The sequence below is a fragment of the Paenibacillus sp. FSL R7-0128 genome (assembly GCF_038002245.1).
In the GTDB taxonomy this organism is placed as follows: Bacteria; Bacillota; Bacilli; order Paenibacillales; family Paenibacillaceae; genus Paenibacillus_AQ; species Paenibacillus_AQ silagei.
On the sequence record NZ_JBBOCD010000001.1, the window covers coordinates 4,724,247 to 5,646,992 of the forward strand.

767 protein-coding genes, 4 tRNA genes, 1 pseudogene, 4 riboswitches and 1 other annotated feature (2 of these 777 running past the window's edge) are annotated in these 922,746 nt (G+C 52.9%); of the genes and pseudogenes, 191 read left to right on the forward strand and 581 right to left on the reverse strand.

Annotation, left to right across the window (positions count from 1 at the left end; genetic code table 11):
- From NST26_RS19925 to NST26_RS19955, 7 genes are all read right to left on the reverse strand, one after another.
- A protein-coding gene (locus tag NST26_RS19925; RefSeq protein ID WP_340951832.1) for a glycoside hydrolase family 2 protein crosses the window boundary here: on the reverse strand, window positions 1–1,549 show its 5' portion. 221 nt of this gene lie to the left of the window's left edge; the window shows 1,549 of its 1,770 coding nt (coding positions 1–1,549); the start codon lies at window positions 1,547–1,549; its stop codon lies off the left edge, out of view.
- Between the two features lie 167 nt (window positions 1,550–1,716).
- Window positions 1,717–2,655, reverse strand: coding sequence for an ArsR/SmtB family transcription factor (locus NST26_RS19930; RefSeq protein ID WP_209869708.1), 939 nt, complete (start codon window positions 2,653–2,655; stop codon window positions 1,717–1,719).
- Window positions 2,656–2,675: 20 nt separating this feature from the next.
- A complete protein-coding gene (locus NST26_RS19935) occupies window positions 2,676–3,401 on the reverse strand; it encodes an MOSC domain-containing protein (RefSeq protein WP_076081711.1) in 726 nt (241 codons plus the stop codon).
- 168 nt (window positions 3,402–3,569) lie between these two features.
- Complete coding sequence (locus NST26_RS19940) at window positions 3,570–5,513, reverse strand: ABC transporter permease (RefSeq protein ID WP_340951827.1); 1,944 nt, start codon at window positions 5,511–5,513, stop codon at window positions 3,570–3,572.
- On the reverse strand, window positions 5,510–6,265 hold the full coding sequence (locus tag NST26_RS19945; protein ID WP_036733135.1) for an ABC transporter ATP-binding protein: 756 nt from the start codon (window positions 6,263–6,265) through the stop codon (window positions 5,510–5,512). The genes NST26_RS19940 and NST26_RS19945 overlap by 4 nt, the downstream gene beginning before the upstream one ends.
- A 98-nt stretch (window positions 6,266–6,363) precedes the next feature.
- Window positions 6,364–7,368, reverse strand: a complete 1,005-nt coding sequence (locus NST26_RS19950; protein ID WP_340951826.1) for a sensor histidine kinase — start codon at window positions 7,366–7,368, stop codon at window positions 6,364–6,366.
- A complete protein-coding gene (locus NST26_RS19955) occupies window positions 7,365–8,054 on the reverse strand; it encodes a response regulator transcription factor (RefSeq protein WP_036733129.1) in 690 nt (229 codons plus the stop codon). Before NST26_RS19955 ends, NST26_RS19950 begins: the two co-directional genes overlap by 4 nt.
- 378 nt (window positions 8,055–8,432) lie before the next feature.
- Between NST26_RS19955 and NST26_RS19960 the strand changes: the two genes are divergently transcribed.
- The 4 genes from NST26_RS19960 (at window position 8,433) to NST26_RS19975 (ending at window position 13,869) form a co-directional block, all read left to right on the forward strand.
- Window positions 8,433–8,669, forward strand: coding sequence for a DUF6199 family natural product biosynthesis protein (locus tag NST26_RS19960; protein ID WP_036733127.1), 237 nt, complete (start codon window positions 8,433–8,435; stop codon window positions 8,667–8,669).
- A 361-nt stretch (window positions 8,670–9,030) separates the two neighbouring features.
- On the forward strand, window positions 9,031–10,155 hold the full coding sequence (locus NST26_RS19965; protein ID WP_340951820.1) for an ArsR family transcriptional regulator: 1,125 nt from the start codon (window positions 9,031–9,033) through the stop codon (window positions 10,153–10,155).
- Between the two features lie 17 nt (window positions 10,156–10,172).
- On the forward strand, window positions 10,173–12,023 hold the full coding sequence (locus NST26_RS19970; protein ID WP_340951818.1) for an ABC transporter ATP-binding protein: 1,851 nt from the start codon (window positions 10,173–10,175) through the stop codon (window positions 12,021–12,023).
- On the forward strand, window positions 12,013–13,869 hold the full coding sequence (locus NST26_RS19975) for an ABC transporter ATP-binding protein (RefSeq protein WP_051478735.1): 1,857 nt from the start codon (window positions 12,013–12,015) through the stop codon (window positions 13,867–13,869). Before NST26_RS19970 ends, NST26_RS19975 begins: the two co-directional genes overlap by 11 nt.
- Window positions 13,870–14,020: 151 nt before the next feature.
- Here NST26_RS19975 and NST26_RS19980 read toward each other — a convergent pair whose 3' ends face one another.
- From NST26_RS19980 to NST26_RS19990, 3 genes are all read right to left on the reverse strand, one after another.
- Entirely contained in the window at window positions 14,021–14,701 is a 681-nt protein-coding gene (locus NST26_RS19980) for a hypothetical protein (protein WP_340951813.1), read from the reverse strand.
- A gap of 183 nt (window positions 14,702–14,884) precedes the next feature.
- Complete coding sequence (locus tag NST26_RS19985; RefSeq protein ID WP_340939866.1) at window positions 14,885–15,439, reverse strand: hypothetical protein; 555 nt, start codon at window positions 15,437–15,439, stop codon at window positions 14,885–14,887.
- Window positions 15,440–15,546: 107 nt separating this feature from the next.
- The gene (locus tag NST26_RS19990; RefSeq protein WP_340951811.1) at window positions 15,547–16,089 is read right to left on the reverse strand and encodes a GNAT family N-acetyltransferase; all 543 of its coding nucleotides are present in this window, start codon (window positions 16,087–16,089) and stop codon (window positions 15,547–15,549) included.
- 193 nt (window positions 16,090–16,282) lie between these two features.
- Here NST26_RS19990 and NST26_RS19995 point away from each other — a divergent pair, with 193 nt between their 5' ends.
- On the forward strand, window positions 16,283–17,230 hold the full coding sequence (locus NST26_RS19995; protein ID WP_340951808.1) for a serine hydrolase domain-containing protein: 948 nt from the start codon (window positions 16,283–16,285) through the stop codon (window positions 17,228–17,230).
- A 912-nt stretch (window positions 17,231–18,142) separates the two neighbouring features.
- Here the strand turns inward: NST26_RS19995 and NST26_RS20000 are convergent.
- Entirely contained in the window at window positions 18,143–18,901 is a 759-nt protein-coding gene (locus NST26_RS20000) for a CPBP family intramembrane glutamic endopeptidase (protein ID WP_340951804.1), read from the reverse strand.
- A 167-nt stretch (window positions 18,902–19,068) separates the two neighbouring features.
- Between NST26_RS20000 and NST26_RS20005 the strand changes: the two genes are divergently transcribed.
- Complete coding sequence (locus NST26_RS20005) at window positions 19,069–19,446, forward strand: hypothetical protein (RefSeq protein ID WP_036733098.1); 378 nt, start codon at window positions 19,069–19,071, stop codon at window positions 19,444–19,446.
- A 78-nt stretch (window positions 19,447–19,524) separates the two neighbouring features.
- Here NST26_RS20005 and NST26_RS20010 read toward each other — a convergent pair whose 3' ends face one another.
- From NST26_RS20010 to NST26_RS20025, 4 genes are all read right to left on the reverse strand, one after another.
- Entirely contained in the window at window positions 19,525–19,698 is a 174-nt protein-coding gene (locus NST26_RS20010) for a hypothetical protein (protein ID WP_155991697.1), read from the reverse strand.
- 83 nt (window positions 19,699–19,781) lie between these two features.
- Entirely contained in the window at window positions 19,782–21,776 is a 1,995-nt protein-coding gene (locus NST26_RS20015; protein ID WP_245367972.1) for a chemotaxis protein CheA, read from the reverse strand.
- A 15-nt stretch (window positions 21,777–21,791) separates the two neighbouring features.
- Entirely contained in the window at window positions 21,792–22,217 is a 426-nt protein-coding gene (locus NST26_RS20020; RefSeq protein WP_036700854.1) for a chemotaxis protein CheW, read from the reverse strand.
- Between the two features lie 23 nt (window positions 22,218–22,240).
- On the reverse strand, window positions 22,241–23,830 hold the full coding sequence (locus NST26_RS20025; protein ID WP_340979673.1) for a methyl-accepting chemotaxis protein: 1,590 nt from the start codon (window positions 23,828–23,830) through the stop codon (window positions 22,241–22,243).
- A gap of 307 nt (window positions 23,831–24,137) precedes the next feature.
- Between NST26_RS20025 and NST26_RS20030 the strand changes: the two genes are divergently transcribed.
- Window positions 24,138–25,475, forward strand: a complete 1,338-nt coding sequence (locus NST26_RS20030) for an MFS transporter (RefSeq protein ID WP_340979674.1) — start codon at window positions 24,138–24,140, stop codon at window positions 25,473–25,475.
- A gap of 375 nt (window positions 25,476–25,850) precedes the next feature.
- Window positions 25,851–26,606: a PIG-L deacetylase family protein gene (locus NST26_RS20035; protein WP_340979676.1), complete on the forward strand. Its 756-nt coding sequence runs from the start codon at window positions 25,851–25,853 to the stop codon at window positions 26,604–26,606.
- A gap of 422 nt (window positions 26,607–27,028) precedes the next feature.
- Here the strand turns inward: NST26_RS20035 and NST26_RS20040 are convergent, their stop codons facing one another.
- Window positions 27,029–27,859, reverse strand: a complete 831-nt coding sequence (locus NST26_RS20040; RefSeq protein ID WP_340979677.1) for a GNAT family N-acetyltransferase — start codon at window positions 27,857–27,859, stop codon at window positions 27,029–27,031.
- A 2-nt stretch (window positions 27,860–27,861) separates the two neighbouring features.
- Window positions 27,862–28,800, reverse strand: coding sequence for an MBL fold metallo-hydrolase (locus NST26_RS20045; RefSeq protein WP_340979678.1), 939 nt, complete (start codon window positions 28,798–28,800; stop codon window positions 27,862–27,864).
- Between the two features lie 130 nt (window positions 28,801–28,930).
- Between NST26_RS20045 and NST26_RS20050 the strand changes: the two genes are divergently transcribed.
- The gene (locus NST26_RS20050) at window positions 28,931–29,968 is read left to right on the forward strand and encodes an asparaginase (protein ID WP_340951784.1); all 1,038 of its coding nucleotides are present in this window, start codon (window positions 28,931–28,933) and stop codon (window positions 29,966–29,968) included.
- Here NST26_RS20050 and NST26_RS20055 read toward each other — a convergent pair.
- Window positions 29,965–31,377, reverse strand: coding sequence for a sensor histidine kinase (locus tag NST26_RS20055; protein WP_340979679.1), 1,413 nt, complete (start codon window positions 31,375–31,377; stop codon window positions 29,965–29,967). The genes NST26_RS20050 and NST26_RS20055 overlap by 4 nt on opposite strands.
- Complete coding sequence (locus NST26_RS20060; protein WP_036733085.1) at window positions 31,374–32,081, reverse strand: response regulator transcription factor; 708 nt, start codon at window positions 32,079–32,081, stop codon at window positions 31,374–31,376. The genes NST26_RS20055 and NST26_RS20060 overlap by 4 nt, the downstream gene beginning before the upstream one ends.
- Before the next feature lie 157 nt (window positions 32,082–32,238).
- On the opposite strand from NST26_RS20060, the gene NST26_RS20065 reads away from it, so the two are divergent.
- Window positions 32,239–32,910, forward strand: a complete 672-nt coding sequence (locus NST26_RS20065) for a hypothetical protein (protein WP_339249218.1) — start codon at window positions 32,239–32,241, stop codon at window positions 32,908–32,910.
- A gap of 91 nt (window positions 32,911–33,001) precedes the next feature.
- Here the strand turns inward: NST26_RS20065 and NST26_RS20070 are convergent, their stop codons facing one another.
- The 4 genes from NST26_RS20070 to NST26_RS20085 all read right to left on the reverse strand — a co-directional run bounded on the left by NST26_RS20070 (window position 33,002) and on the right by NST26_RS20085 (window position 41,274).
- The gene (locus tag NST26_RS20070; protein WP_209869768.1) at window positions 33,002–33,643 is read right to left on the reverse strand and encodes a cupin domain-containing protein; all 642 of its coding nucleotides are present in this window, start codon (window positions 33,641–33,643) and stop codon (window positions 33,002–33,004) included.
- Between the two features lie 105 nt (window positions 33,644–33,748).
- A complete protein-coding gene (locus NST26_RS20075) occupies window positions 33,749–34,615 on the reverse strand; it encodes a methyl-accepting chemotaxis protein (RefSeq protein ID WP_339310289.1) in 867 nt (288 codons plus the stop codon).
- Window positions 34,616–34,671: 56 nt separating this feature from the next.
- Window positions 34,672–40,095 carry a diguanylate cyclase gene (locus NST26_RS20080; protein ID WP_340979680.1) on the reverse strand — a complete coding sequence of 1,808 codons (5,424 nt, stop codon included), beginning with the start codon at window positions 40,093–40,095 and terminating at the stop codon, window positions 34,672–34,674.
- Between the two features lie 12 nt (window positions 40,096–40,107).
- On the reverse strand, window positions 40,108–41,274 hold the full coding sequence (locus NST26_RS20085) for a small-conductance mechanosensitive channel (protein ID WP_340951772.1): 1,167 nt from the start codon (window positions 41,272–41,274) through the stop codon (window positions 40,108–40,110).
- A gap of 516 nt (window positions 41,275–41,790) precedes the next feature.
- Here NST26_RS20085 and NST26_RS20090 point away from each other — a divergent pair.
- The 4 genes from NST26_RS20090 to NST26_RS20105 all read left to right on the forward strand — a co-directional run bounded on the left by NST26_RS20090 (window position 41,791) and on the right by NST26_RS20105 (window position 46,641).
- Entirely contained in the window at window positions 41,791–43,242 is a 1,452-nt protein-coding gene (locus tag NST26_RS20090; protein WP_340951769.1) for a collagen-like protein, read from the forward strand.
- 89 nt (window positions 43,243–43,331) lie between these two features.
- Entirely contained in the window at window positions 43,332–45,035 is a 1,704-nt protein-coding gene (locus tag NST26_RS20095; protein WP_340979681.1) for a hypothetical protein, read from the forward strand.
- 572 nt (window positions 45,036–45,607) lie between these two features.
- Window positions 45,608–46,033 (forward strand): VOC family protein, encoded by a 426-nt coding sequence (locus NST26_RS20100; protein ID WP_340951764.1) that lies wholly within the window; start codon window positions 45,608–45,610, stop codon window positions 46,031–46,033.
- A gap of 203 nt (window positions 46,034–46,236) precedes the next feature.
- Complete coding sequence (locus NST26_RS20105) at window positions 46,237–46,641, forward strand: CBS domain-containing protein (RefSeq protein WP_036733033.1); 405 nt, start codon at window positions 46,237–46,239, stop codon at window positions 46,639–46,641.
- 90 nt (window positions 46,642–46,731) lie between these two features.
- Here the strand turns inward: NST26_RS20105 and map are convergent, their stop codons facing one another.
- From map to NST26_RS20145, 8 genes are all read right to left on the reverse strand, one after another.
- Complete coding sequence (gene map, locus NST26_RS20110; RefSeq protein ID WP_036733023.1) at window positions 46,732–47,478, reverse strand: type I methionyl aminopeptidase; 747 nt, start codon at window positions 47,476–47,478, stop codon at window positions 46,732–46,734.
- A 241-nt stretch (window positions 47,479–47,719) separates the two neighbouring features.
- Window positions 47,720–49,435 (reverse strand): assimilatory sulfite reductase (NADPH) hemoprotein subunit, encoded by a 1,716-nt coding sequence (cysI, locus tag NST26_RS20115; RefSeq protein WP_340951761.1) that lies wholly within the window; start codon window positions 49,433–49,435, stop codon window positions 47,720–47,722.
- 33 nt (window positions 49,436–49,468) lie between these two features.
- A complete protein-coding gene (locus NST26_RS20120; RefSeq protein ID WP_340958030.1) occupies window positions 49,469–51,322 on the reverse strand; it encodes an assimilatory sulfite reductase (NADPH) flavoprotein subunit in 1,854 nt (617 codons plus the stop codon).
- Window positions 51,323–51,572: 250 nt separating this feature from the next.
- On the reverse strand, window positions 51,573–52,037 hold the full coding sequence (gene lspA / locus NST26_RS20125; protein WP_036733017.1) for a signal peptidase II: 465 nt from the start codon (window positions 52,035–52,037) through the stop codon (window positions 51,573–51,575).
- 227 nt (window positions 52,038–52,264) lie between these two features.
- Window positions 52,265–53,239, reverse strand: a complete 975-nt coding sequence (locus NST26_RS20130; protein ID WP_340979682.1) for an aldo/keto reductase — start codon at window positions 53,237–53,239, stop codon at window positions 52,265–52,267.
- Window positions 53,240–53,848: 609 nt separating this feature from the next.
- The gene (locus NST26_RS20135; RefSeq protein WP_340979683.1) at window positions 53,849–57,136 is read right to left on the reverse strand and encodes an ATP-binding protein; all 3,288 of its coding nucleotides are present in this window, start codon (window positions 57,134–57,136) and stop codon (window positions 53,849–53,851) included.
- A complete protein-coding gene (locus NST26_RS20140; RefSeq protein WP_076079258.1) occupies window positions 57,123–57,494 on the reverse strand; it encodes a response regulator transcription factor in 372 nt (123 codons plus the stop codon). Before NST26_RS20140 ends, NST26_RS20135 begins: the two co-directional genes overlap by 14 nt.
- A 49-nt stretch (window positions 57,495–57,543) precedes the next feature.
- On the reverse strand, window positions 57,544–59,178 hold the full coding sequence (locus NST26_RS20145) for a GGDEF domain-containing response regulator (protein ID WP_340979684.1): 1,635 nt from the start codon (window positions 59,176–59,178) through the stop codon (window positions 57,544–57,546).
- A 233-nt stretch (window positions 59,179–59,411) separates the two neighbouring features.
- Here NST26_RS20145 and NST26_RS20150 point away from each other — a divergent pair, with 233 nt between their 5' ends.
- Both NST26_RS20150 and NST26_RS20155 read left to right on the forward strand, forming a co-directional pair.
- Window positions 59,412–59,681, forward strand: a complete 270-nt coding sequence (locus tag NST26_RS20150) for an ACT domain-containing protein (RefSeq protein WP_036700808.1) — start codon at window positions 59,412–59,414, stop codon at window positions 59,679–59,681.
- Between the two features lie 23 nt (window positions 59,682–59,704).
- Window positions 59,705–61,063 carry a PFL family protein gene (locus NST26_RS20155; RefSeq protein ID WP_036733006.1) on the forward strand — a complete coding sequence of 453 codons (1,359 nt, stop codon included), beginning with the start codon at window positions 59,705–59,707 and terminating at the stop codon, window positions 61,061–61,063.
- Between the two features lie 349 nt (window positions 61,064–61,412).
- Here the strand turns inward: NST26_RS20155 and NST26_RS20160 are convergent, their stop codons facing one another.
- The 3 genes from NST26_RS20160 to NST26_RS20170 all read right to left on the reverse strand — a co-directional run bounded on the left by NST26_RS20160 (window position 61,413) and on the right by NST26_RS20170 (window position 64,437).
- Window positions 61,413–62,309: a sigma-70 family RNA polymerase sigma factor gene (locus NST26_RS20160; protein ID WP_340958029.1), complete on the reverse strand. Its 897-nt coding sequence runs from the start codon at window positions 62,307–62,309 to the stop codon at window positions 61,413–61,415.
- A gap of 106 nt (window positions 62,310–62,415) precedes the next feature.
- Entirely contained in the window at window positions 62,416–62,862 is a 447-nt protein-coding gene (locus NST26_RS20165; protein WP_036733003.1) for a carboxymuconolactone decarboxylase family protein, read from the reverse strand.
- Window positions 62,863–62,982: 120 nt separating this feature from the next.
- A complete protein-coding gene (locus NST26_RS20170) occupies window positions 62,983–64,437 on the reverse strand; it encodes an MFS transporter (RefSeq protein WP_340979687.1) in 1,455 nt (484 codons plus the stop codon).
- A 214-nt stretch (window positions 64,438–64,651) separates the two neighbouring features.
- Here NST26_RS20170 and NST26_RS20175 point away from each other — a divergent pair, with 214 nt between their 5' ends.
- The gene (locus NST26_RS20175; RefSeq protein ID WP_076079243.1) at window positions 64,652–65,095 is read left to right on the forward strand and encodes a MarR family winged helix-turn-helix transcriptional regulator; all 444 of its coding nucleotides are present in this window, start codon (window positions 64,652–64,654) and stop codon (window positions 65,093–65,095) included.
- Window positions 65,096–65,126: 31 nt separating this feature from the next.
- Here NST26_RS20175 and NST26_RS20180 read toward each other — a convergent pair whose 3' ends face one another.
- Both NST26_RS20180 and NST26_RS20185 read right to left on the reverse strand, forming a co-directional pair.
- Window positions 65,127–66,566 (reverse strand): response regulator transcription factor, encoded by a 1,440-nt coding sequence (locus tag NST26_RS20180; RefSeq protein WP_339249231.1) that lies wholly within the window; start codon window positions 66,564–66,566, stop codon window positions 65,127–65,129.
- 1,002 nt (window positions 66,567–67,568) lie between these two features.
- Window positions 67,569–68,447: an SMP-30/gluconolactonase/LRE family protein gene (locus NST26_RS20185; RefSeq protein ID WP_339249232.1), complete on the reverse strand. Its 879-nt coding sequence runs from the start codon at window positions 68,445–68,447 to the stop codon at window positions 67,569–67,571.
- 124 nt (window positions 68,448–68,571) lie between these two features.
- Between NST26_RS20185 and NST26_RS20190 the strand changes: the two genes are divergently transcribed.
- Window positions 68,572–69,198, forward strand: coding sequence for a GyrI-like domain-containing protein (locus NST26_RS20190; protein WP_339257533.1), 627 nt, complete (start codon window positions 68,572–68,574; stop codon window positions 69,196–69,198).
- Window positions 69,199–69,200: 2 nt separating this feature from the next.
- Here NST26_RS20190 and NST26_RS20195 read toward each other — a convergent pair whose 3' ends face one another.
- From NST26_RS20195 to NST26_RS20245, 11 genes are all read right to left on the reverse strand, one after another.
- On the reverse strand, window positions 69,201–69,866 hold the full coding sequence (locus tag NST26_RS20195; protein WP_036732991.1) for a hypothetical protein: 666 nt from the start codon (window positions 69,864–69,866) through the stop codon (window positions 69,201–69,203).
- Window positions 69,859–70,545: a hypothetical protein gene (locus NST26_RS20200; protein ID WP_036732988.1), complete on the reverse strand. Its 687-nt coding sequence runs from the start codon at window positions 70,543–70,545 to the stop codon at window positions 69,859–69,861. Before NST26_RS20200 ends, NST26_RS20195 begins: the two co-directional genes overlap by 8 nt.
- 33 nt (window positions 70,546–70,578) lie before the next feature.
- Complete coding sequence (locus NST26_RS20205) at window positions 70,579–71,220, reverse strand: DUF4004 family protein (protein ID WP_339249233.1); 642 nt, start codon at window positions 71,218–71,220, stop codon at window positions 70,579–70,581.
- A gap of 170 nt (window positions 71,221–71,390) precedes the next feature.
- Window positions 71,391–72,722, reverse strand: coding sequence for a vWA domain-containing protein (locus NST26_RS20210; RefSeq protein ID WP_036732982.1), 1,332 nt, complete (start codon window positions 72,720–72,722; stop codon window positions 71,391–71,393).
- Window positions 72,723–72,922: 200 nt separating this feature from the next.
- Window positions 72,923–73,534, reverse strand: a complete 612-nt coding sequence (locus NST26_RS20215) for a 50S ribosomal protein L25 (protein WP_036732979.1) — start codon at window positions 73,532–73,534, stop codon at window positions 72,923–72,925.
- A 243-nt stretch (window positions 73,535–73,777) separates the two neighbouring features.
- Window positions 73,778–74,743, reverse strand: coding sequence for an ABC transporter ATP-binding protein (locus NST26_RS20220; RefSeq protein WP_339310313.1), 966 nt, complete (start codon window positions 74,741–74,743; stop codon window positions 73,778–73,780).
- Window positions 74,736–75,719: an ABC transporter ATP-binding protein gene (locus NST26_RS20225; protein ID WP_340979689.1), complete on the reverse strand. Its 984-nt coding sequence runs from the start codon at window positions 75,717–75,719 to the stop codon at window positions 74,736–74,738. Before NST26_RS20225 ends, NST26_RS20220 begins: the two co-directional genes overlap by 8 nt.
- Window positions 75,720–75,731: 12 nt before the next feature.
- Window positions 75,732–76,655: an oligopeptide ABC transporter permease gene (gene opp4C / locus NST26_RS20230; protein WP_339310317.1), complete on the reverse strand. Its 924-nt coding sequence runs from the start codon at window positions 76,653–76,655 to the stop codon at window positions 75,732–75,734.
- A 13-nt stretch (window positions 76,656–76,668) separates the two neighbouring features.
- The gene (locus tag NST26_RS20235) at window positions 76,669–77,622 is read right to left on the reverse strand and encodes an ABC transporter permease (protein WP_340979690.1); all 954 of its coding nucleotides are present in this window, start codon (window positions 77,620–77,622) and stop codon (window positions 76,669–76,671) included.
- Between the two features lie 70 nt (window positions 77,623–77,692).
- Window positions 77,693–79,447 carry an ABC transporter substrate-binding protein gene (locus NST26_RS20240; RefSeq protein WP_340979691.1) on the reverse strand — a complete coding sequence of 585 codons (1,755 nt, stop codon included), beginning with the start codon at window positions 79,445–79,447 and terminating at the stop codon, window positions 77,693–77,695.
- A 250-nt stretch (window positions 79,448–79,697) separates the two neighbouring features.
- Entirely contained in the window at window positions 79,698–80,600 is a 903-nt protein-coding gene (locus NST26_RS20245; RefSeq protein WP_340979693.1) for an ArsR/SmtB family transcription factor, read from the reverse strand.
- Between the two features lie 148 nt (window positions 80,601–80,748).
- Here NST26_RS20245 and NST26_RS20250 point away from each other — a divergent pair, with 148 nt between their 5' ends.
- The gene (locus tag NST26_RS20250) at window positions 80,749–81,024 is read left to right on the forward strand and encodes a GNAT family N-acetyltransferase (RefSeq protein ID WP_340979694.1); all 276 of its coding nucleotides are present in this window, start codon (window positions 80,749–80,751) and stop codon (window positions 81,022–81,024) included.
- A gap of 12 nt (window positions 81,025–81,036) precedes the next feature.
- Complete coding sequence (locus tag NST26_RS20255; RefSeq protein WP_340979696.1) at window positions 81,037–81,894, forward strand: GNAT family N-acetyltransferase; 858 nt, start codon at window positions 81,037–81,039, stop codon at window positions 81,892–81,894.
- A gap of 173 nt (window positions 81,895–82,067) precedes the next feature.
- On the opposite strand, the gene NST26_RS20260 is transcribed toward NST26_RS20255, so the two are convergent.
- The 4 genes from NST26_RS20260 to NST26_RS20275 all read right to left on the reverse strand — a co-directional run bounded on the left by NST26_RS20260 (window position 82,068) and on the right by NST26_RS20275 (window position 84,853).
- On the reverse strand, window positions 82,068–82,901 hold the full coding sequence (locus tag NST26_RS20260) for a hypothetical protein (protein ID WP_340979697.1): 834 nt from the start codon (window positions 82,899–82,901) through the stop codon (window positions 82,068–82,070).
- Window positions 82,850–83,302, reverse strand: coding sequence for a flavodoxin (locus NST26_RS20265; RefSeq protein WP_036732971.1), 453 nt, complete (start codon window positions 83,300–83,302; stop codon window positions 82,850–82,852). The genes NST26_RS20260 and NST26_RS20265 overlap by 52 nt, the downstream gene beginning before the upstream one ends.
- Window positions 83,303–83,563: 261 nt before the next feature.
- Window positions 83,564–83,929 carry a VOC family protein gene (locus NST26_RS20270; protein ID WP_036732967.1) on the reverse strand — a complete coding sequence of 122 codons (366 nt, stop codon included), beginning with the start codon at window positions 83,927–83,929 and terminating at the stop codon, window positions 83,564–83,566.
- Between the two features lie 105 nt (window positions 83,930–84,034).
- Window positions 84,035–84,853: a helix-turn-helix domain-containing protein gene (locus NST26_RS20275; RefSeq protein WP_340979698.1), complete on the reverse strand. Its 819-nt coding sequence runs from the start codon at window positions 84,851–84,853 to the stop codon at window positions 84,035–84,037.
- 280 nt (window positions 84,854–85,133) lie between these two features.
- Here NST26_RS20275 and NST26_RS20280 point away from each other — a divergent pair, with 280 nt between their 5' ends.
- Both NST26_RS20280 and NST26_RS20285 read left to right on the forward strand, forming a co-directional pair.
- Entirely contained in the window at window positions 85,134–85,997 is an 864-nt protein-coding gene (locus NST26_RS20280; protein WP_340979699.1) for a class I SAM-dependent methyltransferase, read from the forward strand.
- Between the two features lie 3 nt (window positions 85,998–86,000).
- Window positions 86,001–86,747 (forward strand): RluA family pseudouridine synthase, encoded by a 747-nt coding sequence (locus NST26_RS20285; RefSeq protein WP_036732959.1) that lies wholly within the window; start codon window positions 86,001–86,003, stop codon window positions 86,745–86,747.
- A 47-nt stretch (window positions 86,748–86,794) separates the two neighbouring features.
- Here the strand turns inward: NST26_RS20285 and NST26_RS20290 are convergent, their stop codons facing one another.
- From NST26_RS20290 to NST26_RS20425, 28 genes are all read right to left on the reverse strand, one after another.
- Complete coding sequence (locus NST26_RS20290; RefSeq protein WP_036732955.1) at window positions 86,795–87,238, reverse strand: MarR family winged helix-turn-helix transcriptional regulator; 444 nt, start codon at window positions 87,236–87,238, stop codon at window positions 86,795–86,797.
- Between the two features lie 178 nt (window positions 87,239–87,416).
- Window positions 87,417–89,858, reverse strand: a complete 2,442-nt coding sequence (gene gyrA / locus NST26_RS20295; RefSeq protein WP_036732953.1) for a DNA gyrase subunit A — start codon at window positions 89,856–89,858, stop codon at window positions 87,417–87,419.
- Window positions 89,859–90,245: 387 nt separating this feature from the next.
- Window positions 90,246–92,228 (reverse strand): DNA topoisomerase IV subunit B, encoded by a 1,983-nt coding sequence (gene parE / locus NST26_RS20300; RefSeq protein WP_036732950.1) that lies wholly within the window; start codon window positions 92,226–92,228, stop codon window positions 90,246–90,248.
- Window positions 92,229–92,301: 73 nt separating this feature from the next.
- The gene (locus NST26_RS20305; protein WP_036732948.1) at window positions 92,302–93,291 is read right to left on the reverse strand and encodes an ABC transporter permease; all 990 of its coding nucleotides are present in this window, start codon (window positions 93,289–93,291) and stop codon (window positions 92,302–92,304) included.
- Entirely contained in the window at window positions 93,284–94,267 is a 984-nt protein-coding gene (locus tag NST26_RS20310; RefSeq protein WP_209869863.1) for an ABC transporter ATP-binding protein, read from the reverse strand. Before NST26_RS20310 ends, NST26_RS20305 begins: the two co-directional genes overlap by 8 nt.
- Before the next feature lie 51 nt (window positions 94,268–94,318).
- Window positions 94,319–95,239, reverse strand: a complete 921-nt coding sequence (locus NST26_RS20315; RefSeq protein WP_340979701.1) for a GDSL-type esterase/lipase family protein — start codon at window positions 95,237–95,239, stop codon at window positions 94,319–94,321.
- Between the two features lie 430 nt (window positions 95,240–95,669).
- Window positions 95,670–96,449, reverse strand: coding sequence for a CAP domain-containing protein (locus NST26_RS20320; protein ID WP_051478722.1), 780 nt, complete (start codon window positions 96,447–96,449; stop codon window positions 95,670–95,672).
- A gap of 248 nt (window positions 96,450–96,697) precedes the next feature.
- Entirely contained in the window at window positions 96,698–98,659 is a 1,962-nt protein-coding gene (locus tag NST26_RS20325) for a WG repeat-containing protein (RefSeq protein ID WP_340979702.1), read from the reverse strand.
- Window positions 98,660–99,922: 1,263 nt separating this feature from the next.
- Window positions 99,923–100,930 carry a galactose/methyl galactoside ABC transporter permease MglC gene (gene mglC, locus NST26_RS20330; protein ID WP_209869871.1) on the reverse strand — a complete coding sequence of 336 codons (1,008 nt, stop codon included), beginning with the start codon at window positions 100,928–100,930 and terminating at the stop codon, window positions 99,923–99,925.
- Window positions 100,931–101,039: 109 nt separating this feature from the next.
- Window positions 101,040–102,551 carry a sugar ABC transporter ATP-binding protein gene (locus NST26_RS20335; protein WP_209869874.1) on the reverse strand — a complete coding sequence of 504 codons (1,512 nt, stop codon included), beginning with the start codon at window positions 102,549–102,551 and terminating at the stop codon, window positions 101,040–101,042.
- Window positions 102,552–102,712: 161 nt separating this feature from the next.
- On the reverse strand, window positions 102,713–103,783 hold the full coding sequence (locus tag NST26_RS20340; protein WP_340979703.1) for a galactose ABC transporter substrate-binding protein: 1,071 nt from the start codon (window positions 103,781–103,783) through the stop codon (window positions 102,713–102,715).
- Between the two features lie 151 nt (window positions 103,784–103,934).
- Window positions 103,935–104,957, reverse strand: coding sequence for a substrate-binding domain-containing protein (locus NST26_RS20345; protein WP_340979704.1), 1,023 nt, complete (start codon window positions 104,955–104,957; stop codon window positions 103,935–103,937).
- Window positions 104,954–106,780 (reverse strand): sensor histidine kinase, encoded by a 1,827-nt coding sequence (locus NST26_RS20350; RefSeq protein ID WP_340979705.1) that lies wholly within the window; start codon window positions 106,778–106,780, stop codon window positions 104,954–104,956. The genes NST26_RS20345 and NST26_RS20350 overlap by 4 nt, the downstream gene beginning before the upstream one ends.
- Before the next feature lie 2 nt (window positions 106,781–106,782).
- On the reverse strand, window positions 106,783–108,432 hold the full coding sequence (locus tag NST26_RS20355; protein WP_340979706.1) for a response regulator: 1,650 nt from the start codon (window positions 108,430–108,432) through the stop codon (window positions 106,783–106,785).
- Between the two features lie 811 nt (window positions 108,433–109,243).
- Window positions 109,244–109,708, reverse strand: a complete 465-nt coding sequence (locus tag NST26_RS20360; RefSeq protein ID WP_340979707.1) for a GNAT family N-acetyltransferase — start codon at window positions 109,706–109,708, stop codon at window positions 109,244–109,246.
- A complete protein-coding gene (gene purT / locus NST26_RS20365) occupies window positions 109,698–110,888 on the reverse strand; it encodes a formate-dependent phosphoribosylglycinamide formyltransferase (RefSeq protein ID WP_340979708.1) in 1,191 nt (396 codons plus the stop codon). The genes NST26_RS20360 and purT overlap by 11 nt, the downstream gene beginning before the upstream one ends.
- Window positions 110,889–111,307: 419 nt before the next feature.
- Window positions 111,308–112,240 carry an IS3 family transposase gene (locus tag NST26_RS20370; RefSeq protein ID WP_340953811.1) on the reverse strand — a complete coding sequence of 311 codons (933 nt, stop codon included), beginning with the start codon at window positions 112,238–112,240 and terminating at the stop codon, window positions 111,308–111,310.
- 5 nt (window positions 112,241–112,245) lie between these two features.
- Window positions 112,246–112,560, reverse strand: coding sequence for a helix-turn-helix domain-containing protein (locus NST26_RS20375; protein ID WP_339313488.1), 315 nt, complete (start codon window positions 112,558–112,560; stop codon window positions 112,246–112,248).
- Between the two features lie 356 nt (window positions 112,561–112,916).
- Complete coding sequence (locus tag NST26_RS20380) at window positions 112,917–116,579, reverse strand: dynamin family protein (protein ID WP_340979709.1); 3,663 nt, start codon at window positions 116,577–116,579, stop codon at window positions 112,917–112,919.
- A gap of 471 nt (window positions 116,580–117,050) precedes the next feature.
- Window positions 117,051–117,317 (reverse strand): hypothetical protein, encoded by a 267-nt coding sequence (locus NST26_RS20385; protein WP_036697991.1) that lies wholly within the window; start codon window positions 117,315–117,317, stop codon window positions 117,051–117,053.
- 2 nt (window positions 117,318–117,319) lie between these two features.
- Window positions 117,320–118,027: an endonuclease III gene (gene nth / locus NST26_RS20390; protein WP_036697993.1), complete on the reverse strand. Its 708-nt coding sequence runs from the start codon at window positions 118,025–118,027 to the stop codon at window positions 117,320–117,322.
- Window positions 118,028–118,239: 212 nt separating this feature from the next.
- Entirely contained in the window at window positions 118,240–120,996 is a 2,757-nt protein-coding gene (locus tag NST26_RS20395) for an S-layer homology domain-containing protein (RefSeq protein WP_340979710.1), read from the reverse strand.
- Between the two features lie 83 nt (window positions 120,997–121,079).
- Window positions 121,080–121,739 carry a GerMN domain-containing protein gene (locus NST26_RS20400; RefSeq protein WP_209869895.1) on the reverse strand — a complete coding sequence of 220 codons (660 nt, stop codon included), beginning with the start codon at window positions 121,737–121,739 and terminating at the stop codon, window positions 121,080–121,082.
- A gap of 105 nt (window positions 121,740–121,844) precedes the next feature.
- Entirely contained in the window at window positions 121,845–123,284 is a 1,440-nt protein-coding gene (locus NST26_RS20405) for an N-acetylmuramoyl-L-alanine amidase family protein (protein WP_036727191.1), read from the reverse strand.
- 199 nt (window positions 123,285–123,483) lie between these two features.
- Entirely contained in the window at window positions 123,484–125,061 is a 1,578-nt protein-coding gene (locus NST26_RS20410; protein ID WP_340979712.1) for an N-acetylmuramoyl-L-alanine amidase, read from the reverse strand.
- Between the two features lie 191 nt (window positions 125,062–125,252).
- Window positions 125,253–125,855 carry a 3-isopropylmalate dehydratase small subunit gene (gene leuD, locus NST26_RS20415; RefSeq protein ID WP_209869901.1) on the reverse strand — a complete coding sequence of 201 codons (603 nt, stop codon included), beginning with the start codon at window positions 125,853–125,855 and terminating at the stop codon, window positions 125,253–125,255.
- A 29-nt stretch (window positions 125,856–125,884) separates the two neighbouring features.
- Window positions 125,885–127,309: a 3-isopropylmalate dehydratase large subunit gene (leuC, locus tag NST26_RS20420; RefSeq protein ID WP_036727197.1), complete on the reverse strand. Its 1,425-nt coding sequence runs from the start codon at window positions 127,307–127,309 to the stop codon at window positions 125,885–125,887.
- Between the two features lie 170 nt (window positions 127,310–127,479).
- Window positions 127,480–128,229, reverse strand: coding sequence for a LytR/AlgR family response regulator transcription factor (locus NST26_RS20425; RefSeq protein ID WP_209869904.1), 750 nt, complete (start codon window positions 128,227–128,229; stop codon window positions 127,480–127,482).
- A gap of 175 nt (window positions 128,230–128,404) precedes the next feature.
- Here NST26_RS20425 and NST26_RS20430 point away from each other — a divergent pair, with 175 nt between their 5' ends.
- Genes NST26_RS20430 through NST26_RS20445 form a run of 4 tightly spaced genes read left to right on the forward strand, consistent with a single transcriptional unit; the run spans window position 128,405 to window position 133,428 of the window.
- A complete protein-coding gene (locus NST26_RS20430) occupies window positions 128,405–129,079 on the forward strand; it encodes a response regulator transcription factor (protein WP_339310346.1) in 675 nt (224 codons plus the stop codon).
- Window positions 129,067–130,215, forward strand: a complete 1,149-nt coding sequence (locus NST26_RS20435; RefSeq protein WP_051478161.1) for a HAMP domain-containing sensor histidine kinase — start codon at window positions 129,067–129,069, stop codon at window positions 130,213–130,215. The genes NST26_RS20430 and NST26_RS20435 overlap by 13 nt, the downstream gene beginning before the upstream one ends.
- A 58-nt stretch (window positions 130,216–130,273) precedes the next feature.
- On the forward strand, window positions 130,274–130,948 hold the full coding sequence (locus NST26_RS20440) for an ABC transporter ATP-binding protein (protein WP_036727203.1): 675 nt from the start codon (window positions 130,274–130,276) through the stop codon (window positions 130,946–130,948).
- A complete protein-coding gene (locus tag NST26_RS20445; protein ID WP_036727205.1) occupies window positions 130,945–133,428 on the forward strand; it encodes an ABC transporter permease in 2,484 nt (827 codons plus the stop codon). Before NST26_RS20440 ends, NST26_RS20445 begins: the two co-directional genes overlap by 4 nt.
- Before the next feature lie 52 nt (window positions 133,429–133,480).
- Here NST26_RS20445 and NST26_RS20450 read toward each other — a convergent pair whose 3' ends face one another.
- The 5 genes from NST26_RS20450 to NST26_RS20470 form a co-directional block, all read right to left on the reverse strand.
- Window positions 133,481–134,470 (reverse strand): S8 family peptidase, encoded by a 990-nt coding sequence (locus NST26_RS20450; RefSeq protein WP_209869910.1) that lies wholly within the window; start codon window positions 134,468–134,470, stop codon window positions 133,481–133,483.
- Between the two features lie 124 nt (window positions 134,471–134,594).
- Window positions 134,595–134,753, reverse strand: coding sequence for a hypothetical protein (locus NST26_RS20455; protein ID WP_179090430.1), 159 nt, complete (start codon window positions 134,751–134,753; stop codon window positions 134,595–134,597).
- Window positions 134,754–134,793: 40 nt separating this feature from the next.
- Window positions 134,794–135,828 (reverse strand): radical SAM/SPASM domain-containing protein, encoded by a 1,035-nt coding sequence (locus NST26_RS20460; RefSeq protein ID WP_209869913.1) that lies wholly within the window; start codon window positions 135,826–135,828, stop codon window positions 134,794–134,796.
- A gap of 3 nt (window positions 135,829–135,831) precedes the next feature.
- A complete protein-coding gene (locus NST26_RS20465) occupies window positions 135,832–137,085 on the reverse strand; it encodes a radical SAM/SPASM domain-containing protein (protein WP_339249256.1) in 1,254 nt (417 codons plus the stop codon).
- Complete coding sequence (locus NST26_RS20470) at window positions 137,051–138,739, reverse strand: ABC transporter ATP-binding protein (protein WP_339249258.1); 1,689 nt, start codon at window positions 138,737–138,739, stop codon at window positions 137,051–137,053. The genes NST26_RS20465 and NST26_RS20470 overlap by 35 nt, the downstream gene beginning before the upstream one ends.
- Window positions 138,740–139,040: 301 nt before the next feature.
- Here NST26_RS20470 and NST26_RS20475 point away from each other — a divergent pair, with 301 nt between their 5' ends.
- Window positions 139,041–139,952 carry a LysR family transcriptional regulator gene (locus NST26_RS20475; protein WP_036727207.1) on the forward strand — a complete coding sequence of 304 codons (912 nt, stop codon included), beginning with the start codon at window positions 139,041–139,043 and terminating at the stop codon, window positions 139,950–139,952.
- 79 nt (window positions 139,953–140,031) lie between these two features.
- Here the strand turns inward: NST26_RS20475 and NST26_RS20480 are convergent, their stop codons facing one another.
- Entirely contained in the window at window positions 140,032–140,229 is a 198-nt protein-coding gene (locus NST26_RS20480) for a hypothetical protein (protein ID WP_340979714.1), read from the reverse strand.
- Between the two features lie 442 nt (window positions 140,230–140,671).
- On the opposite strand from NST26_RS20480, the gene proB reads away from it, so the two are divergent.
- The 3 genes from proB to proC are packed head-to-tail and all read left to right on the forward strand — an operon-like array spanning window position 140,672 to window position 143,979.
- Entirely contained in the window at window positions 140,672–141,775 is a 1,104-nt protein-coding gene (gene proB, locus NST26_RS20485; RefSeq protein WP_340979715.1) for a glutamate 5-kinase, read from the forward strand.
- Between the two features lie 59 nt (window positions 141,776–141,834).
- Window positions 141,835–143,082: a glutamate-5-semialdehyde dehydrogenase gene (locus tag NST26_RS20490; protein ID WP_036727212.1), complete on the forward strand. Its 1,248-nt coding sequence runs from the start codon at window positions 141,835–141,837 to the stop codon at window positions 143,080–143,082.
- Window positions 143,083–143,112: 30 nt separating this feature from the next.
- A complete protein-coding gene (proC, locus tag NST26_RS20495; RefSeq protein WP_036727214.1) occupies window positions 143,113–143,979 on the forward strand; it encodes a pyrroline-5-carboxylate reductase in 867 nt (288 codons plus the stop codon).
- A gap of 326 nt (window positions 143,980–144,305) precedes the next feature.
- Here the strand turns inward: proC and NST26_RS20500 are convergent, their stop codons facing one another.
- From NST26_RS20500 to NST26_RS20605, 22 genes are all read right to left on the reverse strand, one after another.
- Window positions 144,306–145,073 carry a DnaD domain-containing protein gene (locus tag NST26_RS20500; protein WP_340979716.1) on the reverse strand — a complete coding sequence of 256 codons (768 nt, stop codon included), beginning with the start codon at window positions 145,071–145,073 and terminating at the stop codon, window positions 144,306–144,308.
- Between the two features lie 23 nt (window positions 145,074–145,096).
- A complete protein-coding gene (gene asnS, locus NST26_RS20505; protein WP_340979717.1) occupies window positions 145,097–146,392 on the reverse strand; it encodes an asparagine--tRNA ligase in 1,296 nt (431 codons plus the stop codon).
- Between the two features lie 21 nt (window positions 146,393–146,413).
- Window positions 146,414–147,622: an acetate/propionate family kinase gene (locus NST26_RS20510; RefSeq protein ID WP_036727221.1), complete on the reverse strand. Its 1,209-nt coding sequence runs from the start codon at window positions 147,620–147,622 to the stop codon at window positions 146,414–146,416.
- On the reverse strand, window positions 147,619–148,491 hold the full coding sequence (locus tag NST26_RS20515; protein ID WP_173128977.1) for a 3-hydroxyacyl-CoA dehydrogenase family protein: 873 nt from the start codon (window positions 148,489–148,491) through the stop codon (window positions 147,619–147,621). The genes NST26_RS20510 and NST26_RS20515 overlap by 4 nt, the downstream gene beginning before the upstream one ends.
- A gap of 132 nt (window positions 148,492–148,623) precedes the next feature.
- Window positions 148,624–150,126, reverse strand: a complete 1,503-nt coding sequence (locus NST26_RS20520) for an AAA family ATPase (RefSeq protein WP_036727224.1) — start codon at window positions 150,124–150,126, stop codon at window positions 148,624–148,626.
- On the reverse strand, window positions 150,119–150,661 hold the full coding sequence (locus NST26_RS20525; protein WP_340979718.1) for a hypothetical protein: 543 nt from the start codon (window positions 150,659–150,661) through the stop codon (window positions 150,119–150,121). Before NST26_RS20525 ends, NST26_RS20520 begins: the two co-directional genes overlap by 8 nt.
- A 718-nt stretch (window positions 150,662–151,379) precedes the next feature.
- Window positions 151,380–151,901: a cell wall elongation regulator TseB-like domain-containing protein gene (locus NST26_RS20530; protein ID WP_076079203.1), complete on the reverse strand. Its 522-nt coding sequence runs from the start codon at window positions 151,899–151,901 to the stop codon at window positions 151,380–151,382.
- A gap of 29 nt (window positions 151,902–151,930) precedes the next feature.
- Window positions 151,931–153,232 carry an amidohydrolase gene (locus NST26_RS20535; RefSeq protein ID WP_340951689.1) on the reverse strand — a complete coding sequence of 434 codons (1,302 nt, stop codon included), beginning with the start codon at window positions 153,230–153,232 and terminating at the stop codon, window positions 151,931–151,933.
- Window positions 153,222–153,872, reverse strand: coding sequence for a redox-sensing transcriptional repressor Rex (locus NST26_RS20540; protein WP_036698060.1), 651 nt, complete (start codon window positions 153,870–153,872; stop codon window positions 153,222–153,224). The genes NST26_RS20535 and NST26_RS20540 overlap by 11 nt, the downstream gene beginning before the upstream one ends.
- Before the next feature lie 149 nt (window positions 153,873–154,021).
- Window positions 154,022–156,883 carry an ATP-dependent DNA helicase DinG gene (gene dinG / locus NST26_RS20545; protein WP_340951687.1) on the reverse strand — a complete coding sequence of 954 codons (2,862 nt, stop codon included), beginning with the start codon at window positions 156,881–156,883 and terminating at the stop codon, window positions 154,022–154,024.
- A 115-nt stretch (window positions 156,884–156,998) separates the two neighbouring features.
- A complete protein-coding gene (locus tag NST26_RS20550) occupies window positions 156,999–157,637 on the reverse strand; it encodes a tetratricopeptide repeat protein (protein ID WP_036727236.1) in 639 nt (212 codons plus the stop codon).
- A gap of 114 nt (window positions 157,638–157,751) precedes the next feature.
- Window positions 157,752–158,135 (reverse strand): aspartate 1-decarboxylase, encoded by a 384-nt coding sequence (panD, locus tag NST26_RS20555; RefSeq protein WP_036727238.1) that lies wholly within the window; start codon window positions 158,133–158,135, stop codon window positions 157,752–157,754.
- Entirely contained in the window at window positions 158,128–159,018 is an 891-nt protein-coding gene (gene panC, locus NST26_RS20560; protein ID WP_340951684.1) for a pantoate--beta-alanine ligase, read from the reverse strand. The genes panD and panC overlap by 8 nt, the downstream gene beginning before the upstream one ends.
- A gap of 1 nt (window position 159,019) precedes the next feature.
- On the reverse strand, window positions 159,020–159,886 hold the full coding sequence (gene panB, locus NST26_RS20565) for a 3-methyl-2-oxobutanoate hydroxymethyltransferase (protein ID WP_340951681.1): 867 nt from the start codon (window positions 159,884–159,886) through the stop codon (window positions 159,020–159,022).
- Between the two features lie 978 nt (window positions 159,887–160,864).
- Window positions 160,865–161,665, reverse strand: a complete 801-nt coding sequence (locus tag NST26_RS20570) for a biotin--[acetyl-CoA-carboxylase] ligase (RefSeq protein ID WP_340979719.1) — start codon at window positions 161,663–161,665, stop codon at window positions 160,865–160,867.
- Complete coding sequence (locus NST26_RS20575; protein WP_340979720.1) at window positions 161,658–163,223, reverse strand: CCA tRNA nucleotidyltransferase; 1,566 nt, start codon at window positions 163,221–163,223, stop codon at window positions 161,658–161,660. The genes NST26_RS20570 and NST26_RS20575 overlap by 8 nt, the downstream gene beginning before the upstream one ends.
- Before the next feature lie 10 nt (window positions 163,224–163,233).
- Window positions 163,234–164,391, reverse strand: a complete 1,158-nt coding sequence (gene bshA / locus NST26_RS20580) for an N-acetyl-alpha-D-glucosaminyl L-malate synthase BshA (protein WP_036727254.1) — start codon at window positions 164,389–164,391, stop codon at window positions 163,234–163,236.
- 95 nt (window positions 164,392–164,486) lie between these two features.
- Window positions 164,487–165,191: a bacillithiol biosynthesis deacetylase BshB1 gene (bshB1, locus tag NST26_RS20585; protein WP_036727256.1), complete on the reverse strand. Its 705-nt coding sequence runs from the start codon at window positions 165,189–165,191 to the stop codon at window positions 164,487–164,489.
- Complete coding sequence (mgsA, locus tag NST26_RS20590) at window positions 165,188–165,613, reverse strand: methylglyoxal synthase (protein WP_036727258.1); 426 nt, start codon at window positions 165,611–165,613, stop codon at window positions 165,188–165,190. Before mgsA ends, bshB1 begins: the two co-directional genes overlap by 4 nt.
- A 17-nt stretch (window positions 165,614–165,630) precedes the next feature.
- Window positions 165,631–166,434: a 4-hydroxy-tetrahydrodipicolinate reductase gene (gene dapB / locus NST26_RS20595; protein ID WP_036727259.1), complete on the reverse strand. Its 804-nt coding sequence runs from the start codon at window positions 166,432–166,434 to the stop codon at window positions 165,631–165,633.
- Window positions 166,435–166,466: 32 nt separating this feature from the next.
- Window positions 166,467–166,988 (reverse strand): tetratricopeptide repeat protein, encoded by a 522-nt coding sequence (locus tag NST26_RS20600; protein WP_036727261.1) that lies wholly within the window; start codon window positions 166,986–166,988, stop codon window positions 166,467–166,469.
- 59 nt (window positions 166,989–167,047) lie between these two features.
- On the reverse strand, window positions 167,048–167,377 hold the full coding sequence (locus tag NST26_RS20605; RefSeq protein ID WP_036698080.1) for a nucleotide pyrophosphohydrolase: 330 nt from the start codon (window positions 167,375–167,377) through the stop codon (window positions 167,048–167,050).
- A 167-nt stretch (window positions 167,378–167,544) separates the two neighbouring features.
- Between NST26_RS20605 and NST26_RS20610 the strand changes: the two genes are divergently transcribed.
- On the forward strand, window positions 167,545–168,417 hold the full coding sequence (locus tag NST26_RS20610) for a YitT family protein (protein ID WP_200869567.1): 873 nt from the start codon (window positions 167,545–167,547) through the stop codon (window positions 168,415–168,417).
- A 91-nt stretch (window positions 168,418–168,508) separates the two neighbouring features.
- Here NST26_RS20610 and NST26_RS20615 read toward each other — a convergent pair whose 3' ends face one another.
- From NST26_RS20615 to NST26_RS20875, 53 genes are all read right to left on the reverse strand, one after another.
- A complete protein-coding gene (locus NST26_RS20615) occupies window positions 168,509–169,408 on the reverse strand; it encodes a sporulation protein YpjB (RefSeq protein ID WP_051478163.1) in 900 nt (299 codons plus the stop codon).
- Between the two features lie 55 nt (window positions 169,409–169,463).
- A complete protein-coding gene (locus NST26_RS20620; RefSeq protein ID WP_340979722.1) occupies window positions 169,464–170,111 on the reverse strand; it encodes a DUF1405 domain-containing protein in 648 nt (215 codons plus the stop codon).
- An 87-nt stretch (window positions 170,112–170,198) separates the two neighbouring features.
- Window positions 170,199–171,074, reverse strand: a complete 876-nt coding sequence (locus tag NST26_RS20625; RefSeq protein WP_036727265.1) for a menaquinol-cytochrome c reductase cytochrome b/c subunit — start codon at window positions 171,072–171,074, stop codon at window positions 170,199–170,201.
- A 23-nt stretch (window positions 171,075–171,097) separates the two neighbouring features.
- Entirely contained in the window at window positions 171,098–171,769 is a 672-nt protein-coding gene (gene qcrB / locus NST26_RS20630; protein ID WP_340979723.1) for a menaquinol-cytochrome c reductase cytochrome b subunit, read from the reverse strand.
- 5 nt (window positions 171,770–171,774) lie between these two features.
- The gene (locus NST26_RS20635) at window positions 171,775–172,329 is read right to left on the reverse strand and encodes a ubiquinol-cytochrome c reductase iron-sulfur subunit (protein WP_340979724.1); all 555 of its coding nucleotides are present in this window, start codon (window positions 172,327–172,329) and stop codon (window positions 171,775–171,777) included.
- Window positions 172,330–172,549: 220 nt separating this feature from the next.
- Window positions 172,550–172,975 (reverse strand): DUF2487 family protein, encoded by a 426-nt coding sequence (locus NST26_RS20640; RefSeq protein ID WP_340979725.1) that lies wholly within the window; start codon window positions 172,973–172,975, stop codon window positions 172,550–172,552.
- Window positions 172,976–173,098: 123 nt separating this feature from the next.
- Window positions 173,099–173,278: an IDEAL domain-containing protein gene (locus NST26_RS20645; protein WP_036698090.1), complete on the reverse strand. Its 180-nt coding sequence runs from the start codon at window positions 173,276–173,278 to the stop codon at window positions 173,099–173,101.
- Window positions 173,279–173,296: 18 nt separating this feature from the next.
- Complete coding sequence (locus NST26_RS20650) at window positions 173,297–173,803, reverse strand: gamma carbonic anhydrase family protein (RefSeq protein ID WP_036727272.1); 507 nt, start codon at window positions 173,801–173,803, stop codon at window positions 173,297–173,299.
- Window positions 173,804–173,814: 11 nt separating this feature from the next.
- Window positions 173,815–174,903, reverse strand: a complete 1,089-nt coding sequence (locus tag NST26_RS20655) for a hypothetical protein (RefSeq protein WP_340979726.1) — start codon at window positions 174,901–174,903, stop codon at window positions 173,815–173,817.
- Between the two features lie 90 nt (window positions 174,904–174,993).
- Complete coding sequence (locus NST26_RS20660) at window positions 174,994–175,581, reverse strand: histidine phosphatase family protein (protein WP_036727275.1); 588 nt, start codon at window positions 175,579–175,581, stop codon at window positions 174,994–174,996.
- A gap of 149 nt (window positions 175,582–175,730) precedes the next feature.
- The gene (locus NST26_RS20665; protein WP_051478164.1) at window positions 175,731–176,174 is read right to left on the reverse strand and encodes a hypothetical protein; all 444 of its coding nucleotides are present in this window, start codon (window positions 176,172–176,174) and stop codon (window positions 175,731–175,733) included.
- 152 nt (window positions 176,175–176,326) lie between these two features.
- On the reverse strand, window positions 176,327–176,914 hold the full coding sequence (locus NST26_RS20670) for an RNA polymerase sigma factor (protein WP_036727278.1): 588 nt from the start codon (window positions 176,912–176,914) through the stop codon (window positions 176,327–176,329).
- Window positions 176,915–177,552: 638 nt separating this feature from the next.
- Window positions 177,553–178,647 carry a prephenate dehydrogenase gene (locus tag NST26_RS20675; protein WP_340979727.1) on the reverse strand — a complete coding sequence of 365 codons (1,095 nt, stop codon included), beginning with the start codon at window positions 178,645–178,647 and terminating at the stop codon, window positions 177,553–177,555.
- A gap of 58 nt (window positions 178,648–178,705) precedes the next feature.
- Window positions 178,706–179,803, reverse strand: coding sequence for a histidinol-phosphate transaminase (gene hisC, locus NST26_RS20680; RefSeq protein WP_209869975.1), 1,098 nt, complete (start codon window positions 179,801–179,803; stop codon window positions 178,706–178,708).
- 23 nt (window positions 179,804–179,826) lie between these two features.
- Window positions 179,827–180,651, reverse strand: coding sequence for a tryptophan synthase subunit alpha (trpA, locus tag NST26_RS20685; RefSeq protein WP_340979728.1), 825 nt, complete (start codon window positions 180,649–180,651; stop codon window positions 179,827–179,829).
- The gene (gene trpB / locus NST26_RS20690) at window positions 180,648–181,847 is read right to left on the reverse strand and encodes a tryptophan synthase subunit beta (protein WP_076079183.1); all 1,200 of its coding nucleotides are present in this window, start codon (window positions 181,845–181,847) and stop codon (window positions 180,648–180,650) included. The genes trpA and trpB overlap by 4 nt, the downstream gene beginning before the upstream one ends.
- Window positions 181,844–182,524: a phosphoribosylanthranilate isomerase gene (locus NST26_RS20695; RefSeq protein WP_340979729.1), complete on the reverse strand. Its 681-nt coding sequence runs from the start codon at window positions 182,522–182,524 to the stop codon at window positions 181,844–181,846. Before NST26_RS20695 ends, trpB begins: the two co-directional genes overlap by 4 nt.
- The gene (gene trpC / locus NST26_RS20700) at window positions 182,517–183,347 is read right to left on the reverse strand and encodes an indole-3-glycerol phosphate synthase TrpC (RefSeq protein ID WP_339249328.1); all 831 of its coding nucleotides are present in this window, start codon (window positions 183,345–183,347) and stop codon (window positions 182,517–182,519) included. The genes NST26_RS20695 and trpC overlap by 8 nt, the downstream gene beginning before the upstream one ends.
- Complete coding sequence (trpD, locus tag NST26_RS20705) at window positions 183,337–184,377, reverse strand: anthranilate phosphoribosyltransferase (RefSeq protein ID WP_340979730.1); 1,041 nt, start codon at window positions 184,375–184,377, stop codon at window positions 183,337–183,339. The genes trpC and trpD overlap by 11 nt, the downstream gene beginning before the upstream one ends.
- Before the next feature lie 78 nt (window positions 184,378–184,455).
- Entirely contained in the window at window positions 184,456–186,009 is a 1,554-nt protein-coding gene (trpE, locus tag NST26_RS20710) for an anthranilate synthase component I (RefSeq protein ID WP_340979731.1), read from the reverse strand.
- A 354-nt stretch (window positions 186,010–186,363) separates the two neighbouring features.
- Window positions 186,364–186,735 (reverse strand): chorismate mutase, encoded by a 372-nt coding sequence (gene aroH / locus NST26_RS20715; protein ID WP_076079179.1) that lies wholly within the window; start codon window positions 186,733–186,735, stop codon window positions 186,364–186,366.
- Entirely contained in the window at window positions 186,729–187,832 is a 1,104-nt protein-coding gene (aroB, locus tag NST26_RS20720) for a 3-dehydroquinate synthase (RefSeq protein ID WP_340979732.1), read from the reverse strand. Before aroB ends, aroH begins: the two co-directional genes overlap by 7 nt.
- Window position 187,833: 1 nt before the next feature.
- Entirely contained in the window at window positions 187,834–189,003 is a 1,170-nt protein-coding gene (aroC, locus tag NST26_RS20725) for a chorismate synthase (RefSeq protein ID WP_036727299.1), read from the reverse strand.
- A 183-nt stretch (window positions 189,004–189,186) separates the two neighbouring features.
- Window positions 189,187–189,363: a hypothetical protein gene (locus NST26_RS20730; RefSeq protein WP_179090429.1), complete on the reverse strand. Its 177-nt coding sequence runs from the start codon at window positions 189,361–189,363 to the stop codon at window positions 189,187–189,189.
- Between the two features lie 108 nt (window positions 189,364–189,471).
- The gene (locus NST26_RS20735; protein WP_036727302.1) at window positions 189,472–190,275 is read right to left on the reverse strand and encodes a CheR family methyltransferase; all 804 of its coding nucleotides are present in this window, start codon (window positions 190,273–190,275) and stop codon (window positions 189,472–189,474) included.
- A gap of 28 nt (window positions 190,276–190,303) precedes the next feature.
- Window positions 190,304–190,747, reverse strand: a complete 444-nt coding sequence (ndk, locus tag NST26_RS20740; RefSeq protein ID WP_036727303.1) for a nucleoside-diphosphate kinase — start codon at window positions 190,745–190,747, stop codon at window positions 190,304–190,306.
- A 111-nt stretch (window positions 190,748–190,858) separates the two neighbouring features.
- Window positions 190,859–191,827: a polyprenyl synthetase family protein gene (locus NST26_RS20745; RefSeq protein WP_076079176.1), complete on the reverse strand. Its 969-nt coding sequence runs from the start codon at window positions 191,825–191,827 to the stop codon at window positions 190,859–190,861.
- Window positions 191,824–192,684, reverse strand: a complete 861-nt coding sequence (locus tag NST26_RS20750) for a menaquinone biosynthetic enzyme MqnA/MqnD family protein (RefSeq protein ID WP_209870000.1) — start codon at window positions 192,682–192,684, stop codon at window positions 191,824–191,826. Before NST26_RS20750 ends, NST26_RS20745 begins: the two co-directional genes overlap by 4 nt.
- On the reverse strand, window positions 192,681–193,232 hold the full coding sequence (locus NST26_RS20755; protein ID WP_425355098.1) for a UbiX family flavin prenyltransferase: 552 nt from the start codon (window positions 193,230–193,232) through the stop codon (window positions 192,681–192,683). Before NST26_RS20755 ends, NST26_RS20750 begins: the two co-directional genes overlap by 4 nt.
- Window positions 193,233–193,285: 53 nt before the next feature.
- Window positions 193,286–194,161, reverse strand: a complete 876-nt coding sequence (locus NST26_RS20760) for a UbiA-like polyprenyltransferase (protein WP_036727311.1) — start codon at window positions 194,159–194,161, stop codon at window positions 193,286–193,288.
- On the reverse strand, window positions 194,154–194,906 hold the full coding sequence (locus tag NST26_RS20765; protein WP_340979734.1) for a demethylmenaquinone methyltransferase: 753 nt from the start codon (window positions 194,904–194,906) through the stop codon (window positions 194,154–194,156). The genes NST26_RS20760 and NST26_RS20765 overlap by 8 nt, the downstream gene beginning before the upstream one ends.
- 3 nt (window positions 194,907–194,909) lie before the next feature.
- Window positions 194,910–195,779, reverse strand: coding sequence for a heptaprenyl diphosphate synthase component 1 (locus NST26_RS20770; RefSeq protein ID WP_339249342.1), 870 nt, complete (start codon window positions 195,777–195,779; stop codon window positions 194,910–194,912).
- A 114-nt stretch (window positions 195,780–195,893) separates the two neighbouring features.
- Complete coding sequence (locus NST26_RS20775) at window positions 195,894–196,433, reverse strand: hypothetical protein (protein ID WP_209870010.1); 540 nt, start codon at window positions 196,431–196,433, stop codon at window positions 195,894–195,896.
- A 107-nt stretch (window positions 196,434–196,540) separates the two neighbouring features.
- A complete protein-coding gene (gene mtrB, locus NST26_RS20780) occupies window positions 196,541–196,789 on the reverse strand; it encodes a trp RNA-binding attenuation protein MtrB (protein ID WP_051478165.1) in 249 nt (82 codons plus the stop codon).
- Window positions 196,790–196,893: 104 nt separating this feature from the next.
- On the reverse strand, window positions 196,894–197,166 hold the full coding sequence (locus NST26_RS20785) for an HU family DNA-binding protein (RefSeq protein ID WP_019909963.1): 273 nt from the start codon (window positions 197,164–197,166) through the stop codon (window positions 196,894–196,896).
- Between the two features lie 354 nt (window positions 197,167–197,520).
- Window positions 197,521–198,999, reverse strand: coding sequence for a stage IV sporulation protein A (spoIVA, locus tag NST26_RS20790; protein WP_036727319.1), 1,479 nt, complete (start codon window positions 198,997–198,999; stop codon window positions 197,521–197,523).
- Window positions 199,000–199,441: 442 nt separating this feature from the next.
- Window positions 199,442–200,191, reverse strand: coding sequence for a DUF3939 domain-containing protein (locus NST26_RS20795; RefSeq protein ID WP_339257539.1), 750 nt, complete (start codon window positions 200,189–200,191; stop codon window positions 199,442–199,444).
- Window positions 200,192–200,253: 62 nt separating this feature from the next.
- Window positions 200,254–200,622 carry a 2Fe-2S iron-sulfur cluster-binding protein gene (locus NST26_RS20800; protein ID WP_036727321.1) on the reverse strand — a complete coding sequence of 123 codons (369 nt, stop codon included), beginning with the start codon at window positions 200,620–200,622 and terminating at the stop codon, window positions 200,254–200,256.
- Between the two features lie 27 nt (window positions 200,623–200,649).
- A complete protein-coding gene (locus NST26_RS20805; RefSeq protein WP_339249345.1) occupies window positions 200,650–201,270 on the reverse strand; it encodes a hypothetical protein in 621 nt (206 codons plus the stop codon).
- Window positions 201,271–201,350: 80 nt separating this feature from the next.
- On the reverse strand, window positions 201,351–201,530 hold the full coding sequence (locus NST26_RS20810) for a DUF2768 family protein (protein WP_036698144.1): 180 nt from the start codon (window positions 201,528–201,530) through the stop codon (window positions 201,351–201,353).
- Window positions 201,531–201,729: 199 nt separating this feature from the next.
- Window positions 201,730–202,005, reverse strand: coding sequence for a stage VI sporulation protein F (locus NST26_RS20815; protein WP_036698146.1), 276 nt, complete (start codon window positions 202,003–202,005; stop codon window positions 201,730–201,732).
- Window positions 202,006–202,072: 67 nt separating this feature from the next.
- A complete protein-coding gene (locus NST26_RS20820) occupies window positions 202,073–203,113 on the reverse strand; it encodes an NAD(P)H-dependent glycerol-3-phosphate dehydrogenase (RefSeq protein WP_036727323.1) in 1,041 nt (346 codons plus the stop codon).
- A complete protein-coding gene (plsY, locus tag NST26_RS20825; RefSeq protein ID WP_036727324.1) occupies window positions 203,106–203,723 on the reverse strand; it encodes a glycerol-3-phosphate 1-O-acyltransferase PlsY in 618 nt (205 codons plus the stop codon). Before plsY ends, NST26_RS20820 begins: the two co-directional genes overlap by 8 nt.
- 12 nt (window positions 203,724–203,735) lie before the next feature.
- Entirely contained in the window at window positions 203,736–205,061 is a 1,326-nt protein-coding gene (der, locus tag NST26_RS20830; protein ID WP_036698150.1) for a ribosome biogenesis GTPase Der, read from the reverse strand.
- A gap of 175 nt (window positions 205,062–205,236) precedes the next feature.
- Entirely contained in the window at window positions 205,237–206,565 is a 1,329-nt protein-coding gene (gene rpsA / locus NST26_RS20835) for a 30S ribosomal protein S1 (protein ID WP_076079166.1), read from the reverse strand.
- Between the two features lie 174 nt (window positions 206,566–206,739).
- Window positions 206,740–207,327 carry a lysophospholipid acyltransferase family protein gene (locus tag NST26_RS20840; RefSeq protein ID WP_036727329.1) on the reverse strand — a complete coding sequence of 196 codons (588 nt, stop codon included), beginning with the start codon at window positions 207,325–207,327 and terminating at the stop codon, window positions 206,740–206,742.
- Entirely contained in the window at window positions 207,324–208,034 is a 711-nt protein-coding gene (gene cmk / locus NST26_RS20845; protein WP_036727330.1) for a (d)CMP kinase, read from the reverse strand. The genes NST26_RS20840 and cmk overlap by 4 nt, the downstream gene beginning before the upstream one ends.
- Window positions 208,035–208,245: 211 nt before the next feature.
- Entirely contained in the window at window positions 208,246–208,899 is a 654-nt protein-coding gene (locus NST26_RS20850) for a flagellar brake protein (protein WP_209870023.1), read from the reverse strand.
- A gap of 211 nt (window positions 208,900–209,110) precedes the next feature.
- Window positions 209,111–210,469: a germination protein YpeB gene (gene ypeB / locus NST26_RS20855; RefSeq protein ID WP_340979735.1), complete on the reverse strand. Its 1,359-nt coding sequence runs from the start codon at window positions 210,467–210,469 to the stop codon at window positions 209,111–209,113.
- Window positions 210,470–210,556: 87 nt separating this feature from the next.
- Entirely contained in the window at window positions 210,557–210,703 is a 147-nt protein-coding gene (locus NST26_RS20860) for a hypothetical protein (protein WP_179090427.1), read from the reverse strand.
- 78 nt (window positions 210,704–210,781) lie between these two features.
- Window positions 210,782–211,477 carry a glutamic-type intramembrane protease PrsW gene (prsW, locus tag NST26_RS20865; protein WP_036727336.1) on the reverse strand — a complete coding sequence of 232 codons (696 nt, stop codon included), beginning with the start codon at window positions 211,475–211,477 and terminating at the stop codon, window positions 210,782–210,784.
- A gap of 76 nt (window positions 211,478–211,553) precedes the next feature.
- Window positions 211,554–212,168 (reverse strand): genetic competence negative regulator, encoded by a 615-nt coding sequence (locus NST26_RS20870; RefSeq protein ID WP_036698160.1) that lies wholly within the window; start codon window positions 212,166–212,168, stop codon window positions 211,554–211,556.
- A gap of 231 nt (window positions 212,169–212,399) precedes the next feature.
- The gene (locus tag NST26_RS20875) at window positions 212,400–212,786 is read right to left on the reverse strand and encodes a hypothetical protein (RefSeq protein WP_339249358.1); all 387 of its coding nucleotides are present in this window, start codon (window positions 212,784–212,786) and stop codon (window positions 212,400–212,402) included.
- 94 nt (window positions 212,787–212,880) lie between these two features.
- Here NST26_RS20875 and NST26_RS20880 point away from each other — a divergent pair, with 94 nt between their 5' ends.
- Window positions 212,881–213,753 carry a polysaccharide deacetylase family protein gene (locus tag NST26_RS20880; RefSeq protein ID WP_036727396.1) on the forward strand — a complete coding sequence of 291 codons (873 nt, stop codon included), beginning with the start codon at window positions 212,881–212,883 and terminating at the stop codon, window positions 213,751–213,753.
- 62 nt (window positions 213,754–213,815) lie between these two features.
- Here the strand turns inward: NST26_RS20880 and NST26_RS20885 are convergent, their stop codons facing one another.
- The 3 genes from NST26_RS20885 to NST26_RS20895 are packed head-to-tail and all read right to left on the reverse strand — an operon-like array spanning window position 213,816 to window position 215,646.
- On the reverse strand, window positions 213,816–214,628 hold the full coding sequence (locus NST26_RS20885; protein ID WP_340979736.1) for a metallophosphoesterase: 813 nt from the start codon (window positions 214,626–214,628) through the stop codon (window positions 213,816–213,818).
- A 50-nt stretch (window positions 214,629–214,678) separates the two neighbouring features.
- Complete coding sequence (locus NST26_RS20890; protein WP_209870031.1) at window positions 214,679–215,056, reverse strand: hypothetical protein; 378 nt, start codon at window positions 215,054–215,056, stop codon at window positions 214,679–214,681.
- Window positions 215,053–215,646: a CPBP family intramembrane glutamic endopeptidase gene (locus NST26_RS20895; RefSeq protein ID WP_036698166.1), complete on the reverse strand. Its 594-nt coding sequence runs from the start codon at window positions 215,644–215,646 to the stop codon at window positions 215,053–215,055. Before NST26_RS20895 ends, NST26_RS20890 begins: the two co-directional genes overlap by 4 nt.
- 67 nt (window positions 215,647–215,713) lie before the next feature.
- Here NST26_RS20895 and NST26_RS20900 point away from each other — a divergent pair, with 67 nt between their 5' ends.
- Together NST26_RS20900 and serA are read left to right on the forward strand one after the other, a co-directional pair.
- Window positions 215,714–216,619 carry a hypothetical protein gene (locus tag NST26_RS20900; RefSeq protein ID WP_036727342.1) on the forward strand — a complete coding sequence of 302 codons (906 nt, stop codon included), beginning with the start codon at window positions 215,714–215,716 and terminating at the stop codon, window positions 216,617–216,619.
- Between the two features lie 113 nt (window positions 216,620–216,732).
- Window positions 216,733–216,960, forward strand: a binding site (T-box leader).
- 210 nt (window positions 216,961–217,170) lie between these two features.
- Window positions 217,171–218,763, forward strand: coding sequence for a phosphoglycerate dehydrogenase (serA, locus tag NST26_RS20905; protein WP_036727344.1), 1,593 nt, complete (start codon window positions 217,171–217,173; stop codon window positions 218,761–218,763).
- A gap of 91 nt (window positions 218,764–218,854) precedes the next feature.
- Here the strand turns inward: serA and NST26_RS20910 are convergent, their stop codons facing one another.
- Entirely contained in the window at window positions 218,855–219,700 is an 846-nt protein-coding gene (locus tag NST26_RS20910; RefSeq protein WP_340979737.1) for an SDR family NAD(P)-dependent oxidoreductase, read from the reverse strand.
- 134 nt (window positions 219,701–219,834) lie between these two features.
- Between NST26_RS20910 and NST26_RS20915 the strand changes: the two genes are divergently transcribed.
- The 6 genes from NST26_RS20915 (at window position 219,835) to NST26_RS20940 (ending at window position 226,535) form a co-directional block, all read left to right on the forward strand.
- The gene (locus tag NST26_RS20915; RefSeq protein ID WP_340979738.1) at window positions 219,835–220,788 is read left to right on the forward strand and encodes a helix-turn-helix transcriptional regulator; all 954 of its coding nucleotides are present in this window, start codon (window positions 219,835–219,837) and stop codon (window positions 220,786–220,788) included.
- Between the two features lie 73 nt (window positions 220,789–220,861).
- Window positions 220,862–222,112 carry a methyl-accepting chemotaxis protein gene (locus tag NST26_RS20920; RefSeq protein WP_036727350.1) on the forward strand — a complete coding sequence of 417 codons (1,251 nt, stop codon included), beginning with the start codon at window positions 220,862–220,864 and terminating at the stop codon, window positions 222,110–222,112.
- Between the two features lie 501 nt (window positions 222,113–222,613).
- Window positions 222,614–222,710: riboswitch (cyclic di-GMP riboswitch) on the forward strand.
- Between the two features lie 146 nt (window positions 222,711–222,856).
- Window positions 222,857–224,470, forward strand: a complete 1,614-nt coding sequence (locus NST26_RS20925; RefSeq protein ID WP_445323332.1) for a thiamine pyrophosphate-binding protein — start codon at window positions 222,857–222,859, stop codon at window positions 224,468–224,470.
- Window positions 224,471–224,520: 50 nt separating this feature from the next.
- Entirely contained in the window at window positions 224,521–224,901 is a 381-nt protein-coding gene (locus tag NST26_RS20930) for a carboxymuconolactone decarboxylase family protein (RefSeq protein WP_051478169.1), read from the forward strand.
- Between the two features lie 151 nt (window positions 224,902–225,052).
- A complete protein-coding gene (locus NST26_RS20935; protein ID WP_036727352.1) occupies window positions 225,053–225,403 on the forward strand; it encodes a hypothetical protein in 351 nt (116 codons plus the stop codon).
- A 139-nt stretch (window positions 225,404–225,542) separates the two neighbouring features.
- Window positions 225,543–226,535: a 3-oxoacyl-[acyl-carrier-protein] synthase III C-terminal domain-containing protein gene (locus NST26_RS20940; protein WP_036727354.1), complete on the forward strand. Its 993-nt coding sequence runs from the start codon at window positions 225,543–225,545 to the stop codon at window positions 226,533–226,535.
- 92 nt (window positions 226,536–226,627) lie between these two features.
- Here NST26_RS20940 and glpK read toward each other — a convergent pair whose 3' ends face one another.
- The 21 genes from glpK to NST26_RS21045 form a co-directional block, all read right to left on the reverse strand.
- A complete protein-coding gene (glpK, locus tag NST26_RS20945; protein WP_340979740.1) occupies window positions 226,628–228,133 on the reverse strand; it encodes a glycerol kinase GlpK in 1,506 nt (501 codons plus the stop codon).
- Between the two features lie 120 nt (window positions 228,134–228,253).
- Complete coding sequence (locus tag NST26_RS20950; protein WP_340979741.1) at window positions 228,254–229,693, reverse strand: HAMP domain-containing sensor histidine kinase; 1,440 nt, start codon at window positions 229,691–229,693, stop codon at window positions 228,254–228,256.
- Window positions 229,694–230,410, reverse strand: coding sequence for a response regulator transcription factor (locus NST26_RS20955; RefSeq protein ID WP_036727360.1), 717 nt, complete (start codon window positions 230,408–230,410; stop codon window positions 229,694–229,696).
- A 78-nt stretch (window positions 230,411–230,488) separates the two neighbouring features.
- Entirely contained in the window at window positions 230,489–231,751 is a 1,263-nt protein-coding gene (gene ccsA / locus NST26_RS20960; RefSeq protein ID WP_036727362.1) for a cytochrome c biogenesis protein CcsA, read from the reverse strand.
- Window positions 231,748–233,436 carry a cytochrome c biogenesis protein ResB gene (resB, locus tag NST26_RS20965; protein WP_036727364.1) on the reverse strand — a complete coding sequence of 563 codons (1,689 nt, stop codon included), beginning with the start codon at window positions 233,434–233,436 and terminating at the stop codon, window positions 231,748–231,750. Before resB ends, ccsA begins: the two co-directional genes overlap by 4 nt.
- Window positions 233,433–233,957 (reverse strand): thiol-disulfide oxidoreductase ResA, encoded by a 525-nt coding sequence (gene resA, locus NST26_RS20970; protein ID WP_076079154.1) that lies wholly within the window; start codon window positions 233,955–233,957, stop codon window positions 233,433–233,435. Before resA ends, resB begins: the two co-directional genes overlap by 4 nt.
- Window positions 233,958–234,069: 112 nt before the next feature.
- Complete coding sequence (locus NST26_RS20975; protein WP_036727368.1) at window positions 234,070–234,828, reverse strand: pseudouridine synthase; 759 nt, start codon at window positions 234,826–234,828, stop codon at window positions 234,070–234,072.
- A gap of 20 nt (window positions 234,829–234,848) precedes the next feature.
- Window positions 234,849–235,193 carry an N-acetylmuramoyl-L-alanine amidase gene (locus NST26_RS20980; protein WP_340979743.1) on the reverse strand — a complete coding sequence of 115 codons (345 nt, stop codon included), beginning with the start codon at window positions 235,191–235,193 and terminating at the stop codon, window positions 234,849–234,851.
- Window positions 235,194–235,934: 741 nt separating this feature from the next.
- Window positions 235,935–236,468 (reverse strand): spore maturation protein, encoded by a 534-nt coding sequence (locus tag NST26_RS20985; protein ID WP_036727371.1) that lies wholly within the window; start codon window positions 236,466–236,468, stop codon window positions 235,935–235,937.
- Window positions 236,469–236,474: 6 nt separating this feature from the next.
- Window positions 236,475–237,146, reverse strand: coding sequence for a nucleoside recognition domain-containing protein (locus NST26_RS20990; protein WP_036727373.1), 672 nt, complete (start codon window positions 237,144–237,146; stop codon window positions 236,475–236,477).
- A gap of 49 nt (window positions 237,147–237,195) precedes the next feature.
- Window positions 237,196–238,479 (reverse strand): D-alanyl-D-alanine carboxypeptidase family protein, encoded by a 1,284-nt coding sequence (locus NST26_RS20995; protein ID WP_339310410.1) that lies wholly within the window; start codon window positions 238,477–238,479, stop codon window positions 237,196–237,198.
- 166 nt (window positions 238,480–238,645) lie between these two features.
- A complete protein-coding gene (gene ytfJ / locus NST26_RS21000) occupies window positions 238,646–239,140 on the reverse strand; it encodes a GerW family sporulation protein (protein WP_036727374.1) in 495 nt (164 codons plus the stop codon).
- 80 nt (window positions 239,141–239,220) lie between these two features.
- Window positions 239,221–239,919 (reverse strand): DUF2953 domain-containing protein, encoded by a 699-nt coding sequence (locus NST26_RS21005; protein WP_340951617.1) that lies wholly within the window; start codon window positions 239,917–239,919, stop codon window positions 239,221–239,223.
- A gap of 273 nt (window positions 239,920–240,192) precedes the next feature.
- Entirely contained in the window at window positions 240,193–240,789 is a 597-nt protein-coding gene (scpB, locus tag NST26_RS21010) for an SMC-Scp complex subunit ScpB (RefSeq protein WP_036727407.1), read from the reverse strand.
- Window positions 240,758–241,549, reverse strand: coding sequence for a segregation and condensation protein A (locus tag NST26_RS21015; RefSeq protein WP_340951615.1), 792 nt, complete (start codon window positions 241,547–241,549; stop codon window positions 240,758–240,760). The genes scpB and NST26_RS21015 overlap by 32 nt, the downstream gene beginning before the upstream one ends.
- Before the next feature lie 133 nt (window positions 241,550–241,682).
- Complete coding sequence (gene ribH / locus NST26_RS21020) at window positions 241,683–242,150, reverse strand: 6,7-dimethyl-8-ribityllumazine synthase (RefSeq protein ID WP_209870069.1); 468 nt, start codon at window positions 242,148–242,150, stop codon at window positions 241,683–241,685.
- A 42-nt stretch (window positions 242,151–242,192) separates the two neighbouring features.
- On the reverse strand, window positions 242,193–243,446 hold the full coding sequence (locus NST26_RS21025; RefSeq protein ID WP_209870071.1) for a bifunctional 3,4-dihydroxy-2-butanone-4-phosphate synthase/GTP cyclohydrolase II: 1,254 nt from the start codon (window positions 243,444–243,446) through the stop codon (window positions 242,193–242,195).
- Window positions 243,447–243,508: 62 nt separating this feature from the next.
- Window positions 243,509–244,177 carry a riboflavin synthase gene (ribE, locus tag NST26_RS21030; RefSeq protein WP_340951613.1) on the reverse strand — a complete coding sequence of 223 codons (669 nt, stop codon included), beginning with the start codon at window positions 244,175–244,177 and terminating at the stop codon, window positions 243,509–243,511.
- 26 nt (window positions 244,178–244,203) lie between these two features.
- On the reverse strand, window positions 244,204–245,310 hold the full coding sequence (ribD, locus tag NST26_RS21035) for a bifunctional diaminohydroxyphosphoribosylaminopyrimidine deaminase/5-amino-6-(5-phosphoribosylamino)uracil reductase RibD (RefSeq protein WP_340951610.1): 1,107 nt from the start codon (window positions 245,308–245,310) through the stop codon (window positions 244,204–244,206).
- 223 nt (window positions 245,311–245,533) lie between these two features.
- A riboswitch (FMN riboswitch) is annotated at window positions 245,534–245,707 on the reverse strand.
- A 106-nt stretch (window positions 245,708–245,813) separates the two neighbouring features.
- Entirely contained in the window at window positions 245,814–246,215 is a 402-nt protein-coding gene (mscL, locus tag NST26_RS21040; RefSeq protein WP_340951608.1) for a large conductance mechanosensitive channel protein MscL, read from the reverse strand.
- Window positions 246,216–246,397: 182 nt separating this feature from the next.
- Complete coding sequence (locus tag NST26_RS21045) at window positions 246,398–249,889, reverse strand: collagen binding domain-containing protein (RefSeq protein WP_340979746.1); 3,492 nt, start codon at window positions 249,887–249,889, stop codon at window positions 246,398–246,400.
- A gap of 282 nt (window positions 249,890–250,171) precedes the next feature.
- Here NST26_RS21045 and NST26_RS21050 point away from each other — a divergent pair, with 282 nt between their 5' ends.
- Window positions 250,172–250,933 (forward strand): YwaF family protein, encoded by a 762-nt coding sequence (locus tag NST26_RS21050; protein WP_340951606.1) that lies wholly within the window; start codon window positions 250,172–250,174, stop codon window positions 250,931–250,933.
- A gap of 380 nt (window positions 250,934–251,313) precedes the next feature.
- Here the strand turns inward: NST26_RS21050 and NST26_RS21055 are convergent, their stop codons facing one another.
- The 5 genes from NST26_RS21055 to NST26_RS21075 all read right to left on the reverse strand — a co-directional run bounded on the left by NST26_RS21055 (window position 251,314) and on the right by NST26_RS21075 (window position 257,131).
- Window positions 251,314–251,745, reverse strand: a complete 432-nt coding sequence (locus tag NST26_RS21055) for a peptidylprolyl isomerase (RefSeq protein ID WP_036727386.1) — start codon at window positions 251,743–251,745, stop codon at window positions 251,314–251,316.
- Between the two features lie 127 nt (window positions 251,746–251,872).
- A complete protein-coding gene (gene lysA, locus NST26_RS21060; protein WP_209870088.1) occupies window positions 251,873–253,207 on the reverse strand; it encodes a diaminopimelate decarboxylase in 1,335 nt (444 codons plus the stop codon).
- A 192-nt stretch (window positions 253,208–253,399) separates the two neighbouring features.
- Window positions 253,400–255,160, reverse strand: a complete 1,761-nt coding sequence (locus tag NST26_RS21065) for a spore germination protein (RefSeq protein ID WP_445323374.1) — start codon at window positions 255,158–255,160, stop codon at window positions 253,400–253,402.
- Between the two features lie 883 nt (window positions 255,161–256,043).
- Entirely contained in the window at window positions 256,044–256,469 is a 426-nt protein-coding gene (locus tag NST26_RS21070) for a stage V sporulation protein AB (protein ID WP_340951603.1), read from the reverse strand.
- A complete protein-coding gene (locus tag NST26_RS21075) occupies window positions 256,466–257,131 on the reverse strand; it encodes a stage V sporulation protein AA (RefSeq protein ID WP_340951600.1) in 666 nt (221 codons plus the stop codon). Before NST26_RS21075 ends, NST26_RS21070 begins: the two co-directional genes overlap by 4 nt.
- A 188-nt stretch (window positions 257,132–257,319) precedes the next feature.
- Here NST26_RS21075 and NST26_RS21080 point away from each other — a divergent pair, with 188 nt between their 5' ends.
- The gene (locus NST26_RS21080; protein WP_340951597.1) at window positions 257,320–258,477 is read left to right on the forward strand and encodes a hypothetical protein; all 1,158 of its coding nucleotides are present in this window, start codon (window positions 257,320–257,322) and stop codon (window positions 258,475–258,477) included.
- A gap of 152 nt (window positions 258,478–258,629) precedes the next feature.
- On the opposite strand, the gene NST26_RS21085 is transcribed toward NST26_RS21080, so the two are convergent.
- Window positions 258,630–259,586, reverse strand: a complete 957-nt coding sequence (locus NST26_RS21085) for a DMT family transporter (RefSeq protein ID WP_340951594.1) — start codon at window positions 259,584–259,586, stop codon at window positions 258,630–258,632.
- Window positions 259,587–259,713: 127 nt separating this feature from the next.
- A riboswitch (FMN riboswitch) is annotated at window positions 259,714–259,861 on the reverse strand.
- Window positions 259,862–260,094: 233 nt separating this feature from the next.
- Between NST26_RS21085 and NST26_RS21090 the strand changes: the two genes are divergently transcribed.
- A complete protein-coding gene (locus NST26_RS21090; protein ID WP_340951592.1) occupies window positions 260,095–261,273 on the forward strand; it encodes a PstS family phosphate ABC transporter substrate-binding protein in 1,179 nt (392 codons plus the stop codon).
- Window positions 261,274–261,513: 240 nt separating this feature from the next.
- Here NST26_RS21090 and NST26_RS21095 read toward each other — a convergent pair whose 3' ends face one another.
- From NST26_RS21095 to NST26_RS21115, 5 genes are all read right to left on the reverse strand, one after another.
- Window positions 261,514–262,995 (reverse strand): carboxylesterase/lipase family protein, encoded by a 1,482-nt coding sequence (locus NST26_RS21095; RefSeq protein ID WP_340951590.1) that lies wholly within the window; start codon window positions 262,993–262,995, stop codon window positions 261,514–261,516.
- 20 nt (window positions 262,996–263,015) lie between these two features.
- The gene (locus NST26_RS21100; RefSeq protein ID WP_340951588.1) at window positions 263,016–264,173 is read right to left on the reverse strand and encodes an AI-2E family transporter; all 1,158 of its coding nucleotides are present in this window, start codon (window positions 264,171–264,173) and stop codon (window positions 263,016–263,018) included.
- A 101-nt stretch (window positions 264,174–264,274) separates the two neighbouring features.
- The gene (locus tag NST26_RS21105; protein WP_340951586.1) at window positions 264,275–265,006 is read right to left on the reverse strand and encodes an SDR family NAD(P)-dependent oxidoreductase; all 732 of its coding nucleotides are present in this window, start codon (window positions 265,004–265,006) and stop codon (window positions 264,275–264,277) included.
- A gap of 42 nt (window positions 265,007–265,048) precedes the next feature.
- Window positions 265,049–265,858, reverse strand: coding sequence for a GNAT family N-acetyltransferase (locus NST26_RS21110; protein ID WP_340951584.1), 810 nt, complete (start codon window positions 265,856–265,858; stop codon window positions 265,049–265,051).
- Between the two features lie 110 nt (window positions 265,859–265,968).
- A complete protein-coding gene (locus NST26_RS21115; RefSeq protein ID WP_036727434.1) occupies window positions 265,969–266,328 on the reverse strand; it encodes a (2Fe-2S) ferredoxin domain-containing protein in 360 nt (119 codons plus the stop codon).
- A gap of 148 nt (window positions 266,329–266,476) precedes the next feature.
- Between NST26_RS21115 and NST26_RS21120 the strand changes: the two genes are divergently transcribed.
- The 3 genes from NST26_RS21120 to NST26_RS21130 all read left to right on the forward strand — a co-directional run bounded on the left by NST26_RS21120 (window position 266,477) and on the right by NST26_RS21130 (window position 269,569).
- Complete coding sequence (locus NST26_RS21120) at window positions 266,477–268,063, forward strand: AraC family transcriptional regulator (protein ID WP_340951581.1); 1,587 nt, start codon at window positions 266,477–266,479, stop codon at window positions 268,061–268,063.
- A 102-nt stretch (window positions 268,064–268,165) separates the two neighbouring features.
- The gene (locus tag NST26_RS21125; RefSeq protein WP_445323333.1) at window positions 268,166–269,191 is read left to right on the forward strand and encodes an ABC transporter substrate-binding protein; all 1,026 of its coding nucleotides are present in this window, start codon (window positions 268,166–268,168) and stop codon (window positions 269,189–269,191) included.
- Between the two features lie 144 nt (window positions 269,192–269,335).
- Window positions 269,336–269,569: a hypothetical protein gene (locus NST26_RS21130; protein ID WP_209870112.1), complete on the forward strand. Its 234-nt coding sequence runs from the start codon at window positions 269,336–269,338 to the stop codon at window positions 269,567–269,569.
- 5 nt (window positions 269,570–269,574) lie between these two features.
- Here NST26_RS21130 and NST26_RS21135 read toward each other — a convergent pair whose 3' ends face one another.
- From NST26_RS21135 to NST26_RS21190, 12 genes are all read right to left on the reverse strand, one after another.
- Window positions 269,575–270,672 (reverse strand): GerAB/ArcD/ProY family transporter, encoded by a 1,098-nt coding sequence (locus NST26_RS21135; RefSeq protein WP_340951578.1) that lies wholly within the window; start codon window positions 270,670–270,672, stop codon window positions 269,575–269,577.
- A gap of 35 nt (window positions 270,673–270,707) precedes the next feature.
- The gene (locus tag NST26_RS21140; protein WP_339249428.1) at window positions 270,708–271,913 is read right to left on the reverse strand and encodes a Ger(x)C family spore germination protein; all 1,206 of its coding nucleotides are present in this window, start codon (window positions 271,911–271,913) and stop codon (window positions 270,708–270,710) included.
- Window positions 271,903–273,435 (reverse strand): spore germination protein, encoded by a 1,533-nt coding sequence (locus NST26_RS21145; RefSeq protein ID WP_340951576.1) that lies wholly within the window; start codon window positions 273,433–273,435, stop codon window positions 271,903–271,905. Before NST26_RS21145 ends, NST26_RS21140 begins: the two co-directional genes overlap by 11 nt.
- 179 nt (window positions 273,436–273,614) lie before the next feature.
- On the reverse strand, window positions 273,615–274,655 hold the full coding sequence (locus tag NST26_RS21150; RefSeq protein WP_036727441.1) for an NAD(P)/FAD-dependent oxidoreductase: 1,041 nt from the start codon (window positions 274,653–274,655) through the stop codon (window positions 273,615–273,617).
- Between the two features lie 27 nt (window positions 274,656–274,682).
- A complete protein-coding gene (locus tag NST26_RS21155) occupies window positions 274,683–275,717 on the reverse strand; it encodes a FecCD family ABC transporter permease (RefSeq protein ID WP_340951574.1) in 1,035 nt (344 codons plus the stop codon).
- A 2-nt stretch (window positions 275,718–275,719) separates the two neighbouring features.
- Window positions 275,720–276,778 carry a FecCD family ABC transporter permease gene (locus tag NST26_RS21160; protein WP_340951571.1) on the reverse strand — a complete coding sequence of 353 codons (1,059 nt, stop codon included), beginning with the start codon at window positions 276,776–276,778 and terminating at the stop codon, window positions 275,720–275,722.
- Between the two features lie 153 nt (window positions 276,779–276,931).
- Window positions 276,932–277,846 (reverse strand): phosphotransferase, encoded by a 915-nt coding sequence (locus NST26_RS21165; protein ID WP_340951569.1) that lies wholly within the window; start codon window positions 277,844–277,846, stop codon window positions 276,932–276,934.
- A gap of 200 nt (window positions 277,847–278,046) precedes the next feature.
- Window positions 278,047–278,358 (reverse strand): hypothetical protein, encoded by a 312-nt coding sequence (locus tag NST26_RS21170; protein ID WP_340951567.1) that lies wholly within the window; start codon window positions 278,356–278,358, stop codon window positions 278,047–278,049.
- Between the two features lie 123 nt (window positions 278,359–278,481).
- A complete protein-coding gene (locus NST26_RS21175) occupies window positions 278,482–280,176 on the reverse strand; it encodes an oleate hydratase (RefSeq protein ID WP_340951564.1) in 1,695 nt (564 codons plus the stop codon).
- Window positions 280,177–280,306: 130 nt separating this feature from the next.
- Window positions 280,307–280,915, reverse strand: coding sequence for a TetR/AcrR family transcriptional regulator C-terminal domain-containing protein (locus NST26_RS21180; RefSeq protein WP_209870132.1), 609 nt, complete (start codon window positions 280,913–280,915; stop codon window positions 280,307–280,309).
- A gap of 84 nt (window positions 280,916–280,999) precedes the next feature.
- A complete protein-coding gene (locus NST26_RS21185) occupies window positions 281,000–281,761 on the reverse strand; it encodes a metallophosphoesterase family protein (RefSeq protein ID WP_340951562.1) in 762 nt (253 codons plus the stop codon).
- A 103-nt stretch (window positions 281,762–281,864) separates the two neighbouring features.
- Window positions 281,865–283,460: a sigma-70 family RNA polymerase sigma factor gene (locus tag NST26_RS21190; RefSeq protein ID WP_340951560.1), complete on the reverse strand. Its 1,596-nt coding sequence runs from the start codon at window positions 283,458–283,460 to the stop codon at window positions 281,865–281,867.
- 286 nt (window positions 283,461–283,746) lie between these two features.
- Between NST26_RS21190 and NST26_RS21195 the strand changes: the two genes are divergently transcribed.
- A complete protein-coding gene (locus tag NST26_RS21195; protein ID WP_340951558.1) occupies window positions 283,747–285,936 on the forward strand; it encodes a YDG domain-containing protein in 2,190 nt (729 codons plus the stop codon).
- 101 nt (window positions 285,937–286,037) lie between these two features.
- On the opposite strand, the gene NST26_RS21200 is transcribed toward NST26_RS21195, so the two are convergent.
- The 18 genes from NST26_RS21200 to NST26_RS21285 form a co-directional block, all read right to left on the reverse strand.
- Entirely contained in the window at window positions 286,038–286,577 is a 540-nt protein-coding gene (locus NST26_RS21200) for an RNA 2'-phosphotransferase (protein WP_340951555.1), read from the reverse strand.
- Between the two features lie 548 nt (window positions 286,578–287,125).
- Complete coding sequence (gene sigF / locus NST26_RS21205) at window positions 287,126–287,881, reverse strand: RNA polymerase sporulation sigma factor SigF (protein WP_036727459.1); 756 nt, start codon at window positions 287,879–287,881, stop codon at window positions 287,126–287,128.
- A gap of 11 nt (window positions 287,882–287,892) precedes the next feature.
- Window positions 287,893–288,348: an anti-sigma F factor gene (gene spoIIAB, locus NST26_RS21210; RefSeq protein ID WP_036727460.1), complete on the reverse strand. Its 456-nt coding sequence runs from the start codon at window positions 288,346–288,348 to the stop codon at window positions 287,893–287,895.
- Window positions 288,345–288,698, reverse strand: coding sequence for an anti-sigma F factor antagonist (gene spoIIAA, locus NST26_RS21215; RefSeq protein WP_036727462.1), 354 nt, complete (start codon window positions 288,696–288,698; stop codon window positions 288,345–288,347). Before spoIIAA ends, spoIIAB begins: the two co-directional genes overlap by 4 nt.
- Before the next feature lie 172 nt (window positions 288,699–288,870).
- Window positions 288,871–290,070, reverse strand: a complete 1,200-nt coding sequence (locus NST26_RS21220; protein ID WP_445323375.1) for a D-alanyl-D-alanine carboxypeptidase family protein — start codon at window positions 290,068–290,070, stop codon at window positions 288,871–288,873.
- 171 nt (window positions 290,071–290,241) lie between these two features.
- The gene (locus tag NST26_RS21225) at window positions 290,242–290,667 is read right to left on the reverse strand and encodes a hypothetical protein (RefSeq protein ID WP_051478179.1); all 426 of its coding nucleotides are present in this window, start codon (window positions 290,665–290,667) and stop codon (window positions 290,242–290,244) included.
- Between the two features lie 88 nt (window positions 290,668–290,755).
- Window positions 290,756–291,766: an acyltransferase family protein gene (locus NST26_RS21230; protein ID WP_340951551.1), complete on the reverse strand. Its 1,011-nt coding sequence runs from the start codon at window positions 291,764–291,766 to the stop codon at window positions 290,756–290,758.
- A 463-nt stretch (window positions 291,767–292,229) separates the two neighbouring features.
- Window positions 292,230–293,192 (reverse strand): ABC transporter ATP-binding protein, encoded by a 963-nt coding sequence (locus tag NST26_RS21235; RefSeq protein ID WP_339310450.1) that lies wholly within the window; start codon window positions 293,190–293,192, stop codon window positions 292,230–292,232.
- Entirely contained in the window at window positions 293,189–294,166 is a 978-nt protein-coding gene (locus NST26_RS21240; protein WP_036727467.1) for an ABC transporter ATP-binding protein, read from the reverse strand. Before NST26_RS21240 ends, NST26_RS21235 begins: the two co-directional genes overlap by 4 nt.
- A gap of 108 nt (window positions 294,167–294,274) precedes the next feature.
- Window positions 294,275–295,555, reverse strand: a complete 1,281-nt coding sequence (locus NST26_RS21245) for a M20 family metallopeptidase (RefSeq protein WP_340951547.1) — start codon at window positions 295,553–295,555, stop codon at window positions 294,275–294,277.
- A gap of 125 nt (window positions 295,556–295,680) precedes the next feature.
- Window positions 295,681–297,282 (reverse strand): ABC transporter substrate-binding protein, encoded by a 1,602-nt coding sequence (locus tag NST26_RS21250; RefSeq protein ID WP_340951544.1) that lies wholly within the window; start codon window positions 297,280–297,282, stop codon window positions 295,681–295,683.
- 141 nt (window positions 297,283–297,423) lie between these two features.
- Complete coding sequence (locus NST26_RS21255) at window positions 297,424–298,320, reverse strand: ABC transporter permease (RefSeq protein ID WP_445323334.1); 897 nt, start codon at window positions 298,318–298,320, stop codon at window positions 297,424–297,426.
- Between the two features lie 30 nt (window positions 298,321–298,350).
- A complete protein-coding gene (locus tag NST26_RS21260; RefSeq protein WP_200869572.1) occupies window positions 298,351–299,361 on the reverse strand; it encodes an ABC transporter permease in 1,011 nt (336 codons plus the stop codon).
- Window positions 299,362–299,602: 241 nt separating this feature from the next.
- A complete protein-coding gene (locus NST26_RS21265; protein WP_340951540.1) occupies window positions 299,603–301,129 on the reverse strand; it encodes a PucR family transcriptional regulator in 1,527 nt (508 codons plus the stop codon).
- Window positions 301,130–301,831: 702 nt separating this feature from the next.
- Window positions 301,832–302,503 (reverse strand): aspartate/glutamate racemase family protein, encoded by a 672-nt coding sequence (locus tag NST26_RS21270; protein ID WP_340951538.1) that lies wholly within the window; start codon window positions 302,501–302,503, stop codon window positions 301,832–301,834.
- Between the two features lie 180 nt (window positions 302,504–302,683).
- Window positions 302,684–303,628 carry an aminopeptidase gene (locus tag NST26_RS21275; RefSeq protein ID WP_339249464.1) on the reverse strand — a complete coding sequence of 315 codons (945 nt, stop codon included), beginning with the start codon at window positions 303,626–303,628 and terminating at the stop codon, window positions 302,684–302,686.
- A gap of 17 nt (window positions 303,629–303,645) precedes the next feature.
- Window positions 303,646–304,314 carry an AroM family protein gene (locus NST26_RS21280; protein ID WP_036732039.1) on the reverse strand — a complete coding sequence of 223 codons (669 nt, stop codon included), beginning with the start codon at window positions 304,312–304,314 and terminating at the stop codon, window positions 303,646–303,648.
- Between the two features lie 102 nt (window positions 304,315–304,416).
- Window positions 304,417–305,367, reverse strand: a complete 951-nt coding sequence (locus NST26_RS21285) for a DUF1177 domain-containing protein (RefSeq protein ID WP_340951534.1) — start codon at window positions 305,365–305,367, stop codon at window positions 304,417–304,419.
- A 245-nt stretch (window positions 305,368–305,612) separates the two neighbouring features.
- Here NST26_RS21285 and NST26_RS21290 point away from each other — a divergent pair, with 245 nt between their 5' ends.
- The gene (locus NST26_RS21290) at window positions 305,613–306,662 is read left to right on the forward strand and encodes a serine hydrolase domain-containing protein (protein WP_340951533.1); all 1,050 of its coding nucleotides are present in this window, start codon (window positions 305,613–305,615) and stop codon (window positions 306,660–306,662) included.
- 118 nt (window positions 306,663–306,780) lie between these two features.
- Here the strand turns inward: NST26_RS21290 and NST26_RS21295 are convergent, their stop codons facing one another.
- The 10 genes from NST26_RS21295 to NST26_RS21340 all read right to left on the reverse strand — a co-directional run bounded on the left by NST26_RS21295 (window position 306,781) and on the right by NST26_RS21340 (window position 316,281).
- Entirely contained in the window at window positions 306,781–308,112 is a 1,332-nt protein-coding gene (locus tag NST26_RS21295; RefSeq protein ID WP_340951531.1) for a pyrimidine-nucleoside phosphorylase, read from the reverse strand.
- The gene (locus NST26_RS21300; RefSeq protein WP_340951528.1) at window positions 308,112–308,975 is read right to left on the reverse strand and encodes a purine-nucleoside phosphorylase; all 864 of its coding nucleotides are present in this window, start codon (window positions 308,973–308,975) and stop codon (window positions 308,112–308,114) included. Before NST26_RS21300 ends, NST26_RS21295 begins: the two co-directional genes overlap by 1 nt.
- A 57-nt stretch (window positions 308,976–309,032) precedes the next feature.
- Complete coding sequence (locus NST26_RS21305; RefSeq protein WP_340979749.1) at window positions 309,033–309,857, reverse strand: purine-nucleoside phosphorylase; 825 nt, start codon at window positions 309,855–309,857, stop codon at window positions 309,033–309,035.
- A gap of 49 nt (window positions 309,858–309,906) precedes the next feature.
- Window positions 309,907–311,085, reverse strand: a complete 1,179-nt coding sequence (gene deoB, locus NST26_RS21310) for a phosphopentomutase (RefSeq protein WP_340951525.1) — start codon at window positions 311,083–311,085, stop codon at window positions 309,907–309,909.
- A 198-nt stretch (window positions 311,086–311,283) separates the two neighbouring features.
- The gene (xerD, locus tag NST26_RS21315; protein WP_340951522.1) at window positions 311,284–312,177 is read right to left on the reverse strand and encodes a site-specific tyrosine recombinase XerD; all 894 of its coding nucleotides are present in this window, start codon (window positions 312,175–312,177) and stop codon (window positions 311,284–311,286) included.
- Window positions 312,178–312,317: 140 nt separating this feature from the next.
- Window positions 312,318–312,551: a DUF4227 family protein gene (locus NST26_RS21320; protein ID WP_076086452.1), complete on the reverse strand. Its 234-nt coding sequence runs from the start codon at window positions 312,549–312,551 to the stop codon at window positions 312,318–312,320.
- A gap of 652 nt (window positions 312,552–313,203) precedes the next feature.
- The gene (fur, locus tag NST26_RS21325) at window positions 313,204–313,671 is read right to left on the reverse strand and encodes a ferric iron uptake transcriptional regulator (protein ID WP_340951518.1); all 468 of its coding nucleotides are present in this window, start codon (window positions 313,669–313,671) and stop codon (window positions 313,204–313,206) included.
- Window positions 313,672–313,821: 150 nt separating this feature from the next.
- A complete protein-coding gene (gene spoIIM / locus NST26_RS21330; protein ID WP_340951517.1) occupies window positions 313,822–314,457 on the reverse strand; it encodes a stage II sporulation protein M in 636 nt (211 codons plus the stop codon).
- A 67-nt stretch (window positions 314,458–314,524) separates the two neighbouring features.
- Window positions 314,525–315,718, reverse strand: a complete 1,194-nt coding sequence (locus tag NST26_RS21335; RefSeq protein WP_340951514.1) for an endonuclease Q family protein — start codon at window positions 315,716–315,718, stop codon at window positions 314,525–314,527.
- Window positions 315,709–316,281, reverse strand: coding sequence for an NUDIX domain-containing protein (locus NST26_RS21340; RefSeq protein WP_209871107.1), 573 nt, complete (start codon window positions 316,279–316,281; stop codon window positions 315,709–315,711). The genes NST26_RS21335 and NST26_RS21340 overlap by 10 nt, the downstream gene beginning before the upstream one ends.
- Window positions 316,282–316,358: 77 nt before the next feature.
- Here NST26_RS21340 and NST26_RS21345 point away from each other — a divergent pair, with 77 nt between their 5' ends.
- On the forward strand, window positions 316,359–316,532 hold the full coding sequence (locus NST26_RS21345) for a hypothetical protein (protein ID WP_209871109.1): 174 nt from the start codon (window positions 316,359–316,361) through the stop codon (window positions 316,530–316,532).
- Window positions 316,533–316,699: 167 nt separating this feature from the next.
- Here NST26_RS21345 and NST26_RS21350 read toward each other — a convergent pair whose 3' ends face one another.
- The gene (locus NST26_RS21350; RefSeq protein WP_340951510.1) at window positions 316,700–317,827 is read right to left on the reverse strand and encodes a M20/M25/M40 family metallo-hydrolase; all 1,128 of its coding nucleotides are present in this window, start codon (window positions 317,825–317,827) and stop codon (window positions 316,700–316,702) included.
- Between the two features lie 99 nt (window positions 317,828–317,926).
- On the opposite strand from NST26_RS21350, the gene prli42 reads away from it, so the two are divergent.
- Window positions 317,927–318,028, forward strand: coding sequence for a stressosome-associated protein Prli42 (gene prli42, locus NST26_RS21355; protein ID WP_155991680.1), 102 nt, complete (start codon window positions 317,927–317,929; stop codon window positions 318,026–318,028).
- A 12-nt stretch (window positions 318,029–318,040) separates the two neighbouring features.
- On the opposite strand, the gene lipB is transcribed toward prli42, so the two are convergent.
- The 5 genes from lipB to lpdA form a co-directional block, all read right to left on the reverse strand.
- On the reverse strand, window positions 318,041–318,760 hold the full coding sequence (gene lipB / locus NST26_RS21360; protein ID WP_445323335.1) for a lipoyl(octanoyl) transferase LipB: 720 nt from the start codon (window positions 318,758–318,760) through the stop codon (window positions 318,041–318,043).
- A 55-nt stretch (window positions 318,761–318,815) separates the two neighbouring features.
- Window positions 318,816–320,255, reverse strand: coding sequence for a dihydrolipoamide acetyltransferase family protein (locus NST26_RS21365; RefSeq protein ID WP_340951508.1), 1,440 nt, complete (start codon window positions 320,253–320,255; stop codon window positions 318,816–318,818).
- 368 nt (window positions 320,256–320,623) lie between these two features.
- Entirely contained in the window at window positions 320,624–321,610 is a 987-nt protein-coding gene (locus NST26_RS21370) for an alpha-ketoacid dehydrogenase subunit beta (protein WP_340951506.1), read from the reverse strand.
- 3 nt (window positions 321,611–321,613) lie between these two features.
- Entirely contained in the window at window positions 321,614–322,645 is a 1,032-nt protein-coding gene (locus tag NST26_RS21375; protein WP_036731999.1) for a thiamine pyrophosphate-dependent dehydrogenase E1 component subunit alpha, read from the reverse strand.
- Window positions 322,646–322,942: 297 nt separating this feature from the next.
- Window positions 322,943–324,364 carry a dihydrolipoyl dehydrogenase gene (gene lpdA / locus NST26_RS21380; RefSeq protein WP_340951503.1) on the reverse strand — a complete coding sequence of 474 codons (1,422 nt, stop codon included), beginning with the start codon at window positions 324,362–324,364 and terminating at the stop codon, window positions 322,943–322,945.
- A 167-nt stretch (window positions 324,365–324,531) separates the two neighbouring features.
- On the opposite strand from lpdA, the gene NST26_RS21385 reads away from it, so the two are divergent.
- Entirely contained in the window at window positions 324,532–324,837 is a 306-nt protein-coding gene (locus tag NST26_RS21385; protein ID WP_036731993.1) for a DUF2627 domain-containing protein, read from the forward strand.
- Between the two features lie 274 nt (window positions 324,838–325,111).
- Here NST26_RS21385 and ltrA read toward each other — a convergent pair whose 3' ends face one another.
- The 4 genes from ltrA to NST26_RS21405 all read right to left on the reverse strand — a co-directional run bounded on the left by ltrA (window position 325,112) and on the right by NST26_RS21405 (window position 331,029).
- The gene (gene ltrA / locus NST26_RS21390) at window positions 325,112–326,410 is read right to left on the reverse strand and encodes a group II intron reverse transcriptase/maturase (RefSeq protein WP_340950427.1); all 1,299 of its coding nucleotides are present in this window, start codon (window positions 326,408–326,410) and stop codon (window positions 325,112–325,114) included.
- A gap of 820 nt (window positions 326,411–327,230) precedes the next feature.
- Window positions 327,231–329,078 carry an ABC transporter ATP-binding protein gene (locus NST26_RS21395; protein ID WP_340951500.1) on the reverse strand — a complete coding sequence of 616 codons (1,848 nt, stop codon included), beginning with the start codon at window positions 329,076–329,078 and terminating at the stop codon, window positions 327,231–327,233.
- Window positions 329,059–330,801: an ABC transporter ATP-binding protein gene (locus NST26_RS21400; protein ID WP_340951497.1), complete on the reverse strand. Its 1,743-nt coding sequence runs from the start codon at window positions 330,799–330,801 to the stop codon at window positions 329,059–329,061. Before NST26_RS21400 ends, NST26_RS21395 begins: the two co-directional genes overlap by 20 nt.
- 18 nt (window positions 330,802–330,819) lie before the next feature.
- Window positions 330,820–331,029, reverse strand: coding sequence for a hypothetical protein (locus NST26_RS21405; RefSeq protein ID WP_209871124.1), 210 nt, complete (start codon window positions 331,027–331,029; stop codon window positions 330,820–330,822).
- Window positions 331,030–331,211: 182 nt separating this feature from the next.
- Between NST26_RS21405 and NST26_RS21410 the strand changes: the two genes are divergently transcribed.
- Window positions 331,212–331,781 (forward strand): thymidine kinase, encoded by a 570-nt coding sequence (locus tag NST26_RS21410; protein ID WP_340951493.1) that lies wholly within the window; start codon window positions 331,212–331,214, stop codon window positions 331,779–331,781.
- Between the two features lie 73 nt (window positions 331,782–331,854).
- Here NST26_RS21410 and NST26_RS21415 read toward each other — a convergent pair whose 3' ends face one another.
- Together NST26_RS21415 and NST26_RS21420 are read right to left on the reverse strand one after the other, a co-directional pair.
- Window positions 331,855–332,109: a hypothetical protein gene (locus NST26_RS21415; RefSeq protein ID WP_340951491.1), complete on the reverse strand. Its 255-nt coding sequence runs from the start codon at window positions 332,107–332,109 to the stop codon at window positions 331,855–331,857.
- A 15-nt stretch (window positions 332,110–332,124) separates the two neighbouring features.
- Window positions 332,125–332,643: a DinB family protein gene (locus NST26_RS21420; protein ID WP_340951488.1), complete on the reverse strand. Its 519-nt coding sequence runs from the start codon at window positions 332,641–332,643 to the stop codon at window positions 332,125–332,127.
- A 137-nt stretch (window positions 332,644–332,780) separates the two neighbouring features.
- Here NST26_RS21420 and NST26_RS21425 point away from each other — a divergent pair, with 137 nt between their 5' ends.
- The 4 genes from NST26_RS21425 (at window position 332,781) to NST26_RS21440 (ending at window position 334,846) form a co-directional block, all read left to right on the forward strand.
- Window positions 332,781–333,437 carry a hypothetical protein gene (locus NST26_RS21425; protein WP_339249505.1) on the forward strand — a complete coding sequence of 219 codons (657 nt, stop codon included), beginning with the start codon at window positions 332,781–332,783 and terminating at the stop codon, window positions 333,435–333,437.
- Window positions 333,434–333,961, forward strand: coding sequence for an accessory gene regulator ArgB-like protein (locus NST26_RS21430; protein ID WP_340951486.1), 528 nt, complete (start codon window positions 333,434–333,436; stop codon window positions 333,959–333,961). Before NST26_RS21425 ends, NST26_RS21430 begins: the two co-directional genes overlap by 4 nt.
- A gap of 137 nt (window positions 333,962–334,098) precedes the next feature.
- Window positions 334,099–334,428 carry a LytTR family DNA-binding domain-containing protein gene (locus NST26_RS21435; RefSeq protein ID WP_339249509.1) on the forward strand — a complete coding sequence of 110 codons (330 nt, stop codon included), beginning with the start codon at window positions 334,099–334,101 and terminating at the stop codon, window positions 334,426–334,428.
- Window positions 334,429–334,672: 244 nt separating this feature from the next.
- Window positions 334,673–334,846: a sporulation histidine kinase inhibitor Sda gene (locus NST26_RS21440; protein ID WP_081751395.1), complete on the forward strand. Its 174-nt coding sequence runs from the start codon at window positions 334,673–334,675 to the stop codon at window positions 334,844–334,846.
- A gap of 100 nt (window positions 334,847–334,946) precedes the next feature.
- Here NST26_RS21440 and NST26_RS21445 read toward each other — a convergent pair whose 3' ends face one another.
- Both NST26_RS21445 and NST26_RS21450 read right to left on the reverse strand, forming a co-directional pair.
- Window positions 334,947–335,255 carry a hypothetical protein gene (locus tag NST26_RS21445; protein WP_036698353.1) on the reverse strand — a complete coding sequence of 103 codons (309 nt, stop codon included), beginning with the start codon at window positions 335,253–335,255 and terminating at the stop codon, window positions 334,947–334,949.
- Between the two features lie 119 nt (window positions 335,256–335,374).
- The gene (locus NST26_RS21450; RefSeq protein ID WP_036731967.1) at window positions 335,375–336,034 is read right to left on the reverse strand and encodes a helix-turn-helix domain-containing protein; all 660 of its coding nucleotides are present in this window, start codon (window positions 336,032–336,034) and stop codon (window positions 335,375–335,377) included.
- A gap of 237 nt (window positions 336,035–336,271) precedes the next feature.
- On the opposite strand from NST26_RS21450, the gene NST26_RS21455 reads away from it, so the two are divergent.
- Window positions 336,272–336,643 carry a hypothetical protein gene (locus tag NST26_RS21455; protein ID WP_036731966.1) on the forward strand — a complete coding sequence of 124 codons (372 nt, stop codon included), beginning with the start codon at window positions 336,272–336,274 and terminating at the stop codon, window positions 336,641–336,643.
- Window positions 336,644–337,828: 1,185 nt separating this feature from the next.
- Here the strand turns inward: NST26_RS21455 and spo0A are convergent.
- The 26 genes from spo0A to NST26_RS21585 all read right to left on the reverse strand — a co-directional run bounded on the left by spo0A (window position 337,829) and on the right by NST26_RS21585 (window position 360,029).
- The gene (gene spo0A / locus NST26_RS21460; RefSeq protein WP_036731960.1) at window positions 337,829–338,647 is read right to left on the reverse strand and encodes a sporulation transcription factor Spo0A; all 819 of its coding nucleotides are present in this window, start codon (window positions 338,645–338,647) and stop codon (window positions 337,829–337,831) included.
- Window positions 338,648–338,844: 197 nt separating this feature from the next.
- Window positions 338,845–339,954: a SpoIVB peptidase gene (spoIVB, locus tag NST26_RS21465; protein WP_445323376.1), complete on the reverse strand. Its 1,110-nt coding sequence runs from the start codon at window positions 339,952–339,954 to the stop codon at window positions 338,845–338,847.
- A gap of 138 nt (window positions 339,955–340,092) precedes the next feature.
- Complete coding sequence (recN, locus tag NST26_RS21470) at window positions 340,093–341,820, reverse strand: DNA repair protein RecN (protein ID WP_340951479.1); 1,728 nt, start codon at window positions 341,818–341,820, stop codon at window positions 340,093–340,095.
- 49 nt (window positions 341,821–341,869) lie between these two features.
- Entirely contained in the window at window positions 341,870–342,319 is a 450-nt protein-coding gene (gene ahrC / locus NST26_RS21475; protein ID WP_036698370.1) for a transcriptional regulator AhrC/ArgR, read from the reverse strand.
- 26 nt (window positions 342,320–342,345) lie between these two features.
- Window positions 342,346–342,816: a hypothetical protein gene (locus NST26_RS21480; RefSeq protein ID WP_235192067.1), complete on the reverse strand. Its 471-nt coding sequence runs from the start codon at window positions 342,814–342,816 to the stop codon at window positions 342,346–342,348.
- Between the two features lie 123 nt (window positions 342,817–342,939).
- The gene (locus NST26_RS21485) at window positions 342,940–343,830 is read right to left on the reverse strand and encodes a TlyA family RNA methyltransferase (protein ID WP_340979752.1); all 891 of its coding nucleotides are present in this window, start codon (window positions 343,828–343,830) and stop codon (window positions 342,940–342,942) included.
- Window positions 343,831–343,872: 42 nt separating this feature from the next.
- Window positions 343,873–345,777 carry a 1-deoxy-D-xylulose-5-phosphate synthase gene (gene dxs / locus NST26_RS21490; protein WP_340979753.1) on the reverse strand — a complete coding sequence of 635 codons (1,905 nt, stop codon included), beginning with the start codon at window positions 345,775–345,777 and terminating at the stop codon, window positions 343,873–343,875.
- Window positions 345,778–345,872: 95 nt separating this feature from the next.
- A complete protein-coding gene (locus tag NST26_RS21495; protein WP_209871149.1) occupies window positions 345,873–346,820 on the reverse strand; it encodes a polyprenyl synthetase family protein in 948 nt (315 codons plus the stop codon).
- The gene (gene xseB / locus NST26_RS21500) at window positions 346,807–347,064 is read right to left on the reverse strand and encodes an exodeoxyribonuclease VII small subunit (protein ID WP_036731943.1); all 258 of its coding nucleotides are present in this window, start codon (window positions 347,062–347,064) and stop codon (window positions 346,807–346,809) included. Before xseB ends, NST26_RS21495 begins: the two co-directional genes overlap by 14 nt.
- Window positions 347,048–348,421: an exodeoxyribonuclease VII large subunit gene (xseA, locus tag NST26_RS21505; RefSeq protein ID WP_340979755.1), complete on the reverse strand. Its 1,374-nt coding sequence runs from the start codon at window positions 348,419–348,421 to the stop codon at window positions 347,048–347,050. Before xseA ends, xseB begins: the two co-directional genes overlap by 17 nt.
- Before the next feature lie 9 nt (window positions 348,422–348,430).
- On the reverse strand, window positions 348,431–349,288 hold the full coding sequence (folD, locus tag NST26_RS21510; RefSeq protein WP_036698383.1) for a bifunctional methylenetetrahydrofolate dehydrogenase/methenyltetrahydrofolate cyclohydrolase FolD: 858 nt from the start codon (window positions 349,286–349,288) through the stop codon (window positions 348,431–348,433).
- 92 nt (window positions 349,289–349,380) lie between these two features.
- A complete protein-coding gene (gene nusB / locus NST26_RS21515) occupies window positions 349,381–349,830 on the reverse strand; it encodes a transcription antitermination factor NusB (protein ID WP_036698385.1) in 450 nt (149 codons plus the stop codon).
- Window positions 349,831–350,090: 260 nt separating this feature from the next.
- Window positions 350,091–350,324 carry a DUF2273 domain-containing protein gene (locus tag NST26_RS21520; RefSeq protein ID WP_036698387.1) on the reverse strand — a complete coding sequence of 78 codons (234 nt, stop codon included), beginning with the start codon at window positions 350,322–350,324 and terminating at the stop codon, window positions 350,091–350,093.
- A gap of 15 nt (window positions 350,325–350,339) precedes the next feature.
- Window positions 350,340–350,879 carry an alkaline shock response membrane anchor protein AmaP gene (gene amaP / locus NST26_RS21525; RefSeq protein ID WP_036698389.1) on the reverse strand — a complete coding sequence of 180 codons (540 nt, stop codon included), beginning with the start codon at window positions 350,877–350,879 and terminating at the stop codon, window positions 350,340–350,342.
- Between the two features lie 72 nt (window positions 350,880–350,951).
- A complete protein-coding gene (locus NST26_RS21530; protein ID WP_036698392.1) occupies window positions 350,952–351,368 on the reverse strand; it encodes an Asp23/Gls24 family envelope stress response protein in 417 nt (138 codons plus the stop codon).
- Between the two features lie 118 nt (window positions 351,369–351,486).
- Entirely contained in the window at window positions 351,487–352,830 is a 1,344-nt protein-coding gene (gene accC / locus NST26_RS21535) for an acetyl-CoA carboxylase biotin carboxylase subunit (RefSeq protein WP_340979756.1), read from the reverse strand.
- A gap of 56 nt (window positions 352,831–352,886) precedes the next feature.
- The gene (accB, locus tag NST26_RS21540) at window positions 352,887–353,396 is read right to left on the reverse strand and encodes an acetyl-CoA carboxylase biotin carboxyl carrier protein (RefSeq protein ID WP_036698397.1); all 510 of its coding nucleotides are present in this window, start codon (window positions 353,394–353,396) and stop codon (window positions 352,887–352,889) included.
- Window positions 353,397–353,673: 277 nt separating this feature from the next.
- Window positions 353,674–354,594, reverse strand: coding sequence for a SpoIIIAH-like family protein (locus NST26_RS21545; protein WP_340979757.1), 921 nt, complete (start codon window positions 354,592–354,594; stop codon window positions 353,674–353,676).
- Window positions 354,595–354,703: 109 nt separating this feature from the next.
- Entirely contained in the window at window positions 354,704–355,342 is a 639-nt protein-coding gene (gene spoIIIAG, locus NST26_RS21550) for a stage III sporulation protein AG (protein ID WP_340979758.1), read from the reverse strand.
- Between the two features lie 17 nt (window positions 355,343–355,359).
- Complete coding sequence (gene spoIIIAF / locus NST26_RS21555) at window positions 355,360–356,163, reverse strand: stage III sporulation protein AF (protein WP_340979759.1); 804 nt, start codon at window positions 356,161–356,163, stop codon at window positions 355,360–355,362.
- Between the two features lie 24 nt (window positions 356,164–356,187).
- The gene (gene spoIIIAE / locus NST26_RS21560; protein WP_076079903.1) at window positions 356,188–357,501 is read right to left on the reverse strand and encodes a stage III sporulation protein AE; all 1,314 of its coding nucleotides are present in this window, start codon (window positions 357,499–357,501) and stop codon (window positions 356,188–356,190) included.
- Between the two features lie 47 nt (window positions 357,502–357,548).
- Window positions 357,549–357,938, reverse strand: coding sequence for a stage III sporulation protein AD (spoIIIAD, locus tag NST26_RS21565; RefSeq protein WP_036698407.1), 390 nt, complete (start codon window positions 357,936–357,938; stop codon window positions 357,549–357,551).
- A gap of 9 nt (window positions 357,939–357,947) precedes the next feature.
- Window positions 357,948–358,151, reverse strand: a complete 204-nt coding sequence (spoIIIAC, locus tag NST26_RS21570; protein WP_020426549.1) for a stage III sporulation protein AC — start codon at window positions 358,149–358,151, stop codon at window positions 357,948–357,950.
- Between the two features lie 13 nt (window positions 358,152–358,164).
- A complete protein-coding gene (gene spoIIIAB / locus NST26_RS21575) occupies window positions 358,165–358,683 on the reverse strand; it encodes a stage III sporulation protein SpoIIIAB (protein ID WP_076079904.1) in 519 nt (172 codons plus the stop codon).
- Window positions 358,676–359,683 (reverse strand): stage III sporulation protein AA, encoded by a 1,008-nt coding sequence (spoIIIAA, locus tag NST26_RS21580; protein WP_340979760.1) that lies wholly within the window; start codon window positions 359,681–359,683, stop codon window positions 358,676–358,678. Before spoIIIAA ends, spoIIIAB begins: the two co-directional genes overlap by 8 nt.
- An 82-nt stretch (window positions 359,684–359,765) precedes the next feature.
- Complete coding sequence (locus NST26_RS21585) at window positions 359,766–360,029, reverse strand: YqhV family protein (RefSeq protein WP_425355101.1); 264 nt, start codon at window positions 360,027–360,029, stop codon at window positions 359,766–359,768.
- A 245-nt stretch (window positions 360,030–360,274) separates the two neighbouring features.
- Here NST26_RS21585 and NST26_RS21590 point away from each other — a divergent pair, with 245 nt between their 5' ends.
- Window positions 360,275–361,141: a YitT family protein gene (locus tag NST26_RS21590; RefSeq protein WP_340979761.1), complete on the forward strand. Its 867-nt coding sequence runs from the start codon at window positions 360,275–360,277 to the stop codon at window positions 361,139–361,141.
- A gap of 130 nt (window positions 361,142–361,271) precedes the next feature.
- On the opposite strand, the gene NST26_RS21595 is transcribed toward NST26_RS21590, so the two are convergent.
- From NST26_RS21595 to NST26_RS21610, 4 genes are all read right to left on the reverse strand, one after another.
- A complete protein-coding gene (locus NST26_RS21595) occupies window positions 361,272–362,525 on the reverse strand; it encodes an aspartate kinase (RefSeq protein WP_036731918.1) in 1,254 nt (417 codons plus the stop codon).
- 566 nt (window positions 362,526–363,091) lie between these two features.
- Complete coding sequence (gene efp / locus NST26_RS21600) at window positions 363,092–363,649, reverse strand: elongation factor P (protein ID WP_036731916.1); 558 nt, start codon at window positions 363,647–363,649, stop codon at window positions 363,092–363,094.
- A 45-nt stretch (window positions 363,650–363,694) separates the two neighbouring features.
- Window positions 363,695–364,765, reverse strand: coding sequence for a M24 family metallopeptidase (locus NST26_RS21605; RefSeq protein WP_036731914.1), 1,071 nt, complete (start codon window positions 364,763–364,765; stop codon window positions 363,695–363,697).
- 76 nt (window positions 364,766–364,841) lie between these two features.
- Complete coding sequence (locus NST26_RS21610) at window positions 364,842–365,333, reverse strand: YqhR family membrane protein (protein ID WP_036731912.1); 492 nt, start codon at window positions 365,331–365,333, stop codon at window positions 364,842–364,844.
- 206 nt (window positions 365,334–365,539) lie between these two features.
- Here NST26_RS21610 and NST26_RS21615 point away from each other — a divergent pair, with 206 nt between their 5' ends.
- Window positions 365,540–366,487 (forward strand): DUF1385 domain-containing protein, encoded by a 948-nt coding sequence (locus NST26_RS21615; RefSeq protein ID WP_143803754.1) that lies wholly within the window; start codon window positions 365,540–365,542, stop codon window positions 366,485–366,487.
- Between the two features lie 7 nt (window positions 366,488–366,494).
- On the forward strand, window positions 366,495–366,833 hold the full coding sequence (locus NST26_RS21620) for a hypothetical protein (RefSeq protein WP_340951458.1): 339 nt from the start codon (window positions 366,495–366,497) through the stop codon (window positions 366,831–366,833).
- Between the two features lie 106 nt (window positions 366,834–366,939).
- On the opposite strand, the gene NST26_RS21625 is transcribed toward NST26_RS21620, so the two are convergent.
- The 3 genes from NST26_RS21625 to mntR all read right to left on the reverse strand — a co-directional run bounded on the left by NST26_RS21625 (window position 366,940) and on the right by mntR (window position 370,261).
- Entirely contained in the window at window positions 366,940–367,920 is a 981-nt protein-coding gene (locus NST26_RS21625) for a patatin-like phospholipase family protein (RefSeq protein WP_051478598.1), read from the reverse strand.
- Between the two features lie 64 nt (window positions 367,921–367,984).
- Window positions 367,985–369,661, reverse strand: coding sequence for a family 10 glycosylhydrolase (locus tag NST26_RS21630; RefSeq protein ID WP_340979762.1), 1,677 nt, complete (start codon window positions 369,659–369,661; stop codon window positions 367,985–367,987).
- A gap of 174 nt (window positions 369,662–369,835) precedes the next feature.
- Complete coding sequence (gene mntR, locus NST26_RS21635) at window positions 369,836–370,261, reverse strand: transcriptional regulator MntR (RefSeq protein WP_036698430.1); 426 nt, start codon at window positions 370,259–370,261, stop codon at window positions 369,836–369,838.
- A 199-nt stretch (window positions 370,262–370,460) separates the two neighbouring features.
- Between mntR and splB the strand changes: the two genes are divergently transcribed.
- Complete coding sequence (gene splB, locus NST26_RS21640) at window positions 370,461–371,531, forward strand: spore photoproduct lyase (protein ID WP_340958026.1); 1,071 nt, start codon at window positions 370,461–370,463, stop codon at window positions 371,529–371,531.
- A 2-nt stretch (window positions 371,532–371,533) separates the two neighbouring features.
- Here splB and NST26_RS21645 read toward each other — a convergent pair whose 3' ends face one another.
- From NST26_RS21645 to NST26_RS21680, 8 genes are all read right to left on the reverse strand, one after another.
- Window positions 371,534–372,247, reverse strand: a complete 714-nt coding sequence (locus tag NST26_RS21645) for a cytochrome c biogenesis CcdA family protein (protein ID WP_036731901.1) — start codon at window positions 372,245–372,247, stop codon at window positions 371,534–371,536.
- Between the two features lie 108 nt (window positions 372,248–372,355).
- Window positions 372,356–373,159 (reverse strand): metal ABC transporter permease, encoded by an 804-nt coding sequence (locus NST26_RS21650; protein WP_036731899.1) that lies wholly within the window; start codon window positions 373,157–373,159, stop codon window positions 372,356–372,358.
- 815 nt (window positions 373,160–373,974) lie between these two features.
- On the reverse strand, window positions 373,975–374,724 hold the full coding sequence (locus tag NST26_RS21655; RefSeq protein ID WP_036731897.1) for a metal ABC transporter ATP-binding protein: 750 nt from the start codon (window positions 374,722–374,724) through the stop codon (window positions 373,975–373,977).
- A 33-nt stretch (window positions 374,725–374,757) separates the two neighbouring features.
- Window positions 374,758–375,735, reverse strand: a complete 978-nt coding sequence (locus tag NST26_RS21660) for a metal ABC transporter solute-binding protein, Zn/Mn family (protein WP_036731895.1) — start codon at window positions 375,733–375,735, stop codon at window positions 374,758–374,760.
- 200 nt (window positions 375,736–375,935) lie between these two features.
- A complete protein-coding gene (gene metG / locus NST26_RS21665) occupies window positions 375,936–377,963 on the reverse strand; it encodes a methionine--tRNA ligase (RefSeq protein WP_340951446.1) in 2,028 nt (675 codons plus the stop codon).
- Between the two features lie 358 nt (window positions 377,964–378,321).
- Window positions 378,322–378,585: a membrane protein insertion efficiency factor YidD gene (gene yidD, locus NST26_RS21670; RefSeq protein ID WP_036698448.1), complete on the reverse strand. Its 264-nt coding sequence runs from the start codon at window positions 378,583–378,585 to the stop codon at window positions 378,322–378,324.
- 2 nt (window positions 378,586–378,587) lie between these two features.
- Window positions 378,588–379,049 (reverse strand): Fur family transcriptional regulator, encoded by a 462-nt coding sequence (locus NST26_RS21675; RefSeq protein WP_036731890.1) that lies wholly within the window; start codon window positions 379,047–379,049, stop codon window positions 378,588–378,590.
- A 173-nt stretch (window positions 379,050–379,222) separates the two neighbouring features.
- Window positions 379,223–381,514, reverse strand: coding sequence for a copper amine oxidase N-terminal domain-containing protein (locus NST26_RS21680; protein ID WP_340951443.1), 2,292 nt, complete (start codon window positions 381,512–381,514; stop codon window positions 379,223–379,225).
- A gap of 293 nt (window positions 381,515–381,807) precedes the next feature.
- Between NST26_RS21680 and NST26_RS21685 the strand changes: the two genes are divergently transcribed.
- From NST26_RS21685 to NST26_RS21695, 3 genes are all read left to right on the forward strand, one after another.
- Window positions 381,808–383,391 carry a helix-turn-helix domain-containing protein gene (locus NST26_RS21685; RefSeq protein ID WP_036731888.1) on the forward strand — a complete coding sequence of 528 codons (1,584 nt, stop codon included), beginning with the start codon at window positions 381,808–381,810 and terminating at the stop codon, window positions 383,389–383,391.
- 160 nt (window positions 383,392–383,551) lie between these two features.
- Window positions 383,552–384,499, forward strand: coding sequence for an iron-siderophore ABC transporter substrate-binding protein (locus tag NST26_RS21690; protein ID WP_340979765.1), 948 nt, complete (start codon window positions 383,552–383,554; stop codon window positions 384,497–384,499).
- Window positions 384,500–384,509: 10 nt separating this feature from the next.
- Window positions 384,510–385,103 (forward strand): nitroreductase family protein, encoded by a 594-nt coding sequence (locus NST26_RS21695; protein WP_340979766.1) that lies wholly within the window; start codon window positions 384,510–384,512, stop codon window positions 385,101–385,103.
- A 101-nt stretch (window positions 385,104–385,204) separates the two neighbouring features.
- On the opposite strand, the gene NST26_RS21700 is transcribed toward NST26_RS21695, so the two are convergent.
- The 18 genes from NST26_RS21700 to NST26_RS21785 all read right to left on the reverse strand — a co-directional run bounded on the left by NST26_RS21700 (window position 385,205) and on the right by NST26_RS21785 (window position 411,599).
- Window positions 385,205–385,996: a response regulator transcription factor gene (locus tag NST26_RS21700; protein WP_209871205.1), complete on the reverse strand. Its 792-nt coding sequence runs from the start codon at window positions 385,994–385,996 to the stop codon at window positions 385,205–385,207.
- On the reverse strand, window positions 385,974–387,827 hold the full coding sequence (locus tag NST26_RS21705; protein WP_340951431.1) for a cache domain-containing sensor histidine kinase: 1,854 nt from the start codon (window positions 387,825–387,827) through the stop codon (window positions 385,974–385,976). Before NST26_RS21705 ends, NST26_RS21700 begins: the two co-directional genes overlap by 23 nt.
- A 27-nt stretch (window positions 387,828–387,854) precedes the next feature.
- On the reverse strand, window positions 387,855–388,685 hold the full coding sequence (locus tag NST26_RS21710; protein ID WP_036731881.1) for a carbohydrate ABC transporter permease: 831 nt from the start codon (window positions 388,683–388,685) through the stop codon (window positions 387,855–387,857).
- Entirely contained in the window at window positions 388,685–389,569 is an 885-nt protein-coding gene (locus NST26_RS21715; protein ID WP_036731879.1) for a carbohydrate ABC transporter permease, read from the reverse strand. Before NST26_RS21715 ends, NST26_RS21710 begins: the two co-directional genes overlap by 1 nt.
- Window positions 389,570–389,644: 75 nt before the next feature.
- Window positions 389,645–391,051: an ABC transporter substrate-binding protein gene (locus NST26_RS21720; RefSeq protein ID WP_036731878.1), complete on the reverse strand. Its 1,407-nt coding sequence runs from the start codon at window positions 391,049–391,051 to the stop codon at window positions 389,645–389,647.
- A 198-nt stretch (window positions 391,052–391,249) separates the two neighbouring features.
- Window positions 391,250–391,987 carry a pyruvate formate-lyase-activating protein gene (pflA, locus tag NST26_RS21725; protein WP_036731876.1) on the reverse strand — a complete coding sequence of 246 codons (738 nt, stop codon included), beginning with the start codon at window positions 391,985–391,987 and terminating at the stop codon, window positions 391,250–391,252.
- A gap of 122 nt (window positions 391,988–392,109) precedes the next feature.
- Window positions 392,110–394,371, reverse strand: coding sequence for a formate C-acetyltransferase (pflB, locus tag NST26_RS21730; RefSeq protein WP_340979767.1), 2,262 nt, complete (start codon window positions 394,369–394,371; stop codon window positions 392,110–392,112).
- Between the two features lie 261 nt (window positions 394,372–394,632).
- Window positions 394,633–397,254, reverse strand: coding sequence for a bifunctional acetaldehyde-CoA/alcohol dehydrogenase (gene adhE / locus NST26_RS21735; RefSeq protein ID WP_036731873.1), 2,622 nt, complete (start codon window positions 397,252–397,254; stop codon window positions 394,633–394,635).
- A gap of 537 nt (window positions 397,255–397,791) precedes the next feature.
- Window positions 397,792–399,261, reverse strand: a complete 1,470-nt coding sequence (locus tag NST26_RS21740) for an ABC transporter substrate-binding protein (protein WP_340979769.1) — start codon at window positions 399,259–399,261, stop codon at window positions 397,792–397,794.
- Between the two features lie 132 nt (window positions 399,262–399,393).
- Window positions 399,394–400,266, reverse strand: a complete 873-nt coding sequence (locus NST26_RS21745; protein ID WP_209871219.1) for a carbohydrate ABC transporter permease — start codon at window positions 400,264–400,266, stop codon at window positions 399,394–399,396.
- Window position 400,267: 1 nt separating this feature from the next.
- Complete coding sequence (locus tag NST26_RS21750; protein ID WP_155991687.1) at window positions 400,268–401,095, reverse strand: carbohydrate ABC transporter permease; 828 nt, start codon at window positions 401,093–401,095, stop codon at window positions 400,268–400,270.
- A 214-nt stretch (window positions 401,096–401,309) separates the two neighbouring features.
- Window positions 401,310–402,638, reverse strand: coding sequence for a response regulator (locus NST26_RS21755; protein ID WP_340979770.1), 1,329 nt, complete (start codon window positions 402,636–402,638; stop codon window positions 401,310–401,312).
- 13 nt (window positions 402,639–402,651) lie between these two features.
- Window positions 402,652–404,445, reverse strand: a complete 1,794-nt coding sequence (locus tag NST26_RS21760) for a cache domain-containing sensor histidine kinase (RefSeq protein ID WP_340979771.1) — start codon at window positions 404,443–404,445, stop codon at window positions 402,652–402,654.
- Window positions 404,446–404,870: 425 nt separating this feature from the next.
- On the reverse strand, window positions 404,871–405,380 hold the full coding sequence (locus tag NST26_RS21765) for a GNAT family N-acetyltransferase (protein WP_340979772.1): 510 nt from the start codon (window positions 405,378–405,380) through the stop codon (window positions 404,871–404,873).
- Between the two features lie 69 nt (window positions 405,381–405,449).
- Window positions 405,450–406,250 (reverse strand): alpha/beta hydrolase, encoded by an 801-nt coding sequence (locus tag NST26_RS21770; RefSeq protein ID WP_340980858.1) that lies wholly within the window; start codon window positions 406,248–406,250, stop codon window positions 405,450–405,452.
- A gap of 80 nt (window positions 406,251–406,330) precedes the next feature.
- Complete coding sequence (gene pgmB / locus NST26_RS21775; protein WP_340980859.1) at window positions 406,331–406,960, reverse strand: beta-phosphoglucomutase; 630 nt, start codon at window positions 406,958–406,960, stop codon at window positions 406,331–406,333.
- A gap of 5 nt (window positions 406,961–406,965) precedes the next feature.
- Window positions 406,966–409,296 carry a glycosyl hydrolase family 65 protein gene (locus tag NST26_RS21780; RefSeq protein WP_340979773.1) on the reverse strand — a complete coding sequence of 777 codons (2,331 nt, stop codon included), beginning with the start codon at window positions 409,294–409,296 and terminating at the stop codon, window positions 406,966–406,968.
- A complete protein-coding gene (locus NST26_RS21785) occupies window positions 409,296–411,599 on the reverse strand; it encodes a glycoside hydrolase family 65 protein (protein WP_340979774.1) in 2,304 nt (767 codons plus the stop codon). The genes NST26_RS21780 and NST26_RS21785 overlap by 1 nt, the downstream gene beginning before the upstream one ends.
- Window positions 411,600–412,017: 418 nt before the next feature.
- On the opposite strand from NST26_RS21785, the gene NST26_RS21790 reads away from it, so the two are divergent.
- Window positions 412,018–412,737: a Crp/Fnr family transcriptional regulator gene (locus NST26_RS21790; RefSeq protein ID WP_245368069.1), complete on the forward strand. Its 720-nt coding sequence runs from the start codon at window positions 412,018–412,020 to the stop codon at window positions 412,735–412,737.
- Between the two features lie 136 nt (window positions 412,738–412,873).
- Here NST26_RS21790 and NST26_RS21795 read toward each other — a convergent pair whose 3' ends face one another.
- The 7 genes from NST26_RS21795 to ric all read right to left on the reverse strand — a co-directional run bounded on the left by NST26_RS21795 (window position 412,874) and on the right by ric (window position 419,540).
- A complete protein-coding gene (locus NST26_RS21795; RefSeq protein WP_339249592.1) occupies window positions 412,874–413,356 on the reverse strand; it encodes an NUDIX hydrolase in 483 nt (160 codons plus the stop codon).
- Window positions 413,357–413,398: 42 nt separating this feature from the next.
- Window positions 413,399–414,019, reverse strand: a complete 621-nt coding sequence (locus tag NST26_RS21800; protein ID WP_340979775.1) for an NAD(P)-dependent oxidoreductase — start codon at window positions 414,017–414,019, stop codon at window positions 413,399–413,401.
- 101 nt (window positions 414,020–414,120) lie between these two features.
- On the reverse strand, window positions 414,121–414,939 hold the full coding sequence (locus NST26_RS21805) for a formate/nitrite transporter family protein (RefSeq protein ID WP_036731856.1): 819 nt from the start codon (window positions 414,937–414,939) through the stop codon (window positions 414,121–414,123).
- Between the two features lie 19 nt (window positions 414,940–414,958).
- On the reverse strand, window positions 414,959–415,303 hold the full coding sequence (gene nirD / locus NST26_RS21810; protein WP_340979776.1) for a nitrite reductase small subunit NirD: 345 nt from the start codon (window positions 415,301–415,303) through the stop codon (window positions 414,959–414,961).
- Window positions 415,304–415,328: 25 nt separating this feature from the next.
- On the reverse strand, window positions 415,329–417,755 hold the full coding sequence (nirB, locus tag NST26_RS21815) for a nitrite reductase large subunit NirB (RefSeq protein WP_340979777.1): 2,427 nt from the start codon (window positions 417,753–417,755) through the stop codon (window positions 415,329–415,331).
- Between the two features lie 270 nt (window positions 417,756–418,025).
- The gene (locus NST26_RS21820) at window positions 418,026–418,712 is read right to left on the reverse strand and encodes a hypothetical protein (protein WP_340979778.1); all 687 of its coding nucleotides are present in this window, start codon (window positions 418,710–418,712) and stop codon (window positions 418,026–418,028) included.
- A 132-nt stretch (window positions 418,713–418,844) separates the two neighbouring features.
- Window positions 418,845–419,540, reverse strand: coding sequence for an iron-sulfur cluster repair di-iron protein (ric, locus tag NST26_RS21825; RefSeq protein ID WP_155991686.1), 696 nt, complete (start codon window positions 419,538–419,540; stop codon window positions 418,845–418,847).
- 225 nt (window positions 419,541–419,765) lie between these two features.
- Here ric and NST26_RS21830 point away from each other — a divergent pair, with 225 nt between their 5' ends.
- Together NST26_RS21830 and NST26_RS21835 are read left to right on the forward strand one after the other, a co-directional pair.
- Complete coding sequence (locus NST26_RS21830) at window positions 419,766–419,990, forward strand: helix-turn-helix transcriptional regulator (RefSeq protein ID WP_036698494.1); 225 nt, start codon at window positions 419,766–419,768, stop codon at window positions 419,988–419,990.
- A complete protein-coding gene (locus NST26_RS21835) occupies window positions 419,968–420,411 on the forward strand; it encodes a DUF6773 family protein (protein ID WP_340979779.1) in 444 nt (147 codons plus the stop codon). The genes NST26_RS21830 and NST26_RS21835 overlap by 23 nt, the downstream gene beginning before the upstream one ends.
- Window positions 420,412–420,606: 195 nt before the next feature.
- Here the strand turns inward: NST26_RS21835 and NST26_RS21840 are convergent, their stop codons facing one another.
- From NST26_RS21840 to NST26_RS21855, 4 genes are all read right to left on the reverse strand, one after another.
- Entirely contained in the window at window positions 420,607–421,329 is a 723-nt protein-coding gene (locus tag NST26_RS21840) for a hypothetical protein (RefSeq protein ID WP_339249604.1), read from the reverse strand.
- 387 nt (window positions 421,330–421,716) lie between these two features.
- The gene (locus NST26_RS21845; RefSeq protein WP_036698497.1) at window positions 421,717–422,034 is read right to left on the reverse strand and encodes a winged helix-turn-helix transcriptional regulator; all 318 of its coding nucleotides are present in this window, start codon (window positions 422,032–422,034) and stop codon (window positions 421,717–421,719) included.
- A 125-nt stretch (window positions 422,035–422,159) separates the two neighbouring features.
- Entirely contained in the window at window positions 422,160–422,486 is a 327-nt protein-coding gene (locus NST26_RS21850; protein ID WP_036698498.1) for a hypothetical protein, read from the reverse strand.
- Between the two features lie 32 nt (window positions 422,487–422,518).
- Window positions 422,519–423,454 (reverse strand): Gfo/Idh/MocA family protein, encoded by a 936-nt coding sequence (locus tag NST26_RS21855; protein ID WP_340979781.1) that lies wholly within the window; start codon window positions 423,452–423,454, stop codon window positions 422,519–422,521.
- Window positions 423,455–423,614: 160 nt separating this feature from the next.
- Between NST26_RS21855 and NST26_RS21860 the strand changes: the two genes are divergently transcribed.
- Together NST26_RS21860 and msrA are read left to right on the forward strand one after the other, a co-directional pair.
- Window positions 423,615–424,226, forward strand: a complete 612-nt coding sequence (locus tag NST26_RS21860) for a TVP38/TMEM64 family protein (protein ID WP_036731832.1) — start codon at window positions 423,615–423,617, stop codon at window positions 424,224–424,226.
- Between the two features lie 98 nt (window positions 424,227–424,324).
- Window positions 424,325–425,311 (forward strand): peptide-methionine (S)-S-oxide reductase MsrA, encoded by a 987-nt coding sequence (gene msrA, locus NST26_RS21865; RefSeq protein WP_340979782.1) that lies wholly within the window; start codon window positions 424,325–424,327, stop codon window positions 425,309–425,311.
- A 378-nt stretch (window positions 425,312–425,689) separates the two neighbouring features.
- Here msrA and NST26_RS21870 read toward each other — a convergent pair whose 3' ends face one another.
- Window positions 425,690–426,829, reverse strand: a complete 1,140-nt coding sequence (locus tag NST26_RS21870; protein WP_340979783.1) for a DUF4349 domain-containing protein — start codon at window positions 426,827–426,829, stop codon at window positions 425,690–425,692.
- Between the two features lie 372 nt (window positions 426,830–427,201).
- On the opposite strand from NST26_RS21870, the gene NST26_RS21875 reads away from it, so the two are divergent.
- On the forward strand, window positions 427,202–427,354 hold the full coding sequence (locus NST26_RS21875; protein WP_076079942.1) for a DUF1540 domain-containing protein: 153 nt from the start codon (window positions 427,202–427,204) through the stop codon (window positions 427,352–427,354).
- Between the two features lie 191 nt (window positions 427,355–427,545).
- On the opposite strand, the gene metE is transcribed toward NST26_RS21875, so the two are convergent.
- The gene (gene metE / locus NST26_RS21880) at window positions 427,546–429,846 is read right to left on the reverse strand and encodes a 5-methyltetrahydropteroyltriglutamate--homocysteine S-methyltransferase (RefSeq protein WP_340951398.1); all 2,301 of its coding nucleotides are present in this window, start codon (window positions 429,844–429,846) and stop codon (window positions 427,546–427,548) included.
- A 194-nt stretch (window positions 429,847–430,040) separates the two neighbouring features.
- Window positions 430,041–430,901 (reverse strand): undecaprenyl-diphosphate phosphatase, encoded by an 861-nt coding sequence (locus NST26_RS21885; protein ID WP_340951396.1) that lies wholly within the window; start codon window positions 430,899–430,901, stop codon window positions 430,041–430,043.
- 197 nt (window positions 430,902–431,098) lie between these two features.
- On the opposite strand from NST26_RS21885, the gene NST26_RS21890 reads away from it, so the two are divergent.
- The 4 genes from NST26_RS21890 to NST26_RS21905 all read left to right on the forward strand — a co-directional run bounded on the left by NST26_RS21890 (window position 431,099) and on the right by NST26_RS21905 (window position 433,877).
- Window positions 431,099–432,130: an NADH:flavin oxidoreductase/NADH oxidase gene (locus NST26_RS21890; protein ID WP_340951393.1), complete on the forward strand. Its 1,032-nt coding sequence runs from the start codon at window positions 431,099–431,101 to the stop codon at window positions 432,128–432,130.
- An 88-nt stretch (window positions 432,131–432,218) separates the two neighbouring features.
- On the forward strand, window positions 432,219–432,653 hold the full coding sequence (locus NST26_RS21895) for a MarR family winged helix-turn-helix transcriptional regulator (RefSeq protein ID WP_340951392.1): 435 nt from the start codon (window positions 432,219–432,221) through the stop codon (window positions 432,651–432,653).
- Between the two features lie 129 nt (window positions 432,654–432,782).
- Window positions 432,783–433,061, forward strand: a complete 279-nt coding sequence (locus tag NST26_RS21900; RefSeq protein WP_340979786.1) for a PQ-loop domain-containing transporter — start codon at window positions 432,783–432,785, stop codon at window positions 433,059–433,061.
- Window positions 433,062–433,133: 72 nt separating this feature from the next.
- A complete protein-coding gene (locus tag NST26_RS21905) occupies window positions 433,134–433,877 on the forward strand; it encodes a class I SAM-dependent methyltransferase (protein ID WP_340951387.1) in 744 nt (247 codons plus the stop codon).
- A 73-nt stretch (window positions 433,878–433,950) separates the two neighbouring features.
- Here the strand turns inward: NST26_RS21905 and NST26_RS21910 are convergent, their stop codons facing one another.
- The 5 genes from NST26_RS21910 to NST26_RS21930 form a co-directional block, all read right to left on the reverse strand.
- A complete protein-coding gene (locus NST26_RS21910; protein ID WP_036698508.1) occupies window positions 433,951–434,637 on the reverse strand; it encodes a YitT family protein in 687 nt (228 codons plus the stop codon).
- 322 nt (window positions 434,638–434,959) lie between these two features.
- The gene (locus NST26_RS21915) at window positions 434,960–435,460 is read right to left on the reverse strand and encodes a Crp/Fnr family transcriptional regulator (protein ID WP_036731809.1); all 501 of its coding nucleotides are present in this window, start codon (window positions 435,458–435,460) and stop codon (window positions 434,960–434,962) included.
- 175 nt (window positions 435,461–435,635) lie between these two features.
- Complete coding sequence (locus NST26_RS21920) at window positions 435,636–437,585, reverse strand: PTS fructose transporter subunit IIABC (RefSeq protein ID WP_340951385.1); 1,950 nt, start codon at window positions 437,583–437,585, stop codon at window positions 435,636–435,638.
- Window positions 437,586–437,631: 46 nt separating this feature from the next.
- On the reverse strand, window positions 437,632–438,543 hold the full coding sequence (gene pfkB / locus NST26_RS21925) for a 1-phosphofructokinase (RefSeq protein WP_340958021.1): 912 nt from the start codon (window positions 438,541–438,543) through the stop codon (window positions 437,632–437,634).
- A gap of 38 nt (window positions 438,544–438,581) precedes the next feature.
- Window positions 438,582–439,343, reverse strand: coding sequence for a DeoR/GlpR family DNA-binding transcription regulator (locus tag NST26_RS21930; protein WP_036731798.1), 762 nt, complete (start codon window positions 439,341–439,343; stop codon window positions 438,582–438,584).
- A gap of 395 nt (window positions 439,344–439,738) precedes the next feature.
- On the opposite strand from NST26_RS21930, the gene NST26_RS21935 reads away from it, so the two are divergent.
- The gene (locus NST26_RS21935; RefSeq protein WP_036731795.1) at window positions 439,739–440,056 is read left to right on the forward strand and encodes a hypothetical protein; all 318 of its coding nucleotides are present in this window, start codon (window positions 439,739–439,741) and stop codon (window positions 440,054–440,056) included.
- Between the two features lie 26 nt (window positions 440,057–440,082).
- Here NST26_RS21935 and NST26_RS21940 read toward each other — a convergent pair whose 3' ends face one another.
- Window positions 440,083–440,550 carry a general stress protein gene (locus NST26_RS21940; RefSeq protein WP_036731792.1) on the reverse strand — a complete coding sequence of 156 codons (468 nt, stop codon included), beginning with the start codon at window positions 440,548–440,550 and terminating at the stop codon, window positions 440,083–440,085.
- Between the two features lie 184 nt (window positions 440,551–440,734).
- Here NST26_RS21940 and NST26_RS21945 point away from each other — a divergent pair, with 184 nt between their 5' ends.
- Complete coding sequence (locus NST26_RS21945; protein ID WP_051478588.1) at window positions 440,735–441,871, forward strand: AI-2E family transporter; 1,137 nt, start codon at window positions 440,735–440,737, stop codon at window positions 441,869–441,871.
- A gap of 164 nt (window positions 441,872–442,035) precedes the next feature.
- Here the strand turns inward: NST26_RS21945 and NST26_RS21950 are convergent, their stop codons facing one another.
- The 4 genes from NST26_RS21950 to NST26_RS21965 all read right to left on the reverse strand — a co-directional run bounded on the left by NST26_RS21950 (window position 442,036) and on the right by NST26_RS21965 (window position 444,611).
- A complete protein-coding gene (locus NST26_RS21950) occupies window positions 442,036–442,440 on the reverse strand; it encodes a hypothetical protein (protein WP_036731789.1) in 405 nt (134 codons plus the stop codon).
- A 31-nt stretch (window positions 442,441–442,471) separates the two neighbouring features.
- Window positions 442,472–443,140: a uracil-DNA glycosylase gene (ung, locus tag NST26_RS21955; protein ID WP_036731786.1), complete on the reverse strand. Its 669-nt coding sequence runs from the start codon at window positions 443,138–443,140 to the stop codon at window positions 442,472–442,474.
- A gap of 71 nt (window positions 443,141–443,211) precedes the next feature.
- Window positions 443,212–443,877, reverse strand: coding sequence for a ribonuclease H (gene rnhA / locus NST26_RS21960; RefSeq protein ID WP_339249633.1), 666 nt, complete (start codon window positions 443,875–443,877; stop codon window positions 443,212–443,214).
- Window positions 443,878–444,035: 158 nt separating this feature from the next.
- Complete coding sequence (locus NST26_RS21965) at window positions 444,036–444,611, reverse strand: TetR/AcrR family transcriptional regulator (protein ID WP_340951381.1); 576 nt, start codon at window positions 444,609–444,611, stop codon at window positions 444,036–444,038.
- 159 nt (window positions 444,612–444,770) lie between these two features.
- Here NST26_RS21965 and NST26_RS21970 point away from each other — a divergent pair, with 159 nt between their 5' ends.
- The 3 genes from NST26_RS21970 (at window position 444,771) to NST26_RS21980 (ending at window position 447,757) form a co-directional block, all read left to right on the forward strand.
- Window positions 444,771–445,325, forward strand: a complete 555-nt coding sequence (locus NST26_RS21970; RefSeq protein ID WP_339249637.1) for a hypothetical protein — start codon at window positions 444,771–444,773, stop codon at window positions 445,323–445,325.
- Between the two features lie 93 nt (window positions 445,326–445,418).
- Window positions 445,419–446,780: a metallophosphoesterase gene (locus NST26_RS21975; RefSeq protein WP_340951380.1), complete on the forward strand. Its 1,362-nt coding sequence runs from the start codon at window positions 445,419–445,421 to the stop codon at window positions 446,778–446,780.
- A gap of 74 nt (window positions 446,781–446,854) precedes the next feature.
- Window positions 446,855–447,757, forward strand: coding sequence for a manganese catalase family protein (locus NST26_RS21980; RefSeq protein WP_036731772.1), 903 nt, complete (start codon window positions 446,855–446,857; stop codon window positions 447,755–447,757).
- Between the two features lie 120 nt (window positions 447,758–447,877).
- On the opposite strand, the gene NST26_RS21985 is transcribed toward NST26_RS21980, so the two are convergent.
- A complete protein-coding gene (locus NST26_RS21985; protein ID WP_036731769.1) occupies window positions 447,878–448,987 on the reverse strand; it encodes a hypothetical protein in 1,110 nt (369 codons plus the stop codon).
- A 182-nt stretch (window positions 448,988–449,169) separates the two neighbouring features.
- On the opposite strand from NST26_RS21985, the gene NST26_RS21990 reads away from it, so the two are divergent.
- From NST26_RS21990 to NST26_RS22020, 7 genes are all read left to right on the forward strand, one after another.
- Window positions 449,170–449,406: a hypothetical protein gene (locus NST26_RS21990; protein ID WP_036731766.1), complete on the forward strand. Its 237-nt coding sequence runs from the start codon at window positions 449,170–449,172 to the stop codon at window positions 449,404–449,406.
- A 214-nt stretch (window positions 449,407–449,620) separates the two neighbouring features.
- The gene (locus NST26_RS21995; RefSeq protein ID WP_036731763.1) at window positions 449,621–450,616 is read left to right on the forward strand and encodes a LacI family DNA-binding transcriptional regulator; all 996 of its coding nucleotides are present in this window, start codon (window positions 449,621–449,623) and stop codon (window positions 450,614–450,616) included.
- A gap of 136 nt (window positions 450,617–450,752) precedes the next feature.
- Window positions 450,753–452,174, forward strand: coding sequence for a tagaturonate reductase (locus NST26_RS22000; protein ID WP_340951375.1), 1,422 nt, complete (start codon window positions 450,753–450,755; stop codon window positions 452,172–452,174).
- A 63-nt stretch (window positions 452,175–452,237) separates the two neighbouring features.
- Complete coding sequence (locus tag NST26_RS22005) at window positions 452,238–453,725, forward strand: UxaA family hydrolase (protein ID WP_036731758.1); 1,488 nt, start codon at window positions 452,238–452,240, stop codon at window positions 453,723–453,725.
- 36 nt (window positions 453,726–453,761) lie between these two features.
- Complete coding sequence (gene uxaC, locus NST26_RS22010; RefSeq protein WP_036731756.1) at window positions 453,762–455,183, forward strand: glucuronate isomerase; 1,422 nt, start codon at window positions 453,762–453,764, stop codon at window positions 455,181–455,183.
- A gap of 17 nt (window positions 455,184–455,200) precedes the next feature.
- Window positions 455,201–455,914 carry a rhamnogalacturonan acetylesterase gene (locus NST26_RS22015; protein WP_340951371.1) on the forward strand — a complete coding sequence of 238 codons (714 nt, stop codon included), beginning with the start codon at window positions 455,201–455,203 and terminating at the stop codon, window positions 455,912–455,914.
- 273 nt (window positions 455,915–456,187) lie between these two features.
- Window positions 456,188–457,030 (forward strand): sugar phosphate isomerase/epimerase family protein, encoded by an 843-nt coding sequence (locus NST26_RS22020; protein ID WP_340951369.1) that lies wholly within the window; start codon window positions 456,188–456,190, stop codon window positions 457,028–457,030.
- Between the two features lie 338 nt (window positions 457,031–457,368).
- Here NST26_RS22020 and fucU read toward each other — a convergent pair whose 3' ends face one another.
- The 4 genes from fucU to NST26_RS22040 are packed head-to-tail and all read right to left on the reverse strand — an operon-like array spanning window position 457,369 to window position 461,938.
- Complete coding sequence (gene fucU / locus NST26_RS22025) at window positions 457,369–457,809, reverse strand: L-fucose mutarotase (protein ID WP_340951368.1); 441 nt, start codon at window positions 457,807–457,809, stop codon at window positions 457,369–457,371.
- A gap of 23 nt (window positions 457,810–457,832) precedes the next feature.
- Window positions 457,833–458,483, reverse strand: a complete 651-nt coding sequence (locus NST26_RS22030) for a class II aldolase/adducin family protein (protein ID WP_036731751.1) — start codon at window positions 458,481–458,483, stop codon at window positions 457,833–457,835.
- Window positions 458,484–458,536: 53 nt separating this feature from the next.
- On the reverse strand, window positions 458,537–460,147 hold the full coding sequence (locus tag NST26_RS22035; RefSeq protein ID WP_340951365.1) for a rhamnulokinase: 1,611 nt from the start codon (window positions 460,145–460,147) through the stop codon (window positions 458,537–458,539).
- 24 nt (window positions 460,148–460,171) lie between these two features.
- Entirely contained in the window at window positions 460,172–461,938 is a 1,767-nt protein-coding gene (locus tag NST26_RS22040; RefSeq protein ID WP_340979789.1) for an L-fucose isomerase, read from the reverse strand.
- A gap of 320 nt (window positions 461,939–462,258) precedes the next feature.
- On the opposite strand from NST26_RS22040, the gene NST26_RS22045 reads away from it, so the two are divergent.
- The gene (locus tag NST26_RS22045; protein WP_036731747.1) at window positions 462,259–463,032 is read left to right on the forward strand and encodes a DeoR/GlpR family DNA-binding transcription regulator; all 774 of its coding nucleotides are present in this window, start codon (window positions 462,259–462,261) and stop codon (window positions 463,030–463,032) included.
- Between the two features lie 3 nt (window positions 463,033–463,035).
- On the opposite strand, the gene NST26_RS22050 is transcribed toward NST26_RS22045, so the two are convergent.
- Window positions 463,036–463,875, reverse strand: coding sequence for an MBL fold metallo-hydrolase (locus NST26_RS22050; protein WP_155991678.1), 840 nt, complete (start codon window positions 463,873–463,875; stop codon window positions 463,036–463,038).
- A gap of 192 nt (window positions 463,876–464,067) precedes the next feature.
- Between NST26_RS22050 and NST26_RS22055 the strand changes: the two genes are divergently transcribed.
- On the forward strand, window positions 464,068–466,005 hold the full coding sequence (locus NST26_RS22055; RefSeq protein WP_036731742.1) for an NAD(+) synthase: 1,938 nt from the start codon (window positions 464,068–464,070) through the stop codon (window positions 466,003–466,005).
- A gap of 90 nt (window positions 466,006–466,095) precedes the next feature.
- On the opposite strand, the gene NST26_RS22060 is transcribed toward NST26_RS22055, so the two are convergent.
- From NST26_RS22060 to NST26_RS22075, 4 genes are all read right to left on the reverse strand, one after another.
- Entirely contained in the window at window positions 466,096–466,524 is a 429-nt protein-coding gene (locus NST26_RS22060) for a GreA/GreB family elongation factor (RefSeq protein WP_036731739.1), read from the reverse strand.
- Between the two features lie 173 nt (window positions 466,525–466,697).
- On the reverse strand, window positions 466,698–467,630 hold the full coding sequence (locus tag NST26_RS22065) for a class I SAM-dependent methyltransferase (protein WP_051478586.1): 933 nt from the start codon (window positions 467,628–467,630) through the stop codon (window positions 466,698–466,700).
- Between the two features lie 183 nt (window positions 467,631–467,813).
- Complete coding sequence (locus tag NST26_RS22070) at window positions 467,814–468,215, reverse strand: Rrf2 family transcriptional regulator (RefSeq protein ID WP_036731737.1); 402 nt, start codon at window positions 468,213–468,215, stop codon at window positions 467,814–467,816.
- Window positions 468,216–468,507: 292 nt separating this feature from the next.
- A complete protein-coding gene (locus NST26_RS22075; RefSeq protein ID WP_340979790.1) occupies window positions 468,508–471,180 on the reverse strand; it encodes a glycoside hydrolase family 78 protein in 2,673 nt (890 codons plus the stop codon).
- Window positions 471,181–471,337: 157 nt separating this feature from the next.
- On the opposite strand from NST26_RS22075, the gene NST26_RS22080 reads away from it, so the two are divergent.
- On the forward strand, window positions 471,338–472,246 hold the full coding sequence (locus NST26_RS22080) for a helix-turn-helix transcriptional regulator (protein ID WP_036731732.1): 909 nt from the start codon (window positions 471,338–471,340) through the stop codon (window positions 472,244–472,246).
- Window positions 472,247–472,328: 82 nt separating this feature from the next.
- On the forward strand, window positions 472,329–474,074 hold the full coding sequence (locus tag NST26_RS22085) for an ABC-F family ATP-binding cassette domain-containing protein (RefSeq protein WP_340951348.1): 1,746 nt from the start codon (window positions 472,329–472,331) through the stop codon (window positions 474,072–474,074).
- 132 nt (window positions 474,075–474,206) lie between these two features.
- On the opposite strand, the gene NST26_RS22090 is transcribed toward NST26_RS22085, so the two are convergent.
- The 9 genes from NST26_RS22090 to NST26_RS22130 form a co-directional block, all read right to left on the reverse strand.
- Window positions 474,207–477,410 (reverse strand): alpha-mannosidase, encoded by a 3,204-nt coding sequence (locus tag NST26_RS22090; RefSeq protein ID WP_340958019.1) that lies wholly within the window; start codon window positions 477,408–477,410, stop codon window positions 474,207–474,209.
- Between the two features lie 201 nt (window positions 477,411–477,611).
- Complete coding sequence (locus NST26_RS22095) at window positions 477,612–478,652, reverse strand: LacI family DNA-binding transcriptional regulator (protein ID WP_036731728.1); 1,041 nt, start codon at window positions 478,650–478,652, stop codon at window positions 477,612–477,614.
- Between the two features lie 398 nt (window positions 478,653–479,050).
- On the reverse strand, window positions 479,051–480,790 hold the full coding sequence (locus tag NST26_RS22100; RefSeq protein WP_340951346.1) for a glycoside hydrolase family 5 protein: 1,740 nt from the start codon (window positions 480,788–480,790) through the stop codon (window positions 479,051–479,053).
- A gap of 15 nt (window positions 480,791–480,805) precedes the next feature.
- Complete coding sequence (locus NST26_RS22105) at window positions 480,806–481,678, reverse strand: carbohydrate ABC transporter permease (RefSeq protein WP_340951344.1); 873 nt, start codon at window positions 481,676–481,678, stop codon at window positions 480,806–480,808.
- Window positions 481,675–482,562, reverse strand: coding sequence for a carbohydrate ABC transporter permease (locus NST26_RS22110; RefSeq protein WP_076081176.1), 888 nt, complete (start codon window positions 482,560–482,562; stop codon window positions 481,675–481,677). Before NST26_RS22110 ends, NST26_RS22105 begins: the two co-directional genes overlap by 4 nt.
- A 33-nt stretch (window positions 482,563–482,595) precedes the next feature.
- Window positions 482,596–483,915: an ABC transporter substrate-binding protein gene (locus tag NST26_RS22115; RefSeq protein WP_340951343.1), complete on the reverse strand. Its 1,320-nt coding sequence runs from the start codon at window positions 483,913–483,915 to the stop codon at window positions 482,596–482,598.
- A gap of 132 nt (window positions 483,916–484,047) precedes the next feature.
- A complete protein-coding gene (locus NST26_RS22120) occupies window positions 484,048–485,109 on the reverse strand; it encodes a response regulator transcription factor (protein WP_340951341.1) in 1,062 nt (353 codons plus the stop codon).
- Window positions 485,087–486,886, reverse strand: coding sequence for a sensor histidine kinase (locus NST26_RS22125; protein WP_051478581.1), 1,800 nt, complete (start codon window positions 486,884–486,886; stop codon window positions 485,087–485,089). Before NST26_RS22125 ends, NST26_RS22120 begins: the two co-directional genes overlap by 23 nt.
- Before the next feature lie 257 nt (window positions 486,887–487,143).
- Entirely contained in the window at window positions 487,144–487,659 is a 516-nt protein-coding gene (locus NST26_RS22130; protein ID WP_051478579.1) for a hypothetical protein, read from the reverse strand.
- A gap of 572 nt (window positions 487,660–488,231) precedes the next feature.
- Here NST26_RS22130 and NST26_RS22135 point away from each other — a divergent pair.
- Both NST26_RS22135 and NST26_RS22140 read left to right on the forward strand, forming a co-directional pair.
- The gene (locus NST26_RS22135; protein WP_340951332.1) at window positions 488,232–489,341 is read left to right on the forward strand and encodes an alpha/beta hydrolase family protein; all 1,110 of its coding nucleotides are present in this window, start codon (window positions 488,232–488,234) and stop codon (window positions 489,339–489,341) included.
- 379 nt (window positions 489,342–489,720) lie between these two features.
- The gene (locus NST26_RS22140) at window positions 489,721–490,722 is read left to right on the forward strand and encodes an ABC transporter substrate-binding protein (RefSeq protein WP_340951330.1); all 1,002 of its coding nucleotides are present in this window, start codon (window positions 489,721–489,723) and stop codon (window positions 490,720–490,722) included.
- Window positions 490,723–490,890: 168 nt separating this feature from the next.
- Here NST26_RS22140 and NST26_RS22145 read toward each other — a convergent pair whose 3' ends face one another.
- From NST26_RS22145 to NST26_RS22170, 6 genes are all read right to left on the reverse strand, one after another.
- On the reverse strand, window positions 490,891–492,237 hold the full coding sequence (locus NST26_RS22145; protein ID WP_340951328.1) for a glycoside hydrolase family 30 protein: 1,347 nt from the start codon (window positions 492,235–492,237) through the stop codon (window positions 490,891–490,893).
- A 61-nt stretch (window positions 492,238–492,298) separates the two neighbouring features.
- Window positions 492,299–493,939, reverse strand: a complete 1,641-nt coding sequence (locus tag NST26_RS22150) for a sugar ABC transporter substrate-binding protein (protein ID WP_340951326.1) — start codon at window positions 493,937–493,939, stop codon at window positions 492,299–492,301.
- A 33-nt stretch (window positions 493,940–493,972) separates the two neighbouring features.
- The gene (locus NST26_RS22155; RefSeq protein WP_036731709.1) at window positions 493,973–494,860 is read right to left on the reverse strand and encodes a carbohydrate ABC transporter permease; all 888 of its coding nucleotides are present in this window, start codon (window positions 494,858–494,860) and stop codon (window positions 493,973–493,975) included.
- A gap of 13 nt (window positions 494,861–494,873) precedes the next feature.
- Window positions 494,874–495,869 (reverse strand): ABC transporter permease, encoded by a 996-nt coding sequence (locus NST26_RS22160; protein ID WP_051478573.1) that lies wholly within the window; start codon window positions 495,867–495,869, stop codon window positions 494,874–494,876.
- A gap of 125 nt (window positions 495,870–495,994) precedes the next feature.
- Window positions 495,995–497,014, reverse strand: coding sequence for a LacI family DNA-binding transcriptional regulator (locus tag NST26_RS22165; protein WP_036731707.1), 1,020 nt, complete (start codon window positions 497,012–497,014; stop codon window positions 495,995–495,997).
- 294 nt (window positions 497,015–497,308) lie between these two features.
- Entirely contained in the window at window positions 497,309–498,064 is a 756-nt protein-coding gene (locus NST26_RS22170; protein ID WP_340951323.1) for a YheC/YheD family protein, read from the reverse strand.
- Window positions 498,065–498,281: 217 nt separating this feature from the next.
- On the opposite strand from NST26_RS22170, the gene NST26_RS22175 reads away from it, so the two are divergent.
- Complete coding sequence (locus tag NST26_RS22175; protein WP_076081203.1) at window positions 498,282–499,097, forward strand: DUF6492 family protein; 816 nt, start codon at window positions 498,282–498,284, stop codon at window positions 499,095–499,097.
- Between the two features lie 16 nt (window positions 499,098–499,113).
- Complete coding sequence (locus NST26_RS22180; RefSeq protein WP_340958018.1) at window positions 499,114–500,439, forward strand: sugar phosphate nucleotidyltransferase; 1,326 nt, start codon at window positions 499,114–499,116, stop codon at window positions 500,437–500,439.
- Window positions 500,440–500,606: 167 nt separating this feature from the next.
- Here the strand turns inward: NST26_RS22180 and NST26_RS22185 are convergent, their stop codons facing one another.
- The 7 genes from NST26_RS22185 to NST26_RS22215 form a co-directional block, all read right to left on the reverse strand.
- Window positions 500,607–504,098 (reverse strand): sugar-binding domain-containing protein, encoded by a 3,492-nt coding sequence (locus tag NST26_RS22185; protein ID WP_340951320.1) that lies wholly within the window; start codon window positions 504,096–504,098, stop codon window positions 500,607–500,609.
- 24 nt (window positions 504,099–504,122) lie between these two features.
- Window positions 504,123–505,001 carry a carbohydrate ABC transporter permease gene (locus NST26_RS22190; RefSeq protein ID WP_339249689.1) on the reverse strand — a complete coding sequence of 293 codons (879 nt, stop codon included), beginning with the start codon at window positions 504,999–505,001 and terminating at the stop codon, window positions 504,123–504,125.
- 12 nt (window positions 505,002–505,013) lie between these two features.
- Window positions 505,014–505,922 carry an ABC transporter permease gene (locus NST26_RS22195; RefSeq protein WP_036731695.1) on the reverse strand — a complete coding sequence of 303 codons (909 nt, stop codon included), beginning with the start codon at window positions 505,920–505,922 and terminating at the stop codon, window positions 505,014–505,016.
- 84 nt (window positions 505,923–506,006) lie between these two features.
- Complete coding sequence (locus NST26_RS22200) at window positions 506,007–507,617, reverse strand: extracellular solute-binding protein (protein WP_340951317.1); 1,611 nt, start codon at window positions 507,615–507,617, stop codon at window positions 506,007–506,009.
- 173 nt (window positions 507,618–507,790) lie between these two features.
- Window positions 507,791–510,079: an AraC family transcriptional regulator gene (locus tag NST26_RS22205; RefSeq protein WP_340951315.1), complete on the reverse strand. Its 2,289-nt coding sequence runs from the start codon at window positions 510,077–510,079 to the stop codon at window positions 507,791–507,793.
- 298 nt (window positions 510,080–510,377) lie between these two features.
- A complete protein-coding gene (locus tag NST26_RS22210; RefSeq protein ID WP_036731687.1) occupies window positions 510,378–511,172 on the reverse strand; it encodes a Nif3-like dinuclear metal center hexameric protein in 795 nt (264 codons plus the stop codon).
- Window positions 511,173–511,204: 32 nt separating this feature from the next.
- Window positions 511,205–513,289 (reverse strand): alpha-glucuronidase family glycosyl hydrolase, encoded by a 2,085-nt coding sequence (locus NST26_RS22215; RefSeq protein ID WP_340951311.1) that lies wholly within the window; start codon window positions 513,287–513,289, stop codon window positions 511,205–511,207.
- A gap of 185 nt (window positions 513,290–513,474) precedes the next feature.
- Between NST26_RS22215 and NST26_RS22220 the strand changes: the two genes are divergently transcribed.
- Window positions 513,475–514,380 carry an AraC family transcriptional regulator gene (locus NST26_RS22220; RefSeq protein WP_339249701.1) on the forward strand — a complete coding sequence of 302 codons (906 nt, stop codon included), beginning with the start codon at window positions 513,475–513,477 and terminating at the stop codon, window positions 514,378–514,380.
- Between the two features lie 207 nt (window positions 514,381–514,587).
- On the opposite strand, the gene NST26_RS22225 is transcribed toward NST26_RS22220, so the two are convergent.
- Window positions 514,588–515,241, reverse strand: coding sequence for a GntR family transcriptional regulator (locus NST26_RS22225; protein ID WP_036731680.1), 654 nt, complete (start codon window positions 515,239–515,241; stop codon window positions 514,588–514,590).
- Between the two features lie 227 nt (window positions 515,242–515,468).
- Here NST26_RS22225 and uxuA point away from each other — a divergent pair, with 227 nt between their 5' ends.
- On the forward strand, window positions 515,469–516,545 hold the full coding sequence (uxuA, locus tag NST26_RS22230) for a mannonate dehydratase (protein WP_339310590.1): 1,077 nt from the start codon (window positions 515,469–515,471) through the stop codon (window positions 516,543–516,545).
- A complete protein-coding gene (locus tag NST26_RS22235; RefSeq protein ID WP_339249707.1) occupies window positions 516,545–518,161 on the forward strand; it encodes a mannitol dehydrogenase family protein in 1,617 nt (538 codons plus the stop codon). The genes uxuA and NST26_RS22235 overlap by 1 nt, the downstream gene beginning before the upstream one ends.
- Before the next feature lie 540 nt (window positions 518,162–518,701).
- Here NST26_RS22235 and NST26_RS22240 read toward each other — a convergent pair.
- From NST26_RS22240 to NST26_RS22250, 3 genes are read right to left on the reverse strand one after another with little or no spacing between them, the layout of a single operon-like run.
- Entirely contained in the window at window positions 518,702–520,288 is a 1,587-nt protein-coding gene (locus NST26_RS22240) for a glycoside hydrolase family 43 protein (protein WP_340951299.1), read from the reverse strand.
- Window positions 520,285–522,264: a YjhG/YagF family D-xylonate dehydratase gene (locus NST26_RS22245; RefSeq protein ID WP_445323336.1), complete on the reverse strand. Its 1,980-nt coding sequence runs from the start codon at window positions 522,262–522,264 to the stop codon at window positions 520,285–520,287. Before NST26_RS22245 ends, NST26_RS22240 begins: the two co-directional genes overlap by 4 nt.
- Window positions 522,265–522,305: 41 nt before the next feature.
- Window positions 522,306–523,064 (reverse strand): IclR family transcriptional regulator, encoded by a 759-nt coding sequence (locus NST26_RS22250; RefSeq protein WP_340951297.1) that lies wholly within the window; start codon window positions 523,062–523,064, stop codon window positions 522,306–522,308.
- A 96-nt stretch (window positions 523,065–523,160) separates the two neighbouring features.
- Between NST26_RS22250 and NST26_RS22255 the strand changes: the two genes are divergently transcribed.
- Window positions 523,161–524,075, forward strand: coding sequence for a dihydrodipicolinate synthase family protein (locus tag NST26_RS22255; protein WP_340951296.1), 915 nt, complete (start codon window positions 523,161–523,163; stop codon window positions 524,073–524,075).
- Between the two features lie 301 nt (window positions 524,076–524,376).
- Window positions 524,377–525,405: a CdaR family transcriptional regulator gene (locus NST26_RS22260; protein WP_339310595.1), complete on the forward strand. Its 1,029-nt coding sequence runs from the start codon at window positions 524,377–524,379 to the stop codon at window positions 525,403–525,405.
- Window positions 525,406–525,920: 515 nt separating this feature from the next.
- On the opposite strand, the gene NST26_RS22265 is transcribed toward NST26_RS22260, so the two are convergent.
- The 4 genes from NST26_RS22265 to NST26_RS22280 form a co-directional block, all read right to left on the reverse strand.
- Window positions 525,921–527,066, reverse strand: a complete 1,146-nt coding sequence (locus NST26_RS22265) for a glycerate kinase (RefSeq protein ID WP_339310598.1) — start codon at window positions 527,064–527,066, stop codon at window positions 525,921–525,923.
- A 27-nt stretch (window positions 527,067–527,093) separates the two neighbouring features.
- Window positions 527,094–528,395, reverse strand: a complete 1,302-nt coding sequence (locus NST26_RS22270; protein ID WP_036731666.1) for a GntP family permease — start codon at window positions 528,393–528,395, stop codon at window positions 527,094–527,096.
- Between the two features lie 533 nt (window positions 528,396–528,928).
- On the reverse strand, window positions 528,929–529,261 hold the full coding sequence (locus NST26_RS22275; RefSeq protein ID WP_340951293.1) for a hypothetical protein: 333 nt from the start codon (window positions 529,259–529,261) through the stop codon (window positions 528,929–528,931).
- Window positions 529,261–531,318 (reverse strand): hypothetical protein, encoded by a 2,058-nt coding sequence (locus NST26_RS22280; protein ID WP_340951291.1) that lies wholly within the window; start codon window positions 531,316–531,318, stop codon window positions 529,261–529,263. The genes NST26_RS22275 and NST26_RS22280 overlap by 1 nt, the downstream gene beginning before the upstream one ends.
- 747 nt (window positions 531,319–532,065) lie before the next feature.
- Here NST26_RS22280 and NST26_RS22285 point away from each other — a divergent pair.
- From NST26_RS22285 to NST26_RS22305, 5 genes are all read left to right on the forward strand, one after another.
- Entirely contained in the window at window positions 532,066–533,856 is a 1,791-nt protein-coding gene (locus tag NST26_RS22285) for a sensor histidine kinase (protein ID WP_081751385.1), read from the forward strand.
- The gene (locus tag NST26_RS22290) at window positions 533,849–535,441 is read left to right on the forward strand and encodes a response regulator transcription factor (protein WP_339249729.1); all 1,593 of its coding nucleotides are present in this window, start codon (window positions 533,849–533,851) and stop codon (window positions 535,439–535,441) included. The genes NST26_RS22285 and NST26_RS22290 overlap by 8 nt, the downstream gene beginning before the upstream one ends.
- An 87-nt stretch (window positions 535,442–535,528) precedes the next feature.
- Entirely contained in the window at window positions 535,529–536,485 is a 957-nt protein-coding gene (locus NST26_RS22295) for an ABC transporter permease (protein ID WP_036731659.1), read from the forward strand.
- A 12-nt stretch (window positions 536,486–536,497) separates the two neighbouring features.
- Entirely contained in the window at window positions 536,498–537,397 is a 900-nt protein-coding gene (locus NST26_RS22300) for a carbohydrate ABC transporter permease (RefSeq protein WP_340979791.1), read from the forward strand.
- A 77-nt stretch (window positions 537,398–537,474) separates the two neighbouring features.
- Window positions 537,475–539,229, forward strand: a complete 1,755-nt coding sequence (locus NST26_RS22305) for an ABC transporter substrate-binding protein (protein WP_340979792.1) — start codon at window positions 537,475–537,477, stop codon at window positions 539,227–539,229.
- Between the two features lie 483 nt (window positions 539,230–539,712).
- Here the strand turns inward: NST26_RS22305 and NST26_RS22310 are convergent, their stop codons facing one another.
- Window positions 539,713–540,918 (reverse strand): helix-turn-helix domain-containing protein, encoded by a 1,206-nt coding sequence (locus NST26_RS22310; RefSeq protein WP_340951285.1) that lies wholly within the window; start codon window positions 540,916–540,918, stop codon window positions 539,713–539,715.
- Window positions 540,919–541,092: 174 nt separating this feature from the next.
- Between NST26_RS22310 and NST26_RS22315 the strand changes: the two genes are divergently transcribed.
- Together NST26_RS22315 and NST26_RS22320 are read left to right on the forward strand one after the other, a co-directional pair.
- Window positions 541,093–542,439, forward strand: coding sequence for an MFS transporter (locus tag NST26_RS22315; RefSeq protein ID WP_340951282.1), 1,347 nt, complete (start codon window positions 541,093–541,095; stop codon window positions 542,437–542,439).
- Window positions 542,440–542,526: 87 nt separating this feature from the next.
- The gene (locus NST26_RS22320) at window positions 542,527–543,315 is read left to right on the forward strand and encodes a nucleotidyltransferase domain-containing protein (protein ID WP_340951280.1); all 789 of its coding nucleotides are present in this window, start codon (window positions 542,527–542,529) and stop codon (window positions 543,313–543,315) included.
- 146 nt (window positions 543,316–543,461) lie between these two features.
- On the opposite strand, the gene NST26_RS22325 is transcribed toward NST26_RS22320, so the two are convergent.
- The 5 genes from NST26_RS22325 to NST26_RS22345 are packed head-to-tail and all read right to left on the reverse strand — an operon-like array spanning window position 543,462 to window position 548,394.
- The gene (locus tag NST26_RS22325) at window positions 543,462–544,487 is read right to left on the reverse strand and encodes a Gfo/Idh/MocA family protein (RefSeq protein ID WP_340951277.1); all 1,026 of its coding nucleotides are present in this window, start codon (window positions 544,485–544,487) and stop codon (window positions 543,462–543,464) included.
- On the reverse strand, window positions 544,484–545,677 hold the full coding sequence (locus NST26_RS22330; protein WP_340951275.1) for a radical SAM/SPASM domain-containing protein: 1,194 nt from the start codon (window positions 545,675–545,677) through the stop codon (window positions 544,484–544,486). The genes NST26_RS22325 and NST26_RS22330 overlap by 4 nt, the downstream gene beginning before the upstream one ends.
- A complete protein-coding gene (locus NST26_RS22335) occupies window positions 545,677–546,798 on the reverse strand; it encodes a UDP-glucuronosyltransferase (RefSeq protein ID WP_340951272.1) in 1,122 nt (373 codons plus the stop codon). Before NST26_RS22335 ends, NST26_RS22330 begins: the two co-directional genes overlap by 1 nt.
- A 16-nt stretch (window positions 546,799–546,814) precedes the next feature.
- Window positions 546,815–548,158: a hypothetical protein gene (locus NST26_RS22340; RefSeq protein ID WP_340951270.1), complete on the reverse strand. Its 1,344-nt coding sequence runs from the start codon at window positions 548,156–548,158 to the stop codon at window positions 546,815–546,817.
- Window positions 548,155–548,394: an acyl carrier protein gene (locus tag NST26_RS22345; RefSeq protein ID WP_036731643.1), complete on the reverse strand. Its 240-nt coding sequence runs from the start codon at window positions 548,392–548,394 to the stop codon at window positions 548,155–548,157. The genes NST26_RS22340 and NST26_RS22345 overlap by 4 nt, the downstream gene beginning before the upstream one ends.
- Before the next feature lie 156 nt (window positions 548,395–548,550).
- On the opposite strand from NST26_RS22345, the gene NST26_RS22350 reads away from it, so the two are divergent.
- Both NST26_RS22350 and NST26_RS22355 read left to right on the forward strand, forming a co-directional pair.
- Window positions 548,551–549,471, forward strand: coding sequence for an AraC family transcriptional regulator (locus NST26_RS22350; RefSeq protein ID WP_340951268.1), 921 nt, complete (start codon window positions 548,551–548,553; stop codon window positions 549,469–549,471).
- Window positions 549,449–550,435 (forward strand): hypothetical protein, encoded by a 987-nt coding sequence (locus NST26_RS22355; RefSeq protein WP_340951266.1) that lies wholly within the window; start codon window positions 549,449–549,451, stop codon window positions 550,433–550,435. The genes NST26_RS22350 and NST26_RS22355 overlap by 23 nt, the downstream gene beginning before the upstream one ends.
- Before the next feature lie 81 nt (window positions 550,436–550,516).
- Here the strand turns inward: NST26_RS22355 and NST26_RS22360 are convergent, their stop codons facing one another.
- From NST26_RS22360 to NST26_RS22385, 6 genes are all read right to left on the reverse strand, one after another.
- Window positions 550,517–551,164 carry a FusB/FusC family EF-G-binding protein gene (locus NST26_RS22360; protein WP_036731637.1) on the reverse strand — a complete coding sequence of 216 codons (648 nt, stop codon included), beginning with the start codon at window positions 551,162–551,164 and terminating at the stop codon, window positions 550,517–550,519.
- A 309-nt stretch (window positions 551,165–551,473) separates the two neighbouring features.
- The gene (locus NST26_RS22365) at window positions 551,474–552,745 is read right to left on the reverse strand and encodes a glycoside hydrolase family 30 protein (RefSeq protein WP_340958016.1); all 1,272 of its coding nucleotides are present in this window, start codon (window positions 552,743–552,745) and stop codon (window positions 551,474–551,476) included.
- 104 nt (window positions 552,746–552,849) lie between these two features.
- Window positions 552,850–554,853, reverse strand: coding sequence for a beta-galactosidase (locus NST26_RS22370; RefSeq protein WP_340951265.1), 2,004 nt, complete (start codon window positions 554,851–554,853; stop codon window positions 552,850–552,852).
- A 118-nt stretch (window positions 554,854–554,971) separates the two neighbouring features.
- On the reverse strand, window positions 554,972–555,796 hold the full coding sequence (locus NST26_RS22375; protein WP_036731633.1) for a carbohydrate ABC transporter permease: 825 nt from the start codon (window positions 555,794–555,796) through the stop codon (window positions 554,972–554,974).
- Between the two features lie 12 nt (window positions 555,797–555,808).
- Window positions 555,809–556,699, reverse strand: a complete 891-nt coding sequence (locus tag NST26_RS22380; RefSeq protein WP_036731631.1) for a carbohydrate ABC transporter permease — start codon at window positions 556,697–556,699, stop codon at window positions 555,809–555,811.
- Window positions 556,700–556,784: 85 nt separating this feature from the next.
- Window positions 556,785–558,137, reverse strand: coding sequence for an ABC transporter substrate-binding protein (locus NST26_RS22385; RefSeq protein WP_209871469.1), 1,353 nt, complete (start codon window positions 558,135–558,137; stop codon window positions 556,785–556,787).
- 191 nt (window positions 558,138–558,328) lie between these two features.
- Here NST26_RS22385 and NST26_RS22390 point away from each other — a divergent pair, with 191 nt between their 5' ends.
- Together NST26_RS22390 and NST26_RS22395 are read left to right on the forward strand one after the other, a co-directional pair.
- Entirely contained in the window at window positions 558,329–560,137 is a 1,809-nt protein-coding gene (locus tag NST26_RS22390; protein ID WP_340951261.1) for a sensor histidine kinase, read from the forward strand.
- A 60-nt stretch (window positions 560,138–560,197) separates the two neighbouring features.
- Window positions 560,198–561,787 carry a response regulator gene (locus tag NST26_RS22395; RefSeq protein ID WP_339314932.1) on the forward strand — a complete coding sequence of 530 codons (1,590 nt, stop codon included), beginning with the start codon at window positions 560,198–560,200 and terminating at the stop codon, window positions 561,785–561,787.
- Between the two features lie 485 nt (window positions 561,788–562,272).
- Here the strand turns inward: NST26_RS22395 and NST26_RS22400 are convergent, their stop codons facing one another.
- The 4 genes from NST26_RS22400 to NST26_RS22415 are packed head-to-tail and all read right to left on the reverse strand — an operon-like array spanning window position 562,273 to window position 568,388.
- Entirely contained in the window at window positions 562,273–564,183 is a 1,911-nt protein-coding gene (locus NST26_RS22400; RefSeq protein WP_340958014.1) for a DUF2264 domain-containing protein, read from the reverse strand.
- 28 nt (window positions 564,184–564,211) lie between these two features.
- Window positions 564,212–565,348: a glycoside hydrolase family 88 protein gene (locus tag NST26_RS22405; protein WP_339310612.1), complete on the reverse strand. Its 1,137-nt coding sequence runs from the start codon at window positions 565,346–565,348 to the stop codon at window positions 564,212–564,214.
- Window positions 565,349–565,392: 44 nt separating this feature from the next.
- Window positions 565,393–567,207 (reverse strand): hypothetical protein, encoded by a 1,815-nt coding sequence (locus NST26_RS22410; protein WP_340951258.1) that lies wholly within the window; start codon window positions 567,205–567,207, stop codon window positions 565,393–565,395.
- A gap of 38 nt (window positions 567,208–567,245) precedes the next feature.
- Window positions 567,246–568,388 carry a DUF2264 domain-containing protein gene (locus NST26_RS22415; RefSeq protein WP_340951257.1) on the reverse strand — a complete coding sequence of 381 codons (1,143 nt, stop codon included), beginning with the start codon at window positions 568,386–568,388 and terminating at the stop codon, window positions 567,246–567,248.
- A 120-nt stretch (window positions 568,389–568,508) separates the two neighbouring features.
- Here NST26_RS22415 and NST26_RS22420 point away from each other — a divergent pair, with 120 nt between their 5' ends.
- The gene (locus tag NST26_RS22420) at window positions 568,509–569,339 is read left to right on the forward strand and encodes a helix-turn-helix domain-containing protein (RefSeq protein WP_340951256.1); all 831 of its coding nucleotides are present in this window, start codon (window positions 568,509–568,511) and stop codon (window positions 569,337–569,339) included.
- A gap of 210 nt (window positions 569,340–569,549) precedes the next feature.
- On the opposite strand, the gene NST26_RS22425 is transcribed toward NST26_RS22420, so the two are convergent.
- Together NST26_RS22425 and NST26_RS22430 are read right to left on the reverse strand one after the other, a co-directional pair.
- The gene (locus tag NST26_RS22425) at window positions 569,550–570,317 is read right to left on the reverse strand and encodes a response regulator transcription factor (protein WP_340951255.1); all 768 of its coding nucleotides are present in this window, start codon (window positions 570,315–570,317) and stop codon (window positions 569,550–569,552) included.
- Between the two features lie 18 nt (window positions 570,318–570,335).
- Complete coding sequence (locus NST26_RS22430; protein ID WP_339310620.1) at window positions 570,336–572,132, reverse strand: sensor histidine kinase; 1,797 nt, start codon at window positions 572,130–572,132, stop codon at window positions 570,336–570,338.
- A 194-nt stretch (window positions 572,133–572,326) separates the two neighbouring features.
- Between NST26_RS22430 and NST26_RS22435 the strand changes: the two genes are divergently transcribed.
- From NST26_RS22435 to NST26_RS22475, 9 genes are all read left to right on the forward strand, one after another.
- The gene (locus NST26_RS22435; RefSeq protein WP_339310621.1) at window positions 572,327–573,670 is read left to right on the forward strand and encodes an ABC transporter substrate-binding protein; all 1,344 of its coding nucleotides are present in this window, start codon (window positions 572,327–572,329) and stop codon (window positions 573,668–573,670) included.
- A 93-nt stretch (window positions 573,671–573,763) separates the two neighbouring features.
- Window positions 573,764–574,636, forward strand: a complete 873-nt coding sequence (locus tag NST26_RS22440; protein ID WP_339310623.1) for a carbohydrate ABC transporter permease — start codon at window positions 573,764–573,766, stop codon at window positions 574,634–574,636.
- A complete protein-coding gene (locus tag NST26_RS22445; RefSeq protein WP_339310624.1) occupies window positions 574,636–575,466 on the forward strand; it encodes a carbohydrate ABC transporter permease in 831 nt (276 codons plus the stop codon). Before NST26_RS22440 ends, NST26_RS22445 begins: the two co-directional genes overlap by 1 nt.
- Before the next feature lie 183 nt (window positions 575,467–575,649).
- Window positions 575,650–576,819, forward strand: a complete 1,170-nt coding sequence (locus NST26_RS22450) for a YncE family protein (protein ID WP_339310626.1) — start codon at window positions 575,650–575,652, stop codon at window positions 576,817–576,819.
- A gap of 238 nt (window positions 576,820–577,057) precedes the next feature.
- On the forward strand, window positions 577,058–578,200 hold the full coding sequence (locus NST26_RS22455) for a YncE family protein (RefSeq protein WP_339310627.1): 1,143 nt from the start codon (window positions 577,058–577,060) through the stop codon (window positions 578,198–578,200).
- 301 nt (window positions 578,201–578,501) lie between these two features.
- Window positions 578,502–579,644, forward strand: a complete 1,143-nt coding sequence (locus NST26_RS22460; RefSeq protein ID WP_339249783.1) for a YncE family protein — start codon at window positions 578,502–578,504, stop codon at window positions 579,642–579,644.
- Window positions 579,645–579,663: 19 nt separating this feature from the next.
- Entirely contained in the window at window positions 579,664–580,809 is a 1,146-nt protein-coding gene (locus NST26_RS22465; RefSeq protein WP_339310631.1) for a YncE family protein, read from the forward strand.
- A 64-nt stretch (window positions 580,810–580,873) separates the two neighbouring features.
- On the forward strand, window positions 580,874–582,031 hold the full coding sequence (locus tag NST26_RS22470) for a YncE family protein (protein ID WP_340979794.1): 1,158 nt from the start codon (window positions 580,874–580,876) through the stop codon (window positions 582,029–582,031).
- Between the two features lie 34 nt (window positions 582,032–582,065).
- The gene (locus tag NST26_RS22475; protein WP_339310633.1) at window positions 582,066–583,220 is read left to right on the forward strand and encodes a YncE family protein; all 1,155 of its coding nucleotides are present in this window, start codon (window positions 582,066–582,068) and stop codon (window positions 583,218–583,220) included.
- A gap of 100 nt (window positions 583,221–583,320) precedes the next feature.
- On the opposite strand, the gene NST26_RS22480 is transcribed toward NST26_RS22475, so the two are convergent.
- From NST26_RS22480 to NST26_RS22495, 4 genes are all read right to left on the reverse strand, one after another.
- Complete coding sequence (locus tag NST26_RS22480; protein WP_340979795.1) at window positions 583,321–589,161, reverse strand: S-layer homology domain-containing protein; 5,841 nt, start codon at window positions 589,159–589,161, stop codon at window positions 583,321–583,323.
- Between the two features lie 446 nt (window positions 589,162–589,607).
- The gene (locus NST26_RS22485) at window positions 589,608–590,447 is read right to left on the reverse strand and encodes a carbohydrate ABC transporter permease (RefSeq protein WP_051493958.1); all 840 of its coding nucleotides are present in this window, start codon (window positions 590,445–590,447) and stop codon (window positions 589,608–589,610) included.
- A gap of 15 nt (window positions 590,448–590,462) precedes the next feature.
- The gene (locus NST26_RS22490; RefSeq protein WP_340939259.1) at window positions 590,463–591,401 is read right to left on the reverse strand and encodes a carbohydrate ABC transporter permease; all 939 of its coding nucleotides are present in this window, start codon (window positions 591,399–591,401) and stop codon (window positions 590,463–590,465) included.
- A 146-nt stretch (window positions 591,402–591,547) separates the two neighbouring features.
- The gene (locus NST26_RS22495) at window positions 591,548–592,891 is read right to left on the reverse strand and encodes an ABC transporter substrate-binding protein (protein ID WP_076085891.1); all 1,344 of its coding nucleotides are present in this window, start codon (window positions 592,889–592,891) and stop codon (window positions 591,548–591,550) included.
- Between the two features lie 281 nt (window positions 592,892–593,172).
- On the opposite strand from NST26_RS22495, the gene NST26_RS22500 reads away from it, so the two are divergent.
- From NST26_RS22500 to NST26_RS22515, 4 genes are all read left to right on the forward strand, one after another.
- Window positions 593,173–594,951, forward strand: a complete 1,779-nt coding sequence (locus NST26_RS22500; RefSeq protein WP_340979797.1) for a sensor histidine kinase — start codon at window positions 593,173–593,175, stop codon at window positions 594,949–594,951.
- Between the two features lie 100 nt (window positions 594,952–595,051).
- On the forward strand, window positions 595,052–596,680 hold the full coding sequence (locus NST26_RS22505; RefSeq protein WP_340951243.1) for a response regulator transcription factor: 1,629 nt from the start codon (window positions 595,052–595,054) through the stop codon (window positions 596,678–596,680).
- Between the two features lie 574 nt (window positions 596,681–597,254).
- Window positions 597,255–598,250 (forward strand): LacI family DNA-binding transcriptional regulator, encoded by a 996-nt coding sequence (locus NST26_RS22510; RefSeq protein WP_340979798.1) that lies wholly within the window; start codon window positions 597,255–597,257, stop codon window positions 598,248–598,250.
- A gap of 116 nt (window positions 598,251–598,366) precedes the next feature.
- Window positions 598,367–600,661, forward strand: a complete 2,295-nt coding sequence (locus NST26_RS22515) for an alpha-galactosidase (protein WP_340979799.1) — start codon at window positions 598,367–598,369, stop codon at window positions 600,659–600,661.
- Window positions 600,662–600,795: 134 nt separating this feature from the next.
- Here the strand turns inward: NST26_RS22515 and NST26_RS22520 are convergent, their stop codons facing one another.
- Both NST26_RS22520 and NST26_RS22525 read right to left on the reverse strand, forming a co-directional pair.
- On the reverse strand, window positions 600,796–602,226 hold the full coding sequence (locus NST26_RS22520) for a flotillin family protein (RefSeq protein WP_340979800.1): 1,431 nt from the start codon (window positions 602,224–602,226) through the stop codon (window positions 600,796–600,798).
- Window positions 602,227–602,244: 18 nt separating this feature from the next.
- On the reverse strand, window positions 602,245–602,742 hold the full coding sequence (locus NST26_RS22525; RefSeq protein ID WP_340979801.1) for a hypothetical protein: 498 nt from the start codon (window positions 602,740–602,742) through the stop codon (window positions 602,245–602,247).
- Window positions 602,743–603,134: 392 nt separating this feature from the next.
- Window positions 603,135–603,317, reverse strand: a riboswitch (cyclic di-AMP (ydaO/yuaA leader).
- A gap of 527 nt (window positions 603,318–603,844) precedes the next feature.
- Between NST26_RS22525 and NST26_RS22530 the strand changes: the two genes are divergently transcribed.
- The 3 genes from NST26_RS22530 to NST26_RS22540 all read left to right on the forward strand — a co-directional run bounded on the left by NST26_RS22530 (window position 603,845) and on the right by NST26_RS22540 (window position 607,592).
- Window positions 603,845–604,465 (forward strand): TetR/AcrR family transcriptional regulator, encoded by a 621-nt coding sequence (locus NST26_RS22530; RefSeq protein ID WP_036731586.1) that lies wholly within the window; start codon window positions 603,845–603,847, stop codon window positions 604,463–604,465.
- 29 nt (window positions 604,466–604,494) lie between these two features.
- Window positions 604,495–606,969 (forward strand): MMPL family transporter, encoded by a 2,475-nt coding sequence (locus NST26_RS22535; protein ID WP_340951235.1) that lies wholly within the window; start codon window positions 604,495–604,497, stop codon window positions 606,967–606,969.
- Between the two features lie 200 nt (window positions 606,970–607,169).
- Window positions 607,170–607,592 (forward strand): GNAT family N-acetyltransferase, encoded by a 423-nt coding sequence (locus NST26_RS22540; RefSeq protein ID WP_340951234.1) that lies wholly within the window; start codon window positions 607,170–607,172, stop codon window positions 607,590–607,592.
- A gap of 77 nt (window positions 607,593–607,669) precedes the next feature.
- On the opposite strand, the gene NST26_RS22545 is transcribed toward NST26_RS22540, so the two are convergent.
- The 3 genes from NST26_RS22545 to NST26_RS22555 are packed head-to-tail and all read right to left on the reverse strand — an operon-like array spanning window position 607,670 to window position 610,018.
- Window positions 607,670–608,119 carry a DUF1877 family protein gene (locus NST26_RS22545; RefSeq protein WP_340951232.1) on the reverse strand — a complete coding sequence of 150 codons (450 nt, stop codon included), beginning with the start codon at window positions 608,117–608,119 and terminating at the stop codon, window positions 607,670–607,672.
- Window positions 608,120–608,167: 48 nt separating this feature from the next.
- Complete coding sequence (gene cls, locus NST26_RS22550; RefSeq protein WP_340951230.1) at window positions 608,168–609,610, reverse strand: cardiolipin synthase; 1,443 nt, start codon at window positions 609,608–609,610, stop codon at window positions 608,168–608,170.
- 36 nt (window positions 609,611–609,646) lie between these two features.
- A complete protein-coding gene (locus tag NST26_RS22555; RefSeq protein ID WP_036731582.1) occupies window positions 609,647–610,018 on the reverse strand; it encodes a winged helix-turn-helix transcriptional regulator in 372 nt (123 codons plus the stop codon).
- 169 nt (window positions 610,019–610,187) lie between these two features.
- Between NST26_RS22555 and NST26_RS22560 the strand changes: the two genes are divergently transcribed.
- On the forward strand, window positions 610,188–610,775 hold the full coding sequence (locus NST26_RS22560) for an NAD(P)H oxidoreductase (protein ID WP_340951227.1): 588 nt from the start codon (window positions 610,188–610,190) through the stop codon (window positions 610,773–610,775).
- Between the two features lie 21 nt (window positions 610,776–610,796).
- On the opposite strand, the gene NST26_RS22565 is transcribed toward NST26_RS22560, so the two are convergent.
- The 21 genes from NST26_RS22565 to NST26_RS22665 form a co-directional block, all read right to left on the reverse strand.
- Entirely contained in the window at window positions 610,797–611,684 is an 888-nt protein-coding gene (locus NST26_RS22565) for a PhzF family phenazine biosynthesis protein (RefSeq protein ID WP_340951225.1), read from the reverse strand.
- A gap of 307 nt (window positions 611,685–611,991) precedes the next feature.
- Window positions 611,992–613,500: a beta-N-acetylhexosaminidase gene (locus tag NST26_RS22570; protein WP_340951223.1), complete on the reverse strand. Its 1,509-nt coding sequence runs from the start codon at window positions 613,498–613,500 to the stop codon at window positions 611,992–611,994.
- A gap of 25 nt (window positions 613,501–613,525) precedes the next feature.
- Window positions 613,526–616,264, reverse strand: a complete 2,739-nt coding sequence (locus NST26_RS22575; protein WP_340951221.1) for an alpha-mannosidase — start codon at window positions 616,262–616,264, stop codon at window positions 613,526–613,528.
- A 6-nt stretch (window positions 616,265–616,270) separates the two neighbouring features.
- The gene (locus NST26_RS22580) at window positions 616,271–617,269 is read right to left on the reverse strand and encodes a glycoside hydrolase family 130 protein (protein ID WP_209984869.1); all 999 of its coding nucleotides are present in this window, start codon (window positions 617,267–617,269) and stop codon (window positions 616,271–616,273) included.
- A gap of 71 nt (window positions 617,270–617,340) precedes the next feature.
- Window positions 617,341–618,660 carry a glycoside hydrolase family 125 protein gene (locus NST26_RS22585; protein WP_340951217.1) on the reverse strand — a complete coding sequence of 440 codons (1,320 nt, stop codon included), beginning with the start codon at window positions 618,658–618,660 and terminating at the stop codon, window positions 617,341–617,343.
- Window positions 618,661–618,954: 294 nt separating this feature from the next.
- Entirely contained in the window at window positions 618,955–622,098 is a 3,144-nt protein-coding gene (locus NST26_RS22590) for an alpha-mannosidase (protein ID WP_340958013.1), read from the reverse strand.
- A gap of 17 nt (window positions 622,099–622,115) precedes the next feature.
- Window positions 622,116–624,410, reverse strand: coding sequence for a glycoside hydrolase family 3 N-terminal domain-containing protein (locus NST26_RS22595; RefSeq protein WP_340951215.1), 2,295 nt, complete (start codon window positions 624,408–624,410; stop codon window positions 622,116–622,118).
- A 95-nt stretch (window positions 624,411–624,505) separates the two neighbouring features.
- Window positions 624,506–625,423: a carbohydrate ABC transporter permease gene (locus NST26_RS22600; RefSeq protein WP_036731568.1), complete on the reverse strand. Its 918-nt coding sequence runs from the start codon at window positions 625,421–625,423 to the stop codon at window positions 624,506–624,508.
- A gap of 29 nt (window positions 625,424–625,452) precedes the next feature.
- The gene (locus NST26_RS22605) at window positions 625,453–626,379 is read right to left on the reverse strand and encodes an ABC transporter permease (RefSeq protein ID WP_036731566.1); all 927 of its coding nucleotides are present in this window, start codon (window positions 626,377–626,379) and stop codon (window positions 625,453–625,455) included.
- A gap of 91 nt (window positions 626,380–626,470) precedes the next feature.
- Complete coding sequence (locus tag NST26_RS22610) at window positions 626,471–627,976, reverse strand: ABC transporter substrate-binding protein (protein WP_340951212.1); 1,506 nt, start codon at window positions 627,974–627,976, stop codon at window positions 626,471–626,473.
- A 275-nt stretch (window positions 627,977–628,251) separates the two neighbouring features.
- Window positions 628,252–629,769 (reverse strand): response regulator transcription factor, encoded by a 1,518-nt coding sequence (locus tag NST26_RS22615; RefSeq protein ID WP_340979802.1) that lies wholly within the window; start codon window positions 629,767–629,769, stop codon window positions 628,252–628,254.
- Window positions 629,762–631,588 carry a sensor histidine kinase gene (locus tag NST26_RS22620; protein ID WP_340979803.1) on the reverse strand — a complete coding sequence of 609 codons (1,827 nt, stop codon included), beginning with the start codon at window positions 631,586–631,588 and terminating at the stop codon, window positions 629,762–629,764. Before NST26_RS22620 ends, NST26_RS22615 begins: the two co-directional genes overlap by 8 nt.
- A 140-nt stretch (window positions 631,589–631,728) precedes the next feature.
- Complete coding sequence (locus NST26_RS22625) at window positions 631,729–634,536, reverse strand: endo-beta-N-acetylglucosaminidase (RefSeq protein ID WP_340979804.1); 2,808 nt, start codon at window positions 634,534–634,536, stop codon at window positions 631,729–631,731.
- Between the two features lie 436 nt (window positions 634,537–634,972).
- Complete coding sequence (locus NST26_RS22630; RefSeq protein ID WP_339249842.1) at window positions 634,973–635,968, reverse strand: glycoside hydrolase family 43 protein; 996 nt, start codon at window positions 635,966–635,968, stop codon at window positions 634,973–634,975.
- Window positions 635,965–637,476: a glycoside hydrolase family 43 protein gene (locus tag NST26_RS22635; protein ID WP_340979805.1), complete on the reverse strand. Its 1,512-nt coding sequence runs from the start codon at window positions 637,474–637,476 to the stop codon at window positions 635,965–635,967. The genes NST26_RS22630 and NST26_RS22635 overlap by 4 nt, the downstream gene beginning before the upstream one ends.
- Before the next feature lie 320 nt (window positions 637,477–637,796).
- Window positions 637,797–643,757 (reverse strand): S-layer homology domain-containing protein, encoded by a 5,961-nt coding sequence (locus NST26_RS22640; protein ID WP_340979806.1) that lies wholly within the window; start codon window positions 643,755–643,757, stop codon window positions 637,797–637,799.
- Window positions 643,758–643,976: 219 nt separating this feature from the next.
- Window positions 643,977–644,696: a trehalose operon repressor gene (gene treR / locus NST26_RS22645; RefSeq protein WP_340979807.1), complete on the reverse strand. Its 720-nt coding sequence runs from the start codon at window positions 644,694–644,696 to the stop codon at window positions 643,977–643,979.
- A gap of 127 nt (window positions 644,697–644,823) precedes the next feature.
- Window positions 644,824–646,803 carry a PTS system trehalose-specific EIIBC component gene (gene treP, locus NST26_RS22650; protein WP_340979808.1) on the reverse strand — a complete coding sequence of 660 codons (1,980 nt, stop codon included), beginning with the start codon at window positions 646,801–646,803 and terminating at the stop codon, window positions 644,824–644,826.
- A gap of 101 nt (window positions 646,804–646,904) precedes the next feature.
- Window positions 646,905–648,629: an alpha,alpha-phosphotrehalase gene (gene treC / locus NST26_RS22655; protein WP_340979809.1), complete on the reverse strand. Its 1,725-nt coding sequence runs from the start codon at window positions 648,627–648,629 to the stop codon at window positions 646,905–646,907.
- Between the two features lie 732 nt (window positions 648,630–649,361).
- Entirely contained in the window at window positions 649,362–650,465 is a 1,104-nt protein-coding gene (locus NST26_RS22660) for a Gfo/Idh/MocA family protein (protein WP_340979810.1), read from the reverse strand.
- A gap of 24 nt (window positions 650,466–650,489) precedes the next feature.
- On the reverse strand, window positions 650,490–651,149 hold the full coding sequence (locus tag NST26_RS22665) for a ThuA domain-containing protein (protein WP_339310665.1): 660 nt from the start codon (window positions 651,147–651,149) through the stop codon (window positions 650,490–650,492).
- A 225-nt stretch (window positions 651,150–651,374) separates the two neighbouring features.
- Between NST26_RS22665 and NST26_RS22670 the strand changes: the two genes are divergently transcribed.
- The 3 genes from NST26_RS22670 to NST26_RS22680 all read left to right on the forward strand — a co-directional run bounded on the left by NST26_RS22670 (window position 651,375) and on the right by NST26_RS22680 (window position 655,373).
- Window positions 651,375–652,208, forward strand: a complete 834-nt coding sequence (locus NST26_RS22670) for an AraC family transcriptional regulator (RefSeq protein WP_340979812.1) — start codon at window positions 651,375–651,377, stop codon at window positions 652,206–652,208.
- A 183-nt stretch (window positions 652,209–652,391) separates the two neighbouring features.
- Window positions 652,392–653,921, forward strand: a complete 1,530-nt coding sequence (locus NST26_RS22675) for a collagen-like protein (protein WP_340979814.1) — start codon at window positions 652,392–652,394, stop codon at window positions 653,919–653,921.
- Between the two features lie 252 nt (window positions 653,922–654,173).
- The gene (locus tag NST26_RS22680) at window positions 654,174–655,373 is read left to right on the forward strand and encodes an MFS transporter (RefSeq protein WP_340980860.1); all 1,200 of its coding nucleotides are present in this window, start codon (window positions 654,174–654,176) and stop codon (window positions 655,371–655,373) included.
- A 69-nt stretch (window positions 655,374–655,442) separates the two neighbouring features.
- Here NST26_RS22680 and NST26_RS22685 read toward each other — a convergent pair whose 3' ends face one another.
- Window positions 655,443–656,123 (reverse strand): GDSL-type esterase/lipase family protein, encoded by a 681-nt coding sequence (locus NST26_RS22685; RefSeq protein WP_036731538.1) that lies wholly within the window; start codon window positions 656,121–656,123, stop codon window positions 655,443–655,445.
- Between the two features lie 241 nt (window positions 656,124–656,364).
- Between NST26_RS22685 and NST26_RS22690 the strand changes: the two genes are divergently transcribed.
- The 4 genes from NST26_RS22690 to NST26_RS22705 all read left to right on the forward strand — a co-directional run bounded on the left by NST26_RS22690 (window position 656,365) and on the right by NST26_RS22705 (window position 659,570).
- Window positions 656,365–657,048, forward strand: coding sequence for a pectate lyase (locus tag NST26_RS22690; RefSeq protein WP_340979815.1), 684 nt, complete (start codon window positions 656,365–656,367; stop codon window positions 657,046–657,048).
- Window positions 657,049–657,391: 343 nt separating this feature from the next.
- Window positions 657,392–658,123 (forward strand): amino acid ABC transporter substrate-binding protein, encoded by a 732-nt coding sequence (locus NST26_RS22695; RefSeq protein WP_445323377.1) that lies wholly within the window; start codon window positions 657,392–657,394, stop codon window positions 658,121–658,123.
- A gap of 28 nt (window positions 658,124–658,151) precedes the next feature.
- Entirely contained in the window at window positions 658,152–658,811 is a 660-nt protein-coding gene (locus NST26_RS22700) for an amino acid ABC transporter permease (RefSeq protein WP_036731532.1), read from the forward strand.
- 15 nt (window positions 658,812–658,826) lie between these two features.
- A complete protein-coding gene (locus NST26_RS22705) occupies window positions 658,827–659,570 on the forward strand; it encodes an amino acid ABC transporter ATP-binding protein (RefSeq protein WP_340979818.1) in 744 nt (247 codons plus the stop codon).
- 518 nt (window positions 659,571–660,088) lie between these two features.
- Here NST26_RS22705 and NST26_RS22710 read toward each other — a convergent pair.
- The 9 genes from NST26_RS22710 to NST26_RS22750 form a co-directional block, all read right to left on the reverse strand.
- Window positions 660,089–661,240 (reverse strand): AI-2E family transporter, encoded by a 1,152-nt coding sequence (locus tag NST26_RS22710; protein WP_340979819.1) that lies wholly within the window; start codon window positions 661,238–661,240, stop codon window positions 660,089–660,091.
- A 205-nt stretch (window positions 661,241–661,445) separates the two neighbouring features.
- On the reverse strand, window positions 661,446–662,510 hold the full coding sequence (locus NST26_RS22715) for a suppressor of fused domain protein (protein WP_340979820.1): 1,065 nt from the start codon (window positions 662,508–662,510) through the stop codon (window positions 661,446–661,448).
- A gap of 176 nt (window positions 662,511–662,686) precedes the next feature.
- Complete coding sequence (locus NST26_RS22720; RefSeq protein WP_340979821.1) at window positions 662,687–663,871, reverse strand: NAD(P)-dependent malic enzyme; 1,185 nt, start codon at window positions 663,869–663,871, stop codon at window positions 662,687–662,689.
- 271 nt (window positions 663,872–664,142) lie between these two features.
- Window positions 664,143–665,501, reverse strand: a complete 1,359-nt coding sequence (locus tag NST26_RS22725) for a 2-hydroxycarboxylate transporter family protein (RefSeq protein ID WP_036731526.1) — start codon at window positions 665,499–665,501, stop codon at window positions 664,143–664,145.
- Window positions 665,502–665,775: 274 nt separating this feature from the next.
- The gene (locus tag NST26_RS22730) at window positions 665,776–666,483 is read right to left on the reverse strand and encodes a response regulator (RefSeq protein ID WP_340951154.1); all 708 of its coding nucleotides are present in this window, start codon (window positions 666,481–666,483) and stop codon (window positions 665,776–665,778) included.
- A gap of 45 nt (window positions 666,484–666,528) precedes the next feature.
- Window positions 666,529–668,154 (reverse strand): DcuS/MalK family sensor histidine kinase, encoded by a 1,626-nt coding sequence (gene dcuS, locus NST26_RS22735; protein WP_340951152.1) that lies wholly within the window; start codon window positions 668,152–668,154, stop codon window positions 666,529–666,531.
- Window positions 668,155–668,237: 83 nt separating this feature from the next.
- Window positions 668,238–669,830 carry a sensor domain-containing diguanylate cyclase gene (locus NST26_RS22740; protein WP_340951148.1) on the reverse strand — a complete coding sequence of 531 codons (1,593 nt, stop codon included), beginning with the start codon at window positions 669,828–669,830 and terminating at the stop codon, window positions 668,238–668,240.
- Window positions 669,831–670,018: 188 nt separating this feature from the next.
- The gene (locus NST26_RS22745; RefSeq protein WP_036731518.1) at window positions 670,019–670,576 is read right to left on the reverse strand and encodes a 5' nucleotidase, NT5C type; all 558 of its coding nucleotides are present in this window, start codon (window positions 670,574–670,576) and stop codon (window positions 670,019–670,021) included.
- Window positions 670,577–670,731: 155 nt separating this feature from the next.
- A complete protein-coding gene (locus NST26_RS22750) occupies window positions 670,732–670,878 on the reverse strand; it encodes a lmo0937 family membrane protein (RefSeq protein ID WP_155991672.1) in 147 nt (48 codons plus the stop codon).
- A 164-nt stretch (window positions 670,879–671,042) separates the two neighbouring features.
- Here NST26_RS22750 and NST26_RS22755 point away from each other — a divergent pair, with 164 nt between their 5' ends.
- Complete coding sequence (locus NST26_RS22755) at window positions 671,043–672,071, forward strand: alpha/beta fold hydrolase (RefSeq protein ID WP_340951140.1); 1,029 nt, start codon at window positions 671,043–671,045, stop codon at window positions 672,069–672,071.
- Between the two features lie 49 nt (window positions 672,072–672,120).
- Here the strand turns inward: NST26_RS22755 and NST26_RS22760 are convergent, their stop codons facing one another.
- The 3 genes from NST26_RS22760 to NST26_RS22770 form a co-directional block, all read right to left on the reverse strand.
- On the reverse strand, window positions 672,121–672,777 hold the full coding sequence (locus NST26_RS22760) for a class I SAM-dependent methyltransferase (protein ID WP_340951137.1): 657 nt from the start codon (window positions 672,775–672,777) through the stop codon (window positions 672,121–672,123).
- A gap of 245 nt (window positions 672,778–673,022) precedes the next feature.
- On the reverse strand, window positions 673,023–674,327 hold the full coding sequence (locus tag NST26_RS22765) for an MFS transporter (protein WP_340951133.1): 1,305 nt from the start codon (window positions 674,325–674,327) through the stop codon (window positions 673,023–673,025).
- An 80-nt stretch (window positions 674,328–674,407) separates the two neighbouring features.
- Complete coding sequence (locus NST26_RS22770) at window positions 674,408–674,719, reverse strand: hypothetical protein (protein ID WP_340951130.1); 312 nt, start codon at window positions 674,717–674,719, stop codon at window positions 674,408–674,410.
- Between the two features lie 160 nt (window positions 674,720–674,879).
- Here NST26_RS22770 and NST26_RS22775 point away from each other — a divergent pair, with 160 nt between their 5' ends.
- Together NST26_RS22775 and NST26_RS22780 are read left to right on the forward strand one after the other, a co-directional pair.
- The gene (locus tag NST26_RS22775; protein WP_340951127.1) at window positions 674,880–675,401 is read left to right on the forward strand and encodes a DUF3231 family protein; all 522 of its coding nucleotides are present in this window, start codon (window positions 674,880–674,882) and stop codon (window positions 675,399–675,401) included.
- Window positions 675,402–675,549: 148 nt separating this feature from the next.
- Window positions 675,550–676,161: a LysE family transporter gene (locus NST26_RS22780; protein ID WP_340951125.1), complete on the forward strand. Its 612-nt coding sequence runs from the start codon at window positions 675,550–675,552 to the stop codon at window positions 676,159–676,161.
- On the opposite strand, the gene NST26_RS22785 is transcribed toward NST26_RS22780, so the two are convergent.
- The 3 genes from NST26_RS22785 to NST26_RS22795 all read right to left on the reverse strand — a co-directional run bounded on the left by NST26_RS22785 (window position 676,158) and on the right by NST26_RS22795 (window position 680,066).
- On the reverse strand, window positions 676,158–677,600 hold the full coding sequence (locus NST26_RS22785; protein WP_340951123.1) for an amino acid permease: 1,443 nt from the start codon (window positions 677,598–677,600) through the stop codon (window positions 676,158–676,160). The genes NST26_RS22780 and NST26_RS22785 overlap by 4 nt on opposite strands.
- A gap of 79 nt (window positions 677,601–677,679) precedes the next feature.
- Window positions 677,680–678,624: an NAD-dependent epimerase/dehydratase family protein gene (locus NST26_RS22790; protein WP_340951121.1), complete on the reverse strand. Its 945-nt coding sequence runs from the start codon at window positions 678,622–678,624 to the stop codon at window positions 677,680–677,682.
- Window positions 678,621–680,066: a glycosyltransferase gene (locus tag NST26_RS22795; protein WP_339310686.1), complete on the reverse strand. Its 1,446-nt coding sequence runs from the start codon at window positions 680,064–680,066 to the stop codon at window positions 678,621–678,623. Before NST26_RS22795 ends, NST26_RS22790 begins: the two co-directional genes overlap by 4 nt.
- Before the next feature lie 217 nt (window positions 680,067–680,283).
- Here NST26_RS22795 and NST26_RS22800 point away from each other — a divergent pair, with 217 nt between their 5' ends.
- The 3 genes from NST26_RS22800 to dmpG are packed head-to-tail and all read left to right on the forward strand — an operon-like array spanning window position 680,284 to window position 683,959.
- Complete coding sequence (locus NST26_RS22800) at window positions 680,284–682,053, forward strand: thiamine pyrophosphate-binding protein (protein ID WP_340951118.1); 1,770 nt, start codon at window positions 680,284–680,286, stop codon at window positions 682,051–682,053.
- 5 nt (window positions 682,054–682,058) lie between these two features.
- Window positions 682,059–682,949 carry an acetaldehyde dehydrogenase (acetylating) gene (locus tag NST26_RS22805; RefSeq protein WP_339249897.1) on the forward strand — a complete coding sequence of 297 codons (891 nt, stop codon included), beginning with the start codon at window positions 682,059–682,061 and terminating at the stop codon, window positions 682,947–682,949.
- A gap of 2 nt (window positions 682,950–682,951) precedes the next feature.
- Entirely contained in the window at window positions 682,952–683,959 is a 1,008-nt protein-coding gene (dmpG, locus tag NST26_RS22810) for a 4-hydroxy-2-oxovalerate aldolase (protein WP_340951113.1), read from the forward strand.
- Between the two features lie 56 nt (window positions 683,960–684,015).
- On the opposite strand, the gene NST26_RS22815 is transcribed toward dmpG, so the two are convergent.
- The 20 genes and pseudogenes from NST26_RS22815 to NST26_RS22915 all read right to left on the reverse strand — a co-directional run bounded on the left by NST26_RS22815 (window position 684,016) and on the right by NST26_RS22915 (window position 716,277).
- The gene (locus NST26_RS22815; RefSeq protein WP_340951110.1) at window positions 684,016–685,149 is read right to left on the reverse strand and encodes a glycosyltransferase family 2 protein; all 1,134 of its coding nucleotides are present in this window, start codon (window positions 685,147–685,149) and stop codon (window positions 684,016–684,018) included.
- A 109-nt stretch (window positions 685,150–685,258) separates the two neighbouring features.
- Window positions 685,259–686,662: a collagen-like protein gene (locus NST26_RS22820; protein WP_340979823.1), complete on the reverse strand. Its 1,404-nt coding sequence runs from the start codon at window positions 686,660–686,662 to the stop codon at window positions 685,259–685,261.
- Window positions 686,663–686,936: 274 nt separating this feature from the next.
- Window positions 686,937–687,821 carry a glucose-1-phosphate thymidylyltransferase RfbA gene (gene rfbA / locus NST26_RS22825; protein WP_339249902.1) on the reverse strand — a complete coding sequence of 295 codons (885 nt, stop codon included), beginning with the start codon at window positions 687,819–687,821 and terminating at the stop codon, window positions 686,937–686,939.
- Between the two features lie 128 nt (window positions 687,822–687,949).
- Window positions 687,950–690,310: a hypothetical protein gene (locus NST26_RS22830; protein WP_340979824.1), complete on the reverse strand. Its 2,361-nt coding sequence runs from the start codon at window positions 690,308–690,310 to the stop codon at window positions 687,950–687,952.
- Window positions 690,311–690,341: 31 nt separating this feature from the next.
- Window positions 690,342–691,550, reverse strand: coding sequence for a hypothetical protein (locus NST26_RS22835; protein ID WP_340951102.1), 1,209 nt, complete (start codon window positions 691,548–691,550; stop codon window positions 690,342–690,344).
- Between the two features lie 61 nt (window positions 691,551–691,611).
- Window positions 691,612–692,844, reverse strand: a complete 1,233-nt coding sequence (locus NST26_RS22840) for a hypothetical protein (protein WP_340951098.1) — start codon at window positions 692,842–692,844, stop codon at window positions 691,612–691,614.
- Between the two features lie 130 nt (window positions 692,845–692,974).
- Window positions 692,975–695,302, reverse strand: coding sequence for a hypothetical protein (locus NST26_RS22845; protein WP_340951096.1), 2,328 nt, complete (start codon window positions 695,300–695,302; stop codon window positions 692,975–692,977).
- Window positions 695,303–695,333: 31 nt separating this feature from the next.
- Window positions 695,334–696,539 carry a collagen-like triple helix repeat-containing protein gene (locus NST26_RS22850; protein WP_340951094.1) on the reverse strand — a complete coding sequence of 402 codons (1,206 nt, stop codon included), beginning with the start codon at window positions 696,537–696,539 and terminating at the stop codon, window positions 695,334–695,336.
- Window positions 696,540–696,562: 23 nt separating this feature from the next.
- A complete protein-coding gene (locus NST26_RS22855) occupies window positions 696,563–697,795 on the reverse strand; it encodes a hypothetical protein (protein WP_340951092.1) in 1,233 nt (410 codons plus the stop codon).
- A 301-nt stretch (window positions 697,796–698,096) separates the two neighbouring features.
- The gene (locus tag NST26_RS22860) at window positions 698,097–699,275 is read right to left on the reverse strand and encodes a collagen-like protein (protein WP_051478527.1); all 1,179 of its coding nucleotides are present in this window, start codon (window positions 699,273–699,275) and stop codon (window positions 698,097–698,099) included.
- 27 nt (window positions 699,276–699,302) lie between these two features.
- Window positions 699,303–700,490, reverse strand: coding sequence for a collagen-like triple helix repeat-containing protein (locus tag NST26_RS22865; RefSeq protein WP_339249915.1), 1,188 nt, complete (start codon window positions 700,488–700,490; stop codon window positions 699,303–699,305).
- Between the two features lie 189 nt (window positions 700,491–700,679).
- The gene (locus NST26_RS34070) at window positions 700,680–702,428 is read right to left on the reverse strand and encodes a beta strand repeat-containing protein (RefSeq protein ID WP_445323378.1); all 1,749 of its coding nucleotides are present in this window, start codon (window positions 702,426–702,428) and stop codon (window positions 700,680–700,682) included.
- A 3,785-nt stretch (window positions 702,429–706,213) separates the two neighbouring features.
- On the reverse strand, window positions 706,214–706,495 hold the full coding sequence (locus NST26_RS34075; protein WP_445323338.1) for a hypothetical protein: 282 nt from the start codon (window positions 706,493–706,495) through the stop codon (window positions 706,214–706,216).
- 254 nt (window positions 706,496–706,749) lie between these two features.
- Window positions 706,750–708,915, reverse strand: a pseudogene (locus tag NST26_RS34080) (beta strand repeat-containing protein); the annotation flags it as partial.
- A gap of 161 nt (window positions 708,916–709,076) precedes the next feature.
- Complete coding sequence (locus NST26_RS34085; protein WP_445323339.1) at window positions 709,077–709,718, reverse strand: hypothetical protein; 642 nt, start codon at window positions 709,716–709,718, stop codon at window positions 709,077–709,079.
- Between the two features lie 361 nt (window positions 709,719–710,079).
- Window positions 710,080–711,807 (reverse strand): glycosyltransferase, encoded by a 1,728-nt coding sequence (locus tag NST26_RS22895; protein ID WP_051477911.1) that lies wholly within the window; start codon window positions 711,805–711,807, stop codon window positions 710,080–710,082.
- A gap of 218 nt (window positions 711,808–712,025) precedes the next feature.
- Window positions 712,026–713,075, reverse strand: coding sequence for a sugar phosphate nucleotidyltransferase (locus NST26_RS22900; RefSeq protein ID WP_051477912.1), 1,050 nt, complete (start codon window positions 713,073–713,075; stop codon window positions 712,026–712,028).
- A gap of 18 nt (window positions 713,076–713,093) precedes the next feature.
- The gene (locus NST26_RS22905) at window positions 713,094–713,867 is read right to left on the reverse strand and encodes a glycosyltransferase family 2 protein (protein WP_051477913.1); all 774 of its coding nucleotides are present in this window, start codon (window positions 713,865–713,867) and stop codon (window positions 713,094–713,096) included.
- Between the two features lie 41 nt (window positions 713,868–713,908).
- A complete protein-coding gene (locus NST26_RS22910) occupies window positions 713,909–715,156 on the reverse strand; it encodes a glycosyltransferase family 2 protein (protein WP_051477914.1) in 1,248 nt (415 codons plus the stop codon).
- Entirely contained in the window at window positions 715,153–716,277 is a 1,125-nt protein-coding gene (locus NST26_RS22915) for a glycosyltransferase family 2 protein (protein ID WP_200869524.1), read from the reverse strand. The genes NST26_RS22910 and NST26_RS22915 overlap by 4 nt, the downstream gene beginning before the upstream one ends.
- A gap of 178 nt (window positions 716,278–716,455) precedes the next feature.
- Between NST26_RS22915 and NST26_RS22920 the strand changes: the two genes are divergently transcribed.
- The 3 genes from NST26_RS22920 (at window position 716,456) to NST26_RS22930 (ending at window position 720,587) form a co-directional block, all read left to right on the forward strand.
- Window positions 716,456–717,652 (forward strand): glycosyltransferase, encoded by a 1,197-nt coding sequence (locus tag NST26_RS22920; RefSeq protein ID WP_339310696.1) that lies wholly within the window; start codon window positions 716,456–716,458, stop codon window positions 717,650–717,652.
- 158 nt (window positions 717,653–717,810) lie between these two features.
- Window positions 717,811–719,958, forward strand: a complete 2,148-nt coding sequence (locus tag NST26_RS22925) for a glycosyltransferase (RefSeq protein ID WP_340951086.1) — start codon at window positions 717,811–717,813, stop codon at window positions 719,956–719,958.
- A gap of 68 nt (window positions 719,959–720,026) precedes the next feature.
- A complete protein-coding gene (locus tag NST26_RS22930; RefSeq protein WP_340951083.1) occupies window positions 720,027–720,587 on the forward strand; it encodes an acyltransferase in 561 nt (186 codons plus the stop codon).
- 25 nt (window positions 720,588–720,612) lie between these two features.
- Here NST26_RS22930 and NST26_RS22935 read toward each other — a convergent pair whose 3' ends face one another.
- Complete coding sequence (locus NST26_RS22935; protein WP_036723999.1) at window positions 720,613–721,311, reverse strand: hypothetical protein; 699 nt, start codon at window positions 721,309–721,311, stop codon at window positions 720,613–720,615.
- On the reverse strand, window positions 721,301–721,579 hold the full coding sequence (locus tag NST26_RS22940) for a hypothetical protein (RefSeq protein WP_036724000.1): 279 nt from the start codon (window positions 721,577–721,579) through the stop codon (window positions 721,301–721,303). The genes NST26_RS22935 and NST26_RS22940 overlap by 11 nt, the downstream gene beginning before the upstream one ends.
- Before the next feature lie 209 nt (window positions 721,580–721,788).
- Here NST26_RS22940 and NST26_RS22945 point away from each other — a divergent pair, with 209 nt between their 5' ends.
- Window positions 721,789–722,145 (forward strand): hypothetical protein, encoded by a 357-nt coding sequence (locus tag NST26_RS22945; RefSeq protein WP_036724002.1) that lies wholly within the window; start codon window positions 721,789–721,791, stop codon window positions 722,143–722,145.
- A 91-nt stretch (window positions 722,146–722,236) separates the two neighbouring features.
- On the opposite strand, the gene NST26_RS22950 is transcribed toward NST26_RS22945, so the two are convergent.
- From NST26_RS22950 to rfbH, 5 genes are all read right to left on the reverse strand, one after another.
- The gene (locus NST26_RS22950; protein ID WP_036724004.1) at window positions 722,237–722,635 is read right to left on the reverse strand and encodes a MerR family transcriptional regulator; all 399 of its coding nucleotides are present in this window, start codon (window positions 722,633–722,635) and stop codon (window positions 722,237–722,239) included.
- Window positions 722,636–722,812: 177 nt separating this feature from the next.
- Window positions 722,813–723,910, reverse strand: coding sequence for a glycosyltransferase family 2 protein (locus tag NST26_RS22955; protein ID WP_036724005.1), 1,098 nt, complete (start codon window positions 723,908–723,910; stop codon window positions 722,813–722,815).
- Between the two features lie 10 nt (window positions 723,911–723,920).
- The gene (gene rfbG, locus NST26_RS22960; protein WP_340951076.1) at window positions 723,921–725,021 is read right to left on the reverse strand and encodes a CDP-glucose 4,6-dehydratase; all 1,101 of its coding nucleotides are present in this window, start codon (window positions 725,019–725,021) and stop codon (window positions 723,921–723,923) included.
- The gene (gene rfbF, locus NST26_RS22965) at window positions 725,003–725,779 is read right to left on the reverse strand and encodes a glucose-1-phosphate cytidylyltransferase (protein ID WP_036724006.1); all 777 of its coding nucleotides are present in this window, start codon (window positions 725,777–725,779) and stop codon (window positions 725,003–725,005) included. The genes rfbG and rfbF overlap by 19 nt, the downstream gene beginning before the upstream one ends.
- Entirely contained in the window at window positions 725,776–727,104 is a 1,329-nt protein-coding gene (rfbH, locus tag NST26_RS22970; protein ID WP_036724007.1) for a lipopolysaccharide biosynthesis protein RfbH, read from the reverse strand. The genes rfbF and rfbH overlap by 4 nt, the downstream gene beginning before the upstream one ends.
- A gap of 434 nt (window positions 727,105–727,538) precedes the next feature.
- Here rfbH and NST26_RS22975 point away from each other — a divergent pair, with 434 nt between their 5' ends.
- Together NST26_RS22975 and NST26_RS22980 are read left to right on the forward strand one after the other, a co-directional pair.
- A complete protein-coding gene (locus NST26_RS22975) occupies window positions 727,539–730,661 on the forward strand; it encodes a hybrid sensor histidine kinase/response regulator (protein ID WP_340951071.1) in 3,123 nt (1,040 codons plus the stop codon).
- Window positions 730,662–730,703: 42 nt separating this feature from the next.
- A complete protein-coding gene (locus NST26_RS22980; RefSeq protein ID WP_339249951.1) occupies window positions 730,704–731,837 on the forward strand; it encodes a response regulator in 1,134 nt (377 codons plus the stop codon).
- Window positions 731,838–732,121: 284 nt separating this feature from the next.
- Here NST26_RS22980 and NST26_RS22985 read toward each other — a convergent pair whose 3' ends face one another.
- Window positions 732,122–733,303, reverse strand: a complete 1,182-nt coding sequence (locus NST26_RS22985; protein ID WP_339249953.1) for a hypothetical protein — start codon at window positions 733,301–733,303, stop codon at window positions 732,122–732,124.
- A gap of 558 nt (window positions 733,304–733,861) precedes the next feature.
- Here NST26_RS22985 and NST26_RS22990 point away from each other — a divergent pair.
- The 6 genes from NST26_RS22990 to NST26_RS23015 all read left to right on the forward strand — a co-directional run bounded on the left by NST26_RS22990 (window position 733,862) and on the right by NST26_RS23015 (window position 740,994).
- Entirely contained in the window at window positions 733,862–734,389 is a 528-nt protein-coding gene (locus tag NST26_RS22990; protein WP_339310706.1) for a cupin domain-containing protein, read from the forward strand.
- A 276-nt stretch (window positions 734,390–734,665) separates the two neighbouring features.
- Window positions 734,666–735,421, forward strand: a complete 756-nt coding sequence (locus tag NST26_RS22995; RefSeq protein WP_339310708.1) for a LytR/AlgR family response regulator transcription factor — start codon at window positions 734,666–734,668, stop codon at window positions 735,419–735,421.
- A complete protein-coding gene (locus NST26_RS23000) occupies window positions 735,408–736,709 on the forward strand; it encodes an ATP-binding protein (protein WP_339310710.1) in 1,302 nt (433 codons plus the stop codon). Before NST26_RS22995 ends, NST26_RS23000 begins: the two co-directional genes overlap by 14 nt.
- Before the next feature lie 319 nt (window positions 736,710–737,028).
- Window positions 737,029–739,068 (forward strand): serine hydrolase domain-containing protein, encoded by a 2,040-nt coding sequence (locus NST26_RS23005; protein ID WP_340979826.1) that lies wholly within the window; start codon window positions 737,029–737,031, stop codon window positions 739,066–739,068.
- A 275-nt stretch (window positions 739,069–739,343) separates the two neighbouring features.
- Window positions 739,344–739,937 carry a DedA family protein gene (locus tag NST26_RS23010; RefSeq protein ID WP_339249963.1) on the forward strand — a complete coding sequence of 198 codons (594 nt, stop codon included), beginning with the start codon at window positions 739,344–739,346 and terminating at the stop codon, window positions 739,935–739,937.
- A 244-nt stretch (window positions 739,938–740,181) separates the two neighbouring features.
- The gene (locus NST26_RS23015) at window positions 740,182–740,994 is read left to right on the forward strand and encodes an undecaprenyl-diphosphate phosphatase (RefSeq protein WP_340979827.1); all 813 of its coding nucleotides are present in this window, start codon (window positions 740,182–740,184) and stop codon (window positions 740,992–740,994) included.
- 88 nt (window positions 740,995–741,082) lie between these two features.
- Here NST26_RS23015 and NST26_RS23020 read toward each other — a convergent pair whose 3' ends face one another.
- The 8 genes from NST26_RS23020 to NST26_RS23055 form a co-directional block, all read right to left on the reverse strand.
- Window positions 741,083–742,726, reverse strand: a complete 1,644-nt coding sequence (locus tag NST26_RS23020) for a glycosyltransferase family 2 protein (protein WP_339249967.1) — start codon at window positions 742,724–742,726, stop codon at window positions 741,083–741,085.
- Window positions 742,727–742,922: 196 nt separating this feature from the next.
- Window positions 742,923–743,792 (reverse strand): protease modulator HflC, encoded by an 870-nt coding sequence (hflC, locus tag NST26_RS23025; RefSeq protein WP_036699631.1) that lies wholly within the window; start codon window positions 743,790–743,792, stop codon window positions 742,923–742,925.
- Window positions 743,789–744,832, reverse strand: coding sequence for an FtsH protease activity modulator HflK (gene hflK, locus NST26_RS23030; protein WP_339257574.1), 1,044 nt, complete (start codon window positions 744,830–744,832; stop codon window positions 743,789–743,791). The genes hflC and hflK overlap by 4 nt, the downstream gene beginning before the upstream one ends.
- Window positions 744,833–745,138: 306 nt before the next feature.
- Window positions 745,139–745,888, reverse strand: coding sequence for an amino acid ABC transporter ATP-binding protein (locus tag NST26_RS23035; RefSeq protein WP_339249971.1), 750 nt, complete (start codon window positions 745,886–745,888; stop codon window positions 745,139–745,141).
- Window positions 745,888–746,643, reverse strand: coding sequence for an amino acid ABC transporter permease (locus NST26_RS23040; RefSeq protein WP_036724022.1), 756 nt, complete (start codon window positions 746,641–746,643; stop codon window positions 745,888–745,890). Before NST26_RS23040 ends, NST26_RS23035 begins: the two co-directional genes overlap by 1 nt.
- Before the next feature lie 42 nt (window positions 746,644–746,685).
- Window positions 746,686–748,017 carry a CapA family protein gene (locus tag NST26_RS23045; protein WP_340979828.1) on the reverse strand — a complete coding sequence of 444 codons (1,332 nt, stop codon included), beginning with the start codon at window positions 748,015–748,017 and terminating at the stop codon, window positions 746,686–746,688.
- An 18-nt stretch (window positions 748,018–748,035) separates the two neighbouring features.
- On the reverse strand, window positions 748,036–748,884 hold the full coding sequence (locus NST26_RS23050) for a transporter substrate-binding domain-containing protein (RefSeq protein WP_340951049.1): 849 nt from the start codon (window positions 748,882–748,884) through the stop codon (window positions 748,036–748,038).
- Window positions 748,885–749,115: 231 nt separating this feature from the next.
- Entirely contained in the window at window positions 749,116–749,571 is a 456-nt protein-coding gene (locus NST26_RS23055; protein ID WP_051477919.1) for a MerR family transcriptional regulator, read from the reverse strand.
- Window positions 749,572–749,768: 197 nt separating this feature from the next.
- Between NST26_RS23055 and NST26_RS23060 the strand changes: the two genes are divergently transcribed.
- The 4 genes from NST26_RS23060 (at window position 749,769) to NST26_RS23075 (ending at window position 755,123) form a co-directional block, all read left to right on the forward strand.
- Complete coding sequence (locus tag NST26_RS23060) at window positions 749,769–751,178, forward strand: glycosyltransferase (RefSeq protein ID WP_339249975.1); 1,410 nt, start codon at window positions 749,769–749,771, stop codon at window positions 751,176–751,178.
- Window positions 751,179–751,201: 23 nt separating this feature from the next.
- On the forward strand, window positions 751,202–752,665 hold the full coding sequence (locus tag NST26_RS23065; RefSeq protein ID WP_340979829.1) for a glycosyltransferase: 1,464 nt from the start codon (window positions 751,202–751,204) through the stop codon (window positions 752,663–752,665).
- A 13-nt stretch (window positions 752,666–752,678) separates the two neighbouring features.
- The gene (locus NST26_RS23070) at window positions 752,679–754,091 is read left to right on the forward strand and encodes a class I SAM-dependent methyltransferase (protein WP_340979830.1); all 1,413 of its coding nucleotides are present in this window, start codon (window positions 752,679–752,681) and stop codon (window positions 754,089–754,091) included.
- Window positions 754,092–754,271: 180 nt separating this feature from the next.
- Window positions 754,272–755,123, forward strand: coding sequence for an aldo/keto reductase (locus NST26_RS23075; protein WP_340979831.1), 852 nt, complete (start codon window positions 754,272–754,274; stop codon window positions 755,121–755,123).
- 174 nt (window positions 755,124–755,297) lie between these two features.
- Here the strand turns inward: NST26_RS23075 and NST26_RS23080 are convergent, their stop codons facing one another.
- The 10 genes from NST26_RS23080 to NST26_RS23125 all read right to left on the reverse strand — a co-directional run bounded on the left by NST26_RS23080 (window position 755,298) and on the right by NST26_RS23125 (window position 772,369).
- Window positions 755,298–758,066, reverse strand: a complete 2,769-nt coding sequence (locus NST26_RS23080) for a polysaccharide lyase family 8 super-sandwich domain-containing protein (RefSeq protein ID WP_340979832.1) — start codon at window positions 758,064–758,066, stop codon at window positions 755,298–755,300.
- Window positions 758,067–758,629: 563 nt separating this feature from the next.
- The gene (locus tag NST26_RS23085) at window positions 758,630–759,796 is read right to left on the reverse strand and encodes a leucine-rich repeat domain-containing protein (protein ID WP_339310722.1); all 1,167 of its coding nucleotides are present in this window, start codon (window positions 759,794–759,796) and stop codon (window positions 758,630–758,632) included.
- 84 nt (window positions 759,797–759,880) lie between these two features.
- Window positions 759,881–762,205, reverse strand: a complete 2,325-nt coding sequence (locus NST26_RS23090) for a polysaccharide lyase family 8 super-sandwich domain-containing protein (protein ID WP_339310724.1) — start codon at window positions 762,203–762,205, stop codon at window positions 759,881–759,883.
- A gap of 27 nt (window positions 762,206–762,232) precedes the next feature.
- Window positions 762,233–764,401 carry a GH92 family glycosyl hydrolase gene (locus tag NST26_RS23095; protein WP_340979833.1) on the reverse strand — a complete coding sequence of 723 codons (2,169 nt, stop codon included), beginning with the start codon at window positions 764,399–764,401 and terminating at the stop codon, window positions 762,233–762,235.
- A gap of 36 nt (window positions 764,402–764,437) precedes the next feature.
- Complete coding sequence (locus NST26_RS23100; RefSeq protein WP_339310727.1) at window positions 764,438–765,541, reverse strand: glycoside hydrolase family 88 protein; 1,104 nt, start codon at window positions 765,539–765,541, stop codon at window positions 764,438–764,440.
- Between the two features lie 86 nt (window positions 765,542–765,627).
- Window positions 765,628–767,208: an ABC transporter substrate-binding protein gene (locus NST26_RS23105; protein ID WP_339310729.1), complete on the reverse strand. Its 1,581-nt coding sequence runs from the start codon at window positions 767,206–767,208 to the stop codon at window positions 765,628–765,630.
- Window positions 767,209–767,284: 76 nt separating this feature from the next.
- Window positions 767,285–768,196 (reverse strand): carbohydrate ABC transporter permease, encoded by a 912-nt coding sequence (locus NST26_RS23110; RefSeq protein ID WP_209877464.1) that lies wholly within the window; start codon window positions 768,194–768,196, stop codon window positions 767,285–767,287.
- A 16-nt stretch (window positions 768,197–768,212) separates the two neighbouring features.
- A complete protein-coding gene (locus NST26_RS23115) occupies window positions 768,213–769,148 on the reverse strand; it encodes an ABC transporter permease (RefSeq protein ID WP_340979834.1) in 936 nt (311 codons plus the stop codon).
- 88 nt (window positions 769,149–769,236) lie between these two features.
- Complete coding sequence (locus NST26_RS23120; protein WP_036724038.1) at window positions 769,237–770,907, reverse strand: sensor histidine kinase; 1,671 nt, start codon at window positions 770,905–770,907, stop codon at window positions 769,237–769,239.
- A 97-nt stretch (window positions 770,908–771,004) separates the two neighbouring features.
- Window positions 771,005–772,369 (reverse strand): response regulator transcription factor, encoded by a 1,365-nt coding sequence (locus NST26_RS23125; RefSeq protein WP_339310736.1) that lies wholly within the window; start codon window positions 772,367–772,369, stop codon window positions 771,005–771,007.
- A gap of 320 nt (window positions 772,370–772,689) precedes the next feature.
- On the opposite strand from NST26_RS23125, the gene NST26_RS23130 reads away from it, so the two are divergent.
- Together NST26_RS23130 and NST26_RS23135 are read left to right on the forward strand one after the other, a co-directional pair.
- Entirely contained in the window at window positions 772,690–776,415 is a 3,726-nt protein-coding gene (locus NST26_RS23130) for a glycoside hydrolase family 9 protein (RefSeq protein ID WP_339249995.1), read from the forward strand.
- Window positions 776,416–776,701: 286 nt separating this feature from the next.
- The gene (locus NST26_RS23135; protein ID WP_340979835.1) at window positions 776,702–777,610 is read left to right on the forward strand and encodes an ankyrin repeat domain-containing protein; all 909 of its coding nucleotides are present in this window, start codon (window positions 776,702–776,704) and stop codon (window positions 777,608–777,610) included.
- Window positions 777,611–777,953: 343 nt separating this feature from the next.
- Here NST26_RS23135 and NST26_RS23140 read toward each other — a convergent pair whose 3' ends face one another.
- The 5 genes from NST26_RS23140 to NST26_RS23160 form a co-directional block, all read right to left on the reverse strand.
- Complete coding sequence (locus NST26_RS23140) at window positions 777,954–780,071, reverse strand: serine hydrolase (RefSeq protein ID WP_340979836.1); 2,118 nt, start codon at window positions 780,069–780,071, stop codon at window positions 777,954–777,956.
- A gap of 65 nt (window positions 780,072–780,136) precedes the next feature.
- On the reverse strand, window positions 780,137–781,522 hold the full coding sequence (locus NST26_RS23145) for a sigma-54 interaction domain-containing protein (RefSeq protein WP_340979837.1): 1,386 nt from the start codon (window positions 781,520–781,522) through the stop codon (window positions 780,137–780,139).
- A gap of 111 nt (window positions 781,523–781,633) precedes the next feature.
- The gene (locus tag NST26_RS23150) at window positions 781,634–782,587 is read right to left on the reverse strand and encodes a DUF561 domain-containing protein (RefSeq protein WP_036724044.1); all 954 of its coding nucleotides are present in this window, start codon (window positions 782,585–782,587) and stop codon (window positions 781,634–781,636) included.
- A 54-nt stretch (window positions 782,588–782,641) separates the two neighbouring features.
- On the reverse strand, window positions 782,642–783,877 hold the full coding sequence (locus NST26_RS23155) for an L-lactate MFS transporter (RefSeq protein ID WP_340979838.1): 1,236 nt from the start codon (window positions 783,875–783,877) through the stop codon (window positions 782,642–782,644).
- 55 nt (window positions 783,878–783,932) lie between these two features.
- Window positions 783,933–785,516 (reverse strand): acyl CoA:acetate/3-ketoacid CoA transferase, encoded by a 1,584-nt coding sequence (locus tag NST26_RS23160; protein WP_339250007.1) that lies wholly within the window; start codon window positions 785,514–785,516, stop codon window positions 783,933–783,935.
- A gap of 632 nt (window positions 785,517–786,148) precedes the next feature.
- Here NST26_RS23160 and NST26_RS23165 point away from each other — a divergent pair.
- Together NST26_RS23165 and NST26_RS23170 are read left to right on the forward strand one after the other, a co-directional pair.
- Window positions 786,149–787,777 (forward strand): xylulokinase, encoded by a 1,629-nt coding sequence (locus NST26_RS23165; RefSeq protein ID WP_340951026.1) that lies wholly within the window; start codon window positions 786,149–786,151, stop codon window positions 787,775–787,777.
- On the forward strand, window positions 787,774–788,343 hold the full coding sequence (locus tag NST26_RS23170; protein WP_339250013.1) for a hypothetical protein: 570 nt from the start codon (window positions 787,774–787,776) through the stop codon (window positions 788,341–788,343). The genes NST26_RS23165 and NST26_RS23170 overlap by 4 nt, the downstream gene beginning before the upstream one ends.
- A gap of 384 nt (window positions 788,344–788,727) precedes the next feature.
- Here NST26_RS23170 and NST26_RS23175 read toward each other — a convergent pair whose 3' ends face one another.
- The 4 genes from NST26_RS23175 to NST26_RS23190 form a co-directional block, all read right to left on the reverse strand.
- Window positions 788,728–789,534: a Nif3-like dinuclear metal center hexameric protein gene (locus NST26_RS23175; RefSeq protein WP_340979839.1), complete on the reverse strand. Its 807-nt coding sequence runs from the start codon at window positions 789,532–789,534 to the stop codon at window positions 788,728–788,730.
- 20 nt (window positions 789,535–789,554) lie between these two features.
- Window positions 789,555–790,448, reverse strand: coding sequence for a carbohydrate ABC transporter permease (locus NST26_RS23180; protein WP_339250017.1), 894 nt, complete (start codon window positions 790,446–790,448; stop codon window positions 789,555–789,557).
- Window positions 790,449–790,460: 12 nt separating this feature from the next.
- A complete protein-coding gene (locus NST26_RS23185) occupies window positions 790,461–791,384 on the reverse strand; it encodes an ABC transporter permease (protein WP_036724053.1) in 924 nt (307 codons plus the stop codon).
- A 71-nt stretch (window positions 791,385–791,455) separates the two neighbouring features.
- Window positions 791,456–793,000 carry an ABC transporter substrate-binding protein gene (locus NST26_RS23190; RefSeq protein ID WP_340979840.1) on the reverse strand — a complete coding sequence of 515 codons (1,545 nt, stop codon included), beginning with the start codon at window positions 792,998–793,000 and terminating at the stop codon, window positions 791,456–791,458.
- A 237-nt stretch (window positions 793,001–793,237) separates the two neighbouring features.
- Here NST26_RS23190 and NST26_RS23195 point away from each other — a divergent pair, with 237 nt between their 5' ends.
- A complete protein-coding gene (locus tag NST26_RS23195) occupies window positions 793,238–794,113 on the forward strand; it encodes an AraC family transcriptional regulator (RefSeq protein WP_340951019.1) in 876 nt (291 codons plus the stop codon).
- Window positions 794,114–794,145: 32 nt separating this feature from the next.
- Window positions 794,146–795,042, forward strand: coding sequence for an alpha/beta hydrolase family protein (locus tag NST26_RS23200; protein ID WP_340951015.1), 897 nt, complete (start codon window positions 794,146–794,148; stop codon window positions 795,040–795,042).
- A gap of 62 nt (window positions 795,043–795,104) precedes the next feature.
- On the opposite strand, the gene NST26_RS23205 is transcribed toward NST26_RS23200, so the two are convergent.
- From NST26_RS23205 to NST26_RS23355, 31 genes are all read right to left on the reverse strand, one after another.
- Window positions 795,105–796,694: a helix-turn-helix domain-containing protein gene (locus NST26_RS23205; RefSeq protein WP_340951012.1), complete on the reverse strand. Its 1,590-nt coding sequence runs from the start codon at window positions 796,692–796,694 to the stop codon at window positions 795,105–795,107.
- A 1-nt stretch (window position 796,695) separates the two neighbouring features.
- Entirely contained in the window at window positions 796,696–798,414 is a 1,719-nt protein-coding gene (locus NST26_RS23210; RefSeq protein WP_340951009.1) for a sensor histidine kinase, read from the reverse strand.
- Between the two features lie 317 nt (window positions 798,415–798,731).
- Window positions 798,732–799,523 carry an alpha/beta hydrolase gene (locus NST26_RS23215; protein ID WP_339310753.1) on the reverse strand — a complete coding sequence of 264 codons (792 nt, stop codon included), beginning with the start codon at window positions 799,521–799,523 and terminating at the stop codon, window positions 798,732–798,734.
- 26 nt (window positions 799,524–799,549) lie between these two features.
- Window positions 799,550–801,016, reverse strand: coding sequence for a sucrose phosphorylase (gene gtfA, locus NST26_RS23220; RefSeq protein ID WP_340951007.1), 1,467 nt, complete (start codon window positions 801,014–801,016; stop codon window positions 799,550–799,552).
- Between the two features lie 13 nt (window positions 801,017–801,029).
- Entirely contained in the window at window positions 801,030–801,986 is a 957-nt protein-coding gene (locus NST26_RS23225) for a carbohydrate kinase family protein (protein WP_340951004.1), read from the reverse strand.
- Window positions 801,987–802,083: 97 nt separating this feature from the next.
- Window positions 802,084–803,016, reverse strand: a complete 933-nt coding sequence (locus NST26_RS23230; RefSeq protein WP_340951002.1) for an alpha/beta hydrolase — start codon at window positions 803,014–803,016, stop codon at window positions 802,084–802,086.
- Window positions 803,017–803,062: 46 nt separating this feature from the next.
- Window positions 803,063–804,037 (reverse strand): LacI family DNA-binding transcriptional regulator, encoded by a 975-nt coding sequence (locus NST26_RS23235; protein WP_340950999.1) that lies wholly within the window; start codon window positions 804,035–804,037, stop codon window positions 803,063–803,065.
- 426 nt (window positions 804,038–804,463) lie between these two features.
- Window positions 804,464–805,453, reverse strand: coding sequence for a LacI family DNA-binding transcriptional regulator (locus NST26_RS23240; protein WP_036724067.1), 990 nt, complete (start codon window positions 805,451–805,453; stop codon window positions 804,464–804,466).
- A gap of 108 nt (window positions 805,454–805,561) precedes the next feature.
- Window positions 805,562–806,389, reverse strand: a complete 828-nt coding sequence (locus NST26_RS23245; protein ID WP_209877511.1) for a carbohydrate ABC transporter permease — start codon at window positions 806,387–806,389, stop codon at window positions 805,562–805,564.
- Window positions 806,389–807,270: a carbohydrate ABC transporter permease gene (locus tag NST26_RS23250; RefSeq protein WP_036699404.1), complete on the reverse strand. Its 882-nt coding sequence runs from the start codon at window positions 807,268–807,270 to the stop codon at window positions 806,389–806,391. The genes NST26_RS23245 and NST26_RS23250 overlap by 1 nt, the downstream gene beginning before the upstream one ends.
- An 84-nt stretch (window positions 807,271–807,354) precedes the next feature.
- Complete coding sequence (locus tag NST26_RS23255) at window positions 807,355–808,719, reverse strand: ABC transporter substrate-binding protein (protein ID WP_340950997.1); 1,365 nt, start codon at window positions 808,717–808,719, stop codon at window positions 807,355–807,357.
- 217 nt (window positions 808,720–808,936) lie between these two features.
- Window positions 808,937–809,134, reverse strand: coding sequence for a hypothetical protein (locus NST26_RS23260; protein WP_340979841.1), 198 nt, complete (start codon window positions 809,132–809,134; stop codon window positions 808,937–808,939).
- Between the two features lie 198 nt (window positions 809,135–809,332).
- A complete protein-coding gene (locus NST26_RS23265) occupies window positions 809,333–810,961 on the reverse strand; it encodes a response regulator (RefSeq protein ID WP_340979842.1) in 1,629 nt (542 codons plus the stop codon).
- Window positions 810,915–812,627: a sensor histidine kinase gene (locus NST26_RS23270; protein WP_036724072.1), complete on the reverse strand. Its 1,713-nt coding sequence runs from the start codon at window positions 812,625–812,627 to the stop codon at window positions 810,915–810,917. Before NST26_RS23270 ends, NST26_RS23265 begins: the two co-directional genes overlap by 47 nt.
- 56 nt (window positions 812,628–812,683) lie before the next feature.
- Window positions 812,684–814,390: an extracellular solute-binding protein gene (locus NST26_RS23275; protein WP_036724073.1), complete on the reverse strand. Its 1,707-nt coding sequence runs from the start codon at window positions 814,388–814,390 to the stop codon at window positions 812,684–812,686.
- Between the two features lie 103 nt (window positions 814,391–814,493).
- Complete coding sequence (locus tag NST26_RS23280; protein ID WP_036724075.1) at window positions 814,494–815,372, reverse strand: carbohydrate ABC transporter permease; 879 nt, start codon at window positions 815,370–815,372, stop codon at window positions 814,494–814,496.
- An 18-nt stretch (window positions 815,373–815,390) separates the two neighbouring features.
- Window positions 815,391–816,350 (reverse strand): ABC transporter permease, encoded by a 960-nt coding sequence (locus tag NST26_RS23285; RefSeq protein WP_445323379.1) that lies wholly within the window; start codon window positions 816,348–816,350, stop codon window positions 815,391–815,393.
- A gap of 838 nt (window positions 816,351–817,188) precedes the next feature.
- Window positions 817,189–821,517 carry an endo-1,4-beta-xylanase gene (locus NST26_RS23290; protein WP_339310764.1) on the reverse strand — a complete coding sequence of 1,443 codons (4,329 nt, stop codon included), beginning with the start codon at window positions 821,515–821,517 and terminating at the stop codon, window positions 817,189–817,191.
- Window positions 821,518–822,317: 800 nt separating this feature from the next.
- A complete protein-coding gene (locus tag NST26_RS23295) occupies window positions 822,318–824,690 on the reverse strand; it encodes a glycoside hydrolase family 95 protein (protein ID WP_340979843.1) in 2,373 nt (790 codons plus the stop codon).
- Window positions 824,691–824,784: 94 nt separating this feature from the next.
- Entirely contained in the window at window positions 824,785–826,518 is a 1,734-nt protein-coding gene (locus NST26_RS23300; RefSeq protein WP_340979844.1) for a hypothetical protein, read from the reverse strand.
- A 91-nt stretch (window positions 826,519–826,609) separates the two neighbouring features.
- The gene (locus NST26_RS23305) at window positions 826,610–827,482 is read right to left on the reverse strand and encodes a carbohydrate ABC transporter permease (protein WP_340979845.1); all 873 of its coding nucleotides are present in this window, start codon (window positions 827,480–827,482) and stop codon (window positions 826,610–826,612) included.
- 27 nt (window positions 827,483–827,509) lie between these two features.
- Window positions 827,510–828,376, reverse strand: coding sequence for an ABC transporter permease (locus NST26_RS23310; RefSeq protein ID WP_051477937.1), 867 nt, complete (start codon window positions 828,374–828,376; stop codon window positions 827,510–827,512).
- A 132-nt stretch (window positions 828,377–828,508) separates the two neighbouring features.
- Complete coding sequence (locus tag NST26_RS23315; protein WP_340950985.1) at window positions 828,509–830,101, reverse strand: extracellular solute-binding protein; 1,593 nt, start codon at window positions 830,099–830,101, stop codon at window positions 828,509–828,511.
- 348 nt (window positions 830,102–830,449) lie between these two features.
- Entirely contained in the window at window positions 830,450–832,702 is a 2,253-nt protein-coding gene (locus NST26_RS23320) for an AraC family transcriptional regulator (protein ID WP_340950984.1), read from the reverse strand.
- An 18-nt stretch (window positions 832,703–832,720) separates the two neighbouring features.
- Window positions 832,721–833,899, reverse strand: coding sequence for an MFS transporter (locus NST26_RS23325; protein WP_340950981.1), 1,179 nt, complete (start codon window positions 833,897–833,899; stop codon window positions 832,721–832,723).
- 31 nt (window positions 833,900–833,930) lie between these two features.
- The gene (locus tag NST26_RS23330) at window positions 833,931–834,914 is read right to left on the reverse strand and encodes an ROK family protein (RefSeq protein ID WP_340950979.1); all 984 of its coding nucleotides are present in this window, start codon (window positions 834,912–834,914) and stop codon (window positions 833,931–833,933) included.
- Window positions 834,915–834,957: 43 nt separating this feature from the next.
- Complete coding sequence (locus NST26_RS23335) at window positions 834,958–836,136, reverse strand: ROK family transcriptional regulator (protein ID WP_340950977.1); 1,179 nt, start codon at window positions 836,134–836,136, stop codon at window positions 834,958–834,960.
- Window positions 836,137–836,300: 164 nt separating this feature from the next.
- Complete coding sequence (locus tag NST26_RS23340) at window positions 836,301–836,912, reverse strand: GNAT family N-acetyltransferase (protein ID WP_209877540.1); 612 nt, start codon at window positions 836,910–836,912, stop codon at window positions 836,301–836,303.
- A 65-nt stretch (window positions 836,913–836,977) separates the two neighbouring features.
- Window positions 836,978–837,553: a TetR/AcrR family transcriptional regulator gene (locus NST26_RS23345; protein WP_340950973.1), complete on the reverse strand. Its 576-nt coding sequence runs from the start codon at window positions 837,551–837,553 to the stop codon at window positions 836,978–836,980.
- A 414-nt stretch (window positions 837,554–837,967) separates the two neighbouring features.
- A complete protein-coding gene (locus NST26_RS23350; RefSeq protein ID WP_340950971.1) occupies window positions 837,968–839,914 on the reverse strand; it encodes an alpha-L-arabinofuranosidase C-terminal domain-containing protein in 1,947 nt (648 codons plus the stop codon).
- A 58-nt stretch (window positions 839,915–839,972) separates the two neighbouring features.
- Entirely contained in the window at window positions 839,973–840,986 is a 1,014-nt protein-coding gene (locus NST26_RS23355; protein WP_340979846.1) for a glycoside hydrolase family 5 protein, read from the reverse strand.
- Between the two features lie 187 nt (window positions 840,987–841,173).
- On the opposite strand from NST26_RS23355, the gene NST26_RS23360 reads away from it, so the two are divergent.
- Window positions 841,174–841,968 carry a helix-turn-helix transcriptional regulator gene (locus tag NST26_RS23360; RefSeq protein ID WP_340979847.1) on the forward strand — a complete coding sequence of 265 codons (795 nt, stop codon included), beginning with the start codon at window positions 841,174–841,176 and terminating at the stop codon, window positions 841,966–841,968.
- Window positions 841,969–841,988: 20 nt separating this feature from the next.
- Here NST26_RS23360 and NST26_RS23365 read toward each other — a convergent pair whose 3' ends face one another.
- The 5 genes from NST26_RS23365 to NST26_RS23385 all read right to left on the reverse strand — a co-directional run bounded on the left by NST26_RS23365 (window position 841,989) and on the right by NST26_RS23385 (window position 847,729).
- The gene (locus tag NST26_RS23365; RefSeq protein ID WP_340979848.1) at window positions 841,989–842,363 is read right to left on the reverse strand and encodes a VOC family protein; all 375 of its coding nucleotides are present in this window, start codon (window positions 842,361–842,363) and stop codon (window positions 841,989–841,991) included.
- 163 nt (window positions 842,364–842,526) lie between these two features.
- On the reverse strand, window positions 842,527–842,976 hold the full coding sequence (locus NST26_RS23370) for a macro domain-containing protein (protein WP_340950963.1): 450 nt from the start codon (window positions 842,974–842,976) through the stop codon (window positions 842,527–842,529).
- Between the two features lie 302 nt (window positions 842,977–843,278).
- Window positions 843,279–844,970 (reverse strand): ABC transporter ATP-binding protein, encoded by a 1,692-nt coding sequence (locus NST26_RS23375; protein WP_340979849.1) that lies wholly within the window; start codon window positions 844,968–844,970, stop codon window positions 843,279–843,281.
- 70 nt (window positions 844,971–845,040) lie between these two features.
- Window positions 845,041–846,852: an ABC transporter ATP-binding protein gene (locus NST26_RS23380; RefSeq protein WP_340979850.1), complete on the reverse strand. Its 1,812-nt coding sequence runs from the start codon at window positions 846,850–846,852 to the stop codon at window positions 845,041–845,043.
- Window positions 846,853–847,045: 193 nt separating this feature from the next.
- Complete coding sequence (locus NST26_RS23385) at window positions 847,046–847,729, reverse strand: CPBP family intramembrane glutamic endopeptidase (RefSeq protein ID WP_340950960.1); 684 nt, start codon at window positions 847,727–847,729, stop codon at window positions 847,046–847,048.
- 204 nt (window positions 847,730–847,933) lie between these two features.
- Here NST26_RS23385 and NST26_RS23390 point away from each other — a divergent pair, with 204 nt between their 5' ends.
- Both NST26_RS23390 and NST26_RS23395 read left to right on the forward strand, forming a co-directional pair.
- Window positions 847,934–848,668, forward strand: coding sequence for a response regulator transcription factor (locus NST26_RS23390; protein WP_339250082.1), 735 nt, complete (start codon window positions 847,934–847,936; stop codon window positions 848,666–848,668).
- Window positions 848,665–850,404: a HAMP domain-containing sensor histidine kinase gene (locus tag NST26_RS23395; RefSeq protein ID WP_339250084.1), complete on the forward strand. Its 1,740-nt coding sequence runs from the start codon at window positions 848,665–848,667 to the stop codon at window positions 850,402–850,404. The genes NST26_RS23390 and NST26_RS23395 overlap by 4 nt, the downstream gene beginning before the upstream one ends.
- A 42-nt stretch (window positions 850,405–850,446) precedes the next feature.
- Here the strand turns inward: NST26_RS23395 and NST26_RS23400 are convergent, their stop codons facing one another.
- On the reverse strand, window positions 850,447–850,827 hold the full coding sequence (locus tag NST26_RS23400; RefSeq protein WP_339250086.1) for a hypothetical protein: 381 nt from the start codon (window positions 850,825–850,827) through the stop codon (window positions 850,447–850,449).
- 141 nt (window positions 850,828–850,968) lie between these two features.
- Between NST26_RS23400 and NST26_RS23405 the strand changes: the two genes are divergently transcribed.
- The gene (locus NST26_RS23405) at window positions 850,969–851,277 is read left to right on the forward strand and encodes a DUF6809 family protein (RefSeq protein ID WP_339250088.1); all 309 of its coding nucleotides are present in this window, start codon (window positions 850,969–850,971) and stop codon (window positions 851,275–851,277) included.
- Between the two features lie 122 nt (window positions 851,278–851,399).
- On the opposite strand, the gene NST26_RS23410 is transcribed toward NST26_RS23405, so the two are convergent.
- Window positions 851,400–851,849 (reverse strand): hypothetical protein, encoded by a 450-nt coding sequence (locus tag NST26_RS23410; protein ID WP_340950952.1) that lies wholly within the window; start codon window positions 851,847–851,849, stop codon window positions 851,400–851,402.
- A gap of 620 nt (window positions 851,850–852,469) precedes the next feature.
- Between NST26_RS23410 and NST26_RS23415 the strand changes: the two genes are divergently transcribed.
- From NST26_RS23415 to NST26_RS23425, 3 genes are all read left to right on the forward strand, one after another.
- A complete protein-coding gene (locus NST26_RS23415; protein ID WP_340979852.1) occupies window positions 852,470–853,567 on the forward strand; it encodes a cohesin domain-containing protein in 1,098 nt (365 codons plus the stop codon).
- A gap of 36 nt (window positions 853,568–853,603) precedes the next feature.
- Entirely contained in the window at window positions 853,604–854,407 is an 804-nt protein-coding gene (locus NST26_RS23420; RefSeq protein WP_340979853.1) for a hypothetical protein, read from the forward strand.
- Window positions 854,408–854,535: 128 nt separating this feature from the next.
- The gene (locus NST26_RS23425) at window positions 854,536–855,207 is read left to right on the forward strand and encodes an SOS response-associated peptidase (protein WP_340979855.1); all 672 of its coding nucleotides are present in this window, start codon (window positions 854,536–854,538) and stop codon (window positions 855,205–855,207) included.
- A 134-nt stretch (window positions 855,208–855,341) separates the two neighbouring features.
- Here the strand turns inward: NST26_RS23425 and NST26_RS23430 are convergent, their stop codons facing one another.
- Window positions 855,342–857,015 (reverse strand): GBS Bsp-like repeat-containing protein, encoded by a 1,674-nt coding sequence (locus tag NST26_RS23430; RefSeq protein ID WP_340979856.1) that lies wholly within the window; start codon window positions 857,013–857,015, stop codon window positions 855,342–855,344.
- A 157-nt stretch (window positions 857,016–857,172) separates the two neighbouring features.
- Window positions 857,173–858,258: a discoidin domain-containing protein gene (locus NST26_RS23435; RefSeq protein WP_340979857.1), complete on the reverse strand. Its 1,086-nt coding sequence runs from the start codon at window positions 858,256–858,258 to the stop codon at window positions 857,173–857,175.
- A gap of 172 nt (window positions 858,259–858,430) precedes the next feature.
- On the opposite strand from NST26_RS23435, the gene NST26_RS23440 reads away from it, so the two are divergent.
- Both NST26_RS23440 and NST26_RS23445 read left to right on the forward strand, forming a co-directional pair.
- Entirely contained in the window at window positions 858,431–858,808 is a 378-nt protein-coding gene (locus NST26_RS23440) for an Imm8 family immunity protein (RefSeq protein ID WP_340950939.1), read from the forward strand.
- A 115-nt stretch (window positions 858,809–858,923) separates the two neighbouring features.
- A complete protein-coding gene (locus NST26_RS23445) occupies window positions 858,924–859,466 on the forward strand; it encodes a hypothetical protein (RefSeq protein WP_340979858.1) in 543 nt (180 codons plus the stop codon).
- Between the two features lie 73 nt (window positions 859,467–859,539).
- On the opposite strand, the gene NST26_RS23450 is transcribed toward NST26_RS23445, so the two are convergent.
- The 5 genes from NST26_RS23450 to NST26_RS23470 are packed head-to-tail and all read right to left on the reverse strand — an operon-like array spanning window position 859,540 to window position 864,411.
- On the reverse strand, window positions 859,540–861,951 hold the full coding sequence (locus NST26_RS23450) for an FtsX-like permease family protein (protein ID WP_340979859.1): 2,412 nt from the start codon (window positions 861,949–861,951) through the stop codon (window positions 859,540–859,542).
- A gap of 3 nt (window positions 861,952–861,954) precedes the next feature.
- Complete coding sequence (locus NST26_RS23455) at window positions 861,955–862,731, reverse strand: ABC transporter ATP-binding protein (protein WP_339250104.1); 777 nt, start codon at window positions 862,729–862,731, stop codon at window positions 861,955–861,957.
- A 58-nt stretch (window positions 862,732–862,789) separates the two neighbouring features.
- Window positions 862,790–863,548 (reverse strand): DUF4097 family beta strand repeat-containing protein, encoded by a 759-nt coding sequence (locus tag NST26_RS23460; protein ID WP_340950935.1) that lies wholly within the window; start codon window positions 863,546–863,548, stop codon window positions 862,790–862,792.
- On the reverse strand, window positions 863,538–864,098 hold the full coding sequence (locus tag NST26_RS23465) for an HAAS signaling domain-containing protein (protein WP_339250108.1): 561 nt from the start codon (window positions 864,096–864,098) through the stop codon (window positions 863,538–863,540). Before NST26_RS23465 ends, NST26_RS23460 begins: the two co-directional genes overlap by 11 nt.
- Window positions 864,091–864,411, reverse strand: coding sequence for a PadR family transcriptional regulator (locus NST26_RS23470; protein ID WP_339250110.1), 321 nt, complete (start codon window positions 864,409–864,411; stop codon window positions 864,091–864,093). Before NST26_RS23470 ends, NST26_RS23465 begins: the two co-directional genes overlap by 8 nt.
- 247 nt (window positions 864,412–864,658) lie before the next feature.
- On the opposite strand from NST26_RS23470, the gene NST26_RS23475 reads away from it, so the two are divergent.
- From NST26_RS23475 to NST26_RS23490, 4 genes are all read left to right on the forward strand, one after another.
- The gene (locus NST26_RS23475) at window positions 864,659–864,952 is read left to right on the forward strand and encodes a phosphatidylinositol kinase (RefSeq protein ID WP_339250112.1); all 294 of its coding nucleotides are present in this window, start codon (window positions 864,659–864,661) and stop codon (window positions 864,950–864,952) included.
- Window positions 864,953–865,048: 96 nt separating this feature from the next.
- Window positions 865,049–865,294 carry a YuzF family protein gene (locus NST26_RS23480; protein WP_405115755.1) on the forward strand — a complete coding sequence of 82 codons (246 nt, stop codon included), beginning with the start codon at window positions 865,049–865,051 and terminating at the stop codon, window positions 865,292–865,294.
- Window positions 865,295–865,368: 74 nt separating this feature from the next.
- Window positions 865,369–865,473 (forward strand): aldo/keto reductase, encoded by a 105-nt coding sequence (locus NST26_RS23485; protein ID WP_339250114.1) that lies wholly within the window; start codon window positions 865,369–865,371, stop codon window positions 865,471–865,473.
- A complete protein-coding gene (locus NST26_RS23490; protein ID WP_340950932.1) occupies window positions 865,470–865,733 on the forward strand; it encodes an aldo/keto reductase in 264 nt (87 codons plus the stop codon). Before NST26_RS23485 ends, NST26_RS23490 begins: the two co-directional genes overlap by 4 nt.
- A 98-nt stretch (window positions 865,734–865,831) precedes the next feature.
- On the opposite strand, the gene NST26_RS23495 is transcribed toward NST26_RS23490, so the two are convergent.
- From NST26_RS23495 to NST26_RS23515, 5 genes are read right to left on the reverse strand one after another with little or no spacing between them, the layout of a single operon-like run.
- Window positions 865,832–867,556 (reverse strand): ABC transporter ATP-binding protein, encoded by a 1,725-nt coding sequence (locus NST26_RS23495; RefSeq protein ID WP_340979861.1) that lies wholly within the window; start codon window positions 867,554–867,556, stop codon window positions 865,832–865,834.
- Window positions 867,553–868,410, reverse strand: a complete 858-nt coding sequence (locus NST26_RS23500; protein ID WP_340752397.1) for an ABC transporter ATP-binding protein — start codon at window positions 868,408–868,410, stop codon at window positions 867,553–867,555. The genes NST26_RS23495 and NST26_RS23500 overlap by 4 nt, the downstream gene beginning before the upstream one ends.
- 9 nt (window positions 868,411–868,419) lie before the next feature.
- Window positions 868,420–869,433 (reverse strand): FecCD family ABC transporter permease, encoded by a 1,014-nt coding sequence (locus tag NST26_RS23505; protein ID WP_340979862.1) that lies wholly within the window; start codon window positions 869,431–869,433, stop codon window positions 868,420–868,422.
- Complete coding sequence (locus NST26_RS23510; protein WP_340979864.1) at window positions 869,430–870,455, reverse strand: FecCD family ABC transporter permease; 1,026 nt, start codon at window positions 870,453–870,455, stop codon at window positions 869,430–869,432. Before NST26_RS23510 ends, NST26_RS23505 begins: the two co-directional genes overlap by 4 nt.
- Window positions 870,456–870,472: 17 nt before the next feature.
- Window positions 870,473–872,440 (reverse strand): AraC family transcriptional regulator, encoded by a 1,968-nt coding sequence (locus NST26_RS23515; protein WP_340979865.1) that lies wholly within the window; start codon window positions 872,438–872,440, stop codon window positions 870,473–870,475.
- 324 nt (window positions 872,441–872,764) lie between these two features.
- On the opposite strand from NST26_RS23515, the gene NST26_RS23520 reads away from it, so the two are divergent.
- Complete coding sequence (locus NST26_RS23520; RefSeq protein WP_445323380.1) at window positions 872,765–874,234, forward strand: RICIN domain-containing protein; 1,470 nt, start codon at window positions 872,765–872,767, stop codon at window positions 874,232–874,234.
- Window positions 874,235–874,424: 190 nt separating this feature from the next.
- Here the strand turns inward: NST26_RS23520 and NST26_RS23525 are convergent, their stop codons facing one another.
- The 9 genes from NST26_RS23525 to NST26_RS23565 all read right to left on the reverse strand — a co-directional run bounded on the left by NST26_RS23525 (window position 874,425) and on the right by NST26_RS23565 (window position 887,449).
- Window positions 874,425–875,657 carry a YbfB/YjiJ family MFS transporter gene (locus NST26_RS23525; protein ID WP_340979867.1) on the reverse strand — a complete coding sequence of 411 codons (1,233 nt, stop codon included), beginning with the start codon at window positions 875,655–875,657 and terminating at the stop codon, window positions 874,425–874,427.
- 269 nt (window positions 875,658–875,926) lie between these two features.
- On the reverse strand, window positions 875,927–876,895 hold the full coding sequence (locus tag NST26_RS23530) for a helix-turn-helix transcriptional regulator (protein ID WP_340979868.1): 969 nt from the start codon (window positions 876,893–876,895) through the stop codon (window positions 875,927–875,929).
- Window positions 876,896–877,029: 134 nt separating this feature from the next.
- Window positions 877,030–879,312 carry a glycoside hydrolase family 3 C-terminal domain-containing protein gene (locus NST26_RS23535; protein ID WP_340979869.1) on the reverse strand — a complete coding sequence of 761 codons (2,283 nt, stop codon included), beginning with the start codon at window positions 879,310–879,312 and terminating at the stop codon, window positions 877,030–877,032.
- A 26-nt stretch (window positions 879,313–879,338) separates the two neighbouring features.
- A complete protein-coding gene (locus tag NST26_RS23540) occupies window positions 879,339–881,267 on the reverse strand; it encodes a BglG family transcription antiterminator (protein ID WP_340979870.1) in 1,929 nt (642 codons plus the stop codon).
- A 139-nt stretch (window positions 881,268–881,406) separates the two neighbouring features.
- Window positions 881,407–882,828 carry a 6-phospho-beta-glucosidase gene (locus tag NST26_RS23545; RefSeq protein ID WP_340979871.1) on the reverse strand — a complete coding sequence of 474 codons (1,422 nt, stop codon included), beginning with the start codon at window positions 882,826–882,828 and terminating at the stop codon, window positions 881,407–881,409.
- A 22-nt stretch (window positions 882,829–882,850) separates the two neighbouring features.
- Window positions 882,851–883,168 carry a PTS sugar transporter subunit IIB gene (locus tag NST26_RS23550; protein WP_076076075.1) on the reverse strand — a complete coding sequence of 106 codons (318 nt, stop codon included), beginning with the start codon at window positions 883,166–883,168 and terminating at the stop codon, window positions 882,851–882,853.
- 11 nt (window positions 883,169–883,179) lie between these two features.
- On the reverse strand, window positions 883,180–885,726 hold the full coding sequence (locus tag NST26_RS23555) for a hypothetical protein (protein ID WP_340979872.1): 2,547 nt from the start codon (window positions 885,724–885,726) through the stop codon (window positions 883,180–883,182).
- A gap of 41 nt (window positions 885,727–885,767) precedes the next feature.
- Complete coding sequence (locus NST26_RS23560) at window positions 885,768–887,066, reverse strand: PTS sugar transporter subunit IIC (protein WP_036724179.1); 1,299 nt, start codon at window positions 887,064–887,066, stop codon at window positions 885,768–885,770.
- A gap of 74 nt (window positions 887,067–887,140) precedes the next feature.
- Window positions 887,141–887,449 (reverse strand): PTS lactose/cellobiose transporter subunit IIA, encoded by a 309-nt coding sequence (locus NST26_RS23565; RefSeq protein ID WP_036724220.1) that lies wholly within the window; start codon window positions 887,447–887,449, stop codon window positions 887,141–887,143.
- Window positions 887,450–887,795: 346 nt separating this feature from the next.
- Here NST26_RS23565 and NST26_RS23570 point away from each other — a divergent pair, with 346 nt between their 5' ends.
- Window positions 887,796–887,969 carry a hypothetical protein gene (locus NST26_RS23570; RefSeq protein ID WP_340979874.1) on the forward strand — a complete coding sequence of 58 codons (174 nt, stop codon included), beginning with the start codon at window positions 887,796–887,798 and terminating at the stop codon, window positions 887,967–887,969.
- Between the two features lie 99 nt (window positions 887,970–888,068).
- Here the strand turns inward: NST26_RS23570 and NST26_RS23575 are convergent.
- The 3 genes from NST26_RS23575 to NST26_RS23585 form a co-directional block, all read right to left on the reverse strand.
- Window positions 888,069–888,154 (reverse strand) — tRNA-Leu (locus NST26_RS23575).
- A 186-nt stretch (window positions 888,155–888,340) separates the two neighbouring features.
- Window positions 888,341–888,817: a WGxxGxxG family protein gene (locus tag NST26_RS23580; RefSeq protein ID WP_051477936.1), complete on the reverse strand. Its 477-nt coding sequence runs from the start codon at window positions 888,815–888,817 to the stop codon at window positions 888,341–888,343.
- 75 nt (window positions 888,818–888,892) lie between these two features.
- The gene (locus tag NST26_RS23585) at window positions 888,893–889,579 is read right to left on the reverse strand and encodes a M15 family metallopeptidase (protein ID WP_340979875.1); all 687 of its coding nucleotides are present in this window, start codon (window positions 889,577–889,579) and stop codon (window positions 888,893–888,895) included.
- Window positions 889,580–889,757: 178 nt separating this feature from the next.
- Between NST26_RS23585 and NST26_RS23590 the strand changes: the two genes are divergently transcribed.
- Window positions 889,758–889,919 carry a hypothetical protein gene (locus NST26_RS23590; protein WP_200869526.1) on the forward strand — a complete coding sequence of 54 codons (162 nt, stop codon included), beginning with the start codon at window positions 889,758–889,760 and terminating at the stop codon, window positions 889,917–889,919.
- 42 nt (window positions 889,920–889,961) lie between these two features.
- On the opposite strand, the gene NST26_RS23595 is transcribed toward NST26_RS23590, so the two are convergent.
- Window positions 889,962–890,297: a YolD-like family protein gene (locus NST26_RS23595; protein WP_036724184.1), complete on the reverse strand. Its 336-nt coding sequence runs from the start codon at window positions 890,295–890,297 to the stop codon at window positions 889,962–889,964.
- A 275-nt stretch (window positions 890,298–890,572) separates the two neighbouring features.
- Here NST26_RS23595 and NST26_RS23600 point away from each other — a divergent pair, with 275 nt between their 5' ends.
- On the forward strand, window positions 890,573–890,998 hold the full coding sequence (locus NST26_RS23600) for a GNAT family N-acetyltransferase (protein ID WP_340979877.1): 426 nt from the start codon (window positions 890,573–890,575) through the stop codon (window positions 890,996–890,998).
- Between the two features lie 87 nt (window positions 890,999–891,085).
- On the opposite strand, the gene NST26_RS23605 is transcribed toward NST26_RS23600, so the two are convergent.
- On the reverse strand, window positions 891,086–891,688 hold the full coding sequence (locus NST26_RS23605) for a hypothetical protein (RefSeq protein WP_036724189.1): 603 nt from the start codon (window positions 891,686–891,688) through the stop codon (window positions 891,086–891,088).
- Between the two features lie 200 nt (window positions 891,689–891,888).
- Here NST26_RS23605 and NST26_RS23610 point away from each other — a divergent pair, with 200 nt between their 5' ends.
- Window positions 891,889–892,380, forward strand: coding sequence for a PH domain-containing protein (locus NST26_RS23610; RefSeq protein ID WP_340979878.1), 492 nt, complete (start codon window positions 891,889–891,891; stop codon window positions 892,378–892,380).
- Between the two features lie 17 nt (window positions 892,381–892,397).
- On the opposite strand, the gene NST26_RS23615 is transcribed toward NST26_RS23610, so the two are convergent.
- Entirely contained in the window at window positions 892,398–893,873 is a 1,476-nt protein-coding gene (locus tag NST26_RS23615; protein ID WP_340979879.1) for a glycosyl hydrolase, read from the reverse strand.
- Window positions 893,874–894,035: 162 nt separating this feature from the next.
- Between NST26_RS23615 and NST26_RS23620 the strand changes: the two genes are divergently transcribed.
- Together NST26_RS23620 and NST26_RS23625 are read left to right on the forward strand one after the other, a co-directional pair.
- Window positions 894,036–894,476, forward strand: a complete 441-nt coding sequence (locus NST26_RS23620) for a NucA/NucB deoxyribonuclease domain-containing protein (RefSeq protein ID WP_209871837.1) — start codon at window positions 894,036–894,038, stop codon at window positions 894,474–894,476.
- 86 nt (window positions 894,477–894,562) lie between these two features.
- On the forward strand, window positions 894,563–894,751 hold the full coding sequence (locus tag NST26_RS23625) for a hypothetical protein (protein ID WP_036724199.1): 189 nt from the start codon (window positions 894,563–894,565) through the stop codon (window positions 894,749–894,751).
- A gap of 47 nt (window positions 894,752–894,798) precedes the next feature.
- On the opposite strand, the gene NST26_RS23630 is transcribed toward NST26_RS23625, so the two are convergent.
- Window positions 894,799–894,954 carry a hypothetical protein gene (locus NST26_RS23630; protein ID WP_155991357.1) on the reverse strand — a complete coding sequence of 52 codons (156 nt, stop codon included), beginning with the start codon at window positions 894,952–894,954 and terminating at the stop codon, window positions 894,799–894,801.
- A gap of 169 nt (window positions 894,955–895,123) precedes the next feature.
- Between NST26_RS23630 and NST26_RS23635 the strand changes: the two genes are divergently transcribed.
- The 3 genes from NST26_RS23635 to NST26_RS23645 all read left to right on the forward strand — a co-directional run bounded on the left by NST26_RS23635 (window position 895,124) and on the right by NST26_RS23645 (window position 896,243).
- Window positions 895,124–895,300, forward strand: a complete 177-nt coding sequence (locus NST26_RS23635) for a YjfB family protein (protein ID WP_076076056.1) — start codon at window positions 895,124–895,126, stop codon at window positions 895,298–895,300.
- A gap of 143 nt (window positions 895,301–895,443) precedes the next feature.
- Window positions 895,444–895,986 carry an ImmA/IrrE family metallo-endopeptidase gene (locus tag NST26_RS23640; protein ID WP_036724201.1) on the forward strand — a complete coding sequence of 181 codons (543 nt, stop codon included), beginning with the start codon at window positions 895,444–895,446 and terminating at the stop codon, window positions 895,984–895,986.
- Between the two features lie 92 nt (window positions 895,987–896,078).
- Window positions 896,079–896,243, forward strand: coding sequence for a hypothetical protein (locus tag NST26_RS23645; RefSeq protein ID WP_155991360.1), 165 nt, complete (start codon window positions 896,079–896,081; stop codon window positions 896,241–896,243).
- 10 nt (window positions 896,244–896,253) lie between these two features.
- On the opposite strand, the gene NST26_RS23650 is transcribed toward NST26_RS23645, so the two are convergent.
- Window positions 896,254–897,057 carry an undecaprenyl-diphosphate phosphatase gene (locus NST26_RS23650; protein WP_036724204.1) on the reverse strand — a complete coding sequence of 268 codons (804 nt, stop codon included), beginning with the start codon at window positions 897,055–897,057 and terminating at the stop codon, window positions 896,254–896,256.
- Between the two features lie 192 nt (window positions 897,058–897,249).
- A complete protein-coding gene (locus tag NST26_RS23655) occupies window positions 897,250–897,981 on the reverse strand; it encodes a collagen-like protein (RefSeq protein WP_340950903.1) in 732 nt (243 codons plus the stop codon).
- Window positions 897,982–898,630: 649 nt separating this feature from the next.
- Here NST26_RS23655 and NST26_RS23660 point away from each other — a divergent pair.
- Window positions 898,631–898,831 carry a DUF6199 family natural product biosynthesis protein gene (locus NST26_RS23660; protein ID WP_036724228.1) on the forward strand — a complete coding sequence of 67 codons (201 nt, stop codon included), beginning with the start codon at window positions 898,631–898,633 and terminating at the stop codon, window positions 898,829–898,831.
- Window positions 898,832–899,032: 201 nt separating this feature from the next.
- Here the strand turns inward: NST26_RS23660 and NST26_RS23665 are convergent.
- Window positions 899,033–899,098: transfer RNA gene (locus NST26_RS23665), tRNA-Met, on the reverse strand.
- A gap of 672 nt (window positions 899,099–899,770) precedes the next feature.
- Here NST26_RS23665 and NST26_RS23670 point away from each other — a divergent pair.
- Window positions 899,771–900,505 carry a hypothetical protein gene (locus NST26_RS23670; RefSeq protein ID WP_340950901.1) on the forward strand — a complete coding sequence of 245 codons (735 nt, stop codon included), beginning with the start codon at window positions 899,771–899,773 and terminating at the stop codon, window positions 900,503–900,505.
- A gap of 146 nt (window positions 900,506–900,651) precedes the next feature.
- Here NST26_RS23670 and NST26_RS23675 read toward each other — a convergent pair whose 3' ends face one another.
- The 5 genes from NST26_RS23675 to NST26_RS23695 form a co-directional block, all read right to left on the reverse strand.
- The gene (locus NST26_RS23675) at window positions 900,652–900,873 is read right to left on the reverse strand and encodes a hypothetical protein (protein WP_340950900.1); all 222 of its coding nucleotides are present in this window, start codon (window positions 900,871–900,873) and stop codon (window positions 900,652–900,654) included.
- Window positions 900,874–901,133: 260 nt separating this feature from the next.
- Window positions 901,134–901,412, reverse strand: a complete 279-nt coding sequence (locus NST26_RS23680) for a hypothetical protein (RefSeq protein WP_036724232.1) — start codon at window positions 901,410–901,412, stop codon at window positions 901,134–901,136.
- A 114-nt stretch (window positions 901,413–901,526) separates the two neighbouring features.
- Entirely contained in the window at window positions 901,527–901,970 is a 444-nt protein-coding gene (locus NST26_RS23685) for a phage tail tube protein (protein ID WP_340950897.1), read from the reverse strand.
- A 3-nt stretch (window positions 901,971–901,973) separates the two neighbouring features.
- Entirely contained in the window at window positions 901,974–902,777 is an 804-nt protein-coding gene (locus NST26_RS23690; protein ID WP_340958008.1) for a phage tail sheath subtilisin-like domain-containing protein, read from the reverse strand.
- Window positions 902,778–902,934: 157 nt separating this feature from the next.
- Entirely contained in the window at window positions 902,935–904,083 is a 1,149-nt protein-coding gene (locus NST26_RS23695) for a YARHG domain-containing protein (protein ID WP_340950896.1), read from the reverse strand.
- A gap of 386 nt (window positions 904,084–904,469) precedes the next feature.
- On the opposite strand from NST26_RS23695, the gene NST26_RS23700 reads away from it, so the two are divergent.
- Window positions 904,470–905,084 (forward strand): site-specific integrase, encoded by a 615-nt coding sequence (locus tag NST26_RS23700; RefSeq protein ID WP_235191838.1) that lies wholly within the window; start codon window positions 904,470–904,472, stop codon window positions 905,082–905,084.
- 121 nt (window positions 905,085–905,205) lie between these two features.
- Here the strand turns inward: NST26_RS23700 and NST26_RS23705 are convergent.
- The 10 genes from NST26_RS23705 to pyrR all read right to left on the reverse strand — a co-directional run bounded on the left by NST26_RS23705 (window position 905,206) and on the right by pyrR (window position 915,080).
- Window positions 905,206–905,279: transfer RNA gene (locus NST26_RS23705), tRNA-Ile, on the reverse strand.
- Between the two features lie 49 nt (window positions 905,280–905,328).
- Window positions 905,329–905,402, reverse strand: a tRNA-Met gene (locus NST26_RS23710).
- A gap of 85 nt (window positions 905,403–905,487) precedes the next feature.
- Window positions 905,488–905,652 carry a hypothetical protein gene (locus NST26_RS23715; RefSeq protein ID WP_019909365.1) on the reverse strand — a complete coding sequence of 55 codons (165 nt, stop codon included), beginning with the start codon at window positions 905,650–905,652 and terminating at the stop codon, window positions 905,488–905,490.
- Window positions 905,653–906,165: 513 nt separating this feature from the next.
- Window positions 906,166–906,807, reverse strand: a complete 642-nt coding sequence (gene pyrE, locus NST26_RS23720; RefSeq protein WP_340979884.1) for an orotate phosphoribosyltransferase — start codon at window positions 906,805–906,807, stop codon at window positions 906,166–906,168.
- Window positions 906,804–907,520: an orotidine-5'-phosphate decarboxylase gene (pyrF, locus tag NST26_RS23725; RefSeq protein ID WP_036724375.1), complete on the reverse strand. Its 717-nt coding sequence runs from the start codon at window positions 907,518–907,520 to the stop codon at window positions 906,804–906,806. Before pyrF ends, pyrE begins: the two co-directional genes overlap by 4 nt.
- A gap of 188 nt (window positions 907,521–907,708) precedes the next feature.
- Window positions 907,709–910,930, reverse strand: a complete 3,222-nt coding sequence (gene carB / locus NST26_RS23730; protein WP_036724235.1) for a carbamoyl-phosphate synthase large subunit — start codon at window positions 910,928–910,930, stop codon at window positions 907,709–907,711.
- 1 nt (window position 910,931) lies between these two features.
- Window positions 910,932–912,113: a glutamine-hydrolyzing carbamoyl-phosphate synthase small subunit gene (gene carA / locus NST26_RS23735; protein ID WP_051477942.1), complete on the reverse strand. Its 1,182-nt coding sequence runs from the start codon at window positions 912,111–912,113 to the stop codon at window positions 910,932–910,934.
- Window positions 912,114–912,197: 84 nt separating this feature from the next.
- Window positions 912,198–913,472 (reverse strand): dihydroorotase, encoded by a 1,275-nt coding sequence (locus tag NST26_RS23740; protein ID WP_445323340.1) that lies wholly within the window; start codon window positions 913,470–913,472, stop codon window positions 912,198–912,200.
- A gap of 115 nt (window positions 913,473–913,587) precedes the next feature.
- The gene (locus NST26_RS23745) at window positions 913,588–914,496 is read right to left on the reverse strand and encodes an aspartate carbamoyltransferase catalytic subunit (RefSeq protein ID WP_340979885.1); all 909 of its coding nucleotides are present in this window, start codon (window positions 914,494–914,496) and stop codon (window positions 913,588–913,590) included.
- A gap of 2 nt (window positions 914,497–914,498) precedes the next feature.
- Entirely contained in the window at window positions 914,499–915,080 is a 582-nt protein-coding gene (gene pyrR, locus NST26_RS23750; RefSeq protein ID WP_036724239.1) for a bifunctional pyr operon transcriptional regulator/uracil phosphoribosyltransferase PyrR, read from the reverse strand.
- A gap of 905 nt (window positions 915,081–915,985) precedes the next feature.
- Between pyrR and NST26_RS23755 the strand changes: the two genes are divergently transcribed.
- Complete coding sequence (locus tag NST26_RS23755) at window positions 915,986–916,546, forward strand: GNAT family N-acetyltransferase (RefSeq protein WP_340979886.1); 561 nt, start codon at window positions 915,986–915,988, stop codon at window positions 916,544–916,546.
- Window positions 916,547–916,849: 303 nt separating this feature from the next.
- Here the strand turns inward: NST26_RS23755 and NST26_RS23760 are convergent, their stop codons facing one another.
- The 3 genes from NST26_RS23760 to lspA (NST26_RS23770) all read right to left on the reverse strand — a co-directional run bounded on the left by NST26_RS23760 (window position 916,850) and on the right by lspA (NST26_RS23770) (window position 919,675).
- On the reverse strand, window positions 916,850–918,103 hold the full coding sequence (locus NST26_RS23760; RefSeq protein WP_340979887.1) for an LL-diaminopimelate aminotransferase: 1,254 nt from the start codon (window positions 918,101–918,103) through the stop codon (window positions 916,850–916,852).
- Between the two features lie 101 nt (window positions 918,104–918,204).
- Entirely contained in the window at window positions 918,205–919,179 is a 975-nt protein-coding gene (locus NST26_RS23765; RefSeq protein WP_340979888.1) for an RluA family pseudouridine synthase, read from the reverse strand.
- A complete protein-coding gene (lspA, locus tag NST26_RS23770) occupies window positions 919,172–919,675 on the reverse strand; it encodes a signal peptidase II (protein ID WP_209988520.1) in 504 nt (167 codons plus the stop codon). Before lspA (NST26_RS23770) ends, NST26_RS23765 begins: the two co-directional genes overlap by 8 nt.
- Window positions 919,676–919,931: 256 nt before the next feature.
- Here lspA (NST26_RS23770) and NST26_RS23775 point away from each other — a divergent pair, with 256 nt between their 5' ends.
- Window positions 919,932–920,660, forward strand: a complete 729-nt coding sequence (locus NST26_RS23775) for a TraR/DksA C4-type zinc finger protein (RefSeq protein WP_340979890.1) — start codon at window positions 919,932–919,934, stop codon at window positions 920,658–920,660.
- A 308-nt stretch (window positions 920,661–920,968) separates the two neighbouring features.
- On the opposite strand, the gene NST26_RS23780 is transcribed toward NST26_RS23775, so the two are convergent.
- Both NST26_RS23780 and ileS read right to left on the reverse strand, forming a co-directional pair.
- A complete protein-coding gene (locus NST26_RS23780) occupies window positions 920,969–921,304 on the reverse strand; it encodes a DUF5665 domain-containing protein (RefSeq protein WP_339314958.1) in 336 nt (111 codons plus the stop codon).
- A gap of 404 nt (window positions 921,305–921,708) precedes the next feature.
- A protein-coding gene (gene ileS, locus NST26_RS23785) for an isoleucine--tRNA ligase (protein ID WP_340979892.1) crosses the window boundary here: on the reverse strand, window positions 921,709–922,746 show its 3' portion. The gene runs 2,055 nt beyond the window's last position; the window shows 1,038 of its 3,093 coding nt (coding positions 2,056–3,093); the start codon falls outside the window, past its right edge; its stop codon occupies window positions 921,709–921,711.

Sequence of the window (922,746 nt, forward strand, 5' to 3'; positions counted from 1 at the left end):
CGCCGGTGTTGAAGGCAATGCCCCCGAATTCACTGACTATGACAGGCTGACCCCGGTATTCGTAGCCCTTGGCCATCGCGTATTTCCAGTTATTGAACGAGGAGCTCCCGCCAAGTACACTGCCGGAGTCTGCATAACGCGCAAGCAGCGCAGCACCGCTCTCCTCATAGTCATGCAGGGTAATAATATCGCTGATCGTATGCTCCCAGCCGTCATTGACAATCACCGGACGGTCCGGGTCCATCGCCTTAGTAAGATGATAGATGCCCTCAGTGAACTGCTGCTGCCGCTTGTTCGTGTAGACCTGCGGAATACCCCAGGATTCGTTAAAAGGCACCCAGGTAATCACCGAGGGATGATTATACTGCTGCCGGACAATCTCTGTCCACTCCTTCGTGAACTGCTCCACGGCCTCATCATTGAACTCATAGGTGGCCGCCATCTCCGACCAGACCAGCAGTCCCTTCACATCACACCAGTACAGAAAGCGCGCATCTTCAATCTTCATATGCTTGCGTACCCCGTTGTAGCCCATCGCGAGAATCGCATCAATGTCAGCAATCAGCGCCTCCTCCGAAGGCGGGGTCAAATGGCTGTCCGGCCAATAGCCCTGGTCCAGAATCAGCTTCTGGTACACTGGCGTATTGTTGAGCAGCACCTTGCCTTGTTCGATGGAGATTTTGCGGAGTCCGAAGTAGGAGTAGACCTGGTCGATCACCTTGTCCCCTTCGTACAGAACGAACTCCACCTCATACAGCACCGGCGAAGCGGGCGACCAGGACTGGAGCTTCCACGGGCCATTCACTTCATGGGTCAGCTCTACATCCAGCTGCTGCCAAGACCGGTCTATATGCAGCGAGACCTGCTTGAAGGTCTTCTCCTGCGTGCTGATCCGGGTCTCCAGCCGGAGATTCGGGGCTGCCACCTGAGCCTCGTACTCGAAGCGGACTGAGCGGTTATCGAGATCCGGAGTGATTTTGACAGACTTAAGATACGAAGGGGATACATACTCCAGCCACACACTCTGCCAGATTCCCGTGGTCTGCACATAGAAGCACTCGAAATTCTCATCCACCCAACGCTGCTTGCCCCGTGGTTGTGTACAGCTCTGGCTATCCTCTGCCTTGACGGTCAAACGGTTCAGCGCTCCGGCACCTGTGTTCAGATAATCTGTGATATCCAGTGTAAAAGCCGCGTACCCGCCTTGGTGCCCCCCGGCATAGCTGCCGTTCACCCACACCTTCGCGATATGATCCACCGCCTGGAAATTCAGCAGCACCCGCTTGGTGCCCAAGCTGTGAGGTAGTTGTACCTCCCGCTCATACCATACATACGGATGGAACGTGGTCTCGCCGATTCCACTCGCCACCGTCTCATACGTGAACGGAACCTGAATCTTCAGATCGCCGTGCAGCTCCTCATGCCATCTCTCCCGCTCCCCCGTGTTGTCATCGTCATACCGGAAATCCCATTCCCCGTTCAGGCTCTGCCAGGCGTCACGGACGAACTGCGGCCGCGGATAATCCTTGATATAGTGCCGGGTTGTCATTATAATGCGCACACTCCTTAATAACAATATTTTTGTTTTAATACAATAAATATGTATTAATTATTGCAGAATCCGCTTAAATGTCAATGGTGACGTCAAAAAGAACCTTCGCCTAAGCAACAGGTTCTTTTCCGCAAATAAAATCTTACATTCACCTTACTTCTAGACTAAGGCTCCACACTATAAAAAATCTTCATCACCAGATCCTGCTCATAATCGCCGAACTTCTTGCCGAACAGGTTCATGCCGCCCTTGAAGACCGCATTCTCCTTCACACCCAGCCGCAGATCCACGTGGTTCTGGCCGGTGAGGTTCAGCTGCTCCAGATTAACAGCAGATAGCTCCTGATGGTCGATAGTGCTGCGGGTATTATCTACGCTCCAGGTCTTGAGTGCGCCGAACTGGGTTCCCGTATCAATCCACCACGAGGGATTCAGCTTCCCGCGTCTGCCGCCGAAGTCGCCGGGCGAGGTCCAGGTTCCCACCTCCACCTGGTTAATCCACAGTGTGATATCCGAAGGCCAGTCATTCTCGTAATTCGGTGCCTCTGAGCAGATCTCCATGGAGAACTGAATCCGGTGAAGCACCGCTCCTTGCGGAATTTCCAGCGGATAGCGGTATTCGAGATACCCTTTGCGCAGCCAGAGCAGCTGGGCTTGTACCCTGTCCGGATGGAAAAATCCCGCCGGTGAATCCTCCGTTATAATCGGACCGTTCTCACTGACCATCCCGCAGGTAGGCGCCACTTCACAGGCTGTGAAATTGCCGATCGGCATGGAGATCTCATAGCAATATTCGCCTTGACCGGCTTGCAGGCGGCGCTGCGGGGCATTGATCGTGATCTTGATATCATCATAGATCCTGCTGCATACCTTCATCGCCCCGCGTGAAGCAGGCAGCAGCTCGGTCTCAATCAGCCCTGCCTGCTCCAGTACCTTCACGTTGGAGGCTGCCGTAGATACCGGAATTTCCAGCGCTTCAGCCAGCTCCGCTACATTCATTCTCCGGGTGTTAAGCAGCGCCAGCATTCTGAGCCTTAGCTCTGTAGAGAGCGCATGTGTCACCTTCACCAGCTCATCCGCATGCTCCATGGACAACTCAAGCATATCGTTCACCCCTGTCCAGCTTAGTTATCCAGCATATGAACCTGATCGCCCAGCCGAACTTCTCCCGTGCGGATTACAGAAGCATAGACGCCGAACTGCTGCTTAAGCTCTTTATATACTTGCTTCAGCAGCGAACTGTCCCGTTCCAGGGTATCCGGGTCTGTCGTAATCATTACGCAGCGCTCGCAATAGCTATCCACTTGCAGCACTGTACTGCCTATCGACAGACGGCGGCCGAGCCACTCTTCCTCCCCGAGCGAGTCCTCACTCACTTCCACGAGAAAGTTGCCGCGGAAGCGGCGCTGGTCAATTGGCTTGCCCCACATCGCCTCCAGCTTCTTCAAGCTCTTATCGGTCACCAGCAGAATACTTGCCCCATCTACCGATAATAGCTCCGGGTACTGCTCCTCCGGGTGTGGTGCCTTGAACGCAGACATCGTAATTTCGGTAGAGGTCAAACTCTGTATTTCGTCCAGCAGCTCCTGGTCCCAGCCGAACACCCGGCCATCCGCAGCCGTTACACGGATATCTTCCCCCGTATACTCCGCCTTATAGGACATCATCTTCGGAATCTTCCGGGCAGTGATATACTGGGACCAGTCTTTTTTGGTCATATCATAAAAGGAACAATACCGGTCCCCCTCCACTCCGTAAGATACAACCTTACAGGCCTCCAGTGCCTCCCCCGCAAAGGATTTCACCGGATAACGGTTAATCGATTTAATCTCCCCAACTGTAACTGACACGCCCCCACCTCTTCTGTCTATAGTCTGAAATTTCCTCCTTATTATACCATTATCGCTGCCTGTTTTGCGTAAGACAAGAGCTGAGCACTTTTGGATGAATTCAGCAGTAGTATAATCCTCTAAAAAGAAAAAGGACAGCCCCAAGGCTATCCTCATCATTACATATCTTTACAGTGACTCCCGGATTACCCGCTTGTAATACAGGACGGACAGGATGCCGAAGATCGAATACAGCACGGTATAGACCCCCATAACGACGAACATCGGAGTCAGCATTTCGGTCCCGAAGAAGAACCAGCCGGATTTCACCGCAAAGTAACTGTGGCACAGCCCGACAATCAGCGGAATACCGAAATTGAACAGCTGCTTGAACTGGATGCCGCGCAGGAGATCCCCTTGGGTGAAGCCCAGCTTGCGCAGGATCGTATATCCCTCCCGCTCCTCCTCGCTCTCATCCATCTGCTTGAAATAGAGAATACAGCCGGAGGTGATCAGGAACGTCAGGCCCAGGAAGCCGACAATGAACATAATGAGGCCCATATTGGTCCGCTGGTTGAACTCAAATTCATATTGCGAGAAGCTTTGCAGCTCCGGCTTCTGCTGCTTATAAATCTCATAAGCCTGCTTGGCCTGCGAGGACCCGGTAAGATTAATACCGTAATAGATTCCTTCGCCGCTCACTCTTTTTTGCTCATCTGGATCTTTATGCTGAAGCAATTCCTGGAAGACTGAATCATCCACCACGAACACCCCCAGAACACCTCCGCCAAAATAATACGGCAGAACAGTCTCCTCTGACAATCCTGCGAGCTGCTGCTTCATAACACCATCCTTGGTGGAGAAGGCGAGTTCCCCCTTGTTCTTGAGCTGATGCATGGTTTGCTTCGTAGTTGTGTATCCCATAATCCGTACCTCGCCCGGCTGCAAATCCATGTTTTTCAGACTGCTCTCACTAATCACGGTAGCCAATAGACTGGTGTCATTGTTAGAGAAATTTTTAGTATCCAGGACCTCCTTAAGATCCACCTCTATCTGCACCGTTGGAATCTCCAGAGTGGTATAACCTATGCCGGCCTTGTCGAGCGCCTCCCGGAATCCGGCCTCATCCGCCTTCTGAAGGAAGCCGTAATCATGCGGCGAGCTCTCGCGCGCGGAGGACTCCACCGAATAATATGAGATATAGCTCAGAGAGAGCAGGCCGATCGCCAGCGCGGATACCGTGGTGATGACCGTCAGCAGCAGGGCATTCGATTTCATCCGGAACATAATGGAAGAGAGTGATAATACCTCCCGAATGGACAGGTAGCCCTTCTTCCTGCGGCGGATGAGATTGAAGAGGAAGCTGACCGAGCCTTTGTAGAACAGATAAGTCCCGATAATCACAAGTGCGAGGATAGCAATCATCGCATACATCAATCCGCCCATGCCCGTGAATTTGCCGCTGAACAGCTCCCCGGAGATATAGTATCCTCCACAGATACTGATCATCCCGAGCACGCCGATCACAACCTCCCACAGCGACATTCTCTGAATACGCGTCTGGGAAGTGGCCGTAGCCTTGAATAGCGACAGAATGCTCTGGGCCCGGATGAAGGTGTAATTCATAATCATAATCAGCACGTACACGGCGGCAAAAACCAGCACCGTCCGCTGCAAAGCCTCGGGGGAAAAGCGCAAGGCCGCCAGCTGTTCGACCTCCAGGATTTTGAACAGAATCATCAGGATCAGCCGCGACATCACGAACCCTGCACCGATCCCCGCGAACATCGATCCGAAATATAGAATCAGATTCTCGGCGCTCAGCAGCACGAAGATTCTGCTCTTGGTCAGCCCAATCAGCTGAAACAGCCCGATCTCCTTACTGCGGCGCTTGATGAAGATGGTGTTCGCATACAGCAGGAAGATGGCCACAATCGCAACCAGCAGCACTGAGGACGCGCCAATGGCTGCCCCGCCTTTGATTGAACCGCTGACCTCGTGCATGGCCGGGTCGAACTGCAGTGTCACGAAGGAAAAATACAGGGCAACACTGAAAATAAGAGCAAAAACGTAGAGATAATAGTTCTTAATGTTCTTTTTGAGGTTCCGCAGGATAATATAATTCAGACTCATTGCGTGACACCACCAAGTACGCCCTGGGTGCTGATAATATCACCCAAGAAGGATTGCCGCGATTCCTCCCCCTTGTTCAGCTGGGTGTAGATTTGCCCGTCCCGGATGAACACCACGCGGCTGCAGTAGCTGGCGGCCACGGCATCATGCGTAACCATGACAATGGTAGCTTCACGCTTGCTGTTCATGGCAGCCAGCTTGTTCAGCAGATCGGACGCAGATTTGGAATCCAAGGCTCCCGTCGGCTCATCGGCAAAAATAATACTCGGATCATGCACGAACGCCCTTGCCGCAGACGTACGCTGCTTCTGCCCGCCTGAGATTTCCGCCGGATATTTATCCTTCAGCTCATAGATTCCCAGCTCGCCCGCTACCTGGTCGAATTTCTGGTGCGCCTCCTTCTTGGACATGCCTGTAATCGATAGCGGCAGCATGATGTTCTCCTTGACCGTCAAGGTGTCGAGCAGGTTATAATCCTGGAAAATGAACCCGAGATGATGCTTGCGGAACTCGGCGAGCTGCTTCTCCTTCATCCCGGTGAATTCCTTGCCCTCAATTTCGATCGTGCCCTTGCTTACCCGGTCAATGGAGGACAATACGTTCAGAAGCGTCGTTTTGCCGGACCCGGACGGACCCATGATTCCGACGAACTCGCCCTTGTCCACCTGAAGATCAATACCGCTCAGGACTTCCTGTTTATTGAATTTGTTGCCATAGGTTTTATAGATTTTGTTAGCCTGCATGATAAGCATCTGTTCCCCACTCCTTTTCTATAGCTCTATCATAAGCGGGTGGATGATCATTTTCCTGCGCTTCGCCGAACAAATGGAACAGGCATGTGACACTATTGTCACATGCCTGTTAGCCGCTGAAAGTCATTCTCCCTTGGAAAAGTTAGCGTAAACACACTCCCCTGCCCAAGCACGGAAGCAGCGTAAAGTCTGATCTGCAGCGGCTCCGCAACCTGCCGGGTCAGATATAGCCCCATGCCGGTGGCTGCCCCCTCCTGGCGGAAGCGCGATGAGGTGAAGCCCCTATCATAGATGCGCGGCAGATCCCTGGGATCTATCCCCTGTCCTCTGTCTTCAATGAGAAGCACGACATGGCCGCCCTCTTCTCGGCTCCGGATGAGGATATCGGAGGCTTCGCTGTATTTCACAGCATTGGTCAGGAGCTGCCGCAGCATGAAGGCCAGCCATTTGCCGTCTGTCAGCACGGTCTCGGCCTCAAGCTCTACGTCGAACCCGATGCGTTTGGAGATGCACCAGGATTTCAGTGCCCGGATCTCCTTATTAAGGATAGGGGCAAGACTGACCTTTTCAATGAACAGATCATTACGGATGAAGGGAATCCGCTTCTGATGCAGCTGCTGGTCGAGCAGATGGTGAATGCGCAGCCATTCGTACATCATCTGTCTTTGCAGGGTCTCGTCCGGCAGGCGCTCTATCATGAGCTGCATGGCAGTCAGCGGGGTCTTGACCTCATGGATCCAGGCCAGCAGCTCGTCCTTCTCCGATTCCAGCAGCTGGACATTCATGAAGGATTCGCGCTTGTAGCGGTCTGTCTGGGCGCTTACCGCCTCATGGACCAGCCGCTCCATCGGACTACCGGGATCGAGGACCGCCTGCAGCTCATAGATCTGATCCCAGGAGGCAAGGCTCTTATAGAACCGGGTCTCCCGGGAATAGCGCAGGAAGACGAAGGCCAGACAGAGCAGCGTATTCAGCAGTACAATGTATAGGACTGGCAGCAGCGGTATGGCAGAGTCAATAAAGGCCACGAAGATAATAATCACCTGGAGGGCGGCCAGCAGGAGCAGCCAGCTCCGCTTCTCGGTGATGTATTTCCTTATCATTCTGCCGCCTCTTCAGTCGCCATATACCCTTGCCCCACCTTAGTCTCTATGTAGGCATCCAGACCGAGCGGCTCCAGCTTCTTGCGCAGCCGGTTCACGTTCACAGTCAGCGTATTATCGCTGACAAAATGCTCGTTGTCCCACAGGCTGGTGATGATCTCCTCACGTTCCACAATACTGTTCTTGCGCTCCAGCAGGATTTTGAGAATCATCATCTCATTCTTGGTCAGCAGGGCCGCTCCCCCGCTGCCCGTGACCGTATTCTTCACGAACTCAATCGCCGCTCCGCGCCAGGTCTTCAGCTCCGTGCCTTCCTTGGCGTAATTATAGACCCGGCGTAGGGTAGCCTGAATCTTGGCAATCAGCACCTCGAAATGGAACGGCTTCTGAATGAAATCATCGGCCCCAAGCTGCATCGACATCACCATATCGCTAGGATGGTCCCTGGAGGAGAGGAAAATAATCGGCACCTTGGAGTGGCTGCGCAGAATCCGGCACCAGTGGAAGCCGTCGAACTGCGGCAGCTGGATATCAATCACTACCAGGTCGGGCTTTACCTCCGAGAACTCCTGCAGTACCTTACCGAAATTTGTAATCCCGTACACCTCATAGGACCATTGGGCAAGTCTCTCCCTGATCTCCCCGAACAGGGTGATATCATCTTCGATTAGCATTATTTTGAACACAAAGGACTCTCCTTTAGAAGAAATACTATCGCACTATTATACTTCACATCGCTGAATTGACAAAGGTTGGGACATGTCCCGGCTCTCTCAGCCACTTCACCACTGTTCGACCGTCAACCGTTCAATCAGGTTCAGCGGAATCTCTTTATGGGTCAGACCTTCGCCACCTGATCACTGGTGACAAGCATCGCCGCCGGAGGGTCCTGCATCTCCAGAATCCGCTACATCCGTAGAATCTGATTTGATAAGTGTGTGTATCTGAAATAATGCACTTCATTCGCTACTTCAGCGCAGTCATTTTTCTTATTATAAAACTTTCCTAAGCCAAGTGACGTATTAGTTATTAACGGCTGAAACTTTGAACATACAGGGGAGCTGATGATCATCGGAACTTTTGATGGAATTATTATCTTGCTATTCGGAATCGGAATCAATGTGTTTGGACTATATGTCCGCCGGAATCCCACCTTCACCTGGCAGGCGAGTGAGAGCTGGAAAACGAAGGGCGACGGGGAGCCCAGTGACGCCTATATCAGCTCCATGCGCTTCAGAGGGGCAGTTGCCCTATGGATCGGATCCTTCGTTATGGTAATGGGGATATTGAACCTGTTATAGCACTCCCTTATAACGGAGCAGCTTCGTCAGACATTTCCTGCCTGATTGAGTAAAGGGACTGTCTCAAAAGTAGTTTTTCTACGAGTAGAGACAGCCGCTACGTCAAGCGTAGCATAGCGCCTCCTTCTTGGGGTTCCAGTTCAACCTGGACAATCGTTTCCGCCCCCTTCGCCCCTCCCGGTTCATTTCATTCTTCCATAATATCAAAGGATAACCATTAAAAAGATCAACATCCACACATAACTTATTCTTTACAAATTTTCGAATATGGATTACTTTAACATTAAGTAAATACTGAATGTTGCTGAATATCAAATAACATTTAGTATTATAACTAAAGCATTGTAAAATGGAGGAACTGATGAATCACTCTTTACAGGAGACATTACAGAAAAATATCCGTTTTGCTTACAACGAGGCTATTGAGTTCATGGTTTCCATGGGAATGCTGGCCTGCGAAGACCAGCTGGCAGCTCTGGCAGAGGATTATAAGATCGAAATCGATGAGCTGCTGGAAGCCTATTTCGATGAGGCGCGCAAACGATTGTCACCTCACTACACCCGCGAGCTGATGTTTTTTTTCGGCCATAACTTCTTTCATCTTGCACTGGATTTCCCTTTGTATGAATCGATCTGCTCTTTCCCGGAAGCGCAGACTGTAGAGGAATGGCTCAAGCGGCTGGAGAACAGCCCTGCAGAGCATATCGTTTCAGAGATGGTCTATGGCGTCTACAACGATAATATGGAAGCTTTATTGAATGGTAACGAATGGGAGCTGGTCAAAAAGGATCTCAAGAAGCTCATGGAGCTTGTGGCCGATACAAAACCTCAGCCTGAGGTTGCAGAGGCTCATGCACCACTGCTTGAATGCCTGGCTTATCCGCAAGAGACCAAGCTGCGCTATATACAGCTTCTGCGACAATTCCATCAGGATGTTTTCATTCACTGGAAAGACCGGATTCACGCGATCTCTGAACAGGCAGCCCTCCGGTATGAAGCCCAATTCCGCAGCAATCCGGAGGCGTTCATTCGTGAAGTCCACAAGAATGAGCCTGCGCTATTTGACTTTCCGGCCACCTTCCATGTCAGCTTCGTCTCACAGGTGGGCAATGCCTTCTATAATTTCCATACAGAAGCCGGGCGGGTAGGATGGGTCATCTTCGGCATACACAACGAGCGCGTATATGGACCTGTCGCCGACCGGCAGAAGACCGAGTTGTTCCTCAAGGCTTTCTCGGATAAACGGCGGCTGGATTTGCTGCTTCTGCTTAAGCAGCGTCCACACTATGGCAAGGAAATCGCCACTGCGCTCGGTATCACACAGGCTGCTGTCAATTATCATTCCAACTTTCTCTTCTTCCTGGATTTGCTCGATATCGAGCGGGTAGATCATCGCCTGTATTATGTGCTTAGAACAGAGACTTTGCGCAATCTGCTAGCTCTGACGGCAAAAGTTATGCTTGATGAAGACCAATTCATGAGTTGATGACTGGAGGGTTCTCCTTGAACAGAATCACAAATAGCGTAGCATTGCCAGGGGAAGAACAGCCCATCAGTCCCAAGAGTACATTTATCCGATTGCTAAAACTCGGTAAGCCTTATACAGGCTGGTACATCATTCTGTGTGGGCTCGCAGCGGTCATTTCGCTCACCACCGTAGGTTTGGCTGAAACGCTGCGGCGGATTATCAATGCGGCTACAAGCCATGATACCTCTGGGCTGGCAGCCGGGATGATCTTTGCTGCGGTCATTGTTGTTACCGATGCCGGAGTGCACTTTCTGAATACCTATCTCTCAGGGCTGCTTGAGATCAAATCCACCTCAAAGCTTCAGATCTCTATGCTGAGTAGAATGCTCAAATTACAAATGAAAGATTTGGACCGCTATCATTCAGCTGATCTGATCAGCCGGATGAACGACTCGGCTCCAGCCGCCCAGCAGGGAATTAACCGGAAGACCATTGATCTGATCAGCAATCTGCTGCAAATTGCATTTCTCCTCACTTATCTTCTGTCTTTGCAGTTTGCCCTGACCTTGGGGACGATTCTTATCTGTTCACTGGTCCCGCTGGTCATGCTTCCCTTCACCTCCCGGCTCCGCACGATGAATGAGCAGCGCCAGAGTATTGAGAGCGCCCAGCAGGCATTTGTTCAGGATTCGGTACAGGGTGCCGAAGTCGTGCGCGCCTTCTCCCTTGCTCCCCGTCTACTCGGGCAGTTCAACCGCAGAGTCCGGCAATTTAACAACGTTCACCTGCCCGTCTCACGGATAGAGGCTGTAGGTTACAATATGCCGTTGGCTGTTATTCTGGGCGGATTACTGTACGTTCTCTCCTATGGCGGTTACTTGGTCATCGGCGGCCGGCTGGATGTAGGTGCCGTTGCCGCGTTTCTGATCTGCTTCGAGCAAATCTCGAATCCGGTGTCGAAGCTTGCTAACCTGTGGACTGAACTACAGTCATCATTGGCACAAGGAAAACGTTTATTTGAGATAATGGATTTATCTGAAGAAGAAGGCAATTCCGCTTGTCTTAAGACGGCAGGAGTGCAGGATGAAGCATGGACTGAGGGTATCCATCAGACCGTTGCCGGACAGCAGCCGCTTACTTTCAGCAATGTCAGCTTTCGTTATGGACAAACGAAGGTACTAACGGATGTTCATCTACGGATTGAGCCAGGTAAGGTTACCGCCTTCGCCGGAGCCAGCGGGAGCGGCAAGAGCACAATTCTTCAGCTTATGCTTGCCACTTATGTGCCTGATGGAGGAAGCATACATCATGGCAGTGTGCTCTTACAGACCATTCCGCCGCGTAGCTGGCGCAACCGTATCGCCTATGTATCCCAGGAGCCTTATCTGTTCTCTGCAACACTATACGAGAATATTGCCTGGGGTCGGCCGGAAGCCTCCCGTGAAGAGGTGATAGCCGCCGCACAGAATGCGGGCATCCATGAATACATTATGCGGACTCCCATGCAGTATGAGACGGTCATCGGAGAAAGAGGGCTCACGCTATCGGGAGGTGAACGCCAGCGGCTCTCTATTGCCCGGGCTTTCGTCCGCGATCCGGGACTGCTGCTGCTGGATGAGCCTACCGCTGCACTTGATAGCCATAATGAGGAGATTGTCCAACAGGCATTGCGCGTGCTGATGACGAACCGGACAACGGTTGTGGTCGCCCACCGGTTATCAACTATCAGGCATGCGGATCATATTTGCTTCATGGAAGCCGGAGCCATTGCTGAACAAGGGACACATGGGGAGTTGATGGCTCTGCAAGGCAAATATCACGCTATGGCCCAGGCAGGCGTCCAGACAGAGGCTGCCGCCGGAGGAGGAATATCTAATGAATATTAACTCTTCTTCATCCGGCCGAATTCAGCTCCGAGTAGCCCTCAAGCGGCTGCTTCCTTATGTGAAGCCATACAGGCTCGGCTTCCTGGCAGCTATAATGCTGCTAATGGCTAGGCTTGCCCTGGATGTCGGGTTTGCTACGATTCAGCAGGTTTTCATTGATACAATTAACAGTACCAATATGCAGTCACTGACACGGATAACCCTAATTTGTTCAGTGGCCTGCTGTGTGATCATTCTCTGTCTTATGCTGCAGCATTATCTCCGCTTCACCGTGCACAGCCGGATCGCCTGGGATTTCCGGACGAAGCTGTTTGATACCAGCCACCGGCTGACTTTCCGCCAGCTGGAAGCCATGCATTCCGGAGATTTGACCTCACGCAACACGAAGGATGCTGGAGCTGCCATGGGAATGATTAGCAGTCTGGTCTACGATTTGGGTTATAATCTGCTGCTCTGCCTGGTTGCATTTCTGTATCTGGCCAACATGGATGTCTGGCTTGCACTCCTTGCGCTGGGCACGGGACCTGTAGTATTTCTGTCCGGGCGTTTCTTTGACCGCAGACTCCGCAAGCTGTTCACCCAAATCTATGCCCAGGAGGCTCTGTTACGGGGAATTCTGCAGGAGACCCTCCAAGGAATGAAGGTCATCCGTTCGTTTTCACTGGAGGATACGCTGCTGAGCAGGTACGCGGCTGAACGAGGGAAGCTGAACCGGCTGCAGCAGCAAAGAACCCTGCTTAACGCTCTGCTCTGGCATTCTTCTGCATTCATCAACAATGTTGTTATGATTGCCTGCGCTGTTCTAATTGCAAGATCAGCAATACGGGGGGAGACCTCGGCGGGAGAAGTGCTTGCCTTCATTATCCTGATGGGACGTGTTCAGTGGCCGTTTGTCCAAATGTCGCAGACCTGGGGCGCGGTACAGGAATCGCTCGGTGCGGCTGATCGTGTATTTGAAATTCTTGATGCTCCCCTGGAAGGAACAACCTCTGGTTACAGGGACCGCTCCTCTTCCCCGGGAGCAGCAGCCTCTGCCTCTGCCGAAGCTGCCGCATTGAGCATACAAGGGCTGCACTACAGCTTCGCAGGACCTCGGTCCAAGGAGGAGGCCGGCTTGTCAGGGATTAATCTCCAGCTCCAATATGGCGAGACCGTTGCTGTTGTCGGACCCAGCGGCTCGGGCAAGACGACACTTGTGCGTTTATGCTGCGGACTCTACGAACCGGAGGCCGGCAGCATTACCGTATGCGGCAATTCCGTACACGATCAGCTAGAAGCTGCCCGGCGGATGATCTCTTACGTGCCACAGAATCCCTACTTATTCTCCGGCAGCATCCGGGAGAATATTGCGTTCAGTGCTGATCATGCCAGCGATGAAGCAATCAGGGAAGCTGCCCGGCTGGCAGGTGCAGATGAATTCATTATGTATCTGCCCGAAGGATACGACACATTGATCGGTGAACACGGATCTACTCTATCAGGCGGTCAACGGCAGCGCCTTGCCATCGCCAGAGCCTTTCTGCGTAATGCGCCGCTCTTGCTGCTGGATGAAGCGACCTCGGCACTTGATAACGAGTCCGAACGGCTGGTTCAGCAATCGCTAGATCTGCTGATGAAAGACAGGACCACCCTCGTGATAGCCCACCGCCTGTCAACAGTGCGGGAAGCCTCACGTATCATTGTCCTGGATCATGGCACCATTGTAGAACAGGGTACACATGATGAACTCCTGAAGCAAGACGGACTTTATGCTGATTTGCACCATATACAGTTCAGCACAGCACCGGTTGATGACCTGCAAGCTGTACCTTATGCGAAATCATTTGCTTCTGCATTAAAAGTATAAATCCAGGAACGAATCCTATTACAAATGAAGACTCCGGCAGTCCGTGCAGGCACGACAGCCGGAGTCTTCGTCCGCTTTTCATACAACTTATGATGTGTTGTATGCGGTTGACTACAAGGTGACCGGTTATCTGTCTACCTCCACTCTTATTTCATTTACCGGGCGGTATCGACCCGCTGTCTCTGGCGTCTGTTATGATTTTGGAGGCGACTACTTCCCCTGCCTTATCCAATCCTTCAATCTCGAACGGAACGCCCGCCGTCGCCGCTTGAAAAGCAAACCAAATTGTCCGTCCCTGCGCCGTCTGAATCAGCTTTGCCTCGGACTTATCAGTCCCGGTCTGCTTTTGCTGAACGATAATCTGCTGAATGGACGGGTCCAGCACCTCACCGAACACCATAGGAAACGGAGTGGAGATTTGCTCCAGCTCAGGCAGCCTCATATAATTCATTGCCGACACGGTAGGGTCTCCGTCCATCCCGTAGCCCGCCCCCCAGACCCACTTCCAGCCGATCCAGGTTTTGCGGACATATTCGACTTGAAGATTGCTGCGGTCCTGATCGCCCGAACGGGTCAGAAAAACAAGCTTCCCCCTGCCAACAGTCTCCTCATGTACCACCGTCATGGAATCAGACTCACGGAATAACCGCACGGCCTCCTCCGGACTTGAGCCCAGGGGAATCTGGAGCGACTGATTCATTCCCAATGAGTGGGACATCCGCTGGTCCGACCACCCGCCGGGTCTTTCATACATATATAACAATAAATAGAGTACCGCTACAGAAGCCAGAATCACTCCCGCAGCCATCCCCCATCTCCGTGTAGTTTTCATGAGTGCATCTCCCGTCCCGATTGTTTGCGCTTACAACAGCTTCCATTTAACTATAGATGATTTCGGTCCAGATTACAAAATCCCCCCATAACATATAAAAAGCCTGTAGCGCAAGCCCCTCCGGGACCCTGTCTACAGGCTGTATTTCATTATAGTAATTGAATGGATTCCAATATACTTATTTTATTTTACTTCAGTAGCTCCGGTAACTTTACCTTCAAGCACAGCCGTTGCCTTCACATCTTCGCTGGAGAAGTACAGGTTGCCGTCGATTGTAGCATCCTTGTAGAGGTTGAAGCCGTTAGCTTCTACATATACATCACCCTTGATCGTACCGCCTTGAACGCGGAAGTTCTCGCTCTGTACAGTTACTTTTGGTGCTGTAAGGGTGTAAGTAGCTGTAACTTTGTGGTCTGCATCCTGTGCGTACAGGGCCAGCTTACGATAGATTGGCTTAGCTGTATCGTTCTTATCGTGGAATTCGCCTGCTACCACTACATCCTTGTCCACAGTCAGATCATTCAGAATAGCAACGATCCAGGTTCCTTTGTCGCTCACTGCACTAATGAAAGCATCTGCCTGGTTCACGATTGAAGCCGAGGTAACTGCATCTGCCTGTTCTGTTGCTGGTGCAGTTGTAGCTGCTGCCCCTTTGTCTGCATTGTTTTTATCCGATCCACAACCCGACAACAAAGCTACCGATACCCCTGCTACTACTAATACTTTAAATAATTTCATTTTAATTCCCCCTGTTTCTTTAAGTTAACTTTATTATATATTAAAATTTTATGAATACAACGTGATAATTTTCACGAATTTGTGTCTTTTTTCACAAACATTCATATTTACTCTCTCAACGTATCCTCCCACTCCTCTCTAAGCAGCCCCATTCGGATAGAATCATAGTATATTCCGTTATAATATCGGCATTTTCTAAGCCTGGCCTCCATCATCATGCCCAGCTTCATTCCTGCTTTCATCATTCGCTCATTCCCGGACCAGGTGGTGTAGCCGACACGGACTAGCGGAAGGGTAGTGAATAAATGACCGATCCACAGCTTGAGAGCTCTAGTGCCATAACCGCTGCTCCAATAGGCAGGATCATAGATGACAATCCCCATTTCCAGCCAGTATGACGGCTCATGCTCCCAGTAGTAGCTGACATCACCTATAACAACGCCCTCTACTTCTATTACCCAATTGTTCACACAGCCAATAATTTCGGCTCGCTTCCTGTTATACGTCTCCCATGTAATTCGTTTGTGTTCATAATAAGGCGCATCCCATTTCTTCCATTCCGGCGCTTCCTCTTTATATGCGAGTTCCCACAGCCTGGGCAGATCCCCTTCAGCTATTGGGCGAATCTGCAGTTCATGATCCTGAATCATAGAATCCCTCCGAAACAGTTAATATATTGCCAACTAATCTTATAATAACTGACTAGAGGAAGCCCCGGCTGGTAATAAATGTGTATAAACAAATTGGACTTCCCGGCGTCAGATTGAGATAATACAGGGGAATTCATCAAGCGAGTATACAGACATTCAAGTGATAGTTGTATATATAGAAAGGATAATCCCAATGAACCTGTCCACCCTATCAGCCGCGCTTGCGCCGCTGAATCTGCGGAGCTGTCTGATTCAGCAGCAAGGCAGGCTGATCTTCGAGCATTATAGAGATCAGCGCACGGCCTCCGAGCTGGCGAAGATCAACTCCTGCACCAAGAGCATCCTCTCTGCGCTGATCTGCATCGCCATGGACCAGGGGCTGCTGCCCGGCCCTTCGGCTCCGCTCAGCAGCTTCTTCCCGCAAGTCCTGCGCGATAAGGACGCACGAAAGCCGAACATTACGCTCGAACAGCTGCTGACTATGTCCGCAGGCTTCCGCTGGACGGAATTCGGCGGGGCCAATTCCTTCCCGAAGATGACCCGTTCCCCCCATTGGGTGAATTATGTGCTGGAGCAGCCGCTCGCAGATGAGCCGGGCACCCGGATGGAATACAATTCTGGAATCTCGCAGTTACTGTCTTCGATTCTGGTACAAGCCACAGGACAGAGCACAGCCAGCTATGCCGAACAGGTTCTCTTCGGACCGCTCGGCATCCGGGACTATGACTGGGAATCGGACCCCCAGGGCATCCATACCGGCGGCTTCGGTCTGAAGCTGCAGCCTGTAGACCTGCTGAACTTCGGACAGCTCTATTTGCAGCAGGGGATATGGAAGGATTCGCAGATTATCTCCGGCAGTTGGGCTGTACATTCGGTACAACCAGTCATGCACACGGAGCCTCCCCGCCACGGCGGATACGGCTGGCATTGGTGGACAGATGCCCTGTCCTGCAGCTCAGCAACCGGAGAATCCAGTCTGGTGGATTACTATTACGCCCGCGGGTATGCCGGACAATTCATATATGTAGTGCCGGAGCTTCAGCTTGTCACTGTGCTGACCCAGGATAACAAGCGCGGGAAGAATAATCCGCCGCCGGATGTGTTCCGTGACTATATCGTGCCTTTACTGGGATCTATTTAAGCTGGCTCCTTAGCTTACCGGCAGCATACCATAGCAGCGGACACAACAGATTGAAAAAGAGTGGAAACGGCTTTGCTTTGCCGTTCATTATGTACAGACGCACAAATCCCCGCTGCCTGATTGCTTAAGGCCCGGGGATTCATGTGTTGATTACGCTATTCAATTCAATCATTTCCTCCAAGTAACAAAAGCCATATCCCTGACATGGTGATTGTTCTCAATTTCATGTTCACTTCATGCTTCCGTGTTGCCCGTTCGCTCCTGTCCGGAGTGTTGCTCCATGTCCTGCATATGGGGTGGATTCCCGCGTACACGATTTCACGAAAAACGTTTTCACGGACGTTTTCCCTACTGTGAGGAATCGCAGTTGTACGCTTCGCTAACCTTTTTCATTGGAATCACGCTCTTTCTTCCGCAAGAGACTTCTCCTGCTTGAATGATAAGCTTCGTTCTTCTTCCAATTAAAGATTTGCTTCTTGGGTTCCCGCATACCCACGATCTGCCAGAAGGTGTTATCATCCACCTTCTTCATCAGCAGCCGATTCCGGCATGCTTCGCTAACGCTAGTACATCGGGGCTCTCTCCTTTCCTTCATTCATTGCTAAATTTAGGAATGAGACCATCACCTGCGGTACCACCTGTAATGCTTGGTGCTCTTGATGCTGTGGTTCCTGTGGTGATGTCTACATTATACCTGAGAAACGCTTAAATTTAAACTTTCAAAAACCTGCATATCCCCGCAGAATCTGCGATATTCCAGTAGGATTGCAAATAAAATGCCCATCTCTAAACATTGCTCCGTTTACGGATTATTTGCTCCCGTTAGCTGATCATTTTCATGTATGCGCTATCATTTCACATGAAAATGAATGGCCAGCCTGAGGAATTCCTTCCCCGGACTGGCCGGTGTGTCTACAGGGTGAAACTATGATTTCTGTGCTTGCGGCTGAATACCACGAGCAGATAAATTCCATAGAGCAGATACAGAATATTAAGAATGGAGACGATGAGTACCTCATGCTCCAGATTCTCATTGCTGACCATGGCCAGTGCATCGTAGATAAAATGGAACGCGATCAGCGGAACAATATTCCGGCCTGTCTCCATCAGCAAGGCGAGCACACAGCCCAGCAGCAGCGCATTGATAACCTGGAGAATCGTATGTATGATATCATTTCCGCCAAAGGCGTTGGCCATATGCAGAACCCCGAAGAAGATGGAGGAGAACACAATATAAAAGACCGGACCTTTGGATTTCAGAAGATTCCAGATCACCCCTCTAAAAATGGCTTCCTCAGTATAGCCCACCAGCAGGGTCATAATGACGATGCTGATTATTTCAGGCGCTCCCAGTTCAACGTTGATTCCATTCATCAGCGGCTGGGCCACCGCAATAATGAGCAGCGGGATGTAGAACAGCACCGCCCGGGACGGACCAGCCTCCAGCTTGCGGAAGCCGAAGCTGACGAGCGAAGAATCCTTTCTTTTCATATAAATGGTTACAATAATGCCCATAACCAGGAAGGCGCAGGCCTGGGCATTGCGTATCCCCATATCGCCGAACTCCTGAATGGTAGCGACAGCAGCGGCTATGGATACCATTAGAGTCAGGACTACTCCCCATACCAGCGAGTAAACGAGCGGATGTCTTTGTACAGCAGTGTTTTTCATTTCAGATCTCCTTTATAGTAGGCTAACGTATTGCCGCTTCAGGACAATAATGGTTTAATTTTATGCTATGATGCCAAATTATACGATATCTATATAATCTTCCAGTGGGCATTGCGGTCTGTACATGCTATAATCTCTGAATCCTACAATGAGAATGGAACAACAACATGAACAGTCCTATCAAGATCTTCAAAGTGACCGTGCAGCTGGAAAAGGATGAATATGGTCTTGAGGTTAGCCATTGGCGTCTGCTGGTGGAAACGAACCGCTATTATGAGATCAAGCCGGAGAGCGGACCGGTTAAACGGATCTACAAAGAAAAATTAAATACGGTAGTGGATGACACCAAATCCTATACAGATGGCTATCTGGCCTGTTCAGCGTTCTGTAACGAGGACCGTATAGATGATATGCATACTGAAATGCTGCATGCGCTCCAGCTTAAGATCAAGGCCTATATGGACGAGCTGCATCTGAACCAGCAGGCTCTTGAGCTGCAGTTCAACCGCCCGAAGCCTCTGAGAACCGAAGAACAGACCTCCTGACCGTGGCACTACAATAACAAATAACCGGAAGAGTCGCAGGCTTCTGCGGCTTTTCCGGTTATTAGGCGTTGCTATTCCTTAGAGCAGTTCCGCATTCTTCACGGCGTGTTCCCAGCTTGGAAAATAATACAGCGCACTTCTCATCAGCTCGGGCTCCTGCTGCTTGATCTGCTTCTTGTTCATCTTGCCCCCACCAGACTGAAGCTGCTTGATCCTACTGATAACTTCATCTGAAGCCATTGTAATATCCAACTCTTCACCCCTTTCCGGTGTTTCTTTCCATATTTTTCACCATTGCTGCCGGTTCTATACCAGACTGTGATAATGGAAAGTAATCAGTGGCTAACGAGATAAGAGGCATCCAGAATCAGAGCGACCCGGCCGTTACCCAGGATCGTTGCCCCGGACAGATGATTCATCGTCCCTAGATACGCGCCCAGGGACTTGATGACCACCTCCTGGTTGCCGATGATCTCATCGACTGCGAACGCAGCGATCCGGTCAACAGATCTTACAATCACGAGCGGAATCGTCTTGGAACGGCGCTCTGTGCGCGGATAATGCAGCTTGTCTCTGAGCCAGGAGAGCGGAACAATCCGCCCGTGGTTGATAATCGCCTGCTCCCCTTGAACGACCTGTATCTCTTCGGGGGAGATCCGCACAATCTCAGCCACATTATACATCGGTAGAATCAGAACACGCCCGGACACCTTGACCAGCAGCCCCTTGATAATAGCCAGCGTAAGCGGCAGACGGATTGTAAACAGAGTCCCTGCCCCCGGCTCGGTCTGAATATCTATGATTCCGTTGAGACGTCCAATCTGACTGCGGACAATATCCATCCCCACGCCCCGTCCAGACACTTCACTGACCTCAGAAGCTGTGGAGAAGCCTGGCTCGAAGATGAGACTAACGGCTTCCTGTGCAGTTAAATACCCTGCCTGTTCTTCTGTTATGATCCCTTTGCTGAGCGCAGAGGCTGTAATCCGGGCGGCATCGATGCCCTGTCCGTCATCCTCCAGACGAATCACGACCTGATTCTCCTCATGAAAAGAAGTAAGCGTAATTCTGCCCTTCGGAGCCTTGCCCTGCTGCACGCGCACCTCTGGACTCTCGATTCCGTGATCGGCGCTGTTACGGATCAAGTGGATTAGCGGATCACTCAGCTCTTCAATGATCATCCGGTCCAGCTCGGTCTCGCCTCCCTGAATCTGCAGCTCAATATCCTTACCCAGCTTCTGGGCCAAATCCCTGACCAGCCGCGGGAAACGGTTAAACAGCTGATCCATCGGCAGCATCCGGGTCTTCATGACTCCTTCCTGAAGCTCTTTGATAATTCCGCCCATATGATCCGATATCGAGCCGATATCAGGCAGAACCTTGGCGGGATCCGTACGTTGTCCATTAGCGCTCAGATCGGCCAGAGAGGTCTGCTCAATCAGCAGCTCCCCCACCAGATTCATCAGATGGTCCAGCCGCTCCACACTTACCCGGACGGTTGACTGTACCTCATGGGATTTCCCCTTGCCAGGAGTAGAGGACGAAGGTTCTGCAGGCACCGGTCCGGCCGTGGTCTGGACGTCAGTCCCGGCTGCAGGTGCGGGCACGAATGGTGTAATGACAATGCTCTCGACATCGGTCTCCCCTGCCAGCTGCTCGGACACCTGCCGGAGCTCGCGCGGGGAAGCAGCAATTACAGCAAATTGGCTGTAGCGGGCGTCTTCATCGGCTCCCGGCGCCGCCGGGGGCGCCAGGGCAGCAGCAATCACCGGCCCGCAGACCTCTTCGATACGCTGCAAGAGGATATAATGCCGGGCCGCCTTCATCTGGCAGTCCTCTCTCAAGGTGACTACCAGAGCCAGCAGCGAGTAGCCCGCTGCCACGGCCTCTTCCGCCTGAAGCAGCTCCGCTGCATTTAAGACCGGAAGCAGTACCGGCTGAAGTTCAGCCGGCTTATTAATCAGCGCCTTGATCTCCGCAACCACAGCTGAGCAGTCTGTAAATCCCTCCCCGCTGACATACTGAGTGCGCAGCAGCTTCATCGCATCCAGCGCCCGGAAGAGCGTATCAATCAGATTACCGGTAATCTCCGGCTTCTTCTCCCGCACCCACTCCAGCGCATACTCCACCTCATGCGTGAGATCGCTCATCTCGCGGAAGCCCATCGTGGAGGCAGAGCCCTTGATCGTATGGGCTGCGCGGAAGATCGTCTGAATCAGCTCAGCGGTTGGAGCATGCTCCAGCGCAAGCAGGGACTGGTCGATCCGCTCTAATTGCTCGTTCAGCTCTTCTATGAATATATCGCGGTAAGCCGACAGTTCCATCATCATTGCTTGTTCCCCTTTTTACCCGCCCAATATTTCTTCGAGCTTCAGAATACCGATCAGCTGGTCATCCCGCTGCCCCACTCCGTGGAACACCGCATCGCGGCTGCGGTTATGTCCGCCTGCCGGCGGATGAATCTCGGCGTACGTAGTCACCTTGTTCACCTTATCTACAATCAGTCCGACGAATTCCTCGCGGTAGTTAACCACAATAATTCTTGTGCTCCGGGTATAAGGCTCATCCGCCATTCCCAGCAGATTGCGCAGGCTCATGACACAGACCACCTTGCCGCGCAGATTGACTACACCTTTGACTTCATTCCGGCTGAAGGGGATATCTGTAATGCTGAGCATTTTGATAATCTCATGAATCTCTTCAATCCGGATGGCACAGGTCTCGGCTCCTACCGCAAGCTCGATATATTGTTCCTTCTGTAAGGACGACATGGCTTCACCTTCCGTCTGTTGAATTAATGGGTCTTGAATGCGGCTGCCGATTGGGCCAGCTCTTCAGACAGCAGGGCCAAAGCCTGGCAGGTTGTCGCTGTCTCTTCAGAAGCCGCTGCCGATTCCTCGCTGGAGGCCGCAATGGACTGAACCGAGTCCATCACTTCAGCAGCCTGGGCGGACTCCTCTTCGCAGGCGGCAGCAATCTCGTTGACCTTGAGTGAAGAGGTGTTGACCATCTTAATGATTTGCTCGAACGCCTGACTGGTCATCGAAGACTGCTCTACGCTCTCAGCAACTGCCCTCACACTCTGCTTCGTATTCTCCTGCATGACCTTGATAATCTTCGTAATCTCCTTCGTAGCATCGCTGCTGCGTTCGGCAAGCTTGCGGACCTCGTCCGCCACCACGGCGAAGCCGCGCCCCTGTTCTCCGGCACGCGCCGCTTCAATCGCTGCGTTCAGGGCCAGGAGATTGGTCTGCTCGGCGATATCGTCGATCACTTCGATGATATCCCCGATTTTGCTGGAATCGTCTTCAAGCTGCTTCATCTGGTGGTTCACCGTCTGCATTCCTTGCAGGGAAGTCTCCACCACATATCCGCCTTCCCGGGCGGTCCGCACGGTATCATTGGAGAGCTCTGCCGCTTCCTCGGCACTGGAGGCCACAGAATCAATCGCCAGCGACAGCTCCTTGAACAGCTCAGTGATATTGGTCGCTGCCGCCGACTGGTTGGTGCTGGTGCTGGCAATCTCCTGAGTGCTCGCTGAGATCTGTTCGGAAGAGGCGGCAACGCTCTGTGAATTCAACACAATCCCGTTGATTAATTCCTTCAGGTTATGAACCATCCGGTTAAGAGCCGTGGCAAGCTGTCCGACTTCATCCTTAGTAGATATATCCGCTTGCTGCGTCAGATTGCCATTAGCCACTTCAGTAGCCACATGCAGCATCTGCATCAGGGGTCTGGAGATCGATCTTGCGATCAGGTAGCCGATCATAATACTGAGGATGACCGCCGCAATGACTACCGAGATTGTAAGGATGAACGCCGAGGAATAAGCGGATTGTGAATGGTTGTTCGCCTCATCTGCCAGCTCCACATTCACTTTGATCAGACCATCCAGATTGTTCAGTACATTCTGCCCCTGGACGGTCAACTGTGTAGTTAGAAATGTATTGAAAGCAGCCGCATCATCTTGCTCCGCCAGAACCAGCGCCTGATCGAACAGCTTCTCATAGCTTGCATACTCCTGGTCAAACGAGGCCAGCAGCTCCTTTTCACGGGCAGTGGTCGCCAGCGGACGGTAGTTATCCACCTTTTGGACAATTTCCTGACGGCCTGTGGCAATCTTTTGCTTATAATCGGTAATTTTATCTGTATCTGTTGTATTGCTCATATCCCGTGTATAGACCCGGTTAAGCTGATAGCTGATCTCGGCGGCAGACAAATCTCTGACTGAGATCAGGTTATTGCTGTACATTTCCTTCATATTCTGATTGCTGGTGCGCAGGGATAAGACCGAATAGACTCCAAGTCCTGCCAGGATTAAAGAGACGATCAAAAAAGCGGAGATGATCTTTGTAGCTGTTTTCAAATTCCCGAACCATTTCATAGTGCTTCCCCCTGTGGTTAAAACATCGTGTCCATCTTGTCGGCGGTATCCTAACACTCCCCCATCAGCCGGCGGGACATCATTAGCTATATTTCGACATTTTATATCAAAAAAATTATATTCTAATTTGTGTTTTTCATATTTTTTTCATTAAACTCAGTGCAATCCTCCCCTTCATCAATTGAAATGTTCACTATTCCGTAGTTTGATGCAGAATCCGCTTGACAGAACATAGAAATAAGTTATAAATAGACATAATTAGCAAACGATTCAATCCCATTTTATCCCCCGCGAAAAGAGGCTTGTCATGTCAGCAAAAGTACCTATGGCCGAAAAACTGGTGTTCTCAGGCGGTCTGCTGGGCCAGAATATGCTCTACAGCTTCATGTCGATGTACATCCTGTTCTTCTATACGGATCTGCTGGGAATTCCGGCAACCACTGCCAGTGTCATTCTGGTCGCAGCAAGTATTATCGATGCTTGTCTTGATCCGCTGATGGGCATGATTACCGACAAAACACGCTCCAGATGGGGAAAATTCAGGCCTTACCTGCTGTTCGCCCCTTGTCTGATCGCGCTGGCGACCGTCCTCTGCTTCTGGGACTTCGGCGGTTCCCGGACTGTGACTCTTGTAATCGCTACCGTCTCTTACCTGCTATGGGGAATGCTGTACACGGTCTGTGACACGCCGCTCTGGGCCTTGTCGTCCGTAGTCTCCACTGATCCGGGGGAACGCACCTTATTCGTCACACTGGGCAAAATCGGCGGGACGCTCGGCGCGGTCGTTATCACCATCGGCGGTATCCAGCTTCTGCTCGCCTTCGGCGGTGAACGGAATACACAGGCTTACCTCTACGCGGCAATCATTATCGGGGTCATCGCGGCGCTGTCGATTTTCCTGACAGGGATGCTCACCAAGGAACGGGTCGTCCCTTCCGTTGAGAAGATATCCTTCCGCCAGAACCTGCAAACGGTGTACAAAAACAAGCCGCTGCTCACCCTGCTCGCCTCTCTCTTGATTATCAACCTGGTCAACGGTATCCGGCAGAGCATTCAGCTCTATTATGTGGTCTATGTCTGGGGGGACGCGGGGTATGCCACGCAGGTCGGGATCAGTCTGGTGGCCGGTATGCTGCTGGGGATGATCGCTACGCCGCCGCTGCTGCGCCGCTTTGCCAAGAAGAAGGTATTCATTATCTCCTGCATTCTTGGGAGCGTAGCCTGCATCCTGCCTTATCTGCTGGGTGACCATAACGTATTGAACACCCTGGTGTTCTTTGGGGTCAGCTTCTTTTTCTCGGGCATGACGACAATTGTCAGTACCTCGATGCTGCTCGATACGATAGATTATTCGGAATGGAAGCTGGGCTTCCGGGGCGAGGGCATTGTGTTCTCAACGAACACTTTCATTACCAAGTTCAGCGGAGCGGTATCGCGGATGATTATCGGAGCCAGTCTCGGCCTACTAAGCTATGTGGAGAATCAGCCGGCGACTCCGCAGCTCCAGCACGGCCTTAGCTTCGTGATGTTTCTGCTGCCTGCACTGTGCTTCCTGGCCGCTATTCTGCCGATTCTCTTCTATAATATAACGGAGAAGCAGCGGGTGCAGATCCTGAGCGATCTGAATCACAGTCGGTCATTGTAGTGGGGTCCCATGCTCATGTTCTCTAACTTGCCCTTCCGGCTCCCGCTCCCTTTTGTTTTTCCCTGATTGAATCGTTCATGGTCAGGGGGGCGGCTAAGCGTAACGGACTCAGTTGCACTTACTTCTGGCAAAAGCCACGATTGGAGCAAGTTACGGACCCTATGGCCTTTATTGCCGGATTTTCTGCGCCGTAGCATTGATTATGGAGCGAATAAGACCGCCTCAGTCCGCAAGGCAACCCAATAGGTTATTTTCTTGTAAATAACGGCTCTCCGGTCCGTAAGGAGCAGGCCCGGTTGAGTGATTTCTCCTCACCCAACCTACAGAGGGGCTAACTGTACCCTCATCACAGATTAATAGGGAGGTATTTGGATTATGGATATATCCACACTAGCAGCGTTGATGTCCCCTCCGGATCTTAGCGGATGCCGGAGGATCTTGTGCATACAGCCGCACCCGGACGACAATGAAGTAGGCATCGGCGGAACCATTGCCTCATTCGCGGAACGGGGCTGCGAGATTCATTATCTAACCGTCACGAACGGAGATCTGGGCGCGGTGGACGAGCAGTTGTCTTCCGCCGGGATCGCCGCCATCCGCGCAAGCGAACTCGAAGCGGCCGGAAGATCGCTGGGGGCCACCGTGTTCCACCAACTGGACCATGGCGACGGTACACTGGAGCATATCCCAGCCCTCGCGGGAGAGATCGCCGAGATCATCCGGACGGTTCAGCCGGACTTGATACTGTGTCCTGATCCTTGGCTGAGCTATGAGGCGCATTATGACCATATCGTTACCGGCAGGGCCGCAGCCCAGGCTGTGCTGTCCTCCGGGCTGCCCCTGTATCCGAGAGGCACCCTTACACGGCCATGGCAACCGAAGGCTATCGGCTTCTACTTCACCGCTGAGCCTAATACGGTCATCGACATCACGGATCACTTCGAGCGCAAGTTCGCGGCCATGGCCCTGCACCGCAGCCAGTTCAATGAAGAGCAGCTGGCCATGTACCGGTTCTATTTCGGCGAGCAAGGCCGCCAGCTGGCCGAAGGCAGGGGCTTCGAGCTGGGGGAAGGGCTGAAGGTGTTGTCACCGCTGCACCTGCACTGCTTTGTGGATGCCCGCCGGATATGACGGCTGAGTGCTGGGGCATGTGCTGGCGGGGGCGCTAGGTTGCAGGGCTGTGAGTTGGCGGGGCATGGAGTGCTGGGGCGTTGAGTGGCTGAGAAGCTAGGCTAACGGAAGTTGAGCCGATAGTGCGCACGCCATACAATTCGCAGGTGCCCCCGCCTTCCCTTCAACAAACTAGTGGAAAAACGTATCTTAATTCAGCAATTCCCGGCATTTGCAGGTACACAAGTGGAAAAACAGCATCTAATTTTGTCTATTTCCCCCATCTAAGCGTAAGTGCGATTTATTAAGTGCCGTTTTTCCAACTATTGTCCTAGCAGTCGCCAATCATTCATCAGCAAGTGTAGAAAATCCACCTATTGTACCGCCCATGTAACGCAAATGAGCAGCAATCCCCCATCTATGTGGAGATTTGCTGCTCTTTGTTAAGCGGGAAGCTCGGACAAACGGTAGTAGGGGATGTTCAATGCAGGCTTGAAGCCCAGCTTCTGCGCCAGTCTGTACGAGCCCACATTCTCTTGGCGGCAGCCCCAGACAGGCTCCAAACCCTGCTCCAGACAGTAATCGATTAGCTTGCAGCACACTGAGAAGGCAAAATACTTTCCCCGGTGACCCGGTGCCGATTCGATTCCAATCTCCAGCTGATCCGTTGTCCGGTAAGCCGAGAAGGCGCTGGAGGCCTGCTTGCCCTCCCACAATAAAGTGTATCCTCGGCCTGAAGTCAGGAAGTGCTCCGCGTCACGCCAGAAATACCGGGGAATCACCGCACCCGTCTGCTCGCCGAATCCTTCGCCGTCCATCTGCACAATCTCAGCATCCCGCCGGAAACATTGCGCCTTCGCACGATAGTAGACCTCCGGATCGAACGTAAAATTCACCCGGGTCTGTATGTACATTCTGCGTGAATCCTCCGCATCAAGCCGTGCATTATGCTTAGGAAGCATAGCTTCAATCAGCCGGTCCCAGCCCCCTGCCGGATCAGCCTGCAGCCATTCCGCTGAATGCCGGTGCCCCGCCTTGTTCGTAATATAATCAGACAGACTCCGGTTAAACTCCTCATTGCCCGAATCCCCATAGACCAGCGACATCCCGTATTCATGAGCCACATAGAAGCTACGGGGGTTATGTACAGAATCCACATACACACTGCCTGTCGTCTGCCCGCTCAGAACTCCTTCAGCGAACAGGGTATTGATCTTCACTTCCTTTAACAGCGGCCAGGCAAGGGCGTACTCCCGGCTGTCTAGCTTCAGCATGCTTATCTCCCTCTTTTCTTAGGATCAGTATAGGTATTGAACAACCAGCGGAAATTCCACTCGAAGATATGAGACCCCTCCCATGTATCAAAAGGCTCAGGGATTCCCTTGGCTATCCAGTGCTCTGCACTTTCTCTGCTTCGGGCTGCCGTTGCAGCGTACTCCTGAATCTCTTTGAGGTAGCGCAGCATGTCAGGGATACTCTCCCGTCCGGCAACATCTCCATGTCCTGGAATCAGCCGTGTGAAATCAATTTCCCCGCCAATCTGCTCTATAATAGTTGTCCATGCTTCTGGGAACCCATGGAGCATCGCCGGGTGGAACCTGTTCAGGACCAGATCCCCTGCGATCAGCACCTGAACATCTGCAACGTACACCATAGCATCGCTGAGGGTATGACCGCCGCCATACGTGAACAGATGCAGTGAACGAGCTGATCCGTGAATATCCACACTATCCTTGAAGGTCACCGCTGCTGTCACTCTCCGGATTGTTGGCGTAGCCTCCAGCAACGCCTGTTTGTCCGATATTTCATTAATGAGCGCCTGCCGTAGACGGGAATCCGTAGCAGTATTTCTTTTCTCCTGTAATCCTGTGATCTGCTTCCGCAGACCATCCTGCCATTCCTCCAAAGCGGGTGGCGCATGCGTTCTCAGCACCTCACGGGTAAGCTCTGTCGATAGAATGATACTGTCCGAAAACTCCTGATTGCCGTAATGGTGATCCCCGTGATAGTGAGTATTAATTATGTATTTGACCGGCTTCCCTGTCAGCTTCTCTGCCTTTTCCCGCAGCAGTCTGGCTGCTGCCGGCAGGTTGAAGGTATCCACTACGACTGTAGAATCCCCAAGATCGATGATTGACGCATTGCCTACCGCGCCCAGGCCCGGAATAACAATCGCGGCCCACACTCCCTGCGCTACTTCCTCTACCCTGAACATACAGATCCTCCCATTTATATTTTCACACTTATTATACCTTAGTATGTCACCCATAGAGGAATGAATGTTATAATACTCTCAATGTCATGCGAATGACTGAATTCTGGCTCAACCTGAAAGGAAACAACCTATGATGAATACTATTCCCGAAGTGAATTTCACCGCTTCCCCTTACTATAATCCCGGCCTCAAAAATGTAGTCATCCTCGCCACCGGCGGTACCATTGCCGGCAGCGGCGAAGCTCATAAAACCTTGAATTATGAGCCCGGCGCCCTGCCCGTGCAGGATCTGCTGGATAGTGTACCACACCTGGAACGGCTGGCGAATTGCGCCGGGGTACAGGTCAGTAATCTGTGCAGCGCCGATATTACCAGCGAACACTGGCTTACCCTGGCAACGTACATTAACACGCTTGCCCTACGGGAGGATGTGCACGGATTCGTCATCACCCACGGCACCGACACCCTCGATGAGACGTCTTACTTCCTGAACCTGGTGATTAAGACCGACAAGCCGGTAATCATTACCGGATCTATGCGCCCGGCTACCGCAATCAGTGCCGATGGACCCCTGAATCTGTATCAGTCCGTAGCACTGGCGGCGAATCCCGAGGCTTCCGGCCAAGGCGTGATGGTTGTGTTTGCTGAGGGCATCTATAGCGGGCGGGATGTACAAAAGGTGAACACCTTCAAGGCCAACGCCTTCGATGAGCGCGATTTCGGCTGCCTGGGATATATGCGTGACAGCCATGCCTTCTTCTATACGCGCACCTTGAAGCGGCATACCACCGCAACCCAGTTCGATGTATCTGTTATGCAGGAGCTGCCGGAAGTATCCGTAGCTTATTTCCATGTGGATGCCAATCCCGGGATTCTGGATTATCTGGCCACGATCTCCAAGGGGATTGTGATTGCCGGTGCAGGCGGAGGCATCTACAGCAAACCGTGGATTGATAAAGTCGGCGAGCTGAAGAATAATAATATCCCTGTTGTCCGCTGCTCGCGGATTTCCAGCGGAATTACACTCAAGGATTCCTACATTGATTTGTCCGCCAATTCCATTCCGTGCAACAGCCTGGTCCCGCAAAAAGCCAGAATCCTGCTCTCCCTAGCTCTGACGCAAACCACCGGCTACGATGAAATAGCCGCAATGTTCAACGAGTATTAAACGCTGCACGCAGATGGCGTGAACTCAAAGGTGAAGACTGCGCCGCCCTCCGGACGGTTCCGGGCACTAAGCTCTCCGCCGCAGCGTTCCACAATAGCACGTGCGATGGCGAGTCCCAGCCCGGATTCGCCATTTTTCCCTTTGACGAACCTGTGAAACAGACTGGACAGCAGCTCCTGCGCAATACCCGGACCATCGTCAGCAACCGTTAATGTAATCCTTCCCCTGCTTGTATGCACCTCTACATCAATACGCTTCTCGGCATAACGGGCCGCATTGGATAATACGTTCAGCAGAGCTTGCAGCAGCTTATCCCGGTCCGCTCTTACCATCCCCCCATGGTCCCCGGAGACTATCGGATGTAGCGACAGCTTCCTTGCCGCCAGTAGCGGATTGACCCGCTCCACCGCCTCGCTCAGCAGCTCCTCCAGATCCGTATCCTCAGCCTGGTAAATATCCTCTTCACTGTCCAGCTTCGCCAGAAGGGTCATTTCGCTGACCAGATCACGTAAACGCCCGCTTTCACTCAGAATAATATCCAGTCCTTTACGGACGCCCTCTCCTTCAAATATCCCGTCCCTAATGCCCTCCGCATAACCGGCTATCGACATCAGCGGAGACTTCAGCTCATGCGAGGCATTCTGGAAAAACTGCTTCTGCACCCGGTTGAACCGGTGCAGCTCACCGGCCATCTCGTATACTGCCCTGGCGACAGAACCGATTTCACCTCCCGCCCGGATCAGATTCACCTCGGCAAACCGGCGGCTTTTCACTTTGTGGAGCTCCTGACGCAGGCTGATCAGCGGATCAATCAGCTTCCGCGTAATGAACAGGCTGAACAGGAGCATCGCTGCCGCTCCCGCAGCAAAGACAAGGATCAGCCGCTTCAGCAGCGACTGCTCGATGACCTTGATTCTGCTGACAGGCGTTAGCAAGGTGAGTTTGCCTTGGGGGAGCGTGTTGACTTGCACCAGATAACGCGGATCATTGCCGTCCCATAAGCTCTGCAGGCTCCCCTGCTCCATAGCTGTGACATCCACCGTTACTCCGGCCTGCACGGGCAGGGCCGGGAGATATCCCGAGACCACATTCCCCTGCTGGTCGCTCACGATGGCCTGTACTCCGCTGGAGAGCGTAGGATATGGAGCTGTAAGCGGATCGCTTTTTCCCAATGTGAATGCCCCTCCTTCTGTGAATGGAGCCCGCTGCAGACTCGCGGTCAGGGAAGCGCCAAGCGTCCTTAATCCCTCTTGCTCCTTACCAATGAAATGGTCCATCAGCACATAATGGATCATCACTCCCGTGATAGACAGGACCAGCAGCAGAGACAGCCCAAAAGCAACATTGATCTGATGCACCAGCTTCAGCTTTTTCATCCGCAGGCTTAGCCTTTCCACCATCCTCTTCATTCCTGCACCTCTCTCATACGGTAGCCGTGACCCCAAACCGATTCCAGCGGCAGGCCGTCCATTTTTTTGCGGATGCGCTTGATCAGGTGGTCGACAGCGCGGTCGCTGCCGAAATAATCCTCCCCCCAGACATGGCCCAGCAGCTCTTCGCGCGTAAAGGCCCGGTTCGGACTTCCCGCAAAGACCATCAGCATCAGGAATTCCTTGCTGGTCAGCTCCACTTCATCTCCCCGCCAGAAGGATCTTCTCTCCTCAGGATGCAGCAGCAGACTGCCCAGCTCTATCCCTGTATGCACAGCAGGCAGAACAGCCGCAGACTTGGATTCGTGAAGACGTTCCCACCGTTTCAGCTGGCGGTTAATCCGGGCTACCAGCTCACGGGGACTGAAGGGCTTGACCAGATAATCGTCGCTGCCCAGCTCCAGACCCAGGATTTTATCCACTTCATTATCCTTGGCTGAGATCATAATAATCGGCACCTCCGCCTCATCACGGATACGCCTGCATAGCTCATAGCCGTCCATTCCCGGAAGCATAATATCGAGCACCCACATGCCGGGAGGATCATTCCTCCATAAATCCCACGCCTCCTCGGCACTTCCAAGGCCAATCGTCCGGTAATTCTCTTTATGTAAATAAGCTTCCACCAGATTGCGTATATTCTCGTCATCGTCCACAACGGCAATGACCGTTTGATTGTTCATCCAGGTAACCTCCGTGATTTGTCTCTTCACCATTATAGCAAGCGGGTGAGCGGGATTGGGCGCTGCCATTGTTTTTCCACATTGCTGACCCTCTCCTGCCACAGAACCCCGCTATAGTGAGAGCTGTAAGACAAATCACCTGAAGGAGTGTTCGTACATGAATCGTCTAATCGTGAAAAGAATGGCTCTATCCACCCTGCTGCTGTCCAGTATCGCCACCCCGGTCTTCGCGGATACGGGAATCGCGCCGCCCCCAGCACAGGGACCCACTGCCACCATAAGCACAGCCGCTGCATCCACAAATGGCAGTAGGCTGCTCCCCTTGCTTGAACCGCAGGTTCTGGCGCTGGTGAACAGCTATGCCCCGGAAACTTCCCAGGATTGGCGGGATACGCTCAGCCGCTACCATGCATTAACAAGCACGAAGGCGCTTAATGTGGTTCTCGCCAAGCCAATGTCTGCCGCTCCATGGACAGAAAAAACCGGTATTATGGATGTGCAATTAGCCACGCCTGGAACATTGACGGACGCAGAAACGCTTCCGCTTGCCACTGTGCCGGAATACGGGACAACTGGGGGCAGTGTTAAGGCAGTTCCGTCCGCCTCAGCAGCTGCAAACCTCACACTAACGGTGCCTGACTCTCTGGAATCCGGCAAGCTTGCCAATGTGGTAACCTTACATGCGGCGTACATCGATGGCTTATTCAAAGCACAAGCTGCACTGGCAGAAGCTGCACAAGCCACAGATGCAGCAGCAATTAAGCAGGCACTGTCCGCACTGCTGAGTCAATATAAGGACCTTAACCACAAGCTGGAAGAAGCGAAATAAACCACGCACACCCTGCATTCCATAGAAAAGCAGACCAAGGAATTCCTCCCTGGCCTGCTTTTTCTGTTCATTAGTATAGCGTAGCCGCCGCTTAACGGCGCGGATACATCTGATAAGGATAGAATGCCGCCGCCGGCTGCTGGGCAGCGTAGGCGGGCATGCTTTTGGCGGACGGGTCCATGTTGGTTCCCCCGGCAGACCCTGCTACGGCGCAGCCCGGAGGCGGTCCAAGAATAATCGATTCCTTCAGCGGGGCCACGGCCTTGGCGTATTCCTCTTCATTAATGCAATAGGCGCGCTGGATGACCTCTGCGGGAACGGCCCGCAGGAAGTCTGACCCATACACAATATCCGGTGTCGGCGCATCAAAGATCGCCAGGAAATGGGCTTGTTCGCTCTCGGCCAGAATCCAGTGAAACCATCCCTTCGGGAAGACAGCAATTTGTCCGGCCTTCAGATGATAGGTCATCAGCTTTTGGGTGAACGGATCGAATACCGAAGCAATCAGCTCTCCGCTAATCACGAAGATCATCTCCGTCACGTTCGTGTGCCAGTGCGGCTGGACGATGAAGCCCTTGCTCATATGGGCATTGAAGAACCCGTTACGTATCGCCGGCAGCTGTTCGCCAAAAAGCTGCGTAATATAATTGTTCGCATCCCGCTTATAATTAAGCACCTGATTAGAATCGGCGGCAAGCTTCAGGTCCGGTGCCTGCAATACTGGATCTAGCATGGTTAGTTCCTCCTCAGACTGGATTGTAGCCTTAAGTAACACTGGGCATTCGTCCAGATACTATATGCAGGGGAGGAGCTCTTTGACACTAGAGACCGGTGCGGATTAGATCAGGCGAGCGATACTCTCAATCTCCACGGCGGAAGCAGCGAGCTGCTGCATGGAGGCGGTAATCTCCTCTGTGGCTGCGGCCTGACGTTCGCTTTGTGCCAGACAATCCGTAAGCACGGCATCCATCTGGTTAATCTTCTGCTTGATCATCTGCAGAATGCCGGCAATATCCTTCGCCGATGAAGCGCTGGATACCGACATTTTGCGGATCTCCTGAGCCACGATGCCGAAGCCCCGTCCATGCTCAGCGGCATGCGCTGCTTCAATCGCTGCATTGAGCCCCAGCAGGTTGGAATTCTCCGCCACCTTGCGGATGAAATCCAGAATCTCGTCGGTCTGCTGCAGATCCTCTACCACCTTCTGGCCCAGCTCCTTCAGATCCCCTACAGTATTCGCCAGATCCGAGGCCGTGCCTGCAATCTCTACCGATGTCGAGCTGATCTCGTCAGAGGTCACCGCCAGCGCATTCGCTGCATCGCTGAGTGTTACCTGATTGCTGAGGCTGATTCCGATCGTGAACACGCCTGTCACCACCCCGTTCCGGTCCCGGATAGGCATGGATGACGATTTAAAAGGAATGCCGTAGATCTCTCTTGGAATCGTAGCACTGACTTCCTCCCCGCTCTCCAGAGCAGACCGGATTCCCCCGCTGGGCGGTACTGGAGAACCCAATTCAATCTTGGCTTTCAATTCCTTCCCTTGCAGATAATAAATGAACTTGTCCCGGTCTGCCAAAGCAAACATTACATCCAGCGGGAACAGCCGCTGCACCAGGGGCAAGGATATTTCAAGCGCCTTCCGCAGCTGATCCATTTCTGATTCTTGTCCTGATTCCTGTTCGGATTCGTGTTCGGTATTCATTGCTTCAACAGCTCCCTAATGATATTTATTTATGTACATCTCTTATCGCTTGAATCTTATCGCTCGAACAGTGTAACACAGTTGCGCCCTTCCGCCTTTGACTGATACAGTGCATCGTCACCCAGCTTGTAGATATCCTCCTCGCGCAGACCGTCAACAAGTACGGCGGCTACGCCGATAGAGACGGTAATTCTTCCGTATTCCGGACTTTGGTCATGCTGAATCCCCAGCTCCGCAATGCTTCGTCTGATTAATTCAGCGAACACACGGGACTCTGGAGGGGTAAGTCCGGCGGCCACAATCCCGAATTCTTCACCACCCAGCCGGAACGCGGTTCCATCCGCCTGTTCAGCCAGCTCCTTCAGTACCCCGCCGATTCTGCGCAGTACCGTATCGCCTTCATAATGTCCGTAGGTATCATTGAATTTTTTGAAATAATCAATATCCAGCATCAGGTAGGTTAAATACCTTTTGCCTGCAGCAGCCTTGTCCACCTCATCCAGGAACAGCTTATTGAAGTATCTGCGGTTGTACAGCCCGGTTAATTCATCGGTGATGGATATCCGTTCAATTAGACCGATATACTTGCTCAGCTCCCCGTTGTTGAATTCCAGCTCCTTCGTCCGCTCGGCCACCAGTTCCTCCAGATGCTCCTTGTGGCGCCGCAGCTCCTCCTCCGCCTTCTTGCGCTCGGTGATATCCTTGATCGTTCCCTGAATCGCCGGCTTATCCTGATACATGATTCTGACGACCTTGTGAATGGCGATGATCTCAAGGGACTTATCCTTATGCAAAATCCTTGTCTCGTACTCTTCCGGTGCCTGCTTGCCCTCGACTCGTCTGGCATAATAATGCATCACCTTCTCCCGTTCCGGCGGCGTAATGAAATTCCCGAAGGGCTGCTCCAGCATCTCGCCCGGCTGATAGCCCAGCATCTGCTCCAGCGCCTCATTAACATAGACACACCGCATATCCTGGACCACGAACACCCCGTCCTGCAGGTTGTTGACCAGTTGGCGGTACTTCTCCTCAGAGCGCTCAAGCTCAGTATACAGACTGGCATTCTCAAGCGAGAAGACCATCTCTCTGGACAGCAGATTGATAATCTTCATCCGTTCCTCGGTGAATACACCGGTGACCAGATTATTCTCCAGATAGATGATGGCAATCGTCTTATTCTGGTTAATCAGCGGCATGCAGACCATCGATTTCGGCTGCTGCCTCACAATATAAGGATCATTCACGAATGGAGTCTCGGAATAGGCATCATTGTAGATCAGGCTCTCCCGGCTCTCCTCCACCTGTCTGATGATCGCAGCAGGCAGATTGTCCAGCTGATGAGACTCATGAATGGCCACAGAGATCCGGTCCGTGTCCGCTTTATATTCCCCTTCGACCAGAAGATTGGCCTTGGAGGTCATCAGGATACAGCCCCGCTGCGCTCCGGCGTTCTTGATCACGATCTCCATCAGCGCTTCCAGCAGGTGGTTCAGCTCAATTTCTTTGGAGATGGCCTGTGAAGCCAGAATGATGGAATTCAGATCAATGCTCTCAGTATAATCGGTCACCGTCCTGCCGTGCATGAACTCCTTGTTGCTGATTTTCTGGTCAAGAGCAGGGTATCGATCCTTGATGAACGCGATCTTCTCCTTGGCGCCCCAGACCGAATAATAGTATTCGGATTGTCTCAGCAGATAGGCGGCGAACTCGTTGAAGCCCTTGTCCATATAGTACCGGGCCGCCAGCTCGTTGCAGATTGCCTTATAGCGGACGAAGCTTCCCTGCTCGCTGGCCTCAATGGCCAGATCATAATAATAGCCTGCGCGCGTGCTGTTCCCGGAGATCCGGGCCCATTCGGCCCTCATCAGATATTCATGCTGGCGGAAGGTTCCCGGTGCATTGCTGGCCCATTTGCGTACCCGGCCAAGCTCCTTGCGCATTTTGGACCTGGCCTTCCGCTTGCCGTTCACACCCAAATCCTTGTAAGCATAAGCCAGATTCAAGAAGGTGTAGAGCGCGAATTCCTCCATAAAAGCCGAACCGGCCAGCGTCCCGATAATCGGATAGGCCCGCTCGATATACTCCAGCGCTTCATCATGCTTCTCGTAGAGAAACAGCAGCTTCATTTTGTAGATATAATAAATCGCAATCCCTGAGTAATACCTCGCTTCCTGCAATTCGTGCAGATAGACCTCTTCGCTGAAGATTTCATTGTTGAATGAGGTGCGGTCCGGCAGCTCTCCGGCAAGACTGAGGTAATACTGGCGGGCCAGCTGCGCTGTGGCAAGCGACTCCCTGTACTTCGTGTTCTCAATCATAGAGATCGTACGCGCACTTTCCTGAAGCAAAGCCGGGATGTCCATCGACGGATTCCAGAGATTCACATAGAAGGCGGAATGGGCCAGATAGAGCAGATCGCCTGTCCGCAGACTGGCTTCAATTGAGGTGCCGAACCAGTCCTGCAACGTATCCCAAGGCTCGGTCCAGGCGTGGCTGAACAGCGTATACAGGACATGCGCCGCGCCTTTCCACTGCAGATCATTGAATTTGTCATTAATTCTGATCCCGAGACGTCCATAAGCGAAGGCCCCCCGGGTATCGCCGAAGCCGGACAACAGCATGGCATAGCCGATAAAAGCAAGCGCCGACTCCGGCGAGTTACCGTATTTCAGCGTTAGCCCCACCTTCTTCAGCACCACCAGCCCGAACAGCGAGGTCTCCCCCGAGATAAACGCCGGCGGTATAAAGTTAACCAGCAGCCGCATCACCAGTTTCATCTCCGGGTCCTGCATCTCCGGCAGTGCAAAAATCGTCTCCGGCGTTCTCGCCCGCAGCGCGGCCTTAACGACCAGCAGCTCCTTAAGGACGGCGGGCATTCCAACCTTGGCCGGAATCTTAATTCCGAGCGCCTTCAGTCCCCGTCTCCCCGAAGCAATCGACTCGGGCATCATGCCAAGGTACATATAATGATTGGTCTGCATCTCATAGATTTCCGCAATAGCCATCCGCTCCGTAGTTTGCTCCAGCAGCAGACGGCAAGCCTGATCCCCCTGATCGATGTGATGGGTGAGATAGCTGCATTCCGCATACAGCCTGTAGATCTCCGCCGCCTGCCCCGGGTCTGTACTCCAGATCTGCTCCGGGAGCAACTCCATTGCCGCTTCAAGCAGTAGGAAGGCCGAATCATACCCGTATCCTGCTTTGGCCTTGTAGGCTGCCCGCAGATTCAGAGCGACGATCTCACGCGCCTCCGAGCTGTCAGTGATTAATTCCAGCCCTTTATTAATATGGGTTGCAATATCGACCAGCTTGTCCGCGATTTCCTCCTCTCCAAGATTCCGCAGCAACAGCCGGCCGATACTAAGATGAAGCCTCTTCCCCCGTTCAGGATCAAGCAGCTGGTAGAAGGCCTGCTGAATCCGGTCATGGGCAAATTTCAGCCGGATGCCAATCTGCGCAGCCTCGCAGCCAGATTCGGCCAGCGTAGCGGAGAATATGGCGTACTTATGGTCGGCAGGGACAATATACTCTTCCTGAACCGCCCGGGTAATCGCGGCGGCAATCACCTCCGGCGCTTCCTCGCCGATTAGTGTCAGCATCCCGTAGTCGAATACGCTGCCGGCCGCCGAGCTAAGCATCAGGATATGACGGACCTCCCCCGGCAGATGCTGCAGCTGTCCTACCAGGAAATCCACCACACTGTCATGGACCGGCAGTGCCTCCAGCTGCTCCAGGCTCCAGCTCCATTCCCCGTTCTGCTTGTCGAAAAAGATAATCCCGCGCCGGTGAAGATCCTTCAGCATTTCCGTCAGGAAAAAGGAATTCCCCTTCGACCGCTTGTATAAATGTCCGGTTATCCCTTCGACCCGTTCCATGCTGCTGTACAGCGTGTCAGCCACAAGGCTTTGCACATCCGTCTCTTGCAGCGGCTGAAGGTGAATACGTCCAACTTCACGATTTTTGCCGATCTTAACCATCGCGGAGAACAGCGGATGACCTTCGTGGATCTCATTCTGCCGGAAGGAGCAAATCACAAACATCCGCTGCAGATGGTTATCCAGCACCAGCTTCTCCACCAGCTGCAGGCTGGAGTAATCCGCCCACTGGACATCATCCAGGAAGAGGACGAGCGGCCGGTCCGGATGCGTCATGGCCTGCACGAACTTGGCAAAGGTCAGGAAGAACCGGTTCATCTCCTCGGCCGGACTCAGCGGTTCCGGCTCAGGCTGGGTCCCGGTCCAGACAGCAAGCTCAGGGATTAATCCCGTAATCACACCGCCGTTGCCGTCAAGCAGCCGGGTCAGCGAGCGGCTGACCTCACTCTTGTAATCCTCATCCGGACTCTCCAGCAGCTGGCTGACCAGCCTGCGAAAGGCCTGGATGAGCGCACTGTAAGGAATATTCTTATTGTACTGGTCGAACTTCCCTTCCGCGAACAGCCCCTTCTCCCGGCTGATTGTCCGGTGCAGCTCATGAACCAGTGCCGTTTTGCCTGCACCTGCATCACCGGAGACCAGCATGACCTGTGAATTCCCGTTGACACTGCTGCGGAAGGCCGTCTCCAGGGTGGACAGCTCCTGCTGTCTGCCGACTACTTTTTGCGGAATGCGGAAGGTGTTCAGGAGATCCTCCGTTCCAATCACGAAATCCTCCTGCCCGGCCAGGCATTTCTTCAGATCGGCCTTGATGCCGTGCGCGCTGCGGTACCGGTCCTCCGACGACTTCTCCATCAGCTTCATAATGACCGCCGACAAGCCGCTGCTAACCCTGCCTCCGGTTGCATGGTAAGGGGAGACGGCTTCCTTTGCAATAATGGAATAGATCTGCTCCATCATCTCGGACGATGGATACGGCATGATGCCGGTCATCATCTCGTACAGGACCACACCTAGTGAATAGTAGTCACTCCGGTAATCTATATTCCGGTTCATCCGGCCGGTCTGTTCCGGTGAGATGTAAAGCAGACTGCCCTCCAGCACGCCGCTGTTCTGGAAATCACGCCTCTCCTTGGACAGCTTCACTGCAAGATCGAAATCAATCACCTGGACAATTTCCCGCTCCCGGTTCCAGATGATATTCGACGGCTTGATATCCTTATGGATCACGTTCTGCTCATGTATGGAGCCCAGAATATCCACAACCTTGACCGCCAGCTTCAGCAAAGCCTCCTCCCCCGGCTGCTCTTCCGCCAGAATCCGCTTGAGCGAACGTCCGGCGATATCCTCAAGAACCATGACGTACAGACCGTTCTGCTCTTCGAGCCTCAGGGGACGGATAACCCCTTCTGTGCTGGTGCTGAGCTCTGTAAGCAGCTTATATTCCTGTTTGAAGCGCATTACGGCTTCGGTGCCGGCAAACTCCGATTTTAACACCTTGAGAATGACCGTTTCTGCGGAGGAAGCCTCCGTGCACCGGTACACGGCTTTTATAGGATTATCTGAAATGGTCTCCAGGACCTGATAATGGTCATTAGCAATCATTGTACTCCACCTTTAGCCTTGTTCTCCCGTAACTTCAATATCGGCATCGAATTTAAATACATAGGCAGCGATCAGCCAGATAATCCAGCAATTCAGCCCAAAGAACAGATAACCGAAATAGCCCAGAACCGGCATCTCGGAGAAAATATGAAATTTGTCCAGATAAGGCACCGAGTATTTCCAGTAATTCGGATTGGTAGGAACGTCGTCATGGAACCACTCACTGCCAAAGTTCCAGAACTCCCAGAAGAAGCCGTTGAACACCGTAGCCAGCCCCACCAGAATGACCTTGGACCAGTCTCCGTTCTTCACCGGGGTGAAGGGGGTCCAGTAACCGGCAAGCGCCATCGCTGCGGACAGCATCGGAACCAGCGCAACCCACAGCACCCAGAACAGCAGATACGGATAATAGCCCATGCCGAAGGCCAGGATCAGCCCGAGAATATAATAGACGATCAGCCACATGCGTGACACCTTCAGCCTAGGCCCATGGCTATAACGGTTGCGGAACAGACGGAAGGTCTTGAGGAGTAAGTACCATTCGAAGATGGCCGGAAGAACCGTTGTATAGGATAAGGAGAACCAGAACACATTGCCGAAGTTAGAGAACACTTCATTATTGGGGTAATACCAATTCTCCAGGACGAAGAAATTCAGGTATTCAAAAGCAAACCAGCTGAAGCAGGACACCACCGCCAGCAGCTGCATCACATGGGGCTTGCGCGAGATGATCGAAGCTCCGTGATTTCTCCGGTAGACCAAACCGTCCAGGATCAGAATAAAGGACCACCAGAGGGGAACAAACGTGTAATGCTCCAGCGAGACAAACAGCTTCACCCGGGCCCACATCAGGAACCAGCTAAGCGCAAGCACCGGCAGGCTCCACCAGAACCAGATAGGGAAAGGGGTGGCCGCCCCCGATTTCCGGGGTGCCTCCTCCGTCTTCTTGAAGCCGAACCATCCGGGGAATACCAGGACCAGTGTGATGATCAGGGCCACAACGCAGGCGAGCGAGAAATACAGCAGGCTGAACCCGGGGTCAGCTTCGACCTTCTGGGCCGGGAAATCCCCGTAACCCGGGGGCATCCCCTTCCATTTCGCCAGACTTCCTAGTAACGGGAGCAGAAAGATCAGTCCGAAGGTAACGATCAAGAATACTGTCTTTTTCCATGTTTTCATTGCGCAAACCCCCGCGTATGTATGTAGTTGAAAGTCGAATTTTGTTGATAATCGCTAATATTCGATAACACTCCAGTTTATTCCTGCTGACTGCACACAAAAAAATGCCCCACCGTCCATTTCCATGACGTATGGAGCAACTGTGCGAGGCATAATGCAGGTGAAAACGGGCTTCAGGCGAATTCTATTACACCAATTATTAAATCCATAAAGTCTACTTAAATGAATGATATGCCTAACACTGTAACTAATACACCTGAATAGAGTGATGTATCTTATATAAAAGGAGGGGTTATATTGTCACAGCCTAATCTGCCCAATATCACGCCAACGATCACTTTATCTCGAGATGATGTGCTTAACCTATTATTTTCTTCCATCGCAATGGAAGAGTTGGGCTTAGCGCATGTTATAAATGCCCAAGGGGAAAACATCCAATTTGCCTTGGGCACACTTCCGGGGAGCACACCTGCTACGTTGGGTGAGGTTCTTCAGATAAACAGCAGTGCTCAATCGATGCTCGATTCCGTATTCCGCACCGAAATGATGTTGGATTCAAAACTCACCTCCGCTTCCGATATTCCATCATTAGTCGGACCCACAGGAGCCACGGGGGTAACCGGCGCTGCCGGTGCAGTAAACAGCGTCAATGGATTGACGGGCGATGTTGTGTTGAGTACAGAGGCTGGTGTCTTTCCGATCAGTAATGATGAACCACCCACCCGAAATTTGGACATATTAATCAATGCTGGGGTGTATAGCTCGGGAAATCCAAATGGAGGAGACCCGGAAAATGGTCCACTAGGAGTTGACCATCCTCCGTCATGGACGATTTACGTCTCCCAGGTAGGGCCTTATATCCAGCAGTTGTATATTTCCAACCTAGCATTATATTACCGCAGTAGTCCAGACAGTGGCCAGAGCTGGTCAGATTGGCAAGAAATCGGTGCTCGCGGGCCAACCGGAACCACCGGTGAGACTGGGGCCACCGGCGTCACCGGAGCCACCAGTGAGACCGGAGCTACCGGGGGGACGGGGGCTACTGGTGTGACGGGGGCTACTGGCGTCACCGGGGCTACTGGATTGACAGGAGCTACCGGCGTTACCGGGGCTACCGGCGTTACCGGGGCTACCGGCGTTACCGGAGCCACGGGCGTCACCGGCGCTACCGGACTCACTGGAGCGACCGGTGACACCGGGGCTACCGGCGTCACTGGGGCTACCGGCGTCACTGGGGAGAGCGGGGTGACGGGGGCTACCGGACTCACCGGAGCCACTGGCGTCACCGGGGCTACTGGCGTCACTGGGGAGACCGGGCTCACTGGCGCTACTGGTTTGACAGGGGCTACCGGACTCACTGGGGAGACCGGGGGGACGGGGGCTACCGGACTCACCGGAGCCACTGGCGTCACCGGGGCTGCTGGCATCACTGGGGAGACCGGGCTCACTGGCGCTACTGGTTTGACAGGGGCCACTGGACTCACCGGAGCTACCGGCGTTACGGGAGCTACCGGCGTCACCGGGCCTATTATTGTAACTAACAATGCGATGTTTGAGCCCGCAACGGCTGCAGTCGCTTCGACCTTAACACCTATTGTATTTCAAGAAATTTTTATTAATGGCAGCGGAATTGAACTTGGAACGCCCCCAAGCAATATCACGGTGCTCCCAAACAGCTTATATTATGTTTCGTTTACCATAACTATTGAGCTCTCTGCTGAAACAAACAATGTAACCAGTTCTGAAATTATAGTTAGATTGAACGGTAATGTCCAGCCTATAACGGTTACCGGACAAAAAAATGGCGGGACCGGAGCTACCGTGTATTTCTCTCTAGAAGGAAATGGTTTTCTTCAGACCGGCGCCACTGACAATACCATGACTCTCGATGCTACTTATAACCTAAGCGCCGGTACGGGAACTTATGTTACGGATCGGTCTAACCTGAGTATTATCCGGTTCCGTTAAACGAACAGATTCCGCTTTTTGAGGAGGATTAAGGGATGAGCAAGGGGGCAAGAGCCCCCTGCCCATTTTGTAGATAAGGAGGGAATCACTTGTCAAAACCGAACCTGCCCAATATCACCCCAACGATATCCATATCGCGGGACGATGTAATTAATCTATTATTTTCCTCTATTGCCATGGAGGAATTAGGACTGGCGCATATCCTCAATGCTGAAGGAGAGAAGATTCAGTATGCGGTCGGCACCCTTCCAGGAACCACTCCCGTTACACTTGCCGAATTAGGTCAGGTCAGCAGCAGTACTCAAGCTATGTTGAAAAAAATTATCCGCCATGAAATGATGCTGCAATCCAAACTCCAGACAGCTGCAGATATTCGACCGGTTGTTGGTCCTGCTGGACCTATCGGAGCTCCGGGAGCAGAGGGTGGAGCACTTAGTGTCAATGGGTTAACCGGAGATGTGGCGCTCGGTGTAACAGCCGGTATCTTTCCAATCAGCAATGATGAACCATCGACCAGCGATTTAGATGACATTCACTTTAGAACTGCCGGTGTATACAGCAGCTCGGGAGTACCCGCCGATCCGGCTGGCCCAGTGAATGGTCCTCCGGGAGTCGCACACCCGTCGGTATGGACGATTTATGTATCACGTGTCGGAGATTATGTACAACAGCTATATTTCTCCGATTCGGCTTTATACTATCGCAGCAGTCAGAATGGCGGGGTGACTTATCCCCAAGGGTGGCTCCAGGTTGGAGTGCAAGGTGCAACCGGGGTGACTGGGCCTGGTGTAACCGGAGCAACCGGCGTTACTGGCATGACCGGAGCGACGGGTGCCACGGGCATAACGGGCGCAACCTTGGACACAGGTGCCACGGGGAACACCGGCGCCACAGGCGTGACCGGTGCTACCGGAGTGACGGGTGCCACAGGAATCACTGGCGCTACCGGCGTCACTGGCGCTACCGGCGTAACCGGCGCTACCGGACTTACCGGTGACGTTACTGGCATGACGGGCTTGACGGGCTTGACGGGTGCCACAGGTCTAACGGGTGCTACCGGGGGTACCGGTGAGGTCACGGGCATGACAGGCGCGACCGGGCTTACCGGTGAGGCGACAGGCATGACGGGCTTAACAGGTGTGACGGGTGCCACGGGTGTAACGGGCGCGACCGGGCTTACCGGTGAGGTCACGGGCATGACGGGCTTAACCGGGGTAACTGGTGCGACAGGGGTTACCGGCGCGACAGGTTTAACCGGTGAGGTCACGGGTATGACGGGCTTAACCGGGCTTACCGGCGCTACGGGTGTAACCGGCGAGACAGGCGTAACCGGCGAGACGGGCCCAACCGGGCCAGTGGCCAACAATGCCAGTTTTCACCCTTCGGGTCCAGTAACAGCAACGCCTACGAATATTACATTTGTACAAAATTTTATTTTTGGCTCAGGTATCTCCCTTGTGAACGGCGGTCAAGGTATTCAATTACAACCCAATAGCTTCTACTTCGTTTCTTTTAATTTGAGAATTCGAATAACAAATGGGAGTATCCCCGTCGTTGCTTCGCAAATATTGGTTTTCCTCGACGGCGTTCAACAAAATATAAGCACTGGCACGCAGAGAAATGCAGCTGGTGCTGGTTTAGCCGCCTTCACCCAGGAATCCAGCGGTTTAATCCAGACTGGCGCCGGCCCTAATCCAACGTTAACCTTGACGGCTTCTATCACTCTTGCTTCGGGCACTGCCGAGTTTAATCCCCCTACTTGGTCAAATTTGAGCATTTATCAGGTCCTGTAATTCAAAGGTAATAAGGCAAGAGCTATAAAAGCTGATGTCCTTAGGTAACTCTCCTTTTCAAAAGCGGCTTAGGATATGTCGTTTCTTCCCCTGGAAGGACGGCGTATCCTTTTTTGCATGGCCCGGCCAATCCTGCCAGACTAAGAGATGCCCTGTTTCTCTCACCGGATGATTATGAGCGTTCTGAAGCGTTCCGGCAGATTCAGGAAGAGCTGGATTATATGGTGAAGTTACGCCCGGACTACGTATTATTTCATTATCCCAAGCCGGTTATCCTAGATCCTCAGGTAGACTGGAGCTCCTGGTGATTTGCTGACAGCAAGGAATATGTTTATGAGAATGACCTCTCTCTGAATGAACTGATACAGCACAGTAAAGTTCTCTTCGACTGGCTTAGCCGAAAGGGCCGGGAGTACCAGTTTCAGCCCATTCTGGAGTTCAATGGACTGAACAGTTATGTCTAACCGCTCAGACCTCATCACAGCCTGCCCCGAATATTTGTGAATGCACAGGCACATGCTACAATGGGACCGCCGTCCTTGCCTTAATTTAACACAAGAGGAGTGACAGCTGTGGCAATCAATGTGTACCTAAATTTCAATGGCAATACCCGAGAGGCTGTAGAATATTACGCTGAGGTGTTCGGGACCGAACCTCCGCATATTATGACCTTCGGCGAGGCTCCGCCAGATCCGTCCCATCCTGTACCGGAAGAAGCCAAACACCTCGTCATGCACGCCAATCTGATGATTGCCGGCAGCCCGGTCATGTTCTCTGACGTATTCCCCGGTATGCCGTACACGGAAGGGAATAATATCAGCCTAACGGTGACGGATACCGATGCAGAGAAGATTCGTCACTGGTTCAACAAGCTGAAGGAAGGCGGAACTGTGCACATGGAACTGCAGGAGACCTTCTGGAGCAAGGCCTACGGGAACCTGAAGGACAAATTCGGCATCCACTGGCAGCTTAGTCACGACAACGGCCAGAACGGCTAACTCCCTTAGGTAGTTTCCTATTCACAAAAGCGCTTAGGATATGACAGTTCTTCCCCTGGAAGGACGGCATATCCTTTTTTATAAGTCTTCGTAACCGCAACATCTCAAAGTTGTAACCTGATTTTTAATGCGCTTACATCCTGTTCTATGTTTTAATTGTAATAACGTTATGTATTTCATCCTACTGTAAAGGAGACTAACCTATGGAAATATCCTCATTTTTGCTGCCCAAGGATCAGGTTGCGTACATCACCTCCTCGATCTCCATGCGGGAAGCGCTGGAACAGCTGGAGAATCATTATTATTCGGCCATTCCGATTATTGACGATGCCGGTAAATATGTTGGGACCTTGTCGGAGGGCGATCTGCTATGGAAGCTGAAGAACACCGACGGCCTGAGCTTCGCGAATATGAACGAGGTGACCGTCGGCACCATTCAGCGTCATGTGCATAACGAGAGCGTCGAGATCCACGCGCAGATGGAGGATATGCTGACCCTGGCAGCAGACCAGAACTTCGTTCCGGTAGTGGACGACAGCGGAATCTTCCTCGGCATCATCCGCCGCAAGGATATCATCGAGTATTACACACGCAATATTACCGATTAACTCAGGTGAAGCTGCAGCAAAGGCAGGACTGTCCTCCATGGACGGCCCTGCCTTTGCTGCGTGATGCGGGTCTTTAACCCCTTAATTCTTCTATAGCTCTGTCAGAATAATCGTCCCCTGCGGAGTTACCGCCAGTGTATGCTCATACTGGGCTGACAGGCCTCCGTCAATAGTGCGTGCAGTCCATCCGTCTGCATCCACCTTGGTCCGGTAGCTGCCCGTGTTGAGCATGGGCTCAATGGTGAACACCATGCCTTCCTTAATGCGCGGGCCTTTGCCGGCCGGGCCGTAATGAGGCACTTCAGGCGCTTCGTGCATCTCCGAGCCAATCCCGTGACCGATAAAGTCCCGGACGACGGAATAACCGTTAGATTCGGCATAGACCTGGATAGCATGCGCTACGTCGCCTATGCGGTTGCCGGCTACAGCCTGCTCGATACCTTTGAATAGAGATTCCTTGGTCGTCGCCAGCAGCTTCTCCGCCTGCTCGCTAATTGTACCCACTCCGTAGGACCAAGCCGAATCCGCCAGCCAGCCATTCAGGTTGACTACCATGTCAATCGTTACAATATCTCCATCCTTCAGCTCCTCATGCTTCGGGAAGCCATGACAGATGACGTCATTCACAGATGCACAGGTGGCATACGGGTAACCGTGATAGCCTTTTTGCTCCGGGGTTGCTCCTTGGGAGAGGATGAACTTCTCGGCAAACTGGTCGATCTCCCAGGTCGTAATTCCCGGCTTGATCAACCCGGCAATCTGCCGGTGGCATTCTGCCAGGATTTTGCCGGCTGCCCGCATCTTCTCAATCTCTTCCATCGATTTCATAATGATCATTCAATTCGCCTCTTCTGTACAGAATCCATTACTCACTATATATAATGGCTCTTGGTTATAATGGTGTATTGCTACTCTATATTATGTAAGAAAACTGCCGAAAATCCAAATAAACAAACAAAATAAACCTGTCTCCCGCAAAAACACCAGAAAACAGGCTCATGATTTGCATTCCCGTGATGGCTAATCTGTACAAGTTATTGTTAACTACGGCATAATCAGACCGCCAGGCATTAGCCCGTTAGTCGTGGAAATTGAGCCCCGAAGTAACCGCCTTGACATATCCGCTGCGGATCACATAATCGCCGAAGTGCTCACCGGCAATACGCTCTCTGGCATAACCATGAATAATCGGCCCGAGGGTGTCCAGTATCTCCCGCTCGTCAATGTTCTCCTTGTACAGCTTGTTCAGCCGGTCTCCGGTAAAGCCAGCACCCAGGTACATATTATACCTGCCCGGACCTTTGCCGATAAAAGCAATCTCGCCGAGCGCCGGTCTGGCACAGCCGTTAGGGCAGCCGGTCATACGGATGATAATCTCTTCATTGCGCAGCCCGGCTTCATCTATGATAACCTCCAGCTTATCGAGCAGGTGCGGCAAATAACGCTCCGCCTCCGCCATAGCCAGCCCGCAGGTCGGCAAGGCTACACAGGACAACGCACTTCTGCGCAGTGCAGAATGATGGGCACCGTCCGTCAGACCGTATTGCTTGGCAAGCTCCGTAATCTTGCGCTTCTTCGCCTGGGTCACACCGCCGATAATCAGATTCTGGTTCGGGGTCAGCCGGAAGTCTCCGCTGTGAATCTTGGCGATCTCGCGCAGGCCGGTCATCAGCGGGTAGCCCTCCTGATCCTGAATCCGTCCACTCTGGATATAGAGCGTCAGGTTCCATTTGCCGTCCATCCCCTTCACCCAGCCGTACCGGTCGCCATTATGATCGAAGTGATAGTCGCGCGCCGGCTCCAGCGTCCAGCCCAGCCGTTCGTGCAGCTCTCCCTTGAACCACTCCAGCCCGTGCCGGTCGATCGTGTACTTGAAGCGGGCATTCTTACGGACCGAACGATTGCCGTAATCCCGCTGGATCGTAACCGTCTTCTCCGCCAGATCAATCATCTGCTCCGGACGGCAGAAGCCGATGATCCGGCCCAATTGGGGATACGTATTCGTATCGCCGTGCGTCATTCCCATACCGCCGCCAACCGAGACATTGAAGCCGGCCAGCTTGCCGTCCTCCAGAATGGCGATGAAGCCCAGATCCTGGGAGAATACATCTACATCATTGGATGGAGGCACCGCCAGGCCAATTTTGAATTTGCGGGGGAGATAGACCGGACCATAGATCGGCTCAACCACCTTGCTGTCCACGACTTTTTCCCCGTCCAGCCAGATCTCATGATACGCGCGGGTACGCGGGGCAAGATGATCGCTGATTTTGTTGGCCCACTCTTGAACCTCGGCATGAACCTCCGACTGATACGGGTTCGGACCACTCATCACATTACGATTCACGTCACCGCAGGCCGCAAGTGTGGTCATCAGGGTGTCGTTGATCGTTCTGATCGTCTTCTTGAGATTCCACTTGAGCACCCCATGCATCTGAAAAGCCTGCCGCGTCGTCAGGCGCAGTGTCCCATTGCCGTACTTATGGGCCAGCTCATCCATGACAAGCCACTGTGCCGCAGACGCCACACCGCCGGGCGCTACTATCCGCAGCATGAACTGGAAAGCCGGCTCCAGCTTGGAGCGTTCCCGCTCACTGCGCAGATCGCGGTCATCCTGCATGTAGCTGCCGTGGAATTTCAGCAGCCGGTTGTCATCCTCCGGCAGCCCTCCTGTAATCGGATTGCTGAGGGTCTCGACAAGCGCCCCGCGCAGATAATTGCTCTCCAGCTTGATATGTTCAACATCACTCGGTGGTCCGCCAATCGGCTTCACCGCTGGTTCATTGTTTGCCATTGCTGATTCTCTCCTCTTTCGCTTGAATCCCGCTTAATAGACATCCCGCTGGTAACGCTGCTCCTGCTGAAGGGTCTCCAGATAGGCGGCAGCCGCTTCCGGGCTTAGTCCGCCCTCTTCCTGGATCACTGTAATCAGTGCCGAATGCACATCATGGGCCATATGCTTCTCATCGCCGCACACGTATACATGCGCTCCTTCCTGCAGCCAGCGGTACAGTTCCTTACTCTGCTCCAGAATACGGTGCTGTACGTACACCTTCTCCTCTGTGTCGCGGGAGAAGGCCACATCCAGCCTGCTGAGGACACCGTCCTTCAGCATCCGCTGCCAGTCCGTCTGGTAGAGGAAGTCTGTAACGAAATGACGGTCTCCATAGAACAGCCAGCTTGGACCCTCAGCCCCCTGCTCTTCACGCTCCTCCAGAAAGGAACGGAACGGGGCAACGCCCGTACCCGGACCGATCATAATTACCGGTACACTGGAATCAGCGGGTAACTTGAAGTTCGGATTGTTCTGGATATATACCGGCAAGGTGGCACCCGGCTGTACACGCTCAGCACAGTGTACCGAACAGACACCGTAACGCTCTCGCCCATGTGACTCATAACGCACAGCCCGCACCGTGAAGTGTACTTCATCCGGGTTGGCATTGTAGCTGCTGGCAATGGAATACAAGCGGGCCGGAAGCTTGCGCAGGATGGTCACGAAGATGCTGGCAGGAGCATTCCAGGGTCCATAGTCTTGAATAAGATCCAGCAGATCCCGGCCCTGAATATACTCCTTCAGCTCTTGCTGCCGCTCGGGGGCCAGCAGTTCCTTAAGGGCAGGTGCGGAGGCAAGCCCGGCAGCCTGTTCCAGGAGCGGCTTCGTCAGCACCGTAATTTCGTAATGCCGCAGCAGCGCCTCCTGTAGCGTGCCTTCTTCCCCCTTTTTGTTCAGCGGAACACGTTCATCCGCATTCCAGCCCATAGCGGCAATGATATCTGCTACCAGCTGCGGGTGATTCTCGGGGTAGACGCCAAGAGAATCCCCCGGCTCAAAGGTAATATTCGATCCGGCAAGCGACAGCTCCAGATGGCGGGTCTCGCGGTCTGAGCCGCGGCCGTTCAGATTAAGATTCTCCAGTACTTCGGCATGGAAAGGATGATTTCGTGAATAGGCGGATTCCAGCGACTCTGCGCTCTCAGCAGCCTGAACCGCTGCATCCGCAATTCCTGCAGCATTCTGCGCGCCGTTAAGAGCGCTGATGACCTGGCCGAACCACTCGGCCACCGGCTCATCATAATCGAGGTCGCAATCTACACGCGGGCTTAACCGCTGTGCGCCCAGCTCTTCCAGCTTCTGATCGAAGTCTTTGCCGGTCTGGCAGAAGAATTCATAGGAGGTATCGCCCAGCGCGAGTACCGAGAAGCGCAAGCCTGGAAGCTGCGGCGCTCTTTTGCTGTAGAGGAATTCATGGAAGGCACGGGCATTATCCGGCGGTTCCCCTTCGCCATGGGTGCTGACCAGCAGCAGCAGGTTCTCTGTCTTCTTCAGTCCATTCGGCTTGAAGCTGTTCATCGCGGACACCGTGACCTTGAAGCCCTGCTCCTCCAGCTTGCGGGAGAGGCTCACGGCGAGCCGCTGGCAGTTGCCGGTCTGGGAGCCGAACAATACGGTCACTTCACGCGATGCTTGCTGCGAAGCGGCAGTTGCCGGCTCTGCTACTACTGCTGGAGCAGCGGGGGAAGCTGCCTGGACGCTTGATCCCTGGTTACCCTGCAGCGACAGGGCAGATAAGTACCCGCTTAACCATACCTGCTGTGAGGGTGTCAGCGTGGGCAGAAGCTGATTCAGCAGCTCTGCCTGGTTCTCATTAAAGGGACTGTTTGTAACTTGTAGTTGCAACAATATCGACCTCTCCTTAGCGTGCAATCTTCTTTCCTCTTAATATCATGAACTCAGGCTAACACAATACCGGCAAACGATCAACGAATCATATAACAGGCATCATATTCTTTAAAAGGTAAATACTTGAATAAAATGCACAAAACCCGGCTAAATCATAGTAAAATGCTCTGATTTAGCCGGGTTCATTACTAATTATGATAAGTTGCATTAGATAAAATGATAGACCGGAGATGTCTTTGCCTGCCATTTATAATAGTCTGCGGGTTGCTCTGTGCCGGAAATGGTCCACAAGCAGGTAGATTAGAATGAGAAGGCCTCCGGCATTGATCGCCAGATCGGCCAGATTCATAATCCCGCCATGATTCCCGAAGACCAGGAAATCTGTAACCTGGTGATAAAGTGCCCGGTCAATGGCATTGCCGACAGCTCCGCCAACCAGGAAGCCGCTGGCTGCTTCGAGCAGGGGGCCGCGGATTTTACCCTGACGCCGGTAATAGAAGATTGCTGCTACAAAAATCACGGCAACAATAGCAAAATACTTCCCGAATCCCTGAAAGGAGCTGAAGGCCGCACCGCTGTTCTCATAGTATACAAACCGCAAATGCGGCGTCCAGGAAGGAAGCATCTCCCCAAGCTCCATATGGGTACGCACTATCCACTTGGTCGCCTGATCTAGCATCAGGACGAAGACAGCTATCAGATAAAAAAGCATCGGCAGTTCCCCTATCTTCTCTAGTTGTTCAACTCATGATCAGGGTCATAGTAATATTCAAGGCCGTGGTCAAGGTCAATGTTTGTCACAGAATCAGTCTACCATATTCATCTGGATACTTACAAAAATATAGCCGGACCATCCCGTCAGGGACAGTCCGGCTGTTATTCTTCAGGTCATTACGTATCGTATATGCGCTACGGGATGGACAAGGTCCAAGGCTCTCCTTACCAAGCGTAGGCTTCCGGTGCCGGTTTGCCCGGTCCCGGGAAGATCTCGTCCAGCTTCTTCAGTGTGGCCTCATCCAGCGTAATCTCGGTCACCCGCAAGGAGTCCTCGAACTGGTGGATCGTACGCGGCCCGATAATCGGTGCGGTCACAGCCGGATTCGCCAGTACCCAGGCCAGAGCGACCTGATCCTCATGCTCGCCCAGCTCCTTGCAGAGCGCGGAGAATTGCTCCAGCTGGCTGCGGTGCTGCTCCAGCTTGGCTGAACGGGCACTGCGCACCCCGGTCTTCGCGAGTGCATTGCGTCCCAGCAGGCCTCCGGCCAGCGGACTCCATGGAATGACACCCAGGCCCAGCTCCTGTGAGGCCGGCAGCACTTCCAGCTCCGGCGTCCGCTCGAGCAGATTGTAGAGATGCTGCTCGGAGACAAGGCCGAGGAAATGGCGCTCCTTGGCCTTCGCCTGGGCAGCAGCAATATGCCAGCCCGCGAAGTTGCTGGAACCGATATAGTCGGCTTTGCCCTGGGACACCAGGATCTCGAATGCGCCCCACAGCTCGTCCCACGATACGTTCCGGTCGATATGATGCATCTGATATAGTTCAATATGATCGGTCTGCAGGCGCCGCAGCGAGCCTTCAAAATGCCGTCTGATCTTGTAGGCAGACAAGCCTGAGCCGGAATTGGGACCGTCCTGCTCGTCGAACATGTCATTGTATACCTTGGTGGCCAGCACTACCTTCTCACGCCGTCCGCCGCCCTGCTGAAACCAGCGGCCGATAATTTCCTCCGTCCAGCCCCGCCGGTCCTGGCCGCCGTACACATTCGCCGTATCGAAGAAATTAATGCCCGCATCGAGGGCCGCATCCATAATTCTGAAGGCTTCCTTCTCCTCCGTCTCCGGTCCGAAATTCATCGTCCCCAGACACAACTGGCTGACCTTTAACCCCGATTTACCCAAATAACTGTACTTCATCGCAATTCCTCCCTTTCACTCCTGCTAGATTGGCTGCTTCATATTCACTATAACCCTTAGAGTCCACTCTAAAGCAAGTTTCGCTGGGATACTTAAGACTAGAACTTAAAGCTTGGTCGTCGCTGCGGTGAACATTTGGCCCTCCGGCCGCTGCCCAGTTTGGAGCACAATGTCTGCTGTTTTTCACATACAATGTAGTCGGTTTTTCGATTACATTTGCACCACACACCTCCGCCAAGCTCAATGTGGTCGGTTTTTCGATTACATTCGGCCCACACGCTTCCGCCAAGCCCAATGTAGTCGGTTTTTCGATTACATTCGGCCCACACGCTTCCGTCACGCCCAATGTAGTCGGTTTTTCGATTACAATTTGGACCGCACGCCTCCGCCAAGCCCAATGTAGTCGGTTTTTAGCATACATTTTGGCCCCGTCCCCTCATTCGCCCTTTCGCTCCCCATCGTCCCCTTCCCCCACCCGGGAGAACCCCCAAATACACAAAAAAACAAGCCCCAGAAAGAGACTTGTTCCGCTATAATTATAATCCAACATATTATTGCGTTACCCATGCACCTACTAAGCAGATACTCAGCACTTACTCGATACTCACTCTAACCCTCGCCAAGCGCCGCTCCATGCCCGGCTTCACCGTTATCCGGGAACAGCACCTCGCCTGTCTTCAGTTGAATGTCCACAATCTCCTGAAGCGTACCCGACAACTCGCCGGGCGGATAGGGCTTGGTCAAATATTTCTGCACATTGTCCATCATGCTCTTATCGTCCTTGTCCAGCGCCGAGGAGATGACAATCGGCACCTTCTCGGTCCGGGGATCGTTTTTGAGCATGCGGATCAGATCCCAGCCGTCCAGCTCATCGCCCAGCATCAGATCGACAATGATCGCTACGAAGGGCGTTTTAACGGCCTGGTCAAAAGCTTTTTGCGGATGATAGTGATGGGTGACCCGGAAGCCCTTGCCCTTCAGCTCCTCCGAGAGCAGCAATGACAGGCTGTAATCATCCTCCACAATCATCACATCCGGCTTCTGCTCCTTGCCCGCACTCCATCTTAACGAATGTTCCTCCTCCGGGTGGCCGGTTTCTGCCTGCATCACCGGAAGACGGAACCATACCGTCGAGCCTTCGCCCTCCACGGATTCAATCCCGATCGTTCCCTTCTGCTTCTCAATAATCTCCTTGCAGATGGCCAGCCCGAGACCTGTACCGCCAATTCGCTTGGAGGCACTGTTGTCCACTCGGCGGAATTTCTGGAACAGCTGCCCGATCTGATTCTTCGGAATCCCGAGTCCGTGGTCCTGAATCCGTACCATAATCGATCCCGGTTCGTTATGAAGCATGACCTTAATTTCACCTGCGCCCGGCGAGAACTTGATCGCATTGCTCAGCAGGTTGGTCAGCACCTGGATAATCTTATCCTTGTCTACCTCAACCTCGGGATTCAGCGCCTCGTCCTCCAGAAGAATGTGGTGGGTACCGCTCAGCTTGTACTGATCAATGACACTCAGGACCGTCTCGCTAAGGTTAACCTTCTCCACATTATACAGCTGTGTGCCGGACTCCATCCGCTGCAGGTCCAGGAAGTCGTTAATCAGCTCCGTCAGACGCTTGGCTTCCTTATGAATCGTCTCCAGATATTTCAGCTGCTTCTCCGGCTTCATGGTTTTGGACAGGAGCAGCTCCGTGAAGCCCAGTACACTCGACAGCGGCGTCCGCAGCTCATGGCTGACGGTGCTGACCAGCTCTGACTTCATCAGATCCAGCTCATACTCGCGGGTAATGTCACGGTGGACGAACAGCGTCCCTACCCGGACCTCCCGGCGGAAGACCGGTATGGCATAGGCATCCACATGCTTCATGTCTTCCTTGCCGATAGAATACTTCATCGCACTGGAGTCAGTGGTATGCTCGGACATCGCCTTCTGGTAAAAGCGACCCAGCTCTTCTGATTCATTCACCCGTAGGGTGAAGTGCTCCATCCAGCGCTCCTTGGGAATCAGCATGCCTTCCGTCCAGTCCTCATAGCTGAACAGTTGGCTGAGCGCCTTGTTGATGTGCTGAATGACGCCGTCCGTGCCAACGAACTGGATGCCCTCATTGACATTGTTCACAATATCCTGATTCAGCTTGCGGCCATTCTCAATCTCCTCGTACATGAACAGGCGTTCGATGGCCAGGGCGACCCGGTTCATCATCCCCTGGATTTCGTCGGTCTCTTCCTCCGTGAACGGGTGCCCGATGCGGGTTCCGCAGAAGACTGCCAGAATCTCATCCTCAGCATTCACCACAGTCGTATAGTAGTCGTAACAATACACCTCATTGGCGGAGATCCCCTGCTCTCTGACCGAGCCCACCCGCTTCACCATGTACGACTTTTCCACGCTCAGGCGGTACAGAATCTCCTTGCTGCCCTCACCGATGTACCGCTCCACATTCTCCGGCGGAACCCCTTTGACCACCGCTATCTTATCCTTGACCAGCAGAAAAAGACTGGAGTCGAACGAGTACAGACGGTTCATGAATTGGTTGAACTTGTCGGCAAATTCCTGCTTGTCCAGCGTATAGGTGATCTCATGATTCAGCTGATTGTTAAGCTCCAGCATCATGGATGTCTGCTCCGTGCTTTTCAGCGTCTCCGCCAGCTCCTGCTGCACATTCTTCATCGAGGTGACGTTATTAGCAATCAGGATATACTGGTAGATCTGGCCTTCATCGTTCAGATAAGGCATGATTGTCAGCTGCAGCCAGAGCGGCGAGCCTTCCTTGGTCGCCAGCTCCGTCTCTCCGCTCCACACTCCGCCGGTCGATAGCTTGCGGATCATTTGCTCTACCTGCGGTTCTGCAATATTATGCAGCTCAAACAGCCGGTAAGTGTATCCGATAATCTCGGAGCTCTTGTAGCCCGTGTAGACGCTCAGATTATCGTTCACGTAGGTGAACACGCCTTTGTTCGACAGAATGCCGACGGCAGAGGTCTGATTCAGCGCCTTCATCATGCTCTCGATTTCACTGAGCGACCGCTCCAGCCTGAACTGCTGATCCTGAAGCTCGTCCTGCTGGGCATGCAGCTCTTCATTCTGCATCATCAGCTCTTCCTCTTTATCCTGGATGCTGTGGGCCATATTCAGGAAGGCCTCATAGAGCCGTCCGATCTCATCCTGCTTATGTAGCTTGCCGAGCAGAACCGCCTCGCCGGCCGCCAGCGAATTCGTCGCTTCCTCCAGCTTCACAATCGGATCGATGATAACTTTGAGCATTTGCCAGATCAGCAGGGTGAAGAACAGCAGCAGCAAGGTGCTGAGCATAAAGGCAATGAAGGTGAACGTATCCGCCTGCCTGATGGAGCGGGAGTTCAGCTCATTCAGCAGCGCATCCGAATTGGCTTTGAATTGCTTCGTGTAGCTCAGGAATTCATTCACAGCCCGGGTACTGCCGCTTTGGGACAAGTTCCGGATTCCCTCGTAATCATTATTCTTCACTAAGAGCATCACTTCAGGCAGGGTCTGGCTCTTGTACTGTTTATAGAACACCTTGAGGTCATCTCTGTACCGGACTTCTTCAGCCGACAGCTTCAGGGAGGAGTACTGCTCCAGAATGCCGTCAAGCCCCTTAACCGCAGCGTTCAGCAGCGCAAGCTCGTTCTCACTCTGAGTAGCCACATAACCTCTCGCCCGGAAAAAGACCTCGCTTAGCGTCACCGCCAGCTCGTTGATCGTCGCCGTCTTATGTTGCAGCACTTCACGTTTCTGATCCAGCTGTTCCTGCTGGGCATTGATATAGAAGACAAGCCCGATTCCTCCTGCCATAATGGCAACGAACAGCAGCAGAAGAATCCGGTAATATTTCGTTTTGATGCTCCGGCCTTTAAGGTTAAGGTTTCTCACTCAGAATATCCTCCACGAGCTGAAGCAGCTCCATCGGGCTGAACGGCTTGGGCATGAAATAACGGGCTCCCGCCTCCCTGGCCCGGTTACGGTCCATCTCCTGTGCCTTGGCGGTCAGCATCATAATCGGCGTCCGGCTCTTCAGCTCCCCGTCCAGCTCGCACAGCACTTCAATGCCAGTCATGACGGGCATCATGTAATCCAGAATCACCAGGTCGTAAGGTTCTGCCGCCAGCCTGGCGAGCGCCTCGCCCCCATTCTCGGCAGTATGGGTCTCCACATTCTCGAGATCCTCCAGCGTATCCTCAATCAGCATGCGCAGAACCTCTTCATCATCTACAATCAGTACCTTTTGCACCATAGCTCACTCTCACCTTTCAGTCATCCCTGCTTGGGATGCATTGCATTTAGAACAGAAACCGGTGGGCCAGACGCTCAATCCGGGTCAGCAGCTCCGGCAGATGGAACGGCTTAATGACATAATCATCCGCCCCCATCTGCAGCGCATGGACAATATCCCGCTGGTTATTGCGGCCGGTCAGCATGATCACGAGAATGTTCACCTCAGGATAGCCGCTGCGGATCTTCTCCAGCACCTCAAGCCCGTCAAGCCCCGGCATGACGCCGTCCAGCAGAATCACATACTTCTCTTCAGGAGCATACCAGTCCGATTTCAATAAAAGCGCGCCGTCCGCGTAACTCGTAACCTTCACTCTGGCGTTAGTCCCGGGCTGCCAGGCAGCGAAGTGGGTCGTCACCATTCTGCGGATCAGCGGATCATCATCTACAATAATGACATTCAGCAGCGTCTCGCGCTGGCCCAGCAGCAGATCCTGGCTGTACAGGGTGCTCTGGTTCCTGCCGTTATGCTTGCTGGCATAGAGCGCCAGATCCGCTTCCTCTACTAATGTATCGGCATCCTGCACCTCTCCGTTAACCTCGGTCACTCCGCAGGAGAAGGTAACATGGAAGCTCTCACGTTTGGCCTGGAATTCCCGGGCCGCGAAGACCTCCTGAATCCGCTCCATCACAAGCAGCGCCTGCTCCACAGGAGTATTGGGCATGAACAGGGCAAATTCCTCGCCGCCATAGCGGCAGAAGGTATCCTCCGTGCGGATGGACTGCTTCACCAGCTCCGAGAAGCTCTGCAGCACCTCGTCCCCCATCAGATGCCCGTAAGTGTCGTTAACCTGCTTGAACAGATCCAGGTCCAGCAGAGCGAGGGAGAAGGTCCGCCCAGTCCGTCTGAAATCGGAGATCAGCTGCTTCATCGTCTGGTTGAAGTACTTGCGGTTGAACGCCCCGGTCAGCTCGTCGACAATGATCGATTCCTGCCACTCCTTTTTCAGCTCAAAGCGGTTCTTGATCAGCACCATGAATAAATCGATGTCCACCGGCTTCTGTATGTAATCCATAACACCCAGCGAGTAGGCATACTTCTGAACCTCTATCGAATGCTCTCCGCTAATCATAATGATCGGAATCCGTTCTTTCTTAGCCTTGCCGATAATCTGCTTCAGTACATCAATCCCGCTGCGGTCCGGCAGCAGAATATCAAGGAGAATCAAATCCGGCTTGTTCTCATAAAAAAGCTTCAGTCCGCGTCCGGCCGACAGCGCAATGCTGACATAATAGGACTGGCGCTCCAGCGATTCACGCAAAAAAGCGACCAGCTCCACATCATCGTCCACGATCAGAATCTCGTACTGCTGGTGGACATTGCCGTGGGACAATGCAATCCCGGGAGTCAGCGGGGGCACCGCGCCTTTCGATTCCGGTTCGTCAAAGAGCTCCAGCACCGGATAGATATAATCGCCCCATTCTGCTTCCGTCCAGCTTCTATGGTTATCATCCGAGAAATAGAGCAGCGCATTACCTGAGAAAGCCTCTACGGTATCGAGACCCACAGTGCCCGAGGTGCCCTTCAAATTATGCAGGAAACGGTAAATATCCTTCTCCTCGACTGCTGACTGTTCCGACCATTTCTGCAGAGTTTCTCTCGTGCGCTCTTCAACCAGCTCTTTATATTTTCTCGTTGTCATAATAGCTCCTTATATCCAGCTTATCGTTCAAAACTCAAATAAATCATATTTCACATCAGGTGTCAATATTATTATACGCTCAGGAAAATGCAGGCTCAAATCTCTGAGCAGCCCGACACAAAAGCTTTGGTTGATAACCTATCCTTGATTTGACATAATAATTAAAATCGTTCATTCCGTTAATGCGGCAATGAGCGAAGATTTCAGACCATGGATAACGGGAGGCTTTTCAATTGAAGGGGATTATTACGGTACTCGGAAAAGACAAGGTAGGCATTATCGCCAAAGTGTGTACATACCTCGCAGAGCACAATCTGAACATTCTGGACATCTCCCAGACGATTGTGCAGGATTATTTCAACATGATGATGATCGTGGACATCTCTGCCCCCAGCAAGTCCTTCGAGGAGATTGTGGAGGAGCTTCAGCAGGTAGGGGAAGACATCGGTGTGGAAATCAAGCTGCAGCATGAGGATATCTTCAATATTATGCACCGGATTTAACCGGCGAGGGAGGAGCAAGGCTAGTGATCTCGATAGTAGAAGTTCAGGAGACGAATAAAATGATCCGGGAAATGAACCTGGATGTCCGCACCATTACGATGGGCATCAGCCTGATGGACTGCGCCCATACCGACATGAAGGTGTTCAACCAGAAGGTATATGACAAAATTACCCGCTCTGCCGAGAAGCTCGTGAAGACCGGCGAGGATCTGGAGCGCCAATTCGGGGTGCCGATTGTCAACAAACGGATCTCCGTAACGCCGATTTCGATTGCTGCGGGAGCTGTACATACCGATACCTACGTGCCTGTCGCCCAGATTCTGGACAAGGCCGCTAAGGAGGTAGGCGTCAACTTCATCGGCGGGTATTCCGCGCTGGTGCAGAAGGGCTGTACGAAGGGCGACCGGATTCTGATTGACAGTATTCCGGAAGCGCTGGCGGTGACCGAGAGAGTCTGCTCCTCCGTCAACGTCGGCTCCTCGCGGAGCGGCATCAACATGGACGCCGTGAAGCTGATGGGCGACATCATTCTCCAGACGGCGGAGCGCACCAAGGACCGCGACTCCATCGGCTGTGCCAAGCTGGTTGTATTCTGCAATGCGGTGGAGGATAACCCGTTCATGGCCGGTGCCTTCCACGGGGTGGGCGAACGGGAGTGTGTGATTAACGTTGGCGTCAGCGGTCCGGGTGTAATCAAGCGGGCGCTGGAAGAGGTGAAGGGTCAGGACTTCGAGACCCTGTGTGAGACGATCAAGCGTACAGCCTTCAAGGTCACCCGTGTCGGCCAGCTGGTCGCCCAGGAAGCCTCCAAGCGCCTGAATGTACCCTTCGGCATCATCGACCTGTCGCTGGCCCCTACGCCCGAGATCGGCGATTCCATCGCAGAGATCTTCCAGGTGATGGGCCTGGAGGAAGCCGGTGCTCCCGGCACCACAGCTGCACTGGCCATCCTTAACGACAATGTCAAAAAAGGCGGAGTCATGGCCTCCTCCTATGTCGGCGGCTTAAGCGGCGCCTTCATCCCGGTCAGTGAAGACCACGGCATGATCCAGGCGGTCCAGCGCGGGGCGCTGACTCTGGAGAAGCTCGAAGCTATGACTTGTGTCTGCTCTGTAGGCCTGGACATGATTGCCATTCCCGGCAGCACCAGCAAAGAGACCCTCGCAGGCATCATTGCCGATGAAGCCGCCATCGGCATGGTCAACAACAAGACCACAGCGGTCCGCGTCATTCCGGTCATCGGCAAGGACGTCGGTGAAATGGTCGAATTCGGCGGCCTGCTCGGATATGCTCCAGTTATGGCTGTCAACCCGTTCAATTGTGCGGGCTTCGTCAACCGCGGCGGACGGATTCCCGCGCCGATTCACAGCTTCAAGAACTAAGTGAGCATGCAGGCTTAATTGCATTCTGTACATCTAAACCTCCTGATTTTCAACCCATTCTGCGTTTAGTTGTATATCGTACATGTATAAGGCCGTTTTTTCTTACTACTCACCCTTTCAGGCAGAGTTAGTTGTACAGACTACACTTAGACGTGGCATGTGTGAATTTTTGCTGTTTTTAAGTGTACGTTCTACAACTATCCCTAAATTTCACTTGGAGCAAAAGACTTCCATCGAGGAAATGGGTGAGTTTTATTATTTTCTTTAACAACCAATAAGACACGCTGCCTTCCCTCTCCGGGGGCAACGTGTCTTATTGGTTGTTGTGCCGGGCATCAAGAAGCGGGCATCAGCGCTGCGGCAGCTCTGGCGGTACGATAATATGGGACAGCTTTGCAGGGTCCATCAGAAGATACAGGCTCTGAATCCGTTCCCCGCTGGAATCCGTACTCAGGCAGAGCACGCACTTCACCACTCCCTGATCGGTGAAAATCAGACCCGGCTCGCCGTTCAGCAGTCCGCAGGAAGGCTTCCACTCCCGCAAATAGTGCATAACCCGCTTCGAGGTCAGCAGTGCAGTAACTCCCCGGCGGCCGGTCATCGGCCGGAGAATCGTATGCACCTCGCGGCCTCCGCCGTCGGCAACCAGTACCGGATGCTCGCCCAGCAGCTCCAGCATGCCGCCAACGTCATAGGAGGTGAACGCGGCAGTGAAGCGCACCAGCAGATTCTCGGTGACTGCTCCATATCTGAGCGAGGGTAACCGGGAAGCCGGCTCTGTCTGCAGGATACGCTTGGCCCGGCTGAAGATCTGCCGGCAGTTGCTGCCCGACTTGCCTACCATTCCGGCAATGGCTTCATAGTCGTATTCGAAGGCCTCCCGCAGTACGAATACCGCACGTTCCGTGGGAGACAGACGTTCCAGCAGCACCAGAAAAGCATACGACAGATTATCCTTGCGTTCTGCCGCCGCTTCCGGGCCGTCATATCCCTCGCTTACCGGCTCAGGCAGCCACTCCCCGATATAAGTCTCTCTGCGGCTGCGTGCCGAGTTCAGCATATTGAGGCAGCGGTTGGTCACGCCTTTGGCCACATAGGCTTTGATATTCTGAATGCCGCTCCGGTCCCGGTGCTGCAGCTCGGCGAACATATCCTGCACCGCATCCTCTGCATCGGCAATCACGCCAAGCATCCGGTAGGCAATGGAGAAGGCATAGCCTTTATAGCTCTGATACAGCTCCTCCATACCGGGATTCTCCGCTGCAGGTGTCTTGGCCTGAGCCGTTATTTTACCCCTGTCCACTTCATGCCTCCCCCCTTCCTTACGATTCCGGCTGCTTCATTAACCAAAGTTAGCCGAAGCAGCCCGGGAACATCCCGGTTGTAATGGCAATCCGGTTCCAGCTGTTGATTGTATTGATCGCCATAATCCAGTCTACCAGTTCCTCTTCGCTAAAGTGCGTAAGCATCTTATGGTACAGCTCCAGCGGAACGCCAGCTTCGCTGATCAGCGTGACCTGCTCGGCGAATTCCAGCAGCACACGTTCCTTCGCACTGAATAACGGCGCTTCGCGCCACACACTCAGCAGCAGAATATGATCAGCATAGTTGCCCAGCTTCATCAGATCCTTGCCGTGCATATCCAGACAGAACGCACAGCCGTTGATCTGGGAGACCCTTATTTTAACCAGCTCATACAACACCTTATCCTTGCTGCGGCTTCCTGCATGCTGCTCCAGCGCCATCATTGCCCGGAATGCCGGGCCGTTAACCTCACGATAATTCATTCTTAGACTCAAATTAGGTCGCCTCCATTATGGTTGTATTGCTCTTCATAACTGTAGACAAGATAGAGCCGGAGATTGTGACACAATAAAAGCAGGACAGCGAAATTCCGCAGCCCTGCCCGTTTATTCATGTTATGCGCTCAGGCTCTTGGCCCTGCGCGAGGAGAACAGCCGCCAACCGGTCAGGAGCGCCGATAACAGGCAGATCCCAGACGAAGCCAGGAAGACTGCATGCATCCCCGAGAGGAACAGCTCCGGACGTCCTTCTACCAGCCCGGTAACCCGGTAGCCGGCCTTGCTGCTCATTACATTGAACAGGATCGAGGTCGCTAAGGTAATTCCGACGACCATCCCCACATTACGGACCAGCGAATTCACGCTGCCTGCCGAGCCTAGCTGTGTTCGCGGCACCGTGGACATAATCAGCGAGTTGTTCGGTGAGCCGAACATCCCGCTGCCGATGCCGAGCATGGCGATCCAGACGCCGACCAGCATAACCGGACTGCCTTCATGCAGCCGGGCCAGCCCGAACTGGGCAACCACCATCACGATCAGCCCTGCGAAGGTGAGCAGCTCCGAACCGATTTTGTCCGACAATGCCCCGCTTAACGGAGCGACTATCACCATGCAGATCGGGTAGAGCATCAGCAGGAAGCCTGCATCAAAAGGGGACATGTTCAGCATATTCTGCGCATAAAACGGCGCGATGATATTGAAGCAGAAGTTCGAGACGAACACCAGAAAAGCACAGAATATGCTCAGTGAAAACAAGGGATTCCTAAACAGGGTAAGCTGAAGCAGCGGCTGGGCGCTGCGCTGCTCCACAATCAGGAAGACGATGAAGGTAATCACCGCAGCGGAGAGAGCGGCAATGATCCGGGTATCCCCGTATCCAAGCTGCTGGCCGAGCAGAAGTCCGGCGAACAGAGAAACAATGAAGACAGCAAACAGCAGGCTGCCGGGAACATCAATCCCTGACTTCACGCGTACCAGATCCTTCGGCAGTACCTTCCAGCCCAGTGCAATCGCCAGAATGCCAATCGGCACATTCACCCAGAAAATATACTCCCAGCCCATCGACGATACGATAATTCCGCCTAGGCTCGGCCCCGCTATACTGCCGAGGGACACGAAGGTTCCAATCAAGCCGAGAGCCTTGCCGCGTTCCGTAGACGGGAAAATATCCGTAACAATGCCCTGGCTGTTCGCCATAGTCATCGAAGCACCGACCGCCTGCACTACACGGGAAGCAATGAGCAGCGGCAGGCTGTGGCTTAATCCGCAGAGCAGAGAGCCAATGGTGAAGACGACCATGCCCAGCTTGAACATCCTGATTTTGCCGGCAATGTCACCCAGCTTCCCGAAGAACAGAATCACTGAACAGATCGCCATCAAATACCCGGTTGTCACCCATTCTACCTGGGCCACCGGCAGTGCCAGCTCCTTCACCAGCACCGGCAGCGCAATATTCACAATACTTCCGTCCAGTGTAGACATAAAAGTAAACAAGTTAAGAACGATCAGAATCAGCCAGCGCTTCTTCTGTATCCCGGCATCCTCCTGATAGGTCGCCTCTAAGCTGCTCATCCACTAACACCCTCTTGTATCAAATGTAATCTAGTTGCACACGCAACAAACTAATCCTTCACAGTGTACTGCAAATTAGTTGCGCACGCAACAAACTAATCCTTCACAGTGTACTGCAAATTAGTTGCGCACGCAACAAAATTACGGTAAGATCTGAGACAGGGCGGTATGCCTTAGGCAGGCTGCCGTTATAATCCTCAGCGAGGTGTCCATTGTGACTTCAAATAAAGAACCCATCGGGAAGCTGATCTCCCATCTTCACCGTCAGAACCAAAAAATACTGGCCAAGGAGCTGCTTCCCTACGGCATCGGCAGCGGAGGCCAGCATAGCTTCTTAAAGCTGGTGCTGAGTCATCCGGGGATCACCCAGGATCAGATGACCAGCCGGATTAAATGCGATAAAGCGACAACTACACGCTCCGTCAAGCTTTTGGAGGCCTCGGGATATATTGAGCGCCGGACAGATCCGACCGACCGACGCTCCTTCCTGTTGTATCCAACTCCCAAGGCGCTCGATTTCGCCCCCGCCTTCCAGGCGCTGCTGGATGACTTCAACCGCGAGCTGTCCATGGACCTCACCGAGAGTGAGCTGGATACGCTGATAGATCTGCTCCATAAGGTCACCCGTAACTCAGACCGGCTGAACGGGCAGGGCTGAGCGTATTCATTAAGTGGAGACAATCCAGCAGTCACTGCTGTCCCCCATGTTCAGCCGCGAATAAGGCGCCTTGAAGCTGGCCTTCTGCGCGGAATTCACTCGGCAGCTTGCCGACATGCTCCCGGAACAGCTTGCTGAAATAACGGTCATCCCCGAAGCCGGACCGGCAGGCAATTTCACACACCGGGACAGGGGTCTCCAGCAGCAGTGCTTTCGCCAGCTCCAGGCGCATGCGCCGCAGGCACTCCCCGAAAGTCTCACCGGCAAAGCGGGCGAAGCACCGGCTGAAATAGCCGCGGCTCATATGGATAGCAGCGGCAACATCGCCCTGATTGATTTTATCGCCGGCATGGCTCTTCATATAACGCACAGCGCTGATCAGGCAGAGCATCACCTCTTGACTCAGGCCCAGCTCAATCATCCGGCGCTGGACATACCCCGTGAACTGATGCAGCCAGACTTGCCAGTGCCGCCAGTGCCGATTGCACTCTGCCGCCAGCGCGAGCTGCTGTGCTTCCTCCGCCGTAAGCAGCAGCCGGCTCCAGCCCCGCAGCAGCTCTTGGCCAAAGTCCGCCACTGCCGCAGGGTCCGGCTGCTGCATCGCAACCCCGCTGAGGAACAGATCCCATTCTCTCCGCTCCAGCGTCCAGCGTAGATTCTGCGCCTGTACCAGCGCGGAAGGGACGCCCGTCTCCGGCCGTTGCCGCGCGGCCAGCGCCTGCAGTTCACCATAGTGCAGCCTCGGGAGCGCCTGGCCGCCCGCCGCATAGAACAGCGCCTGCCGGGCTGACTGTTCCAGCACCGCAGCAATTCTCTTCAGCGGCTGACCGCGCACCCCCTCCAGCAGCGCCGCTGTCCAGCTTGTCCCAAGCACCGCTCCCAGCTCTCCTCCGATCCGCGCTGCATCCATAGGATACGGCAGCGGAGACAGCCACATCCCCGGCACAGCATGCAGCGTGGAATTCCTCACCAGAGACAGCGCATACAGCTGCTCTTCCTTCAGTTCCGGCGCAAGCGGCACATATAGCAGTGCTTTGTCCTCAGCGATTATTTTTTGCTCTGCCTTTGAAGGGGTGCTCTTGTTTCCGTCCTCCCACCTGATCCGCTCCACCAGTCTGCGGATAATTTCATCGGCATTCTCCGGCTCCAGCAGCGTTTTGACAATGTAATCCACCGCTCCCAGCCGCAGCGCCTCCTGCACATCATCGAATTCATGGTGGCAGGTCAGCACCACGCAGCGTACCGCAGGATACCGCAGCCTCACCTCTCGGATCAGCTCGAACCCGGTCATCCCCGGCAGCGACAGATCCACGAACAGCAGATCCGTCTCCTGCTCGCGCAGCAGCTCCAGTGCCGCATGCCCGTCTCTGGCCTCTCCGGTAATCACCACCCCGAAGGACGGCCAATCCAGCAGTGAGATGAAACCCTTGCGCACCAGACGCTCATCGTCTACGACAACAGCCTTAATCATCGAAGTCCTCCTTGCTTTTGATAGGAATAATGATGGATACCGGGTTCCGTCTTTCTCACCGCTCTTCGTGAAAGCGTTTCAATATATAGATACAATACCATATTTTGTTTATTCTGAAAATAAAAAGGCATGCACTTCAGGCTTGAACTCGATGCTTGGTCGTCGCTGTGGTGAACCTCTGACTTCCGGCCGCTGTTGTCCCCAGATTTCATGATTTCTTACAACATAAAAAGAGCTGCTCACAGGCAGAATATCCGCCTTATAAACAACTCCGCTTCTGCTATTAGGTACTAGTAGAGCATCAGATCTAAAATGGTGGAGTCAGGGCTCCCCTCCGCTGGAGGCCTCGGTCTAACGGACGGAGGAACTTATATTCTGGAAAGAAGGCTTTCTGTTCGTAGCGTACCATTTAGAGATAAGTGTATTCTGTGCGACTACAAACAGTGACACGGAAGATTTTCCTCTTCTAACTGTAGTCTGTACAACTAAATCTGCCACGATGGGCGAAAATCCAAGTATAGAGACATTTTAATTGCACGAAATACACCTAAACAGAGATTCGGCGGTATATCCGACGAATTAGTTGTACAGATTGCAATTAAGCCCACCTCAGTTGCCGACTTTATTCTCACATTCAAGTAGCTGATTGTATTTCCTGCAATAGAAAACGAATAGCTGGCCGTAAAAGGAGAGTCTATTGTATTTCATACAGTAGACTGTTGGGTTTTGGGTGAAAAACGGCCTTTTTTTAACGTTCCATTGTACGGATTACAATTGATTCTATTTCGAAGCCTTTTTTACAGCATTCCATTGTACAAAATGCAGTTGCTATCGTTCCAGCACCTATAACATAACTGCGCTCTGATGCTGTACTAGTGCATACACTTTGTCCCAATGACTTCACTATTCTAATCCTTCAGGCCTCATCATGCCCAACCACAATTTAAAGACTGATGCTCTACTAGGGCAGGCCCCCCGCCCGACTTCCCTCCGCTGTCCTCCCTAAAAAGCCGCCCGATTAGCCTCCCGGCCCCTCACTCCCGGCTTGAACCGGAACAGTCCGCCCGCCTGCGGCCAGCGTTCCTGCTCTTCTGCACTCATGTATCCGCGTGCCGTAGTGATGTACAGTTCATCCAAATTCCCGCCGCCGAAGGCACAGGAGGTTACATAATGCGACGGAACCTCGATTTTCTCCAGCTGCTCGCCTGTATCGGGATTCCACCGCGAGATACAGCCTCCGCGCCAGTGGGCGACCCAGAGCATGCCTTCACAGTCGATCGTCATGCCATCCGGCCAGCCTTCGCCTTCCGCCAACCGGATGACTGTCCGGCGCCCGCTGACCGAGCCGTCTGCCAGCGAATAATCCATTATATCGATCCCCTTGGTCAACGTGTCAATATAATACATGACCCCCAAGCTGTCGTTCCAGGCCAAGCCGTTGGAGATGCCGATCCCAGTCAACACCTGCCGGACCTCACCGGCGGATTCCATTACATACAGGCTGCCCTCTCTTCCCGTAAACCTTCTGTTCATCGAGCCGAACCACAAGCGTCCACGGCTGTCGCATTTGGCATCATTCAGCCGGTTACCGGGAATTCCGGTCTCCACCGCTGCCAACAGCTCCACAGGCTGATGCTCCATATATCTGTAGATCCCGTCCTCCATCGTCAGAATCCAGCCGCCGCGCTCCGCCGGTACGGCTGCACTTACCTTTCGCTCAAAGGAATGAATATCATCCGTCCCCTTGCCAGGGTCATAGAGATGTAATTCATTGCTGTCAACATCCATCCAATACAATCTGCCCTTCCTGTGATCCCAATGGGGACCTTCTCCGAGTGCCGCCTTCGCAGCAACCACGCATTCCATCGTTCCGCTCAACATAAACCCTCCTCGAATAAATACTTTCTATGTACTACTGCCCCTCCAGCCTCCAACCTGACATACATCTGTCCGGTTCGCATGCTATGCTGAATGCAGCACAATCCTATGAACTGAGGTGACCTATATGAAATTCGAATGGAGAAAACAAGACAAAGCCCTATACCTCCCCCCTGCCGAACCGGGGCTGATTCAGGTACCCGCCTTCCCGTATTTCACCCTGCAGGGTGAAGGTAATCCCAACGGCAGCGCATTCGCAGAAGCAGTCGCTGTGCTGTATTCCTTATCCTACACAGTCAAAATGCTGCCGAAAAAAGGCCCCGCACCCGAAGGCTACTACGACTACACCGTCTTCCCGCTGGAAGGAGTATGGGATCTCAGCGAAGCCGGACGCCGCTTAGCCGCTCTTGATAAGAACGAGCTGGTATACACCATAATGATCCGGCAGCCGGATTTCCTGACCCCTCTGCTTGCTGCAGAAGTGCTGGAGCAGGTCAAGCGCAGCAAGCCGCACCCGCTGCTGGACAAGGCCGTCTTCGCCCGCATCGAAGACGGCCTGAGTGTACAAATGCTGCATATCGGCCCCTATGATGATGAACCGCACAGCTTCGCCAGAATGGAGCAATTCTGCTCTGCTCAGGGCCTGCTGCGGGAGTCTCACCTGCACCGCGAAATCTATATCTCGGATGCCCGGCGTGCCCGCCCGGAGAAGCTGCGAACCGTGCTGCGGTTCAAGGCCGCCCGGCAGGATTAACGCTACATTTTCACCGCATTCCTTACCGTTGAGCTCTTGTGCACCTCCAGCAACTCCCGGTACTCCACCGTCTCAATCTCGCAGCCGGGCCCGATCACAACGCTTCCGCCCCGGACGGTCTGCGCCTGCGTATGCTGAAGCTCGATCCGATCTCCTTCGATCAGCCGGGCCGCGAAGCTCATCTTCTTCCCGGGTCTAAGCAACGCGCCGGAACGGCTGCGCTTGATGGAGATGCTGCCGCCGCCGACCGTATCCGCCCTACAGGGGCCGAATAACGTCAGGTCGAGCCTCTCCGCATTTAATAGTCCGCTGACCTCCAGGACTCCGGTAATCTGCACCTGCTCTGCTTCACAATCGCCCGTAACTATGATCCCGCCGGTCAGCTTGATATCCTCAATCCGCAGCCCGCCGCCTGCCGTAAGCTCTCCTTGTCCGCGCAGGCTGGCTGCGTCTACCCGGCCCTTCACCTTGCACTCCCCGGTGATTTTGATATCCTGTACCCGAAGATTTCCTTCAACCGCTACCTCTCCGGTCTGCGCAAGCTTATGGCAGTCCACATCCCCGCTAAAGGTACATTCTCCCGTCACCTTTACATCCTTAAAAACTCCGCCGACAGAGCTTGACGTTCCGAGTATCTTCAGATCATGGCGTTCTACCGCTTCATTCACCGGTCTTCTCCTCCTTTCCCACCTGGGCACCGGGATGTACAGTCAGTCCCGTTCTATACTCCACCCGGCCAATCGAGCAGCCCTGTCCGATAATGACCGTACCGCCCCTCACTACATCTGCACTCGTGTATTCCAGATCTAGCGTATCTCCCTCGATGAGCTTGGCCCGCAGCCCGATTTTGAGCTTGGGGATCATTCCGCCGAGCAGTCTGCCCCAGGCCGCGTTACCTTTTTTGCGGATCACCAGGCTCTCCACGCCAATCTCCCCTGCCTCAGACTGACCCTGTAGCCCGAACTCCATCCGGCCCGCACTCAGCAGGCCCCCCACCGTGAATACCCCTTCACCGGTCAGCTCCTCCAGCTCACAATCGCCCTTCAGCTTCAGCATGCCGTCCATTACACAGCGCTCTCCCCGCAGACTGCCTTCTCCGTTCACTACTCCATTCAGCTTCATTTCACCAACCTGCAGATTGCCCTTCAGATTGAGAGTTCCGTTCATCTCCAGCTCATCGGCCGTGAGGTCACCCTTCTGCTTCATCACGCCGTCACAGCTATAGGTATGTGCGTGGAGCGCTCCGTTCATCTTACTGACACCGTTGATATTAACTTTGTTATATCTGCCTCCGGCAGCTGTGTTGACCCCATCCATCACCAGATCCGGCAGTTCATTCTTCTCCATGGTCCAGCCTCCTGTGGTTTACTGTTCCTTACTCTATAAGCCGTCTTCAGTCAAACGTCTATTCAGTAGTTCCGCCAGATCGGCAGAGCGAAGCCTGCTCACCAGCCGTACCCCCTCTTCGAAGGCCAGCCCCGCTCCCGGCAGTGCCATAATGAAGAAGCTAACCCCCATCTTCCGCAAAAAAAACAGCTCCCACCCCTTCTCCCCGTACCCCGGCGCATGACTCTCCAGCGTCTGATAGAGCCGGTCTGCTTCCTCCCAGCTGAGCTCCCCCTTACTGAGCAGCCAATCTGCCGCAAATACATTAAGAATCTGCTCGAAGCTCAGCGGTAAGCCCTCGGCCTCCGGTCTCCCGAACCGCTCCAGACTACCCGCCGAAACAATGTTACGTTCCTTTAGCTGGGATACAGTTAAGCTGATTCTGTACGAGGATGCCGGCTCTGACAGCTGATCCGCCAATTCATCCAGGGAGAGATCATCCTTTTTCTGTAAAATATGCTGCACCCGCCCCAAAATCCGCGCCCGCGGAAAAAAGGTCTCTTGTCCCGTAAAGGTAGATTTGCGGATGAACCATTCCTCAGGAATCAGCTGCTTCCGCTTCCAGCGGTACAACTGCCCGTAAGAGATTCCTGTCTCATCGAGCAGCTCCTTTTTGGAGATTAAATCCTCTTCCATATCACCACTCCTTGCGCTCATCGTAACATAACACTGTTACGTTGTAAACTGACAAGCTGCCTAAATCGCTCCCCTCCCGTGCAACAGCGCCTCCTCCTATCCACTCCTTCATAAAAAACAGAGCAGACCCTAGCCCTTACCGGCTTTGGATCTGCCCGCTATACTTCATTCTATGAACGCACAACGCCCTTCTGCCGGGCTTCACGCAGCCATTTCGGGTACTCGTTGAACAGCCGGTCATACAGGTCCTCATCGCTGACCTCGTCCAGATCATCCAGCGCGAAGAAATCGGCATTATCCACATAACGGCCCCGCAGATCGTCAAGCTCACGGAGTACGCCATAATCCGCATTGCCCAGTCCCACAAACTGCCAGAAGATATTATGCTTCGAGCTCTGGATCAGCAGCTTCGATATTTTGGGCGTCTCATAGATGCCCCCGTCGCTGAAGAAGACCACATATACCGGCAGGTCGCCCGGCTCCTCCTTCGTATATTTCTTGATCAGATCCGCCATAACCACCGGCTCATTGTTCCCGATGCCCAGTCCCCCGAACATCTTCGGTCCCGGATAGGTCCGCTTCACATAATCCTCATATCCGTGTTCATTCACGCTTGGCATTCTCTTACTCTTAGTGGCGAAGAACCAGACATCCAGCATTCCGTCATCATCCATCTTGGCAGCCACAGCCAGCACCCGTTCAAAAGCCCGCTGCACGACTCCCTTCGCATATAATTGCGCCATGGAGCCAGATGCATCGAACACCACGGCCACCCTTGCCTTCTCCTGGTCAAGATTCTTCTTGCGCAGTGAAATTCCGACCTGCTGCTTCAGGAGATCAATCTTCGTCAAATTCAGGGCAGGCCGGGGAGCCTCCTCCTGGACTGCTTCCTTAGGAGGTCCGCTGTATGCAGCCGCTGCTTCCGTATGGCCTGACACCGGTTGAGCCTCTGCTCCGCTGCCGTGCTCCGGCGCTTCGTCTTCCACCTCGACCCCGTGCGCTTCCGCCAGCGGCTTAAGTCCGCCATGAAAGCCCCGTCCAACCGCGCGAAGCTTGAAGCCCCCGCCATGGCGGTACAGCTCTGCCAGCACGAGCGAGGTCTCGGCGTTACCGTCCATAATTTCATATACCAGCTCCGTACCCTTCCCCGCCGCGCTGATTCTGCAGCCTCTGACATCGGCGAAGGTTCCGGGACCGTCCAGCGTAGCCGCGAAGACGCATTTATCAATGCCCGAGGCGCTAAGCGCACGCAGATCAATGGCGAATTCCCCGCTGTATTTATCGATAGGATTGAATACGACCGTGTGCTTAGGATCAGCTGGCTGATTATAAAAGATAAAGAAATCATCGGACGGAACCTTCCCGTTCCCGCCCACCATGAAGCAGCTGATATCCAGAATCGCCGGAGAACTGCTGCAGGATATCTTCACGGTTGCCTGGGTGGAAGCCTCGTCCAGCTTCGCATTGGAGCCGCTTACCAGCTTGATTATATTAGGATTCATGAATGCACTCTCCTACTCTCATATGTAATACCAGGATGTACCAGATTCCGCTTCCGCAAAAAGGAGCAGACCATTCCCTGCTAAGGATATGTCTGCTCCTGGTTGATCAAAGATTATGACTCTCCATATACAGCCGTTATCTCAGGCTGTCTGCGGAGTTCTCTGCATATAGAGATGCGATGGCTACAGCCAGAAAAGTCTTATTCTTCAGACTTCTCAGCTTCGGCTGCTTCCTCAGCTGGTGCGGCAGCAGCTTCATCAGCCGGCTCCTCCATCACGAGCGGAGGCGAGATCCGCACGATCAGCGTATCTTCAGGGGTAAGGATCTCCCAGCCTTCATGCTTAGGCAGATCGGACACCAGCAATTGATCACCGATATCGAGGCCGCTGATATCTACTTCGAGGTTTGCTTCCAGCTTGTCCGGCAAGGTCCGGATATCCAGCTCATACAGCTCCACCTGCTGCACGCCGCCGCTCTTGACGCCGATAGGATCACCTGTGAAGTGGAAGGCTACCTTGGTATCCAGATCAGCCTTCATGTCAATCTGCTGCAAGTCTACATGAAGCAGCGTACGGGATAACGGCTGGCGCTGCACTTCCTGAATAACCGCATTCTTCGAGCCGGAGCCCGGGAATTCCACCTTCAGGATGGCACGCGGATTTTTGCCGAGAATATCATTAAGTGTTTTGGCATCTGCTGAGAAGGACTGGGTATCTGAACCTGCACCGTAAACTACAACCGGTACAAAACCTTTGCTGCGCTGGGATGAATTCGATCCGGATCTTTCAGTCAAGCGTACTGTGGTATTCATGATATTTCCTCCTAATAGTTTTTTGAGCGCTACGCCCTTCGTTAAGAAAGCCGGGCAAGTTGCCGGGGGCGGCGTACGCCAAGTAGTGTCAGCATAGCTGCATTAAAAAACAAGACCAATTAGCTCTTATGTCTAATCAGTCTCTTATTAACCATATTTGCCCGCTATGGAATCAGTATAGCACCGGGAAAAGAACAAGTCAAAATAGGGTAAAATTCAAATCCAATCCATATTTATAAATGATTACGCTAAATGACAGGCCACCAAATGCCCCGCGCCAGCGTCACGCAACAGCGGAATCTCAGCTCTGCAGACCTCCAAGGCGAATGGGCAGCGCGTATGAAATTTACAACCGGACGGCGGATTCGCCGGGCTTGGAATATCCCCTGTCAGCACGATGCGTTCCCGCTTCAGCCGGGGAACCGGCACCGGAACAGCGGACAAGAGCGCCTTCGTATAAGGGTGCAGCGGATGCAGGAACAACTCATCCCTTGTGGCAGTCTCCACAATTGATCCTAGGTACATTACACCTATCGAGGTGCATAAATGCTCCACTACGCTAAGATCATGGGAGATGAATAAATACGCCAGCCCTTTGCTCTGCTGCAGTCTGCTGAACAAGTTAATAATCTGCGCCTGGATCGACACATCCAAGGCCGACACCGGCTCATCTGCGACAATCAGGTCCGGATTCAGGATCAGCGCCCGGGCAATCCCGATCCGCTGGCGCTGGCCGCCGGAGAATTCATGCGGAAAGCGGTCGATATGATACGAGGATAGCCCGCAGGCCTCCAGCGCCTCCAGCACCAGGCTTCTGACCTCTGCCTTCGTACATAACCCATGGTCCAGCAGCGCTTCGCCTATGGCGTCGCCGATCCTGATCCGGGGATTAAGGGCACTGTACGGGTCCTGGAAAATAAGCTGCATCTGCGGCCGGATCAGCCGCATCTCCGCAGCAGACAGGCTGTGAATGTCAGTGCCCTTGAACCGGACCTCTCCGTCGGTTTTGTCCGTCAAGCGCAGAATGGTCCGCCCTACGGTGCTCTTGCCGCTGCCGGATTCCCCGACAAGGCCGAAGGTCTCGCCCGGACGGAGTGTGATGCTGACATCGTCTACAGCCTTAACATGTCCCGCCGTGCGGCCAAGCAGGCCTTGCTTCACCGGAAAATACTTCTTCAGATGCTTCACTTCCAGCAGCGCTTCAGACATATAATTCCGCCTCCTCATACAGCCAGCAGGAGACCTTCTGCCCGTTCCCGGTCTCCTTCAGCAGCGGCTGCCGGGTACGGCAGACCGGCATACAATGCCCGCACCGGTCATGAAAATAACAGGAGGGTGCAAGCTCAAGCGGACTTGGTACCTGCCCGGGAATGGAATAGAGCTCTTCCAGACGCTGGCCCATCACAGGCTTCGACTTCAGCAGCCCCCGTGTATATGGATGCTGCGGGTTCTGGAACAGCTCCACCACCCCGCCCTCTTCAACAATCTGCCCGGAGTACATCACGATGACATAATCCGCCATCTCGGCCACAACCCCTAAGTCATGCGTAATCAGCAGGATCGACATCCCGGAATCTTCCTTAAGGCCGCGCAGCAAGTCCAGAATCTGCGCCTGAATCGTCACATCCAGAGCTGTGGTTGGCTCATCGGCAATCAGCAGCTTGGGGCTGCAGGAGACCGCTATGGCAATCATAATCCGCTGAAGCATGCCGCCGCTCAGCTCATGGGGGTAGCTGCCCATAATCTGTTCCGGACGGGATATCCCGACCTGGGTGATCAGTTCAATTGCACGGCTCCGTGCTTGCTTCTTGTTCATCTTGAGATGTACAGACAGCGGCTCCATAATCTGCTCGCCAATCTTCATGACCGGATTAAGCGAGGACATCGGCTCCTGAAAGATCATCGCAATCTCATGGCCGCGGATGCTGCGCAGAGAATTTTTGTCCAGCCGCAGCAGATCCTCTCCCTGGAAACCGATACGGCCCCCGGTAACTCTGCCGCCAGGCTCCTCCACCAGCCCCATAACCGACATGGCCGTGACACTTTTCCCGCAGCCGGATTCGCCGACAATGCAGACCGTTTCACCTCTCCCGATCTTGAAGCTGACGTTATCCACCGCCCTTACGGTGCCTTCTTCCGTGAAGAATTCGGTGCTTAGACCGTCTATATTCATTACAGGCTCCATTGATATGGCCACCTACCTCTTCTGTTTAGGATCAAGGACGTCTCTGAGGCCGTCACCAAAGATATTAATCGCAATCACCGTGGCAAAAATCGACAGTCCCGGCGGAATCCACAGCCATGGCCGGTTCTGGAAATCAAGAATGTTGTTCGCCGCGTCAATCATATTGCCCCAGGTCGGAGTAGGAGGCATGACCCCCAAGCCGAAAAAGCTTAGGACGGATTCACTGAGAATGGCACCGCCGATATTCAGCGTAGCCATAACGATCAGCAGCGGAACAATATTAGGCAGCAGATGGTGCAGCAGCTTCCTGCGGTCGCGCAGCCCCAGCACCACAGCCGCCTGCATGAATTCGCGTTCCCGCAGGCTTAGCATTTGTCCCCGCACCATTCTTGCCAGCCCCGGCCAGTTCACAATACTCAGCATCAGCATAACGATATACATCCGGTAATCCGTCGGAATCTTCCACTCCGAGAGCAATGCACCGAAGATGAAGAGCAGCGGCAGACCGGGAATGGTCATCAGCAGATCGGCAATCCGCATAATGATCTGATCCAGCAGCCCCCCGTAATAACCGGCAATGGCACCCAGCAGCGACCCGAGAAATACTGACAGCAGCATGGAAGCAAGACCTACGGTGAGGGATATGCGTCCGGCCTGCATCACCCGGGTCAGAATATCCCGGCCCAGCGCATCCGTGCCCAGCCAGTGCTTCAGGCTCGGGGGTTTATTCATGAATGCCATGTTGATTTTGTTATCGGTATAGGGCGAGAAGAACGGACCGATGAAGCATAACACAAACATAAAGACAACCACCGCGAACCCGGCAACGGCCAGCTTATTGTGCATAAGCCTCCGCAAGGATTGCCGCATTAGGGACGATTTGCGCAGTCCGGGGCGGATTCCCTCTATTTCTTTTACTCTGATATCAGTTGCCATGAGAACTCCCCTCCTATAACCGGACACGCGGATCAGCCACCCGGTACAGAATATCCGATAGCAGGGTGCCGATGACGGTCAAAATAGCCAAAAACATGGTGAAGCCCATCAGCAGCGGATAATCCCTTAACCCGAAGGACTTCATATACAATTGGCCGATCCCCGGCCAGTTGAAGATCTGCTCGATAATAATCGAGCCTCCGAACAGGGCAGGCAGCTCGAAGCCAACCAGCGTAATTGCCGGTAAAAGCGCATTGCGCAGCGCATGGGAGAACAGCACCTTCCGCTCCTTCAACCCTTTTGCACGGGCCGTCCGGATATAGTCCTGCTTGAGTACATCAATCATATTGCTGCGGAAGTAGCGGGTTAATGAACCCAGTCCAAGCAGCGTCATCACAATGACCGGCAGCGTCATATGCTGCACGACTTCCTTGAAGTAGGCGAAGCCTGCCGCGGTGCTGCCCGTAGACGTCATCCCGCCCGGCGGCAGCCACTTCAGATCCACAGCCATAATCTTGATCAGGAACAGGCCGATGAAGAAGGACGGCAAGGACATAGCAGCGAAGATCGCAATCATCACCAGCGTGTCGAACCAGGAATATTGCTTATAGGCAGAGATGACACCGATTATTACTGCGATAAGCCAGGTGAGGAACGTGGAAACAGCGGCCAGCAAAAAAGAATTCCAGATATAATCACCAAACAGCTGAAGCACCGGCTTCTGCTGGGCAAGTGAATATCCGAAATCCCCGTGGAAGGCATTGCTCATCCAGGTCCAGTAGCGTTCCAGTACCGGCTTGTTCAGGCCGTAGATCTCCCGCAGCTCCGCTTTGCGTTCTGCCGTCAGCTTGATGTTCCCGGTAATGAAGTCCCCCGGTGTAAGGGCATAGAGGCAGAAGATCAGCAGCGAGGCGGCAAAAAGGATGATCAGCATATACAGCATTCTTTTAGTCAGATAAGTGCTCATGTATGGCTCCTTAGGATTCATCCCCCTGCCTGCCCCCGCCTTGTGACGCAGACAGGAGATGAATCATTCGTTATTTCAGAGTCCAGTTCGGCAGACTGCCGGCAAGACCGATGAACGGGCTGACCGAGAGATTCTCAATGCGGCCGTTATAGGCGTATACCGTTTTTTTGTAATTGGTAAAAATGACTGGCAGCTCGTCGTTGAATAGCTGATACAGCTCTTTATAGACTGCTTTGCGCTGTTCAATATCCGTGGTAGCCAGCGCTTTGTTGTACAGCTCAGTAAACTTCGGGTTGTCATAGTCCGTGATCTCACCGTCGAAGAACTGCATGAAGCCATCCGCCGGATCGGTCAGCATGCTGGTAGAGAAGGAGACGAGATCATAGTCCCCGCTCTCTGTCTTTGAGACCAGCGAGTTGAAGTCGGCGAAGATCTCCGGCTGGAAGTCGATGCCGAGCGCCGCGAAGTTCTCTTTGGCGACCGCGATGAAGATGTCTGAGCTCTTGCTCTTGCTGGCCAGATAATGGATGCTGAGCGGCTTGCCGTCCTTCTCGCGGATGCCCCCTGCCCCTACCGTCCAGCCGGCTTCATCCAGCAGCTTCTTCGCCTGCTCAGGATCATATTTGTAAGGATTAATGCCTTCCTCAGTATAGGACCAGGAGATCGGCGAAGCAGGAATGTTGGCTATTGCCCCCGCGCCTTCGGCTGCGTCCACATAGATGCTCTGCCGGTCCAGCCCATAGACAATCGCCTGTCTGACCCGCTTATCCTTGAGCTGCTCATGCTTCAGGTTAACCTGCATATAGCCATAAGTGCTTGGGGTATACGGGAGAATATTGACATAACCGAGCTCTTTCAGCTTCGTGATATTTTCTTCTGTTGCAGGAAAAGAGGCATAGTCCACCTCACCCGTCTCAAGGAACTGCCAGGCATCCCCTGAGGTGGTTTTGTAGATAAAATGTTCTGTCTTAGGCTTGCCCTTGAAGTAATTCGGGTTGGCAATCAGCCGGACCTCTTGTCCGGGAATGAACTTCTCCAGCGTATAAGGGCCGTCGCCCAGCGGTTTCTCATGAAGCTTCTTGATGTATTCAAGCTGGCCGAATTTGTAGTCCTTGCCATAATAGGCCTTGGACAGCACATTGGAGCCCAGAGTCACCAGCGCCGTGGCATTGGGCTGCTCCAGCGTAACGGAAAGGGTCTGCGGATCAATAATCCGGATGCCTTCCACCGTCTTGGCCGTTCCGGCCTTGTAAGCCTCCCCGCCCTTCACCTTCAGTGAGGGAAGCGAAGAACCGCCGTCATAGGCTTTGTCATACTGGAGAGTCCAGGTGAATGCCACATCCTCCGCCGTGAGCGGCGAGCCGTCGCTGAACTTCAGATCTTTGCGCAGGTGGAACGTATATGTAAGCTGATCGTCCGATACCTCCCAGCTCTCGGCCAGCTCTGGCGTTGGCACCCCTTTGTCATCCACCGTCACCAGCGATGCATAGAGCAGCGAAGAGACATTACCGTCATAACCGCTCTCCTGGAAGTAAGGCGTGAAGGCACCGCTGGGATCGGTAAGGCCTACGATGATGGTATCGGTGCGTTTCTGCGCGGCTGCCGGCAGCTTCGTAAGGTCGGTTGCAGTAAAAGGCTCATTAAGCGCACCGGCAGGCACCACCTCTGGGGACGAAGTGGCTGCTGAGTTGGTTGAAGCACCCGGAGCAGAGCTGGCAGGAGTGGCTGTGGATGCTGCTTCCGGGCTACTGTTATCGGAGCAGGCGGACAGCAACAGCGAAGCTGTCAGGAATAAGGAGGACAACACAAACGTACTTTTTCTCATAACATCATCTCTTTTCTCACAATTTATAAATTCTAATAATTCCTACCCACTAAGTATGAATAAAGACCGATAGTTCACATTATAGAAAGTAAAGTCTGTTCTGTAAATAGAGAACTTAAAAATAATTCTCCAGAAGAAGAATTGAATTAGTGAATCACAGCAAAAAAAGCCAAAATCTTCTCCTTAGTTGAGAAGACTTTGACTTCTGGTTTGACGCTAAAGCAAAACTGAGAATATAAGCTGTCCGCTGTTATTTCAGATACTCTGACAGCTGCTCATTCATCTGCTGAATGCCCTCCATCCGCAGACTGTACGCAATGACGTTCTCGCCCTCGATATAAGCATTCAGCAGACCAGCACTCCGCAGACTTGTAATGTGATCATGAACAATTCCTTTGGACAGACCTGCCTGCCTGGCAATCTCCGTGAACGATTTGCGCTCACCGCCCAGCGATTTGAGAATTCGGAGCCGGCTCTTCTCGCCCAGACTGCGTAGTGTCCGGTGCATGACAGGTGAAATCTCTTCTTCCGGCACCTGGATTCTTGCGGCATAATGACAGATCGTCAGGTCACCGAAGTTATACAGGATATTAATCGGCTGAAAGTGGAACTGCGGAATCAGCACCAGCCTGCGCAGACCGCCGCCCGGCAAGAAAAAGAATCCGTTCGTTGTCTTGTTCACAAATTCTGCAACCGGGCTGCCTGTGAGCATCCCCCTCTGATCCTCAGCATGCTGCTGCAGCTTGTCCATGATCCCCGGATTGCAGCTGCTGAAGTATTGCCGGTTCCACTCCGACAGCAGGAAGACCATGCGGCTGCGGTATAGCTCCATTTGTACGGGGAAATTACTTACATAACCTCCAAGAGTCTCGTACATCTCCCCAACGGGCAGGCCTTCCAGCCAATCCAGCACACTGCTCACACTCTTTTTGTCAGGACACAGATGGATCAGCAGATTAAACAGCTTCCAATCATTATCCAGCTCCGTCTCCTCTAATACTTCCAGCAGCTCCGGGCTCAAACGGCCTGACACCTCCGCCGCCCAGGACATGCCGAGATCTATCTTTTTACTCCCCTTCTTGCAGATGTACGTATGTATACTGCTTATTAATTCATATACCGGGTGAAAATGAACCTCTGCCTTGTAATCCATGTCTATACCCCCTGATGCAACTTCTTGTCATTACAGCGTTAATGCCATAATCATATCATATTATTCCCTTATCCTTCTTTCGCTTTCTCGCTTTTTGCCGGGCGGGGTAGTAAAATAAAAACACTATATCCGAATGGAGTGAAGATACATGGAACAGATTGCAAAGGGAGAAGGACGTTTCTATATCGCTGGTGACGGAAAAGACCTGGCTGAGATTACATACAGAACCGAAGAGAACACAGGGAATCTGGTGATTGACCATACCTTTGTCTCCGAAGATCTGCGCGGCCAGGGGGCTGGAGAGAAGCTCGTGCGGGCGGTCGTTGAGCTGGCCCGTGAGCAGAGTGTCAAGATTGTACCAGTGTGCCCGTATGCGGCCCATCAATTCGAGAAGCACGCGGAATACAAGGATGTGCTCAAATAGGAGGAAGAACGTTTGACGAATACAGATACACTGAAACAGATTGAAGAGCTGCAGCAGCGCTGCGAGCAATATGAGGGCATTGCCTTGAAGCTGAACTGGGACATGCTCCGGCATCCAGGAGAAGCAGGCGGTGCGCAATACCTGGTGACCTATGAAAAGGATGTGCTGACCGGATTCATCGGCCTGTACGGTATCAGTGGTGATCTGGAGGTATGCGGCATGGTCCGGCCGGGCTACCGCCGCCGGGGGATCTTCAGCGCCCTCTGGAAGCAGGCAGAGACCATCATCCGGCAGGAAAAAGTGAAGACGCTGCTGCTGAACACACCTGCGGCTTCGGCTTCAGGCAATGCCTATCTGAAGACCTTGCCGCTTGCCTTCAGCCATTCGGAGTTTCAGATGAAATGGGATGGTAAGGGCAGCAAGGTTAGAGCCTCAGAGGCCAGCTCGGCCTCAGGCAATGTCATGCTCCGGCCTGCACGTCCGGAGGAGACGCCTCTACTCATCGCCTTCGACTGCGACGGGTTCCAGATGACCGAAGAGGATGCCGCAGAAATGTATGTGCAGCACGAACAGGAAGGCTCCCAGGAGCATATCATCATTGAGCTCAGCGGCCAGCCCGCCGGGAAAATGCGTCTGTGGTCCGAGGACAACGAAACCTGGATCTACGGATTTGTGGTAGACAAGAAGCTGCGCGGTCTCGGCATCGGCCGGAGTGCCCTGCAGCAGACCATTGAGCGGGAGCAGCGGAATTATAACGGAGTGAATCTGGAGGTTGCGCTGGATAACCCGAATGCACTGCGGCTCTATGAGAGCTGCGGATTTGTCGTTCAGAGCCAGCAGGATTATTACACCTATCCTTTGAACGGCTAGCCTGGCAACGAGTATTTCAAGAAGCATACATTTAGCCCATATGCCTGCGCACCAGCACAATGTATGCTGTTTTTCGCATACAATTCCTAAACAACCCAAAAAGCATCCCCTCATGGTCAATTGCCTTGGGGGAGATGCTTTTTTGACGTAGTCTCTTAACTCATCGTCTGCTTCTACATCAGTCCGTAGCCCCGCACCTGGGCTTCATCTCGGTCGCTGCGGCGGTTGCTGCATTTCACGCAGCCTGCTGCCTGTTCCTCCCGTTCCAGGAAGACAGACAGCAGGCGCACATAATCCAGCGATTCCTGCAGGGGCATGCCTGCCCCGTCATACAGCTGCCTGCGGCCATCCAGCAGCGAGTAGATGGCGATCGTCTCCGCCGGCTTCCCGTAAGCCTTATGGCAGAATACATTCGCCATATGCAGAAATCCGGTAATCACCTGCGGGTCAGCATGTACCATGAATTTCTGGATATTCAGACTGCGTCCCGTAAGCTTCGAATTCCAGGCCAGCTGAAAAATCACCGCCAGCTCAATCTCAAGCTCCCGGACAGGAACATGCCACTGTTCGAACCGCATCACCGGAATCTCTCCAGTGTAACTGCCTGCGACAATCCGCATCAGCTCATCAGCCACTGCCTGCTTGACATCCCAGTAATGCATCAGGGAAGGAAATGCATTGCCCTTAGGCGGCCAGCGGCGCTCCAGCAAAAACTGGACAGGCGTCTCCCGGCGCACCTCGGGCCGCAGACTGTAGTAGTCATTAAGCGTATGTCCGACTGCATATTGAACCTGCTGTCTCCAGCGGGGAAGTCCGGTAGCGGGAGCTCCGCTGCCGGCCGCCTCGGCCCCGCCCAGCATGATGTGCTCCATGCGGTAATCGTTCAGACGTCTGTACCGGCCAGCTTCAGCATCCGGCTTCGTTCCTGTGAAGTCTCCTGCCGCCGCGCCCATCCTTAAGAGACCGCCGCGCAGATCTCGATGAACTGGCGCCCGTAAGTGCGGCAAGCCTCTTTCTCCGCTGCATTCGGACCGTATTCAATCTTCAGGCTGGGCTGCACAATCTCGGCCCCGCGCTCCTTCAGCTTCTCTTCAATCTGATCCACTGCTCCGCAGTAGATCGCATACCCGGTGTCTCCGCTTCCGAAGGCCGCCGCCTTACAGGCGCTGAGATCCAGCTCATCCAGCTCTTCATAGAAATCCAGGAATTCATCCGGCAGCTCGCCGTCTCCCCATGTGTACGCACCCAGCATTACAGCCTCATACGCTTTTATCTCATCCGCATTGCAGTCCATGACCGATTTCAGTACAGCCTCTCCACCTGCCGCGCGTATTCCTTCCACGATCAATTCAGCGATTTCCTCCGTATTGCCAGTCAAGCTGGCATATGCCACTAGCACTTTAGCCATGACTTTTATCCTCCCAGGGTCCAAATGAAATGTATTCTCTATAATCCGGTCCCTTAAGCAGACCGTATCTTACTTACCTTAATACTGTGTTAATCTCATTCTATTTGATAATGATTATCATTGTCAATATTAAAAAAAGCGATTCTGCTCTTAGCCTGGCCATCCTTGCCGTATAACACAAACAGCGCCAGTCCAGGACATAACTGCTGCCCGGAGCTGACGCTGCTCAGTAATCCTATTATCATATGATGTGTGGAACGATTAATATCCGCCTTCCAGCAAGGTAATTGCGTTGCCGTCGGGATCACGGAAATTCATCTCTTTACCGCCGTACTCCATGGTTGCCGGAGGCTGGCAATCCAGTCCTTTCGCCTTCAGCTGCTCATACGTTTCGTCCAGACTGCCGCAGGAGAATACCAGATTAACGGTGCCGGTGGTAAGGTTCTCCCACTTGTCTGCGTTCCATATAATGATGCCGGGCTGGCTGGCGTCTATCGCAATTTTAGCCCCGCCAGCTTCTCCATAGCCCTCGAATGGAACCGGAATGCCCAGTACCTCCGAATAGAATGCTACCAGAGCTACGGGGTCTTTACTGTACAGGTTAATGCCGTCAAAAGCTGTAATCATAATGATATCCTTCCCTTCATTGCTTGTATTGTGATCGGGCTGGTGTCAGCCGTTCTATCCTCATTGTACTTCTGCCTGTATGGCTTGTATTGCAAAAAAACGACATCAGCGCCGGGCATGACTCAGCGCATCCAGCGGAGTTCTGCCTGCGAACTTCTTGAAATTGTTGATCAAATGCGACTGGTGGCTGTACCCGTAGGTGAACACCATATCCTGCATTACGCCCTTCGTCTGGGAGGAACGGTACAGGTCACGCCAGACATTCTGGAAACGGATAAGATCGGCGACCTTTTTGGGCGGAAGGCCGATATGCTGCCGGAACAGCCGTTCAAGCTGGCGGCTGCTTAAGCCCGAGCTGCTCTCCAGGCCCCCTGTCGTCATGATCCCGCGTGATGTAAGCAGCCTGTGGACTGCGTTCATCATCCCGTCACTGCTGCGGTTTCCCCGTTCCAATCTCCGCAAAAGGAAAGCTTCAGCAGCAGCGATGCGCTCAGTCATTGTACGGATATGCTGGAGCCTGTCTCCCAGCTCCTTACGGAAGGTTCTGAAATAATACTCTACCGGAACATGCACATTCAATACCTCCGTCAGCGGCTCGTCTGCGAACAAATGAACGGCCCAGAAGTGAAACCGGATGGCGAAACGCTCTGTCGTAACAGACTGTGCTGCTTGTCCTGCCTCAAACGGAGTGTCGTTAATCCCGCAAAAAATCCCGCCGGACTCCCCTGTCCGCTCATCCCATTCCCATATGATGTCCATGCAGCTATCAGGTATGATAGTCTCCGTCTGCTGCGGCAGCCGGGGCTGTGCTCCTGATCCCCAGTAGCAGCGGATATACGGCTGAAGCAGCCTGCCCGGCAGATACTCGCCGCCCCCGGCCGGATTGGCCGTTATCGGATGATACAGCGCCGAAAGATTATACATCCCAGTGCAGCCTCCTTCCTTTGCTGTAACCTTGTATTCAGATCATACACAATCCCTGTACGAAGCGCCAGAACACCTGCTTTTCGATTGGCCAAGTCCCCTGCTTACCGAATGATTATGTTGCAAAATGATCTGCCCTGCTTTTCCTGGTAATATTATACGCCTCTTGCTTGTTGGCTACACTGGGAATAGTCGCAGCTTTGCAACCATTTTGTTTGTAGCAGCAGGCTTAAATGTTGTACAATAAAGGCTAAATGACTTTTTGAAGGATGGATTAATAATGTATATAGCCAGTGATTGGAAAGACTATGAAGTGATCGATACCGGGGGCGGGGAGAAGCTCGAACGCTGGGGCGATATTATCCTGCGCCGGCCGGACCCGCAGATCATCTGGCCGCTGGCCAGCGAGAGCGCCAAATGGCGGGATGTGCACGGACATTATCACCGCAGCTCCGCCGGTGGCGGGCAGTGGGAGATGAAGAAGACGATACCGGAGGACTGGAAAATCAGCTACGGCAAGCTGAAGTTCCACCTCCGCCCGACGAACTTCAAGCACACCGGGCTGTTCCCGGAGCAGGCGGCCAACTGGCGCTGGATGATGGACAAGATCGCAGCGGCTAACCGGCCGATCTCCGTCCTCAACCTGTTCGCTTATACTGGCGGAGCCACTGTTGCGGCAGCAAGTGCAGGAGCCTCCGTCGTGCATGTCGATGCAGCCAAGGGGATGGTTCAATGGGCCAAGGAGAATATAGCCCTGTCCGGTCTTGCCGACAAGCCGCTCCGCTTCATTACCGATGATGTATTCAAGTTCGTCCAGCGCGAACAGCGCCGCGGCAGCAAATATGATGCTATTATTATGGACCCGCCGTCCTACGGAAGAGGGCCGGGCGGAGAAATGTGGAAGCTCGAATCCAGTCTTTATCCGTTCTTGGAGAGCTGCATGGAGATTATGAGCGACCGTCCGTTATTCATGCTGATTAACTCCTATACGACCGGCATCTCGCCAACCGTACTGCGCAATATGCTGTCAATGACGATGGGCAAGCGCTATGGCGGCAAGCTGAATTCCGGTGAGATCGGCTTGCCGATTACTGCCTCCGGCATGAATCTGCCTTGCGGGATTCTGGGCCGCTGGGAGGCGTAAGCCATGACCGGAACGAATAACGGCGCAGCAGGAGAATCCGGCAGCAGCCCCTCCCGGTTCGAGATTCTATATGAGGACAACCATCTGCTCGGCATTGTGAAGCCTGTGAATATTCCCGTTCAAGAGGATGCTACAGGCGACCCGGATCTGCTGACCCTGCTGAAGGAAGATGTGAAGGAACGCTACGCGAAGCCGGGCAACGTCTTCATGGGCCTGGTTCACCGGCTCGACCGGCCTGTTGGCGGGGCGATGATCTTTGCCAAGACCTCGAAGGCAGCCTCCCGGCTATCCGAGAGTGTGCGCACCCACGCCTTCCAGAAGGTCTATCTGACAGTGGTGCATGGTCAGCTTCCGGGCGCAGAGGCCCGGCTGGAGCATACGCTGCTGAAGGACCCTAAGAGCAATACCGTCCAGGCCGTCCGGGAGGGAACGCCAGGCGGCAAGCAAGCCATCCTTGATTATACCGTGATTGGTACGGCAGAAGGCTATTCGCTGGTGAGGATTGACCTGCTGACCGGCCGCTCCCACCAGATCCGCGTCCAGCTCAGCGACGTTGGATGTCCGCTATATGGAGATCAGAAGTACGGCGCGGCCGTGAACAGACCGGGACAGCAGATTGCCTTATGGTCTGCACTCACCCGGTTCCCGCATCCGGTGACCAAGGAAGAAGTCGAGCTGCTCTCCCTGCCTCCCCGTTCCTATCCCTGGAATCTTTGGACTCCGCAAATGCAAAAGCAGGCTATCCTTTAACGGACAGCCTGCTTTTTTGCATGATCATATAGGTTCTCAGTAGGTGCTTATACGGACTGTACCGAAGCTGCGTCATCCACGGCCGGGGCAACCGCCATCTTGCCCATGAGGTAGAGCAGCAGCTGCTGATTATGGGAGGAAATGGGGTCCAGCGCTTCTGCAAAAAAATCACTGCGGACCTTCAGTCCGCGCAGCGTCTCCCGCTGGCCTGTCTCGGTGATGCTCACCCAGACAATTCTGCGGTCTGAGGCATCGCGTTCACGGACAATCAGATTATGCTTCTCCATCCGGTCAAGCAGCATCGTTACGGCCGCCGGGCTGGTTGCCAGATGAGGGGCCAAATCAGAAGGCTTCATCGCATCACGCTCCTGCAGCAATTCCAGTACGGTAAGCTGGGCATCAGTCAGTGTAGGGGCAAGCTTGCTGTCCATATGTAGCTTATAGTCCTTTAATATCTTATGCCAGATTTTACTGAATTCAGTGGAGTGCACACTTATTCCTTCCTTTCCTGCGGATCTCTATAAGGTATATTTACTTTTTCGCCAGAAAAATTCCAAATCCTTCAAGGCCAAAAAATAAAATCATATCTGCAATTATTCCCCCCAAAATTAAAAACGCGGGCAGCCCGTTACTCTGAGCTGCCCGCGCCGTTCCATGCGGTATTATATTTTACTTGACTGCCTGAAAAAGAATGGCGATCTCGTCCTTCTTCTCGACAGCAACCAGCTGCTTGCCTGTAGAACGGCGTTCAGCAATCGGTGCCGATTCGGAAGAGAAGGAATGTACCGCGCCGCTCTGGGTGATGGCGGTCACCTCCAGCGGCTCCTTGCAATAGAATGCGCCTGCCAGCCTGCTGCCGTTCGGGCGGACACGCTTGCCTTCCTTGAACTCGAAGGTTGGCATCCCTTTGCCTCCGCGGCTCTGTGAAGGATAATCCACCATCAGGGAGCGCTTGGCATAACCGATGTCGGATATAGCCAGGATCTCGCCTTCATCCTCACTGACCCAGAAGCAGGAGACCACCTCATCTCCTTCACGGAGCTGAATTCCCCTAACTCCTGTGGCCACCCGGCCCATAGGATTCACTTCATTCTCACGGAAACGGATGCTCATGCCCTCACGGGTAATCAGCACGATGTCCTTGTCACCCCTGCTGTGCGCCACTGTAATGATCTCATCGCCTTCGGCCACCTTACAGGCGGCAACGGCTCCGGAACGGCTTGTAGAGTACTCCTTGAGCTCGGTACGCTTCACTTGCCCCTTGCGGGTGATGAAGACCAGACTGGCCAGCGGGTCCTCCAGGTTGCCGACCGGCAGTACACTGACGACACTGTCTCCCTTATTCAGTCCGATCACGTTGACGATGGCCGTCCCCGGATCTTTCCATTTGAACTCTGGAATCTGATGCACAGGAAGCAGGAAGTATTGACCCTTGCGGGTGAAGACGAGCAGGCTCTCCCGGGTATTTAGATCCAGCAGCTTGACGATATGATCGCCATCCTTGACGCCTGAAGAGTGACGCTCCCCGCCCGAACGGGTGAAGGACAGCATGCCGGTCCGCTTGATATAGCCGTCCGCAGAGAGCGCAACCAGCACATCCTCCGCATTGACCAGAACCTCCATGTTAACCTTAAGCTCCTCTACCTCTCCCTGAATCAGGGAACGGCGGTCGATTCCGTATTTGTCACGGATCTCCAGCAGCTCCTTGCGGATAACGGTAATCAGCTTCTTGTCGCTGTCCAGAATCCCCTGGAGCACAGCAATCCGGGCCAGCATCTCATCCAGCTCCTTCTGCAGCGAATGAATCTCCAGATTGGTGAGACGGTAGAGCTGCAAGGTAAGGATAGAATCAGCCTGTCTTTCGCTGAAGCCGAACATCCATACCAAGTTATTCTGGGCATCCTGGCGGTTCTTCGATGCCTTGATGGCAGCGATCACTTCGTCCAGAATGTTCAGCGCCTTGACCAGTCCCTCTAAGACATGGGCACGGTCCTCCGCCCGTTCCAGATCGAACCGGGTACGGTGAGTGACCACTTCCCGCTGATGGGCAATGTAGGCTTCAAGGATCGCTTTGAGCCCCAGCTGCTGCGGAGCCTTGTTAACGATGGCTACCATGTTGAAGTTGTAGGTGACTTGGAGGTCGGTTTTTTTGAGCAGATAGGCTAAGACGCCTTGTGCATCTGCCTCCTTCTTCAGCTCCACCACGATGCGCAGGCCCTCACGGCCGCTCTCATCGCGGACCTCGGCGATCCCTTCAATTTTTTTCTCCAGACGGATGTTCTCCATGGAGGTCACCAGGCGTGACTTCACGATCTGGAAAGGCACCTCGGTGATCACGATCTGCTGCTTCCCGCCGCGCAGATTCTCAATCTCCGTCTTGGAACGCAGATAGATACGGCCTTTGCCGCTGCGGTAAGCATCCATAATGCCGTCTCCGCCCATAATGGTTCCGCCTGTCGGGAAGTCCGGCCCCTTGATGAAGGTCATGATATCCTCAAGCGCAATGTCCGGCTTCTGCATGACCGCGATGCAGGCGTCGATGACTTCCCGCAGGTTATGCGGTGGAATCTCAGTGGCGAATCCGGCCGAGATCCCGCTCGTTCCGTTCACCAGCAGATTCGGATAACGGGAGGGAACAACCACCGGCTCCTTGGCAGTATTATCGAAGTTGTCCTTGAACAGTACGGTGCGCTTCTCAATATCGCGCATCATCTCCATGGCAATCGGAGACAGACGCGCTTCTGTGTAACGCATCGCCGCCGCCGGGTCATCATCCATGGAACCCCAGTTGCCGTGTCCGTCTACCAGCACATGCCCCATCTTCCACGGCTGTGCCATCCGCACCATCCCGTCATAGATCGAGGAGTCCCCGTGGGGATGGTAGTTACCCATGACATCACCGACGGTTTTGGCTGACTTGCGGTATGGCTTATCCGGCGTATTGCCGGAATCGTACATGGCATACAGAATCCGGCGCTGCACGGGCTTCAGCCCGTCGCGCACATCGGGGATCGCCCGGTCCTGAATGATATATTTGGAATACCGGCCAAACCGGTCACCCACGACCTCTTCCAGAAAAGCCGGCAAAAATTGCTCTGATAAACTGCTCATATCCTCTTCACCTTCTGTTCCTCATTCTGTCCGCGTTTTTAAAGCTTGATGATCTGACCGCTGCGCTCTTGCGTTATTGAATTCAAAAACCAAACAATATTTTGATAACAGGTAAGATCGTAACTGCGGTGATTTTGGACTTCCGGCCGCTGTTGTATTTAGATTTCTGATTCATAGGCCTAGCGGATGAAATCTAAATACAAAGGCGGACGCTGACGCTCCTACAGTTCCAAAATCCCCTCCGTTACTTTCCCTTGTATCAGTTTATCAAAACATAGTTCACAATCCATTGAATTCAAGAACCAGCCGCTATCGCTTAAACAGATCATCAAAAAATTAAAAACAGCGGAAGGTATCGTCACTTCCCACTACTACTTACGATCTTTGTTACTCCACGATCTCCGTGAAGTCGACGTTCTCGACAATCCAGCGCTTGCGCGGGTCGACCTTATCGCCCATCAGCGTGGAGACGCGGCGCTCCGCCTTGGCGGCATCCTCGATCTGCACCTGAAGCAGCGTACGCGAATCGGGATTCATCGTAGTCTCCCACAGCTGGTCCGGGTTCATCTCACCCAGTCCCTTGTACCGCTGCAGCTCGAAATTCTTCCCGAATTCCTTCAGATAATTCTGCAATTCCTCATCGCTCCAGGCATAGCGGACCGTCTCCAGCTTGCCCGATTTACGTGTCAGCTTATACAGCGGCGGCTGGGCGATATAGACCTTGCCGGCATCGATCAGCGGCTTCATGTAGCGGTAGAAGAAGGTCAGCAGCAGCACCTGGATATGTGCGCCGTCCGTATCGGCATCGGTCATAATGATGATTTTGGAATAATTGCTGTCCTCCACGGCAAAATCAGGCCCGATTCCCGCACCGATTGCTGAAATGATCGCCTTGTATTCGTCATTCTTCAGGATATCCAGCAGCTTGGCCTTCTCGGGGTTCATCGGCTTGCCCTTCAGCGGCAGGATCGCCTGAATCTTGGAATCCCGGCCTTGCTTCGCGGAGCCACCGGCTGAATCGCCCTCGACGATGAAGATCTCGGTACGTGTAACGTCCTTGGACTGTGCAGGTGACAGCTTGCCGCCCAGGTTCGAGCTCTCACTGCGCTTCTTGCCGCTGCGGATCTCATCACGGGCCTTGCGGGCCGCTTCACGGGCCTTGGAGGCCTGAATCGATTTTTTGAGCAGACTCTGTGCAACTTGGGGATTCTCTTCCAGGAACCGCGCCATCCGCTCAGAGACGATGAAGTCCACGGCACTGCGGGCAGATGCGCTTCCGAGCTGATCCTTCGTCTGTCCGACAAACTCCACATCCGACATCTTGATGCTGATGACCGCCATCATGCCTTCGCGCAGATCATTGCCCTCCAGATTCTTATCCTTCTCCTTGAGCAGCTGCGTGCGGCGGGCGTAATCATTCAGCACACGGGTATAGGCTGTCTTGAAGCCTGTCTCGTGTGTTCCCCCGCTGCGGGTAGGAATGGAGTTGACAAAAGAAGCGATCGTCTCCGTATACCCCGCATTATACTGCAGCGCGATTTCCACCTCAATCTCGTCCTTCTCGGAGCTGAAATGAATTACATCGTGCAGTACATCCTTGCCTTCGTTAAGGAATTGCACGAACTGGCTGGCGCCGCCTTCGTAGAAGAATTCATCCTGACGCCCGCTGCGCTCGTCGCTCAGATTGATTCTAAGCCCGGAATTCAGGAAGGCGATCTCCTGTACCCGTTCTGCAAGCGTATCATAGTTGAATGAAATGCCCGCAGCGAAGACGCGAACATCCGGCTTGAAGGTAATCTTCGAACCGGTCTTATTCGTATTCCCCAGTATCTCAAGACCGGTCACTGGCTCACCGACATGTTCTTTTCCGCTTTTGTCGACCCAGTATTCAAAGCGCTGACGGTGAATCTTGCCCTCGCGGTAAATCTCCACTTCCAGCCACTCGGACAACGCATTGGTTACTGAAGCCCCGACCCCGTGCAGGCCGCCCGACTTCTTGTAGCCGGAGCCGCCGAATTTGCCGCCTGCATGCAGTATAGTGAATACCACCTGCGGCGTTGGGACTCCTGTCTTGTGCATTCCGGTCGGTATTCCGCGTCCGTTGTCAATAACGGTCACCGATCCGTCTTTACGCAGTGTAATATCAATCTTCGAGCAAAACTTGGCCAAATGCTCATCTACGGCATTATCTACTATTTCCCATACTAAATGGTGCAGACCCGAGGAACTCGTACTGCCAATATACATGCCGGGCCGTTTGCGGACCGCAACCAGACCTTCGAGCACCTGAATGTCGTCAGCATCGTATCCAGTCCGGCCTGCTTCGCCGTTCTTAGAGACTTTTGCAAACATATCGATCTGTTCGAGCATTCATGCTCCTCCTTCACTTGTCTTCCTGTCTCTCTAAAAATGCAAACAAACGTTTTCGTTCACTTTGTACATTCTAATTCAAAATATCCCGTTTCGTAAAGACGGCGAATGAAATGATTACGGCCGCAAGTCCCCAAATGCCCAGAACCGCCATCGAAAAGCCCAGTGTCATGCCCTCTATCGGCGCGGGAGTGCCCGCTAAATAAGTCGTCAGCTCCATATTGACCATAAATAAATATTTGGCCGCCGTCCAGGCGGAAGCCATATTCGTCAGGATCGTTCCGGCAATCAGCGCCGCCATCATCACTACAATGCTCGCAGCCGTACTGCGGACCAGCACCGACACCATGAAGGCCAGCAGGGCCACCACGATGCTGACATACCAGATCAGCCCGCCCTGCATCAGCAGATACTTCCACTGCTCCACGGCATGAACCTTCGTCATATCCACAGTATCACCGTTTAGCTGGAAGCCTGTAAAGACTGGAACATTGAACCCCTTATAGCCAAAAGCCAGCCCCGATATCAGATAGCTGATTACGAATACGGACAGGACAATCAGCGAGACGAACATCAGCAGCGCTACCATTTTGCTGAACAGTACCTTCCAGCGTCTGACCGGGCGGGTCAGCAGCATTTTGATCGTGCCTGTCGTCCGCTCCCCGGAGACCAGGTCGGAGGCAACCGCCATGATCAGCAGCGGAATGAACAGGGAGACGGAATTATTGACAAACTCCCGGGTGAACGTTACTCCGCTCGGCTCGTTCGGATTCACATCATGGTCCAGATAATACTGCAATTGTTGGAGAAAAATCCGCCGGTACGACTTCCATTCCTCCGGAATCCGGTCGCTGCCGAGCGAATTCTGGTTATCGGTAATCTGCTGCTGGATCTCCAGCCTCCAGTCAGAGTTAAATTTGTCACGGCTGCGCTCGGCTATGCGCATTTGCGCATAGGTAAACATTGGCACCAGCACAAGCAGAATGAGCAGGATGACATAGAAACGTTTCTTTTTAATAATCTTCAGGCACTCATTTCGGATGAGCGGCAGCAGGTTAGTCAATGGCTTCACCTTCCGTTAGCTTCAAGAATAGCTGTTCCAGTGTAGGGTTGATTTTATGCACAGCCCGGACTTCCACCTCTTGTGCAACCAGCACGGCAACAATCTCCGGGATCAGCTCCTCGTCCATCGCCGTAACCAGGGAATTCACGCCCATACCTGCGATGACCGAGTCATCCAGGGTAACCTCGTCCAGATGAAGCAGCGCGATATCCGGCCGCCCGGCCATGATGTCTCTTGCCCGCTGAAGCGGCTCCAGTTCCCACAGGACATACGGTGAGTTACGGGCAACCAATTCATCTACAGCGCCAACAGCGAGTACACGGCCTTTGCTGATAATGGCTACCCGGTCGCACAGCAGCTGAATTTCACTCAGCAGATGACTGGACACAAAGACCGCCAGCCCTTCGTCTGCCAGCTTACGGATGAATTCGCGCAGCTCCTTGATCCCTTTGGGGTCCAGGCCGTTGGTCGGCTCATCGAGAATCAGCAGCCGGGGACGGCCGAGCAGAGCTTGGGCAATACCGAGCCGCTGGCGCATCCCCAGCGAATACGTGCTGACTTTATCCTGGATGCGCTGATCGAGCCGCACGATTTCAACGACCTCGGCAATCCGCTGCTCGTCCACTCCGGGCTGCATACGGGCGAAATGCTGCAGGTTCTCCCAGCCCGTCAGATACGTGTAGACCTCCGGATTCTCGACAATAGAGCCGACGTATTGCAGCGCTTTTTCCGGATTCCGGTTCACATTATAGCCGCAGACGGTAATCGTCCCTTCGCTCGGGCGGATCAGGTCCACCAGCATGCGGATGGTTGTGGTTTTGCCTGCTCCATTCGGACCGAGAAAGCCGAAGATTTCGCCTTTTTTCACATCAAACGTCACATCATCTATAATCCATTTGCGGCCGATTTTTTTACGGACTCCCCGGGCGGACAGGACGACCTCATCCCCCGGTGCCTCATGAATGGTTCTCGCCATCTTATACAGCTCCTTGCCACAGTCATTTCTGTTCAAAAAAAATCATCCGATTCAACGAACTGCTTGTACAATCCGCTCGCTCATCCGCTGATAGCCGTCCCCGTTCGGGTGAAAATGATCATTTGACAGATATTTCGCCAAATGGCGGTCAAACAGGTCAAAGGTCGGGACCAGCGTCATGTTCTGATGCTTGTTGATCATATCCATCGCCGCATTATTCCACGCCGTTACCGCCTGATTACCGGGAATTAGCAGCCCCTCGATATCTCCAAAGGGATTATACAGTCCGATGTAATAGACTTGGGCCTGCGGATTCACTTCTGCAACTGTATCCAGTATGCTGCCCAGCCGTTTGGCGGCCCCAGGCAGAGCGGAGAGAAGCGATTCCGGGGTCAGATCACCTGCAGACGCGGTTGGAACCGGGGTAGTGCCTTCTACCTTGTTATTGGCTGGGGCTTCTGTGCTCTGAGGTACCGCTTGCTCCGAAGGCTTCGCAGAGGCGGCTGCTTGTCCGCTGCTCCCGCCTGTGCCCAGAATATCCGAGCCCCGGAACAGGTCGTTCCCACCGATGGAGATCAGGATGACATTCGCCTGACGCAGCGCGTACTGTACCCCTTCCTCCTGAAGCTTGCTCTGTAAAGCAGCTGTGGTCAAGCCGTTAATGCCCATATTGCCAAGCAGCTCTGCCTTTCCTCCATTGGCCGACAAGGCATCCACGGTCCGTTTAACGAACCCTTGCCCGGAGTTGTCACCGGTCCCTTTGGCCAAAGAATCGCCAAGCGCCAGGATCTTGTATTCGTCATCTGCCGCAGCTGTCGGTGCAGCCGTCTCCTGCGGAAGGGAGGAGAGGAACTGCTCCCCCTTCGGGTTCAGGATATCGCCCACTGCATACACAAATCCTGTAATCAAAAGTAAAGTTGCCAGGATGGACACCAGGCTTACTGTCCTCCAGGTCCATTTGGAATCCTTCAAAGCTATCCCTCCATCTGCCGTACTCTTCTGCCTCTTCCATCATTCACAACATTATTAACTATGTAGATAAACATAATTCTTCTTTGCACAATTTGCAAACCGTAGGGGGGTTTAGGTGGGGGCGCGGCTGCGGGGATTTTGGACTTACGGCCGCTGTTGTCTCCAAATTTATTGAATGAACCGTTATACGGTTAAAATTCGGAGACAAAGGCGGACGCATTCGCTCCTACAGTTCCAAAATCCCCTCCGCCGCTTCACACCTAAACGGTGGAAGCAGTAAGGGCGGCACGATGGCGCTGCGCTGATCGTGCAAGACCGCGGACTGCGGCACGATAGCGCTGCGCTAATCGTATCAAGACCAATATTACTTTAATATCCTAAAAACATAAAAACGCCCCCGGCAATGCCGGAGGGCGGAGTTAACGTAACTTTATTTACCGATGAATTCCTGGACCCAGTAATTATTATCGAAGCCAACACCGATATAGTTGAAATTCGCGCTCAGGATGTTAGCCTTGTGACCCGGGCTGTTCATCCAAGCCGTCATAACTTCCTGAGGGGTCTTCTGGCCCATAGCGATATTCTCACCAGCCGCCTTATACGTAATGCCGAACGCCGACATCATATCGAAAGGTGATCCGTAGGTCGGAGAAGTGTGTGAGAAATAGTTGTTCGAGCGCATGTCCGCAGCCTTCGCCGCAGCCACTTTGTTCAGGCTGTCCAGTGCGGAGACAGGGGCTAGTCCAGCTGCAGCGCGCTCTTTGTTCACCAGTGCGACTACTTGCTGTGTGTAGCTGGAGGCATTATTGCCAACTGCAGGAACCGCAGATGGGGCAGGGGTTACCACAGGTTTTGCAGTGGCAACGGGGGCCGGGGTTGGCTTAGCAGTTGCTGCCGGGGCCGCTGTAGCCACTGGTGCTGCTGTTGCAACCGGCTTAGCCGGAGCTACCGGCTGTGCTGCCGGGGCAGCTGCAGCTGGCGTTGTGTATACAAAGGTTTTTGTGACAGTGTACGTATTGCCACCCAGTACAAAGGTCTTCGAATTGTTCTGTGTGAAATAGTCCATGAGCTGTGCGAAATTCATATCTGATCCGGCTGCCGCAGGGGCACCGGCTGCTGCTGCGTTTGCTTGTAATGGAAGAGAAATGCCAAGCGCCATAACAGCGGCTACGCTTCCACCTATCATTCTTCTCAGAGTCTTGCTTTTCATTCTGCCATCTCCTTAATCTTCGTTGTGGTGTATCATGGGGACAAGGGTGTCTGTCTACATATGTTACAAAGTTGTAATCTGTTCCTAGGTCATTGTAACACAAAACTATCAGCTGTGCGCTTCTAAATTCTGTCATTTTATAGATAGAAAAGGCTTGTACCCTACAGCAGCGGCAAAAGAAAACAGCATTGCCGTCCTTTTCAGGACGGCTGTGTCTATCCTATATATCGGCGATTCTATCGCTTAATTTAATGAAAAGACTGCCAGAACTCCCCTTCGGTCGAGATCAGGCCCATAATCTCAGCATACGGAATGCGGAAGGTTGGAAATCCTGCGGCGTACGGAGCAATCTCATAAGGTGCAAAATACAGGTACAGCGCCTCCGCATCCACATAAAAGGGCTGATCGGCTGTAATGCCTTTATACGTATCAGGGAAAACATAGGAATACTGCGGATCATTCGCAATCTGCTTGCCGACAATGTCACTGAGCTTCTGCACGTATTTACTGCCGGGCTTGAACAGATCGCTGAGCGTGTAGAACTTGCCGGTGCGCAGGTTGATATGCTCATAGATCCGCGTAGGCATGCCGTGTGCAGCGCCGAACGGAAAATGATAACCGCTAAGCTCCAGCACCAGCAGATTCTTGCGGAAGAAGGATACGGCGAAATCTCCCGTATAGCTGAAATCCTGCGTGCCTCCCCCCGTCCCCGCCCCGTATGGGAGCGACAGATTGCGCAGCTTGTCATTCACTGCCTTCGAGACCTCGGCAACCGCGATCCCTTCCACGACCGGATAATAGACCAGATAATCCCGGTTAGGCTTGTATTTCTTCTCCAGCACAGAGTAGGGCGGTCTCAGCGGAATGACCCCGTTTTGCCGCCAGACCTGCTTGCCTTTACGATCATAATAGGAGGTGCGCAGATCAATATCCGCGCGGATCAGGCTGCCGCTGAAGGACAGTGATCCTGAGCCTGCGATGACCGGGGGCTGGGCGGCTTTTTTTCCGCTGGTGTCAATAAAATACGTATCCTTGGCATCATACACCGACGCGAGTCCCTGCTGATAATTGTTCACGCCCAGCAGCGGGTGGGTGCTGAGAATTCTTCCGGTCAGCGCATCGGCGATGACATATCTGGAGCCTCTGTAGGGCTGATCCGCATACAGCGGGGTTCCCAGCGCCACACGGTTCTCTCCCAGCTGCTGCACCTCATAATAGACGGCGGGAATGATCATTTTCCCCTGCTTATCGATCAGACCGTAGGCGTTGCCATAATCAGCGGCTGTGTTAATCACCGCCCGGCCATCTGAGAACGGCAGAGCTGCCGTATACTGCGGCTGGATAGCAATCGTGCCGTCCGTGTGCAGATAACCGTATTTTCCATTCTCCGTCGCCTGAAAGGCCAGCAGCCCATCCCCCGGATACCCGACAAAAGGATGTTTGTACGTATGCAGCACCACGCCATAGAGATCAATCAGCGCATATTCCCCTTCGGCTATTTTGACCAGTGCAGTCCCGTTCGAGAAATCCCCGGCGTCCAGATAGACGGCTGGCAGCACCTCTTTGCCCTGGGCATCCAGGTAGCCATACAGCGAGTTCCCCCCGGTAGTATTCTGCTTGGAGAACAGCGCACGGCCTTCGTGCAGCGAATTCAGATAGTCATAGCGTGCGGACGTCACCTCTTTGCCTTTTTCATCAATAAAAGTGTAGCCCTTCGCATCCGACACCACAGCCCGCCCCTCGGAAAAAGGACCAATAAAATTATAGACCGGTTTGACCCGCTCCCGCCCGGAGCTGTCAATCAGACCGCTGACATTCCCCCGCTGCACCACTGCCAGGCCATTCTCCTGAAACTCCTCCGCATAATCATATCTCGGCTCAATCACAATCCGGCCTTCGTTGTTGATATATCCCCACAGCGTCCCGTCCTTGAGTTTAAAAGGAGCCGGATGCAGCAGCGCTGCCCGCAGGCCTCCCCCGTCATCCGGGAGCACAATGAGCGCCTCCAGGGGCTTTTTGGAGTAATCTACACGGTATAAGCCCGCCTCTGCCGGGATGGTCACGAACAGCTCCTCTTCCGCCCGGATGAAATCCTCCTCCTGCTGCGGAATACACTCATTCCAGCCGATACCGTCCCACCGCCATACCTCCGTCTGAATCAAACCGTTGTCGTTCCCTTTTCCCAGCTCGTTCAGCTTAATCCTCAGCATGTTGTCGTTCTCCTTTACAAAGGCTTTTGCCTATAGACTATGAGAGTGAGGGGGAAAGGGTGTGTCTGTGTCTAGGCGATAATAAAGCGATAAATAAAGCGTTAATTAAAACAGAAAGGCGATGTCGTAACTGCGGTGAGTTTTGGACTTCCGGCCGCTGTTGTCTCCCGATTTCCTGATTTAAACCGCTAATCGCGGTAGAAATCCAACCTAGCTTATGCTTACGATGCGAGCTTTCCTACGGAAAGCTTTCAGGCGGACGCTCCCGCTCCTCCAGTTCCAAAATCCCCTCCGTTACTTCTGCCTTTCTGTTGGTAAAAACACAAACACACCCTTTTGGAGGGTGTGTACCGGGTGAACAAGGGCTGCTGTGCCTGCCCTTGTAAGATGAGAATAATCCTTCTGCCGGGCGGGCAAAAGTTTAATAAAACTTTGTAAAGGATAGAGGCATAAAACACTATTCATAAAATTGGATAAATAAGTAAATTCGCATACGTATCACACCTAACCGCTGTCTGACTGCTAACCTCTTGCCACTCGCTGTCCGCTGGCTGATTGTTAACTCCTTCCCCCTACTGTCTACTATCTGACTGCTAACTACTTGCCTCCCGCTGCCTACCTGATTGCTAACTACTTGCCACTTGCCACCTCTCGCTCCTGCCGCCCACTCCCTGCTATCTGCGCCCCTGGAACAGAATAAAACTATTAATTAGTCACTATTAGCTGCAAAATCCTGCCCAAAATGCAACATTCGGCTACGTATATCGACTTTAAACTAACATTGTTGTATGAAATGCAGCATTTGCTGGGCCTAAAGCCAATTAGAAGAGGAAATGTTGTAATTCGTGCAGCAACTATCCCCAGTTCCCCTGTTTCAGCCAGCCAGAATTGCAATTATTGCAACATTTCACGATCATGTGATATCAGGAGCGGAAGGGAATTGGGAAACGAAGGAGGGGTAGCATCCGGAAGCCCCAAATCCTGCAGGCACGTGTATTCTAATGATTTGGAGCAACGCTGCGACAAATCCGGTCAAGCCAAAAAGCGTTTGCGAGATACCGCAAACGCTCTTTGCCTGCCTTCCCCACCCTTGGTGAGGTGATAGGAGTACCGGAGGGGATTTTGGAACTGGAGGAGCGGGAGCGTCCGCCTTTGTCTCCGGATTTCTACCGCGATTAGCGCGGTTTAAATCAAGAAATCTGGAGACAACAGCGGCCGGAAGTCCAAAATCCCCGCAGGTACGGATCATCACCGAACCCCAAGCTATTTTTTCGATGAATATTTCCGCATATCAAACGATACCGCCGCGATGATGATCAGGCCTTTGATGATCAGCTGGTAGTAAGGGCTGATGCCGATGAAGGTCAGGCCGTAGTTGATCAGGGTGAAGATGATAACCCCGACCAGGACGCCTGGAACGGTACCAATCCCGCCGGTAGTGGATACGCCGCCGACAACGCAGGCTGCGATGGCGTCAAGCTCGTACATGTTACCATAGTTGTTGGTAGCGCCGCCGGTTCGGGCTGCTTCGAGCACACCAGCAAGACCGTACAGGGCACCGGCGATGGCGTAGATGTAGATCAGGTTCTTGGAGACGTTGATCCCGGATACCTTGGCTGCCTGCATGTTGCCTCCGATGGCGTACATGTTTTTGCCCAGCTTGGTTTTGTTGAACAGCACCCAGACTATGGCTGCAACTCCGAGGGCTATAAGTACGATGTACGGGATGGAATATTGGCCGCTGCCGATGAAGCCGGAGCCGATGTTGGTGAAGTCAGGACGCAGACCGCCGATCGGCTGGGACTGGTTAGGGTCCATATCGAAGTACAGGGAGTTCAGACCGTATACGATCAGCATCGTGCCCAGAGTGGCGATAAACGGCGGAACGTTCAGCTTGGAGACGATAATCCCGTTGACGAGCCCGCAGAGCAGACCGGCCACAATGGCGATCAGAATCGGCAGCCAGACCTGCACCTGTGGCAGATCGGGGAAGAAGCGGCGGGAGTAGTCAGGAATCTGCAGCATGGAAGCTGAGATGACAGCAGTGAAGCCGACCACCCGGCCTGCCGACAAGTCGGTCCCGGCGGTGATCAGGATAAAGGCCACCCCGAGCGCAATAATAACGCGTGTGGAGGACTGGATCAGTACATCCCGCAAGGTGTTGATCGACATGAAGCTTGGCTCGTATATGATGATCCCCATAATCAGCAGGATCAGTACGATGTAGATTGCGTTTTGAGTCACGAAGGACTGCGCTCTTTTAATAGTCATAATTGTGTTCCTCCTTAATTGTTACGCGAAGTTTAAGCATTCGTTGCTGAGCTTCTTCAACCTTGCATGTGCCCTATGGTCTTCGCCGTCCTGTGAGTGCAGTTCCTGATTAATGCTGAGCAGCGAGTCGCATTACTTCGGTTTCTGTAGCCTGCGCACCTTCTAATATCCCAGTAAGCCGTCCTTCGGACATCACCATGACACGGTCAGACATCCCCAGCAGCTCAGGCATTTCCGAGGAGATCATAATGATGCTCTTCCCCTGCTTCGCCAGGTCGGCAATGATTGTATAGATCTCGAACTTCGCACCGACGTCAATTCCGCGTGTCGGCTCATCTAGCAGCAGCACCTCAGGCTCAGTGAGCAGCCATCTGGCCAGCAGCACCTTTTGCTGATTCCCGCCGGATAGATTCATAATCTGCGTCTTGGTCGTTGGCGTTTTGGTGCGCAGCTTTTCAATCATTTTATCGACTTCAACCTTCTTCTTGCGGCCGTTCAGCAGCAGATAAGGCGTCTTGTAGCGGTCAAGGTTGGCAATGGCGCCGTTCTCATGCACAGACAGCACCGGGAAAATCCCCGTCACGCGTCGCTCCTCGGTCAGCAGGGCCAGGCCGTGTTTTTTGGCATCCTGCGGAGAATTAATCTTCACCTTCTTGCCGTCAATCGAGATGGAGCCGGATTTTACTGCACGCAGTCCGAACAATGCTTCTATAACCTCGGTTCGCTGTGCGCCGACCAAACCGCCGACACCCAGTATCTCCCCGCGTCTCAATTCGAAGGACACATCCTTGAAGGATCTGGGCTCGGGTGAGGTCAGACCTTCTACCTTCATGAACACCTTGCCTGGAACATTAGTACGCTCCGGGAAACGGTTCGTCAGATCACGCCCGACCATCTTGGAGATAATCAGGTCCGTGGTCAGTTCGGCCGAGGGCCAGGTGCCGATCTTTTTACCATCACGCATAATCGTCACTTCATCGGAAATCTCCAGGATTTCTTCCATTTTGTGAGATATATAGATAATAGCTACGCCTCTTTTTTGCAGGTCCCGGATGATCCGGAACAGATGCTCCACTTCCACGCTGGTTAAGGACGAGGTTGGCTCATCCATGACAATCACGCGGGAGTGAAAAGAGACCGCCTTCGCAATTTCGATGGATTGGATCTTGGATACAGACAGCTTGCCCACCAGTGTTTCGGGATTCAGGTCGATATCCAGATCTTTGAATAAGCTTTCGGTGTCGGTGAACATTTTTTTGTGGTCAATGAACTGAAGCGGCCCGATGCCCTTGGTTGGAAAACGCCCCAGCCAGATGTTCTCCATCACGCTGCGGAAAGGTACAGGGTGCAGCTCCTGATGGATCATCGAGATACCGTGCTTCAATGCTTCGCTCGAACTCGTGATGGAGGCCTTCTGGCCATCCAGGAAGATCTCACCGGCATCCGGTGAATAGATTCCAAAGAGACATTTCATCAGTGTGGACTTGCCTGCCCCGTTCTCGCCCATAAGTGCATGAACCGAGCCCGGACGAACCTTAATGCTGACTCCATCCAGCGCCTTCACGCCGGGAAATTCTTTGGTAATGCCGTTCATTTCCAGCAAAAACTCCGTATTTGCCATGTTGTTACGCCCCCTACGCTTTTTGTCTTTTTCCATGAGAGGCACAGCGGTTCCATCCTGCTCCCTACCCGTAAGGAATTCCGGAGAGCGCATTGCAGCGTCCTCCGGGATTGGTATCTATGATACGTATCTGTATCTGTAGCCTTGCACCTGTTAACGGATTACTTGGCGTCTGCTACGTTGTCTTTGGTAATCTTTTTGTAGGAGATCCATACAAACTGGTTGTCTGTGATGTCGAAGCCTACGTTCTCTTTGGTTGGCGTTTCGCCTTTGGCGAGCAGAGCGGCCAGGGTGATCGCTGCTTTACCTTGGTTGTTGGCATCGTTCAGTACGGTACCGAGCATCGTTCCATCCTGCAAAGCTTGAACCGCAGGAGCTGTTGCATCCACGCCTACAACCGGCATGTATTTGTCGCCGCTGAAGTAGCCTTGAGCCTTCAGGGCTTCGATCGCGCCGAGTGCCATGTCATCGTTGTTGGCCAGTACGGCTTCAATCTTGTCACCATGGGAGCCGAGGAAGGCGGCCATTTTCTCCTGGCCTTTTACACGATCCCACATCGCGGTATCTTCAGCCAGCTTCTCCACCTTGATGCCTGCATCTTCAATCGCCTGGATGGAGTACGTAGTGCGCAGCTCGGCATCCTGGTGTCCCGGTTCGCCCTTCAGCATGACATACTGCAGCACGCCGTCGCCGTTCTTGTCCGCTTCAGGGTGTGCCTTCCAGTAGTCCACGATCAGCTGGCCAGACATGGTGCCGGACTCTTCAGCTTTCGCACCTACATAGTAGACTTTATCCCATTTCTTCATATCTTCCGGCAGCGGCTCGCGGTTCAGGAAGACCACCGGAATGTTCGCTGTCTTGGCTTTGTCGATGATGACGCCCGCAGCGGTGCGGTCTACCGGGTTGATCAGCATGCCGTTATATTTCTTGGTGATGAACAGATCCACCTTATCGTTCTGTGTAGGCTGGGAATTCTGGCTGTCCACGATATCAACAGTGGCAATGCCCTTGGCAGCAGCATCGATGGCGTTGCGGACACCCGTCATGAACGTGTCGTCGAATTTGTAGATCGCTACGCCGACCTTCGGAGTCTCAGTCGAGCCCGAATTCGCCGTGTTAGGCGCAGTTCCTGTGTTAGCAGGGTCAGCCGCCTTGTTATTGTTGCCGCCGCAGCCTGCGAGAGCAGCACCCAGCAATGCACTTGCAAGTAGAACGGAAGTGATTTTTTTCATGTCTAATTGACCTCCTGAGGATATTTCTTTATTTGGGATGATCCCGGTGTCTCCCGGGTACATCCTTATTATGCCCTACGTGAAAACGGTTGCGAATATAAAATCCTACTCATTTCCATGAAAATTCTAATGTTTAATTCTTAAATTTCTGCTACCTTACAAACGGGAACAGCAGCTTCTGATTCTCCGGCCACAGCATATTCTCCAGATCGATGAGCTTGGTGCCGGTGTCCACACGTTCGGGAATATCCATGCCTTCGAGTGCCTCCACGGCATATTTCACCGCCAGATACCCGTTGCTGAACGGATTCTGAATGACGGTCGCCTGCACCGTGCCATCTTGAAGCGACTCCATCATGGAGGGCGAGCTGTCAAAAGCAATCATTTTCACACTATCCCTCTTAAGACCCTGAATCACCCTGGCCGCGCCTTGTGAAGCAATTTCATTCAGGGTGGCAATACCGCGCAGATTGGGATACTTGTTCAGCATCTCCCGGGTCAGATTTTCGGCGTCGGAGGTGCTGGAGGAGGTGTAGGCGATCTGTACGACCTTAACGTTAGGAAAGCGGGCGGCATAATTCAAAAAACCCTTTTCCCGCTCATCTGCATCCCGCGCACCATAGTCGATGCTGCCCGTCTTGCCGGAGTCCGGGGTAAGCGACGAATTGGTGAAGTTAATAATCCCGATCTCGCCATAGCCCTGGAGCAGCTGAATCAGCCGCTCGGCGGACTTCTGTCCGGCCTCGTAGCCGCTCGACCCCACGTAAGTCCGGACCTTGGCCGAGCCAACCTCCGCATCGACGGAGATCACCGGAATTCTGGAATACGCCGCCTGGTCCACGACCTGCGCCAGTCCCATATAGCTGCTGGCCGCGAGTATAATCACATCCGCCTTCTCCTGGATGGAATCCTCTACCATGACGACCTGCTCCTCAATATCACTCTCCGAATCCGGCGCCTTGAACGTCAGATTGACATTGAATTCCTTCGCCGCAGCCTCTGCTCCGAGCTTCAGGGTGTTCCAGTAATCCCCTTTGTTCATCTTGACAATCAGGTGGATATTCCGCGTCTTGCTGGTGCTGATATAGGCTGGCGAGGCATTGAAACAAGAGGACACAGAGATCCACAGCACTCCGCACAGCAGCACGGTGAGCCATACACGCAGGCTTTTCACAGGTTCGTCTCCTCCTTCTGCTCATCCATAGCCTCTCCCGCCGGGCGGGCCGGGAACACAATCGTAACAACCGTCCCCTCTTCCAGCTCACTCTGAAAAGCAAGCCCGTACTCCCGCCCGTAATACAGGCCGATCCGTTCGTGCACATTCCGGACACCGACCCCTGATCCGCTGGTGCTTTTGACGCTTCCGCTTAGAATGCCGTTCATCGTCTCCTTGGACATCCCGAGGCCGTTGTCGCTCACCCTGATGATAATTAGCCCGTCCTGAAGCCCGGCGGTGATCGAGATCAGCCCCTCGTCCGGCATCATTTCGATCCCGTGATAGAGCGCGTTCTCCACGATAGGCTGCAGAATCAGCTTAATCGTCTGGCACTCTAGGACCTCTTCCTGCGCCGTGATCTCATAACGGAATTTATTCCTGAAGCGGAAGCTCTGAATCACCAGGTAATGGCGGATATGGTCCAGCTCTTCCTGGATGGTGATAATATTCTTGCCTTTGCTGAGGCTGATGCGGAAGAATCTGGAGAGCGACTGGATCATGGTGACGACTTCATCCGTTTTGCCGCGTTCTGCCAGCCGGATGACCGAATTCAGCGTATTGTACAGAAAATGCGGGTTGATCTGCGATTGCAGCACCTCAAGCTCACCCTTGCGCTTCGTCTCCTGCTCATAAATGATCTGCTCCATCAGCTGGCGGATACGCTGGAGCATCATGTTAAAGCGCCTCGACAGCTGCTCTACCTCATAGGCTCCGCTAACATTAATCGGCGTATTCAGATCCCCCTCCGCCACCTGCTTCACGGTACGCTCCAGCTTGCGGATCGGGCTGGCAATCAGCCAGGACAGGAAGACCGACACCGCAATCACGCAGACCAGAACAACACCAAGAAACCACGCCAGGAACTGGTTCAGATCCCGCTTGGTGGTGACAATCTCATCGTAATAGGCGACCCCGACAATCTTCCAGCCGGTCTGCGCCAGCGTGCGTACGGTAATAAAGCGCTTCTCCCCGGTCGATTCGTCCAGATAGCTGCGGTAGGCGTATTCCAGCACCGGCTCCACATTCTCATACTTCAGCCCGGCGTAAATGAGCTGCTGCTGCGGATGATAGACGATATTGCCGAGCGGGTCGAGGATGTAGGCATAGCCTCTTTTGCCCAGCTTGACCTGCTTGCTGAGTTCGTCAATCGTTCTGAAGTTGAAGTCCAGCAGCAGCACACCGGTTCTCAGCTCCCCGTTCTCCCTGTATTGAATCAGCTTGGAGATGGAGACCACCCACGTATACCTGCCCTTGAACAAATTCTGGATATGCGGTGCGGAATAGGAGATCTCCGAGGTACGCTTGGCTGTGGTGAACCAGCTCTGGCTCTCCAGCCCTGTGTTCATGCGCATCGTCTGCCCCGGCGTCCCTACAACATACTGCCCCTGCGGGGTAAAAACAGCCACAGACACCAGATCCTCGCGGCTGCTCATCAGTGTATCCATCCGTTCATAGAGCAGCGGGGAATCGATGGAGGGCGTAGAGGTAATCTGCTTCTCGGCGGTCGCAAAAATACTGCCCATCCCCTTCACATACAGCTCCAGGTTATAGTTCACCTGCTCGATGATCTGCTGCATGTTGAGATTGGCATTCTCCTCCGCCGTGTTGGCGAACTTGCCGTACAGCATCACACTTACAATCACGGCCACTGCCGCAGTCACCGCCATGAACGTCAGCATGATGATCAGCTGGATACTCCGCAGCTTCGAGGACAGGCGCAGCCTGCCGCTCTTGCGGGACCCCGGCCGCAGCGGAAAGAAATAACCCCTCGGCTTGTTCATGGCTATTCTCCCCGCGCGCTGTTCTTATACTCTTTGGGGGATTGTCCGTATTTCTTGCGGAAGCAGAAGCTGAAATAGTTCGGGTCGGCAAAACCGATCCGCTCGGCGATCTCGAACGCCTTCAGCTCGGTGGAACGCAGCAGCTCCTTGGCGGCCTCCAGCCGGATCTGCAGCAGATAGCTGACGAAGGTCATCTTCATTTCTTTTTTGAAAATGCTGCTGAAATAGCCTGTGCTGATATGCAGATGCTGGCATACCCTGCCGATGGATATATCGGATTCTTCATAGTGGCTGCGGATATATTCCTTAGCCTGGTCAATGAGCTGCTTGTAGCTCGACTGGCGCTCCGAAGCGATGGAATCCATCAGCCGGCTGCATACGGTAATAATCCACTGCCGGGCTTCTTCCAGGTTGTTGAATTTATTCATATCGCTAAGCGAGGTCAGGCCGGGTCCGATAAAATCATTCGTTCCGCTCCCGGATTCCTTCGCCACCCGCAGAATGGAGGTAATGATCTCCAGCAGGAAGATCTGATAATCCTGCGCCGAGACCTGCTCCGTATCCAGTCCCCGGAACAGCTCGTCCACTACTTCCCGTAGCTCCTGAATGGTGCCCAGCTTGATCGTACGGATCAGCGACTGCTGGGTCAGCTCATCATAGTCCAGCATCCGGCTGGACCGCGATTCCACATCCTCAATCCAGATGACCCGGTTGTTGCCGAGGATCAGCCGGTAATCAAGCGCTTGCAGCGCATCCCCGAAGGAATGGAACAGCATGGACGGTGCCTTGCAGACGGTTCCGGCCCCGGCGGTTACGGTAAACTTTAGGAAGCGCTGAACATTCTGGCAGATCTCTTCGAGAATGGCGAAGGTTCTGGCGGTAATGTCGCTCTCCTCCGGGCTCTGGCTGACCGAGAGCAGCACAACATCATCCCGGTGGATGAATACCTTGCCGAAGCCATGCTTCTGGCAGATCTCCTCCGCGATGTTCAGCACAGCATAGAGCTGGAGATTACGGTCGCCGGTATCCCGCAGGGACACGGGCTGCTGAGCTTGAACGGCGGAAGAATGGTCCGGGCGGATATAATCGATGCTGATCACGGAGGACTGGAAGCATTCACCGGTGAGGGGGATGCCGTACTCTGTGCTTTTCTCGGCGATCTCTGTGGAGCGCAGGCGGCGGGACACGAGGGTAGAGAGGAACTGCTCGCGCAGAACGGGCAGGCTCTTGCGGTAATGCTCGCTCAGCACGAACACATTCTCCTTCTCGGCGATCTCGGTCTCGATCGTGGCGCGAACCTTCAGCAGAACATCAATCAGCTCCTGGGACGAGAAGGGCTTCAGGATATATTCATCAATCTGCAGTTTAATGGCCTTCTGGGCGTATTCGAATTCATCATAGCCGGTCAGAATGATAATCTTCGTATTCGGATGGCGGCTGCGTATCCATTCTGCAAGCTGCAGGCCATTCATGAAGGGCATCTGAATATCAGTAACGACCACATCCGGCAGCAGCCGGTCGATCGCATCCGCCGCCTCCCGCCCGTTCTCAGCCTGCTCAACGACCTCGAAGCCGTACTGCTCCCAGTCAATCTGGGCGATAATGCCTTCTCTTACATCTTCCTCGTCTTCGGCGAGTATTAATTTGTACATGCTTCATCCCTCTTCGGCATAGAATATGGAGGTTCACAGAACTATAATAGCTGATTCAAATGGCCCGATCTATGGTTATATAGACAGGGCTGCGGATCACGTGGGGGGGCACTATAGTGACAGAGATAGTGACTGATTTTGTGACAGCTACAGTGACTGTTATTGTGACAACTGTAGTGAATAGGAGCAATTCACTATATAGCGTGGCCTGATATAACGCAAGCGGAAATTATGTACATAGGTTAGAGGCATTTAAGATTAGGGACACTCAAGATTAGAACTCAAAGCTTGGTCGTCGCTGCGGTGAACATTTGGCCCTCCCGCCGCTGCCCGGTTTGGATTTCTTGATTTTAACCGCTACTCGCGGTAGAAATCCAAACGCAGCTTTTCTTACGATGCGAGCTTTCCTTCGTAAAGCTTTCAGGCGGACGCTATCGCTCCTCCAGTTCCTAATTTCCCCTCCGCTTCTTTAAGTGCTAATTTATATAAACAACAAGTGGATTTTGTATACTTAATTTGATTATTTTAACCAATTAGGCTATTTTAAGTGGATAAATTACATTTATTTCTGCGTATTTACTCATAATGCGGGGATTATGGACGATTAGATGTACTTTTTCCAACTGCTAGTTTGGACACGGGAATTTCGGGCGAAATAGATGCTCTTTTTCCACTAAATTCCGGGGGTAGCCTCGGGGAGAAGGCGGAGCGGGGAGCATTCCCGACAAGCTGCGGCGGGGTTGGCGCGCTATCTCCAAAAAAAACCATCCCGATTACGCCGGGATGGGGATGTTCGGTTACACGTATAGGATTATAGCAGGGTTTTATTGAAGCGGTAGCCTGTTGTCTTTTCAAAGCCGATATGGCGGTAAAACGCATGTGCAGGTGCACGTTCAACGCGATTGCCGCTCCGCAGGAACAGCTGGCAGCAGCCCTGATGGCGTGCCCATTCTTCCGCTGCAGCTACGAGTCTTTTGCCAAGGCCTTGTCCTCTAAGCTCCTCTGCTACGATCAGCGCGGTAATCTCCGTAATACAATCGGCATGCTTGTAGTAGGACTTCACCTGCCGTAAACCGATCATTCCCACAACTTCGTTATTGAGCTCTGCGACGAGTGTGCAGTGGAACTGATCATGCTCCATGCCTTCCATTCTCTCTTTCATCACGCTAAGCGTTGTCGGATAGCCGAATTCACGCAAAAGGGCTGTCACTCTCTCCAGATCATTCATGCCGCATTTGCGAATTTGCAGTACCTGCTCCTGAGTACTACTGTTCATCCTTGTATACCTCCACTTGTAGCTTAGACGCAGCCTGCTTGGCCGTCATCCGCGCGATTTCAATATCTTCCGCTGAACTGAGTGTTACTGCCATCCGCCGTCCCGGGCGGATCTCCGGCTTGCCGAATATCCGAACCTGCGTGCGGGGAAGGGCCAGCGCTTCTTTAATCCCGGTCACCGCAAAAGCTTGTCCGGCTCCATCAGTCTTCAGGGTGGCCGAAGCTCCCGGTGACAACAAACGTACCGCTTCCAGCGGAAATCCAAGAATGGCTCTGACATGCAGAGCAAATTCCGACAAATCCTGCGTAATCATTGTAACCATACCTGTGTCATGCGGCCGGGGGGACACTTCACTGAACAGAACCCCATCCGCGGTGAGGAATAATTCTACTCCAAAAATTCCATAACCGCCAAGCTGATCGGTAACCTTCCGGGCGATGGCCTCAGCCTCTTCCAGCTGCGCCCCGCTCATCTGATGCGGTTGCCAGGACTCTACATAATCGCCATCCTGCTGAATGTGGCCGATCGGCGGACAGAATACGGTTCCGCTAACCGAGCGGACGGTAAGCAGTGTGATCTCGCTCTCAAACGTAACAAAAGCCTCTACGATGACGCGTGTTCCCTTCGCACGAGCGCCTTCGAGCGCCGTATTCCAGCAGCCTTCCGCATCCTCAGGTGTTCTGCACACGCTCTGGCCTTTGCCGGAAGAGCTCATGATCGGCTTAATGACACAGGGCGTTCCCAGCTCCGACACTGCCTGGCGTAGTTCGTCCAGACTGTCAGCGAATCGGTAGGCTGCTGTAGGTAGGCCCAGCTCTTCTGCCGCCAGACGGCGGATGCCTTCGCGGTCCATGGTCAGCCGTGCAGCACGGGCAGTAGGAACAACCAGGAATCCTTCTTCCTCCAGCTCCACCAGCGCTCCGGTAGCAATGGCTTCAATCTCCGGTACAATCAAATCGGGCTTCTCTGCACGGATAAGCTGTTTCAGTGCCTCTGCATCCAGCATGTCCAGTACATAAGAGCGGTGGGCGACGCCCATCGCGGGTGCCGCTTCATAACGATCCACAGCTACGGTCTCTACGCCAAGGCGCTGAGCTTCGATAATGACTTCCTTACCCAGTTCACCGCTGCCGAGCAGCAGCAGCTTTTTACTCCGGGCTGATAAAGGAGCTCCCCACATTGTCGACTCCAACCTCTTTTCGCAAATTTGTCTGCTGACTTCTCTGTTTCTGTAAAATGTCGCAGTTTGATTGTAAATTTTCAGTCTTCTTTATTTTCATCCATCATCCACCAGATTGCAAGCATTCTTCGACATTTTCCTACAAACTTCACAGATGGCTGTTCAACAGACTTGTGAAAACGGTTTTACTGTCCCTTTTAGGGGGCAGCACCATTTCATTGAGAAATACAAGGATATGTTATCAAGTGCATGGAACAAATTCATCCTAACGGATGAATGGGATTACCTGCGCTCCGGCACAATGTATGCTGTTTTTCACATACATTTGAGCCACGCGCCTGCTTAAGAGCACAATGCGGTGCGACCCCCTTATCCCGGAGTCCTCCGTATAAAATCGGTACTTGTTGTAGATATGCTCTTTATTTCGCTTTTTCTCTCGGCCAGAAGAAACTGGAGCGGTCTTCTAGAGTCTGGACCCACTCCGCAAAGGTAACTGGCGGCATGTTCCGAAGGCTTGTATGCATTCTGCGATTGTTGTAAAAGTCCATGTACCGGTCCACCGCTTCATAGGCCTCTTCGAACGTGTCGAAGGCTTCTTTGCGGAATAAATCCCGATCGATATTACTGTGGAACGATTCAATAAAAGCATTTAAATCCGGCGTTCGAGGCGGAATGCGTTCGTGGGTCATTTCCCAGCTTTCACACATGTCGCCAAACAGATGGCTGACGAACTGTGGGCCGTTGTCGGTGCGGATCACCGGGCGTGCGCTGTCAGGGGCGCAGTGTTGCTCCATGGCACGTCCCAGCGTCTGGCAGGCGTGCTTGGCCTCACACGACGATCCGCGGTGGTAGCCGACGATGACACGGGTAAACACATCGATAATGCTCAGGACAAAGAAATGCCTGCCCTGGCCCGCCACGTAACCGTACTTAATGTCCATCTGCCAGAGTTGACCCGCCCCTGTAATGACCCGGTTCTCCGGCAGCTTCCGAGGATGCTTAAAACGCTTGTGACGCTGCGGCTGCAGGATATCCAGCGCCTGACACAGCCGGTAGCTTTTCTTGTGATTGAGCCTCAGCCCGTGCTGGTTCCACAAGCACTTGGCCAGCAGTTTGTACCCGTACACGTGCTCCTCTCCAGCGATTAATTCCAGCAGCCATTCCTGGATTTCCTCGTCGCTAATCTTCTCTCCAGACTCGGTCAGGGAATAGCCGGGTACGGGTCTTCCGCGCCCCTGGGGTACGGCCTGTGCATCCTGCTTCTTGCGTTTCTTACGGTCGTAATACGTAGACTCTGCTAGCCCCACGAGACGTAGTACCAACGCTGCGGTATTCCCCTGCTTAATGAACATGTCGGCTACCTCGATTTTTTCGGATAAGCAGGGGTTGGCTTTTTTAGCAGTTCACGCAGAATCTCGATCTCTAACTCCTTTTCGCCGAGGATCTTGACGGCCTTCTCGTATTTCCGCTCCACGTCCAGGAGGCGCTTCAGTTCCTCCACCTGCTCCTGAGGATACGGATGATCTTGTTCTCCATGGGCCTCTCGGTAGTCCCTCACCCACTGATTCACCGTCGATGGAGTCACCCCATACTTTCGGGCAACCACCGCTGCCTTAATGCCAGACAACACCTCTTGCGCAGCCTTCTCTCTTGTTCCTGTTAAGTGTCCCATACCGTTCATCCTCCTCCTATATCTAGTCTACATTTTTGTGGGGGAGGACTCCAACTTCTTTAGGGGGCTGTGGAGAATGTATGCTGTTTTTCACATACATTTGAGCCATGCGCCTGCTTAAGAGCACAATGTATGCTGTTTTTCACATACATTTGGGCCACGCGCCTGCTTGAGAGCACAATGTATGCTGTTTTTCACATACATTCAGCCTATAACCGGTGAGATCAGATACACTCCTGCTCCTCACGGCGAGTCTTCAGCCACATTCAGCCACAAAGTCACTCTACGCATCATTCAAAAACTCCCAACCACAAATTTACGCTCACCTTGGCCACAACAGGAGGAAACTATAGTTCTTATACAACGACGAAAGCCTGCTCCTGAAGCCTTAATGCTTCTGCGATCTGGCCCCAATGCTGCGCACCATCACCCCCTTTCAGCAGCGCCGACATGGCTGCCTCCTGTTCGGACAGGCCTTCACGCAGCTGATCTGCAGCCTGGGATAAGGCGGCTGCTGCTGCATCGGTATAGAATGTCAACAGAGAGTCCTCCTGTCCTTGCGCCGCCGCAGCCACCGCTTCTTTGAACCACGGCTCGGCAGCCGCGCGGATCTCTGCCCGGCCCGGCCCCTCAAAGAAGTGGCGCGGAGATTTGAAGCGGCTCCACAGTCCGGCCCAGTCCAGCGGAGCCAGTACGCAGTCCAGCTTCGCCGGTGCCGGCCAGCGCTCATCCGGATTCTCCAGCAGCTGAAGCTCCTGATCCGGAATGGACAGCTCTGCTGCAGCCGCTGTAGCCGCCTGGGTCACGAATCTGCGCCCTGCCGACTCCAGCCGCAGGGTCGTTGCCCACAGCTCCTGCTCCAGTTCACGCAGAATACTGCGCTCCAGCTCCCGCCCGCAGGCGATGAAGATGTCCTTCAGGTTCCCTCCGTCTTCCCGGAGAATGGAGGGATGGAAGGACTCCTGAAAGGAACGCCCGAAGGAAAAGGCAATCCGCTGCCGGACATGATAGAGTAGCTCCGCACCTTCTCGGCGCAGGTCCCGGAGCGGGCGGTCTTCCTTAGCAAGTGCGGCCAGCCGCAGATTCGCCGCTTCCCGGCGCTGGCGGAACTGCTTCATTCCTTCCTCCTGCTGGTCTGCCTCCATCAGCGCAAGGCGTTGCCATTCTTCCGCGCGCCCACGCACCGAGCTTAGGCTGTCCCTGGCTGCTGCCAGAGACAGTCCCGGCAGTTCATCACCAGCGAACGCGGAGAGTGCGGCTTCAAAGCTGCCGAATCCCGAGGCCTCGTAGGCTTCCGCCGCTCCGCTTGACTTACCCTCCAGCGCAAGCAGGCTGGACACGCTGTAGATCCGCGGCGAGGTCAAGCCTCCGGCCCGCAGATTTTGCGCCACATGCTGCTTCACCTCTTCAAGCTCCGCCTCGTCCGCTGCGAGGTCTGCGGCGTTGATGATGAAGAACATTTTGTCAAGCGCGAAGCTGTCTTTGATTCTTCCCAGCTGGGCAAGCAGGCTGCGGTCAGCCTTGGAAAAGGCGTGGTTATAATAAGTCACGAAGCAGATGGCATCGGCGTTCTTCATGTAGCCGAAAGTTACACCAGTGTGCCGGGCATGTAAGGAATCCGCACCCGGCGTGTCCACTAGTACAATACCGCTCCGTGTCAGCGGACTGTCATAATACAGATCCGTGCTCTGCACGAAGCAGGCGCGCTTCTCGTCTGCGACCAGGCTGCGGTATTCCGCCAGACTGACCGTCCGCTCTGTTCCGAGCAGCGGACGGGACTCCTCCCATCCGGCGGCAGCTGCCCGCAGGAAGCCGGCATGCGGCAGCGCGGACGGATGGAGCCCGCCGGTCTGCAGCCGGGCCACGGCTGCGGTCCACGAGTCGTGCTGCGGCGTCGGCAGTTGCAGCACGCTGAAGGAATGGAGGATGTCCTCCCAGACCTCCTCCGCCCGCTTCATGGTGATGGCCGCCGTCCCGTGGGCGAAGCCGCCCTCCGGCGCCAGAATTCGCCCGACGGCAGCCGTTGCCGGATGCGGCGACACGGGCAGCACCTCTTCGCCCAGCAGGGCGTTGGCGAAGGAGGATTTGCCGGCGCTGAACGCTCCGAACAGCGCCATCGTGAAGCGGCCGCCGGCGAGATCCTCCGCCCGCGCCGCCAGGCTGCGCGCAGCCGAGGCCATGGCCGGCTCGCTCCGCAGCACCCCGGCCGCCGCGTGCAGCGCCGCTGCGGCCTGCGTCAGCCGGCGGCGCCCGCCCGCCGGCGTTGCCGTACCCGCCGCCCAGGCCGGGGCGGCGCCGGGGCTTGCCGCCGCTGCCACGCGCGGCGGCGTTTCCGGGCTGGCGGCGCTGAGCGCGCCAGCCGCCAAGGGCGGCACCCCCGGCAGCGCGCCGGGGGTGAGGGTGCGGCGCGGCGGCAGCAGCGCCGCAAGGGCGTCCGCGCGGGCGGCAGCCGCGCGGTCCAGGGCGGCCAGCGCGGCGTGAGCCGCAGCCTGCCGCCGCAGGGCAGCTTCGCGGCGCGCAAGCTCCGCGCGCCGCTCCTCCACCAGCGGCGGCAGCGCATCCAGCAGCGGCTCGCCGAAGGCCAGAACCGCGCGGCGGAACTGCGCCTTAATCTCTGCCGCAAGCGTGCGGCAGAAATTAAGCAGCGCCTCGCCCGAAGCCCCGGTCCCCGGCTTCACCTGATCCGCCAGCCACTGCTGGCTCACCGCCGGGAAAGCCTGCTTCAGCCGAGGCTCCGCCTCCTCCTGCCACAGCTCCAGGCCTTCCGCCCATTCGCGCACGAGCTGGAGAGTGTGCCACTCCAGCTGGGCAGTGATCTCTCTCTGCTGAAGGCTGTGCCAGTGCAGCAGCCGCGCTCCCTGCTCCTTCTCCCGCTTCGCAGCGGTGAAGAACAGGCCGCGCCGGAAGCCCGGCTGGAGGCTCTCGATGTATGCGCCCGCCGCGTCCCGCAGATCGGCCGGCATCAGATTCGTGTTGCCGAGCAAGGCATCCAGCCTGCTGCGCAGCTCAAGCCGCGCCTCTTCAGGCAGCTCCTCCAGCGATGCTTCCTCCTGAATCGTTGCCCGGAGCTCTGTTTCCACAGCTTCCGCTGCTGAACCGCCTGCCTCTTCCAGCAGCGCAGCCCGCTCCTCCTCCTGCTGCTCACGATAATCCGCCAGGACAGCATCCGCCGTATGATGCATGGAGCGGGACAAGCTGTACTCCAGCAGCCACTGCCGCTGCTCCAGCAGACCGGAGATCACCGCCAGCAGATCCTTCCACTGATTCAGCGGATGCTCCTCCACCTTAAGCGAAGTGAACAACAGTCCCGCAGAATGAATCCCCCATTCCCGGAAAGCGCTTTCCACTTGCTGCCGGTATTCCTCCAGCGGAATTTCCTGCTCTCTGTGCTTATCGATCTGATTGATGATCAGGTACAGCGGCTTGCCCCAGTCGCTAAGGCTTTTGGCAAACGCCAGATTATTCTCCGACTGTACATGATTGTAATCCATCACATAGAACACCGCATCTGCCAGATGCAGCGCCGAGCGGGTCGCCACCTGATGGCCCTCGTCTGTCGAATCTACGCCGGGCGTATCCATCAGCACCCCGTGATTACCCAGCACCGGGACATCCTCCCACACCTCTATCGCTGAATATTCAGTTCCCTGGCGGCAGTAATCCTGAAGCCGGTCAGGCGTAGTCTTGATCACCCCGGGATTCCCTCCGGTGCTTCCGTCCACCGGATGAAGCAGCACCTGCGGTGCTCCGCTGCGGATCGATACAATATTGGCGCTGGTTGGAACCGGACCCGAAGGCAGCACGGCCTTACCGCAGAGCTTGTTAATCATGCTCGACTTTCCCGCCGAGAAATGTCCGCAGAATGCGAGTGTCAGCTCATCTGCCTGCTCCTTGACCTTTAAATCCGCTACGATCTGCGCACTCTTCTGTTCTCCCCATTGCCTCAGCCGCTCCTCAAGCAGCCTAAGCGCTGACGACCCCGCTGTAACCTGCTTCACTCTTTCCCGTTCTGCTCCCACAACATCCCCGCCTCCACTGCGATCTATAGCTTCTTTCATTATTATTACATTTGTATGATTTATCTCACTGCAAGAATAGAACAATTATATTTTATCATCAGATCGTCACAAATCAAATGTCCACATTTACAAAATCAGCTATAAACCTTCACGAAAAACAAGATTTCGCAGATAGCATTCCAATCTCGCCCGTAAATACTGCTTATATGGGTTCGCAAGTGGAAACGGCTTTGCCGTCCTTTTAAAGGACGGTACCGTTTCAGCGAGAAATAGAAGGATAAGTTATCGTGTGCAACCTATAAATTCTTATATTTCAAAATAACCCCACAAAGTGGGGCTTTAGCGTAGGTGATGACTCAGGTACTTTGCGGGGACCCCAAAACATATACATTCTCATCTGTCAAAAAAAGAGGCTGCCCCGTTTGCCACTTCGTGGCTATGGGACAACCTCTCTAATCAACTTCAACCGAATTAAGCTGTTTCCAGCACGGGAAGCAGGATTTCAAAGACTTTGCCGTGCTGCAGAATGGTCAGGCCACGGGATTTGTCTTTCATTACGACAACCTCTGGCTTCGCGGACATACGCTCCAGGTAGAACTCAGGCACATCGCCGGAATGGCTGATTGTGATGCCTTCCACTTCCTGCTCTTCGTTCTCTTCCATCGGGCTGTCCACAACGCGGTCAAAAATATCAGAGAACGCTTCAAAATTATCAGTATATACAGAAATGCACTTCATCTCTATCCCATCCTCTTCTTCTCTAATTCTTGGTTAGCTTTCGTATGATCCTTAGCTTTCCTGATTACAGCAGTTTTCATACGTTTTTTGCCCTCCCGGCATACATCCAGCAGCGGGCAGATCTGGCACCCGGGATTCTGAGCCTTACAGTGGTATCGTCCGAAAAAGATCAGCCGGTGGTGCGTCAGCGTCCATTCGTCACGCGGCACCGCCTTCATCAGCTTCTTCTCCACTTCCAGCACGGAATCTTTCCAGCCCGCAAGTGCGAGCCGTTTGGCTACCCGTTCCACATGAGTATCCACGGCAATCGCCGGAACGCCAAACGCATTGGAGACGACCACATTGGCAGTCTTGCGTCCGACACCAGGCAGGGTTACCAGCAAATCATGGGCCTGCGGCACTTCACCCCCGTACTGCTCAATAAGGATTGCGCAGAGGTTCTGAATATGCTTGGCCTTGTTGCGGAATAGACCAATCCGCCGGATATCCAGCTCCAGCTCTTCCAGCGGCACTGAGATATAGTCGATCGGAGCCTTGTACTTCTGAAACAGGTCCTCGGTCACCTTGTTCACTGTTGCATCCGTACATTGAGCTGAGAGCAGCACGGCTATAGTAAGCTCAAAAGCGTTGCTGTGATTCAGCTCACAATGTGCATCAGGGAACATGCCTCCGATAGTGTCCAGGATGTGGCGGACCTCTGCAGCTTTCATAGCGTCCCCTCCACGGAGCAGGTATGACTGCAAGTTCTCTTACAGCATATCTTCTCAAATCTGAAGAAATATAAGCAAAGATACATTATATCGTATACTTTCATAGCGTTCAAGCGAACACCCTGCTGCCCTTATATTTCAAAAAAAACGCCTTGATCCAAGGCAAAACCAAGGATCAAGACGGTGTTTCACACGGAAAATCACCAAAACGATTATTGTTTCACAATTTCTACAACCTTGCCGTTGTTGAAATACATTATAATATTATCATTTTCTTTGAGAGATTGCACGGATAAAGTCGTGTCACCTTGATGAATATATACATTTGGGGCAAGCCCAAACGTATAATTCTCAGTCAGCGTGGCGCGTTTGGTCAATATTTCATTCGTTGCGCTCTCATAACGGGCGAACATCCGGTTCAACTGACTGAACACGGAGATGATCACTACACCGCTGGCATCCTTACGCACCAATACCCGGTCTGCTGTGGTAAGTCCGCTTAGAGCGTTCGTTGCAACACCGTCCCGGAGGATTCTCACCCCGCTGCCCGCAGTGAAAGGCTGGGAGGCTCCCGTATAATCCTTCACGGTGAACGTACCTGCTGCGGCATCCACTGCCGTTACCTGTCCGGCAACCTGTTTAACCGTCTGCAGGGACAGCGGTGTGGAACCGTCGAAGCTGAGATTCACGAAATCTCCGGCCTTCAGCTCAGTCAGCGCGATCTTCTGGCCTGCTTCGTTGGTAAGCGGCACATTCGCCAGGTTCAGCTCGCTGCTGTTGCTGCCATCCTCAAGCTTCACGGTCATTTTATTAGTGCCCGCATTGATGGTAGCAATCTCGAACTGGGACGACCCGTTCACACGCAGCACAGAGATGAGCTCCTGATTGCTGGCAAGCACTGCCGTTACCGGCACATTGAGCGGAACATCGGTGATGACTGCCCCGCTTTTGCCAAACATTTCAATGGCCTGCGGATAAGACATCGTCAGCAATTGTCCGTTGCCCAGCTTGAACACAATCGTTCTGGCCGAAGTATTGATAGCCGTCAGGGTGCCGGAATATTTGGTCGTCAAATCAACAGACATTGCACGCTCATTAATGGAGGTCACATCAATCTTGCGGTTCTCAACCAGTCTGGACCCCATCGTGGTCAGCGAAGTGGTAAGCAGTCCGCCGTACGACATCTTTGTTTTCTCATCCATTTTGACCACATGAGCCTTGCCGTTATTGTCCGTGAAGGTCAGGTACTGGGTCTTAGTGTTATAATCCACAACGGTAGCAGCAGTGTACTGTTCAATTTGACGGCTCAGCACCTCAATCTTGGTCACCTGATCATTGCTGTTCAGCGTAAGCTGCACATTGTCTCCGCCTGTTTTGTCAGCAATCAGGTCAGCCATCACCGGACTTACGGCGTTCGGAATCACAATGGCCGGATTAGTAGCAAGCAGATTAACCTCACGGGTGCCATCGCTCTTCTGATAGACTATCGTCGAATCTGTCAGCTCATAGATGAAGCCCTTCACTATGCGTTCCACTCCCGAGGTTACTTCCACGGAACGGATCGCATTATCCTTGATGGTATACGAGACAGCAGCACCGGCTTTCAGCTCTGCGGGCTGAATAATAGAGCTCTGGGAGCTGAACAGCGTAGTCCCTTCTTCCCATTTGAAGGTTTCAACTGTGCCGTCGGCATTCTTGAATGTAATGCTCTTGGCAGCAGTGTCAACGCTTTGAACCGTGCCTTTAGCCGTCTTGTTCACAATACCTGAAGTGACCTGCACCTTCACAACCTTGCGGGAACCGGTGAAGGTTTCACGCAGCAGCGTAAGCTTGCTGCCGGCGGTAATCGAAGCAGGCTGAATAACGGCTCCATTCACATCCAGGAAAGCCGTGCCTGAATCGTAGGGATACTGATCATATCCGTTCGCGGAATCGACCCAGATGATACCCGGCGTATGCTTGGTGAATACACCTTCCGCCTGCTCAACCTGAACTGCCGGGTCTGTCAGCTCTACATATGCTGCGCTATAGGTAGCTCCAATTACAGTTACTTTCGTATAGGGCTGGATCTCGTTCAATGTGATGCGATTCTCGGAGGCACTGGTGTAGTAGGCGGTATTGGCATTCAGAGTGAATTCCAGCGTATTGCCGTTAGTGTACAATCCCAGCTTGCCGTCTTTGAGAGCACTTATTGTTCCTTTGAACGTATTGTCGTATTCCAGGCTATTATGCGCTTCAGCACGGCTGAAGAAGGTAGCCAGCTGTGCACGGGTCACAGCGCCTTGCGGATCGAAGCGGTTGCCGGTTAGCCCGTTAGCCAGTCCCAGCTCCACCGCTGTGTTAATATAGCCGCGTTTGTTCGCGGACACTTTGGCATCATCAGCAAAGCCTGTCGGCCGGCCCGCAGCCGCAGAAGCGGATGCACTCTGGCCAAGCGCACGGATCAGCAGCTCAGCGACCCATTCACGGCTGGCCTTTCGCTCGCCCCACGAGCTTTTTAGATTATCTGCAGCCATCTCCGTGGTCTTATCCAGCAGTCCTTGCTGGAAGGCCAGGATTACATATGGCTTATAATAGTTCGTAACAAGGAAATCATTAGGCAGCGCAACTTCGGTACTGGTGTTCACATTTCCCTGCAGCTTCATGAAGCGTAGCGCCATCAGCACCGCTTCCTGCTGGGTCACAGAATCGCCAGGACGGAACAGGCCGTTATTGCCGACCACAATTCCCTGGGTTGCCAGCTTATAGATATGCTTTTCGGCCCAGAAGCCTGTCTTGACATCACTGAAGATCCCTGAACCAGTTGCAGCCGTCTGCGAAGTCGCTGCAGCAACGGTTGCTCCGGTTGAAGCGTTGTCGGCAAAGGCAGCGCCTGCCCCGCCAAGCACCATCGCACCGGCCAGAACGGCAGATACCGCTTTTACAGAATAAGATTGAACCGTACGCTTTAATCGTTTTGGACCGGACAATTCGATATTCCCCTCTCTATGGCTTATCTGGATTTCTATGTTGTTAATTTCGTTAGCCACCCGGCTTATTCCTGCCAAATAGCCTACAATCCGTTGTTCTCGCGGGTGATGGGATGCACAAGATCCACATGCCCCATCAGACTCTCCACCTGTTCTCCGTCTACCAGCACATCGATATTTTTCACTTCATCGAACTGGAAGAACATCTTGGACAATGCGTCGATCGCCAGAGCCTCGCCGCCTGCGCCAAGCTGTGCCTCATCCGGCTTATGAATATCCATCACAATCTGTCCATTGGAGAACTCAAGTGATTTCAGTTCAATCTTGTTCCACAGCGGAATCTGGTCAGCATTATCGCTCTTCTGGAGTGTTTTGAAGGCTTCCTTATATTTCTCCTCCGCATTCTTGAAGGTGATGGAGACATCAGCAGGAATCAAGTCGTTCTGTTGCAGGTCTGTATAATACGTCTTGATCTTAAGGCTCTGCTTCTCAGGCACTGCCGGTGCCTCCGTAGCCGCCGGAGTAACCGTTGCTGCAGGCTCAGGCGTGCTTGTAGCTGCCGGTGTGGCAGCGGGACTAGCGGTACTGTCATTCCCGGCATTGTTTCCTTCAGCGCCGCTGGATACCGAGGTTGAATCCTGACCGGACGCATCGGCCGGTGCAGCAGTAGGTTTGTCGCCGCAGCCCGAAATTACGAGAAGCAGCAGCGCAGCGATCCCTGCATATGTCAATTTCTTGTTCATTTGATTAACCCCCTCAGATGAATATGGGCAGGAGGGACCGCAAAGTCCTTTTGACCGCAATATAGGGTCTTTATCCGACTCTGCGGCCCCTGCTGCCGCCTGTTGTTATTGAATCCCGAGATACTCTTTAATTCCGCTGACCATCGATGCGGCTACATTGTTCTGCAGTGCTTCAGTGAACAGCAGAGCCTCGTCTTTCTTATTGCTGAGATAGCCCACCTCAAGCAGTACCGCAGGCATCTTCGTCTCGCGTATCACATGGAAGTTGCCGTAACGCACTCCCCTGTTGCTAAGCCCGGTCGCCTGCACAAGATACTTGTGCATCACATTGGCCAGAGCCTTGCTCGCGTCCCGCTGATAGTAGGTCTCCGTTCCGCTCGCAGCCGCTGATCCGCTGCTGTTGGCATGAACGGATATGAACAAATCTGCACCGAGGTTATTGGCGATTGCCGCCCTTTCCTTCAGTTCCAGGAAGGTATCATCGCTGCGCGTCAGCACCACGTCAATCTTGTTCTCCTGCCTCAGCAGCGCAGCCGCCTTCAGAATCACAGCCAGGTTGAAATTCTTCTCATATTTGCCGGTAACGCCTACAGCCCCTGAATCCTTCGCGCCATGTCCGGCATCGAGCACAACCAGCTTACGCCCGCTGTTGCCGGGCTGCGTTGAAGTGTCGCCTGGAGCCTGTGCGTTCAAATCAATGACAATGAGCTTGGAGGAATCTCCCGATACCTCTACGCTATAATTTTTGGGGGTATTAAGATCAATTACAAATCGGACAGTATAAGGATTAGTGCTATACAGCGAATAGCGGATACCGGAGACATCCGGATAATCCGTAACTGTCAGGTTCCCGTTCAGGTCAGGATCAAGTATTTGTCCTGTTCCGAATATATCCGAGAACGTGGCATTCGGCAGATCGACGATGATTCGGTCCGGTCCGCTGATCTTAGAGACCTTAGGCTCGGCATTGCCGTCTATGGCAATCGTGAACCGGTTCTCATTGAAGCTGATGCCGTTGATCATGCTCAGGCTGCTTGAGGGTTCTCCCGGCGGCACTACAACCGTCCCTCCGTCCCCATTACTTTGTTCCGGGTCAATGTTAGGCTCGGAAACCGGCGGGGTAATAAGATCTACAACCTTCTTCGTGTTATCCCATTTGACCGTAAGTCCGAACTGCTCACCAATGAACCGGATCGGTACGAGCGTCGTGCCGTTCCGCAGGAGAGGGGCCGTTGACATAATTACCGTCTTGCCATCGACGGATGCCGCAGTCTGATCTACGATCAGCTGAATGGCCTTTCCCTGCTGTTCAATCTTGATGGTCTTGCTTGTCTGATTCCAATCCACCTTGTATCCAAGGTTCTCAGCGATCATTCTTAGCGGCACCATGATGGAGTTATTTACATTTTCCACCGGAACGTCTTGTCCTGCATTCAGTTCCTGGCCATCCAGGAAGATCTTGTTCTGGCCAGCAGCGGCTTGTCCATGCCCTGGCAGCACCACAACAAAGAGCAGCAGCAACAGCATAAAAGCAAATTTCTTCATTCTTCACCTCTAAGACTCTAGTATTCCGCCCCCAATCGAGCGTTCTTGATGGCATGCCAACTGACAACCTTCGACATAGTGTAGACGCCTTTAGAACTTAAAAGTTGCGAATAAATCCCAACCAAAGTGGAAATGTCTGTGTATTCCCTATAGTTAAAAGGTATGTAGTGCGGTTACAGACAACTCCGCTTATGCAGTGTTACAAACCAAGATATTCCTTAATTCCAGCTACGATTTCCCGGGCCAGATTATTCTGCAGCTGTTCACTATACAGGCCTGCTTCATCCCCCGCATTGGTCAGATACCCCGCCTCCAGCAGAATCGCAGGCATCCGGGTCTCCCGGGTGACATGCAGACTCTTCGAGCGGACGCCGTTGTCTTTGAAGCCGGTTCCCGCTACCAGATGCTTTTGCATAATCTCGGCAAGCGGCAGGCTCTCACTGCGGCTATAGTACGTCTCACTTCCGTTAACTTTGCTCCGGTTCGGATAGGATACATCCAGTGAATTCGCATGAAGGGATACGAACAGCGTAGCATTCGCCGCTTGGGCAATCTTCACACGATCCTGAAGACCCAATGTAATATCCGATGTACGGGTGTAGACGACATCAGCCCAGCCTTCCTGCGTCAGAATAGCTCCGGCTTTCAGGATGACCGCGAGATTGAAGGTCTTTTCCAGCTTGCCTGTAAGGCTAACCGCACCCGATTGCTTTCCCCCGTGTCCGGCATCAAGCGCAATAACCGGTCTTCCGGTGAATCCCGGATTCACGGGTGCCCCCGTTTCGCTGCCCGTTACATTCAGATCGATTGTGACTAGTCCTGTACTCTCATCTGTACTTACCTGATAATTCTGGTAGCCCGTAGTCTGGATTACGAACCTGACCGTCGGGGGATTCGTACTGAATAATGCATAACGTATTTCAGTTACAAGCGGGTAGCCGCTCACATCCAGCTTGCCCTGCGGACTTCCTCCAGTAGATACGCCCGGGAAGCTCCCGCTGAAATCAGGGGCAAATGCCGCTCCGGCAAAATCCACTACGATCCGGTCGGGTCCGGTAACTCTCGTAACCGTAGCCTTGGCTCCTCCGGCAGCGGCTACAATCAGCCGGTTCTCGCTGAATACCGCCCCTTTCACTACAGGGGATGTAGCTGGCGGAGTCGGAGCAACTATAACACTTCCGTCCAATTCCTCCAGAGTCTCTGTGCCGCTCTGAGGCGGAGTGGTTGGTGACGGGGACTGAACTGCCCCTGGAGCCGCTTCGGTTGTTTCTGATGGAGCTGGGGTGGCTGACGGCAGCGGATCTGAAGCGACTGGCGCTGTCTCCGTTATTCCTCCGCTCAAGTACACCGTCTTATCCGTATTGTCCCACCCGACGCTAAGACCGAATTGCTCACTGACAAAGCGGATAGGCACCAGTACCGTCCCGCCGTTCTGCTTAGGTGCAGCATTGAGCGTCAGGTTCACTCCATCGGCTTGTGCGGTGGTACTGCCGACTGCAAGCTGTACGGATTTGCCGTCCTGCTGGACAGTTACCTTGCGGCTGTTCTGTTCCCACAGCACTTCGAAGCCCAGATTCTCTACCACTACACGGATCGGAATCATAACGCTTCCATTCACGTTCTCAAGGATTACCCCCTTAGGCAGTGCAAGCTCCTTGCTGTCCATCACGATCTTACCGGGGGTTGTTCCGGCTGCCGCAGCTTTGTGGCCGGCGAATGACAGGAGGAGCAGTGGCAGCAGCAGTAGAAGCAACACCCGTTGTCCGGCTTTCTTCATCCTTTCCTCTCCTTTGGTCCATTGATAGATTTGCAGATAAGATTAAGACGACAATAATCCCCAAAAGTTGCCTTCGCAGGCAATAATATCTCGATTATAGCAAAAAAACTTCTATTTCCGACACCCGGAAATAGAAGTTTTGTGTAAATACTAAGAATAAATATGCTTCAGCCGTTAACTTAACTTAGCTCTTAGGCAAAAAGCTTGGCTGCATGACGCTCTTCATAAGCAGCAATCTCATCGGCATGCTGAAGTGTCAGGCCGATATCATCCAGCCCCTGCAGCAGGAACTGGCGGCGGTGCTCATCCAGCTCAAAGGTGATGGCCAGACCATAATCATCGCTCAGCTTGTTGTTCTCCAGATCCACTGTAAGCGTGTAGCCCTCATGCTCTGCCGTGCGGCTGAAGAGATCGTCTACCTGGGCCTCTGAGAGCTTGATCGGCAGAATGCCGTTCTTGAAGCAGTTGTTATAGAAAATGTCGGCATAGGATGGCGCTATGACCACTCTGAACCCGTAATCCATGATGGCCCAAGGCGCATGCTCCCGGGAGGAGCCGCAGCCGAAATTCGCGCGGGAAATCAGCACAGAGGCTCCCTCATAACGCGGTTTGTTCATCTCAAATGCCGGATTGTCATTCCCTGCTTCATCAAAACGCCATTCGTAGAATAGAAATTGGCCAAAGCCTGTGCGCTCGATCCGTTTCAGGAACTGCTTGGGGATAATCGCGTCCGTATCTACATTAACCCGGTCTACCGGGGCTACAATCCCTGTTAACTTCTTGAATTCTTCCATTGCTGAATCCTCCTGCTCTCTCAATTATTCTATGAGTTGACGGCTTCCGTCTTGTAGTTCCAGTCACGCACATCCGTGAAGCGTCCTTTGATGGCTGCCGCAGCCGCCATGGCAGGAGAGACCAGATGCGTGCGTCCGCCGCGTCCCTGTCGTCCTTCGAAGTTACGGTTAGAAGTAGAAGCGCAGCGCTGGCCCGGCTGCAGAACATCCGGATTCATCGCCAGGCACATACTGCAGCCGGCTTCACGCCATTCAAATCCAGCTTCGGTGAACACTTTGTCCAGACCCTCCTTCTCGGCCTGCATCTTCACGCGCCCGGAGCCTGGCACAACAATAGCTGTAACTTTGTCAGATACCTTATAGCCTTTGGCTACTTCAGCCGCAGCCCGCAGATCCTCAATCCGGCCGTTGGTGCAGGAGCCGATGAAGACATAATCAATTCCGATCTCGGAGATCGGTGTACCGGGAGCCAGATCCATATATTCAAGCGCCTTCTCGGCTGCTTTGCGTTCATTCTCGGTAGTGAAATCAGCAGGGTTCGGTACGGTGGAGTTGATATCCGTTCCCATACCAGGGCTAGTTCCCCAGGTAACCTGCGGGATAAGTGTTTCTACATCGAATTCGACCACAGTATCATACTGGGCGCCTTCGTCACTAACAAGACCCTTCCAGGTCTCAACGGCGGCATCGTACGCTTCACCCTGCGGCACATATTGACGTCCGCGCAGATAGTTGAAGGTTGTCTCGTCCGGTGCGATCAGGCCCGCTCTTGCTCCGCCTTCAATCGACATGTTACAGACGGTCATACGCTCTTCCATCGACAGCTCACGGATAGCTTCGCCGGTATATTCGATAACATAGCCAGTTGCAAAGTCCGTTCCGTATTTGGCAATTACGCCGAGAATCATGTCTTTGGCAGTCACACCCGGATTACGTTTGCCGGTGAAGCGCACTTCCATGGTCTTGGCCTTGGATTGCTGCAGACACTGAGTGGCAAGCACATGCTCCACTTCGCTGGTGCCGATCCCGAAGGCCAGTGCACCGAAGGCTCCGTGTGTGGAGGTATGGCTGTCCCCGCAGACAATCGTCTTGCCGGGATGGGTCAGGCCAATCTCAGGTCCCATGACGTGAACGACACCTTGGTCAATATCATTCAGGTCAAACAATCTTACGCCAAAATCACGGCAGTTCTGCGAGAGCGTATCAATCTGCTGCTTGGAGATCGGATCGGTAATATTGTAACGGTCCTTGGTAGGCACGTTATGATCCATTGTGGCAAAGGTAAGTCCCGGACGGCGGACTTTACGGCCGCTCAGGCGCAGCCCTTCAAACGCCTGCGGAGAAGTAACCTCATGAACGAGATGCAAATCGATATAAATAATGCTCGGCTTGCCTTCTTCCTGATGAATAACGTGATTATCCCAAATCTTCTCAAACATTGTCTTGTTGCCCATGAATTTCACCTCATAATAGTAGAATCGTTCCTATGAAGAGAGCGTGGAGTCTCTCTTGAATGTTCTAAATATAACATCGCCACGTTTATAATTCCAAGATATGATTTCTATAGCGCTGATAGGCTGTACCTATGAGACACAAGATTTTAACAAAAGGCTCTTGCAGGATTTCACTTCCTAATATTCATACCCTCACTAACCTTCTGAAGGAACTTGTCCAGCACCAGAGACCTTTTCCGCCTGCTTAAGGGAAGCAAGGTTCCATCATCAAGACGAATTTCAATATCATCAACCGAAAAAATATATTGAATATTTACTATACAAGTTCTATGTATATCAACAAAACCCTGCTCGCTATATTGCGCTATTAAATCTATAAATTTAAATCCGTGCAATAAGTAGGTTCTCCTTTTGGTATGTAAATAGCTTTTCCTGTTTACACTTCCAAAAAACATTATATCATTTAAGGGAACTTTGATTAACGCTCTTTTATCGCCTGTGATGGTAACTTTAAAAACTTGAAGTTGCGGGTTATCATCTTTTATAGCAGTTACCACACGATCTATTATTAAAAATAATCTTTCGTTCATGAGTCTTTTAGGTAAAAAACCGCTTATATCATACTGGAAGGTATTTAAAACCTCTTGTTCGGAAGAAGTAACAAATACCAGCTTGAATTTTTTATCGAAAAGGCGCAGTTTTCTCGCCACTTCTTTCCCATCCATTACCGGCAAGTCTAACTCCAAAAAAATGATATCGTAATACGAATGATATTGCTCAAAATCATCAATTAGTTTTTTACCATTTGTATAAGTGTAGATGGTTGTATTGACTTTTAGCCTTTTGAATATTCTTTTTGCTTCAGATACAATGCTATTCAAAAATTTAACATCATCATCACAAAATGCAACATTTAGCATTCAACCACTACCCTTCATTATTTTTGTGGCATTAAATTTGGTTCGAGTCGAATCTATTATTCTTCATCCATCTGCCATTCTTACCATATTTTCCTTATAATAATAGCATAAAATCAGAATCAACATTGGTCAAGATACTAGTCATAATTAAAGATTCTTAAGGAGGTTTTTTAGATTGAAGAGTAAAATTTTGCTCATTGATGATGAAAAAGGAATTATCTCTATTCTGAAGAATTACTTTGAGTCATCAGGTTATCAGGTATATTCAGCTCTTAGCGGAAATGAAGCACTTGAAAGAGTCCATTGTCAGCCCGATATTATCCTGCTTGATATCAATATGCCAGACATCGATGGTATTACAGTTTGTCAGCGAATTCGCAAGTATATTTCCTGTCCAATCCTTTTTCTAACGGCTAGAGTTGAAAGTAACGATAAAATTATCGGTTTTCGCGCAGGAGCAGATGACTATATCCTCAAGCCCTTTGATATTGATGAATTGGGGGCAAGAGTAGAAGCCCATTTACGTCGCGAAAATCGTATGCATAAGCAATCTATAATCCGTTTTTTTGGAGATCTTACCGTAAATTATTCTAACAGGGAAGTTTCTGTCTCCAGTTTTGTTGTACCACTGTCAAAGAGAGAATTTGAAATTGTAGAACTGCTTTCTATGAATGCCGGGCAAGTTTTTGACCGCGACCACATTTATGAAGCCATTTGGGGAACTGACGGAGAAGGAAGCAGCGATACGATTATGGAACATATTCGTAAAGTTCGTGCGAAACTCGCGGTATTTACTCAGAAAAGCTACATTGATACGGTATGGGGGGTAGGCTATAAATGGAACGGATAAACCATATGAGTTTAAAAAAAGCATTCTTTTTTCTATCGGCCATATTTTTACTTATCGCTTTGCTCCTGAGCGTCATATCAATTTGGGGGATCAGCGAAATTTCCAGGCATTATGGGCCGTCTATTGAATTAAAGATGGATGGCAATGATGTCAGAGCCACACCAGTGCCCCCAGAACCTGCTTACCCGGCATGGTATCACATTTTTAGCATCCTGCAATTTGCGCTTCCCACTCTATATGTACTAACAGGATTATTTTTAGCTGATTGGCTTTTTTATAGGATTAAGCTTAAAATGCCCCTGGCCGCTCTGCAAAATGGAGCCCGGCAAATTATGCACAACAACCTGGACTTCTCGATTGTATCTTCTGCAAGTGATGAGCTTGGACAGCTCTGTGACGCATTTGAAACGATGCGATGTGAGCTTCTGAAAAACAACAGGGAACTGTGGCGGCAAACTGAGGAGCGAAAGAGGTTAAATGCTGCTTTTTCTCATGACTTGCGGAATCCCGTAACCGTAATCAAAGGCTCGGTAAAGCTGCTTAAAATGGGAATAACAAGTGGAAAACAAACAAAAGAAGAGATCGGTGATACACTTTCATTACTTGAAGAGTATTCCGGCAGGATTGAAGCTTTTATAGAAACGATGAGCAGTGCCCAGAGATTAGAGGAAATGCAATGCAATTTAAAACAGGTTCAGTGGTCGGCTCTAATCCAAGAGCTTTCGGTAAGTCTGACGATATTACGTAAAGACAAGAAGCTTAATCTGCATGATAATAACGCCAACAAAAACGAGTGGATTTGGGTTGATCGGTCCATTGTTTATAATGTGGCAGAAAATCTCGTTTCGAATGCCGTCCGGTACGCCCGTAAGCAAATTAGTGTTGCTGTCACCTGCGATGATTCCAGTATGCTTCTTACTGTTCAGGATGATAGTGAAGGCTATTCTCAAAATATGTTATCCCGCGGTACAGAACCGTTTTTACGCGGAGATCATCCTTCTGGGGATTCAGGGCATTTTGGGATGGGACTGTACATTTGCCGGCTGCTCTGTGAAAAACACGGAGGCACCCTAGCCTTACAAAATACAGAGAATGGTGCAATGGCAACGGCTTCATTTAATATTTTGAAATCTTGAGCATTTTTTGAGATTTATATTCTACACTCTCCTTATCAATTGAAAAGGAGAGTTGTGTATGTATATTGAGGCAAAAGACCTTTCAAAACTTTATGGCAACGGCGAAAACAGTGTCATTGCCCTTAATCATGTTAATTTAGAAATTGCGCCTGGAGATTTCATTTCCTTTATGGGGCCTTCGGGTAGCGGGAAGAGCACATTGCTTCATCTGTTAAGCGGTCTGGACAAACCTTCATCCGGCAGTGTTATCTACGATGAGAAAGATATCTACCTCACCAGTGACAAGGAGCTTTCCGCTTTTCGTCGCCAGAAAATCGGATTTATTTTTCAACAATTCAACCTCTTACCTGTCCTGACCGCAAGGGAAAATATTATCATGCCTCTGCTGTTGGACAAACGCCAGGTGGATGAGGCTTATCTTAAAGACCTAACAGATATGCTTGGAATCAAAAGTCGAATGACCCACTTGCCCAGCGAACTCTCTGGTGGCCAGCAGCAACGTGTCGCCATTGCCCGAGCACTAATTGCAAAACCTGACATTGTCTTTGCTGACGAACCCACGGGAAACTTAGATAGTAAAAGCGGCAACGAGGTTATGAGTTTACTCTATGATATTTGGCGTACGATGCGCAAAACCCTTGTGGTTATTACCCATGACAACCAGATCGCACGCATGGCGGAACGACAATTTGTTATTGTAGACGGCCTCCTTTCGGAGGTGGCGGCGAAATGAAATCCTATCGTTCTCTTGTATGGAAAGAGTTGAATAACCAAAAGATCACTTCCGTCTTAATTTTAATTGCAATTATTCTATCTACAATTATGACTACGGTTATCGGCCAATCCCTTGGTATATTAAGTGCTTTGCGTCAACAGCAGGCTGCAGCACTTAATGGCAACCGTTATGTTACTTTTCATCAACTTACACAAGAGCAAAAAGAGAAGCTTAACTTCGATAATAGATTGTCGTTCTCAGGTAGCTTTATGAATATCGGCACCTCAGTAATACCGAATACTAAACTTTCTATTTGGCTTCGTGAATATGAAGATGATACACTTTCAGTCTACCCATCCATAACACAACTTTCATCCGGACGCTTACCTCAGTCACCCCATGAAGTTGCCTTACCACAAGATGCATTAAATCTATTGAATTTTTCCGGCAAACTTGGAGACCACATTACATTGCCGATCCGTATCTCGCTTATACGGGACGATCAGGCTCCCTTTGAATATAAGACTACCTTCACTTTAACCGGCATTTTAAAAAGTAATTACTTAGGGTATGTATCCGGCGGTGTTAACGGTATTGCCGGTCAAGGAACAGCGGAACAGCTGCTGCCGAAAAAATACCAACTGTACTCCACAGATGTTCGTATGATAAACAAAAATCACTTCCAGAACACGGTTGATGATATCGCCGCTCAATTTGCTCTGCCTGAATATTGCATTCAGTACAACGACATCCTTCTAGCAGCAGTGGGTATTGATTACACCCATAAGAGCGATGACTCAGACAATGGTTCCGGTTTTCCCTTTATGGCCGTTGCAAGCGTTCTCGTTGGTACTCTTGTTCTTTTAGCCTCCGGTCTTGTTATTTATAACATTTTGAAAATCTCTGTAACGAAACGCATCCGCGAATACGGTACATTACGCGCTCTTGGTGCGGAACGCAGTAAACTATATATATTAGTATCGCTACAGCTTGCCCTACTCTGTGGAATAGGTGTTCCTGCAGGGATCACTTTTGGCATATTGTTTGCCAAAGGAATTACCATCTCCGCAACCAGCCTCTTGTCTCCGGACCTGTTTCTAACAAGTTCATCGGAAGAATTAGCCCTGTTGATAGCCAAAAATAGTTCCGGGAAAATACTTCCTCTGCTCATCAGTACAGTAATTACATTATTGTTTGCATATCTTGCAGCATTCCCTGCCGCAAGATATGCGGCAAAGGTTTCTCCGACGCTCGCAATGTCAGGTCCGTCAATACGGGTTGGACGAAAAAATCGAAAGGCTCGGCGTATACGTTCCTTCGAAGCCTTCTACGCAAGAATGAATATGAAGCGAAATAAAGGCAGAACGACAATTACTATCTTATCATTATTTATGAGTATAACGGTATTTATAGCATTACAGAGTTTTTCCACATTATTGGATACGAGCACTGCCGTACAAAAAATGCATATTGGTGATTACTCCATTACCAATAAGACAACTGGTTTTTCTCCAGAAGTGGTGAAGGAACTCAAATCCTTAGCAGATATAACTTCCGTTTCCACCTTGAAATATAGCCTGTATACACAGGATAGCAAGGGGCAGATGCCAATTTCCACATCTTTTTCACTACAGCCAGGCGAGGCGCTGCATATTATTGGTGTTGATGAAGATCGGTTAAAAATGATCGCACCAGCACTTACCCAACCGGAACTCCAGGATTTAAAAGCAGGAAAAGCCTGTATTATCAAAAATCCCATCGCCATAAATTATGGAGATACCCGATTAAGCAGTACCTTAATTTCCGTAGGCGATAATATATCTGTCAATAACTTGACGTTACAAGTTCTGCATGAAAGCAGTAATTCAATCACACTGGATAATGACGGATTTGTAAACGGGGTTCAAATCATTGTATATGATACGATCTACGATCAGATTACAGAAACAATCAATTATTCGGAGTTGTATCCTGTCTTGTCACCCAACGCTGATAAGGAAAATGTTGAGAAAGTTATTACTCAAATAAGTGAACAAGCTGGAGGGGGCCAATGGCTTTCTTATCAAGATACAGATACACAGCTTGCAGAAAGCTATCAGCAGATCAAATGGTTAGCATGGGGATTGATTCTGTTTATCGGGCTTATAGGAATTCTAAATATAATTAATACCGTGTACACAAATATTCATACCCGTATTACTGAAATCGGGGTTCAGCGAGCGATAGGCATGAGCATTTCAAGCTTATACAAGACCTTCCTTTGGGAAGGCGCCTATTACGGAATTATCGCAGCTATCGCCGGTTCTATAGCAGGGTATTCATGTTCAATCTTTGTAAGTGCTGCTAAAACAGACACCATAGAGCTTATCCCCGTTCCATTTCTCCCCATTATGGGAGCTGCATTTATTTCTATTGTGGTTTGCTTAACCGCAACATGTATTCCACTCCGCAAAATCGCAGACATGAGTATTGTGGATTCCATAGAGACCGTTCAATAGCGGATGAACAACTTCAAAAATACATCAGCAGAAATACTCCTGATTTATTTTTTTATTCGTCATTCATTTCTTTAGTATGTTCAATAAATTTGGTTAATGTGCTTATTGAACTAAAAACTCTATAATCAACACCATTATAATTAATGCTGACACCTGTAATCGCTTCTATTTCTTTTAAAATCTCAAAAAAATCATTTGGATACAATAAATCAATTAATTTAGTGCTCGCTAGTTGCTCTGCGGTAATATCTCTATCTCTTTTCTTAAAATATGAGAACAATATTTCTTTTATTTCGTTATTTAGTTTGCTTTGGCCTAGAACTTCAACCGAATCGAAATTTAGTGTATTAGCACCAATAACATCGTTTGTTTTCCATAGTTTTCTTTCGGCAAATGTTTGCAATAATACTTCCAGTTCCTCGTATTTCAAATCAGGTTTCTTGATTAATATATTCAATACTATACCTGTAACAGTTGCGGTAGCCTTACTCGTTCCGCCAAACATTTTATATGAATCACTTATACTCTTTACTAAATTAGGCGTTTTATTAGCGATACATTGGATCACCTTGCTTTTATTGTACCAATAATCACTGTTCCCCTGAAGTATAGCACCATTTATACCGATTGCTCCATCGCATGCAGCTGGATAACCCAAATAACCTTGATTAGGTGCTGAAGATATTATGATCTTACCCTCACTCTTGAGTTTATGTATAATTGGTTGTAGCCTTGATCTGCTTTTTTTCTTAATTGTAGTTAAGCTAAGATTAATTGTCCGAATATTAAGTTTACGCGTATACTCCAAGGCTTCTATTAAGGTATCAAGTGAACTCTCCATATTTTGATTTAATGCTTTAATCGCAAAAATATTGGGCTGCGCTTCACACATTTGCGCTATTATATTCGCACATTGAGTACCATGACCATTATCGTCTTCGAAATCGCTATCTTCATCAGTCAAACCCATACCACCGATAACATTTCCAATGGAGTTCTCTTGAACTATTCCCGTATCAATAATGATTACATCAGGATTCATTTTTGATCTCCCTATAGTTGCATATAATAAGTATGGGTAGTGATTTTAATCACTACCCATTATATAAAAATAGACTAGGAATGCTGAAATGGTTTTTTTAAGTAAATTTACCTACTTGTTCACATTAAAATGCGCAAGTAATTTTACAGCTGAATGTAACAGAGCAACCTGCTGGGTTAGAGGCACTTTTTCCAGACCAATCGGCACAATCATCTTTACAACCTTGCCCTTTTACTTCTAATGCATTAATTTTGTCCGCAATTTTTTTAATCTTTAAACTCATAATAAGTCCTCCTTCTTCGCATTCCTAGCTACTTCTATCTCTAAACTGATTTTAAAAAACTATAATTGGCATTTTCAAAAGCACATATTGTTGCTGAAGGACACAATCCGTCATCAGTTAATAATTCATTGAGGTATCGGCATCTTACAGTAAGACAACTGCTATAATTATTGCACCCTTCACATTCCATCATGTTGCAGTCATTAATTCTTGAGATATCTGCTAAGTAATCATTATTAATTCCTCCTAGATGTACTGAACCGATTTTATATTTAGTATCTCCTACAACATAGGAACACGGATAAATCTCTCCGGTTGGGTCAATGTGAATACTGCTATAACCGCCAGAACACTTATTTTTCTTGAAAATATTATTTTCTAAGATTGGAATTTCCACATTTTTTTCATCTAACCTATTCCTTAAATAATATTCTTTCAACAAACCAAGCTGATCTAAATAAGCATCTATATGTTTCTCATCCCAACTCTTATCGAAATAGTCAGGGATACAGACAATCACTAAGAATCCCAATTCTATCAAATGTTTAATACTTTCAAATAAATGAGAAACTGTTTGAGCACCAAATGTAACTCTAGCCCTAATATTCTTCCTTTTTTCCAATGTCATATTAACCTTATTTATAATTGCATCATAAGAACCTGTACCATTTGAGAATAGCCTTGTTTGATCGTGAACCTTTTTATCGCCATCAATACTTATTGAAAAATCGTAATTCATATTTTCCGCCAAGAATTCAATCTTCTTTTTGTCAAGTAACACTGCATTTGTTGTAATACCAAACATAACTATTTTTTTATATGTGGCGAATAATAATTTCAGTCGTTCAGTAATGTATGTTATTAGGTCATAATTTAATAATGGCTCCCCTCCATGGAATTGTATAATTAATGGATCCTCTGACCAATTATCATTAGTACTATAGTTCTCTTGGATAAAATTAATTATTTGATCCGCAGTATTGCGATCCATATCTATTTCCTTTTTGTCGTTTCCTTCATAACAATAGCTGCATCTCAGGTTGCATGCTTTAGTTACCCAAATTCCTATTAACATTGCTCAATCCTCCCATACAATCCTTTGGAAGTTACGTTTCAGTTCTGGACAAACACTTTCATAAAAACCATCATTGCTCTCTATAAGATCTAAGTAATGCAAGCAATTCCAGCAAAATAAATTAACATCACAATCTTTACACTTTTCATGTTTATCAGGCTGTAAATACTCCCAATTTTGATATCCATCATATTTTTTAAATTCACCACTCCCCAGAAAACTGCTTAAATCTTCTATCTCCAATATATTGCCTACATAATATTTATCTCTCTCCAATAAACCGCAAGGATATATCTGTCCTTTACTATTTATATAAATCTCTTTAAATAACCCCCCACAGAGACAAATATGAACATCATCAATGTCAAGATTCATCATTCTTATTTCTTCAATTTGAACTTCTTTTTCTTTAGGCTGCAATGAATCTTTATTATCTTTTCCTCTTCCAATTGGGCTAAAAGCCCTTGCAATGCCACGGGTTCCTAATTCTTTATTTAATTCCTCAAATTGATTGCGTAATACATAGTTCTCCTTAGTCAAGACCATTGATAATGAAATTTTATCGAAATGGTGATTTTTTAATAATTCAACCGAATGCAAGACCTTGTTAAAAACTCCTTTTCCACGTATTGTTGAACATGTGTCTTCATTAACACCATCAATACTAAAATCTATTGCTGATACATGCGCCACTAGTTGTTTCACATTTTCACTATTAATTAATGTCCCATTCGTCATTACTCTGATTTCACCATCGTAAATATCATTCAGGTGAGATAGAATCTCAAAAAAATCCTTCCTAATTAAAGGTTCTCCACCCGTTAAGCAAATACTCTTGGGTTTTGATTTAACCACTTTATTCAAAACCGTTTTTAGAACATCCGTGTCCAACGGATCGCTCAAATTTGTTAAGTCAGAATCCACGCAGCAATGTTTGCATCTGAGATTACATCTGTTGGTAATTGCTATATCAACACTGAAATTTTTATCGAACAGTAACATCTCTTCCGTATCGGCCAGCAAATTTTCTTTGTACAAAAGTTGCAACAGCTCGAAGAAGTATTCCTTATCTTCCTGGTCTTCAAACGCTTCAATCAGTTCATTAGTCGTTGCGCTTTCCTGCATGGCAAGTTTAAGTATTTCATAACATTCCTGACTCATTTTCATCCATTTTCCATTCCTTCGATTCCCTAAAATCACTTTGTTTCCATGAGTCAAAACTTTAGTAAACTGACCTAACATAATATTCCTGTTCATTTTCTTGTTCCTCCGCTAGCATTATTTTTCTATCACATATATTTAAGATTTGCTCTCTATGTGTAATAATTAATGCTGTTTTTCCTTCTAGTTTTCTTCTAATCACATTGCAGATTACCTTTTCTGCTTCAATGTCCATAGCTGAAGTGGGTTCATCTAACAAGTATATAGATTTATTCTGAAGGAAGAGGCGTATTAACGCTATCTTTTGTACTTGTCCACCCGAAAGATTTAATGAATTTTCTTTAATCATTGTATCGAGCCCATCAGGAAAATCCTTTATTGCTAAGCAAAATTCCTTCATCGTCTCAATAATCTCATGATCACTATAGCGATTTTTAGTATCCAGAACATCCCTTAAAGAACCGCTTAATATAAATTCACTTTGTAATAAGCAACCGACTTGATGATGCAGATAATCCGTTTGGTAATCTCCAATAATCACTTCATCTATTAGAATTTCCCCTTTTTGAGGTACACAGAGCTTCGTAAAGAGTTTCATTAAGGTTGTCTTCCCGCATCCATTTTTGCCTACGATTCCTACTACTTCACCCGGTTGGACCTCCAATGATAACCCTTTCAATATTTGATTGGATTCTTCATAGCTAAAATCAATTCTATTCACACTAATCTTGCCTGATAGATCGAGGTCAGGGGTGTAATTTCCTTCTTGAATAACCTCTTTATTATCCAAAACTTCAAATATCCGTCTAAAAATAGGAATGTTTTTTTTGAAAGATATATACTCACTACCAATCGAATTTATTGGGCCAAACATTCTTTGTACATAAATGATTAAACTGAATAAAACACCTACTGTCATCGTCCCTGATAATACTCTTTGCGCCCCCATGAGCAGCACTACAAAAATAATGATTACGCTATAACTTGAAACAATACTAAACAACACAGTAATCATTCTTAATTGTTTTATTGCTTTTTCTACTACAGACCGGTTCTTCTTGCAGTAACCACAATAAGCACGTTTTACTTCACCTGCCATTTCAATATGATTCACATTATTTAGTATTTCATTTGTATAGGATGAGAAATCTGCAATTTCTTCTCTTAATGGCACCACATATGCTTCAATTTTTTTACCGTATTTTTTTTGAATTAAAGCAAATGAAAAAGTAAGCAATATTAAAATGATTCCAATAGTTTTATCTATGTAGATTAAATATGCGGAAATGCCTACTGCAATTAATGTATTGGATAAAATTCCGCTTATTGATTTTGTGAAAAGGCTTTCTATTGATGAGATGTCTTCTTCTAAAACTGTAAACATGTCTCCAACCTTATGCTTGCTCCAAAAAGCTACATTGGTATTCATTAATTTTTCAAAAACCATTTCTTTTATTTCAGAAACAAAGCGTTGTGAAAATTTATAGAAGCTAACTTGATATAAATATTGGAAAGCAACCATCGTACATCCTACAATCAGCATAGTAATAGTGTAATTGGCAATATCTCCAATGTTCCTATTGCTTATTCCTAAGTCAACTATTTTACTTATGTAACTTGGAAATATAATTGACGAAACACTATAAATTAAAACAAATATTATGCATTTTATTTGTTGAAGTGTAAAATCCAAATATCTGAGTCGACTAGAACCGTTTAAGTACTGTAAGCACTTTATCCAGTAATACATTTAGTTTTATCCCTTCGATTTGTGTATTATTTTACTTTTTTAACATTATTATTATCTATAAGACAATCATTTTCTTTCAATACACTCATAATAAACATAAATGTAGAAATATGCCATATTCCTCGACCGAATGGTGCTTTTCTCTCACCCAATGGTTGGTTATGCCAAATTTAAATCATTTCCCCAATATGACAGCTACTGCAACCCTTGTAAAAACCGATGTAATCAGACCGATTTATAGGATATACTTATAAGAAAGCGGATTACTATTGATGGTACCTAACCTGTAAGGAGGTTTGAAATGGAACTGCGTCAACTGCAATATGTCCTGCAAATTGCGGCTGAGCGTAATTTTTCCCGGGCAGCAGACAAGCTGCATATCGCTCAGCCTTCACTCAGCCAGCAACTCTCCAAACTGGAAAAAGAACTGGGTGTCCTTCTTTTCCAGCGCAATACCAGTTCAGTTGAGCTGACTCATGCCGGTAAGAAATTCGTCGAGCAGGCTCAGACCATCATTGATGCCGTAGAACTGCTGCGCCAGGAGATGTCGGATATATCCCAGCTGCGCACCGGACGGGTTGTGGTTGGCAGCATGCCGATCACCGGTGCGCATCTGCTGCCGCATGTGCTGCCTGCCTTCAAACGCAAATACCCCGAGATTGAAATCACGCTGCTGGAGGACTCCTCCATGAATCTTGAGAAGCTGACAGCCAGCGGCCAGACAGATCTCAGCCTGCTATCCCTGCCACTGGAGATTCCGACTCTAGCTCATGAGGTTCTTGGAGAGGAACGGATCGACCTGGCAGTCCCGCCTGAGCATCCGCTGGCGGCGCGGATGCTGCTGGGTACACGAACTTCGCTGACCGAGCTTAAGGATGAACCGTTCATCGTGCTCAAAGAAGGACAGGGCTTCCGCAAAATGACGGTGGAGCTATGCCGTGGAGCCGGATTTGAGCCGCGGATTGTCTTCGAGAGCAACAATATGGAGACCGTCCAATCGCTTGTAGCCACCGGAATGGGCGTAACGCTCGTGCCACATTTCATTGCACGGGCACCGCGGAGTGAATTCGTGCCTGTCTACCTGCCTTTGGCTGAACCGGTACCCAGCCGTACTCTGGTTGTCGCTTACCGGCGCGGACGCTATTTGTCCCGTGCTGCGGAAGCTTTCATTGAAACCTTCCAGACAACGGTCGCCGGACTGGCAGGCGAATAAGCCGCCGGAACCAAATGCCCATCCAGCTCTTATCATGAGGCCGGATGGGCATTTGCTGTATTTTGGCAGAAGCAATTATTTATTTGCGCAAATTATACTGCGTGATCATACGGTTCTGGTCATCGGGCATACGGGTAGTACTCTCGTCAACCGGTCCTTTTGTGCGGGAATCTCCGGCTTTTTCCTCGACAAATTCTCGGATCGCTTTGTTTTGAAATTCGGCGGCTTCTTTGGAATTCTGATTCTGTTCCTGTCGGACATTAGTCTTCTTACTCAATTCAATCCACCTCCTGGTAACTGATTATAAATACTTTACCCGTTCCCCTGAAGGACAACCAGGAAATCCGCTCCCTGCCCCAGCAGAAAAATATTCGTCCAGAGCTCTTTGCAAACCCTGCTTCCCCATGGTATTCTAAATGACAAATAGTGAAACGTGCTGACGGGACCAGTAAGAATGGACGTATATTCGTGTGCAGAGAGTAAATTCCTGAAGGCTGGGAGAATTTACCGCGAAGGTCATTCTGAATCCTACCCCTGAGCGGCCTGCCATGCAGGACGGATACTCCCGTTATGAGAATGAAGTCGGATGAACCCTCATCAATGAAGGTGGTACCGCGGAAGTTAATCAAGCTTTCGTCCTTTGCTAAGTCTAAGGATGGGGGCTTTTTGTCATTTCCGGGTGTTACAGGCATATCAATTCGAGAGGAAAGTGAAGGACAATGACGTCAAGAATTGTGGTCAAAATCGGCAGCAGCTCACTCACAGGTCCCGAAGGCGGCCTTAATCGTGAGGCGGTCGCCTTCTTCGCCGCCGAGATTGCAGCGCTCCGCAAGGACGGCTGTGAAGTGCTGCTGGTCACCTCCGGGGCGGTCGCAGCCGGCTTCCGGGGCATCGGCTATGCTTCCCGCCCAAGGCTGCTGCATGAGAAGCAGGCGGCGGCGGCGGTAGGACAGGTTATGCTGATGCAGGCTTATCAGGAGGCCTTCGCAGGCCACGGTGTACCCACTGCTCAGATTCTCCTGACCCGTACGGACTTCTGCAGCCGCCGGGCCATGAACAACGCCATGATGACGGTTGAAGAATTGCTCCGCCAAGGCGCCGTGCCCGTGTTCAACGAGAACGATACTGTATCGGTGGATGAGCTGAAGTTCGGTGACAACGATACCTTATCGGCGCTGGTTGCCAATCTGCTGAAGGCCTCGCACCTGCTGGTGCTGACCGATATGGACGGCGTCTACAGCGGCGATCCCCGCAAGCACCCGGATGCTGTGCGGTATGAGCACATAGAAGAGATTACGCCTGAGATCTATGCCATTGCAGGCGGTGCGGGCTCAAGCGTGGGCACCGGCGGCATGCGCTCCAAGATCGACGCGGCCAAGATCGCCACGCGGGGCGGCGTTCCGGTCTTCGTGGGCCAGGTTAAGGAGCCAGGGGATTTATCACAGGCCGCAGCAGGGACGGGCAAGGGCACTTATTTTGCCACCACACTCTCCTCTCTGCCGGTCAAAAAACAGTGGCTGGGCTTCATGTCTACCCCGCTCGGATCACTGTATGTCGATGACGGTGCTGTTGAAGCGCTGCTCCACGGGGGCCATAGCCTGCTGCCGGTCGGGGTTAGACGGATTGAGGGAAGCTTCCATTCAGGGGATGTCGTCGAAGTGCTCGGCCCGGATGCGAAGCTGCTTGGGCGGGGCATCGTCAATTATGATGATAGCCAGCTCCGCAGCATTCAGGGGCTTCCGAGCCGCGAGATTGTGCCCAAGCTCGGTGAAGTGCACCGGCTGGAGGTGATCCACCGGGACGAATGGATCACACTGCGTTAATCTTGCACAACCTATTGTATATCCATATGCCAACATAATTTTTTTGAGGAGGAATTGCCATGAGTGAAGTGGTTAACAAGACAACGCTGGCCAAAGCAACCACAGGGGTACTCGCAAGCCTGACTACCGCCCAGAAGAATGAAGCCCTGCTGGTGATGGCTGCCGCCCTGCGTGCCGAAGCTGATTACATTATTGCCGCCAACGCCGAAGACCTGGAGCGCGGCCGGTTGAACGGAACACCGGAGTCGATGCTCGACCGGCTGGCCTTGGATGCGGGACGGATTGACAGCATAGCCGAAGGCTTGCAGCAGATTGCCGTTCTGCCTGATCCGGTTGGAGACAATCTGGAGACGATCGAACGGCCAAACGGCCTGCACATTGAGAAGGTAAGGGTTCCGCTTGGAGTCATCGGCATTATCTATGAAGCACGCCCCAACGTCACCGTTGACGCTGCCGGACTGTGCCTTAAGACCGGCAATGCCGTGGTGCTGCGCGGCGGCTCCTCCGCCCTCTCCTCCAACCGTGCCATTGCCGAGGTGCTGCACCGCGCACTTGCAGGCACCGCCCTTCCGCCGGATGCCTTGCAGCTGATCGAAGATCCTAACCGTTCCTCCGTGGATGAAATGCTGAAGCTGAACGGACTGCTGGATGTGATCATCCCGCGCGGAGGAAGCTCTCTGATTCAGAATGTGGTTCTGAACGCCACCGTACCGGTTATTGAAACAGGAGCAGGCATATGCCATACTTATCTGGATGCAAGTGCCAATCCGGAAATGGCCCGGCGTATTAGCGTGAATGCGAAGGCCCAGCGGCCTTCGGTCTGCAATTCAATGGAGACACTGCTGGTTCACCGTGCTTACGCCGAAGAACACCTCGCCGCACTTGCCGAAGCCTTCCGCGAGGCCCGTGTGGAGCTGCGCGGCTGCCAGGATACCGTTGCTCTTATCCCTTGGGCTGTGCCTGCCACACCAGAGGACTTCGCTACAGAATACAACGATTATATTCTAAATATTCGTATCGTTGACACCCTGGAAGAGGCTCTCGGACATATCGCGGAATTCGGCACCAAGCATTCCGAATGTATTGTAACTGAAGACGCGGCGAATGCTGCACGCTTCCTGCAGGAGATTGACGCTGCAGCGGTATATCACAATGCATCTACCCGGTTCACGGACGGCTTTGAGTTCGGCTTCGGTGCCGAGATCGGCATCAGCACCCAGAAGCTCCATGCCCGCGGGCCAATGGGACTGCCTGCATTGACTTCAAGCAAATATATGATTCACGGCTCCGGCCAAATCAGGGGTTAACTCACTCAACTTATAGGGGGACTGCCAGCCATGTGCCAGCAACCAGCAATTCCGCTCATCAATCATAATATCGTTTTTTACGGCGCAGGCTCGATGGCTGAGGCCATTGTGCGGGGATTGATCGCCCGGAATGTAGTGGAATCGGGCCGAATTATTATGCTGAACCGCAGCAGCAGCGAGCGCCTGGCTGAGCTCCGCAGCCGGTACGGCGTGCTCGGCTATAATGCTCCCGAGTCCAAGCTCGAGGCTCTGCGCACTGCGCCGGTCATCGTTCTAGCCATGAAGCCCAAAGACGCTGCTGAAGCGCTCCGTTCACTCGGACCGCTGCTGTCGCCGGATCAGCTCGTCATCTCCGTCATTGCCGGGTTGACCATCCGTACGATGCAAGGCTTACTGGGTAATCCGCAGCCTGTGGTTCGCACCATGCCGAACACCTCTAGCTCCATCGGCCTTGGTGCTACCGGGATTGCCTTCTCCAAGGAGGTTGGCGAAGACAGCCGCCGTACAGCGCTTAACATCTTCGAAGCGATCGGCCTGACGGCGGTCATTGACGAAGAACGGATGGAGACCTTAACAGGGATCTCCGGCAGCGGACCGGCTTACATCTATTACATGATGGAAGCGATGATCGCTGCCGGTATCCGCGGAGGGCTGCCGCTTGCGCAGAGCCGTGAGCTGACCGTCCAGACCGTGCTTGGCGCAGCCCGGATGGTACAGCAGACCGGTGAAGAGCCTGCCGCCCTGCGCAAAAAGGTCACCTCGCCGAATGGATCTACTCAAGCGGCCATTGAAGTGCTGGAGCGCGGCGATTTCTTCGAGACCGTCATTTCCGCCGTCAACCGCTGTGCGGAACGTTCCCGCGAGATGGGCTCGGCTCTGGAGCAGGAGCTGCACTAATTTTTCGGCCTAGTTATTGATAACTTTCCACATTACAAACAGCCCGCAGTCCCTTCCATATGAAGGGACTGCGGGCTGTTTGCGGGTTGTGAGGCATAATTCCGCCAGCTTCAAGTGCATTTATACCCTTCATTTTGCTCATCAAGCCACTTTTGCTGAATTCAATGGCACTTCAGCCCCTCACCCCCGATCCCCGCCCACTCTCGGCCAACTCATTAGCAACAAAAGTAAAAAAAAGTGCCCCTTAAGCCACATACATGACTTAAGGGACACCTTAACCGGCCGGGACTTGCCCTGGACCGGCGTATATCACTAACTCGCTCCGCTCATCTGCCTCCGCCCCGGAATTTCTGGGAATAGGCTTTGACATCCTGGGCATTCTTCACCCGGTTGCGGGCCCATTCCAGCAGAATGCGGTCAATGTAACGGAAATGAACCTTTCCTGCAAAGACCGACTCCTTCAGCGCGAGCAGAATCAGCTCCTCGGGATAGCGGTCTTCATCCACCCAACCGGAAATAGATTCACATTCCATGGGGGACAGCGGACGTCCGAATTCCTTCTCGAAAATGCTGAACAGACTCCGTCCGTCTTCTGACTCCTTGTCAACCGGCACAGCCGGGCGGCCATAGCCGCCGTCCGGTGCGGTAGCCCCGGAGTGATGAGCCACTGCCCGGGCCCCCGGCTCCCGCCCGCTCTGGCCGGGCTTCTCCTGGGCATTCTCCCGCGAGAGTTCTGCCAGATAAGCTCCCAGCTTCGCGTACAGGCCGGAGAAGTTATAGCGCTCATAATGGATGTCCCTCAGCTCGTCGTTTTCTCCGTCGATGCTGATGAACCCCTCCTTCATGAGCTTCTGCAGCTCTCCGGCAATCACCGGAATACTGCGCCCGGTTACTGCCTGCAGCTCCTCCAGGGAAGGGAAATCAATCCCCTCTACCTGTCTGAAGGAGAGCAGGTGAATCAGCAGCATGGATTCACTGCCGGTCAGATTCAGCTTCCGGTAATATTTCAGGAGTGCATAAGGAATGACGGCCATTCCGTTCTCCAGGCCGAAGGCTACGCCCTCGCCCCAGGTATTCCAACCTTTTCCGTCCATACTTAAGCCCCCTTTCCCTATTCTTAAGGGTAAAGACGGTACAGTGTACGAGGGAAGGCAATCGTCTCACGGACATGGTCCAAACCGCAGATCCAGGCTACTGTTCGCTCCAGCCCCAGACCGAAGCCAGAGTGTGGAACCGTGCCGTAGGTGCGCAGATCCATGTACCATTTGTAGGTGTCCATCGACAGGTTATGTTCCTTGAAGCGGGCTTCCAGCAGCGCCGGATCATCAATACGCTGTGATCCGCCGATGATCTCCCCGTAGCCTTCAGGAGCGATCATATCCGCACACAGCACCACTTCAGGACGTTCAGGATGCGGCTTCATATAGAAAGCCTTGAAGGAAGCCGGATAGTGGGTAATGAAGACCGGTCTGTCGCTCATCTCGGCAATCGCCGTCTCATGAGGAGCCCCGAAATCATCGCCCCAGGCAATTTCGTAGCCCTTTTCATTCAGGAACTTAATCGCATCGTCATAGCTGATACGCGGGAATGGTGCTTTGATGTTCTCAAGCTTCGAGACATCGCGGCCCACTGCTTCCAGCTCGGCGCGGTAATTCGTAAGCACGGACTGCACGACAAAGCTGATGAAATCCTCCTGCACGCATAAGCTCTCTTCATGATCGGTGAAGGCCATTTCCGGCTCAATCATCCAGAACTCGATCAGGTGGCGGCGGGTCTTGGATTTCTCTGCACGGAAGGTAGGGCCGAACGAATAGACGCGTCCCAGCGCCATGGCTGCGGCTTCCATATACAGCTGCCCGCTTTGGGTCAGATAGGCGTCTTCATCAAAATACTTGGTGTGGAACAGGTTGGTCGTGCCTTCTGCTGACGTTGGGGTCAGAATCGGCGGGTCCACCTTCGTGAAGCCGCGCTCATTGAAGAACTGCTGAACCGCGCGGATAATCTCCGCACGAATGACCATTACCGCCCGCTGCTTGGAGGAGCGCAGCCAGAGATGACGGTGATCCATCAGGAAATCGACGCCATGCTCCTTGGGAGTAATCGGGTAATTCTCGGTAATATGCAAGACTTCGATTCCTGTAACCGTCATTTCAAAGCCTGACTGGCTGCGGGGCTCCTCGCGGATAATTCCGGTCACGTACAGCGAGCTTTCCTGGGTGAGGCTCTTGGCATCATCCCAGACCTGCTCAGGGACTTCCGATTTCACCACAACCCCCTGGATATAACCGGTACCGTCGCGAAGCTGCAGGAACTGAATTTTACCGCTGGAGCGCTTATTGTTGACCCAACATCCGATGACAACACTCTCTCCAACATGCTCATTCACGTTCTTGATCACACTCTTGTTAGCCATGCCTAAGATCTCTCCTCTAATTTAGCCGTTAATTCCTTGCACAATACTGTAAGTATCGCGTGCAATGACAAGCTCTTCGTTTGTCGGAACCACAAGTACCTGTACCTTGGAGTCTGCCGTGGAGATGCGGCGCGGATCGCCGGAGCGAACCTTGTTGGCTTCTGCATCCAGTTCAATTCCGAGGAACGTAAGATTGTTCAGTACTTTTTCACGCAGGAGGGAAGCATTCTCGCCCACACCGGCTGTAAACACGATTACGTCTACACCGTTCATGGCAGCTGCGTAAGAACCGATATATTTACGCAAACGGTACTCGTACATTTCAAAAGCAAGCGTTGAGTTAGGCTCGCCTTTCTCCGCACCGTCAATAATATCACGCATGTCACTGCTCACGCCAGAGATTGCCAGAAGTCCGCTGTGCTTGTTCAGCATGGAGTTCACTTCACCGACAGACAGTTCTTCCTTATTCATTACATAAGGAACAATTGCCGGGTCAAGGTCACCGCTGCGTGTACCCATCATCAGACCTTCAAGCGGAGTCATCCCCATCGAAGTGTCAACAGAAATGCCGCCGTTAACTGCAGTTACGCTGGCACCGTTACCGATGTGGCAGGTGATAATTTTGAGGTCGCCAAGCGGACGGTCCAGATACTCAGCAGCAGCTTTGCTGACGAAATCATGCGAAGTACCATGCGCACCATAGCGGCGGACTTTGTATTTGTTGTACAGCACTCTAGGAATGGCATACATATAAGAACTTTCAGGCATGGTCTGGTGGAAAGCAGTGTCAAATACCACAACCTGCGGCACACCCGGCATATTAATTTCAGACGCGGTAATCCCCATCATCGCAGCAGGATTATGCAGCGGCGCAAGGTCGAAAAGCTGGCGGATCTTCGTCTTCGCATCTGCATCCACAAGAGCGGAAGCCTTGAAGAATTCCCCCCCGTGTACTACACGGTGTCCCACAGCATTGATCTCGTCAGTAGATCCAATAACCCCATGTTCCTTGTCGGTCAGACAAGCAAGCACTTTACGGATCGCTGTATTGTGTTCCAGAATTTCGCTGACTTCAGTTACTTCCTGTTTGCCGGTTGGCTTGTGGTTCAGAATAGAGGAATCCATCCCGATACGTTCTACCAGACCCTTGGCGAGCACAGATTCATCGGTCATGTTGTACAGCTGATATTTCAATGAGGAACTGCCGGAGTTAATTACTAAGATATTCATACACGGTCACCATCCTTGTCATACTTGAAGAAGCCTTCGCCCGATTTCGTACCCAGTTGTCCTGCACGCACCATCTTCTTGAGGATTGTCGAAGGACGGTACTTGAGCTCGCCGTATTCACGGAACATGTTCTCAAGTGCGGCAAGAACAGAATCCAGACCGAAGCGGTCTGCCATTTCAAGCGGCCCGTTCTGGAACTGGTAGCCGATGCGCATAGCGTCGTCAATATCTTCGGGAGAAGCGACACCTTCCTGCAGGACATGCATAGCTTCGTTGATGAACAGGCAAATGAGGCGTGAAGATACAAATCCGGGGGATTCGTAGATCATAACGCCTTTTTTCTCAACAATCTCATCGACAAAGGCTTTAGTATCTTCAAATGTGCTGTCCGAGGTTTTCAGACCGCGCACGATTTCAACCAGATCAACCTTACCTACAGGGTGTATGAAGTGCATGCCGATAACGCGTTCCGGATACATTGTAGAGCTTGCAAGCTCAGTCAAGCTAAGCGTTGACGTATTGCTGGCAAGAATAATGTGGCTCGGACACACCTGATCGAGCTGATTGAATACCTTTTGCTTAGCTTCCAGATCTTCAACGATGGTCTCAATGACCATATCGCAGGAGCTCAGTTCAGCGAAGTGTGTAACCTTCTGGATACGGGCCAGGATGAGCTTCTTCTCCGCCTGGGTAATCGCCCATTTCTCCAGCTGCTTGTCGAGACTGGTCTCGATCATTTCGTAGGAGTAGTTCAGCCGTTCTGCAGTTTTTTCCACCAGCATGACATCCAGGCCTTTGGCTGCCAGCATTTCAGCAATCCCTTGTCCCATTGTGCCTCCGCCGATGACACCGATCTTCTTAAAATTCATGTAAAAGTCTCCATCCTTTCAGGTATCTATACTTCTGTATTGTACCTTGTCTGTCGAAAAAAATAAGTAGCCCGACATATAATGATATCTTAGCATGTCTGAAAAGTAAAAAAAAATAACCGGCATAAAGAATTATGCCGGTAAAAGGACACTGTCACGAAATTGACAACGAAATTGCTCTCCGGAGAGGACTTCTTCCTTCATTAAAATGTCAAGGGAGTAATCAAATATATTTCTCTGCTTGTCCAGCAGGTCATTTGTGCGGATCATAAGATCATCCAGTATTTTACTGTTTTCCTTCATTAATTCTTCGGTGGTAACCATTTGCAGATTCGCAATACCCAGCGAAGTGAGCCCTGACTTCATCATGGTCTCCACGATATTCAGTGCCTGATCGAAGTCTCCACGGGAACCGGTACTGCGTCCGCCGTAATACATCTCTTCGGCAGCCGCTCCTCCAAGAGCAATCATGATCTGGTTCTCCAGGTAATCCTTCGTGTACAGATACTGCTCGGTCTGCGGATTATGCCGGACATACCCTAGAGCCTGACCGCGCGGGGTCAGTGTGACCTGGCTAACGCTTCCGGGACGCAGCAGTTCAGCCATAATAGCATGTCCAAGCTCATGGATCGCTACCCGCTTCTTCTCTTCATGGTTGGTCTCACGGTCGGTCTTCTCACCCATCATGACCTTGTCGATCGCCATCGACAGATGACGCTGCTCTACCAGGGTCAGATTCTCGCGCATCATGTAGATCGCGGCTTCGTTCATCACGCTCTCCAGCTGAGCACCCGAGAAGCCGTAAGCTTCTTCGGCGATTTTATCCAGATCCACGGTATCATGCAGCGGCTTGTTCTTGGCATGCAGGTCGAGAATCGACTTGCGGCCCTTCTTGTCAGGCATATCCACCTGAATATGGCGGTCAAAACGCCCCGGGCGCAGCAGCGCAGAATCAAGCATCTCCTTGCGGTTCGTTGCGGCTACCAGCAGAATGCGCGGGGTATCGTTGTTATAAATTCCGTCCATCTCCGTCAGCAGCTGATTGAGGGTCTGATCATATTCACGCTGTTGTCCGCCTTCGCGCTTCCCGCCGATGACGTCGATTTCATCAATGAAAATAATGGCGCTTTGCTTATTCTCCTTGAGTGCGCGTGTGCGGGCATCCTTGAACAAATCGCGTACGCGTCCCGCACCCACACCGACATACATCTCAACGAATTCACTACCCGAGGCAGCTACAAACACGGAGCCCGTATAATGTGCCGCAGCCTTAGCCATCAGCGTCTTTCCTGTTCCCGGAGGACCTGTAAGCAGAATTCCCTTGAGCGGGCGAATCCCGAACTTGCTGATTTCTTCATGCCGGATCAGGAAGTCCAGCGCTTCACGCAGCTCCTGCTTGGCATTGTCCTGTCCGCCGATCTCTTCAAAGGTCAGCTTGGAGGGGCCGTTCTTCTTGCGCTTCTTATCTGCACCTGCATTAACCGTCAGACCGCCGCGGGCATGGGCAATGAACAGGAGCGCGGCAACCATGCCCAGTGCTATGATTACAGGGAAGATATTGATCCCCACAAAAGCCATAAAAATCAGCATGACCGGAACGAATCCGGCTACAACCTCTTTCCAGTACTTAGGCATTGTTCCACACTCCCATCTTGGCTGCTGCACGCGGCAGAATGATAAATTTGCTCTCTGTGCCGTTGCTCAGGCTTACATATACATTATTGTCGTCAATCTCTGTGGTAGCTGTAACCCCGCTGTACTTACTGTCCTGCTCCTTCAATCCGTCCAGCTTGGCTGGTATCAATGTATACTTCCGGCTCTCCATCGCTTCTGCTACAGAGAACATCGCTTTATCCCAATACTCATCCAGCAGTTCACTCGGCTTCTGTTCCACATCCAGCTTCAGGGTCCGTCCGTCAATAGCAGTGCTGCCTTCTCTTGATACATACTGCACCAGTTCACGTAATTTCGTGCCCGGCTGCAAATCCAGTTTCAAAGTGACCTCATTGCGTTTAATAGTAATATGGGAATCCTTCACTCCCTCGTAGGATGATACCAGCTTCTGTAGCGGCTCCTGCACCGCGAATGTACGGTAAGAATACCAGCCACCAAACAATAATGCAGCAGACAGCAGAGACGTTAGCAGTACAGGCACAAGACGAAGTTTCAAGAAACGTCCTCCTCTCAATAATGACCGAGCATAACTCTACAATAAAGACCAGCCAGCGTGTCTAGCGCCCATCCGAGACTGACATGCTCTTAAGCATGTCTTAGTACAAGTAGTAGTATATCATAGGTGTATATACGATTTTACATAAAGTTGTGAATATATTTAAAATTTTTGATACTAATTTCTGGATGTTTCATGCGCTTATCATTTTTACCCGGTCAATCTTCAGTTTGGAGTCCGCTTGATTTCAGCCATCATATATTCCGCAAAATCAGTTAATTCGCGCGGTTCATAGCCTTCGGCGACTGCCGCACCGCTATATTCCTATTCCGCAATTATTCGGCAGACTGTCATGAAAGGCTACGCTACGCCTGGCAAGTCTATGATTGACCTCTGCGGACAGCTTGTCCTCTACGACAATGAGCAGATCAATGTCGCTTGAACCCGGTTGAAAACAGCCCGATGTACATGAATGGTACTGCAATCTATATATACTGGTATATGTACATATTGACAACAGAGCAGTAGGGAGCAGCTCCGATCAATGCCTCCCCTTTATTAAGTAAGCCACAGATCCTGGTGTCCCTCAAGTCCATGAACAGCTCTAGCCTGTTCTCTACTCGTATATAACACGCCAAAAAAGCGGGAGTACAGTATCACTGTATCTCCCGCTTCTAAATATAGTTCAAGCCTGAACGCCCGGCCGCTTAAAGTGACGCTAGCGGTTCGGCAGACTGTACCCCTCACCGATGGCGCTGCCATCCTTGAAGCGGTAAAAATTATAATAGAATCGCCCGTCTTTTTTGTAAAATAGCTGCCAGGCATATTCCCCGTTGTATACACCGGGCAGCAGCCGTTCGATCGTAATGTCCGGCAGCTGGGCGGCTATGATTCCGCGCATTTTCTCTTCTGAGGTGCCATTGCTCAGTTCCTCAGCATACAGGTCGTTGTCGCCTCCGGCAGGCTTGCCCTCCAAGGTGAAACGGACCCACACCATCAGCTCGGTCCCTGCTTCATTTTTACCGGTCAGCACCCAGTAGATCTCATTCTCATTCCAGACAGATTTCTGGGCCTTGGTTACCTCTGTTAGTCCGGCACGCGCCCGGGCCAGCTCCTTGGCCTCACTCCGCTCGTTCCACTGGTCCTTCATAATGTAGGCATAGAACTGGCTTAGTCCGAACAGAAGGAGCAGCACCACGGTAATCCCCAGCCAGATCCATTTTCTCCTCTTCTTCTTCACCACGCTGCTTCCTTTCCCGTTCCCTTGAATTACCGTTTAAGCAGGCTCTCGAACGTCTCCTGTGCTTTGCGGCGGATGGCTTCTTCATCAAGTGTCAGGCATTGTCCATGCTTCACAACCTGCTGGCCGTTCACCCATACATGCTCTACATCCTTGGCACTTGCCGAATATACGGCATGGGAGAGCAGATCGGTATGCGGCAGCAGATGAGGCTGGTCAATATCAAGTGCGATGAAGTCGGCCTTCATTCCTGCTGCAAGCCGGCCCACCCCGCTTAGGAAAATAGACTGCGCCCCATACTCCGTAGCCATCAGAAGCGCCTCAGGAGCCGGTACCGCTGTAGGATCACCGCTTACGCCCTTGTGGATCAGAGCCGCCAGCCGCATCTCTTCGAACATATCCAGATTGTTGTTGCTCGCCGCACCGTCTGTCCCCAGAGAGACCTTAACCCCGGCTCTCAGCAGCTCAGGAACACGGGCTACCCCGCTGGCCAGCTTCAGGTTACTACCGGGGTTATGCGACACGCCAACGTTATGGCGGGCCAGGATCCCGATCTCTTCATCGTTCAGATGAACCCCGTGGGCAATGAGCGAAGGACGGGTGAACATCCCGAGCTTCTCCAGATGCGCGACCGGACGCAGGCCGTAGTCGGCCACGTTCTGTTCCACTTCATGGCGCGTCTCGGACATATGGGTGTGTATTGGCAGGTCTAGATCATGGGCAGCCTGCACAAACTTCATGAAAAACTCTGGAGGACAGGTGTACGGGGCGTGCGGTGAGAGCATGGTCGTAATTCTGCCGTCAGCCTTGCCGTGCCAGTTACGGGCAAAAGCAATCGCCTCAGCAAGCTTCGCTTGCTGTACCTCTTCCGGGCACAGCCCAATTACGCCGCGCATCAGCACAGCACGAATACCGGACTGCTCCGTTACTTCCGCTACCCGGTCCATATGATCATACATATCGAGGAAGGTGGTTGTGCCGCCCTTCAGCATTTCCAGTACAGACAACGAGGTTCCCCAATATACATCATCACCAGTGAATTTCTCTTCCATCGGCCACATCTTCTCCTGCAGCCAAGTCTGAAGCACCATATCGTCGCCGTATCCGCGCAGCAGTGACATGGCCGTATGCCCATGGGTATTGACCAGACCCGGCATGAACAGCAGACGGCTGCCGTCTATGACCTGTGCACCATCCTCCACTACCGGCTCAGCTTCACCTATGTAAGTAATCAGATCATTCTCCAGGGACATGTACCCGCTCAGTACCGGCTTGTCACTGCCCGGAACCAGGAAGTGCCCATTCTTGATTATCGTGATCTTACTGCTCATCTTCAGCCTCATCCTTTCCATCATGCAAATAATAGGCCAAGCTCTGCAGATCTGTGGTGAAATCTGCGGCATGAATCCGGATATTGGCAGGCGTCTTGAGAATAACCGGTGCGAAGTTCAGAATCGCTTCGATACCGGAATCCACAAGAATATCGGCTACGTTCTGGGCTTCGCTGTCAGGCACGGTAATAATCCCGATCCGGATGCCCTGCGAGCGGATGGTACTGCTTAGCTCCTCCATCGGCTGCACAACCAGCGAGTTGATCTGCTGGCCCACCTTCGGCGGGTAGGCATCGAAGATGGCAGTAATCTTCATCGTATCCTTCAAGTAAGCGTTGTAGTTAGACAAAGCATGACCGAGGTTACCGGCTCCAACCAGTGCAACATTAATTTGCTGGTCAAGCTTCAGGATATGGCGGATCTTCTCAATCAGATAAGATACATCATAGCCGATGCCTTTTCTGCCAAAATCACCGAAATAAGCCAAATCCTTACGGATCTGGGCGGGATTTAGGTCAAGCTTCTGGCCCAGCTCCTGAGAAGAGACTGTGGAGATTTCACGTTTTTGGAGATCGTTCAGGAAACGCAGGTACACTGGGAGCCTGCGCACGACGGCCTCCGATATTTTATCCGATTTCATGTATTCTCCTCCTTAAAAGTTTTGTTAGCCTACACTTCATTCCGTACAATTATAGCAACCGTGCCCCGCCGCCTGCCGGAGTGGCAGGACAGGCGGGAACGGATCTTCAGGATAATCATGACTTATTAATAATAGCAATAGCAGATGAATTAGGAAACCCCGCCGTCATCCAGCCATTCGGCAATTCTCGGGACCATCTGCTCGGTGAGCATATGCTCCATCTTGGGACCGGGGAGCGAGTACAGAAAGTACTTTCCGTAATGCGATTCAATCACTCTGGTATCGTACACAATTACGATGCCCCGGTCCTGCGCCGTGCGGACCAGCCGCCCGAAGCCCTGCTTGAAGCGGATGACAGCCTGCGGCACGGACAGCTTCATGAACGGATTCTTCTTCTGTGCCTGAAGCAGCTCTGACTTCGCTTCTGCCAGCGGGTGATTCGGCGGCTGGAACGGCAGTCTGACAATCGCCAGGCAGGTCAATGCTTCTCCAGGGATATCCACCCCTTCCCAGAAGCTGCTGGTACCCAGCAAGACCGAAGCCGGGCTGTCCTGGAAGCGGCGGATCAGCTTGCTCCGGCTGCCGCCTTCCACACCTTGTCCGAGTACCGCGATATCCTGTGAGGCAAGTGCCTCCTTCAGCGGTTCATACACCTGGCGCAGCATCTTGTAGGAGGTGAACAGCACCAGCATCCGCCCCCGTGTTGTTACAGCTGTCTCAGCAAGGGAGTGCACGAGGGTGTCCACAAAGCGGGCATCCCCAATACTCCCCTTGACGCTCGGGAAGTCCCGCGGAATGACCAGGAGAGCCTGCTCACGATACTTGAATGGCGACGGAAGCAGTGCAGTCATCAGACGCCGCTGCTCTGCAGCCTCGCCAAGACCCAGGTTATCAATCATGAACTGGAAGGATTTATCCACGGATAAGGTGGCCGAGGTCAGGATAATGCTCTTCTTCTTATCGAAGAACAGCTCCCTGAGCTGGGTGCTGACATCTACAGGAACAGCATACATTTGCAGCGACTTGCCCTTATAATTACCGCTTCCCTCCAGCCAATACACGATATTCTCATCGTTCAGACTCATGAAGAAGCGGATCTGCTCTCTAATGGATGCCAGATCCTTGAATAACCCGCCGATATCGGTCACAAGACTGTCTGAGGAGGATTGGCTGTCCGTGTCACGCATCTCACTGAGCATTTTGTCGCCCTTGCGGATGATATCGCTCAGACTGAGGTTCAGTGTATTCTCAAGGGCAGCCAGCTCCTCCCAATCCTTCGGCTTCTTGCCCGGCTGCAGGCGTGCCACCAGCTGGCCTGCTTCACCGGCCCCTGCATCGCTGCGCTCGGGCAGCAGGCTGAAGAGCCGGTCGCTGAGCGCATCCCAGGACTCCTTCACCGTCAGCAGATCGGGATAGATCCGGTCGATCACGCCGCTCCATTCGGAAGCCTGCTCACTGCCCGAAGACTGCAGACTCTGGCGGAGGGCAGGCAGCTGCCCGCTCCGGCTATCCTTATAGAGTCGGGTGAGGGTATGGGCGAATGTGAAATATTTCATCTGCATGCCAAGATGCTTGCCGGCAATATCCTCCAGATGATGGGCTTCATCAATTACAAGATGGTCGTACGCCGGAAGAAGCTGATGCCCGGCTTTGACATCTGCGAACAGCTTGGAATGATTGGTGACCACCACATCGGAGATCCCGGCTTCATGCTTGGCCCGGTGGTAATAGCATTTGCGGAACCACGGACAGGCGCGTCCCAGGCAGGAGTCGGTATCACTGGCCACCGTCTCCCAGAAATCGCCGCCCCGTCCGCTTAAGTTAAGCTCCTCATCATCGCCGGTCGTCGTCTGAGTCAGCCAGACAAGCATTTGCGCAGCGGTGAGCGCTTCTTCCCTTGGACTCGTAAAGTCCTTTTTGTTCATTCTATGTTCGAACTTGCGCAGACACAAATAGTGCCCTCTTCCCTTAAAGATGGAGGCCTTGAACGGGAACGGCACAACGCTGGTTAAGAGCGGAATATCCCGCTCCCGCAGCTGGTCCTGAAGGTTAATGGTATGCGTGCTGACCATCACCTTCTGATCGCTTTTCACACTATGGTAGATGGCCGGAAGCAGATAACCCAGCGATTTGCCTGTGCCTGTTCCCGCTTCAATCAGCAGATGCTTGTCCTGCTCAAGCGCTGTAATGACCTCATGGATCATCAGCTCCTGGGCTTCTCGGCTCTCATACTGGGGAAGAACAGCCTTCAGCCGCTTGGTTACCTCATCCATATATTCTTCAAAGGTAATATTCTCCAGCGGATTGACGCTTCCTTCCTCCCGTGGCGTAGCCAGCTCTGCCCAGTCCCCCACAGCCAGCGCAAGCTGGCGGTAGAAGCTCAGCTCACCTTCCGGCTGAAAGGTCTCCATCTCCCGCTCCCGCAGCAGTCCGTCGAAATACCAGGCCAGATCACTGTCTTCGTCCGCGAACAGCTCATTCAGCCGCTGAATCGTCAGCAGCGGCAGACTCTGCAGCTCTTCCAGACATTTGAGCAGCACAATAGCCGTGGCAAGCGCATCACTGTCCGCCTGATGGGGACGGTCATGCGTAATGCCGAAGTGGCTGCTTACCGCGCCAAGCTGATAGGTGCTCAGCGAGGGAAAGCATATTTTGAGAAAATCGATCGTATCCAGAATCCGCCCCTGAAACGGCAGGTAGCCGCAGCGGTCCAGCGCATTCTGCAAAAAATGAAAATCAAACGCGACATTGTGTCCGACGAGGACTACATCATCCAGCAGCGGCACCAGCTCCATCATCATCTCATCGAGCTCCGGCGCATCCTGTACATCGCTGTCTGTAATTCCGGTCAGGCCCGTAATAAAAGGAGGAATTGGCGCTCCGGGCTTGACATAGGAACCATACACCCGGGAGATCGTCCCGTCTTCTTCTATAATGGCAAGGCCAACCTGGATGATCTCTCCCACAGATTGGGTTCCCGTAGTTTCAAAATCAAGCACGGCAAATTTCATTATAAGTTCTATTCCCTTTCACTTGAGACTCTTTATCAGCATAACAGAAGTTACGAAAAAAGGCGATGCACACCCCGGGAAGTGGGGCGCATCGCCTAAAGAAACCGAGGATAAATTATAAAAGCGAAACCAGCTGATGGCCAAACTCCAGCTTCCCGCCCCGTCTGCGGCACACCTCCAGATTCACGTTCGGCTCCGGCAGATCAGGATCATGCAGCAACGACAGGCTGAACAGCTCACTGGCTTCATTGAAGCGTTCCTGGGAAGCCCGGATACAGCCCAGAGCATTATAGATCATCGCCTTCAGCTTCACCTCACGGATCAGGCCCAGCATGTGATTCAGATGTCCCCAGGCGGTATCGCCTTCTCCCTCCTGCAGATAAGCCATGGCCAGATACAGGCGGGCAGCGAGGCTGTCCGGATATTGTGCCGTAACCTCCCTGAACTGTTCAATGCACTTGCGGTACATCAGCAGCTTATAATAGCCCTGGCCCCTGACAAAAGCATCCATCCCAAGCTCAGGGGCCTCCTCTTCCGGCAGCTCCTCCGGCTGAACCTGAAAATCCGCCTGTTCCCGGAACTCGCTTAGCTTCTCGGCGAAGACCAGCCATTCGTCCATTACATTATCACTGATGCGGTGGAGCATATTATACTTGGATAAAAGATCGCTTCGGCGGGCACCCTCCGCAGTAGGATAGTCGGCTTTGATCTCCTGGAGCATCTTGTTCATCTCAGCAAATAAATGTTGAAACACCGGACATCCCACCCTTACTGATAATGAAGTCAGCTTAAGCTTGCCTTACTTCATTATCAGCAAGTACAGGGGTCTTCATCCCTGCCATTGATTACATGGCTCAAAGCTCAGAATTCAGGCAATCGTCGCATGAATCTCATGATCCGCCAGCTTCACCGGCTTGTTGCCCGCATCAACGAACACTACAGTCGGCTTGTGTGCCGCCAGCTCCTCGGAGGACATGACAGCGTAGGATATAATAATCACTGTATCGCCAGGCTGTACCAGACGCGCCGCTGCCCCGTTCAGACAAATGACGCCGCTGCCGCGCGGACCTGGAATGACATAAGTCTCCAGACGGGAACCGTTATTATTGTCCACGATCTGCACCTTCTCGTTCTCCAGCAGGTCTGCGGCTTCCATCAGATCTTCATCAATGGTAATGCTGCCCACATAATTGAGATTGGCTTCAGTGACCGTTGCCCGGTGGATCTTGGATTTCATCATATGTCTAAACAAGAGCGTGTGCCTCCTTAGGAATAAATACATTATTATCAATGAGACGGGTTCTGCCGAACTTCACGGCCAGAGCCATTATAACCTCTCCGCCCGCATCCGTCAGCCTGCTGCCGCCTTCCAGCTCTTCCAGATCAGGGAAGGTTAGAATCTCCGCATAATCAATGACCGCAAGCGGCGATTCAGAAATGACCGAGACCAGCAGGGCCCGTGCTTCATCTACCGTACGAATGCTGCCCTCTTCCATAGCCTGGCGCACCTCGCGCAGGGAACGAGACAATACCAGTGCCTGTCTGCGCTCCTCGCTGCTCAGATAGACATTGCGGGAGCTAAGCGCCAGCCCATCTTCCTCGCGCACAATGGGACAGGCGATAATATGCACGTTCATGTTAAGGTCAGACACCATCCGGCGGAGAACCGCTACCTGCTGGGCATCCTTCAGTCCGAAGAAGGCGTAATCCGGCTGCACGATATGAAACAGCTTGCTGACCACAGTAGTTACTCCGTCAAAATGTCCCGGACGCGAAGCGCCGCAGAGCTGTGACGTAAGCGAGGAGACCGATACGCCTGTACGGATCGGCTGCGGATACATCTCTTCTACACTTGGGATGAACACCAGGTCCGCACCTTCACGTTCAGCCAGCGCCAGATCACGCTGCTCATCGCGCGGATAGGAAGCAAAATCCTCATTCGGGCCAAATTGCAGCGGATTGACAAAAATACTCATCACCACCGTGCCGCTCTTCTCCCCTGCCTTACGCAGCAGACTGGCATGTCCTTCATGCAAATATCCCATGGTAGGCACAAAACCAACAGGGCCATGGCCCCCTTGACGCATATATTCGAGCGCTTCGCGCAGTTCAGCAATCGTTCGGATCACTCTCATTTTATTTCACTCCTTTGCCGGCATTGCCGTATAAAGATTCCAGAACGGTCTCGTCCGCGCTAAAGACATGCTCTTCCGCAGGGAACGAGCGGTCCTTCACTTCCTGAACGTAGCTGGTGATGCCTTCACGAATTAGAGTGCCTACATCGGCGTAGGTTTTGACGAACTTTTTCTCCCGGTAAGGCGAGGCATACCGCAGGACATCATGAAATACCAGAACCTGTCCGTCACAGTAACGCCCGGCACCGATGCCGATGGTCGGTATGCTGACAGCCTTGGAGATGGCTTCTGCCACTTCCTCCGTGACCAGCTCCAGTACAATGCCGAATGCCCCGGCTGCTTCCAGTGCCTTCGCTTCGTCCATCAGCCGCTGCGCATCCTTGGCATCCTTCCCCTGAATCCGGTAGCCGCCGATCATATTGACCGACTGCGGGGTCAGGCCGATATGGCCGAGCACCGGAACTCCGGCTGCTACTACAGCCGACACTGCGGAGCAGATCTCAAGGCCGCCTTCCATTTTGACCGCATGGGCCTGGCCTTCCTGCATCAGTCTGCGCACACCGCGCAAGGTCTCATCCACGCTTCCGTGGTAGGTCATGAACGGCATATCAGCCACTATAAAAGTATTAGGCGCCCCGCGCTTCACCGACCGGGTATGGTAGACCATATCCTCTATGGTAACCGGCAGCGTGGTGTCATAACCAAGCACGACATTCCCCAGGGAATCACCGACCAGAATCAGGTCGATTCCGGCTTCCTCCGCCAGCAGGGCTGAAGGGTAGTCATACGCGGTCAGCATGCTCAGGGGCACCCCGTCCGTTTTCATTTTTTTCATTTTGACAATATTCAGTGCGTGTTTGTCTGCCATGTCGCTCTCATTCCCCTTTTCCATAAAATACGCGGTATCCGCGCAAACAAAAAAACCCTTTAGCATGGTCCGCTAAAAAGGTCCGAAGGGCAAAAAAGAGTCACTCGCGATCGTCCCTTCTGTCTCGGTCCTTACGGCTCAGAGCAGAATCCAACGTAACCGTTACATCCAGTTATGAAGGTACATCCGGTAAATAGGTGTCCTGTTAAAAGATACAATTGCGTGAGTACAGCTCGCCATGCGATGCCGCCTCATGAGGACAGTATACCAAAAAAACACAAAAATAAACACCTTAAAATATGACATGGCCGCTCCCGTGGTCGTGAGGAGCGGCCTTGTTGACAATTTTCGAACTATATAAATTGCAAAATAATTTCAGAATGTGATGGTTGTGACTCCAGAGAAGTTTTGGGCTTCCGGCCGCTGTTGTCCCCAGATTCCCTGATTTAAACCGCTGTTCGCGGTAGAAATCCGGTGACTAGCTTATGCTTACGATGCGAGCTTTCCTACGGAAAGCTTTCAGGCGGACGCTACCGCTCCTACAGCTCCAAAATTCCCCTCCGCCACTTTTCCCTATCTGTTTAAACATTCTAAAATCCTCTAAAATGGGGCAGTTCCAGCCACCTAGTAGTTCATCAGATCTATACGTATGAGAAATACTTTAACTAATGGCTTGCTGAGGGTTTACCTCACCCTGATTAAGGTGCACGGAGTAGTCTTAGTTGTAATTTGTACAACTAAATCGCCGGATGTGCTGCCGAATCTCTGTTTAGTTGTATTTCCTGCAATTAAAATGCCTCTATTTCTGGATTTTCGCCAATCCGAGCAAATTTAGTTGTACAGACTACAATTAGAAGAGGAAGTCTACCCGTTCCACTGTTTTTAGTTGTACAGAATACACTTATCCCTATTTTTTCGCTACGAACGTAGCTTCATCCCTTTATGGAATGAAATCACTTGTTCAATTCTGATGGTCTACTAGATCATTTCAATTTCTCCGGACAGTACGCTCACTACCTCACCCGATTCGTTACGCAGCAGCAGCCCGCCGTTATCGCTCAGTCCGACAGCAGTGGCTTCGGTGCGGCCTTGGGGAGTATTCACGTATACCTTACGCCCGAGTGTCACCGACATGGACTCCCACAGCTCCTTCACGGGCTGGAAGCCTTGCTCCATATATACATGATACAAATACTCGAGTTCCTCCAGCACGGCTTCCGCAAGCCTTGTGCGGTCTACAGGAATGCCCCCGCCTTCGATCAGCAGCGATGTACCGATCCCGCGCAGCTCCTCCGGATAGTCTTCCTCCGTCAGATTGGCAGCGATGCCGATACCGGCGATGCAATAATGCAGCCCGCCTTCGCGAAGCGAGGATTCCAGCAGGATTCCGCAGATTTTGCGGCCGCCGGCCAGCAGGTCATTCGGCCACTTGATGCCGGCCGGCACCCCGGTAACCTCACGGATGGCTGTGCAGACAGCCACTCCGGCGAGCAGCGTCAGCTGCGGAGTTAAGGCCAGCGGCAGAGCTGGACGCAGCACCAGGCTCATCCAGATTCCTTTGCCGTGGGGGGAGTGCCATTTACGGCCCATCCGCCCGCGCCCGCCGGTCTGAGCTTCGGCCATGACCGTTGTTCCCTCCGGGGCGCCGCCCTCGGCGAGTAGTTTGGCTTCCTCCTGTGTGGAACCGACAGTATCCAGCCGCTGAATGCCTTTGGCCCAGCCGGGAACGAACGCCTCCCGCTTCAACACACCGGAATGCTGCGCATGACCGCTATTCATCTCTATCCATCCTTTGCGCTGCTTGCAGCAGTAATTGGTTGTCATTGGCAAGGTCACCTGCCGCGACAGCCAGAAGAAGCTGGTTCAGCAATACGCCCAGCCACGGGCCGGGACGCTTCTCCAGCGCCGCTGTCACCTCATGGCCGCTTACCGCCAGCTCAGCGAGCGTGCGGATCGGCATCTCTGCAGTCCAGGACCGCAGGAGGCTGGTGGTGACAGGGGGGATGGAGCTTGCCTTTGTAGGCGAGTCAGGGACGGCTGCCGATGTGGCGGGTGAGACTGGAGCTGTGGCAGGGACGCCTGCCGATCTGGCGGGTGCGCCAGCATCTGCGGCCGGGACGTCCTCCGCCGTGGCGGGTGCGACTGGAGCCGTGGCAGGGACGCCTGCCGATCTGGCGGGTGCGCCAGCATCTGCGGCAGGGACGTCCTCCGCCGTGGCGGGTGTGACCGCGGCTGTGGCAGAGACGCCTGCGGCCGGGCCGCGCGCACCTGCGCTAACAGCGGACGCGGCGTCAGGCCCCGCCGCCTCAAGCAGCGTCAGCCACCCTTCGGCGGCTGACTGGCCATGGCCCAGCACGGCGGCGATCCACCGCCGCCGCAGCCGCTCCCCGGCGCCGGAAGCCTCCGGCCGCGCCGAGGACAATGCCGCGTCCCAGGCTTCGCGGACGCGGAGCACGGCGACGATGCCAGTGCGCGTCGCCCCGGGGAACGTCCATGCCCGCAGGAGCTCGTCGGCGCACTGCGCCGACGATCCCAGGGCATGCAGCAGGAGCGCCCAGCGCAGGCGGGCGCTCTCCAGGTTCCCGAGACCGGCGAGGCGGGCGGCGGCAGCCGCCAGGTCCCGGCCGGTCCAGGGGAACGGCGCTTTGCCGCGCGGCAGCAGGCCGCTGCGCAGCAGGAGCCCCAGCCCGCGCTGCGGGTGCGGGCCTTCCAGGCTGCGCTCCACCTCGGCGCGCACCCGCTCCACAGCAATATGCGCCAGCTTGTCACGCTGGCGCAGCAGACCGCGCCAGGTATTCTTCGCAATCGCGAAATCCAGCACGGAAGCAAAACGTACGCAGCGCAGCATCCGCAGCGCATCCTCCTCGAAGCGTTCCTCCGCTTCGCCTACACAGCGGATCACGCGGAGCTTGAGATCCCGCTCCCCCCCGAAAGGGTCAATCCGCCCGCCGTCAAGGCCGCAGCAGATGGCGTTGATCGTGAAGTCACGGCGGCGGAGATCCTCCCGCACATCCCTGACGAATACGACATGCTCCGGACGCCGGTGATCGGCATAGCCGCTCTCCGTCCGGTAGGTCGTAACTTCCAGGCTGTAGCCCTCCTGCAGCACAGTGATCGTGCCATGCGCCAGTCCGGTAGGGACGCAGCGCGGAAACAGGGCCATCACCTCCTCCGGCAGTGCGGAGGTAGTGATGTCTATATCATGCACCGGACGGCCCAGCAGCTCATCGCGCAGGCAGCCGCCGACGAAATAAGCTTCATGGCCGCCTGCCACTAGGCCTGCAACAACAGTCCCGGCGGCTTCAGCCATGCCGGGTGGTGCCATTCTCCATTCCATATCGTACTCCTTACCCCAGAATCGGGTCTAATCCGGATACCTTGCGCCCGAGCACACGGTAATAAATATCTTCATATTGATTGGTGATCATATCTCTGCTGAAATCATTACAGGACCGCTCCAGGCATGCGCGCCGGAAGCTCTCAGCCATCGCCTCATCCGAGAGCAGCCGGACGGCATATTCTGCCATCGATTCCGTATCGCCGACTGGCGCAAGGAATCCGGTCTTGCCATGCTGAATCAGCTCCGGAATCCCACCAGCCTGCGAGCCAATGGTCGGAACGCCGCAGGCCATCGCTTCCAGGGCGACCAGCCCGAAGCTCTCCTTCTCAGAAGGCAGCAGCAGCAGGTCCGCCAGCGAGATCACCTGGGCAATCTCGTCCTGCTTACCCAGGAAACGGACATGATCGTCGAGGCCCATCTCGCTGATCTTGGCTTGAATCTTCGGCAGGTCAGGGCCTTCGCCGACCAGCAGCAGCTTGGAAGGCACCTGCCGGTTCACCTTGGCGAACACATCCACCACATCACTCACCCGCTTGACCGGGCGGAAATTGCTGATATGCATCAGAATCTTCTCATCCGGGGCCGCGAAGTCGCCGCGCAGATCCGTTACATCCCGGGGATAATAGACACGCTTATCTACGAAATTATAAGTCAGATCAATTTCACGCGTAATATCAAGCGCCTTGCGGGTCTCCTTGATCAGATCACGGGAGACTGCGGTCACCGCATCACTCTCGTTAATGCCCAGCCGGATCAGATCCTTCAGGGATTCATCCTGGCCCAGCACTGTAATATCCGTACCATGCAGCGTGGTAACCACTTTGATATCATTACCAAGGATCTGCTTGGCCAGAAAAGCACATACCGCATGCGGAACCGCATAATGCACATGGAACAGGTCCAGATTTTGCATTTTGGCTACCTGCGCCATCTTGGTCGCCAGCGCCAGATCATATGGCGGATAGCGGAATACATAATAATCGTTAACCTCTACCTCATGGTAAAAGATATTTTTCTGAAACGTTCCCAGCCGAAACGGGATGCTGTGTGTGATAAAGTGAACCTCATGGCCTTTTTCAGCCAATAGTTTGCCCAGTTCAGTTGCCACCACGCCCGAGCCGCCTAGAGAAGGATAACAAGTGATGCCTATCTTTAGCCGCTCCATAGCTCCGCCCCTTCAATTTTAACTTAAGTCTATTACTTCAAGTAACGATATGAATTAATTATAGTTGTTTTCCGGGCGTTGTCGAGTGGCAACCTCTATTTGCGGGCAGCACTGAACAAATCTACGGTATACGGAACCTTGCCGGCGAACCCTTCGGCATAAGGAATGAGCCTCCGCTGACCGAGCAACATGTCTCTGGAACGGACGCGTTCGATATACCCTTCCGTCAATGGCGTTGCAACGGCATCTTCACCCGGAGCGAGTCCAAATTGGGAACGGTAGCAGGACAATGCCTGCTCCTTCAGCGGATACTGCGCAGTCACATCTACGATTAGATCCGTCCGTCCGAGATCATTAATGAAGTAGAAATATAACCCAGGCTCGGGGATAGCGGGCTTGTCCGGCATATATTTGCGCAGCTTGGCATTAAATACTGCTTCCTCCACCAGCTTACTGCAGGCAATATGATCAGGATGGCGGTCTTCCCAGTAAGGGGCAAATACCATAGACGGGGCATAGCGGCGGATTTCCGCTGTTACTGCCGCCAAATGGCCCTCTGTCATATACAGGCCACGGTCAGGCAACCCCAGATTACTCCGCACCGCAGCGCCCAGCACTGCGGCAGCCTGCTGTGCTTCCTGTTCCCGCAGCTCCACCGTGCCGTTCGAGGACATCTCTGCCCGGGTCAGATCGCACATTCCTACCTTGAAGCCGGCAGCAGTATGCTTGGCAATGGTCCCTGCCATGCCGATCTCGGCATCATCTGCATGCGCGCCGAATACCAGAATGTCAAGCTTCATGACTCGTCCACACCCGGCTTGTATTTATGTACCAGCTCACGCCAGCCGAAATCTCCCCGGTCAATAGCCTTCACCAGAATTTCTGCTGTAGCAATATTCGTAGCCACCGGAATCCCGTACACATCGCACAGACGTAGCAGCGCTGTAATATCCGGTTCATGCGGCTGGGCCATCAGCGGGTCACGCAGGAAAATAATTAAATCCAGCTCATCCGTAGCCACCATCGAGCCGATCTGCTGGTCGCCGCCAAGCGGCCCCGACATGTAACGGTGAATGGAGAGCTTGGTCACTTCCATGATACGCTGGCCCGTGGTTCCGGTGGAGAATAATTTATGCCCTTCAAAAACATGCTCATAAGCAGTTACGAAATTAACCATTTCATCTTTTTTGCGGTCATGTGCGATAAAAGCAATTTTCAACATTCTGTTTCTCTCCCCGTCTATTCTATAAAATGCTCAAAGCCGTAAATCAAGCCGGTATAGCCCATCACCTTTTGAATCCCGAGCTTGACTCCAGGCATATAACCCGCGCGCTCATAAGAGTCATGACGGATCTTCAGCGACTGTCCGAACCCGCCGAATACAACCTCCTCCTGGGCAAAAACACCCGGAAGACGCACGCTGTGAATACGGAAGCCGTTATAATACCCGCCGCGCGAGCCTTCAATAATCTCTTCTTCCTCAGGATGTCCCTGACGGAGCTCCTGCCGCGCCTCAGAGATCATCTCTGCCGTCTTAATCGCTGTTCCTGACGGAGCATCCAGCTTCTGGTCTCCGTGATATTCGATAATTTCGAGATGAGGGAAATACTTTGCGGCCTGGGCAGCGAATTTCATCAGCAGAATCGCACCGATGGAGAAGTTAGGCGCAATCAGTCCGCCGATTCCCTGCTCCTGGCATTGCTTGTCCAGCCCGGCGATCTGCTCCGGCGTGAAGCCGGTGGTACCGATAACCGGACGGACGCCGTATTTGACCGCCAGCGCAGTATTGCTATATGCAGAGTGTGGAAGCGTAAAATCAACCATTACATCCGCCTCTGTATCTGCAAGCGCAGTCTCCAGATCCGGAGTCACAAGTACACCGCAATCCTCAAGACCAACCAGCCGTCCGGCATCTCTGCCATGTGCAGAGCGGTCAACCGCTGCTGCCAGCTCGAGTTCATCATCCTGCAATACCAGCTTCACAACCTCTTTGCCCATTCTGCCTCCGGCTCCGGAAACAATAATCCTGATCTTGTCACTCAAATGAATTCTCCCCGCTTTCCCTGGCTCTGTTATTATTGTATATAGTGTTGCAGCGATTTCTGCAGATCCTTCATCAGCAGACGCAGTCCGCTGTCATCCGGGTGCAGCGACATAACTTCTTTCAATACCGCAATCGCCTGCAGATGTTCATTCATCCGGCTGTGCGCAATTGCCAGCCATACATAAGCATCCCCGTAGAGAGGGTCAAGCGATACAGCTTCCTTGAGCAGCGTAATCGGATGGTACGGATTCACACTGTCCGCTGCGTCATCCTCCAGCAGCCGCTTCGCTTCCTGCACAAGCTTAAGAGCCTGCAGATGCTGAAGATGCAGCTGATACTCCGGTTTGGTTCCATCCAGTCTGCGTGCGGCTACAGCATGTTCAAGCGCTTTGTCCAGCATGCCGCTGCGGGCATAGGTAATAGCGCAGCGGTATCTGACTTCCGCATCATCGGGACTTGCGGCAATGGCCGCCTCGAACAAGGTGATGGCCTCAGCAAAGTCACTGCGGAGTATTGAGCGGTAGGCCGCTTTTACATAATCATTATGGTCCATATCCTCACCATCCTTACGGCTAAATCCCGTTCGTTTGGTACAGCATATGTAGCATAGGCCTAATCGGTGTTTTTGGGCGTCCAGCGCCCGGCATCACGCGTATTGAATTTGTGCATAACCTTATTATGAGCCTCAGTTAAGTCGATACCAAGTGAATTGGCGAAACAAACGGTAATGAAGAGAATGTCGCCCAGCTCCAGCTCAATCGAATTATCAGCTTCATCTGCTTTTTTCGGCTTCTCGCCGAATTGATGGTTGACTTCGCGCGCCAGCTCCCCGACTTCCTCGGACATCCGGGCCAGCATCGACAGCGGACTGAAGTAGCCTTCTTTAAACTGTGAGATATAGGCATCCACCTCACGCTGAATGTCACCAAGACTTTTATCCATAAATTGCCCTTTCACCCCCGTGTGTTCTTGCCTTCTGTTTGCCCCTATGTTATCGTAAAGACGTTTTGAAGACAAATCTTTTTTGCAATGCCGCCTGGAGCTTGTGTGCTCTCCGGGGGGATCATTACATATAAATTGCCCATTTAGAGGCGTAGGCGAGGGATGTTATGAGTTCAACCATTAAAATCAGCACAGTCAGCAAAACAGTGGCCCCCATCATGCTGGGCACGGCCATCTACGCATTCGGACTCCTGTATTTCATTATTCCCAACCAGCTGATGGAGGGCGGAGTTACCGGGATTACCATCCTGCTCAATTACGCCTTTAACATCCCTATCTTCTTAACCACACTGCTGCTGAACCTTCCGCTCTTTCTGCTCGGCTGGAAGGTGCTCGGGGCGAATCAGATCGTCTATACCGGACTCGGCATCGGCTCCCTGTCTTTTTTCCTCTGGTTATTTGAACGGATGATTAAGGCAGGCTGGATTGTAACGTTCAGTACAGAGCATGATTTTATTCTTGCTTCATTATATGCAGGGGTTACCCTGGGTCTGGGCTTGGGGATTGTCTTCCGATTCGGAGGCACCACCGGGGGTGTAGATATTGTGGCACGGATACTCGGACGCAAGTTCGGCTGGAGTATGGGACAGATTATTCTGGCCGTGGATATCATCATTATCGGGGCTTCCCTGCTCTACATTCCCCGCGAAAAAATACTGTATACGCTCGTGGCAGTCTTCATCGCCTCACGTGTCATTGATTTCATCCAGGAAGGAGCCTACGCCGCCAAAGCCTTCACCATCATCAGCGACGAGGCTCCGCAGATTGCCGAGCTGATCACCGTAGAAATGGATCGCGGCGTTACCTTAATCCCGGCGATCGGCGCTTATTCCAAGCAGGCGAAGCATATGGTCTATTGCGTGGTCTCCAGACAGGAGATCCGCCGGCTAAGCCTGCTGGTGAAGTCGGTGGATCCTAAAGCCTTCGTCATTATCAGTGAGGTTCACGACGTTCACGGCGAAGGCTTCCGGGAGACCTAAACTATACACACATAAGGGCGGACCCCACAAGCCGGCAATGGCTGCTTGTGGGGTCCGCCCTCTTTGTATCCTCTGTTGCCGCCGCTCAAGCCTACACGGGTTTTAGATTCTGCTTCTGGCCGCGGTACTTACGGTAAGCCGTATACACGAGCACCGTAAGGATGAACGCGCCTGCCAGCAGGGCCCAGCCCCCGTATTGCTGCGGAGCCAGCGGCAGAGACAGGACCGGCTCGCTGCGGTCCTTGCCGAACATCACTCTTGCTGCATCCTGCCCATAGGATACAATCTCCAGCAGGCGGGCCCGTTCCACGGGCTGCTCCGAGCCTGCCACCCCTCCTGCGTAAGACATCCAGGAATCAAAGGTGCTCACCGCCTCAGCAGGCCGGGAGATGATCACCGCAGGCCGGATATTCGCATACCGGCTCTGAAGTCTTGCCAGGGCCGCTGTCCAGCTCTTCAGATCATTCGCGGCAGCGCTTTGCTCCATATCGTTCAGATCCTCACGGACCAGCTTATAGTACTGCAGCCACATGGGCTGGCGGGGGTGATTCAGGCTGTTAGCGGCAAGCCGCAGCTTCGCCGCTGCCGCTTCCCATCTCTCCGGGGACGGCTGGGCCGCAGCCAGTGCCGACTTCATGTCCAGGATCACAGAGGATAGTGCATTGACCCCCTCCACTGAGGTCATCCCTTCAAAGGACGAAGAGATGAAGATCTGCGAGACCTCCTCTGCCTCCTGGCGGGCCTTCAGCACATCGCCTTCAAGCACATAGCCGTATAGAGCTTCCGCAGCCTGCTCCAGCCGCTGCGCTCCGCTTCTGGCCGTGAGAGCAGCGGGATCACTGGGTACACTTCCGGCTGCTTCTATGTAAGCTGTACTTCCCTGGTCTGCAGCGGCATCCCCTGCTTCAGCCTGAACACGGCCTCCGCTGATACCGGCCAGCAGCCAGCACAGCAGAATTCCTGACAGTATGAATACTTTTCTGCGCGGCATAAGACATCCCTCCCACCTTAATGTATGGCGGAAGGACAAGAGTTAGAACAGAGACTCAGTGCTTCATGGCAGTTCTGTCCGGAAGTGCGGGACGCCTTGTCCGGCCGCAGAATAGCCAGGCAGCAGCCGTACTGAACAGTGTAAGCCCCATGGTGAGGTACTGAACAGCGATAAGATCATCATTAAGCACAGAAGGCAGCCATGGATACACGCCTTGTGAATAATCCACTATATCATTAGCGAATGTCCACGCAAGCGCCACAGGCAGCATTCTCCGGAAGGTGAAGAACCGGGCATAGATCAGAGCTTCCACAGCCATTCCGGTGTGGGAGATCATCAGCATCCAGTCCTTCCAGGTGATGGAATCTCCCTGATAACCGCCGGCCACAATGATGCTGACCGCCCATATTCCGTACTTCACAGAGGTTAGGACTGCCAGCGCTTCAATCAGCTCACGTATCAGCGTCCCCGCAAGCCCTCTTGGCGGATACAGCAGCAGCAGTAATGCAGCCGTGAAGAACAGACTGGCCGTAGGGCTGTCAGGAACGAACGGCAGTAGCCAGAGCGGTTCAGTCTGCGCCGTGAACGTGAGCTGGTTGCCATACCACATATATCCGTAGACCGTTCCGAGCAGATTCACGATAAACAGCAGCCATATTATTCTTCGGTCCCTAAATAATTTCTCAAACCAATGACCCGGCATACAAACAACTTCCCCCCGACTGTTGAAGCTTCATGACATAACAAAAACCTGAGCGCATACACGATCAGGTCCTGCGTTACTGTTATTTTACTGTCCGCTTTTTTGTTTGGCAAGCCAGCCGGCCAGCTCATCGATATCCTGCTCGGTCAGCCCTGCCCCCATAGCCGTCTCCACCATTGGCGGCATCTGACCCTTACCTTCTTTTATAATAGTAAGAATCGCCGCCTTATCATGCTTATCGCCTACACCCCGAAGCGAAGGAAAACTGCCGGAGCCCTTCATATCTACCGCATGGCAGGTTATACAGGTTGCTTGCTTATAGAGTGCCATCGCCGGATCATCCTTGTCCACAATGGCAATATCCTTCGGCTTGACCGCACTTGTGGTTGGCAAGCCCGCCGCCCTGTTCTCGGCCGCTTTCTCCTCGCGCTGAACATCCTCAGGAATCTGGCCGGTTTCAGCCATCTCATGCTTGTATTCTGTCCAGGCTGTGTTGGTCAAATAGACGATTGCTGCGAGAGACAGGAACATCAGCGAGGACGCAATCGGTCTGCGGTAGAACCGCCGCTCGGGGCCCGTATCCAGGAAAGGCGCCAGCAGCAGCGCCCCGAAGGCCACCCCAGTCACACCAAGCGTTCCCAGCACGATATAGTCACCTGATGCATAAGGAAGCTTCAAATACTGATAGAGGAAGAGAAAATACCAGTCGGGAATCGGAATTACCGTTGCTGCCGGATTGGCAGGGAACCCGAGCGGAGCCGGCTCTGAGATGGTCAGAACCAGAATTCCCACCAACACCACTACACCAACCATCCATTCCTTGAGCAGAAAGTTAGGGATAAAGGCTTCCGATTTGCCCGGATACGCCGTATAATCCGGCGGGGTAATGAATCCGTTTCCTCTTCGGACCCGGGAATCCCCGACGAATATCACCTTCTCTTTGGAGTCGTCTCCGTGTGCCATGACCGTGCCTCCTATACGTTATTTTACAGCGGACCGGATATGCCTTGTCTGCGGATCATAATGAAGTGCCCGACAAGCAGTATAAGCAGAACCGCCGGGAGGAAGAATACATGTAAGGCGAAGAACCGGGTGAGCGTCTCGGCGCCGGCAATACTGCCGCCCTGCATCAGCTCCTTGAGCACCGGCCCCATGAATGGAACCGAATTGGCGATCTCCAGCGTAACCTTGGTGGCGAAGTACGCCTTATTGTCCCATGGAAGCAGGTAACCGGTCAGTCCCAGTCCCAGCATGACAAAGAAAATCAGCATCCCCACTACCCAGTTCATCTCGCGCGGAGCCTTATACGAACCGGTGAAGAACACACGCATCGTATGAAGGAACATCATGACAATGACGAGACTCGCGCCCCAGTGGTGCATGCCGCGGACGATTTTACCGAAGGCGACCTTGGTCTGCAGATATTCCACGCTGGCGTAGGCATTAATGATATCCGGGACATAATACATGGTCAGAAACATTCCTGAGAGTATCTGTATTACAGTGATGAAGAAGGTTAGTCCGCCGAAGCAGTACACAAAGGCTGAAAAGTGGTGTGCGGGATTGACATGCTCGGGGACCTCGTGGTCGGCAACATCTCTCCAGATCGGTGTAATATCCAGACGTTCGTCAATCCAGTTATATACGTTTTTGTACACGCCGTTCACGCCTCCTTCGCCGAAACAGTATTAGGGACGATTTCACCGAGATATACCCAGCCTCCGTCAATCTTGGTGGTGTACTGGTCCAGGGGCTTGGCAGCCACGGCCAGCTGCCGGCCCTGCTTCGTATAGCGGGCGCCATGGCAAGGGCAATGATATTCATCAGGATGCGCCTTGTTATTATTCCAGCCTACGGTGCAGCCCAGATGCTTGCAGATCGGTGAAAGCGCATAAATAACTCCGTTCGCGTCTTTACGAATCCACGCCGTAAGCATCGCTGTACTGGCATACCATCCGTCCTGCTGCGGAAGCTCGAAGGTGAACTCCTGGGGCTCTTCGGTAATTTTGGACGCTTCCGCTACCTTGATGAATTCTCCCTCGCCTTTTTTCTGCAGAATCGGATCTACAGCAAACCGGACCATCGGCAGGATAACTCCGGCACCCATAAAGGCGGTAGCCCCTCCTAGTGTGTAGGTCAAAAACTGTCTGCGTGACATCTCGTTTCGGCTGGGCGGTTCTTGCGGAAGTGATTCTTCTTCTTCATTAAGGCTGCTCATACTGTATGTAACCCCCTTTTCAAAATGTGAGAAGGCACCTGCAGAGTTGTTGCATAGGTTTTAAGGTAAAAATTCCGTTTTCAATGAAAAATATCACAGTTCATATAAGTTCATCCTAATCATAGCTTAGGGTCTAAAACCCGTCAAGAATATTGTCTAAATTGTGACAGGCGTTTAAGGTGCTTTTTTGATAAATTGTTGATTTTCCGTCACATTTAACTCATTTTCCATTCTCCCATAGGGCCTGGATTTCACTCCGCACATACACGCTTACCGAGGCTCTGGAATCGGCCGCTATCTCAGGCAGGCAAAGGAGTAAATCGCTTTCAAATATCTCCTCCCTGCGCAGTTCCTCACTCGCAGACATCACGATGGCGTACTGGAAGCCGCTGGATTTGACTTTTCGGCAAAGCTCATTCATCAGTGCTGTCATTCCAGGCCCTGCATACTGTACCGCCGGATAAGTCACGACCCGCCCTTTGTACGGTTGCTCGGCCATTTCCAGGAAATCACGCTGCCGTTCAAGTAACTTAACTGTCTCAGGCGGAGTCTCCGTGCCTTGAAGTCCGCTATACGGAATGATGCAGGTATCATAGTATTGTCCATCGGTCTCCCAGGCTCTACTGTCAAAATCACTGAATTTCATAGATTCGCCCCCTCTAGCCGCATCCCGCAGCATGCATTTAACTTTAAAAGCATCATAAACAAGTGTATTCGGCTTGGCAATCCTTAATTTTGAGAAAAAAAAGAAATGCGCCAGGCGCATTTCCTATGCCAAACTTTTCAGTTCTTCAGTCAGATTCCGGAAAGCCGCCTCATCACCAGCAGCCAGCGCCGTGTCGATCTTCCGGTACAACATGTCGGTACGACGCTTTCTTAACGCTTCATCCCACACCATTTCCGCAGCCAGCCCCAGCATCACTTCATAAGTAGCCTTCATTTTGTCCATTCGATACACCTCCGCTGTTTAAGAAATTCCGTATTCCAATGCTTTTTTCACATAGCTTTCACTTGTGCGTGCCATCCTCAGCAGATCCTGCTCAGTCAATTCACGGACCACTTTGGCCGGTGTGCCCAAGGAGAGCGTATACGGAGGAATGATGGTATTCTCGGTTACAAGGGATCCGGCTCCTACTAAAGCATATTCACCAATCTCTGCTCCGTTCAGTACAATTGCACCCATTCCGATTAATGTGCCCTTGCCTATCCGGCAGCCGTGGATGATTGCTGAATGCCCGACCGAGATGTCATCCTCCAGCATCAGCGGCAATCCGTCCGCCACATGGCCGACCACACCGTCCTGGATATTGCAGCGCTCCCCGATGATCACCGGCGCCAGGTCACCGCGGAGTACGGCGTTGAACCAGACACTGGATTGTTTGCTTATTCTTACATCGCCAACGAGCTTAGCGCCTTCCGCCACATAGACTGTCTCGTCAAGCTGCGGTATGTAACTCCCATAGGCAATCCGCATCTCTCTCCTCCTTACCTGAGCAGATGCTTCGGCACAGCCGCCTCACATCCCCAGGGTGTCATCATGACCACTGTTCCTGCGGGTTCCTCACCAAGCTTAAGCATGCCCAGATGCAGCAGCATCCGCAAGATTCGCTGTTCGAGAATGGAAGAGGCATCATCGTAATAAAAGGGCTTGATCAGCCAGCCGATTCCTTCTGACAACGAGGCTGTGGTCACCCATCTGCCGGCACTTAGACTAATCCAGTAGACCAGCGAAGGCAAATTGGGAATAGCCCCTTTATACAGTCTTAACCAAAAGGAGAATAACTGCATCAGCTTTTCCGATTTCCCCTCCGCCAGAAAATGCCCGCCTGCCGCTGTCAGCTGCAGCCTGTAGCCCTCCTCGGAGATCCAGCGGCGGTGGCGGGCATAATCGTACAGCAGGGCAAATCTCGGCGGATAATGCTCACAAGCCCTGCCGTAGCCGAACCTCCAGCCGCCCTTGCCGAGTAATGGCTCTGCAATCTGCAGCGCATTCATCACTCCCTGCTGATTGCGCTTATAGAGCGCACCTTCCTGGTTCAGCTCAGGCTCATTCTCCTTCACATACCGCAGGAACAGCAGCAGATCTCCGGCCAGCAAATCCCCCTCCCCCCTGTACACCGCCGGCTCCGGGCCCGGAACAATCCGCTCCTGCAAATGCTGGCCCATCTGCTCACGGAAGCGCTTCTTCAGATCCAGCGGCACCTGGAACAGATACCGGCTCTGCTGGGAAGCTCCGCTGAACAGCCAGCCGCTGTTCTTAAGCCGGCTGACCAGCTCGCGGTAGTCACCGCTTTTGCCGGGCGGGGCATCGAAGGAAGCCTGCCTGGCTGCAGCCAGCAGATCCTCCAGGCTGAAGTGGCTGCGTTCATCGAAGAGCAGGCTGTTCAGCAAACGCAGCTCTCCCGGGGAACTCCCCTTAATATGGGACGCCATGAACTCCCGGCTGCCCAAGGTGATCAATATACTCTGAATCAAATCATGTTTGGAATTCCGTTTGCATTCACACTGATAGCGTCCCGCAATGGCGGTCAGCTGACCAATGTCTGCATAAGTGAGCATATCCGCCAGATTCATCTCTCATCGCCTCACTGTTTTACTACCATTATGGGAAATACAGCCCTTTTTATTCCTTTTGCCGCAAAAAAAATAACCCGAAGGGTCGGGTTAATGCTGTTTTTGTAAAATATGACGGGTACAGTTGTACAATAAAGGATTCCATTCCTGCTCGTTCTTCTCCAGAATCGTGAGTGAGAGATTGCCGAGCCGTTCCGAATATTTGTCTTTGTAGAGTGCGGTGTAGAGCTGTGCAAGGAATCCTCCATGGGAGATGACCAGGACATTCTTACCCGGGAACCGGGCCGTCATATCCTCCAGGAACGCAAGCCCCCGGACCTGAAGTGCCTCATCGCTCTCCTGTCCCAGAGACAGCAGCTTCCAATCCTTGCCCCACTTGGCTTCACGGGCTTCGGCTGTCATGCCCTCCACCTGGCCGTAGGCACGCTCACGGATACGGTCATCCGGCTCAAGTAAAGGAATGCCCAGCTTGGCCGCTACGATCTTGCCGGTCTCTGCTGCACGGGACAGACTGCTGGTAATACAATAGTCCCAGTGATAAGGCTCCTGCAGCAGCCGGTCACCCAGCATCTCAGCCTGCCGCCTGCCTTCATCATTCAGCGGAATATCACTTTGTCCCTGAATTTTACCTACTGCATTCCAATCCGTCAGCCCATGGCGTATTAAGCCGATCAGCATCGCCTATCACCGTTCCCTTCCCTATTTATGTTTGCTTAATAATGTAACACGAATGAAAACAAATGTCTTCTTTTTTAGAACAAGTGGAAACACATACATTCTTGTATTCAAATCAAAAACCCTCTTCTCCATGCTCGGGAAGGGGGTTCTCATTGTCTGCGGTACCGGTTCAGACGGACCAGCAGGAATATGGATAATCCGACGCCCAGCGTCGACAATACCATCCAGTACTGCGGATGAGCAGGGCCCATATTGGCCACCAGTGGCTCAATAATCCCGCCCTCAGACTCCACCGGATATGAAGATGACCAGTCCAGGGTTAAGCCTGCCACACCTGTCTCGACGATCCCGCTCTGTGCCGCTGTCGTATTCGAGGGGGTCTTGAACACGGTGAAATATAAGAAGCTTGAGATAAACACCGCTAAAAAACAGGCAATCCAGAGGCTTAAGCGATGCCGGAATACTGTAGAACTCCCCGCAGACTTCCCGTCACCGGGCATAAGCCAGGGGCTCTCCAGATAGATCCGCTCCATAACCTTACTGTTAATCGCTTCTGCCCGCTCATCGCTGACATCGAATCTTGTATCCTGCATAAGCTCACTGGTCTCCTGCCACAGCGCCCATTCGGCACTGCAGTAGGAGCAGGTTGCGATATGTCTCTCAAGTCTAATCCGCCTGGGATCTGTGGGGGGAGCGTCCCACAAGTGTGGAATGGAATCCTGCGCTTCCCTGCAATTCATAGGCCTTACACCCTCTCAGCCTGCTCTTCAAATTCAGGCTCATAGAAATAGGATTCGAGCTGGAGCTTCACACTGCTCCTTGCCCGGAACAGCAGTGACTTCACTGAGCTGACGCTCTGATCCAGAATCACGGCAATTTCCTGATAATCCATCTGATCATATTCACGCAGAATCAGCGCGGAGCGCTGCTTCTCCGGGAGATTGTTAATCGCTTCGCGAACAAGCTCCATCCGTTCCTTGCGCAGTGCTGCCTGTTCCGGGGCAACATCAAGCGGTGCCACAGGTGTATAGCCGCTCTCTTCAAGCGACACATTCCCGGCACGGTTCTTGCGAAGCTCACTGAGCACTGTATTGCGGGCAATGGTGTACAGCCATGTGGAGAAAGAAGCATCCACTTCCCGGAAGGAATGAAGACTCCGGAAGGCTTTGTAGAAGGTCTCTGAACAGAGGTCTTCGGCAATCAGCTCCATATGGGAGTTCTTCAGCATGTGGTACACAAAAGCCAATATTTTGCGTTGATATCGTCGCATGAGTTCCGAATATAATTCTGTATCGCCTTGCTTGATTAGCTGGATCAACTGGGAATCCGTCATGGTGAGTCGGCCCTCCTCGCCCTTGCACGTGTAATCCCGTCCGGTCCGTATCTACTTATACCGGGCAGGTAACAAAAAGTTGCGGCATACCTTCATTTTTTGCAGCACAAAAATCCAATCTTCCTATGTATATTCAACTTACCGTTATTTAAGGCTTCCAACCTTCAATTCCTTTTGTAAGACAGAAGAATGGCAGCATTCTCCTTACAGGACAACACAGCCCGTCTCCACTTGTTCAGCAAGCGGTTACCTATACTTGGAAGGAATCTATAAACATACTTAACCCAGTATAGCATAGTTTCTAACGGGAGGAAATTAATAGACTTTGAGAGACGGGCAGACAGTCCGATGAAAGCGGTCTTATTTTCTTTAAATAAAGTGTTGACAAAATGTAAACGGATACATATAATAAAAGTACAGTATGGTTTCTCTCCACTCCTATCCAAACACTACACGGTTCCAAGAAATTGTGAACTGTAACCGCTTATTATGTAAGCGGTCTTTTTTTTGTCCATTTTTACGAACATTTGGGTATTTATTGGCCGCTTGTTTACTGCCGCAGCCGGGACACCCTCTGATAGCAGTCGGATTTCCTCTAATTATAAATAAGAGCCGGGCATCCGGCCCCGGCTCTGCTTTTACATATATACGGTATAATCATTCTCCTGCAGCAGAATTCTGGCCCGCTCCATATCGCTCTCCTGGCGGAAGGACAAGCGCATAATCCCGGGAACATCCTCGCGGCTCTCAATAATCTGCACGTTGCTAAGGTTGATGCCCTGGTCGCCCAGCTCCGTAGCAATCCGGCCGATAATGCCGGGGTGATCGGGAACATCAATATGCAGATCGAACAGCGGAGTGATCATGCCCTTGCGCCGCTCAGGAAGCTGGCTGCGGAATTGATTCGCCTCCTGGAAGGCCGACTCGATCCCTGCGCCATCCCCGCTCTCCAGCAGATGGATGAACGAGGACACCTCATCGTTCCAATCCTTCAGCAGCCGCAGCATCACAGAGCGGTTATTCAGCAGAATATCGCGCCAGATGATCGGATCGCTCGAAGCAATGCGGGTAATATCACGGAAGCCCCCCGCAGCCAGCGTGCTGTACAACGAGTCCGAATGATCGTATGCATGAATCTGATTCACCAGGGCTACCGCAATAATATGCGGCAGATGGCTGATCGCTCCAACAATCTCATCGTGGCGCTCCGGATCAAGCCGGACTATCTGCGCTCTCGTATGCAGCAGGAGCGACTCCAGAGCCTGGTAGGCAGCTTCCGGCACGCCAGGCGGAGGTGTAAGCACGTAATACGCATTCTCAAACAGTAAGGAGGAGGCTGCCTCTACGCCTGAACGCTCCGATCCGGCCATAGGATGGCCTCCGATGAAATGTACACCGGGAATATCCAGTGTAAGGGCACACGCGGCAATGCTGGCCTTGGTGCTGCCGACATCCGTAATAATGCAGCCCGGCTTCAGCGGCAGCCGGCTTAACCGCTGAAGATAATCCTCAAGCATGCCTACCGGCACACACAGAAAAATATAATCCGCATCCAGTGCAGCTTCCTCAAGTGATAATGTAGCCTGATCAACCACACCTCTGCTCACATATTTAGCAGCAGATTCAGGGCGGTGGGCATGGCCTACAACGGTCAGACCCTCCTTGCCTTTGAAGCAAAGGGCCAGTGAGCCGCCGATCAGGCCGACACCGAAAATTGCTATTTTTGTCGTCATGTTCTTAGTACTACCTGCCTTCTGTGGTATCGTCAATCCAGCTGCTGAGCCCTCACGGTTATGCGCGAACTTCCTGCTCCTTCAGCGCCTGCTCCAGGGCAGCTACGAAGGCTGTGTTCTGCTCGGCGGAGCCGATGGTCACCCGCAGGTAGGTCGGATACCGGTGGAAGCCTGTTCTGACGATGATTCCCTGACGCAGCAGCGTATCGAAGACTTCAGCAGCCGGCTTGCGTACATCCACCATAATGAAGTTCCCGTGAGCCGGGAACGACGTAAGCCCAAGACGGGCGAATTCCGCCTCAAGCTGCACAATCCCTGCACTGTTAAGCGCACGGCACTGCTGCACATATTCCTGATCGGAGAGTGCTGCCACCGCCGCCACCTGAGCCAGGCGGGTCGTATTGAACGGCTCGCGCACCTGATTAATCAGGGAGATTACCTGGCTGCTGGCCACACCATAGCCGATACGGAGCGCCGCAAGACCATAGATCTTGGAGAAGGTACGAAGGACTACCAGATTAGGGTATTTGTCGATCAGCTTAATGCCGTCGGTGTAGCTAAGATCCGTTACATATTCGTAATAGGCTTCATCCAGGACTACCATCACGCTGGCAGGTACTGCATCCAGGAACGAAATCAGGGCGTCCTCGGGCACAATGGTACCGGTTGGATTGTTGGGATTGCAGATCCAGATGATCTTGGTCCGGTCTGTAATCTTCGCCAGCATTGCATCCAGATCATGCGTTCCGTCTTTAAGCGGGACTTCTATAGTTATAGCCCCTTCGATATCCGCATTGCTCTTATATACGGAGAAGGTCTGATCGGCCATAATCGTCTCGTCACCGGGCAGGAAGAAGGCACGGGCAATCAGAGCAATAATCTCATCAGATCCGCATCCGAAAATAATACGCTCACCCGTAACGCCCAGATGCTTAGCCAGCGTCGCTGTCAGCTCAGCGGCAGAGCCGTCCGGGTATAAAAAGAGATTATCCAGCTCCGCTACAATAGCGGCCTTCGCACTTGGTGCAGCCCCGTAAGGGTTCTCGTTGGATGCCAGCTTAATGACTTCGCTTAAGCCCAGCTCCTTCTTGACTTCTTCAATCGGCTTCCCCGGCTTATAGACAGGAAGGTCAACGATATTCGGTTTTGGATTCATGGGTGATCCTCGCTCTCCAAATATTAATTAGGTCTTAATTGTGCCACAAATTCACGAATTTGCAACAGTCCGGCGCTTCTCGTCTGCGGCTGGGACAGCAGGGGAATAACCTCCTCCACCTTGCGGACAATGGCGCTTCCGACTACTACACCATCACAGATCTTCGCAAAACGGGATACCTGTTCTCCAGTGGAGATCCCGAATCCTACAGCAACAGGCAGGTCCGTAGACCGGCGGACGGACGCAATGAACTCATCTACTCCGCTGTGGAAGCTTGAGCGCTCCCCGGTTACACCGAGCGAGGATACGCAATAGACGAAGCCGCTCGCGCCGGATACGATCCGGGCAATCCGTTCGCTGGAGGTCGGGGCCACGAGCGGAATAAGATTCACTCCGGCGGCACGGCTGCGTGCACTCAGGTCCTCCGATTCCTCCACCGGCACGTCAGGGATGATCAGCCCGCTGATCTCATGGGCATTCAGCTCCGCAAAAAACGTATCCAGCCCCAGCTGCATCACCGGATTGTAATACGTGAACAGGATGAACGGCAGTTCACTGCCTGCCTGCCGGGCCTTCAGCGCCGTCTCCATGCAGGTGCGCAGATGAACCTTGCTGCGCAGCGCTCTTGCAGACGCCCGCTGGATGACCGGACCGTCGGCCAGCGGATCGGAGTATGGAACGCCCAGCTCCAGAATATCCGCTCCCGCTGCCTCCAGCTCGGCAATAATATCCAGCGTCGTCTCAAGATCAGGATCGCCTACGGTTAAGAACGGAATAAGGGCAGTACGGCCTTCCGCCTTCAGCCGGTTAAACGTCAGGTCCATCCGGTTCGTCGTTTCGGTTGTCATTGCTGCTCCGCCCCTTCCGTATAAGCCATAATGGATTCCACATCTTTGTCGCCGCGTCCTGACAGGCAGATCACCACAATATCATCCTTGGTCAGCGTCTTGCCAAGCTTCACCACATGGGCAATGGCATGAGCTGATTCCAGAGCGGGAATAATCCCTTCCGTCACGCAGAGCAGCTTCAGCGCATCCAGCGCTTCCGCATCGGTCACCGGCACATACTGGGCACGGTGAATGTCCTTGAGATAGGAATGCTCAGGCCCCACGCCCGGATAATCGAGTCCGGCCGATATGGAATGGGCCTCGATGACCTGTCCATGCTCATCCTGCAGCAGATAGCTCAGCGAGCCCTGGAACACGCCATGGCTTCCCTTGCTCATGGTTGCTGCATGGAACGGAGTGTCTACGCCTTTACCGGCGGCTTCAACACCAATCATCGCCACCTGCTCATCCTCCATGAACGGGTAGAACATGCCGATAGCATTGCTGCCTCCGCCTACTGCGGCAACCAGCAAATCCGGCAGGCGTCCTTCCGCCTCCAGAATCTGGCGGCGGGTCTCATCCCCGATAATCCGCTGGAAGTTGCGGACCATCATCGGATACGGATGGGGACCAACCGCAGAGCCAAGCACATAGAACGTATCTTCCACATTGCTCACCCAGTAGCGGAGCGCCTCATTCCCGGCATCCTTCAGCGTTCTGGAGCCGGAGGTCACCGGAATAACCTCTGCCCCAAGCAGCTTCATGCGGAAGACATTCAGCGCCTGGCGGCGGGTATCCTCTTCACCCATGAACACCTTGCATTCCATACCGAGCAAGGCGGCTACCGTAGCTGTCGCTACTCCGTGCTGGCCTGCGCCGGTTTCGGCAATCACCTTGGTTTTACCCATCATTTTGGCCAGGATGCCTTGTCCGATAGCGTTGTTGATCTTGTGGGCGCCTGTATGATTGAGGTCCTCCCGCTTCAGATAGATCTTGGCCTCGCCAAGCTCCTTGCTTAGCCGCTCTGCATAATACAGCGGGGTCTCGCGGCCCGAATACTGCTTGAGCAGATAATCTATTTCCTCCTGAAAGGCCGGGTCTGCCGAGAATTTATTGTAAGCCTCTTCCAGCTCGATCAGTGCAGTCATCAAGGTCTCAGGAACGAAGCGGCCTCCAAAAGAACCAAAACGTCCATTTTTGTCCGGTACTTGTATCATGATTGCTTCACCCTTTCTACGAAAGCTGTCATTTTGGCAATGTCCTTACTGCCGTTACTCTCAACTCCGCTGGAGACATCCACGCCATAAGGGGCATATCCGTCCAGCAGCTCGTTCACATTGTCCGGATGCAAGCCTCCGGCTATAAATAAAGGCAGCGCATGCTTCGCCGCCGCTTGCTGGTATAAGGGAATCTGCTCCCAATCAAATGTACGGCCCGTACCGCCGCGCTCCTGCGGATCATAGGTATCCAGCAGCAGCGCATCAATGGTGCCCGCATAGCTGTCCAGCAAAGGTTGAACCTCATCCCCTGCTTCAGGATTACGTCCGGCTACCGAAAGGGCCTTCCAGACCTTAACCTGGGGAAAAGCCGCCTTGACCTCCGCGCAGAACTGCGGACTCTCTTGTCCATGAAGCTGCACAACATCCAGCGGTACAGTTCTCAGCAGCTCTGTCAGCTCGGAAAGGCCGGGGTTAACGAATACGCCCACAGGGCGGGGCGCAGGCTCAGACTTCCAGTTGCCCAGCTCTGCAATCAGCTCAGCAGCCACACCCGCGGTAACCCTCCGGCGGCTGGGTGCAAACACCAGGCCCACATAATCGAGCGGCAAACTATTCATAGATTTTAGCACTTCAACGCCCTGAAGTCCACAGATTTTTACGAGAGGTTCAGTCACGTTGCACACGGTCCTTCCCGGCAGGAAGCGGACCGAGCAGCTGATGGACCGCCTGCTCTACATCCGGCTGGCGCATCAGGTATTCTCCGACCAGCACACCGGTTGCCCGTGTCTTGCGGAGATACGCAATATCCTCCGGCCCGGTAATCCCACTCTCGCTGATTACCGGAAGACCGGCGGGCAGCAAAGCTGCCAGCTCCTCCGTAGCGGAGAGTGAGGTTTCGAACGTCTTGAGATTCCGGTTATTGATGCCCAGCAGAACGCCGGGATGTTCAGCCTTACCAGTAGACAGTACCGTCTCCAATTCAGTGCGGTCATGGACCTCAATCAGGATATCGAGTCCAAGCGCGGCAGCGGAGTCGGTGAACCCGGCGAGCTGCTGCGGGGTCAGAATGGCCGCAATCAGCAGAATCGCATCCGCGCCAAGCAGGCGGGCCTCGTAGATCTGCTTCTCATCAATAATGAAGTCCTTGCGCAGCAGCGGAAGCTTCACCGCCTCTCTTACCTGCTGCAAATACACGCCGCTGCCCTGAAAATAATCCTTGTCCGTCAGCACGGACAGGCAATCGGCTCCTGCCGCTTCATAGCCCCGGGCAATCGTCACCGGATCAAAATCAGCCCGGATCAGCCCCTTGGACGGCGAGGCCTTCTTCACCTCGGCGATCAGCCCCATCTCCCGGTTCCGGCGTTCAGTCAGAGCGCTGCGGAAGCCTCTGGTAGCAGGCAGTGCGGCAATGGAGCGCTCCGCCGCGGCGAGCGAGAATTGCTGGCTTAACGCTTCTACCTCTTTCACTTTCGTGGCAACAATCCGGTCAAGATACATAATCAAGCTCCTTTGTCATCGCTTTTAACTGTTCCAGCTTGCGCAGGGCCGCACCTGAATCCACAACCTCTCTGGCACGGTCCACGCCTTCCTTAAGTGTATCCGCCAGACCGGCGACATAGATGCAGGCCCCGGCATTCGCCAGTACGATATCACGGTACGGATTGATATTACCCTCCAGCACTGTAGTGATAATCGCCGCATTCTCAGCAGCATCGCCGCCCATGACGTCCTCCAGCGGATGCTGGCTGAGGCCAAGCTCCTGCGGTGTAATTTCGTAAGTGGTGACTATGCCCTGCCTCAGCTCGGAGACCTGCGTCGGTGCCGAGATGCTGATCTCATCCAGGCCGTCCAGGCTGCTCACAATCATCGCCCGCTTGGAGCCGAGCTCACCCAGGACCTTGGCAACCGTCTCTGTCTTATTGCGGTCATAAATGCCCATCAGCTGCCGGTCTGCTCCGGCCGGATTGGTCAGCGGGCCCAGCATATTGAAGACCGTCCGCACACCCAGCTCACGGCGGGGAGCAGCGGCATGCTTCATGGACGGATGATAGATTTGAGCGAACAGGAAGCAGATGCCAATACTGTCCAGACATTGCCGCGCCTGCTCTGCATTCAGATGAATATTGACGCCGAGCGCTTCCAGCACATCTGCACTGCCCGCTCTCCCGGACGCCGAACGATTGCCATGCTTCGCCACTCTTACAGAAGCAGCGGAAGAGATGATCGCCGAAGCTGTGGAGATATTGAATTTATGAATACCAGAGCCGCCCGTGCCACAGGTATCCAGCAGCTGGCTCCGCTCGGTAAGCACCTGTGTGCCGAAACCGCGCATCGCCTCTGCGAAGCCGGTGATTTCTTCGACGGTCTCGCCTTTGATCCGCAGCGCGGTCAACAGCGATCCGATTTGTGCGGGTGAAGCTGCACCTTCCATAATCGTGCCCATAATCTCGCGGGCCTGTGTACGGGTAAGATCCTTTCCCTCGATTAAACCGGCAATTCCTGATTGTAGTAACTGGCTTGCGTCCATAGTTCATGTCCTCCTAAAATTTTTAAGTTTTATGGAGCATTCTCTGCTCTTCTGATCTCGTCTCTGCTAATTCCCGGTTCACGGGGTATATTCATACATATAATCCTGGTTAATGACCTGCTTCTCCTTCATTTCAGCGGGGAACATCGCTTCCGCCATTCGGATTGCTTTCAGCATTCCCTTGGCCTTGTTCACTGTCTCCTCATATTCCTTCTCCGGCACAGAATCCCAGACGATTCCTGCTCCAGCCTGCACATAAGCGCGGCCTTTGCGGAAGATAATCGTACGGATCGTGATGCAGGAATCCATATTCCCGGAGAAGCCGAGATATCCGATCGCTCCGGCATAAGCCCCGCGGGCTTCCCGCTCCAGCTCGGCAATAATCTCCATCGCACGCAGCTTCGGCGCTCCTGATACCGTACCTGCCGGAAGGCAGGAGAGGAAGGCATCGAAGAAATCCTTATCCTCTGCCAGCGTTCCGGTCACATTCGAGACCAGATGCATGACATGCGAGTACTTCTCGATCTCCATAAATGTATTGCATTTCACGCTGCCGAATTTCGAGACCCGGCCGAGATCATTGCGGCCCAGGTCGACCAGCATCAGATGCTCCGCACGTTCCTTCTCGTCCTCCATCAGCTCTGCGGCGAGCTGATGATCCTCTGCCGCGCTCGCTCCGCGCGGCCGGGTTCCGGCAATCGGCCGGGTCTCCACCCGTCCGCCGTCCACCTTGACCAGCGCTTCCGGCGAGGTGCCGACGATGATCTCCTCATCCATTTTCAGATAATACATATAAGGGGATGGGTTCAGAATGCGCAGCATCCGGTACACATGCAGCGGAGAGACCTCGGTCTCGATATGCATCCGCTGTGACAGCACCACCTGGAAGATATCTCCGGCACGGATGTATTCTTTGGCCTGCTCTACGTTACTTATATACTGCTCCTTGGTGAGATTCGAGTGAATCTCACCCAGCTCGATGTCCTGCGGAATGCTGCGGCGGTTGACGTTCTCCTTCGGGCCTTCCTTTTGCAGCTCCTCTGCCAGACTCACTAAGCGATTGCTCAGTTCCTCGTAGCCCGCCCGGATATCCGAATCCGTATCTCCATCCTTGATATGAAGATTACCCACCAGCAGGATCTGCTGCTTCACATGATCGAAGACGATAATGCGGTCACAGAACATAAAGCGGATGTCATCCATATTCAGGTCATCTACCTCATGTGCGGACAGCTTCTCATAATACTGCAGCAGATCATAGCCGAAGAATCCGATGGCTCCGCCCGTAAACGGCGGCATACCTTCCAGCTTGGGACTGCGGTAGGAACGGAGCAGCGCTTTCAGCTCCTCGACAGGTTTGCCGGACAGCTGTTTTTTCTCGCCGCCGACCTCCACCTGGATCTTCCCCTTTTTGCCGGAGATCATCAGGAACGGATCACTGCCGATAAAAGAATAACGCGCCCATTGAATGCCGCCCTCTACACTCTCCAGCAAAAATGCGCGATCCTGCTCTGCAAACCGCTGGAACAGCCGGATCGGCGTTTCCATATCAGCCAGCAATCTTGTTACAACCGGGATCAGATTGTATTCGCGCGACAGCGACACCACTTCTTCAATGCTCGGATTCGTCACTTGGGTAACCTCCTAGGGGATAACGGATATTGTCCGAAATACAGAAAAACCTCTACCGGAGTAGAGGTTTGTTGATAGTCAGTATGTGAATTAGCGCCTCGGACCGGCATGAACCCAATCGAATGCTAGAGATTCCTCCATGGATACAGGAATAGCGCAGATGCAACTCATCATAAGTTACGGCTATACAGGTATACCAAAAAAGAACACTGACAATCAAGGGTCTGCTCTGCAATAGGTCCTACACTCAGCTCAACTATACTCTACTCAACTCATTCTAAACTCTGCTTTACTCGGCTAACTTCACTATACATGATGACGGTAGTCATTGACAACCCCGCGGGCTATAATTTATTACTTGCTCTGTGAGAGATCCGGGCGAAGCCGCTGGGCTTCATTCAGATACACATGACGGATATCGCGCTGGGATTTGTCGGTGTTCACCTGCACCATCAGGCGGATGCAATTCGGCAGGCTGCCCTTCACAGGGATCTCCACGGAACACATCAGCGGAACCATCTCCCAGCCTTCAATCTCACGGATCGCCCGTGCCGGGAAGGTTGCATCCAGATCAGCAGTCATCGTAATCCACACACTGCAGATATCCTCTGCGATCACATCATTACGCTCCACAATTTCCCTCAGCAGGATCACCGTTTCACGTAAAATTTCCGTCTCTTCATTCTGGGTTACGGTCGTTGCACCGCGTATGCCCCGGTTCACCATGGGCTCCCCTCCTTCTTAAGCTGGGCTATGACTTCTGAGACATCGCTTGCCTGCACATCACTGATGATACTTACTTCACCAATGGCCTCCGGCACGATAAAAGTCATTCGGCCTTCCTTGAATTTCTTGTCATGCATCATCGCTTCCATCAGTTCTTCCCCGCTGTATTGCGAAGGAAGCCGGGTGGGCAGCGACAAGGCGGTGAGCATGGACACTGTGTCCTCGTAGATCTGTCTGTCCCGGCCCAGCTTCGCTGCGAGCAGAGCAGATCCGGCCATCCCGATCGCAATCGCCTCTCCATGCAGGAAGGTGCCATAGCCGCCGACAGCTTCAATGGCATGTCCGATGGTATGCCCCAGATTCAGAATCGCACGCTGTCCGTGCTCGCGTTCATCACCGCCGATGACCTCCGCCTTGATGGCACAGCCGCGTTCCAGCGCATATCCCAGCGCCTCGGGGTCCAGTGCCAGCAGCTTGTCCGCATGCCCCTGGCACCAGTAAGCGAACTCACGGTCCAGAATCAGCCCGTGCTTGACCACCTCAGCCAGGCCTGAAGCGACCTGCCGGGGTGGAAGCGTAGCTAAGGTGTCCAGATCATATAACACCATAGATGGCTGATAAAAGGCGCCCAGCATATTCTTGGCCAGCGGATGGTTAACGGCCACCTTGCCGCCTACACTGCTATCATGGGCGAGTATGGTCGTTGGAATCTGCATGAACCCGATTCCCCGCATATAAGATGCAGCAACGAAGCCGGCCAGATCGCCAACGACTCCCCCGCCAAGCGCCAGCACGGCTGAGCTGCGGTCCAGACCGCCTTGAATCGCTGTGGTAATGACTTCTTCATAGACGGCTAGTGACTTCGAAGCTTCACCCGCCTGAATGACATGGCTGACCACCGTATATCCGCTGCTGCGGAGGGAAGTCTCCACCTGCTCCAGATAACGCGGCGCTACTTCGGTATCACTGACCACCAGCAGCGGGCTGCGCTGTGCGAATCCGGCTTCGGTGCAGCGTTCGCCGATACTCTGCAGCAGACCGCTGCCGATATAAATCGGATAAGAACGTTCCCCTAAGTCAACAGTAATGCTGCGCATCTTAGTAGCTCTCCAGCTGAGCCAGGTAATTATTGTAGTTCGCGCGGATCTCTTCCAGAGAGTCACCGCCGAATTTATCCAGGAACGCCTTGGCAATCTCCCAGGCTACTACACTCTCCAGTACGACACAAGCTGCCGGAACGGCACAGGCGTCTGAGCGCTCCACCTGGGCTGTGAACGGCTCCTTCGTGTCGATATCCACACTCTGCAGCGGTTTGTACAGCGTCGGGATCGGCTTCATTACCCCTCTGACGACCACCGGCATTCCATTGGTCATTCCGCCTTCGAACCCGCCCAGCCGGTTGCTCGCCCGGTAGTAGCCCTGCGAGGCTTCATACATAATCTCGTCATGGACCTGTGAGCCGCGCAGCTTCCCGGCTTCGAAGCCGATCCCGATCTCCACGCCCTTGAAGGCATTGATCGACATCACGGCTCCGGCGATGGCACCATCCAGCTTGCGGTCGGACTGTACATAACTGCCAAGGCCAATAGGCAGACCTTCGACAATACATTCCACAATCCCGCCGATGGAGTCGCCTTCTTCCTTGATCTTGTCTATGTAAGCCTCCATCTTCTGCTCCGTCTCCTTGTCCACTACCCGCACAGAGGATTCTTCAGTCCGGGCAATCAGCTCATCGATAGGCAGATCGTTAGCCGGTGCTTCAATCTCTCCGATCCGGATGACTTGTCCGGCAATCTTCACTCCGAAGGCTGCAAGCAGCTGACGGGCTACTCCGCCTACGGCTACTCTTGCTGCCGTCTCACGGGCGCTGGAGCGCTCCAGCACGTTGCGCAGATCGGTATGATTATACTTAAGTCCGCCGTTCAGGTCCGCATGACCGGGACGCGGACGGTTCACCCGGCGCTTCTCTTCGTCACTGCCCGGAATCGGCTCAATGTTCATAATGTTCTTCCAGTGTGTCCAGTCCTTGTTCTCCACAATGAGCGCTACAGGAGCTCCGGTAGTATAGCCGTGGCGTACACCGCCAGCAATCTGGGCAGTATCCTTCTCAATCTGCATCCGGCGTCCGCGGCCGTAGCCCTTCTGTCTCCGGTGCAGCTGGAAATTAAGCTCTTCAAAGTCAAGTGTCAAATTACTGGGCAATCCCTCAATAATGGCTGTAAGCTGGGGGCCGTGCGTCTCCCCCGCTGTTAAATAGCGTAAACTCATGCTGCGTTCCCCCTTCACACTTTTGGACTGTAAACCGCTAAAATGTTAAATGTCTTTGCTTATTATAGTATAGGCTCTCCGCTTTGACAAGAAAGCAATAGCCCGGCCCGCTGCTTATATTTGAACAAAACAAGCGCCGCTCCTGCTCTTTCGAGTAGAAGCGGCGCTGCTGTGCTCCCCCGTTCAGGAGCCTGTCTCCAGACTGTCGCTGCCTGGTGCCGGAAGGCGGCCGCCGGTTCTGCCCTCTTCCGCAGTAAGCAGGCTCTGGAGCTGCAGCTCCTCGATGCCGAGAATCTGCCCGCATTCGCGGACGGTGAGGAATCCCCGCCGGTAGGCGGTGATGACCTTGCTTTTGTCCATCTGGGTTAACGACCTTTCACTTGGCGTTAGGTTTCTTCCTACTTCCCAGTATCACTGAAAAGCGCCTAAAGTATACCCTGCACCAAGGGAGACTCCACCAGACTACGGCTATTTCTTGCGGTAAAAGAAGGTTTCGGTCGACTCGAAGCCATACTGCGCCGGTGTGAAGATCTGCTCCGTGCTGCCCACGAACAGATAGCCCCCGGGCCGCAGACTGGCCGAGAATTTGTGATACAGCTTATTCTTGGCTTCTTCGGTGAAGTAGATCATGACATTGCGGCAGATAATCAGATCGAAGCCTTCGTCGAATTTATCCAGCAGCAGATTCTGCTTGCGGAAATCGATATTCTTCTTCAGTCCTTCACTGACCTTGAAGACCGGGCCTTCCGGTGTAAAATACCGGTCTGCCACATCTTTGGGCACATCCTTCAAGGAGCGCTCCAGATAGATCCCCTGCTTCGCTTTGGCCAGCGCCCCGTCATCAATATCTGTAGCCAGAATGCCGGTCTGGGCCAGAATATTCTTGTCCGAGAGAATCATCGCCAGCGTATAAGGCTCTTCTCCCGTTGAACAGGCGGCACTCCATAGCTTCAGTCTGCGGCCGGAGCGCTGAAGATCCGGCAGAATCACATCCCTCAGCACTTCCCAGCGGTTCGGATTCCGCCAGAATTCGGAGACATTGATGGTCATGCGGTCCAGGAACTCATAGAACAGAGCCTTGTCCTTCATCATTGCCGCATAGAATTCGTTAAAGGTATTGTAGCCGTTCTTCATACGGAGCGTCGTCAGCCGCCGCTTCATCTGTGCTTCCTTATACTGCGCAAGGTCAATACCTGTGCTTTGTTTGATATTATGAATAAATCCGGTGTAATCAGGGTCCGGGGTTAATGAGGATTCTTCACGTTCAGCCATAATAATCTCCTGTCTCCTGCCTGGATGTTTACATCCAGGCCGCGATGTCTTTATGATACTGTGCCAGCTCATCCGGAGCGAAGAAATTGGCGATCTCACGTGCTGCACTGTCCGGAGAATCCGATCCGTGGATCAGATTAAGCGGAGTATGGCTGGCATAATCCCCGCGGATGGTGCCTGGCAGGGCCTCACCGACTTTGGTTTTGCCGATCAGGAGCCGGGATAATGCGATGACATCATCGCCTTCCCACACCATGGCGAACACAGGGCCGGAGGTAATGAAGCTTACCAGCTCCGGGAAAAAATCCTTGCCGTCATGCTCCGCATAATGCTTCTTGGCCTGCTCCTCAGTAACGGTAATCAGCTTGGCAGCGACCAGCTTGAATCCCTTGTCTTCCAGGCGGGCGACGATGCGTCCGATTAGTCCGCGCTGTACACCATCCGGTTTGATCATCAGATACGTTTGTTCCATAGAGTCACTCTCCAATTTCCCTTATTCTAAATGAATGGGCTGTTTATGGTCTGATATTATCAGAAACCCCGGCATCTGTGAACGTAAATTTGCAGATAATTTCTTATATTTTCAATAAGCCCGGCCTGTTACGAAAAAGGCGATATCGCGCAAATTGCGCTTGGTCCGGTTGCTTGGCAGCTGCTCCAGCGCATCCAGCGCCTTGGCGATATAGCGGGAAGCCAGCTCCTCCGCACGGGAAATCCCGTCGCCGGAGAGAATCAGATCAATAGCGCGTCCGACCCCTCTGTTCCCTTCACGAATCGCTTCAAGCTCTTCCAGCAGGCGGCCGCGGAGCCGCTCATCCTGCAGACTGTAGATGACAGGCAGAGTGATATTCCCCTGCCGCATATCGCTTCCGGGCGGCTTGCCAATTTGCTTCTCCGTTCCGGAGAGATCGAGCAGATCATCACGGATTTGAAACGCCATCCCAACGTTATATCCGTAATTATAGAGGAGCCTGGCAGTTCCCGGCTCCGCATCTGCAGCCAGAGCGCCAAGCTGACAGCTGACTGCAATCAGCAGCGCTGTCTTACGGCGGATTCTCCGCAGATAATGGCGCACGCTCTGTCCGCTGTTGAAGAAGTCGCGGATCTGCTCCATCTCTCCGATGGACATCTCTACCATGGCTTTGGAGAGAATCTGATGAATCAGGGGATTTTTCAGCCCTGAAGTCATCACAAGTGCCTTGGCATAAATATAGTCGCCGGTGTACATGGCGATCTTGTCGCCCCATTTCGCCTTGACGGTAGGCTCTCCCCGCCGGAGCTCCGCATCGTCAATGACATCATCGTGGACCAGTGAGGCGCTGTGAATCAGCTCCAGCGGAATCGCGACGCGCTTCAGCTTATCGAGATCATAGGTCCCGAATTTGCCGCCCATCAGAACGAATACCGGCCGGAGCCGCTTGCCCCCAGCTCTCAGCAGATGCAGCGAGGTCTCGCTCAGCAGGTCATCATCCCCCTGGACACTGCGGTACAGCTCTTTCTCAATCTGATCCATATCTTTGTTCAGCAAGCCGAATATTTGCAGTCGCTTCATTCTTTCACCCGTGTCAGCAGATTGTGGCTCCAAAGCTCCATCTTCACTTCCTGCGGCAGCAGGCCCATTTCATAGGCATAGCGGAAATAGAGGTTCAGACCTTCCTGCTGCCTTTCCCCAAAGTCATAACATAAATTACGGAAGTAATCTCTCCAATAGGAGGCCGTGCCCCCGATCGTGCAGCAGGCTTCGTGAATTACCGGTCCCAGCTCATTCAGGCCGCGTCTCTTGCTCCGCTCGAAGGCTTCAGCAATCTCGGCAATGGCCTCAGGATTCAGGGCTGCAGCCCTGCGGTTGACCGCCCACACAGCAAAGGTCATACTGTGGCCCGTCCATTCCTTCCACAGCTCGCCCAGATCCGTCACTTCATAGCCCTGATCCTGCCAGGAGGCGCGGATGGCATGGTCTCCGATCAGGAGCCCGGCATCCGCCTGCTGCATCATAGTGTTCAGATCGGGATCGCTGCTAATGTACTCCGGACTAGTGCCTAAGGCCTTGTGCATCAGGATCTTCAGCAGATTGACCGAGGTAGCCGAAGTATTCGTCACGGCTATCGTTCCGCTGCCAAGCTGCTGTAACGGCTTTTTGGAGAAAAGAAATATTGACCTCACCGGACCGTCCGCGCTGACGGACAGACCGGGCAGCAGCAGCAGCCGGTCGCTGGCCGCTGCATAAGCAAAGGAGGATAAAGCCCCAACATGAATATCTCCTGCTGCCATGCCCCGGTTAAGCACAGCAGGCACCTCACTCACCATTTCAGCAGGAAAGCTTAAAGAAGAGGGATCGAAATAATGATAGACCGGCCATGAATTGGTATAGCTGATTTTGCCGATGACGGTGTGTTCCAGGTCTGTCACCCTTCATCCCCCCATCTGCGAAATAAAGTATGCTCAATCCCGAAGCTGTCGAGCACCTTGCCCACCATGAAATTGACCAGATCATCCATGGTGGCAGGACCGTAATAGAACGCCGGCATTGCCGGAATCAGCTTGACGCCCATCCGCGACAGCTTCAGCATATTCTCCAGGTGAATCGCATGCAGCGGTGTCTCCCGGGGCACCAGAACGAGCGGACGGCCCTCCTTCAGCATGACATCCGCTGCCCGTGTCATCAGATTGTCCGAGCTGCCATGTGCTACAGCAGACAGTGTTCCCATCGAGCAGGGCATAATAATCATCCCCTCTGTCCGGAAGGAGCCACTGGCAATCGAAGCGCCTATATCCTGTACCGGGTGATACAGAAGAGAACCGGGATAGCTGCCGAACTGCTCATTCAGCAGTCCTTCCCGGTCAGTTACGGCATAACCCAGCTCCTCCTTGAAGACACGCCAGCCTGCATTACTGACAACCAGATGTACTGTATAACCGAGGGACAGCAGGGTCTCTGTCAGCCGGATGCCGTAGATCGCCCCGCTCGCACCGGTAATGCCAACCACGAAGTTCTTAGGCTTAAGTTCGGTCATTTGTAGAACTGCACCACCAGGTCAATCAGAGTAAAGGAAAAGACCACAATGCTAAGTACACCGTTCATGGTGAAGAAGGCGGTCTGCAGCTTGCTTAGATCACCCGGAGACACAATGTAGTGCTCATAGAACAAAATAATATAAGCAATCACCATGCCGGCCACATACCACCAGCTCAGTTCCGTGATGAACAAGAGAGAGATGAAGCCCAGGGCTGTCAGCAGATGAAAGACCTTGGCAATCCCCAGCGCACGGGCCACCCCGAAGCGCACCGGAATCGAATACAGTCCTTCCTTACGGTCGAAGTCCACATCCTGGCAGGAGTAGATGATATCAAAGCCTGCTGTCCAGAATACGATCGTGAAATAGAAGATCATAGCAGTCAAGTCCACTGTTCCTGTAACAGCAACCCAGCCGCCAAGAGGCGCAAGGGCAATTGTAAGCCCGAGAATCAGGTGACAGGCCCAGGTGAAGCGTTTGGTAAAGGAATAGAGGACCAGCAGAAAAACAGCAATCGGCAGCAGCTTCGCTGACAACGGATTGAGCTTGAAGGCTGCCCAGAACAGCAAAAAGAACGAGAACGCGATGAACAGCGTTACCTCTCCAACCTTCAGTAATCCTGCCGGAATGGCTCTGCCCGCTGTCCGCGGATTCTTCGCATCACTGATCCGGTCGATCAGCCGGTTAAGCCCCATAGCCGCGCTGCGTGCGCCGAACATAGCAACAACCACCCATCCGATCTGGCTCCAGGAGGGCAGTTCCCCAAACATAACTACTGAACCCAGCAAGGCCCCCATAAAGGCAAAAGGTAAAGCAAAAACCGTGTGTTCGAATTTAATCATTTGTAGAAAAATACCGATTTTCTTAAACATTACAGTTCTCCTTGAGTCCAAGATGTAACGCCGCGATGCCACCGTTCAAGGGGAACGATTCCACTTTTGTAAGTCCGGTATCCCGGAAAATCTCCTCTAATTGCTTCCTGTCCGGGAAGAGTGCCAGTGATTCAGGAAGCCATTTATATTGCTCATACCGCTTGGCGAACAGCCTGCCGAGCAGCGGAAGCACACGCTGGAAATAAAAATAATAAATACCTTTGAACGGCTGCTTCATCGGCTTCGACAGCTCCAGGCAGACCACCATACCGCCGGGCTTCACCACGCGCTTCATCTCATTCAGCACCTGTACGGGATCAGGCACATTACGAAGTCCAAAGCCAATCGTGGCGTAATCGAAGGAATTATCACCGAACGGCAGCTCCATCGCATTCCCCTGAATCAGGGAGATGCGGTCCTGCAGTCCGCGCGCTTCCACCTTACGCCGTCCCACCTCCAGCATGCCTGCGCTGAAGTCCAGTCCCATGACATTTCCGGTCTCGCTCGCATCCGCGAGGGCAATGCTCCAATCACAGGTACCGCAGCACAGGTCTACTGCCGAGTCCCCGCGCTTCATGCCCATCTTGCGCATGGTGAACTTCCGCCAGGCCTTATGACGCCGGAAGCTCAGAATATCATTCATCAGATCATACTTGCCGGCAATGCTCTCAAATACCGAATGGACAAATTGCTCCTTCGGCTTGTCGCCTTGCCCCCCTGTTACGGTAACTTTATCTTCTGTCATTCTCTAACCCTCCACGGCAGCTTGTCCGGAAATTTTCATTTGCAGAAGCAGGCGGTCCAGTGCAGCTCTAAGCTGACCCGCCAGATCCTCGTCCCTGATCCCCTGCAATAACGACTGAATGGACGCGAGCGAGCTATGCAGCTTGTCCGTCAGCAGCGTATCGCATTTGCATCTCAGCTTCAGCTTCTGCCAATCCTTGGGGTCCAGAGTCTGCCCCTTAAGCTGCTGACGCTCCTCTTCGGTCGCCGACTCCATCACCTTCCAGTAAGCATAGCCTTCCAGCGCACTTGCCGGAGCTGTCCCCCGGCGCAATTCCAGGGCTGCTGTCTCACACTGGCAGAATTCGGCGAGCAGCTTCTGCCAGATATCTCTAAGGGACTCTTCAATCATCGGTGTAAAAGAAAGAAACAGCCGCATATTGAGCTGTACCGTGTGCTTCAAGTATTGTTCGGCCGGGACAAGCGTTCCGCTCATCTTGCCGTAAAGATTGGCCTTCATCACATTGAAATCAGCGATAGCCGCGCTGAGTGTGCCAACCATTTCAACCTGACCGTGTCTCGCGAGCAGATGGTAGAACCAGCTGCTGAAATAATCACCGGCCAGAACCTTCAGCTGGCGGGTGCGCATCATATCGCCGCCGGGCTCTTCATGATTCCGGTCAATGCTCTCATGGGTATCCAGTCCAAGCTGGACGAGTCCGGTCACCAGGGTGAACAGCTCTGCCTGCTGGAAGTCTGCCCCCCGGCCCCTGCCGAGAAAAATATATAACAAATGACCCCGCCCGTCTGAGAACGGCGGCAGTTCCGTATGCCGCTGAATCATATCGTAGTCGGTGTAGGGTTTAGCCAGTTGCGGTATGCGGTACGGTTTCATTTTAGCCTCCGAAGCCATTGACGTTTGTCAAACTCATTGTTCACAATCTTGTCTATTATATCACATGTTTTTTTGTCACGCACGGGTGAAGCCTTCTAGTTTCAATTACCCGGTTCAGGGATAAATGAACTGCTTTTTCCACAGCTCGCTTTCGCTAATGCGGAAGCCGTTCTTCAGCGAATCGGGAAGAGGCGAATTGCCTGCGTTCTCCAGCGCCTCCTGCAGCAGGGGGCTCCACTCGCTGCGGCGGATATCACCGGCAAGGAGCAGGCGGCGGGTATCCAGCCACCTATCCTCTGCCACCACACGCAGCAGCAGCTGGTCTACGTTCGAAGTCTCCTGAATCGCGAACCCGATAGCCAGAGCCATGTTGCGGTACAGCTCCTGCGGTTCGTGGGCATCACCGTTCACCTTGAGATCCATAGACAATACCCCGTTCTCCCAGCCTGCCTTGTCAATCATCAGACTGAAGGGAATCTCACTGAGCGCATCTACCAGATTGTCATTCTCCAGTACCAGACCATCCGGGCCTATCGTCTGTACTGCGCTATAGTTACTCTGGGCAGTTATAACGTTGCCGGCCAGTTGCGGCAGCAGCAGGGTAGTAGCTGCACTAAGCAGCAACGCCGTTCCGATCAGCCAGCTCCGGTTCATAACATGCCTCCCTACTCATAGTTTCCGCTGCTATGCAGGATTATACGGCACCGCAGAGCGGCCCATATCTAGTTATATTTTGAAAAAAAGCAGGCTATGCCTGCTTTTCAGCTTTCACTCTCTAATTGTCCGTGTTTGCTCCAGATTTCAGCCTTGCCGCGGATTTTCATTGCTGAGGTGTGATCGGTGAATTGGGCAATGAGCACCTCGCCTTTGTCCAGCTTCTCCGTATGGTGAAACCGTGTGTCCAGCCCTCTGGTCAGCCCGATGACCTGAACACCGTTCTCCTTGGCCTTGACTACGATATAGTCGCTGCCGGACGGTGCAGGATTCACTTCATTCTTCTTCTCAGTCATTGTAATCCTCCTCAAAGTTTATGAGCCTCTCTCAAAAACAAATGCCGCCCTGGAAGGCGGCATCGTTGGTATTCAAGGACTATGGGGCAGATATGTAGAAATCTTTATTTGATTCCGTCTTTCAGCGCTTTACCGGGTTTGAAAGCCGGTACTTTGCTTGAAGGAATTTCGATTTCTTCACCAGTCTGCGGGTTGCGGCCTTTACGTGCGGAACGTTCGCGCACTTCAAAGTTTCCGAATCCAACCAGCTGAACCTTATCGCCGCTTTGCAGTGCACCTGTGATAGCTTCAAAAACAGCATCTACCGCTTTCGTAGCGTCTTTTTTGGGAAGTTCAGTTGCTTCTGTAACTACGTTGATCAAATCTGATTTATTCATGTCTTCTCACCTCCCTGGTTAAAAGTTCCGGTATCATACACTCTTTCCGTTTCAACGTAAAATATACGTGATAATCCCGTTTAATGCTAGAAACTGGCGCCTCTCTTCTAGAAGCGCAACAAACTTATAGTAATACAGCCCAACCATAATATCAAGGCGTTCCTCAAAAAAGGAGCAGAAAGTAGCAGGTTTCCCTTCATTCCGCTGCAATTGCGCAGTCTATTACTACCAGTTATGCCGTAAAAGCGGAAGCTTTCCAGGGAGAATTCCCCTTTTCCACTCTAGCAGCGAAAGGGCCCGGAAAGAGCAAAAGAGCGGGAAAAGCTCCCGCTCCAAAGGACAAGCCTATTTCATTTAGAGGATGATGGCGATCAGGCCGCCTGAACCTTCGTTGATAATCCGGCCCAGCGTTTCCTGCAGCTTGTAGCGGGCATTGTCCGGCATCATCGCGATCTTGCCCTGAATGCCCTCACGGACTATGGAATGCAGGGACCGGCCGAAGATATCGGATTCCCAGATTTTGATCGGGTCATTCTCAAAGTCCTGCATCAGGTAGCGCACCAGCTCTTCACTCTGCTTCTCTGTACCGATAATCGGCGAGAACTCCGACTCTACATCCACCCGGATCATATGGATCGACGGCGCCGTAGCCTTCAGCCGGACTCCGAAGCGGGAGCCTTGGCGGATCAGCTCAGGCTCATCCAGCGCCATCTCAGCCAGAGAAGGTGCGGCGATGCCATACCCCGTGGTCTTAACCATTTCCAGCGCTTCCGAGAAGCGGTCATATTCACGCTTGGCGTGGGAGAAGTCCTGCATCAGCTGGAGCAGGTGATCCTTGCCGCGAATCTCGACCCCGACTACCTCCATCAGCACCTGATCATACAGCTCTTCGGGAGCGTAGAGGTCAATCTCGGCAACCCCCTGGCCCATGTTCATGCCGCTGAGGCCTGCCCGGTCGATGAAATCATATTCGGTAAACTGGGAGACCAGGCGGTCCACATCGCGCAGACGACGGATATCCTTCACGGTATCACGGACAGAATTCTCATAGCTGCTGCGCAGCCAGTGATTCTCGCCCAGCACCATCACCCAGCTCGGCAGGTTAACATTAACTTCATGTACAGGAAATTCATACAGTACTTCGCGCAGGACACCAGTCACATCGTCCTCGGTCATATTCGCAGCGCTGAGCGTCATCACCGGAATATCATATTTGAGGGCAAGCTCACTGCGGAGCTGCTGGACTTCCTCACTGCGCGGCCGGGTGGAGTTGATGACCAGCACGAACGGCTTGCCGACCTCCTTCAGCTCTGCGATCACGCGCTCTTCGGAATCGACATACGAGCTCCGTGGAATCTCGGCAATCGTACCGTCGGTAGTCACTACCACACCCAGAGTCGAGTGCTCCTGAATGACCTTGCGTGTCCCGATTTCAGCCGCTTCCTGGAAAGGAATCGGTTCCTCGAACCATGGGGTCGAGATCATCCGCGGACCATTCTCATCCTCATACCCTTTTGCGCCTTCCACTGCATAGCCTACACAATCGACCAGCCGGACGTTAACCTCCAGGCCTTCGGCCACCTTAATCTGCACCGCATTGTTGGGTACGAATTTAGGCTCGGTAGTCATAATAGTTTTGCCTGCCGCACTTTGCGGCAGCTCATCGACCGCTCTTACCCGGTCTGCTTCACTCGTGATGTTCGGCAGAACAATCGTTTCCATGAAGCGCTTGATGAATGTCGATTTCCCCGTGCGAACCGCGCCGACGACGCCAAGATAAATGTCTCCGCCGGTACGCTCGGCAATGTCCTTGAAAATATCCACTTTTTCCAAAAGAGATCCCCTCCTCATATTACTCCGAAGAAAAAATGCCTGAAGAGCATCGACTTCGCGTTCCGCCGGCAAACTGACCCTTGCAGGACAACCACCGGACTAAGCTTTGCCCGCCCGAAGCCTAGCTTACTTGCCTGAGGCGAAGCAAGGTTGCCCCGCGCTAAACTCCGAATGCTCGGACATGCATTTGGACTAGTATCATCATATGTATCCGTAACGGATTTATGACCAGCGTCCGCGCATTTTTGCATCTGAAATTTCGTATACCCGCTCTAGCTCGCCACTAGCTCGCCACTGCGTCAAGACACCCGGAAGTCTTCTCATCAAGTCTATGAGGGCGGCTTGCGGCCTAGAACTACTATCCATTCTGAGACTCCCCATACAAAAAAGCAGCAGCCCCCGCTCTCGGAGAACTGCTGCCTTAATTTATAATAGTATATTGCTATTCCTGCGGAGCCTGCGGGAGGGGACGGCCATCCACCCACAGATAAGGGAGAGACTTGACGGGGACATAATAGGAGGCCTGCGTAAGCTCCAGACGCAGGTCACGGTCTGCCGCCGGACTGCTCCCGTTCTTATCAATGGCAGAGGAGATATCCGCACCGTAATCAACATAGACTGCCCCGCTGCGATCCATCAGGAGCCCGAGCGGCTGGCCCGAATATACGCTGCTTAGCTTGATTGTCCCTGTCCCTGCCCGTTTGGCATCGATAGATACAAGGCCCGGATACAGCTCCTCCCCTGCCGGAAGCTTCCCGCCGTGCGCAGACTTATAGAGGTTCACCTTGCGCTGGATATCGTTAACCTTCTGCACGGTCACCAGGTCCATTAATTTGACCTGTGGGTCCGTCTCCTCATCCAGCACCAGAAAATGGGCGCTCCCGCCCTTCTCGAACGCTGCTGCCGGGATCTCGTCCAGGTACCCTTCCTGCTGCAGCTTATTCAGGTCAATCACGAATTTCTCGTATCTGGGCGTGTCCTGATCGCTGGTCAAGATCGGCAGCAGCCCCTTCTGCTCCTGATAATCATCGACCGCCGCCTGCACCCGCTTCACACTCTCGCGGTAACTGCTGCCGGGCTGCTGCTGCTCCCGGGGATACATGCAGCCGGTTAGAGACAAGATCAGCAGGACAAGCAGCGGCAGCAGCAGCGCAGACCTGTGCCGGCTCTGCCGGAGCTTCACCAGATGCATGGAGTCCACTCGCAGGGCTCCTCTCTGTTCGTTTAGGGTTGCATTTGCGCCGGGAGTAACCATCACCATAAGTCCTCCGATTCGCCACGGCGCGCCGCTTCCAGTCTGCGGCGTACAGCCGCCTTCAGCGGGTCCTCGGGAATATGCACTTGGACGTCGCCCCATACAGCGGCCTGACAGGCCAGGCGGACGCCTTCATCCAGCAGGCTGCCAAGCTTGCGCTTCTCCGCCTCCGCAGGAGGTCTGAGTCCCGCGGCATCCGTACGCTCTACGGACACTTTGCACATCATGCATCCCGCCTTGCCCCCGCAGCGGGTAGGCAGGACGATTCCGGCTTTGCGCACAGCCTCCAGCAGCGTAACCCCATGCTTGACAGAAGCTGTGCGTTGTTCCGGAAGGAAAGTGACCGTTATTTGCGATTTCGCATTCATCTTACAGCCTCCTTCCTTGAAATCAGGTTATATACGTATAGATTCGGATATCCCCAGCAGCTCGTCCAGCCTAGACTGCAGGCCGTCGGCTTCCAGATGATTCTCTTCAATGAGCTGCTCCAGAAGCGGCAGATGACCGGCTACATCCTGCTTCATCAGCTCCGCAATCGCCCGGCAGCGTTCTTCCCTGCCGCGCAGCAGATTGAAGATCAGCTCATGGACAAGCGGCATCAGGGCCAGGCGGCCGCTCCCTTCGAACGTACATTCCGGGGCATAGGGCTGCAGCTTGCTGATATCCACTGAATATTGCCCGGAGCCGCTGCCGATCCTGAATCCGCCCACCAGCTCAACCTTCACCTCTCCGATGAAGTAGAGCCCGCGCAGAGAGTAACAGCCTCCGCTATAATCCTCCCCCGGTGCGCAGACAGTGTATCTCAGCAGTGCCCGATGAAGCTGCGCGGTATCCTCCAAATCACAATAGAGGTCAATATCGCGCGGAGCAGCACTCAGTTGAACCCCGTGCAGCAGCAGACCGCAGCTTCCCCCCAGCAGCCACACCGGCGGCTTACCCGGCCCGATCACATCCAACTCCCGCGCTATGCTGCCCAGTGCCGTCTCCAGCACATAAGGAATTCCTGAACCGGCCATCAAACTACACACGCCCCATTCCTGTAAAATCAACTAACGATTCTGTCAGAAATACGTCTGCCTGAGTATAATGTAAATGCTTACATAATTGAAGCAGCCCCGCCCAGAACTCCGATCAGCAGGATGACAAAAGCAATGACCGATAAAACAGCTCTAAGCAGTCCCTTCGTCTTGCTGCGTGCAAAAGTAATCAAAAAAACGGATAAGCCCATAATCAGTACCGCAATCAGAGACAGCCACATTTTTGTCATCGGGTCCATAGGTCATGCGCCTCCATTTCACTTTTCCCGGATTGCGACTATTATAGCGTGAAATCCGTCATTTTTTAAGTATTAATTTACAGATTAGCCCCTGGCTATGGAAAAAAGGGCATCAACCACGGAATCAGCTTACCTTCCGGAGTTATGCCCAGTCTGAAAAGGAGCCATCCCGGCAGGAATGGCTTACTTCACGGATATGCTATTTTTTCAGCATCATTTTCATTAAAGACTCCATCGTACCGGAACCGGCGCCGCCTTTTTTAACAGCATTGACGATCTCCTGCACTGTAGCCTCGCTGACCGGCACTTTAGCCATAGCTGATACCTGTTTAATTAACTGGCGGAGCTGGGCTTCATTCTGTGTGGTGCCCGGCTTAACCGTACCGGCCAGCTTTTTGATGGCACCTTCCGAAATGTTTTTGCCCGTCTTCTTGTTGATGGCGTTCAAAGCATCCTTGGAAAAATCTCTGCTCACTGTTCATCCCTCCTCCGTCAATCCCCATTAACAACATATGAGATATTCCGGCAAAAGGTGAACGTGATCAGGAATGCCACTGCTCCCAGGTCTCCTGGGAAATGGCCTCCATCTCCGTCTTACGGTCACGGCCCATCAGGGCTTCCACCGCATTACGCGGTGTTCTGCCCTTGAACAGCACATGATAAATCTGGTCGGTGATGGGCATCTGTACGCCCAGCTTCAGCGAGATCGCATAAGCCACCTCCGTCGTCCGGATGCCTTCGACAACCATCCCCATCGAGTCCAGCACCTCATTCAGCGGCTGGCCCTGGCCCAGCATGGAGCCGGCGCGCCAGTTGCGGCTGTGCTGGCTTGTTGCCGTTACGACCAGGTCACCAAGTCCGGCAAGGCCGGAGAAGGTTAAGGGATTCGCACCCATCTCTACCCCGACCCGGGAGATCTCGGCCAGGCCGCGGGTAAGCAGTGCCGCCTTCGCATTATCCCCGAACCCCAGCCCGTCGGACAGCCCCGCACCCAGCGCGATAATATTCTTCAGTGCACCAGCCAGCTCTACCCCTAGCTGATCCCTGTTGGTATACACACGGAAGTCGTTGTTAATGAACAGCCCCTGCGCCGCCTTGGCACGGCTCTCATCCGGTGAAGCCACGACGACCGTGGTCGGACAGAGCCGTACCACTTCTTCAGCATGGCTCGGCCCGGAGAGCACCACAATATCGCCTTCGCTGCAGCCCAGCTCTTCCGAGATCACTGTGGACATCCGCTTCATGGTCTCGGTCTCGAAGCCCTTCGTGGCGTGAATGCAGAGCATATCTTCCTTCCAGAACGGCTTAAGGCTATGCGCCACCTGACGCACTCCGGAAGAAGGCGCCACAATGACTACCGCCTTCGAACCGGAGACGGCAGTCTCCATGTCAGTGGTGGCAATAATATTTCCAGGGAGCTTAACCCCCGGCAGGAAATGATGATTCGTATGTGCTTCGTTAATCTCGGCAGCCTGCTCAGGCTTTCGCGTCCACAGATAAACCTCCGAGTGGTTAGCCGCCAGCACAGTAGCCAGCGCAGTTCCCCAACTGCCCGCGACCAGCACGGTTACTTTATCAGACAACGCGATTCCCCTCCTTGGCTTTGGAGCCGATTTTGTTCTCACGGCCCTGCGAGATCTTCACGATGTTGCTGCGGTGACGCCAGAAGGCGAACACTACGATGACCAGGCTTCCCCATAGCTCCGGGGTCGTATGCTCTGTGAACAGCAGACACACTGGAGTCAGAGCCACAAAGATCAGCGAGCCCAGCGAGACATACCGTGTAAGTATAATAGCGAGAATGGCAATCGCCCCGGCAATCAGTGCAGGCCAGAATACCAGTGTAGCCATCACTCCAATCGTCGTTGCAATCCCTTTCCCCCCGCGAAAATGAAAATAGACCGGCCAGTTATGCCCGATGATGGCAGCCAGTCCGCAGACCACTGCGACCCAGCTTCCCCATCCCCCGGCCCATGTGCCAAGCCAGACTGCGGCAATTCCCTTCAGTACGTCCAGAAACAGCACCAGTATGGCCGGTCCCTTCCCCATCACACGCAGTGTATTGGTCGCACCCGCATTGCCGCTTCCATATTGGCGGATATCAATCCCCTTAAGCAGCCGGGCGAGCAGTACACTGAAGCTGATGGAGCCAAGCAGATAGCTTATAACGATAACCAGAAGTTCAAACGCCACTACTCTTCTCCCCTAACCTTCGTTCTCGGATTTGCGCCGTGTAAAGAGGCGGATCGGTGTACCCTCGAAATTGAACGCTGCACGCAGCTTGTTCTCCAGGTAACGTTCGTAGGAGAAGTGCATCAGCGAAGGATCATTGACGAATACCACGATGGTCGGCGGCTTCGTTGCCACCTGGGTGACATAGTTAATGCGCAGACGGCGGCCTTTGTCCGTAGGCGGAGGATTAATCGCCACGGCATCCGATACCACATCATTCACCAGATGGGTGGTAATCCGCAGGGCGTGCTGTTGGGCGACATGCTGCACGACAGGCAGCAGCTTCTGCAGACGCTGTTTCGTAAGCGCAGACAGAAATACCACTGGAGCATAGCTCATGAACAGGAAGTGATCGCGGATGTTGCGTTCGAAGTTCTGCATCGTCTTGTCGTCTTTCTCAATGGCATCCCATTTGTTGACAACAAAGACCGAAGCCTTGCCCGCATCATGGGCATACCCGGCAATATGCTTGTCCTGGTCGATAATGCCTTCTTCGCCGTTGATTACAACGAGTACAACATCAGCACGCTCAATCGCCTTCATGGCTCTCATTACACTGTATTTTTCCGTGTTCTCATAGACCTTGCCGCGTTTGCGCATGCCCGCTGTATCGATCAGCACATAACGCTGACCATCCCGTTCGAACGGCGTATCAATCGCATCGCGTGTAGTCCCCGCAACATCACTGACAATAACGCGTTCTTCGCCCAGAATGGCATTAACCAGTGAGGATTTACCCACATTCGGACGTCCGATCAAGGCTACACGGATGACATCTTCATCATATTCCTCATCCACTTTATCCGGAAGACGTTCAACAACCGCGTCCAGCAGATCGCCGATTCCGGTTCCGTGACTTCCTGAAATGCCGATCGGATCACCGATTCCAAGGGTATAAAATTCATAAATATCTTCGGTGCGCTTCATGTTATCCACTTTGTTGATAGCCAGAACGATCGGCTTGCCGGAACGGAACAGAATCTGCGCCACTTCCTCATCCGAACTCGTGAGTCCGCTCTTCGCCTCGCACATGAAGACGATCACATCCGCTTCCTCAATCGCCAGCTCCGCCTGAACGCGGATGGATTTCAGAATAGCGTCTTCTCCGTCAATCTCAATCCCGCCAGTATCAATGACACTGAAGGATTTACCGTTCCAGTCGGAGACTCCATATATCCGGTCACGTGTAATCCCCGGTTTATCTTCTACGATGGCCAGTCTATCGCCAATCAGCCGGTTAAAGATCGTCGACTTTCCGACGTTAGGCCTGCCGACAATGGCCACTACGGGTCTTGCCATATTCATTCCTCCTGTCTTCCTTACGTTACTCATCATAGCAAAAAACATTCCAATTGGCTAACCGTCTTACCCATGTATTGCCGCTATCCTGTATGCCCTGGAACAGACAATCGGCGAACCCTCTGATCGAGGGCTCGCCGATTACTTTACCCGTTATGATGAGATAACAAAGGGATTAGTTGTTACCCTTGAATTTGTCCAGCTTGTCGCCGAAACGTTCAGCCAGTGTGAAGCTGAGGCCTTCGTTGCTGAGCGATACGTTAGGATTGTTCAGCACTTCCTTAGGCGCTCTGTCTCTGCTGTTGCTGCGTTCTGGTCTGGCCGAAGGAGCCGGAGCTTCTTCAGTTTCCTTGATGCTCAGGCTGACGCGCTTCTCGGATGGGTTGAAGTCAAGCACTTTCACTTGTACTTCCTGTCCTTCCTTGAGCACTTCATGCGGAGTGCCAATGTGCTTGTGGGAGATCTGGGAGATATGCACAAGGCCTTCAACGCCTGGCAGCAGTTCAACGAATGCGCCGAAGTTCACAAGGCGCTTAACTTCGCCTGTAACTACATCGCCGATGTTGATCTTGCCTGCTGCGGAATCCCAAGGACCCGGAGCAGCTGCTTTGATGCTGAGGCTGATTTTGCCCTTTTCAGGATCAACCTTAAGTACTTTCACGCGAACCTTGTCGCCTTCGGATACAACATCGGATGGCTTCTCTACGTGGTTCCAAGCAATCTCAGATACGTGAACCAGTCCGTCTACGCCGCCAACATCAACGAATGCGCCGAATTGAGTCAGGCGTTGAACCGTACCTTCGATGATTTGGCCTTCAGACAGCTCAGCCATAATCTTCTGCTTGTTAGCTTCGAATTCTTCCTCCAGAACTTCTTTGGCGGAGAGAATTACCTTGCTGTTCTCACGGTCAAGCTCTTTCACTTTGACACGCAGTGTGCGGCCCTTGTAGTCGCTGAAATCTTCAACGAAGTGACGCTCAACCATGGAAGCCGGGATGAAGCCGCGTGCGCCAACGTCAGCCACAAGGCCGCCTTTGACAACATCAGCTACAGTAACTTCGAAGGATTCCTGGGAAGCGAAATACTTCTCCAGATCTTCCCATGATTTCTCGCTGTCGATGGCACGCTTGGACAGCACCAGGCTCTCCTTGTTGTCGTTGATGCTGACAACCTTGCATTCCACTTCCTGGCCGACTTCTACCGCTGCTGCGGCATTGTCCAGCTGAACGGAAGACAATTCGCGAATAGGAATAACGCCGTCGTATTTATATCCAATGCTTACATAAGCTTGGTTATCTTCAATTTTGACGATTGTTCCTTTCACGGTATCGCCTTTTTTCAGAGAAATGATTTCCAGACCTTCCTGGCTTGTCACTTCTTCTTCATTGCTGGCAACAACTTCTGCAGATTCGGTAACAGCGGATTCTACAGTTTCTGCCTTATCTACGGTCTCGTTATTCTCAACGTTATCCGCAGCTTCTTGATTCTTGATTTCTTCAGACATGTGATTACCCTCCTCGATTCAAAACCCCATTTATTTAAACCCGCGTAGAGCAGGGTTCAAAACAATCATTGCTTCGTTAAACCATTTCACTTTGCTGATTAGTATGTTCCAAAAAATAGCGGTTATGCTGTAATTTATAAGCTATTCACAGAAACAGAAAATTGACTCCCGGACTTACCGCGAACTGGGCTTGCCGGTACTGATCATTTCATGGATGCGTCCCATAATAACATCGGTTACAGCGTCCAGAGAATCACTTCCCGCACCTTCAAATGCGCTGAGGTCTATGGGTGCCCCATATACAACAGTCATCCGGCGGAACGGCTTGTAGGACCCGATAATGGCTGCCGGCACAACGGCTGCGCCGCTGCGGAGCGCGAAGCTTGCCGCACCCTTCTTGGCTGAACCTGAATCGGAGTTCCGCGTCCCTTCCGGGAAGATGCCCATCACATGTCCGCTGCGAAGCGTATTGAGGGACGTCTTAATGGATTCTTTGCTTACGCCGCCACGCTTGACAGGAAATGCGCCCAATTGCTTAATGAGCCAGCCCAGCACCGGAACATTGAATAATTCCGCCTTGGCCATATATCTTACCTGTCGCTTCAGCTTAATGCCGATCGTCATGGGATCAAGCAGGCTGATGTGATTCGCGCAGAGCAGGACTCCACCCTCCTTCGGCACATTCTCTCTTCCCACAATCTTGAGCGGGAACAGTATGGCATAAATCATACGAAGCAAGGCCACGCAAAATGCATAAATCATAGATGATTTCTCTCCCCGTTAACATAGGTTCTGCAGTGGGAGACGATGGCTTCCACGGCCTGAAGGATATCCATATGCGTCGTATCCAGAAGAATAGCATCCTCGGCACGGCACAGCGGTGAAATCTCCCGGCCTTCATCAAGCCGGTCCCGCGCTGCAATATCATGTTCAAGCTGCTGGAGAGTCACTGTTTCCGTATCCTTCAGTTCCTTGTAACGACGGAGAGCACGCTCCTCCACACTTGCCGTCATGAAAATCTTCACTTCGGCATCCGGCAGTACGGTTGTACCGATATCCCGGCCATCCATCACGACTCCCTTGCGGAGCGCCATCTGACGCTGCAAGTGACTCAGTCTGGATCTAACACCCTCAATCTTCGAATACTGCGACACCTGGCCGCTGACCTGAAGACTGCGGATATGCGGGGTCATGTCTTCCCCATTAATCAGCACTTTCTGCACATCTTTCTCAGGCAGAAGCTCAATCGCCATATTCTGGACCTTCCGGTCCACCAGCTCATGATTCTCTGCAGCTATGCCTTCACGAAGCATATACCAGGTGATTGCCCGGTACATGGCACCCGTGTCTACATAAATGTAAGACAGCTCCCGTGCTACCAATCGGGCTACAGTGCTCTTGCCTGCCCCGGCAGGTCCGTCGATGGCGACGTTAATTCGGTCGTTAGTATGTGTATCCTGCCTGTCCAACGGGGCATTCCTCCTCAAACACTCTTCCGCAGAAATACGCATATCGACATATCTCTCTTGGAACTTGCTGATATTCTCAAGAAAAAAGCAGGCATTGCCTGCGACTTATAAAATTATACCACAGTTTGAACCCCAGTGCAAAATGACATTGAGGTTTTTTAGGGAGAAAAAAGCTGATTCAGGGCCCTCTTGAAGATTCCTGCGCAGGGAATCAGCGGTTGCGGAAATCGAATTGGCGTTCAAAGCAGTACCGGATAATTTTTTGCCGCTCCGAATCGGAAATGGCCGAGAATTTAACCATGACCAGATTCCGTCCGGTCTCCAGCGGTTTGATCCGTACAATCTCGCCTTCGAAATTAACATGCTCCGTGCTTCCGTTGCGGTAGGAGACGAGCAGCCAGCAGGCCAGCTTGTCGGCCACCTCTAATGTAATTTTGGCATCGCTTAAGAATGATGTCCCGCCGCCGCCGATATCCTCGGTGCGCACCAGAAACCGGCTGCCCAGGGCATCCTTCACGGCCAGCTCCAGCTCCGCATTGACGCGGAAGAAGCTGCGGCGCTGAATTTTGAAGATGGACTCCGCCGCAGGCTTGCGCAGCCGGACCATCCGGATGACATCTTCCTTGAAGCCGAGCACATGAGTATTGAAATAATTCTTAATGCCGCCCTCTGTGAGAAAATAGACCGACAGCTCGTCACCGATGAACAGCTTCTTAAGCCGGCCGTTACTCTCCTGCATGGGGATTTCTATCAGGATGCTCTCGTCCTCCATATCAGCAATCCTTGCCCGGTACTGGATCTCAGACTCTGCCGCATCGCTGGATGCGACCTGGAGGTATAGATATTCATTGATTTTGGGATACAAACCTGTCACCGCCGCTTGAGTTAGTAATAAATGCTAAACCGATTATAGCATGCCCTCTTGAGGCAGGTCAGAAATATTATTAGGCGTTGAACGCCAACAGCCGCAACCGGCTTGCAGTCCATAGTTTCAGCATCAAAAAAAAGACGCCCTCCGTTTCCGGAAATGCGTCTTCTTTATAGAACCGGTTTAGCTGTCCCCATGGAAAGTCCGGCTATTTATCCTGTGCTCCCGAGGAGGTGCGGATCTGTTCCACCGCCTCCTCATTACCGTCATCGGCATTCAGATAAATCCTGAACTGTGAGCCGTTGATTTTGCCCCCGAATTCATAGGTCAGCAGTTCCACCGCATCTTCATTCTCGATCCAGGCCAGCCGGTTATAGAGCTCCTTGAACTCCGGGTTAAGCATCGCTCTGGCTTCAGCCAGGGACAGCTTCGGCTTCGGCAGCACACGCTTCTCCTTATGCTCATTCACATAGTCGCTCGCCTGAAACCCTATAGCTTCCCCCGTATCCAGCCCGACACGAACCGTCATTTTCTCGGGATAGATGAGCACGCCGTCCTGGCTGCTGACAAAGGTCAGATTGCCCAGATTATCGTACCGGTCCGCACTGACTGCGGTCATGCCGGGATAGCCCTTCTTCTCCAGGAACTTACCCGCCTTCTCCACAGCCTGCTTCATGGATACTTTGGCAGGCCCTACCTCGCGGTTGTCGTTGTAAGAGATCAGCAGTCCGCCTTCCGCCGTGAAGTCCATCGAGACCGGCTCCTTATGGTCACTGGAAGTCACAGTGGCTGTATAAGAAGCCCACTCCGTTCCCTTCCCATTCTCCTGAATCTTCACCTGTGCCTTCCCGCCCAGCTCTGCGAACTTCATCGCCTTGCCCTTGATCTGGTCAGCGGTAACCGGCTTGCCGCCCAGCTTTTTCACCGACCGCTTATCATAGATACTTGCAACCGAAGGTCCGTAGTCCAGCTCCGGGTATGCCGCCACGCGTTTATCCACGGTTTTGAATCCGTCGATGATCGTGTTGTCTTCGGCCTTCTGCTCTGTAGCCAGTGCAGTCTCTACATCCATCCAGCGCAGCTTTTTGCCGATGACCTTGTCCTGAACCTTCTGCAGGTCCTTGGAGATTTCAGCCGAATTCTGGTAGAGCGTCTTCAGATTCGCCATCTCCCCCTCTGTCAGCGGCTTCTTCGTGAAGTCACGCACCGCAGCCTTGTAGGAGAAATTAGAGATCTTAGAGAGGAACTCCTCCGTCTCACTGAACGGCAGCAGCGTCAGCGGCAGCTGATTGATCTCGTTCTGCGCCTCGCTGGTAATCCGCCATACATTGACCAGTCCTTTGCGGTGCATTCCGTTAGAGGTAGTGTTCACCGCAAGCGTATTGCCAAGCTCACCGTGAAGCCGCTCCACATGGAAGGAGAGATCATGGAATGCGCGCTGATACTGATTCTCCGCTTTGATCAGAATCGAATTCTTCTCCTGATTCTCCTGATACCCCCAGACGAGCGCTCCAAGCAGCAAGAGTGCGGTAAGCGGGAACATTATGGCACTTAATCTTTTGTACATAGGTCCGCATAGCTCCTTTCAGTAGCTTATTGCCGTTAGTTTGACAATAACTGAGAAGACTTATGCACTTTTTCAAGAATCCGGTCTTTAGGCCCGTTCCTCAATCTCGAAGCCGCTTACACAGCTGCACAGACATTGCTTGAAGCCGGTCTGGACAACCCCCTGCTCCTTGTTCCCTCTTAATATGTAGGTTTCGCCGCACTGCTTGCAGACAATCCGAACTTTTACTCGCAAAAAAAGACACCTCTCTCTCCTTTCTGGAATTCCTTGCCTTAAGGAACTGCCCTGTAGGATTAAGTGTGTCCATCTCGATTATAGGTTAACCTCTTCCTCACGCTTCAAAAAGCGAAACGGGGAACGGCTGTTGGCCCGCGCAACCTTCCCCATGCCTCTATACCATAGGACCGCCATCAGGGGCACGATAAACCAGATCCAGTAGTTAGCTGTCGTCGCGAGCAGAAAATCATAGATTCCATGCCACAGCCAGGGCAGAAGCAATGAAATCAGCAGAATCTTACGGGTCTTGACCCCGCCGGAGAACTTGGCTCTGCCCATATGGTAGCCCATAATTACCCCGAACATGGCATGTCCGGAGACTGGAAGCAGCGCCCTTAGAATCATGGTGCCGATTGAAGCATTGCTGTACCATGCATACATTACATTCTCTATTGTTGCGAAGCCGAGCGAAATCGCTACGGCATATAGTATTCCATCATAGGGCTCGTCAAATTCGGTATGATTGTAAATCATATGGTACAGCACAAACCACTTCAGGGCCTCTTCCACCCCGGCTGAGATCAGAAAGGAATCCACATAAGGACCGCCGTCCAGCCCCAGCACCAGTCCCCTCTGGATAATCATCACAGGCAGCACGATCATCAGGCCGAGCAGGAACACCTTAAGCACCATATGGAGCGGTTCCTGATCATACTTGTCTTTCAGATAGAAAAAAGTCAGCAGCGCAAGTCCCGGTGCAACTGCTGACGAAATGACCGATAACAAAAGCACCGAATAGCCTCCCTTGCGCTAATACCTAATCTCTGCTGAAGCCGTTATGGCCGGACTGGTACCTTCCCGCTACCTCTTATTCCTGGCGTTTGAAATGATTGCACAGCGTCTGAATCGCATTCTCCGCCATAACCGTCTTGCCGTATTCGGCCAGAACAGCCTGAGTTACCGGAGAGGAATCTCCGAATTCAGCGAGCACGCCTACCAGCCCTGACAGTGCAGCCTCTTCAAATTCCTTCGGATCGAAGTAGAGGTACCATTTATCATTATAAGAATACAGTTGTCCTTGAGAAGTAATATTGCCGATGAGCACATGAGCCGCTTCCACCAGAACCTCGAAATCGCGGAATGCATATACAATGGAGTCGCTTTGTTCAAGAGTAACTTCCATTTCGTAAATCTCTTCAGGCAATTCATCTTCCCCGGCCCCACCGTACTGATGGTGATCATATTTCCCCCGGGTCACAATAACGACCATGCCTTGCGCGGGCAATGCGAACACTTCCACGGCAAGCGGACCCGTAGCGTCAAAACCAAGCTCGCTGTACGCCTGATCCATCATTTCCGTAAAGAGGTCGTGCACCTTGGGAACCTCCTGCCACATGTCTTCCTTCTGGATGCCCCGCTCGCTCAGGTCGTCAAAAGTGAGGAAAATCCGTATCTTATCTTGACTTAATCGCTCTATTCTCATGACAGGATCCTCCTTTTGCAAGCTCATTTAATATTAATGTATGATGAGTCCCGAGTAATGAGCCAAAAATGGTTACTATGTATGTATGTTATCATTTTGAAGCTACAAATGCACGTAAATAAATATAGATTCAGCCCAATTTGCTGCCCATTATATGTAAAGCCATATTAAAAAAGAATCACTTCAGCGATGCCGGCATCGCCAAAATGATTCTGCAGCGGTTAAATCCGGTTACAAACCCGGTATGGCGGTATGAGTATCTTTGAGAATCTGCTCGACTTCATGCTTCACATCAGGGTTGCTGCGGATAAAATCCTTCAGCATGTTCAGATTTGATTCTTTGGACTTTAACGGGGAATCCTCTTTATGATCGCCACCGCTATGATCGCCACCGCCGGATACATGAGAGCCTGAGTGTTCATGACTGCTGCCCGCTGCCGTGCTGCCGAAGCCGGTCATGGCCATCCCCATAATTTTGTCCTTGGCCTTGTCACCCGCATTATAGGAAGAACCGTTCGAGTGCAGTAAGGCAGACATCATGGCGCTGCGTTTTTTGGACATAATCATACTGGCGGCTGCACCAATCAGCACCCCGCACAGAAATGACGAAGTATTCATATCTCCAACCTCCTTGTATGGTAAAATCATGCTTAGTGTTCGCGGAAAGGTAGCCGCTCATACAGCCAAACAACAAGAAAGCGAGATGAAAAAAGTGGGTAAAGCAACAATAACGCTGCTTTTGGCGGCTTGTCTGCTGTCAGCTTGCAGCAACAGTGGAAATACAGGCAGCCAGGCGGCGGAGAAGACGCCACAGCCAGCGGCAGCAACAGAGGCGGCGGAGACAGCCGCATCTCCTGCACCTGAGGTAACAGCATCAGCTGCACCTGAGGCAACTGCATCACCGGAGGCCACGCCTGCGGCAGCCAGCGATGCGCAGGTTCCGCTGCTGTATCATATGAACAAGAATTATGACATTGTCCCGAATGATCCGGCCACGAATAAGAAGGTAGTCCTGCTGACCTTCGACGACGGGCCGAAGGAAGCGGAATTAATCAATCCGCTGATGGATACACTGGACAAGCACAAGGCCAAAGCGATCTTCTTCGTCAACGGGTACCGGGTGAAGGAGCATCCCGAGCTGCTGGAGCTGATCCACAAGCGGGGCGGCGTACTCGGCAACCATAGCTGGGATCACATCGTGCTGAAGGATAAGCCGGAAGCCGAAGTGAAGAAGCAGATTGAGGATGTTCAAAGAATCGTCAAGGAAATCACCGGTGAGACCCCTCACTTCTTCCGTCCGCCGCACGGTGCCGGCGGTGATGTAGGCAAAAAAATCGCCGCTGCAAACGGCATGCTCTATATGACCTGGTCCAATGGCTCCCTTGACTGGGAGATGAAGGCCAAGGATGCAGGCAAAACGGAGAAGCTGATCAAGAATGTAACCGATCAGCTGCATTCCGGCAGCAATATCCTGATGCATGAGCTGCCTTGGACGGTAGAGGCACTTGACACTCTGCTGACTACGCTTGAGGGCAAGGGCTACAGCTTTGTAGATCCGCGCAGCATTGAGCTGAAGATGCGCTAAGATCTGAATGAACAAGCAAAACCGGCTGCCCCGTTAGGAGGGCAGCCGGTTTTTTGTCATGCTTATGGGTTCATCACATTGAATCTCTGCGATCCGGAGTGCTGCTGTCCGCAGCGCAGGGTCAGCACATGCATCTCGGCCGGACTGCGCCAGCGCAGCGGCAGATGCGCCGTACCGAACCCCCGGCTGATCAGCATCTTTAGCGGCGGGAGACCCGCATTATAGCTCCGGGGGATCTCATACATCCCCGCATTATATCGGCGGTAGAACTCATCGGTATGCCGGTTCCCGATCAGGGGCAGTACAACCTGCCCTCCGTGGGTATGCCCGGCCAGAATCAGGTCAGCCGGAATCTCCTGCTGCCGGGACAGCCAGAGCGGATCATGCACGAGGATGATCCGGAAGGCTTCCGCATCCGCCACAGCTGGCAGAGGCCCATAGGCCTTCTTGCCGCCTTGCCGCGGGAAATCCACCCCGGTCAGAATAAACTGCGCACCGTCCCGCTCAATGACGCAGTTCTCATCCACCAGCAGCCTGGCTCCGCTTCCCCGGATGATGTTATCCACCAGACTGATATTCGCCCTGTAATCATGATTCCCATGTACGGCATATACAGGCGCAACCGAAGCGGCCAGAGTCATATTGTTCAACAGGCGTTCTATGGAAGCGCCCTTCTCCGTCATATCACCGCCCAGGAAGACAGCGTCCACCTTCCCCCGCAGCGGGGTCAGCATCTCCTCCGGCAGACGGCGGCGGTGAATATCCGTAATGAGCAGTATCCGGTAGCCGTCGAACGCGGCAGGAAGCCGCTCCAGTACAATATCCTGATGATTCAACCGTTTCTTGAAGGCAGCAGCAACCATAAGGAGACCCATGCCCCCTGCTCCCCCAAGACTCACACCTAATACAATCAGGAGCACCGTAGTCAACTCCATAGGCTGCCCAGATCCGGCGCCCCGTTAATTCCCCACCACAGGAGGAAGCCCAGCAGCATCAGAAATACAACAATCAGCGAATTGATGAACATTTTGCTGAACCGGATTCTCTCTGACGGATAGCTCTCCGCACGCGACGGAGTCTGCTCCCCTTCCTGCTGTGCCGCCTCACGCTCCGGCCTCCCGGAGGCCCTGCGCCCGGATAAGCGCTCCTTTCTGGACAGGGTCCCTGCCACCGGTACCGGACTTCCCGCACGCTCTTCTGCTGCCCCTGAAGCCGGCTGACGCTTGCCCGCTCTGGCCGGAGGCTGTTGTTCTCTCTTCTGCTGTTTCTGGCGGGACCTTACCCGGCTTAATTGTTCTGTCATGATACCCTCCTGTAACGAATAACCATACCGGAGAACAAATCTATAAGGAAATGGCACAATATCGGTGCCCACAGACTGCCCGAATGGATGTAGATAAGTCCAAGACCATAGCTGCTGAGGAAGACCCAGCCCGTTGGAATCCAGTGCCGCAGATAACGGACATGAATAACGGCAAACAGTATACTCGTCCAGTAAGGCCCGAGAGAATGCTGGATCGCTCCGCGGAAGAGCAGCTCCTCACACACCGCAACCACCGCCGAAATGACCACAATATGCCACAGCGGCCGTTTGCCGAACAGTAGCTCATTAATCCCCCCGTCATCCATGCTGTCTTCAGGAACAATATGGGTCAGCAGGAAGTCAACAGCAAGCATAATAACGGCAAGGCCAAGGCCCCAATACACGAAATGTACACTATCCGGAAAATTTAATATGTGAATAGGATTTCTTTTCTGTAATAATATCCATATCAAACCGATAAATAAGGTAAGGCCCTGAGTAATGTACAGATTAATGAGTAACAGCTTGTCTGTTAACTGCTGTGGATCGGCCTTTTTAATTTTGATGTCACCCAATTTGAATTTTTTCATTATAACCTGCCTGTTCTATAAATGTTTTTACATAAGTTAATTTACCTATACGAAGGAGCACTTAATCATGAACAGCCGTACCTCCCGCACTCAAATGATGTACACACTAGGTTTTTTGTTTTTTCTAATATCCGCATTCGCTTCATTTTTCACGGGAGTCAAGGTTGGAGCTGACAAGACAGAGGCCAAGTATTCACAGCTGAAGGACCACCCAAGCGCCCAGGAATTCTCCGGCTCCTACCAGCAGCAGGATCTTGTCACCTTTTATCATAACGTATTTTTGCCTTACCGGGAATTCAAGCGCAATTGGAACGAACAGGTGGGCGTTCTTGCTCGCAGCACGGATGCACGCCAGAATGCGGCAACATTGAAGAATCTGAGTATTCTCGCGGACAAGCAGTATGATAAGGTAACCCAGGATTCGCTCTTCACCAATTCGCCGATGCTCTATGAATCTCAGCTCAATATTCTTAAGAGTCTCACACTCTTCTCCCAAGCCTCCAGTAAGGTGACTGCGGGAGCTTCCGGCGCCGAAGCCGCTAAAGTGCTGAGAAGCGACAACTTCACAACCAGTGCCGTGAGATTCGGGCTGCTCGCCCAGAAGAACTTCTATGATTCCATGCTGAAATGGGGGTCGAAGACCCACCCGTCCATTCCGCAGCAGTCCGGTGAACTGAAGACACTCTCTTTCATTCAGTGGAAAAAAATGCCGCTCTTGCTCAAGAATGCTTCCATCGCCAATATCATGCTCAACCGTGGCATCTACGCCGGATATGATCCGCAGGATATCACTGCCAAGATTGATGACATGATCTACTCCGGGACCGCCAGCTCGCTGAAGCTGAATGATATCCAGTCCTCCGTCACCCTGCTCATCTCCACCGGTGCGGTGCAGGAGCAGGACTTCATCAAGTGGCGGGAACAGTATTACGGTAAAGAGATCATGCCGCAGCTCCCTTTCTTCTACGAGTAGGACCAGTTATTGCATCATAACGAAATTTACGGTCCACTTCAAGGCGGACCCGCGCAGAAGAATCCTATTGACACACTTGGCATCACCATGTTACATTATGACAAATTAATCAAGCAAAACCGATGATGGAACAAAGATTACTTGCAGTCTTCAGAGAGCCGGTGGGTGGTGAGAACCGGTGGCGGACATTAATCTTTAGCGCTCCTGAGATATTGTATTGAACACAAGAGTAGATACAATCGGATCACTCCGTTACCAGTGTGGCCTTTGCAGGCCAATGAGGCTGCTTCTTAACCGTCGCAGTGAATTAGGGTGGTACCACGAGAACTCTCGTCCCTTACTACGGCAGTAGTATGGGGGTTGGGAGTTTTTTTATTGCCATCTACCCGTGAATCCGGTACTTCTGCATGCTGTTTCTTTTGTGCGACAGCGCGTTACCCCGTTGTCAAGCTGCTTATTACGCTCTTGTAAGTTCTGGTACTGCGGATTGCCTTACCCGGTGATCCTTGGCATATACAATAGCTTTCCCATTTGAAGGAGGACAAGAGACCATGTTTAAAGTATTAGTATCGGATCCGATCAGCGATTTGGGCATTCAGCAATTGATGGACGCAAGCGATGTGACTGTAGACAAGAAAACAGGACTAAGTGAAGATGAGCTAGTTGCAATCATTGGCGAATATGACGGCTTACTCGTTCGCAGCCAGACTACCGTGACGGACAAAATTATCGCCGCCGGTACTAATCTCAAGGTTATCGGCCGGGCCGGAGTCGGCGTGGACAACATCAAGCTGGAGTCAGCCACGCAGCGCGGTGTAGTAGTTATCAATGCTCCGGACGGCAATACCATTACGACCTGTGAACATGCTTTTGCCATGATGATGGCCTTGGCCCGTCATATTCCTCAAGCTTATGCGAAGACAATTTCCGGCGTATGGGACAGAAAAACCTTCCTCGGCGTAGAGCTGCGCGGCAAGACACTGGGCGTACTCGGCATGGGCCGGATCGGCAGCGAGGTGGCCAAGCGCGCCAAAGCCTTCGGCATGAGCATCCTGGCCTATGACCCGTTCCTGACAGCTGACCGTGCAGAGAAAATGGAAGTGAAGCTGGCTTCGGTAGACGACATTGTGCGCGGTGCAGACTTCATCACCGTTCACACACCGCTCACCCCGGAGACCCGCCACATGATCTCCCGTCCGCAATTCGAAGTGATGAAAAAAGGCATGCGCATCATCAACTGTGCCCGCGGCGGTGTCATCGATGAAATGGCGCTGGTAGAAGCGATTGACAGCGGTATTGTAGCCGGTGCTGCGTTCGACGTCTTCGAGAAGGAGCCGCCTGAAGCAGACCACCCGTTCCTTACACATCCGAAGATTATCGTGACTCCGCATCTGGGTGCTTCGACGATTGAAGCCCAGGAGAACGTAGCCATCGATGTATCCGAGCAGGTCCTTCATATCCTGCGCAACGAACCGTTCATCAACGCGGTGAACATTCCGCCGGTTGCACCTAGCGTGATGAACAAGCTGCAGCCGTACTTCACCCTCGGCGAGAAGCTGGGCAGCTTCGCTACGCAGATTACGGACGGAGCGATCCGCGAGATCCATGTGGAATATGCCGGTGATCTCTCGGATGTGGATACCCAGCCGCTTACCCGCTATGTCGTCAAAGGTGTGCTCACCCGCCACTTTGCCGGAGATGTGAACATCGTCAACTCGATGCATCTGGCGAAGACCCGTGATGTGAATGTAGTGGTGACCAAGGCTTCCAAAACCAAAGGCTTCACCAACCTCATCACGGTAACACTCAAGGCTGAGCATGATGAAGAGCGTCTGGTCGCCGGTACCCTGCTGCAGGGCTATGGCGAACGGATTGTTAAGGTCAACAAGTTCCCGGTCGATATTGCTCCGGAAGGCCATCAGGTTGTGATCTCGCATAATGACAAGCCGGGTATCATCGGACTCGTCGGCACCCTGCTTGGCGAGAACGGCGTCAATATCGCATCCATGCAGGTTGGCCGTACGATCATCGGCGGAGCTGCCATTATGCTACTGACCGTTGATAAGGGTGTGCCGAAGGAGGTCCTGGTGAAGCTGGCCGGACTGCCGGAGATCAACACCGCTGAGGAGATCATTCTGCTCTAGAAAATTATTCCTGCCTATAACGGCATAGTAAGCAAAAACACTCTGAGGAGTAACGGCATCAGCCGCCCACTCTCCAGAGTGTTTTATATTTTTAGCCGGAAATCACGAATGGCGGCACCTGCCGGCCATCGGTGTCAGTAAAGCCATATTTCCGTGCCAGGTCCCCTACCTTCTGGGGAGTACCAGTCATGGATATCACTTCAGGATCAGCAGCAAGCGCTGCAACCGCGCGGCCGACATATGCTGTCGATTCGGTAGTCTGCAGCTCCGTCACCTCCTGCCAGTGCTCTTCGTCGGTATGGAAATCATCCAGAACCACTTCGGTCCGCATCCAGCCCGGAGAGAGTGGTATGACCGCGATGCCATCTACAGCCAGTTCAAGGGATAGCCCGTAGGCCATACGCACCAGCGCATTTTTGGACAGATCGTAATAGAAGTTACCGGTGTACTTATACTCGTCCCAGAAGGTCGTATGGACGATTAATTTCCCTTTCCCCGCACCTTCGCTGCGCATCAGCGGAATTGCATAATAATTGGTCATCAGCTGTGCCCTTACACCTGAAGTGAACATATTGTCCCAATGCTCCGTAGGCAGCTCCCAAAAAGGATTATTCCAAATCGGCAAATTGTTGCCTCCCCAGACATTGTTAATAAGAATATCCAATCTGCCCTGCTCTGCGCTAATCTGCCGGATTACAGCCTCTGTCTCGCTGTCATTGGTATGATCACAGCGGATCACAGCTCCGTCCCCGCCTGAGCGGCGGATCTCAGCCAGCACCCCTTCAAGCGTTCTTGCCTGTCCCTCCTGCGGCATACCGGCATTCCTGCCCGTAATGTATACATAGGCACCAGCCTTCGCCAGCTCCAGTGCAATGCCTCTGCCCGCTCCCCTGCTCCCGCCTGTTACCAATGCCACTTTCCCTTGCAGATTTGTCATTTGATCCGCTCCCTTTCATCTATCATGCCCGGATTAGATGATCATTTGCGCTAATCCGTATTCTTGTCTAATATATACCTTATACATGACAACCATTGACATATATAAATAATACATTCAAGGGAGGTTGCAGAATGAGAGCGGATCGCCTGATCACTATCGTTCAACTCTTACAGAGCCGCGGGAAAATCAGCTCCAAAGAGCTGGCGCAAACGCTGGAGGTATCCGAACGTACAATCTTCCGGGATATGGAGGCACTAAGCTTCTCCGGCATCCCCGTGCTGGCGGAGCGCGGCCGGGAAGGCGGCTGGAAGCTGGCTGAAGGCTACCGGAATTCCCTGACCGGAATGAACACCAAGGAGATTGCCGCGCTGCTGGTGCCCGCTGATCCGGCGATTCTGCACGCTCTGGGCATTCAGGAGGAGTTCTCCTCGGCCGCCCGCAAGCTGCAGGCCGTCGCTAACCGGCAGCCAGTCACCCCCTTCAGCTTCCTCAGCCAGCGGATTCACATCGACGGAGCCGGGTGGCATCCCTCCGGGGAGACCTATCCCTGCCTATCCGCTTTGCAGGGAGCCTTATGGGAGAACCGCAAGGTGAGCATCACCTATCTGCGCGGCGAGGACGCCGCCGAGCGGCTGGTTGCACCGCTGGGGCTGGTAGTCAAGCGCGGCGTCTGGTACTTGGTCGCAGGGCATGACAGCGAGCTGCGGACCTACAGGGTCTCCAGAATTACTGAGGCCAAAGTCACAGATGAGTCTTTTGAGCAGCCGGAGGATTTCCACCTGTCTGAGTACTGGGAGACCTCCACCGCCGCATTCAAGTCTGCCTTGCCCAGGTACCCCTCCAGCCTTCTTGTAAGAGAGCAAACGATGAAGGAGCTGCAGAAGGAGCGATACGTCGCCCTGTTGCACCAGCAGCCTGCTGAGGCCCCGGGCTGGATCAGGGCCGAGGCCGAGTTCAACACGCCGGAGTCTGCGTGCCGGATCATCCTGTCCCTGGGTCAGGGCATCAAGGTGACGGCACCGCCTAAGCTTGCGGATACGGTTGCTGCGGCTCTGCGTGAAGCGGCAGCATTATACGATTTTTAATAATAGACCAAATGCACTAGTATCCCCTATAATATTACAATACACATTATTATTTATAGGGGGACTTTACATTATGGACTGGATGAACAAGCTGCCGTTGAAACAAAAAATTGTCACCGGATGTTACCTGGTTGCCGCTTTATTCGCTGTCCCTGTCTTAATCACGCTAATCCTCATGGACAGGCTGCTCATCGGCATTATTCTTGTCGCCGTCCTGGCAGCGCTGACTTACCCGCTTGCGCGCTTCATTGAGAGAACGCTTACATCTTCATTTGAGGATATCTCCAATGTGACGCACACGATTGCCAAAGGCGACTTCACCAGCCGTGCCGATGAGAATGGCTCCATGGGCGACATCAGCCGCTCCTTCAACACCATGATTGACAAGCTCAAAAAAATCCTCACCGATGCCTCACAGATTACCCGTCAGGTTATGGACGCCAGCCGCGGGATTGAAGACAAGAATCAGAACCTGAAGTTTGTCATGGCGCAGGTGGCCTCCTCCTCCAATGAACTGGCCCTCGGTGCTAACGAAATCTCGGTGGATATCGCTGATATGACCGAATCGATCAAGGATATCGAAATCAAAGTCTCCAATTATACGAATTCCACCAAGGAAATGAATAAAAGGTCTGTACATACGCTGGAATTGGTAGAACAGGGACGGCAATCGGTGGATACCCAAGCCGAAGGCATGCGCAAGAACATCCAGGCTACCCAGAAGGTGGCGGATACTATCGAAGCCCTATCGCATAACGCACGTGGCATTACGATGATTACCAAGACAATTACCGAAATTGCTGAACAGACCAATCTGCTGTCGCTCAATGCTTCTATTGAAGCCGCCCGTGCAGGCGAGCATGGCCGCGGGTTCGCCGTTGTTGCCCAGGAGGTCCGCAAGCTGGCCGAGGAATCCACCGCTTCAACCAAAGAGGTGTTCGGTCTGGTACGCAGCATCGAAGCGGATATCAAGCAGGCTATCGATAACATCGCCATCAATGAAGAGGTAGTCCAGGTGCAGAATGAGATGATTACGGAGACAGCCAACATTTTTGCTCAAATTGTGCATAGTGTCCAATACATAACCGAGCAGATTGCCTCCTTCTCTGCAGAGAGTGACCTTATGCTGGAGAGCGCGCTCAAGATCTCCGGGGCGATCGAGAATATCTCAGCCATCACCCAGGAGACCGCCGCAGGGACGGAAGAGGTATCCGCAGCGATGAACGAACAGATTCATGCTCTTCAATCCGTAGCTGAGGAGACAGAGAAGATGACCTCCGCGGTCTTCAACCTGCAAAAAACGATTCATATTTTCAAATTTTAACCTCAGCACAAAGAGACACGCCTGCGGAATTTTCTGCGGGAGGTGTCTCTTTTTTTGGGCAAAACAAAGATTGTTATGTAATATTCACAAATTGTTGAAATTGTGCATAACGGTAAAAACCGTGCTTTGCACTTCTTTACTATAGTCGTTCTATTGTCATAGCTTGTCTATAAGCTAACATCTTACATCACTATTACTTAAGTCCTATCACCGAAATTTGTAATGCTGTATATCTAGTGAATTCTTAATGTTTTGCAGTAAATCAGGAATGTAATGAGGCTTTGTGCTCACTTCCCACATTAATCAACCTAAACGGCCATTTGCATTTTAAGACTTTAGTCTTCCAGGGACAACCATTTTCAAAAGTTTGAAAATCCAAATATTTAGCCATTTCCACTCCTGAATATTCGTCAAATTCCGAGTTTCTTCTCACAGGGGTTATTGACAAAAGCGGAGCAAGGAATATATTGTAAAGGAAAATTCTCCACAAATTCATTTATAACCGCATACCGGCAAAATTCACCGAAAGGGAATGACGCAAAGCCATGGATCTACAGTCTCATTTCTGAAGTGGGATCATGACAGCCAGGTTGCTGAAAAACTGTGAACGCCTTAGGTTTCGCGTTTGATTATGGTGATTCGTGCAACAGACCTGTGCTCCAATGGTGAGTACAGGTTTTCTATTGCTGACGTATACAAATAACAACTTGCGGGGTGGATGTTCTGAAGACAGTTGCAGATTATATGGCGGAAGCATTACACAATCTGGGAGTCACTCATTCTTTTGGAATCATAGGTAAGTCTATTTGCCCCATCGCTTTGAAAATGGTTGACTACGGTATAGAGTTCATCCCCGGCCGGCACGAATCCAGCTCCGGCTTCGCCGCCGGCGGTTATGCTCTGAAGACCGGCAGTCTCGGGGTAGCCTTCGGCACCTCCGGTCCGGGCGGAACGAATCTACTCACCGCAGCAGCGCATGCCAAGGCCAATAATCTTCCCGTCCTCTTCATCACCGGACATCAGTCCATCAAGGAGCTGGGCATTCCCCAATGTCAGGATTCCACTTCCTACCTGGCTGATTTGGCGGATATGTTCCGGCCGGCCACCCTCTTCAGCAAGCTCGTTGAACGCGGCGATCACTTCAGCACGATTTTCAACCATGCCCTATCCATCGCCCTCGGTGACCAAAAAGGTCCGGTCCATCTCTGCATTCCGTTTGATGTGCAGACAGAGCGGCTCGCGGAATGCCGGATTGTTCTGCCGGAACGCGAGGGACTAGTCAGTTATCAGAACTATGACCGGGTCATCTCGGCGATTAATCAATCCGCTAGGCCGCTGATCATTGCCGGTAAAGGCGTCAACCGCTCAGGTGCCCATCAGGAACTGGTTCAGCTGGCCGAAACCTTCAACATTCCTGTAGTCACCTCTCCAGGCGGCAAAGGTGCAATAGCTCATGATCACCCGCTCTACCACGGTCCTGTCGGCGTTGGCGGCTCCTCGCACGGCGATGAATTGCTGAACAACAGCGACCTGTTCATTGTTCTGGGCTCCCGCCTGAGCGACATGACCATCTGCAACCTGAAGCCGGAGAATCATCCGCCGCAGCTGATCCAGTTCGATGTAGATCCAACCTTTGTCGGCAAAATACTGTCCTCATCCACCATCGCTGTCGGCGGGGACTTAAGGGACAACCTGGCACTGTATCTTCAGAAGCTGGACCCCTCTACGGTCACCAAGCATGAAATCACAATCTCCAATGCTTACAATGACGAGTTGCCCGTGCTGGCGGGGCTCTCTCTGGCTTCGGTAATGAGCACGATGAGCGACTTGATTCCTTACAACAGCAGCGTGTTTGTAGATGACGGCAGCCACGGGTTCAATGCTGTGAAATGGTTCAATGTCCGCAGGCCCGGCAGCTTCATATTCGATGCCTACTTTGCTTGCATGGGCAATTCAATTGGCATGGCGATCGGCGCCAAGACGGCTTCTCCCGGAGAGACTGTCTTCTGCATTACCGGTGACGGCTGTTTTATGATGCTCGGAACTGAAATAAACACAGCCGTTTGCAAGGACATTCCGGTGATTTTCATTGTGGTGAACAATAAGCAGCTGGATATGGCGCTTAAGGGTATGGAGAAAACGACTGGCCGGATTGACGGTACGATCTTCGAGGTTCCGATGGATGCCGTGAAATTCGCCGAATCGCTGGGTGCAGCCGGCTTCCGCTGCGAGACGCAGGAGGAGTTCGCTGCCGCAATCCAAGAAACTGTGGCACTTAACAAGGCAGCTGTAATTGAGCTGCTGACTGACCGTGATGAAATGCCTCCTACGGCCCACCGCACGCTGGATCTTACGTAAGGAAGCCGTATCCGCACACCTTTTCTAACCTACTATCAGGAGGACATATCGTGAACAAGAACATGAACAGCGGACTCGATCATTTCACTGATCTCTCAGGAGATTATGGGGCCAAGGCCCTGGCTCCGATCAAAGAGCATTTTCCGGAATTAGCCGAATATATCATGGGCAATGCCTATGGCGATATTTTTCAGCGGACCACGATTGGCTCTGACTGGAAGGAGATCGCGGTGATCTCGTCGCTGATTACGATGGGACAATATGAACAGCTGGGGGTTCATTATGTAATGGCGCTCCGCGTTGGCATGACCGTCGAGCAGATCAAGGGCGTGCTGCTGCATCTGACCCCTTGCGTCGGTGCCCCCCGGGTGATTTCGGCCTTTAATGTGCTGCTGGATACTCTGGAGGAAATCAAAGAAAAATCTTCATAAATCTACAAATTTCGACTTTTGATTGCACGTTTCAGTATGATCTGGTTATAATGAAGGCAAAATATCCCAAATCGAATTGCGGTTTTGTCGAATATAGTCGCAGGAATAACGTTTTGGAGGTATTGGAAATTACACTTAGGGAGAGATCAACATGGGACAATTTATTTTGAAGACAGATACTGCGAAGAAAGTAATCAATATTGAGCTGGAGGGAACCTTCTCTAACGAGGACGGGCTCAAATCTATACAGGCTTACCAGCAGACTATTAACCCGATCAGCCCTGCTGAATATGCACTAGAGATCGACTGCCGCAAGCTGAATGTAACCGCTCCTGATGTTGTACCGCTGCTTGAAGGCTGCTTCATCATGTTCAAGGCTGATGGCTTCCAGAAAGTGAGTCTTACCCTGGAAAATAACCCGATCCTCAAAATGCAGCTGGCACGCCTGGGCCGCAAAGCAGGACTTGAGAATCTGGAGATCACTTCAACCGTACAAGCTTAATAAATACAATTTAAACCTAAATCAGCCGCTTGAAACGCACAGGTTCATTCATTAAACCGGCTGCTAATGCTGGAAGAGAGTTTTGTAAGAAGCAGATTCGTGAGAAGTATAGCTAACAAAACTTTAGGAGGTCTGTACTATGGCGGGGATTCGCATTAAGGACATTGATATCTACCATCCAGACAAAAGAATCGGCAATGACTTTTTCATTCAGCATTTTGATGACAAAGGTATTGATATCCGTGGACTGCTGGCTACTCTGGGCCGTGAAAACCGCTACAGCATCGACAGCCCGGATGAGAATTCCCTGACAATGGCTTTTGAAGCCGCAAGTAATGTTCTGGAGAAGACCGGTCTTACCGGCCCTGACATTGACCTGATCGCTTATGCAAGCCAAACCCCTGAATATATATTTCCTACGAACTCATTGATGATTCACCGCCTGATTAACGGAGCTTCGCATACCATCTGTATTGACAGCAATGCCAACTGTGCCGGAATGACCGCCTCGGTTGAGCAGGTCAGCCGCCAGATGATGGCGAACCCGAGAATCCGCCGCGCCCTGGTCATCGGCTCCGATTACGTGGCACCGCATGCGGACAAGAATGATCCGGTATATTACGCGAACTTCGGTGATGCCGCTGCCGCTGTTATTCTGGAGCGCGATGAGCATTCGGTCGGCTTCATTGACTCTATCTACCAGACAGACACCTGTGTGTACGGCAACTCTCTGTTCCCGGCAGAAGGCCTGGCTAAGCTCGGACGCACCGGTGTTGCCGCAGGAGAGTTCAATGTGAAGTTCATTCCATTCGATGATTCCATCTGTGTGGATGCCGCTTCCGAATCAATCAACACTCTGCTGAGCAACAACGGGATTGCCCCTGAATCGGTCAAGGCTGCCTGCTTCTCACAGCTGTCTCTTCCGAACATCCAGGCCGTCTCCGGCAAAACCGGTATTAACCCTGAGGCCGCAGTCTACATAGGCGATGAGTTCGGCTATACCTCGACCAGCAGCCCGTTCATTGCCCTTCACAGAGCCGTCACTACCGGGCAGCTTGAACGCGGAGACAAGGTCCTGTTCTGGACCGTGGGCGCCGGATGGCAGAATGTCGCATTTGTAATGGAGTACTAATCTTACTGTTCATTCTGTTCCAGAGTAAAAAACGGCCCGCAGCAGAGTTTCTGCCTGCGGGCCGTTTCTGTTCTTAATGCCTCTACTCCGCTCTAAAGTCTGCCTTCGTGCTTGCCCTCATGCTTCTCCCAGCCCATCGTGCGCGACACAGCATCCTGCCAGGCACCGTATCTGCGTTCCCGCTCCTCCGGCTCCATCTGCGGCGAGAAGACCTTCTCGGCCGTATTGAAGCTCTCTAGCTGCTCACGGGTCCATACCCCGGAGGTAAGTCCGGCTAGCAGCGCAGCGCCAAGTGCTGTAGTCTCCGCGTAGGTTGTACGTGTCACTTCGCTGCCCAGAATATCGGCCTGGAACTGCATCAGCAGATTGTTGCGCACCGCACCGCCGTCTACCCTCAGGCCGGTGAGCGGCATGCCGGCATCCTTCTGCATTGCGTCGATGACATCGCGGGACTGGAAGGCCAGTGATTCCAGCGTCGCCCGTACCAGATGTGCGGAGGTGGTGCCACGCGTCAAGCCGAATATGGCGCCCCGCGCATACATATCCCAGTAAGGCGCACCCAGGCCGGTAAAGGCTGGCACTACCACAACCCCCTCACTCTCGTCCACCTCGCTGGCCTTCTCTTCCGAGTCGGCGGGCGCGACAATTAGCCCCAGCCCCTCCTGCAGCCACTGCACAGCCGCTCCAGCCACGAAGACACTGCCTTCCAGTGCATAATAGAGCTCATCCCCCATGCCCCAGGCTACCGTAGTCAATAGGCCATGACTGGATGCCACAGCTTCAGTGCCTGTATTCATGAGAATGAAGCAGCCTGTCCCATAGGTGTTCTTAGCACTGCCTGCCTCCAGGCAGGTATGACCAAACAGCGCTGCCTGCTGATCCCCCAGCACCGACCGGATAGGAATCTCCAGACCGAACCACTGCTGGTCACAGACACCGAAATCTCCGCCCGACATCCTCACCTCCGGCAGAATGGACGGCGGAATACGCAGCGTGTCTATCAGCTCTTCATCCCACTGGCGCTCATGCAGGTTATACATCATCGTTCTTGAAGCATTAGTAACGTCTGTAGCGTGTACCGCACCCCCGGTCAGCTTCCAGATCAGCCAGGTGTCTATCGTTCCCGCCAGGAGCTCTCCCTTGCCCGTACGCTCTCTTGCTCCCGGTACATGATCCAGAATCCATGCCAGCTTGGTCGCCGAGAAATACGCGTCGATGACAAGCCCCGTCTTGTCCGCAATGACTCCGGCCATCCCCTGCGATTTCAGCTCCTCACATTGGTCTGCTGTCCGCCGGTCCTGCCAGACAATTGCCGGATAGATCGGTTCGCCTGTAATTTTATCCCAGATAAGTGCAGTCTCCCGCTGGTTGGTAATCCCGATTGCCGTGATGTGATTAGCCGGTACAGAGCTTGCTGCAATGGCATCTCTGGCTGCGGCAAGCTGGCTCTCCCAGATCTGCTCCGGGTCATGCTCCACCCAGCCTGGGCGGGGAAAGGATTGCTTGATCTCATATTGCCCCTGCGAAATCACTTCCGCCTCTGTATCAAAGAGAATTGCCCGTGAGCTGGTAGTACCTTGGTCCAAGGATAAGATCATAATGCCCAGCCTCCTGCAAGCCTTAGCTTGAATATATGTTTCACGATGAACAATATTAATGTGGTGATTTCAACAAAAAGCACCTCTGCTCTCAGAGGCGCTGTCATGCATGGTCTTGGTTTACTGTTTTTCGACAGGAAGCCGCAGGGTAAATGTGGTGCCTTCTCCCAGCTTGCTGGAGGCATAAATGCTGCCGTGATGCGATTCGACGATATTCTTCACAATAGCAAGACCAAGCCCGGTACCGCCCGTCTCCCCGCGCAGGCGGGCTTTATCCGCTTTGTAGAAGCGTTCGAAGATAAACGGCAGATCCTCGGGGTTAATGCCGGCCCCCTGGTCTCTGATCGCGATCTCCACCAGACTCCTGCCCTCCAGTACTACTGTGCCTGCCAGAATAGAGATTCTCCGGTCCGCCGGAGTGTGCCGGAAGGCATTATCCAGCAGATTGGTCAGCACCTGCTCCAGCTTGTCTTCATCGGCTGCCCCCAGCAGCAGTTCCTGTTCAGGCTTCTTAAGCTCCAGCATGATATCCCGCTCCTTGGCTCTGACGGAGAACTTGCGGTATACCCGCTCCAGCAATTCTCCCACATCCACCCTGGCCTTCAGCATATCCGTATGTCCTGCTTCCATGCGTGCCAGGTCCAGCAGATCCTTCACCAGACGGCCCATACGCAAGGATTCATCATGAATGACCTGAACCAGCTCACTGCTCTCCTCCGGAGAGGAAGCCATTCCGTCTAGTAGTGCTTCACTGTAGCCCTGCATCATGGATAGCGGGGTGCGGATCTCATGGGATACATTGGCCACGAAATCACGCCGCATCTTCTCCAGACGTACCTCTTCGGTCACATCCCGCAGAACGGCAACAGCTCCGCGCAGATGATCTTCGGAATAGAGCGGTGCCATGTGCACCGACCATACCCCCTGCCGGACATGGACATTGGAGCGTTGATCGCCCCCGCCCTCAAGGGTGCTGAAGAACAGCGGGCGAAGCGGCGGCGGCACCTCACTGGAAGCGGCGGCCTTCGGAAGTAAGCCGTTATCCTCTTCTTCCTCCCAGGCAAGATCACTCCAGGTTTCGAGGAGGGTCTGGCCATGCGGATTGGTGAGGATGATCCGGCCTTCGATATCGAAAGTGATTACCGCATCGCTCATGCTGCGCAGAACACTGGATAAATGCCCTTTTTCATTATTCAGACTGCGTATATTCTCTTCCAGCTCTTCCGCCATGTGGTTAAACGATGTGGCGAGCTGGCCGATCTCATCGCTTGTGACCAGGGTCAGTCTTGTTCCATACTCGCCGCGGCGGATGTCATTCGCTGCCTCAATAACCTGCTGCATCGGCTGGGTGATCTTCGTGAACAGGAACAGTGCAAAGAAGGTGGTCAGAGAGAACCCTATCATGCATGTATACATGAACAAGCGCTTGATTGCACCGGAATTGGTGAAATTACTGTCGATGTAAGGCAGCAGGAACAGCCCGAGTGTAATGAGCACGACAGCAACCAGAAAGATGATCGTGATCCACAGCTTACCGACAAGGCTTCTCCAGAAGTTCACTTATTTAGGCACCTCTAGCTTATAGCCTACTCCCCATACCGTTGTAATCATCGCTGCCGATTCCGGGGATACCTTATTCAGTTTTTCACGCAGACGCTTGACATGGGTATCCACGGTGCGCAGATCTCCGAAGAACTCATAATTCCATACATCCTTCAGCAGCTCCTCACGTGAGAACACCTTGTCCGGTGAGATGGCCAGATAATGCAGCAGCTCGTATTCCTTGGGCGTCAGACTTACCTCTTGGCCCCCTGCGCTTACGCGGTGTGCATCATGCTCAATAATCAGGAACGGGAACACGATATTGTTGCTTGAATTACTCTCTTTGGACAAAAATGCCGTTGCGGAAGAACGGCGCATGATCGCCTTGACCCGGTAGATCACCTCGCGCGGACTGAACGGCTTGACGACATAATCGTCTGCCCCCATCTCAAAGCCCTGCACCCGGTTAATCTCCTCACCCTTAGCGGTAAGCATCAGGACCGGTGTGGACTTCACCCCTCTTAGCCGGGTCAGCACTTCAATCCCGTCAATACCCGGCAGCATCACATCCAGCAGAATCAGACCGTAGTCATTGGCGGTTGCTTTGCGCAGGGCGATTTCCCCGTCCTCCGCCTCATCAATCTCGTAGCCTTCTTTTTCAAGATACATTTTGAGCAGGCGGCGGATACGTTCTTCGTCATCCACCACCAGAATTCTATTCAAGTGCTCAGCCATTTACACAACAACCCCTTCATCAATTACAGTAGAACGTCACCCTGGATCATACGCATGCCCGAAAGAAGCCTGAGCTTATCAGTCCGTTCCCGCATATGAATGAAGTCCGGCGATAACCAGGTTAACGCCGACCAGGGTAAACATTACGATTAGAAAGCCGAGTACAGCGAGCCAAGCGGATTTGCGTCCCTGCCAGCCGCGGGCCAGCCGCAAATGGAGATACGCACTGTAGAACAGCCAGGTGACGAGAGCCCAGACTTCCTTGGGGTCCCACCCCCAAAATCTGCCCCAAGCCACCTCGGCCCATATCATTGCAAAAATCAAAGCCCCCAGTGTGAAAATCGGAAACCCGATGGCGATCGCCCTGTAGGTAATCTCATCCAGGTCATTCTCGTCAATTCCATCAAGTACCGGATGAAGAGCCTTCCCTAGCGGCTTACGCACGGCCAGCCGAAGAAGCCCGTACAGGAGCAGTCCGGACAGCAGTGACCAGATCACAGTGTTGAACTTGCGCCCTGCATTGACGCCATTCATCCAGGATGGTGCTTGAAACAAAGGCTTCTGAAGCCCAAGAAACGGCTGGAAGCTCTCAATTTCGCTATGGTACGGTGCCACAATCGGCGGCATTTTATAACTCACTTTCTCTATTGTACTATCTTCCTGCCCGGGGCTGTCAATCGTAACGTTCGAACGGACAAAAACAGATTCATAGCCCGCGCCGCGGAAGGCAAATACAGATCCAAGAAACCCAATTATAACAATGATCGAGAACAGAGTAAATTCGACCAGCCGCTGCTGCTTGCGGTCACTGCGTTCCTTGCTGTCAAATTTCACTGTCCGCAGCAGATACATCAGCCCGGCGGCAAAGCCAACCGCGAAGAAGGATTCCCCGAGGGCAGCAAGCGTGACATGAATATTCAGATAGATCGATTTGAGCGAAGGAATGAGCGGCTGCACTTCCTGCGGAAATACTGCTGCATAGGCCATCACAACAATGGAGATTGGAACCGCGAATACCCCAAGAATCATCTTGCGGTAAATGGCGAAGATCACCGTAAAAGCCACCATCACCATCATCGATAGGAAAGTCATGAACTCATACATGTTACTTACCGGAATATGACCGGCCCCCATCCAGCGGGTAATGAAGTACGCCAGATGGCAGAGCAGCCCGAGTGAGGAGGTGATAAAAGCAATCCGGCCCCACCGTGCAGTATGCTCCTCCGGCTTCCTGCCCGACCATTTGCGGCCCATAATAGCAATGGTGAACAACATGAAGGCACCGCTGTATAAGAAAAATGCGGCTATAAAGACGTCACTGCTGAAATCGAGCAAGTTCATGCCATGCCTCCTCCGTTGTCCAATGATTTGTCATCGACTGTCATGTCTATCTGCTCCAGAATAGAAACGAGCTCACGGCGGAAGCCGAACCAGTTCTTGTTCGTGTGGCCTCCAAGCACCAGCTGTCCATCCTCAACGATCAGCCAGATGCGTCTGTGCTGCCAGTAGAAGCCGAGAATCAGCCCCAGCATGACAATACCCGCACCAATCCAGACGAACGGCATGGCCCGGTCCACACGTATATTGAGATAGGTGGTGGATTCCGAGAAATCCACATCCGTCATACTGCCCACCTCAAGCTCCAGAAACCGTGTGCCGCCTCCAAGCTTGTCGTTGATGGCCTCCTGCTGGAAGCGCTCCTTGTCCACCTGCTTCGGGAAATAGAAATATTGCTGCCCCTCTGCCGGCAGATCCGGACCACGGATCAGGAAGAGAAACGCCGGAGCGTTCGGATAAGGGGAGGTGGAGACCGGACGGCCTTCCTCATTCAATCCGAAATCCATATACTTCTCCTTCAGTTCAAGCGTGTACGGTCCGGCCTTGAAGCTGCGCTGCGGATTCTTCATATCCAGTCTGAACTTGCCGTAGCTCTCGCCGGTTGAAGCATTGACCAGATCAGGCTGCACGGAACGCAGCACAGGCGTAAGGTCATAGTCAAACTGATACGCTTTCATTCCTTGGTAGCTTAGAGGAGAATTCACCTGAATGTCGTGTCTGGCCACTTCCGCAAGCTGAGGCTCCTTGGAGGGATCGCTGCAGTCTGCCGTACATTCATATAGAACCGCCTTCGTCTCATAGAGCTTAGGGAGAACCTTCTTGCCCCGGAATTCCTCGGGCATCTCTTCTTCACTATAGAATTCTACCGTGAATTTCTCGTTCTTCAGGTACATGCTGGTGTCCGGTATCTTTACTGTCTCTCCCTGCGGGAAGGCAAGATGCTGATCCATATTCAGACCCGGCAGTCCCCTGGCAAGCACAGCAAGCAAAAATATAATCAGGCCGATATGTATTACATAAGGTCCCCAGCGGCTGAAACGGTGTTTCTCGGCCAGTAAAGCGCCGCCCTCCGTCCGCACGCGGTATCCTTTCTTCTTAAGCGGCTGAACGATCCGTGCCACCCATTCCTCCGGCTCCCCCTCCACCTCTGTATTCAGCGTAAGCTTTTGACGGGTAAGGAACTGGCGGTGCTTGCGGATCTTCTGCCGGGTTAGTGCCTTGTAGAGCGGAAGCACGCGGTCCAGGCTGCAGATGACCAGAGAAGCTCCAATCATGACCAGCAAGGTCACGAACCACCAGGATTCATAGGTATGCGAAAGGCCGAGTCTATAATATATATTCCCGGCTGTTCCATACGTTTGTTCATAATAGGTTGAAGCGTCAATATTTAAGAAGGTGCTTTCTTGCGGAAATATCGTACCGAGCATCGCACCCAGCAGCGTCAGCACAATCAGGTAGATGGCTATTTTGACGGAGGAAAAAAAGTTCCAGACCTTGTCGATCACTCCCGGGCTTACCCGCTGTGAACGGCGGGCCACCCCATCGTAGCGCATCTCCAGGTTCCCCGAAGCGTTCTCTTCCTTCTCATCCAGCGGCTTGCCGCAGGCTTCACAGAGAACCGTTCCTACAGGATTCTGGTGACCGCATTCGCATTTGGTGTTGCTGATCAGCGGCTCATGCTTACTCATGGTCCCACCAGCTTCCCGATTTGCTCGTCAAGCGAGTTCAGATCCAACTGGCCGATATGAATGCTGTCCACCCTGCCCTTCGTATTAATGAAGAAGGTAGTGGGCAGCGGGGAGACCCCGTAGCTGCGGACCGCGTCGCGTCCCTTATCCATCACAACCGGAAAATCAATATCCACGAGCTTCACGAAATTGTCCACCGTCATCTGATCCTCGCCCACATTCACGCCCAAGACCACGACACCCTGGTCCTTCCATTTCTCCCACTGTGCCTGGAGGGCAGGCATTTCCTTCACGCATGGTGCGCACCAGGATCCCCAGAAGTTCAGTACAACCGACTTCCCTCTGAATTCCTCCAGCGTATGGGTCGCACCGTCCAGCCCAAGCAATTCAAAATTTGGCGCTTTCCCGCCTTCTTGAGGCTTGCCGTCTCCCCCGAACACAGAGGAGCTGATGGCATAACCCCCAAGCAGAACAATTAGAAATAGTATCACGATTTGGATTGGCTTCCTGGCTTTGCCCATACAGGGGTACCCCCTTCTGTGACGCAACTCATTACTTTAGTTGTAAGGTGTGAACATCCTATGAACATTATAACGAATATTGTCACAGTTTTAGGAGGGGAAATTGTGAACTTTATGTGTCTTTGCGTGTCTGATTATCCCGAAGCATTCCCGCTTTGGCAATTTGCTGCAGATGATTGATCTCATCCTTGGTCAAATGGCGGTAAGAGCCGCGCTTGAGATTCTGGAGCAGGATATCCCCGAAGGAAATCCGCTTCAGACGGATAACCGGATGCGACACCGCCTCGAACATCCGCCGGACCTGGCGGTTCCGGCCTTCATGGATGGTGATGCTGATTACCGCTTCTTTATTGGCTTCATCAATATCCTTGTATTCGACTTCCGCTGGAGCGGTCATGCCGTCTTCCAGCTTAATGCCTGCTTTCAGCTTGTCCAGCGCTGTACCATGCGGCACACCCTTGACCGTAGCCAGATACGTCTTCGGCACATGATGCTTCGGATGCGTGAGCAGGTTGGCAAACTCACCGTCATTCGTCAGCAGCAGCAGCCCTTCCGTATCGTAGTCCAAGCGGCCTACAGGGTATACGCGCTCTGTGATTCCTTTCAGGTAATCCGTTACTACCTTGCGGCCCTTGTCATCCGAGGCGCTTGTAATTACACCTTTGGGCTTGTTGAACATAATATAGATTTTATTCTCGCCCCGGATCAGTCTGCCCGAGACTTTAATAATATCGGTTGCGGGGTCCGCCTTTGTGCCAAGCGTAGTTACGAGTTCCCCGTTGACTTCCACTTTACCGGCCAAAATCATTTCTTCACACTTGCGTCTGGACGCAACACCTGCTTGCGCCAATATTTTCTGTAATCTTTCCATTTTCGACTACTCACCTCAGGTTAATGATAACCATCAGAGGCATAAATCACAAGATCATTCCACGGAAAAAATGCGCCGGGGCAAGTTTCACTATGCGGCTCCACCGTAAGCGGCGACATTTCATAGCGCCCGGACAGCTCCAGTATCAGCTTCCCCGCCGCAAACAGCTGCTGCTGGCACTCCGGAAGCTGTGGCAGCTGCTCCGCTTCCCCATAGTTGCCCTCGAGGCAAATATGAATATGCTCCGGGTCTGTCAGCAGCGGCGCCGCATAGACCGAGCCGTTCAGTCCGACCCAGAAGTCGAATCCTTTGCCGTTAATAGACGGACAGCGGGAATGATGCAGAATAAAGCCTTTGTAGTCCACCCTTTGTCGTCCTCCCTCCGTATTGCTGAAATAGCATATGAAGTGGGGGGGCGGGCGGTGAGGACTGTTTGTTAAAATGTTTGGGGAGCGGGGCCGAAGAGAATAAAAGCGTTGACTAATCGTAACTCCGGGGAATGTTTGGACTTCCGGCCGCTGTTAAAGTTGGATTTCCTTGATCTGACTGCCCTGCGGCAGTAGAAATCCAACTTTAAAGGCGGACGCTAGCGCTCCTACAGTTCCAAAATTCCTCTCCGTTACTCCATCAACGCAGGGGCAAACCTAATAAAAAACAGTCCTCACCTCCCGCGAGGGGGTGAGGACTGTAGGGAAGCGGCAAGCGGCTGCGGGGCAGCGCTTGGGGACCACCACACCACCACCACCGGCTGCGGGGCAGTGCGTGGGAATAAGTACTACCTTCTGAGCCCGCCTTGGTTTCTGGCGGCCTGTCCGGATAATCAGGTGCAGTTATACCCTTCTTTTGCTCTTTCCTGAAAGCAAACAATTGGATAAACGTATCTTAATTTATGCGATTTGGGGAAATTAGCTGAAGCAAGTGGAATTAGGGCATTTAATTTGTTTAATTTCACTACTTTGGCGAGAATACGTTTAATTAAGCAGCATTTTTCCAACTGTTGTCTCCATGATGCTTATTCGTCTAGCAGCAGGCGGAGGAAATCCACCTATCCACCTACCCACCCACCCATCCATCCACTTATCCATCTACCTTCTGCTCCTGCCCCGCTACCCGAACACCAGCAGACAAACGGCAATGGCAGCAATGAAGCCGACGACGTCCGAGAACAGGCCCACCTTCAAGGCATAGCGGCCGTTACGGATGCCTACAGCGCCGAAATAGACAGTCAGCACATACAGAGTGGTGTCTGTGCTGCCCTGTATAGTAGAAGCGATCATACCGATGAGAGAGTCCGGGCCGTGGACGCGGATCAGGTCTGTAGTATAGGCGAGTGATCCAGTGCCCGTCAGCGGGCGCAGGAGACCGAGTGGAAGCACCTCTGACGGAATACCCAGTCCCTCCATCAGAGGGCTTACAAAGCCCATCAGGAAGTCCAGCGCACCGGACGCGCGGAACACACTGATCGCCACCAGCATGCCGACCAGATGGGGGATAATGGCAATGGCGGTACCGAAGCCGTCCTTCGCCCCCTCCACGAAAGATTCATAGACTGGAACCTTGCGCGTGAAGGCATACAGCGGAATAAAGGTAACCATGACCGGAATCGCCCAGGCAGAGATCAGACTGATCAGTTGTAACACGGACGGTCACCCTTTCACCGAAGAATGTGGGAGCGCCCCGCTCCCGTTTGCCGGGCCGGTACCGGCGTTCAGGACCGGCGGCGGTCCGGGCGGCCTGCGGAGCAGGGTGAGGCGGCGGAACAGCCTGTCCGCAGCAATCGCCGCCAGGGTAGCCACTGCCGTCGCCGCCAGGGTGGTCCCGACGATGGCCGCCGGGTCCGCCGATCCGTAATTCAGCCGGATCGCGATCAGAGTCGCCGGAATTAGAGTGATGCTGGCAGTGTTCAGCGCAAGCAGCGTACACATGGCCGGCGTTGCGGTCTCCTTATCCGGGTTCAGCGTCTGCAGCTCCTGCATCGCCTTGATGCCCATCGGAGTGGCCGCATTCCCAAGACCCAGCAGGTTGGCGCTCATATTGGAGAGAATGTAGCCGATCGCGGGATGCCCTTTGGGCACATCCGGGAACAGAAAGGAGACTACGGGACCCAGCACTTTGGAGATTTTTTTCAGCAGGTCGGCATCCTCCGCAATCCGCATAATGCCCAGCCAGAACACCAGCACACTGATCAGCCCGAAGCTGACGGTCACCCCGCTCTTCGCGCCATCGAATACGGCGGCCGTGAACTCGTTCATCCGTCCGTTAACTGCCGCAAAGCCAAATCCGATCAGGATCATTCCGAGCCAGATTCCATTTAACATACCTACCCCTCCCCCGGTTCATTCTGAATACTGTTTGTCTATCTACCCGTTATTCCCCCGTGCGGAACAACGCCCGCAGCGCACTGCCGAAGGCCTGCAGCCAGTTGCCCGCCGGATAGGCGGAGGCACTCGCAGCGTTATATTTTTTCTCATACGGTGAGGTCTCCGGCGGGAGCTGGCCAGGCGTGTACACCGGTACCCGCCCGATCTCCTTATCTCCCAGCTGCAAAATAATCACACCCCTGAGCCCGAAGTTAACATCGCCCTCACTCCCGTTGGCATTCGCGCTTGCCCTGCCCGCACCTGCACTTACACTGGAGCCTGCAGCTGTACTCCCCGTTCCCGCAGCATTGCCACCCGCAGAGGCCTGCGGAGCTGCACTAAGCACCAGCTTGTTGACGAGCCTTGCTTCCTCCCCCTGACCAAGCGGATATGCGAAGGCCTTGCCGGTCACCAGACTGTAGCCTTTGACGGCCTCGCCCCGCCCGACCAGCGTCTTCAGAGGATAATGGTTGAAGCCGAAGTCCAGCAGTGAGGCATGGTCGTTCCAGTCATTGCCGTCGTTCAGCGTAACCGCCACGAGTTGCTGCCCGTCCCTTGTAGCGGAGCTAACCAGGCAGCGCAGCGCTTTTTTGGTATACCCCGTCTTCACCCCGTCCGCTCCTTCGTAGAGGCGCAGCATCTTATTTTTGTTGCTCCATTTATAGTCCCATTTCTCATAGGGATTGTCCGCCGTCTTCTCTTTGGTAGCTACGATCTCCTTGAATACCGGGTTATGCATCGCATATGCGGTCAATACGGCCAGATCATTCGCGCTGGAAAAGTGGCCTTCTGCATCTAATCCATGCGGATTGGCAAAATGCGTATTTTTCAAATTCAGCTCTTGTGCCTTGGCGTTCATCAGGTAGACGAACCCCTGCTCCGAACCGCCGACATGCTCGGCAATTGCAGTTGCCGCATCGTTGCCGGAGCGCAGCATCAGCCCGTACAGCATATCCTTCAGCGTCATCTCCTCGCCCAGCTTCAGGTACAGGGAGGAGCCCTCCTTGGCAAAAGCATTTTTGCCGACCTTGACCTTCGACGTTATGTCGCCGTTCTCTATCGCCACAAGGGCGGTCATAATTTTGGTCAGACTGGCAATCAGCATCGGCTCATCTCCGCGGCTGCTGTACAGAATTCTTCCGGATGTCACATCAATCAGCGCCGCCGCCCTCGCATGCGTGGAGATCGAAAGGTTCTCCGCCCGGACAGCGGACAGCGGCACCAGCGCAAGCAGCAGCACACACAAAAGTAAGGACAGCATAGATTTTCGGGTTAGTGTCTTCATGTTCATCCTCCGGCTTCTTATCCGTTCCTTACGCAACGGTTCATCAGTCTTGCCTGGTTGTACAAGTGTATGCGGGGCATGAGGCAGGTATGTCCTATCCTCCAGCATCCGGCAAAAAAGGGATACCACCCGCTAAGGTGATATCCCTGCTAATTTGTCATTTCCCTGTATCCTAATGTGTTGACGAATGGTCAGACGAGCCGGTCCCGGTCTCCACAACGGTTTTGGTTACCTTGGAGCCGGGAATATCTGAAGCTTCGGGAACCATACCGGGCTGGAACATATTCTGAATTTTGTCGAGTAGATTAGGCGTGGCATCAATAATTTTCTCGAACAGATGGGTCTGATTATCCAGCGGCACAATATGTACCCCTTCTCTGCCAACGACCAGAAAAGCGATTGGACGAATAGACACGCCGCCCCCGCTGCCGCCCCCGAAGGGTAGCATTTTGACACCGGACCCGCTGCTGTTCACACCCGGACCATCATCCTCCACCCTGAAATCACTGCCGCCGGCTGCGAAGCCGAACGTCACCTTGCTGATCGGCAGAATGACGGTGCCATCGGGCGTTTCAACCGGATCTCCTACAATTGTATTTACATCAACCATGCCTTTAATATTTTCCATTGCGGTCTGCATGAGACCTTGAATCGGATGATCTGACATTGTTTGTCTCCTCCTCGTGTGTATATAAATGTACCTGCAGTATTTATCTTGCCCACTATAGATTGGAGTATGTAGATTATTTAGGAACGTTCACGGCTGAGCAATCTCTTCCACCGGCCCAGACCGCCTTCCACCTTCGACACACGCCGCAGCAGGAGAAGCCCCGCATAGAGCGCATATCCGGCGGACAGCTTGCCGCTACAGACGGCTTCCGTTGCAAAAGACGGCTGATCCCGGAAGACAGGTGCAACGAATATTCCCGGCTTATGCACCAGTCTGACCATACGGGAGAGCACGCCGATCATCGTCCACTTCAGTCCCCATAAGGCCCCCACCGCCGTGGCGGTCGTCGCAGCCTCTCCCAGTGAGAAGTCCGTGGACCAGTCCAGCTTGGTGATCTGAATATGGGACAGGGTGTCTTTAATCCATTTTTTCAGACCGCGGGTGGCATGTAACGCAGTGCGTATATCCTTTAGCCATTGCGTCACAGATTCTTTATCGACCTGCCCTTCCTGCTCGCTATCCAGCTTCACTGGTGCGATTCCGCTTTTCTCCACCTTGAGCTTAATACCTTGTTCAAGGCTCTGGAAGACCAGCGCAGGCACCTCATAATGAAATTTAACGAGGCCATATACAGCTTTGATGTCGAATTCGATGCGGTCATCCTTACCGAGCCTGCGGACACGCAAGTGAAAATGAATCGATGACGCCAAAACCAGCAGGAACAGCAGAACTACGAGCAGCAGCAGGATTAAGGGTATTGCCAGCCATAACGTCACACGGTTAACCTCCAAGCAGACTTTAGAATAATAAACATGGAGCCTCTGGATTAGTATGGCAATTACGGCTGGATAACATTCGGTGATTTCGCAAACTTCTCCATTTTTCACAAGTGGAAACGGATTTGCCGTCCTTTTAAAGGACGGTACCGTTTCAGCGAGAAATAGAAGGATACTTTATCGTGTGCAACATATAAAGTCTTATATTTTGAAAAAATGCCGCTGCCCCCGAAGGGACAACGGCATTTCAAGAACAGCGGCAATCCGCTGCGGTTATTCTACCTCATCGAAGGTCATCTGGCTGTCCAGCTTGCTGAACAGCAGCTGGGTCTCCTCTTCCAGGCCCTCCGAGGTATCGAAGCTCGACGGCTCCGGCAGCTCCTTCAGGCTGGCCAGCCCGAAGCTGTCCAGGAAGGACTTGGTCGTTCCATACAGAATCGGACGCCCGACAGCCTCCGCCCGGCCCACCTCGTGGATCAGATCCTTGTTGCCCAGCGTGTGGATGGCCCGTTCGGATTTGACACCCCGGATCTCCTCAATCTCCACTCTCGTGATCGGCTGGCGGTAAGCCACAATGGCAAGTGTCTCCAGCGCCGCCTGGGACAGGGACGACCTGGAGGGCGAATACGCCAGACGTTCAAAATACTGAGCATGCTCCGGGAGTGTCGCCAGCCGGTAATTCCCGGCAATCTGGACCACCTGAAGGCCACGGCTCTGCGAGTGGTAATCCTCTCTTAAGTCATCCAGCGCTCTTGTAGCCAGATCAGGCCGCTGCTCGGTAATCTCGGCAATCTGCCGGACCGACAGACCTTCATCCCCTGAGAGAAACAGCAGGCCTTCAATAATCGATTTCAGCGTGTTGTAGTCCACTGACATCCTCTCCTCCTCTCCACTCCATAACAATATCCTCAAATAATTTCTCCTGATAGCAGTAAATGGCCTTCATCTTCATCAGCTCCAGGATGGCCAGGAAGGTGGTCACAATCTCATGCCGGTCCATCTCCTCATGCAGCAGGGCAGAGAAGCGCAATCTGCCGCCGATCCCCTTGCGCTGGAGCGCTTCGGATACATCACGGATGCGGTCTTTTACCGAAATCTCATCTCTGGTGATCCGCTGGTACGAGGTGCGCCGGGCAGCCTTGCTTAGCGCCTTGCGGAACGCTGCGATCAGATCGGCGGTATGCAGGCCCTTCAGTGTATTATCCGTCTGCGCAGGGACGAAGGGGCCCAGATCCTCAGGCTCTTTCGTAAAAATCAGGCTGCGCTCGCTCTCCATATCCAGCAGCTGCACCGCGATGCTCTTGAACTTACGGTATTCAATCAGGCGCTGCACCAGCTCCGCGCGCGGATCATAGCCGTCATCCTCATAATAATCGAAATCCTCGATTTCAATGACGGGCGGCTTCGGCAGCAGCATTTTGCTCTTAATCGACAGTAGAGTGGCCGCCATCACCAGAAATTCACTGGTGATATCCAGCTCCAGCTCCTTCATTCCCTGTAGGAATTCCATATACTGCTCGGTGATCTCGCTGACCGGAATGTCCTGGATGTCGATTTCCGCCTTGTCAATCAGATGCAAGAGCAGATCGAGCGGACCTTCGAACGTCTCCAGCTTGTACAATACAGTCACGCGGTTTCCTCCAGCCCAAAAAAAGTAAAGTGCAGCGCCGCAAGGACGCTACACAAGTAGAAAGATCTATTTTCATGCTTTCTTCTCATACCTATAAATAAGCACGATTTACGCTCTTTCGTCAAGAGGTGTATTATTTGAACATCTTATTCAGGTTAGCCATTTCGATCGCGGCAGTCGCTGCATCCCAGCCTTTATTGCCGGCCTTGGTTCCTGAGCGCTCAATAGCCTGTTCAATATTCTCCGTCGTAACCACACCAAAAATAGTCGGAACACCCGTCTTAAGATTAATCGCCGCCACACCTTTGGCCACCTCGTTGCACACATAATCATAGTGTGTTGTAGATCCGCGAATGACTGTACCCAGCGTGATAACGGCGTCATATTTGCCGCTTTCGGCCATTTTTTGGGCAATCAGCGGAATTTCGAATACGCCCGGTACCCAGGCGACATCCACTTCATCATCGGCAACCCCATGGCGCTTGAAGGCATCGAGTGCCCCGGAGAGCAGCTTGCTGGTAATGAACTCATTGAAACGTCCTACGACAACCCCATATTTCAAGCCCTCAGATACTAAATGTCCTTCAAAATAATTCGGCATACTACTCATCAACCCTTCGTGTATAGGATAGGTAATCTATGATTAAATTTTGGTATTCTCATTCTGTTCAATCTTGTCAAAATTCAGCAGATGCCCAAGCTTCGCCTGCTTCGTATGAAGATAATTGGTATTGTCCTTGTTCTCCGGCATCTGGATCGCTACGCGCTCCACCACCTCAAGGCCATAGCCTTCCAGCCCCTTGATCTTGCGCGGGTTGTTGGTCAGCAGCCGGATCTGGCGGATGCCGAGATCCTTAAGAATCTGTGCCCCGATGCCATAATCCCGCAGATCCGCCGCGAAGCCCAGCTTCAGGTTGGCATCCACAGTATCCAGCCCTTCTTCCTGCAGCTTGTAGGCGCGCAGCTTGTTGATCAGGCCAATGCCCCGGCCCTCCTGGCGCATATAGAGGAGTACACCTCTGCCGGCTTCTTCAATCTGGCGCAGCGCCGCTTCGAACTGCGGACCGCAGTCGCAGCGGTGCGAATGGAACACATCGCCGGTCAGGCACTCGGAATGCACACGTACGAGTACCGGCTCATCCCCGGAGATATCGCCTTTAACCAGGGCAACGTGCTCCTTGTCGTCCACCTCATTCGTATAGGCAATGGTCTGGAAATCACCGAAATCCGTCGGCAGATTCACTGCTACCTCACGGGTAACCAGATGCTCCTTCTCGTTACGGTAGTGAATGAGGTCCTTGATGCTGATCAGCTTAAGGTCATGCTTCTTAGCGATCTCAATCAGGTCAGGCAGGCGGGCCATCGTACCGTCCACCTTCACCACTTCACAGATGACACCTGCCGGATAAGCCCCGCACATGCGGGCCAGATCAACAGCAGCCTCCGTGTGCCCGGAACGCCGCAGGACTCCGCCTTTTTTGGCGATCAGCGGGAACATATGCCCCGGTCTGCGGAAGTCGGCCGGCTTCGCCTTCGGGTCTAGCATGGCCTTAATCGTCTGGGAGCGTTCACCGGCCGAGATGCCGGTCGTCGTATCCGCGTAGTCAATAGATACCGTGAACGCCGTACCATGATTATCGGTATTCTGGGACACCATCGGATGCAGGTCCAGCTCCTCTGCACGCTCTGCCGTAATCGGTACGCAGACCAGGCCGCGTCCTTCAGTAATCATGAAGTTAATCACTTCCGGGGTAGCCCGTTCCGCCAGAGCGACGAAGTCTCCTTCATTCTCACGGTCTTCATCATCTACAACGATAACGACCTTACCGCGCATTAAGTCGTAGATCGCATCTTCAATCGGGTCTAGAACACTGTCCTTATCAGCTTGCTGGCTCATATTACCGTCCTCCTAATGGCTATACGCTTGCCTGACGGCTTGCCGTATGCCTGATCTATAGATTATACGAACCCGTTGGCCGCCAAAAAATCATGGCTGATCTTCGAGCTTCCCCCATCATCTTCATTGCCCGCACGCGAACCGTAATGGAGCAGATGGTCCACGTATTTACCGAGCACATCACATTCGATATTCACCCGGTCTCCCGCCCGCTTGTGGGCCAGCACCGTCTCTCCCAGCGTGTGCGGGATAATCGATACGGTGAAGGTATCGGCTTCCGTCCTCACAACCGTAAGGCTGATGCCGTCTATCGTAATGGAGCCTTTGGGAATGATGAATTTGAACAGGGATTTGCGGTCCGGGGCAATCTCGAACACCACTGCATTCTGATCGCGCCTGACGCTGCGGATCTCAGCGGTTCCATCCACATGCCCCTGGACAATATGCCCTCCGAAGCGTCCGCCGGCAGCCATGGCGCGTTCCAGATTCATTTTGGACCCGGTGCGCAGCTCCTTGAGCGTACTGTTGCGGTAAGTCTCAGGCATGACGTCAACGGTGAAATGATGGTCGCCGAGTGAGGTTGCCGTGAGACAGACTCCATTGACCGCCACACTGTCGCCAATCTTCAGATCTCCCATAATGAGCGAGGCGCCGATATTCAGCACCATCATCTCCCCGCCGCTGGTGACGCTGCGCAGAACTCCCACCTCTTCAATTAAGCCGGTAAACATACCATCCCTCCTTCCTGAATATTCGGTTACTGCTGAGGAACCGGGGTGCCGCTGATACACACATTATCCCCGAGCAATTCCACTTCCAATCCTTCAAGCTGGATGGCATCACGCATCAGCTCCACACCCCCGAAGTCGAAGGTACCCGCTGCTTGCGCGCCGCCGCCGACAATCTTCGGAGCGAAGAAGAGAACCACCCGGTCAACCAGTCCCTCTGCAAGCATCGCCCCATTCAGCGTTCCGCCGCCTTCCAGCAGAATGGACCCAATCTCCATTGCACCGAGCGCAGCCATAGCCGCCTGCAGATCCACACGCGGACCGCTGCCCGCAGCAATCACCTCTAACCCTGCAGCCAGCAGCGCTGCTCTGCGGTCAGGATCGGCTGCCTCTGTCGTCACAACCACCGTAGGCGCGAGTCCGTCCTTGACCACAGCGCTGTCCAGCGGAAGGCGCAGCGAGGAGTCAATGATAATCCGCACCGGATTCCGCCCGGGTACATTCAGTCTAGTCGTCAGCGAAGGGTTATCGGCAATCACCGTATTCACCCCGACCATAATCCCCTGATGGCGATGACGCAGGGTATGTACGATCTCCCGTGCCTCAGCATTCGAGATCCACTTGCTGTCTCCGGTCCGGGTGGCGATTTTGCCGTCCAGTGTGCTGGCGCTCTTCAAGGTTACGAACGGCTGCTTCGTCAAAATATACTTGATGAACTTCTCGTTCAGCCGCAGCGCCCGGCCCCGCAGCAGACCTACTTCAACATCAATCCCTTGCTCGCGCAGCATCGCAATTCCCCGGCCTGCCACCTGAGGGTTGGGATCCTCACAGGCGACAACCACCCTGGCCACGCCTTCATCGATCAGACGCTGGCTGCAAGGAGGCGTAATGCCGTAATGACTGCAAGGCTCCAACGTAACATAGGCTGTACTCCCTTGCGCTTTACCGGCTGCCATATTGAGCGCATGCACCTCGGCGTGTCCGGTTCCGCGCTGCAGATGGGTTCCAATCCCGATCATGGCGCCGTCCTTCACAACTACGCAGCCGACCACAGGATTAATTCCCGTCTGGCCCTGTGCCCGCTCCGCCATATCCAGCGCAAGGGACATGTAAAACTCATCGTTCATCTTATCCATGTCTTGCCTCCTATCCCAAGGCTGTAGTCTTTATGTGTACCAAACTATAAACAGAAAAACCCGTCTCAATCTCCAGGAGGAGTTCAAGACGGGATATACGAGAGGTGATCGCAGCAAAGAAAATATGCGTAAATAAACGCCGGACCTCCGGCATTGTGAAAGTTCGCACATAAGTTCCGAAAACACTGCTGCTCGGCCGCCTGTTGCAAGCGCGGCGCGTGAATCTCTCCTTCTTCCATCCAGACTATACTGTCGGTCCCGGAATTACACCGGGTCCACCGTCCGTATCTATATCATACGAAGCGGGTAGCGGACTAAGCACCGGAACCAGCTATATTCAGCCAGATCCGTCAACATCACCGCCGGTAGGGAATCACACCCTGCCCTGAAGGATTGATCTATTCAGTTCAATACCAAGTTACGCCTACAACAAAATTATCACTTCACTGCGGGAAATGCAAGTGTGCTTCGGAAATTTACTATATTTATGTAACTTAATTCCCTTATACACCCGTCTCACGCTGCTTGTCCGCTCTCAGCAGATCGCGGATTTCCGTCAGCAGGACCACATCCGGTGCCGGAGCAGGTGTCTCCACAACCTCAACTTTGACGGTCTCCTTACGTCTGAACCGGGTACTCAGCTTCACCACCATGAAGATGGAGAAGGAAATAATGAAGAAGTCGACCACGGTCTGCAGAAACATACCGTATTTCACCTCAGCGTCTCCCGTTCCGAAGCTAAGCTCCTTCAGATCAATCCCTCCGCTAATCAGACCGATAAGCGGCATAATGATGTCTCCCACCAGCGAGGTAACAATTTTGCCGAATGCCGCTCCAATGATTACGGCAACCGCCAGATCAAGTACATTCCCTTTCATGGCGAAGCTTTTGAATTCCTTCCACATGACGAACCATCCCTCCGAAACTTTGAATTTGAAATTATTATAGCATTTATAGCAACCTGCAGGCAGAAAAATGTATAAACGGTATATAGTTTGCGATACAGCCGCTATATATTCCAAAAAGGTACGGGAACGCTGAGCGTCCCCGTACCTGCTGTACCCTTATTCTGCTGCTCTAATTCTGCCTAGTCCTGCTTGCGTGTTCTGCGGAATACCCGGCTGAGGATGAAGCCGCCCAGAATCAGGGCTGCACCCGTCAGGTAGATCGGCAGCGGGCTGCTCTCGCCGGTCTGCGGCAGTCTGCCGCTGCCGTCGTTTGTACCCGAGACCGTCCCTTGCGGAACCGGATCGTCTTCAACATCTACTTCCGGATTGCCCAGCGGGATATTATCGTCGATTGGCGTCACCACTTCAGGTGCTGCCGGTCCCGGAGTCACAGTTGCTGCCGGAGCCGAGGGCTGCGGAGTTCCCGGCAAGCCTGGTCCTGCAGGAATCTGCGGATCATCGATAATGACTCCCGGTTCGAATGTACCGGCAGGTGTGGGAACCGGAGTAAATACCGGACCTCCAGTAGGTGATGTCGGAACAGGTGTAGCCTCTGGCCCCGTAGAATCTGTAGGCACTGGCGATGGAACTGTAGTCGGAACTGTAGTCTCTACAGGTCTCTCAGTCGGCACAGGAGTTACAGTCGGTGTCGGTGTTACTGTCGGCGTTGGCTGCTCCGCCAGCTTATTATACAAGGTAAGATTCAGCACGGCCGATGAGCCGATTGTCACCGGATGCTCGGTGGAATCAAGCACATAGCCCTGCGGTGCTATTGTTTCAATCAGTACATAACTGCCCAGCCACAGGTTGTTGAACGCCGCGATGCCTGCTGCATCAGTGGTGCGGGTATTCACTAGCACCCGGTCATTTCCGTTCAGACGGTATAGCTCATAGGTAGCTCCCGCCAGCGGTTTTGCAACATTGCCTGCTTCCAGCTTGAAGACATTAAGCGTCCCTCTGACGCCGCTGCCTGTTCCCGAACCGCTGGACACTCCTACGATAATCTCCTTGGTCGTCTCCTTGGTGATAAGCTTGACGTTATTGCCGCTGAAGCTCACAGAGTTAACCAGCTTATCGCCAGTGTTCGCAACGATCAGCGACTGATATTCCAGCACATAAGCGGAATGGATGTCACCAGGGAAGCTTAAGACGAAGGATTGTCTGCCCTGTGCATCGGCGCTGATAGTTAAGGTGTAATCGGTATCCTTCACCAGCGGAGGGCCGCTCTTCGTGACCTCTCCGTTCACGGCCGTAACCGTACGGTAGAGCTGGAAGCTGTCCGGCAGCAGGATCTGATTCGTGCTTGGCACATCGGTGATCACGGCATCTTTTACATGGGACTGGGTCCGGTTGATCGCAATGGTCCAGTTCAGCTTATCTCCGTTCTGCGCGCCGTCCTTGAACACATATTCATCCCCGTGCGGGATATCTACGCTGGCCTTCAGATCCTTCGATACCTTCTTCGTGCCATCCAGCAGGTTCGCTGTATTGGCTACCTTGGTTCCAATTAGCTGTCCGGCCAGACTGGTCTTGAACACGATATAATAAGGCGAATTAATGGCTTTGTCAAAATCAACTCTCAGCTCATTGCCGCTTCCCACGCTATAGCTGAACTCAGTACCGTCCACCTCAGCGCCAGGACTATGCGTTCCATCCTTGGCAATATTCATCTTGTATACCTTAAGTGAGCCAGGTACAAGGGACTGACCATCACCCAGTATATCCGTTACTACAGGATCAGCAATGGATTTGCTGTTGTAATTAACACCTACGGTCCAGGTCAGCTCTTTGGCAGAAGCATCATACGTTCCTGACTTGAACCCGTTGTTCTTCACCTCGGAATTAGGAATGAACTTCCCGCTGGCTTCAGTCCACTGTGGCTTGTTCTGGCTGTCCTTCCAGTCAATCCGGGCCACGTTGATGAAATCATTCGTATTGCCGGTAAGCCAGTCATTGCTGAATTCCGTCTGATAACTAATGGTATAAGTGCCTGTAACCGGTGCGTTGAACTCCACCTGGAAGCCTTTATTAGGCTGTGCCGGTGAATTCACAATCAGGGTATAAGCCGATGGAGGGATCACTGTGCCGGAAAGAGTACGGACCACCAGTGAACCTGAGATGTACTTCTGTCCTCCCTGCGGGAAGCTGTCGGTAACCACTACTTCGTTCATTGGATAATTGTCACCGTTGAACGTGATTTTCCAGTCTGTCGTGTGTTTGTTGTAATCCACCCCGGACAGATTCTTATAGATAATAATAGGCCGGATCAGTTGAGTAGCGTTGCTGCTATAGGTACTGTCAGAGACAGTGTTGGTAATCTTCGTATCGCCAAACACACGGTCTGCGGCTTTGGTCGTATATTCGATCAGATAAGCTGATTTCACTGTATTCTTGAACTCCAGTCTGAATCCGTTGCCGGATTCGCCGCTAACAGGCGTTACTGTGTAATCACTGCCTGCATTCAGTGCCGTGCCCTTAGCAGCTTCTCCGGCTGCATTCAGCGTAACCGGATAGATCCGCACCGAGTTCTCCAGGAGCACCTGGGAGCTGTTGAACACATCCGTCAACACCGCGTTCTCCGGGGAGATCGTCCGGTTATTGTAGTTGTATTCGATAGCCCAGTTAATGGTCTGAGTGCCCCAGTCATAACGGACGACTTTTTTGTTAAGGCTGCCGCCTCGTTCAATGACTACTGTATCCGATGCGCTTACCGGATCACGGCCGTCCCCTGTGAAGGTTGCCTGGTTGGTGAAGCTGGACAAGTTATCACTCACTACCTGCGTGGTATAAGCGATACGGTATGCCCCTGTAATCACAGAGTCCGTGAACTGAAGCTTCAGCGTCCCGCCGGAGACACCGGCAGTATATTTGCTGCTGTCTACCAGCTGGCCTTGCGTAACTGTGCCGTCAAGCTGAACATTCAGCTGGTAGACGGCAAGTGTAACCGTGCTGTCCAGTGCCAGCCCGGCAGGAATCGGGTCGGTCACAGCAGCGCCGCTTACCGGCTCCAGTCTTTTGTTCACATCGACGGTCCAGTCAATATGATCCGCGTTGAAGCCGCTGGAGATTCCCTTCTTGGTAATCGTCGAGCCTACAGTGGGCTTGAACGATACCGTAACCGTTTGGACTCCGCCGTTCACCGGGAACAGAATCTGCTGGACGGTGCTGCCGCTGATCACTTTTTTATCAAATTGGGTATTAATACGTAAGGTCCCCTGCACATTGGCATGACTCTCGATGTAATCATTGAAGGTCATCACCACCTGATGGGTAGCCTGGCTGACCGTGAATGTGCCTACCGTCCCATCGTCCGATTCCAGTCCGCCCTGAATGTCATTGAAGAGCTGGAACTGCTCGGGAAGCTGGAAAGCAAAAGTGTCTCCCTGGCTATAGCCGTGGCCGTTAGGAAGCGACCAGGTATAGTCCAGCCTCACGGTGGAATCCACATCATACACACTGCCTGTCACCGTCTGTCCATCCGGACCATATACCGCCATGGATACGCTCGTAATAATGTCCCGGTCCTGTTCAATGGCCGCCGCTGTAGCCTGCCGGGTGAAGCCCAGCCCTGAGACCAATTGCACAAATAACATGACCAGGACTACTGCCAGGCTTGTTCTTTTTTTCACCATTTCCCATAAGCCCCCGTTCTTTCGATTGAATGATTTGAAGCATACCTGCAAACAAAGATGGCTGCTGAACGCACCGGTAAGGACACACTCCACCTGAAGTTTCGTTATGTATACGGGCTAAGAGTCCATCTTATGTAAATAAACTAGTAAACCTGACTTTTCTGCCCACTACAGACGATATATACTTATATCACCTAAGAGTAGAACTTTAGAATCAGAAATGGTTAAAATTAAAGAAATTATTAGGCAACCCTTACTTCAGGATTCAAGGAGAGATTTCAAGTGAACCGAACTTTATTCTGGGAGCGTGCCCGTGACAGCGATTTCGTCATGCTATCCGCCTCTCATCTCGTTGCCCTGTCTGTCATTGCGCTATGCTGCCTGGCGCTCTTTGGGGCCCGCTTCGCCCTGCGCATCCGGTCCGGCCTGCGGTTAGGCGTACGCCTGCTGCTGATCCTGCTGCTGGCTGCTTCTGAGGGAGGCCTGCATGTCTGGTATCTGTCCCATGACAGCTGGAGCCGAAGCTCCTCCCTGCCGCTGGAACTATGCGGAATTACCCTGCTCCTGTCGGTCGTGATGCTGCTCACGCGCAGCAGACTGCTGTACAGCTTTCTATATTTTGCCGGAATCGGCGGTGCATTCATTGCCCTGCTTACCCCTAATCTGGTCTATCCGTTTCCGCATTTCCGCTTCCTGCTGTTCTTCATCGCCCACGGGTCGATCATACTTGCATCCCTGTACATGACCTGGGTCGAAGGGTATAAGCCCAATTGGCGCTCGCTGTTTTTCACCATGCTCTGCCTGAACCTTGTCGCCGCGTGCGTCTACGCCGCCAATGTCCTGCTGGACTCCAACTATATGTTCCTGATGCACAAGCCCAGCACGTTCTCGGTACTGGACTATTTCGGCCCTTATCCTTACTATCTGCTGGTTGAAGAAGCCTTCGCCTTCGTCATCTTCCTCCTGATGTTCCTGATTTTCTTCAAGCTGCCGGAGCTGTACACCGCCCGCCGTGCCGCAGCCCGCGGGAAACTTGGCAGGTAAACGGAGGGGATGGATTCAGGGGCACTTGTGCTCCTCATTCCGGCTAAGCGCCGACTTTCTGCGGATTCAGGGGCACATTAGTTGGAATAACGTATCTTGTTTCGGATGATTTGGAGCTTTCGAGGAAATTAATTGGATAAACGTCATTTAATTTCGTGTATTCACTCCACTCTGTTCGATTTGCAGCATTTTAAGTGCTGTTTTTCCAACTGTTTCCTGACAAGTTTTCCTCAGCTCCTGAGCAAGTGGAGGAAATCCAACTGCTATTCGTACAATTCTCCGTACGGCAAAAAGCACCCGGCTGGATACCCAGCCGGGTGCTTCGGCGATGCCTTAGGAAGAGGAGAACCTCCCCCTATAGCGTCAATGGAGTACTTGTATTAAGCTTCTACAATTTCAACGGTGGTCATCTTGTCGCGGCCTTTGAAAGCGTCAACCAGATCCATGCCTTCAACCACTTTACCGAATACTGTGTGTACTCCGTCAAGGTGCGGCTGTGGAGCGTAAGCGATATAGAACTGGCTTCCGCCTGTGTTCTTGCCGGCATGGGCCATAGCCAGGGAGCCGCGCTCGTGCTTGTTCGGGTTGATCTCGCAGTTGATGGTGTAGCCAGGACCGCCGGTGCCTGTTCCGTTCGGGCAGCCGCCTTGTGCTACGAAGCCTGGAATCACGCGGTGGAACAACAATCCGTTGTAGAAGCCGTCTTTTGCCAGCTTCTCAAAGTTTGCTACTGTATTAGGCGCATCCTGATCGAACAAGTCGATCAGCACAACGCCGCCGTTTTCGAGTGTAATTTTCGCTTGCTTAGCCATATGTAAATGACCCCTTTCGAAATGACAAATGTAGAACACGTTTATTAGTTTACTATGAAACGGAGCACAAAGCAAAGCAAGCGGGATGTCTTCCCGCCTGCCGCTATAGCACAACCCTATAGTCTTCTTATTTCGTAACGGCTTGTTTGGCAATCCGTGCAGGCACAATATCATTGGCAACAATGTCCTGATGGGACTCGCGGCGTACAACCAGATCGCTCTGCCCGTTCTGCACGAACACCACCGCCGGACGGCGGATACGGTTGTAGTTGCTGGCCATGGAGTAATTGTAGGCGCCTGTGCAGGCCACAGCCAGAAGATCGCCGCTCTCCACCTTAGGCAGCTCAACGTCCCAGATCAGCATATCGCCGCTCTCACAGCATTTGCCGGCGATGGATACCTTCTCCACGTTAGGCTCAGTCGCACGGCTTGCCAACAGCGCTTCGTACTTGGATTCATACAGGGCCGGACGCGGATTATCGGTCATGCCGCCGTCAACAGCTACATATTTGCGCACTCCCGGAATTTCCTTGCTGGTTCCAACCGTGTACAGAGTCGTTCCGGCATCCCCTACGATACTGCGGCCCGGCTCTACCCAGATCTGCGGCAGCGAATCGTTAATGCCAGCGAAGTGGGTCTTCACTGCATCTGTGATGGCTGCGACATATTCGGACACCTGCAGCGGCGTATCGCCGTCCACATAACGGATTCCAAAGCCTCCACCCAGGTTGACTACAGGGAAGGAGATTCCCAGCTCTTCCTTGACGGTACGGGTGAACTCGGCAATACGTTCAACGGCAAGCTGGAAGCCCTCGGTCTCAAAAATCTGCGACCCGATATGCGAATGCACGCCGAGCAGGTTCAGATTAGCCAGGCTGTCAGCCAGACTGACCGCTTCACGGGCCGAGCCGTTGCCGATATCAAAGCCGAATTTGGAGTCGGTCTGTCCTGTCGATGCGTAGGCATGATGGGCATGGGCTTCCACTCCAGGCGTAACGCGCAGCAGAATATTAACAGTCACTTCTCTGCGGGCGGCAATGGACTGAAGCAGACGGAGCTCCACCAGATTATCGGCGACAAAGCAGCCAATCCCTGCATCGATCGCCATCTCAATCTCATCCGGTGTCTTATTATTGCCGTGGAAATGAATGCGTTCCGCCGGGAAACCGGCTTGCAGCGCAGTATACAGCTCTCCATCGGAGACCACGTCCAGCGACAGGCCTTCCTCATCCGCAAGCCGGCACATCGCCATTGTCGAGAACGCCTTGCTGGCATAAGCCACCTGGAACCCGAGACCGGAAGCTGTGAACGCCTCCATATACTCGCGGCAGCGGCGGCGGACCAATTGCTCGTCCACTATATATAGCGGTGTCCCATACTCCGCCTTCAATTCGGTTACATCACATCCGCCGATCTCCAAATGCCCTGCATCATTGATTCGGCTCGTCCCGTGTAAAAACATTGCGCAGTCCTCCAATTTCTGTGGAATCATCCGTTCCACCCTGTCTAGTATATGATTTGGGGCCCCGATGCGTTCCTGAAACAGATGCTCAGAATACAGATCCGGCTTATTGCGGGGCTGTTCAGTATATTCAGTATAACAGACAGAGGGAACACCATTGAATGGACTTTTTTGCAGTTGATTTGTATTTTCCTACGACTTGCGCGGGGCATCCTTATGCTCAGGCATCCGGGTGCTATCTCTTGTTTTGTTGAAGGATGGCCTTGTTTTGGAGCTGAGCACCGGCTGACGCAGGAGGATCTCCGCCATGGCTTTTGCATTAAATGGTATAAACGGCCACATGTAAGGAGAGTTATACGAACGGTGCGTGGTCAGCAGCACCACCAGCAGCGTCGTCCCGATCATGAAGCCGGGGATGCCGTAAGCAGCCACCGCCAGCAGCAGCGCAAGCCGGACAATCCGGTTGGCCAGCCCCAGCTCGTAGCTCGGCGTTGCAAACATCCCTATAGAGGCCACCGCCATATAGAGCACCACTTCATTGACAAACAGCCCGGTCTGTACGGCGATATCACCCACCAGAATGGCAGCGATCAGCCCCATCGCGGAGCCGAGCGGCGTCGGTGTATGCACTGCAGCCATCCGCAGCAGGTCTACCCCCAGCTCAACGATCAGGAACTGGGCAATGAGCGGGAGATTGGCTGATTTTTGCGGACCGATGAAATCAAGCATGCCGGGCTTCAGCTCCGGATGGAGAACCATCAGCATCCATAGCGGAAGCAGGAACATCGATGCAAAGATCCCGATGAAGCGGACCCAGCGGAGATAGGTTCCCATAAAAGGCGTCTGGCGGTTCTCTTCCGCATGCTGGCACAGATCAAAAAACGTCGTCGGCAGCACCATGACACTCGGAGAAGTATCGACAAACACAACCACCCGGCCCTCCAGCAGATGGGAAGCGACAATATCCGGCCGTTCCGAATAACGGACCAGCGGATAGGGGTTCCAGCCGCCGCCGACAATCGCTTCCTCCAGCTGCTTGTCCGCCAGGGGAATGCCGTCGAGATTGACGCTTTTCAGCTTGTCCGTAACGGCCTGCACCTGGGTCTTATCCACGATATCATCGATGTAAGCTAAGCAGACATCTGTCCGGGTCCGCCGTCCAATCTGATGCATCTCCAGCTTCAGCCCAGGGTCGCGGATACGTCTTCTAACCAGAGCCACGTTGCTTAGCAGCGTCTCTGTGAAGCCGTCCCGCGATCCGCGGACCACCCGCTCAATCGACGGCTCATCCGGGCTGCGGGAAGGATACGAACGGGTATCCATGATGATAACCTGCGATTCCCCTTCAATGAAGAACGCGCTCATGCCGGCTAACACTTTGTTGATGCTCTCGCTGAACAGCTCGCCTTTTTCCACCTGGACATGGGGAATATATTCACTCATGAAGCTGGCGAGTACATCTGTCGATACATTTTCGGGGGTCAGATACGTCAGGCGCTTCAGAATTTCATCGATAATCGTATCCTTGGCGAAGCCGCTGATGCAGAGCAGCGCCGCACTTTTCCCGCCGAAGGACATTTCCCTGAACACAATATCGAAGGAGGAGCCCAGCCCAAGTACCTCGGTCAGTGTATTCTTCGCATCAGCCAGGGATTGCGGGATCTTGTCGTTGCCTTGCCAATAAGTAATCGACTGCTCCAGGGAGTCAGAGCGTTCATTGTCACGTTTTTGCTGCAGAGGGTCATTGGACTTGCTTGCAGAATCCGCTCCCTGACCGGCTTTGGCCTTCTTAGGGGCGGACTTCTTAAGGGCAGACTGCTTGGGGGCAGACTGCTCCGGCTGCTGGGGCTGACCAGCTTCCTGACCGTCCTCCTGATCCTCAGGCTCTTCATCATCTCCAAATAATCTGGCAAAAAAGCCTTTATGGCTCTTATCCTGCGTCTGAGCCCCCAACTCGTCCGAGGTTTCCATATCCTGAGACTGGCCTCTGCCGTCTTCATGGGCTCCCTGTCCCGCTCCGGAATCCGCAGCTGAATGATCCGTTCCTGAATGATCTGTCCCTGCCTGTGCAGCTCCGGTCTGCCCGGGTGCACCCGCACCTTCGGAATCTGCTGATTCCGGGCCTGCAAAACCGGCGGAGGCAGAATCTTCTGCACCTTGTATTCCCTGCTGCGAATCGTCTGCTGCCTGGTCTCCCGTACCGGATTCCGCAGATGCTTCCTCCGGCCCGGCATCGTCGCCGAACAGACTGCTGAAGAACCCTTTGATTCCTCCGCCGGACGATTCCTGACCGTCTCCGTTCTCGGAGGCGGGATCATCGCCGGGACTGGCCTCATTATCTGTAGCCGCAGCATCTTTCCCGCCGACAGCCCCGCCATCTCCAGATGCAGCGTTCTTACCGCTGCTATCCTCACCTTCTCCAGTTGCTGCGTTCTTACCGCCGCTATCCTCACCTTCTCCAGTTACTGCGTTCTTGCCGCCACCAGTATCCCCGCCACTATTTGACGGAGCAGCATCCAGGCCCGACGGGCTCTCCTGCCCGCCCTCAATCGGGCGCGTCACCGCGCCCAGCTCCGCTGATGCCTCCAGCTCCTTTCCTATGTCGCTCTGGGATGCAGCCGGTTGCTCTTTTTGCTCCGGCGGCTTCTGCCCCGTCACCGCGCCCAGCTCCGCTGACGCCTCCAGCTCCTGTCCTATGCCGCTCTGGGACGCAGCCGGTTGCTCTTCCTGCTCCGGCGCCTTTTTCTCCGGCGATTTCTGCTGCGCAGAACGGTCCTTCTTTTGATCCGTCTCTATCTGATCACCGCTGTGAATATACCTCACTCCCCAGCCCCCTTTACTGTTGATATACAAAAAAGTCGAACAACGACCCCGCTACCTTGCCGCATACCATCGCCATTAAGAGACCAAGCAGCAGATGGGTCATATGCAGACGTTTAGCCAGGATTGGCAGGACATTCAGCACCTCCGTCAGAGCCGCCGCCAGCATGCCGATAAATATGCCGTTGAACAGGCCGACCCCCAGCTCAATCAGCGGGCCGGCCGCCATTTTCCAGTTCCAGAAATCGCTCACCGTCCCCAGCAGGGAACCGCCGACCATCGCTCCCTCATACCAGTGAACCTTGTCATAGGAGGAGGTAAGCTGCGCCAGCCGGGGGATGAGGTCCAGCACTACGAATAGCGCAATCACCCCGCCGCCCACTGCGATTCCCCCGGCAATCCCAAGCAGCAGATGAAGTCCGAGTGACATTGGTGCGGTCATGTGCTCCCCTCCCGGCTGCCGGGCGCCTCGTCCCTGCGGCGTTTCATTTTGCGGTACTCCTCGTTGATTACATATTGATCGATATTCTTCTGATACAGAAACATTTCCACCTCAAGAGGGGTAGGCTCCTCGTTCCATTTCTTTTTGAACAAATGATTGAAAAAAATCACCATCCCAAACCCGATGCCCAGCGAATAGGCGATCTGAAACAGATAAGGATGCTCGTCCTTGTGGCCGGTCAGCATCTCCACAATCCGGATCTGTACCTCCAGCATGCTGACATCGGCATGGAAATTCATAATCGTCAGCGCCGAGCCGAAGAACAGCAGCAGCCAGACCAGCACGAACAGGGCTATAGAAGGTTTAGCAGCCGTAGACGGACCTTCAATCTGGACAATGGTGCGGCCTTCGCCAATCGGCTGAATCTCCGCATCGGGGTACACATCCTGAATCCGGGGAATGACGGTCAGCAGATCAATCAGGATCAGATTGCCGTCACTCTCCTTCGGCTGAAGCACAAGCAGTGTATAGAGCGGCTCCCGCCACTGCGGATCAGTGATCAGATAAGCGACATCGCGCAGCAGCACCCCCTTGCCCTTGGGCACCGTCACCCGGTTCTTAAGCTGGATATATATGCATGTAGCCGGGGAATCAGTGTTCATCTGCGGGCCTCCTTAAGCTCAGGTGTGATGCGGTCCTACGGCAAGAATAAGGGTAGTATGGGAAAAAAGGCTTATTTTTACTCTTCTCCTCCGCAATTCATCGTGACTTACGCAGGACCACCGAAACTTTTCCTGCCTCAGGGCCGTCTATAGTTACAGTTATTTACACAGAAGGGATGGAAGTTCATATGAGACAAGCATTGCACCACTCCTTACGGATGGTTCTCTCTGCATCGATGCTTCTGGCATTCGCTGCGCCGCTCACAGCACATGCAGCCGAGAAGATCGAGGTATACGATTCCTATACCAGCAAGAGCAGCAACGTCCAGCTGTATTCGGTGAGTCAATTGGACGGGAACCAGTTCATCAATGCTGTCATTGCCCGGCAGCCGGATGGGACATATAGTAAATGGCCGGAGGCTTTTCCACATTTCCGGAAGAGTGACAGCGGGAACTTGCAATTGACGGGGATGGATGATCCGGAGCAAGCCTATGTCTATGATACGCAGAGCCAGTCCATTATGCGCAAAAGCGAATACGCCCTCTCTCCTGATGGCCGCTGGGGTGTTCTGGAGCGTTCCCGTTATGAACGGCAGCCGGACGGCTATATCGCGAAATTCGGTGATCAGTATTTGAAAAATACGGCGACTGGCAAAGTATCTGTCTATTATGCTACTCAGCGGTACTACAATGCCCGGTGGATTAACCAGCATACGCTGCTTGAGAGCGGATATAATGAGGCTGCCAGGCAGAATGTGATCAGTACGTACGATCCGTCCACCGGGAAGCGGCAGGAGCTGCTGAGGGGGACCTTGAACAACTGGAACTTGTCGAAGGGACTGCTGCAATATGTCAAAAACGAGCCCAAACGCCTCCCATGGATCTATAATCTGAAGGACGGATCGTCACGGCTGGTCAAGGATGCCCGCGAGCTTGAAGCCTTGTTCCCTGCTGCTCCATCTTCAAGACCGGAAGTCACATTCCCTAAGGGGATGCTGCTGAAAGAGCTGCCTGTCACGGAGATGCCGATCACCTTAGCCTATGAACACAACCTGAATCTGGACGGAAAAAGTGTGGATGTATCCACCATATTCACTAAGGGCGGACAAGAGTGGATACCGGTGAAGCCGCTTGCAGCGGCCCTCGGCTGGAAGATCGAAGTCATGAACATTAGCGCAACAGGCGACCCTTCCGCTGCTTACATCTTTAAAATTACAAACGGTAGCAATCACGCGGTCCTCACCCCTGTGAACAGCTTCAATTCGGCAAGCAGACTGTATATCGCACCAGCGCAGCTTAAGGAGCTTGGGTACAAAAGCATTAAGGTCACTCCATATGTGAAATAAAATCACTCCAGCGGCGGCCCCCCTGCCCCGAGTCTGCCTATACAACAAAGAGGATGTTCCCGGACGGCGCGGCCGTGTAGGAACATCCTCTCTGTATGTTACGCCAGGTCCTGGGGTATGTCCCCTCAGACTGTAGCGCTATGAAGTTAATTCTATTTGGCCGGCTGCAGCTGATCCCTCTGCTGACTGGAGATGAAGAACAGCGCCGTCCAGATCAGCGCGAAGCCGACAATCTGCGGCAAGGTTACAAGCTGCTGATAGACCACCCAGTTAATCAGAATACCGGTCATCGGGAAGCTGAGTTCGGCCAGGGTTGCTACCGAAGCTTTGGTCGTATTCAGTCCCTTGTAGTAGAGCAGCATGCTGAGCAGTCCGGGCAGCAGCGCCTGCAGCAGCAGGTTAATGGCAACTGCCGCCGAGCCGCTGACTCCGCCGCTCATCTGCCACGGGGCGCCTTCCATACTTGTAATTACGAACAGCAACGGGAGCGCCAGAATGAAGCGCAGTGAGGTTACTGTCTCATATTTCATTGAGCCCAGCAGATAACGGCCCATGACTGTAGAGCCGCCCCACAAAGCAGCAGCGCCCAGCGCCATCAGGCTTCCTATGCCCATGAAGCTGTTCACATGGCCGAAGGGAATCGTCCAGCCGAAGGTCAGCAGGTACGTCCCGGCCAGCGCAACAATAAGCAGCGGTGCGAAATTGCGCGGCAGGCGTTCTTTTAGAATAACAGCGGCAAGACCAATGGCGAACAAGGGCTGAAGCTTCTGGAGCAGCAGCACGGCATTGAAGTCTCCGTTGGATAAGGCCTTGGTGAACAAAATGGTCGCTACGGCTGAGCCGCCCCACGATACCACGAGCAGCGCTGCGGCCTGGCGCAGACGGACACCCTTCAGCTCTGCGCGATTGCGCCACATTACCGGAGCGGCAACCAGGAAGAGCACAACATGCTCAAGCAGTACAATCTGGGACGAAGTCAGGGATTTCAGCAGGATAATGCGGAACAGCGGGTCAACTCCCCATAAGGCCGCCCCCAGAACCACCAGCCAGAATCCGCTGCGCACCGGTGCGGTACGCACGCCTTGGGATGAAGCAGATACATTACTCATCTTTCATTCTCCTTGTCGATACAAACCCTCGATAGAGACCAAAAACCCCCGTGAGTCCTGAGAACAGGACAAACATCGGGGGCGTTATCAATAAAGACATACGGAATAGACCCGCCTGCCTTTATCTTATGATCCTCTCCCATCCGGACTTTACCGTCGGCTCTGGATTGTCACCAGATCAGTCGCTTCCTCTTGTGATAGAGTAACGAGTCGCGGGCTTAGTTCTCACGAACATCACCGCCGGTCAGGAATTTCACCTTACCCCGAGAATCTTGTATTCTGTTATTATTTTCACAATCCCAGAATACCTCTGATTATTCATTTCGTCCAGCTTTTTATGAAAATAATCATTATATTTCATTAAATAATCATTAAAACAATCATTCTGCCAAGCAAATCTGCGTACCGTATCCAGGTTCTGGTTCGTTTGGCAGAAACGGCGGCTTGCGATACACTATAGTATGAGCATTAATCATACCCATTATAGAGATTTTATTTGGAGGTCATCATGAAAAGAAGCTTTCCGACCAATCTGCTGTATTCCATCCTAGCTCTGGCCGGCCTTGCCATCCTCGGCTTTATGGCTTATGTTGTCGCCGCTTTTACAGGAGGGATGCTCTTCTATGGTCCGCTGGCCCTCGTCGTCGCTTCAGGGCTGGCTGTACTCTCCGTGTTCAGCATCTTTGGCCTGTTCAGCAGGAAGGTACGGCGGATGATCCTGGCCGCTTTTGCCGGAATCTGTGTGCTGACAGCCGCAGGCCATGAGATCAGACAAGCGTATGTGAACAGCCTTGCGGAAGTGAGGGAGCCGGAGGTCGAGCTGTTTGACTATGCCCCCTTTGAGGCGAATACCAAAGCTGCTTCCCTCGATCACAAGGCGTCCTATCAGCTTACGGAGCAATTGCCTCGTCTGGATGGTGCAACTGCGCTGTATCCGCTGTATTCCGCTTTTGCCCAGGCCGTGTATCCGCAAGGTAACTATACTCCCTACATTGAGAAGGACGGGACAGATTTCGTTGTGTGTACCAGCACCTCCGAGGCCTACAAGCGGCTCATTACGGGACAGGCCGATATCATCTTTGCTGCAGCCCCTTCGGCCGCCCAGACTAAGGAGGCGAAGCTGGCAGGCCGGGAGCTGAAGCTCACTCCGATCGGGCGCGAAGCGTTCGTCTTCTTCGTCAACAAGCGCAATCCGGTGGACAGCTTAACGGTAGAGCAGATTAAGGATATCTATTCCGGCACCGTCACGAACTGGAAGGAGGTTGGCGGCAAGAAGGCGTCTATCCGTGCTTTTCAGCGGGAAGAGAACAGCGGCAGCCAGACCAAGCTGCAAAAAATCATGGAGGACCGCCAGCTGATGGCTCCCCCGAAGGAGAATGTCGCGGATGTGATGAGCGGGATTATCAGCCTGACCGCCAGCTACCGCAACTTCAATAACGCGATCGGCTTCAGCTTTCTGTTCTACGCCTCACAGATGAATGCCAGCGATGAGATCAAGCTGCTGGCTATCGATCAGGTGCCACCCTCCAAGGAGACCATCCGCAGCGGCGAATACCCGCTCGCCGTGGAATTCTATGCCGTAACGGCCGGCAGCACCAACCCGAACATTGAGCCCTTCCTGGACTGGATTCTGTCCGCCGAGGGCCAGGAACTGGTGGAGAAGACTGGGTATACTCCGGTAAAATAAGCAGAACACCAGCATCCTTACGGTGTAAGGGGATGCTGGTGCCTGGGCCTCATCGCTATCTGATGGCATACATTCACCCGCACACCCCCGCGCTTGCCCATTGTATTCGGTTTTCCGCATACATTGGGCCCGCACGCGCTCAGCCATCACATTCTGTTCGGTTTTTCGCCTACATCCGGCCCTCACACAGGCAGCAGCCCTCCCGGAGGTCTTCCTCCGGCGAGGGCTGCATTTGTAAACTTATCCCGTATAATACTCGAAAATCCGTCTGCGCTTCTCCCCGTCCGGGTCGTTCACCACGCCCGAGGATTGGTCAAATATCATGGTTGCCCGCGTCTGCGGTGTGTACTGCGGCCAATCCAGTCCCGGCGCTGCCGGATCTCCACCATGGGCGAAGGCTGTCCAGGCGGTCTGCATTGCCTCCGCCACTGCCTCCATGTCTGGCGTCACGTTCAGGCCATACTGCTTCAGCAGCGGGAGATTGTTGAAGACATATAGAATCTCCGCTCCGTGAATGGCCTTCTCCAGCAGCGGATGCCCGGGCACCGTCCAGTCGAATCGGTACATCCAGACGGGGGCATGTCCCTGCTGCTTCTCCGCGAACGAAATCGAGCTGGCCCAAAAGAACAGGTCGGTCAGCACCTCCGCCTGTCCTTCCCAGGTATGGCTGTAATCCGAGGTCAGCTCGGAGAGGTCGTCTACTCCCATCAGCTGCTCCAGCGCTTTGAGCGATTGCTCGAAATTATCGGCCTTCTGCCCCTCGCGGAAGAACAGATTGCCTTCGTGCAGATTCGTTCCGATCAGCACGGGAATGCCGCTGGCGGCTCCAGCCGCAATGGCCTGTACCGGCTCAACCGGCAGGGTTCCCGGCTCAACGACCGGCTGGAAGAACATATTCATCGAGTCTCCGGACAGCTTGTACGCCATCCGGCCTGCGGCTTCCATAATCTCTCCGGCCGGGAGCTTATGCAACAGCTGTGTGTCGCTGCCGGGCTGAAGACCCAGCTCGGCCAGCAATGCGGCGGCAATCTGCCCGCCCTGCTCCCCATTCAGCGTCTGCGCCGCCCCGCTCTCCATAATAGCCCGGGCGAACAGTCCCTTCGCCGCAGGCATCGCCAGCAGCGCGGCAATGCTCATGCTTCCTGCCGATTCACCGAAGACCGTGACGCGCGCCGGATCACCGCCGAATGCAGCGATATTCTGCTGCACCCATTCCAGGGCAGCAATCTGATCCAGGAGCCCCAGGTTACTGCCCAGCCCTCCGCCCAGCGGAGACAGATGCAGGAACCCGAGCGGACCCAGCCGGTAATTCACGGTAACCACCACGACGTTCCCGGAGACAGCCAGTTTGCTGCCCTCGAACATCGGCTGGCTGCCTGCGCCGGTAACGAAGGTGCCGCCGTGAATCCACATCATTACCGGCAGCGCCCCGGTCTCCTCCGCTACCGCCGGGGACCAGACATTCAGATATAGACAATCTTCATCGTAGACCGGGGTGGTCCCACCGAACCGCGTCCCGCTGGTGCTGACCGGCTGCAGGCTGACCGGTCCGAACTTGATGGCCTCCCGTACGCCGCTCCAGGACTCCGGCGGCTGCGGTGCCCGGAAGCGCAGCTCTCCGAGCGGCGGGGCAGCGAACGGGATGCCGCGCCACACGTTCACGCCGTTCCCCGCTTCTCCCTTCAGTTGCCCATAAGCTGTATTCACCAGTTGTCCTGACATTGCACTCATTCCTTTTCGCTTTATTCCTCAGTCTTTTCTTCAATGACTCTGTAGAGCCCGGAGCGGAAGCGGAACCACTGGAAGATATGGGTCATTACCACTTTAAGCACGGCGTAGCCCGGAACCGCCAGTATGATACCGAGTACACCGAACATTTTTCCGGCAAAAATAATCACAAAAATAATCGTAATCGGGTGAATCCTCAGCGATTTCCCCATAATCTGCGGCGAGATGAACTTCCCTTCGATCAGTTGAACCGCGGTCCAGACAATGACCATCTTCAGCAGCATAAACGGTGAGGTAACCATCGCCACGATCAGCGCAGGGGTAATCGCAATGGCCGGCCCCAGATAAGGAACTACAGCCGTACAAGCGGCAACGATCGCCAGAACCAGCGAATACTCCAGCCCGATAATCAGGTACCCGATATAGAGCAGTGCTCCGATGCAACAGCTGACAATAATCTGGCCGCGGATATACGATGCGATCTGGTTATTCATCTCCTGCATAACCATCCGGGACTGCGGCCGCAGTGCGGTAGGGATGAGTCTCATGAGATAGTCGGGCAATCTTTTGCCGTCGCGCAGGAGATAAAAGAGAATGAATGGCGTAGTCACTACAGCCAGCACAATTTCGGTCAGTGTTCCAACGAAGCTGCCTACGCCGCTGACGGCATTATTCAGGAAGGTTGTGGCCCAGGTCGTCACCTTGCTAGTGATATCACTAAGGTCCGTGCCTACGCTCGACTGAATCTTATTGAACAGTTCACTGCCGGTAAGCTGGAGGAATTCCTCCTGGATCTGCTCACTGTAGACGGGGAAGTTATCAATCAGGCCCATAAGCTGGGTGCGGATGATCGGGATGACCATAAGCAGAACCAGGGTAATGATCCCCATGATGATCAGATACAGAATGACAATGCCATACGCCCGCTTCACCCGGCTTCTCTTCTCCAGACGGTCCACCAGCGGATTCAACAGATAATAGGCGATCCCTGAGAGCAGCAGCGGCGTTGCCACCGTATGCAGAAGCACAGACAGCGGCTTGAACACAAACGGAATCTTTGAGAATACGAGTATCGTTAAGCCCACCAGCAGCGCAATCAGCAGACCCACCACAAACTTGTTGTTCAGAAAAAACTTCTTGAATTTATCCGGCCATACCTGCCGTCTATCCATATCCTGCCGCCCCCTAGCTGCAACTCTTACCTGTTAAGTGTGATTATTTGCACTATGTATAAGCATAGTAACCCTGTGGCTGCAAGTCAAATCAGGGACAATCAACGCAAATAGCAGCCATTGTTAATATCAAAGGTGGCTCCTGTATAAGCTCTGGCTCTGCTGCTCAGCATAAAAATCACCGTATCGGCAACATCCTCCGCCAGCAGCGGCTCAGGATTTAACTGGTGTTCCCGGTATTCCTGCTGCCTCCAAGCGGGGATATGTCCCATCATCGGGGTGTCCGCCATGGTCGGAGCCACTGCATTCACGCGGATCAAAGGGGCAAAATTCATTGCGCAGCTCTTGGTCAAGCCAAGAATAGCAGCCTTCGTTAGACCGTATACTGCATCGGAGCTGCCTTCCTGGCCGGAGACTGATGACATGTTGACGATGACGCCCTTTTGCTTCTGCTCCAGCAGCATGCGTCCGAAGGCCTGGGAGAAGTAGACATACCCTTTGATATTGATATCCATCACCCGGTTGATCTCCTCCGGTGTATAATCCAGCAGGCTGCGGCCCAGATAGATCCCTGCATTGTTGACCAGCCCGCTCACATCGGCATGCTCTTGCTGAAGGGCTGAGAAGAAGTGCTCCACCCCGCTGTAATCGGCGACATCCAGCCGGTAAGTGTAGAGCTTATCCGAAGCGGTTTCGTGCTTCAACTCCTCCAGACGGGGACCATCCAGGTCACAACCAATGACCTCAGCTCCCGCCTCCAGACTATGTCTGACAATGGCCTTACCAATACCTGAAGCAGCACCGGTCACTATTATTTTCATTCCTTGCAGCATCCTTTGACATTCCTCCTTGTAATAGACTTAATAATTACAACCTTACTGAAAGCGCAAATCAACAATGCTTCCGGTCCGCTTGAAGCCCACCGACTGATAGACCTTATTGGAATCGGGATTCGCCGCATCGGCGTAGAGCATGGGCGTCACGCCCTTACTGAGCAGTTCGGCACACAGGGCAGCTACAGCCGCACTCGCATACCCGTGCTTGCGGAACTCACGCGGAGTGAACACTTCATTAATCCGCGCTTGCCTGGCAGACTGATGGGCCAGATTAACCATGGACACCGGCTGTTCCCGGTCAATCCATAGACGGAGCTTGCCCGACTCCGTAACCGCTGCGGCATAGTCCAGATGATCCTCTGCTGCACTCTCCGTACCGAAGCAATCCTGCACGAATCCGGCTAAATACCCCGCGATGAGCGGGATATCACCTGGCCCCGCCTGCTGCAGCCTGCCGCTGACACCATGCGGCAGCTGCACCTCCGGGCAGTGATAGGCCTCCATCATCATCCGGACCTGATAAGACTTGCCGGTAAGCTTGCCGTACGCATCGGCGAACAGCCTCCCCGTCTCCAGCGTTCCGTTAACCCCCGGCAATTCGCGGTCCTCCAGCATTTCCGCCAGCTCCCGGACAAGGGAACGGCGCCTCTCTTCAGCCAGCTCCGGTGATAACCACAACCACGAGTTACGCCCGGCGGCATGGGCGAAGATGAGATCATTCTCCTCTGTCCTGAGCCGCAGGGCTTCCTCGTTCTCGACAATCAAATGGATGAGATTATATTCCACCTCTTCCTGCATGAACTGCCCTGTGTGCAGCACATCATCCCCCGGCCCGAAGCCTACGAACATCCCGCTTCCCCCTCTTAGACTTTTCTATCTATTGTAATGCTCCCCTTGGAAAAAATAAACAGCCCTTAGCCGGAGAATTCCAGCGGCGGACTGCACTAATCGCTATACTATCATTTCTTCTTCTTACCTTTGGCACCCTTGGGGGTAGCGGCCTTGAAGCCTTCTTCATACGTATAGAGCAGATTCTCTTCGAGCTGTTCTCCCTTCAGCACCTTGCGCACCAGGCTTTTAGCAGATTTAGGGGTGACATCCCTGTACCATACGCCTTCCGGGTAAGAGATCACGACACAGGCATCCGAGCATCTTCCGTTGCAGCGGGTTACTGTTGTATGTATCAGCGCATCTGCCCCTTGCTTCGTAATCTCATCCTCAATCGCTTCCGCTACCTCTTCACCCTTATGCTTCTTGCAGTCACTTCCGTTACAGATCAGCAAATGGCTGACCGTTCCTTGCAGATTCCAGGTTGTCATGGCCTTCTTCGCCCCCTCTAATACAACTATACCCTGCTTGTCTCTGACCCTAAACTTTACCTTCCTATTCGAGGATCGTCAATAGCAGGAAAGACTGTTATACTATTACTGAGAATGATTATCATCCAAGAAAAGAGTGACTTGTAACATGCAGACGCGAAATGCCGGCAGTTCATTGCCTACTCCTCATAGCTTTTATATTCCGGTACATGTAACGGCACTGGATCAAGCCTCCTTTAACCGGGAAAATCCCATTCCCCCCTTCACCTCATTCCTGGTAGTAGTCACCGGCGGAAGCGGAGTCATCGGGCTAAATGGAGAACGTATCCGTCTATCCGGCGGTCATATTGTGTGCAGCGACAGTCCGGTGGATATCAGGCTGCCCCGCAGCCATAAGCTGCAGGGTGTGTGGATCGAATACGCGGTGATCTCCGGCAACAGGCGGCCCTTCAGCCCGCTGAACCATGATCTGCCGGTCCGAAGCTGCCCTCCCCATGTAAGCACGCTTGCTGTGCAGCTTCTTAGCAGCTGGAACCAGCCGGAGCAGCGCACGCCATTTGCCTTACAAGCTCTGTTCACAGAGCTGCTCACTGAGCTGCACAATAGTGCTGCTGAGTACAAAGAACCGCAGGCTCAGTGGATTGACCGTGTACTACATCATATAGAGTCTAATTATAATGAAGATTTGACGAGAGAACAGGCTGCCGGACTTGCCGGAGTCACCCCGGAGCATTTCTCCCGTGCCTTCCGCAGATTCACCGGGCAGACCTTCAATCAATATATAACGCTGCTGCGCATTCGTAAGGCCCAGCAGCGTATCCTTACAGGAGCCCCGAATCTGAGTACGCTGGCGCTTGAGGTTGGTTATAGCGAAGGAACCTATTTGAGCCGCAAATTCAAGCAGGTTGTAGGAATTTCGCCTTCAGCCTATCACCGTAAGAGCAAATCCGTAGTCTCGCTGAACTTCAATCATACGGCCAGCCTCCATGCGCTCGAAGTCGTTCCCCGGCTGGGAGTCTATTCGTCCTGGATGGAGAGCATGCAGCCCGTTCCCTCCAGGAAGCTGCTGGATGAAGGAATCGGCTCCGCAGGTCTATACGAACGTCTGTCGTCAGCCCGGCCGGATGTCATTATCAGCTACTCCCTGCCTGACAAGAGCAAGCAGCTCCTGTCCGTCGCACCGGTAATTGAGATTCCCTTCATGCAAATGGACTGGCGGGAGCAATTCCGGCTGATTGCCGAGGTGACTGGGCGTCAGCCTCAGGCTGAGGCCTGGCTAAGCCTCTATGACTGGCATTGTTACCAGGCTAATCAGCTGCTGGACCGGCGGATCGGTGACCGTGGAACCGCCATAGTCCTGGAGCTTGGCGCAGAGACGTCCTACTGCTTCAGCAGCAGCTACGGGCGCGGGACGCAGATTCTGTATCATGATCTTGGCTTCCGCCCGCCGCTTGGCCTCGTTGCCGAGGGACTGCTGGATAAGGGCTATCTGGAGATTGCCTTCCATAACATCGCCCGCTACCCCGCTGACCATATCTTCATTACCTCAAGCAGGGAGGCTGCTGAAGCACTGGAGCCGCTGCAGAGCTTTCTTCACCCAGTACAGCAACATTATATCGGTGACTCTTCAGGCGGAAGAATCTATTACCTGAATCAGCCTGGCATGTTCTACGGGTTCGACCCGCTCTCCTCCGAGGCTCAGCTGAAGGTCCTGGTGCAGGCGCTGACATCATAAATTTACATAGCCGGACATCACATTCAGCCATAGTCTAATCATAGCAAACTCTGTAAAGTGTTATTGAGAATGATAATCGTTCTACATTAAGGAGGCTGCATCTTGAAAATCCCGTATTTACGTTCTCGCCGCATTCACCCGAAGGCTTGGATGGTCCTGTCTCTGCTTCTGGCATTGACTCTTATCGCCTCGGCTTGTGGAAACAACACTTCTAATAGCAGCAATGGTGCTGCTTCAGCTAAGGCTACCGGAACACCCGCTTCCTCCACTCAGCCGGAGAAGGCTGCTGCAACCGCAGCTCCCGCCTTCCATACTGTGACAACTGTGAATGGAGATATTGAGGTGCCGGCAGCACCGCAGCGGATTGTTGCCGAGGAATATCTGGGCAGCTTGATTGCCCTGGATACGATTCCGGTCGGTGCGCCTGGGCTTACACTGGAGAATATGTACTTCAAAGAATTCCTCACAGGAGTCGCCGACACCGGCACATACGGTAAAATGTCACCGGAGAATATCATCGCGCTGAATCCCGACTTGATTATCTCCGGCAATGCAGACAGCTATGCGGCGCTCAGCCAGATTGCCCCAACGGTCATTGTGCCATATGGCGATTTGAAGAATGCGCATGAAGAGCTGACCTATTTCGGCAAGCTGCTGGGCAAGGAGCAGGAAGCAGCAGCCTGGCTGGCTGATTACGATAAGCGTATTGCTGACGCCAAGGCCCGTGTGGATGCAGCCATTCCTGCCGGGGCCACCTTCAGTATTCTGGAGCATGCAGACAAGTCCACCTGGGTCTATGGGGATAACTTCGGACGCGGAGGACAGCCCATCTATCAGGCGTTGGGGCGCAAGCCGTCCACTGGAGTGGCTGCTGAAATTATGGAGAAACAGTGGGCTGAATTATCCGCTGAGACCCTGGGCAAGTATGCGGGTGATTATCTCGTCATTACCGACAATACCTGGACTGCTCAAGACTTCCAGGCAGACCCGATCTGGGGCAGCCTGCCGGCAGTCAAGAACGGGAAGATCTACGTATGGAAAGAAGATCGCTCCTGGTACTATGATCCGATTGCCGTTCTGGCCCAGACGGAGGAGCTGGCCGATTGGCTGACCGGAGTACAACAATAATGGAGTCATGAATAAGCTGCCTGGAGCCTTGAATGGCTTCCGGCAGCTTTTGGCGTTTACCCTATCCATTACTCGGAGATAATATCTGTAGCCCGCCGCCACCGGAACCGGTGAATTATTCTTGCGGTGCACAAGGAGACCTCCATGAAGATTATCAGTATCTATGTCCTGTTAGCTGTTCTTACGCTTACGTTAATAGTCATCATTGATGTGATGTCCGGCATCAGCCTGCGTGCATCCATTCATTCGCTCTCGACCATCTTTGCTACAACCACACTACAGGAAGCCATATGTATCACAATCTTCCTGCTTCTCCCGTTCGTTCAGGTAGCCGTCCATGTCTCTAAGAAGCGTCAATCCCGCCGGAAACCGTCTTAATTCTTCTAACGGTACAATCCGAACTTGCGCCGGACAAGATGAATCAGCAGCAGCAGGATTGGAATCACCGCACAGAATACCGGCAGAATCGTCTGCAGAAAAGTCTTCCCGTCATTCATATGCTCCGAATAATTCTGCGCGCTGACAAAAGAGCTGAACAGCATAATCACGCCTGCCGGAATAACCAGCCTGCTTGTATCATTTACCTTGAAAAGATCGTTGGCAATCGCAACAGCAGCATAACAGTAAACGGTCAGCTTAAAGAACGCCCCGATAATCAGTGTAAGCATAACAAGGGCATCCAGCCGTTGAATGAAATTGGCCATGTTCACAAGGGTAATGGTTGTAAACATGGGAAAGGCGGTACGGCTGTACAGGTTCTCGCCAAGCACAGACATTTCGATTGCATGCGTGAAGCTGAGCAGACAGGCGCTGACAATGATTGCTGCGATTCCGGTCTTCTTAATTTTCAGGGATTTATTGAAGTGGGGCAGAATGGTAGTGAAGCACATCAGTTCGCCGAACGGAAAGATCAGGATGTTGGGATAGGCTGATTTCAAGGCTTGCTTGTAATCATTCATATGAAGCGGAAACAGATTCTTATACTCCACCAGCCCGGCTGAGATTACAGCAATAATACAAATGCACCCCATAATGATCACGATCCACAGGACAATCTCGGCAGTCCTCGCGAACACTTCTATCCCTTTGCTCAGGATATACATCACTGCAATAATCATGATTGAATTAATGATCAGAATCGGGGTTTTGTCATAGGAGGCCGAGATCAGCAGATCACCCGCTTCCCGCAGATTTCTGGAGCCGTTATAGAGAAGCACCGGCAGGAACAGCAGACTTACCGGCCAGCCCAGCCATGGCCCGAGAATAGAACGCGTATACCCGCTTATGATCTGGTTCGGGAATTGGAGATAGAGATGTGCGAACACCAGATACAGCACAATGCCCCCGGGAAGGGCAATCAGAATGGCGAGCCAGACTGCATGTCCGCTCTCCAGGCCAATAGGTACAAGCACGGCGGTTCCCAGCTCAAACAGAATGATCAAGGCAAGCAGTTGATTGGGGCCGATCATTTCTTTTTTCATAAACATCAATCACCTGATTTCTGCGGTTAAGCCAATTATTTACCTTCGGGGATATAAGGTTTCAGACTCATGCCTGTACTGCGGATGTAAGCCTTGATCTTGAGGTCCAGCTTCCCCTCCGCGAAGATCCGGCCCCAGTCCCCGTCCAGCGCCGCCCATTCCTGCGGATTCGTCCGCTTCAGCTCATTGCCGAAATTGAAAATATCGCTCTCCAGCTGTTGTCCCTTATGAAAAGCCTGCATCACTTCAGTCCTCGTTTTCTTCTCCAGCTCTTGTTCAAGCTTCATGATCTCTTCCCGCTTGCTGAGATCCACGAAGCTGTCCGTTTCATTGACGCTCCCCTCCTCTGCAATCGTCACATGAAAGACCGGAAGACCATCCTCAATCGCGGTCTTTACCTCCGTTCTGGAGTAGATGATATTGACGGCAACGGATTCTTTTTTATCATCTGCATCAATATCCAGCACTGTTTCTTCTATCTGGTTAAGCAGCCACTCGGTTCCCCTTGCTTCGGAGTCCTTCATCCAATAGAGCAGCTTACCCTGCCTGAAGACCCCAAGCCCGCTCATCACCGTCTCGGTCAGGGTCTCAGACCCCTCCAGATTGCTTTTCTTCTTCCCTTCCTCAGCATCTCCATTGATCTTCACCGCATTGATCGTCAGATCGCCTTCTCCTGTAATGCCGTGAATGACATCGAAGACACTGATCGGCCGGTTCTCCCCCCAGACACTGGAGGTATTCTGCGCTTTTTTGACCAGCCCCAGAGCCGGCAGACTTTCTACAGGAGTCAGCAGCTTCAAGACAGAGGCGGCATCGCTGCCACGGGCAACCAGTATTTCTGAATTGAGCCGCAGCTCATGGGACCGCTCGAAGATGTCGAAGATATCGTTAATCCCATCCCGCGCCAAGGGCTCTCCAAGCACAATAAGCTGGGTATGGGCAAAAAAAAGCTGGCGGGTCACATGCTTTGACGCCCGCCGCAACGCGCCGAACATCGTTTTGTCTGTGGCTGACACCACCACTACAGCAGGCTTGCCGCTCCCGGGAGAGGTACTCGTCGATGTGGAAGACGGATTGACCAATTGAAAGGTGACCCGGTATTCATCGGTCTCCGGAACAAGATCCATCCCTATACCGCTGACAACGGCCAGCTCGTTCAATTCCCGGCTGTTCCAGCAGCCGCCAAGCGGCAGGACCAGCACCGCTATAGCGATCAGACGCAGCAGTCCCTTACCGTTCATCGGCTTTCCTCCCGGCGGCCCTTTTCCCTGCGGGAGAGGCTGAAGAGCGGTTGCTGTTGTTGACGAGCCGCTTTCTAAGCCTCGTGAAGCTCTGGGGAGAGCGGATGAAGGTATCCTTCAGATTTCCCGGAACAAAGGGACCGATGGGCGTCATGTAAGGAACACCGAGTGAGCGCAGACTGCACAGATGGGCAATCAGCATAATAGTAAATATAGCGATGCCATACAGCCCCATAAATGCGGCAATCGCCATGATGATGAACCGCAGCATGCGGATGGAGAGCGCCATGTTGAAGGCAGGTGTAGCAAAGCTGGAGATTCCTGTGAGCGAGACCACGATTACCATCGCCGGCGAGACGATCCCTGCCTGAACCGCCGCTGTCCCAAGCACCAGACCGCCGATGATGGATACGGTCTGGCCGATCGGCGAAGGCATGCGGACCCCTGCTTCCCGGATAATCTCGAAGGTAACCTCCATCAGAACCGCTTCTACAAAGGCAGGGAACGGCACCCCCTCCCGCTGTGACGCCAGATTGATCAGCAGCGGGGTCGGAATCATCTCCTGATGGAAGTTCAGCGCCGCGACGAAGATCGCCGGACCATACATTGAAATGACCAGGCACACAAAGCGGAGCATCCGGATCAGCGAGGAGATATCATACCGCTGATAATAATCCTCGACCGTATGAAAGAACATGAAGAAGGTAGTCGGGGCAATCAGCACAAACGGAGTACCGTCTACGAAGATGGCAATCCGTCCATCAAGCAGATTGCCCGCGACACTATCCGGGCGCTCTGTATTGAACATCGTGGGGAACGGGGAATATTTATTGTCCTCCACGATCTGCTCAATATATCCCGACTCCAGAATCATATCGACCTTAATCTCCTGAAGCTTATCCTTGAATGCCTGAATCGTCTCTTCGTCGGCAATGCCGCGGATATACATAATCGTGATATCGGTGTGGGTCACATCGCCCAGCTTCATGGTTTCGGTCCAGAGGTCCGGGTTCTTGATGATTTTGCGGACCAGGGCAATATTCGTGCTGATGGTCTCCGTGAAGCTTTCTTTGGAGCCGCGGATGGCGACCTGGGTGCCCGCCTCAGTAACCGCGCGGGACTCCCCGCCGCAGGTGCTTCCACTGATGCCTCCCCCCACTCCGTTCACCAGAATAACCGTATCGCCCGAGAGCAACGCCTCCAGCAGTCCGTTAATATCTGTAACCAGCTTCTCCTTGCCGATACTAAGGGCATTCTCTTTAATATAGCTGTAGACTTCCTCCGGGGTTACCGCAAGCCGCGCACGGTCATTCAGAGCTTGAAAGGACATCACATGCGAGATGTAGTCATCGACCATCACTCTGTCGGTAATGCCGGCGATATATATTGCAGCCACACGGGCTGTTCTATTAATTAATTCATAGATGCGTATAACCAGATCGGGACTGTTCCCGAGCCTTGCTTGAATGGTACTGATGTTGTCTTCCAGCTTAGGGGAGACCGGCGAATTTATATTCTCCATATCCGCACCTCCTGGCTCTTACTATTCGCCCGCTATCCTTTTTTTATACAGCATATGGAATATGTAAAAGCAGAACAAGCTGCCCCCGGTACGGAATAATCCGTGTAAGGGACAGCATGTGCAGATACAGCTTATGGTATAGCGCCGGTACACCGGCTGATATCTCTGAAGGAGGAATGCTAGTGGTTATCTACTACGCCAAGCGCCTTGTTCTTCTCCTTGAACCGGTCATTATGGGAGGAGACGTAGGCCACCTTCTCAGCGGTAGGGTCCATGTACAGCTTCGCGCTGTTCAGGGCAAGCACCGCATCAGTGAACGTTCCGGCAATGAGCCGTACCTTACTCTCATGATCCACGAAATCTCCGGCAGCGAAGATACCCGGCAGATTGGTCTCCAGCTTACCACTGACGTTCGCACACCATTCTCCCATATCCAGTCCCCAGTCCTTGAGCGGACCGAAGTCGCTTCTCAGCCCGTGGTTGACAATGACGGCATCGACCTCAAGCTGCTCATGCTCTCCGGTCTGAATATGGCAGACGGTCACCTGATCGATCTGCTCTCCGTCACTGCTGTGCAGCTGGCTTACCGCACAAGGCACGCGCACATCCACCGAGGAGGCCTTCATCCGGGCAATATTCTTCTCATGCCCGCCGAACTGCTCCCGGCGGTGTACCACAGTTACACTGGCGGCAATCCCCTCCAGCTCATTCGCCCAGTCCACTGCGGAATCTCCGCCGCCCGAGATCAGCACCCGCTTGCCGCGGAAGGGCTCCAGCTCCTGTACCGTGTAGTGCAGATTCGTCACCTCATAGCGGTCCGCGCCTTCAATCTCCAGCTTCGCCATCTGCAGAATACCGTATCCGATGGTAAGTATGACGGTACGGGTCCAGTGCTGCTCGCCTGTGGCTGAGGTCAGGATATACGTTCCGTCCTCCTGGCGGGCCTGGTGAACAATCTGCTGTCCGAATACAAGGGTAGGATCGAAGGTGCGCGCCTGCTCTGCCAGCTGATCAATTAACTGGCGGCAGAGAATAGGTGTTACTCCTCCCACATCCCAGATCATCTTCTCAGGATAGATCAGCATTCTGCCGCCCAGCTCATCCTTCGCTTCAATCAGCTTAGTCTTCAGATCCCTCATTCCACTATAGAACGCTGTATACATACCTGCGGGGCCGCCGCCAATAATCGTCACATCGTATAATTCCATTGCTTCATTCATTGATATCCCTCCAAGGTCTGGTTGTATTTAAGATTTGGTACGGGCCAGAAGATACAGAAAGTATGGAGCACCGATGACAGCTACCACAATGCCGGTAGGAATCTCGGACGGCTGCAGAATCCGCCGTCCTATTGTATCGGCTGTAATGACAAGCAGCGCGCCGATCAGCGCAGAGGCGGGCAGCATCAGCTGATGCTTCGGTCCGACCAGCCGCCGCGCCAGATGCGGGCCGACCAGCCCGACGAAGCCGATGCCTCCGCTGACCGCTACGCTGGAAGCCGCAAGGCCGACCGCTGCTGCCAGCAGACGGAACTGCTCTCTGCTCACATTAGCACCGAGTCCTGTCGCTGTCTGCTCGCCCAGATTAAGTACATTCATCACCCGTGCCTTGTAGATGACATAAGGCAGGAGAATCACGATCCAGGGCAGCAGGGATAAGACAAACTTCCAGCTTGTGCCCCAGATGCTGCCCGCCAGCCACGTGGCAACGAACTGATACTTGTCCGGGTCGAGGCGAAGCGTCAGCACGATCATCGCCGCGCTCATGCCTGCCGCCACTGCGACCCCGGTAAGCAGCAGCCGGATCGGCGCAATGCCCTGATGCCGCTTGTATGCGAGGCTGTAGATCAGAGCAGCAGTACAGGCCGCCCCGGCAAAGGCAACCACAGGCAACAGATAGACCGGTGCCGCCGAGGTCGTCGGATAGAAAGAGATCAGCAGCATAACCATCAGTCCGGCCCCGGCATTAATGCCGAGAATACCCGGATCGGCCAGATCATTGCGGAAGACCCCCTGCATCACTGCGCCGGATACGGCAAGTGCGGTACCAATTAACAGAGAAATGACAATCCGCGGCAAACGGAACTGGAACAGAATCAGCTCCTGCTTCTCCGTCCCCTTGCCGACCAGCGTATCCAGCAGTTCAAGCGGAGTAAGTCTTATGTATCCTGTATTCATACTTATAATGAACATTATCACAATCAGAACGGCCAGCACGCCGATCACCCTCAGGCCATACTTACGCCTTGCATCTTCTGAAGAAATTCTCTTATGGCTCTGCATCTTTACAGCTCCCTTCTTTCTTTTCGGGCCAGATACAGGAAGAACGGTACCCCAATCAGGGCTATAATCGCACCCACCGGCGTTTCATGCGGCGGATTGATCATCCGTGCCGTCAGATCGCCCCCGACCACCAGCAGCGCACCCAGCACCGCAGAGCAGGGAATAATCCAGCGGTAATCCACACCCACCATATAGCGCGTCAGATGGGGGATGATCAGGCCGACGAACCCAACAGCTCCCACTACAGCTACCGAGGCTCCGGCTAGAATCAGGACAATTAGCGTACCAGCTAATTTCACCAGTCCTGTACGCTGCCCCAGCCCCTTGGCAATATCCTCACCCAGGCTGAGCATCGTAATCGAACGGGACAGCACGATGGCTCCCAGGATAGCCGCTATCACCCATGGGGACATGATCTGCAGCTGGAACCATTTCGTTCCTGCCAGACCACCGGCATACCAGAAGGCGAGATCTTGTCCGATGCGGAAATAAAGGGCGATGCCTTCGCTTAGCGCAGAGAGCAGCGCACTGAGAGCAGCACCTGCCAATACGAGCCTGGCCGGGGTTAGTCCGCCCTTCGCCAGCGAGCCTACACCGTAGACAATTCCCGCTCCGGCTCCGGCGCCAACGAAGGAATAGAGAATGAGATACATGAACGGCAATCCCGGAAAAAATGCAAAGCAGACAGCCAGCGCAAAGCCTGCTCCAGAGTTAATGCCCATCAGTCCCGAATCCGCCAGCGGATTGCGGGTCATCCCTTGCATAATAGCCCCTGCCACAGCGAGGCTGGCTCCCACCATTACGCCGCCCAGCACACGCGGCAGCCTAAGCTCGCGGATGATCTGATGCTCGGTAAGTTCGGGATTGAAATGAAAGACTGCGGTCCATACGACCGACAGCTTAATATCTGCGGCCCCGAACGATACGGAAATAGCGATACCCAGCGCCAGCGCAATCAAACCGCCAATAAGAATTAATGTTGCCGCCCAGGGACGGGACCGCAGCTTCAGCCGCTTTGCCTTCTGATCCAGCCCGCTCCCGGACACTGCCTGTTGATTCATGAATGTCACCTGTTTCTTTGAAATTGATTCTCATTATCATTATAATATTGTAAAGGAACAGGTCAAGGTTTGGCAATGGACAAAATAAAAATAAGAAAACCGCCTTCGTTGAAAAGGCGGTTTATTGCTATCGGCCGTAACGAAATAATGAGCCTAATCCGACAGTGCCCGCATGATGTTGGATTTCGCCTCTGCCGCAATCGCTTCATTCCCGTCATCGACCGCTTGCATTAAGATCAGCATGGGGATGTATACCGCCATCAGCCGCGCCAGCAGCTTCGTCTCCTCGTCCGCTCCTCCGTACGTTTCGAAAAACACACCGCGGGCGTAAGGTGGTAAAAAGCTGTAAGCAACGCTCAAATCGCAAGCCGGATGGCCTACGCTCAGATCGCCCCAATCAATGATGCCGGAGACAATCCCGTTCTCATTCACAAGCATATTTTTGAAATGAAGATCGCCATGCAGGAGTGCATTCACCGCCTCGACACGGTCCTTTTGCAGACTGTTAATATACGCTTCGATCACACCGGACTCCTCCGGCGACAAGTGTTCAACCAGCTTCGATAGAAAGCCCTCCAATTTCACTTTGCGTGATGCTATGTCCGTCAAGCTTCGATGATCTTGCTGAACTCCGCACTTCAGCGCCGCCTGCACCGGGAACTCATGCAATCTCCGCAAAAATGCCGCCAGCGTCTCTGCCGATAAAGCCCGGCGTTCTTCCGTCAAACCGATTGGGAAATCTCCTGGCACGTGGGCATAGCCAAGAAATGGTGCCGGATATTCGTCACTTGCTTCGCCATAAAACAACGGTTTCGGATAGGGGATGGTCACATATGCCTCCAGCTTCGGCAGCAGCTTCCCTTCCATACGAATCGCGCCAACGGCAAACGTTCTTCTTGGAAACCGGAACACGTACTCGTCACCGATGAGAAAAACCGTATTGTCCCAGCCCCAGCCCAATCGCTTCACTTGCTTCGATGACAACTGAGGGAATTGTCTTCCGATCAGCGTCCGCGCCTGCTCTTCGTTAACCTCCCACTCCGCATCCCATACATTCGTTCCTCCCATGAATTGTCTGCCTCCTCGTTCCTTACTTTACTTATCCGAATACGTCCACGCCCAAGTACGTGAGTTCTGCTCTTGAATTTCATCAATAGCTCAACAAATTTTAACACAGCCATATTTTTAAAAACAGCCTATCCTCCCGGTTCCATCCTGTTAGAGATGTAGCTGGAGTATAGGCTGTCAGATTGGCTGTTAGTTGAGTTTTATACATTCTGAAGCGTACCGCCGAATATTTTGCGGATGTACCCTTGCAGCTTGCCGATATGCGGCACGAAGAGGCTTTTGTCATACACATAATTGGATTGGGTTACCAGCTGTGAATAGAGCAGGAAGAGGATGGCCGCGAGCTCCCGGTCAATCTGCCGCTCATGCTCCATCAGAGCATACGTCTCATCCAGCGCCACATAGAGCTGAAGCAGAGCCGCCTCATTAATGATCTTACGGCGCAGCGGTACAAGAATATCTGTAGCAATAGCATCAATCCGCAGAATAACAGCCGCCAGTCTCTCGTTCACACTATTCTCCTCCTGCAATGACTGAATGGTTAAGCGCTTGCTTATTACCATCCTATGTCTGCCGGACCCCAGGCATGCCTGGGCAGCGGAATCAGCTACCTCGTGTAATCCTCGTATTCGTCTCTAGACCATTTTCGAGAGTACCGTTCCCGCCAGCAGCTCCCCAAGTGTCTTATCCAGCGGCAGCGGCTTGTTGCCCAGGCAGGTGCGGAGCGCGGTCAGCAGTACTCGGACATCATATTTGCTCGGATGGACGGGAATCACTTCTTTTTCCAGCTTCAAAAGCTCATATACAGCCATCATCGCGGAACGGACCGAATACTCCACCGTGAACACGCAGTCGTCCGGGACTTCGGCGAACTGGCCAAGGAAGGCCAGATTCACACTGCCCTGCGGCACGACCTGCGGACGGTCACCAAGAGCGCGCGGCATGAACTGTGCAGTAATATAAGGCATCATACAAGGGATGACGTTAGTGGTATGCTCCAGAATCTTGGGAATACGGTCAACAAGTCCCATATGGTAGCACAGTTCCTCCAGCAGCTCGCGTCCGGTGCAGTCGCTCATTTTTTTCTTGATATAGTCGCCTTCGGCATCCGGGAACAGGCCATACGCCCACAGTACCTTCACATTATCCGGCTGGTTGATGAAGTGAGGCTGCTTCGGTGCGGTCCAGGACATCATCCAGCTGGAGTCTTTGATCGTAACTACACCGCCCATGCCGGGAGCATCACCCGTCAGTTCCAGCAGATAAGGGAATACAATCTCATCATCGGTAAAAGTCATTGTGAACGACAGCCATTTGGACTTGTCGATATCCCCGCAGAACACTTCAGGGCGGCCGAAATCCGGGGATTTGGCAGCAAGCTTCTCCCAGAGGCTCCAGCACCCGCGTTCAGTAACGGACCGGTTCAGCACCGCCGGGTGGTCCAGATCGCCAAGGGTAGAATTCTCTGTCATTGAGCCGTTCGTGACCATGACCAGATCCAAGCGTGTCACCGGAATCGTCTTCGGGGAACCATTAACCTGCACCTGAATCGCGGTTATAACCTTCTCATCACCGTTGATACTAAGCTCCAGATCCGTAACCTCATGCCCTTTGTCAAAATGAACGCCCTCACGCTCCAGCCATTTCATCAGCGGCAGGATCAGCGAGTCGAACTGGTTGTATTCGGTGTGCAAAATTCCTTTCAGCTGGTTCATCCCCGAGATCAGGTGCATGAACCGCTCCATATAACGCTTGACCTCCACCACACTATGCCAATTCTCGAAGGCGAACATGGAGCGCCAGAAATACCAGAAATTCGTCTCCAGAAAGCTCGGGTCAAAAAACTGCTCAATCGTCACCGTGCCCAGTCTCTCTTCGGTAGCCAGCGTCAGCTTGCCTAATTGCAGCGCATGTGCGGTAGAGAGTCCAAGCGATGAGAAATCGGCGGGGGTGCCTTGCTTTTCGACCAGACGGCAATGCGATTCAATCGGTTCAGCCAGGTTCAGCTCCCGGAATTCATCCAGCACTGTCCGGTCCGGATTGGTCAGGGAAGGGATGAAGCCGAACAGCTCCATGAAGCACTCGAAGTGCTCTTCAATCTCGCGTCCGCCCCGGGCGCTGTAACCGTCCTTGGCATTGCCCGCCCCGTCCATGGAACCGCCGTATACAGATGATTGCTCCAGAATATGAATATTCCGGCCGGGCATATGCCCGTCACGGATCAGAAATGCCGCCGCCGACAGGGAGCCGATCCCTCCTCCGACGAGATATGCCTTGCGTGAAGCGATGCCTTCCTGTACCTGCGGATGAATTCTTTGATATGTACCCATGTGTCCTCTTCCTTCCTTGATCAGGGGATAAGTGCCTGCTAACTGCCTTCACTATAACCGCCGTGAACCAGGGATTCTATGGACAGCCGGACGCAACTGTCTAGGGATTACACATCCGCCCGATATTGTGTCATGACTTCACCGGATGAACTGCAGACTGATAATGCTCAAGCCCCCGGGCAATGCATCCGTCCATAATCCGTGATACCTTGTCCACCACTCCGGCCGGATCTGTATTCGCCCCGGCTCTGAGCCAGTGGATCACCTGTTCAAGGATGGCCAGCGTGTAGAAATCGGCTATATCGAGTCTGGCCTGCATTCTCACAGGCTCCGGAATCTGCTCCTGTCCCGGCCACGCCTGCCCGTCCAGCTCCTCCACTACGCTGATCATGACGCGGTAAATTACCCCGTACAGGAATTGCTCCAGATGCTCGCGTCCCAGCGAATGGAAGGTATTCAGACAGATGGTTTTGTTATTTACGGTGTAACGCAGGACGCTTAAGAATCCTTGCTTCCAGCCCGCCCAGCAGCAGTATTGGTCCAGTCCTTCAATCACTTCTGACTTGTAGATCCAGCCGAGCAGCTCATAGATATCCTGAAAATGATTATAAAACGTATGGCGGGTCACCCCGCAATCCGCTGTGAGCTGCTGGATCGTTATTTTGTTCAGCGGCCTTGTGAGCATAAGCTTCTTCAGCGACCGGGCTAACGCGTTCTTCGTTAAGAGTGAACTCGACATCTCTTCCTCCTGAACTCTTGGATTTGATATTCCAATTATAACCAATTAGGAGTTAGTTTTCATCCCGTCTGCTCGCAGCTCTTGTTACTCCCGCTCCCCCAGCTTGACAGCATAGGTCTTGTATCCTGCTTCGCTAATCTCAAGGCAGTTCAACTGCTCCCCGTACACGCAGCCGCCGTCGATGCCAATTTTGTCGCCCAGCGGACTGAACCAGACTCCTGCGCCGTCCTGCAGATCTACCGTAGAGGTATGGCCGAAGACGACCGTCTTCTCCGTAGCAGTAACAGGATGATTGTAGAAAGGCTCCCGAATCCAGATAAAATCATACTCCCGCTGGGTCCGCCAGTCGGCAAGGGAAGGATCAATGCCCGCATGAACGAACAGATGGGTCTCCGTCTCATAGTAGTAGGGCAGCGAACCCAGGAAATCCAGATGCTCCTTATACTCCGTAGCCATGAACCTCTTCATCTCCGTATAATCCCTCCACCCTGAATCCGGGTGCAGCAGCACCGAATCCCGGCCTCCGCAATAGCTCAGCAGGGTGTGGAAGCCCCCATTCGTAATCCAGTGGGTATCCCGCTTATCATCCTCTCCCGCCAGCGCATCACAGGCCATCTGATCATGGTTGCCCCGCAGCACAATAACCCCCTCTGCTTCAGCAAGCCGCTTCACCTGCTCCACGACCGCTCTGCTGTCCGGCCCTCTGTCTACATAATCGCCCAGCAGGATCAATTGATCCCTGGAGGGGTTATACTCCGCCCGGCGGAGCAGCAGGCTGAATTCCTCTATACAGCCATGAATGTCACTGATCACTAATGTTCTGATGCCGCTCTCCTCCTTCTTCACTTGTAACTGTCTTGACCTGGAGTATTCATTATACTATATAGGCATAAAAAAGAGGTTCACCCGCCAAGCGTTCAGCTTAGCAGGGAAACCTCCTGGTTACATTCTATTCCATCCGCGCGGATGGCGGGTGCTGTACCGGCCGTTCCGCAGCACGGTCCCAGCGCCAGGGGGCGTCATCCCCCTCCAGATGCAGGCCGCCGTACCATTCATCGATACTTTGCAGCTGTAGCCGGTCAGCTGCTCCGGCCAACACCTGCTCTCCCCATGCAGTCAGCGTAACGCTGCGATTCAGGAATTCCGGTACTTCCCTGTAATCTGTTAGCTCTGCTACACCATCGATCTCAAGCAGAGGTTTCGTCCCGGCCGTCAGTGTGCGCAGGATCTTCCAATATTCCGTATCGCCCATGCCAAGCCGGTGCAGCTCATCCGTCACCTGCCGGAACAGCTTAAGCGGCGTGTCCATTCCATTAGCCACGGCTTGAAGGGTGGTCTGTTCGACGATCCCGAGACCATTCTCTACGGAAGGCAGACGGGAGAGATGGGCCATGAAGGCGTCATAGGCAAAAGCAAGTGCGCCCCCTGCCAGCTCCTCCCGCTTCGCCGCAAGCAGGTCCGCGAGCTTCCGGGGATCGGAAGCGGCGTAAGCCTCCCACAGCAGGCTTCCCAGCTGCAGCTCCTTGCGGCCGATAGTCCGCCAGGTTCCCGGCAGGGTACTCAGCTGAGCTTCCGTCAGCTGTCCCAGACCATGGAACAGCTCTATCCCGGGGAATTCTCCGATGCAGAGCAGGCTTAGCTTGGTTTTGCCCAGCTTTTGCCCATTGAACCAATGCAGTAGATAGGCCAGCATACTCTGGTCGAACAGATCATGCTCGAACCACAGCACCACCTCATCATACTGACGGAATCCGCTGATCCTCTGCTCCTGCTCCGCACAGCCCGCCACATATTCAGCTGCCGGAATGCCCATCGTGGCCTGCAGCACCTCAGCCCGCAGCAGCCGCTTCTGCTCTGCCGCCGGATCTATGAATATCGGTCCCGCCGAATAGATCTCTCTCCACACCAGCACCTCCCCCTGGACAATCCCCTGCTTCAGCTTGTCTCCCACCGTGTCACCATTCACAATATGCAGCATTCGCTGTCCTCCCTCATGTAACAAATGAAATGCAGCCGCCAGATCGACAACAGGCAATGCCCCCTTCAGCTTGCGTCTGCCGTCATACAGCCTTTTCTTCAGCGTAGCAACGGAAAGGTCCAGATACACGGAAATCTCCTGAAGCGAGTACCCGTAGAAGTAGAACAATTGCAGTGGTACCCGCAGCTTGGCAGACAATTCCGACACTGACCTGTGGAGCACCTGCGTCCATTCTCTATGTTCGGCAATCTCCGCAACCCCTGGAGAAGAGCCCGCGACATGCACCGCCGCCTCCAGAGGCAGCAGGGCTTGACGCTTACGCCGCAGCAGCCGGTGACACTGCCTGACCACAATGGTTTTGAACCATCCCGGAAACGCCGCAGGCTCCTGCAGGCTGGCAAGGTTCATATACGCCTCCAGCAAGGCTTCCTGTACCGCATCTTCCGCGAGCTGCACATCCCCGAGCATATCGTAGGCTACTACGTAAGCCATCCCCCGCACATGCCCGCTAAGCTCCCGGAAGGCTTCGGCATCGCCCTTCTGCGCTTGTTCAATCCAATGCAGCATACGTCTGCAAACCTCATTTCTGTATTTTTATCGTGTTCTAATGATAAGTGCCGGTCCGGGAGGAAAAGGTTACAAAGAGGGTGCAGAATGTATTGACCAGTATTATATTTATATTTTGTTAAATTAAATTTGCAATGATTATATTTATTTAAATCAATTTCAAATGATATGTGTTACTATTATTTCATTTAGCCAAGCTCGGAGGCCAAAACTGTTGCCCGGAGGATATTAAGTGATACCCAAGGCCTATATCAGCGAAGACAATACACTTTCAGGAGGCTTAATATTGAACCATACACCGGGCAAGCTTTTTCTCTCTACACTAATGATAGTAACTGCACTATATTCTTCTGCCGGAACAGCTTTTGGCGCAGCAGTTCCTCAATTAACTGGAATCACAGGCCACTGGGCACAGAATGAAGTTACCGACTGGGTTGACAAAGGGCTCATTCAGGGATACGCCGATGGCAGCTTCAAACCGGACAATAGTCTGAAAAGATCAGAGTTCATGGCGCTCATCAACCGTGCCTTCGGATTCACCGAGACGGCACCTGTTGCCTATAAGGATCTCTCTACAAGCAACTGGGCCTACACCGAGGTTGCCAAAGCCGTGAAAGCCGGATATATCAGCGGATATTCAGATGGTACCATCGGTACCGGCAAGACGATCAGCAGACAGGAAGCCGCAGTGATCATCAACCGGTTATTGAAGCTGGATGCCGCGCAGACCGGCGCTCTTTTCAGCGATTCCAAGGATATTGCCGCCTGGGCAGTGAATTCGGTAAATGCCGTAGCCGCAGCAGGAATCATGAAAGGGTATTCCGATGATAACAGCTTCAAGCCCGGCAGGGAAATTACCCGTGCGGAAGCAGTAGTATCCTTAACACGGACCAAAGCTATTGAGGAGGCTCCGGCCAATACTCCTGGAAATGTTGGAGGCACCCCTTCAGCAACCATCTCTCCAGCAGCTAGTCCAACTGCCACACCAACTGCTACACCTACGCCTGTCCGGAGCACCTATGTCCCTTCCGATCCAACGGCTACGCCTACAGCTACACCAGTACCTACAGATATACCAACACCTACACCTACACCTGCAACTACGCCGACGCCTACAGTCACACCTACTCCTACGCCGACACCTACTCCTGATCCGGGTGATACGTCAGCCCCTATACTCACAAGTGTGACCCTTGGAGCGGTGACTGTAGGAGACAATGTATATGGAACAAGCAACGAAGCGGGTTATTTGTATCTGGTCCCTTCCACAGTAGTCGTAACTACAACAGATCTGGAAGCTTCCATTCATGCTGCTCTGGGTAAAAAGCTGGCGGTAACCGCCTCCGTCTATTCCCCGCTGAACACGCAGGGTCTGCCAGCCGGTCATTATGTTGTGTATGCTGTAGATGGCTCCGGCAATATCTCGGCCCCTTCCAGCACGATTGAGGTTAAAGCGATTGAGCTGACTATAGGGTTTCCCGCCTCCTTGACGGAGTCCAAAACCTATGACGGCACTGCCTCAGCAGCAGTAACCGGGGGCTCGCTGTCCGGTGTATTGGCCGGAGACACAGTTAATGTTCATGCCTCTGCTTCCTACAGCAGCTCGGCGCTTGGGGTGAACAAGACTATAACCGTTACCTACACATTAAGCGGAGCCCAGGCAGCCAGCTATATCGCACCCGCTCCCTATATCGTGAATACGGGCAGCATCGCACTCCATCCATTAACCATCGAAGCTCCGAATTTGACCTTGGCGAAGTTCAAGGACGGAACCACGGCAGCGGCGGTGACTCCCGGACAGCTTATTGGGGTAGTTCCCGGGGAAAATGTCACTGTGAGCGCCGTTGCCAACTATGACACATCATCCATTGGGACGAACAAGACCATAACTGTAGTCTATACACTTAGCGGAGCAGATGCGGGCAACTATATTGCACCTGTGAGCTACATCACCACCAATGGCGAGATTGACCGGGATCAGATCACACGCTCCAGAGTCTATGACGGAACGACTGCGGCAGCGGTAACCGTTGGTGCGGTAACCGGTATTATCGACGGGGATGATGTGACTGTGCATGCAGCCGGAACCTATGACACTCCTAACGTGGGAGTGAACAAAATCATCACCATCTCCTACACCTTAACAGGAGCAGATGCAGGTAACTATTATCCACCTGTTAGCTATACCATTAACACAGGTATTATCACTGCCTTGCAGTTGGACATTACAGCACCAGTGATCACAGAATCCAAGACCTACGATGGAAATACATCGGTCCAGATCACCCCGGGTACTCTGACCGGAGTCATTCCTGGCGATGATGTTACAGTCAGTGCAACAGCAACCTACAACGATGCTGCTGTCGGCAGCGGCAAACTTATCACCGTGGTCTACACCTTATCCGGCGACGATGCTGGTAACTATGCGGCACCGGGAAATTATATGATTTCCACGGGTGTGATTGTAGCACCTTAAGAAGATATCTCTGAACACAGGGTATGAATAAAAGCGTCCCGCGAGCCGTGAACCGGCTGGCCTGGGGCGCTTTTGTTGTGGTTGGGGTTGGTTAGAGTAGGCTACAAGTCAGCAATAAATTCGGGCGGAATATAGTCCGCGAGCCAGATATTATGATTTCCGTGGTAGAACTTGATTCCTTCCTGTGCGGCCCGCCCGGCATCGATGGTTAAAATCACAGGACTTGAGTCCTTGCGCCCTCCCACCAGCTTGGCTGTAGCCGTATCCACCGAGAAATGAACATACTGCCTCTTCATCGGTTTCAGTCCTTCGTGCAGAATCGTCTCCACCCATTGCCTGGCTGTACCGTGGTACAGAATAGGGGGCGGCGTTTCAGCCTGCTTGATTATTTTTTGCGGGACCGAGTGACCATATAGCGCCCTTATTCTGCCCTCCGCAAGCTCATGCCGCTGCTTATCCGATGCTGCGATCATTTTGTCCAGATCCTCTGCACCGACTGTGTCCCACTTCTTGTCCTGATGCAGCGAGTGGAGCAGCTGTTCAATATCCACCCACCCCTGTTCATCCAATTCCAGTTCATATTCCCACGGCGCGTGACGCAGGGCGTAGGAGACCTCTTTGCTGAGCTTCGCATAATCCATTGAGTTTAGCCCTCCATAGTCATTTTGCATTGTTGTTAGTATTCAAAATCATCGATTGTTACGAGTTTAGCCTAGTTTAGCATATATGAAGCTTCCGGTATAACCATGCGCTAGACCATGGGCGTGCTCCATCGGTGGGGTCTATCGGTGGGGCTCCATCGGCCACGGAATTGGACTGACATTCCGCTATTTCTGCTAATCCGGCGGATATGCGAAGTGCGCGGACTCAGAATCCGCTAAGTGACCAGATTCCACTACATCAGGGGCCGAAAAGACAAGATAACGGAATCTGAGTCCGTTTCAGGCTCAAAAAGAGACGATTCGGCCAAATAAGGGAATCTGAGTCCGGTTAATAAAATAATCGGCAGTGGGGTGCATGGTCACTTTGAGCGCACGCAAAAAGCCGCCCCTCTAGGGGGCGGCCCCCTTGCACCCGTCACTGTACATCACATACTTAACTCTTGCTAAGCACCACAGCTAACCCGACTGCTGTATCGAACTTACTGAGCTGCGGCAGTATCAGCCGAGACGCGCTGTAACTTCCACCGCTACTGCGCAATCTGCTCGCGGATGTTCGCGAGGATCTTCTTCTCCAGCCTCGACACCTGCACCTGCGAGATGCCGAGGCGGCTTGCGACTTCCGACTGGGTCTGATCGCGGTAATAGCGCAGATACACGATCAGACGCTCGCGCTCGGTTAGCGCACCGATGGCCTCGTTCAAGGCCAGCTTGTCGAACCAGCGCTCCTGCGACTCGTCGGCGATCTGGTCGATCAGTGTGATCGGATCGCCGTCGTTCTCGAAGACGGTCTCGTGGATCGAAGTCGGCGGCTTGTTGGCTTCCTGGGCGAAGACGATTTCTTCGGGCGTGACGCCCAGCGCTTCGGCCACTTCACCGATGGTCGGGAGGCGGTCGAGCGTTTTGGACATCTCATCCTTCATCTTGCGCACCTTGTTGGCCATCTCCTTCAGCGAGCGGCTGACCTTGAGCGTGCCGTCATCGCGGAGGAACCGCTGGATCTCGCCGATAATCATCGGCACCGCATAGGTGGAGAACTTGACCTCATAGCTGAGGTCGAATTTATCAACGGACTTCAGCAGTCCGATACAGCCGATCTGGAACAAATCATCCGGTTCATATCCGCGGTTCATAAACCGCTGCACCACCGACCAGACGAGGCGGATATTGCAGTTGACCAGCGTGTCGCGGGCCGTATGGTCCCCGGCTTGACTGAGCGCGATTAGACGTTTGACCTCCGCATCGTCCAAATAGGTCGGCGGAGCTTTTTTTGATTCTGCATCCATGGCTCCAACCCCTAATTGTATAAAGCTTTTTTCGAGACGATGGTTTTCTTCATGGAGATTGAGGTTCCGCGTCCCGGTTCGCTGATAACCTCGAATTCATCCATGAAATTCTCCATAATGGTGAAGCCCATACCTGACCGCTCCAGCTCCGGCTTCGAGGTATACAGCGGCTGCTGGGCCAGCTCCAGATCCTCAATGCCCCGGCCCTTATCCTCAATGGTCAGATGCACGGTCTCATTCTCAAGGGAAGCGGATATGCTGACAACACCTGCGGGATCACTGTCATAACCGTGAATAATACAATTGGTGACAGCCTCCGAGACTACCGTCTTCAAGTCATTCAGCTCCTCCATCGTCGGGTCGAGCCGGGAGACAAAGGCAGCTACTACTACACGCGCGAACGATTCATTCTCCGACAGCGCAGCAAACTGGACACTCATGAAGTTACGAGCTTCGCTACTAGTCATAACGCGACCTCCAAATCCGAGAGTGCAGCGCTCTCGTCGTCATATAGGGGCATGATTTTGAACAGGCCCGACATTTCCAGCAGGCGCTTCACAGGCGCTGTGGCATCGCAGACTGCCATTTTGCCGCCCTTACTGCGGATCAGCTTGTACCGCCCCAGAATCACTCCGAGACCCGAGCTGTCCATGAACTGCAGCTCCTTCAGACTCAGGATCAGATGCTCCACCTGGCCCCGCATAATCGCTTCATCCATATCCATACGTACATAATCGGCTGCGTGATGGTCCAGTTCCCCGGACAACCGGACAATCAGCACACCCCGGTGATGCTCCATCTCCACATGAGAATTCATGCTTGCCACTCTCCTCTTCGTTGCTTGGACAACCGCCCTGTAACTATTTCTTTCCCCTACAAGGACAAGGTTTCTACACCGCAATTGAGGATTCCTGCCTCACGACAAAACTAGAAGAAAACCCCTAAGAACTTACACAAAGCCCCTGGTGCAATCTACAAAATGCAAGAAATTAATCATTCGTAAACATAGCGCCCGTTGCCCGCTTGAACAGCTTCCACCAGCCCGCCTTGGCTACCGTTTCGCCTGCCTTCAATTCGTATTCCTTCAATACATCGTTCCCCTGGTAGACTACCAGCTTGCCGACCGTCTGGCCTTCGGCCACCGGAGCCTTCACCTGCTCATTCAGCACCAGCTCATGGCGGATACCCTCCTGGGTCACTCCTTTGCGGAGCAGTACACTATAGTCTTCCTTCGCCACCAGCGGGAGCTGCGACTTCACGCCCTTCTCAATCCTCACCGTGCCGATGGTGTCGCCTTCCTTGTGAATCGTATGCAGTTTATATTGGGAAAAGAGGTAGTCGAACATCGCCGAGACCTCGCTGTTGCGGGTCTTGGTGTTCGGCTCGCCCAGCACCACCGCTACAGCGCGCAGGCCGTCTCTGGCCGCCGTCGCCGACAGGCAGAATTTCGCTTCGGACGTATATCCCGTCTTCAGCCCGTCAGCGCCCGTGTAGAACCGCACCAGCTTGTTGGTGTTGACCAGCCAGAAAGGCTTGGTGGAATCCTTGCGCAGGTAATCCTGATAAGAGCCGGTGTATTTGATAATCTGCTCATGCTTTAGCAGCTCCCGGCTAATGACGGCAATATCATGCGCGGAGGAATAATGATTCGCAGCCGGCAGGCCGTTGCAGTTGGCGAAATGAGTATCCTTCAGGCCCAGGTCCTGTGCCTTCTGGTTCATGAGATCGACGAAGGCGCTCTCCGAGCCGGCGATTTTCTCCGCCATAGCTACGGAAGCATCATTGCCGGAGGCCATCGCGATGCCTTTCAGCATATCGTCAACCGTCATTTCCTCACCCGGCTCCAGAAAAATCTGTGAACCGCCCATCGATGCCGCATACTCGCTGGTCCGCACCTTGTCGGTCAGCTGCAGTTTGCCCTCGTCCAGCGCCTCCACCGTCAGCAGCATGGTCATAATCTTGGTAATACTGGCCGGCGGAAGTTTATCATGGCTGTTCTTCTCATAGATGACCGTGCCCGTGCTGGCATCCATCAGAATGGCAGAACGCGCCCCTGGCGCAAGCGTAGCAGCCGCCCCTCCGGCATTGCCGGAATTTGCGGTGCCTTTGGCTTTTTCCTCGGCCCAGGCTCCGGTAGCGCCTCCCAGAACCGATACAGCAATGCACAGCACAAGCGTTACATAACGAATTTTCCTCACAATGGTTCCCCTCCTGAACTTAACCTTCTTTTCACAGGTACTGTGTTCCAGTTTCGTCAGAATGGCAGGAAATTATTCCATTTCACGCACAAAAAAAAGAGCCTCCCCCGGTATCTTCACAGATACTTGAGAAAGCCCCTTTCCGGTACTGCTATGAATAGCTTAGCCGCCGATAGCCAAAGCGCTGAAAATAACAGGTCCCACCACTGTGGCAACGGAGCCGACATCCTGGTTCTCTACAATCAGCTGATAGTTCTGGACACCGGCCGGGACGTTGATATCTACCATATGCAGCGAGATAATACCATCGTCATTGAAATTCTCCTCCAGCTCTACCCGTGCATAGAAGATTTCGGTACCTGCCCGCCAGATGCGGACCAGCACATTGGGCGTATCCAGAGTAACATCCACGCCGATGGTGGCTTTCAGTTCCACCTTATTGGGGAAATGTCCTGGAACTGCGGGATCGATATACACCGATGTTCCTGCAATCTGTATACCAGCCGGAGAAATAGGAACAGGGATGGAGACCCCGTTAGTAATAGGTGTAACTACGGATGCATTATAATCCAAAAGTGTTTTGGCCATGCGTTATCACTCCTTTTCATATTCTACTAAAGTATATGAAAGATATGAAAAAGAGCTTGTGCATTTCTATTACTAGTCCACCTATTTATTATCGTGCGTTGCTATAATTCACTGCCGGACGGCTGCCGCCCTTATGCCCAAGATACAGTCTGGACAATAGAGGAGAGCGTACCGCCCAATTGGCGGCCAGCAGCGGCACCCCCACTCCGATCAGCGTAAAGGGCAACAGCCCGTAATCCGTCCCGAGGAGATATTTGAGCCCGTAATTCAAAGGCAAATGCAGGTACATGATCGCAATGGAGTTACGTCCCAGGCTGCCCATCCAGTCCAGCGGAACAAGCTTCGAGAGACGGTACACAGCGGCGCAGATAGTCAATGAGATAAGCAGCGGCACGGCCAGATCGAGCAGCAGCGAAGTATACTCCTTGTATTTCATATTCAGACTGTATTGAAGGACACCAGTCCGCTCCAGCAGCAGCACAAGAGCACATAACGGAAGCAGCACCGGCAGCGCCGAATAGCGGCGGATGAGCGCAGGGATCACCTGTTTTCCGTAGAATCCGATCGCATAATAAGTAATGGCGAGCAGGGACACATCTGCATTCCAGGGAAGATTGAAGTTCCTGAGCGTGGTCAGGGAGATGAGATGTGACAGGAGATAAGCAGAAGCGATCAGGAGAAATTGCGTGCGGCGGGAATAACGGACAATGTATCCGAAGAGCAGCTGTGTGAACAGCAGGCAGGTGATGAACCAGAACACCCCGTAAGGGCCCGTGAGCGACAATCCCCCGTAGAGCAGTCTCGCTACATTCTCGGCGAACCCTCGTATACTGAAGTTGAACAGCAGCAGCACGGAAGCAATCAGGAGTCCGTAGGCAAAATAGGGAGTCATCAGCCCCTTGGTCCGTTTGACCGCCCAGCCCAAATACCGCCCGGGTTCAACCGGCTTAAATACAAGTCCGCTAAGCATGAAGAACAAAGGCATCCGGAACCAGGACAGATAATGATTCGCTGCCGCATCGCCGGAGTGGCCCATTACTACAAAAATAATACTGAATCCCTTGGCGGCATCAATCCATAATTGTCGTGGTTTGTTCACGTTATCCTCCCATCTCCTCCCAAATCAGTTTTAATTTAATACAATTATAGAAGGGTTTATTTTTCTTTTCAAATTTCAATGAAATATTTCAGCGTTATTTCTGAAAGAATATTCACTTAACAACGGAGAAAACTCTGCAAAAATAAGTCATTCTGCCTAGACGGGGGACGTTGTCCCATCCGGGTAATAAATAGGGCTAAAGTGGCAGTGCGGTCCAGGGTGGGCTAGGGGGCAGCCTGTGAAAAGGTTTGAACGGATGGCTAGGATTACCTCCGTGCGAGTACAATGTATGCTGTTTACCGCATACATTTGGCCTGCGGTCTTCGCGCCAGCCAATTGTGTTCGGTTTTCCGCATACATTTGGCTCACGGCCTTCACTCCGGCTCATTATGTTCGGTTTTTCGCATCCAGCAAAAGCAAAGGGCCACCCGCTGCCGGATGGCCCTTATGACTGCACATATGCTTAATACAAATGACAGGCCGCCTGATGGCCTGAGTCCAGCTCCCGCAGCACCGGCGCTTCCGACTTGCAGCGGTCCATCGCATGCGGACAGCGGGGGTGGAAGGCACAGCCTGTGGGCGGAGTCTCAGGGTTCGGAACATCCCCCGTCAGGACGATGCGCTGCTTTTTCAGGCCCGGATTCGGTACCGGAACGGCAGACATCAGCGCCTGGGTATACGGATGCAGCGGCTTCGCGAAGAGTGCCTTCGTCGGAGCCAGCTCGACAATCCGCCCCAGGTACATGACGGCCACCCGGTCGCTGATGAACTTCACAACTGACAGGTCATGCGAGATAAACATATAAGTCAGGCCGTATTGCTCCTGCAGATCCTGCATCAGATTCAGCACCTGGGCCTGGATGGAGACATCCAGTGCCGAAACCGGCTCATCGCAGACAATGAACTTCGGATTCAGCGCAAGCGCACGGGCAATCCCGATCCGCTGCCGCTGGCCCCCAGAGAATTCATGGGGAAAACGGTGGGCCTGATAGGGGGACAGACCCACCACCTCCATCAGCTGCTCGACCCTGCTCTTCAGCTCTCCGGCGGGGGCCGATCCGTGGGTACGGAGCGGTTCCTCCAGAATGCGCTGGACGGTCCAGCGGGGGTCGAGCGAAGCGTAAGGGTCCTGGAACACCATTTGCATATCGGTACGGAACCTGCGGAGCTGCTCGGTATTCAGGCTGCGCACATCGGTGCCGCCGAACATAATCTCGCCTTCTGTCGGCTCAATCAGCCGCAGAATGGCCCGTCCGGTGGTCGACTTCCCGCAGCCGGATTCTCCGACCACAGCCAGCGTCTCTCCCTGCTCAACGGATAAGGTTATGCCGTCAACGGCTTTGACTGCACCAACCTGCTTAGAGAAAAAGCCCTTGCGGATCGGATAATGCTTCTTCAGATTGCGGACTTCCAGTAATGTGGTCATAGAACCCCCTCCTGCTGCAGGATACAGCGGCATGTGTGGCCCGGCTGCACCTCAAGCAGCTCCGGGAGCTGCTCCCGGCAGCGGTCCACCGCTACCGGACAGCGCGGTGCGAACCGGCAGCCGGGCGGCAGGCTGGCCGGATTCGGCACCTGGCCCGGTATCGAGCTGAGGCGGTCCTCATCCCCTGCCAGCTGGGGCAGGGAAGCCAGCAGCCCTTGAGTATACGGGTGCAGCGGCTGGCTATACAGGGTAGCCACATCTGTCTCCTCGACGATCTGACCCGCGTACATGATGACGACCCGGTCACACATCTCGGCAACGACCCCCAGATCATGTGTGATCATCAGGATTGACATGCCCTCGTTCTTTTGCAGATCCCGCATCAGATCAAGGATCTGCGCCTGAATCGTCACATCCAGCGCTGTCGTCGGCTCATCGGCTATGAGCAGCTGAGGATTGCAGACCATCGCCATTGCAATCATCACCCGCTGCCGCATCCCGCCGGAGAGCTGATGGGCATACTGCTGGGCAATCTTTTCCGGCCGGGGAATCCCTACCTTGCGCAGCATCTCCACCGCCCGCTCAGCCGCCTCCTTCTTGCTCAGCTTCAGATGGTAACGGGCGGATTCGGAGATCTGGCGGCCGATCTTGAACACCGGATTCAGCGAGGTCATCGGCTCCTGAAAAATCATCGCAATCCGGTTCCCCCGGATATTCCGCACCTCATTCATCGACATCTCCAGCATATCCTTGCCCTCGAAGCGGATCTGGCCGGAAGCAATCCGGCTGATCCGTTTGGGCAAGAGCTGCATGATTGAGAGTGAGGTAATGCTTTTGCCGCAGCCCGATTCGCCTACAATGCCCAGTGTCTCTCCCTTGCGCACTGACAGACTGATGCCGTCCACCGCACGGATTGTACCCGCCGCAGTCTGAAACTCGGTGCATAGCCCTGATACTTCCAGCAGTTCTGTCATGATTGCCCCTCCCTCCAGTACCCCACAAAGTGAAGTATTTGCTTCGATGATTAGTCAGGTACTTTGCGGGTACCCCAAAAAACTCCCTACAAAATATCCTTTTAAATACTATTTCTCTTCTTCTACACCCAGATATTTCAGCGCCGTTAAAGCATACACCTTCGCACACTGGATAATCTGCCAGACAGGAGCTTTCTCGTTGAAATTATGAATGGTGGACAGCTCGGCCGGTCCGTATTGCAGCACAGGAATGTTATGAGTGCGGAAATGGCGCGCGTCGCTGGAAGCCCATTGCAGCACACCGTAGGCTTCTTCCCCGCTCACCTCACAGATACTCTCAACCAGGTCCTTGACCACCGGCTCCTCATTGGAGGTCCAATTGGCATTGCCCTGGAAGCCGAAGCCCTTGACCTCGGATTCAATGCCGGCTTCAAGCAGCAGGGAGCGGGCACGGTCCAGCACATCCCGGTAGTCTACCCCAAATGGTACGCGGGAATCGACCTGAATGGTGCAGCGGTCCGCCACCACATTCACCTTGGTTCCGCCCTGAATCGTTCCGATGTTGACCGTCACATGGTCGAATACCTGATAGGCAAGGGAATCTTCTTCTTCGCTTCCCTTCACATAATCCTGCGAGATGCGGATAATCTCCTTAACTTCCTCGGGAATGTCCACTTTGATATCCCATAGCCGCTGTAAGGCTTCAATTCCTTTGGCAGCCTTCACAATGGCGCTGTCTCCAACCACTGGCGACAGGCTGCCGTGACCCGGTGTGCCTTCCACGGTGAATTCGAACCAGCAGCTGCCCTTTTGCCCGATGGTCGGGTTCAGCGGGCCGGAAGGCTCGGCAATCACAGCAGCGGTTCCGGTAATCAGGCCGCGCTCCAGCACCCAGGGAACCCCGAGATGACCGCCAGTCTCTTCATCGGGCACGATCAGCAGGGAGAGATCTCCTTTTAGCGGAACGCCCAGCTTCGACAGCAGTGCAGTGACGTAGATTAACCCGGCCAGGCCTGCTTTCATATCCGAAGCGCCTCTGCCCAGCAGATAGCCATCCACGATATCGCCGCAGAACGGATCGAAATCCCAGCGCGAGCGGTCTCCCGCCGGAACGACATCGGTATGTCCGCAGTAAATCAGCTTTTTGCCGGTGCGCTCCTCCGCGCCTGCACCCAGTGTGGACACCAGATTGAACATCGTTTCGGTGGCCGGATAGATCGCGGTATCGATACCGGCTTCTTTCAGATAACCAATAATATAAGCGCTGATCTCCCGTGAATCGCCCGGCGGATTCTCCGAAGGGTAACGGATCAGCTGAGAGCAGAGCGCAAGCAGTTCCTCCTGCCCGGCATCAATGGCCTCCAGCACCTTGCTTTTCCAGTCTGTCATGGGTTACGAATTCTCCTTTGTGTTCCAGGCTGCACGCCTTGCGGCTGGCAGGAGGAACTGTGAATTTGTGACAAAGAAGAGGGACAAGGCCTAAGGCCTGCCCGCTCTCTTTTAGCCAAACCTGCTTATTCTGTAATCGACAGCGGATAGAAACGGATCACTTCATCCGGGTAGAAGGCGTAGCCGCTGATCTTGTTGCTCATGCCCACAATGCGGTTGTATTCGTAGAGATACGCCCAAGGTGCTTCTGTCGTGATGATCTCCTGAGCCTGCTTGTAGAGCTCTGTGCGCTTCGCCGTATCTGTCTCCAGGTTCGCCTGCTCCCACAGCTTGTCTACTTCAGCATTCTGGTAATTGATGTAGTTGGAAGAGCCCTTGCCGTACAGCAGGAAGCCGAGGTGATAGCCGGGATCATTGACGAAGGAAGTCCATTTGGAGATATAAGAGGTCAGATTATTGGTCTTCTGCTGCTCCAGGAACTGGGCGCGGGCCAGCTTGTTGATCTTCATGTTGACTCCGATTTTGGCCAGCTCAGCCTGGATCAGGACTGCATCATCTTCCCAGTCATCGAAGCCGGAGCCCAGCGTGAAGTCGAAGTCAAAGCCCTTCTCATAGCCTGCTTCCTTCAGCAGTGCCTTGGCCTTGTCCAGATTGTACTCATACACATAGCCTGCATCGGTGAAGCCCGGCGTGTTGCTGGCTACTGCACTCTTCATCTGCTTGGCCTGGCCGTACATCACCCCGCTCAGCAGCTGATCGTAAGGAATCGCATAGTTGATTGCCTGACGGACTTTTACATTGTCGAACGGTTTGACTTTGTTGTTCATGGCGAAGAACAGAATTCGGTTACTTGCATTGGAAGCAACGGTCAGCGCCTTATTGGTCTCAAGCGTTGACACATCCTTCGGAGGAATCTCAATCGCCATGTCTACATCGCCTTTACCCAGCAGCAGCACGCGGTTAGAGGCTTCCTTCGTGAACTTCAGGGTGACCTTGCCCAGGCTTGGCGCACCCTGCCAGTAGCTGTCATTAGCTGTGAAAACAGCCTCGGTAGCCGGGTCCCACTTCGTAAGCTTGAACGGGCCGGAACCGGCGGCATTCGTCTTCAGGTAGTCTGCACCCTGTGCTTCTACCGTCTTCTGGTCCACGATGGAGAAGGTGTACATCGCCAGAATCTGCAGGAAATTATGATTGGCATTAGTCAGAGTAACTTCAACGGTCGAAGCATCTTTTACCGTCACTGATTTAATTGAAGCCATGCCGTAGAGGAAGCTGCCGGAGCTGGACTTCGCCACACGTTCAAAAGAGTACGCCACCGCCTCGGCATCCACCGGATTGCCGCTCTGGAAGCTCACGCCGGATTTCAGCTTGAACGTATACACCGTGTTGTCAGCATTCACTTCCCAGCTCTCTGCGAGCATGGGCTTGATGTCTTCGGTATTGGCGATGCTGGCGCCATTGTCGGTCTTGATGCCGTAGGTGACCAGCTGATCATAAGCGGCCAGCACAAGCGTATCGGAGGTCAGATCATTGGCTTCCGCCGGGTCGAGCGTGGTGCCGCCCTCGGAATAGGCCACCGTCAGGTTCTTTTTGACCGGGGCTGCTGTTGCTGCAGTATCCGTTCCTGCCGAAGTGGCAGCAGGGGTCTGCGGATTGGCGCTGCTGGCGCATCCGGCAAGCATGATTGAAAAAGCGACGAGTGTGGACAACAGTTTAACTTTTTTCATCGATAATTCCTCCCTTTTCTATATCCTGCCTGCATAACAACTACTTGTGCTGCTGATGATTGTCTGCCGCTTGCGCTCCAGCTGACGTTAATCTATCTATTTCTATCGGGACGGGCGGCCTTGGGGATTCCCCTGCTCGCCTCATTTCCCCGAACGCAACCGCGGGTCAAGCACATCCCGGAAGCCGTCTCCGAGGAGATTGAAGCCTAAGATGGAGGTGGCAATGCCGAGGCCTGGAAAAGTAACCAGCCACCATTGCCCGGAAATGATATATTCCCGGCCTTCGGAGATCATCGCGCCCCATTCGGCAATCGGGGGTCTGACCCCCAGCCCCAGGAAGCTGAGACTGGACGCGGTCAGGATGGCGAAGCCCATCCCGAGCGTAGCCTGCACCATTAGCGGCGCCAGAGCATTCGGCAGAATATGCCGGTACAGAATGACTCTATCCTTCACACCAATGGCCCGGCTGGCTTCGATATACTCCTTCTCCCGCAGAGAGACCGTCTGGCCGAACATCAGCCGGGCGAATTCGGGGATGCCGACAATGCCGACGGCGATCATTGCGCTGCTGAGTCCGGCGCCGATCGAGGCGGCAATCGCCATCGACAATACCAGTGACGGGAAGGACAACAATACATCCATGACCCGCATGATGATGGTTCCGGTCCGGCCACCGTAGTAAGCGGCAATCCCGCCCAGCGGCATCCCGATCAGGAAGGAGATCGAGACCGCGATCAGGCCGGTCCAGATGCTGATCTGTGCGCCGTACAGCACCCGGCTGAGGATATCCCTGCCGAAGTTGTCGGTTCCGAACCAATGGCTGCCGGAGGGCGGCTGCAGCTTATTCGCCATATCTGTGACGAACGGATCATGCGGAGCCAGCCAGGGGGCAAAAATGGCTACCACGGTCCAGATCAGGATGAAGGTCAGCCCGATGGCCGCCAGGCGGTTGTGCAGCAGCAGGGATAATAGGGTCCGCGGCTTGGCCGGTGCGGGCTTCGCCGGGCTGCCCTGTGCTGAATGTGCTGCAGTGCTCACAAGCAATCTCCTCCTCTCACACATGCTGTTCTATTCATAACGGATTCTCGGGTCAATGAACCCGTAGATCAGGTCGACCGCCAGGTTAATTCCGCAGTAGAGCACGGCACTGACCAGGGTGAACGCCTGGATCGGCGCGTAATCCGCTGCCAGTATGGAGTCGGTGACATAGCCGCCGATTCCCGGCCAGGAGAAGATCGTCTCCGTGATGACCGCGCCGCCCATCAGGAAGCCGAACTGGAGTCCGAGCACCGTTAGCGTGGGAATCAGCGCATTAACCAGTGCGTGCTTGTAGATGACGGCCGATTCCCGCAGCCCCTTGGCCCGGGCGGTGCGGACGAAGTCCTGATCGACCACCTCCAGCATGCTGGAGCGGGTCATCCGGGCGATGATCGCCATCGTACCGGTACTGAGGCAGATCGCCGGGAGCACGAGATGCGCGAGGCTGCTTTTAAGTGCAGCGGTGTCGCCGGAGAGTATACTGTCCAGCACGTACAGCCCGGAGATATGCACCGGCGGGTTAAGATCCCCGCTGATCCGGCCCATCGGTGCCGGTGCCCAGCCCAGAATGGAGTAGAAAATATAGATGAACATCAGTCCGAGCCAGAAGATCGGCACACAAGCACCTATCAGGGAAAATACACGCGAGATGTGATCCAGCAGCGATTCCTTACGGGTAGCGGCCACAATGCCTACCGGGATGGCGATCAGAATCGCAATCAGGATGCTGGCCAGGGTCAGCTCAATCGTAGCCGGGAAGCGCGAAGCCAGGTCACTGGCGACCGAATGTCCGGTGTGATAGGCATAGCCGATATCGCCTTGCAGCAGTTGCCCGATGTAAGCGAAGAACTGGATATACAGCGGCTTGTCCAGCCCCATATCCTGGCGGATCTTGTTCACTATCTCCTCCGGAGCCTGCTCTCCGGCCAGCATAATCGCAGGATCGCCCGGCAGGACTCTCGACAGAATGAAGGTGATGACGATAATGCCGAGCAAGGCTGGAATCATCTGCACCAATCTTTTTAATGTATAAGCAAACAATGAATCAACCCCCTTACGACTTCGACTGCTGTGCCTCTGTGACGGAATTCCGCTCTCATGTCAGGTAATACGTGTATGCTGTGTCTTATTAAAGTGTTGAGCTAATTCTACATAGAATTTCACAGCCCCTCTACGTCCCGTTCAGCTAAAAAAATGCACAACCGTTTGTCGATTGTGCACTATCAAGGACTATGAATGTTAGATTTACTCACACGACATTCCAGAAATCTTCCAAAGCGCCCTATTTTTCCTGGAGATAATAGTAAATCAGGCACAAATGGCAGACGAACTGTTCGCGCGGATCATTCAGATCGAAGCCAGTGATATCCCGAATCCGCTCCAGCCGGTATTTGACGGAGTTGCGGTGGATATAGAGGCTGTTCGCCGTCTCAATCAGACTGCCCCGGCACTCCAGATAATGATAGAAGGTCAGCAGCATATTGCTGTCATGCTCCTGGTCATATTGCAGCAGCTTGCCCAGCTTGCGCTCGAACAGCTTCTCGAACCCCGGACCGCTCAGCCCCTCCAGCAGATGATAGACCTCCATCTCTTCGTAGCGGGTAATCCCGCCGGGGCCTTGTCCGAGTCTTCTGGAGATGGACAGCGCTTTGCGCGCCTCGTTATAGCTGGTGTGGATGTCCCACAGATATTCCGAGGTGCCGATACCGCAGCGGTAACTGCTTAAGCCTTCTGCCTTGTCCTGCAGCCAGCCGCTCAGCGTCTTCTCCCATGGCTCCTCCGCGTCACCGCCCGGCGTGAACCTGCGCCCCTCCTGCGTAGGCAGGAACAGCACCGCCCGGCTCGAACGGTACTCGGCGTGAGGCGTGACGCCGCGCTTCTTCGCCTCCCGCTCCAGCAGCCGGTTCACCGTCTCCTCGCTCGGCGCCGTCTCCCCTTCGATGACGGCCACCTCCCACTTGTGCTCCGGGTTCATCCCGAGCTGACGGGCCCGCCGCTGCACCTCATGCCTCGACGGCAGCGGCGGGGTCAGCAGCTCATCGATGAAGTTGCCGCGCAGCCGGAATTCCGTATCCTCGGCTACCTTACGCCGCATTATTTCAAGGGCAAACACAAGCCGGGCTTGCTCGATGCCCACCTCCTCCATATCATCCAGCCGCTCCTTGTCGACGAGCAGCCGGGCAACCGTCCGGCGGTCCACATGGATGTTCCAGCTAAGCGGAGAGTCGCTCTGGGTCCAGTCATAGTCTGCTGGGGAGGATACGATAATCTTCCGCTCCGTATCCACGAGTGCCACCGGGGCCTTAAGGAACTCGGCCACACTGTCGCTGACCGCCTGAATGCCGCTGTTCTCCAGCACCATGGTGGTCAGCGTGCGGTAGACCTCCTCCGCCCGGCGCAGCAGCATCGCCTGCCGCCCCAGCAGCAGCTCCATCACCGGCTGGGTAATATCCGTGTACGGAATCTCGGGCGGGATCTCCACAATCGGCAGACCGCAGGCATTGCTGGCCTCGATGGCTCCTTGTGGAATCTCCTTCAGGAAGCGGGCCGGCTTGATCGCCAGCGCCGCTGCGCCCAGATTATCAAGCGTATAGATCACCTCAGTCAGCAGCGAAGGATCATGGCGGATCGAATAGGCTGTCGTCAGCAGCATCACCCCTTCGCTGATCCAGCCCTTCAGATCCGGAACCTCCATAATATCCACGAACCGGACCACCCGGTCCAGCCCCTGCTCCCCGCTGATGACCTTCGCTTTCCCAAGAACCGAGAGCTCCATCAGCTCCCGCAGCGTAATTCCTCGTGTATTCACCCTTCCGCCTCCCTCTGCTGTCTTCAGTATTTCATGATTTTTCCTGAAATATGCCAATATGCCATGACAATGCCGCCAGCCGACTTTTTGCGTTCCCGCTAGTTTATCAGAGATTCCCGCTGAGCCACAGGAAAATCATATCCAGTTGGCGATATTTTCGGATTTGTACGCGGGATGCTTGCTGGGCGGTGGTGAGGGAGCTGGTTGTAGGGAGAGGTGGAATGGGGGGAAGTTAAGGGAGTGGGACAATTCAATGGGATCTATCAGCTTGCAGTAAAATCAGTTACACTAGTGCTCCTTCTCCACCTCATTCTCACCTTTTGCCCGTATAGCCTGAATTCAGGTGCACTTATGCACCTCATTTTCACCTTTTGCCCGCTTACGCTGAATTCAGGTGCACTAATGCACTTCGCCCCCTCGTTCCCTCGTTCAGTCGTATAGACCACTCCCATTCGAATCTTGAAGGTCTTCACCTCTATTCCCCTAACAACAAACAAGCGCCCCCCGGGCCTGAGCCAGGAGGAACGCTTTAAGGAGATCATAGCTATTAGTTTGCTACACATTAGTTTTCACACATTAGTTTGCAACTCATTAATTTCCACACATTAGTTTGCCGCACATCGCCTACACACGTAGTCTGCCCCACACCTACAGGAATGGCGAATTTCAGCAAACTGCAATACCACCCAAGACAAGGCTTTGCTACGAGCGATGCACCTCTCCCGCAGCAGAAGCTCCCGCACCAGAGGCTGACGCAGCAGCAGCGGCACCAAGGCAGAGTATGGGATCGAACGCGCGGATGCCGAGCCGCTCTTCCAGCTCCGCTGCCAGCCCGATCGTGGCGAAGCCGGTGCACGCCAGCACCAGGACTTCCGCGCCGCGCTCCACGAGCCGGGCGGCACCCGCCAGCGCGCCTGCCCGTCCAGCAGGCTTGCCCAGATCCAGCGTGGTTGTCACGCCGTCGGGGCGGTCCATGCCAATGTAAGCCCCGCCGAGAATACCGCGGATGAGCGTCGGCACCTCTTCCAGGATCGTCAGCACGCCCACCCGGTTGCTGTAAGCCATAGCCATATGGGCCGCGCAGGAGCCCGCTCCCAGCACAGGAACATTCACCACTGCCCTGGCTTCCAAGAGTGCCGGATCGGCAGCACAGCTGATGCCGATAGCCGTGCATCCCTGCCGCTCCAGTTCCCCGGCAAGCCTTATAATCTTCGGAATGGATTCCGCCTCTGTCTGCGCATCATAGACACCCCGGGGCTGATCCGGGATGCACCGGCTCATCACCGGCAGACCATACCGCCGCTCAATTAAATCTCCATGTAACTGGATTGCAGAGTTCTCCTGCAATGTAATGACACGTATGATTCCAAGCATCCTATCTCCTCCTGACCGCCTTGATTTAGATGCTGCAAAAGCATAACCAACCACCCTATTTCAGCCGTAAACAGCAATAGCAGCCGGAAATCCAAAGGTTCACTACAGTGGCGATTGCACCACCCGTCCAAATCTGTGATGCGGCTTATTTAACCTTGCAATCAGCAGCTTCCATTCTGCTTACTGCAGTTCCCCAGCCTGCATAATCAGCTTGTCGTCGATATACACATCCGGCTTCATGACCACAGCATCAATATGCACGCCAGCCGCAACGACCCCGCCGAACGTGTTATTGCTGCCAAAAGCCACATGGATTGTCCCGTACACCTTCTCATCCTCCAGCACCACACCTGTAATTCTGGCCTTGTTGTTGGTCCCGATGCCGAATTCGCCCAGCAGCCTGCCATCGCCATCGCCAAGCATGTCCAGCAGCTTGCCGCCATGCTCCCCGCCGGCATGGATCAGCCTTCCATCTTCCACGGTCAGCACCATTGGGCCGTCCAAGGCACCGATCCCTGCAACCGAGCCGTCCACCTTAATCTGGCCGGTAGCCGTGCCTTCCAGGGGCGCAATATAAGCTTCACCTGAGGGCAGATTGCCTGATTCGCCCGGATTGAGGTATAGCCCGGTGCTGAGAATGCCATCCCGGCCGTCAATAGAGAAACTAAGAACCATCCCTTCTTTCTCCACACGCACCCGGCTGCCCGCAGACAACAGCGCAGCGACCTGCTCGGTCAGCGCCTTCACCTGCCCATAATCCGCAGTGATCGCGCCGTGGCTGAACATATCATCGGTGATCCCCGGCATAGTAGCTACCCGGGTTCCCGCTGCGGCTGCCTGCTTACGCGCCGCCGTATGTGTCATCGAGTGGGTCGTGATACATACGGCCACATCCGCTTTAGCCATAGCTTCGGCTACCGGAGCCGGAGGCTCCTCCCCCGATCTGCTCCGCGGCTGCATAACCAGCAGCATTGATTCCGCTCCCAGCCTTTTGCCCGCCTCATAGACCGACTCGGCCAGATCACGCTTATCATCGTCGGCTACTACAGCCAGCAGTTCTCCGCTGGCAAGCCCGAGACAATCCTTAAGAACATTCATGCTAATTCCAATTCTTGCTTCACTCATCTTCATTTCCTCCCGAATTACACCATTTCTGCTACCAGCTTGCCCATCAGGGCATTGGACAGCACGGCGGGCACTCCTGCGGAGGCCGCCCACTGTCTATGCTGCTCCACATATCCCATACAGTCAAGCACTAACACATCCGCATGACCGCTCAGACGCTCTGCTGCGGCGCGAAAATCCGCTTCCGTACCCGTATAAGGTGAAGCCGCAGCGAACGGCAGCCGGGCTCCGGCGCCTGCGAATTTCTCAATCATTGCGTCCTCCTGCTCCGGCAGAGGGCCAATCAGTCCCAGACGGCGCCCGTCCAGCATCGCCTGCACGACTGGAGGAATGATCCGGTCCGGCTCAATCAGATGGGCAGCAGACGTATGCAGTCCCGGAAAAACTCCCGTACACGCCAGCAGGATCGTCCGAATCCCAGCGGCTTCCATAGCATCAATCTTCCCTTGGAGAACGGACTGTATCCGCTCCCGTGAGATTACCGCAGCGGACCCGTCCGCCATGCGGGTGGTCAGCACATACTCTCCCGGCCCTGGACTGTAGAATTCACGCACCTGTTCAGCCGTGAACCCGTCCAGCACCCCGGACTGAACCAGTCCCGCCTTGCCTTCCAGATATTTCTCAATGATGGGCGCGACATCCTGCCTGGGTGCTTGCCCAATCGTAATCAGCCCGATATTCTTCATTCTTGTCCCTCCAGACGCTATGGGTTACAGCCAAGCTGTGCTAACAGAGCAGGCGCTGAAGGAAGCTCAGCGCCTGACTGTACATGTACATCTGTTATCCTGTTAGTGAGAAGTGACTGCCGGTTTACCAAGCGTCTGCAGTACGCTCATGGAGCCGTACAGCTCAGTAATTTTGGCAAACTCTGCTTCGTTGTAGAAAGAGCATGTTCCCTGCGTTACTTCCTTGGCCGTCTCGATAGCAAAACGCACCGCCTGAGCAATATCCACCTCATGGCTGGCACCAGTACCGCAGCCCGGAACCATAGATTGGGCAGTAATCGCGAGACCCACCACCGGAGCAGAGGTAGCTACCGCAGGCTGAAGAATGGAATTGATATGATACAGCCCGTTGCCGTAAGGGGTAATATCCTGAGTCGTCACCGGAAAAGTAACCGGATACTGTCCTGTCGTCATCTCCTTGATCCGCAGCAAATCTTCGCTGACCCGCAGAATATAGCCTTCTTTGACCGTCGGCGAGATGGCGATCCCTTTGTGGTTAACCACACGGTTGCCTTTGGTCGTATCAATCGATAGAACCGCTTCCATCTCCGGCAGCACTTCATGCTCATTCATCTGCAGAATATCTACAGGGGAATCCATGAAATCCACCGGCTCGTGCGGCAGGGTTGGAGCATCCGGGCAAATATGGGTGGTCACCAGCACATCTCCCAGCAGCACATCCCCTTTGGTCTGCATGTCTGCCAGCTTCAGCGCAGAAGCAATCGCCGCTACCGCACCGTCAGCATCAGAGACCAGGCCAATCCGGCTCGGGCGCGCCCCGATACCACCCAGTCTGCCGACAATGCCGAACGTTGGGGCAGAGCCGCCGCCAAGCTTGCCTTCACTGCCCGGGATCGTGATTTTGACGAATTCTGTGCTGCCCTTTTCGCCTTCCACCTTCTGAAGCTCAACCTTAACCGCAGGATATTCTGCGAATAACTGCTTGACCTGCTTACCGTTAACATAAGCGCTGTCCAGTGCGTTCAAGACTGTAATCGTTTGATGAAGTGCCATTCTAATTCCTCCCCGGATGCATGCTCATGTTTGTCATGTTTGCATTTATACTATCTCATCCGGCAAAATGTCCACAATGTACCGCCCTGCCAAACTGAAACAGCATTTCTTGTCCTTTGCAGATAAACCTTACGCGCAGAGTACACTCTTACGGCTTACCGCTAATGAATAAAGGTTAATTCTCCCAAGCAGCGAAATATAACAGGGTAATGGTGCTTATTTTCAGACAGGAGGTGCTTCATAGGATGAAGCCTGCACATAAGATTAATAAGGACAAGCTGGTCCAGATTATCAGTGAAGAGGCCCGGCGGACGGGGTTCTCAGGGGTCGTACAAGTGACGGAACGGGAGCATGTCCTTGCAGCCGCAGCTTTTGGGATAGCTAATATAGGGGACGTACGGCTCAACCAGGCCCATACCCGCTTCGCCATTGCTTCCGGCAGCAAACTATTTACCGCCATTGCGGTCTGCCAGCTCGCAGAGCAAGGTTTGCTTTCTTTTGACGCCAAAATACTGGACATCCTGCCGAAGCAGGAATTCCCATTGTTCGACCCAGCGATCAGCGTGCACCAGCTATTGACTCACAGCTCGGGCATACCGGATTACTTCGATGAAGAAGAGATGGAGGATTTCGCGGCACTGTGGAAGGAGACCCCGATGTACACGCTGAGGCGGCCTGGAGATTTCCTCCCGCTGTTCGCTAGGCTTCCTATGAAATTCGCCCCAGGCGGGCGTTTTCACTATAACAATGCAGGATATATCATGCTTGCTATGCTCGTAGAAGCGGTCAGCAGGCAGCCGTTCACGGAATATGTAGAACAGCATATTTTCCTGCCTTGCGGGATGAAGGATTCCGGTTACTTCGCGCTTGATGCGCTTCCGGCCCACACCGCTCAGGGATACATCGACAGCAGCAACGGGAAAAAGACCAGCAACATCTACTCCATTCCGGTGGTCGGAGGCGGGGACGGAGGGGCATTTGTTACGGCAGCGGATATGCATAAGCTGTGGAGCGGCTTGCTTGAACACAAGCTGTTACAGGCAGAGACCAAGGCTCTGCTGCTGACACCGCATATTTATGAGCGAAAGGACAGCTATTACGGTTATGGCGTGTGGATACAAGCCGGCCCCAGCGAAAAGGTGCTAAAGTACCATATCATGGGCTACGATCCCGGGATCAGCTTCCACTCCGCATACTATCCCGAACGTGGCATGACCATTACTGCTCTCTGCAACAAGAGCAACGGGGCTTACGGGATGATGACTGCTATGGAGGACTATCTGCCGGTAGAGTAGACGGATGGGCCGAAGGTTAGCCAATTTGCTACAAAATAAACAAGCCGTACGCCAGCAATCTGCTGATTCGTACGGCTTGTTTGTATAAACGTAGATTCCAAAGTGTACTCCGGTCCGGCTAGTAACGCGTTACCCCATCCTTGGTCACCAGCGCAAAAACCAGCGGCTGCGGCGGAACCGGCTGGGCGGAGATGCGGTAAGCCTCCAGCACTTTGGCTTCGGCCTCCTGCACCTTGCTCTCGCTGGCATCGTTCACATGCAGCACTGCCAGCGTATCGCCTGCGGCCACCGCGTCGCCGACCTTCAGCGAGAGCTGAATGCCGACCGCCAGATCGATCACGGACTCCTTCGTCTCGCGTCCGGCACCAAGCAGCATCGCAGCCACACCGATCTCTTCAGCCTGGATGCTCTCCACATAGCCTGCGGTCGCAGCCTTCACTTCAATGAATCTGCGGGCAGCGGGCAAGGTGTCAGGAGAATCAATCTGTGAGGCATCGCCGCCCTGGGCCGACACCATCTGCTTGAACTTATCCAGCGCACTGCCGTCTTTGATATGGGACAGCAGCATGGAGCGTGCTTGTTCTTCGTCCTTCGCCTTGCCGCCGAGTACGAGCATCTGGCTGCCCAGGATCAGGCAGACCTCCTGCAGATCCTTCGGGCCGTGGCCGTTCAAGGTCTCAATGCCCTCCTTGATCTCCAGGGCATTGCCGATGCCGAAGCCCAGCGGCTGGTCCATGTCGCTGATGACCGCAACCGTGTTGCGGCCAAGGTGAGTACCGATATCCACCATCGCCTGGGCGAGCGCAATGGAATCCTCCAGCGTCTTCATGAATGCGCCGCTGCCGGTCTTCACATCCAGCACGATGGCGTCCGCGCCTGCGGCGATCTTCTTGCTCATGACGGAGCTGGCGATCAGCGGAATGGATTCCACCGTGGCCGTCACATCACGCAACGCATACAGCTTCTTGTCGGCCGGCGTGATGTTGCCGGACTGGCCGATCACCGCCGCGCCAATTTCGCCCACCTGGGCGAAGAACCGTTCCCGGTCCATCTCCACCGAGAATCCCGTAATCGACTCCAGCTTATCCAGCGTGCCTCCGGTGTGGCCGAGGCCGCGCCCGGACATTTTGGCTACCGGAACTCCGGCCGCTGCAACCAGCGGTGCCAGCACAACTGTCGTCTTGTCGCCCACGCCTCCGGTAGAATGCTTGTCCACCTTGATGCCCGCAATCGGGCTAAGGTCCACCTGGTCGCCGGACATTGCCATCTCCAGGGTCAGGTCGCCGGTCTCCCGCGCGTTCATTCCGCGGAAATACACGGCCATTGCCCAGGCGGAAATTTGATAATCCGGGATTTCCCCTTTGCTGTAGCCTTGAATCAGAAATGCTATTTCTTCGCGGCTAAGCTCACCGCCGTCTCTTTTCTTCTGAATAAGATCAACAGCACGCATTAGATCTGTACCTCACGGACGAAGGAGCGCACCAGTCCGATGAATTTGGGCTTGGTCAGGTTCGCCACTTTTACCACCTGCTCATGGGTCAGCGGCTCCAGCTCATCGCCAATGGCCATATCGGTGATACAGGTAATGCCGAGCACGCGCAGCTTGCTGTGACTGGCCACGATAACCTCCGGCACGGTGGACATTCCCACGGCATCGCCGCCGAGATAAGCCAGCATTTTCAGCTCAGCCGGGGTCTCATAAGTAGGGCCGCTGATGCCGGCATATACGCCTTCCTGCAGGACAAGCGCTTCACCGTCCACACCTGTAACTCCGCCTGCAAGCTTTTTGGCAAGCTGGATATATTCAGGGTCATAGGCACTGGACATATCAGGGAATCTTACGCCCAGCTCCGGATCATTCGGTCCGATCAGCGGGTTGTCGCCGGTCATATTGAGGTGGTCGGTAATCAGCATCAGGTCGCCTGCCTTGAACGCTCTGTTCATCCCGCCGCCAGCGTTGGTAATGACAAGGGTGCCGATGCCCAGCTTAGCCATTACATAGACCGGAAGAACTACCTTGCGCATCTCATAACCTTCATAGTAGTGAAAACGGCCCTGCATGATCATAACATCCTTGCCTTCCAGCTTACCGATCACGAACCGTCCGGCATGACCTTCTACCGTTGAATGGGGGAAATGCGGAATTTCTTCATAAGGCAGGTAGACTGCATTTTCGATCTGATCGCCCAGGTCGCCAAGACCTGAACCCAGAATAAGGCCGATAGACGGTGTATAACCGCCGAATTTGGATTGAATATAAGCAGCAGCTTCCTGAACCTGAGTGCCGTATGGGACTGTTGTTGGTGTTGTCATAGGTTGATCCTCCCGGATATGAATTGTGTATAGAATAACGCGTATATGAAGCAGTACCTACATTTTGGGAATAAAAGCAAGCACAAGCTTCAGGAACTGCTCGCGCACACGCTCAGCGGTCTCCATCACCTCTGCATGATTCAGCGGCTGCGGCAGAATACCGGCTGCCATGTTGGTGATGCAGGAAATACCCAGCACTTCAATCCCGGCATGGCGGGCAACGATGGTCTCGGATACGGTGGACATGCCTACGGCATCTGCTCCCTGGCGGCGCAGCATCACGATCTCAGCAGGCGTCTCATAGTTCGGTCCGAGCAGACCCGCATATACGCCTTCCTTGAACTCAAAATTCAGTGCGGCGGCTGCTTCCTTGGCGGCTGCAATCAGACGCGGGCTGTAAGCTGAGGACATATCCGGGAACCGTACGCCCAGCGCATTGTCATTCGGTCCGCTAAGCGGATTGCGGCCAGTAAGGTTCAAATGGTCTGTGATCAGCATGAGATCGCCCGGTGTGTATTCGGTGTTGACGCCACCGGCAGCGTTGGTGACCAGCAGGCTGGTTACGCCCAGTTCCTTCATTACCAGTACCGGGAAGGCTGTAACCTCAGGGCCGTAGCCTTCATACATGTGGAAGCGGCCCTTCATCATGACCACGCGGCGGCCTTCGATCATGCCGATCAGCAGCTCGCCTTCATGTCCTTCTACCGTGGACACCGGGAAATGAGGAATCTCATGATAAGGAATAACGACTTCATCTGTGATCAGATCCGCCAGGATGCCTAGGCCGGAGCCCAGGATCAGCCCGATTTCAGGGGCGACGGTGCATTTATCTTTGATATATACGGCGGCTTCTTGAATTTTGCTTGAGGTTATAGTGGTCATGGGTTACACTCCTTCTTTTTTCAAAAATCCAGTTCAAGCTGTGGTGTGATTACTGTAATTCAGACAAAAAGCTTGTCCCGTACTGCGGAGCCTTCGCCCCGAAGTTATCGGCGATTGTCGCGGCCACATCCGAGAAGGTCTGGCGGATGCCGAGGCTGCCGGGTGTCTTGAATCTTGGGCTGTAGACCAGGAGCGGCACATATTCGCGCGTATGATCTGTTCCTGCATGAACCGGGTCATTGCCATGGTCTGCGGAGATGATCAGCAGATCATCCTCACCAAGCGTAGCGAGCAGCTCAGGCAGCGCCTGATCGAATACCTCCAGCGCACGGCCGTAGCCTTCCGGATCACGGCGGTGGCCGTAGAGGGAATCGAAGTCCACCAGATTGGTGAACAGGAATCCGTCGAACGGCTTGCGCAGCTCGTCAATGGTTATCTGGATGCCGTGTTCATTGCTTTTGGTCGGATAGGTTGCGGTTACCCCATCACCGGTAAAAATATCATTGATCTTACCCACAGCAATCACATCCTTGCCGATATCCTCCAGCGCATTCATCACCGTAGGCTCCGGCGGCTTCACCGCATAGTCATGGCGGTTAGGTGTACGCACAAAATTCCCCGGCTCGCCGACATAAGGGCGGGCAATCACGCGGCCTACGGAGAACTCGGGAGCCATCGTCAGCTCACGGGCAATTTTACAGGCGCTGTACAACTCCTCCAGAGGAATAATATCTTCATGTGCCGCAAGCTGGAACACGCTGTCCGCCGAGGTATAGACAATCCATGCCCCCGTCTTCATCTGTTCCTCGCCGTATTCCACGAGAATCTCCGTGCCGGAGGCTGGCTTGTTGCCGATGACCTTGCGTCCGGTAGCCGCTTCGAATTTCTCAATCAGCTCGGCCGGGAAGCCGTCAAAGTAGGTGTTAAAAGGAACCTCGATCTTCAGCCCCATCAGCTCCCAGTGGCCGGTCATCGTGTCCTTGCCTACAGATACCTCCTGCATTTTGCCGTAGTAGCCTGTAGGGGCGGTTACCGGTTCAAGCGGTGGCAGCGGTGCGATATTCGCCAGCCCGAGCTGCTGAAGATTCGGAAGCTTAAGACCCGGAACCCGTTCCAGAATATGGCCCAGCGTATGGGAGCCTGTATCTCCGAAATTAGCGGCATCCGGCGCTTCACCGATACCTACACTGTCCAGAACAATAAATCCGATGCGTTTAAATGAGGACATTGCCGTCTTCACTCCTTTTATAGTTTGCCTAATCTTGTCGTCTGCTCTAAGCATGAAGAAACTCCGGGAGACCCTCTCCCGGGAGCGATTTCTTCAGTATGATTCCATCATAACTTTCTTACTCACAAAAAGCATCTTTTCGGCCCAATCCGATCCGCCCGCCCGTATTCCTAAGGTCCCTCATCCCTGTGCATCCGGCTATTTCGCCCGGGGATGATGATTCTCGTAGACCTCCTTCATATTCTTGCGGGCAATTCCGCTGTATATCTGAGTGGTCGAACTATCGGAATGGCCCAGCATCTGCTGCACAGAGCGCAGGTCCGCCCCGCCTTCAAGCAGATGCGCAGCGAAGGAGTGGCGCAGAGTATGCGGTGTGATGTCCTGCTCAATCTGAGCTTCACGTGCGTATTTTTTTATGATTTTCCAAAAGCCCTGACGGGTCAGCCGTCCGCCCAGACTATTCAGGAACAGCGCAGGCTCCTCCCGGCTCGCACGCAGCAGCTTGTCCCGCATCCCTGAGGTATAACGGGCTACGCAATCAGCCGCAATCACGCCGATCGGGACCACACGCTCCTTGCCGGAGGCACCGCTGCAGCGTGCGAACCGCAAGGATGTGTTCACATCCTCCACATTCAGCGAGATCAGCTCCGTCACACGGATACCCGTCGCATACAGCAGCTCCAGCATAGCCTTATCGCGCATCCCCTGGGGAGCAGCTTCATCCGGAGCCGCCAGCAGACGCTCGATCTCCTCAATGCTGAGAATGATCGGCGGCTTGTGACTCGGCTTCATGGCTTCCATATCCAGCGTAGGATCTTGGACAATAAGCCGTTCCTTTAGCAAAAAATGAAAATAGGCGCGCAGCGATACCGTATTCCGGTTCACCGTGGCTGCTGCCTTCCCTGCTCCGCGCAGGGCACCCAAATAGAGCATAATATGCGTTCTTCTAATCTCTTTGGCCGCGTCCAGGCCCCGCTCTTCCGTAAACTCCAGAAACTGCGAAATATCCCGTCCATAGGATTCCAGCGTACTAGGAGACAATCCTTTGTCCCCGGACAAATACTGCATAAACGGCTGTAAGTATGACTTCATCAATTCACGCTCCTGTCAGACTCAGGCTGCTTCATGCGGCTTCGCAGCGGGTTGAGATCCAGCAGCCGGAACAGCGTTGTTCCATGACATGCTATAGATTGATTCGACATACTTCTCCCTTAATCCTGCAATCCGTCCCGTTACTCCCCGTACCAGTAAAAAAGGCGCAGGCGATCCCCTGCACTTATCCCCTGTTCCCCATACTGGACATCCTGAAACGCCCGGACGGCGGTGCCTTCCGGAATCTCAACATTGCGGGCCGGACTGATCCATGCGCTGACCCAGCTCAAAACATAATACAGCACACAGCTTACCGCCACAAGCATCGTCATGAAATACAGCCGGCGCACCGTGCGGGGCAGAGAAATAATCATCCAGGCAGCCTCCTCAAAATGATATCAGCGTCTGCATCAGCATTCTGCATATGATCCCCTTCTGCTGCGCTTGGGTAAGCGCACGCAAGTGCGGAGAGTAGAAAGAATGCGGGCAGAACTCGTCCTTCACTTTATGCGCCGGAGGGCCATGTTATGTATGTTGGAGGACAAATTAGCCTGAGGTTAGTTAATCTACCTGCTGGCTGGGATGGCGGCATCCGGGTTAATGCTCATATAGCCTACATCTGCTGAATTCAGGGGCACTTGTGCTCTTCATTTACTCTACTTCAACTACCCGTCCAGCTCAATTTCAGCGAATTCAATGGGATATATCCCTTTCATTTCCCCGACCAGCCCACTTTCAGCGAATTTAATGGGATTTATCCCTTTAATCTCCCCGTCCAGCACATCTTTCAGCGGATTTAATGGGATTTATCCCTTTCATTCCCTCATTCAGCCCACTTTCAGCGAATTTAATGGGATTTATCCCTTTCGTCCCCCCGCTACAGCCCACTATCCTTGCTCTCCCGGCAATCAAAAAGCTCCCCTCCAGCCATTCAGCCGGGGGAGAGCTTGCGCGGTCATTCCTCATTTGAAGATGAACTTAGGAAATCCGCAATGAAGCATTCTTAAGTCCACATTCTATATACGCTTATTCTGGAGTATTGTCCTCTGCCGGGTTCTTATCCTTGCAGCGGTGGCATATTCCGTGAAAATCAAGTCTATGATCAACCACCGTGAAGTTGTATTCCTGTTCCAGCCGGTCTTCCAGCGGTCCGAGCCAATCCTCACGAATCTCATCCATACTTCCGCACTGCACACAAATCAAATGATGGTGATGATGCTTCGCCGTATCCGTACGCAGATCATAGCGGGCCACACCGTCTCCGAAATTGATTTTCTCCACGACATGAAGCTCGCTAAGCAGTTCCAGGGTACGATACACGGTGGCAAGACCGATCTCGGGCGCCTTTTCTTTTACAAGCATAAATACATCTTCCGCACTTAAATGATCATCCTCGTTCTCCAGGAGAACTCTTAAGGTCGCTTCCCGTTGAGGTGTAAGCTTGTATCCTTGGGATTGTAGTTGTTGCTTAATCTTGTCTATTCGGGCTTCCATTGTCTGCCTCCCCCTTGGAAAATTACCACACCGGGCTTCAAGCCACTTCTTCCATTATAGGGGGATTTCCTTTGAGAAGTCAAACGGTTTTAGCATCTCGATCGGGCTGGCCCGCACATTCACAGATCCTCCATATTTGAAAATTCTTCCTCACCCGGCCGACACCAGAAGCGGCGTCACCCAGCGCATCATCACCGGCGTCACCCAAGCCTCGAAGCCAGAGACCCCCATCACCAGCAGCGCCATCCCCAGCGAGAGCAGCGTATACATCATGAACGGATGAGTCACCTGCGTGCGGCGCTGCTGTCCCAGTACCCGGCTGCGGATCATTAGCAGGGAGAAACCGAGGGCAGCCGCGCTGCATACCAGCAGCACCGGAATCAGCACCAGATTATGCGGAGCGACGGAGACCAGGGCGAACAGCATACCGTGCCAGGAATATTGACTGACGAGAGTGCCGACGGTGAAGCCGATCAGCACGCCTTTGAGAAAATCCAGAATCAGAATGCCCGGAAGTCCGATCACGGACAAGCCGAGCACCCAGATCAGGCCGACCCACTTCAGATGAAAAGCGGCGATGCTCCAGTATGAATCCTGCGCGGCAGGCAGTCCCTGCTGATCGACCGTCACGAAGAAATTGCTTAAGTAATCTCCCAGCTCCTGCTGCTGATCCAGCGTAAGCGCAGTGACGATAAGCGCTCCGAAGACCACCCCGACCAGAAATAATACCGCGACAAAAATATAAAGAGGCGTCTGTTCCTTCACCATCAGCTTTAGACTGCGCACCCTGACATTCCCCTTTCCGGTCACATGTTACACCATATGAGGGAATGTCCTGATCTATGACTTGTCCTTAGTTCTTGAGCACCTTGCCATAGGTGCCTCCGCCACCCGAGGAGAGCACGAGCTGTCCTGTACGGGCCAGCACGATCAGCCCTGCCAGCTCTGCCCCCGCTACAGCGGCAAGCTCGGCTTCCGCAGCCCGGTGCAGAATGTTCATCTCTGTGCCAAAAGCCTCCAGCAGCAGGTTCAGCTTACGCTTGCCGAGGCCGGGAATGAACTCCAGCGGCACCTGATAATGATACGGAGGCCGGTAATCCGGAACCTGCGGCAGCGAACGGTCGGCAATATGCAGAATACGGTCCAGCACACCCTGGACCAGCTTCGGACTGCCGCAATACGGGCAGCGCTCCGAGGTGCTGTAGGCTTCATCGATGATGCTGCCGCAGCCGCCGCAGTAGGTCCGGTGATATTTGCCCAGCCGGGGATTCAGCCCGAAGTTGGCACTGACCCGGCGTCCTTCCGAGCGCCGGAGCGCCAGCTTCAGCTCCTCGAAGGAGGGCTCGCGCATCTCGATGACATTGTACTCGCGGCCGATTTTGCCGAGGGAATGGGCATCGGAATTGGTCAGGAAGCTGTAACGGTCAAGCTCCGAGATATATCCTGCCATCTCTGAATCCGCACTGAGACCCAGCTCCACGGCTGCGATGCGGTCCAAATCGAATAACTCCGCCATCCGCTCGGCCGCGCAGCCATAGAGCCCCTTGTGAGGCGTGAAAATATGGGCCGGGATCAGCAGCCCGCCCCGCCCGGTAATCTCGTCCTGAAGCACCCTTGAAGGGGCGTACAGGCGCTGTGAGCTGAGACTCACATTACGCATATGGGCGCTCATCCAGGTGCTGAAATCCTCCATCGTTCCAAGGTCCGGCATGAAGGCCAGGACATGGCACTCCCGCCGCCCGGGCTCACGGATCTCAATCTCGGTTCCCAGCAGGATCGTTGTCCCCCGGTACGCAATTCCGCCGCCTGCGGCTATCGTCATTTCACCGGAATCCAGCGCGGTATGAATATCACGCAGCACGCCCGGTGAGTGGCTGTCGATAATGCCGATCAGGCCAATCCCCTTGCGCTCCGCCGCTTCCCTGGCAATCCCGGCGAAGGTCAGATCACGGCTGCCGCTGATTTTGACCGCCTGGCCCTCCGAAGTCCGTCCGATATGCACATGCAGATCGCAGTAGACGCTGCTGAGCTCCTCCGCTAGTGCCATTGGCCTGTCAGCGTGTAAAGATGCCAGGCATAGACCGCCATCATCGTCTTGGCATCGGCAATACGTCCGTCCGCAATGTACTGGTAGGCTTCCTCCAGCGTCAGCTCGGAGACCTCCAGGAACTCATCCTCATCCAGTGCCATCTCGCCCGGCTGGGCATCCTCGGTCACATAGAGGTGAATGATCTCGTCGGCGAAGCCGGGAGAGGTGTAGAACGACTTCAGCAGCTTCAGCCCTCCGCTATGAAATCCGGTCTCCTCCTGAAGCTCACGGCCCGCAGCCGCCAGCGGATCTTCTCCCTGATCCAGCTTCCCTGCCGGAATCTCCACCTCGGTACGGTGCATCGGCTGACGGTACTGCTCTACGACAAGCATTTTACCCTGATTCAGGGCCAGCACGGCTACAGCTCCAGGGTGCTTCACGACCTCGCGGGTTGCGGTGTTGCCGTCAGGAAGCCTTACGGTATCCACCTGAAGCGAAATAATGTGGCCTGCAAAAATCGGCTTCGTTGACAATGTTTCTTCATCCAATGCGGGGTTGCGGTTTATTTCATCTTTTTTCATAGATTTGTGGTCTCCTTTGGCATCGTTATGCATAGGGTGTATTATAGCAAACTTAAGAAGAAAGAAGGAATGCAGGCATGAATAACATCCTTGTCCAAGCAAGCTCATCCGCAGTTACAATGGTAGGTAAACCGGAACAGATTATGGCCGTAATGGCCGGGTGGATGAAGCAATACGGGCGCGATATGCCCCTGGCTTACATCCTGCTGCTCCAGGCAGATTCGCGGATCAAAGCTTCTAAGGCTGGATAATGCCGCTTCGTTCTTCCGGTCAGCGTCTATGATATTCCAGGGTATAAGAAGGAGCTGTCTCCCGGATCATCCCGGAAGCAGCTCCTTTAATGTTATTCTTAAGCGGCAGCAGACCGTCTCAGCAAAAGCCTTGCCCTGGCCGGTCCCTGCACAGCCTCTTATTCGGCTTAGCCCTTCTGGCTCTCGGCCACAATGGCTACAACCAGGCTGGCCACCTTGACGATGTCTGCGGCCTTGATCCGCTCCTTCGTGGTGTGGATATCCTCGTAGCCAACCGCCAGATTCACAACCGGAACGTTCAGACCGTTGAACACATTGGCATCACTGCCGCCGCCGGAGGCGAACAGCCGGGTAGTCAGGCCCAGCGAAGTGATCGCCCGGTCAGCCAATTGAACAACCGAATCATTTCCATTAAAGCTGAACGCCGGATAGATAATTTCGCTGCGGAATTCACTCTGCGCGCCGTGGTCGCGTGCGGTAGTCTCCAGCGCCTCCCGCATGGAGGCAATCTGCAGTTCAACCTTCTCCTGCACAATACTGCGGGCCTCCGCATCCAGCTGCACATGATCGCAGACCACATTCGTCGGTCCGCCGCCGGCGAACTTGCCGATATTCGCTGTCGTCTCGTTATCGATCCGTCCAAGCTTCATCGCCGAGATCGCTTTGCTCGCTACCTGAATGGCGCTGATGCCATCCTCCGGGTTCACGCCTGCATGGGCGGACTTGCCGAAGATCTGCATCGTTACCTTCGCTTGTGCCGGTGCTGCAATCGCGATGGCTCCCACTTCTCCGTTGGAATCCAGCGCGAAGCCCATGTCTGCATCCAGATATGCCGGGTCCATCGCACGTGCGCCCATCAGCCCGGACTCTTCGCCTGCCGTAATGACGAACTGAATCTGGCCGTGCGGCAGCTTCTGCTCCTGAATGACCCGGATTGCTTCGAACAGGGCAGCCAGTCCCGCTTTGTCATCCGCTCCAAGAATGGTGCTGCCATCACTTCGAATCCAGCCGTCTTCCCCCAGGGCAGGCTTGATCTTCTGGCCGGGCACCACGGTATCCATATGGCAGGTGAACAGCAGCTTCGGCGCGCTCACTCCGCTGTCCGCAGGCCAGGTGACGAACAGGTTGCCGGCTCCGTGCCCCGTTCTCTCCTGCGAATCGTCCTCCACCGCAGTCAGCCCCAGGCTGCTGAACTTCTCCTTGAGCACATCGGCAATCTGCCGTTCATTCCGGGTCTCACTGTCAATCTGGACAAGCTCCATGAACTCATGGATCAATCGGTCTTCTGATATCATATGGACTTCCCTCTCTTTCTCAGATACGTTACAATGGTTGTACTGCGTTCAATTGTGGGCTTATGCTCATAACTTAAACTAATCTCAAAGGAGTCACTCATGCAACGACAAAAATGGTTTCGCATTATCATCTACATCATGCTGTTCGCTATGATCGCCTCTACGGTGCTGTTCGTCATCGAACCGTTTATGGCCGGTTAATCATGCTTAGCGCTAATTAACAGCGTCCGGTTCCCCGGGCGCTGTTTGGCTATACGGAAACTGCTCCAGGAAATAAGGCACCAGCTCTTCAGCAACCGTCCCGATGTCAAAAGCGCGCCCTGTGCATTCCTCAAGCGAGGTCACTCCGTATTCCGCAATACCGCAAGGGATAATGCCTGTGAAGCCGCTTTGCCCGATCCCGGCCGATACGTTGAAGGCGAAGCCATGACTGGTGACAAACCCCCGGCGGAATTTACACTTATTGAACTTTACGCCGATTGCACAGATTTTCTCATCACCGACCCACACCCCGGTATACCCCTGCTTGCGGGTTCCCGTAATGCCATAGGCCTCCAGATACGCTATAATCACCGACTCCAGCTTGCGCAGATAGCCGTGCAGATCAACCTTGCCGTTCTCGCCCAGCTTCAAAAGCGGGTACCCGACCAGCTGGCCGGGCCCATGATATGTAATATCTCCCCCGCGGTCAATCTCAAACAGCGCAATGCCCTGCTGCCTGAGCTGTTCCCCGCTGAGGAGCAGATGCTCCGGATGATTCTGCGAACCGATGGTGTATGTGGGCGGATGCTGCAAAAGAATCAGCTGCTCGGAAGCAGTGCCCGCGTCAATCGCATGCACCGCTTCCTTTTGCAGCTCCCAGGCCGCCCCGTACTCCATCACCGGAAGAATGGTAACTGTAAGTTTGCTTAGGTTCAGGTTCTCCATCATCATAAGTTCCCCCTTTGCTTCTCATTCTCCCTGTCCCAGGGGTCCGCAGCCGCCTTACTTAGTAGAGCTTCGTCTCAGGGGTGTAGCCTTCCACATTATCCTTCACGCGCTGCAGGAACCGTCCGCTGATGACTCCGTCCAGAATCCGGTGATCGAGCGACAGGCAGATATTAGCCATCGAACGTACGGCAATCATATCATTGATGACGACAGGCTTTTTGACAATGGATTCAAAAGTCAGAATTGCCGCCTGCGGATAGTTGATAATCGGGTAAGACAGAATCGAACCGAACGAGCCGGTGTTGTTCACCGTGAACGTGCCGCCCTGCATATCGTCCAGGCGCAGCTTGCCCTCCCGTGTCTTGAGTGCCAGTTCGTCGATCTCGCGGGCCAGCCCGGCGACATTCTTCTGATCGGCTTTTTTGATGACCGGCGTCATCACGGAATCCTCTGTGCCTACGGCCAGCGAGATGTTGATGTCGCGTTTGACGATGATTTTGTCAACGGCCCAGACGGAGTTCATGATCGGGTAATCCTTGATCGCACTGACCACAGCCTTCATCAGAAAAGCGAGATAGGTCAGGTTAATGCCCTCTTTGCGCTTGAACTCATCCTTCAGCTTGTTGCGCAGCACCACCAGATTGGTCACATCGACCTCGATCATCGTCCAGGCATGCGGGATCTCTGAGACGCTCTGGCGCATTCTTGTAGCGATCGTATTACGAATCGGCGTAACATCGATCAGATATTCCGAGCTGCTGCCCCGTCCGCCTTCGATCTCAATCGTCGGAATCTTCGGTGATTCGCTAAGGTGCAGGCCGGAGTTACGGACCTGCTGATGCTCATCATGTACCGGCTGGAACACAGGCTGCAGCGCAGCGGGTGCAGGAGCGGCGTCAGGTACAGGCGCAGCTGCAGGGGCTGCTGCGGGTGCCGGCGGCTGAACGGAGGCGCCGTTCTCCAGGAACGTGAGCACATCCTTGCGTGTGATACGTCCGCCCAGGCCGGTGCCCGGCACGGCCGCCAGGTTGATGCCGTGCTCGGCGGCCAGCGTCTGCACAGCCGGAGAGTAACGGGCCCGCATTGGAGCTGCGGCGTCATAAGCCGCAGCGGGCATGGGCGGCCGCGCGGCGGCGTGGGCCGCCTGCGGGGCGTTGCCGGATGCCGCAGACGGGGCAGCGGCAGGTGCAGTGGCGTCGCCGGAAGCTGCCGGTGACGGGGCCGCAGCGGCTGGCGCAGCGGAGCCAGCCACTGCGATGCGGGCGATGATCTCGCCGACGCTGACCGTCTGGCCCTCTTCGGCCAGCAGCTCGGCCATGGTGCCGTCTACCGTTGCAGGCAGCTCCGCGTTCACCTTATCCGTGATCAGCTCGCAGATCGGCTCATATTGCTCTATCGAATCACCCGGCTGCTTCAGCCACTTCCCGATAGTCGCTGACACCAGCGATTCAGCCAGCTGCGGCATAATTACATCCGTCAGCGTTGTATTGTCAGACATAATGTCACTCCTTAATGTTTTGTAAGCGTGGACTTCTTGAATTTGCTTCGTACAAAACTGCTTCGGAAGCATAGGCTTAGTTTTGTAAGCGTGGACTTCTTGAATTTGCTTCGTACAAAACTGGCTTCGGAAGCCAGCCATGAAATCCTGCACTTAATACAACATTCGCTCATACAAATCTGCCCAAAATCAAAAATGTTGCTCAAAACGCAGCAATTCTCTTCATTCGGGCGGCTGAGCGGACATATTGTTGTATTTCGTGCAGCAATCTTCCCAATTCACTGTATATTTCATATCCAAGTTGCACTTTCTGCAACATTCTTGCTCGGGTCCCGGTCGCGGTGTCCGGGGAGGATGAATTATTGAACTTAATACTGCGCCAGACGCAGCATCTCAGCCTTGACCTTGTCCTTGCTGAGCAGGAAGAATTTCTCCATCGGCGGTGAGATCGGCATCGCCGGGACATCGGGTCCGCACAGGCGGAAGATTGGGGCATCAAGGTCGAACAGACAATGCTCGGCGATGATCGCCGCCACTTCAGCGCCGATGCCTCCGGTCTTGTTGTCCTCATGGACAATCAGCACCTTGCCGGTCTGCCGGACAGCGGCAATAATCGCTTCCCGGTCAAGCGGTTGGAGCGTGCGCAGATCCAGGATATGCGTGGTGACGCCATGCTCCTTCTCCAGCTCCTCCGCTGCCTGCATCGCAAAATGCAGCGGCAGGCTATACCCGATCACCGTAATATCGCTGCCTTCACGCAGCAGATTCGCTTCACCAATCGGCACCGTGTAGTCGCCTTCCGGCACATCGCCCTTGATCAGCTTGTAGCATTTCTTGTTCTCGAAGAACAGCACCGGATCAGGATCACGGACAGCGGCCTTGAGCAGTCCCTTCGCATCTGCAGCCGAATAAGGAGCCACAATCTTAAGCCCCGGCGTGCCGAAGAAGATCGACTCCGGGCACTGCGAATGGTACAGCCCGCCGAAGATGCCGCCGCCGATCGGCGCACGGATGACGACTGGACAGTTCCAGTCATTATTGGAACGGTAGCGGATTTTGGCTGCTTCGCTAATAATCTGGTTGGTTGCGGGCAGCATGAAATCCGAGTATTGCATCTCGGCAATCGGCTTCATGCCGTACATCGCAGCGCCGATGGCCACCCCTGCAATAGCAGATTCCGCAAGCGGCGTATCCAGTACCCGTTCTGCGCCGAACTGCTCCTGCAAGCCTTTGGTCGTTGTGAAGACGCCGCCCTTCACGCCGACATCCTCACCCAGCACGAACACCGACTCGTCACGTTCCATCTCTTCCTTCATTGCCAGCCGGATTGCATCGATATATTCCATCATCGCCATGGCTTAAGCGCCCCCCTTCAGGCCGGATTCATCGTAGACATGCAGCAGCGTATCTTCCGGTTTCGGGAACGGCGCATTCTCCGCGTAGGTTATAGCCTCTTTCAGTTCAAGATTATATTCGGCAGCCAGATCACGCTCCTGCTCGTCACTCCATAGACCGAGTCCGGTCAGATAAGTGCGGAACGCGGCGATGCCGTCTTTTTTCCAGTTCTCATCCACTTCCTCCTGGGTCCGGTAAGCCAGATCATTGTCCGAAGTGGAGTGCGGTGACAAGCGGTACATCATCGCTTCAATCAAGGTCGGGCCTTCACCGGCAAGCGCACGTTCCCGGGCCTCCTTCACCACACGGTAGACCTCCAGCGGATCATTGCCGTCCACCCGGATGCCGGGGAAGCCGTAGCCGAGCGCACGGTCGCTGACCTTGCCGCCAAGCTGCTTGTGAGCAGGAATCGAGATCGCATACTGATTGTTCTGGCAAAAAATAATCATAGGCAGCTTATTCACACCGGCAAAGTTACACGCTTCATGGAAATCCCCCTGGTTGCTGGAGCCTTCCCCGAAGGTAACGAAGGAGACGAACTTCTTCTTCTGCATCTTCGCCGCCAGCGCGAAGCCTGCCGCATGCGGAACCTGGGTCGTGACCGGGCTTGAGCCCGTTACAATCCGCAGGCGCTTGCTGCCGAAGTGGCCCGGCATCTGCCGGCCGCCGCTGTTGGGATCTTCCGCCTTGGCGAAGACGGAGAGCATCAGCTCGCGCGTGGTCATTCCGACAGAGAGGACAAACGCATAGTCCCGGTAATAGGGCAGGAAATAGTCATTCTCCCGGTCCAGTGCAAATGCCGCCGCGACCTGTGCCGCCTCCTGCCCGATGCCGGATACATGGAAATTGATCTTGCCCGCACGCTGCAGCAGCAGACTGCGCTCATCATATTTCCGTCCGAGCTGCATGAATCTGTACATATCGATAACCTGGCCGTCTGTGAGTCCAAGCTGCTTATGTCTGTTAACGGTGTCTACAGTACCTTGGGATTCCATATAAGAGGTACCTCCTAAAAAGTATTGCCGGCGCTCAGCTTCCAGCCCCGCTATCTCTAACAGGTTCAGGATGCGTCCGCCAGGCGGGTTGACCCTAATACTAAATATATATATGCCCTGATCCTATCACCAGGTACTAAATCCATTATAATCTTTTTCGCGGCAAAAAGAAAAGCCAAAATCCCTCCGCCAAGGCAGGGCTCTGGAACCGAACAAATATAGCCGGTATGGAGCGATATCAGCGCATTACGCGCGTTCAGCTCCCTCCGGCCTTCTTGTTAAGCTCTCTATCGCACGCTAGAATCCGATTGCTCTTCCATCCACCGCCAGCATCGCCTCGCCCAGCACCTCCGACAGTGTCGGATGAGCATGTACAGCCTCCCCGACCTCCCAAGGTGTAGCATCCAGGATCTGGGCCAGCGCCGCTTCGCCGATCAGATCGGTCACATGCGGGCCGATCATCTGCACGCCGAGGATATCCCCGTTCTTCGCGTCAGCCACCACCTTCACGAAGCCGTCCTTCATGCCGTAGACAATGGCTTTGCCGATGGCGGAGAACGGGAATTTGCCGGTCACCGTCTCACGGCCGAGCTCCTTCGCTTCCTTCTCTGTGTAACCGACGCTTGCCACTTCCGGCCGTGTATAGACACAGCGGGGAACCAGATGAGTCTCATAAGGATGGAGCGCTTCGCCCGCCAGATGGTTGACCGCACGGATGCCTTCATGGCTGGCGGCGTGAGCCAGCTGCAGTCCGCCGATACAATCGCCAATCGCATAGATATGCGGCTCACCCGTCTGCATATTGGCATTTACCGCAATGACACCTGTATCGAAGCGGATATCTGTGTTTTCCAGTCCGAGATTCTCGATGTTCGCCACGCGTCCCACGGATACGAGCAGCTTATCAGCCGACAGACTCTGGCTCTGCTCCCCCTTGCGGGCTTCAATCGTAATCCCTGTCTCCGACACTGTGCAGGTCTCGGCATCCACCGTTGTTCCGGTGAGCACCCGGACTCCGCGTTTCTTCAGCAGACGCAGCAGCTCGCGGGCCACCTCTTCATCCTCCTGCGGCAACAGCTGCCCGGCTGCCTCGACGACAGTCACCTGCACTTCGAAATCAGCCAGCATGGATGCCCACTCCACTCCGATTACCCCGCCGCCCACAATAATAATCGAGGCCGGTAGCTCCTCAAGCGTAAGCGCCTCTTCACTGCTCAGAATCACCTTGCCGTCAGGCACTAGGCCAGGCAGAATGCGCGGACGCGAGCCGGTAGCGATGATGAGATTCGTGGAGACCACGGTCTCCATCTCGCCATTCTCCAGTTCTACAGCTACAGCACCGCTTCGCGGGGAGAAGATCGAAGGCCCGATGATCCGGCCTTTGCCCTTTAGCACCTGAATCTTGTGCTTGCGCATCAGATACTGCACCCCCTGATGTAGCTGCTCTACTACCGCTTCCTTGCGCTGCTGCACTTTGGGGAACACCAGCTTGGTGCCCGTAGTCTCTATACCGTAGCTTTCGCTCTCGTTGATTTCAGCCAGTACCTCTGCACTGCGCAGCAGTGATTTGCTGGGAATACAGCCGCGGTGCAGGCAGGTTCCGCCCAGCTTGTCCATTTCAATAACGACAACGGATTTGCCCAGCTGCGCAGCGCGGATCGCTGCCACATAACCGCCGGTGCCTCCCCCAAGTATCGCCACATCACAGGTCATTGTCATGATATGTATCCTCCAGTCATTCCTCTTGAATTCAGTTCAATCTATTATATTGTACTCTCTTTCGGGAGTAATACAAAACATACAAACGTCATGTATTCATGGACTTTTGCAGGTTAAAGCGTTATCATATGGGTGAATTCAAACGGCTGCGAAGAGGAGCGACTGTGATGAAACTGCTGATTTCACGCTTCATTGCCATCCTTATTCTGGTGATCCCCGGCCTCCTGGCGATGACGGGCTTCCTGATGATGAAAGATGATCTGTTCAACTATTTCGCCATGCATGGCGATGAGACTGCTATTCCCAAATTTGCGTGGCTGCATTTCGGCGGCGGCCTGCTTTTATTCCTGGCGGGCATGACCTTCCTCGGCGGCTGGATTCTGGCCCGTGACCGCAAAAAGAACTACGTTGGCCCCCGCTTCCGGGAGAAGCAGCAAGCACAGCAGCCCCCGTCCTCCGAAGCCCGCTCCTAATTATATTCCATTGAAACAGGGGATGCCTCAAGCCATTAACGAACCGGCTGCTGAGGCATCCCCTTGTTGTCCTATGAGAGGGTATAGTTGTAAGCGCTGACGAACAGCACAATTGCACAATGTACAACAGAAAAGGGTAATCTCCAGCAGAATTCAGAAGCTATTGGTCGAGTAGGCGGGGCCTTTCCTTCGTGGATTGTGCCCCTACCCCTCACAGATCCGTACGTGCGCAATTTACGCATACGGCTCTTCACCCCATCGTTCACAATTGGCCTTAATCGTAGATATTGACGTAGATCCGCGGCTTAGGTAGCCTGAATTCGTTTAGCACTTCGTAGAACCTCTCCCAGGTGAAACTCCTGCGCTGACTTCTGCGGTTTAGCCATGTATAGATCAAGTCGAGCGTTTGCATGTAATAGGTTTTTATTTTCTCCGAGTTATCCGTGATTCCATAGTATCGGTAGTGTCCCGACAGTTTGGACCGGATGACGCCTAGGAAATCCTCCTGCTTCATGTGGCGATTCCACCTGACCCAGCTCTTCATGGCTCTGACCTTCTGTCTGAATTTCTTCCCACTCGTTTTACGCTTTACCCGGAAGGTTCCTTTTCGGCTCTTGGCGCAGTAGTGCGTGAAGCCTAGGAAATCGAATGTTTTCGGTTTCCCTTCGCCCTTCCTCCGTGATTCTGCTTCCGCAAAACGACCGAACGCGATGATTTTCGTCTTCTCTTCCGCAATGCTTAACCCGAATTTCTCCAGCCGGAGCACAAGTGCGGTATAGAAGCGTTCTGCATCTTCTTTGTACTGGAAGCAGCATACAAAATCATCGGCGAAGCGCACCATTTCGGCTTGCCCCCCGCACTGCTTCCTCACCGTCACGGTAAACCATAGGTCAAGGACATAGTGCAGGTAGACGTTGGCTAGCAGGGGCGACACCACCGAACCTTGGGGAGTTCCTTCCTCCGTCGGTTCAAAGTGTCCATCCTCCTGAATACCTGCTTTCAGCATCCGTCTCACCAGCCGGTGGATGTTTGGATCTCCGATTCGCAGTTCGAGGAATTTCATCAGCCATTCGTGATTTACATGGTTGAAGAAGCCGGAGATGTCTGCATCGACGACATAGCTGGTTTTTCCCTGCTCGATGACCCGGTTTAGATGTTTCAGCGCACTGTGCATGTTTCGGTTCGGGCGAAATCCATACGAGAAATCCATGAAGTCTTGTTCATAAATGGCTTCCAGTACTCTTTTCAGCGCATGTTGCACCAGTTTGTCTTCATACGCAGGAATTCCTAGGGGCCGCATGTTTTTCCCGTCCTTTGGGATGTACACTCTTCTCGCGGGCTGAGGTCTGTAGCTTCTTCGCTTTAACCGGTCCACCAGGTGTGTTACATTCGCTTCCACGTTGGCTTCGTACGTCTCTTTGGTCGATCCATCGACTCCGGTTGCCTTTCCCGGTTTCATCTCTTTGTGACTTCTCTTTAATGCTTCTGTGTCAATGAGATGTCCGATGGAGTTGAACCGTAACTTCGGATCTGCTTTGGCCATTTCTGCTATTCTTGTTAATTTCGTTTCCATTTTTTTCCCACCTCTGTGTGTGGCCAATGTGTCCTTACCAAGATTGATGGGGTGTCGCCTGCCTTTCCTCCGCCCCCATTACAGGGGTTTCACAGGTCTTATGCGGCAATCCGACTCCCTGAACGCCGTTTGACATTCTTACGTGTTACGGCTTGTTTGCCATACTCCTGCAAAGGTTCCTAAATAGTACTTCTCTCGCAGAAGAGCGTCAGGGTCTCCCGAGTTGCTGAGTAACCATGGGTATACATGCCTGGCTCTTCGACCCCGGGGAAGCTCCTCCATCCTCGCCTTTTTTTTTTTTTTTTTTTTCGGCTGGAGTCATGTTGTCTTCCGGGAAAGTGAGCCCGTCGACCTTCCCGTTTGCTGCATTTCGAGGCTCCATCACTTTCAGGCCTGCATCCTAACTGTCTACGCTTAAACGGCAGGGTTACCCTTGCCGCTCCAAGACTCGCTATTGGTGGCGTGGCTTTCGCCTTTCCAAGCAGGGGTTCCACCTGCTAAGTTACTCAACCTAGGCTCGGTCGCTCCACTTCGTACAGTAGAATTCGAACAACCCCCACTTTTCTGCTCAAATCAGCAAAATCTAATGTACCAAATACAGTAGAATACCATTTTCCACTCAAAAATCAGATTTCTACTGCACAAAATACAGTTACCTTACCAATTCCACCGCCGTAGCCTCTACGTACAGCCTTCAACGCAAGTGTGAGCATTAGCGTGAGCATCAGCATTAGCGTGAGCATCAGCGCCAGCATCAGCGTTACACTTCCCGTGCTTCACCCTCACCATGCCTCACTCATGCCTCAACCATCCCTCATCCTTACTCCCCGGCCGCGTCCTTACTTCCCCGCACCAGCTGACTATAGAGGCCGCCCTGCCGGAGCAGCTCCTCATGCGAGCCCTGCTGAAGCAGGCGTCCGCCCTCAAGCACCAGGATGCGGTCGGCTGCGCGGATCGTGCCCAGCCGGTGGGCGATCACGAAGCTGGTCCGGCCGCGCATCAGCGCCTGGAGCCCTTCCTGAATCTTGATCTCGGTCACCGTATCGATGCTGCTCGTCGCCTCATCCAGTACCAGCATAGACGGATTCGCCAAAATTGCCCGGGCAATAGCCAAGAGCTGCTTCTGTCCCTGGCTGATACCGCTGCCGTCCACAGACAGCATCCGGTCGTAGCCGTCCTGGAGTCTCATGATGAAGGCATGGGCATTGGCCAGCTTCGCAGCCTCCTCCACCTCTTCATCGGTTGCATCCAGCCGGCCGTAGCGGATATTATCGCGGATCGTACCTTTGAACAGGAAGGAGTCCTGGAGGACGAAGGCCATATGGCTGCGCAGACTCTCACGGGTGACCGTTGACAGCTCCCGCCCGTCCAGCGTAATGCTGCCCCGGCTCGGATCGTAGAAGCGGGACAGCAGGCCGATTAGCGTCGTTTTGCCAGCACCGGTAGGTCCGACCAGCGCAATCATCTCACCGGGCTTCGCTTCAAATGAAATATCCTGCAGCGTATCTGCCCCCCCATCATAGGAGAAGGAGACCTCCGAGAACTTCACAGCGCCCTCAACATGCGCAAGCTTCACCGCCGCGCCCTCATCCCGGGCCTCGGTCTCTTCATCCAACACCTCGAAGACGCGCTCCGCACCGGCGATCGCCGACAGCAGCGTGTTCCATTGGTTCGCCAGATCATTCAGTGGCCGGGTGAACTGGCGGGCATATTCGGCAAAAGCGATAATAATCCCCACCGTCACCAGCCCGCGGATTGCAAGCAGCCCCCCGACTCCGGCCACGATAGCAAAGCTCAGGTTGTTCAGACCATTCATCAGCTTAGGAATGAAGCCCGAAATCGATTGCGCCCAATACCCCGACAGCATAATCCGTGTATTGCGCTCTCTGAAGCCGGTAATTACCCGCTCCTCCTGCGAGAAGGCTTTGATAATCCGCTGTCCGGACAAGGTCTCTTCAATGAACCCGTTCAGCTCACCCATATTCCGCTGCCGCTCCTTGAACAGCGGGCCGGTCCGCCGGGTAATCCAGCGCATGCCCAGCATCATCAGCGGCACCACAATGAAGGTTAGCAGCGTCAAGAGCGGGCTGAGCCATAGCATTACGCCAACCGTTCCCACCAGCGTCAGAATACTGGAAAAAATCTGAATCGCCGAGCTGTTCAGCGTCGAGCTGATATTCTCGATATCATTGGTCAGACGGCTCATAATCTCTCCCTGCTGCCTGCGGTTAAAGAAGGAGATCGGCAGGCAGTGCAGGTGTGAGAACAGATCCGTCCGCATCCGGTAGACCGTCTCCTGGGCCACTTCGATCATCCAGACATTTTGCAGCCAGGAGACCAGGGAATTCAGCAGGTAGACGAGCGCCAGCACCAGCAGGAAGAGCCCCCACGTTCTGCCGCCCTCCCCGCCCAGATAGTCGTCCACTGCCCGGCTGATCAGGTAGGGTCCAAGAAGCGACAAGGCTGAGCTTAGCAGAACCATGAACAGCACCAGTACCAGCTTTGTCCGGCGTTCAGCGAGATAAGTCCATATGCGTCCTAATGTGCCAGACCAGTTCTTGGCCTTCGCCTTCGGCTTCCGGCTGCCCATCGCCCCGAAGATCTTGGCTTCGCCGTGGCCTACTTCCAGCTTCGGATAGCGGAACGGCTCAATGAGTGCTTTGAACATGCTGCCCCTCCCCTGTCTGCGATTGATAGATTTTGCGGTACAGCGAGGACTCATCCATTAGTTCGGAATGGGTCCCCTGCGCAATGAGCCGGCCTTCGTCCAGCAGCAGAATTAGATCCGCCGAGGCAGTGGAGCTAATTTTCTGTGTGATCAGGAAGGTCGTGCAGGACAATTTCTTCAGCTCTGCCAGCAAAAGCCCCTCCGTCACCGCATCAAGCGCACTGGTGCTGTCATCCAGAATCAGGATCGCCGGTCTGCGCACCAGCGCCCGTGCAATGCTCAGACGCTGCTTCTGCCCGCCCGACAGATTAACTCCGCGTTGCCCAAGGGCAGTATCGTAGCCCTGCGGCAGCCCGGCAACTGTGTCATGAATCTGTGCTGCCGCTGCTGCCTGCTCAATCTCTGCCTGACTCGCCGCTGCATTTCCCCAGGCTATATTCTCCCGGATCGAGCCGGTGAATAGCAGTACCTCCTGAGGTACATAGCCAATCGAGCCCCGTAAGGTCTGCATATCCATCTCCGTATGCTTCTGTCCGTCCACCAGGATGCTCCCGCTGCCGCATTCATACAGCCTGGGAATCAGCGTTACCAGAGAGGATTTGCCTGAGCCGGTCGCGCCCATAATCGCCACGCGTTCCCCCGGCTGCACCGTGAAGGAGATATCGTCAAGCACCTTAATATCACTGTCGGGATAGCTGAAGCTGACCCGCTGGAATTCCACCTTGCCTTGAACAGCTGACGCAAGACCTTTTCCAGAAGTCATACCCAGCTCGCCCGGGCCATCGCTTGCCGCCATCACTTCAGTGACCCGTCCCGAAGACGCCCGTGCGCGGGAGAAGCTGACCATAATCCAGGATAGCGCTGACAGCGCTCCCATCGTCCGCAGCGAGTAGTTAATGACAGCAACTGTCTGCCCCAGCGTCGCATCCCCTGTAGAGATCTCTATCCGCCCAAACCATAACACGGCCAGAATACCGGCGTTGACGATGATCATAATGAACGGGGTTGAGGTCTCGGTAAGCCGCAGCGCAGCAATAGTCGATCTCATCAGCTCTCCGCTGAACGTTGCGAACCGCCCGATCTCATGGCCCATCCGCACAAATACACGAATCAGCCGGATACCGGTCAAATTCTCCTGAATCACACCATTCACGCCGTCGAGCCGGCTCTGCACATTGCGGAACAGCTCGGACGCTCTGCGCATCAGCCAGATCATGAAAATCACCAAAAACGGCAGCGTCACGGTCAGCAGCAGCCCCAGCTTGATATGTACCACAAGCGCCATAATCACGCTTCCAATCACAACCAGCGGAATACGGGTCATGAACCGTAGCCCCATGAATATCGTATCCTGAATTTGTGTTACATCCCCGGTAAGGCGGGTGATCAGAGATGAGGTAGGGAAGCGGCTAAAAATATCGTAAGAGAACGACTGTACCTTTTCATACAGCTTGTCACGCAGGTCGAATGCGAACCCCTGACTGACATGCGACGCAAAAAAGGAGCTGAGTATTCCCGCCAGAAACGCCACAGCGGCACTCCCTACCAGTACACCGCCCCACAGCCAGACGACAGCCGTGTCCTGTTGCCGGATACCGTCATCAATGATTTTGGAGATCAGCAGCGGCTGCGACAGCTCCACGGCCAGCTCAATCAGCATCATGACCAGCGCGGCAATAGCGGCGACCCGGTATTTTTTAAGAAAAGTCAACATTAGCTTCATCGAAGATACCCCATTTGCTTATTCGTAGAGCGCATCCCGCAGGCGGGTAGACATGGCAGAGCCTTGTCCCGACTTCAAAATGACCCGGCGCAGTGCCTTGTTGCTGCGGTTCAGCTCGGTGAGCTCGGCCAGCATGTCTTCCAGTAAATTCTCCGTATCGGGGATGAGCTCCCCCTTCTCCCGCAGCGCATTAATCCGTTCCTTATATTGCTCCAATTTCTCTGTCACCTGACTAACTTCCCTTCTGTTCACTATATTCTCCTGCTGAAGACACAATTGCGTTCATTATAGCACATCCCGGGCGGAAGCAATGTTTGCACTGGCTACTCCGGCCCCGAGTATGATACTCTAGAAAGGTCGATTTTTGGGTCGTGTTGCAGATTAGCTCAACAGTGAAAGGATAGATGGACGTGGCACAATTATTTTTCAGGTATGGAGCTATGAACAGCGGCAAATCCATTGAGATTCTCAAGGTTGCACATAATTATGAAGAGCAGGGCAAGTCGGTGCTCCTCTTCACACCTTCCATTGATAACCGGGATGAAGTGGGATACATCTCCTCCCGGATCGGACTGCGCAAGCAGGCTATTCCTATCGACGAGCAGACCGATATCTACAGCATTGTCAGCTGCAGTCTGCCGAAGCCGCACTGTGTACTGATAGACGAGTGCCAATTCCTGAGCAAGGACTGCATCCTGCAGCTGGTGCGTATTGTGGATGAGCTTGACATTCCGGTGATGGCCTTCGGCCTCAAAAATGATTTCCAGAACAATCTGTTCGAAGGCAGCAAATATATGCTGATCTACGCCGACAAGATCGAAGAAATGAAGACCATCTGCTGGTTCTGCGCACGGAAAGCCACCATGGCGCTGCGGGTCGAGAACGGCAAGCCGGTATACAGCGGCAAACAGATCCAGATCGGCGGCAATGAAGCCTATTACCCGGTCTGCCGTAAATGCCACAAGAATCCTCCATTGTAAAATACCCTAAAACAGAACATTAAAACGCACTCCAGCCCTCAACAGGCCAGAATGCGTTTTTTTGTGTTCCAGTCTATTGAACCGCTTGAAGCGCCCTGTGCTCATCCTCCTTGCGGACGAACAGATCATGCTGGATCGTAGCCTTCCCGCCGAAGTCAGCACGCCGTGTGGTCTCTCTCATTCCGCCATTAATCCGGGAACGGTGCGGGATGCCAGCTGCTGCAAGGCGGCTTTTGACCCGGAGATATTGTCCCTGATCGAACGTGGTGTACACTAATGTGCGCTCCCTCGGGACGAAGACATGCCAGATACCTCTAAGCAAGCCCACATGCGTCTCCTCCCTTTAGTTCAGATAACGTTCATGAAGAACCCGCAGATGATGCCGTTCATGTCCGATGATCAGAGCAATCTGCGCTCTAACCGACATCGCAATGCCATTGGAGCTGCCTGTACGGGTATAATCATTATCCACCAGACTGTCTACCAGCGCCAGGGTGGACTCCCGGACGATCCGGTAATGCGCAATCATCTCTTGCAGCGTGAAGCGGTCGAACGCCCCGGCAGCCGCATAATCATTCTCTTCATAGCCCGGCAGCGGCGCCTGTTCTCCCCTCGCAAAACAAAGCAAGCGGTAAGACATAATGCGGTCATTATCCGTCAGATGCCCTAGCATTTCCTTGATACTCCACTTCCCGGGGGCATAGCGGTAGGCCCCTTGCTCCTCTGTCAGCCCGCCGAGCAGAGCCAGTACCTCCTGAGTCTGCTCTCTTAGAATAACGCCCAGTGCTCCTTCCGGCGGCACCAGTGTAATATATCTGGACTGAAATTCGGTATACTCTCCTTGCGCAGGACGCTGATTCATGGTAAAAACCCCTCTCCAAACCAATTTTCAAGAAATATTTGCCGGATTGTGTCAAAACCTGTTGTTGTATCTTAGCCTATTATGTATAATATCACCAGGATTACAGATTTGTTAATCTATTTCCCGGGAGTGTAAGCATGCTGGATTTTGTGCTTTATATGGTGTTTTCAGTTTTAGAGAGTTCTGCCTTATTCTATCTGGCATTTAAAATTTTCAAACTCGACATTTATCCAAAAGAAATTGTGTTTGCAGGCTTAATTATGGCATTCATTTCTTACACCCTTCGTAATAATTATGGGCTCTCTAAAATAGACGTTTTTCTCCAGTATACTTTAACTTTCCTATTTATTTGGCTTTTGTTCAGGATTCATATATTTTTTGCTGTTATTGTAACAGGCGTTGCTTATCAAGCATATATGTTAATTCAATCAGTTCTATATTTATTTATAAATAGTACCGGTATATATGAACTGAAATTCCCTTCCATATCTATAGGGATATATATTTTGCAGATTTTAACTTCTGCAGGAGCATTCATTGTTGCTTACAATATAGGCGTAAAAAGAAAAGGCTTTGATTTCATTCCTGATAAACCTGAGGGAAGAGTTACAATTAGCAAAAGTGATAAAATATTATTTGCTTTGTGTATCCCTTCTGTTCTTGTAGTAATACTGATGCTTTACCTTATTGAATATTTACCTCACTTTTTCTTTGTTATACCTTTATTTTATGGTTTTCTATTATTTGGATATCTCTATTTATCAAGTCAAAAAAATCGTGGTGGAATATATTGAACACTCTTGCTTTTAAAATTTCGACGGCTATTAAGAACGCAAATCCAGAAGAAACAGGTTCTATCGAGGTCTTGCAATACTCTCTCAATATTATTCTAAATACTTTTCTTATTATTACCTGTTCTTTATTTTTCGGCTGGTTGCTGAACAATACAGCAGCTACGCTATTGTTTTTCGCAAGCTTCTCCGTACTAAGAATTTTTTCTGGCGGATTTCATTTAAGAACAGCTACTGCATGCAATATAGTGACCACCCTGCTTTGTGTGCTTACCCCTTACTTTTTTATTTTAACGGGCTCTTTTCTTCTGATGGCTTTCAACATGATTAGCTTTATTATAATGTGCTTTTTTGCCCCTAATCCAGATAAAAATGCCCGAATTCCATATCATTGGTTTCCTCATTTAAAAGTTATCTCTATTTTTCTAGTAGCATGTAATTTTTTTATTGGCTCATCGGTTTTAGGACTGGCTTTTTTTGTTCAATCATTAACCGTATTACCCTGGAAAAGGAGGTTGAAATTATGAAAGCCATGACAGCTAAATACGTTTCAAAAGCGTTAGAATCTTCCGCACGCTTCTTTGTTTCCGTTATGAAGATTAGTCTGCACAGCCCTGAAGCTCCTCAAGAACTGCGTAAGTAATCATACAAGGATGGGGAATACATGCGTGTTCTACTAAATGACGGTTCTTCCCGCGATATCCTGGAAGAAGATATATTGTATTTCTCTAATTATAAAAATACAATATTCGTCCATACGAAAGAAGGCGAATTTGTTTTCCCCACCACTCTTTCCGATCTCTTATCAGCTTATAGGGATGAAGGGTTCGAACGGCTAGATCGCAGTAATGTAGTGAGTCTAAGCAACATTGAAGCTTATGATTCGGAGCGTAAGATCGTTCTGTTTAATCAAGGAAAACAGTTTGCCCATGTATCGGAGTCCAACGAATCCAGAATTAAGAAATACTTGACTAATCGCGAATTCGATGATTAATTCACCGTAGAATGTAAAGAGAGCAGCGATCCTTTTTATAGGTTCGCTGCTTTTTTGTAGTCATATATGGCTAATAAAAACAAAATCAATCATTATCACATATTATCCAACTTATGTAAAGTAAAATTCAGAGGGCGAATGACAGCAGACGGATTATATTCCAGATGGTACCATTTACATAGAAGCATTTCATTAATATCTTAATTATCTTTTCCACTACTCTCAACCATGATGGAGGAATACAATGGATACTTACTTTCATCCTTCTCCGCGCCCCTCATCACTTGAGCTATTGTCTAACGAACAATTAATGAACATCTACGAATTGGCGCTGGAAGCCAAGGCTTCACCGGATTTTATCCAGATTATCAGGAATGTTCTCACCACGCGGAATCTTTCAGGTACCCAACATCATTAGAATGCGAAGCTCTCCACCCATAGGATATACCTCCACAGATGCCAAAAAACCATCCTCCACAATGTGCGGGGATGGTTTTTGGTGAGCAACAAGCTTACGCCTACTCGATGATTTCGGTCTTGAACACATTCTCCAGCTTCCCGCCGAGCCGCTTCTTGAGGGGAACCTTGATATCGCGTCCCAGCTCCTTGAAGAAGGTCTCGGCATCACATTTGACGTTCTGGGCCATAGCAATGACAGTTCCATCGGCAACGATATTCTGATTCACTTCAAGCGGCACATCTACTTCAATATCGTATTTTTTGGTCAGTGTCTTGATGTATCTTGCAAAAATCTCCAACAGCTCTTCGTTGTTGAAATTCTCGATAGCCGCTTTCCCTTTGCTGGTGAACTTCATATTGATTCTCATGATTCTTATCCCCTTTTCTGTCTAACCATTTGTAGTTTGTTTATGGATCAAGATGAATAGATGGCTGCAAGAAAGGGCAACATTATTCATTTTGCAAGCACGCTAAGCCGGGCCCTTCTTTACTTGTACACGCCCTTGATCTGTTGTACTTTGAACTGGGTGAATTCCTTCAAGGCCTGAATGACCTGATCCTGTTCCTCTTCCTTCAGCTCGAAGATACCTTCACGCAGCCATTCTCCGAATAAGTATGCCTGACGCCCTTGGCGCGGCTGCCTGCGGAGACTGTCCAGACTTCCCTCGAATATATCGTTAAGCACATCGGTCAGGTTGTACTTCTCGATCTTCTCTATAACCATTCCTGCCCCATATTCCGTCTCATAAACGATGACCTCGTCAGAATCAAAGGAAACATATGACGTTTCTTTGTCTTCCTTCGCCCGGAATTCCTTCAGCTTGTTGAACGCCGTCTCGTAAATGTAGTCCTGGGACTGATTATGCTTAGGCAGCTTGTAGCCCTGCTTCAGCGTCTTGATGTACTCAATATCAGGCATATAGTCGGCCAAATGATACATCCGGTTCTTGAGATCCCCTCCGAGTGCTTCAATGATCTTATCCAGGTTATCCTTAAGCGGGATACTCTCTCCCCGTTCAATCTTGCTGAGCTGTGAATAACTGATGCCGCTCTTCTCTTCCAGCCCCCTGAGGGTTAACCCCCGGGCCTTCCTGAAGTGCCGGATGAAATTCCCCAGCTCATCGGGGTAATTATCGAAATCGTTCATAAGAGCCACCTCTACCTATATCATAACACAAGACAACAATTTGTGTTTCATAATAACAATTGTTTGTGTAAATTCTTTAGGCGAGAAGCGTAAAACCCTCCATATCCCCTTAATATATGGGGTTAATTCCCATAAATGAGAACCATTCTAATCCGTTTTCCTTATTCTCTCAAATAGACCCCAATCTTATCCGATATAACCTAATGTAAACTTAATACCACAACTGGAGGAATGTTCATGTCTTACACAATGGAAGTCAATCTTGCAAAAAACCAGGTGATCGTCAGAGCCTACGGCCTGACTGAGAGTGACGTACCCGCCTACATAGCAGATTTTGAAAATGCTCTGAAGCAGCTGAAGCCAGGCTTTACCGGAGTAACTGATGTGACCGGTTCCCCAACCGTGCTCTCTCCTGAAGTAGCCGCAATGCTCGCTCCCACCGGTGACCGCGCGGTAGAAGCAGGAGTAGGCGGCTGGGTATACGTTGCAGACTCCCCGGTCTGGAAAATGCAAATGAAAAGACTGTTCGGCAAATTCGCCGTGCATTATCCTACATATCAAGAAGCCGATGCTTACCTGAGCAGTCTGGGCAACCAGTCCGTTAATTAAGGTATATGAAATATAAGCTTATATTTATAACAAAACCGACCAAGCAATGGCTTGGTCGGTTTCTTTTACATAACAGTAGCAGCCATTCCGGTAACTAGCGCCTATAGATTCACCACATGTAATGACCCAGGTGCTTTTTGTTATTCCTTAATACCCCGGTCAAGGACGCCGCACACAATATAATATAGAGTCCCAGGAAAAGCGGCATGGACAGGACCGCCTTACGCTCAACAATCCCCATTCCAATAAAAGTCATCCCTAATATGAGATAGGGCAGGACCATCCCTCTTTGAAAAGAGGCCCGCTCCTCCTTACTCAAACTATCCCTAACGGATTGCCGAAGGAACACATCAAGTCCAAAAAAGTGACAAGCCGCTTGTGTGAGCATCCAGATCCCTAAAAGAATCTGCGCTATGATTTCTCCCACCTCCTTTGCTTATCCCTTCATTATAAACTAAAAAAAGCCACTCCATGAAGGAGTGACTTGATTTACTACCTATTTGTCGTACAGTCTAATGAATGGCTAAGTATCTTTATTGCCTTCGTTGCAATGTATGTATGCGCTTGTAACTGGTGTTTTCAGACTCACACGCAAGTCATGATCCAGACGCGGCTGTTAATCAATGGGGACTGTCTCGGGCTCATCCTAAACGAGAGAACATACAAGAACAACACTCTAACGGGTAAGGATGTGGGTACCTTCCTTTCATGACGGGTGCTCCCGCCTATCTGTCTCCAATTCTGAGAGTTTTTTCTCACCGACCGCTTGTATGGAGCCTGATTGTTGCACATTTTGCAGGATTACACTTAAAAATATTAATGGCCACGGTGCATTGTTGCATTATTTGCAGTAATTCCGTTGTTTAGAGCAAGTTAGCGCTGGCTTTGTTGCATTTCATGCAGGATTTCAGCATCGGTCGATTCTATTGGGCAACATTGCTGCACTTCTTGCAGGATTTCTCTACAATGTTACGGGCTGTGAAGCATTAGGCCCATACATCATCGCAGCAGTATAAATTGTATTCGGTTTTTCGCATACAAACTACTTGGGTGTAGTAAAACAAAATACCACTTGCTATTGGGGAATACAATTTCCCATTAGCAAGTGGTATTTATTATTATGCTATTCCGGTATTTTTAGGCTCTAGACTACTTAACCCTTCACATATCCAGCCCCTAACCCTTTCAAGACACCTTATGCTCAATGCGCAGCTTATCCGCTACCATGGCAATAAATTCCGAGTTAGTTGGCTTGGATTTGGAGATATTAATGGTATAGCCGAACAGGTGGGAGATGCTGTCGATGTTGCCACGGGTCCAGGCGACTTCAATCGCATGGCGGATGGCGCGTTCTACACGGGAAGGCGTGGTCTTGAATTTCTCGGCTATAGCCGGATACAGCGTCTTGGTGATGGCACCAAGGATCTCAATGTTGTTATAGACCATGGTGATGGCTTCACGCAGGTACTGATAGCCTTTGATATGCGCAGGGACGCCGATTTCATGAATGATTGAGGTAATATTCGCATCCAGGTTCTTGCCCTTGGACAGCGGAACCACATTACTGGAAGATCTGGAAGAAGAATAGCCGGACATGCTTCCGGAAGTGCTCATACTGCCCTGCGTGCCAACCAGCTGGCGCACACGGTTCGCCAGAACCTCCATGTCAAACGGTTTCAGAATATAATAAGAGGCGCCAAGCTGAACGGCTCTCTGCGTAATATTCTCCTGGCCAAAAGCGGTCAGCATAATGATCTTGGGCTGCGGGTTCAGATCCATATCACGCAGGCGTTCCAGCACGCCGAGGCCGTCCAGATGCGGCATAATGATATCAAGAATAAGGACATCAGGGATCTTACGTGCTCCGCTGAGCATCTGTAGTACCTCTTCCCCATTATAGGCAATGCCTGTTACGGTCATATCTTCTTGTTCAGTAATGTACTCGGCGAGCAAGTTCGTGAACTCCCTGTTATCATCGGCCAACAACACTTCAATATTCTGCACTGGCTACTTCCTCCTTATATATCTGCTATTCAGAAAATAATGATCATCTTCTCTCCCTATAACTTTCGACATCAGGTTTGAATATCCTTCTGTCGAAAATTATTTTTCTTTATTTTTTTTCGGTGTTGATTTATAATTAAATATTTTGTTTCACGTTTCGAGGATAATCGCTGCCCTTCGACAAAAAAATCTTAAGGCTAAACCGCCTTAAGATTGTATTGAGGCTCCTGATCCTGTTGAACCACACCGGAGTCCCTGAGCATCCACTCAATGAAGCAGCCATACCCTGACTTGGGATCATTGACGAACACATGGGTCACTGCACCGATTAGACGGCCGTTCTGGACAATCGGGCTGCCGCTCATTCCCTGGACAATCCCTCCGGTCTTATCAAGCAGACGCGGGTCGGTTATCCGCAGCACCATACCCTTAGTAGCAGGGGTCTGCTGACGGGCCACATGGATGATCTCTACGTTGAAGCGTTCGACCTGCTGACCATCGACAACGGTAAGAATTTGCGCCGGTCCTTCCTTCACTTCAGTGCTCATGGCCACCGGAATCGGCTCCTGATATAGGCTGTGCTCAGGATTACGGGTCATTTTACCGAATATTCCGAAATCCGTGTTGCTCTCCACATTCCCGAGAACCTGGCTTTCCTTCAGAAAATGGGCCCGTTTCTCCCCAGGATCGCCATCCTGGCTCTTGGAGATTGAAGTGACGCTGGACTGCACGATATGGCCGCTGCCGACCACAATCGGCGTACCTGTGTTCATGTCGGTGATGACATGCCCAAGGGCCCCGTACACACCCTGCTTCGGGGCGTAGAAAGTGAGGGTCCCTACACCTGCTGCGGAATCCCGGATGTAGAGCCCGAGCCGCCACACCTTGTCTGTGCGGTCATAAGCGGGCTTTAGCTGAGCTGTGTGCTCTTTACCGCCGCGTTTGTAGACGATGCTTAAGGAATCATTGCTCCGGCCGGCTTGCTCGACCAGCCTTGCTACCTTCGATACCTCGTCCAGCTTCACCCCGTTAATGGAGATCATCAGATCGCCGGGCAGGATGCCGCTGTTCTCGCCTGGTGAAATCTTGGACTGCTCCGATACTTCAATCAGATGATGACCTACCACCAGCACGCCTGCCGACTTCACCTTCACGCCAATCGTCTGACCTCCGGGGATGACCTTAAGTTCACTCTCGGTTCCCTGTACCGCCCTAAGCGGCTGATGTTCAAGCGGTGCTGCGTGGATCTGTGCGGGTCCCGTTATGCCTGATAAACTGAGAAAGAAGGCAAATAAAAGGCCGGGCATTAACTTCCTGAGGTTAGGCTTCAATGGCTGTCACACTCCCTTTTGCTTCTTTCGCTTGACGAAAAAGGTGGTCGCCAATTGCGTACCTATAAGATAACCTTGCCCTCAGGCTTTTATTACTGTCAATCATTGTCCCGCTTAGCTTGCAGCTGCCTTGCTGGCCTCGGCCAGACCCAGCATCTCCTGCGCGTGATGCAATGTTTTTTCGGTAATTTCCACACCGCCCAGCATTCGGGCCAGCTCCATTACGCGGCCTTCGGCCGAGAGCGAGTCCACCTCAGTCATCGTGCGTCCGTCTTCGACTTTTTTGGCAATCAGATATTGATGATCTGCCATACAGGCCACCTGCGGCAGGTGGGTAATGGAGAATACCTGGCAGGTGGAGGACAGCTTATACAGCTTGTCCGCGATGGACTGGGCCGCCCGTCCGCTGACCCCGGTATCCACCTCATCGAAGATAAGGACAGGAATCGCATCATGCCGCGCAAAAATACTCTTCATCGCCAGCATGATCCGTGACAGCTCTCCGCCTGAGGCGATCTTGCCCAGCGGACGCAGCGGCTCGCCGGGATTCGGGGAGATCATGAATTCAGCACTGTCGATCCCCTGCCGGGTCAGACGGTACCGCCGTCCCTGATACTCCATACCGCGCGGATCTTCTAGCGTCTCCATCTTCACCTGGAGGGAGGTCCGCTCCATCTGCAGATCCTTCAACTCCCCTTCGACCTGTGAAGCAAGCTCAGTTGCGCACTGCCGCCGCGCTCCGCTCAGCGCTTCAGCTGACTCCATTAAGATATGAAGCAGGCCATCGCGTTTGGCCGTTAATTTCTCAATATATTCGTCCTTATTCTCCAGAAGATCCGTCTCCCGCTCAATCTGCTGATAATACTCCAGAATCTGCTCCACGCTATCCCCGTATTTGCGCTGCAGTCCGGTGATCAGATCCAGCCGGTTCTCAATATCCTCCAGCCGTGCCGGATTGAATTCGATCTCTTCACGGTAGTCGCGCAGCTGAAACGCCGCATCCTCCAGCTGGTAATAAGCCGACTGCAATTGCTCGAAGACTGCCCGCAGACCCTTCTCGTCATACCGCACCGCATCTTCAAGCCTGGAGATTACATTGCCAATGGACTCCAGCCCTTGCCTGTCATACAGCAGCTCGTATGCGCCGGATACTGAATCCATCATTTTCTCACTGTGGGATAGTTTTACCCGTTCTTCGGCAAGTAATTCATCTTCTCCCGGTTTTAGTCCCGCAGCAGAAATTTCCTCCAGCTGAAAACGGTACAAATCCAGCATCTGATACGCCTTTTGGCTGGATTCCTGAAGTTCCCGGAGTTCTTTTTCCACTTTAGCGAAGGCTGTATATTTATCCTGATAATCCGCTTTGAGCGGTCCGATTACCGCCTCCCCATAGGTATCCAGCAGACCCAAGTGACGTTCAGCCTTCAAAAGGTTCTGATGCTCATGCTGTCCATGAATATTGACCAGCTGCTCCCCGATTTCGCGCAGCATGCTCAGATTGACCATCTGGCCGTTCACGCGCGAAGTACTCTTGCCCTGGGAGGTGATTTCCCGGCGGATGACCAGATGCTCCTCACGTTCTGCCCCGATGCCCAGCCGCTCCAGCGTATCCCAGACCGGGTGACTTCCCGGCAGGCTGAAAAGCGCTTCCATTTCGGCCTTCTCACACCCATACCGGATGGAGTCAGCGGAACCGCGTCCCCCGGCAATGAGTGCGAGCGCGTCGATGATAATTGATTTTCCGGCACCGGTCTCCCCTGTAAGGACATGGAACCCCGGATAAAAATGCACATCCACCGCCTCAACCACGGCCAGATTGCGTATAGACAATGTCTCTAACACGAATACAGCACCTCCGACATGATGATTGCCTGTCTGCCCGTAAGCAGAACTACGATATATAGCCCATAATTTGTGAAATAACGTCCTTGCTGTCCTCCGGCTGGCGGCAGATTATCAGAATAGTGTCGTCTCCTGAGATCGTACCCATAATTTGCGGCCAGTCGATATTATCGATCAGCGCAGCCACGGAATTGGCCGTTCCCGGCAGACATTTCATCACCACAAGATTCGCGGAATAGTCGATTTGTACAAAGTTGTCCACCAGCACCCGCTTCAGCTTCTGGGTCGGGTTGTAACGCTGGTCGGTGGGCAGGGAATACTTGTAACGCCCGTCATCCATCGGAACCTTGATCAGCAGCAGTTCCTTGATATCACGGGATACGGTAGCCTGTGTAACTTGAAAACCCGATTCACGCAGTGCCTCCACCAGATCATCCTGGGTTTCGATTTCCTTTTGCGAGATAATCTCTCTAATCTTGATATGCCTGTGTCCCTTCATTGTTGCCTCCCGTATTTATATAGTGCTTAACTGGATTCTCCGTCGTCCTTGCCGAAATTAATTACATGAATGTTGGAATTCACCGTATCCACATAGAGTACCCCGCTACAATCCGGGTAGATCAGCAGATAGGGGAGGATATGGTCCCGGAGTCCACTGCCGGTGAATTCAAGCTCCTTGCGGGGGCGGGACAGGATGACCAGATAATAATGCTCCTCATTCCTGGTCGCTACATAATCAATGAACAGCCTGCTGTACATCGGTGCCCCATTCACCTGAAAAGACAGCGGAATCTTCAGCTTACCGCCAATGACCTCATATCCCGCATCCTCCAGCAGAGCGATGGACGGATGGGACTGAATGACCTTGTTGATCGGCACCCGGTCCTTCATGAAGGAACCCGGAGACCCCTGCAGCCAGATATAGATTCTATAAAGGATAAAGATTGCCGCCGCCAGTCCCATAAGTGCCACTACAGCCTTGTCCGAGCTCGCCACTCCCATCACCTCGGTGAATCTATTCGCGCGAGGGCGGGCGAAATCCTGCTTCGGTCTGACAATCTGCCGTTAATTTCCGGTTCGGGGAGACCTGTAATTTCTTATATTGGCAGCAAAAGAAACTCATCTCTTAGATGAGTTTCCATGGCCCGCAGCGCTGAAGGTTGCATTCGCTTCCTTAATAACCGAGTCGGCAAGCGCGGCGAAATTATTCGGCTGTGCTTCAGCCGCAGAAGTCTGCTGCACTGAAGGCTGCTCCGCAGCCTCAGCAGGCAGCAGCTTCCAGTGTGCCAGAAATTCAATATTACCTTCCCCGCCGGTAATGGGGGAATACGTCAGTCCTGCAAGCGTGTAGCCCAGTTCGGCTGCCATGGACAGTACGTTTATCAGCACCTCCCGGTGAACAGCAGGTTCGCGCACAACTCCAGACTTGCCCACCTTCTCGCGCCCGGCTTCGAACTGCGGCTTAATCAGCGCAGCGATATCAGCAGGACGGTTCAGCAGCGCCATAAGCGGCGGCAGGATGATCTTCAGTGAAATGAAGGAGACATCGATACTTGCAAAGTCAGGTACCGGTCCCTTCAAATCGGGCGGGGTCATGTAACGGAAGTTGGTCTGCTCCATTACGGTTACCCGTTCATCATTACGCAGGCTCCAGTCGAGCTGGTTATGTCCCACATCAATCGCGTACACATGAGCCGCTCCGTTCTGAAGTGCACAATCGGTGAAGCCTCCTGTTGAGGAGCCGATATCCAGCATATTACGGCCGGTCAGCTCGATGCCGAACTGCCGCAAGGCCTTCTCCAGCTTCAAGCCGCCGCGGCTGACATAGGGGTGCAGTGCTCCCTTGACTCTTAGAATAGAGCTGCGCAGCACTTTCATCCCCGGCTTTTCTATCCGTTCTTCGTTCGCAAGCACAAGCCCCGCCATAATGGCAGCCTTGGCCTTCTCCCGGCTGTCGTAGAAGCCTTGCTCCACTAACAGCACATCAATTCGTTCCTTAGGGTGTTCCATGTTCATCTCCCGATCACTTCGTTCCGCCTTCCGCCCCTGCTCTTACGAGGTGGAAGTTGACTTATAGGTATAAGTGCTAAGACCCTTCATTGACTTTATACGTGCGCACACGGCTTCAACGGTAAGGCCGGTTTCCTGGCGTTGCTCCTTAATCGATCCATGCTCGACGAAAATATCCGGCACGCCCATCAGGTGGACATGCGTATCATATATCTCATGCTCTGCAAAGAACTCCAGCACCGCACTGCCAAGGCTGCCGGCCTGGCTCGCTTCTTCCAGCACCACCATCCCCGTTCCGGCATGTGCCAGATCAAGCAGCATGGTGTTATCCAGCGGCTTCAGGAAGCGCGCATTCACCACACCGACCTGAATCCCTTCACGCTTCAGCACTTCTGCCGCCTCTTCAGCAACCTGAACCATCGGGCCGCAGGCAAGCACGGCGTAATCCTCACCAGGACGCAGACGTTCCCAGGTGCCGATAGGCAGACTGTGCAGCTCAGCATCCATAGCCACACCCGTGCCGTTAATCCGCGGATAACGGTAAGCAATCGGTCCTTCATTATAGTCCAGCGCCGTCTTCATCATGTGGCGCAGCTCATTCTCATCCTTCGGCATCATAAGCACCATGTTCGGGATATGACGCATAAAAGCGATATCGTACACGCCCTGATGGGTCTCCCCGTCCGCGCCGACGAAGCCCGCACGGTCGATGGCGAACATAACATTGGCATTATGGCGGCAAATGTCATGAACGATCTGATCATAGGCACGCTGCATGAAGGTGGAATAGACGGCAAATACCGGCTTCATGCCTTCCATAGCCAAGGCCGCACATAATGTGGCGGCATGCTGCTCCGCAATCCCGACATCAATCATCCGGTCCGGGAATTCCTTGGCGAACGGGAAAAGTCCCGAGCCGCCCGGCATCGCCGGTGTTACGGCAATCAGCCGCTTGTCCTGATGCCCCAGCTCAATTAACGTCTGTCCGAAGACTTCCGTGTACATCGGATTGCCGACCGCTTGAAGCACCTGGCCAGATTCGATTTTGTAGGGGGAAATGCCGTGCCATTTATAGGAATCGACTTCCGCCGGTTTGTAGCCCTTGCCTTTGGTGGTAAGCACATGCACCAGCACAGGCCCAGATACATTATCCGCCTGATGGAAGGTGTCGATCATCTTCTCCAGATCATGACCGTCCACGGGTCCCAGATAGGTAAATCCGAGTTCTTCAAACAGAACACCGGGCACCAGCATGTTCTTCAGGCCATCCTTCACATTCTGCGCAGTCTTCGCCAGACGTCCGCCGATGGCCGGAATTTTCTTCAGCAGGCCTTCGACCTCGTCCTTGGCCCGCAGATAATGACGGTCTGAACGAATCTTGCTTAGATAGTTATGCATTGCCCCTACATTCGGAGCAATCGACATTTCATTATCATTAAGGATGACCATCAGCTTGCGGCCCTCATGTCCAATATGGTTCAAGGCTTCAAAAGCCATACCGCCGGTAAGGGCACCGTCGCCGATCACGGCAATTACCTTATTGTCTCCGCCCTTCAAATCACGGGCCATCGCCATACCCATGGCTGCGGACAAAGAGGTACTGCTGTGTCCGGCTTCCCAGACATCATGCTCGCTCTCTGTACGCTTGACGAAGCCGCATAATCCGCCGTGCTTGCGCAGTGAATCGAACCGGTCCTGGCGGCCGGTTAATATTTTGTGGACATACGCCTGATGCCCTACGTCATAAATCATTTTGTCCCGTGGACTGTCATAACAGTAATGCAGGGCCAGTGTAAGCTCCACGACGCCCAGATTGGATGCGAGATGCCCCCCTGTTACAGACAGCTTCTCGATCAGAAACTGGCGGATCTCCTCCGCAAGTGCAGCCAGTTCCCCGACTGATAGAGATTTAAGTTGCTGAGGATCATTTATTTGTGGAAGCAGCACGAGTATTCCCCGCTTTCCTAGATGTTGTAAAATATAAACCCCATTATAACACAAACGAAACGGCTGTCGAAACACAGCCGTTTGCGAAACTTCATTTAGTGATCGCGTGACATCAAATAATCGGCAATTTCCAGCAGCCGGGAAGGGTCCTGGAACCCACCCTCAAGGATCGCATGACGCGCTGCTGCGGTCAATTCCTTGACCTCCGCGCGCGAAGCTTCCAGCCCGATGAAATACGGATAGGTTACTTTTTGCTGCTTGATATCACTGCCGGTTTTTTTGCCCAGCTTGCTCTCATCGCCGATGAGGTCCAGAATATCATCCTGAATCTGGAAGGCCAGGCCAATCTGTGTGCCGAAGCGGCGCAGGGCTTCCAGCTGCTGCTCATTCGCACCGGCGATTCTGCCGCCCGCAAGCAAGGAGAAGATCATCAGATCGCCGGTCTTGTGCAGATGAATGTACTGAAGCTGCTGCAGATCGGTCATTCCCTGCTCGCCTTCCATATCAGCTACCTGACCGCCGACCATACCGCGCGGGCCGGCCATCTCGGCCAGATCCTCCACGATGGACAACACGCGCTCTGCCGGAACCCCATGCTTACGGGAGGCTTGTACCACACTGTAGAACGCATGGGTCAGCAGCGAATCCCCGGCCAGAATGGCCATCGCTTCCCCAAAGACCTTATGGTTCGTCAGCTTGCCGCGCCGGTAATCATCATTATCCATCGCCGGCAGATCGTCATGAATCAGAGAATAGGTATGCACCATTTCAATCGCTGCTGCTACAGGCAGCGCAGCTTCACGGCTGCCGCCCAGCGCCTCGCAGGCAGCGGTGACCAGCAGCGGCCGCAGGCGCTTACCACCAGCTTGCAGTGAGTATTCCATCGACTCTCTTAGGACCCGGGGGACGTCCCACTGCTCCGGTACAACTCCGCTGAGAGCAGCGGCAACCCAGCGGCTAACGTCTGCTATATATTCCTCCAGCGGTTCGCGGCCCTGCGCCGCTGCCGAACCGCCCGATGGCTCAAGCTCAGAATGACTCATCGCTATCGCCTTCCAGCCGGTTGCCGAATGGCTTCTTGCGAAGTTCGCCATCCTCCACAGTGATCATTTCAATCTTGCGTTCCACTTGCTCCAGCTTACTGCCGCATAGCTGCGAGAGCTTCATTCCCTGCTGGAATAAATCAATCGCCTTCTCCAGGGGAACGTCACCGTGTTCAAGCTCACGCACGATACCCTCCAGGCGCTCCATGGCTCCCTCAAAATCCAGTTCAGCTTCCTTCGCCATTCGCTTTGCCATCCTCCTTCATTCCCCATACTTGGCAGTTTAGTTGTCCGTCATTAAGCTTTATGTTGACCACATCGCCAAGCTCTACTTCCTTCAGCGATTTGATTAAATGCTGCTCTTTCTCGTCATACACAAGGCTGTAGCCCCGTGACATGACCTTAAGCGGGCTGAGCGCATCCAGATGGCGCAGCTCTGCCCCGAACCGCGCGCGCTTATCTGCAAGGCGCGCCTGCATGGCCGCCGTCAGCTCACGGGTGAGGCCATCCGTGCGCCGGCGGGCAGCGCTGACGCTGCTAAGCGGATGGAAGCGCTGCAGGCTCTGGTGCAGCAGCGCGCTGCGCCCCTGCGCGCGGCTGTGCCTTGCCTCTGCTGCGCGGAGCAGGGCCGCGCGCAGCATATCCAGCCGCTGCGCGTGCTGGGCCAGCTGCCGGCGGGGGCCGGCCAGCGCCAGCGAGCGCTGCAGCGCAGCGAGGCGTTCGCCGCCGCGCTGTGAGCGGCGCAGCAGCCCTTGGCGCAGCCGCTGCCGGGCCATGCGCAGCTGCCCGGCCAGCTCGGCTGCGCTCGGCACAGCGAGCTCCGCCGCTGCCGTAGGGGTGGCCGCCCGGAGATCGGCGGCGAAATCGGCGATCGTGAAGTCGGTCTCGTGGCCAACGGCCGAGATGACCGGAATCCCGGAGGCCGCAATCGCCCGGGCAACGGCCTCTTCATTGAAGGCCCACAGCTCCTCCAGAGAGCCGCCGCCGCGCCCGACGATCAGCACATCGGCCTCTCCCATGGCATTCAGGTTCTGTATGGCCTGTACAATGGACGGTCCAGCCCCCTTTCCCTGCACTAGTACAGGGTGGAGTACAATCGCAACCTGCGGGTAGCGCCGCTGCAGGGTGATGATGATATCCCTCACAGCCGCTCCTGTCGGGGAGGTCACAACCCCGATGCAGCGCGGGAATTGCGGCAGCGGACGCTTGCGCTCCGCTGCGAACAGGCCTTCCTTCTCCAGCTTGCTCTTCAGCTGCTCGTAAGCCAGATACAGGCTGCCGATTCCGTCAGGCTGCATATGTGTTGCATAGAACTGGTATTGCCCGTCCCGTTCATATACAGTCACATTTCCCCTGGCGATTACCTTCGTGCCTTCCTTCGGCACGAACGGCAGCCGCGAGTTATGCGAAGCGAACATGATGGCTTTGATCCGGCTGCTCTCATCCTTCAGCGTGAAGTACATATGCCCGCTTCCGTGATGGGTGAAATTCGAGATTTCACCGCGAATCCATACGTCGGACAGCAGCACATCCGAATCCAGCTTCATACGGATATATTTGTTAAGCTCCTTGATGGAGTAGATCTGCCGCTCTGCCGCCATAAGTCCGGCCTACTTCAGGCCGCGGCGGCGTTTGGCCGCGATCAGCGTGTTGCTCATCAGCATGGTGATGGTCATCGGTCCAACTCCGCCCGGCACAGGCGTAATGAACCCGGCCACTTCCCGGGCACTCTCATAATCGACATCGCCGGCAAGCTTGCCGGTATCCAGACGGTTCATGCCAACATCAATCACAATCGCACCCGGCTTCACGAACGAAGCATCGATGAAGTTGGCCCGTCCAATCGCTACCACCAGGATATCGGCCTGGCGGCTAAGCTCAGCCATATTCGCTGTGCGCGAGTGGCACATCGTTACTGTGGCATTCTCCCGCTGTAACAGCAGGGATACAGGCTTGCCGACAATATTACTGCGGCCGATCACTACCGCATGCTTGCCGGAAATGTCCGTACCGGTCCGCTTGATTAGTTCAATAACCCCGGCAGGTGTACAGGGAAGCAGACTGTCGTCCCCGATGACGAGGTTCCCCACATTGACCGGGTGGAAGCCGTCCACATCCTTCTCTACCGAGATGGCGTCAATCACAGCCTTCTCTTCAATATGCTTCGGAAGCGGCAGCTGAACGAGGATGCCGTCAATATCGCTGCGGCCGTTCAGGTCCGCCACCAGTGCCAGCAGCTCCTGCTGGGTGGTAGCGGCATCCAGCCGGTGCACCTCGGAATGGAAGCCCAGTTCAATACAAGACTTCTCCTTGTTGCGCACATAGACCTGGGAAGCCGGATCTTCACCGACCAGAACGACAGCCAGACCCGGCTTCACGCCGCGCTCCGCTAAGTCTGCAACCTCCCGGGCAATCCCGATCCGAATGTCGTCCGATACCTGTTTACCGCTGATAATCGCTGCTGTCATGTAAGTCTCTCCCCTATTGTCTATTGAAGGCTTATAAGCCTGTTACTGCCGCTTGCTGTGAATCTGAATCTGAATCCGAAGCTGAAGCTAAACTACAGCTCAGCTCTAAGCGTGTCCACATCCTGAATCATTTTGCCGAGGACACCATTCACGAATTTACCGGAATCCTCTGTGCCGAAATGCTTGGCCAGATCAATCGCCTCATTGACAGACACCTTGGCCGGCACATCGCTGGCGAAGATCATCTCGAAGGTAGCCAGACGCAGAATCTGACGGTCTACACGTGACAAGCGGCTCATCTGCCAGCCCTTAAGATAATGCTCCAGCATATCGTCGATCGCCATTTTGTGTTCCCACACGCCGTTGACATGCGTAACTACATAAGCCTTCAGTTCGATCTCATCCGTAATGACACGCTCGGTTTCGTTCTCATCCGCCGCTTCTTCAATCAGCATGTCAACCGCTTCGGTAACCTCTACATCGTTCATTTCCATCTGGTACAGGCTTTGTACAATAATTTCTCTCGCTAAACGTCTCTTCATGTGTTCCTCCTACGAACTAACCTCTTGTTTTGGTGTTACAGATTACAACGATTATAACCGGACCAGCTTCTATACTACATTTCCTCACATAAACAGCCGCATAGGCTGATATAGGAGCATTTATACCCTTAATTTTCTCAAAAAGCCCACTCCGGGCAATTTATATTGCCTTTTCAGCAAAAAACCGCGCAGCCTTTCTTCCGCAGGTCAGCAACTCAAAGTAACGGGTTCCAGGCTTCCGGGAGAAAGACTATCGCGGTTCATTTGAAGGGACGCCAGCGTCCGGACAGCCGCTCTGCGATCTCCTGCCATTGAAACAGGGGACCCTGCGCGGTATCCTTTCGTTTGCCGAACGTATATCCGATGAACACTACCAGTGCAAAGAACAGCATATCCCAAAAACCGCTAATCAGATAAATCAATCCGAGAAAGACACCGAAGGCAACTCCGGTAATTCTACCCCCGTGACTTTCCCATACTTCTCTCCAGGACATAAGGGAAACTCACCTCTATTCCACTCGACTTTTGAAGCTTGGTGCCTGTGTGAGGTTAGCAATGTATACAGACACATCTGCAACCGGAATTCCGGTTGTCTCCTGTACGAAATCATGTACCTGGCGCTGTACATCCGTAGTAAGCAGCGGCAGTGAATGCTCACCGTCGACGACCGCCCGGATCATAATCTCAAGACCCGCCTGTGAGACACGGATGCGCGATTTCAGGTCGCGGATGCCCTTCACTTTGCCCGCAGCCTTCAGACTCAGGTTCTCAATGGTCTCCATTGAGATCTGAATATCCCCATACTCTGTACGCTGATCCACAGACGGCAGGGAAGCGCGGTCACGGCGCAGGGAGATGTAGAAGAAGCGGATGCTCAGCAGGAACAGAATGACCGCCACCGAGATCGCAGCGATATAGACCGCCGGTCCGTCCGAAATCTCATACTTGTCCGGAATGACACCGCTTAAGAGGAGGATGGCAGTTACAGATAGTATTCCAATGCTTAAGCTGTACAGGAACAGCAGAAGCCTGTCCAGAATTTTGGCCACGAGTCTCACAACCTCCTTAAATTAAGGTAAACCCTCGACGCACTGTCGGGGGTTTATGGAAGAACTGAACCCTTACTTCACGCGGATAACCGCATCCGTGTCCTCGCTCTTGTCAATGCTTGTATTGCTTTTGAACTGCACATCATGGATATGCACGTTCACTTCCACAACGGTCAGACCGGTCATGGTTTCGATGGAACGCTTAACATTGCGCTGAATTTCAGCAGCCACTTCCGGAAGACGGTAGCCGTATTCGATAATTACGGACACATCCACCGCAGCCTCGCGCTGTCCAACCTCAACCTTAACCCCTTTGGACAGGTTCTTGCGTCCGAGAAGCTCCACGATTCCGCCGGCGAAACCGCCGCTCATTCCGGCCACACCTTTCACCTCAACGGTTGCCAAACCGGCGATAACCTCGATCACCTCTGGAGCGATCTGGATTTCACCGATTTCCGTACGTTCAAATTCTGTCGGCAATGTACTCATTTGGACTTCACACCTTTCCAGCAAAAAAGTTGTAGGGGCACTTCAAGCGGGCAGTACGCCTCTTATTAAACATACTATATCATTTGACGAACTTTATGACAAACCATGAGAAGCCGTCCTAAACTTCATACTCCTCAAGGAACTTGATATCGAAGTTCCCGTCCAAAAACACCGGATGCTCCAGCAGTCTCTGGTGGAATGAAATGGTGGTATGTATGCCCTCCACCGCAAATTCAGCCAGTGCACGCTTCATCTTGGCTACAGCCTCTTCCCGGGTCGGTGCCCAGACGATCAGCTTGGCAATCATGGAGTCATAAAAAGGTGAAATGGTACAGCCCGGATACGCCGCGCTGTCGACCCGCACCCCAAATCCGCCCGGTGGCAGATAGAAGCCGATTTTGCCCGGAGACGGCATGAAATTACGCTCAGGGTCCTCGGCATTAATGCGGCATTCAATCGACCAGCCGTTGATCACAATATCCTCCTGGGTGAAGGAGAGGGGATTACCTTCCGCTACTGAGATCATTTCCTTAATGAGATCGACGCCGGTGACCATCTCCGTTACCGGATGCTCCACCTGAATCCGTGTATTCATCTCCATGAAATAGAAATGTCCGTCAGGACCCAGCAGGAATTCCAGGGTACCTGCCCCCGAGTAATTAACTGCCAGTGCAGCCCGTACCGCCGCTTGGCCCATCGCATCGCGGACCTCCGGGGTAAGTACGGCGCAAGGCGCTTCTTCGATCAGCTTCTGGCGGCGGCGCTGCACAGAGCAGTCACGCTCGCCCAAGTGGACGACGTTGCCGTGATTATCGGCGATGATCTGAATCTCCACATGCTTCATGCCGGTCAGGAATTTCTCCAGATAGACTCCGGCGTTGCCGAAATTCTTCTGCGCTTCCTGCTGGGCAGCGGTAATCTGCTTCACCAGTGACTCTTCATCCTCGGCGATGCGGATGCCCTTGCCTCCGCCGCCTGCCGTAGCTTTGACGATAAGCGGGTACCCGATATCACGGCCGAGCATCACGGCTTCCTCTAAGTCACCGACAATCCCGTCCGAGCCCGGTATAATCGGAACTCCGGCCAGCTTCATCGTTTCTTTGGCAACAGCCTTGTCGCCCATCCGGGTAATCGCATCCGGAGACGGGCCGATGAAGGTAATGTTACAGGATTCACAGATCTCGGCGAAATCCGCGTTCTCGGCCAGGAAGCCATAGCCGGGGTGAATAGCATCGCATTCCGTCAGCGTGGCAACGCTCATAATATTAGTAAAGTTCAAATAGCTGTCCTTGGCGGGCATCGGTCCGATACAGTACGCCTCATCCGCAAGACGTACATGCAGGGAATCGCGGTCCGGCTCCGAATAGACAGCCACGGTGGCAATACCCAGCTCGCGGCAGGCCCGGATAATGCGGACCGCAATCTCGCCGCGGTTGGCAATCAACACTTTTTGAATGTTCATGCGTTTCCTCCCAAAGTTTAGCGAAGCTTGCAAGCTCCTCTTCATTCTCGCGGCAATTATTCCGCTCTCACCAGAAACAGCGGCTGACCGTATTCCACCAGTTGGCCGTTCTCAACCAGGACAGAGACAATCTCGCCCTTCACTTCGGCTTCCAGCTCATTCATCAGCTTCATCGCTTCAATGATGCAGACCGTAGATTTCTCATTCACCCGGTCTCCGACATTAACAAAGGAAGGCGTCTCCGGTGAAGCGGCACTATAGAAGGTCCCAACCATCGGCGAGACGATTTTATGTAATGCGCCTTCAGCGGAGGTTGCGGGCTGCTGCGCCGCAGCAGGAACTTCACTAACAGCCTGAGGGGCAATAATCTGCGGACTTTGCGGCTGCGGGGCTGGCGTAAAGGGGTAGGTATAAGGAGCCGCCTGAATTACTGTTCCTTCAGCTTCAGAGCGATCCGGTTTACGGATAGCCAGCTTCATACCTTCGCTTTCAATCTCCAGCTCGTGCACGGAGGAAGTCTGGTCCAGCAATTGAATCAATTCCTTAATCTCGCTTAACTTGAACATTGGGTAGTTCACTCCTTCAGCTTTCTCTCGAAGCCATTTTGGGACGCTGGCTGAGCAGGGTACGATATCCGTTCTGACAAGCATACCCGTAACGCGGGTCTGCTCTGTAATTCTCTTGAATCGCTACCTTGTGTAACCGCTGCCTGCGTAATCTTCTTTTTCTATACATCGATAACTTTATGTATTATATCACAAACGCTAGAAATGGAAAGAGCCTGGGACGCGCCCGGGCTCTTTCGGCATTTTATTCTATTTTCCCTGGTTTTATTCAGCTGGCTTACTGCTCCGAGACGTATTGGACCTTAATCTTGTCCTGGGTAACGCTCAGTTCCTTCATTACAAAATCCACGATGCCGACCGCCTGCTTCACATCCAGCTTATCGCTAAGCACCACGATCGTGTAGGCGTCACCGGCTTCTTCTTTCACAATGGCCTCACCGTATTTTTGTTGAAGCTTCTCTTCAATCCCGGTAATCTTGGACTCTTTCTCTTCCAGCTTGCTGAGCTGCTCCTGGGCTGCTGCATTCTCAGCCGGTGTCTTATCCATATCGTTAATCAGCGCCAGCAGATCATTGTGATCCTTCAGGTTCTTCTGTTCGCGTTCGTACAGGTAGTTCGTGAACAGGCTGCTCGCCGATACGCTCTGCGAAGCCACTTCATCCAGAATCGCCTCGTCGTCCTTCGCCGGAGTCTTGTCTACAGCGGCTGACGTATCCTTGCTGTCTTTGCTGTCCTTGGTATCCTTGGTGTCCTTATTTTCCTTGGTATCCTTGCTGCCAGCTGTATCCTTACCTTTATCAGCTGTAGTAGTGGCCGCCTTGTCCGTTGCAGCAGTTGCATCCTTGGCAGTGTTACTGCTGTCAGCAACCACACTGCTGTCATCTATCACGGCCGGAGTCGTGCTGTCATCAGTTGCCACTGTCGATGCCGCTTCATCCTTGGTGGTCTTGCTGCTGTCATCCACGGTTCCTACTGCAATTCCTTTGTCCGTGCTGACCTCTTTGATGACAAGTCCGCTGTCCAGCGTAGTCGCGGTTCCGCCGCCCGTTCCGTCTTTTATAGTATCCACCTGGATGCTGCCTGCGGTTTCTTTGGGGATGGGAGCCCCCGTATCTTCCGTGAACAGATAATATGCAGAGAGCACTACCATCAAACTGAGCATAGAAACCAGCCAAATCGTTTGTCTTTTGCCCTTCATTGTTTATACCTCCTATAATTTTGTTGCCAGCCCTCTTGTCGTCTCTTAGTCGTGTGCATCGTACAAGCCTCTTCTGTTAAAGCATATGCCGGGGTTGCCGGAGACATGCCTATTCCTGCTTGCGCGGGACAACAGAAATCCGGTAGACCGGTACGTTAAGCCCTTTTTCAACCGCCTGCTCAATCAGACTGCGCACGACCTTGTTCTCTGCCCCTTTGGCGACCACCAGCACTCCCCGTACCTGAGGCTTCACCCGCTTGGTGATGATCGGAGCCTCGTTCCCTGACTGGCTGTAAGTGACGATCTGGCCGTCCCTGGTGTACTGTGTGGTATGGCGTTTACCGCCGCTGGCATCTGTTTCTTCACTTTGCTGCTGCGAGTCGTTCATATTGCGCTGCACGATAATCTCCTCTGTGGAATCTACGGTGACCATGATATCCACAGTACCGACCCCCACGATTTTCTCCAGAATCCCCTTCGTGCGGTTCTCCATCGCCAGTTCGATGCTGTCAAAAGAATTCGCGCTCCCGGTCTCCTGCTGCAGGACTGTCTGCGAGGTCCCGCTGTCCGGCGGTTCACGCCCTGTGTTCTCGTTGTCCAGCTTCTTCACATTCACGAAGGAGTTGAACAGCATAATTGCAACACCCAGCAGGCCGATAATGATCAGCCAGCGGAAGGTGTGGCTGCGCTTCGGGCTGCCGTTGCCGCCTCCGGCCCACTGCTCCAGCTTTTTCAGCCAATTGCCCATTGATTTCCCTCCTTCAATTATGATTTCACGGTACCGCCCCCGCTGCTTTGCACCTTGATCAGAGCGGGGTCCAGGTTCCAGTTCTTCTCCAGCAGCTGGATAATTGTTCCGGCTTCTTCCGCCAGGGTCTCCTGCACTCCCTCAGTGCCGCTCCCGGAAGAGGAGGACGCCGGAGCCGAACCACCACCTGAGGATGACGCTTCCTGCGCTTTACCATCTCCCCCGCTGCCTTCCAGGCTGACCTGGACCGGCTCCACAGGGTTAATCTGTATCGGCCCGGCTGACGGGAGGGATGCAGTACCATTGCCCGGCACAGCCCCTCCAGAGGCGCTCTGCTCCGGCGGAAGCGCTACTGTGACCGAGGAGATCAGCGGCACCTCCTCGCCGAGCGGCGCATCTGGATTCGGGCCCATGGCCAGGGCCACTGTCACCTTCACCCCGCCGAGCCCGGTGCTCCCGGCAATCTGGTCGCGCATCTGGCCGGCTACTTCTTCGGCAGCCAGCTTCAGGCTCTGCTCACGCGCTCCGGCAGCCAGCATCCGCCCGTCCGCCAGAATCTTGTCCAGCGAATCCGGTGCGCCCTCCGCTCTGTTCAGCAGCCCCCCGCTTCTCTCCTGCTGCTGCATCGCCACGGTCAGCTCCTTGCTGGCATCTCCCTTCAGCAGAGAGATTATCGGGCTTAGCATTGTCAGCAGAACCAGCAGGCTGAGCACCAGTCTGGCGTACCGTTCCATGGATTTGCTGGGCAGCAGCATCTCCACGAATGCAGCCATCAGCACGACGAGAATCAGCTCATGGAGCCAACTGCTGAGCCAGGACATGGCGCACCTCCTTGTCATTTCGTTCTAGCGCATCATCACGGTCACATTGCCCGCAGTCAGCATAATGGTTACAGCCAGGAAGAACATCAGCGAGACGGCGGCCAGCGCCGCGAAGACATAAATCATGCTTTTGCCGATCGTCTGCAGGCAGGTCACGATCGGTGTCTCGCCCAGCGGCTGCATAACGGCGGCGGCCAGATTGTAGATCAGGGCGAGGATCAGAATTTTGATTGCCGGGAACGCGCACAGGAAGAGGATAATGATCACTCCCGACAGCCCGATGGCGTTCTTCACCAGCAGTGAGGCCGAGATGACCGTGTCCGTGGCATCCGCGAACATTTTACCGATCACTGGCACGAAATTCCCTGTAATATATTTGGCCGCACGTATGGTCACTCCGTCTGTAACCGAGCTGGTAATCCCCCGGACGGAGATCACGCCGAGAAACACCGTCAGCAGCACCCCGAGCAGCCCGGCCCCGATATTGCGCAGCAGGTTCGCCAGATGGGTCAGCTTGTATTTCTCAGACATTGCGCTCACCAGATGCAGCACCGCCGAGAAGAACAGCAGCGGGAAGACCAGCGTATGAATCAGCGTGCCTACGGTATGGATCATGAATACGATCAGCGGATGGGTCACCGACACCGTGACGATATTGCCCATTGAGGCCAGCAGCGCGAACAGCAGCGGAATCATAGCCATCATGAAGTCGATCATCCGGTCGATGGCATCCTTGGCATAGCCGATAGCGACATTGAAGCTGTTAACAGCTATGACCAGCACCACCATGTAGCAGAGCATATAAGCGATCTTGCTGACGGATTTCCGTTCAAAAGCGGTCTGCAGCGTCTCCAGAATCATACTCAGCACACTGATCATCACAATCGTGACCAGCAGCTTGCCGTTGTAGAGCACCTCATGCCACATGAAGTTCATCAGGCCGGACAATACGCTTTTGAAGCTTAAGCCCTTATCTCCCGGCAGCAGCATATCCATCAAGGAAGGTGTCCGTCCCTCCGGGAAAAATCCACCGTAATCCTTCATCAGCTGGTCCCAGTAAGACTCGACTTTGTCTTTTGGCAGATGCTCCACCTGCCCTTTCACCCACTGGTCAACAGGAGACGTAGGGCCTCCGCTGCCGCCTGTAGCCGGAGCTGAAGGAACAGGGGACCCGCTTGCAGTACTTGCCACACTTCCCGCGCTTGCAGCATTCGCAACACTTGCCGCACTTGCCGTGCTTCCACACAGCAGAAGCAGCTGGAGCACCAGCAGCAGGGCTGGCAGAAGCAGGAGCGCCTTTCCCCCTTTTGGCGGCCGAAAAATACTATGCTCCTGCATTCCCCTCACCTCCGCTCTACTCCAACTTGTCCGGCATGTCCGCTGTATCAGGCTGGCAGCAGCTTCATGACCGTTTCAATAATAATGCTGATAATCGGAACAGCCAGCACCATGATCAGCACCTTGCCGGCCAGCTCAATCTTGGAAGCAATCGATTCCTGCCCGGCATCCCTCACGATCTGCGCCCCGAATTCCGCGATATAGGAGATGCCGATGATTTTGAACACGGTTTTGATGTGGATCATTTCCATCCCGGAGGACTCCGCCACCCGCTCCAGCGTACCTAGAATCGTTCCGATCTTGCCGATCAGGAACAGGAAAATCAGGATGCCGGCCGCCGTGGTCAGCAGGAAGGCGAATACCGGCTTTTGTTCCTTCAGGACGAGGATAAGGACCGTCGCCAAGATGCCAATTCCCACAATCTGAATGATTTCCATAACTCCAGCCTATTGAAAAAGAAAAATCGTTTTGATTTCCTGCAGCAGCCCATCCAGCATCCGGATGACCATAAACAGGACGATGATAAAGCCGACAATCGTTACCCAGTGGGCGATATCCTCTTTGCCCATCTGCTTAAGCACCGTATGGATCATGGCGATAATGATGCCGATGCCGGCAATCTGAAAGATCGCGTTGACTTCAATATTCATTCCTGGCACCTCGCTAAAAGATCAAAATGACGATCAATGCTCCAAGCAGCAGACCCAGGCTTTTACTCACCTTCTCATACTTGCCCTGATCTTCTCTGGCCGCTGTCTCCTCCTGCTTCAATTGCTGTAAAGCCAGTGCAATATGCGTGCTCTGATTCGGCCGGTCACTGGTTCCGAGCGTGCAGCTTAGCTGCCGGATGATCTCCTTCTCCGTGCCCCGCAGCGATGCGCTGCTCCAGTGGGCTTCCATCGCCCGCCGGATGGCCTCTTCCGCACTGTAGTTATGCGGCGGGTTCATCTCCTCCGCCGCCGTAAGGAAGAAGGCCTGCAGCGGCTCCTTCGTCTGCATTCCAATCCGGCGCAGCGCCTCCGGCAGCGGCGTGTAGCCGTACTGGATCTCGGTCTCCAGCCGCTGGAGCGCTGCAATCAAGGCCCGGATATGTCTCGGCCGGTCAGCATACTGGGCCGCCCGCTTGAAGCCGGCCAGGGTTCCCGCCAGCACGATCAGTACCGCGCCAAGCAGCTTAAGCATGGCGGTCACCCCCTGACACCGGCTGCTGCTCCGGCGAGACCAGCAGCAGACCCCGCTTCTGGGCGTCCAGAATGCGGAAGGACAAGCCAGAGGCTCCGCGGTGCAGTATCACATACCGCTCGAACATCCGGTGCTCCAGCAGCCCGCCAAGTCCGGGCCGCCGGGCAAGCTCGGACACTTCCTTGCCGTGCGCAGAAGCGACCACCGAGATCCCGGCGTGCAGCGCCTCGGTCACCGCCTCTGCATCCTCCATGCGGCCGATTTCATCGGCGATCAGCACATCGGGCGACAGGGAGCGGATCATCATCATCATGCCCTCCGCCTTGGGGCAGCCGTCCAGAATGTCCGTACGCGGCCCGACATCGAAGGCCGGAATTCCCCGGCGGCTGCCTGCGATCTCAGAGCGTTCGTCGACGATGCCGACCTTCAGCCCTGGCCGGCTGCCTTCCCGGCCGCCGCTTGTACCTGCCGACAGCTGCCTGGCCAGATCGCGCAGCAACGTGGTCTTGCCATGCTGCGGCGGGGACAGAATCAGCGTATGCATCACACGCTGCCGCCCCCGGTCCAGCAGATACGGCAGTACGCCGTCGGCGATGCCGTGCACCTCACGAGCAATCCGCACGTTGAAGCCGGTAATATCACGCAGATGCTCCACGCCGCCCCCGCTCAGCACCGTCCGGCCGCAGAGACCGATCCGGTGTCCGCCCGGAATCGTGATGAAGCCCTTGCGCAGCTCCTCTTCCATCGTATAGAGGGAATGATTGCTGATGAGGTCCAGCAGCCGGTGCGTATCCTCCCGGTCCGGCCGGTAAGCCTCGCAGGGAAGCTGGGTCAGGATGCCGCCGGCACCGATGAAATGATACTTGCCGGAATAGTTGATCTCCAGCGGCCGTCCCTCACGGACGCGAATCTCCTCCACCTTGTCCAAGAGCGCAGCGGGGAGGCCACCGAGCAGCGCTCTTACTTTTTCGGGAAACAACAGAAGCCAGTCATTTGCCATACCAGGTACCCCCAAGCTGTCCTCTACTAAATAGCTTTATTTCATATTTATGCTTGTACTTATGCTTTATGCCTATCATCTATCATTTCTTGAGAATCCCGAATAAGAGAATAGCCACCCCGCAGCCAATCCAGCCGAGCTTCCCCCAGGACAGCTGCTCTGCCATCCCTGTAAGGCCCACAGCCGTGGTCAGAATGAGAATCGTAGGGCCGACAAGCGCCAGTCCCGAATTGACAGCCAGTGCCTTATCCACCTGATTCAGCTTCAGCATAATCAAAGCCGCCGCAATCTCTACACTGCCAGACAGCAGCCGCAGGGCCGACATCCAGCTTACATACTTGTCCAAATATCCCAACTCCCTTTTCCAAATCTATGGGCCCGCCCGCCATTTTCACTGCAAATCAAACAAGCTGTTATCCATGGATATGCGGAAGGGGGCGACTTTAGACAAGAAGAAATGGGGATACTAGCACAGATTTCAGGAGGTGTGAAAGATATCATAGTGCCGCTCTCCATAAAAAAATATCATCGGTATGATAAATTTAATTTTTCCGTATCCAAAGATAACCAGCAAAGAAGGGGATCACAGTCATGCAAGTTCGTAATTTCGTAGTACCGCTTGTATCAGGAACGATAGGCAGACAGGTAAAAGAGGTAGCGATTATTATATTTTCGGCCTTCCTAGTAGCAGCCGGCCTGCGGCTATTCCTGATTCCGCATCAGCTGCTCAGTGGCGGTGTAGCCGGGACAGCTTCCATCATCGGATATTTGACCCATCCAAAGTATATTTCGTTGTATTATTTCGCCATCAATCTCCCGATCCTGATCTGGGGCTTCGTCGCCGTGGGCAAAAAGTACATCTGCTATAGCATGCTGTCTGTACTCTCCACCACCTGGTTCCTGAACGTGATCCCTGTGGTGAAGCTTACCAAGGACCCGATTCTGGCCAGTATCTTCGGCGGGGTGATTATTGCGGGAGGGGTTGGCTTCTCTCTGCGGGCGGGAGGATCTTCCGGGGGCTTCGACATTCTCGGCTCCATCATTACCCGCAAGCGGGATATTCCCATGGGCACCGTGCTGTTCGTCATGGACGGTCTGGTGATCTTAAGTCTTGGCTTCTTCAAAAGCTGGGATTCCGCGCTGTACGCGATGCTCTGTATCTTCGTCAAAAGCCGGGTGGTGGACATGATCCACATCCGCCATATCAAGCTGACCTGCTTCATCGTCACGAAGGAGCGCGAGAAAATGCTGAACCGGCTGACCAGTCTGCCGCACGGCATCACGGTTGTGAACGCCGAGGGCGGATACAGTCACGAAGGCAATACGATGCTGATGACCGTAACCACCCGCTATGAGCTGGCAGATCTGCGCAAGACGATTCTGGAGACCGATCCGAAATCCTTCGTTAACGTGCTGGAGACCGTGGAGATTATGGGCAGGTTCCGGCGGCTGAGCTAGCGAGTGCATGGTGCAGGCCATTCCTATCCTTATGTATGATACACAAAAGAGTGCTGTTCTCCGCTTTTGCGGGTAACAGCACTCTTTTTGTTTTGCGTCTTAGGCCTATTGTTGAATTATAATCTGCGGCTTAGCGGCGGTCCTGTGGACCTCCAACGAAGGCTTGCTCTTGTGTATCCAGGTTATAGGCGGTATGCAGCGCCTGGATGATCTGCTGCAGGTTGCCGGATTCAATCACACAGGATACCTTGATCTCGGAAGTGCTCACCATCTTGATGCTCACGCCTTCATTCGAGATCACCTCGAACATTTTGGCGGCAACCCCCGGGTGGCTGACCATCCCGGCGCCGACAATCGACACCTTGACCAGACTGTCCTCGGAAGTCACTTCACGGTAAGGCAATACGCTGTGCAGCCCTTCGATGACCTCTTTGGCCTTCACAAGATCTCCAAGCGCTACAGTGAAGGAGAAGTCAGCCGTCTTGTTCTGCACTCCGCTCTGCACGATAATATCGACATCCACACCTTCATCGGCCAGCTTGCCGAATACCTGGGCGAGTACCCCCGGCACATCTGGGACTCCCAGAATACTGATCCGGGCCACATTTTTATCATAGGCAATTCCGCTAACTACTACACCTTGCTCCATGCTTGCTTCCTCCTTCACCACAGTACCTTCATTATGGTTAAAGCTTGATCTTACGACCAGCTTCACTTGATATCGTTTGGCATATTCCACGGCACGCGGATGCAGCACGGCTGCACCGAGATTCGCCAGCTCCAGCATCTCGTCATAGGAGATTTCCTTCAGCTTGCGCGCCGTCTTCACAATCCGCGGGTCAGTAGAGTAGATTCCGTCTACATCGGTATAAATCTCGCAGACATCCGCCTTGATGGCTGCAGCCAGCGCAACCGCTGTCGTATCTGAGCCTCCTCGGCCCAGCGTAGTGATCTCGCCATCCAGCGTCATGCCCTGGAAGCCGGCTACAATCACAATCTGCTCCCGCTCCAGCGACTCCAGCACCCGGCGCGGAACAATCTCACTGATCCGTGCCCGGCCGTGGGTCTCATCGGTGCGGAACCCGGCCTGCCAGCCTGTATAGGATACGGCATTCCGGCCGATCCCGTGAAGCGCGATCGACAGAAGCGCTACGGAGATCTGCTCCCCGGTAGTCATCAGCATATCCATCTCGCGTGCGGGGGGCTGACCGTTCAGCTGATTCGCCTGATCGATCAGATCATCTGTGGTATCTCCCATAGCGGAGACCACCACAACGCAGCGATGTCCTTCATCCTGCTTGGCTGCGATCCGCCCGGCGACCCGCTTCATACGTTCAATGTCGCCGACGGAGCTGCCCCCGAATTTCATGACATAAAGTGACAAAGTTCCATTCACTCCCTATTTCGCTCTAAAGTAGCTTAAATTTTGGTTAATGCTTTAACACAGTATAATACGAAAATCATAACATGCGTTAATGGTTTCACAAAATAAAATGCCCATTTTTGATGAACCCGGCCTTAACCCCGAACCCGCACGGCCGGAATCAGGTGCACTAATGCTCCTCATTTGCTCATCCAGCCCGCTTCGGCCCAATTCAGGGGCACTAATGCTCCTCATTCGCTCATCCAGCCCGCTTCGGCCCAATTCAGGGGCACTAATGCTCCTTATTACTCACCTACACCCCATATTCGCCCCACCGGAGACGTCCGTCAGAGGGTTTTATCCCTTTGTTTCCCATTATGCCGTACGCTTTCTGCAAATCTGAGGGACTTACCCCTTTAATCCCCCCGTTCAGCTAACATTCCGCTGAATCAGAGGGATTTATCCCTTTCAACATTTTCATCCTTTTCCCTTCACTTCTTCCCTCTCTCCCAGCCTGACACAGCAAAAAGACCTCCGCCGCATCAAGCGGGGAGGCCCTCAAGTTACATCTGAAATCCAAAAAGGCTCTACGCGCGGGAGATATATTTACCTTCGCGGGTATCGACCAGAAGAACATCTCCTTCATTGATGAACAGCGGTACCTGGACCGTATGACCGGTCTCCAGAACAGCGGCTTTGGTCGCGCCTTGAGCCGTGTTGCCCTTCACGCCCGGTTCGGTCTCAGTTACCTTCAGCTCTACGCTGGTCGGCAGGTTGATCCCGAGGATTTCGCCCTGGTAGCTGACGATATTCACGGTCATGTTCTCTCTGAGGAAGTTAAGCTCCCATTCAAGCTGCTTGGCTGTCAATTCGAACTGGTCATAAGTCTCGTTGTCCATGAACACATGTTCAGAGCCGCTTGCATACAGGTACTGTACGCCACGGTTCTCGATAATGGCGCGGCCAATGGTTTCACCGGCACGGAACGTGCGCTCAACCGTATTGCCGTTACGCAGGTTCTTCAGCTTGGAGCGGACGAAGGCTGCGCCTTTACCCGGCTTCACGTGCTGGAAATCTAGGACGGTGAAGATGTCCCCTTCTACTTCTACGGTCAGGCCTGTCTTAAAATCGTTAACTGAAATCACAAAAAATCCCTCCTGGAATCCATAAATGAACTGAATGATAGTGTCTTACAGTACCAAATAATCCTTCGATGAATGTGTCAGCAGCGTGATGCCGCTCTCGGTAATGACAATATCATCTTCAATCCGTACGCCGCCAAGGCCCGAGAGATAGATTCCCGGTTCTACAGTGACAACCATCCCCGGCTGGATGACTTCATCTGCCAGCTTGGACAAGCGCGGCCATTCATGTACTTCCATCCCGAGACCATGGCCTGTGCTGTGGCCGAAGTATTCACCATACCCGTAGCGGGTGATGATATCTCGGGCCAGGGCATCACATTCACGGCCGGTCATGCCGGGCTTGATATGCGCCAGCGTATGAAGCTGCGCTTCAAGCACAATATCGTAGATCTCCTTCAGCTTAGGGTCCGGTGATCCCAGAGCAATCGTGCGGGTCACATCGGAGCAGTAACCGTCCAGGAGCGCGCCGAAATCGAAGGTGACGAATTCGTTGTTCCCGATAACCTTGCTGCTCGCTACACCATGCGGCATAGCTGAACGCTCACCGGAAGCGACGATTGTATCGAACGAAGACGAAGTTGCGCCATGCGTACGCATGTAGAATTCCATTTCCAGATCGACATCGCGTTCCGTCATACCCGGCTTGATCACATTCAGGATATGACTGAAGGTGGCGTCTGCCAGATCGGCAGCCCGCTGCATCACAGCCAGCTCTTCCTCGTCCTTGAACATGCGCAGGTTCTCAACAGCCTTCGATACCGGTACCATGGCTGCCGGGGCAAGAGCCTCCGCATAAGCGGTGTACGCACTGAAGGTCACATCATCCTGCTCGAAGCCGACACGGACTTGTCCGCCCTTCGGCAGCAGTTCCCGCACGGTGTCAATGAATTTCGAGTCATGCTGTACCACCTTGAGGCCATTCACCTGTTCCGAGGCCTGTGTCATATACCGGAAGTCCGTCAGCAGATAACTGTCATCACCGGTAACCAGTACGTACCCGGAGGAGCCGGTGAACCCACTCAAATAGCGGCGGTTATATCCGCTGGTAATTAACATCGCATCCAGTCCCAGTTCCTGCAGAACCTTACGCAGCTTGGAGACGCGCTTGTTGCCCATTTTCATTCTCCTCTCGAAATAGCCACATTGTATTTTACCATAGCGGCAGGCCAACTGAGAAGTTTTTTCGAAGGGCCTAGGCCAGCTTCGTCTGCTGTTCGCGTTTGCGTTCATCCGTATACTCGATTGCCGCTGTATATCCGATGAATAATCCCCAGAGCAGGAAGAGACAGAATTCGCTGATCACCGTGTCCCACGGCAGCTTGAACGGCGGCTGGAGCAGGAATAAGCGCGAGCAAGCCAGGAACAGGACCGACCACCACAGCACCCCGTATATCATCCCAGGCCAAGGTCCGTTAAGCTTCCGGAGAATAAACACGTAGATCAGGGAAGCTAATACGGAGAGTACAATGAAGCATAAATATCCGAGCAGATGCCCGGCAGGGGTCAGCAGAAATTCATGCTTGAAAAAAGGCTCCGCCAAAAATCCCGGAATGACCTTAGTGAAGTGCAGAACATACATCAGCCAGTGCAACCCTCCCCAGATTAAACCGGCGAAATAACCCAGTTCAATGGAGAAATAAAAAGGATTCGTCTGGACGCTCTTGTGCTTGCTTGAAGAACTCATAGAGCTCCCTCTCTTTCGGTATGGGGTTAATCCGGTTTCCACTCCGCTCTCTACAGCTAGTATGTACAGCTAACGGCAATCCAACTAGTAATGTGTTTAAAAATTAGTTACAATGTATTATATAAATCATATCAATATACGGGAAGGTGAATTGGTTGTCCCAGGAAACTCCCAGTTACGGCGGCCAAGCCGTCATCGAAGGCGTCATGTTCGGCGGCAAGCATGTCAACGTAACAGCCGTAAGACGAAAGAATCAGGAGATTACATTTTTGGAGGTGCCGAAGAGCGATAAGAGCTGGGTCCTTAAACTGCGCAAGATTCCGCTGCTTCGCGGCATTGTCAGTATTATAGATTCCAGCGCCAAAGGCTCGAAGCATCTGAACTATTCGGCAGAATCCTATGCCGAGGATGAGACGGAGCCGGAAGAGCTTGCCAAGCAGCAGGCGAAGAACAAGAAGAAGGACGAAGGTTGGAGCCTCGGAATGATCTTCGGCGTAGCTATAATGGGGATTCTGTCTTTCCTGTTCGGTAAGCTGATTTTCACGCTGGTCCCGGTATTCGTAGAAGATTTTTTGTTCAAAAATGTATTTGACAACTATATTCTGCACAACCTTGTGGAAGGCGGCATCAAGCTGATTCTCCTGCTCGTCTATCTCTGGGCGATCTCGCAGACGCCAGTGATCAAGCGGCTCTTCCAATATCACGGAGCTGAGCACAAGGTCATCAGCGCCTTTGAAGCCGGTGAAGAGCTGACCGTAGCGAACGTACAGAAATACAGCCGTCTGCATTACCGCTGCGGAAGCAGCTTTATGATGCTGACGATTATCCTCGGTGTAATTATCTACTCGGTCGTCCCGTGGGATTCCCTGATGGAACGGGTGCTTCAGCGTATCGTTCTTTTACCGGTGGTCATCGGAATCTCGTTCGAGGTACTGAAGGGCACGAATGCGGTAAGAGATATTCCCGGCCTTAAGTATCTGGGATACCCGGGCCTGTGGCTGCAGCTGTTGACTACCAAGGAACCTAAGGACGATATGGTAGAGGTGTCGATCGCTTCCTTCAACCGGATGCGGGAGCTGGACGCTGCAATTGAAGCAAAAGGATATTCGGAGGCAAGTGTGTCAGGCGGCATTTTGGATCCTGCGAAAGGATGATTAGCCAATGATCAGACATGCTTTGATATTTTGGATTACGACAGCTCTTGCCGTATGGGGCTTTATGGTAGATATTATGGCACGCGGCCTGATGGCCCTGTCCATCTTCATCTTACCCCTGATTCTGTTGGGACTGTTGTATTACGCCTACAAGGTAGCCCCCGGCAGAATGGGAGGCGGACCCGGACGTCCGCGCACTAAGGTTAAGCCTTCGGCCAAGACGATGTCCAAGGTTGCCGGCATCCGCAAGACCACTGGCTCACCAGGCAAGCGCAAAAGCTATCCCTTCCAGGTCATCGAAGGCAGTAAGGGTAAGAATGACGATCAGTTGCCCAAATATCACTGAATACTGAATGTAACGAAGCAGAGCTGCAAAAGGCATCCCCACGTGATTTCATCACGTGGGGATGCCTTTTTTCTGGTAAGATAAGAATTTATATGTTGTGGCTTAGTTACCGCCTTGGAGCAGCGGGCTGAAGGATTGCCCTCCTGGTGTAGGACGGCGGTGCCGGACGATAGTTAGCGAAGAACTCTTCTCCGGCTGCGATGCCCGCCGTATACAAGGCGTCCGTCTGTGCCTGCGTGATATGAAACTCGGTGGTGGAGATGCCCAGCGTAGGGATTTTGACCGTACGAACGAATTTATCCGTCTCAATATACCGTTCATCATGCGCGGAGAGCATTGTCTCCACCATCGCCTCCAGCATGCTGAACGGCCCTGTAATATGATGCGGCTGCGGAGCTGTCTTCCCAATCAGCTGATAGCCTATGGTTGGTGTCCTGCGCAGCGGTGAGAGGAAGCCGTCCTTCTTCTCATCGAACAGCCAGAGCGGAAAATTACTCAGCACTCCCCCGTCCACCATATAGACCAGCTGCCCGCTGAACGATTTCCCCCGGGCCGCCTCTCCGGCCAGCCGCAGGATCACCGGATCGAAGAAATACGGAATGCTGCAGCTCATCCGCACCGCCTTGGCAACTTCGAAGCTGTCAGGCTCGATCCCGTACAGCACCAGATCATCTGGCAGCACCACAATCCGCCCGTTGGTGATATCTGATGTAATCACCCGCAGCTTGCCGCGCGGCAGATCCCGGAACGTAACAACCCCCTGCTCCAGCAGCAGGTTGCGTATCCACGCTTCCAGCGCCTGGCCTGAGTACAGCCCCTTCTTGAGCAGCACACGCAAGGCCGGCCCAACGAAGGCGGTGTTGTAGAGCGCTCCCCGCTTCAGGAAGGAGGTGAACGGTGTACGCCGGATAATCCGGCTCATGGTCTCTCCGCTGTACCCCGCTGCCAACAACGAGGCAATGATCGAACCGGAAGAGGTTCCTGCTACCCGCCCGAAGGTACGGCCCGCGCGTTCCGTCGCCTCCACCGCACCTGCCAAGGCAATTCCTTTGACTCCCCCGCCTTCAAATACCGCGTTAATCTCCATACATGGCAAACCCCCGTTCCATAGAATGTATTGTTATCTATGAGCACGGGGGACTATTCATGACTTAACTCTTGAAATAGAAGCTGAGCAGACTGGCTAGCCCGTACGGGTCACGGACCACAATATCATTCGCCCGGAACAGGATGCTGCCAGCCACCTCATCGTATTTCTCATTATATTTGAGCTGGTTGATAATCTGATCTCCGCTCTGCCATTCCGCAGTCTGTTTGGTATCCCCTACCTTGTAGGAGGCAAGACCGATATACAGCTTAACCTTCGTTCCCTTAACCTCGTTCACCCACCAGTCCACCAGCTTATCATAACGGGCGGCGCTGAAGGAGAGGCTCCAATAGACCTGCGGGGCAACATAATCGATCCAGCCGCTCTGAATCCAGGTGCGCACATCCGCATACATGTCATCATAGGCTGACACCCCTGCTGTAGTATCTGAGCCGGTGCTGTCCGCTTTTTTGTTGCGCCATACCCCGAACGGGCTGACCCCGTAAGAGACGGACGGCTTCGCTGCATGAATCTCCTGCCCCAGCTGACGGATGAACTGGTTGATATTATCCCGCCGCCAGTTGCCTTTGCTGCTAATCCCTTGTGTATTGAAGGTCTTGAAGGCCGTATCATCGGCAAAAGCTACATTGGACGGATAGAAATAATCATCCAGATGTACTCCGTCGATATCATACCCTCTGACCACCTCCATCACCGTGTCAATAATATGCTGCCGAGCTTCCGGAATTCCCGGGTTTATGTACAGCTTGTTCTCCGCCTTGACGATCCAATCCGGATGAAGCTTGGCTACATGGTTAGGGGCTAGACTGCTGGTAGAAGCGTCTGTCGTAGCCCGGAACGGATTGAACCAGGCGTGCAGTTGCATTCCCCGGCTGTGGGCACTGCTAACCATATAGGCCAGCGGGTCGTAGCCGGGCTCCTTACCCTGGGTCCCGCTAAGCACCTTGGACCAGGGCACGATCTGAGAAGGATAAAGTGCATCTCCAGACGGTCTGACCTGGACGAATACACTATTGAATCCGGCCGCCTTCAGCTTGTCCAGCAGGCTGTCGAACTCCTTTTTCTGCTTGTCGGGATTGCCTGCCGAAGACGTTGAGGGCCAATCCAGATTATACACGGTGGATACCCAGGCGCCCTTCATCGCCTTACTGGTCTTGGCACCAGGAATGGAAGGTACGGTTGGTGACGGTACCGTTGGTATTGGCACAGATGGCGTAGGTACAGTTGGTGTAGGCACTGACGGAACTGTCGGCGTCACAGGTGTAGAAGGGCCGCCGATCTCCATGCCGGAATATAAGGAGATATGCTTCGTAGCCTGATCCCAGAGTACTTGAAGCCCAAGCTGCTCGCTTACAAACCGCAGCGGCACCATGACCCGGCCCTGTGTGATCTGGACAGAAGTATCCAGACGGACGGCTGTACCGTTAACGATAGCACTTGTTTTGCCGCTGGTCAGCTGCAGTACATTATTATCCTTGCTTATGGTTGCTGTCTTACTGGCCTGATCCCATTTCACACCGGCCCCCAGTCCCTGGCTAATCACTCCAGCCGGCACCATCGTAACATTAGTACGTGTAATATACGGCGGCACATCCGGGTTCAGCGTCTCCCCATCCAGTTCAATGGTGATTTGCACAGAAGCTGCGCGCACACCCGGCGTCCGTACAGGCAGACATAGCATAATCACGAGCAGTCCTACGATCCATTTACGGTAATTCATAATTCCTCCCAGGTCTTGAAGTTGTATAGACAAAAAAATAGCCCTCTCGTCCTTGGGTCAGGGAGAAGGCCGTTCTTTTGTAAACGGAATCCTTCCTTAGTAAAAAAGGAACGGTATCCGTTTTGACGTAAAAAAACTGGAAAGGTTGCGCTAATCAAACAAAAAAAGCCACGTTTATGAATCGCTGGCTATCTCATGGTGAATATCGTACAAGGTCTGCACACGCGCTTCATCCCGGCGGAAATACTCCACCAGCGTTTCGATCCGGGTGATGGAATCCCAGCTCAAGTGATGCTCAATGCCTTCAACATCCTTATAAATATGCTCTTGCTGTACCCCAATAATCCCGAGGAACTCCTCCAGCAGCTGATGGCGGTCCACAAGACGTTTCCCCACTTTTTTTCCTTTGCTTGTTAGGACAAGCCCACGATATTTCTCATAGATGAGATATTCGTCCTTATCCAGTTTTTGGATCATCTTGGTCACAGAGGAGGGATGGACTTCCAGCCCCTCGGCAATATCCGAGACCCGCGCATAACCCTTCTCGTCGATGAGCTTATATATGCGCTCCAAATAATCCTCCATGCTGGGTGTTGGCATTCTAGCTTACCTCTTTTCTATAATGAGCGTAACGGTGGGACCGGGCCTTGCTCTAACAATGATACATGCTTCTGCCGCTCCTTGGCAAGTCCTGCCGGTCATCCGCTTCCCCGCTTAGTGATGTTTACCATGATTCCATTCGCCTGCGGATTGGCACAATAACGGTATCCTCATCCCTAAGGAGCGTGAAATTATGAGCATAGTCACACCCGAACGCCCTCCTGCCAAAAGAACGCGCAAGCCTACCGGCCTGTTCATCCCAGAGCTTGTCTTCTTTGAACCTGATGCGCTGAATTATCCCAAAGGGGAGCGGATTATGGAATGGGTCAAGTCCCGCAATATTCCCTACCGCATGACCACCTCGCATAACCGGATTACCAATCTGCCGGGCGAGACAGAAGTCGAGCAATACAAAATCGCCAAACGGACGCTTGTGGTCGGCTTGCGCAAGACGCTCACTTTTGACCAGTCGAAGCCGTCGGCCGATTATGCGATTCCGATAGCCACCGGGTGCATGGGCCACTGCCATTATTGTTACCTGCAGACTACGCTTGGAGCGAAGCCCTACATCCGTGTCTATGTCAACACCGGGGACATCATCGATGCCGCCAAAAAATACATCACCGAGCGTTCCCCGGAAATCACGACGTTTGAAGCGGCCTGTACCTCAGATCCGCTCGGCCTTGAGCATATTACCGGCTCGCTGACGGAACTGATCGAATTCATGGCGAAGGAGCCGCTCGGGCGGCTGCGCTTCGTGACCAAATACCAGCATGTCGAGCCGCTGCTTAAGCTGAAGCATAACGGTCATACCCGTGTACGTTTCAGCGTGAATGCCGACTATGTGATCAAGAACTTCGAGCCGGCCACCTCACGCTTCGAGGAACGGATTGAGGCCGCCGGACAGATCGCCCGTGCCGGGTATCCGCTGGGCTTCATCATTGCCCCTATTATCTGGCATGACGGCTGGGAAGAAGGCTACAGCGAGCTATTAGAGAAGCTGGCGCATGCCCTGCCGCCGGGGATTGGCCAAGGGCTGACCTTTGAAATGATCCAGCACCGCTTCACCAAGACGGCCAAGACCGTCATCGAGAAGCGTTATCCGAAGTCGAAGCTGGAGATGGACATCGAGAAGCGCAAGAAGAAATGGGGCAAATGGGGACAGAACAAATATGTCTACCCGGACGAACAACAAACCGCCCTGCGCGAATTCATCACAGAGCGGATTTTTGAACATTTTCCGGAAGCGGCTATTGATTATTTCACTTAAGCTTAGAAAATTAGCCAGCGCGGCGTGATGCCCTGCAGCCAAATCGTAATGCGGAACATCTGGTCGGTGAACAGCAGGATGCCCATGAATACCATCAGCCCGCCGCCCAGCTTCATCAGCAGGTTGGAGTATTTCAGGATCTTGCGCGCCCCGCCCAGGAAAAAGGCCAGTCCGAAGAACGGCAGTGCAAAGCCGATACTATATGCCGTAATCATCATGAACCACGTTCCCGGATCACTGGCCGACAGCGCGATAATGGCTGTTAGAATCGGGCCGATACAGGGCGACCAGCCTGCTGAGAACCCGATGCCGAAGATGAAAGAGCCCAGGTACCCGGCAGGCTTCCATCTCAGCTCCAGCTTGCGTTCCCGGAGCAGGAACTGCGGCTGGAATACCCCCAACAGGAAGAGACCCATGACAATAATAAGGATCGCCGATAATTGACGGATCAGATCCCGCTGGCCGTTGAAGAATTCACCGAACAAGCCGGCTCCAAAGCCAAGCGTATAGAACACTGCCGAGAAGCCAAGAATGAACGCCAGCGTATGCGAAAGGGTCCGGAGACGGACCTCTTTGCTGTTGCTGCCGCTCTTCAGCTCCTGCACTGATAAGCCGGTAATATAAGATAGATAAGAAGGATAGAGCGGCAGGCAGCAAGGCGATATGAATGACGCCACTCCGGCGGCAAAAGCGATTCCTGCATTCAGGTTGGACACGGGCGCATCTCCTTCCATAGTCGGGGTCACTCGGGTCACTTCATGTAGCAGCAGTACAGATACAGTTATGTAGTTGGTGCTAAGGGCGGCCGGTTATACGCTTGTTTGTTAGGCTGGCAGCCCTTTTTTGCCGATGAGAGTTAGGGTCAATAGTGCAATTAACAGCAGAACAATCGTTGCTCCAGGAGCCAGATTCCATACTCCAGCAATGACCAGTCCGCCAATAACGGCAATCTCGGCAATCGCCACGGACAGAATAACCGAAGACTTGAAGCTCCGTGACAGCAGCAGGCTGATCGCTACAGGAATGGTCAACAGCGCAGAGACCAGCAGCGAGCCCACAATCTTGATCGCCGTACTAATCACCAGAGCCGTTAACACCGTAATCAGCATATTGAGCAGCTTCACCGGAAGTCCGCTAACACTGGCTGCATCCTCCTCGAAGCTGAGCAGGAAGAATTCCTTGAAGAATAAGGTTACGACGACCACAACGGCAATCGTTACGATTCCCACCACGATAAGATCAGTAGTATTGAGCGTATAGATGCTGCCGAACAGATAGCTCATTACATCTGCATTATACCCTTTGCCCAGGGTGAAAAAAAGGGAGGCCAGCGCTACACCGCCCGACATGATGATGGCAATGGACAGCTCGGCGTAGCTTTTATAGGCTTTGCGCAGCTTCTCAATCGCAAATGAGGCCACAACCGCAAAGACCAGCCCCGCCCCGAGCGGATAAAAACCCGTCAGAAAGCCCAGCGCTACCCCGGCAATCGTAACATGCGCCAGCGTATCTCCGATCATAGACAGACGCCGCAGCACCAGAAAAACGCCGATCAGCGGCGCCGTAATGCCAATCATCAGCCCGCCGGCCAGCGCCCGCTGGAAAAAATCACTATACAGGATTTCCAAGATGTATATCTCCTTTACAATTATAAAACCTTTTTCGAAACCTTTTTCGAAACCTTTTTCGAAACCCTTTTCGATCCCTCCCAAACCCTCCCTTCGCCAAGGGAGGGCCCCAAGGGCTCTGCCCTCTGGACACCCGCTAAGTGCAATTGGCGTGGGAGGAGGGGTTGTCGCAGCTTAGGGACGTTGGTGAAAAGAGCGCTTTTCCTCCCTGCGGGATACGCTTTACAGCAGGCGGGATTTACTTACGTCCCAAGACTTTCACCTCATATATTTGACCTGCTGGCCTCAGTAATCAGAGATAAGTGTAGTCTGTGCAACTAAAAACAGTAAAACGGAAGGCTTTCCTCTTCTAATTGTATTCTGTACAACTATATTTGCCCGGATGGCCGAAAATCCAGGTACGAAGGCATTTTAATTGTACGAAATACATCAAAACAGAGATTTGGCGGCGCATCTGACGATTTAGTTGTACGAATTGCAATTAACCCACCCTTTCCCCCTAATCTGGGCACGGCAACCCTCAGCAAGCGAGAGTTAAAAGTAATCCTCACACGTTTAAAACTGATTGCAGAATGTACAACAGAACTATCACTTTTGAGCGTATAATCAGATTCTGTTGTATTTCGTACAATTGATATTGGCAGAAAGGCTGGAAAAAGGTCCATTTCAAAAAATCTAATGTACAAACTGCAACAGAAGAGCAAAAAGGGCAGAAATTCGTGCAATCGATGTACAAAGTACAATAGGCTGCGGTTCGAGCAGTAAAACCGTTAAATGATCAGGGTAACTATCCTCTTATCAGCCAATCTCAACGATCAGGACAACGTATGCTGCAGGTTATCCACAGCACAGTCCTGCACATCATGCGAGTGGCGGCAGTAGAAGTTGATTTTACCGTTCTTCTGGACCGGCTCGCTGCCCAGGTAATTCTTCATCATGTCGATATCATGCGAGACCATCAGGAAGGTCATATGATGATGGGCATGCATGTGCATGATCAGCTCGAAGAAGCCGGCCTGGGTCTCGGCGTCAATGCCGACAGTAGGCTCATCCAGAATCAGCAGATCCGGGTGGTTGATCAGCGCACGGGCCAGGAAGACACGCTGCTGCTGGCCGCCGGACAGCTGGCCGACTCTTTTCTCGGCAATATCCTGAATCCGCATCACTTCAAGCGCATCCTCACACTGCCGGTGCTGGGCCTTCGAGACCCGCCGGATCAGGTTCTTGTTGTTATACAGGCCGGACAATACGACCTCACGGACGGTTGCCGGGAATAGCGGGTTGAACGCATTCTTCTGCGGCACATAGCCGATCCGCTCCCAGTCCTTGAACCTCCGCACCGGCTGGCCGAATAATTTGATTTCCCCGCTGGTGGCAGGCAGCAAACCGACAATCATCTTAAGCAGTGTCGTCTTGCCCGCACCGTTCGAGCCGAGGATACCGAGGAAATCACGTTCTTTTACCGTATAATTCAGATTCGAGATGACCTTCTGTTCCCCGTAGGAGAAGGACAAATCCTGTATTTCGATCATATGCTGATGGCAGTCCAGGGATACCGGTTGCATGTGAAGTACCGCCTTTCACTTATACTTTCCTTATTATTGTAAGGCCAGAATGAGATTTTGCAAATTTTTCTCCATTAAGGTGAAATAATTGTCCCCGTTCTTCTGCTGGGCCTCGGTCAGCCCTTCTACCGGATTCAGCACCATCGTGGATACACCGGTCTCACTTGCCAGTGTCTTAGCCAGCTTATCAGATACAAGCTCCTCGAAGAAAATATAACGGATGCCCTCTGCCTTAACCAGCGCCGCCAGCTTCACCAGATCCTGCCCGCGCGGCTCAGCGTCCGGCGACAGCCCCATTATGGCATGCTGTGACAGTCCATAATCACGCGCCAGATACGAGAATGCCTGATGAGATACGACAATCTCCTTGCCCGGCAGATTGCCCAGCTCTTCGGTGAACTTCAGATCCAGCGCGCTCAGGCGGTCCGCCAGCTTCTGGTAGCGCTCCTCATAGGCTTCAGTATGCGCAGGATCAACGGATTGAAGACTATCCTTGATATTCTTGGCCATCACAAGCGCCGACTTCGGGCTTACCCAGGTATGCGGGTCCGTGTGCAGGCTGTCGCCATGCCCGTCTGCTTCAGCCTCTTCACCTTCATGGCCGTGATCATGCCCATCGTCTTCATCGGTTGTAATTAGCTTCACTCCTTGGCTAACCTCTACAGCCTTGGTCTTACTGTCACCATCGAGGCTCTTGAGGAAATTGGGAACCCAACCCTCCAGCCCGGCTCCGTTATAGAGGAACAGCTGCGCCTTGGAGGTAGCGATGATATCCTGGCTGCGCGGGGTCCAGTCATGCGGCTCTACCCCTACAGGAAGCAGGTTGATAACATTGGCATCTTCGCCGCCGATTTCGGCAGTGAATTCATATATAGGATAAAAAGTAGTTATAACGTTCACTTTTCCTTCCACAATGCTTCCGTTGCTCTTCGGTCCGCATGCGGCCAGCGACAGCGTAAGCAACAGGACAGCGGCGAGCAGCAGCCCTTTTTGCAAGCTTTTTGTAACCATTTCTCTATCGACCCCTTAAATCGTAAAATTTACTATCAGAATTATAATAGTAATCGTTACGATAAGTCAACTCCGATCTGCATTTCGTAGTCTGCAAGCTGCCTTCTACCCGGTTATCTTGGAGCAAAAAGAAGCAATCCCCGCTGCCTGTGGCCTGCGGAGATTGCTGTACGGTCATTATGCGGATGCTCTTGGCATCCTTATTTCACAATCGCTCCGTTCGGCATGCTGTCCGGCACGGTAGCGATAGTCAGCTGCTCGCCCTTGGAAGCGGCCAGGATCATGCCCTGCGACAGTTCACCGCGCAGCTTCACCGGCTTCAGGTTCACAATGCAGATCACCTTGCGGCCCACCAGCTCCTCCGGTGTGTAGAACTTTGCAATGCCGGATACCACTTGGCGCTGCTCATAACCAAGATCCAGCTGCAGCTTCAGCAGCTTATCCGCTTTCTTCACCGGCTCGCAGGCGATGACCTGGGCTACGCGCAGCTCTGCTTTGGCGAAATCGTCGATGCCGATTTCTTCCTTATGCTCCTCTTCCTCCGGATCGGCAGCCGCCGCCTCCGGAGTCACAGCAGCCGCTGCCGGCGCCGCCTCTGCAGCGGCCGGCTTCCCGGCTCCCATCGCTTCGGCGATGTACGCTACTTCCTGCGCCACATCCAGGCGCGGGAAGATCGGGTCGCCCTTCACCAGCTTAGTACCTGCTGGAATCAGGCCGAAGGACCTGCCGCTCTCCCAGGTGGTCAGCTCGCCCGGCTGAATGCCCAGCTGCTCCCAGATCTTCGCCGGAGCGCCAGTCAGGAACGGCTGGAGCAGAATGGACGCGGTGCGCAGTCCCTCCACCAGATGTCTCATCACCGAAGCCAGCTCAGCGCTGCGGCTCTCGTCCTTCGCGAGCACCCATGGCTGGGTCTCGTCAATGTATTTATTCGTCCGGCTGATCAACGCGCCGATCGCAGTCAGAGCTACGGAGAATTCCATTTTCTCCATCGCTTCTTCCACCTTGGCGTAAGTGCTCTGCACCATTGCCTCAAGCTCACCGTCAAATGCGGTAACCTGACCGGCATAAGCCGGAAGCTCGCCGCCGAAATATTTCTCCACCATCGCCCCCGTCCGGTTCAGCAGGTTACCAAGATCATTGGCCAGATCGTAGTTAATCCGGTCCACGAAGCTCTCCGGCGTGAAGGTTCCGTCCGAGCCGAAGGGAACCTCGCGCAGCAGATAATAGCGCAGGGCATCCAGACCGTAGCGGTCAATCAGCGTCACCGGATCAACCACATTGCCCTTGGATTTGGACATCTTGCCGTCCTTCATCAATAGCCAGCCATGTGCGAATACCTTCTTCGGCAGCGGTTCGCCGAGCGCCATCAGAATAATCGGCCAGTAGATCGTATGGAAGCGGACAATTTCCTTCCCGACAATGTGTACATCTGCAGGCCAGTACTTGTCATACAGGCTGCGGTCCTCCGAGCCATAGCCAAGGGCCGTAATGTAGTTGGTAAGGGCATCGATCCACACATAGACTACATGCTTCTCGTCGCCTTTCACCTTAACGCCCCAGTCAAAAGTCGTACGGGATACAGCCAGATCCTCCAGACCCGGCTTGATGAAGTTGTTAATCATCTCGTTCTTACGGGATTCCGGCAGGATAAACTCCGGGTTCTCTTCGTAGAACTTCAGCAGGCGGTCAGCATACTTGCTCATGCGGAAGAAGTAGCTCTCCTCCTTGACCAGCTCCACCGGATGACCGCTGTCCGGACTTTTTCCTCCGGTAATCTTGCCGTCAGCATCTCGTTCAATATCCACCAGCTGGGTCTCGGTGTAGAAGGTCTCATCCGAAATACAGTACCAGCCTTCGTACTCCCCTTTGTAGATATCCCCCTGCTTCAGCAGGCGGTCAAAAATATCCGCAACCACCTTCTTATGGCGCTCCTCCGTGGTACGGATGAAATCATCATTCGAGATGTCCAGCTTCTTCCACAGATCCTTAATGCCGACTACAATCCCGTCCACGAACTCCTGAGGGGTCTTTCCGGCCTTGCCGGCCTTCTCTTCAATCTTCTGCCCATGCTCGTCCGTTCCGGTCAGATAGCGCACCTCATAGCCGCGCAGCCGCTTGTAGCGGGCCATCGCATCACCGGCTACCGTAGAATACGCATGCCCGATATGCAGCTTGTCGCTCGGATAATAGATCGGTGTTGTCAGATAAAAGGTTTTGTTCTCACTCATTACTTCATCATCCCTTCGTTATCCCTAATCGTCCATTTCACACAAAAAACTCCCGCCCCTCTATGGGGCGAGAGTAAACTCACGCGATACCACCCAACATTCCCCGGCTCCTCACAGAGCGCAGGCTTCGTCAGTTCCTTAACGGAACTGTCCATTAACGCTGGAACACGCCGTGCGCTTACGCAGGCCCCGGCTTCAGGCCTTCCGCTCGAACACAGTTCCTCCCGGACCATATTCAATCTGGCGTCCCATACCGGCTCCCAGCAGCCCCGGCTCTCTGTAATGGTGTCCACATCTACTTATCCGTTCCTCGGAATATCACTTATTATTCAAAATATACCCATCCCGGCGGCCTGTGTCAAGTCGTATGCAGCGGCTTGTCCCCGGATGGCTGCTCTTTGCGCGGCGGCACCGGGTCAAGGCCTCCCGGATGGAAAGGATGACAACGGGCGATCCGCCTGGCAGCGAGCCAAGAACCCTTCAGCGGCCCATGGACCTCAATCGCTTCCAGCGCGTAAGCCGAACAGGTCGGGTAGAACCGGCAGGTAGCAGGCTTGAGCGGTGAAATGAACTTGCGGTAGACCCGGATAGGAGCCTGTACCGTTCTTCGTAGGTTAGCCATATTCAGCGTCCCTCTTTGCTACGTGCGGCCCCTGCCGGCTCTTCTTCTCTTCCCTGCTCACAATCCTTGCAGTAGCCGAAGACCTCGAATTTATGCTTGACCACCCGGAACTGATCCGGCGGATCGGTTAGATTCATCGGGCAGAATTGAATCGGGTACGTCTTCATACACTGCAGACAAATCATATGGTGATGATGGTGATCCTGACTGCAGCTTGCCTTGAATTTGACGCCTTCTTCAAATACAATCTGCTCCAGTACCCCCAGCTCCTCCATAACGCGCAGGTTACGGTAGACTGTATCGAAGCTCAGCCCGCTATACTTGCGGCCCATATGCTCATATACATCCTTCGCAGACAAATATCCCGTATTCTCGCCGAATAATTTGGCAAGCGTCTTGCGCTGATCGGTGATTCGCAGCCCCTGCCCCGACATGGCTTCCAGGATTTGATCTGTCGACAGCATTCGCTCATCTCCCATAACATTAGATCGTTTGTGTTGCACTCTCTTTATAATGCCCCAAAAGCACTGCCCCGTCAATAAAAGCGCCTGTTGCCTCCCCGCATCCAGATACTTGCGGCACAATACAAAACGGCAGCCGCCCCCTCAGGAGCGCTGCCGTTTGTATTGTAGAGAAATTATTTTTTCGCCGGAAGCGGCGTGAAGACAAAGTTCACAGGCAGGTTACTGCCGGAGGCGACGGAGAACACAATCTCCACACGCCCTTCATATTCTCCGGTGCGGTAGATGACAGCATTCGTGTCTGAGGATAAGCCTAATACGCCCTTATTGGGCAGGTTCACCATTGTACCGTTTACGATCAACGGCCCCAGATAAGGACCCCCGCGCGGATTGAAGGTGATCAGCGTGTTTGCTGCAACACGATCCAATACGATTTTGTACAGTACCCCGAAGTTACCGGCGTTAGAAACATATGTTCCATTCATTGGATCCATGCCGTCCAGGTTTTTGTCCATTTTATTGTCGCCCAGAAGCAGCTTGCTTTGCGTGGTACCCACCAGATCGGTCACGTTCATGACGCGGGTAGAATCGGGGAAGGTTCCCCGGGTATGCACGCCGTCAATGTCAAGAATCGGCAGATAAGGCAGCTCGGCGACAGGATCTTTGCTCTGCTCCACCATAACTACATTATACTGAATCGGCAGATCACTGAACAGGTCTGCGCTCAGCGACATTACGTCTTTGGGCTTCATGGCGATTTTGTTCAGGTCTGTCATAATCGGAAGACTTTGCCCAGGCTGCAGGGTAATTTGCGATTGGGCCAAGCCGGTAACCATGGAATTGAAGTATTTCTCCATCGATACTTTTCCAGTATATTCCGGTGAGGTCACCGGTCCGGCAATTCCTAAATATTGGATGTTAATAGTTGTCGGATACAGGTTGTTATTCGTTGCAATCACATAGAGCTTCTGTCTGGTAGCCATATTGTTCATATGATGCACCAGGAAGCGCGTATTGCCCACTGAACTCTCCCGGTACAGTACACCTTCCGTCTGAACGGTCTCCGGGCTGTTACTGCGGATCAGGGTGTAGCTTTCGGAAGACAGCGTATACGGCAGGTTAGGGAGCGCCGGAATCATCCCGCCGTCCATACTGATGATATCCCCCGGAATGGTGAACAGCTTCGTTACTTCATCCTGTGTATACAGTTGTTCATTGGTGATTGTAATCATCTTCTCAAAAGTACTGCTAAGACCGTGCTTGTCCGTAACCGTCAGCTGAATGGACAGCGGTCCCGGGGTGAAGTACGCCAGGGAACGATTGTTCCAGGTTGCGGTCAGCTCTTCATTCTCAGGATCATAGCTGGTATCGGTCAGGACTACCGGCTCACCCATTTTGTATTCTTCTTTATCTGTTGTGAATTGGGCTACTGGCGGCTGATTAGGCTGCAGTACCTGAATGGTTACCGGATAAGGGTCACTCCACATGTTGTTGGCATCCCGTACCGAATACATAACCGTATAGAAGCCCGGCTGATCATAGATATTTTGCTTGTTGTCGCTCCAACGCTCTTCAACAATCGGCGTACCGTTCGGGGAAGAGCTGTAGGTAACATAATTCACAGTAGTCTCGCCGGCATAGATTTCTTTGGGCTGAACTGTGAAGGAGGCAGTCGGCTTCGTATTCAGCGTAAGAATAACCCGCTTCTGCACATTGTCCACGGTATAAGGAATATTAAGTGCAGAGGTAATGGACGTTAACGGAATCATGAAGGTGCCTTTGAACTGGTAAGCCGGTCCCTTCATAGTGAACTTGGTACCATTGACGGTATAGATTTTGCTGTCGGTCTTGAACCGCATAATGCTGGTACCCTTGGTCACAATGACCTCTTTGGTTTTGGCGTCATAGGTAAAGGCAACGCCGACCATTTCCACCATTGCGCGGATCGATACGTAGGAGACGCCGTTCTTGACTGCCATCGGCTGATTGGCGGTGTAAGGCGTTCCGTTTCTGAACATCTTGTTGCTGTTCATCATCAGAATAAGCTGGCCTGCCCCTGCAGCAGAGGTAGTAGTCATGCTTGGGGTTACAGGCGTATCCGTTAACGGAGTAGCCGTAGGCACAACGGCATCAGTCGGCACAGTACCGTCCACAGGAGCAGCTGTTGCGCCTGGAACCTCAGTAGCAGCCGGAGCTGGAGTCTCTGTTATTGCTGGAATGCCTTGAACCGGTGATGCTGTAGGAACAGGTGTTGGTGTGGGTACCACTGTACCTGCAGGCGGTTCAGTCATTAACGGAGGCAACGGGTCTGTTGACTCAGGCTGAAGCTGTGTTTCAGAAGTATCCACCGCTGCGGCAACATGGCCTGTTACGGTTTGTGTGCTGACTGGAGCTGCAAAAGCCGGAACGGCTGCTGCTAATTGTGATACAGCTAATACTGTTACCAAGAACATTTTCCTAAAATTCATTGTACGACTCCTTCTGCTCCCATTGTAGTGTATAAGGCAGTATATTTAATGCTTTCTGTCCACCTTATAATCCCCGCAAAAACGCAACCGCCCTCTTCAGGACGTCAGCATATTTTGCCACGTTCATTTTACAAAACATAGTATTAGACGCAAGCAACGGAGAAAAGTTTCATTCTGTGTAAAGAAAGATCTATATAAATCCAATTAGCTCCATTATTAATGGGGTGCCCCCACCTGTCACCAGAAGAGTATAATAGTAGCAGACTTCATGTGAAAGGAGTATTTAAGCTGAAATGAATCCATCTGAAGGGTTATACAAACTTATCGACGCCCGCTGTGTTAATCCGGCTGGATCTGAATCTGAAATACATAAGTCAGACAGGCATACCCTCCTCATAGGAATTAAAGGCAGCGGCGAAGTTGAAGCTAAAGGCTATTGCTCTGAATTTGGTTCTTGCGATGTACTGCTGCTGCTCCCTGATACACCGTGGCGCTTGTTAGTGAAGGAGAAGCACTCTCTGGAATACTGCTGTTTTACCTTTGATGTATATACTATGGACGGACAGCATACGCTTCAGCGCGGAGAGCTGGAGGCCGATATTTTCCCGCCTGCCCTTTGGTCTGAAGCGTTAGCTAAGACTGACCTGATCTGCTCTTGCTGGCAGGGCAGCAGCTGGGACAGAATGGAGTCATCTATCCGTTTCCAGGAATTGCTGCTTCAGTTATGGAGACCAGACAGTCCGGAGACTAAGCATCGCACTCCCTCAACTGCAATAATTGACCAGTCCAAAGCCTATATAGACAGTCATTTCGGGCAGCCCATGACCAGAGAAAAGCTTGCCGAAATGACAGGAATGAGCGTCGCCCATTATTCCCGGCTGTTCAAAAAACAGGTGGGCCGGAGCCCGATGGAATATCTGAATTCTGTCCGCATTCGTCATGCGGGTGATTTGTTGCTCCGCTCTGAAATGACGCTCCGTGACACAGCGCACCATGTAGGCTATCAGGATGAGTTCTATTTCAGCCGTAAATTCAAATCAGCCATTGGTATTTCACCATCTGTATATGTTAAAAAACACCGTATGTCCACTCGTATTGCCTCCATGGCCCATCCCTACACCTCTCATTTGCTGGCATTAGGTTTAACGCCTTATGCGGCATTGATTAATAATTCACGCGGATCTGCCTATAGCTTGAATAACGTTATCAGCTTGGGGGATGATCAGCCCGACCTCGGCAGACTGGCAAATGCCCGGCCGGAGCTGATTATCAGCTTCGAACATTCAGATTATGCGGAACCGGACAAAGCAGGCTTGTTCCCCCATATTGCCCCAACGTGTACCGTGCCATTTGAAGGGGATTGGCGTGAGCATCTCCGGATAATTGCGAGAGCGGTGAACCGTCTGGAGATCGCCCGGCAGTGGCTTGAGGCATACGAAGAGCTGGCTGAGAGTCTTCGGCTCAGTGTCAGAGAAAAGCTGGAGGACGAAAAAGTTGCTGTGGCGCAATATGAGAACGGGTGCTTCCGCCTGTTCGGCAACCGTAACTTGGGTACCGTGCTGTATAAAGATCTGCAGCTTGAGAGACCCCGGCAATTACTGAATGTAGAGCATTCCATTCTTCTTACTCCAGATCAGCTTTCGGAATGCAGCATTGACCATCTGATTCTGTTTACATCGGGTAACTCCGCACAGCGTGATTTGATCCATCGTTCGCTAGCTTCACAAGAAGCATGGAGGGAGTTAAATGCCGTACGAAAAGGAAACGTCTACGAGGCCGCTGATTCAAGTCTCTATTCCTGTTACACCTCGATGGCCCACGATTTATTTCTGCGCCGTTCAAGCGATTTGCTCCTGAGCCATATGTCCAGGCGATGAGCATTTTTGTCCATGGCACCCACCTATGCCACTCCTTATAATTAAATTGTGATAATGATTATCAAAATCAATTGTGAAAGGTGTGTGGCTTGTGTTTCCTTGTACTCGAAAATCCAAACACAAATTTAGCCGTGGAGTCATCGGCCTGCTTGGAGTAATAATGCTGGGGCTAGTCGTTGGATGCAGCAACAGCGGGAATAATGGAGGTTCGGCGGTTGCCGGTTCCACCTCTCCAGTACCTGCCAAGACGGCTGAAAATACGGATACCCGTATCATCTCAACCATTAAGGGAGATATAGAAATTCCGGCACATCCGAAAAAGGTTGCGGGCATGCTTTATGTTTTTGCTGACCATCTGCTGGCACTTGGAATTGAACCTCATGCAATGGTTACATACAACGATTTGGGATTCCCCCAATACCTGTCAGACCAAATGAAGGATACTATCGTTATTGGCTCAGGAGAAGCACCTAACTTGGAAGCACTGCTCGAAGCGGAGCCGGATCTCATTCTTGCTTCTAAGACACTGAACGAAGCGAACTATGAGCAGCTATCAAGGATTGCGCCAACGATACTTTTCGACAATGAAAATGAAGATGATTGGACCCGATTCCGGCAAACGGCAGAAATCTTCGGAAAAGAAACTGTGGCTGATCAGGTCCACGCCGATTATGAATCAAAGATAGCTGCGGTAAGGAACGAATTGGCTGCCACTGCTGCCACTCAGACTGTCGCCTATATGCGAATACAGGACAAGCAATTGCAGTTGATTCAACCGGGAGATAATTTTACGCTCTTCGGCCCTCTGGGACTAACCCCCGCTTCCACAGAAGGTATAGATTTCAAGGACTCATGGAATGTAGCCATCTCCGAAGAAGTACTTCCGGAGCTGAATCCTGACCGTATGTTCATCATTCTTCGCCCAGGTGACAGTAATCAGACGGCTCTGGATAATATTATGAGTACTTCAATCTGGGCCAACCTTACAGCTGTCAAGAACAAACATGTGTATATCGGTGATGCAAATCTGTGGTTTGCCGGCTATGGCCCAATCGGACTAAGCAAGGTTATCGATGAAATTTCGAATGCCTACCTGCCGGAATCGTGAGGGACGAGCCATGACTCCCACTCCTGACAGCCTGCTCATACGAACGATACGCGACAGAAGAACCATACAGGAATTTAATGGAATGCCCATTGCCCGGAGCACACTGCTCAACTTGCTGGACAATGCGGTATGGGCACCTTTTCATTCCAAAAAAGAGCCTTGGCGATTCATCCTGTTCACAGGGGAGGGCCGGACAATATTTGCCGACGCTATTCTGAAGACACGCCCGGAAGCATTCGTTCAACAATTCGGTGCACAGATACATGATACGTATTGCAGGCGGATTCCGGTCCACCTCATCGTAATAATGCATAGCGCTCTTCCTCCAAAAGCCTGGGAGGAGGCCCTGGCAGCAACTGCCGCTCTGATTCAGAACATTCAGCTGCTGGCCTGGGAACAAGGAATCGGCGTGGTATGGAAGACCACTGCTTTTAATGAAGATTCCTCATTTCGGTCAGCAGCAGGTGTAACTCCTAACGAGAAAATCGTTGGCACCTTGCATATGGGATATTTCGATCCCGAAGACAAGCCTGCTCCAAAACCGCGTACTGCTGCTGTAGACTTGCTGACAGTTATAGAAGGCAATCATTCGGATAATTGTTGACAAGAGATCGTGGCCGGTTCCTGCTTAAAAAAAACAGAGGGCTGTCCCGCAAGGCCATTTCACGGCTTTGCGGGACAGCCCTAATTACTGAAAAAGCAGACTTACTGTGCTTCAGCCGTCCTGAACCTGCTGCGGTATTCTTTGGGGGTCATTCCCGTCTGCTTCAAAAACACCTTGGTGAAATAACGGCGCTCCTGATAACCGACGCCCGAGCTGATGGCCGTGATGCTCTTATCACTGCTGGCGAGCATGAATTTGGCAGCTTCAATCCGCTGCTGGGTGACATATTCCACGAAGGTCACCCCGAAGCGGTTCTTGAACAGCAGGCAGAAATAACTGCTGCTGATGCCAATCGTATTCGCCACCTCATCAATGCCGAGATCCGCATGAAGGCGCTCCGTAATGAACTGTGCGGCCTGGTTCATCAGCTGCTCCGCTGTTTTTTTGGCAGGCTCATCAGCAACAGGCACTTCCTGAAACAACGGGATGCTGTTGTACAACTTATCCTTATACTGCCTGCTGCGAATCCGCGAACCGATCTCCCGCACCTTGTCGCCAAGCTCCCCGTAATGAATTGGCTTGCAGATATACTCCTTCACACCCAGCCGTATGGCTTCACGCGCATAATCGAATTCCTGGTAGCCGCTGAGCAGCAGCACCTCACTTGTAAGCCCCATCTCCCGCAGCTTGCCGATGAATGTCAGCCCATCCATGACCGGCATACGGATATCACAGAGCACCAGATCGGGTGGACAGTCCTCGGCTATGCGCAGCGCCTCCATCCCGCTGCGGGCCATCCCCGCAACCTCCATCCCCATGTCCTGCCAGGGCAGCACAGTGTTGAGATTGCTCAGAATAGGCGCTTCATCGTCAACCAATAATACTTTTAGCATAATGGCCTTCCCCCTGCCCGTATTTCGGAATGACGCACTGGATGATCGTTCCTTCCCCAGAACTTGCACATATGAAAATCCCATATCTGTCGCCGTATTCGATCCGTATCCGGTCCGCAACACTTCGTACCCCTAGCCCTCGCCGCTCCAGATGAATGCCCTGCCCAGGCTTGCTTTCCGGCTGCTGCTCTGCCGCGTCATTCACCATGTATTGAAACATCGATAGCTGGGACGGGGTCATCCCGATTCCGTTATCCTGTATCCGCAGCACCAGATTGCCTTGGGTCTCCCACACCTTGACACTCACGAGACCCTTATACCCGATCCCCTCAAAACCATGCTGAATACTGTTCTCCACCAGCGGCTGGAGCGTAAGCTTCAGAATCCCGCAGCCCAGCAGCTCTGGCGGAATTTCAAGCTCATAATCGAACAGATCCTCGAACCGGAACTTCTGGATATCCAGATAATTGCGCAGATGCTTAACCTCTTCCTCCAGAGTAATCTCATCCCTGTCCTGAATGCTGATCCGCAGAATACTCGCCAGCCGGTAGACCATCTCACTGACCTTGCGGCCTTCATTCTGCACAGCCAGCACATTGATCGATTCCAGGGTATTGAACAGAAAATGCGGCTTGATCTGGGCCTGCAGCACACGCATTTCCGCCTGATTCTTGCGCTGCTGCTCCACATGAACCCGGCTGAACAATGTATTGATTTTGTCCATCAGATCATTGAAGCCTCTGGCCAGCAGCGTCATCTCGTCGTTGCCCTTCTCCTCGACACGGGTAGTAAGGTCACCGTCCTCCACCCGGCGCATGAAGCGCACGATCACAGCAATCCCGCCTGTAATCCGGTTCATGAAGAACAGATTGAAGATGACAGCACCCAGGAGGCACAGGAACATCACTACGACGAACCAGCGGGCGAACACCGTCACCTCATGAGACAACGTATCCCAAGAAGTGATGGAGACCAGACTCCAGGGATACTCCTTGAGATGGTAGACTGACAGAATGCTTTTCTCGCCGCCGAACTGCGTCTTGAAGCTCTGAAAGCCGGGCTTAAACGTAATCTCCTTCGTGGTGAAGCCGCGGAAATCCTGCCCGTCCAGCTGCCTGTCCGGGTCCAGCAGAATCATCCCGTCATCGTTAACCAGCATGAAGGACACCTTCTGGTCGGTGCCGCCAATCTTAAGATTGCGAAAAATCGACTCGAACTCCCAGTTCTTGATCTGCACCACCAGAATGCCGATATTCTGAAAGAAGCTAAGCTCCTTAATCAGCCGGATTTGCGTAAATACAGCCTCCGTCCCGGTCAGCTCAGGGTACTCATGCGGGGCCAGCCATTTCGGAACCCCGTTCAGCTTCATGACCTCCTGGTACAGCTCGCTGCCTTTGAACTTATCATAAGGCAGGGTGCGGAAGTTCTCCTTGTTGAAGACCGACACGATCTCTGAGCTGCCTTTACCGTTGAAATTATACAGGAAAGCATAGCTGATTGACGGATGATTATAGAGCAGACTGCGGAAATTGCGCTGGCTGGCATTCAGGCTGAGCTGCTCGGCATCGGTTAAATCCTGCTTGGAGGGATCATCCGCGCTGAGCGCCATATGAAAGACCGAGGTGGCAATTCCGTTGTCAGTCACATTGTCCATATCCTTGAGCACATTAGAAATGCTGTAGCTGATCGCTTTGAGCGAATATTCGGACTGCTGGCTGTATTTCTTCTCAATGGAATTATAAGTCACGAAGAACATAATCATGCCAAGAATGAACAGCGGAATGATAATCAGGCCTAAGAATGCCGTAAACAATTTGTAGCGCAGATTCATCGGCTGTTGCTCCTGACATGATTGATATTAGCCTTTTACACTGCCTGCGGTGACGCCTTCAATAATCTTCTCTTGCAGAACCGCATAAATCACTATAACCGGAACCACACTGTAGACAATCCCCGCCGACATCTGTGCGTAATTCATCTGATACTGATCGCGGAACTGGACCATCCCCACCGGGAGCGTACGCAGCTCGTCATTGGAGAGAAAATAGTTGGCCAGCAGGAACTCATTCCAATTTCCCAGGAAATTAACAATGAATACCGTAACCATCGCCGGAACTGTCAAAGGTACAATAATTCTAGCAAATATACCCGGGGCCTTCAAGCCATCCATGACCGCCGCTTCTTCAATTTCACTGGGCAGCGAACGCATGAAGGCCGCCAGAATAATGATCGTGAACGGAATCGCATTGGCAATGTAAGGAATAATGAGCGCCCAGTGGGTATTGAGAATATGCAGCTTGCGGACAATCGTGTAGATGGGCAGCATCAGCGCATTATTCGGAATCAGCATCCCGATCAGGACCAGCGAAAAGAGGATGCCGTTCCACTTCCCTTGGCGCATCCGCGTGACCGCGAAGGCGAACATAGACGCCAGCAGAATAGACACTACAGAGGCCAGAACCGAAATATATAAGCTGTTGAAAAAATAAGTGCTGATCTTGGCATTCACCCACGCTTCCACATAGTTGGACCATTCGAAGCTCTTCGGAATGCCGAAGGGGTTGAGGGCAATCGCATTATTATCCTTCTTCACCGAAGAGAAAAGGACAAAGAGGAACGGAAACAGCACAATCACCAGATACCCTAGCAGGGCGATGTGCGGCAGACTTTTTTTCAACGCGCGCGGCATCAGTATTCAATCCTTTCCGTACGGCGGGCAAACACCAGCTGGTAGAGGGCGGTTACCACGAGTGTGAACAAGAAGATCAGAACAGCGATCGTATTGCCGTACCCGTATTTGAAGTTGGTAATCGCATACTTAATCATATAGGTAGCCATTACCTCGGTTGAACCCGCAGGACCGCCCTTGGTCATAACAATGACGATATCGGCAGCCTTCATCGCTCCGGCAATGGAGAGCATAATCACCACCGAAATGATCGGTACGATCAGCGGCAGAGTGATGCGTGTAGCCCGCTGGAACCCTGTAGCGCCATCTATGGCCGCTGCTTCATCCAGCTCACCGGGAATGGAGAGAATCGCCGCCAGTACCATTACAATGTAGAATCCGGTCCACTGCCAGGCGTTCGTAATCAGAATTGACAGCATGGCGAAGCGCTCATCCGACAGCCAGTAGACCGGCTCAATGCCGACAAGGCCAAGCACTTTGTTGAACAAGCCAATATTCGGCTCATAGATGAAGCCCCAGAGAATCCCGATAACCGCTGTAGACATAATGGATGGCATGAATACCGCCGTCTTGTACAGCCCCTTCAGCTTCTTCACATTCGCAATCAGTAAGGAGAAGAACACAATCAGCGGCACCTGTATGCCTACGGAGAAGAGAATGAACCACCCGTTATTTTTCACAGAAATCCAGAAGCGTTCATCTCCCAGCGCTTTCTTGAAGTTGTCCACTCCGGCATATTTGACCGTCTCGGATACACCGTTCCAGCTAGTGAAGCTATAGTAGATTGAGCTGAAGATGGGATAGATGAAGAACATTACGAACAGCACCAGTGCCGGAATAACGAACAGAATGAACACCAGAGGATTTCTCAGTGCCTTATTCATAGCTACCTCCATATTGCTTTCTTTTGAAAAATGCACCCTGGAGCAAGCACCAGGGCACATACAGTTCACCGTCTCTTATTCCACCGCTGCATTAGCCTCTTCCTGTATCTTCTGAAGCGCTTCGCCCATCTTCTCAGGAGTCGTCTGCCCGCCGATCAGGCTCTGAATCTGGATATTACTGATTTCAGTGGTGACATCCGCCTGCACCAGCGAATCAAAGGCCGGGAAGGACGACTGGGAGCTATTCAATACAGCGACAATCTCACTCATCAGATCATCCGTAATGTTCTTGTTCAGCACAGCCTGATCGATCTTCATGGCAGGCAGGACTCCGTCCTCTACCAGACCGCGCAGTTGCATCTCTTCATTGAACATATTCTTAATGAAGGATTTCACTGCTGCAAGCTGCCGCTCATCTTCACCCGCCGAAGCGGAGAAGCCATAACCGTTGTTCACATCGCGCATAAGCGCCGTCTGATCCCCCACTCCGCCTTCAACCGCAGGAATATTGAAGAAGCCGACCTTGCCGATTAGACCTTCGCCGGATTGGCCGGCTTTGAACACGGAAGACTTCCAGGTCCCGTCATACATCAGGATGGCTTCACCGCTGGTGAACTGGGTCGTATATTCAGCATATTCGAAGCCCAGCTCTCCCTTCTTGAAGTAGCCTTTATCCACCCATTCCTTATATTTTGCCAAGCCCTTGATAACGTTCGGATCATTCCACTTCGCTTCACCGGTAGCGAACTTCGCGGTCACATCCGGTCCGGCATAACGGGACCAGAGATGGTTGGCCAGCATCAGCGGTACCCAGCCTGCTTTGGAGGCACCAGCCATCGGCACTTTACCATCCGCTTTAATATCGGCCAGCTGCTGCTCCAGTTCAGCGAAGGTTGTCGGAGCCTTCCAGCCCTTGCTGGTATAGTATTCTTTATTATAGAAGAAGCCTTCTCCGGAGCCGCCGATCGGCAGACCGTAAATCTTACCTTCATAGGTGAACGGGTCCAGATTAGAGAACTTGTCTTTGATGCCTAATTCATCAAGGATCGGGGTCAGGTCCAGCAGCTTGCCTTCTTTGGCATAGATCTTGGAGTCCGGGCTACCGAACAGGTCGAAGATCTCCGGAGGGTTACCGGCCGCCATTTCACCGCGCAGCTTCTCCTTACGGTTCACATCCGAATCTACTCCATCAAGCTTGAAGGTCAGTCCAGGCACATCCGCCTGCACCTTGCCCACCACATCCTCCAGAATAGCCAGTCGTTTCTGTTTGTCCGCTCCAACCTGGGTATGACGGATCGTCATTTCAAAAGGCTCAGCATTAGCCGGTTCTTCCGTTGCGGCAGCATTGGTAGCAGCAGCTTCATTCGTTGCAGCAGGCTCTTTGGTGGCAGCAGCATTGTTATTCTTGTTGCCTCCACAGCCAGCCAGCAGCGCCGAGCTAACGAACATCAGGGACAACAGCAGTGTTAGACTTTTTCTCATTACGGGTGACCCTCCCTATTTCATGATTTCCCTTACAACTCTAATTATAGAAAATCACATTTGTAATCGTAAGGTTAAGATTTATCTTCAATAGGGATAAAATCCTCTAATGGAAGCGGATTCAGTTAGGTTTCCTGACATAGAAAAAAGCGAAACTCCTCAGAATAGAAGCTCCGCTTTTGAAATTCTTATATGCAATTAGACCAATGCGGTCTGCATACGGCCTTCTTCAATCAGCCGGTACGCACGCTGCACTTCTTCATCGGAAGGCGACTCTACCCCTTCAAGCTCATAGGGACGGCCAAGCTCCTTCCATTTGTAGATGCCCATTACGTGATAAGGCAGGATTTCGAACTTCTCTACTCCATTAAGCGTTCCAATAAAGCGTCCAAGGTTCTGCAAATCCTCTTCCTTATTGTGAATGCCTGGAACATAGACATGGCGAATCCACATTTTACGGTTATTATCGGATAACCAGCGGGCCAGCTTCAAGGTACGGTCGTTGGACTTACCGGTCAGCTTGATATGCGCTTCATCATCAATATGCTTCAGATCCAAGAGCACCAGGTCAGTAACATCCAGCAGGTCGCTGATTTTCGATCCATCATTATAGCCGTTGGTATCAAGCGTGGTATGCAAATTCCAGCGTTTCTTCACCTCGGTGAACAGTTGCTTCACGAAATGCGCCTGGAGGGTTGGTTCACCGCCGGATACGGTCAGGCCGCCGCCGGACGTTTTATAATAATTCAGGTAAGGCTCAATTTCCGCCAGTACTTCCTCGACGGTCATTTCCTTGCCTTCATTGAGTTCCCATGTATCCGGGTTGTGGCAGTATTGACACTTGAGCAGGCAGCCCTGCATAAAAAGCACGAAGCGGATACCCGGGCCATCCACCGTTCCAAACGTCTCCAAAGAGTGGATATGTCCTTTAAGCATGAGATGTCATCCTTTCGAAAAAAACTTAAAATTTTAACCACTTTCAGACAAGAGTGTACCGCCCTCTTGCAAGGGCGGCAGCTCTTTGATTGATTTCAGTTCTTGTAGAACAAGAATGCTTCTTACATGGAATCGTGGAATGTACGGTTGATAACATCCATCTGTTGTTCACGGGTCAGCTTGATGAAGTTAACAGCATAGCCGGATACGCGAATCGTCAACTGTGGATAGTTCTCCGGATGATCCATAGCATCGAGCAGCTGTTCACGGTTAAATACGTTAACGTTCAAGTGCTGAGCGTTATTGTGGAAATATCCGTCCATCATGAAGACCAGGTTGGACTTACGGGAATCTTCGTCTTTACCTAGCGCCTTAGGAACGATGGAGAAGGTATTCGAGATACCATCCTGTGCATCGGAGTAAGGAAGTTTGGCAACAGAGTTCAGGGATGCCAGTGCGCCCTTCTTGTCGCGTCCGTGCATTGGGTTAGCACCAGGAGCGAATGGTTCGCCTTTTTTACGTCCGTCAGGAGTAGTACCAGTCTTTTTACCATAGACAACGTTCGAAGTGATAGTCAGTACCGATTGAGTCGGCACAGCATCACGATACGTTTTGTTTTTGCGGATCATCGACATGAAGGTTTCAACCAGTTCAACAGCAATGCCGTCAACAGCGTCGTCGTTGTTACCGTAGCAAGGGAATTCACCCTCAGTTTCAAAGTCGATAGCAATACCTTCTTCGTTGCGGATTGGCTTAACCTTAGCGTATTTGATTGCGCTCAGGGAGTCAGCAGCAACGGACAGTCCGGCAATACCGCAAGCCATAGTACGCAGAATGTCGCGGTCATGCAGCGCCATTTCGATACGTTCGTAGGAATATTTGTCATGCATATAGTGAATGATGTTCAGCGTATTGACATAAGTCTTAGCCAGCCATTCCATCATTGGTTTGAAGCGTTTCATTACTTCATCATAATCCAGGTATTCAGAAGTGATCGCAGGATATTCAGGACCTACCTGAGCACCGGATTTCTCATCTTTACCGCCATTGATCGCATACAGCAGAGCCTTAGCCAGGTTGGCACGGGCACCGAAGAACTGCATTTGCTTACCGATACGCATTGGGGATACGCAGCAGGCAATTGCATAATCTTCACCCCAGTATGGACGCATTACATCATCGTTCTCATATTGAATAGCGCTGGTCTCAATAGATACCTTAGCACAATATTTCTTAAAGCCTTCAGGAAGCTTCTCGGACCACAGTACAGTCAGGTTTGGTTCTGGAGCCGGTCCCAGATTGTACAGGGTATGCAGGAAGCGGAAGCTGTTCTTGGTTACGCGGGTTGTACCATCTTCAGCCATACCACCGATGGATTCTGTAACCCAAGTTGGGTCGCCGGAGAACAGGTCGTTATAGTCAGGCGTACGCAGGAATTTCACGATACGCAGCTTCATTACGAAATGGTCAACGATTTCTTGAGCTTGCTCTTCTGTCAGAGTACCTTCTTCAAAGTCACGTTGAACATAGATGTCGAGGAAGGAAGATACGCGTCCAAGGGACATAGCCGCACCATTCTGTTCTTTAACAGCTGCCAGATAACCGAAGTATACCCATTGTGTAGCTTCTTTGAAGTTCGTAGCCGGTTTGGAAATATCCATACCATGAGCTGCAGCCATTTGTTTCAGTTCGCCCAGAGCACGCATTTGCTCGGACAGCTCTTCACGCAGACGGATAACATCTTCTGTCATGGAGTCTACTTCAAGCTCAGTCAGTTGCTGCTTCTTGTCTTTAATCAGGAAATCAATACCATACAGAGCAATACGGCGATAGTCGCCGATGATACGTCCGCGGCCATAAGCATCAGGAAGGCCTGTGATTACGCCCGATTTACGCACAGCTCTCATATCTGGTGTATATGCATCAAATACGCCTTGGTTATGCGTTTTGCGGATGTTCGTGAACATGTCAACGATATTCTGCGGAAGCTCGAAGCCGTATGCCTTAGTAGCATCGATCATCATCTTGATACCGCCGAACGGCTGAATGGAACGTCTGAAAGGCGCGTCAGTCTGAACGCCGACAATCTGTTCCTTGTCCTTGTCAATGTAGCCAGGAGCGTGGGAAGTGATGGTGGAGACAGTATCGAGGGATACATCCCATACGCCGCCTCTTTCTCTTTCTTCCTTGCTTAGCTGGGAGATAATCTTCCACAGTTCAGTTGTATTGCTGGTAGGTCCAACCAGGAAATCTTCAGTTCCTTCATAAGGCTTGATGTTCTTTGCAATAAAGTTGTTAACGTCAACTTTCTTGGCCCAGACACCTTTTGTGAAATTTCTCCAACCTGATTTTGCTTCTAATACTTCTTTTTCAATCACCGACATGCTAAATCCCTCCATTTATATTTATTATATTTGTAGAGATCGCGGGCTTGAAGGTTAATCCCGTGTCTCGTGATCCCGAGGCTAATAGTTGTTATAAAATTCACAATCACATCTTCATAACGGGGATCGTTGTCTATATAAACATTTTAGTTTATTTTCTGAAAAAGGACTGTGACAAATATCACTATTTCGGTGATATTTGTCACTTCCATCCAGTCCCATATTAACCTTTAACCTTATTCTTTGCCAGGCAACCGTTAATTAGTTATCGAATTTGCCGTAGAATGCGTTGCGGTATACATCAGCAAGCTCGGATACCAGCGGCATTTTAGGATTGGCAGTAGTACATTGGTCTTCAAATGCACGGTCAGCCAGATAGTCTACACGGGATTCGAAGTCCTTAGGATCGAAACCAAGAGCCGAGAAGGATTCTTCGATACCGAGTTTTTTGTTCATGTCGCGGATTGCATTGATCAGGCTGGTTACGCCTTCTTCGGTAGTGCGTGCAGGCAATCCCAGAATACGGGCGATTTCTGCGTACCGTTCGTCAGCTACAAAGTGCGAATATTTAGGGAACGAAGCGAACTTCGTAGGTTTCTTGGCATTGTAACGGATGACATGCGGCATCAGGATCGCATTGGTACGGCCGTGTGCAGTGTGATACTGTCCGCCCCATTTGTGTGCCAAGCTGTGGTTAATCCCCAGGAATGCGTTGGCAAAGGCCATACCGGCAAGCGTCGAAGCATTGTGCATTTTCTCACGGGCCAGCTTGTCACCTTGCAGTGCGGATTTCTCCAGCCACTGGAACACCAGTTGGATGGCTTTGATTGCCAGACCATCGGTATAGTCACTGGCCATTACAGATACATAAGCTTCGATAGCATGTGTCAATACGTCCATTCCTGTATCGGCAACTGCAGTCTTAGGCAAGCTGTAGACAAACTCAGGGTCAATAATTGCTACGTCTGGAGTCAGCTCATAGTCAGCGAGCGGATACTTGGTATTATTGCCTGTTGTCTTGTCTGTGATAACTGCGAACGATGTTACTTCAGAACCTGTACCCGAAGTGGTTGGAATGGCAACGAATTTCGCTTTGTTGCCGAGCTTAGGGAATTTGTATACCCGTTTGCGGATATCCATGAACTTCTGTTTCAGGCCGTTGAAGTCTGCATCCGGATGTTCGTAGAACAGCCACATGCCCTTGGCAGCATCCATTGGGGAACCACCGCCGAGTGCGATGATGCAGTCCGGCTGGAATCTGTTCATCATAGCTGTACCTTTTTCTACAGTAGTAGTCGATGGATCCGGTTCAACTTCCGAGAACACTTCGATCGCTACAGGAGTCTGGCGCTGACGCAGATAGTGCTCAACTCTTTCAACATATCCCAGTTTAACCATTACAGGGTCAGTGATGATAGCAACGCGTGTGATATCAGGCATTTTGGCCAGGTACTGAGTGGCTCCCTTTTCGAAGTAAATCTTGTCAGGTACTTTAAACCATTGCATATTCACGGTACGACGATTCACCCTTTTCACGTTGATCAGATTGATTGCAGTGACGTTCTGCGATACCGAGTTGCGTCCGTAAGATCCGCAGCCCAGTGTCAATGAAGGGATATTAGTGTTGTAAATGTCGCCGATTGCGCCGTGTGTGGATGGCGAGTTGACGAGAATACGTCCGGTCTGCAGACGGTTGGAGAACTTCATGATTACTTCTTCGTTGTTGGAATGGATAGCCGAGCTGTGGCCCATGCCGCCAAATTCAACGATTTGAGCTGCGCGCTCGATACCCTGGTCAGCATTCTTCACTTTGTAGCAAGCCAGAACCGGGCTCAGCTTCTCAGCGGACAATGGATATTTAGTACCTACACCTTCAAGCTCAGCTACCAGGATCTTCGTTCCGGCAGGAACCTGAATACCGCACATTTCAGCGATCTTCACAGCGGATTGGCCAACGATAGCCGGGTTAACTGCACATTTCTCTACGTTCATTGCGCCGCTGGTCAGCTTAGCTGCTTCTTCTTTGTTCACAAAGTAACAGCCGTTTGCAATCATTTTCTTTTTCACTTGATCGAAGATAGCTTCTTCAATGATAACTGCCTGCTCGGAAGCACAGATCATACCATTATCAAAAGTCTTCGACAGGATAAGGTCTGTTACAGCCTGATCAATATCAGCACTCTTCTCAATGAAGGCAGGCACGTTACCAGGACCTACGCCGAGTGCCGGTTTGCCGCAGCTGTAAGCTGCCTTGACCATTGCCGATCCGCCGGTTGCCAGAATCAGTGCAACGTCCGGATTGTTCATCAGTGCGTTTGTTTTGTCCATCGTAGGAAGCTCAATCCATTGGATGAAGTTCTCAGGTGCGCCTGCTGCTACGCCTGCATCATGCAGAATTTTGGCTGCTGCCGCACTGCACTCTTGCGCTGACGGGTGGAAACCGAATATAATAGGGTTACGTGTCTTAGCGGAAATCAAAGCTTTAAACATCGTGGTGGATGTTGGATTGGTTACCGGTGTGATACCCATAATGATTCCGACTGGTTCAGCAATCTTCTGGAAGCTGTCATAAGCGTTATCCTCAATAACGCCTACAGTCTTGTCGTACTTAATACCGTGCCAGATATATTCAGTGGAGAAGATGTTCTTTGTAATTTTGTCTTCGTATACTCCGCGTCCTGTTTCTTCAACAGCCAGTTTTGCCAGGTACATATGCTTGTCGAGTCCGGCCAGCGCCATTGCATGAACGATTGTGTTTGTCTGCTCTTGATCCAGGCCCATGAACGCTTCGTGGGCTTTCTTTGCTTTATCCACCAAAACCTGAATATACTCTTCAGCGGTGGTTTGTTTCACTTGGGCGGCGACTTCGTTTTTAACTGCCATCTCCCTCGTCCTCCTGTCAATTTTTAGGTTGTTTCTTTCTATACATTTATCTTAGCACATCCTTTTCACCTTGTATAGTGAAATCTTTCACAAAGTATAAAGTTTTTTTTGAGTTGTTTTCAAAGCGCTTTCATTCGATCATATACTAGTGTTTTTACCATATTATATGTAATATTTAATTGAAATTTGTCTATTCTGCGAACGCAATACGATAGTCTGCAGCGTTGATAGCCCATCTTGCCTTGCAATGCCGGTTGGGCTTCGGGAATTTTGCTCATGAATGCCAAGCTATCACTTCGGTTCATCCGTCGCTCTTCTACAGACTCACTCTGACGATGAATATAAATATAAATTTCTGCCAAGTGGAAACGGCTTTGCCGTCCTTTTAAAGGACGGTACCGTTTCAGCGAGAAATAGAAGGATAAGTTATCGTGTGCAACCTATAAATTCTTATATTTTTATAAAAAAAGAGACAGCATCTCTGCTGTCCCCCCCTTATTCATCTCTTCCCCTAAGTCTAGAAAGAGACATCCCAGGCTACTCCACCTTAATGGTATCGAAAAATTTCTTCTGTACGGTTGCGGCTGCTGCATCAAGCTGGGCCTTGGAGTCCGTGCCTTCCTTGGCGAACAGCTCCTGAATGACATTGGACATGGTTGCATAGTAGTCCTGGGTATTGTACTGCGCCTCAGGTTTGCCGTCGAGCAGAGCCATAATATCTGTATTGTATTGATAGACAATATCAGAGTATTTGTCATACACTGCTTTGGTCTTCTTGCCGAAGTCGGAATCGGCAGCATAGTAATCAAGAAGCGGCGGAATGAAGTATTTGCCGTCCGCCTTGCGCTGCTGCAGAATGGCATCGAGCGCTTCCAGACCTTTATCCGAGAAATAGTCGAAGGTAATATAACGGAAGGCCATCTCCTGCTCATCCTTGCTGGCATTAGGGTTGATGACCAGATAGTCGCCGCCGAGAACACCGGTATGCTTGCCGCCCTTCTCAGCCGCAGGCATTGGATAGGTCAGCACATCCTCAGGCTTGAACCCGCCCTGGTTAAGCGCCTGTTCAATGACTCCGTCAGATCCGGCCATTACCATCGCGGTACGGCCCTGCTGGAAGGCACCTACAGCATCGCCCCAGCCGAGCGCCCAATCCTGGGGAACCGCTTTGGCTTCCCATCTCAGCTTTTTATAGAAGTCCAGCGCTTTAACACCAGCTTCGGAATTGAAGGTGGCCACCACCTTGCCGCCCTCAATCTTCTGAATCTCCCCGCCTGCTTCGAACAGGAAGTTGGTCCAGTTCCAGCCGGCTTCGTTGCCTTTGCCCATCGGGGCAATGCCGGAGATACCTTTCTTGGGATCGGCCACTCCTTTGGCTGTGTTCAGCATGTCGTCCCAGGTCCAATCCATTGGAGGTACGGCTACACCTTTGTCATCCAGCATCTTCTTGTTGATCATTGTTGTAGTGACGTAACCCTTCTGGGTAACTCCATACACCTTGCCGTCAATGATGAACTGGTTCTGCAGCACAGGATTGATCTGATCCTTGAACTCATAATTGTTCCACAGATCGGTGATGTCAGCTACCCAGCCCTTCTCAATCAGGAATTTGGCTTCGGTGGCATACGTGTTGAAGAAGGTCGGCGCTTCATTCGCTGCCATCTTCACTCCGATCTCGCTTACATTATACTGCCAGTCGTCCTTGACGATCTCCACGTTCGGATAGACTTCCTGGAACCGCTTGATTTTGTCATCCTCCTGCGCTCTCACCTCGGTCAGGTCCGGCGTAGGATAGTGGATTTTGATTGTTACCTTTCTCTGGGTGATATCGTCAGCCGGTGCTGCAGACGGAGTGGCTGACTCTTCCGCCGCCTTGGTTGCTGCTGGTGCAGGTGTCGCTTCTCCCCCGTCAGCCGCCGGCTTGTTGCCGTTATTATTGCCGCCGCAAGCGGACAATAAGGTCCCCGTGACCAGGAGACAGGCGAATACGCTGGAAACTTTACGCATGGTAACTCCCCTTTTCCATATCATAATGAGCTTACAAATTCATCTTAAAAGAGAAACCGTTTACAAACGAGGTGTATTTATATTCCCTTCATGTGCAGGAGTACGATCTCTACCGGACCTCATCCTTCCTGCTCAGCCTTTGACCGCAGACAATGAAACTCCGCGCATAATGAACTTCTGGAAGACCAGGAATACCAGGATCGGCGGCAGAGAGACAATGAACAGAATTGCGAATTTGATGTTCGTATTCAGCGCTTTTACATTGATAACGTACTTATAGATAGCGGTAGCGAGCGTATACTTCTCCTCACTGTGCATGACCAGCGACGGCCAGAACCAGTCATTCCAGGCTGTGGAGAAGATGAAGATCGCCAGTGTTGCAAAAATCGGAATCGACAGCGGCACCGCGATGGTGAAGAAGCTTCTCGGCTCCGAGGCCCCGTCCATCCGCGCGGCTTCCAGAATCTCAGGATGAATCCCGTCGAAGAAATTCTTAAGCAGCAGGAAGAAGAACGTGTTCGCGCCTGCCGGCAGCCAGAAGGCCGCATATTGATTGAGCAGGCCCAGCTCCTTCAGATTGACAAAGTTCGGAATCATATAGCTCGTAGCCGGAATGAACAGTGTCATCAGGAAGAAGAAATAGAAGGCCTTGCGGTAAGGCACATTCATCCGTGAGATACTGAAGGACGCGAGTCCCAGTACAATTAGCGTGGCGACCATATTCCCTGCAAAAATATACAGGGTGTTCCGCAGAAACATAGCCAGATCGATATAATCCAGCGCATCCTTCAGATTACCGAAATGCCATTCCTGCGGAAAAAAATGCGGCGGAAAGGAATTGACCTCGATATTCGACTTTAGACCGTTGAACATCGTCATGAGGATGGGATACAGCATGCTGAATATCATCAGGACAATGAACAGCACCATAATTCCGTAGACCACCCTATTGCTGGTCTTTTTCAGGTCATGCTCCGAGAGAATACCTCTGTCTGCGCTCTTCATTCTAGTTGTCCTCCTTGTTAAGCTTGAACTGTAGAATGCCCAAACCGCCCAGAACAACAAACATCAGCATCCCCAGCGCAGTCGCCGTACCATAATCCAGTCTGGTAAAAGCATACTTCACAATAAGCAGCGCATACGTCAGCGTAGCATTGTTCGGCCCCCCGTCCAGCAAGGCCAGCTGTGACTGGTAGCCCTGAGAGGTGGCAATCACCTGAAGAATCAGCATCAGCAGAATCAGATTGCGCAGCGAAGGCAGGGTGATGTGGCGGATACGGGCCCAGACTCCGGCTCCGTCAATCTCGGCGGCTTCATACCAGTCCCGGGGAATACTTAACACCGCAGCAAGATAGATCAGCATCCCCGAGCCGAACTGCTGCCAGGTCTCCATGAAGACCAGCGAGATCATCGACCACCGGGTATCGGTCAGGAAGGCGATCTGCTCCGCTCCGGTGCTGCCAATTACGGCATTTATCGGTCCAACCGGATCATACAGCCAGCGCCACAGCCCGTATAGGACTACAGCAGGCATGACATATGGCAAATACGCAGCAACGCGCACGAATCCGCCGAATTTCCGCAGCTCGGAGATGGCAATGGCAAAGGCAATCGGAACCCAGAAGCCGATCACCAGGCAGAGCAGCATATAGTACAAGGTGTTTTTGACAGCAATCAGTACATCGGGGTCAGTAAGGGCCCTGGCATAATTGTCCAGGCCGACGAAGGTATTCCCTTTGACGAAATCAACGGTGTAGAAGCTGTACAGGAACCCTTTGAAGATAGGCACCCACATAAACATAATGAAGATAATCAATGCGGGGACAAGAAACATCACGCCCCAATAATTCTTTTTCCAGCGGTTCTGCTTGTACGGCTTGCTCTCCAGCTCCGCTGGAAGGTGATCATGTAACGCAGCAGACTGATTCATTCCGGCTCCCTCATTCCTGTCGTCTTTCAGCACTTTATGGGAAAGCGCCTCCTGTCTTCATTGTAGGAAATGAGGGAGAGACTTAACATGTCTATATCTATGGCAATCGTAAGCGTTCTTACTTCTTCAGTTCGCTGGGGCTGAGTCCAAAGTATTTTTTGAAAATTTTGCTGAAATGCTCCGGCGACTCGTATCCTACCCGCTCCGCAATCTCATACCGCCGCAGATCGGTGTTCATAATCATCTCCCGGCTGTCCTCCATCCGCAGCTTAATGACATATTCCCAGAGGTTATAGCCTGTATTCTTCTTGAACAGATAGCTCAGGTAATTAGGGCTGACATGATTCTTCTTCGCTACTTCATGGATCGTCAGACCCTTCTGGGCGTAATTCCCGTCAATGTATTCCTTCGCCTTCTGAACGATCAGATTGCTATGCGTATGCAGTTCCTCGGGTGACGGATCAGCAGCATAGTTGTTCCAGTTGAAATCCCCATAATAGAACACATAATGATCGGCATGCTCGTTGTTCCAGAGGATCGCCTTCGAGGCTTGCCGGTTCAGCACATCCATGAAGCTCAGCCCCTTCAGAATCTGGCTGATGCCGATGACAGCCCGGAGCTGCAAATAGCGGTTAATATTGTAATGGAGGCTGCGGCCCAGCACCTCCAGGCGGCTCAGCTGGCCGGTGGATGGCTCCTCGTAGCTCTGCTCATCCCACTGAATCAACACGGTAATCTCCCCGTCCGGCGAATAGAACGCGGTAGAATTCCATTCCTGGTCGAGCAGTTCCTTGGCAATATTCAAGGCAGCGTAACGCAGCAGGCTATGATCGTGGGTAGTGTACCTCTGCTCCGGCCGGTCTTGCGGCAGGGGAAGCTTGATTTTGATCACCGCAAAAAACGGCCCCTGCAGCTTCAGCTCATCCAGCTTGCGCCGCTTCTCCTCTGCCCCCAGCACCGCCGCAGTCTCCGTAAGCAGGCTGTTCAGCAGCTCGCTGTACTCGGGAAGCGGCTCCTCCAGGCGGAAGCGGTCTGCATTCCCATCCATATAAGTGGCCAGCTCCGGCGACGGTCTATTCATCTTCAGAACGACACTGCGTACCGAATCCAGGAACTGCTCACTGTTCAGCGGCTTGATCAGATAGTCTCTCGCCCCCAGCCGGACGGCCATCTGGGCATACTGAAAGGTCTCATGCGCAGAGATAACGATCGTCTGCATCCAGGGCCTGGTCATTTTGGCATGCTGCATCAGTTCGATCCCGCTCATAGCCCCCATCTGGATATCGGTCACAAGCAGATCAATCTCCTCCATACGGATACAATCCAGTGCCTCATACCCGCTGCCTGCCGTATAGATATGGTCAATATCCAGCCCGGAAGCAGCCAGCAGACTGCTCAGTCCTTTGCAAATGAGCGGCTCATCATCAACAACAAGTATATTGAACACCGTATTCTCTCCTCTACTCTATAGTCTCTGACTTCGGAAGGATCACACTTACTATCGTGCCTCCGCACTCGCGCGGTCTGTAGCTGATCCCGTAATCCCCGCCGAAGTGCAGTTGCACACGCTGATGGATATTGCGGATACCGTAGCCGTTCACCGGGTTCGGGCTGTCATCATTGAGTATCTGTTCGATAGCCTTATAATCGACCTGCTTATAACCGTTATCCTCAATGGTAATCCGAATCCGGCCATCCTCCAGCACAGAGGTAATAATGATTTCGCCGTCCTCCTCCATATGCTTAACCCCGTGGATAATCGCATTCTCGATCAGGGGCTGCAGCGTGATCTTGGGGATCAGATTCCTGGTCGTCCCGGGAGCAATATTCCAGATAACGGCGAACACATAATCATGCCGGTGCTGCTGGAGCTTGATGTAGGCACCGGCATGCTCAAGCTCCTCTTCGAGCGTGATCAGCTCCCGGCCCCGGCTTAAGCTGATCTTCATCAGCTTGGATAATTCCTTGATCATTTCCGCGGATTCCACGTTGCCTTCGAGCGAGCTTTTCCAATAAATACTCTCCAGGGTGTTGTACAGCAGATGCGGGTTGATCTGCTGATAGAGCAGCTGCAGCTGCGATTCCTTCTGCTTCAGCTCCATCTGGTATTTGTACATAATCAGGCTGTTGAGCCTGCGGGCCATATCATACGTGGCGTTAATCAGCACACTGACCTCATCGTTGCTTCCTCTGCGGGGAGTCTCGGGCACACGGTTGCCCGGCTCATACTTACGCACAAAAAAAGCCAGCTTCTGCAAAGGGGTCATCAGCGAACGCCAGAAGTAGGTAATGATGATCAGTCCGAACAGCGCGTAGGCCACTGTTATGTATTGAATGACGCGTTTCATTTCGTTTTGCTGCTGGAGCAGGGATTTGACGGGTACCTTGTAGACCAGCTTTTGCTCAAAGGCATGATTGTTGTTCACCACATAGATGAAGTCATCAGTGATAATATCCTCGGTTCCCTCCGGATCTCCCGCCTCCGAGCCGTCCGGCAGAACGATCACCTCTCCGGTTGAATTCGTGGTGGAGGCCAATACACGGTTGCTCATATCCGTCAGATAGATTTCCCCGTCCGGCAGTGAGATGGACCTTAGCGATTCACCGATCTTCGATTCCATCTTGGTCACCACCAGCACGCCGAGCGTTCCTTCCCCCCGGTAGATATTATTGACAGCCCTGACATAAGTGAGCGTCTTCAGATCTTCGGCCTGCGGACTCAGCTTCTCGGTGAACATCAGGGTACCGCGGCCTTTCTGCTGCACCACCTGTTCAAACCAGTACGGCTGTTCCTCTTTGGAGAAAAAATAAACCCCCGCCTTCTTCACCTGCGGAAAATTGGGAGCGAAAAAGTAGTAGTTATCTGGATCATATACGTACAGCGAGTAGTAAATGCCGTCCCCCCGCTCCGCTCCCTGCGAATAGCTGCCGAGCAGCTTCTCGATGGTCTCATAACGTTCCACCCGCTCCAGCACCGTATCATTCCCGCTCATATTGAGCTGCTGCAGGACCGGATTCTGGATGACGGTGGTCGTTATTTTATTCACCGTATCGATGTCTCTGTTAATGATGGCGAAATTCTGCTTGTTCAGCTCCACATAGGCATTGGTCACATGGCGCTTCAGAATCTCCTCTGCCTTGTAGTTGCCGTAGCTGTTCAGAATCAGAATAGGCGTAATCATAATCAGGAACAGCAGAATCAACTGCTGCTTAACACTGAGCCTGACAATGGGTTTCACAAGCATGGACAACATCTGGATTCACCTCCAGTTTTAATAATATAACAAACGTATAAGCGCTTACACAGGTTTATTTCAAAGTTCTTTATGTCCATTTGTATGGAGTTTCTTACCCAAGTAAAAACCAGCCCTCACACGAACATCCCGCGTTGGACTGGTTTTATAGTGCTTCATCCTGAGCACATTGAGCCGGACGGCTTATGCTAGCTGTAATTCTTCCTCTACTGTTCTCAAAAAAGCAAGCACAGCAGCAATCATCTGCTCCAGCCCCTGTTGTTCAATCGGAAAATGACCTGCACCCTCTAAAATCACAGATTCTTTTCTGCTTTTAAGATGGTCATAAAATGGTCTGCTGAAGCGGTAAGGAGTCATAGGGTCTAATTGAGGATGAACCCGAACCCTTGTTCATGAATATGTAGTTCCTTTCCACGCTTCCTCGCTTAGGGAACAGGAATTTCTTTTTCCATTATAAAATCATCCATAACAAATCCATTGCCGATATCCGCCATTTGTCCCCGTAGGGTCCGGAAGCCTTTTTTCTTATATACTGCAATACTGGATTCGTTATCACGATTGACTGTCAGCCAGATATGAGTCAGATTACGGTCCTGACACAACTTCTCCAGGAAGGCCAACGCTTGGCTGGCATAGCTGCGCCCCCTGTACTCCTTACTGATATAAAACTTGCTCAAAAAGAGCTTCCCTTCCTCTTCTCTGGCCGACATATATCCGGCTGTGGAGCCTTCGCCGTTATGGATCAAGTAATATTCGTAGCCCTGATGATGGATCTGATCCGTTATCGCGGGAACCGATTGGAACTTTCCAATCATGTAATCAATCTGCGCGACGGTAATAATGGAGACATAATGTTCGTGCCATATTTCTGCTGCCAACCGGGCAACCTCAGCAGTTTCTTCCGCTGTATTCACTTGTGAAAATCTAAGCTCCATAATATGTACCTGCCTTTCCTGAGTCTCTCGTATCACGCTATCCTTGGACACGGACATCGAAGCAGAAGTTCACGCTCTGGTATACCCGTTCAATTGCAGCCAGGAGGCACAGGCATCCGTCCAGGTCTTGGTGTGCGGCTCTTCAGGGGCTAAGCCCAGACCGTGTACACCGTGCGCATAGATATGCAGATCGAATGGAACCTTATGACGGCTAAGACCTGCGGCGAACAGCAGGCTGTTCTCCACCGGGACATAATCATCATCAGAGGTATGCCAAAGGAACGTTGGCGGCGTGTCCGGGGTTACCTGGAACTCGCTGCTGAGCTTAAGCGACAGCTCCGCATCAGGAATGGCTCCCAGCAGATTCTCCTTCGAGCCTTGATGTGTGACCCCTTCGGTCATCGAGATAACCGGGTAGCATAGAATCAGGCGGTCAGGACGGCTGGACAGCCGCTCCAATGGCTCCGGGTGATCAGGATTACCGAGATCATAAGATACCCCTGCGGTAGAAGCGAGATGTCCGCCTGCCGAGAAGCCCAGAATGCCGAGCCGAGCCGGGTCAATGCCGAATACGTCCGCGCGGAAGCGGATCGTACGCAGCGCCCGCTGCGCATCCTGAAGCGCACTCGGGTATTGATAGGGCGCTACACGATAGCGCAATACGAAGGCGGAGATGCCCAGTGTATTCAGCCACTGCGCCACGGGCCCTCCCTCATGATCGGCACGCATAGCGTACCCACCTCCCGGACAGACCAGCACAGCAGCATTCCCCTTGCCTTCTACTAAATACGGTATAATCGCAGGCTGATCCTCTTCGCTGGTTCCCAGTGCTCCAGGCGCCCCTTCAGGCCATAGCAACAACGTTTCCATCATCATCCCTCAAGCTTTCCTTCTATAATAGAATAGATAATAGAGGAAAAAAGTTCCTCAAGAGCCATTCTATCAAGCCCTTACAATTCATGCAATCCGGATATCACCAGATCCGCTGCCTCCAGCACTTCAGCCTTCCCGATACCGACCACCTGCATTCCTGCCGCCTTGCCGGCGGCTACTCCAGCCTCAGCATCCTCGAACACCACACAGTCCTGCGGCTCCAGCCCCAGCTCCCGGCAGGCAGACTGGAACACCTCAGGGTCCGGCTTAGCCCGGGCTACCTTATTGCCGTCAATAACAACGTCGAACAGCTCCGCAATATTCAGCTTCTCCAGTATGAATTCCGCATTCTTACTCGCAGAGCCAAGGGCAATAGCCACGCCGCGTGCTCTGAGCGCATTCAGATAGGCTCTGACTCCAGGCAGCAGCTCTGATTCATCCAGACCTGAGATATATTCTACATAAAGGCGGTTCTTCTTCTCCGCCATCGCCAGCTTCTCTGCTTCGCTGTATTCAAGGCCGCCAATCTCTAGAAGAATATCCAGGGATCTCATCCGGCTGACGCCCTTGAGCCGCTCATTGTCCTGTTCGGTGAACGGGAAGCCCAGCTCCCCGGCGAGCGAGCGCCAGGACAGATAATGATACTTCGCCGTGTCTACAATCACGCCATCCAGATCGAAGATAGCGCCCTTCATATGCTCCAGCATCATGGTCATGCTCCTCTCTGATTGGACTCAGACGCTAACTCCAGGATCGCACCGGGAGGGCACGGCACCACCTCACCGCCGAACCCGGCGAAGCTTACCGCTTCGCTGTTGCCCGGCGCTGCCGTAACCGTGATCTCTTCGTGGCCGATCCGCAGCCGGAAGCTGCCTCCGCGCAGGATTACCGGCAGCTCAATGGAACTCCAGGTCTCCGGCAGAGACGGCTTAAGGGTGACGGTCTGGCCATCAAAGCCCACACCCGCGAAGCCAAGAACCGCAGCCATCCACGCGCCCCCGTTCGCCGCCGGATGCGTCCCGCCAATATAGAGGTCACCGACATACTGCTTCGATTCACCGGTTAGATCTACGGTGGCAGTGCGCATGAAATAAGGATATCCCCAATCCGGCAAGCCGATATCCGCTGCAGCTAGCGCATAGATACACGCGCTGAGGCTGGAGCCATGCTCGGTTCGCGGCTCATAGAATTTCCAGTTGGCCTGCTTCACTTCCCTGCTGAATCTGTCCCGGAACAGATGAAGCATGAGCACCACATCGGCCTGCTTCAGGATTCTTGTGGTTGTTGCCAGCCCGTTGCCTCCGCCCCAGTACTCATTCGGGTGAATGATCCGTGCCTTCAGCTCAGCCAGAGACACATCCTCCAGTTGCAGATAACGGTCGAATTGTTCAATCACCAGCGTATCCGGGTCCGGCTGCGGAACATAGAGCTGTGCCAGCATTGCTGTGAACTCATCCAGGAACGGCCCGTCTGCATACGATTCAGCAAGACCGTTATACACAGCCGGATATTTGTCCTGCAACCGTTCTGCTGTCTGCAAGGCAATCTTCAGTGTCTCCTGAACCATGGCGCTCGTAAATGCGTTATTATTCACCCGCTCATGATATTCATCCGGCCCGGTAACATCCAGCAGCTCATAACGCCGCTTCACAGGATTATAGTAAGCATAGGAATAGAAGAAACGCGCACATTCCCAGATCACCTCCGCCCCGCCGTCCGCCAGGATGCTGTCATCTCCCGTGAAGGTCACGTATTGCCAGAGTCCGTGCACGACATCTGCACTGATATGAATCTGCTTATCGCGGAAATAGGTCCGCATGGGTCGCCCGGTAAATACATCGTTCACATTGAACAGAGTGCAGGCATCGTCCCCGGAGTCCTGACTCTCCCATGCGTAGAAGGCGCCTAAATATCCGTATTCCTCCGCCTTCCGCCGTGCTCCGTCCAGCGTGTGGATGCGGTACATCATCAGATTGCGGGCAATCCCAGGATCACTGTGCAGGAAAAAGGGCAGCATGAACATCTCCGTATCCCAGAATACGGCCCCCTTATAGACCTGCCCGGACAAGCCGCGCGCCGGAATCGAGACCTTCTCCGACTTCGTCGGTGCAATGATCAGCAGCTGATACATACTGTACCGCAGCGCGAACTGCGCCTCCACATCGCCTTCAATGATACAATCGCTGCGTGACCATCGCTCCGCCCACTTGCGCCGGTGAGCCTCCAGCAGGCCGGGATACCCTGTAGCGGCGGCCTCCTGGACGGCCCGCACCGCCTGCTCATCAGGGCTGCCTTCCGCAGGAGCGCCTTCTATATCCAGGCCCGTGTACACGGCTGCATATTTGCACCATGTATGAGTCTCACCTGCCTTGGCTTCTATAGAAATATGGCGCAGCGCGGTTCCCCTATCCAGCTCGATAACAGCATCTACCCGCTTCTCCTGTTCTGCCAAGCCGAACACTGTAAGCTCCGCCACCGCCACCGGCAGCCCCAGCTCCCCGGTAACTACTGTTGACAGCAGAGCCCCGCCGGCCGCGCGGCTCTGTTGCTCCAGCAGATGTGGGCCGTTGATATCCCACACTGCGGCATCGATTCCTGTAGTAATCTCTATCCGGCAGTCGGCGGTGCAGTGAAGGGTCCATCTGGCAGCCAGCAGATGGAGCTGATCCATGCTGACGAACCGCTCGGCGGTCAGGGTCAGCTTCCCGCCTCCCGGGATGCTGAACATTGTCTCCCGCCGGTGGATAGCTGAGCGGAGATCCAGGCTCTGAGTATGAGCCAATGGTTCGGTATCCAACACATTTAGCTTGCAGCCGTTGGCGCTGACTACCGTATACAGCCCGTTCGGTGCGTTCACCGGCTCACGCCATTTGTCGCCCGCCCGGTCATACACTCCGGCCAATGTAACCGCCGCAAGCTGCTCCTTCCCGAACTCCTCAAGGACTCCCCGGAAGCCCATATAGCCATTGCAGGTCATAAATTTGTTGCCGTTCGCCGTAATCCGCCCAGGCTCGAAGCTGCGCTCACTTACCGTCCAGTCCATTACACAGTCATCCTTTCAGCGAGAGAAAGCTCGATTCCTGCTTCATCTACGGTCACCCGCTGATCATAGATCAGCACCTCTGTGCTTCCGCCATTGACTGCTCTGAAGGAAACCGACTCTGCATTTACCGTAATACCCAGCAGTACGCCCCTGCACATCACCTGGAAGTTGTAAGCGGTCCACTTCTGCGGCAGCACCGGCCGGAAGGACAGGCAATCTCCATCCGAGCGCATCCCCCCGAAGCCGTAGACGATGTTCATCCACGCTGCGGCGATCGATGTGGTGTGCAGCCCTTCCCGGGTATTTCGGTTATAGTTGTCCAGATCCAGGCGCGTGGCGAACTCGAAGAACCGGTACGCTTCCTCCGATTTGCCCAGCTCACTGGCCAGAATCGAGTGAATCGACGGCGAGAGCGAGGACTCATGAATACATCTCGGTTCATAATATTCATAATTCGCCAGCTTGGTCTCGCGGGAGAACTGCCCGTTGTACAGGAACATGAACATCAGCACATCCGGCTGCTTGATCATATCGTAACGGTACAGGCGGTCATACGACCAATTCGAGTACAGCGGGAACTCAGTCACCGGAATGGAGTGAATGTCGATATGCGGCATATCAAAAAATCCGTCATGCTCCTCGTAGATGCCGCTGCCGGGATCGAACGGGATTTTCATATGGACACGCTTGTGGTCCCAGTCAGCCAATTCCTCCTCGCGGAGTGCAGTAACCGCTATAACCGCCGCATATTCTTCAGGCGCCTCCGCCTTCATGAGGGCTACTGTTTCGAGCGTATATTCGAATAACTTCTGAGCCAACAGATTGATGTAGCAGTTATTGTTAACCATAAGCTGGAATTCATCCGGCCCCATCACGCCGAAATATCCGTATTCCCCGGTGCGTTGACCCCACTGGCCGCGGGATGCGTAGAAACGGCTGATCTGAATCAGCATTTCGGCGCCTTTGCTGTAGAGGAATTCCAGGTCGCCGGTGTTCTTCACATAATGCCAGATGCCGTAGGCGACTGCTGTCCCGACATGAAGCTGCAGATTGGAATGCTGCCACAGGTCACAGCTCTCTGTCCCGTCAATCGTGGCAATCGGATAGAATGCGCCCGCACAATCCACATCCTTCCCGCGCTGGAGCGCCTGAGACAGCGTCTTGTAGCGGAATTCCAGCAGACTGCGGGCCGCCTTCGGGTTATTGAACAGATAGAACGGCAGACAGTAGGACTCGGTATCCCAGAAGGCAAGCCCCCGGTAAGCTTCGCCGGTTAACCCTTTGGCACCGATGTTATACCCGGAATGGTCCCCGTGATACGTCTGATACAGCTGAAAAATACAAAAACGGATGCCCTGCTGATTCTCCGGGTCGCCTTCAATCCGGATATCGCTGGTTGCCCAGATGCTGCTCCAATAGGAGGCTTGGTCAGCAACCACCTCTTCCTCCACCAGCTGGTCCGCCGCTGCTGCAAGCTCCATGCCTTTTGTCCAGAGACGGTCTGCAGCTGGGGCAGCATCCGTGCCTGTCACATTGACCACAAGCTTCGTGAAGGAAGCAGGCTCCCCTTCAGCCAGCATAAGGGAGAATTGCCGCCCGATATACCGGTCATCTTCCACAAGCTCCGTATGCAGCGCCTGCGAAGACTTCAGGACAAAGCCCGAGAACAGCTGATTTCCGGTTGTCAGCGTACGGGCCATAATGGCAGTTATTGCTCCTTCCCCGCCGCGCTGCTGCTCTTTCCACATACTCTGGCCGTGTTCCTCATGAACCATGCCGAAGTCAAGGCCAGTACAAATATCTACCTTACCCGTGAAATTAAGCGCGGTGAAGCTAATCTGCTGCAGTCCCAGATGGGACAGAGTCATGCTGACCAAGCGTGTGAAGCAGAGCTTCAGCTTTTTCCCGTCCGCCAGCAGCCAGATGAACTCCCGTGTATAGGTTCCCGTCTGGAAATCCAGTCTGCGCGTATACGCCTCTATGCGGGAGTGAGCCAGATCCAGGGTTTCACCGTCCACCGAGATCCGGGTATGCAGCCAGTCCACGCTATTCACCATGTAGCGCAGCGACCGGATAATGCCTTTATAATGATTGCCAACCTCCATTTGCTCATTCAACCCGTTGAAATAGCTCCCCGGCAAGGAATCGCCGCTGTAGCCCTCGTCCGCATACCCCCGTACCCCCATATACTCGTTGCCCAGTGAAAAAATAGATTCCGAAGTCCGGTTGCGTTCCGGATCAAAGCCTTCCTCAATAATTGCCCAGGGATCGACCTTCAGATAGGGATCTGCTACTTTTGCCATAATTGAAACTCTCCTTCGCTAAGTGAGGCTTGGTCCGCTCCTCCGCTCACACAGCGGAAACAACAGACACTTTAGTTCCAGAGTATCGCTAAGCCCGCCCGTGACCAAGGTCCGCCTGTAAGCGAGTTATGTGCATTTGTACGGATCATATGGAATACGGACGACAAACGCAAAAAAGCCGCCCCCCTCTGCATCTATCCAGAACAGTTGACAACTGATATAATATCCTTTGAATCATGTAAAGAAGCCTATCATACGCCCAAAAACATAAGCTTTCTCACACAAATGAAGTGAAATTTATCACAATGTTAAAAATTCGACACTTTTAAGGGAAAATATTTACCCATAATGAGGAATTTCAAGGTATAATTAATTTAAAATTTACTGAAAAACTGAGGGAATAAAGGGGATGTCGATTATGATAAAGGAACATTATAATGTTATCGAAGCCCGCGGCAATACAAACTGTTTCTCCGAGCAGAACTTTAACCGCCTGTTGGTCACCATGAAGGAACGTGTAGTCCCTGAAGGATCACACCTGTTCTGGGAAGGCGATTTCTCGGATAAACTGTTTTATATCAAGCGTGGACGTGTGAAATTGACCAAATCTACAGACGAAGGCAAGGAACTGATTCTGTATATGTATCAGGCTGGCGATATGGTAGGTCAGGCTGACCCGTTCTTCAGCACGAAGCATAGCTTCACGGCCGAAGTCATTGAAGAGAGTGAAGTTGGCGTAATCGAGCAGAAGGATCTGGAGATTCTGATCTGCCAGCACTGCGACTTCTCCATTGACTTCATGAAATGGATGGGGATCCATCACCGTCTCACACAGACCAAATTCCGCGATCTGATGATGTACGGCAAACCGGGTGCACTCTGCTCCACACTGATCCGTCTTGGCAACACCTATGGTGAGAAGACGGGCGACAGCATTCTAATCAACAAAAAAATCACGCATACAGATCTGTCCAACATGATCGGCGCTACCCGTGAGAGCGTTAACCGGATGCTTAGTGATCTGCGCAAAAAAGATGCGGTGGAGTATGAGAATGGCATGATCGTCATCAAGGATCTGGCGATGCTTCAGGAAATCTGCCACTGCGAATTATGTCCCAATGAAATTTGCCGAATTTAATTTCCTATCAATAATACCCTCTATTCACCTCATTGAAACATATCTGACCCAATAAATTTAATAGAGTGGTCAAGGCGCCCTGTCCGGCGCCTTTTTTTCTTGTCTGGCGATGAATTCACCGCAATAGCGGAACATCCTATGTACCTTTTACTTCCCAATCATCATAATATTCTGGTGTTAAAGGCAGTTCCTCATTCCTAAGGAACTTCGCAGCATATACGGCTAGCGGAGAAGCTGAATCGAGTGTTATTCTAGTGATATCTACCCACTCCGCCCCGCGGGAATCCTGTTCTTCGAACATTGAAATGGCAACAGGACCTTCTTCCCCGGTCAATTCAACCTGATACAAGGCTGCTAAATGATGCATTTGCGTAAAGTGATCTTCGTTATACCGGATAAAGAAATCGAAAGTGCCCAGGTTCTGTTGTACCTTTACTGTATAACCAGTCTCTTCAATAAACTCTCTAATCAAGCCGTCAACCAGGGATTCACCAGCCTCCAGTCTTCCCCCAGGCAGATCGTATCTTCCGCTATAAGGGCCTCTTCCTTTATGTATCACCAGCAGCCTGCTGTCACGCTGACAAATTCCATATACGCCAAAATGGTTAAAGCTTTCCATCGTAGCCCTCTCCTCGGTTCATTTTCTGGATTGCTCTCCTTATCAGTAAGCAATACCGACACGGGCTCTTATGAAATCGCTAGCATCAATTTGACTATAAGTGAATTCCGCTGTATCCGCTACAGATATTTCAGTACCGCCTCCGGGCAAAATATCTCGTCTCACACGATAGGTCCCCATACGTTCTCCTTCCACCAGAGCGGTTGGGCACACAATGGTCCATTTCAGAGTCGATCGCTCCAGCAAGCGATAGGCTTGTTCATGTTCTTCTGCAGCACGGGTTGACCTGCGTTTAGATTCGCTGGATTGGTAACGCAGGAGTTCCGGGGAAAGCTCGCTCTGGAGAATGCCCGCAGTTCCTACGGTTATAATGCGCTCTATACCCTCTTCATACATGGCTCCGATGATAAAAGGCATGCTGTCTGTAAGCGTGGTTGTCCCATCGGTGTTCAATGCACTAATCACTACATCATTTCCCTGCACTGCCCGGGCGATATCTTCTTGATTAAGAACATTACCTTGGAGGATAGTCAGGTTGGCATGGAGAGGCTGAACTTTCTCCGGGTTACGGACCAGTACTGTAACATGATGTCCATCCTGAAGAGCATGGGTAACAATGTGGCTCCCCACCCGGCCGGTGGCACCTAGAATCAATATATTCATATGAAAATAACCTCCTGGTAAGAATTATCCCTATTATAGCAGGGATAGAGCGGCAAAAAAGCCCCGAAGCCATGTAGCAGCTGCGGGGCTTTATATTAAAGTTAGCTTGCCTTCTTAGTCTGAGGGGTAGCAGATACGTTACGCGGAGTCCGTACAGGCGAGATCAGCCAGTAGGCCATGCCGACGAAGACACCGCCGCCAATGATATTGCCGAGCGTGACCGGAATCATGTTGTGGAACCAGCCGGCGATGCTCACTGTCTCTGGATGATTCGGCAGCAGCACGGCTACGCTGAGGAGTGTCATGTTCGCTACACTGTGTTCATAGCCGCTCGCGATAAAGGCGAACAGACACCACCAGATTAGGACCAGCTTCGCCGCTTCACTCTTGGCGCGGGAGGACATCCACAGCGCCAGGCAGACCAGCCAATTACAGAGGATGCCGCGGAAGAACAACTCCGAGAACGGTAGGCTCATCTTTTTGGCGGCGGCTGCGAAGATCAGATGCTCGGCAGGCGCTGCCTTGAAGAGGCCCGATCCCTGAATCAGCAGCGCCAGCACCACAGCACCGGCCACATTGCCGAGGAATACCAGGACCCAGTTCTTCACCGTGTCCCAGACTGTAGTTCTCCCGGCAAGTGTGCTTACCGTGAAGAACATATTATTACCTGTAAACAGCTCTGAGCCTGCGAATACAACCAAGGTCAAGGCAATCCCGAAGGATGCTCCCATAATCAGCGGCTGGAACGGTGACTTAATCGCTGCCAGCGGTGCCCCCAGTGAGAAGATCAGAATAATACCAATCCCCACATATGCTCCTGCCAGGAGGGCCGCCAAAAAATATTTGGGCAGGCTCTCATTCATTTTGTCGCGTTTCCCTACGGCTGTCTCAACGATATTCTCTACGCTCTGCGTAAACATATCCGCACCTGCTCTTCCTTTAATTTAGGGTTGTTACTGCCGCAGGCAGAGTGACCTTAACAACTCCGCTCTCTACTGTAACCGGATAGACTTCTGCCTGCCCCCGGTCCGGTGCCTGAACCTCTCCGGTACGAAGGTCGATCTTCCAGTCATGCAGCGGATCATATAAATAATAGCCTGATACGATGCCTTCCGCGAGCGGACCGCCCTTCGGGTGGGGACTGTGGTTGCGGACCGCATAGACTGCGCCGTCCGATGTGCGGAATATGGCTAATTCCACCTCTCCTGCATGAACTACCCGGCCGATCTGCAGCATGAACTCTTCCACTGCACCTATCGTATATTCCCGATTGCTCCGTTCCATTATGCTCTCTCCCTCTCCCTTTAGACTATACCTGTGTCTCTTCGAACAGCGCAGTACGGGTGTTTTTGTCATCCAGCATTTTCCGCCAAGGATCACTCACCTGGGCCAGTGCAAAGTCAATACGTGCCGCAAGCTCTTTACGGTTGTCGTCATTCCCCATAACCACCGTCTGGATATGCTCAAGACCCATACGCTCTACCCATTCGGAGGTTCTCTCCAGGTAATTACCGGTCTCACGGTAGTACTGGATAACAGCGGAGCAGACCTCAACCAGCTCCTCGTCGGTCTTCACCTTGCAGAAGGCATCTGCGATCCGTGGTTTAATCCCGCCGTTGCCGCCGATGAATACCTCCCAGCCGCCGTCATTGCCGACAATCCCGATATCCTTCGTGCAGGACTCGGCACAGTTACGCGGACAGCCGTTAACCGCCATCTTGAACTTGGCCGGCATATCCAGCCGCTCATATTTACGCTCAAGCATAGCGCCCATGCCCATGGAATCCTGTGTGCCGAAGCGGCAAAACTGTGAACCCACGCAAGTTTTTACCGTACGAAGCGACTTCGCATAACCATAGCCGGACGGCATATCCAGCTCCTCCCACACCTTAGGTACATCTTCTTTTTTGACACCGATCAGGTCAAGACGTTGTCCGCCCGTTACCTTCACAACCTTCACATCATACTTCAGGGACACATCGGCAATCCGCTTCAAATCCTCAGGAGTGGTCACCCCGCCATACATCCGCGGTATAACTGTATAAGTTCCGTCCTTCTGAATATTGGCGCTCATCCGTTCATTGACGAAACGTGACTCCTTCTCATCCTCATGAGTGTCAGGGTAGATCATCCCCAGATAATAGTTCACGGCAGGGCGGCATTTCGAACAGCCTTCTGCCTGCTTCCAGTCCAGGACATGCATGACTTCCTTGGTGGTCCGGAGGCCTTTAGCCGTAATCTCGGCTACGATCTCATCCCGGCTAAGCGAGGTGCAGCTGCAGATCCCCTGCTTGGCGCTCTGCTGGAAGCTGTCTCCGAGAACGAATTGCAGAATCTGCTCCACCACCGGCTTACAGCCGCCACAGGAGCGGGTTGCACCCGTACAGGCTTTGATCTCATCCACCGTAGTGAAGCCGTTCTCCGTAACAGCATCCACAATCGCTTTTTTGGTTACGCCGTTGCAGCCGCAGACGATTTCTTCATCAGCCATCGCTTCAACGGACATGCCTTTCTTGGCTCCGCCTCCGCCGCAGCAGCTTGTGCCCATAACTTCATCATAGATTTCATTGGTCATCTCTGTGCTGTTTTTCACAAGCTTCTGCAGGTTGGCAGATTCCGTTACATCACCGAACAGAACGGCGCCTACAATCACATTATCCTTAAGCAAAATCTTCTTGTAGGTTCGCTTCCATTCATCCTTGGCAGAAATGACGGTATGCTCCGGTGTTTCGGTAAATTCACCAGCGGAGAACACATCTACCCCGGAAATTTTGAGCTTGGTTGCTACAACTGAGCCTTCATAGCCCGGAGTCTGTACACCAGACAAATGCTTGGCAAGAACCATGCCCTGCTCGAATAACGGTGCGACGAGTCCGTAGCAGGTTCCCCGGTGCTCTGTACATTCGCCGACAGAATACACATCTGCCATAGAAGTCTGCATATAATCGTCAACTACGATCCCGCGGTTAACGGTGATTCCGCTGTCCTTGGCAAGCTGGACATTCGGCTTGATTCCAACAGCCATCACTACAAACTCTGCGGGCAGTTCACTGCCGTCACTGAAGCGCAGACCGGTCACCCGCTCTTCGCCGGTCAATTCTACCGTCTGCTTGCCCATGGCGAATTTCACACCTTGACGCGTAAGCTCTGCCTGCAGCATGGATGAAGCAGTGCGGTCCAGCTGCCGCTCCATCAGATCCTCCAGCAGATGAACAACGGTAACATCCATACCCAGATTGACAAGACCCTTCGCAGCTTCCAGACCGAGCAGTCCTCCGCCGATCACAGCCGCCGTCCGGTACTGCTTCGCTGCTGCCAGCATCGCATCACAGTCAGCGATATCGCGGAAGCCGACTACCCCATCCTTGGTGCTGCCGGGTACGGGGAGAATGAAAGAATTCGAGCCTGTGGCAATAATTGCTTTATCGTAAGGAACCGCCAGTCCATTATCGGTCAATATTAGTTTGTTCTGTTCATCGATCCGGGTAACCGTCGTGCCAGTATACAGTGTAATATGATTATCCTCATACCACCCAAGATCATTAAGAATGATGTCTTCAATCGTTTTGCTGCCTTCAAGTACATAGGACAACATAATCCGGTTATAGTTGGGATGCGGCTCACTGCCGAAGACAGTAATATCATAAGCGCCGCCCAGCTTCAGAATCTGCTCAATAGTGCCTACTCCCGCCATGCCATTCCCAATTAGCACTAACTTTTCTCTTTCCGCTGCCACTGGTAGACCCTCCTTCAGAAACTCTGATTTCTTCAATAACTTTACCTGATAGAGAAATTATACTGTCCCCAATTCCATGACAAGTGTGACCACAGTCACACGGTATGTGAATTTTTTCACACGAGTGGAGATGACTTCTCCCGTTCTTGCATAGGACAACTTATGGCGTGAAGCACAGAGATATATTATTCAAAAAAAACGGATACCCATGCAGTTTCGCACAGATATCCATTCATTTGATACACGATCTCACTCCTATACTTCATTCACTTATTTCAGTACCAGAGAGATCTCCAGCTTGTCCTGCGGACTGAGCTTCATGTCCACTCCATTACCGAGCAGACCTTTATCATTGACCTTCAGTCTCCATTCCTCGCTGCTGAGCGGGGTATATTCCATCACGGAAAGCACCGTCCGGTTATCCTCGGCAAGCCGGACCATACCGCTGTTCTTGAGCAGTCCCTTGACGGACATATCCTGCATAAAAGAAAGCACATGCGAATGTGTCAGCTCCGGCTGCTCGCTCCCCCCGTTCACCGTGATGATGACAGGCTGAAACATCTTTCCGGTTCCGGCAGGCCCTGCTGACATCGTAATGGCCGAACCCGGTTCCAGCGTCGTATTCAGCTCTTGAACCTTCTTGCCGTTCACCTGAACCTCCCAGCTCATATCCGGACCCAGGGAGACCTTATTCACCTCAAGAATACTGGTTCCATCCGCTGAAAATGTAACAACGCCGCTCTTTCTGAACAGCTCTATTATTGAATTCCCAGGCACGTAAGCTTCATTAAGCAATCTGGCCGAGCTTCCGGCCATTTCACTGTCACCCACCTTGACTGAAAAGGTTAATCCTTGGCCTCCGTTACTGCTGCCGCCATTCTCTGATCCCAAGCCACAACCGCTTGCCGCGGCCAGCAAGAGAAGGCACAGCATGAAGCGCATCCATTTCGTGGACATCCCACGGCACCGCCTTCATATGTATTTTCCCAGACTCTTTAAGGATAACGCATAGAGGAAGGGTTCTCAAATCATTTCTGCCGGAAGAAAAAGTAAAAAGCCCCCGAAGGGACTTCTACCTTGCAGCAGGTCCTATTGATACCGCAGGAACAAAATGTTGTTCTCCAGATGTACATGCTCGAAGGTCATGCCTTCCAGTTCTTCAAGGCGGGCATAGGTCAGGCGATAAGTCGTGCAGGCATGTGCGGGCGGTGTGTAGTCATTAGTTACTCTGCGAAGCTCGCGCAGGATCTCTCCGGCCCCGTCATGCTCAGCTTCCAAATTATGCAGCAGTCCGCGCAGCTCCGCAAGTCCTTCTTCGGTTGGGTTCTGAGTGTAGGCCAGCATCTTAGGGAATTCGCTCTCTTCTTCCTTCGCTGTATGCTGCAGCAGCTCTTCACGCAGCATATTGAACAGACGGTGCATCTCTCCGAGGTGCGGTGAATCCTCACCGTGAACGCGGAACACCTTGGTTACATTTTGACTGATTAGCGGAAGCTCTTCACGCAGGTAACGATGATGCTTGTTCACAATATAATCCACCAGCTCCTCCGAAGAAGCCTCGTTCCAGGCGGTATCCTCTTCCAGAACCGGGTGCTGCTCTTGCAGCTTGTTCAGCTCCTGCACCATTGCTGCCGGATCAAGACCCTTCTCGGCAGCGGCTTCAGCCAGCGGCTTGGCACCTCCGCAGCAGAAATCGATCCGTTGTGCCTTGAAATAATCTGCTGCTTTGGGGAACTGCAGGACAATATCTCTGACCATTGCTTCCGGGGTGAACCCGGGATGAATTGTTGTATCGTTTAATTGATTGGACGCCATGTTGGCCCCTCCTCAGGTTAGATGTAGGTTTGTGCTTCTTTTCACTTCTACACCTTATCACTGGCCTTAGGCGGAACTTGTGATTGTACGCACTGAATATAACAAATTTTAATGAACGCGAACTTTTAATATTTTTATGTAAAATATACTAGACATTTTGTTTTATATATTTTACAATATGCGTGAGGTGAGGGAATGGGGAAGAATCTGAGGCTCAAAGCCTCCAGAGCGGCAAAAGACATGTCGCAAAAGCAGCTGGCGGATGCCGTGGGGGTCACAAGACAGACAATTATCGCGATTGAGAATGGTGATTACAACCCCACCCTGAGGTTGTGTATTGACATTTGTGTAACCCTTGGGAAGACGCTGGATCAATTATTTTGGGAGGGAACGAAGGATGAGCAGAACGAACCTGGATGAGAGACAATTGCAGCAGCGGCACAAGGCGGGGAATCAGGCATTTCTTTTGATGGCATTCTTATTGCTGGCAGACATGGCGCTGCAAAACTACGGAATGAAGTGGCTGGAATATCCGCTAAGTAATTACGCAATTTTCATGCTGGGTGTGGGTTCCTATCTCGTACGGCTGATCTGGACCGGTGCATATGTGGGACCGGGCGGAGCACAGGGCGGAGCAAAAGGAAAAAACGTTCTGGGTGCACTGCTGGCGATCGTGGTGGCAGCCTGTATCCTTATCGTTACCTTCGTGAATCCAGCCGCCCAATCAGCAGCAAACAGCGGTGCGAACGGGAAGGTGATTCTGGTCATTTCCGTTACAGCAGGACTGGTCATCTTAAGCACCGTGTACTTGATCCGACGGAGGAATAACCGGGCGGAGTAGAGTGGCTTGTGCTGCTGTGAGTGACTAGAAGTAGAAATAAAGGAGGAGCGGAGCGATCGCCTTTGTGTTTGGATTTCTACCGCGAAGAGCGGTTTGTATCAGGAAATCCAAACACAATAGCGGCCGGAAGTCCAAATGTTCACCGCAGCGACGACCTGGCTTCAAGTTCAACTCTTTTTTCGAGCTTCACCTTTTCTATCGAACCGTCGCCTGCATGTAAGTCCGCTTGCCCTGCGCATCCTTCAGGTAGGGGCCAAGTCCGGCGAACCGCGAATGATCCACATATACACCCGTCATCCATCTGCCTTCAGTCAGGCCGCCGTTCCACTGCAGCACCAGATCGGGGGCAGAGATCCATTCCTGATACACTCTGATGTTCTTATCCTTATATTCTTTGGCCGGTTTGTTCAATTCGCTCAGCGGTGCCGGGGTAAGGTAGGTGGGCACGAAATATACAGAGATCAGCTCCATATCCTCCTCACTCAGAAAAGCCTCCTCCCCCAGGTAAGGCTGGAGCAGCCGGGTATTCTCATACATGGACCATATCACAGCTTGAAGTACCATGCTCTGGCTAATTCCATTATGAAAAGTAAAACGGCGCTGAGCATTTGAGCCACTCCCTCCCTTAGCCGTTACCGGCTCCAGGCAATGCCGTTCACAACCGATACATTTCCAGCCGGACGGGCCTTGAATCCATTTCTGAAACACGCTCCCGCTGTCATTATCCCCTTTATATAGAGAAGAAATGATCTCATACGGCACACCGATCCACGCATCCCACAGAGAATCCGGGAGATAGCTATGAAGCATGAACAACACCTTGTCATAGATCAGCTGTACTTTAATCGAAGCAGTCTCCAGTTCGGCGACATCCTTTTTTCCATAGGTTATTTCCCGGGAAAACAAGGTGATGGTCATGGTCCTCGCCTCCTAAAAGTTGTGTGAGCCCTCCGCTTCCTTCCATCAGCATCGTCCAAAACACATCCCGTAAGCATCCGTCTGCCTTATAACCCTGGGCTTTTCCTACTTTTGTTAACGCTTCCACACATCCGTAATATTTAGTATGTTCTATTATATTACACAGGTAGGGCCTAAGTGCAAGGTTTATTTGGGCAAAATTTGCATAAACAAGCGGAACCGGCATTGCCGTCCTTATAAAGGACGGTACCGTTTCAGCGAGAAATAGAAGGATAAGTTATCATGTGAAACCTATAAATTCTTATATTTCAAGCAGAACAGCATATGAAAAGCCCCTTACCCGGATACCCGGCAAGAGGCTGTCATCAAAAATATATTACGGTACTGCTACTCCACCCAGCTCTCGGCCCAGGACTGGATTTGCTGCATGACCGGCTCAAGCGCACGGCCCTTCACTGTTAATTCATACTCAATGCGCACCGGTGTCTCCGGGTACACATGACGTACCAGAATGCCCTCGCATTCCAGATCCTTCATGCGCTCGGACAGCATCTTATCGCTCATTGACGGAATCAGTCCGGAAATATCCTTGAACCGCTTGGGGCCGCTCATCAAGGTCTGAATAATGAGTCCGTTCCAACGCTTGCCCAGAAACGAAAAAGCCGTCTCAAATCTCGGGCACATCGTCAGTTGATGTTCTTCCATGGTTATCACCTCTCACTTATGAAGCTTACAATTAGTTAGTATATATAATTTTACCACATTTATTCTGGAATGAACATCGTTTGCCAAAAAAAAGTTCATTAACCACTATTAATATATTTACGCTATCAATCCTTGGTGTCTTCTGCCTTGCGTCTTAGCTGGATGGCCTCTGTAACTACATAGGCGAGATCATCGTTACTGTACAGGGAGAGTACTCCCAGCACTGTATCATCGGAGATGAACCCGGCCTCCTCCGCGGATACCGTCAGGGCCAGTGCATTGGCCAGCGCCTGGTTGCCCTCCTGCTGCGGATAAGCCTGCAGATACAGGGCATGCGGGTCCAGCTTATTATTCACACACCACTGGGCAAATACGAGAATCATCATTTCCTCGTCCCGCTTGTAGCTCTCGATAATCCTCTCTTCCATCGACTTGTTGTCATAATCCTCCATGTTGTTCTCCTCTCTGCTGCGATGCTGACCGCTCAGCGGCTTAATCTTGCTGCTAATTCATGGCTCGGCAATACGGCCGAAGCGGAAATACCGCATTGCTCCGGTGTCGCTATATTACTGAGATAATGGCTGACCGCTCCGCTGAAGCCTCTGCGCTCCAGCACGGTATCCCAGCTGCCGAAGTTCTGCGTGCGCGGCAACGAGCCCTGCTCATATAATATAACCCGTTCCATGTCCGTCACCTCAACCGACCTGCCATGGCCGTGCAGCTCCAGCTTCTCCAGATCGGCCCCTGCATCCCGGACCATGCTGTAATGGCCGGTGGTCCCGTTCTCCCAGCCCAGCATTCCCGAGGCGTGCAGAAGCCGCCCCTCCGCATCCGCCCTCAGGCTGGTGTGCAGCAGCTCATAATCCCCGCCGGACATCCAGAGCAGCAGATCCAGCATATGAATCAGGTCATCATGGATCGTCTCATGGCTGCTGCCCTGCTGCAGCTTCGTCCGGTGTTTGACTGCGGTGGATTGGCTGATGCCTCCGGCCTTATGCAGCCAGGATTTGGCTGCGGCATACATCGGGGCATAGCGGCGGTTGAAGCCCACTCCCAGCAGCAGCCCCTTGTTCTCAGCAAGCTCTGCCATCCGGCGGGATTCCTCCAGATCATAGGATAGCGGCTTGTCCACATACACGGACACCCCATGCTCCAGGCAAGAGGTCACCAGCTCATAATGCGTAGTTGTAGGACTATGTATGAACACAGCATCCAGATCCCAGGACAGCAGCTCCGTAAGCTCGGTTGTGCCCCGCTGAAGGCGATACGCCTGGACTGCCCGCTCGACCGTAGCAGAGGAATGGCTGAGCACTCCCACCACCTCGGCCTGATCATGCCGGGAGAGCAGCGGCAAATAGACTTTACGGGCAATATCGCCTATGCCGATCATTGCCACTCTTTTGCGGACAGATAGTTTCATTAACAGCATCTCCCTTACATATTGGGGGAATTTCAATTCCCTTATAGATGTATTATACCGTGACATGCTGCGGGAACAATGATCTTTGCTTCAATAATTGCTTTAATTGCTTTTTTTTCAGTATGATGAAATGGATGGAGTGAAGAAGGGGCATAGTATAATGAGAAAATGGCTAACGGTTGTTCTGTATGTTTCGTGCATAATCCTCGCGTTTATCTACAGGTATGAACTCCTGGCCTGGCTTAGAGAGGATCATCCTTTGTATTTGTCGATGCTCGCCGCCACAGTGCTGGCCTTATTTCCGGTCCTGCCCTACAAGCTGATTATCGGATTGTTCGGGTATGCCTATGGAAGCTTCGCAGGAGCGTTAATATGCTGGAGTGCTACTACGATAGCGGCGGCCCTTGTATATGGTTTCGTTAAATACATGTTCCAGAGCAAATCAATGGCCTATCTAAGCAGTATTTCGGCGCTGGACAGATTTGTGTCTGCTGTGCAGCAGCGTCCTTTTGCATCCGTAGTGATTGCCCGCCTGGCACCGTTCATTCCGCAGATGGCTGTGAATATCTACGCTGGTGCCGCCGTACTGCCTTTCTGGAGCTATCTTGGAGCTACCGCACTTGGCAAAATTCCCGGCATCGCCCTCTACGCCTTCCTCGGAGGACAGATGTTCCAGCACCCGCGAAGTGCAGCTGTAGCTATAATCGTGTATATTGCCGTACTGGCTGTAGCCGGATTATCCATGCGCCGCCGTCCTTCTGCGGGCCGCTGACGCTTCAAGAATTTCCGGTATGCTGGCAGTAAGCCTCTATTTGATTTATAATTAAATTGTGATCTATTTAATTGCATTCTACAGATGGAGGGATAACAATGAGTGAATTTCAAGCTGATTCTATAAATGTCAAGACCGAGCAAGCCACCTTCGCCGGTGGATGCTTCTGGTGTATGGTATCCCCTTTTGAAGAGCTTCCGGGCATTGTCAAGATTATCTCCGGTTATACAGGCGGACATACCGTGAATCCGACCTACGAGGAAGTATGCTCGGAAACCACCGGACATGTTGAGGCGGTGCAGATTACGTTCAATCCGGATATTTTCCCATATAGCAAGCTGCTTGAGCTGTTCTGGCAGCAGATTGACCCTACCGATGCCGGAGGGCAATTCCATGACCGTGGCACTTCTTATGGAACGGCAATCTTCACCCATTCGGAGGAGCAGCGCGAGCAAGCAGAGGCTTCCAAGGCAGCTCTTCAGGCCAGCGGACGCTTCTCTGCTCCCATTGTGACACCTATTCTTCCGGCTAAGCCCTTCTACCCAGCCGAAGAATATCATCAGGGCTATCATCACAAGAATCCAGCCCATTACAAGCGTTACCGCAAGGGTTCGGGCCGGGAAGCATTCATCGAAGCTCACTGGACGCATATGGAGGACCCGCAGAGCCTGAAGGAGCGCCTGACTCCGCTTCAATATGAAGTAACGCAGAACAGCGCTACGGAATCTCCATTCCGCAACGAATTCTGGGATCACCACGGAGACGGGATCTATGTGGATATTGTCTCCGGGGAGCCACTGTTCAGCTCAGAGGATAAGTTCGATTCCGGCTGCGGCTGGCCGAGCTTCACGCGTCCGATCCGGGACTATGTGGTCAAGGAGCAAACCGACCTCAGCCACCTGATGGTCCGCACTGAGGTACGCAGCAAGACAGCGGATTCCCACTTGGGCCATGTATTTAATGACGGACCCGGAGCGAACGGACTGCGGTACTGTATCAACTCGGCAGCTCTGCGCTTTGTTCCCAAAGAGGACCTGGAGAAGGAAGGCTATGGCGAGTACCGTGTGCTCTTCCAGCATGCTTAAGGCTGGAGATCCCGGCTTGCCTCAAGCTATAGCTTCATAAATTGCATAACTTACGTGTGGCTCGAATGTATACTGTTTTCCGCATACATTCGGGCCACACGCCTTCGTATCAGCACACTGTATGCTGTTTTCCGCATACATTCGGGCCCCATGCCCGCACATCAGCACAATGTATGCTGTTTTCCACATACATTCGGGCCACACGCCTTCGTATCAGCAAATGTATGTTGTTTTCCGCATACATTCGGGCACACACTTTATCCACAACAGAAGAAAATCATAAATTCCTGAACAAAACTAAGCCTCCAGCCCGGATTCACGGGTAGGGAGGCTTTATTCTTTACATAAATGATCCTATGTTTATTCGTACAGCCTGCTCTACTTGTTCTGCTTATCTGAATTCTCCTCTTCCGGTGCTGCCGGCACTACAGGTGCCGCTTCAGGATGAGGCTGCGATTCCCGGCCCGGCAGACGGTTGCCTCCCAACCGCACTTGTTCAGGATGTGCAGGTTGCCGACGCTTGAAGCTTTTCCGTAACCAGAGCACCAGCGCAACCACCACTCCAGCTACCAGCAGGACGGGGAGAGCAGCCGCCAGTACAACAACAAGCCACTGGAACATCACAGACAACGCCTTCATGCTGCTCTTGAGCGCTTCCGAAGCCCGTTCACCCAGCGGACCCTCGGAATTAGTCTGTGTAAGGGTAAGACTCTTCTCCGTCTGGTAGAGGCGAAGCTCCACTGTAGAGAAAGATACATTTTGATCGATATACCGCATTCTGCCCTTGATCTGTTCAATTTGCTCCTGAATTTCCCCAAGCTGGTTGGCGAACTGGACGAGATCGGCCGGTTTGGTTGCTTTTTTCATAAAATCAATATACTGCGCCTCCATCATCTGCTTCGCCTTAAGACGTGACTCCAGGTCCACATATTCCTCCGACACATCCTGCCCCTGGATGCTTCTCTGGAGCTTCTCATGCTTAATCTTCTCCAGATTGTTCAGGAACGGAGAGAAGCCCGCCGCAGGCACTTTTAGGATAAAGGTTCCACCCTGTTCATATTCAGACATATTCTCTGAGAATTCGATAATGTAGCCCCCGGCCAGAGTAACCATATTCCGCACTTCAGTCTGCGCTGCCCCGTAGTCGGTTACCTCCATATTGAGGTTCGCCTTGTAGATCAGCTTCTTGTTCAGCCCTGCTACCACATCGGTGCCGGTGAATCCGGCAGAAGCATCTGTCCCTTGCTCAGCACCCGCCCCAGGGACTGCCGAATTTCCGCCGCCGCCCTTCACTGCAGCCTGATCATTGACAGCCATCGCCGTGTTAGCTAGACTATCCTCCTTGACCTCCACCGCAGCAGGCGCGCTCTCCGCTGAACCGTCTGATGCTGCTTGATTACTGAACGCGCTTTCTGAATTCGCTGCCGAATCTGAATTGTTACTCGACGCGCCGCATCCCGTCAGAACCACGGCTACAACCACTAGATACAATAAGTAATGCAGACCCCATTTTCGCATGCTCATTCCTCCACAAAGTGTAATTGTATACTGCTTCCGGTGCTTCAGCTTCCGCGGCGAAAGGCCGTTATCTGTATCGGTCCGTTCCGCGCTTATCCCTCTTGACGTTCCAAAAGTTGGAAGGTTGCAGTCATTTACGGAAAATAACAAATAAGACCATTCAGTCATGAATAGCCGAGTGGGGTCCTGTTTGCGTATTGCCTCTTTATTTGTTACAATTACGATGATAAAACGGCAAAAAAACACCAAAAACCCTATTCGCATAGAATAAGGTTATGGCGCTATTCGGACAAGCTCCACCTTGCCCGGGCAGCTGTAATTGATTTCTTGCCGATTTATGATGCCTAGTACTACAAGAGGAGGTGAACCCTCATGGCAAAAGACGTATTGTGCGCAGTTAATTCTTGCACCTACTGGGCTGAAGAGAACAAATGCAACGCTGAGTCCATCTTCGTTGCCTACCACAGCTCCAAGCAGCCTACACAATCTGAGGAAACAGATTGCAAAACCTTCGAAAGCAAATAATGAATCTTTGCAGAATATGAAGGAGCCCTCCATAGGTTCCTTCTTTCTTTTCTCATTCTATCAAGAATGAGAATTATTATCAAGTGTTTCCTGCAAAAAACAAACCACTGCGGGCCGGAGATTATACTCTCCCGCTTGCAGTGGTTTTTCTGTCCAAATCTAAGAATCTTAAACGGAATAGCTCCGCCCTGTTAACGGGTCACTGCGCCATGCTGCTCTCTCACCAGGACAGCGGCCTTCACCATGTTGCGCAGTGCGCCTGTGGTCTCTTCCCAGCCCCGTGTCTTCAGTCCGCAGTCGGGGTTAATCCAGAACTGCTGGACATCCAGCACGCGCAGCGCACGTTCGATGGCTGAAGTCATCTCCTCTACCACCGGCACGCGCGGACTGTGAATATCATACACACCCAGTCCAATCCCCTTGTCGTATTCCTGCTCCTCGAAGCTGACGATTAGCTCACCATGGCTGCGCGAGGTCTCAATGGAGATGACATCCGCATCCATCGCCGAGATCGAACCGATCATGTCGTTAAATTCACTGTAGCACATATGCGTATGCACCTGCGTGGTGTCCTTGACATGGTTCGTGGCGGTCCGGAAGGATTTCACCGCCCAGTTGAGGTAATACTCATGATCTCTCGCCTTCAGCGGCAGGCCTTCGCGGATCGCCGGCTCATCGACCTGGATCATCTCGATACCAGCCTCCTCGAGTGCGGATACTTCATGACGCAGGGCGAGGGCGATCTGTCCGGCCACCGCCTCGCGGCTGAGGTCATCGCGGACAAAGGACCAGTTCAGGATCGTGACCGGTCCGGTCAGCATTCCCTTAACAGGCAGCTTCGTTAGTGACTGGGCATACACGCTCTCTTTGACGGTCATCGGCTCGATAAAAGCAACATCGGCATAGATTACCGGCGGCTTCACGCAGCGTGATCCGTAGGACTGAACCCAGCCGCCTGCGGTGAACAGATAGCCGGCCAGCTTCTCCCCGAAGAATTCCACCATATCCGTACGCTCGAACTCTCCGTGTACCAGCACATCCAGACCAAGCTCCTCCTGAAGCGTAATCGCTTCAGCGATCTGCCGCTTGATGAACAAGTCATAACGCTCCTGGTTCCAGACTCCCTTGCGCCATTTCAGACGGGCCTGGCGGACTTCAGCCGTCTGCGGGAAGCTGCCGATGGTCGTGGTCGGCAGCAGCGGCAGACGCCACTTCTCCTGCTGAACCTTGACACGCTCGGCGAACGGAAGACTGCGGCGGTCCGGCAGCTGGGCAAGGGCACGCACCTGCTCGGCTACATCCTCACGCCCGCGCTCCGGCAGAGCACGGAATACGGCCAGCACCTCACGGCTGCGCTCCAGCCCGGCGGCATAACGCTCTCTTCCCTCGTTCGCGGCTGCCGCAATGAGAACCAGCTCGGCCAGCTTCTCATTGGCAAACGCCAAGGCATTCTTGACCGCAGCCTTCAGCTTGACCTCGCCCTCAACCGTTACAGGCACATGCAGCAGACTTGCCGCTGGCTGGAGAATTAACCGCTCCTGAGGCACATAGGTCAGCAGCTTCGCTACCAGCTCCAGCTTGGCATCGGTATCGGCGCGCCAGATGTTGCGTCCGTCAAGGATACCGGCTCCGAGTGTCTTATCCTGCGGCCACCCGAGGCGTGCAACCGACTCCAGATTCTTGCCGCCGTCATGGACGAAGTCAAGACCCAGACCCTGTACAGGCAGCGCCAGCAATGCTTCAAGCGGCTCCGCAGCTTCGAAGTACGTCTGCAGCATCAGGTTCAGTCCTGGTACGGCAGCAGCAATCTCACTGTAAATGTTCTGGAGCAGTGCGGTATCCTCAGCCGTTAAGCCGGTAACAATCGCCGGTTCATCGATCTGTACCCAGGCCACTCCTTCAGCCTGCAGCTCCTGCAGCAGTTGTACATACAACGGGAGGAAGCGTGCGGCAACGGCGGCGATGTCTGCTGCCGGGAAGCCCTTGGACAGCTTCAGGAAGGTATACAGTCCGACTATAACGGGCTTGCCCTCAATGCCTGCCCGCTCCTTGGCGAAGCGGTAGGCAGCCAGCGGTTTATTCGCTGTCAATACCGGAGTCAGGCTGCCGATCTCAGGCACAATGTAATGGTAATTCGTATTGAACCATTTCGTCATCTCGCAGGCCGGGGCCTCTGCATTGCCGCGCGCCATTGCAAAATACAGATCAAGCGGAATTTCTCCGCCCTTATATCCGTAACGCGCCGGTACGATCCCGAACATAGCGGCGGTATCCAGCACATGGTCATAGAAGGTGAAATCGCCCACCGGAATCAGATCAATTCCGGCCTGCTGCTGGGTCTGCAAATGCTGAAGCTGTATATCCTCCATCTGCGAGCGGAAGCTCTGCTCATCGATTTTCCCGGCCCAATAAGCCTCCAATAATTTCTTCCATTCACGGTTCTTGCCGATTCTCGGATAACCGAGGCTGCTTGTCTTGATTCCTTTACTCATAGGTGTCCACTCCTCTGTATAATTGTCTGCCCTCATGTCTGCAAGCCTTAATCTGATGCCATCTTACTGCACGCCTACCGCGCCCCGCAACAGATTCCACGCAATACAGCTATACAGATTCCCTATAGCAAAACGCCAAAAAAAGCTGCACCCCCATGAAGGAGGAGCAGCTTAAACTCTGAGACCGGGCGAAATCAGAACCAGATCAGATAGACCACACCGGCAAGCACAATCCGGTAGATTGCGAAGGGCAACAGCTTGATCCGGTTAATCAGCTTCAGGAAGAAACGCATCGATACCAGTGCGAATACGAAGGCGCTGATGAACCCGGCAATGAAGAACGGCAAGGCATCCAGCGTAAAATACTGCCAGTTCTTCAGCAGTGAAATCAGGCTCGCCCCGGCCATAATCGGCACCGCCATGATGAAGGTGAAATCGGCTGCCGCACGGTGGCTCATGCCCAGCAGAACCCCGCCGGATATCGTCGACCCGGACCGCGAGAAGCCCGGCCACAGGGAGATACATTGGATCAATCCGACTGATAGCGCCTGCCTATATGTAATTTGATCCACACTCTCAGTCCGGGCATTCGCAGGCGCAAAACGGTCGGCACAAATCATAAATAACGCTCCAACCACCAGTCCAATCAGCACAGTAAAGGTTGAGAACAGATGCTCATCGATGTAATCCTCCAGCAGAAATCCGAAGATTCCGGCCGGCAGCAGTCCGACAAGGATATGTGTCAGCTTCAGCCGCCCTTCCGCCGGAGCCTGGCGCTGCCCTTCCGGCACTACGGTCAAGTCCTTACGGCTGAGCTTCCCGAGGCCCAGCAGATCAATGAACCGGTTACGGAAAATAATGACGACTGCAAGAATGGAGCCTAATTGAATCACTACCTTGAAGGAGTTGGCCGTGTACTTCCCCAGGAACTCCTGCGATTTAAGCCACATATCATCTACGATGATCATATGGCCTGTCGAGGATACCGGAGCGAATTCGGTCAGCCCTTCCACAATTCCCAGAATGATTGCTTTGACAATGGTCAGCAGCTCCATGGCGATCCCCCTTTATTGTTTTCAATATAATAATTGTAAACTCGCACAGCTATTTCTGAAACTTACAGCTCTCTTGCAGTATGGAAAATTTTTATCATAACGCTGACTTGACAGGCAGAAACCAACAGCATATATTTATATGCATGCGCATGCATTTATTGTTTATCCATCCCATGTAGAACGAAGGAGCGAAATTCATGACGAAAGATCTGTTCACCCCCTATGAGTATAAAAGCTTAAAACTGAAGAACCGGGTGGTAATGCCGCCCATGTGCCAATATTCAGTTACCAATAAGGATGGCATCGCTAACGACTGGCATTACAACCACTATGTAAGCCGCGCTGTCGGCGGCACCGGACTGATCATTGTCGAGATGGCTGATGTGGACCCGGACGGCCGGATTACCGATTATGATCTGGGCCTCTGGTCTGATGAGCAGATTCCTGCGCTGGCGCGGATTGTGGAAGCCAGTCATGCCCATGGAGCCAAAATCGGAATTCAGGTGGCCCATGCCGGACGCAAGGCGGAGGATGCCAAGGTTCCTGTCTCTTCTTCCGCAATTCCTTTTGACGGCAAGTCCAAGACTCCTCATGCCCTGACAACAGAAGAAGTTAAAGACATGGTCCAGAAATTCAAACGGGGCGTAGAGCGTGCGGTCCAGGCCGGGTTCGACACTATTGAGCTGCACGGCGCCCACGGCTATCTGATTCACCAGTTCCACTCGCCGCTGACCAACCAGCGGACTGATGAATACGGACAGGATCTGACCTTGTTCGGCCGGGAGGTGATCGCTGCCGCCAAGAGCGTGATGCCTGAGGATATGCCACTAATCATGCGGATATCCGCCAGAGAATATGTGAAAGGCGGCTACGGCCTCCAAGAGGGTCTGGAGATCAGCAGAGCCTATAAGGAAGCCGGGGCCGATATTTTCCATATCAGTTCAGGCGGTGAAGGAGCCGTTGACGCAGAGAATGGACCGGGCAACCATGCAGCCTATCAGTTACCGCTGGCCAGAACGATCCGCCAGGAGCTGAACGTACCGGTAATTGCTGTCGGCCGCTTGGATGAAGCGGTTCTTGCCAACGCCGTCATTAGCAATGAAGAAGCTGACTTGGTGGCGGTGGGCCGGGGAATGCTCCGTAATCCTTACTGGACGGTGGAAGCCGGTGTGACGCTGCGCAAAGACGCAAATATACCTAAGCAGTACGCATTAGGATTCCCGCGTTAAGGACAATTCGTCAGCAGCTTGCCTATGGTGATGGTATACTGTATAACAACTACTATTCATTAGAGGTATACACCGGGAGGATGAAGACATGACTAACCCCCCTTCAAATGATCTGATTAACAGCTGGTTATCGCTCTCTCTGATACAGATGAAGGTGGCCGCAGTCCTTGAAGCGAAGCTGACCGAGAACTATGAGCTATCGCTTAAGGAATTCTATGTATTGCTGTTTCTGTCCGAAGCCCCTGAGCAAAAACTGAAGCTCCAGCAGTTGGAATCGATGGTCGGGCTTAGCCAGAGTGCTGTGTCCCGGCTGGTCAGCCGCTTCGAAGCCAAGGGCTGCGGAGCGCTGGAGCGCAAGTCCTGCGAGACAGACCGCAGAAGCATCTATACGTCCCTGACTGCCATTGGGCAGGATAAGGTTGACCGGGCGAAGCAGACCGTTCATGAAGTGCTGCAGGAAGCCTTTCCTGTAGACGACACGCAGCAGCTGCTGAAGCAGCTTATCCAGCTGAAGCAATCCTAGACCCGGGCAGCTGCCTGCCGGGTGAACCCGCCGTCCCTCCCGAGGGGCGGCGGGTTTTTGTCTGAACCTCCCTCTCCCCCTGAGCATACACCATACTATTAAGAAATTAAGTATAGCGGGGTGCAGCATATGTTATTCACAGCTATGCAGCTGGTTGGCGGTCTTATTCTCTCGGTAGGCTGGATTCCGCAGATTGTGCAGATCATCAGGACCCGTTCGGTTGCAGATCTCAGTCTGAAAGCTTACCTGCTGATGCTGCTGGGCATCCTTCTTATGGAAGCTTATGCGGTTAACCTGGCGGCGCAGGGGGTCGGACTTGCTTTTCTGATCACCAATTCCCTGTCGCTGGCGGTCGTAACAACGGTCGTCCTGCTGATTATCCGCTACCGTTCCCGAGGGCAACAATGAATTCTGTAGGCTGCACCTCCGTCCCATCTGCGTTATACTTTCTGTAATAAAAGGATGTGGGAGGTTCAATGAATGAAGCAAAATAAGTATGACGACGCGGGTTTTTTTGCGAATTACAGCCAGATGCCCCGCTCTACGGGCGGACTGGAGGCTGCCGGAGAATGGGAGGTCTTCCGTACTTTGCTGCCTGATCTGGCGGGCCAGCGGGTGCTTGATCTGGGGTGCGGGTTCGGCTGGCACTGCCGGTATGCCCGGGAGCAGGGGGCGGCTTCCGTCGTAGGCATAGATCTCTCCGCCAATATGCTGGAGCGTGCCCGTACGATGACAGACGACCCGAAGATTGAGTATCTCCAGCTCGCGATTGAGGATGCCGCATTCGGGGCAGAGCAATTTGATACCGTGATCAGCTCGCTGGCGATCCACTATATTGAAGATTTCGGCAGTCTCTGCCGCCAGGTCCGGCATTGCCTGAAGCCCGGGGGAGCCTTCGTCTTCTCTGTAGAGCATCCGATCTTCACCGCGCTCGCCGCGCAGGATTGGCATTACAGCCCGGACGGGGAGAAGCAGCATTGGCCCGTGGACAACTACCATGTGGAAGGGCTAAGGCTGGCTGATTTTCTCGAACACGAGGTTGCAAAATACCACCGGACCACCGCCACCTACCTGGGTACACTGCTCGAATCAGGCTTCGTCCTGAAGGAGATGTCGGAGCTGCAGCCGACCCCTGAGATGCTGGAGAAGAATCCGGCCTGGCAGGAGGAGACGCGGCGTCCGATGTTCCTGCTGCTGTCAGCGGTGAAGCATTCAACAGACTAATCTTATAGCACAAAAAAAAGACCAGCCGGACGGTAGTCCGCTGACCTTTTATCATCCCCGTGGTTCACGGAGTTCACATTGCATTATTCACATTCACTGTACCTTCCTGAGTCTTGGCAAGTGCGGACGGAATCTTAGGTGCCTGAACCAGCTTCCGTCTGCCCAGAGAGGTTGTAAAAGTGATTACATAACCGGCTACAACTACAGCCATCACAGTGTACAGGGTTTCTCTTAACGGCATATAGAAGAGGGAAAAAGCCAGAACGATTACATCCATCAGGATAAATACGGTTCCTACCTTAATACCTTTCCATTCACTGATCAGCACGGACAAAATATCGTCCCCGCCGCTCGCCCCGCCGCCCAGCAGGACCATTCCTGCGCCCAGACCTGTCAATACCCCGGACAACAGCGCCGCAACCGGCAAGTTATCCTGCAGGTCAATAACCCAGCCGGAATAGCGTTCCATCAGCCCGTAGAATACCGTGAAGGCCACTACGGATATGAAGGTGTTCACTACGAATGATTTTCCTTTGAAGATGATTGCGATGATGAGTACCGGAATGTCCAAAATCAGGATGCTAAGTGATGGTGAAATCCCCAGTACATACTTGCCGAGCAGCGACAATCCTACGAATCCGCCTTCGGTCAAGTGGTTCTGATAATTAATGTGATAATACGTAAATGCAAGCAATAGTGTTCCGGTCAAAATAATAGCTAACCGGAGCGGCAAACTCATGCCACTGTCTTGTTTCCTCATTACTCGGTCTCCCCTTATCGTGTATGGCGGCTAGACGTTCGTGCCAGCCTCTACGGGGGGTTATACCGGAGGAGGTGTTGCTCCTTCGCATACAATACTCCCTTCCCTTCGCAGAAGCGGCTTCGTCAATGAACAACGGTTCGCGCACACTCTACAGGGAAGCTAAGTATAAGACAGATCATAACGTTTCCAAATCGTCCTTTGGGGAATCGTCCTTCGGGGACACATGGTATCCTGATCCTTTCTTTAATTTGATATGTTCTGAATAGATTATACCACGCGGAAGGGCCACTCTAAACAGTTTCCATTAAAAAATAAGCAATCAGCCCGGATTCCGCAGCAGACGGTTGACGGTCTCGCGGCGGACGCCGATCAATTGTCCGATCTCTTCCTGTGTCAGCAGATCTGTGAGCTGTGCGCCATGAGAATATTCGGTCAGCCAGCGGGTCAGCAGGGCCATCCGCTCCCCCGGCGTTCCAACGGTGAGATGATCGAGCCTTGTCTGCATGAACCGCACCTTCTCCTGAAGCAACAGGGCGATCTCCATCACCTTCTCAGGCTTCTCCCTCAGCTCCCGGTACCATTCTGCAGCCGGAATCAGCTCAACCTCACTCTTCATCATTGCCACTGCGGTTCCATGCGCCTCCTTCGGCGAAATGAGGGAATGATGCGGAACGGTCTCACCCGGATATAACAGGTTGAACAATACCATGTTCCCGTTCTCATGCAGTCTCGTGACCTTGAACAGTCCGCTCTTCACCTTGAACAGGTTCTGGCCGCCGTCTCCCTGGCGGAATAAGACCTCACCTCTGTGCAGAATCATTTCGCATTCTCCTTTGCGTTCTCTGTATATATATTTTTAATTATACCGAAATAAGACACTAAAATGGAGGGGCAAGCGTAAAACAGCCATTTTCCAAGAGTTCAACGGTAAAGAAACCGCCTGGGGTAGAGAATGGTCTCTACTCCCAGGCGGTTTCAGGTATAGGCAAAATACGTTATTTCGCTTCTATCGGCTTCTTCCACAGTCCGAGTGTCAGCCCGGAAATCACGGAGCCGATCAGCACAGCCAGCAGGAACAATGCCGCATTGTTAGAAAGGAAGGCTACGAACACACCGCCATGCGGTGCGGGAACGTTGAGGTTCCACAGCTGTGTAAGTCCGCCGGCTACAGCAGAGCCCAGAATACAGGAGGTGAGCACCCGCAGCGGATCAGCCGCAGCGAACGGAATGGCTCCTTCGGTGATAAACGACAAGCCCAGCACATAGTTGGTTACACCGGATTTGCGTTCAGTCTCCGTGAATTTATTCTTGAAGAACGAGGTTGCCAGGGCAATCGCCAGCGGAGGCACCATCCCTCCGGCCATTACTGCGGCCATCATCATTCCGTTTGTATTGCCGCTGGACGTAAACACGCCGATGGCAAAGGTGTAGGCTGCCTTGTTGAATGGACCGCCCATATCAATGGCCATCATCCCGCCAAGCACCAAGCCAAGCAGAATTTTGTTGCCGGTACCCAGATTGTTAAGCGCATCGGTCAGTCCTCCGTTAATCCAGCTGAATAACGGATCGAACAGGAAGAACATAACCGCGCCGGTAATTAGCAAGCTGAATACGGGATAGAGCAGAATCGGCTTCAGACCGTCCAGTGTGCGCGGCAGGCCGGAGAAGACTTTGCGGAGCATTACCACTACATAACCAGCCAGGAACCCGGCAGCCAGACCGCCGAGGAAGCCTGAATTGGAGTTAAGGGCCATCAGACCGCCAACCATACCCGGCATCAGCGCAGGCCGGTCACCGATGCTCATCGCGATAAATCCGGCAAGGATCGGAATCAGGAAGTGGAAGGCTCCGTCACCGCCGCCGATGCTCTGCAGCAGCTTGACCAGCGCATTGTCGGGACTGGCCACCTGTTCAATCAGGAAGGAGATCGCCAGCAGAATGCCTCCGCCTACTACGAACGGGAGCATATGCGAGATGCCGTTCATCAGGTCTTTGTAGATTTTGCTTCCAATAGAACCGGACTTCACAGGTGCTGAGCCTTCTTCATTGCGTCCAGAGCCGCGGTAGATAGGCGCATCTCCTGCAACTGCGATCCGGATCAGCTCCTCTGACTTGCGGATACCGTCGCTAACCGGTCGCTGAAGCACAGGCTTGCCGCTGAAGCGCTCCATCTCCACGTTCTTGTCGGCGGCAACAATGACCCCGCTGGCCCGGGCGATCTCGTCTGCGGTCAGCACATTCTGCGCACCCTCTGAGCCGTTCGTTTCGACACGGATATTGACACCCATCTCCTTGGCCTTCTTCTTGAGGGCATCCTCTGCCATATAGGTATGGGCGATTCCTGTAGGACACGCTGTCACAGCAACAACGAAGCTCTGTGAATCGGGGTTCCCGGTAATCATCCGTGCAGGTTCAGCTTGCGGCGCAGCTGCCTTAGGAGCAGCCTTCACTGCCGCTGCTGTGGCTTCCGCTTCCGCCTGGGCTTCAGCCTCCGCTTGCTTGGCATCGAATAAGGAGGACACCTCGGCAGGGGTCTTGGCACTCATGAGTTGTTCGATGAATTCGCTTTCAATGAGCAACCTGGACAGTGCAGCGAGTGTCCGCAGGTGCATATTTCCAGCTCCGTCCGGCGCGGCGATCATGAAGAATAGGTGAGCCGGCGCTTCATCCAGGGAGGCAAAATCAATTCCGGCGCTGCTCTTCGCAAATACTACTGTTGCCTCCTTGACAGCCTTGGTCTTGGCATGAGGCATGGCAATGCCTCCGCCGATGCCTGTGCTGGACTGGGCTTCACGCTCCAGAATCTTCTCCTTGAACAGCTTCGCATCCGTGATGCGTCCGCTGGCCGCGAGCCTGGCAATCAGCTCGTCAATGGCTCCTTCCTTCGTGGTAGCCTGCAGCTCCATAATCATCGTTTCCTGTATCATCAAATCTGTAATTTTCATAATTCTCAACTCCCCGAATGTACTTGAACCTGTTAACCTCTGTTATTCATAGCTGAGATATGGCAATAAGCGGACGAAGCTCTTCAATTAATGCCCGGTCTGCCAGATCATCGGAGAACGCTGTGGCACTTCCTGATGCCACACCTGCACGGAATGCTTCCAGCACATTCCCTGTCAGCGACAAGGTGCCCACGAATCCGGCAATCATCGAATCTCCCGCACCTACTGAATTCCTAACCTGGCCCTTAGGAGCGCTGGCGTGGAAGACTTCTTGCCCCGTAATGAACAATGCGCCTTCGCCAGCCATGGAGACCAGTACATGCTTGGCGCCGCCCGTAAGCAGCCTGCGTCCGTAAGTGATAATCTCCTCCCGGGTGCTGATCTGAACTCCGAACAGCTCTGCCAGCTCATGGTGATTCGGCTTGACCAGCAGCGGTCCCTGGGATAAGGCGTCCTGCAAGGCCTGCCCGGTCGTATCAATAACGAACTCCGCGCCCTTCTGCCTGCATACTGCAATCAGTTTGCTGTAGAAATCTCCGCCCAGCGAAGGTGGCGTGCTGCCTGACAGAATCACTATGTCACCCGGCTTCAGGGCTTCCAGCTTGTGCAGCAGCGAAGCCGTCTCGGTCTCCGTAATGACAGGACCGGCCCCGTTAATCTCCGTCTCCTGGCCTGCTTTAAGCTTAATATTGATCCGGGTATCGTCCGCAATATGAACGAAGTCGCCGGATATCCCTTCCTGGCCCAGCCAGGTGTCAATGTAGCCGCCGGTGAAGCCGCCAAGAAATCCGGTGGCCGTATTCTCCACGCCGAGCTGCTTCAGAACACGCGATACGTTAATTCCCTTCCCGCCGGGCAGCTTCATATCCCGCTTCATCCGGTTGAGACCGCCTAGTCTTAGCTCTTCTACCTCCACGATATAATCGACGGAAGGATTGAGTGTCACCGTATAGATCATCATTCATCCCTCATTTATAATGTTTGTCTTCCCATCCATCACACCAGTGTATAATCCACATCCAGCTTCTCAAGCTGCCTCCGGAAGCTATCCGGTATCCCCGTATCCAGAATGCAGTGGTCCATCTCCTGCAGATCTGCGACCTTACAGAAGGAGATCTGCCCGATCTTGCTGTGGTCGGCCAGCAGGATCGTCTGCTTCGCTACAGCGATCATTTTGCGCTTGGTGGCCGCTTCCAGCATATTCGGCGTCGTAATCCCTTCGCGGATATCCAGCCCGTTGGTGCCGAGGAAGGCCTTATCTACCCGAACCATATCCAGCGAGCGTTCGGTCATCGGTCCGACAAAAGCCATGGTGTCCGGCCTTAGCATCCCGCCTGTAATAGACACCTCAATATGGCGGCAGTCCTTCAGCTCGTTCAGCGCCATGATTGAGTTGGTAATGACCTTGAGATTGCGGAACGATTTCAGCGCCCGGGCAATCTGCAGTGTGGTGGTACCTCCGTCAAGGAGAATGGCATCACCGTCTTCAATCATCTCCACAGCCTTCCCGGCAATCCGCAGCTTCTCTTCCAGGAACCGGTCTTCCTTGTCAGGAACCGCCGCTTCAAAGTTCACACTCTGCAGGGACACCGCCCCGCCATGCGTACGCTTCAGCAGCCGCGCCTCTTCCAGCTCCTTGAGGTCCCTGCGGATGGTGGATTCAGAGACGGACAGCTCCTGGCCCAGCTCCTGAACCGAAGCTCTTGTATGCTTCTCGACAAACAGCAGAATCATCCGTTTGCGTTCTTCTTCAAACATGCAGCTCACTCCTTAGGATGTGCAGCTACCCGCTGCCGGATTCCTATATATACGTAACTACTGAATTGAAAGATAAGATGATAAGATGACTGGATTCAAATCGCTTGTGACTGATGTTGATCATTTGTGCTCATTTATGATTGTAACAGCGTTTTCATGAACTGTAAAGAGGCTTTCTCTGCTTATTTTTGGCCATAAAATCATGAGTTTAACCCTAACTTTCCAGCCGGATACACTATTGCTGTAAGAATTGGCGTATGCTCTGCTCATTTATGCTCATTTCAGCCTTGTAACTATATCATCCGGTGCGGTAAATTACCTCCCGATTGCCCATTTCACAATGGCAGCGAGCGACATATTTATATTACATATGGGGAAAAGCGGGTGAACAGGAGATGGCCTATTACAATAACAACGGATATGGCAGCGCAGGCGGTAACGGCGGTAATGGCAGTAGCAGCGGCATTAACGGCCACGGAGGGGGCGGCAGTGACGGCCCAGTAGAAACCGAGGAGCTCAGTGCAGAGGATTATGCGATTATTGCCGCAGGCTTCGGCGTACTCGGGGAACTGTTTGCTTTTTTCTCTCTGGTAAAAGCCAAGCAGGTGACCAAGGAAACAGGCGGACAGGTAGGTGCCGGCATCGACCCGGTGCTGTTCGTACAGAACCGCAAAAAAAAAGCAGCCAGACGAAAGTCCCGCCGGCTGCGTTGATCCCTTATATTTTCCGAACCCATCGCTTACTTCAAAGGTATGACCTCATGCTTCGCAAATATGACCTGCACCTTCTCCCTCAGCTCCTCTTCGGGCAGAAGGACAATGACAATAATATGCTCCAGATCAGCATGCTCCGCATACGCCTCCGCGTCATCTTGCGGAATCCCCATTCCGATCAGGCTGACCGCTAGGCCGTCTGTCTCCAGATCCGCCCCCGCGAGCTTGCGGGCTGCCGGACCTGCTGCGACCGCAGAATCCGCGACCATATCCAGGCCTACCCCAAGCCCGCGGGCTGTACCGTACAAGCCATTATTCCCCTGCCCCGTCTCCACATCTCCAATCGCGGCATCCTTGCTGATGATCTCCAGCGTGTTCTTCTGCTTCGTGACAGCAGAGATATGCTTCGCCTTGATCCCATTCTTCTTCAATTCTTCGATCGCCAGCACCGCATCACTCCGGTGTCCAAAAATCCCCAATACCAATGTTGGCATGCGGCATCCCTCCTCTTACAGCTACTGCAATATTACCACTCTGCTACTGCGATATTACCACTCTGCCTGTGGCTTGAATCCCGCATGTGGCGGCGGCTCCCGGTCAGGTCTGAATCAATCTCTTCTAATTGGGTTATAAAGATACGTATACATAAACATAACTTAAGAGATAGGGGGGGCTGCTGTGCTTCAAAGCAAGTATTTTCGGACCTGCCTGGCCATTATCGCCTTTTTGACGATTCTGTACCTGGGCTCGAAGGTCATTTTTCTGTTCACACCGCTGGTATCTATCATTCAACTGCTGCTCGTACCCATGATGCTGTCGGGCTTTATGTATTATCTTCTGCGGCCGATTGTCAACTATCTGGGGACCAAAAATGTTAACCGCGGGCTGTCCGTCCTGCTGATTTATCTTGTGTTTACCGGACTGTTCGTCTTATTCTGGGTGCTGGTCTGGCCTACACTGCGCGAGCAAATCCAGAACTTCATTGACAATACGCCTTATCTGGTCGAGGGTATTCAGAATCAGTTCAACAAGCTCCAGAATGATCCGTCGTTCTCCCGCTTCTTCAAGGGTGACACGGATGTGACCACACGCCTGACGGAGTATGTGAACAGTGCCATTAACTGGGTGACCAATTCGATGTCCAATCTGATCACAGTGATCTCCAGTATTGTCGTGGTTATCGCTACCCTGCCGATCATTCTCTATTACATGCTGAAGGACGGGCACAAGCTGTCACCGATTCTTCAGGGCCTGATTCCGAGAAAGTACCGCAAGGAAGGCCAGGAGATGTTCAAGGATATTGACTCTGCACTCAGCGGCTTCATCGTTACACGTGTCCTGCTTAATGTGGTGCTGGGCATCTTGCTATACATCGGATTTTTGCTGATCGGCCTGCCTTATTCTCTGCTGCTCGCCGTGATCTCCATCCCGCTGAATTTCATTCCCTATGTGGGCTCGCTGCTGGCGGCGGTTCCGGTTGTTATCGTGGGGTTCATAGAATCGCCTTCTATGGCTATCTGGTCAGCGGTCGTCATTCTGATCGCGCAGCAGATTCAGGATAACGTGCTGTCACCGGTCATCTATGGCAAGTCGCTGGATGTTCACCCGTTGACAACAGTGCTGCTTGTACTTGTGGGGGGCGACTTCTATGGACTGATCGGCGTCCTCATTGCGCTTCCGGTCTATATGATTATCAAAATCATCTTCCTGCGCATATACGAGATCATTATCGCTGAACGGGTGGATCAACCCGTACCCGAGCCAAGTGCTCCGCCGGGGATTGAGATTGAGATCGTCAAGGACGATAAGGTATAGTAAAACAACCCCACAAAGTGGGGCTTTAGCTTCGAGGATAACTCAGGTACTTTGCGGGGGCTCCAAAACATATAAATTCTTATCTTTTAATAAAAAGCCCTCCGGCGCTGATGATCTCCGCGCCGGAGGGCTTTTCAATGTACATGCTTGAATGTATCCAGACTTTAGCCCCGCAGCGAGCGGACCACGAAAGTGTGGTTGCCCTTAGGCAGGTTCTGCCCGCCATGCAGCGTCACGGAGCCTTTGGTATGTGCGATGATCGTCGCATTGAATGCCACCAGCTGGTCCCCTTTCCAGACCGTAACCGCTGATTTGAAATAGACGGCATTATCAAACTGCAGACGTTCTCTCATGATATATCCGACCGAATGGAGAACCGGGGGCAAAGCCCTCTCTTTGGGAGCCAGGGCTTTGATGTACACAATATCACGGAAAGGGACGGCAATCTCCTGATGCCCAATGACGGCTACCGAAGCTGCAAGATCCCATCTGCGCAGAACGCCTTTCATGATCGTATATGGCTGCTCTCCGCAGTACATAATGACCGGTCTGCCAACCCAATGCTTCATGGCTCCACGCCCTTCCCTGTGCCTGAACTACTTATACCTTCGGTATGGACCAGTCTATGCCCTTAAGCCCATGCTGCTCCAGATACTGGTTGGCCTGAGAGAACGGGCGGCTGCCGAGAAATCCGCGGTGTGCAGAGAACGGGCTCGGATGCGGAGACTGGATCACCTTATGCCTGCTGCGGTCAACTACCGCGCCCTTGAGCTGGGCATGACTGCCCCACAGGATGAACACCATCGGTTCTGTACGCTCGTTCAGCTTCTCCATAATAGCATCCGTGAAGGTCTCCCAGCCCAGCCCCTTATGCGAATTCGGCTGGCCCTCGCGTACTGTCAGGACGGCATTGAGCATCAGCACGCCCTCTTCCGCCCAGTGCAGCAGCGATCCGTGGCCCGGCACCTCTATACCGAGATCACTGTGCAGCTCAGCGTAGATATTGCGCAGCGACGGCGGAATCCTTACACCCGGCTCTACCGAGAAGCTAAGGCCATGGGCCTGTCCTGCGCCGTGATAGGGGTCCTGTCCGAGAATCACTACCCGGGTCTTGCTGTAAGGCGTCAGCTTCAGCGCCGAGAACAGCTTGTCCTTCGGGGGGTAGACTGTATACTGCTTATACTCGCGTGCCAGGGCATAGCGCAATTCCTCAAAGTAAGGCTTCTGCGTCTCTTCCTGCAGCACTTCATCCCAATCGTTGCCAAACATTCGGTTCTCCTCCCAATTACCCTGCTATTAGTATTGTTTCATTACCTGTTATTAACCAGAATAACAGGAACTTATTTGCGGCCATAGTCCGCCTTGATCTCGCCCCATGACTTCGTCTGCCATTTCAGCACCTTGTTGTCATAAGTATGGCTGCGCAGCCAGCTCTCCGCCCGGTCAATCAGCTGCCAGATCTCCTCTGTAGAGGCATCCCGGGGCAAGGTCGTGGCCACCTTTTTCTGCTTGACCCATTTCATTGCATTGACAGAATCACTATAGACCGTCTTGCTGCTGCCTTCCTGCTTAAGATGAGCCAGCGCATGCACAATCGCCAGGAACTCTCCAAGGTTATTAGTCCCTTTGCGGATCGGACCGCAGGAGAAAATCACATCCCCGGTCTGGGTATCTACGCCTTTGTATTCGACCGGTCCGGGATTCCCCCGGGTGCCTACATCCACGGAGATGCTGTCATAATCAATCTCCTCAGATGTCTCCACGCCGGCACTCCGGCTCCAGGACTTGCCTGATTTGCTTGTGCCGGACGCCCCTGAAGCTGCCGCACCGGTTCCCCAGTTGCCCTTCCAGCCTGCCTTGAAGGCTGTCTCAGCCGCCGCCTTGCTCTCATAGGACTTATATTTCGCTCCGGTATAATGATCCGTCTGCGCCTGGCATTCCGCCCATGTATTGTAGACTCCGGGCTGCTTGCCTTCCCATACAACGTAGTATTTCTGCTTAGCCATTCCTATTGCTCCCTCCTGCCGGTGTAACCTTATCCAGAAACCTATTGTAATGCATACCGCGTTCATATTGAAGCCTGAACACACTCACACGCCTGCTGCCAGCCCGAATATCTTATTTGGATAAATACCGGCAGGCGCGTTCATACTAATACGGCAGCTCAGTCCAGCACAGCCAGCGTAGTATCAATAATGGTCTGGAGCTTGCCCGCATCCCCCGTTGCCTTGACCATAACCCGCAGTCCAACCAAGGCATTGTGCAGATAAGCAGCAAGCGCCGGAGCCGGATGCCGGGAGGATAGTTCTCCGGTCTCCTGTCCATGCAGGATCAGCTGTTCCATTAATCTCTCGGTATTCAAAAAAGCCTCATTGGCCCGCTCAGCAGCTTCCGGATCATGAGCCGACAGCTCCACTGCCGTATTCACCAGCATACAGCCCTTCGGCTCCGCTTCACTTCTGTGAACTGTAGCTTCGAATAAGAGGCGGATAGCAGCCTTGGCAGAGGTGATGCCCTCGATCCGGCTCTCCAGCCGGGAGCTTTGAAGGGCTGCAAAGCGCTCCAGCGCTTTTATATATAAGGTATGCTTGTCTCCAAAGGTGTCATACATGCTTCGCTTGTGAATTCCCATGCCGGCTACAAGATCCTGCATGGACGTCTTCTCATAGCCCTGCTGCCAGAAAATCGTCATTGCCTTGAGCAATACATCATCAATGTCAAACTCTTTGCTTCGCGCCATGATCATGCTCCTTTCGCGGTCTATTTTACCATTTATAGAACGATCGGTAAATATTATTGTAGCCGTGTTAACTAAATCACATCAATTCCGCACCAATCATTCTATATTAATTTTAAGGAAAATACCATCAGCATTACACACCCCAAGGAGGTTAACACAATGAGAAAGTTCGCAGTAATACTTGCGGCATTCACCCTGACCCTGCTTATCGGATGCGGCAACGCAAACAAAGATGCAGGCAACTCCGGCACAGCAGCGAACACGGGCAATACGGCGGCTACTGCTGCACCGGATGCAGTCACTTCAGCTTCGGTAGTCGATAACGGGGAAGCCTTCAAGAAGGCGATCAGCAAAGACGGCACCTGGATTGCAGCTACGCTGAAGGACCTGAGCTTCTCCGAGGAGCTTGTGCTCGACGGACAATTCATCCATAAGGAAGAGCCTGCCCGCAAAATCGCGCTCTATACCCAGGATGCCGATCACAACATCACGAATTCCTTCAAGCTCACCGCGCCCAAATTAACGATCCGTAGCGAGAATGCCCGGATTCAGGGAGGGACCTTTGTGGGTGATGTCTATGTAGAGGCTAACGGCTTCGCCGTCGTGAATGCCACCATTGAAGGTAATGTCTATTTCTCCGATGACAAATATCAGGCTACCTATTCCGCAGCAGACCAGGGTAAGGTAACCGGCGTCACCGAAGTGAAAAAATAATGCGGCAGGGTGCGGGGTGTTCCTCTTCGGGCAAGCGGCCGGGGAGAATACCCCTTTTTCTTGTTGTTGCCCGCGAAAAGAGGTGCTGGCCTAATGAAGTTCATCCATAAGTATGCTATCCTTCCCCTTCTGCTCCTGATGCTCTCCTCCTGCGGCGGACAGGATGTAGCGGAGCCGGAGCCGCAATACCGGATTCAGTCCGGCCATGATCTGAGGATTCTGACAACGAGTGACACCCATTATTTAGCGCAGGAGCTAAGGGATCTCGGACCTGCCTTCCAGCAGTTTCTGGCTGCCGGTGACGGCAAGCAGCTCGGCTACAGCAAGGAAATGCTGGAGGCGCTGGGCTATGATATCGGAATCCGCAAGCCGGATGTGGTGATTATCAGCGGGGATCTCAGCAACAACGGGGAAGAAGCCAGCCATAAGGAGCTGGCCGGACATCTGAAGCGCATTGAGCAAGACACCGGAACCCGGATCTATGTGATCCCGGGCAATCATGATATCCGGAATCCCTGGGCCCGGAGCTTCCGCGATAAGCGCCAATACGTCACAGATTCCGTGAGCGCCAAGGCATTCCGCCAGATCTATGGCAGCTTCGGTTATGATGAGGCCCTGCTGAGAGACGAGGATTCGCTCAGTTATCTGGCTGCCCCTTCGGAGGAGCTGTGGCTGCTCATGCTGGATACTGCACAGTACGGAGACAATAAAGCGCTGGGCCATCCCCAGCTGGAGGGCCGGGTGAGTGACCGGACCCTGGAATGGATCGCTGCCTGCGGCGCGAAGGCCGCTGCCGCAGGCGCGCAGCTCGTGACGGTCATGCATCACAGCCTGCTGAATCACAGTGAATTCATTCAGGAGGGCTTCACTGTAGAGGACCATGCCAAGGTTACAGATGCCTTGATGCAGAGTGGTGTACGGACGGTTCTCAGCGGGCATATACACATTCAGGACATCAGTGAATATAGCCATGACGGGGAGCGTATCTATGACATCGCCAGCAGTGCTTTATCTGTTTTTCCCCATCAATACGGACTCTTAACCTATTCCTCCGCCCGTCAGACTCTGGATTACAGCACGGCAAGATTAGGGATGGAGCAATGGGCAGCAGCCTCCGGCAATACCGATCCAAATCTGCTGGACTTCAGAGCCTACAGTGAAGCCAACTTCCGCAAGCGGTCTGCCACCCGGAGTTATTACCGTCTGGCTGAAGACCCCGCTTACGCCCGTTATACGGAGGCTGCGCTGAAGCAAATGGCTGACGTTGTGGGAAGGCTGAACGAGAATTACTTTGCAGGCTCTGCTAGTACGGACAATGCAGCCGTGACCGCCACAGAAGGCTACCGGCTCTGGCAAGACGCCCCGCCAAGTGGAACGAGAAGCTATGTTCTGGAGATGGCCTCGCAGCAGCCGAAGAACAATCATGAACTGCATGTCCAGCTTCCTCAGCGGTGATGTTTGAAAAACTGGAAATAGGTGTAAAATAGACAAGTATGCTTACACCTACTGCTGAGGAGATGATAATCACCATGTTCACACGTATGGATGAGATTATGATTGAAATCCCGGACGTCGAGAAACCAGATCCTAATGCTGCAGCAGCCGTACAAGAGCTGCTCGGAGGCAAATTCGGTGAGATGTCAACACTCAATAACTACTTGTACCAGTCCTTCAACTTCCGGTCCAAGGACAAGCTGAAGCCCTTCTACGACCTGGTAATGAGCATTACCGCCGAAGAGCTGGGCCATGTTGAGCTGGTCTCCCACGCCGTGAACAAATGTCTAAGAGGTTCCACGGCTTATAAGAAACCGGATTCCACACCGCTTGCGGATGTCAAAGACGCACGGCTGTCTTATCATTTCCTGGCAGGCGCACAGGGGGCCATGCCGTTCGATTCGATGGGCAATCCATGGACCGGAGCTAATGTGTTCAACAGCGGTAATCTGGTGGAGGACCTGCTTCATAACTTCTTCCTGGAGTGCGGGGCCAGAACCCATAAAATGAAGGTCTACGAAATGACCGACCACCCTGCAGCCCGGGCGGTAGTCGGCTTCCTGCTTGTCCGTGGAGGTGTTCACGTGGTCGCTTACGCCAAGGCGCTGGAGATTGCCACAGGCGTCAATGTTACCAAGCTGGTGCCCATTCCTTCCTTGGACAACAAAGCTTTCAATGAAGCCAGAAAGTACGAGGAAAAAGGCGTTCATACGAAGCTGTACACCTGGAGCGATAAGGATTTCAGCTCCATTGACCAGATCTGGAAGGGGACTCACCCGGAGGACGGGCTGCCGCTTGAGGTCATTCAGGGCGTACCGGAAGGCTTCCCTATCCCCGAGGCCCCGGAAGTGAAGGAAGAATTCGCACCGGGCATCTCTGCCGAGGAATTCAAGGAGATTGCCAAACGGCTGAAAATGGCCGGGAATATTCATGACTAGCAGCTTGAGCCAAGCCTAGCGGATAATAGCACCGATAGAGAAGCGGATGTCCCGGAAGCCATGAACTGGCTGCCGGAACATCCGCTTTGTTTGGGTATGGATACTTCTAAGATCTCTGCCTTATAACTCCGGCTCAAGCAGCAGTGAGGTATCGGCAACAGCCCGCCCATTCACAAGCAGCACAAGGGTATGCTCTCCGGGATAGTGCTTCCGTGTAGTCAGGTTGGCCCAGCGGTGGGTCCGTGTACCGGAGAGTCTGGTGCCGCCGGGCACGGTTTTGTCGGATAACAGAAACAGCTTGCGCGAGGTCTTGCCGCCGGCCTTGACGAAGTTGATCCCGTATTCAATGCGGATGCGCACCGGACCGCCCTCCCGGATTGTCAGAGTGTATTGCAGCTCACAGTGCTCCCCAATCCGCAGCTCGGCCGGGTCGGCCGTTAGGACAGCCAAGCTGACCAGCGGGGTACCGCTCTCCTCCGGGGCATATCCGAACAGCTCCATGATCTCAGGGTCCGCCTTGCGGATCAGAGAGCGGCAGCCATGCCGCACAATCCAGTTCGTCTTTACATTACTGCCCAGCCAGCGGCGGGCGGTAGCTATCACGATATCAGGGTGATCCTTCGCGATATCGTTCAGGTTGTTGGCTACACTTTTGCGCACATAGAGTGACGGGTCAGCCTTCAGCTTCTCCAGCAGCGGCAATAGCGGAGACGGATCGCGCTTGAACATCGGCAATGCCTGGCCCCAGGGCAGGCGGGGACGGCTGCCCTCGCTGGCGAGCCGCCGCACATGCTCCCCCGGATGCTCCGCCCAGACCAGCATTTGAGCCATCATCCGCTGCGGGTCACGCAGCAGGAACGGCCTGACGGCAAATTCCGCCGAGGACTTCGGGGTGAACCGCTCCAGCGCCTCCATCGACAGCTCCCAGTGCTCCTCACCTCCACCATACACCTCTACGAAATCCGGGAAAATCAGATACGGGAAGCCGACACAGTCCTTATCTATCGCATACAATATCTTCAGCGCTTCCTCATAGGCCGGGGGCAGGCAGCTGCCCAGTGTCTCTGTAATCCTCCGCATCCGTGCCTTCAGCTCCAGCTCCTCCCACGGCTCCCTCATCGCCTCAGCCATGAAGCGGCCTAGCTCGAACGAACCGTAGACGGCTTTAATCTTCATTCCCAGGCTATGCAGGAATTCTTGGTTGTACATTGCTTTCAGGGGTTCGGCCATTCTTGAATTCCTCCTGCTGATGTAATTGGATTCTCTTATAATGAGAGCATACCATACGAACCGGACATCCCTGTGTCAACTTTCGGCTGGATATATATACACCAAGTATAGCCTATGTTCAAATCCGGCAGCCTGTCGTACAATAAGATTTAAGTTTTTTCCGCTGACGATGAACTTATTTGATGAAAGGACTGGGACTTTTGCCACAGACACTTGTTAAAAACATTGATTTTTTCGTAGCCGCACTGTCACAGACCTTCGTATCCGCCCTCCAGCTTGACCCTGACGGAATGTACTCCCAGGTAGGCAGCGGAGTCGTTGACAAATTCTCTGATGAGTATGTCCGGCTGAAAAGATTCGACGGCTCCACCTCGCATTACGCCCGCGATATTACGAAATTTCAGCATAACCATGCCTGAGAAGCTTCGGGGTCTCTTCATCAAAGGAGAAACAGCGCTCGCCTGTGATCCTCCCTCCCCTCTTCAAACGCAGACCCTGGACCCTGATCCGGGTCTGTTTTTGCGTTGACTATTCACAAAATATTAACGTGTGCATTCCAATAAACTATTGACTTGATGCTGCTGGAGAACTAAACTGAAATCGTTAACAATTCCATGTACCCGGGGAGAACCTATGATTACCATCAAAGATATTGCCCGTGTTGCCGGTGTGTCCCATACTACTGTATCGAGGGCGCTGAACGGCAACCCGCTGATCAAGAAGGCCACCCGGGATAAGATTGAACGGATTGCCGCCGAAATGAATTATGTGCCCAATTACAGTGCCAAGAGCCTGGTCACCAAAAGATCGTTCATCATCGGCCTGTTCTTCTCCAGTATTGAGCAGGGGACTTCCTCAAGCTTCCTGGTGGATGCCATCAAAGGCATTACGCACATTCTCGATGAGAACTATAATCTGACGGTGAACGGGATCGACGGTGTGCAGCATTTCAGCAATATTCAGCCGCAGCGCTTCGACGGCATTCTGGTCATGAGCCAGAGCGATGAAGACAATGCCTTCATCTATCATGTGAAGAAGACCGGCATTCCGCTAGTGGTGCTGAACCGCCAGTTGGAGGACCCCGGCATCATGAACGTGGTCGCCAATGACCGCGAAGGCGTCAAGGAAGCGATTGATTATGCTGTGCAGCAGGGTCACCGCAAGCTGGCTATTATTGAAGGCAAGCCCGGCTTCAAGTCCTCAAGCGAACGTAAGCAGGGCTTCCTGGACAGTCTGATTGCAGGCCGGCTTCCGCTGAACCCTGATTATTTTGCCCCGGGAGATTACAGCATCGAGAGCGGATATGCGGCGATGAGCAAGCTGCTTAGCCTGGAGGACCGGCCTACGGCTGTGTTCTGCTCCAATGATGATATGGCGATTGGCGCCATGAATGCCTGCTATGCCCACAAGGTGCAGGTGCCGGAGCAGATCTCACTGATCGGCTTCGATGATATGATGTTCGCCCGCTATACGAATCCTGCCCTAACCACGGTCCGCAAGCCGATTGCCGAGATCAGTGAGCTGGGCATTACCATGCTGATCCAGCTGCTTCAGCAGCCGGAGACCCCGCCGCAGCAGCTGTTCGTTAAGACTTCGCTGGTGGTAAGGGATACGGTTGCAGAAGTATAACTCTATTTCAACCTACCCGCTATTTTCTGCAGATACGGAGCCTTCCTGGACAAGAGAAGGAATTCCGTATCTTGCTTAAAATAAAATGTTAACGTGTGCAATTTATCACTGTATTTTAAAGGAGATCATGACCACTATGACAAACCGTTTATCCAGAAGCACTCACCCGGGGCTAACCCTCCATCCGGAACGGATGATTCAGTTCGGCGAAGGCAACTTCATGCGTGCGTTCGTAGACTGGCAGCTGCAGCAAATGAACAATCAGGGTCTGTTCAACGGAAGCGCTGTCCTCATTCAGCCCATTGCGCAGGGAACCGGAGGCGTAGCTGACCTGATGGCCGCTCAAGACAACCTCTACACCGTGCTGCTTAATGGCATCATGGACAACGAGACCGTCAATTCCCGCGAAATTATCAGCTCGGTCAGCCGGGTGATTAACCCATACATGGATTATGAAGCTTATCTCGCGCTCGCCGAGAATGATAATCTGGAGTTCATCACCTCCAATACTACCGAAGCCGGCATTGCCTATCTTCCAGGCGACCGCGCAGACGATGCCCCCCCTAAGAGCTTCCCGGGCAAGCTGACTGCGCTGCTCCACCGCCGCTTCGAGCTTGGCAAGAAAGGCTTCGTCATTATCCCCTGCGAGCTGATTGACCGCAACGGCGAGAAATTACTGGAGATCGTAGAACGTTATGCGGCTGACTGGAATCTTGGTGCAGAATTCCTCCAATGGCTAAAGTCCGAGAATACCTTCTGCTGCAGTCTGGTGGACCGGATTGTCCCTGGTTATCCGCGTGACCAGGCTGCCGCCCTCGAAGCTGAGCTCGGCTATCTTGATGACGTAATGGTAACCGCAGAGCCGTTCCTCTTCTGGGTCATTGAAGGACCGGAGTCTCTGACAGAGCGCCTGCCGCTGGCTAAGGCCGGACTGAATGTCGTGGTGACACCGGATATGACGCCTTACCGCGAACGCAAGGTTCATCTGCTGAACGGACCGCATACCGCTATGGTCCCTCTGGGCCTGCTCGCCGGTCTTGAGACGGTTGAAGACGTCATGAATGACGGTACCTTCTCCCGCTTCGTGAAGCAGTTGATTGAAGAGGAGCTGATCCCTATGCTGGATCTGCCTGCCGGGCAGCTATTGTCATACGCCGATGCCGTACAGGAGCGCTTCCGCAATCCGTTCATCCGCCATGAGCTGACCTCCATCTCGCTCAACAGCATTTCCAAATTCAAGGCCCGCCTGCTCCCGGTTCTGCTTCGCTACCAGCAGGAACGCGGCCAGCTTCCGGAGCGGATGACCCTCGCCTTCGCCGCCCTGCTGCTCAGCTACCGGGGCGACCGTATTCGCCGGCAGGACGGCGCAGAGGTACTGGCAGTGTTCGATCAGGCCTGGAGCCAGCCGGCCAGCTTCGTGAACACCATTCTTGGCGACAGCAGCCTGTGGGGACAGGATCTTACCCTGCTGCCGGGACTGGCTGATGCGATAGCCGCCCATTTGCATCAGCTGGAGCATGAAGATTCCCGCGCAGCATTACAGGAACTCGTCGGCTGAACCGGCGAGTTTGCACGAAGAAGTTCAGAGAAGCGCAGCTTACAAACTTTTAGGAGGGCCAACATGAAAAACTTAATGAAAATGAACCCGAGAGATACGGTAGCTGTAGCCTTACGGCCGATTGCTGCCGGAGAAGAACTCACGATAGACGGACTAACGCTTCAGGCCGCCCAGGAGATTCCGCAGGGGCATAAGATTGCCCTGACCGGTTTCAGCAGCGGAGACATCATTACCAAATACGGTTCCCCGATCGGCCATGCCACGGCTCCGATTGCCGCAGGCGACTGGATTCATACGCATAACATCAAAACCAATCTGTCCGGGGAGGAAGAATACGAGTATGTGCCTGATGTCCATCCGGTGATTTATCCGCGCCGTGATTTGACCTTCCAGGGGTACCGGCGGAGTAACGGCAAGGTGGGCATCCGTAATGATCTGTTCATTATTCCGACCGTGGGCTGTGTGAACGGCGTTGCCGAGCAGATGCTTCAGGAGTTCAAGGCCGAGCATCCCGATCTTGGCGGATTCGACAACCTGACCGTGCTGAAGCATCCTTACGGCTGCTCCCAGCTGGGCGATGATCACCGCATGACCCGCAGCATTCTGCTCGATGCCGTTAATCATCCCAATGCAGGCGGTGTACTCGTCTTCGGCCTTGGCTGCGAGAACAATATCGTCTCCGAGTTCCGCAGCATGCTGGGCGATTATGACGGGTCCCGGGTTAAGTTCCTGGTGGCCCAGGAGGTAGGCAATGAGCTGGAAGCCGGTCTTGTGCTGCTGGAGGAGCTGTATGAAGCCGCTGCGAACGACGTTCGTGAGCCGGTTCCGCTCAGTGAGCTGAACATCGGGCTGAAATGCGGTGGCTCGGACGGATTCTCCGGCATTACGGCCAACCCGCTGCTGGGCGCATTCTCCGACTTCATCATCTCTCAGGGCGGAACCTCGGTGCTGACAGAGGTGCCGGAAATGTTCGGTGCGGAGAAGGTGCTGATGGCCCGCGCTGAGAGCAAGGAGGTCTATGATGATATCGTCTCGCTGATCAATAACTTCAAGCAGTATTTCCTCTCTTACGGCGAGCCAGTCTATGAGAATCCGTCTCCGGGCAACAAGGCCGGCGGCATCAGCACACTGGAGGACAAATCGCTCGGCTGCACCCAGAAGGCCGGTTCGTCGCCGGTGGTGGATGTATTGCAGTATGGCGTGAAGCTGCGCAAAAAAGGGCTGAGCCTCTTACAGGCTCCCGGCAACGATCTGGTCGCTGCGTCTGCGCTTGCCGCTTCCGACTGCCAGCTCGTGCTGTTCACCACCGGCCGCGGCACGCCTTTCGGCAGCTTTGTGCCTACGGTTAAGATAGCAACGAACAACGACCTTTTTGCCAAAAAAGGCCACTGGATGGACTTCAACGCAGGCCCCCTGCTGGAAACGCCGATGGCCGATGTGCTGGAGGAATTCATCACATATATCATTGATGTCGCCAGCGGCCAAAAAACACGGAACGAGCAGAATGAAGTGCGTGAGCTGGCTATTTTCAAAACAGGCGTTACCTTGTAGAACTTATTCCAATCCATTCAAAGGGAGATCCTACTCATGTTCCTAAACGAGGACTTCATGTTGTCCGGCGAAACAGCACGGCTACTCTTTCATAATCACGCCAAAACCATGCCCATTATCGATTACCATTGCCATCTGGACCCGCGCGAAATCTATGAGGACCAGCCCTTTGAGAATCTGACCGCAGCCTGGCTGTACGGCGATCATTACAAATGGCGGCTGATGCGTGCGAACGGCGTTCCTGAATCGCATATTACCGGCGACGCCTCTGATTATGATAAATTTCTGGCCTGGGCCCGTACACTGCCTAAGGCAGTAGGCAACCCTCTGTATAGCTGGACGCATCTGGAGCTCCGCCGTTTCTTCGGTGTAGAGGAGCTGCTGAATGAAGCCACGGCGCCGGCCATCTGGGAGAAGGTCAACCGCAAGCTGGCTGAACCGGGCTTCACCCGGCGCGGCCTGATCCGCAGCAGCGGTGTCAAGGTGATCTGCACCACCGATGATCCGGCAGATTCCCTGGAGTATCACAAGCTGCTGCAGGGGAGTGAGACCGCCTTCCAGGTGTTCCCGACCTTCCGTCCTGACAAGGCGCTGAACATCGATGCCGAAGGCTTCGCCGCCTGGACCCTTAAGCTGGAGTCGGCCTCCGGCCTGCCGGTCAAGAGCTATGCCGGGTTGCTGGATGCCCTGCGTAACCGGGTTGCCTTCTTCCACGAGCAGGGCTGCCGCCTGTCGGACCATGCGCTGGATATCCTGCGTTACGAAGCAGGTGCGCCTGAGATCGTTGAAGCTATATTCGCCAAAAGAATGCAGGGTGCTGTGCTGTCACCGGAGGAAATCACCCGCTACCGCACAGAGCTGCTGACCGCGCTGATCGGTTTCTATCATGACAAGGGCTGGACCATGCAGCTTCACCTGCATGCTTACCGCAACAATAACACGCCGATGTTCCAGCGATTGGGACCGGATACCGGCTATGACGGCATCAACGATCTGCCGCTGACCACAGCGCTGTCGCAGCTGCTTGACCGGGCCGAGAGCGGCAGCGGCCTGCCGAAGACGATCCTCTACTCGCTGAATCCCGGCGACTACCCTGCCCTGCTGGCTCTGCTGGGCTGCTACCAGAAGGACACCCCCGGCAAGCTCCAGCTTGGCTCCGGCTGGTGGTACAACGATACGCGCAGCGGCATGCGCCAGCAGCTGACCCTGCTGGCTGAGAACAGCCTGCTCGGCAACTTCGTCGGCATGCTGACCGATTCGCGCAGCTTCCTGTCGTATACCCGGCATGAATATTTCCGCCGGGTCCTGTGCGGGCTGCTCGGTGAACTCGCCGAACGCGGGGAAGCGCCGGATGACCTAGAAGTTCTGGGGGCTATGGTCCGGGATATCTCCTACAATAACGCAGCCGGATATTTCGGCTTCCAGACTGCCGGCAGCGAAGCCGGAGTCACCGTCTAGATGGAGGCATGCTGAAGATGCCGACTATCTATATCGCCGGAGACTCTACCGCCGCCCAGAAGGGCGGCGGGGAATGGCCAATGGCCGGATGGGGCGAGTACCTGCAGCAGTATGTCAGCCGGAAGGTGCAGATTGAGAACCGGGCCATCAACGGACGGAGCACACGCTCCTTCCTGGCAGAGGGCAGACTGGCAGACATGGAGCGGGATTTCCTCCCCGGAGACTTTCTCCTGATCCAGTTCGGCCATAATGACCAGAAGCTGGAGGACCCTCTCCGTTACACGGAGCCGCATACCGAATACCGCCGGAATCTGAAGATATTCATTGATTCCGCCCGCAGCCGGGGCAGCTTCCCTGTACTGCTGACTTCCGTGAGCCGCCGCCGCTTCACTACGGACGGGGAACCAGACCCGCAGGCTGTCGGACTCTATCCGCAGGTTATGCGGGAGGTTGCAGGGGAGACCGGAACACCTCTGCTTGATATTTTTGCCGCCTCCCAGCAGCTCTACCGCAGACTGGGAGTGGAAGCATCGGCCGGGCTGTTCATGCACCTGCCGCCGGGCGCACGCCCCAACTACCCGGACGGCATTACCGATGACACGCATTTCTGCAGCTCCGGGGCGCAGCAGATCGCAGCGCTGGTAGCCGAAGCGCTCGCACAGTGCGCGGAGCTGAAGCTGCTGCATCCGTATCTGCGTGCGGGTATAGCTGGGGGTCGGCAGGCGAGGTAGCCGAAACGCTAGCGCAGTCCGCGAAGCTGAAACTACTGCACCCGTATCTGCGGGTGTAGCTGTGGGAAGCAGACAAGTGTGTAGTTTGGATTAGGTTATGCATGAGCCTGTGGAGCATTGCAAACATAGCGCACATTATTCGCCATCCTTACATGTTGCTTCAATCCTCAGACAGTATGATCGGGCCGCCTGTGACCACTTTTGGACATAGGCGGCCTTTTTAGTGGCGCTCCATGCGAACTCTTATATCTGAATACAAAGGAGTCTAACCCTATGACCGTTCCATTTCACCTGGGCGTCCGTGCCCATGACTTCAAGCGTTGTCCGCTGCCGCAATTAATAGATAAGCTGAAGGAGCATGGCTTCCCGGCGATTCAGTTAGCGCTGCATAAGTCTTTTCCGGAGAGTGTGGCTGAGCTTGGCGCACTAAGTCCGGGTGCTGCTGCGTACTATGGCGATGCCTTCAGACAAGCAGGTATCAAGATTGCTGTCCTTGGCTGTTATGTGAACATTATTGATGCTGACCCTGCCAAGCGCGCGCAGGCGCTGAGCGACTTCAACACTCATCTGCGGCTGGCCCGAGACTTCGGCGCGAGTCTGGTCGGTACGGAGACCGGCAGTGTAAGTCAGGGGTATACACCGGATAACTTCACGGAGGAGGCTTTTGAACAAGTGGTTGACTCCGTCAGTGCCATGGTTGCTGAGGCCGAACGCTTCGGAGTAACTGTAGGCATCGAGGCAGGCGTCAACCACCCGCTCTACACGGCCCAGTTAGCCCGGCGTCTGCTGGATACTGTACCGTCTAATAACCTGCAAATTATACTGGATGCTGCGAATCTGATGACCCCGGACAATTATCTTCAGCAGGAGCAGATTGTGGCAGAAGCGCTGGAGCTGCTCGGCAACCGGATCGCGGTTTTGCATCTGAAGGATTTCACAGTTAAGAACGGCGCCATCTACATCGTTCCTGCCGGACAAGGGATGCTGAACTTCGCCCCGCTGCTCCGCTACATGAAATATAAGCGCCCGAATATCCAGGGCCTGCTGGAGAGTACTCCTGAGGAACATCTCCAGGCCAGCGCGCAATTCCTGCGGAACATGTATAACGAGGTTTAACAAAAGTGCTCTGCGGATGGATGTTGGGCGCTTGATGAGGGTAATCTTGCACAAACTGCAGCTTCTCCCCCAACATATACACTCATAACTAAAATTGTTGTACAAAAGGCAGGATTCCTCCTCTAACTAAGCATCTTGGCCTGCACATTCCTGCATTTCCTGCAACAATCCTCTGGCAGGCCCCTATTTCGGGGTAGCCAGGTTGCATAACTTGCAACATTTGAGGGTATTTGCTCTAAGTGAGCGGTCCACTAAACGAGTGCTCCCGTAAACGGAGCACTTTATGAATAGCAATAAGACCGCCCATAGTTAACCGGGCGGTCCGTTGCTTGGTGCCGCTATTCCCCGGCCTCGGGGGAAATCACACCTTTTTTGAGTATAATGTTCCCGTAGAGTGCCTCTTCCCCTGTAATTAGAATGGCGTAGCCGTGCTTGGAGCGGTCATAGAAGTCGAAACGCTCTTCATACTCCACCTGCACCGCAGGATCATGCCGGGTGAGAATCTCCTTGTACGTGTCCCATATCACAGGGACTGTGGGGTCTCCCTCCACTACAGCCATGAAGGCCGCCTGAGCCGGAGCATAATGATCCAGCGGTAGCAGCTCCAGGATGGCGTCAAGCAGCCGGGGGATACCGATTCCGTCAGCCCGCAGCACCCGGGAATGCAGCGCATGTCCCGGATAATTGGCGTCTGCCAGCACCAGCTCATCCCCGTGGCCCATCTCCATCAGGGTGCGGACGAGCTCGGGGGAGAGCAGTTTGGGTATTTTTTTGAGCATATTCCTATCTCCTCTCGGCTTCATTACATCCCGTAAAATGATCTCAGCGCCACCAGCTCCTCAATCCGGTGCGGCGGCAGCTCACGCTCTCCCCCGATCATGCGGGTCAGGAAGGTCAGCTTCGCCGTGTACTCAAGCCGCTCCATGTTCATATAAGCAGCCATTACATCCTTGCCCCAGGTCAGGGCCCCGTGGCTCTCCAGCAGCACAGCGGTCTTCTTGCCCAGGAAGGGAGTCAGCGAATCCGGGATCTCTTCGGTCGAAGGCGTCCCGTATACCGCCAGTGGAATGTCTCCCATGGCAATGACGGATTCCGGCATCATCATTTTGTCCAGCGCTTCCCCCTTGATGGCAAAAGCGGTAGCATACGGCGGATGCGCATGAACCACCCCGCCCATCTCCGGCAGCTCATTGTAGATCTTCAGGTGCATTTTCACTTCCGTGGACGGCCGATAGCCCTCCGCTGCATCCAGGATCTCACCCTGCAGATTGACTTTGACCAGCATATGCGGCTGGAGATAGCCCTTGCTGACTCCCGTGGGCGAAGTAATGACCTCAGTGGCCGACAGGCGGGCGGAGATATTGCCGTCATTGGCCGCGATGAAATCCTTGTTGAACAGATTCCGGCCGATATCGCAGATTAGGCGCCGTAGTTCTTCTTCATGATTATTCATAATTGCCTCCTTGATTGCTGCTTAATTGCTGCTTGATTGCTGGTTGAAGCTTGTCAGTTCTGATGTGATAAAGACGGCTGGTACCGGAGCGTTGAACAGGACCGGGCTGCCACCCTTGGGATCTCTGCGGGATCGACAGCACCGAGCGCCGTCAATTGCACCAAAAGGTTGCCGATCGCGCTCGCTTCTACCGGTCCGGCAATAACCTCTTTACCGGTGGCATCCGCCGTCAGCTGGCACAGCAGCTTGTTCTGAATGCCGCCGCCGACCATGTGAATGCGGCGCACCGGACGGCCGGTGAGCGCCTCCAGCTCACGGATCGTATCCGCGTAAGACCGGGCTAGACTCTCCAGAATGGAGCGGATGATCTCCGCCCGGGTCTGCGGCACCGGCTGCCCGGTGCGGATGCAGTAGGATTCAATCCGCAGCGGCATATCGCCCGGTGTGCTGAAGAGCGGATCATTCGGGTCCAGCATGGCGATGCACGCCTTGGACCGGTCCAGCTGCCCGGCCAGCTCGGCGGCTTCCTGATGGCTGAGCGGTTCCCCCGCTTCAGCCCAGCACCGCTGGGTCTCCTGGAGCAGCCAGAGGCCGGTGATATTCTTCAGCAGCCGGTTGGTGCCGCCGAAGCCGCTCTCGTTGGTGAAGCCTCTGGCCCGGGCGGCATCGCTTAATACAGGCTCTGCTGTCTCCAGGCCCACCAGCGACCAGGTTCCGCAGCTGATGAATGCAGCGGACGGCAGCGTGGGGCTGAGTCCGGCGGGCCGGTCAGGTCCGGCGGAGCTTGGATCTGGGGAGCTAAGATCGGCGTTGCTAGGATCAGCGCTGCCAGGGCCGACACAGCTAGCATCGGTGCAGCTAGAGTCGAATCCGCCGTAAGGAATGGACGCCACGGCGGAAGCCGTATCATGCGAAGCTCCGGCGATGATCTGGAGCGGGCCGCTGCCCAGCTCTTCCTGGAGTGCGGGCCGGAGCTCCCCCAGCACCGTGCCTGCCGGAACCAGCCGGGGCACAAGCGTCACCGGCAGCTCCAGCCTGCGCAGCACTTCGGCTGCAGGCGCTGTGGACTGCGGATTCAGCAGGCCGCTGGTGCTCCAGATGGTCTGCTCGGCCACGGCCACACCGCTGAGCATATAATTGAACAGATCCGGCATCAGCAGCAGCTGTCTGGCGGTTGTCCGCAGCTCCGCCTTCGCCATAAGATCGGCAAACAATTGATACACCGTGTTAATCGGGCTGGATTGGTTGCCCGTCAGCTTGAATTGCTCTGCCGGAGGCAGCGCAGCCTCTAGTGCTGAAGCGAAGTCCGCCGTCCGCTGATCCCTGTAATGATGCGGAGCGTACAGCAGCCCGCCCTGCTCATCCAGCAGGCCGTAGTCGACTCCCCAGGTATCCACGCTCAGAGAGCGCAGCGGGCCATACTTTGCCGCAGCCGCTGCAATCCCTTGCTTGATCTCCTCAAGCAGCCGCTGCACATCCCAGTGCAAATGTCCGTTGACCTCTACCGGTCCGTTAGGGAAGCGGTGAATCTCCTCCACTGTCACCTTCCCGTCCCTGTAGCTTCCCAGTATCACTCTGCCGGAGCTGGCTCCCAGGTCGATGGCCAGCAGCCGGATTCCTTGGTTACCGGTTACCTCCATAACTTGCGTCTTCGCCTCTGTCATCTTCCCACCTCTTCACGTGGAGGATTAGTAGAGCGGGCCAAAGTTGCGGCAGGCTCTGTAATCGGCACTCTCCAGATTCTCTGTGCCGAACAGCGACCAGACGCGCGGGCGGAAAATCCGCGCTTCTTCCACGTTATGCATACTAACCGGAATCCGCAGGATCGAGGCCAGCGTAATGAGATCTGCGCCAATATGTCCGTAGCTGATCGCCCCGTGATTGGCACCCCAATTGTTCATCACATCGTAGACAGACTGGAAGGAGCCATGACCGGTCAGCTTCGGAGCGAACCAAGTTGTCGGCCAGGTAGGGTCTGTGCGCTGGTCGAGCGTGTCATGAACCTCTCCCGGCAGTTCTACAGTGTAGCCCTCTACCAGCTGGAGTACAGGTCCCAGCCCCTTGACCAGATTGAGCCGGGCCATGGTGACCGGCATGCCGCCCCGGGTCAGGTAGTCCGTGGAGAAGCCGCCTCCCCGGAAATATTCCTGGGAAGCCGGGCGGAACTGGGTCTGTGCGATACAGGCAGCTGCCTCTTCATCCGTGATGTCCCAGAACGGCTTGATCGCCGGCTTGCCGTCAATGCTCTGCTCGCCGGTGCCGTCCAGCGCTGCCGAGCCGGAATTAATCAGATGCAGCAGGCCGCCTGCTGCCGCTCCCTCCAGCTCATACCCGGTCACGCGCTTCACGGCAGCCGGACTCCAGAAGGTGCGCACATCGGCAAAGATCTGCGCCGTATTCGTCAGCAGATAATTGAACAGCATCGTCACCCCGTTCAGGCTGTCATTCTCGGTGGCGACGATGTAAGGCGCCCGTCTGCCGTTCCAATCGAACGAGGAGTTCAGAATCGTCTCCATGAAGTCGCCGTTCGGGAAATGGTCGGTCCATTGCCGCTGGCCCTGGAAGCCGCCCAGCAGGGCATTGTGACCGCCCGCTTCCTCCTCGAAGCCGAGCTTCGCAAGCTGCGGATTGCCGGTCATGAGATCACGGGCAATCAGCGTCATTTTGACAACCGTCTCCCACTGCTCTTCCTTAACCTCTTCACTGAGCTGCAGATGCTGCGGGTTATTATCCGCCCCCACACGGCAGTTGTCCTTCACCCAGGCCAGCGCCCGCGCGAACTCCTCGGGATCATAGATCCCTTCCTCAAATCTGCGTACAAATTCAGACATATCGATATATTCATTGCGCATGCCGAGATATTCCTGGAAGAACTGCTCGTTGACGATGGAACCGGCAATCCCCATAGACACGGAGCCCATCGACAGATAGGACTTCCCCTTCATCAGAGCAGCCGCCAGCGCGGACTTCGCGAATTGCAGCAGCTTCACCTGAACATCCGCCGGGATCTCCTCGCTGCTGGATTCCTGGACATCCTCTCCGTAGATGCCGAAGGCCGGAATGCCTTTTTGCGCATAAGCAGACAGAACTGCCGCCAGATATACCGCCCCGGGGCGCTCCGTTCCGTTGAAACCCCATACCGCATGCGGAATTGTCGCATCCATGTCCATCGTTTCCGATCCATAGCACCAGCACGGGGTGACTGTAATGGATACGCCTACACCTGCACCCGCGAACTTCTGCGCCGCCGCAGCAGCCTCCTTCACGCCGCCAATCGTAGAATCGGCAATGATACACTCCACCTGTGAACCATCCGGATACCTTACATTCTCCTGCAAAAATGCCGCCACGCGCTGCGCCATGCCCATCGTCTGCGCCTCCAGCGATTCGCGCACCCCGCGTCTTCTGCCGTCAATTGTCGGCCGGATTCCAATCTTCGGATATTTTGCTGTCACTGCTGTTCCTCCCCGGATCATTAGTTAATGGTATGAGAACATTACACTGGAGCTATAGCTCCGATTAGTAAGCGCTACCAAATACAGCCTCTGCGGTCTGCACCCTCTTGTCTTTCGCCGCAGGCTTTCCATTTCCTCTACATCATAGAATCACTCACCTGCAAAGTCAACACTATTCCACACATTAATTTTGGTTGTTATGTGGTTTTGTGTGATATAATGACGTTAAACTGTGGAATCCTCTGTGATTGCGGGATTTATGTTAGGCAGCAGATTATAGTAAACTGTATACAACTACATAACGTAAGGGTGGGCATAATATGAAGGCTTTTGAACGGCGGGATCTGGTCATTAATGAGCTCTACAGGCATAAGAAGGTTCACGTTGCGGATCTGGCGCAGAAATTCGGTGTATCGGAGGAGACGATCCGGCGCGATCTCGACCGGCTGGACAAGGAGGGCATTGCCAAGAAGAATTACGGCGGGGCGATTCTGAACGTCCACACCAACGAGGACCCTTCCTACTCGCACAGGCATCAGGTCAACATTGAAGCGAAGCGGATGATTGCGGCAAGGTTGCTGGAGCTGATTAATGACGGGGACAGTGTGATGACGGACACCAGCACAACGGCTTTTGAAGGCTTGCGGAGAATCGTCGAGGACAAAAAAAATCTGACCATCATCACCAATTCCCTGGCGGTATTGTCAGAATTCCAGCATTCCGGGCAAAAGCTCATCTCCACGGGGGGCCTGCTCGGGCCGGAGACCAGCTCTTTCGTAGGGCCTACGGCCTCGCAGACCATCCTGAAATATAATGTGGATGTGGCTATTTTCAGCTGCAAGGCACTCTCCATGAACGGCGGACTCTGTGATTCCAACGAGGCGGAGACCGAGCTTAAGGTGCTGATGCAGCAGCAGGCGAGCAAGGTGGTCCTGCTGGCTGACCATTCCAAGTTCGACCGGATCGCCTTCATCCGGCTGTTCAGCTTCGACAAGGTCGATTATATCGTCACCGATCAGCGGCCGTCTGAGGAATGGATGGAGTTCCTTGCCAAGTATCAGATCTCCCTGCTCTATCCTGCGGATTCACAATAAGTCTTAATGCTCACGCTTAAAAGCCTGCGCCGACACGTACACGAACCGTTCCGCTCTGGCCATCATATGGAACTTCTGCTCCGGGAAGTGGCGGTACAGGTAATCCACGAAATAGCCCGGATTCTCGGTGTTGCCGGCGAACAGGTCATAATGCAGCGGAACCACGGTCTCAAAGCCTGAGGTTGCCGCAAATTCCGCCGCTTCCCGGTAATTCATATTGCCGACGATATTGCGGCTTCCCCGGTAATAGTCGCGTCCGTTAATCGGCAGCAGCGCCAGATCGATCTTGCGGCTACCTACCTCCTCAATCAGCTCAGGGAACAGCACGGTGTCCCCGGCATGATAGAGCGTCACCCCGTTCAGCTCCAGAATGTAGCCGACATACTTGGGATTGCCCTGTTCATCGCAGTCCAGCTGTTCGTGCGCCGCTGCAACGGGAATGACCTTCAGCCCGCTTGCAGGCTCTGCTTCACCGGGAGGCAAGGCAGCGGTCAGCTGCTCCTTGCCGATGCCCAGCTCCTGCAGACGCTCCAGGCAGACCGCCGGAGCCATGAACTGCGCCTGCGGATTCAGCCCGGCAAGCACGGGCAGGGCCTCCTCATCCAGATGATCCGAATGGTCGTGGGTAATCAGGCAGACCTCCATATTCTTAATATCTGCCGGTGCAACCGGCGGCGGGAAGCTGCGGTCCGGATTCGGTGATACATACGGGTCAATATATACGGTTACATCTGCGCCCTTGACAATAACGCTGGCTTGTCCGAGAAACCAGACCGCCAGGCAGCCGTAAGGCACCTCTGTGCTGCGGATTTCTTCGATTAATTCTGGTCCTGCTAATGGCATAGCGGGTTGCTCCCTTCCTCTTCTATCGCTCATTCATCATAGCTGGCTGTTTCATCCCTGTTTAGTTTATACCCGCGAGAAGACAAATGGAAGCGCTTGTGATAATCCCTGCTTGTTACCAATGCCATTTCATGGGTACAATTATTAGATAGTCTACTTCTATAATGGACAGATAAAGGACAGGTGAAATGAATGCAGAATTACGGATTCGCAAGAGTCGCCGCCGCTTCCCCGGAACTCCGGGTGGCCGACTGCGTATTCAATGCAGACCAGATAATTGAAGCCATCAATACAGCCAGCACCCAGGAGGTGGAGTACCTGGTACTCCCGGAGCTGTGCATCACCGGCTACAGCTGTGCGGACCTGTTCCTCCAGCCCCGGCTGCTGGAATCCGCGATGCAGGCGCTGCTGCGGATTACAGCCGCAACGGCAGAGCACCGGATGATTGTCATTGCCGGTCTGCCGGTCTCCATCAAGAGCAGGCTGTTTAACTGTGCCGCTGTCCTCCAGCAGGGCCGGATTCTCGGGATTGTGGTCAAGACCTGCATTCCCGGCTACAGCGAATTCTATGAGCCGCGCTGGTTCGCCGGAGCCGAGGAGCTGGAGGTGACCGAGCTGCGGATCGGCGGATCGGCGGTGCCGGTGGGCAATGATCTGATTTTTGCCTGTGAGAGTGACGGGAACCTGTCGTTCGGTGTGGAGATCTGCGAGGATCTCTGGGTGCCGGTGCCGCCAAGCAGCCTGCTGGCCCAGGCCGGGGCCACGCTGCTGTTCAACCCGTCGGCCAGCAACGAGCTGGTCGGCAAGGCTGATTACCGCCGCCAGCTGGTCGGCAGTCAGTCTGCCTCCTGTGTGGCCGGTTATGTCTATGCCAGCTGTAATACCGGCGAGTCGACAACAGACGTTGTCTTCGGCGGACATTCGCTGATCGCGGAGAACGGCCAGCTGCTGGCCGAATCGGAACGCTTCACCCACGAGAGCCGGATGATTACCGCCGACATTGACCTGCCGCGGATGCAGTATTCCCGCACCGTGATGGGAACGTTCCGGGCCGGCAAGGGCGGACGCAATTACCGCGAGATTCTCTACGCTGCGCCGCTCAGCAGCAGCACCCGGCGGGAGCTGAAACGAAGCGTAGGCGTCAACCCGTTCGTGCCGGGCAATCCGCTCCAGCGGGACGAACGCTGCCAGGAGATTCTCTCGATCCAGACCTCCGGTCTGATGAAGCGCATCCGCCACATCGGCACCAAGCAGGCTGTGATCGGCATCTCCGGCGGCCTCGACTCTACGCTTGCGCTGCTGGTTGCCGTGCGGGCTATGGAGCTGCTCGGGCGTCCGGCCAGTGATGTGCTGGCGGTCACAATGCCGGGCTTCGGCACGACCAGCCGCACGTACGACAACGCGGTAGGCTTGATCAAGGCACTCGGCGCCTCGATGAAGGTCGTTGACATCAAGGCGGCCTGCCTCCAGCATTTCGCGGACATCGGCCACGACCCCGAGGTGCATGACCTGACATACGAGAACGTACAAGCCCGCGAGCGTACCCAGATTCTGATGGACCTCGCCAACAAGAACGGCGGGATTGTCATCGGCACGGGCGACCTGTCCGAGCTGGCGCTGGGCTGGTGTACCTATAACGGCGACCATATGTCGATGTACAGCGTGAATTCGGGCATTCCGAAGACGCTGATCCAGTATGTTGTCGCCTGGTATGCAGACCACGAAGCACACGAGACGGTGAGCAAGTATCTCTACAGCATTATCGAGACCGGAATCAGCCCGGAGCTGCTGCCACCTTCGGCAACCGGAGAGATTGTCCAGCTGACCGAGAATATTCTGGGCCCTTACATTGTGCATGACTTCTTCCTGTATTACATGCTGCGTACAGGCGCTTCTCCCGGCAAAATGCTCTATCTCGCCCAGCACGCCTTCGGCGAAGCCTATCCTAAGGAGCAGCTAACCGCCTGGCTGAAGGTGTTCGTCACCCGCTTCTTCACCCAGCAGTTCAAGCGCTCCTGCCTGCCGGACGGACCGAAGGTCGGTACGGTCAGCCTCTCGCCGCGCGGCGACTGGCGCATGCCAAGCGATGCTTCCGCCGCGCTCTGGCTGCAGGAAATCGAAGAACTGTAGCTCCTGGCCGCAGCAGCATGGCCTAAGGCAAAGAGGCGTCCCCCATCATCGCAGGATGATCAGGGACGCCTCTTTTGTCAGCAATCTGCTTCACTCGTACCGATTATCAAGAATCAAGACTTCATCGCTGCCGAACGGAGTCTGAATCGTTACCGTCTCTCCCGGGCACGCCAGAATCAGCCCTCTGCCCATGGGCGACCAGAGTGAGATGCAGAATTCATCCAGCTCGGCTTCACCGGGGATGACAATCCGGTACGGCTCATCAAGCGTCTCCTGGCCGATCCGCAGCGACACCCGGGACCCGACCAGCACCATAGAACGCTCTAGCGCATCGTTGTCACCGGACAGAATCCGCTCCACCGTCTCCTGATAACGCTTGATCATCGCCTGTACCTCTGCCCGCTCAGCCGGGGACTCCCATGTTCCCCTGTCCAGAATGGAGAATTTATGCTCATCGAGATAGACCAGCTGCTGCACCAGCTCCTCGCGTAAGGAAACTGTTCTGAGACTATGGCTCATAGTAGATTTCACCTACCTTCTTCATCAGGTCATGCTCGAAAATACGCTTGTTCCTGCTCATAGCCCTCAGTCCTCCCATATAAGAAAATAGATCCCGCGCAGGGACCTATTCTCTATGATAGCATCTTTCCCGGGAAAGACAATCTCATGTGCAGGGGATGGCGCGCTCCGGTTCAACGCTTCACAGAATCGGCAGATTTCCCGGACGTTCCGGCAACGGCCCGGCTGTACATATTCAGGTCCTGCAGCTTGATCAGCACCTTGCCGAACCGTCCGCCTTGGCGGACAACGACTTGCTGCTGCGGGTATGCCGTGTGCAGATAATCCGTAACTGCCTTGCGGGTAGCCTCTCCCCCATCCAGATGATGCAGCGGCAGCATCTCCATCACCTCTGCGGCTGCTGCCTCCAGTGATAGCTCCTTGCTTTTCGCTTCGCGGGTAATGATCGTCTCATAGGAATAGCCCTTCAAATATAATAATTGAGTCAGATAAGCCATATCCGAGGACTCTGCATGAACCTCCCGGCCCGTCAGCAGCGGCAATACTTCATTCATCAGGCTATGCTCCTGCACACCTGCCGAGGTGCTGATATAACAGTATTTCCGGGCACAGCTGATCACCTTCTCCGTGCTCTCCCAGTCGAAGACCGCAGGACACATGGACACGAAGACCAGATCGAAGGCATTCAGCCAGCCCCGCGCGGCAATGTCGATATTCTCGAATGCTTCATGCACCAGCTCCACCTGTCCCGTAGCCGCTCCGGCCGTGTTCTTCAGGAACAGCTCCGCCAAGGGAACATTAGGCTCTACTGCTGTAACCTTGGCCCCCCGCTCGATAAAAGGAACCGTGAACCCGCCCGAAGCCGCCCCCACATCGAGAACAGTCAACCCGTTAAAATCCACACCCTGGCCTTCCATCCAGCCGATAATCCGCTCACTCCGGTCCCGCCCGGCACTGCTGAATACCTCTTCATTGAACACCTGCGCTTTATGATCGAAGCTCGTGTGCGGGTTCATGCCCATCGCCTTGAACTTGTTGGCCATTGCCTTGGGATCTTCCTTCCAGGCCTTCTCCCATACGCTTGCATCGAATAATCCGTTATTCATTACTAATTCATCCTCTCCTGAGTGTCTTGATTGTCTTAACTGCAATACAATTACACAGACTTAAAAGATTTTGAATATCTATAATACCCGCTAAGTTGCAACGGCTATACCGCCCCTGAAGGGACGGTATCCGTTGCAGCGGGAAATAGCAGCACACAGTTTGACGCAGCAAGATGCCATAGCTTAATGCATGGACAGCATTTTCCCGGCAAGCTCGGACATCATTTTGTTACGCAAATAGTCTTCCATCTGCCCTTCGGCCTTGACCATCTCCTGCTGAATCAGACACTCGCTGGGATGGTCCAGGGCGCAGTCAAACAGCGACGCTGTGCCTTCAATGGCATGGATGATATCCAGGAACGAGATTTCGTTCCCCTTGCGCCGCAGACGATACCCGCCATTCGCACCGGATGCAGACTCGATAAGCCCGGCCTTGACCAGCTTGGTCAGAATCTTGGATAAATACGTTGGCGATACATTCTGCCGCTCGGCAAGCTGCTGCACGCCCATCGGCTTATCGGGAGTGTGCGCCACCAGGAACAGCATCGTGTGCAGGGCGTAGTTCGTTGCTTTGGAGTACTTCATGTCTTATTCCACCTTACCTATGGACTATGTCCGCAATTACAGACTTCATTTGTCTATGATAGCCCTTATGCAGGGAGATTGCAAGCACCGGGAGGGGGGATGGGGAAAGATAACAAGTGGGTACGGATTTGTTGTCCTTTAGACAGCCCGCTTACGTCCGCCTCGGCGCATTGTGTTCGGTTTTTCGCCTACATCCAGCCCACGCGCCGCAAAAAAAAAACAGAGCCCCGTACTCCCGAGGGCTCTGCATCGCAGCATTATCAATGGCTGAAATAGCCCGTCTACACGCCACTTACTTCCGCAAAGGGTACTGGAATCTGTATTCCCCCGAGCCAAGTGTAACCTTCACCACCTGTGCCAGCTGCTCAGCGGAATGAATGCCTGGGACCTGCTCAAGCGGCTGCCCGGCCGCCATTCCTGTCTCCGACACTTCGGCCAGCAAGGCGTCCGGCAACAGCACCGTAGCTGAGGTATTCGGGGGAATCACGGCGATCAGCCCGATTGTCCCGGAATCTATCGTCCATTCGGAGCGGATCGTCCCGTACATGGATTCCAGACTGGCGGCAGCCGAGGTCAGTCCGCCTCCCGGATGCGGCTGGATCAGGAACTGCTTATAGCCCGGCCCTTCCTCTGTCTGCTCGATCCCGGCCACATGGCGGTACAGGAAATCCCCTACCGCCCCGTAAGCATAGTGATTGAAGGAATTCATCTCCTTGCTCCAGAAGCTGCCATCCTCCTTAATCCCGTCCCAGTGCTCCCAGATCGTAGTTGCGCCTTGTGTAATCTGATACAGCCAGGATGGATAGTCCATCTGGAGCAGCAGCTTGTAGGCAGCCTCGTAATGTCCCGCATCCGCCAGCACCAGATTTAAGTATGGTGTGCCGACGAAGCCTGTCGTAAGGTGATACCCGCTCGCTTCCAGCAGCTGGACAAGTCTCGCAACCGTGCGGTCCTTTGCACTTCCTTCCACCAGTCCGAACATTAGCGCCAGCACACAGGCTGTTTGGGTAGCTGGACCTTCCTCCCCCGCTGGTATGATATACGCTTGGTTGAACGCATCCTTGACCCGGCTATGAAGCTGCGAGTATTCCTCTACATCTTCTGCCCGGCCCAGCACCTTCGCCGTCTTCTCCATCAGCTGGACCGAATAGGCATAGAAGGCTGTTGCGATATAATTTCTGTCCGTAGCACCCACATGACTGTCCGGCTTGGAATCCAGCCCCAGCCAGTCACCGAAATGGTTGCCGGTATTCCACAGGAACTCCTCCGTCCCCTGGCGGCGGATATACTCCACCCAGCCCTGCATGCTGCTGTACTGCTGCTCCAGAATCCGCTTATCCCCATAACACTGGTAGATCGTCCACGGACAGATTACCGCCGCATCGCCCCAGGCCGCAGAGGAATGCGAATTCTCATCCAGCACATGCGGAATCACGTACGGGACACCGCCGTCCTCCCGCTGATCCGCAGACAGGTCTTTGAGCCATTTGCTGAAAAAGGGCGCCACATTCATCAGATACGCCGAGGTGCGGATGAACATCTGCGCGTCCCCGGTCCACCCTAACCGTTCGTCACGCTGCGGGCAGTCGGTCGGCACATCGACGAAATTGCCCTTTTGCCCCCAGAGAATGTTGTGCTGGAGCTGGTTCAGCAGTGCATTGGAGCAAATGAAGGTGCCAGTCGGCTCCATATCCGAATGCAGCACCACGCCTGTGAAGTCCTGCAGATTCAGCGGGTCCGGGAAGCCGATTAGCTGCACATACCGGAAGCCCTGGAAGGTAAAACGCGGCTGGAAGCTCTCCCTGCCTCCGCCACGGGCGATATAAGTAACGGTCTGCCTGGCCATCCGGAGGTTGTCGGTATACACATTGCCCCCCTGGTCCAGCACCTCGAAATGCCGCAGCTGATACTCCTGACCCGCCGCGCCATCTACGGTGAACCGCAGCCAGCCGACCATATTCTGGCCCATATCGAGCACCGTCTCCCCTGCCGGGGTGCGGATGAGAGCAACAGGTGCCAATTCCTGGATCGCCCGGACCGGATCATTCTCCTGGGCGAGCAAAATATTCTTGGCATACGGAAGAATCTCCGGCGGTGTCCACAACGTGTCGTCATACCCCGGCAAGCTGAAGCCGTGCTGCGCCAGGCGGGCGTCATAGGTTTCCCCGTGATACAGCTCCGACATCAGCAGCGGGCCGGGCAACACCTTCCACTGCGGGCCGCTCCCTATGATATGCTCCGTGCCGTCCTCATAAGTGAGATGAAGCTGCAACAGCAGCGCTGTGCGGCTGCCATAGATATGCTTCCTGTGCTCCCAGCCGAGATTCCCTTTGTACCAGCCGTTCCCAAGCCAGGCACCAGCCGAATTGTCCCCAAGGGTAAGCAGCGGGGTCACATCATACGTCTGGTATTGCAAGCGATGGCTGTAACTGGTCCAACCAGGATTGAGATAAGTGTCTCCGACCCGCGCTCCGTTCAGCTCCAGCTCATACAGCCCGAGACTGGTCACATAGATCCGGGCCCGGGCGAGCGGCCGGTCCACCTGGAAGTTCCCGCGTAGCAGCGGGCTTTGCTCTGCGTCTTCCGCAAGGCAGGCCAGCGGAGCCGTAATCCATTCAGCGGTCCACTCCTCCGGCGAGAGCAGCCCCATCTCCCACCAGGCTGCTTCGGACCATTCCGTGGGACGATTGTGCTGATCCCATATTTTCACCCGGTAATAATAACGCGTCCTGGACTGCAGCTCCAGCCCCTTCAGCTCGATATGGAGAGATTCACCGGACTCCACTCTGCCCGAATCCCACCATACGCTCCCGAAGTCCGCCGCGCCTGCCACCTGTAATTGATATGCCTGCTGCCTTACATCCCGCTCATCCGCACTCACCTGCCAGCTGATTCTTGGATTACGGATATCCAGCCCCAGCGGATTCTCCTTATACTCCACTCGCGGTTTTTGGATAGCTATCATTGAATACACCTCACCTTTTATAGGATTAATCCTGTATACCTGTATATATGATGCGCTTTCTATTACAATTATAGGATTCCGCTTGGTTTGCATGACCTGCAATATGGACATTTCACCGGGGTAAAAAGGACTTTATGCCATCTGGAGGAGGGAACTGATGGATTCGGCCAACCATACGCTAAAAGGGGAGTATTTCTTCCGGGGCAATCTCCTGTTATATGTGAACCGCGCTACCGAGACCTATGATCTTCCGCTTCACTCCCATGACTTCATGGAGCTGACCTTCGTGGCCGAGGGCAAAGGCTTTCATTATATCGGCCAGAAGGCTCACCCGACCGGCAAGGGCCAGCTGCACTTCATTCCTGTCGGCGTGTCCCATGTCTTCCGTCCGTCTTCACCCAGCTCTCTGCGCGAGCCGCTCGTCGTGTACAATTGTTTGTTTAAGCCGGAGCTGCTGGACCGTCTTGCCTGCGTGATTCAAGACCCGCCGATTGCCTCCTACCTGGAGCAGATCAGAGAACAACGGCTGCCTTCCTTCTCCCTGACGGATCTGAATGGTTCCATAGAGAACCTGTTTCTGGCGCTTCACCGTGAGCTTCACCTGCCGCAGAGCGGCTCGGACAGCTATTTGCTGACCCTGTTCATTCAGCTTCTGATCAGTATCTACAGGCTGGAGCATGATGAGATTCAGTTTCCGTTGGGCAAGCAGACGCAATTTTTGCAGATTCTGAATTATGTCCACCTGAACTATGTGCAGGAGATTACCCTGACGCATCTCTCACGCAGCTTCGACTGGAGTGAACGGCATCTTCAGCGGCTATTCAAGGCGCATACCGGGCAGACCTTCTACCGGTACCTGCAGAACGTCCGGATTCAGAAAAGCTGTCTGCTGCTGGTCCAGCAGCCCAATTCGCCCGTTCACCTCATTGCAGAGCAGGTAGGCTACCGCGATCCGTCAACGTTCAATCTGGTGTTCAAGCGGATTATCGGTACCACACCGGGGATCTACCGGCAAACACCGGGAAGGAAACAGATGGAAGCGGTGAACCCGGAGGAACAACTTTAACGCGGAATCATTGATGTTATCAGGAAATAGTGTTAGGCTATCAACGGTAAACTCCATTCCAGCTACACAGAAAGGTAGTCCTATGATTAAAGTTCAACACCTGTCCTTCTCCTTCCCGCAAAAAGAGCTCTACACTGACATTTCGTTTACGCTCGAAGAGGCGCAGCATTGCGCTTTTATCGGAACCAGCGGCAGCGGAAAAAGCACCCTGATCGATATTCTCATCGACCGGAACAGATATTTGTTCGACGGTACAATAGAGATGGAGCCTGATTGCAGCATCGGGTATGTGAGCCAGTTCGCCAAGCCTGACCAGTCTCTAGACACCACCGTGTTTGAATATATAGCCGGACCTTTCATTAAGCTACAGGAGGAAATACAGCTCATCTGCACTGAGATGGAGACCTCGGCGGATATTGAGCCGCTGCTGGAGAAGTATCAACTGGCTCTGGACGCTTTTGAGGCTTTGGGCGGAGATGATTACGAGAGTCTTATTCATAAAAAGCTGAATCTGGCAGACCTCATGAAGCGCAGGGATCTCAAGGTATCCGAGCTGAGCGGCGGGGAATTCAAGCTTGTTCAGGTAATGAAGGAAATGCTGAACCGCCCCGACTTCCTGATTATGGATGAGCCGGATGTCTTCCTGGACTTCGAGAACCTGAATGCGCTCCGGCAGCTGATTAACGCTCATAAGGGAATTCTGCTGGTGGTTACGCACAACCGTTATCTGCTTAACCATTGTTTTAACAAAATCATTCACCTGGAGAATAAGGAGCTCCAAGAGTTTGACGGCCGCTACCTGGAATACAACCTCTCCCTCCTTCAGACCAAAATAGAGCTGCAGGAGCTGGCCCTCGCTGAACAGGAAGAGATTGAGCGCAACGATGTGATCATCGACAACCTCCGGGCGATCGCCACGTATAATTCAGAAGCCTCCAGAGGGAGAGCGCTGAAAGCGAGAGTGAAGTTCCAGGAAAGACTGGAGGCCCGCAGAATCAAAGCGCCGTTCGTGGACATTAAGCAGCCGCAGATTCATTTGGGGATGGTGCATGAGCCGCAGGACACTGACACTCCTGTAGTGACAGTCCAGGATTACCGGGCGGCCTTCGATGAGCTGCTGCTGGACAAGGTTAGCTTCGAGCTGAATGCTGGTGATAAAGTCGCCCTGATCGGTCCGAACGGTACCGGCAAAACAACCCTGCTGCGCGATATTGCGCGGGGCCAACACGACTCTATAACCCTCAGCCCGGAGGCTGCGGTAGCTTATCTGTCCCAGCTTCAAGGCGAAGTGCTGAACGATTCCAACACCCTGCTGGAAGAATTCATCGAGGCCGGGATGGCTACGTATGATGAGATCCGCTCCCATCTGGCAGGCTACGGCTTTGAAGGCGAGATCGTGAACCAGAGAATAGCAGCCCTGTCCGGCGGCGAAAAGAATTTGTTACAGCTGGCCAAGGTGTCTGCCCTGAAGGCCAATGTCCTGCTGCTAGACGAGCCGACTAGCCATCTGGACACCTACACGCAAATCGCGCTGGACCAAGCCATCCAGGAGTACAAGGGCGCGATTCTCATGATCTCCCATGACTTCTATTCCGTAGTCAACGGGATGGACTATGTGCTGATCATTGACGATAAGACGGTCCGCAAGATGACGATCAAGAAATTCAAGAAGATGATCTATGCCCGGCATTTCGATAAAGATTATCTGGAGCTGGAGCAGAAGAAGAAAGCAGCCGAAACCCGGGTAGAACTGGCGCTGAAGGATAATAATTTTGAGCTTGCCAAGAGTCTGGTAGTCGAGCTGGAAGAACTGATTAAGCTGATGTAAGCAGACAAGAACAGTTATATGTTCAAAAAAAGGCCGCCAATTTCGGCAGGGTGTAGTGAAAACTCTCCTGCCGAAATGGCGGCCTTATTGATGTGCATTACCCTGCTTGGACGGGCAGCCCCGGCTTAAGCATTAGGCAAAAGCCACATGAACCGTATGGATCTCATAAGGCTTGAAATCAAGCCGTATAGCAGGTCCGTCTACCGGCTCAGCCTCCAGCGGGCGTTCCATCAGATCGCGCAGCTGCCAGGAGGAGACGGCATAATCGCTGCTGACATCCGCCGTGCAGCGTGTTCCGGTGAACTCATGCAGCCGGACGATACAGCCGCTGCCGTCTTCGGCCAGCTTAACCGCGTCGATTGCAATGTTCGGAGCATCGCAGGTAATCAAGGATCTTCCGCTTCCGGCTGTATAGGCTCCTTCCACAGCCAGCAGCGGCTGGTTCAGCGCCCATGCTTCCTGCACCGTGCCCGCAGCCACCCAATCCCCTTCATGCGGAAGCAGCGCATACGTAAAGTGATGCTCACCCTGATCCGCCAGCCGGTCTGGGCTGGTCGCCGATTTGATTAGCGACAGCCGCATCGTATGATCCTTGATGTCATAGCCGTATTTGCAGTCATTCAGCAGGCTGACCCCGTAGCCCCGCTCCGACAGATCGGCCCACTGATGGCCCACACTCTCAAACCGTGCATAATCCCAGCTTGTATTCCAGTGCGTCGGCCGCTTCACATTGCCGAACTGGATATCATAGGTCGCTTCCGTAGCCCTCACGGCAACCGGGAAGGCCGCCTTCAGCAACTGGTGCTGCTCATGCCAGTCTACATTGGTCTCGAAATCAATCCGTGCGCTTCCGGCATACACCTTGACCTTCTGGATAATCGAGGAATCCATGTAGCTCCAGACGAATTCCAGCACCGCCTGGAGCGGGCCGCATTCGGTCAGCTTGACGGAGCGCAGATTGGTGATGACCTGCATTTTCTCCTGGTAGAAGAGGTCGATATCCCACGCATCAAACATCTTCGGCTTATCCTCGAACACTTGGAGTACATTGCCGCATTCGCCCGGTGCCAGCACCTCGCGTGCCGCGCCGCGGTCGAAGATCCGGCTTAGCTGTCCAGATGCATTCCACTCCAGAATATAATAAGGAGTGGTTAGTGTGGAATCCTGCCAGTGGAAAGGAACGGTAGGTTCCGGCTGAGCGGCTTCGGAACCGCCAGGCTCAGCGGCCACAATCACTGCGCTCCCCATTGCCGGGACCGCCGGCGTCTCCACCAGCCACTGCCCGCCGGAGCGCTGTGCAGTAAGCCGGTTACCTTCAGCATCTGTCCAGACAGCATTCTCCGCATCATGAGGCACAGTTGCCAGCCGGGGAGCGGTGAAGAATGCGCTGTTAAACAGCGTATATTCTGTCTGCACCGGGGCTTCCGCCGGAGGGAGGTCTGCTTGCGCCGCAAGCGAACCTTCGGCAGACGCAGACGCGGGACCGACAAGTCCCTCCACAGCCGCTGTCCGCGCCGCTAGGCCAAGCTGCTCTGCTTCGGCATATTCCACCCGGGAATCCTGGTACACCTCATGAATGGAGGAGCCGGGAATAATATCGTGGAACTGGTTGCGCAGAATGATCTGCCAGCCTTCCAGGAGCGCGTCCGCAGGATACTGGCCGAATCCGCCGCTCTCCGCCGCCCAGAGCATCTGCAGCCATTCCGCTTCGCGGTATAGCAGCTCCAGCTTGCGGTTCATTTTTTTATTATAGGCCTGGCTGGTATAAGTTCCCCGGTGGTACTCCAGATATAGCTCCCCGTCCCAGGTATGCACATACTCCTCCGTAGCATCTATCGTCTCATGGAGACGCTCGAAGTACTCCGCTGCCCGGCCCGTCTTCACCTGTGGAAGACCCGGCATCGTATCCAGCCGCCGCCGCATCTCCAGCATCTCGCGGTTAACACCGCCGCCCCCGTCCCCGTAACCATAGGACAACAGCAGCTCACGGTTCAGGTTCTTGTCCCGGTACTGTTCCCAGATGCCCTGCACAGAGAAAGGCTCGATCAGGCCGTTATAGGTGTAATACCAGGCCCCCGAATCCGGTCCCTCGGGTGTGGTGATGAAGTGGGTCAGCACCTCACTGCCGTCAATCCCCCTCCACTGGAAGGTATCATGCGGCATCCGGTTGTACTGGCTCCAGCTGATCTTGGTGGTCATGAAGGTGTCAATACCCGACTTGCGCAGAATCTGCGGCAGCGCCCAGCTATACCCGAACACATCCGGCAGCCATAGATATTTGCAGTCCACCCCGAACTCCTCGCGGAAAAACTTCGTCCCGTACAGAATCTGCCGCACCAGCGACTCACCGCTCGTCAGATTGCAGTCCGCTTCCAGCCACATCGCCCCTCCGGCTTCCCAGCGGCCTTCCTCTACACGCTCTTTGATCTCACTGTAAATTTCCGGGTAATCCTGCTTGATATAGGCATAGAGCTGAGGCTGGGTCTGCAAAAAAATGTACTCCGGGAACTCCTTCATCAGCCGCAGTACGGTGGAGAAGGAGCGGGCCGCTTTCTCCCGGGTGTGGGTAAGCCGCCACAGCCAGGCCACATCGATGTGTGTATGGCCGATGGCGGTTACAGTTACGGGATGCTCCTGCTCCAGCCGGGACAGGTCTGCGAGCAGGCTTGACTCGGCCTCCTGAACTGAGGCATAGAACGCCGCGCTTCCGGGTCTGGACCAGTCCAGCTTGTTAAAGGCCTTGTTCAAGGCGGTTAGCAGCTCATGCTTCTGAATCTGGCTGTCTTGTAGCTGCTTGATCGTACCCAGCGCAGCCCGGCCGGTATAATAGAGATTGTCAGTGGACTCATCCAGATAGGCCAGCTCCGCCCGCTTGATCTTGTGCTCCTGCGGGATGAGCTGCCCGTCGCCGTTCAGGCCTGACCATAAGCGGAAGGTGAATTTCAGCTCCCGCCCAGCCGCGCCGTCTTCCAGAAATACCTCCTGATGGTTGGAGTCCACCCCCTGATAAGGCTTCCCGTCCAGGTACAGCAGCGATTCGAACCCGCTGTTATTGCCCCCGCCGGTACGTCCGAAATCGAACAGCCCGACAACACGTTTCCCCTGCCATTCGGCTGGAACGGTTACCTTGCGGTGCAGCCACAGATAAGCATCATAGCCGGTCCAATGCTCCCCTGTCCGCAGCTTCCTGTCACCATCAAGAACAGGCGGATAGGCACCATTAGCCCCCTCCAGATCCTCAGTAACCTGCCACTCCTCAAGCATAATCCCCTCACGGTACCTGTAACTCTCCAGCTCTCTCAACCGCGCCCCAAGCTTCTCTTCTGTCCAGAACATATTCATTTCCGTTCTCCTCCCTTATATAACACGTGTTATTAAACAAAAATTATGGCGGCCGGCCACCAATTGACGGTGCCGCTCCCCGGCCTGCTTCCAGCGGATTCAGAGGGATTTATCCCTCTGATCCCTCAGCTCCAAAGAACCCAATCCTAGCTTTCACACATCATTTCAACAGAGAAAGAACATCAAAACAAGCACTTACGCGCTTTCTCCCGCACGCAATATCGCAGGCAGCCAAATCTTGTCCGCCTGTTCCTTCTCCATGACCCCGTTCATCTGCTTCAGAAGGCAGCGGACTGCCTCCTCGCCCATGCTGACGTAGGGGATTTCCACGCAGCTTAGGGATGGCAGGCTAAGCCGGTGGCCCTGAATCGTATTGTCTGCCGCCATGATCCGTACATCTTCGCCGATGCGCAGGCCAAGCTTGTGCGCTGCCCGGTACAGATCGGGTATGGCGCTCGACCAGTTGACCAGCAGCGGCGCATAGGGCCGGCCGTTATCCGCCGCCAGCTGCTGCAGGCACCCGGCCCAGTCTCCCTGCTGCTCATCCAGTTGAATTATCACGGGCTGCAGTCCATGTGCCTTGCACCAGCCGGTATAAGCATCGCGGCGGTTCCGCTCCGCCCAGTTATCCGCGCTATCCCCATGGTATATCTCAGCGTAGGCCGGACCAGGCTGCTGCGCTGAACCTTCCCGCAGCAAATAATTCAGCGCGGTCTCCACACTGCCTGAATAATCGGCTAATACCGAATATACACCCTGCACCTCTGCGTACCCTTCCACTGAAACATACGGAATCCCGGCAGCTTCGATCTTGGCTGCCCATTCCATATCACCATAACTCGTGTGATCAAGCGTCACAATCCCGTCAATCTTCCGCTGATGATAGAGCTCCAGCAGCTCGGCCCGACCATTGGCGTTTCCCTTATGACGTGGAGAGCAGAGCAGTATATGATACCCGCTGAGCTCACACTCCCGCTGCATCCCTTCCAGAAGCCGGGTAAACAACGGATGGCGCGTATCTCCAAAGGCAGCAAGCGTCATGCTCTTTCCTGTCTTCATACTGCGTGCACCGGCGTCCACATGGTAATTCAGCTCACGGATGGCTTCCAGTACGGCTTCGCGCGTTTCCGCGCCAACCCCGATGCCGGGAGTATCATTCAGTACCGCAGAAACCACACTGCGGGACACGCCAGCCCGCTTGGCTACGTCAAAGCTGGTTACTCTTTTTTTACCCATATCAGCACCTCACCGAGAGTATAACACGTGTTATTAAAAGATGTATACCGTTTTCTCCAATCCCTGTGCCAGTCAAATTAGTCCTCTGAATTCCAGTCTCCTGAATTTTAATATCCGCTTCTTCCCCTGCTCCACAGAATTTCATATTAATCATCTTCAACATAGATGAATATCTACTACAGGAAACAGGCCCGTAAACTGCAAAAACGCAATCTACGGACCCGGTTACTATTACAATTATTGATGCTAGTAGAGAACATCAGTCTTTAAATTGTGGATGGGCAAGATGAGGCCTGAAGGATTAAAAGAGTGAAGTCATTGGTGCTCTACTAGCTTCTTCATTGGTGCGGACCGGAAAGCTTGACTGCTTATCCAATCGTGTCTGTTGCATATTCGCACTACCGCAAATCCAGCCACTCGATAGCCGCAGAGCCAGCCGCAGTGCTGACAGTCAGCTCATGGCTTCCTGCCTCCAGCCGTCCGCTGCTTACGATCCGCCTCGTCTGCCAATCCTGCCCGCAGCCGTTCACCCGGCCGATCTCCTGACCGTCCAGCTTCACCAGCAGCTCACTCTCCGGCCCGCCCATCAGCACCCGCAGCTCCAGAGCCAGCGAGCCCTGCGAGCCCCGCGACTCTCGCCAGTCCTTCGATCCCTGCGAGCCCTGCGACTCCCGCCAGTGCTGGGGTCCCTCCCACTCCTGCGGACTCAGCCGCTCCGGATCCCGAACAGTGAAGGTATACGCCACCCAGTCCCCCTCCGCCAGCTCCACGCTAAGCCTCTCCTCAGGCTGCCAGGCTTCGCCGCGTCCATGCTGGAAATTGGGGGCCGTACGATTTCCCTCCACAAAGCGGAAATCCATGCCGTCCCCTTCACGGTAGCTGATGCCTGCCGCCGCCTGCCTGCCGGGAGCGCGCCCGAAGCTGACACCGCTCCCGTTGTAACCATAAAAAATAGCGGGAATCCGCACCGGTAGCCGCCGCAACAAAGAGCAGACAACATCTGCATGGTACACACAGTTAACCAGGTTCAGATTGAGCAAATATTCGTCCAGTATCACCTGAGCCTCCACGCGCTCCGGCTTCGCGCCTCCCTCCAGATAACTGACCAGCTTGTGCCAGCCTTGCGGAAGGACGATGGAGCAGGGCGAATTATCCGTATCGAGCTTTTTCCAGGTCCAGAAGTTCCAGGAGATTCCGTGATCCTCAAACAACCGGAATGCACCGGCGTACCAGTCCTTGTTGTTCTCTCCGCCCTCCCCCATGAACAGCGGAACATTCAACTGCTCTCTAGCGTCCAGATACTTCTGAATGCTCTCGGTATCAGGGTTGTTCCAGTACTTATGAAACTGCAGCATCAGATTCTGGTCCGGCAGTTCATTGCCCGGCACCCCCTCAAAGATCGACCAGTCCGTCGCCCAGTGCACACCTTCGAGAATAATCATATGCCGGGCATCCACTTCCCTAATGGCTGCAATAATCTCGCGGTACAGCGGCATCACCTGATCGTTATACTCAGCGAACCACTCCGGCAGCGGCTCGTTCAGCAGGTCGTAGCCTGCGACGATCCATTCGTCCTTGTACCGCTCCGCAAGCATCCGCCAGATGGCGACGGTCAGCTGCTTGTTGCGCTCATCCGTGAACAGCTCCGGCAGATCCTGTGCAGAGTCGTCAATATTCGTTCCCGTCTGGCCGCCGGGTGCTCCGTGCAGATCCAGAATCGCATAGATTCTATAATGCCTGCACCAGCCGATAACCCGGTCCAGCCGCGCGAGATGCTCCTCGTGCCAGCAGGACCCGTCCTCTTCTCCCCCCAGGATATACCGCGCATTGATCGGAATCCGCACGGAGTTGAAGCCTTCTTCCGCAATCCGCGCGATATCCGCTTCGGTCACATAACGGTCATAGTAGGTCTCCCAGAATACCTCCGCGTCCTCCGGACCGATCAGCTCGGTAATCATCGCCTCGATCCGGCGCGGACGGTCTCCCTGCTCCGGGAAACGCCACATGTAGCCTTCCGGAAGCAGCCAGCTGCCAAGCCCTACACCGCGCAGCAGCAGCTCGCGCCCTTCCCCGTTTCGGATCCGGTGTCCGTCCGCGTATAGAAACCCGTTTACCTCATGGTCTTCCCGGTGAATCATCTGTATTTCCTCCTATCACCCTTTGACGGCGCCATCAGCGATGCCATTCAGAATATATTTTTGCAGCAGCAGATATAGCACAACAACGGGCAGCATGGTCAGCACCAGCGAGGACAGAATCGCCGACCAGTCATTATTGCCGTACTGCCCGAACAGCATATTGGTGGACAGCAGCAGTGTATATTGATCGGCATCCGTGAGCATCAAGAGCGGCAGCAGGAAGTCATTCCACATCCACAGGAGATTGAGAATCGCCACAGTTGTCGTAATCGGCAGCAGAAGCGGAAAAATAATCGTCGTGAACAGCCTGAGCTCCCCGCACCCGTCGATCACCGCCGCTTCATCCAGATCCCGGGGGATCGATTTGACGAACCCGTGGTACAGGAAGATCGCCATCGACACCCCAAGTCCGATATAGATCAGGCCGAGGCCGAACGTTGAGCCCTGCACCGCCAGCTTCATGGAAATCCGGTTCAGCGAGATCATAATGGAATGAAACGGAATCAGCATCGACAGGACGAACAGGTTGAACAGGAAGGTGCTCAGTCTGCCGGGTGTTCTGGACAGCTTGTAGCCGGCCATGGATGAGAAGAGAATGATGCCGGTAAGGCCGGTAACCGCTACCACCACGGTGTTGCCGAGACTGCGCAGGAAGTTGGTTTTTGCAAAAGCATCTCTATAATTGCCGAATTCCAGCTGCCCTGGAACGGCGAGAATATTGTTCATCATATCCCCTTCCGTCTTCAGAGAGTTCAGCACGCCCATATAGATCGGAAAGAGCGTAATTACTGCCCCGGCCAGCAGGATCAGAATAATGATTACCGAAGAGATTCTGCGCCGTGCTGCCGTACCCGGCTTGAGTGTGGAATTCACCCGGACCGTGCTCATGCCTCCACCTCTCTTCGTTTCATGAGGCTCAGCTGGATCAGTGTGATCACCAGAACCACCAGGAACAGGATCATGGCTTTGGCACTGGCGTAGCCGTAACGGCTGCTCATCTTGAACGCTTCCTCAAAAATATTCAGGGCTATGACCTGCGTCGCCCGCCCCGGCCCGCCCCCCGTGAGCGCGAACACGGCATCAAATGCCTTGAAGGAGCTGTTCAGCGTCACGAATATTCCGATCGTTACCGCAGGATAGACCATGGGCAGCGTGATGCTGCGGAAGGTCTGCCAGCTGTTCGCACCATCGATTGCGGCCGCCTCCTTGAGCGCATCCGGCACCCCTTGCAGCGCTGCAATATAGATCACCATCAGATAGCCAACGCCGCCCCACAGGGAGACAATGACAATCGCCAGAAAAGAATATTTCGGATCGCCGATCCACGACTGGTCCAGAAAGGCGAGTCCTGCATGCTCAGCGATATAAGGCAAAGCTTTGGTGAAGATGAACAGCCACATGAAGCCGCCGATAATCATACTGATCATGTTAGGCATGAAGAAGATCGTCCGGAACCAGGCCTTGCTCCGGCTGCGTGATTCGATCAGGACCGCCAGCAGGACCGCCAGCACATTCTGCATTACAACCATAACCACTACAAATTTCAGGGTAAACCAGACTGAATCAATGAAAAAGGCATCATCCGTCAGCGCTTCGATATAATTGGAGAACCCCACCAGATGGTAGGCGGGATTCAGTCCGTTCCAGTCCGTGAAGCTGTACCATGCCCCGCCGAAGGCGGGAGCGAGCATGAATACGGCGTAGAACAGCAGCGCGGGAAACACGAAGGCCAGCAGGATGAAGGAACGTCTTCTTGCACGGCTTCCACTCATCTCTATCACTCCTATGCTGTTTCTGGGAATCCCTTAATTGCCTGCTTTTACCGCATTGGCCCAGGTCTTATCGAGTGTCTTGATGAATTCATCCTGGGTTACCCCCTGGGTGTAGTAGCTCTGCAGCAGCTTAGCTGTCTCATCGGTTACACCATTCGGGAGCGACAGATCCAGATAAGCCTTGCCTTCAGAGACATAGGAGCTGGCTTCGGTTACCCACGGGTAGGTATTGTAGGTATGCTGCTTCGCTACCGGATTAAATTTCAGTTCCTCGAACAGCGCCGAAGAATCCTTGTCATCAAGCACATAATTCACCAGATCCAGCGCCACTTCCTTGTTCTTGCTGTTAGGGGATACAGCCAGTGAGGTTGAGGTCGCCAGATTAATCTGTGTAGCAGCAGGATCATTGCTTACAGGAAGCGGAGCTACACCAAATTCCATGTCAGGATTAGCCTTCAGGATGGATTCCGCCTGCCAGGGTCCCTGCACCCACATCGCTGCTTTGCCGTTTGCAAAATCTGTAGAACCGGCCGCACTGCCCACCTCGAACGGTTTATCCGTGCCGTTAGCCATAATCAGATCAATTATGTTGAAGACATCCTTCACATCCGCGTAGGAGGCTTCGCCTTTGTTCATTTTCTCCACCCAGTCCGGATGCTCGGAGGAGACGATGCCCCCAAGAGACAGCGCCATCATCAGCTGCGGAATCCACGATTCCTGAAAGCTCAGCTCGAACGGCTTAATCCCGGCCGCATTCAGCTTGTCAATCGCCCCCTTCATCTCATCCAGCGTCTGCGGCGGCTGAATGCCGAGCTCGCTGAAGATCTGCTTGTTGTACAGATACCCCCAGGACAGACTTTCCAGCGGCAGGGCCACAACCTTGCTGTCATAGGTAACGGTATCCCGGACACTGTCATACAGCTTCGGTACGAAGGCCTGATCCGACAGATCGCTCAGATAGCCGGCCTTGTAATACCGGGGCACATCCGCAATCGCATGGAGGGTGAATACATCCGGCGCATCATTGGAAGCCATGCGGGTCTCCAGAATCTGCTTGGCCTGATCCGGGTTCGGCATCTCCAGCTTCACGGTGACATCAATATTTTTCTCCGCCAGCTCCTTGGCCTTGAATTGCTCGAAATACTTATCGAACTGATCCTTAAAGCGCGGGAAGCTCATAAATACCTTCAGCTCGACTTTCCGGGCCGGGCCTTCTGTCGCCGCAGCCGCACTTCCCGCCGGCGTGGAATCCGGGCTGTCACTTGCCGTATTTCCATTCGAACCGGAGCTGCACCCCGATACAATTCCCAGAACAAGCATCAGTGTCATTGCCGTATTAAGCGCTTTCTTCATCTCTGTTACCCCCTTCTGTTATGTCTGCCTCTTTAGTGTAGGGGATATAAGGGGCAGCGTCTTTTGAGGATATTAACATCGGGAGTTGTATTATATTGATACGCTTTCATTTTTATTTATCATCCGCAAAATTCACTTCTCGCTCCGCAGCTCACCGGGAGGAATGCCGAAGTGCTTCTTGAAGACACGGTAAAAGTAAGCCAGATCCTCATACCCGCAGAGTGCGGCGGCATCCTTGATCGGCATATCGCGCCCAGCAATCAGCTCCCTGGCCCGGTCCATCCGCAAGGAGGTGATCCGGTCAAGTACAGTGTCACCGGTTGCAGCCTTGAAGGCCCGGCTCAGATGCTCCTTCGTCACCAGGAAATGCGCCGCGATTCCTTCCAGAGACAGCGGCTCATGAAAGTGGCCGCGGATATAAGCCTCAACCTCCGCCATATCCAGCCTGATGCGGTTCCTGCGCTGCTCCAGAGCCGTGTTGACGAGCTCTGTGAAGTGAGCTGCCAGCCCCGTCACCATGGCCTGGACCGACGGCCACGGCTTATCTGTCGTTCCCGCATCAGCTCCCGGGTCCATCCCGCTGGTCTTCGCAGCTTCCCCTGCTAGCAGCAGCAGATCACGGGAGGTCCGCTCAAGCATCGCTTCCAGCTGATGCTGCGGCACCGAGTGTTCCAGCTCCCGTCCCAGCTTCTCCAGCTCCTCCCTCACTGCCGGCTTGTTCAGCGCCAGCAGCTGGTCATAGATCCGCTGGCGGTAGGCGAGATAATGCTCCATCAGCGATTGTTCCATGAGCATTAAGGGCGACCCGGTTAAGCGCTGCCGTTCCCGTTCCTTCGCGCATGCTGAGAGAACATGATTCAGCTCCGTCCGGTCCACAGGCTTCAGCAAATATTCAGCCGCCTTCGAGCGGATGGCCTGCTTGAGATAGACGAAGTCGTCATACCCGCTCATTACAATAATCTGTACCTCCGGGTACTGGCGGTTCAGCCTCTCCAGCAGCTCCACCCCGTCCAGTCCGGGCATCCGCATATCGGTGATGACAAGCCCGGGATGCAATGCCTCGATCAGCTCAAGCCCTTCTATTCCGTCCTCCGCCTCGCCGATCACCTGCATTCCGTGCTCCTCCCAGGCCCCCAGCGATTTCACCACCTGTCTGGACCAGGGCTCATCGTCAATAATCAGTACCTTCAGCATTTCGTTCATCCCCCTCTGCGGCCGCAGGCCACCGGATCACAACCATTGTTCCCGCTCCGGCCTTGCTGTATATGCTCATTCCATACTTCTCTCCAAATTGCAGCACAAGCCGCGAATGGACATTGCTCAGTCCGATCCCCATTCTCCGCTTCGGAGGTTCCCCGGCCTGTGGCGCGGGATCGGCCGCCATGGTGACATTGCCCCTAAGCGCAGCACGGATCTCCCCGAGCCGCTCCGGCGCCATGCCGACCCCTTCGTCCTTCACCATGAACACGGTGCGGCTGCCGATGGTCCTGATCCGGATGATCAGCTTCCAGGGTCCCCGCTGCGGCTGCAGGCCATGCTCAAAGGCATTCTCCACCAACGGCTGCAGCGTAAATCGCGGCAGCAGGCTGAACCGGGAGAACTCATCCGCCTCCATCACTACGGTGCAGCGTCCGAGGAAACGGTTCTCCTGAATGAATACATAATTGCGCACATGCTTAAGCTCTTCCTCCAGCTTCACCAGCCCGCCTTCATGGCTGATGGAATACCGCAGCAGATCGCCAATCACCCGGGTAATGCTATAGATATCATCAGCATTCCTCGACAGTGCCATCCCCCCGATCAGCTGAAGCGTGTTATTCAGGAAATGCGGATTGATCTGCGCCTGAAGGGCAAGCAGCTGGGCATTCTTGACCTCAATTTCCTGGCGGTACTCTACCTCAATCAGCTCCCTGATCCGCTCCATCATCGAGTTGTAGCCGCGTTCCAGCAGCCCGATCTCATCGCGGCTCTGCACAGAATGCTGTTCGAAGTTGCTGACATGCGCCTTGCGCATCGACATCGCCAGACCGACAATGGGGCGGGTAATCCGCAGCGAGAACAGGATGGACAGCAGAATAGAGGCGATGACGAATAACCCGCCGGTCAGGAATCCGGCAGCAATCGTAGGCCTTGCGCTGCTGGCGACAGTAGTCAACGGTATGGCCTTCACAAGGGTGAGCTGGCCATCCGCCACTGTCTTCATGAAGAAGAAGTAACCGTCCTTCTGCCGGAATTCCAGTCCATGCTCAGAGATATTCAGCTCCTGCAGCCGCCTGCCGATATCACCGGAGCTCTCGGACATCGTCGAACCTGAGAGCAGCTCCCCTTCATCATTCAGCAGGAAGACCGAGCTCTCGGCCTCGGACTGGAGAATATGGCTGACCTCTTCCCATACCTCTGTATTAATCCGCACTCCTATGCCTCCGAGTAACCGGTGATCCTCAAACCTGTTGATTCCGTGATACGCGTAGATCCCGCTGCCATTCTGTTTGAAATACATATTGACTGGCTCACGCGACAGCCGGCTCCAGGGACCCGTGTGTATATTAAGCGGGGAAACGCTTCCACTATTGACAAAGTCAACGGAAATGGCTTTCAGCTTCTCGTGCATGTATAGCGTCAGCTCATCTACCTTCCGGGAGTTAGTATAGAATTGCGAGGTTATGGCTTCACGGATATTGTTCAGCGAGCGGTACTGGTTACCGGCGTCCGGACTGTCTGTATCCGTAAGTCCGGCCATAAGCTGCGGATTAATCTGCAGGGTGTAGAACAGGGTATCCAGCTGTTCGATCAGCTCCTCCAGATACTGGTCGGCCCACTGCATCCGGGAATCATTCGCATTGATCATTTCCTTCTCAACGGATTGCCGCGTGTTGTAGGTGGCAATGGTAGTGACAGTGAGCACCGGCAATGTGGTCAGGCACATCATAATGACCAGGAGCCGGATTCGGAGACTGGTCCCCTTCATCATAGGCTGCTTCCTTTCCGCGAAGCTGGATTCCTTTTACCGTCAAAATATAGCATGCGGGATCTGGACAGACAATACAGTGCTGAGAATATTGCCGTCGGATCAGAATTTCTGTGAAGTATCAGGCTTCATTCCGCTACGCTGCACGGTCTGTTCTTAAGCCCATCCACGTCAAAAAGGGTACCCTCCGGCCATGATCAACTTCCTTCACGGCTGTTTGGCACCCTGTTCCTGCTTCTTTTCTGACACTCGGCTTCCGTTTATTTCTGCAGCTCCAGATCCTTCTGCTTCAGCAGGTCTGCGTATTCCGCTTTGTGTTGCTCAAGCTTCAGCTTCAGCTCGGCGCTGCCGGGATTTGATTTCAGCTCGCTGCTGGTCGTCAGAATATTGTTGACTGCAATATCAATTTTAGCGTCTATAACTTCCAGCTTGCTCTTGGTCAAGGTCAAAGCAGGATCCGGCGTTGCAACCGGCACAGGAGTCGCAGTTGGAATTCTATCGCTGGATGAGAAAAAATCCGTCCCCGTCTTCTCCACCAGGCTGATCGTTTTGCCCTCTACAGTAACTTTGAACCCGGCTAATTCTCCGATTGCGCGAACGGGCGCATAGCTTTTGCCGTCAATTACGATGGCCGGATCGGCCAGCTTCTTCCCGTACACCTTCACGCTATACTCCGCCTGAATAGCCTTTCCTACTAGTGTTGCAGAAGCGCCCAGCGCCTGCGCCCCCATCATCAATATCGCTCCGGCGATGACTCCGGCAGCAATCTTTTTCATAAGAAATTCACTCCCTGTATTTAAGACTATGACTATTATTCTATCATTTAATAGCCGTCCGTGCCTCTTTGCCGATGATTCTATTTGGCTATATCGTATCGGAAATCTACTGTATTAGAATCTGCCTTCTCCTCCATGTTAAACTAGAGAAGTAACCGTTAGAACGTAAGTTGGCGTACTACATTTTTATTATGCTTTTAGATAGGCTGAATGTAAGAAACATACGGTCTTATTATGAGTGTAATGATAGGAGCTATATTATGAGAGTATTAGAGATTGTATTAACCGTGTCAACCCTATTATTTATGCTAAGCTTTGTGTCACACAAGTTACCTCTCAAGGTAACAATGATATTAACTGCGGTTAGTATTACATTGTGCGCTGCACAGCTCTGGTTTGAAGGGTACCGCTGGCAAATGGCGGGCGTGTATATAATTGTACTTCTTGGCATGCTCATCCGCATTTCAAGAATCATTAGAGGCCGTTCGCAGGAACCGTTGTCTAGTGGAAAAACCTCCGGAACATCTATTTCCCGCTTGCTGAAACGCTGCTCTGTAGTTGCAGGTATACTCATGGTGATCGGCTCGGCAGTGCTGTCTTCCATTCTCCCCGTTGTGGAGTTCCCCGCTCCGGAAGGGCCCTATGCCGTTGGCATGCAGACTCTTCATCTCACCGACAGCAGCCGGCCTGAGCCTCAGACGCCAGACCCGGGGGATTCAAGAGAGCTAATGGTTTATGTCTGGTATCCAGCCGCTGTGAAGCACGGGAAGCATACTGCACCCTGGCTCCCTGGCGACCGTCAAAGCAACCGGAAGCTGATGTCCGCTTTTGCCGGATCATTAAGAGTACCCTCCTTCGCCGTGGATTATTGGCGGTACATTCATACGAATGCTTATCCTGATGCGGACTGGCTGCGCTCTGAAGGACCTTATCCGCTGATCCTGCTTAATCATGGCCTCGGTTCCTCCAGCCTTCTGCATACCTCGCTTGCTGAGAATCTGGCATCAAACGGTTATATTGTAGCAGCCGTAGATCATACCTACAGTTCAACAGCGACCTTGTTTCCAAACGGCACAGTTACCGGGTTTAATGACTCTTTAAGCGCAGATAATTTTACAGGAACCGGCACCCAGCTGGGCAACATATGGAACGGCGATAACCGCTTTGTCCTCGGCCAACTGCAGCAGCAATTCGCAGATTACATAAATGCAGAACAAATCGGGGTGATAGGTCACTCCTTCGGGGGAGCGGCTGCGTACGAGGCGATGTTCTCGGTTCCAGCAATGAAGGCCGGGATAGACATGGATGGATCCTTGTATACCCTTACCGGGCCGAAAATGAGCAAACCGTTCTTGTTCATAGAGTCAGAGGAATACTATAACGTGAAGAAGCAGAATACAGATCCTGACATCGATGCCGAGGAGAAAATAATGAATAATGCCTCGCTGAACGGGGGCGGCAGGCTCTATATCAAAGGCACAGCACACTACAACTTTACTGATCTGCAGTTCTATTCAAGCCTGCTAAAATATACCGGAATGACGGGCAGCATTCATAGTGCGCGAAGCAACGAAATTGTAAACCGGCTGGTACTGGATTTCTTCAACGAGCATTTGAAGGGAATCCCTCAGGATGCAGGCGAACCTGGGACTGCCGGGTATGATGAGGTGGTTAGGCCTTAATCTCCTTGGCATACTTCCTACTAAATTAGCCTTCCGTATGAATATAAGAAAGATCAGTATCCGCATCCGGTACTCATAGGTACACTTATATAAAAGGACGCCTCTACATCATATGGATGCTGTAGAGGCATCTTTGTGTTGTAAGCCGATTGTACGCGGTGGCTGTTAATCAGTACTATTGAGGATTGACAACTATCTTATTCCTCTCTATTATAATTAAATGATAATGATAATCATTATCTAGAATAGATTCTTTATTGCCTCTCCAGCAGGCATTTACCTGTTAATTTCCATACATAAGGTACATAAGTGCACTGGTGTCCATTTGTCTGCGGAAACAGGTTTTTATGGAAAAATTCATCATAAAGGAGCATCACCTATGCTGAGCACAAAAAAGATATTTCTTCCGTTAACCCTTCTGATCCTCACCTTAATCCTGGCAGCCTGCGGCCAGTCAGACAACACGAATAGCGCCGCCCCATCTGCGGCGGCTGCAACTGAGTCCCCTGCGGCCAGTCCGGCGGCAACCGGAGCTGCGGCTACAACAAGATTGTACACGGATTACAAAAAAAGAGAGGTTGAAATCCCAACTGATCCGCAGCACATTGTCTATGTCGGCAGTAATCCGGGTGACCTGCTGGCGCTGGGGATTAAGCCTGCGGGAGCTTCGCTAAGCGTCATCGGCACTCAGGTGGCTTACCCCGATCTGCTCGAAGGGATTGAGGACATCGGGTATCCGTTCTCTGCTGAGAAGATTCTGGCCTTATCCCCGGACCTGATTATCTTCGACGACTGGGATGAGACCGGGATTGAAGCGTTAAGCCAAATCGCACCGACCGTGGTCGTGGGACTGGACGGCACCTTCCCGACGGAGGAGCGTGTCCGGCAGCTGGCCGAATTGTTCGGCCGCACGGAAGCTGCGGACCGCTGGTTCAATGATTATACGACGAAGGTTGCCTCCGTGAAGAAGCAGCTCAATCTAACTGAAGGTGATACAGCTACCTCCCTGCTGGTGCTTGGCTCCGAGCTGTACATTATGGGCGGCAAAGGTCTGAACGAAACGCTGTACGGACAGCTTGGCTTCAAGCCGGCAGAAGGCGTCCAGAAGCTGGTCGATGCCGGCGAACGGTTCGTAACCATCTCTGACGAGGTGCTGCCACAGTATATTGGAAAGCATATGTTCCTCCTTACCGACACCAGCAGCAAGACGGCTGCGAGACAGACTGCACTTATGGACAGCGGCTTATGGAAAGCGATCCCTGCCGTCAAGGAAGGCCGTGTATACACCTTCGATAGCAAATATAACTTCGATGACCCGATTACCCTCGACCGGCTGCTGGATGAGATCGTTGAGATTTTTGGCAGCAAGGGTAAAGAGTAAAAAGGTAAACAGTAATTAGAAATTAATCGCGCTGGCGAATTGTATTCGGTTTATAGCATACAATTCGCCCGTGCTATAATCGCTTACAACTCATCGCAAAAAGACTTAGGCTGCCGGGATTTTCCCGGGCAGCCTAAGTCTTCGTCTAGCCTATACTTCTACTCCCGCTTACCTGCCCGCCCTCACCGAAACCGCACCCTTCGCAGCGATATCAAGGGTCAATAATTTTTCCCCCTCCAGCCGCACAGCCACGTTCTCCGGGGTCTCTCCGTCGTTGAACAGGACGACTGCGATGGACCCGTCGCGGTTGCGGAAGGCCACGGAACGCACGGGCTCATGGCTGGCGGCAGACTCCAGGCGCAATGCCCCGGGGCGGATCACCTTGCTGAAATGTGCCAGTGCATAGTAGTCCAGAGTGTACGTCAGCTCCCGGGTCTGCTGGTTGACCGTCACTACCCCGCGGCAGGTGCTCTCCCCGAAGCCGGGCACCGTAGGGCCGTTCAGTTCATCCAAGGCCATATTCCATAGCACGAACGATTTGCTGTGATTCCGCAGAATCTCAATTCCCGTGCGCATCACATTGGAGAAGGCCTGCTCGAACGGGGGAATCCATTCCCCGCCAGAGCCTTCGGTGAAATGGACCTCATGATCCGGGTAGGCCGCCTGCACCTCCGACTGCTCGGACGCCGCGCCGCCGTACCAGTGCCAGGCTACGCCGTCCACCTCTGCCCCGGCTGCCTCCAGCACAGACAGCGGATAATCCGGCCGGTCCCAGTTATGGTCGTAGCAGAAGATTTTGGCGGCCAGCCCGTGCTGCCTGAACACAGGCTTCAGATAGTCCCGGATGAACTCCCGCTGCTCCTCCGGCAGCATCAGCATACTGGGGTAATGCTGCGGCTCATAGAGCGGCTCGTTCTGCACAGTGACAGCATAGATAGGTAAGCCATGAGCGGCATAAGCCTGAATATAGCGGACAAAATAATCCGCATACACCCGGTAATACTCTGGCTTCAGCCGTCCGGCGATCATCGAGCCGCTGGTCTTCATCCAGCCCGGCGCGCTCCAGGGTGAAGCCACCAGCTTCAGCTCAGGATTCAGCTTCAAGGCCTGCTGCACCAAAGGAATGATGTCTGCTTCATCGTGGGCGATGGAGAATCCGGCCAACTCCGGATCACTCCCGCCTTCAGGCAGATCATTATAGCTGTAGACCGTTCTGGCATAATCCGATGCGCCCATGGGATTACGCAGGAAGGACAAGCCGATCCCCGCCTGCGGATCGAACAGCTTGCGCATTACCTCCGTCCGCTGCTCTGCACCTAGCACCTGATGGATCAGGTAGGCGGCCGAGTCGGTGAAGGAAGCCCCGAAGCCATCCATCTCCTGATAGGTCTTACTCGCATCAATGTCTACGGTGACCGTAACTGCATCATCAGAAATCTGCGGCAGCTGTGCTGCGGACTGCTCTATAAACAGCTCGTTCTCTCCGCTGGACTGGTACATGATCATTTCCCGCATGTGTTATCCCTCCATCTTCTTATATAAAAGGGCCCAAAACGGGCCCTCCCTTGCGCCTTGACTACTTAATGCCCAGCTTGGCCTTATTGGCCTTCATCTTCTCGCTGCGGACCTCTACGATTTTGCTCCAGTTGTTCTTGTCCAGGAAGGTCTTATGCTCCGCCAGAATGCTGTCAAAGGTTGCCTCATCCTTGGCCCGGATCATGCTGACCAGCGTGGTGTTCCAGTTCGTATTAATGGCCGTCTGGCCGCGGGCCTCCGCCGTCCCCTGATCGGGGTTAATATTCTCCAGGATGAAATGCGGCTTCAGCTTGCCTTTACCCCATTCCTGCATCTGCTTGATCGACTCGGGGAAGGCGTCCTTGCTCAGCGCTTTGTGGCGGTCATGTCCGAAGAACATGAATTCGCCCATTCGGTAGTCCTTCTTGAACTTATCCGCATTATTAAGCTGCAGGTCCTTCACTTCCGGCAGCAGCTCAACCGTACCGTCGGGATTGGATTTATAAGTTACACCTTCAATCCCGTAGTTCATCAGCTTCTGTCCTTCTTCGCTCAGCAGATACGTGAAAATCTGAATCGCTTTGGCCGGGTCCTTGCAATTCTTGGTGATGTAATTAATCATCCAGCCGGTAATCCCGGATTGATTGAGGGTCGGCTGATGCCCTACGGTGCTCTGCGGCCCGTCAACAGCCATATACTCCTTGCCGGGATTGGCACTCATGAAAATCTGCAAATTGCCGCCCTGCTGTGGAGTACCGTCAAGCAGCATGGCCGCATATTTGCCGGACTTCACCTTTTCCTCAAAGCCGGTTCCGTCATCTGCGAAGCTGTCATCACTGATCGCCCCGTCCCGGTACACGGCATTCAGCGTCCGCAGCCAGGTCAGATAATCCTCATCCAGATTGCGGTTGTAGAACTTGCCGTCCTCCGTCTCCAGCGGAACGCCGATGAAATCCTGCAGCGCATCCCCGAGCGAACCGGTCCCTTCCCCGATAGCATTGAACCCGAAGGGAATCATATCCGGGAATTTGCTCTTAATCTCATTCATTGTCTTCTGGAAGGCCTCCGGGGTCCCGAAGTCAGGGCTGCCCAGCGCTTCATACACATCCTTGCGGATGACAAAAGCCGTCTTCGCCGGAATATTACCGCTGTCATAATCCGCCTGTGTATTGGAATAGTTCGGATAACCGTAGGTTTTGCCGTCCTTCAGCTGAAACCAGTTCAGCGTGTCGGCAGCGGCCACCTTGTTGAAATACGGGTCATACTTCTCCGCCAGCTCATTGAGCGGAAGCGCCCAGGTGGAGGCCTTTTGCACAACCGGGGAATTGGAGTCGAAGATCGTCAGCAGATCCGGCATATCGCCGCCCGCGAAGAACGTATTCAGCTTCGTATCGTCCCCGGTAATGAACTTGATGTTGATGTTCAGATCCTCTTTGATCTTCTTGGTGACTACATCCTTGCCGAAGTCCGTATTCCACCAGTCTGCGTTCACATACCAGGTTAAGTCCGTAGTCTCGCTCTTCTTATCCAGCTGCCAGGCCGGAGTCTCCGGGTCTACCGTATACCGGTTGTCCAGGGACACCTCAACCGCCTTGGTGGAGCCGCCGCCCGAGCTGCAGCCTGCCGCCACCAGCATAGCCGCCATCAGGAGCAGCGCGGATTTTAGCGTTTTTGTGCCGAGAACCTTAGTCATCTTGATCATCTTCTTGACCTCCTATAACGTAGTGAATCTCTTCTACTCCTTGACTGCCCCCAGCATCATGCCCGAGATGAAGTACCGCTGAAGAATGGGATACATCGCAACAATCGGCAGTGTGGTAATGACGATGGTGGCCAGCTGAACTCCTTTGGTGGTGGTCTCAATGACGACGGAGCCTCCGATATTCTGCATGGACTGGGTCTGCGACTGCACAATAATCTCATACAGCTTCATCTGCAGCGGGTAGAGCGCCTGATCAGTAATGTACAGCTTCGTGGTCATGAAGTCGTTCCATTGTCCCACCCCATTGAACAGGGCGATGGTGGCCATCGCGGGCATGGACAGCGGAATGAAGATTTTGAGGAAAATATGCCAGTCGCCTGCGCCGTCAATCTTGGCCGACTCCTCCAGCGAATCCGGCACGTTCCGGAAAAAGTTCATCAGAATCACCACATCGTAATAACTGAATAATGCGGGGATAATGTAGACCCAGAAGCTGTTCAGCAGCCCGAGCGATTTGATAAGCAGATACGTCGGAATCATTCCGCCGGAGAAAAACATCGTGATGACGCCCATCGCCACATACAGCTTGCGGCCGCGGATGTATCTTTTGCTGAGACCGTAGCCGATCATTGCGCAAAAGAACACGTGGGTGATCACCCCGAGAAACGTCTTGGCGACCGAGACAATGAAGGATTGACCGATCGTGCTGTCATTGAAGACCGCCCGGTAATTCTCCAGCGAGAATTCTTTGGACCAGAAGATGAATCCGCCCTCGGCAAGCGCCCTGCCCGAACTAAGGGAGGAGATAATTACGTTCCATAGGGGAACGAGGATAATAACCATGAAGCAGACCAACAGCACCTTATTCACCGCATCAAAGATCCGGCTGTCGAGATCTTCCCGTATGACCTTCCGATTCACTCTAACGCCCCCTCTACAACACGGATTGATTATCGTTCAATTTACTGGTGACCTTGTTGGCCATAAGCAGCAGGATTACCGACACAATGGAGACACCGAGGCCGACAGCCGTAGCATAAGAGAAATCGCCCTGCGTCATCCCCATGCGGTAGACGTAAGAGTTGATAACCTCTGCTTTCTCCCGGTTCTGCGAGTTCATCAAGACCAGCGTCTGATCCAGATTCGAGCCGAGTAGGCCGCTTACCGTCAAAATCAGATTCAGGCTGATGATCGCCTTCATGTTCGGAAGGGTGATATTCCAGATCTGACGCAGCCGGCCGGCTCCATCAATCCGGGCCGCTTCGTAGTAGGTGGGGTCAATCTTGGCCATAATCGCCAGATACAGAATGGTGCCCCAGCCGGCTTCCTTCCAGATATCGGACAACGTGGCAATCCACCAGTACTTGCCTGCATCCAGCAGGATGTTGGAAGGCTTCGAGATCAGCCCGAGATTCAGCAGCAGCTCATTGAACAGCCCCGAGGTGGAGAACCAGGTGATCAGCATCCCGCCCAGGACGATCCACGACAGGAAATGCGGCAGATAGGAGATCGTTTGGACGAATTTTTTGAAGCGGCCCATGTTCAGCTCGTAGATCATAATGGCGAGGATAATCGGAATGATGAACCCGATCCCAAGCTTCAGGAAGCTGATGCCCAGCGTATTGATGACAGCATCCCAGAAATATTCGTCTGACAGAATAATTCTGAAGTTGTCCAGACCCACCCAGGGTGCCGTGGACAAGGTATCAATGACCGTGTAATTCTTGAAGGCAATCGTCAGCCCGTAGATCGGTATGTAGCAGAAAATAATCATGAAAATAATGCCCGGCAGCACCATCGACTGAATCTCCCACTGCCTCTTGTAATCGGTTACAAATTCATTGATCCGCTGCCCCATGGGCTTCTTGGCGGACGGCGGAATCGCTGGCGGGATGGAAGCTGATGTTGCAGACGCTGATGTTTTATTCATGTTCTTGTCCCCCTCTCCATTTAGATATCCAGTTGGTGCTCACATTGGTGCTCAAAGCAATAAAAACGTTTTTATTTTGGCGCAAAAAATCCCCCTCCTGTAAAATCAGTTTCACCCGCTGCCCTCTATCTGCGGTCCTTCCGCTCCAGCTTCACATGACTTGAGCCTCTTACGACCAGCTCGCCCTGCAGCTTCTGTGCTGCGCCCTGCTCCTTGTCTTGAATCATGCGGACCAGATGATCGATCGCCAGCATGCCCTGTCTTGCAATCTGATTCCTTACCGTCGTGAGCGGCGGCGAATAATAAGGAGCGATATCAATATCATCGAAGCCCATCACACTGACATCCTGCGGCACTTCATACCCATAGCTCTTGAGCGCTTGAATACAGCCCATGGCACTGATATCGTTGCCGGCCAGGAAGGCGTCGGGGACTCTCGCGGGATGCAGGCGGAGGTAAGACTTCACGGCATTATAGGTGCTGTCCTCCTCAAAATACCCCTGAAGGATAAACTCCTCCTCCACCGGAAGCTGGTATTCACGCAGCGCGGCCAGATAGCCTTCCTTCCGCTGCACACTGTCGAACATCGTATCCACGCCGGAGATATAGGCAATCCGCTTATGCCCCAGGCTGATCAAATACTTCGTAGCCTCATAGCCTGATTCATAGGAATCAAAGATAATGCTGCCCATCCCTTCATCCTCCAGCACCCGGTCCAGAAACACCGCCTTGATCTTGTCTTTCTTCATAGCGGCAATGTCCTGCTCGTCGATGCCCAGCTCCTCATAGATAATGACACCATCCACCCGCCGTCCGAGGATATTGCTCATAATGACTTGTTTGTCCTTGGTGACGAATACATTCAGGCCATAGCCCAGCCGGTCGCACTGACGGGACATGGATTCAACCAGCTTGTAGAAGTATGGACCGGATACACTTGTTGTGAAAAAACCCAGCATCTTCGTGGTACCCGATTTCAGCAGCTTACCGTTCAGATTCGGCACGTAATTCAGGCGCTGGGCCACCTTCAGAATATGCGCTTTGGTCTCCGGGCTCAGCACATCCACATCATTCAGGGCGTTGGAGACCGTCGAGATGGAGACCCCGGCTTCCCGTGCGACATCTTTGATCGTTATCTTAGCCATATCAATGTTCCTTTTTGATAAAAACGTTTTTATTGACTCTAAAGTAACATGAAACCGCTTTAAATACAACACTTTTTCTCATGAGCTATATTCAGCCGCCTTTTCTGCTCATTATTGCCCGCCGGACGCAAGCATAAGCTGGTTCAGCATACAATAACTTCTATGTATTTGAATTTATCTTATTTTACTATAAGACAGCGGGATTTAGCTATGCCGGAGTAAGATTACACATCACAGCCTTATGCCGAAGAAAGGCCTTGCACAGCTTGGCAGGCCTTCCTTTGGCATATCGTATTATTTGGTCAAGCCCAAACGCCGGTACTTCATTACTCTGCGGTACATGGATTTATCCTTCAGCTGATTAAAAATGTAGGGATCGGGATTCATATTCACTTCAATGATCCACGGCTTCAGTGAGTGGTCTAGTCCGACATCTACACCGAATTGCCGGTGGTGCGGATAAGTCTTTTTCAGTTGCCGCGCTATGCGTGTGCCCAGCCGGTTCATTTCCCCCTTAAGCTGCACAAGCTGCTGCGCAGACAGATGGGTGGAGAGCAAATGCTCCACTGCGGTCGGTTTGCCGCCGCTGTGGTAATTGGTCACAATTTTGCGCGGATGCCCCAGCCGCCCGATAATCCCCGTAGCTTCCCATACGCCCTTGGGACTGAGCTGCACCATCACCCGGATATCGAAACGGCGCCCGTGATGCTTCAGCAGGTGGATACCTTTTTGCAGCAGATAGCTCCTCTTCCCGATTCTTGTCGCCAGACTGTGATGAAAAGCCTCAAACGTAGCGAAACGGCGCACGGTCTCCTCATACTGATACATATATCCCTGCCGGTCCTTCCGCTCCGCGCGGATCACACCCATGCCATACGTTCCCCGTTCCGGCTTGATATAGATCATTCCATAGCTGTGCATCATCTGCTCCAGATTACGCCTGTTAAATCTCCGGGTATCGGGGATGAACCCCTTAATGGTCTCGTTCTTAAGCAGCAGTTGTGTCTTATACCATTTGCTCAGTCCTGAATGAATTGGTTTGGCTGTCACTTATGCACTCTCCTGTCCGGGCTGGGAGCCAACGCTCCGTTTTAACATTAAATTACATATTCACTGCATCCTATGCCGCCGGAGGTGCCGTGGAATATATCATTTGCCCCGTATAGAAAGATTAACTTGTGCGGGATAATTGCCCTCTCCATAGCAGCTCAGCAGGCATACGCTAGTGAAGACGATCAAATGTCAATATATGTATGGAGATGAATCTATGTCCCTTGCTGCTGTAAGTGTAACCTCAAGCGCTCCACCGATCGACGTCCTGATTCCTGCTATCGAAAAGGATCTCGCCACCCTACCTTATGTTATTGATAGTCTTCGCCGTTATGTCCAGCATTCTATCAGCAATATCTACATTGTCTCGCCGGAGAATAGTAGAATCAGACAACTGTGCTCCCGGAAAGCTTGCGTCTTTGTCAATGAAACCACCGTCCTCCCATTCACTAAAAAAGCGATCCGCTATTCCTCTTCCCGCTGGAACCGGTCAGGCTGGCTGTATCAGCAGCTGCTCAAGATGAACGGGGATCAGGTGTGCCGTGAGAAGTATTTCCTGGTCATTGATGCAGATACGGTGCTCATCCGTCCCCATCGCTTCCGTGCCGGCGGGAAAAGCATCTTCTATTGCCGCAACTGGAGCCAGCCGGAGTATTTCCGCACCTACCGCAAGCTGCTCGGTGCCCCTGCGCCTTCACCCAAGTCGTTCGTGACCCACTACATGCTGTTTGATTCCGCAAAGCTGGCCAGTCTCAAACGAAAAATTGCAGCCCGCCACGGCATGTCCTGGCACGCGGCTATTCTGCACTCGATCAACAAGAAGCGGCAGTTCGGCTTCTCCGAATTCGAGACTTATGCCAACTACGTGTACAGCGCAAACCGCACCTCTGTGCTGCTCAAGAATGCCAATAATAAAGCGCTAAAGACCCCGGCGGGCTCGCTGACTGAGGCGCAAATCCGGAAGTACGCCGGGTCTTACCGTTCGCTCTCCTTCCATCAGCGCAAGGGATACTCCACTCCGGGCAAGCCTTAAGGAGGCAAGAAACGTGATGCATACTATTCTTCTGTGCGGCGGCTCCGGCCAGCGGCTGTGGCCTCTGTCCGGCAGCATCCGCTCCAAGATGTTCCTGCAGCTGCTGCCTGCACCGGGCGGGGGCACAGAATCCATGATCGGGCGGGTATGCCGTCAGCTCAGTCAGGCCGGACTGGATAAATCCCTGTTGCTCGTGGCCCATCAGGAGCAGGCAGCCCTCACGCAGCGGTATACCGGAAGCAATTATCCGGTAATCGGAGAGCCGTGCAAGCGCGGCACCTTTACTGCTGCCGCGTTCGGCGCGCTGCACTTGCTTGCCACCGGCAAGGCACAGCCGGAGGACATCATCTGTATCGCTCCGGCCGACATGTATGCGGATGATGATTTCTTCCGCCAGTTCCATCGATTCCAGGTACTTCTGGCCGATTCTGGGGCCGAACTCCTCCTGCTTGGAACGAGGCCTTCATATCCCTCAGAGCAATACGGCTATATCGTCCCGGCACAGGAGGACGATGGCGGGTATGCTCCGGTACTATCTTTTGCAGAGAAGCCGGATAAAGTTAAAGCCCTGGAGTTGATGCAGGAGAAGGCTTTATGGAATTGCGGGGTATTCGCTTCGCGGCTGAGCTTCCTGCTGGAGCATCTGGAGAGGCTGGGGCTGCCCGTGGAATTCGCAGCATTAACCGCACTGTATCCAGAGCTCCCGGTCCGCAGCTTCGACAAGGAAGTGGCAGAACGCAGCACTAAGGCTGTTGTCTTACGGCATGATGGGGAATGGTCCGACCTGGGAAGCTGGGATACACTGACGGCCCGGCTGCCATCACAGGTCATTGGAGTAGGCGGGCTATGGGGAGAATGCGGAGACAGTCACCTTATTAACGAGCTGGAGGTGCCGCTGCATGTCATTGGGGTCTCCGGTATAGTCGCCATAGCCGGTCCCGAAGGCATCCTGATCGCAGATAAGAAGGACGCTAACACCATCAAGGATATTCTGGCGGAGAATTCAGTAACGGAGCCGAGGTATGGTGAAACGGGCTGGGGCAGCTATACCGTGCTGGACCGGGAATCAGACGGCTCCCGGATTGTCCTTACGGCAATGCTTACCCTGCTGCCGGGCCATAGCATACCTGAGATGACCTGTGAGCATTGTGCCAAGTCCTGGATGATTGTGTCCGGCCACGGAGAGGTACGGGTGGATGGGTGCGCAGCCGAAGCAGCGGCAGGCGGGATCTATACAATAGCCCGGGGGCAACAGCATACGCTCAGAGCTTTCAGTGCAATGAAGCTGATCGAGGTACGGACTGTCGAAGGAGGAGACGACGGGCGGGTGTACGGCTGCTGATATGAAGCCCCAGGGCTTCTTCGCAGATCCCGCCGCCACAGGCAAAAGGAATATCGCAAACGCCAGAATAGCTGGCCGTTTACGATATCCCTTATTAGTGGTGAAGGCTGTTGCCCACTATGTTAGGAGCAGGAGTTCTGCGGACGGATCACTGTATTGCGCAGATTCTAGACGGACGGCGGCAGGAACTGGAACCATTTGAAGTCAAACCGGCTGCCCGGCAGGAACAGGAAGGTAACCGTCCCGCTGCCGCTGACCGGCGGCTCCAGGGTGAATTCACGCTCAATGTAGCTGCCGCTTCCGGCGAATTCTATCAGTTGCTTCGTTTCGCCGCCGGAACCGCTGAACAGGATCTGCAGTGTATTGTTCGCAAGCGCTGAGCGTCCGCAGATTACCACCCGTGAGCCTTCCGCTCCGCCGAAGTCCATTCCGGCAAATATAAGCGACACATTGTTGCCGATTCCCTCGACGGCATCTTCAGTTAGGGTGAAGGTATCCCCGTAGACCGCAGTGTTGGCCAGGGCATTCAGACGCTCGAACGCCTTAGGCTTACGGACAAAGTAGAAGCCCTTCAAATGAATCTTCTTGCGCAGCACGAAGGACAGAGAGGTGATACCCGTCAGCCGTCTGGGAAGCGTATAACGTTCTTCCTGATATACATTCCAGCGGGATGGCTTCTGGTAAGTCATGGTGGTGAGCCGCTCGGCACCAGGCTGCCCGGGCACGCCTTCCCATATCTCAATCGGGAATTCCTGATCATCAAGCGAGAAGATTGGCAGAATAATCTCATCAGCCCCATACTCCCCGAAGTCAATCCGTTCGAAGCAGATCCGGCTCTCCCCTTTGCGGGCAGTGGCAACACCCCGTTCATTGCCGTTGGTCAGATTCCGGCTGTGGCTGCTGCTGAACCCGGAGGAGACAAATTCATACGGATTCAGATAAGCTTGACCAAAGCCTGTCAGCCTGAATTCCATTTGTGAATAGAGCCGTATTCCGTCAGCGCCATTGGCTGTTCCGCAGCGGATATATACATCTCCGTCACCGAGAGCCGTAATGACCGCCTCATGCCCATCCGTCTCCATGGCAGCAATATTGGCATCAATCCCGGCAGCGTTCGTAAGCCGCCACTCGACATCCTGCCAGGAGGCACCCTGTGGATGAAGCTTGACGCGGACCGGAAGCGACGGCTGCTCCGGTGTCAGAACATTGCCTTCGGGACAGATAATCTCCAGCTTGCGGACCGGGATCTCTCCATCCCGTCCACTCTCCGGATATCCGGATGCCGCATCTGCCTCCAGCGGATTGTGCGCATACAGATACAGCTCATCCCCGGCAGCCGTTCCCGGTGCCGGCAGCACCGATTGCAGCGTAAGCTCGGCGGAAGCTAGTCCCTCCGAAGCTGCCCGCAGCGTAATTGTTCCAGCCTCCAGTGTACCGGCAATCACTGCCAGCAGCTTACCGCTGAACAACCGGCGGCTGACGCCTTTGTAGGAATCATAGTCCGTGCTGTCCCCGTTATCCAGACCGATCAGCCGTCCGGGGCCTTCAATACGGAGACGGACCCGGTTATTGGCATTCGCTACCGGACGCCCCTCCTGATCCAGGGTGCTGATCGTTACAAAGATAAGATCCGTACCGTCTGCCGTAATTATCTGTTTGTCGGGAGTAAGGACAATCGACGCTGCATCTCCGAAAGAGGAAATCTGATCTGTGGCAATAACCTCCCCCTGCTCATCATAAGCTACAGCCCGCAGAACACCTTCCGCATAAGGCAGCTGCCATTCACCAAGCAGCTTATGCCCGTGAACATGATCAATCTCCACAATGCCCTGCGGGATTTCATTCATGAACAGCTCGATGCGCGGAGCATTGGAGCAGACACGCACATCAATCAGCTGACCCTGAGAGAAGTCCCAGTACGGGAAGATATGAACCATCGGATGTGTACGGTAATCCGTCCATTCCGCCTGATAAATATAATAGGAGTCTTTAGGGAAGCCTGCGGTATCCAGCTGCCCGAAATACGAATTCTTAGTGTGATACGGGGTAGGCTCCCCGATATAGTCAAAGCCGGTCCAGAGAAACTGCCCCAGCGAGAAGGCGGCATCCCGGTCTGCGGTGATGCAGGCCTCCGTGCTCTTGGCTCCCCAGCTGGTAGAGCTGTTCCCGAGGGAGGAGCACTGCTGGTCATCATCGGCCAGCACGGACTGGGCCAGCGGGAAATGGTAGACTCCCCGGCTCTGTACGGTCGAGCAGGTCTCGCTGCCGTAGATGATCCAGTCCGGATGCTCACGGTGATGCTGCTCATAATATTTCTCCGCATAATTGTAGCCCGCCACCTTAACGATATCGGCGCATTTCTGCGCATTCTCCCAGGGCATATAGTTCGAGCCGATGGTGACGAACGCATTGCGCCGCGGATCATGGATCAGCACCTCAGCCTGCAGCTCGCGGGTAAGCTCCTGGCCCCGGCTGTCCGCATGGGTATCATAAATCTCGTTGCCGATGCTCCACATCAGCAGGCTTGGACGGTTCCGGTCACGCCGCACCCAGCTGGCCACATCGCGCTTCCACCACTGCGGGTAGAAGCGTGCGTAATCATAAGGCGTTTTGCTGCGCTCCCACATGTCGAAGGCTTCTGATACGATCAGCAGCCCCATTTCATCGGCCATCTCCATGAGCTCTGTCGCCGGCATATTATGCGCGGTACGGATGGCGTTAACCCCCATTTCCTGCAGCAGGACGAGCTGGCGGCGCAGCGCCGCCTTGTTCACAGCAGCCCCCAGAGCGCCCAGGTCGTGATGCTGGCAGACTCCGTTTATTTTGACATGACGGCCGTTGAGGAAGAGGCCCTTGTCACTGTCCAGCTCCAGGGTCCGGAAGCCGAACCTCTCCTTCTCCACTTCAATCACTTCATCCTCAGCCAGCAGTTCGGTTTGCAGAGTGTAGAGATGGGGACTGGAAATATCCCATAGCAAGGGCTGGTCAACAGTCAGGCGGCTCAGGCAGTGTACGGTCCTCCCGGCCTGCATAGGCACCTCCGTGATGTGCCCGGTAATTACCGCTCCTTGCGCATCCAGAATGCTGTGCCGCAGCTTCAGCTTCGTTCCCTGTGCCGCAGCTTCGTCTGCGATACGCAGCTCCACATCGACATCCACCGTCCAGGTATCACCTTCCGCTGCTCTGGCTGCAATATAGATCCCGTCAGCGGCAATATGCGTCTTCGGTGTCGTCTTCAGCCAGACCGGACGGTAGATTCCAGCCCCGGAGTACCAGCGGGAATTGGGAGATTCGTGGATCACACGCATATATATTTCATTCTCTCCCTCTATCAGGTACGGGGTAATATCGAATTCAAAGGTAGAATATCCGTATTTCCACTCCCCCGCCTCCTGCCCGTTCACGTATAATGTGGAGTTCATATACACTCCTTCAAAACGCAGGGAAACGAGCTCATGGGCAGGCACTTTATCGAACTTAAGGCTGGTGCGGTACCAGCCCTCTCCGTTCTCATAGAGATTATGAGTATCATAGATCAGCCAGTCATGCGGCAGCGTAACCGGCATCCATTCCTTATCTGCGGCTACCTTGGCGAGCTCCGAATAAAGCGGTTGCTTGCTGAATTGCCACCCCTTGCTGAGTTTCCTTTTTAGACTCATTGCTGCACTTCCCCCTTAATAGTCCTACCCCTTTAATGCCCCTACCATCACGCCTTTAACAAAATACTTCTGCAGGAACGGATACAGCACCAGGATTGGGGCTGTACTCACGATAATTGCTGCATACTTCAGCGTCTCGGTCACATCCCGGCTATGGAGCAGTGTTGTGGTGCCCAGCATGCTGGCATTATCGTTCTCAAGAATGATATTTCTGACCACAAGCTGGATCGGGAACAGGCTCTGGTCCCGCAGGAAGATCATCGCGTTAAACCAACTGTTCCAGTGGCCTACGCCATAATACAGGATCAGCACAGCGACAACTGGCATAGACAGCGGAATGAAGATGCGGAACAGGATCGTGAAGTGACCTGCACCGTCCAGGAAAGCGGACTCCTCCAGCTCCCTCGGAATCGCCATGAAATAAGTGCGCATGATGATTAGGTTAAACGTACTAACTGCCGTAGGCAGAATCAGCGCCCAGAGGCTGTCGAGCAGGCCATAGGATTTCACGATCAGATAGAAAGGCACCAGTCCCCCTTGGAAAAACATGGTGAATACAATGAAAAACATGATCGGCTTTTGCAGCATGACCCCTTCCCGTGACAGGAAATAAGCGCCCAGGGAGGTAAGCGTCATGTTAATGCCAAGTCCCACCACCAGGATGAACAGTGTATTTTTGAAGCCGGTCAGAATGACTGGGTTGTTAAGCACCGCCTTGTAAGCTGCCAGCGAGAAGCCTTGCGGCCAGAGCAGAATGCCATCGAAGGAGATCAGGCGGTTCCCGTCACTTAACGAGGAGAACAAAATATACAGCATAGGATAAAGTGTCAGAATAATCATAAGCACCATAATAATCGAATTGCAAATATCAAAGATTCGTTCACCGAGCGATGCTTTAATCATAGTTGTCCCCCCTTACCAAAGACTGTTTTTACTTGCACGTTTACTGAAAGAGTTAGCGAGCAGCAGAATGGTGAAATTGATGACGGAGTTGAACAGACCTACCGCCGCACTGTAGCTGTAGCTGAATTCCAGAATCCCTTTACGGTAAACAAAAGTGGATATGACATCAGCCGTCTCGTAAATACTGGCGCTGTATAACAGAATGATTTTCTCAAATCCGACATTCATAATATTTCCGAGTGCCAGGATCAGCATAATCATAATCGTAGGCAGAATGCCGGGCAGGGTAACGTGGCGGATCTGTTGAACCTTGGTCGCTCCGTCGATTTTGGCAGCCTCATACTGCTGCTGGTCAATGCCGGTGATGGCTGCCAGATAGATGATTGTTCCCCAGCCGATTTGCTGCCAGATCTCACTGATTATGTAGATGGGGCGGAAGGACTCGGGCTGTTGCAGAAATGAGATCCGGGTGCCGCCAAAATAGGCAATGACATCGTTAATCAAACCATCCGATAAGGTGAAGTAGCGCACAATTCCCGCCACAACTACTAGTGTAATAAAATGCGGCATGTAGGTAATAGTCTGAGTGATCCGGCGGAAAAGCGGGCTTTTCAATTCATTTAGCAGCAAGGCCAGAATGATCGGTGCCGGAAATCCGATGAGCAGATTGAAGAAGCTTAACAGAACGGTGTTCTTAATTACGCGGAAAAAGTAAATACTCGAAAAAAAAGCTTCAAAGTGCTTGAACCCCACCCATTCACTGCCCCATATTCCTTGGGAAGGCACAAATTGCTTGAAGGCAATAATCGTTCCGTAAAGCGGAACATAGTGGAACAAAACATAATACAGGATGACAGGCAGCATCATCAGATACAGCCATTTATTGCGCAGTAAGTCTTTTCCCAGTCTGGTTTTCAGCATATTTCCCTCTCCTTTGCTGCAATGTTTAACGCAGGGACTGCCCGTATCTGTTCTCTGTAGCAGCCCCTGCCGTTATAAGTTTAGTTAGCGGTTCAAATAACGTTCGTAGGCCGCTTGTTGAATTTCCAGTGCGCGCTCGATGCCCAGATCCTTCATTTGCTGAACAGCTTGATCGTATTTATCAACAGATTCGGTACCCAGGATGATCTTAATCTCCGTTTCTTTCACAAAGGCGTTGATATCGTTCATAATACTGCTCATTTCATCCGCTTCTTCGGCAGTTGGTGTTACCGGAGGAAGCAGGTGGCTCTCATGATTGGTCTGTTTCCAAATGCCGATGGATTCAGTAGTTGCCGGATATTTCGCCGGCAGGTTGTTGTCCTGCTGAATCATCGGGAAGTTGGTACCGTGAGAATATTTGGACATGACCTGATCACTGCCGAGGCCCTCCGGATTCTTAACTACAAGATCGGTATATACGGGCTTTCCGTCTTTGAGCGTGTAAGTAGTGCCTTCAACCCCATAGGTATTCAGCATTCTGCCTTCTTCGGTAAAAGCGTAATCCAGCCAGCGCATGGCAGCTTCGACATTCTTGGTGGTGGCAGAGATGGCCGCCGAGCTTGTCCCCGCATAGGCATTATCCAGCTGTCCGAACTCCGGAAGTCCACCTTTGACAGCAGACGGGTATGGAGCGGCTACGAAGTCAGCCTTCGGATCAGTTTGCTGTACGGCTGAATTATATTTCTCAATATAGTACTGCCAGCCAATCGTTGCACCGCTTACATTTGAAGTCATTTTTTTATCGACTGTAGCTGCATCAATAGAGGCGAAATCCTTGTCGATCAGCCCTTCTTTGTACCACTGGCTCATCGTAGTCAGGTAATCCTTGTAGCCCGGCTCCAGATAGCCGTACACTACTTTTCCATCATTGACATAGAAGTTCCCCATCACGCCGAAGGCTCCGGCGAATCCGCCTGTTCGTTCACCCAAAAACATCGTGCGAAAGGTTACAGGGGAGGCAGCATTCTTTTTCTCTTTAAAAGCAGTCAATACGGTGTGCCACTCTTCAATCGTTTCCGGGATGCTGAGATTCAGCTCTTTCAGCCAATCCTGACGGATAATCGGCCCGCCATAGACACGTCCGGCTTCCGAGCGGATGAACGGGAAGGCATAGTAGGTGCCGTCATCCGTTTTGATCATTTTGTCAATTTCCGGGTGCTCCTGGAGGGTCTTTTTCAGGTTAGGCGCGTATTGCTCAATCAGATCATTAAGCTTCAGAATATATCCCTGCTCTACAGCCTTGTCAGGACCGCCCGGATATTGCAGCCATGTATTCAGGAAGATATCCGGCAGTTCACCTGATGCCAGCAGCAGACTGAACTTCTGATCAGTCATGGGTGTTCCGCCCAGCTGTTTGATGATGATTCCTGTGCGTTTCTCGTATTCGTCATCGACCGGCAGACGTTCCGGCGTGCCTCCCAGCTGTTCGTTCATATAAGTCAGCTCTATTCCGCCCGTCATCGGATAAGTGAAATCTGCAGCGGCTTCATTTGAAGCAGGGGCGTTCCCTGCAGATGTGTTTGGAGCGCTCTCATTGTTCACATTCCTGGAACTGCTGCAGCCTGAAGCCAGCAATGTGAGACCTAACAAAACGACAACCGGTTTGTGAAGCTTGTTCGTTCCAAATAATTTCATCGCTAATTCGACCTCCGTTATATGTTTAGTTAACGACTTGATGCCTCTACAATGTAAGCTGAATCTTGTATACAAACAATATTCAAAATGCGGAATCCATTGTTAAAAACGCAAAAGAGGATAGAATCAGCCTGCTTCTATCCTCCTGTAGAGAAATTGGGTATCCGGTTTGTTTATTGCAGAGTTTTGAACCTCCCAGGTGTGATGCCTTCATATTTTTTGAATACCCGGATGAACGCACTGCTGCTGGAGAAGCCCACACGGGAAGAAACCTCCTCAATGGTGACTCCTTCCTGAAGCAATTTTTTGGCCTCGGCAGTACGAACCTGACTGATGTAATCATGCAGCCCCTGACCCGTCTGTTCCTTGAACAACCGGGACACATATTGCGGAGTGATGCCGAAGTTGGCACCAATCATGGACACACTAAGATTGATATCCGCATAATGATTCTGCACATAGGCAGATACCTCGTCTCCGATTCCCGAATTTGAGACCAGTGCAAGCTTCTCCGTGGCTTTGCTGCAAGCCATTTGGATCAGCTCTGTCAGCTCATGACGAAAATCTGCGCGGGTGGAGCAGGCCAAGAGCCTTTTCATCGGACGCCATTCCTCCCATAGCTTCGAGCGCTTCGTTTCATGCGGGACAGCCTTCATAATGGAGCTGGTTAAATCAATCATGGCATATCTCACAAGCTCTATGGACGCCTGGGAACCGAAGAAGCGGGCCAGAATCTCATCTGCCATCACCGCAGCCTTCTCAAATTCACCGCTTTTGACCAGATTAATAAATACAACTTCATCATTGATTGTCAGATAATAATCCGTCTCCTGTGGTTCAATATCCCCATACCAGATTGATATATTCTCTTCCAGCACCAGCCGGTATTCCTGAGCCTCCAACGCCTGCAGATATCCCTGATGCAACCTGCCCATCCCATGAAGCAGCCCGCTGCCAGCCATCGCAATCTGCAGACCGTATTTCTGCTGAATGAAATCCAGGGTTTGGCCCAGCGCCTCTTCAATATCCTCCTTCCAGTTGCCGGAGCGGCCGGTGTTAATATTCATCACCGCCGCCAGCATACCGTCCATTTCGGTGAAGCTCAGGCCGTGATTCGGACCTGTGAAATCCATAATGATATTGGACACGATGAAATTGGAAAGGCTTGTCGACGGACTGCCTTCTCCGTTGGCCTGAATGTAGAATAGAAGTACCGCAAAATCCTCCGAATCCCACTGGAAGTGATGGACTCTCGCCGCTTCCTCCAGTGATAATCCATCTTCCACCTGCCCTTTGAGCAGCCTTGATAAGTAGTAGGTCTGCAACACACGCAGCTGCCTGAATTGCTGGCTGTTAATGTCATCCCTCTCCCGAATAGTAGCCAAGGCGCTCTCCCGGATGAATGAGAATTCATCCAGCACCCGCTGTGTCTGCTCATCTGTGGAGGGAGAGAACATATTAACCAGCTCGCGGACAGGATTATAATTCTTGCGGGCAAAGTAGGAGATGACCACCGTCCCGATCAAAAAGCTGATAAATAGTCCCAGCAGGTTCAAATTGCGGATATGCCGCGCTTTTTCCCAAAATACGCTTGAAGGAAACACACTGATATATTTCCACTTGGTGTTATCGGAATCGATGAAGGATACCATATTCTCCGTACCGGCGATATCCTGGAACGAAGTGCCTGCTGTCTCATCCCCAGCCCGGGCGTCCGGCACAGCTAGCTGCGGAGCAGCTTCGTTATTCTGAAATAAAATCTGATTATGATCATCGGCAATGTAGACCTCGCCGTTATTCACCCAGTCCACATTCTGCAGCATGCTCTGAATCTTGCTGCCGTTCAGCGGCAGAACCAGCATCCCCTTTAGTCCATTGTCAGCAACGCTGCTGGTGAACGGCTTCATCATTACAACCTTATTCTCCCAGCGCCTAAATTTGATAAACGGCATAGGGGCCTCGCTAATGTCACTCTCACCGTTCAGCTGCGCCAGCCATTCTTCATAGGTCAAGCCGATCATCGTGCTGTTCATCGCATAAAAGTCTTCACTGTCTGTATACGTCTCATCCGTCAGCACCCTGTCCAGACTGCTAGAATACAGATAGATTCCATCAATGAAATCATTGGCGGATTTGTACTTGCTCAGTTCCTGCCGGGTTTGATAGATCTGAAAGGCCCCTGCTCCCTCAGTCTCAGGTGTAAGTGTTAAGTATTTATTCACACTGCTATGAATGGATAATTGCATGGCCAGCTTCTCAGCCTGATTAATCTCGCTGTCTACTGTATTCTGCATCTGCTTAAGCATGGCGCTGCCTGCACGTTCAATCTCATACTCAACAATCTGTTTTGTCTGCAGATAGATGATAGCGCTAACAATAAGCGGGATAAGCATGATCACAGAATAGGAGACGATCCATTTAAAGGCTATACTCTTACTGAACCTAAAGCGCTTGTAATTCATCTGCTGTGCTCCCTTACTGTTGCTTATCTGGATTCTGGATGGATCGGACTTCACCTTCGTTACTTTGCCTTTTTTGTGAAGTTTTCAAGTTCACCTCATATAGAATTCCACTATATGATAGTTGAGCCCGGCGGGCAATCCGCAATATGAAACACATCGACAATTTGTAAACAAGACCGCTGTAGTGCGCAATCCGGCCGAACAATCCAGTTGAACACTAAAAACCCCTTTGCCGGCAGAAGACCTGAAGGGACAGCCATTGTCCCTTGGTCTTACACCTTCAAAGAGGTTTCTCCAGTTATACAATCTGAAATACGGGCTGCTCCTGAATGTAATGCACCGGCACATCCGGGAACTGCCGGGCCAGCCGCGCCGCCAGCAGCTTCATTCCCGGCGCTTCGCTCTCGGCATGGCCGAGCATGATGAGTGCCCTGTCCTTGCCCTGCCGGACCGCATCGCGGATATACTCAGGCACCTCCCATTCGGGCCCTTCACCGGCGATGACCAGATCAAGCGACTCCTGCTCATACATCGGGATGACCGAATGGCCATTCCCCCGGTAACCGACCAGTACCCCCACTCTGGAGCAGGTGGCGGAGAGGTTCCCGGCAACGCGGACATAAGGGATATTCAACTTCTGCTTCAGATACTCTGCAACCCCGGAAACGGTCATCTCAGGAATGGAGAGGATCGACACCTCGGGCAGATGCCGCTCCACATAGGCTTCCCATTCCAGCTCCTGCAGCAGTCCTTCCACGATCCCGTCCAGCGCATAGCGGTGTATCGTGTCATGGAAGCGGTAGATGCCTACCCCGCTGCTTGAAATCAGTGCAGACTTCTCCTGGTAGACGGAATCCTGCTCCAGCGCGCTACCGTGACCTTGGTGGCTATAAAATACACCTTCATGCGTGATCACCAGGTTGGCGCCAAGCCGGGCCGCCTGCTCCACTACATATTGTGAAGCGGCGAAGGCAGTCACGATTCCCTGCACTTCTGTTCCCGCAGCGTCCGGCTCAAGCTTATCCACCGTATTCACGGGCAGCTGTATCCCTGCGGCTAAATGCTCCATCACATCACTGAACGTCAGTGCCATGAGATCTTCTCCTCCTTGTTGTTACCTATAACTTAATAGATAGTCCGTCCCAATGCATCTGCAATCCCGCTCTTGCGGAAGAAATACGTATTAATCTGGTCGCGCCATTCCTTGGCATGAGCCGCCTGCCCCTTAAGGCGTTCCTCCACCTGAGTGTACAGGCCTTCTGCGATGCTGCCCTTCAGTCCGCCCCATGCGTCCAGCAGCCCCTCGGCACGCTCTGCACCTTCGAAATGCGTATCGTAAATATGCTGGATCACGGTTTTGCCGGAATGCAGCACATGAGTGTACGGCACATGATGGAAGAACAGCAGCAGCTCATCCGGGCATTCCTCCAGGGAATCATAACGTACGGCGTTGCTGCCCATATACTGGGCGCTGTACCCTGTGCCTGTCGCCACGGTCCGGTCTACCCCGATGCCCTGATGATCGGCATAGTGGTAGGTGCCCCACATTGAATATTCATAGCCGTCCACATTCGGGCCGTAGTGATGCTCGGGATTGATCATCCAGCCTACGCCAAGCGGCGATGTATAAGACTCATAGATCTCCCAGGAGTCCAGCAAAATCCGGCTGATCACTCCGGCAACCGCTGTGTCCGTGCCGAATGTCAAGGCGATCCATTCGGCCGCAATCTCCACCGCACTCAGCTCAGGATTCCAGGCCAGCCGGCCGAAGCCGTAGAGATTCGCCTGAGCCAGCAGATGGCCGGTCCAGTTCTTGTCATTGCCCACATTGGATACCGCCGCAATCCCGCTCAGGCGGTTGCCCCACAGCGATCCGTCAACGATCCGCTTAACAGGGGCCGGACCGCCCTTGGCCTGCGTATCGAATTCCATAATCTCCTTCCACTGCGGAACGAGATAGCAGACATGGCGCTGCTGTCCGGTATATTCCTGGGCAATCTGGAATTCAATCACATGGTTCGTCCGTTCCAGGGCACCGAAGAGCGGAGATACCGGCTCTCTGACCTGGAAATCCATCGGGCCGTTCTTGATCTGCAGAATGACGTTATCATGGAACTGGCCGTCCAGCGGCTTGAAATGATCATAAGCCGCTCTGGCCCGGTCCGTCTTGCGGTCACGCCAGTCCTGCTTGCAGTTGTATACAAAGCAGCGCCAAATAACAATACCGCCGTAAGGCTCCAGGGCTTCCGCCAGCATGTTGGCCCCGTCTGCATGGTTCCGTCCGTAAGTGAACGGGCCGGGACGGTTCTCCGAATCGGCCTTGACCACGAAGCCGCCGAAATCGGGAATAGCAGCATAGATGTCGGCTGCTCTCGACTTCCACCATTCCCGCACCCCTGCATCCAGCGGATCTGCCGTACCCACTTCCCCTTCATGCATAGGTCCGGCAAAGTTCACGCACAGGAACAGCCGGATGCCATAGATGCGGAAGATATCCGCGATTCGCGCCACCTCCGGCAGATAAGTAGAGATAAACAGCGTCTCCAGCGCATGAACGTTCACGTTGTTGATCGCTATAGCGTTAATGCCGGCGGTAGACATCAGCCGCGCATAGTCTGTAATTCTGTCCATATCCTTCGTGAACTGGTTATTCTCATACAGGAAGGATCTGCCGGAATAGCCGCGCTCCACACTGCCGTCGAAATTATCCCAGTGATTGATCATCCGCAGCGAATTCACAGGATTCACTATTTCATCCAGATTCTCAATGTCCTTGCCGCTGGCAATCAGGCGCAAGAGATGGAAGACGCCGTATAACACACCTGCCTGGGAGGAAGCCCCTACAGCGATGCATTTAAGGGACTGGCTGGTTCGGATGGCGAACCCTTCTGCTCCTACAGCTTGGACGGTCTTGTCCTCGAACAAGCCCTGGATCAGCGGATGATCACCCGTGAAGGTGCCGAAGGCCACACCGAAATCTTCCGGCTGCGGCTTGGAGACAGCCTCAAGGTCCAATAGCGAGGCAATGCCTCTTGTCCATTCCTGAAGTGCAGCCTGGATGGTCTCCCCGCCTTCTGTAACGGATACTGCTCCGCACCATTTCGCATATTGCTTATATAGGGGGCCTTGTTGAAGCTTAGGATAGCTTAACCACGCATTGTATCCGCTGTCATATTGTGCAGCATACTCATTCCCGGATTGTTGTCTCATGTCCATATCTCCTCTGCATACATCTTGTATACTAGATTTCATTCAGGTTCATCCTACCACGCAGCCGCAGCCCCGGAACATTGTCAAATCACGCTAATATTTACCCAAATCAAGCAGAATCCTGTATACTAATAACAAGTGTACATCCCTATCAAGAGAACGCAAAGTATCAGGGGGCGATCCTATTGGTTGCAGCTTTTGAACCGCCGGTCCCGGGGCAAAGCCTTAGTGAAACTATCATCCCGGATGTGAAAACCACGCTCAACCTGTTCGGCATGCATCTGCGCAAGGTGAGCGGGGAATGGGATTATCCGCAGCACGCCCATCCCCAATATGAATTCAATTATGTGCTTGAAGGAGAGCAGCTGCTCACCGTCAACAACCACAGCTACCTTCAGCACGCCGGGGATCTGGTCCTCTTGAGGCCGGGCGACATCCACTCCAGCCGCAGCGGAAACGGCGGGGCCTTCACCTATTTCTGCATCCATTTCGATATTGATGACAAGCTGTTCATTTCACTTCTCAGCCGGTTGAATCATGTATTATTCACCTCAGAGAGCAATGTTGCCCACAGATTAGGACCGCTCCTCAGCAGGCTGGTGGAGATTTCCACCTCCGGCTCCGGCAGCATCACGATCTCCCAGCGCATGAGGCTGCAGTCTGCCGTCTTCGAGCTGTTCGCCCAGCTCTGGGAGGTCTTCTCCCTGGAGGCTGACAATTCCTCCCCGGGCACTTATGAGCGGATCGAGCTGGCCCACCAGATCCGCAGCCGTCTCCAGGGGCTGGTCTATCAGCAGTTCAAGCACGAGGTGCCCTATGACAGCCATTATGGCGTTGACGACATCGCCGCTGAGCTGGGGATCAGCCCCTCGCACTGCTACCGGGTCTTCCGCCAGGTATTCGGCCTCTCCCCCCGCGTCTACCTGTCGGAGCAGATGCTGCATGAAGCCAAGGTGCTGCTGGATGACCACAGCCTGAGCGTCAGCCAGATCTCCGGCTTGCTCGGCTACCGCGATATCGCCCATTTCAGCAGACAGTTCAAGCGCTGGAGCGGCCAGTCGCCGCGGGAATACCGCGAGGGCAGGAGCTAGGCAGAGCGCGGAGCCTGTACAGCTGTATATCAAGTAGAAGCGGCTTCGCCGTCCTTTTAAAGGACGGTACCGTTTCAGCGAGAAATAGAAGGATAAGTTATCGTGTGCAACATATAAGTTCTTATATTTTTAGTAAAAGCCTGCCTTCATCGTTGATGAGGGCGGGCTTTTTGCGCTATTGCGGGCGGGGCTTGCTGAAGGCCAGCCCTATTTTTTGATATACGTGGCGAAATGCTCCTGGAGGTTCTTGGAGTCGATATCCGCCCGCAGATGGTGGTGCAGCAGCTCGTCGATCCCGGCGGTGTCCCCCTGCACGATATAATCCAGCAGCTGCTGGTGCTCCTGCCGGATGGCGGCCAGCTTCTCATCCTTCAGCATGTGCAGCTTCCGGTAGCGGATATAGTGCACATTGAACTGCTGGAGCACACCCCACAGGAATTCGCGCCCAGCCAGGCCGAACATGGTGCGGTGGAACTGGTCATCAAGCTGCAGGAACACCTCTGCTCCCTCCGCCTGCTCAATACACTTCTGCTGCTGCGCAAGGTTGTCCCTCAGCTCATGCAGCCCTTTAAGCGGGATATTCCCGGCCAGCGATTTCATAATCTCCTTCTCCAGCACATTGCGCAGGTAGATAATCTGTTCCACGGACTCCAGGTCTATGAAGGATACGAGATTGCCTTTTTTGGGATAAATATCGACGTATTGCTCCAGGGACAGCTGCTTCAGCACATCACGGATCGGCGTCCGCGACAGCTGGAAGCGCTCGGACAGAGCCGTCTCACTGATCATCGCCCCCGGCTTCAGCTCAAGGGAGAGAATCTCCTGCTTGAGGTAGGCCATTATTTCTTTTTTGGAAGTCATGGGATAGACCAACTTTCTGTTCGGGATTGTTCTTCCCCCCATTATATAGAAAAGGGATATGAATTTCATTGACAAAGATGAACGCATATTCTATGATCATTACGAATCCTATCTTGTATACAAGATCATGTCACATGTAACGCTGGTTCTGTAAGGTCAATTGTCACAAGGCTTCGAATGGTTATCATTTGTATTTATGCTTATCTTACTTAAGGAGGAAAATGACAATGAATATGACTTGGAGATGGTACGGCGAGGGCAATGACAACATCACTCTTGACCACATCCGTCAAATCCCGGGCGTTATGGGCATCGTCTGGTCACTGCACCACAAGGTGGCCGGTGAGGTCTGGGAGATGGAAGACATCCAGAAGGTTGCCGATCAGATTACAGCCAAGGGCTTCAGCACAGCAGTTGTTGAAAGCGTCAACGTTCATGATGATATCAAAATCGGACTGCCGTCCCGCGACAAATACATTGACATCTATATCGATACGATCCGCAAGCTCGCCAAGGTTGGCGTCAAGGTCATCTGCTACAACTTCATGCCGGTGTTCGACTGGACCCGTACCGAGCTGTACAAGGAGCTGCCGGACGGCTCGAACGCCCTCTTTTATGAAAAGGCTGCCATTACTGATAATCCGCGCGAGATGGTAGACCGCATCCTGAAGGGTGCCGGACAATTCACGATGCCTGGCTGGGAGCCGGAGCGGCTGGCCAAGCTGGATGAGCTGTTCGCGGCCTATGCTGACGTTACCGAAGATAAGCTGTTCAACAACCTGAAATATTTCCTGGAGCGCATCATTCCGGTGTGTGAAGAAGTGGATATCCGCATGGCGATTCACCCGGATGATCCGGCCTGGCCGATCTTCGGACTGCCGCGCATTATCCGCAGCCGCGATACGATCCGCCGCTTCCTGGACATGGTGGACAGCCCGTATAACGGCCTGACCTTCTGCACCGGCTCTCTCGGCACCAACCCGGAGAATGATCTTCCAGCGATGATCCGCGAGTTCCACGACCGGATTTATTTTGCCCATATCCGTAATGTGAAGGTGTTCGAGAACGGCGACTTCATTGAGGTATCCCACCGGGGCCGTGATGGCAGCGTAGATGTTGCGGAGGTTGTTAAGGCGTATCATGAGAGCGGCTTCACCGGTTATGTGCGTCCCGACCATGGCAGACATCTCTGGGGCGAGGAAAAGAACTGCCGTCCGGGGTATGGCCTCTACGACAGAGCGATGGGCATCATGTATCTGCTCGGCGTATGGGACAGCCTGGAGAATGTCAAGGGGGCCAAGTAATGCTGAGTCTGAGCAGAAGCAGCATCGCGGACCGGGAAGCCTGGGAAGCCGCAGGGGTAGAGCTGCCGCAGTTCGATTTCGCAGCGGTAGCGCAGAATACGTTAGAGAAGCCGGAGTGGGTTCACTTCGGGGCGGGGAATATTTTCAGAGGCTTCGTGGCGAATGCGCACCAGAAGCTGCTGGACAGCGGCAAGGCCGATACCGGCATCATCGCCGCCGAGACCTTCGACTTCGAGATGATTGACAAGGTCTATAAGCCTTACGATAATCTGACCCTGCTGGTGCTGATGAATGCAGCCGGCGACTTCCAGAAGCGGATCGTCAGCAGCATTGTCGAAGGCATCACCGCAGATAAGACGAGGGAAGCGGACTACAGCCGCCTGACTGAGATTTTCGAGAATCCCAGTCTGCAGATGGCGAGCTTCACGATTACAGAGAAGGGATATTCCCTGACCGGTCCTGATGGGCAGTACCTTGGCATTGTGCAGAAGGACATCGCCGGCGGGCCGGAGCATCCGGTTCATGCCATGAGCATCGTGGCTTCCTTCGCCTACAAGCGTTACCTGAAGGGCCAGTACCCGATGACCTTCGTCAGCATGGACAATTGCTCGCATAACGGCGACAAGCTGAAGAACGGCATGGTTACTATCGCCAAGGAATGGGCCGCCAAAGGTCTTGTAGAGGAAGGGTTCGTGGCTTACCTGGAGGATGAGCAGAAGATCACCTTCCCGCTGTCCATGATCGACAAAATCACCCCGCGCCCGTCCGAATCCGTCCAGGCAGCATTGCTGGAACAGGGAATCGGCGGCATGGATGTGATCGTCACCTCCAAGAACACGTACACTGCTCCCTTCGTTAACGCGGAGATCAGCGAGTATCTGGTCATTGAGGATAAGTTCACGAACGGACGTCCGGCGCTTGAAGAAGCCGGTATTATCTTCACGGACCGCGACACGGTTAACAACGTGGAGACGATGAAGGTAACCACCTGCCTCAACCCGCTGCATACGGCGCTGGCGGTAACCGGCTGTCTGCTCGGCTATACGCTCATTGCCGATGAGATGAAGGACGCCACGCTTCGCAAGCTCGTGGAGACCATCGGCTACAAGGAAGGCCTGCCGGTTGTGGTTGATCCCGGCATCCTGAGTCCGAAGCAATTCCTGGACGAGGTGCTGCAGGAACGGTTCGCCAACCCGTTCATCCCTGACACTCCGCAGCGGATTGCTACGGATACTTCACAGAAGGTCGGCATTCGCTTCGGCGAGACGATCAAGTCGTATATCCTGCGCGGGGATCTCGACCCTAGGGAGTTGACCGCTATACCGCTAGCGATTGCCGCCTGGTGCCGCTATCTGCTCGGCGTGAACGATGAAGGCGCTGCGTTCACACTCAGTTCCGATCCGCTGCTGGAATCGCTGCAAGCGCGGCTTGCAGGAATTACGCTGGGCGCGGATGCTGCGAAGGCCGCTGGCGTGCGCGCGGTGCTGGAGGACCAGGCCATCTTCGGCGTGGACCTGTACGCCGCCGGACTCGGCGGGACGATCGAGGGCATGTTCACCGAGATGCTGGCTGGTCCGGGCGCGGTAAGAGCTACGCTGGAGAAGTATACAGCCTGAGTGTGGGCGGGTGTGCGCGAACATAAGTAGAAAGGCTAGGCTCTCCTTGAAAAAGGAGGGCCTAGCCTTTCTTGTATGGTGAGCGTTGTAAGGATGTCGGTGGCAGGGTGATAATGTATAAACCGGTCTGCTTAGCTGAGTGTTGCGTTTCTGCTGCACCAAATCACACTAGACTGCGGAAGTTGGCCCGCGCTGGCGGTGGAAGCGGAGGCACTCTGCTCTTCATTTACTCACTTTGCCCGCTTCCGGAGGATTCAGGGGCACTTGTGCTCCTCATTTACTTGTTTAGCCAACTTTTCAGGGATTCAGGGGCACTTTTGCCCCTCATTTGCTCGTTTAGCCAACTTTTCAGGGATTCAGGGGCACTTATGCTCCTCATTAACTCAGTTGGCGCGCATCTGGATAAATCAGTGAGATTTATCCCTTTCAATTACTCCCGTCGGCCGCTTTCGGCGGAATCAGTGGGATTTTTCCCTTTCAGCCTTAGTCTCATGGAGTCTCATGGGAGCATCCTTTTCGATGCTCCAGGTATAGGCCGCCCTACTCCTGCTCCAGATACTCAAAGTAATCAAAATCCGCCGGATGCAGCGTGCCGCTGAGGTCCTGGGCGCATATACCGATGAAAGTTCCGGTAAAACGGATATAGGCCGGGAAGTCATCGGACAGATGATAGATTTCCAGGGCCGGGCCGATCTGCTCCCAAGTGGATTCGCTAACCTTGTAATAGAACTGGGCGAACTCGCCGTCGATGATGATCTTAAGCGACACGCTTACTCCGGCAGGCAACGGAATCTCAGGTGTCAGGGTGTCTTCATAGACCCCGTCCTTGGAGCGGATGAGTCCCAGGGTTCGGCCACCGAGGACTTCATCGTGCGTGATCCGCAGATAGAGGTAATCCTTCGTGTCGTAATAGACGATCAGGCCGGCCATCTGCTGGAAATGCTCCGGCTCAAAGTCGACCGAGGTCTCGGCGCTGCAGCGGAAGGCCTGCTGGCGCAGGGCGACCAGGCTCTGGCGGTGCATGGAGCTCATCGACTCCCTGCCATTCAGGCGCAGATAGCCCGGACGCTCCTGAAGCGAGAGCCAGGATTCATCAGCCGGCACGCGGAGCGTGCTCCAGCGGACATCCAGCTGCGGAGCCTCGAAGTCGTCACGCGGAGCGGCTGCGGCAAAAGGATGCGCCGGAAGATCCGGTCCCTCCACCGTTAGCGCCGGAGTGTTCCCGCCCCCGGACAGGGCCAGCCAGCCGTCGGCGGTGAATTCGACGCGCTGAATCGCAGTCTCCCGGCCCAGATTACAGTACTTGTCCTTGACCGGACGGCCGCACAGATGGACCATGTACCATTCACCGGTCTGGGTCTCGACCAGGCTGGCATGGCCCGCTTTTTGCAGCGCCAGTTCAGGGTGGCCTGCCGAGGTCAGCAGCGGATTAACCGGAGCGGTCTCGTAAGGGCCTTCAATCTGCTTTGCGCGGGCTACGGTCACCGCATGATCATACTGCGTACCGCCCTCAGCCGTAATCAGATAATACCAGCCGTCCTTCCGGTATAGATGCGGACCTTCGGTCAGCGCCAGCTCCGTTCCCTTGTAGATGTTAGTAGCCGGTCCGACCAGGCGCTGCTCTTCCACCGAATATTCCTGGAGCATAATACCGGCGAAGCTGTTGCGGCCGGTGCGGTGATCCCACAGCATATTGACCAGCCATTTGCGCCCGTCTTCATCATGGAACAGCGAGGGGTCGAAGCCGCTGCTGTTCAGGTACACAGGCTCTGACCAGGGGCCTTCGATATTCTCCGCAGTCACCAGATAGTTAGGTGTATCCTTGAAGGCACCCTGGCGGCTTTTGACATCGGTATAGATCAGATAAAAGAGTCCATTGTCGTACGTGAGGCAAGGTGCCCAGATGCCGCCCGAATCGGGGTCCCCTTCCATATTGAGCTGCGAGCTGCGGGTCAGCGCATACGTAAGCGGCTGCCAGTTCACCAGATCGCGTGAATGATGAATCCGCACGCCGGGGAACCATTCAAAGGTTGAAGTAGCAATGTAGTAGTCATCTCCAGCCCGGCAGATCGACGGGTCCGGATGAAATCCGCGCAGAATCGGATTATGAATCAGATTTCGGCTCATAGTTTCTCCTCCAATGCTTGCCGTCCTGCTTCCAGTAAGGCAATGATTTTGTCAGTGTCGTAAATGCAGCCCTTCCAGGTTCCGCCGCTGGCCGCCTGCAAAGCAGCCCACAGCCGGGTGTCCTCCGGCAGACCCGGGTCTACCGCCAGGCCCGGATGCGGTGTCCGCGAAGCCAGAATCAGCGTTCCCGCTTCCTTGGTCAGCGGCTCATCCCCTTCTCCGACCAGATTCACGCTTCCTTCCAGGTTCACGGTATCGATCCGCACCTCCACCCAGTCATTATCGCGCAGCTTGCCAAGCGGGCCGCCAGCCAGTGCTTCCGGCCCCATATGGCCGATGCAGGCGCCGGTGGAAACGCCGGAGAAGCGGGCATCCGTGATCAGGGTGACATATTTGCCGTAAGGCAGATGCTTGAGCGCCGAGGTGAGCTGATAAGTCTCCTCCATCCCCGTTCCACTCGGTCCGCGGCCGATAACGGCCAGAATATCCCCGGCATGAACCATACCCAGCTTGATACTGCGGATGGCGGCTCTCTCTGTGGTGAACACCTTCACTCGTCCGGTATGGCGATAGACACCCTCGCTGTCCAGAACGGCAGGATCGATCGCGGCCGATTTGATGACCGCTCCTTCCGGGCAGAGATTCCCGACCGGGAACGTCATGGTGGACGCCATGCCCTGGCGCTTGGCCTCCTCCGGGCTCATGATCACGGAATCCGGGTCTACACCGTCTGCTTCCAGCAGCCGCTGCCGCAGCTCCGTCCGGCGCTGCGAGCTCTCCCACCAGTCCAGATTCTCGCCCAGTGTCCGTCCGGTCACCGTCAGCACGGACTCGTCAATCAGCCCCAGCTTCCGCAGATGCAGCATAACTTCAGGGACTCCACCGGCGAGGAATACCCGGATGGTCGGATGCGGCACGGGACCGTTCGGCAGCACGCTGACGAGACGCGGCACCATCCGGTTCACCCGGTTCCAGTCCTCGACGGTCGGAACCTTCAGCCCGGCGGCATGGGCGATGGCCGGCAGATGCAGCAGCAGATTCGTTGAACCGCCGAAGGCAGCGTGCAGCACCATCGCATTCTGGATCGACTGATCTGTCAGAATGTCGCTCATAACGATTCCGTTCTGATCCAGATGCTGAAGGGCCCGGGCCGACTGGCGGCCGATATTCTTCCAAATCGGCTGCCCCGAAGGAGACAGGGCCGAATGCGGCAGTGCCATACCCAATGCCTCTGCAATGACCTGGGCGGTTGCGGCGGTGCCGAGGAATTGACAGCCGCCGCCCGGCGTCGCGCAGGCCCGGCAGCCAAGATCCGCCGCTTCTTCGAGGGACAACTCTCCGTTACTATACCGTGCCCCGATACTCTGTACCTTACCTGCGTCTTCCCCCTCCACCGGCGGAAGGGTTACACCGCCGGGGACGATAACTCCGGGCAGCTTATGCATACCGGCAAGAGCCAGCAGCATGGCGGGCAGGCCTTTGTCGCAGGTAGCTACGCCAAGCACACCCTTGCGGGTAGGGAGTGAACGAATCAGCCGCCGCAGCACGATGGCCGCATCATTGCGGTAAGGCAAGGAATCGAACATGCCTGTGGTTCCCTGAGAACGGCCGTCACAGGGATCACTGACATAACCGGCGAACGGAATTCCCTCATTCGCGGTAAGCTCCTCCGCAATCTCTTCCATCATCACGCCGATCTCCCAGTGACCGGTATGGTATCCGAGCGCCAGCGGAGTGCCGTCCTCACGCCGGATGCCGCCCATCGTTCCGAGAATCAGGTACTGGGGCCGGTTCAGCAGCAACGGATTCCAGCCCATCCCGGCATTCTGTGTCATCCCAAAAATCTCTCCGCTCGGCGCATTCCGCAGCACCTCCCCGGTGATCGGCAGCTGGCCTGCCGGACCTTCAGCAGCGGTATGTACCGGAACAGCTTCGATGATGTCTTCCTTCATAATCTCTTGTACGGTCAATTTCATATGAATCCCTTCTCTCCCTCAGAATGAATATGCCCAGATGTCTATGACAACGAGAGCTTCGCCGCAAGCAGGGTTACCTCCCGGACCGCAGCCTCCTGCTTCGCGGTGAAGGCATGCTGAAGCATCGAAGTACTGACAGCGGCAACAGCCTTGCCTGAGGCATCCAGTACCGGTGCAGCGGCGCAGCTGATGCCTTGGATAATCTCTTCGCGGTCCAAAGCATAGCCAGTTCTGCGAATATCGGCCAAGGCCGCTGTGAATTCAGCCCAATCCGTCAGCGTATGTGAGGTGACTGCGGATAAGCTTTTGCCGGAATAACGCCGTTCCAGTTCTCCCTCCGGCAGCAGCGCCAGCATCATCTTGCCCATCGCCGTCGCATGTGCCGGAAACCGCATCCCGGGGCTGGACTCCAGCCTTACCAGGGATTGCCCCTCCTGCTTGGCCAAATAAATAATCTCATCGCGGTCCAGCACCGACAGCTGAAAGGTCTCCCCCACCGCCCCGACACTCTGCACCGACTCTGCCAGAAACCGCTCTACCAGATTCATATTCTGCTTAAGCGAATCATTATAGACGGTATTATAATAGGAGATCCCGGCGCCAAGCACATACCTCTCGCCCGCATCCTTCACCACCCACCCCAGAGTCTCCATTGTGCGCAGCAGCGAGAACATCGAGCTTTTGTTAATGCCGGTCTCCTCACAGAGGTCTGTCATTTTGAGCGCTCCGGTCTGTCTTGAGATGGCCTTAAGAATCAGATCAGCCCGTTCCAATGCCGGAACCCAGTACTTCTGGTCCACACCTTCATTCCCCTCTCATAAATCCATTGATTAAGCCTTCCAAGTTCACTATAATAATCATATGTTTATAATACCAAACCAGGAGGCAAAAATAAAATGAAACTTAGCCACCCGAATGCAGGTGTCATTCCTCCCGTTCCGACCATTCTGGATTCCGCCGGAAAATTCGACCGTGACGGAATGAAGCTGCTGATCGACAGCCTGATCGCCAAAGGGGTTCACGGTCTGTTTTTCCTTGGAACGGCCGGAGAATTCACCCTGTTCACCGCAGAGCAGCGTGAGGAGATCGCAGAGCTATGCCTGGAGTATACGAATGGCCGTCTTCCGGCCTGGATCGGCACCGGCAGCAATACCGTTGCTGAGACCCTCCGGCTCTCCCGGCATGCCGCTGAGCATGGAGCTACCGGCATCGTCATTATGAATCCGTATTACTACAAGCTGAGCGGGGACGCCCTGTTCGCGCATTATGCCGCTGTGCTGGAAGCGGTCGATTTACCGCTCATGCTGTACAACTTCCCGGCCATGACAGGCCAGGATCTGACTCCGGCCTTCGTGGCCCGTCTGGCCGCACATTATCCGAATGTACTCGGCATCAAGGATACCGTGGATCAGCTTAGCCATATCCGCCAGATGATCATGCAGGTTAAGGCGGTTAGTCCGGACTTCTCCGTCTTTTGCGGCTTCGACGAATATTTGCTGCCCACGCTGGCTGCCGGAGGAGACGGAGCGATCGCTGCCAGTGCGAACTTCGCTCCAGAGCTGATGCTCGGCGTGTATGACAGCTTCAAGCAGGGGGACTTAGCCGGAGTGCTGTCCTTCCAGCAGCGGCTGATTGAGATTCCGGCGCTGTATGCCATCGATGACCCGTTCATCGCTTCGATCAAGGAAGCCGTCCGCTTGTCCGGCGTACCGGTATCCACCTTCAGTCTGGCTTCGCCTGGTATATGGAGTGCGGAGCATGAAGAGAAGCTGAAGCTGATTTTCAGCCGGGCGGGTATTGCCCAAGGGTAAGCGAAATTTATAGCACCTACTCATCCATTCTTATTTTTCACAATCACCCCTTCTATTAAGGTCAGCCCGTATTGGGGCTGGCTTTTTTTGGTGCTGGGCGGTGCTTTGTGCTTTTCCTAGTGCGGCTGCTTCTTGTGCACGGTTCCTTGTAAGGTGCCTAGTGAGGCTTCTTGCAAGGCTCTTAGTGAGGTTCCTCCTTTCTTCGCGGTGAAGGTTGGTCTATAATTTTGTTCAGATGCACAATGAGTGAAGTAGAGGCAATATTGGCGGTTACCCGCTCAAGACGAGGAGGGCGTTCCGGTTGTTTCAGCTATCGGAGAAGCAGGCGCAGGAGATTGTAGACAAGATGATGATGGACATCCCTTATAACATCAACATCATGAATCATGAGGGGATCATCATCGGCAGCGGACATAAGGCAAGGGTCGGCACCGTTCATCAGGGGGCTGTCGAGGCGCTGTCCACCGGGCAGAGGGTCGAAGTCATGGAGGACGGGCGATATGAGAAAAAGGGCACCAACGAACCGATTGTCATCGGCAACACCCGCGTAGGTGTAATCGGAATCTCCGGCAGCCCGGAAGAGGTCCGGCCCTTCTGCAATATCGTGAGAACCACGGTATCGCTGCTCATTGAACAAAGAAATACGCTGGAGCATCTGGCCAGCGAAGCCAGTCGCAAGAAGGCTCTGCTGGAGATGCTTCTTGACCATCAGGGAGCGTACTCCCAGAAACTGCGAAAAGAAGCCGCAGCCTATCAGATCGATCTTCTGCTGAAGACCACCGTGCTCTATCTCAAGCATGTGCAGCCGGAGCTGGATGAGGCGAAGCTTCTGTTCCTTCACCCGTCCTTCCAGCTCGACGGGGATACATGGGTAATCCTAGTCCAGAACCGGCCGGACTGCAGCCGACTGATCGGGGAGCTGATGCATAATCAGCCGCAGCTCCTGCTGGCCTCAAGCCGGCTGGAGACCAGCATCGCGGAGGGCTACCGCCAAGCCAAAGCTGCTCTCGGCGTTCTTCTGGCGCTCCGCCCTGCTGCGCAATCGATCCGCTACGAGGATGCGGAATTCCTGGTGAAGCTCAGTCAGGCGAAGCTGTCAGACAAGCCCGGCACGGTGATCAAGCTGGAGGATACCGCCGATCTGCTGGAGACGCTCCGCAGCTTCATCAATCACAATTGCAGCGTCTCGCAGACGGCTGAGCAGCTGAACATCCACCGCAATACACTGCAATACCGCCTGAAGCGGATCGAGAGCATCACCGGCAAGGACCCGAGGAACTTGCTGCAGCTCTTCGAGCTTACGCATGAGCTGCTGGCGTTGTATAAGTAGATACTATAAAAGAAGCACTTGCTATTAGAACTCAAAGCCTGGCGGTAGAAATCCAAACACAAAGGCGGTCGCTAACGCTCCTCCAGTTGCAAATTTCCCCTCCGCTTCTTTTTGCTTTTTGTTAATTTCTTAAGTGCTTCTTCTATAAGCTAAAATTTCAACACGATCATAGGTGGATTAAGTACATCTAATTTCCGGCTAAATGACAAGCTGGGGAGTTTATTGGAAAAAAGGCATTTAGTTCAGCCCAGCCCCCCACCGAACGCAGGTTTCCGGGTGAACAAATGTACTTTTTCCATCTAAAATACCCCAATGTACGGATTAGCGAGAATTAAATGCCCTTTTTCCACTTCTTACATGGGAGTAAGGTTGCGGTACCCCGTCAATAAAAGCAATTGCCCCGGAGGATCATATCCACTGGGGCAATTCTATGCAACGCAACTATTAGCTACATTCCAATATTCACTTACCTCTGCTATTCACTAGGTTCCGCTGCTCCATTCACTTAACTAATCTTACTGCCCGCTAAGCTTCAGCAGCCTGGCGATATTCTCGCAGGTCCGCTCGACATTGGCGGGGCCGTCAGCCAGCAGCTTCTCCAGGCTCGAAGCGCCGGGAACGATGCCGAAGACGGCGTCGATCCCTTCGGCGTAGAGCGTCTCGATTCCCTCGCCGATATAACCGGCCAGGGCGATGACTTTTTTGCCGCTGGCTTTGGCGGTGCGGGCTACGCCGTACGGCGTTTTGCCGAATTTGGTCTGGAAGTCAATCCCGCCTTCTCCGGTGAAGACGAAGTCCGCCTGCTCCAGCTTCTGCTGAAGCCCTGTGTATTCAATCACGATCTCGATTCCCTTCTGCAGCGTGGCCTGCGTAAAGATCATCAGACCCGCGCCCAATCCCCCCGCTGCACCGGCTCCGGGAAGGTCGCGGACATCCTTGTGAAGCTGCTGCTTCACCACCGCCGCATAATGGGCCAGATTGGCGTCAAGCTGCTGCACCATGTCGGGCGTGGCCCCTTTTTGCGGACCGAATACGGCTGAAGCCCCCTGCTCCCCGCAGAGCGGATTAGTCACATCACAGGCAACAATGAGCTGAACCTGCTGCAGTCTCGCATCTAGCCCGCTAACATCTACACTCGCCAGCCGTCCCAGGCTGCCGCCGCCGCGCGGAAGTAAGTCCCCCGCTTCATCCAGGAATCGGGCGCCAAGCGCTTCGGCCATTCCGGCACCACCGTCATTGGTGGCGCTGCCGCCGATGCCGATGATGATTTTGCGGATACCACGGTTCAGACATTCCAGAATCAGCTCGCCCGTGCCGTAGGTGGTGGTGATCAGCGGATTCCGCTCCGCCTTGTCCACTAGCTGAATGCCGCTGGCCGAAGCCATCTCGATTGCCGCCGTCTGGCCGTCGCCGAGAATGCCGAATTGTGCCGTCACCGGCTGTCCCAGCGGTCCTGCAACTTCCAGATAATGAATCTCTCCGCCGGATGCGTCGACAAGGGATTGTACGGTCCCCTCCCCGCCGTCCGCCATCGGAACATGGATGTAGGTTGCTTCAGGGTATATTTTGCGGAGTCCGGCCTCCATCGCTGTACATACTTCTTTCGCGGTCATGCTCTCCTTGAAGGAATCCGGCGCCAGTACAAAGGTTCTCTCTCTCATTTCCACACCTCATCTATAATATTGATCTTAGAGTAAAAATCCGTAAACCAGCGTAGCCACAATCGTCATCGTGCCGCCAACTATGGCCTCATACGGGATGAGCCCCATACGTTGCTTGATCGACATTTTCATACTGTCCGCCGTAACATGGAAGTAAGTGCCCTGCGGCAGCGAGTCGATCACCGTAGCTCCGGTATGAACCATTACAGCTGCAGCCAGCGGAGCCGTGCCCATATTCAGAATGGCCTGTCCGAAGGAGCCGGTAGCGACAATAACACCCGTGGATGTTGAGGCGGTAGCCGCAGCCATCAGTATCCCGGAGATCGGTGCCAGGAACGTCCCGGAAATCCCGGACAGCTCAATCAGATGCACCACCTGGGCGGACAGATCGGAAGCGGAGATCAGACCGGCGATACCGCCTGCTCCGATCAGGATCAGGACGGTTGCAGTCATTTTGCTAAGGCCGGAGGATGTATATTGCAGTACCTTGTTGCCTTGCCCCATCGCCAGCATCCCGATAATCCCCGCCAGCGGCAGAATGTATAGCGCATCCACCTTAAGCTTGGTCAACGCTTCGATCCCGGAGATGGAGCCGATCGGGTTAATCATGAGCAGGACGATGGCCACGAGCGGAGCCACAATAGCTCTGCTAAGCGGCGGGTAAGCGGCCGTATTCGCGTTGTCCGCACCGTTCGCAGCTTCTGCCGTGGTAACCATGACGCCTTTTTTCTTCAGCAGGGTGGCTAAGATAACGGTTACAATTAATCCGCAGATTGCCGGGATTACGCCTGCGAGCATAACATTGCTGAGATCAAGATCAAAGCCGCGCGCAGCAGCAATCGTATTCGGATTCGGTGAAATAATGTTACCTGCCTTCCCCCCGCCCGACAAGGCCAGCAGCAGCGCCAGCTTCGAGATCTCCATTTTGTTGCCTACGGATAAAGCAATCGGAGCCACAATCAGCACCGCTACCGGGATGAATACGCCCATTGCCGTAATGACCATAGTTGCCAGCGCGAGGGCCAGAATGGCCTTGCTTCCGCCGAACTTTCGGACAATAGCCTGGGCTATGGCTTCAGCCGCACCCGACTCCATCATCACACCAGCGAGCACACCGGCGGCCAGCACCCGCAGCACTGTGCCCATCACACTTTGTGTACCGCTTACAAGAACACTTACGGTCTGTTCGAGATTGGCTCCGCCGATCAGCGCCCCTACAATGGCACCCAGGAACAGAGCGTAGACCGGATTTAATTTTCTAAGGATCAGAATAATGGCAATTGCCAGTCCTGCGAGCGCTCCATACCAACCAATGATTAATCCTTCCATTTCAAATATCCCCCTAACAACTTGTTGAACACGCTCTCATTATAAGGTCTGGGGGGAGGAAAAGAATATTGATGAACGGACGAAATGCATTGTGCAAGTGACCAACGGAATAGGGGGTATATCTCAATTTTGGAATAGGTGCTCTGCAAAGAAATACGAACGGTTCTCTTTAATGATGTCGTCAACCGTATCTGATAGAAGTCAGCAAACCCACTTTTCAACTTCCCTGCCGAGCTCCTGGTGCTGGCCATCTCCTGCCCTCTTCTCCTCCAACTGTCCTAATATCATCATTATATTTCATTACTTCCCTCATCATAAGGCTTTAAAGTTCAGTCAGGGTTGCAGGATTTTAGGTGTATTGCTTATACAAACTGAGTGAGAATGATTACTTAAGAAGGTACAGCCAAAATATACTCAGACATATAGTTCAAAATCTAAAGAAAAGTATTCAGTTCTTCTTCAGTTACGAGACCTTGAACATGCAAAAAAAGCTCATTCCTACTCATCGTTCAAGTGGAAAGAGCTTTTAAAGTTTACCCAATAAAAATTATTATTCCATCTCGATGGCTAAAAGCAATAGGCACTTCAGTCTCAATCAATTCGATTCTTTCAATAATTTTCATCTTCTTTTCGTCAGGTAAGTTCTCCTTCGCCCATTCTTTTATTTTTGATAATTCTTCTAAAACAAATGGAAAATCTTCTTCAACTAAATCGATCCCAACGGAAAATACTTTAGTCCACTTTAATCCTAATTGTTCGATTGCTGGTTCCCAACATTCATTGAAGAAAGACTCAGCAGCAACAGGAATAAGAAATTTCTCTTCAAACTCATCTTTTGCATCTAAAACCATAACACTAATTGACATTACTTTTTCCCTCCAAACAATGCATCAAAAGTGTAACCAGGAAATTCTTTTCTTAATTGTTCCAAGCTATTCTCAACAGCTTGCCTTAATTCAGGAGTATCTCCATCTAATCTGAAGATGAATTTCCGGATGTCTTTTATTTGATCTAACAAAGGCACATCTGGAGTCCCATTCTTAGTAGCTCGTGTAGCTGTAGCTTCTGCAATATTATTTATTCTTTTTCTAGTTTTATCCAGTATTTGTTTATCTGTAAATTGCTGAGGTGTTTGAGCAGGTAATCCAGTTTTAGGATTGATGACATCAAGCCCCTTCGCTGCTTTATCCTCATAGAAAACACCATTTTTCAAGTCAATCTCGTCAAATTCGCCAATCGGTTTTCCAGTGCGATCAACAATTTCAACTTCTTTTATTGGTCCAGCTTTTGGCGTCCCCTCAACCCTATCACTCTTCCCCTCCAAACCATCCATATACCGCTGCTGCACCTGCGTCTTCGGCAAGGCTGGCGTATCGGGGATCTCTCCTATCTTGAAAACAAACCCTTCCGGCGTTTGCACTGCCCGTCCCAGATCCGGGAGCTTTTGCTTAATCCCTTGCAGGGCATCCTTCGCCGCTTGGCTGACGGCGTCTTCTACCTCACCCAACACTTTCCCCACTTTGCCTGCTTTGGTGACCTGGAATCCGGGGACCAGAATTGACGCGACCGAGCCCAGCATTTTCGCCTTCTCTTCGGGTGTGCCCTCGTCAAACTGATGATACGCCTTCTTCGCCGCTTCCACCAGCACTTCGGGGTGTTCGATGAGATATTGCGCTTGCTGCTTCATTTCTGTGGTGGTTTTGACCGGGTCTACCACTAGCTTGAAGGCAAAGGTTGCCGTATCCGCCACGCCCATGACGACCTCTTTCACCAATCCTTCGGTAAAAGCCAGCACCACCGCGTCCGCCTGACGAACCCAATGCTCCCCTTTCGTTAACCCGTATGTCTGTTTCAGCCACTCTACATAACTCGTATACATCGGAGTGAGATATTCATTCGGCACATAGACTTTCGCCTGATAAAAGTCCCAGGTGGTCTCATTTTCCTTGTTGTCTGCGGTAATTGGCGTGCCGTCCGGCAGCGTAAGCGGCGGCCCGTTCAACCGCCGCTCCGCTTCGATCTGCTCCTGAACCTGCTTAAGAGCCGCTGCGATCTGAATTTCCTGCCGCTTGGCTGCAAGCTGACCCCGCGCATATGCTCCGGCGGCAGTCTTCTCCATCGCCAGCCGCAGGAGCAGCAGATATTCTTCGTTATGTAGTAAGGGGACCTTGTCCGCTGTAATCGACGGATCATACTCACAGGCGGTAACCGCTGGTTGCTTATAATGGGCGCTTAGATCCTTGCCGGATTCATAGTAGATCTTGGCTACGCCTAGAGAAGCCAGCTTCTGCCGGGCCTCTTCGGCCTTCGCATGAACAGCCTCCATCTGGGCCTGATTGCCGAACGCCTGATACACTTTGAAGGCCATCTGTGCCTTGGCGATCTGAGTCCGCGCCGCGAAGATATCGTTCAGCTTACTTTGTGCAGCGATACTTTCTACGGTCAAGAGGCCGGAGGTCTGAATGACATTCCTGAGCTGCTGCACCACCGGGTCCCTGCTGAGTTCATCTTTTCCCGATAGAGCGGCAATCGAAGTGATGAGGTTCGTCGCACTTCGCTGCACAAATTCGGGGATGGAGACCCGTCCGGTGGCTGATTGCAGCCCCAAGCTGCCGAAAGCAGCGAGCAAAAGATTAAACTGCCTCGTCAGCTTGTCCGCCTGCCGCTTATTCTCTTCCTGCAAATCCGAGACGCCTCTCAGGGCGACCCGGATAATATCCTCTAATTTCTCCGCTTCTACGGTTAATTCATTGATCAGGACCTGGGCCTTGATCATATGATCGCCCATCGGAATCCCGCCCCAGCCGCTGGACTGGCCCTTCAATTGAAGATATAGCCGATTGGTGTCCTGACTCACTTGGCCGATCTTCGTTTGCAGGCGCCTGACTTCATCTTCGTTAAATACTAGCTTTGTTGATGCCATCTTCACCCTCCCGTCGTACACCATACTTACCTGTAAGTTATGTACACAAATTCATAGAATCATGGACTTGCAACTTCTTGCAAATATACGGAGTTCTAAGATAATTCATTAACTCGCTTGAAAGATACTTTTTCTGGTATTGATCCAAGGTTGTATTTATGATTACGTTACCATCCAAGTAGAAGTCACCGGGCCAAATGTATGTGGAAAACCGAATACAATGTGCTTCCGCGAAGGGATTCGGGCCAATGTATGCCAAAAACAGCATACGTTGCGCTGGTGAGCAGGTGTGTGGTCCGAATGTATGCCAAATACAGCACACATTTGCTTGCACACAGGCGCTCGGGCCGAATGTATGCCAAAAACAGCATACATTCGGTTCTGGTGCGCAGGTGTGGCCCGTATGTATGTGGAAAACAGCATACATCTGCTGGCGCGCAGGCTAGTGGCTCGAATGTATACGAAAAACAGCACACATTGTACCGGTGCGCAGGTACATAGGCCAAATGTATGCGATAAACCGAACACAATAGATGGTCCCGCGTACTTCTTCAGAATGGAGTTCCAGCATTCCATCTAAGTATTCAATATTTATCCAATATTGATGTGCAGATCCCTTTATTATCGGAATTCGTTTCCATAAAGTTTATCAAAAAAATATTTTCATGACATATATTGGCTGACGGTTTCGCGCTATACTCTATTGTAAGCGTTATTATAATTGTGCTTACGGAGGCGATTTCATTCGTGTATACCCGTATCATCACCTTCATGAACAACCTGAAGCTCAGGACCAAGCTCTTTCTCTCTTTCGGCAGCGTCGTCCTGATTCCGGTGCTCATTGTGGGGGTGTTCCTGACCAGTGAGCTGCGGAATATGGCGATGAACAATGCGCTGAAGCAGATTACGGCGAATGTCGACCGTGTGAAAAAACGGACCAGTGAGATGCTGAACGTTCCGGTGGATATCGTCTACCGCCTGTCCAATGACAGCCGGCTGGAGGAGGCTGCGAATCACCGGTACGAATCAGTCTATGATGTGGTGCAGGCCTATTGGGATTATCCCGACTTCCGGGATTTCGTCCGCCTGTACAAAGAAATCTCCAGCATCCGGCTGTATATCGACAACCCGACGGTGCTTAACAACTGGGAATTCCTCCAGGCTGATGCCGCAGTTACCCGGGAGCCCTGGTACCAGCTCGCCCTCGCCCAGAAGGGACTCGCGTTCTGGAGTTATATCCCCGACAGCCGCAACGGCCAGTATTATCTCAGCCTGATCCGCAAGGTGGACTTCCTCAAGCAGCGCACAACCGGTGTGCTGGTCGTGAATGTCAATTCGGATCAGCTCAGCAGCATCCTGAAGCAGGAGACCTTCGAGACCTTTATCGTCGATGAGAACGATCATATTGTCGCCTCCAACCGGGCAGGTACCCTCGGCAAGTCGCTGCACGAAATCAACCTGAAGCCGCTGTCCACCCTTGCCGGGCACGGGCCTGCGGATATCACGATCGACGGGCAGTCCTTCAAAATGCTGATCGACGATTGGCATCCTGTGGGCAGCCTGAACAGCCTGCGGATCATCTCTATTTTCTCCGTAGAGAGTATTGTAAGTGAGCCTAACCGGATTATTTCCCTGGCTTCTTCCGTCATTATCTCCTCCCTATTCCTTGCAATCATCCTAATCTACTACTTCTCCCGCCTGCTCACCGGACGCATGCTGCATCTCAGCAAGCATATCTCCAAGGTTGCCTCCGGCAATCTGGAAGCCAGGCTCGTGATCGACGGCAAAGATGAGATCGGCCAGCTGGCCCGGCAGTTCAACCACATGGTCCGCAATGTCAACGAGCTGATGAGCGAGGTGCAGGAGTCCAACCAGCAGAAGAATGCTATCCTGCTGAAGCAGAATGAGATCAAATTCAAAATGATGGCCAGCCAGATCAACCCCCATTTCCTGTTCAATGCCCTGGAGTCGATCCGGATGAAGGCCCACACCCGCGGCCAGACCGATATTGCACAGGTCGTCCGGCTGCTGGGCAAGATGATGCGCAAGAATCTGGAGGTCGGCGGGGGCAGAATTACCCTGCAAAGTGAGCTGGAGACCGTAAACTGTTACCTGGTCATCCAGAAATTCCGCTACAATGACCGGCTCGCCTACGAGCTGTATGTTGATCCGGCAGCGAATACCTTAAAAATTCCGCCGCTTATTATTCAGCCGCTGGTGGAGAATTGTGTCATACACGGCCTGGAGGACCGGATGGACGGCGGAATGGTCCGGGTGGATATCCGGGTGGAGGATGCCCTGCTTAAGGTTCAGGTCTCCGATAACGGAACCGGAATCCCGCCGGCCCGGCTCGCAGAGCTGCGGCAGATGCTGGACAATAACGATGACTATGAGACCCACAGTATCGGAATGCGTAACATCCATCTGCGGCTGAAGCTGACCTACGGCCCGGAATGCGGCCTGGTTCTGTCCAGCCAGAGCGGATACGGCACACAGATCAGCTTCGCCATCCCTATAAGGAGTGATTCCTATGTATAGTGTGTTAATTGTTGATGATGAATTGTCTATCCGCGAAGGGCTTGTTACTCTGTTGGATTGGGAGAGTCTGGGCTACCGGGTAGTGGATACAGCTGCCAACGCGGTTGAAGCCAGGCATAAGGCTATGCTGTATTCTCCGGACCTGATGATTGTCGATATCCGTATGCCCGGGAAGGACGGGCTGGAGCTGATCGGCGAGCTGCGGGAGGATCATGAGGAGCTGCATATTCTCATCCTGAGCGGCTATGCCGACTTCAGCTATGCCAAGCGTGCACTGTCTTACAATATCGATAACTATCTGCTTAAGCCAGTCGATGAAGAGGAATTGCAGCTGTATCTTACGGGCCTATCCACCGTACTGAATGCGCGGCTGACGCACCGCAAGAATCATGAGGCTGTTAAGGTCTGGAGCCGGGAGATGCTGGTTCAGTCCCTGCTGATGGAGAGCAGTCTGCATCCCGCCCCGGCGCTGATGGAGTCGGCGCTGGAAGCAGGGCTGCTCTGGGATGCCTACCAGATCGTGCTGATCCGGCTGCTGCTCCAGGATCATGCGGACAACGGACCTTCCAGCAGCGTCAAGTCCCGGCTGACGTCAAGCTTCGAGGACAATAGCCGGGGCATCGTATTCGCGCTTGATTCTTATCTCGGGGTGCTGCTTCAGCCCTCTTATCAGAAGGAGCTGGTAAGCAAACGGATGGCCCGGCAGATCCGTGAGGCCGCTGCCGCTGAAGGACTGGAGTGCATCATCACCGCCGGGGATATGGTGGACAGTCTGGCGGAGCTGCAGCTCTCCCATCAGTCGGCGCTGGCGCGGATGAAGGATCACTTCTTCTATGATGAGCCGGGGATGATCGGCCCGGATTCGCTCAAGCTGAAGCAGGGGCTGCCTGCGAACCCCCAGGATACGGAGAGCAGGCTCGCCCCTGTGATGGACCGGCTCTATTTCGCCATGGATACCGGCAATCTCAGCGTAATCTCTGACCTGATCCAGGAAGCAGGGGACCTTATGGCTGCTGCGGGATTATCCGAGATGGCGGTGAAATCCTACTATGTCCGGGCCGTTACTACTATGTCCGGCAAGCTCTCCGTTCATTATAAGGAGCTTAGCGCTGCGCAGAGCCTGATGGAGGAGCAGATTCAGCAGATCTACAGGCATACCTCCCTCCCCCAGCTCCAGCGTTATATCTCAGGTCTGCTGGAGGAATACGCTGGCGGGATTATACGCGACGATATGGATGTCCTGATGAAACGGATGGTCGATCTGATCCACCGGCACTATGACGAGAATCTGAAGCTGGAGACGCTGGCCGATGTGTTCACCTATAGCAGTGCCTATCTGGGTAAGCTGTTCAAGAACACCATGGGCTGCTCCTTCAACACTTATCTGGATACGATCCGCATTGAGAAGGCCAAGGAGCTGCTGGATCAAGGCTGCAAAATCCATCAGGCTGCCAGCAGTGTCGGCTTCAGCGATGTCGATTATTTCCGCGAGAAATTCAAAAAAATCGCAGGCATCTCCCCTTCCGCTTACCGGAGAAAGGAGCCGGAGAATGTTTTTTCAGAAAGCGCTTACGAAAAAGACTGATTTTCCCCTGTTTTTACACTCAAATCTTCGGGTGTTTCCCGTCCTGGCGGCAGATTATGATAAAGCTATATCGAAGGAGGGACATAAATGAAAGCGATTACCACCACGATGAAGCCGGAGCCGAAGAAATCTGCTGCAAGCTTCTGGGGGAAATTCCGGCAGCAGAAATACCTCTATATGATGGCTGTTCCTTTTGTCCTCTGGGCCTTTGTCTTCAGCTATCTTCCGTTATGGGGGTGGATGATGGCCTTCCAGAAGTATAAGCCGGGCAAATCCTTTTTCGAGCAAAAATGGGTCGGCCTCCAGTACTTCCGGGAGCTGTTCCAGGATGAGCAATTCTTCAACGCCCTGCGCAATACGCTGGCCATGAGTATTATGGGACTGCTGGCAGGCTTTATCATTCCGATTATCTTCGCTATTCTGCTGAATGAGGTACGGCTGCAGGTGCTGAAGCGCTTCGTTCAGACGGTGTCGTATCTGCCTCACTTTGTGTCCTGGGTGGTTGCCGCCGGGATCATTACCAAGATGCTCTCCACGGACAACGGCGCAGTCAATGACCTGCTGATGGGTCTTCATATCATCAGTGAGCCGATCCAGTTCATGGCGAAGGGCAATCTGTTCTGGGGCATTGTTACCGCCTCGGATGTCTGGAAGGAGACGGGCTGGAATACGATTATCTATCTCGCCGCCATCTCAGGCATCGGGCCGGAGCTGTACGAAGCAGCCAGGGTGGACGGAGCCAGCCGGCTCCAGCAGGTGCGTCATATTACTTTTCCGGGCATCCGGGGTACCATCGTGATCCTGCTAATCATGTCCATCGGCCATCTGATCAGCATCGGGTTCGAGAAGCAGTTCCTGCTCGGCAACAATCTGGTGCGTGACTACTCGCAGACTCTCGACCTGTATGCCCTGAATTACGGGCTGGGGATGGGACGGTTCTCCTTCGGGACGGCGATTAATATTTTCAATTCCGTGGTGAGTGTAATTCTGCTCTTTACGGCCAACGGCATCTTCAAAAAAATAACCAAGGAAAGCATCATATAGGAGGCCCTGCTCATGATTAAAAAACTGGCTGCGGCATCCTGGTCGGACCGCATCTTCGATTTGGTTGTTTATCTGGCGATTACGGTCGTAACTGTTGCTACGCTGTACCCTTTTCTGAACGTGCTGGCGATCTCCTTCAATGACTCGACGGACAGCATCAAGGGCGGGATTACGATCTACCCCCGGATGTTCACCTTCAAGAATTATGAGACGATCTTCGCCTTCTCCGGACTGATTACCGGGTTCAAAATTTCGGTGCTGCGGACGATTATCGGGACCCTGCTCGGACTGGTCAGTGCCTCCATGCTGGCCTTCACCTTAAGCCGGGTGGACTTCCAGGCCCGCAAGTTCGTCTCTACCTTCCTGGCGCTGACGATGTACGTATCGGGAGGTCTGATCCCCTTTTACATTCTGATTAAAGATCTGCATATGATGGGTACCTTCGGCGTGTATGTTCTACCCGGTCTGGTGAGCGCCTTCAATGTGTTCGTGATCCGCTCCTTCATCGACGGGCTACCGTACGCTCTTCAGGAATCTGCCAAGCTGGACGGAGCCAATGACTTCACCATCTACTGGCGTGTTATTCTGCCTCTGACCAAGCCAGCCTTGGCAACCATCGCCCTGTTCCTGGCCGTCGGCCAGTGGAATGCGTGGATTGACACCTATTTGTATAATGGCTCGAAGGACTCGCTGACCACCCTGCAGTTCGAGCTGATGAAGGTCATTCAGAGCACCACGACCAACGCGGATAATTTCCGCGGACGCAATATGACAGAGGTCATGGCCCAGATCTCCCCGGAATCGGTCAAAATGGCAATCACCATTGTCGTCACCGTTCCCATTCTGATTGTCTATCCGTTCCTGCAGCGCTATTTCGTCAAAGGCATGACGCTGGGTTCGGTCAAAAGCTAATCGGCTTAAGCGGTATCTTCAGGCTGAGGCCTGTGAATACAATATGATTCTACCAGACAAAGGGAGGGTTTCAATTCATGACAAGAAAGACGGCGAAACCGGTTGTGGCGCTGATGGTGCTGACCTTGCTGCTCAGTGTGCTGGCAGGCTGCGGCGGGGGCAATAATAACGGCAACAAGAATACGGCTGAGAATACCGGGGCCAAGGCCACGAACAGCGGCAATGCCACGGCAACAGCTGAGGCTACGGCGGCGGCTGAGGACCTAAGTCCCCTGACACTATCCTTCTTCGCGGAAGACCCCAATCCGAACTGGAACAATATGAAGGATGAGGTCAGTACCGTCATTACGCAAAAGACGGGCGTCACCCTCGATGCCGAATTCGCTGTCGGTGATCCGCAGCAGAAGATTGCCCTCATTGCAGCGGGCGGGGATTATCCCGACATTATCTCGGCTAAAGGCGACATCGGCAAGCTGGTGGATGCCGGCGCGGTCCTTGATCTGACCGATCTGATCGATAAGCATGCCCCTAACATTAAGCGCGTACTCGGCGATAATCTGGCCCGCGCCAAGTACACGAATGAAGACCAGTCGATCTACGCTATCCCAACTTGGGCAGCAGTGGATGAGAAGAAATTCGTAGCGGGCGGCGGCTTCGAGCTGCAACACCGGGTATTGAAGGAAGCCGGGTATCCGGAGATCCGCACGGTGAAGGATTATGAGAACGTAATCAAAGCCTATCTGGAGAAGCACCCTACGGATGAGAACGGCAACAAAAACATCGGCGTCTCCCTCAACGCGGATGACTGGCATATGTACATTTCCGTCACCAACCCTGCGGTAGCTACGACCGGCGGCTCCGATGACGGTGAATATTACATCGATCAGGAGACTCATGAAGCGATCTACCACTTCCGCCGCCCGGAAGAGAAGGAGTATTTCCGCTGGCTGAACCACATGAACGATATCGGCCTGCTTGATAAGGAGAGCTTCGTGCAGAAATACGACCAGTACAAAGCCAAAGTAGCGACTGGACGCGTGCTTGGCCTAATTGACCAGGACTGGGACTACAATGACGCACAGCAGGCGCTCAAAGCCGCCGGCAAATTCGATCAGACTTACGGACACTATCCGGTCACTCTGACGGATGAATACAAGGAAACCAGCTTCTGGCCTACCGGCTTCATGGGCGGCTACGGCATCTCCATCTCCACTACTAACCCCGATCCGGTGCGGACGATCAAGTTCCTGGATTACCTGGCCTCCGATGAAGGTCAGATCCTGAACAACTGGGGTGTTGAAGGCAAGCACTATAAAGTGGAGAACGGCAAACGCGTAGTTCCGCAGGAAGTCCAGGACCGCATCAACAACGACAACACCGCCTTCACGAAGGAAACGGGCATTGGCTTCTACTGGAACATGATGGTTCACTACGGTGACGGTGCCAAGGATTCTACGGGCAACTACTACACCAAGAACTTCCCTGAGCAGCTGGTTCTGGGCTATAGCGATGTTGAGAAAGAGACGCTGGCAGCCTACAAAGCTACGACCTGGAAGGACCTGTTCCCGAAAGAAGAGGAATTCAAGGAGAAAGCCTACGGCGCAGCCTGGAACATTTCCATTCCCGGTGAGGATGAAGTCTCCATTCTGGGCAATAAAATGAAGGATATTACGTGGAAACGCATCCCGCAGGCCATTCTGGCCAAACCGGCGGAATTCGATAAAATCTGGGATGATTACATGGCCGATCTGGAAAAAGCCGGCGTTAAGAAAATGGAAGCTGGCTATACGAAGTACGTGCAGGACCGTGTGGAGCTGTGGACCAGCAAATAAACAATTCAGATAGCTTGAGCTAAAATGCACAGATCAAAGGAGTAGTCGCCACTGCGGAGATTTTGGACTTCCGGCCGCTGTTGTTTCCAGATTCGCTGATTAAGACCGCTGGTTGCGGTAGAAATCCGGAAACAAAGGCGGACGCTAACGCTCCTACAGTTCCAAAATCTCCTCCGTCGCTCCCTCCTTTATCTGAAGTTTTATAGTTCAACCTATATTTCAGTGCAGAAGGACACCCGTGCGGGAAATAGCACGGGTGTTGTTTGCTGTGCTAGGATGCTGTAGGCGCTGGAACGATCGCAACTGCATTTTGTACAACAGAATGCTATAAAAAGGGCTTCGAAATAGAATCTATTGTATCCAGTACAATTGAATGTTGAAAAAAGGCCATTTTCCACCCAAAACACAACATTCTACTGTATGAAATACAATAGACTCTCATTTTACGGTCAGCTATGCCTTTTCTATTGCAGGAAATACAATCTAGCTATGCAGCTCGTGGTAAGTTTTGTTAATCATTTCGGTGTATATGGAAGGCGGGTATTCCTTCACCTGATCGTAGGCGAATTGGGACAACCGCAGTGCTTCCTCCTTCATGCCCCGGCGCATACAGATCTGTGCGCGGTAAGCATAAGCTGTCAGCAGGTTGGCGCGGTCAAGCGGGTGGTAGACCTGATCACCCGGCTCGGCTTTGGACAGGCTGATCAGCGCTTCATCGTCCTGGCCGAGATGATACCTTGCGATGCCGGACATGAGCTGGACGCTGGATGCGTAATGTTCATCCTCCTGCGGATACTGCTCCGCCAGCGCAAGAACCTTGCTGTACTCTCCCTTAGCTACCGCAAGTCTGATCTCTCCGATCACCACCAGCTTCAGTGAATCCTCAGATTCGGTGAATTCTGCGAATGCTCTGGCCTTTTTCATGGCCTCCTCTGCCGCCAAGGTCTCTCCTTCGGTCAGCGCCAGGATACCGAGCACCCGGTACAGATGATCCGTCATATAGTAGATTCCCTCTTCCCGTGAAACCTGCAGCGCCGCCAATGCAGCTTCACGGCTTCCCGCATAATCCCCCAGGGCAGACAGACTAATACTCTCGGCATAATGAAGATCGATTTCAAAGATAAAATCATTCCCCACCTTGTTATCCTCATACTCCTTGCGGACCCGGCGAATCAGCTCCAGCCCGTCCGCGTATCTGTTCTGTGCGAAATTCAGGGCATAGGAAATATACTGCACCTTCGCCCGTTCCACGAATAAGCCGAAGCGTTCATAGATCAGCGCTGCCCGTTCCAGCTCCGCTTCCCCGCCTCCGGCTCCCGTATAGAAAAGGGAACTTACATAGAACTCCAGCAGACGCGCAGCATCAATCGTCATCGGAAGCGTACGCTCCGTGAGCGGCTGGAGCCGCTGGATGACCTCCCTGTAATTCTTCGCCTTGAACTCGGCCTCCATCTCCCGGACTAGCGGAGCCAGCTCCGCCTCCTCCTCACCTTCGAGGAAGTATCCCGGATCAACTCCCAGCCTGCCGGCCAGAACCTGCAAGCTGTTCATCGAGGGCAAGGCGCGTCCATTCTCGATTTGACTCAGCATGCTCTTGGTCATATAGTCTCCGGCAAGGTCCGTCTGCGTAAGCCCCTTAGCCTTGCGCAATTGCTTGACTTTCTCTCCGATAGTTTGTTTGGTGGTCATCTGCTTGCCAACTTTCCAGGTAGCTTTTCTTTTCAGTATAGCTTACCTATACCCTAAGAGAAAGCTGGAAATACGCTAAAGTTAAATTATATTAAACTTTTTATTGCATTCTTAATTTTTTACTCATACAATAAGTTTAATTAAACTTAACTTTCGATCAAAGGGAGTGCTATTATGTCTCAAATAACATCCGCAGCCCATGATAAGGCAGCGACTAACCGTAACATATTTCTCTTCTTCAGCAGCAAGCTGGTCTCTGTTCTCGGCTCCAGTATGTACACCTTCGTAGCTGGTCTGTTCATTCTGAATGAGACTGGGTCAGGGAGCAGCTTCGCCGTTACACTGCTGTGCGGGCTGCTGCCCGGTATCCTGCTGGCCCCCTTCGCCGGTGTGCTCGCCGACAGAGTTAACCGCCGCAGGCTGCTGATCGGCTCGGACCTGGCCAGTGCCCTGATTATGTCCCTGGCCTTTCTATTCGTCTCGCTGGAGGGAATGTCCCTATGGACTATCTATCTGTCGCTCATTCTATTATCTATCTGCTCTACCTTCTATAGTATCTCAGTCTCCTCCTCGATGATGATGCTTGTAGACAGCGGCTCCGTCCAGCGGGCCGGATCACTGAATCAGATTGCCGGATCGGCTGGCCACCTGCTGGCTCCGATTCTCGCCGGTCTTCTGTATGCCTTCCTTCCCCTTCAGGATTTCATGCTGCTGAACGCGGCAGGCTTCATCGTTTCGACCGTGATGGGCTGCATGCTGAGATACAAGCCGATTCCACGGCTTCATGCTGCCCTTGAACCTGCCGAAGCCGCTGGCCCCCAGCCGCTCCGCGAACGTCTGGGCACTGCTGTTAACGGGGTACGCACGAATCTGAAGGAAGGCTTCGCTTATGTGATCCGCCGTCCGGTCCTCCGCTCCCTGATGGGGATTGTGTTCTGGATTAATTTCTTCGTCGTCGCCTTGAATGTTGTGCTGCCCTACGTTGCAGTACAGACACTCGGACTCTCCTCGAAGCAATATGGAGTCCTCGAAGCGATGCTGGCGGCAGGCGTACTGCTGATATCGCTGCTGCTTGCTATACTTCCCCAGAGCAAGAGTCCGGTGAAGCCGATCCTCGGAGGCTTAAGCGCGCTGGGAGTGTTATTCCTCGCACTGGCGGTTCCGCTGCTGCTGCATTTCACCCCGAAGGCCACCTTCCTTCTCTTCCTGCCGCTGCTCCTGCTTGTCGGTATCATAATTATGATCATCAATATTCCGATCCAGGTATATCTGCAGCAGACCACTGAGGAAGAGTATCGTGGACGCGTATTCGGGCTGGTGGAGGGCATCGCCGGTTCCATCGCTCCGCTCGGAATGCTGCTCTATGGAGTCCTCCTCGACCGGATTCCCGGCTCGTTCATTCTGCTCGTCTCCGGTGCAGCTATTCTGGCGGTCACGCTGGCCGGACGGAGAGGCCTCGTCCGCAGCGGTGCCGCTGATCAACAGGCCGCTCAGGGGAAGACAGAGCAGGCGGGGGCCTGAATGTCTGTCTGAATTGACCATAGCTGGCAAGCTGTCCAATTGATACGCTTAACGCAGCAGAATCTAATCAAGGAGGCGGAACATTATATGTATGCGCACCACAGGCAGACGCTGGAGAAGCTGGCGGAGAAGCTGGAGCAAGACCCTGCTTGTCTGGCGGCAATCACCAGCGGATCTGTAGCCAAGGGAACCGCCAGCGAGACCTCGGATGTAGATGTTCATCTGGTCTTCACCGATGAAGCCTATGCAGAATATGAGCGGAACGGTAAGCTTTCCTACGTGGACCGGGAAGTCAGCACCTATGAAGGCGGATATGCTGATATCAAGGTGATCAACCGCCGGTTTCTGGAGCTTGCCGCCCGGCGCGGCAATGAGCCGACGAGGTATGCTTTTACCGGTGCAGAGGTGTTATTCTCCAGAATTCCGGAGCTGGATGAGCTGGTGGCCCGGATTCCTGTCTATCCCGGAGAGAACCGCGAGCGTAATTTGCGGGAATTCTGCGCTCAGATCTACCTGCACGGGCTATATTTCGCCAAGGAAGCGGGCCAAAAAAATGACGCCTACCTGCTCGCTCATACGGCGGTCCAACTGGTGTTTTTCAGCGGACGGATGATTCTGGCGTATAACCGGCTGCTTTTCCCAAGCCCTAAAGGGCTGCTGGATGCTGTCGATGCTGCGGAAGCCAAGCCGAAGAATTTCCGTACACTGGCAACAGAGCTGCTGCAATCGCCCAGTGCACATAAGAGTGTGCGCTTCGCCGCGAAGATGCTGACTTTCTATAATCATGGCTTGTCCTTCGAGCAGGCACTCGGGATCTATGTGCTGAACAACGAGCGTGCCTGGATGGAGCAGCCTCCTTCCTTGCAGGATCGCTAGTGTAGACAGACATTCATATTCGGCATACTTACTGGAACCTCCAGCGGAATAGTGGAACAGCAAAAAGCGTCCCCCACAAAGGGAGTCGCTGTTTGCTGTTGCTGGAATTAGCTGCTGTCAATGATTTCACTCTGCTAGCACAATCGCTATAGTGGAAGCACCTCAGAGACCTGGCGCCGCTGCGCCTCAGCCATGATCCGGGCTTGCAGCTGCACCCGTTCCCAGGTAGCACTCAGGCCCTCGGCCTGCTGCCCGCTCATGATCGCTGCAAAAGCCTCCAGCTGGCCCACATAATAGTTCAGCGGTTCGAATTCGCATAGGGTGGTACGGTTGTCCGGCAGATCATGCCGGATTTTGAGCTTATAGAACCCCTTGATCGGCCGGAAGAAATCGGGGACCGTCAGCACGGTATGGTCGAAATACAGGGTATGCGAGGCCCGGAAGGGCAGCTCGAAGGAAGTGAGGCACTCAGCCCGCAGCCCGTTCTTGTATTGCAGCGCCGCCTGAAAGGTCCAATCGCAGCCATCCGGCCCGTCAAAGGCCGACTGTGCCAGGATCTCCTCCGGCTCAAGACCGGCAAGGGTCTGCACGAATTGCAGCCAATAGCAGCCCAGATCGGCAAAAGCGCCTCCGCCCTTAGCCTTAACACTCCGGTAATTTCCGGCATGCCTGTTCTTGGCAGGAACGGAGATTCGGGTGCTGATCCTGCGCAGCGCGCCGAATTCGCCCGAATCGACGATGCCCTTCAGCGCCTGCTGCCAGGGGTGACAGGCAATCATCAGCCCCTCAGTGAGCTTCGGAGCTGCAGGGTTGTCCTTCGCCAGCCTTAACTGTTCCGCTTCTTCAGGATGGAGACAGATCGGCTTTTCCACCAAGACATGCTTGCCCGCATTCAAGGCCCGGATCGCCCACTGCGCATGAAGCTCATTGCTGAGCGCAATATATACTCCATCCAGATCGTCCAGCTCCAGCAACTCGTCCAGACTAGCCGCCACATAGGGAATTTGGTACGCCTCGGCCATAGCCTCCGCTTTCGCCAAGGTACGGTTGGCAATCGCCGTGATCTTCACCTTGTCCACTATCCGTGCCGGCTCCAGCATCGCTGGAACCGCAATACTCGAGGCGCCCAGAATGCCGAGCTTATAGCTTGGCTCCTCTACCACACTGCTCATATCTGAGCCAGCGCAGCGTAGGTGTTCAAGTACAGCACATTACATTTGGAGCAGGCCGGAGACAAGCCTTCATCCAGAATCCGCCGCAGCCGGTCGTAGCGGGCAGAATTCCATATTTCGGTGAGCGAGTATTCATTCACATTGCCAATAGCCAGCTCCCCAAAAAATTTACAGGCGCTCACCATGCCATTCGGGGCAATATCCACCCGGGTACTGAGCGCCAGACATTTCGACGTACTGCGGGATTTCATCGGCTTGCCGGCCACGAAATCCTCAATCTCATCAAAGTCCAGCCCCGGCTGATAACGGATTCGGGTATTATTCCAGGTATTGCTGTTAATCCGCCGCAGGTCTTCCGTCAGTCTGCTGATATTCTCCGGCTGGATATGGTATTTGAACGCATGCCAGCTGCTCCGGTGATCCGGCGGAAGCTCGGCCAGCCACTGGAAGTGTTCATCGTAGAAGCGGTCCATTGCAAAACTGGTATCTTCCGAGATATACCATGGGAAGCAGAGCAGGACAAGATCCACACCCTTTTGTTCAAAAAACTCCACCAGCTCATATAATCTCCCGATCATATTGTCGTTGATCACATTATGCACCGAGATCCGGCCGCGGAAGCGGCCCTGCTCGCGCAGCTCCAGCAAGCGGTCAACGGCGTCGATGACCTTCTGGAATGAATTCTTGCCGCGCAGGAAATCATGCTCCTCCTGGAACCCCTCGATCGGGATCAGCAGCTCCAGATTGTCCGAGATTGCACACAGTTCCTCCTCGAACTTAGGGATCATATAGGCATTGGTACAGATCGTAGTATCGCGGGGATGCTCCTTAAGAAGGTCCAGAATCTCCTTGGCCTGCCGGTGAAACAGCGGCTCGCCTCCCCATAAATACAGGCGGGACTGCGCTTCATCCGTCTCCTCCAGCAGCCTCTGGATCATTCCCAGATCCATATCCAGATTCTGCTCGGCGGTATCCATATCATGATGGTAGCCGGATTCATTCCATTGATAGCAATGCTTGCAGCGCAGATTGCAGCGGTTGGTCAGCTTGAGGGACATAATCTCCGGCATCACTGTCTTGAAGCCGGGATCATGCTTGCGTTCCCTGTGCGGGACCACCACATTCTTGATCGTACGTTTCAATGCCTCGAAGGACTGCTCGTCCAGGCTCACTCTGCTGGTTGGCTGCATTAGCTTCTCCCTCCTGCTGTGGATAATTGTTCAGCATAGCTTGCCGCATAGTCCGGGTATTGACCTCTAGCGGCTCTGAGATTATTCGCCAGCTTGCGAAGTACATCATCATCATATCCTGACTCGGCCCATTCCCCGTAAGTAATACCGTAACCAAGCCCGACCCACAGATCACTGTTGATCTTCTCATGCGGGCCGAAGGGATCGAGCAGCACCAGCGGTGTGCCCGAAGCCAGGGAATCTATCAAAGCGCCGCCGCCCGGCTTGCTGATGACTGCGGACGCCTGCCGGATGACTCCGTACATCCCCTCCCCGTAGCTCTGGCAGGGCGGGAAACGCTCTGTCCGGTTACCGGTTACTTCTGCAAACGGCGGGAAGGTATACTGCCCGCTGTCGTCCTTCGTCCAGGTCCGCCACTGCGGATCATTCATATAATAACGTCTGCCGCGGACAGGCCCGCCGATCTCCTCAATGCTGTAAGCGGCAATATCCAGCTCGTACCCCGCCGACTCCAGCGCGTCAAATTTCTCGCGGAAGGTGCCGATTCCCCAGCCGCCCCCATGAACGACCAGCCGCCCGTTCCTCGCCGCAGCAGGCAGTGCTTCCCCAGATCCGGCATCGATGCTGCACAGAATCTCCTGCTTCCCGGGATCATACATGCTTACTTCATGGTAGCCTTCTGCGTAAGCCGGATTCAGCTTGCGCAGATTCTTCCACGATGGCGACAGGTCAGCGTCAATATACAGCAGGTCAGCATACACGCTTACCCCCGCCAGCTCACGGTACTGGTCCATAACATGCACCCAATGCCCAGACAAGACGATGAAGTGCTGCCGTTCCTCCTGCTTCCATTGCTGCAGCAAATGCTCAACGGCTGCGGGATCAAGGCTGCTTCTTATATCGGACGGTATTTTCTGAGAAGTCAGGGCTACGGCGAAGCTCTGCTGGTACGCCCTGCGGCTGTTGTCTGTCTGCTCCTTTTTGCGCTCAGGCATTAAGGTCTCGAACACCTCAATCTCCGCCTGAAGGCCCAGCCCGGTTAACTTGCGTTCCAGCAGCAGACCAGGAACATAGAAACCAAGGCCAAAGCCCGAGCATAGAATCGTCACGGTGTTATTCATTGGAGGGTTCCTTTCTTTATCGCAGGATAGTATAGCCTGTGCGCATGAGAGATTCGTCCAGCGTATGGATGAGTCCACGCTTGCTGTCTTCACTCCGGTAAGTCAGGGCCGCATACAGTTTGCCCTTTGTGGAACCGGCAGCACGGGAGGGGTCCAGCGGCTGGAGCGCGCTAGAGGTCAAGGGCATCACACCTTCACCTGCCCCCAGCGAGAATAAAATCCCCGTCTCCTCCATCCGCTCCAGCAGCTCCTCATAATGAACCTTGCCCATAGCCGCCAGCGGTACCTGAATCAGGCATGTGTGCATACCTTCCTGCTTGAACCGGCGGTCTACATGATGCTTGATCAGACTCATCGACTTGCGGGCATTGATCTCTACCAGAGGCGCCAGGCTTCCGTCACGCAGCAGCATGGAATCAACACACACCTCACCGTAATATCCGTCAGCGTGCAGCTCCCGGCCTATGCTGTGCATGGTCTCCCAGTAGCCTTCCTTGTCCAGCTTGTCCAGCAGAGACGGCTGCGGGGAGCGGGATTCTCCGAAGGCGAAGCCCTGGTTCACCAGCTGCTGGGCAGACAAAAGGGTGACCCGGCCTTCCGGATCAATCTGAAACTGGCAGGAGAAGTCTGTCTCCCGGTCCAGCAGAGGCTCAAGGACAAACCGGATTCTTTTGCCCTGATTGCGGCTCGATTCCAGATGCCCGGCCATCCGGCGCAGCATACGCTCTGAATCCACCAGCTGGTTCCCTTTACCGGATACCCCATACTCATCCTTGATCAGGAAAGCCCCCTTCTCCAGCAGCGCTTGTCCCGATTGCAGCAGCTCCTCCAGACTGTCGACCACTACCGCAATATTCGGCAGCCCCAGCCGGTCCCGCATCGCTGTAGAATAGCTCTTCGTATTCACCGCCCGTACAATCTCTTCATCAGGCAACGTAGGCAAAAGCTTGTACCGGCTAACCGCCTCCTGTGTCCCGGGAAGCACGGCGAAGGGCTCCAGCAGCGCTCCTTCCGGTATTAAGCGGTCCGGTTCCTGCCCGGCGTCCATCCGGCCCAGCAATTCAAATATATTCAGCGCCGCCTGTGCGGGAACAGACTCCACTGTCTCCAGGCGGAGCGCAACCATATTGGTGCTGAAAGCATAACCGAGCGATTGCAGATAGTCATATTGTGCCCGGTTCATCCCCTGGCGGGTTAAGAGCACATCGCCGCTCCCGCAAAAGACAAACAGCATTTCATCCATCGCCTGCACGATAGCCAGCGCCTTCGCATCGGGAATGGCCGGCAAGGAGGCCAGATCCTCCTCCCGCCAGTACCGCTCCGACTCCAGGCTGCCGCAGTGCACAGCATTCCTCATCATACGGCAAGCCCGGCGACATAAGCGGAGAACCGGTCCACTGATTTCAGATGCTCCAGATCAAAGGTGTCGAAATCTACCTCTATATTGAATTCATCCTCGACTCTCAGAATAAAATTAATGATCTGCAGGGAGTCAAGTGCGGCGTCCAGGGTCAGGTCAGAAGCTCCGCTGAGCGTCTGAAGCAAACCTGGTTCCTCCTTGATTTCGGCAATAATCTCAATGACTTTCTGCTGCATGTGTCTACCCCTTTCAGGTTGCGGAATTGGAATGAATAGCATGAATATACCAAATTTTAAGTTGTTAATATATGGTTGAATGCGCCAAAATATTGAGATATACTAGGGTGGATTCCAGTCATCCAACATAAGGAAGCAGGAAACGGAGGTTTGTTTATGGAAGCTTTTCCGGTATTTACGGGGGATTATTTATTCGACTCCTCTTCACCCGTACAAATGCTCCTGACTCAAAATACGGTCACTTCCGTACGTCATCAGCACGATTTCGTAGAGCTGGCCTACGTGGTTCAAGGGACAGGCATTCATCTGGCAGGTGAGGATAAAATGCAGGTGGTGCAGGGGGATGTTCTAGTGATTCCGCCGGGGATATCCCATGTCTTTCATCCGCAGGATCTGAGCGGTACCGAGCCGCTGCTGATCCTGAATTGTATGCTCAGGCCCGGGCTTGACAGTGTGCTCAGAGAGCTGCCGGGTCCCTTATCCGAAGAGGCCCTCTTGCCGCTGCTTAAGCTTCTGGAGGTGCGGCAATGGTTCGGATACAGGGAGAAGAATAAGGAAATTCTCTTCCTGCTCGGGCGGCTGCAGGGGATGCTGAACTCTGGCCCGCTTATGGATGAGCAGCGTCTATACCCGCCGCTGCTGGAGCTGGCCAAGCTGATTATGCCCGCAGCAGACACTCCCTTCGCCGAACGCCCGGGACCGCAGTATGACCCGCTGCATGATGTCCTCCTATATATGATCAGTAACTATAGTGAGCGGATCACGCTGAATGAGATGAGCCGCCAGCTTGCGGTGAGCTCCCGCCAGTTCCAGCGGCTGCTTAAGAATAAGACCGGCAGGTCCTACATCCAGATCTTCCAGGAGATCCGGATGAAATACAGCTGTATCCTGCTCCTGTTCACGAAGCTTGGCGTCCAGTCCGTGGCCCTTGAGGTCGGCATTTACGACATGAAATACTTCTACCGGCTCTTCCGCGAATTCAGCGGCATGACTCCCGCTTCTTATCGCGACCGGCTGCACAGCCACTTCTGCTCGGCGAAGGAGATGATGAGCAGTGTTGAACATTGCTCCTGTTAAAAGTACCCACTACCCTAAGCTGCGCAGCTGTATTGATGATTGCATCCAGTCTGTAGCACAGTGGCAGGGACTGGACAGCAAAGGCATGTACGGCGATGCCTGGCAGATGTTCCTGGATGAGCCGCAAGCCCCGGACCAGCCTTTGATTGAGCGGATACGGCTGCCCCGGATCAATACCGGCTATCTGTCCGCGTATCATGGCCTTACCTTCAGTTATATAGAACGGACTGAACCGGCAATGGATAGAAGCTATATGCTTGACCTGCTGGAGAATCAGCTGTCCTCAGGCATGCCGGTTCTGGTTGGCTTCGATTCCTATGACTGTCCCTGGTGTGTAGCCTACCGCAGGCTGCATACGAGCCATGCCTGTCTTGCCGTGGGCCTGGACAGGGAGAAGAGTCTGATCTATCTAACGGATGCTTACTATGGCAAGGATCTTGAAGTGATAGATTTCAGCATCCTTGAAGGGGCCTGTCATTTCTATGCTTTATTCGGGCGGTGCGAAGTCTCACGTTCCTGCTCAGATTGGCAGACGATCCTTCAAGAGGTGCTTACCAGCCCAGCCCAACAGATTCGGCCGGATCAAGTGGGCGTCCAGCTCAGGGCGTATGCCCAGGCCTATCTGGAAATAGGGATACAGCCTGATAACTCACCCGAAGCCAGTTCGGCCTTCAAAATCTATGCCAACGCCTTGCCGATCAGCCGAATCCGGTTCAGCCAATTCCTGCAGCTGCTGGAGCGCGAAGGCCCGGCGCCTGCTCTCTCCCGGGCGGCTGAAGGCTACCGTCAGGCAGGCGAGCAGTGGGATCTGATCAATCAGTTCATGATTAAGGGGATGTGCTCGGGCAACAAGCCCGCCGCGCGGGTGAAGCTTCACAGGAATATGTGTGAGATCATCCGCCTGGAAGAACAGCTTCTGGAGGAACTGGTAGATTTGGCTATGACTACGCAGCCTAGCAGATAGCTCCTCTACCATACAAAACAAATAGAGCAGCGGCCCCCAACCGGGAACCGCTGCTCTGCTCTTGTTAACCTAACTATACTGCTACTTGCGCACCGAGAGGACGAACCGCTCCAGCGCGCTTATATCCGTAATGCTCTGATTGCAGCCCTGATTATCCAAACATACGTACTGGCCCACGGAAGCAAAATTATCTGCCGCCGCCAGCTCCGGCTTGGTCTTGACGGTCAGGAAGGCAAGCTCCTGCTGCCGGTTGCAGAACAGGCAGTAGCCCTTCTTATGCATCGGCAGCATCCGGCCTTCCACACCAATGAACTGCCCTTCATGCGGATAGACGATGAACAGCTTGTTCGTGGCGATGTCCGCCCAGGCCAGATACGTGACATAACGGAAATCAAAGGACTGCAGGTCAGGCAGCTTCATCTTTTTATTCTTGGGAAACAGCTTCTGAATCTGCTTCAGCGTAATTGGCGGAAACGGCTCCAGATAAGGCTCCAGCCCGCTGGTATACTGCTGGAAGTCCTCGGCCTTCTCGAAGGTGGAGATGGCCCGCAGCATCTGCTCCTGCTCGGCGGTCAGTGAAGCGAAGGCTCCCGTCACGTTGAGCTCGGCGCTGTATCTTACGGTCTCCAGGACACGGCGGTCCGCTACCGAACGCAGTGTTTTCAGCACAAAATCCGCTTGTTTCTTAATATAATTATATTGATGGTTTCTAATAAATGTTGGTTTCACAGCTCTTCAGCCCCTTATTATTATTGATTACAGCAATAAGGTGCAGAGCCTGCGATTAGAAACGATAATATCTGTTTGGGCGATCAAGATTGTCCTGCCGCGCCCCACGCAAAGTATCGCCCCGGATCAGGCTCTGCATGAGGACTCCCTAGCTAATGAGCAATTCGTTGCCATCCGTGTAACCCCCTATCAACTAACCTGCCAAAAGTATAGCAGGAAATTACGAATGGAACAATTCCAAATCCTATAGGTGCACAGCAGATGCCCTGGGATGACGGCGGATGGTGGAGCCGGTTTTTACTGTTTATTTTATAGCAGGAGGGTATTAAAAGATTCCGCATCCAGCTCCAGCTTGTAATGCGTGCCGTCATTCGAGAGGGTAACCGTCCGCGATTCCTTGAACGGATTGGCAATGACTAGGACCCTTCTGCCCTCCGGCGTCTCGAAGGCGACTGCATTTCCGCTCCATTTGCCCTTGAGGCCGATTCGGCTGGAGCCGGGACTCACGAAATGGGCGAAATGCTTCATGACATAGAACTCAGGATTGTACACTGCCTTGACGCCTCCAGGGTCTACAGTAATCATGGAGTTCTGTTCCCATCCCCACGTACTGCGCCCCTTAGGCAGCAACACCATATTCCAGTAGATATACGCGTTCACGCCGTTAGTGAAATAATGCTGATACAGGTTGAATATATATTTGGCATAAAACCAGGTGTTCTCCCCGTCCCCGCACTCATTCTCCGTCTGCATATAACGCAGTTCAGGATAGGCCTGTACCGTACGCTGGATGCCGTATTTGCCTGCCCACTGGTAGCCGACTCCCTTCACATACTTGTAAGCTTCAGGATCACTTAATACTGTATGGGCATAGGCATCGAAGCTGCTGTCCTTCTTCTTCATCCACTCGTCCCAAGGCTCCGGCGCGTTGATCGTGCCCAGCCAGATCTCCGTAGCAAGTCCATGCTGTTCAAAAGCCGGCCCCAGATAATCCCGGATGAATTCCAGCAGTTGCCCGCCGGTCCATACGCAGGAAGGGAATTTCTGATCGGCCACCACTTCGTTCTGTACATGTACCTGATGAATGGTAATTCCCTCTTCAGCATAAGCCTGGACGAACTTCACAAAGTAGAGCGCATAGGCCTCCAGAATATCCTTCTCCCAGCGCAAGCTGCCGTAATTGTAGACGCGCGGGAATTTCATCCACGTTGGCGGACTCCAGGGGGAAGCGAATAATTTCAGCTCCGGGTTCAGCTTGAGAGCCTCGCGGATATAGGGGATCAGATACTTCCGGTCCCGCTCGATGGAGAAATGCTCCATGGCATAATCGCCGTCGGTCTCATTCAGGCTGTACCATTCCAGGGCATAGTCGCTGGCCCCGATCGGCAGGCGGCAAATGCTGAACCGGTGATCCCCTTCCGGGTGAAACAGCGAATGCAGCACAACGCTTCTGTCCTCGTCTGTGAGGAGATTGAGCGCCTCGAACCCCAGCTCATTGAAGCATCCGCCGAACCCTTCGATATTCTGATGCAATTGTCCGGTGAACGCCAGATCCACTGCTTCGGCAGTGGTGGCTTCCAGGGGATGGGATACCCAAGGCTCATTTTCTGTACTCGATATCCATACTTGTCCTGTCACGTCCACGCTTATGCCTCCAATGCTGTAGATGTTCTCCAGTGTTATGTTTATTTAATAATCATAACGCCCCAAGCACCAAGCGTAAGTTCTTCATCCTGCGCTACTGCATTGCCGGACAACAGCTCCTGACCGGCTTCGTACGGATATTTGAAGCTGAGCGGCTGGGCTGAGTAGTTGTAGTAGTAACGGATAGTATTGCCCTGGCGGTTCACGCCGGACTTCACGATGAGCGGGAACGACAGCTGCTGGTCCGCTCCCCATAACCCGGCCAGCTGGAGCGTATCGCGCAGGATCTCCGCAAGTGCGGCAGGTCCGGTCATACAACCGATGTAGGTGGCTGTTCCTTCGCCGAAGGTATTTCGGGTGACGGCTGCATATTCGCCCCACTGGGGATGATCGTAGCTGGCCAGCACCTCCGCTGAACCGGGAACAATCATCTCCATCCAGGTGCGGACGGTGTGAACGCCTGCTTCGGCTCCCTCAGGGAACAGCTTGCCGGTAAGTCCCGTAACCGCATTCGGTGTGGCAAAATGACTGTAGGCAATCCCGCAGGCCTCATGAATGATCCCGGGTTGTGCGGTATGACGAACCTTCACCTGTTCATCGGTGAACCCGCTCTTGAAGGAATAGACTACATGGCCGCCGCTGCGGACGTAGTCATTCAACTGCTGCAGCGCTTCATCGGAGACGGCGTATAACGCAGGAACCACAACCAGCTCATACTCGCTTAGGCGCGGGCTGCCCGGCTGGATGAAATCGCAGGCGATGTTCATTTTATAGAGCTCATCGTACATCCAGCGGACCACATCATTATAGATCAATCCTCCCGGCAGCTTGAACCATTCGATCGCCGACAGCGCTTCATTGCTGACCATAACGGCCACCTTACTGGTCTTCTTCAGTCCGATCAGCTGGTCGCTTAACCGCTTGAAGTCCGCGCCGATAGTCATAGCTTCCTTATACACCGAGTTAGGCAGGAAGTCATGGCTGAGCAGCCCCTTCCAGTAGGTCTCAAAGGAGTTATGAATCGAATGCCAATGCCAGTAAGCGACCATCGAAGCCCCTGAGCCCAGATGGCTGAATGCCAGCTGCCGCAGCTGTCCTGGATATGGCGTCCACTCCGGGAACGCTTGCGCCTGCGTCTCCAGCACGAAGTAATTATCCTGCTTCAGCGAGCGGATCAGATCTCCCCCGAAGGCAATCTCGGCACCGGTCAGCTGGTCCTGGGACGGATGATAAATATCTGTACCGGCAATGTCAAAAGGCTGCGAAGCCGCAAAGTGGTCTACCGAAGGCTGAACACCGAAGGAATAGCCCCGCCACTCGAAATCGAAGTTATGTGTGGTGAACTGCCCCGGCTGCTTATACTCATTCACAATTCCGACCTGCCACGTCAGGAACTCATTCACCAGTCCCCGCTGGAACCGGGCGAATTCCGCACCCAGACTGCCGTTGATTGTCCCTGTCATGGACGGGAAGTCCTCCCAGCTGTCGATCCGGTTACTCCAATAATCCAGACCGAACTGGTGGTTGATGGCTTCGAGCGTTCCGTAGGTTTCCCTCATGTATTTGACGAAGCTAAGCTGGACGTTCGGTCCGGCTGTCTCATAATGCTTGGTCTCATTATCGATCTGGTAGCCAATCACCGCCGGATGCTTATGTACCACAGCCATTAGCTTGCGGATGATCCGCTCCGCGTAGAACAGATACGCCGGACTGGTGATATCCATAATCTGTCTGGCACCATATTTGCCTTCCCCGTTCACGGTGACCGCCAGCACCTCCGGGTGCTCCTTGACCATCCAGGCCGGAACCGCATAGGTAGGTGTTCCTACAATGACATGAATTCCGGCCTCATGCATCGCATCCAGCACTCTACGTACAGAGGAGAAGTCGAATACCCCGTTCTGCGGCTCATGTGTGCTCCAGGTGGATTCGGCAATCCGGACGGTATTAATGCCCGCATCCTTCATCATTTGGATGTCCTGCGCAAGACGGTCATAAGGCATGTATTCATCATAATAAGCAACGCCGTATAACAAGTGATCCATTATAATCCTCCTAAGAGTTTTGATAGCATACACATCCTGAATCTCTTCGCAAAACTGGCTCGGAAGCATTCGCTTAGAGTTTTGATAGCATACGCTTAGAGTTTGGTCCGCTTTAAGATCAGCCTTTTACCGCGCCCGCAGTAACGCCCTTGGTAATCTGTTCGTTGAAGATAGCGTAGATGACAATAGCCGGGATCGAGGTCAGCACCATGACCGCAAATTGTGAGCCGTAGTCTGAGGAATACTGGCCGGCGAAGTTCATGACCGAGAAGGGCAGCGTCTTCAGCGCATCTTTACTGAGGAAGGTCGAGGCCATAATGAATTCATTCCAGCAGTTCAGGAACGTTGTAACGATGACCGTAACCAGTGCAGGCGCGGTAAGCGGTGCAATGATCTGGAAGACAATCCGGTAAATATTCGCGCCGTCTACCACGGCGGACTCTTCCATTGCTCTAGGAATGCTACGCATGAAGCCGGTCAGGATAAAGGTTCCCAGCGGTACAGACACTGCGGTGTATGGCAGGATCAGCCCGAGATAGGAATTCGTCAAGCCCAGCGCCTTGAAGATGGCAAAGTTAGGCAACAGGGTCGCATGAATCGGAATCATAATCCCCAGCAGGATAATGGTGAAGAAGACTGAGCGCAGCTTCCACTGCATCCGGGTAAAGGCATAGCCGAGCGTAAGGGACAGAATCACCGTTAACAGAATGGTTACGGAGGTAACGAAGGCGCTGTTAATGAAGTAGCGCAGGAATTTGCCGTCCACCCAGGCATTGATATAGTTCTGCCACTGGGGGTCACTCGGCCATTTCAGGACGCTGGAGGAGTAGAATTCATTGCTGCTGAGGAATGAGAAATCTACCAGCCAGATGAGCGGGAACAGCTGAACCAGGGCGACGATCAGGAAGAACACCCATAGTATGGTTTTTGTGCTTTTTGTCATGGTGAGTCCTCCTTAGAATTCCGTCGCATCACTGCGGGTCAGTTTGTTACTGAGATAGGTGGCAAGCAGGCAGACAATAATAAACAGAATCGAGATGGCGTTGGCATAACCGTATTGGCTTGCCGAGAACGCCTTGTTATAGAGATACACGGCCAGGAATTGGGTGGAATCGCCGGGACCGCCGTTAGTGGTCAGGAACACGGTCTCCATCTGTTTCAAGGCGGTAATCATAGCCAAAGTAATCTGCACCGTAATAACCGGTGACAGCAGCGGAACGGTAATCCGCCAGTGCAATCGGAAGCCGGAGGCTCCGTCCAGTGAAGCGGCTTCATACATATCATCGGGAATGCCTTTGAGTCCTGCATAATAGAACAGCAATCCCCAGCCGAAGCCGGCCCAGATCAGGATGAATAACATGGAGACGAGCGCAGTGCTGCTGTCCCCCAGCCAAGCGTGCTTAAGGAAGCCGAGTCCCAGGGAATCCAGCATTTTGTTGAAGGCGCCGAAGGTCGGGTCAAGCAGGGATAACCACATTTTTGAAATAACGACTACAGAAATGACACATGGGATGAAGAAAATCGTTCTGAACCACTTCTCTGCCTTACCGCCCAGGCGGTCCAGCATAATGGCAAAAAAGATGGCAATCGGATGTTGGATCAGGATAAAGCCCAAACCGAGCAGTACGGCATTTCTAAGTGCCAGCCAGAACCTGGAATCGTGAAACAGCAGCTCTGTATAGTTGGCGAATCCGATGAATGCCGAGGGTGTTCCCGGAGACAAAGTGTCTCTGAACGAGTAATATGCGCTGAGCACAATTGGCACAAGAAAGGTCAGGGCGAACAGGAGAATCCCCGGAAAGACGAACAGAAAGATTGCCATTTTGTTGTTAAATACTTTTTGCATGGAACTCCAACTCCATCCTTAAGATTAGAGAGGGGCAAGAATGCTTCCCGCCCCGTCTCCTTTCATTCTCTATAGTGGTGATCTGTTATTGTGTTTCCGCAGCCTTTTGAAGATCGGCCAGCAGCTGTTCAGGTGTTGACCCGCCAGCGAAGAACTTGCCGAAGGCATTCTGTGCATCATCCTTGAACTTAGGTGTACCGGAGTCAAGGGCGATAGAACCCGCTGTGCTGGTAGCCCCGGTCAGAACTTCAGTCAGTTGCTTCTGCAGCTCGCTCTCTTTGCCGGTAAGCTCATATTTCTGTGCCGGTACAGCCGCTCCGGTATCCCATACAATCTTGGCCCATTGATCGGCAGACATCATATAATCGAAGAACTTCTTGGCTTCTTCAGGATGCTTCGAGCTGCTCACCAGTGAATATCCTCCGCCATTCCAGGCCAAAAGATCGGTGTCCTTGCCTTTGCCGCCTTCGACAACCGGGAATTTCAGTACATTCACATTGTTGCGGAAGTCTTCCGGCAGCTTGTCATTCGTTGCCATCCCTGCTTCCCAGGAGCCCATATACCACATAGCAGCCCGGCCTTGCGTGAACAGGTTCTGGGAAGCGCCGTAGTCCGCTGTCATGAACGATTCCTGGAACAGCTTGGTGTCTCTGGCCTGGGCCAGCAGCTCAGCAGCTTTGGTGAAATTCTCATCGCCAGTGAAATTCTTCTTCTTCGCTACCGCATCCAGCATCAGGTTCTGATCGCCGGTGAGGCGTACGACAAGATCCTGGAAGAAGGCCGCGAAGCTCCACAGGTCCTTACCGTTCATCGACATCGGCTCAATGCCTTTGGCGCGGAACTGCTTGCCCGCTTCCAGCAGCTCGGCATAGGTGGTAGGAATCTTGATGCCGTTGTCATCGAACAGCTTTTTGTTATAATAGATCACTTCATAGTCACTGTTGCGGGGCAAGCCGTAGAGCTTGTCGTTAAAGGTGAATGATTTGTAGACGCCCGGCAGGAATTTGTAGGTGTCCCCTTCGTATTCTGCAGGGTTCAGCTCTTTCACATAGCCGGCTTGTACCAGCGTATTCAGCTCTGCTCCGCCGTGAACCATGGTCACATCCAGCGCTTCGTTGGAGGCCATGTACGCCTTCAGCTTGTTTTTGAACGGCTCCTCGGCGAGGGTCTCGATATCGATCTTGACATTGGGGTTCGCTTTGATATAGTTGTCGATTACCATTTGCTCTGCCAGCCCCTGGCCGGATTTACGGTCGGGAAGGTTCGAGAACAGACGCAGCGTTACTTCCTTGTCCGCAGAGCCGGTTGTACCGCCGTTCGTGCTGCTGCCTGCATTATTGTTCTTGTCATTGCCGCCTCCGCATGCGCTAAGCACCGAGACTGCCGCAAGGGCCGTAACCAGCAGTATATTACGTGTGGATTTTGAATTCATAACCATGTCATTTCCCCCTAATTGTTATTGATCGTGGGTTGCTTTCTTTGTTTCTGAACACATCGTACCAGAGCACTAGAGTCAGGGTCAGTAGAGAAAAAGAGAGTAATGTTGAAAATTGTCGACTTCGCTTGTCAGCTCCCTTGTGTATATTCGGCATTACGCATAAGATAAAAATCAAAAAGGTTAGTGATCCTGTGCTGCGCTACTACTTGAATATGAACCTGCGATACAAGATAACCATACTGATCTTCCTGCTGATCACCGGGGTGGCCTGCACACTGGGCGCATACTCCTATAAGATCTCCAAGCAGCAGATTATCAATAAGGTGAGCAATTCAAACCAGAGTGTGCTCAAGCAGATCGACAGTAATCTCGCCCGTATGCAAAAGACGTTAGCCGACTGGGTCACGGTATTCAGCCTCGCTCCAGTCGTTCAGGACACTCTGCGGAGCAATACCCCGGATTCGGCGAAGATCGAGAACCAGCTCTATAACGGACCCACCGCGTCGATCATGAACCAGATGCTGGTGACCGGAAGCTTCGACTATCTGGCTCTGTACGGCAGCTTGTCCGAGCCGCTGTTTCAGGTTGCCACCGATGACAGCAGCGGTGCGTATAGTTTGAGCAAAATTACCTCAAATGATACTTATAAACAGACCGTTGCCTTAAACGGTGCCTCCTACTGGTTCCCGCTGACAGAAGAGAATAACGTATTCATTCAGACTAACCGTAATGACAAGCTCGGCATGACCCGGATTATCCGCGATATTGTGAACGGGAACCGGATCGGCTTTGTATTCGTCGGCATTAATCTGGAGACCATCCGCAGAACCTATCTGACGAATCTGTATGACAAGGATCACGGCATCCTCATTCTGAGTGAACAGGGCGCACAGCTGCTGTCGGCAGGCAAAGAGACCTATAGCCCCGAAGCCGTAGACTTCGTGATGAAGCAGGCCAATGCCGGCATTCTCTCCGGCAACACCATCGTCAGCCTGGAGGGCAAGGATACGCTGCTGAATTACAACATCAACGAGGATGGCTGGATCACCCTGTACAGTGTTCCGCTCCGTTCGTTGACCCAAGAGCTTAATTCCATTAAATCGGCAGTGCTTGTGATGGTATTAGCCAGCCTGGTGCTTAGCATTCCCTTGCTGATGTTCTTCTCCTCCTTCCTGACAGCGCCGATCAAGACGCTGCTGCTGTCGATGCGGCGCTTCCAGAACGGGCAGTTCGAGGAGAAGGTGGAGATCAAATATTGGGATGAGATCGGCCAGCTGAGCCGGGGCTACAATAATATGGTCGGCAACATCAAAGCGCTGGTGGACGATGCCTATCTGCTGAAGCTAAAGGAGCAGGAAGCGGAGCTGAAGGCGCTGCAATCGCAGATCAACCCCCATTTTCTGTACAATATGCTCGACACGATCTTCTGGGAGGCGGAGGCGGCAGGGCAGGACAAGATCAGCGAGATGGTGATCAACCTCTCCCGGCTGTTCCGGTTAAGTCTGAACCAGGGCAAGAGCTTCACCAGCGTAGCCAAGGAAAAAGAGCTGATTGAGCTGTATCTGTCGCTCCAGAAGATGCGGTTCCAGGAATCGCTCGAGTATGTGATCGACATTCCTGAGGAGCTGTACGCCTATGTCATCCTGAAACTCAGCCTGCAGCCGTTCATTGAGAACGCGCTGATCCACGGCATTGAACGCAAGCGCGGCGGCGGACGGGTAAGCATCAGCGGACAACGCCGCGGAGAGAAGCTGATCTTCGTGATTGAGGATAACGGGAGCGGCATGAACGAGGAGACGCTGCAAAAGATTCTCAGCATGCCTGATGAGACGGATGTCTACACGGCCCGGGATGTCGGTGGCTATGCGGTGCAGAATGTCCAGGCACGGCTGAAGCATTTTTATAAAGGTGACTATGCCTTGAACTATTCCAGTGTCCCCGGAGAAGGCACGCGGGTGGAGATCGTAGTTCCGGTGATTGTAACTGACATGCAAGAATAGACGAAGCCAGAGCGAATAAACAATACGAATACAGATTGGAGGGGATGTCCCTTGTATAATATGATTATTGTGGATGATGAGGAGCGGGCGCGGGTAGGCATAAGGACCCTGATTGACTGGCATTCGCACGGCATCCATATTGCAGGCGAAGCCAGAGACGGTCTTGAGGCACTTGAACTCCTGGATAGCTATGCCGTCGATATCATGCTAACAGATATCCGGATGCCGCAAATGGACGGCCTGGAGTTAATCAAGGTTGTCTCCGAGAAATACCCCAGCGTCAAATCGGTCATTATGAGCGGATACGATGATTTCGCCTATGCCCAGCAAGCCATAAGATCCGGGGTCAGTAACTATCTGCTGAAGCCGAGCCGCCGGCAGGAGATTCTGAGCACGGTTCTGGCCATCACGGAGCAGATTCAATCCGAGAAGCTGGAGATTACCACGCTTGAGCATCTGCGGCAAGGGTTCCGGGAGAGTCTACCCCTGCTGAAGGAAAAGACGTTAAGCCAGCTCATTCTCACCGAGAGTCCCGCGTATTCCCGGCTGCTGGCTAATCTGAAGATGAACCAGCTGGTTTTCCCCTATTTGCTGTACGGCATCATTCTGCTGCGCATCGACAATTTCCAGCTGCTGCATGAGAAGTATATGCATGAGGATACGGAGCTGCTGAAGTACGGGCTGAAGAATATTTGCGAGGAGTCGCTGCCGGAGGCTGTGCTCTGCGTTGCCTTCGAGCATCAGGACGATATTGTGCTAATTCTCAATATGGACGAGCTGCCGGATCAGGAGGAATTAAGCGGTTATATCCGGATTATTCAGGAGAATATCGCCAGCTTCCTGAAGTTCACCGTATCCGCCGGGATCGGAAGTATTGACAAGAATATTGAGCATCTGCGCCACTCGTTCGTGGAGGCTTGCCAGGCCTTGAATACAACCAACTACACCGGAATTGCTAAAATCGTGGAGTACAGTGGCGAATTCGATGCCGAGTCCTCTCAATCCTCCTATCCCCTGCATGAGGAGCAGGAGGTGCTGAAGGCGGTACGCGGCGGTTCTCCCGGGGACATCGCCGATAAGCTCACGCTGTTCAATGTAGCCCTGCAGCCTGAGACGGTGTCCAGGGACCAGGTGATCAAATCGAGCTTCGCCCTGTTCTTCGCGCTCTATAAATTATGCATCGAGAACAATGTCAACGTGAACAAGGTGTTCGGGCAGAATCTGACCGAGCTGATCCATGTCCTGTCCCGGTCCAGTCTGGATAATCTGTTCCAGTCGCTGTTAGAGACGGCCCAGCGGGTCAGTGAGCATCTGACGTCCAAGAAGAACAGCAACAAGCTGCTCGAAGCGGCCAAGGGCTATATCGGCGAGCACTTCATGAAGGATATCAACCGCGAGATCGTCGCCAGGGAGATCTACATTACCCCGGGATATTTAAGCCTGCTGTTCAAGCAGCAGCTTAAGATCAGCTTCATCGATTATCTGCACAAGGTCCGCATCGAGCATGCCTGCCTGCTATTCAAAGATCCCGGAATGCGGATCGAGGATATCGCGCTGCAGTCCGGGTATAATGATACGAAATATTTCTATCAGGTGTTCAAAAAGTATAAAGGTCTCACGCCCAATCAGTTCCGCAGCAATACGGAGTAAATGGCTAACTGCTCTTACGGCCCGCCCCACTCTCTGCACCGGATGCTTCATATGCGTGCAGGGTGTGGGGCGGGTTTGTTTGGGGAGGTTGGATTGGGTCTGGCTTTTTCTTGTTTCAAGCTCCTCATTGGCTCACACGACGCACCCCGTCCAATTGTGATAGGTTTTTAACATACATTTTGGTCCATGCGCTGCTCCTAGCTCAATTGTGATCGGTTTTTCGATTACATTCGGTCCACTCGCCGCATCCAGTCCAATTGTAATCGGTTTTTCGATTACATTTGCCCCACTCGCCGCATCCAGGCCAATTGTGATCGGTTTTTAACATACATTTTGGTCCACGAGCCTCGAAAGGCCAGCAGCCTCTCCAAAGGAAAGCTGCTGGCCTGCTTGTATGTTGGTGGCACTAAAGAGCCAATGTTGAGTTATTGACCGAAATTGCTGTACTATGACCAAAATGCTGTGTTTTCGCACCATATTTCTGCTCATTGCACCGGAATACTAACCTCAGTCCCGCCGGAGGTTAGCACCGTAATACGCTCTCCATCAAGTTTAACATTGAGCAGCTCTTCAGGAGTCTGTTCCAGAATCAGGCCGAGTTCCTTTGCCCCATCTGCCAGCGGCGCAGATGAAGGGTCGCCGTACACAGCAGAAGCCAGCCAATGCACCCCAGGCTCAAGCGAAGCGGTCAGGGTAGGCAGCACTGTCCGGGGACGAAGCAGGTTCGTATTCGCATTGGGCCAGATCAGCTCGGCCTTGGAGTAGCCCTTCAGCCCCTTGATGCCACTCGTTCCCCATGCTGTAGCTGCCGCTGCGCCCATTCCGCTGAGCTGCTGAGCAGGCTCCGCCTCTTGACCCAGCGCGAATCCGCCCTCGGCGGCATCCAGGGCACGGCCCGTCTCGATCCGGTGAATCCGGATATGCCACGGCAGACCCGCTACCACCCATGTGCGTACCTCAACATCAGCCCAAGGCTTCCAGACGGACCGCAGGACGTTGTCCGTAATCTCTGATTCCAGATTCTGCCGCCGAACGCGGTACAGATTGTCTCCGCCTTCGCTGAGCGCAAGCATGGAATCATAGGCTCCCTGCGGCAATCCCCATTCTGAGCGGGGAACGCTGAACCCGAAGCCTGTGGAATAGACGAATTTCTCGTATTTGGCCGAGGTATGGGTATGCTCATTGGTGGACAGATGCCCGCTGTTGAAGGCGGCCACATGACCGGAAGCCGGTTCGCGGACCAGAACCAGATGCGGCGGATGCTGCACCGTCACAGCCGGAAGCTCCGGCAGCGGCAGCTCCGGTTCGCTCCAGAACGGATGCTCCGCGCCGAGGGCAAGCGGCAGGAAGGTCTTCAGCGCCCAGTAAGGCGAGCCGGGAGCATTATAATTCTCCGCCATGACCAGATTCGGATACGTGTATCCGATGGTCAGCACGCCGGCTGCATCGAAGATAGGCTGGCGGAACCACCAGCGCAGGTTGCGCAGGACGATGCCTTTGACCACACCGGCAGAGAAGCCTTCCACCTCTGCATACGCCAAGGCGCTCCAGAAGGCAGACTGGGCGAACCGGTACGCCAGACTGCGGCCATAGGGAAGCGCAGCGCCGTCCGGGGCGAACCAGCCCATGAATTCAGCCGCGAACAGCCGGGCGCGTTCTTTGAACAGACGGGAACGCTCCGGGTCCTCCCGCTCCATCAGCTTGGCATACAGCAGCGAATAGTAATGGATGGCGAAGGGCCCATAATAATCGCAGTGTCCGCCAACACCGTCACTGTACCAGCCTTCACCCAGATAAAAGGCATCCATCCGCTCCAGATTCCGCTCCAGTTGAATCGCATCATAAGGCCGTCCTACTGTGCGGAAGCCGACATTCACCAGCACATTGAAGAACAGCCAGTTGCAGTCGTAGCAGGGACGGGAATTGATCTGGTTCAGCCAGCTGTACAGATGCTCCTGCTCCTGCGGAGCAAGCGGGGACCAGAGATGCTCCGGCACAGCCGCCAGCACGAAGCCGAAGGCGGCCATCTCGACCAGACGCTGGTCATAGTCCCTTACATCACCCCAATATTCCTCATGGGCCGGATCGGTGCCGTGCCGGATGCCGTCCAGCACAGTGGCCCATAGTTCACTGTTCCCGCCTCCGGCGAGCAGTGGAATTAGTCCCCAGAGCACCCGGGAGAAGCCCTCCATTCCGGCGGTGGCTGACGGATAGCTCGCTCCCGTAATCCCGATCTCAAGTCTTGCGCTGCCTCTGCTATAGAGCGACCGAAGCGGCTCTGTCAGCTGCTCAAGGGCAGCCAGCAGGTCGTCCCGGGTCTTCAGCGGATTGCTCTGAATCCCCAGCTTGCCCGTCGCCGGATCGCCTGTCCCCAGATTTCCAATTCCCCGAGTCATCTTGTTGTTCGTCATTATCGTACTCCTCCTACTCCCAATAGAACGGGCCTGCTCCCTTAATCCGGGCCAGTGCCTCAACATAGAAGAAATCCCCGTAGATCAGCGGCACATCGATATTCCGGTCTTCAGGATAGTTACTGGTGCCGTGAAGCAGCAGGCCTTGTTCGCCGGGATTGTCCCAAGTTCCGTAATTGCGGTAGAGAGATTCCGTGATTCTAAGCGCCCCGTTCCGGTAGACAGGAGCCTCTGATTCTTCCACCAGCCCGGCCAGCAGCAAGAGACCGCTTGCGGCGCATGAACCGGCCGAAGAATCGCGAATCTCGCCAACATCGCCGGGAGCGCGGAAATCCCAATGCGGCACCTGATCCTCCGGCAGCCGGGTCAGGAAGAAATGCGCAACCTGCTTGGACGCATGCAGGTAGCTAAGCTTGCCCGTATGGTGATAGGCCAGCGCCAGCCCGTATAGTGCCCAAGCCGCGCCGCGCGACCAGGCCGATTCCGGCGCATAGCCCTGTCCGCCCAGCTTCTCTGCCACTTCGCCCGTCTCCGGGTTGAAGTTGACAATATGATAGACGGAGCCGTCCGGCCGGATGAAATGCTCCAGCACCGTATCCATATGTGCCTCCGCGATATGCCGGTAACGCGGGTCTCCCGTGACTTCGGAGGCCCAGAACAGCAGGCTGGTGTTCATGCTGCAGTCAATAATGGCGACCCCGCTGTTGTCCTCGCCTTCTCTCCAGGGATTCCAGGCCCGGATATAGCGGCCCTTCAGGTTGAAGCGGGCGGCCAGATAGTTGGCGGCCTTCAGCCCGCGGACCCTTGATTCTTCTCTGCCCGTCAGCTTGTAATTGGCGACGCTGGTCAGCAGCCACATGAAGCCAAGGTCATGATCCAGCTTCACGTAGCCGTCCAGCACCTCATCCAGCCGCTCTTCGCAGCGCTCGGCTACTGCCTTCAGGCTCTCATCGCCGCTCTCGGCATAGAGCTGCCAGAGCATGCCCGGCCAGAAACCGGCAGTCCACCAGCTTGGCACTTCCAGGACATATTTGCCGCCTTGACTGGCATGCGGGAACTCCGCCCCGATGCTGATACTGTTCGTTCTCGTCTTCTCCAGTGCCTTACTCCAAGCCTCATCTACCCAAGCCTGATCTATGGTTCTGTTCATTTGAATCCCGCCTTTGTGTGAATGTTGTACCCGTGCCGTGCATCTTATATAAACTCAAAAGCAAACACCAATACGCCCTCTGCTCCGGGCTGGAGAACCTGAAAGTCCAGACTATGCCACACCTTGTCCTGGCCATAGTGATCCTGGTACACATGTGCGGTAATCTCAGGCCGGACGATCTGCGGATTATAGGTTACCTCAACGCCGCTCCCCTCAGCAGCTCCCGGCAGCCATACGCTCCCCGGTTCCCGCACCTCCGGTCTGCGCCACGTTACGAACCGTTCCGTCCAGCTTGCCGGAGCTCCGTCATACCGGTAAGTGTCAGTCAGCTCCAGACGGGGCAGCTCCTCCTTATGCCAGACCAGCGAACGGACCAGGGATTGCAGTCCGGCTACCGGGTATGCCCGGGCCAGCTCCAGCATCAGCTCATCCTTCGCCTCCGCTGCCGATGCATACAGCACCGTTGCCTCGAACTCCCGTCCTGCCCCCTGGTACTGGCCGTCAATAATCGGCACGCTATGGCCTTGCGACCCGTTGCAGTCATAGCCGTAACGGCCGGCACCGAAATAGTCCGCCGTGTACTCTCCGCTGCCCAGATCAGCCGCGAAGATCTCCCCCCGGCCGCTCAGAATAAATTGGCCCAGGTCATTATGGTTATGCGGCTCGTCGTTATGGCCGCCCTTGGCCGCGAAGCCGAAAGCGCCCGCCCCAGAGACATGCCGCGATACGAGCCAAGCGGCATCGGGCAGATAGCTGCTGCCCGCCTCCCAGGACTCCTTCTCCTGCCCGGCTCTTGTCCAGATCAGATTGCGCAGAGCCGGTGCGAAGCGGCTGCAGTGATCCTCCGTGAACGGGGCGCGCAGCGCAGACGGCGGGCGCAGGACATCCGGATAGACGTCCGCCAGATAATGAGATAGTCCCATATGTACCCGCACCCGGGGCACTGTATCGGAGAAATTGGCGACATAGCTGCCGTCAATGAAGCATTGCTGCTGGAAGCGGGCGATCTGTGCCACCTTTTCCTGCTTGAACCAATCCAGCCGGCCTCCGCTTCTTGCACGGAGCAGATCGCTGTAATAAGTGAAATAGCCGAACCCGTAATTCCAGTAGCCCAGCCCCTCCTGGCAGGCCCCGTCTGCCCCGAAGCCCTGCAGATAATAATTCATGCTGCTCTCTGTCTTCAGCAAGATTTCCGCCAGCATGTCCTTGTCCTTCACAAGGAGCAGTGCAGCCGCACCCACAGAGCCCGCACAGACCGCCGCCCAATTGTGAGTGGAGGTCTCCCAGAAATAAGGGCCATGCGCAAGGAACGGCCGGAAGATTCTATTCTCCACCTCACTGCGTATCCGGGAGCGGAGCAGCAGCGGGAGACGCTCCCCGACCAGCAGCAGACATTCGCTTAAGGTAAAGCCCGTCTCGGCGGAGAACAGATCGATATGGCGGTTGATCTCAGCAGCCTCATGCTTCTCAGGAAGATGGGCGGGAACGCACCATGTGTACTCATCGCAGATCGCCCATAGAATATCTGTCAGTTGCTCCAGAGCTGCTGCGTTCTCCGGCTCCAGCAGACTTAGGAACACATACGTATTCAGCCTTCTTCTCCGTTCAAAATAAGGCCGCTCATACTCCAGTCTCGACCCCTTCTGCCGGAAAAGGGTAAACAGACTGTACGTCAGCAGCGGTATAGGCTGCCCTTCCAGCCTCCGTGCCTCTGCACGAATCTCACTGAGACTGGCTTGTAAAACTTGAGAAGATCCCGCCTCACTCCAAAAAGCGGCCGAATCCCCTTGCGGATAATATAAGCTGAGATCTGCCGGCTTCATGTTCTCTGCGATTGCCTTAAGTTCCTGTATGTTCATGCCTAAGCTCCCTCTCCTGTTCAGTCTGTCTGTATCCCTTATTCCAAAGCATGGTCCCGCATCACATTCTCGCCGTCCGCGATTCTCCGTGCCGTCCATTTCATATCCTCGCCCGACCAGAAGGGATCAGCAGGAAGCAAGCCCAGCGGCAGGAAAACAGCGGCGCACAGATACAGACTGCCTGTATTAATGTAGCTCTCGGCCAGCTCCGGCTGATAGCCGTAGATTCCCGGCTGCAGCCAGCCGTTCTTATCCAGCGTACCCGGATATTGCATAATCCGGCTAATAACAGCGGTCAAAGCGCAGCGCACCTGAGCCGGGGGCAGCGAATCTTCCAGGAAATGCTGGAGCGCCGCCTGTGACAGCAGCTGAAATGCCCCGAACCGGTAGACAATCGAACGCCCGAGGAACGGATACGTTCCATCAGGGGCGATACTGCGCTCCAGCACGGATGCATATCTCTGCGCCCGCTGCAGGACCAAGGGTCTAAGCCGGGCATACTCCTCATTCTCCTGTTCGAAAAGGGTAACAACATCCAACAGCATCGGCTGAATGACAAAGCTGTTGTAATAATCCCAGTGGAAGTCCTTCCCGTCCCCGTAGACTCCGTCACCCTTGTACCAGTCCATGAACATGTGGACCGCATAACCCACGCGCATCCGGTCATACTCCGGATCGCCCAGCAGGTATAACGCTGCTTCCACCATCGCACTGAACAGCAGCCAGTTGCTGCCGCTGGGAGCGGTCCGCCGCGTCTGCTTGAACGCCACAATCAGATTGCCTTTAACCCGTGTGTCCAGCCGGGCTGTAACCGCTTTCGGTGCCCGCACCAGCGCATGGGCCAGAAATGCCGCATCCACCAGCGGCTGGCCCTCGGTCTTGAATTCCATATAGTCAGGCGATTGCGGATCGACCGCCGCATCAATCGCTTCCAGCATCAGCCCGGCATAACGGGCTCTTAAGCGCTCCTCTTCACCCTCAAGCCCCTGAAGCTCCAGCCAGGGAGCCATTCCGCAAGCCAGCCTTGCAAAAGCTTCCAGATGCGCAAACTGGCTGCGCTCGCTATGAAACTCCGTAGGTAACCACTCTTTCAGTTTCCGTGCGGCGAGCGCCTCCAGGACTGGCGTTCCAATTCGCAGCATCGTATCCAGCCAGTATTTACGCTGTTCTATCCCACTCATCCTAGTTCCACCCTCTCAGGTATTCTTCTTCTCTAGTGTATTGTGGTATTATTGCAATGTCTTTGCGAATAATGATGATTTATTGCGTATATTGTGATCAACAAGAAAGGGGCTGTGACGATGAAGCATGCCCGGTATTATGAAACGTTCGACGGCGATATTCTGGCCGGTATCGGCAATTCTCCGATCTCGCCGACGCGGGATTTCCATATCCATGACCACTATGAAATCTTCCTGTTCCTCGGCGGCAGCGTGAACGGCTTCGTGGACCAGTACAGCTATCCGCTGGTGCGCGGCGACGTCCTGTTATTCAATAATCATGAGATTCATAAAATCATCAACCGCTCCCCCGACCCTTATGAGCGGCTGACCATACATTTCAAAGCACCGCTGGTCTATCCGTTCTGTACGGCAACCACGAATCTGCTGGCCTGCTTCCAGAACCGCCAGCCCGGAGAGAACAACCTGGCCCGGATGGAGGAGCCGCTGCTCTCGGAATATACCGCACTCTCCTCTCAGCTGATTGCCGCCTTGGAACGCAAGCAGTACGGCAGCGAGGTGCTGGCCCTGACGTATCTGATTCAGATTCTGGTGCTGGTCAACGAGCTGTACAGCCGCACCCGTGCCGCCGTGCCCAGCATCATCTCCTCCCATATTCAATCCGCGATGAGCTATATCGACAACCACCTGCACCTGAATCTGTCGCTAGCGCATATTGCCGGGGAGCTGAATCTGGACAAATATTATCTCAGCCATCTGTTCAAGCAGCAGACCGGAGGCACCATCTACCGTTATGTCCTGCTCAAAAAGATCGCGTTATCCAAGCAGCTCTTGTCCGCCGGCAACTCCGTGTCCGATACCTGTTATCTGTCCGGATTCAACGATTATGCCAATTTCATCCGCACCTTCAAGAACATCACGGGCATTCCTCCGGGAAAATACGGCAAATAAAAAAGGCACCGCCTATCCGCATCGCTGCCGTAAAATGAACGATATAACTCGAAGCTTCGTCGTCACTGCGGTGAACATTTGGACTTCCGGCCGCTGTTGTATTTAGATTCCTTGATTAGAATCGCTCTTCGCGGTAGAAATCCAAATACAAAGGCGGTCGCTACCGCTCCTTCAGTTCCAAATTTCCCCTCCGCTTCTTTTTGCTTTTTGTTAGTAACCCCGTTCTCCTCCCCTATACTCCGTAGGACTTACACCCATATAGTCCTTGAACACCTTGGAGAAATAATGCTGGTCGCCGAAGGACAGCGCCTCCGACAGCTCCTTCACCTTCAGCTCCGGCTTGGCTGCGATCAGCCGGCAGGCTTCGGCTATCTTCAGCCGCATACTGTAATGCACGAAGGTCTGGTGCGAATAGCGCTTGAAGATCCGGCTGACATAGGACGGGCTGACATGGAACTGAAGCGCCACCTCTGTGATAGAGAGCTGGGAGTAGAGATGCTGCTGCAAATATTGCTCCAATTGCCGGAACAGCTCTTCGCTGCTCTTAGGCCGCTGCTCTGAAGCGGCCAACACCTCCGGCAATCCCTTCCTACTGCCCTCCTGCTCCTGCAGATGGGCGACCAGCCGCTGCATCACCTCAGCCAGCTGTTCCCGCTCCACCGGCTTCAGCAGATAGTCGAATACCTGAAGGTTCAGCGCTTTGCGCGTATACTCGAAATCGCTGTAGCCGCTGATCAGCACCGCCTTGAGCGCCGGATTCACCTGCCTGCACTGCCCGATCAGCGCCAGCCCGTCCAGCTTGGGCATGCGGATATCGGTCAGGAGGATATCCACCGGGTTAGCCTTGATGTATTCCAGGGCATCCAGCCCGTTCGAGGCGGTGGCGGATATACGGACAGGCAACTCCATGGACTGCATAAGCGCCTCGATATTGCGCAGAATCGGCTTGCTGTCCTCGGCAATGATAGCGGTATACATAGCGGTCCCTCCCCGGTTCTAGTAGAAGTCTTTACTCATAGATGCGATAATCTGGACCGTAGCGCCCTTTTCCCCGTCTAAGTGGTTGTAAATATTGAAGAATAGCCGGTTCCTGTACATCAGCTTCAGCCGGTTCACCGTATTCACAATCCCCATATTGCCAATTCCCGTGGTATGATGCTGAAGCTCATAGACCCCGGAATCCGAGTCCTCAATATTGTCCAGAATGTCCCTGATCCGGCCCGGCGCGAAGCCTTCCCCGTTATCCCGGATTTCGATGGCCCACAGGCCGTTATATACCTTCACCCGCACCTCAATCCTCCAAGGAGGGTCCGTATTCTTAAAAGCATGCTCGATACAATTCTCCACGAATGGCTGAATCACCAGCCGGGGCAGCTCAATCCGCTCAAGCGCACCGTCCCCGTCAATCTCCCACTCCAGATCGTCCTCGAAATTATGCTGAATCAGGGACAAATAATGCCGGGTATGCTTCAGTTCCTCCGTCAATGTCACATGCTGATAAGGGGAGGACACAATATAGCGCAGGCTGTCCGACAGATGCTTGCACATCTCGGTCACTACGCTATTCTTCCCTTCCTGGGCGGCAATACTGATCAGATACAGGACATTGTGGATAAAATGGGGTGCGATCTGAGCCTGCAAGGCGGAATTCCGCGACTTCACTTCTTCGTGTAGCGCAAGCTTTTCCCGTTCGATAGATTCCTGTAACCGTTCCAGCAGTTCCTGAAAAGCGCTATTCAGTTGAATCAGCTCATTGTTGTGGGTACGCGGCCCCGCCTTCATATTCAGGTTGCTGTAGTTCATCCGCAGAATCTGGCTGCGCAGCTTGCGGATCGGAAGCAGCAGGTTGCGGGTCGAGAAGTAAATGAAAATGAACGAGAACAGTATCAACGCTGTAATCAGCAGAATGGAGAGGTATTTCACCGAATTGACCGGGCCCAGCACCACATTCCTGGGATTCACCACATAGGTAGTCCAGCCCGTCTCGGCAGAGCGGTGGTAAGCCACATAGTTCTGGCCGCTGCTCAGATAGATTCCGTTAGCCGGTGCAGATTCAGAAGGATACGCTGCAAATTCAGGGACCTTCTCCCCTTCCCGCAATGCCGGGAAGCTTGCGACCAGCCGCTGGTCCTGATCCATAATATAGACCTTGCCGCCCGCCAGGCCCGCAGCAGATCTGTTCAAATACCGCTGGTCGAGCTGCACCGCCAGATAGCCGAACACCTGACCATTCTGGTTCCTGATCGCCCGCACAAAAGAAATGGCCTCCGCCCCCTGCCGGTACAGTGCGTAACCGCTTGCATTCCAGGTCGGCAGGTTGCTGCTCTCTTCCAGGAACGGCCTTAGTGAGGCCGGGCTATCCGCGTATCCGATATAAGAGGCCACCCGCTCCCCTGTCAGATCATAGATCATCATATCCTCAATGTTCAGACTCGGCCCCAGCGCCTGGAACATGATGTCTTTCAGCCGGCGGCTCCGGGTCAGCCCTTCGAGGGTGAGCTGCGAATAATCCCCGGCGGACAACAGGGTGAACACCTCTTTGTTCGACAGAATCCGCTGGGAGAGCTGGTTCTGGTTATTGATATAGAGGTTCAGCTGATCGCTGACCTGGGCAGCAGCCAGCTTCATTTCGTTCTCCGTCTTGTCCTTGAGCGGCTGGATCACCATATAATTCACGTAGACCAGGAAGCAGCCCAGCACAATCAGCAGGAGCAGCATGAAGGTGAAGAAGAATTTCGTTTGCAGACTGGCCTGAACCCTGCCTCCGCGCAATTTCTGAACAATAGTAGCCAAGCCGAGCCCCCCTGAACCTTAGGATGCTGCCTACTTTACAACCAATCGGGCGAATTGACAAGCCGTCCCGGAGTTCAGAATATTACACAGAAAGAGTCAAGTACAAACATGTACCTTGTGCTCTCCTCATTCTATAATGGGCAATGTAAACGGATTCAAAGACGACAGACAATTCTTACTACGGGGGCGATCACATGAATGGCAAAATGAAAAAAATCGCAACAGGCGTACTGGCCGGTGTAATGACCTTAACGCTGGCGGCATGCGGCAATGGCAACTCAGGCTCCGGCAACGCTTCAGCTACTGACAGCGGCGGCAACGGAAACAGCGGCAGCGGCGGCAGCAGCGGCAAAAAGGTAACCATCGAGCTGGCCATCTCCAAAAGCTCGCAGGATTCGGCGTTCGTGGCCCAGGATGTGCTGGATGAATTCGAGCAGAAAACCAATATCAAGGTCAATCTTCAGCTGCTTCCGGCTGAACAGACGGCCACCGTACTCCAGACCAAGCTGGCTGTCGATGAGGTCCCTGACCTGATTCAATACAATCTGGCGAGTGCTACTACCGACCTTAATCTGGAGCGCAATTTCGAGATTCTCGATAACGAGCCTTGGGTAAGCCGGCTGCTGAACAAGGATGTTCTCTCCGCTTACGATCATGTCTACAGCTTCCATTACAGTCAGGATACCGGGATGCAGGGCGTAGTCTACAACAAGGATATCTTCAAGGACCTGGGGCTTGAGATTCCGAAGAATTACGAGGAATTCCTGGCCGTCTGCGAGAAAATCAAGGCCAGCGGCATTACTCCGGTCTTCATGCCATTCAAGGATAACTGGGCGGCTAATATCTGGCCGGCTGCCGCTTTTGCCGACTGGGCCGCGAAGAATGAACCGTCCCTGTTCGAGGACATCAATGCCGGCCGCAAGAAGTGGTCCGATGTTCCCGAATTCGCTACCTTCCTGGAGCAGCAGTACGAAGTCTACAAGAAAGGCTACACCAACACGGACATTCTCAGCGACAGCTACGATATGGCCGTGGGCAAATTCCTGAACAAGGAAACGGCGATGATGTTCATGGGCGACTGGCTGATCGTGAACGTGGCCGAGAAGGATCCGAATGTGCATCTGGGCCTGTTCGCTATCCCGTCTTCTGAAGACGCAAATCTCGGCGCAAGCCCGCTGGGCGGCCAGCTGTTCATTCCGAAGAAAGCCAAGCATATGGATGAAGCGAAGAAATTCCTGGAGTTCCTTGCCACCAAAGAAGTCGCACAGAAAATGGTGGACAGCCAGGGCTCCGTCTCCAACTTCAGCGATGTCACTACACCGAAGCTTCCCGATTACAAGCAGGAGATTGTCGATCAATACATCACACCCAAGAAGACTACGCTGACCACGGATGCCTATATGATCGTGGACCGCAGCGAGCTGTACCGTCTGCTTCAGGATGAATTTGCCGGCGGTCTGGATGCCAAGGGCGTACTCAAGGCCTGGGACGAGAAATTCAGCCAGCTGATGAAGGACAAAGGCGTGGAAGGCTTTTAAACCAAGTATCCAATCGGATCAACCATACAGCAGGCAGAATGAAGTCCATTCCGGGCTTTATTCTGTCCTGGGCTATTATAGGAGTGTGAAGAGATGAACGTATCCAAGAAGCTGTACTCGTATTACCTGATCTGGCCTGCGCTGCTGATCTATTCGATTTTTTTCGTACTGCCTGCGCTGATCGGACTCTTCTATTCCTTCACGGACTGGAGGCTGGACCGGGAAGCGATCAAGTTCATCGGCTGGGATAACTTCGAGCGGATCTTCACGGATAGAACATTGCTGCTTGCGATGAAAAATACGGCGATCTTCGCGATCGTTACTGTACTCGGCAAAAATCTGCTCGGGATCGCGCTGGCGGTCGGCTTGAACATGAAGCTAAAATCCAAAAATCTGCTGCGGGCTATTTTCTATTCTCCGTCGATCTTAAGCGTTTTGGTTATTAGCATTGTGTTCACGCCCATGCTGCGCTCCGACGGAACGATTAACCGCATCTTCGAAGCTGTGGGGCTGCCTTCGCTGAGCCAGGCCTGGCTGACCAATCCGGCGCTGGTCATCTGGACCGTGGCATTTGTGTCCATCTGGCAGCATACCGGCTTCCAGATGGCCATCTATCTGGCCGGGCTCCAGTCGATCTCCAAGGAATATTATGAAGCCGCCACCATCGACGGCGCCGGCTCCTGGCGCAGCTTCCGCAGCATCACCATTCCGCTGCTGCTCCCTGCGATCAACATCAATCTGATGCTTACCCTGATCGGCGGCCTCAAGGTATTCTCCGAGGTGTTCGTGCTCACCGGCGGGGGACCGGGCAATGCCTCCCAGGTAGTCGGCACCATCATCCTCCGTTCCTTCGGGGAAGGCAGCTGGGGGCTGGGCACAGCCGTCAATACCCTGCTGTTCGCTGCTGTAACTGTCATCGCCATTCCCCTGCTGATCTTCATGCGGCGTAAGGAGGTATCGGAATAATGAGCTTTTCCCGTAAAATGGCCTGGCGTAACTATCTGGTGGAGGGGTTCCTGATCCTGGCCTCGCTCCTGATTATCCTGCCGCTCCTGATTATGCTGTTCGGCAGCTTCATGACCAGCTCCGAGGTACTGAAGTTCTCCCTGCGGCTCCCCGAGGAGTGGAAGTTCTCCAACTATACAACCGTCTTCAAGGAAGGCGGTCTGGGACGGGCATTCCTGAACGGGATGCTGATTACCGGCGTCTCTTCCATCCTGAACATCTTCACCTCCTCGGCGGCCTCCTTCATTCTGGTACGCCGGGAGACCAAGTGGTCGAATTTCCTGTACATGTTCTTCTTCATGGGCCTGATTGCCCCAATGTCCACGATCACCACGATCCGTGTCGTGCAGTGGATGGGCTTCTACGGCAGCATCACCAGCGTTATTCTGATCTACGCTTCGCTCAACACGGCGTTCAGTGTGTTCCTGTACAGCGGATTCATCCGTTCCATTCCGAAGGCGCTGGATGAGGTAGCTTTTCTGGAGGGGGCGAATACATTCTCTGTGTTCTTCAGAATCGTCACCCCGCTGATCGTCCCGGTCAACGCCACCGTAGCGATTATGGTCTTCATGTCCGTGTGGAATGATATCACCATACCGCTCTACTTCCTGACCGACAGCTCGGATTGGACGATGCCGCTCTCCGTGTACAATTTCTACGGCAAATACAGCCGGGACTGGAACCTGATCTTCGCGGATCTGGTATTAACCTCCCTTCCCGTGCTAATCCTCTATATCTTCTGCCAGAAGTACATTGTTAGCGGACTTACGGCGGGAGCGGTCAAGGGATAACCTCAGCCCCTTTTGTGGCTTTGTTGGACAAATGGATTATTCGGGCCGGAGCATTCAGACATAACATACAGCAGACAACCTGATGCGGCATCCGGGAGATCCGGCGCGCCTGCCCATCCGGTTGTCTGTCCGCCGGGCCCGGCGAGTCCATGAGCCAGAAGCACATGAAAGGGGTTTTTAATTATGAATACAAAAATAGCAAACCACAGAAGAAATCTAGCATCAAATTTTAATCCTTACGTGTTTGCGAGTTATGAACTTTCCTATTATTTTGGCTACGTCGCTGTCATTGATCCTGTATACAATAAGGTCACCAAACGGATTCCGGTAGGCCTTAACCCTGGTCCTATGTGCTTGAATCCAAGTGAGGATAAGCTCTATGTAGTAAATACGGGCAATGATTCGGTCACTATCATTGATGCATATAACTTTAACGTTATCAAAACCCTTCACATTGGCTCTTCGTCCACCTCTAGCGCTCCTGTTGCTATCTTCGCTGCTGCTAACGTGAACAAAGTCTATGTAGCCCATTCGGGTAACAGGGCCGTTACAATTATTGACTCCGTCACAGATACGGTTATTAAGCAAGTGGATTTGCCTAGCGGAAGCGGCTACCCTTTTGCCTTTGCCGGTAAGGTGAACAGTCTCTTTGTCTTTGTTGCATGTAAGTCTAAAGATAATGATAAAGGCAAGGTTGTCGCCATTTCCGTTGACGATGATACCGCCCATCCGGTTGGGGATGATACTCCGCTTGAATTTGACGGGACCCACAACCCCTTGACCGTGTACCCAGGCGGAGTGGAGCTGGTCACACTTGGGCCGACTGGCATGTTGACTCATTTTGAACCACTTACAATGGGTCCCTCCAAAACTTCAAGTATGCTGGACAATACGGTATCCGGGATCTATCTGGATAACAATATGTTATTTTGCACCTCGCGGGAAGATAGAGCCTATCTGAAAAAATTCAACAACCTGTTCATGGACCAGCAAGGAAACATCACCCATGATCAATTCACAGAAATTCCTAGCTACAAAGGCCAGGATAAAATCCGTGTTTCAAGTGATCAAAGTACTATTTGCATCACCATTCAACCCACCACTTTCCCGACAGGTGGTCTGCAAATTTACGATGTAAACGCTGCTAGTTCACGGTTTGTTCCGCTCCCTTATGTCGGTGATTTAGCACTTTACGATTACATCATTGCCTATGTAGGACAATTGACTTCGATTCAACCGATTGATTTGGGAAATCCAAGTAATCCCATTCCTGCTATTCCGATTGGCACAAGTCCCTCAGACCGCGTCAACGTAAAGAACATTATTTCCGGTTATAGCAATCAATCCTTGTAATGCACATTTAGTATAAAAATTGAGCTGTCGCTTCAAGTCGAACTGGACTTGGGGGCAGCTCTTTTTTTTACCTTACTGGACATTAGGACTATTCGGGCCGGAGCATCCAGACATAACCTACAGCAGACAACCTGATGCGGCATCAAGGCACAGGACCGGTGCGTCTGCCCATCCGCTTGTCCGTCCGCCGGGCCCGGCGAGTCCACTAGCCAGATCTGCATGAAAGGGGATTTTATCTATGAATATGAATCGAACAGCAAACCGTAACCGAAATACACGGAGCGGCCTTTCTTATGTATATGTGTCTTATGTAAGTATTAATAATAATGGATATGTCGCTGTTATTGATCCCACTACCGATCAGATCATCAAACGGATCTCGGCAGGCTATAATCCTGTCGCTATGTGCTTGAGTCCCTCTGGAGATAAGCTTTACGTGGCGGATGGCCTTGCGAATATGGTCTATGTCTATAGTACAGATACCTTTAACCTTATAGGTTCAGTTCCAGTTGACAACAAACCTGTTGCTATCCTCGTAGAGCCTAGCGGCAAAAAAGTCTATGTAGCCAACTATGGATATCCCTGCCTGACGATTTTTGATGCCATTACTCTTAGTTTCATTGGAAATCTTTATTCTGTAGACACGATGTCTTTCGCCATTTCGTGCAATGAGAATAGCCCTTACGTCTACGTTGCCTGCAACGAAATTCATCCAACAAGAGATTCTACTCTTGCCATTAGAATTATTAATAATGGACCTAATGTGGCGCTTGGCCCAGCAGGACCGGGCACTATACATGACTCGACCCGAAACTTCTTGACCGTTCACCCCAATGGACACACACTGGTCGAGCTTGGAAATATTGGAGCCCTTGATTTTCTTAGTCCTGATAATGGTTTAGTTGCAGCAGCACCGACTAGTTCACTGGACAATACGGTATCCGGAATTTATCTGGACAACGGCTTGTTATTCTGCACGATGCGAGAAGAAAGGAACTTTTTGAAATTATTCAAGAATCTGGATATCGATGTGAATTCGAAAATCACCTATGATGATTACAAAGAAATCCCCAGTTACAAAGGTCAGGATAAAATTCGCACTTCGCTTACGCAAAAGTATATTGGCGTCACCATTCAAGCCACGGATCACCCAACGGGCGGGCTGCAAATCTACGATGTAGACCGTGGCACTTCCCGGTTTGTTGAGCTTACTTCCATTGGCGATCTTGCATTCTTCTCAGACACCAAAGCTTATGTAGGAGGATTCACCTCGGTTCAACCCATTGATTTGACCACTGCAAGACCTCTAAATCCGATTCCCATTGGGACAACGTACTTCAAAGTGAAGAATGTTATTTCCGGTTATAGCAATCAAACCTAAGGGTCATGTACGTTAACGTGGAGCTGTCTCTTCAAGTCGAAACTGACTTGAGGACAGCTCTTTTTTGCCAGAAATGCATTGTTAGCGGACTTACGGCGGGAGGGGTGAAGGGGTAATCTCTGCCCTTTTTGTGGCTTTATTGGACAAATGGATTATTCGGGCCGGAGCATCCAGACATAACATACAGCAGACAACCTGATGCGGCATCCGGACAAAAACGGCGCGCCTGCCCATCCGGTTGTCTGTCCGCCAGGCCCGGCGAGTCCACTATCCAGAAGCACATGAAAGGGGTTTTTCATTCGTGAATACGAATATGGCAAACCGCAGAAGGAATCTATCATCAGATAACCGTTATGTCTATGTGAGCTGTCAAGCTAACGGTTTGGGATATGTAGCTGTCATTGATTCTGTACTAGATAAGGTCATCAGATGGATTCTGGTGGGCAACAAACCTGGTCCTATGTGCATGGACCCTACAGAGAAAAAACTTTACGTGGTTAATAACGGTGATGATTCAGTCACCGTCATTGATACGGACACCTTTACCTCTGTCAAAACCATTACCATTGGCAATCCATTCAAGAGGACCTTTCCTAATGCTATCTTCGCTTCTGCTACAGGCCATAAAGTCTATGTATCCCATGCAGGAGATACGCAAGTTACAATTATTGACTCCCTCACAGATGAGGTTATTGAAACATTGCCAATAGGCACATCCGGAGTTTTCCTCAATTTCGCCTTTGCGGGCAATAAAAATAGTAACTTTGTCTCTCTTGCACGCACATATGATTCGCCAAAGGATAAAATTTTCGCTATCGATATCGACCAAAATGTGGCTTATCCGTATGGAACTGCAGCGGATCTATCCTTTGACGGGTTCCACAACCCCTTCGCCGTTCACCCGGATGGGCACACACAAGCCACGTTTGGATTCTACGGATTTCTCACCTATTTTGACGGCAATGAAGTTGGGATAACCAGAAATTCAATGGTGCTGCAAAATACGGTATCCGGGGTCTACCTGGACAGCAAAGTGCTAGTCTGCACCATGCGGGACGAATATGACTATCTGAAAGTAATTAAGAATCTGTCCATTGATAAGGATGGTGGCGTCAGCTATGAAAATTTTGCGCGATTCCCCAGTTATCGCTGGCAGGATAAAATTCGTCTGTCACGTACGCAAGCCTACATTGGCGTTACCATTCGACCTTTCGGCCCCTATAAGAGCGGTGTGCAAATCATCCACTCAAAGGAAGGCACCAGCACGTTAGTTGAATTGCCTTTTGTCGGTGATCTGGCATTTTCCGGTGACACCAAGGCCTATGTGGGGGAGGAGAGCACGGTTCGTCCGATTGATCTGGCAACTGGAACGGCTCTACCCGCTATCCAGATGGGAGCCAGCGTCGCAAACATTATTTCCGGTTATATCAATCAATCCTTGTAAGGCAAAGGGGATTTCATTCATGGATATGAATAAGGCAAATCACAGCAGAGGTCTGTCATCAGGTCATCCTTATGTGTATGCGAGTTATGAAGTTGGTTTTGATTTCGGATATGTCGCTGTCATCGATCCTGTACAAGATACGATCATCGAACGGATTAGGGTGGGCAGCGAGCCTGGTCCCATGTGCATGGACCCCTCGGAGAAAAAGCTATACGTCATTAATACCCGTGAGGATTCAGTCAGCATCATTGATATTGATACCTTTAAGGTTCTCAATACCGTTCACATTGGCAATCCGTTCGTCAAGTTCTATCCTAATTCTATCTTCGCTTCTCCTAAGGGTAACAAAATATATGTAGCCCAATCAGGTCCGGGCATTACCATTATTGACTTCCTCACAGATGAGGTTATTAAGGATGTGCAACTGGCAGGAGGGATTAGTTGGCCTTTCGCCTTTGCTGGAAATGAGAACAGCTCCTTTGTCTATGCTGCCTGCCGGAGTAATGATGTTATCGCCATTTCCATTGACGACGACACCGTTCATCCGTATGGAGACACAATGGAGCTTACCTTTAACGGGAGCCGTAATCCCTTGGCCGTTCATCCCGATGGGCATACCCAGATCACATTTGGACCTGCTGGTATGTTAACCTATTTTGACAATGATTCTATTGGGTACTCCAGTACGTCAAGTCTGCTGGACAATACGGTATCCGGGGTCTACACGGACGACAAAAGATTATTCTGCACCATGCGCGAAGACAAAAACTATCTGAAAGTAATCGGTAATCTGGCCATTGATAAGAAAGGAATCGTCACCTATAAGAGTTTTGCGGATTTTCCCAGCTACAAAGGGCAGGATAAAATCCGTCTTTCACGTACGCAAGCCTACATGGGCGTTACCGTTCAACCTACGGATTCCCCATTAGGTGGTGTGCAAATCATTGACTTACATGAAGGCTATACCCACTTGGTTGAACTTCCTTATGTCGGCGACCTGGCGTTCTTCTCAGACACCAAGGCTTATGTGGGGGAAGCAAATGCGATCCGCCCGATTGATCTGGCAACCGCAACGGCACTGCCCGCTATCGTGCTTGGGGTCGTTACGGATAGCCTCAAAGTCAATAATATTATCTCCGGTTATAGCACTCAATCCTTACAGTAAACAATTATACGGGTCATTGACCTAACTTATAGCAGATTCAAACACAGGAAAGGGGGATTTAATTATGAACCCTAACAAGGCAAATGCAAACAACAGAAACTTACCCTCAGGTGATCCTTATATCTTTGTATCTTATGAAGTTGACTATCAATTTGGATATGTCGCAGCTATAGATCCTGTAGAAGATCAGATTGTCAGACGGATTCCGGTAGGCGCCAACCCTGGCCCTATGTGTATGGATGCCGAAGAAAAGAAGCTGTATGTAGTGAATACACGCGGGAATTCGGTCACCGTCATTGATGCATATACACTTAACATTCTCAAAACCGTTCGCGTTGGCGCTGCCGGCAGCACAAATGTCAATCCTGTTGCCATTTTCGCTGCTTCTAAGGTTAATAAAGTCTATGTTGCCAATGCCGGAGATCATAGCGTTACGATTATTGATGCCCACACGGATACGGTGATAACAACTGTGGATGTCGGCGTAGGCAGACCTTATGCCTTTGCGGGCAATGAGAATAGCGACTTTGTCTATCTTGCCTGCAAGGTTGCCGATAAAAAAGATTACGTAATCGCCATTACCCTTGACGATGATAATTTTACACAGTTTAACCTGGGATTTGAACTTGCCTTAGACGAAACCCGTAACCCTCTGACCGTTCACCCGGATGGACACACGCAAATCACACTTGGAACGATTGGCATGATTACCTATTTTGGAAATGATGAAATTGGCTTGCCTAACACGTTAAGCTTGCTGGACAATACGGTATCCGGAGTCTACCTGGACAACAATTTGTTATTCTGCACCTCGCAAGGAGAACAATCCTGTCTTAAACGGTTTACTGACCTGGCCGTTGATTGGGAGAATCACATCACCTATAAAAAATTCATAGAAATCCCCAGTTACAAAGGCCAGGATAAAATTCGTGTGTCGCGTAAACAAGAGTATGTTGGCATCACCATTCAGCCCACTACTCTCCCAACCGGTGGCCTACAAATCTATAATGTAAACAGTGCCAGTTCCTGGCTTGTTCCGCTCTATTATGTCGGCGACCTGGCGTTCTTCTCAGACACCAAGGCTTATGTGGGGGAAGCAAATGCGATCCGCCCGATTGATCTGGCAACCGCTACGGCCCTGCCCGCTATCCCGATTGGGTACCCCAACAATGAACGTATCAACGTCAAGAATATTATTTCCGGTTATAGCAATCAATCCTAGCAAGATGCAACTACAAGAAAAGAGGCATTCGTCCGTGAACACAAACCATGCAAAAACAAAGGCAATGTCAAACACAAGGAGCTCCTCAGGTAATTCTTACGTCTACGTCAGCTATGTGTATGATTATGTTGCCGGGTATATCGCCGTTATTGATCCTGCTAGCGACGAGATCATCAGAACGGTTATCGCCGGCTTCGATCCTGGTCCCATGTGCATGGATATTGAAGAAAAGAGGCTTTATGTACTAAGCAGCCAGGGCAGGTCGGTCACCGTATTTGATACGAATACATTTGACAATCTGGCTACCTATCGCATCGGCGAAACAAATAACTCCTACCCTGTTGCTCTCCTCGCCTCTCCTTTGGGCGGTAAACTCTATGTGGCCGATTCCGGTGAAAAAACAGTTGTGATTATTGATACCACGCATGGCGTTACAAAAGATGTCGATGTAGGCCCAGGCAAGCCCTTTGCCTTTGCGAGCAATAAGAACAGCAACTTTATCTATGCTGCCTGTAAGGTTGCCGATGGTGAAGATTATGTTGTCGCTATTTCCCTTGAGGAAGACATCGCTTTTCCGTATGGCAAGGAGATGGGGTTAACCTTTTACGAGGGCCTCAACCCCCTGGCTGTTCATCCGGATGGGCACACCCAAGTCACAATGGGAACTCCAGGGATGCTTGTTCATACAGATGATAAAATTGGTAAGCCGGTTACGACAAGCTTGCTGGACAATACGGTATCCGGCGTCTATCTGGACAACAAACGGTTACTTTGTACCACAGACGAAGGAAAAAGTATTATTAAACAAATTATTGACCTGGCCGTTGATGAAGAGGGAAACGTAATTTACGATTATTATATAGATATTCAAAGCTACAAGGGCCAGGATAAAATTCGTTATTCTCCTAATCAAGTATATGTTGGCGTCACCGTACAGCCTACTACTACACCGATAGCCGGAGTGCAATTCTATACTTCAACCGGTACCAATTTCCCGTTAGTTAGACTTCCATCTGTCGGCGATCTGGCGTTTTCCTCAGACATCAAGGCCTATGTGGGGCTATTCAAATCAATTCGTCCGATCGACCTGGCAACCGTAAAGCCCCTGCCCGCTATCCCGATGAGTCCCATAAGTACTGATAATATCGAAGTCAGAAACGTGATTTGCGGTTACAGCAATCAATCCTGACAGTACGTGGCGCACACAACAGAGCAGCGGCTCTCCGATAACAGGAGAACCGCTGCTCTGTTTGAATTACAGATCTGAAGCTTGAACCGCCTCGTTAGTGTTACAGATGCTCCAGCAGATTGGAGATGACCTGCGCGCTCTCGGCGCGGGTCATGGTCTCCTGCGGCGCGAATTGCTGATTGCCGCGCCCGTTGATCAGCCCTGCCTGCTCGGCAGCGCTTGCCGCATGCTTCGCCCAGTCACGAATCTGGGAGTAATCACTGAACGGGCTGGCAGCGGAGTCACTGCTGCTGATCATGCTTCCCTTCAAGTGTTCATGCGCCCGGACGATCATGACCGCCATTTCTTCACGGGTAATGCGCTCCTCCGGTGCGAAGGCGTCCTTGCTGCGTCCGAGCACGATGCCCGCTTCATTCACTGCCGCTACGGCTTCGGCATACCACAGCCTGGAGTCCACATCAGCAAATGTGGATAGACTGGTCGCCTTAAGGCCAAGCGCACGGGTAATCATCGCGGCGAACTGCGCCCTTGTGACTTCCCCTTGCGGATTAAATTCGGTGCTGGAAATGCCTTCGATAATATGCTTCGCAGCCATAGACTTAATAACACCGCTGGCCCAGCTGCTACTGCTGACATCCGAGAATGTCTTGTCATATTCGAGCACCGCATACTGGCTGAAATGATGCACATCGGCGGTGAATTTACTGTCTGTCAGCGTGCCTCCCATGTATTCCACCGCACCACTGGCAGCAATATAGTAGACGCCGAGTACGCTGCGGTTAGCATTAGGATCAACCGTGAAGGTAAGCGTCAGCGGCTCGTTAAACGTTGTAACCGGTACGGCAGTGCCGTCCGCAGCAACAGCCTCCAGACTGAAGCGGATCACATCGCTTACCGCCGTTAACCGGACGGACCCGTTGACCGCCGGATTATTGATCAGCTGCTCCGCAGCAGCTCTCGCTGTCTTCACGGCGGAGAGTCTGATTGCCGCTGCCTCCGGTTGTCCTCCAGCTCCGGCAATCTTCTCCTGGATGTCCTTCAGCGCCGCCGGACTCAGCTCAACAGCCACTGTGCTCCAGGCAAGACGCAGGGTGTTCTCTCCTGGTATTCCGGCTAAACCGGCCGGAAGCAGCACGGATTCTGTAGCATCGGTAAGCTGAACGGTTATAGCTCCACTAGACGGTGCCGGGAAATCAGCCGGTACAAGAACCTTCTCCGTCTGCGCTGAAGGTGACGGAGCTACGGTTGGCGTTGCAGCCGGTGCCGGTGTCCATACTGGCACTTCCGCAGGTGCTGGTGTTGCTGTCGGCGCCGGAGTTGGCGCCTTGGTTGGAATTACTTCCGGCGGCAGCTCCGCTTTTTTTACAGTGACCGTTCTTGTCACTTCAGCAGCCGCATTGCCCGCTGTATCAGTCACATTATAATGATACACATAGCTGCCGGCCGCCGAAGTATCCAGCGTCAGCACGCTCTCCCCCTCCTGCGTAATCGTTGCAACGATACGGTCTGTAATATCGCCATCCCGGTCATCTGCCGCTGTAGCTCCGGCATCCGTATAGTCTGCATCCTTTTCCAATTCAACGGATGCTTCACCGAGCAAGGTAATTACCGGCTTCGTTACATCCGGGTCCAGCGCAACCACTACCCGTCTTGTCACCTCAGCAGCCGGATTGCCCGCCGTATCACTGACATTATAATGGAAGGTATAGATATCGACCTTGGATGTATCCAGTTCAGTCAAGCCATACACTTCGCTTGTCACCATTGTCGTAATACGGTCAGTTATATCTCCGTCCTGGTCGTCATAAGCGGTAGCTCCCGCATCGGTGTATTCCGCTCCGACCGGCAGATTGACTGTCGCCTCGCCTGTCAGGGTAATAACCGGCGGTACCGTATCCGGTTCCGGTAGCGTGATCGTTCCACTGGCCGAGCTGTCTGCTCTCGCTTCCCCCTTGCTCAGCGTTACTGTGAAGGTGAAGCTGCCGTCAGTATCCTCCGTGGCTTCCTGGAATGCAGTCATGGTAATGTCATCCATGGTAACGCCCGTAGCCTGGAATCCAGGCAATTCGCCTATCGTCTGTTGCAGCCATACCAGGACAGCTTCTTCACCTTTTGCTTGCGCCTTCTTAACGCTGTAAGCCGCTCCCTCAATGATATTCTTCGCCTCAAGTACAGCCTGTTCATTGGCCGCACTGGTTTTATCTCTAGCTACAGTCAGATAACTGATCAGAGCCGCCTGACTGAACGTATTGTTCACCGAATATTTCACCGTACCGCTGACCGGCAACGTGAAATCATGCTGAACCATGACCCCATTCGGGCCTGCAACCAGGCCGGTCTTAACAGTCTCATTCACAGTCTTGCCCTCGGCATCCACATAGCTGAGGGTAATATCCATCGTCCGGCTCCCGTTATTCCACCAGTCCAGATGATAGGAAGTAACCGTATATTTCCCTGCACTCAGAGGCAGGTTGTAGACCAGCGGCGTATTCCTCGTATTCGAGCCGTATACTCCGGTCTGGGCTTTATCGGTAGTGACTACAGCACCTCCAAGCCCTTTGACACTATAGGTAGCGCCCGTATTCGTATGTCCCCATACCGTATCTCCTGTGGACAATTGATCTGCCTTGTGATTCAGCAGGCTGCTGCCTGTGAGATCCCGGATGGCTGTATACGGCGGGGTGTCGCCATCTCCGGCAAGGCCCATGTCCAGGAAGTATACCAGCCCCTCAGGAACCACTTCCACATAGGCAATGGTCTTCAGGCTTCCGTAGTTGCCGGTAACCGCTACCCGTTCATATGGAGTATTGAAGTTAAGCGCATCAAGATTCCACTTCACAGCTACCTGTATGGTCGTTCCGTCTGCGAGCTTAGCCTCGACTTTGGCTGGAAGTTCCGGCAGCTTCCCTGCATAGGTAGCCCTATCGGGGATAGACGCAAGCTCTCGCACATCTCCGAGCAGCAGCAGATTCAGGGCGGAAGACAGACGTTCTACAAGCTGTGACGCCCCTTCCTGGTCCAGCCGGTAGGAAGCCGGATCATTCAGCGCTGTCTGGGCGGTATCCAAAGCATCCGTGAACATCTTCCAGTCCTTCTCCGGGTAGCTCTCTTCCCTGCTGACCTCAAGCGCAGCACTCACCGCCTGCTTAAGGCCTGCCGTATCCGGGCTTCCTGCTCCTTCCCCGCCGATAACCGCAACGGAATCTACAGCGAGAGTCCCGCTCAGCACTTTGAGCTGAACCGTATGCTCACCGTATTTCAGTCCGCGCAGTGTGAAGGTCTGGTACAGCTCCTTCGCTGCATTAGCAGCACCCGAGACTACCAGGGTCTCGCCGTCCACCACGGCTTCCAGCTTGGCAGAGCCGTCGTTCGGCCCCAGAATATCAAGGCCTGTGCCGGTAAAAGTATACTTCAGCACAGCGCCCGCACCCTGGCTGGTAGACAGGGACCGCTGATACACATACATGCCTTTTCCATTCTCATGTGCCCAAGCACCCTCATATACCAGCTTCGCCTCAGGTGCCTGCGCCAGGTCATACATCTCCAGATTATCCAGCTGCTCTGAATAATACGGTGTATAACCGTCCACCTTCTCTACCTTCAGATTGTCGAAGCGGACATGATAGAAGCCGCTCGCGAGCTGCACGCGTCCAGACAGCTTCGGATTCGGATCGGTGTATGCTGCAAGCTTAACATCATCCAGATAGGCAGTAATCTTGTCACCGGCAACCTGAACGGCAATGTTATGCCAGGCATCATGTGCGGTGTCAAATCCGTCGATCTTCACCCCGCCGGAGCCGGTGGCCGCATTGCCGCTGGCGACCACGGTCCCGCTGGACAGCAGCTGCCAGCCGCCATCGAACCAGAACTTGAGCGCATAAGGGGTGCCGTTAATTGTCTGCGGCCCGCCCTGGTATCTGGCTCCAATCGCTGCGTAATTATTCCCGCCATAAGTGCTGTTCTGTTCAAAAGAAACATCGGCGCTAGCCTTATAGTTAGTCCAGCGGTAATCGCCGATCACGGTGACCGGGTCTCCGCCGTTCCAGGCACCGCCCACGCCTGTTGTCACCTGATCCAGCTGCTGCCGCAGCACGTAGTTATCCGTGCCATCGACCAGATAGCCTTCGAACGCTCCGTTGAGGTCCTGGGTATAGCGCGGAGTTACACTCTGCTCACCGCCGCGGGAGCTGACATAACTCTGCTCGCCGGTAATGGCACCGCCCTCCCCGATGACGGCAACGGTTCTGTCCCCGTAATTGAAATCATCCGCGTACAGGATCTGATCCTCCGTATTCTGTACAGACCCGGTGGCATCGGTATCCAGCACCGTACGTTCACCTTCAACCGGAAGCGAGGCACCGAATTCTTCATTCGTGCGGTTATCCAGCGTAGTTACCGTTACAATCGAGAACGGCTTCACACGAATGGTATACTCACCGCTGCCGTCTGCCTGAACATCCCCAAGGTCCTTCATATAATTGCTGTTAAAAGCCTGACCTGTCTCCGCCGCACGGGTCTCCCACATCTCCAGAGACGGATTGCCGGTATAGGCCATATTGACGGCCTGGAGCTTGTAGATCTTCTCTGTCTCGCTATCATTGATGATCACCGTCGAGAAATCCTGCTTGTCAGGTGAAGCCAGGGTCATATAGCTTGGAGTCCCGTTGCGCCCGCTGACCGGGTTCGTGCCGGTTGCTCCGGTGTAGCTCGCCTGGGGAACGGCTCTCCAGATTCCTGCCGTATTGCCTTCGTTCTCCCAGCCTGTCTTGGCAAACCCATTAAAATGCTTCAGGACAAGCAGTCCCGCATCATAATGAATGAAGCCTGACCACGGGTCGCGTGCGCTAAGCAGCTCCTTGAACGAGTACTGCCCGCCTTCATAGAAGGAGCCGATTGCCGGCTGATAGATGAAATGCGTCCGCCGGGAATTCACGAAGCCCTTGATAATGGTATTGCCCATCTCCAGCGGTCCGCCGATGCCGCCGATGCCCGTCCCGGGCTCAGAAGGGTCCTTCATGTTATTGTGGGGACGGAAGGCCGAGTTACTGAAGGTGGCCTGTGCTTCACTGTTCCAGATTTCCTTGTCGAATTCATCGGCAAGCCGTTTGAAATTGCCTTTGCTGTCGTCGTCGGTGTTGTAGTGATATCCGGCAGCCGCTACCGCATCTCGCAGCGACAGATCGCTCACCATGGCATCCCCGAAGGAGCCGATTCCAACCTCGTCGGAAATCACCAGCTGGATGCTGTGGTACAGCTCTTTCTCCTGATCGTTTTCGAAGTCTTCAGTATCCCCCTTGACCCTCTCACCATACTGCTTCGTCCAGGCCAGATCCGGCGCGTGCTCATTGATATGGGGATTCACATAATCCACCATATACCCGTATTCACGGTATGCGGCCAGAATGGTATTTTTGTACCAGGTATAAATCTTGTCGTTATTGTTAGCCCAGGCTGGAGCATTCCAGCGCAGGAAGCTCACCTTGACCGCCGGATTAATAGCCTTGGCATCGGCCGCAAGCTGGAAGCCGGGATGCCGGGCCACATTGGCCGCTTCATCCTCCGTACGCATCGTCGAAGGATCGGGACCGGTAGAGTTATTCCGGTCATTGCCCATCTCGATCTTGACATGGTCGATCAGCGGGCGTTCGCCCCCGAACAGGATCTTCAGCATTTGGGCATACGCCTCCGGCTGCTCGGACTTATAGTCCATCAGCAGGGCGCTCGTACTGTTGCCGCTCAGTACGCCGAAGCCTTTGAAGGTCAGGCCATTGACATTGTCAGCCTTGATATCATTGCCGTCCAGCTGGACTCTGACTGCAGAAGCATCGGTCTCGCTGGCAGAAGCTACAGGCAACCCTAGTGCAGGAAACATTCCGGCTACGAGTGCAGTCGATAACAGCACGGAGAAAAGCCTTTTCTTCACGCGGTTCTTTCTGTTCATTCATTAATCCTCCTCTTTCTCACTTAAGTAAGCGCATTCATCATGTCGTTAGAAGAATGATTGACTTGGACAGACCTTTGTCTAAAATCACAATGCGGGTATACAAATACCTGGCAGACTGCGACAAACTGCAACTGCCAGGCGGATACTCTACTCACCTCAATCCTCGATTGGGACTGAATAGGATATTTTTATTACCTAATAGTGGTTTACACTGCATAAGAAGCACTAAAGAAATTAACAAAAAGCAAAAGAAGCGGAGGGGAAATTTGGAACTGTAGGAGCGGTAGCGACCGCCTTTGTCACCGGATTTCACCCGCGAACAGCGGTTTAAATCAAGAAATCTGGTGACAACAGCGGCCGGAAGTCCAAATGTTCACCGCAGCGACGATGCAGCTTCAAGTTCAAAACTTAAGTGCGTCTTATATAGTAAAAATCTGACTCCACTACCCCTTAATCCCCGAAGCAGCAACGCCCTGCACGAAGTACTTCTGAAGCGCCAGGAACACAATTACTACCGGAATGATCGACACTACACTCGCCGCCATAATCAGGCCATACTCCGCAGAATACTGTGAGATGAACATCCGCAGACCGATCTGAATGGTCTTGAGCTTCGTATCGGTCAGATAGATCATTGGCCCGAGGAAGTCATTCCAGGTAGCGACGAAGGTGAAGATGGTCAGCGTGGAGAGCGCCGGCTTGGACAGCGGAAGCATGATTCTCGCCCAAATTCCGTATTCGCTCAGTCCGTCAATCCGGGCCGCTTCACATAATTCATCCGGCACCCCCTGATAGAACTGGCGCATCATGAACACACCGAAGGCCGAAAAGGCTTGCAGCAAAATGATTGCCAGGTGGGTATTGTTCAGCCCCATGTAGCGCATCAGAATGAACTGCGGCACCATGTAGGCCTGCCAAGGAATCGCGATCGTGGCGATGTAGCCCAGGAAAATCACATTTTTGCCTCTAAAATGCAGCTTCGAGAAGGCATACGCCGCGAAGCTGGAAGTAAGCAGCTGCAGAATCGTAACGATAATGGATAATTTCGCTGTATTGTAGATGAAGCGTCCGAGCGGAATCCGAGTCCAGATATCCTGGAAATTCTCCCAGCGCGGATTCGCCGGAATCCATTGCATCGGGAAGGAGAAGACATCCTTGTTCAGCTTGAGCGATGACGACAGCATCCAGATATACGGCACCAGCATTGCCAGCACGGTCAGAATTAACAGGGCATATACAAGCACCATTAAGCTGATTTTAAGTCCTTTACTTTTACCAACCATATCTTATAGATCCCCCTATTGTCCGTATTTCTTCTCGCCGCGGAACTGGACGATGGTAATGCCGAGTACCAGCAAGAAGAGCACAATCGCCATGGCACTGGCATATCCGTAATCCAGCGAGCGGAACGCCGTGTTGTAGATCTGATAGACCATGACCCGTGTAGCATTATTGAGCTGGTTATCCGCGCCCGCGAACAGGTTGATGAAGATATCGTAGACCTTGAACGAGTTGATGACCAGAATCATCAGGACAAAGAAGGTGGTTGGTGCCAGCTGTGGCACAGTCACGTTGCGGAATCTTCTCCACGGGCCTGCCCCGTCCAGCTCAGCCGCTTCATACAGCTCTGGATTAATGCCCTGGAGACCGGCCAGATAGATGACCATGTAGTAGCCCATATTTTTCCACACGGTGAAAAGCACTACCGTAAACATCGCCCACTGCTTATCCGCCGCCCAGCGGGGCAGCTCCTCCAGCGGAATGCCGGTAATCAAGTGCAGGATGTTGTTCACCGGACCCATGGTCGGGCTGAAGATGAAGTTCCATACCGCCGCAACCGCAACCAGCGAAGCCACGTAAGGGAAGAAGAAGACCGTTCTCATGAAATTACGGCCCATAATCTTCTGATTGAGCAGAATCGCCAGGGCCAGCGCTACGATCATGGTCAGCGGCACGACTCCGACGGTGTAGACAATCGTGTTCCACAAGGCTTTGTGGAAGGTGGTATCCGAGATTAGCCGGGAGAAGTTGTCCAGCCCGATGAACTTCATCGGATTGGCCCCGTCCCATTTCACAAAGGCCAGAATAAAGGCAAAAATCATCGGTACCAGGGTGAACAGGGCAAATCCGATAAAGTTCGGCGCAATAAAGCTATACGCGACCAGGTTATCCCGGAGTCCGCGCGACAACCGGCTTTTTGGGCTCTTATTTGTACGCAATATGGTTTCGTTCTGCATTCGTTCTCCTCCAAACCTTATATAACATCCCCGCAAAGTGGGAATTACTTCGATACCTGTTAATGTGAGTGCTGTGATGTCCTCTATTTATATGGAAGGCGGGCCTTCGCCCGCCCTTCCTTCAGGACACTAACATTACATTCACATTAATTGTTCAAAAGCTGGCCTACACGGTCATTCATATCCTTCAAGCCTTCGTCGATCGTAGCGTTCTTGGTCATGATGTTGTCATGCGCTTCATTCAGAATAACCTCAATGTCCGCACTCTTCTCATGAATTGGCATTTCCAGGTAAGTCTGAACGGTATTCAGTGCAGCCTTGCTGTTCTCATCTGCCGGGAAGCCGTCGATGGAGGTGATGGAATTGATAACTTCATCATTCTTGATCGCAGGAATCGTACCGGTGGAAGCAATAACCTTGGCGCCTTCTGCCCCGGTTACGAAGTTCATGAAGTCAAGCGCTGCTTCTTTGTGTTTGGACTTTTGGTTTACAGCCAGAGAAGTAATCGTTCCCAATGTAGTTCCGGCTTCAACGCCGTCAGGATGAGGGTATTTCACGATGCCCCATTCCGCAGATTGGGATTCGCCGCTCTTCACCTTCTCAATCTGGGTGGCAATGAACCAGCTGCCCATGTTCATCATGGCTACGGAGTTGTTGTAGAATACGCCGGAGTAATGCGTGCTGGAGGTCTTCAGGGTCGCGTAATCCATAACAATACCGTCTTCCTGCTCTTTCAGAATCCGTTCATAGGTAGGCTTCAGGAAGTCATAGTTGCCGCCGACCACGGTGTTCTTGCCGTCCAGAATACCGAACAGTTGAACTGCACTGCGCCAAGTATGGTAATGGGCACCGTATACTTTTTCCGAGCCGCTGCCGGAGGTCATCTTGCGGGCCAGCTCGTCGTATTGGTCAAAGGTCATATCATTAGTCGGATAATCTACGCCTGCTTTGTCGAACAAGGCTTTGTTGTAGTAGATCAGCCAGAAGTCACTGCGGAACGGAAGCGCATACACCTCGCCGTTCACTTCAATCTGCTCGACCGTACCGCCGTATACGGAAGGATCGATCGATTTGTCACCCATGTAAGTCTTCAGCGGCTCCAGGTGATTCTGCTTCACCAGGTTCGAGTAGCCCGGAATGTCTTTGATCGTCAGAACATCCAGATCCGCCCCGCCCGAGAGCTGTGTGCTGAGCATGGTCATATAGTCGGTGGAGCCAAGATCGACATATTCAATGGTTACGTTCGGATGTGCAGCCTTATAAGCATCGATCAGCGGTTTGTAGTATGCAGTAGCTTCCCAGTCCCACAGCGCCCATTTCAGTGTTACCGGCTCCTGGCTTGGTTCGGAGGAAGCGGTTGCAGCGTTGCCCGAAGCAGGTGCGGCAGTGGCAGCAGCGTCTTTCGTATTGTTATTGCCGGAGCATCCGGCCAGCATGCTCACGGAGAGCGCGGTGGCAAGGGTCATGCCGTAGAATCTTTTCAAGTTCATTCGATTATCCCCTTTATCTTCTGATAATATTTCAGCAGCCGGCATCTGTTGCTCCGGCCTTAGTTCAAATTGTAAGCCTTTTCAGACCCGATGGGGATGCAAAATTAAACACAGTTCATTCACTATTCTGTGCTCTTCTCCGCACGTCCTGCCCCAAACCTGTAATTTCTTATCCGAAACCTGTAAAATTCTCAGCTTCTCCCCCTGGCTCTATAATGAAACGCAGGAATATGCTATGGTAGTTGAAAACGCTTTAAATAGGTCCAGTTATAGATGAAGGAGTGTTCACCACGGTACGTAAATCTACTATTAAAAGCCGCATTATTCTGCTCATGACCGCCTTTGCGCTGCTGATTGCCTCGCTGCTGTCTTGGTTCAGCTACGAACTGATTACGTATTACCAGCGCAAAACAACGATCCAGGCGACGGAATTCAACCTCCAGCTCGTCTCCCATATTATCGAACAGGATCTGATTAATCTGACTACGCTGGCGATGACCAGCAGCACCAACTCGTCCACGAACACCCTGCTTACCGAATATTTCGGTTCGGCGGAGGCCAGCCCCAAGCAGGCGCTGAATGTCTTCAATGCGATGCAGGACGATGTGCGGATCAACCGCTCCTATAGCTATGTACGCCGCCTGATTGCCACAGATAACAGCGGAAAGTTCCTGCAGGTGGAGAATTTCGGCACCTCCATTCCGCTTACGATCCATAATATCGGTCAAGTCACCGGTCTGACGAATGAGGCCGAAGAGCAATGGGACCGCGTCATTAAGGACCCGCTCTCCAATTCCTACGGTATTCCCTTCGTGTTCCCTATTTATGGCCGGGGGGCTACCCGGGTGGGCACCGTCTATCTGCTCGCGAATACCTCCGTCATTACGGACAAACTGAAGGGCTATGCCCTGCCGGAGCACTCCCGGCTGCTGCTTACGCTCGGCGATCATCATTATCAGCTTAACGGAGATCAGGTCAAAGCCATTGAAGAGCCGTATGAGCCGGTAGCCTATACCAGTGACAAGCCTGTCGGCCCCGATACCGAGCTGTCCATGGTGAAAATGCAAGATGATGGGGAAAGCCATATCGTGGTATCGTATCCGGTACGCAGCGGTGTCATGCTCTCGCAGACCTTATCCAGCGACCAGTTCGCGCCCCGGAGCAATATATGGATTCTCGTCCTGCTCGGCGTCTGTCTGCTCGTGCTTGTCTTAAGCGCGATCATTACGCTGTATTTGACCCGCACGATCAGCCTTCCAGTCGAGAAGCTGAAGAAGCGTATGGACAAGATTGCCCAGGGCAACTTCCTGCTGGACTCGGGTATTGAATGGAACAGTGAGCTGGGCGATGTCGGCCGGGGCATTAACCGCCTGTCCCAGGATATCGTAGCCCTCATGGACAGCCGGCTCGCGGACGAGAAGCAGAAGCAGGAGCTGGAATACCGGATGCTCCAGAACCAGATTAATCCGCATTTCCTCTACAATACCCTGAACTCGATCAAATGGATGGCTACGATCCAGAACGCCACCGGTATTGCAGAGATGACGACCTCCCTATCCCGGCTGCTCCGCAGCATCGCCAAGGACAACCGGCGGCTGATGCCGCTGAAGGATGAGCTGAGCTTGCTGGATGATTATTTCCTGATTCAGAAATACCGCTATGGCAGCACGGTTACCATGGTCACAGAGATTGAAGAGGAAGCACTGCTTGGCGGGCTTATCCCGCGCTTCACACTCCAGCCCTTGGTCGAGAATGCGATCTTCCACGGCATCGAGCCCAAGGGCCGAGGCGACATTGTTGTCCGGGTCACGAAGAGCGGATACACGGATCTGCTCATCACGATCGAGGACAACGGGGTCGGGATGACGGCGGAGCAGATTGCCACCATTCTAACCGTTCCCGGGGACGAGGCTAAGGGAATGCTGGAGAATATCGGGCTGCGCAGTGTGAACGAACGGCTGCAGCTCGCTTTTGGCAGAGAGTACGGCTTGTCCATTGAGAGCGTGCCCGGCCGCTATACCTTAATGAAGCTGCTGCTCCCCTTCCGGCAGAGAGAATAGCTAAGAATCCCCCACAAAGTGAGGCCTTAGCTTCGATGAGTACTCAGGTACTTTGCGGGGACCCCAAAACAATAGCATACCGAGCAAGGATGTGATGAGCTTGATCAAATTATTAATTGCAGATGATGAAGCCCTGGTCTGCATCGGACTCCAGTCCATGCTGAAATGGGAGCAATATAACATTGAGATTGTCGGCATCGCCCACAACGGCGCACAGGAGGAAGAAATGATCGACACCCTCCGCCCGGACATTGTAATCAGCGATATCAAAATGCCGATCAAAAGCGGCCTGGAGGTCGCCGGCTCGGTCCGGCGCAAGTACGGGCGGCTTCCGCTGTTCATCATGCTGACCAGCTACGAGGAATTCCAGTATGCGCGCGGAGCGATTGAGATCCAGGCCACCGATTACCTGGTGAAGCTGGAGCTGACCCCGGAGGCGCTGGCCGAATCGATCCGCCGGGCCACCAGTATCCTGGAGGAGTACCAGACCATGGAGAGCTATCCGAAGCTGGTCCATCGCGGCAATCTCCAGGCCCAGCGGGATAAATTCTTCATCCGGCTGTTAAGCGGCCTGTTCGAGAACAAGAACCAGTATCTGCTGCAAAAGGAGGATCTGGAGGTGGACCTCTCCGCGCCGGCCTATCTGGTCTGTACCTGCCGCATTCTCGGGCCGGACACCGTCCCGCCGCGCGGGGATAAGCTGGTGGCCTTATGCTCAAGCACCGTGCAGATGGCAAAGGATACACTGGCCTCCAGAAGCGCCTGCTACGTCACCAGCCTGGATCTGCGCAACTTCGCGCTGACCCTGCCTGTGCCGGGCCCGGACCCGCAGCTCTGGATGCAAGACATCCAGAAGCTGCTGGCGGACATGGCCTCCGTACTGCATAATTACTTCAATGTGACCATTATCGGGGCGATCGGCTTCGCGGTGGAAGATCCGTTTTTGCTGCAGGGGAGCTATCTCGCCGCCCGGAAGGCGCTGCCCGCCGCTGTGAAGGAGCGCTCCTTCGTCTTCTTCACGGAAGGCGAAGCCCTCCTGCAGGAGCACCTGCTGTTTGATTTCTCGGAATCGCGGCTGGAGATCCGCAGAGCTTTTGAAGAAATGGATACCCGCGCCCTGCACAGCATCATCTCCCGGATGATCGAGATCTTCGACGGACGGGCCGATCTGCTCGTTCCCGCCACCGATGCCGCCTGCAACATTCTATATATGGCGACCTCCCTGCTCGCGGACGGAGAGAACATGGTAGAGCAGATCTTCGAGCAGGAGCCGGAGGGCTACCGGGCAATCTATCAGATGCATACCATTGAAGAGATTACCGGCTGGCTCGTCCAGTTCCGGGACGGCTGTGTCCGGATGCTCGCCACCCGCAGACAGAGCTATAAGGAGCAGGTGGTGAAGAATGTCCAGGAGTATATCAAAAGAAATCTCGGTACCAAGCTGTCGCTTAATCAAGTCGCGGATGTGTTCAACTTCAGCCCCAACTATCTGAGCCACCTGTTCTCCAAGGTCGCCGGGGTGAACTATGTTGAGTATATCACAGAGACCAAAATCACCGCCGCCAAGGAAATGATGGTCCGCGGCGAAGGCCGGATCTACGAAATCTCCCAGAAGCTGGGCTATGAGAGCGCCTTTTATTTCAGCAAGGTGTTCAAGAAGGTCACCGGGCTCTCTCCCCGGGATTATATGCAGCACATTGAAGGGAATGCGGGAGGGGAACACACATGATATACCTCTGAAGAGTGTGCGGATCTGATTGTGGGGCATTTATTCGGTGAGCGTACTGTAGAATGATATGGATGAGATGGATGAGATGGCGTAATAATGCGGAAAAGTAGACAGGGCTGCCGGTATAGGCAGCCTTTTTTTTATTTGCGTACAAACGGAATCATGAGCTGAGGCCTAGCTGTTTCCGCAGAGCAAGAGCCGAACAACAAAGTAGGACTTGCTGTAACCTTGGTCCAAACTCCTCTTAGCCTTATTCAGCATCTAGCGGACTCAGATGAAGCTATAACGCGGAAAAACCAACTTTTCTCGTGTTTCCGGACTCAGGAGCGCTTATGTTGCCATTTGCAGCTATAAATGAGGAGTAATGGGTTAGTTAACGGCCTTTGAGTCCGCCTGGCCAGCCTAATGGTGTAATTTAGCGCTGATAAGGTCTTTCCAGTCCGCGAGGATGATGGGGCGGGGCACCCCTCCCTAATGTAAGCGCTCCTCAAAATCTGCTTGAAAGAACTCTAAAGAGATGGTAGGATGAAGACGAATATTTAGTAAATTTATTAACTAAAAAGGCGTGAGCAGCTTGGCAACGATTAAAGACATCGCCCGCGAGGCCGGCGTATCGGCCGCAACCGTATCAAGAGTACTAAATAATGACCTGTCTCTGGCGGTCAGTGAGGAGACGCGCAGCCGGGTGTTCGCTGTGGCCGGGCAGCTTGGCTACAAGCCCTCACGGGTACGGCAGCTGAAGCGGGAGAACGAGCTGGGCAGCAAGACCGTCACACTTCTGCTCTGGTGTACAGCCGAAGAGGAACGGGACGACCCTTATTACGGCTCGATCCGGCGCGGCGTGGAGCTGCGCTGTGAGGAGCTGGGCATCCGGCTCGGCCAGACGCTGCGCGGACACAGCACGCCAGCCCCGCTCCGGCCCACAGGTGACGGGCTTATTGTAGTTGGCGGGAGCTTCCAGCCGGGAGAGCTTGCGAAGCTGCACCCGGATACAAGCACCACCGTACTGGTCGACCATTATTCGGAGCGCACGGAATATGACTCCGTGCGGACACATTTCCGGCAGGCTGTCGATCAGGCGCTGGGCCATCTGCTGGAGCTCGGTCACCGCGAGATCGCCTTCATCGGAGGCGGCAGCGAGGAGGAGCGCCGGAGGTATCATTACACCCGGATTATGCAGAGCCAGGGTTGCTATGATCCGGCGCTGATCCGCACCGGAAGCTGGACCAGTGCTGACGGCTACCGGATGATGAGCGAGCTGCTGGCAGGGGTAAAGCGGCCTACGGCCTGCTTCGCCGCCAGTGATCCGCTGGCGGTCGGCGCTCTGCGCGCCCTGCATGATCACGGGATACAGGTGCCTGCCGGGATGGCTGTCGTCGGCTTCGATGATATCGAGATGGCGGCCTATGTTCAGCCTCCGCTGACAACGGTCCGCGCCTATCCCGAGCAGATGGGCAAAGCTGCGGTTCAACTGCTCGCCGAGCGGTTCGAAGGACGCGAAGCCCCTTCGCATTCGATGATCGGCACGAAGCTGATAGTCCGGGAGACCAGCGGCGGGACAGCGGATTAACCGCAGCCCGGCTGCACAGCAATCGTTGATTGCCTTTTCTAAGGTATCAGCAGAAATAATGCTCAGTTGGTCCAGATATCCGGACCTTATCCCATCACACAAGGAGTGTTATGATTATGAACATTTTTGCAGACGAATCACGAGGATTGTTCCACCTTCAGTCCAAAGATACCAGCTACATTATCCAACTGATTGAAGGTTATCCTGCCCATGTCTACTGGGGAGCGAGGCTTCGCCATGACAGCAGCCTGAACGGAGTGCTTGAGCTGCGCGAACGTGCCTCCTTCTCGCCAACCCCGGTGCTAACGCGGCCTTCGCTCTCTCTGGATGCCCTGCCTCAGGAGTATCCGCAGTATGGAACGAGCGACTTCCGGCGGCCGGCCTATCAGGTTCAGCTAGCTGACGGCACGCGGATCTCTGAACTCAAATATGCAGGATATACCATTACACCAGGCAAGCCGGCACTCGAAGGACTGCCTGCCGTGTATGCGGAGAATGAAGCAGAAGCACAGACACTGGAGCTTACCCTGAAAGATGACTACGCTGGTCTAACGGTTAGACTGCTCTACACCGTATTCGCCGATCATAACGCGATTACCCGTTCCGTCCGCTTCGAGCATAACGGCGAAGCCCCGCTCCGGCTGGAGCAGGCGCTTAGCGCATCCGTCGATTTCGCCGATTCCTCTTACGATACGCTGCATCTGAGCGGCGCATGGGCCAGAGAGCGCCATGTTCAGCGCCGTCCGCTTACTCCGGGAGCTGCCTTGTCACTGGAGAGCCGCCGCGGCTCAAGCAGCCACCAGACCAATCCGTTCATTGCGCTGCTACGTCATGGCGCAGATGAAGACCAGGGGGATGTCTACGGCTTCAGCCTCGTCTACAGCGGCAGCTTCGCCGCCACTGCTGAGGTTGAGCAGTTCGGACAGACCCGTGTAAGCATCGGGATTAATCCGTTCGACTTCTCCTGGCTGCTGGAGCCGGGCCAATCCTTCCAGACCCCGGAGGCCGTGCTCGTCTATTCCGGTGAAGGTCTCGGCGGCATGTCGCGTACCTATCACCGGCTGTACCGGACCCGGCTCTGCCGTGGTGTTCACCGTGATCTTGCCCGGCCGATTCTGGTCAACAACTGGGAGGCGACTTACTTCGACTTCGATGCGGACAAAATCGCAACCATCGCCAAAGCAGCAGGCCCGCTCGGCATTGAGCTATTCGTCCTTGACGACGGCTGGTTCGGCAGACGCGACAAGGATAACAGCTCACTCGGCGACTGGTTCGAGGACCGCCGCAAGCTGCCTGAAGGTCTGGCGGATCTGGCCGGCCGGGTCAACAAGGAAGGCGTACAGTTCGGTCTATGGGTGGAGCCGGAGATGGTCTCGCCGGACAGTGAGCTGTACCGCAAGCACCCGGACTGGTGCCTGCATGCCGCAGGACGCCGCCGCACGGAAGGCCGCAACCAGCTAATCCTGGACCTCTCCCGTCCGGAAGTCTGCGACTATCTGTATGAGACATTAAGCGCGGTCTTTTCCAGTGCCCCGATCCGCTATATCAAGTGGGACATGAACCGTAACATGACCGAGATAGCTTCTGCCAAAGCCAGCCCTGAGCGGCAAAAAGAAACCGCCCACCGCTATATGCTGGGGCTGTACAATTTGCTGGAGCGCCTGACCTCGCGCTTCCCGGACATTCTGTTCGAGAGCTGCTCCGGCGGCGGCGGCCGGTTCGATCCGGGAATCCTGTTCTATATGCCGCAGACCTGGACCAGTGACAACACCGATGCGGTAGAACGCCTAGCGATTCAATATGGCACCAGTATTGTCTATCCGGCCAGCAGCATGGGCGCACATGTGTCTGATGTTCCGAACCATCAGGTAGACCGCATCACCACCCTAGCTACACGCGGGGATGTGGCGATGAGCGGCAACTTCGGTTATGAGCTGGACCTCACAAAGTTCACCGAAGCGGAGAAGGACCTGGCTACCTGGCAGATTGCCCAGTACAAGGAGATCCGTACGCTGGTGCAGCAGGGTGATATGTACCGCCTGCTGAGCCCGTTCGAGGGCAGCGGCGAGACCGCCTGGATGTTCGTCAGCGAGGACAAGACCGAAGCCTTCGTCGCTTATTTCCGCGTGCTGGCCATACCGAATCCTCCGATCTCGCGCCTTACGCTCAAAGGACTCAATCCCGAGCTGGATTATGTCATTGAGACGGGGGCAAAAGGCAGCAACGGGCATGTCCACGGCGGCGCAGAAGCCTCTGCACCTGCAGATGGCGTCAGCTCCGCTCCATTCCAGCCCGCCTTTGACGGCACACCGCTGGGCGGTGACCGCCTGATGCGTATCGGTCTTGTGGTCTCCGACCTGCGCGGGGATTACGCCAGCTGCACCTACCGCCTGAGAGCGGTGCAGCGCTGATCAACAGCTTCAGACATACCACAGGCGTCAGCCTCCTTTTGGAGATTGACGCCTGTTTTTTTGTGGAGAGATGCAGTCAGGAAGGGGCTTGCTGCCGTTTCATTAACTACTTACTGCCTCCCCCTACTCCTCTTCTACTCCTGTCCATGCTTCTTGTCCCGGCCAAGTAACCCGCTGAGCGCCTCAGTCACGTTCATGCCGGTAAGTGTCTGGGTCAGCTCTGGAACCTGGGCCATGATTTTGGCGATATCACCCGTAATCTTGTTCACGCCTGAGGAAGCCCCGTCCTGGGAGATGACGGTGATCTTATCTACCTTGGCCAGCGGGGAGGCGATTTTCTCAGCCAGCTCGGGCAGGATTTTCAGGAATTCCACGGTCAGGGCGGCTTGAGTGAACTGTTTGTACGCCTCAGCCTTCTTCTGCAGCGCTCCCGCTTCCGCCGCTCCGGCGAGCTGGACGATCTCTGCATTCGCCTTCCCTTTTGCCAATTCCGCCTCCGCTGTTGCCAGTCCGCGCTTGGTCGTCGTAGCGGCTTCGGCTTCCGCCTCCAGAATCTGCCGCTGCTTGGCGGCTTCCGCTCTCATGATCGTCGCTTGATTCTCTGCCTGGGCCGGCTTGATTACCGTCGCTTCCAGCTCCCGCTGTCTCAGCTCGACCTCGATCTCCCGGACTGTGCGGTTGGCTTCGGCCTCCATTTGAGTGATTTTCACCTGTTCGGTAACCAGCGACTGCTTGATCTTATTCTGCTGCAATTCGTACGCCAGATCCGCCTGTGCCTTCTTCACCTCGGTCTCCAGCTTGAAGTCCGCCTGCTTAATGTTCAGCTCCTTCTCGAACAGCGATTCCTTCGCACGGGCAGCGGTTCCTGCTTCAATCGTCGCCTGATGCGCATTGGCTTTGGCAATGGAGGATTCCTTCTCCGCCTCGGCCTGCTTGATCTGAATATCGCGTTCGGCTTCAGCCTTGGCGATGCTGGCATCACGGCGAATCCGCTCAATCTCAGGCACCCCCATATTGTCGATGTACCCTTTGTCGTCGGTAATTTTCTTGATGGTGAAGCTTACGACCTCCAGCCCCATCTTGTCGAGATCCTCCGAGCAGGTCTCCCGCATCTTGCTGTTAATTTCGTCTGGGGTCTTGAGTATAGATTCTACACTGAGCTGCCCGATCAGGCCGCGCAGATGACCCTCCACCGAATGCAGAATAATCGTCTCACGGTCCTCTTCCGGCCGGTCAATGAACTGCTCGCTGGCTGTGAGAATAGCGGTTGGATCGCTTTTGATCTTAATCTGGGCGACCGCCTCCAGGTTCAGCTTGATGCCCTGGCGGGAGAACATGGCCTGCGCCGGGATCACATCGAAGCTCATCAGCATCATGGAGATGGTTTTATTGTTCTGGAAGCCGGGGATGACGAATGTCCCGCCGCCCTGAACCACTCTTTTGCCGCCGAGACCGTATACGATCATGGCCTGATTGGGCGGAACCTTTTTATACGCGGTCACAATACTGGTTAACGCCAGCAGAATTACAACAACAATAGCTCCGGTTACATATAAAATTAACATTTGCTCCGACACTCCCCGTTAGTTTTGTTCCATTTCCCTCTCAAACAAAGTGACCGCTGCGATCCCCTTATCCGTCTTCACAATAATCACCCGATCGCCCCGCAATAGCGACTGACCGGATTCGGCACGCACGCCGATGGAACGCATGGTCCCGTGCAGCACATACTTCATCTCTCCCACGGCCCCATCCGCTGCGGCGATGCTGATATAGCCGAGCTGGCCTGCCGGATCATAATCGAGTTCACTCATACTGCTGTCATACCGGGTCATTACCCGGGCCAGTACCGTGTAGAGCAGGATGCCCGGCAGCAGGGCGATCAAGGTACAGACCAGTACTACGGCGAGCAGCTGCATCCCGCTGTACTTGACAAGCATATACCCTGTGCCGCCCCAGACGGTGACAAACACCATCAGCGGAAGAATCGGCAGAAAGCCCGGCCCCCCGCCATCACCTCCCCCGACATGCAGGTGGCCTACCAGACCGTGCCCATGAATGCTGCCACTGAGGATAAGCACGAGGCCAACCCAGAAACAGACGATAAATACAGTAGCGATGGTAACCCCCTCCTTTTAATGTAATATGGCTATAAGAAAACTGACTGTAGTGGCGATGCGGAAACTGTCTATTGTGGTACATAAAAAGACTATTGCGGCATATAAATGACTAATTAATGTTGTTATAAGATTTAATTTCGCTACTCCCCGTCACTAATGCACCTAATTTCCACTTTAGGCTGCTTGGTTGTGTATGGCAGAGGCGCAATTGGATTCAAGGGCACTTGTGCTCTTCATTTCCGCATCCAGCCCATTTTCAGGGCATTCAGTGGGATTAATCCCCTTCCCTACACAGCAAAAAGACCACAGCAGCAGCAGGGCTCTCCGTGGTCGGTTACTCGATCATGGCGCTCATCCTCTCTCTTCGAGGCTTACGGGGTTAGCTGACGGATTCGGGCAGCGAGATTGCCCTACCTCACCAGAGCCATAGTAGCACACTGGCAAGGATTCACCCCGGGTACTCAGCAGCCTATCCTTAAGCCACCTGCACCAGTTGGTTCCCCCGTTCCCGTTACGGAATTCAGCCATTTCAAGAACAGTGTCATTTCATTCGGTTGTTGATTGAATCTTACGCCTGCAGCCATTTAATGTAAAACCTCACGGATGACAAAAGAAGTCAATAATGCTGTCCCTTCGTGAATGAAGGCGCATTCTTCAGCTCTGCTCTTATCCGCCCGGGGATTTGCTCGCGCTATCGTCTGTTTACACCCATGTTACTCTTCCTCTCACGTACTGCTCATTTGCTCACCTAATCCCCTCCCACTCTCCTACTCACTTACTCACTCACATACTCACCTACTCACTTACTCACTTACTCTCCTACTCTTACTCCCACTCTAGCTCTCACTCCTCATTTACTCACTTACTTCCCACTCCCTTCCCCACGCCCTCCTAATTTAATCTCCTAACCCCCACCTTTCTTTCTCAGCCCATTACTCCAAATTTAAAATATTCACATTTTCGTCACTTGATGCTCATTGTGCAATCTTTCCCTTTGAGCAATAATAGAACCTATAGATTCTCTAGAACTTATAGATTTCAGGGAAAGGAGGAACATTTACTTTTGAATTCCAAACTGAATCTGCGGGACAAAAAAAAGGAAGCCACCGCCTATGCCTTAGCCGTAGCGGCCTTCGAGCTTGCGCTTGAGCATGGCATGGATGGCTTCATTGTGGATGATGTTGTTCAGAAGGCTGGATATTCCCGGCGGACTTTTGCGAATTACTTCTCCTGTAAGGAGGAGGCAGTCGCCGCCTATTTCATTGGCATTATTGCTGTCCAAGAGAAAGAGAATAACCCGCTGGCTGCTCTGCCGTCGGATGCTACACCGCTCGATGCCCTGTACAATCTGCTGAAGCTGCAATTCACCTCGGAGTTCCTGCATAAGCTGCGGCAGTTCGTCTCCCTGGCTAATCAATATCCGTCCCTGGAGCCTTACATTCTCAATGTCTTCCGGCATTTGCAGATCACCGCCCAGGAGACACTGGAGCAGTTCACCCGTGGACGGTATGCCGATGGATATACCCACCTGCTGGTAGGTGCCGTCTATGGGGCCTTCGTGCCTATCCTGGACGGACGGCTGAACGTCATGCTGCCGGGTGAGCAGCAGAGCGGGGACTCCGGAGCTATGCCGTTTGAACAATACCTGAATTCCATGTTTGCTTATTTACGCAACGGCTTCTAAATTCACAGATAAAGAGGAGAAACCACTACATGTCTACTTTTCTATACCGCTTAGGTAAATCGGCTTATGCTAAGCCCTGGGCCTTCATTGCAGTCTGGATCATTGTACTCGGAGTTGTAGGCACCCTGATTGGAGTCAACGGCATTCAATCCAGCTCCGAGATGAAAATTGAAGGCACAGAGTCGCAAAAGGTGCTGGATAAGCTGACAAAAGAGCTGCCCGCTGCGGCCGGAGGCCAGGCTAGTATCGCCTTCACTGTACCGGACGGGGAGCGTCTTGATACGCCTGAGCGTACAGCGCTGCTTCTAAAAGCTATTAATGATGTATACAACATGGAATATGTCATCAACCCTGCCGAACTGGCAGCACAAGCAGCGGCCGCCGCTGCCGGTCAAGCCGCTGCTGATCCTTCCGCTGCCACTGGTCAAGCCGCTGCCGATCCTTCTGCCGCCGCGGGTCAAGCCGCTACTGATCCTTCCGCTGCCACTGGTCAAGCCGCTGCCGATCCTTCTGCCGCTGCTGGTCAAGCCGCTACCGATCCTTCCGCCACCGCTGGTCAAGCCACTGCCGATCCTTCTGCCGCCGCGGGTCAAGCCGCTGCTGCTCAGGCAGCACCGTTCGGTCCGCTGATTGTTGACGGCGCTCCGGTTCCCGGCGTGATGCTGTCGGCTAACGGCAGCATTGCCCTGTTCCAGTTCCAGTTCACGGTTCAGCAGACATCTCTGCCATCGGAGGTGCCGGACAACATCATCGATACCGTGACCAAAGTTGAACAGTCCGGTTCAGGCATTACCGCGATTCCAAGCGACTCGCTCAAAAGCATGCCGGCCATCGGCTCCACGGAAGCGATCGGCGTAGCCGTTGCTGCCATCGTATTGTTCATGACGCTGGGCTCAGTCGTTGCCGCCGGGCTGCCGCTGCTGACCGCACTTCTCGGAGTAGGCATTAGCGTCGGAGGTGCGTTTGCCCTCGGCAGCCTGATCCAGATGAACGATATTACACCGGTTCTTGCCGTGATGATTGGTCTCGCCGTGGGGATCGACTACTCGCTGTTCATTGTGAACCGCCAGCGCCGTCTGATCCTGGATGAGAAATTAAGCGCAGCCGAAGCAGCCAGCCGTGCACTGGGCACCGCAGGCAGCGCGGTATTCTTCGCCGGTCTGACCGTTATTATCGCCTTATGCGGCATGCTCGTCATCGGCATCGGCTTCTTGTCTACTATGGCCCTAGTTGCTGCGGCCAGCGTTCTGATCAATGTCCTGTTGGCCTTGTCCCTGCTGCCTGCGCTGCTCGGCCTGGTCGGTGAACGGATCGTAACCGCCAAAGCCCGGACCAAGCACAGCACCGCTGCCAAAAAAGCGCAGCACAGCTTCTCGCACCGCTGGGCAAATGCCACGGTGAAATACCGCTGGGCCATCATTGTGCTGGTGGTGCTGGTGCTTGGCACAGCCGCCATTCCAGTGACCAAGATGGAGCTGGGTATTCCATCCGGCGCCTCGGCGAACCTGGATACTCCGGCCCGCCAGAGCTATGATGTCATCTCCGAAGGGTTCGGCGAAGGCTTCAACGGCCCGCTGCTGCTGGTTGCTGAGACAAAGAATCCGTCTGAGAAGATCTCCATGCCGATCCTGGGCAAGCTGGTTCAGGAGCTGCAAATGCACGATAATGTGACCCTGGTCTCTCCGCTCGGTGTCAGTCCCACCGGCGATATCGCCATTATCAGCCTAATTCCGAAGACGGGTCCCACTGACACCGCAACCAGAGACCTGGTGCAGGAGCTGCGCGATCCGGCGTCCGCACTCACCACCGGCAACAATATTAATCTTGGCGTGACCGGCTTCACCGCCATCAATATTGATATGTCCTCGAAGCTGTCCGATGCCTTCCCTGTATACATCGGGATCATCGTGATCCTGTCGCTGATCATTCTGCTGCTGGTATTCCGTTCCATTATCGTACCTATCAAAGCAACCGTCGGCTTCGTGTTAAGTATTATTGCCACCTTCGGCGTAACCACCGCCGTCTATCAATGGGGCTGGCTGCATTCGCTGTTCGGCTTCGATACCGGCGGACCGCTGCTGAGCTTCATGCCGATCCTGGTCACCGGTATTCTGTACGGACTCGCTATGGATTATCAGGTCTTCCTGGTCAGCTCCATGCGTGAAGCTTATGTCCACGGCCGCCATGGCAAGGACAGTGTTATTCACGGCTATGATCTGGCCAGCCGGGTTGTACTGGCCGCAGGTGTGATCATGGTGTCCGTCTTCGCCGGCTTCATCTTCGCCCCTGATGCGATGATTAAGCAGATCGGCTTCGCGCTGGCCTTCGGCATCCTGATCGATGCCTTCATCATCCGGATGACGCTCGTTCCGGCCGTCATGGCCGTCTTCGGCGACAAAGCCTGGTGGCTGCCGAAATGGCTGGACCGCCTGCTGCCGAATCTCGATGTCGAAGGCGATAAGCTGATCGCCAAACTGAATGCCGGGAGCGGACACAAGCACTAAACTCGCCACACACAAAGCGGAGACCTGGCTTCGATGAATAGTCAGGTACTTTGCGGGACCCCAAGACATGTACATCTCCCCGGAATAACGTACGGCACTCCCGCCGTTCTCCATGTACAAATAGAGCCTGCGGCATCGTCCGCAGGCTCTATTTTGATATAATGGCTATAATTGAATTCAAATACTAAGGAGGAGTACCCATGAACATTATAGAACTCGACCTTGCTCAGAATCAGCAGGAAATCTCCCGCTTACTGGAGGAACACAGCCGCCGCATGGACAGCAGCATTCCGCCCTATCAGCGCGAGGTGATCTCCCTCGCCGCCTACGAGAACGGAGTCTTCGTTGGCGGCATTACCGGGGATATCGTCTGGAATATCCTGAACGTGCACTTACTGGCCGTTGACCCCACCTACAGGGGCCATGGACTCGGCAAGGCCCTGCTGGAAGAGCTGGAGCACAGAGCTAGGCAACGCGGCTGTAAGGTAAGCGAGTTGACCACGATGAGCTGGCAGGCGCCGTTTTTTTATCAGAAGCAGGGGTATGAGATCTTCGGCGAGATCAAAGATTGTCCCCGCGAAGGCCAGACGAAATATTATCTTCAAAAAAAATTGCAGCCGTAATTCTCACTCTAAGCAAAAACGGTACCTCCTTTTGACAAGGACAGTACCGTTTCTGTAAGCAAAGCAAGGAGGATTGTTCAAGCCACACTGAAAATCACGTGCTTCCCGCCCGCCAGCGCCTTCCCGTAGAAGTCCAGCAGGCCTGCAAATTCACCCTTCAAAGCTGCCCTCAGCTCCTCCGCTACACCACTCGTCTTCAATTGATCGAAGTCCACCTGCTGCATCGCCGCAATAATGTCCTCCAATTCATCCTGCTCGGTGCACGCGAAGAACCCGTCCTCCTCTTCCACCTCAAACACATGGACCCCGACAACAGCTTCACTTAACGGATCGCCTTCGATAGGTTCACTGGCCGAGACTCCGGTTAGCGCGAGATGCAGTTCCTCCCACAGCTTGTCGATATCGTAATATTCACTTCCGCCTTCAATCAGCTTCTCCAGCGTATTCATCAGCTCTGAACCGTCCATCTCCATCATGCGCTCCAGCGTATCCTCATCCACCATGACATATTGACCCAGCATCCCCATTTGTCATTCCTCCTTATATAAGGTACGGCTGCCCGCGCTCCACTCTCCTTACAGAATAGGTGACAGCAGCCGGGAAATCCCCTCTTTCAGCTTGATCACCAGCGAGCGCTGCGCATACCGTTCAACCGTAAGCTCCGAGCACAGTCTGGTATCATTCAGGAAAATGTCCTGGAGCTGTTCCGCAATCGCCCGGTCATACACAATGGCATTCACCTCGAAGTTCAGCCGGAAGCTGCGCGAATCGATATTCATCGTTCCGACAGAAGCAACCTCTCCGTCAGCGACAATCGTTTTGGCGTGCAGGAAGCCATTCTCGTAGAGCAGGATTTTGGCCCCGTAATTCAGCAGATCTCCGGCATACGCCCAGGTGGCCCAATACACGAACGGATGGTCAGGCTTGTTAGGGATCATGATCTGCAGATCGACTCCGGAGAGCAGGGCGATTTTGCAGGCGTCCATGAAGCTGGTGTCCGGTATGAAGTACGGGGTCTGGATGTACACACTTTTTTTAGCCGATAAAATAAGCTTGATGTACATATTCTTCAGATGCTCAGTGGACGAATTGGGGCCGCTTGTAATAATCTGCACCGGGCTTGTCCCTGTATGGGGCTCCATGTTGAAGACGAATTCCCCGTAATCCCCGCGCTCATGCATCCCCGCCTGATGCCAGTCCAGGATGAATCTGCCCTGAATATGGCTGACGGCGTTACCGGTGATCCGGAGATGAGTGTCCCGCCAATAGCCGAATTTCTTGTCCAGCCCCAGGTACTCATCCCCCACATTGAAGCCGCCGATATAGGCGATGCTTCCGTCAATAATACACAGCTTGCGGTGATTCCTGTTGTTGATCCGGAAGTTCAGCGGCTTGAGCAGGGACGGGAAGAACACTTCAACCTCGCCCCCTGCTGCACGTAATTCTCTGAAAAAATGCCGTGAAATCCGCTTCGAGCCGACTTCATCATATAACAGCCGCACCTTCACGCCTTCCATGGCCTTCACGATCAGCATATCCCTCAGCTCCCGGCCCAGACGGTCCGGCTGAATGATGTAATACTGAATGTTGATCTCTGCGCGGGCAGAGCGGATATCCTCGAATAACGCGGCGAACTTCTGATGGCCGTCACTGTAAATAACAATCTCATTATCGCTGGATAACAGGCCGTGCGACGAACGGATATTCATGTTGATGAGCTGGGCATAGTTCGTCAGCAGCTGCGACCTGTCATCCGCCCCTTCCGCGAAGGCTGCCAGCTGCTTGTCGGCTTCGGCCTGGACATATTCCTGCTCCTCGATGAAGAGCTTGTAGAAATTCTTTTTTTTGAGATTGCGTCCGAAGAAGATATACAAGACAAATCCCAGAATCGGGATGAAAAACAATACCATCAGCCAGGCCCAAGTGTACCCCGCCTCCCTGCGCTCAATGAACAGAAAGCCCAGGGCCAGAATGATGTTAATGAGGGTGACGACTGTGGTTAGACTTGCAAATTCCATGCTCTTTCCCCTTTTCTCTCTGTCTCTCTCTGCTGCCTAAAAGTCCTCCAGCACCTTGGACCTGTCGCCATGGATCCTGTCCAGATGCTCCTCTCCCCAGTAGCATAACAGGTCCAGCGCAGGCTTCAGCCCCCAGCCGTAGGCCGTCAGCTCATACTCCACTCTGGGAGGAATCTCCTGGTAGATGGTCCGTGAGATAATCTCATCGTTCTCCAGCCCTCTTAGCTGGGCAGTCAGCACTTTCTGGGTTAAGCCCGGAATGAGCCGCAGCAGCTCGGAGGTTCGCTTCTGTCCGGTCATAAGATGGTAGATAATTAACGGCTTCCACTTGCCGCCCATCACTTCCAGCGCCGCCTCTACGCCTACTTTGTACTTTTTGGGAACGCTATCGCCATTCTGTTCAGTCATTGCTTCTGCCTCCATTATGTAGGGTACCTCAATGTTCCTATGGAACATACACCTTCCTATAGAACAGCAAAGTGCGTACTTCCGGATTATTTTATTCCTGTTTATAATAGCATCAGCCAAGGAACATGGCTACAAACCTGCTATTAAGAAAGGTAGTGAAGATACAAGCATGAGCGTATTAATCGTCGTATCACACCCAAGACAAGATTCCCTGACCTTCCAGGTCGCCCGCCGTTTCGCAGAGGGATTGAGCCAGGCCGGCCATGATTATGAGATATTGGATTTGCATGGGATAGGATTTGACCCTGTTCTACAGGGGAGAGAGGAACTCAATATGACCGCAGGTGAACAGGAACAGCCCTATTCTCCTGAATTAGAGCGGGAAATGGAGCGGTTGCGGCAGCATGACGGCCTGGCATTTGTTTTTCCGCTGTGGTGGTGGCATCTGCCGGCCATGCTGAAGGGGTATATCGACCGGGTGCTGAACAACAGGGTTGCCTACGGCACAAGTAATCTGCATGATTATCGTGCGCTATGGCTGGCTCTGGCAGGCGTATCGGAGGAGCAGGTGAAGAAACGTAATTATGATGAGGCCACTACGCGTCTGCTGAACGTAGGAATTGCCGATTACTGCGGAATCACAGACTCCAAGGTTGAGTTCTTTTACGAGACCCTGGATTCGCCGCCCGCGCATTATGAAGCGCTGCTGGAACAGGCCTATCAGGCGGGATTACATTATAGCAAGGGAGAGAACTGACACATCACAGGAATGAGGAAATCACAGCATCACATCAAATTCATTCACATAAACTGCATTGCCAGTCACTTCTATAGTGTTGCCGTTGTCCGACACGGACACCTGCACTCTACCGTCCCTGCCGATCTCAAGGCCCTGCTCAATTAGCAGCTCGAAGGAGGAGGCTTGTCCTTGTCCGCCGATGTACCTGGAATAATAAGCCCCCATCACCCCGGAGGCGGTGCCAGTCACCGGGTCCTCGGTGGTCCCAGAGAACGGGGAGGAGAAATGGCGGGCGTGCATATGCGCCTCAGGATCATACGTCTCCAGACAAAACGGGTGGATGGACGAGTGGGGCATCTCCTTCAGCACCTCAGGGAACCGCTGGTTGTCCGGCACCATCCGGGTGAAGGCGTCAAGGCTTGTGACCGGGACCAGTAAGGTCCACGTTCCGGTGCTGCCGTACATGGTCGGCAGGGTCTGATCAATATCACCGGGTTCAAGGCTGATCGAGCGGGCCAGGTCCTCAAGCGATCCGTTAAAGGGTTGAAACTGGGGACTGGCCTGTCTTATCGTCATATAGAGGTTGTCGTGATCTTCTGTGAAACGGACGGGCAAGACTCCTGCTTTGGTCTCGATGGTCAGCTCGCTGGCGTCTCCAAGCAGACCCTTGGTCTTCATGGCATATAACAACGCCATGGTCCCGTGGCCGCAGAGATTAATCTCATGCCCCGGGGTAAAATAGCGGATTCTGAGATCCGCCAGGTTGGATTTTAACGGAAACGCCGTCTCATTGAAACCCACCTTCGCTGTGATCTCCTGCATTTGCTGCTCCGTGAGCCCCTCGCCGTCCAGGACAACCCCTGCCGGGTTCCCCTTGTTCGGAATGCTGCTGAACGCATCGTAATGATAGACTTTGATGTTCTGCACACCTGCACCGCCTGTCTTTTTTGAGTAATATGATAGCATAAATGTATATAATGTGAATTTTAGATATTTAGGCATCATGATATGTTCGGTTTTCTGCATACATTCAGTCCATGGACGCCGCGCGTGCCCAATGTGGTCGGTTTTTCGACTACATTGGGCCCACGTACCCTCGCACTGCCCATTGTGTTCGCTTTTCCCAATTCACGCAAAAAAACAGCAACGGACAAGTCCCTGTGAAGCGGACGGTATCCGTTGCTGCAATCATAGAAAGCAATACTATTGTCTACTAAGCTATTTATTCAGCCATCTACTCACCCGCATCTTGCTTCCCCAACCAGGCTAACTCCGCCATCGCCCGCAGCGGGCCGCGGAGGCCTGCGGCCACTTCCGCTTCGGTCTGCGCCTCCGGCTTGTCACTCCAGATGGAGAAGGTAGTGCCGATGAGTTCGCGCGGATAAGCTCCGGTATACTCCTGCTTGGCTTCTCCGGTACGGGCCGGGAACAGGCCGGGATGCCAGGAGGCGCGGATTTTCTCGCCTGTCGGATACTTATAGCCCGCATTTTCGCCCAGCACGTAGTACAAGTAGCCATCGTTGTAGTTAATCACCTGATGTCCCTTGGCGAGAATGTCTTCCACCGGGGCCATCATCGGATGCCACTTCGTCCAATACGTGATTTGAATGGACGGCTTGGGCGCGACCCGCTGGGTCTGATCCGCACGATAGAGGCCATCATTCCAGGCACGGACCGTCCAGCCTCTCGACTCCAGATGCTCAGCGACCTCGTTAAGGTAATCAATATAAGTGTCCACGCCCGTGCCGCCGCTGATGTTCAGGACATTCCGGGCATACTCCGCGAGCTGCGGATACTTATCGAACTCCGCGAAGTTGATGAATTCATCCCCTCCGATATGAAAATAGCGGCTGCCCGCAAATAACTCCGCGTATTCGTCAATCAACTCCAGCACGAACCGGCGGGCGGCCGGATTCGTAATATCCAGCGCCCCCGGAGCCGGAGTTCCCGCTGCATCCTTAAGCAGCCACTCGGGATGAGTGCGGAGCGCCTGTCCCAGATGCCCCGGTGAATCCAGTGAAGGAATAATATCCACATGATATCTCTGTGCCGTAAGGATAATTGCCTTCATTTCCTGCTTGGTTAAATAGTGATCTGACACCACCTCAGGATGGCTCTCACTCATCAGCCGGAAGCCTTCGTTCTCGGAGAAATGAAGCTGCAACGTATTCAGCCGTAGCCGGGACATCTCTCTGATCCGCTCCAGGAGCCAGTCTTCGCTGTAGAATTTGCGGCCGATGTCGATATGCAGCGCCCGCTCCGGCATGACAGGGGAATCGGTGATGGTACCGCAGGACACGGAACCCTCATCTGCCAGCCGCTGCAGCAATGTCCGCAGACCATACATCACGGCCCGTTCACTTGAGGCGGTAATCTTCGCATAATTCCCGACGTCAATGACGTAAGCTTCCTTGCTGTCCGTGTCTTCCACAGCTTCATGATCCGTCAGTTCAATGACGATATCGCCCGAAGCGGGTGTCTGCGTTTCCCCATGAACAATAGTCATGATCTGGTCAGCGGGTGTCAGAATGCCCGAGTATTCACCCAGCACAATAAAGACTGTTTCGTTCAGAACACGGTTATTATCCGATCTGGCATTGTCTACAATCCGGGCTTTGGACCCGGCAGACACCCGCCATGGCTCCCCGGATGCCGCTGTAATCTGCTGCTGTACACTGGTGAGCGGGCAGGTATCGGAGACGTTCTGATCTAATGGTTCATCCATATTCATATCCATACTCATCTCACCTCTTCCTTCTTTGCGTGAATCAGCGCAGCCGGAGGCCGACCGTGCTAATCTGATGTCCACCAAGCGGAAGCTTAAGCGAAGCCGTGCCTTCAGGCTGAAGCTCTTCACCTTCTGCTTCCAGTACATTCGAAGTATAGAAGGCGGCAACCGGCAGCACAGATTCCAGTTCCAGCTCGCAAGGCTGTTCCGTAAGGTTGAACCAGCGGAGCAGCACATCGCCGCGCTCCTTGTTCAGCTTCATGGAGGAGAAGGCAGCGGTCCCGCCGTTCCAGCGGACGGCCGAATACACGGCGGGAATCGTCCCTGTATGAACCTCTGCCTGCGCCGAGGTCCACGGAATCTGGAACTGGTAGGCAGCAGCGGCAGCACCAGAGGTTACGGTGTCCCCGCTGTGTGGCAGCAGCAGCATATCCGCTGTCTGTTCACCCAGGCACTGGGCTTCCGGCGTTGGGAACCAGCCCCAGTCGCCCATCTCGCCGACACTGCGGAGCAGCGTAACGGCAATCGTATTGCGGGCATCCCGCAGAATCTCGTATTCGTGTAATCCGAGGTTAGCGACCGTGAGGCCTGCGTTCTCCCCGGCAACATCCACGAAGCACTGCTGATGCTGCGCATTGCTGGGATTCTGCCATTCCGGCGCCGGCTCGTTCGGACGTTCCGCCAGCTCGAACATCGAATCTACGCGGTGTGAGGCTGCGGCCAGATCCGCCGGGAACAGCATCCGCAGGCGGTGATCCTTAGCGGTATTACTGATGAAGCTCTTCACTTCCAGCCCTTTGCCGCTGCGCTCCAGTCTCAAGACCGTCCGCAGCTTAAGGGTTACAGTATCGGCACTACGCTTAGCCTGCCGCTCTGGATAATAGACCAGCGCCCGCTGTTCTCCTTCCAGCAGGTCATCGGCCGAAGCCGGAATCTCCCATTCATGGGTGATTTCGATGGAAGCCCGGTATGGCGTATCTTCAATAACAGCGATATCCGCGTTAAGGCCCAGAGTCGTCAGCGGCACTTCGCCCGCAGGCGCTCTGTACATATATTCATTCCCGATGTCACCGGTATTCTCGTAGACACCAAGGTCACGATAGATCTTGCCGCTAGGCTTATGCTCCAGTGTGAAGGAGCCGTCAGCCATAACCTCGACGCGCAGCGTGTCGTTCTCCAGCACACGTCCGCCGCGAACCAGCGATGAGGCTTCTTGAGCGGAAGCCGCCCCAACAGGGCGGACCCAGGCATAGGTGCGCAGTCCCAGGGCAGGCACATCCGCCGCCGCGAAGGTCAGACGCACCTTGCGGCAGCTATAAGGCTGGCGGAACCGGTCATCCGGCAGATCATAGCCGAAGGACAGGCCAAGATCCTCCACCGTACAAGGAATCGGCTGGCCTTGTTCATCGACCAGGACCCGTCCGGCCAGGTCCACAGCCTTCATAAGCCGGGCATTCTCTTCCAGCGGCAGTCCTTCGCGCAGATACTGGCGGGCCGCATCCAGCTCTATGGTCACCGTACCGGTGCGGCTCCAGCCGCTGGTATTGGTTACAATGAGCGGAAGGGCCTCTTCGCCGTAAGCGGCGAAGCCGGAGGTGTCGACCGCTGCGGTGATCGCCTGCATACTATCCGCCACGATGCCTTCGGCGGTGTGGTAGCTCTTGTCGAAGCGGGTGACCATCTCGCGGTGCACCTCATCCACGCTGCAGCCGCAGATGGAATCATGCGGATGGTTCTGCAGCAGCGTCTTCCACGCATAATCCAGCAGATGCTGCGGATACTCCCCGCCGTGCAGCCCCGCGATAACAGCCAACGGCTCGGCTACCTTCTCCAGCATGGCCTGGCCGCGCTGGTTGAGCTGCTTCAGGTACACCCGGGCGGAGGCGGTATTGACCAGCGTTCCCCATCCGTCCGTGCGCTGGCTGCGCAGCTCGCCCTTCACCGTGGACAGGCTGCGGCCAGTCAGCGAAGCTTCCACTGCCTTGATATAGTCCGGGAAGTTCGAGTGAACGAAGTTGACCTCCGGGTGTAGCTTCTCCGCTGTGCGGATTGCCTCCGGAAGGTCGGTCTGCAGCGGCTGGTGATCGCAGCCGTTCATGAACAGCAGCTGATCGGTCGCCGCATACTGCCGGGCATCGCCCAGCTTGCGCTCCCAGTAGCGGCGTGCCTCATCAAGCTCGACGGGAACCTCATTCCCGTTAGAATACCAGTTGGCGAACAGGATGCCCAGCACCTGCGAGCCGTCCGGCCCTTCCCAGACCAGCTCCGAGAACGAGGATTCATAGCCGTCATCGGAGACCATATTGTTGAAGCCCGTAGGCTTCACTCCGCGCCCGAAAAAGGCGTTAGTGATGCCGGCCTGCTGCATAAGCTGCGGAATCTGTCCGGTCAGGCCGAAGGTGTCCGGGAAATAGCCGATTTTGGACACTTCCCCATAGACTGCCGCATCCTGATGTCCTAGCTGTAAGTTACGTACATTGGCTTCCGGACTGGTCAGGAACGCATCCTGCAGAATGTACCAAGGTCCGATAAATATCCGTCCCTCACGGATATGCCGCGTGAGCCGCTCCCGGTTCTCCGGACGGACCTGGAGATAATCCTCGATGATAATCGTCTGGCCGTCGAAGAAAAAGCTGCGGAAATCCGGGTTCTGCTCCAGCGTGTCCAGCAATGTGTCCACCAGTTGAATCAGCCGGATATGATGGCGCTCATAAGGCAGATACCATTCCCGGTCCCAATGCGTATGCGAGATAATATGTGCCGTCTGTTTAGTAGTCATAACCGGTTACCCCTCAATCTCCAGCGGATATTCATCCATATAGCTGATCAGTTCATCCACGGTCGTGAAGGCCAGTCCTGTCACTGTATCCGCACAGCCGTAGTAGATGGCAATCCGTCCGGTAGCCGCATCGGTCAGTGCCGCGCAAGGGAACGTCACGTTCGGCACATCGCCGACACATTCATACAGCTCTTCCGGGCCGAGGATATAGTTGCGCGAGCGGGCTTTTACCTTCCAAGGCTGATCCAGATCCAGCAGCGCGACACCCATGCGGTAGACGAATCCGTTACAGGTGTTGATAACGCCGTGATAGATCAGCAGCCAGCCCTTGTCGGTTTCAATCGGAATCGGTCCGGGACCAATCTTCTTGGACTGCCAAGCAGAAGCGTCACCGTCAACCGTACCCATCACATAGCGGTGCTTGCCCCAGAAGGTCAGGTCAGGACTCTCACTATAGAAAATATCGCCAAACGGCGTATGCCCGGTATCGCTCGGACGGCTGAGCATCGCATAATTGCCGCCAATCTTGCGCGGGAGCAGCACTCCGTTGCGGTTATACGGCAGGAAGGCATTCTCCAGCTGATGGAAGGTTTTGAAATCGAATGTGTACGCCAGTCCAATCGTTGGGCCATGGTAGCCGTTGCACCAAGAGACATAATAACGGTCGTCAATCTTGCAGACACGCGGATCATAGCGGTACTCGCGCTTGGTGATCTCTTCATCGCCCTCAAATACGATCGGCTCATGGTTGATGTTCCAGTTCACGCCGTCTTCACTGAAGCCCGCGAAGATATCCATGCTGACCGACCGCGAATCACAGCGGAACACACCAGCGAAGCCGCCCTCGAAGGGAATGACCGCCGAGTTGAACACACTGTTCGAGTTCGGAATGGCGTTGCGCGGAATGATCGGGTTGGCGGAATATCTCCACACCGGGGAATTCGTGCCCTCAGGCTTCTCCTGCCAAGGGATGTTCGGTAGTGCTTCTCCAATAATTGTACTCATGCTCAGGTCTCCTTTATCTGTGAAAAAATAGTATATTACCAGGACCGCCTCTTACGTGCCGGACCGTATGTTTAGAGAATGTCTTCCTTCAGCGCCCGCAAAATCAGCTGCGAGAACAAGCTGTTCGACCAGGCGAACCACTTGCGGGTGAACACGGACGGATCGTCGGCGTGGAAGCCTTCATGCATGTAGCCGGTATCGGCATCGGTCGCTTCCAGCATAGCGATTACCGCCAGCCGCTCTTCCTTGCTGTCTGCGGTAATGCCCTGCATGGACAGCGCCATATGCCAGATATAGCCCGGAGGGGTGTGCGGACTACCGATTCCCTTGGCAGCTTTGCCCTCGAAGTAGAATGGATTCTCCTTGCTCAGCGCGAAGCGTCTAGTATTCTGGTAGACCGGATCGTCATTGTTCAAATAGCCCAGGTACGGAATGGACATCAGGCCCGGTGTTCCGGCGTCATCCATCAGGCTATAGTTGCCGTATCCATCTGTCTCGTAGGCGTAGATCGGTCCGAATTCGGGGTGGCGGTAGGTGCCGTACAGCTTGATGCCGTGATCGACCTCCTGCTCCAGTTCCTTCAGCTCAGCCAGGAAATCCAGATCCCGGAAGACCCACTCGGCAAAATCCTGCATCTGCCGCAGCGCCACCACGGCGAACATGTTCCCCGGAATGTTGTAGTGGAAATCGCAGGCGTCATCACTGGAGCGGAAGCCGGACCAGATCATGCCGGTGTAATTCACGGGCATTCCCAGGCCGCCGTTACGGATGGAATCCTCCATAATCCCGTTGTTTCGCGTGAAGCGGTAAGGGGACTGCTCGGCATGATGCTGCTCGCGCTTGAACAGGTCGGTAATGACGCGGAGCATTTTTTTGAAATCGGCGGTGAAGAAATCGGTCTGCTTCGTCTCTTCCCAGTAAGCATGGGCCAGCCGGATCACGAAGCACAGCGAGTCGATCTCGAATTTGCGCTCCCACACCCACGGCGACATCTCGGTCACATCGGCGGCATTCCAGTGCCAGTCATTGGCCGATTCATTGAACGCGTTGGCGTAAGGATCGATCAGTACATACTCCGTATGGCGCTTGATCAGCCCGCCGATAATCCGCTGCAGATCAGCATCTTCCGCGGCAAAAGGCACATAATGAATGACCTGCTCCACTGAATCGCGCAGCCAGCAGGCGGGGATGTCCCCCGTAATCACAAAGGTAGTTCCGTCATCAAGCAGCTTGGTGGTCGTCTCCAATGTGTTCGGGAAGCAGTTGCGGAACAGCCGTTGCAGCTTGGGCCGGTAGGCCAGCTTCGCTTCGGCGTCGGCCAGCACGGCCTGAATGGATGACGGCAGCGTAAGCTCCGGCATCTCGATGCGGGGAAGTCTGAATTGTTCCAAGGTAGTAGTCTCCTTCTTGCTAATCTATTTTTTGGAAGCTGAATTTCTTGATGGGAGTGGGAGTTGCGATAAGCTTAATTGTAATTGGTACAACTAAAACGCCTGATTGATCACCAATTTCACGTTTAGTTGTACTTCGTACATTTAAACATCCGCCGAATCTTCCTTCTCCCGTTTTGGGGCAGTTTTAGTTGTACAGAATACACTTATACGATAAAAGAATGCATTTCCACTGTTTTTAAGTGTACGTTCTGCAACTATCCGAGAATCTTACGCTCAGCCCCTCATGTGCCTCTATTCAGCATGAATAATCTTAATCGTCTTGATCTCGAACGGGTGGAAGTCTAGCGTCAGCACGCCGTCTTCATCCGGCAGCAGCTCAGTCTCTTCCTCCAGTGCATTGGACAGATAGATAGCGGAATGCGGTAGCGGCCAGCTGATCCGCACGGTCTCGCGTCCACCAGCTGATTCGTACAGCCGAAGGATACTGCCGCTTCCGTCTTCCGCCAGCTTGACCGTGTCCAACACTACCTGCTTCCCTTCGTAGGGAAGGAAGGAGCCAGTGGACGGATGCTGTCCCTCACTTGCCTCGCAGGCTACAGCATACGAAGCATGGTTCAGCTCAGCGGCTTTGCGCTGGGTATGCGCCGAACGCCAGTCCCCGGTATGCGGGTAGAGCGAATAGGTGAATTCATGCTCTCCCTGATCGGCCGAATGATCCGGCCAGCGCGGAGCGCGCAGCAGGGACAGACGGATGGTGCTGCCCTGTGTGTCATAGCCGTATTTACAGTCGTTCAGCAGGCTGACCCCGTAGTCATGCTCCGACACATCGGCATAGCGGTGTCCGCAGACCTCGTACTGTGCCTGCTCCCAGCTAGTGTTGCGGTGCGTGGTCCGCTCCAGTGCGCCGAACGGAATCTCATACGTGGCCTTGCTGGTCACTACATCAATCGGGAAGCCAACCTTCAGCAGCTTGTGGGCTTCCTGCCACTGCACCTTCGTCTTGAAGTCGATCCGCTTGTCAGCGTGATACAGGATCAGCTCCTGCTGTATTTCCGATTGGCCTAGACTCCAGCGGAAGAACAGTACATCGCAGACAGGACCTGTGGACAGCAGCCGCTTCTCCAGCAGTACCGCTGCTCCGGCAGGCTGCTCTTCATAACGGCTGTCGATATCCCAGGCATCCCAGAGAATCGGACGGTCATGGAAGAAATGCAGCCGGTTCAGCGCTTCGCCGGACTTCACAATCTCACGCCCGGCTTCCTTGTCATACAGGCTGATGATCTCGCCCAGCTCGTTGAGCTGGAGCCAGTAGTAGCAGGTCTCCCAGCGATCCTCGAACGTAGCGGAGTTCGCGGCAGAAATTGAGTTATTGCCTGCATCCGATGCATCTGCCCCCGGCTGTTCCTCTTCCCGCAGCCATACGGTTGCATACCCGAACGCCGGAACCTCCGGCACCCGAACACGCAGCACCGTTTGCTTTTCTGCTGTAGTCAGCTCTGCCGGAAGCTGTGTTCCGTTCCCGTCATATACAGCCGGAGCGTTAAGCGCTGCTCCAGGAGCAACCGCAAGCTCGACCACCATATCCCGGGTCCAGCCCAGTCCGTTCAGGATGACATAAGGCTGTCCCTCTCCACGGGTATCAATATCCGCTACGGCAGCCTCCATGACGGACTTCAAGGTACTCTCCCCAAGGACAAAGATGTTCTTGTATTCCTTCTCCGAAGTCTCATAGACCTCGGGAATCGATGAGCCTGGAATAATATCATGGAACTGGTTCAGCAGAATCAGCTTCCAGCCTTCATGCAGAGCCTCACCTACCTCTTCCCGCCGCTGCGGTGTCAGCTGGTGTCCAGCCAGAGTCTGCCATAGCTCCGCTTCCCGGTACAGAATCTCGGCCTTGCGGTTATTACGCTTGTTCCGTGCATGGGTCGTATAGGTTCCCCGGTGCAGCTCCAGGTAGAGATCGCCCTGCCAGACCGGCAGATCCGGTGCTGCCTGCTCGATGCCTGCGAAGAAATCCGCCGCCGTGCTGTAGCCGGAGGCAGGCTGACCTACCATCAGCTCCGAGCGCGACAGGTATTCCAGCATCTCCCGCGTCACGCCGCCGCCGCCGTCTCCGTGTCCGTAGAGCAGCATTTGCTCGCTGTGAACAGCTTTTTGGCGGTAGGACTGCCAGTGCTCGTGGATATCCTTCGGCAGCGTATTCTCATTCACGCCATGGTTCATATAAGATAATAGCGCTGTCCCGTCAATTCCGACCCAGTGGAACAGATCATACGGGAACAGGTTCGTGTCATTCCAGCCCAGCTTCGTGGTCATGAAGTAACGGACCTTGCCGTGCTTCAGGATCTGCGGCAGGGAGGCGCAATAGCCGAAGGTGTCCGGCAGCCATTCAATCTCGGACTGCTGTCCGAACTCCTCCTGGTAGAAGCGCTGCCCGTACAGCATCTGCCGCATCAGCGATTCCCCGCTCGGAATATTCAGATCCGGCTCGACCCACATGCCGCCGACCAGTTCCCAGCGGCCTTCCTGAATCCGCGCCTTCACCTTCGCGTATAATTCGGGATCATTGTCCTTCAGATAAGCGAACAGCTGCGGCTGGCTCTGGGCATAGCGGTATTCCGGGTACTCCTCCATCAGGGCATGTACCGTCGAGAAGGTCCGGCTGGTCTTCCGCACCGTCTCCCGGGTCGGCCATAACCAGGCGATATCGATATGCGACTGCCCGATCATATGAATGAAGCCTTCGCTGTTGCCGCCGATGGCCCGCACTCTGGCGGCCAGCGCCTGCTCAATCGCCTCTATTACGTTACGATCGAGAGAATCGCCAGGCTCCAGATTCACGTAAGCATCCATCGCCTGATGCAGCGCCTCCAGCATGCGGACACGCCGGAAATCCTGCTCCGGCAGCAGCAGCATCGAATCCCGGATGACGGTCACTGTGTACATCAGCGACTGCACGGGCAGGTTCACTCTGACAAGCGCTGCGGTAATGGACCGGACCGGCGGCTGAATGACCGCTTGTTTATTGAGCGGATCATCCGGCTCAGGGATCGGATCATAGAGCTCAATCTCAATCTCCGGGTGTCTGCCGCCCGTCTCGGGGTTCAGGGAAGCATAGGTATGATTGCGGTCAATCCCCTGCCGCGAGGCTCCGTTCACACGCAGCAGCCCTTCGCCGCCGGAGTGGAAGATCAGCCCGGTGTCCGCATCGGTCCAGTCCGCCGGGATATCGAGAGTAGTGCGGAAGTAATAGGTGGTACCTTGCACGCTCGGAAACAATCCAAACGATTCGCTGCCCGAATAAGGCTGTGCTTCGTCATAGTGGCCCGGCTGCCGGTAGATAGTGGAGTAGACCTTCCAGTCATCAAGCACCCGGTATTCCAGCCACTGCTGCTGTGAGCATTCCCGAATGAACCGGTTAATCCGTTCGATGTTTATCTGCTCCATGTCTAATCCTCCATGACCGTAAGATCTGTATTCAGCGTATCATTCACATTCCGGCCGACCCCGATGCGGAAGCCTCCCGGCTCGACCACCAGCTTATAGTCCGTCCCGATATAGCTCAGATGCTCTGCATTCAGCGTGAAGCTTACCTTCTGCTTCTCTCCCGGCTCCAGTACGATCTTGCGGAAACCCTTGAGTTCCTTGGCCGGTCTAGTCACCTTACTGACCAGATCGGAAATATATAGCTGCACGACCTCCGCACCGCTGCGGGAGCCTGTATTCTCTACTTCCACAGTAACCTCAGCCGTTCCGTCAGCCGTGATCACCGCAGGCTCGACCTGTAGTCCGCTATAGCTGAATTCGGTGTAGCTGAGTCCGAAGCCGAACGGATAACGCGGCTGCGAATTCCCTTCCAGATAGCGTACTCCCCGGGAACGTTTGCCTAAGTAATACACTGGCAGTTGTCCTACATCCTCAGGGAGGGAGAGCGTCAGCCTGCCGGACGGATTGACATCGCCGAACAGGATATCCGCAATGGCATGACCGCCCTCCTGACCCGGATACCAGGCTTCCAAAATAGCATCCGCTTGCTCATCGATCCACGGCTCAGTAATGGGACGACCGTTGATATACACGACGACAGCCGGCTTGCCGAGCGCCTTCAGCTCCTTCATCAGCTCCAGCTGAACGCCAGACAGATGAAGCGACATGCGGTCGATGCCTTCGCCGCAGTCCATATCGCTAAGTGCATTCTCTGTGACCTTCGAGGCTCCGGTCCGCAGATCGATGCTGCCTTCCCCGAAGTCCCGGGCACTCGACCCGCCCAGGGCGAGCACAATAATATCCGCTTCGCTTGCCACCTTACGCGCCAGCTCTAAGCCCTCGGTGGAGCTGTCTTTGATCCTGCAGCCCGGCGCATAAGCTACACGCTCCGGCTGCGCGGCAAGCTTGGCCCGTATCCCGGCCAGCACCGTAGTTACCCGGTCACGCGGCTGCGGCGAGGTGTAATCGCCGAGCTGATTGTAGCCAATATCGGCGTTCGGCCCGATAACCGCAACCGTCCCCTTGTCCTTAGACAGCGGAAGCACTCCGTTATTCTTCAGCAGCACAATGCCCTCTGCCGCCACGCTACGTGCCAGCTCCGCATGCTCTGCGCTGCCGATCACCTGCTCTGCCACATCGGGATCGGCATATGGCTGCTCAAACAGGCCCAGCCGGAACTTCAGCTCCAGCACACGCGCTGCCGCCTGATCCACCAGCTTCTCGTCGAGCCGCCCGGAGCGCAGCGCCTCCAGCAGATATCCGCCGAACATGACGCCAGACATCTCCATATCAATCCCGGCCGAGAGCGCCTGTACGGCTGCATCCTCCCCGCTGTCCGCTGTATCATGACCCGAGGCCAGCATATCGATCGCTCCGCAATCGGTAATGACCATTCCCTCGAAGCCCCATTCACCGCGCAGAATCTCTTCCAGCAGCTCCCGGTTCGTGGTACAAGGCACGCCGTCAATCTCGTTATAAGCCGGCATGATGGAGACCGCACCGGCTTCCACCGCTTTGCGGAACGGGTACATATCGACTTCCAGCAGCTCCCGCTTGCCGATATGCGCCGGACCGGCATTTCTGCCGCCCTCCGAGCTGCCATAGGCTACGAAGTGCTTGAGGGTTGCCCCCACACTGGACGCGCTGTCAAGCCGGTCGCCCTGTAATCCTTCCACAGACGCTACGGCATATTCGCCGATGAGGTACGGATCTTCCCCGAAGCATTCCTCGGTCCGGCCCCAGCGCGGATCACGCACCACATCCAGCACAGGGGAATACGTCACGGCTCCGCCTTGAGCACGGGTCTCCCGCGCGACCGCCCGGGACATCTCCCGGTAGAGGTCCACATTCCAGGTGCTGCCGACCAGCAGCGGAACGGGAAATATCGTGGCCCCGATGGCCATATGACCATGCGAGCATTCCTCGCCGATCAAGAGCGGAATGCCCAGCCTGGAATGCTCCAGCGCATAACGCTGAATCGAATTCACAGCCTCTGCTCCGGCCCTTGCATCCAGTCCGCTCTCCAGCGTAACCCCTGTCCAGGGATCGGCCCGCAGGGTTCCGTATAATGCGCCGACACCGCCTTCGCGGATCTGGCGCTTGAAGTCTTCTGTCAATTCAATCGTTCCATCTGTATGATCATAGGTCTGCCACCCGAACAGCTGCACCAGCTGGCCGACCTTCTCTTCCGGCGTCATCAGCCCGAGCAGATGCTTCGTCCGCTCCTTGACGGGCTGTGTACGGTCTCTATATAACATCCTGGCTCCACCCTCTCTCCTTATGATCTATATAAAATATATTTAAGATTTGGATTCGAAGCTTGGTCGTCACTACGGTGAACATTTGGACTTGCCTACTCCTTAACCGCCCCAACCGTAAGACCCTGAATGAAGTAACGCTGGAAAAACGGATACGCGAAAATAATCGGTCCGGTTGCCAGCACCACCATCGCCATACGCGAGGTATCCTGCGGCATGTTGCGGAGGGCCTCAAGGCTTAATGAACTGTTCTGCGAATTCTGCAGAATGAACTGCATACTGGTCTCAATGCGCATTAGCATGGACTGCAGCGGCACCAGATTCGGATTATCAATATAGAGCAGGGCATTGAACCAGTCGTTCCAGTACCCGAGCGTGCTGAACAGCCCGATCGTAGCGAGGCCCGGCAAGGACAGCGGCAGCACGATTTTCAGGAAGGTGCGGAACTCTCCGGCGCCGTCGATTTTGGCCGATTCGATCAGCGCATCCGGCACACTGGTAATATAGAAGGTACGCAGAATCATAATGTAAAAAGCATTCACCGCCAGCGGCAGAACAAGCGCCCAAATGCTGTCCTTCAGGCCCAGCATCTGAGTCACGACAATATAGGTCGGAACCAGCCCGCCGTTAAACAGCATGGTGAAGAAGGAAAAGAACGCGAAGAAATTGCGGTATTTGAAGCTTTTACGTGAAATGGCATAGGCATAAAGTGAAATAATCAGCAGGCTGACAATTGTACCAATGACCGTTACCGCAATGGTCACTCCGTAAGAACGGAGCAGCGTGTCCCCTGAGCTAAATACATATTTGTAGGCTTCCAGACTCCATTTGGCCGGAATTAACCGGTAGCCGTCCCGCGCAAGCGCCCCTTCGTCCGTGAACGAGATGAGGACAACGAACAGGAACGGGAAGATACACAGGATGGCAAAGCCTCCGGCGATACAGTTGAAGATGGTATTGAGTACCGGCGACAGCCGATGGAAATCGCGCGATTTCGCAGCATTAGCAGACATTTGGATGACCTCACTTTCCTTCATTTTCCCTAGAATAATGCACTGTCCTTATCGAATTTGCGCACGATGTAATTAGAGGTAAGAACCAGCACGAATCCGACCACTGATTGATACAAGCCCGCAGCCGTACTCATTCCGATCTCGCCGGTAGTCTTAAGTCCACGGTATACATAAGTATCGATGACGTTGGTCACACTGTAGAGCGTCCCCGAATCTCTCGGCACCTGATAGAACAGCCCGAAGTCGGCATAGAAAATCTTCCCGATCGCAAGCAGCGTCATAATGATAATGATCGGCTTCAGCATCGGCAGCGTGATACTGCGGATCTGCTGGAGCTTGCTGGCTCCGTCGATCATCGCCGCTTCGTAGAGAGACTTGTCTATGCCCATAATTGCGGCGAGATAGACCACGCTGTTATAGCCGACGGCCTTCCAGAGGAATACGAATATAATAATGAACGGCCAGTATTTCGATTCCGAGTACCAGGAGATATTGCTGCCGAACATGGCATTAAGCAGCCCCCGCTCCGAGCTAAGGAAGCTGAACGCGAAGTATCCCACAACAACCCAGGACAGAAAATACGGCAGGAACATGCCTGTCTGATAGAACTTGGCTAGTTTTTTATTGGCAATCTCGGACAGCACCACCGCCATCAGCACGGACAGAATCAGGCCCAGGCCAATGAAGGCTATATTATATAAAAGGGTATTGCGTGTGATCAGATAGGCATCATTGGTGCTGAACAGAAACTTGAAATTATCCCAGCCGACCCACTTGCTGTTGATGATGCTGGCCCAGAAGCCATCCCGGCTGAAGCGGTACTCCTTAAACGCAATAACCGTACCCACCATCGGCAGGTAAGAGAAGAATAAAAACCACAGTGTGCCCGGCAGAACCATAAACAGCAGCACTTTATTTCTTAATACATCTTTGGCGGACTTTCCTATTTTCCCCATACTCTTAGTTCCTCCTATGCCGGAAAATTCTTCCGTTAGTACAAAAAGATCGGGCCAAGTCTAATCACCCGCCCGATCCTCTAATAGAATGCTACTTATTATTCGCTGCTTTCCAGGCGTCGATCTGCGTTTGAGCTTCGGCAATAATTTTATCCAGACCGGCTGCTTTGAGTTTCTCGTTAGCCTTGGTCAGGTACTCTTCCGAATCTACAGATCCGGTCATCAGCGGTGCCCAGAATTCTTCCTTCACGTTCTGAACAGCGGCGATTTCATTCGTCACCTTGGACGTATCGAAGTTGAAGCCGAGCAGCGGTGCGTTGATACCGGCATCATTGAACTTCTTGAATTCTTCCCATTTGTTCTCTGGGTCGCCTTCATTCAGATAGTTGATCATGATGTTACCCAGGGAGAACGTAGGCATGTCGTAGTTCTTCGCATCCGGGAGGTTCTTGATCATGTTGTCGCTGACTTTCTCGTAATGTACGCCTTCAATCCCGGAGTCAATCATGTTGCGCAGCTTAGGATCGGTGTTGAGCAGGTTCAGGAATTCCATCGCTTTCTCAGGATACTCGGAGTTAGCGGAGATCGCCTGCATGGAGCCCATTACCGACCAGTTGTAGATATAAGGCTGGCTGGCTGGTGTGGACACGACCGGATATCCGTAGCTTGCAGACCACAGATTGTCGGCCATCGGCTGGGTGGATGCACGGTCAGTGAACCATTTGCCGGCTTTGTACAAGTCATCTACCGACGAGGTAGTTGCTACTTCAGGGGAGATATAACCCGCCTGATAGAATTTGCGGACCGTCTTAAGCGCTTCCTTGATCTCTGGAGTTTCCAGGATGTTAACTACTTTGTAGTCCTTGGTGTCCATATAGACCGCCATCGGCATCTTCTCGATTACATAGTCAAAAGGCATAATCGGCATGAAGTCCTTCACCATTGCGTAAGGAGTGACTCCAGGCTCGTTTTCCTTGATCGTTTTGAGCAGCGGCTCAAGATCGGCCATCGTCTTCACGCTGGTCAGATCCAGCTTGTATTTGTCGAGCAGCTCTTTATTGAAGCGGAACACTTCTTGAGCCGGAAGTTCTTTGTTCGCAGGAATCGCATAGTTGTGGCCGTCTACTTTAGAGCCTTCCAGGAAGGCCGGATCAATCGCATCCACAATGCCCTTGCCCTGATTCTTCAGCAGATCATCGAGCTCCAGGAAGGCGCCCTTACGTGCATTCTGCACATAATCGAAGGCCCAGGAAGAGGTGAACAGGATATCCATCGGCTCACCAGAAGCTGCCATTACCTGCATTTTTTGCGTATAATCCCCGAAGTCGAGCATTTTGATATCGAGTGTGGCGTTGATTTTTTCAAGTGTGTATTTATTGACTTCTGTAAGGACCTTGTCCATATCCTTCTGCGGCGGCCCGATCGTGTACCAGATCAGTTCTACTGGCTTCTCGGTAGCCTCCGAGGCTTTGTTGCCGCCTGAAGCTGCTTCCCCGCCTGCATTGTTCTTACTGTTCCCCCCGCACGCCGTTAGCGCCAGTGAAACGGTTAAAAGCGTTGTCAACAACAAGGAGAAGTGTTTCTTTTTCTTACTCATTTGCCGTACCCCCTTTTAATTAGCTGTCCGGACCTTCGGCTTACCGGATCTATCCGGCTGCTGATTTCCTTGAGCTATACCTTAACTTTATAAGATGAAAGCAGTTTCAAATAGAAGAGAAACTATAGATTTTCAGGTATGAAATAAAGAAAATAAGCTTACCCGCAAAGGCAGGTTATTGATCTTTTACAAGGGCTGTAATGTTCTGGCGAGAAATCACTGAATCCGTTATCAACGTGAAACTTTTCTTTTCTGTAACGCCCAAGAGAGCCGCCTCACAGCAGCCCCTTGAATTCCGTCGGCGAAATGCCTACATACTTCTTGAACTGCTTGTAGAAGTATCCCATTTCCCAGTATCCCACGCTTCTTGCGATTTCATGCACCTTCAGGTTCGTCGAGCGGAGCTGTTCCTTGGCCTTATCAATCCGGTAACGGTTCATATACTCCGCAAAGGATTCACCGGTCGTCTTATGGAACAGCTGTCCCAGATATACCGGATGAATATTGAACATGAAGCCCAGCTTCTTCAGTGACAGGTCCTCACTGTATGATTTCTCAATATAATTCAGCACCTGGTTCACTACCGGGCTCTTCAGCTCCCGGTCCAGCAGCCCGATGATGCCTGCCGAGGTCTGCCGGAGCGCAGCGGACAGTGCGGGCAACGAATTCGCCCGGCGGATCGCCGTCAAGCCCTCGGCAATACACTCACGCTCCGTTTCACTGCGGATATCCTTGATCAGCACCCGGAAGAACAGCATCCATTCCAGCGAGATCTCCTCCAGCATCGCTGGCGTTAATCCATCCATTGCGGGGGCCGAGAAATAGAGCTCCAGCTGCTCGGACAGCCCTGCCGCATTCTTGGACATAATGAGCTTGGCGTAATCGCTCCAGTCTTCCGGCAGAACCGCCCCCAGATCCTCCTTCCGGTCCCGCAGCTGCTCATAATAGATGATGCTGCGCTCCGGATGAATCTCCAGGAACTCCTGCGCCTGCTTCGCCTGCTCGTAGCTTGCGGGAGCGGCGTCCACTCCGTACACCGGCGAGCCTACGGCTGCGCGCAGCTTCTCACCGCCGGTGCATAAGCCGGTAATCTCCTCCAGCATGAACGCCATCTCCGCCGCTCCGGCGGAGGCTTCTTCGTAGTTATGTATCAGCACCAGATCATTGTCCGAATCCCAGAACATGAAGAACGAAGCCTCTGCCCCGGCGAGATCAGATACCCTCTTCCTGAAGGTATCCGTTGCCGGCTCTACCTGCAGCAGGGCAACCTGCACATAACGGCTGCTGAGCGGCAGGCCGATCAGATTCAGCCGTTCGGAACGCTCCTGCGGATCAATCTGCCCCCGCAGCCAGCGCAGCAGCACATTATCCTTCAGTACGGAATTCGTATATTCCCACCACTGCATATCCAGCCTGGAGACGTTCAGCTTCTCCACAATCGTCTCCAGCGTCTGCTGGAATTCCTCCAGATTAATGGGCTTCAGCAGATAGTTCTCGATCCCGAGCGACAGACCTTCCTTCACATACATGAATTCATCGAAGCCGCTCAGCACCACCACCTTCAGATCCGGGCGGAATTCCCGGACAGCGCGGATCAGCTCGAGGCCGGTCATCACCGGCATGGAGATATCAGTAATCAGAATATCAGCGGGGATCTCCCGCAGCTGCTCCAGCGCCTCCTGCCCGTTCTCCGCCTGCCCCGCAATCGTGAGGCCCAGCTCTTCCCAGTCCAATATATCCTGCAGGCCGCTAAGAATGAACGGCTCATCATCCACAATAAACACCTTATACATCTGCGTTCTCCTCCTTCGGCGGGTATGGAAAAGTAATCGTAACCACTGTTCCGCTGCCCTCCTCACTCTCCAGCTCTACGCCGTAAGACTTGCCGTACATCAGTCTCAGCCGCTCATGAATGCTACGCAGCCCGAACGACTCGGACCCGGACAATTCGCCGTGATCCTCCAGCACCTCGCGGAGCCGAGCCAGCCGCTCCTCCGCGATCCCTTTGCCGTTATCCGTAACAACCGCGCGGATATTCTCCGGCTCGGCTGTGATCACAATACGGATCACATTATCAGTCTGCCCTGTCCGCATGCCGTGCAGAACATAGTTCTCAATGACCGGCTGCAGCGACATTTTGAGCACAGGAAGCTCTTCCAGCTCTGGACTGCATTCGATGGTGTATGCGAACCTGTCCTTATAGCGGATACGGAATAATTCCAGGTACAGACGGCAGGCCTCCAGCTCATCCTTGAACATATATTTCTGCTTCGGACGGACATACGACTTGAACAGCATGGACAGGCTGTAGATCATTTCCCCCACATCCTTCGCCCCGCTCGAAATCGCCCGCATCCGGATAACCTCTAATGTATTGTACAGAAAATGCGGATTCACCCTGGCTTCCAGCGTAGCGATCTCCGTATGCTTCTGTTTGATTTCCGCCTTATAGACCTGGTCGATATACTGGTTCAGTTCATCCAGCATGCTGTTGAAGCTTTTGGCAATCTGGCCTAATTCATCTTCCTTACCGTCCACAATCCGGGTGTTCAGATCCCCGTTCTTGACTTTGCGGGTGAAGCGGATAATGCGGTGGGTCCGTTTGGCAAAATTAGAAATGAACATCGCCGGCAGCAGCACGGCAAACAGAATACAGACGAGGGCGATGGACACAATGGTGCTCCGCGCACTGCTGTAGGTCTCGGCCAGCTCCTTTTTCGAGATCAGGCTGATCACCGTATACCCCGCCTGACTCTGCGTCAGACTCGTGACAACCTTTCCCTCTATCGTAAACTCCTCGCCAGCGTTAATCTCTTGCAGCTTCGGCAGCTTCCGGCCGTATCCCTTACCTGATGAATCGAAGATCACTTCATTCTGGGCCGAGAGCACGAGGATATCGCCTTTGAAATCCTGCTTATAGTTATTCATGGCCTGCCAGATCGCCTCGGAGTCGAAGTAGACCAGCAGCTGGCCGATATTGAGCAGCGAGGACTTATTGTTGATCGGCAGCTTCACCGAGAACAGCGGGGCTGTCGGCATCCCTATACTTTTCAGCACCCAAATGTTTGGAACAGAGACGACACTCTCCTCACCCAGAACCATCGAATCGGGGACGAAGGAATGCGCCGCATTGGTCGAGATCCGCTCGAACTGCCGGCGGTTGTCGTAATAATACATGACCTGCTGGTTGGCGCTGTACAGGATCAGGCTACGGATATCGGGATCATCGTCAATCTTGTTCTGGAAATACTGGATGGCGTTCGAGGTGGACTGTTCTCCCAGCAGAAAGCGGTCCAGCCGGTGCTCAATATAATCGCTTAAGGGATTCTCCAGCAGGAAGGTCGTATTACTGGCCAGACTCGCGTCCCTATAGACATCACGGAGCATATCCTGAACAGATTGATATTTGTTCTCCACATAATTGCTGACGCTCTCCATGCTCTTGCGCTGGATATCCATCTGGCGCTGCACCGCCGAATCCGAGATTAACAGCAGCACCAGATAAGAGAAGGCGATAATGGTGGCTATGAAGATACAGGACACGATCAGCGTGAAGCGCAGGAACATATTGTCTTTAAAATACTTGCGGTACAGCGAAAGGCTTCGCATCATTCACCTCCTAACATAGTTGATAGCCTTGCAGGCGCGGCTAGCCGGGATACACAAGAAGCGCTCCCCCCTGTTATTTTGCCAGAGGGTGAGCGCTTTGTGTATGTTGTGCAGAATGGGCGGTATCTATTCCCTAACGTGCCTTACGGCGTTGGTTGGCCTTTAAGGTATACAGGCTGCGACTTGTTGCCGCTGTAATCCTCCATAACCACTGTAACTGTTGCTGCGGTAGAGGTGAAGCTCAGCGCAGCCTTAGTCGTGCGGCCGCGGATAATCATCGGCTTCATGCCCGCAGTACCGGACAGATAGGTGACCGGGAACGACCGGTTCTGGCCGTCTTCCTTAATGTACATATACCGCCAGTCCCGGGTGCTTGGCATCGGCAGGTTCAGCGTGTTGCCGTTCCAGGACCAGTTCTCTGCATAAGGCTCGGACACCTTGTCGGTGAACGTTCCGTTATAGGTTATTTTATCGGTATTTCCGGCTTGAACGGTAACCGTATACTCATCTCCGTTAACGGGCATATTCTGGAACAAGGCTGAGGTTGCCCCCTGCGGCACGGTCAATTCCTTCGATACCGGCTGCGGCGTGGTAGTCCAGTTCACCGACTTCACTGTAACCTTGATACTTCCCTGGGCTGCGGCGGGATTCGTCCACTTCACCAGGAAGTCTCCATTCGCAGCGGATTCGGCAGTCACCTTGGATACCGCAGCATTCAGGTCGAAGGACAGTGTGGCCGGATCGCCCTCAAGCCCGTCTGCACCTACAGCCGCCACCTTCAACACGCCGGATTTGGCCGGAAGCTTCTTGATATAGAAGGTCTCATCATACTTCCCGCCCACATAGATATCATTCACATATACATTGTATTGCTTCACCTTGGAGTAATCGGTATCCATGCTCCACTTCACGATCATCTCATTCGTGCCCGGCAGTGCCTGGGCAATGGAGAGACCGGCAGGAGCCGATGGCTTGACCGCCGAGCCGTCATGAATCCGCAGTTGGCCGATATTCATCTGGTAATTGGCTGCTTGTGTGGCTCCAGGGGTGAACACCAGACCGAAGGCCGCGATCTCCCGTCCGGCATAAGCACCAAGATTAAGCTCGGCTGTGGTCCAGCCCGTTGTATGCTTCCCGCTATTTGCAACAGGAACCTTCACCACTTGATTCGGGTTGTCGCGGAAGATAAGTCCTGCGCTAAGCACAGAGCCATCATCGGCAGACGGCTTGTTGTAGACAACGGACAGCTTGGAATTGGCCTTCACGGCAAGCTCGCTCTTGTAGAGACGCAAGAAGTTTTCGCTGTTCAGATTCCCGCTCACCGCCAGCGAGCTTCCGCCGTTGTAACCGCCAAGCTGCTGGTAGTTCATACGCGAATTGGCAGTCTGGTCATAACCCGGACCATAATCGAAGTCCACGTTCAGGCGGTTGCCTGTAGTATCCTGCCACCATTGCCAGGTGACCGGAACATCCTGAAGGCTCATATTGGACCACTCCGCTGCGCTGGATACAGCTCCATCCTTGTAATAGGAGAGGCCATGGCCGGTATTGAAGCTGGTATAGAAGTTGGCATCCTTCACTACCGAGCGCTCGGCAATGACCGAAGCGATCCCCGGCCAGTAGCGGTTATCGGCATACACATCGGCCACCGTATTATTGGAAGACACGGCTGTATTCTTCGGATTTACCCGTGGTCCTGACCACCATAGCTGCTCGCGCAGGTTCGTCATCCATTGGTATTTGTTATCCGTGCGGTTCGAGACCGGCCAGGACTGATTCATATCCTCATCCAGACCAGCATGGACAAAATCCGCGCCCAGTGTCGCCAGGCTGGTCCGTGGAATTCCCCCGGCCAGCTTGCTGCTCAAGGCTGTGCCTTGCACGCTCTTGAAGCGGTCGCGCCCAGCTTCAAGTCCCGCGAAGCCGGTATCAAAGAGATTGTAGCTCGTCCCCTGGGCCGCATTGAAGGTATTCAAGTAATTCGCTGCTGAGGTAATCTGCGAGCTGCCCATACCGTAATCGAAGAAAAACGAATTCGACACCGGCTTGTTGGCCGCTTTATCGTAGAGCATGGAGATATTATTGTTATTGAAGGTTCTGGCGAAGACATTGGCTCCCGTGGCTGTATTCAGGGAATCGTACCACTGCACATACAGCCCTCCATCCTGTAGCGCTTTCATAAAAGCAATATAATCGGGAATATCCGCTGTCGCCACATTCGGATTCTGCTCCTCCTGATTCAGGAAGTACCCGTCATACCCGAAGTATTCGGCCATTTCAATCATTTTCTCGGCTACCGGGAACTTCCCGCTCGCGTCCTTCACGATCATCTGCTTATAGGTCTGCTGCCCCCGGTCATTGTTCGAGAAGAACACTCCGGCCAGCGACATAACCCCATTCTTATGCGCGGCATCGGTATAGGTAGGATTCGGAATGTTCAGCATGCCGAACTCGAACCATTTCTGCTGCCAGTCAGACTGGGCCAGATCGTCGTAATATTCCGGCGGTGTATACGCTGTCGCTGTTCCGTGCCAGTAGGAATAATAGTCAATGTACTGCCAGAAGCTGAAGTGGTACTGGGCAAACTTGTTGGTGTACGGGGCATTCTCGATAAAAGCATTGCCATAATCCCCCGCAACATTCATCATCTGCACCGCCGGATTCAGCGCCGGATTGGCCTGAGTCTGCTGGAAAGGTGCAATCCGCTGCTGCAAAGGAACCCTGGAGCGCAGCAGCGCCGCGTCCTGATCTCTCTGCGGACTCCAATCCGCTATGTGCTGGCTGGTATAGCCGTGTACGCTGGGCTGATTTGCACCGTGTGCGCTTTCACCTTTGAACGGCCAGGTGTCTCCGGCCATGGCTGTCTGCGGCAGTAGGGTCACCAGCAGCGCTGTACCTAATACCGCTGAAGTCAGCTTACGAATTCTGTGTGTCCGGGATGTAGCTACCATTGTTCACTCTCCTCATTCTTCAGATTGATGAGAACGCATTCATAATAACCGGATGAATCTTCCTTCTGGATAATAGTGATCAAGGTTACTATATAGCAGCTCATGCGGGGACTAATAGAAGCGAAATTAAAGATTCTCTGGTCAAATTAAAGAAAAGTTGTATTTGGTTTTTCGACTACAATCCGCCCGCGCGTCTCCGTCGCCGCCATTGTATTCGGTTTTTCGCACACATCCGACCCACTCGCACCCGCACCTGTCCAATGTGTTCGCTTTTTCGTATACATTCAGCCCGAGCGCCCCGCACCAGCACATTGTGTTCGGTATTTCGCCTACATCTGCCTCACTCGCACCCTTGCCACGCCAAAAAGCAGCCCCTCTAGGAGCTGCTTCATGGTTACCTCATATGTTACTTGCCTTCATTAATTTATCCGCCAGCTTACTCCGCATCCGGATAAGGATTGATACTCTGGATCGTGCCGTCTTCGTTGTATTTCAGCTCGGTGTATTTCACGCAGCGCTTGTGGTTGACGCCTTCCGACAGGGAGCTGTCGTGATAGAACAGATACCATTTGTCTTCCACTTGAACAATGGAGTGGTGAGTCGTCCAGCCGATGACCGGGGACAGAATCTCACCCTTGAACGTGAACGGTCCCATCGGGTTCTTGCCGATTGCATACACGAGCTTATGCGTGGTTCCTGTAGAGTAGGACAGGTAGTAATCGCCGTTATATTTGTGCATCCACGGGCCTTCAAAATATCTGCGCTCTTCATCCCCGGCCAGAATCGGATTCCCGTCTTCATCGACAATCGAGATCTCGGCTGGCTTGCCCTGGAAGGATAGCATGTCATCGCTAAGCAGCGCAACTTGCGGTCCAAGCGCCGGCTGGTCGGCAGCCGGTCCTTCCGCATCCGGCACGAAGCTGCCGGTCTGCCATTTCTCCAGCTGGCCGCCCCAGAGTCCGCCGAAGTAGATATACGCCTGGTTGTCGTCATCTACCAGCACGGCCGGGTCAATACTGAAGCTGCCTTCCATATAATTCGGCTGCGGGGAGAACGGGCCTGCGGGAGACTCCGACGTTGCTACACCAAGACGGAAGATGCCGTCATGGTCGCGGGCCGGGAAGAACAGATAGTAGGTGTTGTTCTTATATGCGGCATCTGGAGCCCAGAGCTGCTTGGAGGCCCATGGAATATCTCTCACATGCAGCGCTTCGCCGTGATCGACCACCGGAGAATCGAAGCTGTCCATCGAGAGAACATGGTAGTCTTCCATTTTATACTGGTCGCCGTTATCATTGCTCGGCTCGTCATGATCTAGATCGTGGGAAGGATAGATATAGATTTTGCCTTCATAGACATGGGCGGACGGGTCCGCTGTATAGATGTGAGTTACGATCGGTTGGTTAGGCTTAGGGGGTTGTTGCTGATTCATAAGGCATCTCCTTTGATATTGGAATAATAGAATCCTTCATAGTAAGCAGGGCTGGCATTCTCTGTACCGTTGCCCGAGGCATGTACGCCGAGGCAGACACCGGTGAAGCCGCCGTTGACCTCCGGGGACAGGACCGATACATGAACCGTCTCCGGGACTTCATGCCAGGACACCCCATCTGCCGAATAGGAGCAGTGGTAGGAATGGCCGTCGCAGCGGAGGCGAAGCTGAACGGCACCTTCACCGTTTACCTCATACTGGTGAACCTGCCGCTCCTCACCGTTCTTCACTACAAGCTCCATCACCCGGCGGCCGCTGCGGCAAGTAAGTCCCCAGAAAAGATATCCACGGTTGTTAAGCCGCGCAGCCAGTCCGGCATGCTCGCCTTCGGTCACCGGCGTGAAGTCAAGGCTGACGCCCAGCGCCATCCGGTGATGCTGCTGGCGGAGGCACGCGAACACGGCGGGCGCTTCATCGTCCAGCGTGTAGGCATTCCCGCGCACGGTCAAACTGCCTTCGCGCTCGGTCCAGGAATACCGTTCCGCTTCATAAGCGCGGAGGAAGGCCCACTCCGGCCCGAAGCCGTCCTCTGGCGTAAAGCGCCGCACCTGTTCCTCCAGGCTGGACTCGTCCGCGGCTACAACGGTGCCTTCATTATTGTCAATCATCGGCCAGCCGTCCTCCGTCCAGGTGACCGGAGCTAGGAAGGTCTCCCGGCCCAGCGGGGAATACCGGCCTTCCACGGGACGCATGCCCAGGAAGACCGCCCACCACTGACCGGATGTATCCTCCACGAGATCGGCATGTCCAAGGCATTGTACCGGGTGGTCCTTCAGTCCCCGGTGGGTCAGGATAGGCTCCGGCTTGTCCTCGAACGGGCCGTAAGGACTGCTGCTGCGGGCAATAATCTCCCGGTGATCACCCGCCGTGCCGCCGGAGGCGGTCATCAGGTAGTAGACGCCCTTGATCTTGTACAGATGCGGGCCTTCGACCCACGGGCCGTCATCTCCGCTCCAGATGTTGACCGGCTCCGACAGCACTTCGCCGGACAACGGATCAATCTCATACTGGATAATATGCGACTCATAGCCTGCACCGTTCTGCACCGTAACATAGGCACGCCCGTCATCATCGAAGAACAGGGAAGGATCAATGCCCCCGTGCGGCAGCAGAATCGGATCAGACCAGGGACCCTCGGGCTTGTCCGCAGTCACATAGAAATTGCCGATGCCTCTGACATCTGTAGTAATCATGTAGAAACGCCCGGCATGATAGCGGATGGTGGCCGCGTAGATACCGGACGAGCTCTTGGTCGTCCGCAGATCCAGCTGGGACTGGCGGGTCAGCACATGCCCTATCGGGGTCCAGTCGATCAGGTCCCTGCTATGGAAGATAGGCACACCCGGAAAATATTCAAAGGTACTGTTAATCAGATAGAAATCTTCATTCACACGGACCACACTGGGGTCCGGATAATACCCGGCAATTACGGGATTCCGCACATTCATGGAATGCATCATACCCTCCTCTGGAATGAAAGCAAGCGTTTACAATCGCTAGTGTTATTTTACAAGCCCGAATTGAACTTTCCTATGCGCAGACTAAAGAACTTCCCCCGAAAAAATGTGCAATTTCCGCCTACAACTGATTGTACTGGAAAAACACACCGGTTGCTCGCCATTTTGCTTGAGTTAATGGTCATTTTTTGCGGAGTTTAACACCTACCCTGTAGTGGTCTCAAAAGTTAACAAAAGCCGTCCCCCAACCATAATCTGGCTTGAGGGACGACCCTGATCTTGCTTATACAATGGTTATGTGATGCTTATACTTACGGATTAATCAGATTCGATTGAATCAGTAATCTTCGGATGGCAGCCGACGCCTCGGCGCGGGTAATATTCTCGTTTGGCGCAAGACGCTGCTCGTCTCTGCCCAGAATAATACCAGCTGCCAGATTCTGCTTCACATTAGCAATCGCCCATTTGGCTACCGAAGCGGAATCTGCGAAGGACTTCAGCAGTTGCTGAGTCTGCTCTTCGCTGCGCGAAGACTTCAGTTCTGTGATGCTCAAGGCTCTGCTGACAATTGCCATGGCTTCCTGTCTGGAGATATTGTTGTCCGGTCTGAAGGTTCCGTCCGGATAACCGGTGATCAGACCGTTCTCGATGGCAACCTGAAGCTCCAGCCCGTACCATCCGCCTGCGGAGACATCGCTGAACGTAACAGGCTGCTCCCCATGGGTGACAATGCCGAGCGCTCTTGCCAGCATGGCAGTGAATTCAGCCCGTGTGATCGCCCGCTGCGGTTCAAAGACCGCTTCCTTCGTGCCGCTTACCACCAGTCTTGAGCCCATGTCATTGACATCCGGCTTACCCCAGTGATTCGCTACATCCGGGAATTCCAGCGGATTCCAGATTAAGCCGAATTCTCCGCTCTCCAGGCTGTTGATCGTAGCGTAGTAACGTCCGTCTTTAACGGTTACATATGTCGGCTGATGATAGATTGAACCATCCCGGTATAATACGCCAGTGGTAATCTTCATATCTGCCGGTACTTCAAGCGTGTACTTCGCCCAGCCGTGGCTGGTTACCTGTACCGTCTGTCCCTGATACTTCGCCTTAATAGAGAAGTTCACCAGAGTGTTACCAGGCTGTACCTTCTGCTTCGCGGCCGCAAGCTTGAAGGCTTCCAGGCTGTCAGAAGAGGATGCCGCCAGCTCAGCTGTGATGACAATACCACCCAGATTGTCATTCTTCAGTCCAAACTGCTTGCTGAGCGCTGCCAGATCGATAGCAGCTGCGTCAAGCTTAATCGTGCCCAGCTTCGACTCGATCACAATTTCACTGCCCTTATTCTGCAATTCCTTCACTTGATCTGCGGTCAGCTCTACACTGGCCGAAGGAACTGTCTCGCCTTTTACCCCAGGGACAGTTGCAGGTGCAGTTGTAGGTGCGGGTTCAGTTTCTTTAACAGGCTCCGCAGCCTTATCTGTAATCCGTACAATCTGGAAGGTACTGAATTTGTTAATCTGAATCTCCAGCGCTACAGGCTCGCCGCCCCGATTATACACAATTTCTGGCGTGTAGATTGTAATCTCGCCATCGCTGTGTTCAACGTACACCCGCAAGCTGTCCAGGAAGGCGTCGCGCACCCCGGAGCTTTGCAGCGGAATCTGATCCGCGAACTCTGACAACGGAAGCTGAATCCGCGTATTGATCTTGTCATAGTTAGTCTCAATCTCCCGTGGTGACCCAAGATTCTGAAGTGTCTTGTCACTGGCCAGTGCCAGCTTGGAAGAACCGTTCAGGATCGCGTTGCTCTGGACGTTCGCCTTCGCCTGCGGGTCCTTCACCGGTACAATCCGGAAATACAGGTCGGTAGCACTCGCATCAAGCTGTGCCAGGCTGGCTGCATCCAGATGGATCGAGCCGAGTGCAGTTACAATATCCAGTGAAGCCTTGCGCCCGGCAAGAATCGAAACGGCCGTTGATGGAATTTCAACTGCAATTTCATCCGCGCGCGCAGACAGATCATCCACATGGGTGATGGTTACACTCCGGTTGGCTGTATCCGGGTCATTCGGGTTCACGCCTTCCACAAGGTTATACACTTCATTCTCATCAATCACAATGGTGTCAATCTTCGTTCCGTTAGACAGGTTCGTTCTTAGAATGGTCACGCCCTGCTCCAGCGGCTTGCCGTCATTAGAGGTAGACAGTCCGGCTGTTCTGGACGTTGCTTCACGAACGGCACCTTCCTTGACTACGCCTTTCGCCTTCACAATCAGCAGGTATTGCTTCACTGCACTCTTACCGTTCCGGGTAAAGGTAGCGGTCAGAATAACATTCGTATCCTGGACCGGAGGAGTTACATTTCCCTTGGCCTGGTCCGCATCCTGCTGGACGGCGATTACCGGAGTTTCACTGGAGGTCCAGGTGATCTTGGTGTCATATTTGCCGGTCTGCAGCAATACGAAGGCTTCGGTGACACTCTCCCACGTATCACCAGGCGCGAAAGTGGCCGCCGTGTTGATTCCCGTACTTCTTGCCGCTTCCTCTGCCGCTTCCTGGTCACTGAGCTTTTTTACAACAATTGTAAAGGTTTTGACCAGTATCTCGCCCGGACGGTCAGGGTCTGCCAGCTTCACAGTAAGTTCTACCGTCACATCCTGTTCATCCGGTCCCGGTCTCTTAATCCGCCCAGTGTTCGTGAGCACCTCCGGTCTACTCGAAGTCCAGGTCAGGACAGAGCCGGTGTCACCGGTCTTAGGCAAGAATAGATTACGGGTTACAGACTCCTCTGAATCTCCAGGAGCATAACCGATCTTGACATTCACTTCATCCTGAGGAAGATCGACCGTAGCCGTTCCTTTGACCGTAATATAGAAGTCCTGCTCCCGGAAGAAGCCTTCCTTGGCCACACGAGCTGTCAATCTTACCACCGTATCCTTCAGCGGACGCTGAACCTCACCGGTGCTGCTGACAATATCGCTGCGGTGGCTCGTCCATACGACCTCAGAGTCATAGTAGCCCTTCGAGATCAACTCAACATCCTGCGTTACACTCTTGGCCGAATCTTGCCCTTTGTAGCCAATTCTCAGCAATTTCATCGCTTCATCAAGCTGTTCATCGATGCTCTCACGCTTGGCCTTAACAGTCACTACGAACTCTTTCTGATAAGTCACACTGCCCTTGGTCACCGTTGCTGTCAGGGTAACCTTCTGGTCTCCATCTGCATAAGCGGGGCGCTTCACAACACCGTCTGGAGTAATAACTGATTCCTGGGAGGAGGTCCAGGTGATCGTGCTGCCGCTGGTGCTTTCGGTAATCAAGTCAAGATCCGTCAGGACCTGCTCCTGCTCCTCGTTATCTTCCCGAATCATGTCCCAGTCCAGCTTGGCCAAGGTCTCATTTACAGATTCTTCGTCTGTCATTGGACGCTTGATGACCGTAAGCACGAATTCTTTGGTCAGCACGCTGTCTCCCTTACGGATGACCGCTGTTAAGGTTACCGTCCGGTCCCCCTTTGAAAAGGAGGGTGGTGTTACCGTTCCGTCAGTGGCAATCACCTCTTCATCCGAAGAGCTCCAGGTGATCGTGCTGCCATTCGTCCCATTCTCCGGCAAATACACCGCAGAGGTTACCGATTCCTGCTTCACATTCTCCTCGCAGATCGTATTCCAGGTAAGCAGGTAAGTATCTTCGGTTACCGATTGTTTGTCGGTGCCGGCCTGCTTTTTGACAATCAGCTCGAAGGTCTTGGTCAGCTCGGATGTCCCGTTCTTCAGCACTGCTGTCAATGTAACCGGCTGATCTCCTGTCTCGAACGGAGGTCTTGTCACGGTGCCGTCTGTGGCAACGACCGTTCCATTGGTGGAGGTCCAGGTAATCGTGCTACTGTTAGCTCCTTTTAGAGGTAAATCTAGTCCGCTTAGCACAGAGCTTTGCAGGGTATTGTCCTTACGGATCAATTCCCAGGTTAAGGCATCCATATCACGCTTCACCAATGCGCCCGCACCCGGTAACTGCAGGTCAACGTTATTGGAGGTCACAGGCTTAACCCCGTCTACAATAATAGAAGGATCAACTGTGACTGAAGCAAAGGCAGAAGCCTCGTACTTTCCAGCCGCCTGACCGGTGAAATGAATCTCAAGTACCGTGCCGCTAACCCGCACCACGCTGAAGCTTAAGCCTTCAGGCATATTATTAACACTTACGCCGCCTTCGACCTCTTCTGTAAATACGCCGTTACGCAGGGTAACCGTTAGCGTCTCTGCCGCTGAGCCGTCACCCGCATCGTGGATTACATCAGGAGACGCGGCAATCACTGCCGGAGGAGAGCGGAACAGAATAGCGAAGGTTCCTGACGGAATGCCTGCTAGCGTAACCGCTGCCCGGTTCACACTGTCAGCAGTCTTATGGCTGGCAGCCTGGCCGGTAATGGCCACCGTAATCTGGTTCGGAGAATCCACGGTAATCTTGCCCGGCGTAAGGCCCGGCGGCCAATTCACCGCTTCGATGGCATCCATAACCGACTCATCGAAAGAACCGTTCTTCAGTTCAAGAACAAGCACATCCCCGATCGTGCCATCATTCAGATCCGATTCATAGAGCTGCGGTGTCTTGACCACCAGATAAGGCTCTTTGTCCAAGAAATCGAATTTGAAGGTGTTCGTGCTTAAGTCCGCCGGGCTTCCGGCAAGCTTGCCGGAAGCTACGGTTACATAAGCTCCGTAGACATCGCTGGTCACCGTAGCTGCACCGGTGAACTGAAGCGTGAGCTCTGTGTCGGATACTCTTGTCACGCTAGTGCCAAGACCGGCTGGCAGACCATGCACCTGCACATCGGCTGCATCAATCGTTTCATTGAATTTGCCGCCAGTAATCGTCACGCCAAGCGTCTCAGTGATTTCACCCGAGCCATAGACCGCTTCGGATACAATCCCTTTATTCAGGCTAAGCGCCGCAGGATCTCTGAACGTTACACTGAAGGTCTTGGTCGTCAGGCCGGAGGAGATCCCCCGCAGATTCTCCTTATCGACGGTAACGGACAGGTTCTTTGTTGTCGCATCCTTGCCGTGATTAACCGCTGAACCGGTCAGCGTGAAGTTAAGCTCGGTATCACTAAGCCGGGTGACGGCGAAATCGAGTCCGTCCGGCAGATTGTTGATACGGATATGGCTTGGATCAATAGAATCAGCAAGGGTCGCACCGACTATTTTCACCTTCTGGTTGCCGGTAACGGTTCCATCATTCGCCTTGGCTTCCACCAGCTCGGTGCTGGCACCTTCATCCAGCTCAATGTCAGAGATGACTTCACTGAAATCCCTCTCATCGAGACTCGTATAATAGGTGAATTTCTTGCTTGCGTTCGGAGCCAGCGCACCAGAATCCCAGGTCATGGTAATCCCTGCATCAGCCTTGACTTCCACGTTCTTCGCCTTCGGACTGTTGTAAGCTTCCAGCGCATAAGGGTTAGTATTGGTAAACCCGAAGACGGAAGCCTTCGCCCGTGGATCACTGGAATAGAAGAAGATTGGGGCTCTTGAATTAAAGGCCTTGTACAGCGGATCATTATCAGCAATAGTACTCGCCTTCACGACTGCAGCACGATCTTCCTCAATGGTGTGGGTCACAATATTAGAGGTGACATATGCCCCTCCTTGATCCACCGTATTATCCGGGTCCATTGAGCGCATATACCGCGCCCCGTCCCAATTCTTATCTGTAAGATTGGTAATAGTCACATCATTGCGGTAGAATTTCTGGTTCTCCCCAAAGCTGATCACCTGCTTAATCTCCATAGTGTCAGTCCATGTAGATACCGTAGTCGCACTCAGAATTCCTTTATCCGTCTGCGAGGTATTTACAACGGTGGTCGGCATATCCATCGAGTGCATCTGCGCTGAATTGGACTTCGCATATGTATTTCCGCCGATCTGGTATCCTACCGCGAACCGTTCTTCAGGGGTTCCCGGCAAATAATAATCGACTGGCAGATCTTTGCCTGTTCCATATCCGTCATGATCCGCACTCATTCCCAGATAAGGTCTGGAATTCGTTCCACGGAAATTAGCGGGCTTACTGCCCATCGTACCGAAATTCCCCCAGTTGCTTATCCCCAGTTCAATGAATTTGCCTCCCAGGAAAAGCTCTGTTCCGCCTTCCCCGCCATAGGCAGCCCTTGCTCCCCAATCTGCTGAATCTGCATGTACAGCCAGGGGCGCTGGAAACATAGACAGGATCATTGTGGGCACCATTAGCAGTGCGAGCAGCTTCTTACGCTTCATTGTCTCACTCCATTCTTCATCATTGAAATGCAAGCCTATCCCTAATAAAAGCAAATCATTCTCACAAAATTCTCACAAATAATCGAAAATTGTCGACAATTCCTACAAAAAGTCATAAAAAAGAAGCAGAACGCACGTTTATACGTGAACGCCCTGCCTTATGGTGCTTCATATTCAGCTATTTCAGGAATGCTCCCTCGCCTGCCTGTGCCTGACCGTTCACCGCCTAACCCTTCTGGCAAAATCCACAAACTGAAATTTGTCCAGCCGGTGCCGGGACTCGGTATATTGAAACAGCACGGTATTCTCAAGATACACATAGTTGCGCACTACGACAATATGCGTATATTGCTTCAGGTCCAGCAGGCGCTGATCCTCCCCGGTTGAGGGCTCAACAGAAATCAGCTTTTTGGCATAACTGATCTTAAGACCCAGCTCAGACTCCAGGTATTCATAAATAGAGCCTTCTGCAATCTCCTTGCTCAGAAATGGGACGATATCTGAGCGGAAATAGTCTTTGTCCAGAATAATCCGTTCGGCTTCAATCTCTCTGGCGCGGATCACCTTCCACACCTGAGTCTCTTCGGCGATATGCAGTTGTCTGGCCAGCAGGGAGCCTGCCGGCTCCAGGACCGTCTCCTCTACCAGTGTCCGCGAGGTAACCCCGAGCGTCCCGGACATTTCCTGAAATGAAATCAGCCCGGTCACAGGAAAATCCATCCGCGTCATATCCAGCACGAACGAGCCTTTGCCTTTGATTTTGTTAATGTAGCCCTCACGGAACAGGAGATTCAGCGCCTTGCGCACCGTCTCCCGCGAAGTCTGGTAAGCCTCCGCCAGCTCACTCTCGGAGGGCAGCTTGGTTCCGGGCGCAAGCTGGCCGGAATGAATACGGTTGCTATATTCCGTATAGATCTGCAAAAATATATTCTCTCTCATCGATCATCACCGCCCTATATTGTAACACGCCCTGGCTGCAGGACAGAGTATATAATTCTATAATTGTAGAAAACAGCCCCGCAGGGCTGTCCTCCATTCCTTATATTGTATGCCTGATCCGCTCAGCTCAACCCTTCAGATGAACCGTCAGAATACTTGTCTGCTTCGCCGTTGCCGGTCCGGTCTTCTCCTCAATCCGCTCCACCATATCCTGCCCTGCGGGGATAATGATTGGAGTGATTAATGGATATCCTGCGGCGCGGATGGCCTCCATATCGAATTCCAGCAAAAGCTCGCCAGCCTTCACTTTATCGCCGATATTGGCACGTGTGGTGAAGCCGCTGCCCTTCAGCGACACGGTGTTGATCCCGACATGGATCAGCACCTGGACTCCGCTGGCATGCTCCAGAATCAGCGCATGCTTGCTCTTAATCACATGGGCCACTGTAGCATCAAACGGAGCATACACCTTACCCTCGGCGGGTTCAATGGCAATCCCTTCACCCATCTGCTTCTCGGCAAATGCAGGATCAGGAACCTGCTCCAGCGGCACTGCCGTTCCGCTGAGCGGCGAGGCCAGCTCCAGAATATTCACCGGCTCCTGCGAGCCTTGAACGGAGCTGCGGCTGTTCAGTTCCCCGCTTTTGGACGCAGGCTTAGCATCCGTCAGATCTGTTGCCTCTGACGGGCTTTTCGCTGCACGCTGCACAACTGCCCGGCCATACAGCACCGTGGCAACAAACGGCACAATCAGTACGATCGCCATCCCGATGAAGAATACGCCCCACTGGTTAGGGAAGATCGACAGGAAGCCGGGAACTCCCCCTACACCAATGGAAGTGGCCCGGACCTGATTCACGGTCAGCAGCACTCCGGCCATCGCGGAGCCGATCATCCCGAAGATGAACGGGTAACGGTAGCGGATATTTACCCCGAAGATCGCCGGCTCGGTGACTCCAAGGAAAGCCGAGACGGAGGAGGTAACAGCCAGCCCCTTCGTCTTCTGTTCTCTAATCACGAACATCATAGCCAGTGCGGCCGCACCCTGGGCAATGTTGGAGAGCGCCAGCATCGGCCAGAGGAACGTGCCTCCTTCGCTGCCGATTAGCTGAACATCCACGGCCAGGAAGGTGTGATGCATGCCCGTAATGACCAGCAGCGAATAGAATCCGCCGTAGATTAAGCCGCCGAGGATGGCGAAATGATCGAAAACATAGATCAGTCCGGAGGTAATGGCATTCGCAATGCCGAACGTAACCGGTCCGATGATGGTGAAGGCCAGGAACCCTGTAATCAGCAGAGTCACGGGTGCGACCACGAGCAATTTGATCGAATCATGAACCCGCTTATCCAGGAATTTCTCAATACTGGCAAGAATATAGGCCGATACCAGGACCGGCAGGACCTGCCCCTGATAACCGATCCGCTCCAGATGCCAGCCGAACAGATTCCAGGTTGGAACCGTCCCTTCCGTAGAAGCGTTAGCATAGCTGTAAGCACTTAATAAGTCTGGATGAACCAGAATCAGACCCAGCACAATCCCGAGCAGCGGACTGCCCCCGAAGCGGGTCACGGCCGCCCAGCCGATCAGAGCCGGCAAGAAGGTAAACGCCGTGCTGGCAATCGTATTGATGATCGCCGCAATATCCTTCCACTGCGGATAGACATCCACCAGTGACTGGCTGAAGAAGATCCCCGGGCCGGTCAGCAGGTTATTGATCCCCAGCAACAGACCCGCAGTTACGATGGCCGGAAGAATGGGAATAAAAATATCGGCCAGCGTCTTGATCGCCCGCTGAAGCGGGTTCTGCTTGCGGGCAGCGGCTGATTTCACCTCATCCTTGGAGGAGCGGGGGCCGCCGGTCAGCTGAATCATCTCATCATAGACTTTATCTACCGTTCCCGGTCCGATAACAATCTGGAATTGTCCCTGGGAAGAAAATTGTCCCTTCACAAGGTCGTTGCGGTCCAGCGCCGCCGAATCCACCTTGCTCTCGTCATAGAGTGAGAACCTCAGCCGGGTAACACAATGCGTTGCAACCTCAATATTTTCCTTGCCTCCAACCGCCCGGACGATATCTTCAACATTTTTGCGGTCTATAGCCATATTGTCACTCCTCGCGTAGTTGATAAATGCTTACCAGTTGTTGCTTCTCTTAGCGGGCGTTGCTTCTATATTTAAGTACATTTCTTTAGGTCCAGCTTCCTTTAGTTCCGGCTGATCAGCCACAGGTATGAAGCATATGGACTAAGCTGAAGCTCTTGAGTCAGTGAGGGATGCTCATCCGTATTGGCAAGCAGAAGCCTGTCCTTCCCGGCTACATTTAAGTCCGCCCAGTGCTCCTCCGGGAACCGGAAGCGGACATCCTTGCCGCTGAAGTTCGAGACCACCACCAGCGCCTCGCCGTCCCCCATCCGTGCATAAGCAAACACCTCGGGATGTGCTTCGTCCAGTCTGCGGTAGATGCCGTCGGTGAAGACCGCATGCGCCTTGCGCAGAACGATCAGCTTGCGGTAGTGATGGAAGATCGAATCCGGCCGCTCCCGCTCCTTCTGCACATTGATGTCCGGGTAACGTTCATCCACCTTCAGCCAAGGAGTACCAGTGGTGAAGCCTGCATTCGCGCTGTCATCCCACTGCATCGGCGTACGGGAGTTGTCCCTTGAACGTTCCTGCAGGATAGCGAGAGCCTCCCCGGGGCTTGCCCCCTGCTCACACAGAATCCGGTACATATTCAGCGACTCGATATCGCGGAATTCCTCGATCCCCCGCCACTTGGGATTCGGCATCCCGATCTCTTCTCCCTGATACACATACGGCGTGCCCTGAAGCCCCTGCAGGGTGGTCGCCAGCAGCTTGGCGCTTTCTTCGCGGTACCTGTCATCATCGGTGAATCTGGAGAGGGCGCGCGGCTGATCATGGTTATTGAAAAATAAAGCGTTCCAGCCCCCGCCCTGCTGCATCCCGGTCTGCCACTCCGAGAACAGCCGTTTCAGCGCCTCGAAATCATAAGGCATCAGCTCCCACTTCCGGCCGTTCGGATAATCCACCTTCAGATGATGGAAGTTGAACGTCATTGAGAATTCCCGCCGCTCAGGATTGGAGTAACGGATGCAATGTTCAAGTGTTGTAGAGGACATCTCGCCAACCGTAATCAGCTTATGCGGGCCAAACACCTCATCATACATCGCTCTGATGAATTCATGGACACGTGGACCGTCTGTATAGTACTTCCGCCCGTCTCCGGGCGGCACACTTCCGTCATCATCCGGGAAGCGCTGGTCCTTGGAGATCAGGTTAATCACATCCATGCGGAAGCCGTCCACACCCTTGCGGGCCCAGAACAGCATCATCTGGTTCACCGCGCTGCGGACCTGAGGGTTCTCCCAGTTCAAATCCGCCTGCGTCTTGTCAAAAAGAGTAAGATAATATTGGCCTGACGCCTCATCCAGTTGCCACGCCGGGCCGCCGAACTTCGACTGCCAGTTGTTCGGTACTCCGCCGCCCGGCGCCGGGTCCTTCCAGATATAATAATCGCGGTACGGATTCTCCCGGCTTGAGACCGCCTGCTTGAACCACTCATGCTCTGTTGAGGTATGGTTCACTACGATATCCGTCATCAGCTTCATGCCGCGCCGGTGCAGCTCCGCTACCAGCTCGTCGAAGTCCTCCATCGTGCCGAATTCCGGGTTGATCCGCTCATAATCCGCTACATCGTAACCGTTATCATGGCCGGGCGAGACATACACCGGCTGCAACCAGACAATATCAATGCCAAGCTCCTGTAAATAATCTAATTTCTCGGTCAGACCTCTTATATCTCCTGTTCCGTTCCCTGTCGTATCCTTGAAGCTCTTCGGATATACCTGATACACCGTGGACCGCCGCCACCATTCCGAATGCCGGGCTTGGCTCAAAGTTAGCACCTCCATGTAGAATTTCTGTGTTGTCCTCAGCAAAAATCGCTTTATTGTCATTCATTACACTTGTATATACAAGATCAAACACCTCACACAGTGTAAACCTGTATATACAGGTTGTCAATATGGGTTGACCTAGTAGATGATTTAACGGGTAATTTAGTAATTTAGTAGTTGGAGTAGTAAATGGGTAGTGGGAAGATAGTCGGTGGGTGGGGAGATAGTGGGTGGGTAGGGTAGTTGATAGATAGTGGGTGCCGGGAAGCTCGCGGGTATAAGTAGTAGGTGGAAATTGTACATTTAAATTTCGTCAAATAGGCTTCGGAGGGCATTTAATTGGATAAACAGCATCTACTATGTTCCATTTCCCTGCCTCTGGACATTTCCGGCAGAATTACATGTACTTTTTCCACTTGCTTCAAGCAGCAGCAACGGAGCGATGGCGCGGCGAGGGACGCAGCAGATTGCCCTCCCCCTTCTCCATTCGTCTACTTCTGGCGGCATTCAGCATAATGAGGTGCACTACTGCTCCTCATTAGCATATTTAGCACGCGTCAGGTGAGATCGGGTGCACTCTCATAATGTCCTAAACAATAAAAAAACAGCGCCCCTCCCCGAATACCGGAGACAGGAACGCTGCCTATTACTAGTCCTCTTTACCTCACTGTACCTCTTTATACCTCTTTGAATCTCTCTGTATCTTTCTGTACCTCTTTTATCTCTGTATATCTCTCTTACTATTAATTATTCCAAATATCCCTTAATCAGTCCCAGCGGCAGAAGCTTAGGCTGCTCGCAGGTGGTGGTCAGCTCTGCATAGCGCTTGGTGTCTGAGCTGGTGTGGAAGGCGTGCATCATCTCCAGCACATGATTCGCCAGCTCGCCGTTCGCACGCGGAGTCTCTCCGGTCTCGATGCAGCGCGCCATATCCGCTACGCCGATGCCCCGGCTGTTCCCCTCATAGCTATGAACCACCGGAATCTCCTTGAATTCGGAGCTATGCGCCGGGCGCAGCAGGATCGGGCCGCCGAAGGTATTCGGGTCCGGCACAATCAGGGTACCCAGCGAGCCGTAGATCTCAATGCGCGGCAGTGTGCTGTGCCAGACATCGAAGCTGGTAATCATCGTTGCAACTGCTCCGCTGGCGAACTGGATCGTTCCGGCCACATGCGTAGGGACTTCAACCTCTACAACCTTGCCGAACTTCTTCTCACTGGTGATCGTCCGGGTAGGGAAAGAGGTCTTAGTCATGCCGCATACCGTAGTCGCCGGGCCCAGCAAGGATACGAGAGCCGTCAGATAATACGGTCCCATATCGAACATCGGGCCGCCGCCGGCCTGATAGTAGAATTCAGGGTCCGGGTGCCAGCTCTCATGACCATGGCAGAGCATGAAGGCCGTTGCCGCCACCGGCTCGCCGATATATCCGTCTGCAATCAGCTTGGCGCAGGTCTGCAGACCACCCCCAAGGAAGGTATCAGGAGCACAGCCGATGAACAGATTCTTTTCTTTTGCCAATGCGACCAGCTCGGTTCCGTTCTCAAGCGACAACGACAGCGGCTTCTCCACATAGACATGCTTGCCTGCGAGCAGCGCCTGCTTACACACCTCGAAGTGATAATTTGGCGTCGTCAGATTCACAACAATCTCAATCTCATCCGAAGCCAGCAGCTCCGCTGTTGTCCAGACATTCGGCACTCCGTACTGCTCTGCCGCCTGCTGCGCCCGCTCCAGATTAAGATCCGAACAGGCGTAGACTTCCGTATTCTTGAAGGTTCCGGTCAAATTTTCAAAATAAATGCCGCTGATATTCCCGCAGCCAACAATCCCAATTTTAACTTTACGCACGCTGTATCCCACCTTGTCCTTCGTTTATTTAGCTGCCCACAAGAAGCCCCGGCGCATCAGTTCCTTGGCCTCCGGGATATCGAACACATCCGCATGATGTCCAAGCGCGTTATAGAATACCTTGCCCTGGCCCCATTTCTTCGTATAGACCACCGGCATCGTGATCACACCATTGGCCGAATGCTCGCCTTCGCTTATTCCAAAAGTGGTGGTAGCCAGTACATTCACCGCCGGATCGACATGCAGATAATACTGCTCAGACTTCACCATGAAGTCCTGCATACCTTCCACAATCGGGCTGGAGCCGGATTTCACGATGTTCACTTCATAATCCACTCCATCGTTGAAGGGATGCGCCACCCATTGCGACCCGGTCAAAAATTGCCATTCCGTATTGGTCCGGAAGGAATCGCACATCCCGCCGTGACAGCCCGCGATGCCTACGCCGGAAGCCACAGCCGCCAGAACCGCCGAGCACTGCTCCCCCTTGATTTCGCCCATGGTCCACACCGGTACAATCAGGTTCAGCGCCTTCAGCGCCTCCGCATCATTGAAGCTGTCCAGCGTATCAGAGACTTCAACCTCGAAGCCTTCATTCGTAAGGATATCTGCAAAAAGCGCCCCTACCTCATTCGGTTCATGCCCGTCCCATCCACCTTTTACAATCAATGCCTTCTTTGCCATATCAACCTCTCCTTTTTGTCCTATTTATCCAAGTTTGGGTTATAGATTGATTCAGATCAGGTCTTCCTGAAGAAATTGTAATCCATTACGAGCCTTCTTGCTCGTCATTTTGCTTGTGGGAATGGTCATTTTTTGCTAAATTTAAAGTTGCATGATGCTGTTAGCAGCAAAATATTGAAACCGCTTCCTGACCATCGGCCGGGAATGTGGAGAACAGGAGTAAGCATGCGAGCTTTTCACGAGAACAGAACCTATCAATCCGCGTTTCCCTTCACGGCTTTTGTGAGTCACAATATAGATTTCCTGGCGCATTGGCATAACGATCTGGAGATTGTCTATGTGCTGGAGGGCTCCATCCGCATGGGGATCAACTCGGAGACGCGGCTCTTGAACTCCGGGGATCTGGCTGTATGCAGCAGCGGGGATATTCATTATTATGACAGCAAGAACAGCCAGTCCAAGCTGCTGATGATTATTTTCAATCCTTCGCTGATCGGGTTCCCCGCCGGCTGGCCGCTTAATATGCGGCTGACCTCCCCTTTTCTGGAGCAGCATCCGTCCGGCCCGGACGAAGCACGAATTCGCGGCCGCCTGCCCGCGATCATGCAGGAGCTGCTGCAGGAGCATCTTCAGAAGCCTCCACATCACGAGCAGCTGATGACCGGGCTGCTGCACGAGCTGTGTGCCCTGATTCTGCGGCAGCTGCCGCTGGATATCGTTAATCCCCACAAGGATAAGCGGCGCATTACGAACATGAAGATCATGCAGGAGGTGCTGGAATACCTGGACGTCCATTACATGCACCCCATCACGCTGGCCGACGCTGCCCGCCACGCTAACATGAGTCTGTTCTATTTCTCCCGCTTCTTCAAAAGCATCTCAGGCATGAGCTACGTCGCCTACCTGAATAGCATCCGCGTCAACCAGGCGGAGCGGCTGCTGCTTAATACGGACAAAAGTATCCTGGATATCGCGCTGGAATGCGGCTTCACCAATATCCGCACCTTCAACCGTGTATTCAAGCAGGTCAAGCAGCGGACACCGAGCGAGCTGCGGTAACTTGAAATAGGCTAAAGAAAAAGTAACAGCCTGCACAGGAGAGTATCCTTGCGGGTTTTTTGCGGTTATATGGGGCTTCCTAAGTCCACACCAAACCAGTAAGTCTGAATATTACTATATTAATCATTAAGTGTGCTGCTGATGGAACGAAATTCAATTATACGGACAGGAAGTGATCAAGCAATGGCCTTTTTATCAACAGGACCGATCGAAAATAACCCGGTTAGCGGAGTGAGGCCTACTCAGCAGGTTACCGTTAAAATCGATAATCGCAGCGTGAGCTCGGCGTTCTCTGTATCTATTCAGGGGTATTATCTAAATGCGGGAACAAGGGTCTTGTACGTTAGCGAAGTTGTCCAGCTTGCAGCAAATCAAGTCATTACGAAGAATTATTATGCTGATTTTAATGGTTTTGAATTTATATTTGTTACATCTGATAGTGTGACTGAGTTGAGCAATGTCGTTCAAATTTCGGTGTGGGGCAAGAGTAGTACTGGTCAGCTGGTCACCGCTCACCGCTTAGTATCTGAAGAACTGCTTGGAGAACATAACGGTGGAGGGACCACGGGGCCAACCGGAGTGACCGGACCTACCGGTCCAGGGGGAGGGGCTACGGGGCCAGCCGGAGTGACCGGACCTACGGGGCCTGGGGGAGGGGCTACGGGGCCAGCCGGAGTGACCGGACCTACCGGTCCAGGGGGAGGAACCACGGGGCCAACCGGAGTGACCGGACCTACCGGTCCAGGGGGAGGGGCCACGGGGCCAACCGGAGTGACCGGACCTACTGGTCCAGGGGGAGGAACCACGGGGCCAACCGGAGTGACCGGACCTACCGGTCCAGGGGGAGGGGCCACGGGGCCAACCGGAGTGACAGGACCTACTGGTCCAGGAGAAGGGGCAACAGGGCCGACCGGAGTCACCGGAGTCACTGGTGCTACCGGCCTTACCGGAGTCACCGGAACTACCGGATTCACTGGGGCTACCGGCCTTACCGGCCTTACCGGAGTCACCGGAGTCACCGGAGTCACTGGTGCTACCGGCCTTACCGGAGTCACCGGAGTCACCGGAGTCACTGGGGCTACCGGCCTTACCGGAGTCACCGGAAGCACCGGATTCACTGGGGCTACCGGCCTTACCGGCGCTACCGGATTCACTGGCGCTACCGGCCTTACCGGCGCTACTGGCCTCACTGGGGCTACCGGCCTTACCGGCGCTACTGGCCTCACTGGGGCTACTGGAATCACAGGGCCGAATATATTGGCCACTCATGGACGATTTGTTCCGGTCAATAACACAGCAGTAACTAATGGCGTCCCGGTTAATATCCCGTTCAATACGGTATTTGCTCAGGGGATTACCCTTGGAGGTACCGGCGGTAACCAAAGTATAGTGATACCAGAAACAGGCATTTATTTTGTTGCCTACAACATTCGATTGTTTATTAGTGATACCTCTGCAAGTGCCGATATTATAACTGTTATACCTACTTTGAACGGTGCAATTACCCCCTTCCCCTCCTATCTGTATAAAGCTGCTGGAGGAACTACAGGCTCTGGCGGCCTGGCCCTGGCGGCCAGTGGTCTGATAAATGTAACTACGGCCAACACAGAGCTTATTTTCCCAGTCACGGCACAAGGGATTACGGGGTTAAACTTGCAAATCACAGGACAATCTGACACTTACAGTAATGTAAGCATATTTAGAATCTCTTAAATGTAGGGCTAAAAAATGAGCAAAGGCGGTTCAACCGGTCCAATTCCTCCAAATGCTCGTACACCGCAGGAAAGTTATCATCCCCTGCCTGTGCGGGCTTTCTTTATGTAGGGAGATTGAACAAGTAACCCTTGCCCTTTCACCGTAAAATAACTACAATACACGTATTCCAACACGCAATCTTCCAGGAGGCAATTTACCTTGAAAGCTCAGTCCCGCAACTCTGCAAACAAACGCAATACCGTTTATTTCATGCAACTTGTCACTATCTTCCTGGGCTTTGTCGTCTTTGGCATCTCGGAGAATATTAAAGGGCCCGCCATCCCGCGGATTCAGCTCGCCTTCAATCTGAATGAGGGGCAGCTCGGCACCCTGCTCTCGCTTAATGCGCTTGGCTATCTGATCGCCTGCTCCTTCACCGCTATTCTTGTCCGCAAATGGGGCATCAAGGCAGTCACCGTTATTTCGTTCGCCTCGATGGTGATCTCGGGCGTGCTGATCTTCCTGTCCCACAGCTATCCGCTGTTTGCTTCCTCTTACTTTCTGATGTACATAGGGAACGGGATGCTGGAGATCGGGCTGGCGATTCTGGGGGCACGCATATTCGTCAAAAACACGGGGATGATGATGAACCTATCCCACTTCTTCTATGGCCTAAGCTCAACTGTAGCGCCGCTGCTGGCAACCGGGGTGATGTCGCTGAGTGTATTCGGTCATACGCTGGACTGGCGGGGGATGTATCTGGTCATGCTGTCGCTCTGCCTGCTGCCGATTCTGTCGGCGCTGCGAAGCACGTTTCCCGGGGATGATCTGCCGAATGAGGACCGCACCTCCTTCCGTACCCTGACGCGCGATCCCGCGCTCTGGATGATGGTGATGATTCTGTCCTTCGGCGTGGTCTCAGAGCTGGCTGTGGGCGGCTGGCTGGTTAACTTTCTGGAAAAAGCCTACGCCTGGGATACCGTCCGCGCTTCCGGCTTACTGTCAGCCTTCTTCCTGCTATTCTCCCTGGGACGGCTCTTGCTGGGTGCACTGACAGACCGGATCGGCTTCGTGCTCTCGCTGATTATCTTCTCCTGCTTCTCGGCGGTCTGCACCTTCGCCGCCCTGGCCGGCGGGGAGCGTCTCGCCTTTCTGTTCGCCCTATCCGGCGCTGGGATCGCTATTATCTATCCTACCGTGATGGCTTTTATTGCCCGCCGTTACCCGAACGGAAGCGATACGGCTATTACCTTTGTGGTCACGTTGATGGGCCTGGGCAGTGTCATCGGCAATTATATTATCGGCTGGGTCATTGAGACCGTCAAAAGAATGTACGGCAGCACAACAGAGCTTGGCCTGCTGCGCGGTCTCCAGGCGGGGTACGGGTTCATCGGGCTGTGCGCAGCGGTCTGCTCCTTGTCGGGAATTGTGCTGTATGTGTATTTGAAGCGGCGGCGGGAACTGATCTGAGGGTTGTGAGCAGCAAGAGCAGCGCCTCTCCGGCTACCGGAAGACCGCTGCTCTTGCTGCGTGTGGCTGCTATAGGTATTTTTTCAGATTATCAAGAACCACGGAGTACCCGTTCCCATACATATGAACTCCGTCCATCGTATACTCTTCCTTCAGATTCCCTTCAGCGTCCGTAAGTCCCTCATTCACATTAATGAACTCATACCCGTGCTTCCCGGCTAATTGTTCCACCGCGCTGTTCGCTTCCAATAAAGCCGCATTGGTTCTCGTTCTGAAGTAGTTCTCCCGCATCTCCTCATCCATTCCGGGGAACTCGGCCTTGGCATTCACCGGATAATACGCCATGACATACACCTTGCACTCCGGCAGCCTCTCTCTAATTCGGGTCAGAATCTCATTGTAATTCGCAAGCAGCTTCTCCAGCTTATACTCCCCGTCCGCTGAGCTGATGTCGTTGGTGCCGATATTAATGAACAGCTTCGAAGGTGCAAGCGCAAGCACGCATACCTCCAGCACTTCAAGCAATTCCCGGGTTACATAGCCTGCAATCCCGCGGTTATAGATCACCGTCTGCTTCTCCAGCGTCTGCTGTAATTCATTCACCGGAAAAAACTCCATCAGCGACGAGCCGGTCATCACGGTCTGCCCTTTTAGCGCCAAGGTATTCAGAATGCTATACTTCTTCACCTTCTCTTCTTTCTCTCTCTGCCACTGAATCTCCATCATCTCGTCAAATTCTTCCTGAGTCATTCTATTCTCCTCCGCTTCTATTGTCTATGTTATTCTACCATTGTTAACCTTTATCTCTCAGCTTGCAACCCTTGCCCAATTGTGTCGAAAATATGGAAATTGATCTCCATGTAAGGTTTATGTTCTATGCACACGTGTTCTGAATAGGTTAGATATCGGGTGCAGTCGGAGGTGCACATCTGGCTGGATTGCCCGCAAGGTACCGGTACGCCGGACCTCAATTCTACAGTTGAAGGGCGGAATGTTTTTGAAAAAGGTAGTTGGCTTGCTCCTGTCGGTTGCATTGTTGTCTTCGTTCTATGTTGCCAATCCCCCCGAGGTATCAGCCGCATCGCCAATTGTGGTAAATTCGACGATTGTAGTGAAGGCCGGTGAGACGTATAACGGCAATGGCCAGACGTTCGTCGCCAATCCGAGCACGCTCGGAGACGGCAGCCAGGCAGAGAATCAGAAGCCCATCTTCCGGCTGGAAAAGAATGCTACACTCAAAAATGTAATTATCGGCGCTCCCGGCGCAGACGGGGTGCACTGTTACGGCAACGCTACCATCTCCAACGTAACCTGGCAGGATGTCGGCGAGGATGCCCTGACCCTGAAGGCCTCCGGCACCGTCAATATTACAGGCGGAGGTGCGTACAAAGCCTACGATAAAGTGTTTCAGGCGAACGCTGCGGGCACCATCAACATTAAGAATTTCAGAGCCGATGATATCGGCAAGCTGGCCCGCCAGAACGGCGGCACCTCCTATACGGTGAACTTCACACTGGACAACTCGGACATTTCGAACGTCAAGGATTCCATCTTCCGCACAGACAGCAGCAGCAGCGCAGCCCGGATTACCAATACCCGCTACCGCAATGTGCCCACCCTATTCAAGGGCTTTGCCTCGGGCAAGACCAGCCAATCGGGCAACACGCAATATTGAGATAAAATAAAGTCAGGGCAGCTAGTGTGAATCCACCCGTCTGATGCCCGCAACATACCGCCGTTAACAGTAACCGCCTTCATTTCCGGCTCTTCCGGGATGGAGGCGATTTCAGTATATACGGAGGATAAGCACACATGAACACAAGCATACACGGCGAGGCGGGATTAGATTTATTTTGGACACATCTGCCTCTAGGAACTCTATCGACATAAGCTCACATGATATGCTATTATGATAGCCTGATAACGTATTAACGAACTAAAGCAACCGATGCGGCAGGCAATCTACTAGGGGGATTAGAGAGATGAAGAGACAGGGAATATGGGTTCTATTAACCATCATGGCTATTGTACTAATTACAGGCTGCTCAGGGTCCGGTTCAGACGGCAAGCTGGTGATCGGCATAGACGACAAGTTCGCCCCGATGGGCTTCCGGGATGATGACAATGAGCTTGTCGGCTTCGATATTGACTATGCGCGAGCGGCTGTCAAGAAGATGGGCAAGGAGGTTACCTTCCAGCCGATTGACTGGTCCGCCAAGGAATCCGAGCTGAACAGCGGCCGGATTGATATGATCTGGAACGGATACACCATCACGGACGAGCGCAAGGAGAAGGTGCTGTTCACCAAGCCTTATCTGGAGAATAGCCAGGTGGTAGTCGTGCTGGCGGGTTCATCGCTGTCTGCGCTTAAGGATCTGGCCGGCAAAGAAGTCGGATTGCAAAGCCTCTCCTCTGCCGCCGATGCCCTGGATGCCAGTCCGATCAAAGCCGAGCTTAAGGACGTGTCCGAATACCCCGACAATGTCCTGGCTCTGACAGACCTCAAGTCCGGCCGTGTGGATGGGGTAGTTATTGATGAGGTTGTCGCCAGATATTACATAGCCAAGGAGCCGGATACGTATAAGCTGATGGAAGAATCACTGGCTCCTGAGCAATATGGTATTGGAATCAAGAAGGGCAATGATGAACTGCTGACAGAGCTGCAGAAGGCGCTGGATGAGCTGAACAGTGACGGAACCGCCGCTGAGATCTCAACCAAGTGGTTCGGAGAGAACAAGGTATTGAACTAGATGCTATCGTTTAGGAGCCGGTTAAGCCATGGATATCGATTATATTATTAGAATTTCCGGACCGATGCTTGAAGGCGCCCGGACCACGGTGCTGCTGTTCCTGATTGTGATCGTGCTGTCCATTCCGCTCGGGATGGTGGTCACTCTGATGGCCAAAAGCACGCTAAAGCCGCTGGCCTGGATCGCACACGCTTATATTTACGTCATGCGCGGAACGCCGCTCTTGCTGCAATTGTTCTTCTTCTGCTTCGGCCTGCCGCAGATTCCCGTGATCGGGGAATATCTCGTTATGGACCGCTTTGTAGCGGCCAGCCTGGGCTTTATTCTCAATTACGGCGCTTATTTCGCCGAGATCTTCCGGGGCGGGCTGCTCTCGATCGATAAAGGCCAGCATGAGGCGGCTAAGGTTCTGGGCTTAAGCCGGTGGCAGACGCTGCGCAAGGTGATTCTCGCCCAGATGTTCCGCGTGGCGCTGCCTGCGGTCGCCAATGAATCCATTACGCTGGTCAAGGATACCGCTCTGCTGTATGCCGTGGCGGTGCCTGAGCTGCTGAATTTCGCCAAGACGGCGGTGAACCGGGATTTCACCGTCACACCTTTTGTCGTAGCGGGCGTCATTTATTTGCTGATGACCCTGGTGCTGACCTTGTTCTTCAAGCTGCTGGAGAAACGTTTCAAATTTGAGTAGAAGGGCTGTTTGGCTATGAGTAGCATGATTGAAGTACGTCAATTGAAGAAAGACTTCGGCAGCCTCAGTGTGCTGAACCAGATAAGCTTTGACGTGAAGCCCGGCGAAGTCGTTGCGGTGATCGGGCCCTCGGGCTCTGGCAAAAGCACCATGCTGCGCAGTCTCGTACATTTGGAGGAGGTCACCGGGGGCAGCATCTCGATCTGCGGGAAAGTGCTTGTTGAGGATGGACGCTACGCCAGTACGGCGAATATTAGAGACATCACCTCAAGTATGGGGATGGTGTTCCAGCATTTTAATCTTTTTCCGCATCTCAGTGTGCGGGACAACCTGGAGCTTGCCCCGCGCACGCTGAAGCGGGAGAGTGTGCAGCAGATTACGGCCAAGAGCCGGGAGCTGCTCTCCAAGGTAGGCCTCTCCGACAAAGCGAACGTCTACCCCTCCACGCTATCCGGCGGGCAGAAGCAGCGGGTTGCCATCGCCAGAGCGATGATGCTGAGCCCGGATATTCTCCTGTTCGACGAGCCGACCTCGGCGCTCGATCCCGAGCTGACCGGCGAGGTGCTGCGTGTCATCCGCCAGCTGGCTGAGGAGAACATGACGATGATGATCGTCACCCATGAGATGAGCTTCGCCCGCGATGTCGCCGACCGCGTCTTCTTCATGGACAACGGAGACATTGCCGAATCCGGCACACCAGAGGAGATCTTCGGCAGCCCGAAGCTGGAGCGGACGCGGACGTTTTTGATGCGGGAGTAGGTATAGTGGATACTTATAAGTTTAAGAAAACATCGAAGTAGCTGATTACATTTCAAACGAATTTATAACAAAACAAACACACCGAAAATCATGTATAGCATTGATTTCCGGTGTGTTTGTTTTAATCTATATACCTATTCTGGTAGTGGGACGAGGATCAAGCTAAGCTCAGAACGCAGCAGAGGAAGCAAGTGGATTTAGTCCATCTAATTTTGCGCTACAGACACACTTTCCAAGATTAGTTGGATAAAGAACACTTGTTGGAGCCGACTTTAGGCGAATCCTTATATATTGGAATATTAGATGTACTTTTTCCAACTGCTTCCCTGTAACAGTCCACTCCACGTGAAATAAGTGCCTATTTTCCACCTCTCACCCAAATCTTCCATTACTCTGCCCCAACCTCACCCTTGTTCACTCTCACTTCATCCAAGCTCACCCTTGCTTCATCCAACCTCGCAATTTCTATGGACCCCCTACGCGCTAATCGGTCCTTAATCTCCCTTTTTCAATTCCGTTTACTCCCCCGCATCCGCAGGCGGCGCCGTGTCCCCGGGCACCGGCTCTACCGGTCCCATCGGCGCTGCCGGCTCCTCCTCATCCCAGCGCTTGCGGAGGAAGAGCTGATAGAGCTTGACGATGATGATCTTGAGCATCATGTAGACCGGAATAATGACCAGGATGCCGATGATTCCGCCGAAATCGCCGCCGGCCAGGACGAGAATGATGGTGGTCAGCGGGTGGATATCCATGCTTTTTCCGAAGATATAAGGGGCCACGAGGTTATCCTGAATCTGCTGCGCAACGAGTACCACCACAATGGACCAGACCGCCGTAGACGGGGACTCAATCAGACCGATGATGAAGATTGGCACGGTAGACAGAATGGCTCCGATAAAAGGGATAAAGTTCATCAGCACCGCCACCAGCGTCAGCAGCAGCGCATACGGCAGGCCGATGAACAGGAACCCGATGTACATGAGCACGCCGAGCGCCAGATTGACCAGCACTCTGCCGACGATGAAGCTGCCCATCACGTTATCAATCTCGGCAACCACCCCCGCGCCTTCCTCGTGATAGCGTCTCGGGAAGAAGCTCACGAGCTTATCGCCGAACTTCCCACCCTCCTTCAGCATGTAGAACAGCAGGATCGGGAAGGTGAACAGCACAATTGCAAAATTAGAGACAAAGGAGAACAGCCCGGACACATAGCCCGTTGCCAGCGAGAAGCCTGTATTCAAATAGCCCATCAATTGGCTGGACAGGTTCATATTCTCGGGAATCAGTCCCGACAGCAGCTCAGTGTTCTCCAGCTTACTTAGCTGCTCCCCCACTGCTCTCAGCACACCCGGCATATTGTTGACCAGGTTCAGCAGCTGACTTTGCAGCGATGGCCAGACGCCTACCGTGAAGCCCAGCAGCAGAACAGCAATGACCAGATAGACCAGCAGGATCGCCAGCGTCCGCTTCAATTTGCGCGAGGACAGGAAGTCGATCAGGGGCCGAAGCAGATAATAGAAGAATACGGCCAGCATTAACGGCACCATCACAACATTGAACAACGAGATAACAGGGGTAAAAATAAAGTCTACCAGTGAGCCGACATAGATAATGCCCAGCACCAGCAGCACGGCAATACACACGCGGATAAACAAATTCAATTTGGCCATAGTGGGCTCCCGTTCCGTTATTTTGAACAGCGTTTCTTGTTCACTTAAATATAGCCGGGGTTTCTTAATTCAGACTAAACCAAGTCTAAAGATAAGCTAAAGATTTGGTCTCCAGGCCGGAATACGGCTATGTTTAATTTCGTCATGAAACGGCTCTGAGATAGACGGGTATGATTTGCCGAAAAGAAAGCTGCCGTCCGCGCGGTTAGCCGATAGTTTCGACCACATTGCCTTCCTGGTCTTTGATGTAGGTCTTGCGGATCTGCACCTTCAATTCCTTGGCGGCAGACAGCCGGAGCTCCCCTTCCTTAGGCTGGAGCTTCTCTTCCAATTCCAGGACCACCTCTTCCGTCAAGCCGATGCGGACAAAATCCTCGTTGACCACAGTCCCGTTAACGGGTTTCAACTCCAGCATCACCTGCCGTTGCTTGCTGTTCAGTGTCAGCGGCTTCCCCTTCAGCAGACGGCCGCGCAGCAGCTTGGCTATAGTCGGTGCCTGCCGTGCGCCTATGGTCAGGACAGCAGGTGCTGCACTGAACAGGCGGCTTGTACCCGGCTCATAATCCAGTTCATCCACATACAGAATGCCCGTCTGGGAACCGTCACGGTCGATACCCTGACGCACCGCTTCCTGAATGGCCGGAAGCCGGAGCAGCGATTCCCGGGCAAGATCGGTGATGTAGAGAGGGAGCACCTCCTGACTGGCCTCCAGGAAGGCGTTGGTATTCCAGGACATCATCGCTTCCAGCTCATCCGCTGTGATTCCTACCATCTGCAGGAATTCCACACGGCCGTTCGGCGTATCCACAGCCGGAAGCTCCGGGTCATCGGTGAACGCCAGCGCTGTCAGCCGAGTATCCGCCCCTAGGCAAATCGGGCCATTGGCATCCAGGTGATGGCCGGAAGCAAAGATATTTCCGCTGGAGAATACATATCTGGCCATGTTCTGCAGCAGATTAATCGCCCAGGCTGGAGGCTTCTGCTCGCCTGCACTGCGTGCCAGACGGAAGGTCAGCTCGAAGCCGTAGCCGCTGTACTCAGGATCTTCGGACTCCTTCTCGAACAGCTCGGTGAAACCGAAGGTTACGAAATGCCAATGCGGATAAGGCTGCTCGGCTGCATAGGCGCTGATTCCGTTCAGCGGGTCATTGCCTCCCAGGCTATACGGCAGCATTGCCGCATAATGCTTCGGCTCCTGTTGCCCGTACAGTCTCTTCATCTGATCTTCAATGGCATCCCAGCCGATAGCTTCCACTTCTTGCTCACTCATCTTGTTCCCTCCAGGTTCATATTTATGTACAGCCGGAATTCCCATATCCGGCCCAGAATCTCCCGTTCATTACCCCAAATTCCATCATCACAAACCCCAAACCATATAAATTCCGCAAAAAACGGCAAGCTCATCTGACGAGCTTGCCGTTTGGTGTATCTTCATTAATATAGGTATCAGTTAATGCCGACCAGCAGGTCCTTGCGGGCTACGCCGCTCTTAGCTGCCGCTTCAGCTACAGCCATGCGGATTCTCTCTACTACACGCGGATCGAAGGCGTCTGGGATGATATATTTCTCATGCAGCTCAGACGGGTCAATCACTGAGGAGATCGCCTCTGCTGCCGCCAGCTTCATATCTTCATTGATATCCGTAGCTTCACAATCCAGCGCGCCTCTGAATATCCCCGGGAAGCACAGCACATTGTTAATCTGGTTCGGATAGTCGGAACGGCCGGTCGCCATGACTCTTACATGCGGCGCAGCAATGGCAGGATCAATCTCCGGCATCGGGTTCGCCATGGCGAACACAATCGGGTCTGTGGCCATGTTCAGCACATCTTCCAGCTTCAGCACGTCCGGTGCAGAGACTCCGATGAAGACATCTGCGCCTTTGATCACATCGGACAGACTTCCGGTTTCAAGATAAGGGTTCGTAATCCGGGCGTAATCGCTCCAGTGGCTGCGTTCATAATCCGCCAGCCGGTTAATCGCGCCCTCCCGGTCCACGCCGATCAGGTTGACCGCTCCGGCATGCAGCAGCATTTTGGAGACGGAGATGCCGGCTGCACCTATGCCATTGACTACGATTTTGACATCCTTAATATCCTTGCCGCATACCTTGAGCGCATTCAGCAGTCCGGCTGTCACGACAATTGCCGTACCATGCTGATCATCATGGAAGACGGGAATGTCCAGCTCGGCTCTTAGTCTGGCTTCAATCTCGAAGCAGCGCGGAGAGGAGATGTCCTCCAGGTTAATGCCGCCGAACGTCGGGGCAAGCGCTTTTACAATCGCAATAATCTCTTCGGTATTCTTGGTGTCCAGGCATATAGGCACGGCGTCGACGTCTGCGAACTGTTTGAACAGCGCTGCCTTACCTTCCATAACCGGCATGGCCGCCTTCGGCCCGATATCGCCAAGCCCCAGTACAGCCGTGCCATCGGATACGACAGCTACGGTATTCTTCTTCGTGGTTAGCTCATAGGCCTGGGACTGATCGTCGGCAATCGCCTGACAGACCTTCGCCACACCCGGCGTGTAGACTTTGGACAGGTCGTCTTTGCACAGAATCGGATGCTTCAGGGTAGTTTCGAGCTTACCGCCTTTATGCAGCAGCATAATTTCTTCTAATAGTTCCATGAATAACTCCTCCATTCAACTGGTTAACCGTTTGCTTGCATCTATTCTCAGATCTTACTATATATAGCGGATATACCTGCATCCGGAACCGTACCAGACCCGTATGCAGGCCCGTCAACTCTGCATTTCATATACTCCCTTAGTCATTCTCCGCGATAATTATCGGATTGGCAAGATAAAAGCTGACACCTGAAAATTGTCCACGATTTAGACACGATTGGATGCGATTTCATGTGATTCATGCGTATCGTCTGCGGATTAATCCCTCTGATCAGCCGCCCCAGACGGAGATGAGCAGTGTGGCTACAACTACTGTAATTGCACCGCCGATACGGGTGGAGATCTGTGCGAACGGCATCAGCTCCATGCGTCCCGAGGCAGACAGAATGGCTACATCGCCTGTTCCGCCAAGGCCGCCGCGGCAGCCGGTAACAATGGCCGCTTCAACCGGATACATATTGACCCATTTGCCGGTAAAATAGCCGGTGATCGTCATCGCCACGATAACGGTAGCGCAGACAATAATATAAGGAAGCGAGATCAGGGCGGCGACATCCTTCAGCGGAATGTACAGCATCCCCAGGCCGACCATGAGCGGCCAGGTTAAAGTACCGGAGACCAGCTTGTAGAGCTGATAAGCGCCCTGCTCGATTTTGGACGGGAGCAGCTTGGAAATTTTGAGTAGTGCCGCTGCGAAGATCATCAGGATCGGACCCGGAATGCCAACAAACGGCGACAGCAGGTGTCCGGTGATAAAGAGTCCGCAGGCGAACAGCAGGCCCGCGCCCATCAGCAGGAAGTCTGGCTTCGCGCTGTCATACGTGCTGCCCGCCAGCTTCTGGCCGTCCTTCGACTTTACGAGCACACCGTTCCCGGTGATGGACGGATTTTTGTCAGCCATCCGCTTGAGCAGGCCCGCACCGATAATCGCAAACACGTTGCCGATCACCGCTGCCGGAATCATCTGGGCCACATAGGAGCCGGATTCCCCGCCGAGGATCTGCGAGAACGCGATCGACAGCGGGAGAATCCCTTCACCGACACCGCCGCCGATAATAGGCACGATAATGTAGAATAGTGTCCGGTGTGCGCTATAACCAAGCAGCATCCCTACGCCCAGGCCCGCAGCCACAGCGGCGAGGGTTCCGGCCATCATCGGAATGAAGATGCGGATGAAGCCGTTGATCAGCGTAGTCCGGTTCATCCCGGTAATACTTCCGGCTACCAGAATCGAGATGTACAGGTACAGGAAATTCGATGTCTTCATCAGCGTGTTGACCGATTCGAGCACCGAAGGGTCCAGCACATTCCAGAAGACCAGGAAGGATGGGATCATCAGGGAGAGGATCGCGGGACCGCCGATATTCTTGAGAATCGGAAGCTTGAAGCCCAGATCACTGAGCAGCACCCCCAGTACAATAATTACTGCAAAGCCGCCGATCATGTCGTTGGGCAGTTCACCAAGCACAGAAGCCGCAAAAATAATGAGTGCAAATACCACATACAGCGGGAGCGGAATAACGCCTACTTTTAAATGCAGAAGCTTCTGGACGAAACCCTGTTCTCCTTGCTTCAGTACAACAGGCTGCTGTTCCGGTACCGAAAGCGGGGGTTGAATTGCTTTTTGCATGTTAACCTTACCTCCTTAACTCTTTTACAAATTCATCATAGCTGCTTTGAAAGCGCTTTTGTTTTTATGAAAGTAATAAAGGGGTTTTGTAAATTATTAAAGTAAGCGTTAACATTGCGGCGGGGAATGTATTTTGTTTTTCGCATACATCGGAGGCACATATCCAGATAAAAAAAGCCCCGCCGCAGGTTGCGCGTCAGGAGCTTTAGCATGAATGCTTTGTATTCAGTTATAGGCGGGTTTGCGCACTGAACTCATTGATACTCGATTGTCCTCAGATATACTTGCTAATCAGCGATTTGCCGTTGGCCGCGATCCGGTATTTTTGCACCGGACGGCCGATGCTGCCATAGACGAGGTCCATCTCCAGCACGCCCATCTCCGTCAGCCCGACCAGATATTTGCCGGTGGAGACCCGGGAGATGCCGGATACCGCCGAGATGTCCTCGGCGGAGAACAGCTCAGTGCCGCAGGCCTCCACGGCACGCCAGATGGTCTGGAGCGTCTGACGGGTGAAGCCCTTCGCCAGCTCCTGCGAGGTCGTCCGTTCCTGCTTGAACCGGGACAGCCGGTCCAGCTCCGACTGGTTCAGCCGCTCCTGGCTGCGGAACAGCTTGTTCTGCTCCCGGTAGCCGTTCAGCGCCGCGCGAAACCTCGGGAACTCGAACGGCTTGATCAGATAATCCACCGCTCCGTTCTGGAGCGCTTCGCGGATGCTCTCCTTGTCGCTCGCCGCCGAGATGACGATCACATCAATCTTAATGCCCCTGTGCCGGATCTCGGCCAGCAGCTCCAGCCCGTTGCTGTCCTTCATGTAAATATCCAGCAGAATCAGGTCATACGGCTGCTCCTCCAGCCGCTCCAGCGCTTCGGAGGCAGAGCTGGCCCAGCCCTGGGCACGGAAGCCCTCTACCTGCTCCAAATAAAACTTGTTCATCTCCGATACCATCGGGTCATCTTCAACGATCAGTACTTTTATCATAATTGGGTCTCAACCCTCTTCATCAGTTATCCACACTCTTCATAGTTAATCATCAGTCTTCATCTGGTTATCATCATGCTTCGCAAGATAAGGCAACCGTATAGTAAAATCGGTTCCTTGATCCGCCCGGCTCTGGTAGTCAATCGTCCCGCCCAGCTTGGCTACACTCCGCTTCACCAGATACAGCCCGACGCCCCGGTCTTTGCCTTTGGTCGAGTAGCCCTGTTCATACAGATGATTCCCGTCCTCCGCAGAGATGCCGGGGCCGTTGTCGCTGATCTTCAGGGTAAGCAGATTGTCCTTATGCCAGAATCCGATCTCTATCAGCTTAGTGTCCGCCCCTTGCAAGGCCTCTAGCGCATTGTCCAGCAGATTGCCGAATATCGTGACCAGCTCCCGTGCGGTCTCATGATCCGCAGCTTCCGGCAGCACACCGTCGTCCAGAATAACCAGCCGCACATCGGCCTCTCTGATTCTGCTCAGCTTGCCCAGCAGGAAGCCGACCATCACCGGGTCTTTGACCTGTCTGACCACGGAGTCCGCCTCCGTCCGGATGTTCTGCACAATATCGGTCAGATATTCTTCCAGCCGGTCGTATCTGCGCATCGTATTCAGCCCCATAATGACATGCAGCTTGTTCATGAATTCATGGGTCTGGGCACGCAGTGCTTCTGCATACAGGGAGATTCCCGAGAGTCGCTCCATCAAAATACTGATTTCGGTCTTGTCCCGGAACGTGGCTATGGCCCCCTCAATCACTCCGTTCACCTTGACCGGAACCACATTCACCAGCAGCGTAATACCGCTCTGCTCCACTTCCTTATCCTCCAGGGCTTCCCCGGTTTCCAGCACCTTCTCCATCCGCAGCAGCGGCCAGAATTGCTCCACCTGTCCCTGCAGCGGGTCCTGGTTCAAGCCGACGCTGCCCATCAGCCGCCGGGCCTCGGCGTTCATTAAGGTAATCCGGGATTCCCTGTCTATAGCCAGGATCCCCTCCTTGGCGGATTGCAGCATAGCGCTGCGTTCCTCCAGCAGCTTGGCAATCTCGCCCGGCTCCATGCCGAACATCATCCGCTTGATTTTGCGGGCGAGCAGGATGGCACCGAATATCCCCATCAGCCCGCCGACCAGGATGCCCGAGTAGATAATCCAGCGGTTCTGCTGAACGGCGGAACGGACGCTGCCAAGCGATATGCCTACCGCTACTGCTCCAACCTGCTTGCCGTCAGAGGCGAAGATCGGTGAGAACGCTCTCACTGAATAACCGAGCGAGCCTTCAGCCACGGATATGGTCTCCTTGCCATGCAGTGCATCGGTCTCATCCCCGCCCATGAAATGCTTGCCGATCAGGGCCGGATCAGGATGGGAACGGCGAATGCCTCCCATATCCATCACCACCACGAATTGAACGTCATTAATGGCGCTGATATCGGTTGCATAACGCTGGATGCTGCCGGAATCGGATTCTGCAAGCAGCCCGTCAACCACCCCCGGCGTGCGGGAGACCGTCCGGGCAATAGTGATGGCCTTGTTCTCCAGAGAAGCCCGGGCTTCTTCGGAGAATCTCATGCCGAACATCACATACACAATCAGCAGCACCAGCACGACGATCAGGCAGATCATCAGGGTGATGGTGGTCTGAAGGCGTAATCTTTTTGTACCAATTCTCACATTGCTCCACCTTCAGGAAATTTTTCTCGATTATAACGCAAAAGCCTTCAAAGCGCGACAGTCACAATTCAAAGTAAATTCTGCTAGGATTCCGCAATCACGGACTGGTTGCGTCCTCTGCTCTTCGCCAGATACAAGGCCTGATCCGCCTTCACAAGCAGTCCCGTAAGATCGGCGGCATGGGAAGGGTAGTGGGCAATCCCCTGTGAAATCGTAAGCTTCGCTGCAATCGGCCCCTGGCTCCGCTCAACCGCAAGACGGATTCGCTCAGCAGCGCTGAAGGCTTCAGCAGGCGTGGTCCGGGCCAGCAGAATAACGAATTCTTCCCCGCCGTAGCGGTAACAGATATCATCCGGCCGAAGTGAAGTCACGATGACCCGGACGACATGCTTCAGAACTTCATCGCCCAGATTATGGCCGTACGTGTCATTGACCAGCTTGAACTTATCTATATCCAGCAGCACCAGTGAAAAGGGAACACCAGAGCTCATCCGCTGGCTGATCGTATGCTCCAGGGACCTGCGGTTCATCAGACCGGTAAGCACATCCGTTTCGGCTTCATGGGTCAACTGCTCAGTCTGCTGCTGAATATTGGCCAGGGCAAGCGACACTCCGTCTGTCAGTAAGTAAGCCTCCCGGCTCCAATACCGCTTCGCTTCCTGCAATTCTATCTGTTCCTTGCCCATTTTGCTCACGACATCTGCCAGATAGACGAAGGGGCGCGCAAACTTGCGTGCCAGCAGAATAACGCCCAGCAGCAGGATGATGAACGGCAAGGAGGTATACCCGATCAGGATACGAATATGTCCCATCAGCTCCTGATGAATGTGGCCAATCGGGGAGACGACCACAATCCCCCAGCCATTGGCAGGCACACTGGAATAACCGGCCAGCATCTCGATGCCCCGGGTGCTCGTCACCCGCTGTTCTCCGCTTTGCTTATTCATCAGCTGCTGCACAACCTCATTCCTGCTGACATCTGTGCCGATCCGCGCCTTATCCGGGTGATACACCAGATGGCCTTCGGAGTCCACAATATAATAATAAGACCCCGAGTCATCCTCCTGTACATTGTCAAAAATCTCAGACAGAACGTTATTCTCCTGAAGGTAGATGGTGCCGCTAAGCATTCCGGCGTACGTACCCGCAGCATCGAAGATGGGCTGGCTCAAAAATACAATTAACCGCTTGGTATTGGCAGTCAGGTATGGAGAAGAGGTATACGGCTTGCGGAGCGCTAATGCTTCCTTGCTATTCTCTGAGGTGATGTGCTTGCCTGTAGTCCCTATGCTGGCAGGTGAGACATGGCGGACGAATCCGCTGGCGTCGACCACGGTGATGGAATTGAAGAAATTGCTGCTGCTGCGCATCAGATCCAGAGAATCATTCACTTGTTGAACCGGCATAGCTTCTATGTCAGACAGCCTTGCAGCGTTGTATTCCAGACTCCCCCACATAGACTGAAATAATGAATCCATGGTCCTCGACATACGGTCAGCATTGATGTAATTCAGATGAAGCGTAGTCTCCATTAAGGAACGCTTCTTGGACTCATAAGAACCTAGCAGAAGAATACTCGAAGTTAGGAGAACCACCAGTGTCACCAGACCTGTGAGCAACGTGGTGAGACTCAGCTTTTTACTTTGACTAACCATACTCTTTAACCCTTTAGACAAAACTGCAATCCTCCTTGGAGCAAGAAACGCAAAGATACACCCATCATACAGCAAATATTGATAATGTTCGACAGCGGATTTACGGCAGTACAGGCGGTGGATATCTCTCGGACATAGCAGAATAAGCCCGCACAAGCGAGGCTCATCTTCAAGCGATAAATCAGGTTCAGGTTAAGATCAGGTTCAGCCTACGCCTGCAAAATCTCATCCACCCGTTCCTTGGCACCCTCCCAGGAGGTCATCAGCGGAAAAGAGTATTGCTCACGTGCTCTCAGGTTCCACGGATGTGGGATGCAGAGCACCTTCTTCCCTGCCTGAACGGCGGGCAGCAGATTATGCGGGCCGTCATCAATCAGCAGGTCGTAGCCGATCAGATGCTTCCGCTTGCAGGTGAAGAAATTGTCGGCCGGGATATACGGCATATGCTTTTGCAGCCAGTTCCATTTCTCCAGCACCGTCTTCGGTACAGCGGCCGTTACAATAATAACATCATAGGCGTTGTGCAGCTTCTCCATCTCTTCCACCACATATTCGTCGAACAGCTCCAGTTCCTCGTACAGGCCGGGTCGGCCGAAGAACAGGTCCATGGTGCTGTCCGGGTGGCGCAGATGGTCCGTGTTCCAATCCATCATATCTTCGTAGCGAAGCGGATGTGTAGGAAACTCAATGTTATTGTGGTATATCGCACGCTTCACGAGATGGCAGATGGTATCATCCATATCGACGGCGATGATCGGTTTGCGCATTGAATCTCCTCCATGTACATTTTCATTCATTTTCATTTATTATAGGCAACCGGGGAATAGGTGTCCAGGCATCCGCCAGACTGAACATAAAAAAGCACATGCCTCCTTCACCGGGGCATATGCTTTGCTGCCTATTCCTACCCGCTCATTCCCCTTTATCTGCGCGACCGTCCCTTGACCAGGTTGACCACGAACAGAACTGCCGCTACAAAGAGCAGAAGATGAATCAGATTGCCCATTACATGAAAAATAAAACCAAACAGCCACGCCACAATAATCAATCCGATTAATCCCCACAGCATAAGCTTACCGCCTTTCTCTTCCGAAGTTATTTGTCTGTATTTTACCCTTGTCGAGGAAGATTCAAACGGGTGATCAACAGAACGGAGCTTGCTTGAATAGCGGACAGGCTGCTATACTATTTTAAATAATACAATTGTATTAAAAAGGAGAGTCATTAGCCAACGTGAAAAATCCAGTCCCTGTCAAGCGTCCAGGCTCCCGCAAATTGCGGAGCAGGCTGTTCAAGATCATATTAATCCTTGTATCTGCATTTGTTCTTATCGCAGGGTCGGGCTTCCTGTATGAAGCCATTGCTTCCAGCTCCGCCCGTAAAGGCTATCCTGCACCAGGTCAACTGGTGGATGCCGGAGGCTATAACCTCCACATTCGCCAGTTAGGAGCGGGAGCACCCACTATCATTCTGGAAGCAGGCAGCGGCGAAACCAGCCTGTCGTGGAGAGATATCCCTGAACAGTTAGCTGCACATGCCACCGTGGTCACTTACGACCGTGCCGGGTATGCCTGGAGCGAGCAGGCGGATACGGAACGCTCAGGCGCCAATATTGTGAACGAGCTGCACACCGCCCTTAAGAATGCAGACGTTCCCGGCCCGTACCTGATGGTCGGCCATTCCCTTGGCGGCATGTACGCCCGGCTGTTCACGCAGACGTACCCGGAGGAAGTGACCGGGCTGGTGCTTATTGATGCCAGACCCGAGAATGACGATCGCGAGACGAAGCCGATTCTGGCCGCCGAGAAGTTTGCCGGCAACCCCAGTGCCTCCCTGCTGAGCCTGCTCAAGCGCTCCGGTGCGCTTCGGCTGTTCCAGAATCAGCTCCTGGAAGGCCTGGTTGCCGAGCAAGACCGCGGGGAATTCATTAACGTCATATCCACGCCAAGCTATTTTGCCGCCAAGGAGCAGGAAGCCGCCCTGGCCAGCTCAACCGAGGATGCAATCCGTGGACAGAGCTTCGGCTCGCTTCCGGTCAAGGTGATCGCCCGGGGCTTGCCCCAGGATTACGCATCCTTCGGGGTTTCCGAAGAAGCGGGCCGACAGCTCGAAGCTATCTGGCAGGAGGGCCAGCGTAACATGCTGAAGCTCTCTTCCAATAGTGAGCTTATTGTCGCCGAGAAGAGCGGGCATATGGTCATTCATGACCAGCCGGAGCTGGTCGTCCAGACCATCCGCAGGATGCTCGCCGCAGGGAAGTGACCTTGATTGAAGCAAATTGTATTCAGCAGGATAATTCATGCTGTATTCATTAAGGATACAGCGGCTTGATTACATTCCAGTTAGCGTGCATGTGCAAGGTTACCGGGGAGCAGCCCTTGGGCATCAGAACGCCAAGTCCATAGCTATGCTCGAATTGTAATGCATAGTACTGCATCTGTAGATCTTCCCAGTAGCGGTATACGCCGAAGTCGTCTTGCATAGCCGCAATATCATGGAACAGAATAACGCCGTTATCCGCCAGCTTCGGCAGCCATGACTCATAATCATGCTTGACCGCCTCATAAGTATGAAGACCGTCAATATGCAGAAGGTCAATGCTTCGGTCTGCAAATTGAAGCAATGCCTCGTCGAAGGTCATGCGCAGCAGATGGGAGATCCCGGGGTAATAGGTGGCCGACGAGGATAGCACAGATTGATAACAGGATTCATCGTACAATCCCGAATGCTGGTCGCCTAGCCACGTATCGACTGCATAACATTCCGTTGCAAGCCCATGATTCTTGACGGCCTGGCAGAAGGCGAAGTGAGAAGCTCCATAATAAGTTCCTAACTCCACCACCCGGTTCGGCTGCATATGACAGACCAAGTCATAGCCGAATCTGCGATGCCCCTCCCAAGCGCTATTCAGATGTATCCACCGCTCATCCGTCTCAAACACAGGTCTGCTGCTGTTCCATCCATTCACATAGGTGCCCTCCTAAAATCTCTGTCAACTCTTGCTATGGTAATTTCATATATAAGTTAGTCTATTCAGAGAGATACGGATTTGATTAAAGCTGATCCGCTAAATCCGTGAATTCCGCTCGCTTCCCGGCCGGAGCAAAAGTGTATTATTTTCACAGGATTGCGGGAAAGCCGGCATTCGTATGTAAAAGAGCAAATAAGGCGCACCCCGCTTGGGTCGCCCCTTATTTGCTGTATATAGCTTTCCTACCGGGCACGCTGGCGCAAAGGACTTCCTTTCTTCGCCAACGAATTCCGCTCTGTCCGGCCTTCTCCTTCGGAATCCTCCTTGCTGGGTCTTACCGCGAAGAAGCTCAACAGCCCGCCGACGGCCCCTACGCCCGCCATGGTGAAGAACAAGGTCCAGTGTCCCCGGTTCATCAAGAGGGACACCACCGGCGGGCCCAGCGCGACCCCGATGAATCTCATGCTGCTGTAGAGGGAAGTAATCGTGCCCCGGTTCTCCTTCTCAATGCCTTCGGTAATCAGCGCATCCATGCAGGGCAGGACCACCCCGATCCCGATTCCGCTTAGACTCAGGAACCCGACCATGTAATAAATGTTCTCATTGAAGCCGGTAATCAGCGTGGCAGCCGTCAGTAAGGCCATGCCGCCGAAGCCGAGCCATTTCATGAGCAGCTTGTTTTTGCCGATGATCTTACCGCTTCCGTAAGAGGCCAGACATAGCAAAGCAAGCGGAATGGCCAGTACAAAGCCTTTGTAGGCCCCGTGCAGGTTATATCTCGATTCAAGGATCTCAGATAGATAGAACAGTACCCCGAAGGTGGCGAACATGCAGATGCCGCCGATAGCGAAGATCGCGTACAGCCAGCGGCCCTTCTCATGCAATACGCTCTTAATACCGTCCAGGAATTCCTTCAAGCTGGACTTCTCCGCTTCCTCCTCCGCCTCGGGCTTCTTAACGAGGAAGATCACAAGAATACAAGAGATCAGACACAGCACAGGAATGGCTATAAACGGCGCATACCATAGCAGCGTCCCCAGATAAGCACCCAGGATCGGGCTTACCACTTTTCCGAAGGTATTGGAGGTCTCAATAATTCCGAGCCCTTTACTCACCTCCTTCTCATCCTTGAACAGATCACCCACGAAGGGAATGACAATGGGAAAAGCGCCTGCGGCACCGATCCCTTGGACGAAACGTCCGGCAAGAATGATCCAGTAAGCCGTCACTCCTGTGAAGAACCAGGCAGCGGCCACACATCCGGCACCGCCCAGGGCGGCCAGGATCAGGCTGGGCAGAATCACTTTTTTGCGCCCGAAGCGGTCCGATAAATAGCCGGCGACCGGGATCATCAGGATGGCGATCAGGCCATAGACCGTGATGATCATACTGACCCCAAAAGAGCTCACTCCCAGCTCCTTCGAGATCTGGGGCAGAATCGGCAACAGCATCGAATTGCCCAGTGTCATAATCAGTGGGATGGAGGCGAGCGCGATTAGCGCTCCTTTTGAACCTTTTTCCCCTTGGGATTCTTTTGACCCCTTCATGGACGAACCACCTTCTTTTATAATCGCATCCTGCTTATTGTCGGTCTAACGGCTGTATTTATACCCCTTGGGACCTGCCTTTAAAACAAGGTTTTGCCGAACGCGAAGAGCAAGATCAGCAGCAGCGGATTCAGGGATGTCCTCCTTACCGTATAGATGAGCAGACAGGAGACCACAGGAAAGATTCCCAGATTATATGGAAGATACGAAATAACTCCAGGCCCGGTCGGGGTGATACTCCACCACTTCATGTGGTACCCGATCTCATCGAATGCAAAGGCGATTACACTGGCAATCGGTGCGATATGAAGGATGACTACGCTGTCTTTTCTGAGAAAATAACTGCCGATACACCAGGGAATGATACAGCCGATGATCACATTAATAAGCATAAGCTTCTATTCCTCCACCCTGACTTCACATCTGCTTATTATGGCATGACAGTCAGCCTTTTATCCGTGTAAACAAATTCACAACCTCGCACTGTAATATCTCCGTTTCCTGCGGGACATGCTACTCCATGTTCAAATCCAACCGTAAAGGAGCTTACCTATGACAGGAATTCTAGGCGGCAACCCCAAGGAAGAACCGATGCATTATGGAGAGATCTTCACCCTGTGGGAGACCTCAATGGCAGCAAAGGGTGCTTTATCCGGCTACAGAGCTCACATGTATCACGCCGGAGACAGCGACCTAAAAAAAATTCTGGCCGCCATGATCGACCAGGCGGAGCTGGAAATCAGCGAATGCGACTCGCTGCTTGCAGAGCAGGGCATTGCTGCTGCTCCGGCACTCCCGAACCGGCCTGAAGCGAGACTGGAGGATATTCCGGTGGGCGCACGGTTCACGGACCCTGAGATTGCAGCCATGGTTGCAGCCACTCTGGCGGTTGGGATGGTAGCGTGCAGCCAGGCAATGGGGCAGTCCATCCGTGAGGATATCGGCGCATTGTTCGCCAAATATCATCTCACCAAGGCGGCCATCGGCCTGAAGAACCTGCATCTGCTGAAGAAAAAAGGCTGGCTGGTTCCCCCGCCGCTGCTGGTCAAGAGACCTGAAACGGTCCACGCGTAACGCAGCAGCTCCAGCATCTGTATAGCAAGAGGCCCGCGATTCTTCGCGGGCCTTCTTCAGGTCTGGTTGTCCTATTCTCCCATCCAGTGGAATAAGCTATCTATATAGAATAAAGGAGGAGGACAACATTAACATATTCATAGGTTATATGGTGCTGGGGTTATCCCTGTCAGCTCCCATCGGCCCCATTAATGCCGCCCAATTGGACAAGGGGCTGCGCGGAGGCTTCCTGCCGGCCTGGGTGGTGGGTCTCGGGGCCATCAGCGCCGATATTATCTACATGCTGCTGGTCTATCTGGGGATGATCCATCTGCTGGATGCCCCGTTCGTCAAGGCCTTCCTGTGGCTGTTCGGCTTCTTCGTGCTGGTCTATACCGGTATTGAAAGCATCATGCACTCGGGGAAGATCACGGCAGCAGAAACGAGGGGCAGCGGGATCTCCCTATCCAAATCCTTCGTGTCGGGATTCCTCATGTCGCTGTTCAATCCGCTGTCCATTCTGTTCTGGCTGGGCATCTACGGCTCGATCTTAGCCAAGGCGGTTAATGAATACCCGATGCAGCAGATACTGATCTACAGCGGGGCTATTGTCCTCGGAATACTGCTCTGGGATATGACGATGGCCGCTGCCTCCAGCATGTTCCGCAAATTCCTGACTCAGCGGGTACTGAAAGCCATCTCCGTATTGTCCGGCCTGTCGCTGGTCGGCTTCGGCTTCTACTTCGGGATTCAGGCGGCCCGGCTGCTGTTCTTTCATTAGATTTTGTTCTTCCGCAGCCGGATGCCCTTAATCCGGAAGCCCGGCCCTCCGGGCAATGAATGGAAGCTTCCTGTATCCGCTTCGGAGCGCTGCTCCTTGTCTGCTGCCTCGTGCCCGTGCTTGCTCCGGTAATGCTGGAGTATCCAGTCGCTTAGCCCAATCAGAGCTACAATCAAAAGGCTGATATAGAAGCCCGGGCGGCTAAGCTTATGGAACAGCGTGCCGCTGACCGCAGCCAGAATCAGCACCAGCCCGCTCCAGCGCTTCACTCCGCTAAGCACGCCCCGCTTCAGCAGCTTGCCCGAGGAGAGCAGGATGAACGCCCAGTTATAGAGAATCATCAGCCCGGCGGCGGTGGTGACGTATTCATAGACTTTGCCCGGCAGCAATAAGGCCATAATTACCGTACCCGTCAGACCGCCCGCGATCAGGCACAGCGCCAGCAGCGGATACTTGTCCTTCCACTTCCTGGAGAACACCTTGGGCGCATCCCCCTCCTGGGCCAGCGTAAGCATCATCGAGGTAATCGCATACAGCGACGCAGTCATCGTTGAGAAGCCGGCAATGATCAGCACGCCGTTAAACAGATGGGGCACGAAGGCCAGATGGTCGCTGCGCAGAGCCAGAACAAACGGACTTTCCTTCGGGTTAAAGGCGCTAAGCGGCACCATAATCACCGCCAGTCCAATGGACAAGATGTATACCGTTCCCAGCCCCAGCAGCATCACCTTCCCCGCCTTCGGCGCTTCCTCCGGCTTCTGGAGCCGGTAAGACATAATCCCCAGCACCTCAATCCCGCCATAGGCATAGAAGGCGAAGATGAAGGCGGACCATAACCCGATGCCCCCTGACGGGAACAATGCCTTATAGCTCATTGGCACCTTCGGAGTGAACTTGCCACCGCCAATCCAGCCTGCCAGAAGCAGGGCCGCAATCACCAGGAACATAAGAATAGCCGCCACCTTGATGACGGCCAGCACGTTCTCCACCCGGTCGAAGCCTTTGTTGCCGAAGAATACAATCCCCAGAGCGACCACCGCATACCCGGCTGCAAATATCCACATCGGCACGCCCGGGAACCAGAACCGCGAGAAGATCGACAACGCCGTAAGCTGGCTGCCCATAATCAGCAGCTCCGAGAACCAGTATAACCAGCCGCTGCCGAACCCCGCCCAGTCCCCGAAGGCCTGCTTGGCATAAGAGCGGAAGGAGCCTTGCTCCGGCTGCGCCGCGGTCATCCGGGCTAGAGCATCGAAGACCGCATAGGTTCCCGCCGCCGCGAGCAGGTACACCAGCAGCACCGCCGGACCGCCCATCGAGATCGCCAGCCCCGAGCCGAGGAAATACCCGGTCCCGATCGTCCCCGCAATGCCGAGCAGGCTGAGCTGCCACCACTTCAGTTTCTTCTCATTGCCCGTTGATTCAGAAGTCTGCTTCATGAATTCCGTCCTTATCGTGTTCAGAATTAGAGAGGTCTCTAAGAATTCTATAATTCCCTAAGGGCGGGAATTCATGAATTTAATTTCGGGACAGATGCCTGTAACCGGTCTGTATGCTCTGAAGTGAGGTGTAACGGGGCAGGTAGCCTATTTGGGTGGCACTATGGTTAAGTGAATAATAGTTATTCTTGGAGCCGGTTATCGAGTTATAGGAAGAGTTATCTTCTATTTCATACCTAAGCCCGTAGTGATCTGCAAAGTAATCCAGAATCTCAAACTTCGCCGCAGGATTCAGTGAAAACACATCATATACCTCATTTCCTGCCTCTTCCCTCATACACAGCTTGATAAGCTGGATCAAATCCTCGGGATGCACATAGTCCCTAACGATGTTGTCCGGTGAGGTGTGCAGTATCTCTCCCTTTCTAAGGTGGTGAATAATATCCGTCAGCAAATAACGGGAGTTCAAATCAATGAACGCGCTAAAAATACCGAAGACCCTTAAGTCCACAATGCGGTGCTGGCTCAGACTTCTGTGTTTGGCCTCCATGTTCAGCTTGGTAATCCCATAAAATTCCTGAGCGGACAGATGGTTGGGATCAAGCTTAAGCCATTTCCCGTCCGTAGCAGGCTGATCAAATTCAGACCCGTATACCGCCCCACTGCTCAGATTGATGTATATAGCAGCCGGATTCTTGTGCAGATAGTCCAGAATCAGATTGTCGTATTGCTCAGTAATCTGAAAGACCTGGAACGGATGTTGAACCAGGTTCTGCGGATCTCCAATTCCCACCCCGTTAATAATGACATCATAGTCCGCCGTTCGTGCAAATTCATTGTATTCACAGAGCTTAACACGCTCCTGAAGCTGGTTCTCCGTCAGGAAAAGGACCATTCTCTCCCTGGACCGTGAGAATAAATACAATTCATATTCCTGCGTCGCTGCAAGACCGAGAATCAGGTTCTTGGCGATATGACCCGTGGCTCCTAGAATGGCAATAGTCTTACGCTTATTGTTTATCATGGCCGCATCACCGAGATCTCCCGCAGCTTCAGCAGACCATCCTCATAATAATCTTCATTCGCATAATAGTCCGTGTAATACTGCTCAAGGTTAGACACATCACTGGCAAATCTATTTCTAACAATTGTTCCGTACAACGGTAGAATCACATTGTAGAAGCGTTTCTTTTTTTCCTCTTGAATGGTCTCACTCTTCAAGGTACGGCCTTCATAATGGTGTAATGCATCCAGGAAATGTTTAATACATACCTCACCTACGTTGTATCCCTCCGGAGTTATTCCTGCGTAAAGATAAAAATTACGATTGATAATGCAAAACTTAGGATCAAGAATTAGAATTTCATAGAACCAGTAGATTTGATTAATACTTGTATAAGCATATTTGCTTTTATCCTCAATTTGATCCCACACGGATTTTTTCATAGTATTCATGGAAATCTGCATTGCATTATTACTCGTATGAGCCAGGAATAAGTCACCGCCCTCTAAAGTATAAACCCGATTATCAGGATGAAATGGCATCGTATGAATCAGCGCACAATCCAAATGCTCCAGAAGAATTCCGATGAAATCAATCAGCGCTCCATCCAGCCAGTAATCATCGTCTCCCTGTAGTTTAATGAAGCTGCCATTAGCCAGCGTACTGACATAAGCGATGTTCAAGTCGCCACCGATATTCTGTTCATTGCGGCTGTAACGAAAACTGGAGAATAGGTTAGTGTATACACGGCCTACCTCCTGTGTATTATCTGGCGATGCATTATCTGACACCACTACTTCAACTAGATCCTCATCGGAGACCTGATTATAGATGGATTGCAGATTATTGCCAAGATGATGTACGCGATTGTAGGTCGGAATCACGATCGACAGCAGTGGATGTTCTGTGCGGCGGGCAAGTGCGGACTCTCTCTCCGTATCACTGTTCACTTTAACCCACTCCAGTAACTCAGGAACGAATACTTGTGTAACAACAGCCGGATTACCCGAGACTCTGCAAAAGCTTGGAACATGATCCACAACAACACTGTTAGGCTCAATAATACTGAATTTCCCGATCTTGACCGGTCCGTCAATTACAGCGTGTGCACCGATTACGCTTCCATCGCCCACTATCAGTTCCCCGCTGGTTTTAAGAACATCTGTCGCTTGTGCCCAGCCTGGATAACCTGGTCTGACTGAAGCCGCTACAGAGTCCGTCAAGCTGACATAAGGCCCAATCATCACATTCCGGCCTATATGGACTTTATGGCTGCACTGCACATGCAAACCTGTCTCTAACCGGCTCCCATCCCTGATTGTAAGTTGGGGAGTATTGCCCGAAGCCGGTTCATGAATGTTCCAGTAATACCCGCCTTGCACCGTGACATTTCTACCTATTGAAACGCTGGATGGATTCGATATGTAACCCGTCTCCTTCAGAAGTGATGGTGGATTGTTCAAGAGAATAGCCCCTTTTTCATTAAGACATTTACATATACGTTATTCACTAACTGCACAAGTTATGAGTCCATCTGAACCATCAGGTCCAGGAGAAAATCCGGATGAAGTGAATCTTATGGACCTATTCCCGCAAAATCCGCATATAAATAGGCTTATCAAGTCAAGTGAAGCCGGCATGCTATGGGTATGGCTGTGCTTCAGGAAGGAGGAAGCATAAATGAGAATGAGGGTTGCGGATTATATCACGCACTCTTTATATGATGAAGGCGGGGAGACCGTATTCCTGGTCACCGGGGGAATGATTATGCATCTGACCGATGCGCTCTACCAGCATGGCAAGCAGGAATATGTCTGCTGTCACCACGAGCAGGCTGCCGCAATGGCCGCTGAGGCTTACGGAAGGATGACCGGCAAGCTTGGCGTCGCTTACGTTACCGCAGGGCCTGGAGCGCTGAATACCATTACAGGCATAACCGGAGCTTATGTCGATTCTTCCCCAATGATTGTAGTTGGTGGGAATTCCAAGGTTGCGCTTGCCCAGGTGAAAGGACCGCGGCAATTCGCTCTGCAAGGCTTCGATTCTCTGGATATTTTTCGCCAGATTACCAAATATGCTGTCAGGCTGGAGGACCTCTCACAAGTCCGTTATGAAGTGGAGAAATGCATCTATCTCGCCAAGAACGGCCGGGTAGGTCCGGTCTATCTGGAGGTGCCGGTGGATCTGCAAGGCGCAGCCTTTGACCCGGATGACTTCCCGGGATTCACAGAACCAATAGCCAAGGTACCCGAGATCACAGATGCTGAGCTTGATCAGGTTCTTGCTGCGCTGAAGCGCAGCAAGCGGCCTTGTCTGCTGGCAGGTGCAGGCGTCCGGCATGGAGATGCGGTAGAAGCGCTGCATGCATTCGCGGAAGCTACCGGCATTCCCGTACTGACCTCCCGTCTGGGAATGGACCTGATGGATCATGATCATCCCCTGTTTGTCGGCCGTCCCGGTACATACGGTGACCGGCCAGCGAATTTCACGGTACAGAATTGTGACCTTCTGCTAACCGTGGGCTGCCGGCTTGGGATCGGGCTGGTCGGTTATGATTTTGCCGACTTTGCCAAGAATGCCTTCAAAATCCATGTGGATATTGATGCCAGGGAATTGAATAAGCCCTCGGTCATTCCTGACATTCCGGTGCAGGGAGAAGCCCGCAATTTCTTCATAAGGCTCACTGCGTTATGGGACGGAGAAGCCTCTTATACCGGGTGGGTCCGGCAGACACAATACTGGAAGCAGCGTTACCCTGTTGACTTGCCTGAATATGACGATGACAGCAGCGGCATCAATTCCTACCGCTTCATGACCCGGTTCTCAGAGCTCGCACCAGAGGATGCCCTCTTCGTAGTTGACACCGGCTCCTGCTTCCATGTCCATGCCCAGGCCTTCAAAGTCAAAGCCGGGCAACGGCATATCATCACAGGCGGATTATCCACTATGGGTTATACGCCCGGTGCCATAGGTGCATCGGTAGCCGCTGGCCGAAGAGAGGTCTTCTGTATTACAGGTGACGGATCGTTTCAGATGAATCTGCAGGAATTGCAGACCATCCGTCATCATCGGCTGCCTGTGAAGTTCATTCTGATCAATAATGGCGGTTATCTGCTGATCCGCCATACCCAGTCCAACTTCATGGGCGGGCGTTATCTGGGGGAAGGACCGGATTCAGGGGTAAGCTTCGTTCCATTCGAGCGGCTTGCCGAGACGTTTGACTTAGGCTATCTGAGAATCTCACAGCTTGACCACCTGGATGATCAGCTTAACGAGCTGTTCCGCCACCCGGGGCCGATGATCTGTGAGATTATGACACCAACCGATCAACTGCTCATTCCGCGTGTATCCTCCCGTCAGCTGGAGGATGGAACGATGATATCTACAGCTTACGATGATATGTTCCCTTTTCTCCCGAGGGATGAATACCAATCTAATTGCTTGGAGTGACTGCCATGCGCACGAATCAGCTGAACGTTGCCATTCTGGGAAGCGGCAATATCGGGACAGACCTGCTTATCAAAGTTCTGCGCTCCGAGTCCTTGACATGTTCCCTCTTCTCAGGGAGAAACCCGGATTCCAGAGGACTTCAGCTTGCCAGGGAGCTTGGCGTACAGGTATCCGACAGAGGCATCAATGCCATTCTGGACAATCCCGGATGCTGCGACATTGTTATCGATGCTACCTCTGCCGCCGCCCACATCCGTCATTATCCCTTGCTGAAGGAACTGGGCAAGTTCGTGATCGATATGACACCCTCGCAGCTAGGGACAACGTGTATCCCGGCTGTGAATCTGCAGGAATGTCTGGACAGTAACGATGTAAATATGATCACCTGCGGCGGCCAGGCTTCCGTGCCGCTAGCCTATGCTATTGCCCAGTCCCAAAAGGAGTTATCGTATATAGAGGTTGTATCAAGCATCGCCTCTCTGAGCGCAGGACCTGCCACAAGAATTAACCTGGATGAATATATTGGAGCTACTGAGGATGCTCTCCGCAGCTATACCGGCTGCAGGCGGGCCAAGGCCATCCTTAATCTGAACCCTGCCATTCCCAGTATAGATATGCAGACTACACTCTTCGCCGTTGTTCCTGAACCTGATATGGATAGTCTTAGCAAGGCAGTAGAGGAAATGGTCACCCGAATTCAACACTATGTCCCAGGCTATCAGATTATTGTACCTCCGGTCATTGAGAACGGCAGAATCGCCATGATGGTCAAGGTCCAGGGACTTGGCGACTTCCTTCCCACCTATGCCGGAAATCTGGATATTATCAATTGCGCGGCGATCGCCCTGGCAGAAGAATATGCCAGACGCTCGCTTATTGTGTGCAAAGGAGAATGATCATGCTCCCACTTATCATTAGCGACCCTACGCTTAGGGACGGCTCCCATGCTGTGAAGCATCAGTTGACCCGGGAGAATCTGGATCTTTATTCCCGGATGGCAGAGAAGGCAGGGCTAGCAGTGCTGGAGGTCGGACATGGCAACGGCCTCGGTGCCTCCTCTCTTCAGCTTGGTGAAAGTCTGCTGTCTGATGAAGAGATGCTGTCCATCTGCAGAAGCAATCTCCGGCACACGCTGTTATCGATCCATGTCATTCCAGGGTTCGCTACAATTAACCGCGATCTGCGGGCTGCCCTGGATCTGGGAGTCGATATCGTGCGTGTCGCCTCCCATTGCACAGAGGCAGATCTGACAAAACGCCATATCGAATATGTGCGCGGACAGAACCGGACCGCTTACGGTGTTCTTATGATGTCTCATATGGCTCCCGCTGAGGTGCTGGGCATCGAAGCTCTTAAGATGCAGAGCTACGGAGCACAAGCCGTCATTCTGATGGATTCGGCAGGTGCTTATCTGCCCAAGGATGTCACCGGAAAGATTCAGTATTTGCGCAGCATCCTTGACATCCCTGTGGGCTTCCATGCCCATAACAATCTGGGCCTGGCAATCGGCAACTCACTGGCTGCCGCCGAGGCGGGAGCCTCCATCCTTGACGGCACAGCACGCGGTTTCGGCGCCGGGGCCGGCAATGCGCAGCTGGAGGTGCTGGTTGGAGCGCTTCATCAATCCGGCTGGGACACAGGAATTGAGCTCTATGCGCTGCTTGAGCTGGCAGAGCAAGCAGAGAGTGCCTTCGCCAAAGCGCCCAAACTCGGCAGCATGAGTATCGTAAGCGGTATGGCCGGTGTGTTCTCCGGCTTCGTGAAGCCGGTGGAACGGATTGCCAAGGAGTACAATGTTGATCCCAAGGCGGTCATGGTCGAGCTTGGACGCCGGAAGGTCGTGGCCGGTCAGGAGGATCTGATTCTTGAGGCAGCGCTGACCTTAGCGCGACATGACTTCCCTTGAGCTTCAATAAATACAATAAAGCAGGCAGTTGTAACCCACGGCTGCCTGCTTCTGCATTACTCTGACCTGCCCCGTCTTTCTTCCAGCACCTTCTGCAATTCGCTTCTTTGGCCAAGCAAGACCTGATTACCCGGCAGGTAAGCCAAGGCCTGCTCATTATGCTGCCAGGCCTGCTTCCATTCTCTTGCAGCGGCGCAGCAGCGGCTGACCAAGACATGAGGTAGCCAGGTATAATAAGCTTGGGAGACAGGACGGTTCCCCGGTCCTGTTGTCTGCCGGGCGATCGCCTGGAGATACCAGTAGATTGCACTCTCCCACTCTCTGCGCTCCTCGAAGAATCCGGCGACACCGCAGCAGACATCCGCCTGGGGTAGCCCGTAGCTGAAGGAGCGGAAGAGGCTATTCAGCCTGAGCCCCGCTTCCCCCAGCTCCCGGTAACATTCGGACAGCCGCAGACAAGCTGTAATCCGTTCATCTTTGCAGCCGTTTGGTTCCTTCAGCAACTCTTCATAGGAAGTCGCCGCAGCTTGATAGTCCCGTGTCTCGAAGCATTCATTCGCATAGTGAAAGAGCAGCCTTCCTTCAGCCTTGCCTTCCTGAGCGATCCAGCGCTTCAGAATCTGCAGGTTGCGTTCCGTATGAACAGCGGATGGACGATGGTCCATGTAAATATCCGTGTTCATGGAAGCGCCTGCTCCAATATCCAGTTCCTCGTGGACACGCCCATGCCACTGGAAATGCTGCCCGCTTCTGACAATCCGGGGACGATATTCCGAATGGACCACTACTAAAGCGGAACCCGCTTGGGAGGGCTGTGGAAATAGCCGGCTTCCCATCAAGATCACCTCTACACCGGCTTGTTCCTCCTTCAGTTGCCGTTTCAAGCGGGCCAGTTTCTCCGCTTCAGGTGCGGCCAGAAGCTCATCGGCATCCATCCAGATCACGTAAGGCATCGTCGCCTGTTCAAAGGAATAGTTGCGGGCCGCTGCGAAATCCTCATCCCACGGATAAGTGAACACCTTCTCTGTATACCAGCCTGCCACAGTGACAGTCCTGTCCGTCGATCCCGTATCCACAATAATGATCTCATCCATCAGGTCTCTGACCGAGTCCAGACAACGTCCTAACACAGCTTCTTCGTTCTTCACAATCATACACAGACTGAACAGACCTTCCTGTTCTGCTTCCATCTCCCCGCCTCCTGAGAATGATTCGATATACAAAAATATAAAAAAAGAAACCATCCCGCAAAGGATGGCCCTTAAGCTCGCTGCAAAATAAAGCAGGTTCCTTTCAGGATCAGGTTAATCTGTGAACAGACCATACAACACCTGGATCTGTAGCACCTAAATCCAAATTAAGCGCCAATCCATCTGGCTGATAGATGAGACTGATCACATCATTTGCCGCAAGCTCCACTTCACCTGCTAAGGTAACAGTACCGCTTCTAAGAAGTGTTCTAAGGGTTAAAGTTCCGGCGACAGCCACATCCAGTACCGGTAATAATCCGGTGACCAGATCTATAGCTGGAGCTGGCGTAGTTTTTTGGACCACTAATGACGGATTCACATCTGCACCTAACGCTGTGGTGACCGCAGCATCAAAAGCAAAGTTAATTGTAGCTTCAATAGAGTACCTGCCTGCTTCTGGAACGGTGTATTCACCCAAAACTGCATCGAATGCCGCATTGCCGTAATACGGCGACGTTTCTTCCCAGCCAACAAACGTGGCCGTGGTGCCTGTCACCAAGGTTGGCAGAAATACCGAGAAGCCTTCACCTGCTAATACAGGACCAGTCGTTCCTGTGACTCCTGTCATTCCTGTAAGCCCTGTAGCTCCCGTTTCCCCGGTAAGACCCGTGACTCCGGTGGCTCCTGTGGCTCCCGTTTCCCCGGTAAGACCCGTGACTCCGGTAGCTCCTGTGGCTCCCGTTTCCCCAGAAAGACCCGTGACTCCGGTAGCTCCTGTGGCTCCCGTTTCCCCAGTAAGACCCGTGACTCCGGTAGCTCCTGTGGCTCCCGTTTCCCCAGTAAGACCCGTGACTCCGGTAGCTCCTGTAAGACCTGTGTCTCCCCGAGCTCCTCCTCCGGGCCCTGTGGTTCCTTGGGGGCCTTGGAATCCTGTAGTTCCTGTAGGTCCAGGTTCTCCTGTTGTTCCTGTAGGTCCTGAGGCTCCTGTGGCTCCTGTGGCTCCTGATTCTCCTCCCCCTTGCCCGGTAGGTCCGGTAGGTCCTGCTGGTCCAGCTTCTCCTGGCGCCCCTGGTAATCCTGCCGGGCCTCTCTCTCCTGCCGGCCCTGTTGCTCCCGCCGGCCCTGTTGCTCCGCCGCTGCCACCTCTGTCTGCCCCTAACAATTCTTCCGATACTAAACGGTGTGCCGTTACCAATTGACCCGCTGCGTTCTTGCCCCATAGCGAGATCTGCACCGGCTCAACTTCCTCCGATGAATTCGGTGATGTAATAAATGTGAATTCATAAGCATTGACGTCGGCATAGTAATTCTTCGTGATTACCTGGTTCGCTGCAACATTGAGTAATTCGCTTACGTACATCACTCTCGTTCCGCCGGTCAATTGATAACCCTGAATGGTTAATGAGTACGCAGAAGCCTCGCTGCGGTTATCAATTTTGACTGTAACCTGCTGAGTAGGTCTCACTCCGTTCACAGGATTATTCTCAATAGGTCCTGTTGATAAAAAAGCCATTACATGGTCACATCCTTACAGATTTGGATTTCATTCCAGTATGCGCAGGGAATAATGCTCAACGGACAACCCCGGTCAGCAGCATACTTAATGATTAATATAGTAGTATTCAAGTGTACAGGTTTGGTGTGGACTTAGTGGATGAACTCATCAGAATGGGCTTCATCACCATCCACCAATTCTCCTCTGCTCTGTGAATACCAATATATGCTCCAAGTCCAGAATGTGTCCGTCAGTCAAGCTGGAACATTCTCTTCTGCGCTGTTCATGAATCTCAGCTACCCTCAACAAGAGATTCTTCTGCTATGCTGGACAAGTATTGTCCGTAGGTCAGCTTACGCAGCGGCCGGGCTAGCTCCAGCAGTTGCTCTCTGGTGATGTAGCCTTTATTGAAGGCAATCTCTTCGATGCAGGCCACGTAGAGCCCTTGCCGCTTCTGGACGGTCTCGACCAGATTAGCGGCCTCCAGCAGCGAATCCGGCGTTCCGGTATCCAGCCAAGCCATCCCCCGGCCGAACACCTCCACATTGAGTTGCCCTCTGTTTAAATATTCCTGGTTAACATCCGTAATCTCGATTTCACCGCGCCGCGAAGGCTTAATGTGTCTTGCAATCTCCACGACCTGCCGGTCATAGAAGTACAAGCCCGGCACTGCATAATGAGAACGGGGATACAGCGGCTTCTCTTCCAGTGCAACCACTCGACCCATGTTATCAAATTCCACAACGCCGTAGGCGGAAGGATCCTGCACATGGCAGCCGAAGATCGTGGCACCTTCCCGCCGCCGGACGGTTCTCTCCAGAATAGAGCTGAAGCTCTGTCCATAGAAAATGTTATCCCCCAGAATCATACACACATGATCCGCACCAATGAATTCCTCCCCGATCAGGAATGCCTCTGCAAGCCCCCGCGGCTGTTCCTGCACCGCATATTGAAAGGATAGTCCGAGCTGTTCGCCGGTGCCCAGAAGGTCCTGAAATAATCGGACATCTCTTCCGGTCGAGATGATCAGAATCTCCCGGATGCCTGCCAGCATCAAGACAGATAGCGGATAGTAAATCATAGGTTTGTCGTACACCGGAAGGATCTGCTTGGAGATCGACTTCGTTAACGGATGCAGCCTCGTCCCCGAGCCGCCCGCTAGAATAATTCCTTTCATCTATCCACGCTCCCCAATTCTTAACATTTCTCCCCTTGTCCCCTTGTTATGGAGTGAAGATCAACACCTTGGTTTCCGGAACCGTATGGGTTGATCTTCATTTATGTTATTGAATTTGGACTACACTTCTATTTGCTCTGTGTCTTGTAATGTCCGCTAGAGAAACTGTAATATAGCGGTACGAGAGAAGGATCACTGTCCGGATTATAATTAATGGTCCGAATTGAGAAATCCGCCATGCTAATTATATAAATGTTCTCCCACCCGATATTAACTAGATATTGGCTATCGCCAGTGAAATTCAGTGCACCGAGTTTGAAGATATCTGTCATTGGAATAGTCTGTGTCGTCTGATTGCTGGTTGATATCAGCTTGAGCTCCTGGGTTCCCTGTACACACACCCATCGTTCATCCGGTGACAGAATGATCGTATACTGATTGATAGGCCCCCGCAAACTGTTTAATAAGTTACCATTAATGTCGATACGGCTAACATTCAATGGGATATGGTTGTCAGGAGTTTCCCCATTGTCCATGATATAGGCTTCGCCGGATTTTAACTGACGAATCCCCCACGTGCTGTTATGACCAGCTGCAGGCTTTAAGCCGGTGTTACTGAAATTTCCAATCTCTGCGTAGACGTATAAAGTGTTCTTCATGGACGGTGTCAGCCGCACTTCCATACTGTCAGGCGTAACCACGAGTGGATTGGAGTAAGCCGTTCTTTCCAATGCGACCGAATAAGCTCCAAAAATATTCTCGGTAAGCGTTCCCGTTGCAATCTCATACGCATGAACCGCCGGATTATACTGACCCCCAACGAGTAAGAAAAAAGCATAACGGCTGTCAGGAGACACCGCAGAGTATTGTACAACGGATGTCGTGGAGAAGGTATCAATAATACTTCCATTGGCCAGATCAAAGACAATCGTCTGCACATTTCCAGTCGATATTCCAGTCGATATAAAAAGATGGCGCTGATCAGGGGTTAATAGCAGATCTAATACTTGCGCACCCAGGTTTAAATCCACTGTCCAATCGAGGGCGCGGGATTGAATATTGAACCGGTACAATTTATCTACAACCGCATAGTAAATGTACTTGTCGTCTCCTGAGGCGGCATAAGCTACTTGCCCTAAGAGAAAGTTGATACTAGGATCCACAGGGATTATTTGAATGGTAGCCGACCGGGCATCCAGGATTCCAACCCCACCATCCTTCAGAAAATAAGCCGTTGCCTCGCTGACGACGTAAGGTGTCCCGCTGCCCATTACCTCTGCCGCCAGATACCGGTTCTCCATAATCAGAGAGAGCGCACTCGGAATATTTAAGTCAATTTGCACTTGAACAGAATAGACTCCCGGTCCGGCTTCGGGGATATGCGTCAGGCTGAACGGGAATTGCACACTGGCTCTTTTGCCGGGATCAGCTTCACCGCTGCCATAGCCTTGGACGATGGACCTGAATTCAAATGAGCGGATCACTGCATTATTGTAGAGAACATTGATTGAAAGAGGAATTCGAACAGCTTCTGCCAGCGGGAGATAGGAGACGCGGAGATCCCCTTGTAGTTGTACGCGTTGTCCGGCCTTCGTCTGCAATGTATCCAGGGTGAGAACCGTTTGTAGCTCAGAGGTCAATACCTGTGAATCAGCACGATATTGATATAAGGGAGAGGGCACGGATTCGCCTGTCGCTCCGGTTGCACCGGAAGAACCTGCCGGTCCCGTCGGGCCTTTGCTGCCGGTACCTGTCGGTCCAAGTGCGCCCCGCAGACCTTCCACCCCTTGTGAGCCTTGCGGTCCTTTGACACTATACCCTGTAGTCCCTGTTACGGCTATTCCGGTTGCACCGGTAGGACCAATTCCTGTGAGCCCTGTCATCCCGGTCAGACCAGTCGGACCGTAACCTGCTGTGCCTGTGAAGCTTGCGGGAAGCCCAGGTTCGCCTGTATCTCCTGTCGGACCGGTCACTCCGTACCCTGTTGCCCCTGTTGCCCCTGTCACGCCCTTATTGCCGTAATCACCGCCGCCGCCCCTCGTACCTTGGGTGCCAGTCGTTCCAGTCGGGCCGGTCGGACCGGTATGCCCCGTGGCGGCTCTAACGGCATGAACAGAAGCTATCCCTGCAACGGCTCTGCCTATAGAAGGATCTGCCTTGACGTTAATATAGCTGACGACCCGGACTCGTATAGTGTACGCATACGTTCCCGGATTCGCCGAATGGTTGACCGTAACTTGTAAGGTTCTGGTAGTCTCTCCCGTTCCGGTATGGGACAGCGTGACCAGTTGAGTCTGCAGTACACTGCCGGAGAGCATCGTTTCCAGCTCAATCCGCAGCAAGGATGGACCGGAAGTCACTGCCTGGAAGATAACAGGAATCTGGAACGTTACATGCGCCTTAGGCTGCGCTGCAACAATGTCAAGTGTCTCTGCCAGGTGAATAGCCGGTCCCGGTGTTCCCAGAGGGAGAGTGGTTAGATTCGACATCACTTCACCGCCTTTGATATTCTCTGCAACATCAGATGCTGTCAGGTATTACCGTTGAAGATAAGGTGCATTGATTAATATAGACATCCCTTTGATCTTGTTCCTCACCAACAACCAATATGGATAACGACAGGGTCGTTGCCGGGCCATCATACATAACGTAAAATGGTAAAACCTGTGCAGTTCGAAATAAATCCGTTTGTTTCTGCCAATAATCTGTATACAGATACAATGTGTTCTGGGCAGTATCCGTAAGTGTAATTGTCATTTCCAATCCATTATTCTCTATAATTGAGTTACTCCAATATTCGATTTCTACCATCCCCTCTATTTGGCAACGGCTGCTTCCAGGATTCACCGGGAGAGATGCAATCAAGAAAGGCTCATTATAATTCACTGTGATGGAGGGACTGCTTCTTGTGTAAGTTAATGTTGGAATAAAAACTTCATTCGCTCCCGCTCCTGTAGGCCCTCTGGCACCTTCTGGCCCAGGATCTCCCTGCTCACTGCCTGCCCCGGGCGGACCCGTGAAGCCTGTAGGCCCAGTTCCACCGTCTGGCCCAGTGTCACCTGTTATTCCAGGACCGGTGGCTCCGACAGCCCCCATCCCTGTAACTCCTGTTGCTCCTGTGACTCCTATTCCGGTGGCACCGGTGGCTCCGGTAGGTCCATTGAGTGCTCCCATATAGGTTGTTGCCCCTGTGGGTCCTGTAGGACCTGTCAGGCCGGTTGGGCCTGTAAGCGAGACGCCATCCTCGCCCATTCTCCCCTCGCCACCAGATAGACCGGTACGTCCGGTTAGACCAGTGGGTCCTGTTGGGCCTGGAGGACCTATCGGACCATTGAATATAACAGGCCCTGGTCCCGTCTGGACTAGAGGGGAGCCGACCCGAATATCCGAGGCGATGTTCTGAGCATGCAGCAGTTTCATTCTCAGTTCGTATTGGTGAATACCTGCAGGCAGTTCATCGGTGAATCTGACGGTGGCTTCAGTCTGAACAAGGCCAGCGGCCAAGGCTGTTGATTCTATCGATACACCCAGAGTTTCAGCAAGTGCATTAGCTCTCCATAGTTCAACATTTAAATGCAAATGATAATAACCAGGGGACCGTATATCCAGAAGCATTGGAATCGACAACTGCACTTGCGCAGATGCATACGGCTGTTCCACATCCGTCCGGATATCCGTAAGCACAAGCTCATTGCCGCTCTCAAGAGGAAGCGACGAATAGATGTCCATGTATATTCAACTCCTTTATTACTCAGATGCTGTTCTTCTGTACGATTCTTGAACAGATAGTTCAGTTCCCTCTTAGGAATACCTTCGCAGTTGCATTAAAGGATTCATAGCTGATAGTTGTGTTTGGAGTTATCGTACTAGCTGTAGCCGACAATGTGTAGCTGTGAAGACCTAATGGCGGATGATCATCAATGGCATAGAAGAACAGCGATTGTTCGGAAGGAATGGAATTAGATGATGGATCATTCGAATAATTATAGAACAACATCCAATTAAACAAAGCGCCTTCAGGAAGGTTGACTCCATCACGTTGTATCACATAAACAATATTATTGCTGTATTCGTAATCCGGGGGATTCCCGTAGCTGATCTGTAGAGTGCCAGCTACAACTACACATTGATCAGTCGAGGTAACCAGTACTGGCGGAAGTTGGCCTACAAGCTCACTCTCTTCTGGACTGCTCGACAGCAGAGCATCACTCACAACTACCGGCAATGCACGGCTGGGTCCGGTTACACCTGTGGGGCCAGTTGTCCCTGTATTACCGGTAAATCCTGAACCTGGACCTGTGTACCCGGTCTCCCCCCTTGCTCCGGTCGTTCCTGTCGGGCCCTGCAGTCCATACCCGGTCATACCCGTGGCTCCGATTCCTGTCATTCCGTTTGGACCGGCAGGTCCCACCCCGGTAGTTCCCGTAGGGCCCGTTGGTCCGGTTACGCTTTCCGATCCGGTCGCCACAACCACGCCCGTAGCTCCAGTGGGTCCCTTAGGTCCCTTCGTTCCCTTGATCCCAGGGCCGGTTGTACCGGTCGGACCGGTGCTCCCGGTCGGACCGTTAGGCCCACGTGTACCACGTGGACCTTGCGTACCCGTTGGTCCGGTCGGACCGATGTCATCCTCGTCAGCCGCGACTCCTTGTACAGAGACTGTAGGGAGGCCGGCCAGCGGATTCGCCGCAATATTCTGTGAAGACAGAACCCTCAGCTCCACTTCAAAGGATTGCTCCCATTGACCAAAGCTCCCTGTAATACTTGCATTCACATCCGCAATTAGCGCTTCCCCTGCGTTGCCGCTGCCGATATAAGGCTCGGTCAGAGTCTGAAGCATCGTTCCATCTTTCAGAACAGACAGCCCGACGATTAGGTGATAATTGCCGGTCTCCGCCGGCTTGAACGACAGAGGCACACTGAAATCAATTTGGAACGAGGGATGACTCTCTTCCAGCAATACCGGACTTGCCAGCCGGATTGCCGGTCCCGGACTTCCCAGTTGCACCGGAATTAATGATGACATGTGAACACAACCCTTCTGTCACTTTATAATTCGCCTTGTCCGCTTGATGTGAAAACAGATTAATCCCCGTAGTTTCAGAAACCACAGGGATTGACCTAAGCATAACTTGTGCAGCGCGCGTAACCTCGCTTTATTTACTCTGCGTTTTGTAAGCTCCGCTGGAGAGGGTGTAGTTCAGCGGCCGATTAGCTGGTTCTGGCGGAAGGCCAAAGGTTCGGATTGAACGATCCTCTAAGCTTATCGTGTAAATATGTTGAGTCCCTATAACAACTAGAAAACTACTGTCTCTTGTGAAGTTGACTCCTCCCCGGAAGGTTTGATCCGTTATTGCGGGGAATGAACTTCCTGCTAAAGTATTAGAATCAAGTACAGAGAGACCATATGCGCTTTGGATGCAAACAAACTGCTGATCCGGTGATAGAACCAGCGAGTATAATGGAACTCCAAATTGTACCAACAAATAATCTCCATTGGGTCTAAGAAGGTTGACATTAGCATACTGCACCGAATTATTTGGATCTACCCCGTTATCTATGGTTATACAATTTCCGTTATTTAACTGCACAATGCCCCATGACCCGTTACCGGATGTAGTTCTGAGACCCTTGTTATTGAAGTTACCAACCTCCGCGTGAGCATAAAAGACTTGTGCCAGACCTGGAGTAAACCTCACCTCGGTACTGTCAGGTGATACTACCAGCGGGTTGGAGTAGCCTGGATATAACTGAGGCTGAATAGGATACAATCCATTGAAGATATTCCGCTCCAGTGTTCCCAGGGCAATGTTATAGGCATGAACCTCACCCGTATAGATATAGAAGAAGGCATAGCGGCTGTCTGGAGAAGCGGCGGAGAAGAGAACATTCGATTCCAGCGTCAGCGTTCGGACGGTAACACTGTTCACCAGATCATACACCTGCACCTGGGGACTGGCTTCATCCGAGATGAACAGATATCTCTGGTCAGGCGTAAGCAGCAGATCTGTTGCCTGCATATCCTGATTCAGATCGATTCCCCAGTTCACCACTTGGGCCTTTGTGTCGAACTGGTATAACCTGTCTTGTACCGCATAGTAAATGTCATCACCTGTTGAAGCGGCATAAGCTGCATTCGCGTTGAACTGGATATTGGGATCCATCGGAACCGATTGGGTGGGACCAACCAATGCATTGATGGTTTGCACCCCGCCCGCAGCCAGGAAATAAGCGTAACTGTTCGGGGAGGAGATGGTGCCGACATCGACTGCCTCTGCCACAAGATACCGGTTCTCCGCCGTCAGCGTCACATTATCCTGTGGATTAGAGTTCTGCGACAAAAATACAGTATATGTTCCTGTACCGGGTTCGGGGGCATGCGTCAGGCTAAAAGGAATCTGTACGCTGGCCCGTTGTCCGGGATCAGGCATATCGCTCCCATAGCCCTGGACTATTGTCTGAAAGTTAAACGAGTGGAAGAAGGAATTGATAGAAAAGTTATATGCAAAGCCAATAGTAACAGAAATTCTTGTAGCTACTGAGAGCGGGAGATACGTGATTCGGACATTACCCTGTAATAGAACGCGTTGTCCGGCCATAGTCTGCACGTTCGAGGTTAGAAAAACTCGCGGAGAATCAGTCAACACCATCGGATCAGTACGATATTGATATTGGGCAGGAGACAGCGGTTCGCCGGTTGAGCCGGTTGCACCAGTAGCGCCGGCTGGCCCTCTTGGGCCTGGACCCATCGTCCCTGTTGGTCCCGGCGCTCCTTGCAGACCTTCCTTCCCTGGTGCACCCTGCGTCCCCTTCACACTCGTACCTGTCGCACCTGTCACCGCATTACCGGTTGCACCTGTCGGACCTACTACGGTCAAGCCCGTCGCCCCTGTTGGACCAGTGGGCCCAGTGCCGATTCCGCCAGTGACGCTTGCGGGAGGGCCTGGTTCACCTGTATCTCCTGTCGGACCGGTCGCTCCATATCCTGTAGCTCCTGTCACGCCCTTGTTACCGTAACCGCCGCCGTCTCCCCTTTGGCCTTGGGTGCCGGTCGTTCCAGTAGGGCCGGTCGGACCGGTAATTCCTGTAGCAGCCCGAATTGCCTGAACAGAAGCTATCCCTGCAACAGCTCTGCCTATATAAGGATCGGCCTTGATGTTAATATAACTGACTACCCGAGCTCGTATAGTGTAGGCATACGTTCCCGGATAAGCCGGGTGGTTGACTGTAACTTGTATTGTTCTTGCAGTCTCCTCAGTTCCATTATTGGACAGCGTGACTAATTGAGTCTGCAGCACACTGCCGGAGAGCATCGTCTCCAGTTCAATCCGCAGCAGGGATTCGCCTGGAGAGCTGCTCTGGAAGATAACAGGGATATGAAAGGTCACATGCGCCTGAGGCTGAGCTGCAGTGATTTCGAGCGTCTCTGCCAGGTGAATAGCCGGGCCCGGCGCTCCCAAAGGGAGAGTTGTTAGATTCGACATAATTTCACCGCCTTAGATATAGTACGTAATGCTAGTTATTCGGAATTACCGTGGAAGTTAAGACAGCTGGAAGAATCACGATAATTAATCGTTCTTGATCATCACCGGTAATTACTTCAGTTAGCGTCAATGTAGTCGGTGGCCCGTCATACATAACGGTAAATGGAAATGTCTGAGCGAATTCAACATATTCAGGACCTTGTTTCTGCCAATAATCAGTATACTGATACAATGTATTTCCAACAGAATCAGTAAGTGTGATGGTTAACCGTATGCCAGAATTTAATCGAGGAGATGGTTTCCAAAACCATAAGCCTACAATCCCCTCTATTTGGCATCGTCCACTTCCAGGATCCACCTGGAGAGATGCAAGCAGTTCGGGCTTATTAATAAACCCTACATCCCCTGGTGAAACTTTGTAAGTCAATATTGGAATAGATGCTCCATCCGCTAAGGTTCCTGTATGTCCCCTGGCACCTTGGGGTCCAGTTCCCCCCGTTTCGTTACCTGATCCGGGCGGACCGTTGAAGCCTGTGAGTCCTGTCGGACCATCTGGTCCGGTATCGCCAGTAATTGCTGTACCCGTTGCTCCGGCACTTCCCACACCCGTAGGTCCGGTTGCCCCTGTAACCCCTGTTCCGGTTGCTCCGGTTACACCGGTGGGTCCGGCAAAGTTTCCTACATAGCCGGTTGTCCCTGTTGGACCCGTTGCTCCGGTTAGCCCGGTCGGGCCTGTAAGCGAGACGCCATCCTCTCCCATTCTCCCGGCGCCCCCAGATAGACCGGTACGTCCGGTTAGACCAGTGGGTCCTGTTGGACCTGGAGGACCTATAGGACCGTTGAATATGACGGGTCCCGGACCGGTCTGTAACCGGGGGGAGCCCACCCGGATATCCGAAGCGATATTCTGATAATGGAGCAGCTTCACTCTTAGCTCGTATTGATGAATGCCTGCGGGCAGTACATCATTGAATCTGACCGTTGATTCTGTCTGAACCAGTCCGGCAGACAGTGCTGTGGATTCTATGAATACATCACGTATCTCAACAAGAGCGTTAGCCCTCCATAGTTCAACATTTAGGTGCAGATGATAATAACCGGGGGACAGAATATCCAGCAGCAATGGAATCGACAACTGTAATTCCGCAGATGCATACGGCTGCTCCAAGTCTGCACGGATATCCGTGAGCACCAGCACATTGCCGGCTCCAAGGGGAAGCGACGAATAGATGTTCATGCATGTTTCAACTCCTTTATGTCTCAGTTGCCTCTTTGGAATACCTTTGCAGATGCATTGAAGGATCTATAGCTGATTGTTGTATTGTCAGACACATCATAGATATGAACGCGCAACGTATAGTTGTGAAGACCCGGGGGCGGATTCTCATCAATCGCATAGAAGGACAGTAATTCTTCAGAAGGATCGTAATTAGATGCCGGATTAATTGAATAATTGAATATTTTTGACCAAAAAAAGAAACCGTTAGTATCAAGTTCCTGACCATCTCGACGCACTTCATATAGAAGATTGTTATTGTAATGGTCATTAGAGGGATTCCCGTACATTATCTGAAGAGTACCCGATATGACTACACATTGATCTGTCGAATTGATCTGTACCGCCGAAAGTTGCCCCACAATTTCACTTTCGATGGGACTGCTCGACAGCAGAATATTGCTCACAACGAGTGGTAACGCCCGGCCTGGTCCGGTTACACCTGTGGGTCCTGTCGTCCCCGTGTCTCCAGTAATACTGGATCCGGGCCCCGGATTCCCGGTCATGCCAGTGCGTCCGGTCATTCCTGCCGGTCCAGGCACCCCATATCCGGTCATACCGGTGGCTCCAATTCCTGTCGCTCCCGTTGGCCCGGTTACTCCTATCCCGGCAAGACCTGTTGCGCCTGTAGCTCCGGTTCCGCTCCCCTCTCCCGTTGCCACCACTACACCCGTAGCCCCTGTGGGTCCCTTTGGTCCCTTCGTTCCCATGATGCCAGGGCCGGTTATCCCGATCGGACCGGTGGTGCCCGTTGGACCTTTCGTACCTTTCGTACCATAGGGACCTTGTGAACCGGTTGGTCCCGTCGGACCGAATTCATCAGCATCAGCCGCGGATCCTTGTACTGAGACTGCTGGAAGACCAACCAGCGGATTCGCCGCAATATTCTGTGAAGACAGAATACGCAGCTCCAGTTCAAAGGACTGCACGCCTTGCCCGAAGCTCCCCTTAATACTTGCATTCAGATCAGCAACCAGCGCTTCTCCGGCGTTGCTGTTGCCGATATAGGGTTCAGTAAGGCTATGGATGATATTTCCGTCTTTCAGAACAGATAACCCGATGATCAGGTGATAATTGCCGGACACTTCCGGCTTGAACGACAGAGGCACACTGAAATCAATTTGGAAGTAGGGATGACTCTCTTCCAGCAATACCGGACTTGACAGCCTGATTGCCGGTCCCGGACTTCCCAGTTGCACCGGAATTAATGATGACATATAGACACAACCCTTCTTTCACTTTCATATTTGCTTGCCATTTGCGAACGGCAGAACTATTCAATCAACACCCCCAATACCAGTTTATGCTGCCTATAGATTGTCCAAGTCCATGCTATGCAGAATATTCATGGACCTCTCTGGTCCGGCAGCACATAGTATTCTATGCCGCTGAAGCCATGGGGTCTGGATTATTCGGCCACCAGCTCTAAAAAGGCGGATTCATTAGTCAATTATTAATATCCACACGCAGAAAAGCGCCAGAATTCAATTCTGGCGCATCTCGCTATAAAAAGATCATTTAATTAATCCTGATCAATTGGATGTTGGCATAGAAAGTGCCCTCACCTATAACGTCATTAGTATTATTAACTAACGCCACACCTTGTTCGGCTGTTGTCCCTATGATACCGGCTCCCGCTACGGTTGCAATTGCCGTATTGTTTAGTGTTGAGGATGCTATAGAACCAGTAACACCTTCTATTAGAGCTCCAGACGTCAGATCTACGGTCCACAATTGAAATTCCATGGTGTCCAGGCTATTATTCTGAGCATTGACATAGTATTGGACCAGGACTGTAGAATCAGCAGGCAAAGTAAAAAACTGATTTGTATCATTTATAGTAATAGCACCGCTTTCCGGTCCGGTTACGCTCCAGGTCACCATTTCATCAAACCCAACTTGAAACTCAGTAGAGATCGCAGAGAAGAAATCTGCGAAGAAGGCAAGACCCGTTAAGCCGGTCATCCCGGTCATGCCAGTCAGCCCGGTTAAGCCGGTTACACCGGTCAGCCCGGTTTCACCTGTTAAGCCGGTTAGCCCTGTAGCACCCGTTATGCCGGTGGCACCCGTTATACCGGTTACGCCAGTCTCTCCGGTTAAGCCTGTCAGTCCAGTCAGCCCGGTTAAGCCTGTGGCCCCCGTCTCCCCGGTTAGCCCCGTTAAGCCGGTTACTCCGGTTAGCCCGGTTAACCCCGTAGCTCCGGTTAGTCCAGTCTCTCCTGTCGGCCCCGTTAAGCCAGTCACTCCGGTCAATCCCGTCAGCCCCGTGGCTCCTGTCTCTCCCGTTTGACCAGTTATTCCTGCGGGACCTTGGATACCCTGAATGCCCTGCTCTCCTTGAGGTCCTGGAGGCCCGCCCGGATTCCCCGTAGCCCCCGTTGCACCCGTAGGCCCTACCATTATTGAAGCGTTCAGCACCGTCTCCAGCTTGTTGGTAAGAATGAATTCCTTCTTCACAATATCCCGCATCATATTTCTTACACTGTCGTTCATAGCCAGCACATCGCCAATGGTCGCTTCAGGAGCTGTAACTCCGGGTAAGGTACCCAGGATATATTGCAGCTTCTCTCCTTCGGCATTGATAATGTGGCTGAGTCCCAATTCTTCCATCGCAATGGAGGACAGCAGCAGGTTAACGGCATCATCCCTAGCAATGCTTATGGTTGGGGTGATGTTAGGCAGATTCGCCTGAGACATATGATCAACTCCTCTAGGTTAGTGGGCTTAGAACAATTTAAGAATAGATATCGAGGCATTAACATCTGTAATTGTACCGGCGCCGCTATTAATCATAACTAATGTATTCACTGCTTCACCAGTAACGGTGGGGAAAATACTCCCGCCCACTATAAGATTAGAAGTGGCAGCGACAGCTGTATGATACGATATTGCTTCGCTAGCTGGAAGGGTAGCCCCATTGAGCGTAAGGGCAACGCTAAAATTCTCCCCTGTCGGAGTAGAAGCATTAGCTGAATAATGAACGTAGTAGGTTGCCGGTTCCAAAACGCCTAGAACATCGTTATTTTGCAGATTGAAACCACCTATACTACGGCTGATATTGGAACCAGTGGAATAAGCATCGGCATCAAAGACTATTGGACCTCTTGGACCTATTGGACCTCCTGAAGTAAGGGTGGACAACCACCGGTCAATAGGCGGCTCACCTGTTCCTCCGGTTACTCCGGTCAAGCCGGTTACTCCTGTAACTCCTGTTAGACCCGTTAGGCCAGTAGCCCCCGTCTCTCCCGTTAGCCCCGTAACGCCAGTTACTCCCGTTACTCCTGTTAGTCCCGTGAGTCCGGTAGCTCCCGTCTCTCCGCTTTGCCCTGTTACGCCAGTCTCGCCTGTTTCTCCTGTCAGACCCGTTAACCCGATAGCCCCGGACTCCCCAGTGAGGCCAGTTGCCCCGGTCAATGCGGTCAATCCAGTGGCCCCAGTTATACCTGTAGCCCCTGTTGCCCCTGAAGGTCCCTCTATGCCTGGGAAGCCGCTAACTCCCGTGGTACCGCTCGGGCCATCGTCTCCAGTCTCTCCTATTTCGCCTTGCAGACCTCTTGGACCGATCGGACCCTCGTCTGGTCCTGTTACGCCTGTGGCTCCGATCCCGCCATAATCAACCGGTGCTGCAAGCAGACTCTCTAACTGGCTGGTCTGCAGCCAGGCGCTTTTCACCGTTTCCCCCAGCATACTACGGATACTATCAGTGATGTCCTGAAGATTGGAGATGTTCACCACCGGGGCAGTAACTCCAGGAAGAGTGCCGAGCGCGTACTGCATCTTCTCCCCTTCTGCATTAATTACATGGCTAAGTCCTAACTCTTCCATGGCGATGGCTGCCATCATCATGTTGATGGCATCGCTCCGGGTGAGTGTAATGGTTGGTGTAATGTTAGGCAGATTAGCTTGAGACAAATTAATCCTCTCCTTTCTGGTTTAGAATAGTCCATCATATGCCGCTCTGTACGATTGGTTCGGCAATTCGTCCAGGCTATGTAAGAAAAAACTGATATGTGTTACAGTTCTTATTATGTGAGAAAAGACCAGCCCAAATCAGGCTGGTCTTCATGAGAAACAAATTTAATAATTACAATCAAGGAAAATTCAGCTCAACTGAATTATAGTGACCTTGGCAGGGAAGAAGCCATAATAAACTCCATCCATATCAACAGTTAAAGCAGTCCCTTCATATACAAGCGCAAGTTGAATTGTTACTGGTTCATCCGCTTCTAAAATATAGGTTCCATTAAGATTAGAAGGCAGAGTGTTTATTGGAGCGGTAACTATTGATGTAGATTCTGGTGAACCATTATTAATCAATTCCAGACCTGCTGGTCTTGTATCAGAAGATAGGATGATGGCTTGATACATGATCAAATAATTTCCGGCTTCTACTACAAACTCATTAGTATCAGTAATTCCTGGCCCTATAGAAGTACCATTGCTGGATGTATAAACGATACTAAAGTGTGGAATAGGGAAATGATCACTTGTTGCCACCGTATTTCCCTCTGTGAGAACAAACTGGGCGTAATTCTGGGACAGAGCACCAGTCGGACCTACAAGACCAATACCCGTTGGTCCAGTCGCTCCCGTTAATCCAGTGACGCCAGTCGCTCCTGTTGCCCCTGTGAGACCTGTTGCTCCTGTCTCACCCGTAAGACCCGTTGCACCAGTTTCTCCCGTCAGGCCTGTTGTTCCTGTTGCTCCCGTTAACCCAGTGACGCCAGTCGATCCTGTTACCCCTGTGAGACCCGTTGCTCCGGTATCTCCAGTGAGTCCTGTTGCTCCCGTTGCCCCTGTTAATCCTGTAATCCCTGTTAAACCAGTGTTACCATCCTCACCTTTTGAACCTGGGCCTCCATTTATTCCGTCTTTACCTGCTTTCCCTGTTGTGCCCGTCACTCCCGTCATACCTGTTGGACCTGTTGGACCAGTCAGACCTGTTTGACCCGTCGCACCTGTTTCAACAACACTTAATCCAGTAACTCCTGTTGGACCAGTCACACCTGTAACTCCAGTGGCTCCAGTTTCACCAGTCAGCCCTGTCGCTCCGGTCTCACCAGTCAGCCCCGTCGCTCCAGTCTCTCCCGTAAGCCCCGTTGCTCCAGTCTCTCCTGTAAGCCCTGTCGCTCCCGTTTCTCCTGTGAGCCCTGTCGCTCCAGTCTCACCTGTAAGCCCCGTCGCTCCGGTCTCGCCAGTCAGCCCTGTCGCTCCGGTCTCTCCTGTAAGCCCTGTCGCACCAGTCTCACCTGTAAGCCCCGTCGCACCAGTCTCACCTGTAAGCCCCGTCGCACCAGTCTCACCAGTCAGCCCTGTCGCCCCGGTCTCTCCCGTGAGTCCTGTCGCTCCAGTCTCTCCGGTCAGCCCCGTTGCTCCAGTCTCTCCCGTCAGCCCCGTCGCCCCGGTCTCTCCCGTCAGCCCCGTTACTCCGGTCTCACCAGTCAGCCCCGTCGCTCCAGTCTCTCCCGTGAGCCCAGTCGCTCCAGTCTCTCCCGTGAGACCTGTCGCACCGGTCTCACCTGTGAGCCCAGTCGCTCCGGTCTCGCCAGTCAGCCCTGTCGCTCCGGTTTCTCCCGTCAGCCCCGTCGCCCCGGTCTCTCCCGTCAGCCCCGTTGCTCCGGTCTCTCCCGTCAGCCCCGTCGCACCAGTCTCTCCTGTAAGCCCCGTTGCTCCGGTCTCTCCTGTAAGCCCTGTTGCACCAGTCTCACCTGTAAGCCCCGTTGCACCAGTCTCACCTGTAAGCCCCGTTGCTCCGGTCTCTCCCGTGAGTCCTGTCGCTCCCGTTTCTCCTGTGAGCCCTGTTGCACCAGTCTCACCTGTAAGCCCCGTCGCACCAGTCTCGCCAGTCAGCCCCGTCGCTCCAGTCTCGCCAGTAAGCCCCGTTGCTCCGGTCTCTCCCGTGAGTCCTGTCGCTCCCGTTTCTCCTGTGAGCCCTGTTGCACCAGTCTCACCTGTAAGCCCCGTCGCTCCAGTCTCACCTGTAAGCCCCGTCGCACCAGTCTCGCCAGTCAGCCCCGTCGCTCCAGTCTCGCCAGTCAGCCCCGTCGCTCCAGTCTCGCCAGTAAGCCCCGTTGCTCCGGTCTCTCCCGTGAGTCCCGTTGCTCCAGTCTCGCCAGTCAGCCCCGTTGCTCCGGTCTCGCCAGTCAGCCCCGTTGCACCAGTCTCTCCGGTCAGCCCCGTTGCTCCGGTCTCTCCCGTCAGTCCTGTCGCCCCGGTCTCTCCCGTCAGTCCTGTCGCCCCGGTCTCTCCCGTCAGCCCTGTCGCCCCGGTCTCTCCCGTCAGCCCTGTCGCCCCGGTCTCTCCCGTCAGCCCTGTCGCCCCGGTCTCTCCCGTAAGACCCGTTGCTCCGGTTTCTCCCGTCAGCCCCGTCGCTCCGGTCTCACCAGTCAGTCCCGTCGCTCCGGTCTCTCCCGTGAGCCCCGTCGCCCCGGTCTCTCCCGTAAGCCCGTTGCTCCGGTTTCTCCCGTCAGCCCCGTCGCTCCGGTCTCACCAGTCAGTCCCGTCGCTCCGGTCTCTCCCGTGAGCCCCGTCGCCCCGGTCTCTCCCGTAAGCCCTGTTGCACCAGTCTCTCCCGTGAGCCCCGTTGCACCAGTCTCACCAGTCAGCCCCGTCGCCCCGGTCTCACCAGTGAGCCCCGTCGCCCCGGTCTCTCCCGTCAGCCCTGTCGCTCCAGTCTCTCCCGTGAGCCCTGTTGCACCAGTCTCACCTGTAAGCCCCGTCGCCCCAGTCTCACCAGTCAGCCCTGTCGCTCCGGTCTCTCCGGTCAGCCCTGTCGCTCCAGTCTCTCCCGTCAGCCCCGTCGCTCCGGTCTCTCCCGTCAGCCCCGTTGCTCCGGTCTCTCCCGTAAGCCCTGTTGCTCCGGTCTCTCCCGTAAGCCCTGTTGCACCAGTCTCACCAGTCAGCCCCGTTGCTCCAGTCTCTCCCGTGAGCCCCGTCGCTCCAGTCTCTCCCGTAAGCCCTGTCTCTCTCCTGTAAGCCCAGTTGCTCCGGTCTCTCCTGTAAGCCCTGTTGCACCAGTCTCTCCTGTAAGCCCCGTTGCACCAGTCTCTCCTGCTGTCCTCCGGTCTCTCCCGTAAGCCCCGTTGCTCCAGTCTCTCCCGTGAGCCCCGTCGCTCCAGTCTCTCCGGTCAGCCCCGTCGCTCCAGTCTCACCAGTCAGTCCTGTCGCCCCAGTCTCTCCTGTGAGCCCCGTCGCCCCGGTTTCTCCTGTAAGCCCTGTTGCTCCAGTCTCTCCCGTAAGACCTGTTGCACCCGTTTCACCTGTGAGCCCTGTTGCTCCTGTCTCTCCTGTAAGCCCCGTTGCTCCGGTCTCTCCCGTCAGCCCAGTTGCACCAGTCTCACCTGTGAGCCCTGTCGCTCCAGTCTCTCCCGTAAGCCCAGTCGCCCCGGTCTCTCCCGTAAGACCCGTTGCTCCCGTTTCTCCAGTCAGCCCCGTCGCTCCGGTCTCACCAGTCTTACTCCTGTTTCCCCGGTAAGCCCCGTTTCTCCTGTAAGCCCTGTCGCTCCAGTCTCTCCTGTAAGCCCCGTTGCTCCGGTCTCTCCCGTCAGCCCTGTCGCTCCAGTCTCTCCTGTAAGCCCCGTCGCTCCCGTTTCTCCCGTCAGCCCTGTCGCTCCCGCTTCTCCGGTCAGCCCTCTCCCGTTTCTCCGGTCAGCCCAGTCGCTCCAGTCTCACCTGTAAGCCCTGTTGCTCCGGTCTCTCCCGTCAGCCCTGTTGCTCCCGTTTCACCTGTGAGCCCTGTTGCGGTTTCTCCCGTAAGCCCCGTCGCTCCAGTCTCTCCCGTAAGCCCCGTCGCTCCAGTCTCACCCGTAAGCCCCGTCGCTCCAGTCTCACCCGTAAGCCCCGTCGCTCCAGTCTCGCCAGTCAGCCCCGTCGCACCAGTCTCTCCGGTGAGCCCCGTCGCTCCAGTCTCTCCCGTAAGCCCTGTTGCACCAGTCTCTCCTGTAAGCCCTGTTGCTCCGGTCTCTCCTGTAAGCCCTGTTGCACCAGTCTCTCCCGTAAGACCCGTTGCTCCGGTTTCTCCAGTCAGCCCCGTCGCTCCGGTCTCACCAGTCAGCCCCGTTGCTCCGGTCTCTCCTGTAAGCCCCGTCGCTCCCGTTTCTCCCGTCAGCCCTGTCGCCCCAGTCTCTCCTGTAAGCCCTGTCGCTCCCGTTTCTCCGGTAAGCCCTGTCGCTCCAGTCAGTCCTGTTGCTCCCGTTTCACCTGTGAGCCCTGTTGCTCCCGTTTCACCTGTGAGCCCTGTTGCTCCCGTTTCTCCCGTAAGCCCCGTTGCTCCAGTCTCTCCCGTAAGCCCCGTCGCTCCAGTCTCGCCAGTCAGCCCCGTTGCTCCGGTCTCTCCCGTGAGCCCCGTCGCTCCCGTTTCTCCCGTAAGCCCTGTCGCTCCAGTCAGTCCTGTTGCTCCCGTTTCACCTGTGAGCCCTGTTGCACCAGTCTCACCAGTCAGCCCCGTTGCACCAGTCTCACCAGTCAGCCCTGTTGCTCCCGTTTCTCCCGTAAGCCCCGTCGCTCCAGTCTCGCCAGTCAGCCCCGTTGCTCCAGTCTCTCCGGTGAGCCCTGTCGCTCCGGTCTCGCCCGTCAGCCCCGTTGCTCCGGTCTCGCCCGTGAGTCCTGTCGCTCCCGTTTCTCCTGTGAGCCCCGTTGCTCCAGTCTCTCCCGTAAGCCCCGTCGCACCAGTCTCACCCGTAAGCCCCGTCGCACCAGTCTCTCCGGTGAGACCTGTCGCTCCGGTCTCGCCCGTGAGTCCTGTCGCTCCCGTCGCTCCAGTCTCGCCAGTCAGCCCCGTTGCACCAGTCTCTCCGGTGAGCCCCGTTGCTCCGGTCTCGCCAGTCAGCCCCGTTGCTCCGTCGCTCCGGTCTCTCCTGTAATTCCTGTCGCTCCCGTTTCTCCTGTGAGCCCCGTTGCTCCGGTCTCTCCCGTGAGTCCCGTTGCTCCGGTCTCTCCCGTCAGCCCCGTCGCTCCGGTCTCACCAGTCAGTCCCGTCGCTCCGGTCTCGCCAGTCAGTCCCGTTGCACCAGTCTCACCAGTCAGCCCCGTCGCCCCGGTCTCTCCTGTGAGCCCTGTCGCTCCAGTCTCACCTGTAAGCCCCGTCGCCCCAGTCTCACCAGTCAGCCCTGTCGCTCCGGTCTCTCCGGTCAGCCCTGTCGCTCCAGTCTCTCCCGTCAGCCCCGTCGCTCCGGTCTCTCCCGTCAGCCCTGTTGCACCAGTCTCTCCCGTAAGCCCCGTTGCTCCGGTCTCTCCTGTAAGCCCCGTTGCTCCAGTCTCTCCCGTAAGCCCCGTCGCACCAGTCTCTCCTGTGAGCCCTGTCGCTCCCGTTTCTCCGGTAAGCCCCGTCGCACCAGTCTCACCCGTGAGCCCAGTCGCCCCAGTCTCTCCTGTGAGCCCTGTCGCCCCGTCTCTCCCGTAAGCCCCGTTGCTCCGGTTTCTCCCGTGAGCCCTGTCGCTCCGGTCTCTCCCGTCAGCCCCGTCGCTCCGGTCTCTCCCGCAGCCCCGTCTCCGGTCCTCCCGTGAGTCCTGTCGCTCCGTCTCACCAGTCAGCCCCGTCGCTCCGGTCTCTCCCGTTAGCCCCGTCGCTCCAGTCTCACCCGTAAGCCCCGTCGCTCCAGTCTCACCCGTAAGCCCCGTCGCTCCAGTCTCGCCAGTCAGCCCCGTCGCACCAGTCTCTCCGGTGAGCCCCGTCGCTCCAGTCTCTCCCGTAAGCCCTGTTGCAGTCTCTCCTGTAAGCCCTGTTGCTCCGGTCTCTCCTGTAAGCCCTGTTGCACCAGTCTCTCCCGTAAGACCCGTTGCTCCGTTTCTCCAGTCAGCCCCGTCGCTCCGGTCTCACCAGTCAGCCCCGTTGCTCCGGTCTCTCCCGTCAGCCCTGTCGCTCCAGTCTCTCCTGTTGCTCCCGTCTCTCCCGTCAGCCCTGTCGCTCCCAGTCTCACCTGTAAGCCCTGTCGCTCCCGTTTCTCCGGTCAGCCCAGTCGCTCCAGTCTCACCTGTAAGTCCCAGTTGCTCCCGTCTCTCCTGTAAGCCCTGTTGCTCCAGTCTCTCCTGTAAGCCCCGTTGCACCAGTCTCACCTGTAAGCCCCGTTGCTCCGGTCTCTCCCGTCAGCCCTGTCGCACCAGTCTCGCCAGTCAGCCCCGTCGCCCCGGTCTCTCCCGTCAGCCCCGTTGCTCCGGTTTCTCCCGTGAGTCCTGTCGCTCCCGTTTCTCCTGTGAGCCCTGTTGCACCAGTCTCTCCTGAGTCCTGTCCTCCAGTCTCTCCGTCAGCTCCCAGTCTCTCCGTCTCTCCAGTCTCTCCTGTTGCCCCTGTTGCACCAGTCGCTCCCGTTGCTCTCTCCCAGTCAGCCTGTTGCGCTCCAGTCTCACTCCGTGTAAGCCCCGTTGCTCCAGTCTCACCTGTCAGCCCTGTCGCTCCCGTCTCTCCCCACCAGTCAGCCCTGTTGCTCCAGTCTCTCCCGTGAGCCCCGTCGCTCCAGTCTCACCTGTAAGCCCCGTCCCTGTTGCACCAGCCCCCTGTTGCTCCAGTCTCTCCCCGTTGCTCCAGTCTCAGCCCTGTCGCTCCCGTCTCTCCCGTCAGCCCCGTAAGCCCCGTTTCTCCCGTAAGCCCCGTCGCACCAGTCTCACCAGTTAGCCCTGTCGCTCCGGTCTCTCCAGTCAGCCCTGTCGCTCCCGTTTCTCCCGTAAGCCCCGTTGCTCTCTCACCCGTAAGCCCCGTCGCTCCCGTTTCTCCGGTCAGCCCTGTTGCTCCAGTCTCTCCCGTGAGCCCGGTTGCTCCAGTCTCACCCGTGAGCCCTGTTGCTCCAGTCTCTCCCGTCAGCCCCGTCGCTCCGGTCTCTCCCGTCAGCCCCGTTGCTCCAGTCTCTCCCGTGAGTCCTGTCGCTCCCGTTTCTCCTGTGAGCCCTGTTGCACCAGTCTCGCCAGTCAGCCCCGTTGCTCCGGTCTCGCCCGTGAGCCCCGTCGCTCCCGTTTCTCCTGTCAGCCCTGTTGCTCCAGTCTCTCCCGTGAGCCCCGTTGCTCCAGTCTCACCCGTGAGCCCCGTCGCTCCCGTTTCTCCGGTCAGCCCCGTCGCTCCAGTCTCACCCGTGAGCCCCGTCGCTCCCGTTCTCTCCGGTCAGCCCCGTCGCTCCAGTCTCACCTGTAAGCCCCGTTGCTCCGGTCTCTCCCGTCAGCCCTGTCGCACCAGTCTCGCCAGTCAGCCCCGTCGCTCCGGTCTCTCCCGTCAGCCCTGTCGCCCCAGTCTCTCCTGTGAGCCCTGTCGCTCCCGTTTCTCCGGTAAGCCCCGTCGCACCAGTCTCACCCGTGAGCCCAGTCGCTCCAGTCTCACCTGTAAGCCCCGTTGCTCCGGTCTCTCCCGTCAGCCCTGTCGCACCAGTCTCACCAGTCAGCCCTGTCGCCCCGGTCTCTCCCGTCAGCCCCGTTGCTCCGGTCTCTCCCGTGAGTCCTGTCGCTCCCGTTTCTCCTGTGAGCCCTGTTGCACCAGTCTCGCCAGTCAGCCCCGTTGCTCCGGTCTCGCCCGTGAGCCCTGTTGCTCCCGTTTCTCCCGTAAGCCCTGTTGCTCCCGTTTCTCCCGTAAGCCCCGTCGCACCAGTCTCACCAGTTAGCCCTGTCGCTCCAGTCTCACCAGTCAGCCCCGTTGCTCCCGTTTCTCCCGTAAGCCCCGTTGCTCCAGTCTCTCCGTGAGCCCCGTCGCTCCAGTCCTGCCAGTCAGCCCCGTTGCACCAGTCTCTCCCGTGAGCCCCGTTGCTCCGGTCTCTCCCGTAAGCCCCGTTGCTCCGGTCTCGCCAGTCAGCCCCGTCGCTCCAGTCTCTCCCGTAAGTCCCGTCGCTCCAGTCTCACCAGTCAGCCCCGTTGCTCCCGTTTCTCCCGTCAGCCCCGTTGCTCCAGTCTCTCCCGTGAGCCCCGTTGCTCCGGTCTCTCCCGTCAGCCCTGTCGCTCCGGTCTCTCCCGTCAGCCCCGTTGCTCCGGTCTCTCCCGTGAGTCCTGTCGCTCCGGTCTCTCCCGTGAGTCCTGTCGCTCCGGTCTCTCCCGTCAGTCCTGTCGCTCCGGTCTCTCCCGTCAGTCCTGTCGCACCGGTCTCGCCAGTCAGCCCTGTCGCACCGGTCTCTCCCGTCAGCCCCGTCGCTCCAGTCTCTCCCGTCAGCCCCGTCGCCCCGGTCTCACCTGTAAGACCTGTTGAACCAGTCTCACCCGTAAGACCTGTCGCTCCAGTCTCTCCTGTGAGTCCAGTACGACCGGTTTGCCCTGTGAAGCCTGTCGATCCAACGCTACCTCTTGTACCTTGACTTCCGCTCCTGCCAAGAGGCCCTGTGGTGCCTGTTGGTCCGGTTGGTCCTGTTACTCCGGTTGGTCCTGTAGCCATTAGTTGTCAACTCCTCGCTGTCATGAATTTCCAATGATATAATAAAATACTCTTAACCTTATTTCTAACTCCCAAGATAGTAAGAAACGGGTACACATCCTTAGATAAGGATGGTATCCGTTTCAAATTTTATTTACTTGAGAGGAAAGTACATTCCGCAATTACATTAAGGCCAAAATAGTCACAGAAGCAGCTACAAAACCATTCGGAGAATTAATAATATCCGTTGATATTCTTGTACCAGCTTCAATGAGTACTACCTGCATACTTTTTTCTCCGTCTAAGGCATCTATAATTACCACCATAGTCACCGGAGTGACAGGTCTGGGACTTCCTGGAACTTCAGCTCCTGAATAAACTATATGAAAAGGATCAATATTACCATCCACTGATATTCCAATACCTGGCGACACAGTAGACGTATACTGAACAGAGGCTTGAACGGAGACATGATACATATGCCCTCCAGGCAATACAAAAGTATCGCCGCCCTGCAACCCAATTGACTCTGCAGGATCAGTTACTAGGGCATTAAAAAATCCAATAGGAGTATTAGCGGTACTCGCAACAGTGTACCCATTAACTACATATGTTCCAAAAATAGAAGTGATTGAACCTGTAATCCCGGTCATCCCCGTTTGTCCTGTAACTCCAGTTAACCCGGTTAATCCCGTAACTCCAGTAAAACCGGTTAATCCCGTTAATCCCGTGTTTCCTGCTCCCGTTGCTCCAGTCATTCCCGTGTTCCCTGCTCCCGTTGCTCCGGTCATTCCCGTGTTCCCTGCTCCCGTTGCTCCGGTCATCCCCGTGTTCCCTGCTCCCGTTGCTCCGGTCATCCCCGTGTTCCCTGCTCCCGTTGCTCCGGTCATCCCCGTGTTCCCTGCTCCCGTTGCTCCGGTCATCCCCGTTAATCCCGTATTTCCTGCCCCCGTCGCTCCGGTCATCCCCGTTAATCCCGTGTTCCCTGCTCCCGTTGCTCCGGTCATTCCCGTGTTCCCTGCTCCCGTTGCTCCGGTATGACCCGTCACTCCAGTTACTCCGGTGCTTCCATCGCTACCTTTTGAACCAGGGCCTCCATTTATTCCACCCTTACCATCTTTCCCCGTAGTCCCTGTTGGTCCTGTTGGTCCTGTAACTCCTATAGGCATAATCTGTAATCCCCTTTCAAATTTCTTGGTTTAAATATCTGTTCTTTCTTGAAGGCTGTCTGTTCTTAAGTATAATAGTACTACTCCGGCTGACATCTCCAGGTAATGCTATAAGCTCTCCAATGATCGGATTGCAGCCAAGAACAGCCTCCCGTACCGCAAGACGATTCCTCTCTACCACCCAGTGTTCCTGTTCTACTTCACCAGCCTGCAAGCATAGATTAAGAGAGAACATGGAATACGGACTGGCTTGTGAAGTCTTCATTGCAGATAGTGCTTCCCTCTCCTCTTCCCTCACTTCTTCGTAGGGATTCAGCCATAGTACGTGGGAAGAGGTAAGGAGCCCTTCCAATCTTCCCCATAGCTGTGACTGTTCTTCCTCGGAGGGGAGAGGAAGAACATGTGCACTTAGTACACTGGCAAGCTTATCAGCGTCTGCGCCTATTCCACCGTCGAGCACGATCCATTGATCGGCGAACGGCTGCCACTTGGCTGCCCATTCCCGCAGAGCAGAGAACGGACCATCTCCCTTGCAGAGCATTACGATTACTGACCAGGCATTAGCAGGAGTCGTATTACAACGAAGGGAATTTTTCCGATGAGAAGGTACAGAGAAGCTGCGCACACCCGAAGGAACCTCTTCCACCGCTTGCAGATCATCTTCCAGATGAGCTAGCTTCTCCGCCGCTTCCTTGAATGAGGGGGAATACTCCAGCGCTCTGCGGTACCAGACTCTGGATTCACCAGACATACCCCTTAGCTCATAACAGTTCCCGATATAATAACAGGGGTAAAAGGTTCCCGCACCCTTGAGAACCATATAATGAAGAGCATTCTCTCCAAGCGTCAGACAATGCTCGAAAGCGGAAGTCGCAGCCTCTACCTGGTCGGTATGCATAAGAATGCAGCCCTTATACAGATGCAGGTCCACATAATCCGGGTAGAGACTGATGGCCTTCTCAATGCCGGGCCAGCCTTCTCTGAAGCTGCCCATCGCCAACAGACAGCCATACTTGAGCTTGTAAAAAAGCGATGGCGGCAATCTTCTCTGCCCCAGCGAAGCGGCAATGGCCTGATTAACCTGCTCGAAAGCAAGTGCATACTTCCCCACCCGCTGATACTCACTTGCTATATGGTAAAGACTCCACGGATCGGGGTTCGGATTGTCTGTTACAGCTTCCTGCAGCAGCTTCAAATTGCGTTCATGTTTCGATTTAAGAGTAGTCACGGACTGGAGATATCCATAATGAAATAGCCGGACTGGAAGCTGGAACGGAGTGCTGGTATCCTCCCGGGTATAGGTGTCGGGCCAGCTCAATTGTTCATGAATGCCTCCAGTGAAATGAACCCCCTCTCCGTTACGGAACAAGCGGCACTGAGCCAGCCGGTAAGCTTCATGCGCCTGAGGCCGGAACAGACCATTGAAATGGATCGTTTCCACAGAGGCCAGTTTGTGTTCCTGAAGAGTGCTCACCATTCGAAGCTTCAGCGCATCATTCACAGCGAGCTCTTCGTCGGCATCCATCCATAGTATCCATTCCCCTCTTGCATGAATGAGGCTATAATTGCGGGCTTCCCCGAAGCTCTCCTTCCAGGGAAATTGAAGAATGGTTGCGCCGAAGCCGCGGGCAATGTCCATCGTCCTGTCACGGGAGCCCGTATCCACAATAATGATCTCATCTACCCCTGCGCGTACGCTTGACAGACAGCGTGCAATCCAGGGCTCTTCATCCTTGACGATCATGCACAGGGAGATTAGTGGGACGGTCGCCCTCGCTGTGTTCTGCCATAACGGGACTGCCTCCTTCCATAATGGATTTACCGGACTATGCGGACGAATCCGGTCAGGTGATACACATTGATTGACATCACCTCTTAACCTTATGACGGTTTCTGCCCGCATAGAACATTGTCGGATAAAGTCGGACAATCTAAATATGAAATCCTTGGGCGTTACCGGCATCAATCGCCGGGAATGTATTCCTTCCGTTTTTCCTGGTCCGATGCTGGAAGCAAATGCTTCAGATGATCTGCTGCATCTTTACGGGCAACCAGAATACCCCCGGGACCCGCCGCTACGATCACATCATCCAGCCCGACAAGTATGACCGGAATATCCAGCTCGTTGACAATCTGGCAATTCAAGGAGTCCGCACTGATGTGGCCCCATCCCAGAACGGAGGAGGCCAATTCTTCAGAGAGCGTGTTCCAGGTCCCCAAGTCCTTCCATCCGTCGTGATAGGGCACACAGATCAGACGGTTGTTGCCTTCCAACACCTCAACATCGAAGCTGCTCTTGGGAAGGAGGTGGTATTGCCTCTGCAGCTCTGCATAATCCCTTGGGAAGCCTGCTGCTTCCAGCCGGTTGAGCTGATCGCATAACCGGAAAGCGAAGATGCCGCAATTCCACATCGCCTGCTGCTCTAGCAGTGCCTCTGCCGCCTGCCTGTCTGGCTTCTCCACGAAGCAATCGACCTGCACATAGGCCGGATTCTCCTGCTTCCCTGCTGAAGAGACAGCGGATAGGGCTGGAACAATGTAACCATATTTCCCTGACGGGCCTTCTGGCCTCGCACCAAGCAAAGCAATTTCCGCACCGGAGTGGCGCAGCGCCTCATCCAGTTCTGTCAGCTTGAAGAAGAATTCGTCGCTCACGTAAGCATCTACCGGCAGCACAATAACCGTCTCCTCGGGTGATATCTTCTCCACCGAGTATAGATAGGCTGAGGCAAGACTGACTGCAGGAAAGGTATCCCTGCGCCGCGGTTCAATAATGACCTTCGGAGCTGTGCGAAGTTGCTTGCGGATCAATGTCTCTTGTCCGCTTGACGTTGCAATATAGACTTCATGGCCGAGGCCTGCAGCCGACAACTGCCGCCAGATCCGCTGAAGCATGGACTCGCGCCCGCCTCCCGGAGCAGGCAGCACCTGAAGGAACTGCTTGCTCCGGATACTGCTGGAGAGCGGCCATAAGCGTGTGCCGGAACCACCGGATAGAAGCACTAGCTTCATGGTTCATTCCTCCTTCCCCTACTGGAAGTCATCTGCAGTCAGATTAACTGCGCTGAACTGCTCTTCGGTATCCCAAAAGGTCAGCATTCCGTACTTTTTGCGGTTATCCAGGTATTGGGGAATTCCCGCCTTTCTCAAACCGTCGCTCATAATGACATATTCGTAGCGGTTGGTGCCGTCACCGTACCGGACATGCTCCAGAATGTCACGGCGCATCACATAGGTGCAATGGATGACGTCAACCTGCACAAGACCTTTCACGTTCTGATATAAGTAATAGAAATACAAGTCGTTGCTCTTGAAGTAACCATCTTCATCCACCATATTATGATAGTTGGAATATAGACTTAACGGAGCCTCAGCCACAGTAAGCAGTGGCCCGACCACCGGCAGATTCGTAGAGAGCAGGCTCTCCAGCGTATCCGGGGCAATGAAATTATCGCAATCTGCTACAAAATAATGGGTATTTCTCGATTTAGCCCATTCAATTGACTCTTGGCGCAGCCTGCCGATTACTCTTAAGCGTTCATAAGTCCATTCATGCGGAGCATAGTCCTGTACAGGCTCTTCCACATCACTGGTATCCAAATGCACCTCATGGTATCTCTCGCCCACCCGTTCGACCCATTCTCTAAGGATCTCTTCAGTCCGGTCATTGTTGTTGTTGGTCCGAATGTACAGTTTGATCCTTGAGGCAGGATACGTCTGCCGCTCTATAAGTTCCAGATAGAGCGGCAGTACATGCGCCTTGTCCTTAGCTAATATAGCAACCGTTACCAGATCTTGTTCCATGATTGCCCTCCTGTTAAAATATTCTTCACCTTCTTATATTTCTATTGCCTGGACGCGGCAGTCTCTCGGTCTGCAGCAGTTAACCGGGTGCTGATGGTAGCATGGCTGACGATACCAAAGAATGGACTCTGCCTTGGCTGCTCAATATCCTCTGGATAGAGCTTGCCGCTATCCTGTCTGATCATATACCGGGCACCTTCCGCACAGCGGAGGGAGACCACTTGATATTGGTGAAAGAGGGACAGCTTAAGACCAATGAATCTCCGGCGCTCATCTGCAGTGAGCACATCACCCTCCTGCAGCCAGAGAATGTAAGGCTCCGTTGCCATATGGACGATCCATTCCCGCAACATCCGCATGTCCAGCTCCCCCTTCACAGTGTAGACCTGCCGTGTATAGCGGGCAGCGGTTTGCGCGATGCGTTCATTGCCGGAAGGGTCCACGACAATTATTTGTTCTGTTACCTCTGCAAACGAAGCGAGTGTCTCTTCCAGTGCGGCTTCATTGCCGGATGCAATAATTCCCACGCATACGCGCACGGGTGGACTATAGATCAGGCTGTGAATATCCGCACCCCATTTCTGAAAAGCCTTCTTCTTGTTCTGCTGCAAAAGCGTTTGAAGATCGAAAGAAGAGGTCTGCCCCATACTGGCATGGCCGATATGGTGGATGAATGAATCCTCCGCAATCAGGAGCTTATACCCATGCTGGATCGCCCGCAGGCACAGGTCGTCATCCTCGTAATTCCCCAGACCGTATCGTTCATCGAACCAGCCAATCTCATCCAGAACACTGCGCTTGACCAACAGACAGAAGCCGATCAGGCGGCGGACCTCCTGTACCTGCCCACGCTTTGCTTCACAGTACTCTGCCGCGAATGTCTCCATATCCTTAAGTTCACTGTAAGTCACCGGAATACGCTGATGTCCGCTGATATAATTCGTAACAGGTCCTGACATGCCGACCGCACTGTCACTGTTCAATGCATGGAGCATGGGAGCCAGCCACCCTGGGGGAACAACAGTATCATTGTTAATGAACAGAACTGCTTCGCCTTCTGACGCTTCTCCCCCTTGATTGCAGCCTTTGGCAAATCCCAGGTTCTCCTTGTTCTCAATCAGCTTCAGTTCAGGATAATGACTGTTCAGGAATGGCACGGTTTCGTCACTTGAGCCATTGTCAACAATAATAATCTCATGTTCTTCGGGAGTATTTCGCTTGATGCTCTCCAGACATTGAACTGTTAAAGACAACTGATTAAGGGTAAGAATGATAATGCTCGTCTTCACTGGAACAACTCCTTTTGTTCTTTTTGTACAGGGCAATTAAACTCTACATGCTTGCCTCCGAGCAGGTTCGTATAATAATCGCGGTTGTATATCGCACTGGGATTTGACGGATAGTGTGCGAAAGAAACCTCATTGCAATAGTCAGCGTATTGGTGGTCTCCCAGTTTATCGTAGCAGACACAGAGCTGCAGATTCGGGAGCCATGTACCGGCGGAATAAGCCTCCGTTCCCGGTTCACTGACCTTAGGGAGGGACGCTGCCATCTTGAACCAGTACACCGCCTGTTCATATTGTTGTAATTCCATGAAATAAAAGCCTATCTTACAGCAGGTTTCCGGACGCGGGAGATCATAGTCGAAAGTACGGCACATGGATAGCAGTTGCTCCTGTTTTTGCCCCAGCGCCGCATGGCTGTCCGCCAACCTCAAGCATGCCTGAATATTATCCTCGACCCAGCCTTCACCTTCTGACAAGAAACGCTCATAGTTCTCCAGCGCCTCATGGTAGTAGCCATGATCGTATAGCTCATTAGAGTAATAGATCCGGTCTCTGGCGGTAAACGGCTTGCCCTTGGCTATCATTTTGCGGAAGATATCAAGGTTACGCTGCGTATATTCCTTGTCTTTCTTATGCGTAACGCATACGTCGCTCTCAAGCACAGGCGGGGTGACTTCAATATATTCATGAACAGCCCCGGTCCACCTGAACCCGCAATCGCGTCTGATCAGACGGTTGCGTCTGAAGCTGTAGAGCGATTTCCCATGTTCATCCGTTATGAGAATATAAGACATAGATACCGCATGATATTCGGAAGTCATTGTAGCCTTCAGAGTCTTGAACCGCTCCCGGTCGATCTCCTCAATGACATCATCTGCATCCAGCCACATGATATACTCACAGGTCGCTTGGGCGAATGCATAATTGCGGGCGGCTGCGAAATCATCGATCCACTCAAAATCATAGATTGTGGCGCCATATACGGCCGCAATCTCTTTGGTACGGTCTGTTGAGCCGGTGTCCACGATGACGATCTCATCCATAATATCCGCGACCGATGACAGGCATCGTCCCAGGCTCTTCTCTTCATTGCGTACAATCATACACAAGCTGATCGTCGGCAAGTCTTCTCCTCCTTCTTGCAGATTCTGAATATCCGGACTTACCGGATTTCTCGTATATGTATATGCCGGCCCTGACGGATCATTCGGCCGGATTTGCCTGCATGAATTCCATTCCGGTTCATAAGCTAGTACAGACACCCCTGCAATGATCTTCTCACCCCAATTGAAGGAGGAGCATATGCATACGATTTCCCCCTCGCTCTACTATCGTTTATATCGTTACGGCACAGGCTCCAGGATTGCCTCGGACGGTGTGTTATCGTTACCAGAACAGACGGCAATCGGTACTAGTGTGCTGGTGCGTGAGGGTTACCGTTGGGATATCCCCTCTCCCGCCAAGAATGGCTCACCCCGTATCGTGATCGGGGACCGTTGTGAATGCAGCCGGTTCCTGACGATCACGGCAACAGGTAGAGTAGAATTGAAGGCCGATGTGATCACAGGTCCGCATGTGTATATTAATGACGCCAGGCAAGATTGGGAGAAGGGAGGTAACCCTTCTGACACGTTAATAATCGGTGAAGGCTCATGGATCGGAGCACACTCCTCTATTCTGGGCCCTGTGAAGATTGGCAAAGGCTGTGTAGTCGGTGCAGGCAGCGTAGTTCTTCGGGATGTGCCGGATTACTGTGTTGTTGCCGGCAACCCTGCTGAATTCCGCCGCATCTATGAGCCGTCTAGCGGAGAGTGGATCAGGGTAGATAGCGAGGCGGAGGCTCGTAGGGTATTGGACCGCAGAAGCAGGGAACCTCTGCTATCCATTTGCATACCCGTACGTAAACAGGCTGTAGAGCTAAGACGCTGTCTGGAGTCAATTTATGCTCAGGTGGATGATGATGGATTAATGGAGGTCTGCGTCCTGGACGACGCTTCGTCCGAGGAGACCGCAGAGGTGGGGCACCACTATGGGCAACTGTACCGCAGCTTCCGGTATCACAGCGACCCAGATCTTGCAGCAGGAGGTTCTCTTGCAAGTCAGGCTGCGGATAGGGGGCACGGGAAATTCATTATGCTGCATGAGCCGGGAGACTCCTTCATGCCTAACTCTCTTCTTCCTTTTCTGAACGTGCTGCATACCCATCCTGACTGTGCGATCATCCTGATTCAGCCCGTGTTCATCCGCAGCACTCCACAGCCTGAACAGCTGAAGGGACTATCTGAATTTGTCAGGCTTACAGCGTCCTCCTCGTCCCCTCCTCTCCCTGTTGTTCTGAACCGAAAGGATTGGGAGCGTACTGCCGATTCTGTACAAGCCACAAATTTTCTGGACCCATGGGTATCCCGGCAACATGCATTATTGCAATTGAATCCGCAGTTCTGCCTGTGCCGGTATACCATGACCGAAGCCGGGCGGCACATCGGATCAGCTCCGTAATTACGGCTATTGCCAAAAAAAAATGATCTTTGACCATTAACCGAATATATATAGACAATGAACAGGCAGAGATCTTAAGGCGTAAACTTCGGGTCCATGAAGTCCGGTAAATGACAGGGATGCCTGGTACTGAGGACAAAGGAGAGGATGTCAGCGACATGGATGAACGTAAAATTTGTTTTATCATGTGTGTGAATAATGAGGAATTAGCGAAACGCAGCCAGAAAAATCTTAAGCAATTACTCAAACCGGATGGATTCACCGTAGATCTGCAAATCGTCAGGAATGCCTCCGGCCTGGCAGCGGGGTACGATCAGGCCATGCGCCAGTCAGATGCCAAGTATAAGGTGTATATTCATCAGGATGTCCATATCCTGAATCCCCAATTTCTTGAAGACATCGTCCGGCTGTTCTCCCGTTATCCGTCACTCGGCATGTTAGGAACCGTCGGCGCTAAGACGCTTCCGTCTTCCGGTATATGGCAGGACGCATCACAGAAGTTCGGTAAAGTGATTGATAGCTATACAGGCGCACTTCAGCCTCTTGAATTGATGCAGCCGGTGGATGAATATGAAGCGGTGGAGACGCTCAGCGGACTGCTGATGGCAACACAGTACGACCTCCCCTGGCGCAAGGATTTGTTCACCGGCTCACACTTCTATGACGCTTCACACAGTCAGGAATTCATCAGCAGCGGCTATGAAGTAGGTGTTCCCAAGCAGCTTCTGCCCTGGTGTCTGCATAACTGCGGTATCCCGGACCGAAGCACTGCTATGGAGAAGGCCCGGCACATTTTCCTTGAATATTACGGCTATGGCAAACACCATGGCCAGCACCGGTTCCACCGGCTCGGCAGCGGCTGCAGCATTCATCCATCCTGCGAATTGTCAGGTACGGCCGGAATTGCTCTGGGCAATGAAGTCAAGCTGCAGGCAGATTGTTCTCTTTCGCTCCCCTATAATAATATTGTCAGCGAACCGCGTATCCAGATTGGTGCAGGAAGCGAGATCGGACGCCGGTGCAGCCTGTCGGCAGTCAACCGGTTAATTATTGGCGCCCAAGTCGCCATATCACCTAATGTGCATATATCCGATCACAATCCTGCTTATGAGAATATTCATCTCCCCGTCATGAAGCAGGGGGTGACTTCCTGGAGCCATACCGTAACCATCGGTGCTGGGAGCTGGATTGGCGCCAACACCGTTATAGCCGGGGAGGTATCCATCGGTAAGGGCTGTGTCATAGGCGCGGGGTCAGTCGTTGTATCCGGCACGGTAATTCCTGACTACTGCGTAGCTGCGGGTACACCTGCCAGAGTAATCAAGCAATTTGATCCCGACTCCAGGAAGTGGCTGAAGACTAACGGATTGCCCAGCGAGGAAGCTGAGCGTCACGCAATAGAGACTGTTCCGCAACCGCTTATAAGTATTTGTATCCCTGCCTATAACTGCGAACAAGAGCTCGACCTTTGCCTGAAGAGTATTTACAGTCAGAATGCCAGACAGGAAGATTTCGAAATCATCGTATCAGATGATGGCTCCACAGATCACACGGAAGAGCTGGTGCGGAAGTATCAGGCCAGCTATCCTAACCTTCACTACTACCGCAATGAACTTAATGAAGGAACTGACCGCAATACCCTGAAATGTGCAGGCTATGCCAAGGGCGAATTCATCAAGCTTCACGGCGGCGATGATTACTGGCTCCCCGGCTCCGTCGAAGCCTTGTATAACCTGATCGAACAGAACCGGAACTGTAGCCTGCTCTTCCTAGATATCCTTAGTAACACCGGAGTGATGAACCGGGGCTCGGGGATCAGCAAGTATGTTGAGCAGGTCTCGATCTATAGTACATTTCTGTCGGGAATCATTATGCGCAGGAAGGAATTCGAACAGATTGCCACGCCTGAGCTTTTCATCGATTCGAATCTTATCCAGGTCTATCTGGAGCTCTCTATTCTAGAGATTTCTCCGGATTATTGTGTGTATCACCGCAAGCTGCTGACCAGCAGCGACAAGATTGCAGGAGGTTACAGCTTCGCACGGACATTCATTCAATCATACCTTGGGATTCTTCATTACTTCCTGGATAACGGATTGGAGGCAGCCGTATTGGCAGCCGAGAAGAAGCAAATCTCCCATACCTTCTTGCTCTGGTGGTACAACTACATGCTGGAGAAGAATCTTCAGCAGTTGCAGCCCGAAGATTTCCCGCAGATTTTTGTTGCAGCTTACCAGGATGAATCCTATTATCCAGAACTGCATGAACGGCTGCACAAGATTCAGGTTAAGCATCTAAATATCTGAGGCTACATAGCCGCCGGGCAGGCCGCAGCAGCAGGCTTGTCCGGTCCATTATAAGGAGGCATCAGTGCATGGAAGGTATCAGCCCGGAATTTCAACAACGCTTCAGTACCTTCGGACCCGGCAGTCTGATTGTGCTTAAGACCGATATCAACTGTCCGGAGAAAGTCGCTATCGGTCGCAATGTGCTTATTCAGGAGAATAGCTGGTTCACGGTAGTTCATCCCGGTAAGGAAGAACCGCCGGCCATTTCGATCGGAGACGGCTGCAGCTGCAGCCGCAATCTGATCATTACCGCTGCGAACAGCGTGACTCTGGAAGATAATGTCATCGTCGGGCCAGATGTCTATATTGCCGACACTAACCATCAGTACCGCCAGATCGGCATTCCCATTCGCGACCAGTGGATCACCACTGCCAGCCATCAGGTGAGGATCGGTGCAGGCAGCGAGCTTGGTGCCCACTGCGTCGTTGTGGGTAACGTAACGATTGGCAAGGGCTGCCGGGTTACACCTAACAGTGTGGTAACCCGGGATTTGCCGGATTACTGCATCGCGGCGGGCAATCCCGCCAGAGTGGTGAATGCCTATGATCCCGAAGCGGGAGTATGGCAGCTGCCCGGCGAGGGCTGATGTTGATCGTAGAATAAAAAGCACCTTATAGGGAGTACTTCAGGTTGGACGAGATTCTGATCCCCTGATAGTCAACGGACGGCTGGCTATTCATAGATTGCGTACTCTTCGGCTGCTGCCGTTCCACCGACTTCTTCGGCTGCTGCCGTTCCGCCGTCTTCTTCGGCTGCTGCCGCTCCGACGCTTTCTTCGGCTGCTGCCACTCCGCTGCCTTCTTTGGCTGCTGCCACTCCGCTGCCTTCTTCGGCTGCTGCGGCTCCACTACCCTCTTTGGCTGCTGCGGCTGGATAGCAGGCTTCAGCTGTTGCCGCTGCTGCCGCTTGCGTTCGCTGGCTGCGCGCACTCCTACTGTCCGTCCTCGCTTCTTATGGGACGTCCGCTTGCGCGTGGCCTGCGCGGAGCGCCGCTGGATGAACCGGACGGACTTACCCGTATTATAGAGATATTTGCCCCCGGATACATAGGCATCTGCAGGACGGATTGTCTGCTTGATAACGGTGGATACCTGCTCCCGATGCTCCGGTTCTTGCCTCTCAGCCTCCCGGCCTGTGGACTGAGCTCGTTCAAGCAGCCGTTCTGTCTCGCGCATGAACAGCGCCAGCTCGTCATCCGCATTGACCGAGAGCCGCAGACAAGCCTGCTTCAGCTGCTCCATCTGTCCCATTGTTTTATGAATCGCCTCTACCAATAGCTCATCCTCCGATTTCCGGGCTTCAGCCTTCATACCCATTTACCTCTCGCACCAGCCGTCTGCTGGTTTCCAGCGTCCGGCAGATCATGGCCTGATGCTGGGCCAGGGCCGTGATGATTCTGGCCACCGCCTCCTGCAGGGCGTCAAGCCCCCCCATCTCTAATTCTTCTTCCCAGCCGTATTCATCATCATACATATATTCCAGCTTGCGGATTTCAACCGCGATCAGAGCCGAGACCGCTTCTTCCTCCAGCGCCGCAGCCAGAATAATCGCTTTGATCAACCGTTCCCGCTGTAGCATCGCTTCATCCCCCCCGCTGCCTGCTTTGATTTAGTTACTGTTATATATATGTGCTTTTGACTTGTCCCTATCACCATTTGTCCCAGGTATATCGGATTTGGCGGATTTCAGAGAATAACAGGAATAGGACAATCTGTGCCTGAAGTATACATAGCTATGACTAGATAATTAAGCGCAAAGCAACCTTTCACGTTTTGGAGGAGATCTGCATGTCAATGCCCCACATCCCCAATATAACTCCCGATATCTCGCTTACGCGGGAGGAAAGCATCTCTCTCCTGCTCACCTCTATCGCAATCAACGAGATGTCTTTGTCTCACATTATCAACGCAGAAGCAGAAGCGATGCAGGCCTTCGTGCTGTCTAATCCCGGAAATATGAACTTTGTCAACATGATCCAGTTGAATAATACAACCGCCAGATTGCTCGAAGAGATTACCAAGGGCCAGTGGCTTAGTCTCAGCAAGATGGACCGGATTCTGCGTTTGCTGAGTGACTCTGGTGCCTTGTCGGCGCGATTGCTGGAAGAAGAACTAACTACTGAAATTGAGGAAGATGAAGAATAGCGGGCAACCGTCATTCTTTCTCGCGGCTAGAAATGGACAAGCCCTGATCATGAAGGGAGCCGCTCGCAGAATTATCCCAAGTTTGTGCAGCCTATTGAACCTTCCAGTGATTGAGATGATCCGCAATCCGGATCAGCTCATTGGCCAGGGAGGAGAGCGAGGCCACAAGCTGCTGCTGTCTGTCCGGCTCCGGGGCCTCGTCCATACGGTTTTCCGTTCGCTCTGGTACGGGAAGCTCTTGTTCACTTTTACTGTACATCGGGAATCCCTCCTCGATCAGCAGGCGCACAATGGTGCTTAGATGATAGCGTTCCATGCGCAGCTCACTGATTCGTTTTAACAGTTTCAGAGTTTCATAGGGATAGAGCACCTGATCTCCTTGGCGGGTCCCCGGGACGAAGTAAGAGAAATATTCCAGCCATCTCTTCACTGTGGTCGGAGGCAATTTCGATAAATTAATGATTTCCAGTTGGGTGTAATGGCGTACCATAACATCACTCCTTTATTTTAGGTGGACTTATTTACTTTAATGGTATTCATGTGCCTCGCAATAAATGTGTAAAAATACCTATTTATCTAATTATCGTCCCGCAAAATAAATAGACAGGCCCGTTCCGGAGAACGTTGCCTGTCTATTATGCTGCCTTGGAAGCAGCAGATTACCTGCTTAAGAGACTTTAAATAATTCGCTGAAGGAATCACCCAGGAGTTCTTTATAATATTTCCGGTTATGCAGCATACTTGGGTGTGTAGGATAATAGAATAGTGCTGTCTCATTATGATAATTAGCCTTCATGTACTGACCCAGGCGGTCATAGCATACGCACAATTGCAGATGTGGCACCCAGGTGGTAGAGGTCATATCCTGAAGTCCCAGGGTAGATCTTCGCGGCAGCGTAATCGCCTGTTCGAACCAGTAGATTGCCCGCCCGAACTCTCCAGCTTCTACGAATTCACTTCCCAGGCGGCAGCAGAATTCGGAACGGGGGATATCATAGTTCAGGGTACGATACAGCGCGCTCATTTTCCCGGACTTGTTGTTCAGATGCCCGTGGCATTCCGCCATCTTCAGGCAGGCCTGATAGTTATCCTCAACCCAGCCCTGGCCGGTCTGCAGGAACTTCTCGTAATATTCCAGCGCTTCTTCATGGATCGCATGATCTCGGAGCTCGTTCGCGAAGTAGTAGAGATCACGCGGCGAGAACTCCTCGCCCTTGGCCAGACGCCCACGGTAGATTCGCAGGTTGCGGTCCGTATGAACCTTATCCTTCTTATGAGTAATACAGACATCGCTATCTATGGTATTGCCGGCAACCGCCAAATACTCATGCACCGGTCCGATCCACTGGAAGCCGCAGTCCCGGCGGACCAGCCGGTTGCGTCTCAGGCTTGAGGTTACTTTGCCCTCGCTGTCGAAGGCCAGATTGTAGGGCATAGTCACAGACTGGTACTGCGGAGATAATGTCTCCTTCAGCTTTTTGAAGCGCACCCGGTCGATTTCCTCAATGGTATCATCTGCATCCAGCCACAGAATATAATCCTTAGTCGCCTTGCTGAAGGCTTCGTTGCGTGCTGCCGCGAAATCGTCAATCCATTCAAAATCATAAATCACTGCACCATATTCCGCAGCAATCTCCTTGGTCCGGTCCGTGGAGCCTGTGTCGACAATGACGATTTCGTCCGCAATATCCTTCACACCATCCAGGCACCGGCCCAGGCCGTTCTCTTCATCGCGCACAATCATACATAGACTGATAGTAATCATTAGTGCCCTCCTATAGGTTCTGTGTCATATATTCGCGAATCTGCTGCTCGCTGATGTTCCGCATATCCTGCCCTGCATCCAGCGCTCTCTGCCATTCCAACGTCTTCTGCAGAGCCTGCTCAACACTCCAGCGGGAGCGCCAGCCCAGCAGGCGGCGGGCCTTGGTGCTGTCAAGCTGCAGTTCACCAGCCTCATGCAGCCCGGAGATACCAGCGATATCAATACCCGCTCCCTCTCCCCAGAGCGCTGCTAGCCGGACGGCCACCTTCTCGACACTGTGAACGCTCTGCTCCTCAGGGCCGAAATTCCAGGCGGCAGCATACTCCGCCCCCTCCTGCACCAGCTTCTCGGCCAGCAGCAGATAGCCGCTAAGCGGCTCAAGCACATGCTGCCAGGGTCGCGTCGCCGCCGGGCTGCGCAGCAGCGGCCTCAAGCCAGCGGCGAATGACCGCAGGCAGTCCGGCACCAGCCGGTCCTGGGAATCATCGCCGCCCCCGATGACATTCCCCGCCCTGGCGGTAGCGACAGCCACGCCATGCTCGGCATAACGCGCCGGATGGAAGTAGCTGTTGCGGTAAGCCTGCGTCACCAGCTCGGAACACGCCTTGCTGGAAGAGTAAGGGTCATAGCCGCCCAGCGGATCGGTCTCGCGGTAACCCCAGATCCATTCACGGTTGTCATAGCACTTATCCGTCGTAACGTTAACGACAGCTTTAACAGGGATCCCGGAATCAACCGAGCTTGCGACCGCCTCCAGCAGATTCACTGTTCCCATCACATTCACCTCGAAGGTATCGGCCGGGAACTGGTAAGAGGTGCGGACCAGCGGCTGGGCAGCCAGATGGAATACCACCTCCGGGGCCGCTTCCCGCAGCGCTGCATCCAGGCGCTGCCGGTTCCGTACATCCCCCCAGACCGTATGGACCTCAGGCGCAGCTCCGATCAGCGGGAAGAGCTTATACTCATCCCGGTCCCAGGCATAACCGCTGACGCTTGCGCCCAGCATCGTCAGCCACCGGGTGAGCCAGCTTCCCTTGAAGCCGGTGTGTCCGGTTACGAAGACACGCCGCCCCTTCCAGAATCTCGCCGCTGTCAGTTCGTTCTCATCCACGGGAGTCCTCCCTCCCGCCACAGCTCCTCCAGATAACGCTTGTCGCGGAGTGTATCCATCGGCTGCCAGAACCCGTGATGCTTGTAAGCCCTTAGCTCATCCCGCGCTGCCAGCTCCCGGAGCGGCTCCTGCTCCCAGACGGTGCTGTCACTTTCGATTAGAGAGAATACCTCGGGCTCTAGTACGAAGAAGCCGCCGTTCACCCATCCTTCGTCCCCTTTGGGCTTCTCTACGAATCCGGTTACCTTGGTATCCTCTGCTAGGTCCAGCGCACCGAAACGGCCCGACGGCTGAACAGCAGTCACAGTCGCCAGCTTCCCGTGAGAGCGATGGAAGTCCAGTAACTGCTGTATATTAATATCCGCAACACCATCCCCATAGGTCAGCATGAACGGTTCATTTCCGATGTATTTCTGGACTTGCCGGATTCTTCCGCCAGTCATCGCTTCTTTGCCTGTGTCCGCGAGCGTTACCTTCCAGTTTCGCAGCTGACGGTTATGGCGGGTGATCTGGTTGCCATTACCGAAATCGAAAGAAATATCCGAGCTCTGGAGATAGAAGTCGGAGAAATATTGTTTAATGACATGCCCCAAATATCCCAGGCAAATGACAAAATCATCGAAGCCGTAAGCAGCATAATTCTCCATAATATGCACCAGCAGCGGCTTGTCGCCGATCTCAATCATCGGCTTGGGCTTCACATCGGTCTCTTCACTGATCCGGGTCCCGTAGCCCCCGGCCAGAATGACTACCTTCATCTTGTTACCTCCTTACCTTTCAGCAAGCCCAGCAATACCTCGGCAGTATAATCGAGCATCTCTGTCGAAAGTCCCGGATAGATTCCCACCCAGAACGTATCGTTCATGATCCTGTCCGTCTGAATGAGCGGCGCGGCGACACGGTGCGCCACACCGGAGTAGGCAGGCTGCTTGAGCAGATTCCCGGCGAACAAGAGCCGGGTGCCAACCCGCGCCTTCTCCAGCCTGCGCACGATTTCATTGCGCGTGAGGGGCGCATCCTCCCTCACGGTCAGCGGGAAGCCGAACCAGCTCGGATCACTGCGCGGCGTCGCCTGTGGAAGAATAAGCCATTCCTCCGCAGGCTTCAGCGCTGCCTTCATATAGTCAAAGTTACGTCTGCGTGCAGCATGGAACCCTTCCAGCTTCTCCAGTTGGGAGACTCCGATGGCGGCCTGCATATCTGTAGCCTTCAGATTGTAGCCAATGTGGCTATACGTATATTTGTGGTCGTATCCGGCAGGCAGGTCTCCCTTAGTCCAGTCAAACCGCTTGCCGCAGGTATTGTCGGTTCCCGGCTGGCACCAGCAGTCCCTGCCCCAGTCACGGAGCGATTCGACAATTTTTTTGAGCCTGGCACCGGAGGTGAGTACCGCACCGCCCTCGCCCATGGTCAAATGATGGGCAGGGAAGAAGCTGACCGTGGCCAGATCGCCGAAGGAACCGGCCGGCCGGCCTTCATACAGTGATCCCACAGCATCGCAGGTATCCTCAATCAGCCACAGTCCATGCCGGTCCGTGAATGCCTTAACACTGGCCAGATCGAAGGGATTGCCCAGTGTGTGCGCCAGCATGACCGCTTTGGTACGGGGGCTGAGCGCGGCGTCCAGCTGAGCTGTATTTATATTGTAGGTGGGCAGCTCAACATCGACGAATACTGGAATAAGTCCATGCTGTATCAGCGGATTGACCGTGGTCGGAAATCCGGCGGCAACGGTGATCACCTCATCACCCGGCCGCAGCCGGCGTTCGCCGAGCAGCGGCGAGGTAAGTGCTGCGACAGCAAGCAGATTCGCGCTCGAACCCGAGTTAACCAGCAGGGTATGCTTTCTCTCCATAATCTGGGAGAACCTGCGCTCGAATTCGCCAGTATACCTGCCCGCTGTCAGGTGGAAATCAAGTGAAGCATCCACCAGACTCATCAATTCTTCGCCATCGAACACCTTGCCGCTTACCGGCACGTAATCGCGTCCAGGTACGAAGGACCGGCCGGGCCAACGAATGTCGTAATATTCTCCTGTCAGCTTCAGAATTTGCTCACGTAAGGTTGCAGCTTCTGTGGGCAAAAGCTCCCCTCCTTTAACTAATGGTTTTCATTTAGTGGTTTTGTCGGACTTGGTACATCATTTATATGCAGACCGGAGGTTAAATACGATTAAGAATTCAATGGAATTTAAATTCCATTTTTGTTCAGTTCTTGTCTATGGGGGTTCACTATAATGGGGCTTGACTTGAAACGAACCGTTATGGAGGGATGCATACATGGGAAGACTCAGAGCCATCAATGAAAGAAAATGCACTATGGACAACTGCAACAGAAGACACTATGCGAAAGGGCTGTGCAAACAGCACTATTGGCCCGCCTGGAAAGCAGGACAAAAGAACGAGTCTGATTCTGACACTAGCCGCCAGGATCATTCACAGAAGTCCCTTCGAATCGTCACAGAATTTATTTAATTTTTTTAGAGGTTCTGACTCTGGTTTGTCGAATTCTTACTGAATGATGAATAAAAATTCCAAATATTACATGAAGCATCTGACATTAATCGTGATATATATGACTCTGCTATTGGGTATGCAACGGGCATGGCAGCAGATCTTTGCGTTGCCGGAGCAGCCCGGCGCGGCGGCGGGCGTACTTGATTTACGGGGCTGGACCTTCAAGCATGCCCATTCGCTTGCCCTTGACGGGACATGGGACTTCTATCCTAACCGTCTGGTAAGCGAAAGTGATATCCGCTCCGGCACTGCCGGAGATGCTGTCCCTGTTCAGGTACCCGGCAACTGGAAGGGGGCCATGTCCGGTTCCTCCCTGGGCTATGGTACCTATGCCCTGCATATTCTGGTCGATCAGCCGCTGGATGAGCCCTACAGCTTCTGGGTCCAGCAGATCCAGGCTTCTTCCCGGATCGAGATTAACGGCCGCCCCCTTCAGGCTATGGGTCAACCCGCAGCGCGCAAGGAGCTGTACTATCCCATGGCCGTTCCCTATGCCGTTCACTACCTCCCCCCGGAAGGGACGAAGGACATGCTTGTCCTGATCCAGACTGCCAATTATGAGCATGGGGAGAAGGCAGGCATTTCCTATTCCATCCGTTTCGGCGCCCAGTCTATGGTTCAGAAGGAGCGCTGGTACTCTACCTCTTTTCAGTTAGCTACGATCATCATCCTTCTTCTGCACGCGCTGTATGTCTGTATTCTGTACCTGCTTGACAAAGAACACCCGTCTCTGCTCTTATTTGCGCTTATGCTGATCATCATAGCCGTCTCCATCGCAGCGGATAATGACGTCCTGCTGTTCCTTGTGCTGCCGCTGAACTATACTTGGGGAATCAAGGTCAAGCTGCTGTCTTATGTATGGATGGTCTTTTTCATGCTGCTGCTTACCTACAAATTCTACAGTGCCCAGGCAGTCAGCCGGGCCTTCAAGGTGTACAGCTTGCTTCTTCTGCTCTATACACTTTGCCTTTGCTTCCTTCCGATTCATATCGTTCTGTCCAATGCCACTATTTATTTCAGCCTCCTGTATATGATCCCCCCCTGCTGGATGTTTGTGCTATTCGGAATTATGGTCTATAAGCAAAAAAAAGACGTCGGGTTCCTTACCTTCATCGGCTCTTCGATTGTATCCGGGGTGATCTGGGGAACCACGGTGAATAGTTACCGGAAGAATCTGCCGTTCTACTCCATAGATATTCTGGCTGCTATCGCTGGATTCTCTGCCTATGCCCTGAAACAGTATATCCGGCGGTCCAATGAGAACAGGCAGCTCTATGAACAGCTGCTGCAAGCGGACAAGCAGAAGGACCGGTTCCTGATGAATACCTCGCATGAGCTGAGGACACCGCTGCACGGCATGATGAGCATTGCCCAGTCGGAATACGACAAGAAGCGGGCAGCCTCCCCGGATGAAGAAGCCGGAGACCTGGAGCTACTGGTACGCATCGGGCGGCAAATGTCCCAGCTGTTGGATGATCTGCTCGATCTCACCCTGTTGCGGGAGAACCGGATGGTCCTTCATCCTGCCCCGCTGTCCGTCCATACCATCGCAGCCGGGGCTGCGGATATGCTCCGTTACTTAACGGACGGCAAGAACCTGACGCTTCATGTAAGCGTATCCGCATCGCTGCCGCGTGTATGGGCCGATGAGAAGCGGCTGATCCAGATTCTCTTCAACCTGATACATAATGCCGTGAAATGGACCGAGCAGGGAAGTATCCTTGTGACTGCCGAAGAAGCGGACGGGAAGCTGCTGATCAGCGTGGCTGACACAGGTGCGGGGATGGAGGAAGAAGCGCTCGCGCGTATCTTCCTTCCTTATGAACAGGCAGGCGGACAGGACCGTGGTGGCCTGGGTCTGGGCCTCGGCATTACCCGGCAGCTGGTGGAGCTGCACGGGGGAAGGCTGACCGTGGAGTCCAGGCTTGGGGAAGGCTCGGTCTTCCGCTTCACCCTGCAGCTGGCTGACGAAGCCTTTTTCACGGATGAGCAGTTCGGCAGGATGGAAGCAGTGGAAGCGCCGGGCGCTGCATACACCGGCCGGAGTGTCCATGTGCGCAATAAGGACGAAGAGCCATTCCTTGCGGGAGTGCCTCCGTCCCCCTCCGGCTTGGATACGGAGGGAGCCGAACTGAAGATACTGGCTGTTGACGATGACCCGGTTAATCTCCGGGTGCTCGCGACCATTTTGCATGAGGATATCTATCAGTTGACCTCTGTGTTAAGCGGGGAGGAAGCCCTGATTCGGCTGGAGGAGGAATCATGGGATCTGCTGATTACCGATGTGATGATGCCCGGCATGTCCGGCTATGAGCTTACCCGCCGGGTAAGGGAGCGTTATCCGGTGTCAGAGTTACCGGTGCTGCTGCTGACGGCACGTGCTATGCGTGAGGAGATCTACTACGGATTTCAGCAGGGGGCTAATGATTATGTGACTAAGCCGGTAGACAGCCTGGAATTGAAATACCGGGTTACCGGGCTGGCGCGGCTGAAGCAGACCGTCGCTCACAGCCTGCGGCTGGAGATGGCTTACCTCCAGGCGCAGATCCGCCCTCATTTCCTTTTCAATGCCCTGAACTCCATCGCCACGCTCAGTACCATTGATCTCTGCCAGATGCAGCAGCTGATTGAAGCCTTCTCCTCCTACCTGCGCTCAAGCTTCGACCTGATGAATACCGGTACACTGATTCATTTGAAGCAGGAGCTATCGTTAGTGGAGGCCTATTTATATATCGAGAAGGTGCGGTTCGGCGAACGGCTGGAGGTCAAGTGGGAACGGAATTATACCGGACTGCTGCGGGTTCCCCCGCTGATCTTGCAACCGCTGGTAGAGAATGCTGTCCGTCACGGGCTGCTCAGTCTTATAGAGGGAGGCCTACTTACTATCCGCATTGAAGAGGAGGAGGAGCATGTCCGGCTTGCGGTGCAAGACAATGGCAGAGGCATGGAGCAGGCGCACATTAACCGCCTGCTGATGAAGCATAAAGACAAGAGCTCCGGTATCGGGATATGGAATACGAACCGGAGGCTGATTGAACGCTATGGGCAAGGCTTGTCCATTCAGAGCCGTCCCGGCTTTGGAACCACCGTCTCCTTTATGATTCCGCTCCGGCGTATCGAGTGAACCATTCTCCATCCGCTATATCCTGTACAAGGAGGTGCTACAATGCTTAGGGTAGTGCTGATCGATGATGAACGACTCGCCCTGATTCAGCTGGAATCGACGCTCAGGGCGCTGGGATCGACCATTGTAACGGCAACCTATACCAACCCCCAGCTGGCTATGAGCGAAGCGGCCGGCTGGGAGGCAGATATTATCTTTCTTGATATTGATATGCCGGGGCTGAACGGCATGGAGGCTGCGAAGCAGCTGGAGGAGAGCTGTCCCGGCTCAGCCATTGTATTCGTCTCCGCCCATAACAGCTTCGCGCTGGAAGCCTTCGAGGTCAGCGCGCAGGATTATCTGCTCAAGCCGGTCTCCAGGGAACGGCTGAGCCGGACCCTCCAGCGAATCAGGAGCCGGAAGATCAACCAGCTTCACACGGACAAGCCGGACTCGCTGCTGATCCGCTGCTTCAATGCCATCCAGTTCGAACGGGGAGGTGTTCCTATCCGGGATTTCCGCTGGCGGACCTCCAAAGCCCAGGAACTGTTCGCCTTCCTGCTGTATCATCATGACCGGATTGTCGTCAAGGACAAGCTGGTCGAGCTGCTCTGGCCCGAGGCATCATTCAAACGTGCCTCCACTCATCTGTATACGGCCATCTACCAGATCAGGCAATCGCTGAAACGGGCCGACATCGGCCTTGTGATCAGCAATGCGAGCGTAGGCGAGGGGTATATGCTGGAGAGCGGCGACGCGCAGATTGATGCGGTGCTGTGGGAGGAAGGTGTCGTCTCCCTGGACCCGGTGGATGATTATAACGCCGCTGAGCATGAGGAGCTACTGAAACTCTATACCGGCGATTACCTGGGGGATTATGATTATCTGTGGGCCGAGAGCGAGCGCCAGCGGCTGCGCAACCTCTCCCTGCAGCACGCCACCGAGCTGGGCGACTATTATACCGCTAAGGATAATATCACCAAGGCCGTCAGCACCTATCAGCGGATTGTCGAGATGCATCCCTACCATGAACCAGGCTATCTGGCGCTCATGGACTTCTACAACCGGCTGGGCGAGCTAAGCTTCGTACAGGAACAGTATGAGAAGCTCCGCAGCTTTCTCTGGCGGGACCTGAAGCTCACTCCGTCCGCCAAGGTCGAGCGCTGGTATGCGAACTGGAAGCGGCTATATACCTGATCCTGAGCCCGGCAATGAATTACAGATTCCATATAAAAACGGTATGCCGCCCCCCGGTCAGGGGTTAGGCATACCGTTTCTTGTTGCACCCGCAGCTTCCATTATAGCGGCAGGACCTGCGCATGCGCGCTGTCCTATCCTTTCAGTGAAAAGAGGCGGGACATGTGAATCCGCTGACATAACCGGTGTACACAGGTTCTCGTGCAGTAGCTACCCATGTCAGGCGGACCCTCACTCTTTCATTGTACCCGTTAGGGAGATCTTAAAACGCCCCTGCGCGAGGTTTAGAAATTCATGTATACCACCTCGTAATCAGAAAAAGGCTCCATCCATTTCACAATCGTCTTCGGCAGCTTGCTGGTGCCGGGAACATTCGTATAGAACCGGACATAGGGGTCAGCGATGTCTTCCAGTTCGTCGCCTTCATCCGAGTCGAGTACGGCTGCCCAGTAATGGCCCTGCTTGTCATACATGATGATGGCTTCCGTAAGGGTGAACAGCCCTCTCACGCCGCCCTGCACCACTCTTGACCCCTTACCATCCAGATCCTTCGGCTCATCCAGCAGTTGCATACTGTACAGGAACAGATCATAATCTTCCCCTACCAGCTTACGGAAGGCTTTGTCCTCCGCTGCCGTCTTGAAGACGCCGGTGTCCTTCAGCGTGTAGACCTTCTCGTTCGGATCTCTTGTATATTCGCCGGTGTAGGTCACATTAGCCCCGGCAGAATACACCGGCGAAGGACTGGTTACGTACAGCTTGCCGTTCAGCAGATAGAAGAAGACCACCGAACCGTCCTCTTCCTTATAGACGGCCATCCGTTTGCGGACCACTGCCGTTTCGTTCTCCAGTTGACCGGAATGGGCACCTTCGTAGGCATCCATAGAGAAAACCAGCTTATCGCTCTTCACATTGCTGAATTCCACATAAGAGCCGTAGAAGGGCGAATTACTTGCCATATACCATTCTCCGCTCCAATCAGCAGCTGCAGGAGCCTTGAGACTGGTTGTGGCTGTGGCCGAGAGCGCCTCTACCGGCAGCTGGCGGGTTCCGTCGGGGCTACTCCATACCCCGGCGAAGCCGGTGCCGGGAATCCACCAGCCCTGGAAATGGCCGGTCTCCTTGCCTTTGGCGTCATACTCATACATATGGGCGATTTTGCCGTTGACATTGCCGGTGAGCCTGATCGTCTGTTTATATTTGTCATAATAATAACTGCCGGTCAGCTTGCCGCCGCTCTCCACCTTAATGGACATATGAATCGGCAGATTTCCGTTGATCGCGCCGGTCAGCGGCACCAGCCCGTTCGTAGCCGGACTCTGGGCGACTGAAGCGGCAGCGGCAACCGTCCCGGCGGGCGCAGCCTTCGCCTGTGCCGGAGCAGCCTCTGCCCCCGGCAGCAACAGGATGGCAGGCAGCAGCAACGCGGCAACCAGCAGGGTACTTATTTTACGGGTAATTCTCACTATAACCCCTCCCTTTCGCAACCATCTATAACAGCTATGTTACACTGTATGCCATCAATTACCCTTTTACAAGCAGGTAGAAAATAGCCCCGCTATATTAATTGCAATTATAATTTCACCAATCGCAGGCTGAGGATATGCCATACCCAAATTATGGTGCAAGCAGTATAGGTACGCTTAATTGTAATTCATACAACTAAATCGTCTGATATGCCGCCAAATCTCCGTTTAGCTGTATTTCGTACAACTAAAAGGCCTCTATACCTGGATTTTCGCCCTTTCGGGCAAATTTAGTTGTATAGACTACAATTAGAAGAGGGAGGCCTTCCGTTTCACCGTTTTTAGTTGCACAGAATACATTTATCCCTGTTTTTTCGCTACAAATGCAGGTCTACTAGTGCCGCCAAATGTTCAACTAGCTGTATTACGTTACAATTAAACTGCCAGCAATACCTGGGGTTCTCACCTTTTAACGAAATGTATTTTCACGAGATACACTACCAACCTTAGGGTAATTCTATATACATATACCAAAATTCACGTAGGAGATGATCCGCTATGCCAGAACATAACTCTACAGGCCGGGAGCAGGACGAATCTATAATTAAGCTCAGCTTCGAGCCGGATGGACTGCTGCCTAATAATCCTCAGCTTCCTGCTGTGCTGTATAAAGGGGTTCTCCGGGACCACCCGGAAGACACCGAACAGGTCTTCAATAACAACGGCTGGCTGAATAGCTGGGTGAATGGCGTCTTCCCCTACCACCACTATCACAGCAACGCGCATGAGGTGCTGGGGGTGATCTCCGGCAGTGCCAAGCTCCAGCTTGGCGGAGATGCCGGATACACAGCCAACGTGGAAGCCGGTGACGTTGTGGTGCTGCCTGCCGGGACGGCACACAAGAAGCTCACGGCCACGCCGGACTTCCGTATTGCAGGCGCATATCCCGGGGGCATGGACTATAACACCCGCCAGGCGGGCCCGGATGACTTCGCTGCAGCGCTCCCCGAGATCCGCGAAGTCCCGCTGCCGGAGCGTGATCCTGTCTATGGCGAGGCGGGGCCGCTGCTGCGGCTGTGGAAGTGACAACCGTTCCTGGGGCATACGCTTAAACAGCGAAGCGGGCGGAACAACCCGCGTAAAAGCGAAGCGTTCACAGTGATTGGAACAACGTTCCATTTGCGTAACGTCCATCCAAGCAAACACGTTCATCCTTCTCCAAACCAAGGATTCGCTTTTGCAGTCCAGGGATTAACTTATGCGTTTGGCCCCCTGATCTGCTCATTCCCTGGACAATACTATATAATGTTGTGTACAAATATCTGCTTAGGCATTGAGCCGGAAGTGAAAGGGGGCCTTTGGATGTATCGGGTAGCGATATGTGAGGATGAAGAACAGCAGCGGGAGCGGGTGAAGAAGATTCTGGTCGGGTTATCCGTCAAGACGGATACCGAATTTGAAATCGAGCTGTTTTCTTCGGGAGAAGACCTAATCTCCCACTATGAACGGGGCGGAGCCCCCTTCCATATCCTGATTCTGGATGTGGAGATGGGCGGCATGAACGGGATTATGGCGGCGCGCCGCTTGAGAAGCCAGAAGCATTTTGACGAACAGATCATATTTCTGACCAGCTATCCAGAATATATGGTGGAGAGCTTCGACGTGATTACCTTCCAGTATCTGATCAAGCCGGTCGCCCCGCAGCTCCTGGAGGAGAAGATCCTTAAGCTGTGTGATTACTTCCAGGCCCAGGATAAGAAATTCATGGTCATCAAGTCCGGTTATGAGGAAGTCGTCTTGCGGCATGATGATATTATCGGGATTGAGGCGGCCAAGAGTCTAACGGTCAAGAGCAAACTGCATGTGATTACCACCACGGGAATCTATGAGACTAGAGGAATTATTGCTGAATACGCTTCAGCCTTACGGGACAGCCATTTTCTGCATATCCACCGTTCGATTATTATCAACCTGCTGCATGTCCACAAGTTCGCGGGCGGCTCCGTGCTGATGTCGGGCGGGCAGGAGTTCCCCATCGGCCGGTCCAAAATCAAAGAGGTTAAGGACTTCTACACCAAATTCATGATCATGAAGGGTAGCTCGTATGACTCACTATAATCTGACCCTTATCGTCTGTGTGCTGCTGGTGATGTGTTTTCAGACCCAGTTCTTCTTCGCCTCGGTATTTGACAAAGCTGCCAGGAAGCCCAACCGGATCATATACTTCCTGATCTACGGGGTACTCTGCTTCCTCTACCTGGTCACCCCGCTGTCCCCTCTATTCTCCTCCGGCGTAGCTTTGCTGATGATCTTCAGTATGGCGCAAGCCTATAAGGTGGAGGTGAAGACCCAGGCGATCTTTTCCCTGCTCTACGCTGTGCTGATGACAGTGGTCAGCTTTATCTCGCTGTATATTTTCTCAATGATAGATTCGGTGGACTATACCAGCATGAACTCGGGTGCGGGGATTGACCGGCCGGCCTTCATCAAGGGGCTGATCCTTAGCTGCATTATTATGTTCCCGGTGATTCAGATCATCCGGCTGATCTCCAAGCGGCGAAGCGTCTCCCTGCCCTACCGGTATTATGTGATGTTCCTGCTCGTCCCGCTCATCAGCACCTATCAGATCAATGTCCTCACCGAAGACTCGAAGAAGGATATCTATTATTTCATTGCGATTCTCGGCTTCCTGTTCCTGAATGTGATGATCGTCTATATCTTCGATACCATTACCGACAAGTTCCAGTTCATGCATGAGAACGCCCAGCTCCAGCACCAGATGAACTATCAGGACGCCAACTATGAGAAGACGGTCCACAGCTTCAAGTCGATCAAAAGAATTATCCACGACACCCATCAGCAGTTCCTCTACATTGAAGAGTGTATCCGGCGGGATGATCCGGCTGCGGCTCTCGAACATATCAAGCTTACGCTGAATAAAGTGGAGGATGCCTACCAGCGGGTCAACACCGGCCATCTGGCGGTGGATGCGCTGGTCACGAACACGCTGAATATCGGACAAGCGAACGGCATCCGCATTGATACCCGGCTTAAGCTGCTGCCCGGTGAGCTTCACATCGACCGTTATGACCTGTGCGTCGTGCTGGGCAACATGCTGGACAATGCCATTGAAGCCTCCAAAAAAGTACGGCTCGCCGAGGACCGCTACATTCTGATCCAGATGCACTCCAGTGAATCCGCGCTGTTCATCCGCATTATGAATCATACCGTCCCGGAGACTGCCCCCTTGCAGAGCCGGAAGCCGGACCCTGAATACCACGGCATCGGCCTGACCAATATCTCCAGAATCTGCGAGAAGTACGGCGGGAATATGACAATTGAAGCCGGGCATCGGGAATTCAACAATATGGTGGTCCTCCCCTTCACGCGCGAAGCTTCTTTATAAAATGCACTAAACATTAAGTTTCGCCGTCACTGCGGTGAACATTTGGACTTCCGGCCGCTGTTGTATTTTGATTTCCTGATTGGACCGCTCTTAGCGGTAGAAATCCAAATACAAAGGCGGTCGCTACCGCTCCTTCAGTTCCAAATTTCCCCTCCGCTTCTTTCACTTTTTGTTACCGTTTTTTGTGCCTTTTAATCTAAATTTCTACGTTAAGGGATCGTTATTAACGTTTCAGGGTTATTCGGGCCACGCTCCTCTCTTCTGCCTGTATGATAACTTCAGGAAGATTATCTAAGAGACACAAGAGGAGGAGTTCAAGATGAACAAGTTAACTTCAGTCGTACTGACGGCCATGCTGGTGATCCCCGCAGCCCAGGCGTCTGCGCAGGAGAAGGAGAGCCCAGTGCAGGAAACGGCCCGCCTGCTGGGCTCGAAGATCGTATCCGACTACGGGGTAAGCGGCATGCAGTATGCTATCAGGGATCAAGGTAAAATTACGGTGTCCGGCGGCTTCGGTCTGTCCGATAAGGCAGCCGGGACTCCCGTCACGAAGGATACCATGTTCGGCATCGGCTCTGTCAGCAAAATGCATGTCTCCGCAGCCACAATGATGCTTGCCGAAGATAAGGTGATTGACATCGATCAGCCGCTGACTACGTATCTGCCGCAGTTCAAGATGGCCGATGAGCGCTACAAGAAGATCACGCCGCGCATGTTAATGAACCATTCCTCAGGCCTGTACGGCAGCCACTACGGGAACAGCATTCTGATGGACGATAGCGATACACAGAATCATGATGGCCTGCTGACCAGTCTTCAGTCCGAACGGCTAAAATCCGATCCGGGAGCCTATTCCGTATACTGCAATGACGGCTTTCAACTGCTGGAGCTGATGATTGAGCAGGTAACCGGCAGCAGCTATACAGAGTTCCTGGACCAGCATATGAGCAGCCCGCTGAAGTTAAGCTCTACCAAAACGCCGCTGGATACCTTTAACCGGCAGCAGCTTGCCAAAACCTACTTCCCTGGACTAACGCAGGCATTGCCCAGCGAGAACGCCAATATCCTCGGAGCGGGTGGTCTCTATTCCACAGCCGAAGATCTGACCACATTCGCCGAGATGCTGAACGGCAAGCACCCGGACATTCTGTCGGAAGCCTCCGCCGAAGCGATGCGTAAGCCGGAATATAAGAATGGACTCTGGGTACCCGAGGAGACCAACTCTTTCAATTTCGGTCTGGGCTGGGATGCCGTAGATCTGGCACCGTTCGGTGATTACGGTATCAAGGCCTTATCCAAAGGCGGAGATACCATCATGTATCACGCTGACCTGATTACCCTGCCGGAATCCGATATATCCATCGCGGTGCTCTCGTCAGGCGGAAGCTCAATCTATAACACCATTTTCGCCTCGAATGTGCTGTTGGCCTACCTGAAGGACACCGGGAAGATTAAGAAGATCCTGCCGGACGCCACCTTCACTCCTCCAGTCAAAGCGGCTATGCCTGCCGAGTTGGAAGCCTATTCTGGATTATACGGGACTGTCGGCGCAACCACTGCCATAGCCATTAAGGACGGAGCACTCAACCTGCCTGAGCTGGAGGGCGGACTCATTCCAGCGCAGAAGTATATTTATACCGGCAAGGGACAGTTCACAAGCCCGGACGGCAGTGCAGCCGTGAGCTTCGATCAGCAGAAGAACGGCAAGACTTATCTGAAGCTAAACACCCACTTGACTATCCCCGGTGTCGGTCAAATGCTGATGGTTACTTACGAGTATCAGAAGCTGGACGCAAATCCGCTGAATGCTTCTACGAAGCAGGCCTGGGCGCAGAGGGACGGGAAGCATTACTACGCTGTAGATGAGAAAATCAATTCCTTCTTCTACCTCTCCCCTTCCATCTTGACGAAGACTATTGAAGTTGAACAAGGCTACGCCACCGGGACGCAGATTGTGGACGAGAACACCGCCGTCAATGCGGCTGAAATCCCGGTCATGAACGGCAGAGACGCCTTCGATCTGACCTTCTCCAAGCAGAACGGTGCAGAATATCTAACCATCGACGGCAATGCGTATATCAGCGGCGATGCGGTGAAGCCGATCTACGGAGGCCCGGCCTCAACCAGCACCGTTCCTGCGGGCGGCCAGAGCGTATGGTTCAAGATTGACAAGAAAGCTGCCGGCAAAACCATGACCGTGACAGCTCCTCCAAGCGGCGGATTCGTTGTATATGATGCCGACGGGATGATCGTAAGCCACTCCAGAGTGAGCAAAGACCCTTCAGTCCGGTTGCCGCAGGGCGGAATGGCCGTCTTCGGCGGGCAGGCGGGCGATGTGTTTAAGATTGAGCTGAAATAACGCTTTCATATTTTCATCCAAAATTTCTCCCTTCTCCCAAACTTGCTTAATGGTATATAGGTGTGTTTTAATGTTATCAAATTGAATAATACTCTTATCCAGAGTTCGGTGGAGGGCTTCGCCCGATGATACCGCTGTGACCGGCATGCTATAAGCAGAACGGGCACAGCACTAGAGGCATCCCGGATGCCTTGCAAAGATGAGAGGGTGCTGACAGTTGATGAGACTGCCCCCTTTAATTAGGGGGCTTTTTGTTTGAGAAGGGAGAGAAATGCATGACAGAATGGATCACGGAATTTATACTCTTTTTCAAAGATTTGTCGTATGCAGGCATCGTTATCGCCTTGTCGTTTGAATTCGTACCTGCCGAAATCGTGCTGCCGCTTGCCGGCTATTGGGTGTATCTGGGGGACATGAAGCTCATTCTTACGATTCTGGCCGGGACTGTTGGAGGCACCTTCGGTCCGCTGACATTGTACGCGCTGGGCCGGTTCGGGGGCAGACCTGCGATTGCTAAGTACGGGAAGTATTTTTTCATCCGTCCGCATCATCTGGAGGCCTCCGACCGTTTCTTTGATAAATACGGCAGCGGTGTAGCCTTCTACGGGCGCTTCATCCCCGGTGTGAGAACACTGATCTCCATCCCTTGCGGGATTGCCAAGATGAATGTGTTCAAATTCAGTCTGTACACTTTCCTTGCCATGCTTCCGATCACTTCGATCTATGTCTATCTGGGCTACAAGCTGGGCTCACAATGGGAGCATGTGGACGAAATCGTCAAGCCTTACATTCTTCCGGCGGCAACCCTGTTCCTGCTCGGCTTCGGGCTGTACGTCTTTTCCAAGCGGTACCGGAGACGGCAGGCTTAATTGGATAATTAAGATGTACTTATGACATTAACGGCAAGCGAAGAAGCGGAGGGGAAATTTGGAACTGTAGGAGCGGTAGCGTCCGCCTTTGTCAGCGGATTTCAACCGCCGAAGAGCGGATTAAATCAAGAAATCTGCTGACAACAGCGGCCGGAAGTCCAAATGTTCACCGCAGTGACGATTACGCTTCCAGTCCAAAACTTAAGTACATTTTAATATAGCGCTTCAACTTTAGGAGGAAATTATGGAATCTGTGTTAGATTGGCTGAAATACCTGCTGCTAGGCCTTGTACAGGGAGTGACGGAGCCAATCCCTGTCTCTTCCAGCGGGCACTTGATCATCGTACAACGTCTGCTCGGTATGAAGCAGAATGGACTCTCTTTTGAAATTTTGACGAATACGGCCTCATTGATCGCTATCTGCTTTATTTTCCGTAAAGATATCAAAGACTTGATCATAGGGTTCTTCCGTTACCTGCAAACGCGTGAACCCAAGTACCGGTCAGAGTTCATGTTCTGCATCTACATTGTGATCGGGACGATTCCCGCAGCCGTTGCTGCCGTGTTCTTCAAGGATACGATCGAACGCGTCTTCACCTCTGTACATACCGTATCCATCAGCTTACTCATTACCGGGGTAGCCCTCTGGCTGATCCGCAATCTGCGCGGCCAGAAAAGAGACGGCAATCTCACTGTGAGAGACGCCATCATCGTCGGGTTGGCTCAGGCGGTAGCGCTGATTCCCGGCATCAGCCGTTCCGGTTCTACTGTGATTGCCTCCATTGCCGTCGGCATGAAGCAGGAGACCGCCTTGAAGTTCTCGTTCATGCTCTACATCCCGATCAGCATCGGGGGGCTAATCATGGGCGCATCCGATATCGTGCATGACCCTAACCGCGCCGCGCTGGCGATGCCTTACCTGATCGCCTTCCTCACCACGCTGGTCGCCACCTACTATGCCATGCGCTGGTTCATCGGCATTATGGCTAAGGGGAATCTGATTTACTTCTCGTACTACTGCTTCGTAGTGGGCACGCTGCTGCTGATCTTCCTGTAACAGAAACAGGTCGGGGAGAGGAAGGAGCTGGAAAGGTACCTCCTTTCTGCTCCTTCCTCTCCCCGTTCTCACTTAACTGCTATCCTTACTATTCACTCCAAGGCAACAGACGGGGATGCTCGTCAAGGATGGATTGATATTGCTCCTTCCAGCCGTACTTGCCATCCGGGTCCAGTTGCATATAACGTATATACTTCTCCAGCCGAAATTCCTGCTTCGACCAACCGAGATGCTTAATCCGCAGGTTGCTCAATTGATGAGGCAATTCCCAAATATTCTCTGGCAACCGCCCGGAGTGTTGCGGGAGATCATTCCAGAGATAGGTAAAGTCTTGGCGGTAGCGGACCAGGAACGGCCGGTATCTCAGGTGGGCCCGCCAGTACTTATCCTCGCGGTAATGGTTGTCATCCCAGAAATCGTAGAGGCGGAAGCAGAATAAGTCGCAGTCTTCCGTTCTCAGCAGGGAGTCCACTTCTTCGGCAAAACCGGATTCAAACATCTCATCCCCATCCAGATTAAGAATCCATTCCGGTCCGGTCTCAACCACCGCTTCCCACTGCTGCTTGCGCAGCTCGGATTCATTGTTGAAGCGGGAGACCGGATTATGAATCAACTTAAGCGGAATTCCCCCCAGAACCTCCTTAACTAATTCAGCTGTCTCATCTGTGCTGCCATCATCGATAATAACGGCCTCGTCGATATATTTGCGTTGCTCTTCCAGAATCTGCCGCAGGAACCTTGAGGCTTCATTCTTGACGATCATCGTGAGAGTCAGCTTGGGTCGGCGTTGTGCCGCTGCCAGGGTGGTGGCATGCGCCGCATCAGCAGCTTGCAGCTTAATCAGATTAGCTTCTTCGCTCCGCTCTAACTCTTCATCATTCCGTTTCCCGCCATGCTTCCTTGACTCTGTCTCAGACGTTGCTAATGACTCCCGTACGAACTCCTCTACTTTATCAAGATCACTGTCTCTGTATATATGCAACGCTGGATAATGGGTATCTACAAAGAGAGGAATATCAAGTGCCGCTGCACGGATACAGAAATGACGATCCTCTCCCCAATAGGAGAGATTTCGGACCTTCTTGTAACTGACACCGGACTTGATGGCCTTGATGCTGATCAGAGTGCAGGCGCCAAGTCCTCCGACTTCATAGATCCCCGGTTCCCGCATTTTAAGCAGAAATGCATGCAGGCGGCGCTTGATCTCTTCAGGTGAGAGTTTTTCTCCCGGTAGTGCTTCCCATTGGTTATACTCGTCATGCATCCACACCTGCGGCTGTTCCAGCTTGCCCGGCTGCCACTGGGTCCAGAACACTTCAGCGATAATGTCCTTGGCTGAACTGATCAGCTGTTCCAGCGTACTTGGATGAAGAATAAGATCAGAATCAACCAGAAACAGATAATCATAGCCGAAAGCTTCCGCACGCCGGATCATCTGATTTTTGAACTCGGCCACCTTCCAGACAAGGCTGATACGCCAGGCATGAGCATTGTCATCGCGTATATAGTCATCATGGTAGCCAGAGGATTCCAGGAAGACTGTTCTCCCGCTTTGGGCGAACTGCTGCAGAAGTTCACTGGAAGCTGTATCCCCATTATCATCAATCAGATAGTAATGCAGCTCAATATTGTTAAGGTTGAGCCGCTGCAGCGACTTCAGAAAATGCTCCAGAATCTCAGGTTTCTGATGGATCGGGCTGCCAAGCAGCACTCGTTTTATCTTCTGATTCATATGAGCCCACTCCAGAGTAAAGTCATCATTAATACAACACTCCTTAGATTTGAACAAAAGTGATATAGCATAGTATATTAAGAGTAGTATCCAGATAAGCCTATTTTCCTGAAATAACAATCTTAGGACCAGCCGGGTAAATCGACAAACACCCCTTAGAACGAATTTGTTCTAAGGGGTGTTTGCTAGTGGGGATCTATTGTTGTCCCATCAGTATCTTCGCATAAGGCGAATCGATCGGGATCATGATGACCGGCTCATTCTTCAGCGTGGTCACATAACTCTGCAGCGTGCGGTAAAAGCTATAGAACTGGGGAGATTTTCCATAGGCCAAGTTATAGATCTTGGCGGCTTCTCCTTCACCTTCGGCGATGATCTTCTTGGAGTCGGCTTCGGCCTGGGCCATCAGCTCTCTGGAGGCGCGGTCCGCCTTGGAGGTGATCTTCCTGGACTCCTCATCCCCTTCGGACAGATAACGCGCAGCAATGGACTGGCGGTCCGAGATCATCCGGTTGTACACACTCTGCTTGTTCTCTTCCGGCAGGTCGGTACGCTTGATCCGTACGTCAATGACTTCTATGCCGTAGTTATCACGGGTCAACGCAGCTACTACGTCCTTAGTAATCTCATCATTAATATTGCCCCGTCCGGTGTCCTCACTAATAATATTCTCATAATTGACCTCCGACAGCTTGCGGCGTACCGAGTTATATACCGCTTCATCAATACGCTGCACCCCGCCGCTTACCGATTGAACGGTTCTCAGAAACTGTGAGGCGTTGGTAATTCTCCAGACGGTATAGTTATCGACCACAATCGGCTTCTGGTCCTTGGTCAGAATGCTGGTCGGCGAGCTCTCGTACGTCATCTGATACTTGGGAAGCTCCGAGACATTCTCGACAAAAGGAAGCTTGAACTTCAGCCCCGGCTCCTCCACCGCACGCATCGCTTCACCGAAACGGAGAACGACCTTATATTCCCCTTCCTTCACAATATACATAGAGCCGGCCAGCAAAATAATCAGGACGATAGATGATATCAATAGGATGATCGGGTTTCTTTTCACTTGGCATCTCCTCCTTGCGGTGCAGCTGAAGGTGCCGGATTCACAGCGGCAGGAGCAGAGGGGCTATCCTTGGTGCTGCGCATCAGCTCATTCAGCGGCAGATAGTTCACAGTGTCACTGTTAGAGTTCGTAATGAATATTTTGGCGTTAGGCAGGATCGTCTCCAGTGTCTCCAGGACCAGCCGGCTCTCGGTGACGCTCTGATTATTGGCATATTCGGCAAAAATCGCATTGAACCGCGCCACATCCCCCTGCGCATTCAGGATACGTGACTTCTTCTCACCTTCGGCCCGCTCTAAGAGCGCCTGAGCTTCACCGCGCGCCTTAGGAATGATATCGTTCTCATACTTCTTGGCGTTGTTGATCTTCGTATTCTTCTCTTCACGGGCGTTCGTCACCTCGCGGAAGGCTTCCTCCACCTGACCGCTTGGCGGCTCAATATCCTGGAACTTGATATCGATGATCTGAATGCCGGTGTTGTATTTCTTCTGCAGATCCACCAACAGCACGCGGACCTTATCCTGAATGACCGTCTTCCCGTCGGTAATCGCATAATCCAGCTTCTCGGAACCAATGACCGCACGGATCGAGGAGCTGGCCGAGTTACGCAGGAATTTGTCCGGGTCATCAATGTTATACAGGTAATCACGGATATTGCTGATTTTCCACTGGACTACAGCATCGGCAGAGACAATGTTCTCGTCGCCCGTAATCATCATCGCTTCATCATCTACCGGGACAGCTCCGTCAGCCTCCTGGCGGTATCCGATATGAATCCGCTGGGTCAGCTCGGCAGGCACAGTAATGACATCCTGGATGGGATAAGGCCATTTGAAATGGAGTCCGGCCGAGCTCTCATTCGTATACTTGCCGAAGGTCAGAATTGCTGCACGTTCCTGCTCCTGCACCGTATAAAATGAGGTGGAGCCGATATACAGCAATACAGCCGCAGCGGCTACCCCCACCCCTATCCTTTTGTACATGCCCGGCTTCAACTTCGGCAGCTTGAACCCTGGGATATTATCGCCATTCTGGTTCATGAAATTCAAGATGCATCGCTCCTTTTGGCGTATTTTAGTCGTATTAAAGGTTTATATACGTGAATAAATCAAAAAAGTCGCAACTAATTCAGCTTTGTTCAAGCTTTCTGCATTTTGCTGCGATTCTCGCGGATTCGGCTGGATAGTTACTAATTCATCCTGATAAGTGAGTCACGCTGGTGCGTCCTTTATGCGGCACCCGGGTAATCAGAGATGTGATCGGTTTTTCGACTACATTCCACTCACACAAAAACCCCCGGAAAAGCGCAAACCTGCGCCCTCTCCGGGGGTTCTACTATAGTGCTCTTAAATACTCGATTTATTACGGAAATAATTCTGAAGGAATTCCTTGGCGCGCTCGGACTTCGGATGATTGAACACCTCGTCCGGCGTCCCCTCCTCGACGATTTTACCTTTGTCCAAGAACAGCACCTTGTTGGCCACCTCATACACAAAGCTCATCTCATGGGACACGAGAATCATCGTCTGACCGGTAGACGCGGTCTTCTTGATCGTCTGCAGCACCTCGCCCACCAGCTCAGGGTCAAGCGCTGAGGTAGGCTCGTCCAGCAGCAGCAGCTTCGGATTCATCGCCAGCGCGCGGGCAATGCCTACCCGCTGCTGCTGGCCGCCAGACAGATGCTTCGGATAATAATGAGCACGCTCAGCAAGACCTACCTGCTCTAGCTGTTTCTGTGCAATCTGCGCGGCCTCGCGGTCGTTCATCCGCTTCACAATCTTCAGGCCTTCCTTCACATTATCCAGTGCCGTCCGATGCTGGAACAGATTGAACTGCTGGAAGACCATCGCTGTCTGCTTCCGCAGCTCCAGCCGCTGCTTGTTCGTGATCGTGCTGAAATCGACCTTGAAGCCTTCGAGATCCAGCATTCCCTGATCTGCCTGCTCCAGGCAGTTGAGCGAACGCAGGAAGGTGGACTTACCCGCACCGGACGAACCGATGATGGCTACAACATCTCCCTTGTTAATCTCGACGGAGAGATCGTCCAGAATCAGATTACCGTGAAATGACTTGGATAAATTGCTTACCTTTATCATCAGATCTCTCTCCTTCCCCAAGAGAACCAGCCGCGGTTCATGGCCCCGGCAGCGGAGTCCGGAATGGAGAATCTTTTCTCCAGGAATCTCAGAATCTGCTCAATCAGAATTGTCATGATCCAGTAGATGATCGCCAATGCGAGATACACCTCGAAGAACCGGAAGTTGCTGCCGGAGATAATTTTCCCCTTAGCCGTCATTTCGATTACACCTGCTACGAAGGCTAGGGAGGTTCCCTTGAGCAATCCGATCAATGCATTGCCCAGCGGCGGAATCGCCACCACCAGCGCCTGCGGAACGATGACTCTTCTGAGCACCTGAAGATACGTCATCCCCAGGGATTCAGCGGCCTCGATCTGGCCCTTGTTCACCGACTGCAGCGCAGCGCGGATCGTCTCCGAGTTGTACGCCGCTTCATTGAACGCGAAGGTGACCAGCACGAAGATCATCGCCGGAATGGCATTGATATTATAATCCGTCCCGTACTGCTGATTAATGAATTTTAATAACAACGGAATTCCGTTATAGGTCAGGTACAGCTGCACAATGATCGGCGTTCCACGGATGAACGAGATGAAGACTGTGACCAGCTGGCTTAACACGGGAATTCGGCGCATACGGATAATGGCAAATAACAGCGCAAACACAAGGCCGACGATCATCGAGATGACCGTAATCTGCAGACTCACAGGAAGGACCTCTAACAGGCGAGGAATCGCTGAGAACACCGCGTTGATATCAAAAATCTCTCCCATACCGATTGACTTCCTTCCACGTTCAATTTACAGGGCGACAGCCTAACACGGTCTCACGATTAACCGTCTGCCCTCATAGATAATTTCAGTATGATACCGTTCGTTGCTTACCGCATTCAACCGCTCCACCAGGGAGGCCGCTGCTTCATCGGATGCCAATACAGGCAAGCCACGCTTGGTCACTGTCTCATGGGTAAGCCTGAGATCAATCGGAATCAGCTCATAGCTGAACCGCTTGTCCTCCACACTCAGATCAAACATGACCAGGAAGTTCTCCGAGAACTTGCGGTCGCTGTAGAAGCCCTGCCAGTTCCCTTCGCTATCCTTGGTTCTGTTCTTGTGCAGGGTAGAAGGAGCTTCATTCTCGGCATATCCGTAGGCGGTGAACATCTCTGGAGATACAATTGACTCCCCTGCCTCGAACTCCATGAACAGACTGCCTATGTTATAAAAAATAGGTTGGCCCTTGTACAGCTCCACCCCTCTGGTGAAGTGGGCGCCATGTCCGAAGACACAGCTCGCTCCGGCATCCACCGCCCCCCGTGCGAAGGTCTCAATGAACTCTGCGGGATAATCGGAGTACCAGTTCTCATTCTCCCCTTCATGCGTGTGCAAGCTGACAAAAACATAGTCACTGCGCTCCGCGGCATCCTGGATGCTGCGGTAGATTTCCTGCTGATCCAGCTCATGCGCTGCTGTCTTGACGCGGGACTGTTCACCCTTCTCGAAGGTTAAATAGCCTTCAAAAAATGAACCGAATTCATAGTAATTCTCCGATTTGCTCTTGAAGGTCTCAATCCGCTTGCCTTCCTCCATGCTGGAAGCGATGCCGATGCGTTCACTGATCTCCTTCAAGGTGCTGAAGTCCTGATCATTCACGACATAGGTCCGCGACCAGCGGAGCGGGTTAACGCCCGGACGGGCGGGCACGCCGTTCCCCGGATTCGAAGCAGCGAACACCTCGCTTCTCGTCACATCGATAGTGATGATGGCAATCCGACCATCTGCCGTATCGACGAACACCGGCTTGCGCGCTTCATGCAGGCTCATCCCCACCCCAAGCGGGGTCAGACCACGGGCTTCTGCCTCTTCGATCGTATCCACAAGACCCTGGGTCCCGTAGTCCCCCGTATGATTATTCGCAAAGCTCACATAACGGATATTGAGCTTCCCGAATTCGTCCAGCGCCTTGGGGCGCACACTGGTCTGGTAGCCGCGGCCTGCCGCCGGAGCGGTATTCAGGCGCGGGGTCACGAACTCTGCATTGGTAAAAGCTTCATCGGCCCCTTGCAGCAATGCCAGCAGCTCCGGGTCCATCGTCTTATCTAAATTACTGCTGGAGAACAATGCATCTCCCGAGACTAGAAATTTCATGCGATCACCTTCCTTCGGTTACTCCATTAGCTCTTTCTTAGGCAAATAGTCGCCGCCAAGCTGCTCTTGGCTAATCTTCAGCAGGGTGCCGTCCGCATACATTTCCTTGATTCTCTTGTTAACCGTATCTAGCAAGGTGCTGTCCGCAGACTTGGAGAGCAGGATATAAGATCCTGGATCACTATTCTCTGTAGAGAACGGAACGACCTTCAGATTGGTGAAGCCATGCTCCTTGATGGCCTTCTCGGCAGAGACACGGGAAATGATGCGCACATCGTACTTGCCGGCTTCAATACCTTCGAACTGCTTCACGAAATTCTCGTCAGTGTAGATAATCTCTGCTTTGGCATCCGCATTCGCTTCATTATAATTCTCCAGCAGTGTGGCACCGGAGTTGCCTACTTCTGTTACGGCTTTATAGCCCTTCAGGTCTTCTACCGCCTTAAGGGTATTATCGTCCTTGCGGACTACGAATACATTCGCATTCTCAATAATCGGGAGTGAGAAATTGTACTTGCCGCGTCTCTCAGGGTTGGAGCTGAAATTGTTCGCCCCCAGCTGGAAACGTCCATTGTCCAGACCAGTCAGAATCCCTTCGAATTCAATCGCTTGAACCTCTAGCTTATATTCCGGAAGGTCTTTGAAGATCGCCTTCATTACTTCCACATCGTAACCTGTCAACTGCCCGTCCTTCTCGTAGCTAAAAGGGTTACTGACCCCGCTCGTAGCAGCAATAATGGTCTTCGTACCTGCTCCAGCACCATTTGTCTCAGCTGAGCCTGCGTTATTCTTATTTCCATTACCGCAGCCTGCAAGGACCAACCCGAGCAACACAATCAGAACGCCTGGCACAAATTTCTTCTTCATTATAACTTCCCCCTCGTCTAGTAAAAGCTCTCTCTCGTTGTCCTATGATGTCCAACTTATCATAGTCATTTAGTCTGGAATTATTATGTCACGGGGTATACACTGTGTCAAGGTGAACGGCCAAAGGATTGACGAATGCTGACGAACGAAGTCGATTGATGGCTGGGGTGTGCTTGGTTGGTTACCTAATATAGGTATCCCCCCAGCTGCTGGGGAGTATTCCCCTGGCTGCTAAGAAGACCGCACCACTCTCTTCCGGCGCGCCGGAACCTTGACGCCCTCCTTCTGAAGCTTGCTCCAGTTGCCGGGATTGGTCAGGTCCGGGATACGCTGCTCCAGAATAGCCTGATATTGAAGGGCCTTCTCTTCCAGATGGGCAACACGCTGCTTGGCCTCTTCCAGCTGAAGGAGCGCCGCTTCCCTGTATTCCATCATCATAGCAAAGCGCTGTTCAATCGTCGAATCCCCTTCGAGGCAGAGATCGACGTAGGTTTTGATGCTTTCAATGGGGAGGCCGGTCTGCTTGAGGCACCTAATCCCGTACAGCCAGTTGATCGATTCATCGTCGAACAGTCGGATGTTGTTCTTATCACGCTGAATGCTCGGCACCAGCCCTTTATCCGTATAATAACGCACAGCATGTTCAGTTAGTCCCGTCATGGAAGCCGCTTCTTTGACTGTATACATGTTAATCCTCCTTAAAAAAAGATAATTTAGCTCCGATATCTTCACGGAAACAACTGACTATCTGGAAAATCCACAATGTCCAGCAAATCCGGTATTTTTCAGTATACTCATCATACTTTAGGAACCGGCCCCATATGAATTAGAAGACAGAGCAGCGGGTACGAATCCAGATTTGAAGTATGGAAGGAGAATCAGCCTTGGCCTTATACATTCCGCTTGAATTCTCTGAGCGATTTGCGCATTTCGGAAGCAACACCTTTGTTCAGCAGGGAGGCATATTTGAGTCTCCAGAGCTAATTTCTATAGGAAACAACGTCTCTATTCAAGCTCCATATGCTATCCAGCCGAAAGATGTGAATCACGGAATTTCTGGCGATAGTCCAGTTATCTCTATAGGAGACGGTTGTCAAATCAACAGAAGTGTCCAGATCACAGCTCACCCCAGGATTATCTTAGAGCCAAATGTTCTGATCCATTCCAACGTTCTAATGGAAGGGGATATTACCATTGGAGAAGGCTCCTGGATCGGAGCAAACTGCCGCCTATCCGGGAATATACGTATTGGAGCTGGGAGCGTAGTTAAGGCAAACAGCATGGTTTTGGACAATGTTCCCGACTATTGCGTGGTTTCAGGTAATCCCGCATCAATTGTGCAGATTTATGAGACTTCCTCCGGGAGCTGGGTGGATGTGTCTGCTCATGATCAGGCCCAGGCTATTCTTACTGCCCGAAGCCGCCTTCCCCTGTTATCAATCTGTATCCCAACTTACAACCGCGCGCCTTATCTTGACGCTTGCCTCCAGTCGATTTATGCTCAGATCGGAAATAATGAGCTGATCGAAGTGGTAGTATCCGATAACGCCTCCACAGATGCCACGCCAGCGATCATAGACAAGTATATGGCCCTGTACTCCAATATGAAGTCAGTACGCAATGACACGAACATTGGCGGAGATCCTAATATTCTTCATGTATTACAGCTGGGGAGAGGGAAATTTGTAAAAATGCAAGGCGATGATGATTATTTTCTGCCCGGCAAGCTTATGCCCCTGCTTCATGTACTGCACAGCCATCCGGAATGTGGAGTCTTCCATATTAGTCTAATTAACGGAAATAGGCCTCCCCGCCTGGAATCCGGCATGAGTAATTTCCTGGCCGCAACCACCCTTTATGCGGCTTTTATCAGTTCTGTTGTTCTAAGACGTGAGGATTTGGAGAAGATCGAGAACCCGGCGCTATTCATGACCTCTAAATTCAATCAGTTATATCTTCAATATTCTATATTAAAGGATAACCCGAACTTCTGCATCATGTACGATAGTATCTTCGGTTATGGTGGTGCTTACAATCCTAAATACAGTTTTGCTGAAGTTTTTTTTAACGGGTATCCGTCTATCCTTAGCCATTTCTTGGGCACTGGTTTGACTGCTGAAGAAATTTCCAGAGAGAAAAAACAAACATTTTATCACTATACCATTCCATGGTTTCGGAATAATAAGGCAACTGTGACTACTGATGAGTTTGAAGAGATCTACAAAAAATACTATCAAGATGAACCCTATTATGAGGATGGCCTTGCCATCATGAAAGCAATACGCCAATCCTAATTTAGGAAGGAAGTTAATGGGTTATGTCGCACTCTTTAGAGCCTAAACCAGTTTCTAGTTTCTTTTACTGTGGCAAAAGCACAGATATCTCTCCCATCGGACAATTTCATCATCCCGAGTTCGTTCTCATTGGCGACAGGGTAACAATCAAAGATGATTACTGCATACAGTCCACATTACAAGATTCTTTGCCTGTACCCAAAATTATTATAGGAGATGATTGCAGATGTGAGCAAGGACTCACTCTTCAAGCCCTAAACCGTATTGAAATCAAGCCTCGTGTCACTATTGGCAGTAAAGTTAGTATATCAGACGCAAGGCATGAGTATCGTCAGGTAGGATTGCCGGTCTTAGCACAAGGATGGATGGACAGCACTGGAGAAGTTATCATCGGAGAAGGCACACAAATAGGTGATGGAACTGTTATTGCAGGTAATATCCGAATAGGCAAGCACTGTGTAATCCAGCCTGGAAGTGTTGTTGAGCAAGATCTTCCGGATTACTGTGTGGCAGGCGGATCCCCGGCACAAATTCTGCAGCAGGAGACGGCTAAGCTCCAACCGCGAACTGCGGGCTTGAGTTCCGGCACACCGGAATCTACTCCGCTTCTCTCCATTTGCATTCCGACTTATAACCGCGCAATCTACCTTGATCTCTGTCTTTCTTGCATATTCAGTCAATTACAGAACGATAGCCGGGTAGAAGTAATTGTCTGTGACAATGCCTCCACCGACGCTACTCCACAAGTGATTGCACGTTATGCCAGCCGTTATCCTAGCCTCAAATCCTTCAGAAACAGCACGAACATAGGGGGCGACCGCAATATATATCTTGTAGCCCAACTAGCAAGGGGCAAGTTTATAAAATGGCAGGGTGATGATGATTATTTTGTGGAGGATTCAATCCCTTTTCTACTTGATGTCATCCATGATCATATGCAGTGCGGAATTATATATTTGAATGTGCATAACCATGATGGCCAGGTTTATACTGCAGAAGGTGCACCCGCCTATCTTCGAACCTCAGGTATTATGTGTACCTTTATTTCCGGCATCATTCTACGAAGGGAAGATTTTGAACAAATTGAAAAGCCCTTCCGTTATATCGATTTATCGCTAAATCAAGCTTATATGCAGTACGAAATATTAACCAGAAACCCTAGCTTTTGCGTGGTGAACCGGAGAATGTTTAATTTTTCCGGAAATCCTCCTTCAGGATACAATCTCGGGGAAGTCGTCTTCCGTAGTTATCAGACTATTTTGCGTCATTTCATTGGTAAAGGATTAAGCGAGGTAGATGTGCAGCAAGAGAAACTAGCTTCTCTCTACAATTACATTCTCCCTTGGTACACAGGAATCATGCGTGATCACGCCCCTGTTTTTACCGATGACTTTGAGGACCTCTTTAGAGAATTTTATGGAGAAGAGTCCTATTTCGAAGATGTCCTGCTGCGAATTGCAAGTATAAAAGCTCTGGCACAAAGCTAAGGAGGGATTTAGTATGCATAAACCGGACACACTTCAGGCAAACCATCAGCCAGATTCACAGGAATCTCAGATGTCCAATTTAATGAATTATGCCAACTTTCTATATAACCAGAAAAATTATGAGAACGCCGCTGTGTTCTATGAAAAATTTCTTTTGGAAGCAAAGACGTTGAATGAAGAAACCTATGAGGCCTATGGGAGACTCTCGGATTGTTACATTGCTGCTGGGGATGTAAATAAAGCCTTGTTAGCAGCATTCCAATCCTTTGCTTATGGAATTCCCCATCCTGTGATCTGTTACAAAATCGGCACTGCATTCATGCAGAAAAGCCAATTGAATATGGCTATTTTCTGGTTTGATATGGCTACCCAAGAAACCATTGCACATGAACACATAAACTATGATGCCTCTTTTGCCAACTGGCTCCCCCATTTACAATTATGTGTCTGTTATGAATCATCAGGCGAACACGAGAAGGCCTTTCACCATCATAAAATAGCCCAAAAATATAATCCCGATCATCCAAGTATAGTATACAATCAAAAGTATTTTGAATCTTTGTTCCGCAGAATCGAAGCTCCCTCTTCGAAGGCTCACCCCGAGGCTGAAGTAGTGGGGGGAAACGACACAAATTCCATAGATATCAACTCCGAAATACTGAATACTGAACAAAACGATGTAATTTTCACAGGAGAACGGGTTGTCATTAACGATGCCGTCAAAAAGAATCACGGAGATGTGCTGGAAGAACATTTGAACAGATACAAATTAGCCCAAAAGTTCGTCAAGGATAAAAGGGTGCTGGATGCTGCCTGTGGGGCAGGGTATGGGAGTAAAATGCTGCAGGTGGCCGGTGCAAGTCATATTCTTGGCGTAGATATCGATGAAGCCAGCTTATCTAATGCGCGCAAAACATATGGTCATGATCAGATTGATTATGCTTACGGAAATGTCAACAAGCTTGAACTTGAAGACAATAGCTTTGATGTCGTTGTTTCCTTTGAGACCATTGAGCACATCGATGATGGCAGTGTATGGATTAAAGAATCCGCCAGACTTCTCAAGGATGACGGAATCTTTATTGTCTCTACACCTAACCGCAGCATAGCGAACCCTGCTGGCTACTTCGTGGAACAGCCAAGAAATCATTATCACAAATATGAATATACGATTACTGAGCTTGTGGGGGAGTTACTGAAAGAATATGATATCCTGGAGTTGTACGGTCAAACCTTCGTCTCCGATTATTCAGCCTTCCAAGCCCAAGTTGTCAGAAATGCGAGAGCAATGCCTCCTACAACCACGCCTTATGACAATCCCGTCATTAACGGATACGAGCTAATGGATCTCGGAAGAGTTAAGGATATGAATCCTTTGTATGTGGTGGTCGTGTGCAGAAAAAAACGCCCCGTTTCCTTAGAATAGACAGATTAAAGATGGGCACAAATACAGGACCGGCCACTGGGGCTGGTCCTGTATTTGTTTTTGTATTTATTTGATGATGTTACTGCTCCCTGAAAAATATAATAACCCCTGCTTGACTTCGTGTTACACGAAGGCGTTAGGCTCATCATATCACTAAATCATCCTTAGGAGGACAAGACCATGCAGACTGTAACCTTGAATAATGGAGTGAAAATGCCGATCCTCGGCTTCGGAGTCTACCAGATTCCCGATGCTGAAGAATGTGAGACTGCGGTGTATGAAGCACTGACGGCAGGCTACCGCCTAATCGATACCGCTGCTGGATATCTGAATGAAGAGGCGGTAGGCCGGGCCATCAAGCGCAGCGGCGTACCGCGCGAAGAATTGTTCATCACCACCAAGCTCTGGATTCAGGATGCCGGGTACGACAGTGCCAAGCTCGCGTTCGCCAAGTCCCTCAAGAAGCTGGGACTGGACTACCTGGATCTATACCTTATTCACCAGCCGTTTGGGGATTATTACGGGGCATGGCGGGCGATGGAAGAACTATATCACGAAGGCAAAATCAGAGCCATCGGAGTAAGCAACTTCCTCCCTGACCGCCTGATGGACCTCATCGTTCACAATAAGATTGTGCCCGCTGTCAATCAGGTGGAGACACATCCGTTCCTTCAGCAGACGGATAACGCTGCTTTTATGAAGGAACAAGGTGTCCAGATTCAGTCCTGGGGACCGTTCGCAGAGGGACGCAACAACTTGTTCAGCAACGGAGTGCTGTCCGAAATTGCCGGTAAGTACAATAAATCCGTTGCGCAAGTTGTGCTGCGCTGGCTGGTTCAGCGCGATATTGTGGTGATTCCGAAGTCCGTGTGTAGAGAGCGGATCGTGGAGAACTTCGATATTTTTGATTTTGAGCTGAGTCCGGCGGACCTCGATCAGATTGCCGTGCTGGATACAGGCGAGAGCCTCTTCTTCTCCCACCAGGACCCGGAAATCGCCAAGCGGCTGGGCAACTGGAAGGTTGAGCTGTAAACCTGGACCAGGCTGGTAATTGACAATATCTTTGCCACTCCTTAATAAGAACGATAATACCTCAGCAAAGGCCCATGCACTGGTTGCATGAGCCTTTTACAATTTCATACAGACAGGTCAGCAGATACGGTTCTTTACCCTCTCCTGAGCCTGAACACGGAAAGCCTCCCTTACTTACGGATTCCGCACAAATTTGACAGCATCGGCGGCTACATACCCGCTTGTTCCGTCGTTATGGATGGTCACGCTGCCCGAGGTGCCAGCTGTGAAGGTATATGTGCCGATGAAATTCCATACCCCGCCGTTTGAGGTCTGGTCTATACTGTGCGTAGCCGTCCCTGCGGCATGAACGATATCTAAGGGAATCGCAGTGGAGCGGTTGATATGCTGCGGCCACATCATATAGACGCTGTAGGTGGCGGTGGCGGGCAAGTCTGGTGTGAAGGTAACGCTCTTGCTGCCTTTGCCGCTGTTGTCATCATGCAGATAGTTGGCGCCGTACCGGTCAGTCTGCACCGCAGCGGTCTTCCAGCCTCCGGTCTTCAGCACTCCGGTGGTGTCATTATTGTCCACAATCACCTCTTCACCAGGCAAGGTCGGCGGCGTGCCGCTGCCCAGGTCAAAGGATGCTTTGAACGTCCTGCCCTTGGATGCGCTGACATTCACTGTTAATTTAATGGTCGGGCTGAGCTGCGTCACAATAACCCCGGAATCTGCTGTGTACCCGCTTGTTGAACGGTCCAGCTCCACCTCAATCACGCCGGTGCCCGCTTGGGTTGGATCACTGACAGACAGCTCCAATGTATCTCCGGCTTCCCGGGTCATAACCGCCGCTTTCTTGTTAACGGTGATCAGATCGGCGGAGCTTACCCCATCCTCCCAGAAATTCGCTCCGGTGATGCCGAGTTTCGTTTCTTTTACCGCCTGAACACTGGATGAATTCGCAAGCACTTCAATGTCTGGAGCAGCAGCATAAGCGGCTACTTGAGCAGCAGACTTGCCCGGAAGCAGCACATACTGGTACTCCCCGCTCTCTGGATTCACACCATGATCCAGCCATAAGGTCATATAATTGCGGGTGATCGGCGTGGAAGGTGTGACCGGACGGGGGTTGATCTGCTTCCAGTTGCCTGTTCTGGCTTCTCTCTTAGCAGCAAGCGATACCGTCTGCGGAAAATAATATCCCGTATCCGCACCGGCGGTGCTGCCGGACAGATGAGCCCATTCTACCTGGTCCATGGTATCTGACCAAGCCAGCGTGGATGGCTTCACTTCACCATTTACAGTAAGCGTATTGCTGCCCGCCGTGTTCAGCTTCCGGTTCTCGACGTTAGTCTCCACAGCTATATTATCTGTGCTGATGATTCCCGCACCGAGAGCAACCACTTCGTCATCGAACATAAACCAGGATTTCTTGGCTCCAAGCGTTCGGCCTGCGTACTGCAAATCCATACCCGAGCTTCCATATAGATTCTGGATATCGGTTCCGCCAGTCCACTGCTTGGTGCTGGTGTGGCTGCTTGAAGAGGTCTGGGACAGCACCGTTGTTCCCGGCATTCGGTAGCTATCCACAGTAGGCCAGTAGTCATCGCTGTATTGTCCAAGATCACTGTTATATAAGCTGGTCATACCGGCTGAGGTATACCAGGCTTTGGCGTTCTCGCTGTTAATCGCTTCATAGCTGCCGATGCGGCTGGAATACATCGCAAGTCCGAAGCTGTAGCCCGGCCGGTGCTGCACGGCCCGGTCCATCGCCGCGAACTGCTGATAACTCAGAAGCTCAGCCGCCGGCTCAATGAGCGGGGCCCCGTCAATAGTCTTGGCCAGCACGATGGATGGAACAGGAGCGTCTTCATAGAAGGATTTATAGATATCCGACACCATCCAGCCCTTGAGCATCCGCTTGAAGTCGGCCGCTTGCGCAGGCGGTGCGATCTCGGACAGCAGCAGAATGCCCTGCATCGCCCGATGTCCCGCCTCATGATCCTGACTATAATTCCGGGAGATTTCCCGGCCGCGCACCATATCCATCATGGCACCCTTATACATTACCGGCTGATACGAGTTGTACACCCACTCCCATACATTGGACAGCTTGGGATCGGTAACCTGCCAGGTGGAGCCGTGAAGCATCACCATCAGATCACTGACAGCCAGCAGCAGGTCAATGCCATAACCTCCGGTGTAGGGGATGTTGTTATGCTGAATGAATGAACCATCCCGGTAGAAGCCGTCTCCGCTGAGCGTATAATTGAAAACAGAGGATAGTCCGTCGCGGGCTGCGGCGATCTTGCTCCCGTCTTTGACCAGGATGCCCCGCTCGCCCACCACCATCGCCTTCCAGGTGCGGTTAGCTCCTGTCAAAGTAACGGCGGGCGAGAAGCGCTCCACAGCTGTCATATAATTCGTAACCTGAGCCGGACTTAAAGAGTCATACATCAGCACCGTTATATCATTAAGCTGCAAAGGAATACCGATTTGCCAATCCCACCAGTTACTCGTTCCGCTGGCTACCGGCGTTACCCCCTCATGGTATCTGGTGGCGTACATATAATCGAGGGCAGCCACGATATCGCTCCCGAGCAGGCTGTCTCCATAGAGAGAGGTACCGGAAGTAGCGTAGGCAAGCGCCATTGTCTTCAGCCGTTCATAAGTCACCCGGATATGAATGGAATTCCCGGTCCCGGGATTATCGCTCCATAGATAGGTCCGGCCAGCTGCGGTGTTCATCGTCTGCCAGTAGCCGTTCGCTTCATTCCCTAGCTTGGTAAGGGCTGCGGCAAGATCAGCATCCGCCGTATTCAGAGAGGCCCCTCCGGTCAGCATCACCTTCCGGTTCTCCCGCATCCCGTCGAATTCATCCGCAGCACGGGCACGTTTCGCTACTCCTCCCAAGCCGCTGACCAGCAGCAGTAGCACTAACACCATCAAACCGCTTTTCATGAGTAACCCTCTCGTTAACGTTCCTCTCATTAGCAACCTTCTCATCCATAATCCCCCTTGTCGCCGTATTAAACATTTTCACGCATGGATAGTTTGGCTTTCCATCACACACAAGCTTGCTGTTGCTGCGCTCATGTTGCGGCTTCCCTTCATACAAGCTTGCTTCTCTGCACCAATGTCCCAGCATTCCCCACTCATAAATCCGTCCCTTGTGAAGCGCTTTCATTTAATAGTATAGATAGAGCCCGGTAGTGAAAGAAACTACGTGTATTCGAGAAAAGGTATGACATTTCGAGCATTCCGGCAAAAATGCTCCACATGCACGCCCGCCGCCCACTTTTGACGGATTGAGGTATACTTTTGCTCCTCACTCACGCCTGCCGCACACTTTAGGTCTACTCAAAGGGATTATCCCTCTGAATCTCCGAAAAAAGCCGCAAAACCTTGCGGCCTGCGGCGTGCAGCTTGCGACATACCTCCTACAGCTTGGGGTTACGGGTTACTCCTTGCGCTTTGCAGCCCGCGGGTTACAGCCTGCGGCTTACCACCCACAGCTTACCAGCTTAGTACATTTCATAACTAAGCTGGTCGGCCAGCTCACCTTCATGGTCAAATGCTGCATAGATGCAGAGCTGACCAGCCGGTGTATCCCCGGCATCGTAGCCGATACGGAAGGAGTGGTCTTCGGCAAACGTCAAGTCGGCCAGCACCAGCTCATTCACATCTTCATCAGGATGAGCGTCCGCAATTAGCTGCAATACCCGGTCAAGCAGCCCCTCCAGCCTGGCCCACACTTTCTGAATCTGTGGAGTCAAGCCGCTCATTGCAGCCTTGGTGGGAACTTCCGCTGTAACAGCAAGCTCACTCCCCCTGATTTGAAGCTGCGCCTTATAACAGGTAAAGGTAGTATCATATTGAAAAATCCCTACTCCCTCTACCCTATGATCCGGCTGCGTAATGAGGTTATTGGCATAATCCAGTTGTACAAGCTGCGAATGAAGACTCGTATCCAGTACCGTAAGTTTGTTCTCAGAGCAATACAGTTCGGTCAACTGCAGATTGTGACTGAGGTCCAGACTCATGAGATGATTATTGAAGCATCGCAGACTCGTAAGATCCGGAAGAGCGCTGGTGTCCAAGCGGGTTAAGTGATTATGGTTACAGCGGATTTCCGTCAGCTCTGTACAGCTTGCCATATCCAGCTCAATGATATAGTTGCCGCCGCAATCGACCCGCTCCAGCGCCGTATTGTCACTAAGCTTCAATTCATGCAGCGAGTTATAACTGCAATTCAGTACCTTGAGCCGGGGATTGCTGCTTAACTCCAAGTTGGACAACATATTCTCATGACACTCCAGCTTCTCCAGCGCAGGATTCTGGCTGAGGTCCAGAGTACGGATATGATTCCTGCTACAATCCAGTTCCTTCAACAGCCGATTAGGCTGAGTATTCAGCTCAATCAGCCGGTTGCTCCGGCAGTTCACAGTAACGAGTTCCGCATTCTGGCTAAGGTCAAGCACGGTTAACTCATTATACGAACAATCCAGCTCCTGAAGCGCCGTAAATTGTTCGATCCCCTGTAGACTTGAGAGCTTGCAGCCCTCAAGCTTCAGCGTAGTCACCGTGTCAAGATCGCTCCTGAAGACGGTTTCACGGCCACCGCAGAAGTGATCCCTTACGAACTGCAGGAAACGTTCATCTGCGAAATCATCGGTAATTGAAATCTGCATGGTACTCCCCCTCTAAAATCATTGGGATTATTCTACCATACTCCGCAGAGTCATTCACTTGAAGCGCATTTTCATAGATTCGCCTTAGGTTCCAAGCTCCACCTGGAACGAGGCGCCCCCGGCACCATCAGGGTCGAACAACAGTCTTACCTTCCCTGAGTTTCCGGGGTTTCCAGGGGTCCCGGTGTCTCCATTATCACCGGGTTCACCTAAGTCACCTGTGTCACCAGATCCACCGAGGTCAACCGTGATACGCTCAGACTTGTGGATCACCCTAGTAACAGGCCGATCGAGTTCAAGCTCCACTTCGATTGGACGGCGCTGCAGTTGTGTCGGATCAGCTATAGCTAGACTCCAGCCTGCCGGATTACTACGCAGCACAATAGAGGCTTGACCGCTGCAAGCAATCCTCCCGCTTCTATACCAGCCCGGCTGCCAGAAATGCACAGCGAATAGCCCCAATCCGGTATCTTCCACCGCATGCACCCGTTCATTCAATTCCACAATTCGTATACTTGACGCCCCTGCGAACCCGGCCGTTGCTTCTTCACTCCAGCCAGGCAGCAGCACATAGGCATAGGTATCCCCCTGCGGCGCTGCTCCATGATCGAACCACAACGTCTGGTATAACCGTTCTTCTCTCTCAGAGGAACCGGCATCGTTGATTGCCCTCCAGCTCCCTTGCCGGGCCTCGCGCAAGGCATGGACGCAGCAGCGTTCAGGCAAATAAATCCCCACATCCGCGCCCCCGGTACTTCCCGCCATATGAATCCACTTAGGCTGAATGGTATCTGTGAGTCCCAGCGTCCGGCAAATCTCTGTTCCGTCTGCTGTAATCGTATGGTCGCCTGCCGGGTTCAATTTCCGGTTTTCTATGATCGTTTCCACTTTAGCGGAATTCCGGCTCTGAATACCCGAACCTAAGGCCACGATGCGGTTACCTAATAACAACCAGCTTCTGAGCGCAGCCAGTCCATCGGCTTCGTTAACAACATCCTGAAGCTCCATCGCAATGGCGCCGTATTGGTTATGAAGCACAGCACCGCCAACGTAAGCTCTATGGCTTAAGCGGCCTTGCCCGGCTCCATCCTCCTGCAATGTCTTCGTTACCGTGGTTCCAGGCAGGCGGTATGGATCAACGGTCGGCCAGTAGGCATCCGCATATTGCCCCAAGTCACTATTGTACAGATGGCTCATGCCATACGATGTATACCAGCCCTTCAGATGCTCCCTGTTGATAGATTCATAGCTGTAGATCCGGCTGGAGAACATACTGATCGAGTAGGCAAAACCCGGACCTTGCAGCACCGCCCGGTCCATATGGGCAAACAGCTTGCAGCAGGATTCCTCCGGGGCTGGCGGCATAAGTTCATCGTCCAGCAGTGCTCCGGCCCAGGCTGCGGTATCCGGCGGAGCTTCGGCGATATACGATTTATACGTATCTGCCAACACCCACCCCTTCACCCTGGAGAGCAGCCGTGCCTGATCCGCCTCACCCAGTATGCGCGAGAAACGCAGGCAGGCCGTGATCACGGAATGTCCACTCTCATGATTCTGCGAATCCTCCCGTGAGACTTCTCTGCCGCTCACCATATCCAGCATAGATCCCCTGAACATAAGAGGCACGAATGAATCCTTAATCCACCCGGCCGTCAAACCCCGAGCTTCATCAGGCAATTCCCAGGGGGTACCGTGAAGCCATACCATCAGGCGGACCACATCATGCAGCAGTGAAACCCCATATCCCCCGGTGTAGGCATACTTGTCATGCTGAATAAAGGAGCCGTCTTCATAGAAGCCGTCCCCTTCCTTCGCATACCTGAACAGCGGAAGCAATGCATTCCGGGCGGCGGACAGCTTCTGCCCGTCGCCCCGGATAACGGCAGCTAGGGCAGCCGCCGTAGATTTCCAGACCAGATTCGCTCCCGTTGCAGGCGGAGCCTTCGCTGCGAACCACTGAGCATGAAAGGCCGGATCACCCACGTATTTGTCTACGGGGTGGAGCAGACGCTCTATAAGCTCTGTATCCAGCAGATTCTCCATGAGCAGCAGCGTCTCCAGTAACGCAATCGGCACGCCAATCTCCCAATACCACCAGTTGCCATAGGGCTGACAGGTTTCGTTGTATCTATGCTCAGACAGCCATTCTAATCCATAAATGATCCTTAGCCTTAATGAATAGTCCATATAATAGGTACATTTGGGAGACTTCAGCGCGATGGCCATCTCCTTCAAACGGAGGATGATCTGAAATACATCCGCCGCATTCTCCTGAAACGGGATATCCGCCCACAGCAGCTCCTGATGATAAAGCATCTTATCCCGGGCATCGCGGACCCGCTTCAGCGATTCCGGACGAAGCGTATCTCCCACGAGATATTGCAACCATTTGTTTTTTAAGCTCTGCATGGACATTCTCTCCTTGAGCCTACTGCCCTACCTTGACAGTTGTTTGCCTTGCTCCCGCTCCGCGAGCGGAGAAGGTGGAATAAGGCTTCCCCACTGCCCGGGTTTAGCGCCCAGCTCCAGAAGAAGCGTGCCTCCTCCGGCGATTTCTTCATGGCGGACCCAGGCGCGGTTCAGCTCCTGTCCGTTCAGCGAAGCAGACAGAATATACCTTTTGCCGGAACCGCTGCCTTCTCCTATAGTCTCAATCGTCAGAGGAACCGGGTTCTCCTTCGCTCCCAAGAGCAGGGTCGTCCTATTGAACAATGGAGGAACAAGAAAATAAATATCTTGACCCATCAAAGGGTACAAACCCATAGCAGAACAAATGAAGAAGGCACTCTGGCAGCCCATATCCTCGTTATCCCCCAATCCGTCACGTTCAGCCCGGAAGTATTGATCCAGGCATTCCCGTACCCGGTCAGCCGCCCGGTCCGGCCTGCCCGCATAGATATATAGATAAGGAATATGCAGCATCGTTTCCTTGGAGTTATAGAAGCCCCCGTCAAAAAAATAATCTAAATGCCGGACAAAGGCCTCCGCTCCCCCATGCCGTTCAACAAGTCCATAAAAATCATGATGGGTGCTGAACGACCATTGCAGACTGGTGCCCTCGTAGAAATACGGATCATTCCATGAATCCGGCAGACAGGATTCCGGGTCAAATGACGTTACCCATTCCCCGCCGGACAGCCGGGGCGCAAAACACTTCAGATCCTCGCGCCACAGATTCCATAGCTTCTCCGAGCTTGTATAATAGTCCTCTGCCGTCTTCTCCTGCCCAAGCTCCTCGGCCAGACGGCCGATGCACCAGTCCTGATAGGCATATTCCATATGGCGGGACACAGAGTTCTTCTTCACATCCGTGGACAAGTAGCCTAAGGAATGGTAATCCTGCAGATGACGGCCATAGAGCCAGGTGTCCGGGGACTGCACCTCATTATTCTTGCGCATCTGCTTGAGGGCCTTCGCGTAGTCGATGCCCTCCAGCTTCTTCAGCGCCGCTTCACAGAACAGAATATCGGCAGAGCTTCCGCCTTGGATCATGGCGCTATGCCCCATGATCCAGGCGTCCGGCAGCCAGCCGGTATGGTCCGCGATGTCCAGCAGACAATTCAGGATATCTACTTCAAGCTGCGGGTCGAGCAGTGTAATCAACGAATTGGCATTCCGCACACTGTCCCAGAGCGCATACAGGTCGGTGTAATGCCGTACCCCTGATTCCCAGGCGAAATTCTCATCATCTACTCCGAGGTCACTCGGCATACAGAACAGACGGGTCATCAGGGTATAGAACAGCCGGGTATGCTCCCCGCTTCCCCCTTCCACTGTGACTCTGCTGAGCTTATCCTCCCAGATGTCACTGGCCGCCTGGCGGATGTCATCAAATCCGGAAGCTGCCTCCCGTTCTACACTGGCCCTGGCCTTGCCGACACTAACATATGAGATGCCAGTCTTCGCCACCAGGACTCCGCAATCGCCGAAGCTAAGGGAAGCCTTGCAGTTCGCGCCATCTACAGACGGCCCTTGGCGTACTCCGCCCGCATCCATCAGCATATGGCTCTGTATTGGCTGATCGAAGCGGATATAGAAGTACACGGAATAAGGGAATTCGTGTCCCCAGCCCCCGCGCAGGTCGCAGCGGCCTGCCAGCTCATATTCGGACAGAACTTCAATATAACCCCCGGTCGAGACTCCGGTGGTCTTGCCGGGTTCATCCCCGCCAACCTGAATCACCGCCCCGGCATCAATCAGCAGGCCTGCCGATTCATCCACCGGATAGCTGTAACGGTGGATTCCGGTCCGCATCGTGCTGGTCAATTCAGCCTGGATGGCGGCAGGCAGCAGCTTCACGCTGTAATATCCGGCTTCGGCATGTTCATCCCCCTTCTCATAAGGGTCCAACTGAAACCTCGGCATTCCGGTATAGGGGGTGAAGCCGACATTGCCATAACGCCCGCCGCCACCGGTTCCGCTGACATGCGTATGACTGAACCGGATAATCGGCCGCGAGCTGTCGTAGCCGTGGGATAGGTGCGGCGGCAGGGTATCCGGTCCAAGCCTTACGATACTGTTCGGCAGATAAGGCCCGCACAGGCAGTTATTCTCCCCGTCCACCCCGATGAACGGATCGACATGATCCACTCTTCTTTTGCTCAAATTAAGCCCTCCTTCCTTACCATGAATCCGCTCCCTCTACCAAAAGATTTCAGTCTCTCCCTTGAGCTTCAGCAAGGCCTCCAGGAAGAAATAGTCGCCGTAAATGATCGGCACCTCGACTTCGGCACCAGCCGGGAAGCTGCCGGTTCCCTTGGTAATGAGCGCCTCTTCCGCCGGATCTTCCGGCGCGTAGTGGCGGAACAGCGATTCTGTAATGGCACTTCCGAGCTTCAGGTACCGGTCGGCTTCTTCGCCCTCCAGCAGGTAAGCTATCTCCAGCATTCCGCTGGCCGCGCAGGCAGCAGCCGTTGAATCCTTGGCCCATAGCTGATCGGCAGGCGCGCGGAAATCCCAGGGAGGCACCAGATCCTCCGGCAGCGCAGCAACGAAGTAATCCGCTGCCGCTCTAGCGGCATTCATGAACCGGATATCACCTGTATACCGGTACCCGATCGCGAATCCGTAGATCGCCCAGGCCGATCCGCGCGACCAGGCGGAATCCGGACTATACCCTTGTCCGCCCAGCGCCTCAATCCGCTCTCCCGTCTCGGGATCGAAGCGGACGATATGATGCACCGAGCCGTCCTCCCGGATGAATTCCCGCAGCGCCATCTCCGAATGGGCGACAGCGATGTGACGATACCGCGGGTCCTGTAGTTCCCCGCTGGCCCAGTACAGCAGTCCAAGGTTCATCATGCAGTCGATGATCGCCAGACCTTCACTGCCTTCATGCAGCCAGGCACGGATGAAATTCCCCTTGAGATTGAACCGGCTGGCCAGATGACTGGCAGCGATCAGTCCTCTTCTCCGGGACAGCCTGTTACCGGTGAGCTTGTAATCAGCAACCGCTGACAGACTCCAGAGGAAGCCGTTATCGTGGTGGAGCTGTTCATACTCCTGAAGCGGCACATCCAGCTGCTCCTCACAGCTCTCGGCAATGCGCCGGTATTCCTCATCGCCTGTGGCCCGGTAAGCCAGCCACAGAATGCCCGGCCAGAATCCGTTGGTCCAGCAATCCGGGTCACGCGCATCATATTGTCCTCCGTAGGTGGCATTGGGGAAGGTGGCTCCGATCCGGCTCCGTGTACGGCTTAATTTGTGCTGGGCATAGTCCCAGGCTTCGTTGATCCAAGTCTCCATAACTTCTAGGTCTTCCTTTCTCGTCTACAAATTAGAGGGCAGGACGTCCGGAAATAACGGACCTCCTGCCATCCTCGCACTGTCAGTTATTGCGCTGCTTTCCAGGCATCAATCTGGGTCTGCAGTTCGGTCTTGACCTTCTCAATGCCAGCCTTCTTCAACTTCTCATTGCGTTCCGCAAGCATTTTGGCAGGGTCAGGAATAGCACCCGTGCTTGCGGCCCGGTATTCACCGATGACCGAGGTAAGCTGGGTAATCTCGTTCTTCACCGGCGATTCGTCGAAGACGAAGCCTAACAATGGAGAGCGTTTGGCCTCATCATTGAATTGCTTCCAGCTTGTATACAGATCATCCGGCTGGCCCGGCTTCAGATAATTGATCAGCTGATTGCCGACCACCCAGAACAGGGCAGAGCTGCCATACCCGGAATCGGCAATCGGCTCGATCCGGTTCTCGCTGATCTTCTTGTAATGGGTGCCTTCGATGCCGTTAACGAACAGGTTCACAGCATACGGATCAGTATGCAGCGCATTCAAGACCATCATAGCCCGCTCAGGGTCCTTGGAGGTGCGGGAGATGGAGAACATGGATCCGGCCGCAAGATCCGTAGTGACGATAGGCTCCTCAATTACCTTGGACACGAAATCATATTTATTGTCCGAGGCGATTTTCAACTCAATATCCGCGCCCGGCTTCCAGACCGCCTGCTGCATCCAGATCTTGCCCTGCTTGCGCAAGTCGCCGATCTCCGTCGTTGTAGTCGCCGCATCGCTGTTGATGTAACCCTTCTCGTAATAACTGCGGTTCAGCTCATACTCCGCTTGGGCAATGGAGGAAATCTCCGGATCAATGACTGACTTAATCTGGATGTTATCTGTATTTGTGTAGTCATAGAGGAATAAAGGAATCTTGTTGGGCGTCGGTCCGATGGCGCGGAAGTTCGAACGGGTCTCATACATCATCCCTTCGCCCGACTCCTTAATGAAATCCAGGATCAGCCCCGGCTCCTTCTCCTTCAGCAGCTTGAACCAGGGTTCAAAGTCTGACATTGTCTTAATATCCTCAATCGGAATATTATATTTGTCGATGATATCCTTGCGGTACGTGTAAGCCTTGCCTTGGGTAATCTCTTTGTTGGTTGGAATGCCGTACAGCTTTCCTTTGTAGCGCGGAGCCTCCAGATAGATCGGATTCAGGTTCTCCGAGATGCCCTGCCCGTATTTGGCCAGCAGATCATCCAGATCGAGGAATGCGCCCTTGGCCACATTGCCGAAGAAATTAAGCCAGGAAGCGGTAAATACAAGGTCCATCGGTTCTCCGGCATTGAGCATCAGCTCGGTCTTCTGCTTGTATTCGCTGGAGGCAATCGGCTGAAGATCCACGGTGGCATTGAATTTCTCTTTGAAATATTCACTCAGCTTAGCTTCGACCAGTGCGTCATCCCGCTGCGGCGCCCCAAAGTAGATGATGGATACCTCGTATGGCTTCAGTGCTTCCGCACCACCGGCAGGCTCCGCACTGCTCGTGCTATTCGTAGCGGCCGCGCCGCTTGAAGCTGAAGGTTCGGCAGAACCCCCGTTGTTACCGCCTGAGCACGCTTGCAAGGATAACGCCAGAACCAGAAGAATCGCCGTGAATAGCGGTCTGCGCCCTTTTAACTTTGTCATATTAACCCTCCCCTAGATGATTATGCTTCTATATAGAACGGCAGGCAGCCTGTGCTGATGCCGGTTCCACCACGCTTTAGCCTTTTACTGCCCCGACCGTCAGGCCTTTGACAAAATACTTCTGAAAGAACGGATACGCAATTAGAATGGGTCCCATCCCGATCACCGCCATCGCCATCTGCAGGGATTCGTTCGGAAGATTCTTCATCATATTGGGATTCTGGGCAGCCAGCTCCACATTATTGCGCAGGTACTGCACATCGTTGAGGACACGCATCATCAGATACTGCAGCGGATACTTATCCTCGCTGGTGATATACAGCAGCGCATTGAACCAGTCGTTCCAATAGCCGATGGTACTGAACAGGGCCATGGTCGCCAGGACCGGCAACGAGAGTGGCAAAACGATCCGCAGGAAGATTCTCAGCTCCCCCGCACCGTCAATTCTGGCCGATTCGATCACCGCAGGATGAATGGTCGTCTGGAAGAAGGTCCGCATAATAATGACGTTGAACGGCACAATCAGCATGGGCAGAATCAGCGCCATATACGAATCCTTGATATGCAGCGCTTGTGTATAGATCAGATATCTGCTGACCATTCCTCCATTGAACAGCATCGTGAAGAACAGGAAGAAGGTAAACACATTACGGAACGGATAATCCGCACGCGAGATGGGATAAGCATACATTGCCATAAGCAGCACGCTAAGCGCTGTACCTGCAATAGTGATGGTGATACTCACGCGATATCCCGACACAATCGTCATCCAGTCCTTGAAGATCGACTCATAGGCAATGAAGGACCACTTATTCGGAATGAAGCTGTACCCCTGAGTCAGAATGGACTGCCCGTCTGTGAAGGAGACAATGATCACAAGCAGAACAGGCAAAAAGCAAAGGAGTGAGAGGATCACAAAGGCCAGATTTAAAAGTACATTTGACAATGCGGAGTTTCCGCCGATCGAGCTGCTGGTGTCATTCGCCATGATGATTCTCCTTTGATTAGAATAGTGCCTGTTCCCGGTCAATCCGTCTGACCATACTGTTGGTGGCAATGACCATAATGAAGCCCACCACCGATTGGACCAGCGCCGTTGCTGAGGACATTCCGATATCATTCAATTGCATCAGGGCGCGGTAGACATACGTATCCACGGTATCTGTTACCGGATACAGCGCTCCCGAATTCATGGGCACCTGGAAGAACAGTCCGAAGTCAGAGTTGAAGATGCTGCCCATGGACAGAATCGTCATAATAATGATGACCGGCCGGATAAAAGGGAGCGTGATATGCGTAATCTGCTTCCACTTGGAAGCCCCGTCAATCAGCGCCGCCTCGTAATATTCCGGATCGATTCCGGCAATCGCCGCGATATAGATCACTGCGCCGAAGCCCGCATGCTTCCAGGCGTTGACAAACACCAGAATGTAAGGCCAATATTCCTTCTCCGAGTACCAGAAGACAGGGTCTTGTCCGAAGGCCTTAAGCACTGTGGCATTGATGAAGCCGTGATCCGGCTGCAGGAAAGCGTATACGAGATAACTCACCACCACCATGGACAGGAAGTGCGGCAGGATGATGAAGCTCTGGTACACCTTCGCCAGCAGCCGCCGCCGGATCTCATTGATGGCTACCGCAATCGATACCGACAGCACCAGGTTCATAATCATGAAGGTCAAGCTGTACAGAAGTGTGTTTCTTACAATTCTCCACATATCCCCCGAGGAGAACAGGAACTGGAAATTATCAAAGCCTACCCAGGGACTGCCCCAAATCCCGTCCAGATAATTCACATTCTTGAAGGCAATAAAGATGCCGAACATCGGCAGATAGCTGTGCGCCAGCAGGACAAGCACCGCTGGCAGCAGCATCAGTGTCAGCGCCTTGTACTTCCACATGGCATGGATAAAGCTTGAGAATCCGGTGGTTCTACTCATGTCCATTACTCCTTTCATGGACTAATTATAGAACCATCCTGCCACCGCTTCGATGATGGATTCCCGTAAAAATGTGATCTTTTATCACTCAGTTGCCGGCAGGTTCGGTCTTCGTCCGGCGCAGCGGCAAGGTAATGATCGCCCGTGTCCACCCCACCCCGGTTCGCTCATAGGTTAATCCGTAGGCCTCGCCGTAATGGAGCTGGATACGCTGGTGCACGTTGCGGATGCCGTAGCCTCTTGCACTATGCTCTTCCCGCAGGATGGCGGCAAGCTCCTCCAGATCTACCGGCAGATGCCCGTTGTCCTCGACGATGAAGCGGAGTGTTCCTTCCGCTTGAACAGCAGATACCCGGATTTCTCCTTCTCCGTCCATCCCGCGTACGCCGTGAAGAATGGCATTCTCGATCAGCGGCTGGATAATGACCTTGGGCGTCTCATAGTCCCTCAAGGTATCATCAATCTGCCAACAGACCTCAAAGGTACCCGGATAACGTTTGGTTTGCAGCCGGGTGTACGCCTGGGCATGCTCCAGTTCTTCCCCGGCCGTAATCATGGTCCGGCCCCGGCTAAGTCCGATGCGCAGCAGCATGGACAAGTCCCTGACCATCTCTCCCACCTCGCCGTTTCCGCTATCCAGCGCATACCAGTAAATCGAGTCCAGGGTATTGTACAGATAATGGGGGGTAATCTGGGATTGGAGCATCAGCAGCTCATATTCCTTCTGCTTCAGCTTCATCCCGTAATTTTCTTCAATCGAATGATCCAGCCTGCGGGTCATTTTCACGAATGATCCCTGCAGAATGCCGAATTCATCATGCCGGAGCGGCTCCTCGGATAACGGCAGCTTGATGCCGGGCTCATAAATTTTCATCACAGAGACGAGCTTCACGACCGGCTTGACGACAAGTCTTACCAGATAGAGAACAAACATCAGGACAAAAGCCAGAAAAACAAAGGAGATGAGCACCAGCAGCTTTTGAAACCAGACTTGCTTGCCGGTAATGGATGCCAGCGGGATTTTGTACAGTAACCGGGTGTGGAATCTGGAGCTGTCCGAATACGCATAGAGCCACTCCTCCCCGCCTTCCTGGGCGAAGGTATAGCCGTAAGCGGCGTCCGGTTCGGTGCTCTTGCCGATCTCGGCCGCAGAAATGCTGCCTGACCCGGTGGACATCAGCAGCTCCCCGTTATCATTGAATAAGAAGGCGCCGGCCGCAGCAGGCAGCTCCACCGAGACCATATCCCGGGTCAGCATCACCTCAACCTTATGGACGACCAGCAGCCCGATCACCTCGTTATAATTCCGGGGGTTCAGAATACTGCGCATGAAGGAGACCGTCCGCTCGCCCGTCGCTGAAGGAATGACGCGCAGCGCCCCTGCGCCGCTGACATCCATCTGCTTGACCATCACGTCCGGCAATCCGCTGTTCACCTGGTCCAGATATTTGAATCCTTTGGTCTTGTGGGACAGATCGAACGGTGTATCCCTGCGCTCAATGTTCTTCATATATATCGCATATTCCGTGCCGCCGGTAGACCAGCTCTCCAGAATATTGTCAGCCTGCTGGATTTCATTCAGGGTATCAATTCCCGTCCAGAAGCTGTACCCTGCCGGATTGCTAAAAAAATGATTATCCAGCAGCGTGATCGTCCGGTCATTGATCGCCGATATCGTTTTGTCCAGCGTGACATGATTCTGCTTCACCAGCTGCAGGGTGGTACTGCCGACCTCTTCCTTGATCGTGTGAAGCGCCACATACGCTGAAATCCAGCCCACCACCAGGAACGGGAGCACGATGCAGAGCAGGAAGGCGAGGATGACTTTATGTTTGAGCTTGAGTTTAAGTTTGAGTTTAGGCTTCAGCCCGGTCCCCTCCTCTGGCCTGTTTGCGGAATTCTGCCGGAGTGAGGCCCAGCACCCGCTTGAACATCCGGCTGAAGTGCTCCGGTGATTCGTACCCTACCGCATAGGCAACCTCATACCGTTTCTTGTCGGTAGCAATCATAAGGCGCTTGGCCTCTTCCATCCGCAATGCGGTCACATAGTCCCAGAGGTTGGTTTTCATATCACGCTTGAAAATATAACCCAGATGGGCGGCGCTGAAATGCACCTCCTCGGAAATATCCTGGATCTTCAGCGCCGGATTCCGGTAATGGTTCTGGATGTAGCTTGTAATCCGTGAGATTACACTCGGGTCTCCGGCCGGGTCCTGCGGCGGCGGCTGTTGCGCGGAATCCGGCAGCTGCTGCCCTCTGCTGAGATGCTCCTGCATGGCGATATCGCCATAATAGAACACCTTTTGCCCGGGATGAACGCTGCTCCGCCCGGCAGCCGTATCCGCTTCTTCCAGCAGGCCGGGAAGTGTGGAGACCCCCCCGCCAAGAGTGCTGAGTCCGATAATCGCCTCCGCATTCAAATGCTGCTTCAGGTTCATGGCGATCATCTGCCCGATCATCTGGATCTGGGAGTGCACTCTAATCTGGGGATCTCCCATATCTTCAGCGGACAACTGGATGATGCTGATGATCGAATGGCCGAAGCCGTTGAAGGTGATGCCATCCCATTCGGCTAACGTTTCGTTCATAATATTGAGAGCCGCATATTTCAGCAGCTTGCGGTCATGCAGCGTAACCTGCTGGCGGCTGAATCCGGCCTGGCTGTAATCTATACGGATGGAGATCACTCCGAAATAGGGCCCTTGCAGCAGGCCGCCCAATTCGCCGGTGATCTCTTCAATATCCTGCGGCGACAGATTCCGCTCGGTGACCAGCTCCATCAGCCACTCCTCGCGCCGGGAATGCTCCTGGATGTGCTTGTGCTCCCCCTGCGCGCTTTTCCCCGGAAGCTCCTTCTGGGTTAATGCTTTGCGGACTACCCGCAGCAGTTCCGTCCGCTCCACCGGCTTCACCAGATAATCCTTGGCTCCCAGCCGGAGCGATTTTTTGGCGAAATCAAACTTCTCATGGGCCGAAATGACAATCACCGGAACATTCCACTGCTCCATATAGATATTCTCCATTAATTCAATGCCACTCATCCGGCCCATCTGGATATCGGTCAGCACCAGATCGAAATGGTCCATCCGCAAGTAGTCAATCGCTTCAAAGCCATTGATGGCCGTCTCCACCTCCGTGATGTTCAACTCCGAAGTGAGCAGGAAGTTTCGGATCCCTGCACTCACTCTCGGCTCATCATCCACAACGAGAATTTTATACATGATGTCCCCCTCTTTCGATTGCCAATTCATCGCCAGGCAGCTTCAGGTTCTTCTGTGTACCACAGTACACTTGCAATAAATAAGCGTAGATGATCTATTTCCGCTTTTCTGTGATCTATTTCCGCATGTTGTGCTGCCAGCTTCTATTCGTCCCCCGTTTCATAGATATAGCCCCTCTACACCCCTAGTATAGATCACATATTTCCTGTAATTCATCATGGATAAGTGATAGTAACTCTTTTATGCTACCTTTGCAAGCGTTTTCATATAAAAGAAAGGAGAGCCGGGTTAACGATATTTCATTATGAGGAGGTTCTACGATGTTCATCCGAAGTCCATTCCCCCAGAGGTTTAACAAGTTCGTATCTGTAAGCCTCAGTCTGTTGTTAATTCTATGCAGTGTTGCTCTGTCCCCCCGGCCTGCCGCCGCTGCTGTCGCTCCCTTGCCGGGTCCCGCTCACCCTCTCTTGTACGATAATTTCGCCGGCGGAGGCGTGTTCAAGCAGAACTGGACCAACTGGTTCAATCAGAGCGGCGGCAGCGGAACCTTCACCAAGACCACCCAAGGCACCCGCACCATTGGAAAATTCACACAAACCCCAAGCTCCTCCTCCTCCTGGGCCAAGTTTCAGCCAATGAACGAGACCTTCGACCTCTCAGGCTACCGTTATATGAATCTGTCGCTGAACAATGCAGGGTATGCCCAGTCCCTCATTCGTGTCGTGATCAGCGACGGGATTACCAATTACAATCTGACCGGGGGTTATGTTCCCGCCACGGCTGCCTGGACCGATCTGCAGTTCGATCTCGATGCCTTGTCGCCCAAGATTCAGAAGAAGAAGGTGAAGCTGGAAATCTGGCTGCGACAAGGCGGCGGGACTTACGGCGAGATGCTGGTCGATGATATTGTGTTCACTACAGCATCCAGCGGGTCCGCTCCCCAGCTAAGCCCGGCAGGGATGACAGCCAATACGGACGGCAGCTACAACCAGAATACGGATTTTACCTTTGAAGCCGTCTATACCGATGCAGATAATGAAGCCCCCTTCGCTGTTCAGGTCATTATCGATGATACCGCCTATGTAATGCGTGAATCCGACCCAGCAGATGTAACCTATACGGACGGCAAAAAATATAGCTTCCTAACGAAGCTGCCGGCAGGCGCTCATACCTACTATTTTCGCACCACCGATACAACCTCCGATGAAGTCGCTACCAGTGTCCAGGCGCTGAGTGTTGTCCAGGTCTCCTCCGTAATTGATATTGCTGTGAGTCAGGCCGGATATAGCGCAGGTGATATCAAGAACGCGAAATTCATCTCGGACACCACGGTCACAGATGCCACTTATGAAATACTGGATGGAACTAACGTAGTCTACTCCGGCACGATGACCTATGAGGGTCTGCACTGGAACAAGCATGTCTACGCTATCGGCTTCACCCCGCTCACAGCTTCCGGGAACAATTATAGAGTACGGAGCAATCAGGTGTATTCTTATCCTTTTGAGATCGCTCCGAACCTGTGGGATCAATATAAGGATGAGATGACCGCCTTCTACCGGCTGCTGCGCGCCTCGGTCGCGACCAGCGATGCTTATCCTGCGGGGTACAGCAGTGTAGCGCCTTCAGCCAAGCTCTACCACGGGGCAGGCCATCTGGATGATGCGCAGTCTGCGGACGGCCTGACTCATTATGATCTGACCGGCAGCTGGTATGACGCTGGAGATTACGGCAAATACGGCGGCAACCAGTGGGTCGGCGCGGAGATCGCCCTGGCCTATATCCGTTATGCTGACCATAACAGTGTAAAGTATGATAACGACAGCAACGGGATTCCTGACCTGGTGGACGAAGCCGTCTTCGGCAGTGAATATCTGATCAAGTTCGCGGATCAGCTCGGCGGAGAGATGTACAATCTCAGGAATAACGCCTCATTCGTCCATCCTGAGAAATCCACCGACAATGTCTCCGGCACCGCCGATGACCGCAAGCTGACGGACCTGAGTGTCGGCGGCTCGGCCAAGTCAGCAGGTACGCTTGCCGCCACCGCACGCGCGATCCGTACAGCGATTGACGAAGGAGATATCGCATCCGCTCAACTTGCAGAGCTAACGGAATTCGCTGAACAATGTGAGAGCGCGGCGGTAATCTTTTATGAATATGTGGTTGCCCATCCTGACGGACCTATCGGCTCTTATTCCACGAGAGGCGGGATTCCCAATTCCAAGCTGCTGGCGGATGTTGAGCTCTACCTGCTGACCGGCGAAGCCAAATACAAGAATGCTGCCACCGCTACAATTAGCGCACTGACCCTGGGCGACATCTCCTCCACTAACTACTGGGATATGAGTCCGATGTCCATGGCTGAGTTCTATCCGGTTGCCGATGCCGCCACACAATCTCATATTCATAGCCTGCTGAAGGGGCAAGCGGATTACTTCCTCTCCATGACCGATGATACCCCGTACGGGGTGCTGAACCAGTTCAAAAACTTCGGGGTGAACGAGCCTCATGCCTCTTACCTGGGCGATCTGCTGCGGTACTATGAATTATTCGGTGATCCGGCAGCGCTGCAAGGGGTGCTGAAGGGGATGTACTGGGTGTTCGGAGAGAATCCGTGGAATATCAGCTGGGTCTCCGGCATCGGCACCCATCATGTGATGTTCCCGCATACCCGCTACAATGAGGAATCCAATACGCCGGGAGACACCGGGATTATTCTTCCGGGAGCGATGGTCAGCGGGCCTAATATGAAGGACCCCAAGAACAAGAGCAGCATAAGCCCGTGGTATCAGGACCGCTCCCTCTACCTGGATGATACGAACCAGTGGCGGTATAACGAGTTCAGCATCAGCATTCAGGCCGGATTACTCTACACTGTTATGGGCTTGAGCGCTACTCCGGGAACAGGTGCGGATGTTGCCTCTGTGCCGCCGGCCCTGCCGGTCCTCTCGCCTGTGATTGGAGAATGGGTGCGCGGCAATGTAACGGTATTCGCGCGTGCGGGCGAGGAGCTGAGTCAGGTCGAATATGCGGCTACCGGCTTGCCCTATCAGCCGATGACGGTCTCCGGTAACGTGTATTCCACAGTGAGTGGCGCGGTCTACGCTGCGGTCATTGATGAGAGCCAATCCTTGCCTTACACGAATAAAAGAGTCGATGTCCGCGCCAAAGACCCATCCGGCGGGTACACCTACAGCTCCACACATTACACTGTAGCTCCGGCGCTGCCGGACCCTTCCACTCCGCTGCTCTATGATGATTTCGGAGGCGGCGGCTTCTGGGGCGGTTCAGCGGCCAACACCACCTGGGTCAACTGGTATAATCAAAATGGCGGCACGGGAACGTTCACCAAGCTTACTGCCGACGGACGCTCTGCGGGCCAATTCGCCCAGACGCCGGCCAGTGTGAATTCTGCGGCCAAGTTCCAGCCTTGGAACGATGTGGTCGATCTGAGCGGCTATCAATATCTGAATATTACGCTGAAGAATCCTGCCTCTCCTGATCTCAGGACCCGGATTGAGCTCAGTGACGGCAAACGAACCTACAATCTGACCGGCGGCTGGTTCGAGGTTCCATCCACTTGGAGTGATCTGCAATTCGATCTCAATGCCCTGACACCTGCCATCGATAAACGGACGCTCAAGATGTCCATCTGGCTGAAACAAAACACCGTCACTCCAGGCCAAATGCTGGTTGACGAGATTAAAGCGACCAACAAAATCAGCGGAAGCGCACCCACCCTGACCGCAGGCGGCGTAAATCACACTACCGGCACCACACAGACGGACTATACCTTCACTGTCACTTATACGGATGCCGACAATCAGGCCCCGTTCGCTATGGAGTTGATTCTGGACGGCGTCGTCCGCACCATGCAGCCTGCCAATCCAAGTGACAATAATTATGTGGACGGCCGAATCTATCAATATACTACCAAGCTGTCCCCGGGCCAGCATTCCTATTATTTCCACACCACCGACACCTTCACCGATGCAGTAAGCACCGGGGTGCAGAGTGGTCCTGAGGTTAGTGAAGGACAGTAGGAGTTGCGGGGTTCCGCGGAATTAGCGGAGAGCTGTAGGATTAGCGATGAGTACAGATTTAGCGAAGAGCCGTAAGGATATCCCACGCTTCAGCGGGAGAAAATATGCGAGTTTGAAGGCAGAATAGAGAAAGGATATACTATATTCATGTACAGCGGTGCAGTCTGACAGCGAAGTTACCAGGGTGCATCGCTGTAACATCGGGGCTATCACAGCTATAATCCACAGACTATTAGCAGGATGTCGGAGATTGGGACGATAGCGGATGAACGGAGGGAGTTCTATTATGAGCGATGAAGACATCATGTGGCTGACTGTTGATGATCCGCTGGCGAAGTCTGTTGTGCAGGCAATTCGTACAGGCGATGTGCCGGAGTTGACTCAATTACTTGCCGGAAACCCGGGGCTGGCTACAGCCCGAATTGCCGGGACTGAAGAGGGACGTGCAAGTAATGAAGGGACCGGCAGCGGGGAGACTAGCGATGCAGGAACCAGCAGCGTGGATCCTGACAATGCTAATAGCGGAGACGCTGGGGCAAACAGTGAGAACACTGGCGGCGGCACTGATCGCGGGATGTCCCGCACGCTCCTGCATATTGCTACCGACTGGCCGGGGCATTATCCCAACAATGCAGCGGTGGTTACCGCGCTGATTGAGGCAGGCGCTGAAGTGAATGCGCAGTTCAGCGGGGCGCACCGCGAGACGCCGCTGCACTGGGCGGCAAGCTGCGATGACATCGAGGTGCTCGACCTCCTGCTTGATGCCGGGGCCGACATCGAGGCCTCCGGCGCAGTCATCGCGGGCGGCACACCGCTGGACGATGCGGTGGCGTTCTCCCAGTGGAAGGCAGCGCACCGGCTGGTAGAGCGCGGGGCTAAGCCAGCGCTATGGCATGCGGCTGCACTGGGGCTGCTTGGCCTGATGGAGGCCCATTTCGCCGGTGAGTTGCTCTCCCGGCGTTATCCCTGGGGAGCTAGTGCTGCTTCAGCACCGGACGAGGTAACCGTTGCTTTCTGGTGTGCCTGCCACGGCGGACAGCGCGCCGCTGCCGAATACCTGCTCGCCCGGGGAGCCGATCTGACCTGGCGCTCAGCATGGGATGGCCTCACTCCCCTGGACGCCGCTCTGCGCAGCAACGCCGCTGAACTGTTGGAGTGGCTGCAAAGTCTGGGGGCCGAATCGGCACAACACTAGGTAACCTGGAATGAACTGATGGCCCCGGCCTTGTCTGAGAAGATAGGGCCGGGGCTATTTTGGGTGCACTTTTGCTCCTCATTTCCGCTCGCCGCCCACTTTCAGCCGATTCAGGTGCACTTCTGCTCCTCATTTCCATTTGCCGCCCACTTTCAGCCGATTCAAGTGCACTTCTGCGCCGACTTCCGCAGGATCAGAGGGATTCGTGGATATTACAATCTCTTTAACAACGAAACAGGACCGGCCCATTAGCCGGTCCCATTAATATGCAAGCTTCCCGCAGGTCAGCTTCATCCCAAGACTCCAGCCTACTAATGCTGTAGCCTGCTGCTATCCGCAGCGATTATTTGCCCGCTTCCGCAGGCTTCTCCTTCAGTCCGGCGACGATCTGATCGATCGGGTTCGTGAACAGCGCATACAAGATCGCTGCGTTCTCCTTCTTGCTCAGCGCGGCTCTGGACTTGTAATCCACAGCGCCCTTGGCATCCGGCTTGAAGTCCGGTCCGTACAGGCCCAGGGCGACGGCCATTTTCACCGCCGGAACGGCCCACTTGTCCGTAGTGCCGGACAGCTTCACCTTCTCGAACAGCTTATCCGGGTACTGCACATTGTACAGTCTCCAGATCATGACTGCCGCCTCCTGGCGGGAGATCACCCGGTCCGGCTGAAATTCTCCGCTGGCCGTTCCTTCAATCATTCCAATCTCAACAGCCTGCTGAATGTAAGCGGCATCGGGATGGCCCTGCAGATCCGGGAAGGCCAGCTTCTCAGTAGTGCTTCCCTTAAGTCCGCTGCTCTCCATCATCAGGCGAACATACTGGGCGCGCGTAATACCCGAGTCAGGCTGGAAGCTCAGCGTGGCTTCGTTCGGCAGATACCCTAGCGACTGGAGCATCTGTACCGGAGTGGCATAAGGATGGCTCGCGGGAACGTCGGCATAACCAACGCCATCCGGTCCCTTTTGCCCGTAGCTGAACGGATTGAGGTAAGGCTCCTTCAGATAAGCGCTTCCTCCGTCATCCTTCATGGTGAAGCCTGTAAATTTGCCGGTCAGCTCATCCGTGAACAGATTATCATCTACCTGAATCAGCTTGCGGGAACCCAGCAAAGCGTCATTAATCATTAGCGCACCATTCTGCACGGAGACTGTAGACACCAGACTCTTCATACGGAGATCCGCATAGTAGCCGGTGAATGCCTTCAGCGCTTCAGCGCTCATCGGCTTATAGGCATCCAGCTTCACCGGTGCGGCATATTGCGGGAAGAATGTCTGGATAAAGGCCGGATAGAACAGCTCCCGCAGTGCACTTTGCTGATTATAGCCAATGAACACCCCGGTGTTCTGCTCGGGAATAAGGAACATATACGAACTGAAGCCGATTAAATCACCGGCCTTGGTGATAATCTTGGAGCTGCTGCCAGCTCCGGGAAGCTGGAACGGCGCCTCAAAGCCGTAGGTAGTGTTCGGCAGCAAAGGATGAATTGTGGAGCGGTATTCCTCCATAGACTTTACTGTGTCTTCCTTAAGAATACGGTTATTGTCAACGGCTCCTCCGTTCAGAAAAGCCGTCATGAACCTCCCGACATCATCGCCAGTAGACAACATGCCGCCATGCGGCATCACGGTTGGCGTCACATTGTACAGATCGACCTCTTTGCCCGTAGCGTCATAGGCAGTAGCAAGATTGTCCTTCAGCTTACCTTCCAGCAGGAAGCCGCTTGAATCCATCTTCAGCGGGGCGAAGACATGCTTCTCCATATACTGCTCATAAGGCATCCCGCTGGCTTTTTCCACCACCAGACCGAGCAGCAACGAAGCGAAGTTATCATACATGTAAGAGATGCCCGGCTTACGCACCACAGGCGGCATATGCTTCACCACGTAATCCTCAATCGACACCTTGGTGGTGAAATCCTGGTTGATATCCTCCGGCAGCGGGTCCTGGATACGGAAGCCGGTGGTGTGGCTCAGCAGATCCCCCACAGTTACCGGAACCCCGAAGGGGTTGTCGAAGGCCATCGGACCGGTATAAGTCTGGAAATCCGCTTTCAAATCCAGCTTGCCTTGCTCAACGAGCTGCATGGCGGCAGTCGCAGTGAAGGTTTTGGATACCGAGGCCAGACGGAAGACGGTTTTGTCAGGGTCTACCTTACTTTTGGCAGCCTTATCCGCAAATCCGAAGCCTTCTTCGATAACCGTCTTGCCATCCTTCACCACCACAACAACCGCACCGGATAGCTGCGCTTTCACCGCATCCGAACTGAAGAATTGCTTGAGGAAGGCCGCAGCATTCTCTGTTGTCAGCGGCTTGGCCGCTGCAGTGGCAGCTGCCGGAGCGGTAGAAGCAGGGGGAACGGCGGCGGCCTGAACAGCCGGAGCCGTAAGTGTCAGAACCAGTGCAGCCGAAAGCATGGTCCTCGTCCAAAAGGCAGAGCGGCGGCGCAACAATGATAATTTCATTCAATTCACTCCATTTCCATAGAATAACACGCACAGTGATAATACGTCTTATCCTGGAAATAGGTTCATTTAAATCGCAGCACCTCGTCCATCTTCTTCAGCTTTCTGTAAATCACCGACCTGTGAACACTTAATTTCTTGGCCGCCTCCGTCCCGTTCCCGGCACAATCCTGCAGCACTTTTTTGATATAATGGCCCTCCGCCACAGCAGTGAAATCCTTCAGACTTGCGAGCTGATGCTTATTCTTCTCAATGAAGTGGTCGAGAGAGAACCAGTCGCCAATCTGCTCCTCTTCCTGTATGCTCTGGCCCACATGCTCGGTCACCACCAGCCGCTCGATGTAATTCCTTAATTCTCTAACATTCCCATGCCAGGGCTGGTTCAGCATCTTATCGAATTCTTCGGCACTCAGCACATATTTCTTGCCGTACATCTCATTGAAGCTGGTGATGAAGCTGGAGATTAACCCTACCAGGTCCAGCTTCCGGTTGCGCAGCGGCGGAATATGAATCGGAATCACATTAATCCGGTAATACAGATCTTCGCGGAACAGCCCCTTTTTGACCAGACTCCACAAATCCCGGTTGGTAGCTGCAATCACGCGGCAATGGACCGGAATATTGGTAATGCCGCCCACGCGTCTCACTTCATTATTCTCAAGCACCCGCAATAATTTGGCCTGCATCTCCATCGGCAGATCTGCAATCTCATCCAGGAACAGCACTCCGCCGCTCGCAATTTCGATCATACCGGCCTTGACCTCCGTCTGCCCCTCAAGCACGCCCTTCTCGTACCCGAACAATTCGTATTCAAAAAGAGCCGGAGCAATTGCAGCGCAATTAATCGGAATGAACGGCCCCTTCCACTTCTCGCTCTTCATATGGATATACTTAGCGATCACCTCTTTGCCTGTGCCGGATTCGCCGTAGATCAGCACCTTGCTGTCGTAAGAAGCAATCTGGTTGCAGACCTTGATAATCTGCTTCATCGCCAGACTCTCAGCCACGATGCCCTTCTTCTTCTCTGCTGCCATACCGCCTAACTGCTTATGGATCTGCTGGGCGACAGGCACATTTGCTTCATAATAGTTCTGCTCCTGGCTGAATTCGTTGGAGGTGGTAACGACCAGCTGTACCTCCCCGTCCTTGTCCAGAATGGGGATCGCCGACGAGAAGACATGGAAGCCTCTGGAGGTATTGACGGTTTTGGATACCTTCTGCTTGGTCGCAATAGCCTCCATAGTAATAGAGTGAGCGTAATAGCCCGCCTTGACCAGATCCTGAACGTTCGCCTTAAGCAGCTCCTCCAGATGGATACCAATGGTTAGCGCGGTAAATTCATTGGAGATTAAGATATTCCCGTTCTGATCGGTAACAAATAACGTAGACGGATATTCTTCCACGAGTTCTTCGAAAGCGGGTTTACCTGTATTTTTATTTTTTTTGGTCACCTTCATCAGTCCTAACCCATGAGATTAACGCTTACATTCCACCTAGACAAAAAGCCAAACCGCATCATTATATAAATGATACCATTTGGCTAATGGTTAGCAAAACCTTAATTAGGCATGTGCTACAGCTTCAAAGGTTACTTTGCCCATCTTGTCCATGACTTCCTGCGCCTCAGCGAACATGGTGGTAATCATCTCTTCCACGGTGGTAATTTTGTTAACCATCCCGCAGATCTGTCCGGCCATCACGGACCCGGTATCGGTATCCCCTTCAAACACAGCTCTGCGCAGCGAGCCCAGGCTTAAGCTCTCCAGCTCCTCACGCGATGCCTTCTCATTCTCCATTCTGAGGAATTCGGCAATCATGCTGTTCTTGATGCTTCTTACCGGACCGCCAAGGCTCCGGCCAGTTACGGTTGTGCTGGTATCATCGGCGTTGATGACTGCCAGCTTGAAGTTCTCGTGTGTCGGGCATTCCACAGTCGCGAGGAACCGGGTTCCCACCTGAACACCCTGTGCTCCGAGGGCAAAAGCAGCGGCAATCCCGCGTCCATCGGCAATTCCACCGGCCCCGATTACCGGAATCGATACCGCGCTGGCGACTTGCGGCAGTAAGGCCATGGTTGTAGTCTCACCCACATGTCCTCCCGCTTCGGTTCCCTCGGCTACAATCGCATCCACACCGAGCGCTTCCATCTTCTTGGCGATTTTGACCGAAGGGACGACCGGAATCACGATAATGCCATGTTCCTTCAGAATCGGCATATATGGAGCAGGCGTGCCTGCACCTGTGGTTACAATCTTCACGCCTTCTTCAATAATAACCTGGATCAGCTCAGGGATATTGTTCATCATCAGCATCAGGTTGACGGCAAAAGGCTTGTCGGTGCTTGCTTTGGCCTTGCGGATCTCGTCACGGAGACGGTCAGCGGTGAATCCGCCAGAACCGATAATGCCCAGCCCGCCTGCGTTGGACACAGCGCCTACCAGTGGAGACACAGCAATTTGAGCCATACCGCCCTGGAAAATCGGATATTTAATTCCTAACAGTTGTGTAATCGACATTATAATTACCTCCATATATTAATTAATGTTGTTTATTTGAACTTCCGGACTTTCTTAAGCCGCCTTAGCCACTTCCGGCTCGGGCTTCTGCTTCTCCATAGCTTTGTAGACGAAGGTTAAGGCGAAGCCGACCAGGGAGATGACCAGCGCGATGTAAAAGGCATTCGTGAAGTTGCCGTCATTGGCTGCCGCTACACTGCCGGCAATTCTCGGTCCGAAGAATGCGGCTCCCGAGTAGCCGATGAAGGTGACCCCGTAGTTCACACCGTAATATTTCATTCCGAATTTCTCACCGACAATGGACGGGAAGATGCCCATTGTTCCGCCGAAGCATAAGCCGATCCCGGCAATCGCGACAGCGAATCCGGCCACGGAAGTCGTTAGAGCAATTGTGAGCATCATAGCCGAAATGACGAGATAAATCATCAGCAGGCAGTTCACCCGGCCGATTCTATCGGACACTGCGCCCCAGAACACCCGGCCCAGGCAGTTGCTCAGTGAGTACAAGCTGACGTAGAGCGCTGCGGCGGCTGCGGTTAAGCCGAACATTTTTTGACCGATTACCGATGCATTCGCGGTTACCATCATACCAGACAGGGCACCGATCAGGAACAGGCAGGCAATCACATAGAATAGCGGCTTCTTGATCATCTCGTTCCATGGTACATTCACTCCCGCCTTGGCGGCTCCGGTTACCGGAGGGGTCCATCCTTCAGGAGCATAACCGGCCGGGGCAGGTTTGACGAGCAAGCCAAGCCCTAGAATAATCACCAGGAAAGCAACACCGAGTGTAATTAAGGCAGACTGTACACCATTGCCGGTGATCAGCGCATTAGCGATAGGAGCGATAGCGATGGTGCCGCCGCCATATCCGGCTGTAACGATACCCGCTGCCAGACCTCTTTTATCCGGAAAGAGCTTCACGCTGTTCCCAATGGTCGAGGAATACACGATTCCCTGGCCAATCCCGGTAATGACGCCATAAGTGATATACAGCATCCAAGGTGCAGTAGCCAGGCCCGAGAGAATGAATCCAATCCCGAACATCGCACCGCCAATAAAGACTGCCTTCTTGGCCCCCCCTTTATCCACCAGCTTACCGCCCAGGATCATCGGAATCGGGGAAATCGCTGCATTGATGGTAAAAGCAATCATAATATCCGGCATGCTCACGCTGAAGACCTTCGTTAATGGCAATGCGAAAATACTGAAAGCATAAATGGCGCCTACACAGATATTAATGATCGTTGATGCAATCAAGATCCTCCAGCGGTTCAACTGTACGTTCATGGTATCATCCCTCTTTTAGTTGGTTTATAAGTTCAGCTTACGGTACTTACATTAACTACACTTCCTGCAGCACCCGGTTCTTATCGGCGATAATCGACTTCAGCATGCCCCAGTTCTCTTGGAACATAGCCGCGTCCATTTCCTTCAGGTCCGGTGAAATGACGGGCTTGAAGTCCATCTGATCCAGAATCTCTGTCTGCAGGTCGATGCCTGGCGCGATTTCGGTTAAGGTCATTTTACCGTTCAGCAGTTCAAAGACGGCGCGTTCCGTAACATACACAACCGGCTGCTTTACCTTGGCGGCATAGGACCCGCTGAAGGTGATCTGCTGTACCTTTGAGATGAATTTCTTGGCTTTGCCCTCTTGAATGATGTGCAGCTTGCCGTTCTCTACCTTAATCTGCAGCCCGCCCGCTGTAAAAGTACCCGCGAACACCAGCTTCTTCGCCGCCTGAGAGATATTGATGAATCCGCCGCAGCCCGCTACCCGCGTGCCGAATTTGCTGACATTCACATTCCCCGACTCATCTGTCTGGGCCAGACCAAGGACCGACAGGTCTATGCCGCCGCCGTCATAGAAATCGAACTGGGCATCATGATCTACAATCGCCTCGGAGTTGTACGCATGACCGAAGTCCTTCAGCCCTGCGGGAACCCCGCCGATCGAGCCTGCCTCTGTCGTCAGAATCAGCTGGTCGTCCACGCCCTCTTCAGCGGCAATGTTCGCTACATTCACCGGGATGCCGACTCCAAGATTCAGAATGGTATTCGGCTGAAGCTCTACGGCTGTGCGGCGGGAGATGATTTTGCGCTCATCCAGCGGCAGGATTTCAATCGACTCGACCGGCACTTTGACATGACCCGAGAACGCCGGATTATACTGCGTATTCTCGGTCTGGTAATGATTCTCCGGGGTGGACACGACGAGGTAATCTACCAGAATGCCCGGAACCTTCACATCCTTCGGATTCAAGGTGCCGTTCTTGGCCACGGTCTCTACCTGGGCGATCACGATGCCGCCGGAGTTGCGGACCGCCTGGGCGATCGGCAGAACCTCCATGTGCAGGCCTTCTTTTTCCAGCGTCAGGTTGCCGTTCTCGTCCGCTACGGTTCCACGGATCAGGGCAATCTGAATCGGGAAGGTCTTGTAGAACAGCCACTCTTCGCCTTCTAATTCAATCACCTTCACAATGTCTTCCTTCGTAGACGGGGACATCTTGCCGCCCTCAACGCGGGGATCGACGAAGGTCTCCATGCCCACCTTGGTAATCACACCCGGACGCTTGGCGGCAATCTCGCGGTAGAGCTGGGTAATGACACCTTGTGGCAGGTTGTAGGCTTCACATTTATCCTCTTCAATCAGCTTGGCCAATCCCGGGGAAGCGATCGCGATACCGCCAATCCAGCGTTTGATGAGGCCTTCATGTCCCAGGTGGCTCATGCCCTTGTCGCGGCGGTTGCCAACTGCGCTGGCATGCATCACGGTCAGATTCTTCGGATGTCCAGTCTGTACGAAGCGCTCTTCAATGGCGATCCCCATCTCTTCTGCCCAGCAGGATAATCCAAATCCGCTTGCCGCTACCGTATCTCCGTCCTTGATGAGTTCCGCTGCTTTGGCGGCTGAAATTACTTTTGTCATTTCATCTGCTCCTCTTTATGTGAATATTTTCACTACGTCTGTTAAAAAAATAAGTTCCTGCTGTGTGTCTCCTAATTGCTGCTCTATGCGTCTCGTTTTGTTTGTGAAATATTTCTCAAGGTCATCGTAATACAGAAAAAAGCACCGGTCAATAGCTCCAAAAAGCCTTGAATTCAAGGTATTTTTCTGTTGTTTTTTTGCGACTGGCTCCGTAGAACCGCCTAAACTTCAAGCAATAATGTTCTTTAAAAATTCATAAGCTTGCCTCTATCTCCCCCCTGCGCCACACCTGATTTCCCTAAACCGGAAGACGGTCAAGCGTTGCAAAATATCCACACTATTTCATGGGGTCCGGCTTGGGCGTTATCTGTCCAAACTTCAGGGACCCTTCACCAAGCTGCAAATAGTGCAAACCCGTCAAGAACATGGTGCAGACCCGGGAATCTGGCAGAAAAAAATTTTATTTTATTTCTCAGCAGGCGGAATTCGCAGATTTGCAACAGTATATTAGGGCCAAATCAGCCTATCTCGGGACAACGTTCGCTGGGTGGGATTGGAAGAGTTGTATAAATTCAACCTCCTATGCTATATTCGGTTCAACTACATATGGGAGAGAGAGAGGTAGCTCTATCATGGGGAATTCTTCTAAGAAAGAAACGATTGAGCGGGGAGACACTTCGCTGGGCATTGAACTGGGGTCCACCCGGATCAAGGCGGTGCTGATCGACCGGCATTACGAGGTTATAGCATCCGGTACCTATGAATGGGAGAATCAATTGATCGGAGGATACTGGACTTACGATCTGAAGGAAATGCTTCAGGGCGTGCAGGCAGCCTATGAGCAGGTGAAGCTGGAGGTTCAGGAGCGTTATGGCGTAACGCTGCAAAAAATCGGCTCCATCGGCTGCTCGGCCATGATGCAGGGGTATATTGTGCTGGACCAGTACGGCGAACTGCTGGTTCCCTTCCGTACCTGGCGCAATGCCACAACGGCTGAAGCCGCAGCGGAGCTGACTAGCGCTTTTCAATTCAAAATCCCTGAACGCTGGAGCATCGCCCACCTGTATCAGGCTATTTTGAACGGTGAAGAGCATGTGGCCAGAATAGATTATCTTACGACGCTATCGGGTTACGTTCACTTGCTGCTGACGGGCCGCAGGGCTATCGGGATCGGGGATGCCTCCGGGATGTTCCCCATCGACGAAGTAACGAAGCAGTACAATGAAGAGATGGTGAAGCAGTTCACCACTCTAACTGCCGGCAGGGGTTATCCTTGGAAGCTGCAAGATATCCTGCCTACAGTGTATACGGCCGGTAAGCATGCAGGAAATCTCAGTGAAGCAGGTGCCCGGCTGATCGACCCGTCAGGCCGTTTGCAGGCCGGTATTCCGCTATGCCCGCCGGAGGGCGATGCCGGAACAGGTATGGTGGCTACAGGTAGTGTTAGGAAACGAACTGGCAATATTTCCGTAGGGACGTCGGTCTTTGCTATGTTTGTGCTGGAGCAGAATCTAAGTGCGGTCCACCCTGAGATTGATATCGTGAATACACCGGAAGGCAGCCCGGTTGCTATGGTTCTTGCCAACAACTGCTCCAGCGATCTGAATGCCTGGATCGGCTTGTTCCGTGAATTTCATGAAGCCATGGGGCTGAAGCCCGACATGAACCAGTTATTCAGCGTCCTGCTGAGCCAGGTGCTGGAAGCGGATGCGGATGGCGGCGGCTTGTTGAGCTACGGCTACTATTCAGGCGAGAATATCACCGGCTTTGCCCAAGGGCGTCCGCTGTTCGTCCGTTCGCCGCAGAGCCGCTTCACGCTGGCTAACTTCATGAGAGTTCATCTGTATGGCGCTTTCGCTGCGTTAAGACTCGGAATGGAGATTCTGACCGGGCAGGAACGGGTAACGATTGACCGTATTTCAGCGCACGGCGGATTGTTCCGCACCCCGCAGGTCGGCCAGCGGATCTGTGCCGCTGCACTGAATGTTCCGGTCTCAGTCTTGTCTACGGCTGGTGAAGGCGGAGCATGGGGAATAGCCATTCTGGCCTCTTATATGATACATAAGGAGCCGAACGAGAGCCTGGCGGATTACTTGACCTCTAAGGTGTTCTGTGACATGGAAGGACAGGAGGTAACGCCTGACCCTACTGATGTGGACGGCTTTGCTCTCTATATGGAGCGTTACACCAAGGGGCTGACCATCGAGCAGGCGGCGATAGATCATTTACTGGAGAACCGGAAGAGAGGAGAACTCGGATGAAAATAGATATGGGCAGGCTTACGGTATTGCTTACCTCCCTGCTGCTGATAGCCTCCGCCCCTTCGGCTTATGCTAAAGCGCCGGATGCCAAGGCACTGCTCAAGCAGAAGTTCCCGGGAGAAACGGTACGGTTGCTGAAGACCGCTGACCTGAATAACGATCAGAAGCCGGAGAGCTTCCTGCTCACGGAGTCGGGCAATTTGTATCTAGTCAACTCCAAGGGTGTAGCAGTACTAATTGATAAGCAGATTATGGAGTTCGAAGAGGATGAAGCGGATATGCAAATCTTCGCTGTCTCCCCTACGGAGAAGCATCTGGCAGTTACCGTGGATTATCTGCCCTCGAACACCCAGGTCTCGGTCTACCGCCTGAACTATGGCACTCTGACCAAGAAGCTTCAGTTCATGGGGGATCAAGGAGCCGAGATCGATAAGAAGGGACGCCTGCATCAATACTGGAAGGACTTCAAAGACGAGGGCGGCGGCTGGGACCTGGCCGAGGGGATCTTCACCTGGGATGCCAAGGCAGGGAAGTACAGAGCTACGGGCAATTACGTCTTGCAGTAGTATAAAAGGCAGCCATACTCCCGGTAGCGGAGATGGCTGCCTTTGATTTATGCCAGGCTTGCGGCATAACTGGTCTGGGCTAGGCCGAGCATCATTTGCATTTGACTCTGCGGGATCTGCCCAGCGGACTGAGAGGCGCTTATTCTGCCCAAAAGCCGCTTTTTACGCAGGTTACGGACTCCATGGCCCTTATTGGTGGTAATACCACCGATTAATATCACTTAGTGGACGAATAAGCGCATCTCAGTCCGATAGGCGGTGTAAAGTAGGCTTTTCCTCAAAATAAGGGCTCTCCAGTCCGTTAGAAGCAGGCCGGAGGGGTCCGGGGGCCACCCGGGGTCAGAATCATTTCACGGAACGATTGTAACTCGCTCCATCCTCACCTCACAAATACACGAACGGCTCCCTCGCATCCACGAATGTAACCGGAACCCCGTCCACCAGCGGCGCCAGCCACTCAGCCATATACTTCATGCCCCATTCCTCGGAGCGCTCGTGACCGATCACGATCATCGCCTTGTTCATGCCCAGCATGGCGGCGTCATTGATGTAAGCACATAAGGTCCACTCGGTAATGTCGCCGCAGACCATCACATCCAGCTGCTTCTCCTGCATCAGCTCCATCGGCATCTGCTCCCGGCCGAGGCCCAGACTGCCGCCGCCGACAAGGATGCCGATACGGGAGCAGGGCGCTTCCGGGTTGCCGACGATCTGAATGACCTTCATCCCCAGCCGCTGCTTCAGGAAGCCTGCCAACTCACCGACTGTGGTCTCCTCGATCAGATACCCCCAGGCGTCCTTGTCGTCCAGCTTCTTATCTGCCCAATCCAGCTCCTTCAGCAGTCCGTCATAGATCCGGTCCGTATCCGCCAGATGCATATGGTCATGGAAGCGCCAGATCGTAAGGCCGTGCTCCTCGATCAGCTTTTTTTTCGCCAGATATACCGGGTCCTGCTGCAGCCAGTCCAGTGTATCATTGCCGGTATAGTAGGTCGGCTCATGGGTGATAATCAAGTTGGCTCCAGCAGCAATAGCTTCCTTGATGACCTCCACCGTCGCCATGAACGTAGTGACGATCCCTGTGACCTCCATCTCTTCACTGCCGCCCGCCAGCACATCACAGGTCTGCTCCAGCCTCCGTCCCCCGCAGCAATCGAGCAGAATCCGGTCAATCACCTCTTGCACTTTCATACGCTCATCTCCTATCATATTTAGCCTTTGACAGCTCCGATAACCACGCCGCGGGTCAGGTACTTCTGCATGAACGGCAGGACGAACAGCACCGGCACAATGCCCAGCACCGCCATAGCCATCCGCACCGCTGTACTTGGCAGTGATACCGTGTCGGCTCCGAGTACATTCCCGGCCTGGCCGGAATTGAGGAACTGGATGTTGCTCATGAGCTGCATCAGCAGATTCTGAATACCGTACAATTGCGGCTTAGATACAAAATATAACGCATTGATCCAGTCATTCCAATACGCCAGGCCCATAAACATCCCGACGGTTGCCATGACCGGCATGGACAGCGGAAGCATGATGCGGAAGAAGGTCCGCAGCTCCGAGGCCCCATCGATCTGGGCCGCTTCGATAATCTCCAGCGGCACATTATTCTTGAAGTAGTTACGGACCAGCAGGACGTTGAACCCGTTCGCCAGCAGGTTGGGCAGGATTAGCGCCCACAGCGTATTTTTGATATGGAAGTACTGGGTCCACATGATGTATGAAGGCACAATCCCCCCGCTGAACAGCATGGTGAAGAAGACGACAAACGCCAGCGTATTATGATACTTGAAATCAGACCGGGACATCGGATAAGCAAGCATGCTTGTTATCAGCAGTCCAATCGCGGTTCCCAGGATCGTCACCAGAAAGGAAACGCCATAGGCTCTAATGAAAATGTACGCCGAGGACTTAATATACCGGTACGCGTCTAGACTTAGATGCTCCGGGAAAAAGCTGTACCCGTTGCGGATCAGGGTCGTCTCATTGGTGAACGAAGCGATCACAATCAGCAGGAAGGGCAAAAAAGCAAAAACCGTCAGCAGGATCATCACGACCGCAGAAAACACCGTAAACGTTCGTTCTCCTCTTGTTTGGATCATCCGAATTTCCTCCTAGAACAAAGCGTTTTCTGGATTGACCTTCTTGACGATGGCATTGACCGTAAGCACAAGGGCAAAGCCGACCAGCGACTGATACAGACCGGCGGCTGCCGACATTCCAATATCATTGAGCTGCATCAAGGCGCGGTAGACATACGTATCAATCGTCTGGGTAGTGCTGTATAGTGCACCAGAGTTCATTGGAACCTGATAGAACAGGCCGAAGTCAGAGTTGAAAATCCGGCCCATCGACATCAGCACCAGCACAATAATGGTCGGCTTCAGCAGCGGCAGAGTAATCATGCGGATCTGCTTGAGCTTCCCGGCACCGTCGATTTTGGCCGACTCATAGATGCTCTTGTCAATGCCGGCAATCGAGGCAAAATAGACAATTGAGCCGTAGCCTGCCGTCTTCCAGATCTGAATGAGGACCAGCAGGTACGGCCAATATTTCGCCTCCGAATACCAGTTGATCTCCGGTATCCCCAGCGGCCGCAAAATCGAATGATTGACGAACCCGCTGTCGGCGTTCAGAAAGGCGAAGACGAGCAGCGAAAGCACGATCATCGAGATCAGGTTCGGCAGAATCAGTCCGGTCATGAACAGCTTCGAGTACAGCTTGTTCAGCAGCTCCGACATCAGAATGGCAATGATGATCGAAACTACGGTTCCCAGCGCGATAAACGTCAGATTGTACAGCAGGGTGTTGCGGGTCATAATCCAGGCATCACTGGTCTGGAACAGAAAGGTGAAGTTCTTGAAGCCGATCCAGTCGCTGCCGAAGATGCCTTTGGCATAATTGACATCCTTGAACGCGATGAACACCCCGAACATGGGGAAGTAGCTGTTAATGAGAAAATACAGCAGTCCCGGACCCGCGAGAATTAATAAAGGAAGTGTTTTTTTGAGTGGCTTGGATTTAGGTTTGGCAGTCATGCCGGATTCACCTCCATTGCCGGGGGGCAGAGCCTCCATTAGCGGCTCTACCCTCAGCAGGCTTATTCAAATTATTGTTTTTGCGCGGCAAGCCATTGATCCAGTTGTTGCTGCTTGCTGTCTATAATGTCCTGTGCACCCGCATCCTTCAGCGCACTGTTGAATTTCGCAATAATGCTCTCAGGATCTACCGATCCGCTGACCAGTGCCGGCAGGAATTGATTCACTACGTTGTTCACAGCACTCATCTGCGTCTTCACTTGACCCTGGTCGAAGATAAAGCCGAAATACGGCGATCTTTCGGTATCCTTATTCTCCTTCAGCTTCAGTTCCACATCCGACCAGTTGATTCCCTCCATCTGATACTGAAGCGATTCGGAGCCGACGATCCCGGAGCTGAGCATGGAGGTATAAGGTACCGTATTTGCGTCCATGCCCTCAGGGAATTTCACATGATGCTCATCTACCTTGATGTAATCCTCCCCTTCAATTCCGAACAGAATGGTGTTGATCAGCTCTTTGTCGGTGTAGAGCAGGTTCAGGAACTTCACAGCGGCTTCCGTCTCCTTCGAAGTACTAGAGACCATCCAGGTCACCGAGTTCACGGCACTTGTATCGAAATAGAACGGGGCGATGCGCTTGGTCTCAATGTTTTTGCCGACCTGTGCACTCAGCTGCTTGCCAACCTCCATGCCGCTGTAGCCGCCCAGGAAGGAGAAGCCGCGCCCCGAGGAGACCATCTCCATCGCTGTAATCGTAGTGGTTGCGGTATCCTTCTGCAGATACCCGGCCTCGAACCAGTCTCTCATCATCTGAATTCCGTTCTTGAAGACATCCGATTCGTAGAAGTTAACGACCTTGCCGTTGTCACCGATCACGACACCGACTCCGGTGGTATCGGTCAGGTAATCCACCTTGCTCGCACCCTTCATCCAGTTCACAAGTCCGGTATCCGTCGGATTCACATTAATCGGGCCAAACGGGACTACATCCGGCAGCTTCTGCTTCACTGCGCCGAACACCGCAGGCAGATCCTCTACCGATTGGATGGAGTCTGCTGCTACGCCCGCCTCTGCGAGCATATCCGCGTTGTAGATGATATTGGTCGGCAGCGCCATCCCTTTATTTACGGGAATGCCGTAGATATGTCCGTCCATCGTGGTGGTTTTGAGAATATCCGGCCCGAAATCCTTGTCCAGAATGGCTGTCAGCTCTTTGCCGTGTTCGGTAAGCAGCCCTTCGAGCGGAGCCACCTGGCTCTTGGATACATAGTTGGAGAATTGTCCGAGGGTGGTGAAGATATCCATCTTCTCCCCGCTCTGGAGCGCAAGATTGACCTTCTGGGCATAATCTGCCGGGCCGAAGAGTCGGAAGTCCACCTTCACCCCGATTTTCTCCGTTGTGATGGCGTTGATCGCATTCGTCACCTTGCTCAGATCATCGGGAATCCGGTTGAAGGAGGGCAGTGCGAATACAATCTCAGCCACCTTGGCCTTCGCTTCCGTATCCCCGGAATTCTTGGACGATGTATTGGAATTGCCGCCGCAGGCGGAGAGCAGCGAACCGCAGATTACCATGGACAACAGCAGTGAACCTAACCCCTTTTTATTCTTCATGATCATGCCTCCTGTTCTATATTTACATTCTCATTGTACCGGTCCTGGAGGGGGCGGGCTTTCAATAATACGGGCTGTTTTTTTGAAAAAACGTGCTGCTGTTCGTCCTGTGGAATTATTCAACAAAATCACTCACAATAAACGTAATACAAGTCGCCCTGCTGTATTCCGCAAAAAATATCATAACCGGGCGTTTCAGCTGTCGTACAGTGATAATATCTCTATGGAGGCATTCATGTGAACTATAAGGATTCAGTAATCAAGGCTATTTCCTATATTGAGAATCATCTGACCGATGAAAGTTTAAGCGCCAAGGTTTCGGAGGCTGCCGGCTATTCGCCTTACCATTTTCACAGGATCTTCCTGTCAGTGACCCGATGCTCCGTCTCAGAGTACATCCGTAAGCGGAGATTGACACATGCGGCATACGACTTATTTCATACCCGCCAAAGGATTATAGATATTGCCATCCAGTACCGATTCGAGTCCCAGGAATCCTTCGCCCGGGCCTTTCGGAAAATGTTCTCCATCTCGCCGGGACAATTTCGCAAGCAAAGGGACATGAAAGACACGTTGTTCCGGGCCATGGAGAAGCTTCCATTGGATGGAGCGGGGCTGCAACATTTGCATACGGGTATTTCCCTCGTGCCAGCTTTTGTCTGCCTGGACAACCTGCATTTGGTCGGCATGTCGATACCGGGTGTCAATTCGGACGAGGTCGGAATGCTATGGCGGAGCTTTAGGCAGCGTGTGTTTGAGATTACGCGCAAGCCGGATACGGAAGACCTGTTTTATGCGGTCATTGAACTTACGGGCGAGCAGTGGGAGGTTACTTATACCGCTTGTGTCGAGGCGGCCAGCGAGGAGAGTACGGTTCCCTTGGGAATGGCCGCTAAGCTGCTGCCCGCGGCAACTTATGCGGTTTTTACTCATAAGGGAACATTAGCGAGGCTCAACGATACGTTCCAATACATTTACGAGACCTGGTTACCCCAGTCTGGCAGCGTTCGTACGAATGCCCCGGAGTTCGCACGTTACGACCAGCGGTATCTGGGACCGACGAACGAGGATTCGGTATTGGACATATATATTCCCGTTAGCCCGCCAGCTTAGGAGCGTACCGCTCAAGGAGAGAAGAATTTAAGATGAACACAGAAGCATATATGAATGAAGGATACGCAGGATGCTGTGAGGTACAAATTACAGATAACTCTTTGAGGGTGACCTATCCTATGATCGTGATGTATCCGACAGACGTACCGGAACAGGCGGACCGTCTAGGGCAATACCCGTTGGAAGTGGCCAGAGACGCGGCGCCGAGGGAGGGGAAGTTTCGGCTGGTCCTCATGTCACACGGTACAGGCGGTTCGCCGTTTGTGTACGGGTCACTTGCCCGGCATTTGGCACGCAGCGGCTTTATCGTTGGCCTGCCCGAACATCCGCATAATAACCGGAACGATAATAGTTGGGAAGGTACGGTCCCTAACCTCACCTATCGCCCCCGGCATCTTCGCATGGCCGCCGACTGGTTTTTTGAAGATGAGAGGTTCAAGGGGCTTATCCGGCCGGGAAGCTTCTCGGTCATCGGGCATTCCATGGGCGGCTACACCGCGCTGGCAGCAGCTGGCGGCATCCCAACCTCCTTCCCTAATGAGAGCCCAAACGGAAAGCTGCAGCAAATCAATGTTCCTATGGATTCGCGAATCCAGTCCCTAATTTTACTGGCCCCGGCGTCCGTCTGGTTCCGGAATGAGGGGGCATTAAGCGGCGTTCGTCTCCCCATTCTCATGCTGGACGCGGAGCGGGACCCGTACACCCCTCCATTTCACGCTCAGATCATCTTGAAAGGTGTTGCCGAACCACGGATGATTCACTATCGGACGGTGGAGAATGCCGGACACTTTTCCTTCCTGAGTCCTTTTCCGGCTGCGATGATTTCACCCGCCTTCCCCCCCTCACAGGACCCGCCTGGCTTTGATCGTGTGCAATTTCACGAAGCGCTGAAGACCGAGGTAGTACAGTTTCTGTTGACTTATGATTAGGAAACGAAATGTATCGCAAGAGGCTCTGCTTCTCTCGGGGAAACGCGGAGCCTCTTCCGATCCTAGTGCTTATGCTTGGAACGGTAGGCTGCCGGGGTTTCGCCTGTCCATTTTTTGAACACAGTGGAGAAATAGGAGAGGGTATCGAAGCCGGTATCCATGGCAATCTCCCCGATGCTCGCCGTGCTCTCCACCAGCCTCTGCTTCGCCGCTCTGATCCGGCAGTCGTTCAGGTACTCCTTCACGCTCTGGCCGGTCCCGTGCTTGAACACCTTGGCCAGATAATCCGCGGTCAGATATACGCTTGCGGCAACATCCTCCCGGCTGAGGTCCTGGGTATAGTGCTCCTGAATGAACCGTTTGGCCCGCTCGACCACCCCTTCGGACTGCAGCACCTCCTTAATGGAATCCAGCGTCTTATCCGTCAGCGCCTGCGCCCATTTCATGAAGTCGAACACGCTGCTCTCGGCATCCTGGGCCAATTGCTGGCTGAGCTCACCCTCGAAGAGACGATGAGCTTGAATGTGGTGCCGCGCGAGCAGCGAATAGACCACTTGAAGCAGGTCCTCGCGGATCGAATGGAGTGTTGCCGCATCCAGCTTGTTCAGGCTCGTCAGCAGCTCCAGTTCTTTCTTGAGCCGGTTCACAATCTGCGCCTTCTCCTTCTGGACGAACAGCAGGGTGAACAGCTCCGTATCCAGGGTGAAGCGCTCGGTCAGATCTACCTGGAAGGGCTTATTCGGCAAATGCAGCTTCCCCCGGAAAATAATGTTCGCCTCGTCCGCCTGCTCCAGCTCCGTCTTAAGCTGCGCCAGGCGGGAGATCGCCGCAGGCTCACTGAAGTAACAGGTAGCCGTACATTTCAGATACTGTCTGGACAGCCGGATGATCTCTCCGGCGCTCACCTCCAGCTCCTTCATATCCGCCGGATTCTCCACAATGATCGCATTGTAGAATACTTTATCGACCTGATAGGCAATCATCCGGCCGCTGCCCACCCGGCTGCTGAGAATTTCAGAGACCAGGTTCGAGAGGGCATAATGGAAGATGCTCTCATCCCATTCCCGTTCAATCTGGGAGCGGGGAACACTTACCAGCAGCAGCCTGTATTCTGCATGCACCGGAATGGACAGCTCCCGCTTCTGCACCTCACTCTGAATCAGCTGTGGCCGGGGAGAGATTGTCGCCGTCAGCACATCGCTCCAGAAGCTGCGTTCTATCAGATCCTGGTTCTTCAGCCACGCATGGCCCAGCTTGCTGTATTCGCCTAACATAATTTTGTTCTTCAGCGTATCCATAGACTTACGCAGCGCCGCTTCCAGCTCCTGCTTGTCCAGCGGCTTGACCAGATACGAGTCTGCGTCATATGAGATCGCCTGGGAGGCGAAGGTGAAGCTCTCATGACAGGTCAGGAAGATGAATCCGCCCTCATATTGACGCTCTCTGGCCCACTTGATCAACTCAATGCCCGAGCCGCGCGGCATTTCAATATCGCAAATCATCAGATCCGGCTCGCCGTGCTCGAAGAGTTGCTTCGCATCCTGTATATTATGAGCGGTTAGCACTTCCGTAATTCCGAATTCCTCCCAATTCACAATACCGCGCAACGCTTCAATTGTAGGAATATCATCGTCAATCAGCATACAACGCATATTATCCTCCCTCTAAGCCGGGCTGGCCCCATTCGAGTGGCTTCACAGGAATCCATAGCTCAACCCTCGCACCTGTAGTCTCGATATTCGACAGCTTAAGCAGATCTTCCCGTTTGTAGAGCAGTCTGAGAGTCTTGCGGATATTGGCAATGCCCACTCTGCCTCCGTCCTCCCCTGCCTCTTCGCGCTCCGGCTGATCCAGCCATTCAGAAGCGAAGCCCGCCCCGTTATCTTCAATGACAATACTGACAAATGGACTATCGTCCCGCAGCTCCATCCGCACCCTGATGAAAATAGACAGCAGCTCCTGAACGAACATAGCATGCTTGAACGTATTCTCCACAAAGGTCTGAATCATGAATTGGGGAACCGGCACCTGCCGCGCTTCCTCCTGCATCTCGATCATGAAAAAAATCTGCTCAGGATAACGGATCTCCTGCATCCGGATATAATTCTCAGTGTGCCGGATCTCCTCCTCCATCGTCACTTCCATCAGCCCTCCTCTGAACATATACCGGAGGTGCTCGGAGAGGCAGTGGATCAGGCGGCGGATCTCCTCGTTTTTATTCTGATAGGTTAGGCTGGTGATCGTTGAGATCGCATTCAGGAAAAAATGGGGCCGGATCTGCATCTGCAGATACTTGATCTCGGCGCGGCTGATTTCGATCTGTTCTTCATAGGACTGAATCTTCAGATCCTTGATCTCACTGACCATGGACTCCAGCGCATGGAACAGCTTCAGGAATTCCAGGGAATACGGGGTATTCTGCGGAATCTGGTATTCCAGCTGCCCCTGCTCGACCGCCTTCGCCGCCTTCACCAGCTCCAGAATCGGCCTCAGCACATCTCTCGTCAGGAATCTCAGCACCAGCGGCACCACGATGACCGAGAGCACCGCCAGCAGGGCGATCCCCCACTGAATCAGCTTCAGGCCCGAGAACAGACTGCCCTTGGCAACCATTTGAGTCATCTGCCCGAACTCGCCGATCGGTTCAGATACAATCAGGTAATCCCGCTGATACTGCCTGCTTAAGCTCTCAAGCGTCGTATCCCCTTCATTAAGAGAGATATTATTCGCTGCCAGGATCATTCCCTCCGAGTCACTCAGCACATAACGGTTCTTATCATTGCCTCCCCTATCAACCATAGCCAGCAGCGTGTCCGCTTTCACCAGCGTTCCGAAGCTGACTCCTGAATAAGTAATATATTTGAACAAGTAGGACTCGCCGCGGATCTGGAAGACCTTCCATTCCCCGCTATGTTCTGCCGGAGCCGTACTGAATTTATGCATATTGATAAAATCCACCAGAGCCAGCTTATCCTCCGATTGAATCCGGCGGTTGAACTGCTCCAGCACCAGCTCATCCGAGAGCCTGATGAACATGCCGTCGCTCGAATTATCGCCTGCTATTTTTGCCTGCAGGCTATTCTTGAGCTGCTGGACCTTGAAATACCGGCTGTTCTCATCCATCCCCGCCGAATTCACCGCAGTATCCACGTTATGGTCGAACACCTCAATGAGGTCCTTGGAGAAATTGTTGAAGTTATTATGAATATTGGCCTGATAGAGGGCCAGTGTATTACGCGAGCTGGTCAGTGCATTGCTCCGCACCACCTCCAGGGAGTAGATGTTACTCAGAACAAGGATGGACAGCAGGATCGCAAGAATCACTGTCATCTGCAACGCAAATTTGAACACGATACTGTTGGTTCGGATCATCCCCGCCTCTTCCTTTCCCCGGAATTCAGCACGCCCCTGAGCCGATACCTTCTTAGGCCGGACCCAGGGGCGTATAAGTATGCAATTTGCTGTTCTAGTTGTTATATTGATTATGATTAAAAGTTTCTCTTTTTGGGGATGGCCGTGACTCCAGAGAAGTTTTGGACTTCCGGCCGCTGTTGTATACAGATTTCTTAATTATTACCTCTGATCGAGGTGGAAATCCGTATACAAAGGCGGACGCTACCGCTCCTACAGTTCCAAAATTCCCCTCCGCCACTTTTCCCTGTCTGTTTTTATAAAGTTAATCAATAAAGTTAGTTAGCCGCCCAGTCCAGCGCAGCTTCAATATGCTTATCCCAGTACGCCCAGTTATGGTCGCCAGGGCCTTCTTCATAGTAATGGGCGGCCTGCTCGCCTTCCAGGAACTGATGGAACCGGCGGTTCACATCCAGCAGCATATCCTCGGTTCCGCATGCCATATACAGCTCCGGCAGGGCAAGTCCCTGCGCCTTCACATCACGCACCAGCTGCTCAGGGTCTTTGTCGCTGCCAAGCAGCCTACTCAGATCGCCGAAGACGCTGGCATAGTAGGAATAACTGGCAATTCCGTCTTTATAGTCTGGGGAAATATTGGCAACTCTATACGGAATTAAGGCCGAGGATAAGGCGATGATCCGGCCGAAGCGCTCCGCGTATTTCAGGCCGTTGCGGATTGCCCCGTAGCCGCCCATGGATAAGCCGCCGATCCAGGTATCCTCTCTGGCTGCTGATAGCGGGAACAGCTTGCGGGTGAAGTCTACCAGCTCTCTGCCAATATACTCACCGTAGTATTCTTCTCTTAGCTCATCATTGACATAGAAGCGGTTCTCCCCGGCCGGCATGAATACTGCCACCTGGTGCCTGTCTGCCAGCTCCCTGATCCTGGAGAAGTTCAGCCAGTCGTTCTGGCTGCCGGAGAAGCCGTGCAGCAAATAGAGCGATCTCAAGGGCTGGCCCGACCAGGCAGGCAATCCCCAGCCCTCCGGCAGATCCACCGGCAATATGGCCTGGATCGTGACCTCCCGCTTCAGACTTGCCGAGAACAGGCTGATTTGCATTGTAGCCATCATCATTCCCCCTTAACGAATTAGAATCAGACCCAGTATACCGCTTCTTGTCCCTGCTGATCTATATATTCGATAACAGTCTTATAATTCTGCAGGTTAATATGCAGCCGGCAATATGCTGTTCCCTGCTCCCACATCAGCCTGATTTCATCCGCCTCTGCCTCTAGCACCCGGAAGGTTCCATGGAAGGCGCTATACTCATTGCGGAAGCGGATTAGCTTCATCAGCCGCTGCACGACCTCCCGCTCACTCTCCGCTGCAATCTCCTCCAGCGTATAGTTATGGCGGTTAATCTCCCGGCCTTCCCCCGTCAGGGCGACCTGCTCCAGATCATTGCGGCCAGCCAGCAAGCCTACATAATAGACCTGCGGAATACCCGGTACGAAGAATTGAATCGCCCTTGCTGCCAGGTACGCATCGTCATCCTCATTCAGTGCGCTGTAATAGGTGCAGCGGATCTGATGGACATCGAAGCCATCCGGGGCCTTATGCTCCTCGGACAGAATCAGGCTCAGGTTCGCTCCGCGCTCCACGCAGAGATCCACCAGCTCCCGGGCTTCCTTGGTATCGATCAGATCATCCAGGTCGGGCTTCACCGGAACACCGTCATGACAGTCCAGCATCGTGAACTGCTTAGGCGAACGGGTCCGCAGATAGTCGTACAGCGCCGTATTGGATCTGCCGGTAAGCGCCTCAAGCACGCGGTAAGGCAGAATGAAATCATAGATCCAGCAGCCGTATTCCGATAGCTTAGTCTGGATACTGTGATGCGCATGTACCTCCGGCAGCAGCTCTATGTCCAGCGAATCCGCCATCTCCTTAATCCAGTCCAGGAATTCATAGATCTCCGGCTCCACATAGAAACAACTGGTGCCCAGCTTCTTGATCACGTACCCGACCGCATCCAACCTGACAATCTTGACATTCTGCTCTTTGAAGTTCAGGAAGAACTGCCGCAGCAGGTCGCGGGTGAGCGGAGAATGGATATCCAGATCAATCTGCTCGGAAGGATCGGTTTTGCCAAAAGTGGTCCAGACCTTCTCTTCCACCCCTCCGGAGGTAGTGAACGTAGAATAAGGCAGCGGCCGCCGCAGGAACATCTTCTCGATATCCGCACGCGCAGGCTCGCCATTCTCCCAGATCTTGTCCAGGGTGATGAACAGATCCGCATATTCCGAAGCCCGGCCATGCTCCAGGAAGTCCTGGAAATACGGCGATTGCCTGGAGATATGATTGACCATCAGATCCACCAGCACATCGAATTCTTCCCCGATGCTGCGGATGTCCTCCCAGCTGCCGAATTCCGGCTCGATCTCCAGATACGTCAGCGGCGCAAAGCCGCGGTCCCCCGAAGAAGGAAAGGGCGGAAGGATGTGAATCCCCCCGGCAAACAGCCCGGCGAAGGGACCGCGCAGCACCTGATGGAGCTGCTTCAGGTCTCCGCCCAGGGAATCGGGATAGGTAATTAACTGTACTTGATTCTTCAGTGTCATCTTAAGAAGCCTCCTACAGGTTGAATTGTTGCTTAATGACCGCAAGCGCAGGCAGATCGACTACCGCACCGGTGAATTTCAGTTTGTACGCGCTGACAGCAGATCCAAGCTCCAGCGCTTCTGTGAGCGTATATCCTTTGATAATAGCTGTATAGAATCCGGACCAGAAGGCATCTCCTGCTCCCGTCGTATCTTCAATCTGCGTCGCCTTGGTCGCAAAGGACATCGTTTCGCTGCCGGTGGAGACGAGTGCCCCGTCCTTGCCCAGCGTCAGAATGACCAGCTTCGCACCAAGCGCAAGGAATCTGGCGATCTGCTCCTCCGGCGTGCCGGGACCGAACAGACGCTCAGCGTCATCCTCGGAAGGCTTGATGATATCCACCTTCGGGATGATGCTTTTGACATAGGCTACCCCGTCCTCTCCCTTCTGCCAGATCGAGGGATGATAGTTGGGATCGAAGCCGATCAGCACCTTATGCTTCCGCGCCGTCTGGATCACCCGCTCCACCGCCCTACGGGATGGGGTCCTGGAGATCGGCCAGCAGGAGAAGTGGACAATTCTGGAATGAATCAAGGCTTGCTCCAGCGCCTCATTGTACTCCAGCCGGTAATCCGCCGCACGGTAAAAGATTGGAACCGGCGTAGCCTGACTCTTGGTAATCACCACCATACTGGTAGAATCATCGACCTGCTGGATGCCGCTTGTCGCCATTCCGGCGCTCTGCAGCCGGTTGATCAGATAGTTGCCCAGGCTATCCCTGCCCACCGCCGAAGCCACATGCGACCGGATGCCCAGCTTCCCCGCATTAATGGCAATATTTGAAGGCGATCCGCCAAAATAACGGGTATATCCATCACTTACCGTATCCTCGCCGTATTCATTGGAGATCATATCCACGAGCAGCTCGCCCACTGTTAACACATCGTTCGCCTTATCTTCAAATGGTATTGTCTCTCCGAGTTTAAACACCCGCACTCCCCCTTGGTACTCCAGTATCCTTGTGTCATATCCATTCTATGGTCTCTGTGTACACAATACTTTCAAAAACCCGTCCTCTTTTTACAATTTAAGAGTTCAAGGCTCTTGCCAGGGCATGGATGTATCCCTCTCTGGCTCTGCGGCTGACTTCGGCTGCAGGGACAACATGCTCGAAGCCATGATAGCCCCCCGGGTAGAGATGAAATTCCACTTCTACACCGGCCTGTGCCAGCCGGGCCACATAGTCAATCGTCTCATCACGGAACGGGTCGAGCTGTCCGACGCAGGTATAGGCGGGCGGAAGTCCCGCCAGTTGATCCGCACGGCCGGGTGCCGCATACGGGGAGGTGTCTGCGCCCCCGGCAGTACCGCCCAGGTACATCTCCCACGCCACCAGGTTGTTCGCCCGGTTCCACACCGCCGGGTGCGTGACCTCATAACTCGAAGGTGTAATGTTGCGGTCATCCAGCATCGGATACAGCGGAAGCTGGAAGCAGAGGGCAGGACCGCCCTTGTCTCTCGCCATCAGGGCCAGAGCCGCCGCCAGACCGCCGCCTGCACTCGCTCCGCCCACGGCAATCCGGGCCAAATCGATGCTCAGCCCATTGTTGTTATCGGCCAGCCACACAAGCGCTGCATAAGAGTCCTCAATGGCTGCCGGGTACGGATGCTCCGGGGCAAGGCGGTAATCGGGCGACACGACCACACAGTTGGCCGCGAGGACGAAGCTCTCGCATAACGCATCGTCACCGCTCGGCTGGCCCAGAATATAGCCGCCGCCATGGGTCCAGAGTAGGGCAGGCAGCTTATGTTCACTTCGCTGAGCCGGTTCATAAATTCTGATCCGAACCGGCCCGGAGCCGGCAATCAGAACCCGTTCCGTAATGCGGACGCAGTCCGACTGTTCTGTAGGCAACGGGATATTATTCCGGGCTGCGGCCAGATCCTCCGGCAAATGCAGCGGCGGCAGGCCAGCGATCCCTTCCCGTAAATCCGGGGCTACGCGGTAAATGAAATCCATATATATTTCCTCCATATCGTTCGAATGTGAATGAATCCTGCGTGCTTCAAGTGGTCCCCTTCTCCGATAACCGGACGGGAAGAATCGTCTCCAGCGGAACCGGCTCGCCGGCAATCTGCTGAAGCAGATATTGAACAGCCAGCTCGCCCATCTTCTTGATCGGCTGGACGATAGTAGTCAGATCCTCCGCCTCCAAGGCAGCAATTCCGTCATAGCCTACGACCTTGACTTGACCGGGCACGGCTCTGCCCAGCCTTCTGCACTGCTTCAGCACCTGTAGCGCCAGCATATCGCTGCTCGCGAATACGCCGTCCAGCTCAGGGCGTTCCTCAAAAAGACTGCTGACCAGCTTCTCGTAATCCTTATACTTAAATCCGTTCAGATCGGTTTGCCGGACGGTATATTTCACATCTTTCCTCTTGACCTGCTCCAGGAAGGCGTCATGCCTTTGCTTGGCCAGCAGATTGAGGCGCAGATTCCCGCTGAGATAGGCGATGCTCCGGCATTTTTTGCGCAGCAGCAGCCTGGTGGCCAGCACTCCCCCCTGATAGTTATCCGAGGCAATGAACGGAATCGACTTAGAGATCTGCCGGTCCAGCGACACCAGCGGCAGGCTGATTGACTTGTAATCGTTCACGCTCATCGTATGGCTGCCCATGATAATGCCGTCAACCCGGCTGGCCCGCAGCAGATCGATGTATTCTTTCTCTTTTTTCTTATGATGCAGGGAATTGCACAGCATAAGCTTATAGCCTTGTTCATAGGCATAGGCCTCAATATGCTTGGTTACCTCTCCGAAGAACGGATGGGAGATATCCGGCAGAATCAGGCCGATCATATTGGACTTCTTGCGCAGCAAGGAGCGTGCCACCTCACTCGGATGGTAATTCAGCTCCTCCATGGCATCGTTCACCTTTTGCTTCAGACTCTCACTGAGGTATCCCCGGTTATTCAGCACACGGGAGACGGTAGTGACGGAGACGCCGACCTTCTCGGCAACATCTTTGATGGTTACAGCCATCCGTACCTCCTGACCCGGGTCAGCCTTCTTCCTCTGTTCAGCAGAACAAGGCAAGGTTCTATGTTAACCGGTTGATATAATAGGACAGCAGCAGCTTCAAAACTGTAAGAATGGTTTAATTGCAATCTGTACAGCTAAATCGCCGGATATACTGGCGAATCTCAGTTTAGCTGTATTTCGTGCAATTAAGATACCTCTATACCTGGATTTTCGCCCATTCCAGCAAATTTAGTTGTATGAAATACAGTTAGGGAAGGAATACCTTCCTTTTCACTTTTTTTAGTTGCACCGAATACACTTATCTCTGATTATGCGAAAAACTGAACCTAATAAGTTAGGTGGTTTCCTCTTATGATCCAATCCATAAATTTAAACCTGACGCTCTACTAAGGCAGACACTGGCAGGGAAGCTGCCAGTCCTGAGTATCAGGTCGTGCCGCGCTCCACAGCCGTTACCGGGAACGTGTTCACCATCGCCACCGCCTGGCCCTCGATCTGCCGGACCGCCAGCTCCATAATGGCTTCGCTCATCTCTTGAATCGGCTGCCGGACAGTGCTTAGACGCGGTGAGATCATAGAAGCCAGCTGCACATCATCATAGCCCACAATGCGCATGGCTGAAGGAATCTCCTTGCCGAGCAGGTTGCAGGCATGAATGACCTCGGCGGCAATCACATCACTGCTGGCAAATACGCCGTCGATCTCAGGATGCTCCTGGAGGTAGGCGGCGATGGCGGTGTCCCCTCCGGTATAGCTCCCCTCATTGACCTCCAGCTGCAAGTACAGCGGCGCAAGCCCGGCGCGCTTCAGCTCTTCTTCGTACCCCTGCCTTCTCAGGCCGGCCAGCATGAAGTGATGCTGGGGACCGTCGATCCCCCGCTGGATATAGACCGTGTGCCGGCAGCCCTGGCCGGTTAATAACCGGGCAGCCAGCCGGCCGCCCTCCAGATTATCCGAGGTAACCACGGGGATGTCCTCGGAGATTACACGGTCGAAGGAGACGATTGGCAGGTCCAGGTGAAGATAATGCTGCACATCCAGCACGGCACTGCCCATGATGATGGCGTCAACCTGATTTTTTTTGAGCATCTCGATATAATCCACTTCCTTGGAGACGTTGCGGTTGGAATTGCAGAGCAGCAGCTTGTAGCCCTTAAGGTCTGCGTAATATTCAAGATAAGCGGTCAGCTCGGCAAAAAAAGGATGGGAAATCGCCGGGATGATCAGCCCGATCATATTGGATTTTTTGCGGAACAGGGCCCGGGCCATTTCATTCGGCTGATAGTTCATTTCCTTCATCACCCGGTAGACCTTCTCCTTCGTCTTGTCGCTAATATACCCTCTATTGTTAAGGACTCTGGACACTGTATTCACAGAAAGTCCTGCCTGCTTCGCAACATCCTTCAGATTCGCCATAGAAACCACCTTGCTTTTTAGTTCCAATTATAGATGAATTTCGCATGGATTTCAGCTATTGAAGCGTAATCGTCACTGCGGTGTACATTGGGACTTCCCCGCTCCCCCTTATTTCAGCGCCCCTTCTGTGATCCCTTTGATGATCTGTTTTTGCAGGAACAGGTAGATGATCAGCACGGGAATGATCGTCATAATCAGCCCGGCCATCAGCGGCGCATAGTCCACAGAATAGGAGGAGAAGAAGGTATACGTGGACAGCGGCAGTGTCTTCTGATCCGGTGACAGCAGCACCAGGCTGGGCAGAAGATAGTCATTCCAGATCCAGAGCACATCGAGCACCAGCAGGGTGACGAACACCGGCTTCAGCAAGGGCAGCACAATACTGAAAAACGTCCGCAGCGTACTGCTCCCTTCGATAAACGCCGATTCTTCCAGCTCATAAGGAATGCCTTTGATAAAGCCGTGGAACGTGAAGACGCCAAACGGCACTCCGAAGCCGAGATACATGAACAAAAGCGTCAGCTTGGTATTCAGCAGCCCCATATTTCCGTACAGCATGACCATTGGAATCATCAGCACCTGGAAGGGCAGAGCCATGGAGGCCAGCATGAGGAAGAAGAGGATGGAATTCACCTTCCATTTGTAACGGACGAATAAGTACCCGGTCATCGCCGAGAAAATAATAATGATCGTGACGGAAATCCCCGTAATGATCAGTGAGTTCATGAACCCCTGCATAAAGTCCATATTGTCAAAAGCGCTGGCATAGTTCTTGAAATTAATCGTTGTCGGCAGCGACAGCGGGCTCTCGAAGAATTGCTGGGTGGTCTTGAAGGAGTTCATAATAATCAGCAGGAACGGTGTTAAAAAGGCCAACAGCAGCAGGTACAGGAATCCTGTCCGCAGGCCCGGGAGGATGCGCCGGTTAGCATTCATTAAGATTCCACCTCCAGCTTCTTCAGCAGATAGGATTGCGTCAAGGCGATAATCGCGACGACAGCGAACAGAACGACTGCCTCTGCCTGGCCGACACCGTATTGATTGGACAGGAAGGCTTTTTGCACGATATGGTAGGTGGCCAGCTCCGTTGAATTGAACGGTCCGCCCTTGGTTAACGCCAGGTTGATGTCATACGTTAAGAAGGATCGGGACAGGGAGATGAAAATACAGATGACGATCGCAGGAACCGTCAGCGGCAGGATGATTCTACGGATCACTGAAGTCCGCCCCGCTCCGTCAATGCTCGCCGCCTCCAGTACATCATTCGGAACGCCTGTGAAGCCCGCGATATAAATGATCATCAGATACCCGACCAGCTGCCAGGCGGTCGCAATGATCAGCGCCCAGAATGCCGTCCCCGTATTCGTCAGCCATGAGGTCTGAAACAGCTCCCAGCCGTATTTAGCGCCAAGGTAAGGCAGCACCTGTGAGAAAAGCGTCTGCCACAGGTAGCCGAGTACGATCCCGCCGACCAGATTGGGTGTGAAGAACCCTGTCCGCAGCCATTGTTCCCCTCTCCCGCCTCTCGTCAGGGCGAGTGCGATGAAGAAAGCGAACACATTGGCAATCACCACAGTGAAGAAGACATACTTCAGGGTGAACCACAGCTGCTGAAGGAACACCTTATCCCTGAACACCTCCAGATAATTCGTGAAGCCGATCAGGCTGCTGTCGCCTGTCCGGACATCCCAGTTCGTGAAGGTCAAATATAAGCCGACGATGAACGGTATGATCACAACGGCGGCAAAAGCGAAGATAGAGGGACCTCCGAAGACCAGAAACGTCCCCGCATTCTTCAGTGATAGCTTTTTGTTCATAGTGCTGCCCCCTTTCCTCTTAACAGGCTGAACTGGAGAATATCCCGGTTCAGCCTGTTCTTTTAGCACAAACGAAGAAATTCTCTATTTCCCTGCATACGATTTCCAGTAATCCTGAACCTCCTGCGCCAGCCCCTGGCGGTCGATATTGCCTACCAGATACTTCTGCATCGCAGCTCCGGTCTTGGCCCAGTAATCCTGTGGCAGGTAATTGATGACACCGATGTTGATAATCTTCCCTTGCTTCACGTATTCGCTGACAGCGTTAGACATGACGTTCGTGCTCTTCGCCTTAAGATCCTTGTACGGCATGGACAGCCCCATATCGGTAATAATGGCCTTTTGTCCGTCCTCACTGCTGACCATCCATTCGATGAACGCTTTGGCGGCTTCCTGCTGCTCCGGCGTAGACTTTGAATCATCGATGGCGAACAGCTTAGGCTCGCTGTAGGCGACTTGCGTGTTACCGAAGTCCTCCGGGTTATTGCTCACCGGCAGCGGCAGGATACCGAAGTCGGCATCTCGGCCTTCCAGTGTTCCAATCACCGCCCAGCTCCAGTCTCCCATGAAGTAGAAGGCGGCAGCTCCCTTGGCGAAATCCGCGCTGTCGCGGTTATAATCGGCAACGAGCGGGTCGCTCTTACGCGCGTTGTATTTTTTCAGCAGATCGAAGGTATCCATCAGTCCGGTGAACTGCGGATTCTCCGTCAGTTGAACCTGCCCGTTCTTCAGCTCCTCCACGAACTTCCGGTTGTCCTCCACCTTCTGCGACTGCAGGGAATAGGTCAATCCCAGATAGTGGGCGCCGAGCGACCAGTCTGCTCCGTGAAGCATGACCGGTGCTTTGCCGGAGGCTTCGATCTTCTTGAAAACCGCTTCGAGATCATCACGGGTCTTCACCGATGCAGGATCAAAAGCACCGCCGATACCCTCTTCTACCGCACGCTTGTTGTACAGCAGACCGTAGCCTTGGGCAGTCCAAGGAATACCCAGGAATTGTCCGTCCAGCAATGCGCCATCGATGGCTCCCGGATTGGTCAGCGCTTCATACTTCGCCTTCTCCGGCTCTAAATCCAGAAAATCATCCTTATATTGAAGTATGGTGCCTGCATCCAAGTTCACGATTGTCGCCGGATTGCCGGAGGCCAGCAGGGATTGGAACTTCTCAAGCTGCGCGCCGCCGATCGGTGTAGGAATCAGTTCAATTGTCACCTGCGGATTCTGCTCATGATACTTCTTGAACAGCTCCTCGAACACTGTGTTCACTTCTGCGGAGGTATTGAAGAACGTGAGCTTAACGTCCTTGGAGGCTTGCTCTGTTTGTGTTCCCTCATTCCCCTTGTCTTCCTTGCCAGCATTGGTTGCTGAATTCCCTTTGGAGCAGCCTGCCAGTAACCCGGTGACCACCGTCAGAGCGATAGCGAAGCTTGCAGCTTTTCTCAATTTCAACTGAATTCCCCCCATACTTATGATTGTTTTGAATGCGCATACATTTCGGATGCAATTTTATGATAACCGGTTAACATATTTATGTCAATCGGTTATCATATTTAAATTTTAGCTAATCAAGAGGAGTCAATATGGCTCTTGCAGCGGGGAAAAAGCATCGGGCCCATACGCCCACATGGCTGCTGATTGTATTCGGTTTTTCGCATACATTTCGCCCTCAGCCCCCGCAGCCGCCGATTGTATTCGGTTTTTGGTATACATCCGGCCCGCGCACCTCCCCCGCTCCAATTGTAATCGGTTTTTCGACCACATTCCTCCCACGCGCCTCCGCCGCGCCCAATGTAATCGGTTTTTCGACCACATCCGGCCCAAGCGCCCTCACCGCTGTCCAATGTAATCGGTTTTTCGACCACATTCCGCCCACGCGCCTCCGCCGCGCCCAATGTGGTCGGTTTTTCGACCACATCCGGCCCACGCACCTCCCCCGCTCCAATTGTAATCGGTTTTTCGATTACATTCCGCCCCCCCAGCGCTCGCCGCTGCCTATTGTGTTTGGTTCTAGCAGGCCAGCAGCAAAAAAGGCTTCAGCCCAAATGAGCCGAAGCCTTTCCCCCTACAATTTCCCCCGGTAATCCTGGGGCGTCATGCCGAACTGCTCCTTGAATACTTTGATGAAATATTGGCTGTTGGCGTAGCCTAGCTGCTCGGAGATCTCATAGATCTTCAGCTCGGAGTTGCGGAGGCTTGCTACGGCCTGCTCCATCTTCCTATTCAGGATATACTCGCTGATGCTGATCCCGCTGACCTGCTTGAACAGTCTGGAGACATATGCCGGATGAAGCGAGACCGCGTCCGCAACGAATTGCTGGCTGGCCTCTGCCAGATTAGACGCGATACAGCTCTGCATCTCCTTGACGATGCCCATCCGGTTATTCTGTGTATCCCGTTCGAGCTTGCCCTGCAGGGTATCCACCAGCGCCTCACCCCAGCTGACCAGTTGGGACACGGAACGGAAGAGGGTCTTATCCAGCAGCTCCCGCCCGACCAGATCGGAGAGCAGGCTATGATTCTTATGGGCAATATAGTGAAAGGAGCCGAGAATCATAGTACGGATCTCCTCAATATATTCTTCGTTATACGACGGCAGGTTGTTGCTGAATTCTCTCAACTGCTGCAGCCGTTCCTTATACCCCTGCCACTGGCCGGTCTCCAGCAAATGCATCAGTGTCGGGGAAGCATATAAGTCCTTGAGCGGCTGGACCGGCGAGCTCTTCTGCTTGTCCGTCAAGGAGATGAAATAGCCCTGGTCATTGCCCACTTGCTGTCTTAACGCCGACTGGGAATCCTCATACATGGCGCGGATATCCAGCGGGAATTCCCCCGGGTAGGACAGAATAACCGAGATTCCGCCATTCAGATATTCATTCACACTGCTGTGCAGCTGATGGGTATTATGGGTTAGCTGCTTGAGAATCTTGTCCGGGTCAACCGCCCCCGCTTCACTGCTCTTCACAATAAACACCAGGTTCTCGTAAGCATCCCGGCCATGCCACAGCTCGAAGCCCGGGCCCAGCAGCTCGCAGGCAATGTTCGTCACCGCGTATTCAAAGAGCAATTGGCTGTCCGGCCCGAAGTTCGTGAAATGCTCCTCCAGACGGATCAGAATCAGGAAGACCCGGTCGTTCAGCTGAAAATCAATCTGATATCCGCCAAGCTTGTCCTTCAGCCGTTCCTGCGGATAGGATTTGCCCTGAATCAGCTCGGCCAGCAGCTTATCCTTCAGCGCCGGGAGATGCTCCCGGAAGGCCAGCATCGCCTGCTCATAAGATGCCGTCCGGTCGATTTCCTTCTTAATCGTCTTAATCGTGCTCTCCAGAGCAGCACGCAGCTTCTGGTGATCCAGCGGCTTAACAAGATACTCTGCCACCCCATACTGAAGGGCTTCCCTGGCATATTCGAACTCGGCGTAGCCGGTTAGCAGAATACACTTGATCCTCCGGTGGGTCTTCCGCACCTGCTTCACCAGCTCCAGCCCGCTCATCCCGGGCATGGCGATATCCGTAATGACTATATCAACCGGGTATTGCCCGATCATCTGTATGGCTTGGGCGCCGGAGTAGGCTTTATATACTTTTTCAATCCCGAAGTCCTGCCATGGAAAAGCAAGCTCCAGATCATCTACGACATATTGTTCATCATCTACCAGCAGAATTTGCAGAATGAGCTTCTCCCTCCTTTTCAATCCGAATCCGGTAACAGGTGCCTTCGGACAGCACGGAGTCTACGGATAACCCGGAGTCCTTGCCAAAATACAATCGCAGCCGCTGATTTACATTCCTTAGCCCCGTTCCGAGCTGTTCATTGCTGATAATATTATCCTCGATATGGCGGCGGACCGCGCCGAGCCGTTCTTCCGTCATGCCGATTCCGTTATCCTTCACGGTAATCAGAAGATACGAATCATCTTCCTCGGCGGCAACCGAGATGATGCCGGGCCTCAGGCCCGGTTCAATGCCATGCTTAATGCAGTTCTCCACGAGCGGCTGCAGAATCATCCTTGGCAACCGGTATCTGCCCGCCTCCGCTGTGACACCGAATTCGAAGGTGATCTCTCTTTTGCGCAGATGGACCATGTGCAGATAATGCTCGACGAAATCCAGTTCATCCTGGAGCGTAGAATCCAGCTGTTCAATCTTATGAATGTACCGGCAGTAGGAAGCCAGATGCAGCGTCATCGCGGTGACCGCATGATAATCTTCGATGCTTGCTTTGCTCTGAATGAAATTCAGGCAGTTATAGAGAAAATGCGGATTAATCTGCGCCTGATACTGCTTCAGCTTCGCTTCCTTCACTTCAAGCTCGCCCAGCAGAACCTGCTCGATCAGTGTCTGGGTATTCTCCGCCATCCGGTTAAAGGAATTGCCCAGCACCTTGAACTCATTGACCTGCAGATCGACGGCACGGCTGGAAAAGTCGCCCCGGTCGAACCGGTCGATCGCCTTGCGCAGCATAATCACCGGCTTCTGCACCTGACGGCGAAGAAGCAGCGTGTAGAACATAATACCCACCAGCACCACCAGTACCGCATAGAGGAACAGCCGGTTATTGCGGTTAATCGGTTCGATATACTGGCGCTTGGGATAGGCGTCTATGAAATACAAATCCAGCATGTCCGACTTCATATAGTTAATCAGATACTCTGCACGATTCTCTGTAGCGGAGATGGTTCCCCGGTTCCCGTTAATCCCAGGACTGATCGACTGTAACAGCTCCTGCGGAAATGCTGCCCCCGGCTGAATAAAGGCCCGCTCAGAAGCATCGTACAGCAGCGGCATACCGGAGACATACTGATCCATCATTTTCACCAGATTATCCAGCGAAATCCTGACTTCAATTAACAGCGAGCTGATATGACTGCGCATGATGTTGGAGTAATATCCCTTGCCTTCCTTATCCATGTGCAGCACCCAGCGGTTCCGCGCCTGCTCCGGAGGGCTGAAGGTGCTGAAGGAGAATGAGGAATCAGAGGATACCGTCTCTTTCTCATCCTCATAGTACAGAATAACCGTATTCTTCCAGGAGGTAGAGGCGGTGTTCAGGGCGAGCTTATCGATGATGGTCAGCTTCATCTCATATTTGGAATATTGATCCCCGAACTTCAGAATATAAGGATATCCACGCACAGACTGGTCCTGTGACAAAGTAATGGTATTTGTCAGCACCTGTTCAAATTGCGTGGATAGCTGGGAGGTCATGAATTCAACCTCGTACATTTTATTTTTTCTCAGCTCATTCTGAATGTCCTTCACGTTCAGCCGGTAGATGAGCCAAAACGCACCTACGATGATCAGCAGCATCAGCATCAGAACAAACGACAGCCACTGAAAGATAGACAGACGATATTTCACATTGCCCTCCTCCAAATGAAAGGACGGCCTGGGGGCCGCCCTGATTCTCCGTATCTTTACTTCGATAGAGATTGATACCATTCATTGACCTCTGTGGTCACTTTGTCGCCGCCTGTAGTCTTCCATTTCTCTACAAAGGTATCGAATTCGTCTACCGGCGCTTTGTCATAAATAATTTTGTTCAGAATTTCCTTCTCCAGCTTCTCCAGCATATCTCCACGGGAGAGCTGAGTTTCAGTAGGCGTACCTGTGAACATCTCAGGCATTACACTGTCCTTCTGATCGACGATGATTTTGGCTGCTAAGATCTGCTCAGGAATACGCTCGGACAGATTCTTCTCATACTGGTTAGCAGGCTCAGCGCCGCCAGCCAGCTTGGCCAGTGTATTCATCATCAGGTTAGGAATAATGGCTCCATCGTAAGTCAGGGTATAACGGATCGCATCCACCCAGCCGCCTGGAATCTTATCCGTATCCTGCTCTTTCAGGACGGTTCCGTCTTCAGCGATATCATAATCGTAGCCTTTGGCAAAGCCGTTCACGAAGGTTGTACTGTCCGGGTTAGCCCAGTTATCAAACAGATAGTTCTGGTAGACGAAGAATGCGTCTTTATGCTCCATATCCTTGTTGATCAATACAGCACCGGAGGCGATCTTCGTGCCGTGTCTGCCTACCTTGCCATCCGGGCCTGCCGGAAGCGGATAAGCCTTATGCACTGCACCTGGAACGTTCTTCTGCAGATCCGGCAGCGGCCAGCCTGTCATCCAGTAAGGGCCGACAATGATACCGGCTTTGCCTGCTGTAAAAGCTTCTGTGGCTTTGTTCTCATCATACAGACCGGATTCGGAGGAGATATAGCCTTCTTTCATCCATTTCTGCATCGTTGCCAAGCCTTCCTTCATCTCCGGCTGGACAGAGCCGTAAGCGAGCTGGTTGTCCGCCGTCTTGTTCCACTGGTTAGGCATGGCGCCGAACATCCCGAAGACCCATCCGGCTTCCGACATCCATGTGTTCAGATTGTTTTTGAAGCCCACAGCCAGTCCCGTTGTATCTTTCTTGCCGTTGCCGTCAGGGTCCTGGTTCGTGAATGCATCGAGCACGGTTTCCAGCTCAGCCAGATTCGTCGGAGCCTTAAGGTTCAGCTTCTTCAGCCAATCCTCACGGATATACATAACCGGGTCATTATTATAAGCGTTTTCCAGAATCGGGATCCCCATCCGCTTGCCGTCTCTCATGTAGGGATTCCATACGGTTGGCTCTTCCGCCATCGCTTTTTTGTAGATATCGGAAGCATATTTGTCGAACAATTCGCCCGCATCGGTGAACTGGCCGCTGTCAATCAGATCAGAGATCAGGGAAGGGCTTCCACGGAATGAGATGATGTCCGGCATTTTTTCACCTGAGGTCAGCATCAGGCGCAGCTTGGTTTCATAGGCGTTGTTCTGGTCACTTACGGTCCAGAGATACTTGATGTCAATACCCAGCGTATCCTTGGCCCATTTGGTGTGCACGTTATTTTCAATATTTTCGCCATTCTTGAATTTCAGGCTGCTTGCGATGGGAAATACGGTTGAGATGGTTACCGGTTCTGTATATTTGCCATTCTCAAAGGGAGCCGAATACATAGCGTCTTCGCTTGCCGCCGGCTTGTTGTCCCCTTCCGCCTTCTTGTTGTCAGCATTTCCGCCGCATCCGGCCAGCAAGCTGCCCAGCATGACTGTGGATAACACTGCCGCCGCAGAGAATTTCATTTTCTTTATCATTTAATCTTGCACCCCTTTAATTAAAATTTAATCATATTAATTATATGAGTCAATCTTTTTCAGCTTTCAGCGCGTGCATCACCCCCTTTAATAGGAAGGACGGCTATTCCTTAACCGCCCCGAGGACAATTCCCTTCACGAAGAAACGCTGCAGGAATGGGTACACGATGAGGATCGGTGCCATCCCGATGAAGATCTGAGCGGCTTTGACCGTTCTTTGCGAGATATTCTCCAGATCCTCCGGCCGTACAGTCACCTTACTGAAGTCCTGCTGGACAATGACTGACTGCAGGAAGGTCGCCAGCGGATAGTTGCGGTGATCCGTCATATACAGCAGGCCGTCGAACCAAGAGTTCCAGTGACCGACAATCGTGAACAGCGACAGTGTAGCAATAGCCGGCATGGATACCGGGAGATACACGCTGAACAGTGTTCTGAAATGACCTGCGCCGTCGATGAAGGCGGCTTCTTCCATTTCTTTGGGCACGGCCCGGAAGAAGTTAAGCAGCAGAATGATATTCCATACCGAGACGGCTCCTGGCAGAATCAGCACCCATAAGGAGTTCATCAGGTGCAGCTTCTGAATCAGAATGTACATTGGCACCAGACCGCCGCTGAACAGCATGGTGAAGACCAGCAGCCAGATATACATGTTCCGGCGTCTGAACCGGGCGTTCTCTTTGGACAGCGCATAGGCAGCCAGAATGACTACCCCCATGCTGAACAGCGTTCCCAGCACCGTGCGCTGCAGCGTCACCCAGATGGACCTGGTGAAATTCTCATTGGCTACGGTCTTGGTGTAGGCGTCCACCGTGAAATCTACCGGCCACAGACCCACCAGATTGGCATTGGCTGCCGATTTCCCGCTGAATGATACAGCAAGAACGTGAATCAGAGGGACAACACACATAATTGAAACTGCGATCATCAGGATATAGTTGAACACGGTGAAAATGCGGTAAGGTTTTGTTTTATGATACATGCCCTATTAGCCTCCATTCTAGAAAATACGGTAGTTAGCAAATTTATACGAAAGGCGGTAAGCTGTTACGATCAAGACAAAGCTGACAACGGATTTGAACAATCCGACCGCTGTGGAGAAGCTGAACTTACCGTCAACAATTCCTAGTCTGTAGACAAATGTATCGATGATGTCCCCTTTATCGAAGACAAGCGCGTTATACAGGTTAAAGATCTGGTCAAAGCCTCCGTTAAGCACGTTACCCAGCGCCAGTGTTCCTACCACGATGGTAATCGGCAGCATGGCCGGCATCGTAATCGACCATGTCTGCTGCCAGCGTCCTGCTCCGTCTACCTCAGCCGCTTCATAGAGTGCCGGGTTAATTCCCGCCAGGGAGGCCAGGAAGACGATAGTGTTGAAGCCGAACTCTTTCCAGACATCACTCACTACTACGACAAACCGGAACCAGTTCCCGTCACCCAGGAAGAAAATCGGCTGGATGCCGAATACACTGACCAGCACCTGGTTGATCAGGCCGCCGTCTCTGGCCAGCAGGTCGGAGAGAATACCGCCCAGGATCACCCATGACAGGAAGTGGGGCATATAGACAATGGTTTGTACCATTTTTTTGAATGCCATCTTGCGGATCTCATTCAGCAGCAGTGCGAATAAGAAAGGAACGATCAGGTTGGCGATCATTTTCAGACCGGCAATAATCAGTGTGTTCCAGATGATCTGAACGTTCTCGGGAATACTGAACAGATATTCAAAATGCTCCAGCCCCACCCACTTGGAGGCGCTAAAGCCTAAGCCCGGCTTGTAATTCTTGAAGGCAATCGCAAGGCCCGTCATTGGAATATAGGCGAAGATCACGGTTAGGATCAAAGCCGGCAGAACCATCAGATCGAGACTAAGGTTCTTGGTCCATTTCGATTTTTTTCGGGGACTCCCCGCATTGATATCCAGTTTCTCGCCTTTTACGCTGGCTGGCGTAACCATGTTTTTCATGCTTCTGCTCCCCTTTGCTGGTCAACGTGTATCCGTTTACTTTGTTTATAAATTAATCATACCTAGCCGGACATGACAGATACATGATAAATACAAAGCATTGATAACAAAATGATAACCACAACAGTTTTGGACGTAGCATTACGGTAGCACTTGGGTGGACGCTCCGCGAACGGACCGTTGTTACAATCGCTGTGGTCTCCAGATTTTATTTATTTCCCTTAGCGGTGAAAATCCGGAGACCAAGGCGACCGCTGCCGCTTTTCCACAATCGTTCCGTCCTCTCCGCTGTTTAAGCGGGGGCAAGGTTACTACAAAAGGACAATCCGTTACGGACATGACATCGTGGATTGTAGCTTAGAATAGGTTCAAACAACTTCAAACAGCAATGAGAAACTTCGGCAACTCTGAGGTACCCCGGCAACATCGAGTACCTTCCAGTTGTACCGCCGTCCAAACGATGGTTGCACAGCCTACTACAGAATTAGTTGGACAAATGTATCTTAATTTAGCCGGTTTGGAGCTTTTGAGGAAATTAGGTGGATTTATGCTATATATTTTTGTGAATTTCTTCTTTTTGCTCCGACCCCGGCGTAACAAGTGCCTTTTTTCCACCTATTGTCTGGCCGGGTCTCTTCCGCGCGCGAACAAGTGCCTAAAATCCAACTATTTCCTGACGTGAAAGCCGGACTACGCGGGCAATGCAGATAAAACAGTCGCCTAATGCAGACATTGCAGACATGTTACTCCCATCACAAAAAGCAGCGGTTCCCCTTATCGGGAGAACCGCTGCTCGAATCAATGCTATAGACTTGCGGACACTACTCTACTAATTGAGACTGATTATCCGGTAGACTACCACGGCAGCCTGCTCCTTGGTCATCTGGGCCTTCGGCAGGAAGTTGCCGTTCTGTGCGCCTTGGATGACTCCGGCAGCCCGCATCTTCTCTATTGCGCCTGAAGCTTCCGCGCTCAACTGGTTCAGATCCTTGAAGCTATGAACAGCGGCAGAATCGCCCTTCAGTATGATTTGCTCTAGCTGGACGAGCCGGTTCAGCATGACCGCCATTTCCTGACGGCTGAGTGTAGCGTTAGGACTGTAGAGCCCATCTGCTCTACCTTTTACAATACCTAAGGCTCCTGCAATGTTAATAGCCTCGGCATATGGGGAATCCGTACTGACATCCTTGAAGCCTGGAGCGGCTGCTTCAGCCTGAAGGTCAAAAGCATCGACCAGCAGCTGGGCAAACTCCGCCCGGTTTATCAATACCCCGATCTCATAGGAAGCCTCTGCTCCCAGAGGAAGTATTCCTTTTGCAGCCAGAGCTTCAACACTCTCGGCAGCCCATTTGCTGCCCTTGTGATCGGTTAGCTTCACCGTGGCAACCGCATATTGTCCAAGCTCCTTGGTCTTGAAGGAAACATAGCCTGTAGCCGGATCATATTGACAATCCTTCACAACTGTAAGCTTGCCATTCTCCAGCACCCCATATACCGCAAGCTGGTGCGCCCTCTCGCCTGACTTAAGTTCATAAGGCAGCAGCAAGGTAAGCGCCGTTGCGTCAACCGCTGTAATCTTGGCTCCATTTATCGCAAGCGAGAAGTCCAGTACAGCGGCCCCATCCAGGCGGGCCTTCACCGCTGCCGGCCATCCGTCCTGGGCCACACGCTTCACTTGAAGCTGTAGAACATCTCCTGCCTGTGTATCCTGCAATTTCAGCAGCTCTGTATTCAGGCTTAGAACCGCACCGAAGCCGCTTTCAATCTGAATCTCCTTAATCTTCGGCTGTGCGGCGAGACTCTGAAGCGGAAGCCCCAGCCGCAGCGCTTCGGCTCCAGAGGCAGGCTTGACGGCGATCTTCAGAATGCCGCTGTCCAGCGACTGAAGCACGGCCTGGCGGACGGACTCAGGCGTGAGATTCACATGCAGGATTCCTTCCTTATCCGGGGAAGCCTGAACGGTCAGCTTACCGTCTGCGAAGACCGCTGCCGGAGCAGGTGCCTGGGACGATGGAGCAGAGCCAGACGATGGGGACGGGGATGTACCGTCAGTTCCCGCTTGCGGTACCTCTGCTGGTGCCACAAAGGTCAAGATCCCGAAATTCGAGGTATCCCGCCACGTATCCTCTCCCCTGTCATTCCACTTACTCGTACTGCGGGTGCCGTCGCCCCGATCATCATTGATCTGCAGATCAAGCCCGATGGAGCTTCCCGCCTTTGCCTTAATCGTGCCGAAGTCGATCTGCGCTTCCACGCGGTACCCGGTGTCCGTATGGACTACCGCGCTGGTCAATCTGCTATCCGAGGCGCCTCCGCCGAAGGAAGCCACATTATTAATATTAATCCGGTATTGGCCATCATCCCCCTCGTAATAAGGGGTTCTGTTGAAATTCTCATCGATGAAGATTTCCACGGAGTCCTGATCCCATGGATTTACAGCATCTGCCTTCAGAACGGCATCCTTCACGTCTACGATCAGGTAGAGGCTGTCCTCCGACCACATTGATCTGGCTTCTGCGGTGGTGCTGTAAGGCGAGGAAGCCAATTTAACTTCAAAAGGCTTCGCCAGCTCCCATACCGCATCCATCTGCCCGTCAATCTGCACCTGACCCTTCACTGACTCCGCTGAATTAGGCATTGCAGAGAGCTGGAGGACTCCGTAACGGCTGGTATCCGTATCCTGGGATTGGCTTCTATCATTCCAGTAGGCAGGAACAGAACCCGGAACACTGGCGTCACTGACACGGATATCAAGACCCAACTCCGCGCCTGCGGAACCTTTGACGGTTATAAGCGGAATTTTCGCTTCAATGATATAACCGCCCTCACGTTCTGTACTGGTGAAGCTGACTCCTTCGGTCCCGGAGCCCGAACGCGGTAAGCTGATCTTGCGGTCATCCGGCTGATAAGCCGTAGTCTTCCCATTGTTCTCATCCAGGAAAAGCTCAACCTTGTCTTCCGCGTTCCGACTAGCATCGGTAACGTCTGCCTTCACATACAGATTGTTCGTATCCCACAGCGTATGAACCTTGGCAGTTACTGTACTGCCCTGTTCCAGCGGAATCCCTGCTGTTTTGCTCCACAGGGCTTTCCCGGCTGCGCCTGTCTGAGGCGTACCCTCAAGCGATACAGCTACATTATGGATGTCCGGCAGCTTGGAGGGATCAGCCGCTCCCCAGAAAGCAGGCTTCGCCTTCAGCTGCTCATCGAATAACATGGCATGGTTATTGTAGCTTTTCTCATCCTGCACGCCCCAGATGGAGACTGAGGAGATCGTGTCCTTGTATCTCTTGTATAGCTCGAACAGATCATTATAGCGCTTGCCCTGCCGTGCAGCGATATCCGCTGGCAGCGGGGAGGACGGGCTAATGCCCGAATCGACATCCAGCTCGGTGATCTGAATATCCAGCCCCAGCTGGGAGAACTGCTGAATGGTCTTCTCGATCTCCGGAATGGACGGTGAGTACAGGCCATGGTGAGACTGGAGGCCCACGCCGTCAATCAGATTCTTCGCCTTGAGCGTCTTCAGCAGCTTGTAGATATGCTCACGCTTTTCGGGAACCTCGGTGTAATAGTCATTGTAATAGAGCTTCGCTTCCGGATCGGCGGCACGTGCGAATTCGAACGCCTTCTCGATATAATCCGGGCCGATCAGGGTATACCAGGGGGACAGTCTCATGCCGTCCGGACCGCCCCCATTGTCGGCAATCGCTTCGTTCACTACATCCCAGGCATAGATTTTTCCCTTATAGCGGTGCATAACCGTCTCGATATAACTCTGTAGGCGCGTAAGCAGCAGTTCTCTGCTGGCCGGCTGGCCGTCAGGACCCGTGAACATCCACTCCGCAGCATCGACGTGCCAGAGCAGTGCGTGTCCGCGAAGTCCCATCCCGTTTGCCTGGGCAAAATTCACATATTTATCCGCACCGTCGAACACATAAGTGCCCTCGGAAGGCGCAAGGAACTTGGGCTTCATTTCATAGGTGGCTGTGACGCTGTTGAAATGCTTCTTCAGCAGCTCCCCGTAGACCCCTTCCATTTGCCAGGAATACGCTGCGGCTCCGATGGCGAAGCTACCAGCGTAGATGTCTTTTAACGACGGAATATCCTGTTCAATGCTCAGCTCTGTAGCAGGCTGGGCGGTTACATCATCCACATAGAAGGATAAGGTATCGACGGTATCCTCTGTAATATAAGGCGTCTCCACGAACAGGTTCAGCTCGGACGGCTGGTCGCTGTACTGGAAATTCCCCTTCAGCAGATGCCATTGATCCCACTCATCAGCCTTAATGCTAACCTTATCGATCGCATTCCAGCTCTCGGAGCCGGCCTTCTTATACACGGTCATCTGCAGGCTTTTGTCGGCCTCCGGCTTCTCCTTCAGGCGGACATACAGCGAGAACTGGTAGCTCTTACCCGGCCGCAGATGCTCCTTCACACTCAGGCTTGGCCCGTAGAAGCTGCGCTCCCTTCCCTCTACCAGCATACTGTGAGTTCCGGTATTAGCCGTATCCTGACTCACCGACAACGATTCCGGGCCAATCCGGTTCTTCCAGCCCTGAAGCGTTCCGTCTTCAAAATCCGTACGCAGCCCTTCCTCCCCCTCCGGGACGTCAACCGCAGCGGCAGTGATCTTGATATCGTCCACGTAGAATGCGGTTCCTGCTGCGGCTTCTGCATAAATCTCTGTGAAGCCTACCTTATCGCCTGTAATAAAAGTACCTTCCAGATAAGTCCATTCATCCGACCACTGCGTTCCGTTAAATTCTGCTACAGGCTTCCAATCCTCGGCTTCGCCGATTTTGGTATGTACCGTGAATTTGACCGGCGCCGGAGATTTCACCCATGCTCCCACGGTGTAGGCTGTATTCGGAGTCATCTGGTCCGTTAGCAACTGATTGGGCCCTTCCCAATCCTTGGTCCGTCCATCCACATACAGACTGTAGGAGCCTCCATGATAGACTTCCTTCGTTACCGTAAGCTGTTCGTCGCCTTTCTTGGTCCAGCCCTGCGCGGTGCCGTCCTCATAGTCCGAAGCGAGAACAACCGCCGGGCCTCCCTCGGCCGCCGCATGAGCCGGTGTGCGCATAGGCAGCACCGAAGCTGCCAGGACGACCAGCGCCAGCGTGAGGCTCATTATTCGTTTAGGCTTGAGCATCTGTACCCTCCTTAGATTCATCATAATAAAGCGTTTACATAATGGATTATAGCCGATTGGAAATCGTTTACAAATAACAATTTGATAGGATTGATAACAAAATGATAAGCGGGGCTGGGGAAATTAGCGGTTTTCCGCATACACCCGGCCCCCCCTCGCGCCAGCACAATGTAATCGGTTTTTTGATTACATTTGGCCCGCACACTACCACCCAGCGCAATGTAATCGGTTTTTCGATTACATTCGGCCCGCACGGCACCATCCGGCGCAATGTAATCGGTTTTTCGATTACATTCGGCCCGCACACTACCCCCAGCGCAATGTGGTCGGTTTTTACATTTGGCCCGCACACTACCACCCAGCGCAATGTGGTCAGTTTTTCGATTACATTCGGCCCGCACACTACCACCCAGCGCAATGTAATCGATTTTTCGATTACATTTGGCCCGCACACTACCACCCAGCGCAATGTGGTCGGTTTTCCGATTACATTCGGTCCGCACATCACCATCCGGCGCAATGTAATCGGTTTTTCGATTACATTCGGCCCGCACACTACCACCCAGCCGAATGTAATCGGTTTTTCGATTACATGCGCACCTCGCCTGGTCTATGCCCCGGCGGAACCCGGCCGATTTCCTATTTCTACGCAAAAAAGCAGCACACTCCATCCCTCCGAAGTGCGCTGCAAATTATACAGTCTATCATTTACTTTTACTTTGTATACTCTTATCTATTTACTCTATCTTATTACTACTGCTTATTTACCTATCTACGATTCTTTATTTACTCTACCCACTTCACTCCGCATACCTCACCACGACACGTTCCCCCGCCTGCAGCTCAATACTCACCAGACCGTCCGAATCCGGCTTCACCAATAGGCGGTCTTCTCCGCGCGTAATCTCCAGAGGACTTTCTGCCAGAACCCGGCAGACTCCACCAAGATGAGCGGTAACCTCCGCTTGTCCGAGAACGCCAGCGCTCCAGGTCAGGTTCACCTCATAGCCGCCGCGCGCCCGCAGCCCCTTCACTCTACCTTCGCTCCAGCTTGAAGGCAAGGCGGGCAGAAGCTCCAGATAACCCTGGTGGGATTGCAGCAGCATCTCGGCAATTCCGGCTGTAGCCGCGAAGTTCCCGTCAATCTGGAACGGCGGATGGGCGTCGAACAGGTTCGGATAGACACCGCCGCGTTCATTATTAACGGCCTCCGGCTGAACCAGCGTCAGCAGGTTAGTGATCAGCTGCTTGGCGCGGTCACCCTGTCTGAATCTGGCCCATAGTCCGATTTTCCAGCCCAGGCTCCAGCCGGTTCCGCCGTCTCCGCGAATCTCAAGCGAGGTTCTGGCTGCTTCATACAGCTCGGGAACTAACTTCTCCGTGATCGATCTGCCCGGGTAGACCCCGACCAGATGGGAGACATGGCGGTGATGCACATCCTCATCCTCCATATCCGCTGACCACTCCTGAAGCCGGCCGCCTGCACCTACCTGCAACGGCAGCAGCCGCGCGCGGGCAGTCTCCAGCTCAGCTGCAAATTCGCCGTCCAGCCCAAGCAATCCGGCAGCAAGGCTGCAGTTCGTGAACAGCTCCGCGATCAGCGACAGATCCATGGTTACCGCTTCGCTGACGGCATACTTCTTGCCGCCGTCTACGATTTTGTGCTCAGGAGAAGTGGATGGTGAGGTAATCAGGTACCCTTCCGGGTTCTCGATCAGCCAATCCAGGCAGAACAAGGCCGCTTCCTTCATCACAGGATACGCGGTCTCCCGCAGATAGGACAGATCGCCGCTGAAGGCATAATGCTCCCACAGATGCTGGGTAAGCCATACCCCGCCCATCGCCCAGGATGCCCAGACCGGATCTCCGTCGCCGTAGCCGCCAACGGGAGCCGACTGCGCCCAGAGATCGGCGTTATGATGGGCTACCCAGCCGCGTGCGCCATAGTTAATCCGGGCCGTCTCGCTGCCGTTGACCGCCAGCCTCCGGGTATAGTCAATCAGCGGCTGGTGCAGCTCGGACAGATTGCAGATCTCTGCCGGCCAATAATTCATCTCCGCATTGATATTCAGCGTGTAATTGCTGCTCCACGGTGCCCGGGTATCCTGATTCCAGATGCCCTGGAGGTTTGCCGGCTGTGTGCCGGGGCGGGAGCTGGCAATCAGCAGATAACGGCCGTAATGGAACAGAAGCTCTACCAGCCCCGGATCATTGCTGCCGTAGGCGGCAATTCTCTGATCTGTCGGCATGCCCTCCGGAGCCAGGCTCTCTCCCAGATGCAGCTCTACCCGGTCAAACAGCTCCCGGTGGTCGTCAACATGACGGCCAAGCAGCCCGGCATAAGGCTCATTAATGATACGCTGTACCGTTTGCGCAGTCTGCTGCCGCACATCGTAATTCGCCTTCACTGTGCCCGATTCCGCATCGAACGAGGTCGCCGCACTGAAGTATAGAACCGCTTCCGTTGCGCCGGTAACTTGGATACCGTCAGCAGTAGCTTCCAGGCGGCCTCCAGTCTGGACCGCAGCCAGACGGCCGTGGAACTCCAGACTCCGGGGGGACTCTCCACCGTAACGGACCGGCTGATCGACTTCGTAATAATTCGGTGCCACATTTTCAGGAGCATGTCCGGTAATCGTGTAGTGCTCCCCGTCTGCTTCCGAACGGTGGCGGAGCTGACTGTCCAGCTTCGCCCGGAAGCTGAGACGGTGCTCCTCACTGGCCGTTAAACGGACAATGATCGCCTGGTCCGGGTGAGAGGCGAAGACCTCCCGGGTATAGCGGACACCGCCGATTACATAGGATACGGTACCAACACCCGTGGACAAGTCCAGCTTCCGGCTATATTCCCCGTCTATGGTCTGCCCGTGCTCCATCGTAAGCAGCAGATCCCCGAAGGGCAGGTAGGACTGGGCGTAGGGGCCCATCATTTTTTTGCATAGCTGATCCGCTTCTTCATTCCTGCCTTCTGCAATCAGCGCCCTGACCTCAGGGAGAACCTCACGGGCCTCCGGATTATTCCAGTCTGTCTTGTACCCGGACCACAGTGTGTCCTCATTCAGCGCCAGACGTTCCTTCTCGATGCCGCCAAAAATCATAGCCCCCAGCCGTCCGTTCCCGACTGGAAGCGCCTCCACCCAATAAGTGGCGGGGGTATTAAATGAAATATTCATTGCGCAGCTTACCTCCATACACCGTAATTTCTAATCTGGCTGAACCCTTAAATCCTGATAAATCCTGATAACCCTTTCATTATATAGGCATCTGTCAGGAAAGACGAATCCGCAGGCTATATTCCAGAGGAGTGATGAGTGTTACGATGACTTTCTGGCAGCCTTCGGGATAGCTCATCCCGCGGATATCGGCCAGGTGATGCTCATGACAGCCCTGCTCAAGCTCCATCCAGTCCTCCCCTGCGCTATAGCGGAGTGTTCCGGCGGTCCAGAAGGAAGCCTCGCTCATCCCCGGCACCGGCGTCAGCTCGGAGCCCTCAAGTCTGCCCTCGCTGCCGAAGAGCAGGACGATCTGGGTCAGCACATCTGCCGGAGACATCGCTGAGAAATGCAGATCCCAACCAGCTTCCCACTCGCTTACCTTCACGCAGACACTGCTCGTCTGGTTATGGGTAAGCGGCCGCTCTCCATGAGGCAGCAGATACCACGGGCTGCAAGGCAAGCCGGTCCGGGATGGCAGCTTGTCCGCCGGAATGGTGCCGTAATAGCCCTTTCCGGCTACAGACTCCAGACGATAGCCGCCCGAAATCTCCGTCAGCGTATCCATCGTAATCAGTCCAGGCTCGAAGCTTGAAGCCAGCTGAACCCCCAGCAGCCTTGCCCGGCCATGCCGCAGCGAGAACAGTGAGGAAGCTTCGGTCATCACGCTTACACTGGTCTCTCTGCTGCGCACACGGGCAACCGGAGCACCGAATTCCGTATGCTGCTTGCTGTGGCGGACAGGCCCGCCGTAGCCGTCCTGACCGATTCGGCCCATCAGCTCCTGACGATTAAACGTGCCATTGATCACCTTGCGGTAGCTATCCGGCAATTCTCCCGGCAAGACTGAAGCCGCCTGCACCTGCGGATAGAGCAGGAACCCCAGCATAATCTGATTGGGCAGCGAACCCGGATGGATAACCGAGCGGCCTGCCAGCTCCGCAAGAGCAGCGAATTCCGGGTCTCGGTCATGCTCAGCCATCAGCTGGTAGCACAGATAATAGTCAGCCAGCGAGTAGACGCTGCCGAAATCCTGCCGCCCCGAGTAATCGGTGACCACCTCACCATCCGGGTGAACCAGGTATTTCATCATCCGCAGATTCTGGCGGACCGGCTCCAGCAGCTCTGGACGGTTCAGATCCTGCGCGGCGTAATAGAGCATGATATCGCTGACCGTATTGTAAATTCCGTTACTCCGCTCCGTCCATTCGCCGTCCGGCGTAATGTCCATCCCCTCCTGAAGCCATTCCCCGGCTCTTGCCTGTAACTCCTCCAGGGCAAATATCCGGTACAAAGACCCCAGCGCGGCAGTCAGCACCCAGCGGTGATTGGGGGTATGTACACCCCCGGTCAGCATCGCCGGAATCGTCCGCACAAGGAAGGCTCGAATCTGATCCGTCACCGGCTGCAGCGGCGGCCAGCTCTGCCGCTCCAGCAGCGTGAGGATATTGGCTAATCCGACCACGACGAACGCCGTATCCGGCGGGGAATGATAATTCGTCCAGCCCGGCGAGATCGTGCCGTCCTCATGCTGGAAGCGCAGCATGAATGCCATCCCCTCATGCAGCTGCTCCAGCAGCTCCAGATCCCGGTAATACCGGGACTGCGGATTCACCAGGGCTGCCGCCCATGCCGCCAGATACTGGGCCGTGCCGGTATGATTCGGCCAGGCTACACCGCTCAGCGGATCACACACGCCCCCGAAGTACCGGCTCTCCCGGTCACTGATCTGCAGCTCCATGGATTCCGCTGTCCATTTGTCATTAATGTCCGTTATCTTCTTGAACATCTGCTCGACTCCCCTATCTGCCAGCCCTGTTAGGGCATGATTTATACTGAACCTGCACCTGCACCAGCCAATACTGTTTCAACCCATAGCTTCAACCCTTCACGGCCCCGGTCATCACACCCGAGACGAAGTATCTTTGCAGCCATGGGTAGACCAGCAGAATAGGCACCGTGGCGAACACTACAGTAGCTGCCTTCAGACTCTCCGGCACAACCGTGCTGATCGCATTCCCCTCCATTCTCATCATATCGGTTACCTGGCTGTTCTGGATCATATGATAAAGCTTAAGCTGGAGCGGATACAGCTCCGGCTTCGTGATATACATCAGCGTATCCTGGAATCCGTTCCATCTGCCGACGGCATAGAACAGGCTTAGGGTAGCAAGTACCGGCATGGATAACGGCAGAATGATACGGATCAGCGTCCCGAACTGGCTGCTGCCGTCGATCTCTGCGGACTCCTTAAGCGCGTCAGGAATACCGGCCAGAAAAGAAATCAGAATAATCATATAGAAGGGGCTAATAAGTCCAGGGAGAACCAGCGCCCAGATCGTATTGAGCAAATGCAGCTCCCGTGTCAGAATATACTCTGGAATAATACCGCCGCTGAAGAACATGGTGACGACAATGAGGAACATGAAGATTTTACGGCCTTTCAGATCCTTCTTCGACAGGGCATAGCCCGCCGCAACCGTCATCATCATGCACAGCGCTGTGAACAGCACCGTCAGGAATATCGTGAAGCCCAGCGAGCGGATCATCGCGGCATCACTGAACACTTTTTTATACGCCTCAATATTGAAGTCCATAGGGAACAGAGTGACTCTGCCCGAAGCAATCGGGACGGTTCCGCTGAAGGAGACCGCGAGAATATGCACGAACGGAATCAGACATGCCAGCACCGATAAGGTTAAGCAGACCACAATCCATGTATCAAACGCCTTGTTAGCTGCTCTTTCATTCATAATGTACACTCCCGATCCAAAGGTTGATTAGAGGATGCTCTCGTCTGTAAGCTTCTTGGAAATATAGTTCGCCACCAGCAGGAACAGAAGTCCGACCACCGCCTGGAACAATCCAACCACCGTAGCCAGCGTATACTGCCCCGATTCCAGACCGATCCGGTAGACAAAGGTACTCAGCACATCCGAGTATTCCATAACCGCAAGGTTACCAATCACGAACGGCCGCTCAAAGCCAATTGAGATCATGTTGCCCAGATTAATGATCAGCAGCGTAACAATCGTCGGCTTGATCCCCGGAATCGTAATATGCAGAATGCGCTTGATTCTTCCGGCCCCATCGACCTCCGCCGCTTCGAACAGCTCTTTATTAATGCCCGCGAGTGCCGCCAGATAGAGAATCGTCCCCCAGCCTGCGCTCTGCCAGACACCAGTCAGCAGGTACGTGATCAGCCAATAATTTTTGTCAGAGAGAAAAGGAATGGCATCCAGCCCCAGGCTCGTTAACAGGTTGTTAATCATCCCGGACTGCTGGCCAAAGAGCTGGTACACAATCCCGCCGATGATTACCCAGGAAATAAAATGCGGAATATACAGAATCGTCTGAGACAGCTTCTTGAACCAGACCACCTTCAGCTCAAATAGCATAATGGCAATAATCAAGGGGGCGGGAAAAGAAACAATCAAATCCAGAAAGTTCAGCATCAACGTGTTGCGTAAGGTTATATAAAAGTCCTGATTCGCAAATACCTCGCGGAATCCGTCAAGACCAATCCATTCACTGCCACCAATGCCTTTGAAGAAGTTGAAGTCCTTGAACGCAATCTGCACACCATACATTGGACCGTATTTGAAAATAATAAAGAACAGCATGGGTAAGACCAGCAATGCGTACATCTGCCAATTTCTGCGGAAATAACGGGTGTATCCCACAACGATTCCTCCTCCACTGTGCCCCTGAGGCTGTAAGGGGAAGCAGCCAAGAACGGCAGCCCTGCCGCTCCCCTCCCTCACGGACCTCGAATTCAATTATTTCTGCTCGCTGTAGGCAGCCTTGCGTTCATCCAGAATGGCCTGTCCGCCGCTCGACATGTAGTCCTTCAGCATACTCTCATAGGTGACTTCGAATTCACCAGGGGGGACCATTGTAGCTTTCACCATTAGCTGCTTGATTTTATCGCTAAGTGTCGTGCCGTATTTGCTCTCGGCCTCAATCGGACGGCTGGTGAATACCGGCTCAATCGGGTTAGTGGTGGAAATCGTCAGTGATTTCGCGATGATATCCTGATACTGGGTGCGGAAGCTCTTCACGAAGGCCTCATTATTCTTCTCCTGGCTCTCAAAAATCCGTCCGTTCGCAATAATCCCGATATCCCCGCCGCCAGACAGCTTGTTCGAGGATTCGACAGACAGATCCGGAATGGAGACCGGCACGCCGTCTTCCAGCTTGTAATGCTCGCCTTCAATCCCGTTCTGGATATATTGCAGATGACCATCTGCAGACATCCAGTCCAGATACTTCATAGCTTCCACCGCATGCTTGCTGGACTTCGGAATCATGATATACATCCCGTTCGGAGCAGATACCGGCTTGGCCGTCTTCCCCTCGCTGTTCGTGAACGGATCAATGGCGCTCAGCACAGCCTTCGGGTTATTCTTCGTCAGAACATCATAAGTACCGTCAGGGTAGAAGATCGCATCGTTATCATCGCTGAATGCGCCCACAAGCCCGTTCCCGATATTCTGTGTAAGGGTCTCTTTATTCTCATCCAGGGCAAAGTCCTTGCTGATCAGCCCTTCGTTATACAGCTTGTTCATATATTGAATGGCATCCTTGAATCCGGGCAGCAGAATCGGGTAGTCCCGGGAGCTGAGATTCTGCGTAAGCTCGAAGCGCTCCTGCTCAGTAACCGGCTTGATGAAGGACCAGACCAGCGAATCATACTGCGCCGCTGCAATCGTCATGCCCAGAGGAATCACTTTGCCGCCGGTTTCACCCGGATCTTTGGTCTTGAAGGCGGTCAGTGTATTATATAGCTCCTCTGAGGTAGCCGGAACGGGAAGCCCCAGCTTATCCAGCCAATCCTGACGGATGAAGGAAGCATATTTACCTATCGTAGAGCGTTTGGCGGGAATGCTATACTGGACGCCATCGTATTGACCGTAGCGCAAAGTATCCTCGCCAAGGAACTTGGTCAGGTTCTGTCCGTGTTCTTGCAGCAGCGGAGTCAGATCCGTCAGCCCGCCTTGCTCGGCATATTTGTTGAAGGTCCCGGAATCATAGGTGAAGACGATATCAGGAACATCGGTTCCGCTGGCCATCAGAACATTTAGCTTAGTCACTTCTTCCGAGCGGGGGATAGGGACGAATTCCACATTAATATTGTTAGCCTTTCCGAAATTCTCTTTAACATAATTGGTGAGGAAATTATCGGATGCCGTAACACCGGCCGGCGCATTGCCACGGTCAAAAATTTCGATCTTCAAGCTGCCGGCTGGCGCTGCACCGTTGCCGCTTGCTTCACTGGAATCTTTAGACGAGCATGCAGACAATACCATGGATGACATAAGGACCGCTGAGAGACCGAGAGCCAACTTTCTTTTACCGTTATCATTTGTCATATTTCCTATCACCTATCCCTTTCGATTTCTGATTTCAATCAGCCTGTTGTCTCTGTATGATGCTTACGGCTTGACCATGTGATGAATTATTACATCGTTTGCGGAATTCGACAATATACATGTTTCTTATTGAATTTTCATGAAAAATCCAATGAAATTGCAGCATTTTTCATTCTGAATATACAATTATCGCAGGAATGCTTCACGAAAATCGTATCCATAAACCTAAATACATAACTTATACATAACCTTATATGTCATGTATTTGTCGAATCGTTAAACCCCGTCTCCCCAATAATCAAAAAAAGCGCAAACCCGGAATCTGCTGAAGCCGGATTTACGCAGTGCTTATTCATCTTTATGGAGCTTCGATTTGCGGTAATCCCCCGGGGTCATGCCCGTAATACGCTTGAAGACCCGTCCGAAGGTAATGGAATTAGCATATCCAATCTGGAGGGCAATATCCTGTATGCTCTCTGAAGTCGTCTCCAGCAGTTCCTTGGCCTTCATCAGCCGCAGCTCTGCGAGAAAGTCCACAAACTTCATATTGAATTCTTCCTTGAACAGGTAGCTGGCGTATTTCGCAGAGATCTGGAACCGCTCGCTCAGATGATTCAAGGACAGATCAGGATTCGCATAATGCTCTTCTATATAATGCTTAACCTCGGTAATCATCACCCGGTGGCTCTTCAGCTCATTGACCGACACATAGACATGGTAGGTTTCATTCAGCCAGCCGGTCAGCAGCTCCCGGATCTCTTCAAGATTGGTGCTGCCCCGGATGCGTTCCCGCAGACCGCCGCTCCATGCTGCCGCGAGCTGACGGTCCAGCGTCTCCGCTATCCCCTTAAGCTCCTGCTCCAGCGCCTGGAGCAGCACTTCCAGCAGCATATAGATCTCTTCGTCCTTCAGGCGGTCCTTGCGGAAGGAATCGAAGATTTCGTCCAGCCGGATTCGCCAGTTCTCGCCCGACAGGCGGAATTCACGGACCAGCTGGGTGAAGCTTCCGAAGTATTTATAGCTCTTCAATCCGGAATCGTCCTGCTGATCCATTTGGACTGCAGCAATATCTGTTCCCAAGGCCAGCCTGTGACTGAGCACCTCAGCCGCTGCCGCGTAAGAATCCCGGATCTCCCGCCAGTCCCGGACGACCGTACCCACTCCGAAGGTCAGGGATACCCGCAGATTATCCATAATCCAGCGGTGGCAGTCTCTTGCCAGCTCCAGCATCGTATCACTGTCATCCTTCACCGGCTGGAACCGGAAGCCAATAATCATCCCCAGCCGCTCCCCGCTGATCCATTCGGCCCAGGCCTGAAGCTGCTTATCTGCCATCAGATCCCCCAGCACATTGGTTAAGGCGAATTTCAGCAGGTTCTGATCCTGAGCAGGCAGCGCATGCCAGTCCTTCTCCCGGTTCAGCTCGGCTGTGAATACAACGAACGCTTCGAACTCCCTGGTGCCCTCGAAAGGGTCCAGCGTCTCCAGCCGCTCTGCCGCATCCTCCAGCCTCTGCCCGCTGAGGAAATCCAGGAATAGCTCCCGGCGCTGAATAACCAGATTCTCATAACGTTCCCGCTCATAGTCGGTAGTGATCTGCACCAGCCGGTCCAGCGCGTTATGCATCAGGGCCAGCTCATCGGAAGCTACGCCAGGAGCGGCGTCCTGGGCCGCAGGCTGAAGTCCTTGAATCCGCACCATCAGTTGATGGATGGGCCGGTAATTCCGCCGGGTGATGTAGATGATATACACTACGCCCAGCGCAATCGTCAGCAGCCCGAGAATGAACCAGACGTAGGAGATCACCGAGATCCAATCGAATAAGCGCCCGGCCCGGAGTCCGCTCTCGAAGGTCCAGCCCAGATTCTTCGCCTCGACCTTCGAGAGCGTTCTGTTATTCTCGCCGTCTGCGGCCGGAGCAGAATCATAGATCGGTGTCCCCAAGACATCCTTGATCCGCAGGAAGGACAGTTCTCCACTCGTCAAGCTGTCCACTAGACGCTCTACGCGGTACACACTGACATTAATAACAATATAACCGTCGGAGCCCCAAGGAATCGGCAGCCTGCTGGCCAGGCTGATCACCGGCCGCAAGTCCTTAGAGTTCCTGGGCTGAACCATCCGTACAGCGCTCCACCCCTGTTGCTGCTTATTCTTATTCGCAGAGAGCTGCTGCAAATATTCCGCCTCCAGCCCCTGGCCCTGCCCCGGATTCACGTATCCGCTCTGGCCCAGCATCAGCTTGTCCTTGTTACGGTAGACATAGATTGAATCAATCAGGCTGAAGCGTTCGGATAGACGGTTCATACTTTGCACAATTTCATACGAGCTGCCTGCCGGTGAGTCCGTGCCGGGCGCATCCAGGAAGTCATTATAGGAATAGTTATTTCCGATCTCCTGCAGCACCCCCAGCTCTATCTCATTCAAGGTCCGCTCCACCGTATCCGCCACATAGCTGGTGGATACGTAGTTAGCCTTCTCCGTCTCGCTGCGGGACAGCTCCGTAATGACCATGAAGGCCAGGAAGATTAGAACAGTGACTACAAGCAGGAAGACAGGGAAGTATGAGAATAGCATCCGACTATACCAACTGCGCTTCATAGAGCTTCCCCCTTCTTCTTATTCAGACTGCTGCTTACTTGAAATTGAGCTTACCTTGTACAGCAGCAATGCGCCGAGCGCGGCGCTGACCGTACAGGAGAAATACATCAGTCCCGGTCCGCCGGTCTCCAGCAGATACCCGTTCAGCAGATTCCCGGCAATGCCACCAAGACCGACAAACACCATATTGAACAGACTTTGTCCTGTGGCTTGCAGCTCTTTACCCGTAATGGAGGCCACATATTCTACGGCTGCAATGTAGAAGAAACCAAAAGACATGCCGTGCAGCGTCTGGACACCTATCATAACACCGGGAACAGGAATGAGCCATTGGATCGCCCAGCGGAGCATGTAGACAACGGAGGCCAGCATCAATGTTTTCTCATAGCCGTACTTCTTCAGGACTCTTGCGGCCACGAGCATTGCCGGAACACTGGTAATGGAAGCAATCATCAGGGCGATGCCTGACCACGCGAAGCTCCCGCCCGCCATCTGGAAGGTCAGCACAAAGAAGGAGTTGAAGGCCGTAAGCGTCTGGTTCACCAGAAAACAACCGGCGAGAAATAGCAGAAAGACCCGGTTACCCAGCAACTGCCTGATTCCGCTGGTGAACGTTACATGCTGCGCCCGCCGCTCCACATTCACGGGAATGGTCATCACGAGGATAAGAGCAAGCAGGTTGAAGAGCAGGAAGGGAATCCACAGCTCGGTGACCCCCATCCAGTTCAGATACAGTCCGCCGAAGTACCCTCCCAGCGCCGTGCCGATACTCCCGAACAGCCGGATGGTCCCGAACGAGGTGCCTGCGGCTGAAGCTGCATTCACTGCATAAGCGTCGGCAATCGGCGTCTGGGTGCTCTGAAAAATCGTATACAAGCTGTATACCAGCACAATGACGACAAGCCATTTTACATTGTAGAGATAGACTATGGTGCCGGGAACAATCAGGGTAAGCATCAGTACCAGTCTTGTTCGTTGATAGCGGTCCACCAGAATTCCCCATAACGGCTGAAACAGAATCGCCAGCAAGGTGCCGAATGCCATCATAATTCCAATCCTCTGGCTCGTCATGCCCTGATGAACCAGAAGAGAGGTGACATACGGGTTGAAGCTGCCCCCGGCCAGACCTGTGAACAGATACAGACCGCGCATCTTCAGCAGGACCTCGCTCTCCTTGCTGCCTACAGAGAATCTCATTATACTTGTTCCGCGTCTCATTTTCATAGCCTCAATTCTGCCCGGTTCCTGCGCTCAGCCTGCTTCGGGCCGCCGCAGCAGCACCTATCGCTCCCGCCTGATTGCCGAGCACCGCCTGCCGGATGGTTAAGGATTGCTCAGGAGTATACCGGCTGACCCGCGCTGCAACCTCCTGCACATAGCCCGGGTTCTTCTCCACGACACCGCCGCCGAGAATGACCAGCTCCAGATCCAGCGTAATTGCAATATTCTTGACTGCCGCCGCCATCTGTTCATACGCATGATCCAGCAGCGCCAGTGCCGTCTCATCCCGTTGCTGCGCGGCTGCAAATACATGCTCCGCCCGGACCGCATCGCCCTGCGCCAGCTCCCGTATCAATGAACTGCTGTTATTCCCGTGCAGCCTGGCCGCCGCCCTCGCCCCGATTCCCGTGCCGGATACCTCCATCTCAAACGGGCCGAACTCACTATACTCCGGATCGGCAGCAGCATGAACCGCTCCCGGCTCAACGATGAGATAGCCAATCTCACCCGCAGCGAAGCTGGCTCCCCGGTAGAGCTGGCCGTTCAGGAACAAGGCGCTGCCCACACCAGTACCGACCGTGATCATAATGAAATGCTCGGACCCAGCAGCCGAGCCCGCTGCATACTCGCCCATAGCTGCCATATTCACATCATTGTCCAGCACCACCAGTCCGGGATAATAAGCGGCAATTACCGGACGAATATCCATGGTTGCAGGCCAATTGAGCGCCGGTGCGCTGGTCAGTGTGCCGGTACGTTCATTCATGACTCCCGGGAATCCGATACCCACTCCCTTCAGAGAAGCTAGCGTAGTACCGTTACGCTTGCAGAGCTGCTCCAGTTCGGCGAATAACCAGCGGAAGAACACCTCCGGCTCCCGGCTCAGCTGCGTCTCTACCTTGTACTGTTCAAGCACCGTTCCTACTTCATCTGTGAGGCATAGCAGTGTCTTGGTGCCGCCAACATCAATTCCGGCAGTTAACATATTCATCTAGGATTCCCCCGTCATTCTATAAAATATAAGCTTATGCTCCTTATGCCCGCATCTCACGAAAAGCCAATTGGACCGCGGTCTGGACCGCTCCAAGTACCACATCCTTGTCCCCGTGGCTGGAAGCAGCCAGCCGGGGCTTCCGGTGAAGCCCCCCGAGCCGGGATTCCAGCCTCTCCAGCAGGATATCCCCATGGCTGCCCAGTTCGCCTCCAAGGACCACAGTCGTTGGAGCCATCACGGTACAAATACTGCCCACTGCCTCTGCAAGCAGATTGCAGTAGGCCTCGATAATAGCCAGTGCAAGAGGCTCGCCTCTGCGCACTGCATCCCATATCTGTGCTGCCGTTCCTCCAGGTGTAGACAGCAGATGCGCTGTATCACCTGCGCCTGTATATTCTTTTGCCATCCGGTTGGCCAGTTGCCTTAATCCGTCTGTAGACAACACATCCTCCAGCCTGCCTGCGCTCAGCATCAGATTGGCTAGTTCGCCTGCACCGCCGCCAAGCCCCCGGTAGATCTCCCCATGAATAATGAGGCCGCCCCCGGTTCCTGCGCCGATGGAGAAGTACAGCAGAGAGCCGCTTGCCGCCATCCCCGAAGAGGTATACTCTGCCAGAGCGGCGAGGTTGACATCATTCTCCGTCACGACAGGCACGGGGATCAGCCGGGTCAGATTAACCCTCGCGAGCACCGCTTCACACCCGCGCAGTGGGGCAACCAGGTCAGACACGCTGCCATCTGCCGGGTCCACTACGCCTGGAATCCCGAAGGCCGCGGCCCGCAGCTTCTCCCGGGAGATCCCGGAATCCGCAAGCAGTCCCTCTATACTCTGAACCAGGTAGTCTTGACACACCGCCGCTGTCAGCCCGCTATCCGGCATAGCCAGCTGCTTGAAATAGCAGATCTCTCCGCTCATATCCGCAAGTGCTATCCGCAGGCTGCTCCCCCCCACCTCTGCCCCTAGGGTATAGAAGCATTTCGGGTTGAATTCCACCAGAGTCGCTTTGCGGCCCTGGGTGTTCTCCGCTCTGCCGGACTCTCTGACCAGTCCGCGTTCTATAAGATGAGCAATGGCCGAGGATACCGTAGGCTTGCTTAAGCCGGTATACCGGCTAAGATCCGCTCTGGATTGCGGTCCGCCGCCGATGATCTGGTCCAGAATCAGAAATTCATTCAGATTGCGCATGACCTTGGGGGTCCCGGCCGTTTGAATTCTCACGATTCATACTCCGTTCTATATATAGTTAATTAAGTTTACTAACTTAATGTATAGTCTAATATACAGTCTTTCGGGCGATTTATCCAGCCCCTCTTTCCTCATCTCCCCATCTCCCAAAACACGAAAATTCCCGATCCTCCTGCGGATCGGGAATGAGTGCCGGGCTAGTTCAGCATTTTCTCCATATGCAGCACTTTGTGGAAGCCGGCCTGAGCGGAGAACAAGCGGGTATTCTGTACCTTGAAGGTCCGGAAGCCCACCCGCTCATACAACTTCTTAGCCAGCGGGTTGGTATCAACAACCTCCAGCATCACCTTACTGCGGTCCGCCTCCCGGGACCACGCGAAGACGGCCTCCAACAGCCGGGTTCCGACGCCCAGTCCTCTGGCCTGCTCGGACACTACAAGCGGATCGATATGCACTGCATTAGAGGGGGTATTGCCATTGAGCAGGCGGTAGAAGCCATAAGCTGCGTAACGCCAAGCGCCGCCGAGCACACCGAAGGTCTGTCTGAGCGAACGGTAGCTCAGCATCATGAAGAAGCCATCGCCTGTCTCCAGACCGGCAAAGCCTACGACCCTTCCCTCATACACCGCGTACAGGGCGTTGTCATAACGCAGGCAGCGGCTCAGCACCTCCACAATATCCTGCTCTTCACGGGAGAAGATCCATATTCCACTGAATTTCAAGGTGAAAGCCTGATAATATAGCCTGGCGACCTCACGTTTCTGTTCTTCATCCAGCCGGCTCACAATCTCTACTTGCAGCGTTGACATACAGGTTCCTCCTTATTGTTCCACTCCAGATTCTATCTGCCTTGGTGAATGTGCCCTCTTCACGGTTACGTGCAGTCCCCTTGCCCTGTTCTGCCGAAGCCTTGGAGGACTGTATTTACCAGCAGCTTCGGAGCGTCATTCTTCGCCAGATTCCCTTTCTGGATCTCCTGCCAGGCAACGAACAAAAGATTATACATGACCGTGATGATCCAGTGGGCGGGCATTCCGGTATTCAGCAGACCGCGTGCCTGCCAGCCCTCCACCGCTTCACGCAGCGGCTGCTTGATCCTTGCTTCCTCGGCTACAATATGCGGATTCTCGTCCACTGAGGCTGCAGAGCTGAGAAAAGACACCTTGCCGCCCAAAGGAATCAGCACCTCGAACACTTCCGTCAGGAACGGGAGCATATCATGCTCCTCTGCGGTAACTCCCCCGAGCGCTTCTTCCACTAGCCCGATCGCATTCAGCGCCAGCGCATCCAGCAGCAGCTCCCTGGTAGAGAAATACCGGTGCAGCGTCGCAATACCGATCCCTGCGTGATCTGCTATCTCCTGCAGTGTAGCCGTCGGCTTCATCGCCAGCAGCTCCGTCGATGCATCCAGAATGGCCTTCCGTTTGGTATCTTTAACACTGGTTTTCATGAATATAGGCCTGCCTCTGCTGTAGGATGAGTGATATTTCAGTTAACATAATGATACTTTAATTATTATAATGAGATGTTTATCTATCATTTAAGTTTATTTTATACCGGGAGGTGGGTGGTGTCAAACCTCCAATGCACGTTGGCGAAGGGTTAACTGTATTTCATGCAACTAAACTGAACAATGCAGGCTCTATGTTGCGGTTTAATTGCATTTGGTACATCTATTTATAAGTAAATGATCTAAAAGTCTGCTTTCGCCTCATTTTAATTGTACAGAATGCAGTTAACTCAGCTTACTTTTAGATGTACGGAATACAATTAAACTCACTCCTACAAAAAGAAGGGAAGACGGCAACCTACCGTCTCCCCCATATTCCTTATATTTAATCTTGCGATCCTCAGCTCACCTAACCTATTCCACCCCACACTCCATCCGCAGCACATGGAACGACTTGGGCTCAAGCGTATAGACCATGGAGTTCGCGGTCTCAAGCGGCACACGCTTAGGCGCGATGTTGCGCGGAGCCTCAATAGAGTTCACTTCCGCTTCCTGTCCCTGCATGACATACGCCTCGCCGATTCCGGTCAAGGACAGTGCTGTCTCCAGCTCCACCTGAACGGTACGGTCCTGCGTGTTCACCAGCTTCACGTACAGGACTTGCTGCCTCTCATCATAAGAGACCGTGTAAGGAATCTCCTCCTGATTATGCACCGTCTGCAGCACCTTCGTTCCCATCAGCGTACTGTACAGTTGCTGCACATAATAGCTTGGCGTACCGTAGCTGCTCTCTCCGTCGAACCAGATCATGTCCGGCGACCACTGGGCGTATCCGAGTCTGGCGAACAGCGGAGCATAGGAGGCCAGCACGACGATGTCGGCATTGCGCTCCAGGCCTGTCAGGAATGCAGCTTCTGCCAGCGCAGCGCCCCAGCTGTTGAAGTGCGGCGCATTCATCCCGTTGCCATAGTGACCCGCATATTCTCCAGCGAACACCTTGATCTCCCTCGGATACTCATCATAGAAATGCACATTCTCGCACAGCCATTCCGGCTTCACATAATAATGCTCATCGATAGCGTAGACGAAGTTCGGATTACCCTCGGCCCGCTTACGGTAATACTCCCACGCCCGGGTATAGTTGTCCGAGCTGACATCCGGCCCCGCAGACCCGATTAGCTGCACAGACGGGTACGATGCATGAATCGCCTGCTCGAACAGATCGTACCGGGTGAAAAAGTCCGCATGCTCCGTCTCCCACTGCTCATTGCCGATTCCAATCATCTCCAGACCGAATGGCTCTGGGTGACCCATCTCACTCCGCAAGTGGCCCCACGGTGAATCCACCGGTCCGTTGGCGAATTCCAGCAAGTCCAGCGCATCCTGGATATACTCCTGGAAATCTTCATCATGTACGCCCACATGCTCAGTAGACTGGAACTGACAGGCCAGCCCGACATTCAGCACCGGAATCGGCCGCGCCCCCAGGTATTCACACAGCAGAAAATACTCATAGAAACCAATCCCCAGGCTCTGATTATAGTGGCTGTACTCGCTCGTGTACTGATTCTCTTCATGATTGCCGTGCAGCGCCCAGCGGCTGCTGTTATTCTTGCGCTGCTCGGCGGCGCCCACACTCCGCTTCCATTGGTAGCGGTTCTCCAGGTTATAGCCCTCAACAATACACCCTCCGGGGAACCGCAGGAAGCCTGGCTTCATCTCCTCCAGCAGCCCGACCAGATCCCGGCGGAACAGACCCAGCACCGCGTCGGAGGGAATCATGGAGACGAAGTCGAAGCAGACCGTACCCGGAGCATCCAGCCGGATGACGAAATCCCCATACGACACAGGCTCATTGCAGCTAAGCTGCGCTGTATAGCGTGTCCACTCTTCCCCTACCGCTGTCGCGATGACAGCCTGCGCCATAACCGTACTATTTTGCTCAACCGAAACTTCAATGCCGCCTGCATAACCCTCCGCTCTGGCATAGAAGGATACCTCATACGATAGTCCCTGCTTCAGAGAGACTCCATCATAGGCCTTATTGGTAAAAGCGTTCTGCATCTCCCCGGCGGTAAACGCCAGGTAATGAGGATTCACCTCATTCTGCGGATGCTCCATCTCAATCTTCAGCGTGGCCCCGCTGGCCTCTGCAGGATATGCCGTCCAGCCGTAGAGGCCGTTATAGCTCTCGCTGTAGCTCCCCCTGTCGCCCTGCGCCTTCATGAACTCAAAGGAACGGTTCTCAATCATCTCGGCATGCAGCCCGCCGTCCAGACCATAGTTGATATCCTCGAAGAACAGCCCAATCATCCCCTTGTATATCGATACAGCGGGCTTATCTGTAATTTGTAGTTTCATTTATTTCCCTCCGCCACTTTCCCTTGTCTGTATTTCTTCCAGTTCTCTCTATCCACGCCTACAAATAAGAAATAATCTCAGACGTAATGCTGCTGTCGTAACGGTCGGAGATGCCGAAGTCCATCTTTTTATAGGTCCATGCGGCCCGGCCGATCTTGTATTGCTCGAACACTCCATGTACATCCTTATACCAGTTCACCACGCTCTGCGATGGCGCTTGCTCAATGACACCATATTCTCCGCAGTACAGATACACGTTCCGCTCTGCTGCAACATCGATGGCGTTCTGGATCAGACTGGTCATGTATGCCGGACCCATCTCGTGGATACCTTCTACATGAAGCCCCGAGCCAAAAGCGCCAATGGCCGCCGAAGTGCTACGGTAGTTCTCCAGGTCACCCGGATAGTCCATGCTGCTCTTTGGCATCTGCTCCACCCAAGCCGCACGCTGGTGTGTGAACAGGAACGGCTCATAGAAGTGGAAGGTGTACACGATATTCTCATCAAAAGGCTGATCCAGCAGCGCCAGCGTATGGACGCTGTTCCACTGGATACCTCCGACAACGATTTTGGTCTCCGGCGCATGCTTGCGGATCTCCGCAATCGTCCGGTGGGCCAGCGCATTCCAGCGGCTGCTGTCCTTCTCCACAATCTCATTCAACAATTCAAAAGCCACAGTATCTTTATAGCCGGCATACCGGCTGGCAATCGCCTTCCACAGATTCAGGAACCGTTCCTGGAGCGCCGGGTCATCGAACAGGGAATTCTCGGCCACGCTATTGAAGGAGAAGCCCGGCGTCTTATGCAGATCAATAATGAGATTCAGCCCATTAGCAGCACACCAGCGGATACAGTTGTCGATATGCTTGAACCCGGCGTAAGCCTCTGCATTCCCTGTATCCTCTATCACTTCATAATCCACCGGCAGCCGGACATGGTCCAGGCCCCAGGAAGCAATGGTCTCGATATCCTTCTCCGTAATGAAGCTCTCATAATGGGCATGCTGATACGGACACTGGGACAGCCAGCCTCCGAGATTCACCCCTCTTGAATAACCCGTCCACTCTTTCATCACGATCATCCTCTCCGGCCTCAGCCTTCATTGTAAGCTCTTACTTCTACCTGTCTTAAGCATAGATAAACCCTGGCCGCAGAACAATTACACATCGTGCGTAAGTACTAACATATTGTGCAATCTCCCTTTGCAAGGCAGCCTGTTTGCTTTTACAATAGATCTATCTGCTATGCGGGAGGCTCCTATGAACATACACAATATCGGCTACAACCACAGCCATGACGCGGACTTCATCATTAACCGGCCCCAGGGCTCGGGCGACCATATGCTATTGCTGCTGAAGACCCCGGCCATCTTCACTTTGGAGGGAGAGAGCCGGGTTACAGGGCCGGACTCCTTCATTCTATACAGCGAGCACACCCCTCAGCTCTACCGGGCTTACGGTTCACAGTTTACCAATGACTGGTTCCATTTCCGGCTGGATAACCTGGACGATGAAGCGCTGCTGGAGCGGCTGGCGATCCCCAGGGATGAAGTCATCCCGATTGGCGACCTGAACGAGCTGTCGATCATCATTAACCATTTGTGCTATGAGGTGTATTCCGAGAACCCGCATAAGAACGAGACCATCGAATTATATCTGCGCTTATTCTTCATTAAGCTGAGCAACCGGATTCATTCTACCCAGAAGGAAGTCGGCAACACGCACTTCAACAAGATGTCCGTCATCCGCACCAAAATTTTCAACCAGCCCTTCCTGAACTGGACCATCGATGGGCTGTCCCACGAGTTGACCATGAGCCGCTCCTGCTTCCAGCACCTGTATAAAGATTACTTCGGCGTAAGCCCGATGGCCGACGTTATTGCCAGCCGGATCGAACATGCCAAATACCTGCTCACCACCACAGACATCTCCATCAAAAAAATCGCCGAAATGAGCGGCTACGCCAGCGAGATCCACTTCATGCGCCAGTTCAAGCAGCAGTTGGGCCAGACGCCCACCCAGTACAGGGAGCACAAAATAAAGCCAGACCGCTGATAAACAGTCTGGCTTTATTTTTAGTGATATTCCAAGAACTCAAGACGATTCCCAAAAGGGTCGTTTACATAGAAGCGCTTAACGCCTTCATCCGCCCTCGCTTCATCATTCGTGACTTGAATGTTATTCTGCAGCAGGTACTCACACAACTCATTCAAGTGCTGTACATGAAATGCCGGATGCGCTTTGGTTGCGGGAACAAAATCCCGTTGCACCCCGATATGTACTTGATGCGTCCCACATTGGAACCAAACTCCGCCACGCTTTTGCAACAATTCTGGTTTGGGTATCTCCATCCAGCCTAACAACCCATTGAAGAATCTCCGGGCCTCAGCTTCACAACCTTCCGGGGCTGCCAGTTGTACATGGTCTAGACCATAAAAATTGTAAGCCATACCTCTTCCTCCTCAAAAGTTTCATCTAATGAAACTTAATTTCATAATATAATTCTATATTATAGTAATTCGCAATATAAATCTATAAAAAACAGCCCCCTCTAAGGCGGACTGCTTCATAACTTAAAGCTTATAGATAGCAGAAGTATAGCGCACAGATAATTTAAATCTTATACAAAGTAACTTCATAGTCTGCAAAAACCTTGCCTATCATCCGCTCCACCACACTCCACTCCCCATTCGCCAGCCCGCAGCCAATGTTGTACGGGAGCGCTACAGACAGACCCTTGGCTTGCGCTTCTATCTTCAGAGTGGTTAACGCTTGCTCCAGCGCAGCATAATCGGTATACCGGATTTTGCTTCTTCCATAGTTAAGCTGGCCGAACAGATTCGCCGTGTACTTCGCGCCCGTCTGCACCAGCTGGCAGTGTCCAAGCAGCTCGTCAGGCGTGTACTGGTCACAGTATTTTTTATACTCAGGATATAAGTTCGGATAGCGGTCCCGCAGAATCTTCGCAATCCCCGACCCCATCACCCCCTGACAATTCACCTGGTGCCCTAGAATATCTTCACTGGCCTCTAATAGATCGCCGTTTACGATTTGGATGGTCATGGTTCTCTCCTTGTTGTTGTGACTTTGGTGTTTGGCAGATAGATTGAACTTAAGGATGTCCGTTCCGGGATAGTCGTGACTCCAGAGAATGTTTGGCCTTCCGGCCGCTGTTGTCCCCGGATTTCTTAATTTGAACTATATTAGCAGTAGAAATCCGGTGACAAAGGCGGACGCTACCGCTCCTCCAGCTCCAAAATTCTCCTCCGTCACTCTTCCCTATCCGAATAGTTTCAAGTTCAATCTAACTCATTCTTGTATTTAGAATTATATCAGTTCCTTCTATATGAATCCTCCGCCCCCTACTACACATACCACTTCCGTTGCGCCTCATACATCGTCCGGTACTCACCCTCTATGCTCATTAGCTGCTCATGCGTGCCGTCCTGCACGATCCTTCCGTCCTTCATCACGAGGATTCGGTCCGCGAGCTTCACAGAGCCTAACCGGTGGGAGACGAGGATTGCGGTTTTATCCCGGCACAGGGCGGCGAAGTCGTTATACAGACGGGTCTCCTCCAGGGGATCGATGGCCGCCGTAGGTTCATCCAAGATCATATAATCGCTGTCGCGGAACAATCCGCGCGCAATCGCTACACGCTGCCACTGGCCGCCGGATAGATCCGTGCCCCCGAACTCGCGTCCCAGCATCGTATCTAGCCCTCTCTTAACCCCTTCACCGGATAAAAGCACCCCGGCCTCCTCGCACACGGATACTACTTCGGAATCATCTGCTAGTTTAGAATATTGGCTGATCCGCACATTCTCCCGGATGGTCTCATTATACTTGCGATAATGTTGAAAAACAGCCGACGTTCGCTCATAGCTAGTCCGCGAAGCCTCCACGTTCCCGTACCACACTTCCCCTTCCGTAGGCGGGTATAACCCCATAATAATGCGGCACAGCGTGGTCTTCCCGCTTCCATTCTCGCCTACAATCGCCAGTGTCTGCTTATGCGGGATGATCAGGTCGATCTCCTCAACCGCATTTCGGGTTGCCAGCGGATAGCGGAACCGGACACCTTGTAGCTCAATATCACTGTCTGCGGGCCTTGGCAGGTTATTAGTCGCATGAACAGGTTCGTCGATGAAATCCAGAAAATTCTCAGTAGACCCGATATTCTCCGTAGCCCAGGCGATTCTCTCGGTGATCAGCTTGTTCATGAACCGGTACAGACTGCCAATCGAAGCCAGCACCGCCGCAAAAGCTCCAATCGAAATCTCCTGCTTCATCACAGACACAAACAGCATATACACGATCAGGCCGTAGCCCATAACCGTCACTACATTCAGTATGAGCTGCACGAGATGCTTGCGTACCTGCGTCCGAAGTACAATAGCGTTCAACCGTTGCAGGGCAGACGTATACAAATTCTCGAAAAATGCAGCCGCCCCCAGCAGCCGGGTCTCCGAGAGATACGCTTTGTCCGTCAAGCACTGTTCATAGTAGTCACTTTCCCGCCGGATCGGGGCAGATGCCGCCTCCAGATTCTTGAATGCTGACATCAGCACCCATTGGGAGAGCATCACCGGGATGAATACGACGACAATACTTAGCGCAAGCACTGGCTTAAGCGTGAACAGATACCACCCGATGAACACGAAATAAGTCGTATAGTAGAACAGAATGTCCAGTAAGGTCGTCCCGATCCAGATCAGCTTGCCGCTCCCGTTCACAGCCTTGTGGATATAATCCAGCCGCTTCGTGTTCTCGAATTCAGAGACCTGTAACGAATCTACTCTCTTAAAAATCAACAGGTTCAGGTGCTTGCCCACGCTTAGCCCGTAAATCTCCTCATAACAGTTCCCGAGTCCGTCCATGACATGATAGAACAGATACATGAGCGCCAGCGCACCCAAGGACAGGAGAATCATCCTGAAGCCTATTCTACCAGCAGCATATGCAGCCGCCGCATCAAGAAATCTCTGCATGAATAACACCTGAAGCACCCAGGAGACCGCCTGGAGCAAGGCAATGCCGATATACGTATAAGACATCCCGGGATTCACCTGGAATAAAAGCCGCAGGCATCTGACCCCATTCCTCAGGAACCCCTGCCCCTGTATTCTATCCATGCTGCACCTTACTCTCTGCCTCATACCACAACTTCTGGCTGGCGAACATCTTCCGGTATATCCCGTCCGGCTGTTCCAGCAATTGCTCATGGGAGCCCTGCTCCGCAATCCGCCCGCTACGCACCACCAGGATCTCATCTGAGATTCTCGCTGCGCCCAGCCTGTGGGTGATATATATGGTGAACCGGTCTGCGCGGATGCTGCTGAACATTTCATATAGTCTGCTCTCTTCTATCGGGTCCAGCGCAGCGGTAGGCTCGTCCATGATATGGATGGCAGAATTAGAATACAACAGTCTGGCTATCGCCAACCTTTGCCACTGCCCGCCGGAGAGATCCACGCTGTTCTGTTTGATTAAGCCGACATAGGTGTTGAGACCGGGTTTCAGCCCCTGGACCATCCCATCCAAATTCATCCTGCTTATGCTGTGACGGATTCGCTCTTCATCCAGCCGCAGAATGTTCCCCAGCCTTACATTATCTTGGATCGAGAGTGCGTACCTGGCGAAATTCTGAAAGACCACCGCAATGATGCCCTTCAACTCCGCGTAGCTGTACTCCCGCAGATTTTTATTATTAATGAAGATCTCACCCTCGTAGTTATCGTACATCCCGGTGAGCAGTTTGATCAGGGTGGACTTACCGGCCCCGTTCTCCCCGACAATGGCATAGCTTTTCCCGCTAACCATGGTGAACGAGCATTGATTCAATATGTATCTCTCCGTATCCGGGTAGCGGAAGCTCACCTGCCTGAATTCCAGCGATTGAAAGACGAAGCCGCCCAACTCCACAGGTAGAGCAGCAGCATCCTTCTTCTCACTTAGTCCGGCAAAAACAGAGAAGTCCTGCAGATACTCCTTCATCCGCGCATGCTCCTGCATCGTCTCGGCTAACTGCCAGGACATCCTCTGCACGAGACTGAAGATCGCGGTCACCAGCGAGATGTACAGGCCAATCGTTAGCTCACCCAAGTGCAGCGCAGGTAACAGCAAGGCCACTATAATGATGCCGATCAGCAGGGCGATGATCGAGCCGCTTTTCAGATGAATGAAGCTTCGGATCTGTATCTTCTTCTCCACCGCGTACGTCTGATCATACAGCTTGCCGTACCGATCCCTGAGCGCCGGACCATACCCGAATAACGTGCGTTCCTCCGCATCCTCCCGGCTAGTCAAAATTTGCGCCAGTTCAGCACTCCTCCTCCGTATCCGCTGCGCATCCATCCCCAGCACATAATTCGCCTTGCCCGTCTTCATGGCAATATAGAACAAAGGCACCGCAACCAGCACAATCACAATCCCTGTAATGAACGTGGACGACATCACAATCACAAGCAGCGAAGCGGTCCCAATCAGCAGATTCAGTCCACTCATCATATTGTTGAACCCGCCCATGAAATGACCCACCGGATCTCCGCACACCCTATGGATTAACTCCGAGGTCTCCTTATTCTCAATATGCTGGTACGCAAGCCGCGCCTGCTTCAGCACCATCTCCCGCTTCAGCCGCACATTCAGCCGATTGCGCCCCGTCAACTCAACCAACTGCATCAGACTGGGGAGCAGATGAGTGACGATTACATAACCCATAATCAGCCCAAGCGGCTTATAGATTAACGAATACTCCGCCCGGCCATTCACAATATGGGTCGCCGTATTAATGAAATAAGCCATCACCAGCGTCTGATAAGCAGGCATCAGAGCATCCACCAGCATATACCCCACCGCCGCCACCGTCTGCACCGGAATCACCCGAAGCGGAATCCCGATCAGATCGAATACTGTATATTTTCTTGAAGTAAGCATGTGATCTCCTTGTTGGAATGAATGATATTAGGGACGAATCACAATAGGAAAACTCGCAAAGCGTGCCCTAATTCATAGTATCATTTCCATACGGGAGGAATAACCTGTCAGATTATAGGGGTTGGTCTTTCAAACTAATGCAAAGAGCTGCCGGGAATCTCCCGACAGCCTAAGTACTCACTCCCTCCTCCATCTACAACGTAGAATAATAGAGAAGATTAAGGCCATTATACACAATATGCACCACGACTCCCGGCCAGATGGAGCCTGTCTTGCGGAACAGGTATGCCACCAGAACGCCGACCATGAATGCGTCTAACAGGATCACGGTGAATCCATGAACCACGCCGAAGATTGCAGCGCTGCCTACGATTCCGGCCCATGGGCCATAACGGTTCAGGGCATTGGCAATGACGCCGCGGAAGACAAATTCCTCGCTGAGCGGCGTGAGGATGGCCCCGGTGATAATCAGAATGAAGAGCGAGAGCGGACCGCCTTGCGCTGCTGTCTGGAAGTCTGCCTGGGTGTTGATCTCGGTAATAAAGTGATAATAGATCCCTTCGATCACAAAACATCCCCCGAACGCGGCAATCCCGATGACGACCGCCACCAGCAGCCATTTCCGCTCCGTCCTCCGAAACCCGAAAGCACGTAAATTGCGAATCCGCAGGGCGTAGGCTGCAAACAGAGCCAGGAAGCCAATCAGACCATTGCCCGCCCCACCGATATTAATACGCAAGATGGCTTGCTCATCAGGAATTTGAAGCATCCAGACACCAAGGAATACGACGCCGATCATATAGAGGGACAGTGCAGTTAGAATCTCCGGCCAGCCGGGCCGGGTGTGAGTCATTTCAGACATGGAAGGGCTGCTCATTGCCATTCCCCCAGATCGTGACCATTTATACACATACTATTTTCCTCCTACTCTTCTCATCGAAGCTCTATTGTGCTGCTCAGACCTATCCTACCAACCCCGCCGGAACGGAACTTAAACGAAACGCTGAATTTTGGCTTAATTTTGTCCCCGCTGTTTAGGTTCTGTTAAGATAACTATGCTATTTTGAACTAGGGTGACAAAATGCCAAATCTATCCGCGATTAAAATCGCGATCATTGACGACGAACCTTCGATCATCACCATGCTGCAAATGGTGCTTCGCCGCGAAGGTTTTCAACAACTATATGGGGCTTCCACTTGTGCTGAAGCTATCAGCCTGGTGCAACGCGTGGTCCCCGATATCGTCCTGCTCGACATCATGCTTCCCGACGGCAGTGGGCTGGAGCTCTGCTCCAAGATCCGCGAATACGGGAATCCTTATATCCTGTTCCTGACAGCCAAGGCCACTGATCTCGATATTCTACGAGGCTTCGCCATGGGCGGGGATGATTATATCACCAAGCCCTTCAACCCCCTGGAGGTGGCCGCAAGAATTCAAGCGCGCATACGCCGGTTGGAGCCGGAAGTCCTGGCGTCCGCTGCTGCGAAGGTTCCCGATGCAGGAATTTACCGGTTCGGCCGTTTCACCGTTAACGAGGCGGAGGGTGAGTTGACTGTAGAGGGACAGCCTATTCCTTGCCCTGCACAGGTCTTCCAGCTATTACTGCACTTCTGCCGGCATCCCGGAATCGTCTTCTCCAAAACCCAGCTCTACGACAAGGTCTGGGGCATCAACGGCCAGGGCGATGATTCGACCGTGATGGTGCATATCCGCCGCATCCGGGAGCGGATCGAAATCGATCCCGGCGACCCGAAGCTGCTGCTTACGGTACGCGGACTCGGCTACAAGCTGGTGAAGGAGCCGGGGGATCGATGAAAATCCAGCAGCGCATGGCCTTCCATTTCACGTATCAGTTGATTTTCTATGCTCTAGCGATTGTGACCCTTGCCTTGGCTGCCTGCATCATGTTATTCCAGAACATGACCAGCAATGAGATCCGCCGGAACTTTCCGGTTGGCGTCCTGGAGCAGATTGCCCAAGAAGCCCAGTACAAAGACGGGAAGCTTCACATCTTCTCCCAGTGGAACAAGCTTATTGAGGAGAAAGAGATGTGGCTGCAGGTAGTTAGTGCCGAAGGAGAGGTCGTCTACAGTATCAATACAACTCCCTACCCTGCACTCCCTGCCTCCTACTCCACTGCTCAATTGCTCAATATCCAGGAGACACGGCGACTGGGAGCTTATGCTGTGCAGACACAACTGAACTTCTCGTTTCAGGACCCGCTTCTATATGTACTCGGCTATCCAACCCCTGACCTGGACCAGCTCACGGCGTGGTTCAACGCTTACGGACAGCAAGGAAGGATAAGAAGTGAAGCCGTTCCCCTCTTGGAACAGCAGCTTCGGGAGACTGGCAGTTATCTGCAAGTGATTGATTCTGAGAGTAACACCGTACAAGGCATTGGTGATCAGACGTATGCACCAAAAGCATATCGGCCCCTGGACATTCTCGCCATCCAGCAATCTCCAGACAACTATGACGCGGGGATTGCGGCCCACCGGGACGAGCTGAGCGGAATGACCTGGATCGTCTACACGCCCCATGCAGCAGGACTCCCCCTGAAGCATCCTGTATTGGAAAATGTAACGCCGAGACTCATCTGGACTGCCGTGCTGATCCTGATCCTCGCGCTGTCGGTCTCCATCTGGCATGGCTACCGCTTCGGGCGGCCCCTGATTCTGTTCGCAGGCTGGTTCGAACGGATGGGCCAGGGCCAGTACGATGAGGTGCTGACCGCCAAGGACAAGCGCAAGGTCTTCCGCCGTAATGGCACTATGCGAACCCGCAACAGGCTCTATCAGGAAGTGATTCAAGCCTTTTATCAGATGACTCATCAATTGGCGCAAATCGAGAGGGACCGCAAGAGGCTGGAGAAGGAGCAAGCGGAGTGGATGTCAGGGATCTCCCATGATCTGCGCACACCCCTGGCCACGATTCAAGGCTACGGGTATATGCTGGAGAAGCTGCCTGAGCAATGGAGCCAAGAGGAAATGCGGATCATGGGCGCGACCATCCGGGAAAAAGGGGATTACATGCTGGAGCTGATCTCCGACTTCTCCCTGATCCATCAGCTTAAGCAGAGCGATTCCATCATGGTGCGCCGGGAGACAGATCTGACAGAATTGGTGCGCCGCTCCGTATTAAAGTACGTCAATGACGCCACTATGTCTGAGTATCTATTTCAGTACACCGGGGAAGAGAATTCCCTGCTCATACAGGCAGACGTAACCTGGTTACAGCGGCTGATGGACAATCTGCTGTCCAATGCCGTCAAGCATAATCCGCCCGGCACAACTATTACCGTCACTCTTGCCCGCGTCAACGATAAAGCTTGCATTCGGGTACTCGATAATGGAAAAGGGATGGACGAGGAAACACTGCATCATCTATTCAACCGCTACTACCGCGGAACCAACACCGAGGAATCCACCGACGGCTCCGGCCTCGGCATGAGCATCGCCAAGACCATCGTGGAGGCACACGGCGGGGAAATTAAGGTACATTCGACAATCGGGCAGGGCACGGAGTTTGAGATTGTTTTGCCATGCTAAAATAAGGGCACCAGTTCTAATGAACTGGTGCCCTTATTCCCGTTAAGGCTGAATACTAACCTTGGTCGCGTACCACTTCCCGGATTTTAATTTCAGCGTTAACTGAACAGGTTCTTTGAATGCAAAATTATTATCTTCATATTTCTGAGTTACATATACCTTTGAACCTGCGAAGAAGTGCAGCGGCAATACAAAGCCGATATGATGAGAGCTTGAATGATACTCAAAAGCATCAGATGTCATCCCGCGTTCAACAGGATTTATTTTGCTGTATACTGAAGGACTCATGTAGATCATATCAGCGTCCTTCTTCATCGCTTCTTCTAATATGATTTTGGTATCATGCGATATCCATGCCCCAAACGCGATGTAGGCAATAACAAATAGAAGAATGAATGAAAGGAGTAGGTTTCTCTTATTCATGGGTACCTCCGTTTAAAAATACTGATGTTGAAAGATTCAGAAAACAATTCCATCCTTCTGTAGAGTATACTCTGTAGATATACCAGTTTATATCTTTTATTGTTGAACACAAAGTACTTTAACAATGAAGGAGATGAGCAAGTGGATAGTATTCTAGAGAGCCTGTATCACGGCAACTTGCATCCCGATGAAAATATCATACCCGATGCCCCACAGTACTCCATTTTAAGAAAAAGAACATATGACATCATAGAGGTTTGGAAGAAGCGGCTTTCAGCGGAAGAATTCGACGAATTAGAAGCGCTGTTAGACTTGTATGGCCAAACTCATGGCATGGAGTTGGCGGCTAGTTTCAAGCATGGATTTCGCTTGGGAGCGGGGATTATGGTGGAGGTATTATCGGGGGAGGGGGCCTGCTGGCAGGTTGAGTGCATTTCCAGACAAAGCTAAGAGTAGTTAACAGGATATTGGTCCCAGAATCCGATGCATTTATAGTCACATTTCCATTTTAAAGCCATCCCTGTTTCCTCACACTTTTATATTCATTTAAATCCTGCTTCTCCTTATCAGATCTATGATCTAGCTAAAAATCCAGCCATAGAACATGACTGGATTTTTATTTTATTGTAATTGATTAATTTATGTGGGCCTTCGGTTGCCACAGGCCACCAATCCGCATCACTTACAACTGTCATTGTAATTTCCCCTTTATAGGATGCTCCTGGACCTCCAATAGAACCAGGCGTCAGTCTGTGACCTACATGAACACCTCTAGGAATTCTATACATACCGTTATCTTCAATGTAAGCGTGTATATCTGCCCCTCCTTTGGTGTTATGGTCGGCATCAATATGTGTGTTGAAATCCACTACTACTGTACCATTTGGAGCCTTCAGATCTTCCCCATAGTTTTTTCCGCCAGTGCCTGGATCACGATGGAAATCCCAACTTGCAGTTGCTTCGTGAAGCTTACTTTGATCAAAATCAGATTTATCCGGGAAGCCTGGAACTTTATCACTCACTTCAATCAACCTCCTTATTAGTTAAATGCAAATGTAGTATTAATTCTAAAATGTGAATTTATTCACAACTTATCGAGGAGTTATTTCAAAAAAAGAAAATCACAGGAAAGATAGCCCGCTTTTCTTGCAAGAAAGCTAACCTAACGTGACCTTCTGTCATAATTCTCATCTGAATTACAACATTGTTCGACTACTGCTTTTGTTAACCTTGGGGTCCATGACCGAATCCCGAGTACCTCAATTTCCGCTGTGTTCGTTGCCTGACTTTATCCGGATATATAATTTCTATTGTTTGACCGGTTCTCATCCTCATGACCGATATTCTTCAAATCCAAAAAAGAACATTTGTTTGCATTTAAATCAAACAAATGCTCTCTAAATAATCCTGATTATATGTGTTAACTCCCATAATTATGTACTTTTAATGTCTTCAATCTATATATCCCAAATATAAGAATTAATGTTTAGACGAATTACATTTTTCGTCTTAGGATAGTCAAGCAACATTACAACATTAATACATATTTTTCAATGAAAGGAGAAATGAAACTATCAAGTTGTCGGATACATAAGATGGTTATAGAAATAACTTATGAAAAACATTATGTGAGGAGATTAATATGAAAAAAATCATTATGTTCTTAACAATATTCATGTGCTTTGTAGCAACTACTGCATTTGCTTCTCCGTCAATTACTGGTTTACAATTTGATGGAACAGTATACAGTGGCACCACTACTGTTCGCAATTACGACACTAATGAGCTCATTGCATCTGAGCCTATTAATGCAAGTTCAATCAAGCTACAAGGTGCAGGAGGATCATACACTGGTAGTGACGGTTCTCCTAATGTAGTTAATGTAAGTATTATTACTGATTCTGGGACTTATCCTATAGGTACCGTGGGATACAATAATGTAATATCAGTGGGTTCGTATCAAAATATCAATAAAATAATATTAACTGGTACTAATAGAGCAAGTTCTGTTAATGTCTTCATAACTATAACGCCGGCGGAAACATCAACGCCAACGCCTACACCAACGGCCACACCGACATCAACGCCTACACCAACGGCCACACCTGAACCTACACCAAGCCCTACTCCAACACCCGCATTAAAACCAACTCTTGATGTAGCCATTGCTCCAGAAAAAATCGGTTTAGGCAAAGAGTTCACAGCGGATATATCACTTAAAAACGTTAAGGATATTTACGCTGAAGACTTTGAAGTAAAGTACGATAAGGAGCACTTGCAGTATCTCGGATTTGAAGAAGTAACGGGCTATAAAGTGTACAATAAACCCGTTGATCAAAACGGTGCTGTCCGCTTTGTAGTGGCAAGTCAGGGTGAAGAATACGGCATCAATAAAGATACTGTTGTCGTAAAACTCAAGTTTAAGGCCAAAGCCAAAGGGACAGCCGTCGTCGATGCAACCAAATCGAGGATTGCAGATACCGAAGAGGAATATGACCTGGAGAAAGATAACTGCCTGGAAGACAGTGTCATCATCGAGGCAACGGACGTCAACAAGTCAGGTACGTACACCCTTGTTGACCTTGCGATAGATGCCAGGTACTTCAAATATTTTGCGCCTGATGTTGATCCGGTAAAGTATAATGCTCAGCAAGCCGGTGATGAATATGTGAATGACGACGACTTGCTTTTTATTGTTGATCAGCTTTTAAACAATCCGGATTACTTACCTAATACCTAAAGAACGCTAACAAGATGTATATGAGGGGTGTAATAATTGAGAAAGTTAAAACTATTATTAGCTTTAGTGTTAATGTTTGCTGCTTTGCCAGTACAAGGTGCTTTTGCAAGTGTTGGTCCAGGTACGGTATATATTGATTTTGGTAGTAATGGACAAGATATAGCTAATTTTAAATTCACCGGTACAGGTACAGGAACAGATCTTAAATTTTTTGATATTAATGGGAAGCTATTTTTCAGTACTCCAGTTGGTTCGCCTATGCCTTTAAGTGGTAGTTTTATAAATGCGCATTCGATATATGTTATGCGATACATGCAAGTAACACTTAATGCAGGAGCTACTCTTACAAATGTGTCGTGGACTAGCTCAACAGGAAGCACTGGAAACACTACGAACATTTCGACTACCAACCCCTTTCTAGACCCATCGCCGACACCAACGGCAACACCGACAGCTACGCCTGAACCAACAGTTTCTCCTACACCTAGTCCTTCACCGACAGCTACTCCGGAGCCTACAGCAACAGTAACACCAACGCCTTCAGCAACGCCGGTGCCGACTGCAACGCCAAAGCCAACTGCGACACCAGAACAACCATCAAGTGACCGAGCGCTGCTTACAGTTACGTTTATCAACGGCACCGAAAAGGAATACGACCTTCCAATCGCTGAAGTTGAAGCATTCGTAAACTGGTATGATGCCCGTGATGCAGGCAGAGGCCCAGGCTCGTTTGCAATTGATAAGCACACGAATAACAAAGGCCCTTTCAAAAAACGTAAAGATTATGTAGTTTTCGACAAAATCCTAACCTTTGAAGTAAGTGAGTATACAACAACCTAATAAGTAGTCCCAACACTTACCTCCTCTATCCAAAGTAGCCAAGAGCTATAATTGGATAGAGGAGTTTTTTGTTTGAACACGCCATTTAATGATTATCATAAAGGCATCTATGTTTGGAGGTGGATAACATGTGTGGACGCTTTACAATCACAATAACCCTGGAAGAGATACTATCCCATTACCTAATAGATGATAGCAAAACAGCTACCCTTCAGCCAAACTATAATGTCGCACCTATGCATAACATCCCAGCAGTGATCGCGACTAACGATGGCAAACGTCTTGAGGAGCTTCGTTGGGGGCTTGTACCTTTCTGGGCCAAGGATGACAAGGTCGGCAGCAAGATGATTAATGCTCGAGCTGAGACCGTTGCGCAGAAGCCTGCTTTCAAACGTTTGTTGAAGTCCAAACGCTGCATCATACCAGCGGATGGATTTTACGAGTGGAAAAAGGACGGTTCCACCAAACAGCCCTACCGAATTTTAAAGAGTGATGGCAACATATTCTCCTTTGCCGGATTGTATGACACATGGGAAGATCCGGAAGGCAAGAAAATCAGCACATGTACCATCATCACCACAACCCCAAACAGTTTAATGGCTGATATACATGACCGTATGCCAGTGATCCTCCGGTCGGAGGATAAAGCCGATTGGCTGGAGAGAGATAATGACGATGTCGAATCCTTATTAAAGCTGCTGAGGCCATATGATGCCTCTAAAATGCGGGCTTATAAAGTCCCTTCGGCTGGAGGTAATGTGCGAAATAACTCTGTAGAATTGCTCGAGAATATCGGATAAAAACAAACCCGCCGGGCATGTGCCTGACAGGTTTGTTTAAGTAGGCTCTAAATTCAAATCAATCTCGTTTGAACCAACTTCCGGCGATCTTAACCAGGGTATTATATAAGCAATAAAGTAATGTCTCTTAGGTTCTATTCAATTTTTTCAGCAAATTCAGTAATTGGTAAACTCCCGTAAATACCAATTCGTTTAATTTGGTAATTCCCTTCAAAATCATTAGTACCAATATATTTGCCATCATCAGTTGTAACCGCATATAAGTAACCAGTATTTTTTATGGTCTCAACTACAATTGAATTGTACCCACCTACTGGATATGCCATTACGTTAACAGGCTTATTCGTTATCGAAAATATTTTTTGTGCTGATGTAGTATACTCCAAACCTTCATCTACATCTGTTCTTCGAAGATCCACATGGTTGTAAGTATGACTTTGAAACGAAATAATCCCACTATCACTCATGTTTTTCATTTGACTTACAGATAAATAATTAACATTTGGATTATCAATAAACGAGCCAATCATAAAAATTGTAGCTTTTGGATTGTAAGAACTCGTTTGCATTCCTTGTAATATTTGATATGCCTGCATATTATTTGCGTAACCATCATCAAGCGTTATAATGATGGGCTTCTCATAATTTTTATAGTTAGCAATTTGATCAAAAGTTAACATGGTATATCCATTATCTTTAAGGTACTGCATCTGTTGTTCGAAATCCGTTGCCGATACAGCCCCAGTGCTGGGATCACCAATTTCATGGTACATCAAGACAGGAACCTGTTTTGCAAACATATTAATCTTAACTTGACCAAGAAAAATTGAAGTTCCATCCACTAACTCACCATAAACATTTACATTATAAATTCCATCTCGATTGCTGAAATCTGAAATATTGACCGTTGAATTCCAACGATTATTTACATTATCATATGTCATATCGTACCACTTTGAATTATCTATTCCATCTTCATCTTTCCAAACAGCAAAATAAGCGCTTGTTAAATTAGGGTTAATCTTATACGCATATACAGGAAATGAATCCCCTTGAATGGTTTCGTTGCTAGAAGTTGCAGGGTTTACATTAACTTTAGTATTTGAAATGAGATTGTTTGATCCGTCTGCATTAGTCTTAAATATATTAATTTGATATTCACCTATTTTATAATCAAAATTTTGAATATCAACATTATCTACATACTGACCACTGGAATCTTTTGTCATCCCAAACCATTTCGCTGTATTTACTCCATCTTCAGTTCTCCAGACAGCATAAAATATCCCTTGAACATTTGGGGAATTTCTCGCATATAGGTCGAAATTAGATTTATATGTATTTGTTTCACTAGTCCTGACATCTAAATAATTAACCTTAAGCTCGCCGAGAAAGTACTCTGCTTTCACACTCGTTTGTCCTGGATAATTCGCGATTCCATTTTGATAAACAGTTATTGTGTATTCACCTGTGGCGTTAGAAAAATCGTTAAAATATACTTTTGAAGACCAGCGATACACATTACTACTATCTTTTTGCATTGAGTACCACTTTGCCGAATTTGACCCTTCCGAGGTTTTATAAACAGCAAAATAAGGACCAGTATCAATAGAATTATCCGCTTTATGCCACCCCATATACCATATATCACTCGCCGATACTTCAAAATAATCTTTTGTTGTATTGGTACTATCAACAACTAATTTTCCATTGCTAGTAATAGTATTAACTTGAGCCTGTGCTGAAAATGAAAATAAAATCATACAAAAAGTTAGTAATAAAAATGACAAGCATATTCTTTTTGACATAATAAAATTCCTCCCACAAGTTAAGAAAAAATATGCAGCAAATACAGATAACTATCATTATATTTGTAATGGAACATTATGTATATGTAGTTAAGGAAGATTTTCCTTGATGTAAAAAACACCCTGCCATTACTGACAGGGTTAAATATGAGGAAGGTTATTCTGCTGAATATTCATCCACACTAAACGTGAGGATCTTATCAAAGATTAAATAATCTTTACGGGCGCTAAAGGGCCCTTTATTATTGTTATGTTTGTTGATCGCATACTTGGCAGGCCCTGCTCCAGCATCTCTTGCATCATACCAATTCAAGAAAGCACTGACCTCTTCAGCCGAAAGATCATATTCTTTATCAAGACCAGTTGTTAGTGTAATAGTAAGTATAGCACGTTCTCCTGAAGCTTCTGGATCGGGCTGATTAACCTTTTGCGGGGTAGCTGATGCTTCATTTGAATTCAGGCTTTCACTATTTCCATCCGTTGCTGTTACAACGTAATAATAAGTCATACCATTGATAACAGTATTATCCGTGTATGAGTCACCTGTAACATTGGGAGCGATTGAAGTGTATGGTCCTCCTGTATCGGTAGCACGCTTTACATTGTAACCAGTTGCACCTGTAACAGGTGACCAAGTTAGATCAACCACCTTATTTTTCCCTACTGCAACTAGATCTATTGGAGCTTCTTGTTTAGAGCCGATTAGCTCCATCTCACCTACCATAATACAATAGCTGTTATTTCCAATATTATTGATCAATTGGATTCTCCAATATCTGAAACTACCAGTTGGTTTCCATACAAATTCTTGAATAGTCTCATTTCCTAGTGCAGTACCTGAGTATTGTTTTTCCCAATTTGAATTATCATTTGAGGCTTGCACAACAAAATCCTTCATATCATATGCATATTCATAGGATAGATCAGCCTTATACTTCAACTTTGAAATGGATTGTTCCTTACCAAAATCAACAGCTATCCATTCGTTTTTTGTCGTATTAGTAGAAAATCCTGCATTATTTTCGATCCAAACATTATCAAATGCTTTCTCAGGGCCAAAGTTCCGGGTATCGCCAGGTCTATTCCAAAAACTACTTGCCGAAAACGCAGAATTTGGTAACCCATCCGTTAAGTCTACTTCTCCAGCAGCATCAGCAAACGCATGATTTTTAAATCCAAACATTGATAGTACCAAAGTAAGAGAAATTACCATCTTAATCATTACACTTTTCCAACGTTTCAAAAAATCCATCTCCTTTAATATGTATACATCAAGCCTACACCATATAAAGGCGAACAAACAGTCTGTTTCTCTACAGAAATTTACAATACACTTAAGAGTTAATGAGGTAAAATGTGGAATAGATTAAGATGTTACCCTTAAAGAATTGCACGAAATTAGGACATCGGTAAATTTGAAAGGATTTATGATGGCAATAATTCCAGAACTTAAGGATGTTCATGTTTTTGCTGAAGGAGATGTGACCGGAGATTTTTGCGTATCCTTAGTTTTAGACATTGGTCCTTCAGATGTTTTTGGTGCTGATCAATTCTATGCTACAGTTGGGACTGCTCAAGGGATCTCGGATTTTCTTAGAACCATGTCATTTATAATTTGTAGAGGTTTTGTGGTAGTTCCTGAATTCAACTTAAAAGCCATTAAAGATTGTATTCAAGTTAGAATTTCGGAATGTGCTAAGGATGACTGGGAACAAACTGCATTGTCAATTAACAGGCTTTTTCCTTGGGAATATGATAAAATGAAGGATTATAAATTTTTTTCGCAAAATTAATAAAAGATTTATACCCGTAAGTACTTTGGTGTTTATTGTAAAATGCATAGTATTATCCCTCTTATTCTGATAGACTATTTTTGCTAATTATTATCAGAATAAGGGGCTGTTCATAATGATGTTATTTATTTGGGGATTTATTGTAGTGCTCATTATCGGTATTATTTTTGGAGCAAAAAAAGGAATTAAACAAGGGAATGAGCTAAAAGAACAAACCCAAAACATCGGAGCGTTACAGGGGGTATTCGCAGAACATGTGGAGGGACTTGGCATTGGAAGTGTCGAGTGCAAAATTTTTAGATTTTCTGATCGTGTGCTTATTGATTCAGGCAGACAAAGATTTGAAATATATCTTGCGCAATTCAGAGCCGCTGAAGTTAAAAGTGCGCAAGAATTGATCGATAAAAGCAAAAGCGTTGTGGGTCGTGCAATGATTGGAACGCTTCTTGTACCTGGGTTAGGAACGATTGTCGGAGGTATGTCCGGAATAGGAAATAAAAAGAAAACTAGTCACTATATGATATTTAACTTTATAGATGCTCATGGTGAGTTGTCAGCTGTAACTTTTCAAGACACTTTTGCATTTGGTATGAAGGACTTCTGCCAAGGCTTAAATCATTCTCTGCCGACCGGCGAGTCCAGTGTCGTAAGACTGTAACCCATAGCCCGCCGACCAGTTAAGGTTGACGGGCTTCGGCCTATACTTTCGGACTGAACGCCCGGCCCTACTTTCAATCCACCACTAACACCCGCGGCAAAGCACTCTGAATAGACTTGGATGCTGCCCAGCAGCCCAGGCCTGCGGCGATGACACTTAAGGGAATCATCGAGGCTATACCTCCCCCGTTCATGATCAGCGGAACTTTAACAATCCCGTAATCCGACAGGATAACGTTCAGCAGTGGTGGCAGGCCTAATAAGCCTAAAGGTATCCCTACCAAAGCTCCGATCCCCGATACGACCAGGATTCCGGTGGTTTCCGACAGTCGGATCTGGCGGGAGGTCATGCCGATGGACTTGTAGATGCCGTAGGTGCGGCTCTCTTTCTTCATATTAATCCGGCAGATACTGTAGATGATTACGAACGTAATGATGATGAATAACAGCGCCATAACGGATACTGGCAGCACGATGATTTTGACCGCTTGGGAGAATACCTCATCCACCAGCGAAGCCTGACTGGCGATTCCGATTACACTGCCGTACCGCTCTTGCAATTCATTCACGAATGAATCGGTTGAAGTCCCCTCATGCAGATTCATGAAAGTGGTGTTCATCGCACTTCCATAGCCCGGATTACTAGTTCTGATGACGTCGGCGGTAATCCGCCCCGAATTAGACATGTTCGCGATTGCCTGGTAGATCCCGGTGACGGTCAGCGTATGTTTTTCCCCTTCAATATAAATATCCGTTGTATCGCCTGCTTGGATACCTAGCGTTCTGGCAACATTCACACCAACCGAGATTTCATTGGCAGACACAGGGTTCTGTCCCTCCACATTCTCATAGCCTATTTCATCATAGCTCCCATCCGCCACCGTCAGTAAGATCCCCATCGTATCCTGCTTCATGGCAGCCCCATCCTTCTGGGGAACCGGCACAACCGCATTGGCATCCCCGTACCGCGAGTAATTCTTCACCCTTGGATCAGAGAGGACTTCTTCTTGCAGCTGTTCAAAAGTCATTTTAGCCGGGTTATCGATTCTGATGGACAGATCGGCCGAATCATACCCCCATTTGGCAATGGTTCCATGGATAGAAGCAATGCTGTATACGAACAGGAACCCGAAGACGAGTACAGCGGTGGACAACGCCGAGATCAGCACAATCAGCAGCGAACCCCGGATATTCTTGGTGACACTTCTTAGCCCGATAATCATTGAAGTCGGAAGAGCGCCCAGTTGCAGGAGCTTTCTTTTCCATGTTCCAGTTCCTCCTGATTGGTGGGAGTACTCCTTCTCGGACATGCCGTAACGAACGGCTTGGGCAGGCTCCACATGACGCGCCTTATTCGCGAACAGCAGGGCCGAGAGGAGAATAACCACAACGACAGCCGCGCCAGTCCACAGACCTGTACCTGAAAATACATCGTTCATCCCTAATGAACCTGTGTTGAGATAAGCCATAGAACCCGCAACAATGGTGCCGGAGAGGATATTGCTGACCAGCATCCCCGGGATGACCGAGACGAGCGCCAGGAAGGTATATTGCGCAACATAAGCCATAATGACTTTACGGGAGGATAATCCGACAGATTTGATAATCCCGATCGTTCTGTAGTTAGAGAGAATGGCATCGGCAATCGTGAATCCCAAGGTATACAAGGCTACACAGATCATGACAGCAGCCAGAAAAATCATCACGAAGCTGATCACCTGGTTCGCAATCATATAATAGGAAGACAAGCTCTCGAAGTCTTTGACCGACTCCAGATAGGGGGTCCCCAGATACTGTTCGAATCTCTCCCAGTAGGCTCTCTGTTGACTGTAATCCTCAAACCGTAGTCCGGTCATATACTTATCTTCGCCCGGCAAAAGGGTCATATGCTTAGTATAATCCTCATGATTCAGCCAGATTCTCCCGCTCGTCGCAAATGGCGAACAGTAGGAAATATCCACGACGACGGCCGCAACGTTCAACCGGATGGTCCCTTCATCTGTCTTGAATTCAACTGAATCGCCCACATGAATATCATTGGGATACGCCAGCGAGGTGGGAATCCAGGCAGTTCCTGCTTCCGGTGTGCTCTGTTCTTCCCCTTCCACGAACTGCAGCCGGTCCACGGGAAAAGGTCCTGTTGGCGCATCCATCATGAACAAGTCCACATTGGGGATCTCTTTCAAGGCGTGAGACATACTAGACAGATAGCGGTAGCGCATCAAATCCGAGACCGTTACGCCTTGCTCCTCCTCCCACCATTTATGTACCTCGACCGGATCATGGAGGCCATTCTCCATCTGTAATATTTGATGAGCGCCACGGGACTGTTCATGCATACTCTCATACATCCGGTTGGTGTTGTTCAGAACGGATATGGCGGTTGAGAGGAGCAGGGCTGCCAGCATGATGATGATCGCAATGAAGCTGTTTTGTACTTTTTTATGCTTCAGGTTCGTCCAGCATAGTTTCCATACCGCATACATCCGCTACCTCTCCTCCCCTGACATGAACATGAAAATTTGGTTTTCTCTCGCTTTCAACTGATCCGGTGCATATTTGCCTAGCTCCAGAATTCCGTCGATTGTGCCGTCTTTGACCAGGATTAACCGGTCCGCCCTGCACGCAGCCTGGATATCATGCGTCACCATAACGATCGATTGATCATTCTGGTTCATCTCCGTCAACAGATCCAGAATCACTGCGCCCTGCTCCTGGCTTAATGCCCCTGTAGGCTCATCCGCAAAAATCACCTCCGGCGAATTGATGAGCGCCCTGGCAATCGCCGCTCTCTGCTGTTGTCCTCCAGATACCTGGGACGGCAGGCGTCCGGCTTGTGCCCCGATCCCCATCTGGTGCAGCAGGCTTAATGCCTGCTCGTTCACCCCGCTTTTGCTGCGGCCAGCCACGTACCCCGGGAAAGCCACATTCTCCAGCAAAGTGAAATCAGGAACCAGATTGATCGATTGATATACATAGCCGATTTTGTTGGACCGGAAATCCGTAAGTTCCTTCTCTGTGTATGCATCAATTCGCTGTCCCTTGAACATCACTTCTCCGGAAGTGATCCCGTCCAGACCGCTGAGGAGGTAGAGCAACGTAGATTTCCCCGAGCCTGAGCTGCCCATAATCACCGTAAAGTCACTTTGGTATACTTTGAGATTAATGCTTTTGGCGGCGAGATATTGTTCATGGCCTGAGGAGTAAACTTTGCATAGATCAACAGTCTTGATTAAGACTTCTTTCCTGGGATTCTGTGTTATCACACAAGGCCGCCTCCTAAAATCAATCTTATTCTTCTTCCTGCTCTTCACCTAAATACTGTTACTGTTCGATCCTAAGATTGCCAGTGTCAGAGATAAGCTTGACAAGTGGCCCTCCTTCACCGATATAACCGTCCTTATAACCCGGAAGCGTCACCTTAACGGTTCCAGAATCCGCAGAGAATTGAGTACGGAGCGCTTGAGGCGCTTCTGTTGTCTGGATGGTAATATCTCCAGTATCTGAGGTAGCATGGATATCTTGAAGGATGCGCTCAAGCGAGGCGGTGATTTCACCAGTATCCGTTTCCGCATGAATGATCCCCTCCTCTATCTCCAGCTTGATAGAACCCGAGTCGCTTACCACCCGGTATTCCTTCGCCAGGACGGGGCCGACATCAATTCTTCCGGAGTCCGTTACCACCTGCAGCTGGTCTAGCCGGGTCGCAGGAACCCCAACCGTGAGCTTAAGCTCCGTATAGATGTCAAAAAAGCGGAAGCGGTTATCCTGAACAACCTTAATGCTGGTTTGTCCCCGATCCTGAGTGATGTGCAGCTTGTAATCCTTCATTAATGCCTTGGTCGTCTTCCCGCCTAAGGTTGCCTTGATTTCATCTCCCTGAATGGGAACCACATCAATCGTTCCAATCTCGTTTTGAAGAAGAACGCTGGTGGTCTGGTCCATCCGCACAGGTTGTTCAACCGATAGCTCATGCAAATTAAATGGTGAATTGCCTAACAGATACAGCACTACATTTCCAATGACTCCGGCAGCAATCAGGAGCAGAGCAAGTCTGGTTACGTTCCGGGATCTATTTTTCAAAAGAGGTCACATCCTTCTTAATAACTGTCAGATTATACTTCAGGTACCGGATCACAAGATGGTAATACAGCCGGGTGAGCTTTAGTGTTCCAAGGGCTACTAGCAGTCCCACACCAACCAGGCCCAGCATCAGAAAAATGCTATTGATAGACAACGTGACCGACTGATACTGAAGAATTAAAAGAATCGGAGAAATAAGCAGGCAAATGGCAAAGACGAACACCCCGGCAATCACAGTCAAAGAAGTGATAAAAGGCAGCAGAACGATAACTAAGTTGAACAATCCTAAGCTCACCGTTGCCATAACCGCTCTCGTAACGCTTAAGAGCGTTGGGGATTTGTCCGCTCTCTCAATTTGCGACTGGGTCAGTAGTTCACGGGCGATCAACCGGGGATGGCCCAGCTTGGAGATCACTTCTGCTTCAGACCGCCCGCTTAGTTGGGCAAACTCGAAATGCTCCCGGAATTCACCCATAAGATCGGCACATTCCTCAGGAGGAAGCAGCTTCAGATAACGTGCCAATTCATTCAGATAGGCCTCTTTATTCAATCCGATCCCCCCCAATGATCTCCTGCACTCCTATGGCAAAAGCATTCCATTCCTCTATCATGTCGTTCATGACTCTCCTTCCCTCATCGGTAATCTTATAGTACTTCCGGGGCGGCCCCTCGCCCGATTCAGATAAATAGGTGGAAAATAACCCTTCCGTAGCCAGTCTTCTTAATAACGGATAGATCGTGCCCTCCGCTATGGCGAATTTCTGCGAGATCTGCTCCACAAGCTCATATCCGTAACGGTCCTTCTGCGATGTTAAAACAAGAACACAAAGCTCCAGCACACCCTTCTTGAACTGAACATTCAATACTTATCACCACGCTTTATTTAGTACTGTGTAATACACAGTAGTTACTAATACAAAGATTACCATCCACTACTGTTTAATGCAAGGTAGTTGGAGGTAATAGTTGTATTTCACGTTTACTCATAATTTTCTCACTCCTTAACATTAATCCTTCATATGATTTTTTTAAGCTATGGGCATATGCCGTGATGGATATAGGTTATAGTCCATAGACTGTTGACGAGATAGTATTTGAGGAGGTTTACCCATGGAAACGAATTATCAACAAGTTGCCTGGAATTGTATGAATAAATATGTTGGTATTACTACAAGCGATGGTCAGTCTCACGACGGGTTTGTTGCTCATATCGATCAGAACTATATTACACTTGCCATTCCCACCAATGAAATGGTGGGCCAGATGAACGGAATGCCTGCTAACGCAACAACCTACAGACAATTCGGATACTATCCGGGTTTCTACCCGCGCCGCCGCTTTTATCCAAGACCGATCCCCTTTGGTGCCATTACAGCTTTGTACTTGCTTCCATTTTTTATTTAATAATGATTAGGGAATTCGTTATTGCATGGGCATCCGCCCAGTTCTTTATGTGGGCATTAGCATAGGATGATGTATAACCATTCGGGAGGTAACAAAGTGCTGAATAATCAAATGTATCCAATGCAGCAACAAATGCCGCAAGCAATCATGGTATATCCTATTGACCCCTACGTAGTCGAAACCTTAATGTCTGTAAAAGGTAAACAGGTAGTGCTCGAAACCACTCGCGGAGGGATTAGCGGCTGCTTAGTGGAAGTTAAGCCAGACCACGTTGTATTGGATACCAGGGGCCGGAAGTTTTTCGTACGAATCTGCGAGATTGTCTGGATCATGCCAGAATAGATTTCTGTGAAGGAGCTACGATAGTAGAGATCCCCTCAGTGTTACCCTAGCTGGGCGAGGATGGCAGCCGCCTTATGATCAGACATGCGCTTGAGGCAGGAATCAACTTATTCGATACCGCTAATTTGTATTCGCACGGAACCAGCGAGGAAAGTGTCAGCAGGGCGCCTCCACCATGAGAACTTGGCAGTTCGCCAAGGCCCTGCATCTCCAGAAACAGAACGGTTGGACCCGCTTCATCTCCATGCAACACAACTACAACTTAATCGCCCGCGAAGAAGAAAACGAGATGATCCCGCTCTGTGCCGACGAGGGGATTCAGACCATGGTCTTCAGTCCGCTGTCGCGTGGGGTTCTGGCCCGGCCTTGGGGCGCACAAACAGCCCGCATGGCCGCAACCGTTGGACATGAGGTTGCGATTCCGGGTGGGGGGAAGTGAATTGAACGGAGCAAGAGGCCCATGCGGGGTTGCATGGGCCTCTTGCTCCGTTCTCTTTAATTAGGGGTCCTGACCCTTGAAGACCGATCCGATTACATTCAAGAAGCTTGCGTCGCATACAATCGTGCATAAATGCCGCCGCTACGCAGCAGTTCCTCATGCGTACCCGTCTCGGCAATCTCTGTGCCCTCCAGCACGACGATCTGGTCGGCATGACGGACCGTCGATAGGCGATGGGCAATCACCAGTGTTGTGCGATCCTTCGATATTTCGTCCAGCGCCTGCTGGATCTCTTGCTCGGTCTTGGTATCCAGCGCCGATGTCGCTTCATCCAGAATGAGAATCGGTGCATTGCGAAGAATTGCCCGTGCGATCGAAATCCGCTGCTTCTGCCCTCCGGACAGTCTCACACCGCGTTCACCAATCACCGTATCGTAGCCTTGCTCCATCTGTGCTATGAAATCATGCGCTTTCGCCGCCTTCGCTGCGGCCATCACATCTTTCCCGGTCGCATCCGCCCATCCATAAGCGATATTATCATACACCGTGCCGTCAAACAGGAAGGTATCCTGCAGCACCATCGAGATATTGTCACGCAGGCTGGAGAGCGTCACATCACGAATGTCGATGCCATCCACTTGAATTGAACCGGTCTGCGGGTCGTAGAACCGGTTAACGAGACTGGCCAATGTCGTCTTTCCTACACCGGTTGTACCTACAAGCGCCACCGTCTTTCCAGGCTCAATAGTCAGGTTCAGCCCTTCTAGTACAGGAGCACCATCCGGATATACGAATGTGACATTCTGAAAGGATATCTGTCCTTGTATACGCGGCAAATGGACTGCATTTCGCTTCTCCTGTATGTCTTCCTCCTCTTCCAGCACATCATATACCCGTTTAAGACCAGCGGCGGCTCGCCCGGACATTTCCACTAAGCTGGAAAAGGACTTTACCGGTTGATAGAACATACCCAGGTAGGCGATGAATCCAATGATATCAGCAATACTTACCTCGCCTGTTGCCATCAATCTGCCGCCTAGTATCACGACAAGCACGGTACCCAGCGCGGTCACAAATGCCAACAACGGCACAGAGGTCTCATAGAACAGACTGGCACGCAAATAGGTCTTCGTATGTTTCATAGCCAGACGGGAAACGTTGCCCCGCTCCTCCTCCTGCCGATTGAAAATTTGGATTTCCTTCATGCCCGACAGGTTCTCCTGCACCTTGCCAGCAATCTCTCCCCGCGCCTTGGAATTCTCTCCCCATAGCGGTGACAATCGTTTGCTTTGCCATACCGTGATCGCAAGCAGCAACGGAATTGTGATCAGACTGATCAGTGCCAGCTTCACATTGATCGTCAAGAGCAGGATGCCTACTCCGATAAAAGTCAGCCCGTTGATGATAAAGTCAGGAATGGCATGGGCAATGTAAATTTCCGCTTCCATCGCATCATTCACAACGCGCCCGGTCAGGTCACCCGTCCGGCTTCGATGGAAATAGCGCAGGCTCATTTGCTGATATTTGCTATATAATCTTGTTCTTAAATCTGCCACATAATGAAGTGCCGCATAATGGTTCATATAGCCGGCCAGTGATGTTCCGATGGCTTGCAGACAGGTGGCTCCAAGCAGCAACAGACCAATCTTCAGCGCTTCCGCGGCAAACCGGCTGCTGCCTTCGGTCGCCAATTGTGTCAACGAGCGGAGCGCCCAGGGCAAATAAAACCCGGCAATCGTGGCCATCACGATACCGGCAAATCCAATGCCTAACTGCAGCCAGTATTTCCGTGCGCCCATCAGGACACGCCATGCGGTTCTCATGTGGCAATCGACTCCTTCTGTTCCTCAGCTTGCAGGAATCCTTGATCTGCTGCTTGGTCTCTACGCTTATCACGCAATAGCTCGTACGTCACATACACCGGCCGCCCTGTTCGCGGTTCCAGCATAATCTCGGCATCAATAGCAAACACCTCACGCAGCGTCTGCACCGTCATTACACGCTCTGGCGAGCCATGCTCCACCACCTGGCCCTCACGAATCGCCACCATATAGTCGGAGAAGCGTGCTGCCAGATTCAGGTCATGCAGCACCATCACAATCGTCACCTGCTGACTGCGATTCAGTTCATAGAGCAGTTCCAGCACTTCGAGCTGATGCGCCAGGTCCAGATAGGTGGTGGGTTCATCCAGCAGGATCAGATCGGTCTGCTGGGTGAGCGCCATCGCAATCCATACGCGCTGACGCTGACCGCCGGAGAGCGTATCGACCTCACGATGCTCAAACGCTGTAAGCTGTGTAACCGATAGCGCCCAGGTGACTACTTGCTTATCCTCTTTGGAGAGCTTGCCGAAACCCCGTTGATGAGGAAAACGCCCATAGGCGACTAATTGGCCGACCGTTAAGCCGCTCGGTGCGGTTGGCGTCTGCGGCAGAATCGCCATCTGCTTGGCGACTTCCCTGGTGGACAGTGTGCGGATATCGGCACCATTCAGATAGACCGTACCATTATTCGGCTTGAGCAGCCGGCCGACTGCCTTGAGTACGGTTGATTTGCCGCATCCATTGGGACCAATAATCGAGGTGATCTGTCCACGCGGAATCTGCAAATCCAGTTCTTTGACGATAAGTGTGTCATTATAGGCAATATCAATTTGCTCTGCTGTAATACTTTCCATGACGTCCTCCTAATTGGCCTTCGCTAGTAGATAAAGAAAGTACGGAACACTGATGACCGTAATGACGATTCCCGTCGGCACATCTCCCCCCAGGTTAACCGTGCGCGTAATCGTGTCAGCCAGCACCACGACTAATCCGCCGGTCAGGCTGGCAGCCGGAATGAGTAATTTGTGATCAGGCCCGACCAGTTTCCTTGCCATATGCGGAGCGATCAAGCCAACGAAGAAGAAGCTCCCGCCAACAGCTACACTGCCAGAGGATAAAGCAACAGCAGCGATCGACAACCCCAAAAACTGCCGCTTCACGGAAAGTCCCAGCCCTTCTGCCGTCTGATAGCCCAGATGGAGGGTGTTCAGCATCCGGGACTTGTAGAAAATATAGCCGATTATAATCAAGACCCATGGTGCCAGTACGGCAATATAGCGCCAATCAGCGCCCCACAAGCTCCCCGCCAGCCAATTCAGCATGAAGTCCATCTGCGAATCATCCAGCTTGAGTGTCAGAAAGGTGGTCAGCGCCCCATACCCGCTTCCGAGTGCGACCCCGGTTAAGATCAGACCGATTGGCGAGAGGTTTCGCCCACGGTGATACGATAATAAGAAGATCAATCCCGCCGCCAGCAGGCCGCCAACAAAGGCCAGTAGCGGCAGGGCAATGAAGGAACTTTTTCCTGCCGATGCGATGAATACTACGAAGAACAGGACAAACAAACCCGATCCTGAACTAATCCCCAGTGTCCCCGGACTAGCCATGTCATTGCGCAGCAAGCTCTGCATCACGACCCCAGCCGCGCCCATTCCCAGACCTACCAAGATCGACAGTACGATTCGTGGCATTCGAAAATCGAACAGGATCAGATTTTGCTTACCGGTGCCGTTACCAAGGAGGACATTCAGCACTTCTAGCGGTGAAAGATTCATCTTGCCGGAATTCATGCTAATGACAGCAAACATAAGGATAAGCACCATAAGCACTACATTGACGAGGATACCCCGTTGCACCGTATAACGTTGCTTGATCATTCGAATTCCCTCCTTTGCCTGCGGGCCAGGAAGAGAAAGTACGGCACACCAATGATCGAAAAGATAATGCCAATCGGTGTTTCGAACGGCCTATTGATCAAACGGCCAGCCAGATCGGCCGATACGGTCAGCAACGCACCATATAGCGCAGCAGCCGGAATAATGTACCTGTAGTCGACACCGACCATGTAACGTACAATATGCGGGGTAATCAGACCCACAAAACCGATTGGGCCAACCACGACAACAGCCAATCCAGTCAGCACGAGCACGGTAATTGTCGACAGTCCCTTGACCAGTCCGCTGCGGATACCGAGTCCACTTGCCACATCATCCCCCAGACTAAGCAGTGTAACAGAAGGAGCCAGCGCCAGCGCCAGCAGTACACCACCAACAAATAGAGGGGAGATAATCAGTAATTCCTCCCACTTGGCCCCGGCTGTACTGCCTGCGGTCCAGAATGCCAAGGCCCGGCCCAGGTTGTAATTGATCGCCAAATACTGACTGAGTGCGCCAAACAGCATGGAGATGGACAGTCCTGCCAGCACCAGCCGCTGAGGTGTCATCCCGCGCTTGCCCAGTGACGCGATGAAGTATGTGATCCCAGTCGCAAGTGCTGCTCCCAGACAAGCAAACAGCATCATCTGCCCATACGAATACCCCGGTAGGAAGGCCAGGCACAGCGCAATCGCGAATGCTGCCCCGGAGCTGATCCCCATCAGCCCGGAGTCGGCCAGCGGATTACGCGTTGTCCCCTGCATGATCGCACCACAAACCGCAAGGCTGCATCCGACGATCAGATCGGCTACGGTACGCGGAAGACGTAGGGTTTGAATAATTTGATGTTCAGTGAGCGTTGGATCAAATCGGAAAATAGCCTCCCATGCAGTCGCTAACCTCATATCAGCGGCGCCAAAGCTAATCGACGCCGCTGACATGAGAACCGTTAATCCAAGCCCTACCACCATGTACATGGTGAAGTTCACCGCCCCACGGCGATTTTGTTCAGGCTTGTTTTTCATCGTATTTCCAGATCCCCTTATTTAGCTAATGCCAGCAATTGATTGACAATATGATCAATCAACGCACTGGAAGTCATTATATCCGTGGACCAAGATAGCGATGAACCCACCGTTACGATCCGATGATGCTGCACAGCGGGTAGTGATTTCCAAACCGCATGATCAGCAGGAACTTCCGTATCTCCTAAGGCGATCAAATAATCCCCCATGTAAGCGGGCAAGACCTCCATTGAGATCTGTCCCCAATATTTATCTGCGTCAATAATATCAGATTGAACCTTTGACGGTGCCTTCATTTGAAGCTGATTATACATAAGCTCGCCAACCGCATGCTTGGCTCCTGCGATGGAGTTCGTTTTATCACCGAATTCTCCCATAGTAATCGTCACGTCTGCAAGGCCGGCATTCTTAAGGGATAGCTTCGCTTCTTCGATTTTGTTAGCATAAGCACTCAAAACAGCCTCAGCCTCTTTCGGCTTATTCAGAACATTGCCAATAAAATGGATACGCTCTTCTGTAGTCATATCACCATAAGGGACATAAATGGTCGGGGCAATTTTGGATAAATCCTCATAATTCTCTTCGCCCCATGCTAATATGATCAGATCAGGCTCAAGAGTCATGACATCTTCCGGCTCCATCTTTATGTTAATTGAATCTTTAATCTCGGTAGAATACACCGCCTCTGTCTCGCCTTTTGTTGCTCTCGCCACACCATGAGGAGTGACACCCAAAGCTACCACATCACCAACCAGATAATCGACTACAACACGCTGAGGGTTGCTAGGCACCTCAACATCACCCTTTACTGTAGATATCGTTCTGGTCTGCGAGACTGCTTCTGAAGCCTTCGTCTCCTGTACTTCCGGTTGTGTCGTCTGCCCGGTCTCCGCAGACGGATTCACCGTTCCCCTATTATTCGCTGGCGTCCCCGACGTACATGCCGTCAGCAACAGCATCAGGCTCATCGCCGCCACAAAGATCATTTCTTTACTTCGTACTTGTCCAAACATGCTTGATTCCCCATCTCTATAAGACTTGACTAGACTCGCCAGTTCCCTCTCATTGTAATGAAGATGAGAATCATTATCAATACCATCAACCTGCATGGATGGTGCGTTTATTTTCCGGTAATCACTCGGCGTCATCTTGTAATACTTCTTAAACATCCGAAACAGGTTCTTCTCATCAGCAAATCCAGATCCTGTTGCTATCTCTTTAATGGTTGCCTCTGTATACTTCAAGTCATGACAGGCAGCTTCAATCCTTCTCTGAATGAGGTACTCTTGTAAGCTCATCCCTTCCTTCTTTTTGAACAACCGCGTTAATTGCCCGCCACTGATCCCAAACATAGCGGCAATGTCCTGGAACATAATCGGCTCCCTGTAATGTTTATCAAGATATATTTTGGCAGAGCTGGCTGGAAAGGGCTGGAGATAGCGAATCTCGCCCCCCTCAAAATCTCTGTACACCCTATGAATCAATTGATATAGAAACCCCTTGGCCTGAAGCTGATCCATCGCTTTGCCGCGGTTCCAGTCATTTAACATTTGTTGAAACCAATCGAGCAGCAAAATGGGATTACTTGGTGTATAACCAAACTGTTGAACAAATGGATTGACTTGCTCCAGTAATTGCAGCAGGTGCTTCTTGTGGAAAAGAGGGGATTCCGCTTTATAAAAGACCATAAAGGTCTTCACACTCTCCCTTTTAGGCCAAATACTGAGCAGGCTCCCCTTCCCGCCATGAACTAGACCGAAGCGTTCCATTCCAAATGTCGTTTCATTCAGTTGAATTTGCGCTTCCCCTCCACAGGCATAGATAAACATGCTGCTAGGCATTTTATACTGCTCCAAAGGGTATGCGGACGCTATATTCTGAAAGCGTACATCTATTAATGTAATGATCGAACGTGTCCAAATGCGGGCCATCGTATCGATCATCTCCGGTGTAAATACCTTGCTAGCTTCTGCTTCTTCCTGCATCAGTCCGCGCTCCCCCATCTCACTTGTCCCAATTGATATACCGATCCTAAAATGATTTTGATTATCATTATCATAATGATCAAGGTAAGTATATCATCATTAAGTGACATTGGGGGAGCAGACAACGGACGTTATGCTTTGGATTCCAAAGCATCTCAGGTAGCTCTGGCGAATTGTTACAAAAGAAATATCCATTTTGTCTACAAATATCCAAATGTTTAAATTGATCGTAATTTGTATTACTGGTAATGTTTGGAGAGAAAGGAGGACATTCTGTTTGATTTTTGTAAGCGCTTAACTAAATAATGAATAAAATGAAGGAGGATTACTCGAATGCATGTGAATGAATGGAAAAGAGCTAAAACACCCTTTATTCTGTTTCTGTCCCTTCTGCTGATTGTCCTGTCCTGTGGAGGATCTGGCTCCAAGAGCTATGCCGCTCCGCTCAGTCTCCTTAACGGGATTCAGTTCAAGGATACTTCAGGCAATCCGGTTAATGCGCATGGCGGTGGAATGATCAAGTCTGGCAGCTATTATTATTGGGTTGGGGAGAACCGGGATGGAACGAACTATGTATCACTTTACCGTTCAACAGACCTGAAGAACTGGGAATTCCGCGCGAATATACTATCCAAGAGCAGCGCCTCAGAGCTTGCAACCGCCAATATCGAACGCCCCAAGCTTCTTTATAATGCGGCAACCGGAAAATATGTGCTATGGGCGCATAAAGAAAACGGGGTAGATTACGGAGAAGCAAAAGTCGCTGTTGCCTCAGCCTCCAATATCGAAGGTCCGTATACGTATCAAGGCAGCTTCAGGCCTCTTGACTACGATTCCCGTGATATGACGGTATACAACGATAACGGCACCGCTTATCTGATATCAGCCACAAGAGTGAATGCCGATCTTAACATTTATCGTCTGACTCCGGATTTTCTGGGCGTGGAATCACTGGTCCAGACCCTGTGGGCAGGTTCATACCGTGAAGCTCCTGCTATGTTCAAGCGGGGCTCTACCTACTTCCTGATCACTTCCGGCGCAACAGGCTGGACTCCTAACCAGCAGAAATACGCAACCGCTTCCAGCATAAGCGGAACCTGGAGCGCCCTCTCCAATGTCGGAGATTCACGCGCTTCCGAGTCACAAGCCGCCTATATCATTCCTGTTGAGGGTAGCTCATCCACGTCCTATCTATATATGGGTGACCGCTGGGCCGGAGCCTGGGAGCGTCCCGCCAATGAATCCAAATACGTATGGCTGCCGTTGACATTCCCTTCATCGACCACCCTCTCCATGTCATGGTACCCGCAGCTTAACATCGATAGTGCAGCAGGAACGGTCGCAGGAACTCCTTTCACGGTAGACAGCAGCCTCACTTATGAGCTGATTAACCGCAAAAGCGAAAAGGCTTTGAACATTAGAGCGAGTGCAACAGCAAATGGTGCAGATGCCGAACAATGGACCGATACTAACTTACCGAGTGAACGTTGGACGCTGATCGACGCTGGCGACGGGTACTATAAGCTTAAGAACACCAACAGCGGATTGATTCTTGGCCCTGAGAATGGCACTACGACCGATGGAACAGTCATCGAACAGTGGTCAGACGGGGGTTGGACCAGCCAGCACTGGCAGCTGATAGATGCGGGCGGCGGCTTCTTCAAGCTGAAGAACCGCGCTACCGGCAAATTGATAGACGTCTCCTCCGGCGCACTCACCGACGGTGCCAATGTGATTCAATGGAGTGACAACAACGGCTTGAATCAACAATGGCAAATCGTCGTGGCCAATTAATAAATGGTACTGCTTCCTTCTCCAGCGTTGTGGTCACTATGATTGATCGCGTTGTAGCGTTCACGGAGCGTCCATTCAAGTCCACACGTTGATCTTTCTCAAAAAAAGGAGGCGTCACAGAAGCCATTACATGGCTTTTGGGACAGCCTCTTCTTTTGGAAAAGCCTTCTGTGGACTCGCTGTTACTGCTTTATCTTTTTGCTCTGCCCCAGAAATTTCTTGTTGTTCCCCTGAAGCCGGAGATCAGGCTGGCGACTAACCCAAAGCCGTAGACTACCGCTCCGAATCCATAAGCCACTCCGTAGCCACCGAGATGATCAATCATCCACCCTGTCATTCCCGGACCCAGCATTTGACCTACCGCATAGAATATTGAGATAAATCCGATGGCAGTTGGAACATACCGAGGATTGACTTGTTTCGCAGCCTTCAGCTGAATTAATGTAACCAGACCACCGATACTGGAGCCCCAAAGTACTGATGATAAGACGAACCCCGGAATACTGTGATTCAGAAGCGGGATGGTATCCCCTGCCGCCGCGCAAGCCCAAACCAGTATAAACATCCGGTTTACACCAAATCGGTCGGACAGACTGCCCCAGACAGGGCCGCCTGCAATGCTGAAGATGCCAGCTATGGCGTACACCAGACCGGCAGCGCGGTCCGAAATCCCTTCAGCCAGCATATAACCAGATTGATATAGATTGGGGACAAGATATGCTATACCCACTAGAAAATAGAGTACAGCCACCTGCATCAATGCTTTATTTTTTAACCACTTCGGTTTGTCTGTCTCCTTCACGCTCCCTACAATCTCGGGGTTTCTCAGGATCAATAAAGCCGCGATTAGCACAAATAGTGAGATAATACCGAACCCTAACCAGACCGCACGCCAGCCTAGAACGGGGAATTGAGCGATTAGTAAGGGTACTAAAAATCCGCTTAACAGCATCCCGATACCTGCACCACTTAGCAACATCCCGAGGACGATTCCCTTCTTGTCCGGGAACTGGCCCAGCATGAGGGACATAAGCGGAGTGAACACCAGTGCACTGCCCCCTCCGGCCAGGAACATGAACAGAGCCACCCAAATGAACGAATATGATCCGGAAAGGCCAAACATGCTGATGACAACAGCACTGCCTCCTGCCATAAGAACAGCTTTGCTACCCCAGCGGACAGCGAGTATACCCGATAACCCGACCGATGCCAGGTAACCTAGAAACATGATCGTGCCAAGCATCCCTCCCTGTGAAATTGACAATCCGAGTCCGGCCTGCATATAAGGCAAAACTAGCCCGTAGGCCATTCGCGCAAACCCTGTCGTGGTCACAATCATCAACATCCCGGTCAGTACAAACGGCCAGAAGGATGGGAGAGGGGCTGAATTGAAATTGGAATCAGAACTGTATTTCGAGCGCACCTGGGCACTCTCCCTTCTGTGAAAATATGAAAATAATTATTACTATAGTAAGGTTTTTCTGACGGCACCCTCTACCCCAAGATGGATTAAAATCCCCGTTTCACGGAATCCATGAGATTCTCTGTAATTTAACCATCCGATTTCATGAAAAAGCCCTTCAGTGGGTTCTGAAGGGCTTTTTCTATGCCTGGCAAGTCCATTTGCTTGTGAAGAGAGAGTTAACCGGTAAGTTGACAGTCCGTTCTAAATAAAAGTCTGTCATTACCATATTATATCCGGGAAGAATTTTCACGTAGTAATGCGCTGGGATTTACTCCGAATTTCTTGCGGAACGCCTCGGCAAAATGGCTTGGATTCGAGTAACCCACTGCGCAAGACACTTCAATGACGTTGGACTTGCCGGCTTGAAGTAGCTTTAAAGCCTGCTCCATCCTCTTCTCTCGTAGGTATCCAAAGATGGTGTTACCATACATTTCCTTGAAGCCCACCTTGAGCTTGTAATCATTCAAACCGACCATACGTGACAGCTGCAACAATGATGGAGGATTATCCATCTGCTGCAGGATTATTCGGCGCGCTTCGCCAACGCGCAACTGGGTCTCTTGGCTAAGCCCTGTCCGTTCCTCTTTTCCTTCAAGAAAAGTGCGGAGCGCCAGTTCCAGGAGTTCTAACACCGTATACTCCAGCTCAATATTATTCATCGTTCCATCTCTTAGGCTTGCTGCAATGTGGTGAAGCGAAGCACTGGCGGAAGCTGGCGGCTTCTCCTGAAGCAACCGATACGACTTTCCTCCAAGAAGGCTGTTAAAGTCAGCCTTTTGCACTCCCCCGATGGAGGTCATAAAATGATGAAACACGCCGACAGACATCCCGATGCCCAACATTCGAAAAGATTGTGCTTGGCCAAGCTCCAATCTCGCTTCCGGGGTATTAATCAGTTGCAAACTCCAATTGGCAGGCATGAACTCCTGACGAGCGCCAGGTACACTTATCTCCCTGCTACCCTCATAACAATACCCAAACTCTACCATTGGCGCGAGTGAATCTAGGCGTATATCATGGTTCTGGTACAGCTTATAGTCTGACATAACCATCTCCAACTCAGAGCGTGGGTACAACCGAAGTACCTGTCCTATTCCTGTCGTAGGGTGAAGCATATAGCTTGAACTTCCGGCTTGATGACCTCCTTCAAACTTTTCAAAGAAATGATTGAAATTATATTGAATCGAATTGTTCATAATTAAGCACTCCATGTGTTCTCTATATGATAATCATTCTCATTGTAATGAATAATTATCTTTTTGTCGAACGTTGAGGAGTTACTGGAATCTCTACTCTCCTTTGGCATCATGGACCGTCCGGGTAGCAATGCTTATTGACGTACTACTGCGTTAAGCTGCACAAGCAGCATGGACAATGCCTCTTCCGTAAGTTCTCCACCTGTAAACGGAATTAATGCCCTCAGAGGCATATACTTCATTGAGGCCTGTATCATCTCCCTAGAAATGGCGTCAGAGGATGCACTTTCGGCACTCTGTGGAGCCAATCCTTGAAGTTGGTCCAAGACTGCTAACGTCTTCGGATTCGAAAGCAATTCACCAAGGGCAGTATTCCGGTCATATGTCGGCACGATCTCCTCTGAAGTGGATACCACATGGAGCTTCGTCTGCAACGAGATGTCCCGCGAAGAGGAGCCTATTAGAATATCGAATTCTCCGCTCTCCACATGCCATGCTGTACGTTCAACACTGTAGTAGGCAAAACTGCGCTTGTCCAAGGTGAACGAAACGGTTGTTTCTTCTCCCGGTTCAAGAGCTACTTTGGCGAAGCCTTTAAGCTCTTTCTCAGGGCGGCTAACCTCAGACTCACAGTCATGAACGTACAACTGCACCACTTCCTTGCCAAAGATAGAACCCGTGTTTTTCACATTTACGGTGACGGTGAGCGTTTCGGTATCCTTAATTTCCGTCTGGCTCACTGTTAAGCCGGAGTATGCAAACCGGGTATAGCTTAAGCCGTAACCGAAAGGAAATAAAGGTTCAATATCCTTCATGTCATAATAGCGATAACCGACATACACCCCTTCCCGGTATTCGACACGGTCTCCATCGCCAGGGAAGAATAAATAGGACGGATTATGCTTCAAGGATTGCGGGAATGTCTCCGCCAGTTTGCCGCTCGGGTTGACATCTCCAAACAGCAGGTCAGCGATGGCTCCACCAGCTCCCTGACCACCCAAATAACCTTCCAGAACAGCCTTCACCTCACCCAACCACGGCATGAGAATAGGTGCTCCGTTGCATAGAACCACCACCACGTTAGGCTGAACTGCAGCAATGGCAGAAATAATCTCCTGCTGATTGACCGGTATATCCAAATGCGAACGGTCATATCCCTCTGATTCATAGCGGTCTGGCAAACCTACTACTAGTACGGCCACATCTGCAGCTTCTGCAGCCTTCACTGCTTCATCCAGCATAGACGGGTTCGCATCATCTGAGCCCTGATCGTAACCCTGCTTAAAAGAGATCGAAGCTTCAGACCCTGCGGATATCGAAATTTGTTCATAAATACTGTCCAACTGTGTCGGTCTGATATGAGAGCTGCCGCCACCTTGATATCTCACCTTCGTAGCCAGATCACCGATAACCGCAATCCGGCCACTTTTTCTCAATGGGAGAACTTGATCCTCATTCTTGAGCAAGACCATTGATTCTCCCGCAACCCTTCTCGCCAGCTTATGATGGGCTGTCCGATCATAACTAGTACCCTCACGCCTGGAATCGGCTGCTTTAAAGATGACATTCAAGAGCCTTTCCACAGCCAGATCAAGCTTCTCTTCTGATAATTCTCCTTGATTTACAGCTTTTATAATTTGCTTAGGTCCTTCTCCGTTAGAAGAAGGCATCTCCAGCTCCATACCGGCTACAATACTTGGCACAATTTCACTAACCGCAGCCCAATCGGAGACCACGATGCCTTCATGTCCCCATTCTTCTTTCAGAATCGTGGTCAGCAAGGTTTCATTTTGGGAGGCATACGTTCCGTTGACCTTGTTATAAGAGGACATCACCGTCCAGGGCTGAGATTGCTTTACCGCCTTTTCAAAACCGGTCAGATAAATTTCTCTTAATGTACGATCGTCGACAATGGCATCTGTTGTCATCCGCCGATGCTCCTGATTATTGACGGCAAAATGCTTCAGGGATGTGCCTACTCCCTGGCCTTGCACTCCTGCAATGTGTGCTGCAGCCAGTTCTCCCGTCAGATAAGGGTCCTCCGAGAAATATTCGAAATTACGTCCGCAGAGTGGGGAACGCTTGATATTGACGGCAGGTCCAAGGACGACCGCTATATCTTCAGCCTGTGCTTCCTTGCCGATGGCTTCACCTACACTCTGTACCAGATCACGATTCCAGGAGCTCGCCAGACCAGCAGCGGAAGGGAAGCAGGTAGACGGCACACTCTCATTAAGTCCCAGATGATCCGGTTCTCCCGCCTGCTTGCGGAGACCATGCGGACCGTCGGTTAATGTAATAGATGGAATGCCCAATCGGTCTACGGCTTTTGTTGACCAGAAGTTGGACCCGGAGCACAGCTCCGCTTTTTCGGTTAGGGTCATGTTACTTACTATCTTTCGAATATCACGTTCCATTAGTCTCTTCACTCCTCAATAATTAGTTAGGATTTTGTCCGGAATATATGATGGATTTGCTGATAATTTTGGCATTTAATTAATTTCTGAACCAGATTAGCATCATCCACTACTCGGACGAGAAGATCATACATAGTAGTCAAATCACCTGCCTCGCCATCTTTTGCGATACACAGCAAACAGATGAATTGTACAGGTTTTGATCCCCAGTTTACTGGCTTTTGCAGTGTACAGATTGCCCAAAAAGTATGTTCAGTTTGAGGTAAAATAGGATGTGGGATAGCTACGCTATTCCCAAATGAAGTTGGTGTCACCTCTTCTCTCTGCACAACAAGATCATAAAAATCCGGTCCAACCAGCCCCTTGTGCTGTAACTGATCACAAAGGAAATGTAAAACCTCTTCGCGGGAATTGAAATCACAGGATATAAATGTTAAATCTTCCTGTAGATACTCCATATTGTTGTCAGAAACACCTGTAATAGCCTGTTCAATCCTCATTAAATCACTATTTCCAAGCAGTGAATTAACATTAATGACCGGAACAGAGATATCAAGAGCTATGGGAACCGTACTGATAATCAAATCAATGTTATCCAGATCCGTGTGAGCCAGCTTATAATATCCGACCGTGTCGACAATATCCAGCCGAACTCCAAATTGAATACGCAATTTATGAAATAATAATCTGGCACTGCCCACACCAGAACTACACACGATGATACAGCGCTTCGGTGGATAAGATTCCCTCCTGCGTTCCATAGCCGCTCCAATGTGCAATGCCAGGTAACCAATCTCATTCTCAGAAACATGACGCCCCATCTTCTGTTGAATAACCATTCCAGCGATTACTCCACCTTGAAATGCTAATGGGTAGGTCGATTGGATGGATTCCAGCATTGGATTACGCAAGCTCATTCCATAGCGAATTCTATTAAGAGCAGGCCGAAGGTGTAGACACAGACTCTTCAGCAGTTCTGGATCACCGCTTATGCCAAGCTTAAGCTTGGACTCGATAGCCTTCATAATATCCATTGCATATTGATAGGTATCTTTATCCACCCAACGAGTAATCTCCCGTTCATCCGTTCCCACTGCGGATAACAGTTTGGTACCAAGCAGGTGCATTGTGATATACGTTATCTCAGTCTCTGGAAATTTTAGAGACAATAACTTTTCAATGTCAGTAACGATGGTTTTGGCAGCCTCGTATTCCTGCTTTTGTTCCATGAAATGATGCTCACCCGGTAATTCAATGATATTATGATCATTTTTAATCCGTTGACAAGCAATGGCAATATGAATAATCAGGTTGTTGAGTCCGGTGTCCGACAACTCTACACCGTAGTTCTGTACGTGCTTTGTGACCGAAGATCGAATGACGGTAAGATCATGTTCTAGAAATGAGAACAAATTAACGTACATAGAATCGGAATGAATGTTCTCGCGGTCGAATAAAAGTTCAGACATTCCAAACCGTATTTTCATTTCATCACCGCGTATTCTTAGCCCGTGATGAGGTTTTGCTTCAACCGTAATATGGTAAAGTTCAAGCTTTTTTTTAACCTCCTTGAGGTCGTTCTGCAAGGTGGATTTGCTAACATACATCATATCTGCCAATTCTTCCGAGCGAATGTACCCATTAGCAGTAAACATCAGATGTATAATTTTGTTAACTCTGTTATCTGGATTTGCATAATTAACGGGCTTCTCATCCCGAAGTTGACCTGCCAACCATTCGCGAAACAGCGAATCATCTTGAATTCGGAGCTGATACCCTATCCCGTGGACTGGCTCAACCTCTGCGCCATGTTGTTTCAAAATACGGTTTAGGGAATGGATATCGCTCCGGGTAGTCCTGGAAGTAACATTATTTCTTTCCGCTAAAAACTTACCATTAAGCGGAGCATCCGCAGCTAGCAGTAGTCGGAGGATCGTCGTTTGCCGTGCATCCATAACTATCCCTCCTTGCAACATATTATCTTGCCTCACTCTTCCCTTAGCCTACCCCGGTTTTACAATTATCGGGACTGGGCGGCATTGTAAAAAAGTAGTGGATCTCTCCTAACTAGAGGCCCACTACTTGATTAAACAATTAAAGTATTTCTCCATTGGATTCAATCACTTGTTTATACCACTCGAAGCTTTTCTTTTTAAATCTTGCCATTGTACCTTGTCCTTGATTATCTTTGTCCACATAGATAAATCCATAACGTTTCTTCATTTCACCCGATGAGGCACTTACAAGATCGATAGGTCCCCATGTCGTATATCCAAGCAGTTCAACTCCATCTGCGATGGCTTCTCTCATTTCCACAATATGCTTGCGTAAATAATCAATTCTATAATCGTCGTTGATTACATTACCTTCTTCTACTTCATCTACTGCACCCAAGCCATTTTCAACAATGAACAGCGGCTTTTGGTAACGGTCATATAAGGTGTTCATTAAAATTCTCAGGCCCTTTGGATCGACCTGCCATCCCCAATCCGAAGATTCCAAATAAGGGTTTTTAACAGCTTGGAGTACGAGATTACCATCAGCTCGATCCAAATCTTCCTTAGATGTGGTAATGACCAAGCTCATATAATAACTGAAGCCGATGAAGTCAACGGTTCCTTCCGACAGTATGCCTAAATCATCCGATTCCATTCTAAGGCTCACATTATTTTCTTTATACGTACGATTCATGTAACTTGGATAATATCCTCTGGCTTGAACGTCACTGTAGAACAGTGAAGCTCTATCGAATTTCATGGATTCAAAGACATCGTCGGGATTGCAGGTGTAGGGATAAGACACCATTCCTGCCAACATGCCTCCGATTTTAGCATCAGGAATAATTTCATGACAAGCCTTAACCGCAAGCGCACTGGCAACCAGCTGATGATGCGCGGCCTGTGCCTTAATCTGTTCCTTATGCTCCCCTTCTGCATAAATGATTCCTGCACCGGCAAAAGGAGCATGTGCTATTACATTGATTTCGTTGAAGGTGATCCAATACTTCACCTTTTTTCCATACCTTCTGAATAAGACTTTGGCATACTTTTCGTAGTAGCCTATAATTGCCCTGTCTCTCCAGCCTCCATATTTGTCAACCAAGCTGAGCGGCATCTCATAATGTGAAATGGTTACAATCGGTTCAATGTTGTACTTTAAGATTTCATCAAATACATCATCATAAAACTTCAGGCCTTCCTCATTAGGCTCGCTCTCATCACCGTTCGGGAAAATTCTTGACCAGGCTACTGACATTCGGAAGCACTTAAAGCCCATCTCAGCAAACAAGGCAATATCCTCTTTATATCGGTGATAGAAATCAATAGCTTCATGATAGGGATATATGTTTCCTTCAACAACGGACAGTTTTTCCGGAATTTTGCCCATAATACCATTCTCCAGTACATCTGCTGTCGACAAGCCTTTCCCGCCTATATTATAGGCACCTTCCGTCTGATTGGCCGATATTGCTCCTCCCCAGAGAAAGTGTTCAGAAAATTTGTTTTTTTCGTTCATTGCAAACACCTCTAACTTCCATTTATTTCTTGTAATCTTCGATTAGCTTTAATGCAAAATCCAAAACCTTCTCACCGTTCATCATGCCATAATCCATAGTGGGGATTACCGCAACAGGTATTCCTACAGAATCACATAGCTTCTTAGAACTTGCTAATTTGAAGCCTATTTGCGGACCTAATAACGCTACGTCCATGTTCTCTAATTGTTTGGACATCTGGCCTTCCGACATCGCTTCAATATTAACTTCCAATCCTTTAGTCGCTGCCGCTGCTCTCATTTTGGTAACCAGCATGCTTGTTGACATCCCTGCCGAGCAAAATAACTTAATAGTTGTCATTAGAACTCTCCTTAATATTTGATAACAATATTGTCCAACAATCCCGAAGGCTGAATTTCTTCACCGTAAGAAAAGTAATCCCTAAGCTGCTTATCCAACGTATTCGTTACATCCACGCATATTGTATTCATTCCTGATTTAAGAATATTGTGGGCTTCAAAATGATAAGGTGGACAGATCCTGGTGCCAATAAATGTGCCGTTTATAGTGACATCAGCTACTTCAAACACTCTTCCCAAGTCCAGAATGGCTGCATTAATATCTTGATCCAATTGGACTTCAGTTTCATATCTGAATGTTCCCGAGAATTTAGGCAAGTACTTGGTTAATGATAAATTCTCCAGCTGCTCCATGGTGAACGCTTCTCTAAAATCAGGATATTCCTGAGCATTTGCAATACTTACCTTATAGGGTGAGTCAACTACCTTCACTTTATGACCAATTATAAATTCTGTACCTACAATACTTGCATCAATCTCTCCCAACACATAGACAAATGATTCGTATGGAGACAATACAAGCGGGAAGCTCTTGCCGTCATACTCCACTTTGGTGATCTTATTATTAAGAACATCAAATTTGTATATGGGCTTATCCGATTCAATCTTAATTGAGGTCTGAATCATATTCAACGGATCCTCATTAAAGAACATTAAATACTCTCCGTCCTCATGGGCAAAAGAAGCAAATCTCAAATAGGGTTCGGAAGTTGCCGCCTCAATATGGTGTAACTGATTGGCTTTCATGTAATGAGACAGCTCATCCAGTTTTACCACTTCCACATGAGACATTTGATTGAGTAAATCTGTATTGCTGCTATTAAATAGTTTGCTAGGCAATGCATCTATGCAGATAATTCTCAGATGAGAATTTGCGGAAGCAATAATGAATTGAGCCAATTCCTCACTGATACATTCACAATAAGGGAGGATTAAGCACTTGTACTCATAGCCATTCACATGCAGATAGTTATCTAATACGGTAAGAAAGCTATCCTTGAATGTAAAGACATCATTAGGTAAAATATGAAAGTCAATCTGCTGCTGGGTCAGTACCCTTGCCGGTTTTTGCGTCAGCATGAAGTCTCCCGTCCATTCAGCCTCCGCATGATAAAGAATGGCCGCAGTCGGTTTTCCTTTCGTTCCGCTGAAGAGTGTGCTCATTTTATTGACATATTTCATTAAATCACCGAAATACCTGAATTGAGGATCATTTCCATTGGCGTAGAAGTGTGGAGGGCAATCCATATCAGGAAATTCTTTCAGTGAGAAGGCATGTGGAACAAAATAACTCACTCCGCGGATTAAGAAATGATCCACGATCCACTTCATCATCTTCACGCCCTCGTACCAGCCGTAAGCGCCAAATACTTCTGCCATCGTTCTGCCTTTCTTCTTGGGATCAATTGCCCCTAGAGATGAGGCCATCTTCACTAAGGCATAATGGAAGAACTCGCTGTCCCACGTACCTCTGAATGTAGGATGTTCACCAGAATCCATTCCCGGAATCAGTTGATTCAGCACAACATCGACGCCCGCCATATCCTGCCCCGCCATCGCTCTGAACAGATGCCCGGCACCCACACCAAGTCTGGCATTGGAATCACGGTCTTCAATAACATGGCCCACATACTCAACATTGCGTTCCCTGCACCAATTCCCCAAGTTATCACTAAAGCACTCTTTGTACAGTGTGGTACAGATATCCATAAAGACATGTCTGATTTCAGGACTGCATGTTTCGTCATACCACAGAGAGGATAACTGCAGCAGGTAATCCTTACCCAATCTTAATTCCAACATTTCTTTAACCTGCCTGCTCCAGGGAAGCGGCATTAATTTACCAATCCTGCTGTCATTCCGTACTCCTTTTTCATTCATAAATCCAGGCTCATCCGAGAAGAATCCCGCAATTGTTCTCCCGAATTCTTCTTTATACCGTTGGTAGTGTGGCTCATATACCGCTTCAATTAATACATCGCAGGATTCTTTGTCCACCATATTAATATAATCCGGATTATAATCCACTTTCCTGGACTCATAGAGTAGATATACTTTCCATGAACCTGCGGGAATATTAAAGTAAATTATCTCATCATCGATTTGATCCTTCAGATCAATGATTTTATCGTCTTGCTTGGCGTAAACAGCGATTAATCGGGCAGTGGGATCGAATATATTGGCTGTCATAACCCCGATGCTATCCTTGGGTCCAAAGACTTCGACAACCCGGTGTGTCAAGAGTGTTTTTAGCCTGTCGGGATACTTCTCCTTAACCAGACCATTCGCATAGCCTGTCGGGAAGTGTGAATCATCCAGTATCCAAATCTTCATATTCAACCGTTTGGCTTCTCTAATGATAATATCCAGATCAGCCCACCATCTGTCACCCATAAAATCCGGATGAGGTCTTGATTCCAGACACACCGCACCAATATGGCTGTCATGAATTTTTTGCATGTAATCCACTAGTACTTCTTCTGACTCTCCATGCATCCAAAAAAATGGGAAAATAAAATTTTCGAATTTATTAGCATAAATATCGCCTATTTTATTCATTTCCCCACCTCCCTCCACTTATCATCACTCACATGTAGACCTTATTGAGCTGCCATCTCAGCAGCGGATTCTTCTTCAACAGCTTTTTTATCCATTATTCTAAAGAACGGATAGTATATGACCAATGACAGCAGGACTCCGAACACCTGGTACAACCCTAACCTCCAGCCTCCATTAAAGAAGCCTTGAAGCACTAATGGTGTGCCCATGGGCGCCCCGATTCCATTCGAAATTGGCAATATTCCGATCGTAACTAAAATGTATGCCAGCCCGATTAGCAATACAGGAGTAAATACAAATGGAATAAACAGTAACGGGTTCAACATTACAGGAAGCCCGAAGATAACAGGTTCATTTATATTAAAGAGAGAAGGAATGAGCGCCATTTTGCCAAATACTTTATATTGCTTTGATTTAGCTTTAAAGGTCAGCCAAATCACTAAACCTATAGTTGAACCGGCACCACCGATAGTAGCCACTGCACTTACCCAGTTAAGAGTCACAATATTGGGCAAATCCGCATTGGCCATGCCTGCAGCAACACCAACCATATTCTCGGCATCAAGTGCCGCCCAGATAGGAATCACCACTGACATCACTGCCATGCCATGAACCCCGAAGAACCAGCACAACCCAATCAATACATACACCAGCAATGCAGCCCAGATACTGGATCCAAGACCTGTAAGAGGAATTTGAATCAGTTTATAAATGATTTGATGCATGTCCCCGAAGCTGGTTAAGGATAGCAGATAAGAAATAGCGGCAAAAAGGATGCCAATAACAATACCCGGAATAATGCTTACAAAGGATTTGGATACAAATTCCGGAACCCCTTCAGGCATTTTAATCGTTATATTCCGGTTAATAATCAATACATACAATTTGGAAACTACAATAGCGACGATCATTGCGGTGAATAAGCCCTTTGGCCCTATCCAATCCAACGGCAAATTCGTAACTGCCATGTAGCCCTCTCCTGCGACTGTCAATGGAGTAACGATAAAAAAGCACATGAGGCTGATTGCACCTGCTGAGAATCCATCTTTATCTTCATTTGAGACATAGGAATAAGCAATGGAAAATGCTGCGTATACCCCCAGCATATTTGTTGTAACGTTGAGCAGAGTGTTAAATACTCCTTTTAAATTAGAAGACACTAAAAAGTTCTGATAAGCATCGAATGGCAAACTGCTCAATATCGTTGAAAAAGCACCCATCATCATGATTACCATCAAACCCATAAGACCTTTAGAAACCGATTGCAAAGCTTTGTTCGAAGATAATTTCGCTGCAAGCGGAACGACCATTTTCTGTAATATCCCTAAAAATCCGTTCATACCTGACCCCCCATTAAAATGTTTAGGGAGCCTTTAGCTATCGCATAAGGCTAACCCCGAATGATCCTGACTATCTATTTCTTGTTAACCTCATACAATTCAATAAATTCTGCAGCCAGATCTTTGACAGTCATAGCATTCATCAGATGGTCCTGGGCATGTATCATTAGAATCGTGATCTCCTGCTTACTTCCTCCTGCTTCCTCCTGAATTAGACCCGTTTGAATTTTATGAGCCATTCGCAAAACATCCGAAGCTTCCTGCAGCATTTTTTTGGCCGCAATAAAATCATTAGTTTTCGCCACTTGAATCGCTTCCATCGCTTTACTTCTAGCTTCTCCAGAATTGGCAATCAGCGTCATAATCTTCTCCACGTATTCCATTCCATCACCTCTGCGTTTTTTCTCTCTTATCTGTCTTGCTGTCCTTGTTACAAGGTAAGTATAATTTGATATCGCTTTCAATTGAACCCATTCTTTTTCACCAACCTGGGGGAAAAAGAATGGCATTGCTTTGATTCCCCGTTTGCAACTCTGCACGAACCTTGAAAAATACATGCTTGACCTAGCTAAGCAACACACTCTATCAAATCCGCCATCAATGAAAACGTTATTCTTTATAGAGTATACAACGTGGATTTAGCCAGTATAGATAACTTATGGTTGAACACAAAGTACTTTATAAATGAAGGAAATGAGGAAGTGAAAAGGAATATAGAGAGGCTATATCATGGCAGAAAAAAGAGTATCTGAAATCATAGAGATTTGGAAGGAGCTATTTTCAGAGGAGGTATCTATATTCAAATATGGGTTTCGCTTGGGAGTAGGCATCATGGTAGAGGTGTTAACCGGGGAAGAAGTGCTAGCCAGTGAATTGAGTATCTTTCCTGACAAAACTCAGTAATTAACAGGATAAATCCTGTGCACTAAATAAGTGTTCTACATATACTTTTGAAAGTAATCCAAATAAAAAAACCTTGATTTCTCAAGGTTTTCATTCTAGTGCCGAGGACGGGGGTCGAACCCGTACGAAGGTCACCCTTCGCAGGATTTTAAGTCCTGTGCGTCTGCCTGTTCCGCCACCCCGGCATGTTATGATGCGCGAACTAACGCGACAAGAAATATAATATCATGTATCCGGGGGATACGCAATTCCTTTTTTTAATATTGCTGCAGACGCAGCAAACAGCCCGCTCAGCCGAGACTGACGCGGGCCTTTTGCTCGTCTTACCGAATCGGATCTGATCAGATCCGATCTGCCCTGCGCTGCTCGGACTAGTGGCGGTCACGCTCACCAGTTCTGCTGCGCATGCCGGCCAGACCCAGGAGCCCTAGGAGACCAAGCCAGCCCCAGTTGGAGCGGTTGTCGTTGTTGGTGCCTGTGGTGGTCGTGCTCTGTGCCCGGTAGCGGCCCGTTGTGTTATTGTTGGACAGCGGGGAGACGGAGCTGTTGTCGCCGGTACGGATTTTGTCCTTCATGATGGATTCGGTCTTGTGCATCGAATCTCTGGTCTCATTCATCATGGTGTTGCCCCGGCTGTCCATCATACGGTCATCCAGATTGCCCATATTCCCCATGTTGCCCATCCGGCCGTCAGTCGTTGTGCTGTGCATGCCCGGAGCGGTGGTGCTCATAACGCCAGGAGTCGTAGTTGTCATACCGCCCGGCGCTGCTGCGGAGATGTCACCTGCTCCGAGCAGACTCATGGACAGGACCGTACCGCAGGCAAGACTTGTGATCAGCTTGTTCAAAATGTTGTGCCCCCTTCATGGATGTGGTTAATCGCTGATAATTTCCCCATCCGGGACAGCATCTATGCAGAGAAGTTATTCCTTCACAATGTTCACGGTCTTGCTGGACGCATTATACGTGACCTTGGCTCCAAGTGCTTCCGCAATCGCTCGTACAGGCGCATAGGTTACTGCCTCGTCCATGACGCCGGTCGTCAGCTTCTTTCCATTGAGCGTAATATTTACCGGGATATCCTTGTTCACCTCTGGCTCACCTCCGGTTATACGGCTTAGTGCGGCTGCACTCTGCTGGGCAGTGGGCCGTCGGCCTGCCTTCAGGTCCTGGATGCTAAGGCCGAAGCTCATCTGCAGATGAGCGTAATCCTTGAAGGAGGTCCAGTCCCCGCCCCATTCGAATCCCAGCTTCTTCCCCTCCTGCACCACCTCTTGCCAGTCTGCCACCTTGTCGCCATCCCCGTCACGTTTCATATCCCAGGACACATTCCTGCCATCCGGCAGGAGCAGCGCAAAGTCTATTGCCAGTCCGTAATTATGGTAGCTGCCGCCTCCCCGGGCATTGGTTACAATGTCGCCCTTCTTGGTTCGCCCTTGAGCATATAGCTCATTCTGCTGCGCTATCGTGCGCATGCCCTGCGTAATGAGGATCGGTACCCCCCGGTTATAGCTCCGTCTAATCAGCTCGTTCGCCCCGGCCAGTACGGCCGGATGCAGCTTCGCCAGCCTTGCGGCGGACTTCTGCTTGACCTGCTCCAAAGTAAGCATCTACTCACCCCCTGGTATAGTAAATGCCCGCTTAGGCCGGATTGCTTGCACCAATGACCGTTTTTTTCACAAAATAAGCTGTGCAGCGTCCTATCTCCCCGGATGAACTGTGCGCCTACAGGCCAGAATAAGAAGACAGACCGTAAGTCAGGTCATTCAAACGAAAAGGGGGATGAACATGGAGATACACAGCGACAGCTACAGAATAGCCCCGCTTAGCGATCAGGAGGATGTGGTGGAGGTAATCCGCCAGGCGGAATCGGAGATTGCCCGGATGACCGGGAACCCGGAAGTCACGCTGATTGCCTATGAGAAGACGGATGGACACCGCAGCAAGTAAATGAAGCGTGCCCGTGCTGATCCCAGGCAAAGAGCTTACCTTTTAGACAATGTAAGCCTCCACAATGTCATCTACAAGCAGCCACTTCCATTCCTCCGCCCACTGCAGCTTGAATTCACGCGAGTGGGTGTGAATGGAGGTCACGAACCCGCTCAGCTTCACCTGCTCCTGAGGATCATACAGCACCAGCGTTACCCGCACATGACTCCGCAGCGATAAGGCCAGCGTATGCTCAATCTCTTCCAGCTTCTGCTCATCCAGCACCGGCCTCAGGCTATGCCAGGTCTCCCGTTCGTCCCTCCTGATCCCGCCCTTATGCTCCGTCAACATGATTCGGCTGCTCTCCCGCAGACCGCCCGCTTCAAGCTTCTTGCCCATTGCTATTCCCCCACTCTGATGTTTATAACCCGGACTACATCATCTTTCCGCTCATAAACCGAACGTATGTTTGTATTATATCCGCGATTCAGCTTGTTAAGCAAGCAGAAATTAATGTCAGGCCAAGGACGCAGAAGGAGGGCTTTAACTGATCATTACAAAGGGTTGAACTAGCACCACACCTGCATTGAAACAGCCATACTGTGGTTCTAGTAATTTCGCTAATCTGATGCCATCATTAGGGTAATAGGGTAGAAAGGACGGAGATGATATTTATGATTAGAGCTGCAAATGTGGAGGATCGAGAGGATATTTCCAGACTATTAACGCAATTAGGTTACCCGGATACCGGGCTTTATATGAAAGAGAATATAGAAAGACTTCTTGCTGACCCCAATGAGGAGTTAATGGTCTATGAAGCGGAAGGAGGTGTTATCGCCTGTCTTTCCCTGCATTATATCCCGCAGCTGGGCATGAGAGGAGATATCGCCTCCATTAGTTATCTGGTTGTAGACTCCTCAGCTAGAAGTAAGGGAATTGGACAGGAATTAGTGGAATCCGCATCAGCTTCCGCCCGCCGAAGAGGATGTGCCAGTATCCAGGTTCATTGCCATGCCAGAAGAATAGCGGCTCATACATTTTATGAAAGACAAGGTTTCAGGGAAGCCCCTAAGTACTTCTCAAAAAGATTGGACCAATAATTCAATCGGCAGCAAAAAGACGCCTACAGTAATGCTGTACAGCGTCTTCATCTGAATCCTTTGGCGTATAACAAGTCTTGTCTCTGCTTATTTCACTGACGAAGTCCCTGCGCTTCCAGCACCCGGTTCCTGCTTGGCATCTGTGCCTGCATCTGATACGGTTCCCGGTACGGCTTGCTCCGGTTCAATCAATCCGGCGGCTTCTCTGGCTTCATTCAGCTTGGAGATGCCGTAGAGCATCGCTATGTCCGCCTGCTCATTCATCGTGTTGAATTCCTCAGCGGTCACATCTGGCGATACTGCGCCCTTGGAAGCCTTCTCCTTGATCTGATAGGCACTCTGGAAAGCGATCACCGAATCTCTAAGCAGCTTCTCGATCGTATCCGGCAGGCCACCCGCAATCTTGATATCGTTCACATGATCTGCAAGCTGAGATGCGGTATCCTGGAAGCTGTCCACAGCCTTCTCGAATTCTTTGTCTGTCGCTTGTCCGGTGGAATAAGAGGTTAGCGTGGTGTTGAAGTTCTCTAGCGAGGATTTGCCCATTTCATCGAATTTCGACATTTCATTGTAAAAGTTCTGTACCGTCTCCTGTACCTCTTCCGGGGACGCCGGTTCAGCACTGTTATTGCCGCAGGCACTGAGTATCATGACGGCCACTAGCAGTCCTGCAAGTAAAGCTTGTCTCATAGTTAATATCCCTCCACTTAACAGAATAATATCGATTTTTGTTAAGTGCAAATGAAATTAATGTAAAATTCGGCGCAATGAAACATATGTCAGCAGTTAAGCGTATTCATAGGGAGAACCGGCGGTCCATAACCCGTTGATGACTGGCAATTCCTGTTATACTATAATGAATTCATCTGTTCAAGGAGAGGAAGATTATCATGGCTTATTGCACAGCATGTGGTGCGGAATACAAGGAAGGTGCCAAATTCTGCGGGGAATGCGGGGCAGGTACAGAAGAGGCCGGTTCTCCGGCAGCAGCACGCCGTCCGGCGGCTGGCCATAGCTCCGGTCCCGAAAAAGAATTATGGCAGGGCAAGCCTGCCGGCATCTCCGACCGTCTCAAGGGGCTGATCGGACTGAATACCACCAAGTATACGATTACGTCCCAGCGGATTATGGTGAAAAGCGGACTGATCGGCAAGGATGTCGAAGAAATCGAGCTGTTGCGGGTCAATGATTTCTCTGTCACTCAGTCGATTATGCAGCGTATGCTGGGCATCGGGACGCTGATCATTTTGTCGGATGATGCTTCATCTCCACAGCTCCCCTTCTATAGAATCCGTAAGGTTCAAGCTGTCAAGGATATCCTGCGCCAAGCCGTCCGTGACGAGAAAATCGCCAACAACATCAGCTACCGCGAGCATATCTGACGCTTCGTTACACTTGGTTATGGAAGGTAGAGGGCTCCTGCCGGAATTACGCCTTTGGCCTGGCTGGGGCTCTCCCACATCAGTACCGCCCGCGCATCCCCCTGGTTCTCATAGTACTCCACCTTCAGCTCATGCAGCTTCCCTGCAATCAGACTCACTGTGCCTTGCCGCTCCTGCCCGCTCTGCTTCATCCAGCTGTCAATAATCAGCTTCCCGTCGATCCATATCCGGATTCCGTCATCTGAATACGAGTAGATCGTATAGGTCTCACTGTAGGCAGCGCTTATTCGACCGCTCCAGCGTACGGAGAACAGATCTGCGTGAACGGCCGGATCAGGCGCCGCCTGCCTCCAGACGAAGTTAATATTGGCATCTGTCCGGGTGAGGGCAGGCGTGCCGCTAAGTGTAATATTGTTATAATACTGCCCATAGAGGCCCGGCTTAGGGAGTACCCCTCCTGAAGAAGCATACGCCGCCGCCTTGGCCGAATAATCATCTCTGGAGAACACGGCACTATTCTTCATAAAAGCCTGAATTACTGCATCCTTATTGCGCTCGTACAGCATCTTGCCCCAGGTCATCTGGTAGCTCCATTTGTTCTGCGTGCCTGCCAGCACAGCTGGCGGAGGAAGCTCCCCGTTCTCGCCGATGGCGATCAGCTTGCCGCGCCCCAGGTCCCACAGCGTATCATGATGGCTTACCTTGTAATCCCCCTCGAAAATATCTGCTGCCAGCACATCCACTCTGCCGCTGCCCGGATAATACTTCGCCGGCTCCTCACTATTCTTGTTCTTGGCATTCGGACTCCATACCCACAGCAGATTGTGCAGCTGATGATAGACGGTGTACCGCTGGAACATGATCTCCCAGAGGGTCACGAAGGAGGATTTCTGGCCCCACCAGAACCAGCCGCCGTTCATCTCGTGGTAAGGTCTCCAGAGTACGGGGACACCGGCGTCATCCAGCTTTTTCAGGAAAACAGCTACCTTATCGAGCTCCGCAATCATTGCCGTATACTCTGGCGTTCCCGCTGTGATGTACTTGCTGAAATTAGCTTCGCTGAGGCTCATGGAGACATTCGTCCAGGCCGGAGCACTGCCCGGCAAGTTGGCATGATAGGTCATCGCTACGATTCCCCCGGCCTTATGCCAGCGGATCGCACTGTCGGTTACTCCCTGCCGCTGGCTGCTGATAAGCTTCTCCGTCTGGCCGCTGATCGGCCCCATCTCATAACCGTGTAGTCCGGCGTAGCTGCCAGCGGTATTCTTCAGCTTGTTGTTGATATCATCCGGGCTCTCCAGGTAATCATGCTGACCGCTGATCATTCCCTGGCCCTGCAGCCAGTACAGCGTCTCCAGCAGCTTCCGTGCAGGCGCCCCCAGCTCCGCGTCAGCGGGAGACATCTGTATTTTGCGAAAAGCCGCTTGCCACTGCACATCACCTATCAGCCGCGAGGCTGAATCCAGCAGGTCCCTGAGGTTGCGCTGTTCCACATTTTCCACCATCCTTTTCCTTGTGTTTGTACATATTATGACGAATTGTGGAACTTCAGCACGGCAAATGCACAGAATTCGGACTGTCGCAATCCGGTATTCTTACGCTATACTATTCAGGGCATAGGCATTATACCCATACCCACTTACAAAGGAGCAGATATGAAAGCCAAAAAGTCCATCATCAGTCTCATCATTATCGCCCTGCTCAGTCTTGCCGCCTACCTGCTGGAGGAGAACGGGCAATGGCTGCCGCAGACCCCTTCTGCGAATCCTTCGGAGGTCGTGAAGCTGAAGTTCCCGGCAGACCGCTACCCGGAGACCGCGAGGCACATCCAGAAGGCCATCCGTAAGGGAGAGTCGGCCATCTGCACGATCAACCGCAAGGAGGCGGAGGAGAACCGCAAGGCGTCTCTGAAGGGAGTCCCCACGAAGAAAGGCTATGACCGGGATGAATGGCCGATGGCCATGTGTGATGAAGGCGGAGCCGGGGCGCATATTGAGTACATAACACCCAGTGATAACCGCGGAGCGGGAAGCTGGGTCGGCAATCAGCTGGAGGCGTTCGCAGACGGTACGCGTGTGGAGTTTATTTTCAAATAGGCCGGCCTGTGGGGGATGTTGTTCAATTTCACTGCGATAAAGCGTAGAATGAAATGGGATAATATAACTTAGATGGAGAGCCGGAAGTGTTCTATATCTGTTATCGGGGCAAACGGCTGTACGGCCCTATGTCCGAAGCTGAAGCCTTACAGGAATGGTTCGCGCTTGCAGGAACAGTCAAGGAGCTCTATATTATTGAAACCGATGCAGCTACAGGCAGAATCAAACGCCAGATCGGGCCAACGGTCCGTGCTCATAAGAAGAAAAAGAAATAGCCCTATCCGGCACAGGCCGGACAGGGCTACACTGGCTATAGGCGGTTCTAGAACAAACAGGCTTTAGTGATGATAACCAGCAGAATGAACAGAACCAGAATGGCACCTGTCGAAGTCCAAGGGCTTACTACCGGAACGATTGGAGGTCCCTGATTCACTCCACCTACGTTATTTCCACAACCGCAACCATACTCTGCTCCCATAATTAATTCCTCCTCTTGAATATTGAATACAGCACAGAATATGTGGAATTCCGCCCCGTTGCATGGGCCAATTGGCAAAGAAATGCCTTTTACCTAACGGACAGGCGTCCAGTAGTCGATATAGAGTATGAAGCAATAGCTTAACAACAAATGAAGGGAGGAATGCCGGATGGATATTGCTGCATTATCCGTAGTGATGAGCCAGTCATCCTTACAGCAGGCCGCAGGGCTGCAGGTGATGAGCCTTGCCAAGGAGCAGGCGCAGAGCAGCGCCCAGGATATGGTTCAGATGCTGAGTCAGGCCACGCACCCCACCTTGGGAAAAACACTTGATATTCGGGCGTAATTCCTTTATGCTTACATACATAGGAACACCCGTTCCATATTTCAGCCGTTGAAGAGTACGTGCTGAACTGCTGCTTAGCCCTTAAGGGCTTTTCTTTTGGCCAATAACACGAACATACGATCTTATATATGGGGTGATTGATTATGCAAGGCTATTATCAGATGACCGCTTTGGAGAAATGGACAGAGGATCTATACCAGCGCATTGGCGTCCGCAAGCCGGCCGATATCTCCATTGATTACATAGCGAAGCAGCTCAATATCTGGGTACACTATCTGGATGTCAGAAGCAAGGCGATTGAGGCTGCGGCCGGAATGTACAGTATGTTCATCGACAACCGCCTCCCTCCCGAGCTGCAGCGGCTGGAATTCCTCCACGAGCTCTGTCATCTGCTGCGGCATGCCGGCAAGTCTACGCTTATGCCCGGAGTGTTCACGCAGGCGCAGAGAGATGAATCCGACCGGTTCATTCTGTATGCCTCCATGCCCTATAGTATGATTTCCGCGAATACGCTGCCCGAGCTTCGTGAGGATGCCGTTGCCGAGCTGGCTGTAGCGTTCCAGGTTCCCGTTCCCCTCGCGCTGCAGCGGATCGACCAGATCCAGAGACGGATTTTCCAGGGGCAATTAATGGCTGTTATGGAACGTAACGAAGACAGAAATATCATCCACAGACATATTCGCTAAGCGCTGCGGGGATAATACGCTATAGACCCGGAGGGCGGAGATTCCCCTCTATAACAGGGTTAGATTCTACTGTAAAGGGGATCAAGATCAACGTGGAAGCCTTGAAAGTCATTCAATTATTGCTGACTCATCCTGAATATAGCGTGGATGCCGTTCATCCTGAAATTCCGGATTTTGTGGGTATCGAGACGATTGAAGTGGACCACGTTACCCAGACCTTCTCCATCCTGCTGCAGGAGCCTAAGGAATACGGCTGAGAGCAGGATTTTACAGTATAACAATTACATAGAACAGCCCCGCTAACACGAACCGGTACAGCGCGAACCACTCCAGGCGGAGCCGCTTGATCAGCTTGATGAACGTGACTACAGCAATCATGGCTACGAGGAAGGACGTCACGAATCCGATCAGCATCAGGGTCAGCGTATCTGTACTGAGTAGATCCCTGCTGTCATACAGGTCCAGGAGGCTTGCTCCGAACATCACCGGCACGGAGATCAGGAAGGTGAAGTCCGCAGCGGCTTTCTGGCTGGTTCCCAGCAGCAGACCGCCTGAGATCGTCGAACCGGATCTGGAGAACCCGGGCCACAGCGCCAGACACTGGAACAGCCCGATGCCGAAGGCTTGCTTGTAGTTTATCCCGTCTACCGTCTCTGACGTTACGGATCTCCTGCTGCGTGCAGCGAAGATCATCAAGAGACCACCGGCAATCAGACCAATGAGGACCGGCTTGGGGCCGAATAACTGGCTCTTGATCGTGTCTTTGAAGAGCAGATACACCACTAGTGCCGGAACCATAGCCAGGAGCATGTGGATGGCGTTCAGTCCCTTGCTCTTGGAGAAATCCAGCTTCAGCATATTGATCCCGATGTTCACATACTTCTTCCAATACAGCAGCAACACGGCCATTACCGCACCTAGCTGGATCACGATTTTGAAGGTAACCGCAGCCTCCCCCTCGAACTTCAGCAGATCCCCTGCCAGGATAAGGTGCCCGGTAGACGAGACCGGCAAAAATTCAGTCAACCCCTCAATAATCCCTAATATAATTGCTTTGATAGCTTCAGTCACTGGTGAATAGCCCCTTTCGGAAGTGAATCAATATATTTCCAGTATAAGAGGCTAAGATGGAATTCCCCATCGAATGAGCTAACAATATGGGAGTTGGTGTGACATAAATGTCATGTGGTTTATTGTGATCACAAAAAAGCCACCAAGCTACTGGTGGCAAAATTTCATTATGCTCTATTCGTAAAATAGCCGCTATGCTAATTGTGTAATAACAAGATGTGCTGAAACGGGTCTTGTTCCTCCCGCAAGAGGAGTAATCGTAAGTGCAGCGGCATTTCCGGCAGGATTGCGAACGGTTAGAATACTGTTAATGACCGTTGTTTGCACGATCGCCATTTCTACGATTTGTGAGGTACCTGTTGCCCGCCCAACTACGGTATAAGCGAGATCTGCACCATTTAAAGTCAAGATTAGTTGTCCGGCTTCGGTCACGCTAACCTGAAACAGCACTTGATACGTCCCAATGGCCGCTAAATTAAAAGAACTCGGCCCGATCCGGGTAATCGTTGTCCCGCTGGTAGGGCCATCTTGAGGAAAGCTTACATCTGTGCCCGGCGCTACCGTTGCCGCATTATCAGGAGGCATCAGAGCAAAGAAATCAGCAAATCCTAATACCCCTCCCGCCGTTCCTGTTGCCCCGGTTGCTCCTGTTGCCCCGGTCGCTCCTGCAGCTCCTGCGGCTCCTGCGGCTCCGGCTGGCCCAGTGGCTCCTGTGGCTCCCGCCGGCCCTGCAGCTCCTGCCGCTCCGGCCGGCCCAGTAGCTCCGGCAATGCCTTGCGGCCCAATCGCTCCCGCCGGACCAGGTTCACCCTGCGGGCCCTGGGGACCTATGAGGCCCTGCGCTCCCGGAACTCCCTGCGCCCCTTGCGGGCCAACGGGCCCCGCTGCTCCCTGGGGGCCTATCGCTCCGGATGGCCCGGGCACACCTTGGGGGCCTTGGGGCCCTGGAGGGCCACCGGCAGGTCCTTGAGGACCTGCTGTTCCCTGGGGGCCTCTTGCCCCCGGGATTCCCGGTATGCCTGGGGAGCCCTGTGCTCCTTGGGGCCCTGTGGGACCAATGACAGTAGGAGTAGTGACATTGACTTCAGGCGGTGGACAGGTTACTTTAACCACCTTTTTAATCACTTTTTTAACAACTTTCCGATGTTCTTTTCTTTTTCTTTTTGAAGGAACGAGGGTGACGATTTTTTTAGGATGACATTTTTTATCGTCTGGACAACTCAATACGGACACCTCCCTAATAAGATAGTGTAGTGTACGCATCCCATCCGGTTTAGAAATGGACGAACAACTAGTTTTTACTAGTCAGCAACCTAATTCCAAAAAAAACGGGCGTTAGCCATAGTAGTTACGCCCTTGAATACATCACAATGTCCCACACCAAATTTTATTATTTTTCGTATTTTAGGATTGGACAACTGATACTTCCCCTGTCAGATCCGAATTTCTAATTCGGGTCTGTTTTTTGGTTATTCTCCTTCAAACTCATGCTACATCAATTAAGCTGACGTTATAAAAGATGTGCAACTTCAGATGCACAATTCACGTAAAACTGATAAAGGAGTTGGTAAAAATGGTTGTCTTTGCTATTCTATTTGTACTGATTGCAATCCTGAATATCTTCTTCCCGGCCATGGGCTGGTATATGCGTTATGGTTGGATGGTAAAGGGCGATTCCGAACCAAGTGAGGCTTATCTCATGATGAGCAGAATCAGCAGTGTGATTGTACTTATAATCTTTTTCTTGTTCTTTTTGCCTTCTATGTTTGGTTAGGGATGTAAGTTAACAATAAAACAGGAGCTTCTGGCGCTTCCCTGCCAACCACTCCTGTTTTTATTTTCTTTTAAAGCTTTTCGCCCTGTTAAGGAATAGCAATGAGCGCATGGGGAAGGCCGATACAATATTTGTTAACATGGAATACAGCAGCTGGTGCATATTAAAAACCCCCTTGCTAGGCAAGGGGGTTAAGTGAAGTGGGCCCTACAGGACTCGAACCTGTGACCAATCGGTTATGAGCCGACCGCTCTAACCAACTGAGCTTGGGGAAAGGTTAAATTACATATAATTCAGTTCACAATCACCCGTTTCCACTGTTATTCCGGTCAGTATATTTAACCCTATTATAGTTAGCTTGCTTGAAATCCCATCTATGACCGGACTGACTCCATCTTGTGCTTTTATATGCACCCGTGAATCGCTCATACCGCGGACTCAGCGTCCGCGCGAGATGCTGAGCGGCGTAAATCTTCTGCTCCGGATCGAGCGCGTCGAAAGATATCATCGACGTTCGCACGACCCAGCCGGCGCGCCTCGTCCGATGCATTACCAATTCGGCCGCCTAAATCATTTGCCGCACTCCGGGAACGACGAAGATCAGATACCAAGTTATCCCCCGTCTGTCCTGCAGCCCGGCGGAAGTCGAGTAAATCATCAGTTGCTCCACGGAGTGCAGTCCGCATACTCCGGACTGCACCGGAAATAAAGTCCCTCGCTTCAAACGGGACCGTCACTTTTGTTGTCGCTGCAATGGTTTTTCACCACCTTGCATTTATAGATATAGGTCTTTTAAGCATTCGAAATATAAATCTACAAAGCAGGATATTTAAACAAATTCACGAATAACTGGGATGGGCATATTGTGAAGTTCGTTAAGTGATTTCATCAGAGATAACGCAAAACTTATTAATAAATTTAATACTGAAGGGAAGCATTATGAAAAAAGTAATGATAATATTATTTTTCTTGGTTCTTATTGGTTGTTCTCATAATGAAAGAAGTAAAGTTTCTACAAATAACTCAATAAATACAAACAAAAATGAAACAAAAGGAGTAGAGACAACCGTTAAAATAAAGGCAGAATCAAGTGAAGCCCCTGGAACTAGCGATGAATCAGAAATTAATAATCAGATTAGCTCTTACGCAAATCCCAACAACTCTAATATCACCTCAGAAAACCAGTCTATTTCGAGTGAAGACGCAGCAATAAAATTAGTGAGTTCCAAGTTAAATCAAGAGCAATTAAGGATTTCGTCTATAAATATAGTTGGAACTGATGATGAAGGGAATTACATAGTTAAACAATCTAGTAAAGCTACAACTGAAGTTATGGAGTGGTACCATGTGAATCTAGTTACTCAAGAGATTAGTTGCGAGATACTTGGAGACACCTGTCTTGATGACAACACTCCCCTGGTAACAGATGATCTAAACGAGCTTTCCCTAGAACAGCAACAGGCTTTGGAACTTGCTAAATCATTTGCAGCCGATAATTTAGTTCAACACGGCTACGTCGATAAACTTACATATGTTGAGTTTTCTCAAATGGAAAATGAAAATTTTGTTTTTCAGATTTATAATCCAGGATCTGGGGGGACAGATACAATTGATTGGTTAACTGTGGATCTAGACCAAGGTTCTGTTGTTTCAAAATTTTATTTAAGCAAATAAAGATCTATATCATTTTCTTAGAACTCTCTTGGCTTCTTCTTCGGCGACTATGCCGGCCGCAAGACAGAAATAATACTGCCGCTGTTTATCTACCTCATACGGAAGGACCTCAGCTGGCAGCCGCTTCTGGTTTATCCAAAAGGATGCTATCCAGCTTGCTTCTCCGTCTTGCTTGATGAGTTTTTTGCTTCTTTCAATAATGCATCCTTTGTCTCCTGGAACTTGGTCACTGCTTTGCTCAGCTCCGCATAATCAGCAGGGTTGTCCAGGATGCGCGGCGGCAGCTCATACTTATTGATACAATTGAAAGCCAGCAGCAAATCCTTGTTATTCCAATCAAATTCGTGCTCCGTTGCCTTGACGATCATCACATCGATCTCGTTATAAGACTCTTTCGGATCGCCGTTCTCTTCATAAGCCAGCTCATAGGCCCGGCGTACCTCAATGGTAGTCAGGCGGCGTACTGACCAATCCTCTCCGTCTGCTGGTACCGTGATGGTTCATCGTTCCTACCTGTTTTGCCCTTGGATAGATATTTTTCTAATTTAGCGGTCATGCAAAAGACCTCCATATTTTTGTATTAGAATGCAAAAAAGTCGCTGGCGCTTCCCTGCCAACGACTCTTTTACTATTTTCGTTTAAAGCTCTTAGCCCATTGGAAAGTCATTTCTTGAAAACTCACCTGTTTACGCCAAGTCTTGTGAGTAGTTTCCCACTCATTAACTGCCTTTTTGTACGGTGTGTAGAACCACCAATCACTGATATCCCAAGAAGAAAAAATCTTTCTATAGGATTTTCCAAATGAAATGTCATGAGGATATCTTCTTACAGCCTTGCTTGCCTGCCGTTTGATCCAACGACTTGCCTGCTCTTTACATACGGGTGTTTTCTTAATACTTCTACTCAAATCAACTCTAACCTCCTTCAGGGAAGCTAGAGTCCGTCCAGTAATTTCATTGATTCACCCCTTATTTTTCCTTGATCAAATCATAAACCGATTAAATCACTGAAGCAACCATCTTTATGCCATATAAGCTGGGAACTGCTCAATGAAATCAAAATCATTTGCGGTACCGGAAAGCGTAATGTCGATTCCGTTATTGTCGTCGATCTTCGCCACCAGGAGATCCATCTCATCATGAATATGCACGCCGCTGATCATCACCCGTTCCACATTCCCAGTTTGCATATCCTCAAGTGAGCCGGTGATTCGGTCCAGGAACATGGTCTTTCCCGCCTTGAAGTCAGCCAGAAGGCGGTAACGAAGGGCAGACTCCAACTTCGACATCACCAGTTTTACCGTAATTTCATACCCAACAATCTGCTTCGTCTTGGACATCTTCCGCGAACGGATAATATCCAGTGTCTCCGGCTTCAGAATAACTTCCACTTCATTGATCGTTTGAATTGAATCTCCATTATCATCCTCCACCGATAAATTACGGCCAATCAGCTCGCGTTCCATGGATTACGCCACCTCCCAATCAATATTAAAGATATCAATCGCATCGAGCGGCTTTGCCGACAGGGAAAAGTATGCGTAATCTGCGTCGCTCACCTTTGTCAGGTGCTCAGTAAAAGTGAATTCATCACCGATAGCCTTCTGTAGCGCCCGCACCTTCAAATAACTGACAACCGCAGCAATGAACAACCCTCGGCCATCCTTGTCATTGTCCAGCTTGGCCTTATTGGCTTTACCGGCAGCGTAGATGTCGTTCAAGATCTGGTCGATTGTCATCGACACGCGGATCTTCCCGAAGTCCTCCCGCTCCCCAGCTCCCAGCGTGGTCAGGGTGTTCACAGCAGACTCGATAATGTAGTCGTAACCGTCTCGCGTGGCCATCAGGGTTCCTTCAGACAAACCCTTCAATACCTCCGAATGGCTCCAGTCCACCTTAGCCTGTGTCATTGGCACCTTAACACCTGTAAAGGACCGATTCGCCGGCGTGCCCGCGACCAGCCCAGCCACCCACGCAGCCCACCGAAGAGAGTCATAGGTCTTACCGTTGGTATGTTCACCGGCCAGAGAACAATTAATAATAAAGCGGGCATTTGCAGCACGGCTGCGGGTATTATGGATCTCGATGTCGTCGTCTGCAGAAGCGGCACCAGCAATAACTAGTTGCGCCAGCTTGCGCGCCTTGGTCCGGCGATCCAGCAGCCACTGCTTGGCCGCTGCTTGTACCGCCGCCTCGGAGGACGGCAGATAGACGACATCAAACACCAAGCCGTCGATCCGGTTGAAGACTCCGCTCCAGTTTGCTGCAGTAATGGCTGCGGTACCGGTGACTCCACCGTCCTATACTACCGCTGTTTTTTAAACTATCGTGTCCCGTTAAACAGTTGATTACTCGTCAATCCGATCACGTGTGAGATTAAATAATTGTCCAAACCGACTTTTACAACGGGTCCAGAACGCCATTCTCCGTCTAATCATATAAAATCAACCCGTCAAAAAAATCACTATAGTCCACATCCTTATCGCTCATTGTGTACCAGACTTCCTTCCCCGTGCTAGTTTGAAACTTGATATGGCCGAGTTTGTCATCACCCAGAAATTTTACGTTGTCATCGGGTTTCAGCGAAAAGGTTTCGCCCGTATCATCTTTATGAAACTTCACGGTAATTTCCTTTTTGATCGTTAAAGGCGTCGGTGGTTCCATCGGATAAAAGTCCTGGTGCTCTTCATGAAGAGCATGTTCGTTATCCAGATGAAATACCAATTCACGGAACCAGGTTTGAAAATCCTTGCTTTCTTTTGCGCTGACCACTCGTCCATGGCCGTCAAACATCGAGCTGTGTGCCGAGAAACCGGGAAGTTCACCTATCTGCTTTAGGGTTTCACCGTCATAGGCATAGAAAGATGTTGATCGTAGAAAATCCATTTGCGAATCCATTTGAAGTGCAATCTCAAAATATTGATCGTCAATATCCAAATCGACAATATCAAGATAAGGAAGCAGCTCACTGCCCACCTCCATCGTGATGTCCTTCACCTTCAGCTTGAAAGCCCCTAATTCCGTTTCAGGAGGGATTAACTGGATTTCTTCTTCACTACCATCTCCGTTCAGATCCACTTTCATCTTCTTCTGTTTAAAGCCCGAATCGCCTGTGTAACCCCGTAAATGGACGTCATTTATGTGGGCAGGTTCGAGCTTATAGGCAGCATATTTGGCTTCGTATTCATGAAGTAACGCAACGTTCTGTTTCTCCGTCGGGTTAAGATGCTCCTTGTAAGTAGAGTCTGCATGATACCAAGGCTTGGCGGCAAAGTAGTCCTGCAAATCCTTCCGCTTGAATACATACCCATGCCTTGCAAATATCTCGTTGCGCGCAAGCTCCAGTATATGGTTGTCCAGGCTGCCGATCTTTTCCGGGGACAGCACCGAGTTCGAGCTGTCCTTCAGAGTATAATCCCGTGTTACCACAGTGGAAGGAACACCAGTTGTTTCACTTGCTGCAACTAGCTTACCATCCCCACCTTCAGCACCCTTCTCTTTTTTCGTATAAGTACAGCCAGAAAAGATTAAAGACAGGATAATCACCCCATATATAAGCAAAAACTTCCGAAAATCCATTTTGTTTACACCCACTTCGTCATCTGAATTCGATATGATAAACGCATATAAATATACCATAAAGTGGAATCTGCGTATAGAAAAAACGAATCTTCCATCTCTGAAGGTCCGCAACTGTTTGTATCGCTTTTGATTTTAAATGTTCGCTATCCTCCCGTTAGCTTAATGATCACCCCCTCCACTTTAATGCATATTAACAAAACGGAGATTAGTCTGGAAATTTGCAGGCATTAACTCCACGTAACATCAAAGGATTATGTGAAGAACATTCACGGAGTGCTGAAACGCGCGCTCAGGCTTGCATATACAGAATCGGGGTTACTGGCAGAAGACATCATGAGTAAGGTGTCCATGCGGAGCAAAGTAATGGAAATGAACAAAAAGAAATGCAGTTCTGGACCATTGAAGAATTTACTCAGTTTTTGCAATCCTCAAAGCATCATGTTCACTACATTGCTTTTTCATTAGCAATTTACACTGGAATGCGGCGCGGTGAAATTCTGGGGCTGCGGTGGAAAGATATCGATTTTGAGAAGAAAGAGCTGAAGGTTATTCAGACAGCGAATTGGACACGGGATGGCTTGGTGATCCGGCGGGTCAAGCTCTTTCAGAATATTATTGACGATCTTCAGGAGCGCTATTCACAAATCGAAGCCTACAAGAAGGATTATGGGGAAGCCTACGAGGACAATGACCTGGTAGGCTGTTATCCTGGAGGAGGTTATATTAAGCCGAAGCGAATCACAGAGGGCATGGATGTTCTTATTCGTAAAGCAGGGGTCAAGAAGATACGGTTCCATGATCAGCGTCACACCCATGCTTCATTTCTACTAGCGATTGGAATAAATCCTAAGGTTGCCGCCGAACGTCTGGGAATGACTCCAGCGATGTTTAATGAGAGGTACTCACTTCTGTCGCCAATCATGCAAGAAGAGGCCGTTGACAGAATTGAAAGTGAACTCAATAAATTCGCAGAAAAACAGCTTGAAACTGTAGAATAAAAATCTTCGTTAGCAAATCCGTAAGCAAGCTAAAAAATACGGCCTTTCCCACTCAAGCATATTCGCTCCTACGAGCCTACATACAGCAAAAAACCCTTACAGAGTAAGGGTTTAAGTGAAGTGGGCCCTACAGGACTCGAACCTGTGACCAATCGGTTATGAGCCGACCGCTCTAACCAACTGAGCTAAGGGCCCGGACTAGGATATCCGTATTATACAAGTGCTGTCCGGTGTAATAAGGTAATTGCGGGGGCAGGATTTGAACCTGCGGCCTTCGGGTTATGAGCCCGACGAGCTACCGGGCTGCTCCACCCCGCGTCAGTTAATAATTATTTAAACAGCGACAATAGATAATATACAATATAGCCATGGATAAAGTCAAGGATGATTTTGGTTTTTCTGGCTAAGGCAGAAAACGAACTCCATAACGGCCCTTGCGCGAACGGTATATTTCGACAAAACGCGGATCATGATACCCATAGATCCAGCCGTCCTGCTCCAGTCTTTTGGCAAGGCAGCCCGCTTGAAATCTGGTCCTGAACAACTTGGCAAAATAGATCCAATTCATGATACCCTCTTCTCCTTCATCGCAATAATATATGTCCCGGTGCTATTTATCATGCCCAGTTTTGCAAGAAAATTAGAGGATTGCTCAGCGGAGCGGATGGCAATTTCTGCCCGTATGCAGCTAATTGTAATGAGCCGTTGAGGGAAATAGTTGGATTTTATACAATTGCTTGGGCGGAAATCGCCTTTTCAAAGGAAATAAGTGGATTAAGGACATTTAGTTCTGGCAGTATCTGCGTTATTGTCCATTTCAGGTTTCAACAAGTGTATTTTTTCCAACTAAATCCTCTATAAGTGTGCTGGGCCAGTGAATAGATGCTGTTTTTCCACTTCTTTTCCCTAAGAGCCCAAAAACTAATTAAAGCATTAAAAAAGAAGCCCCATCCCCCGGCAAAGAGGACAAAGCTTCTTCTATGCATTCTCTACGCTCTACGCTCAACGTTTACGCTTTATGTTTACGCTCTACGTACTCTTTACGTACCCTCTACTCATTTCCTGCGTCTTCTCCTAGCCCCTACACGCCGAAGGCGGCAGGGTCCTTGCGCCAGGATTGCAGCAGCGCTACATCGCTCTCAGCAATCTTGCCTTGAGCCAGCGCTACGTCAATGAGCGTGCTGTAGTTGGACAGGCTCTGGAGCGGAAGCTCCGCCGCAGCGAAGGCTTCTACGGCACGGTCAAGCTCGTAGCTGAAGATGGCCAGGACGGCCAGCGGGAGCCCGCCTGCTTCCTGTACGGCCTGCGCGGCTTTGATGGAGCTGCCGCCAGTGGAGATCAGGTCCTCGATCACGACCACCTTCTGGCCGGGCTTGATGAGTCCTTCGATCTGGTTCTGCTTGCCGTGGCCCTTGGCCTTGTCCCGGATGTAAGCCATCGGCAGACCGAGCTTATCGGCCACCCAGGCCGCGTGCGGAATACCGGCGGTTGCTGTCCCGGCAATCACCTCGGCGTCCGGGTAGCTGGTTCTGATCAGCTCTGCGAAGGCCTCCGCAATGTAGTTGCGGACATCCGGGAAGGCCATGGTCAGACGGTTATCGCAGTAGATCGGTGATTTGATGCCGGAGGTCCAGGTGAACGGCTCCTGCGGGCGCAGGGCTACGGCTCCGATCTCCAGCAAATGACTGGCGACCTGTTCACTTCGATTCTCTAATATGCTCATGCTTGGCTCATCTCCTCAATAATATTCAGTGCTGCTGCTCGCGGATCTGCCGCTGCTGTAATCGGCCGGCCTACTACCAGGTAGTGGCTGCCTTGGCGGATAGCCTGCCTCGGAGTCATGACCCGGGACTGGTCGTCCAGCGAGGCACCAGCTGGCCGGATACCCGGGGTTACGGTGCGGAACTCCGGTCCGCACGCTTCGGCAATCACCAGGGATTCCTGCGGCGATGCTACGACTCCATGCAGGCCTGCTTCCGCTGCAAGCTTGGCATAACGCACCACCGCATCCGTCACTGGTCCGGCTATGCCGATTTCCCGGTTCATCACTTCCTGGCTGGTGCTGGTAAGCTGGGTTACTGCAATGATCAGCGGCATGTGCAACGAGGGCTTCAGGCTGACCGCCTGGGCCGCTCCTTCCACAGCAGCAGCCATCATGGCAGCTCCTCCGGCGGCATGTACGTTGAACATATCAACGCCAAGCAGAGTCAAGCTCTCTGCCCCGCCCTTTACGGTGTTGGGGATATCGTGCATTTTAACATCGAGGAATACCGAATATCCGCGCTCCTTCAGTTCCCGGATGAAATCAGGTCCGGCTGCATAGAACAGCTGCATTCCCACCTTTATATAACAGGGAATGCCTTCGAGCTGTTCGATCAGCGCCCGCGCCTGGTCTGCATTCGGATAATCCAAGGCGACCATCAGGCGTCCGGCCATTTCATTACGCTTCTCTACCTGTCCGATGTTCTCATGTTCATGCTGCTGTGCTGCTGAAGTCTGCTCCACAAAGTCAACCCTCTCTCATTGTTATCTGGCAACATTCCAGGTCCCGGGCATAGGGGAACGGTCTGCGCTAACGCAAACCGTTCCTGTAGCAGCCTGTTACAGCTGCCTCACCCTCTATCTTATTGTCCGACAAAAGCAGGCATCGACTGGGACGAGAAGTTAATCGTCTGCAGCATTCTCAGCAGCGCCGTTACCGTATCGAGCGAGGTCATACATACGACGCCGTTCTCTACCGCTTCACGGCGGATGCGGAATCCGTCACGTTCAGGCGTTTTGCCCTTGGTCAGTGTATTGAAGACGAAGTTCGCTTGACCGCCGCGGATCAGATCCAGGATGGTCGGCTCGCCTTCATCCAGCTTGTTAACGTTCATCACGTTCAGCCCGGCCTGCTCCAGCGCAGCTGCTGTACCGCCGGTGGCGATGATTTTATAGCCCATGGCATGGAAGCCCTTCATCAGCTCAACCGCTTCAGCCTTGTCTTTGTCGGCTACAGTTACAATGATTGCCCCGGTAGCCGGGATCTTCATGCCTGCGCCGATCAGACCCTTGTAAAGCGCCTTGGCATACAGCTTATCGCGGCCCATGACCTCACCGGTGGATTTCATCTCCGGTCCGAGCGTAGGCTCGACTCTGCGCAGCTTGGCAAAAGAGAACACCGGCACTTTGACCGACACATAATCGCTCTCCGGCCACAGGCCTTCGGTGTACCCGTCTTCCTTCAGCTTGCCGCCAAGAATGATCTTGGTCGCCAGGTTCGCCATCGGAATACCGGTCACCTTGCTCAGGAACGGAACCGTACGCGAGGAGCGCGGATTCACTTCAATGACATAGACCTCGTTCTGATAAATGACGAACTGGATGTTCACCAGCCCGATGGTCTTGAGCTCTTTGGCAATCTTGATCGTGATCTCGGCAATCTTCTGCTTCAGACCTTCATCCAGATATTGCGGCGGGTAGACAGCGATGGAGTCGCCGGAGTGAACCCCTGCGCGTTCCACATGCTCCATGATGCCCGGAATGACAACCGTCTCTCCGTCGCAGATAGCGTCCACTTCCACTTCCTTGCCAAGCATGTAACGGTCGATCAGCACCGGATGCTCCGGATTCACTTTTACCGCTTCAACCATGTAGCTCAGCAGCTCTGTGTCGTTGTAGACAATCTCCATGGCGCGTCCGCCCAGGACATACGATGGTCGAACCAGCACCGGATAGCCCAGCGCCTGCGCCGTTTCGACAGCCTCATCAATATTGATTACGGTCTTGCCTTTAGGTTGTGCGATATCCAGACGGGCCAGCAGCGCTTCGAACTTCTTGCGGTTCTCAGCTTCGTCGATGCTCTCAAGGCTGGTACCCAGAATGTTCACGCCCGCAGCAGCAAGCGGTGCAGCCAGGTTAATCGCGGTCTGTCCGCCGAACTGTACGATGACTCCGATCGGATTCTCCTGGGCAATCACGTTCATGACATCCTCGAAGAACAGCGGCTCAAAGTACAGGCGGTCCGAGGTATTGAAATCCGTCGATACGGTCTCTGGATTGTTATTGATAATTACAGCTTCGTAGCCAGCCTTCTGTATGGCCCATACCGCATGTACCGTAGAGTAGTCGAACTCAATTCCTTGGCCGATACGGATCGGACCGGAGCCGAGTACAATGACCTTCTGCTTATCGGAATGAATGACCTCATTTTCGGTCTCATAGGTGGAGTAATAGTATGGCGTTGAAGCCTCAAATTCTGCGGCGCAGGTATCGACCATTTTAAAGACTGGAACCAGCCCTTGCTGCAGACGCAGCACACGCACTTCCGCCTCCTTGGTGAATGCCCCGCCGGGACGGCCTTCAGCACGGATTTCGGCAATCGCCCGGTCTGTGAAGCCCTTACGCTTGGCCTGATACAGTATGTCAGCAGACAGTGTCTCTTCGGCACGGATCTCGTCCTCGAAGCTCACGAGCCCTTCGATCTTGGAGAGGAACCACCAGTCCACATTCGTAATATCCTGAATCTCCTGTAGCTCATAGCCGCGGCGGAAGGCTTCCGCGATCAGGAACAGGCGCTCATCATCCGGCTTGGCAAGTCTATAGCGCAGCACACTCTCTTCAAGCAGCTCCGCTCCCGGCAAGCGGAAACGGTGGACACCAATCTCCAGCGAGCGGATGGCCTTGTGAATCGACTCTTCAAAGGTACGGCCGATCGCCATCACTTCACCGGTCGCTTTCATCTGTGTACCCAGCTTGCGGTTCGCCGAGATGAACTTGTCGAACGGCCAGCGCGGGATTTTGCTGACGATATAGTCCAGTGTAGGCTCGAAGCAGGCGTAGGTCTGTCCGGTCACCGGATTGACGATTTCGTCCAGCGTGTAGCCGAGTGCGATCTTCGCGGCCATCTTGGCAATCGGATAACCGGTCGCTTTCGACGCCAGCGCCGAGGAGCGGCTGACACGCGGATTCACTTCGATCACATAATACTGGTAGCTCTGCGGGTCCAGGGCGAACTGGACGTTACAGCCGCCTTCAATATTCAGCGCGCGGATAATCTTCAGGGAAGCACTCCGCAGCATCTGATATTCACGGTCAGACAGCGTCTGGCTCGGGGCCACTACGATACTGTCGCCCGTATGTACGCCCACCGGATCAAAGTTCTCCATGTTGCAGACCACGATACAGTTGTCGTTCGCATCACGCATAACCTCATATTCGACTTCCTTCATGCCGGCGATGCTCTTCTCGACCAGACACTGGCCGATCGGGCTGTAACGGATACCAGCCTTGACGGTCTCACGCAGCTCTTCTTCGTTGTCGCAGATTCCGCCCCCTGTTCCGCCCAGCGTGTAGGCAGGACGGACGATCAGCGGATAGCCGATTCCTGCGGCGAAGCCCAGAGCTTCTTCCACACTGGTAATAATCGCACTTTCCGGCACCGGCTGATCCAGCTCGCGCATCAGCTCGCGGAACAAATCGCGGTCCTCCGCTTTCTCGATGGATTCAAGCTGTGTACCCAGCAGCTTCACTTTCTCTTGCTCTAGGACTCCGGCACGGGCCAGCTCTACAGCCATGTTCAGGCCGGTCTGTCCGCCGAGTGTCGGCAGCAGCCCGTCCGGACGCTCCTGACGGATAATGCCAGTCACGAATTCCAGCGTAATCGGCTCGATGTATACTTTGTCAGCCATATTGGTATCGGTCATAATCGTCGCCGGGTTGCTGTTGATCAGTACGACCTCGACACCTTCTTCTTTAAGGGCCTGGCAGGCCTGAGTGCCTGCATAGTCGAATTCGGCAGCTTGACCAATAACGATCGGGCCGGAGCCGATAACCAGAATTTTTTTGAGTTTGTTGTTCTTAGGCATGTTATAGAGCTCCTTTCACGGCTTCAAGCTGGGGTGCGGATGATTTCGGTGCCGTGATTCTGGCATTCGCTGCAAGCTGCGCCTGACGCGATCCGGCCGGCCGCTGTGCCTTGTGGTCTGCGATCAGCTGCAGGAAGCGGTCGAACAGATAACTGCTGTCAAGCGGTCCCGGCGCCGCTTCCGGATGGTACTGCACCGAAAAAGCGGGGTAACGGGTATGCTTCAGTCCTTCAACGGTCTTGTCATTGTTATTGATATGGGTAACTTCCAGGTCTGTGCTGGCAATGGATTCCTCATTCACTGTGTACCCATGATTCTGGGAGGTGATGAAGCAGCGTCCGCTCTCCAGCTCTTTCACCGGATGGTTCCCGCCGCGATGGCCGAACTTGAGCTTCTCAGTGTCGGCGCCGCAGGCCAGGGCGAACAGCTGGTGTCCCAGGCAGATGCCGAAGATCGGGTATTCGCCGAGCAGCTCGGAGATTGTCTGTACCGCATAAGGCACATCCTTCGGGTCTCCAGGGCCATTCGAGAGCTGAATGCCGTCAGGGTTCAGGCGGCGGATCTCGTCTGCGGTGACATCATGAGGGACAACCACCACATCACAGCCGCGGTTGTTCAGCTCGCGCAGAATACCGGTCTTCGCGCCGTAATCGACCAGCACGATGCGTTCTTTGGTGCCCGGGCTGCTGTAGGCTGCTGTAGTTGAGGTACGTGCAACCTGATTGCGCAGCTCTTCAATGGTCGTGTCACCCATCATCTCCATCAATTCTTCCACACGCTTGTTCGAAGTGGTGAGGATTGCCTTCATGGTGCCATAGTGGCGGATAATGCGGGTAAGCATACGGGTATCAATCTCGCTGATGCCGGGAATGTCATATTCCTTCAGCAGATCGTCTACACTGTATTCAGCACGCCAGTTGCTGGGTACGGATTCGTGACGCCGCACCACAAAGCCGTGTACAAAAGGGCGAACGGACTCGAAGTCATCACGGGTAATACCGTAATTCCCGATCAGCGGATACGTCATGGTGACGATCTGCCCACAGTACGAAGGGTCCGATAGTACCTCCTGATAGCCTGTAATTCCTGTGTTAAAAACAACCTCGCCCGTCTTCTCGCCTTCCGCGCCAAATGCGGTGCCTGTAAACAGTGTTCCGTCCTGAAGCAGCAATCTCGCCTGCATGCCTTCCACTCCTTCTTGTTTCTGTAGTCTGATTCTTATGTCACAGCCATGCAGCCGGGCTGCATGGGCTACTGCTTACTTCTGTTAAGCCTCACTCCATACGGCTCTGCCGTCTACCCAGGTCTTCACCGGCCAGCCCTTAAGCTTCCATCCGGTAAAAGGTGTATTGCGACCCTTGCTCGCAAACGTGGCCGGGTCTACTTCCTTCTCTTCATTCAAGTCAATCAGGGTCAGATCGGCAGGCGCCCCAACGGTAAGGCTGCCTGTATTCAGTCTGAACACCCGGGCCGGATCAGCGGTCATCCGCTGCACCAGCAGGGACAGATCCCATTTGCCTGTGGCCACAAAAGCGGTATACAGCAGCGGGAAGGCCGTCTCAAAGCCGACGATGCCAAACGGTGCAAGCTGCATGCCTTTGGCTTTCTCTTCTTCGCTATGCGGGGCATGGTCGGTCACGATGATATCCAGCGTGCCATCCAGCAGCCCTTCAATGCAGGCCTCGACGTCACGGCGCGAGCGCAGCGGCGGGTTCATTTTCCAATTGGCGTCCATGCCCGGAATATCCTCCTCCGAGAGCAGCAGATGATGCGGGCACACCTCGGCGGTCACCTTAATGCCGATTTGCTTCGCCTGGCGGATCAGCCGGACCGATTGCTCGGTGCTGACATGGCACACATGATAGTGAACACCTGTTGCTTCAGACAGCAGAATGTCACGGCCTACATGAATGGCTTCCGACTCGTTCGGAATTCCCTTCAGGCCATGCTTGTCGGCAAAAGTGCCTTCGGCTACCGGCGCTCCTTCCACCAGCGAGTTATCCTCACAGTGGGCAATCACCGGCATATCCAGTCCCTTCGCCAGCTTCATCGCATCCTTCATCATCTGCGCGCTCTGTACGCCTACGCCGTCATCGGTGAAGCCGATCGCTCCCGCTTCCTTCAGTGCCGCAAAATCCGTCAGCTCGCGTCCCAGCTCATTCTTGGTAATGGCCGCATAAGGCAGCACCTTCACAAGCCCCGCTTCACGTGCCTTGTCCTTCACGAGCTGTACGATCTCTGCACTGTCAGTTACCGGGCGTGTGTTCGGCATGCAGGCAATCGTTGTGAATCCGCCTTTGGCTGCCGAACGTGCACCGGTCTCAATCGTTTCCTTATGCTCGAACCCCGGTTCACGTAAGTGCACATGCATATCGATCAGTCCCGGAATCAGCAGCTTACCTTCCGCTTCAACGATCTCTCCGGCTTCTTCTACCGCCTCGGCGGCATCCTGAATCTTTGAGATAACTCCGTCCTGCACAACAATATGCTTGCGCTCCAGCACGCCTTCTTCGTTCAGTACACTGGCATTTTTGATGATCACGGTTAGGATTCTCCTTTGTGCCTTCCGGCCGCAGCCGTAAGCTCTGTAGTTATTATATAATAAAAATTCATCTTTGTGTATATTTATTAATACGCTTATGTGAGGTTTTTTTCTGCTACTGCAGCGCCCGCTCCATGACAGCCATCCGTACCGGGACGCCGTTCGCCATCTGCGGGAAAATCCGGGACTGGCTGCTCTCCACCACCGCATCGTCGATCTCCACATTGCGGTTGACCGGCGCCGGGTGCATGATGATCGTTGCCGAGTCCAGCCTGGACGCCCGTTCCTCGGTGAGCCCGAAGTGCTCCCGATACTGCTCAGCCGATAAAACAATGCCCGAAGCATGCCGCTCCAGCTGCACTCTCAGCATCATGACCACATCCGCCTTCAGCGCTTCTTCCATGGACACGTACGGAGCGTAGGCCGCAAGCTCAGGAGCCTGCATATTCACCGGGGCGCAGAACTGCACGCTTGCCCCCATTTTGGTGAGTGCCCAAAGGTTGGACCGCGCTACACGGCTGTGCATAATATCCCCGATAATCGAGACCTTCAGGCCCTTCAGTCCGCCAAAATGCTTACGCATTGTGTACAGGTCCAGCAGCGCCTGTGTCGGATGCTCGTTGTTGCCGTCTCCGGCATTAATCAGCGGAACGCCAACCTTCTCGGCAAGCTGCTCCAGCACTCCTGCGGGCTTCAGCCGGACCACTCCGGCATCGATACCCATTGACTCCAGTGTGCGCACTGTGTCGTAGATGGATTCGCCCTTCTCGACACTGGAAGCCGCTGCGGTGAAGTTCAGCACTTGAACGCCGAGGCGTTTCTCAGCCATCTCGAAGGAGAAGCGGGTTCTGGTACTATTCTCGAAGAACATATTGGCAACAAAATGTGCTCTCAGCACCGGCGTGAGCTTCTCGCTCTGATTATCCCAGTAGGCTGTTCTGTCTAACAGCTGGGTAATCTCCGACTCCGCCAGCTCCTTCATCCCCAGCAGACTGCGTTCCTTCACCTTAGTTGCCGTCATCATTGTTATCGTTCCTCCCGGTTTGAAATAATGTACACTTCGTCCTTGCCGTCGTATTCGCTCAGGGACACTTCAATCTGCTCATGCCTGGAGGTGGGTACGTTCTTGCCGATATAGTCGGGGCGGATCGGCAGCTCCCGGTGGCCGCGGTCAGCCAGTACAGCCAGTTGGATCATCCGGGGCCGTCCGCAATCCATCAGCGCATCCATTGCCGCGCGGATGGTTCTTCCGGTGTACAGTACATCGTCGAACAGGATCACTTTCTTGTCCCGGGTGCCGCTGGTGCCCGGAGGCAGGATCAGGTTGCTGTTGACAACCGTCTTGTCCATCGCTTCCCGGTTGTTCCCGCCGCCTTCGCGGTCATCGCGATAATGGGTAATGTCCAGCTCCCCGTAAGGGATGTCCACGCCCTCAATTTCCTTAATGCGTTCCGCGATCCGCTGAGCCAGGTAGATCCCCCGGGTCCGGATGCCGACCAGCAGGCAATTCTCGATACCCTTGTTTTTCTCCAAAATCTCATGTGCAATGCGTGACAGTGCCCGGCGAATCGCCGTTTCGTCCATAATGACATTTTTTTCAGTAACCATCCTCTTTGCCATCCCCCTGCTTGATCGCCTGTTCAAGTTCCCCGGATAAACTAAAAAACTCCTTGCCCAAAGCAGGCAAGGAGTGAAATCCGCAGATTCAAAAAGATGGCGTGTCCGCGCGCATAAAAAGACCCTCCGTACTACTACGGATTCCTTCTTTCATGACGCGAACCTCGATTCACGTTACCTTGCCAGCCTCACGGGACTGAATTAAAGGCGCTATTCAACTATAGGGAATTATGACAGATGGATGGGGGGATGTCAAATTATATTCGCGGAGTGTGGGGGGAAGACGGTGACAGATAGGGAAAAGAAATTTAGGTGAAGGGCGCGGCTGCGGTGATCACAGACATTTAGGTGAAGGGCGCGGCTGCGGTGATTTTGGACTTCCGGCCGCTGTTATGTTTGGATTTCCTGATTATTACCGCAGCAGCGGTAGAAATCCAAACATAAAGGCGGACGCTCCGCTCCTCCAGTTCCAAAATCCCCTCCGCCGCTTCCACCTAAACGGTGCAAGAGATTTGTCATCCCCCCTTGGGGGAGGGGGCAGGCAGAGGGGCACTATGGCGCTGCGCTGATAGTGCGGACTACACAACTGCAGAATGCAGGAATTGCACTAACGGCACAAGACACCGCATCAGCGGCAATATGCCGGCTCATTTAAAAAAAGTAACCGCCACAATCAAACTTAGTAACAACACGGGGATACCGTAGACAATCATGTATCCTATATATTTCACGGGTCCGGGAAGGCTGGTGAGATCAACTCGCCGAAAAGGCCCCCCGCCTTCGATCAGTTGCTGAGGCAGCAATTGTTCATCAATATAACCGGTACTGCGGTCGATCTACCCTAATTTCGTTCCAGCCCCTGCTCTGTTATGATAAAACTGGAGGCGAAGAAAATCATGAACATGGAGTTTATTACTATAGAAGAGTGGGATGAAGCGTGGTGGGGACGGATGGAGCAGATCTACCATGAGGCTTTTCCCAGCGGAGCTAAGACAGAAGCGATTCTGCGGAGTATGCTGAACCGGAGGATTGGATACTTACATGCTGGGGTGCATCAGGGGGTGGTTGTTGCCATGGCGGTTACCGGTGTGGCGGGACAAGCTGCGGATAAAGTGCTGATTATTGATTACCTGGCAGTCGATACAGAATTGCGCGGAACAGGGACGGGAACCTGGATGCTGGAGCAGATTAGAGCTTGGGCGGTACAGGAGCATAACATCCGGGGAATCATCATTGAGGCGGAATCCGGAGCTACGGAGTCGCACAAGGAACGTATTCATTTCTGGGAGCGGAACGGGTTCGTCCTGACCTCCTATGTGCATCAATATAGAATGGTACCGGAGCCATATCAGGCGATGCTGCTGCCGCTGGATGAGCGCGCGAATGTGCCGGATGACGGTGAAGCGCTGTTCCGCTATATCAATGCATTTCATAAGGTGGCTTTCCGGAAAGGATAACGGCACTGCTTCCCTACATGTTGCACATTATGCAGGAATTCTTCCGCTTAACTAAGCTGCTGGGCCAATTGTTGCAGTTTTTGCAGGATTCATGCCAAATAGTTATCTTCACCGAATGGATTGTTGCAAAAAGTGCAGGATTTGCGTGTGCGGGCTTGGTTTGAGCGGTGCAAGGCTGCAATTTGTGCAACAAATTTGGGCCGGGCCGGGTCAGGGGGCGGGGCGATCGCTATGTAGATAGACGGCGACAAATAAAAAACCGCCGCAGATTGCTCTGCAGCAGCATTCCATTCAAACCAAAACTTAAAATTCAAATTCAACGTCGCTCAGACGTCTTTGGATTTCGGAGATGACACGCTTCTCCTCTTCCTCGCCCTTGGCTACGAAGGTCACGGAGAAACGCACGAACGCGCCGGCATCATCCCAAGGCACAGTGGAGATGAGCTTCTCGCGGATCAGGAACTGTGAGAAATCCTCGCCGGATTCGAAGCGGCGTCCGCCCTTGACGCCTTTTGGCGCGGCTACATAGAGGAAGAAGGAGCCCTTCGGCTTCTCGGCCTTGAAGCCCAGGCTGTTCAGCGCATCCACCAGCATGTTGTGGCGGCGGGAGTATTTGGCGGCAATCGCTTCGGTAATCTCAGGATGAGAGAGACCGAACGCGGCAGCTTTTTGAATCGCGATGAACTGGCCGGAATCATTGTTGTCCTTCACATCACTGAACGCCTTCACGATCAGCGGGTTGCCGGCCACGAAGCCGATTCTCCAGCCGGTCATGTTGTAGGACTTGGACAGGGAGTGCAGCTCAACGCCGACATCCTTGGCACCAGGCACGGACAGGAAGCTCAGCGGCTTCACGCCGTCATAAGTTAATGCAGCATAAGGAGCGTCATGGATTACGACTACATCATATTTTTTTGCCCAGGCCACTACTTCGCTGAAGAATTCAGGCGTGGCGCTTGCGCCGGTAGGGTTGTTCGGATAGTTGAGGTAGAGCAGCTTCGCCTTGCGGGCAACATCTTCAGGAATGGAGCTCAGGTCAGGCAGGAAGTTGTTCTCCTTCTTCAGCTCCACGGAGTAGACTTGTCCTCCCAGATACTTGGTATGGGTGCCCAGCACCGGATAGCCCGGAATGGTCATAATCGTGATATCGCCCGGATTAATGAATACGGATGGCAGCATAGCCAGCGCAGGCTTCGAGCCGATGGAATGCACGATTTCCGTTACAGGGTCAATGCCATCTACCTGAAAAACTTCCTTAAGGTACACAGCCGCTGCGTCCTTAAATTCAGGAATACCGTTATCGGAGTAGCCGCGGTTCTCTTCCTTGGCCGCTTCCAGCGCAAGTCTGGACACGATGCCTTCATCCGCCATTTCGTCCGGCTCGCCGACGCCCATGTCGATCAGTTCAATGTTCGGAAAATCCTGCTTCGCCGAGGCTTTGGCTCGTTTGATTTTCTCGAATTTGTAGATGGAGGTGTCCTTGCCGTATCCTTCGCCGCCGATGCGGTCTGCAAAATTCGTCTGAATGAATGTAGCCTGATAGTGTTCAATACTCATAATCTTCTACTCATCTCCTGGGCCTATGTTGTGAATCTATGCTCTAAATATGACGCAAATCCGGCCGCTGTTCCATGGATTTATAATCTATTGATTTGTACTTATCTGCTGCGCAGCGTAAATAGAAGTTCTTCCATATCCGCCGGAATCGGCGCACTGAACTCCTTGTACTCGCCTGTAGAAGGATGAACAAATCCGAGTACCGCTGCATGCAGGGCTTGTCCGTTCATAGTAGTTCCCTTGCTGCGCCCGTAGATCGGATCACCTACCAGCGGATGGCCGATGAACTTCATGTGAACACGGATCTGATGCGTGCGTCCTGTCTCAAGCTGAAGCTCCAGCAGTGTGCAGTCACCAAACCGCTCCAGCACGGTAAAATGCGTCACGGAGCGCTTGCTGTTCTTCTCGGTTACAGTATACAGCTTGCGGTCATGCGGATCACGGCCGATCGGAGCATCTACGGTTCCCTTGTCATGAGACAGATTGCCGTGCACGACTGCGATATAGCGGCGGGTCACACTGTGCTCCTTAAGCTGGGCGGACAGCGAAGCATGACTGGCGTCATTCTTGGCTGCCATAATCAGACCGGAGGTATCCTTGTCGATCCGATGGACAATGCCTGGACGAATCTCGCCGTTAATGCCGGACAGGTCCTTGCAGTGATACATCAGCGCATTGACCAGGGTGCCGGAGGGATGTCCCACTGCCGGATGCACAACCATGCCGCGTACCTTGTTCACCACTATCACATCGCTGTCCTCATAAGCCACTTCCAGCGGAATATCCTGTGCGATCAGGTCCGTAACCTCGGGTTCCGGCACCGTAACGGTTACCTTATCGCCTTCATTCAGCTTATAGTTCGCTTTGACCGGCGCGCCGTTGACCACTACATGGCCGCTGCCGATCCATAGCTGAACCTGGGAGCGCGAGATTTCGTCTTCCATGGCCTCTGTAACGTATTTATCAATCCGCTCCCGCGCATTGCCCTCGGCAACGATCCATTCGGTGACGTCTCTTTCTTCCTCGAGGGCGCCAGAATCCGCCAGCTCTTTGACGTCTTTGTTCAAATCATTCATTCCCTTCTTTGACTTCCTGTGATTCCTTCACCTCGGTGACTTCCTGTTCGCCCTTCACTTCCAGCAGCGTGTCCAGAATAATCAGCCCCACTCCGACCACGATACAGGAATCGGCCACGTTGAAGATCGGGAACGTATAGCTTCCGAAATTGAACATGAGGAAATCCACAACCTCACCGTTAAGAATCCGGTCCAGGAAGTTGCCGATTGCTCCGCCAAGGACAAGCGCCAGCGCGGTAGGCAGCAGCTTGCGGGTCTTGCGGGCCTTGTTCAGGTACCAGACGATTCCGCATACAACGACTACCGTAATCACAATGAAGAACCACTGCTGCCCCTCCAGAATTCCGAAGGCGGCTCCACGATTGCGGTGCGACGTAATAATGAAGAAATCCTTGATTACCGGAATTTGCTCTGCGAGCTCCAGCCGGGTGGCAATCAGATATTTGGTACCCTGGTCAATCACAAATACAATTAGCGCAATCAGAAAGTACACCACAGAAGTTGTCACTCCGTTCTTATTTTTCCCGCGGCTTCGCGGTACGAATACTGTATAAAGACTTGTATATTGTAGCACAGGCCTCAAGATACCGTCCATGGCATGGTCATACGGATCTGTAAAGTCAGGGCACTATTTGCCATCGCTAAAAAAGGGCCCCGGAGGCCAAGCTATCTATACAAGCGGAAACGGTTTTGCCGTCCTTTTAAAGGAAGGTACCGTTTCAGCGATTAGCTACCGAAAGGAGCTCACAGCAATGAGCCATCTGACATCACAGCAGCTATCCGGGCTGCGTACTACTCTCCTGCAGCAGCAGGAGGATATTAAGCACAGGCTTAGCAACAGCGGACAATATGGTCTGCAAGAGTCTATGCGAGATAACACGGGAGAGCTGTCCGAAATCGACAACCATCCCGGCGATGCCGCCACAGAGCTGTATAACCGCTCCATGGATATCTCCCTACTGGAGCGCGATGAGCATGAGCTGGACGATATTGAATCAGCACTGCGGGCGATGGACGAAGGAACCTACGGCATCTGCATCGCCAGCGGCGAACCGATTCCCTACGAGCGCCTGGCCGCCCTTCCCTCCACCCGCTACACGAAAGAGCATGCTCCCCGTCAGAGTGCTCCGTTCACCCGTCCGGCCGAGGAAGAGCTGCTGTCTCCGCCGTTTGGCCGCACCAGTCTGGATGAGCGGGACGACCAGAACGGCTTCGATGGCGAGGATGCCTGGCAGATCGTGGAGAGCTGGGGCAACTCGGATTCGCCGGCCATGGCAGAAGGGAACAACATCGGCTCCTACAATGATATGGAGATCGAAGCGGACGAAACCGAGGGCTTCGTGGAGCCCTGGGAGAATTTCGTGGCCACCGACATTTCGGGCAATCATCTGATGATTATCAAGGGCAACAGCTACCGTCATTACATGGACGACGAGGAAGGCGACTACCTGCTGGACCCGACTCGAAAAGAACGGAATTAGCAAAGCTGGGAACGATCCGAAGAGAGCTGGAGAGGCTTAATTGCACTTTGTACAACTAAAACATCTGATTCATACGCGATATCCCGTTTAGTTGCATTCCGTACATTTAAAAAGCCTTGTACTCTAAGTTCGGGCCTCTTTAAGCAAATTTAGTTGTACAGATTACAGTTATCCGTTTAAAACAGGCTATTTTGCTGCATTTAGGTGTACATTCTACAACTATCCCTGTGCTTGTCTTGGAACCCTGTTCCAATTCCTACTAATCGCAAGACCCCACCATTGTGGGGTTATTTCAGGTTCAGCGCCGCTCAGAACGTCTTCAGCTCCAGCTGATGCTGGACAATCCGTACAATGTCCGCGATATAGTCGCCGATGATCGGCAGATTCAGCGCACCCAGCACCTGAAGCACATAAATAATCGTCGCTGCAAAAAAAGTGAACCCGAGCGCAATCCCCAGCCCCCTGGCCGTTCCGGAGAGAATGTTCAGCCAGATCAGCCGGAACGGGGAATGCAGCAGCTCGGTATATTCCGAGATTCGTGACTTCTCCATCTGTTGAGCCAGACTCGTGGTCATCCGGTACAGGGCGTTCAGCTTCTCTTCCGGGGGGAGATCGGCCGGATCGACGGCTGCTGTGACAGTCACTGTAGGCTTAGGATCGGAAGAAGCGGCCGGCTGACTTTTCTCAGGATATTCTGCGCCCGGATCTGTCTTGCCCGATGGTTGGCCTGCTCCAGAATGCGTGGGCTGCTGCTCATGCTGTGCTTCCTCCCTGTTATTCCCTCTGTCCGTGGTTCTGATCGAAATTCTTCCCGGCCCGTCCGGCTGCTTCGGCTGCTCCGCAGGAATCTTCCCGTTGTTCCATCCGCCCATGCCCCTGCACCTCCTGTTGTCTGTAAGCCGCAAAACAAACGAGCCCGGTCAAAGAGAATTCTCTCTTCAAGCGCAGGGCTCGTCATTTGCATTCTAACCCGTGGAAACTTTTCCTTTGCGGCTAGTATATGCCATACATGGACAAGTAATGCAGGAAATGCGCGGCCGCTCCGGAGTTAAGCGCCGATATGAATACCGATACTCTTGCCGCCGGCATCCACGGTCTCATAGGTATACTCTCCGTCAAAATCAACCGTAGTCACCAGTACATTCTCACGCAGCACATGCTCGAATGCAGTCACCGCCGCTTTCAGCTCGTCATCGACATGCAGGGTCAGCGCAACCCGCTTGTCGATCGGCAGATCCAGACGTTTGCGGTAATCCTGCACCGCACGTACGACTTCGCGTACCCAGCCTTCCTGTACCAGCTCCGGTGTGATTTCTGTGTTCAGAGCCACTGTCAGTCCATAGCCGGAAGCGGAGGCAAAGCCTGGTTTGGCCTGCTTCTCAACCAGCAGCTCCTCGGACGTAATCTGCAGCTCTTCTCCTTCCGGTGACACAATGGCGATAACGCCTTCTTGCACTGCTTTGCGGGTAGCGTCACTATCCATCGCTTTGAGGAAGCCCTGCAGGAAGCCAACGCTCTTGCCGTATTTCTTGCCTGCCACCTTCAGGTTCAGCTTCAGGGTGAAGTCTACGAAGCCGCTGTCGCTGTGCTCGATGACAATATGCTTGACGTTGATCTCTTCTTTGATCAGCTCTTCATAATCCGCCACGTTGAAGTCGTCCGGAGTGGAGGCAATCAGCTCGGACAACGGCTGGCGGGTCTTGATGCCGCTCTCGTTGCGGACGTTACGGGCCAGCTCGACGATGCCGCGGGCGTACTCCATATCTTTTTCCAGAGCAAGGTCGATCAGGTTCTCATCCGCTGCCGGATAGTCTGCCAGATGCACACTCTCTCCGCCGCCCAGGTTCGTGAAGATATCCTCGGACAGCATCGGGGTGAATGGAGCCATCAGCTTGGCCGTTGTCAGCAGGACATGCGTTAAGGTGCGGTAAGCATCCAGCTTCTCTTCGCCCAGCCCGCTGCCCCAGAACCGGTCACGGGAACGTCGGATGTACCAGTTGCTCAGCTCATCCACGAAGTTCTCAATGGCCTTGGAGGTGTTCACGAAATCATTCACAGCCAGCCCCTTATCCACCAGCACGATCAG

Coding starts and splice junctions, on each gene's coding strand:
- NST26_RS20655 (WP_340979726.1), bottom strand. CDS start 174,903: ATGAATCTGGCGGATATGCTCACTTATGCAGACATTGGTCAGCTGACC.
- NST26_RS21520 (WP_036698387.1), bottom strand. CDS start 350,324: ATGTCCTGGAGAGAAGTATGGGAAAGTCACGGGGGTAGAATTACCGGA.
- NST26_RS23005 (WP_340979826.1), top strand. CDS start 737,029: ATGAACAAGTTAACTTCAGTCGTACTGACGGCCATGCTGGTGATCCCC.
- NST26_RS22180 (WP_340958018.1), top strand. CDS start 499,114: ATGCATACTATTCTTCTGTGCGGCGGCTCCGGCCAGCGGCTGTGGCCT.
- NST26_RS22350 (WP_340951268.1), top strand. CDS start 548,551: ATGGAAGCTTTTCCGGTATTTACGGGGGATTATTTATTCGACTCCTCT.
- NST26_RS21350 (WP_340951510.1), bottom strand. CDS start 317,827: ATGATATCAGAAGACCGATTGATCCATGAGTTCATGGAGCTTGTCCAG.
- NST26_RS22635 (WP_340979805.1), bottom strand. CDS start 637,476: ATGAATGTGCGGAATCCCGTAATTGCCGGGTATTATCCGGACCCCAGT.
- NST26_RS20075 (WP_339310289.1), bottom strand. CDS start 34,615: ATGAATACCGAACACGAATCCGAACAGGAATCAGGACAAGAATCAGAA.
- NST26_RS22920 (WP_339310696.1), top strand. CDS start 716,456: ATGCATACGATTTCCCCCTCGCTCTACTATCGTTTATATCGTTACGGC.
- NST26_RS22685 (WP_036731538.1), bottom strand. CDS start 656,123: ATGACTCAGGAAGAATTTGACGAGATGATGGAGATTCAGTGGCAGAGA.
- NST26_RS21305 (WP_340979749.1), bottom strand. CDS start 309,857: ATGACCACTATAACCTCAAGCAAAATTCAAGAAGCCGCCGTATATATC.
- NST26_RS20470 (WP_339249258.1), bottom strand. CDS start 138,739: ATGTATTACTGGATAAAGTGCTTACAGTACTTAAACGGTTCTAGTCGA.
- NST26_RS22045 (WP_036731747.1), top strand. CDS start 462,259: ATGAAGGCTTTTGAACGGCGGGATCTGGTCATTAATGAGCTCTACAGG.
- NST26_RS20185 (WP_339249232.1), bottom strand. CDS start 68,447: ATGTTGAGCGGAACGATGGAATGCGTGGTTGCTGCGAAGGCGGCACTC.
- NST26_RS22235 (WP_339249707.1), top strand. CDS start 516,545: ATGCTGAGTCTGAGCAGAAGCAGCATCGCGGACCGGGAAGCCTGGGAA.
- NST26_RS22845 (WP_340951096.1), bottom strand. CDS start 695,302: ATGTCGAATCTAACAACTCTCCCTTTGGGAGCGCCGGGCCCGGCTATT.
- NST26_RS20215 (WP_036732979.1), bottom strand. CDS start 73,534: ATGAATACCACAGTACGCTTGACTGAAAGATCCGGATCGAATTCATCC.
- NST26_RS20045 (WP_340979678.1), bottom strand. CDS start 28,800: ATGTTCAGGGTAGAGGAAGTAGCGCAGGGAGTGTGGGCCGCGATTGTT.
- NST26_RS22325 (WP_340951277.1), bottom strand. CDS start 544,487: ATGAGCAGTGTGGTAGAGGAGCCAAGCTATAAGCTCGGCATTCTGGGC.
- spoIIIAE (WP_076079903.1), bottom strand. CDS start 357,501: ATGCAGGAGCATAGTATTTTTCGGCCGCCAAAAGGGGGAAAGGCGCTC.
- treR (WP_340979807.1), bottom strand. CDS start 644,696: ATGAGAGAGAATATATTTTTGCAGATCTATACGGAATATAGCAACCGT.
- NST26_RS21345 (WP_209871109.1), top strand. CDS start 316,359: ATGAATAACATCCTTGTCCAAGCAAGCTCATCCGCAGTTACAATGGTA.
- NST26_RS23695 (WP_340950896.1), bottom strand. CDS start 904,083: ATGGATTTTCGGAAGTTTTTGCTTATATATGGGGTGATTATCCTGTCT.
- opp4C (WP_339310317.1), bottom strand. CDS start 76,655: ATGGCAACTGATATCAGAGTAAAAGAAATAGAGGGAATCCGCCCCGGA.
- NST26_RS21800 (WP_340979775.1), bottom strand. CDS start 414,019: ATGAATATATTGATTCTAGGTGCCACCGGCCGGGTGGGGAGCCACATT.
- NST26_RS23430 (WP_340979856.1), bottom strand. CDS start 857,015: ATGTCAAAAAGAATATGCTTGTCATTTTTATTACTAACTTTTTGTATG.
- NST26_RS21080 (WP_340951597.1), top strand. CDS start 257,320: ATGAGACAAGCATTGCACCACTCCTTACGGATGGTTCTCTCTGCATCG.
- NST26_RS20915 (WP_340979738.1), top strand. CDS start 219,835: ATGAGAGCGGATCGCCTGATCACTATCGTTCAACTCTTACAGAGCCGC.
- NST26_RS22730 (WP_340951154.1), bottom strand. CDS start 666,483: ATGATAAAAGTACTGATCGTTGAAGATGACCCGATGGTATCGGAGATG.
- NST26_RS23190 (WP_340979840.1), bottom strand. CDS start 793,000: ATGAAGAATAAAAAGGGGTTAGGTTCACTGCTGTTGTCCATGGTAATC.
- ltrA (WP_340950427.1), bottom strand. CDS start 326,410: ATGGAAACGAAATTAACAAGAATAGCAGAAATGGCCAAAGCAGATCCG.
- NST26_RS22950 (WP_036724004.1), bottom strand. CDS start 722,635: ATGGTACGCCATTACACCCAACTGGAAATCATTAATTTATCGAAATTG.
- NST26_RS23590 (WP_200869526.1), top strand. CDS start 889,758: ATGGAGATACACAGCGACAGCTACAGAATAGCCCCGCTTAGCGATCAG.
- NST26_RS21200 (WP_340951555.1), bottom strand. CDS start 286,577: ATGGATTATGCGAAGCTCAGCAAAGAGGTCTCCTACGCCCTGCGTCAC.
- NST26_RS20540 (WP_036698060.1), bottom strand. CDS start 153,872: ATGAAATCGGATAAAATATCGGAGGCCGTCGTGCGCAGGCTCCCAGTG.
- NST26_RS20730 (WP_179090429.1), bottom strand. CDS start 189,363: ATGGACAAAAGCAAGGTCATCACCGCCTACCGGCGGGGATTCCTCACC.
- NST26_RS23605 (WP_036724189.1), bottom strand. CDS start 891,688: ATGAGACAAGCTTTACTTGCAGGACTGCTAGTGGCCGTCATGATACTC.
- NST26_RS20160 (WP_340958029.1), bottom strand. CDS start 62,309: ATGGAGGAGCTGTATCAGAGCTATAAAGGCTATGCCTTCTCCATTGCC.
- NST26_RS21290 (WP_340951533.1), top strand. CDS start 305,613: ATGAAGCCTGCACATAAGATTAATAAGGACAAGCTGGTCCAGATTATC.
- NST26_RS22050 (WP_155991678.1), bottom strand. CDS start 463,875: ATGCCATTAGCAGGACCAGAATTAATCGAAGAAATCCGCAGCACAGAG.
- NST26_RS23755 (WP_340979886.1), top strand. CDS start 915,986: ATGAACATGGAGTTTATTACTATAGAAGAGTGGGATGAAGCGTGGTGG.
- NST26_RS23170 (WP_339250013.1), top strand. CDS start 787,774: ATGAAAATAGATATGGGCAGGCTTACGGTATTGCTTACCTCCCTGCTG.
- NST26_RS22140 (WP_340951330.1), top strand. CDS start 489,721: ATGCTGAGCACAAAAAAGATATTTCTTCCGTTAACCCTTCTGATCCTC.
- NST26_RS20770 (WP_339249342.1), bottom strand. CDS start 195,779: ATGAAACCGTACCGCATACCGCAACTGGCTAAACCCTACACCGACTAC.
- NST26_RS22000 (WP_340951375.1), top strand. CDS start 450,753: ATGACAAACCGTTTATCCAGAAGCACTCACCCGGGGCTAACCCTCCAT.
- NST26_RS23280 (WP_036724075.1), bottom strand. CDS start 815,372: ATGTATCATAAAACAAAACCTTACCGCATTTTCACCGTGTTCAACTAT.
- NST26_RS23535 (WP_340979869.1), bottom strand. CDS start 879,312: ATGGAACGTGATATTCGAAAGATAGTAAGTAACATGACCCTAACCGAA.
- spoIIIAC (WP_020426549.1), bottom strand. CDS start 358,151: ATGAATATTGAAGTCAACGCGATCTTTCAGATTGCCGGCATCGGCATC.
- NST26_RS23235 (WP_340950999.1), bottom strand. CDS start 804,037: ATGGCTGTAACCATCAAAGATGTTGCCGAGAAGGTCGGCGTCTCCGTC.
- NST26_RS21890 (WP_340951393.1), top strand. CDS start 431,099: ATGACGAAAGATCTGTTCACCCCCTATGAGTATAAAAGCTTAAAACTG.
- ndk (WP_036727303.1), bottom strand. CDS start 190,747: ATGGAACAAACGTATCTGATGATCAAACCGGATGGTGTACAGCGCGGA.
- NST26_RS21675 (WP_036731890.1), bottom strand. CDS start 379,049: ATGCTGTCGACAGATCAAATCCTGGAAGCCATGTCGGGGCAGGGGCTG.
- NST26_RS23230 (WP_340951002.1), bottom strand. CDS start 803,016: ATGGATTTCATTTACCGCGTAGCCCCGGATTTACGGGAAGGGATCGCT.
- NST26_RS20145 (WP_340979684.1), bottom strand. CDS start 59,178: ATGACAACGAGAAAATATAAAGAGCTGGTTGAAGAGCGCACGAGAGAA.
- NST26_RS21765 (WP_340979772.1), bottom strand. CDS start 405,380: ATGGAGCTTAGATTTTCACAAGTGAATACAGCGGAAGAAACTGCTGAG.
- treP (WP_340979808.1), bottom strand. CDS start 646,803: ATGGCTATAGACCGCAAAAATGTTGAAGATATCGTCCGGGCGGTTGGA.
- NST26_RS20875 (WP_339249358.1), bottom strand. CDS start 212,786: ATGAATACTTCGTCATTTCTGTGCGGGGTGCTGATTGGTGCAGCCGCC.
- mgsA (WP_036727258.1), bottom strand. CDS start 165,613: ATGTTGAAAATTGCTTTTATCGCACATGACCGCAAAAAAGATGAAATG.
- NST26_RS22695 (WP_445323377.1), top strand. CDS start 657,392: ATGGCTATTGTACTAATTACAGGCTGCTCAGGGTCCGGTTCAGACGGC.
- NST26_RS23075 (WP_340979831.1), top strand. CDS start 754,272: ATGCAGACTGTAACCTTGAATAATGGAGTGAAAATGCCGATCCTCGGC.
- NST26_RS23240 (WP_036724067.1), bottom strand. CDS start 805,453: ATGGCGAATCTGAAGGATGTTGCGAAGCAGGCAGGACTTTCTGTGAAT.
- NST26_RS23565 (WP_036724220.1), bottom strand. CDS start 887,449: ATGGAATACGTGGAGAAGATTATGACGCTGATTGCCAATTCTGGAGAA.
- NST26_RS21190 (WP_340951560.1), bottom strand. CDS start 283,460: ATGCTGCATTGGATTGAACAAGCGCAGAAGGGCGATGCCGAAGCCTTC.
- NST26_RS21235 (WP_339310450.1), bottom strand. CDS start 293,192: ATGACCACATTACTGGAAGTCCGCAATCTGAAGAAGCATTATCCGATC.
- NST26_RS22790 (WP_340951121.1), bottom strand. CDS start 678,624: ATGATAAACAATAAGCGTAAGACTATTGCCATTCTAGGAGCCACGGGT.
- NST26_RS21915 (WP_036731809.1), bottom strand. CDS start 435,460: ATGATTCTGCACAGAGGTGAGGTCTTATTCCGCCAGGGAGACGGCGGC.
- NST26_RS20940 (WP_036727354.1), top strand. CDS start 225,543: ATGGCGGGGATTCGCATTAAGGACATTGATATCTACCATCCAGACAAA.
- NST26_RS22075 (WP_340979790.1), bottom strand. CDS start 471,180: ATGATAGCTATCCAAAAACCGCGAGTGGAGTATAAGGAGAATCCGCTG.
- NST26_RS22925 (WP_340951086.1), top strand. CDS start 717,811: ATGGATGAACGTAAAATTTGTTTTATCATGTGTGTGAATAATGAGGAA.
- NST26_RS20810 (WP_036698144.1), bottom strand. CDS start 201,530: ATGGACCCGATGACAAAAATGTGGCTGTCTCTGATTGCGGTACTGATT.
- NST26_RS23180 (WP_339250017.1), bottom strand. CDS start 790,448: ATGATCCAAACAAGAGGAGAACGAACGTTTACGGTGTTTTCTGCGGTC.
- NST26_RS22990 (WP_339310706.1), top strand. CDS start 733,862: ATGCCAGAACATAACTCTACAGGCCGGGAGCAGGACGAATCTATAATT.
- NST26_RS22705 (WP_340979818.1), top strand. CDS start 658,827: ATGAGTAGCATGATTGAAGTACGTCAATTGAAGAAAGACTTCGGCAGC.
- NST26_RS20005 (WP_036733098.1), top strand. CDS start 19,069: ATGAACAGTCCTATCAAGATCTTCAAAGTGACCGTGCAGCTGGAAAAG.
- NST26_RS20035 (WP_340979676.1), top strand. CDS start 25,851: ATGGATATATCCACACTAGCAGCGTTGATGTCCCCTCCGGATCTTAGC.
- NST26_RS20995 (WP_339310410.1), bottom strand. CDS start 238,479: ATGAACATGAAGACACTAACCCGAAAATCTATGCTGTCCTTACTTTTG.
- NST26_RS22855 (WP_340951092.1), bottom strand. CDS start 697,795: ATGTCATCATTAATTCCGGTGCAACTGGGAAGTCCGGGACCGGCAATC.
- trpC (WP_339249328.1), bottom strand. CDS start 183,347: ATGTATCTTGACCGGATTGTTGCCACGAAAGTGAAAGAGGTAGAAGCG.
- NST26_RS21930 (WP_036731798.1), bottom strand. CDS start 439,343: ATGTTTGAAGAAGAACGCAAACGGATGATTCTGCTGTTTGTCGAGAAG.
- NST26_RS23295 (WP_340979843.1), bottom strand. CDS start 824,690: ATGAATATTTCATTTAATACCCCCGCCACTTATTGGGTGGAGGCGCTT.
- NST26_RS20400 (WP_209869895.1), bottom strand. CDS start 121,739: ATGAACAAGAAATTGACATATGCAGGGATCGCTGCGCTGCTGCTTCTC.
- NST26_RS20745 (WP_076079176.1), bottom strand. CDS start 191,827: ATGAAGCGACTGCAAATATTCGGCTTGCTGAACAAAGATATGGATCAG.
- NST26_RS22450 (WP_339310626.1), top strand. CDS start 575,650: ATGAATACAAAAATAGCAAACCACAGAAGAAATCTAGCATCAAATTTT.
- NST26_RS23550 (WP_076076075.1), bottom strand. CDS start 883,168: ATGACAACTATTAAGTTATTTTGCTCGGCAGGGATGTCAACAAGCATG.
- NST26_RS23080 (WP_340979832.1), bottom strand. CDS start 758,066: ATGAAAAGCGGTTTGATGGTGTTAGTGCTACTGCTGCTGGTCAGCGGC.
- sigF (WP_036727459.1), bottom strand. CDS start 287,881: ATGGATGCAGAATCAAAAAAAGCTCCGCCGACCTATTTGGACGATGCG.
- NST26_RS20220 (WP_339310313.1), bottom strand. CDS start 74,743: ATGTCTGAAGCGCTGCTGGAAGTGAAGCATCTGAAGAAGTATTTTCCG.
- NST26_RS23100 (WP_339310727.1), bottom strand. CDS start 765,541: ATGGAGACTTGGATCAACGAAGCCTGGGACTATGCCCAGCACAAATTA.
- NST26_RS20935 (WP_036727352.1), top strand. CDS start 225,053: ATGGGACAATTTATTTTGAAGACAGATACTGCGAAGAAAGTAATCAAT.
- NST26_RS20280 (WP_340979699.1), top strand. CDS start 85,134: ATGTATATAGCCAGTGATTGGAAAGACTATGAAGTGATCGATACCGGG.
- NST26_RS20645 (WP_036698090.1), bottom strand. CDS start 173,278: ATGGACAAAATGAAGGCTACTTATGAAGTGATGCTGGGGCTGGCTGCG.
- NST26_RS22315 (WP_340951282.1), top strand. CDS start 541,093: ATGTCTCAAATAACATCCGCAGCCCATGATAAGGCAGCGACTAACCGT.
- serA (WP_036727344.1), top strand. CDS start 217,171: ATGTTTAAAGTATTAGTATCGGATCCGATCAGCGATTTGGGCATTCAG.
- NST26_RS21150 (WP_036727441.1), bottom strand. CDS start 274,655: ATGAATGAAGCAATGGAATTATACGATGTGACGATTATTGGCGGCGGC.
- NST26_RS22320 (WP_340951280.1), top strand. CDS start 542,527: ATGTATGCGCACCACAGGCAGACGCTGGAGAAGCTGGCGGAGAAGCTG.
- NST26_RS22725 (WP_036731526.1), bottom strand. CDS start 665,501: ATGCAAAAAGCAATTCAACCCCCGCTTTCGGTACCGGAACAGCAGCCT.
- NST26_RS21425 (WP_339249505.1), top strand. CDS start 332,781: ATGCTGGATTTTGTGCTTTATATGGTGTTTTCAGTTTTAGAGAGTTCT.
- NST26_RS22540 (WP_340951234.1), top strand. CDS start 607,170: ATGAACATTATAGAACTCGACCTTGCTCAGAATCAGCAGGAAATCTCC.
- NST26_RS23245 (WP_209877511.1), bottom strand. CDS start 806,389: ATGAATGCTAACCGGCGCATCCTCCCGGGCCTGCGGACAGGATTCCTG.
- NST26_RS23555 (WP_340979872.1), bottom strand. CDS start 885,726: ATGAATAAAATAGGCGATATTTATGCTAATAAATTCGAAAATTTTATT.
- trpD (WP_340979730.1), bottom strand. CDS start 184,377: ATGGACGCAAGCCAGTTACTACAATCAGGAATTGCCGGTTTAATCGAG.
- NST26_RS20885 (WP_340979736.1), bottom strand. CDS start 214,628: ATGGGTCTCCTTATGGTTGCTGCTGCCTTCAAGAAACGGTTGAATCAT.
- cls (WP_340951230.1), bottom strand. CDS start 609,610: ATGGAATTTGCAAGTCTAACCACAGTCGTCACCCTCATTAACATCATT.
- NST26_RS23345 (WP_340950973.1), bottom strand. CDS start 837,553: ATGAAAACCAGTGTTAAAGATACCAAACGGAAGGCCATTCTGGATGCA.
- NST26_RS20660 (WP_036727275.1), bottom strand. CDS start 175,581: ATGCTGATCGGCTTAATACGCCATGGGCTGACGGATTGGAATGCAGTA.
- NST26_RS22160 (WP_051478573.1), bottom strand. CDS start 495,869: ATGAATAAAACATCAGCGTCTGCAACATCAGCTTCCATCCCGCCAGCG.
- NST26_RS22265 (WP_339310598.1), bottom strand. CDS start 527,066: ATGAGAGAGAGAACCTTTGTACTGGCGCCGGATTCCTTCAAGGAGAGC.
- NST26_RS21085 (WP_340951594.1), bottom strand. CDS start 259,586: ATGAGTAATGTATCTGCTTCATCCCAAGGCGTGCGTACCGCACCGGTG.
- lysA (WP_209870088.1), bottom strand. CDS start 253,207: ATGTTTTTACACGGGACGAGCCGAATCAATGATGCAGGGCATTTGGAG.
- NST26_RS22120 (WP_340951341.1), bottom strand. CDS start 485,109: ATGCTGAAGGTACTGATTATTGACGATGAGCCCTGGTCCAGACAGGTG.
- NST26_RS20335 (WP_209869874.1), bottom strand. CDS start 102,551: ATGGCAAATACGGAGTTTTTGCTGGAAATGAACGGCATTACCAAAGAA.
- lpdA (WP_340951503.1), bottom strand. CDS start 324,364: ATGACAATGACCTGTGATGTGGCGATACTTGGGGGAGGCACCGGCGGT.
- NST26_RS20615 (WP_051478163.1), bottom strand. CDS start 169,408: ATGCCGCGCAGAAAAGTATTCATACTGTCAGGAATTCTGCTGTGCTGG.
- NST26_RS22095 (WP_036731728.1), bottom strand. CDS start 478,652: ATGGGTAAAAAAAGAGTAACCAGCTTTGACGTAGCCAAGCGGGCTGGC.
- NST26_RS22665 (WP_339310665.1), bottom strand. CDS start 651,149: ATGGCAAAGAAGGCATTGATTGTAAAAGGTGGATGGGACGGGCATGAA.
- NST26_RS21855 (WP_340979781.1), bottom strand. CDS start 423,454: ATGAAACTATCTGTCCGCAAAAGAGTGGCAATGATCGGCATAGGCGAT.
- NST26_RS21830 (WP_036698494.1), top strand. CDS start 419,766: ATGGGGAAGAATCTGAGGCTCAAAGCCTCCAGAGCGGCAAAAGACATG.
- NST26_RS21965 (WP_340951381.1), bottom strand. CDS start 444,611: ATGGCGCGAAGCAAAGAGTTTGACATTGATGATGTATTGCTCAAGGCA.
- NST26_RS23375 (WP_340979849.1), bottom strand. CDS start 844,970: ATGTCTTATACGTATATCGGCATTGCCTTGCTCCAGGCGGTCTCCTGG.
- NST26_RS21795 (WP_339249592.1), bottom strand. CDS start 413,356: ATGGAAAGCTTTAACCATTTTGGCGTATATGGAATTTGTCAGCGTGAC.
- pgmB (WP_340980859.1), bottom strand. CDS start 406,960: ATGCTGGAGCATATGAAGGGCGCTATCTTCGATCTGGATGGCGTGATT.
- NST26_RS20990 (WP_036727373.1), bottom strand. CDS start 237,146: ATGTTAAATGGAATCTGGCTCGGAATGATCCTGATCGGATTTGGCTTT.
- NST26_RS21900 (WP_340979786.1), top strand. CDS start 432,783: ATGTTATTCACAGCTATGCAGCTGGTTGGCGGTCTTATTCTCTCGGTA.
- NST26_RS23355 (WP_340979846.1), bottom strand. CDS start 840,986: ATGAAAGAGTGGACGGGTTATTCAAGAGGGGTGAATCTCGGAGGCTGG.
- pyrF (WP_036724375.1), bottom strand. CDS start 907,520: ATGGCCGGACGCCTGATGGTCGCCTTGGATTATCCGAATGCAGACCAG.
- rfbF (WP_036724006.1), bottom strand. CDS start 725,779: ATGAAGGTAGTCATTCTGGCCGGGGGCTACGGGACCCGGATCAGTGAA.
- NST26_RS22130 (WP_051478579.1), bottom strand. CDS start 487,659: ATGAAAAAGATTGCTGCCGGAGTCATCGCCGGAGCGATATTGATGATG.
- NST26_RS21300 (WP_340951528.1), bottom strand. CDS start 308,975: ATGACAACACCAACAACAGTCCCATACGGCACTCAGGTTCAGGAAGCT.
- NST26_RS22775 (WP_340951127.1), top strand. CDS start 674,880: ATGACAGGAATTCTAGGCGGCAACCCCAAGGAAGAACCGATGCATTAT.
- NST26_RS20435 (WP_051478161.1), top strand. CDS start 129,067: ATGGAACGGATAAACCATATGAGTTTAAAAAAAGCATTCTTTTTTCTA.
- NST26_RS21780 (WP_340979773.1), bottom strand. CDS start 409,296: ATGGACTGGACGGTAAGTGAGCGCAGCTTCGAGCCTGGGCGGATTACG.
- NST26_RS20320 (WP_051478722.1), bottom strand. CDS start 96,449: ATGAAAAGCAAGACTCTGAGAAGAATGATAGGTGGAAGCGTAGCCGCT.
- NST26_RS23505 (WP_340979862.1), bottom strand. CDS start 869,433: ATGATCAAGCAACGTTATACGGTGCAACGGGGTATCCTCGTCAATGTA.
- NST26_RS21280 (WP_036732039.1), bottom strand. CDS start 304,314: ATGAAGAATATCGGGCTGATTACGATTGGGCAAGCACCCAGGCAGGAT.
- NST26_RS22310 (WP_340951285.1), bottom strand. CDS start 540,918: ATGACCACCAAACAAACTATCGGAGAGAAAGTCAAGCAATTGCGCAAG.
- NST26_RS22720 (WP_340979821.1), bottom strand. CDS start 663,871: ATGGAACTATTAGAAGAAATTATGCTGCTGCATAAAGGCGGTAAGCTC.
- NST26_RS22330 (WP_340951275.1), bottom strand. CDS start 545,677: ATGCAGCCAACCAGCAGAGTGAGCCTGGACGAGCAGTCCTTCGAGGCA.
- NST26_RS22190 (WP_339249689.1), bottom strand. CDS start 505,001: ATGATTAAAGCATCGCTCGGTGAACGAATCTTTGATATTTGCAATTCG.
- NST26_RS22305 (WP_340979792.1), top strand. CDS start 537,475: ATGACAAGAAAGACGGCGAAACCGGTTGTGGCGCTGATGGTGCTGACC.
- NST26_RS22905 (WP_051477913.1), bottom strand. CDS start 713,867: ATGGAACAAGATCTGGTAACGGTTGCTATATTAGCTAAGGACAAGGCG.
- nth (WP_036697993.1), bottom strand. CDS start 118,027: ATGAAAGCTGCAGAGGTCCGCCACATCCTGGACACTATCGGAGGCATG.
- NST26_RS22710 (WP_340979819.1), bottom strand. CDS start 661,240: ATGGCCAAATTGAATTTGTTTATCCGCGTGTGTATTGCCGTGCTGCTG.
- NST26_RS22445 (WP_339310624.1), top strand. CDS start 574,636: ATGAGCTTTTCCCGTAAAATGGCCTGGCGTAACTATCTGGTGGAGGGG.
- proC (WP_036727214.1), top strand. CDS start 143,113: ATGTGCCAGCAACCAGCAATTCCGCTCATCAATCATAATATCGTTTTT.
- uxuA (WP_339310590.1), top strand. CDS start 515,469: ATGAATATGACTTGGAGATGGTACGGCGAGGGCAATGACAACATCACT.
- NST26_RS20350 (WP_340979705.1), bottom strand. CDS start 106,780: ATGAACAAGCCGAGGGGTTATTTCTTTCCGCTGCGGCCGGGGTCCCGC.
- NST26_RS20520 (WP_036727224.1), bottom strand. CDS start 150,126: ATGCCTAAGTACTGGAAAGAGGTTGTAGCCGGATTCGTTCCGGTCATG.
- NST26_RS23285 (WP_445323379.1), bottom strand. CDS start 816,350: ATGGTTACGCCAGCCAGCGTAAAAGGCGAGAAACTGGATATCAATGCG.
- NST26_RS20245 (WP_340979693.1), bottom strand. CDS start 80,600: ATGGATTACAAGGCAGAGGTTCATTTTCACCCGGTATATGAATTAATA.
- NST26_RS21790 (WP_245368069.1), top strand. CDS start 412,018: ATGATAAAGGAACATTATAATGTTATCGAAGCCCGCGGCAATACAAAC.
- NST26_RS20190 (WP_339257533.1), top strand. CDS start 68,572: ATGAAATTCGAATGGAGAAAACAAGACAAAGCCCTATACCTCCCCCCT.
- NST26_RS23000 (WP_339310710.1), top strand. CDS start 735,408: ATGACTCACTATAATCTGACCCTTATCGTCTGTGTGCTGCTGGTGATG.
- NST26_RS22135 (WP_340951332.1), top strand. CDS start 488,232: ATGGTGATCGGCTCGGCAGTGCTGTCTTCCATTCTCCCCGTTGTGGAG.
- NST26_RS22085 (WP_340951348.1), top strand. CDS start 472,329: ATGATTAAAGTTCAACACCTGTCCTTCTCCTTCCCGCAAAAAGAGCTC.
- NST26_RS21875 (WP_076079942.1), top strand. CDS start 427,202: ATGGCAAAAGACGTATTGTGCGCAGTTAATTCTTGCACCTACTGGGCT.
- NST26_RS20440 (WP_036727203.1), top strand. CDS start 130,274: ATGTATATTGAGGCAAAAGACCTTTCAAAACTTTATGGCAACGGCGAA.
- NST26_RS23570 (WP_340979874.1), top strand. CDS start 887,796: ATGGCAGAAAAAAGAGTATCTGAAATCATAGAGATTTGGAAGGAGCTA.
- resB (WP_036727364.1), bottom strand. CDS start 233,436: ATGAGTAAGCATGAGCCGCTGATCAGCAACACCAAATGCGAATGCGGT.
- NST26_RS20000 (WP_340951804.1), bottom strand. CDS start 18,901: ATGAAAAACACTGCTGTACAAAGACATCCGCTCGTTTACTCGCTGGTA.
- NST26_RS21165 (WP_340951569.1), bottom strand. CDS start 277,846: ATGGGAGGAACGAATGTATGGGATGCGGAGTGGGAGGTTAACGAAGAG.
- NST26_RS22440 (WP_339310623.1), top strand. CDS start 573,764: ATGAACGTATCCAAGAAGCTGTACTCGTATTACCTGATCTGGCCTGCG.
- NST26_RS21680 (WP_340951443.1), bottom strand. CDS start 381,514: ATGAATTTTAGGAAAATGTTCTTGGTAACAGTATTAGCTGTATCACAA.
- NST26_RS22820 (WP_340979823.1), bottom strand. CDS start 686,662: ATGGCTTTTTTATCAACAGGACCTATTGAGAATAATCCTGTGAACGGA.
- NST26_RS20270 (WP_036732967.1), bottom strand. CDS start 83,929: ATGATTACAGCTTTTGACGGCATTAACCTGTACAGTAAAGACCCCGTA.
- NST26_RS20840 (WP_036727329.1), bottom strand. CDS start 207,327: ATGATTTATGCATTTTGCGTGGCCTTGCTTCGTATGATTTATGCCATA.
- NST26_RS21275 (WP_339249464.1), bottom strand. CDS start 303,628: ATGAGTGAAGCAAGAATTGGAATTAGCATGAATGTTCTTAAGGATTGT.
- NST26_RS22165 (WP_036731707.1), bottom strand. CDS start 497,014: ATGGCTAAGATAACGATCAAAGATGTCGCACGGGAAGCCGGGGTCTCC.
- NST26_RS21250 (WP_340951544.1), bottom strand. CDS start 297,282: ATGAAAAAAGTTAAACTGTTGTCCACACTCGTCGCTTTTTCAATCATG.
- spoIIIAF (WP_340979759.1), bottom strand. CDS start 356,163: ATGTCCTGGCTCAGCAGTTGGCTCCATGAGCTGATTCTCGTCGTGCTG.
- NST26_RS22335 (WP_340951272.1), bottom strand. CDS start 546,798: ATGAATAACACCGTGACGATTCTATGCTCGGGCTTTGGCCTTGGTTTC.
- NST26_RS20370 (WP_340953811.1), bottom strand. CDS start 112,240: ATGTTCATTAAGCAGGGGAATACCGCAGCGTTGGTACTACGTCTCGTG.
- NST26_RS20465 (WP_339249256.1), bottom strand. CDS start 137,085: ATGAACAGGAATATTATGTTAGGTCAGTTTACTAAAGTTTTGACTCAT.
- NST26_RS21485 (WP_340979752.1), bottom strand. CDS start 343,830: ATGGAACACCCTAAGGAACGAATTGATGTGCTGTTAGTGGAGCAAGGC.
- NST26_RS23390 (WP_339250082.1), top strand. CDS start 847,934: ATGCCAAATCTATCCGCGATTAAAATCGCGATCATTGACGACGAACCT.
- NST26_RS22815 (WP_340951110.1), bottom strand. CDS start 685,149: ATGGAAGCAGAACAGGAAGGTCTGTTCAGTCTGTGTATGATTGTGAAG.
- NST26_RS21820 (WP_340979778.1), bottom strand. CDS start 418,712: ATGTCCACGAAATGGATGCGCTTCATGCTGTGCCTTCTCTTGCTGGCC.
- NST26_RS23715 (WP_019909365.1), bottom strand. CDS start 905,652: ATGAATTGGATCTATTTTGCCAAGTTGTTCAGGACCAGATTTCAAGCG.
- NST26_RS21270 (WP_340951538.1), bottom strand. CDS start 302,503: ATGCTTGGAATCATACGTGTCATTACATTGCAGGAGAACTCTGCAATC.
- NST26_RS20040 (WP_340979677.1), bottom strand. CDS start 27,859: ATGCTGAAGCTAGACAGCCGGGAGTACGCCCTTGCCTGGCCGCTGTTA.
- NST26_RS20025 (WP_340979673.1), bottom strand. CDS start 23,830: ATGAAATGGTTCGGGAATTTGAAAACAGCTACAAAGATCATCTCCGCT.
- ung (WP_036731786.1), bottom strand. CDS start 443,140: ATGTTTGGCAACGATTGGGATGAAGTGCTGCAGGAAGAGACGCAGAAG.
- der (WP_036698150.1), bottom strand. CDS start 205,061: ATGGCAAGACCCGTAGTGGCCATTGTCGGCAGGCCTAACGTCGGAAAG.
- NST26_RS19985 (WP_340939866.1), bottom strand. CDS start 15,439: ATGAAATTATTTAAAGTATTAGTAGTAGCAGGGGTATCGGTAGCTTTG.
- NST26_RS20180 (WP_339249231.1), bottom strand. CDS start 66,566: ATGATTAAGGCTGTTGTCGTAGACGATGAGCGTCTGGTGCGCAAGGGT.
- NST26_RS19950 (WP_340951826.1), bottom strand. CDS start 7,368: ATGATAAGGAAATACATCACCGAGAAGCGGAGCTGGCTGCTCCTGCTG.
- NST26_RS22830 (WP_340979824.1), bottom strand. CDS start 690,310: ATGTCGAATCTAACCACTCTCCCTCTGGGAACACCGGGACCGGCTATT.
- NST26_RS22395 (WP_339314932.1), top strand. CDS start 560,198: ATGATTATTGTGGATGATGAGGAGCGGGCGCGGGTAGGCATAAGGACC.
- nirD (WP_340979776.1), bottom strand. CDS start 415,303: ATGGAACGGAGCAATCGGGAATATACGATAGGTGCAGTGGAAGAGTTC.
- pflB (WP_340979767.1), bottom strand. CDS start 394,371: ATGTCGGTGATTGAAAAAGAAGTATTAGAAGCAAAATCAGGTTGGAGA.
- hflK (WP_339257574.1), bottom strand. CDS start 744,832: ATGAACCAGAATGGCGATAATATCCCAGGGTTCAAGCTGCCGAAGTTG.
- NST26_RS22840 (WP_340951098.1), bottom strand. CDS start 692,844: ATGTCATCATTAATTCCGGTGCAACTGGGAAGTCCGGGACCGGCAATC.
- NST26_RS21115 (WP_036727434.1), bottom strand. CDS start 266,328: ATGACAACCTGGAATCTGCAAGGAACGGTCAGCCATTTGCTGATCTGT.
- NST26_RS23260 (WP_340979841.1), bottom strand. CDS start 809,134: ATGTGGTCGAAAAACCGATTACATTGGACAGCGGTGAGGGCGCTTGGG.
- NST26_RS22225 (WP_036731680.1), bottom strand. CDS start 515,241: ATGACTTCCAAAAAAGAAATAATGGCCTACCTCAAGCAGGAGATTCTC.
- NST26_RS23165 (WP_340951026.1), top strand. CDS start 786,149: ATGGGGAATTCTTCTAAGAAAGAAACGATTGAGCGGGGAGACACTTCG.
- NST26_RS23130 (WP_339249995.1), top strand. CDS start 772,690: ATGTTCATCCGAAGTCCATTCCCCCAGAGGTTTAACAAGTTCGTATCT.
- NST26_RS21710 (WP_036731881.1), bottom strand. CDS start 388,685: ATGCCGCGCGCGTTGAAAAAAAGTCTGCCGCACATCGCCCTGCTAGGG.
- NST26_RS23250 (WP_036699404.1), bottom strand. CDS start 807,270: ATGAACAAAAAGCTATCACTGAAGAATGCGGGGACGTTTCTGGTCTTC.
- NST26_RS23640 (WP_036724201.1), top strand. CDS start 895,444: ATGCAAGGCTATTATCAGATGACCGCTTTGGAGAAATGGACAGAGGAT.
- NST26_RS23545 (WP_340979871.1), bottom strand. CDS start 882,828: ATGAACGAAAAAAACAAATTTTCTGAACACTTTCTCTGGGGAGGAGCA.
- NST26_RS21530 (WP_036698392.1), bottom strand. CDS start 351,368: ATGAGTACATTGCCGACAGAATTTGAACGTACGGAAATCGGTGAAATC.
- NST26_RS20030 (WP_340979674.1), top strand. CDS start 24,138: ATGTCAGCAAAAGTACCTATGGCCGAAAAACTGGTGTTCTCAGGCGGT.
- NST26_RS20670 (WP_036727278.1), bottom strand. CDS start 176,914: ATGACGGATTCCCAGTTGATCCAGCTAATCAAGCAAGGCGATACAGAA.
- NST26_RS22520 (WP_340979800.1), bottom strand. CDS start 602,226: ATGTTAATTTTATATGTAACCGGAGCTATTGTTGTTGTAATTCTGCTG.
- NST26_RS22805 (WP_339249897.1), top strand. CDS start 682,059: ATGCGCACGAATCAGCTGAACGTTGCCATTCTGGGAAGCGGCAATATC.
- leuC (WP_036727197.1), bottom strand. CDS start 127,309: ATGGGCAACAAGACAATGTTTGAGAAGATTTGGGATAATCACGTTATT.
- NST26_RS22270 (WP_036731666.1), bottom strand. CDS start 528,395: ATGGAAGGATTAATCATTGGTTGGTATGGAGCGCTCGCAGGACTGGCA.
- NST26_RS21130 (WP_209870112.1), top strand. CDS start 269,336: ATGAAGATTATCAGTATCTATGTCCTGTTAGCTGTTCTTACGCTTACG.
- NST26_RS21295 (WP_340951531.1), bottom strand. CDS start 308,112: ATGCGTGCTGTTGATCTTATTCAGAAGAAAAGAGACGGCGGTGAGCTT.
- NST26_RS19980 (WP_340951813.1), bottom strand. CDS start 14,701: ATGAAAACTACACGGAGATGGGGGATGGCTGCGGGAGTGATTCTGGCT.
- map (WP_036733023.1), bottom strand. CDS start 47,478: ATGATCATTATGAAATCGATGGAAGAGATTGAGAAGATGCGGGCAGCC.
- NST26_RS20050 (WP_340951784.1), top strand. CDS start 28,931: ATGATGAATACTATTCCCGAAGTGAATTTCACCGCTTCCCCTTACTAT.
- NST26_RS23745 (WP_340979885.1), bottom strand. CDS start 914,496: ATGATGACGGCAACTAAGGTGAAGGAACGCAGTCTGCTGGGGATGAAG.
- NST26_RS21655 (WP_036731897.1), bottom strand. CDS start 374,724: ATGCAACCGGTATCCCTGGACTGCCATCAGCATATGATCGAAATACAG.
- NST26_RS23310 (WP_051477937.1), bottom strand. CDS start 828,376: ATGTACGCATTGCTGGTCTTACCCATGCTGTTCTTTATTATTTTCAAA.
- NST26_RS23045 (WP_340979828.1), bottom strand. CDS start 748,017: ATGAAATTTCTAGTCTCGGGAGATGCATTGTTCTCCAGCAGTAATTTA.
- NST26_RS23365 (WP_340979848.1), bottom strand. CDS start 842,363: ATGGCTTACAATTTTTATGGTCTAGACCATGTACAACTGGCAGCCCCG.
- NST26_RS20760 (WP_036727311.1), bottom strand. CDS start 194,161: ATGTTTAAGAAAATCGGTATTTTTCTACAAATGATTAAATTCGAACAC.
- NST26_RS22675 (WP_340979814.1), top strand. CDS start 652,392: ATGGCCTTTTTATCAACAGGACCGATCGAAAATAACCCGGTTAGCGGA.
- NST26_RS21840 (WP_339249604.1), bottom strand. CDS start 421,329: ATGACCATCACCTTGTTTTCCCGGGAAATAACCTATGGAAAAAAGGAT.
- NST26_RS20500 (WP_340979716.1), bottom strand. CDS start 145,073: ATGGACGGAAAAGGTTGGAATACCTGGGGCGAGGGCGTAGCCTTCGGC.
- NST26_RS21400 (WP_340951497.1), bottom strand. CDS start 330,801: ATGAAGCTAATGTTGACTTTTCTTAAAAAATACCGGGTCGCCGCTATT.
- nusB (WP_036698385.1), bottom strand. CDS start 349,830: ATGAAGAGACGTTTAGCGAGAGAAATTATTGTACAAAGCCTGTACCAG.
- NST26_RS22945 (WP_036724002.1), top strand. CDS start 721,789: ATGTCAATGCCCCACATCCCCAATATAACTCCCGATATCTCGCTTACG.
- mglC (WP_209869871.1), bottom strand. CDS start 100,930: ATGACTATTAAAAGAGCGCAGTCCTTCGTGACTCAAAACGCAATCTAC.
- spoIIAB (WP_036727460.1), bottom strand. CDS start 288,348: ATGACTAGTAGCGAAGCTCGTAACTTCATGAGTGTCCAGTTTGCTGCG.
- NST26_RS20225 (WP_340979689.1), bottom strand. CDS start 75,719: ATGGAGCCTGTAATGAATATAGACGGTCTAAGCACCGAATTCTTCACG.
- NST26_RS22615 (WP_340979802.1), bottom strand. CDS start 629,769: ATGTATAAGGTGTTTATTGTGGATGATGAGCCGTTCATTCTTAGCGGC.
- NST26_RS22900 (WP_051477912.1), bottom strand. CDS start 713,075: ATGAAGCTAGTGCTTCTATCCGGTGGTTCCGGCACACGCTTATGGCCG.
- NST26_RS22560 (WP_340951227.1), top strand. CDS start 610,188: ATGAGCGTATTAATCGTCGTATCACACCCAAGACAAGATTCCCTGACC.
- NST26_RS20015 (WP_245367972.1), bottom strand. CDS start 21,776: ATGATGATGGAACTGTCGGCTTACCGCGATATATTCATAGAAGAGCTG.
- NST26_RS21770 (WP_340980858.1), bottom strand. CDS start 406,250: ATGGAAACGTTGTTGCTATGGCCTGAAGGGGCGCCTGGAGCACTGGGA.
- NST26_RS23595 (WP_036724184.1), bottom strand. CDS start 890,297: ATGGGCAAGAAGCTTGAAGCGGGCGGTCTGCGGGAGAGCAGCCGAATC.
- rpsA (WP_076079166.1), bottom strand. CDS start 206,565: ATGTCTGAAGAAATCAAGAATCAAGAAGCTGCGGATAACGTTGAGAAT.
- NST26_RS22495 (WP_076085891.1), bottom strand. CDS start 592,891: ATGAACTTGAAAAGATTCTACGGCATGACCCTTGCCACCGCGCTCTCC.
- ahrC (WP_036698370.1), bottom strand. CDS start 342,319: ATGAAGGGACACAGGCATATCAAGATTAGAGAGATTATCTCGCAAAAG.
- NST26_RS21605 (WP_036731914.1), bottom strand. CDS start 364,765: ATGGGCAACAAGCGCGTCTCCAAGCTGCGTAAGGTTCTGCAGGAACTG.
- NST26_RS21985 (WP_036731769.1), bottom strand. CDS start 448,987: ATGGCCGAACCCCTGAAAGCAATGTACAACCAAGAATTCCTGCATAGC.
- NST26_RS23085 (WP_339310722.1), bottom strand. CDS start 759,796: ATGCAGATTTCAATTACCGATGATTTCGCAGATGAACGTTTCCTGCAG.
- cysI (WP_340951761.1), bottom strand. CDS start 49,435: ATGGCAAACAATGAACCAGCGGTGAAGCCGATTGGCGGACCACCGAGT.
- lspA (WP_036733017.1), bottom strand. CDS start 52,037: ATGCTTTTTTATCTGATAGCTGTCTTCGTCCTGATGCTAGATCAGGCG.
- NST26_RS23635 (WP_076076056.1), top strand. CDS start 895,124: ATGGATATTGCTGCATTATCCGTAGTGATGAGCCAGTCATCCTTACAG.
- NST26_RS23040 (WP_036724022.1), bottom strand. CDS start 746,643: ATGGGAGAGATTTTTGATATCAACGCGGTGTTCTCAGCGATTCCTCGC.
- NST26_RS22700 (WP_036731532.1), top strand. CDS start 658,152: ATGGATATCGATTATATTATTAGAATTTCCGGACCGATGCTTGAAGGC.
- spoIIIAD (WP_036698407.1), bottom strand. CDS start 357,938: ATGGAAATCATTCAGATTGTGGGAATTGGCATCTTGGCGACGGTCCTT.
- NST26_RS21440 (WP_081751395.1), top strand. CDS start 334,673: ATGGATACTTACTTTCATCCTTCTCCGCGCCCCTCATCACTTGAGCTA.
- NST26_RS23350 (WP_340950971.1), bottom strand. CDS start 839,914: ATGAAACTACAAATTACAGATAAGCCCGCTGTATCGATATACAAGGGG.
- NST26_RS20925 (WP_445323332.1), top strand. CDS start 222,857: ATGGCGGAAGCATTACACAATCTGGGAGTCACTCATTCTTTTGGAATC.
- NST26_RS20675 (WP_340979727.1), bottom strand. CDS start 178,647: ATGACGACAAAAATAGCAATTTTCGGTGTCGGCCTGATCGGCGGCTCA.
- NST26_RS23055 (WP_051477919.1), bottom strand. CDS start 749,571: ATGTATACAGTCAAAGAAGCGGCTTCCATGACGGGACTAACTGAACAT.
- NST26_RS22680 (WP_340980860.1), top strand. CDS start 654,174: ATGCAACTTGTCACTATCTTCCTGGGCTTTGTCGTCTTTGGCATCTCG.
- NST26_RS22995 (WP_339310708.1), top strand. CDS start 734,666: ATGTATCGGGTAGCGATATGTGAGGATGAAGAACAGCAGCGGGAGCGG.
- NST26_RS20625 (WP_036727265.1), bottom strand. CDS start 171,074: ATGGCACACGGAGACGACTCCAAAGAGAAGGTGATATTCGTCGGGGAT.
- panB (WP_340951681.1), bottom strand. CDS start 159,886: ATGGCAGACAAACACGCACTGAATATTGTCAAAATGAAAAAAATGAAA.
- NST26_RS23320 (WP_340950984.1), bottom strand. CDS start 832,702: ATGAAGCGCAGTTGGTATAGTCGGATGCTATTCTCATACTTCCCTGTC.
- dinG (WP_340951687.1), bottom strand. CDS start 156,883: ATGAAATTTGCCGTGCTTGATTTTGAAACTACGGGAACCCAATCTGTG.
- msrA (WP_340979782.1), top strand. CDS start 424,325: ATGAGTGAATTTCAAGCTGATTCTATAAATGTCAAGACCGAGCAAGCC.
- NST26_RS22785 (WP_340951123.1), bottom strand. CDS start 677,600: ATGAAGCAGACTTCTGAATCAACGGGCAATGAGAAGAAACTGAAGTGG.
- NST26_RS22620 (WP_340979803.1), bottom strand. CDS start 631,588: ATGATGCGAAGCCTTTCGCTGTACCGCAAGTATTTTAAAGACAATATG.
- NST26_RS21785 (WP_340979774.1), bottom strand. CDS start 411,599: ATGGCAAAAGTAGCAGATCCCTATCTGAAGGTCGATCCCTGGGCAATT.
- NST26_RS23140 (WP_340979836.1), bottom strand. CDS start 780,071: ATGAAATTATCATTGTTGCGCCGCCGCTCTGCCTTTTGGACGAGGACC.
- spoIIAA (WP_036727462.1), bottom strand. CDS start 288,698: ATGAATTCTCATGTGGAGATGGAGCATCACCGGGGTGTGCTGATTGTC.
- deoB (WP_340951525.1), bottom strand. CDS start 311,085: ATGTCCTCATTTAAACGCATCGGATTTATTGTTCTGGACAGTGTAGGT.
- NST26_RS20285 (WP_036732959.1), top strand. CDS start 86,001: ATGACCGGAACGAATAACGGCGCAGCAGGAGAATCCGGCAGCAGCCCC.
- NST26_RS21455 (WP_036731966.1), top strand. CDS start 336,272: ATGTCTTACACAATGGAAGTCAATCTTGCAAAAAACCAGGTGATCGTC.
- asnS (WP_340979717.1), bottom strand. CDS start 146,392: ATGGCTAACAAGAGTGTGATCAAGAACGTGAATGAGCATGTTGGAGAG.
- NST26_RS22070 (WP_036731737.1), bottom strand. CDS start 468,215: ATGAAGTACTCCAAAGCAACGAACTACGCCCTGCACACGATGCTGTTC.
- NST26_RS23325 (WP_340950981.1), bottom strand. CDS start 833,899: ATGAGATTCTCTGTAGGCAGCAAGGAGAGCGAGGTCCTGCTGAAGATG.
- NST26_RS21160 (WP_340951571.1), bottom strand. CDS start 276,778: ATGAATCAACAGGCAGTGTCCGGGAGCGGGCTGGATCAGAAGGCAAAG.
- NST26_RS22545 (WP_340951232.1), bottom strand. CDS start 608,119: ATGGGGATGCTGGGTCAATATGTCATGGTGGATGAGGATACGCTGGAG.
- NST26_RS22175 (WP_076081203.1), top strand. CDS start 498,282: ATGTCCCTTGCTGCTGTAAGTGTAACCTCAAGCGCTCCACCGATCGAC.
- NST26_RS20205 (WP_339249233.1), bottom strand. CDS start 71,220: ATGGAAGAGGATTTAATCTCCAAAAAGGAGCTGCTCGATGAGACAGGA.
- NST26_RS22595 (WP_340951215.1), bottom strand. CDS start 624,410: ATGTTATATAGAGACCGTACACAGCCCGTCAAGGAGCGGACGAAGCAT.
- NST26_RS21910 (WP_036698508.1), bottom strand. CDS start 434,637: ATGAGGAAACAAGACAGTGGCATGAGTTTGCCGCTCCGGTTAGCTATT.
- NST26_RS19945 (WP_036733135.1), bottom strand. CDS start 6,265: ATGCTTATCATGCAGGCTAACAAAATCTATAAAACCTATGGCAACAAA.
- NST26_RS20955 (WP_036727360.1), bottom strand. CDS start 230,410: ATGGCTGAGCACTTGAATAGAATTCTGGTGGTGGATGACGAAGAACGT.
- ribH (WP_209870069.1), bottom strand. CDS start 242,150: ATGCCGAATTATTTTGAAGGACATTTAGTATCTGAGGGCTTGAAATAT.
- NST26_RS20450 (WP_209869910.1), bottom strand. CDS start 134,470: ATGAATCCTGATGTAATCATTATTGATACGGGAATAGTTCAAGAGAAC.
- NST26_RS20665 (WP_051478164.1), bottom strand. CDS start 176,174: ATGCAGGATACAAGATTCGATGTCAGCGATGAGCGGGCAGAAGCGATT.
- NST26_RS20375 (WP_339313488.1), bottom strand. CDS start 112,560: ATGGGACACTTAACAGGAACAAGAGAGAAGGCTGCGCAAGAGGTGTTG.
- bshA (WP_036727254.1), bottom strand. CDS start 164,391: ATGGAGCGGCTAAAGATAGGCATCACTTGTTATCCTTCTCTAGGCGGC.
- NST26_RS22055 (WP_036731742.1), top strand. CDS start 464,068: ATGCAGAATTACGGATTCGCAAGAGTCGCCGCCGCTTCCCCGGAACTC.
- NST26_RS20410 (WP_340979712.1), bottom strand. CDS start 125,061: ATGAAGAAAGCCGGACAACGGGTGTTGCTTCTACTGCTGCTGCCACTG.
- NST26_RS21395 (WP_340951500.1), bottom strand. CDS start 329,078: ATGTTCAAAGCACTCATTGAGCCGTTCCGCTATCCGAAGCTGGAAGTA.
- NST26_RS23700 (WP_235191838.1), top strand. CDS start 904,470: ATGCAGTTCTGGACCATTGAAGAATTTACTCAGTTTTTGCAATCCTCA.
- NST26_RS23290 (WP_339310764.1), bottom strand. CDS start 821,517: ATGCTCAAGCCTAAACGAATAATGAGCCTCACGCTGGCGCTGGTCGTC.
- NST26_RS22020 (WP_340951369.1), top strand. CDS start 456,188: ATGACCGTTCCATTTCACCTGGGCGTCCGTGCCCATGACTTCAAGCGT.
- NST26_RS20570 (WP_340979719.1), bottom strand. CDS start 161,665: ATGAATAGCGGTCATGCGCAGCATTCCGGTGTGTTGAAGCGGGAGGCG.
- NST26_RS22835 (WP_340951102.1), bottom strand. CDS start 691,550: ATGGACATCTATTCGTCGCTTCCTCTTGAGAGCGGCAATGAGCTTGTG.
- uxaC (WP_036731756.1), top strand. CDS start 453,762: ATGTTCCTAAACGAGGACTTCATGTTGTCCGGCGAAACAGCACGGCTA.
- NST26_RS22860 (WP_051478527.1), bottom strand. CDS start 699,275: ATGTCTCAGGCGAATCTGCCTAACATCACCCCAACCATAAGCATTGCT.
- NST26_RS21805 (WP_036731856.1), bottom strand. CDS start 414,939: ATGTTTACGCAGAGCGTAGAGAATATCGTTGAGACAGCCGTAGGGAAA.
- NST26_RS21105 (WP_340951586.1), bottom strand. CDS start 265,006: ATGCTGCAAGGAATGAAAATAATAGTGACCGGTGCTGCTTCAGGTATT.
- NST26_RS23090 (WP_339310724.1), bottom strand. CDS start 762,205: ATGCAGAGCTTAAAAAACAAATGGTTGCAATATCTCGTGGGAGATACG.
- ribD (WP_340951610.1), bottom strand. CDS start 245,310: ATGGATAAGATGAACGATGAGTTTTACATGTCCCTTGCGCTGGATATG.
- NST26_RS22385 (WP_209871469.1), bottom strand. CDS start 558,137: ATGGTTATGAATTCAAAATCCACACGTAATATACTGCTGGTTACGGCC.
- NST26_RS23760 (WP_340979887.1), bottom strand. CDS start 918,103: ATGAGTATTGAACACTATCAGGCTACATTCATTCAGACGAATTTTGCA.
- NST26_RS23050 (WP_340951049.1), bottom strand. CDS start 748,884: ATGAAGAAGAAATTTGTGCCAGGCGTTCTGATTGTGTTGCTCGGGTTG.
- NST26_RS22490 (WP_340939259.1), bottom strand. CDS start 591,401: ATGCAGAACGAAACCATATTGCGTACAAATAAGAGCCCAAAAAGCCGG.
- NST26_RS22765 (WP_340951133.1), bottom strand. CDS start 674,327: ATGAAGGGGTCAAAAGAATCCCAAGGGGAAAAAGGTTCAAAAGGAGCG.
- NST26_RS19940 (WP_340951827.1), bottom strand. CDS start 5,513: ATGAGTCTGAATTATATTATCCTGCGGAACCTCAAAAAGAACATTAAG.
- NST26_RS21935 (WP_036731795.1), top strand. CDS start 439,739: ATGGCCTATTACAATAACAACGGATATGGCAGCGCAGGCGGTAACGGC.
- gyrA (WP_036732953.1), bottom strand. CDS start 89,858: ATGAGCAGTTTATCAGAGCAATTTTTGCCGGCTTTTCTGGAAGAGGTC.
- NST26_RS20975 (WP_036727368.1), bottom strand. CDS start 234,828: ATGGAAAGATTACAGAAAATATTGGCGCAAGCAGGTGTTGCGTCCAGA.
- NST26_RS22215 (WP_340951311.1), bottom strand. CDS start 513,289: ATGAGACAACAATCCGGGAATGAGTATGCTGCACAATATGACAGCGGA.
- NST26_RS20475 (WP_036727207.1), top strand. CDS start 139,041: ATGGAACTGCGTCAACTGCAATATGTCCTGCAAATTGCGGCTGAGCGT.
- NST26_RS22290 (WP_339249729.1), top strand. CDS start 533,849: ATGTATAGTGTGTTAATTGTTGATGATGAATTGTCTATCCGCGAAGGG.
- NST26_RS21720 (WP_036731878.1), bottom strand. CDS start 391,051: ATGAGAAAAAGTCTAACACTGCTGTTGTCCCTGATGTTCGTTAGCTCG.
- panC (WP_340951684.1), bottom strand. CDS start 159,018: ATGAGAGTGATCCGAACGATTGCTGAACTGCGCGAAGCGCTCGAATAT.
- NST26_RS21140 (WP_339249428.1), bottom strand. CDS start 271,913: ATGAACGGTAAGGGACTGCTGCGTCTGATCGCTATAGCGGTGCTGGTC.
- NST26_RS21990 (WP_036731766.1), top strand. CDS start 449,170: ATGAAAGGACTGGGACTTTTGCCACAGACACTTGTTAAAAACATTGAT.
- NST26_RS21705 (WP_340951431.1), bottom strand. CDS start 387,827: ATGAATCTGCGCTACAAATTGTTTACGGCATTCTTAGGCCTGATTATC.
- NST26_RS22255 (WP_340951296.1), top strand. CDS start 523,161: ATGAAACTTAGCCACCCGAATGCAGGTGTCATTCCTCCCGTTCCGACC.
- NST26_RS22380 (WP_036731631.1), bottom strand. CDS start 556,699: ATGCAAAAAGTATTTAACAACAAAATGGCAATCTTTCTGTTCGTCTTT.
- NST26_RS20275 (WP_340979698.1), bottom strand. CDS start 84,853: ATGTATAATCTTTCGGCGCTGTATCATCCGATAACGGCCAATCCGGCC.
- NST26_RS21695 (WP_340979766.1), top strand. CDS start 384,510: ATGACTCCCACTCCTGACAGCCTGCTCATACGAACGATACGCGACAGA.
- NST26_RS23115 (WP_340979834.1), bottom strand. CDS start 769,148: ATGAGTAGAACCACCGGATTCTCAAGCTTTATCCATGCCATGTGGAAG.
- NST26_RS22110 (WP_076081176.1), bottom strand. CDS start 482,562: ATGAGTGGAAGCCGTGCAAGAAGACGTTCCTTCATCCTGCTGGCCTTC.
- NST26_RS20105 (WP_036733033.1), top strand. CDS start 46,237: ATGGAAATATCCTCATTTTTGCTGCCCAAGGATCAGGTTGCGTACATC.
- NST26_RS21995 (WP_036731763.1), top strand. CDS start 449,621: ATGATTACCATCAAAGATATTGCCCGTGTTGCCGGTGTGTCCCATACT.
- ypeB (WP_340979735.1), bottom strand. CDS start 210,469: ATGTACAAAAGATTAAGTGCCATAATGTTCCCGCTTACCGCACTCTTG.
- metG (WP_340951446.1), bottom strand. CDS start 377,963: ATGAGTGAGAACAAAACCTTTTATCTGACAACACCGATCTATTATCCG.
- NST26_RS22240 (WP_340951299.1), bottom strand. CDS start 520,288: ATGAGCCGAAATCTGATTCATAATCCGATTCTGCGCGGATTTCATCCG.
- NST26_RS23215 (WP_339310753.1), bottom strand. CDS start 799,523: ATGGCTACAATGCAAATCAGCCTGTTCTCGGCAAGTCTGAAGCGGGAG.
- NST26_RS20210 (WP_036732982.1), bottom strand. CDS start 72,722: ATGAATCCTAATATAATCAAGCTGGTAAGCGGCTCCAATGCGAAGCTG.
- NST26_RS22105 (WP_340951344.1), bottom strand. CDS start 481,678: ATGAGCACGGTCCGGGTGAATTCCACACTCAAGCCGGGTACGGCAGCA.
- mtrB (WP_051478165.1), bottom strand. CDS start 196,789: ATGACTGAGAAGAAGAATGAAGTGAATCCTGCACCGTCCGGCAGCGAC.
- NST26_RS22480 (WP_340979795.1), bottom strand. CDS start 589,161: ATGAACAGAAAGAACCGCGTGAAGAAAAGGCTTTTCTCCGTGCTGTTA.
- NST26_RS22780 (WP_340951125.1), top strand. CDS start 675,550: ATGGTGCTGGGGTTATCCCTGTCAGCTCCCATCGGCCCCATTAATGCC.
- NST26_RS20090 (WP_340951769.1), top strand. CDS start 41,791: ATGCTCGATTCCGTATTCCGCACCGAAATGATGTTGGATTCAAAACTC.
- NST26_RS20795 (WP_339257539.1), bottom strand. CDS start 200,191: ATGCATCTGGTGAAGCTCCGGCAGAGCCGGCACAGGTCTGCGCTGCTG.
- NST26_RS20610 (WP_200869567.1), top strand. CDS start 167,545: ATGAGTTCAACCATTAAAATCAGCACAGTCAGCAAAACAGTGGCCCCC.
- NST26_RS23475 (WP_339250112.1), top strand. CDS start 864,659: ATGGAAACGAATTATCAACAAGTTGCCTGGAATTGTATGAATAAATAT.
- NST26_RS19965 (WP_340951820.1), top strand. CDS start 9,031: ATGAATCACTCTTTACAGGAGACATTACAGAAAAATATCCGTTTTGCT.
- NST26_RS23560 (WP_036724179.1), bottom strand. CDS start 887,066: ATGAACGGATTTTTAGGGATATTACAGAAAATGGTCGTTCCGCTTGCA.
- NST26_RS20060 (WP_036733085.1), bottom strand. CDS start 32,081: ATGAACAATCAAACGGTCATTGCCGTTGTGGACGATGACGAGAATATA.
- NST26_RS21835 (WP_340979779.1), top strand. CDS start 419,968: ATGAGCAGAACGAACCTGGATGAGAGACAATTGCAGCAGCGGCACAAG.
- NST26_RS21450 (WP_036731967.1), bottom strand. CDS start 336,034: ATGAACGATTTCGATAATTACCCCGATGAGCTGGGGAATTTCATCCGG.
- NST26_RS22060 (WP_036731739.1), bottom strand. CDS start 466,524: ATGAGCCATAGTCTCAGAACAGTTTCCTTACGCGAGGAGCTGGTGCAG.
- NST26_RS21340 (WP_209871107.1), bottom strand. CDS start 316,281: ATGAAAAAAGATGAAATAAACCGCAACCCCGCATTGGATGAAGAAACA.
- NST26_RS23610 (WP_340979878.1), top strand. CDS start 891,889: ATGGCTTATTGCACAGCATGTGGTGCGGAATACAAGGAAGGTGCCAAA.
- NST26_RS22940 (WP_036724000.1), bottom strand. CDS start 721,579: ATGCTACAGCGGGAACGGTTGATCAAAGCGATTATTCTGGCTGCGGCG.
- NST26_RS23105 (WP_339310729.1), bottom strand. CDS start 767,208: ATGACAAAGTTAAAAGGGCGCAGACCGCTATTCACGGCGATTCTTCTG.
- NST26_RS21980 (WP_036731772.1), top strand. CDS start 446,855: ATGTTCACACGTATGGATGAGATTATGATTGAAATCCCGGACGTCGAG.
- NST26_RS20360 (WP_340979707.1), bottom strand. CDS start 109,708: ATGAACAGTAGTACTCAGGAGCAGGTACTGCAAATTCGCAAATGCGGC.
- NST26_RS21420 (WP_340951488.1), bottom strand. CDS start 332,643: ATGAATCAGCGTCCTGCGCAAGGAGAGTATACCGAATTTCAGTCCAGA.
- NST26_RS21180 (WP_209870132.1), bottom strand. CDS start 280,915: ATGTCGAGTTCACTCTTAACGAAGAACGCGTTAGCCCGGTCGCTGAAG.
- NST26_RS20920 (WP_036727350.1), top strand. CDS start 220,862: ATGGACTGGATGAACAAGCTGCCGTTGAAACAAAAAATTGTCACCGGA.
- NST26_RS23035 (WP_339249971.1), bottom strand. CDS start 745,888: ATGATAAAGGTAAGCAATTTATCCAAGTCATTTCACGGTAATCTGATT.
- spoIIIAA (WP_340979760.1), bottom strand. CDS start 359,683: ATGGCAAATGACTGGCTTCTGTTGTTTCCCGAAAAAGTAAGAGCGCTG.
- NST26_RS21590 (WP_340979761.1), top strand. CDS start 360,275: ATGCAAGTTCGTAATTTCGTAGTACCGCTTGTATCAGGAACGATAGGC.
- NST26_RS23150 (WP_036724044.1), bottom strand. CDS start 782,587: ATGTCGATTACACAACTGTTAGGAATTAAATATCCGATTTTCCAGGGC.
- NST26_RS23510 (WP_340979864.1), bottom strand. CDS start 870,455: ATGAAAAACAAGCCTGAACAAAATCGCCGTGGGGCGGTGAACTTCACC.
- aroB (WP_340979732.1), bottom strand. CDS start 187,832: ATGCGCAGCATTACTGTTGACTTAGGGGAACGTTCTTATCCGATTTAT.
- NST26_RS23065 (WP_340979829.1), top strand. CDS start 751,202: ATGTCGCACTCTTTAGAGCCTAAACCAGTTTCTAGTTTCTTTTACTGT.
- NST26_RS19990 (WP_340951811.1), bottom strand. CDS start 16,089: ATGATTCAGGATCATGAACTGCAGATTCGCCCAATAGCTGAAGGGGAT.
- NST26_RS23400 (WP_339250086.1), bottom strand. CDS start 850,827: ATGAATAAGAGAAACCTACTCCTTTCATTCATTCTTCTATTTGTTATT.
- NST26_RS21120 (WP_340951581.1), top strand. CDS start 266,477: ATGCAGACGCGAAATGCCGGCAGTTCATTGCCTACTCCTCATAGCTTT.
- NST26_RS20890 (WP_209870031.1), bottom strand. CDS start 215,056: ATGACAGAACAATTAAGCCGGGTAAGGTCCCGCCAGAAACAGCAGAAG.
- ccsA (WP_036727362.1), bottom strand. CDS start 231,751: ATGAACTTGCTCGATTTCAGCAGTGACGTCTTTATAGCCGCATTTTTC.
- prli42 (WP_155991680.1), top strand. CDS start 317,927: ATGCAACGACAAAAATGGTTTCGCATTATCATCTACATCATGCTGTTC.
- NST26_RS20355 (WP_340979706.1), bottom strand. CDS start 108,432: ATGTACAAATTAATACTCGCCGAAGACGAGGAAGATGTAAGAGAAGGC.
- NST26_RS21660 (WP_036731895.1), bottom strand. CDS start 375,735: ATGGTTACAAAAAGCTTGCAAAAAGGGCTGCTGCTCGCCGCTGTCCTG.
- NST26_RS22295 (WP_036731659.1), top strand. CDS start 535,529: ATGAAAGCGATTACCACCACGATGAAGCCGGAGCCGAAGAAATCTGCT.
- NST26_RS20405 (WP_036727191.1), bottom strand. CDS start 123,284: ATGAAGAAATTTGCTTTTATGCTGTTGCTGCTGCTCTTTGTTGTGGTG.
- NST26_RS23070 (WP_340979830.1), top strand. CDS start 752,679: ATGCATAAACCGGACACACTTCAGGCAAACCATCAGCCAGATTCACAG.
- NST26_RS20620 (WP_340979722.1), bottom strand. CDS start 170,111: ATGCCGGGTCATTGGTTTGAGAAATTATTTAGGGACCGAAGAATAATA.
- NST26_RS21920 (WP_340951385.1), bottom strand. CDS start 437,585: ATGAAAATTACAGATTTGATGATACAGGAAACGATGATTATGGAGCTG.
- fucU (WP_340951368.1), bottom strand. CDS start 457,809: ATGCTCAAAAAAATACCCAAACTGCTCTCCCCCGAGCTCGTCCGCACC.
- purT (WP_340979708.1), bottom strand. CDS start 110,888: ATGTGGGGAGCTCCTTTATCAGCCCGGAGTAAAAAGCTGCTGCTGCTC.
- NST26_RS20385 (WP_036697991.1), bottom strand. CDS start 117,317: ATGAAGTGCATTTCTGTATATACTGATAATTTTGAAGCGTTCTCTGAT.
- NST26_RS22340 (WP_340951270.1), bottom strand. CDS start 548,158: ATGATGAGGAATGCTGTGCACTGCGGCAGCCTGGAGTCGGAGCGGTAC.
- NST26_RS21630 (WP_340979762.1), bottom strand. CDS start 369,661: ATGAATTACCGTAAATGGATCGTAGGACTGCTCGTGATTATGCTATGT.
- NST26_RS21320 (WP_076086452.1), bottom strand. CDS start 312,551: ATGATTATTTCTCTGCCCCGCACGGTGCGCCGGCTGTATTTCATGACG.
- NST26_RS22980 (WP_339249951.1), top strand. CDS start 730,704: ATGCTTAGGGTAGTGCTGATCGATGATGAACGACTCGCCCTGATTCAG.
- NST26_RS22575 (WP_340951221.1), bottom strand. CDS start 616,264: ATGACTACTAAACAGACGGCACATATTATCTCGCATACGCATTGGGAC.
- NST26_RS21445 (WP_036698353.1), bottom strand. CDS start 335,255: ATGAGAATCAATATGAAGTTCACCAGCAAAGGGAAAGCGGCTATCGAG.
- ribE (WP_340951613.1), bottom strand. CDS start 244,177: ATGTTTACCGGCTTAATTGAAGAGGTGGGAGTTCTGCGCAGCGTCACC.
- NST26_RS20425 (WP_209869904.1), bottom strand. CDS start 128,229: ATGCTAAATGTTGCATTTTGTGATGATGATGTTAAATTTTTGAATAGC.
- NST26_RS22280 (WP_340951291.1), bottom strand. CDS start 531,318: ATGGCATCAACAAAGCTAGTATTTAACGAAGATGAAGTCAGGCGCCTG.
- NST26_RS22345 (WP_036731643.1), bottom strand. CDS start 548,394: ATGCAGCAGAAAGTCATTGAGATTATTGCCGAAATCAAGGAGGAACCA.
- NST26_RS23010 (WP_339249963.1), top strand. CDS start 739,344: ATGACAGAATGGATCACGGAATTTATACTCTTTTTCAAAGATTTGTCG.
- NST26_RS22100 (WP_340951346.1), bottom strand. CDS start 480,790: ATGATTCACCGGGAAGACCATGAGGTAAACGGGTTTCTATACGCGGAC.
- NST26_RS22065 (WP_051478586.1), bottom strand. CDS start 467,630: ATGAATAACGGATTATTCGATGCAAGCGTATGGGAGAAGGCCTGGAAG.
- NST26_RS20240 (WP_340979691.1), bottom strand. CDS start 79,447: ATGAGAAAAAGTACGTTTGTGTTGTCCTCCTTATTCCTGACAGCTTCG.
- NST26_RS22425 (WP_340951255.1), bottom strand. CDS start 570,317: ATGTATACCGCTATCATTGCCGAGGACAGCAAGCCGATTCTGCGCAAT.
- xseA (WP_340979755.1), bottom strand. CDS start 348,421: ATGGCGGCAGAGCGGCAGATCTACTCCATCAAGGAGCTTAACAAATAT.
- NST26_RS22640 (WP_340979806.1), bottom strand. CDS start 643,757: ATGAAGCGTAAGAAGCTGCTCGCACTGCTAATGGTGCCCACAATGATC.
- trpB (WP_076079183.1), bottom strand. CDS start 181,847: ATGATACAAGTACCGGACAAAAATGGACGTTTTGGTTCTTTTGGAGGC.
- NST26_RS21110 (WP_340951584.1), bottom strand. CDS start 265,858: ATGTTCGTAGGCTTCGGGCCGGGGGATGATGTGCTGCACACAGGGCAG.
- NST26_RS21620 (WP_340951458.1), top strand. CDS start 366,495: ATGATCAGACATGCTTTGATATTTTGGATTACGACAGCTCTTGCCGTA.
- NST26_RS23775 (WP_340979890.1), top strand. CDS start 919,932: ATGAGCCATCTGACATCACAGCAGCTATCCGGGCTGCGTACTACTCTC.
- NST26_RS22715 (WP_340979820.1), bottom strand. CDS start 662,510: ATGAGTGAGCAAGAAGTGGAAGCTATCGGCTGGGATGCCATTGAAGAT.
- mntR (WP_036698430.1), bottom strand. CDS start 370,261: ATGCCAACACCCAGCATGGAGGATTATTTGGAGCGCATATATAAGCTC.
- NST26_RS22145 (WP_340951328.1), bottom strand. CDS start 492,237: ATGCGGGAAATGATCATGTACCAGTCCAGCGGAGAGAACGAGCTGTTT.
- NST26_RS22405 (WP_339310612.1), bottom strand. CDS start 565,348: ATGAACAGAACCATAGATCAGGCTTGGGTAGATGAGGCTTGGAGTAAG.
- accB (WP_036698397.1), bottom strand. CDS start 353,396: ATGTTCAAGTTAAGCGAGATTAAGGAATTGATTCAATTGCTGGACCAG.
- NST26_RS22200 (WP_340951317.1), bottom strand. CDS start 507,617: ATGAAATTATTTGGAACGAACAAGCTTCACAAACCGGTTGTCGTTTTG.
- NST26_RS23630 (WP_155991357.1), bottom strand. CDS start 894,954: ATGGGAGCAGAGTATGGTTGCGGTTGTGGAAATAACGTAGGTGGAGTG.
- NST26_RS23385 (WP_340950960.1), bottom strand. CDS start 847,729: ATGAGCAGCCCTTCCATGTCTGAAATGACTCACACCCGGCCCGGCTGG.
- NST26_RS22600 (WP_036731568.1), bottom strand. CDS start 625,423: ATGTCTGCTAATGCTGCGAAATCGCGCGATTTCCATCGGCTGTCGCCG.
- NST26_RS20775 (WP_209870010.1), bottom strand. CDS start 196,433: ATGAACCGGAGCTGGCTGATCGGAACGGCGTTGCTGCTTAGTGCAGCT.
- NST26_RS21435 (WP_339249509.1), top strand. CDS start 334,099: ATGCGTGTTCTACTAAATGACGGTTCTTCCCGCGATATCCTGGAAGAA.
- spoIVB (WP_445323376.1), bottom strand. CDS start 339,954: ATGCCCGGCCTTTTATTTGCCTTCTTTCTCAGTTTATCAGGCATAACG.
- NST26_RS21025 (WP_209870071.1), bottom strand. CDS start 243,446: ATGAGCCAGCAAGCTGATAAGGACAGTGTTCTAGACCCGATTGAAGAT.
- rfbA (WP_339249902.1), bottom strand. CDS start 687,821: ATGAAAGGAATTATTCTAGCGGGCGGCTCGGGGACGAGGCTGCATCCG.
- accC (WP_340979756.1), bottom strand. CDS start 352,830: ATGAACATTCAAAAAGTGTTGATTGCCAACCGCGGCGAGATTGCGGTC.
- NST26_RS20910 (WP_340979737.1), bottom strand. CDS start 219,700: ATGACAAATCTGCAAGGGAAAGTGGCATTGGTAACAGGCGGGAGCAGG.
- NST26_RS22465 (WP_339310631.1), top strand. CDS start 579,664: ATGGATATGAATAAGGCAAATCACAGCAGAGGTCTGTCATCAGGTCAT.
- NST26_RS20895 (WP_036698166.1), bottom strand. CDS start 215,646: ATGAAAAAATTCAAATTGGGTGACATCAAAATTAAAAAGGCCGATCCA.
- NST26_RS19930 (WP_209869708.1), bottom strand. CDS start 2,655: ATGCTTGAGTTGTCCATGGAGCATGCGGATGAGCTGGTGAAGGTGACA.
- NST26_RS23330 (WP_340950979.1), bottom strand. CDS start 834,914: ATGAATATGTTAACTGCCGGAATTGATGTTGGCGGCACCAAGACACTG.
- ytfJ (WP_036727374.1), bottom strand. CDS start 239,140: ATGTCAGATCATCCGATTCAAGGTCTCATGCAGACCGCAATGGAAAAT.
- mscL (WP_340951608.1), bottom strand. CDS start 246,215: ATGTGGAAGGAATTCAAAAGCTTCGCCATGAAAGGGAATGTACTTGAT.
- NST26_RS22300 (WP_340979791.1), top strand. CDS start 536,498: ATGATTAAAAAACTGGCTGCGGCATCCTGGTCGGACCGCATCTTCGAT.
- NST26_RS20085 (WP_340951772.1), bottom strand. CDS start 41,274: ATGAAAACATGGAAAAAGACAGTATTCTTGATCGTTACCTTCGGACTG.
- NST26_RS21495 (WP_209871149.1), bottom strand. CDS start 346,820: ATGAGTCATTCTGAGCTTGAGCCATCGGGCGGTTCGGCAGCGGCGCAG.
- NST26_RS21225 (WP_051478179.1), bottom strand. CDS start 290,667: ATGGCCAAAACACTTTTGGATTATAATGCATCCGTAGTTACACCTATT.
- NST26_RS20020 (WP_036700854.1), bottom strand. CDS start 22,217: ATGTCGTCCTTACAGAAGGAACAATATATCGAGCTTGCGGTAGGAGCC.
- NST26_RS21610 (WP_036731912.1), bottom strand. CDS start 365,333: ATGAGTTCTTCAAGCAAGCACAAGAGCGTCCAGACGAATCCTTTTTAT.
- NST26_RS22400 (WP_340958014.1), bottom strand. CDS start 564,183: ATGACTCGGGGAATTGGAAATCTGGGGACAGGCGATCCGGCGACGGGC.
- NST26_RS22370 (WP_340951265.1), bottom strand. CDS start 554,853: ATGGATCACTTGTTATACGGCGTTGCTTATTATGATGAATACATGCCT.
- NST26_RS21740 (WP_340979769.1), bottom strand. CDS start 399,261: ATGCGTAAAGTTTCCAGCGTATTCGCCTGTCTCCTGGTCACGGGGACC.
- xerD (WP_340951522.1), bottom strand. CDS start 312,177: ATGAAGTCATACTTACAGCCGTTTATGCAGTATTTGTCCGGGGACAAA.
- yidD (WP_036698448.1), bottom strand. CDS start 378,585: ATGGCTAACCTACGAAGAACGGTACAGGCTCCTATCCGGGTCTACCGC.
- NST26_RS22485 (WP_051493958.1), bottom strand. CDS start 590,447: ATGGTTGGTAAAAGTAAAGGACTTAAAATCAGCTTAATGGTGCTTGTA.
- NST26_RS21070 (WP_340951603.1), bottom strand. CDS start 256,469: ATGACCGCACCAATGTCACTCGGACTTCATCTGCTGCTTGGGATTGCC.
- NST26_RS22470 (WP_340979794.1), top strand. CDS start 580,874: ATGAACCCTAACAAGGCAAATGCAAACAACAGAAACTTACCCTCAGGT.
- proB (WP_340979715.1), top strand. CDS start 140,672: ATGACGTCAAGAATTGTGGTCAAAATCGGCAGCAGCTCACTCACAGGT.
- NST26_RS23135 (WP_340979835.1), top strand. CDS start 776,702: ATGAGCGATGAAGACATCATGTGGCTGACTGTTGATGATCCGCTGGCG.
- NST26_RS23515 (WP_340979865.1), bottom strand. CDS start 872,440: ATGCAGGAAGAAGCAGAAGCTAGCAAGGTATTTACACCGGAGATGATC.
- NST26_RS20635 (WP_340979724.1), bottom strand. CDS start 172,329: ATGAGCAGCCTTAATGAAGAAGAAGAATCACTTCCGCAAGAACCGCCC.
- NST26_RS20535 (WP_340951689.1), bottom strand. CDS start 153,232: ATGAGCAGTAAGATCACGATAATCAAGAATGGGCACTTCCTGGTTCCG.
- NST26_RS22375 (WP_036731633.1), bottom strand. CDS start 555,796: ATGACAAAAAGCACAAAAACCATACTATGGGTGTTCTTCCTGATCGTC.
- NST26_RS20600 (WP_036727261.1), bottom strand. CDS start 166,988: ATGGACCATAATGATTATGTAAAAGCGGCCTACCGCTCAATACTCCGC.
- NST26_RS23125 (WP_339310736.1), bottom strand. CDS start 772,369: ATGTATAAAATTCTCGTTGTGGATGATGAGCCGAGAGTGAGTGCAGGG.
- pyrE (WP_340979884.1), bottom strand. CDS start 906,807: ATGAGCATATTAGAGAATCGAAGTGAACAGGTCGCCAGTCATTTGCTG.
- NST26_RS20650 (WP_036727272.1), bottom strand. CDS start 173,803: ATGCGGATTGCCTATGGGAGTTACATACCGCAGCTTGACGAGACAGTC.
- NST26_RS21370 (WP_340951506.1), bottom strand. CDS start 321,610: ATGGCGATGATGGAATATATCGATGCAATCCGGCTGGCAATGAAGGAA.
- NST26_RS22630 (WP_339249842.1), bottom strand. CDS start 635,968: ATGAATCAGCAACAACCCCCTAAGCCTAACCAACCGATCGTAACTCAC.
- NST26_RS21385 (WP_036731993.1), top strand. CDS start 324,532: ATGAAACTGCTGATTTCACGCTTCATTGCCATCCTTATTCTGGTGATC.
- NST26_RS22800 (WP_340951118.1), top strand. CDS start 680,284: ATGAGAATGAGGGTTGCGGATTATATCACGCACTCTTTATATGATGAA.
- NST26_RS20130 (WP_340979682.1), bottom strand. CDS start 53,239: ATGAAGTACAGTTATTTGGGTAAATCGGGGTTAAAGGTCAGCCAGTTG.
- NST26_RS23305 (WP_340979845.1), bottom strand. CDS start 827,482: ATGAATGAAAGAGCAGCTAACAAGGCGTTTGATACATGGATTGTGGTC.
- NST26_RS21075 (WP_340951600.1), bottom strand. CDS start 257,131: ATGAACACTGATTCCCCGGCTACATGCATATATATCCAGCTTAAGAAC.
- NST26_RS21975 (WP_340951380.1), top strand. CDS start 445,419: ATGAAGTTCATCCATAAGTATGCTATCCTTCCCCTTCTGCTCCTGATG.
- NST26_RS21365 (WP_340951508.1), bottom strand. CDS start 320,255: ATGTCTGACAATACAACGCTGACGGATGTAATTATGCCGCAGCTGGCT.
- NST26_RS22580 (WP_209984869.1), bottom strand. CDS start 617,269: ATGAGTACAATTATTGGAGAAGCACTACCGAACATCCCTTGGCAGGAG.
- NST26_RS21045 (WP_340979746.1), bottom strand. CDS start 249,889: ATGGTGAAAAAAAGAACAAGCCTGGCAGTAGTCCTGGTCATGTTATTT.
- NST26_RS21685 (WP_036731888.1), top strand. CDS start 381,808: ATGAATCCATCTGAAGGGTTATACAAACTTATCGACGCCCGCTGTGTT.
- NST26_RS23315 (WP_340950985.1), bottom strand. CDS start 830,101: ATGACAAATGATAACGGTAAAAGAAAGTTGGCTCTCGGTCTCTCAGCG.
- NST26_RS21155 (WP_340951574.1), bottom strand. CDS start 275,717: ATGCAGAGCCATAAGAGAATTTCTTCAGAAGATGCAAGGCGTAAGTAT.
- NST26_RS22185 (WP_340951320.1), bottom strand. CDS start 504,098: ATGAGTCTAAAAAGGAAACTCAGCAAGGGGTGGCAATTCAGCAAGCAA.
- NST26_RS23340 (WP_209877540.1), bottom strand. CDS start 836,912: ATGTCAACGCTGCAAGTAGAGATTGTGAGCCGGCTGGATGAAGAACAG.
- NST26_RS23015 (WP_340979827.1), top strand. CDS start 740,182: ATGGAATCTGTGTTAGATTGGCTGAAATACCTGCTGCTAGGCCTTGTA.
- NST26_RS20870 (WP_036698160.1), bottom strand. CDS start 212,168: ATGAGAATAGAGCGATTAAGTCAAGATAAGATACGGATTTTCCTCACT.
- NST26_RS22035 (WP_340951365.1), bottom strand. CDS start 460,147: ATGACAGAGGCGAAGACGCAAGTTATGGAGGTAACCGGTAACCAAGGA.
- NST26_RS20250 (WP_340979694.1), top strand. CDS start 80,749: ATGGAACAGATTGCAAAGGGAGAAGGACGTTTCTATATCGCTGGTGAC.
- NST26_RS20735 (WP_036727302.1), bottom strand. CDS start 190,275: ATGGCTGAACGTGAAGAATCCTCATTAACCCCGGACCCTGATTACACC.
- NST26_RS21095 (WP_340951590.1), bottom strand. CDS start 262,995: ATGTCAGGACAACTGGTGAATACAGCTTATGGGCAACTGAAGGGAGAA.
- NST26_RS21970 (WP_339249637.1), top strand. CDS start 444,771: ATGAGAAAGTTCGCAGTAATACTTGCGGCATTCACCCTGACCCTGCTT.
- NST26_RS23490 (WP_340950932.1), top strand. CDS start 865,470: ATGAGAACTTGGCAGTTCGCCAAGGCCCTGCATCTCCAGAAACAGAAC.
- NST26_RS22125 (WP_051478581.1), bottom strand. CDS start 486,886: ATGATGAAGGGGACCAGTCTCCGAATCCGGCTCCTGGTCATTATGATG.
- NST26_RS23425 (WP_340979855.1), top strand. CDS start 854,536: ATGTGTGGACGCTTTACAATCACAATAACCCTGGAAGAGATACTATCC.
- aroC (WP_036727299.1), bottom strand. CDS start 189,003: ATGAGTTTACGCTATTTAACAGCGGGGGAGACGCACGGCCCCCAGCTT.
- NST26_RS23600 (WP_340979877.1), top strand. CDS start 890,573: ATGATTAGAGCTGCAAATGTGGAGGATCGAGAGGATATTTCCAGACTA.
- carA (WP_051477942.1), bottom strand. CDS start 912,113: ATGCAGGCGAGATTGCTGCTTCAGGACGGAACACTGTTTACAGGCACC.
- NST26_RS23415 (WP_340979852.1), top strand. CDS start 852,470: ATGAAAAAAATCATTATGTTCTTAACAATATTCATGTGCTTTGTAGCA.
- NST26_RS21745 (WP_209871219.1), bottom strand. CDS start 400,266: ATGAAGAGCGCAGACAGAGGTATTCTCTCGGAGCATGACCTGAAAAAG.
- NST26_RS23660 (WP_036724228.1), top strand. CDS start 898,631: ATGGTTGTCTTTGCTATTCTATTTGTACTGATTGCAATCCTGAATATC.
- NST26_RS20170 (WP_340979687.1), bottom strand. CDS start 64,437: ATGAGCAGCTTAGAGGCGACCTATCAGGAGGATGCCGGGATACAGAAG.
- NST26_RS20325 (WP_340979702.1), bottom strand. CDS start 98,659: ATGCTGAGGATTAAGCTGAACGAGCTGGGAAAAGGGAACGACAACGGT.
- NST26_RS23210 (WP_340951009.1), bottom strand. CDS start 798,414: ATGATCCGAACCAACAGTATCGTGTTCAAATTTGCGTTGCAGATGACA.
- NST26_RS20310 (WP_209869863.1), bottom strand. CDS start 94,267: ATGGCGAGAACCATTCATGAGGCACCGGGGGATGAGGTCGTCCTGTCC.
- NST26_RS20800 (WP_036727321.1), bottom strand. CDS start 200,622: ATGAATGCGAAATCGCAAATAACGGTCACTTTCCTTCCGGAACAACGC.
- NST26_RS23495 (WP_340979861.1), bottom strand. CDS start 867,556: ATGAGAACCGCATGGCGTGTCCTGATGGGCGCACGGAAATACTGGCTG.
- NST26_RS21760 (WP_340979771.1), bottom strand. CDS start 404,445: ATGTTGTCCATGCTTGTGAAACCCATTGTCAGGCTCAGTGTTAAGCAG.
- NST26_RS21950 (WP_036731789.1), bottom strand. CDS start 442,440: ATGAAGCATTGGGTTGGCAGACCGGTCATTATGTACTGCGGAGAGCAG.
- NST26_RS23450 (WP_340979859.1), bottom strand. CDS start 861,951: ATGTATGCGGTATGGAAACTATGCTGGACGAACCTGAAGCATAAAAAA.
- pyrR (WP_036724239.1), bottom strand. CDS start 915,080: ATGGTTACTGAAAAAAATGTCATTATGGACGAAACGGCGATTCGCCGG.
- NST26_RS22210 (WP_036731687.1), bottom strand. CDS start 511,172: ATGGCACTGACGTTCAGTGATGTGATGGAGCATTTAGCCGCAGGGATA.
- NST26_RS22770 (WP_340951130.1), bottom strand. CDS start 674,719: ATGCTTATTAATGTGATCATCGGCTGTATCATTCCCTGGTGTATCGGC.
- NST26_RS21860 (WP_036731832.1), top strand. CDS start 423,615: ATGAGAAAATGGCTAACGGTTGTTCTGTATGTTTCGTGCATAATCCTC.
- NST26_RS19995 (WP_340951808.1), top strand. CDS start 16,283: ATGAACCTGTCCACCCTATCAGCCGCGCTTGCGCCGCTGAATCTGCGG.
- NST26_RS20785 (WP_019909963.1), bottom strand. CDS start 197,166: ATGAATAAATCAGATTTGATCAACGTAGTTACAGAAGCAACTGAACTT.
- NST26_RS21715 (WP_036731879.1), bottom strand. CDS start 389,569: ATGAATAAGGCACTGAGAAATCCTCTGGTGTTCATTCTGTTCGTTATT.
- dmpG (WP_340951113.1), top strand. CDS start 682,952: ATGCTCCCACTTATCATTAGCGACCCTACGCTTAGGGACGGCTCCCAT.
- NST26_RS21135 (WP_340951578.1), bottom strand. CDS start 270,672: ATGAAAAAAGAAATGATCGGCCCCAATCAACTGCTTGCCTTGATCATT.
- NST26_RS22415 (WP_340951257.1), bottom strand. CDS start 568,388: ATGAGTGGGATAGAACAGCGTAAATACTGGCTGGATACGATGCTGCGA.
- NST26_RS20200 (WP_036732988.1), bottom strand. CDS start 70,545: ATGGAGAAGAATGAACTGCCGGATCTGGTGATGGATGGGGTCAACACA.
- NST26_RS22610 (WP_340951212.1), bottom strand. CDS start 627,976: ATGAGTAAGAAAAAGAAACACTTCTCCTTGTTGTTGACAACGCTTTTA.
- NST26_RS20640 (WP_340979725.1), bottom strand. CDS start 172,975: ATGAAATTCAGTGATTTTGACAGTAGAGCCTGGGAGACCGATGGACAA.
- NST26_RS23160 (WP_339250007.1), bottom strand. CDS start 785,516: ATGACAAAAGTAATTTCAGCCGCCAAAGCAGCGGAACTCATCAAGGAC.
- NST26_RS22745 (WP_036731518.1), bottom strand. CDS start 670,576: ATGCGCAAACCGATCATCGCCGTCGATATGGATGATACCATCTGCCAT.
- NST26_RS23380 (WP_340979850.1), bottom strand. CDS start 846,852: ATGCTTACTTCAAGAAAATATACAGTATTCGATCTGATCGGGATTCCG.
- parE (WP_036732950.1), bottom strand. CDS start 92,228: ATGCTCGAACAGATCGATATGTTTGCAAAAGTCTCTAAGAACGGCGAA.
- NST26_RS23500 (WP_340752397.1), bottom strand. CDS start 868,410: ATGGAAAGTATTACAGCAGAGCAAATTGATATTGCCTATAATGACACA.
- NST26_RS22555 (WP_036731582.1), bottom strand. CDS start 610,018: ATGACTGAACAGAATGGCGATAGCGTTCCCAAAAAGTACAAAGTAGGC.
- NST26_RS23300 (WP_340979844.1), bottom strand. CDS start 826,518: ATGTTCAAGAAGATAACGGACATTAATGACAAATGGACAGCGGAATCC.
- NST26_RS20510 (WP_036727221.1), bottom strand. CDS start 147,622: ATGAATATCTTAGTAATTAACTCCGGCAGTTCCTCATTGAAATATCAG.
- NST26_RS22935 (WP_036723999.1), bottom strand. CDS start 721,311: ATGAAGGCTGAAGCCCGGAAATCGGAGGATGAGCTATTGGTAGAGGCG.
- NST26_RS21245 (WP_340951547.1), bottom strand. CDS start 295,555: ATGACAGACTGGAAAAGCAAGGTGCTGGAGGCCATTGATGCCGGGCAG.
- NST26_RS22275 (WP_340951293.1), bottom strand. CDS start 529,261: ATGTCAATTAGTGTTATGGTTTTAGATGCAAAAGATGAGTTTGAAGAG.
- NST26_RS20055 (WP_340979679.1), bottom strand. CDS start 31,377: ATGAAGAGGATGGTGGAAAGGCTAAGCCTGCGGATGAAAAAGCTGAAG.
- NST26_RS23395 (WP_339250084.1), top strand. CDS start 848,665: ATGAAAATCCAGCAGCGCATGGCCTTCCATTTCACGTATCAGTTGATT.
- NST26_RS20445 (WP_036727205.1), top strand. CDS start 130,945: ATGAAATCCTATCGTTCTCTTGTATGGAAAGAGTTGAATAACCAAAAG.
- NST26_RS19960 (WP_036733127.1), top strand. CDS start 8,433: ATGATCATCGGAACTTTTGATGGAATTATTATCTTGCTATTCGGAATC.
- NST26_RS20070 (WP_209869768.1), bottom strand. CDS start 33,643: ATGCTAGATCCAGTATTGCAGGCACCGGACCTGAAGCTTGCCGCCGAT.
- NST26_RS21625 (WP_051478598.1), bottom strand. CDS start 367,920: ATGGAGATTAACGCGGTATTTGAAGGCGGGGGAGTCAAAGGAATTGCC.
- pflA (WP_036731876.1), bottom strand. CDS start 391,987: ATGCTTAAAGGACATATCCACTCTTTGGAGACGTTTGGAACGGTGGAT.
- NST26_RS23205 (WP_340951012.1), bottom strand. CDS start 796,694: ATGCGTTGTATGCTGATTGACGATGATATTCCTACAATTGAAGCGTTG.
- NST26_RS20805 (WP_339249345.1), bottom strand. CDS start 201,270: ATGGCCGGTTCAGGAATTCCTTATGTGCTGGAGACGGCACTGGGCAGC.
- NST26_RS19975 (WP_051478735.1), top strand. CDS start 12,013: ATGAATATTAACTCTTCTTCATCCGGCCGAATTCAGCTCCGAGTAGCC.
- NST26_RS21690 (WP_340979765.1), top strand. CDS start 383,552: ATGCTGGGGCTAGTCGTTGGATGCAGCAACAGCGGGAATAATGGAGGT.
- NST26_RS20900 (WP_036727342.1), top strand. CDS start 215,714: ATGAACAGCCGTACCTCCCGCACTCAAATGATGTACACACTAGGTTTT.
- NST26_RS20575 (WP_340979720.1), bottom strand. CDS start 163,223: ATGGAATGGAGAATGGCACCACCCGGCATGGCTGAAGCCGCCGGGACT.
- leuD (WP_209869901.1), bottom strand. CDS start 125,855: ATGGAAGAATTCAAGAAGTTAACAGGGATTGTAGCCCCGGTAGACCGG.
- spoIIIAG (WP_340979758.1), bottom strand. CDS start 355,342: ATGGGCAATTGGCTGAAAAAGCTGGAGCAGTGGGCCGGAGGCGGCAAC.
- NST26_RS21870 (WP_340979783.1), bottom strand. CDS start 426,829: ATGCGAAAATGGGGTCTGCATTACTTATTGTATCTAGTGGTTGTAGCC.
- NST26_RS23020 (WP_339249967.1), bottom strand. CDS start 742,726: ATGAATCAGAAGATAAAACGAGTGCTGCTTGGCAGCCCGATCCATCAG.
- NST26_RS21850 (WP_036698498.1), bottom strand. CDS start 422,486: ATGGAGGATTATGACAACAAGTCGATGGAAGAGAGGATTATCGAGAGC.
- NST26_RS21905 (WP_340951387.1), top strand. CDS start 433,134: ATGAAGCAAAATAAGTATGACGACGCGGGTTTTTTTGCGAATTACAGC.
- NST26_RS20455 (WP_179090430.1), bottom strand. CDS start 134,753: ATGAGTTTAAAGATTAAAAAAATTGCGGACAAAATTAATGCATTAGAA.
- NST26_RS21700 (WP_209871205.1), bottom strand. CDS start 385,996: ATGCTAAAAGTATTATTGGTTGACGATGAAGCGCCTATTCTGAGCAAT.
- NST26_RS22670 (WP_340979812.1), top strand. CDS start 651,375: ATGCGAGCTTTTCACGAGAACAGAACCTATCAATCCGCGTTTCCCTTC.
- NST26_RS21090 (WP_340951592.1), top strand. CDS start 260,095: ATGAAAAGAAGCTTTCCGACCAATCTGCTGTATTCCATCCTAGCTCTG.
- resA (WP_076079154.1), bottom strand. CDS start 233,957: ATGGGCAAAGCCAGGAAGCCAATCCAAATCGTGATACTATTTCTAATT.
- gtfA (WP_340951007.1), bottom strand. CDS start 801,016: ATGACACTGAAGAATCAAGTACAGTTAATTACCTATCCCGATTCCCTG.
- NST26_RS21885 (WP_340951396.1), bottom strand. CDS start 430,901: ATGGAGCTGCTGACCATTGTCAAAGCAATCATTCTGGGAATTGTGGAA.
- NST26_RS22750 (WP_155991672.1), bottom strand. CDS start 670,878: ATGCTGTGGGGATTAATCGGATTGATTATTGTGGCGTGGCTGTTTGGT.
- NST26_RS21175 (WP_340951564.1), bottom strand. CDS start 280,176: ATGGGTACATATCAAAGAATTCATCCGCAGGTACAGGAAGGCATCGCT.
- NST26_RS23110 (WP_209877464.1), bottom strand. CDS start 768,196: ATGGCGAATGACACCAGCAGCTCGATCGGCGGAAACTCCGCATTGTCA.
- NST26_RS23275 (WP_036724073.1), bottom strand. CDS start 814,390: ATGATAAAGAAAATGAAATTCTCTGCGGCGGCAGTGTTATCCACAGTC.
- NST26_RS21545 (WP_340979757.1), bottom strand. CDS start 354,594: ATGAAGGGCAAAAGACAAACGATTTGGCTGGTTTCTATGCTCAGTTTG.
- xseB (WP_036731943.1), bottom strand. CDS start 347,064: ATGGCGAAGGAAGCTGAACTGGATTTTGAGGGAGCCATGGAGCGCCTG.
- NST26_RS22150 (WP_340951326.1), bottom strand. CDS start 493,939: ATGATCAAGATGACTAAGGTTCTCGGCACAAAAACGCTAAAATCCGCG.
- NST26_RS21145 (WP_340951576.1), bottom strand. CDS start 273,435: ATGGAGAATATAAATTCGCCGGTCTCCCCTAAGCTGGAAGACAACATC.
- NST26_RS22930 (WP_340951083.1), top strand. CDS start 720,027: ATGGAAGGTATCAGCCCGGAATTTCAACAACGCTTCAGTACCTTCGGA.
- NST26_RS23685 (WP_340950897.1), bottom strand. CDS start 901,970: ATGGAACGCGAGCTGATTGGCCGTAATTTATCGGTGGAGGATGATAAT.
- NST26_RS22245 (WP_445323336.1), bottom strand. CDS start 522,264: ATGAAATTGACCGTACAAGAGATTATGAAGGAAGACATCATCGAAGCT.
- NST26_RS22205 (WP_340951315.1), bottom strand. CDS start 510,079: ATGAATTACAAGCGCTTTAGGTTCAGTAAGAGTATAGCCTTTAAATGG.
- NST26_RS21375 (WP_036731999.1), bottom strand. CDS start 322,645: ATGGAATCCCAAGGTACTGTAGACACCGTTAACAGACATAAGCAGCTT.
- NST26_RS22955 (WP_036724005.1), bottom strand. CDS start 723,910: ATGATTACTATCAGTCTATGTATGATTGTGCGCGATGAAGAGAACGGC.
- NST26_RS20460 (WP_209869913.1), bottom strand. CDS start 135,828: ATGTTAATAGGAATTTGGGTAACTAAAGCATGCAACCTGAGATGCAGC.
- NST26_RS20065 (WP_339249218.1), top strand. CDS start 32,239: ATGAATCGTCTAATCGTGAAAAGAATGGCTCTATCCACCCTGCTGCTG.
- NST26_RS23485 (WP_339250114.1), top strand. CDS start 865,369: ATGATCAGACATGCGCTTGAGGCAGGAATCAACTTATTCGATACCGCT.
- NST26_RS23675 (WP_340950900.1), bottom strand. CDS start 900,873: ATGATCGTCAAGGCAACGGAGCACGAATTTGATTGGAATAACAAGGAT.
- NST26_RS20265 (WP_036732971.1), bottom strand. CDS start 83,302: ATGGCTAAAGTGCTAGTGGCATATGCCAGCTTGACTGGCAATACGGAG.
- NST26_RS23360 (WP_340979847.1), top strand. CDS start 841,174: ATGAACATACACAATATCGGCTACAACCACAGCCATGACGCGGACTTC.
- NST26_RS22690 (WP_340979815.1), top strand. CDS start 656,365: ATGTTTTTGAAAAAGGTAGTTGGCTTGCTCCTGTCGGTTGCATTGTTG.
- NST26_RS23540 (WP_340979870.1), bottom strand. CDS start 881,267: ATGGATGCACGGCAAACGACGATCCTCCGACTACTGCTAGCTGCGGAT.
- NST26_RS21845 (WP_036698497.1), bottom strand. CDS start 422,034: ATGGAAGAACATCAACTGACGATGTGCCCGAGATTTGAGACGGCTTTT.
- NST26_RS20340 (WP_340979703.1), bottom strand. CDS start 103,783: ATGAAAAAAATCACTTCCGTTCTACTTGCAAGTGCATTGCTGGGTGCT.
- NST26_RS22975 (WP_340951071.1), top strand. CDS start 727,539: ATGATGAATAAAAATTCCAAATATTACATGAAGCATCTGACATTAATC.
- NST26_RS23620 (WP_209871837.1), top strand. CDS start 894,036: ATGAAAGCCAAAAAGTCCATCATCAGTCTCATCATTATCGCCCTGCTC.
- NST26_RS21940 (WP_036731792.1), bottom strand. CDS start 440,550: ATGCCAACATTGGTATTGGGGATTTTTGGACACCGGAGTGATGCGGTG.
- NST26_RS22570 (WP_340951223.1), bottom strand. CDS start 613,500: ATGAGTATGGATATGAATATGGATGAACCATTAGATCAGAACGTCTCC.
- NST26_RS23155 (WP_340979838.1), bottom strand. CDS start 783,877: ATGAACGTACAGTTGAACCGCTGGAGGATCTTGATTGCATCAACGATC.
- NST26_RS22515 (WP_340979799.1), top strand. CDS start 598,367: ATGAACATTTTTGCAGACGAATCACGAGGATTGTTCCACCTTCAGTCC.
- NST26_RS23370 (WP_340950963.1), bottom strand. CDS start 842,976: ATGACCATCCAAATCGTAAACGGCGATCTATTAGAGGCCAGTGAAGAT.
- NST26_RS20765 (WP_340979734.1), bottom strand. CDS start 194,906: ATGACAGAAGATAAAGTTACCGTAACAGGGGGGCAAGGCGACAAGCCG.
- NST26_RS20235 (WP_340979690.1), bottom strand. CDS start 77,622: ATGAGCACTTATCTGACTAAAAGAATGCTGTATATGCTGATCATCCTT.
- NST26_RS23185 (WP_036724053.1), bottom strand. CDS start 791,384: ATGACTGCCAAACCTAAATCCAAGCCACTCAAAAAAACACTTCCTTTA.
- NST26_RS20605 (WP_036698080.1), bottom strand. CDS start 167,377: ATGGATAAAAGTCTTGGTGACATTCAGCGTGAGGTGGATGCCTATATC.
- NST26_RS21750 (WP_155991687.1), bottom strand. CDS start 401,095: ATGTTTCTTGTCCCCGCATTGATTATCTTCATTATGTTTATGTGGGTG.
- NST26_RS22435 (WP_339310621.1), top strand. CDS start 572,327: ATGAATGGCAAAATGAAAAAAATCGCAACAGGCGTACTGGCCGGTGTA.
- hisC (WP_209869975.1), bottom strand. CDS start 179,803: ATGAATCCAAAACCGAATATCGTTGACCTTCCTGTCTATAAGCCGGGG.
- fur (WP_340951518.1), bottom strand. CDS start 313,671: ATGGAAGCCCGAATAGACAAGATTAAGCAACAACTACAATCCCAAGGA.
- NST26_RS22115 (WP_340951343.1), bottom strand. CDS start 483,915: ATGAAGAAAGCGCTTAATACGGCAATGACACTGATGCTTGTTCTGGGA.
- NST26_RS23670 (WP_340950901.1), top strand. CDS start 899,771: ATGAAAAAAGTAATGATAATATTATTTTTCTTGGTTCTTATTGGTTGT.
- NST26_RS23175 (WP_340979839.1), bottom strand. CDS start 789,534: ATGAAAGTGCAAGAGGTGATTGACCGGATTCTGCTCGATTGCTGCGGG.
- glpK (WP_340979740.1), bottom strand. CDS start 228,133: ATGATCTTATCCTTGGACCAAGGTACTACCAGCTCACGGGCAATTCTC.
- NST26_RS22625 (WP_340979804.1), bottom strand. CDS start 634,536: ATGGTAGCTACATCCCGGACACACAGAATTCGTAAGCTGACTTCAGCG.
- NST26_RS22605 (WP_036731566.1), bottom strand. CDS start 626,379: ATGGGGAAAATAGGAAAGTCCGCCAAAGATGTATTAAGAAATAAAGTG.
- treC (WP_340979809.1), bottom strand. CDS start 648,629: ATGGAGGTGCTAACTTTGAGCCAAGCCCGGCATTCGGAATGGTGGCGG.
- metE (WP_340951398.1), bottom strand. CDS start 429,846: ATGAGTAAAGGAATCAAGACAAGCAGCCTCGGTTATCCGAGAATCGGC.
- NST26_RS23585 (WP_340979875.1), bottom strand. CDS start 889,579: ATGCTTACTTTGGAGCAGGTCAAGCAGAAGTCCGCCGCAAGGCTGGCG.
- NST26_RS21335 (WP_340951514.1), bottom strand. CDS start 315,718: ATGGCACTAGCGGAGGAGCTCAGCAGCGTCTACTGCGATCTGCATGTG.
- NST26_RS23445 (WP_340979858.1), top strand. CDS start 858,924: ATGATGTTATTTATTTGGGGATTTATTGTAGTGCTCATTATCGGTATT.
- NST26_RS22030 (WP_036731751.1), bottom strand. CDS start 458,483: ATGAATAATCATGAAGAAGAACTACGGCGCCTAATCTGCGATATCGGC.
- NST26_RS34085 (WP_445323339.1), bottom strand. CDS start 709,718: ATGACCGGAGCAACGGGAGCAGGGAACACGGGAATGACCGGAGCAACG.
- NST26_RS23765 (WP_340979888.1), bottom strand. CDS start 919,179: ATGAATGATTTGAACAAAGACGTCAAAGAGCTGGCGGATTCTGGCGCC.
- spoIIIAB (WP_076079904.1), bottom strand. CDS start 358,683: ATGCTTAAGCTGCTTGGCGCGGTACTGATCGTGCTGGCGGGAACCCTG.
- folD (WP_036698383.1), bottom strand. CDS start 349,288: ATGACAGCAGCGATTATCAGCGGTAAACAGGTATCGGACGACATTCGG.
- NST26_RS22420 (WP_340951256.1), top strand. CDS start 568,509: ATGAAGCATGCCCGGTATTATGAAACGTTCGACGGCGATATTCTGGCC.
- pfkB (WP_340958021.1), bottom strand. CDS start 438,543: ATGATCTATACGGTGACACTCAATCCTTCCGTCGATTATATCGTGGAG.
- adhE (WP_036731873.1), bottom strand. CDS start 397,254: ATGGCAGTTAAAAACGAAGTCGCCGCCCAAGTGAAACAAACCACCGCT.
- NST26_RS22005 (WP_036731758.1), top strand. CDS start 452,238: ATGAAAAACTTAATGAAAATGAACCCGAGAGATACGGTAGCTGTAGCC.
- rnhA (WP_339249633.1), bottom strand. CDS start 443,877: ATGGCTAAGCAGAAATACTACGTTGTATGGGAAGGCAAGCAGCCCGGA.
- NST26_RS22410 (WP_340951258.1), bottom strand. CDS start 567,207: ATGAACATACAGGAACTTAAGGCAATCGCAGAGAACATGAAGCCGGCA.
- NST26_RS23200 (WP_340951015.1), top strand. CDS start 794,146: ATGAACACAGAAGCATATATGAATGAAGGATACGCAGGATGCTGTGAG.
- NST26_RS23530 (WP_340979868.1), bottom strand. CDS start 876,895: ATGAACAATTCGATTCAATATAATTTCAATCATTTCTTTGAAAAGTTT.
- carB (WP_036724235.1), bottom strand. CDS start 910,930: ATGCCTAAGAACAACAAACTCAAAAAAATTCTGGTTATCGGCTCCGGC.
- NST26_RS21895 (WP_340951392.1), top strand. CDS start 432,219: ATGACTAACCCCCCTTCAAATGATCTGATTAACAGCTGGTTATCGCTC.
- NST26_RS22895 (WP_051477911.1), bottom strand. CDS start 711,807: ATGATCGTCAAGGATGAAGAGCCCTGGATTGCACGCTGTCTGTCAAGC.
- NST26_RS20490 (WP_036727212.1), top strand. CDS start 141,835: ATGAGTGAAGTGGTTAACAAGACAACGCTGGCCAAAGCAACCACAGGG.
- NST26_RS20080 (WP_340979680.1), bottom strand. CDS start 40,095: ATGATTGCTAATGACCATTATCAGGTCCTGGAGACCATTTCAGATAAT.
- NST26_RS22015 (WP_340951371.1), top strand. CDS start 455,201: ATGCCGACTATCTATATCGCCGGAGACTCTACCGCCGCCCAGAAGGGC.
- NST26_RS22080 (WP_036731732.1), top strand. CDS start 471,338: ATGGATTCGGCCAACCATACGCTAAAAGGGGAGTATTTCTTCCGGGGC.
- NST26_RS22090 (WP_340958019.1), bottom strand. CDS start 477,410: ATGTTCTGGACAGAAGAGAAGCTTGGGGCGCGGTTGAGAGAGCTGGAG.
- NST26_RS21615 (WP_143803754.1), top strand. CDS start 365,540: ATGTTCGGCGGCAAGCATGTCAACGTAACAGCCGTAAGACGAAAGAAT.
- NST26_RS21100 (WP_340951588.1), bottom strand. CDS start 264,173: ATGGATAGACGGCAGGTATGGCCGGATAAATTCAAGAAGTTTTTTCTG.
- bshB1 (WP_036727256.1), bottom strand. CDS start 165,191: ATGAAGCTTGACATTCTGGTATTCGGCGCGCATGCAGATGATGCCGAG.
- NST26_RS22195 (WP_036731695.1), bottom strand. CDS start 505,922: ATGCTGAAAACCAGACTGGGAAAAGACTTACTGCGCAATAAATGGCTG.
- lipB (WP_445323335.1), bottom strand. CDS start 318,760: ATGATGATGGAGAACCTGAACCTAAGCAAACTTACAGTTACCATTCTT.
- NST26_RS21285 (WP_340951534.1), bottom strand. CDS start 305,367: ATGGCACTTCATCAAACGATTACAGTCTTGAACGCACTGGACAGCGCT.
- NST26_RS21240 (WP_036727467.1), bottom strand. CDS start 294,166: ATGACAGAACTGCTGGAAGTATCAGGGCTATGCACCGAGTTTCAGACT.
- trpA (WP_340979728.1), bottom strand. CDS start 180,651: ATGACAACCGAAACGACGAACCGGATGGACCTGACGTTTAACCGGCTG.
- NST26_RS22455 (WP_339310627.1), top strand. CDS start 577,058: ATGAATATGAATCGAACAGCAAACCGTAACCGAAATACACGGAGCGGC.
- aroH (WP_076079179.1), bottom strand. CDS start 186,735: ATGGTGAACCGGGGCATACGCGGTGCAACGACCGTAACCCAGAATGAA.
- NST26_RS20515 (WP_173128977.1), bottom strand. CDS start 148,491: ATGAATTTTAAGAAGATCGGTGTCATCGGCGGAGGCACAATGGGACAA.
- NST26_RS21055 (WP_036727386.1), bottom strand. CDS start 251,745: ATGGCTAAGCAAGCGAAAATTACACTCGAAAACGGCGGCGTTGTGCTG.
- NST26_RS22850 (WP_340951094.1), bottom strand. CDS start 696,539: ATGAACATCTATTCGTCGCTTCCCCTTGGAGCCGGCAATGTGCTGGTG.
- NST26_RS22535 (WP_340951235.1), top strand. CDS start 604,495: ATGTCTACTTTTCTATACCGCTTAGGTAAATCGGCTTATGCTAAGCCC.